The organism is Persicimonas caeni (assembly GCF_006517175.1).
GTDB classification, from domain to species: Bacteria; Myxococcota_A; Bradymonadia; order Bradymonadales; family Bradymonadaceae; genus Persicimonas; species Persicimonas caeni.
On sequence record NZ_CP041186.1, the window covers coordinates 3,223,227 to 4,145,972 of the forward strand.

A 922,746-nucleotide genomic window follows, 5' to 3' on the forward strand; every position below is an offset into this window, starting at 1 on the left:
TCACCGACGGCGAGCAAGAGGCGAGTGTCCCAGTTGTACTCGTCGCGGTGTTGGCGAAGCCAGTCGCGCTGGGTGCCGGCGGCCTCCGCGGCCATTGTGACGTAGCCGACGCGCTGGGCCTGGTGGATGTGGGGGACTTTGCGCTCTTCGACCACTGCCCCCGCGCGCCGCAGCGCGCCGATGGCGTTCAAAAACGCATGCTTGACCGGGGCCTCGGCGTCTTCGCCCATCTCGGGCGTCCAGGCGATGCGAAGCTCGGTGGGCTCGGGCGGGTCGAGCTCGCCGACGGGCTCCGGCTCGGGCTGCCCGTGAGTCTCCTCGTCGCGCGGGTGCGCCCCGGCGGTCAAGTCGTAGAACACCGCCAGATCGTCGATGCTCGCCGCCAGTGGACCGATATGATCGAGCGACCACGCTAAGAGCGCGCCGCCGGCCGTCGGGATGCGCCCGTAGGTCGGCTTGATGCCGTAAATGCCGCAAAACGCCGACGGGATGCGCACCGAGCCGCCGGCGTCGCTTCCCACCGCGATGGGACACACCCCGGCGGCCACCGCAGCAGCCGAGCCGCTCGACGAGCCGCCAGGCGCGCGGCTCAGGTCGTGCGGATTCCGAGCGGTGATATGCTTGGGGTTGATGCCCGTGCCGCCAAAACCGATCTCGTGCATGGCGGTCTTGCCGAAGATGATCGCGCCCGCCTCACGCAGCCGCTCGACGATCGCCGAGTCCTCGCGGGCGATCTTGTTGCCCCGAAAGCAGGTGCCTGCCGTGGTCGGAAATCCGGCGATGTCGAACTCGTCTTTGACCGCCACCGGCACCCCGTCGAGCACGCTCTTGGGCGAGCCCTGCTCGAAGCGCCGCGCCGACTGCGCAGCCTGCTTGCGCACGTCGTCTTCGTCGAGCAATACGAACGCATCGAGCGGCTGGGCCTGCTGACCCGACAGACGCACTGCCGCGATCGCCGCCTCCACCACGTCCTCGGGCGTGCGCTCGCCGTCTCGGTACGCCTTGGCGTAGTCCCTCGCCGTCATTCGTCCATCAGCCATCACAAAACTCCGGTATTGAAATCATAGCTTCTTGGCACTCAGTCGTCGTTCACAGGCGGCAGCGGCGTCCCATAAGGCGCAGGGTCGCCCATCGCCCTCAGGTCGAGCTCGAACAGCGCGTCGAGGCCCATCTGGCTCAACAGCTGATTTTTGACGCCATGGCCCACCACCGGGGCTTCGGCGGCGCGTACCAGCGCCTTGAGCGGGGCGCCCGAGACTTTGATTTCTTTTTCGTCAGCCATTACTTGCTCCGAATTTCTAGACCTAATGCCCGTGCGACGACGCGGGCGTCGCGGGGGACGTCGTGTTCTTGGTGGGCGTCGACCGATACGGGACGGTAGTCCATCACGGCGCGGAGCGCCGCCTGGACGTCGGTATCGCCGCCGTCGAGGAGTGCTTCGAGCTTGCGCGGCTCGGTGAGCCCGGCGATGCGCAGCTTTTTGGCCCCCGGCAGCGAGGCGACGGCGGGAAAGTGGGTCGCCGCGACCACACGATCGCCGCGGGCGGCGAGTTTCTCGATGACCTCGGCGGCGATCTGGGCGCCCTCGTCGGGGTGAGTGCCGCGGCCGAGTTCGTCGAGCAGCCACAGCCTCGGGCTGTCGCCTCGATGCCACCAGTCGACCAGCCGGCCGACCTCGCGGCCGAACGACGAGAGACCCTGGCTGACTTCTTCGGCCAGGGGCTCTTCGCTCCCCACGTAGATGATCGCCTCGACCGGCGAAAACTCACAACGCGCCGCCGGCGCCGGCATGGCGTGCTGGGCACACCACTGGCAGATGCCGATCAGCCGCAAGAGCACCGACTTGCCCCCCATATTCGGCCCGGTCACCACCACCGGCTCTCGCTCCACCTCGACGGCGACCGGCTGGACCTCCTCGCGCGCGAGCACCCTCGAGATTTGGGGCTCGTGGCCGTGCTCGATCAGAATACCGGGCTGTTTTTGCCGATCGGGCCAGCAGCCCTCCAGATCGCGGCGAAGCCGGACCTTGGCGAGCCGCAGGTCGAGCATCGCCAGCGTCTCGGCGAGGTTTGCCATCCAGTCGACCTGGTCGCGCAATCGGTCGCTGAGTTGAGCGCGCAGGTCGTATTCGACCTCTTCGACTTGTGTCTCGAGCCCTTCGATCTCGGCCGACAACGCGGCGAGCTCCTCGTCGGCGAGCTTCCAGCCGGCGTGTGTCTGCTCGAGGCGCGCGTCGGCGCCGAGTGTCTTTTTGGAGAGTGAATCGGGGGGCCGGTAGGTGTTGTGGATGTCGAACGTGCCGCCATGGTCGGCGACCACCGCCTCCTCGAGCCCGTCGCGAAGCTTTCGCTCGCGCTTTTTCTTTTGGCGAAGCTCGATGCGAAGCTCGTCGAGTTCGTCGCTGAGCTCCGAGGCCAAGTGAAATCGCGGCGTCGCGCGTTGCTGCGGATGGATCGCCTCCATCAAGCCACGCACCTGCTCGGGACAGCTCTCGGGCACGCCCCACCCGTCGAGCAGGTCGAGCGCTGCGTCGACCACCTCGCCGGCGTAGTACAAAAAGCGCTTGGCCGTAAAAAGGTCGGCCTCACCCAGGACTTCCCCCACCTGCAATCTTCGCAAGGGACGCTCGAGCACGGGAACTTCGGCGAGCGCCTGGCGCACGTGCTCTTCCGAGGAGGGCTCGGCCCGGCAAAACGCCTCGGCTTCGACCAGCCGCTCCATCTCGTCGCGCCACGCCTCGGCTTCGGCTGGCCCGAAAAAGCGCGGCTCGGCCGCCAACGCCTCTCCGGCAGGGCTGTCGGGACTCAGACGCTCAAGAAAGTCGCGAATACCGAGAACGCTATGTGTCGGCGAATCGATGAAGTTGTCCATAATTCAGTAGCTGACGCCAGTCTTCTCACGCATGCAAGTCAAATAACCGTCGCGGTCGTGCACCACATTGCCGCCGTTGTCCCCCATCCCCGGCTCGACCTTCTCGATATTGTCGAACAGGCAGTCGCGGTGGTTCTGGCCGATGAGTTTGCGGCACTGCTCCTCGTCTTGCAGGTCGAGGAAGCACTCGTGCTCGAAGTCCTCGGCCATCTTTTTGGCGATCTCGGGCCCCACCGGCTCGGAAGCCCACAGGGTCAGCAGGTACCAAAAGGCGGTGCCCGCCACGATCACGGCGATGACCGCGAAGAAGGAGAGCTTCGACTTAAGCGAATTGTTGGCGTGTTCGTTTTCGGCGTTTTGACGGCTCATGGCTTTCTCGTACATCGAACGGGGACATCATGACAAGAAAGAGGCTCACAATAAGCCTATTCCTCCGCCACATCCGTCTGCGGACGATACCACCCCATCAACACCGCCGCGAGCACCACAAACGGCATCGCCATGAACGGCTCGTAGGTCAGAAAGTGGACCACGAAGCCGAACACGCCGATGAGCTCGCACATGATCCAGGTCGTCAGCGACATCGTAAAATAGGCGCTGCGCGCCTCGGTGCTCCCCGGGTAGCACTCCTCTCCGAGCGGCTCGAAGAACATGCGCTTTCGCAGGTTTTGCAGGATGGGGACCAGCGCCAGGGAGGCGAAGCCCAGAATGATCAAGATCTTCGGAGGGTTGCCGCGCGCAATCTCGGGAGGCACGAACTCCTCGGGCGGCGGGATCACCAGAATGACCAACGCGTAGATGAAGAGACTGAAGAACAGCGACAGATAGACCAGCCACAAGATCATCTTGAGGCTGCTGAGATCTTGCTTGTCGTCCTGGTCTGTCATCTTCTTGGCTCTCGGATTGTCGAGCGTTGGACCTTCCGAGGGTGCGCTTTGTCGAGATCGCCTGGCGGCGCCTCGACTTTGCTTACCCTCGGTGACGGTTCGATCTTAAGCACGACCGCGCTCCCGGGAGGCTCGCGAGGGCGAACCCCGACCCCGTCAGTTGAAAACTAACGCCCCGGCGTGGCCGCGCCTTGCTCGAGGGTCTCGCCGTTGCGCACGAGCGCGGTGTTCTCGCCGCCCTCGGCGCCGTAGGCGACCGCGTCGACGACGTCGCCGTCGCGGTTGGTCAGCGTGATGCTGTCGCCGCCGTTGTTCAGGTACAGCCCGTCGGCCACGAGCACCGTGCCCTCGACGCCGGTGAAGCTGTCGGCGTCGCCGCCGCCGAAGACGACCAGGTAGCCGCCCGGCGCGATGGTGGTGTTCGCCGGGAAGGTGTAGCGCTCGCTGACGTTGTCGCTGAGCGTCCAACCGCTCAGGTCGAAGGTCGTGTCGGACAGGTTCTGCAGCTCGATGTACTCGTCGGCGCGTGCGTCGCGCTCGCCGTCGCCGTTGGCGTCGCCGTCGAGGCCGGGTGCCGGGTCGGCGAGGAGCTCAGAAATCTGCACGCTCGCCGCGTCGGCGTCGTCATCGATCTCGTCACAGGTGTAGGTCGTGGGCACGCACACGCTGGTCGACAACCAGCTTCCGGTGCGCGTCTCGCGACAGGTGAACCCGTCGGGGCAGCCGTCGTCGGCGGTGCACTCGTAGGTGCACACGTTCGTGCCCTCGAGGTTGGCGCACACGTTGCCGTTCGGGCCACAGTCGGCGCTCGACGAGCACTCCGTGCAGATGGCGGCGGTGTCGGCGTAGGGGTGGGCGTGCGGGTTGTCGTCGATGCCGTGCACGCCGTACATCGTCTGGAACCAGTAGCTGTTGCCGTCCAGATCTTCGAGCAACTCGCTGTAGCGCTGCGCTTTGAAATCTTCGCGATAATCGACGCCGAGCACCGCGCCCAGGAGGTCGGTCACCGCCTTTTCGGTGCCGGCGTTCGAGAAGCTGGTGGTCGTGATGATGTCCAGGTTCTGACGGTCGGCCTTGTTCGGGTTCTGCCAGAACGCCTCGCCCAGCGCGTAGGTGTCGCAGCCCTCGGCGACCACGAGCTGATACTTGTCGCTGGGCATCTCAAGGGAGGGAATCTCCGAATCGTCGAGGTCACCCTCGAGGGTCTCGCGCCAATTGGCCAGCGCGAATCCGTACCAAGGGCCGGAGTGGCCGCTGAACATGGTCACTTCGTCGGTCTTGAGGCTCTCGCGCATCGCCTCCTCGAGCACGCGTCCGCCGGCGTCGGTGTCCGGATCGGTGCTCGTGCCCGGCTCGCCCCACCACAACGTCACGTGGACGTCGACCGGACCGTCGGGCGTCTGCAAGGTGCTGGTCAGCGGCGCGCGGTCCGTGGCGTAATCCTCCCACGTGTCGGTGGGCGACTCGAAGCCGTTTCGAAGCAGCCACTCGTAGCTCGCGCGGGCGTGCTTCTGGTGATAGGCGTCGTGATAATCCCACCCGAAGAAGACCTCGACGTCGAGCGTGCCGTCTTCGAACAGGCGCTTGTAGTCGAGCCAGGCGTCGTCGCTTCGCTCCTGCTCTTCGATGCGAAGCTCTTGCATGTAGTACTTCGAGTCGTCGACGTTGTCGGGCGAGAAGCTCGACCACGGGCTTCGCCGATACCACTCGTTGTTCATCTCGAGCTGCTCCATCTCGGCGTTCGAGACGTTCCCGACCGCCAGCTCGAAGGTCCAACTGCCGTCGGCGTTGGGCTGGGCGTCGGCCGTCTGAGCGAGCTCGTCGATCAGGTCGAATTGGCCGCCGACCTCTTGGACGAAGTCGAAGCTGTAAGTCAGCCCCTCGACCTTCTCGATGCCGAGATCTTCGTAGGAGCCGTTCTTGGTCAGCGCCTTGAGCTCGCCATAGCCGGCGTTGCCGCTATCCTCGGACTTGTCGATTAGGTAGGCGTTCAAGAACCAACCGATGACGACCTGCTTGTACGGAATCAGCTCGCGCACCCGCTGCAACCGCGCCTCTTCGCTCACCTCGGCGTAGCTCTCGTCGAGCGTGATCGTGGTGGTTCCCTTGACGAAATACTCCTGGGCCGACTCGCTGCGAAAATCGTCGGCCTTCTCGCCGGGGCTCAACACCGCGGGGATCTCCTCGGCGCCCTGCGCATCGTCCTGGGCCTCGCCGCACGCAGAAAGCGTCATCGAGCCCATCATTGCCAGCGTGAGCCATTGTTTCATCGAGGTCGATACGGCCATAAGTCATTCTCCAATATTTGAAGGCCTTGCAGAGTCGCTGCGCCTGCTATCAGGGGCTTGGGCCATTCCAGAGAGCACGGATCGTCCAGCCCTACAAATACGCGACTCTCTAATGGTCTTAGCTCTTAATAGCCTAGAGTTTCGCCATCTTCGACAGCGATTCTATAGGAGCCAGGGCATCTTGCCCTGGTAGATTACAAAATTAATGGCCTCTTTTGAGGCTTGTTTTAGGGATTCAAGCGGCCATTGTGAAAAGCTTTTGCTGATTCGGCCGCTCGAAGCCCAGAGACTGCAGATAATTTTCGTCGAAGCCGTGCTCAGGCGGGTTCGTCCATAATTGTTCATGCTCCATCTGACGGCGAAACGCTTGGAGCATGTCGCCAAAGCTGATGGTGGTCTTATGCCGCCACCACGGCGCTAGAAATTTCGCCCATTTCAGGTCGCGAGCCGGTTGCCCATGTGCCAGATACCACCGCACGACAAAACCATAGGCAAGCATGACAAAAGGGCCGGTGCGTCTGGATGCTCTGGGGTCGGCGTCCACGGGAGCTTGCGGCCCAGGCCGCTTTCGGCGATGGGTTTTGGCTGGCTTGCCGCGGTGGATAAAGCCGCTTTGGATGTCCTCGAGGTGCAAGAGCTGTTTGGCATCTCGAAACGTCATCTCCAGCGTCCAGCGCCGACAGATCGTCGTGAAAAAATCCTGGACTTCGGCGTCTGCTTCAGTGCGAAAAAAGCAGCGGTCGTCGTAGGTGCCGGTCGGATCGCGGGTGACGAGGATCGTCAAGACCCGTTCCTTGCCCATGCTCTTCCAGCGGGCCTGATACGTCTTGACCATCAGCGTAACCGTCCGGCCGTAGACGACAAGCTCCATGTGTTGCCAGGGGACCGAGGCGTCCTGAGCGAGTTCTTTGGGCGTCTCGAGGCGCTTGCCCCAGATGGGTCGCCGCCCACGGCCGGTGTGCTCGGGGCGTTTGTGTTGGTAGAGGGCGGCGTCAAAGCGCATCGGAGCCGTCAAAATGATGTTCTGGTCGAGCACGGCGCCGACTCTTTTGCAGGCATACTCGTCATCGACGCACAGCTCGAGTGGGCGCGTCGGCCACCAGCTTCTCAAGACCTCGAGCATCTCGACGGCGAGCTCGGTACGCCTCTTCCACTTGCCTTCGGGACAGGTCTTTTTGCTGCGGTAGAGCCGAAAGAGCACCGGAATCGCCACGCCCCTTGCGTGGACGAATGGACACGGCACCCAAACGGCGAGCACCACGAAATTGAGCCCGAAGCTAAAGCGTACACGATGCCGACCTTGCTCGTAGCTGACCTGCAGCGGGTCGTAGTGGAAGCCTGCGCCGAGTACCATGGGTCCGCTTCTGCGACACAGAGTGTCGTCGATCAAGATGGTCACCGATTCGCCAAGCCACGGCTCGAAAAGCCCAAGCATCAAGTGCCCCAGCTCATCGGTGCTCCACTTGGCACGGCTGAAAAGCCTGTAGAAGCACGAGAAGTGCTTGGCCTTGCCGCGATCAGTGGGATAGAGCTGGGGCATATGAAAGATGGCTCTGAGGCAATTGGAGATCCAGCCACGCGCCGGATTCATCAGCCAGGCCAGCATAAGAAACTGAAAGTTAGCGAAACTGGGAGCCGAAAAAGCGCTGCGAAACTGAGCGATGAGCGGAAGAATCGTCGACGTCATGATGTTTGGGAGGTGCGGGTTTTGAGACAGCTCGGTGGTTTTTGGCGAATTCACCAACCTGTCGAGAAGCCCGTTTTATTTTCCCCTTCCCGATCAACGTCTTGCGCTGCATCTAACCGATGGCCTCTCGAACCTCCGTATCAATCGTTACCGTCTGAAAAGATGGCGAAACTCTAGAATAGCAGGCGCCTCGAATTCTGCAAGGCCTCACATTATCCCACACCCAACCACACCTACTCATCGGCCGCCAAATCGACGGTCAGATTCTTGGCGCGCACGTACACCATCACGCCTTCGGCAGGATCGCGCCCGGCAAAGAGCGCTTTGGGAAGGGTGACGCGGCCCTCGGCGTCGGGGCGCACCATGAAGGTAAAGAAGCCCTCCTCGTCGACCTCGGCCCAGGCGCCGCTGTCGGTGCTGCGCACCGCCGTCGCCTCGGGGTCGTCCTCGACCGCCGGTAGCGGCTGGGTGCCCACCGCCTGCATCTTCTCGGTCTTCGGCCCTGAAATCGCCTCGAATTTCAGGGTCTTGGCGCCCTCTTCGCCGTCGGCCTCGTCGGACCGTGCCTGCAGCAAGGGGCGCTGCCGCTCGGCGGTGCGCAGCGACTGGTCGAGCAACTCCTGAGGGATACTCCGCTCGGTGGTCATCGCGTCGATCGCCTCGTTGGTGGTCGTGTTGCGCAAATCATCACGCGTGGCATCGGCCCCTTCGACTTGGCTTCGCTCGATCACCAAGGTCGCCTCCTCTTCGGGCTCGTCGGCGTCGAGCGCGATCAGATCGGAGGCCGACAGCTCGATCGGTTCATCGGCCGGCGGCCTGTCGCGCAGAGTGGTCTCGGCATCCTCGACCTGACTCAACTGGTCTAGACGGTCGTCAGTCATGGCTGCTCCCCAATTGGGCATGTGTGGCTTGCGCCAGTTGTTTGCAATACTGGGAAAAGTGTGCCGGAGATAGCCGAATTGGACAAGGGCTGGCTTCGTCGATTTACCTTGCCTTGCTTGCTGCAGCGCCACTTCCTCACCTTGCCACACCGCCCCAATCCGATTTATAGATTCCCTACTACGATTTAACGCTGTCGCGAGGTCACCAAGCATGCCTCATCCCCCGCTGTTTCGGTATAACGAAGACCGCCCGCATATCGTCTCGGAAGTCTGCCGGCGAAGCTACGCCGACATTTTGTCGGAGACGCGCAAGAGCGATGACGACGGGCTCGAGTACATTCTCAACGACGCCGCCTTCCAGGAGGTCGAGCGCCTGCAGGTCGAGCAGGGCCCCGAAGAGGAGGTCCGCCCCATCTCGTGGTGGCGGGACATCTCGCGGCGCATCGGCGAGATGAGCGAGTCGGAGAAGCGTGACATTTTGCGAGATCTGACACGCACCTACGCCGACGACATCGCCGGCAAATTCGACCCGCGCGTCTACAAGTTGGCCACCGGCGCGCTGCCGCTGGGCCTGGGTATGCTGTTCAAGGCTCAAGATCTGCGCGAGCTGCCCATCGGCCTGATGCACCTTCGCAAGGCCTACAAGCATATCCGCGACCTGAGCGAGCGAATTGTCGTCGAGGGCCACACCGACACGCTGCGCCACCTGGCGCGCCGCGGCACTCTGGTGGTCGTGCCCACCCACAGCTCCAACATGGACTCGATCCTGATGGGCTGGACGCTGTACCAGTCGGGCTTGCCGCCGGTGACCTACGGAGCGGGCAAAAACCTCTTTACCAACCCGCTCACCAGCTTCTTCATGCACAACCTGGGCGCCTACAAGGTCGACCGGCGCATCAAGCACCAGCTGTACAAAGACCTGCTCAAGACCTACTCGCAGGTACTGTTGGAGCGCGGCTACCACAGCCTCTTCTTCCCCGGCGGCACCCGCTCGCGCTCCAACCAGGTCGAGCAGCATCTCAAGCTGGGCCTTCTGGGCACCTCGATCACCGCCTACACCAACAACCTGCTCAACCACGGCAAGGAAAAGCCGCTGTATATCTGCCCGGTCACCATCAACTACAACCTGGTGCTCGAGGGCGAGAGCCTCATTAAAGACCACCTGCGGCGCGAAGGCGGGCGGCGCTACTTTCTGGAGAACGACGAATTCAACCAGATCAGCAAGGTCGTTCGCTTCGCGCTCAACACCATGCAGATGTCGTCGACCACGGTCATCCGCTACGGCCGCCCGATGGACCCGTTTGGCAACCTCGTCGAAAAAGACGGCAACAGCTACGACCGGCGCGGCCGCCGCGTCGACCCGACCAGCTACGTCAAAGGGGCGCTCACCGGAGACGTGTGCCACGACGAGTCGCGCGACCGCCAGTACACCCGCCACACCGGCGAGCGCATCGGCGACGCCTTCTTGGCCAACACCGTGTTGATGCCGGTGCACATCGTCGCGTTCGTGCTCTTCGAGATCTTGCAGCGCAAATTCCCGCGCTGGGACGTCTATAAGCTGCTGCGCCTGGCCACCGGCGAGGTCATCCCCTGGCACCGGGTCAACCGGGTGCTCGAGACGACACTCGAAGAGCTGCACAGACGCGAGCAGGCCGAGGAGTTTTGCCTGTCACAGTTCGTCCACGACCACGACGCCTCCGAGATCCTCGAAGAGGGCATCAGCTACCTGCGCACCTACCACGTGCCCGAGCTCGTCGAACGGTTGATGAACGGCGTGCTCCTTAACAAGCTCGACCTGCTCTATTACTACGGCAACCGCGTGCGCTCTTATGATATTGACCTCGATGCAGTGTTTGCGCGCGCTCAATGATTTGGTGTGACTAAGGGAAACTAAGCCGTTCGCTTCGCTCACTGGTTACTAAGGGTCACTACGAGCAACTGAGCGGCCCAGTCACCCTTAGTCACCCTTAGTCACCCTTAGTCACCCTCAGTCACCCTTAGTCACCCTTAGGAAAAAAAATGGATGTTGGCCTGGTTGGACAAGGCGACCGCTTCGAAGCCCTCGCCCACCTGCTTCGCAACCACGACGTGTTCCACTGGGACGCCGACGGCGCCGACGGTGACGTCGAGCTTCCCGAGCACGTGCGCCGCGCGGAGTTGAGTGACTTGAGGGAGATCCCCATCATCTTCTTGTGCCTGCCGATTCACCGGGTCCGCGAGACCGGCCGCGAGCTCGGCAGCGTCCTGTCGGGCCGCCACGTCCTCATCCACACCACCCGCAACCTCGAGTTTGGCACGCTGCACACGCCCTCGGCGATCCTGAGCGAGGAGACCCCCACCCAGCGCTTCGGCTTTTTGACCGGCCCGTTCCACACCTCCGACGTCCTCGCCGGGCGCCCCAGCTCGGGCGTGTGTGCCTCGGAGTTCCCCGAGGTCCACGAGCTCACCCAGGACGCGCTCGACACCGCCGACTTCCGGGTCTACCGAAACCAAGATATCAAGGGCTCCGAGGTCGCCGCCGCCTACACGCGCATCATCGCGATGCTGTCTGGCATCGGTCGCCAGATGGAGTTTGGCCACAGCCTCGAGGCGACCCTCTTTACCCGCGGGCTGGCCGAGACGGCCCGCTTTGTCCTCTACCGCGGCGGCTACGAGAAGACCGCCTTCGGGCTGGCCGGCGCAGGCAACCTGCACCTGGACACCTCGCCCAGTTCGAGCCCCGAGGCCGACATCGGCGCCGAGTTCATGCGCCGCGAAGGCGTCGATCCCGAGCAGCTGCGCGCCGAATTCGGCGTGGCCGCCAACGGCCTGTTCAACCTGGTCAAGTCGCTCGAGTCAGTCGCCGAAGGCTCGGGAATCGACCTGCCAATTTTGCAGCATGCGATCGAACTGATCGAGGGAAACATGACGGCGCACAAGGTGGTGGAGGCGTTGTTGGGGTTGCCGGTGTTTCATGAGTAGGGAGTTCGGGTTTGTAGGCGCTGCTCTTTGGCGCCTTACATATCCGTAACTTCGTGCTTACCATCCTCCAAACACTTACTGCGGAGCCCCAAACCATGAACACCTCAGACACCCTCTTGTTCGCCACGCGTAACCAGCACAAAGCGCGCGAGTTCCAGAGCCTGCTGGGCGACTTCATCAACCCCTCATGGCGAGTCTTCGACATCGCCGACTGGCACGACCAGGTGCCCGAGGTCGTCGAGGACAAGGAGACCTTCTGGGGCAACGCGGTCAAAAAGGCGCTCGAGGTGTCCAAGCACACCGGCAGCGTGGCGCTGTCGGACGACTCCGGCCTCGAGGTCGACGCCCTCGACGGTGCCCCGGGCGTCTACAGCGCGCGCTATGCCGGCCCCAACGCCACCGACGAGCAGAACAACCGCGTCCTCATCAAAGAACTCGAGGGCGTGCCCGAGAAGAAACGCACCGCCCGCTACGTGTGTGTCGCCGCGCTGGCCATCCCCGACAACAAGATCGGACGCGCGCTCATCGCACGCACCAAGGTCCCCTTTGCCGAAATCGGTGAAGCCGAGCCAGATAAAGAGCAGTCGATGGCCCGCGTCGACAACCGTATCGTGGTCTGGTTTCGTGGAACCGTCGAAGGTTTGATCATCGACGAGCCGCGCGGCACCGAAGGATTCGGCTACGACCCACACTTCTACGTCCCACAGTGGGACAAGACGATGGCCGAGGTGCCGCTCGACAAGAAGAACTCGATCAGCCACCGCGCCGAGGCGTTGAAAAAGATGGCCACGTTTTTTCAGGGTCGCCCGTAGTAAAGCGCTCTTCTTGCAGATGAGGCGCCGCAACTTCTGCAAGGCATACGCGCCAGCAATCAAGAACCAAGAACCAAGAACCAAGAACTAACAAAAGATGTCCGAAGGCCCGCAGCCCCCACCAGACGACGCCTCCCAAGACGCCCAGTCCGACAGCAAACTCGGCACCTTCGGCGGCGTCTTCCGCCCTACCGTGCTCACGATCTTGGGCGTGATGATGTACTTGCGCGAGGGCTGGCTGGTCGGCCAGGCCGGCCTGACCGGCGCGGTGCTCGTCATCTTGACGACCTTTCTGATCACCGGCACCACCGCGCTGTCGCTGTCGACGATCACCACCAATATCCGACTGGGCGCCGGCGGCGCGTTCGCCATCATCGCCCAATCGCTGGGTCTGGAGGCCGGCGGCGCCATCGGCATCCCGCTATACCTGGCCCAAGCCCTCTCCGGGGCGCTTTATATCTACGGCTTTGCAGAAACCTGGGTGACGATTTTCCCAGACCACCCCATGTGGGCGGTGATCTTGAGCGTGTTCGCCGTCGCCTACCTGGCCGCGTTCATCTCGACCAAGCTCGCCTTCAAGCTGCAAGGCCTGGTCATGTTCGCGGTGCTGGCCTCACTGGCCTCGATCGCGCTCGGGCTGACGAGCGTGACGACCGAGCCGACCTTCCACAACCCGCAGTTCTGGGGTGAATTTCAGGACGGCGGCTTCTGGCAACTCTTCGCGGTCTTCTTCCCGGCAGGCACTGGCATCATGGTCGGCGCGAGCATGTCGGGCTCGCTCGAAAAGCCGCGCCGGAGCATCCCCCGCGGCACGCTCGCCGCGGTGGGCGTGTCGCTATTCGTCTATCTGTTCATGGCCGTGTGGTACAGCGTGCTGGCCGATCCGGCCTCGCTGCGCGGCGACACCCTCATCGTCATCGAGAAGGCCGCCTGGGGTGAGCTGGTTGTCGCCGGCATCCTCGCCTCCACGTTCACCGCCACCCTGAGCTCCTTTGTGGCCGCCCCCAACGTCCTGCAGGCGCTGGGCCAGTACGGCGTGCTCCCCAAAGGCGAGTTTTTCGCCCAGAAGAGCGATCGCGGCGAGCCGCGCATCGCCTCGCTGGTCACCGGCGGGCTCGTGTTGTTGGCCTTGTCGCTCGGAAGCCTCAACCGCGTCGCCGGGCTGATCACGATGTTCTTCTTGTTGACCTACTTCACCATCAACGTGGTCGTGCTCATCGAGCAGCGCCTCGGGATGGTGTCGTTCCGCCCGATCTTTCGCGTCCCGCTCTTCGTGCCGGTCATCGGCACGGTGGCCTGCGCCGTCGCCGTCTTCGTCATCAGCCCGACGTTCGCGCTCGCCGCCATCAGCATCGTGGTCGCCGTGTACGCCTACCTGGTCAAAAAGCAGCTCGAGCAGCCCTGGGAGACGGTGCGTAGCGCCATGTTCGTCGCGCTCGCCGACTGGGCCGCCAAGCGCATCATGGGCTCGCAGGAGTCGAATGAGCGCTCCTGGAAGCCCAACCTGCTCATCCCGGTCGAGTCACGCGCCCAGATCGACGGCCACTACCGATTCTTGCGCGCCCTCACCCAACCCAAAGGCTCGCTGCAGATCGTGGGCATTCGCTACAACGACGAAGACCACGACGACGAAGAAGAAGAGGCCGAACCGGAGGCGACAGCCGACGCACGCGCTCCCAGCACCGGCCGTTCTACCTTAGTGGGTGCGCCCAACACGGCCATGATGCGCAAGGTCGATGGGGCCGAAGGCCGCTTTCATTCCATGGATCGCATCGCCGCCGACTTCCAGAGTGAGGGCCTCTTTGCCAGCTCGGTGATCGTGGAGGCAGACACCCTTCTCAAGGGCGTCGAGATGAGCGCTTCGGTCATGCGCGGCAACTTCTTTCGGCCCAACGTGCTCTTTGGCATCGCCCATCACTACGATCAGGCCACCACCCAGGGGCTGGTCGACATCTCCGAGGAGTACGACATGGGCGTCGCCTTCTTGTACCGCCATCCGGAGGCCGGCTTGGGCCACGAGCGCACCATCAACGTATGGATCCGCGACCAGAGCCCCGACTGGCCGCTCGGCTTGCGCCTGTCCAACCTCGATCTGTCGCTGCTTCTGGCCTATCAGATCTGCCGCACCTGGAACGGCGAGATTCGGTTCATGACGATCTGCGACGATCCCGACAACGTCGAGGAGGCCGAAAATTACCTGGAGCAACTCGTCGAAGATGCCCGCCTGAACCGCTACGGCAAGACGTGGGTGCGCTCGGGCAACTTCATGGAGGAACTCCGGCGTGCCCCGCGCGCCGATCTGAACATCTTCGGCTTGGCGAGGGACGTGGACATGGAATTCTTGCGCAAACTCGTGCGCGAGACGCAGCACTCCTGCCTCTTCGTGCGTGATTCGGGGCACGAGAGCGCGTTGGCATAAGGAAGGCTATGACCCCAGAACAAAAGATCGAGCAACTCACAGGCCGCCGCCCCACGGCCATGGAGCCGTTGCGCGGCGGCTGCATCGGCACCGTACGCCGCGCCCGCATGCCCTCGGAGCGCGATCTGGTGGTCAAAATCGGCGACGCCTCCGCCAAGCTCTCCATCGAGGGCGAGATGCTTCGCTACCTCGAAGAGCACAGCGCGCTGCCGGTACCCCACGTGCTGCACAGCAGCGACGAGCTTCTGATCATGGAGTTCATCGAATCGAGCGGCCACGGCTCATCGCAGGCCCACGTCCACGCCGCCAACCTGCTCGCCGAGTTGCACACCCACACCGTCGACCGGTACGGCTTCGACCGCGACACGCTCATCGGCAGCCTCGACCAACCCAACCCTTGGTATGATGACTGGGTCGATTTCTTTGCCGAGCAACGCCTGATGTACCTGGCAGACCGGTGCGTCGAGAAGGGCCAAATGTCCTCCTCGCTGCGCGACAAGGTCGAACGGCTCTGCCACAGGCTCGACCGCTACATCGACGCGCCTAACCCTCCGGCGCTCATCCACGGAGACGTCTGGGGCGGCAACGTCTTGTTCGACGGCGACCAAGTCGCCGGCTTCGTCGACCCGGCCGTCTACTATGCCGATCCCGAGATCGAGCTGGCGTTCACGGCGCTGTTCAGCACCTTCGAGCAATCATTTTACGACCGTTACGACGAGCTCAACGGCATCCGAGATGGTTTTTGGGAGGTGCGAAAGGACATCTACAACGTCTACCCGCTGCTGGTGCACGTGTGGCACTTCGGCGGGAGCTACGTCTCGCAGGTAAGGCGCGGCGTGGGGCGGTTTGTTTGACCCCCGCTACGGGCAACGCTCGGCGTCCTCCGGACACCTCGCTCGCCCGCAGCTAAAAGTTCCGTATCACCCACAAGGGGTTCATGGCTGTCGCCCCAGCAAGAACCAACGCCATGAGCCGTCCGAGGCAAAACGCACAACCGTCCGAAGCGATTAGCACTGCAAGGTCGCCAACTTGGGAACCCCTTGTGGGTGAAAGAGAGCTCTTAGCTGCGGGCGAGCGTGGAGGCGGAGCCGACACGCGTTGCCCGTAGCGAGGCTCAAACTCCCAATAACCCCCGCACCATCCTTTGCATCGCCGGCGCAGCACTCCCCGCCGGGATCAATGCCCGTTCAAGCGCAGCCAGCGTGAAGTAGCCTTGAATGGTCGCCAGTATGGCGGCCACGCACGCCTCCTCGCTCAACTCGCCCGTGTTGAAATCACCGTCCTCGACGCCCTCGGCGATCACCTCGGCAAACTTGTCGCCAAACGCTCCGAGCGCCCCTTCGAACGCCTCTTTGACCTCCGGCAGGCGAATCGCCTCGGTCGCGATCGTCACCCACGAGGCCACCGCCTCGGGGCGCGCGTCGTCGCCCACCGCCAAAAACGCGTCGACCACCGCGTCGAGCTTGTCGAGCGGTGCTTGCGCGCCTTCGAGATGCTTCGCGATCAACGCCTCTTGCTGCTCGGCGAGGCGCTCGAGCAGGTGCAACAAGATCGCCTGCTTGGTGTCGAAGTGGTAGTGGATCAAACCGGGGGTGACGTCGGCCTCCTTGGCGATCTTCGAAATCGTCGCCTTGGCGTACCCGTGCTCGGCCATCGCCCGCAAAAGCGCCTGAGAGATCTCGGCGCGCCTCTCTTCGGTGCTCTTCCTCGCCATCATCGCTCCTAAGCTTGTTGCATGCGTCGTAGACTCACCACCGTGCGTGGGTGCAGCAGGTCTGCCACACGCTCGCCGTGCTCCAGCCGACTTCGCACCTCGGTCGAACTAACCTGCTGCAGGCTCTGGGCCGCCGGCAAGAACACCGTCTCCATGCCGTGGCCCATCTCGCGGTTAGCATGGGCGAGCAGCAACTCGTAGTCCAGATCTTGGGAGCCGCGCACGCCACGTACCAGCACGACCTGCACCTCCGGCTGGCGATACTGCTCGGCGAACGCCACCACCAGGTCATCTGTGGCTCGCACCGACACATTGGGACACGCCTCGACGACCTCCTCGAGCAGCTTCACACGCTCGTCCGGCCCGAGCCAGCCCTCCTTGGTCGGATTGATGGCCACCAGCACCACCACCTCGTCCCAGAGCTCGGCGGCCCGGCGGATCAACGAAAGATGTCCGAGCGTCGGGGGATCAAACGAGCCCGGAAAAACAGCGACGGTCTTCATCGTGCGCCTCCTGTGTCGAGTTCATGTGTCGAAAGCTTCTGCGCGCGTCGAAACAACCACAACGAGCCCACGCCGCCTGCCAGCGTCAGCGCGACGGCCAGCCCAAAGTGGCCGGCATATCCCAGGTGGTTGGCGCTGACACCGCTGAGCGCATGCGCCACCCCGGTCGAAATCACCACCGCGCTGGCGAGCACCGTGTAGTCGGTGCCGGTATGCTCGCGGCGAGTCCAGTCCATCATGCAGGCAAAGAGCACCACGGTGGCCACCCCACTGGCGAAATGCTCGACCGCGATCAGCACGCTCGCCTGCAGCACACCCGGCTCGACCAGTGCCATCGGCACAAAGAGCGCGACGCCCAACACCTGAACCACCACCGAGGCCACAAGCGCCTGCCCGCGGCGAAGCCGGTCGCCGATCAGCCCACCGGCGCCCGCGCCCAGCAAACCGAACGCAAACCCGACTCCGCCGAGCATCCAGCCGATATCCGCCATCGAGTAGGCCTGGTCGACGAGCATCGGGCGCAACATCCCACCCGCAAATCCCTCGCCGAATTTGAAGGCCACCGCCACGCCCAGCACGTGCCAACTCCAGGAGCGATCGAAGAACCCCGCCAACTTCGCCCAGTACTTCTGTGTCTGCGCATCGGCCCCACCGCCATCGACCTGCAAGTCCTCCCGCACGGCCAGCAACGGCAGCAAGGCGGCGAGCAGAATCGACGCGCAGACGAGCAACCCCACGGTCCAGCCGGCAAGCTCGATGAGCACCAACACCCCCGCCCCGCCGGCGATCATCCCCAGCCGATAGCCACCCACCTGCAGCCCATTGCCGGCCCCGCGCTCGTCGACCTCGAGCACGTCGACCGCAAGCCCATCGGTCGCGATATCCTGCGTGGCGTTGAGGAAATTGACGACGAAGACGGCCCCCAGCAGCCAGTAGAGCTCGGCGCTCACGTCCAGCAACGCCAGCACCACAAATACCGCCACGGTCACCAACTGAATCGGAACCAGCCACCCCTTTCGCCGAGGCAGCCCCTCCACAGGCGCCCGGTCGACCCACGGCGCCCACAAAAACTTCAGTCCCCAGGGCAGCGCCAGCAGCGACGAGAACCCGATCGCCTCGAGCGAAAAGCCACCCTCGCGCAAGATCACCGGAAGCGCCTGCATGAACAGCCCGAAGGGCACGCCCTGCGAGAAATACAGCACCGCCAACAGCCCAAACCGCTGCCGCCGGGTCAACTGAGACAGGCCAATCTGTGCCATCTGACGCCTCCAATGCCATTAGTTGGTCAACCAACCAATAAGGATTCTACAACCGACAGAGAGAATTGCAAGGAGCAAAAGCTTGCGCCAGTACCGAAGCAAAACCGCTTCCGTCGCAGATCGGACCGTCCATCAAACGGTCCATGCCCAAACCTGGCTCAGCCGCCAGATGGTGAATCGACGACGAACTTCCGATTCACCCGCCTTCGAGTCGAGCAAATTGGTGGCCACCATTTATTGCCGTCTTCATATACGGTTATCGGCAAAAGTCGCTGTTGCTCTTCATCGATCGAGCGGAATGTTCGAACACCGAGCGAGCTTTGCTATAAGGATCGACAGGAAGGGCGATTGGCGAGATTTTTGGAGGCGGCGATGAAGCTGTGGGATTTGCTCGCAGAGTCGAAAATTCGTGAATGGACGAAACGTCGCGAAGAGAAGAGGACAGCGGGAGAGCTCGAGCTCGACGAATCCGACGAGGCGCCGCTGCTCGAAGACGCCAAGTCGATCGAGAGCCAATTGTTCGACGAAGCGCGAGCCGCGCGCCATCAGGCCCGCCAGTGTGAAGACCCCGAAGAGCGCGATGCCCTCTTGGAGCGCTCCAAGAAAGCACAGCTTCGCATGATGGTCCTACTCGAAAGAGGTGGCTATCCGCTACTCGCGCGCTCCATGGAGAACCGGCTCAACACCGACGACGACGATTGAGGCGCCCAATCCCTAGCGCCAGCACTAGACCGAGCATCCATGCCGTTGTCCCTCCGCCTGCGCCCGGCACCGCCCGGCAATTGCACCCGCCACTCGCCGAGACATAGTTCCCGCCGCCCTCTCCGAGATCGCCACCCTGGTCGACGTCTGCGGTCCCACCACCGACGTCTCCTGCGCCTCCGGAGTCCGCCACACCGCCGACATCGCCAGGCGTCCCGCCAGTATCGCTCGTCCCGCCCGTGTCACTCGGCATGCCAACGTCATCGCTGCCACCGACATCACTGCCGCCGCCGACATCGTCTCCGCCGCCGTCATCGGGCAAGCAGTTGTCGAACGAGCCCATCTCCAACGCGCGCACCAACATCGTGCCGAACTCCACGCGAGTGACGATATCGGCCGGACAATACTCCATTGGGGACTGCGAGCAGCCATTCACGACGCACGCTTCGTGCAAGAACTCGACGTGGTTTCGGTACCACGCATCGGTCGCCACATCGGTGAACACAGGCGAGGTCGGCTCGGTGGGACTCACGCCCATTGCGCTGGTGATCATGACCGCCGCGGTGGCGCGGTTGAGCCACTCGTCGGGGCAGAACTGCTTGGGCTGCTGCGAGCAGCCGTTGACGTAGCCCGCGGCGTGCAACGCCTCGATCTCGCCAAATCCGACCGAGCCCACAGGCACGTCCTCGAACGTCGCCTGTGCCGGCGACAGCGGCGAGAGCCCCAGCGCCCGCGCCATGAAAATGGCCGCGTGGCGCCGGTCGAGATCGCAGGACGGGCAGAACATGCGCGGCGAAGCCTGGCAGCCGTTGGTGACCCCTTCGGCGTACAGCGTCTCGGCCACATCGTAGTACCAACTGTTGTCGGGCACGTCGCCGAAGGTGCCGGTGGCTCCATCTTTGGCCTCCGGGATACAGCAGTGGGCGTAGTCGGTCGCGCCGCCGGCCAGCAGCCCCAGGTGGTTGCTCACGCTGCGCTCGCTGCCGTCGCTCGGGTTGTTGACTACGCCACCTTCGCCGGCCACGTACATCGTCGTCGAGCCGCCACCGTCGAGGTTGAGCGCGCGCTCGGCGCCCAGGTCGACCATCAGTTGTCCCAACTCGGCGGTCGTCATGCCGCGGCTTACGCCCGACCAGCGCCCGTCGACCACCGCCAAGATGAGCTTACGGCCGGTCGAATCGAGCCCGACCGCGGTCCGCGGGTGGCGCTGGCACCAGTGCGACGAGCACGCGTTCTGGACCACCTGCCCGTTTTCGACGATCAGCGGCCGGCCCGCGATGATATTGTGCATCCAGCTTTCGGGGCTCGACACCACCGCCGAGGGAACCGACAGCGCCACCTCGTTCTCTTCGCCGAACGCGACAAACCCGAACGACGAGCCGTCGCCGCTATCTTGCCACAGCTCCCCCTCGCCCATCGTCAGCCCGATCGGCGCGTAATTCGAGGTGTTGTAGAACCCACCGTTGATGGCGACCTGCGCGCCGTACTGCTGAGCGAAGCTGCTCGTGCGCATGCCACGATCGGCTGGTTTGGTCGCGGTGGTGGTCACGCCGGTCGCACACAGGTCGACCTCGACGGCGTGGATGCGGTTGGGCTCGGAGGTGGTCCGCTCCAGGTAACGCACGCCCGGATAGGGCGACGACCACTGGTCGGCGGCAAGCGCCGAGGCGGAAAAACTGAACAGAAGAGCAAAGGCGAGCAGACAACAAGCGCGACGCGACACGGCACGACCTCCTAATTCTGGAGCATTTCGAGTCGTTCACATGCCACGTCGTGTCCCCCGTCGCAACCCTTCTTGAAGTACTTGATGGCAACTTTTTGGCTCTGCGCGACCCCGTCGCCGGTCGCATACAGCGCTCCCAGGTAGCTGCAGCCTTGCGGATCTCCTTCCTCACACGCCTTTTTGTACTGCTCGGCCGCCTTCTTGGCGTCGGCGTCGACCCCCAGGCCCTCTTGGTGCAAGTAGCCCAGGTGTGTGCAACCGCGTGCTTGGCCCATCTCACACGCCTTCGCGTACAGCTTTCGCGCCCGATCGAGATCTTTGCCGACGCCCTGGCCTTCGCGATACATCGACGCGAGCCCCACACACGCGCTCGCCTGCCCGGCGTTGCAGGTATCCTGGTAGAGCAAGAAGGCGCGCACCTGCGCCTCGGGACTCGCCTCGTCCTCCGAGAGTTGCCGCCCGACGTTGAAGCACGCGTTGGACACACCTTTGTTGCACGCTTTGCGATACAGCCTCACCGCCTCTTTGGGCTTTCGTGGCACGCCGTTTCCGGTGTGGTAGGCCCCGGCGAGGTTGTAGCAGCCGTTGCCGTCGCCCAACTGGCATGCCTTGCGGTACAGCTCGGCGGCCTTGCGCGGGTTGCGCCCCACCGCGCCGCCCTCCTCGTGGAGCACGCCGAGGGTGTTGCAGCCCTTGGCGTAGCCGGAGGCGCAAGCGACCTCGTAGAGCATCGCCGAGCGCACCGCGTCCTTCTTGGCGGCGTCGCCCTTCTCGTGGCGAAGCGCCAAGTTGAAGCACGCCTGAGCGTGGCCGCCCGAGCAGGCCTTCTCGTACAATTCGAGCGAGCGCTCGCGGTTCTTGGCGACCCCCTTTCCCTGCTCGTACAAATCACCCAGATGAGTGCATCCGACGGCGTACTCGTCGTCGCAGGCGCCTCTGTAGAGTTCGACGGCGCGCTCCAGGTCTTCTTTGACGCCCTCGCCCTTCTGGTTTAGCGCGCCAAACAACGTACACGCCTCCGGTTGGCCCGCTCCGTCGTTGTTGCATCCCTTTTCGTACACTTTGGCCGCGCGCGCCTGGTCGTGCACCACCATGAACCCCTTCTCGAAGCGCACACCCAGCATCACACAAGCCAGCGGAAAGCCCTCCTCGCAGCCCGTCTCGAGCACTCCGATCAGGTCGCCCTGGCCGCCCTGAGTGCGCACGTCGATGTCGTATCGCTCCGAAAGCGTCGCACAGGCATCGGCGCGACCGCCCTCGCAAGCGCGCAGGTAACTCGCCTTGGAAGCGGCCTCTTCGTCGCTTTTGTGCAGGATATCGCCCAGCCGGCGACACCCGTCGGGCTCGCCCAGGTTGCAGGCGCGGGCGTACATCTTCTGGGCCTGGTCGTCGCCGCGGCCCTGCACCAGCTTGCGCTCGTACATCAGCCCCAGCCCCACGCAACCCAGCGCCGCGCCGTGCGCACACGCCTCGTCGTAATACTCCCAGGCGCGGTACAGGCTCTTGTCGACCCCACGGCCGACCACGAACATCGAGCCGAGCATCGCGCACGCCACCGGGTGCTTCTCCACGCAGCCCATCGAGTAATACTCGGCGGCCTGCTTGGCGTCCTTGTGCATCCCGAAGCCATCCATCAACGCCTTGCCCAGCAAGGTACACGCCATCCCTTCGCCGTCATTACACGCGTCGACCAGGCTCGATAGGTCGAGCTCGGTGTCGATGCGCGTCTTCCAGGCGTCTTCGGGGATCTCGTCGGCGACTTGCTTCGTCGCCACCGGATCGTCGGAGACGGTCGCGTTTTTGGTGGCGCAGCCGGCTGCAAGGAGGGTGAGGAGGATCAGGAGGTGTGGGAAAGTACGTGCGTGCATATGTCCCTATCCGAATGCAGTGGCTTCAAAGACTAACATAAGTTGGGACAAGAATGAGGGCCAGATGTTCCGGAAGCTTTGGATTGCTGGGGCGGCCCCACCGGCGGCTCTCGCTGCGCTCCGCCGCCACCTCCCCCCGGCTATGCGCCGCGGAGAGGAGCCCATTCGCGCTCGAGAAGTAGTCCCCACGCGCACCCGAAACATAGCAAGGTGGCGAGGGGCTCCTCCCCGGCGCGTTCAGCGTCGGGGAGGTGTCGCGCGTTCGAGCGCGACGGAGGGGCCGCCACAACAACCCAAAAGCCACAACCCCAAGAAACTAGAACGCCTCGTCATCTTGACGAGGCGCCCTAGTCGAAAGGAGGAGTCATGCCATGAAGTTCCCGCATCGCGTTGACCCGATGGGGAGGTGCCTGTTTTCGCGACAGGCAATGGTTAAACGACACGACCCCAGTTTTAATTCCAACCCGATCCGGTTTTTTTCAAATTTTTTTCGTTACAGCTTGAGACGCAAGCAGCAGTGGTGATTGGTCCACAGAGCGGGCAGCTTGCCCGGCGCTTCGCCGTCGATGTCGAGCATGGCCACCCCTCCGTTGATCGAACGGGCCGCCACACGGCTGGCGCGGCGTCGGAAGATCTTTTTATTCTGCAAATGTCTGCCCTGGTAGATATCGAAGACCAGGCTGGCGATCTCACGGCGTTTGAGGTCGCCCATCAGCACGACCTGAAACTGGCCGTCGTCGAGCTCGGCGCCCGGCGCGATCCACATGCCGCCGCCGAAAAATTCGCCGTTGGCGACGACCACGTTGTTCATCTTGCCTTCGATCTCGACGGTGTCGTCGAGGCGAAGCTCCACGTCGATATTCTTGTAGCGCGCGAACGCCCGCGCCGTCGCCCACAGAAAGCTCGGCTTGGCGCCCAGGCCCTTCCAGCTCTTGTTGGCGATGCGGTCGACCGCCCCCGAGAAGCCGGCGCTGGCGATATTGACGAAGTAGCGCGTGGCGATCTCGCCCGAATCGTCGACAAAGCCGACCTCGCCGATGTCGATCTCACGCACGTGCTGGCCGCTGAGGTGCTCGATCGTCTCACTGTGGCCGCCCATCAGGCCGACCGTGCGCCGAAAATCTCCGCCGGTGCCCAGCGGAAGTACGCCGAGCACGGCTTCCGGGTTGATCGGCTCGGGAGCGCCGTCGCGCTTGCGCGTCATCCACCCGTCGTCGTCGATGGTGTAGAGGTCGTCGATGTCGGGCTTGTCGAAAAAGCCATTGACCACTTCGTTGAGCGTGCCGTCGCCGCCCACGGCGACGATCTGCTGCCACCCGGCCCGCAACGCCTCGCGTGCGAGGAGCGTGGCGTGGCCCGGCCCCTCGGTGAAGGCGTAGTCGATTTCGGGCAGCCGCGCGCGCAACAGGCGCTCCATGAGCCCCCACTCTTCTTCGACGGCGCCCGCTCCCGCCTTCGGATTGGCGATCACGAATGTTCTGAAGTTCAACGACATCGTCCACCCATTACAATTCGAAAGCTCGACACACCAAATCCAACACATCGATCGCCACTTCATCTGCGCCGCCGGCCCGGCGGAACGCCTTGGTGCAGGTGGCCGAACCGCACACGATCGTGCTCGCCTCGTGCTCGCTCTCACGCTCCATCTGCTCGAGGCGGTCGGCCGCACACCGCTCGCTCGCCTCGGGGGCGACCAGGTGGTAGTGCGACGGCCCACCGCAGCACGGTGCGTCCGCGCGGTTGGTCGAAAACTCGTCGAGCGGCTTGCCGCACAGCGCACTCAGCAGTGCGCGGGTCTCCTCGTACAGCTCCAGATGCCGCCCCACAAAGCACGAGTCGTGCAGCATCATCGCCTCGTCGCTCAGGTCGACGCGCGGCTCGAGCATGTCAACGCGCTCGGCCAGAAACTCGATCATGTGCACCACGTTCAGCGGGCTCTCCTGGCCGAAGCTCGTCCCCTCGCGGAACAAGGTGACCATCGCCGCGCAGTCGGTCACGATCATGTCGGCGTCCGACAGCATCGTCTCGAAATTGGTGCGGTACTCCTCGTAGGCCGCCCGGTTGCCCGTCGACAGCAGCGGAAACCCGCAGCAGGCAAAGCCCTCGTCGTTGCGGCGAGTGTACAGGCGCACCTTCGTGCCGTGGAACATCTCGAGCAAAAGCCCGGTGCGCACGATCGTCTCGGGCTCGTGATAGCGCACCTCGCAGTCGGGCATGTAGACCACCGAGGCGTCGTCGTCGAAGACCTCCTCGACCGTAAACCCATGGATATCGGGGATCTGGGGAAGCTCCCCGTGCGGCGAGTTGTGCTTCAAGAAGGTCTCGTCGAGCCCCTCGAGCTCGTCGGGCAAATACCCGAGCTCGCGCATCCATCCGCGCGCGGCCCACATCGCCTGGGGCACGTCGTTCTCGTGCAGACACCAATTCTGGCAGCGCAGGCACCCCATGCAGTGATAGAAGGTCTCGGCGACCTCCTCGGAGGGCTCGACCGCGCCGTCTTTGACCAGCTCGAACAGCCGCATCATGCCCCAGGGAGTCACCGTCTCGCGGTCCTCTGCCTCGGCGGCCGGACACGAAAAGCGGCACAGCTTCGGGCAATATGTGCAGTAGGCTGTCGCCCGATCGATTGGATCTCCAAAGCTCTTCTTCATGGTCCCACCGCCAACATGCGCCTGTCGTCGAACTCGCCTTTTAGCTTCTGCGCCCACTCCGGCCACGTCACGCTCGGCCCGCCGATAATCGGGCGCGCCTCGAGCGCCGTCTCGAACGCCTCCGGACTCCAGCCATCGTCGGGCACCTCGTCGAAGGTGACATAGGCTGTCGCCGCGTGGGTCGACCAGTCGACGATCTCGACCTCGCCGACCCCTTCGAGCGCGTCGATCGCCTCGCCGAGATGCGTCAAGCTGTAGGTCAGCGCCACCGTGCGGTCGGCCTCCTCGCGTGCGCGGCCGTCGGGCATCTCGGCGGCGAGCCGCCGACGAAGCTTTCGGACGGCCTCCCCATTGGCCGAGTCGAACGACTCGCCGTAGTGGGCGCGAAACCGATGCACCATCGCGTCCAGAAGCCGCGTCGGGGCGTGGACGACCGCCTGAAAACGTCCCTCGGAGCGCCGCCAGTGACACCACGCGCGGTGCACCCCGCGCTCGCCCAGCTCGCGCATCTTCTGTGCGGCGTCGGCCGCCGTGGCTGCCTCCCACTCGAACAGCCGCCCCGGAAACGGCTTCGACACGCTCAGCGTCACGTTCAAGATCACACCCAACGCCCCTTCGCCACCGATGAACAGATGGCGCAGGTCGGGCCCGCTCGCCTTTCGAGGCGCCTCCAGATACCGGTAATCGCCCAGGGTCGGCGACACGGCCGACAGCGCCACGCAGCCCTCGCGGATATCGCCCGACAGCCGGTGCGGCTGGGTCGGATGACGCTTGGCCAAGAGGCCTCCGACAGTCGCGCTGTCCGCATACGGCCGGTAGGTCTGCAGTGAGTAGCCCTCTTCGCGCATCTTCTCGCGAAGCTCGCCCCAGCGAATCCCCGCCTCGACGCGCACCAGGTTGCTCTGACGGTCGAGCTTCAAGATGTGGTTGCACCGCTCGGTGCGCACTGCCTCGAAGCCACGCTCGCCGATGACCTGCTCACGCAGATGCTGGCCGTCGCCGATCACCACCCGCGGCAGGTCCGCGTCGCCGCCGCGCCCGGCGATCAGGTGCTCGAGCTCGACGACGTCTTCGGGGAAATGCTCGGCCTGTGGCTCCGGCAGCTTTCTCTCTTCGTAGAAGCTCATAGGTACACCTTCCCGGGGTTCATGATCCCGTCGGGATCGAACGCAGCCTTCAGCGCGTCGAACGCTTGGCGGCCGCCGCGATGATCGTGGTGCGACCACGGCGCCTTCGACTCGCCCACGCCGTGGTGGTGCGCGACGCTCGCCCCGACGCTGGCCACGGCATCGAGCCCGGCCTTCCAGGTCGCGTCGTAGCGCTCGAGCGTCTCGTCCATGTCGGCGCCGAACCCCGAGAACGTAAAGTAGATGGAGCTGCCGTACGGGTAGACGTGGCTAAAGTGAGCCATCACCAGCACGTGCGGGGCCAGCGCCTCGCGCACGGTGTGGTACAGCTCGAGCACCTTCGACCAGCTCGTCGACACCTCCATCGTGTCGACGAACGCGCCGGCGTCGTACATCGGCGACTGCTTGTAGGAGACGTTGTAGCGGTTCTCCAGCCAGTGCAGCCCGGGGCCCGGCCCCAGGTCGAGCCCGTAGCGGCCGAGCAGGTCGAAGGCGTATTGCGCCTCGTCCTCGACCAGCGGGCTCGAGCCCTCGAAGCCCACCACGAGCAAGCACTCTTTGGGCAAGACGTTCGTCAGCGAGTTGAGCGCCAGCGGGTTTCCGAGCACGCGGCCGACCACCGCGTGGGTCGCCTTGCGCACCTGCTCGCGCACCTTCGAGGTCACCGCGTCGGGCACCTTGTCGAAGGCGAGTTTGCGCAGGTTGCGAAGCAGCCCCGGCGGCACGTCCGACGAGCCCTTCTCGGCGTCGCTCGACTTGTGCAGCAGGGTATCGAGCGCGTCGTAAAGGCGCACCACGGCCGGGCGAAGGCCCGCCTGCATCATGTCGCGAATGGCGTCGAGCGCGGTCTCGACGTCGGGAAACTTGAAGCCGCGATAGAACCGGTGGTTCGGCTTGCGGGCCATGTTGAAGGTCGCCTCGGTGAGCACCCCGAGGGTGCCCTCGCTGCCCACGAAGAGCTGGGTCAGGTCGGGGCCGGCCTGCGAGGCCATCTGCCGCGGCCTGTCGGCCAGCGGGTCGGCGGCGGTGTCGAGCACCTCGCCTGTGCCGGTAACCACTCGCAGCGACGCGACCATGTCCTCGATCTTGCCGTACAGGCTCGAAAACTGGCCGGCCCCACGCGCGGCGACCCAGCCGCCGATGCTCGAGCAATAAATCGATGAGGGAAAGTGGCCCAGCGTGAACCCGCGTCGCTGCAGCTCCTCTTCGAAGGGCATGCCGATCGCGCCGGCCTGCACGCGCACGGTCATGTCGTCGGCGCGCGTCTCCACGATGCGGTCCATGCGCTTGACGTCGACGACGACCTTCGTCTCGTCGGCGAGCACGCCGCCGCACACCCCACTGCCGGCGCCAAAGGGCACCAGGGGCGTGCCCGTCTTGCGCGCCCAACGCACCAAGCCTGTGACTTCGGATTCGTTGGCCGGCTGGACGATCGCCGCCGGACAGTGATGGTCGAGGTCGCGCCCGCGGGTGCGGATGATCCCGCGCGGCCAGCAGTCGACCTGGTAGGCGAGCCGGTCGGGCTTGCTGACCAACACCCGCTCGCGGCCGACGATGTCGGCCAGGTCGTCGACCATCGTTTTGGGAGGCTTCTTCACGGCGTCTTGTCGTGTCGTTGTTGTCATTTAGCCATTCATTTCAAAGTTGATTCGTATGTAAAAAGTCTCCCGTCGGCATCGCCGGCTGATTTTGCCGCTCTCTTCGCCGCCAATACTCGACGATGCCACTCGCATCGCCTGCGTTTGTCGGCTTCGACCCCGGCAAAATCATCTCGCCGAGCCTCGGTCCGACTTCTCACACACGAATCAAAATTCGAAACGCCTCATTCTTCATCGAACCGCCCGTATACGTTCGGCAACACCCACCGATCGAGCACTTCCTGCAAGAGCGCCTCGAGCCCACGCACAAAGCCTTCGAGCTTCTCTACACTAAGCTCGGGAGCGCCCTCCTCAAGTCCCCACTCGACGAGCCGTCCGATGAGCGCGTTCATCTTGGCCTCGACCACCCGGCCGAAGCGGGCCACCACGGCGCGGGCTTCTTCGTCCTGGGCGGTCTCGCGCACCAGGTTGTCGAGGTTGTCGACGCCGAAAAAGAGCGCGCTCGCCTCGGGAAACGCGTCGACCAGCTCGTCGAATTGCTCGCGAAACTCGGCGACGATCTCCTCGTCGAAGAACGCTTCCTCGCCGGGAGCCGCGACCAACTGGCGCGCCCGCCAGCCGAACTTCGCCGCGGTCGTGCCGAGGCTTTTGAGCGCGCCCAAAAGCGGCAGCCAAGTGGCCACGAAACCGACGATCTCGTCGCGGCTCGCCACCACCTGCTTGAGCACGGCGAGCATGCGCACGAAGCTCGTCTGCACGTCTTCCTCAGCCGGGTCGACGGGGGCCGGGCCGACGGGGGCCGATTCGGCGTCGCCGAGTTCCTCGATGGAGCGCTCGTCATCGGAAGATGCGGGTTGTTCTCGGTCCTCGGGCGGCATCTTCGACCTCGAAGGCTGACTGGTCAGTCACAGTAGGGGCATGATGCGACGGGGCGGGGGGACTTTGCAAGAAGAGAAGAAGGAGTGCAGGTCCAGCTTGGCGAGGCCCCCCATCCGCCTCGCGCTGAACTGCGCGCTCGGCACCTTCCCCGAGGGGAAGGGATGCTGTTGCGAAAAGCGAAGTGGGTTAATTGCGCAAAGGCACCCTTCCCCAGGGGGAAGGTGGCTCGCGCGTTTTACAGCGCGAGCCGGATGGGGGGGCGCCAAGAAGCTGAGCCTGCGCCGCGGCTCTACGGGCTGTTGGGCTCTCCCGGGGTCGCCATGATGAAGTCGCGATAGTCCGGGTGCACGTTCTGGCCCCCACGGTCGACGCTCGACGCCTTCCACGAGCCGGCCTTGGTGCCGTCGCCGGCACTGCCGTCGGCACCGATCTTACGCTCCATCGAATAGTTGACCACGCCGTCCCCGACGGTCTTTCGCCCGCCCCAGAACGGAGGTCCATGGTCGCCGGCTTCGTCGATCACCTCGCCGGTCGCGTCGCGCAGATCCAAGTAGAACCCGAGGTTCTTGAGGTTGAGCCGCGGAAAGCGCGGGTCGTTAGCCATGTTGAGCACAAAGTCGGGGTTCAAAAAGGCGTGGTTGCCGCGCTGCGGGTCGCCCTCGCTGTAGGGAACCACGTTGTGGTCGAGCACCAAGAAGTACTCGCCGGGCTCGATGACCGTGCCGGGAGTAAAACCGAGCTTGAAGTCGTCGCCGCCGGTGATGGTCCACATCGACATGTTGATGGGACGATCGGTGGGGTTGTAAAGCTCGATGAACTCGTCGTTGCTCACCTCGTCGCGCACGGTATCGGTATGGTCGGAGGGATCGGGCTCGCCGTTCCAGCCGTCCCAGTGCACCTCGCTGATGACCACCGAGCCGGGGCCCGCCTCTTTGGAGCAGGTGGGGCGCTCGCCGTTCTCGTCGGGCTCCATGTAGTAGCACCACCCACCGTCGAGGGTGCGGCTGAGGCTCCACATCTCGCGGAAGCCGTCCATAAAGCTCTCGACGACGCGCTCGCCGCGCAGCACGAGCAAGACCTCGTCGTTCGAGATCGTCGCCGCCGACGACCAGTTGAAGCTGCCGGTCACCACGCGCGCGTCGGGGGTGCCGTAGTCGAGGATCATCGTCTTGGTGTGCAGGCGCCCACCGCCGGCCTGGTAGTCGCCGGGGAGCCGGGAGTTCTCGTTGGCGTCGAGGCGCATCGGCACGCCACGAGCGGCGAGTCGATAGCCTTCGTGATACTGCCCGTTGCCGTGCACCTGGCTGCGGTCGAGCAGGCCAACGACCTTTTTGGGCCACTCGGTGACCGGCTTGTCGCGGAAGTTGGGGTCGATCTCGGCGTTCTCGCGCATGAACCGGTCGTGCTTCTTGATGAAGTCACTGCCAACTTCGTCCTTGGTGAACGCGAAAATCTGGAAGTGGATGGAGGTGTGCACCTTGTCGAGTTCCTCGCGGATCACGCCCATGGCGTCTTCCTGCGGGGAGAAGTAGACCTCCACGTCGGTGTCGCCGACCTGGTAGCGCTCACCGTTGTCGATGCGGTGCTTGGCCTTGGAGAACCGGCCCTCGAACATCTGGTCGAACTCGGCCTTGAAGTCGGCGGCCACCGGCTCCGAGTCGATGTAGACCCAGTTGTTGTTGTTTCGCCCGAAGCCCGTCGAGGTGATATTGCCCGTGCCCACCCACACAAACCGGTCATCGATGATGAAGAATTTGTTGTGCATGATGTGGAACTGGTTGCCGACCTGCATCGGAATCTGGCGATCGACCAACGCTTCGTAGCCGTGAGCGCGGTACTGCAGGTGGCGAGCATCGCCGGCCACGCGCACCTCGACGCCGCGGTCGTAGGCACGAATGACCGCGTCGATGATGTTCTGCTTGGAGAAGCCGTAGATGCACACGTCGAGCGTGTTCTTGGCCTCGTCGATCTGGTGGACGAGAAACTCGCTGGGCAGGCGGTTGCGGTCGTTATCGTTGCGGCTTCCCGGCGCGTTCAAAAACGGCTGGACGGCCGGCTGAATCTGCTCGCGCCCTTCCGGGCCTTCGATGCCGCAGCCCGCAAAGGTGGCGCTCAGCAGCATCAAAGCGATCATCGACCAGGTGGTTCGTGCAGTCATGGGTGCTCTTCCCGTTGGTTTACGACGTGCTCGTCGGGGTGTCTTCGCCTCGGTGTGCCTCATTGCGCCGCCTCCCACAGATTTCGCCACTGGTCGACGAACCGGTCGTTGAGCGTGAAGTCGTGGGTGTTGGCGCCTTTCTCGTCGATCAGCCACAGGTTGCCGTCGGCAAACAGGTCGGACGGGTAGATATAGATCTCGTCGTCGGGTTTTTTGTACTCGACCTCGAACGGCGAGCCGTGAAGCAGGGGGTGGCTAAGCCCCATGACGTGACGGCCCCACTTGCGGCCCTCGCGATCCTTCTCGGCGTCGATGATCAGCAGCGTCGACAGATGCTCGTAGGTCGCCGGCGCATAGCGCACGCCCAGATCTTCGAGGCGGTCTTGGATGTCACCGCTGGCCTGATGGTCGGGGTGCACCAGTACGCGCACGTCGAAGCCGTTGTTGGCCTTGTACTCCAGCGCGTCGACCAGGTGCGGGTTCGACAGCGTGTCGCTCATGACCCACACCGACGCGCGGGCTTTGTAGACCTCGTCGATGACCGTCTTCATCAGACGCTCTTGCGGGTTGAACCACACCTTGAGGATCCCCTCGTCGGTGAGGTAGCGCACGCGGTAGTCGGTGCTCGACTTGAGCGGGCCGTTGTAGATGCTCAGGGTCGTCGAGAAGACGCCGCCGTGCATCTGCTGGAATTCACGACTGAAGTCGTAGGCCAGCTGGCTGCTCTTGGCACGCCATCCGATCCAATTGCGGGTGGCCTGGTCGAGGGCGGGAAAGTTCCACACCACATCTTCGTCGATCACCGCAAAGTTGTGGCTCATCAGGTTGAAGGAGCCCGGTCGCTGCATCAGGCCTTCTTCGGGTGTAAAGCAATCCTCGGAGGCCGCGCCTCCCAAGCATGCCTCCAGCTGCGTCGAGCACTTGACCTCGTGAGGGTCGTACAGACAGATACTCAAGAGGCTGTTGAGGGTCGGCTCGGGCAGGTATTGCAGCGCCCCGTCGCCATAGACCGGAATGATGTCGTTGTCTTCTAGCTGGACCAAGCCAGCAGAATCCCGCGAATCCCAGTCGGAGACGACGCGAACGGCGACGCCGCGGGCGCGGGCGTCGATCAACGCCTGGGCGACCTCCTCGTCGAGCAGGGTCGACACGGCGATGTCGATCGACTCACGCGCGGCCTCGATGTCGGCGATCAGCTCGGCCCGTTGTTCGGCGCTCTGATCGACGTCGCGCACATGGAACTCGGCCTTGGCCGGGAAGACCGAGCCGTCGGCCTGCTCGTCGCAGCCCAACGTCGAGGCCGTACCCACCGCCATCGCGCCGACCAGAAGAAGTGTCGTTGTCAGTTTCGTCAGTCGCATCATTCGAAGTTCCCGCTCGTGCTGCTTCCCGAGTAATCGGCGCTGTTGGCTTCCCCGGGGCTGGCCAGGGTGTGCTTGCGATAGCCCTCTTTAATGGTGTCGAAGCCGACCGTGTCCGAGTAGGCGTGCCAGTTGCGGCTCGTCTCTCCACGGTTGCCGAAGATGAGCTCGACGCGCTCCATCGAGCGCACCGTCACGGTGTCCCAGCCGCCGGCGAAGACCTCTTCTTCTTCGGAGCCGGCCGACTCCATCAGGCGCAAATCGTGGTCGCGCAGCTCGATCTTGACCCGGTTGGTGCCCAACTCGAGGTTGTCGATGAAGACATCGGCCGCCTCGCCGAACGCCCCATCCTTTTTGCGGGCGACGACCAGGTAGTCGTTGGGCTGGATCGGATCTTCGAGCGTCGGGATGCGGTGCGTCGCGACCACATCCCCCTCGATGATCAAGTGCCAGCCGCTGACGTTGATCGGGCGCGGATGCTTGTTCTGCAGCTCGATGAACACATCGTCTGCGTCCCAAGTGCCGTCGTCGGTGATACTGCCGGCGAAGTTGATCTCGGTGATCATCAAGGCGCCGCGTTCACCGCTGGAGGGTTCTCCCTCCTGCCCCCACCGGTACAGCGGAGTGCGGGGCGATTCCCCCGGGTCGTCGGGGGTGCACGCGCTCGTGAGTCCGGTCAATGCCGCCAGCCCTATCAGGCCGATATATTTCGTGTGTCGCATGGTATTCGTTGCCACTGCTTAAAAGGCCAGGGTTGCTCCACCGGAGACCACCCAGAAGTCAGCCAGCTCGTCGGCGTCTCCGTTCGGAGCACCGAGTGCGGTTCCCGCCGCGCGTTCGATTTCGATTTCGTAGAATTCCCCGGGCAAGAAGATGCCCCCAATCCCATACAAGCTTAGCGCATCATTGGCGATATAGGTAAGGGCCGCGTTCAATTCGTAGCCGAGCGTCTTGCCCAGACGCTCTTGGGCCTCCAGGTCGGGCTGGCCGATGCCGAACGGGGTGTCGATCTCGGGAGCGCGCGCCACGTCGAAGTTGGTCTCGCTGGTGTCCTGGTAGAACCAGCCGTCCAGGTCGAGGCGAATCTTGTCGACGAAGGTGAAGCCCGCGCCGGCGCGAACCAGCATCGTGCCCGCCTTGCGATCGATGTCTTGCGGGTTGTCGAAGATGCCCTTGAACCCACTGACGTAAGAGGTCGGGTGCCAGCCGGCATAACGCTCCATGTTGATGCCGCCGATCTCGCTGCCCTTCATCGACACGAAGCCGTGGTTGAACAACAGGCCGTCCTGCTCGGTGTAGTTGTTGCCGTCGGCGCGGAAGAAGCGCAGCCGGCCCTCCACGTCGACCGCTCCCAGGTCGGTGAACAGGTTGGCCGCCGCCCCGTAGGCGTTGCCGTTGGTGTTCACGTCGTACAGGCCGAGGTTGGTGTTCTTGCGGTCGATGCCCTGCGAGCGAGCAAATTCGGCCATCAGGCCCAGCTCGAACGCATCGGCGACCAGGGTGTAGTTGGCGCGGGCGCCGAACATGAAGGTGTAATCTTCGTCGGCGAAGTTGGCCAGCTGACCCTGGGCGCTGATATCAGTGCCGGTGCTGGTGGTGTCGTCGAGCTGGCCGGCGCGCGCCGCGCCGATATAGGAGCCGTAGCCGAACGCGCGCAGGTCGAAGCCGTCGACGATGTCGAGCATCTCGTAGACGCCGCCGTAGCGATACACGTCGGTGTCGCCGTCGAAGTTGTTGGTCGTCTGGGCGTTGGCGCCGATGAAGTCGGCGAAGTCGACGTTTTCGGGGCGTCCGGCCTCGCCGAAGACGTCGAACATCAGGCGCAGGCGCCCGGCCATGCCCATGTCGACGTTGAGCGAGACGCCGTCGACAATATCCTTGAAGAAATAATCGTCGGACACGCCGCCGATCGCGTAGCCCTGCCGGCCCAGCGTGGTGCTCAGCTGGAAGGTGCCGGTGTCGACCGCCGTCCAGTCGACCGACAGGTCGTAGACATAGATGGGGGTTTGAAAATCGGTGGCCGAGCCGACCTGATCGTTGCCCCACATGCCGCTGAGGACACCACCGAAGTTGAAGGTCGTGTCGTCGAGCACATCGTAGGCCACACCGGCCGACACGCTCGTGTAGCCGAACATCTGCCGGTCGTCGAACTGCTCGATCTCCTGGGGACTGATCTCGTCGGGATCGAACGGACGCAGGTCGAGGTTATCGAACGAGTGGAACTCGTTGGTCAGACGAAAGTCCCAGGAGAGCTTCTCGTCTTCGAGCTCCTCGTCGACTTCCTCGTCGAGTTCGCGCGTCACGTTGATCGAGGAGGCGTCGTCGGGACCGTACTCCTGGGCGAGCGCCGCGTTCGGCGCGACGGCGGCGCCGGTGATGGCGGCCAGCAAAAACAGCTTGAACTTCATTTGTTTACGTCCGTTGATATACGTCCGGGAATTGCTAATTCAATCAAACTTTAGTCGGCAGGGGCCGTGCAGGTATCTGTGTCGACCGGCTCAATCCAATTGCTGGATCTGGCCGAGGCTCGATACCAAGAGTCGAAGATCGAAGGAGTTGATCACCGGGCCGGTCAAGACAAGGCGATCTCCCTTTTCGGGGGCGACGCCTCGGTTGCCCAACTCGCGGTCGAGCGAGACGAGCCAGACCGCGCCTTCATCGCCCTCGAGCACCAACTCGTTGAAGTTGTTGTTGGTCGGCTCGCCGATCACCGTGCCCTCGATGCGGCGCACGCGGCCGATATCGCTCGACTCGAAGTCGCGGGCGATCTTCTCGTAGTAGATGTCGTAGGTCTTGTCGGGCTCGACCAGTTCCACCTCGTCGTGAATGACCACCGAAGGCTGGTCGAACGAGGTCATCACCCCGCGCACGCGCAGACTGATGCGATCACCGAAACCAAACTCCTCGATGCGCGAGTCGTTGAGCACCAACATGCCACCCGACTGATCTTGGATGAAGAACGAGCCGTAGAAGCGTTGGTCTTGGCCACACACCGACACCTTCTGGAAGTAGCGTGGCTTGAGGGTCACGATGCCCTCGATGCGCGCCGGCAGTTCGTCGACCTTGGCCACCATATTGTCGTAGCGGCCCGGATCACAGTCGGCGTCGATCACGCGCTCATCGCCCTGCGGATACGGATCGCTGGGCGATACGCCGTACCAGACGAATTCGTCCCCGGGGATCAGCGCCTCAATATCGGCAATGGGCGTCGGGCCGGTGAAGTCGTAGTTCTGCTCGGTGAACGGGATCGGCTCTTGGACCTCGGCCTCTTGGGCCTGGCCGTAGAATTCGGTCGGATCTTCGGGGCCGAGTTGATCGGAACAACCGGCGAGAAGGGTGGCCGCGGTGGCGGCGGCGAGAATTCGCTCGAGTAGAAACTGCTTGCTGCGCATCATCTGGGCTCGATGGTCGAGGATACAAAAACACCGGCCCCAGCAAGTCTCTGGGGCCGGTGCGGTGACTCAGTCAATCTCACTCGCTGGGCGGATCGAAGAGCCAGTCGAAGTTGATCGTGTCGAGCTGCGGGGTCGACGTGCCGCCTCGCGGATCGAGCGGACCCGGGAAGGCGCCCAGCGGACCGAAGTAGGTCACGCAGTCGCCGACCTCGACGAAGTTCGACGAGGTACGAAGGGTGATCGTCTTGTCGGCGTTCTCGCCGTGGGTCAGCTCGTAGCACACGTTGCTGCCGCCACAGCTGTCGTTGACGATGCTGGTGACTTCACCACCGACCTGCACCAGGCGACCGTACAGGTCCATGGTGGCGTCTTGGCCGGTCAGCGGGGTGTACGGAACGTCGTTGTCGGAGCTGACGACGGTGAAGTCGGTCACGGCCGTGATCTCGGGCTTGCCCGCGAAGTTCTTGACCTCGGTGACCGTGAAGCTGACCTTGTCGCCCACTTTGACCGGCTCGGTCGGCTCTTCGCCCTCGGGGTGAGCGTAGAAGAACTCGAGCTCGGCGTTCTGGTCGACGATGAAGAAGCGGCCGCTGGCCTCGTCGCGATCGGCGGTGTTCGGGTTGTCGCTGGCCGTCGAGATGACCAACGCCTCGGTCACGGCAAGATCGACCGTGGCCACGCTCTCGTCGACGTCGGGGGTGGCGTCGTCGTCTTCGGCGACCGGCACCGCGTCGTAGACGGCCTGCAGGCCGGCGTCGTTCAGGGTCACCGTGGACGCCTCGACCGGGTTGCCGCCGTTATGCGGGTCCTGGCCCTCGGCGTACGCCTGGCCGACGAAGGTCAGGTTCGGGTCGCACTGGCCGGTGCTGGTGCCGGTATCTTCCTCGGTACCGGTGTCTTCTTCCGTGCCCGTATCTTCTTGGGTGCCAGTGTCTTCTTCGGTGCCGGTATCTTCTTCGGTACCGGCGTCGTTTCCGTTGTTGTTGGAGGTGTTATTGGCGTTGTTCGTGCTCGGATCTTCGTCGCCGCCACAACCCATCATCGGCGCGCTCGCCAGAGCCAGACACCCCACCAACAGGACCAACCACTGCTTCGTCTTCATTTTGTACGTCCTTCCATCGAGAAAAAATGCTCGGCCAATTTTGACACAGGCTTACTACCATCTAGCCCTTTGAGGTTCAACTATTAGACCGGGATATCTGTGATTTCGCGGGGATTGTTGCGGGGATGCTACATAGGTTTTGGGTTGTCGCTTGCGCAAAAAATCAGACCCACTACACTCGACGCCGACCTGAACCTCAATCAGGGCGGTACTTTGTAAGAAACGCAGGGGACAGGTATAAGGTGTGGCGCGCCGCCGATGGCGGGCGCTCTCAAATATATTTTGAACATTTTTGCACGAGGCGCGTCGAAGACGTGAGACGCTGCCAACCGAAGTCCAATACGTGAACTGGAGAACGCAACCATGAAATCGTGGAAGAATCCGACCCGTCTCGTCCTGTTGCTGCTCGCCGCGGCGCTCGCGCTGCCGCTGGGCTGCGCCAAGCCTCAGTACGTACGCGACACCGAAAAGGAGGACATGGACGAGTACACCATGAGCCTTCGCTTCGATCGCAAGGATCTCGATCGGCTCTACAAGGACAATATCGACAAGCTTCTGAGCTCGCGCATCACCAAGATGTGGGAGCGCTCGGCCGCCAGCGGCAACGCCCCGGTCGTGGCCATCTTCCCGATGCGCAACGAGACCAGCGAGCATATCGGCCCGCAGCTCGACGCGCTTCTGAGCAAGTTCGAGACCGACTTGGTCAACAAGTCGGCCGCCGACGTGGTCAGCCACGAGAACCAGCCCGAGCTGATCGCCGAGATCAAGCGCCAGCAGTCCGACGCCTACGATCCGGCGCGCCTGGCCGGCTACGGCCGCCAGCTCGGCGCCCAGTACTTCGTGACCGGCAAGGTCTACGACACCGCCGAGCGCGTCGAAGACGAGCGCCGCGTCCAGTACTTCATGTTCGTGCAGGTCATCGACGTGGAGACCGGCGCCATCAAGTTCCAGAATGAATCGGCGATCTCCAAGGGTCTGATGAAATAAGGTCCTAGGGTTTTGGGGTCTCGGGGTCTTGGAACTGCTCAACTGCGGTTTTGGGGTCTCGGGGCCCGTCGCCCATTTACCACCACGTGCATAGGCTCGTGTGTTTATGCCACTACGACTGTTACATCTCGCGCTGATAGCGCTCTTCGCGCTCGTGTGGACCAGTGGGTGTGCCACCTACTCGGACAACGTGCGCGATGCGCATTCGGCGGTGGCCCAAAGCCACCCCGAGCGCGCCGTCAAACTGCTCAACACGCAGCTGCAGCTCAAGAGCTCCAAGCGGCTGCCCATGGAGTTCGAGGACGACAACGTCCTCTTGCTCCTAGAGCGGGCGACCGTGCTGCAGGCCATGGGCGAGTACAAGCTCGCCGCGCGCGACATGATGGCAGTCGACGACCACCTCGAGTGGCTCGATCTGAGCTCGACCGGGGCCGACGACATCGCCAAGTACATGTACAGCGAGTCGTCCAAACAGTACCGCGCGCCGGCCTACGAGCGCCTGCTGCTGAACACCCTCAACATGATCAACTTCTTGGCCATGCGCGACTTCCAGGGCGCCAAGGTCGAGGCGCGCCGGTTTACGCTGCTCGAGCAGTTCTTCTTGGACAACGAAGAGCCGGCGCTGCTCAGCGGGATCTTGTCGGTGGGCAACTACCTGGGCGGAGCGGCCTTCGAGCACTCCGGCGACTACCAGCAGGCAGCTCGCTACTACAGCCGCGCCTACCATTACGGGTTTCGCGCCCCACAGTTTCGCGATCGCCTCGTCGACCTCATCTGGCTGACCGGCTACAAGCCGCGCGAGTTGCAGGCCGAGGAGGGCAAAGAGGCGCTGACCAAGATCATGGAAGCGGTCGACATCAACGAAGAGATCTCATTTGACGAGTACCGCGAACAATATTTGAAGGGTGACACCCTTATTATTGTACAGACCGGGCTCGTCCCCTGGAAACAGGCCACGCGTGTGCCCATCGCCCAGGCGATGTCGTACAGCCACGGCTCGCACTACCACAGCTTCGACAACGATCAGGAAACCCGCCTCAACATGATGGTCGCCAACGGCGTCATCGAGTCGGTCAACTTCCCCATGCTCACCACCATCGGGATTCCGGCCGACAAGCCGGTGGTCGTCAAAGTCGACGGCGCCGAGCGCCCGTCGACGGGTAACGTCGACGTCTCGTCGCAGGTCCAGACCGCCTATGCGCACATGGTCCCGTCGATGATGGTCGCCGCGATCACCCGCTTGATGACGCGCGTGGTCGCCGGCGAAGCTACCGAGGCGGTGGTCAACCAAACGGGCAACGGAGGCCTGGGATTTCTGGCCAAACTCGCCGTCGAAGGCGCTATGAACGCCGCCGACAAACCCGACACCCGCAGCTGGATGACCCTGCCCGGTCGGATCCGCATCATTCGTACGCAGCTCGGCCCCGACGTCCATCCGATCTCGATTACCGTCGGCAACGAATCCGACGCCCGACAGGTCATGATCCGCGAAGATTCTTTGAACGTAGTGAATTTTTCACGGCTTCGGTGAGTCCAAGCGATTGTGATGGATGGATTGAACCACTGGAGACAAGATCATGCGCTATAGCAAGACCCAAAACATGAAAGACAATCGCCTGGCTCGCACGCTGGTGGCTCTTCTAGCTGCCGGCTTTGTATTGATGGCCGCCTCGAGCGCGTTCGCCCTCGACGGCTACGCCAAACGCAAAGGACTCTTCGCCGGCATCGGCATCGGCGGCGGCGTCGGCGGCGTCGATCTCCAAGAAGGCGAAGGTCAGGCTGGCTTCGAAGACGGCCGACTGCCCGGCTTCCACGTCAACGGCATGATCGGCGGCGGCGTCAACGAGAACATCGTCCTGGGCACCCAGTTCAACTGGTGGGGCCGCACGGTCACCAAAGGCGACGACAGCTGGGAGCACCATCATACGAGCCTGCTGGCTGCCGGTGACTTCTTCTTGATCAACGGGCTGTATCTGGAGGTCGGCGGCGGCCTCGCCTACAGCGCCTTCGACGGCACCCGCGGCGACACCCCCGTCAACCACAACGAGATGGGCTTTGCGCTCAAAGGCGGCGCCGGCTTCGAATACTTTATCAACGGCACGCACGCCCTGGGCTTCAACGCCGGCTACACTCGCCACTTCTACGACATGGCGACCTTCGACACGTTCAACGCAGGGATCAGCGTTCGATGGTATTGATGAGCGAGCGAATCTCGCTCACAAACCTACTTTGATCGTTTATCGACCATATCGAGCCGCAGCCTGCAGTAGGCTGCGGCTTTTTCATGCGCTCGGAACGGATTGATTTCACTGTGCGCAGAAAAATTTTAGGCTCAGTGGATCAAACAGGACCTCAGAAAAAGTTTGCGAACCCCGCTCAGGACCGCTAGAATCAAGGCTAAGCGAAGTGATCAACAGTTGGAGTTCCGTAGGGAGTGTAATTTTTTTTCCAATCTCAATAAAAATTTGAATTTGGAACGTAACCAGCCCGTTGTTATACTCGAAAGGGCCCAAGGATTGGGCATTCGAACTTCCAGACCATTTATCTCGGGTCTGAAGACCCACTGACCGAGGGAAGTCCGATGCTGCCGGATTACATCATTTACGATGAGCTTAAGAAAGAACGGGAAAAGCGTGAGCGTCAGCGTGACGCCGAGCGTCCTCGCCTCGAGATTCCGCGCCACCGACCGTACCTACCGGAAGGCGAAACGGAGGAGTACTCCGAGGAAGAGTCCAACGAGCGCGGCGTAGCGATCATCCAGTTCTAATCTCTGCTACTGAGTGATTTGCCTGCGGAGTTCATTGCTTGCACTCCGCAACACCGAGCCGAACCTCTCTGCATCTGCTTGCTTGCAACGAACCCGGACGTTTACGCGTCCGGGTTTCGTATTTCTTGACCATCCTCCCCCTTCCGACCCCATCCTCCCCCTTCCATTGACATCCCCCCACAAATACGTACCATCCTCCATCTAACACCCGTTAGCTTAACTAACGTTAAGTGCGGCCCTCCACTCCTACTTAGGATTGGCACCGATGGAAGATGCACTCGCTCCAGATAGCCTGGAGATTTTGCCCAAGCTCAAAGAAGCTGAGGTACCCGAGGTACCTGCGCGCATTATGACCGTGGCGCTGCGCCTGTTTGCCCACAAGGGTTACGCGGCGACCAGCGTGCGTGAGATCGTCCAGGAGGCTGACGTCACCAACCCGATGCTCTACTACTATTTCAAGAGCAAATCGGGCCTCTTTGCCGAGCTGATTTCCCACCTCTTCGGCTCGATGTTCGAGGAGATCAAAGGGGTGCTCGCCGAGACCGACACCTTCGTAGACAAGCTTCGCGGCGTGGCTTGGGCGCACCTGGATGGCTGCCGCCAGAGCCCGATCGCGCTCAAGTTCGTCTACTCAGTGCTCTTCGGCCCGCAGACCAGCCGGCCCGAGTTCGACATCTTCACCCAGCATGTCTGCGTGATCGGCACGATCGTCAACGTCTTCGAGGACGCGATCGCCGCCGGCGAGTTCGAACCCAACGGCGATTTCTCGCCGCTCTTTTTGACCCACCAATTTTTCGGACTGCTCAACGGCCACCTGATGCGCACGCTCAAGCTCGTCGAGGTAATCTCGCCGGCGGCCAAACGCCGCGAGTATATGGATGAGCTTTTGTGCCGCGAAGAGGGCACGCGCCTGGTTGAATTTTTTCTGAACGGTGCCGGACGCATCGTCGACGAGGAGAAGTAGTGATGTATCGACGTTTTGCTTACAAGACGGCGCTCGCCATCGCCGGCTGTGCGGTGGTGCTGGGCACCTTGTCGGGCTGCGAGCCCCCCAAGTCCGACGCCGCGCCGGCCGACGGAGACGCCAAGAGCGCCGAGGCCGATCCGATCCCGGTCGAAACCCTGACCGTCCAGACGCGCGACTTCACCGAGTCGTTCGAGGTCCCGGCCACCGCCGAGCCCCTCGAGCAGGTGACCGTGTCGGCCGAAGCCGGCGGGCGCGTGTTGGTCGCCCCCTTTGAAGAGGGCGAGGAGATCCGAGCAGGCAGCCGCTTGCTGCGCGTGGACACCGAGCTCGACTCGGCGCGCATCGATCTGGCCGAGAGCCAGCTCGAGAGCGCCCAGCGCGAGTACGACCGCACCAAAAAGCTCGTCGACAAAGGCTTGGCGACCCCACAGCAGCTCGATCGCGCCGAGGACGCCCTCGAAAACGCGCGCCTGAGCCTCGAGCAGGCCAAGATCGGCGCCAGCAAAGGCGGCGTGCGCAGTCCGGTGAGCGGCGTGGTCCTCAAAAAGTACGTCAAAAAGGGCGAGTTCGCCTCCCCGGGCGCCCCGATCGCCACGATCATCCAGTACGACAAGCTCGAGATCGTCGGTCAGGTGCCCGAGTCGCGCATCTCGTTCGTCAAGCTCGGCGACAAGGTCTCGGTGAGGTTTCCCGCCCGCGACAAGACGATCGAAGGCGAAGTGACCCACCGGGCGCTGACCGCCTCTCCGCGCACCGGCACTTTCGCCGTCGAGGTCACGGTGGACAACCCCGACCTCGACATCCTTCCGGGGATGAGCGCGCGGATCGAGATCATCAAAAAGCAGTGGAAGGACGCCGTGGTCGTGCCGCGCGAAGCGGTCCTGCAGGGCTTCTCGCGCTCCGAGACGATGGTGCTGCCGGGCGGTGAAGAGACTGGCAAAGCCGAACTGCATGTCGTCGAGCTCGGCCCTAGCGCCGGGCCCGACGTGGTGATCACCCGAGGACTCGACGCCGGCGAGCGCCTGATCGTGCGCGGCCACCGCGGCCTGGTCGACGGCGCCGTGGCCCGCAAAGTGCGCCACTACGACAGCATCGACCAGATGCGCACCGCCGGGGCCGGGCTCGAGCTCGCTGCCGACAAGGACGACGAAGACAAAGACGACGACCAAGCCAGCTCCCAGCAGTCCGACGGCGACGAAGCCTCGGAGGGTAAAGGCCAATGAAAGCCACAAATTTTGCCATCCGCCACGCCACGGCGGTCTTTGTGTTGATCGCCGTGATCATCATCGGCGGTATCGGCGCGTATATCTCCATTCCCAAGGAGGCCGCGCCCGACGTCAAGATCCCGGTGGTCATCGTCAGCACCGCCTATTTCGGGGTGTCGCCCGCCGACATCGAGACGCTGGTGACCCAGCCGCTCGAAAAGGAGTTCAAGGGCCTGCGCGACCTCGACAAGATGACCAGCACCTCGGCCGAGAGTGTCTCGCTGGTCACCCTGGAGTTCGACCCCGAGGTCAACATCGAGGATGCGCTGCAAAAGGTGCGTGAGAAGGTCGACAAGGCCAAACCCGACCTGCCCGACGACGCCGAAGATCCCGAGATCATCGAGATCAACTCCAGCGACTGGCCCGTGCTCATCGCCAACGTCTCCGGCGACATGGACCTGGTGCGCCTCAAAGAGGTCGGCGAAGCCCTCCAAGAGGATATCGAGGAGGTCAGCGGCGTACTCCGCGTCGATCTGGCCGGCGGCGTCGAGCGCGAGATCCAGATCGACGTCGACCCCGACAAGCTCGAGCACCACAAGGTCTCGCTCAACCAGGTCATCGGCGCCATCCAGCGCGAAAACGTCAACCTGCCCGGCGGCAGCCTCGAGATGGGCGCGATGAAGTACACGGTGCGCGTGCCCGGCGAGTTCGAGGAGGTGCCGCCCATGGCCGACATCGTGGTCAAGTCGCCCAACTCCGAGCCGGTCTTTCTCAAAGACATCGCCACGGTCAACGACAGCTTCAAAGAGCCGGAGACCCGCAGCCGCCTGACCACCTGGGTCGACGGCGCCAACGGCGAGCGCCGCGCGATCACCCAGCCCAACATTTCGCTGTCGGTCGTCAAGCGCGCCGGCGAGAACATCATCGACATCGCCGAGAAGTCGAAGGAGATCATCGCGCGCTACGAGAAGCGCTACGCCTCCGACGGCCTCGAGATCGTCGTGCTCAACGACATGTCCAAGCAGATCCAGGCGCAGGTCCACGAGCTCGAGAACAACATCATCTCGGGCCTGCTCATCGTGCTGGCGGTCTTGTTCTTCTTTATGGGCGGCGCGCGAAACGCGCTGTTCGTGGCCATCAGCATCCCGATGTCGATGCTCTTGAGCTTTTTGGTGCTCTCGATGCTCGGCATCACCATGAATATGGTCGTGCTCTTCGCGCTCATCTTGGCGCTGGGCATGCTCGTCGACAACGCGCTGGTCGTCGTCGAGAATATCTACCGACACGCCAGCGAGGGCAAAAGCCGGCTGCAGGCAGCCATCGTGGGCACCGAGGAGGTCGGCTGGGCGATCATCGCCTCGACGGCGACCACCGTCGCCGCCTTCTTCCCGATGCTCTTCTGGCCCGGCATCATGGGTGAGTTCATGGGGTATATGCCCATGACCCTGATCATCGTGCTGGTCAGCAGCCTGTTCGTCGCCCTGATCATCAACCCGACGGTGTGCGCGGTCTTCCTGAAGGTCAAAGACGGCGTCGGCTTCTCTGAAGACGAAGTGCCCGATCTGTGGATCTACCGCGCCTATCGCTGGCAACTCGGCTGGGCTCTCGACCACCGGCTGGTGGTGGTCATCATCAGCATCTTGGTCTTCGGCGGCACCTTCGCCATCTTCGTGAACACCTCGCGCGGCGTCGAGTTCTTCCCCGAGACGACCCCCGAGAAGTTCACCATCAACGTGGAGAACCCCGACGGCACTCGCCTCGAGGAGACCGACAAGCTGCTCGAGCGCTTGGCCGCACCGCTGGCCCAAGGCGCCGATCTGGTCGAGGCCTACATCATCGACTCGGGCGTCGGCGGCGGCGACGGCATGGTCGCTGCCGGCGGCAACACGCCCCACAAGGGCAAGATCTCGGTCGACCTGCTCGACGTCGACGATCAGCCCCGCCCGCCCGAAGAGCTCATGGACGAGCTTCGCAAGGAGTACGCCGACGTCGCCGGCGCCAGCGTCATCCTCAAAAAGGAGGAGATGGGCCCGCCGACCGGCTCGCCGGTCAGCATCGAGATTCGCGGCGAAGACCTGCAGGTCCTGGCCGCCATCGCCCGCGAGGTGCGCCAGACGCTGCGAGCCATCCCCGGCATCGTCAACCTGCAGGACGACATCGAGCTGAGCCGCCCCGAGATCCAGATTCTGGTCGACCGGCGCCAGGCCGCGCTTCGCGGGGTCAACACCCAGTCGATCGCCCAGACGGTGCGCACCGCCATCAACGGCACCAAGGCGAGCGTCTTCCGCGAAGGCGAAGACGAATTCGACGTCACCGTGCGTCTGCAGGAATCGGATCGCGACGGCGTCGAAGACCTCGAAAAGCTCACCGTGGCCGACAAGGACAACAACCGCGTGCCGCTGGTCGACGTCGCCCAGATCACCGTGCGCGGCGGTAGCGGCTCGATCCGCCACAAAGACCGCCAGCGCGTGGTCTCGGTGACCGCCGACGCGGCCAAAGGCTACCTGCCTAACAACCTGCTAAAAGAAGCCCAGACGCGCCTCGAAGACCTCGACGTGCCCCCGGGCTACGAGCTCGCCTTTACCGGCGAGCAGGAAGAGCAGAAGAAGGCCGGCGACTTCTTGGCCAAGGCTTTGTTGGCCGCGGTCTTCTTGATCTCGCTCATCCTGGTGACCGAGTTCAACTCCATCGCCCAGCCGTTCATCATCCTGTGCAGCGTGCTGTTGAGCCTCATCGGCGTGTTGTGGAGTCTGATCATCACCGGCGAGCCCTTCGGCGTGATCATGACCGGCATCGGCATCATCAGCCTGGCCGGCGTCGTGGTGAACAACGCCATCGTCATGATCGACTACATCAACAAGCTCAAGGAGCGCGGCCTCAGCAAGCGCGAGGCGGTCATCACCGGCGGCCTGGTGCGCTTCCGCCCGGTCATGCTCACCGCCATCACCACCATCGGCGGCATGTTGCCGCTGGTCGTGGGCGTGAGCATCGACTTCGTGAACACCAAGATCGTGGTGGGAGGAAACTCCGTGGAAATGTGGGGCCCGATGGCCAACGTCGTCGCCGGCGGCTTGCTGGTGGCCACTGTGCTCACCCTGGTGGTCGTGCCGGTGCTCTACTCGCTGTTCGACGACATGAGCGAAGGCATTCGCAAGCTATTCAAGATGGGCAGCGCCTCGGCGCTCGTGTTGCTGATCGTGTCGATGGCGCCCTTCGCTCAGGCTCAAGAGGTGCCGAAGCAGCAACCCGATCAGACTCAGGCCGAAGAGACCAATGCCGAGCAGCAGGATGTCGAGCAGCAGGATGTCGAGCAGCAGGATGTCGAGCTTCGCCCCGAAGATGACATCGACGAGGCCGAACTCATCGAAGCCGATCGCGTCCTCGAGCTCGACCAGGCTCGCGACATCGCGCGCAAGCAAAACCTGAACGTGCGCCTCGCACGCCAGCAACTGGCCGTCGCCGAGTCGCAGATCCAGAGCGCGTTTAGCCGCATCCTGCCGCAGGTCAGCGCCAGCGGAAACTACATCATCAACCAGGACGAGATCGCCGGCGAGTTCCCCTCCTTCATCCCGGGTGAAGACCCGATCCGCATCGTCACCCAGCCCCAGACCACCTGGAACTGGGAGGTCGGCGCCACGCTGCCGCTCAACGCACGCGCCTGGCCGGGCATCCAGATCGCCTACGGCCAGAAGGACCGCGCCGAAGCCCAACTCGCCTCGGCCCGAGAGCAGATCGATTTCAGCGCCACCCAGCTGTACTACAATCTGCTTCTGGGCAAGCAACTCGTGCGCATCTCGCGCCAGCAGCTCGCCTCGCGGCGTACCCTGCTCGAGGCGACTCGGCTTCGCGTCGAGGCCGACGTGGCCACCAAATTCGACCTCAACCGCGCCCGCGTGCGCGTCGTCGAGGCCGAAAAAGACCTCGAGCAGGCACGCCTGTCGTTCATCAAGGCACGCCAGTCGCTGGCGAATCTGCTGCAGACCGAGGCGGACTTCGACGTCGAAGAGCCCGCCGATGTCGCTCTGCCCGAAGAGCTCGCCGAGCTCAAGCAGACCGCCGAGCGAGAGCGCTACACCGTCGAAGTCGAGCGCATTAACCAGAAGATCGCCCAACTCGCCCTCGAGGAGGTCTACTACCAGTACCTGCCGACGCTGTCGGCGACCTTCAAGTACTCGGACAGCGCCGACACCGACCTGAGCGAGCAGGACCCGCAGTGGCAGATGATCTTCGGGGCCCAGTGGACCATCTGGGACGGCGGCCAGCGCGAGGCGCTGCTCGACGAGCGCAACGCTCAGCTTCTGGCGTCCAAGCTCCAAAAAGAGCAGACACTCGACGACATCTCCACCGAGCTCGAGCGCGCCTGGGCCGACTACCTGTCGGCCAAGACCCAGGTCGCCTCCTCCAAGGAGCAAGTCGAGCTGGCCGAACAGGCCTTCGAGCAGGCCCAGATCGGCTACGAGAACGCCGTGACCACCCAGCTCGACTTGATCGACTCCCAAGACCAACTCACGCTGGCGCGCATCAACCTCGCCCGCGACCAATTGCAGGTCGAGCTGGCGGTGCGCACGCTGCGCTACCTTGCAGGCATCGACGACTGACCCAACTTGGAGAAGTGGCCACCAGGGAAGCCCGAGCTTCCCGGGTGGCAGGCCTTCCTGCCCCGGTTGAAGCTCGACAATCACCGTCTGTACTTTGACGACTGTGGTAGATTGTCCTACATTGTGTGTTAGAGGCTTTCACTGCCACATTGGACTGAACTGGATGTTGGTCGCTGACCGGGGAGAATCAGGATAGATATTTCCCGCAAGGAGGCATTTATGACGCAGCGCGTCATGCGCGTGCGTGACCCTCACAATTTGACGCGTTGGTGAGCCCGAGGTTGGGGAAGAGTCGTTTGTGACCCATCTTTCGCTCCTTTCATCGAGTGGGACCCCACGTGAAAGGCTTGTCAGACTATCAGCCGAAGGCTTTTGTTCATCGGTGCCCTGCCGAAGTATGTAGTAGTACTTTTCCTTCCGTACTTCGCCAGACTTTGTGCGACCTGGTGTCACACCAAAGCTTATTCCTACCCGATACGATGTCTTCCCCGACCTCGAGCTCATCAACGCGCTGACCCTCTTGCCTCCCTGTCCCTCCCTTTGAGCGCCGCCCGATTTCGTGTATCAGTTTCCCTATGACCACCACCGAGACGACTGAACTTGTGGACGTGACCAGCGACGAGCGCGCCCAGCTCGAGCGATCCCTGGGCAGGCTCGACCGGCTGGCTCGTCTGATGGACGACCAGTTCGAGCTGCCCGTAGTCCGCTGGCGCGTGGGCCTCGACCCCATCATCGGGCTCATCCCAGGCGGCGGCGACTGGGCCACCTGGGTGGTCGGCGTCTATATCTTCTGGTCCTCATTGCGCCTAGGGGTGCCGCGGCGCATCCTCACCCGCCAGGTGATCAACCTGACGATCGACTTGGTGACGGGCTACGTGCCGGCGCTGGGAGATCTGTTCGACGCCGCCTTCAAAGCCAACCGGCGAAACGTCGATCTTGTGCTCGAATTCTACGGGGTCAACAACGGCGGCGACGCGCCGCGGCTGCCGTCGGATTTGCCAGCGCGGGTCACCGAAGAAAAGCAAAAGAGCGGCGTGCTGCGCTACTTGGGTGGGTTCGTCGTGGTGCTGGTGCTCTTGGCCATCGCCGCGCTGCCGTTCGCGCTGCTGTGGTGGATCATCAAAGGATAGTACATTCCAAATCGGCGCGAGGGCGTCCTTGCCCTCGCTCCCAACCTTCCCTCAAAACCCGTAGCCGACCATCACGTTCGCCAGGTGGAACATGTCGGTCGTCGTGGCCGGCTGACCGCCGAGGTCTTCCAACACCGGCTGCGAAAAGGTCGTGGGGTAGTACTGGAAGTCGTAGCCGGCGGCGACCTCGAACGGCTTCAAGAAGGTCAACTGCAGCTTGGCGGCCGCGTTCCAACCCAGCCCGAAGTCCGCCGGCCCCATGACATCGCCCGACAATCTGGCGTCGACCACCGGCAGCGCCGCGGCGTCCAGGTGCAGCTCGGCGAGTTCGCCGAACTGGTAGACCAGGCCCGCGCCGGCCCGCATGTTGATGTAGTCGTTGCCGGTGTAGGCTTGGTTTTGATCGATCTGGATCGACATCAGCTCGACGCCCGCCTTGCCGAACACGATCAGGTCGGCGCCCACACCTTTTAGGTATTTGAAGTCGCCACCCACGTTCGAAAACGCGCTCGGCAGCTCGACGGGCTGGCCCTGGTCGTTGGTGAAGACGGTGGTAAACGGCGCGAACGAGCCAAAGACCGTGGCGCCGAAGGCCGCCGTGTCGCCATCCATGAGCGCGAAGATGATGTCGACCTCGGCGCCAAAGCCCACGAAGGGGCTGGCGTGATCGAGCTGGTAGTCGGCCTGGGTCTCGAGCTGCAGGCTTCGCCGCCCGAAGATCATGCCCACGTGCGGGGTCAGCCCCGTCTTCAGGTCGGCGTGCTTCTCGCGGTGCTCGCGGATGACCCGCTCCTTGATCTTCTGGGAGTCCGACGGCGGCTCCTCTTCACCGACCAGATCGACGCCAGCCTGCTGCTCCTGGCGTTGGGCCTGCTCCTCACGGTACTGGCGCACCTTGGGCACCAGCGCCTTGAACGCCTGCTTGAGCACCGTGACGCTCTCGCTCTGCGACGGGCGGCTGCCCGCGATCGACTGGCGAATATCGTCGAGCTCGTTGCCGTACGGGCCGATGACCACCAGCTGCATCGTGTTGCCGCCGCCGAAGACGTCGAGCACCAAGATCGCCTCGCCGCCGGTCTGCGAGAGCATGGCGGCGAACTCGGCGCGGTGGCGCAGGCGCTTGTCGCCGTCGCGCAACGTATCGAGTCCGATGCCGCGCTCGCTGCCGGCGGCCAGCAGATCGCCCGGATCGACCAACTGCAGGTCGCTGCTCGCCTCGAGCACCTCGGCCAGCGCGTCATACACCGCCGTGCCGTCCATCGGGTCACTGTTGACGAACACCATCTTGAGCGGGGCTTCTTGAGCCGCGGCGGCCCCCATCGAGCCAAACGAGACGAGGCCGATCGCTGCCAGGGCCACCAACAGGGTGAGCGCCGAGTGAAGATGGCGGGCAATGCTTTTACGTCGAAACTGCATGAGAGAACTCGAAAGCGGGTGATCGAATCACGCCTCAATTCTTGCCATGCGCCGCGTGTAGGGGCAAGTGTGGGTTGTTGGTATTGACCGAATCGAGGCAGGCACGTTAAACGAATAGCTGCCTTTTTCGCTTTGCGGTCGCCCCCTCTTGGCTTAGCAGTGACCATGCCTGATTTAACCCACGAATTCCCCCGTTACATCGTCATTGAAGGCCCCATCGGCGTCGGCAAGACGACCCTGGTCAACCTGCTCGCCGAGCGGTACCGGGCGAACACCGTGCTCGAGATTTTCGAGGAGAATCCCTTTCTGGCCAAGTTCTACGGCGACCGCGACGCGTACGCCTTCCAGACCGAGATGTTCTTTTTGCTCAGCCGCTACAAGCAGCAGGAGCAATTCAGCCAGCGCGATCTCTTCTCGACGCTGTCGGTCAGCGACTACCTGTTCGTCAAATGCCGGCTCTTCGCCAGCCTGACGCTGTCGGACCACGAGCTGTCGCTGTACGACCGCATGTACAATATCCTCACTGAGCAGGTCCCCACCCCCGACGTGGTCGTGCACTTGCACGCCCCGCTCGAGATCCTGCACGAGCGTATCAACAAGCGCGGGCGCTCCTACGAACAGGACATGGACCTGGAGTACCTCGACCGGCTGCGCGGGCTGTACCACAACTTCTTCGCCCACTACGAAGACACCCCGCTCGTCGAGGTCGACACCGCCGACGTGCACTTCGCCGAAGAGCCCGACGCGGTCGAAGAGCTCATGGACCGTATCCAGCGCGCTTATCAGGCCAGCAAAGCCCCGCCCAAGGCGATTGAGTTTTAAAGAGAGTCGGGGATCAACGCCATTCGATGGCGTCGCCGCTGCGTCGCAGCGCCGCGCGCGTCTTGCCCGTTTGGGGCTCGACGAGCACCACGCCCGAGTCGACGCATACAGCCAAGGTGTCGGCCTGCGGCGAGAACGCCAGCCCGCACAGCTCGCCTTCGGGGAGTGCCGCCTTCCAGTCGGTGGCGCCGTCAGCGAACCCGCGCAGGGCGAGCGACCCCGCGTCGGCGACGACGAACTTGTCCTGCAGCTTCGGCGAGGCGGCGACCATCTCGCCGCGCTCCTTCATGCTCCACGACAAAAAGCTGTTCTCGAACAAGCTGATCGCGCGCAGGCTGCCGTCGGTGGCGGTCGCGGCGACGTAGCGGCCGTCGAAGCCGAACGAGCGGGCGGCGGTGGGCAATTTGACGACCGTGGCGATCTCGCCGGGCTTGCTGGGCTTCCAGTGGAGGACTTTGCCCGAGGCGGTCGCCAGGATCATCGCGTTGGTCTCGGTCACCAGCGCCTCGGTGGACAGCGACGACAGGTTGGCGGTGAAATCGGGCGACTGGCGGGCCATGAACTTCTTGAGGTCGCGGGTGGCCACGCGGTCGAGGTCGGTCTCGCCCTGGCGCCATACGTGCAGCTTGCCGTGAGGCTCGACGACAAACAGGCCCTCGCCGTCTGACAAAAACCCGCCGGTGGCGAAGTCGGACACCGTACTCAATCGCAACACGGTCTGGCCGTCGCGCAGGCGCACGACCACCGGCGGGTTGCTGGCGGCCAGGGCGAGTTTGGCGCCCGGCGAGACGGCCACGACGCCTGCGGGCGTTCCGGTGACCTCGCCGACCGAGGCGTCCTGCGCCTTCGGGTCGATCTTGGCCCACTTGCCGTCGGCAAAGCCCAGACGAAGCGAGCCGTCGTCGCCCCAGCTCAAGCTTTCGACCGCCGGGGTGTCTGCAGCGGGCGCGAAGTCGGGCAGCGCGGCCGGTCCGGCCTGCTCGCTGGCCTGCGCGTCCGTTGCGCTCTTGTCGGCGACGGCCTCGCCGTCTGTCTGGGCAGTTTGAGAGGTGCTGCAACCAGCGACGAGGAGCGCCATTGCGGCGCCTGCGGCGATCCACGTTCGATTCATTCTCCAGCCCATTCGATGTAGCGAGTCTCGGTGAAGTAATTCATCAGCGCCATGTCGAGTTCTTGGCCGGCGCCCTGCCACAGATCCAGCCCACACGCCCACGCCGGACGCCCGTCGTCGGGGCAATCGCCGCGCTCGCGCGCCCAGGCCAGGGCGTAGTTGGGCGGCTGGTCCTTTTGACCGTTCCACACCGCCAGCGCCGGCGCCCACTCGGCCTCGCCGGCCTCATCCGCCTCGCCTGCCTCGGCGTCCTCGTCGCCTTGGCCCACTTGAAACGCAAGACCGCACGACTCGCGCCAGCGTCGCAGCAGGTTCTCGTCGGTGGCGCGCGCGCCCACGGTGGCCGTCTCGGCGACCTCGACGGCGGCCGCGCGGGCGACCCTGTCGTCCGGCGAATTCACGATGCGGCACAAAACGAAGGTCGCGCCGATGCGAAAGGAGGCCTCGTAGTTGGCGATTCCGTCGGCCATCTCGACGCGCCACTCTTTGGGCTGGCCCTTCTGGCTCAGCTCGCCCAGCGCGGGGACGATGATCTTCATGTCCTCGCGCAGCGCCTCGGGCTCGACCTCCTGGAAATGCTTTTCGACCGCGCCCAGCGCGTCTTCTCCCTGCGCCGGCGAGATTTGATACAAGATCTTTTGGCAGTCGGGGCTCGCCGCATACAGCGGGTGCAGCCCGCACAGGCGAAGCCAGGCGTAGAACTGCGCGTGCTCGGGGCGGTTGCGGCTTCGCCGAAACTCCTCGAGCACCGAGCTGACGATTGTGGGCGAGGTCTTGAAGGCGCGCGTCTCTTGCCAGAACTCGCCGAGCTCGCCGAACAGGTCGAGGTCGGCCGAGATCTCGCGCGCCAGATACGAGCGCACAAGACAGGTCCACGGAGCGTGCTCGGCGCGTCGGTCAACGGTCTTGAGCAGCTCGAGGTGCAGGGTGTGCGACAGACCGCCCGACTCGAGCACCGGCTTCAGGTCGCGGCAAGCTGCTTCGGCGGCCTCGCGCGGGCCGTGGCGAAATACGGCCACGGCGTCTTTGTCCGAAAACTCGAGCGTCTCGAAGTCGTTGCCCCCGAAGCGGGCCCGGTCGAGCAGTTCGACTTGGCGCGCCTTGACCGGATCTTCGGGCTTGGGCGGCTCGGGCTCGGGCATCCGGCCGCGAAACAGCAAGAAGAGCCCGATGCAGATAAGCATGCAGATACCCCAGGCGATCACGAGCGTGATGTCCATCTCCCAGGGTTCGTCTTGCTCGTCGGGACCGGGAATGTGCAGCTTGTCAGCCATGAATACCGCGGGTCAGTGGGCTACTAGAGTGACAGCTTGATGAGCAAGATGACCACCAGAAGCCCCAGCGTCGCCAGGGCGATGATCCCCCAGATGGGGCTCGTCGACGCCTTGGGCTCCGCCTTGGCCTGCAGCGACATATTTCGATCGAAGCGAACGTCGGGGTAGTCGAAGTCGGGAAAGGTGTAGCTGAGCGTGTCGGTGTCTTCGTCGTAGTGCAGCTCGATATGCCCCTCGGCGCCGAAGTCGTTGAGGATGCTCTGGATCTTGGCACTGGGCAGGTCGAGGCGGCTGGTGAAATACGATAGCTCGACCGTCGAACTCTTGGCGCCGGCGGCGACCTGCAACACCTGGTGCTGGTCGTAGACCTTGCGCTCCCACTCCTCGTCGGTCTTCAGCGCGTTGATCGTGCGCATCAGCCCCTGGATATCCTCGAGGTGCTCGCCGCGGTCGAGGTCGAGCTCGCGCAGGCTGTATACGTCGGGATCTTCGAAGTGAAAATACGGAAGGGTGTCGCTCTGGATGCGCTGGACGCCGCCGCCCTCGTTGTCTTCGAGGCTCTCGAGGATGCGCGCCACGCTCTGGACGTCGAGCGGCAGGTAGGTGGTCACCTCGAGCACATGCGTGACATTGTCCTCGTTGCGCCTGGCCAAAATGGCGGCCACCTCAGAGACCAGCCGCACACAATCCGGGCCAAGCTTGAATCGATTTGTGTCCACCATAGGTTCGCTCACTTCACAGACAGCCCGCGCGGTGCGCTCACGCCTGGGGCGCGCACGAACCGTGCGGTACCAGAGGCATGCTACTGTATACACCGAACTTATCAAGGTCGCGCCGCCCTCGGCCGGCCGACGAGCGCAAAATTAGTGTTTGTCCGCCGGAGCGCAACTTGCTAACTTTCCCACGTAAAATGCGGTTTTTAACCAACAAAGGCAGCAGCCACTATGTCGCAACCCCATCGGGCTCCGGCCTCAATCCCCGCCACGCCGCCCAATGAAGGCGAGCGCCTCGAGACGCTGTATCGGCTCGATATCCTCGACACGGCGCCCGAGCCGGCATTCGATCAACTCGCGGCGCTGGCGCGTCAGCTGACCCGAGCGCCCCACGCGATGGTGAGTTTCATCGACGAAAGGCGTCAGTGGTACAAGGCAAAATCGGGTTCCGACCTCGACGAAATCCCACGCGAAGACGCCTTTTGTTCCCATGCCATTTTGGTAAACGAGCCCACGATCGTCGCCGATACGCTCGATGACGAGCGTTTCTGTGAGCACCCGCTGGTCATCGGGCCGCCCCACGTTCGGTTTTACGCCGGCTTTCCGGTGCGTATCGACGGCAACGCCCTCGGCACCTTGTGCGTGCTCGGCCCCGAGCCCCACGAGCTGAGCGACCAGGAATGCGAGGGACTCGCCGCGCTGCGCGATCAGGTCGAGGCGCAACTGAACCTGCGCGAGGCGCTGCGCGAATCGGAGCGGCTTCGACGCGAGACCATCGAGCAGGCCCAACAGCTCGAATTGACCCACAAGCGCCTGGCGCAGGTCGACAAGACACAGGCGCTGGGGCGCATGGCCGGCGGGATCGCCCACGACTTCAACAACATCTTGACGATCATCCGCACCTGCGCCGACTTCTTGCTGCGCGAGTTGCAGCCCGACGCGCACCTGCGCGAAGACGCCGACGACATCGTCGCGGCCACCATCCGGGCGTCGGCGCTCACCCGTCAGTTGCTCGCCTTCGGCCGCGCGCAAGCCCTCGACCCGCGCGTGGTGGCGCTCGACGAAATCGTGGCGCCGATGCAAAAGCTGCTCAGGCGTGTCGTCCCGGAAGAGATCGACCTGCACACCCGGCTCGACGCCGCCGACGCCTACCTGCACGTCGACCCCAGCCAGCTCGAGCAGGTGGTCGTCAACCTCGTGCTCAACGCGCGTGACGCCGTGCAGCCGGGCGGGCAGATCGCCATCGAAACCACACGCGCCCGCCTCGCCGACGGCGAGCACGAGCGCATCCCCGCCGGGGAGTACGGGGTGGTGCGCGTACGCGACAACGGCATAGGCATCGACGCCGACGTGGTCGACCAGATCTTCGACCCGTTCTTCTCGGCCGGCGAACACAGCAGCGGCAACGGGCTGGGGCTGGCGATCGTGCAGGGCGTCGTCAGCCAGAGCGACGGATATATCGACGTCGACGCCGGGCTCGACGCCGGCGTCCAATTCGAGATCTGGCTGCCGACCACCCAACGCGACGACCCGGCCGAAGCGAAGCACAAGACCGACACAGCGCCGCGCAGCTCGTCGGCCACGGTGCTGCTGGTCGAGGACGACCGGCTCGTGCGCAAGAGCCTGCGCAGGATCTTGCGCTCACGGGACCACGAGGTGCTCGAGGCCGAGGACGCCGCCGAGGCGATGCAGCTGTGGAGCGTCCACCAGGACAGCATCGACGCTGTGGTCAGCGACGTGGTGCTGCCAGGCCGCCGCGGCCCGGACATCGTGGCCGATCTTCGCCGCGAGCGCGCCTCGTTGCCGGCCCTCTTCGTGACCGGCTACACCGGCAAGAGCGACATCGATGTCTGCGGGCCCGCCCCCACCGCCGTGCTACACAAGCCGGTCGCCTCCGACGAGCTCCTCGCGCAGCTCGAAGAGCTACTTGGTTAGAGATGTGCTCGCACGTGATGCGACCTCATCCGGTCACGATCACGGTGCACGGCTCCGGTCACGGTCACGTTCACAATCACGGCGACCGGCACCCGGCGACCGGTTACCGGCTCCGTAGCCGTGTCCGTGACCCCGCCCGCCTCGCGCGCGCGACTTGCGAGTATGAACAGAGTTGCAAATATGATCCCTCCCCCTGGGTCCCACGGACCCACCCCCATCGACCAACCAAGACGTACCCCGGCGCTGCCTCCGCCCGCCTCGCTCCGACGCCCGCGTGGGGCGGCTCGGCAGGAGGTATGGGCCAGGCCGAAGTGTCATCTCGTCAACGGGTGCGCATCCGTGAGGGCCGATCTCGAAGGCGGCGCTGGGTGAGACGACGCGTTCGGGGCCCTCAATACGGTTATCGCGAGATTTGCGGATTTGTTGCGGATTATTTTGTAGATCGGGCTTTGGTGGGTGCTGGGGGCGGGATCGCTCTGTTGGGCACTGTTACGGTCACGGTGTCCGGCTCCGGTCACGATCTCGGTGTCCGAGACCGTGACCGTGACCGTGACCGGCAACCAGCGACCGAACAAGCCCCCAAAAGGTCTCCTTTTGGGCCCTCGCCAAATCGTATACTCTGTGTGTGTCCGATCGATTCACCGCCCCCCTGGACGCCATTGAGGCGCCGTCTGTGCGAGGCACTCTCTTGAATCCTACGCGTATCCTCATCGCCGAAGACAGCTCGCTCTTTGCGACCGTCTTGCGCGAGATGATCGAGCCCGAGCCCGACATGGAGATCGTGGCGATGGCTCAGAACGGCAAGAAGGCCGTCGAGCTGTGCGCCGAGTTGCAGCCCGACTTGGTCTTGATGGACATCCATATGCCGGTGATGGACGGGCTGACGGCCACCGCGCGCATCATGGCGCGTTGCCCGACGCCTATTTTGGTGATCACGGCCGATCCGTACCGCGGCGGGGTCGACCTGTCGTTCAAGGCGCTGTCGGCGGGCGCGCTCGACCTGGTCGCCAAGCCCGACGAGGTGCCGATGCGCGAGGCCGAGCGCCTCGAGCTTCTGCGCAAGATGCGCATTCTGTCGGAGGTGCCCGTGGTGCGCCACGTGCGCGACAGCCTCGGCAGCGCTCGACGCAGCAAACCTGCGCCCAAAGAGTCGACGCCTGCCAAGAAGAGCCAAGAGACCAAAAAGACCAAGAACGCCAAGCTCGCCGGCGAGTCGACCCCGGTGGTCGGCATCGCCGCGTCGACCGGCGGCCCCAAGGCCCTCGCCCAGCTCTTGGGCGAGCTTCCCGCCGACTTCCCGGCGCCCATTTTGCTCGTCCAGCACATCACCCGCGGCTTCTCGACTCACCTGACGCGCTGGCTCGACGCCAACAGCGCCTTGCGCGTGGTCGAGGCCCAGCACGGCCAGCCCATCCGCGCGGGGCACGTGTACGTGGCGCCCACCGAGATGCAGATGGAGCTGACGGCGTCGCGCTTTTTGAAGGTCTACGACGGCCCGGCCGTCGCCGGCCACCGCCCCAGCGGCGACGTGCTGCTGCGAAGCCTCGCCCGCCACGTCGCCCCGCGTGCGGTGGGCGTGGTCTTGAGCGGCATGGGCCAGGACGGCGCGTTCGGCATGGCCGCGCTGTACCGCAGCGGCAGCATCACGCTCGTCCAGGACGAGGAGAGCTCGGTGGTCTACAGCATGCCGCGCTCGGCGCTCGAGCGTGGGGTCGTCAGCGAGGTCGTCGCCCTCGACCAGATGGCCGACAAGCTCGGCTCGGTCGTCAAGAAGCTGGCTGAGGAGGGCTCATGAGCTCGCGAAGCCGTGGTTATCCGACGCCCGTCGGCGAGGCGTGCGGGCTGCTGTCGTCGTGGACCGGCCTCGAGCTTCGGGGCACCGCGCCCCGTCGCGTGGCCGAGTTTCTGCGCACCCGCGCCGAGCAACTGGGCTACGCGTCGATGGACGAGTACGTCGACTACTTGAGCGCGCTCGCGCCCACCGCCGAGGAGTCGCAGCAGCTCATCAACCTGGTGACCAACGGGCTGACCTGCTTCTGGCGAGACAAGCCCCAGTTGCACGCCTTGGAGACCGTCTTCGGCAAGCTCAGCCGCGCGCGCGGGTCGAGCGAGACGAGTGCGCCCATGGAGCCCATCAAGGTATGGTGCGCCGGCTGCTCGACCGGCGAGGAGGCCTACACCGTGGCGATGATCGCCGAGGAGCACGGCGTGCCCGTGCAGGTACTCGGCTCCGACCTGAACACCGAGTCGCTGCGCCACGCCCGCCAGGGCACCTACGGCGAGTGGAGCTTGCGACGCACCGACGACGCCCACCGCCAGCGCTACTTCGAGCGCACCGGCGAGGGGCGCTATCAGATCTCGGAGACCCTTCGACGGTCGGTGCGCTTCGAGCACCACAATATCTTGTCGCCGCCGCCCACGCCCGGCGGCTCATCGAGCAAGGACGGCTCACCGGGCAGCCAGCAAGACACCAAGTGGGACGTGGTCATGTGCCGAAACGTCCTCATCTACTTTTCGGACGAGGCGATGACGAAGGTGCTCGGCCACTTCGCCGACAGCATGCACCAGGACGGCTATTTGCTGCTCGGCTCGAGCGAACAGCTGCACACCGGCGGCATCCCCGAGGCGCTCGTGCCCTTTCGCGCAGCGCGCCAGGGCGGTGGCTTCGTCTACCGTTTGCGCGCGACCCCGCCCGGGCGCACCGTGGCGTTCCCTCCCCGCAAGCCCGAGCCCGAGCCCGAGCCCGAGCCGAGCCTGCCGACCATCGAATTCAACTATCCGGGGTCGCTCGAAGAGGACACCACCGAGATCACCAGCGACGTCACCACCCAGGAGGCCGCCCACGAGCTGCTCGAGATGGCCGTCGCCCACCTCGACGCCGGGCGCAAGGAAGCCGCACTCGCCTGCTGCGAGGCCACCGCCTCCTACGATCCTTTCGTCCCCGAAAACTACTGCTTGATGGCGTATATGCTCGCCCAGGAGGGCGCCACCGCCCAGGCGCTCGAGACTTACCGCAAGGTGTTGTTTCTGGACCCGTTCAACTGGATCGCGGCCGTCGAGAGTGCGCGCTTGCAGATGCGCCGCGGCGACGCCCGGCAGGCCAAACGCCTGCTGCGCCAGGCCAGCGAGGGATTGAACTCGGGGCGACGGCTGTCGCGAGGCACGCGCGAGGTCGCCGAGGCGATGGAGCGCGCCCTGACCGACCGCGACGCGGCGCTAGAGTTCTGCGAGCAGTACCTGGAGCGACTTCGCGGCGAGAAATTCGTCGACTCCTGATCGCTCTCCCAACCCTTCTGATTTCATTGATCGAGCGGCAGCCCGCTGGGCACCGACTCTGGGACGACGTCGATCGTGTCGTCGGCTCCCTCGCCGGTGAGCGCGTCCATGAACGCGACCAGATCGTCGACTTCGGCGTCGGTCAACTGCGGCGGCTCGTGCATCTGCGGGGAGAGGGTAGCCAAGATCCGCTCCTGCAGCGCGGGATCGTCGTGCATCATCTCGCTCAAGTCGCCCTCGAGGTGGCTCGGGTCGTATCCCTTCAGGCTGGCGACCGGGTCGAGGTGGTGGCGAATCGCCTCCTCGATGGTCTCGTAGGCGCCGTTGTGCATATACGGCGGGGTGAGCGCGGCGTTGCGAAGCGAGGGCGTGCGGAAGGCAAAATTGTAGTCCGGGTCGTTGCTCACCCGGCCAAAGCCGATGTCGAGCGGCTCGTCGGGATCGCGGCCGGGGCCGAACTGAGGCACGGCCAAGTTGTAGGGCTTCTGATCGGTCAGCAGCGTGCCGCTGTGGCATTGAGCGCACTCGCCTTTGCCGAAAAAGACGGCGGCGCCGCGCTTTTGGGGCTCGCTGAGCGCGCCCTGTTCGCCGGCGACGTAGCGATCCCAGGGGCTCGGGCCGGCCGAGAACGCCTCGATCTCGAACGCCGCGATGGCGTTGGCGGCGTACTCGAAGCCCATCTCGTCGACGGGCTCGTCCGGATAGGCTTGGGCGAAGAGGCGGCGGTACTCGTCGTTTTCGAGCAGCCGCACCATCAGCTTCGACCACATCTGGTTGAACAGGCCGTCGACGATCCGCCCCAGCTCGTTGGGCTCGCCGTGAATGTCGGTGTCCCAGCGCTCGCCGCGCATCTCGTCGCGCTCGGTCACCGGGAACATCGCCTGGGCGGCGAGCAGGTTGTCGAGCCCGTCGGGCAGCCGTGAGCCGGCCGGGGTGAGCAGGTGGCCGTCGTCGGTGGTGCGAATGCGCATGTCCCAGAATTGGGTGCGCCAGGCGGAGACGCCGCGGTTGAACAGCTCGGTCGAATTGCGCGCCGTCCACGTGCGGCCCTGGCCGAGCCGACGCTTTTGGCCGTCGACCTCGGCGCCGGTGCCTGCGCTCAGCGGGATATCGTCGCTGGTCATCTCGCGGGGGTGGTGGCACGAGGCACACGAGGTGTCCAGATTTCCACTCAAGATGCGGTCGAAGAAGAGCATTCGGCCCAGCTCGACCTTGGCAGGATCTTGCGGCTCGGCCTCGGGCAGCGGCTCGATGTCCCACGCCTCGATGCCCACCGCGATCTGCTCTTCGACCGTCAGCTCGGGCTCGGGCTCCGGGCGAGGCGGCTCGTCGGGGCCACAGCCGCTCGAGGCTGCGGCGAGCAGCCCGATCAGCAGCGTGATAGGCAGCGTGTGCTGCAGCACCTCGGACCCAGTTTTGCGCATCTTTCGCATCGACATGATACCTGGATGATACCTGAAGGGGGCAGACCGCTCGTGTCTTTTTCCTGTTCAAGCTCAGCAAGATTCAATATACATGCCACCCGGTGCGGCCCCCAGCGCCTGCGGTATTTACGCCGCCGTGACGCCATCTCGTGCGACATTTTTGGCGCGGTCGCCTCACCACCCTCAGAAATCTGAATCCTCGCTCTTCGCACCAAAAGGCAAACGATGGCACGCAGCGACAATCTGGTCTGGATCGATCTGGAGATGTCCGGGCTCGATCCCGAGATGGACGTCATTCTAGAGATCGCCACGATCGTGACCGGTCCGGACCTGAGAATCATCGCCGAAGGCCCGAACCTGGTGATCCACCAGCCCGAGGAGATCATCGATGGGATGGACGAGTGGAACACCACCCACCACGGCGACTCGGGGCTCATCGATCGGGTGCGCGAGTCGGAGTTGACCCTGAGTGAAGTCGAGACGAGGACCCTCGAGTTCGTGCAGGCGTACACCGAAGAGGGCAAAGCGCCGCTGTGCGGCAACACCATCGGCCAGGACCGCCGGTTTCTGTACAAGTACATGCCCCGGCTGAGCTCCTGGCTGCACTACCGCAACGTCGACGTCTCCTCCATCAAGGAGCTTGTGAGCCGCTGGTATCCCGAGGAGATGCACGCGCCGACCAAGAAGTCGAACCACCGCGCCCTCGACGATATCCGCGGCTCCATCGAAGAGCTGAAGTGGTATCGCGACTACGTCTTCGTCAGCCAGTACTGAGCCGGCTTGTCGGCCGAACTGCCCTACAGACTGAACCCGTCGACGCTGCGCATGCGCATCGCCTCGAACTCGTCGGAGTTCGGGGCAGTCTCGCGCGGCGCGTACAGCACCATCTCTCCGGCATCGTCGACCACGATCTGCCCGCCCAGGGGAGGCTGCGGGTCGCCCGAGGCCGGCGGGGCCGAAAACCAGTAGGTCTCGCCGGTGTCGTAGGTGATCGTGATCGCCTCACCCGAGATAAATTCGACATACGCGCCGTTGTAGATGCCGTAGCCGAGCGTGCCGCCCAGCGCGCGCAGCGCGAACCGAAAGTCATTGCCATTTTCGTCGGTGTAGGTCTCGTCGGACTGCCAGTTGCCGGCGATCTCCTCGACGCTCACCGCGGGCGTACCCGGCTGCTCGAAGCGCAACACGAACGGCTCGCCATTTTCCTGCGGGACGACCAGTTCGAGCGCGTCGATATTGCCGTCGCCGTCGAGGTCGGCGTCGAGCAGCAGTTGCTCGGGCCGGTTGGGCTGGCCCTCGTTCTCCAACTGGGAGAGTCGGACGCGATCGTCGCCGAAGATCGACCAGCTGCCGGTGACCTCCTCGCGAAACCCGATGGCGACGTTCATCTCGGTGTCGAAGGTCAGCTTGTAGACCGTACCGGTCACCGCCGGGTCGGTCGTCAGCGGCACCATCGCGTACCAGGGCGCCGAGGCGAGTCCCTCGGCGCTAAACGGCGTCTGCGCGCCGGCGTCCTCGGCGGCATCGATGCCTGCGTCGTCAGACACCGCGTCTGCGCTGCCGTCGGCGTCGCTGCCGCCCAACACGTCTCCCCCGCCGACATCCCAATCGTTGTTGTCCGAGCCGCCGGGTGCGTCCTCCGTGCACGCCACGAGGCTAGAAGCCAGGAGCAAGCTGCCGATCAGTATACTGCGCCGCCGGTAAGACATCTCACACTCTCCATAGATTGGGACTGAGCAGGTGTGCGTATTCTGGACGAAACGCTGCTGCAAATCAACAAGACTGTGCAGGAAGCACGTCTCAGTCGGCAGGGGCGGTCGCCTCGGCCGGCGACTCGACGGCCGAGGTCTCAGCATCGGCCGAGCCCGACGGCTCGTAGAAGGTCCAAGCGATGGCTGCCAGGATGATGAGCACGGTCACCCACGTCACTACCTGGGCGGTGCGTGAGCCACTGCTGCTCGTCTCCTCGGCCAAGCGCACGTCGCTTCGAGAGACCACGGCGGTGGGCTCGTCGGCCGCGTCGCGTCGCTGCTCGGGGGTCGGGTGGCGTCTCTTTGGCTGACGCTTGTTTTGCTGGCGTTGGCGCTTGTCTCGCTGACGTTGGGCCTTCGCCTGTCGACGCAAAGACGCATCGTCGGGGCGAGACATCTCGGCGGTGGCGTCGGCCGGACGCTGGCGCTTCTGGGCGCCAGCGCGCTTGCGCTGACGCTCGCGGGCCTTGGAGACGCTCACCTTCTCGAAGGCCTCGTCGGGCGACTCGTCACCCAGGTAAAATTGAGGGTCGGAGAGATCGTTCAGCCCGATGGGGCCCTGTTGCTCGGGCTTGTTGCGCCCTTTGGGCTTTTCGTAATGCTGCGTCGCCGCGCGCTCACTGACGCGCGTCTTCGACTGAACGCGCGTGGGCGATTCGTCGGGCATCAAGTCTTGGCTGTCGAACACGTCGTCGAAGGCAAGATCCGAGACGCCCGGCAACTCTTCGACCCAACTGGTCTGCTCTCGCCAGCGGCCGAGCACGTGCGCCATCTCGTCGGCGGTTTGGAAGCGGTCGGCGGGGTTTTTGGCCAGCGCCGTATAGACGATTTCGGCGAATTCGGGGTCGACCGCCGAGGGGAGCGACGGCACCGGATCGTTTTGATGCGAAGCGATCACCGAGTAGGAGGTGTCGCCGTGGAACGGCAGGCTCCCCGAGGCGGCCTCGTAGAGCATTACCCCGACGCTGTAGATGTCTGCGCGCGGGTCGACGTCCGGGTTGATCGCCTGCTCGGGAGCCAAATACTCGGGCGTGCCGTAGATCTGGCCGGCCACGCTCAACAACGGATCGGAGCGCTCGCTGCGACGCTTGGCGATGCCGAAGTCCAAGATCTTGACGACCTCGGAGCCGTCGGGCCGGCGCGACAAAAAGACATTCTCGGGCTTGATGTCGCGGTGGATGAAGCCAGCTTTGTGGATGTCGCTCAATCCCTGGAGCACCTGCAGCGCCAGATCGGCCAGCTCGTCGAGCGCCAACGTGCGCACCCGACACAGCCGCTCGAAGAGCTCCTCGCCGGCCAGAAGCTCCATCGACAAGAAGGTCTTGCCGCCATCGGTCTCGCCAAACTCGTAGACCCGAATGACGTTTTCGGAGCGGATCGCCTTCGAGATGCTCGCTTCGCGCTTGAAGCGTTCGACAATGCGCCAGTCGTGCGCATGCTCGGGGCTGATGACTTTCAAGGCGACGGGACGACGGCGGCTGCCGTCGCGCATGCGACGCTCGGCGGCATAGATCTCCCCCATACCACCCGAGGCGATAAACCCGAGGATGCGGTAGGGGCCGAACTCCCTTCCTGGTAGTAAGACCCGGTTGAGCACCTCCTCGTCGGAGATGTGCGTCTTGTGGGCGAACTCCTCGACGCTCTCGGCTTCAACGTACTCGACGGTCGAGTTAGCGTCGGCCTCTGAGAGCTCCGGAGGTAGTTCAATTAGTGTGGAGCTCATCGATCGATACTCGTTGGGATACGTACTGCCTCTTGTTAGTCTCGTCCGTCTGGGCGACCCTGACTTCAGCAAACGAACACAGCACGTTCTCACGTCTTGTATTGTATACTGTGAGCGTCAATCTTTCCAAACAAAGCAGCCATTTTTTCTGAATGAGCGATCAACGTCACAGAAACGCCATAGTCCACCGCTGCCTGATGGCACTGGGCGTCTCCAGTATCCTCTTTGTGGGCGCCTGCGACAAGGTCTCTTGTCATAGCGGCACCAGCGAAGCAGGAGCGGAGCGCATTTCGGAGCCCGAGTCGACTGGTTGGGTGGAGACGAGCCACCTGGGCGAGTTCATCCCTAAGACGGCGCGCACCGTGGTGTTCGCGCGCAGTTTGGCCACGATGACCGAGGCGCTCGAGTTCGGCTCGGCGCGGCTCCCCAAGCTCGAACTCGAGCCTGCGCGCCAGGCCTGGAAAGAGGCGCTGGGCGTCGACCTGCTGGCCAGCACGTCGCTCGAAAAGCTGGGCGTGAGCACCACCGAGCCGGCCGCGCTCTTCTACGATCGCGGCTACTGGGTCGTCGCGGCGAGCCTCGACAAGCCCGAAGTGCTCGCCGCTGCTCTGCCCACTGCGCAAGACGACCAGCCCGAGGGGGCTAAATCCACCGGGGTCGAGGTGGTCGAGCAGGATTTCGGCTCGATGAACCTCCAGAAACTGACGCTCGAAGACGACCGATCGGCCTTTGTCGCTCACGACGACACGTCGATCCTCCTGGCGGTGCGCGTCCACGACAGCGCGCTGAGCTCGGCGGACACCCTGCCCGATGCCTGGCTTCCGGCGAGCGTCAAATCGCGCTTCGGCGAGGACGGCATGCACCGCAAGCTGCTGCGCGACATGAGCCCGTTTGGGGAGCTCGTCGCCGTGGTCCGACCAGCCGCATGGCTTGCCAATCGCAAGACCGACGGCCACGCCGGGGTGCTCTTGGAGCGTATTCTGTCACAGACGGGCCCCATCGGTGTGGCGGCGAGCTCGGTGTCGCTCGACGAGGCGTTGCGGGTGCGTGTATTCACTCCCGGCAATCCCCGCACGCCGGTGATGATTCGAGGTCTGGGCCAAGCCGAAGGGGATATCCCACCGGTCGGTGGGCTGGTCGAGCCGGGGGTGCTCGGAGCCTTTCGACTGTCAGTAGAGCCGAACCAGCTCTACGCGCTGATGCTCAGCGCCATGCCCGCCGCGCGGCGCACCGAGGTCGACGCTCACTGGGACCGTCTCGACCAGGAGCTTCGCATTAACGCGCGCCGCGACGTGCTCGAGAACCTGCGCGGCCACGCCGTGGTCGTCGCCTACGGCCTCGACCGCGAGGCCCTCGAGGCCTCCGACGCGCCTTGGTACCTCGACTTGGCCAAGCTGCAAGCCACCCGCGAAGCAGTGCTGCTTCCGATCAAAGAACGTGAGCCGCTCGAGCAGGTGCTCAACGGGCTCACCACGATCAGCAAGGGAAAGCTCACCCGCCAGAAGGTCGGCCACACCCTGCAATACGCCTGGCTAGACGAAGGCGAGCTCCAGTGGGCGGTGATCTTGAGCGACGAGCATCTGATCTTCGTCGACAGCTCGGTCGCCTTCGACCACGCCGTCTCCTACGAGCGAAGCGCGCGCCCGCTGGGCGAGAAGTTCGAAAAGATCGGCGTGTCGCGCATCTTCGACCGAGAGGACGCCGCCGGGCTGTACCTCGACACAGCCAGCCTGGCGAGCATCCTGGCCGAAGCGGGCCAGGAGAGCTCGACCGGTTGGGTGGAGCCGTTTCGCAGCGTGGTCGTGACCACGCGCGATGAAGGCTCGATGGGGGTGACGCAGATCGATTTGGAGATCGCGCCGGAGTAAGTAGCGCGCGGATGTCGAGGCGAACGCTTGCAGAAGTTGTGGCGCCGTCTACTTGGGGGCGCCTGCACTGCGGCGCCAAACTACGATTTGAGGGTCGTTTCAACGCAACACATAAGCCACATCGAAACGACCCTCAAATTGCCTCTCTGAGCGGGCGTGGTTTGCCCGCGCCTCAAATAGACTTACGGCACATCCAACACGGCCGTGCCGGTGCCCGTATTGCCGTAGGCGTCAGTCACCGTCACCTCGACGGTGTAGCTGCCAGGCGAAAGCGACGAGACATCGGCGCTAAAGCGCGTGACCGGAATGCCGTCACGCCCGTCGACCGTCTCGGGGTTCGTCGCCAACGTCAGGTCGGCGCCCGTCAACGAGGCGACCTCGGTCGCGCCGTCCATCACCCGCACGGTCACGTCGTCGGCGCTGACGTCCTCGCCGACCACCAGCGGCGCCGAGATGCCGGCGCCCGCACGCGGGTGGCGCATCCGGAAGTTTCCGGTGACGCGGCCCGGATCTTCAGACGTCCCTTCGTACCGAAGGCGCGAGGCAGCCGGGTAGCCGAGCCGGCCTTCGACGGCGGTCCCCGTGGAAGTCACCTCGACCTCGACGGTGTCGGTCGCGACCACCTCGAAGACGCCGCTGGTCGCCTCGTAGCTCTGACGAGCCTCGTTGTCGTCGAGGTAATGTCCTTCGACGCGGAAGCGATACTCCCCGGTGGGGAAATTCTGCAGCTCTTCCCAGCGCACCGCCCACTCCCAATCGTCGCCGTTCTTGCGCCGACGGGTGAGCATGACGGGCTCGCGGTTGCTGTAGGTGCGCTTGCTCACGGTTTCGACGGCCTCGAAGGTGTCGCCGTTTTTCTTCTCGAGCACCACCAGCGGGGCCTGAGGCATCTCGGCGCCGGGGTCGCCGCCGACCCACGCCACGTCGATCGACTCGAGTCGGCTGACCGTCGCGGGCGGCTCGTCGACGAAGGTGCCCATGTTGGCCGCGTTGCTCGTCTCGACCGGGAACGGGCTCTCGTCGATGCGCGAGAACTCGGTGGGCAGCGCGGCCGGAAGCGCCGGCTCGACGCCGCCGTCAGTCAGCTTGCTGACCGTCTCCATGGCGCGGGCGACCAGGAAGTCGCCGAATTTCCAGCCCCACACGCTCATGCCGGCCTCGTAGCCGCCCTGGCGCCAGCTAAACGCATAGTCGGGGTACTCGTCGATGGCTTTCGGGGTCGAAATACCCGGGAACGGGGGCAGCTCGCCGCGCAGGTTCGACGGGGTCAGGTAGAACTGGTGGTCTTGAGCGTAGCCCCAGATCCAGGCGTCGAGCGGGTCGATGCCGAATTGGTCACGCGCCTCTTTGAGCACCTGCCAGCCAAACTCCATGGTCGCTTCGCCGGGAAGCGTGACCACGGTCAGCCCGCCGATGTCGAGGGCGGTCATCTGGCTCTTGGCGAAGAGGGTGATCGAGCGGTGGTGGTTGATCAGGTGCAGCGGCAAGCAGCCGCTCACCGGCGGGGTGATCGAGGTGCTGTAGTCGTCGTCGCCGTCCTCTCCGACACATTGCAGGCCGCCGAAATCGTACACGTCGCCCGGCGAGCCCTTGCCGATGGTGCCCACTTTCCACTCACCTTCGGCGTAGCCGACGTTCTCGTAGGTGATCGGGAAGCGATGGGTGGCGCCGGCCAGCGAGATGTCGGTCTCGGTGGTCATGTCGCGAAGCGCGTCGATGGCGCGGTCGGCCAGCTCGTGGCCCACGGCCTCGAAACGCGCGTTCTCGCCGTGGCCCCAGCGGTCGCCCCGTGGCGACATGCTGCCGCCGTTTTGGTTGAAGTAGAGCACCGGCACGAACCGGTCGTACTCCTCGCCCAGGCGCGCTTCAAGGGCGCGCTCGGCGCCGGCGGGGGCGTCTCCGGTAAAGTAGTTGTCGCCGTGGACCGTGCCGTGGGTGCCGTAGCTGATCATGACCGCCCGCGGGTTACCCTCGGCGTCGTCGATGCGGAAGAGCAGCAGCCGGTTGTCGTCGAACGGGGGCGTGGCGCTCCAGCGGTCGCTCGAGATGTAGTCGTCGGTGTCGTAAGCCTCGACGATCTCCCAGCCGAAGCGCGCCGGCGACAGGTCGTCGAGCGCAGCCTTGGCCGCCTCGAAGGTCGAGTCGACAGTCCAGTCGAAGACCTGCTGGCTGAACTCGTCGGTGCCGAAGCTTCCCAGCGGCAGGGCGGTGTCGTCCGGCAGTTGCCAGTAGCGCGTCGGGCCCGAGTGGGTGTGCGTGCCCGAAATGATCAGGCTGTCGCGCCAGTCTTTGCCCGTCTCCTCCTGGAGCTTGCGGGCGACCGCCTCGTGCAGCGGCATCGTCGGGAAGATCACCGGCAGGCGAATGAACATGAGCTGGCGCTCGCCGTTGTCGAGCACGAACGCGCGAGCGTACAGCCCGTGCATCTGGCCGTCGGTCTCGCGCAGCGACTCGACGTAGCGGCCGTCGCCCGAGGCCGAGCGCGAGCCGTAGCCGCCCTGCGACAGACCGATGGGGAAGGTCATCAGCGTGTTCGCCACGCCCGCCTCGAGCGGCTCGCGGGAATCACCGCCGGGATGTTCACCGGTGATCTCGCCTGTGAAGTCGACGCAGCTTCCGTTGTCGGCGCAGACCTGCCCGTCGGCGCAGTGTTGGTCGACCAGGCAGGCGATCCGGCAGTGCTCTCCGCCGCACACCGCGCGTCGTCCGAGCCCCGGCTCGAGCGCCTCGAACGCCTCGACGCACGTGTCCCAGTCTCGCAGGCCGCCACACTCGGGCGCCTCGACGCACACGCCGCCGTGACACATCGTGCCCTCGGCGCAATCGGCCTGCAGCTCACACGAGGCCGGACCGGTGTCGTCGTCGACATCCGAGGTGCCGTCGGCGCTCACGTCGCCGGCGTCGGGCTCGAGGTTCTGGTTGTTATTCTGGGACGAATCGGGATCAGAGCAGCCGGCGACGAGCGCCAGGCAGACAAACAACAAGACAAGAATGCGCCGCACGATGACTCCTCGAGGGGGCGGGGTGTAGTCGAACGTGCGCGATATTATCTGACCCCAAGCTCCGCCGCAAACAGCGCGGCTACGTATGGGGCTATCAAAATGGGGCTCGGGGTGGAACCTCAACGACGCTCGCCGATGAAGTACGCGATCGCCCCTTGGCCCAACGTGTACGTGGCCGACGAGGCGATGCCTGCGGCGATCACCGAGCCGGCGACGGGGATAAAGCGCACCGCCGTGCGCGCCATGCTACGCAGGGCGAGCCCCACGCCCACGTTCAAGCCCATGCCGAGGGCGAACTCCCAGGTATTCTTGAGCTTCATCTCGCGCCCGCTGATATGGGCGACCACCGCGATCATCGACATCTGCAGGCCGGTGATGGGCAGGATGTCGGCGACCGGGATGGGGACCGTGGCGATGGCACCGGCGATGCCGGAGGCGGCGCGCACGACCGATTCGGCGACGTCACGCTTAGTCTCGCGCACCCAGGTCAGGTGGGCGAGGCGCACGCGCACCTGCAGCGGCGCGCGGTGGACCATGCGGTCGACGAGGATCTGCTCCTCGCGCCACAGCACCACGTCGAACGACTCGTTGGGGACCTCCGAGGCGACGAGCAGGCGGCGAAGCTCGCTTTCGGCTTCGCCTTCGTCGAAATCGCCCTCTTCAGGGGGGAGCAACGCGGCGATTGTGGCCGGCGTCTCGCCGAAGGTGCCCTGCGCGAGGTTGACGATCCGCTCGAGGTGCTCGACGAGCTCGGCGTCGCCCTGGCGCCACAGGAACAAGATCACGTCGGGCTCTTCACGCGAGATCGCCTGGATGGTGGGCGTGCCGTCGTCCTCGGCGCGCAAGTCGAGCAGGCGCATCACCCCGCGCGGCGAGTCGTAGTCGTACCAGCGTCGCTTGCCCAGCCGCTCCTTGATGGTCGGGTCGCCGTCGAGCGACTCGCCCATGATCGTCTTGACGATGCCCGGCAGCGATACGTCCGCCGGCCCCACCACCGCCACGCGCGGGTCTCGCTGCTCGCCGAGGAGCTGGCGCACCAGCCGGAAATCCTCTTTGAGCTCCTCGCGCTCCTCTTCGGAGAGCTTGGCGAGCACACGCTCCGACAGAACCTTGTCGATGAGGTGCGAGATGCTGAAACGGCTTTTTTCGATCATCGGGTACTCCTCGTTTTGCATCGCGATGACCCCAAGGCAAGCCTTGGGGCTGCACGGGCGCCCCAAACTACGGGGCGAGCTCCGCGGGCAGCAAGTAGCCGCTCCGCTTCAGTTAACCATCGACGACGCGGGCCGACCAGGGGATCAGGCTTTTGAGTTCGGACGCGCGGCTGCGCGACAGCGGCACGCCCAGATCTTCGTCGCGCGACAGAACCAGTCGGTACGTGCCCGCGCCCCACGGCGCGATGCTCTCGATGGCGTCGAGGCGCACGATATAGCTTCGGTGGCACCGGAAGAACTTGTCTGCCGACAGGTTGTCTTCCAGAAATTTCAGGCTGAAGTCGGTGATGAAGCGGTCTTCGCGGGTCGCCGCGACCACGATGCCGTCTTCGGCCTCGAAGAAGAGGATATCGTCGATGGGCACGACGCGATAGACCCCGCGATCTTCGACCGAGATGCGCTCGAGTGGGCGGTTCTGCGCGGCGGGCGCCGCGCCGGCCGACTCGGGCGGGTCGTTGAGCCGTCCACGGGCGCGCTCGAGCGCCTTTTGGAGTCGCTCGAGGCGCACCGGCTTGAGCAGGTAGTCGACCGCGTCGACCTCGAAGGCGTCGACGGCGTGGTCGTCGTAGGCGGTCACGAAGATGACCATCGGGCGCTCGTCGACGGGCTTCTCGTGCAACAGCTCTGCCAGGCGCATGCCGTCGACGCCGGGCATATTGATGTCCAAGAAGACCAAATCGACCTCGCCGGCGTCGCCCCCTTCGAGAAAGTCGCGCGCGCCCTCGGCCGACGCCGCCTGCCCGGCGACCTCGACATCCTCACACTGCTCTAAGAGCCACTGAAGCTCTTCGCGGGCGGGTTTTTCGTCGTCGACAATCAGCGCCTTCACGTGATCACCTTTTTGAGTTGTTCGCGAGCTTGTTGTCTGAGTCCGCCGCCGGTGGTGCGGGTGGCCAACTCGTACGGCACGGTCACCTCGGCGCAGGCGCCCTCGACGTCCCCGCGCTCATCCAGCGAGAGCGTCGCCTCGCCGTGGTAGAAGCGCTCGAGGCGCTCGCTGACATTAACCAAGCCGACGCCGGTGCGCTTGGTATCGAGCTTGATGCCGCCCGGCCCCGGACCGTCGTCGAGCACGCGCACCGAAAGTAGACCCTCGTGGCATGTAACTTCAACACGCACCGAAACCTTTCCCTCGCGCGCGCCGTGGCGGATGGCGTTTTCGACCAGCGGCTGCAAGATCAGCGGCGGCACGACCACCGCATCGAGGTCGACATCGTCGGCGTCGGCCAGCTCGAATTGGAGCCCCTCACCGAAGCGTGCGCGCTCGAGATCGACGTAGCGCTCGAGCTGCTCGAGCTCGTCGCGCAGCGTGGTCTGCTCGTCGTCGCGGGCCAGCGTGTAGCGCAGAAACTCGCTCAAATCGAGGGTCAGCTCGCGCGCTTTGACCGGGTTGGTGCGGATGAGATAGGCGAGCGTGTTGAGCAGGTTGAACAAAAAGTGCGGGCGCACCTGGTACTGCAGCGCCTCGAGCTTGGCCGAGCGCACCAGATCGCGCGAGGTCTTCGCCTCGCGGCGGGTCAACTCGAGCTCGCGCACCAGACTCAGCAAGCCCATGAAGACCGACACCCCGATGACGTTGGCGGCGATCTTGGCCGCGTGCAGCTCGAGGTTGCTGGCGATGGCGATCGCCTGATCGAAGTCGAGCGCGGCCATCACCGCGCCCAGTCCCACGTGGTGGACGAGCTGGATGACTACCGCGCCCACGATCACCGAGATGACGCCGGTGCCGATCTTTCGGCTCCACAGCCCGGCCAGGCCTCCGTCGATCACACTCGCCGCGAAGACATACGGTGAGGTGGGGTCGTTGAGCGTGACGGCGTAGACGAAGCCGGCCAGCGCGCCCACGAGCACGCCGACTTTGCGCCCGCCCAGATAACCGGCCACGATGATGCCCACCGCGCGCAGGTTGAAGCCCATCCCGCCGATGTCGAACCCGAGGAAGACGCCCCAGACGGCCAGAAACCCGAGCACCGCCATCAAGAAGAGCCGGCGACGCACCGAGGCGTGCGCGCCGGTCTCGCCCAGCCACACCTCGGCGGGGCGCAACAGCAGCAACACCAGCGAGGCGGCCACCAGCACCGAGACCTTCTCGAGCAGGTTCAGGATGAGTTCTAAGAATTCCACGGCGTCACATTAGCCGATTTTGCCAAAACAAGAAAAACGAAAAGCAGCGCTTCCGCGCTGCTTTTCGTGATTGGCTACCCGCATGTGCCGTTATTGAAACGGGGTTGTGAAACCCTGGTTTTACCAGGTGGTGGACAGTAAGTAATGAGCGTCAGCCTTCGCTCTTGGAACGCAAGAGGCATGACTTCTTCTCATCAGCGACCGTCCCCATATATATACGTACGGGGTTCCTTGCTTGCCCATCTCGCACGAACACCGCAGCGTAGCCAAGTCGAGTAAATTGTAAGTCGTTGCGGACGCCCAATGCAAGCGCATCCTCGCTGACTGTGCGGATATAACGAGCGGGCCGGCGAAGCATTCCGCGAGGGCGAAAAATTGTTAGGTTGCTCAACTCCCACCACCCGCCGCCTCTTCGGTGCGAGTGCATCCCTGCTCTCGCCGCCTGCTTTTTAAGGCGGCATGGCTAGCCTCTTCTTCAGTTGCCGCCGTAGCGCCACATGCCGTGGCCCTCCACGCTCACATACGCCTGATTGGCGTGAGTGGTAAATCCACGGATCTGTCCGTCGGGAAGGCCCTGGCTCATCTCGGACCACTGGTTACGAGACGGATCGTACTGATAGACCCTCGAGTCGGTCAGCGCGTACAGCGCGTCGCCGCTGGCGTGGATCTCTTCGAAATACTCGCCGTCGAGTTCTTGGCGCGACGGCGTCGGCGTCTCCATCCACCGCTGCTGGTCTTCATCCCACACGAATACCTGACCGACCCAATTTACACCCCCACCGTCTGCCAGACGCGCCCGTTGCACCAGCGTGTACAGGTCGAGCTCGGTGCGGGCAAACGCGACCGGATAGGGACCGCGGTCGTCTTCGAAGCTCGGAGCGGGCAAGCCCTCGGAGCGCGAGGTGCGTTCGCCATCGTCGTCGACCTTATCCACCCAGCCGGTCAAGCCCGACTGGTCGATGAGCCAGATTTCGCCGTGCATCGAGGTCGCACCGTGCATCGAGTGATCTCTACGTCCGTTGTACTCGAACAGCTCCTCGCCTCTGGCACCGTCGTCGCCGATTCGCAGGAATGCGTAAGGGGTCAGCACATAAATCGTGCCGTCATGCTCGAAGACAGATTCGACACTCGCCGCGAGAATGGCATCGGCCTCGACGGCGAGTTCGACCTGTGCGTCGGAGGTCATACGCCATATTTCCGTGCGTGCGCCAAACGCCTCACCGGGCTCCGAGCTGGCGCTTACCACCAAGAAGAGCTGCTCGCCGTCGACGTGGATCTCCTCGACGGTGCGCAATGGGTCGATCCCTTCGCGCCACCACTCCGAGTCTCCTCCGCTGCGACACGACAACACGCCAAAATGCGCGAGCGCACAAAGGCCGATACTTGCGCCGGCAAGCTCGGTCGGGGTGTCCAGTGACGGTCCCACCGGCTCCCAGCCTTCGCCGGAGTCGTCCATGCGCCACACGCCCGCGCTGCGTGTGATTGCGTAGAGGGTCTCTGCGTAGGTGTGTAGTTCGAGAAGTCGAGTCTGCGGCGGGCGGGCGATTCGCTGCCAGCCCGACTCGCCGTATGTGACGATATGGTCTTCGCCGGTAACGTACGCCGCGTTGGTGCCTCGCTCGATGGCGTAGATCCGGCCGTCATGTCGCGTCACCTCATCGAGCGCCCCCTCGAGCTCGGCAGCCTCCTGCTCTTCCCAGGAGATACCGTCGTCCGACACGTAGACCTTGCCGGGTCGCTTGCTTCCGCCCCAGTGACGCCCATCGTAGGACGCCGCGCCGCGCAGTTGGGCGATGATGTACGGTCGCTCGTGCTCCGTCCAGGTCTGGCCACCGTCAGTGGAGTAGATATCGTTGTATATCCCCTGATGCAGATGAATGACCTGACCCGACTTCTCGAATTCTCCCGCGGCCTCGCGCACGAGCTGCCAATCCCCGCCGTCGACCTTGCGCACCAGACTCCCCGGGTGACGCTCGCTGGCGTGGTGGGTCGTGGCCAATGCCGCGCCGTCGACCTCGATGATCTCCTCGAGGCGAAGGCTCATTCGCTGCCACGTTTCATCACCGGAGTCGCGCGTGTAGGTCGCTTGATGGGTTAGAAGGTATTGCGCATCTCCCCACTGGCCAATCTGCAGGAGTGACTCACCCTCGGTGCGGCGCTGCTCGAGTTCCCCAGCCACCTGCGCCTCACCGGACAACGTATCGACCATCAAGATCCGTGGCGGATCGTGCGTCTCGTGCAGATAGAGTTGCCCGTCGACATGTCCGAGCAAGTAGGAGCTCCAGCCCAAGCCGTGAGCGCTCATCGGCGGGCCCTGCATCTGGCGCCACTGTCCGCCGGGCTCGACACTCGGCACGGGTCGGTCCCGCTGGTCGACCGGCGAGGGTGACTCACCTTCGTTCGACGGGTCGGAGCAGCCGGTGGGCAACAACAAACTCAACGACAGCAAACACAAAGATACGTAGCGGCGAGTGGGCAGAGTTACCGACGGCATTTGGTTCCCCACAAAATCAGATGGAGCGAAAGAACGTGACCTTCAATAAGTCAGACGCGGCGCGGACGGGATCATTCAGACGAGATATCGAAAAGCTCACGAAAGCGAGGGCAAGATGCCCTCGCACCGAAACGACACCCGCCGCCTCTTCGGTGCGAGTGCATCCCTGCTCTCGCCTTCGAGGGCAAGATGCCCTCCCAACGAAGAGCGCACCGAGTCGCGCACGCCGACTACTTGCCGACGCAAAACTCCGAGAAGATCTTGTTCAGGATATCGTCCGTCGACACCTGGCCGACGATGTCGCCCAGAGCGTCCAGGCCCTCGCGCAGGTCGAGCGCGACGAATTCGTGCTCCATGCCCGCTTCAACGGCCTCTTTGGCGCGCCCGAGCGCTTCCAGTGCCCGGTTGACGCACTCTAAGTGCCGCGTGCGGCTGAGCAGGACGCCCTCGCCGGAGGTGAGCTCGGCGGCAATGCCGGTAAGAACGCCGACCAGCTCGTCCATGCCCTCGCGCTCGCCGTCGGCGGCCAAGGCCGTCGGCACGACGTGCTCGAAGCGCTCCAGCAGCGCCACGTCGTCGGCGGTGAGCGTCGACGGCAAGTCGATCTTGTTGCGCACGACCACCGTTTCGATATGGCGGGCGAGTGTCTCTTCGAGGTCGCGGCGTTGATCGTCGTCGAGGCCTTGCTCTTGGTCGACGAGCCAGATGACCAGGTCGGCCTTGCTCTGCAGCTCGCGGCTTCGCTCGATGCCGATCTGCTCGACCTCGTCGGTCGCGTCGCGCAAACCGGCGGTGTCGACCACGCGCAGGGCGACGCCCTCGAGGTGGATCTCTTCTTCCAAAAAGTCGCGGGTGGTGCCGGCGATCGAGGTCACGATCGCTCGCTCCGAGCCGTGCAGCGCGTTGAAAAGCGTCGACTTGCCGGCGTTGGGCGGGCCCAAGATGACCACGCGCACGCCTTCTCGCTGGCGGCGGCCCTGGTCGAAGCGGCGCTTCAGGTCGCGAAGCTCGGCGATCACTTTGTCGACGCGTTGGAGCACCTCGTCGTGCTCGATCTGGTAGACGTGCTCCTCATGGGCGAAGTCGATGGCCGACTCGACCAGCGTCACTGCTTCCATGGTGAGCGTGCGAAGTTCACGGATGGCCGCGCCCAAACTCCCCTGCAGGTGCTCCATGGCGAGCTTGTGCGCCGAGACGCTGGTCGCCTCGACCAGGTCGGCGACGGCTTCGGCTTGGGTGAGGTCGATGCGTCCGTTCAAAAACGCCCGCTCGGTGAACTCGCCCGGGCCGGCCGCGCGCGCGCCGCTCGCCAGGGCCGCGTCGAGCACGCGGCGCAAGATGATCGGGCCGCCGTGGCACTGGAACTCGACGACGTCGTCGCCGGTGTAGGTATGCGGGCTCTCCATGAGCACGCACAAGGCCTCGTCGACCAGGTCTCCGTGTTCGTCGTGGATGCGCGACAGGCGCAATTTGTGGGAGGGGTGATCGTCGGGCCAGGCAGGCACCAACGCTCGGAGCACATCGCGCGCCTCGGGCCCGCTGACGCGGACGATGCCCACGCCACCCCGGCCGGCCGGAGTGGCGATCGCAGCGATGGTCGTTGAGTCGATCATGCAGGCGAAATCGAAAGCTTGCGGAAGATCCCCTTGCCCTCGCTCTCGGTCTTGACGCTCGAATCTTCCTCCAGCGCCTTGTGGACCACGCTTCGCTCGTAGCTGTTGAGCCCGGCGATGGTCACCTTTTTACCCAGGCGGGTGGCCACGTCGCGAAGCTCTTCGGCGACCGAATCGAGGCGCTCGGCGCGCTGGTCGCGGAAGCCGCTGACGTCGACATAGACCTGACGCTTGTCACCCACGCGCGACAGCGCGGCGCTCAAAAGCGTCTGGATCGACTCGATCGACTTGGGCGCCGAGGTGCCCACGCCGAGCAAGATCTCGGCATCTTCGCCGCTGACGTCGAAGTACAGCTTGTCTTCTTTGGCCTCGCCGCTGACGTCGAGGTCGAAGTTCATGCGCTCGAAGACGTCGGCGAGCCACTGCTCGCCGAATTCAATCGCGTCGACTTCGGGCTGCTCATTCTCTTCGTTGGTCTGTTCGTCAGTCATTTTGGAATCCAGTTGTGTTTATCAAAAGAGTTGGTCTTGCAGAAAAGCAGCGCCATCTATTTGGGCAATTAAGGACATAGGGGCAGCGATTTGTCACGTGCCTCCGATACGCAACCCATAGGGGCAGCGATTTGTCACGTGCCTCCGATACGCAACCCATAGGGGCAGCGATTTGTCACGTGCCTCCGATACGCAACCCTTATGTCCTTAATTGCTTATGTAGATGGCGTGACGCCTCTGCAAGGCCACCACCATCGCACAATCAATCACGCCTTCGCCGCCTCGATTTCTTCACCGCTGTACTTCTTCTTGACGTAGAACTGCTGGCCGACGCCGATGAGCAGGCTGAGTGCGTAGTAGAGCACCAGACCCGAGGGCAGGAAGATCATGAAGCCGGCGAACATGAACGGCATGATCTTCATCATCATCATCGCCTGCTGGTTGGTCGTGTCGACCGTGCTCATCTTCTGCTGGGCGAACATGACGATGCCCATCAAGACCGGCAGCACGTAGTACGGGTCGGGCTCGGCCAAGTTGGTGTACCACAGCGCGAAGTCGGCGTGATACAGCTCGACCGAGTTGTAGATCATGACGTACAGGCCGTACAGAATCGGCATCTGCATGATCATCGGCAAGCAGCCGCCAGCCGGGCTGACGTTGTGCTCGCGGAAAATCTTCATCGTCTCTTCGGTCATGCGCTGGCGGTCGTCTTCGTACTTCTCTTTGACCTCGGTGAGCAGCGGCTGGACCTTCTTCATGCGCTCCATGCTCGAGTAGGCCTTCATGTTGATCGGCCACAGCGCGCCACGAATCAGGAAGGTCAGGATGATGATCGCCAGACCCCAGTTGCCCACGAAGTTGTAGATCTTCTCGAGGCCCCAGCGCATCGGGCGCGCGATGAAGGCGAACATGCCGTAGTCGACGCTCTCCTCGAGGCTCACTGTGCCGTCGAGGGAGTCGTCGATGCCGTTGAGCACGTCGACGTCCTTGGGCCCCATGAACAGTTTGTGCGACAGGGTTTCGGTCTGACCCGGCTCGATGGAGAAGCCGGAGTTGACGAGGCGCGTGCGGATATAGTCGCTGTCGACGACCTTGAGCTCGCAGCGCTCGACCGGCTTGTCGGGGATGGCGGCCATCATGAAGTAGCGGGTGTCCACCGCCCCCCACAGCGTCTCGCCTTCGTCGAAGCGCTGGGGCGAATCGAGCACCGAGTCGAACGACTCGCGCTCGATGTCCTCGGAGTTCATGCACACGCCCTCGACTTCGTTGGGCTGGAAGTCCAGGAAGCTCGATTCTTTGTTGGGGTCTTTCCACTCGAAGATGTCGAGCGCGACCGTGTCGACCAAGCGGCCCTTGTCGAGCAGGTTGGTGATCTGGACGTCCATGTCGACGACATAGGGCAGATCTCTGTCGAGCGAGAAGACCTTGTCGATCTGGAAGCGCCCCTGCGGGTCGACGTAGCGGTACACGATCTTGTCGTACGCCTCGCCCTCGCCTTTGACGCTCTCGTCTTCGACGAGCTCGTAGACCGGCTTGCTGGGGAAGTCGACGCTCTGCTCGAGAAAGTCGAGCTCGAACGGATAGTGCTTGGCCTCTTTGGGGAAGCCGACGAGATCGCCTTTGGCCTGGTACTGCTCGGGCTCGGTCAGCTGGACGCTGGTCACGCGCGCCTGATCGTTGGTCAGGTGCACCGTGAACATGTCGCTCTTGATGATGTCCTTGCGCACCGCGACGTTGCGCGGCTGGGGCGTCGGCTCTTGGGCCTCGGCCTGCGCATCATCGGCGCCACCTTCAGCCCGCGCGTCCTGCTGGGCCGCCTGTTGGTCGGCTCCTTCAGCGGCGTCGGCTTGCTTGTCGGCGCCCTGAGCCTCGTCGGCAGCCTCTTCGCCGTCGGCGGTCTGCTCGACGGTCTGCTCGCCGTTGGCCGCGTCCTCTTCGGGCATCGGCGGGGCGACAAAGGTCTGCCAGATCAACAGGACGGCCGCGCTGAGGACCATCGCCAAGATGAAACGCTTCTGTTCCATGATAAATCTTTGGTTGGGTTACTGCCGTGGGTGCGAGCCCGCCTCCTTTGAATCTAAGGACGCATCGTCGCGTTTAGAGCCCTACAGCTTCAGGGTACGGGATCGTGACCCCCGGGATGGAACGGGTGGCACCGCATGAGCCGCTTGAGGCCCAGCCAACTTCCGCGCACGAATCCGTGGCGTTTGATGGCGATCAAAGTGTACTGAGAGCACGTGGGCCGAAATCGGCAGGCAGGGGGCGTCAGTGGGGAGATGGCGCGCTGATAAAAGCGGATCATCGCCATGCCGCCGCGTGCCAGCCAGCCCGGCTGAGCGTCGTCCGCGCGCACCAGCGCTCCGTCAGCCTCGGTGGACGACTCGGTCTTGTCGGCGCTGATGTCGTCGGCGCTGATGTCGTCGGCACTGGTCCTGTCGCCAGTAGGCTCAACCAAGGCATCCTCTCGTTGGCGTTGCTGGTCGTCAGCGTTTTCGGGAATCGACCGCGCGTTTCATCAAGCCCACCAACTCGTCGCGCAGTTCGTCGAACTCGTCGCGTTGGCCGGAGGCCTTGACGATGACCACGAAATCGTAGCCGCTGGGGATCTCGGTCTTGTTGCGCCGAAAGATCTCGCGCACCCGCCGTTTCCACCAGTTACGCACCGTGGCCTTGCCCACCTTTTTGCTGGCGGTGACCCCCAGGCGCGACCAGGCGCGACGGTTGGGGCGCCCGTAGACGATAAAGTGCTTGTTCGCCCGCCGGGTACCTTTGCGCTGCGTCCTCAAAAACTCGGGGCGCTTGCGCAGCCTCTCGGCCTTGCGCAACCGCTCGTCGTCCTCGAAGCGCTCCGGCTCTGTTTGCTCCCGCTCGGATGGAGATGCCACCGGATTCGCTCCCGCTGATGCCCAAAAGCAGCAAAAGGGCCCCGACTCGGGGCCCTGTCGCCAGGTCAGGTACGACGCGTCCGCTTATGGAACTTGCGCGGCGACAGACGCTTGCGGCCTTTGCTGCGCCGACGCTTGAGGGTCTTGCGGCCCCCTTTGGACTTCATGCGGGCGCGGAAACCGTGAGTCTTGCGACGCTTCTTACGACTCGGCTGATACGTTCTCTTCGGCATGGCTATTCCTCTCTATGCACAATTCGCGATGCGAGCACATCCTTGCACCCGATCGACTTTGATAAGACGACTTGGAAACAACAACCCCACACTGGCTATTTCGAGACCGTCGAGATCGCGAGCAAACCGGGCGCGGGTCAAAAAGCGTGGCAAATAAACACAAAGGCGAGCGGTACGTCAAGTGTATTGGAGACAAGGCAGATATTCACCACGGAGAACACTGGGATACGGGGAAAAAATTATCGGCCTCTCTCCGTGAGCCCCGTGTCCCCGTGGTGAACCTCAGCGCAGCAGCTTCGCCTCGAGGCCGTCGATCAAGGAGGTCATCTCCTCGTCGCCGTCCTCGATAAGCCCGCCGATCTTCTTGCAGGCGGCCAGCACGGTGGTGTGGTCCTTGCCCCCGAACTGCTCGCCGAGTTGCGGGTAGGAGTGGTCGGTGTGCTTGCGCGCCAGGTACATGGCGTACTGGCGAGGCTTGCTGATCGCGCGGGTGCGCCGGCTCCCCTTGATGTCACGGGGGGTGATGCCGAAGTCACTGGCGACGACCTCGATGATGTACTCGGTCGACAGCTCGCGGCCCTGCTCGATATTCATGCGGTCGAGCATCTCGCGGGCCAAGTCGAGCGTGATCGGCTGGTTCATCAGGCTGGCCTGGGCCCCCAGGCGAATGAGCGTGCCCTCGAGCTCGCGCACGTTGCTGCGAATGGAGCTGGCCAGCAAGATCGCCACGTCCTTGTCCATCTCGATGCCGTCGGCCTCGGCCTTCTTCTCGAGGATGGCAATGCGCGTCTCCATCTCCGGCGGCTGGATGTCGGCGCAAAGGCCCCAGCTAAACCGGCTTCGCAGCCGCTCTTCGATGCCCGGCAGGTCCTTGGGCATCACGTCGGAGGTGATCACGATCTGCTTGCCGCTGTGATACAGGGCATTGAACGTGTGGAAGAACTCTTCCTGAGTCGAGTCCTTGCCGGCGATGAACTGGATATCGTCGATGAGGAGCACGTCGCAGTTGTTGCGAAACTGGGTGCGGAACGAGTTCATATCCTTTTGGCGAAGCGAGGTGATGAGCTGGTTCATGAAGTCCTCGCTCGACAAGTTCACCACCCGCGCCTGCGGGTTGCGCTTGATCGCCTCGATGCCCACCGCGTGAAGAAGGTGGGTTTTGCCCAGGCCCACTCCGCCGAAGATGAACAGCGGGTTGTACGAGCCGCCGGGGTTGTCGGCCACCGCGCTGCACGCGGCGTGCACGAACTGGTTGGAGGGGCCGACGACGAACTCGTCGAAGTCGTGGCGCGGGTTGATCCCGGCGGCCATCATCGTCTCGGCGAGTTCTTGCGGGCTCGGATTTGGCTCGCTGGGACGCACCGCCGCGTCGGAAGCCCGATCCAGCTTCATCTGCGACTGGCCGGCCGATGTCTGGCCCGCTCCCGACGGCTCGGCGACCACCGCCGCGTCGACCACCGCCTGGCCTTCGGCCTGCAGCCGGCCCATGCGCGCGGCCATCGCCTCTTCGGGCGCGTCGATCGACTGGACGACCTGCTCGCCGCCGCCGGCCTTTTGGCGCTCATAAGCCGAAGCGACGTCGAGCTTGACCTCGACCGGTTCACCCGAGGCGACCTCGAGCGAATCTTCGATCAGATCGAGGTAGTTGTCCTCGATCCAGGCCTTCAGGAACTCGTCGCCGACTTCCAAAAAGTAGGTCTGTCCGTCGCAGTGGTGGTACTTGATATTCTTAAACCACGACTGGAAATTATGGGAGCTCACCTTCTCTTGAAGGTCGCGCAACGCGGCTTGCCAGATATCCGTCATAGGTCAACGTCAGTGGGGTCTGGAACAACTTAAACAACCAAAAACCGGGCCCACCAGATCTAGCCCCTCGCGGTCCTTTCATCAACCTAACGACATCGATCTCAAGGCGAAAACGAGGCGATCTTCGGACGGCTTCGAGCGTTCAAAAAACGCTAAGTGCATGGGTGAGTTTGGCTTTTGGAGAACGCCCGAATATGTCGATCCGGTGACGAGAAATTTTCGATCCGCAGACACCCGAAAATTCTCTTGCGTTGGCTTCAAGTAACGGATCCGACCGCAGCGCAAAGCTCGCCGAGATCGCCTCCGATCTTCGGCCCCGTGATCCCCCCGATCAGATCATGCCATTTGGAGATCGGATCGAGAGAGTCTAAGCCGAGCCCATCTTGCCCATCATCAAAAACGCCGTCGGGTCGACGCCGATTTTGGCCAGCGCGCGCTTCCAGCAGTCGGCGGGTGCGGTCTGGCGGATGAGCGCCTCGTCGAAGTCGGCCACCAGCCAGGAGCCCTCTTCGAGTTCCCCCTCGAGCTGGCCGGCGCCCCAGCCGGCGTAGCCGAGCACGGGCATGATGTAGTCGTCGGTCTCGTGCAGGGCGAACCCCTCGATGAGCCGACCCGAGGGCGACAGCGTCCAGTCCGGGGCGAAGTCGATATCGGCCGGCTCGACGGAGTCGAACGGCGCCTTGCGCGCCTGTTCACCCTCGTGCTTGAAGATCACCCACAACTGCTCCATGCGCACCGGGCCGCCAAAATAGACGGTCTGCTCGAAGCGCTCGGGCAAGATCGCCTCCTCGATCTCCTCGTTGACGCTGGCGATCAACGTGCCAAAATCAACCTCCAGCGGTTTGTTGATGATGTAGCCCATCGCCCCCTCCTCGTCGTGGTGGACCAGCAAGATGACCGCCCGCTCGAACGGGCTGCCGTCGAGCTTGGGGGAGGCGACGAGAAATCCGGGAGCCATCGAGCTCGAGTTTTGGGTCGATTCGGCCATGAAAGGACTCGCAAAGAGGCAATGGATGGTGGACTTCCGCGACAGCATCTTTAGTGTAACTACCGAGCGATCGCGCGGCAACGCACCTACCATGGCTCGCGACGTTGCCTCGGAGGCAGGGCCTCAGGCCCCGAAAAATCTTACGACTGACTCAGGGAGAACAAGATGAAGCGAATGAGCTACGAAGAGATCGCCCAAAAACGCGAACAAGAAGACCTGCGCATCATCGACGTGCGCGAGCAGGACGAGTACGACGCCGTCCACGTCAAAGGCGTCGAGCTCTTCCCGCTGTCGAAGCTGCGCGAAGGCGAGCGCCCCGAGCCCGACGACCGCCCCGTGGCGATCATCTGCCGCTCGGGCGGCCGCAGCGCGATGGCGTGTCAGATTCTGGAAGGCGAGGGCTGGGAGGAGTGCATCAACGTCGAAGGCGGCACGAACGCAGCGATCGAGATGGGTGAGGAGGAAGTGGAGCGTGGGTGAAGCAACTCACTGCTTTGCGAGACTCACTCCACCCTCCTCAATCCGAATCGGCCCCTCATCCCGCTCTTTCGGGATGACCACGCCCGCCAGATCGTAGGCGGTGGCCTGCTGGATCTCGACCTCGACGATGTCGCCCGGGGTCGGCAGGTCGCCGCCGTAGTCGAACGACAGGTAGACCACCCCGTCGATGTCGGGGGCCTGGCCGTAGTGGCGGCCTTCGAGCACCGCCTCGTGCTGCTCGGAGACGCCGTCGACGATCACCTCGGTGTTGTAGCCGACCCACTCCTCGTTTTTTTCGAGCGAGATCTGCTGCTGCAGCTCCATGAGCGCGTCGCGCCGTGCGATCTTGACCTCTTCGGGCAACTGCCCGTCCATCTCGGCCGCGGGCGTGCCTTCTTCGGGGCTGTAGGTGAAGATGCCCACGCGGTCGAAGCGCACCTCTTCCATCCAATCGTACAGCTCCTGGAACTCCGCGTCGGTCTCGCCGGGATAGCCGACGATAAACGTAGTGCGCAGCACCAGGTCGTCGACCGCGCGCAGCCGGGCGATGAGCTCGGCCTGGCGGTCGCGCTGGATATTGCGCCGCATCGACTTGAGGATGCGCTGGTTGATGTGCTGCAGGGGCATGTCGACGTACGGCAGGATGCGGTTCTCCTCCTGCAAGATCTCCAGGACCTCGTCGGTGAAGTTCCACGGATACATGTAGAGCATCCGGATCCAGTCGACCTCGGTCGCCTCCTCGTCGAGGCGGCGAAGAAGGCGCACCAGGTAGTCGCGGTTCTTCTTGGGATCGAGGTCGATGCCGTAGCTCGTCATGTCCTGGGCGACCAGGATGATCTCTTTGACGCCACTCTGGCCCAGACGCTTGGCCTCCAGCACCACGTCGTCGATGGTGCGGCTCTCTTGGGTGCCGCGGATCTTCGGGATGATGCAGTAGCTGCAGCTCCTCGAACAGCCCTCGGCAATCTTCAGGTAGGCGGTGCCGCCGCGAATGGTGTTCGTGCGGGCGACCTCGTGGTCCATGATGAAGCTGCCCGGCTGCACGTAGGTCTTCTCGGCCAGTTCCCCTTTGAGCGCCTCGTTGATCGCGGTGAACGTCTTGGTGCCCAAGATGGCGTCGACCTCGGGGATCTCGACCTCCAGGTCACCGGAGTAGCGCTGCGATAGACACCCCGACACGACCACCTTGTCGAGCAGGCCGACGTTTTTGCGCTCGACCATCTCCAAGATCGTGTTGATCGACTCCTCTTTGGCGTCGTCGATAAACCCGCAGGTATTCACCACCACGATGTCGGCCTGATCGGCGTCGCCGACCATGTCGAACTCGCCGTCGTCTTGGATGAGCCCGACCATCACCTCGGAGTCGACCCGGTTTTTGGGGCAACCGAGGGAGATCATGTGGACTTTTTTGCGTTTTTCTTGGGTCATCTTTGTAAAGCCTTGCATAAATTCGGGGGCGCCTGCCGGGGGTGCGACCGGCAAAAGGCGCCGGTCTTACCCCCGGTGACGGTGGGTCTTTAAACGAGCGAGCGTTTGGGCGGCTCGGGTTATTTGATCATCTCCGACTTGCCCAAGCGAGCGCAAGAGCAAACCACCCTCGTCACCGGGGGTAAGCCCAGCCGATATGCGCCTCGCACACTCGGCGTAGCGCACCCTCGGAAGGGTCAACGCTCGACAAGTCTCTCGCCTTGATACCAAGGGTTCCCCACCAGCACAAACGCACGCTCTGGCTAACTCAACCGCCCCCAAAACACCCGCGTATCATACTCCACCACCACCGTCCCGTCCTCCTCGAAACGTTCGAACACCTCCCGCAACGCCTCGATCATCGCCTCATAGTCGGCGTGACCCGCCTGCGGGATATACGAGCACGACTCGAGCCGGCCGCGCAGGCCGTCGAAGTCGAGCACCTGTGCATTGTCGAAGACGGCGTACTGAAAGTCGTCGTGGCCGAAGAAAGGCGCGAGCTTCTCACGCACTTCCAGGCGAGTGTGGTCGACGGCGTCATAGTCCGTGCCAAAACGGACGATCAGCTGCTCGAATTCCTCCAGGAAGGGGGTCGAAGACTTGCGCCGCGAGTTCCAAATCAGCGCGACTTGGCCCTCGGGCTTCAAAATGCGCCCGAACTCACGTCGGGCGGCTTCGGGATCGAACCAATGGTAGGCTTGGGCGGCGCAGACCAGGTCGAAGCGACCGTCGGGGAGGGTGGTATGCTCGGCCGTGGCGTCGACGGTGTAGCAACTGCCCTTCATGCCGCAGATCTGGGTATCCATCGCGGTGCGCATGGGCTGATTGGGCTCGACGGCCCACACCTCGCAGCCGCGCTCGACCAGCATCTTCGTGAAGATGCCCGTCCCTGCCCCCACGTCGGCGACCCGCCGGCCGGGGCCGACGAGCCCCTCGTCTTCGAGCAGGTCGAGGAGCTCGTTGGGATAGCCCGGGCGGTATTTGACGTAGTCGGCCACGCGGTCCGAAAACCGCTCGGTGGGTTTGGCTTCGCTCATCTTATCAACCCTCTTATTGCAACCCTCGCATCGTCGTCGCCTCGCGCACCCGCTCGATGGCCCCGATGAAGGCGGCGGTACGCAGCGACACATCGTGCTTGTTTTTGAGCCCGCGGATATGCTTGTGCGCGGCGATCATCCGCTTTTCGAGCTCGGCGTTGACCCGCGTCTCGGGCCACGAGAAGTGCTGAATATTCTGGGCCCACTCGAAATAGCTGACCGTGACGCCACCTGCGTTGCAGTAGATGTCGGGCACCACGGTGACGCCGCGCTCGTTCAAGATCTGGTCGCCCTCGAAGGACGTCGGCGCGTTGGCCGCCTCGAGCACGTAATCGGCCTTGATGTCGGCGGCGTTCTCCTCGGTAATCACATCACCCAGGGCTGCGGGCACGAGCACGTCGCACTCGAGCTCGAGCAGATCTTCGTTGCTCACCGGCTCGCTATTCTTGCAGTCGACCACCGAGCTCGTCTCGTAGGCGTGCTCGAGCACGGCGAGCGGGTCGAGACCGTCGGGGTTGTAGATGCCCCCTTTGATGTCGCTGACCGCCAAGACCTTGGCGCCCGCCTCGTGCAGCAGCTTGGCCGCCCAACTGCCGACGTTGCCGAAGCCCTGGATGACAAAGCTCGTCCCCTCCAGGCCGCGCCCGTCGCGCTCGAGCACCTCGCGGATGGCGTACATCGCCCCGCGGCCGGTGGCCGCCTCGCGACCGTGCGATCCGTGCAGATCGACCGGCTTGCCGGTGACCACCGCCGGGTTGAAGCCGTGGTGGTTGGAGTACTCGTCGAAGATCCAGGCCATCACCGACGCGTCGGTGTTCATATCCGGCGCCGGGATGTCGGTGGTGGGTCCGATGAACTCGTGGACGCGCTGGGTGAACCGGCGAGTCAGGCGCTCGAGTTCGGCCAGCGAGAGTTGCGTCGGATCCACCTGAATGCCGCCTTTGGCGCCCCCGTAAGGCACGTCGATAAGCGCCGTCTTCCAAGTCATCAAACTCGCCAGCGAGCGCACGTGGTCGAGGTCAGCCTGCGGGTGGTAGCGCAAGCCCCCCTTGAACGGCCCGCGCGAGTCGTCGTGCTGGACGCGGTAGCCGATGAAGTTGCCCATGGAGCCGTCATCCATGCGAATGATCAGCTCGACTTTGACCTCACGGCTGGGCGTCTCGAGCAGGATGACCTCCTCTTCGCTCAGGTCGAGCACGTCGAAGGCCTGCTGCAAGAAACGGTTGGTCGTCTCGAATGCCTTTGTCATCGTTCACTCCAGTTGATTGCCATTATTAATTGGCCGCCCCCTTCTGGTGCCGGCGAGCCTCACAGATTGTGCTTACGTAGTGCTGTTCGTCCAATCTGGTGGGTGTTCGGGGCGTGTGTCAAGGCGGTCGGTCTGGTGGGAGTGGTCGGTTTCTATAGGTCTATTTGGGGGTACAAACTACGATTTGGGGGTCGACGAATTGGCTGCCACGCTGAATTGAGCGCCCCTCAAATTGTAGTTTGTCTGCCCAAATAGCCGAATTGGCTGCCACGCTGAATTGAGCGACCCTCAAATTGTAGTTTATCTGCTCAAATAGACGCTCAACTCGGCTTGGTCGGTGGTTGGGGCGCCCCTCAAATTGTAGTTTGTCTGCTCAAATAGACGCCGATACACTCGACACAATCGCAAACAACCCCCTTCAGAGGTCGTACCTTGCCCACAAACACGCGCGCAGCCATCATTCTCGCCATCGTGACCCTCGCCGTCGGCTGCTCCGACGACTCGTCCGGCGAACAGCCCTCGCCGGACGCCGCCGACGCCGCCGCCGACACGGCGTCTGACACCACGCTCGATGCGTCCGCAGACGCCTCCGACACGGTGTCTGACACCACTTCCGACACGGTATCAGACACCATGTCGGACGCCTCGACGGCCACCTGCGCGCTCCCCGCTCCCTTCGATCACGACCCGGCCTACCCGATCGAGGTGTGGGTCTCGCCCGTTGGCGACAACACCAACGCCGGCACTCGAGAGGCGCCCTTTGCCACCCTCGAGCACGCCGCGTCGACCGCCGTGCAGGGCACGCGCATTCACCTGATGGCGGGCACGTACTCGGGCGGCATCTACCTGGACAACCTGCAGGGCACGGCCGAAGCGCCCGTCGCCATCGTCGGCGAGGAGGGCGCGGTCATCGACGGCGGCAACACGGGGCTCCAAGTGAGCGACCCGAGCTATCTGACGATCGAGAACCTGACCATCCGCAACGTCGCCCAAAACGGGCTCAACATCGACGACGGCGGCAGCTTCGACACCCCGGCCCACCATGTCGTCGTGCGCAATGTCACCGTCGAGGGCGTCGGCGACGGCGGCAACCAGGACTGCATCAAGCTGTCCGGGGTCGACGACTTTTGGGTGCTCGACAACGACGTGTCGCAGTGCAGCGGCCAGGGCATCGACATGGTCGGCTGCCACGACGGCGTCATCCACGGCAACCACATCCACGACAAGCCCAGCTCGGGCATCCAGGCCAAGGGCGGCACGGCCGACATTCTCATCCACGGCAACCGCTTCGCCGACGTGACCGGCCGCGGCATCAACGCCGGCGGCAGCACCGGCCTCGCCTACTTCCGGCCGCAGGACGCCCCCTACGAGGGCGTGCGCATCCGCGTGGTCGCCAACGTCTTCGAGCGCGTCGGCGCCGCATCGGGCGCCCCGATGGCGTATGTGGGCTGCGACGCGTGCGTCTTCGCCCACAACACCGTCATCGAACCCAAGACCTGGGTCGCTCGCATCCTCCAGGAGTCGACCGACGAGCGCTTCGTGCCGTCGCGCGACGGGCTCTTCGTCAACAACATCGTCGTCTTCAACACGGCCGATTTGCGAAACGGCGTCTTCGTCAACGTCGGCGGCAACACCGCCCCGGAGACGTTCACCTTCGCCAATAACCTGTGGTTCGCCCTCGACGACCCCAACTTCAGCGGCCCGAGCTTGAGCGGAGGCATCCCGGCCCCCCAGGACAGCATCGTGCAGCAAGAGCCCGGCTTCGCCGACCGCGCGGGCGGAGACTACCGTATTGGGACAGACAGCCCGGCCGTCGGCGCAGCGCGCACGCTGTCGGGCGAGGCTTTTCCGGATTACGACGGTCGCTGCTTTGACGATCCGGCGGCAGTGGGGGCGTTCGCGGCACAATAGAGCTTTTGTGCCGCCGGGACATTTCCAGTCATACGTGAGGGTCGTTCTTTCGGGCGTGGGCGGTTGCCGGGAGCTATTTACGGCTACAAACTACAATTTGAGGGTCGTGGAATTGGCCGTCACGCAGAACCGAGCGACCCTTCAAATAGTGACGTATTAGTAAATCGACCGCTCGCCTCAACACGGGAGCCACCCATGAGTTACTCGTCGCACTACAGCTTGTCCCTCTTGCTGCTCGCAGCCATCGCACTGCTCGCCTGCGACGAAGTTCGCTCCGAGCCCACCCTTGGAGGCAGCGCTTCCAGCGCTGGTACCAAAGCCTCCGAACAGACTTCGCCGGCCAGCACCGACCTCGGAGGCAGCAATTCCCGCGCTGATAACAAACCGGCCCCCAAAGCGCCCCTACGCCCCGCCGAGGCCGACAAGGGCGTCTTCTCCGAGCTCGACCCGAAGGTACAGCTCGCCTTCCCAACCTGGCTGGCCAAGCGCGACGTCACCGTCGTCGATCCGCCCGGCGACGGCTCGCTGTTCGCCTACATCGACGGCACCCCCGTCGCCCTCGCCCACGCCCAGATGGGCGGAGCCAAGGCGATCGCCGGCTGGGCCAAAAACGACGTCGACCAAGACGGCATCCCCAACGCGCTCGACATCCTCATCGGCGCCAAGAAGACCGCGCTCAACGGAGCCAAATACCAGGGCGGCTACAAGGGCCTCGACTACCCCGGCGGCGACGTCCCGCGCACCGAAGGCGTCTGCACCGACATGGTCATCCGCGCGGTGCGTAATGCCGGCATCGACCTGCAAAAAGAGCTGCACGAGGACATCGAGGCGAGCCCAAAGTCCTACCCGATGGTCGAGAAGCCCGACCCGAATATCGACCAGCGCCGGGTCAAGACGATCTTGCCCTACTTCGAGCGTCATTGGCAGAAGCTGGGTACGGATCCCAAGGCCGACGCACTCGCCAAAGACGGCGCGATGTGGGCGCCTGGCGACGTCGTCTTCATGAACACCATGCGCGACGAGCGCCCGGATCACGTCGGCATCATCAGCGACACGCTCGGCAAGTCGGGCCTGCCGCTGGTCATCAACAATTGGTCCGACGGGTATCACACCCAGGCGATGGATTTGCTGAAGTTTGTGCCGGTGACCCACCGGTTTCGAGTGCCGTCGCAGAAACTAGAGGCGCTCGGTGGGCTCGACGAGGCGCTGAAAGACTACAAGATCTCGCTGCCCCAAAAGCACAAGCAGGTCATCCTGGTCCAAACGGGTTCGGCGTCGAGCTCACGCGGCACGCTGCGTCGATTTCGGCGTACGGAAGATGGCTGGCAGCAAGTCGGCGAGCTGGTAGACGTGCGCCTGGGCGCGGCGGGACTGGGCGAGGGACGCGGGTTGTACGACTTCGATGCCGGCGATCTCGAAGCCAAAAAGGAGGGCGACAAGCGCTCCCCGGCCGGCGTCTTCGGGCTGGGCACAGCCTTCGGCACGGTCGAAAAGCCTTACGAGGGCGACTGGCCCTGGCGCAGCGTCGACGCCCGCGACCGCTGGGTCGACGACCCGACTTCGCCCCACTACAACACCTGGCAGCGGGTGGGCGCGGACGGAAAGGAGGGAGACTGGAAGTCGGCCGAAAAACTCGCCATGTACCGACTGGGGCTGGTCGTCGAGCACAACACCAAGGACGTCAAAAAGGGCGCAGGCAGCGCCATCTTCCTGCACACTTTTGCCGTCGGCGAGGGCGCCACGCTCGGCTGCACGTCCACCAAGCAAGCCGCGCTGGTCGAGCTTCTGGGTTGGCTCGACCTGAAGGATGAGCCGATGTTGGTGCAGGTAGCTTTGTAGAGGGGACCTTGCAGAATAGTCACCTCAACCCCTCCGCCCTCCGGGCACCTCCCCTAACGGCAAAAAGCGCCGTTGGGGAGGAAATGGTTGCTCCAACGAACACATGTGGTGGTGGGGCCGACCATTCGCCCCCCAAAGCGACGCGTGGGGGGCAGGCGCGAACGCGCCGGGGGGTTGAGGTGGCGCATCTGCAAGGCCAACTCTACAAGACGAGGGCAAGATGCCCCCGCTCCGAGAAGACGAGGGCAAGATGCCCCCGCACCGAGAAGACGACGGCAAGATGCCCCCGCACCGAGAAGACGAGGGCAAGATGCCCCCGCACCGAAGCTACGCCACGTTCACACCCAACAGCCGACTCTCCAGCTCACGCACCTTGTCGCGCAGGTCCGCCGCATCCTCGAAGCGCAAGTCGGCCGCCGCCGCCTTCATCTCCTCGCGCAACTCCTCGATCTTCGCCTCCATGCGCTCGGTGGAGTTGAGCGCCTCGACGTTGTCGAAGTCGAATTTGGTCGCCTCGTCGGCGGTCTTGGTGCCGGCGGCGACCTCGTCGGGCGCGCCGGGCACGTGCTGCTCGATGTCGGCGATCTTCTTTTTGATCGTCTGCGGCGTGATGCCGTGCTCTTCGTTGTGAGCCATCTGGATCTCGCGGCGGCGGTTGGTCTCGTCGACCGCCGCCTCGATGCTGTCGGTGACCTTGTCGGCGTACAAGATGACCTGGCCCTTGGAGTTACGCGCGGCGCGCCCGATCGTCTGGATGAGGCTGCGCGTGCTGCGCAAGAAGCCCTCCTTGTCGGCGTCCAAGATGGCCACCAGGCTCACCTCGGGGATGTCGAGGCCCTCGCGCAACAGGTTGATGCCCACGAGCACGTCGAACTCGCCTCGGCGCAGGTCGCGGATGATATTCATGCGCTCGATGGTGTCGATGTCGCTGTGCAGGTAGCGCACTTTGACGCCCAATTCGCGCAAGTACTCGGTCAAGTCTTCCGACATGCGCTTGGTCAGCGTGGTGATGAGCACCCGCTCGTTGGCGTCGATGCGCTTGCGAACCTCGCCGTACACGTCGTCGACCTGCTCGAGGGCGGGGCGCATCTCGACCTGCGGGTCGATCAGACCGGTCGGGCGAATGATCTGCTCGGTGACCACGCCCTGGCATTTCTCCAGCTCGTAGTCGCCCGGGGTCGCCGACACGTAGATGATCTGGTTGATCTTGTCCTCCCACTCCTCGAACTTGAGCGGGCGGTTGTCCATGGCGCTGGGCAGCCGGAAGCCGTGCTCGATGAGCGTGGTTTTGCGGGCGCGGTCGCCGCGGTACATGCCGCCGATCTGGGGCACGGTCACGTGCGACTCGTCGACGACCATCAAAAAGTCTTGGGGGAAGTAGTCGATCAGGCACGGCGGCGCCTGGCCGGGGCGCCGGCCCGACATATGCCGCGAGTAGTTCTCGATGCCGTTGCAAAAGCCCATCGTAATCAGCATCTCGATGTCGAATTGGGTGCGCTGCTCGAGGCGCTGCGCCTCCAACAACTTGCCCTGGCTGATGAGCTTCTCGAGGTGCTCTTTGAGCTCGTCTTTGATCGAGTCGATCGCGCTCTTTTTGCGATCGGGCGGGATCACATAGTGGCTGTTCGGGTAGATGGCGATCTTGTCGAGCTTCTCCAAGCGTTTGCCGCGAAACGGGTCGATCCGGTAGATCGCCTCGATCTCGTCGCCGAAAAACTCGATGCGAATCGCCTCATCCTCCTCGTAGGCCGGGAAGACCTCGACGACGTCGCCGCGCACGCGGAACTTCCCGCGAAAGAAGTCGTAGTCGTTGCGGTCGTATTGGATGTCGATGAGCTTGGCGAGCACGTCCTTGCGGCGCGCCTCCTGGCCCTGTTCCAGGAACAGGAGCATGCCGTGGTACGCCTCCGACGAGCCCAGGCCGTAGATGCACGACACCGAGGCGACGATGATCACGTCGTTGCGGTCGAAGAGGCTGCGCGTGGCCGAGTGGCGCATCCGGTCGATGGCATCGTTGATCGACGAGTCCTTCTCGATGAAGGTGTCCGTCGACGGGATATACGCCTCGGGCTGGTAGTAGTCGTAATACGAGACGAAATACTCGACGGCGTTGTGCGGAAACAGCTCCTTGAACTCGTTGTAGAGCTGCGCCGCCAGCGTCTTGTTGGGCGCCATCACGAGCGTGGGCCGGTTGACCTGCTCGATCACGTTGGCGATCGCGAAGGTCTTGCCCGTGCCGGTCGCCCCCAGCAACGTCTGATGCTTCAAGCCCTCATTGAGGCCACCGGCCAACTCGGCGATGGCATTGGGCTGGTCGCCCTTGGGCTCGTACTCCGATACCAATTTGAAACGATCGCTCATAAATCTCGCCACGTATGTTTGGAGGCAGGCCTTCTAGGCCTGATCCATGTTTGGAGACAGGCCTTCTAGGCCTGGTCCCGCGCCCGAAGCGCTCCCTCCGAAACGACTGAACAGGCGTTTAGTCTCGCGCCCACCATAACGGAAATCCCGCGCCACGAAAACCGGCGAGCGAGACGAGTCATTCCACGTCAGGAGAGGCGCAGATCGCAGTCGAGACGCAGCGTCTGGGCGTCGAAGTTGAGCAGGCGCCCCCGCTCGTCCCAAAGCGTCAACCACTGCCCGTCGAAGCGAACGCCCGGAAAGACATACGGGTAAGATGCGCCGTCGAGCTGAACAGTGAGCTGCGGCTCCTCGCGCTCGGTGCTCAGCAGCATCAGCCGGACATCGTCGTCGCCGTGCAACAGCAACGCCACGCGTTCTCCGTGCACCTCCGCCCGCGCCGCATCGAAACCGGTCCCGAGCTCCCAGCTCACACGCTGGCGGTGCACATCGCCGAACTCGACGTGGAGCGGACAATGCGACTCCTCGGGCAGATGCTCTCCGCGAACCTCATGATAAGCCCTGCACACTTGGCCCCGCGCAAACACCGCCTGACGAACGGTCATCGTCTGACCGTCAGCGTCGACATACCGGTTGAGGCCGTGCTCGTCTTCCGGCACCCCGACCTCCGCGCGCTCGCGCAGCATGAGCGACGGCAACTCGTAATTCCACACCTCGCAATTCTGGAGGACGAAGCTCAGGTGCTCCTCGCTTCGCTGCATCGAGCTCACCCAGCCGCCGACCTCGGCCACCCGCCACAGGGCGCTAAAGTCGTCGGCCATCGCGTCGACGCCGATGAACGTATCGACGCGGGCGACAAACCAGATCGAGCCGTCGTAGGAGTCCGCCCAACGGGAGATATCTGCGTAGCACCAATGCGAAGCCCACAGCTCGACCAGGTCGACACGGGTGAGCCGAACTCGGCGCCCGTCTAGACGCTTGATTGCGATGGCGCGATCGCCGCTGTCTGAAATGACGAGCGCGTCCGACGGCTGGTCGAACCGGGCGATCGTTCGCCCGTCGAGCGACACCACCCGCATGCCTGCATCACCCAAAGCCACCAGAAGCCGCCCGTCGGGCAACCTCGCCGCGTCGTGGATATGCACCGCGCCGCAATCTTCGGCCGCGATCTGCACCGACACCGGCTCTCGGCGCGTGACCGGCCGGAAATCGACCCGGCGCACGTCCTCGTAGAGCATAAACTCGTCGATCGAGCCCGCCATCGCCTCGATCTCCTCGGGCCCGAAGCTCCCCGGCGCGCGCAGCTCTTCGGCGACCATCATCCGCGCAGCCTTTCGCCGCAGCACGTCGAGCACGGCGTTGTGGTCGTGGGTCGTGCGCAGCGCGTCGACCAGCGCGCGCCGCTCGTGGGCGCGGGCATTGGAGGTGTCGTCGAGAAGTGCGAAGACCTCCTTGCGGAAGGAGTCGAACTCGCCGGGCAACAGGGACGCCTTCCACACATACATGCGCGCGGCGAGCGCACCGCCAACGTCGATGCCACGATCGAGCCACTCGCAGGCGATATGCCGCGCCTCCTCGACCGGCCAGATCACCGAGACGGCCCCGCCAAAGTCACCCGCGCTGGCCAGGTGGTCGGCCCAAAAGAGCCGCAACTGCTTCGCCTTGTCGGGGTCGCTTTGCTCCAAGTGCGACACAGCACCTGCGAACGCGCCCGTTCGCCGGGCAACCAACAGCGCGCGCTCGACATCACCGGCCAAAAACCACAGCCTGACGACCATGCCGCCCGACAGCTCGCGCCCCTCGGCGATCTTTGCCGCCAGCTCGAAGCGCTCGTGGGTCTCCAAAAAGCTGACCGCCTCGTAGGGCATATCGAGCAGCTCGAGCAGCACGAACGCCGCCTTTTCGATCTCGCCGCGCCGCTCGAGCTCCTCGAACGCCTGGCTGTAGATCTCCTGCAGGTCTTCGAAGAACGTGACGGCGGTGAACAACGCCGAGCTAACCCGGTTCTTTTGCAGCCCGAGCTCGAGGTTCTCGCGCGGCGAGGGCGACCATAGCGTGGGCCCGAGGTCTTTGACGTCGAGGTCGGCGTCGAGCGGAATCGCATGCTTGAGCGCCTCGTCGAGGTCGCCTCGCCGGAACATCTCGACCATCTCTTGCATGTATTTGGCCTGCTTTCGCCCCACGAGCCGCGAGAGCTGCGTCATGTTGAGCAGACGCGCGGCGAGCTGGCGAAACCAGCGCTCGAGGCCGCCCGAGCGGTGTTTTTCTTTCGTTGGCGTTGGCCGCCGAACGCCGGCGGGCTCCAAGTAGCCTTCGCCGCCGGTGAACATGAGCATCCAAGGGAAGAACAAGAATTTGAGCGTAGTGCGCACGGCGAGCCCGGTGGCCCGCAAGACCGCCCCTGCGCCCTCGCCCAACTTCGCCAATGAAGTTTCACGTCCCGTCGACTCGCCCTTGGCGGCTCGACGCAACGCGCGCTGAACCTCCTCGGCGCGCGCGTCGACCGGGGGGACGAAATCGGCAAAAATCCCCCTCGCCGCACGCTCGACCGCCTCCGGCAACGCCTCCACCGGCGGCTCCTCGGGCACGAAGCCGCTGGGCTCGACGAGCTCGAAGCCGTCGAGCTCGATCCACTCGGCCGGCTCGACGCTCATCTCATCGCCGAACATAGCCGAGCGAGCGCGCCCCGCCTCGATCCACACGAGCGCGCCTTCAGCTACGTCGAGCGCCTCGATCTCCGAGTCGGTAAGAGGCGCGGTGAGCCAAAGCCCATCGCGGCAGATCAGCGGCTCGCCGATCGCAGCCTCGCCCCGAAGCCGCACACTCTCCTCGAGCAGCAACACGTAGCGCCCCTCGACCCGAAAGAGCCGCGCCCCAGTCTGCCACGCGTCGAGGATGCGCCGACGGCAGGTCGCCTCGCCGATCAATGCCGGATCGAGCACGAATCCGCGCGCTCGAATCACGCCACGATGGGCGACCGCTCTGGGACGAAGCTCGCTCACACGACCTCCTCGAGCGCCACCCGAAGCAACTCGGCGTCGTGATCGGTCGAGTAGACGACGACCTCACCGTCTTCGTTCGTCCAGGCAATATGCGGGCGCGCAGGACTCACGGCACAAGTCACGATCGGCATGCCCGAGCGGCGCAACTCATTGTTGAACGAGCGACCCACTCGCGACAGCCTGCGACGGCCGTGCTCGAGGATGAGCAGCGTCGGCTCGATCTCCTGCCTGTCGTTGCGCTCATCGATCCAACCCTCGCGACCGAACGCGCCGACGACCTCGGCGCCGGTGGGCGCGTGCAGCGTCAGCGCGCGCTCACCGTGAACCAGCACCCACGTCCGTTCGCGCTTCGAGACGGCGATCACCGGCACGTCCGGGCCACGAGGGCTGCCCATGCGCACCTGCGGCATGTGGCCGGGGGCGACGTTGACGGCATGGCTCCCCTCGCAGGTCGGCTCGACATCTCTGTCGAAATCGTAATCGAGCCGCCACCACTCCACGTTCACTTGCCACGCCATCTGCGACGGCCCCGGCGGACGCCCGCGCACCACGCCGAGGTACTCACCCGACAAGTTGTAGTCGAGGATCACCTCGCCGGCGTCGGCATACTCGGCGAATTGGCGCGCGATCTGGTCGCGGCGCAGCGACGCGTCGGCCCGCGCCACACGCAGCCTGCCGCCGGGGGTACAGAAGATCATCCGCGCGTCCTGCTCCGACGAGCGCGCGCTCCAGCACGGCAGCAGGCGGTCGTGCAGGGCGCCGCGGCCAGCCGCGAAGTCTCCCGGCGTGCAGCCGAGCTCGATGTCCGGCGAGTGAATCCCGCCCCGGATTCCGCGCACTATCAACTTGTGGCCGCTGCGCGTCACCCCCTGCAGACTCTTGTGCCAGCCGACGGCGACCAAGTCTTCTCTTGGCGGCGCCTCGAAAAACTTGGGCTTGCCGGGCCGAGCATTGGGCGAATTGGGCACATGCAGCGCCGCGATGCGCCCGTCCGCGAGGGGCACGAAGAGGCGGTCGCCGCGCGGCGAGAACAGCAAGCTCGCCCCGGCCTCGCCAGACGACGGCGTTCGGCGGGGTTCGAGCGGCTCGTCCGACAACGGATCGCGCACGATTTTTAGGCAAACGAGCGGCTCGGGGAGTTCGATCTGCGCGTGCGCCCGGTGTCCATCGGCGCGCTCGACCGTCACCTGCAGGCCCCGCTCCCCGGGCTCCAGGGAGTCGGCGATGCCGACCCACGCGCTCGCAAAGCCGCACGTCGACTCGCTCAGGCCCGACGACCCGACGATCCAGCGGTCTTCGAGCTCGTCGACCTCGCCCAGCTCGGCCTCCCAAGCCGACAGGTCGGCGTCGTCTGCAGAACGGCCCAGTCGACACGTCTTCCAGTGACCGAGCGTCTCGGCAGACAGCCCCGTGTGCAGTTTGCAGTCTCGATCTTGCAGCAGGCCCCAGGCGAAGACGACGCCGGCATCGCGCGCCCGCCGCGCCAGCAGCACGAGCGCGGCGAGTTGACCCACGCGCGGGGCGCCGAGCTGGCCCGGGCCGGTATCCAAGAGCACCACCGAGCGGCGTGCGGCCTTGGGGATACGCCGCGCGCGACGCAAAAACGACTGCTCGCCGGTTGCGGCGCGGCGCAGAAACTCGTCGGGATACTCCTCGGCCAGCGCCCATTCGCTGATCAACAGCCGCTCGTAGGCGCCTCGCCGACTCAAGCCGTCGAAGCCGTCGGGATCCCCCTGCCGATCTTCGAGTGCTTCGGCCAAAGGGCCGACCAACGCAGCCAACCGAGGCAACATCGAGCCGAGTCCGGCGGCGACGTCGTCAGGGAACAGCTCGAGTTCGTCGGCCCAGGGGCGAAGCGCTCGCGGTAACTGGGTCACAGCGCACCTCGCTCGGCCCACGTTTGGAGCTTCTCGACGTCGATCGGGGCCAACTTACGCAGCGAAATGATGCGCGAGGGGCGGGCGCAGATGGCGAACCGCCCCTCGCCGTGGTGAGCCACGACCGCGCGCTCCAGCAGGTCGAGGGGCACGTCGGGCTCGAGCGCGGTCGGGACCAACAGCCTCGGCGCCGCCGGCTCGCGGCCCAGGTAATGAAGTCCATCGACCCACGGCAGCCACTCGGTCTGGGCGACGACAATCAAAAGCCCGTCGCAGGCAGCCGCCTCGAGCGCGTCGAAGCGCGGCCGATCTTGTCGGCTCAGGCCCACGAGCCGCTCGGCGAGGGCGGCCGCCACGTCGGCAAAGCCCACCACTGCCCTCGGCTCGAGCGGCTCAAGCCTCGGTCTCCATGTCGGGCGAAACTGCGTCATTCGCTGGGTCGGTTGTGGGGGATTCGAGCCTGCGCACGAGGCCGGCACGGGCCTCACGCAGCGGCTCGGGAAGCTGGTCGGGGGCGATGCTCGCGTCGATCTCGCGCGCCAGCGCCTCGGCCTCGAGCCGCCATGACTCGTCGGAGGTCGCAGGTTCGCGCTCGAGCAGCTCGTGGCAGGCAGCCGTCAGTCTCGCAGCGCGTGCTGCCGGGCCGGCCGCGGCGTCCTCGGCGGCGGCGCGCAACGCCTCGTTTTGGCTGCGCTCGAGGATGTCGCGCAACAGCTCGCGCGCCCGGTCTTGCTGCTCGGCCGAGGGCACCGCAAACACCAACGGCCACAGATCGCGCGCGTCGGGCGTCTGGCGCCCATCGAGCACGGCCGCGGCCGCGATCAGGCGCTGGGCGCGCACCACACGCCGATCGCTCAGCTCGATATCCGCCGCGCGTAGCAGGCGTACGGCCTCGGCGAGCTGCGGGCGCACCTGGCTCAGATCTGCGCGGCGCGCGGCTCCAGCCAGTCGGTCAATGTCGGCCAGCGAGCTCACCGCGTCGGGTGAACCCCCTTCGAGCTTCCACCCCGCCGTCAGCAGCTCTTCGAGGCGACTCGACCCCACAGGCTCGACGAAAATCTGCACCAGAAACCGGTCGGCGAAGGCTGCCAGCGACTCGTCACTCGGCAGCGCGTTCGACGCGGCGATGCACACACGCAGGGGACACGCGATCCGGGTGTGACCGCGGCGAAACGTGCGCTCGTTGAGGAGCCCGAGCAGGGTGTTCAGGATGGCCGTCGAGCCCTGGAACACCTCGTCCAAAAACGCCAGGTCGGCCTCGGGGAGCATGCCGCTCGTCTCGGTCTCGACCACGCCGTCGCGAAGCCGGCGCAGGTCGACCGGGCCGAAGATCTCGCTCGGCTCGGTAAACCGCCCCAGCAAGTACTCGAAATACGACCCCCCCAGCGCCTGGGCCATACGCCGCGCCGCCTCACTCTTGGCGGTGCCGGGGGGACCGATGATCAGCACGTGCTCGCCGGCCACCGCAGCCAGCGCGATCATCTCGACGACGTGCTCACGTTCGACCAGGCCACGGCTGGCCACCTCGCGCGCTCGTTGGATCGACGCGGCCGCTTGGGAAATCTCTGCCATCATGCTCCTCATCTCGAATCGGACACGCCCATTGTGCGCAAAGCCGCCGGTGATTGCTACCCAGACTCGTCACGGAAAGAATTAAACGACCGAAAACGTTGATTCGGCAGTGAGACCTGCGTCCGACTGTGTTAAAGTTTCCAATACTTGAAGTAAGAGAAACGGGAGGACGGCCCTTTACTGCTGCACTCAGCGTGCCATGAGACCATTAGCCATCGGACCCGAGCGTCTCAAGCCGGCGCTCGCCAAAGCCCAGGAAGTCGTCACCAGCTACTTTGCTCGGCCCCAGTTCGACCCCGAACACGGCCGTATCGAGGTGGCCGGGGAGCGCTATGTGCTCATGCGCGCCGCCTCCCTGTCGGTCGAGTTTTTCGACGTGATGCGCAACCTGTACCGCGACGAGGGCGAGACGAAGGCCTTCGCCATCGCCCACGGCGTCCTGTTCGACGTGGCCCACGCCCAGGGACGCGCCGATGCGCGCGCCTTCTGCGATCGATTCGACCTGGACGACCCCATCGAGCGCTTCGTCGCCGGCCCCGTCCACTTCGCCCAGAGCGGCTGGGCGTCGGTCGAGCTCATCGAAGAGCATGTCGAGCCCGACGACCCGACCAACTACCTGATCTTCGATCATCACCACTCCTTCGAGGCCGACGCCTGGCTCGAGGCGCGCGGCGGGACCACCGTGCCGGTATGCACGATGAACTCGGGCTACTCGTCGGGTTGGGTCTCCGAGAGCGTGGGAACGAACTTGCTGACCACCGAAATCTTGTGTCGGGCGCGCGGCGACGAATGCTGCCGGTTCGTCATGGCCGCCCCCGACGTCATCGAAGAGCGCATCGAGCGCTATCTGGAAGACGAACCCAAGATCGCCGAGCGCTCGAGCACCTACCGGGTGCCCGGCTTCTTTGTGCGCAAGCGCATCGAGGAGGAGCTTCGCGAGCGCGAGGCGCAGTACCGCGGCGTCTTCGAGGCAGCCACCGACGCCCTGCTCATCGTAGCGCCCAGCGGCAAGATCATCGGGGTCAACGAGGCCGCCGAGCAGCTCTTTCGCAAGCGACGCGACGAAATCGACGGCACCGACGTCGCCGACTTGCTCCCCTTGAGATCCGATTACGAGACCATCACGAAGGTGGTGTCGGCCGGCGATTCTTTCCAGAGCGAACTCGAGATCGAGATCAACGGCGAGCAATGCCACGTCGAGGTGCGCGGCTCATCTTACAAGTTCAAGCACAACCACCACGTGCTCCTGAGCGTGCGCGACATCACGCACCAAAAACAGATGCAGGAGCAGCTCTACCGCGCCGATCGCCTCGCCAGCCTGGGCACCATGGCCGCCGGGGTGGCCCACGAGATCAACAACCCGCTCTCGTTTATCATCAGCAACCTGGAGGTCATCCTCTGGGACCTGGACAACGACGAAGAACCCGACCTCGAGGACGTGCGCGACGCGGTCCGGCGCGCCAAAAAGGGCGCCGAGCGTGTCGAGCGCACGGTTCGCGACCTGACCAACTTCTCGCACGGTGGCCTCGACGACAGCGTCGAGCCGGTCAACGTCAAACGCATGCTCGATCTCGCCGCCCAGATGGTCGAAAAGACGATCAAGCACAAGGGCGGCGAGCTCATCAAAGACTACGCCAACACCCCGCCGGTGCTGGCCAACGAGGCCCGGCTCAACCAGGTCTTCGTCAACCTGCTCCTCAACGCCGCCCAGGCGCTGCCCGAGCGCGCCGAGCCCGACACCAACCGCGTCGAGATCTCCACGCGCGTCGACGACCAAAAGCGCGTCGTCGTCAGCGTACACGACACCGGCTCGGGCATCCCCGACAAGATCCGCGACCGCATCTTCGACCCCTTCTTTACGACCAAGCCCGTCGACCAGGGCACCGGCATCGGCCTGGCGATCTGCCACGAGATCGTCCAGGCCATCGGCGGAGAGATCTCGCTGGAGAGTGAGGTCGGCGAGGGCACCACCTTCGAGGTCGCGCTGCCGACTCAGGCACAATTCGCGGCGTCAGTTCGCGATATGTGAGAGAGTGAGTGAAAAAGTGAAGGAGTAAAGAAGGAGCAAAGGAGTGAAAAAGTAAAAAAGTGAAGGAGTAAAGAAGGAGCAAAGGAGTGAAAAAGTAAAAAAGTGAAGGAGTAAAGAAGGAGCAAAGGAGTGAAAAAGTAAAAAAGTGAAGGAGTAAAGAAGGAGCAAAGGAGTGAAAAAGTAAAAAAGCAAAAGAGCTCGGGTCGACTGACCGGAGCTCTTTTACTTCTTCACTCTTTTACTCTTTTACTCTTTTACTCTTTCTCTTCTTTGCTCTTTTACTTCTTTGCTCTTTTGCTCTCCCGCTTTTTTGCTCTTTCTCTTCTTTGCTCTTTTGCTCTTTCTCTTCTTTGCTTTTTCGCTCTCCCGCTACCTGTTCGGCGTACTCGCCGCACCCCAGAACCCGATCCCCGAGAACGTGTGCACCAAGGTGCCTGCGCCGGTGTGCTGGTCGATCTCGATGAGCTCGCCGTCGTTGGTCAGCCCGTACAGGGTGCCCCAGGCGGCGGTCAGCGCGAAGACGCTGTCGTAGCCGATCTCGCCGACGGCGGTGCCCTGGCCGCTCTGGCGCGAGACCTGCACGAGCTTGTCGGACTGGCCTTCTTCTTTGGAGGTCAGAAAGAGCGTGTCGCGCTTGTTCACCACGCAGTCGCCGCTCGAGTAGAAGCTTCCGGTCGTCCCCAGGAGCGTCGCCCGCCCGGTGCGCAGGTCGGCCGAGTACACCTTGTCCTGGGAGGTGATGAAGGCGGTGCCCGTCGAGTCGATCGCCAGCCCGTTCGGGTCGCCCACGTCCATGCCGAAGTCGCCCTGGAAGACCCAGCCATCAGCCCACTGGTCGAAGCGGTAGACGCCGTCTCGGGTGATGCCGAACAGCGTGCCGTCCGGGTGGGTGTCCATGTCCTGCAGGTAGAGATCGTCGTTTTGGAACTGAACGGCGCCCAGCGAGGTGGCCGTCTTGGCGAACGGGTCGATCTCGTAGAGCTCGGGGCCGGCGTGCGCGTAGAAGGTGCACGTGATGTTGTCGTTGACCACGCCCGAGCAGTTGTTGTCGACCGTGTCGCAAAACTCGTTGTAGTACGGCGAGCGCGCCGGGTCGTTGTCGTCACAGTCGTAGCCGCCGCACGATTCGGCGAGGGCTCCGTCGCGGTCTTTGTCGCACTCGTCGAGGTCGACGTCGGCCTCCACATCCCCACTCACGTCTTCTTCGGTGACGTCCGGCTCGACGTCCGCGCCTGTGTCGTCGGTCTCGTCGGTGTCCGGCGTCTCCGTGATGTCGCCGGCGTCGGCCGCGTCGCTCGAGTCGGCGTCCGACTCGCTCAGGGTGCCGCGAGGCACGCACTCATCGTTGACGTGGTCGTAGAGTTCGTCGCTATCGCAGGAGATCTGGTCATTCGCATCGTCCGAGCAGCCTGCGAGGCTGCAGACGACGAGCGCCGCGATCAAAACAGTCCAATGTCGAGACATGCGCCGGTCCATCAAAGAGAATCACTGTGTCACGACGGGCACATACGTGCGTCCGTCGGTCCCCATTGATAGTGACCGAACGAGGCGAGTGCAAACGTGAATTCGAGGTTTCTTGCCGGAGGAGGTGACGCTGCGGAAACAATCGCCGCGAGATCACCCCACCACTAGCTGAGAATCAGGTAGAGGCCCACGCCGGCGAGTGACAGGAGCAGCGTAAAGGCGACCAGCGGCGCGCGTCGGGCCCACCCGCCGCGGCCGAGCGGCTCGACGGCGACGGCCCACTGGTGGGCGAGCCAACGGCGCCAATGCTGGGCGCGACCCACAGCAGTCGCCTGGCTGTCGTCGAACTGGCGGTCGTCAAACTCAGAGGGCGCTTGGGCGCGGTGGCGCGGAAACGACATGCGCGGAAACGTTTCGGCCTCGCCGACCTCGCGTAGCGGGTGAGTCACACGCATACCCGGCGCTCGGCTCCCCTCGTCCGACGCATCGCGCCCGCGCAGGCGCCGGCCGGGCGGCCCGGGCGACGGGTCGGCTTTGGGTTGTCGGTGGGGCATCGGGATCGGCGGCGGTGTCAGCGGGAACACCGACGACGCCTCCTCGCGCTGCGAAAAGCTGCCTGCAGAAGATTGCGAGAAGGCCTCGGGCTCTGCGTCATCGGCGTCCGAGTCGTCGCCGCCGTCGCCGCCGTCGCGGTCGGAGCGACGGCCGCGGCGCTGCTTTTTGAGCAAGCGCGCCAGCAGATCGGGCGACATCGGCTCGTCTTCGGGCTCGAGGTCGCTCGGGTCGAGTCGAAAGTACGACGCGGTCGTGTCGGAGGCCTGCTCGAGGGCGTCGTAGAACGCGTCGGCGTCGGGAAAGCGGTTGTCCGGATGCTTGCTGACCGCCTTCAAGAGCACCTTGCCCAGCGACGTCCACGCCAGCTTGGCCGGCAGACGCACGCTGGTATGGATCTGGCGGTAGAGCACCTGGGCCAACGAGTCGCCCCGGAAGACCTGCTCGCCGGTGAGCATCTCGATGAGGATCAACCCCACCGCGTACACGTCGGTGGGCTTGCCCGAGACCTGCTTGACCAGCGTCTCGGGGGCCAGGTAGGCGGCGGTGCCGCAGATCTCGGCCTCGCGGTCGTCGTCCTCCTCGTCGTCCTGCGGCAGCGAGTCGAGGCTCGAGGCGAGCCCGTAGTCCAAGATCTTGACCTGCTGGCCGCCGTGGCGCCGCGGCAACAAGAAGACGTTGCGCGGCTTGAGGTTGCGGTGCACGAAGTTTTGGTCGTGCGCCTCCCCCAGTCCGTCCAGCATCTGCATGCCGATGTCGATGACCCAGCCCACCGGATACGGCGCGCCGCGCTCGATGATCGTCTGCAGCGTGGCGCCGTACAGAAGCTCGCTGACCAGATACAGCGAGCCGGCGGCCTGGCCGAAATCGTACAGCCGGCAGTTGTTGGGATGGTGAAGGGCCTGGGCCTGGTGAACGCGCTGGATGAGCCGGCGCCGGATCGTCGGATGGTTCGAGATCTCGGGACGCAACAGCTTGACGGCGAATTCTCCGCCCATGGTGATGTGCTGGGCCCGCATCACGGTGCCCAGCGCTCCGTGACCGATGACTGATTCCAGGCGATACCGTCCTCCAATCAGATCACCGACCCCGGGCATGTTCTCGACATGCTCGCTCGGGTCGTGCGGCATCATGTAGTCAACCGTGTGTAGATGTCCGCCAGGTGGTAAGCCCCCGAATTGCGGACAAGATGTGGTGAAAAGCTCCCCTATAGCACCGCCCCACGCGGTGCCTTGCTTCTCCTTTCAAGTTAAACACGGTTTGGGGATGAGATAGGGTGGCCTTGCAGAGCTGGAACGCCCTCTATTTGGGCAGTTAAGGATTTGGGGGCTGCGAGTTGCTTCGTGATTCTGACTCGTAACCCTCGAATCTGAACCACTCGGCGATACGCAGCCCCTAAATCCTTATTTGCTCAAATAGAAGGCGTTGCGCGATCCTAGGCCTCACTTAGACCCTAGGCCTCTCTTACTTGAACCGCCAGCTCGTCCCTTCGGCCCGATCCATGATCTCGACGTCCATCGCCGCCAATTCGTCGCGGATGGCGTCGGCGCGGTCCCAATCCTTGTTGGCGCGCGCCTCTTTGCGCTCGGCGATCTTCTGGTCGATGTCGGCCGGGTCGATGTCGAGCGCGGCGGCCTTGAGGTCGCGGATCTCGAGCAGCGCGTCCATCGGCTCGCGGCCGAGCACGCCGAGCACGCCGCCGGCGTGGCGCATCAGCTTGCCGACGTTGTAGAGCGTCCAGGCCACGTCCGCGCCCGGCTTCTTGTTCGACTGGGTCAGCTCGTTGCCCACCTTGGCGACCTCGCCGAGCACGGCGATGGCCCGCGGGGTGTTGAAGTCGTCGGCCAGCGCCCCTTCGAAGCGGGCGTGGAAGCCGTCGAGCACCTCGTCGGTCCCCTCGACCCAGTTGGCCTCCGCCGGCGGGTTGTCCATCGAGAACTCCGCGCGCGCCAGGGCATCGTCGATGCGCTTGAGCGTGGTGTAGTAGTACTCGACGCGGTCGGTCGCCTCCTCGAGGTTCTCCAGCGAGTAGGTGATCGGCTTGCGGTAGTGGGTGGTGTGGAAGAAGTAGCGCACCGCCTCCGGGTGGAACCCCTGGAGCACGTCGCGCGTGGTCCAGAAGTTGCCCAGCGATTTGGACATCTTGCGCTCGATCTTCTCGCCGTCGTCGGTCGTCTCCGAGACGTTGACCATGCCCACGTGCATCCAGCTCTTGGCGAACTCTTGGCCGGTGGCCCCTTCGGACTGGGCGATCTCGTTTTCGTGGTGCGGGAACACCAGGTCGCGCCCGCCGCCGTGGATGTCGAAGGTCGCCCCCAGGTAGGTCGTGCTCATCGCCGAGCACTCGATATGCCAGCCCGGACGGCCCTGGCCCCAGGGCGACTCCCAGCTCGGCTCGCCCTCTTTGGACTTCTTCCACAGCGTGAAGTCGAAGGGATGCTCCTTTTTGTCGGCGGCCTGCGCCTCGACGCGCCCCGAGCGACCCGACTCCATGTCCTCGAGCTTGCGGTGCGACAGCTTGCCGTACCCGTCGAATTTCTCGACCCGGTAGTACACGTCGCCGTCGGACTCGTAGGCGTAGCCGTTGTCGACCAGCTTCTCGACCATGTCGATGATGGCGTCGATGTGGGTCGAAACCTTCGGCTCCTCGTCGGCGTGGGCCACGCCCAGCGCGCCCATGTCGCGGTCGAGCTCTTCGATGAAGTTCTGGGCCAGCTCCAGCGGGTCTTTGCCCACCTCGTTGGCCCGCTCGATGATCTTGTCGTCCACGTCGGTGTGGTTGCGCACGTAGGTCACGTCGTAGCCCACGTGGCGCAAAAAGCGCTGGACGACGTCGAACACCACGAACACCCGCGCGTGGCCGATGTGGGTCAGGTCGTAGACCGTCACACCACACACATACATCCCCACTTTGCCCGGCTCGATGGGCTCGAGCACTTTCTTGTCACCCGAGAGGGTGTCGAAAATTTTGATCTCGCGAAGCTCTGTGGCGGTGTCCGCTGCCATGTTGTGCGCCTATTCGTTGCGTTTGGGTTATCGTCGAAAACGTATCTAACACCACTGTCCCCACGGCGCAAATCGTGTCGAACCGCTGGAATTGTGCCAAGAGATACTATGTTTGTTAGATAGAGCCCGGTGACGGTGGAGCGCCAATCCCCCCACATCGTAGTCCAGCTGGCGTTCGCATGGACTCACATACGTCACTGGGCTTTTTTACGTTCTTGCAATGACGTCGCCCTCGCCACCCCCGAGGGTGCGCTAATCAAAGCGCCGAGGGGCGCTTTGATGAGGCTTACCCCCGGTCACCAGCGAGTCTTCGCGCAAGCGACCGCAAGGGCAATTCGCTCTTCCAGTCAGGCGACCTGAGTTGCGACGAGCGCAGTCGAGCAATCAATCTCGTCACCAACAATCAATCTCGTCACCGGGGGTAAGCACAGTCGTGCGCGCCTCGCGCGCTCGACGAAGCGCACCCACGGAAGGGTCGCAGCTCGACACACCCCCAACCTTGATTTATACCACCACCATCAGGCAACCCACGCCCACCCAAGCAGTAAGCCCCAACCATGCAAGACCAAGAACGAACGACGAACCTCGCCTTCTACAAGTTCACGCCCATCGCCGACCCGGCCGCGCTGCGCGACGAGCTCCAGGAGCTGTGTGAGTCACTGGGCATCAAGGGCACGATCCTGCTCGCCCACGAGGGCATCAACGCCATGCTCGCCGGCTCGCCCGAGGCGTGTGAGCGGCTCGAGGGGGCGATCACGGCCGTCGACGACATCGGCGAGCTGTGGTTCAAGCGGTCTGAATCGCGCGAGGTGCCGTTCGGCAAGCTGGTGGTCAAGGTCAAGCCCGAGATCGTGACCATGCGCGTCGACGGGGTCGATGCGTGCGCGGCCACCGGCAAGCAGCTGCCGCCGGAGACGTTTCGCGACTGGCTGCGCGGCGGCGAAGAGATGATCGTCATCGACACTCGCAACGACTACGAGTACGACCTCGGCACCTTCCGCGGTGCCATCAACCCGAACACCGCCGCCTTCCATGAGTTCCCCGAGTACGTCGAGCAACGAAGGGACGAGCTGCAGGACACGAAGGTCGTGATGTTCTGCACCGGCGGCATCCGCTGCGAGAAGGCCACGAGCTGGATGCTCGACGAGGGCCTGGGCGACGTCTACCAACTCGAGGGCGGCGTCCTGAACTACTTCGAGCGCATCGAAGACGCCGACAAGGACTGGCAGGGCGAGCTCTTCGTCTTCGACGGCCGCGTCGCCGTCGACACGCGCCTCGCGGAGACCGATACGGTCTTGTGCGACGAGTGCGGCGCGCCGGTCCGAGGCGGAGTCGAGCCGGTGTGCGGGTGCGCGGGGCGAGCGAAGGACGAATAACTTCGGCAAATCTCGCCGACTGACCGCCGGCGCTCGTCGACGCCCGACTTTGCTGGACCTCGAGGCTCATCTGAGACCCCCTCGATGGGTGTCGGACGGACCTCGAGGCTCGTCTGAGCCCCCCTCGATGGGTGTCGGACGGACCTCGAGGCTCGTCTGAGCCCCCCCTCGATGGGTGTCTGACGGAGCCCGAGGCTCACCGACCCCCCATCGAAGGGCACTCGAACGCGAGCGCAGCCCACCCAAATACCCCTCGGAGGGTCTTTTTCGGACGAGTTGGTTCACCAAACACCCCTCGACCGGCAATTTTTCGACATTTTGGCCCGAGAAAATGCCTCGGCACGGCAGTTTTTGGACGAGGAGGCTCGAAAAAATGCCGTCGAAGGGGTCTCAGCTGAGCCACGAGGCCCAAGAAAATGCCATCGATCGGCAGTCAGACGGCGCGCGCAAGCGTTTGACACCCGTTGACCCCGTCTCGGCTGAGCCACGAGGTCCAAGAGAATGCCATCGACCGGCAGTCAGACGGCGCGCGCAAGCGTTTGACATCCGTTGACCCCGTCTCGGCTGAGCCACGAGGTCCATCCGTCGACCATCGACTCCTATTTTTACGCGCGTCAACTCACGGTCGCGGGGCCGGTCACGGTCACGTTCACGGTCGCGGGGCCGGGTGCCGGAGCCGGATGCCGGAGCCGGATGCCGGAGCCGGATGCCGGATGCCGGAGCCGGATGCCGGACACCGTGACCGTGACCGTAGCCGTCGCCGTCGCCGTCTCACCGTGGCGAAAGCGCACAACCTGCTCGGGCCGCGCGGCGTCCTCGCCCGCCCTGGGGCGTCACCGCCCCAGCTTGCGTGTCTTCTGCAGGGCACCACGCCCTGCTCGTACACGTGCGGGGCCCGAGACGGACCCCGGCGGTCGGGGACGACCGCGCCCCGAGTGGTCTCAATATCCATTTTTAATCGCGTCATGACGGTACAATGGTGCGTCTACCGACGAAATTCGCCGGCATGGGCGCTGCGTGTTTGCTTGTGATTGTGATCGGCTAACGGGCAAAGCCCGCCCCGTTTTGAAGCCACCTCGGATAGGTCATGCGCTCAGCACATGCCCACCCCGACGCCACTGCCTACGACCATATCGACGCCGCTGCGGCACTCCTCATGGCACAGGCCCATCTTCACGCCACATCGCCTACATCGACGTTCGTACGAACCCGCACCGGGCAAATCCGACCGTTTCGCCACGAGGACGAAACTGCCGGCTCGGCCTCCGCCGAGCGCGTCGAAGAGGTACAGGCCGACATCTCCTCGAAGATACGCTCGCTACGAAAGCTCTGTTTTGCGGATCGGGAAACCGTTCCGCCGCAGACCAGGTTCTGTTCGACAACTCCGGACCGAGCCGAGGCGAGGGGATTCGGTGCAGATTCGGATGCCGTCTGACGCAGGCGATGCAGCGCATCGTCGAGGACAGACGGCGCCGAAGATGCACGAATCAACCGCCTTCGGCGACGGGAGTGAGTTGTCGAACAGAACCTTCTGAGCCCACCGGCTCAGCCACCTGGCGGTGGGTTAACGCTAACTACGACCCACCCGCCCATTTGAAGGAGAGATTCGTGCGCACGATACGTCCACCCCTCATTACGGTTTTCGGCAAATTTCGAAATTTGTTGCGTACTTTTTTGGCTGAAGCTGAAAAATCGGCCCGTGGAGGGTGCTGGAGGCCGATCAAAGTCGCTCGTCTCTGCTCCCCGTCGCCAAGTTAGAACGGCCCCTGACCATGTCCCCCACTCAATCCAAGTACGTCAGCTCGTAGATCATGCTCGACGGCCCGCTGACCTTGTAGAAGTACTGGGCCTGCGTGGTCGGGGTGAACTCGAGCTCGAGGCGGTCGCCGTTGACCGTGGCGGAGTCGATGAGGCCGTTGGCGTCCCAGACCGAGAACTCGACGTCGCTCACGCGCGCGCCCTGCTGGACGACGACCTCGGCGAGCACGACCTGGTCGGCGAAGCCGGTGCGCTCGTACCAGTCGGGCTGGCCGGCGCACATCTTCAGGTCGCTGTAGGTGCCCGGCGTAATCAGCGCCGGGCTCGACTGCGAGTGGTTCGACGTGCCGAAGGTGTCGTCGTCGCCGCAGGTCTTCGAGATCGTCAGGTCGTAGGTGTTGGGGGTGTCCGAGGACATCACCAGCAGGTGGTAGATCCCCGACTCTTGGGCGACGTGGCTCAGCTCCTCGTCGTCGTTGGTCGACCAGGCGTCGGCCACGCCGAAGCTGTCCATCGACACGTTGTCCGACTGCGACGGGGCGTACAGCGTCATGTCGAGGTCGCCGTCGGCGTGGATGAACTCGAGCAGGGCGTCGACCGTGTCGCCGGCGAGCACGTCGAAGGCGTAGATGTCGACGTCGTCTTCGGTGCAGATCGCGGCGCCCTCGAACAGGGCGATCTCGTCGAAGACCAGCGTGGCGTCGGCGGCGGTGTCGTTCGGCTCGTTGGCCTCGTCGCCGCAGGTGCCTCCGCCGCCCTGCTGGCGCCAGGCGGTGATCTGGTAGGGCGCGTCGGCGCCGGTGACCTCGACGAACCAGGTCTTCTGGCCCGACTCGGGTGCCTCCAAGGGGATGTAGGCGACGCCGTAGCACTCCGAGAACTCCACGAGATCGCGCTGCTTTTCGGCGTCGTCGTACAGCTTGACGTCGACGTCCTGGCCCAGCGAGTAGGTCACGTACAGGTCGACGATTTCGCCGGCCTCGACGGTAAATTGGTGGAAGTCGGCCGTGCCCGAGCACACCGTCTGCTCGGCCCACACGTCGTCCGGGATGGGCGTGGCGCTCCCAAAGCTCGCGCCGGCGGCGTCGTCCAGGCAAGCCGTCTCGTCGGGCGAGTAGGCGTTGAACGTAAAGTACGAGCCGCCCGGCGCGCAGATAAACGCGTCTTCGGCGTCCTCGGCGGCGTCTTCGTCCATCGCGCAAATCGAATAGTAGACCGTCTGCGACTCACCGGCGGGCAGGAGCAGGTTCGGGATGGCGCCGCGAAGCTCGGTGCCGTCGATCTTCATCTCGGTCGAGCCCCACTCGACTTCCTGGTTCATCACGTCGTCGGTCGACCAGAACAGGTAGGCCAGGTCGTATTTGGCGGCCGCCGTCGACGAGAACGTCGCCTCGACCTCGTAGTCCTCGATGGTGCGCTGGGCCCCCAGCGGGTCGTGCGCGATGGGCTGCTCGCCCTCGCAACTGCCCACCGGGTCGGGGTCGGTCGTGCCGCCGCCACCGCCTCCGTTTTGCAAGATGATCGACACCTTCAGGGTGACCGGCTCGGTCTGTCGGTCGTCGGCCACGAAGGTCACCGAGTGCACGCGCTTGTCGCGCTGCTGGACCGACGGCGACCAGGTGAAGGTGCCGATTTTGGGGCCGGTCTGCTCGAAGCTCGCCCCGGCCGGCGCCTTGTCGGCGGGCATCTGCAGGTCGACGTCACGCGAATCGTCGTCGCGCACCTCGACCTCGAACTCGAGCGGCTTGTTGCTGTTCGGGTCGTACAGCTTGCTCGAGGCGGTCAGGAATCGCGGCGTGCCGTTGCCCGCGTGGATCGTCAGGTTGACCACCCGCTCGGTGCTCGCCCCCTGCGAGTCGGTGGCCACGAAGATCAGCCGCAGCGGCTCGTCCTCGGTCACGTCGCTGGTGATGGGGTCCCAGCTAAAGAGCGCCGAGCTTGCAAAAGTCTGGAACTCGGCGCGCGACGGCCGGTTGATGACGTCGAACGAGACGTTTCCGCCCTCGGGATCTTTGGCGGTCACCTGAATCTGCACGACATCTTCGCCGACCACGTAGGTCTCCTCCGATCCCACGCTCAGCGTGAGGCTGGGGGCTTCGTTCGGCGGGGCATCTGCGCCACAGCTTGCCGAGAAGGTGGCGAGGAGGGCAACAAACAGGGCGAGCAGCAGGGAGAGACGTCGGGTACGCATTTTTCGTCGTTCCGTGGGGCAGATAAGCTTCAATGATTCCCACGGTACTATTTGGGAGGACAAACTACAATTTGCGGGTCGAGGTGTCGTGGCGTCGCTACTCGACCAGGACCACCAGCGCCGTGGCGTTGTCGCGACCCACGTGGGCCAGCGCGTGCTCGACCAGGGCGTCGGACAGCGCCTGCGGGTTGTTTCGGTGGAGCGCGACGAGCTGCTGGAGGCGCTCTCGGGGGACTTCGTCGTGGACGCCGTCGGAGGTGAGCACAAAGAGATCGCCCGGCTGGGCCCTGAAGCCGACGGTGTCGAGGTCGCCGTCGTCTGCGAGCGAGTGCGCGTCGGGGCCGAAGCCGTCGATGCGCGCCGCTTCGAGCTCGATGCCCGTGCTCAGAAACCGCGAGATCGTGCGCTGGCTCATCTCGGCCTGCGCATCGCTGTCGGCCTCTTCGCCCAGGTGCTTCATGATATTGGCCAGCGTGTGATCGTAGCTGAGCTGAATGAGTTCGCCGTCGCGCACCAACAGCGCGCGCGAGTCCCCCACGTGGCCGAGGCCGACGCGGTCGCCGGCGATCACAAGTCCGGTGAAGGTCGTGCCGCCGCGGTTTTTCGCCGCGTCGAACTCGCCTTCGAGCGCGAGGCGCTGGCTGGTGACCTTGGCGATGGCGCGCGCGAATGCGGACGGCTTCTGGGAAAGCGCCGTCGCCCCGTAGTGGCTCAGGGCGCGGCCGAAGGCGATGCACGACTCCTCGACCGCCAACTTGCTGGCGCGCTCGCCGTCCTGAATGCCGCCGATGCCGTCGGCGACGCAGAAGAAGCCGACGCTTCGCTTGGCCGAGCCGGTGATCGACTGCATGACCAGGTGGCCACACGAGTCCTGGTTGTTGCGCCGAAAGATGTAGTTTCCGACCGTCGAGTTCGAGCCCACCCGAAAGACGAGTGGGCGGTCGAGCTCGAGGCGGAGCTGCTCGAGCGCCACGGCCAGATCTTGCATGTCGAGCAGGGCGAGTTCACCGTAGGGCGACACGCACACGGCGACGACCTGGGTCAGCCCCGGCTGCAACAGACCCGTTTCGGCCATGGCGCTTCGCTCCTGCAGAAGCGCCGCCATCTGGTGGCCGCCGGGGTAATCCTCGTCCATGAAATTTTCGTAGGCGAGTTCGCCGATGAGCCGGGCATCGCGCCAGACGGCCTCCGGCTCGAGGCGGCCGGCGGGTCGAACCCGCGGCGCCGCCGTCAGGTACAGCCGAGCCGCCTCGGCGTCGAGGTATAGGTCATCGCGGCGTATGCCATGGAGCACCACGCCGGCCTGGTGAATTCGGTCGATCGTAGCGACCAGGCGAATCAACCCTGCGACGGCGCGATCGGTGTCGAGGCGCCGCCACGAGGCGTCGTCGAACGGACGCGCGGCGTCCGACGGTGTGTCCAGATACGCCCGAATGTCATCGACAGCTTGACTCATTCGCCGCCCCTCCCGCGTCCGGAGTCGCTCGGCTCGCTTGCCTCGTCGAGGATGGGCGTCGAGCCCTCCTGCCAATCGATGACCGCCGGCGGCTCCAACGCCTTGCGCTCGGGCGCCACGTCATCGCCCGGCTCGTGCAGGTAAAAAATGACCGAGCCGAGCGCGATCTCATCACCAAACGACACCGAAGTAGCGTCGATGACCTCGAGGCGATTGACGAAGGTCTTGCGGCGCGCGCCCAACGGCGAAACCTGCCACTGGTCGTCGGCCATGCCGATGCGGGCATGCTCGAAGGAGATGAACTTGCGCTCATCCTCGTAGAGGCCGGCCAGGTTCCAGTCGGGTTGGGAGCAGCCGTCCCAGCTACTCGGGCCGGCCAAGAGGGGCCCGTCGGGAAAGCTTCGCCCTAAGGTGGTACCTGCGCCATTGAGAAGGATGTGCGGACCGCAGGGGCCGCCGCGGCGACACAAGAAGAGCGACGGCCCCTGCGCCCGATTCAACAGACGGGTGCGCGCCCCCTCCCACTCGTCGAGCGAGAGGCCGGAGGTCTCGAAGCGATAGCGGATCTGGCCCACGGTGAGTTCGCTGCCGCTTTCGATCGGCCGGCGCTCGCCGGGGTGGTCGAGCAGGCGGCCGTCGATGGCGGTCGTGGCGCCCGGGGAAACCCCGCGCAGGCGCCAGACGGCATCGTCGCCCAGGCTCAGGTGCAAGTGCGGCGCGCCGAGGCGGTAATTCTCGTGGTCGGCCAGCCCGCGCAAAATGACGTCGACCGGCCCGTGTTGGGGATGGTAGCGCCCGACGAGGACATCGGGCCCGTGAATCGTCTCGATCTGGCTGCCGTCCAGGCGCACCAAACGCGCCAGCGGCGGGAGCAGGTGGTCTTCTCGAAGCTCAGCGTCGAACTCCTCTCGCCACCCCCGAAGCACATTCAGGTCGATATCGGCGAATCCACTCATCGTATTATCCAGCCTGCACAGGCTTATTTCGCGATGTCTCGGTGACGCACCGACGCTTGCCAGCCGCGCGTCTTCAAGCGCTCGGAAATGGTCTCGGAGACGGCCACCGAGCGGTGGTGCCCGCCAGTGCAGCCAATGCCGATCGTCAGGTAGCTCTTACCCTCCCGGCGGTACATCGGCAGCATGAAGTCGGCCATCTCTTGGAAGAGTGACAAAAAGCGGGAGGTCTCGGGGAAACTGAGCACGTAGTCGCGCACGTCGGATTCGTTGCCCCGGCCCTCGCGCAGCTCCTCGACAAAGTACGGATTGGGCAAAAAGCGTACGTCGAAGACCAGATCGCACTCGACGGGCACGCCGTGCTTGAAACCAAAGCTCAAGACCGTGACCTGCAGCGACGGCTCTTTGTCGCCGCTAAAGCGCTGCTGGATGAGTGATTTGAGGGTGTGCACCGTGTGGGAGGAGGTGTCGATGACCTCGTCGGCGCGGTGGCGAAGCTCTTCGAGGCGCTCGCGATCGCGACGGATCCCTTCGCGAATGGTCACCCCGTCTTCTGCCAGGGGGTGGCGCCGGCGCGTCTCGCTGTAGCGGCGCACCAGCACATCCTCGGCCGCCTCCAAGAAGACGATGCGCATGGGCACGCCCTCGTCGCGCATCTGCTCGACCATCTCGCCGGCTTCGCTCAAGAATTCGCGACCGCGTGTGTCGACCACGAACGCCAACGACTGCAGCGAGCCGCCGCCGGCGCCGAGTTCGACGACTTTAGGGAGCAGCGGAACGGGCAGGTTGTCGATGCAGAAGTAGCCGAGATCTTCGAGGGCGTGGATGGCGGTGGACTTGCCCGAGCCGCTCAGCCCCGTCAGCACGACCACGCGCGGGACGGCACTGTTCTCGGTAAGCTCGACGACCGAGGATTCGGTGTCGGCGGAAAGCCCAGAATTCTCCTTTTGGAGAACGGGCATCGGGCTGATTGTCTGCTGGTCGTCGCTCACGTCCGACCGCCCATGGAGTTATTTTGCAACTTGTACGACCGCGACGGTGATATTGTCGTTACCGCCGTTTTCGTTGGCCGCATCGATCAGCTTATCGCAGCACAGCTCCAGGTTGTCGCGATGCTCGAGCATGATCTTGCGAATGGCCTCGTCGTTGATCATGCCGTTGAGGCCATCGGAGCAGAGCATGTAGGTGTCACCGGCCTGCGGCTTCTCGGTGTTGATGTCGACCTGGACGGTCTCTTTCATGCCGAGCGCGCGCACGATGACGTTTTTGTGCGGGAAGTTCTCGATCTCTTCTTCGGTGAGATCTTTCATCTTGATGTAGTCGTTGAGCAGCGAGTGGTCTTCGGTAACCTGCTCGAGCTCGTCGCCGCGAAGCCGGTAGATACGGCTGTCGCCGACGTGACCGAAGTAGGCGGTGTCGCCGGCGAGCAGGAGCGCGACGATCGTCGTGCCCATGCCTCGCTGGGCGGCGTTCTGCGCGGCCGTCTCGAAGATGCGCAGGTTCGCCAACTTGATACCGGCGTTGAGCCGGTTCTCCTCGTAGGTCTGGCCCTTTTCCATCTTGTAGGGCCAGGTGATTTCTTCGTCGGCCGACGTCTCCTGGAAGAATTTAGCGAGGGTTTTGACCGCCATCTCGGAGGCGACCTCACCACTGGCGTGGCCCCCCATTCCATCGGCGACCATGTAGAGCTGTTCTTCGTCGAGCAAGTACAGATTGTCTTCGTTGTGGGAACGTTTCATTCCCACGTCTGTCTTGCCGGCGTATCGGATTTTGAGAGCCAATGTGACACCCGAATGCTAATCTCTTCCCAGCATCGGGAAGCTCAGACGGTATTGAAACTAAGCTAACACTCACTTAGCACAGCCAACCGATCGGTGCAAGATCGGCGGGTCGTCCGGGCCTCCCAAAGCCTGGCCAAAACGGCCTTACGAACCATTCTACTTCTGCTGGTGCGCCACCAAATTGCGGTGCAAATCCCAGCCGAAGATACTACCTTCGACTTCACAGTAGCCCACAAGTTGGTTGTTGTCATTAAAACTGACTGAAAGCGGCTGCTCGAGCAACCGATCTTTGCGCATGAACAGTTTTCCTGTCATGACATGGTACAGGGCCAACTTTTTATCCGCAAAGACAACTGCCAGCAGATAGCCGTCCTGCGAGAAGGACATCTGCTCGACGCGATCATCGGCCGAGAACCGGTGAACCAGCGAGGTGGGAGACGAAATGTTGAACACCCCGATGCTTCCATCGGCGCGGGCCACGGCAAACATGTTGCGCGAGGCGCTCAGCGCCACGGCACGCACGCCGGGGCCGGATTGAATGCGCAGCGGCTGGAGCTGATCGTCATGACGCTCGGCCAAGTACAACCCGCCGGCCTCGGTGCCAAAGAGCAGCCAGCGTCCGTCACTGTCGCAGTCGACCGAGGTGACCGCCGAGGTGGACGCGTTCTGGTGCAACCGTTGGCTCGTGGCGTCGGCGACGGACCACTCCAACAACGTGCCGTCGGCGTGGCCGGTGTAGATGGTGTCACGTCCCAAGCTCAACGCCGTCAACTCGGGTTGGGCCGGCATACTGAACTCGGTGCTGAACCCGGTGTCGGGTTGGCCCACATGCACCTGATAGTCGGCATCGACGACCAACAATTCCTGGCTTCGAGCGGCCGCGCAGCGAAGCCCGCCGTTGGGCAGTTGCGCAGCCAGCCGCGGCATTTCGTACAGGCCCGAGTCGCGCCGCAGCTTGGCGGCCTGGTCGAAGTCCGAGCCAGACGCGACCGCGTCGGCCTCGCTCGACTCGGTGGCCGACTTCGAGCTGCGCCCGATCGCCCGCACGGGGTTGGTGGGGGTGCGTCCGCGAAAGATCGCCGCCTTGGGGCCGGTCGAGTCCCACTCGTCGGAGCGGAAAAAGCCACTGTCGCGTCCGCCTAGAGGCTTGGCTTCTGGCTTGGACGCCTCCACGAGCGACGCCTCGCTCTGGACGGTGCGGTTGGCCTCGGCTCTGTCGTCCGTGCCACTCAGCTCGTCTTTGGCCGGAGGCAATTCGACCGAATCGGAGACCTCGTCGGCCCCGGCGTTGCCCGCCTCGGACAGAGCCGCGACCAGCTCGTCGAGGGTGTAGATGACCCCCGACAGGCTCTGCGGACGATCGTTGGGGCTTTTGGCCAGCATTTTGCGCACCAGCGCCTCAATCGCCTCGGGGAACTGGCGGTTGGTCGCCACCTCCGCAAGGCGCGGCGGCTGGGTGCTCACGTGCGCCTTGAGCACGTTGTAGACGTTGTTGTCGAAGAACGGCGGCCGGCCGGTGAGCATGAAGAAAAAGACGCCGCCCAACGCATAGATGTCGGCGCGGCGGTCGAGTTGGCCGCCGACCGCCTGCTCGGGGCTGGCGTACAGCGGCGTGCCCAAAAAGCCCTGGGTCACCCGCACGTCGCCCTCGCGCCACACGATGCCAAAGTCGAGGATGTGCACGAAATCGTCGCCGGCGGGCAGCCGCTCGATCATGACGTTTTCGGGCTTGAGATCCCGGTGGATCATGCCCGCTTCGTGCGCCTCGTGCACCCCGTTGGCGATCTGGCGCAAGACCTTGCAGGCGCGCACCATGTCCATGGGCCCACCCGTGGCGACCAACTCCTCGAGGGTCTGGCCGTCGATGAGGTCCATCAGCAGGGCCACGGCGCGCTCGCCGATGGGGACCACGTCGTAGAACGAGACGATGTGAGGGTTTCGCAGATGGCCCAGCGCGCTGATCTCGCGGTTGAGACGCGCTTCGATATGCTCGGCCTTCACCGACGTGTCGGCGTTGTCCAGCGGGATGATCTTGACGGCGAACTGCCGCGAGATCGTCAGCGACTCGGCCCGGTAAACGTTGCCCGAGGCGCCCTGGCCGATGCGGCGGGTCAGCAGGTAGCGGTCGGCGAGGGTGCGACCGAGCCAGGGATCGGTGGTGCGCCCGAGTTCGGGCCATCCTTGGGAGGGGCGCGCAACGCGGCATTCCAAACACATCTCGTCGTCCGCAAAGAGCACCGAGGTGCACCTGCTACAGTGATGTGTCGGCTTACGGTCGCGGAAAACACGCCGCCGCCTTTCGTATGCACTCCGTTCCCCCATAGGTCGTCCTGGCTCCGTGCGCGAAGGGATCCCCAGTCGATTCTCAACCGAACGGTCACTATCCTACAAGGGAGGACACCATCGTTCAAGCCCAATAGAGCCCCCGACGGCTCAGCGAACCCGTCGGGACAAACCTTGCGCGCTCAAATTGGGGCGAGGGATGAAGATCGCGGCTTTGGGACCGGTATGATCTCGCTCCTCCGACTCGAAGAAACTGTCGGGGTTGCCCAATGATTCCACCTCGTTTTGCGAGTCGAGCGCAGCGAAGGGATCGTCGAAGACCTCCTCGGAGTCCAGCCCTCCCAGGGGGCTGTGAGTGAGGGCGGACGCACGGGCAGCCCGATCCGGGGATGGCGTGGCGCCGCCGAGCGCAAAGCCCAATCCGGGGGCGGTCTGCTCCACTTCACGCACCTCCGGTTGATGGACGGCCGGCTGGTAGGGCGTGGAAGACGGCTCGGCCGTTTGCTCGGCATCAGCCAGCTGCGGCTCTTGGCGCAAAATCGCATCGAGCTCGTCGATGATCTCGGACAGGTGGCCCGGCCGGGCCTCACGGCTCTTGGCGAGCATGCGGCTGATGAGATTTTGGACTGCCAACGGCACATGGCCGGGCGCAACACGACGTACCGGAGGCGGCTCTTGGCGCACGTGCATGCGCAGCACCTCGATGACGTTGTTGCTCTCGAAGGGAGGCCGCCCGGTGAGCATCTGGAAGAAGAGCGCCCCCAGCGCGTAGATGTCGCTGCGACGATCGACCGGCTCGCCCAGCGCCTGCTCGGGGCTGGCGTACAGGGGCGTGCCTACAAAGCCCTGGGTGACCTCGAGGCCGTCGTCCATCCAGACGATGCCAAAGTCGAGCACGTGGATGAACTCGTCACCCGAGGACAGTTGCTCGACCATGATGTTGGCCGGCTTGAGATCGCGGTGGATGAGGCCGACCTCGTGGGCTTCGTAGACGCCGTTGGCGATCTGGCGGAGCAAGCGGCAGGCGCGTCGCCAGTCCAGCCCGCCGTCGCGCGCCAGCAGCTTGTCGAGTGTCAGCCCCTGCACGTATTTCATGACCACGCCCACGCACGACTCGGTCAGCTCGAGCACCTCGTAGAACGGCACGGTGTGTGGGTTGCCCAGCCGGCTGATCGCCTCGACCTCCCTGTCGAGCCGGGCGCGCACAAGCTGTGGATCTTTGCCGCTCTTGCACGCCCGCAGGTCGACGACCTTGACGGCGAAGCGCCGCGAGATGTTGAGCGACTCGGCCTCGTAGACCGTGGCCGTGGCGCCTTTGCCCAGACGGCGCGTGATCAAGTAGCGATCGGCCATGACCTGGCCCAACCACGGATCTCCGCTGTCGCACAGCCGCGGCCAGCCCTCCCGAGGCTGGTTGCGTCGGCACTCCACGCAACGTGGATCTGCCGCATACACCACGCTCATGCACCGGCCACAGTAGTGCTGCGGCAGTCCTGGCGGTACCGTCGAATCTACGCCCCCACATGCTTGCGACTCCAGCACGATTGGCTCTGCGCTGGTCATAGAAGTCCTCCGTGCTCGTTCTCCCGAGGCGACACCGCCGCCTCGCGATCCCCGTGAACGCTCCCGGTTTTCGGCTCGTACTCCCCGTTCGCTCGAAATGAACACCCCGTGTGATTGCAACCCCTGCAATCGTCCCCGAATGACTGGCACAAGGCCGCCCAACCTGACGGTCGGTGACCGGCACAGCTACTGCGTGGCGTGTTCCCCTGATGGAATATCGTCTATGAAACAAGGTAGGCACCAGCCGCACCTTTTGAAGTACGGCCGGCGCAAAAAGGCGAGATCGATTCAGCGTTACCGGCGAGTGAGGTTGCCGGCGGAGACGACGACCTCGAGGCGGAAGCCCTGCAGGCGTTCGAACCAGCGCGCCTCATTCCACTTGATGGTCACGCCCTCGTCTCGGGCCGAACACGGCTCGAACCCGTACACGTTCGGGTCGACCACACATCCGTTGGGCGCCATCTGCGAGTCGATGCTGTCAGCCAGGCAATACTCGTGGTCCTGCAGATCGGCGAAGCTTCGCTCCTTCGGGTACATGCGCACCTGGATGGCGTTGTCGCAGAAGTACTGGTCGACACGCCCGAATTGGGAGCACTGGCCGGCGCCGGCGTCGAACGGAAAGCTCGGGCAGGAGGTATCCGACGGTCCCTGGCAGCTCACCGGCATCTGGGTGATGCACTGCTCGACGGCGCCAACGATGGTGGTGGCGATCCCTTTCATATGACCGCTGAACTCATCGGGATTACACACTAGACCGGGCATGAACTCGCCCTGCGGCTTCGGGTAGATGCGATCGCCGTCAAAGGAACGCAGAAACGCCTCGTAGCGATCGCCCGAGTAGGCCGTCCCGAAGGTCTCGGGGTTCGAGCAAGACGGTTCCTTTTTGAGGCTTTCGGGAGGCTGTTCGCACAGTTGGAACGTCGACGGATCTGCTTCCGGATAATTGGCGGTCGCCCCATAGCGCTTCGAGTTGGCGTGCAACGAGGCGACGACGATGTTGCGAGGGTCGAAGTCGTCAGGCTCGACTCCTTTCGAGCCGGCCACGTTGGCCACCAACTCTGCGGCGAGCGCGTCGGGGGCGATCAGCGGCGACTCGTCGGCGAATTTCGGGTGGTTGGCAAGTGCACAGTTGAGGTCGGAGCATTCGTCGAGCGAGCCGTCATGGCTGCAGTCGTTCTCGTCGGTCAAAAAGATCGCCGCGAACTGCGCGTTCTCGCGCAGCAGGCCGTGATTGGGAGCCTCCGCGTCGACGGGGTTCTCGACCGTGCCGCCGGTCATCTCCGGAGAGACCGCGAGGTTGACTGCCGACAAGCCCTTTTCAATCGCCCAGCCACTCGTCCCCACGAAGCTCATGCACGCAAAGTCGTCCATCAGCTTCTGGCGATCGATCAGCCCGTCTTCGCCCTGGTACCTCGAGTCGGAAGCGCGCAGCACCTTGGGAATGTCGCGATAAGGCGACTCACCATTTGTCGCGGTGGGAAATAGCGACTTGATGGTCGTGGCGCAGTCTCTCGTATCGAGGGCGCAAGCAATCGTGTCGTCGTCGACCTCGAGCAGGCTCTGCCAGCGCGACGGGTCTTTGGTGCACGCGATCGCCGCCTCGATATTCTTGCGGATCGGCTCGTAGCCATCGGTCGGGATGGATGGGTCACCCTCGTCACCCGAACAGCCCTGATAGGAGCCGGGAATGGGCTGCGGCGTCGATTGGAGCCGACCAGGCAGTGCCACCACGTCTTGGTTGAACATGCGCATCTGCGTGGTGGTCACACCGATATGAAAGTCGATATTGCGCGCGGTGAACTCTTCGATAAAAGAGTCGAATTCGTCACGCAGCGCCTCTTGCTCCTGACACATCGACCCGGAATTATCGATCACCCACAGGATATCGACCTTCTCGGGCTCGGTGGCCGGCGGCTCCGGGAAAATGTCTACAATCCCGTCGGTATTGGCGAGTTCGACCGGGTGCTCGTTGCACGCGGTAACGAGCCCTGCACCAGCGACAACCAAGCATCCAGCAGCGAGCATCCAGCGAGTTCTGTGCGACCGAGCAGACATATGTCCCCCACGGGAAATAAAGTAAAGTTAGGCCCTCATTCTAACAGCCAGATTGCGCAACGCAATGAGGTCACCAAGAAAGTGATTCGCGTGTAAGGAGTCGGACCGAGGCACGGCGAGATGATTTTGCCGGGGTCGAAGCCGACAAACGCAGCCGATGCGGGTAGCATCGTCGAGTATTGGCGGCGAAGAGACCGGTAAAATCAGCCGGCGATGCCGACAGGAGACTTCTTACACGCGAATCAAAAAAAGTAGAGCCCCGGCCGACCTCAACAAGGTCGACCGGGGCTCGATGCGTCGCGACGTGCTACGGCTTAGTTGGTGGTCTCCGAGCCGTTATTCGACGCGCTGTCGTCGGTCTCGGGGAGCAGCGTGTAGACGAGCTCGACCTCGTAGCCCGACAGGGTGTTGAAGTAGCGGTCGTCGGTCCACGTCAGGTTGATGGCCAACTCGGGCGCGCCCGGGCAGGCGCTGATGGCGTACTTGTCACGCTTGATGACGCAGCCGCCCGGGGTCATGCTCGAGTCGATGCTCTCGGGGATGCAGTACTCGTGGTTCTGCAGGTCGGCGAAGGTCTTGTCGCCGTCATCCTTGCCCGGGTACAGCCGAAGCTGCAGGCCGCTGTTGCAGTACGAAGTGTTCGGCTTCTGGCCGAAGGGCAGGCACTCGGGGGTGCCGCCGCCGAAGGCAAACGCCGGACACTGGTCGCTCGAATCACACGCGTAGGGCACCTGGTAGATGCACTGCGAGACCGAGCCGGCGATGGTGCGACCCAGACTCTCCAGGGTGTTGGCGATCTCACCCGGGCGGCAAATCAGGCCGTCCATGTAGGTGTTCGGGTTGTCCGGGATCTTCGGGAAGACCTGCTCGGGATCGAATTGGCGAAGGAAGCGCTCGTAGCGGTCACCGCTGTACGCCGTACCGAAGGTAGTGTTGCACGAGGTCTGCTCGCCTCGGCCTTCCGGGTCCGGCCGCTCCTGCATCCCCTTGCATTCCTGCGGGGTCAAAGGCTGGCCGTCGGGGTAGTTGACGCCGTAGCGCTTCCAGCGCCCGTGAATCGACGCGGCGATCACCGAGTCGTTCTCGACGTCGTAGCCCTTGGAGGCGGTCAAGTTCTGCTTGAGGCTGTCGGCCAAGTCCGCCGCCGGAATCAGCGGCGAGTTCTCCAGGCCGGGAGCGTTGGCGAACGCGCAAATCTGGCCCGAGCACGTCGTGCCTTCGAACTCCTCTTCGTCGGCGAAATGCTCGTACTGGCCCGACTGGCTGCAGTCGGTCTCGTCGGTCACGAAGATGACGGCGAATTTGGCCGCGTCTCGCAAAAAGCCGTGGTTGGGGGCATCTTTGTCCGTCGGCTCATCAAGGGTACCGCCGGTCATCTCCGGCGAGACGGCTTTGACCGCGGCCGCCAGGCCCTTCTCGATGGAGTAGCCGCGCGTGCCCACAAGGCTCATACAGGCGAAGTCTTTGCGCAGGCCCTCGACGTCGAGGTTGCCGGCATCGTCTCGGTAGTCACCGAATCGGAGCACCTTGGGGATATCGCGATAGGGCGACTCCGTGGCGGGCATGCCCGCGTACGGCTGGGTGCCGTCGGGCGCGGTCGGGAACATCTCGTGGGGCTCGCCACAGGAGCGGTCCAAGTGGCAGGCGATATCGTCATCGCTGATGCTCTTGAGGCCCTGCCATTGCGACGGATCTTTGGTGCAATCATCGACCGCGACCGCCAACGCCTCGCGAATCGGCTTGTAGCCGTCCATCGCGTCGTTGGGATCTTCGGGGTCATCATCCGAGCCGTGACACGTCGGGATATAGGTCGGCACCGGCTGGGGCATCGACTGCAGGTGACCCGGTCGCGCCACCGTCTCCAGCGGATAGATATCCTTCATGTGCGTGGTCGTCACGCCGATGTGGAAATCGATGTTCTGGTCGCTGATTTGCGTGATGAACTGCTGGAAGTTATCGCGCAGCGCACCCTGCTCCTCACACATCGACCCGGAGTTGTCGATCACCCACAGGATGTCGACGGCGGCCGCCGAATCCGGCGAGCGCTCCTCGTGTACCGAGATGGCTCCGGTCGCCTGAGCGAACTCGACCGGGTGCGAGTTGCACGCGCCCAAAAGTCCCGAGGTCGCCACCACGGTCAACCCCAAGACCGCGCTCCACCGAAGAGTATTGAAATCCTGCTTCATTCAAAGCCCCCTGGAAAAAATCCAGCGTTCAGGTGTCATTTGCGTCAGATTGACAGCAGTTAAGGTATAAGAAACAGGCGGGTGTGTCTACTGGGGGGCGGGGGCTGGGGGTTGGGGGGTTGGGGGCATCCCCGCGAACGTGCACGTGCACGTGAACCTGAACGGCCTTTTCAACTGCAATGAGACCAACTTATTGACTGCCTGACGTCTTCGCCTTCGCCGCTCGCCTTGCTCCTTTTACTGCCGTTCACGTGCACGTGCGCGTTCAGGTTCACGGGGCTGGGGGCCGCCCCAAAAACGCAAAAAGCCACCCTCACCGAGACGTGAGGGTGGCTTTCTGCCGAGGCCGAGGGCCTCCAGTCTGTTGCTTCAGATCACGACTTGTGGGTCGTGTACGGAAGCAGGGCAATCTGGCGAGACCGAAGGATGGCCTGGCGCAGTTTGCGCTGGTTCTTGGCGCTGACGCCGGTGATGCGCGCCGGCAAAATTTTGCCGGTGGTCGTCAAGAAGAGCTTCAGGAGCTCCGGGTTCTTGTAGTCGATGCGCCACGAGGGGTTCTCGTCGAACGGATCGATCTTGCGACGACGACGCCAGTTGATGCGGCCGTACTTGCTGCGAGCCATTGGAAATCTCCTTACTTGATTTTTTCTTCGACGAACTCGACGTGCTTGCGCACTACGGGGTCGTACTTCTTCATTTTCAGCTTGTCCGGGTTCTTACGCTTGTTCTTGGTGGTCGTGTAGTAGTACCCGGTACCAGCCGACGAAACGAGTTTGATTTTTTCCCGCATATCTTCCTCCTGCACCACCTCAGGGGTGGGGCGAACTCTCCAAAATCGTTGCTGAACCCGCACCGCGTGCGGCACGAGCGCTGCGAGGCGCAAGACGTTAAGGCAAAACCGTCGGTCTTGCAAGACTATTTGTCTTCTGGGGTTTTCTCAGACTTTTTGAGCCGGAAAACCTTGCTTTTTGAGCTCGTACAACGTGGCGTGAAAGGTGTCCGAGTCGGTGTCGACCGGCTCGTCGGTGGCGATGATCGCGGTACCATTGTCCACGCTGACGTCGATATCGTCTTTGTCCAAGCCCAGGTTCTTGCTGATGATCGTGCGCACCGAGTTGGCGCAGCCGCCACAGCTCATGCCCGAGACGAGGATTTTGAGTTCTTTCATATTGGGTTCCTCAGGGAGTTTAATTTTTTAAATTCATTGCTTTGCGACGCCCCCCATCCGCCCTCCGCTTCGCTTCGGGCACCTTCCCCGCGGGGAAGGGCTGCCTTGGCGCGCCCGAGCCACATAGATTCTGGCGACAGCATCCCTTCCCTCGGGGGAAGGTGGCTCGCGCGCAGTTTCGCGCGAGGCGGATGGGGGGCACCGCATACCTACGCGCCCCAAACATGAATCCCCAATCCACCCACGTCAACGCCTGTCGGCCGGCAAGCCTTCCACCCGCCACTGATCGCCCTCGCGCCACGCCTCTTGGACGCGCTCACCGTCGCGAAACGCGCACACGTGCGCCTCGTCGGTGTGAATGAGCACCCAATCGACGAAGCCGCAGCAGATCGAGCCCGTGTTGACGTACAACCCGCCGTCGACGGGCACCAGCCGAAGCAAGTGCGAGTGACCCGAGATGACGATGTCGAGACCTTCGGTGTCGATGAGCTCGCGCGCGCCGCGCAGCGAGCGATCGGGTCCGGGTTTGGTGGTGCTCTTGGTGTGCAAGACGCGATCGACGACCAAGGGCACCCCGCCCATGGCGCCGGCGACCGCGTCGAGGCCGAGGCGATCGAACCAGCCGGCCACGTAGTTGGCCGTGGGGGCGAGCGCAGGAAGCTTTTTGAGCGGCATGTCCCACTGGTGGCCGTGGCGCGCCAAGATGCGAAGTCCGTCGGCGTGGAAAAAGCGCTCCTCGGGGACGCCGGTGCGGCACAATTGGCCGTCGTGGTTGCCGAAGATCCAGTCGTAGCCTTCCAGCCGATCCACGACCTGGGGAAACTCGTCGCGCACACCTTCGATGATCGATCGCCACCCGCCGGGCAGCTTGGGTCGGTCGAGATCAAAGAGATCGCCGCCGACCAAAACCCGGTCGGCGACGGCTTCGATCTCGTCGAATAAGTCGAGCAGCGCGGCGCGAGGCGCCGTGCATCGATTCGACGCCCCCGGCGCCAGATGCAGATCCGAAATGACGGCTAATTTCACGGAAACGACTGGTACAAGCGGTCCACTTCAATGACTTCGCCGCTGGGCCAGTCGATATTGGCCACGTGCCAAAACTCCTGGTTGTCCATCGGCTTTCGCTGCGCCTCATAAGCCAGTTGGCCGCCGATGTAAATACGCACGGTGACGTAGCTTCGCCCGTAGTTGTGGTCCGAGAAGTAGTAGGCTCCGACGTTGTAAGTCGTCTCGACCTCCGGGTTGTCGAGGTTGATATTCTCGGGCCCGGCGCCGTCGACATCGTCGATGTCCAAGCTCGGGTTATCGATGGCGACGCCCGTCTCGCCCCAATCGGGCTCCATGTTCTGCCAGAAGCAATCCCACGGCGGCGAGTTCCAATGCAAGTTGGCGTTGGGGTGCAACAGGTGGATGTCGACGTCGCTTCCGGACTGGTCGGTCTCGTTGGGATCCGCGGGCGTGTTCCACACGAGCTGGATGTGGATGTCCTCGTCGGAGATCGACTTGAGGGTCATGCGTGCCGGCTCGCACGATTTGACGCCGAGTTCGTTCCACACATCGAGCTCGACGACGTAGGTGCCGGCGAGCTGCATCCACAGCGAGCTTTGCTCGCCGCTGGTGTTCGCCAGGCCCTCGGTGCTGTCGGCGGGACGCTCGGCCAGACGCCATTCGACGCGCGAGATGCCCGAGCCTTCCGGGTCGCGGCTGAGCGAGGCGTCGAGATCGATGTCGTCGAGCGGGACCACCTGCAATTCACCCATCGGGTCGGCGATCGCCTCGCCCCGCTCGGGGTTATAGGCGCGGATGACCGGCTCGGGGCAGTCGTAGGGGCGGCCGCGGCCCTGCAGATCGACCACGCGGTTGGGTTCGAGGTCGTCGTCGGAGCGGATAAAGACCGCGCCTTCGTACTCACCGGGGGTCTCGGGGCTGAAGCCGATGGGGATGCGCACCTGAGCGCCCGGCTCGAGGGTGACTTGGCTGCGGAATTGGTTGTCGAGCAGGCTGAACTCGTCGGCGCCGTCGAGCGATGTGACCGAGAAGGTCGTTGGGCTACGCCGCGCGCAGCTCTTGGCGATGATGAACCGACGCGAGGTCTCGCCCAGCTCGGCCATGCCGAAGTCGACTTCGTCGGCCGGATCGAGCTCCAAACAAGGAAAGTCGGCGTTGGCATACAGCGGGATCTCGAAGATGCCCTCGTCGGGGTCGTTGCTCTCCACACTGAGCACACCCTCGGCGCGGTCGGTGTTGTGCGCTGTATAGGTGATCGTGGCGGTGACCGCTTCACCGGGCATCAACTCGACCGGCGGGCGGCCGTCGTGGCGCGGAAAGCTGAGTCGAAAACGCCCCTCGATCTGCCACTCGCCCAGCTTGAGCAAGTTACGGCCGACGTTGGTCACTTCGACGTCACGGCTGACTGTCTCCCCTTCGAGCACGTCGCCGATAAGAAGCCGCTCGGGCCCGTCAATGTCGGGCTCGCCGCGATACTCCCACTCGCCGTACTCGTGTGGCTTGAAGAAGTCGACGGTCTCGTCAGTCTCTTCGACACAGCCGGTACAACCGCTGATCGTCACCGATGCCACTAGTAGCACCGCCAACCGCGCCCACCGCCGTACCGTCTCCCGTTGAAGTCGCATCACGTTCCCCATGTGTTGTTCACCTTTGACTCGAGCTCGACCACTCTAGCGCATTTCCAAGCGTTTGGCGATTTCATCGCTGCGAGTCCGTGCGTGTCATTGTACTAACACCCAGGTGTCGCAGCAATGATCGTGCCATCTCCCCCCACCGCCCTACAGCACGCTGCGCAAGCCCCGGCTGGAGTGAACAGACTCCACAGCCTCGCCTCAGTGGGACATTGATGCCACAGAGGGTCAGATTTCTGAGATCTACCGGTTTTGTGCTTGCAAGGGGCGTGTTATAGTCGCCATGTACCATTGTTTTGCGATTTTTCCGCGAGCGCCCCGCCATGACTCGAAGACTGTTGATGCTGGCGTTAAGCGTCAGCCTTGTCGGGTGGGCGCTGGCAGGCTGCTCTGCCGTCCAGCGAATTCCTGATCGGCAAGAGTCGACCCGGGCTTATCTGCGTCTCGACGTCGAACCGTCGACGACCAGAGTCTTTATCGACTCGAAGTATATGGGCATCGTCAAAGGGTGGGTGCAACAGACCGTGCCGGTCGAAGCCGGTGCGCGTCGGGTCGAGCTTCGCGCCGAGGGATACATCACCCGTCGGTTCGACGTCGAGCTGGAGCCAGGCGAAGAGGTCACGTTGCAGGTGAATATGGAGCGCACGCTGGATGATGAACCTAATTGAGGACTGAAACACCCATGGACACCGCCAATTTCAGCCAGCAGCTGCGTGTGCTGCCCACTCTGGTCAAGATGTTGGCCGAGGACAGCACGCACAAGTTCAAGGTGTCAGCAGCCGGCCACCTGTCGGTCCTGCGTGGCGCGCGCTGGACGGCGTCGAAGACCCCCCTCGACGTCGACGCGGTACAGTCGCTGGCCCGGGAGATCGCCGCCAAACGCGAACAAGCCGTGCTCGGCCCATGGTATCTGCGCGTGCTGCGCGGCGCCGACGGGCTGACCATCTTCGGCGAGCGCCGCCTCGACGTGCCCGCCGAACCGCTCGAGGATACCGTCGAAGACCAGCTCTTGCAGCTGGCGCGCGCCGGCAGCACCGGCTCGATCGCCGGCACTATCGGCTCCAAGAAGGGGGCCGTGCTGCTGTGGCTGGCCTCCCAACTCGGCCGCCGCGAGCTGGTGTTCGTCTCGGACGTGCCACCACGCGATCTGTTGGAGCCGACCGCCACCCACGTCTTCCCCCCGGCCAACGACCGTGAGCGCCGCGATCTCGAGCGACTGCTCCGCGCCCACGATTGCATCTTTTGGGACGGGCTCAACCGCGGCGACGACCTGGTCAGCTTTGCGGGCACCCCGGGCGCCCACAACCGCTGGTTCACCATCGACGCCGACTCGCCCGACGCGCTCGCACGCCAGCTTCGCTCGGTGGTCACCCCGGCCGGCCAAATCCGCCTCGACAGTTGTCTGTTCATTGACGTCGACGCCGAGGGGCATTCAGCGATCACGAGCCTGGTACGGCGAGATCCGTCCGGTTGGGCCGAGATTCTGTCTGGAGGACCCTCGGTCCTCGAGGTCCTCGAGGGGCTCGACGATCTCTTCGTCGCCCCGGCCATCGAGCGCACGCCGGAGCCGAAACCAGCCTCCGAGCCGAAACCACTTTCCGAGCCGAAACCACATTCCGAGCCGCTGTCGGAGCCCGAGTCACAGCCTGAGGTGTCTTCGAGTCCCTCGAACAGCCCGGAGCGTCGCCGTCGTCCGTCCCCCATGGCAGGGATCGTGTCACCCAAGCGCGCCGGCGGCCAAGGGCGCGGCAGCAAATCGATTTTTCCCAACGCAGACAAGCCTCCCGAAGAGCCGACCGTCAACTCCGATATCCGGCCGCTGGACGGCGATTCGTTGGACGGCGATTCGTTGGGCGGCGATTCGTTGGGCGGCGATTCGCTGGGCGGCAAGGAGCAGTCCGAGCCGACGGTCAACTCCGGGGAGCATCCAGTACCCGACGGGATGAGCCTCGACGAGCTTTTGAAGAGCGACGAGATCGACGAGGAGGAGCTGCTGCGCCAGTCCGGCGAGATCGACCTGCAGGCATTTGTGAAGGCGCGAAACGCGCGAATGCTCCAGCAGCATGCGAAGGCCGATGAAAACAACACCGCCGAGCGCACACGCGTCGGCACCGTCGATCCCTCACTGGCAGCCGATCCCTCAGATCTCTTTGAGCCATCGAGCAGCGATGCGCCGCCGCCCGGCCTCGGCCTCGAATATTCTTCGGAGCACGCCGAAACCAACGTGGCTGACGGAGCTGCGGTCGACGCCATGCTCGAGAAAATGGGGATCGAGGGGAACGGCGACGGACCGCCTCAATTTCCCGACGTCGATCACTCCAAGCTGACCCCGCCGGTGCGCGACGAGACCACCGCGCTCACGCCGGTCGACATGGAGCGCATCCGTGAGAGCGCTCACGACGACGTCTCGTGGCTGTTGCAAGACGACTTCATGGGCGGCGAGCCGGCCGACGACGAGACGCTCAGCGACCACAAGCTCCCTCAGGAGGTCGCCGAGGAGGGCACCAGCCCCTCCAAACCGATCTGGGAGGCGGATCCGGCCTCGACCGACGAACTGACCCGCGAGGACCTCCAGCAAAGCCGGTCGGAGTGGTCGGAGGCGAAAGGCGACTAGTCCTCGATCGACAGCACGCGCACGCCCAAGCGCCCGTCGACGTTGACCAGTTCGCCGCGACCGACCAGCCGTCCATCGACGACGAGATCGACGCCGTCATCGACTCGGCGCTCCAACTCGAGCACGTAGCCCGATTGTACCTCGGCGAGCATCGCCACTGGCAGCGGCAGCGTGCCGACGCGCACCTCGACGTCGACCTCGGCCTTCTCGAGCACTTGGGTGGCATGTCCGTGACTGTTTTGACTCTCCTGCTTCTCTTCGTGGCTCACTGTATCTCCTTTTCCTTCGGTTATATTGGGTGAACGATCCCGAGGGGTCGCATCCGTAATCTCGACCTCCCACATGTCGGTCGATTGCCGGCGAAACTCGCACCACATGAAGCTCTGTTGAGAAGCCCCCAGCCACAGCTTCCCGCGCGCCTCTTTTCCAGCAACAGTTCCTTTTCCAGCAACAGTTCCTTTTCCAGCAAGAGCTTCGTCACGCAATCCGTGCTCACCGGGCAGAAGCACGTCGCCCTGCCCGAGGCTTCCAAGTTCATGCGCCGCCAGCCTCACGCTTCCCAAGCTCGCCGATAGCTCGACGGGCACCGTGCCCAGGCGCGTCATCATCAGTCGATGCCGCCGCCTCTCGTGTCGCGCGGCCGTCGCCACGAAGACCTCCATGCTGCGCACCATGTCGGCGGGCACGAACAGGCGAACCAAGCCCGCGGCGCGTCGTGAGGTGACGGTGTAGACCAGTTCGGCGATCTCGGACTGCCGGCGCAATCGCTGCGCCACCGTCTCCAGATCGGGTTGGGCCGTGGGAATCGACAACGGCGGCAGGCCGCGCGCGCATAGCCAGTTGACCAACTGCATGGCGACAAAGGTCACCAGCCCGAAGTCACGCGCGCTCGGCGGGGTGAGGGTGCGCGCTTCGGGCGGCTCGTCGTCGAGCAACTCCTCGATCCAACTGGCCACCAGGTTCATGTCCGCCGCCACGACGATTTCGTCGGGGTCCGGCGCCAGGCGAAGCGTGGTCACGAAGTGGTCTTCGAGGCGCGAGGTGAACTCGTTTCCCTCGTAGGTGCGCACGGTGTGAAAGAAGACATCGTGCTCCAAGCCGACCAACCGCTCCAGCTCGTCGGCCAATTCGTCGAGCAGACGCTCGCCGGGGTGTGGCGACGGGAGCAGACCGAGTAGGCGGTTTCCCAACTCGACCTCCGCCCGAGACAGCGCCTCGAGGGACTTGAGCGGGATACGCCGAACGGTGCGGCGGCGTTTGACGGCGCGCTTGGGGATATTCACCCCGTGCGCGGCATGTTGTGTCGAAGATCCGGGCTCTCGGTGATGAGGCATTTGGGCAACTCCGGCAATTAGACAATCTCGATGGAAGTAAAGTCGACGCCCTTATCGGCCGCCGACTGGCGGAAGTGCTCGCGCTCGCGGCGCAGGTCGCGGGCAAAGTCTTCATTTTCGGGGCGCATGCGCAGCTCGAAGCCGTCGCCGCGGCGTCGCAAACGCACGCGCACGTTGCCGCGACCGGGCACCTGCAGGTCGAGCAGCATGATCTGACGCCCGCTAGCGTCCCGGCCGACGTGGGCCCGCTCGACGAGTTGCTTGGCGAGCTCGGCCACTTCGGCGCGCAGCTTCGACTGCTCGATCGGGGCGTTCCCCTTTGCTTTGGCCGGACCCTTCGCTTCCGAAGTGCCAACTTGGGCCGGTTGGAGTTCGACGGATTGCTCGGCGCGGCTGGCGTCGTGACTCTTGGAGCTGGCGGCGCCGAGCTTCGGGCCCGAGTTTTGTCTCGGGCCGCCATCTTGTTTCGGTGCGCGGACATCTTGCCCTCGCCGGGCCTTCTGCGCGTGCTCGGTGTGTACTTGGCGGTGATGCTTTTTTCGGTGGCCGTGCTCGACACGCGCCTCGTCGTGATGCTGGGTGACCTGACGCTCGGCGCCGAGCCGGTCTTTTTGCTCGAGCTGACGTCCGAGTTGCAGCTCACCGCCTTTGAGGCGACGGCTGAAGCCATCAGCCTGCCCGAGCGTCTGCTTGCCCGGCTGCCCGGTCGCGGTGCGCTGCTCGGACGCCTGGCGGGCCGCTCGGTCACCGACGGTCTTCTTCTGGGAACCCTTCGGCGCCTTCTTGCCCTTTTCACCTCCCTTGCCCTTCAAGAGTTCTTTGAAGTCCTTCTTGTCTTCGGACTTCTTGGTGCCCTTCTTGTCGGCGGGCTCATCGAGGCGTTCGGCCTGGGTCGTGTTCTCGTTGTTTATCTTCACGGTTCGATCCGCAGCAGGTCACGGGTGAACTCCGGCTCTACTACTGTTTTCGGCAAAAAGGCCCAAATCGTTGCGTGTTCGGCGAAACTTTTTTCTCCACAGGCATGTGGAAAACCAAGAAAACGCAAAAACGCCGGCAACTTACGCAGTTGCCGGCGTTTTCGATTTTTTCGCGATTCTCTGTTTGGCGCTCATGACCCCGAGGCGAGCCTCGGGGCTGCACCGGCGAGTGCTCCGCGGGCAGCAGACAGCCGCTCCGCGAAGCCTCGATCACGCGATCACTTCTGCTTTTCTTTGATCAACTCGAGTGCTTTTTCGAGCGTCATGTCCTCGGGATTGACGCCTTTGGGAAGCGACGCGTTGGTCTTGCCGAGCTTGACGTAGGGACCGTAGCGTCCGTCGAGGACGTTGATCTCTTTGCCGCTCTCGGGATCCTTGCCCAGCTCCTTGAGCACCTTGCGGCGCCTGCGGTTGTTCTTGGGCTGACTCAAGATCTCCATCGCCTCCTCATAGGTGATGGTGAAGACCTTATCGACGTTGTCGAGGTTGCGGTAGTCGCGCTTGTGGCGCACGTAGGGCCCGTAGCGGCCGATGGCGGCCTCGATGGGCTTGCCGTCCTCGGGGTGCTCGCCGAGCACGCGCGGAAGCGACAGATACGTGAGCGCCTGGTCCAAGTCGACGTCGTGCAGCTCGACGTTGGGCGGTACCGAGGCCGTCTTGGGCTTCTTCTCGCCTTTGATGCGCTCGCCGAGCTGGACGTACGGCCCATAGCGGCCGTTGTTCAGGAAGACCGTCTTGCCGGTCTCGGGATCTTCTCCCAGCGCCTTGGGCCACTGCTCGCGCTCGGCGTACAGCTCCTCGAGGTGCTCCAGGGTCAGGTCGGCGGGCGGGATATCTTCAGGCACGTCGATCTTCTTGGTCTCACCGTCCGCCTCCCACTCGGCGTAGGGGCCGAAGCGGCCGACGCGAAGCGTGGCCGGGAAATCGGACAGGTGCACCACGCGCGCCTCTTCGTTGTCGATCTCCTCTTCGCCCGATTTGATCTGGTCGTCGAAGGCACCTTCGTCGCGGTAGAACTGGTGCAGGTACTCGACCTTGCTGCCCTCGCCGCGGGCGATCTCGTCGAGATCGTCCTCCATGCGGGCGGTGAACTGCAGGTCGACCAGGCCCGGGAAGTAATCCTCGAGCAGCTCGACGACGGCGAACGCGGTGTAGGTCGGGATGAGCGTCTTGCCCTGCTTTCGGGCGTAGCGATCATCGCGGGTGATCGTGCTCATGATCGACGCGTAGGTCGACGGGCGGCCGACGCCTGCTTCCTCGAGCACCTTGACCAGCGACGCCTCGGTGTAGCGTGCCGGCGGCTTGGTCTCGTGGCGAATCGGTTCGACGTCGGTGCAGTCGACCCCGTCGCCCTCTTTCATCGGCGGCAGGTGCTTTTCCTGGTCGGCCAATTCGGCTTCCGGGTCGTCGCTCGACTCGAGATAGGCGCTGATGAAGCCGGCGAAGTCGGTCTTCAGGCCGTTGGCGCGGAAGACGACCTCTTTGCCGTCGACGTCGACGACCAGCTCGACCGAGGTGCTCGTCTTCTTGGCGTCGGCCATCTGGCAGGCGAGCGTGCGCTTGTAGATCAGGTCGTACAGCTTGAGTTCGCGGCCGCTCAGCCCGCTCTTCTTGGGCGAAACGAACTCTTCGCCAGCCGGGCGGATCGCCTCGTGAGCTTCTTGGGCGCCCTTCGACTTCGACGAGTAGATGCGCGGCTCGTCACGCACGTAATCGTCGCCGTACTGCTCGCGGGCAGCCTTGCGTGCCGCGGTCACCGCCTGCTTCGACAGGTTGACGCTGTCAGTACGCATGTAGGTGATTTTTCCGCTTTCATACAGGCGCTGAGCAATGCTCATCGTCTGCGAGGCCGACATGCCGAGCTTGCGGCTGGCCTCCTGCTGGAGCGTCGAGGTGATGAACGGCGCCTTAGGAGACGTGGTGTACTGGCGCTTTTTGACCGACTGGACGCGCCAGTCGAGTCCCTCGAGCTTGTCGAGCAGCTCGTTGGCCATCTCCTCCTCGACGAGCAGGACATCCTTGCCCTCGGCGATCTTGCCGGTGTCCTTGTCGAAGTCTTTGCCGCTGGCGATGCGGGTGCCGTCGATGGAGACGAGATCCGCGTCGAATTTGCTGCCGTCTTTGTCGAGCGCGGCCTTCAGGTCCCAATACGTACCGGTGCGGAAGGCGCGGCGCTCACGCTCACGCTCGACCAACACGCGCACCGCGACCGACTGGACGCGGCCGGCGGAGAGCTTGGGCGCGATCTTCTTCCAAAGCAGCCCCGACAGCGGAAAGCCCACCAGTCGGTCGAGAATGCGGCGCGCTTCCTGCGACTGCACGAGGTGCACGTCGATGTCGCGCGTCTGCTCGAGCGCCTCTTGGATGGCCGACTTGGTGATCTCGTGGAACACCATGCGTCGGGTGGGAACCTTGGGATTGAGAAGCTCGACCAAGTGCCAGCTGATTGCTTCACCTTCGCGGTCTTCATCTGTCGCGAGGTACAGCTCCTCAGCCTTCTTGAGTTCGCTTTTGAGCTCCGAAATCGCTTTCTTAGAGCGCTTGTCCTTGACGACGTAGATCGGCTCGAACTCGTGCTCGATATCCACGCCCAAGCTAGCCCAATCCTCCTTTTGATACTTTTTAGGAAGCTGGCTCTTCTTGTCGGGAAGATCGCGAACGTGGCCCAGTGAAGCCAAGACTCGGAAGTCTCCGGGCAAGTATTTCTCAATCGTTTTCGCCTTAGCCGGCGACTCGACGATGACGAGTTTCGACATACGCAAACGCTCTTTATCTACAGGTACTTGTGAGATTTTCGATGGGGACGACGCAACACACTTGGGTGGTCGGTCGACCGATTGGTATGGAGGATGGAACCCGATTTGTCCAGCGCCGAACCCGATTCATTCGGCGCCGCGCCATTGGCACAACGCCAATTTTTCGCACAATGTCGATCTAGACGTCGCCGTCGGGGTCGTCGTCGTCACCGTCGCTCGACGGCTGGTTTCCGTTCATTCCCTCGAAGGGGTTCTCCCCCGACTGCATCATCTCGTAAAACTGACGCATCTGCTCTTCGATCTGATCGGAGGACAGCTCCGACAGGTCGATATCCTCGAGCTGCGACGGGTCGAGCCCGCCGACATTCTTGAGCAGGCTCGGCGGCACGTTCTTGAGAATATTGGGCGCGTTTTTCATCGCCATCTCCAAAAACGGCTTGAAGCGGCCCTTCATCTTGCCCGAATCGTCGAAGACCTGACCGAGCAGGCTCATCGGATCGAAGCTGCCAAACGGCGGGTGGGCGCCGGTTTGGCCGCCCTCGCCTGCGCTCTCTCCGGAGACGGCCTCGGAGTAGCGGTTGAGCATGTCACGCATCGAGGTCTGGAAGCCGGTGGCCTCCAGGGCGCTGTAGCAGGGGCCGAGCAAAAACATCGGAAGCTCGGCGGGAGCCTGATGGGCGCGCTCGAAATCTTCCTGAGCTTGCTTTGTGTCGCCGCGCATGTGCAGCGCCGCCCCACGCACCATGTAGGCGTCCGACAGGCTCGGATCGAGCTCGACGGCTCGCTCGGCGGCTTTGAGCGCCATATTGCCCTGACCGGCGGCGAGTTGGACATGAGCCAGCTGCACGAAAGCAAACGCTTCGTCGGGAAAATTATTCGACGCGCGAATCGCATCGGCGCGTGCCTGGGTGTTACGGCCGCCCAACAGATGGATGTGGCTGCGAAGCAGCAACGCCTCCAGGGCGGTGTCATCGCCCTCGATCGCCTTATCGATCACATTGGCGGCGTCGTCGGCGCGCCCCTGCACCATCATCAACCGGGCGAGTTGCAAGGCATAATCCGACTCCTCCGGGTCGATTTCGCGCGCCTGGATCAGGTCGCGCTCGGCCTGGTCGAACTTGCCCATCCGGATAAACGCGTCCCCACGCAGGGCGTACAGCTCGGCGTCGTTGCCCTCGATATTGATCGCGTGCGTCAGATCGGAGCGGGCGTGATCGAACTCGTCGACGTCGACCAGCGCCAGTGCGCGCCCCATCAAGCTCGAGACCCGATCCGGGTCGAGCTCGAGGGCGCGATCGAATTGATCGCGGGCCGCTTCCGGCCGATCGAGGCCGTAGTTGGCCCAGCCGGCGGCGTCGTAGGTCTCCGACTTCTGCCAGCCGGCCTCCACCGCCGCTTCGGCGTCTTCGAGGGCGCGGGCAGGCTCGTCGAGATCGAGGTGCACGTCGGCCCGCAGCGCCAACAAGGCCGCTCTCAACAACTGATAGTCCTCCGCCTCGGGCACGTTCGACAGGATCGAGTCGAGGCTCGATCGCGCCTTTTTGGGTGCACCGGCCGCGCGCAGCGGCTCGAGTTCGGCGGAGATGGCCTCCAGCTGCTGCTGTTGCTCTTCCGAAAGAGCAAGCGAGCTTGTAGCGGAGCCAGACATAGGTACCTCACCTGGGTCGGTAGAAAAATCGAATGCGTTGTCCTCGCCCTCATTGTAGTTACGACACGTGGCGCAACAAGCCAAGCGAACTGCACGCTCGGTTCACCACAGAGCGCACAGAGAGCACGGAGAATTCCAGAAGTTTTTCAAACCTCCGTGCTCTCCGTGCTCTCTGTGGTGCGAACCGAGTTGGCGGGCGACGATTATTCGCCGGCGGCCTTCTCGAACATCTGGCGCACGGCGCCTTCGCCGCGGAAGCCGATCTGGTGATCGGTGACGTCGACGCCGTCGAGGGCCACGAGCATCGGGATGCTCTGGACCTTGAACGAGCGGGCCAATTCGGGCTGCTCGTCGACGTTGACCTTACCGACTTTGACCTTGCCCTCGAACTCCTCGGCGAGCTTCTCCAGGATCGGGGTCAGCGACTTGCACGGGCCGCACCAAGGCGCCCACAGGTCGACGATGACGGGGACGTCGCTGTTGGCGACTTCGCTCTCGAAGTTCTCGGCGGTGATATTTACCGTTGTCATGTCTCAATCTCCTTTGGGTACGTCGGAGTACATTTCTTAAATGTTCGCCTATTGGATGTCTGAACCGTCTGAAGGTTTCAAATCGCCCAATTTTCGATGATCTCACGCATCCGACGCATGAACTTGTCGGCGGTCGCCCCGTCGATGATGCGGTGGTCGAACGACAGGCACCAGATCGAAGTCGGCCGCACCAAAATGGCGTCGGTCTTCTGGTCGACGACCACCCGTTTTTTGATGGCGCCGGTGCTCATGATCGCCGCCTGCGGCTGGTTGATGATGGGGATGCCGAATTCGGGGCCGAATACACCGTGGTTCGACAGGGTGAACGTGCCGCCTTTGACCTCGTCGGGCTTCAGGCGCTTGTTGCGCGCGCGGTCGGCGATGTCGTTGACCTTGCGGGCCACGCCCAGCAGGCTGAGCTCGTCGACGTTGTCGATCACCGGCACGATCAGGCTCTTGTCGAGCGCCACGGCCATGCCCACGTTGATGTCACCGCGCAGCACGATCGACTCGTCGTCCATCGAGGCGTTGACGGTGGGATACTCGCGCAGCGCCTCGGCGGCCGCTTTGATCAAAAAGGCGGTGTAGGTCAGCTTGACGCCGCGCTCGGCGAAGTCGGCCTTGAGCGCCTTGCGCGCGGCGACCACGTTCGAGAAGTCGACCTCGTGAACGGTGTGCGCGTGCGGGCTGATCTCCTTGGAGGCGACCATGTGCTCGGCGATCATCTTGCGCTGCGGGGTGAGCATCTCGAGCTTGTCGCGCTCGCCCACCTCGATGTCGGGGCGGTGAATCTCGCGGGTGGTGGTGCCACCGGTCGAGGCTTTCCGGGCTTGCTGTGCCGCCGGCGCCGCCGGCTTCTCGAGGTGCTTGCCCTGGTCGATCCACTCCAAGATATCGTCCTTGGTGACCCGACCAGACAGGCCCGAGCCGGGGATGGGCGACAGGTCGTCGATGCCGTGCTCGGCGGCGATGCGACGCACCACCGGGGTCGAGCGAGTGCGACGAAGCTCGGCTTTGCTGGGAAAACCACCGGCGTCGGCGGTCACCGAGGAGGCCGACCCACCTGCAGCCGCGACCTGGCGGGTGGTCTTTTCCTCTTCGAGCGACACGACGTTCGACTCTTCGTCGCCGACCGATTGGGCGGCCTGAGCCGGCTCGGCGGCCGGCACTTCACCCTCTTGGGCCTCGGTGTCCACCACCGCCACGATCGTGTTGATCTCGACGGTCTGACCCGGCTCGACGTGCTTTTCGACGAGCACACCGGCGACGGGGCTGGGCACTTCGGCGTCGACTTTGTCGGTGGTGATCTCGAAGAGCGGCTCGTCACGCTCGACAAAATCTCCGATCTCCTTGAGCCAAGTAGTGACCGTTCCCTCGGCTACCGATTCGCCCATCTGGGGCATGACGACTTCGGTTCGCATCGCGCAAGTCCTTGTTTTGGTTTTATGTGCGGCGTTCTTTTGACGTTTGTATCTGTATCACGACAAAGCTGTTTTGCAATCCCGCTCAAATATGAATCGTCTCCCCCATCACCGCGTGCGCGGCTTCGCCCACGGCTTCGGCCAGCGTCGGGTGCGGGTGGATGGTGTGCAACAGCTCGACGACCGTCGACTCGAGTTCCATGGCCACGGTGCCCTCGGTGATCAACTCGGTGGCCTTCGGGCCGATGATGTGCATGCCCAGAAGCTCGTCGTACTTCGTCTCGCTGACGATTTTTACGAAGCCCTCTGTCTGGCCGACGATGCTCGCCTTGCCGATGGCCGAGAACGGGAAGGTGCCCGTCTTGACGTCGTAGCCGCGCTCCTTGGCCTGCTCTTCGGTCAAGCCGACGGAGGCGACCTCCGGCGAGGTGTAGGTGCAGTTGGGCACCAGGTCGTAGTTGAGCGGGTGGGCAGGCTCGCCGGCGAGGTGGTCGACGGCCAAGATGCCCTCGTGGGAGGCGACGTGAGCCAGCCACGGGGTGTTGACGATGTCGCCGATGGCATAGACCCAGTCTTCGGCCGTCTGCATGTACTCGTCGACGGCGATATAACCGCGGTCGTCGACCTCGATCTTGGTCTTGTCGAGGCCGCAGTCGCCGGTGACCGGACGGCGGCCGGTGGCGACCAGCAGGTGCGAGGCTTGGATCTCTTTGGCCGAGTTCTTGCCGCCTTTGGTGGTCTCGACGACCACTTTGACGCCGTCGTCGGTGCGGGTGACGTCGGTGACCTTCGAGGAGGTCATCACGTTCATGCCCTGCTTCTTGAAGCTCTTCTCGATCTCTTTGGAGACCTCGACGTCCTCGATGGGGAGCAGGCGGTCGACCATCTCGACGAGCGTGACCTCGGAGCCGTAGCGAAGAAAGACGCTGGCGAACTCGCTGCCCACAGCGCCGGCGCCGATGACGACCAGGTGCTCGGGCTTGTCGGTCATCTGGAGCAGGTCGTCCGAGTCGATGATCCGCTCGTGGTCCATCTCGATGAACGGCAGGTGCTGGCAGGCGCTGCCGGTGGCCAGCACGCAGTGCTTGGTCTCCAGCGTGGTGGTCTTGCCGTCGAGGCCCTCGACCGACACCTTGTTCTTGCCGGCGATGCGCCCGTGGCCGAAGTGGACGTCGACGTTGTTCTTCTTCATCAGGTACTTCACGCCGCCGGCGTTCTTCTTGACAATCCGCGCGCGATACTTGTCCATCTTGTCCATATCGACCTTCGGGTCGCTCAGCGAGATGCCGAAGTCCTCGGCGTGGCTCGCCTTGGCGAGCAGATCGGCGGTCTGCAACATCGCCTTGGTCGGGATGCACCCGCGCAGCAGGCACGTGCCGCCCAAGCGCTCGGTCTTCTCGCGCTCGACAATCGCCGTCTTGAGGCCCAGCTGGCCGGCGCGAATCGCCGCCACGTATCCACCCGGACCGCTACCGATTACCACCACGTCGTACTTGCTCACGTTTGTCTCCGACTTCTCGAGGTTGATAAATTTTTGCCTGCGCAATCGTGTTGGAACGTACTAGGAGGGGTACTTTTGTCAAGCCAAGCCTTGCTTTCTGACGCCCCCCATCCGAGTTGCCCATTCGTGCTCTCTAGAAAACACGCAAACACTATGTGGATCTTTGGCTACGGCTCACTCATCTGGCGTCCCGACTTCGAGCACGTCGAGCACCGCGACGGCTACCTCGAAGGGTGGACGCGCAAGTTTTATCAGGGATCGACCGACCACCGCGGGGTGCCCGGTGCGCCCGGGCGGGTGGTCACGTTGCTGCGTGAGCCCCAGGCTCGGGTGTGGGGCCGCGCCTATCGCATCGCTCCGGCTCGTGCCAACGAGATCATGGCGCGGCTCGACCATCGCGAAAAGGGTGGCTACGAGCGCCACCAGGTAAACGTTTACTGCCGGTCGGGAGAGAGTGTGCGCGACGCCCTGGTTTATGTGGCGACACGCGAGAATCCGGAGTGGGCGGGACCGGCACCCGTCGATGAAATCGCCCGCCAGATCTACCGCTCCCACGGTCCTAGCGGGCCCAATCGTGAGTACTTGCTCGAGCTGGCCGCGAGCCTCCGCAAGATGGAGGCCCACGACCCGCATGTGTTCGCCATCGAGCACGCCTTACGCGAGCTCATCGGCGAGGAGTTCTAGCGGCGCTGCTGCCACTCGCTGCGCGAGCGCTGCAGCGAGGCGAATTGATCGGAGATCTGCGCGTTGAGGTCGGGCGACCACTCGGCGTTCATCGCGTCTTCGTACTGCTCCAAGAGCTCGTCTTCGACACGCTTGGTCTCGGCGATCAACGCGTCGAGATCGGTCTCGGAGACGTTGTCCTCGAGGCGCTCCAAATCATCGTACAACATGCCGAGCTCGACCTCCTCGATCTCCTCCTGGGAGCCTTCGAAGGTGGTCGCGTGCGCCTCGAGCTCGTCGGCAAAATCGGAGTGCTTCTTCTGATACTCGCGAAACAGGTCGCTATAATCTTCGAGCTCGACGTTTTTGACGGCGGCGCCGTACCGATCCGCGGCGCTCTTGTGATACTCGGCGAGGCGCCGCAGTTTTTGTGCGCGTTCGTTGTCTTTTGCCATGGCAATTCCTCCCAGTTCGTCCGGGTCAGTAAATACACCTTGGCATCGACGATAAGCGCGATATCGGCGGGTTCAATCCGCTCGCGAGTTACTCGGCGGCCGCAAGCTCCTCGAGCATCTTGGGGGTGGTCTTGCCCTCGGCGATGAGACGCAGCATCTCCTCGTCGATCTCGTCGCCCAAGATCAGACGCAGCATCTTGAAATCCCCTCGAAGCGACCACAACGGGTGCTTGAAGGTCGCCGGACGGTTCTTCTCGATGAGAAAGTGGCCGATCCACGCCGGCGCGTATCCGAGCACCGGTGCCAGGGCGAGCAGCTTGGGGTTCTTTTTGAACACCCCGGCCGCCGCACATACCAGCGCCGCCGATGTGCCCACGGCGTGCAACAAGCGGTTGGTGGGATCACTGTGCTCGGCCAAATAGTACGGCCAGAACTCGTCGAAGCTTTCGAATTTCTCGTCGGACATGGGCGCCTCTGGGATTGGAGGTTGTCGGTTTGTTGATGGTCAATGTACTGATTGCGGCGACATGTGTGAAGGCCTTGCTGGGTTGCGGCGCCCTCTATTGAAGTGGAATTAATATTGAGGGGCGGACGACTCGTGACGCGACTGCGTAGAGCACGCCTCAGCCAGTAGCCACGTGACTGCGCCCTCCCAACTTCTGAATGACGTAACACCATGAACAAAAAAACCTTCCGCGACGCCATCGCTCCCCTGATTGATCGCCCCTGGGTGGCGCCTACGGTCGACTTTTTGGCCGATGAATTGGGCGACTCGGGCAGCCACGACTTCGGCCACATCCTGCGCGTGCTGCGAAACGCCGCGCGTATCCGCGACGGTGAGGCCGAACGAGGCGCCACGGTCGACTGGGAGGCATTGAGCGCCGCGGCGATCCTGCACGACGTGGTCGACCTCCCCAAGGACCACCCCGAGCGCCACCTCGCGTCGACCAAGTCGGCCGACGCGGCCGTCGAGCACTACAAATCGCTCGAGGCCCTCGCAGGACGCCTCGACGCAGTTCACCACGCCATCCGGGCGCATAGCTTCTCGGCCGGCGTTCCCGCCGAGTCGCTCGAGGCCCAAATTCTGTGTGATGCCGACCGCCTCGAGGCGATCGGGGCCTTTGGAATCGCGCGCGTCTTTTACGTGAACGGAGAGCTGCAGCGAAAGATCTGCGACATGGCCGATCCGTTCGCCGACACACGCGAGCTCGACGACTTGGAGTACGCCGTCGACCACTTCTACAAAAAGTTGTTGAAACTAAAGGAGCGCTTCTACACGCCGACAGGTCGGCAACTCGCCGCCAAGCGCCACGAGTTTATGGAGACCTACCTGGATCAGTTGGCCGACGAGGTCACTTGAGAAGAGAGGTTGTCGGGCAGGCGTTGGCGCAAGCGGGCGAGGCTGGCAGCGATATCGATGGGGTCTTCATCTTCGAGCCACACCTCCAACAGCGGGGGTAGTTCGGTGGCACCTGCGACGGCCTGTTCGAGTTGCGCTTCGAGATAGCTCAGGTGGGCCACATTGAGCGCCCAAACGGTGTGCCTGCCGCAGCCAACGCGTAGATAGAGCGACAATTCGCCAAACCAATTGACCAGCGTGCGCAAGAAGTTCAAGTCCCCCGGCTTCCACGAGCGCTGGAAGGAACACGCCGAGCACTCGAGATAGCGCGGGTTCATTGCGCTCTCGCTCGCGTGAGGTGAGTCGGTGGCGTCCTCGCCCATCGGCAACAGAAAGGCACACGCCTGGCATTTGGGGCACTCGACAAGAAACTCGTCGCTGAAGTCTGGTGCTTCCTTGGCTGCGTTCTTGTAGCGCACGTCGCGATAGGTCATCGCGCCCCCGTGTAACGGTTGACATGTTTGTCGTTACTGTATCCCAAAAGCTACACACCGACAACACGGCAATTTGGCCGGGCAGCAAGGTCGTGATTTAGTTGTGCTTGCGTTAGAGTAGGCGCAAACACTCACCCCCAACGAGGAGGAGCAAGGTGGATTTTGGGATCGATGATCAGCAGCGAAAGAGGCTCGATACGATCGCCGAATTCGTGCGCGAGGAGCTCGAGCCGCTCGAGTCGGAGTTTGTCGGCAAGTCGTTTCGTGCGTTGGTGCCGACGCTCGAAGAGAAGCGAAAGAAGGTCAAAGATCTGGGGCTGTGGGCGCCACACCTGCCCGAGGAACACGGCGGCCTGGGGCTCTCCTTGGTCGACTTCGGCATGATCGCCGAGGAGTTGGGCCGCTCGCCGGTGGGCCACTACGTGTTCAACTGCCAGGCGCCCGACGCCGGCAATATGGAGATTTTGATCGAGCACGCCACCGACGAGCAGCGCGCGAAATACCTCGACCCGCTGGTGCGCGGCGAGATCCGCAGCTGCTTTTCGATGACCGAGCCGGAGTATGCCGGCGCCAACCCCACCCAGATGGGAACCACGGCGGTCAAAGACGGCGACGAGTACGTCATCAACGGGCGCAAGTGGTTCACCTCGTCGGCCGACGGCGCGAGCTTCGCGGTGGTCATGGCGGTGACCAACCCGGAGGCGGAGTCGCGCTATATGAAGGCGAGCCAGATCTTGGTGCCCACCGACACCCCCGGCTTCAACCTGGTGCGCAACATCTCGGTGATGGGCGAGCCGGGCGACGACTACGCCAGCCACGCCGAGATCGTCTACGACGACTGCCGCGTGCCCATCGACAACCGGCTGGGCCCGGAGGGCGCCGGCTTCATGATCGCCCAGCAACGTCTGGGACCGGGGCGCATCCACCACTGCATGCGCTGGATCGGCATCTGCGAGCGCGCCTTCGAGCTGATGGTCGAGCGCGCCGCCACCCGCGAGCTGTATCCGGGCACGATGCTGGGCGACAAGCAGATGGTCCAGGCCAAGATCGCCGACAGCCGCGCCGAGATCGACGCCGCCCGCATGCTGGTGCTGCGCACCGCCTGGGAGATCGAGAGGAGCGGCCAGAAGGCCGCGCGCATCCAGATTTCGGCCATCAAGTTCTACGTGGCCAACGTCCTGCAAAACGTGCTCGACCGCGCCATTCAGGTCCACGGCGGCCTGGGCGTGACCGACGACACGCCGCTGGCCTATTGGTTCCGCCACGAGCGGGCCGCGCGCATTTACGACGGGCCGGACGAGGTGCACAAGTCGCAGGTGGCGAAGAAAGAGTTGGCCAAGTATCGGGAGGACAAATGACCCACATCGACCAACCCAAAGACGTCCGCTCCGGCGAGGAGCTCGACACCGACGCGTTGCGCACCTGGCTCGACCAGGAAGTCCCCGAGCTGTCCGGCGATATCGCCGTCAAGCAGTTCCCGTCGGGCCACTCGAACCTGACGTATATGCTGCAGGTCGATGGCAAGGAAGTCGTGCTCCGACGTCCGCCCTTTGGCGCCGAGAAGATCGCCAAGGGCCACGACATGAGCCGCGAGTACACCATCTTGAGCCACCTCGATGGGGTGTTCGACAAGATCCCCGACCCCATCGCCTACTGCGACGACGCCGAGGTGATCGGCGCGCCGTTCTACCTGATGGAGCGTGTCGAGGGGGTGATCTTGCGCGGCGCCAAGCCCAAGGTCGACGGCCTCGACGAGCAGACGATGCGCGGGCTCTCCGAGGCGTTCGTCGACACGCTCGCCGAGGTGCACGCCATCGACCTCGAGGCCGCCGGGCTGGAAGACTTCGGTAAGCCCGAAGGCTACGTCGAGCGCCAGGTCACCGGCTGGATCGGCCGCTACAAGCGCGCCCAGACCGACGAGATCCCCGCCATGGACCGCGCCGGCGAGTGGCTCGAGGCGAATATGCCCGCCGAGGTGGGCGCCTCGATCATCCACAACGACTTCAAATACGACAACCTGGTCCTCGATCCCGACGATCTCACCAAGGTGCGCGCCATCCTCGACTGGGAGATGGCCACGGTGGGCGACCCGCTCATGGATCTGGGCACGAGCCTGGCCTACTGGGTCGAGCCCGACGACCCCGACGTCATCAAGGCGATGAGCTTCGGCCCCACGGTGATGCCGGGCAACTTCACCCGCCGCGAGCTCGTCGATCGCTACGCCGAAAAGAGCGGCCTGCCGGTCGACGACATCGTCTTCTACTTCGTCTACGGCCTCTATAAAGTCGCGGTCATCGGCCAGCAGATTTACTTCCGCTTCAAGGAGGGCGACACCGACGACCCGCGCTTTGCGATGTTGATCCACGCGGTCAAGGCGTTGGGCGACGTGGCGCAGAAGGCGATTGATGAGGGAAAGATCGAGGGGTTGGGGTAGGTGGAGGCGTAGCTTGTTGGGGCCCCCCATCCGACTGGCGCTGCACTTCGCGCCAGCCACCTTCCCCGAGGGAAAGGGATGACCCTGCGAACAGCTACTACTGTGGTTCGCGCAAGGACAACCCTTCCCCTGGGGGAAGGTGCCGAGCGCGTCGTTTAGCGCGAGGCGGATGGGGGGCGCCGCGAAGCAAAGAGCTACACACTCCACCCCCATGACATCCATGTCCCCACGCTGACATCCGTGTCAGCCTCGACAACACCCCGATCCCCTCCACAACCCAATCCCGCACATTTTTCCCGCCCGGCACCGCATTTGCACCGTCTCCCCGACGTATCCCGGACGTACAGCCGACACTCGATGACTGCTGACCAAGAACGGAGGAGACGCAAATGGGCCCCACACAATTCGCAAAACGCGCCTTAATCGCACTCAGTGCCTCACTCATGCTCGCCGCCTGCGGCGATATCGAGAGCACCGGCGGAGATTATGCCTATGCCCCCGATCACAACGGCTCGCCGAACTACAACAACTCGCAGAGCTACGCCGACGCGGGCACGAGCGAGCAGGCCGATCCCGACTATCAAGAGGGCGAGAATTACGAGGAGTGGGAGGAGAACGACTTCGTCGACACCGCCACCGAGAACACCTCGACGTTCTCCATCGACGTCGACAACGCCTCCTACACCCTGATGCGCCGCGACATCCGCAACGGGTATCTTCCGGCGGCCGAAGGGGTGCGTCCCGAGGAGTATATCAACTTCTTCAGCTACGATTATGTGCAGCCGGCGGGTGAAGATCCGTTCTCTATCAACATGGAGATCGCGCCCAGCAAATTCGGCGCGGAGGACCACAAGCTGCTGCGCATCGGCCTGCAGGGCGAGGAGATCCCGGTCGAGGACCTCAAGCCGACCAACCTGGTCTTCCTGATCGACGTCTCCGGCTCGATGCAGAGCTCGCACAAGCTGCCGATGGTCAAAGAGTCGCTCTACACGCTGCTCGACCACCTGCGCCCGTCCGACTCGGTGGGCATCGTGGTCTACGCCGGCGCCGATGGGGTCGTCCTCGAACCGACCGAGGTGCAAAACCGCGCCCAGATCCAGTCGGCCATCGAGAACCTGTCGGCCGGCGGGTCGACCAACGGCGAGGCGGGCATCGTGTCGGCCTATAAGATGGCTGAGCAGGCCAAGATCGAGGGCGGCAACAACCGCGTGATCATCCTGACCGACGGCGACTTCAACGTGGGCAAGACCGGCGACGACCTCGTCCAGCTCGTGCGCGACTACCGCGACAAGCACATCAGCCTGACCTGCGTGGGCTACGGCATGGGCAACTACAACGACGCGACCATGGAGTGGTTGGCCCGCGACGGCAACGGCAACTACTTCTACGTCGACAGCGAGCAGGAGGCCCAACGCATCTTCGGCGACAACCTGCCGTCGACCCTCGAGGTCATCGCCTCCGACGTCAAAATTCAGGTCGAGTTCGACCAGACCAGCGTCGCGCGCTACCGCCTGGTCGGCTACGAGAACCGCGTGATGGCCAACGAAGACTTCGACGACGACACCAAAGACGCCGGCGAGATTGGCCCGGGCCACACGGTCACCGCGCTGTACGAAATCGAGCTGAGCCCCGACGCGGCCGCCTCGACCAACAACTTGGCGACGGTGCGCATGCGCTACAAACCCCAGTACGGCGACGAAAGCAAGCTCTTGCAGCGCGGCATCAAGATGTCGCAGGTCAAAGACACCTTCGAAGGCGCCAGCGACAGCTTCCGCTTCGCCGCCGCCGTGGCCGAGTACGCCGAAATCCTGCGCGAGAGCAAGCACTCCGAAGGCGCACGCTACGACGATGTCCTCTCCATCGCCCAGGGCGCCAACCCCGGTGCCGACCCGCAGAAGACCGAATTCGTCGACCTGGTCGGCATGGCCAAGACGATCGCTTCGAACTGACGGTGGAGTTCACCACGGGGAGCACGGGGACACGGGGAACTACTTTTTACTCGCTCCCTGTGGTCCCCTTCACGCTACCTAAGGGCGGGATTCACCACGGGGAGCACGGGGGGCACAGGGAACTACTTTTTCTTCTTCCACGTGCTCTCCCGTAGTGATTCCAACGCCTTTTTTGCCTCTCCCCGTGTCCCCGCGCCCCCAGTGGTGATTCAAAAGTCCTCTTTCTCGACGACAGGCTGCCCATTGCGCTCTAAGACGAGCATCACGAAATTCGACCCGCGCGGCACCATCGCCATTTCGATGTCGCGTCGGTCGAATTTTTCACGTGTGGGATCGATGAATTTCTGGGCCGACTCGCACGCACGGATGCGGCGCACGACTTCGTCGTGGTCGATCTCGCCGTGGCCCAGGATGCGGTCGCGGATGAACTCGGCGCAGGCAAGGTCGTCGTCGCCGGTGGGGTTGGAGGCGACCAAGTTGATCCGACTCGCCTCGCCGCGCTCGACGAGCGCGTGGATATGGTCGGCGGTCTGCTGGGCGTTGGTGTAGCCGGTCACGAGCACGACACCGTCGTGCCCGTCTCGCCCATGCTGCATCGCGTGCAACGTCGCGCGTACCCCGTTGGTCGTGCTCAAGATCATGCCGTGGCCGTCGAGTTCGCACCCGGCACAGTCGAACGGCGAGTTGCCCAAGTCGAAGCCCTCGATCTTGATGGCGTCGCGCTCGCCGGCGAGCACGTAGTCGGGGTGCTCTTCTTTGAGCGCAAACGCCTCGTCAACCTCCCCGGCGAGCAGCACCTCGGTGGCGCCGTGCAAAAAGGCGACGTGGGTCGTCGTAAACGCCCGGATGACGTCGATGACCACGTTGACGTCGGCGTCGGGCAGCTCGGGCGTGTGGCCCTGGAAGATGGCGATGGTGGGTTGGGTCATGGGGAATCTCTCCTTTCGGTAGGCCTTGCTGAACAGACACGCCGGCTATTGAGGTGGAACTACTATTGAAGGGCGGACGACCAGCTGCGTTTGCGCGAGGCGGTCGTTATGCCGATAAGCCACGTGCTCTTGAGGTGGAACTAGCATTGAAGGGCGGACGACCAGCAGCGTTTGCGCGAGGCGGTCGTCGTGCAGATAAGCCACGTGGCTGTTGCCGAGATGCACCGCCCCGCAGATGCGCCGCGACTTGTCCGCCCTTTAATATTAGTTTCTTCAATAGCTGGCGCCACGCTCCTGCAAGGCAATCGTTGGCCAAGAACGTAAAGGCACCACATTCTCATGATTGCTTACAAGTTGCTTGACTGACTGCAGCGGTCGAGCTGCAAAGCACTTCTCTCCGCCCGAAATACAGAACCTCACCCCAACTTGTAGCTCACCGGCAAGACGAACGTCTTCTGCTGCCAGGTGAGTTCTTGGGGCGGCACGGGAAAGCGCTCGAGGTTGCGGATGGTATCGACGGTGCTCTCGTCGAGGACGGTGTGGCCGGATGATTTATAGACCTTCACCGCCAAGATGCGACCGGAGCGGTCGACGGTGATCTTGACCAGCACGCGCCCCTCCAGACCTGCTTTGCGCGCAAAGCGCGGGTAGGACTTGGCCTTGCTGATGTGGCGGTGCAGGATGAGGCCGTATCGCTGGTTGAGCTTTTTGTGGTCGACGCCGGTGCCTTTGCGGATGCCGCGCGGGCCCGACTGCTTGGAGGCGCTGCCCACGCCCTTCTCGGCGGTCTGGTCGGCGCGGGCAGTGCCCTTGCCGTCGCCCGAATCGACCGGCGCGGTCGACGCTCGGGCTTTGGCGGTCGCCTCGGCCTCAGAGTCGGTCTCGACGGGGCTGTCGGAGTCCTCGGTCTTGTCGGTGACCACCGATTTCAGCTCTGTTTCGGGCTCGGGCTTTTCTTCCGGCTCGGGTTCTTCTTCGGGCTCCGGCTCGGGCTCGGGTTCCGGTTCGGGCTCGGGTTCGGGCTCCGGCTCTTCTTCAGGCTCCGGTTCGGGCTCGGGCTCCGGCTCTTCTTCAGGCTCCGGCTCCACGGGATCCGGGACGCCTTCTGCCGGGTCCTCGCTTCCATCCTCCGACACCTCGTCGGGGAGCACGACCTTCATCTGCACAGACGCCAGCTCCCGAAATGCGGTCGATTGGGCCTCGACCTCTTCGGGTACCTCCACGGTATGCGCGTAGCCCAGCAGGGCGACGTGCAATAGCGCGGAGACCACAATGGCACCTTTGAGATTCATAGATAACGTTTCGCTCGTGTTCCCGACACTTCGAAAACCTAACCAGTTTCTTAATGAAAACGAGTTTCACTTGCAACAAGCGGATTGTTTCAAACATGGCATTTGTCGCTCGGGCGACCAGCCTTTAACTTCGAAGACAACAACGCTCCACCCTAAACTCGAGACCCCTAAATCCCCAAACCCGAGACCCCTAAACACCCAAACCCTAGACCCCCAAACCCCCACCATGAAAACCATCTGCATCTTCTGTGGCTCATCTCCCGGCAACGATCCCGTCTATGCGCAGGCCGCCCAATTGACCGGCGCGACGCTCGCACGCGAAGGGTTCCGAGTGGTCTACGGCGGCGGCAGTGTCGGGTTGATGGGCGAGGTGGCCGACGCCGCGCTCGCCGAAGGCGGCGAGGTCATCGGCGTGATCCCGACGGGGCTCAACGACAAGGAGCGCGCCCACAGCGGGTTGACCGAGCTGCATGTGGTCGGCTCGATGCACGAGCGAAAGGCGATGATGGCCGACCTGGCCGACGGCTTCATGGCGCTGCCCGGCGGAATGGGCACCCTCGAGGAGTTCGCCGAGATCTTTACCTGGGCGCAGCTCGGCATCCATAAAAAGCCGTGCGGCCTGCTCAACGTCGAGGGCTATTTCGACCCGCTGATCTCGTATTTCGACCACGCTGTGGCCGAGGGCTTTTTGTGGGAGGATCACCGCCGGATCATCCTGAGTGGCGACTCGCCGGACGATCTCATCGCCCAGTTGCGCGCCTACGACCCCCCGGCGGTCAAGCAGTGGATCGACGAGAGCGAGACCTGAACCCCCGAGCTCGCGCCAGGCGCCACACCACCACCAAAGAGGCCACGGCGGCGGCGATGAGCGCGCCGTGCAGGCTTCGTGGCGAAGACGGATCGCCCGTCGCACACAGCGTCAGATTGTAGGGCTCGGTCGGCTCACTCGCGGCCAACGGCGCCCAAGCGCTGCCGCAGTAGGCGTTGTCGACCGTACAGCCCTCACGCAGGGTGTAGACCCGGTTGAGTGGTCGATCCAAGAGCTCCTCGAGCCGCGTTCGAGAGGCCGACTCAGAAAGCACGAGCCCGAGCACGGCGACCAACTCGACGGTGGCCTCGCGTGCTTCGACCACGCGCATCTCGTCGAAGGCGCTCTCGTCGGTGTCGCACTTGTCGAGGCGCTTGGAATGTGCCGGGCCGTCTCGCGGCTCGAAGTAGCGCTCCTCGACGACGTCGACGAAGTTGCTCATCGCCACCACCCTCATCTCGTCGTCGCGCAGCGTGTGAGCGTAGGCATCTTGAACCACGTGGGCGGCGCGCCCCAGATGAAACGCCGCCGCGACCAGCCACACATCGACCTCGCCGTAATAGGCAAAGCTCCAGCGCGCCCGCTCGAGCAACTCCTCGTCGGTCTGCCAGCTCGACCGCGCCCGCTCGAGGCGTTCGACGACCACCTCTCGAGCGCGCTCGATCGCAGCCGCATCGCCTCCTTCGTAGTCATGGTCGCTCTGGCGCAGCGAGTGCTTGGGCTGGTTGCCATCCTGCAGGTGCAAGCTTCGCGTCTCGTTGAACTTGATGACACTCAACCCGTCGGTGTCCGGCTGGCGCACCCCGGCCACAAACGAGGCGAGGACGAACTTCTCGGCCCACGACTGCGCCGAGAACCCGTAGCGCTGCGCGGTTTCGTCGACAAAGGCGCGGGTCTCTTCGTCGTCCGGCACACCACTCGCCCGAACGCGCTCGGTGAGCAGGCTGACGAGCTTGGGCCCGGCGGAGCCGGCGGAACCAAAGGGCTCGGCTTCGGCGCCGAGCGCCCCCAGCATCAGCCGCTCGTGGCACGGCTCGCTCTTGGGCGACAGGATATAGAACGCGCTGGCCGGCGGCGGCGCCAACCATCCGAGGGCCAACGTGCACAACACCACGAGAAGTCGACTGCGAGACATCATCGCACACTCCACTCGAAGCCGAGACGCGTCATGAACGAGACGAGCACCAAGGGGATGCCGTCGGTCACCGGCACGGTCAGATCGAGCCCCACCGGCGTCAGCTCGAAGGCCGCCTGCTCGCCGATCGCCCAGCGGATCGAGACGGGCCGAATGTCGAGAAACCACCCCGACGTCCCCGCCTCGTCGAGGTCGGTATCTTCGAGCAGCACCGACACGCCGGCGATGGCGCTGGTGCGGGCGTGACCCAGCACGTACAGCCCCTCCACGCCCACCCCGGCGTTGAGCAACGTCAGCGTGTCTGTCTCCTGGGTGAAATCCCAGTTGTGGTCGAGTTCGACCAGCGAGAAAACCCCTAAGTTTTCGAAGCGATAGCCGCCCAGAAGGCCGACGTTGATGCGCGGGCTGAAGACCTCGCGCCGGGTGTCATAGAAGCTTCCGCCCAGCTCGACTTGCGCCCAGGGCGCGTGAGGGCGCAGCACCGGGACCAGACGCTGGATCTTTTCGCGCTTCTCTTTGACGACCTCTTCCTCTTCTTCGTCGCCTGCGCTCGCGCGCGTGACCACGAGAAGCTGGGCGAAGACAGCCGCAAAAATCGTGAGAGATATGAAGGTGGGACTACATCGCCGCATAGCCTGCCAGACTGATGGTACTCCGACACCCCAAACGTAGGTGCCCGGCGGCGGGCAACAATAGAGAGAGTCGTAGCTTCAGGTGCTGTGACAGGCTTCGAGGTCGGGACGTGTGGTCGAGCTTGGAGTGCTCAGGCTTGGTCGAGGATCTGGCGGATTTGGTCGAGGCGCGCGGGCTTGACGAGGTGATGGTCGAAGCCGGCCTCGACAGCCTTTTGACGGTCCGAGGCCTGTCCGTAGCCGGTCAGCGCGACGAGAGTGGTGTGATCTCCCAAACTGTGACTTCGCAGTTGGCGGGCGACTTCGTAGCCATCCATGCCCGGCAGGCCGATGTCCAAAAAGATAACCTCGGGCTCGAAGTCGAGCGCCTCTTCGAGGCCGGCCTCGCCGTGATGCGCCACCCTTACCTGACACCCCTGTAGATCGAGCAGCGCAGCTAAGGCGTCGGCGATGTCGACGTTGTCGTCAACCACCAATACCCGCAGCCCGTTGCTTCCATCTGCTCCTAACTCTGCCATTTGGTCGAACTCCTCAGTCAGCCGCGACGATCTGTGTGAGCTTGAGCACATCCATTCATTCGGCAACACCTCCGTCACGGTCCTCAATTGCGGAGAGATTGCCATCCATTCTTACTGCACTGGTAATATCGTCACCGTTGTCGGGTGACTCCAGCGCTCACGCGCAATCGGTGCGTACCATCATCCCTTCAAACAACAAGCGGTGCGGCGGTCCTAGCAGAAACTCGGCCGCTCGCCAACTCGGATTGTCCCAGATAGCAGAGTCGGTTATAGTCACCACAAATCCTCATACAGCTTTGGAGGGGATAACACCCAAAGCTTGTCTGGAGCGCATGCTTCTTGGATTTGTCGTGATGGCATTGAATGGATGTGTCGTAAAGATGTTGCCCACAAGGTGATCATGGAGACGGAAAAGTGGGCCCACCTACTCGAGCGCGCCGGTACCGACACATTTGTCGGACGCCAGCGTGAACGCCACAGCTTCGAGCGTTTTTTGCGCGACGAGGACTGCCACCTGCTGCACGTCACCGGGCCTGCCGGAATAGGCAAGACCGCGCTGTTGCACGAGTTCTGCCGATACGCGCGCGAACACGGGTGGAAGATTCTGTGGCTCGACGCCGCTGCCATCGAGACCGTAGCCTCGAAGCTCGAAGAGGGGCTGGCCCCCGCGCTCCAGGCGGCAGAGGACGAAGACTTACTGATCGCCGTCGACGAGTTCGACCACTGGCAAGCTCTGCACCGATGGATGCGCCAAGACTTGCTGCGGCGCCTCCCCTCCTCGGTGCACATGGTCACGGCCGCCCGCTCCCCGCTGGACGACGCTTGGTTGACGGCTCCCGGGTGGGAGAAGATCGTCGACTCGTTTACGCTCTCCGAGCTCAGCGATCGCGAGAGTCTCGAGCTGCTCGAGGTGCGGGGCGTTGGTGAACAACAGCGTGCTGCGGTCGCCCAATTTGCCCAAGGCCATCCCCTGGCGCTGACCGTGGCCGCCGACGTGGTCAGCCGTCACCCCGACCGAGAGTTCAGCTGCGAGGCGGCCGTCGATGATCTGCGACTCTTGCTTCGCCGTCTGTTGAGCGAGGCCCCTTCGCGGGCCCACCGCCAGGCGATGAAGCTGGCCAGCTTGGTCCGTCGGACCACCGAGCCACTGCTCGCCGACGTCCTCGATGTCGACGACGCCTCCGAGTTGTTGCGCTGGCTGGCCGAGCGGCCCTTTTTCTCCCACGACGAGCGCGGATTTTCCCCCCACGACTCCATCCGCCGGTTGCTCAACGACGAGATGCGACTGTTCGAAGAGCGTCAGCGCGAGCGGATGCTGCGCCGCGCCATGAGTTACTTTTTCGACCAAGCGGAGTCGTCCTCCGGTGAGGCTTACGAGCAGGCGATCATCGATCTGGGCTATTTGTTACGCGACGACATCTTCAACGAATGGGCTCCCGTCGAGGCGATGCGCTACTACACCGACACGCCCACGGAGGCCGAATTCGACCAGTGCGTGCAGACCGTGTGTCGCTTCGAGGGCGAAGAGGCGGCCAAACTCGCCCGGCACTGGCAACAAGAGCAATCCGAGGGGCTTGTCGCCGTGCGCGATGCCGAAGAAGCGTGCGTAGGCTTTTGTCACTTTCTCGATTTCGATCGCATGGGCCCAGATGCCTCCCGGATCGACCCGGCGATCGCCATTGTCGAGGACTATTTGGACGAAGCGCCCCTTCGCGAAGGCGAGACGGCCCGAATCTGCCGGTTCTGGATGGCGACCGACACCTATCAAGACTGGAGCGGTGCACAGACGCGTATGTTCGTGCATATCTTCCACCGCATCGCGGCCAGCGCCGGAGTCGCGGTCGGACTCACCGTTCATGCCCACCCCAAAAAGTGGGTCACCCGCCCCGAGAACCGCTTGGAGCCTCTGGGCCAGTTCGAGCTCGACGAGACCCCCTTTGTGGTGTTCGCCCAGGACTGGCGAAAAATCGACCGCACCGACTGGCTGCGTGACATGGTCTACGGACTGATGGGCGCGCCGCCCCGGCAAGAGAATACGCCCACGCCCACCTTGCTATCCCGCGAGAACTTCAAGACCGCGGTCAAGCAAGCGCTCAAGCACTTTCATCGTGGCGACCGACTCAAGTGCAACCCGATGCTCGAAACGCCGTTGGTCCTCGCCCACTGTGATGATGCTTCACGCCCCGAGAACCTCGTCGAGACACTGCGCGAGCTTCTCGAAGAGGCGTGCCACTCGCTGGGCGAGACCGGCGGCGACAAACGCCACGTCGAAGTCCTCGATCGCACCTACCTGCAGAGCAACCCCAAAAAGCAGAAGGCCATCGCCGAAGAACTCGGGATGGCCTACAGCACGCTTCGCTACCACCTGGGCCAGGCGGTCGACCGCGTCGTCGATCACCTATGGACAGCCGAACAGGAACTCATCGACGTCTAACCCTCCCTCACCCTTCCTCACCTTTCTCCACATACTCCCGCAAAAACTCCGGGATCGACGAGCGGTGAAACCCGTTGAACGCCTCGGACGCGTCGTGCTCGGGAATCGGAAAATTGCCCGGGTACAGCGGCGCGCCACCGTCGACGGCCAGGGTCTGGCCGGTGATGAACGCCGCCGCGGGCGACAACAAAAAGCAGACCGCCGCGCTGACCTCGGCCTCGGTGCCGAGGCGCTTCATGAGCACGTTTTCGCGCAACGAGGGAATCGTCGCTTTGACGTAGTCGGGGTAGGTATCCATGCCCGACGACGCGATCCAACCGGGCGCCACCGCGTTGACGCGCACCCCGGTCGCCGCCCACTCGACGGCCGCCGTCTTGGTGAAGTTCATCATGCCGGCGCGCGCCGCGCCCGAATGCCCCATACCGGGCATCCCCTTCCACATGTCGGCCACGATGTTGACGATGGCCCCGCCGCCCTCTTTCATCGACTGGTCGAACACCTCGCGCGCCATCAAAAACCCGCCAGTCAGGTTGGTCCCCACCACGGCGTCCCAACCCTTCTTAGAGATGCCCACCAGCGGCGCGGCGAATTGCCCGCCGGCGTTGTTCACCAGAATATCGATGCGCCCGCGCGCCTCGACCACACTGGCGATGACTTCCTTGACGCGCTCCTCCTCACGGATGTCACACGTCTCCCAGCTTGCCTCGCCGCCGTCCTCTTCGATCTCGGCGGCCACGTTTTCGAGCTTCTCCTGGGTGCGGCCCACCAACACCACGTGCGCCCCCAGATGGGCGAGCTCGTGCGAAATACAGCGGCCAATGCCGCTGCCCCCGCCGGTCACGATGGCGGTCTTGCCGGCAAAGATGTCGTCGCGAAGAATCGATCGGTAATCGGACATGTCAGCGTCTCATCTCGGTAGGTTAGTGTTCGCTGACATACTGTCGTTCCTCTGGTGAGTTTGTCAAAAAGGATCGAACCGCGAAGGGCGCGAAGCGCGCGTCTTTGGTGGTTCGATCCTTGGCTATGCCGGCGCAACCTCCTCTCCCCGGCGCATCTGGTCGTGGATTTCGGTCAGTTTCGCCCCCATCGTGCCGCAAGCGGCCAAGACTCGGCCATCTTTGAGGTAGCGGGCGATGAATTTGCCCTCGCCGATATCGCCCTCGATGTTGATCTCGTCCCAGTCGTGGGCGTAGCCGACGTATTTGACCGAGGTGTCGAACTGGCGCGTCCAGAAGAAGGGGACCTCGTCGTACTCTTTGTGTTCGCCTGCCATGTTGAGCGCGGCGATCTTGCCGTGCTGCTCGGCCAGGCGCCAGTGCTCGATGCGAATCGATTCGCCGGTCTTCGGGTGGGGGAAGCGGGCGATGTCGCCGGCGGCCCACAGGCCGTCGGCGGCCTTCATGGTCGCGTCGACGGTGACGCTGGCGTCGTCGTTGAGCGCGATGCCCGACAGGTAGCTCGTGCGCGGGCGCACGCCGACGCCCATCACCACCAAGTCGGCCTCGAGTTCGGTGCCGTCGTCGAGGACGACCACGCGCGAGCCATCGCGCTCCTCGATGCGCTCGACGCCGCGCTCCAGGTAGAACTCGACGCCGTTGTCGCGGTGCATGTTCAGAAAGTACTCGCCGACCCGCTCGCCCAAGACCCGCTCGAAGGGGATGCGGTCGATGGAGGCGACCGACACGTCGATGTCGCGACTCGTGAGCGAGGCGGCGACCTCCATGCCGATAAAGCTCGACCCGATCACGACCGCCTTTCGGGCGTCTTCGGCCGCCGCGATGATCGCGTCGGCGTCGGCCACGTTGCGAAGCAGCATCACCTGGTCGAGCTCGGTGCCGGGGATGTCCAGCGTTCGGGGTGTGCCGCCGGTCGCCAACAACAACGCGTCGTAAGTGCGCGTCTCGCCATCGTCGAAGATGATCTTCTTGTCGCCCACCTCCACGCGCTCGACGGCACGTCCGCACTCCAGATCGATGTCGAACGCCTTGTAGAACGACTTTTCGCGAAGCGGCAGCCAGTCGGGCTCGGCGTCGCCGGCCAAGTAAGCCTTCGATAGGTTCGGCCGGTCGTAGGGTGGGTCGTCCTCATAAGTGATCATCGCGAGCTTGCCGGTGTAGCCCGCGCGCCGAAGCGTCTCGGCGGCGAAACTTCCGGCCGCGCCGGCGCCCAAAATCAGAAACTCGCGCTCGTCTCCCTCGGCGGCGCCCCCGAAGTCGGGCTGGCGGTGCTCTTCGGCGCCGTCGGGCACCGTGACGACCACCTCATCGCCCTCGATATTCACCTCGAATTTGTTCAGACAGTCACGCCCGGGCGGCTCGATATGCTCGCCGTCGGTCACGTTGTAGACGGCATGGTGCCACGGGCAGATCACCGTGTTGCCACTGAGCACCCCATTGGCCAGGGGTGCGCCGTAGTGCACGCAATGCGCGCCCACGGCGTGATAATCACCGTCGATGCGGGTGAGCAGCACGTCCGTGTCACCGACTTCGACCTGCTTCATCTCGCCGTCTTGAAGATCGTCGACTTTCGCTACGGTTTTGGTGGGCATAGGGGTCTTGGGGCTTGGAGTCTTGGGGTCTGGAGGTTGGGAAGAAGCTAGAACCGAGAGGGTGGGTGTAAAGACGCGCACGATTTTCCGGCGATAGACGCAAATTTTTCCGAACAAATGTTTCGAAAAAAACGCTTGATCTCGCTCGCTCCTCACTTTACAACACTTGCCGAGATGAAATTGAAATCGGTTTTCAATTTCACACAAACTGTTCGATACCTGACTGACCATGCGAAGCGTCTGCACCATTTCGAATCTCTTGCTGCCTCTGTTTGCAGGGGCAGTTCTCACGCTGGCACCCGCGCGAGGCGTGGCATCTGAAAACGCCGAAGAAGAGCACGCGGTTGTCACCGAGGGCCCCTGGAAGCTCGAGCTCGAGGGCTACGGCGAGCTGCAATTCTCGTGGCTCGACTTCGGGCCGAACCAGAACCGCGAGGGAGGCTCGCGGGACGACTCGCGGCTGGTCTTCGAGCAGACCCGCTTCGTGCTCGAGCTCGAAGGCGAGATGCCCTACGAGATCGAATTCGGCGCTGAAATCGAGTTCGAGCACGGCGGTACCGGCGCAGCGCTCGAGCTCGAGTACGAGGAATTCGGCGAGTACGAGCAAGAGGTCGAGAAGGGCGGCGAGGTCGTCGTCGAGGAGCTCTACCTGGCCAAATCCTTCGCCGACGACGCCTTCTGGGTGCGCGCGGGGCGGTTTTATGTGGCCATGGGGCTGCTGTCCGAGCTGTACGAGCCGACCGAATACCTGGCCGCCGGCCGCCCCGAGTCCGAACAAACGGTGATTCCGGGTGTGTGGGATGAGCTGGGTCTGGAGGTCGGCAGCCAGTTGGGCCCCGTCGAACTCACCGCGCAGGTGGTCAACGGGCTCGATTCGACCGGGTTCAGCTCGCAGTTTTGGGTCGCCTCGGGCCACCAAAGACGCTTCGAGTTGGTGCGCGCGACCGACTTGGCGGGCATCGGACGCGTCGACGTGACGCCGCTCGACGGCGTGATGTTCGGCGTGTCGGTCTACTACGGCGGCACTTCGCGCAACCGGCCCAAGCCCGACTTCGCCGAGCAGTGCCCCGACGGCGACCTCCAGCGTGAGGTGGCCCCGTGCGGCTACGTCAGCGCCCCGCTGTTGCTGGTCGATGCCCACGCCGCCATCGAGCGCGGACCGGTGCGCGCCCGTGCCATGGCCCTTTGGGGGAAGCTCGAGAAGGCCGACGTCATCTCCGAGAAGAACCGTAACCTGTCGAATAACCTCGAAGTGCTTCGCACCCCGGTCGCCGAGCAGGCGTTCGCCAGCTGGGCCGAACTCGGCGTCGACGTCGCCGATTTCACCGCCTTGAACCCGCGTCACCGCATCGAGCCGTACGTGCGCTACGAGTACTACGACACGATGTTCGACACGCGAGAGGACCTCTTCGACAACCCCAGATTCGAAAAAACTCTGTACGCCGCAGGGATCGGTTACGCCCTCGACGAGGCTGTGACCGCCAAGCTCGACTGGACCCACCGCTCGTTCGGCTCCGACCGACTCAACAGCGAGAACCGGGTCCGTCTTGGACTGGGCTTCGTTTACTGAAGCCCGTTGAATGAAATCACGTGTACCAAACCTGATGGAGCATCAAATGCAGTTGTCTAACCGGGCTATTCGCAACCTCCTGACCGCCCTCGCGATTCTCCTCGCCGTCGGCGCCGCTGCCTGCGGTGACGATGGTGGAGAAACCGTCGAGTCGACGAGCTTCGACGACGAGCAGATCGTCGTCGACTACGCCGACCAGGTTGTCATCCCGACCTACGAACTCCTCGACACCCGCGCCGGCGAGCTGCAGACCGCCGTCGACGCGTTGGCCGGCGATCCCACTGACGCCAACCTCGAAGCCGCCCGCGACGCTTGGGTCTCGACCCGCGAGCCGTGGGAGCAGAGCGAAGCGTCGCTGTTCGGCCCCGTCGACTCCAACGGTTACGACCCCGCGCTCGACTCGTGGCCGGTCAACCGCAGCGACCTCGAGCAAGTGCTCGCTGGCGACGACACCATCGACCAGGCCTACGTCGAAGGACTCGACGCGAGCCTCAAGGGATTCCACACCATCGAATTCCTGCTGTTCGGCGACGGCGGCACCAAGACGGCAGCCGACCTTAGCGACCGCGAGCTCGACTACCTGACGGCGACCACCGCCGACCTGAAGCGCACCACCGGCCTGCTGGCCACCAGCTGGACCGACGGCGTCGACGGCCAGTCCGCTTACCGCGAAGTCTTCACGACCGCCGGCGCCGACGGCAACCAGGCGTATCCGTCGCTCTCCGCCGCCGGCCAGGAGATCACCACCGGCATGATCACCATCCTCGACGAGGTCGCCAACGGTAAGATTGCCGACCCGTTCGACAACCGCGACACCACGCTCGTCGAGAGCCAGTTCAGCTACAACTCGCTGACCGACTTCAAAAACAACATCATCGGTGTGCAGAACGCCTACCTGGGCAAAGCCGACGCCGCGGGCACCTCCGGCAAAGGTCTGACCGCGTTCGTCGCCGCTCAGGACGCCGACCTCGACGCGCGCGTCAAGGCGGAGATCCAGGCCGCCATCGACGCCCTCGATGCGGTGCCCGAGCCGTTCCGTGACGCCATCACCGACGACGCCGGCCGCGCCAAGATCGAAGAGGCCATCACCGCCATCTCCACGGTGCAGGCGACCGTCGAACAGGACGTCCAGCCGTTGGTGACCGGCCAGTAAACCGTATCGGAGCGGGGGCATCTCGCCTTCGACGCTATGCCCTCGCTCCTATGCCCTCGAAACAGGGATGCCCTCGAAACAGGGAGCATGACGAATGAAACGCTTGTCTAAAACCCTCGCGCTCGTCTCCTTCGCCGGCCTCGCGACCACCGTGTCCCTGGCCGGCTGCGGTGATCAAAACTCGGATGCCGGCAAAACCGACGACGCGGCCCGAATGTCCGGCGGGGGCACCACTGTCTTCGATCAGTCCTCGCACGCGTTCACCCTGCCGGCGCCCGGCCTGACCGCCGAGGAAGATGAGCTGCATCTCGAGGGCGACGCGGCCTTCGAGGCTCAATTCGTCACCGCTCCTGCCGAGGTCAATCCCGGCCTGGGCCCGGTGTTCAACAACAACAGCTGCAACTCCTGCCATATCCGAAACGGACGCGGCATGCCTCGGCTGAGCGCCGGCGCGCTGCGCTCGCAGTTGTTGATCCGGGTGAGCCTGGCCGACGGCGAGGTCGACCCGACCGCCGGCAACGCCCCGGTGCCGGGGCTCGGTTTCCAGATCCAAGACCACGCCGTCTACGGCGAGGAGCCCGACGCCTACACCAGCCTCGAATGGGAAGAAATCCCCGGCGAGTACGCCGACGGCACCCCCTACAGCCTGCGCAAGCCGGTGGTCAGCGTCGAGCTTCCCGACGGCAGCTCGCTGCCCGACAATGTGCTGACCTCGCTTCGCCAGCCGCCTCCCATCTTTGGTCTGGGCCTGCTCGAGGAAGTCCCCGAGGAGACCCTTCTGGCGCTGGCCGACCCCGACGACGCCGACGGTGACGGCATCTCGGGGCGCCCCAACTACGTTTGGAGCGTCCGCGAGCAACAAGCAGTGATCGGCCGATTTGGCCTCAAAGCCAACCAGCCCGACCTCGAGCAGCAGAGCGCAGCGGCTTACCACGACGATATGGGTGTGACGAACCCGGTCTTCCCCGGCGAAAATGGCACCACCGAAATCGACCAGAACACCCTCGACGCGTCGACGTTCTACTCGCAGTCACTAGGTGTGCCGGCCAGACGCCGGATCGACGACCCGCTGGTCCTGCAGGGCGAGAAACTCTTCGAGCAGGTCGGCTGCGCCGATTGCCACACGCCTACGCTCGAGACGGGCGACAGTGATATCGAAGTACTGGCGAACCAGACCTTCCACGCCTACACCGATCTGCTACTGCACGACATGGGCGAAGGGTTGGCCGACAAGCGCCCCGACTTCGAAGCCGACGGCTACGAGTGGCGCACGCCGCCGCTGTGGGGCGTGGGGTTGACCCAGACGGTGCTCCCCGGCTCGGGCTACCTGCACGACGGTCGTGCACGCACGCTCGAGGAGGCGATCTTGTGGCACGGCGGCGAGGCCGAGGCCGCTCGAAATCAGTTCCGTGACGAACTCGACGCCTCGGAGCGCGAGGCGCTGGTCGCCTTCCTCCAGTCCCTGTGACCAGCTCGTGATGATCAGCTGATCGTGAGCACGCACGATCCTTGGAACTCGCCCTTGCGAAGCGCATCGAGCGCTTCGTTCGCCTCGCTCAAGTCGAACGTGGTGACCTCGGTGCGAATCGGCACCTTCGGGGCGAGTTCCAAAAACTCCACGCCGTCCTTGCGCTCCAAGTTGGCCACCGAGCGCACCACCCGCTCTCCCCACAAGATGTCATACGGAAACGCCGGGATCTCGCTCATGTGGATGCCCGCTCCCACGACGATGCCACCCTTTCTGACCGCCCGAAGCGAGACGGGCACAAGCTCGCCGACGGGGGCGAACAAGATCGCCGCGTCGAGCTCTTCAGGCGGCGTTTCATCGGCTCCCCCGGCCCACACTGCGCCCAATCGGCGCGCGAAGGCTTGTCCTTCCTCGTCTCCCGGGCGCGTAAAGGCGTAGACCTCTTTGCCTTCATAGAGCGCAACCTGGGTGAGGATATGAGCGGCCGAGCCGACTCCAACCATAACCATCTTCCCCAATGTTCTTAAATTGAGTTTGCCTGTGAAGCTTTTCGCACAGCACGCACGAAAGGGGAGATTCTTATGCAAAATCAAACAGCTAAGACATGGACACACCGCCTCGCCGGGTTGCTCGCGGCTCTGGGATTGGCATTCGGCGCCGCGGCTTGCGACAGCCCGGAAGAGGAGTACGAAGAGACCCACATGGAGACCACCGAGGCTGACGAGCAAGTCGGCATGCCGGTGGGCGAAGAACCGACCGAAGAGGAGGAGTTCGGCCTGGGGGAAGACCAAGAAGAGCAGCAAATGGGCCAGATGGACCAACAGCAGATGGGCCAGATGGAAGGAGAGCAGCCTATCCCGCAGCTCGAGGCGAGCGACATCACCGACGAACAACTGGCGACCTACGCCGAGTTGAAGCTGCGCATCGAGCAGCAACGCGAGGAACAGCGTGGCCAGATCGGTGGCGGTCCGCCCGACGAGCTACCCGAACTGTCGCCCGAAGAGACCTCGATGATCCAGAACGCCGGCATGGAGACAGACCGCTTTCTGGCGATTCAGATGATGCTCGGCGAGGACCAACAGCTCCAGCAACGCTACCAGCAGGTCTTGCAAAAGATTCATGACCAGCCGGCCGATATGGAGCAGCAAGACATGCAGCAACAAGAAGAACAGGGGCAGCCGGCGACGCCTGACCAAGGTGAGAGTTACTGAGTGAGGTGACAGCGACTGAGACGTCGTGAGCTGAAAACCCACCAACAACAACGACGCGAGGGCATCCCTGGCGGTGCTACACGACTAGTTCAGCACCGTCTTGGGGGTGTCCTCGTCGTCGATCGCCCACTTTTGCTCGGCGCGCATCATTTTCTCGATGTCGGCCGCGGGCACAGGCTTGCTGAAGTAGTAACCCTGGCCGTAAGGGCAGCCGAGGTCCTTCAAGAATTTCCACTGCTCGATCGTCTCGATTCCCTCGGCCAACGAGTGCATGCGGAAGTTGCGAGCCAGTTGGATGACCGTGGTCACGATGTTGGCGTCGCGGTCGTTCTTGGGCACGCCGCGCACAAAGGAGCGGTCGATCTTGAGGGTGCGCACCGGCATATGCTTGAGACGCTCGAGCGACGAGTAGCCGGTGCCAAAATCGTCGATCGAAATCTTCAAACCCCGTGCGCGCATCTCCTCCATGATCTGGGAGATATGCGACGGATCCATCATCGTGGCGCTCTCGGTGATCTCGAATTCGACGAGATCCGGCGACAGGTCGTGACGCTCGATGGCGTCGGTGATCTTGTCGAGCGTGTCGTCTCGCCAGAGTTGCCGCGCCGACAGGTTGATCGCCGAGTACAACGACATCCCCTTGTCTTCCCACTCGCGAAGCTGACGACAGACCTCGTCGATGACCCAGTCGCCAATGGGCACGATCAGCCCGGTCTCCTCGGCCACCGGGATGAAGACGCCTGGCGAAACCAGCCCCTTCTCGGGGGACTTCCACCGGATCAACGCCTCGACGCCGATCAGACTGCCGTCGCGCAGGTCGATGATCGGCTGGTAATAGACCAAAAATTCTTTGCGCTCGAGCGCGCGGTGCAGCCGCGTATTGAGCGACAGCAGTTGCTGCTGGCGTTGGGCGAGCTCACCTGCGTAGAAGCAGTAGCCGCTTCTGCCCATCTCTTTGGACCGGTTCATCGCCCGGTGGGCGTGCTTGACCAGCGTGTCGGCGTCGTCGGCGTCATTCGGATAGAGGCTAATGCCGATGCTGACGGTCACATACGACTCTTGGCCCAGTAGCGTCACCGGCGCCTTCATCGCTTCGAGCAGCTCGTCGGCGCGTTTTCCTGCGGCTGCGCTCTGCTCCGACTCACTGGCCCCCGCCTCGGCGATGTCGGGCACATAGATCAAATACTCGTCGGCGTTGGGGCGAGCGAGCAGCGCGTCCTCTCCGAAGATCTTTCGCAGCCGCTCGGCGACCTCGACAATAAGCTCGTCGCCTGCCTCGTGACCCAAGATGTCGTTGACCAGATGAAAGCGGTCGACGTCGACGTACAACAGCGCCGCAGTGGTGCACTCTCCCTTCTCTTGGCATGCATCCAACCTTTCTTGGAGCTCCTCGAGGAAGTGCGTACGGTTGGGAAGTCCGGTCATCGTGTCGTAATAGGCGACATATTCCAGACGCTCTTCGGCACGCTTTCGCTCGGTGATATCGACCAATACACCGGCCACGCCCACAGGCTCGCCGTCCTCGTCGCGCTGGATGTGCCCGCGGTCTTCGAACCACAACTTTTGGCGCCCGTCGGCGTGCCACAGGCGGTACTCGATGACGTACTCGTCGCGATCTTCGAGTTGGGCGAAGACCTCCCTTTCGATCCGCTGGCGATCCGAAGGCTCCATCTGCTTCCACCACAGCTTCGGATCGGCGATGCACTGCTCGGAGGTAAAGCCGAGCAGCCCCTCGACCGCCGGGCTCACGTAGCGGATTTTGAAGTCCGGGTAGGAGACCAGATACATGATGTCTGGCACCGTCTCGACGAGCTGACGGAAGCGCTGCTCGGATTCTTTGACGTCGTCGAGCAACTGCTGGCGCTGCAGGGCCACGCCGATCTGGCGCGCGATCGCTTCGGCGAGCGGCACGTGGCGATCTTCGAAAGCGCCCGTGCGCTCGAAGATGCCCAGGCTAAGTACTCCGACGCAATCTCCTGCGACCATCACCGGGCATGAAAGCCCACTTCCGACTCCCGCCTTGGCAAGGCCCAGGTTCGGCGCGTCGACCTCGGCGTAGTCCGACACGATGATGGGAGATTCGGACTCGAAGACCCTGCCGGCCAAGCCGCGAGTGACCTCGAAAGGCTCGGTCAACCCTGGAATGTCATCGGGTGAAGCTCCCACGGCCCAGCGATAGGAGACCATGCCGTCTTCGTCGCGAAGGGCCACTCCGCCAATATCGGCGCCGGTCACCATCAAGGCGGCGCTGACCGCCTTTTGACCCAGCTTGTCGATATTCATCTCCTGAGACAGGCTCTCGATGACCTCTCCCAGACCTTCGACATGCTCGCGGGCCTCTTCGACCGCGCGCAAATCCTGGTAGTCGCCGACATACGCGATGACTTCCCCGCGCTCGTTTTGAATGGGGGCCACGCTCAAGCGCACCGGCATGGAGCTGCCGTCTTTGGTACGGCGAAGTACTTCGCCGCTCCACAGCCCGCTGCGCTTGGCCTCTTGGAGCACATAAACCGGTTGGAGTTCCTGAGGCTGTCCAGCCACCGCCAAAAACTCGGTGGTCTGACCACAAACCTCCTCCATCGCGTAGCCAAAGAGCTCGGTAAACGCCTGATTGACTTGAAGAATGCGATCATCGAGGTCGACGATGATCACCCCGTTGGCCACCGTCTCGACGATCCCTTCGAGCTGGCGCTCTTGATCTTCGAGACGTGACTGCCAACTTTCGAGCGAGGAGTGGTGCTTGCGCACCAAAAAGAAGAGCACCACTGCGGTGATCAGCACAAAGCCAGTCTCGGGCAACACGTCCCACACCAGCGACTGTGGCGAGTCGCTGACCAACTCGTCAATCGCCACCTGCGAACCCGCAATCCACACGATGCCGCTGACGGCGTAGCCGAAAACAAGTGTGACGCTAGAAACTCCCCCAGGTTTCGTTTGATTGTGACCGTTTTGTGGTGCGGTCATTCTCAATGCCGGAGCTCGAGACTTCTTCTTTCTATGCTCTTTTTCAACAGTATAGACGATCTCACGTGAGTGCACGCCCGTAAAGCATCCTGTTATTTAAGTTCAACATCTTGTTCTCTAGTAACAACAACCCCCGGCTCGCTGCTTCTCGGGAAACGTTGCACTCTCTCACGTGGTTAAGAATGTGCGTGATCTAATAGTACTGATTAGTGTGGTACTAGACGAGTAAAATTTCAACATAATTGAAGAATTTTAGTTAAACTGGAATGATTTGGCCGATCCGCCGACCCCTCGAGAACTCGAAATGACTGAACAAGCCAAGACAACCCGCGACGTCCTCGGAGACGAAGAACTCACGATCTTACAGCACGAGCGAGGCTATCGTTTCGGCCTCGACGCGCTTTTATTGGCCACGGACCTGCCCGAAATGGGTGCCGCGCCCACGATCGTGGAGCTGGGCGCCGCCCAGGGTATCGTCTCCCTGTGCGTAGCGCGTCAATGGGAGGAGGCCCGCGTGGTCGCCGTGGAGAGGCAAGATTCGCTCTTCGGACTTTTGGAGCAAAATATCGCTCTAAACAATTTGTCCGAGAGGGTCGATGCGGTACATGGCGATGTGCGTGATTTTCGCGACCTGTTCGACGCGCACTCGGCCGACCTGGTGGTGTGCAACCCGCCGTATTTTCGCCAGGGGGAGCGCCGCCCGAGCAGCCACGCCCAGCGCGCAGCGGCGCGTCACGAACTACATGGCGAGCTCGCCGACTTTGTCGACGCGGCCCGGTATGTGTTGGGCCAGCGCGGTCGTCTCAAGGTCATCTTGCCGCCGATTCGCCTGGCCGACCTGATGCACGCCGCCGAGGGCACCGATTTGACCTTCGAGTCGATGCGCTTTTTCCACTCGCGAGAGGACACCGACGCCTACTTGGTCGAATCGGTGCTTCGCCGCGGAGGCGCCCCCGATCTCAAGGTGCGCCCGCCACTTTACATCTACCAAAACGCCCACGACTATACCGAAGAGGTCCAACGGCGCATCGAACAGGCGCCGCGGCCTCAATCACGCACTCGCGACGATGCGACCCCATGAACACTCGCCTCCACACCTTGCTAGGCTGCCTGTGCTCGGTCTTCTTGGGACTGACGACGGCATGCTCGACCCCCGGCCCCCCCGTCGATCCGCTCGAAGAGGCGTTCTCGGAGAGCAAAGAGGCGGTCTTGGCTGGTGTCGAAGAGGGATTCGAAGAGTCGGAGAGCGTCGACGAGTATGTGGTCACCGCCCGCCTCAACCCGTGTCGATGTGAAGCGCCGGCCCACGAAATCTACATTCATGGCCGGTGGACGCGCGTCTTTTTGGAGGGTGATAAGAAAACGCTCACTGCGGTCGACAAACATCTCGGCGATGATTCGCTGACCTTGGCGACCGTCGAGCTTCGAGGCGCGCTATCGGGCGATGAGGCGACCTCGAATGGCGTCGAATTTCCCGCCTTCGAGATCCGCCAAATCGAGAAAGAATAGAAGGACGTCGAGCATTATTTGGGCCGCAGCGGCGCCCGATCGTCTTCGACGTCGACCCCGTAGCGGCGTGCCAAGCCCTCACCTTCGGCGTCGATCATGCGAGCGCGCACAAGCTCGTCCATCGGCGCTCTGTAGCGCTCGAGCTGTAAGACGAGTTCCGCCAAATCGTCGATGTGGTGACCGAGGTCGCGCTCGATGAACTCGATGACGGTGGGAGCATTGTGCATCGCCGCCGGCGCGCTGTTCATGAAGTTGTTCAGGAATCGCAACGCCCGTCGAAGGGTCCAGTCGCCGCGCTTTTTGACGGGCTTGCCGCGGTTGGGAAGCAGGGTGTCGACCTGGAGCTTTTGCAGCCGCTCCAAGCTGATCAGGTAGGCTTGGACTTCCTCCATGTGCGCGGGAAGGCCGCTTGCCGAAAAGTCGCCGCCGAAAAGGGTGTGTTTTTGGGCATCATATAGGGCGACGTGGCCCGCAGCCGGCCCGGGAGTGGCCATCACTTCGAGCCGAAACGAGCCCGCCGCTACCACATGGCCGCTGCGCACAGGAATGAACCGAAGGTTCGAGGGCATGGGCGGATAATACGCCGACAAATAAGCGTCGACGGACTCCAGATCCTCCTCGTTGTAGCTCTCCTCTTGGGCGACGACGCGCTCGGCGAGCGAGCGAATCTCGGCGCGCCGAGCCTCGAGATGTGCCTCGAAATCGGACGGCTCGCCCATGTCGGGGCTGAAGACAAAGTGGTCGACGTTGGGAAGATTGGCCGCCGCGCCCAACACCTCGACGTTCCAACTGGTGTAGACAATGCGCTCGAGGTCGGCGATCTCCACGTCGAGCTCGCGCAGCGCGCGGCACAGCTCATCGAACTGCGACGGATGGCCGGCATTGACCAGAGCCGGCGCCTCACCGTGCAGCAGGTAGACGTTGGTCGGCTCGCTCGCCAGCGACGGCAAGCCCTGCGGCTTACTCAGCTCGATCCGCGAAATGTGTTCCGTCACTCGCTCTGTGCGGGCCAACTCGATTCCTCGATCTCTATCCTTGATAAGTAAACCGCAGCTCGTAATCGCACAGATAGAAGACGTCGCCCTCTTCGATGCGCTTCGACTCGATGCGGTTGCCGCGGAACTCGATGCCGTTCGTCGAGTCGAGATCTTTGATGTAGTAGTTGCCGTTGCGATGGATGATCGCGCAGTGCTTGCGCGAGATATTACCGTCGCGAATGGTCAGATCCGTGTGCTGGCTGCCGCGACCGATGACGAATTTGTCCGAGTCGATCACGTAACGGTTGTTGTTGAAGATCATATACAGCGGGGCCTGTTGGGCCTGCTGCTGACCAAAACCGCTGCCGCGCGGGCTCTGGTGGGTCGGGCGCTGCTGTTGCCCGTAATTTTGCTGGCCGGGGCGCGGCGGGGGAGGCGGAGGACCGCCTGGACCACGCTGCTGGGGCTGCTGGGGCTGCTGGGGCGGCCCAGACGGCCCGCCGAAGCCCTGGTTTTGCTGGCCGTTGCCGCCGCGCACCGCCGGCACCCGCTGGAAGGTGCGATGGTCCATCCCGGAGCCACCTTGAGGTCCGCCCATATTCTGCTGGGGCGCACTCTGGTGTTGATTGCTCTGATATTGAGGCCCGCCGCGACCGTTGTTGGGCTGTCCTTGGCCCCAACCGCTCGAGCTGCGCTGCTGGCCACCGTTGGGCCCAGCACCTTCACCCGGCGAGTAGTCGCGACTGCGCGCATAGAGGCGCATCGACTCGTTGATCAGGTAGTCCATCGAGCAGCCCAGCTCTTGGGTCATCTGCTCGAAGAGCTCCCAAAGGTAGTCGCGGCAATAAAAGCTACGAAGCGTCTTTCGATTCTGGTCGGTCATCGAGAACTTTCCCCTCATGACTTGGGGAACACAGCGCTCTGCGGTCCCGTGCGCGGAGCGACTTCGGCGTCATCTTGGCTTCTGCCAACGATTGGGCACGTTAGCATATTGTATGGAAAAGTGTCCAGAATTGGGTTGTCGGTTCTCGTGGCATGTCGACGAGTTGTCCTCACATTCGAGTTCGTCGCTGACGACTCCGGTTGCAAATGTTCCCGGTTCTTGGTTTTTGGTTCTTGGCTTCGCCTGTCACCTGTTGCAGCTCCCAGACCACTAGGCCTCCGATCACGCCATGCCAAAGAAACGCCTCGACATCCTGATGACCGAACGCGAGATGGCCCGCTCGCGCAGCAAAGCCAAAGCGATGATCATGACCGGCAAGGTCTTCGTCGACGGCGAGCGCGTCGACAAGGCGGGCACACAGGTCGACGTCGGCGCCGACATCGAGTTTCGCGGCGACGTCAATCCCTACGTGTCACGCGGAGGGCTGAAGCTGCAGAGCGCGCTCGACGCCTTTGGCTACGACCCGGCCGGCAAGGTCGTCATCGACGTGGGCGCCTCGACCGGCGGCTTCACCGACTGCGTGCTCCAAAAAGGGGCCAAGAAGGTCTACGCGGTCGACGTCGGCTACGGCCAGCTGGCCTGGAAGCTACGCCAAGACGAGCGCGTCGAGGTCATCGAGCGGACCAATATCCGGCACATGGAAGAGGATCGCCTGCCCGAAAAGTGCGACCTGGCGGTCATCGACTGCTCGTTCATCTCACTGGAGCTCGTCCTCCCCAACACGCTCACGTTCCTGAAGGACGACGCCGACGTCATCGCGCTCATCAAGCCTCAGTTCGAGGTCGGCAAAGACAATGTCGGCAAAGGCGGGGTGGTGCGCGACGAAGAGGTGCGCCAGCAGGCCATCGACGCCATCATCGCGTACGCCGGCACGTTGGGCATGACGTGCGTCGAGTCCGTCGACTCCGAGGTCCACGGCCCGGCGGGCAACGTCGAGCATCTGGTGTGGTTGAGGCGGGGCAATTAAAATTGCCTCACAGAAGAGGTGGCCTTGCAGAAGTTGCTTCGCCAGCTATTAGGGGCGCTGAACTACGCGCAGAACTACAATTTGAGTGTTCCCACATGCACCACAAAAGCCGCATTCACACGACCCTCAAATTGTAGTTTGCGAGGGCGTTGTTTGCCCTCGCCTCTAATAGCACTCCAGAAACCCAGGCGCCTCACCCTTCTTCCTTGAACTTGTCGTAGTCGTAAATGTCGGCCAAGAAGTTCGCCCGGCCCTGATCATCGACGCGCACGGTCACATAGTCGATGTGCACCGGGATTTGCTTGTCCAAGAAGATGGGCTCGTAGGTGCCCTCGGAGAGAATGCGACGCACGTTGTACTCGTCGAGTTTGCCGTCTTGCTCGAGCAGGTACTCGGCAAAAGTCAGCGGCTCGTGCATGCGCATGCAGCCGTGGCTGAACGCGCGGATGTCGCGGCTGAACAGCGCTTTGTGCGGCGTGTCGTGCAGGTAGACGTCGTGCAGGTTCGGGAAGATCACTTTGACCTTGCCCAGTGCGTTATCGTCGCCCTGCTTCATGCGCACGTACTCCCACTTTTTGCCCGGGAACATCACCTCGTAGTTGTTCGCCTCGTACCAGCCCGGGATGGCGTCGGGATTCGTCGAGTTGACGTTGACCTGGCCGGTGGCCGGATCGATGTAGGGGAACTTGGCAGCCAAACTCGACGGCGCGGCTTCACCGGCGGTGTCGGCCGACCCGGCGTCGGGCGCGCCACCACCGACGAGTTGCCTGAGCGCGGCGACGTCGAAGACGAGCCGGCCGTCGCCATTCTTCGACCAGAAAGACTCTGCCGAGCGTGTCGGCTTGGCCGGTGCGGCTTCGACCGCACCACTCTGCTCACGAAGTTTGGCGATGGCGTCGGCACCGACCATCTCGGTGGCCTGCTCCTGCTGCGCCTCGGCGCTCGGTGTAGTTCCGACCGTGCCGGTCAGCGTCGCCTCTTCTGACTTCTCTTCGCCTGCCTGCTCGGACGGTTTCTTGGTCGGCACGCCGAGCAAGCGCTTGATCTTGGCCTTGTAGCCCGCCTCGACCGAGGCGCGCACCTCCGGCAAGATCTCCTCGTCGCGGATGCGCTCGGTCACGTTCCAGTACGGGTTGTAGATCACCCGGTCGATATACGCGCTCAGCGTCGGTGTGCGGTTCGGATGCTTTTTGAACGACTCGTCCTTGTTCTTCCGGGCCGCTTCGCGCTTCTCTTTGGGCGCCAGGTCGTTGTTTCCGACCACGATGCGGAAGCGAAGCTTGCGCTCCTGCTCCTTCCAGACCTCAGCGTGGAAGTCGGGGATATTGACGTAGACGTACATCGGGTCGTCGTGGCGGATATCCGACTCGCGCCAGCGCTGCATATTCAGCGCGATCTGCTCCATGCGCCGCTTGGCCGGGATATTCACGCTCGCCCAGAACATGTGGTGCGGCTTGCCGGTGACCTGCATCTGGTGGGTCTCCTGGTACGCCTCGACCGCCTTTTCGAGCTTGTCGTCGTACTTGTTGTCGATGGCCGCGTCGGCCGGATAAAAACCCTCGACCTGCAGGCGTTTCTTGAGCTTCGCGACCACCTCGTGCTCGCGCCCCGGGCGAAGGCCGCGGGTCACCGGCACCTTCTCCCAGCCGCCGGCCTCGGCGATCTCTTTGTAGCGCACGTACTCCTTCTGGAGCCCGGCGTACTGCGGCTGCGCCGGCTTGAGGCTGGCCAACGCGGTGTTCACGTCGCCGGTGAGCGCCTTCTCGAGATCCTGCTCGATGAGCTTGTGCAAGATCTCGGCTTCTTTCTTCTCGGCGATGTCGCGGGTCATCTTGGCCGCTGTACGCCAGGCGACGCGCGCGTGCCAGGTCGCCTCGGCTTTGTCGGGCCGCCGCCCCTCGATATTCGGGTTGGTCCACCGGTCGAAGTTTTTGGGGTGGACGAAGATCTCGTGGATGCGGAAATGCTTCATCTGGCGCGCATACCGCGCCAGGTTCTGCATCAACAAATGCTCGACCTTGGCCTCGAGCGCGGCGATCTCGGTGCTGACCGTCTCATAGTTGGCCAGCCGCTCTTTCATACGCTGCCCACTGTCGGAGTCGAGCACCGTCTGGGTCAGCTTGGCGTGATTGTCATCGGTGAGTTCGAAGGTCGACACCGGCTGTTGGGTCAGCCAGGCGATCGCCGCATCTTTCTCGGCGTCGCTCGTCTCGAAGGTCTCGAGCTTCTCGAAGCGCGCGTTCGCCTTCTCGAGCGACTCCAGACCGGAGCCAATCTCGGCCAGCGTATAGTCGTCAGCGTCGAGCGCGTGGTCTTCGACCGCCTCGAGGGTCTTCCACACCGCCTGGCCGCGATCGGTCAACCCGGTGCGCTCGACCAACGCGAACTGGTAGTCGATGCCCTGATAGACCCTGTTGACCAAAACGTCGTAGGGCGGCTCGTCTCGCTGGAGCTTCGACTCGGCCTGGGCTGCGGCTTTTTGCAGTCGCTCCTGGAAGTTCTTCTTGCCCGCCGGCGCCACCGCCATCTCGCGCAACGTCCCCTCGACGCTCTTCGACCATTGGTCGACGTACGGCGAGGCCTTTTCTTGGGAGATATTCGGCTCGCCACAGGCGACGAGCGTGCCGACCGCCAGGGTGGCGGCAAGCGCAGCGAAATTTCTTTTATCCAACGGTCGGATCATATGCTGAGTGGTGCGGCAGTGTTTGTCCCCGAATCGCGCTCTGATCGAGCAAGCGACAGTGTCGGACAAAGAAGCTACGCGATCAACAAAATCGGCGTCATAATGTGTCTCTACGTAGCTACAACTCTACCCACAACCCAAACATTTCAAGAAGCTTAGCGAACACGCTTCCAATTCGCCTTGGGAAGCGTCTTGGAGATGGGAGGCCGCGCGTTTCCGAGCACGTAGATCGCCCGACGGTTCTTCTCGTTTTTGGTCTCGTCGGGCGTGTTCACTGCCAAGACGGACTCGCCGAAGCCCTGGTAGTAGATCGGGATGTCGAGACCCTTCTTCTCGAACCACTTGGCGATCGCGCGCGCTCGGGCGGTGCTCAGCTTGTAGTTGTCCGACTTCGAACCGACTGTGTCGGTGTAGCCGGCGATATAAAGCTGCATTTGCAGGCCTTTGTCGCGGTGTTTTTTCATCGCCTCGCGAATATTCGCCAGCGTATCCTCGAGCTTAGGCTCCTCCGAGTTGTCCCAACTCGCCTTGCCGAAGTTGAAGATCACCTCTTTGTGCGGAATCTCGACCCAGAACGGCTCGAGCAACACACTTCGCCAGAAGCCATCGACGTCGTAGGCCTTGAGGCGAATGCCGCCGACATCTTCTTTGGCGGGCCACTTGACCATGAAGGTGCCTTTCTTGCCGCCCAAGCTTTGGGTGCCTTCGTAGAGTTTGTTGCCGTTGGAGTCGAAGATCTCGGTCTCGACGCGGTCCATGGGGCGGTTGGCGCGGACCGGAATCTCGCCTTTGCCGATGCGCGCCTTGTTGGGATCGACCGACAACTCGAGCTCGGCGACCAGCGTTGCCTCGATGTCGAGGCTGGTTTTGACGGTCTCCCCGGCGCTGCCCTTGGCTTCGATGGTCACCTCGTACTTGTGGGTGCCGGCAGGCTGTTTGATGGGAAACTCTTTGGTCGCGCCGGCGCTCAACGAGCCGATCTGCTTGGTGAACGACTTGCCGTCGGAGCGCTTGAAGGTCACCGTACCGCTCGAGATGTTCCCGGTGGCCTGCAGCACCAAGCTCGGGTAGCCTTGGCCTACCTGAACCTTCTTATTGACCTTGTACTGAAAGCCGGCCTGAGCGAAGGCAGACGCAGACAAAACCAGCACGGTGAAAAAGGCGACTGTTGCAGCCAAGAGTGGCTTCGAGCGATGCATAGTGGGCTCCAGAGGATCTTTGTCTTGTCCTGGCTCGGTACTTATACAACGAATTGAGCGCAAGATCATTCAAGTCGTCACAAACAGAGACAAACGCCATGTCCGCAAGTTCCGTCACTGACGCCGCTACGATCATCATCCTGCGTGAGGCCGCCAGGGGCTTCGAGGTCTTTATGGTGCGGCGTCACTCCAAGAGTCAGTTCATGGCGAATCGGTATGTCTACCCGGGTGGCAAGCTCGACGCGGCCGACAGCACCGAGGTGGCCGCGAGGCATGTCGAGGGACTGACACCGAAACAAGCGCGCGAGCGGCTGGCCGAAGAGGTCGACCCGTCGACGGCGCTGGGGCTTTTCTTGGCGGGCATCCGTGAGACCTTCGAGGAGGCAGGCATCTTATTGGCGCGGCGCGCCGGTGAAGACGACCTCATCGACCTGACCAGCGACGAGGAGGTCGCCGAGAGGTTTCGCGTGTACCGCAAGCAGCTCATGGAGGGGGACATCTCGTTGAGCGAGGTCGCCGAGCGCGAGAGTCTGGTGTTCCCGCTCGACCGGCTGGGCTATTTCGCCCACTGGATCACGCCCTACGTCGAGCCGCGGCGGTTCGACGCGCGCTTCTTTGTGGCGATCGCCCCCGACAGCCAGCGGCCGTTGCATGACAAGCGCGAGACGACGGCGTCGGCGTGGATCCGCCCCGCCGACGCCGTCGCACAGAACCAGGCCGGCGAGTTTATGCTCGCCCCGCCCACACTGCGCACGCTGCAGCAGCTGGCCGAATTCGAGTCGGCCGAGGCCGCCTTCGAGTGGGCGCTCGACCACGACCCGCCGACGATCCTGCCGCATATGGAGCAGCGCGACGAGCACATCTGGCTCTTCTTGCCGGGCGACGACGAGTTTCCGGCCGACGATGCAGAGTATGCGATGGCCGAGCCAGTAGACGACGGGGTGACGCGGATGGTCGCCGAGAATGTGGGCCTGTGGCGGGTAGTGCCCCAAAACCACCCCTAACACGGTGTCAGACACCGTGTTGTCCAAGTTTCATGCGCATTTGAGCACGATCTCATCTCTCAGCACGGCCTTCGTAAGATGATGTCGGAACACCGCGCTTTCCGGTCCACCTCTAACACGGTGTCAGACACCATGTTCTGTGCCCCTAACACGGTGTCAGACACCATGTTCGGCCAAAAAATGACGATACGTGGCACCGTTGCCACCTGACGCGTCCTCCAGAGTCACGCCTCCAATGCCCGCTGCTCGTCAGCCGCGAAGACGGCGGCACTGATCGACAAACTAAAGAGCAGCGTGAACCAGAGAATCGAAGCGATTCCCATCCACCCACCTCCGCTGTTTATCCCGACGACGGCAAAACTGGCTGTAAAATAGATAGTGTTGTCGACCGCAGAGAGCCTCCAGAGCTTGGCCTTAGAGACTGACGCCTCTCGCCCTAGCGCGCGCCGAACGTACTGCAGCAGCAGCCAGAAGCCGAAGAGGGTGACCGAGATGAAGCCGAGTGAGATGACCAGGTGGACGAGCTCGGTCGCGCCGCGGCCGGCGACCAAGCTGCTCACGACTCCCATCGTGACTGCCCCAGCTATCCAGAGCCCGTAAAGCGCCGGCAGAGTTCCCAAGACGCCCACGATGGCAAAGAAGATGGCGATTGGTCGATCATTGAACTTGAATTCCGTCATGGGTGACCTCCTCGAGCAGTAGCGCAGCCACTTGCCGCGCCGTCGCCCACTACGAAAGAGCAAGTCTTGCGCCAGCACTGATCGCCTCGTGCATAGACGCTGAGAGGGGGGAGAGTGGGGAAGTGTCAACCAAGTTGACGGTTAGGTGTCCAGCGGGTGGGCAAATTGCTGAGAACTGGGTGTAAGGGAACGGATGTGGAAACAGAAATCCCCCCCCGATCTCGCCCCACCCCCAACACGGTGTCAGACACCATGTTGTCCAGCTCTCATGCGCCTTTGAGCGCGATCTCGCGAACCCGATCAGCCTGCTGCCCCACAAGAAAAATCACCTAATCACGCAACGATTCGGGCAATTCTGCCGAAAACCGTATTGAGGGCTGTCGATGAACCTTCACCCACGGAGACTGGCAGATGGGACACCCGCTCAGGCAGCAAGAGAAAGACGCGATCTACGAGATTGTGAACCGCACCCAGCACCAATTCCACGGGCTCTCGCCCGACGCCGACGAGGTCGTCAACAAGATCATCCTGGGGCTTCTGGCCAAATATGCCTGGATCTACGGGGTCGAGATCTTTGCGTTTTGCTTCATGTCCAACCACTTCCACATCCTGGCGCGCTGTAAATCGCTGCAACTTCACCTGTTCATGCGCGACTTCCAGAGCCAGCTCGCCCGCAAAATGAACGCGCTTCGCGGCCGCACAGGCACCTTCTGGGAGCGCCGTTACACCGCCACCAAGGTGCTCGACGACGACGCGATGATCGATCGGCTTCGCTATACCTTGTGTAATCCCTGTGAGTCGGACCTGGTGAGCCATCCGAAGAAATGGCCGGGGCTGTGCTCCTGGCAGATCCACGACAACGGTGAGCCACTGGTGGGCGAGGTGGTCGACCGTGAGACGTACTGGCGCGAGAAGCGAAAGAAGAAGAACGAGGACAAGACCGAGGCAGAACTCATCGAGATGGCCACGGTGCGCTACCCGCTGGAGCTGGCCAAGCTGCCGAAGTGGGAGGACATGGACGACGAGGCCTACCACCAGAAGATGCGAGAAGAGTGCCACAAGCACGCCGGCGAGCTGGCCAAGAAGCGCTGTCGACCGTGCCTGGGAAGAAAGAAGGTGCTCGCTCAAAAGTGGTCGAGCCGCCCCAGAAACCCGAAGAAGGCGCCGCGCCCGCTGTGCCACGGCGGTGACCTCCAGCAGCGCGAGGAGTATCGCCAGCAGCGCTGGGACGTGACCGACGACTACCGAAAAGCAGTCGGAAAGTGGCGCAAAGGCAAGACCCCGGTCAACCGCATCGAATTCCCCGAAGGCACGATCCCGCCCGGCCATCAGTTTTGCTACGGTCGCAAAGGTGAGTTCAACATGACCGTGCCGCAACTGCGGTCCTGAGACGACGTCTCGTCGTCCATCCCAGAAGTCATAGCCATCGTACCCCGCCTGCTCTCGAAACACGTGTCGTGAAGCTGCCGAAGTATGCTCACAACCTCGCGCTCCACCACAGATTTCTGCTCAGGAGCCGGTCGACCGCCGTTCGACTCGAGCCCAGCGTCTATCGAGGCGAAGGTCGTCGTCAAACTGACGAATTTAGGGACGTCAACGACGGCCAAACCCCGCTGAGAGCCGCACCAGAACTACCTCACATGGTGTCTGACACCATCTCGCCCATCATTTTTCAGGGGGGTCAGCACGTCACGATGCGCAACCATCCGAGAACATTCGGCTGCCCGTCGTGCAACCAGCCGGCAGGCGGCGCCTGCAGCTCGCCTGGCCGACATATGCGGGTGACACCAAGCTGGGCCAACGCTTCGGCCCACTCGTCGCGTACCGTCGCCGGTGCGGCGAGTGCGGCGCCCTGCAGTTGCCCGCGCGGTACAACTACGGCCTGCGGCAGCTCCGCGAGCGACTCGACGCGATGTAAGGTGACCACGTTCGCGGCCACGCGCTCGCCGTTGAACGGCCCGTCCACACGCTGCGCCCAACCGATTGAATCGCCCCAAATCTCCGAGGTGAACTCGGCGACGCCCCTAGCTTGCACCCGTGCCGCCAACTCTCCGGCCCCAAACCCACCTGCGCCCAGGCGCTTCTCTTCGGCGGTAATCGCGTCGCCCAACAACTCTCCGAACACTTCTAGGCGCTCCTCGGAGCCGCAAAACATCACTCCGCGCGCTGAAAAACAGCCCGTCTGGTTCCACATGAGCGCGTCTGTGGCAACCGCTGCCGCGGTCTCACCCAACTCGACCTCTGAGCCGTCGACAACGACCGCAAAGCTGACCCGATGCCCGTAGCCAATAACCCGCGCGCCGCGTACCTGACGGCGCACCTCAGCGACGGTTTGGTCGCTGCCGCTCACAACAACAACCTCGGCAGCTCTCCACTCATCGTCGGACACCAACAGCCGCAGTGGCGCGACGTCATCGGGCCAGATACTGGCCACGTGCTCGGCGAAGTGCCGACCGCGGCTCGACGGGCGAATGCCCTGCGGCACGCCCAAACTCGCACCAAATAAGACAGGCGTCAGTCCTGCGCCCGGCAGCGCCGGCCATATATGCACGATGTTCGCGGGCCGCTCTAGCTTGAGTCGTCTTCCAGCCGCATCCTCGACAAAATCGTCGAGCGCAGCGACCCCGCCAAATCCTGCCAGCTCGGCTCGAATGGCCGCCTCGAGCGCATCGACGTCCCACGTCTGGCGATGTAGCTCGAACCCGGCGCGCACCATCGGTTCGGGCCACCCGTCGGCTACCACCGCTTCGACCGTCCGGTCGAATTCACCGAAGAGTCTGTCGATGAACTGTCGGAGATCATTCATTCGCAGAAACGATTTCTTCAATGGTGAGGCTGCAGCCTCGAAGCTGAGCCTGCGGGGCGCGGCCGTGCAACAGAAAGCCGCCGCCTTCGACGAGTACGCCTAGATCGCTCGTCTGCACGACGATGACGCTCTCCGTATTGGCGAGGTCGTACCAGCGAATCAGGCCCTCGGTACGTGGCTCTTCAATGGGCTCGAAGCTCAGCGGGTCGACGATCTCGACACGCGCCCATGGGGGGGTTTGGAGCACGCCAACACGGTGTCTGACACCATGATTTGCGCCTCCAACACGGTGTCTGACACCGTGTTGCAGATTTTTGAAAAGGTCGTCGGAGTAAGCTTGGCTCGACAATTCCGTCATGCTGTACTCGCTCACACAGCGCACTTGCGGAACGCCCAGGCGCGTCTCGAACATCTCGTAGAGCTCGTCGCGCGAAATCTCGCGCGTCTTCCCCTTGAATCCGCCCGTCTCCATGACGCGCGAACCATCCGCGAGCTGCCACGCCTTGTCGGTCGCGTCGAAAAACTCGGCGAACCCGAACGCCGTGCCCAACAACATCGTCACCACGCCGTCTCGTTCGGCCTCGTCGAGCGCCTCGACCAGCGCATCGAACGCCATCTCCAAGCTGCCGTCGTCCGTTTTGTGCACGAAATAGCCGCTCTGGGCGTCGCCGAACCGCTCCAGAAGCTCGTCGAGCATGAATGACAAACTGCTGTCGGGCAGATCCGAGCCCGACGGCGCCACTACGAGCATCCGAATCTCGTCGGCATCGGGCACACAAAACCGCTCGAACGGCCCGAACAGGGACGCCTTGTAGACCTCCAGCGTCCCAAAATGATGCTCGCCACGCTCACCCAGGGTTGTCCCGCTGGTGCGAAATGTGCGCACCGGCTCGTCGGCCGTCGTCAGCCTGACGTGCTTGAAGACGTCGGTCGGCACCGCCGGGATATCCCGGTAGCTTCGAATTGAACCCGGCTCGACACCACGCTTTTCGCAAAAGCTTCGGTACGGGATATTGCCTTCGAATTGAGTTCGGAAAATCTCCCGGGCGAGCTGCGTAAACGTCTCGTCGGACCACTCGAGCGGACCATCGATGGGGTTCCAAACATCAATGGCGTCGATGATTTGGTATTTTGCTTCGTTGTGGCTCATAAGATTGATTCAAGTGTCTCGGCCCGAGACGCCATGACTTGCGACGTCTAGGCTTTCTCCAAGAGGGCCACGTTCTCCACGTGATACGTGTGCGGGAACATGTCGACCGGCTGGATCGTCTCGATCGTGTAACCAAACTCGCACAGCTCGGCCAGGTCGCGGGCGAGCGCCTTCGGATTGCACGACACGTAGACGAGCCGCGGCGCGTCGATCTGCTTGAGTTGCTCGCGCGCCTCAGGCAACAAACCCGCGCGCGGCGGATCTACCACCACGATATCAACGGCTCCCGCGGCCTTCTTGAAATCGTCCTGGCTCAACACGTCACCGACGTCGCCGGCAAAGAAGGTCACGTTGTCGATGCCGTTTTGCCCGGCGTTTTGCCGCGCGTTGTCGACCGCGTCCGGCTGCAGCTCGATGCCCACCACATGCTTGGCGTACGGGGCCATGCACAGCCCGATGGTTCCGGTGCCACAGTACAGATCGAGCACTCGCGCCTTGCCGCGCTCAGCATCTCGCAGTCCCGTCTTCTCGAGGACCTGTGCATAGAGCACCTCGGCCTGCAGCGTGTTCGGCTGGAAGAAGGCGCGCGGGTGAATCTCGAATGACAGCACCTGGTCATCCGGCAAATGCATCTGCTCGACGAGCACGGGGCTTCCGTACAGGTGATGCTCGATGAAGCGCGTCGGCTCGCCGCGCACGGCGCGGTGCTGCGTCCAGTACAGCGAGCTGACCGACTCTCCCATCTGCTCGCACGCAAAGACGACGAAGCCGCAAAACATCTGGGCGATATCTGCAGCGGCCATCTCTTTTCCGTCGCATAACGCCGTCTCGTCGTGGGTCGTCGTCAGCTCGATCATACGCTCGCCGGTTCGCTTTCCCTCGCGAATGGTCAGCGTGCGCAAAAAGCCCTCGTCCTTGTTGCCCTGATACGGCGCGAGGCCGCGTTCGATGGCCCACTGTCGAACCTTGGGCAGAAACTCGGAGACGAATTCCGACTGCAGATAGCACTCGTCGAGGTTCAAGACCTCGTAGCGATAGCCCTTCGGATACAGCCCCAGCGCGAACTCGCGGTCGGCGGTGTCCCCGAAGCTAAACTCCATCTTGTTTCGGTAGTACCACGGCTCGTCTTGGCCGATGATGGGCATGACGTGGCCGGGGTCGACACCGCGCCCCTGCATCAACCCCTTGATGATGCGCTCTTTGTTGGCCAATTGGTGGCGGTACGACATCAACTGCAAGGTGCAACCGCCGCACCCCTCCCCGCGAACCTCACGTCGGCCGAAATGCTTGCAGCGCGGCTCGATGCGCATCGGCGACGGCTCCAGAATCTCGTCGATCCGCGCGGTGATCGTGCGCTTTTTACGCCGTTCGACCGACACACGCACCCGGTCGCCGGGCACGGCCTTGCGCACCTGCATGGTGTAGTCCTTCGACTCCTCTTGAGGGCCGACGACACACGGAAACGCAGCCGTGCCGAGCCCTTTGAGCGACAGACCGTCGATCTCGAGTTCGAAGGTCTCGCCGTGGCGCGGGCTATGGGGCAAATGGGGGCGTTGCTGAGTCATCATTTAATCCGTGATCGCCTCGATTTCTCCACTACTTACGCGATACGTCTGCACATCCTCGTCCAACAAGATGTAGTCGCGGTGAGTGGTCGTAATGAACACCTGTCCTTCCATGCGGCTTCGCAAGAAGTCAAAGAGAAAGCGGTTGCGCTCGCGGTCGAGCTCGCTGGAGACGTCGTCCAGCAGCAAAATCGGCGCGAAGTGATAGCGCTCCTCGAGGTGGGTGATCTCGGCAATCTTCATGGCGAGCACGAAGGCTCGGTGCTGGCCCTGGCTGGCGTAGGTCTTGACGTCGCGGCCGTTGAGGGTCGTCTTCAAATCGTCGCGGTGCGGGCCGATGAGCGTGTAGCCGCGCATGCGCTCGTCTCGCCGGGTGCGCTCGAGTCCCTCCTGCAACACCCGTTCGATGGCCAGGCGACTGTCGAGGTCGGCTTCGGTCAGGTCATCCCGGTCCGACCACTTCATGTGGTAGTGGATATCCGCTTCGAACGCTTCGTCGAAAATCGCTCGAAAGGTGCGCTGCATGATGGGTCGAAAGTGGCTCAAGAACTTGAGCCTACGCTCGATGATCCGAGCACCGTACTGGATGAGCTGCTCGTCGTAGACATTCAGCAGCGACTGGTCGGGCGAGTGGTCCTTGAGTAGCGCATTTCGCTGCCCGAGCACGTCCTCGTAGTGCTGCGTTTCGGTCGCAAACGCCGGCAGCGCGTTGAAGATCGCCCGGTCGATGAACCGGCGCCGCTCCGAGGGCGACCCCTTCAGAATAGCGATGTCTTCGGGGCCGAACATCACCACGTTGACCGTGCCGAAAAAGTCCGACAGCTGGCGCACCGGATTGTCGTTCAAAAAGATCTTTTTGCCCCGGCCGCTCACCTCCAGGCGCACGATACGCTCGGAGCCGCCGCGGTCGACCCTCGCCTCGAGCGTGGCGCCATCTTCGCCAAAACGGATGAGGTCGGCGTTGGTCTGCGGCCGAAAGCTCTTCACCGCGCTCAACAGATACACCGCTTCGAGGAGGTTCGTTTTCCCCTGGCCGTTTTCGCCGGCTAGGATGTTGAACCGCGGGTGAGGCTCGAGCTCGACATGCTCGAGGTTGCGGAAGTCTTGGAGTCTGAGGGCTTCTAACAGCATTTGGTGGGGATTTAGGGGGCTGGGGGTTTGGGGGTTTAGGCCGCGGATGCGCTGATGCGCCATCCAGAAGAGGTCTTCAGATACGCGTAAGCGGCCACGATCATTCCGATCGGACCGCTTCGCTATCTCTTTTATCCAAGACCCCTAAACCCCCAGACCCCAAACCCCTGCAGTTCAAAGGTCACAGACGCATCGGCATGACAACGAACAACACGTCGTCGTTATTCGGGTCGCGCACCAGCGTGGGCGACAGCGTGTCGATGATCTCGATGGAGACTTGCTCACTGTCGAGCACGTTGAGCACGTCGATCAGGTAGCGGTAGTTGTAGCCCGCTTTGACCGGCTGGCCGGCGTAGTCGGCCGGGATGGTCTTTCGGCCCTCACCGCTGTCGGGGTCGCTGGCGTACAGCTCGAGGCCACCCTCGCCCAGAGCCAAACGCACGTTGTGCGTCTTGGGGCTGGCGAAGAGGCTCACGAATTTGAGCGACTGGGTGAACATGTCCTTGCTGACGAACGCCTTCTGGTCGCTCTCTTTGGGCAGCACCTGGGTGAAGTCGGGGAAGGTGCCCTCGATGAGGCGCACCGACATCGACATCGGCCCCGATTTGAAGACCACGCTGTTCTCGACCAGGCCGAAGCTCAGCTCGGCGCCCTTGGGGTCGATGATACGCTTGAGCTCGGAGAGACCTTTGCGCGGAATGATGATGCCGTCGCGAAGCGCCTGCGGGGTGTTGTCGCCGGGGGTGAATTCCTCGGGGCTGGTCTCGATCTTCGACAGGCGGTGACCGTCGGTCGACACCATCAACAACGTGTCCTCGGTGGTGACGCGGAAGAAAGCGCCCGTCAGGTTGGCGCGAGCGTCGTCGGTCGACACGCTGAACAACGTCTTGTCGATCATGTCCAGCAGCACGTCGGTGCCAATGGGGTACAGGTCGACTTCGCTGGTGTCCAAGATCTGAGGGAAGTCGTCGGGGTGCGTGCCGACGATGCGGCAGGCGACGTTGCCCGACTGCAGGTTCGCCCAGTAATTCTCCTCGGTCTCGAGCTCGAGACTGTCATCCTCGAGGTTCTTGACGATGTCGAACAGGCTCTTGGCCTGAAGCGTCACACTGCCTTCCTCGAGCACTTCACACTCGCAGGACGTCGAGATGGAGGTATCCAGGTCGGTGGCGTGGAGCGTCAGTCGGTCGCCTTTGGCTTCGAGCAACGCGTTCGACAGGATGGCGAGCGTGCTGCGTTGGCTGACGACGCCCTGTAGCTTGTAAAGCTCCTCGGTCAGCGCCTGAGGGGAAATACGAATTTTCATGCGAACCACTCCACTTGTTCTGCAGTCTCTTGAACTTCTGCAGTCTGTTGACCCCGTTAATCCAACATAGCTTGGCTTCGAGTGCAAGCGAAGATGAAACGTGACAAATCCACGACGCGCTACGGCGTTGTTTTTATAACTCAGGTTCCCTTCGTTTCTTTATTACAGTCGTATTAGTAGGGGCTGTGGAAATGTGGAAAACCCCCGTAAGTGACTGAGATCCCTCGGTCGAAACGATCACAGATCGGTGTGTGCTACAATGTGGGACAAATGTGATCAAACCCCGCGCTCTTTTTCCCCAGTCGTGATCACAGAGTTTTCCCCCACAGGATCACAGGGTTTTGCACAGGGTTTTCCACAGGCTACGAAGGGTTAGAATGGGCAAGGAAGAGGTAAATACGGGGAGAAATGGGGTGAAATGGGCGATCGGGGGAGAGGTTTTGTTGGGTTTTGGAATCCCTTGCTTGTTGGTAGGGCCCCTCCGTCGGCTCAGCTACGCTTCGCCGACACCTCCCCTTGCGCTGGAAAACACGCGGGGAGGGGGAGTGCAGGAAAGGAAAGTGTTTCAACATGCGATCCTCCTCCCCTGGCCGCAGTACAGGCCTTGGGGAGGTGCCTCGCGTAGTCCGCGAGGCGGAGGGGACTCCCCGGAAAGCAAGGGCGCTCAGTCCTTGTCACGCCCCGACACAAACGCCCGCGCCAACTGAATGGCATACGACGTATCCATCGGAATACCGCCGGTCGTCTGCTTGACCAGGGCCAGAATCAGGTAGGTGCCGAAGAAGAGCCACGCGGCCGTCTTGGTGTCGACGAAGTTGGGGACGAAGCCGCGGTCCTTCCAGTGGTCGATGGCCGAGGCGATCGCTTTGAGCGCGCGCTCTTGATAGGGAAGGTAGGTCTCGCGGATATCCTCTTGGTCGAGCTCGGAGAGGACCAAAAAGATCATCTTGGCGAAATCCTCGTGCTTCTCGAGCAGGTGCACATAGTACTTGAAGCACTCGGTGATCGCCTTGACCGGATTGTCGCGGTGGCTGTCGAGGGCTTCTTCCAGGCCGTTGACCAGTCGGTCGGAGGTCAGCTGGACCGCCTCGGTGAACAGGGCGCGCTTGCTACCGAAATAGCGGTAGATGAGCGCCTCGGTGACCCCGGCTTCCTCGCTGATGCTCTTGGTGGTCGCTCCGTGATAGGTCGAGCGGGCGAAGACACGGATGGCGCTTCGCAAGATCTGCTTCTTACGTTCTTTGGCCGGCAGTCGTTTGGTCGACACGGTCTGGCTCCTGGCAGGTGCACGTCGGAAACTACGTGAGTATTCACTCACATAGGTCGCGATCGCCGTCAAGGGTCTTGTGGCGTTGCAATCACCCCACTCCGCGCGTACCCTGCACCCAAAATTGCGCTTCCCTTTATTGCAGTAGCAATCATGAGCACGAGTGACTCAGACGGAAAACTCAGCAAGCGTGAACAGCGCCGTGAGGACCGCCGCGACGAGATCAAACAGGCGGCTATCAAGGTGTTCTCCGAGCATGGCTATCACGCAGCCAAAGTCTCCCAGATTGTCAAAGAAGTCGGGGTGGCTCAGGGGACCTTCTACCTCTATTTCGAGGGGAAAGAGCAGATCTTCGGCGAGATTCTCGAGGACTTCTTGGAGCTGGTCGTCAGCACGATCGCCGCCTGGGAGCCCTCGGATCTGGACACGCGCGAGGCGCTGGGGAGCGACCTGAAGCGCGTCGGACTGTTGTTGACCGACGTGCTCATGGAAAACCGCGAGATGACGGGTATCTTTTTTCGCGAGTCCCAGGCGGTCAATCAGGAACTCCAGACGCTCATTCGCGAGTTCTACGAGACGTTGCTCGCGATGCTGACCAGCTTCAACCGGATCCTGCACGAGCGCGGGCTCATCGCAAAGATGAACTTCCGGGTGCTCAGCAGCATGACCATTGGGATGGTCGAGCGGGTCATCAAAGAATACGTGGTCCACGGCCAGCTCGAGGACGTACCGGCCGAAGAGGTCGTCGACAATCTTGTCGTCTACTATCTGTCGGGGACGACCCGAGATATCGAGTGAGCAATACCTTCCAAAACAGCAGGACCCACCATGCTACGTGTCGTGTTGTGCAACTGCAGTCCTAATGAATCGAAAGAGCTGGCGCGAACGCTCATCGAGGAGCGGCTGGCAGCCTGCGTCAATATCCTGCCGTCGATCACCAGCTGCTACGTCTGGCAGAACGAGCTGTGTGAAGAAGAGGAGCACACGCTGCTCATCAAGACGACTGACAAGCGATATCACGCCATGAAGGAGCGCCTCGAAGAGCTGCACTCCTATGACGTGCCCGAGATCATCGCGCTGAACACCGACGATGTACTCGACTCTTACGCTCGCTGGGCACATGAACAAACGAGCTGAGCATTCTGTGGTCGAAACAACTCCAGCGGCCGATATCGACTACCATTACACGGTGCGCGTCGGGGCGAGCGACTGGCCCCAGGCACGCGTGGGCGGCAAGGCCGACGGGCTGCACAGGCTCGTGCGCCACGGGTTTACGGTGCCGCGCGCCTTCTGCATTCTGACCGACGCCTTCGAGCGGGTGGTCGCCCGCTGCGTCAAACACGCGAGCAGCTTGGACGAGTTGCGCGCGCAGATCTTGGAGGCGCCGCTTCCTGACGGGCTATTCGACGAAATCTCGGCACGCATGGACGCCATCGGCGCCCCACTGTGGGCGGTGCGCTCCTCGGCGCTCGAAGAAGACACTTTGGCGCACAGCTTCGCCGGTCAACAGGCCACGGTGCTCGAGGTCGAGACGCCCGAAGAGGTCGTTCAGGCCGTACGCCATGTGTGGGCCAGCCTCTACGACGTCCAAGGCCTGTTGTACCGAAACCAGCTCAAGGTCGACCTGGAGCCCCGCCCCATGGCGGTCGTCGTCCAGCGCATGGTTTCGCCGAGTGCCGCCGGGGTGATGTTCACCCAAAATCCGGTGACTGCCGATCCGACTCGGCTGGTCATCAACGCCGCCAGCGGGCTGGGCACCACCGTGGTTGGCGGTGGGGCGGCAGACACTTACTACCTCGAGAAAAAGACCGGCTACGTCGAGCGTCATGAAGTCGGCTCACACGGGGCCGACTCGCATGGGGCCGAAGAAGGTGGCGTGCTCGACTCAGCTCAGCTCGACGAACTCGCCGCCTGCGCGCGCCGGCTCGACGAGCTCTTCGACCATCCGCAGGACGTCGAATGGGCGTACGCGCCCCAGTCGCGCGCCGAGGCCGAAAGTGGCATTCGTGGCAAGCTCTTCTTGCTGCAGGCGCGCCCCATCACCCAATTCGGCGAGGCCCAACAGCCGTCGGTGTGGACCAACGTCAACGTCGGAGAGGCGCTTCCGGGGGTGGCCACGCCGCTGACCTGGAGCATCATCCGCAACTTCAGCCGCCGCGGCTTCGAGCAGGCCTTCGGCTCGCTGGGATTGACGGTGCCCGAGGACTACGAGCTGGTGGGCTCGTTTCGCGGCCGGGTGTACCTGAACTTGTCGCAGTTCATGAGCGTGGCCAGCGCCATTCCGATTTTAAGCCCGGACACGCTCTTCGAGATGGCCGGCGGCGGCGGGGTCGACCTGGTGCGCGGCATCTACGAGAGCAAAAGCCCGGTGAAGTTTCTGGCCAAACTGCCGGTCACCGCGGTGCGGGTCGTCGCCTCGCAGCTGTCGATGCCCGTGCTCGCTCCGATGTGGGGCAAGTACTTCGAGGTGCGCCGAGACGCCTTTTTCCAGCGCGACTTGAGCAGGCTCAATCACCTGGAGTTTTCGCGTCAGCTCGACGGGGTCGACAGTCTCTTCGACCGCACCGGGCTAGTCATGTTGGCGTGCAGCTCGAACTTCTTGATGAGCTACGTCGTCATGCGCGAGCTCTTGAAGCTTTGGGGCGGACCCAAAGCGGCCAAGAGTGAAAAGGAGCTGGTGAGCGCGCTCGAGGTCGACAGCGCCGCCCCCGGCCTCGACCTGCTCAACCTGGGTCGGCTGGCGCGCCGCTCGCGCAGGCTTCGCCGGGTCATCAGCAATACGCCGCCGGCCGACGTGCTCACCGAACTCGAAAGCCTTCGTGGCCACGACGACGTCGACGTCTTCATGGATGAGCTCGACCGGTTCCGCCGCCGCCACGGCCACCGTGCCCCGCGCGAGGCCGAGCTGGCCACGCCGCGCTGGCGAGAGGACACCCACTTTTTGTTCGAGGTGGTCCGCAGCTATATCCGCGCGCCGCACCTGCCGACCGAGCGCGAGTTGCAGCGAGAGCGCGAGCGCACCCGCAAGCTCGCCGACCAACTCGTGGGCCGCACCTTTCCGGTCGGCCTCGAGTCGGTCTTTCGCGCGCTGCTCGAGTTTACCCGCTCCAACGTCAAGCTGCGCGAGTTCATGCGCGCCCGAGTGGTCGACAGCCTCGACATGTACCGGCGCTACTTTTTGGAGTGCGGCCGACGCCTGGTGCTCCAAGACGCGCTGCGCCAGCCCGAAGACGTCTTCTACCTGCGCTACGACGAGCTGCGCGACTGGCTCGCCGACGTCAGCACCGCCGACGACTTCGCCACCCGCGTGCTGGTGCGCCGCGCGCTGCACGACTCGCTGGCCGAGCTGGCCGACCCACCGAGCACGTTCGTGCTCGAGGGAAGCGAGATCGTTGACGAAGACGAGTACCGCAAGCGTCGCGCACCCGAATCGAGCCGGTCGGACAACAGTCTGCACCGCGTCGACGAGCTGCACGGTTTGCCCGGAAGCGCCGGCAAAGTGACCGGACGCGCCCGCGTCATCACCGACCCGAACGACGACGCCTCCATCGAGCCGGGCGAAATCTTGGTCGCCCCCTACACCGACGTGGGCTGGACGCCGCTCTTCTTGACCGCCTCGGGCGTCGTCATGGGCCTGGGCGGCCCCCTGAGCCACTCGTGCATCGTCGCCAGAGAGTACGGCATCCCCACCGTGGTCAACGCCCACGGCGCGGTCGACACCATCAATACCGGTGATCTGATCACCGTCGATGGAGATCGGGGCGTGGTCTACATTCGCGAGCGATCGTTCTGATGCGGGGGTTCATCCCAGGGCAAGCCCTGGGGCTGCACCGACGCTGGCTCCGCAGGGGCCAAGGCCCCGCTCCGCAACGGCTTAGAACGACTGCACCGTCTCGTCCCACAGATAATTCAAGCCCACCGTCAGCTCGGTGTTCGAGCCGAACTCGCCGACTTCGTCGGTGCGGTACAGGAATGCCTGGAAGGTGGTGGTGAAGAAGAGCTGGTCGATCACGGCGAAGTAGAGCCGGTTGGTGTTGCGTAGCTCCTGGATATTGCTGGCGCCGATGTCGTTGTAGAAGTACTCGAGCTCGCTCTCGAATTGAATCGGCTTGCCGAGCAGGTCGATGAGGTCGGTGCGGTTGAAGGTGTAGCCGGCGTTCAGACCGTAGGTCGTCTCGCCGTCGGGCTGGTTGATGTCGCGGCGGGCGTTGGCGCCGAGCTTGATCTCGAGCGGCTCGAAGAGCTGGAATTTGGCGCCGCCGATGCCGGTCAGCTCGACTTTGTGCCAGTCGCGCTCCTTGGGCTTGCTGAACTCACTTTCGAGCTGCATTTCGGCGAAGGGCATCGGCACGTACCACTCGCCGCCGGCGTTGGCGCGGAAGCCGGCGTACTGGTAGGTGCTGCGCAATCGGATCAGGTCTTTGGTCTCTTCGAAGTCGTCGGCCAGGGGGCCGTTGGGGTCGGGGGCCACGCGCGCCTGGGCGTACTGGACAAGCAGGCGATTCTCCCAGCCGTGGTTGCGGCTGTTCGCCTTGACCTCGCCGTTCCCCTCCAAGTTGATCTGGGTGGTCGAGTTCACGTTGAGCTGCGACTGGTCGTACGACGGCTCGCCGTCGGCGCCCACCGGATTGTCGACGCTGACCTTATTGAAAGAGGCGTTGATGGCGCCGGTGTAGGTCCACAAAAACTTGCGATACAGGTCCGGAAAGCTCGCTTCTGGGTCGAGCTGATCGACCGTCTCAGCGTCGTCGGGAAGGTCGGCGGTGCGCACCACTTCGGCGACCAGGGTGCCGATCGTGGGCGGCTCATCGGACCAGGCCGGATCGAACACACGCAGGTCCTCGATCTTATCCTGCGGCAGGATGTCGTCGCCGCCCGTCGCCAAAAAGGCGTGGGTGGCCACCCGATACGAGCGCCCGGTCTGGATGGGCCGGCCGTTGACCAGCACCTTGTCTCCCTTTTTCGTCAAACCCGCCGCGACCAGCGGCCCGTCGAGCCTCTTGCCGAGCTCGGCGAGCAGACTGCCGGGCACCTCCACGGTGACCAACTTGTTGTTGTAGGGCACGAAGGTGAAGATATCCGCCAGCGACAGCTCCTTTTCGATGGGGAAGACATCCGTCTGCACGAAGGTCTGTTCGTTGACCAGGGCGACTTCGGCGTCGGTTGAAAAGCGCATGACGTTGAGGATGAACGTCTTCAAGTCCTCGTCACTAAAGGGGTGGACGAGTGCGAGCCTCGGGTTGATGGGCTTGCTCCAGTCCTCGCAGTAGAGCCCGGCGAGGTCGCGAAGCATCTTCGCAGTTTGCGCGTCGGGCTCGAGGGGCGCGGTTTGCCGGGTGCGCGAGTCGATGCTCACCGCGCGCCAGGGCTCGTCCTCGGCCGCGCGCTCGAGGTTCAGATCGACGGTCACCGCCGAGGTGTGGGCGGTGTTGGCGCCTACGATGTAGGTGCCGGTCACCGGTGCGACCACGTGGCCGTTGGTGGCGGTGTCTTCGGGGTTTTTGGGACTGTGCATCAACCTATTGGTGAAGAGCACGTCGATGCCTCGCACCGTCGAGGCGAGTTCGATGGCGTCGTCTTTCGAGGCGTCACCGGTCATGTGGTACAGCACCACGACCATGTCGACGCCGGCTTGCTGCTCGAGCTTCTCGATGACCTTCGGCAGCACCTCCTTGGGATCGGCGAAGTCGAGGCCGGCGGCGCGTTCCTTGGCAATGGACTTGGTCACGTCGGGGTCGATGGCGGTGACGACGCCCAGCTTCAACCCGTCGCGTTCGACGACCTGCCAGGGCTTGCGATTCGGCCCGGTGCCCACCGCCTCGCAGATAGCCTCGGCGCCGCCCTCCTCGTTACACATGATATTGGCCGCCTGCAGGGGCAGCTTGGGGGGCGTGGCGCCCTCGATGAAGTTGAGCAGCTGCGCGCGCTCCATGCCGAGTTCGGCGTCGCCCAGCGCGTGGGCGGTGTACGGGATTTGGTCGAGCGTGGCCGCGAAGTCGACCGCGCCCTCGGCGCTTGTCAGCAAGTAGCGGGCGAGCGCGCCGGGAAAGGTCGAGTCGCCCAGGTTCAGCGCGATCGGTTTCTCGGCGGTCGTCTTCGCCTCGGTTACGAGTCGGTTGTAGAGCGCGGCCTGGCGCGCGTAATGCAACCCCTTGTCATCAACCGGCGCCTCGCGCCGGCAGTCGATATCGACCAGGCGACCGTCGAGGTTGCCGAGCAGGAAAAACGACAGGGTGCGGGTGGTGTCGGCCGGTTCGACCGACTCGGTCGACGGCGTGGCGACGGCCGGCGGTTGCTCGGCCGTCTCTTCGGACGCGGCGGGGTCGGGGGCGTCCGAGGGAGCAGCCTGGGCGAAGGCGGACGGCGCATATAAAAAGGCGAGCAAGCAAACCACGACGAGACGCATAAAACACCTGAACTGCATTCATTTCTCGGCACACGAATCCAAGTCGACTCAAAGATTCATGCTCGATCGGCAAAGTCAACTGCAGCCCGCCTGAGTCCTCCATCACCTTTTCAGCGGAACAGAAAAGATCGCCCCTTGCGGGTCGCCACGGCCCGATCTTGGCAAAAAGTACGCAACGATTTTCAATTTTTGCCGAAAACCGTAATGAGGGGTGGATGTATCGTGGCCACGAGTTTCCCCACAAATTTGAAACGGGCGGGTGGGTCGTTGTTAGTCTTGGCTCACACGCTGGTGGCTGAGCCGGTTGGGCTCAGAAGGTTCTGTTCGACAACTCACTCCCGTCGCCGAAGGCGGTTGATTCGTGCATCTTCGGCGCCGTCTGTCCTCGACGATGCTCCGCATCGCCTGCGTCAGACGGCATCCGAATCTGCACCGAATCCCCTCGCCTCGGCTCGGTCCGGAGTTGTCGAGCAGAACCTGATCTGCGGCGGAACGGTTTCCCGATCCGCAAAACAGAGCTTTCGTAGCGAGCGTATCTTCGATGGGATGTCGGCCTGTACATCTTCGACGCGCTCGGCGGAGGCCGAGCCGGCAGCTTCGTCTTTGTGCAGTGGCGGGGTTGTCGGATTTGCCCGGTGCGGGCTTGTTGATACGTCGATGTTTACGATGTGGCGTGAAGATGGGCCTGTGCCATGGGAGTGCCGCAGCGGCGTCGATGTAGCTAGTAAGGTCGTGGCGTCGGGGTGGGCATGCGCTCAGCGTATGACCTATCCGAGGTGGCTTCAAAACGGGGCGGGCCTAGCCCGTTGACCTGTCGACATCACAAGAAAAACCGAAACGCCCATGCCGGCGAATTCTGTCGGCAGACGCACCGGTGCGCTTTTTGGACGGCATTATGCGCCAAAAATGTTTTAACTATGGTGCCGCTCTCGCAAGTATCGTCGCTTGCAGAACAGAGACGCCGCCGCGCTCGGAAAGTTCGCTGCTGTGCGGCCGGGAACGCCGCCGCGCTCGGAAAGATTGCTGCTGTGCGGCCGGGAACGCCGCCGCGCTCGGAAAGATTGCTGCTGTGCGGCCGGGAACGCCGCCGCGCTCGGAAAGATTGCTGCTGTGCGGCCGGGAACGCCGCCGCGCTTGGAAAGATTGCTGCTGTGCGGCCGGGAACGCCGCCGCGCTCGGAAAGATTGCTACTGTGCGGCCGGGAACGTCGCCGCGCCGAGCAATCGACCAATATCTGTTTTATGGAGGGTGCTCTCGCCCAGAAATCGGCCTCTTCTGTCTGTAAAGAGGCGTCCCGGCTCGGCAATCGGCCGCTTCCTGTCTGCAAAGAGGCGTCCCGGCTCGGCAATCGGCCGCTTCCTGTCTGCAAAGAGGCGTCCCGGCTCGGCAATCGGCCTTTCCGGATTTCCAGAAGGCGTCCCGGCTCGGCAATCGGCCTTTCCGGATTTCCGGAAGGCGTCCCGGCTCGGCAATCGGCCTTTCCGGATTTCCGGAAGGCGTCCCGGCTCGGCAATCGGCCTTTCCGGATTTCCGGAAGGCGTCCCGGCTCGGCAATCGGCCTTTCCGGATTTCCGGAAGGCGTGCTGCCCACGCGCACCGCCTTTGTCGTGACAGACAATTTCAGTTCCGCTATCGTGGGGCAACGTTTCGACAATCAAGTTGGGAAAGGCGCGTCATTGGTGGCGCGCACTCGTTTACCGAAACAGATGTATGTATGGAGGGGCATCATGTCGGATTTGAGCAAGCAAATGAGCAATCGTATCGCCTGGGCACGCTACGTCCTCGCATCGGCGCGGGTTCACGGCGCGGCCATCGCGAGCCAGCTGATCCAAGAGTATGCCGAGTTCGCCGAAAACGGTGATGCGCATGACGCCGCGGCGATGGATACCACGCTCCACTTGTTGACGCGGCGACTCGAAAAGAAGACGGACCAGATGGAAGGCGCCGAGTTGGCCGTGTCGGCCGAGTTGGCCGACGATAATTCGGTGCGGGAGGCGCGCGACGGGTTTTTGGAGACCGGTCGCAGCCAGTACTACGAAGCGCGCGATTTGGTTCACCGTGCATTCGGCGAGCAGGCGGTCGATAGCTACGCACTGGCTGCGACGCCGCCCACGACCGCCGATGGGTTGGCCGCGGCGCTCAAGAACACGATCAACCTGATGGAGGCGCAGCCCCAAACGGGTCGAGACTCCTTCGGCAACAGCTATGAGACATCGGCAGTCGTCGCCGCGCTGCGCCCCACGGCCGATTCTCTGGGCGGTGTGCTCGAGGAGGTCGATACTGAGATCCGCGAGGTGGACGAAGCCCGCGCGCATCGTGACAAAATCGTCGCCGAATGGCTGCACATCTTTCGCGGCACTGCCGCTGCACTAAGCGCGCTGTACGACCTCGCCGGCCGCCACGACTTGGCCGAACGCATCCGCCCAACGCTCGCACGCGCCGAAGGGGAGACCGAGCCGCCCTCGGAGCCGGTCGGTGATGAGGAGCCGGTCGGAGCTTGAGCCCCACCCTCTCTCCTCTCTTCGTTTGATGGAAAGCCCCGGCCGGTGGCCGGGGCTTTCCAATTCTCGTTATTTGCAATTCTCGTTAAAAGAGACCTGCCCACGTGTCGATGCACGGGAGTGTTGATACTCATAAGCGACATATTTTTATTGTTTGATGCTCCCGGGCCAGGTCTTTTCCATCATGTCAGTACAAGCTCGTCCCCGCCGCAGCCTCGTGCGCGCGTTGATGTTCGCCATGCTCGGGTTCGGCCTCATCGTCGGCCTAGGTATGCCGTTCTTCTCGTACCTGGTGCTAGAGTCCGAAAAGGCGTTTTCTCCGAGCTTCATCGGGTTGTCGGTGCTGGCCGGCCTGCAGGTGGGGAGCGCGAACTTCATCTTGTTTCGGATGGTCATCTCGCGTCAGACCCGCCGGATGGCCAAAGAGATCGACGAGGTCATCGAGCGGCTCGGCGAGGTGGACGAGGCCCGTCGCGAGCTTCTCGAGGATAGCTCGCCGTTCGAAGTCACCACGAGCGACGATCTGGGGCGTATCGCCCGGGGATGCAACGCGCTCTACGCCGCCACCGTCGATCGGCTGCGCACCGAATGGGCTCGCCAGGACGCGTTGAGTGAGCTGGGCGACACCACCAACCTCGACGAGCTGAGCCGGCGGTTGTTGTCGACCCTCGAGCGGGTTAGCGAGGCGGGTCGGCACCCGTCGACTCGGTGAGGAGTTCTCGCGCTCGCTTCGCCACGGGGTGCCCCTGTCGACAATCCTGCTCGACGTCGATCACTTCAAGAGCTTTAACGATACCTACGGCCACGACATGGGTGACGAGGTGCTGCGCGTGGTCGCCGCCGAACTCAACCGAAACGTGCGCTCCAGCGAGGTTGCCTGTCGCTACGGCGGCGAGGAGTTCTTGATCGTCGCCCCCGGCACCGGCCTCGAGGACGCTTGCGTGGTCGCCGAGCGGCTGCGCCGGCGTATCGAAACGACCGAGGTGCGCATGGGCAACCAGGTGGTCAGCGTGACGGCCAGCTTTGGCGTCGCTTCGTGGCCGGTCACCCACACCGGCAGCCCCGAATCTTTGATTTCGGCCAGTGACGAGGCGCTGTATCACGCCAAAGAGGTCGGGCGAAACCGCGTCTGCTTCCACCACCCGTCGGGCGTCGACATCTACCACGGCAGTGAAGACCACTCGACGCTCGAAGAGATCTCGAGTCGGGCGTCGAGCTGACCTCTGAGAGGAGAAGATCTAGCAATTGGTTTACTCGTGCTAAGTTTGACGTGAAACCAAGAATTGGCTGTGATGTCTTCCCTCAGAGGTCCTATGAACTCCTTCGAATCCCTGCCGCCCCAAGCGCTCCGTTGGCAATGCGACGCCGACGCCTTCGACTTCGACACCAGCGATCAGCTCGACGCACTCGAGGATATCATTGGCCAAGAGCGTGCCGTCGAGGCCATCGAGTTCGGCATCGGCATCGAGGGGTCGGGCTACAACCTCTTTGCGCTGGGGCCGATGGGCACCGGCAAGCACGAGATCGTGCGCCACTTTCTCAAGCAGACCGCCCATCAAAAGCCGAGCCCGCCGGATCTGTGCTACGTGCAGAACTTCGAGAAGGAGCGCCAGCCGTGCAAGCTTCTGATGCCCGCCGGGCGCGGGATGGAGTTGTCCGAGGACATGGAGAACCTCATCGAGGACCTCAAGGGCGCGATCCCGGCGGCCTTCGAGAGCGAGGACTACCAGTCTCGCCACAACGCGATTAACCAGGAGTTTCGCCAGAAGCAGCAAGAGGCGCTCACCCAACTCGAAGAGGTCGCCGAGTCGCGCGATATCCAGTTGCTGCGCACGCCCGAGGGTATCGGGTTTGCGCCGGTAGTCGACGGCGAGGTCATTCCGCCCGACCAGAGCGACCAGCTCACCGAAGAGCAGCGCGAGCGCGCCGAAGAGGCGGTCGAAGAGCTCGAGGAGATGTTTCGCAAAGAGCTGCAGAGCGCGCCCAGATGGGAGCGCGAGCGCCGCGAGAAGCTCAAGGAGTTGCGCGAGGAGGTCGCCAAGACGGTCGTCGAAGCCCCCATCGGCGAGCTTTGCGACAAGTATGCCGAGCTCGACGAGGTCGTCGACTACCTGGGCGACGTCAAAGAGGACATCGTCGACCACGCCGAGTATTTCGTGCTCGCCAAGCGCGCCGAGCATGCGCGTATGGTCAGCTTGGCGCCCGACGGCGAGGCGGGCGCGCTTGGCGCCGCGCCGGAGCAGTCGCAGGGTGAAGACGAGTCCGCCCAGGCCAAGAAGATTTCGTTTCGCCGCTACATGGTCAATGTGCTCGTCGACAACTCGCAGGTCGACGGCGCGCCGGTGATCTACGAAGACGATCCCACCCTCGATCGGCTGCTCGGCCAGATCGAGCACCTCGCGCAGTACGGCGCGCTGGTCACCGACTTCAACTTGATCCAGCCCGGCGCGTTGCACCGCGCCAACGGCGGCTACCTCATCATCGACGCGCGCAAGCTTTTGATGAACCCGCTGAGCTACGAGCAGCTCAAGCGCGCGCTGTTCAGCGAGCAGATCCACATCGAGTCGGCCAAGCAGGTCATGGGCATGGCGCGCACCGTCACCCTCGATCCCGAGCCGATCGACCTGAGCGTCAAGGTCATCCTGCTGGGCGAGCGCGAGCTGTATTACAAGCTCGACCAGATGGACCACGAGTTCGGCGAGCTGTTCAAGGTTGCTGCCGACTTCAACGAGGCGATGCCGCGCGAGGGCAACCTGCAGAGTTATGCCAAGCTCGTCGCGGCCTTCTCACGCGAGAACGATTGCGCGCCGCTCGACCCGCCGGCCATGGCGCAGGTGCTCGAGCGCGCTGCCCGGCTCGCCGGGGATCGCGACAAGCTGTCGACCCACAGCGAGAGCATCCGTGACCTGGTGCGCGAGGCCAATTACTGGGCGGAGCAAAACGGCCACGAGGTGATCGGCTGCGACGACGTCCAGCAGGCGATCGACGCGCAGGAGCGTCGCGCCGGTCGAGTCAAAGAACGCCTCGAAGAGCAGATCGAGCGCGAGACCCTGCTCATCGACACCGAGGGCAGCGTCGTCGGGCAGGTCAACGGCTTGTCGGTGCTCTCCATCGGCCGGTTCGCCTTCGGGCGCCCCCATCGCATCACCGCCAGCGCGCGGTTGGGCAAAGGGGAGCTCGTCGACATCGAGCGCGAGTCCGAGTTGGGCGGTCCCATCCACTCCAAGGGCGTGCTCATCCTGGGTGGATTCTTGGGGAGTCGGTTTGGCAAAAAGATGCCGCTGTCTCTGACCGCCAGCCTCGTCTTCGAGCAGACCTACGGGGGCATCGACGGCGACAGCGCTTCACTCGCCGAGACGTGCGCGCTGCTGTCCGAGCTGTCCGACGCGCCCCTTCGCCAGGACCTGGCGCTCACCGGCTCGATCAATCAGCAGGGCCGTGTGCAGGCCATCGGTGGGGTCAACGAGAAGATCGAGGGCTTCTTCGACATCTGCAAACAGCGCGGGCTGACCGGCGATCAGGGGGCGATCATCCCTGCGTCGAACGTCAAGCACCTGATGCTGCGCGAGGAGGTCGTTAACGCGGTCTCCGAAGGCCAATTTCATATCTACGCGGTGCGCAGCGTCGACGAGGCGATGCAGCTCTTGACCGGCGTCGAGGCCGGCGAGCGCGACGACGAAGGCGACTACCCCCAAGAAACGATCAACGCACGCGTCGCTCGAACCCTCGAGGGATTCGCACGCCGCGTGCGCCGTTTTCATCGTCCGGATGAAGACTGATCGTGAGCGTCAGACGACCCGCACGGTGCTAGCCTGCGGGCCTTTGTCGCCCATCTCCTCGGCGAACATCACGTTCACGCCGATCTCGAGCTCTTCGAAGTCCTGGTTCACCACCGCGTTTTGGTGAAAATAGATCTCGCGGCCGTCGGGCGACTCCAAAAAGCCGTAGCCGTCCTCGGGGAACAGTTTGGCGATCACGCCACGAGGCGGCTCGGTGCGTCCTTCGACCTTGCGCGACTCGCGAAGCTTGCCGGCGTAGGTCTTCAGCCGACGCTCGGCGGTGTTGAACGCGTCGCGAATGGCCACGTAGACATCGTCGTGGTCGTTGAGCTCGGGCTTGGGATCGTGGGAGACCACGATCTCGTTGCCCGGCACGGTGATGTCGATGTGCACCTCATAATGATGGGTGTTGTACTGACTCTTGTGCGGTGCTTCGATGGAGACTCGGCAAGAGGTGATGTCCTTGAAGTAGCGCTCCAACCGATCGACACGCTCGCGAACGCGCTGCTCGATAGCCGGAGACGAGTCGATATTATGAAAGGCGAGCTCCAAAGGAATTTTCATGTGTTTCACCTACGTGGTTTGGGATTCTATCTGCGTTAGCACCAGCCACAACAATGACTAGTCACGCAGAAACGGACTGCAAAAACAGGGCCACCTCGTCGACGGCCCTGCCAAACGCGCGGGCGTCTCACTAACAAGCGTAAACACGCACCCACCCCCGTTTACCGCTCCTCGGGTATCGCAAATCCTGCGCGGAGATGTGGTGTGCGCAAAATTTGCGATGATCATGTTCCCACGTAGACGATGCGGTAGACGGTCCCGCTGGCGTCGTCGGAGACGAGCATCGAGCCGTCGTCCATCAGCTCGACGTCGACCGGGCGGCCCCAAGACGACTCGCCCTGCAGCCAGCCGGTGGCGAAAGGCTCGTAGCTCGTGGCGTTGCCCTCGTCGTCGAGGCGCACCATCATGACGCGGTAGCCGATCTTCGAGCTTCGGTTCCACGAGCCGTGCTCGGCGATGAAGATCTGGTTCTTGTACTCGGCGGGGAACATGTCGCCGGTATAAAAGCGCATGCCCAGCGCGGCCACGTGGGGGCCAAGCTTCTGGGCGGGGGCGACGAACTCGTCGCAGCTCGCCTCGTCGCCATACTCCGGGTCGGGGATGTCACCGCCGTGACAAAACGGGTAGCCGAAATGCTGCCCCTTCTCGGTCACGTGGTTGAGCTCGTCGGGCGGGCGGTTGTCGCCCATCATGTCGCGCCCGTTGTCGGTGAACCACAGGTCGTTCGTCTGCGGGTGCCAGTCGAAGCCGACCGTGTTGCGCACGCCCTTGGCGACGAGCTCCAGGTTCGACCCGTCGGGGTCCATGCGCTGGATATTGGCGTACTTCGAGTAGTCGGGCTTGCAGATATTGCAGGGAGCGCCCACCGGCACGTACAGCTTCCCGTCGGGCCCGAACTTGATGAACTTCCAGCCGTGCGAGCCATCGGTGGGAAACGCATCGGAGACGAGCTCGGGCTCGGGCGGGTCGTCCAGGTTCTGCTCGATGTCCTTGAAGCGCCAAACCTTCGAGATTTCAGCGACATAAAGATCCCCTTCGTGCAGCGCGACCCCGTTGGGGCTGCGCATCCCCTCGGCGATCACCTTCACCTCGTCGGCCCGGTAGTCGTTGTCCTTGTCGATCACCGCGTAGACTTTGTCGCCGCTCCGGTTTCCCACGAAGAGCGTCCCGTTGGGCGACAGCTCCAGCGAGCGCGCGTTGGGCACGTCGGGGGCGTACATCCGGATCTGGAAGCCTTCGGGGAGCTCGATCTGAGCGAGCTTGGGGAACTCGTCGAGGTCGGGGTTTTTGGGGGGCGGGGTGTTGTCGTTGTTTTCGTTGTTGTCGGCCTGGGCGTTGTTGGTTTGCGCTTCGCCATTGTCGGCGGGTTGTTGGTCGTTGGGCGTCTCGCAGGCGGTGAGGGTGAGTGCGGCGATGAGCGCGATTCTGCACTTTGTGTTCATTGGGGTGTCCTTGATTCTGGTTCAATTTCGAAACTCACTCCAACCCGTACTCCCGAATCTTGCGCAATAACGTGTTGCGCCCGATCCCGAGCACCCGCGCACAAGCCGACCGGTTGCCGTCGTACTCGCCGAGCAACCAAGCGATGTAGCGCGCCTCGAGCTCGGCGAGCGACGGCTCGTCGACGAATCGATCCGGCGGGGCGTCCGTTTGACTGCCGAGCGCCCGGATCTTGCGGGTTCGGCCCTGCTGGGGGAGCGGCAGCGTCGACGGTGAGATCTCGCCGTCCGAGAAGATGACCGCTGACTCCAGGCAATTCTCGAGTTCGCGCACGTTGCCGGGCCATCCGTAGCCGAGAAGCATGGCCATCGCCTCTTCTGTGATGCGGTCGACCCGGCGTCCGTGACGCTTGGCGGCAGCCTCGACGAAGTGGTCGACGAGCTGCATAAGGTCTTGGCGGCCGCGCTGTCGCAACGGGGGCATCTCGATCTGGACGACGCGAAGCCGGTAATAGAGGTCCTCACGAAAGTGCCCTTCTTCAACCGAGGCCTCGAGATCGCGGTTGGTCGCCGCCAGGATGCGGATGTCGGCGCGCAGCAAGTCGTTGCCACCCACGCGGCGAAAGGTCTTCTCTTGCAACAGGTTGAGCAGTTTGGCCTGTAGCACCGGCGACAGGTCGCCGATTTCGTCCAAGAAGAGCGTGCCGCCGTCGGCGAGCTCGACGCGGCCGCGTTTGGTGGCGTCGGCGCCGGTGTAGGCGCCCTTCTCGTGGCCGAAGAGCTCGTTTTCGATCAGCGTTTCGGGGAGCGTGGTGCAGTCGACCGCCACGAAGGGGCCGTCGCGCCGGGGCGAATTGTAGTGGAGCGCGCGGGCGATGAGGCTCTTTCCGGTGCCCGACTCGCCGCGCAGGAGCACTGTCGCGTCGGTGGGGGCCACGCGCTGCACGTCGCGCAGCACGCCGCGCATCGCCGGGCCCTGGCCGACGATGCGGTTGAAGCTCTCGCCGAGCACAAGCTGCGGCGCCTCGTCGGCGAGCTCCTCGCTCCCCTCGACGAGCGTCGACGCCCAGCCGAGCTCGTGGCGAAGGGTGGTCTGCTCGATGAGCGCGGCGGCCTGTTCGGCGACGTCGGCCAGTGTGGCGGCGTCGGCCTCGCTAAAACGGCCGCGCTTGCTGTTCAAAAGCTGCACCACGCCGATGAGCCGCCGGCGCGCGTCCCACAGCGGCGCGGCGAGCATGCTCTCGGTCTGGTAGCCGGTGCGCTGGTCGATCGCTTCCCAGAAACGCGCATCGTGGCGCGCCGAGGGCAGATTGACGACCTCTCCGGTCGAGGCGACGTGGCCGGCGACGCCCTCGCTAAGTGGCACGCGAAGCTCGTCGATCTCGGGCAGGTGCGCCGCCACGCTGACCAGCTCGCCGTGACCTTCGTCGAGCAGATAAATCGTGCCGCGATCGGCCTCGAGCAGCTTCACCACGAGGTCGACGATGCGCTCGACGAGCTGCGCGGCGCTGATCTCCTGGGTGATGAGTTCGCCCAGCGAAAGGAGCAGTAGATGTCGGTTATCGGCCATGGTCTCCTACCGTACACGAGCAGCTTTGGACGGTCGACCGCAGCCCACCTCGACTTCGAGGCCGTCGCGGGCGTTGTCGACCTGCACCTTTCCGCCGGCGAACTGGCGCGCGTGGGCGAGCATCTGAGCGAGCATCAGGTCGTCGTGGGTCGGGTCGTGGTGGGTCAAAAAGAGACGCGCGACCCCGGCGTCGGCGGCGACCGACACGGCGTCTTCAGGAGTCGAGTGGCCGAAGCCTCGCCTGCTGGGGTACTCGGCGTTGGTGTACTGCGCGTCCATCACGAGCACGTCGGCCTCGGCGGCGAACTCGACGAGGCGCTCGCGGCACCCCTGTCGAATCTCGACGTCGCCGGTGAAGACGAGCGAGCCATCTTCGTGGTCGAGGCGGTAGGCGGTGTTCGACGACGGGTGGTCGAGGTCGAGCCACGAGATGCGCCAGGTTGCGATACGTCGCGCTCCCCTCCTGGGGCAACTCCCGAAACGACAGCGCGCAGGGCAGCGCGTCCAGGCCGACCGGAAAGCTCGGCTGGGTCATTTGGGTGTCGAGCACCTCCTCGAAACCCGTGTCGTCGTGGCGCGCCGCCCACATCTCGAGGCGCGTGTCGGGCCGGTAGACGGGCGAGAAGAACGGGAAGCCTTGCATGTGGTCCCAATGAAAATGCGTCTGAAGCACGAGGGCGTCGACCGCCACCGCGCTCAACTCGCGTCCCAACGCAGCCATCCCCGACCCGCAGTCGATGATGATCCGCCCTTCGGTGGCCTCATCGACCACCTCCAAGCAGGTCGTCGCCCCACCGTGCTCCAAATAACGCTCGCCCGACACCGGAATGCTGCCGCGTGTGCCCCAGAATCGTACTCTCAGCATCATCTCCTCCTGCCGTTTCTTTTCGTGAGAACTTCTGTGCATACCATTGAGCAAGCTCGATGCCAGTCGGACAAGAAGGCGCTGTAGACGGTTCCCGGTGGGTATCGACCGCTCCAGCAGGCGCCCGCAGGTGTTCCATTATGGATCACTTGCACGACGTCTGTTCGATTTTGGAACACCGAAAACAAGCAACTCTACGAGCGGGCTTTGGCATCTATTGAACAAGCCAAATCCGTTTGCTACACACCGACTCGACGGCGGTACCACAACCTCAAATCATCGCGGCGGAGACATTGTTATGATGGACCGGAACTTGGCGCTGGAACTTGTGCGTGTAACGGAGGCGGCGGCGATCGCGTCGGCTCGGACGATGGGTCAGGGCGACGCCCACCACAGCGATCACCAGGCGGTGAGCGCGATGCGCGCGGCCTTCGACGCCATTCCCATCGACGGCACGGTCGTCATTGGTGAGGGCGAGCGCGACGAGGCGCCCATGCTCTACATCGGCGAAGAGGTGGGCCGTCAGGGCGAAAACGACCCCAAGATGGACATTGCGCTCGACCCGCTCGAGGGCACCGACCTGTGCGCCTGCGGCCGCCCCGGCGCCATCGCCGTCATCGCGATGGCTCCCCACGGCAACATGCTGCTCGCCCCGGACATCTACATGGACAAGATCGCGGTCGGCCCGGCAGGCCGCGGCGTCATCGACATCGACAAGACGCCGTCCGAAAACCTCAAGGCGCTGGCCGAAGCCAAAGGGGTGATGCTCGAGGAGCTCACCGCGATCATGCTCGATCGTTCACGCCACGAGGAGCTGATGAAAGAGGTGCGCGAGACGGGCACCCGCATCCGGCTCATCCCCGACGGCGACGTCCACGCGGCCATCGCCACCTGTCAGGAAGACACCGGCATCGACATCCTGTTTGGCATCGGCGGCGCCCCCGAGGGCGTGCTCGCAGCCGCTGCGCTGCAGTGCGTGGGCGGCGACATGCAGGCTCGCCTGATCTTCCGCAACGAGCAGGAGATGGAGCGCGCCCGCAAGGTCATGGGCGAAGACTCCGACATCCACCGCAAACTGACCATCGACGACCTCGCCCACGGCGAACTGATGTTCGCGGCCACCGGCGTGACCACCGGCGAGATGCTCAAGGGCGTGCGCTTCTATTCGGGCGGCGCCGAGACCCACTCGATCGTCATGCGCTCCAAGTCGGGCACCATCCGCACCATCGAAGCCCAGCACCACTTCGAGCGCAAGCCGCACTACACCCCCGAAGGCCTGCACGAGAAGATGGCCGAGAAGGAAAAGAACGTCACCCTCGGTGAGTCGGTGGCGGCCAAGCTCGAGTAGAACGGCATTTTTCACCACGGAGACACGGGGAGAGGCGTCAAAAATTAAATCTGTAGTTCTCCGTGCTCCCCGTGCTCCCAGTGGTAAATTTCTTGTTTGGAGTTGCTATGAGTCGTCTGGATGGAAAAATCGCCATTGTCACCGGTGGTAGCCGGGGCATCGGCAAGGCCGTCGCCGCGGCGTTTGCCCGCGAGGGTGCCAAGGTCGTCGTCTCGTCGCGCAAGCAAGAGACGCTCGACGAGGTGGCCGAGGAGATCAACGCCGAGTACCCCGACTCGGTCTTTGCCAGCGCGTGTCACGTGGGCGACGCCGACCAGATCGACGAGCTGATCGACTGGGTCGAGGCCGAGGTCGGCTTGCCGAACGTGTTGGTCAACAACGCGGCGACCAACCCGTACTTCGGCCCGATGGTCGAGGCCGAGGATTGGGCGTGGGAGAAAACCTTCGAGGTCAACGCCCGCGGTTACTTTCGCATGTGCCAGCGCGTCGCCCGCCGGCTCTTGGCGGCCAATCAGCCCGGCTCGCTCATCAACATGACCAGCGTCATGGGCATGCAGGCCGCGCCTTTTCAGGGCATCTACGGCATGACCAAGGCCGCCGTCATCTCGATGACCGAGACGCTGGCCGTCGAGCTCGGCGCCGGCAATATCCGGGTCAATGCCATCGCCCCGGGCTTGGTCGACACCAAATTCGCCTCGGTGCTCGTCGAGAACGAGGAACTTCGCAAGCCGTTCACCGAGCGCGCCGCGCTGGGTCGCTACGCCCAACCCGAAGAAATCGCCCCCATGGCCGTCTTCCTGGCCTCCGACGAGTCGAGCTACGTCACCGGCCAGACCTTCCCCGTCGACGGGGGCTATACGACCGGCTGAAGGGGCATATTTGCCGCGGGGGCCACGGGGAACACGGAGAAAAGCGCAGTATCTGTTTTCCCCGTGTTCACCGTGCCCTCCGTGGTGAACCCTCCCTCGAACCTCGTTGACAGGGATCCGCCAGAGGTTATTGTCAAACGTGTGCACCTTTGTGCCACGTTCCTGTCAGCCCGAGGCCCTGCTCATGTCAAATCGTGTCATCGACTTCAAACGCGACGAATGGCACACCCGCGAGAAGCTCTCTGAGCTGCTCGGGATCAGCGTGCGTACGCTCTATCGGCGCATTGATGACGGGGAGATCGAGGTCAAAGAGACCCCGGAGGGCAAGCGTTATCGCGTGGCGCCGCAGCGTCCGGAGGGGCGAGAAGAAGAAGTTGCCACGGCTGCCACGGCTGTGCCAGATGGCAAAATTGACACCGATGACAAACCTGTCACCGGTGTGGCAAATGAGCTCGTGGCGTTGATTCGCGAGCAGCTCGACCAGGTGAGTGAGCTTCGCCAGAACCGCGGTCGCCTGGAGGCCGAGCTCGACGCATCGCAGAATGACGTCACCCGGGCAGTCACCTACGTGACGGACCTCGAAGAGGAGCTCGACCGCCTCGACGAGGAGCGGGCGGAGCTGCGCGAAGCGCTGCAAGAGGAGCGTGGGCGCAGGCTCGAGCTCGAAGAGAAATACGACCAGCTTCGCTCGGAGCTCCAGATTGTGACCGGCGCGCGGGCCAAATATCATCTGGAGCGCGGGCGCCGGGAGCAAGCCGAGCAGAAATGCGAGGAGCTTCGCGGCGAGCTCACCCACCTGCACCGCGAGCTCGAGAAGCTCAGCCACAAGCTCGACGACGAGCAGCAGCGCCGCCTCAAGCTGGCGCTGGGAAGCTTGTCGCTCGAAATCCGCAAGGGTTCGGACGACAACGGCTCGGACGACGAGGGGTAATCGCCCCTCGGGTCGCCCGAGCAACCTCCATCACATCTCCGACAACGTCTTGAGGGGACTCGCGCCGTAGTGGCGCTGCAGGTGCTCGGCGAGCGCCTCGGCGTCGCTCTTGGTCAGGTGCTGCGGCTCGGTCAGGAAGACCGCGAGCCACAGGTCGGTGGCCGTGTGCGGCTTGTCGAGCATGGTGCTTCGGGCGCGGCTGAGGTGCGTGTCGAGGTCGACGGTGCGCTGCTGACGGGCGATGGCCACGAGGCCTTCGACCAGGCGCGCGTCGATCTTGTCCCACAACTGGTCGTCCACGTCGGACAATTCGAGGGGGTCTTTTTTGACGCCGTAGCGCGGGAACGCGCGGTGGGTTTCGTCTTGGACGACCTCGACGTGCTCCAGCGCGGTCGAAATACCGTTGTCGCCCTCGACGAAGAGCACCGCCTCACAGCGGCGCTCGTAGGTGGCCACCTTGTACTCGAAGGTGTCGATGACGTCCTTTTCGACCGTCTTTGGCGTGCGCTGGAGCCTCGCGGCGAGTTGCTTCTTCTTGGTGATACCGGCCTCGACCGCATCGATGGCGTCTTGAAGGCGCGTCTCGGCGGTATCGAGCTTCGTCTCGAGGTCACCGTCGGTCGCCTTCGCCGCGTCGTGGCGCTCCGACAACTCTTCGTGTCGCTCCTGGGCGTTGTCGAGCTTTTGCTGCTCGGCCTGCAGCTCGTCTTCGCGTTTGTCGACGGTGTCTTTCTGGGCGGCGATGGCCGCGTCGGAAGCCTGCTCGGCCTGCAGACGGGCGAGCTGCTCTTCGGCCTCGGTCAGGCGCTGCTGGGCCATCTGCACGTTCGACTCGAGCATTTGGACGAGCTGCTCGACGTTGTAGAGCTCCTGGGCGAGCGGCTGGACGACCTGGGTGCGATGGTATTCGAGATCTTCTTTGCGCTCGTCGTACTTCGCCTGGCGACGATCGACCCGCTCACGCGCCTCGCGTAGGTCGACGCGAATCTCGTCGAGCCGCTGCTCGAGAGTGGCGTAGGTGGGGTTGTCGACCACGACGGTGCCGGCGACATACTCCTGCTGGGCCACATCTTGCGACACGCGGGTGGTGTCACAGTCGCTGCGCCGAAGCTCGGCGTCGAGCTTCAAGTCGGCGCCGGCCTTCGAGTCGGCTCGACGGGTATTCGACAGCTTGGCGAGCTCGGCTCCAAAGCCGCGTTCGATCGCATCGATGCGCGTCTTCGACCCCTCGAAGTCCCAGTGGACTTGGAACAGCGCATCGTCGCGAAGCGCGTCGGCCAGCCGCCCGGCCTGCGTGCGCGCCACGGCGTGCTCGCGGATATGATCGGCGCCCAAAAAGAGCACGAGCGCGGCGCCCTTCTGGCCCTTCTTCTCGTGCACCCGCGCCCGCTCGACGAGCGCGTCGGCCCACGAGGCGCGCACTCGGTCTTTGCGTCGCTCGAGTGCGGCAGCCCGCTCGGGCTCGACGGCTGCCATCACGTCCAGCGTGTCGAGCGCCAACCCGTACTCTTCGGCCTCGAGCGCCTCGTCGAGTCGCGCGCGCAGGATGCGATCGATCTTGTCGCGAAGCGCGAGCGACTCGTCGACTCGCCGCGGGCTGGTTCGGTCGACGTAATCGAGATATTCGACCGCCTTCGGAAAATCTCCCGCGTCGAACGCCGCCCGCGCATCGGCCATCGCTGCGTTGATTGCGTGCGGGCGCACCCTCGCCACACAATCGGCGGCCTCTTTCGACTCCGGATCGACGCGCTGTGCCAGCTCGCACTGGTCGAGCGCGGCGCGATAGTTGCCCTGCTGCTCGAGCGTGCTCGCACGGTCGAGCGCCTGGCGATGCGCGCACCCGGAAAGTAGCCCCACGGCGATAATCAAGACGACGACAACTCGCTTCATGCTTCGACTCTAGGCTCGGTAATCAGGTGGCTTTGTACCATCATTCGTTCGGACGTGTCGGGGCCGGTTTAATTCAGCCAGCTGATTTGCACAATCAAAACAACCAGTTGTTTGTGGATGCATCTTGCTCCATTGGGTGGAGTAATGGGCATCGGTTTGGGGTCGGCGACCGCGCTCGAGCAGTGCTCTCGGGGCTGGCATGGCTTGTGCTATGAGTCGCAGTAGGCCCGCTGGAGGGTCGTCTACAAAGTCTCGATGAATGTTGAATCTCACTGCTGATTGAAAGGAAGCATCCATGTTCGACAAGACTGCTCGGAAGACTCGCCTCGCCCTGACCATCGCTCTCTGCGCCGGCGGTTTGCTACTGAGCGCCTGCGGGGATAGCGACGACGACGCCAACAACACCGACGGCGGCGACACGGCCGAAGAGACATTGAGCCTCGAGGTCAACCAGCTCGAAGATGGTTCGGTACCCGACGACGCGCGGCTGGTTCTCGCCTGGGTCCAGCTCGATGACGACGGGCCCGACCCCGAGCCCCAGGTGGTTTATGACGAAGCGTTCGACGCTTCGGCAACCACCCTCGAGATCTCCACTGACGAGATCACCGATCCCGAAGAGGCGCAGCTGCTATGCACGCGTGCTTGCGACGACGAAGCCCAGTGCGGCTGTGAGCCGGATTCGCCCATCCGCGCCGGTCTGGGCTACGTGGTCATCGCGCGTGACCTCGACGAGAGTGGCAGCATCGAGACGAGCGAACTCTTCGACGATGCCAATATCGTCGGTGTAGGCGATGTGATCGTCGTGTGGAGCGCCGATTCGGTGGCCGACGCCGACAACACCGAGGTCTTCCAGTCCGACATCTCTCAGGGCCTGCGCCCGCACGACGTCGTCGAGGACCCCGACTCGCCGTTTGATCGCCTGATGGAGGCCGACTTCGACACCACCTTCGAACTGGCCGTGTGCCCCTCCGACAGCGACACCTGCGAATTGCCCTTCCCGAATCTGACCTGAGTGAAGGGCGCCGGGTGTAGACGCCTCGCCGGGTGCTTGAGGGGCATCGAGCCGCATGCTAGAAGGCCGATTTCGCAGATGAATCGATTGATGCCCCCTGTTTTCGAGTTGGTGTAGTTCTCATGCATGTCGCAAAGCCTTCAGCACCCGTCGCAGCAGCTCTCGCGTTGACCGTCCTCATGAGCGGAAGCGGCTGCACCACACTTCTTCCGGCACCGGTCAAGGTCGACGAGACGGAAATTTCGCGCACCCCGCTCGACTCACCGCGGCTGATGACCGAAGAAATCAGCAGCTACGAGATCTCGGCGTCGACCGAGGCGAATGAAGAGACGCCGAATGAGCGTGAACTCTCCGGTCAAGGCGAAGGCGTGCGCCGCGTCTACCAGCGCTGCGTACAGCGGGTCGAACTGGAGGTCGACGAGACGTGGCGCCAAGAGTACAGCTCGTTCGGCTATGTGCTCGACGGTACCGGCGCGGTCACTTTTGGCTTCGTCGGAGCTTTCGGTGTGGCCAGAGGCATCACCGAGTCGGAGCGAAGGACGTCGGATCTGGTGACCGGCGGTGTCTTTCTGGCCGCGGCCGCAGCTTTCGGCTACTCGATCTACGCCGGGTTGCAGGATTCCGGCACCCTCGAAACCAAGCGTAAGACTCGAAGTACCTGGGTCGACGCGTCTGGTTGTGACAACCCTTCGCCGTCTGCGTCGGCGGCAGAGTAGACCCTGCTCTCTCGACGATTAGCAACCTACTCATAACGCAGCGCTTCTGATTGTTGGGGCGGCCCCTCCGCCGAGCGCGTCGCGGCCTGCGGCGGCTGGCGCTCGGCACCTCCCCTCGGCTAAGGCCGCGGGGAGGTGCCCCTTGGCGATCGGGCAGTGATTCCAACGCGAACCCCACACATCGCAAACTGGCGAAAGGCTCCTCCCCGGCGCGTCCTGCGCGGGGGAGGTGGCGGCGTGGCGAAGCCATAGCCGCCGGAGGGGCGCCTCCAATAACCCACACGCCACCCTCCAAACCCATTGACTACTGTACATGCGTGCAGTAATTTAACAGTGAACATACGTTTAGTGCAGGGACGCACGATCGATCGGATCAACCCGGAAGATCAAGCTTAATGTTGTTTGTTTTTACTGTTTCGCGCCCTCGACCATCATGCCTCGACCCGCCCTCGATCTCGGAAAATTTGGCAACGTGGTGCGCGCGGCGAGCCTGCTCGACGGGCAGGCTCAGCGTGCCGGTGAGCAGGTCGCCCAGTGGGTGCCCGAGGAGCTCGCCGGGCGCATCGTCGAGCTGTGCGGCGGTCGGGCGAGCTCGGCGCTGACGATGGCGATGGGTCTGGTCTACCGGGTGCAGCGCCAGGGCGAGCCGGCGGCGTGGGTGTCGGCGGGGGACGCGACGTTTTTTCCGCCCGACGCCGCGCTGGGCGGGATCGATCTGGAGGCGTTGCCGGTGGTCCGGGTGCGCGACGCCCATCAGGCGGCGCGCGCGGCCGACAAGCTCGCTCGGTCGGGGGCGTTCGGGTTGGTCGTGCTCGACCTCGGCGAGGGCGCGTCGGTGCCCACGCCGTTGATGCGCCGGCTGCAGAAGTGGGCCGAGGCGCACGATACGGCGCTTTTGTGCCTGACCCATCGACCGGCCGAGGCGCCGTCGCTCTCCTCGCTCGTGTCACTTCGCGGGGTCGCCGGGCGTGAGCGCACCGGCGAGGATCGGTTTTCGTGTCGTATCGAGGTCACGCGCGACAAGCGGCGCGGGGCGGGTTGGAGCTTCGAGGAGGTGTGCTGTGGACCGCCTGGCCTGCGTTAACGTCATCGATCTGCCCCTGCAGCTCCTATTGCGGCGAAACCCGGGCTGGCAAGAGCGCCCGGTGGTCGTCGTCGACCGCGATCAGCCCAACGGGCTCGTGCAGTGGACGAACAAATACGCGCGCTGCTCGCGCATCCTGCCGGGGATGCGCTACGCGCAGGCGCTGTCGCTCAAGCACGATCTGCACGCGGGCACCGTCACCGACGAGGAGATCGCCGAGAGCGTCGACGAGATCGCGCGCCTGCTGCTCGACTATACCCCGGTGGTCGAGGCCGCCCACGGCCAGCCGGGCATCTTCTGGCTCGGGGCGCGTGGCCTCGACCGCCTGTTTCGCTCCTTCGAGCGTTGGGCGAAGACGGTCGCCGAGGAGTTGCTCGACAAGGAGGGCTTCTACACGACCGTGGTCGTCGGCTTTAGCCGTTTTGGCACCTGGGCGATCGCGCGGGCCAAGCGCGGCGGCATGCTCGTGCTCGACGAGGCCGACGAGCAAGACCGGCTGGTGCGACGCGTGCCGCTCGAGGCGCTGCACGTCGATCCCAACTTCCGGGATCAACTGCGCAAGCTCGGCATCGGGCGCGTGGGCGAGCTCTTGGAGCTTCCGCCTGAGGGCGTGCGCCGGCGCTTCGGCAAGGAGGCGCTGTTGCTGTACCGGCGCGCCCGCGGCGATCTCGAGATGCCGCTGACGCCCTACAAGCCCGAGGACGACCCCGAAGAGCACCTGTCGCTGGGCGCCCCGGAGACGGTGTCGACGAAGCTCGTCTTCTGGATCAAGCGCTACCTGCACCCGCTGTTGAGCGAGCTCGAGCGACGCCAAGACAAGCTGACGCGCCTGGAGGTCGTCTTCATCTACGAGCGCGCGGGCCACGACAAGTTCGACGTGCGCCCCGCCGAGCCGACGACCGACGAGGGCCAGATCCTCGATCTGCTGCGCCTTCGCCTCGACGCGCTCGAGCTGCGCGGGGGGGTCGTCGAGATCGACCTGTGCGCCCACACCGCCCAAGCCCAGACCGAGCAGCTCGAGGTGTTCGTCGCCAAGAAAAAGCGCGACCTCGGCGCCGCCAACCGCGCCCTGGCCCGGCTGCGCGCCGAGCTCGGCGACGAAGCCGTGGTGCGCGCCCGCCTCGCCGACGGCCACCTGCCCGAGGCGAGCTACCGATGGGAGCCCATCGACCGCCTCGACGAGGCGCAGCCCGACGATATCGAGCTTCGCCCGCTGGTACGCCGCATCCGACGCCGCCCCGAGCCGCTCTCGCACAGCCGCCTCGGCCTCGACCTCGACCGGCAGCGCGACCGGCAGCGCGACCGGCAAGACGACTCCATCGAACTCGCCGGCCCCTTCGTCGTCTCCGGCGGCTGGTGGGCCGGCGGGGTCCACCGCGACTACCACTTCGCCCAGACGCCCGACGGCGAGATCGTGTGGGTCTACTGGGACGAAAAACGACAACGTTGGTATCGCCATGGTGGCTTCGAATAACGACCCCTCCCCGGGCGGGGAGGTGGCGGCGAAGCGAAGCGGAGCCGTCGGAGGGGGCGTCGCATACCGACTCGTTTTCGCGTTGAGACTGCTCGATTTCTGAGCCCCCCTCCGCCTCGCAGACAGCGCTCGGCACCTCCCCGCTCGGGGAGGGGTGGCAAAACGCACGCACGCAGAACCCCCATGTACGTTCCCGTTTGGTGCAAATCGAATTTCTCGTTCCTCGAAGGCGCAAGCCACCCCTTCGAGTATGTCGAGGCGTGTTACGAGCACGGGCTCGAGGCGATGGCGTTGACCGACCGCGACGGAGTCTACGGGGTGGTGCAGGCGCATATGGAGGCCCGCAAGCACGATATCCAGCTGCTCGTCGGTGCGGAGGTGACCGTGGCGGCGCACGCGTTGGCGCTCGATGAGCGCTCCACGGTGGTGCTCATTGCGCAGACGCGGGCGGGGTATGCGAACCTGTGTCGGCTGCTGACCAAGGGTCGGCTTCGCTGTGAGAAGGGCGACTCGGTGGTGACGTGGCAGGAGGTCTGCGAGCACGCAGACGATCTGTTGTGCCTGTGGGGTGGGGAGCGATCGCTTCTGGTCGGCGAGGAGTCGCCCGAGGACGTCGCCGACGGGCTTCGTGAGGCGTTCTCGGACCGGTTATATGCGATCTGCGCGCGGCACCGGCGTGCCGAGGAGGCCGAGACGGAGGCGCGGCTGCTCGAGCGGGCGGGCCGGTGGGAGATCCCGGTCGTCGCCGCCCAGGAGGTGCTCTACCACACCGTCGATCGCCGCCCGCTCCAGGATATTCTGACCTGCATTCGCCACGGCGTGACGCTGCACGAGGCCGGCCGGCGCCTCAAGCCCAACGCCGAGCACGCGCTCGAGGCGCCCCACGCGTTTCGAAAGCTGTTCAAGAACCGGCCCGAGTTCATCGCCCACACCCGCGAGATCGCCGATCGCTGCTCCTTTTCGATGGCCCAGCTTCGCTACCGGTATCCGTCCGAGAGGCTGCCGCTGGGGATGACGTCGGCCGAATGGCTTCGGCGGCTGACGTACCAGGGCGCGATGGGTCGCTACCGCGGCCATATCCCCCGGAAGGTGCGCGACCAGCTCGAGAAGGAGCTCGAGATCATCGAGGACCTCGAGTATTGCGGCTACTTTCTGACGATGAAGGATATCGTCGACTTTTGCCGCAAGAGCGACATCCTGTGCCAGGGGCGCGGCTCGGCGGCAAACTCGGCGGTGTGCTATTGCCTGGGGATCACCGCCGTCGACCCGGTGCGCATGAAGCTTTTGTTCGAGCGGTTCATCTCGCGGGAGCGAAACGAGCCGCCCGACATCGACCTCGACATCGAGCACGAGCGCCGCGAGGAGGTCATCCAGCACGTCTACGACAAGTACGGCCGCGATCACGCCGCCATGGTCGCCAACGTGATTCGCTATCGGGCGAAGTCGGCGGTGCGCGACGTCGGCAAGGCGCTGGGGCTGCCCGCCACGTCGCTCGACCGGCTGGCCAAGATCTTGTCGCGCGCCGACGCGCCCACCGACGAGGTGTTAAAGCAGGCCGGCCTCGACCCGAGCTCGCGGGCCCACGAGCTCTTGATGCACTACGCCCACGAGATTCTGGAGTTTCCCAGACACCTGTCGATCCACCCGGGCGGGTTTCTTTTGGGCCACGAGCCGGTCCACGATCTGGTGCCCATCGAGAACGGCTCGATGGACGAGCGCACCGTCGTGCAGTGGGACAAGTACGCGGTCGAAGATCTGGGGCTCTTCAAGGTCGACCTGCTCGGCCTGGGCGCGCTGACGCACCTGCACAAGACCTTCGACTTGATCGAGCGCCACCGCGGCGTGGAGCTGTCGATGGCGACCATCCCGCCCGACGACGAGGCCACCTACGACATGATCTGCGAGGCCGACACCGTCGGCGTCTTCCAGATCGAGAGCCGCGCGCAGATGAATATGCTGCCCCGGCTTCGGCCGCGCGAGTACTACGATCTGGTCGTCGAGATCAGCCTCGTGCGCCCCGGCCCGATCACCGGCGAGATGGTCCACCCCTACCTCAACCGGCGCGTGGGCAAGGAGCCGGTGACCTACCCGCACCCGTCGCTCGAACCGGTGCTCGAGCGCACCCTCGGCGTGCCGCTCTTCCAGGAGCAGGTCATGCAACTGGCCGTCGTCGCCGCCGACTACACCCCCGGCGAGGCCGACCAACTGCGCCGCGACATGGGCATGTGGCGCAAGAACGGGCGCATGGAGCGCCACCGCGAGCGCATGCGGGCTCGCATGCTCGAGAAGGGCATCTCCGAGGAGTTCGCCGAGCGGATCTTCTTGCAGATCCAGGGCTTTGCCTCCTACGGCTTCCCCGAGAGCCACGCGGCGAGCTTCGCGCTGATCAGCTACGCGACCTCGTATCTGCGGTGTCACTATCTCGACGAGTTCACCTGCGCGCTGCTCAACTCGCAGCCGATGGGGTTTTACCGGCCGGCGACGATCGTCGAGGACGCCAAGCGCCACGGGGTCGAGATTCGGCCGGTCGATGTGTTGTGGAGTGGGTGGAACTGCACGTTGGAAAAGAAACAAAAGAGCGAAACAGCAAAAGAGCAAAAGAGTAATTTTGCGGTGCGCGTGGGGTTTCGGTTTCTCAAGGGGCTGCGCGAGGACGAGTGGGAGAAGCTCGAGCGGGCGCGCAGCGAGCGGGCGTTTCGAAGCGTGGAGGACCTGGTGCGACGGACGGGCCTGCGTGAGCAGACGCTCGAAAAACTCGCCGAGGCCGGCGCGCTCGAGCCGCTGGAGCCCGACCGGCGCAAGGCGTTGTGGAAGGTCAAAGGCCTGGCGCGCACCCCGCAGCTCGCGCTCGACCTGCGCGAAAAGGAAGAGACGCCCGATTTCGACGAGCTCGCCGACTTCGAGTCGATCTCGTGGGACTACCGCACCACCCAGCACAGCACCCGCGGCCACCCGCTGGCCCACCTGCGCGAGCACCTCGACGGCATGGGCCTGCCCGACGCCCAGACCGTGCGCGCCATGCCGCACGGCCGGTTCGTGAACTACGCCGGGCTGGTCATCTGCCGCCAGCGCCCGTCGACCGCGTCGGGTACGATCTTCATGACCCTCGAAGACGAGACGGGCTTTTTGAACGTGATCATCTGGCCGAGCGTCTACGAAAATTTCCAGCTCATCGCCAAGACCCAGGACTTTCTGGGCATCAGCGGTCAACTGCAGTCCGAAGAGGGCGTCGTCCACCTGGTCGCCGAGACGCTGTGGCGCCCGCGCCTCGAGCGCACGCCGAAAGGCCCCAAGAGCCGCGACTTCCACTAAGAGCTGGTTTCAATACCTTATTTGGTCCCTGACTTCGTGAAATTGCCGATGCCTGCGTTGAAAATGCTCGACGATAGCCTCCGGCATCGCCTGCGCTTTTCGCTTTGGCCTCGACAATTTCATTTTGTCAGTGCCTCAAAACGGTTTTGAAACCCACTCTAAGTACAACGCAAGAACACACCCCAAATCGCAACGCAAGAACACACCCTAAATCGCAACGCAAGAACACACCCCAAATCGCAACCCCAAAATCCTTAATTGCTCAAATAGAGGGCGTCGCAAACCCGCAAGGCATCCCAAAAACAAAAACAAACACAAAAAAGCTGGCGTTTCATCTCTGCTTTGCCTTGCAGAAATGAAACGCCAGCTATGTGGGCAGCTAAGGATTTAGGGGCTGCGAGTTGTCGGTTTGGCTAGCCTGTCAATTCAGTAGATGGCGATGCGCTCGATCTCGAACCAGCCGTCGGCAAAGTTGCCCGCCTGGTCTTTGAAGCGCTCGACCGGGTCGAGGCGGATGGCGTTGATCTGGCCTTGCCACGGCTGCTGCGGCGAGGTCGGGGTGACGGTCAGGTCGAAGGTGAGGTCCTGGAACTGCAGCAAGAAGATCGGGCCTTGCGTGAAGCTTCGCCAGGCGTCGAAGGCGCCGTAGTTCGAGTCCCACATGAACGTGACCGTGTCGTCGTTGTAGTTGTTCGAGGTGCGCAGCCGCACCTCCACGGTGCTGAACCGGCTGGCGTCGATGGGCTGGGGGAACCAGTACTCGATGCGCGGGTCGTCGCCGGTGGCGGTCGACTCAAAGCGCATGATGCCGCCCGAGACGGTCGCCGTGGGGGTGGCCAGGTGGTCTTTGGCCTCCCAGCCCTCGGTGTCGGTGTCGTGCGAGAAGGTCCACTCGAACACGTCGTTGCCGACCACGCGCCACTTCTCGAGGGTGGCGGTGCCGTCGAGCGTCGCCTCGAGCTTGATCGCCGGGTATTGCGCCGGGTCGAGGTCCCACAGGTGCACCGTCTTGGAGGTCAGGCCGGCCGAGTTGCCCGGGATGGCCGTGTCGGGGATGGGCTGGCCGGCGGCGTCGAGCACGCGCAGCGACACGTCGCCCGAGCCGACCCACTGGACCTTCTCCCAGAACTGCTTGCCGCCGAACATGCCGAAGTCGATGGTGTCGGTGACCACCGTGGCGGTGCCATTCGCCCCGTAGGACAGCGTGCCCGAGGCATACGGGGTGTACGAGCCTCCCGAGCAGCCGCCGGCGTCGACGTAGCTGGAGAAGTTGACGCGGATGGTGGTCTGCCCGTCGTTGACGTACTGGTCGAGGTTCGGAATCGACAGTGTGCTCGAGCCCGAGCACGCGCTCGGGTTGACCGTGCCGATATGGGTCCCCTCGATACTCACGGTGGCGTACTCCGAGGAGCTGTTGAAGTCTCCGTCGAGGCTGATCCGAATCTGCCCGGTCGTCCCGGTGGGCACGGACGGCAGGTTCGAGTAGTTGAGAGTGACCGCCGAGGTGCTCGACCCCGTGTCCGACCCGCTGTAATTGATTTGCACGGGCGTGATCGAGTCGTTGCTCACCACCGCGTCGGCCAGGGTGTTCAGCTCGAACTGGTCGTTCGTCGACTGCTGCCAGACCGCGCCGTACTCGTACGTCGAGTCGACGTGGACCGTCCAGATGGGCGACCACTCGCTCCAGCGGTAGTTGTTGTCGTCTTTGGAGCGAACTCGCCAGTAGTAGACGGTCTGGTCGTCCAGGTCGCTGGGCGGGGTGAACTGGGTGTCGATGGTCTCGCCGGTGCCCTTGGGGTCGGGGAAGCTCGGGTCGGTGTCGTACTGCATCTCGTAGATGATGCTGTCGAAGTCCGGGTCGAAGCTTCGCCAGCGGAACATCGGGGTGCGGTCGGTGGTCAGCTTGCCGTTCCACGGCGCGAGCTGCTCGGGCGTCGTCGGCTCGGTGTTCCAGGCGGGCATGTCGATGTCGTCGACCCACACCTCGTTCCACGGCACGTGGTTCGGGTCGAGGTAGGTCGAGCGGCTGTACTCCCACTCGAACACCCGGTTGGGGCCGTTGGGGCCGGTCGCCGAGACCGGGAAGCTGACCTGCTGCCAGGCGTTCTGACCCGACAATTCGATCTGCTGGACGCCGTCGATATAAAAGCGAAAGAAGTGCTCGCCGGGCTCGGTGTTGGTCTTGACCCAGAACGAAATCGTGGTGTCCTGGCGCACGCTCAGGCTCAGGGTGACGCTGGTCGTCTCGCCCTCGCCGTGCACCGAGCTCGAGCGCATGCAGTAGCTGCCGGCGTGGCAGTTGGCCGGGTCGGTCTCGATCTCCCAGTGGTTCGGGTTCGAGGTCTGGTCGCTGTTGAAGTCGTAGGGGAACAGCGAGAAGTCGCCGGTCTCGAAGTCCTCGTCGACCTCGTACGACGGGGTGGCGTCGATGCAGGTGCCCGTGTCGATGAAGTCGCACACCTGGGTGGCGCAGTCGTCGTGGGTGCTGCAGGTCGCGCCGATGGCGCAGGCCCCGCAGGTCGAGCCGCCGCAGTCGACGTCGGTCTCGTCCTGGTTTTGCACGCCGTCGGTGCAGGTCTCGGCGTCGGCGGCCACGCATTGGTCGGTGTTGCCGCTGTCGCAGTTGCCCGTCGAGCAGTCGGAGGCTTGCGCGCAGGTTTGGCCCTCGGCGCAGGCCCCGCAGGTCGAGCCGCCGCAGTCGACGTCGGTCTCGTCCTGGTTTTGCACGCCGTCGTCGCACGAGGGCGCGTCGGCCAGGCATGTGCCGCTATTCGTGTCACAATAGCCGCTCAGGCAATCGCTCGAGGCGGTGCAGCCCTCGTCGACCTCGCAGGCCGCGCAGGTCGCCCCGCCGCAGTCGACGTCGGTCTCGTCCTGGTTTTGGGTGCCGTCGGTGCAGGTCTCGGTCGTCGCGTCGACGCACTGGTCGGTGTTGTTGGCGTCGCAGTTGGAGGTGTCGCAGTCCGACGCCTCTTCGCACTGCTGGCCCGTCGAGCACGGCTCGCAGACCGATCCGCCGCAGTCGACATCGGTCTCGTCCTGGTTTTGGGCGCCGTCGTCGCAGGTTTCACCCGCGCCGCCGACACACTCGGCGGTGTCGCCCTGCTCGTCGCAGATCTTGTCGGAGTTCGCGCAGTCGACGCCCGCCTCCCAGACCTTGCAGCCGTTCGCGTCGACCGTGCACGCCTCGATGACGCTCTCGTCGCAGCGCATCGCGCCGATGATCGAGCACTCGTGCTCGCACTGCAGGTTGTTGCCCCCGTCGCCGCCGCCGGCGTCGTTGTTGCCGGCGTCTGCGCCGTTGTTGGTGTTGTTCGAGGAGCTGTTGTTGCCCCCGCCGTCGTCCCCACATCCGGCCGCGGCAAACGCCGCCACCATCAAGGCAATCCATAACAAACGAAACGTGCTGCGCATCATCCTACACTCCTGCTGAGTCAGCGTTCTCGAAGACACACGCGCCCCCTGCTCGCCCGTGCCATCCTGTACCGTTCACGGCTTCAAGTTAACACAACCTTGATACGCGTTTCTGGTACAAAGTTCAAGATTTTCAGGGGGGTAGTCGTGGCGCCTGGCCAGGTTCGCTCAATGATTGAGCTGCGGTTCGTTTTCGCAGTTCGGCGAGGCAGCCGCCCCACCGGGCTTGTCCCGGTGGACGGAAAGCCTGAAAGCTAGATGCGCGCCCACCCACCTCCATGGCGCGCGCAGCGCGCCGAGTTGACGGCCGGCACCGGTCACGGCGTCCGGCTCACGATCCAACACAAATGGCGAAAGCGCACAACCTGCCCGGGGCGCGCGGCGTCCTCGCCCGCCCTGGGGCGTCCCCGCCCCAGCCGGGCCGCGCGGCGTCCTCGCCCGCCCTGGGGCGTCACCGCCCCAGCCGGGCCGCGCGGCGTCCTCGCCCGCCCTGGGGCGTCCCCGCCCCAGCTTGCGTGTCTTCCTGCAAGGCACACGCCTTGCCCAAACACGTGCGGGGCCCGAGACGGACCCCGCGACGACGAGGTGCCAGACACCGTGTTGTGGTCGGCGAACCCGTCCATCGAGGCCCACGAAGTGGGTTGACGGTGAGGTGTCAGGCACCGTGTTATGCGGCCGTGATCGTCGTCGTGATCGTGATCGTGATCGGCCGTTTGTCTCGCCGCGAACGACAACCGCCGATCACGACGACGATCACGATCACGATCACGGAGCCGTCGACGCGGTGTCAGGCACCGTGTTGTGCGGCCGTGATCGTCGTCGTGATCGTGATCGGCCGTTTGTCTCGCCGCGAACGACAACCGCCGATCACGACGACGATCACGATCACGGAGCCGTCGACGCGGTGTCAGGCGCCGTGTTGTCGCGTGTCTGAGGCAAGGCACGCGCCTTGCTCGAACACGTGCGGGGCCCGAGACGGACCCCGGCTCCCTCCAAAAAAGCGCCCGCATCGCTGGGGAAAGGGGGAGGTATGCCATTGCCGGGGCGTTGAGTCACCCCGGCGGTCTCGAACGGCCTCGTCACCCCTGGACGGGCGATCGCTGATCAAACCTGGGCGCCTGGCGGATCTTGCTTGGGTACAAACACAGCTCGGCGGGCTACAGACACAGCTCGGCGGGCTACAGACACAGCTCGGCGGGCTACAGACACAGCTCGGCGAGCTACAGACACAGCTCGGCGGGCTACAGACACAGCTCGGCGGGCTACAGACACAGCTCGGCGAGCTACAGACACAGCTCGGCGAGCTACAGACACAGCTTGGCGGGCTACAGACACAGCTCGGCGGGCGCCTTACGAGTGACGCCGGGCTACAGACGGGTGTCGGCGGGCTACAGACGGGTGTCGGCGGGCGCCTTACGGGTGTCGGCGGGCGCCTTACAAGCGACGCCGGCCTTCTATTGAAGGAACTAGCATTGAAGGGCGGACGAGTTGCGACTCCTGTGCGTCACATACGCTCGGGTCGCAGAAGAGGTGTAAACTCTCCTGCGACCCGAACGTCGCCGCACGCAATGGAGGAACGAATCGTCCGCCCTTCAATACTAGTTCTACTTCAATAGCAGACGCTTGTGACCTGCAAGGCGTGGAGCTCACTTCGATAGCGACCCGAACGTCGCCGCACGCAATGGAGGAACGAATCGTCCGCCCTTCAATACTAGTTCTACTTCAATAGCAGACGCTTGTGACCTGCAAGGCGTGGAGCTCACTTCGATAGCAGACGCTTGTGTCCTGCAAGGCGCGTATCAAAGCTTCGTGGTGTACGGAAAGCGATAATGGATCATCAAAAAGCCCTCGCCGACGTGCCACAGGGCGTCGTCGTCGTCGCCTTCGAGGATGGAGCCGCCGATATTTTGGGGCAGGTAGAAGTTCGAGTCCCAGCCCAGGCTCATGCCCCAGGTCTCCGAGAACATCGTGCCCAATTCGACGCCGACGCTGGCGCCCGGGCGCAGAAAGTGGGTCGACTCGAAGACGTCAGAGTCGATGTAGGCGTAGGTGAGCAGCGCGCCGGCGCCCACGCTTAGCCGCGTCGACGAGGTCTTGACGAGGGAGAGGCCCAGGCGAGCGAGCTCCCAGGTGGCGCCGTAGACGCCGGTATTCTTGGTCTTGGGGGAGAAGTAGATATTGCGCGGGATCAGCGCCACGGCCGCCGGGGCGTAGCGGATCTCGGTGTCGGGCTTGAACATGCCCCGGTACTTACGAGGCACGAGGTGGCGGTTTTTGCGGTAGAACTCGTAGTCGATGATCGCGGCGGCGTCGAAGCGAAGCCCGTAGTGCCAGGGCTGGTCTTCGTAGATCGGGCCCGACAGCAGCGCACCGCCGCTCAGCGGGTTGCCGAAGGCGTAGAACGCCGGGCCCACGCCCACGTCGACCGTGGCGGTGACCTCGCGCGAGCGCTTTCGGCGAGGCTTTCGGCTGCTCGTTTTGGTGGACCTCGAGGAGGGCTTTTTGACCGAGGTGTTCTTCGACTTTTTGGAGCGCGAGCGCGACCGGGAGCGCGAGCGGGATTTCGACTTCGAGTCGGACTCCGAGGAGCTGTCCGTCTCGTAGGAGCGCCGGGTGCGGGCTCCGGCGTGGCCCTCGTCGGTCGAGCCGGGCGCCGCGCCGCCCGAGCGGGCGAGCTCGGCGTCGGGCGCCGACTCGGCGCTGGCCACGCCCTGGTGGGCCAACAACATGCTCGTCGCCGCCGCGAGCGCCACCACAGTCATTCGACTCATCTTTGCGTACTTCATCTGCCTGCCCTCGAAGCCATACAATCGGTCAGTTCCACGTTCTCAGTTGTACGGTGAGACTGTCCCGACGCCAAAGAAATTCACTATCTCTTGGCACGATTTTGGCAAGCTGCCTCGCCTGTCATCTATTGCCCGCGTTTTGACATGTGTCTATTAATTTTAATGCACCGCGGGTTGTTTTGGTGTAAAGCGGTCGCGCCATTTCGACGTAATCACGCTGCGAGGGAGTTGAAACGTGGACACACAGGCCAAGATCGAACTCTTGAAACAAGACAGTTTCGCGTTTGATGTCGACTTAACCCTCAACGAGCTCGATTGGACGCGCGTGCTCGGCCCGAACGGGCTGGGGAGGCAGTTGCTCCAGAAGATGGCCACGCTTGGAGCAGAGTCGTTCCAGTTCGGCGAGATCGATCACGTCGAGAACGGCACCTGCGAGATCTTTTCGTTCGAGGTCGAAGGCAGCCGCTTCGAGCTGCGCCTCGACTACGAGCAGCCCATCACCGCCACCCTGCAGACGGCGGTGCGCCAGGTGCTCGACGGGGTCAACCGCGCGCTTCGCCGCCAGACGGTGCCGTACCGGTTCGTCTGCGTGCGCGACACGTGCACCGGCGCCGGGTGCACCTACCGGCTCATGCAGCTTCCCACCCAGTGGCTGCGCGAGATGGAAGACGCGCTCAATATCGTCGCCGGGTTGAGCCTCGAGGACTACGAGATGCAGCCGCCCTACGGCGGGCGTCCGCAGGCCGGCGGCGGCTTTATCGACGCGCGCTAGCTTGCATCTAGACCCGACAAGCATCTAGAGACCCGACAAGAGCTCGCCGAACGCCTCTTCGTCCAAGATCTCGACGCCGAGTTCCCGCGCCTGGTCGAGCTTGCTGCCCGGGTTGTCACCCACGACCACATAATCGGTCTCTCCGCTGACGCTGGAGGTGGCGCGCGCGCCGAGATCTTCGACGCGCCGCTTCGCCTCGCTGCGCGTGAAGTCGGCGAGGCTCCCCGTAAAGACGAACTTCTTGCCCTCGAGCGGGCGCTCTGCTTCGCCGCCTGCCGACGGTGGCTCTTCGAGCTCCAAGCCCATGTCGAAGAGGCGCTCGAGGGCGCGCTCGTTTTGCTCCTCGTCGAAGAAGTCGACCACGCTGCCGGCGATCTCCGAGCCCACACCCGACACCTCCAACAACGCCTCTTCGTCCGCATCACGAAGGGCGTCGAGCGAGCCGAACGCCTCGGCTAAGAGGCGAGCGGTATGCTGGCCGACCATGGGGATGCCGAGGGCGAACAAAAAGCGATGGAGGCGGACCTTTTTGGAGCCCTGGATATTGTCGTAGAGCTTTCGGGCAGACTTGTCGGCGAAGCGCTCGAGGCCGGCGATAGCGTCGACGTCGAGTTCGTACAGGTCGGGGATGGAGCGGACCATCTCGCGCGAGACGAGCTGCTCGACGGTCTCTTCGCCCAGGCCCTCGATGTCCATGGCGTTGCGCGCGGCGAAGTGCTGGATGCGCCCGCGTAGCTGCGCCGGGCAGCTCATGCCGTTGGGGCAGAAGTGATTGGGCCCCTCGCGCACGACCTCGGCGCCGCAGCTCGGGCAGTGCTCGGGCATCTCGAAGGGCTCGCCGCGCTCGTCCTCGCCGCCCTTCTCGTTGGCTGTATCAATTCGCTCGACGACCTCCGGGATCACGTCGCCGGCGCGCTGGATGCGCACGGTGTCGCCCACGCGCACGTCTTTGGCGTGGACCTCCTCGATATTGTGCAAGGTCGCCCGGCTGACGGTCACCCCGCCCACGTCGACCGGGTCGAGCAGCGCCACGGGGGTGAGCTTGCCGGTGCGGCCGACCTGCACGACGATCTGCTCGAGGGTGGTGATCTCCTTTTTGGGCGTGAACTTCCACGCCAGCGCCCACCTGGGGCTGCGCGAGCGCACGCCCAGGCGCTCACGGTGGGCGAACTCGTTGACCTTGATGACCATCCCGTCGATCTCGTAGTCGAGCTCGTCGCGCACCTCCTCGAGGCTGGCGTAGAACGCCTCGACCTCCTCGAGGGTCTCGCAGCGGCGGCTGTGCTCGTCGATCTTGAGGCCCCACCTGGGAAAGCGGTCGAGCACGCGGCACTCGGTCTCGGCGACCGGCGCGGAGGCGTCCATCACGTCGTAAAAGAAGATGTCGAGCGGACGCTGGGCGACCTGCGACGGGTCGAGCAGGCGCACGGTGCCGGCGGCGGCGTTTCGCGGGTTGGCGAACGGGTCGTCGCCGCGCTCGATGCGCCGCTTGTTGAGCTCCTGGAAGCCCGACTTGGGCATGAGCACCTCGCCGCGCACCGCCAAAAAGTCGGGATAATCGTCGCCCTGCAGCCGCAGGGGCACCGCGTGGATGGTGCGCACGTTGTCGGTGACGAGCTCGCCTTCTTCGCCGTTGCCGCGGGTAGAGGCGCGGGTAAGCTCGCCATTTTCATAGAGAATCTCGACGGAGAGGCCGTCGAATTTGGGCTCGCACACGTAGGTAAACTCGCCGCCGTCGAGGTTGTCGCGGATGAACTTGTCGAACCCGGCGACGTTGTCGGCCTCGAACTCGGCGTTGAGGCTGAGCATCGGGGCGACGTGCTCGACACGCTCGAGCGAGTCGAGCGGCTCGGCGCCGACGCGGCGGGTGGGCGAATTCGGCGACTGCAGCTCGGGGAAGGCCTCCTCGAGCGCTTCGAGCCGACGGAAGAGCTGGTCGTAGGCGCGATCGGCGATCACCGGGTCGTTTTGGACGTAGTAGCGGTAATCGTGGAAGTCGAGCGCCTCGCGAAGCCTCTCGACCTGCTCTCTGGCTTGGTCGTCGCTCAAGGTGTCGACGTCGTCGAAGTCGAGCTGCGGATCTCTGACAAAGGGATTGTCGGCATTCATCATTTGCTCCCGTCATAGCAGTTCGAGCGCAATGTCAGCACGAGACGTGCGGGTTAAAGCGGGCTTGTCTGGCCAAGCGCGAGCCAAGCGCAGGCCAAGCACGGGCCAAGCGCAGGCCACCGGGGAGGCATATTAGATCCAAGGGTGATTTGCTGCGTTGGTACGGAGAGGCGCGAGTCTTGTTGGCACGGGACTTGCTGCTTATCTGGGTAGACGAACCACCTGAGGAGAACGAGCTATGGCGAACAAACACCAGCAAAAGTCGTCCGACGCAGAACGCTACCGCCTCGCCGGCACCATCGCGCGGCTGGTCAACGAAGGGTCCTCGAACGACGTGCGCGTCTTTTACGGCGACCGCCTTGTATGCGCCTCATACGACCGTGGGCGCACTCTGGTGCTCAACTCGGCGTCTCGCGAGGGGTTGGGGCTCATCGAGACGATCCAGCGGGTCTGGAACGCCGCGGTGCGTGCGCGCAAGGCTCGGCAGGCGGGGACCGAGTAAGCCGGTACGCAAAAAGTTCACAGCAGTGACGCCCATCGCGAACGGGGCAATCGTTGCACCAGCCATGACATGAATGTCCGAAATTTGGCGACGCGACCGTCAGTTTCTTGAAGGCTGGAGGCCCTTGGCGGGCGAGCGCGGCCGAGAAGATGCTTCACGGCGCTTCGCCCTAGCCTTAAAGTGACGCTGCGTCACGCCCTCCGGCGCTGGCTTGTTTTCGCGATGTGAGCTTTATGTCGAATAGCCTGATCACCGTTGCCACGTTCAGCCAACCCATTGAAGGACATCTGGTCCGCGCGCGCCTCGAGACCGAGGGGATTCCCTGTTTTCTGGCCGACGCGCACACCATCAGCGCCAACTGGTTTTACTCGAACGCCATCGGGGGCGTGAAGTTGCAGGTGCGCGCCGCCGACGCCCAGCGCGCGCGAGTGCTCGTCGAGGAGGAGTTGGAGCGCCACCAGAGCGAACGCGACGATATCGACTGGACGGCCGTCGACCCCGACTGGACCTTCGACGGCAGCCAGGCCGACGACGACGCCCACAGTTGCCCCTCATGCGGGTCGACCGAGGTCTTCTACGAGAAATTCTCCCGGCCGCTCATCTTCCTGTCGATTTTGCTGCTGGGCATCCCGGTGCCCTTTTTGAGCCGACGCTGGTCGTGCCGCGGCTGCGGCAGGTCGTGGAAGATGAAGCTGTTTCGCTGAATCGACGCTCACCCGGCTCGCGGGTTGCCTTCTCGACGAGGCCGGATTTCTCTGTTATAACGACGCGCCGAAGAAGCGCACGAGACGGGCGGTTCGACTCGATAGGCCGCTCGAGAGTTCTATAAATACCACACGGAGTATCGCTGTTATGCGCCGTAAGATGATGTACAGCAAGATTCACCGCGCCACAGTGACTCACGCCGACCTCCACTACGAGGGAAGCGTCACGATCGACACCGATCTTCTCGAGGCAGCCGATATCCTGCCCTACGAGTGGATCTGCATCTGGAACGTCACCCAGGGCACTCGCCTCGAAACCTACGCCATCCCCGGCCCGTCGGGCTCGGGCGTCATTTGCGTCAACGGCGCTGCCGCCCACCTGAACGACCCGGGCGACATCGTCATCCTGTGCACCTACGTGCAGATGGACGGCGAAGAGGCGCGCAACCACGTCGGCAAATGCGTGCGCGTCGACGAGAACAACAAAATCGTGAGCACGGAGCCCGAGACTCCGGGCCCGAAGATGCCCGCCAAATACGACGCCACCGGCAGCTGAGCCGGCCGGCGCAACGCGGCTTCTCCAAAAGGCGGACGCTTGTCGTCCGCCTTTTTTGTGTCTTGGGGGAGTTACTGAGGCGCGTAGGCGACGACCTTCAGTTCGACCAGCAGATTGGGGTGGGGAAGTTGGTGCACGGCCACGGTGGTGCGCGTGGGGCCGGTCTCGGCGTCGAAGTAGCGGTTGTAGACCTCGTTGAACCCGCCGTAGTCGTCCATGTCGACGAGGAAGACGGTGATGTCGACCACGTCGCCCAGCCCGGAGCCGGCCTCGTTGAGGATGCGGTCGATATTGTCGAGCACGGCCTCGGCCTGCTCGCCGATATTCTTTTCGACTGTGCCGTCCTCGTGGATGGTCACGCCCTTGTGGGTGTTGTCGGCGCGACGGCACGACACGCCGGACACAAAGATCAGGTCACCGACGCGCCGCGCGTGCGGGTAGTGGGCCAGGGGCTGGGCGAGTTCTTCGACAGTATATGATTTGGTCATGGCTACAGCTTGGTGCAAACAGTCTTCAATTCGCTATAGAAGTCGAGCGAGTGCATGCCGCCCTCGCGGCCGACGCCGCTGAGCTTCACGCCGCCGAACGGGGTGCGAAGGTCGCGTAAAAACCAGGTGTTGAGCCAGACCATGCCGGTCTCGACCCGGGCGGCGACCTTATGGGCGCGCTCGAGGTTTTGCGTCCAGATCGCCGCGGCGAGTCCGTAGTCGCTGTCGTTGGCGAGCGCGATCGCCTCGTCGTCGGTGTCGAACGGGCGGATGTGGCAGACCGGCCCGAAGACTTCCTCGCGCATACACCGCGCGTCGTCGGCCAGGCCAGTCCAAATCGTGGGCTCGACGTAAAACCCGTTCGAGTAGGGCGCGTCGAGTTCGGGGATGCCGCCGCCGGTGACCACCGTGGCGCCCTCCTCGCGGGCGAGTTCGTAGTACGAGAGGACCTTCTGGCGGTGCTCCTCGGAGATGAGCGGGCCGAACCCGGTCGCCTCGTCGAACGGGTCGCCCATCTTCAGGTCCTCGGCCTTCTCTTTGAGCGCGGCCACGAAGTCGTCGAAGATGGGGCGCTCGACATAGACGCGCTCGGAGCACAGGCAGACCTGCCCGCAGTTGGCGAAGACCGAGCGCGTCGTGCCGGCCACGGCGGCGTCGAAGTCGCAGTCGGCGAAGATGAGCGCCGGGTTCTTGCCGCCGAGCTCGAACGAGAGCGACTTGAGCGATTCGGCCGAGGCTTTCTGGATGATCTGGCCGGTGCGGCTCTCGCCGGTGAACGTGATCGCCGAGATGCCCGGGTGGCGCGTAATCGCTTCGCCGGCGGAGTTGGGGCCGAGCCCGTTGACGACGTTGTAGACGCCGGGCGGCACGCCCACCTCGTCGAAGACCTCTCCAAGCAGCGTGGCCGTGCCGGGCGTCTCCTCCGACGGCTTGACCACCACCGTGTTGCCCATGGCGAGCGCCGGGCCGAGCTTCCAGGTGAGCAAGAGCAGCGGCAGGTTCCACGGCGAGATGACCCCGACCACGCCGACCGGCTCGCGGAGCACGTAGCTCAGGGCCTTGCCGCCGTCGGAGGTGTCCATCGTGTACGACTGCGACTCGAGGTTGCGCGCCAGGTTCGCGAAGAACTTCAGGTTGGCCGCCCCGCGCGGGATATCGACCTTGGAGGCGAAGCGCTTGGGCTTGCCGGTGTCGGCGATTTCGGCGGCCAGAAAGTCGTCGAAGCGCGCCTCGATCCCCTCGGCGACCTTCTCCAACAGGTCGAGTCGCTCGAGCCTAGGCATCGTGCCCCAGGGGCCTTCGAGGGCGCGCTGGGCGGCCGCGACGGCGCGATCGACCTCCTCTTCGCCGCCCTCGGCGACCTTGCCGACCAGCTCGCCGGTGACGGGGTTGATGTTGTCGAAGGTGCGTCCCGACGTGGAGGGGACGAATTCGCCGTTGATGAAGTGTTTGAACATGGAGGGTGGGTCTAGGGGTCTAGGGGTCTAGGGGTCTAGGGTCTTGGAAGGCCCGGTCACCCGTCGAGGAGGCTCATTTGGGGGTTGTCGTCGTTGGAGTCGTCGGGCTTTTGGGTCGGCTTGGAGGCTTCGGCCGGCTTCGGTTTGGGCTCCGCTTGCGTCTTCGCCTTGGTTTCGGCTCCCTGGCGTCGCCTGTGCTTGCTCCAGCCGCCCATCGGCCGCAGGTCGGCGATTCGGCTGATGCGAAAGACGCGCTCGTCGCGGCGAAGATGGCAGTAGGCGTGCAGGTACGTCTCGGCGTCGAGGCTGATAGGGGTGACTCGCCGATGGGTCAATTCGCCGCGGCCGCGGCTGTAGTAGTCCATCTCGAGGTCGTGGTTGCCGCCGATGGCCCAGCGAATGAGCTCGTCGTAGCTCGAGTTTTCGCCGATCTGATCGACGTCGCTCGACGATTGCTGCGACCACTCCGGGTCGATCGTGCTGCCGAGCCACAACAAGATCTCGTAGGCCTCGACCTCGATGTCCATGACCTCTTTGGGGCCGAAGGAGGCGAGGGTCTTTCGCAGCACGGTCTCGAGCGGCCGCTTGGGCGCGCGCGTTCCGCCGTGCTCGCGTAGGTTCTCGAGAATCAGGCACGCCAGGGCCACGACCCCGCGCTCTTCGGACGTGCGCAGCGCGACCTCCGCCGGCGAGGGCGGAAACTCCATCTCCTCCTCGCCCTCGTCGACCCGCGCCGAGGCTTTGTCGAGCTTCTCGGCGATGCGTCCCCTGATGGTCGGGATACTAAATGGCCCGTCTTTCGGCACGAAAATGCTCCTGGTAGTACGCAAATGAGGGTAAACTCGCCCGGATCATGGCAAAATCGGGTGGAAATGCCAATAGGGGAAGGGTGACTAATACTACCTGATTACCTTCTCGCGAATCCGCATGAACACTCGCCGTCCGACATCACGAAGCTTCGATCTCGGTCGGAGCTCTGCTGACTCAGTCGGCGGCGGTGATTCATGCGGGCCATACGGTCGTCTACAGTGGATACAATGGCCTAGTCGCTCCATGAGTGCCTCTTCAAGGTTTCGCCTGACGCGGCCAATCGACGGCGCGCGCTTCAGGGGGAAAAACCTGGCGGTGAAGCGCCAGGTAGTACATCGCGGCCATGCACAGGACAAATGATGGTGAAACCCGCGCCACATCCGGCCCTGGTAGTCCTTGAGGCCAAGCTCCTGTTTCAGGTCTTGGTAGTCACGCTCGATTCTCCAGCGCAGCATGGCCAGACGGACAAGTCGTCTGATCGAGGTACGCTGCGAGAGGTTCGAAAACCAGTAGTGGCGCGGCTCCTTTTCGCCCTCGGGCCACTCGATGAGAAGCCATTGCTCTTCTTCGAGTTCTTTCCCGAAATGGCGACCCTGAGCAGGTACGACGCGAAGAGCGGCAAAGCGCGAGCTAAGCTCGCCCTTGGTGCCCTCGCGCCAGGTGATGGTGCAAAAAGCTTTGTCAGGCAAGGCTTTGGCCACCTCAAAAAGGGACATTGCCTCCTGGTCGTGGTGACGAAGCTTATTGGGCCGCATGACCGTCACATTCTTTCGTGTGCCGCCCATGTACTCGAGGCCTCGCATCTGCAGGCTCTTTCGAAACTCCTGATTGGCCCCAAAGTCGGCATCAGCCACCACGACCTTCTGGGCGCAGCCGGCATCGAGGAGGCGGTCGATCTGGTCGACCGCCATTTGAGGCTTGGAGCGAAACTCGATGTCTTCAGGCACACCAACTTCGGCTCGCCGGTCTGGATCGAAAGCCCACTCCTCGGGCAAAAACAGGTCCATGATCAGCGGCAGGCTCAAGGTCGAGGTCGACAGATGCACGCTGACCAAGACCTGACAGTTGGCCAGTTTGCCAAGCTCGCCGCAGTACTGATGGGCCACGCCCACGCTTTTGTCGCCCTTCTTGGGAATCCCCGACGAGTCGATAATCCAGGCACTGGCATTGGGCATGATCTGGTAGGCCAGCGCCCAGAGCCGCTCAGTGACCGCCTCGGTAGGCCACTCATTGAGCGTCGAGCGGGTCAGCTTCTGGCGATAGGCATCCGCCTTGTGCGGCGCTGGTGCCAGATGAGCGCCCGAGACCTCGCTGTTTTTGCGGTCGATCGTCAGCAGGCGCGACTGGACATACAGACCCAGGTTATCTCGCGTGGTCTTGTATCCGATGCCATCGAAGGCGTAGTCGACGAAAGCATCGAAGTCGCGAAAGTCCGAAAGCGCAGGCGTGGTCGTATCCATCGGCGTCCTCCCAGAAAGAGCGGGGGTCCAACACGGAGTCGACCTGAATGTCGGCGCAATTCTCATTTCACGAAGCTAATCAGGTAGTATTAGTGACCCTTAGTACTACTTGGTCAACTTCGTGGCCCGCACCTGAGCGAGACCAGGGCCACGAGCGCGAGAAGGCATTCTGACAGCGATGCCGGTGCGCATCATGGAAGAATGACGCCGAAGCGATCGTGGTTCTGGGCCGCTCCAGGGCGGGTTCACCGAAAGTGACCAAGTAGTACTAAGTAACCCTAAGTAACCCTAAGTAACCCTAAGTAACCCTTAGTCACCTTAAGTAACCCTTAGTCACCCTTAGCCTCTTTCTTAAACTCCTCCAACGCCATCTCCGCCTCCATCTCGTCGAACTCGCGCTCCAAGACCGCCTCGTCGGGGTCGACCAGACCGCTCTCCTTCCAACGCTCGAGCAGGGCTTCGGCGCGGGCGACCTCTTCGCCCGAGGGCCGGCGGCTCTCTTTGACGAGCATGCGCTTTTCGGTGGCCATGAGATCGAGCTTGTCCTCGAGTTCGCGACGCTCGGCGATGAGCTGGCGGGCACGCCCGCGCGCCTCGTCGGCCAGGTCGGGCATGCCTTTGTCCTCGGCCAGGCGCACCCGCTTCTTCCACAGCTCGATCTCGTCCTCGAGGCCATCGGCGTGCTCACGCGCCTTCTTCTCCTTCTGGACGAGGTAGGTCATGTGCGCATGAATAACCGGATCGATGGGCATATCATCTTCTCGTGATCGTAGTCGTGATCGTGATCGTGATCGGCAGTTCCCTCAGTGCATCCGCGCTTCAGCACCTCAGAAACCTATCACAGCCGCAACACTCTTCACATACGAAGGGAATTCCACTAACAACTGCATCGTTCGAACACTGGTCAAATATTACCGCCAACTACCAAGCCGCTAAAGAGACGTACAACCATGAGTGTTTCCGCCGGTGTCGTTGGACTCCCCAACGTCGGAAAATCGACCATCTTCAACGCGCTGACCGAGGCTGGCGCTGATTCGGCCAACTACCCCTTCTGCACCATCGATCCCAACGTGGGCATCGTGCCGGTGCCCGATCCGCGCCTGGACATCATCAACGCGCATATCACCACCCAGGAGGTCATCCCGACCGTCGTCGAGATCGTCGACATCGCCGGGCTGGTCAAAGGGGCTTCGGAGGGTGAAGGCCTGGGCAACAAATTCTTGGCCAATATCCGCGAAGTCGACGCCATCTTGCACGTGGTGCGCTGCTTCGAGGACTCCGACGTGACCCACGTCGAGGGCGGCGTCGACCCCGCGCGCGACGTCGACATCATCAACACCGAGTTGATCTTGGCGGACATGCAGACCGTCGATAAGCGCCTCGAGAAGGCCAAGCGGGCGGCCAAGAGCCAGGACAAAGAGGAGATCGCCCGGGTCAAAGTGCTCGAGAAGGTCATCGAGACCCTCAACGAAGGCTTGCCCGCGCGCTCGCTGGAGCTGAACGACAACGAGCGGCGCCTCGTGCACGACTGTCACCTGCTCACCATGAAGCCGGTGCTCTACGTCGCCAACGTCGACGAGAACGATCTCGAGGGCCAGTCCGAGCACGTCCAGACGCTTCGCAACCTCGCCGAGGGCGAGAAGAGCGGCGTGGTCGTGTTGTGCGGCTCCATCGAATCGGAGCTCGCCGAGCTCGAAGATGCCGAAAAGCGAGAGATGCTCGAAGGCCTGGGCATCGACGAGCCCGCCCTCAACGTGCTGGTGCGCGCCGCCTACAAGCTTCTGGGGCTGCAGAGCTTCTTCACCGCCGGTGAAAAAGAGGTCCGCGCCTGGACCATCCCGGTAGGCGCCACCGCCCCGCAGGCCGCCGGCGTCATCCACACCGACTTCGAAAAGCGGTTCATCCGCGCCGAGGTCTACACCGTCGACGCGCTCGAAGAGCACGGCGACGAGGCGGGCATCCGCTCGGCCGGTAAGCTGCGCTTGGAGGGCAAGGATTACGTGGTGAAGGATGGCGACATCATGCATATCCGCCACAACGCGTAGCCCCTCCGCCTCGCAAACTACACTTGGCACCTCCCCGCTAGGGTGACTTAAGGTGACTAAGGGTTACTTAGGGTGACTAAGGGTGACTTAAGGTGACTAAGGGTGACTTAAGGTGACTAAGGGTGACTAATACTACTTGGTCACTTTCGGTGAACCCGCCCTGGAGCGGCCCAGAACCACGATCGCTTCGGCGTCATTCTTCCATGATGCGCACCGGCATCGCTGTCAGAATGCCTTCTCGCGCTCGTGGCCCTGGTCTCGCTCAGGTGCGGGCCACGAAATTGACCAAGTAGTACTAAGGGGGACTAAGGGTTACTTAGGGTGACTAAGGGTTACTTAGGGTGACTTAGTGACCTTTAGAGCCTAGCGAGCGGAGCGAGCGGCTTAGTGACCCTTAGTCCCCCTTAGTCCCCCTTCCCCTACGGGGAGGGGTTATTCGAACATGTAGTTCACGCCCATGCCGAACACGAAGTAGCGCGACGAGTACTCCCCGTTGCCCACCACGGTGGCGAGTTCGTTTTCGGCGTCGGTGGGGTTGATCTGGCGCATATTCGACGTGTCGATGTTGCGGTCGGAGAAGAAGTAGTAGGCGGTGCCGGCGTCGAGTTGCCAGCCGTCGAAGGCCCAGCTCATGCCCGCGGCGACGGTGTGCTTGTCGCTGTCGGGTGAGAAGACGCTGTAGTACTCGTCGGGAACGGCGCCGGTCTCGAAGTTGTAGCCGGCCCGAAGCGTCAGCGCCTCGTCGACCTTGAAGTCGCCGCCCAGGCGCACCGAGAACGTGTCCTTCCAGTTTTCGGGGATGGTCAGCGGCCCGACCGGAATCGAGCCGATGCCCGGCACGCCTTCGACTTCGATGTCGTTGGGGGTCGCCTTGATCTCTTTGAACGCCGACCACCCCTCCCACACCCCTGCCAGCTCGATGTCGATCGGATCGTCGACGTAGCGAAGCGCCACGCGCGCCACCGCCGGCAGCACCATGCTCGCCGCCAGGGTGTTGTTGGTCAGCCGGGCGTTGTCGAACTCCGGGTGACTCGGCATGCGCACGGTCAGCTCGGCGTCGCCGTCCTCGAAGAAGACGGGCGACTGCGCCGAGATTGCAGCCTCCATCGACGGACCCAACTTCACCCAGAACCCGATATTGCCCGCCGGGGCGAAGAAGTCGGAGAGTTCGATTTTGCTCAAGATGTCGAGGTCTTCGTCCTCGGGGCGGCCGTGCAGGCCGGTGTAGGCCGAGGTCGTGCTCACCAGCCGAAACGATGCGAAGGCGTTCTGTACGCCCAGTCCTACCCGCGCCCCGTCACCCAGCTTGTAGCTCACCGCAGCGTGCAAAAAGCCCATCGCCGAGCCGACGTTGTCGATGAGGGTGTAGCGCTGCGGGCCGTTCTCGGGGAACGTCGCACCCGCCATGTACGGCGTATAGAAGCCGAACGCCCAGCTCAGGTCGTCGTTGCCGGTGGGGCCGCCGATCAGAATCTGCGGGATCGGCTGGGGCGCCGCCGAGCTCTCGACTCGCCCGTACTCGATCGTGTCGCCGCCCTGAGTGACGCGCGGGGCCCGCTGGAAGTCGAAGGCCAAGTCGACCACGGCCAGGTCGACCGTCAGCTCCATCCCCTCGCTCAACGTGAGGTTGGCGGGGTTGTACCACAGGCTGTTCAGGTTGCCCTCGCCGCTGGCCACAAATGCGCCGGCGCGTCCCAGGGGGCGCACGCCGCGGCCGGGCAAGTAGAAGCCGCCGGCGAAGGCTTCGCTGGCGATAAGCAAGATCGCCAGAACGGCGACGAGGGATGTGGTGAGTCTTTGGTATTTCAACGTCTTCTCTTCGTCTTTCTTTGTCAGCCGCGTGTCGGTGAATCCGGGGTCTTTACGCCGATCACTCGATTCCCCTTACGATATCGTAGAGTTGCTCGATGCCGTGCACGTCGTCGCCAAGCCAGGCGGCGAGTTCGCGGAAGACCTGCTCGTAGTCCTCGGCCGAGTACGGCTGCTGGGAGGCGGGGTCGACGCGGAAGTAATCGGCGACGATGCCGAAGACCGTGCCGAAGGGCACGGAGCCGTCGGGGCGGTTCGAGAACCCGCGCTCGAACATGTCGAGGCCGTGGCCTTCGGTGTCGCGCTCGACCGAGTCGCGCAGGAGCTGGAGCACGTGGCTCGTCAGCGGCAGCTTGCCGTACGGCTCGACCTCCCAGTCGCGGTTGGGATCGAGCACGGTGGCCAAAAAGTGCGACAGCGGCACCCAGGTATCTTGGTGCAGCGTGTAGACCATGAGCACATAGGCGGCCATGGCGGCCTGGTTGCGGCCGGCCTGCGCGCCCAGAAGATAGGTCATCAGGTCGTCGGTCAGCGCCTTGTTCTCTTGGCTCGAGGCGAGCTCCTCGCTCAAGTCGACCAGCGCCGGCAAGGTGCGCGAGTTCCACATGTCGACCACGTTCTGCATCTGCTCGTCGGTGAGCCATTCGGTCAGCCGGCCTTGCTGGCGAGCCTCGGCGGCCTTCTCGGACAGGTGACGCGTCAACTTCGCCGTCAGCGCGATGCTGCCCGGGTCCTGGAAGCGCGGCTGCTCGCCGTCGGGCCACTCGGCGGCCAGCATCACGTCGTATAGCGCGCCCATCATATTCTCGAAGGCGGCCTCGGCGGCGGGGTTATTTTCGACGCGCTCGGACATCTGGTCGGCGGCCTCCATCAGAAGGTGCAGGCGGCTCAACTCGCGTACGGTGCGCCCGTCGGCGAGGGTGATCATGGCTTCGCCGTTGCGGCCGGTGAACCCGTCGTCGGTGCGCGTGGCGTTGTGGACGAGCAGGCGAAGCTGCTCGTTGAAGTCGATGCCGCTGTCGCTCTTGAAGCGGTCGGCGGCCACCGACAGGCGGTACAGCGCCTCGAACAACGTGCCGCGCTGCAGGATCTCGGCGAGCGCCGGCTCGTAGCTGCGCAGGTTCGCGCCCTTCATGGGTGAGGTGGCGCCGTTGGCGGTCGAGTACAGGTCGGTGCGGCTCGAGTAGTGGTTGTGCATCACCGTGAACATTTCGCCCAGCAGCGCCTCTTTGTCGTGCTTGCTGAACGCACAGGCGAGCGGCGCCATCGTGTCGTAGAGGCCGCTGGCCTCGGAGGCGTACAGGATGTCGGCGTGGTGCTGCGACATCGCGTAGCCGTCCTTGCACACCGGCGGGTCGACCTCGAGATCGACCCCGGCGATGGAGCCGGTAAGCTCGGGCAAGTTGAACAGGCGGGTGATCTGGTCGGGCGTGGCGCGTCGGTCGAGCTTGGCGCCCAGAAGCGGGCTGAGCGTCGAGACGAGGCCTGCCACCGAGCTGGCGCCGCCGATAAGGTCGATCAGGGGCTGCAGGCCGTCGATCTCGGCGACGTAGTCGGCCAGGTCGAGCTCGCCGCCGATGGAGCGCACCATCGCGCCGGCCGAGTCGGGCAGGTCGATCAGCGGCGGCAGGCTGCTCAGCCAACCGGGCTCGACGATCGCCAGGCCGTAGGGCGTCTGGTGGGCGTCTCGAAGCAGGTGCATCAACCGCTGGAGCATGCTGCGGTTGGACACCGCCTCGGGGGCGTCGAAGTCCATCGGCTCGGAGAAGACTTCACTGATGGGGCAGGCGCGGATGCACTGGTAGCGCTGCAGCGCGCGCTGGGGCGCGTAGCGCTCACGACAACTCTGCGGATTGCCGTCGTCGAAAGAGTCGAAGGTCGGGAAGCGCGCCTTGCAATCTTGGAAGCACGAGTCGTACGGCCCGTCTTTGGCCGGCACGGCCGGGTTCTGGTCTCTGTGCTGTACGAGCGTCACCAGCGGCTCGCCGGTATAGCGCGACACGGGCTGGCGAAGCGCCCAGAAGAAGTCTTGCCACAGCTCGGGGTCGGCCGCGATGCGCTCGAGCACCGGCAGAAGGTCGTGGGCGACCGTCTCGTTGTCTTCCATCCCGGCGTCGGGATGGCTGTCCATGATCTCGGCGGCCTCGTCGAGGGCGAACATCACCCCGGCGAGCTCCGAGCTGCTCTCGTCCATGAAGTCGGCCAGGCTTGCGAGCACCTCGTCGAGCCGGTCGATGTCGAGGGTGTGGAGCAGCGAGTACATCAGGTCGGTGACCGGATTGTCGGCCGAATAGCCGGCGAACGGCCCCTGGGCGTCGCTCTTGACTTCACGCGGGCCGAGCACCGCCGGGGCGGCGTCGACCATATCCCACAAGATGCCCCGCTGGGTGAGCTGACCCAATTGGCGAGTCATGAAGTGCAGCCCGGTCTTGCTCAGGTCGACGTATTCGAAGACATAGTCGCCGCCGGCCGCCGAGCCGCGTCCGTAGGTGTCGCGATTCAAGAGTGACTGCTCGTTGGTGCGCGTCTCGAAAGGAGGCACGTCGCGCGACTCGCCAGTGCTGAGCACGAAGTTGCCGTCGCTGTCGACGTCGGCCAGCCCGTCGCCGTCGCTGTCGACAAAGGGCACCGGCAGGCCGCTGGAGGTCTTCTTGACCATCGGGATGCCGCGCCGGTCGTATTGGACCGCCCACAGCGGCTCGCTTCCCTGCAGGTTGAAGCGCAGGTCCTCACTGACCAGCACCGTCTTCATCGAGAAGGCGATGGTGTCGCGGGCCTCGATATGCTGCTCTTCACGAAGGCTGATGGTCAGTGAGCCCATCAAGTCGGACAGGGCCGTCGACTCGGACAAGGCTGCATTGCCCTGCCGGTCGACGCCGTCGGAGCTCAACAAGATGTCGGTGGTGCGAGTGGCCACCTCCGACATGCGCGGATAGCCCAAAAGGTGACCCAAGAAGTTCTTGCCGTTGACCGGGCTCAAGAAGTCTTCGGGGTGCGGGCGGTTTTCGATCGCCAGCGCCTCCATCAACCCGGTGTCGGCGGCGGCCTGCAAAAAGACCACGCGCAGCTTGCGGGTCAGCCCCTGCATCAGCCCGTCGTCGATGAGCGCGAGCACGTCCTGCAAGAACCGGTCGACCTCGCCGAGCTTGTCGGGCGGGGCGATGGTGTCGACGGCGGTGACAAAATCGTGGCGGTTTCGCACCAGCATCTGGGTTTTCTGCTCGCGCTTCTCGGCGGCGCGCTTAGCATCTTTGTGCCAGACGCCGAAGAGTTCCTCACCCAGCGTGCCGCGCTGGTATTCGGCGCGCTCGAAGTCGTACTCCTGGGTGCAGCCCAACGAAGTGGCGGCCAGCCCAGCGACGGCGGCGACGACCAAGAGCCGAAAAACGTTCGCAAAGCGCTCGTTCTGTTCCATGATTCAAGCCAGAGTTCGACCGGATCACGTGTACGTCCGCGGGGGAAAAAGCGCGGGGTCACAGGCGCTTGGGACGGCACGTCTCCTTTCCAATTTTGTTTGCATGTATGTCGTGCAAAGAGTATCAGAAGGGACCGGCGGTTGAAAGTTGCACGCGCACCGACCGCATATTCCGTTTTGCACGGCTCAGTTGCTAACGGTGTCGCCTCTGTGCAAAGATGGCCGTCGCGCACGCTCTCGCGTGCCACACTCTGTCGTTATGAATCGCCCCATTTGGGTCGGAGCCCTTCGATATCCGCTTCGACCGATCGCCATTGAGGTATTTTGGACTTCGTCATGACCAATCCCTTCGGATTTCGAGTCGCGAGAGTTCTGCTACTCGTCGCTGCCGCGCTTTTGACGGCAGGGGCTGCCTGTGAGAAGCCGGCGGTGACCGAGATGAAGAAGCCGGTCCAGGCCGGCGGTGTGCAGTTTAACGTGACTGGCTACGACGTCCGCTATCTGGAGTTGAACGCCGACGGCAAGACGGTCGAGTACCCCGAGCCGGTGCTCGCCATCAACGTCGAGGTGACCAACCAAAAAGATCAGCCGCTGACGTACACCCCGTCGCATCGCACGCAGCAGGTCACCGAGGCGAACGCGCCGCTGCTCTACCAAGATCCGGGCAAGGAAGCCGACTTGCCGCCGGCCTCCAAGCAGACGATCAACGGCGTTTTCCTCGAAGAGGGCCAGCTCGACGAGCAGGTCACCCAGTCGAAGACGCTCGCCAAGGGCGAAAGCCTCACCGATGTCTTCTTGTTCGAGGTGCCCGAGGCCAAAGAGGCCGCGCTCATCTTGAGCCTGCCGCCGACCATGCACCACGGGGCGGTGCCGGTGCTCTTCCGCATTCCCTATCAGTACCAGAAGCCCAAAGGACCCACGGTCCACGAGATGGGCAAAACGGTCAGCGCCGGCCCGGTCGGATTCACCGTCGAGAAGGCCGAAGTCGCCTACATCAAGACCAAGCACACCATCGAGGGTGAGGGCTACAGCTCCAACCCGCGCCTCAAGATCAGCTATAAGGTGGAGAACACCGGCAAAGAGCCGATCACCTACTCGCCCGAGCACAACGTCGAAGGCGCCCGTGGTGCCGCGCTCTACAGCGGTGGAGAGACGTTCAACCGCGTCAAGATGCCCTCGAACGCCGAGGCCGAAGGGCAGATCACGGACAGCACCGAAATCAAACCGGGCAAATCGGTCACCGACTTCGTCCTCTTCGAGCGTCCGTCCAAAGAAGTGAAGAGCGTCACGTTCGTCTACCCGGCCGACCGCTTCGGTGGCGAGGGCCTCGTTCGTGTCGAGGTTCCCTACGAGTACAAGGACCCCGAGCTCCCCAAAGAGCTCAAAAAGAAGAAGGCCGAGAAGAAAGACGATTAGTCTTGAGTGACAAGAAGAAGAAAGAAAAATCACCGTTTGCCGGCGCACTGGCCGACAAACTCAAAGGCCTCGACATCGAGCCTGCCGAACGAGACGAGGCCGTCGAGGACAACGCCTCCCGTTCGTCCGAAAGCACCACCTCCTCCAAGCGCCAGCCGTCGGGGCGAGACTCCAACCCTCGCCCCGAACTCGACGCCCCCTCCGCATCCGAACTCGATAAAGGCGAGTTGAGCGACGAAGAGCTCTTCGCCAAAGCCGTCGAAGAGCTTGCGCCCGAGGATGTCTACCGCGGCAAATTTCACGGCCAGGGGCCCGAGTTTCCCGAAGAGAACCGCCCCGGCACACCCGAGGGACGAACGTCGGCGGCTCCTGGGGTCTCGCAGGAGAACGAAGGCGACTCCCCCGAAGATCGAGCAGCCGCCGACGAGGAGGCGCGACAAGATCTCGACATGCTTCGCGAGATGCGCCAGTTCGAGAAGGCCGTCGGCCCCGTCGATAAGCTCGTGCGCAACGACAAGTACCGGCGCAAGAGCTCTCCCGACCCAAAAAAGGACGCCGAGCGCGCGCTGTCGTACAGAAGCGAATCGCCCGACATGATCACCCCGGCGCTTCCCAAGTCCGGCGACGGGCTCAACAACGTCGGCCCGCTCGACGCCGCCCAAAAGGAGATGCTCGACCGCTACAAAAAGCGCAGCCGGCGCCACGACGTCCCCGAGATCAACTTTCGTGGCGACTCGGTCGAGGACGCGCTTCGCCAGCTCGAGCTCTTCGCCCACCAGCATTGGAAGGGCGGCGCGCGCTTCGTGCGCATCATTCACGGCCGCGGACTGCAGTCCGACGGCGACCCGGTGCTCAAGCCGGCAATTCTGCGCTGGCTCGAAGGCCCCGGCTTCCGCTACGTTCGCGGCTACGTCCCCGAGGTCAACTCGGCAGGCGACTACGGTAGCTTGATTGTCGAATTAGAACGCCGGGATCCTTAGGCGGAGCGGCTGCTTGCTGCCTGCGGAACTCGCCCCGCTTTCTGGGGCGCCCGTGCAGCCCCAAGGCTCGCCTTGGGGTTTTGAGCGTCAACCATCACATCCGATCTCTTCATGACAGATCAAACCATCAAAATCGGCATCGTCACCGTCAGCGACCGCGCCTACCGCGGCGAGTATGAAGACCGCGGCGGACCGGCCATTCGCCAGTGGCTTCAAAAGGGGTTGGTCTCGGAGTGGGAGGAGGAGTTTCGGCTCATCCCCGACGAGTACTCCCAGATTACGGCCACGCTCGAGGAGCTGGTCGACGAAGCGGGCTGCCACCTGGTGCTCACCACCGGTGGCACCGGGCCCGCCCCGCGTGACGTCACCCCCGACGCCACCGTCGAGGTCGCTGACAAGGTGCTCGACGGCTTCGGCGAGAAGATGCGCGCCATCAGCCTGCAATACGTGCCCACCGCGATTCTGTCGCGCCAGGTGGGCGTGGTCCGCGGCCGCTCGCTCATCGTCAACCTGCCCGGCAATCCCAAGGCGGTCGCCGAAATCCTGGACGAGCTCTTCGAGGTCATCCCCTACACCATCGAACTGCTCGAAGGCCCGCGCATGCAGTGCGATCCGGACGTGGTCGTGCCTTTCCGGCCGAAGCACGCGAAGTAGAAGGAGACAATTCACCACGGGGCGCACGGAGGCACGGGGAAAGGCAAGAATCAAAGCAGTTCCCCGTGTCCCCGTGTTCCCCGGGGTGAACCCTCCCTACCGACGACGCTTCAGCCCAAACTCCTTTTCGAGCACCTCGAGCTTACGGAAGTACTCGTCGCGCGAGAACTTCTGGTTGAGGATGTGGAACTCCTTTTTGCTCAGGCCCACGCACCCGAAGCAGAAGACGCAGTCTGAGCAATCTTCGCTCATGATCAGATACGACGAGTTCGAGCAGTTCCGTGAATTCACGCAATAGCTGCACTCGTGACACCCGACGCAGCCTTTGCAGTGGGTGCACTCGCTGCATTGTTCACACGCGTCGCAGTAGGTGCAGTTGAAGCAATCGACGCTGTCGGTGGTGAACATGCACCCGTAGCAGCGCTGCGATCCCTCGCATTTGTAAGAGCCTGGATTCTCTCGGTTTGCCTTGGTTTCTTTGACCAATTCGCGCAGGGCGCGCTCGAAGCCAGATTTGCTCAGCGGGATGTCTTCGGCCATTGATTGATCCTATCTATGCGAAAGTTGCGTCCGTGTTAACGCAATTTTTTGAGTATAACCTGTTGACGACACGTCGTTTCTACTGTAATTATCGTTTTTAGCTGAGGTGATTAGGGCAGTTTTCCCCCGAGCTGCTCTAGGTGTTTCTCCTCATGTAGGTCGTTCATTCTCCCCCCAAGCAATGGGCGGCCGACTTTGCATCTGCTTCCCCCCGAGTAGATGCACCTCGCGTGAGCGAGGCTTTGCAGTCACTGAGCCACCTCCCCCCGACGGTGACTGCGGGCCCCCGGCCGAAAGGTCGGGGGCTTTTTTTTGGCAGAATGATCATTTTGGCAACTTGTCTCGATGAGCGCACCCTCGGAAACGGCCGCAACTCCCCAGGTCCTCGGCACTATACAAGCATTCAGTGTTTATGGCACATTGGGCCAAAAGCATCCATAACCTTCCGAACCGACGATGCGCAACATCAATACACCTCAGGGCGAACTCCGCGACCTCATCAAACGCTGGCAGAAGGGCAAAGGCGTCGGCCGCCACTTCACGGCGCTGAAGCATATCCCGGCGCGGGAAGCTCAATATGCGGATTTTCCGGCCGGACTCAATGAAGCCTTGCAGCAGATGCTCCGCAGGCGCGGCATCGAGCGGCTCTGGAGCCACCAGGCCAAGGCCGTCGGTCACGCGCTCGCCGGTGAAGACGTGGTGGTGGTCACACCCACCGCGAGTGGCAAGAGCCTGTGTTATAACCTGCCGGTGCTCGATGCGATGTACCGCAACGCTAGCGCATTGTACCTGTTTCCGACGAAGGCGCTCAGCCAAGACCAGACCGCGGAACTCAACCAACTCATTGGGGCAGCGCCGGGTGCGGCGAGCGCGTGGGAAGCGCAGGTCTACGACGGGGACACCCCGCCCGATGTGCGACGGCGGATCCGCCGCAACGGGCGGCTGGTGGTCACCAACCCCGACATGCTGCACGCCGGCATCCTGCCGCACCACGAGAAGTGGGCGAACTTCTTTCGCAGCCTCGAGTACATCATCGTCGACGAGATTCACACCTACCGTGGCGTCTTCGGAAGCCACGTGGCCAACGTGATGCGCCGGCTCAACCGGGTATGCGCCCACTACGGCTCGAATCCGACGTTCGTGGCGACCAGCGCCACCATCTCGAACCCGCGCGAGCTCGCTACCACGCTGGCCGATCGTCCGTTCGAGCTGGTCGACGAGAACGGGGCGCCGTCGGCCGAGCGCTACGTCTGCTTTTTCAACCCACCCATCGTCGACCCGCAGCAGATGCGCCGCCAGAGCCCGTTGACCGCCGCCGAGCGCGTGGCCAAACAGACCATCAAGGGCGGCTGCGGCACGATCGTCTTTGCCCGAAGTCGCCAGTCTGTCGAGGTCGTCGTCCACCGCCTCAAGGACCGGCTCCGACGCGAGCGGGGCAACAAGAACCTCGAAGATCGTGTGGCGAGCTACCGCGGCGGCTACCTGCCGGACCTGCGCCGATCCATCGAGCGGGGCCTTCGCGAAGGGTATCTGTTGGGCGTCATCTCGACTAACGCTCTCGAGTTGGGCATCGATATCGGCAGCTTGGACGTGTGCATCTTGGCCGGCTATCCCGGCTCGGTCGCCTCGACCTGGCAGCAGATCGGCCGGGCAGGGCGCTCGGGCGGCGTCAGCCTGGCGGTCGTCGTCGCCGGCGATGCGCCCGTCGACCAGTTCATCATCAACCACCCCGAGTACTTTATCGGCCAGTCGCCCGAAGAGGCGCGCATCGACCCCAAAAACCTGCTCATCGCCGTCGAGCACCTCAAATGCGCCGCCTACGAGCTCGGCTTCAAGGTCGGCGAGGGTTTCGGTGAGCTGTCGCCGACCGAGACCGAGGAGGCGCTCGAATTCTTGGAGGCCGAGACCAATATGGTCCACCGGGTCGACGGGCGCTGGAAGTGGTCCTCGCAGACCTATCCCGCCAGCGAGATCAACCTGCGCAATATCGCCGAAGAGAATTTCGTGGTGATCGACGTCACCCACCAACAGCCCAACGTGGTCGCCGAGGTCGACTTCGAGGGCGCCCACACCGCCCTGTACCCCAACGCGGTCTATCAGATCTCGGGCGAGCCCTACCGAGTCGAGCGCCTCGACTACGACGAGCGACGCGCCTACGTGCGCCGCAGCAACGACGGCTACTACACCACCGCCATGCACTACGCCTCGGTGCACGTGCTCGACGTGTTCAAGGAGCGCGAGGCCGCCCCCGGGCGCATCGGCTTCGGCGAGGTGCGCGTGACCGACCGCTTCGTGGGCTACAAAAAGATCAAATTCGGCACCGGCGAGAATATCGGCTACGGCGAGATCAATCTGCCCGAGCTCGACCTGCACACGATGGCCTACTGGCTCGAGCTCCCGTGCGAGAATTTCCCCGACCTGTCCTCGGACCCGGAGCGGTGGGCTCGCGTGGTCAACGGCGCCGGCAAAGTGCTGCAGACGGCGGCGAGCCTGCGGCTGATGTGCGACCCGCGCGACCTCGACCTGTGTATCGGCTCGGTCGCCGACGATCGCTGGCTGAGCGAGGGCTTCGAGGGGCTGACCCTTCGCGACGCCGACGGCCAGACCCACTCTTTCGACGAAGACGCCGCCGCTGCCTCCTTCCACGATCACCACCACGAGATGAAGACGGGGCGTATTGGCCCGGTGTTATACGACCCGACCGTCTTTATCTACGACAAGTATCCGGGCGGCGTCGGCTTTGGCGAAGGCCTATTCGACAACCACCGCGACTTCGTCAAGATGGCCCGCGAGCTCATCGAGGACTGCAGCTGCGAGCGCGGCTGCCCCTCGTGCGTCGGCCCTCCCCACGAGAGCCGCGGCGAGATCAAGACCGCCGTGTCGCAGCTTTTGGGACGCCTGGCGTATGTGATGTGAGCACGCCTCGACCCAACATTTCCAATCCGTGCCAACCCGTGGCACAATACTCCTCACATTGTGTGAACCACCCAACCAGATGGAGTAACGATCAATGAAGTACCGGGCCGCCCTCATTGTCGCACTCAGCCTTGGCGTGACGAGCGTCGCCGATGCGCGTACCCCGCGCGTCCAGCAGATTCCCAATGGTGCGACGTTCTCGTGCACCACGTGTCACACCGCCTCGTTTCCGACCGGGCCGCAAAACGGCGAGCGCAACGTATTTGGCCAGCAGGTCGAGCAGAATCTGACCGGCGGCGGTGATATCTCCGCTCAAAAAGTCGACTGGCAGGCCATCTATGAGCTGGACGCCGACGGTGACGGGTTTACCAATGGTGAAGAACTCGGCGATCCCAACGGCGAATGGGCCGAGGGAGACGACGCCCCGGCCGACTACGAGCCGTCGAACCCGGCCGATGCGAACGATACGCCCGAGATCGGCGGTGAGGACGCCGGCGGCTCCGAAGACGCCGGCGGCCCAGGCGCCGATGCCGGTGGCTCCGACGACGCGGGCATGACGGCCGACACCGGCTCTGCGGACACGGGCGGTACCGACAATGGCGGCAGCACCGACGACGGCGGCTCTGACGAGGGCTGCTCGGCCACCGGCACGAGCGATCCTCTGTCGACTGGCGCCCTCGTCGCCCTCTTTGGTCTTGGACTTGCCGCCCTTCGGCGTCGATTTTCCTAGGAGAGGCGCGTAACGTGGGGTTTCGCGCCGGCATTGAGCACTACTGGCGCGCACTAAAAAGCCATGGCAAAACTCGTACGTCCCACATCCCGCTACAAAGCGAGCTACTTGAGCGCCCTTCGCGAATTCCATCGTGAGGGGCGCTATACCTACCACGACCTCGACGAACTCGACGGCGACTTCGAAGCTCACGTCGCCGACGAGCGAAAGCGTATTCACCCCGAGAATATCGCCGTCTATCGCGTCCCCGAAACGATCTACTGGCTGGTCGACGGCGACGAGTTCATCGGCCGGCTCGAGCTACGCCACGAGCTCAACGACCACCTGCTCGAAGTCGGCGGTCATATCGGCTATTCGATCCGCCCCGGCCGCCGCCGTGAGGGCTACGGCACCACCATCCTCGAGTTGGCTCTGCAAAAGGCCTGCGAATGCGGCATGCAGCGAGTGCTGCTGACCTGCGATCCCGACAACGTCGCCTCGCGCAAGATCATCGAGAAAAACGGCGGGGAGTTCGAAAACCGCGTCGACGTGGTGCGCGACGGCATGGAGTACCACAAGCTTCGTTTTTGGATCGACGTGGAGAGCCAACTCAGTGGGCGAGAAAGCTGTCGCGCCTGACGCCACACACCCGCGCCCGGCCATGAAGATCACCGCCGAGACAACTCGCCGTTTGTGGAGCAAGATGAACGCCCACTACGGCACCATAGTCGTGCCCAAGGCGCGCTCGCCGTTGATGAAGCTAGCGGGCGCAGGGTTGCACCTCGTGCGCATCATGGACCGCCACACGTTCATGAACCGGTACACAACGGTGGTCGGCCGGCGTATCTATCCGTGGTTTACGGTCGGCGACGGGAGCGACGACGATCTTTGGTACCAGATCGTCGTCGGCGTCCACGAGCATCAACACGTCGTCCAGGCTCGCCGCGACGGCCTGCTCGGCTTTAGCGTGCCCTACGTGCTCAGCCCGCGGCGGCGCGCGCTCATCGAGGCCGAGGCTTATCGCTGCAACCTCGAGATGAACTGGTGGCGAACGGGACAAGTGGGCGACCCGGCGCGCCTGGCCGCCAAGCTCGAGCAGTACGGGTGTCGCGACAGCGATGTTCGCGCGGCCAACGACTACCTTGAAAACGCAGCCGACGAGATTCGCGCCGGCAAGATCGTCAACGAGGCCTCCCTCTTCGCGATCGATTGGCTCGAGGCGCAGGGGTGAACTTCCCTCACCGCGCCCTTTGCACTAAGCTGCGATGCACCGACCGAACAGTCAGCCGACCACCGGAAGGTGCATCCGGCAAGGTGCATTCAGCCGGCGAGGAGACACCACATGCGTAACATCGAAGAAAGCCAGGGCGACCTGCTGAAGGTGGGCATGTGGCTGCTCGCCGCCCTCACCCTACTCTCGGCGCTCGTCTCGTTTGGCTACAACATTTTGCTCTCCAAACTCGACGGCCACTGGGGTGAATTCGGGCTGCTTCAATGGACCTACAACAGTACGTGGCGCCTGTCGCGATGGACCCATTTTGCGGTGCTCTCCGTCGGCGGAGGACTCGCCTGCTGGCTCCGCGCTCCCCAGTTTCGCCTCGCCAGGCGCCTGCTCTTTGGTGCGGTGGGCGCCGGCTTGCTCAGCCTCGCCCTGGGCCCCACACTAACACTTATCGACCGAAGCACGCTCGGCCACCAAGCCATCTTTTATACGTGGCAATTCAGTTGGTTGGCCTACTCCGGCTTGATCGTCGCCGGTGTCGCTGCCATCGGGTCGAACTTGGAGGACCGGCCCTCGACGCCCATCTGGGCACTAGCGGCCATCGCGCTCGCCTTCTTCGCGCTGCCGAGTCTCGCCAGTCTCTTCGGAGACAGCGCTCGAAGCGCCACACAAGCCCAAGGCAGTTGGCTCGAATTGCTCGACGCCCATGTAGTCGCTATTGGTGAACTCGTCACCGGTGTGATGATGACGGTGGTGGCGTTGCGGGCAAACGCCGCACGGGCCGAGGGGGACGGCGCGACGCCGCACCACACGTTGCGTAGCGCTATTTTTCTGCTCGTCACTGGTCTGATAGCCCGGGTAGCGACAGGTATTTGGACGATCGTCGAAGCCTACACCAAGGAGGCCAGTTTCGGCGGGCCGAGCCAGCGATTGCTACTCGAGGAGATCTCTACGCGCGGGCCGGCCAGCGTGCTCGCCGCGCTGTTGCCGTTGGTCGGCGTCTGGCTGTTGTGGAGAGGGACGCGGCACACCGAAGCCGAAGCCTCGAGCCGCCTGGGCTGGGCGTTCGGCCTGTGGCTGCTGGCGTTAGGCGTCGAGCTGGCATCGATCGGTTATGCAACTTGGGCCACCACGACCTTGGACTACTTCAACACCAGTGATGCTCTGCTGACGGTCATACTGACGAGCGCAGGGGCTTCGCTTCTCGGGGTCTTCGCCATGATGGCGCTCTTCTGGGGGGTGGCTGCTCTCGCCGCGCGTTTCGACGGGGAACACTGGCAGAATTTGGCCGCGCGCGCCGGCGGACTACCAAAATTGTTGGGTGTCTCGATGGTGGTGGGTATCGCCGCCAGCTCGATGCTCCGCGCGCTGACTACCGGCTTTGGCACGCCTTCGCTCGGCCTGCTGGCCCTCGTGGGCATCTTTGTCCTCGGCTTTGCGCTGTATGTCGCGTGGCAGGTCTTCGCAACACTCTTTGGAATCGCTAGCCAACTGTTGGCACCTGCGACTCGCTTAACTCGAGATGTGAGCATCTGATTATGTTCTCTGCGCCACAAGGAAGATCGGGTTTTACGCTGAAGACGGTCATCGCGTTCGCGCTGACCTTCGGCGGCATCGCCTACTTCATCATCAACTCCTCCGAGCAGCCCGGCTCGCCGGCGCTGCAGCAGGGACAGCGCGTGATGTATCAGGTGATGGGCAAGGAGACCTTACAGGCGGCGGGCTTCTACAAGGCCTACCCGTCGGGTCGGCCCTCGGACTTCGTCAACTTCCTGCAGACCTCGCAGGGCCGGCGCTTGTGGCCAAAGAGCGTCAGCGAGCACCGCGACGCCCAGATTCCCGGCGCCAACCGCGGGCCGTCGCGGGTGCTCAAGCCGGACGACCTGAGCTTCTCGGCCCACAAGCCCGCTCCGTCGGCAGGCAGGCAGATCGTCTACGTTCCCCTCGACGACACCGGCCAGATGGAGGTGCGAGGCTACGAGCGCGCCGACGCCAAGCCCGTCTTCGTCTACACCTGGGAGTTTCCGACCGATGCCGGGAAGGTGGCGTTGAGTCGATGAGTTGCTCGCAGCCGTCGGGCAATTAGCTTCGGGCCAACCTGTCGAGCGTTCTAGACGATCTCGCCACCAGCCCGGAGCCCATCATGACCTCTCCAACCCCGACACATGCCTCGTCAACCCGAGCCAGTCACGCTGTCGGCTTTCGATCACTGCACCGTGAAACGCATATCGATGCTCTGCCCGTCGACGGCGAGGTTCCGGAGTGGTTGTCGGGTAGGCTGGTGCGCAACGGACCGGCGCGCTTCGAGGTCGAGGACCGCTCGTACCGGCACTGGTTCGACGGGCTGGCGATGCTGCACGCGTTCGGCATCGAGGGCGGCAAGGTCTCCTACGCCAACCGCTTTCTGCACAGCGACGCGTTCGTGCGCGCCGGCCAAGAGGGGCGCATTGCCCTCTCCGAGTTCGCCACCGACCCGTGTCGGTCGATCTTTGGGCGCATCATGTCGATGTTCTCGCCCGACCTGACCGACAACGCCAGCGTCAACGTCACCCGGCTCGCCGATCGTTATGTGGCGATGACCGAGACGCCCATGCCCATCGAGTTCGACCCCGACACGCTGCGAACCCTGGGGCATATCGACTACGCAGGCGGCGTCGAGGCCGACGCGACCACCGCCCACCCGCACTACGAGCGTGACAGCGGCCGCGAACTCAACTACGCGCTGCGCTTTGGACGCACCAGCAAGTACAAGATCGTCGCCACCGATCCGAAGAGCCTCGAGCGCGAGCTCGTGGGCAGCCTCGAGGTCGACCGGCCCGCCTACATGCACAGCTTCGGGATGACCGAGAATTACGTCGTGTTGAGCGAGTGGCCCCTGGTGGTCAATCCCCTCGAGATGCTCGCCAGCAACAAGCCCTTCATCGAGAACTACCGCTGGAAGCCCGAGCGAGGCACGCGGTTTCGGGTATTTCGCAAGCACGACGGCGCCTTGGTCGGCGACTACCACGCCGAGCCGCGCTTTGGCTTCCACCACGTCAACGCCTTCGAGGACAACAAGCACCTGGTCGTCGACGTGATCACGTACCCCGACGCCACGATCATCGACGAGCTCTACCTGGACCGGGTGCGCCACTCCGCGCCGGCCAACCCAGCCGGGAAACTCGAGCGTTTTCGCCTCTACGACGGCAACCCCCGGGCCGAGTCCCGCTTGGTGAGCCAGGAGCCCATCGAGCTGCCGCGCATCAATCTGGGCCGCTCGGCGACGCGGGCTTACGGGTGTGTGTGGGGCATTGGGGTCTCGGAGCCGGGCCGCTTCATCGATCAGATCGTGCGCATCGACCTGCCTAGCGGCGAGGCGACACGATGGCGCGAGGAGGGTTGCTATCCGGGCGAGCCGGTCTTCGTCGAGCGGCCGCAGGCCGAGGCCGAGGACGACGGGGTGCTCCTGTCGGTGGTGCTCGACGCCCGGCGCGAGCGCTCCTTTCTGCTGGTGCTCGATGCCCACACCCTCCAGGAGAGGGCGCGTGCACAGGTCCCGCACCATATCCCCTTTGGATTTCACGGACAGTTTTACGGGGAGTCGCCGACCAACGGCTAACCGACCAGCATCGACGAGAGCACCGACAGGAGCCGCTGGGGCGTGGTCGGCTTTCGCAGCACGAGCGTCGAGGCGTCCTTCCACTCGTCGGCCCACATCGTCTCGGCGTGTCCGGTCAGCAGGATGGCCGGCAGCGCCGGCTCCTCCGCCCGGAGTTGCGTCAAGATCCCCACGCCGTCGGTCGCGGGTATTCGGATGTCCGAGATCAACGCCGCGATCTCGTCTTGGTGGGCCTGCCACAACTCGAGCGCCTGGGCGCCGTCTTTCGCCACATAAACCTCCACCCCCATGCGCTCCAAGCAGCGCTGCGTGCTTCGACGCACGAGGGGGTGCTCTTCGACCAGCAGCACCGTCACGTCGATGTCGACCGGCTGTTCGGGCAGCCGGCGTTCGACGGGAGTCATGCGGCACTGCTCTTCGGTCGCCTCGGGAAGCCACACGCGAAACTCGCTGCCTTCGCCAGGGGTGCTGTCTACTTCGATAAACCCGCCGCTCTGGGCGACGATGCCGTGCGCGGTCGCCAGGCCCAAGCCTGTGCCTTCACCTTCGGCTTTGGTCGTAAAGAACGGCTCGAAGACCTTGTCGAGGGTGGGGGCGTCCATGCCGATGCCGTCGTCGCGCACCGTGATAACGCCGTAGACGCCCGGGGGCCTCGCCGCCGGGTCATCCGCGAACACGCGAGCGCGGCGAGTCTCCACGCGGATGTTGCCGTCGTCTTCGAGCGCGTCTCGGGCGTTGATGAGCAAGTTGACCAGCACCTGCTCGATCTGTCCCGGATCGACGAAGACCTCCAGCGCCCCGGCGCCAAGCTCGACCTCGAGGTCGACCGAGGCGTCGACCAGTCGTCGAAACAACTTCTCGGGGCGCCCGACGAGCATGTCGAGGCAGGTCACGCGGGCGTCGAGGCGTTGCGAGCGGCTGAAAGCCAGCAGCTGGCGGGTCAGGCCGGCCGATTGCTTGGCGGCCTCGGCGATGTCGGTGACGTCTTGGCGACGTGGATCTGCTTGGTCCAGATCTTGGAGCAGAAACTCCGCGCAGGTGGTGATCACGCTGAGCATATTGTTGAAGTCGTGGGCCACACCGCTGGCGAGTCGGCCCAACGAGTCGAATTTCTGGGCCTGCCACAGCTGTCGGCGAGTCGACTCGAGTTCGTCGCGCGCGTGGCGCTGCTCGGTGTGGTCGCGAAAGATTGATTGGACGACAAGCGAATCGCCCAGCTCGATGCGGCGCGCCGAAGCCACCCCGTAGAGCTCTCGGTCATCGCTGGTGAGCACGACCACCTCGACGCTCGATGGAGCTCCCCGCAGCGCCTGCTCGAAGCAGCCGAGAGCGTCCTCGGTGCAATCGGGCCGCAGCACGTCGATGAAGCGCGCCCCGCGCAGCTGGTCGAGGGTGTAGCCCAGGGCATCCAGCGTGCGCTGGTTGGCGTCGAGGATGCACCCGTCCTCGTCGAAGAACAGGATCGGATCGTTGGACTCCTCGACGAGCACTTCGTTGTGGCGGCGCGCGATCGACAGCTGCCGAAGCGCGGCCTCGCCGCGTTCGCTCAGCTTCTGGCTGGTCTCGGTCAGATCGGAGACGTGTTCGCCAAGCTCCTTGCACACTCGCTCGGAGCGTCGCAGCTCGGCGCGCAGCCGCAGTTGGTCCTGCATCTGGCGCTGTAACGCCTGCATCGCCTCGAGTTGGCGCGGCGTGAGCGTTCGCGGACGCGTGTCGATGATGCAAAGGGTGCCCAGCGGCAGGTCGTCGTCGAGCACGAGCGGAAACCCGGCGTAGAACCGAATGTGGGGTTCGCCGACGACCAGCGGGTTGTGCCGGAATCGCTCGTCCTGATGCGCATCCTCGACGATGAACGGTTCGTACTGGTTGATGGCGTGACCGCAAAACGACACGTCACGGCTCGTCTCGGTCACGTCGAGCCCCACACATGCCTTGAACCACTGTCGGTCCTCATCGACCAGCGAGCACAAGGCGATGGGCACGTCGCAGATAAAGGACGCCAACTCCACGAGATCGTCGAAGTTGCGCTCGGCTTCGGTGTCCAAGATGTCGAGCGCTCGGAGCGCTTCGAGGCGCTCTGACTCGCTCGGAGGAATCGGCGGTAGGGCGTACGCGAGGTTGTGATCCGTCATATGCTTTCGCTTCGACTCGGGGTGCTGCGTCCCCTCGAATTGTCGTGATACTCAAGATTCTCGACGGGCACACTAAACTAACTCTGTAGGTTCGCTTCGATCAACGCCAAAGCACTTATTTTGCTGCCGGTTGCAGAGCTTCGGCACGAATTTAGATCCAACGCCATTCGTCTGCGTTGGAACAATCTGTAAGAATGACTGTCATACTGACTGCTCATGTGACGCCACCCGGAGAACCCGCGATGCTCGCGCGCACCCTCAAGCTCTTCTCGCTGCTCGTCTGCCTGATCCTGCCCGCCCAGGCGAGCGCCATCGGCCTGATCATCCCCAACAACTCCGACGTGCGCCCGTTCGACGTCGAGAGTCATCGCGTCGAGATCACCGTCACGAACAACGCGGCGGTCACGAAGGTCACTCAGGTGTTCAAGAACCACACCTCACGGGCCATCGAGGGTCAGTTCGTCTTCCCGCTGCCGCGCGGCGCGACGGTGAGCGACTTCTCGTTGTGGATCAACGGCAAGAAGACCAAAGGCGCCGTGCTCGACAAGAAGCAGGCGCGCCAGATCTACGAGTCGATCGTGCGGCGCACCAAAGATCCGGGGCTCGTCGAGTACATGGACGGGCGGCTCTTTCGGGCGAGCATCTTTCCGATCCCTGCAGGCGGCACGCAGAAGCTCGAGTTGAAATTCGGTCAGGTCTTGAAGCGCCGCGGCGGCTTGTACCGCTACAACTACCCGCTCGCCGCGGGCAGCGACTACGTGACCGCGAAGACCGAAAAGGACTTCACCCTCACCGCCAAAGTCCAGTCGCCCATCCCGATCACGACCGCCTACTCGCCGACTCACAAAGTGAGCCTGCAACGCGACGGCGCCAAGAAGCTCTTGGTGGGCACCGAGAAGTTCCACACCGAGCTCGACAAGGACTTCGAGCTGTACCTGGGCTACTCCAAGGAGACCATCGGGCTGAACGCGATGACCTGGGACACCGACGGCGACGGCGGCGAAGATCCGTACTTCATGATGGCGATCGCCCCGCGGGTCGACTCGGCGGCGCACGAAGAGATCGGCCAGACCTACACCTTCGTGATGGACACCTCCGGGTCGATGAACGGCGACAAGATCGAGCAGGCCCGAAAGACCTTGGCCTACTGCCTCGAGCACCTCGAGGCGCAGGACAACTTCAATGTCATCCGGTTCTCCACGGGCGTCGAGACGCTCTTCAACGAGCCGCAACAGGCGAGCGACGACGCCAAAAAGCGCGGCGTGGCCTTCGCCAAGGGCCTGGACGCCGCCGGGGGCACCGCGATCTCGGCCGCCCTCGAAAAGGCGCTCGCCCAAAAGCCCGCCAAAGGCCAACCCCACCAGATCATCTTCGTGACCGACGGTATCCCCACCGTCGGCGAGACCCAGGCGCCCAAGATTCTTGCCCAAGCGCGCACGAAGCTCGACTCGAACGAGCGCTTGTTCACCTTCGGCGTCGGCTTCGACGTCAACACCCGCCTGCTCGACGGGCTCGCCAACGACGGGCGCGGCCTAAGCGACTACGTCAAACCGGGCGAGAACATGGAAGACGCCGTCTCGGCGCTCTACGACCGCATCTCCTCGCCGGTGCTCTCGGATATCCAGATCGATTTCGGCGGCGCAAAAGCCTACGACATCTACCCCAACCCCACGCCCGACCTGTTCCAGGGCGACCAGGTCGTGCTCTTCGGCCGGCACAAAAAGGCGTTCAAAAAGAAGATCAAGGTGACGGGAAAGACCGGGGGACAGAAGAAGACGTATAAGTTTGGGGGTGGGAAGAGGAAGGAAAAGGGTGGAGAGGGGGAGGAAGATGTCGAGGAGTACGACACGGCGCCCTTGGAGTTCATCCCGAAGCTGTGGGCGACTCGAAAGGTGGGCTTCTTGCTCGACCAGATTCGCATCAACGGCGAGCAGAAGGAGCTCAAAGACGAGGTGGTGCGCCTGGCCAAGAAGTTCGGGCTGGTGACGCCATACACGAGCTACCTGGCCGTCGACGACAGCGAGTTGGAGGAGGCGCAGCCGCAGGTGCAGAATCGCTCCGGGGCGACCGGGAATACTCGATCGGATAACGTGAGCAAGTTCTACAATTTCGACGACACCAACGTCGAGGGAAGCCTCGTAAAGCCTGACGGCCATAGCATAAGGGGACGAGCAGCCTCTTCGCCGAAAAAGCGCCGAGCACGCAAAGAGTCGCTATCGCAAGACCTCGGCGGCTTCGGCGGCTTCGGCAAATCGACCGGCGAGAGCGCCGTGCAGGCCTCCGAGGCGACGCGCGACCTCAAAGAAGCCGACAAGGTCGCCGAAGACAACCAGTCGACGCGGCGCTGGATCTCGGGCAAGACATTCGCGCTCGAAGAAGGGGTGTGGGTCCAAGAAGGCCTGAAGAGCGACGCAAAGGCGACGAAGGTGAAGATGTACAGCAAGAAGTACTTCCAGCTCGTCCAAGATCACCCCGAGCTCGGCAAGATCGCCAAGCTTGGCGACAAGGTGCTGGTGAAGCTGGGCGGGACGGTCTATCGCATCGTGCCCGAATGAGTGTCGGCACGAAGACCCCGGCGGGTGTACGAGGCTGTCGCAAAGGGACGCCGTCGTTCGGAGGGAGCGTTTGCAGCGCTGGTGGCAGGATCGTGTAGGAGAACCGCAAAGGTCGCCAAGGGCGCTAAGGAAGCAAAGGGGGGCGTTTGCTTCGGTTGCCCCTCTCTTCCGACATGCGGCTACGCGGAGCGACCACCCGCCCCGAAGACCCCGGCGGGCTCGTCCCGCCGGTGAATCAGCCTGTGCAGCTAACGAGGCGACCACCCGCCCCGAAGACCCCGGCGGGCTCGTCCCGCCGGTGAATCAGCCTGTGCAGCTAACGAGGCGACCACCCGCCCCGAAGACCCCGGCGGGCTCGCCCCGCCGGTGAATCAGCCTGTGCAGCTAACGAGGCGACCACCCGCCCCGAAGACCCCGGTGGGCTCGTCCCGCCGGTGAATCAGCCTGTGCAGCTAACCGGCCGTCCAGGCCCATCACGACGGCATACCGGTGCGTCTACCGACAAAATTCGCCGGCATGGGCGCTGCGGATTTTCTTATGATGTCGACAGGTCAACGGGCAAGGCCCGCCCCGTTTTGAAGCCACCTCGGATAGGTCATACGCTGAGCGCATGCCCACCCCGACGCCACGACCTACGAATTACAACGACGCCGCTGCGGCACTCCCATGGCACAGGCTCATCTTCACGCCACGTCTGAACTTCGACGCATCAACAAGCCCGCACCGGGCAAATCCGACCGTTTCGCCACAAGGACGAAACTGCCGGCTCGGCCTCCGCCGAGCGCGTCGAAGAGGTACGGGCCGACATCACCTCGAAGATACGCTCGCTACGAAAGCTTTGTTTTGCGGATCGGGAAACCGTTCCGCCGCAGTCCGAGCCCACCGGCTCAGCCACCCGGGCAGTGAGCCAAAACGAACTTCGACTCACCCGCCCGTTTGAAATTTGTGGGGAAATTCGTGGCCACGATACATCCACCCCTCATTATGGTTTTCGGCAAAATCCGAAATTTGTTGCGTCTTTTTTCTGAAATCGGGTCGTGAAGGGGTGCTGGAGGCGAAATTTTCTAAAGGCGTGTTCGCAGAAGCATCAACTCCGAGCAAAGACGCGTTCCGGAAAAACGGAAAGACCATCTTCTCAGCTCGATCGCTTCTGGCGAAACCGGAAAGGCCATTCTGTGAGCGACGACGCGTCTGGCGAAACCGGAAAGGCCGCTGGCTCAGCCCGATGGCTTCTGGCGAAACCGGAAAGACCATTTTGTGAGCAAGGACGCGTTCCGGAAAACCGGAAAGGCCATTTTCCCAGCGCGACGACGTGTCCTGGTTGCGTAGAGGCGCGATTTGTCAGCGCGACGACGTTCCGGGTTGCGTAGAGGCGCGATTCGTCAGCGCGACGACGTTCCGGGTTGCGTAGAGGCGCGAGTTCTCAGCGGGATGACGTTCCGGGTTGCGTAGAGGCGTGGTTTCTCCGCCCGACGACGTTCCTGGCGGCTTAGAGGCGGGCTTTGCCTGCGATCGGGCGCTTCGGAACGGCCAGAAGCGCGATTCGCTAATCTTCTTCCAGCGCAATACCCAACGCCGTGCCCCCAATCACCGCGATCGGCATGCAGATGAAGTTCATCAGCGGCACCCACAACAACAAGCTGGTCCCCAGGCCGAACGAGCCGGTCAGCGGCAGGTTATCCCAGATGAGGCCGAACTTGTCGCGAAGCTTCACCCCGTGGCGCTGCAGGGTCGGGTCGGTGTACTCGAGGGCGACGAAAAAGGCGCTCACGCACGCGCTCAGCACCGTGGAGGTGACGTTTCCGATGCCGGGGATGAAGTTGAGCAGCAAGATGGGGAGCATCAGCGAGGCGTACATAAGCCCGATGAACGCGCTCGAGCCGATGGACCGAAGCAGGTCGCCCACGATCGACTCGTCGGGGCCGGAGACGTCGTCGACCCCGCGCAGGATGCGCTCGGTGTGCTCGGACAAGAAGTCGTGGAACGGGCTCGCCACGATGCCGCCGGCCACCAGCACGACGACATACGAGAGCACCACCGCCGCCAGAAGGCACAGCACGTAGACGAAATACCACAGCACGATGAGCAGGTAGCTCAATAGCCCGTCGACTACCGGCTTCTCCCACAGCCAGTCGACGATGTCGCCGGCGTTGGTCAGCAGCAAATAGGCGCTGATCGCGAACAGCACCGCGTTGATGAGCGCCGGCACGATCACGAACGGCACCAGCTTTTTGTTCTCTTTGAGAAAACGCGCCGCCCGAAAGGGCAGCGTAAGCCCGCGAGTGACCTGACGAATCGTCGATCCGCGCCGGGCCTGCTTCAAATCTTCGAGTAACTCGTGCATGCCTGTGCTCCCTTGTGCGAGCCGCGCGGATTATTAATGATGCCGCTCGTGTTCCGACCAACCGATAACTCAGGCTCCCGCACAACGCTGCGTAGTCCACTTTGAACTATAGATCCATGCATCTAAAACCAAACCGCGTAAAGCTTCTTCTGACGGCCATCGCCGCCGCGTCTCTGTTGAGCGCGTCGCCGGCGTGGGCTCAACAACAAGACGATCGTTCGGCCCAAGCCGAGGTCGAAGCGCTGCTCGGCGAGGTCGCCAACGAAGCTCGCCCCGCCGTGGCGATGGGCAAGGTGCGCGCCCTGGAGCGCTTTGCACCGTACGTGCCCAACGGCTTCTTCGCAAAAGCGCTCGAAGCCGCCGCCCAGAAGACGCCTTCGCCGCTGGTCCGGTTCCGGCTGCTGCGCGCCGCCGAGGGCGCACGACTCGACAGCCGTGACTTCACCCACGGCAAAGACGGCATGAACGGCCCGATGGGCAAACAGGGCTGCGTGACCGACTGGACGCTCGTGGGACCCTTCGACAACCCGTCGATGGAAGCGTTTCACGTGAAACTCGGCCCCGAAGAGGGCGCCTCCGGCCCGTATGCGGGCAAGATGACCGAGGTCGATTGGCGCGCCAACCCCGATTACGACCGGCTGTGCCAATTTGATCTCGACTACACCGTCGAGCCCAACACCGCCGCGGTGGTCTATCTGGCCAGCGAAATCGACGCCAAGCGCGCCGGCGAGGCGAGGCTCTTGTTGGGTGCCGACGGGGCGTTCAAGGTGTGGCTCAACGGCAAGCCCGTGGCCTATCGCGGCGAAGATCTGGGGCTGGGCATCGACGGCGAGGCCTGGAAGATCGACCTCGAGAAGGGCAAGAACCAGCTTCTGGTCAAGCTCGGCTCGACCGGCGACGGCAGCCTCGGGCTGACCGCCCGTGTGGTCGACCCGCAGCTTCGACCGATCGACGACCTCGCTTCTGCGGGGACGTGGAACGCGGGGAAGGTCGAAAAGGTCGAGAAGGACAAGCTGAAGCCGACCGGGCAGGGCATCGCGGCTCGAGCCGCTAAGCAAGCCGCCAAGGTGAGTAAGCGGGTCAGAGCGAGTGAGATGGCCGACGCCGTGTGGGCTGCGTGGCTGTGGAGCCAGGTCGAGCCCCTCGACGCGGCCACCCCGTGGCGAAGCACCGGCGACAAAATCGTCGCCGCGGCGAAAAAGAAAGCCGGCGCGGTTCCGGCACGCGAACTCGCCATGGCCGCCGAGCTCTTCGAAGAGCACTGGAAGAAGCTCGACCTGCTGCAGCGCGCCCATAAGCTCGCCCCGTCCGACCCATGGATCGCCGCGCGCTTGGCCGCCGAGTACGGCGCGAGCATCGCCACGGCGACGCAACTCAAGGAGCGCGAGGTCCTCGACGAGTTGCGCGCCCAGCACCCCGGCTTTTTGGCGGCCTACGCCTCGCTGGCCGACTGGTACGCCAACCGCGGCTTCGCCGAAAAGGCGCTGCGCGTGCTCGAGGCCTACAATGCCGACGACCGCATGAAGGTGTCGGCGTACGTGGGGCGTCTGGCCTATCTGACCTACCAAGTGGGCAAGCGCGAGCAGGCCGAGAAGCTGTACCGCAAGATGGAGAAGCTGTCGGCGTTTAACACCTCCTACGCCTGGAAGCGCGCCGGCGACCTCATCGCCAAAGGCGAGCACGACGAGGCGCTCGCGATTATCCGCGACCAGCGCGAATTCGCGCCCCATTCGCTGCGCTGGGGCATCCGTGAGGCCGAGACGCTGCGCGCCAAGGGTGACACAAAGGCCGCGCTCGCCGAGCTCGACGAGCTTCTGGCCGAGCGCCCGGGCAACACCGGCCTGTACCGCCGCAAAGCCGAGATGCTCGTCGCGCTCGACAGGACCGACGAGGCCGTGGCGGTCGTCGACCAGGCGATCGCCCAGAAGCCGCAGGACGCCCAGCTTCGCCAGTTCAAGCGCTTCCTCGAGCCGAACGCGAACCGCTTTTACGAGCCGTGGATGGTCGAGGATATCCAGAAGATCGCCAAAAAGGCGCCCGCCGGCTCGTTCAACTACGACACCATCGTCGACCAGAAGCTCGTGCGCGTGGCCCCCAACGGGTTGGCCACCGAGGTGATCCAGCGCGCTGATCGCGTCATCACCAGCGAGGGCATCGACTCGGCCAAGTTCCACCGGGTGAGCTACCAGACCGGCGACGAGCAGGTCGAGGTGCTCTCGGTCAAGGTGCATAAGGCCGACGGCACCGTCTCCGAGGACTACGACCAGTGGCACTCGGGCGGCTCGCGCAAAGGCTCGACGACCTACAACGACGGCGCCTACGTCAACCTGCGCGCCAACAACGTCGAGGTGGGCGATATCGTCGAGTTCCGCTATCGCGTCAGCCAGATCGCCAACGAAAACTTCCGCGGCGACTATTTCGGCGACGTCACCTACATCAACAGCACCAAGCCGATCGCGTTTGCGCGCTACGCGGTGCATTACCCAAGGAGCTGGGACCTGTATTTCCGCGCGCCCAAGGCCGAGCACAAGAAGCTCGAAGACGCGCTGCCGGGCGACGCCAAGCTCGAGAAGAACTATCGGGTGACCGCTTTCGAGATGAGCGATATCGAGGACGTCGAGACCGACCCCGGCCAGCCCGGCTACACCGATGTTTACGACTACGTGTTGGTCTCGAATAAGAAGACCTACGATGAGGTCGGCAACTGGTGGTGGAACCTCATCAAAGAGCAGCTCATCGTCGACGAGACGATTCGCAACAAGGTCGCCGAGCTGACCGAGGGCCTGAAGACCGAGGAACAGAAGGTCGAGGCGATCCACAACTACGTGGTCAAGAATACCCGCTACCTGCACGTCGGTCTGGGGATCCACGGCTGGAAGCCCTACCGGACGACGACCTGCTTCCGGAACCGCTACGGCGACTGCAAGGACAAAGCAGCGCTGCTCAAGGTGATGCTCGACGAGGCGGGCGTGCCCGCCAAGATGGTGCTGGTGCGCACCCGCAAGCTTGGCACCGTCGAGAAGTTCCCGGCCTCCATGCATATCTTCAACCACGCCATCACCTACGTGCCGAGCATGGATCTGTATCTGGACGGCACGGCCGAATATAACGGCACCACCGAGCTGACCCCGATGGACCAGGGCGCCCAGGCGCTCATCGTCGACGACGGCGGCGCGGCCAAGATGGTCACGCTGCCCATCGACGAGCCCACCGACAACCTGCTCCGCCGGGAGATGACCGTCGACCTGACTGGCGACTCGCCGCTGACCGAGGGGCGCCTGGTCGCCCGCGGCCAAAACGCGGTGTACTACCGCCGCTCGCTCGAAGATCCGGAGCGGCGCGACGAGGTCTTCGAGAAGCAATTGGCCGGGGTTTACCCGGGCGCCGAACTCATCAGCGCCACGTACAAGAACCTGGGCGACCTCGAGAAACCGGTCGAAATCTCCTTCAAGTTCAAGGGCGGGCGCCTCGAGCGCTCGAACCACGGCAGAGAGTTCATCTTCCCGTACGGAGCGCCCAAAGATCTGCTGTCGGCCTACGCCAAGCAGGCCTCGCGCACCCAGGATTTGACGATTCGCCTGCCGTTCGAAAACCACACCACGATGCGCTACCGCCTGCCGGCCACCGAGAGCTTCGAGCAGGTCCCCCGAGACACCAAAGTCGAGAGCAAGTTCGGCACGGTCACCATCGACTTCGACAAGAAGTCCGACCACCTGTCGGTCGACATTCGCTACAACATCGCTGTCCAGCGGATCAAAGCCGAGGATTACCCGAAGTTCCGACAGTTCGTGTCCGAGATGACCGCGGCGCTCAACGAGACGATTGGCATTGGTAAAGAGCAATGAAATACACATCACGCATTAGCTTCACCCTCGCTGCAGCCCTATTCGCCGCGAGTTGCACATCCGGCCCGCAGACGCGGACTGACCGCTACGACTTCCCGGCTGAGACCCGCGCGAGCCGCACGCTCGACACCTGGTTTGCCAATAACGGCGACGGGGTCGACTACAGCGCGCCCGTCGACAAAAAGGCGCCCATCGAGCAGGTCTTCGCGCTCGCGGAGGTCGCCCATTGGGATGGAGACGTCGAGCGCGCCGGCGAGTTGTACTTGCGCATGCTCCAGCGCGAGCCGGCCCACCCGCTCAATCGCTTTGCGGCGGCGCGCCTCTATGCGCTTCGCGACGAGCTAGTCGACTTCCACGACCGTCTCGAGCCGGTGCTGGCCGAGATTCAATTCGGCGACGTCGAGCCGATGGCGGCGGTCTATCTGTCGCTCATCGGCCAGCAGGTGAGCTGGAACGGCTGGAAGAAGTCCGATACTGAGGAGCCCTTTTCGGGCGACGCGCTCGGCTTTCCGTCGCGTTGGATGACCACGCCGGTGCTGTCGCACTGGAGACTGCTCGATTTCGACCGCAAATTCGGCGTCGAGGACGAGTCGGCCTTCCAGCACAAGTACCTATCGCCTTACGTCGCCGAGGACGTGCCCGCCAATTACGAGACGGTGCGCCCCTTTGTGGCTAACGGCATCAACCTGTCGCCGAGCTTTGACCGCTCCGGGGTCCACTATATGGAGACCTTCGCGACGGTGGAGCCGCCCGGTCCAGGTGACAAACAGGGCGAAGACAAGCGTAGCTACCTGCTCTACACGAGCTTTTCGGGCGCGGCCAAAGTTTGGATCGACGGCGAGCTGGTCATCGAGCGTGAAGAGGGCGAGTACGGAACGAGCAAGCGCCTTCGCCGCATCGAGCTCAGCCCCGGCGAGCACCGCATTCTGGTCAAGCTCGCCTACCAGCGCGGCTACCGCGATTGGTTCGACTTCGCGCTGCTCGAAGACGACGCTACGGCGCTGTCCGGTAGCGGCGTCACCTTCCGCGAGATGCCCCAAGAAGGCGCGTCGCAAGGCACGGTCACGCTCGCTTCGGACCAAAAGCTCCCCTCGGAGCTCGAGCCGCTGATGGTCGCCCCCGAGGACGTCGAGGACGCCAGCGATACCGAGCTCTTTTTGACGGCCAGCGCCAGCTACATGGACCTCGAGCCGACGTATTTTGACGCCGCCTTCAAGGAGCTGATGCGTCGACACAAGGACTTCGCGCCCGGCTACGTACTGCGCTCGAAGCAGACGCAGACCTTGTGGGAAGTGCCGTCGCGCATCCGCGATTCGCGCACGCTTTCCGATATCCGCCGCGCCCACCGCCTCGACCCCGACAGCATCGACAACTCGGTGCGTCTCATCGAGTGGCTGCGCTCCCAGGGCACCAATGAGCGCGAGCTTCGCGAGTTGCTCGAGGCGACGCGTGACGCCGCGGTCACCGAAGATGGTGAGCTTCGCAACGTCGAGCCGCTCATCGAGTGGGCCGATTGGCTCAGCGACCAGGGCTATGCGGAGTCGGCCGAGAAGGCGTGGAAGGCAGTGCTCGACGTCGCCCCCGCGAATTGCAAGGCCGCCGGTGAGCTGCAGCAGCTCTACTACCATCGCAGTTACTTTCCGCCGCTCGACGGCCTGATCGCCGAGCCCGAGAAGTGCCCGTCGCTCGCCGAGACGCTCGCATTCGAGCGAAACGACATGCCCGACGAGCGCTTGGCGGTCTATCGCAAGCGCGCCAAGCGCTATCCGTACAATAGCTCGGCGCAGATCAACTACGCCGACGAGCTCATCGCGCAGGGGCGTGCCGGCGAGGCCAAGAAGGTCTTGCTCGCCGGCAAAGAGCGCATGCCGTGGGCGCTCAACGTGTGGAACAAGCTCGCCAACCAGACCTTGGCCGAGGAAGGCAAGGACGCGGCGGTTGCCGTGATTCAGGAGGCGATCGACCACAACGGGAGCTCCGGCTGGCTGCAGTGGCGCATGTCGATCCTCGAGAACGATATCCCGCTCGAGAGCCTGATGCCCGACGGCCTGGAAGCTGCGCGCGTCGAGGTCGAGCGCGCCAAAGAGCAGGGCGAGGGGTATGCGAGTGACGAGGCGTACTACGTGGTCGACTTCGCGGCGCGCAAATACTTCGACGACGGCTCCTCGGTCACGCTCACCCATAACTTGGTGCGCGTGCTGACCAAGAACGCCATCGACCGCTTCGGCGAGTTCGACGCGCCCAACGATGCACGCCTGGTCCTCGCACGCACCGTCAAAGCCGACGGCTCGACGCGCGTGCCGCAGGAGACGACGGGCAAAGACACGCTCAGCATGCCGGGCCTAGCACCCGGCGACTTTGTCGAGACGGCCTATGTGCAGTACTCGCCGCCCGAGTCGCTGTCGAAGACGGCGCGCGACGGCATGCGCTTCTTCTTCAAGATGGCGAACATCTCGAGCTTGCACAGCGAGTACGTCATCTTGGGGACCGACGGCGAATTCTTGCGCGAGAACGGCGCGCCCGAGGCCGAGAAGATCAAGACGGAAGAAGGCGAGGGCGTGCGCTTTGTGCGCACCGACAGCCCGCGTCCGCGCTCCGAGCCTTCGACGGTGTCGTGGGACGAGTATCTTCCGTGGGTCCAGTTGTTCCGCAAAGGCACGACCGTGGGCGAATTCGAGGCATCGCGCCGCGCCTACGTCGATACGATCCGCGACAGCATGAAGATCAGCCGCGGGCTCGACGCCCAGATCGCCAAGTGGCGTAAAGGGCTCGAGCCGGGCAGCGATGAAGAGGTCAAAGAGCTCTTCTACCGCGTCTCGAAGTGGTTCCCCGACCCGTCTTTGACAGATTTTGGCAAAGATGCCAGCCACGCGCTGGCCGAGCGCGACGGCAGTCCGCTGCTGGTGCTCAAGGCCGCCTACGACAAAGCCGGCATCCCGGCGCACATCTACATGGCCAAGAGCAGATTCGCCCACCCGAAGGAGTTCCCCACCGGCGAGATGGGCAAGTACCGCTCGCCGCTGCTCGAAGTGCAGATGCCCGACGGCAAGAGCGCGTGGCTGTCGCCCTCGGGCCCGGACGCGATGTTCGGCGCCATCGGCCTGTCGGTGCTCGGTCAGCCGGCGGTGTGCATCACCTGTGAGGAGCCGACGAAGAAGACGGTCCCCGCCGACGGCCACCGCGATCCTACGCGCACCGTCGACGTGTCGGCCGAGTTGACCGAAAACGGCACACTCAGCGGCACCGCTACGATGACCTACGAGGGCATCCGGGCGTTCGTCATCCGCTCGAGCCTGCGCAGCCGCGCCGACGAGAGCGCGCGCCGCAAGTACGTCGACCTGATGCTGTCGAACCAGGTGCCGGGCGCCTCGCTCGCAAGCTTCGAGATCGAGGGCGAAAAGACGCCCGACAAGCCGCTGGTCATCAGCGCCAAATTCGAGCGCCCCTTCTTCGCCCGCGAGGTCAAGCCGGGCGTGATGAAGGTCGAAACGGCCCTGTTCCGCGAGCCGGTCGCCCAAGCTTACGCCGAACTATCGACGCGCACGACCCCGATGATGGTGCGCTACCAGCGCGACCACGACTACTCGTTTCACGTGAAACTTCCGGAGGGATGGCGCGCCAAACTGCGCAGCCAGACGGGCGAGTGGACCTTGGACAGCAAGTGGGGCAAGTTCAGCCGCTCGGCCGGCCTGACCGCCGGCCAATTGGGCATCACCTCGAGCATCGACATGCCCATCCAGCGCGTGCAACCCGACGAGTACAAGAAGTTCCAGCAATGGGCCGTCGGCGTCGAGCGCAGCTCGTTGCTCTTCCTGACGCTGGAGAAGCAAAACTAACCAGGGTGAACTGCAAAGGGCGCAAAGGGCGCGAAGGAAGCAAAGGAGAAAGAGCTTACGAGCTTTTGGCGTCCTTTGCGTTCTTCGCGCCCTTTTCGGTTTAGCGCTGCTGTTTATCCAACGGTGTACGTCTGGCCCTGCTGGGCGAAGTCGAGCTCATCGATGGGCTGGAAGCCCTCGGGGAGGTGGACGACGAGCATCTTTTGGCGAAGCTCTTCGGGCAGGCCCATGAGCTTGTCGAGCGGGGTGTGGCCCGGCCCGAAGCTCGTCTCGTGCATGATGAAGTCGGCGTCGCCCAGCCACTCGATGAGTTCGGGATCGTAGGCCGTATCACACGAATAACCCAGCGTGTGCTCGCCGTCGCTGATGCGCATCGCCATCGTGGGCAGGTGGTGCGTCGTGCACCGTGTGGTGATCTCGAACGGGCCGATCTTGTGCGGTTCGCCCCACTCGATGATGTCGAGGTCGTAGTAATCGTCGGGGGTGAGATCGTCGTAGGTCTCCCCGTTGTACGACCGTCCCAACGACACGGCCAGGCGTCCGTCCCACAGCCGCTCGCCGGCCTCTGGCGAGGTGTAGATCTTCATCTTTCCGCCGCTGACGTAGCGCCGGTAGGCCAGCGTCATCTCGAGGCCATTGACGTGGTCGCCGTGCAGGTGCGTGATCACGATTGCGTCGATCGTGTCGACGTCGACCTCCTCTCCCTTATGCTCGAACGCGTGGTCTTGCAGCGCGTTGCGGTAGCTATCGGGACAGTCGACCGCGAGCAGAAAGTCATCCTTCTGCAGCAAGAAATTCGTCCCGTAGTGCTCGCGAGAAAAGGCGTTTCCGACGCCATTCATCAAAATCTGAAAACTCATCGGTGGACCCGTTGGGCTGGTGTCGCAAGATGCCCTCTTTGTCTCACGAATCGCCGCGCCGGTCCAGAGATTCGAAAGGCTCCTCGGTCGCCTCGGCGGCAGTGCTTCGAGCGCTGGTGGTTTTGGAGGCAGCGCTTCGAGCGCTGGTGGTTGTGGAGGCAGCGCTTCGAGCGCTGGTGGCTTTGGAGGCAGCGCTTCGAGCGCTGGTGGTTTTGGAGGCAGCGCTTCGAGCGCTGGTGGTTTTGGAGGCAGCGCTTCGAGCGCTGGTGGTTTTGGAGGCAGCGCTTCGAGCGCTGGTGGTTTTGGAGGCAGCGCTTCGAGCGCTGGTGGTTTTGGAGGCAGCGCTTCGAGCGCTGGTGGTTTTGGAGGCAGCGCTTCGAGCGCTGGTGGTTTTGGAGGCAGCGCTTCGAGCGCTGGTGGTTTTGGAGGCAGCGCTTCGAGCGCTGGTTCCAGACCAAGATGGTCTGCCTCCAATGGCTCGACCAGACCAGGACGGTCTGCCTCCAATGGGTCCACGATCCAAACAGCCACCATAAAGAAATTTCGCCCCTAGACCCCCGCCACGCCCCGATCTCCGCCAAACGCACGCAACAAATCGCCCGTTTCTGCCGAAAACCAGAGTGCAGCATCCACTACACTCTGATCAGGAGAAACTCGTGAAAAACTACTTCGACTACTCAGGCCCGCAACGCTTCCGTCGCGGGGAGTCGCTTCCGCACCTCGAGGTCGATGGCGGGATCTACTTCGTGACCATTTGCCTCCAGGATTCCATCCCCAAAAAACAACTCGCCCGCTTCAAAGCAGAGCGTGAAGAAGAGCTGGAGCGTCTCAAAAAGCAGAAGAAACTCACCAGCAAGACTCGCCAACTGGTCGACGATGGATACTTCGAGAAGGTCGACGGAGTCCTCGACCAGGGCCACGGATCGATGCTACTGCAGCGCGACGATGTAGCGCAGATCGTCGCCGACGCCTTCGAGTACTTCCACCGCGACCGCTACGACCTCGACATGTGGTCGATTATGGGTTCGCACGCCCATCTGACGCTCCAAACGCGCCGCGGGCATTGGTTGTCCGACATCATGCACTCGTGGAAGTCCTTCACCGGCAACGAGATCAACAAGCTCGTCGGGCGGGAAGGCAAGCTCTGGCAGGCGGACTTCTACGACCGACTGCTTCGGTCGGAAGAAGAGCTGGCCGAGAAGCGCAAGTATGTTTGGAGGAACCCGGAGGCCGCGGGGTTTAAGGAGTGGAAATGGCGCAGACAATACCCCGACCGGTGGTCCAAAGACGAGGAGAAAGCCAGCTAGGAAAGGTCGCCATTGCAGGCAGCGCTTCGAGCGCTGGTGGTTTTGGAGGCAGCGCTTCGAGCGCTGGTGGTTTTGGAGGCAGCGCTTCGAGCGCTGGTGGTTTTGGAGGCAGCGCTTCGAGCGCTGGTTCCAGACCAAGATGGTCTGCCTCCAATGGCTCAACCAGACCAGGATGGTCTGCCTCCAATGGCTCGACCAGACCAAGATGGTCTGCCTCCAATGGCTCGACCAGACCAGGATGGTCTGCCTCCAATGGCTCGACCAGACCAGGATGGTCTGCCTCCAATGGCTCGACCACTGGATCCTACTGCTCGATACGCACCCCGCCCGATGCTTTCAGCGTGTTCTCGAGGCGCTCTTTCATGTTCAGGCACTCGCCCGAGTCGGTGTTGTTGGTCACCAGCACCTGCGTCCCGCTTGTCTTCAGGTCGCCGTCGCGCAGGCAGCTTGTCAGTGGGACGTTCTCGAGGAAGCGCGCGACGTCGAACGTGAACACCACCCGGCCGTCTTCGGGGACGTCGATGCCGCCGTCGGGCTCGACGTCGACCTCGCCGCTGAAGCCGACGCGGATGGCGAGTTCGCGCGCGTTGTTCTCCTCGTCGCGAAACGCGGCGTTCACGATCCAAGTGTTGCCCACGATCAGGTCGCCCGACGACACACCGCGGGTGGTCGACTTCGCTTCGTCGAACTCGACGTCGATCTCTTGGTAGCGAAGCGCCGGGATGGGCACCTCGCCGATGTTCGGCGTCAGTTCGCCTGTGGCGACGTCGAGCACGAACGGCCCCTCGATCTTGAGCTCGGCGTTGTTGGAGATGTCGTCGTCGCTCGCGTCGACCTCATCGTCGAATTGCGAGTCGCATTTGACCTCAGGGGCCAGTTGCGCCTCGATATCGTCGCACTCGACGTATTGGGGCAACTCGAACTCGATCTCTTCGACGAGCAGCCGACTCTCCGTCAACGTGTAGACGGTGCCGTTGTCGTCGGCAAAGACGAGGTCGTCGGACGAGTTGGACAGGGAACTGGTCGCGCCCAATGCGAAGGTGGCTTGGCCGGGGTCGAAATCGGAGTCGTCAATGTCGACGGTTTCGTCTTCGAGGCTGCACCCGACGCCGCCTGTGAGCAGAACGGCAAGCACAACGGCGAGCGTCGGCGAGCTGACGTTTAGGGAGCGCGCGAGCGATCTCAGATACGGCATAAGGCCTCCGAGGGTAACGTCGATAGGTCATGTCATCTGACACGATCAAATGTCGACGTTTTTGCCCCGGAGGCCAGCGTTGATGCTCGGATTCGTGGGATTTACATCGTTTCGGGCGGCGGCTCGATCTTCAGACGCAGCGAGTCCTCGAAGTTCGACTCGAACTGTGCCTCGGCGTCACCACAATCGTCGATCGCCTCGTCGTCGAGGGTGACCAGACCGTCTCGAGACTTCAGCGAGCCGGCCATCAGACAGTCGGTGACCGGAATGGAGTCGAGCCAGTTGGCCACGTCGAGCTGCAAGACCAAGGTGCCGCCATCGGCGACTGCCGCTTGGGGCAGGTCATCGGCGCTGGCTTTGGCCTCGGCCTTGAACGAGAAGTCGAGCATCAGCTCGCGCTTGCTGTTCATGAACTCGAAATCGGAGAAGGCGACCACGGTGTGATCGATGATGTCGGCGTCCCGTGGCACGGTGTTGTCTTCGATGCGGGCCGTGTCGACCTCCAGGTCCACCGTCGTGTAACCGATGGCCGGAATCCGAATCGTCGAGAGGTCCGGCGTGCTGGTGCCTTCGAGCACGTTGAAGACGAACGGGCCGTCGATCTTGATCTGGTCCTCGCCGCCCAGCGCGCCGTCGTCGTCGCACTGAACGCGCGCGTCGAACTCACCGCCGATGTCGCCGCAAGAGATATTCGCCGGAAGATCGAACTCCAACTCCTCGACCGCGATGGTCAGCGAGGTCATCGAGTAGAGGGTACCCGACGGGTCTTCGAACTCCAGTTGGTTGGCCATGGTGTTCGTCGAACTCATCGCCTCGAGGCGCACCTGGGCGGTGCCAAACTCCTGCGGCGAGTCTCCATCGCCATTGTCACCGCAACCGGCGGCGAGCCAACTCGCCACCAGGGCCACACCCAGGCACGCCCCTAACGCAGGGGCGGACAAGCGGTTCGACCAAGGAACACGACATCGGGCTAAATTCGACATAACGCCTCCGGTTACAGCAACAACACGACCTGTGATGGGCAGCCGCAGGGGGTTACCCTGCGGGCCGCGATAGGAAGCAAAGATTGGGTGGCTAGCGTGTGATTCCGACGAGCAGCGACTCTTCGAAGTTCGTCTCGAATTCGCCTTCGGCGTCGGAACATTCGCCACCGACGTCGTCATCGACCACAACGCGGCCGTTGGCCGACTTCAAGTCGCCGTCGGCCAGACACTGGGTGATGCGCACGTCGTTGAACCAGTTGGTGACGTCGAGGCGCAGCACCAAGGTGTCACCATCTCGGAGTGCGTCGAGCAGTCCCTCTTCGTCCTGCCCTTCGCCGTACTTCGCTTCGGTGTCGAAGCTGAAGCGAGCGTCGAGCTCCTGCTTGGTGTTGTTGCGCTCGAAGTCGGCGAGCATGCGCACCGTCTCGCCGCGGATGAACTGCGGAAACTCGTCTTGGTCGTCGTCGATGTTGTTGACCTCGAGATCGATCTCGTCGTAGCTGAGCGCGGGGATTGTTAGCCCCGAGATATCGGGCACCGTCTCGCCGGTCAGCAGGTTGACGGCGATCTTGCCCTCGACTTTGATCTCGTCGTCCTCGCCCTCGAGCTCGCCCTCGTCACACTCGACGCGGCCGCTGATTTGGTCTTCGACATCATCACAGTCGACGCCGTCGGGCAGGTCGAGCTCGATCTCGTCGATCGCCACCCACAATTCGGTGATCGTGTAGGTGGTGCCCTGCGGGTCCTGCAGCTCGATTCGGTCGGCCGTTCCCATGTCACTGGTCGCGGCGAGCGCCAAGTTGATCGAGCCAAAGTCCTGTTGCGCATCGTCGTCATCGTCACCACAACCGGCGGCGAACATGCCCACCACCAGCGCAGCGCCGAGCCACGCGTGCATCGGCCGTCCGTACTTGCCTGTCGTCATGCTACTTCTCAGTCGGTCCAGGAGAGACATAAGCTCCTCCACAATTTGAGAGAAAAACGCACTTGCACAGAAACACAGAGATGGCTCCACCGTCCCCCCGGATGCAGTGGAGCCACTCTGGTTGTTGTCACGGCGACGGCTTGAGCTCCGTGACGCTGCCATCGGCTTGAATCGCCAAGATGGCAAACCCCGGCCCATCGGTGCCGTTGGTCTGGTCGAGATCTCCGGGGGTCAGGAACCCGGAGGCGACCAGCGTCAACGCCTCACCTTCGAAGACGCTCAGATCGACATCGACCTGGGCGAGCACCGACGACTGATCGGCTGGGGTGACTTGCAACCCGACCGGAGCCGGGTCGACCATGAAAAACTCACTGAATTGTCCGTAGTTGAGGTCATCGACCAGCGTCTGCTTGCCGGCGGCGGTGACCACATCGATGGCCGGGGCGTCGGTCACCCCGTGAAATGCCTTGAGCTGGACCATGTCCCAGCTGTCGGAGACCTCGCGCACCACCCCGAATTTGACGTCGAAGGCGATGTCTTCGCCTCCCGGGTTGGGCTCGAACTGGCTCGGGTCACTCACCCCCGTGGCAATGCCGGCGTAGGTCGCCCCGGCGGCCAAGGTGGGCGTGGCCACAAAGATGGCGTCTTCATCCGACGCACTGTCAGACGGCGCGATCGCCACGTCGACCGCGATGCCCGACGGGTAGCTCAACGCCGCGGTGGCCTGCCGATAGGTCAGGTCGTCTCCCACCAACTCGCCTTCGATATACACGTCGACGGTGTCGAACGCCGCATCGGGGCTGTTGTGGACGACCTGCACGCGGCCGGCCTGCATCAGCTCGATGCCCTCGCCGCCCTCGGCGGGGTAGGCCACAAGCGCGAATTCGGGGCGATCGCTGTTGTCGGTGTTCAAAAAGCCCGAGGCGGCGATGACGAACGCCTGGCCGCCGCCCAGATTGGGCGTCTGGAACGAGTCGATCCGCCGGTCCTCGCGCGCCGGGTTGGTCACATCGAGGGTGTGGATCCCGTTGGGGATATCGACGTAGTTGGAGAATTCGGCGTAGTTCAGCCCGCTCAACAGCGTGGTAGTGCGGTCGACGACGATGTCGACCGGCGGGGTGTCGGGGCTGCTGTGAAAGATCGTGGCCTGGTCGACTCCGTCGTCACTCGACTCGACGCGTGCCTCCTCGAGTAGCGTCAGGCCCAGCGAGATGTCGCCGTTGGCCGGCGTGGTCGGCGTGTTCTGCGGATCGAGCACCCCGTTGACCGCGGCGACGAATTGGCCGCCATCGTCGAGACTGATCGGCCCGAGCTCGACGATGCGGTCGTCGAAGCTGTCGCTGGTGCCCGGCGCCAGCGCGATCGTCAGATCGGTGTCGGCAGGCACCTGCTCGAAAGCGGTGGCCGTGCGGTAGCGAAAATCGTCGATGAACAGGTTGCCGTTGACGTAGACGTCGACGACCTGCGCCGCCGGATCGGGCGACTCGTGGATCACCTGCAGCAGGGCGCTCGGGCCGGTGAAGGCGTCCTCCTCGGCGTCGTCGTCGGCGTCCACCGGCTCGGCATCGCCCACGTCGGCGCCTGCGTCATCACCAGCGTCGCCCACGCCTACATCGGCGACTGGTTGCTCGTCGTCATCATCGTCATCACAGCCCACTGCTCCCAGCGCCAGCGCTCCGGCCAGCACCAGCGGCCACAGTCGCAGTCGCCTCGTCATCTCCCGTCGTGTACGCATCGTTCCCCCCAGTTTTCCCTTCCATCAGCCACCTGGCAGCGTCTACAACAGCTATCATCAACACGCTGCCCCGATTCGATTGTCCATTCTCACAACCCGCAGGCCCCCGCCTCTGGTTGCGAACTGCTCTGGTGTTCCCCTCGGTATTTCGGGTACATCGGTAAACCTCGACGTATTCGCGGGTTTGACTAGGGATGTTTTCGATTTTTTTCAAAAACTCCCCGTCATCACTCGATTTACGCCCCCTTGCCGCCGCACGACCCGGCTGTTATGTTCCGCGCCCGTTCCATCGGGCGAAATCCGACTCGCCCGCCACTGTCGCAAGCTCAGGACTGCATCTATGTCTGTACGTGTCGTTTTTCTGGGGACCGGAAGCGGAAAGCCGATGCCGCACCGTGGGGTGTCGTCGGTGGCGCTATTCCGCGACGGAAAGATGTACATGTTCGACTGCGGCGAGGGTACCCAGGTCCAGTTGTCGAAGTCGTCACTGCGCCCCGGCGCGCTCGAGTCGGTCTTTTTGACCCACTTCCACGGCGACCACGTCAACGGACTGCCCGGCTTTGTGGGCTCACTGACGCTGAACCGACGCGAAGATGCCCTCGACATCTACGGCCCCAGCGGGCTGAACCACTGGTTCAAGGCGCTGCGCGACCTGCACATTTTGTGGCCGAGCTTTCCGGTCCACGCCCACGAGCACAAAGAGCCGGGCGTGATCTGCAAGCAGAGCGACTACCGCGTCGAAGTCCGCCGGCTCCGCCACCGCGTGGAGACCTGGGGCTACGCCTTCATCGAAGAAGACCGCCCCGGCCGCTTCGACCTCGACGCCGCCAAGGCACTAGGCGTGCCGCCCGGCCCGCTGTACGGCCGCCTGCAACAAGGCGAGACGGTTGAACTCGACGACGGCCGCACAGTTGCTCCCGACCAGGTGCTCGGCCCGTCACGCCCCGGCCTCAAGATCGCCTACATCACCGACACCTCGCCGTGCGACGGCGCCATCGAGTTGGCCAAAGACGCCGATTTGGTCATCCACGAGGCAACCTACCCCGCCGGCAACGAGAAGTTGGCCCACGAACGCGGCCACTCCACCGCCGCCGACGCCGCCCACTGCGCCCGCAAAGCCGGCGCCAAGAGGCTCGTGCTCACGCACCTGTCCCAGAAGTATATCCGCCCCAAAGAATTCTTGGCAGGCGCCCGGGATATCTTCCCGAACACCGATGTCGCCGAGGATTTGATGGAGTTGGAGATCAAGCGCCGCGATCAGTAGCAGCGGAGTGGGTTGTTGGGGCCCCCTCCGCCTCGCAAACTGTGCTCGGCACCTCCCCGACGCGGGGAGGGGTGGCGAGCCTGAACGCCTTCACGTCTTGCCACCCCTCCCCGGCGCGGGGAGGTGGCGGCGCAGCGAAGCGAAGCCGTCGGAGGGGGCACCAACAACCCTCCCCCTTCATCACTTCGCATCCAGCCAGTTGTCACCCACGCCCAGGTCGACCTCGAGCGGCACGTCCATCTCGCAGACGCCCTCCATGCCCTCGCGCACGATGTCGCGCGCCTCATCGACGAAGTCGTCCTCGACCTCGAAGACCAATTCATCGTGCACCTGAAGCAGCATGCGCATGGGAAGCTCGTCGGCCTCGATCTGCTTTTGCAGGTTGACCATGGCGTACTTGATGATGTCGGCGGCGGTGCCCTGAATCGGGGTGTTGACCGCGGCGCGCTCGGCGAAGGCCTGCTGGCGGCGGCTCGTTTGAGTGAGCTCGGGGAGCAGCCGGCGGCGGCCGAACATCGTCTCGGCGTAGCCCGTGTCGCGGGCGCGTTCGACGAGTTCGTCGAAGAAGTCGGTGACCTTGGCGTACTTCTCGAAGTAGTTGTCGATGTACTGCTTGGCGTCCGATTGCGAGATGTCGAGCTCGCGGGCGAGTCGGCGCGAGCCCATGCCGTAGAGGACGCCGAAGTTGATCGTCTTGCCGGCGCCTCGCTGCTCGGGGGTCACCTCGTCGAACTCGACGTCGAAGATCTGCGAGGCGGTCAGCCGGTGGATATCCGCGCCGGACCCGTACGCCTCGAGCAGGAGCGGGTCTTGGGACATATGCGCTAGGATGCGAAGCTCGATCTGCGAGTAATCGGCCACCAGAAGCTTCGAGCCAGCGTCGGGCACGAACGCCTTGCGGATTTGACGGCCGCGCGCGGTGCGCATCGGGATATTTTGCAGGTTCGGGTTCGACGAGGAGAGCCGGCCGGTGGCCGTGACCGCCTGGTTGAAGTCGGTGTGGATGCGTCCGGTGTCCTCGCGGATGAGCTCCGGCAGTGCGTCGACGTAGGTGCCTTTGAGCTTCGAGAACGAGCGGTACTCCAAGATCAGCTCGGGGAGCTCGTGCAGCTCGCTTAGCTCCTCGAGCACCGACGCCGCGGTCGACGGGCCGGTCTTGGTGCGCTTTTTGACCGGCAGGCCGAGCTTGTCGAAGAGCACTTCGCGAAGCTGCTTGGGGCTATTCGGGTTGGTCGGGCCGCCAGAGAGCTCGTCGATCTGGTCTTGCAGCTCTTGGAGCTCCTTTTCGAACTCCTCGCTCAGCTCACCGAGCATGTCGTGGTCGATGCGCACGCCCGTGGCTTCCATGATGCCGAGTACGCGGGTCAACGGAACCTCGAGCTTGTCGTGCAGCTCGTCCAATTCCGCGTCGATGAGCTCGGGCTCGAGCTCGTTGCAGATCATCAGCGTCAGATCTGCGTCCTCGGCGGCATACGGCGTTGCCTCCTCGAGGTCGACCTGGTCGAAGGTGACCTGATTTTTGCCCTTCCCGGCCACATCTTCGAAGGTGATCGTGTTGTAGTTGAACAGATCGCGCGCCAGCGTATCGAGGCTGTGCGAGTTTTTACCCGGATCGAGCAGGTAACTCATCAGCATCGTGTCGTATTTGATGGCGGTTAGATCAATGCCGTACTTGCGAAGCACCAGCCACTCGTACTTCAGGTGCTGGCCGACGACCTTCTTGTCGTCGCCTTCCAAGTAGGGGCGCACCTTCTCGAGCACCGTGTCGATGTCCAACTGCGTGGGCGCTCCGTCATAAGCGTGCGCACACGGGATATAGACGGCCTCGCCTTGGTTCCAAGCGAAGCTCATGCCGCAAATCTTGGCGTCGAGCGGGTCGAGGCTCGTCGTCTCCAGGTCGAACGCGAACCGGTCGACGTCGTCGAGGGCGGCCAAGACCTCGTCGAGCTCCTCTTCGGTGAAGATCGCCCGATAATTCTTGTCGCTCGACTCGTGGTCGTGGGTCTCGGGGCCGATGCTCGAGAAGTCGAACGCCATCTGGTCTTCTTCGAGCCAGTCGTGCTCGTCCATCCACTGGCGCACCTCGCGAAGCGGCGTCTCGAACTCGAGCTCGGAGAAGAGCGCGGTCAGATCGTCCATGTCCGGGGGCGTGAGCTTGAGGCGGTCGAGATCGAGCTCGACGTCGCAGTCGTCGCGCAGGGTGACCAAGTCGAGCGACAGGCGAGCCTGATCGGCGAACTCGGTCAGGTTTTGCTTGCGCTTTTTGCCACCGACTTTGTCAATGTTGGCAAGCAGGGTCTCCAGGTCGCCAAACTCGTCGATGAGCCGCCCGCCGGTTACCTCTCCGATGCCTGGCACCCCCGGAATATTGTCGGAGCTATCCCCGGCGAGTGCCAAGACGTAGCGCACTTTGTCAGGCGAGACGTTGAACCGCTCTTGGACGTCCTCGGGCGTGTACTTCTTGTCACGCATCGTATCCAGCATGCTCACGTGATCGGAGAGCAGCTGCATCAGGTCTTTGTCGGCGCTGATGATGCAGACCTCGAGTCCCTCTTCGCGCGCCTTCTTGGTCATCGTGGCGATGACGTCGTCGGCCTCCACCCCGGCCTGCTCTTTGAGCGGGATGCGCATCGCCTCGACCACCTTGTGAAAGTACGGAAGCTGCACCTTCAGGTCGTCGGGCATCTTCGAGCGGTTGGCCTTGTACTCCTCGTACATCTCCTTGCGGAAGTTGGTCTTCTCGGCGCTGTGCGCGTCGAAGGTGACCGCGATGTACTTGGGATCTTCGGCGCGCAACAGCTTGATGAGCATCTGCGTGAAGCCGTAGATGCCGTTGGTCGGCAGGCCCTTAGAGGTCGTCAAGGGGTTGCGGATGGCGTAGAAGGCCCGAAAAATATACGAGGAGCCGTCGACGATGTAGAGGGTGTTGGAGTTGGGCATTGAACTGCAGGGGTCTGGGGGTTTGGGTGCTCGGGGTCTCGGTTGGAGCTACAAGTAGCTCAGCAGCAGCAAAATCCCAAGGGTGAAGAAGACGAGGGTGGCCACGACGATGAAGATCTGCAATCCGGCCACCCAGTTGGCCTCGTTGATGCTCTTGTCGAGCTGGGCGTAAGCCTCGTCGCCCTCTTCGTCGAGAGACATCTCGAGCTCGACGTCGCGGAGCATCTGGTTTTGCTGCTGATAGCTTTTGACGCCCATGAGTACGAGGTAGCCGACCACCGCCAGGCCGATCAAAAGCGCGATGGCGGTGAGGATCATTAGGTCGCCTTTGACGTCGTCCTTCCACGCGGCGAGCTTCTCGCGAGCGGCTTTCTGGCTGTTGATCAGCAGCGGCGGCGCGTCGAAGTGGCGCGGCACTGCCTCGAGCATCGCCACGATCCAGAGCCGAAGCTTCGCGGTGTCGACCGTCGTCACGAAGACGTCCGAGCCGGCGACGGCGTCAAAATAGGGATCGTCGGTGCGTTCGGCCACATAATCGGCGAGCTTCTGGGCGGCTTGCTGGTAATCGTCGAGTCCCCGTCCCTCGGCTGCGACCAGATACTCGATGTCCCAGGCGCCGCCGGCGTCGTAGATGCTCTTGTAGACCTGCACTCGGTAGAGCAATCCCTCCTCGTCGAGCGCGGGCACCTTCGCCCGAACGCCGCTTCGGTCGGGGCGAATGCCAAAGGCAGCCGCGTCCACCCAGTCGTCGCCGTTGTACAGGTCGACCATCACGCCGCCCGACTGGAATAGGCTGTACACCACGCCGTCGGCCGGCTCGCCGGAGACGGCCAGCGGCTCGTTCATCTGGAGCGCCACCTGCGTCGGGACCGTCGTCACGTGCAGCTTGGCGGAGCTGGGTTCTTCGCCTTCACGCTCGGGCTTCGTCGCCAGCGTCCAAGTTTGGTCGGTCATGGCGACGATATCGAGCCGCGCGAGGCCCATCTCATCGGTGCGAAGCTCTTTGGGGAGGTCCCCTTGGCGCATGCCTTCGGCTTTCTCGAAGACGAGTGCGACCGACACGGGCTCTTTGGTCTCACGATCGACGGTGCGCAGGAAGACTTCACTTCGCAATCCGCGCGAGACTCGGCCGTCGGCCGGCAGCAACTCGATCTGGATGGGGCCTTCTGAACTCGCGACCGTTTTCGTGCCTCGGCGGCCGTCGTCTTTCGGAAGCCGCTCGGTGCGCCGGGGCCAGTAGTCGACCGGAGCCGTTCGCTCGGCGACGGCGATTTTGGAGCCGGTGCGAAAGTTTTCGACGTTCGAACCATCGGCACGCACGACCAGAGCCTGCTCACCGGCTGTCCAATCCTCCGGGACCGTTGCCTTCAGGTGGACGTGTCCGCTGGGCGCGGTCCGGGCCTTGGCGACGCCGGTGGAGGGGAGCGCGAGCAAGCTGTCGAGCTTTTCGTCGCTCTCGTAGGTTCCGTCGACCAGCGTCAACTCGATGCCCGCCCCGCGGATGAACTGGCCGCTCGGCGCGTCGAGCACCACCCCGCGCATGGCGTTGGGCCGCCCTTTTTCGAAGGTTTGATCCCCTTGGATATAGGCTGCGTATTCGACTTGGAGCAACGAGACCCAAACATACACGCCAATCAGCGCCGCCAGGCACACCACGTACAGGCCGATGGCCGTGTGGCGAAACGTCGGGCTGGTCAGCTTTTGGGCCCAGTTGTTCATTGCGCTCCGACCGCCGGTTGGTCGTCGATCTCCGCGGTGGGCAGGGCGGGCGCCGATTTCTTCAACTCGGCGTCGAGTTTCTCTTTGAGCGGCGTGGCGATCTCATCGACGAATCGCGTCTTCTCGGCGCCTTTGAGCGGCTCGGCCCGCGCGAAGTCGACCTTGCGTGGGTTGACGTACTTGCCGTGACGCTTCATGCCGAAGTGAAGGTGCGGACCGGTCGAGCGACCGGTGTTGCCCACTTGGCCGATGATCGTCTTCTTGGTGACGCGCTTGCCAGGGCGGATGCCCTTCGAAATCTTGTGCAGGTGCGCGTAGTAGGTGCGATAGCCGTTGGCGTGCTTGATGGCGATGAGCTTGCCGTTGGCGCCCTTCCAGCCGGCAAAAGTCACCGTGCCGTCGGCGACCGCGCGAATCGGCGTGCCGGTGGGGGCGCCGTAGTCGATGCCGTTGTGCATGCGCATGCGCTTCAACACCGGGTGGTAGCGCTTGCCGTAGGTACTCGTCACACGCACCGAGGCGAGCGGACTCTTGAGGAACTGGCGCTGCAGGTTTTCGCCGTTTTCGTCGTAATAGCCCGACTCACCGTCGTCGCTCTCGTAGTAGAAGCCGTAGTTGATCCCACCGCGACCGGCATACATGCCGGCGACGATGCGTCCGTAGCGCAAGAATTTGCCGTCGAGGTAAATCTTCTCGAAGGCCAGCGCGAAGCGATCCCCCGGGCGAGTTTCGGCGTTGAAGTCGACGGTATAGGCGAAGATGTCGGCGAAGCGATAGATGAGCGAGCCGTCCTCGCCCTGCTCGATCATCGCCTGCCACAGGCTGCTGTTGACGACGCCGGCGATAACCTCTTGGCGCGTTTGGACGGGGACCTCGACCTTTTCGGTCTCGTATTTACCCTCGCCGGTGCGCACCGTCTCCCAGATATCCTCCGGCGAGGTCTGGTAGCGAAAGCGGGTGATATTGCCCTCGTCGTCGACCTGGGCGAACCACTCGTCGCCGGGGCGACTGCGGCGAAAGTCGAATTTCTTGCCGGTCGCCGAGACCACCGCGTGGATCGCCTGCGCGGAGAGATTGCGATCTTGGAGCGCCAAGAAGACCGACTGGTTCTTCTGCAAAACCCCGCGCACGGCGACCGACTCACCTTCGGTCCACTCGGCGGTGAGCTCCTCGTCGCGCTTGCTCGTGCCCAGATCTTCGGAGGCCTCCTCGACCTCGAGCGGAGCGCGCGCCGCGTCGACGCTCTCGTCGATCACCGCCGTGGCCGCGCTCAGCGCCACCCCGCGCATGTCTTTCTTCTCGGGCTGGACGTCCTCTTGGGAGTACCACCACCATCCACCGGCTGCCGCAGCGATCAGCACCAGCAAGAACAGCATGCGCCGCGGCCCACGATTGCGCCGTCGACGCCTCCTGCGCCGCTGATTCCTGAGCAGATCATCCATCGGTGGATACTTCGACATTCTCGTTCCCTGCGATATAACTTCAGTGATCGAGTGGCTTTCTCTCGATCCCTCGAACCCTCGATCTCTCAATCACTCTCTGTACCATGTCCTCGAAGTTCAAAAAACGGCTGAAACAACTGCACGGCTCTCGTGAAAAGCGCCGTCGTCAGTCGACGCAAGACGAGCAGTCGCGTGTGTTCACCGCCGATGACGTCGAGGAGCAGGATTTGGGCATCGCCACATCGGCGGTCGATGCGTGGCGCGACCACGGCGCCGACAGTCGCCCGACAGCCCGCGGTGAGGCCCATTTTCTAGTGCGCCATCACCCGCAGTCCCACCAACACGGCACGAAGCGGCTTGCCGAGGGTGCAGCGGTCACGCTCGAGGGCTTCCGAAAGCAACTCAACGATGCGCGCTTGCATTCCGCCGATCCGAGCCGCCTGGTCTTTTTGGACCTCGAGACCAACGGGCTGTCGAAGACGAGCTTTCCGTTCTGTATCGGGATCGGCGTCTGGGAGGGCTCGCAGTTCGGGGTCTACCACTACTTCACCCCGACCGAGGCGGACGAGCCTGCCTCGCTGAGCGCGTGCGCCGAGATCTTACGCGATTGCGAGGGGTTGTGCACGTTCAATGGAAGCTCGTTCGATGTGCGCATGCTCCAGCGGCGCTTCAGTCATTACGGCATAGAGCATCCACTCGACGATCTTGCCCACCTCGACTTGCTGCATCTGGCTCGAAAACTGTTGCCCGATCGCAACGGCCACAAGCTCTCGCAACTCGAGGAGGACGTGCTCGGCTTCGGGCGCACCGATGACGTACCCGGCGCGAAGATCCCGGGCCGGTGGAAGCAGTACCTGAAGACCGGGTCGCCCCATCTGCTGCTCGATGTCTTCGACCACAACAGACTCGACATCCTCTCGATGGTGGTGCTGCTGCCCGCACTTGCCGAAGGACTCGGAAGCAGCTCCGACAGCGCCCGCTTCAAGAACCGCGCTTCCAAATCCGATCTCGGAAACAGACCTTCGAGCAGTGGTTCGGATCAACAAGCTCGACCGCCGAAGGCAAAGCCGAAAACCAAGCTCGCCTCTCAACTCTCGCGCACTTACGCACTGCGCAAGAAGGCGCAGTCGGGCGGGCGTCGCCAGCCGGAGACTCGCCCGACGGAGCAAGCACGACAAGAGGATGTTCCACGTGAAACAGTGAAACTTGCAGGATCGTTTTCACGCGCGAAGCTCCGGCGAGGCATGCCGATCGGCACGCGGCTTCGCGAATTGCGGGGGGAAGTCGAGCGGCTCGAAAGAGAAGGACGAGGCGATGAGGAGCGCGACGAAATCGTGCACCGTTTGCACGAAATGGTCGCGCTTTCGCCGCGCAACCCGTTCGCGCTCGAAAGACTTGTCGACTACTATCGAGGCACGGGCGACGCGGCCCTGGCCGATCATTTCGCCAAGCGGCTCGACGAGACGTCGCCCTTCTGAGCGATCAATTCAGATGATCGACTCAGACGTCTCGGCGAGCGAGGTACTCTGCAAAGCTGATCTTGGGTCCGCTTTTGGACGTATCGTCACCTTTGGGTGACTCGGCGGCGTCGACCTCGTCGTCGGCCTCGTCGGCGTCTTCCTCTTCGGACTGCGGCTCGTCGGGCTCTCGCGCCTTCTTCTCACGCGCTCGCCGGTCGTCGAAATCGGCCTTCTGCTCCATGAGCTTACTCTTTTTGACGACTTCGACCGATGCCTTGATCGCCTCACTGAGCAGCGTGGTCACGGCGGTGATCACCGCCTTTTCACCGACCTTTCGCCACAACGAATCGCTTGCCTTGCTCGCTAGATTCTCGATCATCGTCCTCGCCTCGCTACGTCGAGCTTACCTACGACTAATTGTTGCCCCGTATTGTGTCGATATCAAGAGACGGGGGCTCGAGATCACAAAACGGCTTCACGTCGTCTATTCTTCCACCCTGTTCAAGATGCACAACACGTTTACGTTTTATCTACGACCCACTCCACAACCCATTTCTGCCATCGGGGGCTCGAAATGAAGCGCTATTGTACTTGGATTGCTGTGTTTTTGATCGCACCACTGACCATGATGACCGGCTGCAGTCACACGCCGCAGGAGAAATACGAAGAGGCCGCGCAAAATCCCGAGGAGGCCCCGCGGTTGTACCGCGAGTCGTGTACCGAAGGCTACGCGCGCTCGTGCTACAAGATGGGCGTGATGCGCTACGAGGGGCACGGGATGGAACGCAGCATCGACAAGGCGCTCGGCTACTTCGACCAAGCGTGCGAGGGAGGCCACGCCGAGTCGTGTGGCATTCTGGGGGCCATCTACCTGCGCGGTGACCAAGTGCGCTCGGACGCTCCGCGCGCGCTCGACTACTTCAAGGAGAGCTGCGAGAACGGGTTTTCGCCCAGCTGCGTCACCGCCGGGCTGATGAACTACGAGGGTACGGGCATCCCGCAGAACTTCACCCGCGCGGTCGAGTGGTTCGAACGCGCTTGCGATGCCGATGACGGCACCGGCTGCGGGTTGGCGGGCGTGATGTACTCGGAGGCGCGTGGCGTCGATCGCGATTTGGCGCGTGCGCTGGGCTTCTACGAAAAGGGCTGCGACCTGGGTCGAGCGGAGGCGTGTCACGCCGCGGGCATCCTGTACGCCAATGGCGGCGGCGTCACCCGCAGCCACGACAAGGCGCGCCAGTGGTTCCAGCGCGGCTGCGACGAGGGCCTGCAGGAGAGCTGCGAGATGCTCAACACCGGCGGCGCCTACTGAGCCGGTCCCGGTGGTGCGACTGACTGAATCTTCATTCACCGCAGGCACTTAGCCGCTTCAAGAAAAATCGCCTGTGGTTGTTGCGCCGGGGGCGCGGTTGTCCTAACACTGACCGTCGTACGTGGCGGGTTGACAGGTCATTTTTGGCCCGCACGTTGGTCAGCCATCATGGTCAACCATGCTCCCGGAGCGCAGATGGACCTCGAAAACAAGCAGCAGAATATCGCCGCTGGCATGAAGCGCCTCGAAGCCCTCTCGGCGAGCTTCGATCGCCAGAGCCTCGACGCCATTGCCAACCTGCAGCACTCGGCGCGTGTGCGCGAGCAGCCATGGTTGCTCGCGGGAGTCTCCGACGGTATGGGGTTGCACACCACATTGGCGGCCATCGACGCCGGCGTGCTCCAGTACGGCGTGGGGGTGTACTACGAACCCGAGGCCCTGCTGAAGCTCGACGACGACGGCACGCCCGTCTCGCCCGTCCATTACGCGCGCTATCAGAACGCGCTCGCCCTCGAAGAGTACGCCAAACAGCGCGGCGTGGAGTTCGAGGTGCTCTTTGCCGACATCATGATGGCGCCCCGCCGCGGACTCAAAGGGGACGTCAAAGAGGCCGCTCCTGCGTTTCCGTCCAAAGTGAAAGCAGCGTTCGAGAGGGTGCGCGCCCAGGCCCCGCGAAAGGCAGCCGTCTTCATCGACTCGGTGGCCTTCGGCAAGTGGATCTCGCCTCGGGAGGGCAAAGAGCCCATCGAGGTCCCCACCATCGACTTCGAAGGGCGAGTCATCAGCACGCGCACCAAGAGCTACCACCCGCGCGGCTACCAAGAGACGCTCGACACGATGGGGCGAAACCACGCCAAGCTTCTGCAGGCGATGGTCAGCTTCGACTGGCTCGAGCCCGCGTCGCTGACCGCCTTTTTCACGTGGGCCGGCGGCTCGCAGAACGTCGACGCGCTCGAAGGAGTCTACGGACGTGGGGCGCTGGGCGACGCCAAGATCATCGCCGAGCGTGACGTCACCGCCTTCCGCCTCTCACACGGGCTGACCTACGGCGCCCACGCCATCGTGCGTCTGCCGGCTTTCTTGTCGGCCGCACTCATGGCCATCCCCGGCGCCGGGCTCTTCGGCATGCTGTCGCGCAAGGTCTTGAGCGAGCACGGCGTCTACTGGGATATGCCCGAACTGTCGACGATGATGCTCGACAAGCTGTTCGGGCCGGCCTGGGTACGCGAGAACCCGATCTCGCAGATCGAACTCGACACCGCCGAGATCTTGCACATGGACGAGATCTCCAACGCCGTCGAGGAGGCACACGCTCGCATCGCCGACTATCGCGCCACCCAATCTGAAGAAGAAAAGAAAAAGCCGATCCCGGTCGCCAAATCCCGCGAACTGCTCGAGGGGCTCGTACCGGCCGACTACACCGACATCCTGGAGCGCTTCCAGCCCGACCTCAGCGGTAGCGACTCCGCCAAGACAGCCACTCCTGCATAAAAGAGATTCACCACGGGGAACACTGGGACACGGGGAACAGCTTTATATGCTTCTCCCCCGTGCTCTCCGTGTCCCCGTGGTGAGATCTAGTTCCCGCCGAACATCACCAAAGCCACGCCCGCGACCATTACGCCCGCGCCCAAGAAGCGTCGGGCGATGTCTTTCTCGCCGAACAGGAAGTAGCCGGCGACCATCGCGCCGACCACGCCGAGCGCGCGCTTGAGCGTCTCGACGTAGGCGATCTCGATGTAGGCGTACGAGGTGAGTTGCAGCACCATGGCGGCGACCAAGAAGAAACCTGCGAGCACCAAGAACCAGGGCGTGAGCTTGAACTCCTGCCACACCTGCTTGGCTTTTCCGCGGGCAAAGAGCCACACGCTGAACGCCAGACCGACGCCCATGGCGAGCACCAGAGTGTGCCACATCGGGGATGTGAGGTCGCTGGCGCGCTTGTCGAGCACAGGCGTGATGCTCCAGATGATCGCCACGAGCAACACGTAAAAGCTGCCGCGTTCGGTCCACAGCGCCTTGAGCGGGGCGAGCACGCCGTGTTCCTTATTGCCCGGGTTCAGGAAGAACGCGCCGAGGCAAACCACCAGAATGCCGGCGACGCCCCAGGACGTAACGCCCTCGCCCAAGAACAGGAACGCAAAGAGCGCCGAGAAGACCGGCGTAAACGACAGGTACGGGGTCGTCAGGCTCAGCGGCGAGATCTGCATCGCGCGCAAAAAGAGGTAGTTTGCCGCCACGTTGAGCGTCACCGAGCCGAGCGCGAAGAGTAGGTAGGTGCCCGACAACTCGGGAAACCCGGCGAAGAGAATCTCGGTCAGGGGAGTCTGCGCCTCGGGGGCAGCGCCCACTTCAGCGGCCGTCATAAACGGCAGCACGAACGGAAACTGGGTGATCATCATGCCCAGCAGCGCGATCGAAGCGGTCATCTTGCCGACGACGTGTTTTCTGGTGATATCGAGCGAGGTCCAGCAGATTGCCGAGACGGTGCCCAGAATAAGGCCAATTGTCCAAGGGGTGGTCACAGGTGTTACTTCTTGCTGCTTGAGACTTGCTACTTCAGAATTGCTGCTTGTGAGATGCTTCTCGAGTCTTCCGCGGTGCGCGGTGTTCTCGGCGCCCGAGTTATGCCAAGATGGCCCCCTGAGACAAGCCTGATCTTTGTAAGCTGCGTGCGCGTAGCCTCAGGACCCTTCGAACGAGAGACAAGACCCGACTATGCCCTTGAAATGTATACGAAGCCGCCGCGTCGTCACCCCGGACGGCGTCCAAGAGGCGAGCATCCACATCCGCGACGGACGCATCGAGCACGTCGCGCCTTATGAAGAGGTGCCCGACGGCGCCGAACTCGATGAAGCGGGCGACGCGGTCGTCATGGCCGGTCTGGTCGACTCCCACGTCCACATCAACGAGCCGGGCCGCACTGATTGGGAGGGCTTCGAGACGGCGACGCGCGCGGCGGCAGCCGGCGGCGTGACCACGCTGGTCGATATGCCGTTGAACTCGGTGCCGGCGACAACGACGACGAAAGGCTTCCAGGCGAAGCTCGATGCTGCTCACGGCAAATGCCACGTCGACGTCGGCTTCTGGGGCGGGGTTGTCCCGGGCAATACGGACGCGCTGGCTGCGCTGTACGAGGCTGGCGTGCTCGGCTTCAAGTGCTTTTTGTCCCCCTCGGGCGTCGACGAGTTCCAGAACGTCTCGCCGGCCGATCTCGAAGAGGCGATGCCCGTGCTGAGCGAGCTCGACGCCGTGCTTCTGTGTCACGCCGAGCTTCCCAGCGTCCTCGAAGACGCCGCTCAGGTGTGGCAACACGGCAACCCGCGCCACTACGGGCTCTACCTCGCTTCACGGCCGCGATCGGCCGAAGACCAGGCCATTGCTCTGATGGCCGAGCTATCGCAGCGCTTCGACACGCGCGTGCACATCGTGCACGTGTCGTCGGCCACGGCCTTGCCCTTTATCGAGCGAGCCAAGGCCCGCGGCGCACGCCTGACGGCCGAGAGCTGCACACATTACCTCTATTTCGGCTCCGACGACGTCGCCGAGGGTGCCACCGAGTTTAAATGTGCGCCCCCGATTCGACCACGCGGGAACGCCGACGAGCTGTGGAAGGCCCTGCGCGACGGCTGCCTCGACCTGGTCGCCACCGACCACTCGCCGAGTCCGCCCGAGCTCAAATGCCTCGACACCGGCCGCTTCGACGAGGCATGGGGTGGCATTGCCTCGTTGCAGCTACTTTTGCCGGTACTCTGGACCGCAGCCCGCGCTAGGGGTCACAAACTCGAAGATGTAGCTCAATGGGCTAGCTCCGCCCCGGCGAGGCTCGCTGGCATCTCCGAGCGCAAAGGCAGTCTGCGCCCGGGCTCCGACGCCGATATCGTCATCTGGGACCCCGACGCCGAATTCACCGTCGACGCCCAGAGCCTGCAACACCGCCACAAGCTGACCCCGTACGACGGCCGACGCCTCCAGGGCGTCGTCCACAAGACGTACCTGCGCGGCGAAGTCGTCTACGACGACGGCAATTTCGCCCACCCGACCGGAAAACCGCTCCTAAACCCCCAAACCCCAACCCCCTAAACCCTAAAAAATGCCCTTCACAAAATACATCGACCTCGCCTCCGAACGCCTCGGCGGCGCCGTGCTCATCGCCAGCGACGAGTTCTTCGCCCCCAAAGAAAACCTGCTCAAGCCCGCCGAAGCCGTCTGGAAAGAGGGCGTTTACACCGATCGCGGCAAATGGATGGACGGCTGGGAGAGCCGCCGCAAGCGCACACCGGGCCACGACTGGTGCATCGTGCGGCTGGGCCTGCCCGGTTTGATTCGGGGCGTGGTCGTCGACACGGCGTTCTTTCGCGGCAATTATCCGGAGGCCTGCTCCATCGAGGCGTGCGCGGTCGAAGGACAGCCCGAGCCTGAAGAACTCGCCAGCGGCGACATCGAGTGGGTCGAAATCCTGCCCCAATCGGACCTCGAGGGCGACTCGAAGAACCACTTCGAGCTCGACACCGACCGGCGATTTACTCACCTGCGCTTCCACATCTATCCCGACGGAGGCGTCGCCCGCCTTCGCGTGCACGGAGAGCCGCTGCCGGACCTCGACCGCTGGGAGCGTGTCGGCGAAATCGATTTGGGCGCCATCGAAAATGGCGGCCGCGTTGTCACCGCCAGTGACATGTTCTTCGGCGATGCCAACAACCTGCTGATGCCGGGGCGCGGCAAGGATATGGGCGACGGTTGGGAAACCAAACGCCGTCGTGGGCCCGGCTACGACTGGGTCGTGCTCGAATTGGGCGCCGAGGGCACCGTCGAGCACGTCGAGGTGGACACCAACCACTTCAAAGGCAACTACCCCGATCGCTTCTCGCTCGAAGGATGCAACGCGGAGGTTGGCGAGGGAGCTTTTGATCCCGACGCTCACGATTGGCAGGTGCTGCGCGACGAGACGAAGCTCCAAGCACACACGCGCCACCACTTCGCGTTGGACGCCGATGAACCGATCACACACGTACGCTTCAATATCTATCCCGACGGCGGTGTGAGCCGGCTTCGCCTGCGCGGCCAGGTCAGCGAAGAGGGCTGGCGCGCCCGCAAGCTCGAGTGGCTGAACACGCTACCCGAGGGCGCCGCCAAAGAGGCGTTCATCACCTGCTGCGGCTCGACCCGCTGGGCCGACACCATGGTCGAGCAGCGTCCGTACGCCTCGATCGAAGCCCTCCAGCAAACCGCTGATGAAGTCTGGGCCGACCTGGGAGAAGAGGACTACCTCGAAGCCTTCTCGGCGCATCCGAAGATCGGAGAGCGCAAGGCCGAGGGCGACCAGACCGAAAAGTCGAAGCAGTGGTCCGAGCAGGAGCAGAAGGGCGCGGCCGACGCCTCCAACGAGATGCTCGACGCGTTGTTGGAGAAGAATGTCGCCTACCAAGAGCGCCACGGCTTCATCTTCATCGTCTGCGCCTCCGGCAAGAGCGCCGACGAGATGCTCGCCATGCTCGAGGAACGTCTCGAAAACGACCGCGCCACCGAGATCGAAAACGCCGCCGAAGAGCAGCGCAAGATCACCGCGCTTCGACTCGAAAAGTTGATCGGGAAGCCGTAACGGAAGTCACCCTTAGTCACCCTTAGTCACCCTTAGTCACCCTTAATACCTATGAGCACCATCAGCACCCACGTTCTCGACACCTCGCTGGGCACGCCTGCAGAAGGCGTCCCGCTGATCCTCGAAGCCAACACCGACGACGGCTGGCAGGTCATCGGCGGAGGCACCACGAATGACGACGGGCGCGTTCGCGACCTGTTGAACGAAGGCGAGTCGCTCGACGTCGGCATGTACCGCATGACCTTCGAAACCGGCGTCTACTTCGAGATGAACGACACGAAGGGTTTTTACCCGGTGGTCAAAGTCGTCTTCGAAATCCAACACCCCGACGAGCACTACCACGTGCCGCTCTTGCTCAGCCCCTACGGCTACTCCACTTACCGCGGTAGCTGAACGAGATACTCACCACAGAGGACACGGGGCCCACGGAGAGAAGAAGAAGTCGTTCTCCGTGGGCCCCGTGTCCTCTGTGGCGAAATCGTCGTTGTCTACTCGATCTTGGCTCCTTGAACGACCCAAGCGCCCAAGATCTTGCGCTCTTCGTCAGTCATCCCGGTCTTGTTCGCGATAGGCATCGTCTTCTGGTCGTAGGTCCGCACCTTGATGCGCGGGGCGTACTTTTTGATGTCCGCCGGGGTGTCGAACACGACGCCCTGCGGGACCTTGAACACATCGTCGGTCGGGTTCTGCGAGTGGCACTGCACGCAACGTGCGTTGATGATGCCCTGCACCTCTTGGAAGGCCACGGGCTCCATCTGCTCGAGCGCCTTTTGTTCGTCAGCTTTGCCGAAGCCCGGCGAGGTCACCAGTCCCAGCGCGACCATGCCGACCAAGGCTGCGGCCATCGTCCAGGCCCACTTGTTGGTCTTGTGGCGCACGTTGAAGTGGTGGCGCACAGCGATGCCAATGGCCGACAGGCCGGCCAAGATCGCCCAGCCGTACTCGTTGCCGTAGGTGCTTGGGAAGTGGTTGCTGACCATGATGAAGAGCACGGGCAGCGTGAAGTAGTTGTTGTGGCGCGAGCGCAGCGAGGCGTACTGGCCGTCGCTGGCCTCCGGCTCGCGTCCTTCCTCGGCGGCTTGAACCATCTTCTTTTGGTTCGGGATGATCACGAAGAAGACGTTGCCGGCCATCATCGTGCCGATCATCGCGCCGATATGGATGTACGCTGCACGCGCGCTGAGCACCTCCGACAGAATGAACGCCGAGGCGACCATTAGCCCATACATCACGGCCAAGAAGAGGGTCGGACGCTTGAGCAAGGGCGTGCGGCACAACACGTCGTAGACCACCCAGCCGCCTACGATCGAGCCGGCGCCGATGGCCACGGCGGTCGTGCTCGTGATGTCGGCCACGCCCGGATCGATCATCATCGAGCCGGCATTCAAGTAGTAGACCACGATGAGCAGCGACAGGCCGAAAATCCACGTGAAGTACGCTTCCCACTTGAACCAGTGCAGCGTCTCGGGGAGCTCATCGGGGGCGACTTCAAACTTCTTGAGGTGGTAGAATCCCCCGCCGTGCACAGCCCACAGATCGCCTTCGACGCCCTCCGGTAAGCTGTCCTTGCCGCGCTCGAGCAGGTTTTCGAGCCAAACGAAATAAAACGAGGTGCCGATCCAGGCCACGCCGGCGATGACGTGCAGCCAACGGATCGTCAGATCGAGCCACTCATTGAAGTGGGGAGTCATGCTGCGATTCCTTCGAAAGATTACATTGTTCTTATCGAAGGGAGCCTATCGCGCCGCGACAGGCGTACGCAAGGTCGAGTCGACATGTCGACTCAGTCAAAGAGGACGCGGCGGATGGTCGACTCGCGAAAGCCGCGGTACTTGAGGTGGCGAAATGCCTTTTTGCGCCCGTCGAAGTCGAGCTCGCCGGGCTCGCAGCGGTATTTCGAGCGGACGCGCTCGCGACATGCCTCCTGCCAGTCCCTCGCGCTGCCGAGATTGGCGATGGCCTCGTCGACGACCACGTCATCGAGCCCCGTATTGCCAAGTTTATAGCCGATCTGGCGCGGCCCCCAGCCCTTGCGTTTGAGAATCGCCGCCTGATCTTCGGCGAACTGCTCGTCGTCGAGATAGCCGAATTCGCGCATGCGCCTGCACACCTCGGCGATGAGCTCGTCCGGGTAGTCACGCTTGCGCAACTTGCGCTCCAACTCGCCCTGGGCGTGGGGCCGTCCTGCCAAAATCCGCAACGCGGACGCCTCGACGTCGCTCAGCTTGGGCTCGTCTTTGTCGTCTGATGGCTTGTCGAAGCTGGTCATTCAGTGTGGTTTGTGTGTAGAAGCACTAGGCTATATGCTCCGCCCGAAATTCACGGCGCGCGCCGTCGGTTGAGGTTCGGACGCACCTCCGTTGTACTACCTGAACAGGCATGCAGGCAACCACAGGCAGATTGAATAGACATGAGCGATACCACTCCCCAACATCCAGTCGACGTCGTTGGCAAGGGCGCGCTCAGCGTGGCCGCCATCTTGATGGCTTTGCCGGCCGCCATCCCGGCCCTCGTGCTCATCGAGCCGAGTTTGGTCCCCTTCGTGGGGGATGTGGACACCACCGACACCGGCATGATTGCCTTTTTGGTCGGCATGTCCTTCGTCTTGCTGCTGCTCAACTGGGGCTTTCTGTACCTGATTTATCGCTGGCTGAACAAAATGGCGCAGGAGCAGGAGATTTAAGGCGCAGAGGATTTGACGCGCATTGTGGCCTCCAAACTTGCACAACACCGCGCATCTCGCTAAAACCCACCGGTACTACGCAGTAATATCCGAAGAGCCGATTCATGAATAAACGACCGGAAACCGAAATCGCGGACCTGGACGAGCAGCGCGAAGTCGACGTCACCATCGTCATCCCCATCTACAACGAGGAGGGGATTCTGTCGGCGTCCATCGCCGACCTGACCGAAAAGCTCGACAACGACCCGCGCTGGAACAACAGCTACCAGATTATCCTGGCCGAAAATGGCTCGACGGATAACACGATCGCGGTCGCCAAAGAGCTCATGGAGCGCCACCCCGAGCTCGAGCTGATGCACAACCCGGAGCCGGACTACGGCCTGGCGCTGCGCCGAGGCATCCTGGCGGCCAAAGGCGAGTACGTCATCTGTGACGAGATCGACCTGTGCGACACCGATTTCTACGTGCGCGCGCTCGGCAAGATGCGCGACGAGGGCTTCGACCTGGTGGTGGGCAGCAAGGCGCTCAAAGAATCCTCCGATCGCCGCCCGCTGTACCGGCGTTTGGCCACGCGCGTGCTCAATTCGTTGCTGCACATCTTCTTGGGCTTCAAGGGCACCGACACCCACGGACTCAAGGCCTTCAAGCGCAAGCGCCTGCTCGACGTGATCGATCGCTGCGTGGTCAACAAAGACCTGTTCGCCAGCGAGTTTGTCATTCGAGCCGAGCGCATGAACTTCCGCATGACCGAGATCCCGCTGACGGTCGTCGAGAAGCGCCAGCCGTCGATCAACCTGTTTCGGCGCGTGCCCAACGTGCTCAAGAACCTCGCCCGGCTCGTCTGGGTTATCCGTATTCGTCACCGGCAATAATGAGCGAACCCGCAGCCAACGGCGCCTCCTCGCCGCCCCGCGCGTGCCTGACGGTCGATCTCGACTCCCTTCGCTTCTATCGAGACATCCATGGGCTGGATCGACGCCGAGATGGCGGCCCCGACGCCGCCTACACGGTCGGGGTGCGCCGGCTGCTCGACTTTTTCGCCGACCATCACGTGCCGGCGACCCTGTTCGTCGTCGGACGCGACGCCGAGCAGCCCGCCCACGCCGAGTTGTTGGCCGAAGCCGTCTCGAAGGGATTCGAGCTCGGAAACCACAGCTACTCGCATTTCTACGATTTGCCGCAGCGACCGCTCGAGATTCGCGAGCGCGAACTCGCGTTGGGTGAAGAGGCGATCGAGGCCGCCGGCGGGCGGCGTCCGGTCGGCTACCGCGCCCCCGGCTACAATATCACCGAAGATCTCCTGCAACTCGTCGCCTCGCGCGGCTACCTGTACGACTCGTCGGTCTTTCCCTGCCCACCCTACTACTTCGCCAAAGGCGCCATCATGGCCTGGCAGCGGCTTCGAAGTCGGCCCAGCCGAAGCGCGATGACGCCCGCGTCCAACTTGCTCGCCCCCATCGGGCCCTATCGCCCCTCACGCGACAAGCTTTGGAAGCCGGACGAGCGCTCGCGCATGCCGGTCGAAGTGCCGATGTGCCTGGTGCCGGGTCTGCGCTTTCCAATCATCGGTACCAGCTTGCATCTGCTCGGCGAGTCGGGCTTCAACGCCGTCTACCCGCTTCTTGCCGGAGCCTACGACGAGATTTTCCAGCTCGAGTTTCACGCGATCGACTTCATGGACGCCGACGACGTCGACTCCCCCGAACTCGTCGCCGCCCAACCCGACCTGCGCGTGCCGTGGGAAAAGAAGCGTGCCCTCTACACCCACGTCATCACGCGGCTTCGCGAAAAGTATATCTTCACGACGCTCGAAGACGCCGTGCGCGCTCTTGCTTGAGCCACGACCTGGCGTTGCTAGTTTTCCTGCGCTCCACGCTTGTTTCACGTGAAACGCCAACGAGACTGACGATGGATTGGAAGGATTTTCTGCCCGGCCGCAAGCCCCGCGAAGATATCAGCGAGCCGTTCGCCGCCGACGCGTTCGACGTCGAGCACCCCGCACTGCTCACCGACAACTCCGTGCTCTCTGCCGCGGCCGTCGCCGCACGGGTGCTCGAAATCCTCGCGTTTCGCGGAGGCACCCGCATCAAGCCTTCGGCGGCCGAAAAACTGCGGCGCCTCGTCTGGCGCGCGCTCCCCAAGTCGGCGGCCAACCTGTGCGACGACGAAGCTTCGCGCGTACTTCGCTGGCTGACCGAAGGCGAAGCGTACGAACTCGACACCGGTGCGCACACCGACACCCCTGAAGTCGACATCATGTTCGACGCCGACATCGAGAGTCGCATCTCGGTGGCCCAATTCGCCCTCGACGAGGGCTATGATCTCGAGCTGGAGTACCTGGATGCGCGCGAGAATATCTGGCCGCGCATCCGCTGCACGCCCATCGAGTTGCTCTCGGCCGACGCCGACTCGAATGCCGACGCTGACGCCGAGGAAGCCGAACCGGCGCTCCTCGTCGACAGCGACTTCGGTGAGTTCGACATCCCCATCCACCACATTCGCTGGCTCATGCCGGTGAGCAGCCACCGCCACCGGCGCGCCGAGGGCACAAAAAAACCGGCCGGCAAGCTCTTGAGCTTCCCGACCGGTGAGGATGACTAAGGGTTACTAAGGGTTACTAAGGGGGACTAAGGGTTACTAAGGGGGACTAAGGGGGACTAAGGAGGGGCAGTAACTCTTGATCACCCCTAGTCGCTAGTGAGCGCAGCTCTTCGTCGCCCTTACGAATCCGGCCCCTCCGCCTTTTTTTCCAGCTTCGCGGCGCTCTCGCCATGTGCCTCTTCAGCCGCTTGTTTGACGGCGATGTCGACCAGGTCGGTCGCCGTGGCCTGCGGGTCCCACGGCGTCTTGACCGTGTGACCGTGGGCGACGAGCATTTCGGCGCGGCGCTGGGTGATGGGATCGTCGAGGAAGTGGCGCAGCCGCTCGAGCTTCTGGGAGGTCTGGGCGACCCACTCGTTTTGCTCGTCGCTGGTGCCGATACGCCGCGACAGCGACAGGTTTTTTTCGTAGACCTGCACCGCGCGCTCCATCAGCGGGCGGATATGCTTTTGGAGCTCCTCGAAATACAGCGCCACGTGCTCACGGTCGAGGTCGTCGGGGATCTCGGCGTTGAAGATGTCCGTGTAGAAATCCTCGTACAGCTTGCCGATCATGTAGCCGGCGGCCATCGACCATTGCGGGTGATGGTGGCGCAGCGCCTCGATGTAGTAGAGCTGAGCGCGGGTGAACAACTCGCCTTTCTTCTCGAGATCTTGGCCCATGCGCTCGGTCGGCAGGACCAGTTCGATATCGCGCACCCGCTCGTGATACGAGCGCCCGAGGCCGAAATGCGCCTGCACCACCAGGTGTGAATCATCCGAGAGCCGCTCGGTCGCCGCGGCCTTCTCGTTGAGCTCGAGCATCGTGGTGTAGCCCTGCTCGGCTTCCTTCCAGTCCTCGAGTTCGAGCAACGAATTCGAGCGGCGCACATACGCTTCACACCGGTCGAAGTTACTCAGCTCCTTGCGAAGCAGCACCTCGGTCATCAATTCGACGACCATTTGGTGCTCGCCCATCTTCTCGTAGGCGTTCGCCAGGCGATAGTAGGCGTCCTTGGCGTCTTTCTCTTCGGGGTGTTCGTCGATGATCTGGCGGTAATACTTGGCCGCGGGCTGCCAACGCTCGAGCTTCTCGTAGCTCAACCCGGCGTTGTAGAGCGCCGGCAGATAGTATTTGCTGTCTTTGAAGTACTCGACGACCAGCACATAGTGCTTGGCGGCCTTTTCGTAGCGCCGATCCGAGTACGCCTCGTAGGCCATCTTGAAGACCTCGGTGACGTCGATCGTCTCGCCCTCGCCGTTTGCGCCCGCCCGAATCAACATCGGATCGAGTTCGAGTCGCTCCTCGGCCGTCGGCGTGCCATCGAGCGTCTTCGCGCCCGAGGTCGTCGAACACGCCGAGCCCACCAGCATCACCCCGGCGAGCGCCGATGCCCCCATCAGCCGCCACCACTTGTTCTTCGTGCTTCGCCCCGAGCCTCTCAATCCCCGCATTCGCGCTCCAACCTTCTGATTTTCCGATCCAATCGAGAATTCTTTCCCCGTAATCATAGCATCCCTGCAAGCGTTGTCATGTTCGAGTCGTGGCAGTAGCTACTATCGGCTACATATAGAACGACACCGACACCGACAATTTGTTCCGATCGGATTTCGAGCGGGGGAGTTTCAGGCGCCGAAGATCGCTTCGCGCACGCGGCTCAGGCCTTCGAGACTGTGGATGTCTTGAGCGAAGAAGGGCACTTGAACCATGGGGATGGATTGAGGGATCTCCTCGCGCAGGCGCAGGAGGCTGCCGGCGTCTTTGAGCGCCAGGGTGTAGAACTCGGCGGCGTTCTCGCGCAGGTTCTCGGCGAGTTCGCGACGCGTCTCTTCAGACAGCGCGCCGACAGGCTCTTCGAGGGCTTCGAGTTCGTTCATCAGGCTGACGAGCGGGCGTTTGAGCTCCGCTTCGGGCACCCAGTTGGGATGTACGCGGTTGACCACGAAACCACCCACCGCCACCTGCTGACGGGTGCCGAGTTGCTCGTAGAAGAACAGCGCCTCGTCGAGCTGCAGCGGATCGGGGGCGGTGACCACCACGAAGGTCGCCTTGTCGCCCATCAGCAGCTCGCGCACCTGGTTGGCGCGGTCGCGAAATCCCTCGAACATCGACGAGAAATTGCGCAAAAAGACGGCCAACTCGTCGAGAAAGGCGGTGCCGGTAAATTTGCTCAGCGCTTTGACGACGTAAGACGTCCCTGCCGAAAACAGGCCCAGGCCACTGCGGCCGGTCAGAAGGTTGGGCTTGTAGATCCACTGAAGCGCCTTGTTCTCGACGGCGTCGGCCAAGCGCACCGGCGCCTCCAGAAAGTCGAGCGCGTGGGTCGTCGGCGGGGTGTCGAGCACGATGAGGTCGTAATCCTCTTCGGTGTGCAACTCCAAGAGCCGCTCGGCCGCGGCATACTCTTGGGTGCCGGCCAAGCTCGTGGAGAAGTACTTGTAGATCTTGTTGTTGAGGATCTCTTGCCGGTTCTCCTCGCTGGCCGAGTAGCGATCGACCAGGTGATCGAACGACTGCTTCATGTCGAGCATCATCCCCCACAGCTCCCCTTTGGGCTCGAGTCCGTGCTCGCGAAACTGGTCGAGCGGGATGCGTTGCGGGGTATTCTCCAAGGAACTGACGCCCAGGCTATTGGCCAGGCGCTTGGCCGGATCGATCGTCAGTACGAGAACCTTTCGGCCCTCGACGGCTGCGTGGAGCGCGATGACGGCGCTGGTGGTCGTCTTGCCCACACCACCCGAACCGGCGCAAACCACCAGCTCACGTCCGGCGATCAGCTTCGAAAATGCTTCGCGATCAGCTTCCATCGATTGCAGGCTCATTGCGCTGAGAGGGCAGTCGGCTCTTGTTCGCCCGAAATCTGGGCGGCGAGCTGGTCGGCGATTTTCGAGATGACCGGGAACGTGACGCGGTCGGTGAAGTGATACGGCACGTAATACAGCGGCAGATCGACCTCGTTCTCGAGGCGCTCGAGGTACTCGTTCTGCAAGTCGACGCGCTGGCCGCGAAACGACGCCGCGTCCAAAAAGCCGCCGAGCAGCTCGCTGTCGGGGGCCACGGCGTCACGCGCCTCGTCGATCCAGTCGTATTGTTCTTGGCTGAAAAGCGGCGGGTAAACGCCGTTGGCGATGATCGAGGTCGTCGCCAGCCCCATGCGCTCTTGGAGCTCGTCGCGCATCATCAGCGTCTCGTTGACCGGCATTTCCTCGGGCAGCGTCACCAGGTTCAACGCCGTTTTCGCCGGATCTTGGAGCAGGTCTTGGATGCGCTTGGCCTCCTCGTACATATGCCCCGAGCTGATAAACCCGGTGATGACCGACGGGATCTGCAAAAAGAAGAGCCCGTGGCCGGTCGCCGGCGCGTCGACCACGACCTTGTCCCACACGTACGAGCCGTCGGTGGCGACCTCGGTGGCGTGAAAATAGGCCTTGCCGAGCATCAACAGGTCGTTGAGGCCGGGAATCGAGCGCAGAAAGGAGCTGATGATGCGGTTCTCGAACACGGCCTTGTAGATGAGCTTGACCTTCAAGATCATCAGGCCGTACTCCTCCAGCGCAGCGTCCGGGGTGACGTTGACCGCGAAGAGGTTGTCCTCGACCTCCACGATGTCACTTCCCACGGACGACGAGCCGAAAAAGGAGCTCACTTTGTCTTTGACGTTGAGCTCCATCAACAGCGTACGCTCACCGCGCCGCGCGCAGCTGAGCGCGTAGGCCGACGAGATGACCGTCTTTCCGACGCCACCCTTGCCGGAGAAAAGCACGAAGCGTTGGTCTTGAAGGCTCAAGGGATTCGCCTCACTCGAAGAAACAACTGGCGAGAGTACAAATGGGCCGCCCGGCGCGAAATTTAAACCTTGGCTGACGTGGAAGCAAGCGCATATCCCAGCGCCTCGACGCTGGCCGGACGAGCTTCAACCTCGACGTCGGTGCCGACCTCGTTGTGGTTGCGCTTGACGTAGCCCAGAGCGATCGGCTTTTGCAGGCGCGGGGACCATACCGAGCTGACCACCTGCCCGACGACCTTGCCCTCGCGCTCGATATCGGCACCCACGCGCGGCGCCGCGCCTTCTCCGAGCACCAGCGTGCGCAGCAATCGGGCCGGAGTGCCGCGGGTGTCGAGCCGCGCGATGATCTCTTGGCCCAAGTAGCAGCCTTTATTGAACGAGATGGCGTGGTCGAGTCCGGCTTCCAGCGGGATACGCTCCTCAGTCAGCTCTTTGCCAAACCTCGGCACACCCGCCTCGATGCGAAGGGTCTCGAGCGTATCGAAGCCCACCGGCGTGACCGCGTCGTTGGCGTCGATCAGGGTCCGCCACACCCGGTCGGCTGCTTCGCTGGCACAAGAGACGTCGAAGCCCGGCCCTCCTGTCAGCGGCACGCGCTGGATGACGACATCCTCGTCGCCCATCGCGCCCCAGGTGCCCGCGAACTCCTCCAGGGACGTCACCCGATGCTCGGTGTCACACACCCTGTCGAGCAGCTCGGCGGCCTGCTCGCCGTACAGGCTCACACGCGCGGTCTGCTCGCTGCGGTCGACCAGCGTGACGTCTTCGGTGATGATGTGCCGGCGAAGGTGCGACAAGAGTCCCGCCTCGAGCACACCCGGCTCGAGGTCGAGCACCAACATCTCGGGCATATGGAGGACGCGCGCTTCGGCGATGAGCCTGCCGACCTGGTTGACCGCCGTGGTGATCTGGCCGGAGCCTTCCTCAGCCAACTGGAACAAATCGCTGGTCACGAGCCCCTGCAGCCACGGCACAGCATCGCTGCCGGTGACCACCAGTGTTTCGCGCCAGGAGTGGTCTGCCAACCCCAGCCCCTCGCCGCGCACCGCGTGATACTCGGTATCCGGATCGCCAAAATCACCGACGACCTCGACCGCACGCCACTCACTCCACTTGGCGCCGTGCTCGTCGAGCTGCTCTTTGAATGCCTTCGTTCTGCTCATTGACCGCTACCTCGTTCTCACAGGTCGACCATCGACTTTTGCATAACCTAGACACGACCGCATTGCCACCCGCGCCTTCCGCGTGTTAATTCATCGCCGTCGTAATCGCCCCCCGCGCAGGGTAGTCCAAATGCCGAAGAACTCTCCCAAACCCGCTCGTTCGACCGGTGAGCTGAGCGACCTGACGGTCGATGAACTGTTGCTCTCCGACTACGAGGGACCGATCCCCACCCACGTCGCCGTGATCATGGACGGCAACGGTCGCTGGGCGCAGCAACGCGGCATGCGCCGCATCAAAGGCCACCGCCAGGGCGCCCACTCGGTGCGTCGCGTCGTCGAGGCGTGCCGCTACTTGGGCGTCGAGGCGCTCACGCTGTACGCCTTTAGCACGCAAAACTGGGGACGCCCCGAAGACGAAGTCACCGGGCTGATGACGCTGTTCGACCTCTACATCAAAAAGGAGCGCGAGCGCCTGATGCGAAACGGGGTGCGAATCCAAGTCATCGGCCAGCGCTCACAGCTCGGCCGGCGCCTGCGCAAGTCGATCACCGATCTCGAAGAGGCCACCGCCGACAATCGTGACCTGTTGTTGCAGGTGGCGGTGAGCTACGGCGGCCGTGAGGAGATCCTGCAGGCCGCGCGCAACCTCGCCAAGGCTGCCGTCGACGGCGCCCTCGCCCCCGACGATATCACCGAAGCCACCTTCGAAGAGCAGCTCTACACCAGCGGCGCCCCCGACCCCGATTTGGTCATCCGCACCAGCGGTGAGCTGCGCATCAGCAACTTCTTGCTCTGGCAGATTGCCTACAGCGAGCTGTACGTGACCGACGTGCTGTGGCCCGACTTCGACGAGGCGCAACTACTGCGCGCCTTCGACTCGTTTGGCGGCCGCGAGCGCCGCTTCGGCAAGACCAGGGAACAAATCAAACAATCCGACTAGTTTTGGAAACACCATGAGCGATTTTCTTTCGGCCCTTACGGGCGACATGACGGGCGAGAAGAAAGAAGAGACGCCGCATCCCGTGGCCCTGACGATCGCCGGCAGCGACAGCGGCGGCGGCGCGGGCATCCAAGCGGACCTGAAGGCCTTCGCGGCGTGCGGCGTCCACGGAGCCTCCGTGCTCACGCTTGTGACCGCCCAGAACACCCAGGGCGTCTCGGGCTTGGAAATGCTCCCCGAGCATCTGGTTCGTGCTCAATTCGAAGCCGTGATGGGAGACCTGCGGCCCGCGGCCGCCAAGACCGGCGCCCTCGGAAGCGAAGCGGTCATCGGCACCGTCGCCGAAGCGCTCTCCGAGCGTCCCATCGACAAACTCGTCGTCGATCCGGTCATTGTCTCGAAGCACGGGGATCCGCTCATGCCCGAGCGTGCCCAGCGCATGATCCGCGACCGGATGCTCGAAGGTGCGATGTTGGTCACGCCCAACCGTCACGAGGCCGAGGCGCTTTGCGGCCGCGAGGTCGGCAACGTCGCCTCGATGAAAGAGGCGGCCAAGCGCATCTACGACTTCGGGGTACAGCACGTGCTTATCAAGGGCGCACACTTCGACAAGATCGTGCGCGATATCTTCTTCGACGGCACCGGCTTTATCGAATTCGGCGCCGACCGCATCGACAGCAGCCGCGTACACGGCTCGGGATGCGTCTATTCGGCCGTCATCACGGCCCGTTTGGCGCTCGAGGACGAACTGCCCGAGGCGATTGGCTTTGCCCGCGACTTTATCAGCAAAGCCATCGAGAACGCGCCGCTAGTGGGTCGAGGCATCGCTCCCGTCAACCCGATGCACGAGTACTGGACGTAATTGATGTCACAATCGCCACAGCTCACCCTCGAGCAGATCGCCCGGCTCACCGGCGGCGAACTTCTGTGCGGCGATGCAGACCTCGTCATCAGTGAAATCGGCACCGACTCACGAGCTCCCTTTGCGCAAAATAGCCTCTTTGTCGCTCTCGACGGCGAGCACTTCGACGGCCATCGCTTTATCACCGAGGCGAGTGAGAAGGGCGCCGCTGCCGCGTTAGTGAGCCACGGTGACCCATTGGCTTACCCAGATGTGGCGCTCATCCGAGTCGACGATACGCTCGAGGCCCTCCAGCGACTCGCGGCCAGTTGGCGCGGACTCTTCGACGTCCCGGTGGTCGGCATTACCGGCTCGAACGGCAAGACGATCGTCAAAGACATGCTCGCCAGCATCTTGGCGCAAGAGCAAACCGTCTTTCGCAGCCCCGGCAGCTACAACTCGCAGATCGGTGTGCCGCTCTCACTGCTCGGCATCCGCCCCGAGCACGATATTGCCGTGATCGAAGCGGGCATCAGCCGTATCGGTGAAATGGAGCGTCTCGAGCCGATGATTCGCCCGACGCTGGGCATCATCACCAATATCGGGCTCGCCCACGCCGCCGGCCTCAACGACCTCGCCACCACCGCGCGCGAGAAGCTCGAACTTTTTGCCAATCTGGACGACCGCCCGCTGATCTATCCCGCCGAGAGCAAGCCCCTGGGGCGTTACAAGCTGCCCGGCACCCCTGTGTCATTTGCCATCGCACCTGGCAAAGATGCTCCTGGCGACGAAAAAACCGACGCTGATTATCTGGTCGAGCGAGTCGCGCAGACCTCCCAGGGGTTTGCATTCTCGGTGCAATTTCCCGACGGCGCACATCACCCGTTCGCCCTCAACGTGCCCGGTCGCCACAACCTAGCGAACGCGGCGGCGGCGATCGCAGCTGCCGATACTCTTGGTGTGTCTGTCGAGGCCATTCGCGAGGGCTTGGCTGCCTTCGAACTGAGTCCGTTGCGCCTCGAGATGCACACCACCCAGGAGGGTGTCACCTTCATCAACGACGCCTACAGCTCCGATCCGGTGAGCGCGCGGGCCGCGCTGAGTGTGCTCGAGCACTATGCCGGCCAACAGCGCGCAATCGCCATCTTGGGCGATATGCTCGATCTCGGCGCGCGCTCGACCGCCGCTCACCGTCAACTCGGCCAGGTGGTCGCACACACGGGCATCGACCGGTTGATCTGCTACGGCGAGCGCGCGCAGACCATCGGCAAAGCGGCGCAAACTGCCGGCATGACGGCCGATCACATCGACTGCGTCGACTCCATCGACACGCTGCACGACCTGCTCGAGCGCGAATTGCGCTCGGGCGACGTGGTGCTGTTCAAGGCGAGCCGCACCATGGGACTGGAGCGCGCCGCCGAACGCCTCCTCGAGAGCGTGGCGCCGGCCCGGCTCTACATCGACCTCAACGCCATCCGCGACAACTATCACGCCATTCGCCGCCATGTCGGCGACGGCACGGGGCTGATCGCCGTGGTCAAGAGTTTTGGCTACGGCAACGACTCGACGCGCGTCTCGCAGACGCTCGCCCGCGAGGGGGTCGACGCGCTCGCCGTCGCATACGCCGACGAGGGCATCCCACTTCGAAAACGCGGCCTGACGCTGCCAATACTGGTCACCAACGCCCTCGCGTCCGAGGCGGACAAGCTCGTCAAATACGACCTCACCCCGCTGGTCTACTCGCGAGGAGTCGTCGACGCGCTTCGCACCCAAGCGCGCCGCTTCTCTAAACGCGTGCACGTTCACCTCGAGGTCGACACCGGCATGAACCGCGTGGGGCTCAAGCCCGACGAGACCTTGAGCTTCGCCCGCGAGTTGGCCGCGATCGACGAGATCGTCATCGAAGGGCTGATGACCCACTTCGCCGCCGCCGACGACCCCGACGAGGACGCCTTCACCCGCCAACAGATCGACACCTTCAAAACGGTGCTCGACCAACTGCACGCCGAAGGCATCCATCCGAATGTGGTCCACGCCGCCAACACCGCCGGCGCCTGGCGCTTTCCCGACGCCCATTTCGACCGCGTGCGCGTGGGACTCGGTCTCTACGGCCTCTCGCCGACTCCTGCCGTTTCACGTGAAACAGACGGTACACACGCGGCGCTAGCCTTCACCACCCGCATCATCCACCTCAAAGACGTCGCCGCCGGCGAAACGGTCGGCTACAACCGCACCTGGACCGCCGAGCAGCCCCGCACGATCGCCACGATCGCCGCCGGCTACAACGACGGCTTCCCCCGCTTCATGTCCAACGGCGGCGAAGTCCTCATCGGCGGCCGGCGCTGCCCGGTCGTCGGCAACGTCTGCATGGACGTGTCGATGGTCGACGTGACCGACGTCCCCAACGCCAAGGTAGGCGACGAAGTAGTTATCTTCGGGCACCAAGGCAGCGAGGCGATCACCGTCGACGAAATCGCTGGGCGCGGGGGGACGATCAGCTACGAGCTCCTGTGCAATATCTCGCCGCGCGTCCGACGCATCTTCGTTCGGCAGTGAGTGCGCGGAGGGCGCGGAAGCGCGGAAGCGCGGAAGCGCGGAGGCCATTGAACCACTCGAAACACGGAAGAGCTATGGAGTACCATGGAAGCACTGAAGAACACTGAGCAATGCCACGCCGCGCCCGGGCAGCGCGCGGCAACCTGAACTCCGTGTTCACCTCCATCTTCCTCCACGCTTCCACGGTCCTCCATAGCTCTACCGTGCTTCCACGGCCTCAAGGCCTCTACGCCTCAATGCCCTCCCTGTCCTCGGTGCCCTCCACGGCCTCCACGCCCTCCCCGGCCTCCAAGAGCTCGAAGTTGGTATATCGCCTGATCCCCACCGTCGCCGACCCGAAGTTGAGCACCAGCCCACGCGTTGCGTCAGCCGCCTTCACGTACCGCCCTAACTGATTGTAGTGCTCATCGGTGATCTGCTTGACGACCTTGAGTTCCACCACGACGGTGTCGGCGATCCATAGATCGGCCCGGCCGGTCGTGACCGTGCGCCCGGCGTACTCGATCTCGATCGAGTGCTCCATCTCACAGGCGATCCCCTCATCGCGAAGCGCCTCGCACAACAACTCCTGGTACAACGACTCGCGCAGTCCGGGGGCGGTGTTCTTGTGGATATCGATCGCTTTGCCGATGATCGTCTCGGTCAGAACGTCATTCGCTACTTCCTCATGATATGCCATTTGTATGCTCCAAAATTGGTGGTTGAGTTTGTCTTGGAGGTAACGCACATCCCCTCCATTACTGTTTTCGGCAAAACCAACCAATTCGTTGCGTACTTTTTTGGCAGGGGTGCTCAAATCGCGGCCTAGACGGCGTCAGAGGCCGCCCCACCAGCCCGCAGCTCTGTTGACGTAAAGGCCGTGGAGGCCGTGGAGGCCGTGGAGGCCGTGGAGGCCGTGGAGGCCGTGGAGGCCGTGGAGGCCGTGGAGGCCACGGAAACCCCGAGGCCATTGAGCCACTCGAAACACGGAAGAGCTATGGAGTACCATGGAAGCACTGAAGAACATTGAGCACCGCCACGCCCCGCCCAGGCAGCGCGCGGCAACCTGAACTCCGCGTTCACCTCCGTCTTCCTCCACGCTTCCACGGTCCTCCATAGCTCTACCGTGCTTCCACGGCCTCAAGGCCTCCACGCCTCAAGGCCTCCAAGCCTCAAAGCCTCCACGGCCTCCACGGCCTCAAAGCCTCCACGGCTTTTCGCCAGTTGCTACGTGAGGGGCATCAGAGCTAAAGATCACCTTGAGGCACAAACCTTCCCCAAGAGGAGCCACCCATGAGCCAGCAAGCTGTTGAATATATCGAGGAAAACAAAGAGCGTTTCCTCGACGAACTCAAAGAATATTTGCGCATTCCGAGCATCTCGACCGACCCCACCCAGAAGGACGAAGTGGCGCGCTGCGCACGCTGGGTGGCCGACCACCTCGAAGAGATCGGCATCGACACCGTCGAGATCGAGGAGACCGCCGGCCATCCGATTGTCTATGCGGAGCACTGCAAGGCGCCGGGCAAGCCGACGATTCTTATCTACGGGCACTACGACGTGCAGCCGCCCGATCCGCTCGACCTGTGGGATACGCCGCCCTTCGAGCCCGACGTGCGCGATGGCAAAATCTTTGCGCGCGGTGCCACCGATGACAAAGGGCAACTCTTTGCCCATGTCAAAGGCCTCGAGGCGCACCTTCAGACGAGCGGCGAATTGCCCGTCAACGTCAAGCTGCTCATCGAGGGGGAAGAGGAGGTCGGCAGCCCGAACCTCACTCCCTGGGTCCTCGAGAACAAGGAGCGCTTGGCGTGCGACGCCGTCGTCATCTCCGACTCGTCGATGTTCGCTCCGGGCGTGCCCACGATCACCTACGGGCTGCGCGGCCTGACCTACTTCGAGGTCACCGTGACCGGACCGAGCCACGACCTGCACTCGGGACTCTTTGGCGGCACCGTTCCCAACCCGATCAACGAGCTCGCCAAGATCATCGCGCAGCTGCACGACGCCGACGGCCGCATCGCCGTGCCCGGCTTTTACGACGACGTCATCGCCCTCGAAGACGACGAGCGCGAGCAATTCGCTTCGCTGCCGTTCGACGAGGAGGGCTACCTCGCCGAGACCGGTGCGCCGGGGCTCCAGGGCGAGGAGGGCTACACCACCCTCGAGCGCAAGTGGGCGCGGCCAACCCTCGACTGCAACGGCATCTGGGGCGGCTTTATCGGCGAGGGCGCCAAGACGGTGCTTCCGTCGACGGCGTCGGCCAAAATTTCGTGTCGCCTGGTGCCGGGCCAAGATCCCGCCAAGGTGCTCGAGTTGTGCCAGAACTACATCGAGGAGATCGCCCCCGACACGGTCAAGGTCGAGTTCAAGCCCCACCACGGTGGGGATCCGGTGCTCATCGACCGCGACAACGAGACCGTACGCGCCGCCTGCCGCGCGCTGCAGAAGTCGTGGGACGCCGAGACCGTCTTCACCCGCGGTGGCGGCTCGATTCCGGTCGTAGCGACGTTCTCCAATGAACTCGAGTCGCCGACGATCTTGATGGGTCTCGGCCTCGACGACGATCGGCTTCACAGCCCCAACGAAAAGTTCAACCTCGAATGCTTCTACAAGGGCATCGAGACGAGCGCATACCTGTGGAACGAATTGTAAAGAGCACGCGTTTTCTAGGTGCGACCTGGTTGCCCGTCACCGCCGCCCTGCTCGGCTTGCTCATCGTGGGCTCGAGCGGGGTGGGTTGTGACCGGGCCTCGTCCACATCGGCGTCGGCCCGTGCCGACGCCGAGCACCGACAACAGCGCGAGCGTCTTTTGCGCGATCGTGCCTCGACCATCGCCGTCATCCACGCGCGACGCGTCAGGCTCATCGCCGAGGACATGGCCAAGCTACATCCTCGCTCTACACGCAGCGAGGCGTCACGCGAGGCCAAAAAGCTCCTCGAGGAAATCGTTCCGAACGAATCTGAGAACCGAGGTCTACGATGAAATTGTTCGTCGCCATGGGAAGTCTGTTGGGGCTGCTCGGCGTCGCCGCCGGCGCGTTCGGCGCCCACGCGCTCGAAGCACGCCTCGACGCCGATATGCTCGCCGTCTGGGAAACCGCCGCCAAATACCAGATGTACCACGCGCTGGCGCTCTTTGGCGCCGCCTGGCTCGTCGGCCAGACTCAAACCACCTGGGCGACCGTCGCCGGCTGGGCCTTTTTGGGCGGCGTCGTCGTCTTCTCCGGCACGCTGTACGTCCTCGCCCTGTCGGGCATCAAATGGTTGGGTGCCATCACGCCCATCGGCGGCACCGCGATGATCGTGGGCTGGTTTTGCTGCTTTATGGCGGCGCTCAAGCTGAACTGAATGAGTCTCAACTGCCGTCTGAGGCCCTCTTTTGACGGCTTCGCTACGCTACGCCGCCACCTCCCCGCTCGGGGAGGGGTGGCAATATAGGACGTACTAGAAATGCATATCGGTCATACCCCACTGAATCTCGAAACCATCGAACGCGTCGTCTTCGACCACGTGACGGTCGAGATCGCTCCCTCCGCCCATCCCAAGATCGAACAAGCCGCCCAATTCGTGCGTGAAATGGCCCAGAGCGGCGAAGCCGTCTATGGGGTGACCACCGGCTTTGGCGCCAACCGCGACCGTGTGATCCGCCCGGAGGACGCCGAAACGCTGCAGGAACGCCTTTTGGTGAGCCATGCGTGCGGCGTCGGTCAGCCCCTTCCCACGGAGGTGGTGCGTGCGATGATGCTGCTACGCATCAACGCGCTGTCGCAGGGCAACTCCGGCATTCGCCTGTCTACGCTGCAACTGCTCGCCGACATGCTCAACGCCGGTGTCCATCCGGTCATCCCGGAGCTTGGCAGCGTCGGCGCCAGTGGCGATCTCTGCCCCCTGGCCCATATGTGCCTGCCGCTCATCGGCCTGGGCGAAGCGGAGTTTGAAGGCGAAAAACTCAGCGGCGAGGAGGCGATGATGCGCGCCGGTTTGCAGCCGGTCCGCCTGACCTACAAGGAGGGCCTGGCGCTCCTCAATGGCACCCAGGCGATGACCGCCGCCGGCGTGGTCGCCGCCATCCGCTTTCGCCAATTGCTCGACTGCGCCGATACGGTCGGCGCGATGAGCCTCGAAGCAGTCGCCGGCCGCCTCGCCGCGCTCGACCCGCGCATCCACGAGATTCGCGGCCGCAAGGGACAAATCGACAGCGCACGTGCACTGCGCGCCTTATTGGCAGACAGCGAACTGGCTGGCGCCGCTCCCGGCACCGTCGAGGGCAAGGTCGAGTACGTCCAAGACTCCTACTGCCTGCGATGCATGCCGCAGGTTCACGGCGCGAGCCGCGATGTGCTCGACCACGTCATCGACGTATTGACCACCGAGGCCAACGCCGTGACCGACAACCCATTGGTCTTCCCGCCCGAAGATGGCCGCGAAGGCGCGATTTTGTCGGGCGGCAACTTCCACGGCCAACCGGTGGCTCTCGCGCTCGACTACCTGAAGACTGCCATCGCCGAGATCGGAAGCGTCTCGGAGCGACGCTGCGCGAAGCTCACCGACAAGTACTTCTCGGAGGGCCTGCCGCCCTTCTTGGTGTCGAATCCGGGCCTGAACTCCGGGATGATGATCCCGCAATACGTCGCCGCCGCGCTCGTCTCGGAGAACAAATCGCAGGCATTCCCCGCTAGCGTCGACTCCATTCCCACCAGCGCCAACATGGAAGATCACGTCTCGATGGGCATGCACGCCGCGCTGCACACACTGCGCGCGCTGACCAACGTCGAGACGATCGTCGGCATCGAATACCTCATCGCCGCCCAGGCGCTCGACCTGCGAAACGGCCATCGCCTCGGCGAAGGCACCCGCCGCGCCCAAACACTGTTGCGCGAACACGTCGAGTTCATGAAGCACGACCGCGTGCTCTACCCCGACATCGAAAAAGCCGCCACGCTGGTGCGTGACGGCTCACTCGCTGAGACGGTGTCGGATTTCTTTGAATGAACGCCCTGCAGAAGTTGAAGCGCCCTCGCCCTTCAATAGAGAGCTCTCAGCTACCCGAAAGCTCCGCCAACAGCTTGGGAAGTTCAGCCTGGACGACGGGCATGCCGCCGTCTTTGGAGATGGCGCCGGCCGCACCGATGCGCTCGGCGGTCTCCTCGAGTTCTGCAGCCTCGATGCCCGAGACGATGATGACGGGCACCGACTCGAGTTGGGTGATCGCGTGCAGGGCGGCGACCGGGTCGCGCTCGCCGAGACCGGGCAAGTTCAAGTCGCTGACCACCACCGCGGGCGCCTCGTCGAGGACCACCTCGTCGACCTGGCTGAAGCTGTTGCACGTGATCGTCCGATAGCCCGCCTGTTGGCAGACCATGTCGAGCATCTGCAAAATCAGTTCGCTGTCGTCGATGATCAGAACCAGTGGTTTCATGGCTGTCGTCTCAGCTCTTAGTCGAAGCGACTTCTTCGATGATCTGACGCAGCGTCGCGCCGGGCACTTCGCCCTTGATGAGGAAGCGATTGGCACCGGCGTCGAGCGCCTCTTCTTGAACTTCGGGATCTTGTAGACTCGTCAACAAGATCACCGGCAACTCGGAGAACCTCTCGTGGCTCCGGACCGCTGCGAGTAGCTCCATACCACTCATCTCCGGCATCTGCACGTCGCTTAGCAACAGATCGTACGATTCTTCCTCGAGCCGGGCCAAAGCCTTGGCGCCGTTGCGCGCGATCTCGATCTCGAAGGGGCCTTCTGAAAGAACAAAAGCGATGGACGCCGCGATGGTCTCGACGTCCTCGGCGATGAGGATCCGGTGCTGGCGAGCCTCGGGAGGAAAGTCGCCGGCGGGCACGTCGGGGGCGATCTCCAACAACTCCTTGACGCGATTGAGGAGCTCGCCGCCTCCGATCGACCCCTTGATAATGTAGTCGGTGGCGCCGGCCTCGATGCCCGCGTCGCGCTCGTCGGGACGGTCGAGGCTGGTGAGCAAGATCACCGGGATGTCGCTCATGTATTCGTCACTGCGAATCATGCGCGTGAGCGCCATGCCGTTCATTCGGGGCATGTCGACGTCACTGACGACCAACGAGTAGGGACGCTCGCGAAGCATGTCGAGCGCCTCTTCGCCGTTTTCGGCCATGTCGATGGGGACGTCGAGCTCCGACAACACGAAGCCCACGCTGGCGGCGATCGCCTCGATGTCGTCGACGATGAGAATGCGCTTTTCGACCGGCCCGTCATACTCCTCGAATCGCCGACGCGCCGGCTTTCGGGGCGCGGCTTCCAACGGCTGCGTCGTGCGCATCTGCGCCATATCTTCTGGTTGGTCAGACAGATTGGCGGCTTCGGCGGAGGACTCGGCAGACGATGGCGAGTTTGCCGATGCCGCTTCACGGCACGTCTCGAGCATGCGTACCACGCCTCCGGCTTGTTCTTCGTCGATCTCGAGCCCAGGGTGATTGACGGCCCCTTCGAGCAATTGGAAGCCACGCATCAACGAGCGTACCGGCCATGTCCGCTCGTCGGGCTCGTAACGCTTCATGTCGAGCACGACCTTTTCCATGGCGCTGACAAGCTGGGCGATGGTGGTAAAGCCCACCATCGACGCGGCCCCTTTCATGGCGTGCAGGTGGCTGGCGGTCTGGTCGAGCGCGTCTTTGCTGGCGCGCTCGCTAAAGATCCCCATCATCGAGATCGACAAGCCCGACAAGCGCTTGCGCGCCTCTTTGCGGAACATCGCGTGGAATTGTGCGGCGGGATCGTCGGGCGCCTCGCTCCCGTGGGCGGCCACCTCGTCGGGCGCCTCGCGCGCCTCCAATACGTCGGCGAGGGCGCGCAACCCCTGCAGCACGACCCCCAGGCGCGCCTGATCGGTCTCGGCCTCATCTTCGAGCTCCCCGAGCACCTGGCCGAGGCCGTCAGCGATCGTGCGAAAGCCTTTGGACAACTGCCCGTCGGTCAACGCCAACTCAGCAAATCTCAGGCGAACGTCGACCAGCTCATCCACAAGCTCTTCGACAACGGCTTCGGCATCCGAATTCATGGACATCCACGGCACTTCAGTACGGAACGACAACTTTTCACGTGAAACAATTTCGTTCGCCCATGATACGACGCCGCTGCTTCGGAAGGCAAATGTGCTAGCTCCTCTGCCAACACCGCCACAGCGCGCGCCCTCGTCGCACCGCCGGCGTACTCGAGTCGCCGCTGCGCACCAGCGGCGCGAGCACCGCGGCGGCATCTTGGGCATACCCCTGCCCTCTCAATAACTCGGCGAGGGCAACCCGCGCCGGCCACAGGTTCGCGTCGCAGCTAAGCGCCTGGTTGAGCGACTCGACCGCGCCACGAAAATCGCCCTGGTCGCGCCGCACGAGCCCGAGGGCGTACCACTGGTAAGCCCCACGCGGCCGAAGCTGCAGCAGCCCGTGAAAGATCGCCGCCGCCTGCGCCAGCCGACCGCGCGAATAGAACAAAAACCCGAGGCGCGACAAACTCCACGCCTCCACATCATCGAGCGCCATGATCACTCCCTTCGCAACTTGTAGACGTAACTGAGAACTTCAGCGACCGGCTCGTAGAATTCGGCCGGGATCTCGTGGTCGACGTCGAGATCGACCAGCGCACGGGCCAGCTCGACGTTTCGAATGGTCGGAATGCCGTGGCGCCGCGCGATCTTTTTGATCTGGCGCGCCAACTCGCCACGCCCCGCGGAGACCACCTGCGGCGCGCCCATCGACTCCTCTTCGTAGCGTAGCGCGACGGCTACATGGGTCGGGTTGACGACCACCGCGTCCGCCTTCTTGACGTTTTTGATGCCCGTGTCTTTGAGCAACTCGCGGTGAAACTGCTTGCGCTTGCTCTTGATCTGCGGGTCACCCTGACTCTCCTTGTGCTCGCGCTTGACCTCGTCTTTGGACATCATCAGGCTCTTCTCGTGCTTGTGGCGCTGCCACAAAAGGTCGATCACGCCGAAGACCACGAGCGCGCCGCCCAAATATGCACACAGGTCGAAGGCCACCGTGCCCAGCACCTCCATCGACTGCCACAGCCCCATACGTGGGAGTTGCACGAGCACGCCGAGTTTGTCGCCGATGACGAAGTAGCCGAGCACCCCCGATACGCTCAATTTGCCGACATTCTTGGCCAAATCGACGAGCTTCTTTGGCTCGACGAGGCGCTTGAGTCCCGCCGCCGGGTTGAGCCGCTCGCCCTTCGGGATCAACGGGTCCATCGTAAAGAGCGCGCCAATCTGCACGTAATTGAAGAACCCCGCGGCCACGAACCCCACCGCCAGCACGGGCGCGATCATCCACGACAGCTCCACCAGCGCCGCCATCATGAACGGCCCGATGTCGGCCGACGTCGGATCCCGGCTGGAAATGAGTCCAATGCTCTCGACCACCAGCCCCGCCGAACGCCGCACGATCTCGGTCATCCAAAACGCCAGCGCCGCCCCGGCAAAGAGCATCACCATCGCACCGGTAAACTCTGCCGACTTGGCGACATTGCCCTCTTCGCGGGCCTTGCGCCGGCGTTTGGCAGTTGGTTTTTCGCTCTTCTCACTCATGAGCCCAGCTCAGCTCTTTGAACGGCGAGTAATCACCACGGGGGCCACGGAGTAAGAACAAAATCTCTTCCCCGTGCTCCCCGTGTCTCCGTGGTGAACCCTCTCTCACATTAGCTCCATCAGGCCCATCACGTGTGTGACGCCCAACGCGGCCTCTTCCAGGAAGCGATCGACCACGACCTGCAACCCCACGAGCAACACGCCCACCCCCAACACCGCTTTGAGCGGCATGCCCAGGAAGAAGACGTTGATCTGCGGGGCGGCCTTATTGATGAGGGCGAGCATCAGGTTGGCGAGCAGGATGGCGGCGACGACCGGGAACGCGAGCAACACGCCCAGGGCGATGGCGTCGGCGGTGAGCCGCACGATGCTGAAGGTGATCGCCTCGAGCTTGACCCCCAATTCGGGGAAACTCTGCGGTGGTACGATGACATAGCTCTTGACCAACGCGGTCAAAAAGAGCCGGTGGCCGCCGGTGACCAGAAACATCACGACGCCCAGCTGGTACAGAAACTCCGCCGACACGCTCGTCTGCGTCTTGAGCTGCGGGACGAAGGCCGTCGCCATGGTCTGGCCGCGGGCGCCGTCGATGACCTGGCCAGCCACACGCAACGCCTCGAAGGCGAGCGCGGCGACGAAGCCGAGCATCAGGCCGACGACGAGCTCCTTGACGACCAGCGCGCCAAGCTCGAGCGAGCCAGCCGGCAGCGCGCCGGCCGCTCCCGTCTCCCACACCGCGGGGTACACCATCACCGTCAGCGCCATCGCGATGCCCATCTTGACCGGCTGAGGCACAGTTTGTCCGCCCAGATAGGGCACCAGATAGACCACCGGCACCAGCCGAGCGGTCACCAGCGCCGCCAGCACGATCATCTGGTTGATGCCCTGCTGGACACCCTCGTCTGTGAGAAACTCCCACATGCGCGATTCCTAGAAGAGCCCTGGAAAACCCTCGAAGAGCATGCGCGTAAAGCGCAATAGCTGAGCGCCGATCCACGGCCCGGCGATGACCAAGCTCGCGAACACGGCGATGAGCTTGGGCACGAAGGTCAGCGTCTGCTCTTGGATCTGCGTCGTCGCCTGAAAAATGCTGATCAGCAGGCCCGTCACCAGGCTCGCCAGCACCGGTGGCGCCGAGGCGACCAAGATGAGCAAGAGGCCCTCACGAGCGATCTGCAAGATGTAGTCTTCCATCGTTTAAGGGTGACTTAGGGTGACTAAGCTCGCCGATTCGAACGCTTCGAATCTATCAGCCGCTGTAGAAAGTAGCTGACGCCATCGAGTTCATAATGGAGTTCGTCAGCCTCTCCGGCGTCTAAGAATCCCAAGTCCTGGCAAATGAAGATCTGTGTCGAGAGCTCGGACAGCGACGCACGGGAAATGTACAGAAAGCGGAGAAAGTCTCGATCTGAACCTCGAGCGGCTCCCTCGGCAATATTCGAAAGAACTGACACCGCCGACCGCCTCATCTGCGACTGCAAACCAAACTTCTCATTTTGAGGAAACGACGGCGTCACCCGATATACCCGCGCCACAAGCTCACGACCCTTTTTCCAAGCCAACAGTTCCTCATGCGGCCACTTCCCACGCCTCTTTTTCTTTCCGCGCCAACCCATCCGATCCTCCTCAAAGTAACCCTTAGTAACCCTTAGTAACCCCTAGTAACCCTTAGTAACCCTTAGTAACCCTTAGTAACCCTTAGTAACCCTTAGTAACCCTTACTCGTTCACACGTAGCCAAGCACCAGCCCCTTCACGACCAAAAACCACCCGTCGACGAGCACGAAGAGCAGCAACTTGAACGGTAGGCTGATCGTGGTCGGACTGAGCATGTGCATACCCAGGCTGAGCAAGATATTGGCGATGACCATGTCGATGACGATGAACGGCACGAAGAGGATAAACCCGATGGTGAACGCCTCCTTGAGCTCGCTGACCACAAACGCCGGCACCGCGACGATCAGGTCGCTTTGCTCGAGGCCCTCGCGCTGGTCGGGTGGGCGCAACTCGCGGGCGAGCTCGTAGAGGAGCTGCTTTTCCATCGGGTGTGCGTGCTTGTTCAAAAAGCTCTTGAGCGGGGCGGCGGTGCGCTTGGCGAGGTCGCGGTACTCGTCGAAGCCGGGGCGCTCCTCGGTCTCCTCCATCTGGGCGACCATCGGCTCGACCTCCGTGTAGATCTGCATGCCCACGGGCGCCATGATGTAGATGCTCAACACGATGGCCAAGCCGGTGATCACCTGGTTGGGCGGCACCTGCTGCGCGCCGATCGCGGTGCGCAGCAAAGACAAGACGACCGCGACCTTCACGAAGCTCGTTACCATGATGAGCAAGAACGGCAGCAGCGCGAGCAAGCCCAACGCTACCACCAGCCCAATTGGGCTCTGCGAGCCACCGCCCGGCATTTGCGCAAACGCCGGCACCGCCGGCAGAAACAACGCACTGAACGTGATGAGCGAAGAAAATCGCCGACTACGACTGCGGCTATAAGCTGATTGACCGGCACACATGCCCTACCCTCTCCGAAGAAGCGAACGCAGTGACGCAGTTCCAAGACCCCAAGACCCCTCTATTACTGTTTTCGGCAGAGAGGGCCGATTCGTTGCGTACTTTTTTGGATTTTTTTCGGGAGGGAGAAGCCGTCGCATCAATCGCGTCGGCGTTTTCGTCTATTCTTCAGACACTTGCGAGACAAGAAACTCACACGCGTCTTCTTCAGAAAGTTCGCTCAGAAGCGAAATCCCTGTTTCGGTATTGCCGATCACCAAGAACCTACTAGCCACCCGAACGACCATAATCGAACGGTTCGGACCGACGGAAAGACGGTCCAGAATCTCCATGCGCTCGGTTCCGGCTTGGACTCCGGCGAGTCGCCCCAGTCCCCAGCGCAAGATCGCATAGGCGAGCAGGCAGACGAGGCCTACTGAGATGACCATCTTGAGGAGCATGCCGCCGTAATCGGAGTGGACGGCGGGCGTTTGCGCGGCCACATCGGCCGCAGGCGCGGGTGGTTGAGAGACGGGAAAGGCGAGGAGGAGCGCACCGCCCAGAAGAATGAGGCCGGCGAGGATAAAGGCCGTTTTGCGGTGCTTGGAGATGTTCATGGGACTTTCCCTCCGCGAGTCCTTGCTTTGCGGCGCCCCCCATCCGCCTCGCGCTGTACTTCGCGCTCGGCACCTTCCCCTGGGGGAAGGGCTGTCCTTGCGCAAAGCTACCACTGTGATTCTCGCTAAGGCATCCCTTCCCCTCGGGGAAGGTGCCCGAAGCACAGCGAAGGGCGGATGGGGGGCCTCGCAAAGCTAAGCCTGCATGAATTGCTCAAACATCCACGTTCGGATTCAAGCTATACAGCCCCACGATCGACGCCTCGTCGAGGATATGCGGCTCGATGGCGTCGAGCACGTCTGCGGCCGTGAAGGTGCCTTCGACCGGACACTTGGCCACGTCGAGCGCGTAGAGCGTGAAGTGGTAGTGGTGGACGATCGAGTCGTTCCACGGAGGACACGGTCCGTCGTAGCCGAAGAACTCACCCTCCATGTCGGGATTGCCGTCGAACCAGTTGGTGTAGTCGTTGATCCCCTGGCGGGTGCCGTGGGGAGCGTCCGGTCCTTTTTTACCGTGTGCGGTCACTTCCTCGGAGAATTCGCCCTCGTCGATCCCCTCGAGTTCGGGATCGATGTCGACGAGCACCCAGTGGTAGAAGTCGATGCGGTCGAGGTCGGAGGGAACCTCGCGGCCCTCCTGGTTGACGTCGTCCGGCTTGCTGGGCACGTCCGGGTCGTGGCAAATCAACACGAGTGACTGGGTGTCCTCAGGCAGATCACTCCACGCCAGATGCGGGTTGAGGTTGTCGCTGAACGTGGCGTGGCTCGCCGGGTCGGGCACGCAAAACGCATACTGTCCAGGGATCTCGTCGCCGTCGTCGAAACTTTCGCTATACAGTTCCATCGTCCGTTAACCTCCAATTTGTGGTAAGTTCGCGAACGACTATAGGCAGCAGGTGGGGGGAAGGCAACTGACAACGACCGTTGCCATGTCTAAGATGAATAGTGAGGCCGCCCAGACCGTTGTTTCAGAGAGCTGTTTCTACCAAGGCCGATACATCCTATGAGCAACTTCAAAGACAGGTTCGTTCGCGCGGTACGCGCTAACCTGAACGACGTTCTCGACCGGGTCAAAGACTTCGAGCAGCGTGGCGGGTTCGAAAAGCTGTTCGACTCGATCGCCGACGGTGATTGGGAGCAGATCGGCGGCGAACAAAGCAGCAAACGCTCGAGCAGCGCAGGCACGGGCTCCGGGGAGAAGACGATCCGCGAGTACTACGCCAACCTGGAAGTGCCCTACGGCTCCGATCTCGAGACGGTCAAAGAATCCTACCGCCGTCTGATGCGCCGCTATCATCCCGACCGCTACGCCAACGACTCGGACATGGAAGAGCTCGCCACCGAGCTCAGCCAGGAGATCACGCAGGCCTACCACGCGGTCAAAAACTGGCTCGAATCGGGACGTTATTGAACGTCATATTCACCCCGGGGAGCACAGGGACACGGCGAAAAACCAAAAGGCCTTTCTCTGTGTCCCCCGTGTCTCCGTGGTGAACCCTACTCCTCAACACCCGCGCGGCGGCAGATCTCGTCGATCAATTCTTTGCTGCCGCCGTCCAAGCGCGTAAACGCCACGCCCATGCCCGTATTTTCGGGCGACGAATCGACCCGCACGACCTCACCCTCGCCTTTGACCTCCTCGATGTCGTCGAGGATGACCGAGAACTGCAAGGTGACCTTGGTGCCCACCGGCAGCGGGTTCTTCGAGCGGATGAACACCCCGCCCTGCGAGATATTCGAGACATACTCGGCGATGTAGTCCTCGATGCACTCGAACTCTTGGTTGATGATCACCCGCGTGTGCTGGCGGTGCTCGGCGGCAGCCCAAGAGCCGCTGCTGGTCGTCGCTGGGTCGTTTGTCGTCACGTCTGCTCCGTATTGACCGCTCAACCCCAAGATGAGTCTTGGGGCTGTAGCGGCGCTGGCTTCGCTGGGGGCGAGCCCCCGCTCCGCCCACTATACTACGATGCCCCGGCGATCTCGAACGATTCCATGTGCCGGTCGCTTTGAGACTTGTAGTGAAACTTCTTGCCCGCGTCCTTGGCGAGCTTGTCGAGCGCCTTTCGCTCGACGCCGCGCAGCACCTGGATGACCTGTGGGGACGCTTGGATGTAGATGTCTTCTTCTTTGATGAGCGGAATCTCGCGCTTGAGCTCGCGGATGAGCTCGTAGGCGACCGTCTCTTTGGACTTCACGAAGCCACGCGAATCGCAGTACTCGCACGGCTCGCAGAGGAACTGGTGCAGCGACTCGCGCACGCGTTTGCGGGTCATCTCGACGAGACCGAAGTCCGAGATCGCCAGCGCGTTCGTGGTCACCCGATCTTTTTTGAGCGCCTCTTCGAGCGCGCGGTAGACCTTCTCGCGGTGGCCAGCCTCCTCCATATCAATGAAGTCGATGATGATGATGCCGCCGATATTGCGAAGTCGAAGCTGGTAGACGATCTCGTCGACCGCCTCGAGGTTCGTCTTGAAGATCGTCTCTTCGAGACTGCTCGACCCGACGAACTTGCCGGTGTTGATGTCGATGGAGGTCAGCGCCTCGGTCTTGTCGAAGACCAACTCGCCGCCCGACTCGAGCTCGACGTGACGCGACAGCGCCCCGTTGATCTCGGGCTCGATGCCGAACGCGTCGAAGATCGGCTCGTCGTAGTCGTACAGGTCGATGAAATCGACGTACTCGGGCATGAACTTCTCGACGTAGTTGCGCACGCGCTCGTACGCCTCCTTGTCGTCGACCACCAGCCGCTCGAGGTTGGGCGTGAACAGGTCACGCGCCACGCGCAGCAGAAGGTCGGGCTCTTCGTACAGCAGGTACGGAGCCTTCACCCGGCTGCACTTCTCGAGGATTTCTTCCCACTGCTTGGTGAGCACGTCGATCTCGCGACGAATCATCTCCTCGGAAGCGTTCTCGCTGACGGTGCGCACGATAAAGCCGGTGCCCGGCTGGCGCTGCTCCTCGACGATCTTGCGCAAGCGCTTGCGCTTTTTGTCGCTCGAGATGCGCCGCGAGATGCCGATATGCGACACGGTGGGCATGAAGACCAAAAAGCGGCCCGGGATCGAGATATGGCTGGTCAGCCGCGCGCCCTTGGTGCCGATAGGCTCCTTGGAGACCTGGACCATGATCTCTTCGCCCTCGTTGAGGACGTCTTGGATATTGACGCGCTTTTTGTTCTGGCTGCGCGACGGCGGCGGCCAGAGCTCGGCGTCCTCGTCGACAAAGGCGGCCAGATCTTCTTCGAAATCGTAAAAATCGCTGACGTGCAAAAAGCCGGCTTTCTGCTGGGCGACGTCGATGAACGAGGCCTGCATGCCCGGCAGGACGCGCACGACCTTGCCTTTGTAGATATTGCCGACGACATCGCGATCGCGCTTTCGCTCGATGTAGAACTCGCTGATGATGCCGTCTTCGACCAGGGCTACACGTGTCTCTGCACTCGTGGAGTTAACTACCAGAAGGTCGGACATAAAAACCTATTTTTTGGTACTCGGAAAATGTGTTGAACCACCCGGCTGAGGCCGAAAGCTTGGGAGGCAGACCTTCAAGGTCTGGTCCAGCGCTGGACGCGCTGCCTCCAAAACAAGGAGCCACAGCGAAGGTAGCAAGATAGCTGTCTTGGCCGCGAAATCTCGCGATTAGAGCTGCCCTCGACCCGCCGGCTTTTTTGGTGGCCGCGAGTGCTGGGCGCTCTGTAATAAAGCGTGCGCGAGCGAATTCATTTCGCGTTGGCCGCCCCCCTCCGATTCTGGCACGGAAGGAGCGCGACCGGTCGCATTTTTATAGCATACGATGTGGCGATCAACTAGGAATGAGTAACAACGATGCGACAGCGCCGCCACTCGAAGATCATGACATCGATGTCATGATCGGAGCGGTGTTTCACAGAAATTGAAACATCTCTTGGGACCCGATCGCCCCGCCACGCCTCTCACGCGCCGATCCTCACTCTTGGCACGGCACGTGCAAGGTTCTGTCGGGCACGGGAGGCCAACACGTTCCCCCAACGATCCAGAGCACTCCCGACACGGACAATTGATCCGCACGAAAGCGCCGGCCTGCGGGCCGGCGTTTTCTGTTTTTGGAATGTCTTTGTTGTGCGCCGGGTTCTCCCTATTGACAACGCCGAAATTGTCGCTACCCTCGTACCTGCTAGGCGACGTCTCGGTGTTCAATTCCTCCAGTTCGGGGAATTGTGCGTGAGTCTCAGCAGTACTTTCCGGTACGCCGAGTCGCATATACCAGCCAGTTTGTTTCCTCTGATAATATCGGTGTGCGCGACCCACGTTGGCTTCGGCTCTGCGTAGGGCCTCGGTCAGCGCCGCACGGCACCCCAAATTTTTTAATCTTGTCAAACCCACCTCGCCCGATCGTCGCTCGCTGCCGAACGTTCCCGTTCGTGTGTGCGTCTGTGACCTCGCGCGAAGGACGCAATACCTACCTACCTTGTTGAAAGGTCCCTTCGAGGAGTCTTCATGAACCTGAAAGAACTCAAAGAAAAGAAAATTGGTGAGCTCACCAAGATGGCCAAAGAGGCCAAAATCGACGGCGCGTCGAACATGCGCAAGCAGGAGCTGATCTTCGCTCTGCTGCAGGCGCAAACCGAAAAGGACGGCCAGATCTACGGGGAAGGCGTCCTGGAAATCCTGCCCGACGGTTTCGGTTTCCTGCGCGCTCCCGATTACAACTACCTGCCCGGGCCGGATGACATTTATGTCTCGCCCAGCCAGATCCGTCGCTTCAACCTGCGCACCGGCGACACCGTCAGCGGCCAAATTCGCCCGCCGAAGGACAACGAGCGCTACTTCGCGCTGCTCAAAGTCGAGGCCGTCAACTACGACGACCCCGAAGATTCGCGCGACAAGATCCTGTTCGACAACCTCACTCCGCTGTACCCGCAAGAGCGCATCGAGCTGGAGTGCGAGCCGGACAACTACAGCCTGCGCATCCTCGATCTGCTCACGCCGATCGGTAAGGGCCAGCGCGCGCTGATCGTGGCGCCGCCGCGTACCGGTAAGACCGTCCTGCTGCAGGACATCGCCCACGCCGTCGCGGCCAACCACCCCGACTCGGCCCTCATCGTGCTGCTCATCGACGAGCGTCCCGAGGAGGTCACCGACATGCAGCGCTCCGTCGACGGCGAAGTCGTCAGCTCGACCTTCGACGAGCCGGCCGAGCGTCACGTCCAGGTCGCCGAGATGGTCATCGAGAAGGCCAAGCGCCTCGTCGAGCACAAAAAGGATGTCGTCATCCTGCTCGACTCGATCACCCGTCTGGCCCGCGCCTACAACACCGTCGTTCCCCCGTCGGGCAAGATCCTGTCCGGTGGTGTCGACTCCAACGCGCTGCACAAGCCCAAGCGCTTCTTCGGCGCCGCGCGTAATATCGAAGAGGGCGGCAGCCTCACGATCATCGCCACCGCGCTGATCGACACCGGCAGCCGCATGGACGAAGTCATCTTCGAGGAGTTCAAAGGAACCGGTAACAGCGAGCTGCACCTCGACCGCAAGCTCATGGAAAAGCGCATCTTCCCGTGCCTCAACATCAACAAGTCGGGCACGCGTAAGGAAGAGCTCCTGATGAACGATCAGCAGCTCAACCGCGTCTGGATCTTGCGCCAGCTCCTGCACCCGCTCAACGTGGTCGACTCCATGGAGTTCCTGCTCGACAAAATGGGCAAGACCGACTCCAACGAGGAGTTCCTTAACAGCATGAGCGGCTAGGGTCTGCATTGGCGTTGCCATTGCAGGAGCGCAGCGATGCCCCCGGTCGCCTTCGCTCCCGGCACCCCGCGCGGAGCGGCGGGGTGCGTATGGTCGGCCTTTCACAAGTGGTCAGTTTTCGGACCTTCGAGTTCGAACCACTTTCGAGAGAGCAACCATGACCACCCCCGCCGCCTCGCGCGGGGGTGGCGGCGCGTAGGCGCCGGGGGGCATCTGTACTACCGGCTACCACCTACAACCAAAGCCCCTCCATGTTCGCCAAACTAGACGAAGTCCAAGGCCGCTACCGCGAGCTCAACAGCATGCTCGCCGATCCTTCTGTCGCCAGCGATCCGCAGCAGTATCAGAAGCTCGCCAAAGAGCATGCGCATCTGCAGGAGATCGTCGACGCCTACAAGCGTTTTCGCGCGGTCGAAGAGGAGCTCGAGGACAACAAGTCCCTGCTCTCCGAGGACGACCCCGAGCTCAAGGAGATGGCGCGCGCCGAGATCGCCCGCCTCGACGCCGAGCGCGAGGAGCTCGAAGAGCGGATCACGCGGCTTTTGATCCCCAAGGACCCCCTCGACGAGAAGAATATTCTCATCGAGGTCCGCGCAGGCACCGGCGGCGACGAGGCGGCGCTCTTCGCCGCAGATCTCTTCCGCATGTACGACCGCTACGCGGCCAACCAGGGCTGGAAGGTGGACATCGTCGAGGCGAGCGAGACCGACACCGGCGGCTTCCGCCAGATCGTCGCGCTCATCGAGGGCGACGACGTCTACAGCAAGCTCAAGTACGAAGGCGGCACCCACCGCGTCCAGCGCGTGCCGGAGACCGAGACCCAGGGCCGCATCCACACGTCCGCGTGCACGGTGGCGATCTTGCCCGAGGCCGAAGACGTCGAGCTCGACCTCGACATGAACGACCTCAAGATCGACACCTATCGCTCGTCGGGCCCCGGCGGCCAGTCGGTCAACACGACCGACTCGGCGATCCGCATCACCCACGAGCCCACCGGCCTGGTGGTCACCTGCCAGGACGAAAAGAGCCAGCACAAAAACAAGGCCAAGGCCCTCAAGGTCCTCAAGACTCGCCTGCTCGAGCAAAAGCGCGAGGCCCAGCACCAAGAACGCGCCGCCGAGCGCCGCGAGCAGGTCGGCAGCGGCGACCGCTCCGAGCGCATCCGCACGTATAACTTCCCTCAGTCGCGTATCACTGATCACCGCATCGGCTACACGACGCGGCGTTTGGAAGATGTACTGAATGGAGACGTCGACGAGGTGCTCGTACCGGTGCACGAGCATTTTCAGGCCGAGAAGTTAAAGGCGCTGAACGACGAATAGTGGTTGAGTGGTTCGGTGGCTAAGTGGTTTCTTGATTGGTGATGCACGGCCGTTCGAGGGTTTCCTGCGTAGAGACCTCCAGGCCAAACCGCTCCGAGCCGGAATGCCCTGCAGCCAAGAAACCACTCAACCACCGAACCACTCAACCACCGCTCAATTGAGCAGAAGCTGCTTCTTGGCGCGATCCCCACTATCCGACACCACCTCACGCGCCCACCGAACGACCAAGTCGCCCGTGCGCTCCGAGCCGCCGGCGGCTTTGTTATTTCGTACATACATCGGCTTTTCGATCGTCACCTTGATCGGGAACGTGGGCATGTCCTCTTGGTTGCCGACGAGTAGCCCGGCCGTCTGACCGGCCGACTTGTTGTGCCGAATCGCCACGTCCCGTGTGGTAAAGACGAACGGGAGCTTGAAGTCAGTGCGATTCATCAGCCCCTCCATCTCGGCGTTCGACTCCGACAGACAGAACAACCCGCCGCCCTCGCCGCCCTGGGCGACATTCTCCTCGACATAGCAACCGTCGCTGAGCACCAGGCTCGCGTTGATCGCACCTGCAGCGCCGCCTCTCCCGGCCGTCTCATTGGCCCGAAACCGCGTCTCCTTGGCCATGAACTGCCCACCCTTGAGGCTCGCCACCGCGCCGCCCACCCCGTCGTTGGCGAGGCTTTGGTTCTCGACGAACTTCGCCCCCATCACCTGCGCGACGGCCAGTCCAATAATCGCAAGCGCGCCGCCGTCGGAGCCGGCCTCGTTGGCGAAAAACTTCGAGCCCTTCGCCTTGAGCGTCGCTCGACAGCCCGTCCAGCCGGCCACAAAGACCGCCCCGCCCACGCGCGCCTGGTTTTTCTTGAAGGAGTTGCCCGAGTCACGGCTGTCGAACACGGCTTGGGCGCCGAGCAACGCCAACGCACCGCCCGAAATCTTGCCCCTGTTTTCCAAGAACTTGCAGTCGGTGAACTTGATCTTCGAGCGCACCGCCGCCAGCGCACCACCCTGGCCGGGCCCGTGGCGCCAGTCCTCGAGTTTGACGACGTCCGGGCGCACCGTCAGCCGGTCCTCGGCGGTCGCCTCGTTGCCCCGAAACCCGACCGCGTCGAGTTGCAGGGGCCCGGAGGCGTCGACCACGAAGATCGCCCCGCCGAGTGTCGACGTGTTGTCCTCGAAGCGCGTCTTCTCGATACGCAGCGTGCCACCTCGCACAAACACCGCCCCTCCACGCACCGCCTTGTTATGGCGAAATCGGCAGCCGACCACCTGCGCGGCGGTCTGTTTGGTGCCGCCGCCACAGTCGACAAAGTGCATCCCACCTTGCGTGAAGTCCTCGATCGCGCAGTGGACCACGGCCAGCCCGGTACAGTGCTCGGCGACCAAGCCCTGTTGGCGTACGCCCTCGCGGCCGACCACATGGCAGCCAAAGATCCCCTGGCGTTGGCCGTGCTCGAACTTGATCGCGAACTCGGCGTCGGCCGGAGGCAACAGCGTGACGCGGTCGGGGTGGCCCACCTCCTGCTGGGCGACCAGCCAGTCCAGATGCTGGCGAATGCTCCCCTCGGCCGGCAGGCGGTGGTTGACCAGCGAGACGTGCGTGGGCACGAAGAGCCGCTCCTGGTACACCCCCGGCGATACTCGCACCTGCACCGGCCCGCGCGTCGTGGTGAACAGCTTGCTGGCACGGTCGAGCGCGGCCTGGATGGTCTCGAAGGGCCGCTCGGGATTGCCCACCCGCGAATCCAGGTCGTCCATGGCATCACTCGCCGCCAGATTCGACGGGTCGACGTACAGGACGGGAGCGTCCTCGAGGCCCGGCGGGCAATAAAACCCGTCGATATCGGCCCCCGCCCCGCGGCCGCGCGGCCGCGCCTTCTCGGCCTCCTGGCGCACGTCCTCCTCCTCCTCCTCGAGGTAGTTGATGAGCGCGTCCAGGTCTTCTTCAGGCCCCTCCTCGCCGGGCAGGTCGATTTCGAGTTCTTGGCTGATCGTGATCGCTTCCGGGACGCCTCCACGACCACCCCCCGCACGACTCGAGGTCTCCATGCTGCGCCGGTCGCCGGTGTGCTGGCCTACCGGCGCGTCGCCGCGCGGCACGATTGGGCGGCTCTCGTTGCGCTTGGCAATCGCGCGGCTGATCAGCATCAGCAGCAGCGCCGCCACGCTCACGCCCCACCCCGCCTTTCGCTCCCCGAGCGGATGCCGCTGCCGACACACCGGCTCGGCGGCGCCGAGTCGGTCGAAAAACCCGGTCGACGCCGTCGGCATCTTGCGATTGCGCGCCTCCTGAGCCAGCGTCAACGCACTGCCGTCGTTCTGGACGGGCGCAGGCAGATCTCCGCTCTGCGCGCTCGAAATCGAGCACTCCGCCCACGGATACAACGCGTAACTCCCCGCCAAAAACGCGACTACGATCGCGAAGTGGCCCACCGACCGCCAATTGATTGAATTCATTGAGATCCCCTCATATCGCACAGCAACGCTGTACCCTATGAGTATCGTGTTCTATGGTGTTTGGGAAGATCTTTAGGGATCCTATCAAAAACCGATCATGGTCGTGACTCCGACCACATAGGCCCCCGTTGCCTCGCACGGGGGAAGGCCCCCCGGGGGCATCGTTCCTAACCAGCAATGCCATCAACCGAAGTTCAGCCATGCGCCAAATCGCCACTATCAACGTCTCCGCTCTCACCCAAAACGGCGACGCCCAAAGCTTCGACTACACCGACGCCTTCGGCCGCCCCGCCAAAGGCCTCCTGCTGCGCTGGGCCGGCGAACTCCGCGCCTTCCGCAACCTGTGCCCCCACTGGTCGATGCCCCTCGACGCCGACACCGGCGAGTTCTTCGACGCCAACAAAAGCGCCCTGTTGTGCAAGATGCACGGCGCCCGGTTCGACCCTGCCAACGGCGAATGCATCATGGGCCCCTGCGAGGGCGATCGCCTCGAGGCACTGCAGGTCGAGGTGAGCGACGACGGCAACACGGCGACGATCCGGCGCGGCCGGACGTTGTCGTTTTAGGTACGAGAAGCAATACGTAGCTTGCAGACGCCCCCCATCCGCCTCGTGCTAAACCGCGCACTCGGCACCTTCCCCACGGGGGAAGGGATGCCACTGCGAAAAGCCACGTACTTCAAATGAGCTAAGGCAACCCTTCCCCGGGGGGAAGGTGGCTCGCGCGCCGTACAGCGCGAGTCGGATGGGGGTCCCCAAAAAGCTACGTCCTTCAAGAAGATCGCAACAGAAAACCACCAACCTCCCACAAATTTCCACCCCACCCAAAACCCTCGCCATATCAACCCTTTAACCGAAACCCCCAGACCCCCAAACCCCTAAACCCCCAAGAAAACACGCAACAAAACCCGCCTCCTCGCCGAAAACCGTAATGAGGGATGTACTACATCATCCCACATCGACACAGCGAGGACGCCAATGACCACAAACGTCGCATACACCGCAGCCAAAGCCGATTTCCCGTTGATCACATCAAATCGGCCTGCTAGGTTATACATAACTTGTCAAAAATTGTTGCAGCTTTTGCGTAACAGCCGACGCGCCCCGTCGGCCCGAGCGCACCGTAACCGCTGGGGCGGTAGTACGGCAGTAGCAGTGCCCCGCAATGTTCTCTGTAAACATGAGGAGGGGGCATGACTACGCGCGACGACACACCCCGAGGGCCCCAAGGGCCCGAAAACCAGCCACCCGCCAACGAGGCATCGGCCGACGACCTCCCCCCGGAGCGCATCACCCAGATGACGCCCGAAGAGCTGGTCGAATCGTACGCCGGGCTGGTCAAGAACACCGGCCAGGAGCTCATCCAACAGCTCGACTGCCCGGTCGATCTCGAAGACCTCATCGCCTGGGGCTACCAGGGCCTGCTCGAAGCCCACCAGCGCTTCGACCCGGCGATGGAGGTCTCCTTCGCCAGCTTCGCCTTCTACCGCATCCGCGGCGCGATGTACGACGGCTTGCGCGCCACCGGCTGGGGCATGCGCGGCACCGCCATCCAACTGCAGGACGCCATCCAGCTCAACGACTACATGGAGTCGAACCTGCTCGCCCAGGCCAAACTCCCCCAAACCAAGTCGCTCGCCTCGTGCATCAAATACCTCGACGGCATGGTCGGCGACTGCGTCACAATCTGCCTGCTCCAAAACACCAAGCTCGAGCAGCTCTCACGCAGCGAAGCCGCCACCCAGGGCAACTACGTCGAACGCCGCGAGCTCATCGCCGCCCTGCAGGCCGCCATCGAGCGACTCTCCGACAACGAGCGCGACGTGCTCGTCGCCTACTACATCGAAGACTACTCGATGACCGAGATCGCCGAGAAGCTCGGCATCTCGAAGTCCTGGGTCAGCCGCATCAACGCCCGCGCCGTCCAAAAGGTCCGCCGCATCATGTTCGAGGATGGGGACCCGTGGGAGCTGTATATGATTCGGGAGTAGCTGGGAAAACGGTGGCATTGCAGGTCAGCAACGATGCCCCGGGGAGGCCTTCGCCACCCCGGGCAGCGTCACAAATCGGCAATGCCGTCATCCTGCTGCCCCAAGCTATCCATACAACTCATCCGTTGACAGCGGAGGAGGGTGTTAGTCGTGGGTAAGAGAGGCGCGGGATGCGCTCAAACGCTGCTGAGCGGCTAAGATGGCGAAGGGAAGAAAACTGACCCCGTAACCGGATTGAAGAAGACCCCAGCCACCCGCCCAAATCGTACTTACGACAACGACCGATACGATCGGAATGGCAAGGACGACAGCCGCCCCCCAAAGAAAGTGCTCGGCCCTCGCCACTCGCCGCGCCAATAGCAACGCAACGCAAGCCATGATCGTCAACACAATCCCCGAGAAAAAGGGGACCACCGAATTATAGAGACCCAGCTTCGAGGAAGTATGTAAGGGCGAGAAGCTCGCGGGGTCGTACAAAAAGAAGGGAAGTGTGACGGCCAGAAAGCTTGCGCCCGCCACCGCGGCCAAGCTCCAAGCACTTTTCCATCCAACTCGACGAGCAACGAGCCCCAAGAGCAGCGGCGTAACGAACAGAAAATGCGCCCGCGAAGAGAGTAGAATCCCCAAAAGACTCGCAGTCGCCGCACCTTTCCAGCCGGGTTGGTCCTTGGAGAGGGAATCGATAACCCACAGGCATCCAAGAGCCACATAAATGGAGTTCGCGAGAAGATCGGTGCCGGTCATCGCCTGCTGCATGACTGCAGGCGAGCTCAGTAGAAGGCAGGTAAAGAACAACGCATCCCATGAGTCGCGACGCTTGCGCCACATCCAGGCGAAGAAAGCGCCAAGCCACAGCAGATTCTGAAGCGAGCTGGTCCAAACCACCGCAAACGGTACGGCGAGCAGGACCGCGCCAGGCATCGGCGAAATCGGATTCTCCAGATAGGTCTGCGGATAGTACGGATAGCGGCCGGCCAAGAGTTCACCGACCGCCAGATTGAGTGCGTCATCTGCATCACTGCCAGCCCCGAAGATTCCAGCATTGGCCATCGGATACAACACCACAAAAGCCAACGCCACGAACCCGAAGAGGCCGACGCTGGCCCAGCGAATATGCCGCGCGCTGACCCTCTTTCGCAGCGCCGGGTAGAAATGGCACACAGCATAAATTGCGGCCGCATTGAGCGGTAGGTACGCAGCGAGCCCCGCACCTCCAAAGTACTTGTAAATGACCCCCAGCCCGGTAAAGCTCAGGCTGAGAAATAGCGCGGCAAGTAATCCATTTGGCATGGGTTAGCCTTCTTACCCTCGCTGACGAGACCTGAAGCCCCACTGCCGAACGGCGATCAATACGAGAAGCGCGAAAGCCGAGGCCGGTACCGAGCGTGGGGAACTGTTCGACGAACTACAGGCACATCCGGGCTCCTCGGGGACCTTGATGTCCATGAAGTCGATGAGTTCGATGCCGGTCTCGGCTTCGGCTCGCAAACCGCTAAAGTCGACAGCTTCGACAACTACGCGGTAAAGGCCCGAAGGCAAGCTGCTTCCGTCAGCGGCACGACCATCCCAGTTCAACTCGATCTGAAACTCGCTCGTGTTAAGCTGAGCGCTTTCACCGTAAACCAAGTTTCCCGCCATATCCCGAATATGGACAGAATAAGCAGCGAGCGGTGAAGGATCTTGTAAAGTGGCGCGAATCGTAGAGGTTCCACTTCCCACGACGAATGCTCCGGGTTCGGCGGTCGGTCCGATAATAACAGGAGCCTCCCCCGGGTCGACCACCTGCGCACCGTCGCTCTCGTAGGGAAGAGAAACGCTCGCATCGGTGCCCTCCCCTAAGTATGCCTGCACTCGCACGTGATAGGTATGCCCGATCAACAGCCGGATATCCTCGAACCGTACATTCGTCTGATTGCCCACGTCGACCGCTTCGGAGACCGGCGAGCCACTGTCGGACTCGACGAGTGTGGCGACATAGCCATCGACCTGGCGCTGGGGCAGGTTCCAAGAGGCACAAAACTGATCGGTGAAGGTGATCGCGTCTACATCGGCGTCTGTTTCACAGTCGGTATCGCGTACAGTCAGCGCGGTATTCACGTCAGATTCATCGAGGATGATTGCCTGACCATCGAGTGTTGGCACAACCACCTCGCTGAAGCCATCGGCATCGACGTCCAGCGCAGATAAGTCTCCGAGTTCGACTCCAAGATTCCAAGACCGAACAAAAATATTTTGAGGATAAGATGGATGCGTCGCATCGGCACCAAGTCGCAACAAGTACAGATATCCGCTCTTGCTGCTCGTCATGTAGAGAGCGTCACTCGTCGGGGTTTTATGGAACCCCACCCCGGCATTGAGGCTTTCATGAGTCGGATCTGAGTCAGCAAGCCTGACTTCCCCATTGGCGAGCACCAACTGGTGCACCAACTTGCCATTGTCCGCATCGAGGACAACCAAGTTGTGGTTGTGAGGCAAAGCGGCCGCGCGTCCTTCGACGATGTACCGGCGATCAGCTCCCCGCACCAAGGATGCACCTGTGCCAGTGTAGCGACTTCGATTCCGCTCATATATGCTCGAGTTGCTCCAAAGCGGCGCCAGCGTCTCGTCAAATGCATACCAGCGCGCAACGATTCGGGCATCGAGGACCAGTTGTGCACTTCGGCCCTCGCCAGCTGGCCAAGCACTCAAACAACAACTAAAGGGAACGTCGGTCGCAGGTGAATGGAGGGTGCCGTCTGCACCATCAATTGGAACAAGTTCGCCGCGGATCCCAGAGACGATGACAGGCCCCGACTCAGTACGAATCGCCAACGACGGATTGGCGCCGCCGCCAACTGCGCTCGGCAGCTCGAAGGCGCCCGGCCACAAGAGGTCCCCGCTGGCTCCATCAATGGCGACAACGGAGAGGGTGTCGTAGGAGGGCTCATCGATTTGTAAGATGATGTCCGGTACCGAGTCTCCAGATAAATCGGCTACCACCGAGTTCGCCTGCCAGATCGCTTCATAAGTGGGGCTGCGCTCGACGAGTCCCTCTCGAGCCCACAGGACCTGCTCGGTACGCCCATCGATGACGGCAAGATCATCTACATCGGCTCGATAGTCTCGATCCACAACAAGCCAATCGAGGTATCCATCTGAATTGGCGTCGAGAAGTCCCAGTGCTGATGAGGGACGAGTTCGACGTAAAGCCGGCCGTCCGAGATGGGCGCTCGAGAGATCGAAAAACGAGTGCGACCGCGCCAGGCTCAACGCCTGCCCAGAAAGATCCGGCCCGCCTAGAAGTTCGTCGGCTTCCTGAGAAGGAGACACGATAGGCTTTTCTCCGGCAATTTCCCGCAAGGAGCCATCGAGGCGACGCACCGTGCCCGTGTCTGTTTCCACATGAACGAAGAGATTCCTTTCTCCAACGCGCGAGCCCTCGAGTACATCCTGCGCTGAATAGACATACTCCGAAGCCAGAACACCATTCGAGTCAAACGCAAGCAAGCGGTGCTCGGACAGAGTTTGGCCAGCAGCATCACGTTTATCGATGAGATAAAAGTAAGGAGACGAGTTCGCATGGGTTCGTGCTGTACTGAGTGTGGATCCGTTGGCACGCCATTCCATCACGGTAGGCATCAACTCGTCTCCATCTAACTCGTGGAGAATCTCGAGCTTGGACCCCACCACTTGTAGCGCACGCAGTTGGCCAATTTCCTCATCCAAGATCAGCACCCAAGGGCGCTGCCGTTCGTGATGAACCACGCCCACTGGCCGTCCATCAACTCGGTCCAGTACTGCGGCAGAGGCCGGGGTCCGAACAAACGTGGTCCATTTATTCTCTCCTTGGTCATAGAAGGCGTGAATAAACTCCATCGTGCCATTCCCGTCGAGATCGACCAGCGGCTCATTGGGCCACGCATGCCGATCGCGCGAGACATCGTCGACATTCAGGTCCCACAAGATCGCAAGCTCGTCGGGTTCGCCTTCACTGCCGAGGAGCATAGCGCGGCGCGAGTTCTTATCGGGAGGATAGTTGTTGTTGGTAAGAAGCAGAACCTCGTGACGTCCATCGTCATCAATATCTTCGACGAAGAGGCGCGCCACCCCGTAGGGCAACGGGGGCGTAAACTCACCTGTAGCGCCGAGCCAGCGCCCGTCGACCGAGGAATAGACATGAACGTGTGAGGTGCTCGGAGCGAGAATCTCCTTGCGGCCGTCGCCGTCCAAATCGGCCAAGGCCATGCGCCGACCGCAGTGATAGTTGCGGGTATTCTCCTCGAGCCGAAAGAGTTCGACCGGATTATCCGCCTGGGCAAAGGTGTACGCGATACCTCGACCGATGCCTCGGGTGGGGGAGCCACAATCAGCTTCGGCAAAGAAGGCATCCGGCAAGCCGTCTCGATCGAAATCCTCGATCAACACTGAGCCAACCAGACCAAGCTCCGAGAGCGACGATTCCCAGAGAACCTTGCCATCACGACCACGCACCACGGCCACGCCCGCGGGCTGGCCTCGACCGATCAACTCAGGGCGCTGATCTCCATCAAGGTCCACCGGAGCGAGCACACTTCGGAGTCCTCGAGGTGTCGTGACCCATTCACGTCGGCCTTCATGCTCGAAGGCTGTGATGCGCCCTCCACCGAGCAACATGATCTCGGTGCGCGGATCCCCGTCGATCTCAGCTAATGCGACACCTTCGGGAAGTCCGGGCGTCGGTAGGAACCAAGTTGGAGCAAGTGATGGACTCTCCAGTGGCAACTCCGTGCTGCGTTGACGCCAGAAGTTGCCCCCCTGAGACACCCAGCTTTGAGCAGCTGCATCGTGGACGCCGGACAATATGCCGGTTGCGACAAAAAACACCCAGACCAGCTGTCGAAAGAGTCGAACTCCCACCTTCGAGCGCTTACGATGTGCTGGTATGCAACACCACATTTGCATCCACCTCCGGCGAGCGACTCTCGCCGAATCAACGAGCCGGTTCTCTACTGCACCATCTCCCTCCGCACGACGGCGATGATGCGATTTTGGTCGGCCCGAGTGAGAGTCGAGCCGGACGGAAGGCAGAGCCCCTTATCAAACAACTCCTCAGAGACACTGCCGCCGATCATCTCACAATCGGCAAATACCGGCTGCATGTGCATCGGCTTCCACACTGGCCGCGCCTCGATATTCTCGGCTTCGAGCGCCAGACGCACGTCTTCGCGGCTCGCGCCGAACGCATCAGGCTCGATCGTCAGCACGGTCAACCATCGAGAGTGAGTGCCCCAGTCGGCCTCCGGCTGGAACTCGATGCCCGGAAGATCACCCAAGTGCTCGCGGTAGTAATCGAAGGTTGCGCGTCTCGCCTCTACACGCTTCCGTAGAACACGCAGCTGGCCGCGACCAATTCCAGCGAGCACGTTGCTCATCCGATAGTTGTAGCCAATCTCACTGTGCTGATAATGCGGGGCAGGGTCACGCGCCTGGGTCGAGAGCTTGCGCGCATGGTCGATGAGGGCTTTGTCGTCGGAGACCAACATGCCTCCGCCGGAGGTGGTGATGATCTTGTTGCCGTTGAACGAAAAAATGCCTGACTGGCCGAAGGTTCCTGGCGCGCGCCCTTTGTAGGAAGCCCCCAGGGCTTCGGCGGCGTCCTCGATCAACGCCACGTCATACTCGCGACAGACCTGGACAATAGGATCGATGTCGGCGCTCTGGCCGTAGAGGTGAACCAGCACCAACGCCTTTGGGAGTTTTCCGCGCGCGGCGCGTTTCTCAAACGCCTCCCGCACGAGCAACGGGTCCAAGTTCCAGCTCTCCCGCTCACTGTCGACCAGCACCGGCTTGGCATTCTGATAGACGATCGCGTTGACGCTGGCCGCGAAGGTCAACGAGGAGACGAAGACCTCGTCGCCGGCCTCGACGCCGGCTTCGATAAGCGCCAGGTGCAACGCGCCGGTGCCCGAGGAGAGCGCCAAAGCGTGCGCGCTGCCGACCTGCTCGCAGAACTCCTGTTCGAAGGCGTCGACGTTCGGCCCCAGCGGTGCTATCCAGTTGGTGTCGAATGCCTCCTGGACAAACTCTCGCTCGAGTTCGCCCAAGTGAGGAGGAGACAGATAGATACGCTCGCGCTGCTCTGACATAATGACCTCGATTCGGTGCCGGCCTGCGCGGCCGGCTTCTAGCTCAAGTGGAACACCATCGGCCCACGATGTTCAAGTGTTTTCGAAAAATCGCCTATCGCACCACCAAGCGCTGCCTGGACATCGTCGGAAGCGGCGCCGGATTAGCTGTGACCGCTCCGTTGTGGCTGCCGGCGGCAGCGGCCGTTCGGCTTACCATGGGTAGCCCGATTTTCTTTCGCCAGACGCGACCCGGCCTCGGCGGACATCCCTTCGAGATGCTCAAGTTTCGCACGATGCGTGAACCCAAACCCGGTGAGGACCGGTTGAAGTCGGACGCCGACCGGCTAACCCCGGTGGGGGCCTTTCTTCGCGAGACGAGCATCGATGAGTTGCCCACGCTCTTCAACGTGCTCGAGGGCGATATGAGCCTGGTGGGCCCGCGCCCGCTGCTGATGCGCTACCTCGACCGCTACACGCCCGAACAGGCGCGCCGCCACGAGGTCAAACCTGGAGTGACTGGCTGGGCGCAGGTCAACGGGCGCAACGCCTTGTCGTGGGAGGAGAAGTTCGCCCACGACGTGTGGTATGTCGACCACCAGAGCCTGCTTCTGGATGTCAAAATCTTGGCGATGACGGTCGCCAAGGTCCTCGCCCGCGAAGGGATCGCCGCCGAGGGGGAGGCGACCATGACCGAGTTTATGGGCACAGACGCTTGAGCCTCACTCGGCTTGCTTGATCACCTTGCCCGGGTTGCCCACCACCGTCGCCTTGGCGGGGACATCGCGGATGATGACCGCGCCGGCGCCGATCACGACGTCATCCCCTACGCAAACTTGATGGATTACGGTGCTCCCGGCGCCCACCCAGGTGCGTTGCCCAATTGTCGAGCCCCCACAAACGGCGGTGTTCGGCGAAAGGTGCGCTCCGTCACCGATACGACAGTCATGCTCGATGACCGCCGCGGAGTTGACAATGACGCCGGAGCCGATCACGGCCGCGGCATTGATGACCGCGCCGGCAAAAACGACCGTACCCGAGCCGAGCTTCGCCGTAGAGCTCACGATGGCTCCCGGATGAACTACCGGCGGGGTCAACTCGTTGGGTAACCGTGCCAGCAGTTCGCTCCGGACGCGGTTGTTGCCAACGCCGAACGCTACCGCATCACCCAGCTCATCTAACGAATCCGCACTTACTCTATCGAAGAAGTCTCCCTGTGAGCAGATCACTGCGGCCCCCCCCGGTTCGACGACTTGCCCGAGCTTAGCTGGATCGATGTCGACGAAGCCGGCGACACGATCGCCGCTCGCCCGAATGGCATCAGCCACCACCTTTCCGTGGCCGCCAGCACCCACCACGATAAAACGTCTCGAGTGACTCATCGTCTGCTCCCGTCGCCTACGACCTCCTTCATCACTTCCAGATAGCGCGCGGCGAGCTTCGGCCGAGCGAAGTTTTCCTCGACGAAGCGGCGGCCACGCTCACCCATCTGCCGAAGCTCATCGGGGTGCTCGACCATCCACTCGACAGTGTCGGCAAGCTCCTCCGGACGTTCCGGCTCCACAAAAATCCCGGACTCGGCCTGCTCCTCGATGACCTCGCGGGCGACGCCGTCGATCGCCAGTAACGTGGGACGTGCGCAGGCCATATAGTCGAAAATCTTGTTGGGATAGACCGTCTTGAAAGTGTCAACCCGCTTCAGCACAGCTGCGCCGACGTCGGCAGCGCGAAGAAGGCCGGGCATTTCAGTCTTGGAGACCGCGTCGAGCCACTGCATATTGGTCAGCCCCCGGCTTTCGGTTTCGGCGATCAAGTCAGCTTTCTGCGGCCCGTTCCCCACTGAGGCCAAGATGATGTCGTCGCGCCCACGCTCGCGCAGGATTTCGGCGGCGTCGATGAGCTGCCACAGGTGATTGGCGATGCCATGCGCCCCGGCATAAAGGACCACGAATTTATCTTGCCAACCGTAGCGCTCGCGAACGTCGGGGTCAGCAGGTCCGGGGGTGAACAGATCGACATCCGCGCCGTTGGGGATAAAGGAGATCTTATCGAGCCCAGCCAAGCCGCGCTCGACGATGTTCTGGCGAAACGCGGGCGTGAGCACATTGATTTTGTCGGCGGCACGGTAACCGGTCTCCTCGAGCCAGTAGGCGAATTGAGTAACCGGGGAGGTCTCCGAAAGCACCCCGGTCGACACCGCCGACTCCGGCCAGAGATCGCGCACTTCGAAGATCAGGGGCCAGCCGCGAAGCGACTTAGCGAGCAGCCCGGGCACCAAGACCAGCAGCGACGGTGAAGTCGCTAAGACCACATCGGCATCGTCGATGTGTGTCATCAACGCCAGCGAGGCGCCCAATCCGAAGCCGCCGAAGGCCCACATCCGACCGAGGATCGACTGGTGAAAGGTCGAGGGCGTGTACGCGCGAAGCACCCGCACACCATCTTGCCACTCCTCGACGACCATTTTGCCCTTGTACTCGGCCGGCTTCTCGCCAGTGGCGTAATGCACTTGACCGGCGATGACGGTCACCTCGTGACCCTGCTCCACCCAAAACCGGGTCATCTCGTTGAAGCGAGACCCGCCGCCCTCCTCGGGCCGCAGGAAATACTGATGGATGACAACGATTTTCATAGGTTCGAGTCGGCTCTAAGTCGCTATTGTGCGAATTGAAAATGAGTAGTCAGCCGCAACGGCTTGGCACAGGATAGTTCGCAGCTCACGCCCAGCGCGGGCGTCCGCTCGCCGTAGTAGCGTGAATGCCAGCCATCAATATGCTCGCCTTCGGCAGCCCGTTCTACGTGGAACTTTGCCTGCGGGGTCATCGCAAGACCCGTGCGAGCATCTTCCGCCGAGATACTCACGCGCACCGAAAACGACCCGAGGTCGAGTGAAAGCACCCAGCGACCGCTCTCGTCGTGCTCGGAATGCCAACTCCCGTCGGCGAGCAGCCAGTGCAGCCGAAATTGGTGCGTTTGGTCGTCGTGTTTGTCCAACCAGTCGACCACTTTCCAGCCGTCCTCTAGGGAGCTGATCAGACGACGGTGAGTCACTCCGAGCCCGCTATAGCCATAGTGGAGGCCTTCGACGCTGCTATCTTGGATACCGTTGCATTCGGCTTCGGTCCAGTACAGCCACTTGAACCGCCGGTGCAGGAGCATCTGATCACGTCCGTCGACGGTCACGGTGTTGTGCGACCCCGATCCCATAAACCAGCGGTGGAAGGCGAGTTCATCGTTGTAGCAATACGAGCCGCCGTCGATGGCGACGTTGACGCCGTCGTGCCACAGGTCGACGTGCAGCTGGTCGGCCTGGCCGAAGCGATCGATGACCGTGCCACAGCGCATGACCGCAAAGTTATCGGAGCTCTCTCGAAGCACATGGAGCCCAGACACCGGAAAGCTCTTCGAGCCGAGCTTGCCCATGGCGACAGGCGCCTCGCAAGCCTCGTTGCCGAAAAACCAAAACAACTCCTCGTCCCACGGGCCCGCCTCGAAGCCGCGCTTGCCGTCGACAAGAAAGCGAAGCGTAGTCAGTAGCGGCCGAAAGTCTGCGTAATCGCAGCTCGTCCACGGGTTGAGCAGGGCGCCGTCGTTGGCCCCCCAGTTGGGAAGACGCCCGTCGGGCTCGTTGACGAAGTGCGTCAGATAGTCGGCCGAGCGGGCGAGGATGCCCGCGATGCGCTCGCGCTCGGGTCCCTGTTCGAAAGCTCCCAGACGCCAGGCCCACACATAGTAGTGCAGCGCGAGCCGGTGGTAGGTATGCGACGACTGACAGTACCCGCCGTCGCTCCAGAACTGCGACAGGCAGTCGTCCAGGAGCAGCCTCTTGCCCTTGTCGCGCCAACCTTCGGCTTCGTCTAAAAACGGAAAGAGACTTCCGACCAAAAATAGGCCCAGCGCTTCGCCGATGAGGTGGTTGTTGTGCACCGCCAGACGCGCGTAGTCGATATTCGCGTCGATATGCTCGGCATGCAGGTAGGCGAGCCGCGCAAACCGACGAAAGTCTTCCTCTTTGAAGGCCGGGTCCCGCGTCATCACGGCTACCGCAAAGCACCAGGCCATCAATCGGATGGCGAGCTCCTGGCCGCTGCTCCAGTTGACGCCCAGCCGGTACGGGTTGGCCTGCTCCCATCGGGCGAGTTGAGTGGTAAACGCGCGCACCCACCGAGAGTCACCAGTGAGCACATACGCCCGAACCCACGCATACAGGTGCGGGAAGCGGTTGACCTCCCAGGTGAATTTGACGTCTCCGCACTCAGCTCCGTGGCCGAGGGCGCTGGCCCAGTATTCGAGTGGCCAGCGCGCACCGGTGCGCGGGTTGAGGTGCCAATCGATCGGGTCGCCGTAGTCGGCCTGCCAGCGCGAAAAGCACTCGATACGCCCATGCAGCGCGTCCTCGGCTTCCATGAGCAGGCGCCCACGATCGTCGGTGCCCAGCCATTGCTCCATCTTCGCGCGAGCTCGCCCCGAGCGCACCTCGGAGTCCAGCGAGACGAACCAATGCGTTGGGTCGAGATTGGCCCACCACTGCTCGATGGACGGAAGGGGGGCGGGGGCAGGGTTGGCCTTCGCCGACTCCAGCCGGCGTCTCAGGCCCGAACGGTTGGACAGCTCGTACCAGACGCGAAAGGCCAGCTTCTTCGGGCCGAGCAGCTTGGCTTCCTCTAGGATGTTTCGCCAATTCTTCACTTCTTAAGATTGAACGACCGCAGTGAAGCTCGCCCGGGTAACCTCGACGAGCTCATCGAATCCGATGGGCGAGGGCCCGCCAGCGGCGACCGCGTCGACAAACGTGTCGATGCAATTCGCATGGCCCTTGTCCTGTGCCAGCGACCCGGTCGAGCCGAAGCCCGGCCAGCCAAAGCCACGCAGCTTTCGAAAGTTGTCGAGCTGCAGGATCCCGCCACCGCAAAAGACCTCCAGGCGCTCCTTGGGGAACGACTTGTCGCCGTTGGCCAGGTAGTGGACCGTACCGAACGAGCCGTCGGCAAACGACAAGGTGATCGCCATTTTGTCCTCGGTCACCTCCACCGCCGGCGCGTCTCCCATGCGGGTGGCGCTCAAGCCGGTGATCGGGCTGCCCGCGAGGAAGCGCAGCAGATCGATGAAGTGGCAGCCCTCGCCGATGATGCGACCACCGCCGACCTGCGGGTCTTGCGTCCAGTGGTCGGCGGGGATGGCGCCGGCGTTGACCGTCATGATGAAGCTCTTCGGCTCGGAGGTCGCGTCCAACAGACGCTTCATCTCTTGGACGTGCGGGGCAAAGCGTCGGTTGAAGCCGACCATCAAGACCGGCGGATCTCTTTGCTCGGAGGCGTGTATATACGCCTGCTCGACCTGTTCGAGTTGCTCGGCGGTGATCGCCAAGGGTTTTTCGACGAAGACGTGCTTTCCGGCCGCCAGCGCCTGCTCGACCAGGCGCGCGTGGTTGTCGTGGCGCGTCAGGATGACCAGTGCGTTGATTTCAGGATCGGCGAACAGCCGCTCGGTGTCGGTGGTGGTCTGCTCGAAGCCAAACTTTTTGCCGGCGTAGTAGCCGCTCATGCCCCCGCGCGAGGCGACGGTTTTGAGACGCGCGCCGGTCTTTTGCAGCGCCGGCAGCATCACGCGGGTGGCATAGTTGCCCGCCCCGACGACCCCGACGACGGCCGAGGACCGATCGCGCCGAAGCAGCCTATCCCGGGCGTCGGCGACCACCTGTGCCGCCCGGCGCACCGGCGCGGAGACCAAACCTTCGGGGTTGAAGGCGACCGTGTCGGTCTCCCGCGGGTCTTCTTCGGGCTCCGGGTACTCCAGCAAAATCCCGATGGCCTCGCCATTTTCGGTCAGCTCCGTATAAGCGGCGGCGGCGTCGGCGATATCGAAGTGATGGGTCGTCAGCGGCGAGACGTCGAGCTTCTTGGCCGCGAGCATGTCGAGCACCGCCTCGAAATTTCGCTGCTCGGTCCAGCGCACAAAGCCCACCGGATAGTCGAGCCCGCGCTCCTCGTAATTGGTCTCGTAACGGCCCGGCCCATACGAGCAGGAAACCTGGAAAGTGAGCTCCTTTTCATAAAAGTCGGCGCGATTGAGCTCGAGGCCGGTCACACCCACCAGGACAATGCGCCCGCGCTTTCTGCACATCTGGGCGGCCTGGTGCATCGGCTCGCTGCTCTTGGTGGAGGCGGTCACCAACACGCCGTCGACCCCGCGCCCGCGCGAAAACGCCATGCCTGCGGCCACCGGATCTTCGCCGGCGCTCAGGTTGACGGTGTCGGCGCCGAAGCTCTCGGCCATCTTCAGGCGCGTCTCGTCGAAGTCGATGCCCAACACCTCACAGCCGTGGGCACGCAGCAGTTGCACGGCCATCAGCCCGAGCAAACCCAACCCCGTGACCACAAAGCGCTCACCGAGGGTGGGCTGGACCAGCCTGATGCCCTGCAGCGAGATCGAGGCGGCCACCGTAAAGGCGGCCTCGTCGAAGTCGACCCCGTCGGGGATCTTGGCGCACAAATTCTTGGGTACGTTGACCACCTCGGCGTGCGCCCCGTTGGAGACGACGCGGTCGCCCGGCTCGAAGCCCTCGACACCGTCACCGACCTCGAGGACCACTCCGGCGTTGCAGTAGCCGAGCGCCAAGGGCTGGTCGAGCTTGGACTGGACTGCATCCAGCGTGGTCCACAACCCGTCGGTGCGCACCTTGTCGAGCACCTGCTTGACCTTCTCGGGCTGCTTGCGCGCCTTCTCGAGGTAATTGGCCTGCCCGAACTCCACCAGCATGCGCTCGGTGCCCGCCGACACCAGCGTGCGGCGGGTCTGGATGAGCAAGTGGCCCGGTTTGACCGAAGGGCAAGGAATCTCGACGATCTGGGTGTCGCCGGTTTTGAGGCTTTGGAGAACCTGTTTCATAACTGTACGTCCACGGGAGCTGGGCGGTCGCGGTCGACGAAGGTGCGACACCACAGCTCGATACACATCAGCGAAAAGATCGGGTAACTCGCATCGATCTGGCGTTGGGCGTCGAGATCGACGAGGTGTCGCACGGCCTCCGGGTCGAAGATGCCGCGCCGTTTGAGAGACTGCTCCCCGAGAAGCTCGTCGAGTAAGGGACGCAGATCGCTTCGAAGCCACCCTCGAAGCGGAGCGCCAAAGCCGCTCTTTGGCCGGTAGACGACCTCTTCGGGCAAATAGGGCTCCATCGCTTTCTTGAAGATCCATTTCCCAGTGCGACCGCGTTGTTTGTACCGCACCGGTAGGCTGGTCGCAACGCCGATGAGGTCGGGATCCAGCAGCGGGACGCGTACCTCCACACCGGTCGCCATGCTCATCTTATCGGTGTAGTTGAGGTTATGGTCAGCCAAAAAATGCTTGGCCTCCAGGTAGAGCATGCGGTTGAGCGGATCCGTCTCTCTCGGGATGCGCGCGAGGCTGCGAGCTAGCGGCGCCTTCGGTCGGCTCCCGCCGAGCACAGTCCGAAAGTGGTCGCTGTAGAGCCCGTCGCTTACCTCAGGGTTGAGCCAGTAGAAATAACTGATGAGCCGCGCATCATCGTCCAAGCCGGCATACTCGAAGGCTTTGCGCGCCCGGCGCGCCAACGGGTTGGCCGCGGGTACCGTCCGAGCGGCGGCGCTCATCGTCGAGCGCACCCCTGCAGGAAGCCAGCGCCACATCCGCTCGAGCGTCAGGGCGTAATGGCGCCGGTAGCCGGTGAAGATGTCGTCACCGCCGGCGCCCGACAGCAACACCTTGATGCCCTTCTGGCGCGCCAACTCACTGATGAACAGCGCATTGATAGGCGCCGGATCTGCTTGGGGCTCGTCGAGCAGGTAGATCATCTCCGGCAGCCGCTCGATCATGTCCGGGCCGACGTCGATGCGGTGCAGGTCGACTCCGAGGTGCTCGGCGACGCGCTCGGCGTAAGGGAGGTCTTGCGCGAACCCCTCGAAATCACCTGTCTGCTCGCCGGTAAACCCGATCGTAAAACACTGGATATTGCGGTCGGGCTGGAGCTTTCGATACATCGCCACGATCGACGAAGAATCGAGTCCCCCCGACAGGAAGGCGCCGACGTTGACGTCGGCGACCAACTGGCGGCGAACAGCCTGCTCCAGACCGTTGCGCACCCGGTCGACCGCCTCGTCGACGTCGATCTCGTCTGGGGGGGCTTGATAGGGAAGGTCGTAGAAAACCCAACGCCGGGCCACCGCCCCATCGCGCACCAGCATCGCCTCGCCAGGCTCGAGCTTTCGCACCGCGCGGAGCATCGTATGCGGCGCGGGGCACCAGAGGTAGGTCAGATGGTACTGGATTGCCTGGGGGTCGAGCTCGCGGCTAACCACGGGACTCTGTAAGATCGCCTTGAGCTCGCTCGAAAAGAGGAATCCGTGGTCGGTCTGGGCGTAGTACAACGGCTTGATACCGAGCCCGTCGCGAGCCACAAGCAACTCGCCTCGTTGCGGATCCCACAGCGCGAAGGCAAAAATGCCGTTGAGCGCAGAGAGCATCTCGGCACCGTCTCGTCGGTACAAATTGAGCAGCACCTCGGTATCCGAATCGCTCCGGAACCGAAAACCTTGTTCGGCGAGTTCTTCTTTGAGTTCTCGATAGTTGTAGAGCTCGCCGTTATAAACGATGCACACGCTCTTCGAGCTGTCCCACATCGGCTGGTGGCCGGCGTCGGAGAGATCGATGATCGACAGACGCCGATGGGCGAGGCCCAAGCCGAGCTTCGCGTCGAAGAACTCGCCGGCGTCGTCGGGGCCGCGGTGCGCCACGGCGTTGTTCATCCGCTCGAGCAATCCGCGGTCGAACGTCCCCCAAAATCCTCCAATGCCACACATGTCGACTCGCTAGGTATCGCTGGAAAAAGAGTAAATGCGTCGCCTCACAACGCGGCCGCGAACAGGTCTCGGTACTCCGAGGCGGTGTCGTCGGCGAAAATGGTGTCGAAGGCAAGCTGTCTGGCGCCACGCTGGAGTCGCTCGAACTGGTCGGGTCCCATCTCGACGAGGCGCTCGAGCACGTCGACGAACGTCTCACGGTCATCGAGCGTGATGTCCCAACCGGCTTGCTTCTGCTCGAGCTCGCGCCAGGGGGTCGCCTGGCCGATGAGCACCGGGCAGGCCGCCATGAGCGATTCGAGGATGGCGTGGCCGAAGCTCTCGCTCTTCGAGGGCAAGAACATGACATCGTACTGGCGCAGGGTTTCTTGGACCTGCGGGTGGGGGAGCGCCCCGTGGAAGGTTGCCGTGACGTGCTCGGGCAAGCGATCGGCCACACGCTCGCAACGCTTATGGTACTCGACGTCGGAGAGCGGCCCATAAATGTCGAAACTGACTGCACCCTTCGAAATCTCGCCGAGTACGTCGAGGGCGAAGTCGATATTCTTGATGGGCGAGACTCGGCCCAAGTAGCCGACGCGCAGCTCGCCTTTGCGCTTTGGCCGTCTATCTTCCGGCACTTGCGGCGACTCGAGATGGGGCAGGGGAACCCCGGCAACCCCGACATGAACTTGCGGACCGAAAACCCGCTGAATCTGGGCCAACTCCTCCTCGTCGGAGGCATGCCACGTTACATCCGAATACAGCCCGAGGACCTTGGCCGCGGTCAGAAACGCATTCTTTTTGGCCGCCTTGAGCTGGAGCGCGGACTCGGAGAACTCCCCGCGGGGGGCGACCACCGCCGGCACCTTTGGCGCCAACCCGAAACGACGAAGGAGAAGCGGCAAGATGGTATAGTTCGCCGAGAAAAAGCTGTTGTAGTACGCAAGATCGTAGTCGGTCTCATTGAGCAGTCGATGCATCGCCAAGGCGATATTGTCAGCGGCTGACAGATAGAAAACCTCGGCCTTTCCCACCTGATTCCAAGCGTTAAGCTCGACGGAGTCGTATGGGGCGGTGTCCCCCTCGTCGCGGTCGGCGGTGACGATCTTGAAGCGGAAGTCGTCACCCAGATGGCCCACGAGGTTGGCGAGCGACTGGACCGGGCCGCCGGACTTGTAGCCGGGCAGATAGTAGTCCCGGAAGATTAGAATCGTGTCGGTCATCATTGGCTGGTGGGTTCGAGAACGTTGGCGATCCAGGAGCCCAGGCAATTGAGCAGCCAGACGCGCGACCACGACACCGAGGCTTTGCCTGCCAGAAAATCCTCCCACAGCGTCGCAATAGCGTGCTCGCGAAAGCTGGGAATCGCCGCCACCCGCTGCAGATTTGTCCGGCAGGTGTCGCGCAATGGACCTTTGAGCCAGCGCTCGAAGGGCATGCGAAAGCCCTGCTTGGGACGGTGGACGATCTCGTCGGGCAGAAGCCCGTCGAGGGCGTCTACCATAAGCTGCTTGGGGGCCATTTTCGGACGCTTGACGGCGTCGGGAATACGCACCACGTATTCGGCCAACTCGTGGTCCAGAAGTGGCACGCGCACCTCTAGGCTGTGGGCCATGCTCATCTGGTCGGTGTCGCGCAGCAAGATGTCGTGCATATAACTGGTCGCCTCGGCGTAGCTCACCTGGGATAGGGTCGGCATATTCGGCCGGGCGAAGAAGGCCTGGCGGAGCCGCCGGGTCACCCCCAAAGTCTCGTCCCCAGGCTCGTGCAGCAATTCGCCGAGCTGCGCGCGAGACAGCACTCGGCGCACCACAGGATAGGCTTCGGCAATCGATCCGTCCGAGCGAAGCAATTCGGCGATCTTCTGAGCAGCGATCGGCCGGGTAGGGCCATCACAAACCGTGGCGACGGCGTGCCGAAGCGGGGCCGGCACAGCGGCGAGTCCCGACTGGAAACGCCCCAGGCGCTCGAGTCGCGCGAAGTTGGAGTAGCCGGCGAATAGCTCGTCGCCGCCCAAGCCCGACAGGGCGACCTTCAACCCGCGGCGGCGCGCTGCCTGCGAGACGATGTAGGTGTTGATGCCGTCCGCGGAGGGATGGTCCTGGGCGCCGAGCGCGGCGTGGGCGTGCTCGTAGAGTTCGTCGTCGGTCAACTTCACTTCGACATGGTCGGTGCCGAATGCGTCAGCGGCGATTCGCGCAAAGTGGCCGTCATCGAAGCCGGCGTCATCGAAGGCAACCGCGATGGTCTGGATGGGACGCTCGACCAGTCGGCTCATCATCCCCACGACCGCCGACGAGTCGATACCTCCGCTCAGGAACGCCCCCAGCGGCACGTCGCTGACCATCTGGCGTTCGACGGCTCGATACAGTCGCCGCTGGACCTCGCGGCGCATGGTGGCGGGGTCACCAGCCAGCGGCTCGGCGGCGTGCTCGGCCAGGTCCCAGAACTTGCGGATGCAGACACCGCCGGCGTCCACGCGCATGGTCGCCCCCGGCTCGAGCATCCGCACGCCCTCGACCAGAGTGGCCGGTGGAGCGACGGATTGCAGTGACAGAAACTCCGGGAGCCGAGCTTCGTCGAGCTGCGCAGCGACGCGGCCGCTTCTCAAGATGGCGCGCACCTCCGAGGCGAAAACGAGTTGATCGCCCAGGCGCGCGTAGTACAGCGGCTTGACCCCGAATCGGTCGCGCGCGAGGAGAAGCGCCTGCTCGCGCCCATCGTAAATCGCGAAGGCGAAGTCACCCACGAGGCGTTCGATGAGTGCTTCTCCCCATTCGAGAAAGCCATACAACAGTACCTCGGTGTCCGAGTCGCTGCGAAAGGTGTGACCTGCCCCGCCAAGCTGGTCGCGCAGCTCGTGGAAGTTGTAGATCTCGCCGTTGAACACGACCTGGACCCGGCCATCGGCTGCGGCCATCGGCTGGTGACCCAGCGGCGACGGGTCGAGGATGGACAAGCGCCGGTGACCGAGGACGACCTGCTCATCGGAGAAAACGCCGCGGTCATCGGGGCCGCGATGGGCCAGCGCGCCGATCATTCGGCGCACCGCCTCCTCGCCGCCCTCCCCAGGGCGCCAAATGCCTGCTATTCCGCACATGGGATACGGTCCACTATAGAGATGAAGTCTTGGCGAAATCGATCGAAGGAGAACCTCGTGTGCAGCGCCTCGAGCGCCCGCCGACTGAGCTCCTCATACAGCGACGGCTCGCCCAAGCGTTCCAAGGCGTCGGCGAGGGCGCCCGGATCGGCGTAGGGCACTTGCAGTCCCTCACGCCCATTAATGATCACGTGCTGCGCGCCCCCTTCGGGGCACGCGATGCTCGGCAGAGCGTAGTACATTGCCTCGAGGTAGACGAGGCCGAAGCCCTCGCCGGCGCTGGGAAGCGAGAACACGTCCGCCTGGCGAAACTCTTTCCGGAGCTCCTCGTCGGAGACACGGCCGAGAAAGTCGACTCGGTCGGTCACTCCGAGGTTCTGGCTGAGCCGCTCGAGCCGCTCGCGATCATCGCCATCGCCGACGACGCGGTAGGAGGCGTCGACGCCGCGCTCGGTCAGTTGCGCGATAGCCTCGATGGTGTGGTCGATCCCCTTGTATTGCTCGCCGCTATCGAGGCGGGCGACACTGACCACGCGCATTGGCTCGTTGACGGCCCGGGTGCGTGGGGCGTTGTAGGAACCTTGAAATCGCTCCTGTTCGATAGCCAGGGGTAAGACTGCGATACGTGTCGGAACCAGCTCGTTCATCTGCGCAAACTTGTCACGCGTAAACGGGGTCGTTGCCACGATGCCATCGGCCAGCCGCAGGGCGAGCTCATTGCGTCCGTGGAGCTCACACCAAGCCTCGATGCCGTGCAGGATTACTACGTAACCGCGGATGCGCCCCAGGGCTTTGAGCGCCAAGGCAATGGGCGACAAGCCGAGGTGGCCGACGACCATGATCTGATCGGACCTGGCGTGGCGTATGCACTGCGATACAAGGTGAAGCTTGTTGCCCTCGGCGCAGTGGGCAGAGCTGCCGGCGCGCTGCAACCACTTCTGCAGATCGGTGTCGGAGTCGCTGTCCCACAGCGAAAAGACTTCTCCCAAGCGCGCCTCCGCCTCAAGGGCGTGCAGTATGAGCCGCATGTAGGTCTGGATGCCGCCCGGCGAGCCGAAAGCTTGCGAGGCCAGCAATGAAATACGTCGGTGTGACACTGGTACTCCAAGCAAGGAACTAGCGCGAGGTCATGCTGGTGAGGTGAGCGCGCGTAGCAGATGAGCCAGGCCTAACTTCACGGCGGGTGTGCGAAGGGGCGCGGCGAAACAACAAGAGCTGTGCGACGAACAACAGCGGCACATACCGGATCATCTCGACGAAGACGGCGTAGAAGGCATTGTCGATGCGCACCATGTTGTCCAACAGGCCCAAGAAGACGATCACTCCGCCGGCGCCGGCGAAGAGAAAGCCCTCGAGCAATACGCGTTGCGTTAGCCCCAAAACGAGAAAGCCCAATAGCACGGCCAGCGCGCCACCGGCGATGTACAGGTAGCCCACCGGGCTCATTCCCACGGCGTTGCGGAAGGGATTGCCGAGCACCACGCGGTTGTACCACTCCCCGATATCTTGGGTGGGCTTCGAGCGCCAGATGAGCCGGGGGATTACGGCGTAGGCGGGTGACAACAACAGGTCGCGCTGAAACACTTGGCTCTTGTGTTTGATCACCCCGTCTTCCTTGGCACGCATGGCCATGGCCGCGAAGGCGGTGGTGTTCTTGCGGGCGAGCACCTCGATGGCTGTATCAGAGACGTCTGCCGAGTAGCCTGTGTCGACCTTGCCGCTGGCGATGCCCGTAATAGTGTCGGTCAGGTACGAGGCGCTCTGGTTATCGAAGGAACTGTCCGAGACGCGCAACTGACGGAACGGCTCGACGATCTGGTAAGCAAGGAATACAAGTGCGAAGGCCGCCAAGATCTGCATCTTGGGTACCCGGCCTTTCACAATGTAGTAACACACCCCCACCACGATGATCGGCATGACCACGGCGCCCTTGAAGCCGGAGAGCAGGCCGAAGAAGATCTCAGCGCCGAGCACACCCAGCAACAACCCCAAGGTGAACGGGCGTGGGTAGTCGGAGGCAAAGTAGTACAAGGCAATGCCGACCAGCGACAACATGCCTAGATCGGCGAACAAATTGATGTAAAAGAGGTACGGCCCCAAGGCGTACAACTGGGAGATATCAGCGGAGTAGCCGAAAGCGCCCAGCTGCACCAAGAGCAGACGTGACCCGACGCTGGCGACGATCCCCGCGATGACAAACCACCAGCGCAGGCGGACTTCGGTGTGGAGCACACGGATAAGGAAGCTCGATCGCCGCAGCCGAACCCCGAGACGCTTGCCCAAATTCAAATGAAACCCGGTCCACATGCCGAAGGCCGCTACCATGCCCATTAGAGTGGCCAGGCTCAGCCACTGAAACCCAAAGAGCTGGTACTGCCACATTCGGGCCTTGGCGACCTCGGGTACGAAGAGCACAAAGTTGGTAAAACCCAGAGTGAGCGCGAAGGTGGCAAAAGAGGCCATCACTGCTGGGTTGACCAGCCATCGGCTGGGGTGTTCGCGGCGGGCGAACCAGATCTCGATGCCCAGATAGACCAACAGCAGCAGCGTCAGACTGATGAAGCCGACTCGATCGGGCACGAGTTCGGCGACCATGCCGCGATAGAGCGCGACGCCGACGACCATGTGAGATAGAGCGATGGAGAAGCGTCCGGTGAACACGACTCAAGCCCCCTGGGCGGCGTGGACTCGTTGACAGGCGATCTCGGGCCGTTCGAATCCGTCACGCTGCCCTTCGAGGGTGGCGAATAACAACCGCAGACGAGCCTCGTAGGTATGCTCGGCGTGTGCTCGGCGCCGTCCAGCCTGGGCGATACGCCGTCGCTCGTCGGGTCGCTCCAGATAATAGTCGATCTTGGCACGCAAGTCGTCGACGCTGCGAAAGGAGACGACTTCCTCGCCGTCGGTGAAAAGTTGGTGGAGCCCGGGCTTCGAGTCGAGCATCAAAAAACCGCCGATGCCAGCAACCTCGAAGGCGCGGCAGTTGATACCCCAAACCTCGGCCGGGTGCATATTGTCGAGCACGATCTTGGCGCCCAAAAATGCCTCGGCCTTATCAGCCTCCACCACGTACTCTCCCTGGTGCATCGCGCGCACCTCCGGCGCGTCGATCCAAGAGGGCAGGGGGTTGCCCCACAGTTTGACGTTGTAGTCGGTCAAGTGGCGAAAGAAGGCTACGCGGTAGGCGTACATATTGCCCGCAGTGGTGATGTCACAGTGGTACTTGTTACGCAGTGGCCCCTCCGACTCGCTGGCGTCTGCTCGATGAACCAGCGGATTGAAGCACTCGGGCAAGTAGAACACCGGACTATCGATGACGCCGTCGAGCTTTTCGACAATATACGGGTCCTTGAAGAAAATGGCGTCATAAGGGGCGACCATAAAGTGCGAACGCCCAAAATTGACGAGTGCGTCGGGGTACCACATGACCACGCGCGCATCGGCGAGCTTCTTGAGGGAGGCCACCTCGGCCGGGCGCAAAAAATCGTAGCAGCTGATGATCAAATCGGGCCGGGCGCGGCGAGCCAGTTCGGTGAGCTCGCGCAGGCTCCACTTGCGATACACGTCGATGTGCTCGGCGGCGGCGTGCATGCGGGTGGTCACGCTTTCTAGCTTGCGGCGCAGGAAGCCGCCAGTGGGCTTGCGCTCGACGCCGGGTTCGAAGCGCAGCACCTCGTGGCCCATCTGCTCGAGTGTCTGGCCGATGTGGCGTGCGAACCCCTCGACGTAGAATTTTCCGACAACCAGAATCTTCATGATGACTGTGCGTTGGGCAAACGTCGCGGGCTGCTCGAGTTCATTTCGCTGCGTCGATGGCGCGTTCCGAGCGCCGCAGAAAGTAAAAGGCGGCCGCCAACCCCGATGAATATGCCAATAAGGAAGTGATCGCAGCGCCTTTGATCTCCAACATCGGCAATAGGACGTATAATCCAGCCGCGGTAACCGCTAACGCCATAAACTCGCAGTACAGCGGGATCTGCGGGCGCCCTTGCCCTCGGGCGCCGTTATACAGGATCTGCTTCATGCCGAACACTGCCGAGGCCAAGCACATGATCTGTGCGGCCGGCACCGCCGGAGCGTACTCTTGGCCAAACATCAGCGGAAGCAAAAGCGGCATCGCCAAGGCGATGAGCACCGATGAGAGGATGAGAAATGGAGAAGCCGTTTTCAAGCTTCGTCGGATCTTTTCGTGGCCCTCGGCGTCGCTGTTCGAGCGAGCGACATCGGAGATGATCACGCGCTGGAAGCCCATGCTCATCAGCTTGACAAACTGGGAGCTGCTGACGGCGACCTTGTAGAGGCCCAAGAGCCGCGGCGCCAGCAGCGCGGAAATGATCGCCTGATCGAGCTGGTAGTTCGCCTGGCCGGCCATGCTCGCCAAGAAGTTTCGGCTGCCGTACCACAACAGCTCCTTGAGCAAGCCGACGTCGAATTCGAACCGTTCAATTGAACGCGCCACGACGCTGACCGCGCCTGTGGTCACCAGAATGTCGGCGATCAGATACGCATAGACGACGTAGTGGACGTGGACCAGATCGACCACCCACAACGCCACGATGGAGCCCACGTAAAAGACCTGGCGGAAGACCCGCAGTATATTCCAGGGCTGAAAGCGCCCCTGACCCTGCAGTATAGCCAGAGCGTTGCCACCGAGGATGGCGAACGGCAACCAGGCGAAGAGCACTTGGGTCGCCAGCAGGGTGCTCGGGCTGTAGTCGTCGATGATGCTGGGGATAACCAGCACCCCAATCAGTCCGGCGATGCCTCCCATGACCAGCGAAAGGGCGGTGATACCTGCGGCCAGCGCGCCGATTTGATCGCTGCGTCTTCCCGAGAAGTACACCACCGCGTGACGCATCCCGAAGTTGGCGAAGGTCTGGAAGAGGCCCGGCCACAGAAGCGCGGCGGTCAGCTCCCCCTTTCCCGCCGGCGCAAGTAGGCGAGCGGTGAGAATGCCGCTGACAAGGCCGAGGCCGGCCAGGCCGATGTCGGCCCCGGAAGTCAAGGCGACATTCTTCCAACGCTCCCACAAGCGCCTGAGGTTCGATGTCTGTGGTTGACCCATCTAAGAAAACACAGCTCCGTGCAGAGATACCGAGCGCCGACGTGCCTACTCGAGCACAAGCTTCTCGATACGACGCACAATTGGGCCGGGCAAGATCCCTCGAAAGCGCGCTGCTCGTAGCGCATAGGAGCTCGCCTTGGCCTTCAGACTACCGATTGTCTGCGCCAAGCTCGGCTCGATGAAGTCGTAACCGAAATCGGCCATTAGCTGCGGCTCGCGGCGCAGCACCCGGTTGATCCGGGCGATGTCGCGGCTGGTCAACCGCCGAATCTGAATAGGGTTGAGGTTTCGGATAATCGGCTCGTGTCCCATGAACGAGTGGTCGGAAGGCTCGTCGAGATCGAGGCACTCCAGCTCCGGCAAGAACTCCAGGATGCGATCGCGGATCGCCGCCGGATCCTCGGCGAACTCCTCGTAGGTGAAGAAGAGGATGTGGTCGAGTTCGGCCTTGTTGCGCGTCTGTGCTTGGGCGCACTGCAACCAGAACTCAGCGGCGCTGGCCACGTCCATGTCATTGTCCGGCCGGCGGGCCACCCCCTCGCAGAAGGCGTAGGGATTGCGAATCATGCCGATGAAGTATGCCGGCTCGAAGTGCTCCTGAATTGCGGCCGCACGAAGCAGGTTGGGCGGGCTCTTCTCGAGCAGAAACTCTTTGCTCGAATCCCATTCCTTCTCCCACTCCAGTCGAACGCGCTCCCACGGGATCTCGTAGTCGGGGTCCCAGTGACGCCCGCGCATGACTTCGCGAACCGAGTCCATGTGCTGACCCTCTGCGGGTAGTGAAGAGGCGTGGGGCGAAGAGCCGACCAGTTGCCAGAGGATGGTCGAGCCTGAAAACGGCGTTGATAAGATGAAGAGGAAAGACATCGACAACTCGCTTCAATTCAATGGTGTGATGTGTGCCCTCAGGCCCGGGTAGATGCACTGTGGGGAATCACCCAGCGCAGATAGTCGGACCATGACGGCAGATCTTTGAGAAAGAGGTCGCCCGCCGACGGGTGGCGAACCCGCCATAAGGCGTTGAGCAGTTGGTTGACCCCGCGAAAGGGCAGGGTGAGCGCCTGAGCACGCAAGCGGGTGCGCGCTGAGGTCGGCCGGTAGTCGTACCCCAATTGCGCCAGCAGCGGCTCGAGGCGCGCCTGCGTCTCGGCGCGCAGCTCGATGGTGCGCGCTGATGGCTGCGGGCGGATCTTTTGCCAGCCCTTGTAGTGGACCCAGCCAATGGCTTGCGCGACTTCGGGGTCGACGTCGCCGAGCATCGCCTCATCGAAGTCGACCTGAAGGAAGCTGCATACCCGCGCGAGCTGAGTCGGCGGGTCATCCAGAAGCTCTTCATAGCGCACCTCGATCAAGTTCGCTGGGGGCACCTGTTGCTTCTGCTGCTCGTAGACACGCTGGTAATGGCGCACGACTTCGGCGTTAACCAACTCGTCGTCGCTAGCGTGAGGAAAACTCGGGTTGCTCAACGACACGACCGAGTGTCGGGGATCTCGGTATACATAGATAATCCTCGCCTGCGGGAAGGCCTCGACGATGCTGGCCATGCGCGCGACATTCTGGGGGGTCTTATCGCCCCAACGCGAGGCGCCTGGCTTGGCCTTGCGCATCTGCAGCCGCATAAACGCGTCGAGAAGGTCGGGCCAGCACGGCTCGACTTGGCCGAGCACATCGAGAACTTCGTCGCGCGGCAGCGAAATGCAGGACTGCTGCTCCAACCAAGGGGCCAAGCCTTGCAGCGCGACATCGGCAAAACTCTCGCGTGGATCGGCGCCGCTGTCGACGTGTTCACTCCAGGTAGTTTGCAGCGAATAGAAGGTCGACTGTTCGAAGAAGACGGCGAAGTCGGGATGCTTGTCGAGCAAACATCCCATCAACGTATTGCCGCTGCGGGGGCAGCCGACGACGAATACCGGCCGGCGGTTTGTAGGCGCTGAATTACTCATTGAGTACCATGATCGAGACTGCTGAATGATGAGGAGCGCCCGCTCAGCGGGAGCGCCGGGGCTCTCGCCACCCCAGGGGCATCTGTCCCAGCTTGCGATAGAGGTTGCGAACCAGGCCAATCGAGGCCCACTCGTACTCACTGGCGCCCTCAGCGCTGGTCTCGAGCATGCGCTTTTGGCGGCGGACCACCGCATAGGTCAACCACTTGAAGATGTCGGCGCTGAGCCGCCCGCGGAACCTCCACCAAGCCAGCGCACCACGCAGGGTGCTTAAGTCGTAGTAATCCAGATGGTTGGCAGCGTGGATCTCGTAGAGCATGCGCTGACGAAACCACGAAAACTCGCTGTAAGATTCCGGATAATCCTCCGGCCGCTCCTGGCGCACCGAGATGAGCGGCTCGGGAACATAGCCCACGGCCCAGCGCGCGGCCAAGCGCATCCAAAGGTCGACATCGGCGAGCAGGTTGAACTGCGTGTGCATCCCACCGACCGCATCCCAGCACGACCGCCGGATCAGTGCGGTACCGCGCACCGGGCAGCCCCAGCCGCTGAACAGGCGCCCCTCGAGGAACTGCCGACCGTCGACGCGCTCAGCGTACGGATGGACGTGGACCTCATCGGTATCCTCGAAGCCGTAGGCGTTGAACACAAAAGCGACGTCGGGGTGGCGCTCGGCGACATCAACCCACCGTTCGAGCAGATCGGTACGATAGATATCATCGTGATGGAGCAACGCGATATACGGCCGGTCGGACTGCTCGACCGCATAGTTGGCGTTGCCGGGCATGCCACGGTTTTCGGGCGGTTGCACCGCGCGGACGCGCTCGTCACCGGCGGCTATCTGCTGGACCAACTCCCAGGTGCCGTCGGTCGAGCAGTCGTCGCTGACGATGATCTCGAAGCCGTCGACCGACTGGTCCATGATCGAGGCGAGAGTCTCCTCGATCATGTGAACGTGGTTGTAAGTCAGCAGACAAACGGAGATCTTTTCTTCGGAGTTGATGCTCATATCCAATACGACGGATCTAGAGGAGCCGGAGGTCACGGACAGGAACATCACCTCGGCTCAAACGCCGCTCGCTCATGCCCACATACATCGCCGGCCGCGTAGAGCACGAATCGTAGCGATAGTCATAGTCAAAGTTCCCGAGAAAGCCGTTAAAGAGTCGAAACAGCCGGTAGGGCTTGTCCTCCAGAAGTTCCACGGCCTCGTGGAGATAGCGCCGGCTGGCGATCCACCCGCTACCAAACTCGAACATGAATACGTCGACACGTTCCTGTTCGAGAATCTCGGTTGCACCTTCTAAAACGTGGAGGTCGAAGCCCTCAGCGTCAATCTTGAGGAAGTTGATATGCTCGATGCCCTGTCGCTCGCAGTAGCGATCGAGAGTCGTTACCTCGACCGCGTACGGCTCAGCGCAATCCTTCACCGATTGCTCGACACGTTGCGCGAGGCTGTTGCACTCGTTGGCGTAGTCGAAGAAGGTCGCCTGCCCCTCGCTATTCGACAGCGCCAGAGACTCAAAGGTGATACGCTTATTCCCCTCAAGTTCCGCGTCGAAGAACTTGCGGGCTGCTTGGGACGGATCAAAGGCGATAACGCGGGCGCTCGGCTGTCGCTGCAGCACAGCCTGAGTGAACTCCCCCCGAAAAAAGCCCACATCCATGACCACTCCGCGAGGCTCGACGAAGTTGACGATCCACTTTTCACCATTACTCTCGCGCATCAGCGAGAAGTTGCGGATCACCGTGTCGAAGCGAACCTCCAGTGCCGAAGCGATGGACGCCAGCCGTTCGCCAAGCGGCGACCAGAAAAGACGCTGCGCCAAGAGATGTCGTTGCTTCTGAGACAACATTTTCTCTCCATGCCGTGTGTTAATATGTCGGAGCCCCGGGTGGCTCGCGGTCCTAGTGGCTCGCCCCGTAGCCGAACGCATCCAGGCGCTCGCGTACACCATCAGCAAACGCAACGGCGTCCGCATCGTCGGTGAACGCAAACGCACGTCCGGCGCGCACATTGCTGGCAACCCCGCGGATGTCCTGGGCCGATGCGTCGAGCGAACAAAACTCGCATAGCCGCTCGAGTTGCTGGGCGGGCTCGGCCAAAAAGTCCTCGTACTGGATCTCGATGGCCCGATCATCGAGCCCGGCCAGATTTTGCTGGGCGCGGTGCATATAAGCCTCCCACAGCGAGAAGCCCCCTTCGAGCGACGCACACCGCAGTGATCCGCCGAAGCCGGACTGCTTCTGCCTCAGCCAGTAGATCGGTGCGAATTTTCCGCGCATGCGCTCATAAGTTGCTCGACCGGCCGCAAACTTCTTGTCGCGACGTGTCTGGAGGCTGCGCGCGACGTCAACTCCATGGCGGTGGATATGCACCATTCGCGCCTCGGGGAATACCTCGAGCCAGAGCGGAAGGGTAAAGGTATTGCGAGGATCTTTCCAACCCCATGGAAAGTCCCACGAGGAGGGGGTCGGCTCGCGCAGGTATCGCTGCCAGCCGATGTAGCTCCCCAGACGCGGCGTGCGCAACAGGTAGCGCAGATAATCGACCGCAAGTTCACGCTCTTGATCGAACTCCAACAAATAATCAAACGGCTCGGGGATATCCCAGCGGGCGCCGGCCTGTCTCAACAACCAACCGTTGAGCTCCAGAAAGAACATCGCCTCGTTGTTGGCGTCTTTCTGCTCTCCCACAAACAGTCCCAGCTGCTCGAGCATCCGGCAGATCATACTGGTGCCCGACCGGTGCATGCCGAGGATGATGATAGGTGGGCGAGTTGTCCGAGAGTTGGTCATTGAAGAGAGCTCCTCGTTCTATTCAGTAGACACGGCCGAGCGCCGATAGGCCCGACAGTCGCTAGCATCCTGGGCGACCATCTGAAGCGCGCTGCTCCACTCGGGAAGCCGCACCGCAAACACATCGCGCAGCCTGCGACAGTCCAACACCGAAAACGGCGGTCGTTGTGCAGAAGTGGGATACTCCGACGAGGGGATCGGCTCGACATCGGGGCGGTCGTCGGGCTGATCGATGAACGCCTCGAAGATCGCCCGAGCGAATCCGCACCAACTGGTCTGCCCGGCGCACGTCAGGTGATAGGTACCCGCGCGCGCGCTCGGCTCATCGTCGGTCAACCAGCGTGCCAATACCACCGCGGTTGTCTCAGCGATAGTACGGCACCAGGTAGGCGCGCCGATCTGATCGTCGACTACGCGCAGCTCCGGATGGGTCTTCGCCAGACGCAACATCGTACGGAGAAAGTTCTGGCGGCGAAGCCCGTAGACCCAGCTCGTGCGCAGAATCAGGTGCGCGGCGTGCCGCTCACGAATGGCCTCCTCACCAGCGAGCTTGGTGCGGCCGTACGTATTGACCGGCTTGGTTGCGTCGTCTTCGGTATACGGGCGATTGGCGGTGCCGTCGAATACATAGTCGGTTGAATAATGAACCAACGGGGCGCCGAGAGCGGCAGCTTCCTCAGCCAAGATGCCCGGAGCGACCGCATTGACCATCCGAGCGAGTTCGGTCTCCTCCTCGGCCTTGTCGACAGCAGTGTACGCCGCCGCATTGACCAACAGCGAAGGCTGGGTGTTGCGGATGAGCGCACGGACCGCATCAGAGTCAGTGAGATCGGCGTGCTCGCGGTCGGCAGCGACCACCTCTCCAAGCGGCCCGAGCACGCGCTGCAGCTCTCGGCCTACTTGGCCGCGGGCGCCGAACAGCAGGATGTGACGCGGGTGGGTCATTGCCTCTTCTCACTCTTGTCGGCGCTGAAGACACACACCGGCCCGCGACGAGCGTCGAGAGCGAAGCCGAGATCGGTGATGGTAGCAACGAGGTCGTCAATGCCTACAGCTGTGCCGGCTAGCTGTGTCTCGTGCAGCTCGATGACGATTTGCCGACACCGATCACGCAAAATCTCCGCGTCCTGATCGAGGAGCTGAGCTTCGGCCCCCTCGATGTCGGAAACGAGCACGAACTCATCTATTTGCTTCTCTTCGACCAGACCGCCTAGCGTGGTGGCACCGACCTCGACAACATCCTGCGACGTATCCTCGGCGAGCCGACCCGACACATTGGCCGGGCTGCGGGCGAACCTGACTAGGCCATCAGCATCAGGGTGGTAACTCACGGCACGGTTGAGCACTTCGAAGCTCGCCTTCGGGTGGTTGCTGCGTAAGTTATTGTCGGCGATCGTCGCCAGCTCCGGGTCGGCCTCCACCACGAACAGTCGTCGATGAGGGGCGAGCCGGCGTCGAATATGGCAGGAGACCACGCCAATGCTTCCCCCGACTTCAACCACGTCGAGATCGGCTCGAAGCTGCGAGCGAATGAACCGAATTTCGCTGCCCTCGTACAGCCGCCAGAAGACCGACGCCTTTGTCGGCCCGTCGATGCGCGGACTGGATGTGTCGATGTGGCAGTCCCAACTCGGGATCCGATCGTTGAAGATCGCTCCAACCAAGTTACCTACCAAATCGCTGCACATCCGCCGCGCCACGGCGGTCTTGAGGTCTAGCGGGATAAAGTCACGAAGACTCATGGCTTGTACAGATGGGGGGAAACTCATTAAAGCACACCCACGGCACGCAACGCGGCGCGCAGGCTTCCGCCATGCGCGAGCTCTTGGTGGAATTGGGCGAAGCGGCGCGATGCCCCACCAAACTCGGCGCACATCTCGGGGTTGGCGGCGAGGACCGCGAGCTTCTGACTCAGCGCTTCGGGCTCGCCGCACTCGTAGACGAAGCCGTTGTGACCGGGCCGCACATCATCGGTAGGCCCATAGCTGCCACAACGGTCACTGATGACAGCCGCGCACCCCATAAAGATCGCCTCGCTGATGGCCAGTGAGTGTGGCTCGTGGGAAGCCGTGTGCACGTATACATCGGTCGCCGCGTAGAACTTGGGCAGCTCGGTGGGCTGGACAAATCCGGTGAAGATGACGCCCTCTGCCTGCGACCTGTCCACCATCTCGCGCAGCTCGTCTTCGGTCGGCCCCGAGCCAATGATCAGCGTGGTTGTCTTCGGATGGTTGCGCCGCAGGATCTGTTGTGCGTGGATGAGATCTTGTTGGCGCTTCCAGTCGACCAGCTTGCCGACGACGCTGACCACCATGTGGTCGTTGGGGATGCCGTACTCGGCGCGCAATTCGGAGCGCATCTCGGCACGCGACTCGAAAGCCTTTTGAAAGTAGTCCCGGTCGATGGGAAAGAAGGTGCGGAAGAACTGCTGTGGGGGAACCCCATAGGCCCGGTAATAGTCCTCATTGGCATCGCCGACGGTCAGAAAGCCGTCGACCTGCTCGAAGAGCTTGGGCAAGGCCAGCTTCTTGAGCGCCTCCTTATACATCGGGCGCTCGGTGCGGTCCTCACTATCGGAAATCATCAAAACCCGCTGGCAATGCTTGCTGCCCCAACGAAGCGCGCGGCGCTGTAACTTCTGGATGTAGCCATAAACGATCACCACGTCCGGACCGTACGCGGCGAGCCTCGTCTCCAACTCGGGAGCGTCCAAGCTCGGCGACGGAGAGATGGCCTCGCCGTCGTTCAAGAAGACGTGCGGGAAGTTGAGCTCGAGGCCCTCCCACTTGATCTCTTGGCCGAAATTTTCGTCTTGGTAGGCCTCCATCCCTGCCGTCGAAGCAAAGAACACCTGCAAATCCCACTCCTCACTCTCACTCCAACTCGCATACTGCGGGCAGAAGTGTTGGATCGGGTGAGAGACAACGACGGCGATGCGGGGTTTGGTCATGGGTCTACTTCGGAGTCGGTCGCATAACTGCAGCAAGTCGATGATACTTGCAACTACCCGGTGGTCTCGAATTCAGAACAGCGCATCCTCGGGCACATCGGCCAGCAACGGCGCCTGCGCATCCTTGGCCGACAGGACTGGTTCGTCAACTGGCCAGTCGATATCCAACTCGGGATCGTCCCAGCGCACCGATCGCTCGGCGTCGGGGTTGTAAAGGTCGGTGCACTTGTAGTGGAAGTAGGCGTATTCGCCGGTGACCACAAATCCGTGGGCGAAGCCGGGAGGTACGTAAAACTGGCGGCGATTATCCCCGGAGAGGAGCACGCCGTACCACTGCTTGAAGGTCGGCGAGTCTTGTCGAAGGTCGACGGCGACGTCGAAGACCTCCCCATCGATCACACTGACCAGCTTTCCCTGGGCACTCGGGTTTTGGAAATGCAGCCCTCGCAGCACCCCGCGCTCAGAGAACGACAGGTTGTCCTGAACAAATTCCTCGTTGAGGCCAGCTTCGGCATAACGCTCGCGATTGTAGCTCTCCATGAACCAGCCACGATCGTCGCCAAAACGACGTAGCTCGATGATCAACAACCCCTGCAGGGGGGTCTTTTGGACGATCATAGCGTCAATACTGCTGAGGGTAGACTATCTGTCTAATGGACGCCGAGTCGGCTCCCCCGCCCGGCGCTAAATGCAACCCTATCGGAACTTTGTGCGGATGTCATGAAAGGATATGAGGAACAGAAGGCGTTGTTTCTCGTGGAGATTTGTGGTCCACTTTCAGAGGCCGGTCGCGTCACGCGCGGCACGCATGAGGATCTAACCCCCTTACATCGTTTCGCTTTTCGTACATGAATCCCACCATCATTGTCACTGGCGGCGCCGGATTTATCGGCTCCGCGCTTGTTCGCCATCTCATCCACCACACCGACTATGACGTGGTCAACGTCGACAAGCTGACCTATGCGGGCACCCTCGCCTCGGTGGCCTCGGTGGCCGACGACGAGCGCTACTGCTTCGAGAAGGTCGACGTATGTGACCGCGACGAGGTGGTCCGGTTGTTCGACGAATACCAGCCGCAGGCGGTCATCCACCTGGCCGCCGAGTCGCACGTCGACCGCTCGATCGACGGACCGGCGGCGTTCATCCAGACCAACATCGTGGGCACGGCGAACCTGCTCGACGCCGCACGGACCTACTGGGACGGACTGGCCGACGAGGACGCCGAGCGGTTTCGCTTCCTGAACGTGTCCACCGACGAGGTCTACGGCGAGCTCGGCGAGGAGGGGTTCTTCACCGAGGAGACTCCCTACGACCCCAGCTCACCGTACTCGGCGAGCAAGGCGTCGGCCGACCACCTGGTACGGGCGTGGCATCGCACCTACGGACTTCCGGTGCTGGTGACCAACTGCTCGAACAATTACGGGCCCCACCAGTACCCCGAAAAGCTCATCCCGGTGGTCATCCTCAAGGCGCGCTCCGGCGAGGACATCCCGGTGTATGGCACCGGCGAGAACGTGCGCGACTGGTTGTTCGTCGACGACCATGTGCGCGCGCTGATGCGCGTGCTCGAACACGGCGAGGTCGGCCAGACCTACAACATCGGCGGGCATAACGAGAAGACCAACCTGGAGGTCGTCCACGCGATCTGCGGGCTGCTCGACGAGATGCTCGACGAGGCCGCCGTCGACGAGCACGCCTCGTTGATCACGTTCGTGGCCGACCGGCCGGGCCACGATCTGCGCTATGCCATCGACGCCTCCAAGATAGAGTCGACCCTCGGGTGGACTCCCGAAGAGACCTTCGAGTCGGGGATTCGCAAGACCGTGCGTTGGTACCTCGACAACCTCGATTGGTGTAAGACGGCGCTGGGAGACTCCTACAAACTCGAGCGACTTGGACTGGGAGGTTGACGTTGAAGGGCATTATTCTGGCAGGTGGAGCAGGCACGCGCCTGTATCCGATCACCCGCGGGCTGAGCAAGCAACTGCTGCCGGTCTACGACAAACCGATGATCTACTACCCGCTGTCGGTGCTGATGCTGGCGGGCATCCGCGAGATCCTGGTGATCTCGACGCCGCATCACCTGCCGCTGTTCGAGGAGATGCTGGGCGATGGCAGCCAGTGGGGCGTGGAGCTGCAGTACGCCGCTCAGCCCAAGCCCGAGGGCTTGGCTCAAGCGTTCATCATTGGCGAAGAGTTCGTCGGCGACGACTCGGTGAGTCTGATCTTGGGCGACAACATCTTCTACGGACGTGGATTGCGCGAGGTCGTTCGCCGGGCAGCCGCCCAAAAGCAGGGCGCAACCGTCTTCGGGTACTACGTCAAGGATCCGGAGCGCTACGGCGTGGTCGAGTTCGACGAGGCCAACCGGGTGGTGAGCTTGGAAGAGAAGCCGGAGAACCCGCGCTCACACTGGGCGGTGACCGGCCTTTACTTCTACGACAACCAGGTCGTCGACATCGCCAAAAGCCTCGAGCCCTCTGCTCGCGGCGAGCTCGAGATTACCGACGTCAATAAGACCTATCTGGAGCGAAAGAGCCTCGACGTCGAGCTGCTCGGCCGGGGGATGGCCTGGTTGGACACCGGCACCCACCAGTCGCTGCTGCAGGCGTCGAACTTCATCGCTACCATCCAGCAGCGCCAGGGGCTGATGATCGCCTGCCCCGAAGAGATCGCCTGGCGCGAAGGCTGGATCTCCGACGAGCAGGTGCTCGAGCTGGCCTCGCCGCTGCGTAAGTCCGAGTACGGCCAATACCTGCACCAACTCGTCCACGAAGGCCGTTGAGCGCCCCGATTGCGTCGCGCTGGTTACTTAGCGAGCCGCACAGCGCTGACTGAGCTCGCGCACCTGGCGTCTCAGCCGCACGTGTCGGTTCGCCGTGTGCATCTGGGCCAGCAACTGCTCGATGGCCAAGCAGTCGGCCTGGCGTAAATATAGTTTGGCCAGCGGAACCGGCTCGTCGTGAATGCGGTCGAGCCGACGCAAAATAGCCTCCGATGCGTTGGTATCGCCGTCTCGCTCGAGCAGCCAGGCTTCGGCGCGCCAACAGATCGCCTGCAGGTCGCGCTCCTCGACCGGAGCGTTGCAGGTCGAACCGAAGGCCGTACGGGTAAGCGATACGTCACGCTCCCCGGCCGCACGGGGATCATCGGCCAAATACGCCAACCACTGGCGCTGAAGAGCGTGACTGCTGTCGAAGGACTCGCTCCCTCGCCGCAGCACAGCTCTCGCAGAAGCGGGCTGGCCCGCCGCAAAGTGCGCCCGTGCCAAGAGTACACGCGCGTGCTCGATTTGCTCTCCGCTCTGCGATCGCTGCTCGTAGAGGACCTGCTCCGCCCACGTCTGTGCGACGTCGAAGAGCCCGACCTCCATATACTGCTCGACGAGCAACTCACGCGCCGCGAAAGACTGCGGGCGTGCCTCGACGAGTTCGAGGGCAAAGTCGAGCGCGGCATAAGCTCGACCGCTGCGCCGCAGCTCGCCGACGAAGCTAGACCAGCGAGCTGGCGGCGCATCGCGCAGCGCGGCGGCCTGCGCCCGAGCGTCGGAGAAATCATTGACGAGAAAGCGGCGCCAGTCGATGACAAACGACGGCCAACTTTGCCCCAGCAACTCCCGGTAAGCCTCCAGCGAGCGCTCACGCTCGCCTGCCGCTGCCCACATCCTCGCCCTCAGAAGCCCTAAACGCGGTACAGGTTGCAATTGGTACGCATGCTCTGCGGCACGAGCGGCTCGATTTGACTGGTCTTGGCGGTCGAGTGCGACCGCTGCCTTGGCGAAGAGCATCGGGTCTCCCGGTGTCAGCCTCACGGCTCGAGCCACCTCTCCGTCAGCTTCGATCGTGGTGTCCGACGAGAACGGCTCCACCGCGAAAGTTCCGGCGGCAAAACTCCCCAGCGCCAACGCCAGCGCCAGACCAGCCACCACCACTCCGGTCCTACGCGACACTTCTATGACCCCTCGGCGAGCCATCCACTTCAACCGCGCCTGGCCAGATTGAGGGGCGCCGGTGCGCTGTGACTGACGCCCGTACTCGAGCAAGAGGATGGCTGGCAGCGAAATGCCCAGGGTGAAGAAAAGAAAGTGAAACAAAGACAGCATCAGGAAATAGGCTGCCACAGCGAACAGAAAGATATGGGATAACCGCGCCTGGCGCCGATAGAGGCGCAGCGGCATCCATAGATACGCCGACAGCAAACCGATCCCGAGTATGGCCGGCAACCATCCGAGGGTCATAAACCACTCTACAGGCTCATTCTCGATAGTCGGAATGCTGGCGGCGCGTACCGCCGTCCAGTCGACGAAGGAAGGTATGGCAAACGCGCTCGAACCGGCGCCCGAACCCGTCAACCAAAAGCCTTTGCTTGCCTCCAGCGCGGCTCGCGACAACTCGAGGCGCACCTGTCCGGTTTGATCCAGCCACGCGGGCAAGATATTCTGCAGAGGCCAGTCACGGGCCTGAACCGAGCCGAGTTGAAAGAAGACGAAGCCAGTGAGCGGTAAACCGACCAGGAGTACCGGAGCGAGCCACCAGATGTTGTCGCGAATTATCGAGAGTCGGTGACGGACTGGCCCGAGATAGTTGCTGCCGGCGGCGGCGACGATGATGAGAACCAATGCGAAGATGAGCGGCGCCCCTTGAGAGTCCTGCTCGAACATCACCAGCATAAACAACAAGCCACAGACGCTGGCGACGAGCATCCGAACGGGACTCTCTTGGCGGCTGCGAAACGCCAGTGCAAAGGCGACCAAACTAACGAGTCCGTAAAACGTGGCCGCGTGATTGGGGTTGACGAAACTACTCCAAGTATCCAAAGAGTGTTCAGTTTCCCATAGGCCCAGATACTTGGGTGTCGCCAAGAAGCTTTGAACGCCTCCAATGAGCAGTTCGAGCAGGCCGAGCGCGACGAACCCCCATAAAAGGAGTGTCCACTCGCTCGACTCGCGACGAAGGTTGGCTCCGAGCTGAGCAATGGCGAATAAGGCAACCCAACGCGCCATCCAGGTGGCAGTATGTTCGGGGGCCATCGACAGCGGCGTGGCGACGGTCGGGGGAGGCGCGCTAAACAGCACTGACCACCCATGGTGTAGTAGTTCGGTACGCTCGGGACTCAACCAGCGGTGCCAGGACAGCGGGATCGGTACCAACTGCATCAATGACACGATCGCAAAGAGTCCGAACGCAAGCGCGGGAATGGAAATCCACACTCGGTTCGTTCTACCGACGCTTTTCTGCACAGTGTGGAGGAAAGCCAGAAGTGCCAATAGCGAGCCCAGCACAGAAGCAGTGATGGCGTGCACGCCGCCAAGCGCCAATGTCGCGCCGGCAACTATCCCAACGGTGCCGAGTTTTAGAAGACGTGCCGACATGAAAAAGGAACGGCAATAACGGGAAAAGTTACCCATCCGTTTTGTTGACAGTGGATCACTATCAACCTACGGTTTTCGACTGATTTCTTGCGCGGCTCTTCCGCCCTATAGAGGCGGGCACCGCAAGTCCAACACGGTAGTATGACAACCGATTTCCAAGACATTCGAGCCCCCCTTCCGTCCGATCCAGACTCGGAATCGTTGGGAGAGTTGGTAGCCCACTACTGGTCACTCGTTAAACGATACTACTGGATTCTGGTGCTTGCGGCTATCGTGGGTATCGTCGGCGCGTATCTGTGGACGAAGCAGCAGCCCAAGATTTATCGGGCCCAGTCCAAGATCATTTTCCACGAATCCAAACCCAACCTCTTTGGCCGTCAAATCGAGCGGGTCGAGATGCTCGACCCGGGCGGGCGCTGGCAATTCGATCAGTTTTGGAACACGCAAAAAGAAGTGTTCAGGTCGAACTGGTTCGCAGAACGCGTGGTCGAAAATGTCGGACTGCTCGATCACCCGGACTTTCTCAATCCACTGCCCGGGGGGAAACAGCGATCCCGTGAGGAGCGTCTCAAGGCCGCTCGCGAAAAAGTCATGGGGATGTTCAAGGTGTCGCTGCAGCGCGACAGCCGAGTGGCGATTGTCAGTGTGACGGCGACCGACCCGGAACTCGCCGCCAAGCTGTCCAACGGACTAGCTGACACCTATGTCGAGTATACCCATGAGGTCCAATCGGGAGGACTCAATCAGTTGGTCAACTGGTTTGATTCCTACGTGTCGACCAAGAAGAAGGAACTCGACGCCGCCCAAAACAAGCTCCAGCAATTTAAGCGCAAGCACAATATCTTGTCGCTGTCGTACGAAGACCGCCAAAATTTGACCGCCAACAATATGTCGACGGTCAACGAACAGTTGATGAAGGTACGCACCGAACTCTCTTCTGAAGAGGCTTTGCTCTCTCAAATCCGTGACATGGAGAAGGCGGAAGAGGACATGCGCGCCATCACGGCCCTCGTCGAAAACGAGGCGTTGGCGAGTCTCTTCGATAGAGAGGCGAAGCTCGAGCAAGATCTTGCGCGTCTACAGACCAAGTATTTGGACAATCATCCCGAGGTTCAAGCGGTGACAAACCAGCTCGACACCGTTCGGGAAGCGATCCAAGAAGACATCGATCGCATTCGCACCGCCGTCGAGAACCGCGTTCAAGTACTGCGCCGTCATGAGGGCAACCTCGAGTCCGAGCTCGCGCGCCTCAAAAAAGATGTGTTCGCTCTCAACGAGCTAGGCGTGGAGTACAGCCAGCTCAAGAACGACGCCGACAGTGTTCAGAAGCTCTACGAGACGGTTTTGGGACGCTCTTCAGAACTCAACATCAACTCGATGTATGACAGCGATCTCATCCAGGTCCTCGAGCACGCCGACGTCCCAGAAGCCCCCGTGGGGCCGAATACACCGATGAATATGGCGCTCGGTCTGGTCGCCGGTCTGGCGCTGGGAATCGGTATGATGGTGCTGCGAGATACTCTCGACACCACTGTGAAGAGCGAAGAGGATGTCAGTCGCGTCACTGACAAGCCGGTGCTAGCGATGCTTCCCGAGTTGGATCGATCCGTGCTCAAGACGCTCGAGCCGATCGGCGAGTCTCCGGCAGACACCATTACGCACACGGCACCCAAAAGTTCGTTTGCCGAGGGCATCAAGACCCTGCGCACCAACCTGATGTTTATGGCCCCGGACAATCCACCAAAGCTCTTGTTGGTGACCAGTCCGGGACCCGGTGAAGGTAAGACGCTTTCATCTGTCAACATGGCCATTGCCATGGCTCAATCGGGCCAGCGGACTTTGATCATCGACGCCGACCTTCGGCGTCCGCGCGTGCACAAAGCTTTGGGCGTCCCGAGCAAGGAACAAGGGGTGTCGACCGTGATCCTCGACCGCATCTCGGTGGACGAAGCCATTCAAAAAACTCAGGTGCCCAACCTCGAAGTGATGACCTGTGGAGAGGTTCCACCGAACCCTTCCGAATTGCTGCACTCGACGCGCTTTCATGAACTGGTCGACGAATTGCGCGGCCGCTATGACCGAGTCATCTTCGACTCTCCGCCTCTGGCCGCCGTCTCCGATGCGCTGGTGCTGAGCCAGGTGGTCGATGGAGTGCTCTTGATTTTGAAGTTCGGTCAAACCCAACGCGAGTTGTTGCGTCGCTCCGTCGAGCAACTCAACGGCATCGGCGCCCCTTTCATGGGGGTCGTATTCAACGAGATCGGTGCAGGAGCTGCGGGTTATCGATACTCGTACTACTACCGCTACTCCTACGAACAAGACCAACCCGAAGGTCCCAGCAAAATCGCCAGTTGACCGGCGTAGTCAGACCAGACTCTCTGCTCTTCGCCCACTGCTGTACGGAAGTACCTCATGTCAGACGCCGTATCGATTCTCCGGAAGAAGTTCACCAATCAAGACGCCACCGTCGCCGTCATCGGCCAGGGCTACGTGGGCCTGCCCCTGGCACTGGAGTTTGTGGAAGCAGGTTTCCGCTGCTACGGCGTCGATGTCGCCGAGGCGAAGGTCGAGCAACTCGCCGCCGGGCAAAGCTACATCACCGACATTGCCAGTGAGCGCGTGGCTCGCGCCATCGAAAGTGGCCGTTATATCCCCACCACCGACTTCGCGGTGGTCGGCGAAGCCGATGCCATCAGCATCTGTGTGCCCACGCCGCTGAACAAAACGCGTGAGCCGGATCTCTCTTTCATCCGTTCGGCAGCGGCGAGCATCACCCCACATCTGCGCCGGCCCTCGCTGGTCGTGCTCGAATCGACGACCTACCCCGGCACCACCGAAGAGGTGCTCGTTCCGGTCTTCGAGCGCGCCGGGCACAAGATCGACGAAGATCTCTTCGTGGCGTTCAGCCCCGAGAGGGTCGATCCGGGCAACGAAACCTACGGGCTGACCAACACTCCCAAGGTCGTCGGCGGTGTTACGCCCGACTCCACCGCGCTCGTCGAAGCCCTTTATGGCCAGTTCATCAATCAAGTGCACCCAGTCAGCAATGCCACCGAAGCCGAGATGGTCAAGCTGCTGGAAAATACCTTTCGAGCGGTCAATATCGCCCTGGTCAACGAGATGGCGGTGATGTGCGACCGCATGGGCATCGACATCTGGCAGGTGATCGAAGCGGCGAGTACCAAGCCATTTGGCTTCATGCCGTTTTACCCGGGACCGGGCATCGGCGGTCACTGCATTCCCCTCGACCCTACTTACTTGAGTTGGAAGGCGAAGACCTTCGGCTACTACAATCGCTTCATCGAACTCGCCTCGGATTTGAACACCAACATGCCGAGGTTTGTGGTCCAGAAGTTGGTGCGCCTGCTCAACGAGCAGCAACGCTCGGTCAACGGCGCGCGCATCCTTCTGGTGGGCGTGGCTTACAAGCCCGACGTCAACGATCTACGAGAGTCGCCCGCGCTCGATATCTGGAAGTCGCTGGAGGAGTGGGGCGCAAACCTGTCGTACCACGACCCGCACATCGAGTGCGTCGACACCTTCGATGGCGCACGCTCAGTAGACTTGGATGCTGCGATGCTCGCCGAGCAGGATGCAGTGGTCGTGGTCACCAACCATTCTGCGGTCGACTACAAGCTCTTGGTCGAGCATGCCCCACTCGTGTTCGATACACGTAATGCGCTCGACCACGACTCCCCGAATATCTACAAGCTATAACTTCTGCGCTGCCGCTGGTTGGCGCGAGGAGACCCGAGCCCGTGGGGCTCGGGTCTCAGGCCGAGTCAGAGCGACTCAGCGTGCGATGGAGCTGCCTGCGGGCTGACGCCCCGGCCCACGTATGTGAACCCCGCCGAGCGCCACTTCTTGGCGTCGAGCAGATTGCAAAAGTCGAAGACGTGATGCCCTCGCATCAATCCGATGAGGGCGCTGGGATCGATGAACTTGAATTCGTCGTGAGCAGCGGTGATGACGATCGCGTCCGCGTCCTGCACGGCCTTTTGAAGGCCGACGAGTTCGTGCTCGAAGTGACGCACATGCGGATCGTATACCGCTACGTCGACGGGCTCGCCCTCCAAGAGCTCGACGAAATCGCGTCCTGGCGACTCGCGAGCGTCATCGACATTGCCCTTGTAGGCCACCCCGAAGATCGCCAACTTCGCAGACGATGAGTTCCCGAGCTCGAGCGTATCTTTGATCTGGTGGACCAAGTAGCGAGGCACGGCTTGATTGAGCAGGCGCGCCTCGCGGATAAGCCGGGCCTGTTCGGGCGCGGACTCGATGACAAACCAGGGATCCAGCGGCAAGCAATGCCCACCCACTCCAGGACCGGGTTGGTGAAGATTGACTCGCGGGTGGCAATTCGCCAGTTCGATGACGCGGGTGACATCGACGTCGAGGTGATCACAGATCCCAGCTAGCTCATTCGCCAGTGCGATGTTGACGTCCCGGAAAGTGTTTTCCATGAGCTTGACCAACTCGGCGGTTGTTGCATTGGTCTGATGAATTTGACCTTCGACCACCGACGCATAAAGCCGCGCAGCTCGCTGCGCACATGCCATGGTAATCCCGCCGATGACCCGATCGTTTTGGGTCAGCTCACGTAGAATATGCCCGGGAAGTACTCGCTCGGGGCAATGCGCCACGAAGACATCTTCTCCCGGCGTGAAGCCAGCTTCGACCAGCGGCTTGGCCACCCTCTCCACCGTCGTCTTCGGCGGACTTGTCGACTCCAAAATCACCAGGTCGCCTTCTTCGAGCACCGGGAGAATGGCCTCGACAGCACTGTCGACATAGCTCAGATCACTGGAGCGATCATCGTGCCGCTTCTCATTGACTCGGCAGGGAGTAGGCACTGCGATGATGAACGTCTTTGCCGGCTGCGGCGCTCGCGCTGCGCGCAGCTGCCCCGACTTGACGGCCGCGCTGACGAGCGTGCGCAAGCCAGGCTCCTCAATGTGGATCTTACCCTCATTGACGATCTCCACCACGTGCGCGCTCACATCGACGCCGAGTACGTCGAACCCCTGTGCTGCAAACATTGAAGCGGTGGGGAGGCCTATATAGCCGAGGCCGACAACACAAATGTCAGCCTTGGAAGACGACGGATTCTCCATAACTACTGCTCTTCTCTTAAGAATGACTGGCCGCGTGTATTCAACCCGGCCTTACAAGATTTCGTCTTGTCGAAGCTGCCAGATAAATTCACAGATGCGTCTCGATGCCTGTCCGTCCCCAAAGGGGTTTTCGACTCGCGCCATCTCGTCGTAGGCAGCGCGGTCTTCAATCAACCTACTGACTTCCCGAAAAATTCGATCGGCACTCGCTCCTACGAGACGGGCCGTGCCAGCTTCGATCGCCTCCGGCCGTTCCGTGGTGTCACGCATCACCAATACAGGCTTGCCTAGACTGGGTGCTTCCTCCTGAATGCCCCCGGAATCGGTTAGTATGAGCGTCGCTTGGTCCATCAAGAAGACGAACGGCGCGTAATCCATGGGAGGGACGAGATAGACGTTGTCACAATCGGCGAGCGCCGCATGCACCGGCTGCTGCACATTGGGATTGAGATGAACCGGATAGACAAACCGCACATGCGGATAGCTTCGAGACAAGCGTTGAATCCCGGCAACGATTTCGTCAAAGCCCTTCCCGAAGTTCTCGCGTCGGTGGCCGGTGATGAGCACCATCGGCTCGTCAAACGAGTCCTTGTTCCGACGCCCCACGAGGAAGTCGGTCAAACGCTCCGGCACCTCAGACGACTCTGCGTTCTGCGATAACAGCCCGGGGAGCTCCGCGTCGTCCAGCGCGCGGAGGCGCTCGCGAACCCACAGAAGGGCGTCGATGACAGTGTTGCCCGTCACCACCAATCGGTCGTCGGAGACACCCTCGCGATGGAGGTTGTCACGGGCGCGTTCGGTGGGCGCAAAATAGGCGGCCGACAGCGTGTCGGTGAGTTGGCGGTTCAGCTCTTCTGGCCACGGGCGGTAGGGATCGCCGGTACGAAGTCCCGCTTCGATGTGCCCGACGGGAATCTGCGCATAGAAAGACGCCAAGCTGGCTGCAAACGTCGTCGTTGTATCTCCGTGCACCAACACCAGGTCCGGTTCGATGTCGGCGAGCACGTCCCGCAGTCCCGTGAGGATCCGACAGGTCAAGCCCGTCAGATCTTGATTCTCTCGCATCAAGTCGAGGTCGACATCCGGTTGAATTTCGAACAGCTCCAAGACCTGATCGAGCATCTCACGATGCTGTGCGGTAACGCACACCACCTGCTCGAAACGCTTCGGTTCGTCATCCAACGCTCGTACCAGCGGTGCCATCTTGATCGCTTCGGGACGTGTCCCAAAAACAGTAAGAACTCGGATCGGCGATTGTTTTGAGGCAGAGATAGTAGTCATAGTTGCTACTTCGATACACCAACAGCTTTGAACTTCCCACTCTCGATGGAGACGACCTTCTCGTCTGCTTGAGGGTGGCTGTAGCTGGGGACCAATCGCTTGAGCAGCTTGCGCACCTCGACGTCGTCGTCACGCTCGGCGGCTTCCAGGAGTGCCAAGTAGGTCGGACGCTGCTCCTCGAAGCGAGCACCTGCGTGATTTCCAATGAAGATCTTCTTGTGCCGCGTTTTACCTAGTTTCTCGGCGTCGAACGAAAGCTCTTCAAACAACTTTTCGCCGGGTCGTTTTCCGGTAAAGACGATGTCGATATCGTCGAAATCGAGGCCAGACAGTCGAATCATGTCCCGCGCGAGATCCAGAATCCTCACTGGCTCACCCATGTCCAACACGAACAATTCGCCGCCCTTGCCGATGGCTCCCGCCTGAAGCACGAGCTGTGCTGCCTCCGGAATGGTCATAAAGAAGCGCGTCATCTCCGGATGAGTCACCGTGACAGGGCCTCCCTGGCGGATCTGTTCGCGGAAGATTGGTACCACGCTGCCGTTCGAGCCAAGCACGTTGCCAAAACGCACCGCACAAAACTTTGTTTCACAGTTGGAGGCCAGTGCGTGCACGTAAAGTTCGGTGATTCGCTTGGTCGTACCCATGACCGACGTAGGGTTAACGGCTTTATCGGTCGACACAAGTACGAATGCCGAAGTACTCGCTTGTGCTGCCAGATCGGCGATATTCTGTGTGCCTAGCACGTTATTACGCACGGCTTCGGAAGGGTTGGCCTCCATCAACGGAACGTGCTTATAGGCAGCAGCATGAAACACAACATCTGGCTTGTGCCTCGAGAAGATCGCCTGCATTCGCTTTTGATCGCGAATATCGGCCATGCACGGAACCAACTTATCTGCATGCTCTTCGCGCAACTCGCGCTCTGTGAAGAAGAGCGGCGTCTCGGCCTGATCAACCATCACGAGCTTTTGTGGGCCAAAGCGAAGCACCTGCCGACACAACTCCGAGCCGATCGAACCGGCCGCGCCTGTTACAAGCACAGTGCGTCCTTGCAAGAACACCCCAATGGATTGGGTATCGAGCTCGACAGGATCTCGCCCCAGGAGATCGGAGATGGAGACCTCGCGCAACTGTGTCAGTGAAATCTCACCGCTGAGCATCGACTCGAGCGCGGGCAAAATCTTGACCTCGGCATCCGTATTGCGCGAGCGTTCATAGATTTTTCGCAGTTCGTCGCGTCCGGCCGATGGCATTGCGATGATGATCTGCTCGATCTCGTGCGCGTTCACAATTTCTTCAATGAGGTTCATCGAGCCAAGCACTGGTACGCCGTGAATGCGCAGCTTGTGCTTGTACGGATCGTCATCGAGAAAGGCAACTGGGCGAAACGGGAGGTTCTTATTCTTGTTGATCTCCCGGACTAACGTCTCTCCGGTATCACCCGCACCAAGGATGAGCAGACGCTTGGCGTCTCCGTTCGCCGCCATATTTGAACGCAGTGCTTCTCGCAACAACCGCAGACTGCCGCGAGCAGCGCCAAGCCCCAAAAACGAGAGACCGAAGTCGATGAGATAGACCGACCGAGGAAAGACTTCCGGGGTCATCACAAAGACATTCACCAAGACTAAGGCTCCAGCGGCGAGTGCCAACGCTCGTGCTAGAGCCACAACATCATGCATGCTCACATAACGCCACCACCCTCGAAACAGCTTCAGCACCGCAAAAATCGTGAGCTTGACGCCGATAACGACGGGCAACAAGTGCCACATCGACTGTTGGTATTTGATGGGGATGTCGAAGTCGAACCGGATCGCGAACGCGCCCACGAAAGCCGCCGCGAATACCAGCAGATGAAACGCCGCGATCAACAGGACTCGAATGCTTCGGGGGAGGCCTGGAAGCTCGAGAAACCAATCGGCAGTTTTACGCATAAAGGTCGCTACAACTTACGGAGCGGGAAACGGCGCGAGCGCGCCTGCGACTTGATCATCTTAAAAAAGAATGTCGCGTTCTTCCAACAGAGCAGTAAAACATATGAATTGAGCGGCGTTGCTCCACACGTACCATAGATCTGTGCGATGCCTTCTCGCTCTTCACGGTATCCAATTCTCCACAAACCATCGATACGTCCGCTCCACGCCCTCTCGAAGCCCCACCTTCGCTTCCCAGCCCAGTCCGTTGAGCTTGCTCACATCGAGCAGCTTCCGCGGCGTACCGTCCGGCTTCGACGCATCGTTGACGATCTCCCCCTCGAATCCGACCACATCCGCCACCAACTCGGCGAGCTCGCGAATCGAGATGTCCTCGCCCACGCCGATATTGGTCAGTTCGACCTCGTCGGTCTCCTCGAGCAGATAAACGCACGCGTCGGCGAGGTCGTCGACGTACAGAAACTCGCGCCTGGGCGAGCCCGTACCCCACATCACCACCTCGTCGTCACCCTGCACCTTCGCCCGATGGAACTTGTGGATGAACGCCGGCAGCACGTGGCTCGTCTCCAGGTCGAAGTTGTCGCCCGGGCCGTACAGGTTGGTGGGCATCACGCTCAGATACCGAGTGCCGTACTGCGCGTTGAACGCCTCGCACATCTTGATGCCGGCGATCTTGGCGATGGCGTACGGCTCGTTGGTCGGCTCGAGCGGGCCGGTGAGCAGGTGGTCTTCGCGCATCGGCTGGGGGCACTCGCGCGGGTAGATGCAGCTCGACCCCAAGAACAACAGCCGCTCGACGCCTGCTCGGCGCGCCGCGTCGATAAGGTTCGTCTGGATGAGCAGATTGTCCCTGATGAATTCGCCGCGGTAGGTGTTGTTGGCGAGGATGCCCCCGACCTTGGCGGCCGCGTCGATGACGAAGCCGGGCTTATCTTGTTTCGCAAAACTCTGGGCGAAGAAGGCCTCGACGTCGGCTTGACGGGTGAGGTCGAGTTCAGAGGAGCGTCGGGTGACGATATCTTCGTAGCCGGCGTCCTGCAGGCGGCGGACGATGGCGGAGCCGACGAGGCCGGTGTGGCCGGCGACGTAGACTTTGGCGGACGCGGTCATGCGCGCGTGTTTGGTCATTGTTTTTCCTTTTCGCTATCCCTTGCTTTCTGGCGGGGCCCCTCCGTCGGCTTGGCTACGCCGCGCCGACACCTCCCCTGGCGCAGGAAAGCGCGCTGGGGAGGGGGATTGCGGGGAAGCAGCGTGGTTCTGGATCAATCGACGCCCTGCTCGATCACGTCGTAGCCCGCCTCGCGAAGCGTCACCAGCCGCGAGACCATCCCTAGGTCGTGGTCGACCATGATCTCCACGAGCTTTTTGACGTCGGTCTCCGCCTCCCAGCCGAGCTTCTCTTTGGCCTTGGACGGGTCGCCGATGAGCAGATCGACCTCGGTGGGGCGGAAGTAGGCGGGATCGACCTCGACGAGCAGGTCGCCGGTCTCGGCGTGGTAGCCCTTCTCGTCGACGCCCTCGCCTTCCCAGCGGATGGGCATGCCGGCGTGCTCGAATGCCCAGGCGGTGAACTCGCGCACCGAATACGTCTCGCCGGTGGCAATGACGTAATCGTCGGGACCGTCGGCCTGGAGCATCAGCCACATCGCTTCTACATATTCAGGGGCATAGCCCCAATCGCGGCGAGCGTCGAGATTTCCCAAATAGAGACGCTCCTGCACACCGTGCTTGATGCGGGCGACGGCTCGGGTGATCTTACGAGTGACGAATGTCTTGCCGCGCCGCGGGCTCTCGTGGTTGAAAAGGATCCCGTTAGAGGCGTGTAGGCCATAGGCTTCGCGGTAGTTGACCGTAATCCAGTAGGCGTACAGCTTGGCAGCAGCGTAGGGTGATCGCGGGTAGAACGGCGTTTGTTCGTTCTGTGGCGTCTCCGCCACCTTGCCGTACATCTCACTGGTCGAGGCCTGATAGAACTTCGTGGTGACCCCGGTCTCCTTGATCGCGTCGAGTAGCCGAAGGGTGCCGAGAGCGTCCACCTGTGCGGTGTACTCGGGCACTTCGAATGAGACTTTGACGTGGCTTTGAGCAGCGAGGTTGTAGATCTCGTCCGGCTCGATTTTCTCAATGAGACGCGACATGTTCGACGAGTCGGTCAGATCGCCGTAATGCAGGAAAAGCTGCTGTGCTTCGGTATGTGGATCTTCGTAAACATGCTCGATGCGCTGCGTGTTGAACGAACTCGATCGACGAATGATCCCATGCACCTCGTAACCTTTCTCCAGGAGAAGCTCGGCAAGATACGACCCGTCTTGGCCGGTGATGCCGGTGAGGAGGGCGGTCTTCTTCGTCACAATCTGATCCGTTTTGCTGGGCAAAGGAGAGGTTCACCACGGGGAGCACGGTGCCCACAGAGGAAAAACAAAATGCATCTCTCCGTGTTCCCCGTGTGCCCGTGGTGAAAATGTTGTTTACGCCGTCTGCGGCTTTACCACCGCCTCGCGCATCATGGTCAGATACCCACCCTGCTCGAGGAAGTCGACGATCTTGGCCGCGCTTTTCGCAGCGCTCTCGTCGGTCACCGTATCGATGACGATCTCGGGATTTTCCGGCGCCTCGTACGGCGCGCTGATGCCCGTGAAGTTGTCGATCTCGCCGGCGCGTGCCTTCTCGTACAGGCCCTTGGGGTCGCGCTCCTCGCACGCCTCGACCGAGGCGTCGACGTGGACTTCGATGAATTGGCCGTCTTCCATCGACTCGCGCACCCGGTCGCGCACGCGCTGGTAGGGCGAGATGAACGCCGAGACGACGATGGTGCCGGCGTCGACGAAGAGCTTCGAGACCTCGCCGACGCGGCGGATATGCTCGTCGCGGTCGGCGGCCGAGAAGCCGAGGTCGGCGCCCAGGCCGTGGCGCACGTTGTCGCCGTCGAGGATGTAGGTGTGGATGCCGCGGCGGTGCAGCTGCGACTCGAGCTCGACGGCGATGGATGATTTGCCCGCGCCCGAAAGCCCGGTGAGCCACACGCACGCGCCGCGGTGGCCGTTGAGGCGCTCGCGATCTTTGCGGGCGACCTTGCCCTCGTGCCAGAAGATATTCTCCTGGTGGAGCTCCGGCTCGAGCACGATGCCGCCGCCGGCGACGTCGTACTCGTCGACGATGACAAACCGGCCCACCTCCGGGGTCTGGTCGTGGCGCTCGACGGCGATGGGGCGCTTGGTCTCCAAGATCACCTCGGCGACGTCGTAGCGCTCGATGTTGTCGCGGTCCTCGCTGACGACCTCGAGGGTCGACCCGTCGATGATGCGCACGACCTCGCGGATGGTGCACTCGACCTCTTGGGTGGCGAGCTTGAGCTTGTAGGGCCGGTTGGCCAGCAAGTCTTGCTTGCCCATCCAGAAGACATTGGCCCGAAAGCGCGAGGTCTCCTCGGGCGCTTCGGCCGCGTGGCTTGCCACATGACCGCGCTCCACAAAGATCTGCTCGTCGAGGGTCACGCCGATGGACTCGCCCGCATGGGCGGTGTCGCTGGCGGGCGCGCTCCACCGCTCGATGGTCTGCACGCGGGCGGTCTTGCCGTGGGGGGTGAACACGAGCTCGTCGCCCACGTTGAGCGTGCCGGCTTCGACGCGGCCCGCCAGGATGCGCCGCTCGTCGAAGCGGTAGACGTCCTGGATGGGGAAGCGAAGCGGGCGGTTTTCCAGGGTCTTCGGCGTCTCGAAGGCGTCCAAGACTTGGACGACGTTCGGTCCGTCATACCAAGCCATGTTCTCGGCAGGCTTCGAGGCGACGTTGTCGCCTTCGCGCGCCGAGATGGGGATGAACGAGCTCGGCTCGATGCCGATCTCGTTCAAGAACTCGGTGTACTCCGAGATGATATTCTCGAAGCGCTCCTGGTCGTAGTCGACCAGGTCCATCTTGTTCACGACCACGGTCACCTGCTCGATGCCCAGCATGCTGAGCATGTGGCAGTGGCGCCGGCTCTGCTCCTGGATGCCCTCGTCAGCGGCGATCAGGAGCAGGGCGGCGTCGGCCTGAGCGGCGCCGGTGACCATGTTCTTCAAGAACTCTTTGTGCCCCGGCGCGTCGATGATCGTGTACGGACGCTTGTCCGACTCGAACCAGATTTGCGCCGTGTCGATGGTGATATTCTGGTTGCGCTCGGCCTGCAGCGCGTCCATCAAAAACGCCCACTCGAAGGGGACGCCGCGGCGCTCGCAGGTCGCCTTGATGGCCTCGTATTTGCCCTCTTCGAGGGAGTCGGTCTCGTACAGAAACCGGCCCACGAGGGTCGACTTGCCGTGGTCGACGTGGCCGACGATGACGATTTTTAGCGGTGTGGTCTCGGATTTCATGTATGTTTTGCGTGTGTTCGTTTGGGTTGCTGGGGCCCCCCATCCGCCCTTCGCTTCGCTACGGGCACCTTCCCCCAGGGGAAGGGATGCCTTAGCGCGCCTGAACAGAGTTGCTTTCCGCAGGGGCAGCCCTTCCCCGTGGGGAAGGTGCCGAGCGCGTAGTACAGCGCGAGGCGGATGGGGGGCGTCAGAAAGCTACGCCTTACAACGTCGCCCTTACATATACCCACTGGCGCGCAACAGCTCGAAGGCGTCCTCGGACTCCTGGTCCTGGGCGCGCGTCGAGCGCTCGCTGACCTTCGTCGCCTTGAGTTCGGCGATGATGTCGGGGACGGTGTTGGCGGTCGAGGCGATGCCGTCGGTGCACGGCGCGCAACCCAAGCTACGGTAGCGCATGGTGCCGTCGTCGCTGCTGTCGGCGAAGTACAGGCTCAGCGTGGGAATGCGCTCGCGGTCGATGTATTCCCAGATATTGACCTCGGTCCAGTGCAGAAGCGGGTGGATCCGCAGATGCGTGCCCGGCTCGAAGTCGGTCTTGAACTGGTCCCACAACTCGGGCGGCTGGTCCTTGAAGTCCCAGGCGAAGTCCTTGTCGCGCGGCGAGAAGTAGCGCTCCTTGGCGCGCGTGCCCTCTTCGTCGCGGCGGATGCCCAGGAAGATCGCGTGCATGTCATTGGCCGCGATCAGGTCCTGCAGGGCGTCTTTTTTGAGCATCGAGCAGCACTCGACGCGCGTGGCGTTGCCCACCGGGAAGGTGTTGCCGGCCTCGATCTCGGCCTTGTTCTGCCCCACCCGCAGATCCAGGTTCCACTGGTCGGCGAGCTCGTCCCGAAACTGAATCATCTCGGGGATCTTGTAGCTCGTATCGACGTGCATGACCGGGAAGGGCACGTGGCCGAAGAACGCCTTGCGCGCCAGCCACAGCAGCACGCTCGAGTCCTTGCCCATGCTCCACAGCATGCCCAGGTTGTCGAATTTGTTGAACGCCTCGCGAATGATGAAGATGCTCTGCGCCTCCAACTCGTCGAGATGGCTGTAATCAGGCATCTCGTCGGGCGACGAAAAGCGATCGACCTCGTCGAGGTGCGACAGCGGATTGCGATCCGACACGGTGTCGGTGACGGTCATGGGTACTTCCCTTGAATTGTCTGAAGCTTATGTGCGTCGTGCGTGATCACGCAATTTGAAACGCCCCCGTGCTAACTTCGCGGTATATTGACGTTTTGGGGTGGATAAGTCAATTGAGTCTCGTCTACACGCCTGTAGCTGCTGATAAGGATCATATCTTTGATGAGTCAAGCCGCTCCAACGCTACATCACCGACGTAGCTACCGAGCGATTGGCCGCCGCGCTGGCGACGGGGCGCTTCGAGCCCACGAGCGACTACGCCTATACCGCCGACGCCGACGCAGTGTGCATTGGCGTGGCCACACCGCTCAACAAGACTCGTCAGCCCGATCTTTCATTTATCCACGCCGCCCTCGACATGCTCGCCGTCCACCTGCGCGAGCCATGCCTGTTGGTGCTCGAGTCGACGACGTTTCTCGGCACCACCGAAGAGGTCGTCGCCCCCCAAGCTCGCCCATGCGGGCGCTGATATTTTTGTGGCCTTCAGCCCCGAGCGCGTCGATCCCGGCAACCCCGACTACCACATCGGCAACACCCCCAAGGTCGTCGGCGGCGTCGACGAAGCCTCGACGGAACTGGTGAACGCCCTCTACGAGCAGATCATCGACGAGGTCCACCCGGTCAAAAGCACCACCGAAGCCGAAATGGTCAAGCTCCTCGAGAACACCTTCCGCGCGGTCAACATCGCGCTGGTCAACGAGATGGCGATCATGTGCGACCGTATGGACATCGACATCTGGGAGGTCATCGAAGCGGCGAGCACCAAGCCGTTCGGATTCATGCCGTTTTACCCGGGGCCAGGGATCGGTGGACACTGTATCCCCCTCGACCCCTCATACCTGAGCTGGAAGGCCAAGTCGGTGGGCTTTCACAACCGGTTCATCGAGCTCGCCACTGACCTGAATACCAACATGCCCATGTTTGTGGTCGACAAACTGGTCCGGCTGTTGAACGAGCAGGGCAAGGCGGTCAAAGGGGCGAAGATCTTGCTGCTAGGCATGGCGTATAAGGCCAATGTGCATGACACCCGGGAGTCGCCGGCGATCGATATCTAGCGCCTGTTGGATACATGGGGGGCGGATTTGGCGTATCTCGATCCGTTTGTGCCGGTAGTAGAAGAGTTGGGAGGGGTGAGGAGTGTGGAGTTGACGGAGGCGGTGGTGGCGGAGAGTGATGCGGTGGTGGTAGTGGTGGCTCATGGGAGGGTGGATTATGAGGTGGTGGCGTATCAAGGGAACCTCGTGTTGGATACGCGAAATATTCTCTGCCGCTTCCCGCTCCAGATCAGTCGACTGTAGAGGCTAGCACCCATGTCATTGCGACTTCTTGCCAATTCACCAATCCTCATTACGGGCTCTCATCGAAGCGGAACGACGTGGGTAGGCAAAGTACTATCTCAGCCAAGACGTTTGCACTACGTCCACGAGCCTTTCAACGTCAACGCGGCTGGCTTCGCCGAACTCGAGCACTGGTACACCTACGTCTGCGCAGACAACGAACACCGCTGGGCCGCCGCTTTCGAGACGCATATGGGGATGGCGTTCAACCCATGGCTGCGGACGCGATTGGCCTCCCGCGTCTCGCTGACCCGCCAGGGACAATCGGCGCGCGCCTTCGTCTACAACCGTCTGCCCGGTTGCCACGTGATCCTCAAAGATCCGCTCGCATTTTTCTCGTCGGAGTGGCTCTCGCAGCGCTACGGCTTTCAGGTCGTGGTATTGGTACGTCACCCCGCCGCCTTTGCAGGAAGCCTCAAACAGCGCAGCTGGGATTTTCCGTTCGCACACCTACGGGATCAACCGCTGCTGATGCGGGACTTTCTATCGGAGTATCGCACACAGATTGAGGACTTCGCTGACCGACGACACGACATAATCGACCAAGCGGCACTGCTCTGGAACCTCATCTATGGGACGGCGGCGAAGCTTCTCGAGCGCCACCCTAATTGGAATGTTGTGCGCCACGAAGATCTATCGCGCGAGCCCGTCGCCGAATTTCGCACGCTGGCTTCACGCTTGGGGGTGCCATTTACTCGCGCCTCGCAGCATTTCCTTGAGCGCACGAGCGCGGCGAGCAATACGGTCGAGACGGCGAAGCCGCACCAGCTGGCCCGAGACAGCCGCTCGAATGTATGGTCATGGACCCAACGGCTCAGCCCCGAGGAGATTGCGCGAGTGCGCGGGCAAACCGAAGCAACTGCCAGACACTGGTACGGTCCAATTGATTGGCAGCCCCCGATGTGAGTTCAGACTACCGCAATCGAGTTGGTTGTGGATGGCGCGACTTTTGCCCTATCGCCGGATTATGCGTGCCGATGAGTCGCTATTTACAAACGATAAGATGTTGCTCTTAGCCACCACGCCGGCTGAGAATCTCCTCGTAGAGTTCGGTATACTCGGAGGCGACTGTCCGGATGCCATAGCGGAACTGCGCTGTCTCGAGACTCGCTTCTGACAGGCGCGCCAGCCGTTCGTCCTCTTCGAGGCACCATAGAATTCCTTCGGCGAGCCTCTCAGAGTGACCGGTGGGCGCCAAGAAGCCATTCTCCCTATGAGCGATAATGTCAGCCGGGCCTCCGGTATTAAATGCGACCACAGGCGTCTGGCAGGCCATTGCCTCGATGACTGTTTTTCCAAACGCCTCTTCGAGGGACGGCACCACCATCACGTCTGCCGCGCTGTAGGCGAGCCGAAGCCTCTCATCGTTGTCGATATAACCGAGGTGGACGCTTGGCAGCGGCAACTCCAACGGGGTCCCCTGACCGAAGACGACTACACTAATGTCCTCGGCCTTCGAGGTCTGCGCGATCCTCTCGAGGGCCTCTAGGAGTTGCCGACCACCCTTGCGAGACTCCCGAGCGTTCATTGCCCCGAACAAAACAAGCTTACCATCGACAGGCAACCCGAGCTTGCGGCGCGCTGCTGCCGCTGGCTCGGGGTAGAAAGTGTCGAGGGAAACGCCGTTGGGGATGACTCGCACTGGGTAATCACGCAGCAGGCTGCTAGCGCGTATGCAGTCGGCCATCCACTCGCTCGGCGCCACTAGATGCACATCCAAATCGCGCCAGCAATGTTTTTTCCATCGCCACACCAGGTGGCTGAGATCATAGGAGAAGTCGCCGCGCAACTGCGGGCAAGCGCCACACTGGTAGTGATAGCCGCTGCACTGCTCGGAGTAGTGACATCCGCCGGTGAAGGGCCACATATCCCGAATCGTCCAGACCAAGGGGGCCTCGATGCGTGGCACCGAAGCAATCGGTACAAACTCCCGACCAACCCAGTGGAGATGGACGAGATCCGCACCGAACTCGTTGATCGTCTCACTGATCGTATTCGGCACGAGTTGTAGCGACCAGAATCCCCCTCTATCCTTATGTTTGAGACGCCGAAGGAGTCGATAGAGGCGTCGACTGACCCGCTGATGAACCTGCCAGCCGAGCGTGTCAGGAACGGCCTCGGCGGCCAGAGCCGACTCCTCTTTGGGGCGGCTCAGAAAACTCGAATCCACCCCCGCGGCACGCAGAGCCTGGTGCAGCCAGTAGGCTCCCCTGGCTGCACCGCCCGAAAGGTGGGAGTTGACGTGAACAACTCTCGTCATAAAGGTGTTTTCTACTGTGTAGCCGGGCTCAAGGATCTGACTTGAACATCACGAAGAAAATCTCAGGCATCTCTCAAACTCTCCAGCGCGTGCTAAAGCGGCCGGTCTCCGAGCTGCTGATGGTTCAGAACGACGTTCTCGCAATGCAACGTCTCCAGCCGTTATACTCCGAGTTCATCCCCTGGACGAGCTCGGCGCTGCGCCCAGCGGCAGTCGAACTGCTGTTAAATGATATCACGATCAACGACCGCCGCGTTATTGTCGAGTTCGGTTCCGGTGTCTCGACGTTCTTCATCGCCGCTCTGCTGCAATCTCGCCGCGGTCACCTGTTCAGTGTAGAACACGATCCTAAGTGGGCCTCGATTGTCCGCAAGGAGCTCGAACGGCGAGGACTGCTCGATCACGTCACCCTGATCAAAGCACCTCTCGAAACCTCTCCTTTCGGAACCCAGCAAGGCGATTGGCACAATGAGCCAGTGGTCTATACTTGGTACGACACTGCCGTACTCGAGCAGAAGCTGCCACCGAAGGGTATTGATCTGGTCGTGGTCGATGGTCCCCCCGCATTTAAGGATCAATATCGGTTTGCCCGTTTTCCGGCCCTGCCTTACATCGCCGACAGGCTAGCCTCCTGCTGCACGATCGTCCTCGACGATATCGATCGGGAAGGCGAGCAGACTGTGGTTGCGAAGTGGGAGGAACAGACCTCTTTTCGATTCCAGGTGCTCACTTCTCGTGGGAATATTGCAGTAAGCCACACCGGACGGGCTTTTAATATCTAACCCAGCCGCGCCAGTGCATCGCCGTGACAATCTAGGAACCGACGAAGCTGCCCATCGCTGAACATCTCCTGCCACTGGTCAGTCTGACCTTTGCGCACCGCCTTGAGCGACTGGCCGTCGGCGCTCGTTTGAAGATTGCGTTGACGCATGATCCTTTCTTGGCGCTGCATTCGCTCGAAGCGCGCATCGGTCACGGCACGCTCGACGCGGTCGACATTGATATCAAGCCCCGCGAACTCGAGGATGCGGCGAAGTTGTTGTGCCGTATCTTCTTTCAAATCTCGATAGCGGATGAGCAGAAGGCGACCCGATGGTTCTAAGTTGTCCAACCACGAGTTTAGATGGGTACTCCAGGAGCCGTAGGGACCAACCTGACCACGGTTAAACAACGTTAGATAATCGTCGAAAGACATCTCTTGAGAAATGGTCCCACGCTGCCGGCAATAAAAGTAGTAGGAGACGGCAACATCTCGCCCATCGCGTACGATGTAGATCACCCTTCGATACTCGGGCACATAAGGCTCATGGCTCTTCAAAAACCTCGGCGACGGCAATTCGGCACAGCGCTCCGGGCTGACATATAGATCCGGCACGCAGCGGTACACGGCGTCAAAGTCACAAGCCTCGCCCGTCAGGTAATTGGCCAACAGAAAACGGGTCCATGTGTTTCCCGATCGAGGATAAGAGGTCAGGTAGATATCGTTCGGCCTCGGATCGGGAGGCAGATACGTTTTCCTGTTCCCCACGATTGCCCGCGCCCGGTTGAACCACTCGACTAACACGTTCTGCTCCTGGGAGAGGAAACGACTTCACTCTATACCAGCGACGGCCGCCAGCTGCTCACGGGAGTCGACGAGTGGCTCGTCGACTTGCCATTCGAGTTCGGGGGCCACCACTCCGGGCCACTTTTCTGGATACCTGGAGCCATGGGCGGTTTGGCCTTCAGCGGTAAAGCCGACCCACTCTTGACCTTGCAGTAGCACTTTTTGGCCCGGAATACCGGCATGTAATGTGATGTAATACCGGCCTCGATTAAGCAGCTTGCCTGGAATCTGACAGGCGCCACGATAAACTCCGGGCGACAAGGTCTCGGTACGCTGGAGATGATCGGTCGAGGCCAACACCAGCTCTCCCGTAGCTCGGCGCATTTTCATCACAAAACGCATGCCGCGCACTTCTTCGAGGACCCGGTAGACGAACTCGATGGTGATGGGGTCCTGAACCGACATGGTCGACGTGCGCCTACCCGTGCTATCTCGAAGTGCGATCTGACATAATCGCAACTGCTCTCCTCCCGGAGCCGTCCCGAGGTCGCTCCAACAGCGACTGCCATCCGAATTCATCTGTTGGTCAACAGTTGCAAAGTAATGGCTGATCACTTCATCGGTCGGCCCTGCGCAAACCAACTCCCCCTCGTCTAACAACACGGTCCGATCGCATAGGTCACTCACTGCTCCCATGTCGTGACTGACAAAGAGAATGGTACGCCCCTGACTGGCGACCTCCTCCATCTTGCCCAAACACTTTTTTTGGAACGCGATGTCACCAACGGCCAGCACCTCGTCGATAAGCAAGATCTCGGGCTCGAGGTGTGCGGCGACTGAGAAGGCTAGCCGTACGCGCATCCCGGAAGAGTATCGCTTGACGGGGGTGTCGATAAATTTGCCGACTCCCGAAAACGCGACGATCTCGTCGAACTTCTCGCTGATCTCAGCCTTACTCATACCGAGTATCGTGCCGTTAAGGAAGATATTGTCGCGGCCAGTCAACTCGGAATGAAACCCGGTGCCAACCTCGAGCAAGCTGGCGACGCGCCCGTTGAGCACAGCTCGTCCGCTGCTCGGTTCAGTGATGCGAGACAGTACCTTGAGCAATGTGCTCTTACCGGCTCCGTTGCGGCCGATGACGCCGAGCACCTCTCCACGCGCCACCTCGAAGGAAACTTCCCGAAGTGCCCAGATCAGGTCGTCCGCCTGCGGCCCGTCGAATCGCGACAGCCGTCGAATGCGACGAAAGTTCTTCAACGGCGCTTTCAGCCAAGAATTCAACGCCCCGATGAGGGTATCTTGCTGCTCATCCCGCGTACCGATGCGATAACGTTTGCTTAGCTGGTCTACGCTGATGGCTACATCGTTCATCGCTGGAAATCCGCACAAAGTGAGTCGGTTCGTCTATGCAACATCTGCAAAGACACGCTCCACGCGCCGAAAATAGAACGCCCCTGAAATAACGATGACGGTGGTACTTATCGCCCCCATCCCAATCAACTCCCACGGCATGGCGCCCGTCCCCAATAAGCTTGCTCGCATGCCCTCAATGACCCCGGCCATGGGATAGAGCCCATACAAAAGCCGGTACTGATCGGGCACCAGCGAAGCAGGCCAAACTACCGGTGCGGCATACATCAACAGTTGAACCAAAAACTGCGCCACATACTTGACGTCACGGTACTGAATCGCCAACGCCGAAAGCCATAAGCCAGCTCCTGTCGCTGTGGCCACCATCATGACGACGAGAATCGGCAGAAACAGTATCTTCCAAGTGGGGGCGTATCCGTACCCCAGCATCAGAGCGATTAGCAGCAAGAAGGCGATGGCAAAGTCCATCAACTTCGCCAATACAGGCGCCAAGGGAACAACCAGCCGCGGAAAGTAGACTTTCGTAATCATTCGACGGTCTTTGACCAAGCTTTCCGTCGAGGCGGTCATCGCTGTGGCGAAGTAGGTCCATGGCACCAGCGCCGCATATGAAAAAATTGGATAGGGGATGCCGTCGCTGGGCACTTTGGCCATTTTGCCGAAGACGACCGAAAAGACAATCATACTGAACAACGGACGAATGATCGCCCAGCCAATTCCCAAAACAGTCTGCTTATAGATGACACGAACGTCACGCAGCACTAAAAAGGTGAGCAGATCCTTGTAGCGAACTAGCTCTCGCCAGTCGATGAGTCGCCACCCGCTGCGAGCCTCGATGACGGTCTGAACCGGCATCTGCTCGTGGTGCCCACGGGGCTCATCGCTCAATTGCTTGGTGGAGGGACGATCCAACGGTGCCTTCAGACGTTGAGACGGGACAGAAACCGCTGCGCATCTGCTTGGAGAAGTTCCCCAGATAGATTCGCGCGCCCTCGATTCTAACACCTATCTTCGCTTGCTGAAACCGAGAGTCTGGCATGTCACAATCTTGCCACTGCGTTTGATGCCCTTTACTTTCGTGCTGTCGCAACTCGTCCCCCCTGACCGTCGTATACCGGACAAGATGCCTTTACCGGACAAGATGCCTTTACCGGACAAGATGCCTTTACCGGACAAGATGCCTTCGAAAAGCCCGCTTGGTGTCTCCAACCACCCTGAACTCGTCCTGATCGAGCCCAATATCGCCCGGCTCAACGGCCACGAGGTCGAGTATTTGGTCGCGCTGCACAAGGCCGCGCGTCATCGCGGCGTCGAATTGAGCGCTTGGGTTAACTCCGATATCGATCACCAGGCTCGCACAGTACTCGAAGAGGCCGGTGTTCGCCTGCAGGCAGTGCTTCCGGCGTTCGCCCGCCCCAACCTGGGCCTGCGCTTGCTGCGCTGGCTCGATGAAGGCTTGCGCCTATTTCGTTCCCTGCAGACGGCGAGCGGCACTGGAGCCGGAGGCGACCCTCAACGAGTCTTTTGCATGCTCGGTGGACGCCCCGAGTATTTGCTCGCGGCCAGTGTGCACTATCTCCTGGCGCACCGTTCGAATCCGATGGTGATGCTCTTCTTCACCTGGAACGACGAGCCGATTCGCACCAGCAGGCTGCCGATGCGACCGCTCTTCGAGGCCACCATCGCCGCAAGCCGTCGGGCCCGAGCCGGGCGCGCGCTGCATCTGGCGGGCCAAACTGCGGTGGTCGCTGACCAGCTCGAAGGCGTCCTCGACGGCCCGGTGCACTCGCTTCCGATGGTCATCGATTGGGAGTCGTTCCCACAGCAATCATCCTCGTCGAGTCGGCCCACCGTCGGCTATACCGGCGCGCTGTCGCCTCGACGTGGCGCCTCCCAGCTCAGCGGGGCGCTCGAACGGCTCGATGCGGACGTGCACTGGGTTTTCAACGTTACGCTGCGGCCAGGAGAATCGGGCTCTCTGGGGCAGCATGTGTTGGAACGACTTCGTGCACATCCCGGCACCGACGTGCGCGTCGGCCCCTTTTCGAGGGCTCAGTACAAGGCAAATCTCGCAGGGATGGATATCTTGGCGCTGCCCTACGAACCGGCGATCTTCGCCCATAAGACATCGGGGATCTTCGCCGAAGCGGTCGGGCTGCAGAAGGTCATGGTTGTGCCGGCTGAAACTTGGATGGCTCGCATTGTCCAAGAGCACCAGATCGGGGTGGTCTATGATGACTACAGCCCGAGTGGGCTGGCGCGTGGGCTGCGCCGAGCCATCGACAATCATGCACAGTACCAGACGCGCCTCGCGGACTTCAGCCCCACCTGGCGCCGCCAGAACTGTGCTGCGGCGTTCATCGACCAACTGCTCGCCCTAACACGAAGTCGAACCTGAAATGCGCGGAATGAAAGCGGCTTTCGCCGATGGCGGCGTGCCTGATAAGCTCTCCGCATGAAACTGTCACGGGGCAACGTTAGGTGCACACGCGACCAGTTCTGACCAAGATGCAGCGCTCGTCGAAGAAGACCGACTACTCGATAGCAAGCGAAGTGCCTTCGAAGGGCTGCGAAAACAAAGCAAATTTGGCAGGACTCTCCTTCGGCAATTGATGCCTCCCGTACTCTGATAATTTGCCAAATCAGTGGGACAAGACTAGTTGGACGTCTACTTCAGCCATCACATCTTCGATCGACAGACCTACGGCGGAATTTCGCGCTACTGCACAGAACTTCACCGTGGGCTTCGGCGCGCGGGAATGCAGTCCAGAATTGCGGCCGGGCTGCACATAAACGCATATTTGGACGAAGTCGACGAAGTGTGGGGAGCGAGAGTTTCAAAAAGGGCCGGGACCAATACGGCACGTCTCCAATTCAACCGCTGCACGGATTCACTCTTACGTGCATTGTTGCCAGAAACGGCGATCTACCACGTTACGTTTCACGACCGAGTTGTGTTGCCAAAGCGGGCGCGTTTGGCGTTTACCGTTCATGATCTGATTCGCGAGCGTGTCGCCGGGCCTGAGGCATTTGCGCAGCCACTTAGCACGCGGAAACGTTCCCTGGCCGAACTCGCAGACGTGGTGTTCACCGTTTCGCACTGCACCAAGCGCGATCTTGTCGAGCTTTTCGACATCCCCGCCGACAAAATCTTCGTCACCCATCTGGGCACGTCGTTTTCCCGCTTCACTGACGTGCGGCCCGACGACGCGCTCGCGCCCTATGTCCTCTATGTCGGCGCGCGCCAAGGCGCGGCTGACTACAAGAACTTTGCGCAAATGGTGCGAGCGCTTTCGAGCAGTCGTGTTGGTCAAGAAGCAAACCTGGTGTGTTTTGGTGGAGGGGAATTCACGTCCGAGCAGGTCGACCTACTCGATAGATGCGGGCTGCGCGAACGAACTCACCTGATGAAAGGCGATGACCGGTGCTTGGCTCGTCTCTTTGCGGGAGCAAGATGCTTGGTGTATCCTTCGCTTTACGAGGGCTTCGGGCTTCCCCCGCTAGAAGCGATGACGATGGGCTGTCCCGTCGTGTGCTCGGAGCGTAGCTCCATCCCTGAGGTTGTCGGATCAGCCGCCGTTTTCTTCGATCCTGAAGACGTGGAGTCGATGAGCAGTGCGATCGAGCAAGTTTACTTCGACAATCAGTTGCGCACTACACTGAGCCGGCGTGGACGCGAGCGTAGCCGCCAGTTTCAGTGGAGTACGACAGTGAAGAAGACGCTTGACGGATACCACTACGCGTTGCAGCGAAAGACAGCCCGTTGATAATGACCCAGTCGATGTCCAGATCTGAATATTGCCTCATCTGTGACACTCCGGTCGATAACTACCAAACCACAACCCTCTTGGGGCGACACACGGCGAGCTTTTTCCGCTGTCCGAACTGTGGTTTCATACAGACGGAAGAGCCGCACTGGTTATCTGAGGCCTACCAAGACGCCATTACCTCCACTGATGTGGGGATGGTTTCTCGCTCGCAGCACTGCGCAAGGTGGACATCGGCGCTCATCCATCTCTTCTTTGATGCCTCTGGCGAGTTTCTCGACCACGGTGCCGGATACGGGCTTTTCGTTCGAATGATGCGCGATCGCGGGTTCGACTTCTATTACCGTGATCAATACTCTTCGAACCTGTTTGGGGGGCAGGTCGAAGTCGCGCTCACGGACACGCGCGTCTACGACCTGATAACCTGCTTCGAGGTGTTCGAGCACATGCGCAACCCGCGCGAGCAAATCCACAGCCTCTGGGCACAGAGCAATGCAATCTTTTTCAGCACCTTACTGGTGCCGTCGACTCCACCTAGGCTCGACGAATGGTGGTATTTTGGTCGAGAACACGGGCAGCATATTTCTTTTTTTACACACGCTGCGCTGAGCGAACTGGCCGATCAGTTGGGATGTCACTTGACCAGCGACGGCGCCGGATTGCATCTCTTTTCCGAGCGAAAAATTCCCGACCTGGCGCTCGACCTGATCAAGCGCCCCATTGTCTCTCGAGTGCTCAAACGGCTCTTCGATCGACCCAGCCTTCAACCCCACGACTATGAACTTGCCCTCGCGCAAGCCCTCGAACACCGAACCAAATGACTCGTTCACGGGGCTAAATTTTGTCTCCGACTTCCCAAGCGTCGCGACCTGCCATTGTTCTTTTCATTTTCGATCGCCCTGAGACCACCCAGCGAGTGCTGCGTGCGATCAAGAAAGTCACACCGTCTCGTCTCTATGTCATCGGTGATGGCCCTCGCACTTCGCTTCCTGGGGAGCATGCCCGCGTCGAGCGCACCAGACAGTTGGTCGGTGACATCGATTGGAACTGCGAGGTGAAAACCAACTTCGCCGAAGAGAACCTCGGTTGGCGCCGCCGGGCTTCCACCGGCATCGATTGGGCATTCGAGCACGAAGAAGAGTTGATCATTCTCGAGGATGACTGCGTCCCCGACCCGACCTTCTTTCGCTTCTGCGCCGAACTTCTCGACCGCTACCGCCACGATTCGCGGGTCATGGCCATCTCTGGCGACAATTTCCAATTCGGCCGCCACTCGACCCGTTTTAGCTACTACTTCTCCCACTTCAGTCACTGCTGGGGCTGGGCGACCTGGCGACGCGCTTGGAAGTTGTACGATCGCGATATGTCGCTTTGGCCCGAGGTACGCGATGACAATTGGCTCGACCAATACTTCGAAACCGCGGCCGCCTGCCACTACTGGAGCGAGATCTTCGAGCGAGTCTACCGCGGCGACATTGATTCATGGGCCTATATCTGGCAATTCACCATGTTTGTCCAACGCGGCCTCTGTATTTTGCCCGCGCATAATCTGGTCACAAATATTGGGTTTGGTTCGAGCGCGACTCACACAAAAGCCGCCGACAGCGTGCTTGCCAACCTCGAGACGAAGCCAATGCATTTCCCGTTGTGTCACCCCGACTTTGTGATTCGTCACTCACAAGCCGATCAGTTTAGCCAACGGCACCACTTCGATCCTATTGTCGGTGTCCGGAGTTTGCTTCGGCGCGCGGCTCGATACACCAAATATAAAACTCGGCACATCATCGATGATCTAGTCCGTGAGAACTGATGTGGCTTTCTTGGTCGACATCGCCCACAGAATCCTTCGGTCACCTGCGCCCAAGGTAGTCTCTTTCGACGTCTTCGACACCCTGCTTAGGCGGCAGGCGAGCACATCGACGGTCGATCGGCTCACCGTCCGGCAACTACATGCCTCGTTGGAGCGAGTCGCCGAGGTCCCACTCGACCTCGAAGCACTGCTCGACCACCGACGGGCGTTCGCACGCCGACACGAAGCCATCGCACGTAAGACCGGGGTCGAATGGAGCGTCGAGGACTGGCTCGACGAGCTCGCCGTCGAGTGGGCCCTTGATCGCGAGACGGTCCAAGCCTTGGGTTTGGAAGCCCAATCGTATTGGGAAAAGTGTCTCACCGCCGCGATGCCCGGCGCGAGCACAGCGATCGAGTTGCTCGAGGAGCACGACATTTCCGTCGTCGCGATCAGTGACACCTACCTTCCCAAATGCCTTCTCGACGAACTGCTCCATCACCATGACTTGCCGATTGACCGGGTATTCAGCTCCGCGTCTATCGGCCTCTCCAAACGTCACGGGCAACTCTTTGAGTACGTCGTTCGTGACATCGGCATCAGCCCACACCAACTGGTACATGTCGGGGATAATCTTAAAAGCGATGTGATTCGCGCGGCCGGTAGCGCCTGCCGTTATATCTGGGTTCCTCGAACCACACTGGCACCTGGCCCTCCGCCGTACGTGCCTCCTCTGGCCACTGTGGATCGGGGACTATCCGCACACGAAGTTGCAGAATTAGTCGTCATCCCCGAAGCCGAAAAAGAGACTGACGCCCTCTACCGGTTCGGAAAGAGATATATCGCGCCGGTGCTCTGCTTGTTTAGCTATTGGCAATGGCGTCACTATCGGCGCCACGGGATATCACACAGCTTCTATCTCGCCCGGGAGGGACGTCTTCTGTTGGACGTCTACGAAAAACTAGCGGATGTGCTCCCTGATTCACCGCAGCGTCACTATGCCCATTTATCGCGCCGAGCAGTCAGCGGCGCACTTCTCTTGGACTTATGCCGTCATGACGCCGGGTTTCCCGGGAAAATCGGACGAAATTCTGCCCGGCAACTTCTCGAGCAGTACCCGTTAGACGACTCGTTGTGCGCCAAGATCCTCGCCAAGGCCGGCATCGCCCCCCACACTCCTCTTTCACAAGCAACCCGTGCGGAAATCTCCGCTGCTTGCTCGAGCCTTCGAGCTGACATGGACGGCATCTGCGCAGAGCACCGTCAACTGCTTGCCGGCTATCTGCGCGACTTCGTCGGCGACTCACCGCTCGAAACCATCGCACTCGTCGACTCTGGTTGGGCTGGCACCACACAACGTGCGATCAACCAGAGCCTCGACGGTACCACTATTGTCGGCCTCTACCTCGGCGTCTCCGCCCAAGGCCCCGCCTCGACTCCCCAAAACCTCAAGTTTGGCTTGTTGCGAGATGATCATCGCACGCGACCCTCCACAGTACCGCTCTTCAAGTCAGCGGGCGTGATTCGAGCCTGGGAACTTATCTTGTCGAACCCTGCAGAGCCGACAACTATCGGCCTGCGGCAGGCCGATTCGGGGCGCATCGAACCCCTTCTTGGAGAGAGGGTCCCGCTTTCGCCTTCCTTGCGCTCCTCGAGGGCAAGCCTGACCTGCGGTGTGCTCGATGGAGTCGAAGCACTGAAGCCATCGGTAGAGATTCTCGTAGAACTCAGCGATTGTCTCGACGAGAAGTCCGTTGTCATCGCCGCGCGTCTGCTCGCCCGACGCGCCCTGTGCTTTCCTCCGCGAGAGGCCGCCGAGAAGTTGCTCGACTTTCGCTTCCACGAGGGCGCGGTGACGTCAACGTGGTCGTCTCTCGACCTCGGCGGACTCCCTCAGGGGGTCGCCTGGCTCCCAGGCATCCTCGCCAAGTACCGCCTCAGCGCTCTACAAGGACCTCTCGATACAGCTGCGTTTATCGCCGACCGGCTGTTCCGCTGACTTCATCTGCTGCGGTAGTGTGTTCGGATTTCATCGGGACGAATCCACCACGAAACTTCTTGTCCAACCAACTCTTCGCCGCGAGACCTGTCTCCCGCGGCCGAGTGCTCAATAGCTGGACGAGGTCGCCCAATGCCTCGGCTCGTCTGCCAAAGGTGCGAAGTCGCTTGAAGCACCAGCCTAAACGAAGCTCCATCGCGCGGAGAGCAAACGCGCGGCGCAAAGCCGTGTCGAGTGATTCGTCCATGCTCCAAGTCTCGAACAAGCGCCAACCGGTCTGCATGACTCGCTCTGGTGCATCCTCGCCGCTGGTACGAGAGGACGCATGACGCCGAAACACGTAGGCGGGCTCGTCCAGCACAACTGCGTCGATTTTGTTGCGCAGCAGACGCATCTCGAAGTCGATGTCGGCCGCTGTCGGATAGGTGGATTGGTCGAAATCTCCGACCGAACGCAGCAGATCTGTGCGAAAGACCGCCGAGTTGATGTTGAAGAAATAACCCTGCGCGCAGGCCCACAGGTCAACGGCACGGTAGGGCTCATAGCGCCACGTCTCCTCGACGACACCCGCGGCGTCGATGAACAACGTGGAGCCGAGGACGAGGTCGATATTGTCGTGTGCTTCCAGAAGCTCGACTGCGCGTCTGGTAAAGTTCGGGCAGAGCAGGTCATCGGCATTGAGCCACTGGACATATCGCCCATGAGCATGCCGAAGTGTCCAGTTGAGCGCACTGTAGAGACCATCGTCTGGCTGAGACACACCTCGCACGTATTCGGCGCCCGAAAGGAGTCCCACTGAGCCGTCTGTGCTGGCACCATCGGCGACCACATGTTCGAAGGCGAACTCCTCACCGAGTGCCTCGGTCGATTCGATGGCCTCCGCCAAGTACGGCATGGCGTTGTATGTCGGGGTGACGATCGACAAGACCGGCTCTCGAGGAACCCGTTGGCCATGAAAGCAACGCTCGGGCCGGTCGTCTTTGTCCCGGCATGCTTTGACATGTTCCCCCGTGATGATGGTCTGCTCTTCCATGGCAGTTACTCGTGCCAGTCTCGTCCGATGTGGCTGATCTCGTCACCAGAGAATAGGTCCCGCCATCCTAGCGCGAACCCGAGCGCGCCGTACAGCAAGCCGAACGCCGAGAGCCCGCCCCCAGGCGGCTTCTGGACGGATGGCAAGCTGGAGAATAAAAGGCGGCTGGCTTATGCTCACAACCGGCGACAGACGTTCCCCGAGTAACTGAGAAATAAGATGCCCAAGCCTATTTTCATCCTCGGAATCACACCCCGGAGCGGCACCGCATTTTTGGGCCGGCTGCTGTCACAACATCCGTCATGCACAAGCAACCACGGTATTCCCGAACCCTATTTCGTATACGGTGCCGACCATCTGGTTTCCTTTGTCGAACTCCTCAGTGAATTGTGGGGGCGCCACGCGTCTGACGAAAAGCGAGCTGATTTGCTCCGCTCACTCGGCGATGGGTTGGTCCAATTTCTCCAGCGACGTTGCGGTGCCCCCGACAAGCGAGTGATCGTCAAAACACCGACGGTTCACAATGTGGAGCTGTTCTTCGAACTCTTCCCCGACGCCCAGCTGGTCATATTGGTACGCGATGGGCGTGCGGTCACCGAGTCGTCGGTAAAGTCATTCCAGATACGCTACGAAAAGGCCATTCGTCGTTGGCGTCGTGCCGCAGATACTATTTTGGAGTTTGTCGAAGAGAGCGATGTCAATGACAACCAGTGGATCGTGGTGAGGTATGAAGATCTCGTGGGCGACCTCGAGCGCGAGTGTCACCGGATCTTCGATTTTCTCGATCTCGATCCGCAGGTGTATGATTTCGAAGCCGCGCAGCGCTCGCCCGTAATGGGCTCATCTGAGGCACGGGGTGGCGCCGATCAAGTCCACTGGAAGCCGGTCGAGAAATCTGCCGACTTCGATCCCCTCCAACGCTTCGCCCACTGGAGTCCACACCGTCACAGGCGATTCAACTGGATCGCAGGCAAACAACTCGAGGCATTTGGGTACGAGCGCAAACAACCCGAGACTGAAGAGGTTTGGAGGCTGGCCAATCGATTCCTCGACCTGCTCTGGGCGCCGCAAAATGTCGCGGCCAAGCTCTATCACCGCCGCCGTCGACTACTCCAACAGGCGCGGGAAGTCTGCAGCAAGGGTAAGCCCTGTTTCCAGCGGCTTCGCGAGCTACTCTGGGAAGTCAGCCACGTCGACGCCCTCCATTGAACCTGACCCGGCTCGGTCAGTTAGAGCGTTGGAGTATCCAACGTGCTCGATTCCACCACTCAGCGCTGCGGTCGATGAGCGGAGAACTGGCTCGCATCCAATTCTTCAATCCCAAGTACAGATGTCCACGACAGGCGCGTGTCAGCATCTGGCGCTTGTTCATGCCCGGAAAGAACGGGCGTAATTCCTCGAAGTACTCGTCGATTAGCATCGCCAAATTGGCCGTGATACTGCCCAACTGCGCCAACACCGACGAGTAATCACGGGTGCCGGCGCCAGCGCCCTTCTTCTTAGCCAAGTGGAACACCGTGGCCGCGGGTGTCACGTACAGCGGATACCCGCTCTTTCTGAGCCTGAGTTGCAGTTCGGCATCCTCGCGCATGAAAGATGGGCCACCGTAGTGGGTGCTAAATAAGTGCTCCTTCACCAAATCGGTGGGAGCCAAAAACAAACAGTGTGCAAACGGAACCTCGACCGGCTCACGCACACTGGCCGTGGTCACCGAAATAATCCGGCGGTTGTAGAGTGCCTCGTGCGTTCCCTCTACACGACGGCGCGCTTGCTCGAACGTCTCATTGGATTGCTGTTGGATCAGTCGGCCACAGATCACTTCCACGCCGAGGCGCTCTCGTTCGGCCAACAGCCCTCCGATATGCCCATCGTCGAGCACCGCGTCATCTTCACCGAAGAAGACAAAAGGTGCGGTCGCCTCGTTGATTCCGGCATTTCGTGCCGCAGCAGCTCCCAAAGAACGAGGCAAACGCAAGATTCGGACCCGCTCATCGTCGCGCCACCGCCCCTTGAGCGCCGACTCGACAGAACGAGAGGATCCATCGTCGACTATAAGGATCTCGCGGACCTTCGGCTGGCCCACATAAGATGCCAATACCTGGTTTAACAGTTTCGGCCGATTTCGGGACGGAATGACAACACTTACCTCAGACATATCCTGATCCGCATGACCACCATTGCCTTGATAAACAACGACCTAGCTATCTCTCACCCTTCGTACATCATGGCATGATGTCGCAAATTCCACCGAGCGCACAATCAAGAGAGGTCAGGACATCGTACGCGCCACCAAGTCTACCGCAATCTGCTCCCCCCCCACCGGCAAACTCACCACCTCCCCACAAACCATCTCTGTCACCCCCAACCCCTCCGGCACACACCGCACACCCTCATACGCAGCCTGCGCCTGCAACCCCTTGCGATAATACACCCCAAACCCCACCCCCGCATCCTTCAACCGCCCACACACCGCCTCGCGGTCGTCCACCCGCACCGTATACTGGTTATACGTGTGCCAACACCCCTCCGCCTCCACCGGCGTCACAACCCCCTCGACCCCCGCCAACGCCTCATCGTACGCGCGCGCATTCTGCCGCCGCACCCCAATCCACTCGTTCAGATGCTCTAATTTCACGTCCAGCACCGCCGCCTGAATCGCATCCAACCGGAAGTTCCCGCCGGCCATCACCTGGTCGTACTTCTCGGCACACCCATGCGAGCAGACCACTCGAATCCGCTCCGCCAAGGCATCATCGTCACACGTGATCATTCCGCCATCACCCACGCCACCGAGGTTCTTCGTCGGAAAAAAGCTAAAACAGCCCACGTCGCCCATCGATCCTGCCTGCTGCCCCCGGTACTTCGCGCCCATCGCCTGGGCGCAGTCTTCGACCACGAACAAGTCATGAGCACGCGCCACGTCCATGATTGCGTCCATGTCGCAGCACTGCCCGAACAGGTGTACCGGCAAGATCGCGCGCGTTCGATCAGTCACCGCCTCGGTGACCAACCCGGCATCGAGGTTGAACGTCGCCGGGTCGATATCCACGAACACGGGTTCGGCGCCCACCCGCAAAATGCACTCGGCCGAGGCGCAGAACGTGAAAGGCGTGGTGATGACTTCGTCGCCTGGGCCGACGCCCAGGGCCATGAGGCTCGCCAAGAGCGCATCCGTTCCGGATGAGACGCCGATGGCGTGCTTGACCCCGACATACTCCGCGACCTTCTCCTCGAAGCGCCTTACAAAAGGCCCGCGGATGAACTGGCCCGAGTCGAGGACTTCGGCGATGGCGCGGTCGATCTCGGCACGAATGGGTTGGTGTTGGGCGTGGAGGTCGATGAAGGGGATCGTCATGGCTTTGTAATGTTTGGGTTGTTGTGGTCCCCCATCCGAGTCGCGCTGTACGGCGCGCGACTCACCTTCCCCCAGGGGAAGGGATTTCCTTGCATAAACCAAACACGTAGCTTCTCGCAGGGGAATCCCTTCCCCACGGGGAAGGTGCCGAGCGTGCGGTTTAGCGCGAGGCGGATGGGGGGCGCCATCAAGCTACGCCTCACAAGATCGCTACGCATCACATATCCGAAACCCCGCCACCACCTGCGCGAACTCCTCGGGCCGCATGCACGCGCGCACCCAGCGGCGCATCAGGTCGGGGGGGACGAATCGCTTCCAGGGGCCGGGTTGCAGCCGCTTGGCGAGCTTTTTGTAGCCCTTCTCGAGGTAGTCGTCGACCGTCGATTCGATGGCGGCGGGCGTGCCCAGGTTCTTGGGCAAGCGGCGAGGGCGGCGGGTGACGGTGGCGTGGAAGGCGCCGACGCGTTTGAACCGGAATCCGTGGCTGCGCAGCACCGCGGCCAGGAGTTGGCCCCACAGGGTGCCGAAGAAGTGCTCGAGGCGCCATTCGTCGTGCCTCGAGATGTGGCCGCCGGTGCGGCTCAGCCAGAGGGTGTCGTCGCCTAGGTCGGCGAAGGCGGCGAGGTCGCGCGCGAGCGCAAACGAGTAGTTGGGGCCCATGCGGCTCAGGAAGCTCGGGGCTTCATCCATCGCCCCCGCCTCCACAAACACGCGTCGGTCGCGCACGCGGGTGACCTTGCGGCCCTTGCCGCCCAGCAAGATCCCTTCGCCGTCAGCGTCGGCGCGCGACACGTCGTCGCCGCTCCAGTGGGCGGTGCCGATGGTGCGTCCGGTGGTCTCGTCGACCACCTCGACCTCGGCGTCATCGCCGATGTGGGCGTGGATGCGGCCGTGGCGCCAGTCCTTGCGCGCCGGTTGGTCGGCTACGAACCGTCCCTGCGAATCGGCGTGCAGGTAGCCCTCGGCGCGCATCACCTCGAGCACGTCCTCGCAATCAGCGCGCGACCACATCTTCTGGGCGCTCGGCGGCAGCCTCTTGTGGAGCGCCTTGGCCGACACCCAGCCCCTGGGGTTCTGGAAGATCAGCGAGACGGCCTGCTGCGGGAGCATCGTCGGGCGAAAGACCTGCGGCTCGACAAAGAGCTTGCCCGCCCGGGCGCACGCGATCTGGTGCTCGAAGCGCATCCGGTCGAACGCGGTCGAGTGCAAGCAAACCACCCGGATCGCGCCCCCTCGGCGGTTGCTGCGGCCCACCCGCTGGGTGAACGAGGCGACGTTGGGCGGCGGGTTGACCAGCACGACCCGGTCGACGTCGCCGATGTCGATGCCCAGCTCGAGCGTCATCGTGGCCACGCACACCCCGCTGCCCGCCCGCAAAAAGCCCTTCTCGGCGCGCAGCCGCTCGGCTTTGGCCAGGCTTCCGTGGTGGGCGAAGACCTTCGTGGCGCCCAGGCTTGCGGCGAGTGTGGCCGACAGCCACTCGACTTCGGCGCGGGTGTTGGCGAAGACGAGCGTCTTCGAGCCCGGCTCGTCATGCATCAGCCGCTCGAGGGCGCGCGCCGCCTCGAATGGATCGATGATCTTCTCGAAGAGCGCTTGCAACTCGCGGTCGCGGCCACCCTCGACGCGGACCACCCGAGCGCCCTTACCTCCAGCACCGCACCATTCATCCGCAAGCCGCTCGGCGTCGGCGGCCGTGGCCGAGGCGCAGCACACCTGCAGCTCGGGCCGAAAGCTCCTCAGGCGCCAAACCAACGCCAAGAGATGATCGCCGCGCGGGCTGCCGTCGAGCAGGTGAATCTCGTCTAAAAAGATCCCCGCGATCCCCTTGAGCGCGGCCGGCTGGCGGCTCAACAGCGAGTCGAGCGACTCGGGCGTCGTCACCAGCAGTTGGGGCGGCGCGTCGGCCGAAAACGACGGGCTGTCGCCCGTCTTCAGGTCCACCGTCCACCCGCACGCCTCCACCGGCCGGCGCACCCGGCGCAAAAAATCGTTGCACAGAGCGCGTGTCGGGCACACCACCACCAGTCGAAGCGCCTCCTTCGAGGCCGTGCCCGAACCAAAACAACGCTCCATCATCGGCGCCACGAGAGCCTCGGTCTTGCCCGACGCCGTCGGCGCGCACAACACCGCCGACTCGCCGCGTGCCACCGGCGCTGCGGCCTTGGCCTGCGCCTCGGTCAGCCGGCCAAACCGCCCGAAAAAGGCGTGCCAGGTGTGCCGCAACAGCGCGCGCACGCGCCTCTCGTCCGACCCCGCCCCATCCGATGCCGACTCGCCGCTCATGCGTACATGCTCCTCAAATCACCCACCACCTGCTTCATCGACTCGGGCCGAAAGACGGTCAGGTCCAGAAACTCGACGATGAATTTCATCGCCTGGCGCGGGTTCTCGACATAGCCCGAGCCCAAAAGCCCCGAGACCACCTGTCCCAGCGCCCCCACGACCCGCTCGTCGATCTCGTCCTCGGGGCGCGCTCGCCCGTAGTGGTCGAAGACGCGCTCTACGAGCGCACGATAATCGCCCATCTCGAACGCCCCCAATTCGGCGGTCGCCTGGGCGGGCACCGCCTCGCCCAGCGCCTCGAGGCCCTGCTCATTGGGCGTCATCGCAAAGACGGTGTAGAGCCCGGCGCCCCCCTCCAACTCCGCCGGTCGATACTGCGGCGGCAAGTCCTGCAAGATCCCCATGCCGCCCAGGTCGAGCTCTTCGCGCCCGAACGGCAGCAGCCCATCTTCGCCGCCCACCGACGCCCACGCCAGCGCCTTGAACAAGACCCGGGCATAGTCGCGGTTTTCGCTCGACAGGAGCGAATAAAACTCGGCCTCGTCGACCAGCACCACGAGCCCCTCGTAGCCCGCCAGCCGCGCCAGCGCCGACAATCCGCTGAGCAGGTAGCCGTAGATGCGCGCCCACGGCCGATAATCCTTCATGCTGTAGATGCGCCCCTTGCGCCCGACCATGCGCCGCAAGACGTCGTCGATTTCGCCGTTCGAGATCGTCGGGTGCCCCTCGAGCCAGTCGAAGAGCAGGCTCAGCCCGTAGTCGCGCTCGTGCTCGTCCAGCTCGGCCTGCACGAGCGCCTCGTAGTAGCGAAGCGCCGGGGTCAGGTACAGGTGCGCCCCCTCATCGAGGGTCTCACGGGCGCGGGTGGAGCCATCGAGCAAAAACGCCTCGCGCACCGCCTCGCTCCCCAACGCCCGCTCGAAAAGGGGCACCAAGCTTCGCTCCGTGCCGGCGCGATCGGGGTACTCCAGCGAGCGCACAAGTTCGCGGTAGACCCGCTTGGGGTGGCTCGGGGCGGTCTCCTCGGGGTCGAGCACCACGTGGGCCACCATAAAGCCGCGTCGAAGGGCGTGCTGGCCGATCAGCTCCAGAAGATGCGTCTTGCCCGTGCCGTAGCCGCCCAGGAACGCCCTGAGCGCGCCACCTCGCGTACCTACCGCGTCCAAATCGGCCTCGATGAGCTCGATTTCGGCGTCGCGGCCCACCGTGTAGGCGTCGAGGGCGGTGTGCGGCACCACGCCCAGCCGCATCGCCTCGAGGGTGAGCATGGCAGGGGTGACCTCTGTTATGGGTGTCGTAGCCATCAGAAATCCTGGAAGTCGTCCTCGGTGTCGGCGCCGACTGCCAGGGCCTCGTGGCCCTCGAGCACCAGGTCAATCGCTGCGTCGACGTCGAGCTTGTGCTCGCCGTCGACCATCTGCAGGTGCAGAAAATCGACGAAGGTTTTGACGAAGAGCCGGCGGTGATTGACCTCGAACTGGGTGTTCACGCAGGCGCTTGCCAGCATGGCGGCGTTTTCGCGCTGCAGCTCGTCGTCGAAGTCGACCCCGCGCGCCTCCTCGAAGATGGGCACGAGCTTTTGGCCCACCGCGCTCAAAAGCTTTTTGGGCGCCAAGTCGAGCTGCTCCAGGTCGATGAGCACCGCCTGGGGGCTGCGCACGCTCAACGGCACCGGGGTTTTGAGCCGCTGGTACAGCGCCGGGTAGTCGGGCACCACCGTGCGCATGAACTCGGGGGGCACCGCGTACATGAACAGCGTGTTGGGAAGCTGGTGGCGGCCGCACAGGTCGATGACCTGGCGCAGGTTGTCGCCGATGGTCTGGCTTCGCTTGGCGCTGACCGACAGGTTGCGGTCGACCTCGTCGAACAACAACGCGGTGCCCGCAAAGCCCAGGCCCTTGATCATCTGGGTGAGGCTGCGCAGCATCAAAAAGCCGTTGGCCCGGCTCATCTCCTCGTAGACGCCCCAGTCGCGCACCTCCCCGCGGGGCACCGGCTCGCCGCGAAGCCACGCCTCCAGGCGCCCGACGCGCTCGTAGTCCTCCTCGAGCCAGCCCAGAGCGAACTCGACGACTGCCTTTCGGTACGAGACGCTCTCGCACGGGGTGCGGGCGACGTCGCGGCGCAGCCAGCGAGCCACCGACCGGCGCGCGTCCTGCGCGGGTTGGGCGACGCCCTGGGCGCGGTAGTCGACCTCGGCCTCCTCGACACGCCGGTCGACCAGATCACGCAGCAGGTCGCTGATGCCGTAGCGCGGCCCGCCCATCTCGTCGTCCGCCGGCATGGCGATGCGGCGGGCGACCGTCGAGTAGACCTTGAGCGTGTCGTCGTAGGGGCACTCGGTGGGCGACAGTTCGACCACCGCCACCGCGAAACCGTGGCGCCACGCCATGTCGCGCACGCAGTATAAAAAGTGGGTCTTGCCACCACCGAAGTAGCCCTGCACCAGCTTGAAGCTCGCCCCTCCCTTGAGTTGGCGGTCGAAATACTCCTGCTCGAGCACGTTCAGGTAGCTCTCGTTGCCCACGTTGATCAGCTCGACGCCCCGCTCGGGCGGCTGGCCGCTCTCGCCGAGGCGCTGGAGGATATGGGAGGCGGTGATTGGGTTGATGGAGGTCATTGGGTTGTCCGGTTGTCTATGTTCAGAATGCAGCTCTTTAGGTTGTTGTGGCTGCCCCTCCGGTCTCGGGCGAAGCCCTCGACCACCTCCCCAGCGCAAAGGCGCTGGGGAGGAGCCCCTCGTCAAATTGCTACGCTTCGGGCTCGCGTCGAGAAGCTACCACTGCTCGATCGCGAAGGAGCTCCTCCCCGCGGCCTTTGCCGGGGGGAGGTGCCGAGCGCGAGCTGCCGCAGGCAGCGGCGCGCTTGGCGGAGGGGCCGCCTCAACAACCCATCCCTCTCATTACGGTTATCGGCAATTTCCCAAAATCGTTGCGTCGATCGCCCCAACAACCCCGCCACGCCGCGATTTCTCTAATGCGATCGCGTCAGTCACCCAAAACGAAGCGACCCATAATACTGCCCGTTTTTGGCCCCCACCGGGATATACAGCACGTTTTGCTTGTTCTTGGTCGAGCCCCCGGTCGCCGCGCCCAGGTCGAGGCGCACGCCGCCGCGCTCCAACACGCCGTCGCGGCGCAATTTGGCGAGTTGCCAGGCGAGCAGGTGGCGCGGGTAGGGCTCGAGCGCGCCGGGACCTTTGTTGCGCCAGTCTTTTCGTTCGAGTCCGAGCACCGACAGCGGCACGAGCACGTCGACGAGATCGACACGATCGCCCTTTTCGGTGCCGTCGGCGGCCAAGACCATGCGGTAGGCGGCGCGCAGCCTGTCGAAGAAGTCTTCGGAGGGGATGGTGCGCCGCTCGAGCTCTTCGACGGTCGTCTGGTGCGCGCCCAACAGTTCCTTGGCGTCGAGCGGCAACTCGCAGATCGGCTCGTGGCCATACAGAAGTCGGGCGCCGCCGGCGTCGAAGTCGATCTCGAAGGTCAACGGGTCGGCAAAGAGCACCAACGGGGCTTCGGAGAGCTTTTCGAGGGCGATATCCTGTGCCTCGGCGAGCATCTCGAGCTTCTGCATGAACGCCATGCGCGCCTTGATGCGAAGCTTTTTCATCTCCGCGCCGAGCGCTTCGATGAGCTCGGCGCGCTGGGCGTCGAGCTCGGGCACGCCCAACTCGTAGCCGCCGAGACCGCGCTCGATTTCGAGCCACTCGGCGTACGACTTCGACGACGGCTCCTTGCCTTTGACCGCCGCCAGCAAATCTTTGGCGCGTGACACACGCCGGGCGTGGCTGCGAATATCCTTGAGGAGATTTTCGGCGCGTTGGAGAAGACCAACGTCAGCGGTAGTATCATTTGCCATCAGAAGGGCTCCTATTCGTTGACAATTGGGGGACTCTCGACTTGTTGAGGTTTCGTCGTTGGGATACCACGATCGCCGTGCGCCAAACAATCGAACGCCCACACTCATTCGAGCGTGCTCGCTCATCGAAGTTTTTGGGAGGAATCCATGGCTTCCATATTTCGGCTCGACGGTCCCTGCCCATGCGGCAGCGGGAGCACGCACAGTGATTGTTGCGCCTCGTCAAAGCGACGCTTCTGGCGCCGCATGAGTGAGAAATTCAGTCCCTCGAAGGCGCGATCACCCAAATCTTCTCGTGGTCGAACAGACGCCCAGCGCCGCGATCTTCCGGTGGCCCTCGGCAAGCCGGATATGCTGCGCCTGCTCGAGTTCGTCGAGGGCTTCTCGGAGCGTTTTTCCCACGTGTTCAACACCGCCTCGGCCTGGCAGCGCGAGGCGTTCGGCGGCTATACGACCGCTCAGATCCTCGACCATCTCGAGATCTCTCCCGACCGGCGGCTGACCACCGAGCGAGGCGTGCTCTTGCGCTCCTACGGCGTATTTCGCGCCCGTCGCCCTTACGGCGAAGGCGCCACCGACGAGATTGCCCGGCGAGTCGGCCAGAAACACGGCGAGGCGAGCGCCGAGCTCCTCGAAGCCATGCAGCACGCTCGCCTGGGCGCCTGGCAGATCACCGAGGCGAGCGACGGCTTCGAAGCGACCCGGATCGACGGCACCGACGCACCATTTCGTCGCGAGCTCGACGTTTTCACCGACTACCAGTGGGCGGCGATCACGGCTCCCGGGGTCTATGTCGGCTGGCTCATCGAGCAGGACGAGACCTGCATGCTCTTCTTCGCCGCCGAGCTCGACGCCGCCGCCGTCGACTTTTTGAACCGGGTCGCCCAGCGCGCGCCGTGGGGTTGGCCCGACGGGGACGCAGACAACGCGTTTCGACGCGTGCATTACGAAGAAGATATCTTGTCGCTGCTGGTTCGCGCCGACTGCATCAACACCGGCCGCGACGACATGCGCGTGATCTTGAGCCGCGAAATCCGGCAGGTGTGGTACCTGCGGCAGGCCAACCTCTTTGACGACGTCGAAAAGACGCTTCACAAGTACGGGCTTCGCTCGGGGGTCTACGTCGAAGACACCGGCGTCTTCGGCGAGTATGGCGCCGTCCACCCCGACCACTACCAGTGCCATATCTGCAACGACTTTCACCGCAAAAACGCCCACCTGGCGCCGGGATGGTCGGTCGACGTCGCGCTGCTCGTCGAGGACCACGTCGAGGCCATCGTCAGCCAACTCGAGGCGATGCGCCTGTATGCGCTGCCCAAGAGCACCACCTGGCACTATTCGATTCCGGTCGGCCCCCACTCTCTCGAGTACGTCTTTCCCATCGCCGAGATGCTCGCGATGATCGCGCTCGATCCGTCGGGGCGCATCGAGCATCCGAGGCTCGGGCATGCCGAGGAGTATCCGCTATCGTCGCTCGATATCGACCTCGACGCCTTTCGCAACGCCGGCTTCGACCTGAACTGGAGCATCGGGCAGGCGAAGTCGTGGGCCGAGCGGCACGCCGCCGAGGAGTTGCAAGGGGCGCTCGAGGAGGCCGTCGAGCGGTATCATGCGGCCTTTCGGTGGGCGTGCTTGGTCGACCGCCACCGCCAAATGGACCCCAACCAGACCATCGGGATCGGTTACGAAGAGCTCTTCTGGGGCATCCGCAAACTCTTCCCCACCGCGGTCCTCGAGACGCCCCTGGCGGCGCTGCGAGATCGCCACAACGGCACGTGGAGGCGCATCGAGAAGGCCACGCGCGAAGACAAAGCGTTCGACACGCCCGTGTTGCGACTCGGGCACCTGCCCCCATGTATGCACACCTTGGGTTCTTTGAGCGGCATCGGCTCCAAGACCCTCATGGCCCTCGTCGACGGGCTGGTCGAGTATGTCGCCAACTGGCCCGACAGCGCTGGTTACGCGTCGAACGCCACTAGCCCGGAGATGCAAGAGGCCGCCTCGGCCGAATTGTCGTCCGGGCTCGACGCGCTCGACGACCTCTTTTGATACGCCGTCCCGCACCGATCGCACTGCCAGGTCGGCCCGTCGCCGGCGAGTCGCTCACCGCACTGACACGCCCAGCCGAGCTGGCGCGCCGGGTTACCGACCACCAGCGCGTGGGCGGGCACGTCTTTGGTCACCACGCTACCGGCGCCCACGAACGCATATTCGCCGAGTCTCGTACCGCACACGATCGTGGCGTTCGCGCCGATGGTGGCGCCGCGGCCCACGCGCGTGGGCTCGTATTCGTCTTTGCGCGACACGTGGGCCCGCGGGTGGCGCACGTTCGTGAAGACGGCGCTGGGGCCCACGAAGACGTCGTCGTCGAGGCAGACGCCGTCGTAGACCGACACATTGTTCTGGACCTTGCAGCCGTCGCCGATCACTGCCGTGCCGCCCACGTAGACATTCTGGCCCAAGACGCAGCGCTCACCGATGCGCGCGCCGGACATCACGTGGCAGAAATGCCAGATCTTGGTGTCGTCGCCGATCTCGGCGCCCTCATCGATAATAGCGGTGGGGTGGTGGTAAAAACTCATAGAGGCAACTCCACCCGCACGCCTTCTTGCGCCGATCGGTACCCGGCACAGATCACCTCCAACGACTCCAGCCCCGCGACCCCGTCGGTGTCGGGTTCGGCCTTACCGGCGAGCACGTCGAGCACGTTGGCGTAATACGACAGGTGACCGTCGCCATAAAACTCACGGGTCTCTTGGTTGAGCATGGCGATCTCGTCGGGCGTCTCGTAATCATCGTCGAAGCGCCACACCTCGATTTCGTCGCACGCCTTGCCGCCCAGGACCGCGGTGCCACGGCTCCCGGCAATGGTCATCGAGGCGCGCAGGTTCTCCGGGTAGGTGAGCATGGTCACGCTCATCGAGCCCAGCGCGCCGCTCTGCCAGCGCAGGCTCAACGTGCCCGAGTCCTCGACCTCGATGTCGCGGCCGAGGGTGGCCATATATCCGTGCACACTTTCGACGGGGCCGAACAACCAGCACAACAGGTCGACGTAGTGACTCGTCTGGTTCAAAAACGCCCCGCCGTCCAAATCGCGGGTGCCGCGCCAGGCGTCTCGGTCGTAATAAGCCTGGGGGCGAGTCCAAAAGACGTCCACGTCGACCAGATGCACCTGTCCGAAGCGCTCTTCTTGGAGCGCGCGGTGCAACAGTCGCAGCGTGGGATTGTAGCGCAGCTGCTTGACCACGAAGAGCTCGACGCCGGCCTCCTTGCAGGCAGCGACCATGCGCGCGCCGTCTTCGAAGTGGGTGGCGATCGGTTTTTCGCACATCACGTGGCAGCCGGCGCGAGCGGCCATTTCGGCCTGCTCGGGGTGCAGCCCACTCGGCGAGGAGAGCACCACGACGTCGGGGGTCATCTCGGCCAGAAGCGCCTCGAGCGACTCGTAGCCGGCGGCGCCGGTCTGCCCGGTCGCCTCGGCGAGCTGGTCGGGATCCGGATCACACACGGCGACGAGTTCGGCGCCCCCGGCGTGGTGGTCCAGCGCGCGCAGGTGGTGGCGTGCGACGCGGCCGCAGCCGACGAGGGCGAAGGTGGCTTTTTTGTGAACTTGGTTCATTTTGCTACACGTTGCTTCTTGTCGCCCCCCATCCGCCTCGCGCTGTACTTCGCGCTCGGCACCTTCCCCCAGGGGAAGGGATGCTGTTGCGAAAAGCTACGCGTGTGCCTTTAGCTAAGGAAGCCCTTCCCCTGGGGGAAGGTGCCCGTAGCGAAGCGAAGGGCGGATGGGGGGCCGCAGAAACCCGAACGCTTCACCGACTCCACCCCCGCCACACCCTGGCCAACACGTCCTCCGACACGCCAGCGCGGTGCGCGGCGCGTATGCCATACATGAAAACCATCGTGCGCAACACCCCGTTCTTCTCCCATCGGCGGCCCGAAATCCGAAGCTCGGGCGCCAAAATTTCGATCGATCCGTGGCCGCGCAGGGATCGTGCGCATAGGTTTCCTTCCATCAGCGGAACATCGGGCACGCCGCCGATGGCCTCGAAGGCGTCGCGGCGGCAAAAAATGCATTGGTCGCCGGTGGCGGTGCGAAAGAGGCGGGTGCGCAGGTTGATGCCCCAGGCCATCCAGCCCAGATGCAGGTGGCGGTGACCGACTTGCAAATCGGGGATGATGTCGATCTGGAACCAACCGCCCACGGCGCCACGCTCGACCGCGGCGACCATCGCCTCGACCGCGCGCGGGGTCAAAAGCGAGTCGGCGTGAAGCATCACGAGTACGTCGCCCACGGCGACCCGAGCCCCGGCGTTGAGCTGGGCGGGGCGGCCCGGAGCGCACTCGACGACCCGATCGGCGAAGCGGCGCGCCTCGACGACGGTGGCGTCTTGGCTGCCGCCGTCGCACACGATTACCTCGCCGTCGACGTCCGCCGCACGTAAGCTGGCGCGGGCGCAGCGCACCGAATGAGCGATCCAGGCGGCCTCGTCGAGGGTGGGGATCAGAACGCTGAGGGAATGTGACTGACTTGAATCGTGCTTCAAAGTCTTCTAAAGTCCGCTAATTGGAACCTTCGCCAAGCGCAGGGATCTCGGGTAGTAGCCCTACCAACGCAGGGTCTATGAGGCAATCGGGCCATTCACAACTGACGGGTTTTCTCGCCCAAGCCGCCATCGTGTGCGGGCTCGTGCTGCTATTGTGGCCGACGAGCGCCCACGCCGATGTGGGTCGGTGCGTGGAGCATACCGTCTCCGATCTTGCCGAGCAGGGCGTGGCGTCGCTTCTGACGATGACGCCGGCCGACGCCCCGTCGACCCCCGCCCTGAGCTTGTACGACACCGAAGAAGTCGCCAACGAAACGCCCTGCGGTGACGATCCCGACACCGACCCCTCGTCGAATTTTTGTTTCGAGGATGCGCAAGGCCAGATCTCGACGCTTCCGAGCCTGCTGGCCAAGTGGCGAGGAGAGCAAGCGGCCAACGCGGTCATCGACTCGATGTTCGCCGCCGTGGAGCCAGCCGACGATGAGGCTGACGCTGCCCCTGTGGTCGTCGCCGAGTCGGTGGAGGTCGAGCCCGAACCGGCCGACTCCGAGGGCCAGAGCTGCCGCAGCAATCCCGACGAATGTCGCTCGCTTCCGCCGGCACCGCCGACGTTGACCGTCGACGTGTCCACGGCCAGTGCGCGTCAACTCCTCTACGAGCTTCAACTTCCACCCAGCCTCTCCGAAGACAACCCCCGCGCGTGGGCCCAGCTTCGCATCGGGCCCCTCCACGGCCATCGCGATCCCCCCGAAGAGCCTCCGCGCGCCTGATCGCAGCACCACATTGCAGGGGAGTTGGCTCGTCTTGAAATGCCAGGCGGCGTTTCTGCGTTGCTCGTTTGCCGAGAACCGGCTTGCGCATTACTTGCGCTCGGGACGCGTTCGGGCTAACTCCACCGTGTCTGATACACGACAGAAGTAAAACCATTAGGCAACTCCGTATGGTGGAGTTGCGGATCCTTTTAGTGAGGAATTGAACACATGGCACAAGAGAGTAATGGAAATATGACGGCACGACTTTTGTCGTACGTCTTTGTGGCCCTCATCGCCTTTGCGGGCGGCTTCATGGTGGGCAACTGGAACACCGACGGCTCGGCCGGCTCCGACGAGAACGCCGGCGCGGCTGCCAAGATGGACGACGGCGGCCAGGTCGATGGCGACAGCGCCATTCCCATCGGCGACAGCGCCGTGCTCGGAAAAGACTCGGCGATCATCACCGTGGTCGAATTCTCCGACTTCCAATGCCCGTTCTGCCAGCGCGGCGCGAACACCATGAAGGAGCTCGTCGAGAAGTACCCCAACGACGTGCGCGTGGTCTTCAAGCACTACCCGCTGCCGTTCCACAAAGAGGCGCCGGCCGCCTCGAAGGCCGCCATCGCTGCCGGCAAGCAGGGCAAGTTCTGGGAGATGCACGACTGGTTGTTCGAAAACCAAAAGCAGCTCAAGCAGCACTCTGGCGACATGAAAGAGTGGACCGCTGGCCACGCCAAGGAGCTGGGCCTCGACGTCGCCAAGTTCAAGAAGGACTTCGACGCCCCCGAGACCCAAAAGCAGATCGACGAAGACATGAAGCTCGGCCAGGAAGTCGCCGTGCGCGGCACGCCGCACTTCTTCGTCAACGGTGAGCGCGTCAAAGGCGCCAAGCCGATTTCGGCTTTCGAAGAGATCGTCAAGCGTCAGATCAAAGAGGCCAAAGGCATGCTCGGCCAGGCCGGCGTGACCCGCGCGAACCTCTACGAGAAGATGGTCGCCAAGAACTTCGACGGCGGCAAAGAGAAGCCGCAGCAGAAGCCCAACAAGCCGGCCCAGAAGGTCGAGTTCGTCCCCGTCGAAGAGGGCGACCCGATGTTCGGCAACGCCAAGGACCCGCTCGTGACCATCGTCGAGTTCTCGGACTTCCAATGCCCCTTCTGCGGCAAGGTCCTGCCGACCCTCGACAAGATCAAAGAAGAGTACGGCGACCAGGTACGCGTGGTCTTCAAGCAGCTTCCGCTGGGCATGCACGCCCAGGCCAAGCCGGCCGCACAGGCCGCTCTCGCCGCTCACAAGCAGGGCAAGTTCTGGGAGATGCACGACAAGCTGTTCGAAAAGCAGCGTGAGATGCGCGCCAACGCCAACAACTTCGAAGAATGGGCTGCCGGCCTGGCCAAAGAGCTCGGCCTGAACGTGGCCAAATTCAAGAAGGACTACAACGACCCGGCGATCGCCGCCAAGGTCGAGCGTGACCTGAAGCTGTCGCAGAAAGTCGGCGCCCGTGGCACCCCGAACTTCTGGATCAACGGCGTCAACCTGCGCGGCGCTCAGCCCTTCCCGAGCTTCAAGGCCGAGATCGACAAGCAGATCAAGCTGGCCAAAGAGCTCAAGAAGAAAGGCCTGTCGGGCGAAAAGCTCTACAAAGCCGCCGTGGCTGAGAACAAGAAGAACGCGCCCAAGGCCGCTCCGCAGCCCAAGCGCGACCAGCCGGCCCCGAAGGTCGACGTCAAGGACCTGGCCACCGGTGATGCCTACACCAAAGGCCCGGACAACGCTCCGGTCAAAATCGTCGAGTTCACCGACTTCCAATGCCCCTACTGCAACCGTGGTGGCAAGAACATGAAGGAAGCTGCCAAGGAGTTCGGCGACAAGGTCCAGATCATCGTCAAGAACTACCCGCTTCCGTTCCATAAAGAGGCTCCGGCCGCCGCCAAAGCAGCCATGGCTGCCGGTGAGCAGGGCAAGTACTGGGAGATGTACGACCTGCTCTTCCAGAACCAGCGTCGCCTCAAGGAAGACGGCATCTTCAAGGAGCTGGCCAAGCAGCTGGGCCTGAACATGGCCAAGTTCAACAAGGACATGCAGAATCCTGAGTATGACAAGATCATCAAGCAGGATATGGCCCAGGGCCAGAAGGTCGGCGTGCGCGGCACCCCCGCCTTCTTCATCAACGGACGTCGCGTCGTCGGTGCTCAGCCGCCGTCGAAGTTCAAGTCCGAGATCGAAGCCGCTCTCAAAGAAGCCAAGTAAGCTGAGGCTTCTTAGCTGATTAACAACAAACCCCGCCGGTCCTCGTGGCCGGCGGGGTTTTTTGTTGCCGCTTGCGACTCTTCACTGCCTGCCGCTAAGGTCGCCGCACCAGACAGATACTTTTTGCGGAGAACCTATGAAGTTTCGATTGTTTCGAGTCGTCGTGATGCTTTCGAGCCTGTGGATGGCGAGTTGTTCTAGCAGCCCACCGCAAGAGACCGACCAAGCACCGGTGGAGCAAACCGCCGACAAGGCGGGCACCGAAGAGCAAGAGAATCCCAACGAGGCCGAAAGCGACATCCTTCCCGTCGGCGACAGCCCGGTGCTGGGCAAGGCCGACGCCCCGGTGACCATCGTCGCCTTCTCCGACCTGCAGTGCCCATTCTGCGCACGTGGCGCCACCACGATGCACCGCCTCGTCGACAAATACCCCAACGACGTGCGCGTGGTCTTCAAGCACTACCCGCTGCCGTTCCACCAGCAGGCCGACGAGGCCGCCAAGGCGACCATCGCCGCCGGCAACCAGGGCAAGTTCTGGGAGATGCACGACTGGCTGTTCGAAAACCAGCGACAGTTCAAGGTCCACCAAAACGGCTTCAAGGAGTGGACCTCCCAGCGCGCCAAAGAGATGGGCTTGAACGTCGAGCAATTCGAGGCCGACTTCGACGCCCCCGCCACCCAGAAGCAGATCGACGACGATATGAAGCTCGGCCAAGACGTCGCCGTGCGCGGCACGCCGCACTTCTTCGTCAACGGCGAGCGCGTCCGGGGCGCCAAGCCGCTGGCGGAGTTCGAGGCGGTGGTGAAACGCAAGCTGAAGCAAGCCAACGAGTTGCTCTCGGAGGACGGCGTGAGCCGCGAGGCGCTCTACAAAAAGGCCGTGGCCGAAAACTACACCAAGCCCGAGCCGCCCAAGCGCAGAAAGTCGCACAAGCCAAAGACCAGAGTCGAGTATGTGCCGGTCAGCGACCAGGACCCGATGTTCGGCAACACCAAAGACCCGCTAGTGACCATCGTCGAGTTCAGCGACTTCCAATGTCCCTTCTGCGCGAAGGTGACTCCGACGCTCGACCAGATCAGCAAAGAGTACGGCGACCAGGTACGCGTGGTCTTCAAGCAGCTTCCGCTGGCCATGCACGCCCAGGCCAAGCCGGCCGCGCGCGCCGCGCTCGCCGCCCACGAGCAGGGCGCGTTCTGGGAGATGCACGACAAGCTGTTCGAGAAGCAGCGCGAAATGCGCGCCAACGCCGACAACTTCGACGCGTGGGCGATTGATGTCGCCCAAGAGATCGGTCTGGACGTGGCCAAGTTCGAGAAGGACTACAACTCCGACGCCATCGCCCAGAAGGTCGAAGACGACCTGGAACTGGCGCAGAAAGTCGGCGCCCGCGGCACGCCCAACTTCTGGATCAACGGCGTCAACCTGCGTGGCGCTCAGCCTTTTCCGGAGTTCAAAGCCGAGATCGACAAGCAGATCAAACTCGCCGAGCAGCTTCGCGACGACAAAGGCCTCGAGGGGGAGGCGCTCTATAAGGCCGCCGTCGCCAAAAACGAAGCGGACAACCCGCAAAAAGATGACAAGCCGGCCGTGCGTAAAAAGCCCGAGCCCAAGATCGACACCAGCAAGCTCGTGGTCGGTCAGGCTCCCATCTTGGGCCCGAAGGACGCTCCGGTGACCATCTTCGTCTTCTCCGACTTCCAGTGCCCCTACTGCAAGCGGGGCATTCAGAACGCCGAAGCTGCCCTCAAGAAGCACCCGGACGAGGTGCGTCTGGTCTACAAGCACTACCCGTTGCCGTTCCACAAGGAGGCCAAGCCGGCTGCCAAGGCGGCCATGGCTGCCGGTGAGCAAGGCAAGTTCTGGGAGATGCACGACAAGCTGTTCGAAAAGCAGCGCGAGATGAGGAAGCACAGCGCCGACTTCGACGCGTGGGTCGCGGGACTCGCCAAGGAGATGGGCCTCGACGTCGCTCAGTTCAAAGAGGACATGAAGAAGCCCGAGTACGACAAGATTATCGAAGCCGACATGAAGATGGGTCGAGAAGTGGGCGTGCGAGGCACCCCGGTATTCTTCGTCAACGGCGTGCGCGTGGTCGGCGCCCAGCCCACCTCGAAGTTCGACAGCACCATCAAAGAGGAACTCGACGAGGCGAAGTGACCACCGCCGGACTTTTGTGGCCAGAAGCGAAGTTGTCCTCTTGATGCACACTGCGGCGAGCACTATGTTCGCCGCATCTGTTTTACCTCCGAGGAACAACGCTCATGCTAAATAAGTCGCTTGTCGCGCTTCTGGCCGCTCTCTCCCTTTTCGCCGCCGCCTGCTCTGGCGGCGAAGCCACCCGCAAAGACAACGGCGAGCCCAGCGATTCGCTGACCGCTCAGTCCGACAAGACCGCCCAGGAGGCTCGCGCCAAGAGGGTCGACGTCGCCGACAGCAAGATCATTCCCGTGGGCGACTCGCCGCAGCAGGGGCCGGCCGACGCGGCCGTGACCATCGTGGCGTTCTCGGACTTCCAGTGCCCCTTCTGCTCGCGGGGCGCGGCCATCGTCGACGAGCTCCTCGCCGACGACGACTACAAGGGCAAGGTTCGGGTGGTCTTCAAGCACTACCCGCTGCCGTTCCACCGCCAGGCCAAAGACGCCTCGCGTGCGGCCATGGCCGCCGGTGAGCAGGGCAAGTTCTGGGAGATGCACGACCTGCTCTTCGACAACCAGCGCGAGTTTCGCGGCAAAGACACCGCCCAGATGAAGGAGCTGACCGCCGGTTATGCCGAGCAGCTCGGCCTCGACGTCGAGCAGTTCAGAGCCGACTTCGACAAGCCCGCCTACGCCGCCGAGATCGAAGAGGATCTCGAGCTCGTCGAAAAGCTCGACGTGCGCGGCACCCCCAACTTCTACATCAACGGCGTCAACATCGTCGGCGCCCAGCCGCTCGACCGCTTCCAAGAGATCGTCGACGAACAGCTCGAGATGGCCGCCCGAAAGAAGAAGGAGGGCGTCTCCGCCGACCAGATGTACCAGACGCTGGTCGCCGCTAACTACGCAGAGGCCCAGGCCCGCGGTGAGGTCGACGCCAAGCCGCCCGAACCCGAGCAGATCGTCGAGATGGTCCCCGTCGACAAAGACGACGCCGTCAAAGGCTCGGCCGACAAGGCGTTGGTCACCGTCGTCGAATTCAGCGACTTCCAGTGCCCTTTCTGCAGCAGAGCTGCGTCGACCGTCGACCGGATCGAGGAGAAGTACGGTGACAAGGTGCGCGTGGTCTTCAAGCACCTGCCGCTGCCGTTCCACCAGGAGGCCGACGAGGCCGCCAAGCTAGCCATGGCCGCCCAAAAAGAGGGCAAGTTCTGGGAAATGCACGACCTGCTCTTCGAACATCAGAGCGCGCTTCGTGAAGAGGGGACCTTCGTCGACCTGGGCAAAAAGGTCGGCCTGAGCGAGCGCCAGGTCGAGCGCGCCCTCGCCAGCGACACCTACCAGAAGCGCCTCGAAGAGGACATCAAGCAGGCCCAGAAGGTGGGCGCGCGCGGCACGCCGACCTTCTTCATCAACGGCGTGCAGCTCGTGGGCGCCCAGCCGTTTTCGGCCTTCGAGGCCGTGATCGACGAGCAAATTGAGGTCGCCGAGAAGCTTCAAAAAGACAAGAAAGTCTCCGGCGAGAAGCTCTACGAGGCGGCCGTGGCCTACAACAAGGCCAACGCCCCCAGCCCCGAAGCCGGCGCCGGCGCCGGCGACGAGGAGCCGGCGCCGCGCGTCGACACCAGCAAGCTGAGCGTCGACAAGGATCAGGTCAGAGGCCCGGCCGACGCCAAGGTCACCGTCTTCGTCTTCTCCGATTTCCAGTGCCCCTACTGCCGCATGGGCGCCCAGCGCTTCGACGAGGCGCTCGAGAACGTCAAAGACGAGGTCAAGGTGGTCTACAAGCACTACCCGCTGCCGTTCCACAAAGAGGCCGAGCCCGCCGCCAAGGCGGCCATGGCCGCCGGCGAGCAGGGCAAGTTCTGGGCGATGCACGACCTGCTCTTCCAGAATCAGCAGCGCCTGACCGAAGAGGGCATCTACGCCGAGCTGGCTAAAAAACTCGGCCTCGACGTCGAGAAGTTCGAAAAGGACATGGGTAAAAAGGCCTACGACGAGCAGATCGCCGCAGACATGAAGCAAGGTGACGCCATCGGCGTGCGCGGCACCCCGTCGTTCTTCATCGACGGCACCCGCGTCGTCGGCGCCCAGCAGCCCGAGACGTTCGAGAAGGCCATCAAAGAGGCGCTCTCGGAAAAGCAGTAACCCCCCAACTCAAACCCAAAACCCTCTAAAAACCCCTAACAAACCATGGCAGAAATCAAAGGCTTTCGCGCAATTCGCTACAACCTCGATGAACTCGACGAGCCGGCCGACGTACTCGCGCCGCCGTACGACGTCATCGACGCCGACGAGCAAGCCGAGCTCTACGAGAAGCATCCGGCGAACGTGATTCGGCTCGTGCTCAACCGTCAGCATGACAGCGACACGGCCGAGAATAGTCGGTACACCCGCGCCCGTCGCCACCTGATGGACTGGCTGGCGCGCGGCCTCCTGCGCCAGGACAACCAGCCGGGCCTGTACGCGCATCACCAGACCTTCACCGACGCACACGGCAACGAGCATACCCGCAAGGGCTTTTTGGGCGCGGTGCGCCTGGCGACGTACGACGAAGAGGTCGTGCTCCCTCACGAGCGCACCCTTCGGGGCCCCAAGGTCGATCGTCTCGAGCTGATGAAAGCTTGTGACGCGAACATGAGCCCGATCTTCTTCTTGTACGACGACCCCGAGCGCAAGGTCGACGCGCTTCTGGAGGCGAATCTCGAGGAGAGCCAAGAACTCGACGTGACCACCGATCACGACGGCATCCGCCACCGCACCTGGCCCGTCTTCGACGCCGACGCGCAGGCCGAAATCGCCCGCGTGCTCGAAGACTCCCAGCTCCTGATCGCCGACGGTCACCACCGCTACGAGACCGCGCTGGCCTACCGCGACTTCCGCCGTGAGGTCGCCGAAGAATCGGTCGAAAACGCCCCGTACGAGTACGTCATGGCGTTCATGGTCAATATCCACGACCCCGGCCTGCAGGTCTTCGGAACCCATCGAGTGGTCCACGGCGTCGAAGACTTCGACATGGGCGAGCTTCTGAGCGCACTCGAAGACTCCGAGGTCTTCAAAGTGCGTCGCCTCTCCAAAGAGCACGTCGACGAGCCGCTTCACCTGAACGACCAGCTCACCGAGGCCGGCGAGTCCGCGCCGAGCTTCATGCTGCTGTCCCAGGAGGCCGAAGGGCCGATCTTGGTGCAGTACACCGGCGACGAGTCCGCCGATATCTTCGATGAGGAGACCCCCGACCAGGTGCGCCGCCTCGACGTGGCCATCCTGCACGAGGGGATCATCGACCGGATGCTGGGCATCAACAAAGAAGCCCAGGAAGCCAAGACCAACCTGCGCTACATCAAAAAGCTCGACGGGGCTGTCGCCGCGCGCAAAGACGACGACGTCCAACTCGTCGTCTTGATGAACCCCACCCCCGTCGAGCAGGTCGTCGAGGTCTGCCAGTCGGGCGGCAAGATGCCCCAGAAGTCGACCTTCTTCTATCCGAAGATCCTGAGCGGCCTGACGATCAACCCGCTCTAACCTTCTCCGACCCTTGACCCTGCTTCGGCAGGGTCTACCTTCTCAACTAAGCAAGAAACTACAACACATCGAAAAACAAGCACTTTTTGACGCAGCGGAGCTGCTCCATGTCGGGGCGAGGAGTACCGCGCGACCGTTTTTGCTGGAGATGTGTGTGTTGGCGCTGGGGGTACTCTTTGGCTGGATCATTGTGTGCTCGATGGAGCCCGGCCGGCGTCCTATTGATGCAGTAAACCCTTTCGCAGTTTTGGGGGAGGTGGCTCTTCCCCGACCGTGCCAGTGTGCGTGATGCCCGCCTCTGAAATCTGGGGGGATTCAGGGGGGAGGATCGCAGGGGGGACATGCTGGAGGCGGTCGGGGATTCCACCCGAATACTCCCCAGGCCGTTGATGGGTCTTTTTCTTGAAGACATCCTCGATGTGCCCACGTTGAGTTCAACCGTATTAATGGAAAACTCACTATCTGCCGTCGATTCTCGCGCCGAAGCTATGCGCTCGTATGGGTGCGACCAGATGGGCAGATACGAAGGCTGGGGGTCTGTAGGCAGCTTTCGGGCAGCTATCGGGGCATCAGCATGACATCATGGGAGCGAACCGATCGTGGAGGGGTGCATCTGGCGGCGCTCGCGGCGCTGCTTTGTGCGCTGCAAGTCGTGGCGTGTGGCGAGCAGAACAACGAGCCGGCGCCAGGCAACCAGATCGGTACCAACGAACCGAATCCAACCGACGCAGGCACGACCGACAGCGGCGCTGACGCTCCTCTGGCAGACGCCACCGACCATGACACTGAGCCACAGGCTGGATGTGACGGTGCCCACGAAGATCTGGGCACCTTGTCGGTAGGCTCGCCGACGGTGGTTTCCCGCACGCTCAAAAGCACGCAGGGAGCGCCGACGAGTTGTGCACCCAATGGAGACAACCGGGGTGAGTACGTCTTTACCTTCCGCGCCGAGGAGTTGGCGATCGCTGAAGTCTTGGTCTCGGCGAGCACCACTGCTCCGATTTCGTTTGGCCTCTACGAAAACTCTTGCGAGGCCGACGCCGAACTCTTCTGCTCGCAACAGTCGCCGTGGCGCGCCATCGTCGAGCCACAGCACACCTACTATCTGAAAGTGCAGGCAGGCCAAGACACGCCCGATAAGGCGTTCAACATCTCCATCGGCTTGGAGCCGGCCGCGTGCATTCCCGGTGAGACGACCTGCAGTGATGGCGCCAGTGAGGCGTGCGTGCAGGGGACCAGCGTAGAGACATATAGCTGCGCCGGTGACTGCAGTTCCGGCGACGCCTGCAACGGCGACACCTGCGAGACGGCGCTGGTCGTCGAGCCGACGCCCAGTGGCCAAACGGTCGTCGTGCAGGGCGACCGTCGAGCCTACACGCACCGATGGAACGCCGCCGACTTCACTGGCTGTGAGGCCTCCGAGACACTCGAAAATGGAGACACCACGGCTATGGAGGTCTTCGCGCGGGTGCCCAGCCTGCTCGCCGGGCAGACTCTGACGGTCGCCGACGCCAGCGGGGCAGGCTCTTACTTGTACTACGTACTCGACGACTGTGCGGCGACATCGTGTCGCGAGGCCATGTTTATCGACGACGGTGGGGAGAACCGTCTGGTCTGGGACGTGCCGGCGGATGGCGACTATATCGTCGTCATCGAAGCTTTGAGCTCGACCTCTCGACCGTTTCAGTTCGAGTTTATGCTGCAATGATTCGCAGTGCCGCTTGTCGGCCGAGTCGGAGGGAGACGCTCGGCCCACACGCATCTGTTTGGGGACGCTCGCTTACTTGCAAATCGGGGACTTTCAATGACGAAACAATGCCAACTGGCTGTGCATGGGCTCTGTATCTCTCTTCTGTTGCTGCTCGCTCCTGGCACGTTGTCGGCCGAATGGCGCGCGCCCAACGTGCACTCGATCTTCTCGGGGAGCACCTTTGCCAACGGCCAATCGCAGAATATGGGCCCGGCGATTCGTCACACCGTCGAAGAGTATTGTGACACCCTGCGCTTCGGGCTGACGATGCACGCGGCGGTCGACGGCCGACGCACGCAATGCGGCTGGGGAGATCGAGCGGCCAACCAGGTCGTCGCCCCTGCCGCCGGCTCCTGCCGGCAAGTCGGCCGAGAACTCCAAGGTATGCAGAATCAATCCGGCCGCGAGTATTGCGACCAATCGGGCGACGGCTGGCAATATGAGCCGCTCGACCAGGTCCTGCGCGTCGAGCGCGAGATGACTTTTCCAGAAGCCTATGACTCCAACCTCTCGGTCGACACCAACGTCTTGTCTCGCTGGTGGGAGCGGGCCAACCTCAACCTGATCATGCTCGAGCGCATGCCCCAGACGGACAACGGCGACCACGGCGACCGCCTCATCACCTCGCTGCGCGAAGCGTGCCGAAGCTACGACGGCCACGGCGGCCAGTTTCCGTCGATGCCCACCTTCGTGCTCGGCATGAAGCACAACCCGGACGACGTCTCACTATACGGCGGGTTGTTGGCGGCTGCCGGCGGCACCGGCCAATGCTGCTACGATGAAGACGGCTGCGATATCGAGACCGATCCGGCCATCGACATCTGCACGCATATCGAAGACGGCCGTGACGAAGACAAGATCCGCTACGATATCGCCGCCCAACGCTACGACTGCGGTGGCTCGGCCAAGCTCACCGAGACCGGCGCTCCGGACTCTACGACGCTGCCCAACCTCGAGTGCGCCTTGGCCGGCAAAAAGTGTAGCGGAGCGTTCGCGCCCGATCCGCCCACCAACTTCTTCGGCATCTTTGCCTGCATCCAAGTGCGCCCCAAGGACGTGCCGCCCGAAGACTTCGCCGTGCGGTATTGCCACGACGACGAGCTGAACTGCCATATTTTGACCGAAGGCAGCGGCCTCGAGTACGTCGACGAGAACAAGACGCTGTACTACCTCGAGGGGGTCAACCAAAACGGCACCAGCTACTGCTCGGCCCTCGGCGAGGGCGACGCCACCTTCGAGCATTGGGATTGTCCCAACGAAGGAAATCCATGCGATACGGGCCTGCCGGGCCGGTGCGGCCAAGGCAAGATCTCGTGCGACAGCGGCACCGAAGAATGTGTGCAGACGCTCGCGCCGATGCCCGAGATCTGCAACGGCCTCGACGACGACTGCAACGGCCAGGTCGACAACTTGTCGACGAGTTGGGACAACCAGCTCTTCTCGGTCTACGACCCCACCAAACTCGGTGACTACGACGACGACGGCGTCGACCGCGAGGCGATCCACTGCATGGAGCGCGACGTGTGCACCTGCCAGGGCGGCACGCTCGACTACGGCGGGCCGGGCTACGAAGCCCACATCATGAGCTGGGTGCCCGGCACGTGCGTGTGCGGCGAGGGTATGGCCGGCGAGTCGGCCGGCTACACGCCCGCGCCCTCGTCCGATCAGCAGACGCAGCCGCGCGCCGGCTGCTCGTCGGCGACCAACGGTTCGGCAACGATCGCCTGGATGGTCTTCGGGTTGCTGGGGCTGATGGGATTGCGCCGCAGAGGAGAGTAGGCCTTGCAGGGCGCGTAACGCCTGCTATTAGGGGCGAGGGCTGAACAGCGCCCTCGCGGAACAGCAACTTGGGGGTCGTTTCAATGCGGCTCATGTGGTGATTGACACGACCCTCAAATTGTAGTTTGCGCCGCCGTTCAGGCGCCCCAAATAGCCGGAGCCACAACTCCAGCAAGGCGACCACCTCGCTATTCGATCACCTCAATCACCTCAATCACCACATACGCCCCATCGAAACGACCCACTAATAGCCGTTCAGCGCCGCCGTTCAGGCGCCCCTAATAGCCGGAGCCACAACTCCAGCAAGGCGACCACCTCGAGAGAGAGCCTCCCACGAAATTTTCGCCTCAGCCTTTGCGCTCTACAGGGGTAATGAAGTACAACGGGCTGGCAGTTCGCAGCCCGTTTCTCAAGCCCCCCGGCAAGCGATGTCCTACGTAGTCCTCGCCAGAAAGTGGCGCCCAAAATACTTCGAAGAAGTCGTCGGCCAGGAGCATGTGGCGCGCACGCTCAAGAACTCTCTCGAGCAAGACCGCGTGGCGCATGCTTACCTGTTCTGCGGCACGCGCGGCGTCGGCAAGACGACCACGGCGCGTATCCTCGCGAAGGCGCTCAACTGCGAGAAGGGGCCCACGCCGACGCCGTGCTACGAATGCTCGTCGTGCAAAGAGATCCACGAGGGCCAGTCGGTCGACGTCTTCGAGATCGACGGTGCGTCGAACCGTGGCATCAACGAGATCCGCGAGCTTCGCGAGGGTGTGCGCTATGCGCCCAGCCGCGACCGCTACAAGATCTACATCATCGACGAAGTCCACATGCTCACCAACGAGGCCTTCAACGCCCTGTTGAAGACCCTCGAGGAGCCGCCCGAGCACGCGCACTTCATCTTCGCGACCACCGAGCCGCAGAAGATCCCGGTGACCATCCTGAGCCGGTGCCAGCGCTTCGACTTCAAACGCATCAGCCAGCACGACATCGTCGATCACCTCACCCACCTGTGTGAGGCCGAGGAGATCGACTCGGAGAAGGCCGCCCTGCAGCTCATCGCCCGCCAGGCCAACGGCGGCATGCGCGACGCGCTGAGCCTGATGGACCAGGTCATCAGCTTCGCCGGCGACTCGTTCGACGAGGCGCAGGTCGCCCAGATCTTGGGCGTGGCCAACCGCAAGCACCTCTTCGAGCTGAGCGAGGCGATCATCTCGCGCAACGCCGAGGCCGCGCTCGAGGTCCTCGACGAGGTCAACCGCTACGGCTACGACCTGCAGCAATTCGCCAGCGAATTGGTCACCCACTTTCGCGACCTGGTGGTCACCGCCGTGGTCGAGAACCCCGACCGGGTCACCAACCTGACCGAAAGCGAGCTGGGCATCGCCCGAGAGCAGGTCGACGGCACGCCCACCGACCTGTTGCACCGTTACTTCTCGGTCATGGCCGACGGCGCCCAGGAGATGACGCGCTCGCCGTACCCGAAGCTGCTGTTCGAGATGACGCTGGTGCGTATGTCGAGCCTCGAGCCGCTCGTCGGCCTCGACCTGCTCGTCGACCGGCTGCAGTCGCTCGAGGGGACGCTCGAGGACGACGTCGACATGGACGCGGTGGCGGCGGCCGACGCGCAGCAGGCCCACCAAGCCAAAAAAAAAATTCCGCGGCGGAATGAAGTAGAGAAGACGCCGGCGGAAACCGCCAATGATGGTGGTGAGTCGATAAAGCCGGAGCCGGTCACGAAGCCGGAGCCGGTCACGGCCACGGAGCCGGATCCGGAGCCCGGCACCCGGCACCCGGAGCCCGGCACCCGGCACCCGGAGACCGGAGACCGGCACCCGGAGCCCGGAGACCGGCACCCGGAACCCGGCACCCGGCACCCGGAGACCGGAGCTCGGCACCCGGAGCCCGGCACCCGGCACCCGGAGCCCGGCACCCGGCACCCGGAGCCCGGCACCCGGAAACCGGAAACGGTCACGAAGCCGGAGCCGGTCACGAAGCCGGAGCCGGTCACGGAGCCGGAGCCGGTCGCGGAGCCGGAGCCGGTCGCGGAGCCGAAGCCTTCCACGGACACCAACGAGCGCGACGCGCTCCTCGCCGAGCCGCCCCGTGAGCGTTGGCGCGCGCTGGTCGAGCATATTCGCAAGGATACGCAGCCGGTGGCCGCCACCTGCGAGCACGCCCGACTCCATCAATTCGACGACGGCAAGGTCGTCATCGAGATCAAGCCCAACTACATCGAGCTGTTCCGTGAGGGCGATCGTCCCGAGCGCGTCGCCGACGCCATCAAAGACGCCCTGGCCGACCTGTTCAGCGGTGAGTGGTCCCTCGAGATCAAGCTGCCCGAGCTCGACGAGCCCGTCTCTCCCGAAGAGCTGACGCTGTATGAGGAGCGCGAGGCCGACCGCGTCGCGCGCAAGCAGCAGCTCGAAGAAGATCTCAAGCATCACCCGACCGTCGAAGCCGCGCGCGAGCTCTTCAATCCCGAGAAAGAGCGCGTGGCGGTGGAGTTGCACGACGAGTAGGACGCGCTGCAACTCTGCAGCGCCTCCATCTTGCAACGCCTCCACCCGAGACATTCGGCGCTTCCCCATTGACACTCGCGCTGTGGCAACTATTTAGTTACTCGCCGCACACAGCATTGTGTTACCTATCGAGCACCCATCGAACTAAACAAAGAAGGAACTCCCATGGCCATTCGCATCGGAATTAACGGTTTTGGTCGCATTGGACGCTGCGTCGGACGCATCCTCATGGACGATCCGGACGTCGAACTGGTGGCGGTCAACGATCTGACCAGCCCCGAACAGCTCGCCTACCTGTTCAAGTACGACACGGTCCACCGCAAGTATGACGGCAACGTCGAAGTGACCGAGGACGGCCTGAATATCGGCGGCACCGACGTCAAAGTGATGTCGGAGCGCGACCCGGCGAACCTGGGCTGGGGCGACCTGGGCGTCGACTACGTGTTCGAATGCACCGGCTTTTTCCGAAAGCGCGAAGACGCCCAGAAGCACCTCGACGCCGGCGCCGACTTCGTGCTGGTCTCGGCACCGGGCAAAGGCCTCGACCTGTCGGTGGTCTACGGGGTCAACCACAAGGACATCGACGTCGACAACATGCAGATCATCGACGTGGCCAGCTGCACGACCAACTGCCTGGCCCCGGTCGCCAAGGTGCTCAACGACACCTTCGGCATCGAGAACGGCCTGATGACGACCGTGCACGCCTACACCAACAACCAGGCGCTGCTCGACTCGCCGCACAAGAAGGACTTCCGCCGCGGCCGCGCCGCCGCCCAGAACATGGTGCCGACGTCGACCGGCGCTGCGGTGGCCGTCAGCCGCGTCATCCCCGAGCTCGAGGGCAAGCTCAACGGCATGGCCGTGCGCGTGCCCACCCCGGACGTCTCGCTCATCGACCTGGTCTGCCAGTTCGAAAAGAGCGTCAGCGTCGACACGGTCAACGACGCACTGACCGAAGCGGCCAACGGCGACCTCAAGGGCGTGCTCGGCGTCACCTCCGATCCGGTGGTCAGCACCGACCTGATGGGCGACCCGCACTCCTCGGTCGTCGACCTCGAGTCGACGATGTCCTCGGGCGACAAGATGGCCAAAGTCGTCAGCTGGTACGACAACGAGTGGGGCTTCTCCAACCGCATGGTCGACGTGGTCAAGTACGTCGCTTCGCAGAAGTGATGAGAGTCGAAGCGTAGGCCTTGCCAGGGCGAAGCGCCTGCTATTAGGGGCGAGGGCTGAAAAACGCCCTCGCAGATAACAATTTGAGGGTCGTTTCAATCACCACATATGCTGCATTGGGACGACCCTCAAATCGTAGTTCTGCGCCGCAGTTCAGGCGCCTTTAATAGATGGCGTCGCATGCTCTGCTAAGGCCTACACCCTCGCCACGAACCAAGAACCAAGAACCAAGAACAAAAAATGGACACCACCGGCATCAAGTTCATCGACCAGCTCGAGCTCGAAGACAAGCGCGTCTTCATTCGCGTCGACTTCAACGTCCCGCTCGACGACGACGGCAACGTCACCGACGACACGCGTATCCGCGCCGCGCTGCCCACCATCGAGCACGCGATGAAGGCGGGTGCCAAGGTCATCCTGGCCAGCCACCTGGGCCGGCCCAAGGGCAAGCCCGACGAGAAGTTGAGCCTCGAGCCGGTGGGCGACGAGCTGGCCGGGTGGCTCGACGTCGAGGTGGTCATGCCCGAGGAGCAGACCGGCGAGTTCGTCCAGCGGCTCATCGAGAACATGCGCAAAGGGCAGGTCATGCTGCTCGAGAACCTGCGCTTCAACCCCGGCGAGAAGGGCGGCGACGCCGAGTTCGCCAAGGGACTCGCCGAGCTGGCCGACGTCTACGTCAACGACGCCTTCGGCACCTCGCACCGCAAGCACGCCTCGATGTACCACATGGTCAAGCACTTCGACCGCAACTCGAAGGGGGCGGGCTTTCTGATCAAGACCGAGCTCGACAAGATCAACGAGCTCATCGACCGCAAGCGCAAGAACTACACCGCCATCATGGGCGGCGCGAAGGTCTCCGATAAGCTGGGCGTGCTCGACACGATGGTCGAGAAGGTCAACAACGTGCTCATCGGCGGGGCGATGGCCTACACTTTCCTGAAGGCCAAGGGCATCGACGTGGGCTCCTCGCGGGTCGAAAACGACTATATCCGCCAGGCCGAGGCGATCATGCGCAAGGCCGACGCGCGCGGGGTCAACTTCCACCTGCCCGTCGACCACGTCGTCGCCGACAGCATCGACGCGGCCGAAGAGGACGTCGAGACGACCGAGCGCCAGTCGATCCCCAAGGGCAAGGCCGCCTTTGACATCGGCCCCAAGACCATCGACAACTACGAGACGACCATCGACAACTCGGCGACGATCTTCTGGAACGGCCCCATGGGCGTCTTCGAGCGCGACGTCTTCGCCAAAGGCACCATGGCCGTGGCCCACGCCATCGCCGAAAGCGGCGCGTTTAGCGTCATCGGCGGCGGAGACTCGGCCGCCGCGGTCAACAAGGCCGGCGTCGAGACCAAGATCACCCACATCTCCACCGGCGGCGGCGCCAGCCTGCAGATGGTCGAAGGCCAGCCGCTTCCGGGGATCGAAGCACTTCGCGCGAACTACCCGTTTGAATAACCCATAACCCACAACAACCGACAAAACCCATGCGTAAACCGATCGTCGCTGGCAATTGGAAGATGAACAAGCATATCGGCGAGGCTCAAGAGCTCGCCGCAGGCGTCGCCGAGGGCACCAACGGCTTCGACGACGTCGAGGTCGTCGTCGGCCCCACCGCCATCTGTCTGGCGCCGGTGGCGGCGGTCATCGAGGGGTCGAACCTCGGCCTCGCCGCTCAGAATATGCACTGGGCCGACAGTGGCGCGTACACCGGTGAGGTGTCGCCCACGATGATCAAGGACGCCGGCTGTGACTGGGTCATCCTCGGCCACAGCGAGCGCCGCGAGTATTTCCACGAGTCCGACAAGGACATCAACCACAAGACCCACGTCGCCATCGAGCACGATCTCAAGCCGATCGTGTGCATCGGCGAGACCCTCGAGGAGCGCGAGGACGAGCGCACCCTGCAGAAGGTCGAGTTCCAGGTGCGCGCCGCGCTGGCCGGGGTCAACAAGAGCGACATCAAGAATATCGTCATCGCCTACGAGCCCATCTGGGCCATCGGCACCGGCAAGACGGCCAGCCCCGAGCAGGCTCAGGAGGTCCACGCCGACATCCGCTCGATGATCGCCGACATCTACGGCCAAGAGGCCGCCGACGCGATCCGTATCCTGTACGGAGGCAGCGTCAAGCCGCACAATATCGCCGAGATCATCGCCCAGCCCGACGTCGACGGCGCGCTCGTCGGCGGCGCCAGCCTCGAGGTCGACTCGTTCGTCTCCATCGCCGAGACGGTCAACTCGAAGCAGTAAGAAGAGCGCAACAAGAAGCAGGAAAAGAGCGCATCAACAGCAAAGGGCGCCGCCCACGCGGCGCCCTTTGCTGTTGTACAGGGGGCTTGCTGGAATCACAGCAGCATTGTGTGCATTATTAATAATGCGGGAGTCATCAGGGTCTTCCGCCCCTTGGGGGAGTCGTACCACACCTGCCCACAACGCCATGCTATCCCACACTTATCGTAGTTTTGATGATGGCGACACCGTCACCGCGCTCGGCTATGACATCGTCATTCGCCGCCGAAACGTGGGTCTGCTCGACTTCCCCAGCGGGGAATTAGTCGCCTGCGACCCCCTCAAATACTTGGAGACAGAACCGTTCGACGTGATGCTCGCGCCGGGCAGCTACCCGGTCATCCTCATCATCGCCGAGTTGCGCGACGAGAACCGGGTGGCCTACGCCACCTTGGAGGTCAGCGACAAAGAGGCGGTGCGTTGGCAGCGCGCGCGCCTGCAAGAAGACGAGCAGAGCAACCTGTTGCACTTCGACGCCGGCTACCCGGTCGACTCCTCGGTGGGCTGCTTCATCGACGCCCACACCGCCGGCGTGCTGATGAACTACACCCACACGGTGCTGCCCGACGAGGACGAGTTCAAGCGCGCCCTGCACTACAAGTTCAACCGCCACCGCAAGCAGGGCTACTCGTGGGCGAACGTCAACCTGGGCCGCGACCTGAAGATCCCCGGCGCCGAGAGCCTGAACCTGATCGCCTTCGAGACCGGCTTCGGCCCGGGACTCTACGAGACCTGGATCGGCTTCGACGACGACGACCGGGTCTGCCGCGTGGTCACCGACTTCCAGGTCCTCGACCTGAAGTTCAACACCTTCCGGTTCCGCTAGACGCGGGTCGCATAGGAGGCAGTGCTTCTAGCGCTGGTCGCAAACTCTTCCTCTCCGCCCGCAGCGAAGCAAAGGGAAGGAGAGGACCGAGGAGAGGCCCCCCTCTCCACCCGAAGCGAAGCGAGGGAAGGAGAGGGAGCGAGGGAGAGGCCAGCGACACGGAGGAGGATTCAGGAGGAGGCACTCACCCCTCTCCAAGCCCCCACCAACGCCTCCGCCGCCCGCTCCACCTCGTCCATCGTCGTCTGCCGCCCCAACGACAACCGCACCGACCCCACCGCCTCGTCTTCCGCCACGCCCATCGCCTCGAGCACCCGCGAGATCGTCACCTCGCCCTCGTGACACGCCGACCCGGTCGACGCCGCGACCTCGTCGGCCGCCGCGAGCACGTCCTGGCCCATCACGCCGGGGAACCGCACGTTGAGCGTGTTCGGCAAGCAGTTGTCGAGGTCGCCGTTGACCGTAATCCCCGACACCGCCCCCGAAAGCCGCGCCCACAGCGCGTCGCGCAGCCGACGCATCTCGTCGGCCGCCTCGTCGAGGCTCTTGTGGGCCAGCTCGCACGCCTTGCCCAGCCCCACGATCGAGGCGACGTTCTCGGTGCCCGGCCGCAGCCCACCTTCGTGGTCGGCCCCGAAGGTCACCGCCTCGAGCGGCGTCATCTCGCGCACGAACAGCGCGCCGACGCCCTTGGGGGCGTACAGCTTGTGGCCGGCGATCGTCATCAGGTCGAGGCCGAGGTCTTCGACCCGCACCCAGATCTTTCCGAGCGACTGCGCCGCGTCCGTGTGGAACACCGCCCCGTGCGCGTGGGCGAACTCGGCGAGCTCGTCGACCGGCTGGATGGTGCCCACCTCGTTGTTCGCGTGCATCACGGTCACCAGCGCGCACTCGTCGTCGATCACCTCGGCGGCGTGGCCCAGGTCGACGCAGCCGGTGGCGTCGACCTCCAGGCGGGTGACCCGCCAGCCCTGGCCTTCGAGCCAGGCGCACGGCTTTTCGACCGCCGGATGCTCCACCGACGAGGTCACGATATGCCGCCGCCCCTCGGCGGCCGCGCGCGCCGCGCCGCGGATCGCCAGGTTATTCGCCTCGGTGCCGCCCCCGGTGAACACGACCTCCTCGGGCCAGCAGCCGATAAACTCGGCGACCTGCTCGCGCGCCTGGTCGACCGCCCGACGCGCGCGCTTTCCATACACGTGGCTGCTCGACGGGTTGCCGAAATGCTCGCGCAGGTACGGGAGCATCGCGTCGACGACCTCCGGCAAGAGCGGGGTGGTGGCGTTGTAGTCGAGGTAGATGGGGTTCATCGGGGGATCCTTTTTGACAGTGATCGAGCTGCGACCTTCTCCGAGGGTGCGCCTCGCCGAGTGCGCGAAGCGCACATCGGCTGGGCTTACCCCCGGTGACGAGGGGTCTCAGCTCTAGCATACGAAGAAGCAAGATTCCCCCTAGTCACCGGGGGTAAGCGTAATCGAGGCGCCCTCAGGCGCGCTCGATGAGCGCACCCTCGGGAAGGGACGCAGCTCGTCAAGTCATCACCCCTCGATCCTCAAACCGGCAGCTCATCGAGCCACCCCAGCTCCCACACACCCCACAGCCCAATCAAAATCGCCTCCGCCGCATCGTGCCGAAGCGACGTCGGCCGGTCCGCCCCCGACCACTCGATGACCTCGCGGGCGAGCTCGTCGGCCGCCTCCTTCGCGTCGGCCCCGCTGCGGCGCTGACGCTTCAGCAAAATATCCGGGCGCCACGCCTCCGCCCCGATGACCTCGAAGCTCAAGCCCTGCTTTTTGGCCGCCTTCTCCCAGGCCTGCGCCAAGTTGCGGTCGCCCTCGGCGACGATGTGGGTGAGCCCGTCGACGCCGCGCAAAATCCCCCACACGGCGTTCTTCATCGTGCGCGCGCTGCCGAAATTGGTCGACCGGTAGCTCTCGAGGCGTCCGTTGCGCCCGTAGACGGCCAGCCCGCAACGCACGCCCAGGTCGACGGCGAGGAGTTTGGATGGATCGTTCATGAGCTACTCACTTGCGAGCCGCCTTCTTTGGAGGCAGACCTTCCAGGTCTGGTGGCAGAAGCGTGCAGCCTTGCGCCCAGGGCAAGATGCCCTGCCTCCAAAGGCCGCTGTGGTTTGGAGGCAGACCTTCCAGGTCTGGTGGCAGAAGCGTGCAGCCTTGCTCCCAGGGCAAGATGCCCTGCCTCCTATGGTCTTTAAAACTCGACGCGAAGCATCGCTCCGTTACCCGTCAGCCCCACCGACCACTTCAGCTTGCTCGCCTGGCCGTCGGAGACGTCCTCGGGCAGGCCCAGCTCCTTGCGAAGCTTGCGGTTGTGCTTGTCGGCCACCTGGCTCACGGGCAGGTGCTCGGCCTTCCCCACGATGGTCTCGTCGTCGACCTTCGCGTTGTCGGCGAGCACGTCGTCGTTCATCACCAGCTCGAACCGGCCGCTTTGGCGCAGCGCCTTCTCGAGGGTGTCGGCGGCCATCTCGGCCTCGGCGTGGCCGCCGGCGGCCACCACGATGACGCTGGCGTTGTCGCCGGTCGCAAAGTAGCTCGCCGCCGCGTCGCCCGGGAAGGTCGCGACCCACTCGCCGAGCGGGTCGGGTTGTTCCTGGTTTGCCGATTCCGGGTCGGCCGTCTCTTCCTCAGGACTCGGCGCCTCCTGGGCGAAGCTCGACGAGGGAATCAGTAGAGAAGCGACCAAAAGGGCGACGGACGTGCGGCGACAAAACATACAAACAGCCTCGAATCAGAATCACAGATAAAATCAATCGGCCACGATCTAGAACTCGACGCGCAGCCGCAGTCCGCCGCCGTCGGCATTGCCGGTGGCGTCGATCGACCAACTGTAGTTGCTCGCCTGCTCGTCAGCCAGCGCGTCGGCCAGGCCCAGGCGCCGCTTGAGTCGCTGGTTGTGCTTGTCGGCCAGGCGCTTCGCCTCGCTGAGCTCGACGGGGTGCGGGTTGATCAACAGCGAGCCGAGGTAGACCAGCGAGCCCGCCCCGAACAGAATCCAACCGTTGCGCTGGCGCGTATCATAGATCTCCTGGTCTTTCTCGATCGCCGCCTCCACACGGTCCTGGCAGGCATTGTACTGCGCCTCCTGCTCGTACCAGTCGTACTTGGCGTCGCAATCCACGTAGTCGATATCGAGCCACGGGTCTTTGGCCGTCATGCCGTAGGCCGCACCTCCGATGGCCACGGCGACCCCGACCCCGAAGAGGCCATATTTCAAAGCGCGCTTTTTGTTGTAGTCGTCGGCCAAGTCCGACCGCCCGATCTCCTCGTAGAACTCGTCGACCGCGAGCGGCTTTTTGTACTTGCCGCGATACACGTTGCTCCACTGCCCCACCACGCTGCCGTACTGATTGACGGCGGTGACGTCCTCGAACCAGATATAGTTCTCGAGGTACTCCTGCTTGGCCCGCGCGAGCTCGCGGTCGCTGAGGCTCGGATCGTCAGCCTCGGCCTGCTCGACCTGCTCCTCGGTCGTCTCGGCGACGGCCTCGGCGGCCTTCTTGCTCACTCCCGAGCCCGGGCTGGAGGCCACCTCGGCGCTCGCCTCGACGGGCACACCGCGGGTGGCCGACATCGCCGCGACCGCCTCGCTCGACACCTTGTCGTAGATCGTGACCACCGCCGTGGGCGGCTGGCCCGCGCCGGCGTCGAACACGCGCACGATCGCCATGTAGCGCACCGGCAGATGCTTGGCCTTCGCAAAGATCTGCTCGTCGTCGAGCTTCGAATTGTCGGCGAGCATGTCGTCGTTCATCACCAGCTTGAACTTGCCGGTGTTGCGAAGCGCCTCCTCGAGCACGTCGGTCGCCATGTCGACCTCGGCGTGCTCGCCGGCGGCCACCACGACCGTGCGAACCTTGCTCGACGTGGGAAAGTAGCTCGCCGCCGCGTCGCCCGGGAAGGACTTGGTCCACTCGCTCCGAGCGTCGGGCTGTTCGGCGTCTTGGGGCTCGGTCTCGGTCGAGCCGGGGTCTTGGGCGAGGACCGCGGTCGGTGTGCTCGCAAGCGAGAGGGTGAGCAACGAGGCGATTAATCGTCGATTTGGCATGGGTCCGCCCAGGCTAAACAGGGGAAATAGAGCGCGGCGAGTTTAGGCGGGCGTCGATCCCGCGTCAACGTGGCTTCGGGCGTTGCGAAACGTGCGTCGGTCGCTCCGATGGCCGTTTCTCATTTGCGAAACGCGCGTCGGTCGCTCCGAGGCGACCTCTCGCAAGTGCATAAGGCGCGTCGGTCGCTCCGACGGGCTTTTTTCATTTGTAAAACGCGCGTCGGTCACTCCGATGCGGCCTCTCGCAAGTGCATAAGGCGCGTCGGTCGCTCCGTTCGCCGGTTCGCATTTGCCAAGATGCCCGTCGGTCGCTCCGACGCGACTTCTTCTGCCGCAAAAACGCGCGTCGGTCGCCCCGAACGCCGTTTTACACCTTCGAGACGTGTCAGAACCCGACCCGCACGCTCATCCCACGCGGGCTCACGCCCACCGACCACTCCCACGCGCTCGCGTGCTCGTTGGCCGCGGCCTCGGGCAGGCCGAGCTCGTCGCGGATCTCTTGGTTATGCTCGCCGGCGAGTTGCTTGGCCTCGTCGAGCTCGATGGGGTGCGGGTTGTAGAGCATCCCGACGAACACCGACGACACGAACAGGCCGCCGCCGACCACGCCGGCGGTCACCAGGCGCGTCTCGTCGCCCGGCTCGCCGGTGAGCAACAGCGCGGCCGCCGAGCCGGCGCCCAGCGTGGCCAGGCCTGCCACCGTCGTCCACTTGATCGTGCTGTGCGTGTCGTACGCCTCGGCCAGATCGGGCCGGCCGATCTCGCGGTAGAACGCCTCGCCCTCGAGCGACTCCTTCTGGTCGCCGCGGTAGACGCGCTTCCACTGGCTGAGCGGCGCCTCGTTGCCCGCCTCGTCGAACCAAACATAGCGCGCCAGGTACGCCCGGCGCGCCGGGTCGGCCGCGCGCTCGGCCGTCTCGACGGCCCCCGCCGCCGCGTCGGCGCCGGCTCGTTCGGCGTCTTGTTTGCCCTGCTCGGTTTGTTGGCTGGCGTTGTCGGTCTTCTCGGTCTCCTCAGTCTGCGCAGGCGCGCTGTCCGCCGGCGGCCGGTCGCTCGGCTTGGGCTCCGCCCCGCGGGTCACCGACAGCGCCGTGGCCGCCTCGCCGGTCGCCTTGTCGTAGACGGTCACCACCGCCGTGGGCGGCTTGCCCGCCGCCCCGGCATACACGCGCACCACGGCGACCTGCCCGACGGGCAGGTGCTTGGCCTTCGCGACAATCTTGGCGTCGTCGACCGCCGAGTTGTCGGCGAGCGCGTCGTCGTTCATGACGAAGTGAAACGCGTCGCTGTCGCGCAGCGCGCCCTCGAGCGTATCGGCCGTCAACTCAACCTCGCTGTGTTCGCCCGCGGCGACCACGATGACCGCGGCGTCGTCGCCCCGACGAAAGTAGGTCAACGTCGCGTCCGCGCCGAACGAGGCGCGCCAGGCGCCCGCGGCCGTGCTCGACTGCGCGTCGGGCCCCTCGGCCGCGCCCATCGGGCCGCGCGGTTCGTCGGAGGGTGCATCGTCCTGGGCGAAGGCGGCGCCAGGGGCCAGGGTGAGGGTGGCGATAATGAGTAGAAGCGTCAGGGGGCGGTACGGCATGGGAGGCTCTCGAGTCGCTGCGGGTTGGCAATGCGCGGCGAGTCTAGCAGGTGGGGGAGGGGCGTCAAATCGGAGTCAGGGAGGGGACGAAGGAGGCGGATAAAGACCGATCACGATCACGACGACGATCACGCCACGATTGACCGTGAGCGTACATTTCGGTCGTGATCGTGATCGTCGTCGTGATCGGCAGTTCCATATCGGCAGTTCTATCCGCCTCTCAGCAAATCCGCGTCATCAAGCTCCGTCGCACATAGCGCCGTCGGTCGAGCCGTCGGACTGGCACGTATTACCCGCCTCCGGGTTACTGGCCGACGTCCCGCACCAACTACTCATGCACTCGTCCGAGCTCTCGCACGGCTCGCCTGCGGCCTTCAAGGCCGTGCACGTGCCCGAGAAACTGCCCGACGAGCCGTCCTCGGCGACCTTGCAGTAGGTGCTCTCGTTGCATTGGCCGTAGTTGCAGCCCTCGCCCTCGCCCTTGCGCGCCTTGCACACGTTGGGCGACTCGCCGGTTTCGGGGTCGTAGGTCTCGCAGTAGGCGCCGTCGACGCACCCGCCCGAGTCGCACGACTCGCCCACGGCGCTGGGCGCCTTGCACGTGCCCACGGTCTGACCGGTGTCCGAGTCGTACTGCTGGTCGCAGAACAGCCCGTCTTTGCACGACTGCGAGCTGCCGCCGCACGCGTCGCCCACGTCGCCGATCTTCTCGCAGGTGCCCACGAATTCACCGGTGTCCTCGTCGTACTCCTGGTTGCAATAGGTTCCCTCGACGCACTCGTCCGACCACTCGCACGCCTCGCCGATCGCAAAGCCCGTCGAGCAGGTGCCCGGCTGGGTGACCTCACCGTTCTCGCTCCACTCCTGGCCCATGCACTCGCCGACGACGCATTCTTCGTCCGAGTAGCACTCCCCGCCGTCCTCGACCTGGCCCTCGAGCGTCTTCTCGCAGACCTCCGGCTCCGCTGCGCCATCCGGGAAGACGCCGTAGGAGCAGTCGAGCGACTCCATGGTCGCCAGGCAGTCGCCGGCGTTGTCGGCGCTATACGTCGCGCGCCCCGACTCGACGCTGTCGTTCATCTGCCCGAGCAGGTTGCCGAACAACGCCTGCGCCTTGGTCTGGCACTCCGCCTCGTTGGCCGCCCCACCGAACTCCGAGAGCACCTCCTGCTTCTCGGCCTCGTCGCAGCAACCGAAGATCCGCCCACACACGATCTCGGCGTATTTTTGCGGCAACTGGTCGAGAGCCACGGGCGGACCGTCGACGACGGGAATGTTACTGCCGCCATCGTATTTGCAGACCCTCGACACGCCCGCGTCGCTCCCCTCGGCGGGTTCTTCGTCGCTGAGCTCGCAGGTGTAGTTAGAGGGACAATCGTCGTTCGTCTCACAGGAGATCGGGCTACTGCTGCCGCCCGAGGGGTCGCCGCAGCCGACGAAGAGACAGGTGCTCAGGCCGACCAGGACGACCCCGAGGGTGCGGGCGCCCAGTGGGCGGAATAGTTCGTGTAATTTTTTCATGGTGACTTCCTCAATTCATAGGTGAATAGCGACGGGGCTATCGTAGAGGAAGTTGGGGGTGGAGCCAAGAATTGGAGGATGGGGAGACGCGGATAAAAGCCGATCACGATCACGACGACGATCACGGTCGAAGCCGACGTAAGCGGTCAATCAACCGTGATCGTGATCGTCGTCGTGATCGTGATCGGCCGTTCCCTCCGCAGTTCCCGATCAGAGAAATTCTGCCAATTTCCCGCTCAGCGCATCTTCTAGGCCGCCTCCGCTAAAAAAGGACGCAACAAATCGAGCTCCTGCGCCGAAAACCGTAATGAGGCGACTCCTTGATGGTGGTCGCTCTCATGATCGTTCTGTTTCAACTATCAACCTCGAGGAGACTCGAGAAGGAGATAACATGCTCGCTTATGAGAAACTCGATGTTTACCAGTGTTCCCTCGATTTTGTCGCCCTGAGCGCCCAAGTGATCGAGGCGCTACCGCGCGGCCATAGCGATGTCGCCAACCAATTTCATCGAGCAGCCTATTCAGTTCCACTTAATATCGCAGAAGGTAGCGGAAAGATGACCGCCAAAGACTCGCGTCGCTACCGCGCGATTGCGCGTGGTTCAGCTGCCGAATGCAACGCGATTCTCGATGTCCTCGATCGCCTTAATGTCATCGAGTCACAGCAGTACCGGAAGGGCAAAGAGTTGACGAAGCGGATGGTGCAGATGTTGACAAAGATGTGCTGATAGTCCGCAGACGCGGATAAAAGCCGATCACGATCACGATCACGACGACGATCACGGTCGAAGCGAACGTAGGCCGTCAATCAACCGTGATCGTGATCGTCGTCGTGATCGTGATCGGCCGTTCCCTCCGCATTTCCCGATCAGAGAAATTCTGCCAATTTCCCGCTCAGCGCATCTTCTAGGCCGTCTCCGCTAAAAAGGGACGCAACAAATCGAGCCCCAATGTCATCGAGTCACAGCAGTACCGGAAGGGCAAAGAGTTGACGAAGCGGATGGTGCAGATGTTGACAAAGATGTGCTGATAGCCCGCAGACGCGGATAAAAGCCGATCACGATCACGATGACGATCACGGTCGAAGCGAACGTAGGCCGTCAATCAACCGTGATCGTGATCGTCGTCGTGATCGTGATCGGCCGTTCCCTCCGCATTTCCGCCAATTAACACCTCACCGAAGCTTCTCCTGCATCACCTTAATTAAGCCACCGGCCAGCACCATCACCACCTGCCGCGCCGACAGGGAATGCACCGCCTCGAAGGTCTCGCCTTTGGTCACATTCTCCACCTCCACCGTGCACCCCTCCTGAATCTGCTCACGCACATCCGATATCCGCAGCGTGTCGCCTTGGTCGATCGCCTCGTAATCCTCGTCAGACTGGAACTCGAGCGGCAAGACGCCGAAGTTGGCCAGGTTTTGCCAGTGGATGCGCGCATAGCCCTTGGCGATGGCGAAGCGCAGGCCCAGAAAGCGCGGGGCGAGGGCGGCGTGCTCGCGGCTCGAGCCCTGGCCGTAGTTGCAGCCGCCGACGACGCTGTGGCCGTCGACGTCGTCGTCTTCGTCGCGGTAGTGCAGGGCGCGGTCGTAGTACTCGGGGTCGACCACGTCGAAGGTGTACGTGGAGATCTCGGGGATATTGCTGCGAAGCGGCAGGACCTGGGCGCCGGCGCGCAAGATCTCGTCGGTGGAGATGTCGTCGCCCATCTTCAGGGCGACCGGGGCGCATAAGTTGTCGGGCAGGGGGTCGAAGTCGGGGATTTGGGTGACGTTGGGGCCCTTTTGGAGCTCGTAGGACTTCGCCTCGTCCTCCGGGAGCGGGGGGACGAGCATGTCCTCGTCGATGATGATGTCGTCGGGCTCGTCGAGGCGCGGGTAGTCCATGTCGAGGTCGCGTGGGTCGGTGATTTCGCCGCGCAAGGCGCTCGCCGCGGCCGTCTCGGGGCTGACCAGGTAGACCTCGTCTTCCTCGGTGCCCGAGCGGTTGGGGAAATTGCGCGGGACGGTGCGCAGGCTGATGCGGCCTTTGGCCGGCGCCTGGCCCATGCCGATGCAGCCGTTGCAGCCGGCCTGGTGGAGCCGGGCGCCCGACTGGATGAGGCTCAACAGGTGGCCGTCGCGGGTGAGGTTCTCCAAGATCTGGCGCGAGGTGGGGTTGATGTCGAAGGAGACGCGGTCGTGGACCTCTTTGCCGCGTACGATCTCGGCGACCACCGCGAAGTCGCGCCAGCCGGGGTTGGCCGAGGAGCCGACGTAGGATTGGTAGATGGGTCGGCCGGCGACCTCGCGCACGGGCACGACGTTGCCGGGGCTCGAGGGGAGGGCGCATAGCGGCTCGAGCTCGCCCAAGTCGATCTGCTCGTGGACGTCGTACTCGGCGTCGGCGTCGGCGACGAGCTCGGTCCAGTCGTCCTCGCGGCCCTGGCGGCGAAGAAAGCGCCGGACCTCCTCGTCGGACGGAAAGACCGTCGACGTCGCCCCGAGCTCGGTGCCCATGTTGGCGATGACGTGGCGGTCCATGGCCGACAGGCTGGCCAGCCCGGGCCCGTAATACTCGATGATGCGGTTTTTGCCGCCGTCGACCCCGTGGCGGCGGAGCATCTCGAGGATGACGTCCTTCGCGCTGACCCAGTCGGGCAGCTCGCCTGTGAGCTCGACGCCCCAAACTTGGGGCATCTTGATGTTGAGCGGCTCGCCGGCCATCGCCAGGGCGACCTCCAGGCCCCCCGAGCCGATCGCGAGCATGCCGATGGCCCCGGCGGCGGGCGTGTGGCTGTCCGAGCCCGCCAACGTCTTGCCCGGCACGCCGAAACGCTCCTGATGCACCGGGTGGCTCACCCCGTTGCCCGGCTTGCTGTACCAGATCCCCCACTTCTTGCAGGCGCTTCGCAAAAAGAGGTGGTCGTCGGGGTTCTTGTTGTCCTCCTGGATGAGGTTGTGGTCGACGTACTGCGCCGAGAGTTCGGTCTGCACCCGCTCCAACCCCATCGCCTCCAACTCGAGCATCACCAGCGTGCCGGTGGCGTCCTGGGTGAGCGTCTGGTCGATCCTCAGCCCGATCTCTTCGCCGGGCTCCATCTCCCCGGTCCCCCCATCCCGCCGAACAAGGTGCGACTCGATCAGCTTCTGCGCGACATTCTGGCCCATCTCGACCCTCCGGTGGTTGAATTTATCCCACCGAAAGCTCCCAACGAACCGGTAGAGGTCAAAGAAAAAAGCCCGCGAGTGCGGGCTTTGGAGAGGGGGGATTCACCACGGGGACACGGGGGACACGGGGATAAAAAGTCTTTCCCCGTGCTCTCTGTGCCCACCGTGGTGATTGATCCCTTAGCTACCGTACTTGACGCTGCAGCCGTACGGCTTGGTCTCCGACTTGGGCACGTCTTTGCCCTCTTTGAGCGCCTGGACCGCTTGGGTCACGTAGTTGGTGCGCTCTTCGACCTTCTTCTTGCCGCGCGGGTCGTCGTCGATGGCGCCGCGGTAGCGAAGCACGCCCTCTTTGTCGACCACGTACATGTGCGGGGTGGTCTTGGCGTCATACATCTTGCCGACTTTGCCGTCGGCGTCGAGGAGCACGGGCATGTCGAAGCCCCACTCTTCTTTCGACTTCTTGGCGCTCTCCGCGGTCACCGTGTTGGTGGTGTCGACGGCCAGCCACACGACCTCTTCGGCACCGCCGACGGCTTCGTGGGTCTTGGTCATCGTCTTCTCTTCCTCTTTGTGGCGCACCACGTACGGGCAGCCCGGGTTGGTCCACTCGAGCACGACGATCTTGCCCTTGTAGTCGCTCAGCTTGTGCGTCTTGCCGCTGGCGTCTTTGAGCTCGAAGTCGGGGGCCGGCTCGCCCACGGTCGCCGTGGCGGTCTCTTCGCCCTCGGCTTTGTCGGCTTCTTCGCCCTCTTTGGCGGCCGCGCCTTCGTCGGCCTCTTCGGCCTTCTCGGCGGCTTCTTCGCCTTCTTTGGCCTCACCTTCGGCCTCGACGGCCTCGGCCTGGTCGCCCGTGGCGGCTTCTTCTTTCTTCTCGCAGGCGACGCCCAGGGCGAGCACGCCGGTCAGGATCAACGACAGAATCGTCTTGGTCTTCATTCTAGACTCCTAGCACGGTTGAGTAGTGATTCGCGCAGATCTTGGCAGAAGGGGGGAGGGGTTGGCAAGGGGGCCTCCTCCTCGATCCTCCTCCACTTCGCTTCGCTCGCGGAGGAGGGGACCCCTCCTTGGTCCTCCCCACTTTGGGACTGCAAAGTGGGGAGGAAAATGTCGGTCTGTTGCGCCAATTAGCCGAAACTATTTGCTCAGCGCCTCGACCAACAACTCCACCGTCAACACCTCCGGCAACACCTGCGGGTCGTTAGGATGCTCCGGGTGGTACACCAGATACATCGGCACGCCGCCCTTGCCGTGCTCGGCGAGTTTTTGGCGGATGCGCTCGTCGGGGTTGGTCCAGTCGGCCTTGATGGTGACCACCTCGTTGTCGGCGATGGCCCCTTTGACCTCGGGGGTGTCGATGATGGTGCGCTCGTTGACCTTGCAGGTGATGCACCAATCGGCGGTGAAGTCGACGAAGACGACGTTGCCGTCGGCGAGCTCTTCTTGGACCGCCTCTTCGGTCCACTCGCGCCACTGGATGCCGTCGGCCGGCGCGGACTGCGCGCTCGCCGCCTTCTGGCGGTCGAAGTCGAGCACGTACCAGCCGGTTGCGGCGACGACGAGCGCCGCCAGGAGGGTGAAGCCCCATTTGCGCACGCCCTCGAAGCGGTACTGAATCTTGCCGAAGAACCACGCCCACAGCGCGAGCACGCTCAAGAAGATGATGAGCTGGACGATACCGTCGGCGCCGGCCATCTGGCCCAGAATCCAGAAGAGCCACACGACCGTGCCGATGAGCGCGAAGCCCAAGACCTCTTTGAGGACGCTCATCCAGGCGCCGGGTTTGGGCAGGAGCTTGGCGGCGCCGGGGGTCAACGTGAGCACCACGAAGGGGGCGGCCAGCCCCAGGCCGAGCATCACGAAGATGGCGATGATCGTCCACGCGCTCGACGCCAAGGCGAAGCCGACCGCCGTGCCCAGAAAGGGCGCCGAGCAGGGCGTCGCCAAGATCACGGCGAGCACGCCCTCGGCGGCGCTTCGGCGCAGGCCGCTGGCCTGGTGGGTCTTCTCGGCCAGCTCGTTGGGGGCCACGCTCACCTCGAAGACGCCAAAGAGGTTGAGCGCGAAGAGCACCAAGATCGCGCACAGCGCGGCGATGAAGAGGGGCTCCTGGAACTGGAAGCCCCAGCCGACCTGCGTGCCGGCGGCGCGAAGGCCGACGACCACCAGCGCCAGCGCCAACAGTGAGCCGACCACCCCGCCGGTGTAGGCCATCCCGTGCGACAGAATGCTCTTCTTCGACTCGTGGACGAGCTGGGTGAACGAGCTGACTTTGATGGCCAAGACCGGGAAGACGCACGGCATCAGGTTCAAGATCATGCCGCCGAAAAAGGCGAGCAGCAGGGCCTTCCACCAGGCGATCGGCTCGGCGGGGCCGGGCTTGGAGGGCCCAGGCTTGGAGGGCTTGGCTTCTGCTTTGTCCGCGCTCTCAGCGCCCGTCACGGCTCCGAGCAACGGGCTGTCGATCTCTTCGACCTCGGCGCCTTTCGGCCCCCGCGGGAGCGGCTCGTCGACCAGAAGCTCGACCTTCTCGCCGTCGCGCTCCAGGTGAATCACCCCCGACAGGCGCTCGCCGTCCTTCGGCTCGTTGGACCCGGCTTTGCCCGCGAGCTCCAAAATCTGGCCGTGCTCGGCACTCGGATGGGCGCGAACGCCCACCACCTCGAGCTTCGCCTGGGCGGTGGTGTCGGGGATGAACGCGTATTTGCGGATATCGTAGGCGACCGTGTACGGCTCGCAGTCCTCCGCGCGCTCGGGGCAGTAGTCGAGGGCGATGGCCGCGCGAAACTCGTCGCCGGGGCGAATCGGCTCTTGGGACAGGGCGGTGGCGACCGCGATGCCGAGCTCGTCGGCGGTCTCGGTCAGGTTCTTCTGGGCCCGCTCGAACAGCGCGCGCACCTCGTCGGGCGCGGGCGTCGTCTCGTCGGCCACGGGGATGGAGCGCTCGAGCTTGGAGTTGCCGGGGATGCACTCGACCTTGCAGGCCAGGTAGTCGACCTCGGCGCTGACGGTGAACTCGCCGCTCGCGTCTTGGGAGACGTTCGCGTCGGCAAAGAAGAGCACCTGCTCGCTGTAGCCGAAGGTGTAGACCTCGCCGGCCTTGTCGACGAAGACGTGCGGGGCGGGCCACTGCAACTCGCCCACGGTCGCGCTGTCGCTCGCCAAGTCGGTGTCGGTCGACAGCCCCGCGTCGCCGCTATTACGCCAGTAGATATGCCAGTCGGGATCGAGGGTGTAGAGCACCCCGACGCGCACGGTATCGCCCGCTTTGACCTGGCTGGCGTCGATCAGAAGGCGCGTCTCCACGCGCGGATCGTTGCCGTCGACCGCCCCTTCGCCGTAGGCGGAGTCGGGGACCTCGGGGACGGCGAAGGCGGTGCTGGTCACGAGGGTGAGCAGCAGGGCGGCGAGGATGGCGGGTATGTGGCGTGTGTGGGTCATGATCTGAAGTTTTGAAATCCCTTGCTTTTTGGCGGGGCCCCTCCGTCGGCTCAGCTACGCTTCGCCGACACCTCCCCTGGGCCTGTAACGCGGCCCGGGGAGGGGGATTGCGCGTCTGAACCACTTTCCTTGCCTGCAATCCCCTTCCCCGGCGCGCTTTTCAGCGCCAGGGGAAGTGCCTCGCGCTGTCTGCGAGGCGAAGGGGCCCCGACAGTAAGCAAGGGAGCGCAGGTCCTTACTCACCCAAACAACCCAGCATACATCTGATCTTCCGGCAACGCCGCCTGCTGCGCCTCCGAGAGCTCACGGATTCCTTTGTCGGCGACCTCCAGCAGCGCCAAGAGCTCTTTGTGCGAGAAGGTCGACTCCTCGCCGGTGCCCTGGATCTCGACGAACTCGCCCGAGCCGGTCATGACCACGTTCATGTCGACGTCGGCGGTGCTGTCCTCTTCGTAGGGCAGGTCGAGCAGGACCTGGTCGCCGAGCACGCCGGCCGAGATGGCGGCGACGTTCTCGCGAAGAGGCATCTCCTCGATGGCGCCGCGCTCGACGAGGCGGCCGCAGGCGAGGGCGAGGGCGACGAAGGCGCCGGTGATGGAGGCGGTGCGGGTGCCGCCGTCGGCCTGCAGGACGTCGCAGTCGAGCCAGATGGTGTGGCCGGGGAGTTTTTCGAGGTCGCATACGGCGCGCAGGCTGCGGCCGATGAGGCGCTGGATCTCTTTGGTGCGTCCGCCCACGCGGCGACGCTCGCGGCGAAAACGCGGCGCGGTCGAGCCGGGCAGCAGGGCGTACTCGGCGGTGACCCAGCCGCGCTCGGGCTCGGCGTCGCGCATCCAACGCGGCACGCTCTCCTCGACGCTGGCGGTGCACATCACCTTGGTTTTGCCCATGCTGATGAGCACCGATGCCTCGGGCATCTCGGTGAAGTCGGTCTGGATGGTCACGGGGCGAAGTTCGTCGAGGTCACGGCCGTCGAAGCGATCTGTCATGGGAGCTCCAGTTAAGAATGATTGATCAAAAAAGCTATTTGGGCCGACAAACTACAATTTGAGGGTCGAATTGGCCACCGCATCCGATGACACGACCCTCAAATTGTCGTCTGTCCGCCCAAATAGCGACTTGGCCACCGCATCCGATGACACGACCCTCAAATTGTAGTTTGTCCGCCCAAATAGGCGACAATTCTTGCAAGCAAGGCCAAGGCTTACTTCTTGGAGCGCTCGACCAGCTTGGCGTCGAAGTCCTCGACCGATTTGATCAGCGCTTTGACGACCTTTTCGCGGTGGTTCTTCTCGACGACCTTCTGGCCCTCTTTGGGGTGGGTCAAAAAGCCCGCCTCGACGACCACGGCGGGCATCAACGCCCCGCGCAGCACGCCGAAATTGGCCTGCTTGACGCCGCGGTTGGTCGACTCGAGCTTCTTGGCGAGGTTGTTCTGGATCGTCTCGGCCAGCAGCCCGCTCTCCTTGTGCTGACGCTCGCGATCGAGGTCACGCTTGAGCTCGACGAGCGCGTCGTTGTAGACGCCGTCCTTCTTGGTCCCGATCGGCGTCTCGATGCCCGACACCACGTTCTTGGCGGTGGCGATGGGCTCGCCCTTTTTCTCCTCTTCGCCCGGCGTGGCTTCGCTGGCCAGCAGGAAGTAGGTCTCGTAGCCGACCGCGCGGTCGTGGACCGCCGCGTTGTAGTGCAACGACATGAACATGTCGGCGCCCATCAGGTTGGCGAAGTGGACCCGCTCGGTCAGGCTCATGTCCTTGTCCCAGTAGCGGGTCAGGATGACTTTGACGTCGGGGTATTTGCGGTGGATCTGGTCGCGCAGCCGGTAGGCCAGCGCCATGGTCAGGTATTTTTCTTTGATCTCGGCCACGCCCAGCGCGCCCGAGTTTTCGCCGCCATGACCGGGGTCGATGACGATGGTGCGCACCTTTTGGAGCGACTTTTTGGGCGCCTTTTTCCCGTCGAGCTCGAAGGAGAAAGCGCGCGCGCGGTCGTCGAGGGTCAAAACGGTGGGGAGATCGATCCCAGTCAGCGTGCCCGGAGGAAACGCGGCCGCCGTGCCGGCCGTAGCGAGCACCGCTGCGAAGATGAGGATCGCGACAATGGTGTGACTTCGAATGAACGACATAGCGAGTTACATCGACTTCGTGGTCATGAAGTAGGGCGCCGTCCTTGGCTGCCCAATCCACCGTGACCGTACCACGTTGTCCTACACGCGCAAATTTTTTGCGCGGCTTAGAAACGGAAGTTCAGGCCCAGGTTCAAATCGAAGTTGATGCCCGTCTCGGGCACCAACACGATCAAGTAGCCGTCGGCGGCCAGCTCGACGTTCTCGTGGACCGGCCACATCGCGCCGGCGCCGACGCCGAAGTGAGCCCAACCGGGGCGCACCGTGTCGCGCACGTAGCAGAAGTCGCCCACGACCGGGTCTTCGACGCGGTCTTTGCCTTCACATTGCGGCGCGGGCGTCTGGCCGTCCTCGAGGTAGTACGACTCTTTGAGCCGCAGCCAGTGGCGCACGCGGCCGATGCCGGCGCCGGTGCTCGAGTACATGCGGAAGCGGCTGATGTCTTTGAAGAACCAGCGGTACTTGAAGCCCAACAGGCAGTCGCCGGGCATGCCCAACCCGAAGCACTCGTCTTTGGTGTCGAGGAACGAGTTGCCGCCCTTGGACTCGGCCGGGATGCGGCTGAAGTCCTGCGGCGGGGAGAACTGCCAGCGGAAGTACATGCCCAGGTGGGCGTTGTCGGTGATCATGTAGCCGGCGTCGAGCATGCCGTGGCCGAACGCCGGGGCCAGACCGCCCGATACGGCGCGCTCGGGGTGCGCCGTGGGGTTGCCGCCCGGCAAGAAGCCGAGCCCGGAGCCACCGGTGACCATGACGTAGACTTTGTGACCGGAGGCGTCTGCCGGAACTTCCGGCTCCTCGGTGCCGCCGCCTCCACCCTGGCCTTTGCCCTTGCCCTGGCCGTCGACGACCTTCTGGTCATCGCTCGAGCCGAGCACGGTGGTGTTCATCGGCGAGGTCTGCGTGCCCGCCTGGCCGATGACGTTGCCGGCGCGGTCGACCGCCTCGATATAATATTCGATCTGGCTGGTGCGCACCTGCTCGGCGGGGATCTCCACCGCAAAGCGTGTGGTTCCGGTGGGCTTCATCTCGAGCTTCTCGAACTCGTTCTCACCGAAGCGCCGATGCAGCACGAACACCCGGTAAACGGGCATGTCGGCGGGCACAAACGCCTCGAGCTCGAGCGGCTCGCCGGCCTTGGCGGTCGCCGGCGGGGTGTGCTCGAACTTGCCGCTGCCGGCCTGCGCGTTGCCCTGGCCCTGCTCGCTGCCCGAATCGTCCTTGGGCTCGGGCACCTGCTGGCGGGCCTGCGCCATCGCCTTCTCGAGGCTCGGGTTCTTGTAGTGCGGCGGGATGCTCACGTCGTAGTCGTGGCCCAGCGCCGAGACAAAGCGCTCCTTGGCCTTGGCTTCGTCACGCCCCTCGGCGAACTCGACGATGGCCAGCATGACGTACAACTCGGCGACCACCGGGCTGCTGATGCCTTCGCTCTGGGCCAGCCCGATGGCGTTTTGGAGCTTGTTCTTGGCGTCGCCGATCATCAGGACGTCGTAGTCCTCGGTGGCCTGCTTGAGCATGCCCTCGAGCTTCGACTCGGTGTCTTGGGCGACGGCAACCGACGGCACGGACATGACGGCGGTGCCGGAGGCAGCCATCATGAGCGCAACGAATGTAAGGCGTGTCAGACGCTTCATAGGAGTGGCATCCAGTGGGTGCGAACGAACGGCGAGGCCGCTGGAGGGTGTCCAGCGGCCTCAGTCCCGGAGTCGCTCGTGATCATCTCTCGGTGATGTGAATCTCCACGCGTCGGTTGGCCGCGCGTCCAGCCTTGGTCGCGTTGTCCTCGATGGGTCGGTCTTCGCCGAAGCCCTTCGAGAGCATGCGCGATGAGTCGATGCCTCGGCCGACCAGGTACTGCACGACGCTCGCGGCGCGCTCGTCGGACAGCTTCTGGTTGTACCTGTCGCTGCCGCGGCTGTCGGTGTGCCCTTCGATGCGCACCTTGATGGTCGGGTTGGCGGCGAGCACCTCGGCGACCTCGTTCAGGAGCGGGTAGCTCTGCGGGAGAATGTCGGATTTGGCCGTCTTGAAGTGAACTTTCTCGTTGAGCTTGATCTGGTCGCCTTCGACCTTGACCAGCTTGCGCTCCTCGGGGCAGCCGTCGTCATCGACGTCGCCGTCGTAATCTTCAGCCTCCAAGGGACACTTGTCGAGCATGTCGGCGATGCCGTCGGCGTCGTTATCCGTCTCCGGGCAGCCGTCTTCGTCCTGATAACCGTCGAAGTCTTCGGGCTTGCCGGCGCACTGGTCGTTGAGGTCGGCGATGCCGTCGAAGTCGTTGTCGAACTCGGGGCAGCCATCTTCGTCGCGGAAGCCGTCGACGTCCTCTTTGACGAACGGACACTGATCGGTCACGTCGGCGATGCCGTCGCCGTCGTTGTCATCATCGGGGCAGCCATCCTCGTCCTCGAACCCGTCGATGTCCTCGGGGTCCATCGGGCACTGGTCCTCGTTGTCGAGCAGCCCGTCGCCGTCCTGATCTTTGGGCTGAGGCTTGGCCTCGGCGACCTCGACGGTGGGGGTCTTCTCGACCTGCATGGCGACCGCCTGGTCACGACACTCGTCGAAGTCCGACATCTTGTCGGCCTTCTTGGCGTGCTCCTCGGCGCGGTAGATATGATTGCGCGCACGCACGAAGTCGCCCTGGTTGAGCTCGTAGAGGCCGAACTCGACGCTCGACTCGGCGATGGCGATCTCGTGGGGCGCGCATCGGTAGGCGCGCTCGTGGATCGTCTCGTTGAGGGCCTGAATCTCTTTGGCCTGACCGCGAAGCTTGGCGCCCGTGCTGCAGCCGACCGTGCCCAAGGAGAGCAGGGCGACCATCATGCCGAGGGCCAGCGAAATATATTTTGTCCGGTTCATCAACGCGAACCTCTTACGTCGTTACCGTCAGTAAATCATCGAAAGCGGCCGTGCCGCCTGCACTGCTTAGAACCCGCGAGGACCTGCCTCGGTGTCGGATTCTGCCTGCTTTTTCTGAGCCCCTTCGACCTCTTGGGTCTTGGCTTTGTCGACCGGGCTACCGGTCCAGGGGTCCTCTTTGGCCTTCAAGATCGCCGCACGCGCGGCCTGCTTGGCCTTGCGCGCGTAATCGTAAGCCGCCTCGAAGTCGGAGTAGCCCCACTCCTCTTTGGCTTTGTGCAGGTAATATTTGGCGCTGAAGTATTCGTAGGGCGCCTTTTCGTGCGCCTCGACCACTCGCGCGCGTTCGAAGTCGACTTCGGCTTCGCTGATGCGCTGGGTCGACTGGACGGGTCCACACCCGACGAGCAAAACAGTCACCAATACGAGCGTGGCAGCCACCAGGCCACCACGCGCCGTCGTGCCGAGGGTACGTACGGTGTCTCTCAAAACTTGCATAGAACTTGTCGGCGAGAAAGTACTTTTGCGGCCTCCCCACAAGGAGAGCCAAACCGGCCTTCGCGTGCATCGCGCGGGTGTGAAAGCTGTTCGAACTCTACTACCAGAGTCTCAAAAACAGTGTCAAGTTTTGACCCACAAACACGCGTCTCTCAATGACAATAACACAAGCTGCGGCGAGATGGCAGAAAACAGAGCGGGTCGGTCGAAATTGAGGTTTGACGAGCTGCGAGGCCTTTACCCTCGCCAGCGATCGAGTTTGGCGTGCGGGAAAAACCGGTCCATCACCTCGAAGAACGCCTCGGCGCCGTCGCCGTCGGTGTCTTCGGTGAGCAACCCTCGCCAGCCGTAGGTGCCGCGCGAGGTGAGCAGGCAGTCGAAATATTCGCGGAAGGTCAGCTCGAGCAGCTCGGAGGTGTGGCTGTCGAGATCGTGCACGAAGAGGTCGTAGGTGGGGTAATCCTCCTCGACGCACATCACCACCATCTTCGACGACTCGGGGCCCAGGTCACGGTCGACGCCGCGAAGCGACCACAAAAAGTCTTGCTCTTCGTCGCTGTGCTCCGGAAGGCTGTGCCACAGCGAATCGAGCCAATTGTCGAAGACGGTGGCGAAGTCGAAGATATGCGCGCCACCGCCCGGCAGGAGCTGGCCGTCGTGCTCGTAGCTCCAGGAGAACTCGAGCCCGTCGGTGATCTGGTAGAACGACTTGATCCGGCTGGGCACCAAAATGCCCAGGCCGTGCTCGATGGTCTCGATGGTGAAGTTGGGCACGGGATCGTGCATCGTCGCCTCGACCTCGACGATGCCGTCGGTCTGGCGCAACTCACCGATCATCGCGTGAAAATCGAAGAGCAGATCCCAGTTGAACAACTCGCGTTGCTCTTCTTGCTGCTCTTCGGAAGAGCCCGGAGAATCGTCTCCGGGCCCCGGTATGACCATCTTGTCGGTCAAAACGCGCTCAGCTCTTGTTGGTGATCTTGGCGGCGGTGATGAGCATCTCCCAGCGGACCTGGTCGCCCTCGATCTTTTTGGCCTCTTTGCCGGTGCCGGCGACCTCGTCGTCGGCGTAGTGCTGGGCCTCTTTCTGCGGGACGACCCGCTTGATGAGCTTGCCTTCGACGATCGCTTCGCCTCCGGCGGAGTTGCGCGGCACGAAGAACCCGTAGTCCTTCATCTTCACGCGCACCGGCTGGTCGACGCCCTCGGCGGTCAGGGTGAACCAGCAGCCCTTCTTCTTGCACACCTTCTCGATGTTGGCGCTCACCTTGTACGGCCCTTCGCCCTCGGCAGCTTTTTCCATGGCTGCAGCCAAGGTCATCGGCTCGCCCTCGATGGTGAACTCGGCGCCGTAGGTGCCAGTCTCGCCGGCCGGCAGATCAGCTGCGAGCCCGTCCTGGGTCTTCTTGGCGCCCTCTTCGGCGGCAGAATCATCGGCCTCGGCCTTTTCGGCCGTCTCTTGCTGGGCCTTTTCCTGTTCCTGAGACTTCTCCGCTTGGGCCGCCTCTTGCGCACTCGCCTGCGAGGCGTCGTCCTTTTGAGGCTCCGAAGTCTCACAACCTGCCCCTGCTGCCAATGCGGCCACTGCCGCTGCTACCAACCACTTCTTCATAAAACTCTCGCTCGTCGTATTCTCAGAAGGTGAGCTCATTCGTCTGTCCGGTTACGTTAGCGGGAGACGGTTCTGTGTCAACAGCGGCTCCACTGCGCTATCTCGCCCGATCTCAAGGTAAAAGCGCGCATTTTCTTTGACCGTATGCAATTCTTACTGATAAACTCGGGCCAAACACCGCGACAAATTTCGAGCGCGCGTGGGCGCGATTTGTCGAGGGGAGATAGCTGCGCCACACAGCGGGTTTTACCATTGGGTACCGAGACGCAATTGACTGAAAGTCTGCTCGACAACATCGAGATCGACCCCGAGCGGGTACAACGCGCACGTCAGCGCGCGCAAGATCTCGACAGCGACGTCGTTTCTCAGTTGTTGGTTGCCGGCGACCTTGCCGAAAAGGAGCTGCTCGAGGCTCTGTCGGAGCAGACCGGGCTGCCCGCCGCCGATCCAACCGACTACACGCAGGTCGACCGCGACGCCTTCGAGACCCTCGACGCCGACCTGATTCGACAGCATTGCATCATCCCTTTTCGCAAGCACCGCCGAAGTTTGGCCGTCTTTGTGGTCGAGCCGCTCGACCAAGAACTCCTCGAGAACATCGCCGACGAGCACAGCGTGACGCTGTCGCAGTTCGTCTGGCCGCGGCTGCGCTTCACCGAGGCGCTGCACACGCTGCTGGGCGATGCGGCCGACGGCTGGCTGGCCAATTTTATGAGCGAGACGAACCGCCGGGTCAGCTTTGGTGGCGGGGTCAGCTCCACCGGCGAGCACACCGAAATCGACCTCGATTCGCTGGGCGTAGGATGGAGCCGCGAAGATACCCTCGAGTTCCTGCGCAACTGCTACGATCGTGACGCGCTGTTGCACGCGCTGCTCGGCTTCTCGAGTAAGTGGCTCGACAACCGCATGGTGCTCGTACTCGGCCACGAACGTGCCCAGCCGTACCTCGTGGCCGGGTGGCCCGAGCTGTCCGACGATTTTCGCGACATCCAGACCCTTCGGCGCGTCAACATCGACGTGCCTCCCGACGCCGTCCTGTTCGATGCAAATCATGTGGGTCACTCGATGGCCGAGATGCCCGAAGATGTCGGCCTCGGCCAGCTCTTCGTCGAGCTGACGCTCTTCCCGCCCGACAATTTGCTGGTGCAAACAGTGCGCATCGGCTCGCGGCCGTCGATGGCGGTCATCGGGGAGCCTCGCAGCGACTCGATTCCCTCGGCTGGCCCCCTCGAAGAGGTCGCTCGCGCCGTGGGCGACCAGCTCGAAGAACTGGTGCGACTGGCCAAAGCTCGCCAGCTTCCGCCGACCTCCGAGCGCATTCCGGCGTTGCCCGAGTCCTCCGAGCAAGCTGAAGCTCAGTCGGAAGACGACCCGTCGCCCGGGGCGATGCCGAGTTTGGCCGAGGCCGCTTCATCTGCCTCCGAACCCCACGAAGAGGTCCCGGACAGCCCTTCGGCGACCTCCTTTGGGATTCCGTTCGCCGACGCTGCGCCGAGCCTCGAAGAAGAGCCGGAAGAAGACAAGCCCGGCGCCACCGCATTCGGCATCCCGTTTGCCGACCAAGCCGACGGCGACAAGAGCAAGAGCTCGCAGCGATCGGCCGTCGAAGTCAGTTCACCGGGGGTCGGCGAGGAGAGCAGCGTCAGCATTATCCAACCTGTCGATCTCGATGAGGACGAAGCCGACGGCGATGGAGACGAAGCAGAAGTACCCGAGGCGTTCGAAGAGGCCGACGAGGATGTGCGCTCGACGATGAGCGGCGGATTTTCAGTCGCCGAGTTCGAGCAGAACCTCAACCCGGCGAGCAGCAGCGCGGCCTCCGCAGAAGCATCCGAGGCCGACGGAGATTTCCCTCCCTCCGAGGCCGAAGATGCCGACGACTCGGACGAGGACGACAAGGCGAACGCGCCGATGTTCCAGATCCTGAGGCCGGTTTCGCTCAAAGGAGGGCGCAAGTCCTCTAAAAAAAAGAGTAAATCGAGCCGTGCCGAAGAATCCGAACCCTTCGAACAGCCCGAAGTAGACGCGGAGGACGAGCCCGGTGCTGTGTTCGAGCCGGTGAAAGAGGCCGAAGCAGAGGCCCAACCGGCCGTCAGTCAATCGACCGAGCAAGACGATTTGTTTGTCGAACGTGATATCGACGTCGAGCGCTTTCCCTCCATCGAAATCGAAGCGCCCATCCACGATGACAGCACAGGCTTCAGTGGCTCCGACACCTCCATCGTCGAAGAACTCGAGGAGGCCGCCGACAAACTCGACAACGCCCAGCCTCACGAAGCCTTCGTCGCCGCCGAGCAAATCGCCGGCTTCGGCAAAGCTGCCATGGCGCTGCTCGAAGAGCGCTTTCCCGGCCGTCTGCTCGTCGATCGCTATCAGTTTACCATTGAGACGCTTCCTCCGGTCAGCGAGCACGGTCCGGTGCTGGCAGCTCTGGCACAGGCCGGTGAGCACGCCGTTCCCGTGGCCGCCTCATACTTGGGGCATACCAGCGTCGAGCTTCGGTTTTACGCCACGTACCTGTTCACCAAGCTGCCCATCGAGGACGTGCTCGACGACTTTATTCCGCGGCTCTTCGACCGCGACCAACAGACACGCTCCATCGCCAAGATCGTGCTGCTGAGCCAGCGCCGCCAACCTTGGTTCACCAAACGCGTCCTGCCCGAGCTTTACGACGTTGTAGCCAGCGCCGCCGAGGACTTGAAGGTCGAGGTCTCCGCTCAACTGCTTGGCGCGCTTCGCGAGCGCGGCGCCGTGCCCTTGCTCATCGACTGCCTCGAGCGTTTCGAAGGCCGCGTCCGAGAAGATATCAACAAGGCGCTTCGCGAGATCACCTACAAGAACTTCGTCCCCTCGGCTTCCGAATGGAAAAACTGGTGGGTCGATGCCCAACATCAATCCCGCCACGACTGGCTGGTCGCCGCGCTCAACTCCACTTCCGAGGAGATGCGTTACCTGGTCTTCGACGAGGTCCAGGAGTTCGACGAGCTCGAGTTGAATTACCACCCCGACCAACCCGCCAAGCTTCGCGGGCGCGCCCAACAAGAGCTTCGTCAGTGGCTCGAAGATAGTTGAATTTTCGATGCCATTATGACGGCATAATGGTGCGTCTACCGACAGAATTTGCCGGCATGGGCGTTGCGGATTTTCTTGTGATGTCGACAGGTCAACGGGCTAGGCCCGCCCCGTTTTTAAGCCACCTCGGATAGGTCATACGCTGGGCGCATGCCTACCCCGACGCCACGACCTACAACGACGCCGCTGCGGCACTCCCATGGCACAGGCCCATCTTCGCGCCACGTCTAACTTCGGCGCATCAACAAACCCGCACCGGGCAAATCCGATAACTGCGCTCCGCCACAAGGGCGAAGCTACCGGCTCCACCTCCGCCGAGCGCGCCGATGATGTACGGTCGCACATCCCATCGAAAATACGCTCGCTACGAAGGCTTTGTTTTGCGGATCGGGAAACCGTTCCGCCGCAAATGCCCTGAGCCCACCGGCTCAGCCACCAGGGAGTGAGCCAAGGCCAACTTCGACTCACCCGCCCGTTTCAAATTTGTGGGGAAATTCGTGCGCACGATACTTCCACCCCTCATTACGGTTTTCGGCAAAAACGCGATTTTGTTGCGTACTTTTTCTCGGGATCGGCCCGTGACGGGATGCACGGGGCGTATTTTTCTTGTTTCCGCTATTCGCCTATCGAGAGGAGCCCAACTTCTGAGCCACCCCCGAAAACCGGCGCACCGGGTTGTTCGCGGCGGCCTCGATGCGCGCCTGCTCGCCGACGAGCACGACCGAGCGTTTGCTACGGGTCATGCCGGTATACAAGATCTCGCGGGTCAGGAGCGGGATGTCTTCCGTCGGCAGGACGACCGCCACGGTGTCGAACTCCGAGCCCTGCGCCTTGTGAACCGTCAGCGCGAAGGCGTGCTCGATGTGGCGGCGAATGGGTTGGATATTGAACGGGACGAACTCGCCGTCGCGCTCGAAGATGGCCATCTGTTGAACGCGCCTAAAGTCGCCATCGGTGCGCACGACGTCGAGGACGAGGCCCTGGTCGCCGTTGAACAGTCCGCGTCCGTAGTCGTTCTGGAGCATGATGATCGGCTCGCCGACTTCCAGATCTCCAGCGTTCGTGCGGCCCAGGAGGCGCAAATGGCGGGCGTGGAAGGCGGCGTTGAGGCGCTCGGAGCCGGTGGCGAAGACGCGGGTGATCGCCAGCACGCGGAACTCGGCGAAGTGCTCGAAGAGTGCGCGAAGCTCGGCGGTGGCGTCGGCCGAGAATTCGGTGCCGTCGTACTCGAAGGTCTGCAGGATGCGCTCGCGGAAATTCGTGAGCGATCCGATGAGCTTGGCGTACCACCAGTCGACGAAGCCGTTCATCAAGACCGGGTCGGGGGCGGGGGCGTCCTCGGCGGGTTCGATCAGCTCGACGCCCTCGCGCAGCATCTCGTCGAAGCCTGTGCGGCGGTCGACGAGCGGGCTGTCTTCGGTCGAGTCACCAGTTGAGCCACCAGAAAAGAGCGGCGCGACCTCGCCGCGGTTCAGCGCCTGGGCGGCGCGCAGGATATTGGCGCCGGCAGGGTCGTTGGGGTCCATGCGGTAGCTCGTCTCCAGGCGCACTGCGAAGCCCGCGGTGGGCTCGTCGCTCGTGGTCTCGTCGAGCGACGGGCTCGACGTGGACTCCACGAGCTCGCGCCAGGGCGTGCGTGTGTCGACCTGCCAGGGGACGAGATCGCGAAAGACCGCGCCCGAGTCGACCGACGGGAGCTGCTCGGCGTCGCCTAGCAAGATGAGCCGCGCGCCGGGATCGACCGCGCTGATGAGCCGCTCCATCAAGAAGAGATCGATCATCGACGCCTCGTCGACGATGATCACGCGCTGCCGAAGGCGGTTATTCTCGTGGTAATAGAACCCGTTACGCGCCTGGGAGTAGCCGAGGAGCCGGTGGAGCGTGCGCGGCTCGTCGAGCTCGGCGAAGAGCGCCTGCTCGGGGGCGTCGCGCCCGTCGAGGGCCATGAGTTGGGCGTTGATCGACTCGCCCAGGCGGTTGGCTGCCTTGCCCGTGGGCGCGGCGAGCGCGATCTCGTCGGGGGCGATGCCCAGGCGGACGAGCATGCGCATGAGTGAGACGACGATGGAGGTCTTGCCGGTGCCCGGGCCGCCCGAGATGATCGTCAGCGGGCGGTACACCGCGGTGAGCAGCGCGTATTGCTGCTCGGCGTTGAGCTGCATCGGCACGCCGTCGCCCACCAGCGGCATGGCGGCGAGGGTGTCGCCCAGGGCCTGTCGGACCGCGTCGAGTTCGAGGTCGGCGTTGCCAAGCGCCATGCGCTCGCGCACCGCGGCGACCAGGCGCGTCTCGTAGTGCAGCATGCGCTGGTGGTACAGGTGTCCGTCGTCGACGATGAGCGGGCAATAGTCGTCGGGCCCGCCGATGACCGTCGAGGCGATGCCCTGCTCGAGCAGGTTCTGAAGCGTCTCCAACATGGTGTCAGACACCGTGTCGTCGGCTTTTCGTGCAGGCCGATTTCGTGCGGGCAAGAGTTCTCGGATCAATTCGCGAAGGTGGCTCTCCTCGCCGGCGTCCAGCGGCAGCCGGGTCGACCCGTTTCGCTGCTCGACAATGGAGGCGAGCACGAGCAGCAACAGCGCGCGCCGCTCGTCGCGCGACAGCGCGTTCTCGAGGCTGACGAGCTCGCGGGCGTAATGGACGATTGCCGCCGACAGGTCGTGGTCGGCGGCGCGATCGGCCAGGCACGCCTCGAAGTCGGACAACAGGGCGTGGCGGCGCTTGGCGAGGCCCTTGGGCTTCTTGGTGGCCTGCTCGGCCGGTATGGAGAAGAGGTCTTGTTGCATATGTACCAGCGCTGGAAGCGCTGCCTCCTAGTAGCGAACCCGCTCTCTCAAATGCTCTTCGTACCGGCGGACATCGTCCCAGCTCGGCCGCCCGTAGTACACACCGTGGCCGTTCTCGGCGTCCATGCCGCGCATGAACAGGTATAGATACCCGCCGAAGCGCTCTTCGTATGCCTCTTCGTCGTGGATCTCCAAGAATTTGACGACCGCGAGCGCGTAGATGGTCGCCTGGATGCCGTAGCGCTCGGCGACGTGGCGGTCGAGCGTGTGGGGGCTGTACTCGGCGAGGATGTCGCTCTTCCAGTCGGCGAAGTAGATCTTGCCGCCCGTTTCGAACAACAAGTCGATGAAGCCCTTGATGTAGCCGCGCTCGATCGCGAATTCGGTGCGCTCGTCTTCGGCGATTTCGTCGATGCGCGCGTGGGAGCGCTCGGGGATCGGGTAGAGAAATTCGAGCTCGCGCAGCGTGCGGTCGCATTGGGCGATGCAGGGGAGCTCGACGGCCTCGGTGCTCAACGGCGTGGTGACCGAGCTCCAGACGAGCTTTTTGCAATAGGCGAGGTACTCCTCGCCGACGCCGTATTGGCGCATGCAGGCGCGGAAGTCGTCTTCGATCTGAGCGTCGTCGAGCCAACTCTCCAGGTCTTGGTGACCGCGCACGCGCTCGAAGTCGAGGTTCTCGACGAGTTCGTGCAGGAACACACCGGCGCGCTTGCCGCCCGGCAGGGCGTCGTCGGGGAGCAGCGCGGCGACGGGCTGGCCGCCGTCGGCCTTGAACTCGTCGGCGTCGATCTCCAGATGGCGCTCGCGCTCGCCTTTGATGCGGCTATACGAGCTGACCGTGTGCCGGCGCGAGCGCAGCGGGCGGAACATCGCGTCGTCGAAGGGGCGCGGCAGGTCGTCGGGCATCTGCCATTGGCGAAGCGCCTGCATCTGGGCGGCGACGTCTCGCACGCGCAGCGTCTGGGCGTACTCGACCTGCTCGAGCTCGAACCAGCCGTCGACCGGGTCCTGCAGGTTGCGCGTGATGGTGTCGAGCCTGGGCAAGAGCGCGGCGTAGGTGCCGTCGATATTGTAGTCTCGCTTGTCGAGCCCGTCTTCTTGGTCAGGCTCGTTCTCGAAGCCCACATACGGCAGGTAGATGCGCGACTTGGCGCGGGTGAGCGCCACGTACATCAGCCGCTGCTCCTCCTCGCGCTGCTCGCGCTCCCACTTGTCGCGCGAGCTCTGCGGCGGCGAGCCGATGTGGAGCACGGGGCGGCCGTCGTCCTCGTGAAAGGCGTGCAGGCTGCCCGACGGGGCGCGCCCGAAGCCGCCGTAGATGAAGACGACTTCGGCCTCGAGGCCCTTCGACTTGTGCATCGTCATGATCTGCACGGCGTCGCGGTCGGTCTCCAGGCGCTGGACGTTTCCGTCCTCGCCCTCGGGCGTCTGGCGCTCTTCGATGAACGCCTTGAGCCGCAAGACGAGCTCGCTCAAATCAAAGCCGCTGCGGTTGGCCTCCTCGAGCAGAATCTCGAAGATATGCAGGTAGTTGGTGAGCTCGCGCTCGCTCGTCTTCGTAAAGATCTCACGGCGCAACAGCCCGCTTCGGCGCAGCACCGAGTTGAATAGGCTCTCGAAGTAGCGCTTGTCGGCGGCCTGCTTCCAGTCGAACAGGTCGCGCACCAACGGGTCGGTGTCCGACATCTCGTCGGTGTCGGCGAGCGCCTCGATGTCGAGGCCGAAGAACGGGGTGAGCCAAGCCTTGAGGCGCTTCGAGCGGTCGTGCGGGTGGGCGATGCCCTGCAGCAGGTCGTAGACGTGCAGCGCCTCGGGCGTCTGGAAGAGCCCGTCTTGTTTGAAGAAGGCGTACGGGACGCCCTCGCGGCGCAGGTACTCGGCGATATAGCGCCCCTCGGAGCGCGATCGGGTCAGCACGAAGATATCGCGCGCCGAGATGCGCTCTTTGTCCGAGTTGACGTCCTCGCGCACGAAGAGCCCCCCGTCGCTCGAACTCGAGTCGTCGAGCAGCGCGCGGATCTCGGAGGCGAAATAGGCGGCGAAGCCCTCGCGAACGCGCGTGGCGTTCAGGTCCGGGTCCATCAACTGGACGAGCGTGATGGGCGTGGCCGGCTCGCCGTCGGCCCGGAATGCCATGCGGTCGGGCAGCGCGCACTCGACGGGCGTGTCGTAGGTGATCTCGCCGGTGAAGTAGGGCGGCTGGGCGTCCTGCTCGAAGATGTGGTTGTAGGCCGACACGACGCCCTGCGAGGAGCGCCAGTTGTCGCCCAGGCGTACGAGCGTGCCGCCGGCGTCGAGCACGGTCTTCTTGGCGTCGAGGTAGGTGTAGACGTCGGCGCCGCGGAAGCTGTAGATCGCCTGCTTGGGGTCGCCGATGAGGTAGAAGATATTCTCGAGTTCGCTCTCGTGGAAGATGCGCCGAAAGATCTTCCACTGCAGGTCGTCGGTGTCCTGGAACTCGTCGATGAGCGCGTACTTGTAGCGGCCGCGCAGCACCTCGACGAGGCTCTGGCCCCGCGGGCTCTCGAGGCTCTCCCACACGAAGCTGAGCATGTCGTCGTAGGAGAAATGCCCCTCTTCTTCTTTGTACTGGCGCAACATGCGCTCGAGCGTGGGCAAGAACTTCTCGACGATGGCGGCTTCGAGGGGCACGACCGCCTCGAAGGCGCGGCGCACCATCTGGCCGACGGGGCCGGCAAAGGCGTACTCGCCGAGTTTTTCGTCGAGGTACTCGTAGGTCTTCTTCTCCCCGGCGAGCGCCAGGAATTGGACGACGTCGCCGGAGGTGCGGAAGGCGTCGAGCGCCTCCATGATGCCGGTCACGCGCTTTACGGTCGCGCGGATCGTGGCGTGGTGGACGCCTTCTTCTTTGAGCTCGGCTTTGAGCGCGTCGGCGATCGCTTTGGCGTCGCGTTCGCCGAACGCATCGAGAGCGCGGGCGAGCGCCATCTCGTCGAATTTGGGCCGGATTTCGGCGCGCGTGCGCACGCAGCGAGACAACATGCGCTCGAGCTTGTCGACCGCGGGGTTCTTCGCCTCGAGCCAGGCGGCCAGGTACGGGCGAAACTCGTCTTTGTGGGCGAACTCGCGCCGCAGCGCCTCCTTGAAGACCCTCTCGAAGAGCACATCGAAGTCGGTGTGGTCTTGGTCGAAGAGCCGATGGTTCTGGAAGGCGTTTTCGGTGAGCACGCGGTGGCAGAAGCCGTGAATGGTGTGGATCGGCGCCATGTCGAACGACGACAGCGCCTTTTGCAGCCGTCGGCGCCTCTTGGTGTCGATCTCCCAAGCTTCAGTCTCGTAATCCTTCGCCAAGAGCTTCGGATCTGCGTCGACGATGCCCTGCAAGAGCTTTCGGATGCGCGCGGTCAGCTCGTAGGTCGCCCTCTCGGTGAACGTGACGATCAAGATCTGCGAGATGCGCAAGTCCTCGTTGGCGAGCAAGAGGTCGATGACCATGTGCTCGATGGTGTACGTCTTGCCGGTGCCGGCCGACGCCTCGATCACGGCGTGATTGTCGTGGGGGATCTGCGCGAGGGTGGCAGGCTTCTTGATTCGGTACGTCTCGATCACGTCGTACCTCCCAGGCGGGTCGGTTCTTGGTTCTTGGTTCTTGGGTCTTGATGTCTGGGTTTATGCGAAGCGCTGCATGACTTCGACTTCAACAGCCTGCGCAGATCACCGCAGGCAGATCGAGCTGCGCCTTTCGGAAAGCAAGAACAAGAACCAAGAACTAAAAACCAAGAGCCGCCGCAATAAGCCATATCACTCCCCCCCGCCCAAACGTTTAAAGAACGGCGCATACCGTCGTTGAAGCAATCGGTCGGCGTCCTGCGGGGCCTCGAAGCGCGCCGGCTGGCGCACCGGGCCGTACTCGGAGCTGCACGTGCTCCAGCGGTTGTTGAGCTGCATCTCGACGAGCTCGTCGAAGGGTGTTTCGTTCTCGGGGTCGAAGTACTCGAAGACCGCCTCGATGGGCATCAAATAAGCGTGGACGCCGCTCAAGAAGTCGGCAGTGAGCGTCTCGAGGTACGCCAGCGCGTCGGCCTGGCTGATGGGGGCGAGGCGCTTTTTGTATTTCGACAGCTTGCGGGCCCGCGCGAGCGACTTTCCGGGGGCGACGACCAGGTCGAAGGGGCGATCTTCATCGATTTTGCCGCTGGCGGCGAGGCCTACCTGCGTGAAGAAGCCGCGCAGGAAGTCCTTGTCTTTGACGCGGCTGCGCGAGACGAGGGTGACGGCGGTGCCGTGTGTGTTATCGAGGGCTTCGGTCTCGCCGTAGAGCTCGACGCGGACGGGTTGGTCGTCGAGGACCAACTCGAAGCTGATGGAATCCCAGATCTCGTCTAACGGCGCGTGGCGCTCGGCGCGCCCGATGCGCTTGACCTCGAGCGGAGCCTCGCCGGGCACGCCCAGCTTGGCGAGGTTGGCGCGCCACGTCTCCAGAAGCTCCAACTGCTTTTTGCGCTCACCTTCGTGAAACGGCCCGGTGGGGAGCTCGCCTTTGAGTTCGAGGTAGCGCGCCTTCTGCTCGTAAATGGGCAAGAACGCCGGGTTATCGTCGGGGGCGTGCTCGGTGATCGTTTCCCAGAAGACGTCGCGCGCGAAGAGAAGCGAGCTCACATACGACGACTCGAAGACCTCGTCCTCGACGTCGAGCAGGTCCTGATCGTCGTCGGAGCGAAGCCCCAGAATCCAGCGCGCCGAGGCCTGCAGCGGGCTCTCGAGGAATTGGCGAAGCTGCGAGAACGACAGCGAGACCTCGAGGAGATCTTCGTCGGGCGCCTGCGCCTTGGGTTGTGCGTAGGTGCCGAGCACCGCGCCGACCTGGTTTCGCAGCGGCTCGGCGACGGCCTTTTCGAGGATCGGAAGCTCCGGAAAGGGCACGTTGTACCGGCGGCAATGCTCGCGGAGGCTCTCGCGCAGGGCGAAGGCGGCGGCCTCGCGCCGGGCTTCGGGATGGTAGACCGTGCCGAACTCGCTCTCCTCGTCGGAGTCGTCCCGGTCAAAATAGGCCGCGTCGAAGCGCCGAAGCGGGTGCTCACGCACGCACGCGGCGGTCTTTTCCCGGCCGAGGTAGCTCTGCTCGAGCATATGCAGCAGGTCGCGCACGACCGACGACGGCTCGAGGGCTTCGCCGGTGCGGCTGTCGCGCGAGACGTAGCTTGCGTAGAAGCGCTCGCGGGTCGACAGCAGGGTCTGCAAAAAGGCGTACTTGTCGCGGTCGCGGCGGCCGGCGTCGCCCTCTTGCCATTTGACCTGGCGAAGGTCGAGCGGGTCGCCGCCGTCGGAGGACGGGAAATACGACTCGCCCATGCCGGCGACGAAGACGGCGCGGAAGGGCATCGGCCGCGCGGGCAAGAATGACGAGACGACCACACCGTCGGCGAGGTATTGGCCGCGGCGGCCTTCGAGCTCGCCGAGCGCACGGCCCAAAAATTCGCGGGCGACGCGGTAGGGCATCTTGCGGCCGGTGACGTCGAGGTCGGCCAGGTCGCCGAGCAGGCGACGGCAGCGCATGAACTCGAACTCCTCGTCGTCGTGGGCCGGCGCGAGGTAATTTTCGACCATCTCGCCGATGCGCTCGAACCATTCGGCGAGCGTGTGCTCTTCGCGGCGGCAGCGGCGGGCGTCGGCGATGAGCGAGCGGGCACACATCACCAATCGGGCGGCGCTCGTCGACTCGCCGTGGGCGTACTCGTGGGGCAGGTAGTGGAACTGCTCGTGGCGGAACGCGCGGTCGTCACCGCTCGGCTCGCCGGTCATAAACCCGCCCAGTACCAGGCGCTTGAGGCCCTGATCCCAGTTGAACAGGTCGCGCTCGATATAGGTGTCGGCGTGGTCTGTGTGGTCGGCGCCGTGGAAGATGTTGAGCTCGTCGCACCAACGAAGCCACGTCTGCGGCTCGACGTCGTCGAATTTGGCGATGACGTTCGGGTGCGTGAGCAACTTGAGCAGCTCGCGGCGCTTGAAGTTGCCGAATGGCAGGTCGAGCAGCAGTTCGAGCGCCTCGACGAGCCGACTGTCGGCGTTCGCCTGCAGGTCGACGATGTTGAACGGGATGTCGTAGACGTCGCGGAAGACCGCCTCGAGGTGGGTCTGGTACTCGACGCGCTGGTCGCGGTTGACGATGACGGCTATCTCGTTGAATTGCAGTGGCTTGTCGTCCCACATGTGGCGCTCGCCGCGCATCAGCGCCCAGATCTCGTTGGCGATGATCTCGGCCTCGCGCTGGATGCCGGGGCAGGCGAGCACGGTGATGCTGTCGTCGTCGAGCGCGTCGATGGGCTCTTCGCGCTCGGGAGCGAGGTCGAGCACGTCCTGCTGGACCTGCGTCAGCACGCTGTCGATAGCGGGCTCCTCGAAGAGCGTGCGCGGGTCATGGCCGCACAACCGGTTGAGCATGCGCACTTGGTCACGCCCGGCGCGGCCCCACAGTCTGAGCGGCAGTGGGAACTTCTCGGGCTCCCAAAAGTCCTCGTCGCGCAGGTCCGGAGCGGCCCCGGCGAGCACGAGCTGCCCGCCGTCGACCGCCTTGCTCGACAGCAGCTCGGCCTCCTCGTCGATGTCGGTGACCACGTCCTCCCAAAACTCACGGCACGGGTTGAGCGACCACAAGTGGACCTCGGTGCGCTCGCCGAGCACGCCCAGAAGGCCCTCGAAGACGCGCCCGAGCTTGTTCATCGCGAAGAGGTGGACGCTCTTGGGGATCTGCAGCGCGTCGGCGGGGACGCGCTCGAAGATCTCGGGCAGCCTTATATATGCGGCGCCCTTTTCGTCGGCGAGTTTGGCGACGCGGCCGTCGGGGGCGAACAGATCGAGCCAGAGGGCGCGCTGCCAGCGCTCGATGCGCCGCCAGTGCGGGTCGCGAAATTGGGGGCTCTCGGGCCACTCGGCGACCATCTCGGGACGCGCGTAGTCGTACTCGCGGAAGAGCTCGGCCAAGTGCGCGCTCAACTGGAAGCGGCGAAGCTCGAGCGAGTCGCGGTCGTCGCCGGCGGCGGAGAGGTAGCCCTGGACCGGCGCCAAGTCCTTTCGTGCCAACAGCTTTTTGTCGCCGAGCGCGTCGATGAGCAGAAGCTGGAGGGTCTGGTCGTCGAGAATCCGGTACTCGCCGCTGGTGGGCAACAGCGACTCGAAAAACTCGATCAGCTGGCGGTACTCCATATGCGCCGCGATGCCCTTGCGGCGGGCGACCTCGAACTTGAGGTACGCCTCGACGTTCCAGTTCGGCACCACCACCGGCGTGCGGTCGAACGGACTCAGCTTGAGCCGCTTGCGCTCGAGCGTGGTCGCCTCGACGAGCGCGTCGACCAGCCTCTCGAGATGGTTGGAGTAGAAGACCTGGAGCATGCTTTTGTGTGTGCGAGAGAGGAGCCCGTGAGGGCATTCGGCGAAACTCTGGCATACTCGCAGGGTTGGGGCAACGGGGGAAATCGGGGGAATAGATCGTGATGCGCGCGATCACGAACTTTGCCTCCCCCCACCTGCATCCTATGTTTGAGACGCGTTACGTTTTGCTAAACGAGGAGCACCACCATGAGCACCGACCGCGACAAACCCGAGTCCTACTGGCGCGAAAAGCTCACCCCCGAGCAGTACCGCGTGCTGCGTGAGGGGGGCACCGAACGCGCGTTCGCCGGCGATCTGTACGAGCACGACGAGGAGGGTGTCTACAAGTGCGCCGCGTGCGGCCAAGAGTTGTTCGACTCGGAGACGAAGTACAAGTCGGGTAGCGGCTGGCCGAGCTTCTATGAGCCGGCCGACGAGGACGCCGTCGACGAGAAGCAGGACCTGAGCCACGGTATGCGCCGCACCGAGGTGGTGTGCAGTAACTGCGGCTCGCATCTGGGCCACGTGTTCCCGGACGGGCCGGAGCCCACGGGGCTTCGCTACTGCATCAACTCGGTCGCTTTGGAGTTCGAGGCCGACTAAAAACAACCTCATCCGCTTGAGAAACGCTGATTTTCAATCTATAACGCGCCGCGTTACACTGTTTATATACTTTGCGCGTTGAATAAATCGCGGCTCCAGAAGTCTCAACGACTGTGACTTCTGGACAATGGAGCGGATGATGAGGAAGTGGACGACTCTGGTAATATTCGTATTGGTTGCGCTCGTCGCAGCCTGTGGCACGGACGATCCCGGCCAGTCACGCAGTAACGGACAGGGCGTCGACGTCGGCACCGACACCACAGGTGGCGACGACGCGGGTACGGATACCTCCGACACAGCCCAAGATACCGGTGACGACGGCGGGACGAACCCCGACGAGTGCGGCTCGGACGCCGACTGCACCGACCCGCAAATCTGCGTGGCGGATCGCTCGGGCAATACGGTCGAGTTCACCTGCCAAGACCCCTCCGGAAGCGGCCAAGTCGGCGATAGCTGCTCGGCCGACAGCGACTGCGCGTCGAACCTGTGCGTCGACGGCACCTGCTCCGCGCCGTGCGAGACGACGTCGGACTGCTCCGACGACGGCAGCATCATCTGCGATTCCACCGACGTCCAGACCGACGGCGGCGCGACCGAGACGGTCAATATCTGCGTGCCCAAGCCGGCTTCGCAGTGCTCCTCGGACGCCGACTGCACCTCCCCCGAGCGCTGCATCGCGATCAAGGGCGCCACGGAAGTCACCTTCGAATGCGGCACGCCCAACTCGGGCGGCGGCGATGTCGGCGACACCTGCTCGACCGACGCCGACTGCGCCCAGAACCTGTGTCAGGACGGCACTTGCTCGGCACCCTGCGCCGCCAACGGCGACTGCGCCGCGGGCGACGACTTCTCGTGCGAGATCTCGCCGGTCGACCTGGGCAACGGCAGCACCGACAACGCCTCGGTGTGCACCCCGCCGCGCACCTGCTCGAGCAAGCGCGACTGCCCGACCGGCCAAGTCTGCTACGTCGACCGCGCCACCGGCGAGGCGCAGTGCGCCAACGGCAACAGCGGTGGCGGCGGTCTGGGCGAGATTTGCACCGACGACGGCGGCTGCGAATCGAACCTGTGCAACGAAGGTCGCTTCCGCGACGTGTGCACCGTGCCGTGCGAAAATGACAGCGACTGCCCGACCCCCGGCTACGAGTGTGGCACCACCTCGCTGGACGACGGCAGCGGCGGCACCAACGACGTGAGCGTCTGCGTCGCCAAGGACCCGACCGCGTGCACCTCGAACGACGACTGCGCCAGTGGCTTGACCTGCGCGATTGTGCCCGACGCCTCGGGCAACGCCCTCGAGTCGGTCTGCATCCCCAACGCCGGCGGTAACGCCACGGGCGTGCCGTGCACGAGCGACTCGGAGTGCGGCAGCCTCGTGTGCCTCAACGACCACTGCAGCGCCCCGTGCGACACCAGCAACCAGTGCGGAAACGGCCAGCTTTGCCAGTCGGCCAACGTCGCCAAGAGCGGCTTGGTTGGCACCTTCGAGGTCTGCGAGACGCTGCCCGATGACCGCTGCGACCAAGACGGCATCTGCTCGGATGGCGTGCGCATGTGCAACGATATCCGCGCCGGCACCAGCGACCCGCAGGCTCGCGAAGCCTACTGCGGCATGCCCGACGCCAACGCCTCGGGCGCCCTGGGCGACACCTGCGAGCAGACGAGCGACTGCCGCTCGCGCATCTGCCTCAACGGCAACAGCGACGAGTGCTCGGTGATCTGCGCGGCCGACAGCCAGTGCGCGCAGGGCCAGGCATGCACGACCTTCAACGTCGGCACCAGCCAGCTCGGCTTCTGCAACACCGCCTGCGCCGACAACAGCGACTGCGGCGGCCTCGACTTCACCGACAGTAACGGCAATACGGTCGAGCACGTGTGCACGACCAACGAGAACACGCGTGAAGACGCCGTCGACCAGATCTGCGTGCGCCGCAACATCGTCGACCCGAACGACAGCAACGTCGGTCTGCTTGGCGATACGTGCTCGAGTGGCTCGGACTGCCAGAGTGGCCTGTGCCTGACCAACACCATCTACGACGGCACCCCCTGCAGCTCGGCCAGCGACTGCCAGTCCGGCCAGGTCTGCCAGGTCGAGCCGCAGAGTGGCCAGCGTCAGTGCGGCGACCAGGCCAGCTACTGCACGCGCGTCTGCGACGACGGCGGCGACTGCTCCGGCGGCGTCTCCGGCAACGCGCTGACCGCCTGCGACTCCAATATCCGGGTGACGCTCAGCACCGGCACGGTGGACACCATTTCGGCCTGCTCGCCGAACTAAACACGGCGCTGCAAACGTAAGAAAGCCCCGGCGAGTTCGATTCGCCGGGGCTTTTTTGTGTTCGGTGTGTATTGGGTGGTTCGTGGCTCATTACCCCGCGGCAAGCCCCGGCTCCGCAACGAAAAAGGCGCCCCGGGGGGCGCCTTTCGCGAGGGCTAGAAGCCCCCGCACCGAAACGTGGTCGCGCGAGCTTAGAGCAGCGCGTCCTTGAGCACCTCGGCCTTGTCGGTCTTCTCCCAGTTGAAGGAGGAGCGACCGAAGTGGCCGTAGGCGGCGGTGTCGCGGTAGATCGGGCGCAGCAGGTCGAGGGTGCGGATGATGCCGGCCGGCTTGAGTTCGAAGAACTCGGGGACGGCGGCTTCGATCTTCTCCTCGGGGACCGCGGCGGTGCCGAAGGTGTTGACCATGACGCTGACCGGCTCGGCGACGCCGATAGCGTAGGCGAGCTGGACTTCGCAGCGGCGGGCGAGGCCGGCGGCGACGATGTTCTTGGCGATGTAGCGGGTCATGTAGGCGGCCGAGCGGTCGACCTTGCTCGGGTCCTTACCGCTGAAGGCACCGCCGCCGTGGCGGCCCATGCCGCCGTAGGTGTCGACGATGATCTTGCGGCCGGTCAAGCCGGCGTCAGCCAAGGGGCCGCCGGCGACGAAGCGGCCGGTCGGGTTGATGTGGAACTTGGTGCCCTCGTGCAGCAGCTCCTCGGGGAGGACCTTCTTGATGGTCGTCTCCATGACCGCCTCGCGCACCTCGTCGATGCTCACGCGGTCGAGGTGCTGGGTCGACACGACGACCGCGTCGATGGCGACCGGCTCGTTGTCCTCGTAGCGCACCGTGACCTGGCTCTTGCTGTCGGGGCCGAAGAAGTCGACGACTTCCTGCTTTCGCACCTGCGCCAGATGGGCGACGAGCTTGTGCGAGTACATGATCGGCATCGGCATCAGCTCTTCGGTCTCGTCGCAGGCGTAACCGAACATCAGGCCCTGGTCGCCGGCGCCCTGTTCTTCGACCACACCCATGTCGGTGACGACGCCCTGAGCGATGTCGGGGCTCTGCTCGTCGATGGCCGACTGGACCGAGCAGGAGCGGTAGTCGAATCCGAACTCGGGATTGGTGTAACCGATGCGCTTGATCGTGTTGCGCACGATCTCGGGCAGGTCGACGTAAGCCTTGGTGGTGATCTCGCCGAAGATCATGGCGAGGCCCGTGTTGACGATGGTCTCACAGGCGACGCGCGCGCTGGTGTCCTGCGCCAGAATGGCGTCGAGGACGCCGTCGGAGATCTGGTCGGCGACCTTATCGGGGTGGCCTTCGGAGACGGATTCGGAGGTGAAGACGAAGTTCTTGGACATGATGTATGGCTCCTGAATACTACATGACGGCCGAATGACGACCGCGAATGCTCTTTAACAGTGGAAATTGGTACCGTAGTGGGGGCGTGTTGGCAATTGTTACGCCAATTCACCCAACAACGTATGGCTCGTGCAGTCGGTCACCTTCACGTCGACCAGATCGCCGGCCTCGATGTCGCGGCCGTCGGCCTTCGGGAAGACCACCGTCTTGAAGTCGCCGGTGCGCCCACAAAGCTCGTTGGGGTCGCGGCGGCTCTCGCCTTCGACGAGCACCGTGTAGGTGCCGCCGACCTTCGACTTGAAGACCTCGGCGCTGATCGATTCCTGCAGCGCGATGATCTTTTTGAGGCGCTCGCCTTTGACTTCCTCGTCGATGTCGTCGGGGAGGTTGCGCGACGCGTAGGTGTTGCTGCGCTCGGAGTATTTGAACAGGTACGCGAAGTCGAAGCGCGTCGACTCCATCAGCTCCATCGTCTGCTCGAAGTCCTCTTCGGTTTCCCCCGGAAAGCCGACGATGATGTCGGTCGACAGGGCGATGTCGGGCACCGCCGCGCGAATGTCGTCGACGAGCTGGTCGTACTCTTCGCGCGTGTACTGGCGGCGCATCTCGTCGAGCATCCGGTTCGAGCCCGACTGCGCCGGCAGGTGCAGATAGTTGCAAATCTTGTCGTGCCGCGCAATCGTTTCGATCAATTTCGGAGTGAAATCAGTGGGATACGGCGACGTGAACCGGATGCGCTCGATGCCCTCGATGGGCACGATCTGCTCGAGCAGGTCAGCGAAGTCGACGTCCTCGTAGCGGTACGAGTTGACCGTCTGGCCCAGAAGGGTGACCTCTTTGTAGCCGCGCTCGGCCAAGTTTTCGACCTGGCGCAAGATCTCGTGAGGCGGCACGCCGCGCTCGCGCCCGCGCACGAACGGCACGATGCAGAAGGTGCAGAACTTGTCGCAGCCACGCTGCACGGTGACCCATCCGCCCACGCCCGGCTTTCGCTTGGGCGTCAGTCCCTCGTAGACCTCGGCCTTGTCGAGCTTGACGTCGATGACCGGATCGCGCGCCTCGCCGGTGGCCTTGTCGAGCAGGGCGGGCAGCCGACGGTAGGCGTCGGGGCCGATCACCAGGTCGACGTAAGGGGCCTGATCGGTGATCTTGTCGCGCAGGTGCTCGGCCATGCAGCCGGTCACACCGAGGACGAGCTCGGGCTTGTCGTTCTTGAACCGAAGCAGGTGTGAGAGCCGACCGAACACGCGATCCTCGGCGCGCTCGCGCACCGCGCAGGTGTTGATCAGGATCACGTCCGCCTCTTCGAGCGACTCGGCGGAGGAGTAGCCGGTGTCGGCCAACACGCCACCCATCAGCTCGCTGTCGGCGAGGTTCATCTGACACCCGTAGGTCTCAATGAAGACCTTCTTGCCCAGCGTGCCGTCGGCCTCGGGCATGGTGTTTTTTTCGCCGTCGTGGGCGTACGGGTTCTTTGTACCTTGAGTGGTCGGCTCGGAAGTCATTGTTGCGTCGGGGTTTCGGGGTTTAGGGGTCTCGGGGTCTCGGGACTGCATTACAGCAAAGGCCCTGAGCCCAAACGAAACGGGCGGGCGGTTTCTTTCCGCCAGCCCTTTCGAAACGTCGACGTAAGTTAGGTAAGTGCTGCAGTGGTGTCAATCAGACAGGGTCTGAGTGTCAATCCGTGGCAGCGCCGGCGGGGAAGAGAATGGTCGAATAGAGGGTGTAGAAGTTGCGTTCGGCGTCGCGCTGGCGTCGGAAACAGGCGCAGAATTTTTGAAAACGCTCGCGGACCTCGTCGAGGGCAGCTTCGTCTCCGGAAATGGTCACCTGATCGAGCGCCTGCTTGAAGCTCTCGAAGCACTCCAAGAGCTCGGCGTTGTGCTCGTTGATCTCGGCGACCTCCTCGAGGGTCTCGCCGAGTACGCGAGTGGCTTGTTGCAAGAGCACGCGTTGCTCGTCTTCGACGTAACCGTGGAGCATCTTGCCCATCTGTTCGGTCCACGGTTTGAGCTGAGCGAATAACTCGTCGTCGGTCTTATCCGTTTGTGCCGATTCGAGACGCCCGCGCATCAGCGAGATATTGGCGTCGAGTTTGGCGTGCTGCGACGTAAGATTCGACGGTAGTGCCATGTCCCACCTCCTTGGTGAATTGGTCCGGCGAAGAGCGCGCTCGTATGGCGGCGCGTAGATGATTTCTACGCGGTGCCACTTAGAGATCGCACCACTCCAGAACCTCTTGTCTGGTCGATCGCCCCCATACAACGTTACTACGTAGGTGTGAAAGTCTAGTAAAAACGGAGCGTTTTTTCAACGACAAAAGGCCTGCCGGAGATCGGCAGGCCTTTTGAAATGTGTTCGTCGATGGATGCTTATTGCTTCTTCTTTTTGAGCTCCATCAAGATCTGCTTGACCACTGCTTTGAGGGTTTCGAAGACGCCCGGGCCGTCCGGGGCGACCGCGCAGGCCTCGAAGTCGGGGTACTTGCCCTCGGGGTTGAGATCCTCGCGCAGCTCTTCGAGCGGCATGGCCGTGGGAAGGTCGCGCTTGTTGTACTGGATGACGAACGGGATCTTGTCGATGTCGTAGCCGTACTCCTGGAGGTTCTCTTTGAGGTCCTCCATGGAGATGATATTCGCCTCTTTACGGGCGCGCTGGCTGTCGGCGACGAAGATGACGCCGTCGGCGCCCTTCATGATGAGCTTACGGCTGGCGCTGTAGAAGAGCTGGCCGGGCACCGAGTAAAGGTGCAGGCGAGTCTTGAACCCGCGAATCGCCGGAAGGCTCAGCGGCAGGAAGTCGAAAAAGAGGGTACGCTCCTGCTTGGTCTCCAGGTTGATCAGCTTGCCACGGGCATCCGGATTGGTTCCCGAATAGATGAATTTGATGTTCGTCGTTTTACCGCAGAGACCCGGACCGTAATACACGATCTTGAGGATGATCTCTCGCTGAGCGTAGTTGATGAACGACATAAGAACCTTTCTCGTGGCCGAGCTTGGCTGTGGGAGACAGCTCGTCGAATTTCCTCAGGATTTTCCAGCGTTCAGGCGAGTCTGAAGACCCGCTTCGTGTCGGTGACCGCGACGCTTGCGTTATATCATGCCCGCGCGCCGTGTCACATTCTTTTCTTGATCGCTCGCTAGAACGTATCGTTAAACAGGCTGTCGATGTCGTCGTCGGTGATATCTCCGAAGATATCGACGTCGTCGTTGCCTGCGGCCGCCTTCTTCTCGAGTGAGTCGAGCACGTCTTCCATCTGGGTGTACGCGCGCTTGACGCGCAGCCGCACCAGGCCCAGGCTCGAGCGCTCATCGAAGATCACCACCAAGATCAGCTGACTGCGAATCAGCGACACATGTAGGTGGTTCCTCGTGCCCTCGTGGAAGTGGACGGGAAACTCTTCTTCGCCGAGCATGTCGGCCAACCCACCAGTAGCCGCAGTCGCGCCAGCGACCAGCGAGGCCAACCCGGTGGTGTCGATGCCGGACGTTTCTCCGGTAGCTGCAATAAGCTGACCGTCGGGGTCGACGATGAAGATGGCTTTCGCGAGGGCGTCACGCACCAGCTGCTCACAAATACCTTTGAGCTGGTTCGCTTCCTCCTCGTAAATCACCATCTGACCACTGACCATAGAGGAACTCCTCAGGGATCTTCAGACTTCAAGTGTCACACAATCGACAGGCACCGCAGAGCCAGCTTCGCTGCCGCAGAGCCACCTCTTGGCAGCACGTTCATGTTCTGCGAAAACCGATTCTGCAACGACCGTAACACACAATGCAAACAGTGCGCAATTCTGGCATTACAGATCGCGACGTTCCATGAGCGCACGCGACAGCGTCGACTTGTCGGTATACTCCAGCTCACTGCCGATGGGCACCCCGGAGGCGATCCGGCTGACCCGAATCCCCAGGGGTTTGATGAGCTTGGAAAGGTACAAAGAGGTCGCTTCGCCGTCGACGGAGGGGCTAGTGGCGATGATGATCTCATCGACCGCCGCGTCACCGTTGGCCGCGGGCGATTCCAACCGCTTCAACAACTCGCGGATATGCACGTCATCGGGGCCGATCCCCTCCAGGGGGCTGATCAACCCGTGCAGCACGTGGTAGCTGCCGGTAAACTCGCCGGTATTCTCGATCGCGCGCAGATCGGGGGTGTTCTCGACCACGCAGATCACCGAGTGATCGCGGCGCTGGGACTGACACACCGAGCAGAGTCGCTCGTCGGTCAGGTTGCAGCAGCGCTCACACAGGCCCACCTTCTCTTTGACCTCGACCAGCGCCTGAGCCAACTCGTTGGCGATCTCGTCGGGCTGGTTGAGGATGAAGAAGGCGAGCCTGCTGGCGGTGCGCTCACCGACGCCGGGAAGCTTGGTGAACGCGCTGACGAGTCTCGTAATGGGATCGGTAGACTTCATCGAGTCCTTCTTAGAACAGACCCGGAATGCTCATGCCGCCGGTGATCTTCTCGATCTCCTCGTTCATCATGTCGCCGGCGAGCTTCATGGCCTGATTGACCGCGCCCACGACCATTTCCTGGAGCATCTCGACGTCTTCGGGATCGACGACTTCCGGGTCGATTTTGACTTCCAAAAGTTCCTGATCGCCAGTGACCACCGCGGTGACCATGCCACCACCGGTGGAGGCCTCGATCTTCTTTTCGGCCATTTCTTCTTGGACTTTGGCGATCTTGCCCTGCATCTGCTGGGCCTGGCGAACGATGTTGTTGAAGCCGCCTTTCATGTCGGTGTTCCTTGTGAAGTTGGTTGAGATTTGTGGGTTCGTTTGATCGTGGTGGCTTTATAATAGCGCTGTGTCGCGGGTGTAAAGCGTAGCTTTTCGGTGCCCCCCATCCGCCCTTCGCTTCGCTCCGGGCACCTTCCCCCGGGGGAAGGGATGCCCTCGCCAGAAAGCTACCACTGTGGTTCTCGCAACAGCATCCCTTCCCCTCGGGGAAGGTGGCTCGCGCGCGGTTTAGCGCGAGGCGGATGGGGGGCGTCGCATAGCTGCGGGTCACTCTCTTTCCCACCCTTTCGCCACATCCAACAACATCATCGCAAACCGCTCGACCCCAAACCCCAGACACCGCTCGTCGACGTCGAAGTTGGGGGTGTGCAGCGCGTTGACGATGCCTTCGCGCTCGTTGCGGATGCCCAAAAAGAAGTAGCAGCCGGGGATGCGCCGCGAGAAGGCGGCGAAGTCCTCGGCGCCCAGTTGCGGCTCGTGGGGCACGATTTCATCCGTGCCAAAGCGCTCCTCGAGGGCTCGGACCGCGCGCGCCTCCAGGCGGCTATCGTTGATGACGGGGCGCGCGCCGGCGGTGAATTTCACCTCACAGGAAGCGCCGAAACCCTCGCAAATATTCCGCGCCAGCCGCCCGATTTCCTCCTTGGCCTGCGCCGACACCTCCGTCGACAGGGAGCGCAAAATCCCAGTCAGCTTGGCGTCCTCGGCCAAGATATTGTACGAGTTTCCGGCTTCGATTTTGCCGATGGTGACCACACACGCTTGGCGCGCATCGACGCGTCGGCTGACCACCGACTGCAGCGCCGTGACCAGATGGCTGGCTACGAGCACGGCGTCGACGCCCTCGTGCGGATAGGCGCCGTGGGCTTTCTTGCCGCGCACCTCGATCTCGACGAGGTCCGAGCCCGCCCACACCCCGCCGCCGGTGTAGCCGATCTTGCCGACCTCGAGGGTGGGCATGCAGTGGGCGGCGAAGACGGCGTCGACTTTCGGGGCTTCGAGCACGCCGGCCTGGGCCATCTTCTCGGCGCCGACCGGCTCGTCGACAGGGCTTGCCTCCTCGGCGGGCTGGAAGATGAATTTGACCCGCCCGTGCAGCTCGTCTCGCCGCGCGTGCATCTGCTCGGCCAATCCCAGCGTCACCGTGGTGTGCACGTCGTGGCCGCAGGCGTGCATCACCCCGTCGTTTTGGCTGCGGTAGGAGACCTCGTTGATCTCCTGGATGGGCAGCGCGTCGATGTCGCCACGCCAGCCCAACGTCGGCCCGTCGTGAGCCCCCTCGACGACGGCGACCACTCCCGTGTCGGCGATGCGTTTGACGTCGGTGATGCCAATCTTTGCGAGCTGCTCCTCGATGTAGCGCGCCGTCTGCTCCTCCTCGTTGGAGAGCTCCGGGTGGGCGTGCAGGTGGCGGCGGCGCTCGATGAGCTGGCCGAGGGTCTTGTCATCGAGGGTGGTTTCTGGGAATTCTGAAGATATGCCGGTCATGGTGCGTCTCCGGGGGTGGACAACTCGTGCGCTGCGGGCGACGATAGATGAGCTACCTGTTATACACAATCCGTACTGTCTGCTCGAAGGCGTTGGGCGTGCGGCTCGAGGCTTGGTGATGAGGTTTGAGATGTTTGGAACGTGGAAAACGAGTCTTGGTGCGGCAACCGTGCTCGTTGCCTTGTCGCTGCTGGCCGGTTGCACCACCTCGATGACCTACACGACGCACCCGCAGACGCTCGAGCCCGGCGAATGGCAGGGGTCGGTGGCGATGCAGGGAAGCGCCAACACCAACGTGATCACCGAGTACCAAGAGTCGGTCAACCTGGCCAAAGAGCGCATCAAAAACGCCAACGAGCAGGGAAGCACCCTGAGCGAACGAGAGTACCGCCAGGCGCTCGACTCGGCGCTCGCCTTCATGCTGTTCAAGCCGGCGTTCGCCACCGAGTTCGCCGCGCGCGTGGGCGTGGTCGAGGGGATCGACGTAGGCGTTCGCTACAACGGCGCCTCCTTCAAGGGCGACGTCAAAGGCCGGCTGTGGCAGTCGGCCGACGAGCGGCGCGTGCTGTCGGTCATGGCCGGCGTGGGTCGCCAGACCATCGATCTGCCCTTCAAGCTCAAGTACCTGACGCTGACTGAGTTCAAGCGCACCGACGCCGACCTGGCGCTGATGTTCGGCATGGAGCCGTTTTCGTTTCTTCGGTTCTACGCCGGCCCACGCATGATCGTTTCGTGGGTCAGCGCCGAGCCGGTCATCGACCCGGAGTTGCTCGATGTGGCCCCTTCGGAGTACGCCGACTACGCGCCGGTCAAGTACTTCCAGGATGAGACGATCGTGTATGGCGGGGCGACCACCGGCATCATGCTCGGCTACGAGTGGATCTGGGTGAATTTGGAACTAACGGGCATGTACATGGCGTTCACTCCTACGGTACTCGAGGAGACCCGCAACTTGAGCGGGTTTCAGCTCGCGCCGGTGGCGGGGGTGATGCTCGAATTCTAACCACGACGAACACCGCATGGACGCACAACCTACCAGCCCAGCACACGACGTGCAGGCAGCTCTCAAAGAGCATTTCGGCTTCGACGACTTTCGCCCCGGCCAACGCGACATCGTCGAAGCCGTCTTGGCCGGGCACGACGTGTTGGCCGTGATGCCCACCGGCTCGGGCAAGAGCCTGTGCTACCAGCTTCCCGCCTGCATGCTCGACGGCACGGCGCTGGTCATCTCCCCGCTGATCGCCTTGATGAAAGACCAGGTCGACGCGCTCGCCGAATTCGGCGTGGCGGCCACGCTGATCAACTCGTCGATCGCCTACGCCGAGCAGCAAGAACGGCTGCGCAAGATGGCCCGGGGGGAGTACGACCTCGTCTACGTCGCCCCCGAGCGCTTCCGAAACGACGCCTTTCGACGGGCGCTCTCGGAGGCCAAGATCGGTCTGATCGCCGTCGACGAGGCCCATTGCATCAGCCAGTGGGGCCACGACTTTCGCCCCGACTATCTCGACATCGGCGACATCCGCGCCGAGGTGGGCCATCCGGTGATGATGGCCCTCACCGCCACGGCGACCACGCTGGTGCAGCGCGACATCCTCGACCAGCTGGGCATGGACGACGCCGAGGTGATCGTGTCGGGTTTCGAGCGGCCGAATCTGTTCTACGAAGTAGTCGAAACGATCGGGCAACAAGAGAAGATCGGGCGCATCGAAAAGCTCTTGAACCATCGGCGAGGCGAGTCGGTGGTCGTCTACTGTGCGACGCGTCGGCAGGTCGAAGAGGTCTCGCGCAGCCTGGAGTCGCGCGGCTGGCTCGCCGCGGGCTACCACGCAGGCTTGTCGGACCGGCAGCGCGCGAGCATCCAGGATGCGTTCATGGCCGGCGACCTGCCCGTGCTGGTCGCCACCAACGCCTTTGGCATGGGCGTCGACAAGTCCGACGTGCGCGCCATCGTCCACTACAATATCCCCGGCAGCCTCGAGGCATACTACCAGGAGGCCGGCCGCGCAGGGCGCGACGGCGAGCCCGCCGAGTGCGTGGTGCTCTACAACAGCCGCGATGCGGGCATCCACGAGTTCTTCACGGAGAATTCGTTTCCCCAAAAAGAGATCGTCGAGCGGGTCTGGCTGCTCCTGTTCAAGCGCGGCATGGGCCGCCACGACCTGGGCGCCGAGCAGATCTGCGACCACCTCAACCGCGCCGGGCACTCCAAGCGCATCCACCCCTGGGCGGTCGAGACCGCGCTCAGGCTGCTCGACGGGGGCGGTCACCTCCGAACAGGCACTGACGCCGGCTACGACTGGGTCGAGGTGCTCGACCGCGCCCGGCTTCGCGACCTGCGCGTCGACTGGGACAAACTCGCCAGCCAACGCAAGCTCGGCAAGCGCCAGCTAGAAGACGTCGAGATGTACGCGACCGGGCGCGGCTGTCGACAGACCTATTTGCTCAACTATTTTAACAGCCGGCCGAGCTACAAGGGTGGCTGCGGCCACTGTGACAGCTGCTGCGGGCGGCCCGACTACGCCCGCAGCCCCGACGGCATGATCTCTCCCATCGACGCCGAGGATTCCGCCGAGACGATCGTGCGTAAGATCTTGAGTGGCGTGGCCCGCGCCCGCCAGCACGCCACGCCGGTTCGGGTGGCGGCGATGCTGCGCGGCTCGCGGTCCGTCGAACTCAGGCGCCTGGGGCTGTCGAAGATGTCGACCTACGGCATCCTCGAGTACATGAACCAACAAGACCTGGTCGACCTGCTCGACGATTGCGTCGAAGAGGGCCTCGTCGAGAGCGCGCGCCGAAAGCGCATCGCGCTGACCGACGCCGGCGTCGAGGTCATGAAGGGCGCGGCGAGCGTGCCGGTAGGAATCGAGAGACACTTGGAGAGAAGGCTTCTGGAGGAAGCGTGACACCGACCAACGATGCGGTCATCGACGCCCTCGCCGCCGGGTTTCAGGCGGCTTTTTTTCGCGGCAAGAAGGTCACCGTCGCGGTCCCTGATCTGACGCGCCCGCTCGACTACGATGCGGTGCTCTCCCCGTTGCTGGCGTTGTTGGACGACGCCGGCGCCCAGGTGACGTTAGTTGTCGCGCTGGGGCTGCATCGCCCGCTATCGCGCACGGAACTCCTTCCGTTGGCCGAAGTTGCCGCGCGTTACGACGCGCGCCTGGTCCAACATGACGCCCTTGCCGACGACCTCGTCGAGCTCGAGGCCGACGTCGGCGCCGACCACGACGGCTGGCCGGCCCTTCCGGCACGCTACTCCCCTGCGATCACCAACGCCGACCGCATCATCTGTGTGGGCGTGGTCGAGCCGCACCAATACGCCGGGTTCTCCGGCGGAGCGAAGACCGTCTCCATCGGCTGCGCCTCGCACGCCACGGTGAGCGCGATGCACGGCCTCGAATTCTTGCGCGACGAGCGCACCGCGCTGGGCAACGTCGAAGACAACCCGTTCCAGCAAGCGTTGTGGGAGCTGTCCCACCCTCTCGGGCCCAAATGGGGCCTGATGATCGTGCCCGACGGCGCCGACGCGTGCCACGCTGCGCAGTTCGGGCCGCTCTTCGCGGCGTTCCAAAGCTGCGTCGAGGTCGCCCAAGACGTCTTCTTCGAGGACGTCGACGAGCCCTTCGATTGGCTGCACCTACCGGTCGAGGGCCCCAAGGCGGTCAACTTCTACCAAGCCTCGCGCGCGGTGACCTACGCTGCGCTCGTCGACCGGCCGGCGGTTCGCGAGGGCGGCCTGCTGATCTTGGAGGCGGCGTGCCCCGAGGGCATCGGCCAGGGCGCCGGCGAGCAGGCATGCGCCGAGGCGATGATGCGCGGCCAAGAGGCGCTCATGGCAGAACTTCGCGGCGAGCGTGAGGTGCAGACGCGCGGCGGCCAACAGCGAGCGTACGTGCTGGCGCGGGCGCTCGAATGGTGTGACGTGGCTGTGGTCGGCGCGCCCGAGATGCCGGAGTTAGAGGCGATGGGGATCGCCCAGTACGACTCCGTCGACGACGTGGCGGCGGAAGGGCGTGGGCGTGTCGTAGAAGACGTGTTTCATGCGGTGCCGCGGTTGAAGTAAGAGGGGTTTTGAGGCTCCCTCCCCGCGTGGGGGAGGTGCCGAGCGCAGTCTGCGAGGCGGAGGGGGCGGCAACCACCACAAAACTACAACTCCAAATCCTTCCTCACATCCTTGAGCCGGCAGAAGCTGCACGTACCTTGTCGCAGCATCCACCAAGACACCTACGCACTTGCCGAGGGGCGAGCAATGACTCGTGCGACTTCTGTCCTCACCGTGTTCTTGCTGTTTGTGTCCGTGACAGCCTGTAGCGACGACACGACACATTCGCAGTGGGATATCGGCGACCGTTTTGCGCCGGACGCTTCCGCGCCCGAAGATGCCTCGGAGCCGCACGAAGCACAGTGGCAGTATCTCGGAAGCCCACCAGGAAGTGCAGGTCGCTTCGTTGGGCGCATCGGTCCTATGGCCTATTTCGAACACGACGATTCGCTCTACCGCTTCTCTTCGGAGACCGAATGGGAAGAGTACGAGACTCCACCCAAAAATTGGGACGACGGGCATCCGCGGATTCTCGAGGTGGAGCAAGGTCATGTGTTCTTCGTCGCCGGAAAGCCGGTGTACCTGAGCCGCGACGGCGGTGACTCGTGGCAGCCACGCGGCCCGCACCCTGAACTCGCCGAGTCGATCAGGTTCACGAAGGGTTGGTCCATCAGGAGCGACAGCAAGGCATTGTTTCTGCGCTCCGAGACCGAGCTCTGGCGGAGCGCCGATGCCGGGGCCAGCTGGGATGTCATCAGCGAGTCGCCAATCGGATACATCAACCGCTTCGAGTCCGCGCACAGCTACCCAAGCATGATGGTTCCCGGGCTGATCACATTGTCCGAAGGCGACCACCTTCGCCTCTCGACCGATAGTGGCCAGACCTGGCAAACGGTCGACCTCGACCGGTGGTGCACCAGCTACACGCGTCACTACTTCATGCCGTCGGACGGTCGATACTTGTTCATCCCGAATGGAGCAGGCGATGTCGGCGAGTTCGACCCGGTGATCGGGTGTCGCTCGGTGGGCGAAGCGACCATCGCCGATCGGGCTACCTTTCCCGAAGGTTACCACGGAGAGGTGCGAGGCGCGGTGTCGCTAGACGGTCGAGTCGTAGCCCGGACAAGAAATCAGGACCTTGTGCGTTTCGACCTCGAGACAATGCGCTGGAACCGCATCGACAGGCCGTTCGATGCCTACCAAGAACTCCACTACATCGGCGGTGGTTCCGGGGCCCAGATGGATCGGTACCTGTTCGAGCTCGATGGCTCGAGCTTTGCGGTGCGTACCCTGCGAGGCCTGTGGCAGACCGATGATTTCGGCGAAACGTGGAGACCCGCGGGGCCGCCGTCGGCGGGTATCTCCCAAATCTTCGAGTACGGCGATCGGCTCGTCGCTCGAAGGGGGGCACAGCTGTACGGATACGTCACCAAGCGCATCGAAGATGGCACATGGGCGCCACTTCCGGTCCTCGCGGACGTGTTTCAATATGTAGAGGAGCGTCAAAAGGGTCTATTCATTCGTAACGGACGTCTCTTTGCGACCAAGGCCGGTTCCGGCTCGCTGTATGAGGTGGGGGGTGAGGGGCGCGAGAGCCGGTTGATCTGGGGAGAGGAGCCCGCAGATCATCACTCGCTTGGATACTTCGCTCCAAACTCCCCGGCGATAGATCTGCAGTTCCGAGCCGGACAGGTATTCATACGCGCTGCGGGCGACGTTCGACATGCCGTCTTGCCAGGGAGTGAAGAAGTGGCCGATTTCCAGCAAAGTACGTCCGGTGGCGGCGGCGTCTGGGTTGCACCGTCGACTGACGACGACTTCGAACGTTTCGGCGAAGGGCTACCGCAGGCGACTGATGAGCAGACCTCGTCCATCTTGTCGATGACGTTTGTCGACAGCGAAATCTGGGTGGTGACCGCTCTCTTTGGCGTTTGGCGCGCCGACATCGCCGAAGGTCGCTGGACTCGAGCACACGAGGGGCTTCCGACCGCGACAAATGGGTCCGATGCCGTACCAGTCCACACGTTGCTCGCTACCAACGACGAGCTCTATGCGACTTCGGATGAGGCAATCTACATTCGACGTGACGATGGATGGGAACGGCTCACGGGGCCGGGGTATGCTGAGGAAGTCCAAGCCGGCGAGGTCGGCGACCGCGAGCCACTCCACGGTTTCATCAAGATCCTGACGTATCGCAGCGAGCTGCTCGCGGTATCGACGAATGGGATCTATCGAGTCGATCGTGATTCCGGTGCGCATCAGCCGCTATGGCGACCCGACGAGAAGATCCTCACCGCACAGGTACTCTCATCGGGCCTTTATGTCGGACTGGAAAATGGGCTGTGGCGAATGGCCGAATCGTCTAGGTAGTGCGCTCGAAGTCTTCGTTGGAGCGCACTGTTGAATGTTGCGACGTGGACCGAAATACCCGTGCTCCTGTCGTTTAATAATCCCAATCCGTCGCAATCTCGACGGCCGAAAGATCGAGCGCCTCGGCAATCTTCAGAAGGGTTGCACGGCGAGGCATCGATGCGTTGTTGAAGAATCTCGACAACGAGGGCAGTGGCATTCCCGTACGCTCCGCAAGCTGCGTGAGCGTCATTCCCTGCGTATCAACCTCCCGCCGCAGGTTATCCTTAAACTTCATGATGTTGTCCGCAATCCAGTCGAGGTCATCGAAGCGAACGTAGCGCTCTTTGCGCGGTCCCACCGGCTCGCTGCATTCGTCGATCATATCTTGGATGTCGGCCACGATCTCGTCGCGCTCGGTCGCGTCCAGCACTTCCGACCACATCATCATCAGGTCGTAAACGCCTTCGTAGCCGCGCGCTACGGCCACGGCATCGGCGATAAACTCATCGGGTAGCCCTTCGTTGCGCATCTTTGTGGCGACTTCAAAAAGGTCTACCTGATGCTCACTCGATGTTTGATGTTGAACTGTCACGTCAACCTCCCTCGCTCGACATATCTGCCACGGCGGATATTCGTTAGATGCACCGAAAACCGGGCGATCATTCGTCGGTCAATTTGCGGGCTGTCTTTTACATACGCCTCGCAAAGGTATGCATCGTCCTGCAACAAACCGACTGTCAGCCTTAGCTGCACGTTGCCGTTGCCGACGTTATGCCACTTCATTTTGAAGCCGTCAGTAACCGGACCTCGCCGTCCACTTGCGATTGACCAGAACTTTCCATTCTGAAATTTCGGGTCGTTCGGGTAATGCTGTAGCCGCATCACGTCAGGGCGCAACTTGATCCAATATTCGTTTCCGTCAAAGACATTGGTATGCCTGAGGTTCAGATACGAGTCCAAGGCCCATTGTGTGATGATGATCTCCATCGAGTCCCCGCCTGTTCATGATGTTAACAAACTTAACACAGTTAACATTCTTTACAACGCCTTTTCCCTTCGACGGCAAGTCGAAGGCGGCAGATGCTCGAACTCAAGGCGGGGAGGGAAAGGGTTTTTGAGGCCCCCTCCGGCGGCTTCGCTGTCGCTACGCCGCCACCTCCCCGACTCGGGGAGGGGTGGCAAACCGGCAGTGAGTTCAGACTCGCCACCCCTCCCCGCGTGGGGGAGGTGCCGAGCGGAGTCTGCGAGGCGGAGGGAGCCACAACAACCACAAAACTACAGCTTCAAATCCTTCCGGACATCCTCCGAATACCCCCGCTCCATCTTCTCGGCCGCCTTTTCGATCTCCTCATCCACAAAATCGGGCGTATAGACCTGCACGACCGCAAAGAAGTCGCCTTCTTTCCCTTGGCGCCGCACGCCCTGCCCCGCCAGGCGAAGCTTAGTGCCGGTGTGCACCCCCGAGGGCACGTTCACCTCGTACTCGCCGCGGGGCGTGGGCACGGTGACCGCCGCGCCCTTGACCGCCTCGGCGAACGTGATCGGCAAGTCCATATACAGATCGAGGCCGTTTCGGCGGAGCAGCTCGTGGGGGCGAACGTGCAGGTTGATCGTCAGGTCGCCGGGGACGCCGGTCTGCGAGGGGGGCTCGCCGCCCTGGCCGCGAAGCTCGAGGACGTCACCGTCTTGGGCGCCCTCGGGGATATCGATGTCGAGGGCGTGGTGGGGCAGGCGCACGGTGGCCGGACCGCCTCGGACCGCGGTCAGAAAGTCGACGGTCAGGTCGGCCGACAGGTGCTGGCCTTGTTCGGCGCCTTGCGGGTCGACGGAGGCATCGAACCCGCCAAAATCGCGCATGTGACTGGTGTCGAAGGGGCTTCGGCCGTTGAAGATGTCGGCGAAGATCTCGTCGGCGGCGGCGCGTTGGCGCGCGTACTGGCGTGAGCGCTCCTCGCGAGGGCGACGGCCGCGTTGCTCATCGTACTGGGCGGGGTCGAAGTCGCTGCGCAGCCCCTCGAAGCCGTAGCGATCGTACAGCTTGCGGGTCTTCGGGTCGCTCAGGATGCGGTAGGCGGCGAGGATTTGCTTGAAGCGCTCTTCGGCGCCGTCGTCGCCGGGGTTGACGTCGGGGTGGTGTTCGCGCGCGAGCCGACGGTAAGCAGACTTGAGCGTCTGCTTGTCGGCGTCGCGCGCGACATCGAGCAGTTCGTAGAGGTCAGTTTGCAGCGTGGGCCTCTGGCTTGTCGAACGTCTGCGGTTCGAATGTCAGGAATTAATCGAACGTCGGTTTGACCCAGCCCTTGCCGAGGTTCTCGCGGTTGCGGCCCTGACGGCCGGCCGACCAGCCCGGATCGGGACGAAGGTCATCCATGTCAGGAAGGTCATCACGCTGGGCCTTCTGGTGAAGCGGGACGCCGTAGGCCGTGCCGCCGAGCGGCAGCCCCACGCCCTCGGGCACGTAGCCCAGCTCGCCCAAAAGCGTCGGCTCTTTGACCTTCTCGGTGGCGCGTCCAAGCTCGTGGATCCACTGCATCATCGCCGTTTCCTGCTTGGCGATCTCGTCGAAGATCTTGTGGTCCGGATCGCCGGCAGCGCCGGGAGCCATGAGCACCTGGGTGTTGCGGTAGACCTTGTTCAAAAGGACCCACCCGCGGATGAGCAGATCTTCGATGCTGCGCTCCGAGCCCAGACTCTCGTGAATCTTCGGGTGGGTGCGGATCATCCCAATGATGCGCAAGGCTTGGGCGATGAGCGTGACCGTGTGGTTGTGTGCGTGGATGTCGTCGCCCAGCGTCTTTTTGACCAGGCCGGCGTCGTCGAGCGCCTTGTTGAGGCGGAACGACACGGTCGACTTCCACATCTCCACCTCGGCGGTGGCGTTGTGCGTATTATGTTCGTAGATGCGATCTTCGCCGGCCTCTTCGGCCTTGCGGTCGATCAGCTTTTCGCCGGCCGCCGCCAGCTCCTTACCGCGGCTGAGCTTGTCTTTGCCGAACCCGGCCGACTTGAGCGCGCTGGCGAGGCTGGAGTTGTGCTCACAAGCCTCGACGGCGAGGAAGATGTGTCCGAGCAGATGAAAGTACGGAGCGGGCATGCTTGACCTCGATGTTGAATTCTACGACTGACCCGGCGCGGGACAATAGCCCAGCGACCGTCTCTCGGCAAGGCATCGGCGCCGCATCGGCAAGGCATCGAGCTCGGAGGGTTGTCGAACGCCGACTTTCTGCTATTGATTCGTTTGTGAATGCCTCCACTGAGGACTCGGCTTGAAGGACCACGAGATTGAAAATTTTGCCCACGAGCTAGCCAATCAGCTTCCGGCCCAACCTCCGGAGGCCGACCGGGTGCGCCGGCGCTTTGTCGTCGATCGTATCTGGGCCGAGGGGCAACGCTACCGGGCGCTTCGGGTTCACGTCGACGACGCCGAATTCTTGGCCTCGCACACTCGCCCCGGCCAATACCTGACCTTCCAATGTGGGTCGGAAGACCCGCGTTTTCTAGTCATCGCCAATGCGCCAGGGGCCGATGAGGAGCACTGGGAGTTCCTCATCGACCTCGACAGCGACCTCGGCGAGACGATCGAGCAACTGCGCGAGGGCCACCACGTGTGCCTGAGTCCCGCCGAGGGAGCCGGTTATCCGGCCGACGACCTCGCCGGCGCCTCGGTGCTGATCTTTACCACGGGCGCCGGCGTCGCCAGTGTGCGTCCCGTATTGCAATATTGGCGGCTCGATCCCGACCGGGCCCCGGCCAACGTGGCGGTCTACTACGGCGAGAGCGAGCGCGACGACTTCGCCTACGTGCAGGAGTTCGCCGACTGGCGCGCCCACGGCGCCCGCGTCTTCCAGGCGATCGAAAACCTGCCCGAGCCCGAAGAGGGCTACCGCTACGTCCAGCATGCCTTCGACGCCCACGACCCGGAGCTCGAGGACGCGCTGGTCTTCGTCAGCGGCGCGCCGGTCATGATGGAGCTGGTCATCGGCAAGCTTTTGCGCCTCGGGGTTGCCCCCGAGCATATCCACCTCAACGTTTAGTAAAGTAGGTAAGCGATGCTCTTTGTAAGCCCCAGAATTCGCCGGCTGATCGACATGGCGATCGATGAGGACGAGGTCGGCTTCGACGTCGCCTCGGCGGTCTTTTTCGAAGGGGAGTCGGTCACCGCCCGGCTCGTGGCCAAAGAGAGGCTTCGGCTCGCCGGCTTGCCCATGGTCACGGCGGTCTTCGAGCGCGTCGACCCGAGCGTGACGTGGTCCTTCGACTTCGAAGACGGCCAGGCCGTCGACGTCGGCGGAGTTATCGGTCGCGCCGAGGGCCCGGCGATTTCGATTCTGCGCGCCGAGCGCGTCGCCCTGAACTTCTTGCAGCGCATGTCGGGCATCGCCACGAAGACCGCGCGCTACGTCGAGGCGCTGGGCGACTCCAAGACGCGCATCCTCGACACGCGCAAGACGCTGCCGGGGTATCGCGAGCTCGACAAGTACTCGGTGCGCTGCGGCGGCGGGGCGAACCACCGGTTCAACCTGTCGGGCGGGGTCATGATCAAGGACAACCACATCGCCGCGGCCGGCGGCAGCATCGCCGAGGCGGTGCGCCGGGCACGCGAGCGCGCCCCGCTGACGGTCAAGATCGAGGTCGAGGTGACCAATTTCGACGAACTCGACCGCGCCCTCGACGCCGGCGCCGATGTGATCATGCTCGACAATATGGCCACCGACGAAATGGTCGAGGCGATCGCGCGGGTGCGCGAGCACTCCGGCGAGCGCGTGGCCGTCGAGGCCAGCGGCAATATCACGCTCGAGCGCCTGCCCGAGCTGGCCGGCATCGGACTCGACTACATTTCGTCGGGCGCGCTGACGCATTCGATCGAGGCGGCCGACATTTCCCTCAAGTTCTGAACGGAGCGACCCATGGCCGAGCGACCGCCAATCATCTTCCACGACACGGTGGATTCGACCAACGACGTGGCGCTACGCGCGGCCGGCGAGGGCGCCGAGCACGGGGCGTGCTGGGCGGCCGACCGGCAGACCGCAGGGCGTGGGCGGCGCGAGGTCGGCGGCAAGCGTCGCAGCTGGTTTTCGCCCGAAAACGCCAACCTCTACATGACCGTGCTGCTTCGGCCCGACCTGGAGCCGTCGCGCGCCTCGGGGCTGACGCTGGCGACCGCGGCCGGCGTCTGCTCGCTGTTGCGCGGGCTGACGGGCCTGGACATCTGGGTCAAGTGGCCCAACGACCTGTATATCGGCCCAAAGAAGCTCGCCGGGATCTTGAGCGAGGCGCTCACCGGCTCGGGGGGCTTCGAGGCGGTTGTCGTTGGCCTGGGGATCAACGTGAACACCACCGCCGAGCAGGTTCCCGACGAACTCGCCGACATCATGACGAGCCTTCGCATCGAGGCGGGGCAGGTCTTCGATAGGCTTCGGCTGTTGCAGGGGATTCGCGACGTCGTCGTCAAGTACACCGATCAGTACGCCGACGAGGGATGGAGCTCATTTATCGACGAACTCAAGGGCTACGATCGCACCGTGGGGCGTCAGGTGCAGGTGTCGAAGAACGGCGGCTGGCGAGACGGCGTCTCGCAGGGCATCTCGGACGACGGGGGCTTGCTCGTCGAGATCGACGGTGTTGTGGAGAAGGTGCAAGCGGGTGAGGTGAAGTTTCGATAGGAGGCAGACCTTCTAGGTCTGGACCAGCGCTGGAAGCGCTGCCTCCTATGACTCGTCGTTGCCCAACAAGCTCACTTCTTTCTCCGGCGGGACCACCATCACATGCGTCGGCGCGGTGCGCGCGATCGTCCAGGCGATGCGGCCCAGCTGGCGGTGCGAGGCGGACTGGGTGTTGTGCCCGCCGACCACCACCATGTCGGCGTCGACCTTGTCGGCGTGGTCGACGATGACCCGCGGCGGGTCGCCCACCATCACTTTTCGTTGCTGCAACAACTCGCGCGCCGAGTCCTGCTCGGGATAGGCGACCTCGACGTGGTCGACCATGCGGTCGAAGAGCGCTTCGATCTTGCTGCGGGAGCGCTCCAAGATCTTGGTGGCGTTGAAGTCGAGGGTGCGCGCCAAAATCTTGTTGGTATCTTGGGTGAGCGGGTCGGGCAGCACGTAGACGAGTTCGATGGTGGCGCCGACCTGCAGAGCAAACCCGAGCGCTTTGGCGACCACGTCGGTGCTGCGCGAGGTCAGGTCGACGGCGACCACGATGTGGTCGATGCTCGGTTTGGGGTCGTAGTCGCGCACGAGGACGACCGGGCGGGTGACCGCGCGCAGGAGCTTCTCGGCGGTCGAGCCCAATACGTTGGGTTGCACGCCGCCTTCGCCAAAGGCGCCCATGACCACCATGTCGGGGCCGACGCTGCGCACGCGCTCGCTCAGGGTCTCTTTGACCGGGCCGATCTGCATGGTGAGATCGGCGATGCTCTTGTCTTTGTCGGGATTGACCTCGAGGTGGGCGAGCATGTGGGCGCGCGCCTCTTCGATGAGCTCGTGCTCGAACTCCACGTCGTCCTCGCCCAGCGCGGCGTACGGGAAGAGCACGCGGCGCACGTACGGGCGCCACTCTCCGAGCGCGTGGGCCAGGTGAATGCGCGGTGAGTTCTTGCCGATGGCGCGCGCAAAGGCGAGCGCCGCGCGGCTGGAGGTCGAGAAATCGACCGGAACGAGCACTTGCTCAACTTGGTACATTGAGAGCTGTCTACAGTGGTTGCTTGTTGCAACCCCCTCCGCCTCGCGCACGACGCTCGGCACCTCCCCGACGTGGGGAGGGGTTAGGGGAGTTGGTCGAATTCGTCGGGCGAGCCGTCGCCGTTTTGGTCCCAACCGACGCGTTCGCGTTGGCCTTCCTCGTCGTAATACTCGAACAGGTCGGGGGTGCCGTCGCCGTCTTGGTCGCGCTCGACACGCAGCAGGCGGCCCTCTTTGTTGTAGAATTTGACGATCGAGAATTCGTCGTCGAAGTTGACCGACATCGCCTTACGGGTGACCACGCCGTCTTTGTAGTAGGCGACGACGTCGACTTTGCCGTCGAGGTCGAGGTCCATCTCCTCTTCGATGATGTTGCCCGACCCGTCGAGGTATTGCCACAGGTCGACGCTGCCGTCGAAGTTCATGTCGCGCTCGATGCGCACCACGCCTTCAGAGCTCTTGTAACTCCACTGGTCGGGCTGATCGTCTTTGTTGAGGTCGATCTTTTCGGCGCTCAATCCCTTCGAAGAGAGGTTGCCGTGGCGCTTGCGCCGGGCGTCAGCCTCTCCGGGCTGGCCCTTGTTGGCGTCTCGGGCTGCTTGGGCGTCGCGCTCGGCCTCGTCACTCTGATCGCCGCACCCGACGCTGCCGGTGAGCATCAAAAGGGTGGCGCTCATGGCGACCAGGGTCGCACGTGCAGGCGATCGACTCGCCAAACTCGTCCAGTTCAACTTCACAATCTGTCCAGGTGAGCTGTCTAGGTGATTGGGTCCAGATGATTGTAGGGAAGTGCGTGTGGTCCGGGACGAAAACTACTGTCGAGCCCCGACCGTCCCTATGGTTCGTAATTACCAGAGTTGGACTCGTTGGGCAACCGAGTCGGGCCCGAGTGATCGGGGCGTAAGCGCCCGTTCGAGTTGACGAACCCCCCGGTGCGCGCTAGCACTTCGGGCCAGTCTCAGTCGTTGTGGCGCCCGTGCCGAGTCTGCCCCCGGGGCGCTCGATTGCAGGCCGACCAAGGCATTTGGAACGTATATGATTATCGAAATTCTCCTCTTTGTGGTGGGACTCGTCCTGCTGTACTTCGGCGCCGAGTTTCTGGTCGCCGGAGCCAGCGCGGTGGCGCTGCGTTTGGGGATCACCCCGCTTGTGGTCGGCCTGACGGTCGTCGCCTTCGGCACCAGCGCTCCCGAGTTGCTGGTCTGCTTGATGGCGGCCTTCAAGGGCACCGACGACATCTCCGTGGGCAATATCATCGGCAGCAATATCGCCAATATCGCGCTGATCTTGGGGTGTGCGTCACTGGTGCGCCCCCTCGAGGTCCACGTGCAGGCGGTGCGCCGAGAGTTTCCGGTCATGGTCGTCGCCTCGATCATGATGGTGCTCGTCGCCTTCGACGGCACGATCACCCGGCTGGAGGGCGGTATTTTGGCGATCAGCATGGTGTTCTACCTGGTCTTCGCCTTCTTCGCGGCGCAAAAAGGCGGTGACGTCGACGTCGAGGGGCTCGACGAGCTCGAGGAGGCCGACACCGAAGCGCCCGCGCTCGCCGACATGGCCAAGATCGCCGGGGGCATCCTGGGGCTGGCCGGCGGTGCGTACCTGATGGTCGAGTCGGCGACCGTGATTGCCAAGGCGATCGGCATCCCGGAGCTGGTCATCGGCATCACCGTGGTCGCCTTCGGCACGAGCCTTCCCGAGCTCGCCACCAGCTTGGTGGCCGCCTACCGCAACGAGTCCGATATCTCGGTCGGAAACGTCATCGGCTCGAATATCTTCAATATCTTTTTGGTGCTCGGCCTCTCGTCAATCGTGGTGCCGATCGCCGTCGGCCAGGCCGCCATCGACTTCGACCTGTGGATCATGTTGGGCGTGGCCCTGGGAATTTGGCCGATCTTGCGCACCGGCCATCGCGTCTCGCGCTTGGAAGGCGCCTTCATGCTGGCGTTTTATGTCGGCTATGTCGTCTACTTGTTCATGCGCACCTAAAGAATTCATGCGCACCTGAGAAGGAATCATGTCGTCACAAAGCCGTACATTGCGAATCGCCCTCGCCCAGCTCAACTACACGGTGGGAGATTTGGAGGGCAATGTCGCCCTCATCGCCGAGCATATCGAGCGAGCGCGCACCGAAGGGGCCGATCTGGTGGTCTTCTCGGAGTGCGCGTTGCTGGGGTATCCGCCGCGCGACATGGTCGAGCGCGATGAGCTCATCGCCCGCCAACTCGCCAAGCTCGACGAGGTCGCCGCGTTGAGTGACGACGAGCTGGGCGTGCTCTTGGGCTTTATCGACAAGAACCCCGGCGAGCAGGGAAAGACGCTTCGCAACGCGGCCGCGCTGTGTCACGGCGGCGAGGTCGTCGGCAAGGTTTTCAAGCGCCTGCTGCCGACTTACGACGTGTTCGACGAGGACCGCTACTTCGAGCCGGGCGACGATGCGCGCACGTTCGCGTTCAAGGGCGTCGAGTTGGGCATCAGCGTGTGCGAAGACGCCTGGAACGAGCGCGATTTCTGGGAGCGCCCGCTCTACTGGGTCGACCCGGTCAAAGAGCTCGCCGAGGCGGGCGCCGAGTTGCTGATCAACATCGCCGCCAGCCCCTTCCACGTGCACAAGGGCGAGTTTCGCCGTCGGCTGCTGGCGAGCCACGCCAGCTCGCATGGGCGCACGATGGTCTTCGTCAACCAGATCGGCGGCCACGACGAGCTCATCTTCGACGGCCGCTCCCTGGTCGTCACGCCCGACGGGGAGGTGTCCTGCCGGCTCGCCGAGTTCGCCGAGGACTTCACCGTCCGCGAGATTCCGGTCGATGCGGCCGACGCCGTCGAGCCGCCGAGCTTGGCCGACATCTCCGAGGATACCGCCACTCAGGCCCGAAAGGCGGTGGTGATGGGGATTCGCGATTACTTTCACAAGAGCGGCTTCGAGGGCGCGGTCATCGGCGTCTCCGGTGGTATCGACTCGGCGCTGACCGCCGCGCTGGCTGCCGAGGCGCTGGGGCCCGAAAACGTGCTCGGCGTGGCGATGCCCACGCGCTACACGCGCGACATGAGCAACGAGGACGCCAAGATTTTGGCCGACAACCTGGGGATCGACTTTCAGACCATCCCCATCGAAGAGACGTTCGGCGCGTTTTTGGCGCAGATGGCCCCCGCCTTCGAAGGCTATGACGAAGGGATCGCCGAGGAGAATATTCAGGCGCGTATCCGCGGCACGACCTTGATGGCACTGAGCAACAAGTACGGAAAGCTCGTGCTGGTGCCCAGCAACAAGAGCGAGCTCGCCGTGGGCTACTCGACGCTGTACGGGGACATGGTCGGCGCGCTGAGTCCGCTAGGAGACTGCCTCAAGACGCTGGTCTATGACATGGCTCGGTCGCTGAACGTGGAGGCGGGCAAAGAGGTCATCCCGGGGCGCACCATCGAGCGCGCTCCGTCGGCGGAGCTTCGCCCCGACCAGACCGACCAGGACGCGCTGCCGCCCTACGAGGTGCTCGACGCCATCTTGGAGGCTTACATGAACGACGGGTTGTCGGCTGCCGAGATCGTCGAGCGCGGCTTCGACGCCGAGCTCGTCGACGACACGCTCAAAAAGCTGTTTCGCGCCGAGTACAAGCGCTGGCAGGCCGCGCCGGTGCTCAAGGTGACGTCCAAGGCGTTCGGCGTCGGTTGGCGCTACCCGCTGGCGGCGAGCTACGCCGATTTGCGCGAGAAATGAGGAAGTTGTTGCCAACTGCCACCGTGTCTCTATCTTGGTGGCGCCAATCATTTTGACGATGACGTAACGAGGTAGCCAAACCATGGCCGACGAAAACAACAAGAAGACCTGGGGCAACATCGAGCCCGACGAGATCGCGGACTACGAGCTGGTCGACGTGTATACCAGCTACAACTTCGCCGAGGCCGAGCTGATCCGCGATATTCTGCTCGACAACCAGATCGACTGCTTTCTGCAAAAGCTGCACCCCTCGCAGTTCCCCATGGACGTGGGCAAGCACGGCCAGATCCGCGTGACGGTCGACGAGAACAAGGTCGAAGCCGCTCGCAGCCTGCTCCAAGAGGCGATCGACGAAGGGGCGCTCAGCGGCGAGGGCACCTTCGACGTCGAAGGTTGATCGCAGGAATGAGAGGAAATTGGTCGCGGTTGCAGTATTGAAAGTGGCCGGCCGATCCTCTATAAGCCACATCCTGCAAACGCGAGCCTTCGCGTTTGCAGTCACGGGGCGTGGCGCAGCCTGGTAGCGCGCCTGCTTTGGGAGCAGGAAGTCCTCAGTTCGAATCTGGGCGCCCCGACTTCTTGGCGGTGAGATGGGAGAGGCTCCCGTCACCGCGCCGTCCGATTTGCGCATCTTCGGTTTCGAAAAGCCTCGACGATGCCGCTGGCATCGCCTGCGTTTTTCGATATCCGAATCTGCATCAAATCGTCTCGGCGCGGCTCGGTCCCCCTCTCCCATCTCACCGCCGACTTTGGTTTGGAAGCTTTCGAGTTTCCCCAGAGCGCCCGTAGCTCAGCTGGATAGAGCATCGGCCTTCTAAGCCGACGGTCACAGGTTCGAATCCTGTCGGGCGTGCTTTTCGATTGTTGAAAGCGGAATAGCTCAGCTGGATAGAGCATCGGCCTTTGAGGTTTGGCTGGTGCTTTCCGGGCCGAGCATGACGAAGGCCACATCAGCGATGGCGAAGCGATGTCGAGGAGGCGATGTTGACGACATCGTCGACGAGGCAGCGCAAAGGCAGCGCTGATGTGGACGAGTCAGGCGAAGGGAGCGGAAGCTCCAGCCAAACCTGAGCCGACGGTCACAGGTTCGAATCCTGTCGGGCGTGCTTCTTTTTGATTCCTGCATCTGGTTTTCTCCCATCGTCCGAGCCGCGAATTTGTGTGGTTTCGGCGCCGGGCCTACTCGCTGCTGAGTTCATTGCCAGTCGGCTCGTTCCGCCACGAGTCGGAAGATCAGTTTGGATTTCGCCGAAAATGCAATTTGAGGGGACGTGTTGTGGATGCAATTGTGCTCGTCGTGGCGCTTGGATTCTCGGTCGTTTGGATTCTTGGTTCCCTGTGGATGCTCAAGAGGAGCATGCGTTCGGTTGCGCCACACGAGGCGCTGGTGATCATGAGGTCTGCAGAGCCCCATGTGGCCTTTAGCCGCGCTCTGGTGTTGCCGTACGTTCAAGAGGCGTACGTCCTCTCGACGAAGACGGTCGAGGTGCCGGTGCAGTGCGTCGGCCAAGAGGCTTGCCGCACGGCCGACAACCTGAAGGCTGATGTGGAGGTGAGTTTCTGGGTCAAGGTGAATCGCACCAGAGAAGACGTGTTGCGGGTGGTCGAGACGCACGGGTGCGAGAAAGCTTCTGACCCGGAGTTCGTGCGCAGCTTGTTCAGGCGCAAATTTGTCGAGACCTTGCGTACGGTCGTACGTTCCCTCGACTACGACGCACTGGAGCGCGAATTTCCGAAGATCGGTGAGCAGGTCGTACGCTTGTTGGGCCCTGACCTGGGCGGGTTCGTCATCGAGGAATTTGTCGTCGAATCGTGCAAGGCGACCGCTCTGGAGCACTACGACGAGCATGACCCGCTCGATCGTCAGGGACTGGCGCGGTTAGATGGTTCACATCGCGGCCAGGCGCCTGTCGAACCGGCCGCCGATGCCGCCGACTGGTAGTCGCTTTTCGCGGCCAAGGTCATCCGCGGGCCTCGAGATGAAGCGGATAAGCCGTCGGGCGGCTTAACGCGACTCGATTGAAAACGCGTTGCCTTCCGGATCGCGAGCGTCGACCACGTCGACGCCCGGGGCGGGGCTTCGCACCTCGCCGACGCGGACGCCGTGGTCGAGGAGCTCTTGGCGAGCCTCGGCGATATCGTCGACGTCGAAGACGAATTTGGGGGCATCTTTGCCTTGGCTTTGGCTGCCGCCGCCATGCAGCGCGAGGGAGCACGCGCCGGTATCGAAGGTCACCCAGTGCTGGTCGGCATAAGAGTCGCACTCGGCAGGGTAGGTAACCGCGAGACCGAGGACATCGCGGTAGAACGCGACCTGCGACTCCATGTCTTCGACGTATAAGATAATTTCGCTCAGGGGTCCCAATTTCATAAGCTTTCTCCCTGGGGATTCCTTGGGCGTTGTCGTGCCCGAACGAGATGGTTACTCGGCGTAGTTGCCATGCAAGCCTCACTCTGTCGCCGAGGACTTCTTACGCGGCGGCGTGTACCAGTCGAGCGGACGCGTGACGGCCCGCTTGAGCAGCGTGCGGACCAAGCTGCGCCACTCTTTGAACGAGACGGTGCGCGACTCCAGGGTCATCCACAGGGTCAACCCGAAGCTGACCAAGAAGTTGACGAATCCGATCAGGCACACCCCGACGACGGCGAAGGCGAAGCTCTCGAGGGTGACCAATTCGGGGGCCGAGACGAGTGCGGTTCCAAGGTGGGCCGACGAAAAGGCGATGTGGCGGATGTCGAAGGGGACCCCGAAGATGACGCCGATCGTCCCGGCGGTGCCCAAGAACACGCCCAGCACGACGTTTCCGATGAGCATTCCCAGGTGATCGCACACGTAATTAGCCACCCGCGTCGAGAGTGTGTCGAAGCGGGATAAAAACGGGTGTTTGCGAATCCTGCGGCGCACGTTGGCGTAGACGAGCCGGTTGTTGACTGTCCCCGTGATGACACCGGCGGCGAACAGGTAGACACCCGCGATCCCCGCGTAGAGCAGAGCGGGCGTGCGCAGGAAGTCGACGGACTTCAGCAAGTAGGCGGCTTTTTCGGCGTCGGCGACCTGAACGCCGAGTGATGCGTCCAGCACCCACGCCAACGCGATGGCGACCGGGAAGGCGCACAGCAGGTTGCCCGCAAAGGAGACGAACTGACTGCGCCAGACCGCCATGATCACGTCGGCGACTCCCTCGATAGGGGCGTCGTCATCGGCTTTGTCGTCGAGCTCGCGGGCGATCGCCGAGGCGGTCACCGCCGGCTGCTTGGTCGCCAAGATCGAGCCGGTCAGGTAGATCAACACGAAGCAGGCGGCGTAGTTGAGGCTGTAGACGGCCGCCTCGGCTCCCAGCGACAGGGGCAATTTGCCCAGCAGGTTCTTGAAGAGCGCGAAGAGGCCGACGATGACGCCGCCGGCCATCGCTTTGCGCAAAAACCGCCAGTACCCGGCGGCGGTCTTCGTGATGTATTTCTGCCCCTTCTTCGCCGTCTGCTCGGTGACTTGATACAGGACGAGGTCGGCGCTGTGGCGCACGAATTCGCGGATGCTCGTCTGTTTGTGTTGGGCTCGAACCAATTGCGTGAGCAGACGCGCAAGGTGGCGGCACAGCTCGTCGCGAGAGGTCGGAGAGACGATGCCGATGAGCAGTTCGAGCCGGTCGAGCTGTTGGAGCAATCGTCGGGAGACGCGCGTCAGATGCAGGCTCGTGCCGTAGCGTCGCTTGTGCTCGCGTAGGTAGACCACCATTTTGCGGCATTCTCGCACCGTGGCGACCAATGCTTCGCGCAGCTCCGGTTCGTCCTGGCAGTTTTTGCAATCGACAAAATGATGGGCATGAACGCTCAACTCGAGGAACGGCGAGTCGTAGTCTTCGACTTCGTGGAGCTTGGAGGTGAAATCCTCGTCGATCCCCAGGGCGCCTGCCCGCTGCGCCAGGCCGGTGATCGCCGCGCGAATCTCGCGGCGTGGGTGGGAGACCACGCCCTCGACGACGAATTGGATGAGCCGCGCCCACAGGTCGACCTCGATGCCGCCCACCCACTTCCAGTCGTCCTTTTGGTCGAAGAGCCGCGCGAGGATCCAGCGCAGATCGTTGGCGTCCAAATCCGGGGGCAGGATCTTGGCGCTGAAGCGCCGCTCGAACTCCTGTATGAACCCGGCGTCGGCCAAAATCCCGCTCTCGGCCAGCGCGTGAACAATACGTACCTGCCCCAGGCAGCCACAGACTGCAGCGATGAAGTCGAGTTGGGCTGTGTCGTTCCCCTCGAGTTCCTCGATGAGCCCGCGCAGGTTGTCGGCGGCCTCGTCGACGTGGTCGGGTGAGCTCGGTCGGACGCGGTCGACATAGAGTCGCAGCGCCTCGAGTTCAGGTTGTACGTCCATTACTTCAATCCGGGGGGCTGAGCTGGCAGCGAGGGTCAGGCCTCTGGGCAAGTTGCCTGTGCGCAGCCTACCAAAGCAGTTCGAGTGGTCAACTGGCAGCCTGTCGAATGCCGAGGTACCGCGCCGACAAGAGTTGAGCGGCCAGATTGGCGACAATTGACAACGCTGAATTGTCACTCATTTTTCGTTGACGCTGTGGTTGTGTTTCCTTAAGTGTACACTGAATGCGTGGCTGGTGGGGAAACATATCGCGTGCTTTCTCATCAGTTTGCGAAAAATTTGCGTCAGTTGTTTGCGGAGGGAGTCCGCCGGTCGGCGGGCAGAAGATGCCGCTTTCGCGTAGTGATAGGAAGCACAGATGAGTAGTAAGCCGGCCGCAGCCCCAGCCTACAAGCCGATCACCCGCGCCAACGTGAGCAACACGCCACAGTGGCAGCGGCTCAGCCCCGAGCAGCGCGAGGCGATCGAGGTCGTCTCGGCGGTGCTACCGTTTCGCACCAACAACTACGTGATGCAGGAGCTGATCGACTGGGACCGTGTCCCCGACGATCCGATCTTTCGGCTCAACTTCGCTCACCGCGAGCTGCTCGAGCCGCGGCATTTTGCGCGGGTCGCCGAGTTGCTTCACCGTCAGGCGCCTCGAGCGGAGCGTGACGCGGTGCTCTCCGAGATTCGGCGCCAGCTCAATCCCCACCCCGGCGGCCAGCTCACCCACAACGTCCCCCAAATCGACGGGCGCAAACTTCCCGGGCTGCAGCACAAATACCGCGAGACGGTGCTCGTATTTCCATCGCCCGGCCAAACCTGCCACGCCTACTGCACCTTCTGTTTTCGGTGGGCGCAGTTTGTCGGCGAAGACGAGTACAAATTCGCCACGCGAGAGGCGGCCGATCTGGTCGCGTATCTGAAACGCCACCCCGAGGTGACCGACGTGCTCATCACCGGCGGCGACCCGATGGTCATGAAGACCAAGGTGCTCGCCCGCTACCTCGAGCCGCTGCTCGATGATCCCGAGCTCGACCATGTGCGTCATATTCGCATCGGCACCAAGTCGTTGTCCTATTGGCCGTATCGCTACCTCGACGGGCCTGACGCCGACGCGGCGCTTCGCCTGTTCGAGCGGGTGGTCGAAAGCGGCAAGCATCTGGCGTTGATGGCCCATTACAACCACCCGGTGGAGTTGTCGACCGAACCGGCGCAGCGTGCGCTGGCGCGGGTGCGATCCACCGGCGCGGTCGTGCGGGTGCAATCGCCCATCATGCGCCACATCAACGATTCATCCCAGGCTTGGGCGGAGCTGTGGCGAGCGTCGGTGCGCCACGGCGCCATCCCCTACTACATGTTCGTGGCCCGAGACACCGGGGCGCAGCGCTACTTCGAGGTTCCGCTGGTCGAAGCGTGGCGCATCTTTCGCGATGCCTACAGCCAGGTTTCGGGGTTGGCCCGAACCGTGCGCGGGCCGGTGATGTCGAGCTTTCCGGGGAAGGTGCTGGTCAACGGCGTGACCCGCATCGGTGGGCGCGATCTCTTCGCACTGCAGTTGTTGCAGGGGCGCGATCCCGAATGGGTGGGCCGGCCGTTTTTTGCCGAGCGCGACGACGAGGCTACCTGGCTCACTGATCTCGTGCCGGCGTCCGGCGTGCATTTTTTCTTCGAGCAGGAGCCGGTCGCGAGCGAGCGGCGCTCGGCGTGAGTCGTTGGCTTGTCCTTTATCTGTTTATCAACGTCCCAGGTAGAAGTGAGAGTGGCTGATGGATGTCTCCTCCCGTCTGATCGAGTTGGTCAACCGCGTCAAGCCTGTCGAGCACCCGATGCATCTGGAGGGGCCGGCCGATGGTGCAGCCTTGAGCGAGGTCGAGCTCGAGGAGTTGTGGCAGCTGGTCGACCGACACGTCGACAAAGAGCGCGCCGCAGCGTTGGAGGCAATTCGCCAGTGTGAGTTTGTCTATCGCTATCGCGACGACAAGGGCCGAGTACGGGCGATGAGTTGCTACTGGCACCTCAACGTCGAGGTTGGCGGGACCGAGTATACGGTGCTGCACGGAAAGTGGGTGATCTACGACAAGATCGCGCGCGGACGGAGCCTGCCGGAGGTCTGCAGCCTCGATGCCTTTACGCGCTTGCGATTGCGGTATCCGACCAACGAGATCTTTCTGATCAGCCGCATCGCCACCTTCAACTCGTATCTGTTACTCGCGCGCAACATTCGCGCGACCTACCCCAACCGCCGCTTCGAGACCCCCGCCGAGGTCCGTCAGGTCCAAGACGCGGCCATGCGCGAGCTCTACGGGGATGCTTACGATGCCGAACGCGGCATTTTTCGGGGCGACGGCGAGATGAAGTATTGCGAAGGTGCCGCTTGGGAGCCGGAGGTGCTCTCCGACCCGGACATCGCCGCCTACCTCGACTTCAACCCTGGCCAAGCGCGCGGCGATACGCTGGTGGTCACCTGCCGGTGCGACGCGGCGGCGTTTGCCGAAGTGACCTGGAAGATGTTGCGTCGCTATGCCCGCAGGCTGCGCAGAAGACGGCGCGTATTGGCGAGTTGACGAAGTGTGTCATCGAAGGTGAAGATCGGCCACGCTCACTGGCCCCTTGCCCCGGAGCCCCTATGACCACACCGCGCGGAATCATTGGCGTCATCCACCTGCCGGCGATGCCGGGCGATCCTCGCCATGACGGCGCCGGCGGCTTCGACGATGTGCTCGCGTTCGCCCTCCAAGACGCCGAGGCGCTCGTCGAGGGTGGCGTCGACGGACTGATCGTCGAGAATTTCGGCTCGGCGCCCTTTCCCAAGGGAAGTGAGGGAGACCGCCTTCCGCCGCACCAGGTGGCGTTTTTGACGCGCGTGGTGACGGAGTGCCGCGCGCGCTTCGACGTCGCCGTGGGCGTGAATTGCCTCCGAAACGACGCGCCCGCGGCCATCGGGGTTGCGGCTGCGTCGGGGGCAGACTTTATCCGCGTCAACGTCCACACCGGCGCGTATGTGACCGACCAAGGGGTGATCGAGGGCGAAGCGTACCGCACGCTGCGTTACCGCAAGGCGCTGGACGCCGTCGACGTGGCGATTCTGGCCGATGTACTGGTCAAGCATGCCGCTCCGTTAGCCGACATCGACCCGGAAGATGCCACCAAAGATTGCGTGCAGCGCGGTTTGGCAGACGCCGTCATCGTCACCGGCCAGGCGACCGGTGCGCCGGTGACCCCCGAGTTTTTGGAGCGCGTTCGCGACGCCGCCGGCGGCGTGCCGGTCTTGGTCGGTTCGGGGCTGAGTCCCGACAACGCCGCCGAGCTCATGGCGCTTTGCGACGGCGCCATCGTCGGCACGTACTTCAAGGAAGGCGGTGAGGTGCACAACCCGGTCGACGTCGACCGGGTGCGCAGACTCGTCGAGCTTGTTCGTCAGTAAAAATTCACTCCCACCACGGCTCTTTCGGCTCACTCACCCCCGGCTCGATCGCGCCGCCGGGCATGGGCGCAGCCCAGCGGTGGCCGCGCTCGTCGGCGAGGGTGGCGAAAGTGCGGATGGGGTCCTTCCAGCCGTGCAGGCCCAGGTCGAAGGTGCCCCAGTGGATGGGCACGACGAGCTTGGCGTCCATCATCTCGAAGGCGTCGAGGGCACCTTCGGGGCCCAGGTGAATCTGGCCCCAGTTGGTGTTGAAGGCGCCGATTTCATACATGGCGATGTCGAAGGGGCCGTACTTGTCGGCGATGTCGGCGAAGCCGTCGAACAGCCCGGTGTCGCCGCTGAAGAAGACGCGGTGCTCGGGGCCGACGAAGGTCCACGAGGCCCACAGCGTGCTGAAGCGGTTGAGGAGTCCGCGGCCCGAGAAGTGGCGCGACGGGGTGGCGGCGATCGTGACCGGACCGATCTGGGTCTCGTCCCACCAGTCGAACTCGCGGATGCGGTCGGCGGGGATATCCCACACCTCGAGGTGCTCGCCGACGCCCAGCGGTACCAGGAAGGGGGCGTTCGACGAGGCTGCGAGCTCGCGGGCGGCGCGCATGTCGAGGTGGTCGTAGTGGTCGTGCGAGATGATGATCGCGTCGAGCTCGGGAAGCTCGGAGGGGTCGACCGGCAGCGGGTGGAAGCGCAGCGGGCCGACGAGCGTCGACGGCGAGGCGCGGTCGGCGAAGACCGAGTCGATGAGGATGCGCGCGCCGTCGATTTCGACCAACGTGGTCGAGTGGCCCAGCCACGTCACCCGAAGGCCATCGGCCGGCGGCTCGGAGAAGACCGGGCGCACGGTGGACGGCGGAGTGTCGGGCACCGCATCGCCGGGCTTGTCGAACCAGTCGAGGGTCACCTCCCAGGTCTTGCCGGGCATCATCACGGTCGTGGGCACCGAGTTGACGAAGATTCCGTCCTCATCGCTCCACTGCTTCGACTGGCGAATGCGCTCGAGGCGCTCGCCGTCGGGATCGCCGCCCAGCGACGCGCCCCAGCCGGTCGACCAATAAAAGACGGTGGCAGCCGTCGCCGCAAGCAGTCCCATGGCGCCGAATCCGGCCTTTATCCATTTCTTGTCGATCACTACATTCCTCGATCCTAGTTACGCCTACCTTAGTCTTAGATGACCCGGCTCACAATCAGGAGCAAAAGCAAGCGCGTCTTTCCTTGCGCTGGACGTTCGGCTCACCCATCTTTGGGGCCTATGACGCTCGATGCCACCCAAGAAATATTGCGCCCGCTCGGTCCCACGGCGCTCGCCCCGTTTGCCGAGACCGCCGACGACGCGCTTCGTCAGATCTTTGGCTACGACGCCTTTCGACCCGGCCAGCGCGAGGTCGTCGAACACCTGCTCGAGGGGCGCGACGCGCTGGTGGTCATGCCCACCGGCTCGGGCAAGAGCCTGTGCTACCAACTCGCCGGCGCCGTGACTCAGGGGGTAACACTGGTCGTCTCGCCGCTTATTGCATTGATGAAAGACCAGGTGGATGCGCTCGCGTCGACGGGGCTGCCGGCGTGTGCGATCAACTCGTCGATCTCGCGGGCGCAGCAGCAGGAGCGCATCGCCGAGATGTACGCCGGCGACTACAAGCTCGTCTACGTCGCCCCCGAGCGTTTTCGCAGTCCCAGCTTTTGCGAGGCGCTCGAGGAGATCGAGATCGGGCTCTTGGCGATCGACGAGGCTCATTGCATCAGCCAGTGGGGACACGATTTTCGCCCCGACTACCGGCGTCTGGCCGAGGTGCGTCGTCGCTTCGGCAGCCCGCAGACGGTGGCGTTGACCGCCACGGCGACCGAGTTCGTCCAGCGCGATATCCTCGAGCAACTCGACATCGACGGCGCCGATATGCTCGTGTCGGGCTTCGAGCGGCCCAACCTTCGCTTCGAAGTCTTCAAGGGCAAGAAGAAGCGCGACAAGATGCGCCATTTACGCACGCTCATCGGCGAGCATACCGGCGAGTCGGTGATCGTGTACGTCGCTTCGCGCAAGCAGGTGAACGCGGTGGGCAAGATGCTCGAGGACGAGGGCGTCTCGGTGGGTCGCTACCACGGTGGGATGTCGGCCAAAAAGCGCACCGAGGCTCAAGAGCGTTGGATGGACGGCGGGGTCGAAGTCATGGTGGCGACCAACGCTTTTGGGATGGGGGTCGACAAGCCGGACGTGCGCGCGGTCATCCACTACAACGCCCCGGGGAGCATCGAGGCGTACTACCAAGAGGCCGGCCGCGCCGGGCGTGACGGAAAGCCTGCGCGCTGCGTGCTGATGTATCGGCGCTCGGACATGCGCATCCACGAGTGGTTTGCCGACAACGCCTATCCGCTGCGCATGCAATTGATTCGGGTGTGGCTGCACCTTCGCTCGTTGGGCCCGGGTGAGCACAAGACGACCCCGGCGAAGCTCGCCAAGGGCGCGCGCGGCCGGGGGCAGAAGCTGCCGCCGATGGTCGTGGGGGCCTGCCTCGACTTGCTGAGCCGCGCCGGGCATATCCGTCGCAAGCGCGGCAGCGTCGAAGTCATCAAAGACGCCGAGCCGCTCGAGCTCGACGTCGACTTCGACCGCCTCGAAGATCGTCGGCACCTGGCCAAAGAGCAGATTCGCAATGTCAGCGACTACGCCGGAGCGCGCGACTGCTATCAGGCCTCCCTCCTCGCCCATTTCGGCAGCGCACCGAGCTTCGGCGAGGAGTGCGGTCATTGTGGTCTTTGCGACCCTCGTTGATGGTGCTTGTTGATGGTGCTTGAAACCGCTCTCCGCTTGCACAGTTTAGCTGCGACGACCACGGATAGTTGACTTCCGCTGTTGAGGAGAACGATGAACCACCGTATCGCCATTATTTACGGCACCACCGAAGGCCACACCCGAAAGATCTGCGAGCACATCGCCCAGACGCTTCGTGACCACGATGATCAGGTCGAGATCGTACTCGGCTCCGAGTTCGACGATGCCTTCGAGCTGAGTGATTTCGACGGCGTCATCGTGGGCGGCTCGCTGCACGCAGGCACCCACCAGCGCTACATCCGCGCCTTTGTCGACGAGCACCTCGAGGAGTTGCAGTCGATGCCCTCGGCGTTCTTCTCGGTGAGCTTGTCGGCGGCGAGTGAGGACACGCGGGACGACGCCCAGGGCGCGCTCGACACCTTCCTCGAGGAGACCGGCTGGACGCCCGAGCAGGCCGAAATCGTAGCCGGCGCGCTCAAGTACACCGAGTACAATTGGTTCAAGCGGTTTGCGATGAAGAAGATCAGCGCCAGCTCCGGCGGAGACACTGACACGAGTCAGGACTACGAGTACACCGATTGGGAGCAGCTCAGCCGCTTCGCCGAAGCGTTTCACGAGCGGTTGGGTTAGAAGCGCGGGCTGACGGGGCGGCGCGAAGTCATCCTATTCGCGCGGGGCGAGAGCAGCGTCAGTTTAGCGCGGGGAAAAAACTTTGGCGCACGAGTCGGGCGCGGAGAGCCTCGATTGTGTACGCCGTGCCGTATTCTTCCACCTCCGTATCGAGAGTGCGAACCCGACGCGGGCAAGGTTCAATCTGCACACGCGTCGTGGCCGATGTATTCGGGGGCGCGGCTCAGTGTGTGAGGCTCTTCATCTTGGTGCATTTCCTTACAACATCATCTTCACAATAGGCTTTAGGTTCTTTTCTTGCCTCGGTCTAGTGAGTGATTTGGTTTGAAATGTATCGCGACATACCTCCACGCCGACAGAGGGCAGTGTGTCGGCTGACGGCAGCTCTTTCGCCGATGCGTGTTTCGCTCGTTCGAAGGCGCGGCGCCGTTAGTTCGGGGACTCGCTGCGTAAATTCACACAGAGCTTGTTGCCAGCAGTATCGCAGGTGCGGGGAGCAGACTGCAGTCGGGGCGACTGATGGGGCAGACAGAACAGCACAAGCTGGAACGGCTCCAAGTGCCGGAGATTGGGGAGATTCTCGATGGCCGCTATCGCGTGCAGGGCGTCATTGCGACCGGCGGGATGGGCGTCATTTTGCGAGCCGAGCAACTGCCGATGGAGCGGTCGGTGGCGCTCAAGTTGCTGCATCCGCATATCGCCGTGGCCGATCCCAATCTGGTGGAGCGTTTTGCGCGCGAGGTGCGATTGGCCAAGCAGCTCAACCATCCCAACACGATTCGCCTGTACGATTTCGGCAAATCCGAGCAGGGCCTGGTGTATGTGGCCATGGAGATGCTCGACGGGATGGACCTCAAGCGGCGCATCGCCCGCGAAGGGGTCATGAGTGTGGGCGCTGCTCTCGAGATCACGCGCCAGATGCTCGACGGGCTGGCCGAGGCCCACGCGCGAGGGTTCATCCACCGAGATCTCAAGCCGAGCAACGTCTTTATCGTCAAGAACCGACGCGGCGAAGACCTGGTGAAGCTGCTCGACTTCGGCATCGCCAAGTCGTTGTCGGACTCGGCGGATCTGACCGGTTCGGGCTCGATCTGCGGCACGCCTTCGTATGTGGCGCCCGAGTACCTGATGCAAGAGCGGCCAGGCAAGCCGGCCGACATCTACGCAGTCGGGTTGATCTTGCTCGAGATGCTCACAGGCCGACAGGTCTTCAAGGGCGAGGCGCCGGTGCAGACGATGATGATGCACCTCAAGCTCGATCCGGACATCCCGGACGAGATCGCCCAGACGCCACTCGCCGAGGTGATCGAGCGGGCGACCGCCAAAGATCCGAACGCGCGTTATCAAGACGCCGAGGAGATGTACGCCGCCGTTTGTGCGGTGATGCGACAGGTCCCGGCAGATCTGAAGGTGCATCGGCCCTCGCTCGCAGCGCTGCCGGATGCAACCGAGGCGGTCGACGAGGAGCTCGACTCGGCCGAGCGAGAGCGGGCGTCGGTCGATACGATCGTGCCCGAGATACCGTCGGGGCTCGACTCGAGCGACGAGCTTCCACAGGCGCAGAGCACACCGTCGTGGGTCGAGCGGGCCGTCTCCTCCGACATCTTTCGACGTGAGCTCGAGCGCCAGCGCTTCGAAGAAGCCCGTCGGGCAGAGGCGTCGAGCCAACGAGCGTCGGCTGATTCCAGCGCCGGCCCTCGGGCGATGGCGCATGGTGGCGGGACGCCCGTGGCCGGCAAGATTGTGGCCGGCAAGATAGGCTCCTACGTGCGTTGGGCGGCGGCCACGATCGCGCTGGCGGCGCTTGTGGGAGTCGGCGTCTTTTGGGCACTCGATCCGGGCGATGCGCCCGAGTTTGTCACGCCGGTGAGTTCGCCATCTGCTGACGACCCGGGCGCCCGTGCATCGACGTCGAGCGAAGCACCTCTCGAGGACGTGGCCGGCAGCGTTTCGGACGAAAAGGAGCAGGCCGAGGCGCGCGGGATTAGCTTCGATTTGGATACCGATCCTGTGGGCGCGACGGTCTACGTAGGGGAACGTGAGGTGGGCCACACACCCACGACCCACAAGGTCATCGAGGAGAAACTGCCCCAGACGGTGCGCTTCGAACTCGAAGGATACGCGCCGAAGCAGGTCGAGTTGACCCGGACTTCGTCGCCGATCGTGGTCGAGATTCTGGAGGAGCAAGAGAGCCAGGCGGTCGAGCCGGCGCGTCGTGCGAGTGCAGAACCTCCCGAGACGTCGCCGACAAAGGCTGAAGGTCAGACCGACACCGCACCAGATTCGCCTGAAGGCAAGGAGGCCACTGCGGAGCGGCTGTCCGACGAGCGCATCGAGCAGGTGATGGATCAGTACCTGCGCGATTGAGTAGAGGCGCCAAGATGACCCATCACGACCCATGGATTGGATGATGGATACTGTAAGTCAAAATGAGCGTATCGGCGCCAGGCGCACACGTATGCGGCGCGTCTGTCCCGTCGTGTGCGCGCTGTTCGTGTTGTGGGGCAGCTTGTCGTGGGCGACGCCGGCCAGTGCCGCTGGAGGAGACGAAGCCGACAAAGTCGAGACGTTTCGCCAGCACGTCGCCCGAGGCGCCAAGCTTCGCAAGCAGCAACAGCACCGTCAGGCGCTCGATCACTTCGAGAAGGCGCGCGCCATCGCCGATCACCCCAAGTTGATGTTCGTCACCGGTGAACTCCACGAGGCGATCGGCGACTGCGCGGCGGCGCGCGCCGACTACGAGAAGGCGCGCTCTGACAAGCGCGCGTCCGAAGCGCTGCGGGCCAAGCTCGAGGAGGCGTTGGCCAATAACAAAGAGTGCGAGAGCCGCGGCCAGCTCGCCCTCGACTGCTCTCCGGCAGACGCCCAGGTGCGCCTCGGGGAGCGCGAGTTGCTCTGCGGGGATCTCGTCGAGTTGGAGGCGGGCTCGCACATGCTGATCGCCTCGGCGCCGGGGCATCGAGAGTTGCAGGTGGAGGTGCAGGTCGAACCCGGCAGCCAAGAGCGCCACGAGGTGCACCTGACCGAGATCCCGCCCCGAGAGGTGAAGCCTGTGGCCGCGGTGCCCGATTGGCTGACCTACAGCGCATACGGCGGGATGGGGCTCGGCGCCACGCTCCTCGTCGCCGGGCTTGCATCGGATGCCTCGGCGGCTAGCCGTCAGGAAGAGCTGCACCAGGCACACTCCCGTGGCGAGTTCGAGCGCACTAATCAATTGGTCTCAGAGGCCGAGTCGGCCCGCACGCGCACCGCACTGCTCTACACGAGTGGAGCGATCGTGGCTGCCGCAGGTGGATTGCTCTGGGTCTACGACGAAGAGGTGGCTGGATGGGTCGCCGGAGACGGTGAGGCGGCTGTGCAGCCGCAGGTATCGGTGGGCAGCGACGGAGCGTCGGTGGGGGCGACGATTCGGTGGTAGAGGCATCAATGGCCAAAATACGACACGAATCATGACGATAGTGATGGATACAATGGTGACGACATGGAGGTCTGGGTGGGGCCGCGCGTTGGCGCTGGCTGCGTGTTGGGCTCTCGTGGGGGCGATGCTCGGCGGGTGCGGAGGCTCGGAGGGACGGGTCTGCGAGACCGACTCGGACTGTGCTTCGGGGGAGCGGTGTGCGACGAGCGGCGGCGTCCTCTTCGGCGAGCGTATCTGTGTCATCGCCGGGCCGATGGAGCCCGCCGACGCCACTTCCGACACGACCGCTGACGCCGACACCGGTGAGGATGGAGATGCCGACGCGGCGCCAGACACCACTGAGCCAGACACCACTGAGCCAGATACCACCGAGCCGGACGCTGCTTTGCCAGACGGAGACGGCGATGGAGTGGCTGATGCAGACGACAACTGCCCGAACGATGCCAACACCACCCAGGCCGACCTCGACGGTGACGACCTCGGCGACGCTTGCGACGACGATATCGACGGCGACGGCGTCGCCAACGGCGGCGACAACTGCCCACAAGCCGCCAACTCGGATCAGGCTGATGCCGACGGCGACGGTCAAGGTGACGCGTGTGACAGCTTCACCGATAGTGATGCCGATGGGATTCGTGACAGCGCCGACAACTGCCCCGATCGGTCGAACCCCGATCAGTCGGACCTCGACAGCGACGGGATTGGCGACACGTGTGACGACGACGCCGACGGCGACGGGATCGACGACGCGACCGACAACTGCCCGCGGGATGCCAACGCGAGCCAAGTCGATTCCGACGGTGACGGCCAGGGCGACGCGTGTGACGGCGATCTCGACGGAGACGGTGTCGCCAACGCACAGGACAATTGTGCGAGCCAGAGCAATCCCGATCAGGCCGACCTCGACAACGACGGGGTGGGAGATGTGTGCGACGCGAACCGCGATGGCGACAACAAGAATAACAACCAGGACAACTGTCCCGACGTCTTCAATCCACCGCAGCGCGATGCCGACAACGACGGTGTGGGCGACGAGTGCGACAACTGCCCAAATACCGCCAATCCGGGTCAAGAGGATTCTGATGCCAACGGGGTAGGTGACGCGTGCCAGAACTGACGCAGGAAAATTCGACGCCCCAGGTTCCCCCGAAGCTGCCGCATATCGGGCAGGTGATCGACGGGCGCTATCGAGTCGAGTCGGTGATCGCGACCGGGGGCATGGGAGTGGTGTTGCGCGCCGAGCACGTGGCGATGGAGCGGGAGGTGGCGCTCAAGCTTCTGCACCCGCATATCGCTGCTACCGACGCGACGATCGTCGAGCGTTTCCATCGTGAAGTACAACTGGCCAAGACCCTCGACCACCGCAACACCATCCGGTTGTATGATTCGGGAAAGACCGAAGAAGGCCTGCTCTTTGTCGCCATGGAGTATCTCGATGGTGAGACGCTCGACGAGCTGCTCGCTCGGCGGGGGGCGTTGCGAGTGTGGCGCGCCGTCGATCTCACCCTGCAGATGCTCGACGGGCTGGCCGAAGCCCACGCGCGAGACTTCGTCCATCGAGACATCAAGCCGAGCAATGTGTTCGTCGCCCGAAACCGCCGCGGCGAAGACGTCGTCAAGCTGCTCGATTTTGGCATTGCCAAGCCGCTGGTCGACGCAGGCGCCGACTTGACCGGCACCGGCACGATCTGCGGCACGCCTAACTACGTGGCGCCCGAGTACTTGCGCTCCGAGCCGATCGGCAAAGCTTGTGACGTATATGCGGTGGGGCTGATCTTGTTGGAGATGCTGTGCGGCCAACGTGTCTTCGAGGGCGATTCGCCCATGGAGACGATGACGATGCGTCTGCAAACGCGCCCCCAGATCCCGTTTCTGATCGAGGAGAGTCCGCTCGCCGGGGTGATTCGAAAGGCCGTGGCCATCCAACCCGAGGATCGCTACGCCGACGCCGACGAGATGTACCGAGCGCTGCGACCCGTCGCCGAACGTCTGCCTGCCGAGTTGCTGGCGCGCCGCGTGGACCGTCCCGAGCCAGTGGGAGCGCCCAGGCCTGCGCCTCAACGCACCGAGGGGTCGTCGCGATCCGCCACGCGTGTGTCGCTGTACCGAGAAGAGCCTTTCGAGCCGGTCGTGTCGCCGCGAGTGGCCGCGGGCGCCGCTGCCGCGCTCGCCGTCCTCGCCGGAGTCGGCGTGGCGCTGCTGCTGAGCGACGACGGTGCGTCGTCGTCGGCTGCGCCCGCGACATCTGCACCCGCCGTACAAATCGCCCCTGTGCATCCCGAGGAGTCCGGCTCCTCCTCGGTCTCATCAACGGAGGTCCCATCAGCGGCAGACTCATCGACCTCGGACTCACCTCCCGTGTCCCTCGAATTCGTCGTCGACAGCGAACCGGCCGGCGCGCGTGTCGAGCGTGGCAATGAGTTTTTGGGTTCGACGCCGCTGAGTGTCGAGGTGCCCCGCGACGAGCTGCCTGCCACGTTGAACCTCGCCAAAGATGGCTTCACGACGGCGTCCGTCGAATTGAGCGCAGACGCATCTGAACTCGTATTCGAGCGTTTGAATCCGCAGTCCCCTCCCGAAGTGGCGCAACCAACGATGGAAGCGACCGAGTCGGTCGAAGCGCCCAAACAACGTCAGAGCAAGCGCTCCGCGCCTCGCTCCCGCAGACCTGCCCCCAAGCCTGTCACAGAGCCCAAGCCTGCAGAAACGAGAGACATTTCAGAGCAGAAAGTCGAGAAGGTCCTCGACGAACTCTTGGTCGAGTAACACCGTCTTCCCAAACTTTGACACTGTTTCGCCGCCCGTGGTACCGTGTCCATAACCGGATCCAAACATTGATTGGACGATTCCCCTCACTTGGCAGTAGCATTAGGGGTGGTTTAGAACAGACCTCTCGGAATTGAGGTGGCAGCCGTGTCTGGGCTCGATAGCCCGGCGCGGAACATGTCAGGGTGGCGGATGGCGACGAGCGAACAGGCAAAACTCGACCGGCTCAAGATGCCGGATATCGGGGACCTGCTCGATGGGCGGTACCGTATTCAAGCGGTACTGGCCACTGGGGGCATGGGGGTGGTGTTGCGCGCCGAGCAGCTCCCGATGGAGCGGCCGGTGGCGATCAAACTGCTGCATCCACATATCGCCGCGGGGAACGAGAAGCTCTTGGGCCGCTTCGAGCAAGAGGTGCGCCTGGCCAAGCTCCTCAACCACCCCAACACCATTCGCCTGTACGACTTCGGCGAGTCGAGCGAAGGCCTGGTGTATGTGGCCATGGAGTTCCTCGACGGGCGGGACCTGAAGCGATTGATCGCTGAAGAAGGCTGTCTGCCCGTGGGACGAGCCGTCGAAATCACACGACAGATGCTCGACGGGCTGGCCGAAGCTCACGCTCACGACTTCATCCACCGCGACCTCAAGCCGAGCAACGTCTTCGTCACCGAGAACCGCCGCGGTGAAGACGTCGTCAAGCTGCTCGATTTCGGCATCGCCAAGAGTCTCGATGGAAGCGACGTCGACCTGACCGGGTCGGGGTCGATCTGCGGCACGCCTGGCTATGTCGCCCCGGAATACCTGCAAAGTGAGTCGCTCGAGAAGGCGTCGGACATCTATGCGGTCGGGTTGATTTTGCTCGAGATGCTCATCGGCCAACGCGTCTTCAAAGGAGACGGGGCGGTGCAGACGATGATGATGCACCTGCAGATCGACCCCGACATTCCGCCCGAGATCGAGCGCACCCCGTTGGCGCCGATCATTCGCAAAGCGACGTGCAAGCGACCCGAGGAACGCTACGCCGACGCCGATCAGATGTTGCAGGCGCTCGAAGCAATCATCGAGGAGCTACCCCAGGACCTGCGCGTCGATGGCTACGAGTCCCCGCAGTCGCAAGGCGTCTCCGAGAAGGCGGTCACGCCGCCACCCAAGGTCGAGAAAAAGTTGGCAGGGGGGTCCGAGTCCACCTCGCTCGAAGAAGACTCGAGTGCATCCATCCCCGAGCCCGAGCCCACGCCGATCTCGGTGGCCAATCATCAATCGGGGCCGCATTCGCTCGAGCCGCCGCAGCCGAAAGCCGATTCGTCAGCTCTGTCACCACCACCTCTCAAGTTGCCCAAGCCGTCGGTGTCGAAGCGGCCGGCGCCCAAGCCGCCGGTGTCGAAGCCGCCAGTGCCCAAGCCAGCCCAGTCTGAGCCGAGCCAGTCTGAGCCGAGCCAGTCCGAGCCGAGCCAGTCTGAGCCTGCGAAGCAAGGCGAGCCGGTGCGCGCTGCTGTCCCCGAGGGCGAGACGGGAGAGTTGGGCGTCGATGACGCCGATTTCTTCGCGGCCGATTCCAACAAGAAGGTCTGGATGATAGGCGGCGGCGCCAGCGCGTGTCTTGTGATCGCGCTGTTTGGGTTTTTGATGACGGATCCGGGCGAGGCGCCCGAGATCGACGCTGGGGACGACGAGGCGGCTGCTGCCGAGCGTAGCGGCGAGCCCGAATCGGCAGCCGACGGGGCCGAAGCCGGGGCAACGAGAGCCTTGGCGGCCACAGAAGATGCAGGCGGCGACGCGGCTGGGGCCGACGAGGTCAAAAAGCTTCGCTTCGATCTCGACACAGATCCGAGCGGAGCGACGGCGCGAGTCGGGGAGCAGGTCCTTGGAACGACGCCGCTGGTCTATCAGGTCGCGGTCGAGGAGCTTCCACAGACGGTGCATTTCGAGCAAGAGGGGTATGCCGTCAAGACGACCGAGCTGACCGAGGAGAGTTCGCCGATCGTGGTGGAGGTGCTCGACAAGCTCGACAAGAAGGTCGAGCGCGATGACGGGGCGCGAGGGTCCGAGCGTGCAGGCAGCCGGCGCGGAGGGGCGCGAAATGGCAAGGGCCGCAAGGCCGGCGGGGAGAGAAAGGAGAAGCTCTCCGATGATAAAGTCGAGAAGGTGCTCGACGAATTTTTGGTGGAGTGAGATTTGGTCGCAACATTGCGCACAGAGAGAATGAATCGGGGGAGTGTAGCGTGCGCGGTCGCTCTGTTGATCGCGCTCGGCCCATTGGGAGCCGGTGCCGAGGAGTCGGCCTCGCTCGAGCAGTTTCGGGCTCACGTCAAGCAGGCCGTCGAGCATCGAAAGGCGGGTGATTTACGCCAGGCCATCGCCGAGTTCGAGAAGGCGCGTGCCATCGCCGATCACCCCAAATTTGCGCTGGCCGTCGGCCGCATCTACGAGCAAATCGGCGATTGTGGGGCTGCAAAGGCGGAGTTCGAGCGCGGCCGTGACGATGGGCGAGCCAGTGGAAAGCTGCGCAAGAAGTTCGACGAGGCGTTGGGCGCCAACGCCGCCTGCGTCGACCGCGGCGAATTGGCCGTCGAGTGCGCCCCCGAAGAGGCCGAGGTGGCGGTCGGAGAGCAGAGCGAGACGTGCCCAGCCACGTTTACGCTGCCCGCCGGCGAGCACCAGGTGCGTGTGTCGGCGCCTGGGCGAGTGGCCCAGACCGTGACGGTGAGCGTGGAGCCGGCCGGCCAGCATCGCCGAAAGGTCGAACTCGGCACTCCCTGGCAAAAACCTGCAGTGACTTATACCAAATACGGCGCGATTGGGCTTGGCGGCGCGCTCATCCTCGGCGGCATCATCTCGGATGCCTCGGCCAGCTCACGCCAAGACGAACTCGCCGCGGCGTCGGCCGACGGCGATGTCCGCCGCGCCGAGGCACTGGCCGCCGAAGCTGATTCGGCGCAGGGGCGCACGGTCGCGCTGTACACGGTGGGCGCCCTGTTCGCCGCCGGAGGTGCTGCGTTGTGGGTCTACGACGCCGAGGTCGAGGCGTGGCTCGGCGGCGGTGACGCCGTCGGCGCGAAGGGCGACTCTCAGGGCGCTCAGGTGGGCGTTTCGACCAATGGTACGGGCGTTTGGGGGACGGTGCGATGGTAGACAATCCCATGAAACGAATGCGACGTGCGTGTGTGCTGGTGGTGCTGGCGGTGGGCCTGCTCGGCTCGACGGGCTGCGGCGGAGAGGGGCAGACGTGCTCGTCGGACGCCGACTGCGCCCAGGGCTACAGTTGTGTGTCGAGCGGCGGCGTCTTCTTCGGAGACAGCGTGTGTGTCGTCACCGACGAGGCGGCGCTCACAGACGCCGGCAGTGGCGGCGATACCTCGAGCGCGGACGTCGGCGGCGACACCGCTGCGGTCGACTCGGACGACGATGGCGTGGGTGACGCGCAGGACAATTGCCCCCAAGTGGCCAATACCGATCAGGCCGATCTCGACAGCGACGGTGTGGGCGACGCGTGTGACGACGACCGCGACGGGGACACCATCCCCGACAGCTCGGACAACTGCGCGGAGGCTGCCAACGCCGATCAGGCCGACACCAATGGCGACGGCATCGGCGACGCCTGCGATCCCGACATCGACGGCGATGGGGTGGCCAACGGCAGCGACAACTGCGAGACGGTCGAGAATATCGACCAGCGCGACGTCGATCGCGACGGCATCGGTGATGCCTGCGATGACAACAGCGACGGCGACAACCATCCCGACGCGACCGACAACTGCCCCTACGACTTCAACCAGCCCCAGAAGGACTTCGACGGCGACGGGGTGGGCGATGTGTGCGACAACTGCCCCGCCACGGCCAACGCCGATCAGGCCGACGCCGATGGCGACGGGGTGGGCGACGTCTGCGAGTAAGGCGGGTGACAAACCAAGCGGGCGCCGAAAAAGCGGGCGCAGAGTGTCGGGAATGCGCCTGGCGCCCGGTTCGTTGACTGGACATGGCGAGGAGGGAACTCCCGGGCGATGATTCGTTCGAGAGTTGGTTTCGAGCACATCAATTTTGTCGTTTTAAAAGCCTTGACACTGCCGGGGACCCCGAGTATGTTCCCCGCCCTGCCGCGATCGTCCGGTGGGCGTTTCTTCGGAAGCGCTGGGACACACGGCATGGGTTTATGGTGGATGTAGCTCAGTTGGTTAGAGCGCAGGTTTGTGGTACCTGAGGTCGCGGGTTCAATTCCCGTCATCCACCCTGTTTGACCACGAGTGTGAGTTTCGAAGCGCACCCGTGAGGATTGGCGGTCAACAACGCCATTTGCGCCCGTAGCTCAGCTGGATAGAGCGCCGGACTTCGAATCCGTAGGTCGTAGGTTCGACTCCTACCGGGCGTGCTGTTTTGCAACGCGACGCCTGAGGCGATCGCCCACAACTGCAAGATGTATGTGCCGAGTTGATAGCTATCGACTCGGCTTTCTTTTAGCTATCGACTCGACTTTTTTCTTTAGAGTCGCGTCTGCGAGGGTGGCGGAATTGGTAGACGCGCTGGATTTAGGTTCCAGTGGAGTAATTTCCGTGGGGGTTCGAGTCCCCCCTCTCGCATCCCCACATCGAATCCGACAAGTCACACGTCAAGCAAGAACAAAAGAGGAGATTCCATGCCTTACGAGGTGGAAGAAACCGGAGATCTGACGCGCACCGCTCAGGTCACCGTGCCGGTCGAAGAGTATAATAATCGGGTCAACAAAGCCCTCAAAGAGTTGTCCAAAGACGTCAAGATCCGTGGCTTCCGCAAGGGCAAGGTGCCCCTGTCGGTCATGAAGAAGCGCTACGGCGCCAGCGTCCAGCAGGACGTCATCGAGAACCTGGTCAACGACAAGCTCAACCTGATCATCTCCGAGAGCGAGCAACCGGTCATCCACGTCGGCCAGCCCAGCGTGGAGTCGGGCCCCGAAGAGGAAGGCGGACTGCAGTTCAAGGTCGACCTCGAGCTTCGCCCCGAGATCGATCCCATCGGCTACCTGGGCCTGCAGCTCACCCGTGAGAAGGCCGAGGTGTCCTCCGAGGATATCGACCAGCGCCTCGAGGCGATGCGTCACCAGTACGCCACCCTCGAGCCCATCGAGTTCCGCGACAAGATCGAAGAAGGCGACGTGGTCACCTTCGATTACCACGCGCTCGGCGCCGACGAGAACGAGGCGCTCGCCGAGATCAAAGGCGAAGGCGCTCAGCTCGAAATCGGCCAGGGCCAGTCGATCCCGGGCCTCGAAGAGGGTCTGATCGGCGCCGGCTTCGACGAGACCGTCGTCGTCGACGTCACCCCGGACGAAGGCTTCCCGGTCGAAGAGCTGCAGAACGAGACCATCCAACTGCAGATCGACATCAAGTCGGTCAAAAAGGAGGTCCTCCCCGAGCTCGACGACGACTTCGCCAAGGATACCGGCCAGGCCGAGACCCTGCTCGAGCTTCGCGGCCAGATTCGCGAAGAGCTCGAAGAGGAACTCGAGCACCAGGCGATGCACGCCGCCGAAGATCAGCTCGTCGACAAGCTTCTCGAGCAAAACGAGTTCGATCTGCCGCCGCAATTCGTCGAGGCTCAGGTCGACCGCGAGCGTCGCCAGCGCATGCAGATGCTCCAGCAGTTCATGCAGCAGGGCATGGATCCGGCCGAGCTTGGCATCGACATCGAGGAGTTCACCGGCGGTGAAGAGCTCGAAAGCGACGTCAAAGACCGCATCCGCACCGACTTCTTGCTGCTTGCGATCGCCGAGAAAGAAGATCTCGAGCTCGAGCAGGAAGACCTGATGAACTACATCCAGCACCAGGCTCGCCACAGCCGCATGTCGCCGCAGCAGTTCATGCAGCAACTCATGCAGAGCCAAGAGCAGCTTCGCCAGGCCAACATGATGGCGCTGCTCGAAAAGACCAAGCACTTCTTGCTCGAAAAGGCCGATTTCGAAGAAGTCGAGCCGTCCGAGGAAGAAGAGGTCGAGGAAGCCGAAGAAGCCGAAGAAGCCGAAGAAGCCGAGGAGGCTGTCGAGGCTGCTGAAGCTGAAGAGACCGAAGAGGCTGCCGAGGAAGAAGCCGAAGAGGCCGACGAAGAAGAGGCCGACGAGGACGAAGAAGAAGCCGAAGAGGCCGCTGAAGAAGAGGCCGACGAGGACGAAGAAGAGTAAGTTTCGCTCCTGTTCGGATTGCTTTGAAGGCAGTCCTCCGTTAGGCTGGGAGTGTATGCGATAGGGAACAGAGTTCCCGCAGTAGACACTTTTCTAGCGGACGCGATGGCTGCCAACTTCAAGCCATATCTATCTTCAGGAACGATTGCTGCCGGCGCGGTCGGCGTACTTGCGCTGTATGGCAGTGATCAATGGCTCGAGCCGATGATGCCCCTCATGTTGGGGGCCGCCGCCGCTCTGCCGATCAGTATCGTGGGCGCGTTGCTCCTCCATCCGGAGGCTCGCAACGCGCCTTCGCGTTTCTTGGTGATCGGGCTGACCGCGCTGGTCGGCGCCCTCGTGGGCGTCGGCGTGCCTGCGCTGTGGCTCGCCCCCCAGGTGCGCGCGGGCGTCGCCAAAGCCGCGCCGTCGGCCGTCGATCTGTACGGCGCGCTCGAAGATCCCGACCAAAATGTGCAGCTCGAAGCGTGCCGCCAACTCTTCGCCGGCCACGGCGAGCTCGACGGTATCTCGGACGCCCTGACCGGGCGGCCGCGCCTGGCGACGCGCTGCCTGACCGACGTCGGCGAGGCCAACCGCGCTGCTATCGTCGCCGCCAACCTCGAAAGCGACTGGTACAAGCGCCTGATGACCCAGGCGCCGGTCGATGACGAAAACCAGTGCCTGCATGCCCAGGCGCTGGTTTCGCTTCCGGTCGACGCCGGGGCCAAGCAAACCGACCTGCTCAACTGCGCGTTTCGCTCCCCTTCCAAAGCCAAGCGGACTTGCTGTGCCGACAGCCTCACCCAGATGAACGCCTCGTGTGAATCGCTGGCCGGGTCGATCGACGCCGGCAAGCTGGTGCGCTCGGGCGCGGCTGCCGACTTGATGGCGCTGAGCTTCGGTGAAGCGACCGCCAAACGCGAGTTCTCCGAGATCGCGAGCAAGGTCGACCTGACGTGCGAGAAGATGCAGATGGTCGGCGTGCAACTCGCCTGCGTGGCGCTGGGCGGCGAATCGAACCGCACTCGCGCCCGCGAGGTGCTCGACTGGTTGGTCGACGAGAACGACCGCTGCCTCGACGGGCAGCGCGGAGAGTCGTCGGTCACCCCCAGCCAAGTGTGCGACGCGCTCATCGAGCGTATCCAACGCCAGGGAAAGGTCGACGGCGACATGGTCTGCAAGAGCCACCAAAAGGTGCTCCAAGAGCAGGCCGCGCTCATGGAGGAGATCAAAGGGCTGAGCGCCGAGGAGAGCGCCGCGCTCGCCGGACAGATCTCGGCGGGCAACTCTCAGGCCTCCGACCAGATGCTCTCCCTCGATCAGTTCGCCGCCGCCGCCCAGAGCAACCGCGGCGAGGCGCTCAAATCGTACAACAAGGAGCAGGTGCGCCAGATGATGGAGCGTGCTCGCCAGCAGGCACCGTCGCCCGAAGAGCTCGGCACCAAGCCGTTCCAGAACCTGCAAGCCATTCAAGACACCGCCAACAAGATGATGGGTGAGGACAAGGCGCAGGCGCAGTTCATAGAGAGCCGAATCACGCCCAACACCGAGGTACTCGGCGAGAAGACCAAGAAGGGCATGGAGCAGATTCAAGGCGCACAAAAGCTTCTAAAAGGCGAGCAGGCGAAGGCCAAGCACGAGCACAAGCGCGATAAATAGGCCGGTGATGAGGACAGTTGCCCCCACCGATGTGACAACTTGTCGCACCCCGATCGCCTCAGAAGGCCTTCAGTGGCACGCAAGACCGCTTGGCGCGGCTTATGCTTTAAGTAAACGATGGACAGTTGACTTCTCTAGAATGAAACCGAGGAAAGTGGCCCGATGAAAGAGGCGCACAACAATCTAGTGGTCCTCGCCGCCAAGGCAGGGGGGCACGTGACCGCGACGCTGGTGATTGCAGCGCTGCTGGGCGTTGTGGCTGCCGATCTGAGCGCGCTCGAGCTTCTGTTCCAGGCTACCTGGGCCGGCGGCTACGATCCGAATTGGGGCGCGCTGGCGCTGCACCTGGGCCTGTCGGCCGCGGTGTGGGGCTCGGGCGTCGTCCTGTGGCGCGTGTTGCAAAAGCGCGGCAAAAAGGCGGTCAAGGTCTACAAGGCGCGCGGAGCGGTGATGCTCGAGACGCTCGTGGCGCTGGTTCCCTTTTTGCTGCTCACCAGCGGCATCGCTCAGTACGCCATGATCAACGTGGCCGGCATTATCAGCGATCTGGCGGTCTATCAGGCCGCGCGCACGGCGTGGCTGTGGCAGCCGGAGGCCGAGATCGGCCGCAACGGCGTCAACATGGACGATGTGGAGTTCCGAGCGCGCACAGCCGCGGCGCTGACCTTGGCGCCGACGGCGGCGTCGAACTTCACGGTCGGTCGCAACAACCCGGGCGGCAGTGGGCCTCCCTTTCGGCGCATCCGCACGGCGGTGGCCGCCAGCTTCAACCAGTTTCCGGTCTCCGGCGAAAACTTCTGGATCCAGACCAACTACAACTGGGCGTTCTTCGGCAACCAGAACATGAACGCCAGCGCCGAAAACCTGACGTTTACGCGGGCCCTGGACTCGGATTCATTTTACCTGCGCGCCGGTCGCAAGGTGACCTCGGCGTGGATGTGCCTCGAAGACTTCGAAATTATCGACGAGAACGACGAGGTGGGCGCGCGCTTCACCTACCAGTACGCGCTGCTGTTCCCGTGGTTCGCCTACATCTTTGGCGACACGGCGACCATCGCGACCCGTTTTGCGCACCACATGCCCATTCGGCGTGAGATGACGTTCCCCGAGCAGCCGGATATGTAAGATGACGACCGACTCGTACGGCGAGCCCGGTCAACGAGAGAGAGCCATGAGACGAGAGACACTCCTGCAAAAAATGCGCGACTTGATGATGCGTACGCACCGCGACGAGAGCGGTGCGATCCTCATGTTGTGCTTTGCGGCGTGTCTGTTCTTGTTCATGGTTAGCTTGATCATCTTCGACGCCGGCGCGCTGTCGCGCGACAAGGTCGACGTGCAGATGGCCGCCGACACCGCCGGCTACAGCCAGGCGGCCGTCAAAGCGCGGGCCATGAACATGGTCGCGTTTGCCAACGTGGGCAAGCGCACCATCAGCGGCATCCGCAACATGTACTACACCCAGTACCCGAGCTACATGAGCTGGCTCGACGGCCAGTGCAGTCGGTGCTGCTGTGGGTGGTTCTGTGGCTGTTGGAATGCGTGCTTCAACTGTATCGGCAACTGGATCTCACTGGTGCCCATCTTCGAGGGTATCGACTACATCTTCTTTATCATCGGGCGTATCGCCGGGGATACGTTGACCGATCATCTGGAGGCGCTCGACACCTACCAAAAAGAGATGGTCGAGTATGCGCCGTACTGGGCGTTGGGCGAGGCGGTCATCCGCGGGGTGCGAAACGGCGCCAACGTGGTCACCACCTTCCCGATGCCGGATAACACCACCTACGGCAAATTACCGCTCAAAAAGGACACCGGTTTCCCGGCGGCCGTCGAGACGTGCCTGGCGCCGACCTACGTGTGGAACCCGTCGAGCCCGGGCAGCCTTTTGGAGTGGCAGCGCAACTTCCAGGAACTCAAGAACAATAGCGTCAGCTCGCCGAATATCGCCTCGAAGGGGCCGCGAGAAGTGGTCAGTATTGCCAACTCGTGGACGGGCTGCTTTTTGGGAGCGCTCCTGCCCAAAGAGGCCGAACTGTCACCGCCGTACTACCTGACGGCGACGGGCGACTCGGGTGAGGCGTACATGAAGAAGTCCAACATCATCTGGAGCTATCGCTTCAACGAGGACTATGCCGGCCAGCTTCGCGACAACTACGACGCCGTGATCGACAAGGACTACTCGACCAACATTATCGGCCTGCCCGAAGGCGGCGTGTGGAGCATGGCGCGCAGCGAGATCTACTACAAGCCGGACAACGACCCGAACCTGTTCGAGGGCCCCCACGCCATGTGGATGTTCCACCCGAGTTGGATCGGCAAGCTGCGCCCGGTAACGCTCAAAAATGAGGACATGCCCGTCGACCCGAGCGACATGTGGTCGGAGGCGCGTGGGCTGGCGATGAAGCAGGCGCCGCTATTCGGCGTGGACATGGGCACCATGTTCAACGACCTGCTCTACATGGAGAAGGTCAGCCGGGGCATGGACGGCAAAATTGACGGCAAGGAGGTGCTCGATGGCATCGCCAAATGAGCACGAGCACAACCAGGCGGAGCTTGAGCGCGAGCGATGGAGCTGGTTTGGCCTGCGGGCGCTGTCGGCGTTCGACCGCGACGAGCGCGGCACGGCCATGACCGAGTTCATCATCACCTTGCCGGTATTCATCATCATCTGGGTGGGCATGCTCAACCTGTATCAGGTCGAGCGCCAGAGCGTGCGCGTCAAAATCGAGGCGGGCAAGCAGATGTGGGTGAACGCCATGGATGTCGCCGACGGCGGTCTGATGGCTCCGTTCGACTCGGGCGTGCCCCTGATGGCCGCCGCCAATGCCATGGGCGACATCAACTCGTATCCCAGTGAAAACGGCGACTGGATGGCCCAGATCAAAAACCTGCGCATGATGGGCGACGGCAGCGTCGGCGAGAGCAAAGGCGCAATGCTGCCGCTCGACCTGACCGGCGAGGACCCCTCGGGCAACGTGCCCGGCGAGAACCTGAGCGCCTACCCGCAGGACATGCTCGACGATTCGCGCTGGAATATGCTGACCTCGGCCTCCGGGGCGCTGTCGGTGTACGCGCTCGACATCCCGCTGTCGTTCATCGGGCCGAACCAGACGCCCGCCGCCGGCATGCGCTACGGCATGTCGGTGGGCTACCAAGAGAACACCTTCGAGGTCGCCGGTCGAAGCCGCACCTACAAGGCAGCCTACGACGTGCTCAACACCCCGGTCGACAAGCCCGGCTTCATCGAAGACTTGATCGTCGTGCCGGGCTTCTCGCGCCTGATGGCCGAAGACGATCCGTGCTTGAGCAACGTGTTGTCGCTCAACACCGACATGGGCTACATGAGCAACTGCCGCTGATTGGAGAAGAGCATGCACTGGCCGACGCTTGGCAAAAACTTGCTGCGAATCCTGCTCACCGTGGGGCTGGTCTGCGGAATCGCCGCGGCGTTTCTGGTGCTCAACCCCTCGTCGCAAGACGGCGGGGTCGGGGTCGAGTCCTCGCAGGCCGACGTGCTGTGGATGACCCCCTTCGAGCGCACCAACACTCAGAAATTCGCCGGCGCGCTCCAAGATCTGGGCCACGAGCCGCCCCGGGCGTATAACCTGAACGGCAACGACGTCTACTTCTCGACGCGCACCTCGCACAAAAGCCCCGAGCTTTTGCTCGAAGAGTACCAGCGCGCCTTTGTCGAGCACGGGCTCAACAGCCGCATGTGGATGCAGAGCACCGACCAGTTCAGCCGGCTGCGAGGCTCCGAGGCGCACAAAAAGCGCTACGCCGAGCGCTCTGAGGCGGCGATCAACGGCGAAATTCTGCCCGCGGTGGTCAACAACGACTACATGTCGATGACGGGCATGGTCTTCGACAAAGGCGACGCCGAGGGCGAGACCTCCGAGCGCGCCATCGAGATGATCGATCAGATCGAGCAGACCACCGAGAAGCTGTCGAAGCTGTACGCTCAGTGCGGCGGCGACCCCGAGTTGGTCGACAAGGCGGCCGCCTCGCTCCAGCAGCCGCCCACCGGCAAGAAGCTGGGCAAGGCGATGAGCAAGCGCTCCTCGTGCGACGGCGGCGGCCCGAAGGTCTGCTCCGAGTGGCGCGTCCGGCTCAAGGCTGCGCAGACCGAGCTCAAGGCCTACACCGTCGCCATCAGCGAGCAGCCCGAGCTGCGCACCTGCGCCGCGCTGCGCAGCATGGACAAGGACACCGCCGAGAAGATCGCCACCGATTTCATCGAGCGGGTCGAGGGTTATCGCTCCATCGAGGCCTTCCGCGACCGCCAAAGCGGCCAGACCGTGGTCACCGCCAGCTGGAGCGACGAGGAGTTCGACATGAAGGCGGTGCTGCCCGATCGTTACGAGCACGAAGGTCAGACCGACGGTCCGGTGCCCGCGTGCGAGAGTTGCCGCCAGGCGTTCAACTTCGCCGGCAGCGGCGGCGAGTCGCCCTACTCGAGCAACGAGTTCTGGTCGCAAGAGTCGGTCGATCGCGTCGCGGTCGACTATATCCAGACCTTGGCCGCCGAGGGCTGGGAGCTTCGCGACGGCGAGCCGATCATGCAGCAACTCTATGGCCGCATGGACGCGCCGGCCGGCGTGGGCAAGTACCTGCGCTTTGCACGCGGCAACAAGCACATCACGCTGCACGTTCGCCCCGATCGTGAGCACGGCCGCACCGCGGTGACCGCCTTTACCTCGAACTGACCCCCACGCGGGTGGCTTTCGACCACTCGCGCGTTCCCTCCCCTTGTCAAAACCGATCGCGTTGGCTAGCACTGCACTGGTAGCGCTGCAACAGACGCCACCGTGGAGGCAGCGCTTCCAGCGCCCTTTTGGACCTGGAAGGCCGGCCTCCGATGGAAGAGCGCGACCCGCCCGGTTGTTGTTCCCGTGAAAGTCGCGATTAATTTCCGGGGCACATTAATCATTTATCTTATACACGGCGACGAATTAGGTATGGCATTCATTCCACGCGTTATTGAACAGACTCATCGTGGCGAGCGCGGCTGGGACATCTTTAGCCGATTGCTCAAAGACCGAATCATCTTTTTGGGGACGCCGGTCAACGATCACGTGGCCAACACGATCATCGCGCAGTTGCTGTATCTGGAGAGCGAGGACCCCGACAAAGAGATCTCGCTGTATATCAACTCGCCGGGCGGAAGCGTGACCGCCGGGCTGGCGATCTATGACACCATCCAGTACGTCCAGCCCGAGGTGGCCACGATCTGCTTGGGTCAAGCCGCCTCGATGGGCGCGGTGCTTCTGGCCGCCGGCGCCGAGGGCAAGCGCATGGCGCTTCCCAACGCGCGGGTGCTCATCCACCAGCCTTTGATGGGCGGGTTGAGCGGGCAGGCCACCGACATCGACATTCAGGCGCAAGAAATTATGAAGCTGCGCGAGACGTTGTCCGATGTGCTAGTGCGCCACACTGGTCAAACCAAAGAACGCATCGAAGAAGACACTGAGCGTGACTACTACATGAGTGCAATCGAGGCGAAAGAATATGGCCTGGTCGACCAGGTCATCGAAGGCCGCCCGGCCGCGCTCCAGCAGTGATCGAAGATCGGTAAACTGGCGAGCGCCCGGGGAGATTTTTGCCGAATCTCCAGATATGCTATTTTTGAGATCAGGTGGGCCGCCCGACGAGGCGCGCACCGATGATCGTGATTCGGGCATCGAATATACGCTCGCAAGCCCAGGATACAGCCGCGCGAGGACCACTCGCGCGGCTCCGGGCATTGAGATACGTCGCGAAGGACACACGAGATGACGAAGAAGGGAAACGACGGCGGCCACTCCAACCTGTGCTGCTCGTTCTGTGGCAAGAGCCAGCGCGAGGTCCAAAAGCTTATCGCGGGGCCGACTGTCTACATCTGCGATGAGTGCATCGGCCTTTGCGGTCACATCATCGACGAAGAGATGGACCGCGAAGATCGCGCCACGGGCCTGGCCAACGTGCCCAAGCCCATGGAGATCAAGGCCACGCTCGACGATTACGTGATCGGCCAGGAGCGCGCCAAAAAGATCTTGTCGGTGGCCGTGCACAACCACTACAAGCGCATCGAGAGCCACGTCGACGCCGACGAGGTCGAGCTGCAGAAGTCCAATATCCTGCTGATCGGCCCGACCGGCTGCGGCAAGACGCTTTTGGCGCAGACTCTGGCGCGCATCCTCGATGTGCCGTTCACGATCGCCGATGCGACCAGCCTGACCGAGGCGGGTTATGTGGGCGAGGACGTCGAGAATATCATCGTCAACCTGCTCCAAGCAGCTGACAACGACGTCGAGCGGGCCAGCCGCGGCATCATCTACATCGACGAGATCGATAAGATCGCGCGCAAAGGCGAGAACCCCTCGATCACCAAGGATGTCTCCGGTGAGGGCGTCCAACAGGCGTTGCTCAAGATCATCGAGGGCACCGTCGCCTCCATTCCTCCCAAAGGGGGGCGAAAGCACCCGCAGCAGGATTTCCTGCAGATCGACACCACCAATATCCTGTTCATCTGCGGCGGCGCGTTCAGCGGCCTCGAAGAGGTGATCACCCAGCGCGTCGGCCAGCGCAAGATGGGCTTTGGCTCGGACGTGCGCGACAACAACAAAGAGATGAGCGCCACCGAGTTGCTCGCTCAGTTGCAGCCTGAAGATCTGATGAAGTTCGGGCTGATCCCCGAATTCGTCGGCCGCCTGCCGGTGATCGCCACCCTCGACGAGCTCGATGAAGACGCGCTCGTCCAGATTCTGACCGAGCCGAAAAACGCGCTGGTCAAACAATACCGCAAGCTGTTTCGCATCGACGGGGTCGAGCTCGACTTCGACGAGGCCGCCCTCCGCGCGGTGTCGCGCAAGGCGCTGGGTCACAAGACCGGTGCCCGTGGACTGCGCACCATCCTCGAGCGCGTCATGCTCGAGTTGATGTACGAGGTGCCCGGCCGCAATGACCTCAAGAATGTGACCATCACCGAAGAGATGGTCGAAGAGGCCGACGACGCGGCCATCCAGTTCGAGGAGACGAAGGCCGAGAGCGCGTGAATAGCGAGAAGCAAACGAGCAAAAACAGCTAAATAGCGAAAATTTTTGCGAGTTTGCTGCGCGCAGGCTAAAACAGTGTCCTCATTGGGACGTCTCCCAATCTACGTAGTCATCAATCACTTACGCACGGGTGTGCCCACCGAGCTACTCGTGTCGACGGATCGAGGAAAGAATGCCGTTTTCCCATGATTCGGAGGGTGCGGGCGACCGCCCCACCCGGCGCCTGCCTCTTCTTCCCCTTCGCGACATCATCGTCTTTCCGAGCATGGTCGTTCCCCTGTTTGTGGGGCGCGAGAAGAGCATCAATGCGCTCGAAGAGGCGATGAACGCCAACAAAGAGATCGCGCTCGCCGCCCAGATCAAGTCGAAGACCAACAATCCCACCCAGGACGACATCTATCAGGTCGGCACCTTGGGTCGGATTGTGCAGCTGTTGCGGCTGCCCGACGGTACCGTGAAGGTGCTCGTGGAGGGCAAGCAGCGCCTGCGTATCGACCAATACGCCAAAAACGACAAGTACTTCGAGGTCGAAGTCGAGCTTGTCGAGCCGGGCGCCGAGAGCGACAAGGATATCGACGCGCTCGTCGAGATGGTGCGCTCGACCTTCGAGAAGTACGTCAAGCTGAACAAGCGCGTGCCCCCGGAGATGCTCAGCCAGGTGGCCAAGATCACCGATCCGGCCAAACTCGCCGACACGATCGTGGCGCAGTTGTCGCTCAAGCTCGCCGACAAGCAGCAGATTTTGGAGGCTTTCGACCCGGGTGATCGTCTCGAGAAGCTCTACGAGCTGATGCAGTCCGAGATCGAGATCCAGCAGGTCGAGCGCGACATTCGCTCGCGCGTCAAAAAGCAGATGGAGCGCACCCAGCGCGAGTTCTACGGCAAGAAGGACAACGACTCGAAGAAGTCGGGCAACAAGAAAAACCAGTTCAAGAACGACATCGACGAGCTCGAGGCGCGCATCGCCGAAAAGAAGCTTCCCGAAGACGCGCGCGAGCGTCTCGAGCAGGAGCTTCGCAAGCTCAAGATGATGAGCCCGATGAGCGCCGAGGCGACCGTCGCCCGCAACTATATCGACTGGGTGTTGTCGCTGCCCTGGTTCGAGATGACCGAGGATCGTCTCGACGTGGCCGAGGCCGAAAAGACCCTCGACGCCGACCACTTCGGTCTGGAGAAGCCCAAAGAGCGGATTCTCGAGCACTTGGCGGTGCAGTCGCTCGTCGAAGAGCCCCGCGGCCCGATCTTGTGCTTCGTGGGCCCTCCCGGCGTCGGTAAGACGTCGTTGGGCCGCTCGATTGCGCGGGCGACCAACCGCAATTTCGTGCGCTTGAGCCTGGGCGGCGTGCGCGACGAGGCCGAGATTCGCGGCCACCGACGCACCTACATCGGCTCGATGCCGGGCAAGCTCATCCAGTCGCTCAAGAAGGCCGAGAGCTCCAATCCGGTCTTCCTGCTCGACGAGATCGACAAGATGTCGACCGATTTCCGTGGCGACCCCAGCGCGGCCATGCTCGAGGTGCTCGACCCCGAGCAAAACGGCACGTTCAACGACCACTACCTCGACCTCGATTACGACCTGTCGAAGGTGATGTTCATCTGCACGGCCAACGATCTGCACAAGATCCCGGCGCCGCTGCGCGATCGCATGGAGATCATCCAGATTCCGGGCTACACCGATCGCGAGAAGCTCAAGATCGCGCGGCGCTACCTGATCCCGAAGCAACTCGAGAACAACGGCATCGCCGACATCGACGTGACGATCACCGATGATGCGATCGATCGCGTCATCCACCACTACACGCGTGAGGCCGGCGTGCGAAACCTCGAGCGCGAGCTCGGCTCGGTGTGTCGAAAGATCGCTCGGCGGGTGGTCGACGGTGAAGCCGACACGAGCTTTGTGGTCGAGGCCGACGACGTCAGCGAATTTCTGGGGCCGAGGCGCCACCAGAACCAGCGCTTGGAGCGCGAAGATCACGTCGGGCTGACCAACGGCATGGCGTGGACGCAATTTGGCGGAGTGATGCTGCACGCCGAGGTCACGATGATGGCCGGCACCGGAAAGATCGAGATCACCGGTAAGCTGGGCGACGTGATGCAAGAGTCGGCCAAGGCGGCGATCAGCTACGTGCGTACCCGGGCGGCGAACTTGGGACTGAGCCCCGACTTCCACAAGAAGGTCGACCTGCACGTGCACTTCCCTGAAGGCGCGCTTCCCAAAGACGGGCCGTCGGCCGGGATCACCATGGCCACCAGCCTGGTGAGCGCGCTCACCCAGATCCCGGTGCGCCACGACGTGGCGATGACCGGCGAGATCACCCTGCGTGGACGAGTCTTGCCCATCGGCGGCCTCAAAGAAAAGCTCTTGGCCGCGCATCGCACCGGTATTCGCACCGTGCTGATCCCGAAGCAGAACACCAAGGATCTCGAAGAGGTGCCCGAAGTCGTGCGCGACGCGCTCGAGATCGTGCCGGTCAAGCATTTTGACGAGGTGTTGCGCTACGCGCTGAGCCTGGAGCAGCCCGAGGCATTCTTGCGCCAGCTCCGACAGCCGATCCTGCCGCCCAATATCCTTTTGGATGACAGCGACAGGCGCATGTCAGTGGGCCGATCGGACGAGGAGATGGAGCCCGCTACGGCTGCGTCGGCGGTCCAAATGGACGACCCGCCCATCCACTAGAAGGGCGTTGAAAAAAAGTCGCGGGCAAAAGTGAAAAAAAGGCTTGACGAAGGAATGAGCCTCCCTTATTTTCCGTTTCCGCTTTGAACGGGAGTCACACGATTCCCATCGGGCGCATAGCTCAGCGGGAGAGCGGCTGCCTTACAAGCAGTAGGTCCCTGGTTCAATCCCAGGTGCGCCCATGCCGCAACTCTCGAGGAGCGGCGAAGAGGTTGAAAAGGGGTGGTAGTTCAGCTGGTTAGAATGCTGGCCTGTCACGCCAGAGGTCGCGGGTTCGAGTCCCGTCCACCCCGCTTTTTCACCTCCACAAATCGTACCCTCACGGGTATGCAAAGCCGGGGTGGTAGTTCAGCTGGTTAGAATGCTGGCCTGTCACGCCAGAGGTCGCGGGTTCGAGTCCCGTCCACCCCGCTCATCGACCCGAAGTCGCCCGCGACTTCGGGTCGAATCGTTTCTTGGTCCCACCGGCGCGCAACCCCCGCTCAAGTTTGACACTTTACTAGCGTATCGAGTACCTTCGAGCCTGTTGATTTGACTTGTCGAACGTAAGTTGTGTCCAAGGGTTTGGGATGCTCGGAGTAAAACGGAGCGGCGTCTGCCTTGCTTTCTTCCTGGTTTGTCTGGGGCTGATCTCTGCAGGTTGCGGTGACAACGGCAACGGAGATGGCGGCGAGACGGTATTTTTGTACGTCACTAACGGTTATCCCGGGGCGAGCAGCCTGACTCTGTACGGGCCGACCGGAAAGCTGGTGTCCGGCCTTCCCTTCGGTAAGCGCACCGAGGAGCCCATCGAGGTGGACCGCAACGTCAACTCGACGGCGTTCACGCTCGTGCTCGACGGCGCGCCCACCGAGATGCTTCTGAGCAAGCCGCTCTTCTCGATGTATCCCCAGGAGACCGGCACGCTGATCGTGAGCCGTCGCTCCAACGAAGCGGCCGCCGACGCCACGCTGTACCGGCACATCCGCACCCCGGATCCCGACTGCGTGACCATCTTCGGCAACTCGCTGTCGTTGAATAACTCGCTGATGCCCGACCAGTTGCTGTCGTACTCGTATCAGACCGAGTGGAACGTCAGCCCGCAGCCCATGTACGACGAGTCGCTCGAGCAGTACGCGACCACCCGCTGCGGCTTCACGCCCGTGCCCGACAACTACAAGCGTCCCCAGGTGCACACGCAGATCGCCAACGATCCGTGGTTCTTCCCGGTGACCGGCCAGAACAACACCTACACGCTGGTGTGGGGCGTGCGCAGAACAGACCCGCGCACCGGCGAGCAGCGCTCCGAAGGCTTGAGCGTCAGCGGCCAGATCTACGCCGAGCCGACCACTGAAGATTTCATGGAGTGTCTGTCGAGCGCGGTGACCATCGAGCAGGAAGACACCGGTGGCGGTGGCGGCGGCGGTGGACAAACGGCCGAGCAAGAGTGCCCCACGCCGACTGGCCCGGCCGGTCCTGACGGCAACCCCACCTACGCCGAGAGCCAGGTGGTGTGGAACGTCGAGACCCTCCAGACCTGCTTCGAGCCGTTCACCTACTCGGGCTACCCCGTCGAGCCGGGCCAGCCGGACACCTTCCAGGCCTTCTCGATGAGCCCGGTGCAAAACGGCCAAGATCTGACTTGTGGCTCGAAGGTGCGCGTGCGCACCCCGGTCCAAGATCTGATCTTCCAGAACGTCGACGACAGCATCCCCGGCTACATCGAAGGCGAGGGTGGCTTCATCGAGATCGACGCGACTTACCCGGCCAGTGAGCAGCACTTCTTCGTGGTGTTCGGCCGACCGGTCAACGCTTTCGTCCAACAGTGGAACGGTGAGGAGACCTCGGTCGACCTGGGCGAATACCCCTATCCGGGCGACCTCGTGCCGGATTACGCTGCCTCATCCAACTAAAGAACCGACGGCGCGCAGGCCGTCGTCGGCCTGCGCGCTTGCTTCTGCTTCATGACCCACAAACGCTGTCGCAGCACCCTCCTCCTGATTCTCTTGTTGGCCCTTCCGGCCTGCAGCGACGCTCAAGATCCGTCGCCGTCGAACGCCTCTCCGCTCCAACCCCTCATCTACACCGAGCGCCCGGACCTGTCGCCGGAGGCCGCCGCTGTGCGCGAGCGCCGACTGATGCGTCATCTTCTCGATGGCTCGAACGCTTCGGGCAACTGGGGAAGCCTCGAGAAGCGAAGCCAGACGCGCCGCCAGCCGATGTCGACCGCCGAGGCGCTAGGTCAGGCGATGTTCACCGCGCTCGTCGAACGCGACGAGGACCTGTGGGACTCGGTCTTTGTCGCCCCTGCCGATTACGCCGGCATGGTCCACCTCGAACTCGACCGCTCGCGCAAGTTCGTCGACGACATTCAGGGCAAGAGCGGGGAGGTGTGGCGAAGCTTCGAGGTCGGTCGTGCATCCGAGGCCCCCGAAGGCGGCTTCGCCGGCCTGCTCGAGTTCCATAGTCTCGAACTCGGCGAGGGGCGCACCCTCGACGGACCCATCGCCGAGGAGGGCGAGCCGATCGCCCAGCATTGGGGCAACGTGCTGCGTCTTCGCCTCAAGGGCTCCGACGTGATCTTCGAGCTGCGCGTCCCCAAGATTTTGCGCATCGCTCACCCTCGCCACCACCCCAACCAGCCCGGACTCGGCGTCGCCTCGGCGGTTCAGATGAGCTCGCAGCTCGAGGTCTATTTGCGCGCCGGCCTGCACTTGAAGCCGCAGTTGCTCGAGACGCGCGAATATCCCTACCCGCTGGCGGTGGGGAACTTCTGGCGCTACCGACGAAGCCTGCAGGATGCGGCCAAGGCCGCCGAGGCGGGCCCCGATTCGATTAAACAAGCTCCGACCCAACAAGATCCCACCAAACAAGCTCCGAGCGAACAAGCTCCGAGTGAACAAGCTCCGAGTGAACAAGCTTCGCCCGAAGACGCCAACCCGGCGCTGTCGGCGAGCGGGCTTCGCGCCACCGAGACGCTGCTCGAGGTCACCTCGGTCGACCGCTACGGAAGCTGGCGGTTGGTCACGCTTCGTCGCTCGTACAACGACGAGAAGCTGACCACCATCGACCAGCACTGGCTGGTGCTCCCGCGGCGCATCTACCGGTGTTCGTCGGTCTGCCGGGTGCACGCCGATGATCTCGGCTGGCTGCTGTCTTACCTCGACCGACAAACCCCGCTCTTTCGCTTCCCCATGCGCCTCGACGAGGGCTGGGGCGAAGGCGGCCAAAGCGGCGAGGACGACGAGGTGTTCCAGGTCGCCGGCGACTGGCACGACATCCTGGTGCCGGCAGGAAGCTACGCCAACACGGTCGCCATCGAGGGCACTGGCCCGCTCGAGGCCATCGACCGCTACTACCGCGGCCGCGGCCAGACCCGCTACTTCTCCCACGGCCGTGGCGTCGTCCAGCGTGTGATCCACGCCAGCACCGACGGCGACCAACCCGCGGTCGTCGAAAAGCTCATCGAGTCGCGCATCATGCCCCGCTAGCCACAAGTGAAAAATTGAACAATTGACACTTGAGAGGGGGCTTGGGTAACCTTTTGCTAACGACTTACTCACACACATCCGGTGCACCGCAAGTCCGAGCTTGGCGGGAGCTAGGAAGGGTTCTGGGATGTTCGACGATGACCCATTCGAGTCAGTGGATCAGCAAGAGTTAGAGGAATTGTCGGAGGCGGTGCGCGACGAGGAGGCTGAGGGCCTTCAGGCGTCCATGCTCCCGACGTTGAGCTCTGTTATTGACGCGCTGGCCCAGAAGGTCGAAGAGCGCGCGCTGGTCGGCCTGGTGATGTTCGACGCGAGCAACTTGGGGGCCTGGGAGCGCCAGCACGGAGCGTCGGCCTACGACGCCGTGTTGGGGCGGTTGGCCCACAACGTCGAGCGTCTGCGCGGCCAGTCGGTGCGCGCCGAAGACGTCGTCTGCCTCGACGCGGTCGGCGGCGAGGCGGTGCTCGTCTTTTTGACGCGCCCGCGCGACGAGGACACCCCGGGCGCGGTCGACTTCGAGGAAATCGTCGGCCAGATCACCCGCGATGTCTTCGAGCCGAGCCACGACGCGCAACTGGTCGTCCACCAGGCGTTCGAAAAGATCGCCTCGGGCAGCGCGCTGATCATTCGCAACAGCTCGGTCGACCCGCGCCGCGAGATCTACCGGTCGATTCGGCGGGCACGCTCGGACGCTCAGGCGAACTACCTGGAGATGCAGCGCCGCCGTCACCGCGTGGTCGGCCAGATGATCGCGCACCGCAAGATCCACACGCTCTACCAGCCGATCGTGCGGCTCGATTCCAACGACATCATGGGCTTCGAGGCGCTCAGCCGCGCGGCCGAGGCGGACTCCGAGCAGCTCGGCGTGCACCTGTTCGTGGCCGCGGCGCGCGCCGACCTCGAAGGCGAGCTCGACCAGACCTGCCGCGCCCTTTCGGTGCGGCGTCGGCCGGGCCTGAAGACCACCCGCAAGCTGTTCATCAACTGCCTGCCGCCGACCTTCTACCACCCGATGGAAGATCTCGAGTTGCTCATCGACGCGTGGCTCGACGACGGCCTGAGCCCCGAGCAACTCGTCTTCGAGATCACCGAGAATATCACCCACGACCAGGCCCAGCGTATCCTTCCGAGCGTGCGTCGGCTGCGCGCGCGCGGCTTCAAGTTCGCGCTCGACGACATGGGCACCGGCACCACCAACCTTCGGCTTCTGACCGACCTGGAGCCGGACTACATCAAGATGGATATCACGCTGACGCGCGGCATCGCCCACAGCGCCCAAAAGCAGGCGCTGGCTCGGTACCTGCTCGAACTTGGCGAACGCTGCGGCGCCGAACTCATCGCCGAGGGCATCGAGGGGCCCGACGACTGCGACACCTTGCGCTCGCTGGGCTTTATGCTCGGCCAGGGCTTTTATCTTGGGCGCCCGCAGCCCCGCGAGAGCTACGCCGAGGCGATGGCGGAGTAGTCCCCTCCGCCTTGCTCACAGCGGCTTCGGCACCTACCCGCCCGGGCAGGGGTTTCATTTGCAGATCTGCGCACGTTCGTATAATTCCACAACGTACGTGCACCCAACTCTTTACAATTCGAGGATGACGATGGCCGATCGCAGCAAAGTCATACGTGATGTCACGATCTTTACGCCCGACGGGCGCGTCGAGGGCGACTGCCTCATCGAGAATGGCCGGATCGCCGAGATTGGCGAGGTGACCGGCACCGCCGACACCGAGATCGACGGCAAGGGCCGCTGGTTGTGGCCGGGGGCGATCGACGGCCACGTGCATTTTCGCGAGCCGGGCCCGACCTACAAAGAAGACTGGCACACCGGCTCGTCGGCGGCGGTGGCCGGCGGGGTGACCACCGTCTTCGAGATGCCCAACACCAAGCCCACCACTACCACCGTCGAGCGGCTGCGTGAGAAGCGCGCGCTCGCCTCGGAGAAGACGCTGTGCAACTTCGGGCTCTTCTTCGGCGCCGGTCCCAACAACCACGACGAGATTCGCAAAGCCCAGGGCGTGCCCGGCCTCAAGATCTTTATGGGCTGCTCGACCGGTGACCTGCTCGTCTACCGTGAAGAGGACCTCGACGAGGTCTTCGCCGCCTGGCTCGGCAAGGTGTGCGTGCACGCCGAGAGCGAGCTTCGGTTGCGCGAGCGCGCCGAGAAGTTCGAGGGCCGCGATGATCCCAAGGTCCACTCCGAGATCCGCGACCCCCGCGCCGCCGCCGAGGCGGTCGAGTTGGCCACGAAGCTCGCCCTCGACCACGGCCGAGACCTACACGTGCTGCACCTGTCGACCCTCGACGAGCTCGAGGTGCTCGACGCGGCGCGCGAGAAGGCCCAGGAGCACGGCCTGAACACCCGCATCACCTGCGAGGTGTGCCCGCACCACCTGTTCATGAACACCGACGCCTACGACGAATGGGGCACCCGCGTGCGCATGAACCCGCCGCTTCGCAGCGAGGAGCACCGCAAGGCGATGTGGGAGGGGCTCGACGAGGGCGCCATCCAGATGATCGCCACCGACCACGCCCCCCACACCATCGAAGAGAAGGATCGCCCCTACCGCGAAGCCCCCAGCGGGGTGCCGGGCGTCGAGACGATGCTCCCGCTGATGCTCGACGCCGCCCACCGCGGCGAGTGCTCCTACGAGGACGTGCTCGAATGGGTATGCCACGCGCCCGCCGAGATCTACGGCGTCGTCGGCCGCAGCAAAATCGAGCAGGGCAATCACGCCGACCTGGTGCTCATCGACCCGAAGATGACGCGCGAGGTGCGCGACGAAGACCAGTTCACCAAGTGCCAGTGGACGCCATGGGCGGGCCGCGAGCTCACCGGCTGGCCGGTGCTCACGCTGGTCAACGGCGAAGTGGCGTATCGGCGCGACGACGACGGGCGGGGTGAGGTCGTCGGTCGGGTGGGAATGGGTGTGGAAGTGGAGTTCGAGTAAGAGAGACGAACCGCGAAGGGCGCCAAGCGCCCTTCGCGGTTCATTCCCCGGTTTTATTCGAAGTAGAACACCCCGCGCAAATCCTCGGTCGCCGAGATCGGCGAGTCCCCTTTCCACGACTTCACGCGGAACTGGTAGTACATCCCCGGCTCGGTGGGCCCACCGTAGTCGATGCTCACCGTGTCATTGCCGGTCACGCGGTCAACTTGCTGGCCGTCGTTATCCCACACCAAATCGCCGTAGGCGTTGTAGACCTCGACGGTGTAGAAGTCCTCGCTGCTGTCGTCGGCCCACTCGAGCGTCGGCGCGGCGCTGACCATCTCGGGGCGCTCGGGGCCGGGGCTGATGACGGCGAGCGCCTCGGTAACCTTGAACGAGTCTGCCAGGCTGACGTCGGTGTCGCCGGCGGCCGGGTCGATGGTGACCGTCACAAAGTCGGTGCCGGCGATATTCTGGTCGGGGTCGCGCACCAGATCGTCGTTTTCGAACGCGGCCAGCACCACGTACTCACCGGCGGGGACGCCTTCGATGGTCCAGGCGCCTTCGACGTCGGGCGCACCCGAGCGCGGCGCGCGCAGCCCGGGCGGCACCTCGCCGCGCACGAACGTGTCGTCGAAGGTGTCGGCGACCACCAGCACCACGCTGGTCTGCGCGCCGCCCGGGGCGTTGACGATATTGACGTCGCCCGACAGCGTGGCCGTCGCTTCATCGGATACGCTCAGATCGACGTCCTCGACCGGATCGCTCGCCACCGTCGCCCCCTCGGGCACGAGCTGAAGGCCGGCGGCGTAGCCGCGCACCTCGTAGTCGCCGGCGGGCACGTTGAAGATCTTGTAGTTGCCCTCGCGGTCGGTCACCGCGCTGTAGGCTCGGTCGGCGCCCGCGGCGACCACGAGCACGCCGGCGTTGTTGTCCTCGGCGAGCACGGAGCCTGCGATGCTCGGGTTGCCCTGGGCATTGGCGGGCAGCGGGATGAGCACGACCTCGGTGGGCGTGCCCGAGATGGTCCAGCCGTCCTCGTCTCGCCCCTCCATACGCTGGGCAGTCGAGGTGTTGATGGGCAGCGCGGTGCGAAGCCCGCTGGGGAAGGTCTGGTAGTCTTGGGCGTCGGCGCGAAGCGTAAACGAGGTGTCGACCGGCGCGCCCTCGGAGTTTCGAACCACCGGCACGGCCAGCGAGTAGTTGCCCTCGGCGTCGCTGACGGCCACATCGGTCACGGCGAACTTCTGCTCGTCGAGGCCGATGATATGCGCGCCTTCGATGGGCGCGTCGTCGGTCGAATCGCGCACGATGCCTTCGATAAACACCGGCGCGTAGCAGGCGTGCGAGCCGTCCTCGACCTCGGCGCAGGTCAGCTCGGAGAGGCAGTGGGAGGTGTCGGCCGCCGGGTCGCAGGTACCGCCCGACGAGCTCAGACAGCGATCGGTGCCTTCCCCGTCGTCGACGCACGAGCCGCTCTCGCACGGTTTGTCGAGCGAGGCGTCACACGCCTCGCCGAGCGCGGCCGGAGGCGGATCGTCGTCACCGCACGCGGTGAGCGCCAGAAGCGGAAGAAGAAGCAGGACAATATTCAGTCGCATACGTTGGGGCCACATAAAGGACCTCACAATTAAGAGCTGAGTTGTGTGGCAAAGATGCTTCGTCGAGTGTAGCGACGATGGTGGGTGTATACAAATTCAGATTGCAATTGGGGGCCAAGTGAGGGAGGTCCTGTGTCTACGGGGGCTCAGGGGGCTTTGTGTCGTTTTTTGTGTATTCGGGTTGAGGTCTGACATGTGGTGCGTTGCTTTATGGTGCCCCCTATCCGCCTACGCTCACCCAGCCCCGTGCATAGCTTCCCCCACGTCCACGACCCCCCAACCCAATCAAAGCCATGACCAACGACCACACCCACACCAATCGCCTCGCCGACGAGACGAGCCCGTACTTGTTGCAGCACGCCCACAACCCGGTCGACTGGTATCCGTGGGGTGACGAAGCGCTCGAAAAGGCGCGGCGCGAGGACAAGCCGATCTTTTTGTCGATCGGCTATTCGGCGTGTCACTGGTGCCACGTCATGGAGCGCGAGAGCTTCGAGAGCGAGCGCATCGCGCGCGTGCTCAACGAGCATTTCGTGTCCATCAAGGTCGACCGCGAGGAGCGGCCCGACCTCGACAATATCTACATGAACGCGGTGCAGGTGATGACCGGCCAGGGCGGCTGGCCGATGAGCGTGTGGCTGTCGCCCGACCTGACGCCCTTTTATGCGGGGACCTATTTCCCGCCCGAGAGCCGCTACGGGCGCCCGGGCTTCATGGACGTGCTCGGCCAGTTGATCGACGCGTGGGAGAACGACCGTGACAAGATCGAGGACGTCGGCCAGCGGATCACCGAGCGGCTCGCCTCGATGGAGAAGCCGGGCAAGACGAGCGAGCGGCTCGATCGCCAGCCGGTGGAGGCGGCGTTCGGGGAGATGCAGCGCACCTTCGACGGCAAGCACGGCGGCTTCGGAGAGGCGCCAAAATTCCCGCCGAGCCAGCAGCTTCGGCTCCTGTTGCACGTGTGGGGCGACTTGAACGCCGACGAGGACCAGCGCGAAGAGGCGTTGGCGATGGTCGAGGTGACGCTCGCCCGCATGGCCTCGGGCGGCATGTACGACCAGTTGGGCGGCGGCTTCCACCGCTATTCGGTCGACGCCAAGTGGCTCATCCCGCACTTCGAGAAGATGCTCTACGACAACGCGCTGTTGGCCGACGCTTACGTCGAGGCGTGGCAGGCGACCGGGCGCCAATTCTACCGGCGCATCGCCTGCGAGACGCTCGACTACGTACTGCGCGAAATGATCGACACCTCGCGCGAGGACAAGCAGCCCTTCTACTCGACCCAAGACGCCGACACCGAGGGCGAGGAGGGCAAATTCTTCGTGTGGACACCCGCCGAACTCGAGGCGGTGCTCGGCGTCAACGACGCCCAGCGCGCCGCCGAGTACTGGGGCGTCGCCCCGGGAGGCAATTTCGAGCACGGTCAATCGGCGCTCAACCGGTTGCACCACCTCGACAAGCGCGGCCACGAGGCCGCCTTCGACCGGGTGCCGGGCGATATCCAGGCAATTCGCGACAAGCTCTTCGAGGCGCGCGAGCAGCGCACGCGCCCGGGCACTGACACCAAGATCTTGGCCGCCTGGAACGGCATGATGATCGGCGCGATGGCCAAGGCCGGCTTTGCCTTCGACGAGCCCAAATACGTGCGCGCCGCCGAGCGCGCCGCTGACTTCGTGCTCGACGAAATGGTCGAGGGCGACTTGAAGAGCGACTTCGGGCTCATGCGCACCTACAAGGACGGGCGCGCGCGCTTCCCGGGCTACCTGGACGACTTTTCTTGGATGGCCGCCGCGCTGATGGACCTGTTCGAAGCGACTGGCGACCTGCACCGACTCGAGCAGGCCGAGTCGTTCGTCCAGCGCAGCGTCGAGCTCTTCTTGGACCCGGCCGGCGGCTTTTTCTACACCGCCGAGCACCACAAAAATCTGATCGTGCGCCAAAAAGAGACCTACGACGGCGCCACGCCCTCCGGAAACTCCATCGCGGTCATGAACCTGCTACGCCTGGCCGAACTACGCGGCCGCACCGACCTGCGCGACCTGGCCGACGAGGCCCTTCGCAGCCTGTACGCCAAGATGGGTCGCATCCCCACCGGCATGAGCGAGATGCTCCAGGCCCTCGACTTCCACACCGAGGGCCCCACTGAGGTGGTGCTGATCGAGCCCGACGGCGAGTCGGAGGAGATGCGCGACGTGCTCCGCAAAAGCTACGTCCCCAACATGGTGCGCGTGATGGCCGGCCTCGACGGGCGTGGGCTGGACGATTGGGCGAAGGCGGTGCCGCTGGTCGAGGCGCGCGAGGCGAAGGATGGCAAGCCGACGGCGTATGTGTGCTTCGAACGGGCATGTCAGCAGCCGACGACGGACGTGGGGGAGTTGGAGGGGCAGTTGGGTGGGTGACACCCCGTGACCGCGACCGTGCCCGCGACCGCGCCCCGCCTTTTTCCAGCAGTGAGGTCGTTTTTCCCTTCTACGATGAGTTGACCCAAGCGGCCCGTTCGGAGCTACATCGATGTGGCGGACTCCTTGCTGCTTTGACTGCGGGTCGCGGGCGCGGGCGCGGTCGACGTGGCCGCCTCGGGGGCATCGTCGCTACTCACCATAAGCATCAGTCAAATACCGAAGCTTTACGTAATACCCGTCCAGCGTGGTCACCGCCTCCTGCGGGTTTTCCCATACAAAACGCACGCCCTCGGCCGAGTTGCACGTGGCCAGGCGGTACTTGTCGCGGCTGACGACGCAGCCGCCGTCGAGGCCGTCGGCGTCGATGCTGTCGGGGATGCAGTAGCCGGTGTCGGTGAGAGTTGCGCCCGGGATGCCGGCGAAGAGTTGCAGCTCGACGGCGCTGTCGCAGAAGGGGCGGTCATTGGGGCCCGGGGCGCAGCTCGGGGCTGCGTCGCCGAAGCGGTGATCGGGGCAGGCGGTTGCGTCGCCCTCGCAGGCGTGCAGCTCGCGGGTGATGCAGACGGCGGCGGCCGAGGCGCTGGCGCTGCCGATCGCTTCGAGGGTGTCGGGGATCGCATCCGGCTGGCAGATCAAGCCAGGCATATGCTCGCCGTCGACCTGCGGGTAGCTGCGCGAGAAGTTGCGCGCGAATCGCTCGTAGCGGTCGCCGGAGAAGGCGGTGCCGAATTCGGAGTCGCACGCAGGTTGTACGGAGCGGTCTAGACCGGGTCGGTCCTCCATCTCGGAGCACTCGTCCACGTCGATTGGCGTGGCTTCGGGGTAGGCGTCGGTGGCGCCGTAGCGCTTCCATCGGCCGTGGATGGAGGCGACGGTGACCTCGGTCTCGTCGATCTCGCGGCCCTTGGTCGCGCTCAAGTTATTGGCGAATTGCGCGGCGAGCTCGGTCGGGTCGATGAGCGGACTGTCGGTGTCGTCGGGTCGGTTGGCGAATTCGCAAATGCTGCCGGCACAGATCGAGTCTTCGGGGAGGGTGCCGTCGTGGGTGCAGTCGTTCTCGTCGGTGACGAAGACGAGGGCGAACTCGGCGTCTTGGCGCACGAGTCCGTGGTTGGGCGCGGAGTCGTCGGTCGGCGATTCGGCCGCGCCGCCGGTCATCTCCGGCGAGACGGCTTTGACGGCGGCGCCGAGGCCTTTCTCAATGGGAAACCCGCGCGTGCCGACGAGGCTCATGCAGGCGAAATCGCGGCTCATGCGCTCGACGTCGACCTTGTTGGCCGCGTCGTAGTACGAGGAGCGTACGACCTTTGGGGTCTCGCGGTACGGCGACTCGCCGTCCTCGTCGGCCTTGGGAAACAGATCTTCGGGGCCGCCGCACTCGCGGTTGAGGTGACAGGCGATCTCTTCGTCTGTGATATCCAGAAGGTCTTGCCACGCCGACGGATCTTTGGCGCAGCCCACGGCGGTCTCGATGCGATCGCGGATATACGCGTAGCCATCGTTGGGATCATCGGGATCTCCGACATCACCGTGGCACGTGGGTATGTAGTTCGGAATCGGCTGCGGCGTCGACTGGAGCTCGCCGGGTTTGGCGACCGTCTCCACCGGGAAGTTTTCTCTCATGTGGGTGGTGGTGATACCCAGGTTGAAGTCGACCCCCTCGGCGACGAGCTGGTTGGCAAAGCGCGAGAAGTTCTGGCGCAGCGCAGCCTGCTCCTCGCACATCGAGGTGCTATTATCGATGACCCACAGGATGTCCATCTTGGGCTGGATCGTCTCGCTGACGAGCTGGCCGACACCGGTCTCCGGGTCGTAGAAATCGCCGCCAAAGCGATCGTCGTCGTCGCCGTCGGGCGAGCCGTCGGAGAGCTCGCCGCCGTCGGGCAGGGCGTTGTTCTCGATGAGGTCGCCGCCGCTGGTATCTTCGCAGGCGCCGCAGTTCATGGTCAGGCCGGCGCACAGGGCGACGGCGGCGAGTCGGGTGGGTTGCTTCCATACAAACATCTATCTACCCCCAGGTGGTGTTGGGAAATTCTTGTTTACTGTAGCGAACAGGGTGGGGTGGGGCAACGTTGTTCAAAATGCAAAAAAGCCGGGGCCCGAAGCCCCGGCTTTCCAGCGCTAGAAGCGCTGCCTCCAATTTAAGGTTCCAGCGCTAGAAGCACTGCCTCCTAGGACCGTCGGCGCCACAGCAGGCCGCCGAGCGCGGCCAAGACCAGCATCATGCCCGAGCCGGGCACGCCGCCCGGGGTGGTCGAGCAGCCGCCGTCGTCCTTTTTGTTGGAGCCGTCGGTCGAGCCGGTGCCCGCGTCGGCGCCGCCTGCATCGCCGCCGGCGTCTTCACCGCCGGCGTTGGGGTCGACGCAGGTGCCGTTGTCGCAGACCTCGTTCGACCCGCACAGCACGCCGTCGCACGGGTCGGCGGCGCAGCGGCCGGCGATGCACTGCTTGTCGTCGAAGCGACACTCGGCTTCGATCTTGCAGGCGACCTGGCAGGTGCCGTTGAAGCACTCCTCGCGGGTCTCCGGGCAGATGATGCCCTCGCAGGGGTCGGCGGCGCAGCGGCCGCCGTAGCATTTCTGGCCCTCGGCGCACTCGGCGTCGGCGGTGCACTCGGCGAAGCAGCCGCCCTGCACGCAGATCTGCTCTTCGCCGCAGACCTTGGGCTCCTCGTCGACGCGGTCGTTGCAATCGTCGTCTTTGAAGTTGCACAGCTCGGGGCTGCCCGGGTTGTGGTCGGGGTCTTCGTCGTCGCAGTCGCCCAGGCCGTTGGGGCAAATCGGGGGCAGGCCGCCGGCGGCCCAAGCCTCGATGTCGTCGTCGCAGTAGCCGTCACCGTCGTCGTCGCAGCCGTCGTCGAAGGTGCCGTCGCAGTTGTTGTCGAGCCCGTCACAGATCTCTTCGCCGCCCGGGTAGGCGGTGTCGTGCAGGTCGTGGCAGTCGTCGCCCGAGGGGCACGAGATCGGGTTGGGGGCGGTGAAGTTGTCCCAGTCGGCGTCGAAGCAGCCGGCGCCGAAGTACAGGTAGATGTCGGTCAGCTCCGGGGCGCTCAACAGCATGTCGGTGAAGCCGTCGTTGTTGATGTCGCCGACCATGTGGGCGGTCTGGCCGATGGTCGAGTTGCCCTCGAAGATCGCCTGCCAGGCGATGTCGGGACTCAGGCCGTTCTCGCCGCCCAGGTACAGCTCGCCGCCGTAGGAGACCAGGCCGAAGTGGGCGTTGGCGATGAGCACGTCGTCGTAGCCGTCGCCGTTGACGTCGCCGCCGCCGGAGACGTCCTTGCCCAAGAAGGCCTCTTGGCGGTTGCCCTCGATCTTCCAGGAGTGGGTGGCCTCCAGGGTGGTGCCGTCGCTCAGGTAAGCGAACACGGCGCCCTCGTATTGCAGGGGCTCTTCGTCCTCGCCGACCGGGCCGGTGTAGCCGGCCGCGCCGGCGATGATGTCGCCGTAGCCGTCGCCGTTGATGTCGCCGGCGCCGGCGATCATGTAGCCCAAAAAGGCCTCGCGGCTGTCGGACTCGACCTGCCAGTCGGGCGTCTCGGAGGGGCCGTTTTCGCTGCCTAGGTACAGAAACACCGCGCCCTCGGCGGGCTCGCCTGCGGTGTAGGCGGGCGAGCCGACGATGACGTCGGCGTAGCCGTCGCCGTTGACGTCGCCGGCGCCGTCGACCGAGAAGCCGAACTGGCCGCTGTTGTCGGGGGCCTCGATGGTGAAGGTGGGCGCCTGGCTCAGGCCGTTGACGCCGCCGGTGTAGATGAACGCGGTGCCGCCGGCGCCGGGGCCGGGGGCGCCGACGATGACGTCGACGTAGCCGTCGCCGTTGACGTCGCCGGCCGAGGCGACCGACAGGCCGAGCTGGCCCTCGACGGTCTGGCCGATGTACTCGCGGTCGGGCTCGGTGGAGAGGCCGGCCGAGCTGCCGCGGTAGATGTAGAAGGCGCCTTGCTTTTCGTCGGGGTTGACGCTGTAGAACGGCGCGCCGATGACCACGTCGTCGAAGCCGTCGCCGTCGATGTCGCCGGCCGAGCCCAGCGCGTAGCCGAACTGGGCGTCCTCTTGCGGCGAGCCCTCGATCCAGTTGGCTGCGTCGGCGGGGCCGTCGGCGCTGCCGTGGAACAGATACGCCGCCCCGTCGCCGTTGGGCGCGCCCACGAGCATGTCGTCGAAGTCGTCGCCGTTGATGTCGCCGGCGGTGTGCATCGTCCAGCCGAACAGGGTGTCGGTGCTGGCGTGGTCGAGCTCCCAGTCGTGCTTCCAGACCAACCTGTCGGCCGGCGGCTGGTCGTTGTTCATCGGCGTCATCGCGCGATGAGCCGACAGCCTGTCGGCGACCCCGTCCGGAAGAGCGGTGCCGCGCAGCTTGTCCTGCTCGAGCCGGGCCTGTCGAATCTTGTCCTGCAGGTCGCGCACGAGCACCGACGCGTCGGCGGCCGTCTCCAGCTTGGGTTGCGTCTTCTCCGAGGCGTCACCCGGTTCGGCGTAGGCCGTCGAACTTGCAAGGAATACGGCGGCGGCGAGGCTTAGTTTGAACTTCATGGTGGCCATTTTCTTCTTCGGCGTCATAGAGAGTCAATGTCTGCTTTTTTCTCGCAGCGAAAAGCGTGCGAACCATACCACGAAACTTGTCGCGGTGCGACGCCGGGATGCGATTTGCGTTGGCTGTAACTTGCACGCGACAAGGTGCATCGTTTAACACAGGCCCCCGATCGTTCTCCGGCCAGCGGGCCGCGCTCTACTCATTGTACGTTTGGATAGTTCGACATTAAATGAAGAAGTACTCGCTCCAAAGATGTACGACGTCGACTGTGTGCGCGCTGGCCGCGGCGCTGCTCGCCTCCGGCACCGCGTGGGCTCAAGAGCAGGCCGCACCGCAAGAGCTGGGCCTCGACACGGTGCTCGTCGAGGTCGCCGAAGAGAACGAGGTTTGGGAGATCACCGAGGCTCGTGTGGAGCAGGCACGCGCGGCGCGGCGCGAAGCGTGGGCGGCCCTGTTGCCGTCGATCGCACTGAGCGCCAGCGGCACACGTTACGGCGAAGAGATCGACTTTGGCGGCCGGCAGGTGCGCCCGCAATACGATTGGGCAGCGTCGGGGCGCGCGTCGATCGCGATCTTCGACGGCACGCGCTACCCGCTGCTCGAGCGCTCGGGTGAGTTGCTCGAGGCCACGCAGGCGCTGTCGAAGTGGCAGCGAAGTACGCTTTTATTCGAGGCGCGCCAGTCGTTCTACCTGTTGGCGGCGGCCCAAAATAGCGTCGACATCGCCCAGCGCACCCTCGAGCTTCGCCAGGCGCAGCTCGAGCGGGCCCAGGCGCTGTTGGACGCCAAGATCGCCGTCAAGCTCGACGTCGAGCGGGCCCGTACGCAGATGCTCGAGGCCAAGCAGGCCTTGTTGGAGGCGCGCGCGCTGCGCGGAAACGCCGACGACGCGCTCGGCGCGCTGCTCGCCCGCGAGCCCGGCGCGTCCGTTCGCGCCCGGGTCGACGACGCGGCGCTGCCGACGCCGCCCGAGGCGGCTCCGCTCGAGCGGATCGACGAACGCCCCGATTTCAAGGCGGTCAAAAACCAGATCCGGGCGGTCGAGCTCAGTGAGGAGGCCATCTGGTGGAGCTTTCTCCCCTTGGTCGAGCTTCGGGCAGACGCGCGCACCGGCCCCGAGAGCGCGTTCTCGAACCCCGACGGGTTCACCTGGTCGATGACGCTGTCGGCCACCTGGCTATTGTACGACGGCGGGGCGCGCTATGCGCAACTGGACGCGCTCGAGGCGCAGGTCAAAGAAGAGACACTGCAGTACCAGAGCGACCTTCGCCAGGCCCGGGTGGGCGTGCGACAGGCGCTTCGCGATTGGAAGACGGCCGACGCTGCCGTGGCGGTCGCCCGCCAGCAGGTCGAGGCGGCGAGCCAGGCTTACGAGACCGCTCAGCAACGGTTCGAGCAGGGGCTCGACACAAATATTGACGTGATTCAGGCATCCGAGACGCTCTTTCGGGCCGAGACGACGCTCAACCGGCGCATCTTCGATGCGCGGGTGGCGGCGGCGGAGTATCGGTATTTGGTGGGGTTGTTGGGGGTGGAATAAGAGACGGAAAGGGGCCTCTCCCTCGGTCCCTCTCCACTGCGCTACGCTTGCGGAGAGGGAGTCCTCTCCTCGGTCATCTCCTTCCCTTCGCTTGCGCTACGGGAGGATAGGAAGATGTCGACGACTCCCTCTCTCCAGTGCTTTCCTTCCCTTCGCTTGCGCTACGGGAGGAGAGGAAGATGTCGACGACTGACGTGAAACGACTTATGAAAAAATATACAAGCACATTCGCACTCATTCTTATCTGCGGCCTCCTGGGCGCCTGTGACGCCGGCGAGGAGGCCAAGGCTTCGTCGGCGGGCAAGAAGGGCGGCTTCAAGGTCAACTCGGCGGTGCTCGTCGAGACGACGACCGCCCAGAAGGGCCCGTTTGCGGTGCAGGGCGATTACGCCGGCGAGTTTGCCGCCGAGCGGTCGGCCGAGGTCGCATTCGAGGTGAGCGGGCGCATCGTCGAGCTCGACTACGATATCGGCGACAAGCTCGAGAAGGGCGACGTGTTGGCCAAGGTCGACCGGACCGCCTACCTGCAAAAGGTGCGCGAGGCGCGCGCGGCCGTCGAGATGGCGCGGGCGAGCGTGGGGGAGGCCGAGGTGGCTGCCGAGAACCTCGAGAAGGACCTGGAGCGAAAGCGCCCGCTGCTCGACAAGCAGCTCATCGCCGAGCGCGAGATCGAGAACTTGGAGGCGCAGCTTCGCGGGGCCAAGCAGAAGATCGCCGTGGCCAAGGCGACGCTCGACCAGAACAACGCCAGGCTGCAGACAGCGCGCGAGAACCTGCGCAACACCGAGGTGCGCGCGCCGTTCGACGCCAAGGTCGCCGCGCGGCATGTCGACCTGGGCACCTATGTGGGGCCGAGCCAGCCGGTGTTTCGGCTGGTGAGCGACGATGCGATCTACCTGCGGGTCAACGTGCCCGAGCAGGATAGCGGCAACATCGCTCTCGGAAAGCCGGTGACCTTGCGCATCAGCGCGCTCGGCGGTGAGGCGATCGCGGGCAAGGTCGCGCGCATCGCGCCGGCCATCGACCCGAAGACGCGCATGCTGCGTGTCGACGTGGAGCTCGCGCCGGCCTCCGGTGAAGACCAACAAGAGCAGGCCAAAGCTGCCGAGCGGGTGCGCCCCGGCATGTACGCCCAGGTGCAATTGGAGCTCGGCAGCCGCGACGAGGCGGTGACCGTGCCCAAGCAGGCGCTGCTCGAAGAGCGCGGCGGCAAGCCGTACGTGTGGACGGCCGATGGGGGCGAGGCGCAGAAGAAGACGCTTCTCATCGGCCTGCGCGGCCGCGAGCAGGTCGAGGTGGTCGAGGGGCTCGAGGGCGGCGAGGCGATCGTGCTGCGCGGCTTCGAGAAGCTGCAGCCGGGCACTGAAGTTCAGTCGTTGAAGGATCAGAAGGCGGGAGGCAAGCAATGAACCTGCCCAAGGCAGCAGTTCACCGGCCCGTATTGACGACGATGTTCTTCCTCGGGCTGATCTTTTTGGGCGCGGTGTCGTTTACGCGCCTGCAGGTCGACCTCCTGCCCGAGATCGACTTTCCGAGCATCTCGGTGGTCACCACCTACGAGGGCGCAGGCCCCGAGGAGATGGAGACGATCGTCACTCGCCCCATCGAGCAGGCGGTCAGCACGATCGAGGGCATCGATCGCATCGAGAGCCTGTCGGCCGAGGGCCGAAGCCGCGTGGCGCTTCGCTTCGTGTGGGGTACCAACCTCGACACCGCGCTCAACGACGTGCGCGCGGCGGTCGAGCGCGTCAAATCACAGCTTCCCGAAGAAGCCGAAAACCCGGTCGTCTACAAGTTCGACTTGGGAAGCTTTCCGGTGCTCTATATGGGCCTGTCGGGCGAGCTCGACGAGCCGGCGCTTCGCCAGCTCGCCGAGCAGGAGCTCGGCCCGCGCATCGAGCGCATCGAGGGCGTCGCCCGCGTCGACGTGCGCGGTGGTCTGAAGCGCCAGATCCATATCTTGCTCGACGCCGAGCGCCTCAAAGCGCTCGACCTCGCCCCGCAGACGGTGGTGAGCGCGCTTCGCGAGCAGAACCGCAACGTCCCCGCCGGCGTGGTCGAGCAATTCGACGACAACGTGCTGTTGCGCTCGGTGGGCGAGGCCGAAAAGGTCGAGGATTTCGAGAGCGTCGTCGTCGACCTTCGTACCGGCGAAGACGGCTCGCAGAACCCGATCTTCCTCAAGGATGTCGCGCGCATCGTCGACACCTACGAGGAGCCGACCAATGTGGTGCGCGTCAACGGCGAGCCGGGCATCCGGCTGAGCGTCAACAAGCAGTCGGGCTCGAACACCGTGACGGTGGCCAAGCGGGTCATCGCCGAGCTCGACGGCATCAACCGCGACTACGAGGGGCGCGCCAAGCTCACGGTGCTCGAGGACACCTCCGAATATATCGAGGACTCGATCTCGAACGTGCAGGAGAGCGTGCTCATCGGCGCGTTGTTGGCGATCTTCGTGCTCTTGTTCTTCCTGCGAGATGTGCGCTCGACGCTGATCATCGCCACGGCGATCCCGATCTCGGTCATCGGCATCTTCACGCTGATGTACTACTTCGACATTACCCTCAACCTGATCAGCTTCGGCGGCGTGGCGCTCGGCATCGGCCTTCTGGTCGATAACGCGATCGTCATTCTGGAGAATATCTTCCGAAAGCTCGAGGAGGGCGACGACCCCGAGACGGCCGCCGTGGACGGTTCGCGCGAGGTCGCCACGGCGATCGTGGCGTCGACGACCACCACGCTGGTCGTGTTCATCCCGGTAGTCTTTTTGACCGGTCTGGCGTCGATCTTCTTCGGTCAGATGGCGTTCGTGGTCAGCTTCGCGCTGATCTGCGCGCTGGCCGTGGCGCTGACGCTCGTGCCGATGCTGTCGGCCAAATTCCTGAGCACCAAGTCGAGCAAGATGACGAGTGACGAGGGCTTGGTCGGCTCGTTTCTGGCTGCCCTCGAGCGCACTTACGGCAACCTCGCCGACTGGTGCCTGTCGCACCCCAAGATCACGCTCACCGGCGCGGCCGCCCTGTTGGGCGCCTCGCTGCTTCTCGTGCCGCATATCGGCACCGAGCTGATGCCCGAAGAGGACCAGAGCGAGGTCAATATCAGCCTCGACATGCCCGTGGGCACGCGGATTGAAGTGACCGAGCGGGCCATCCGCAAGATCGAGGCGGTGGTGCCCGAGGCGATCCCCGAGATGGAGTCGATGCGCACCATCATCGGCACGCCCGGCTTCTGGTCGAGCAGCGGTGAGGAGAGCGCGAGCATCGAGATCAAGGTCGTCGATCCCGAGCAGCGCGATCGCAGCAGCGAGGAGATCGCCAATGATATTCGCTCGATGGTGACCGGGCTGACGCCCGGGGCGGACGTGCGCGTGCGCGCCGGCGGCGGCCTGTGGATCTTGCGCATCATGCGCGGCGGGGGCGATCGCCTGCAGCTGCAGGTGCGCGGCTTCGACATGGACACCGGCGACAAGCTGGCGCTCGAGGTCAAAGAGATGATGGAGTCGACCGAGGGGATCGCCTCGGCGCGCATCAGCCGCCAGCCCGGCGGCAAAGAGCTGCAGATCGTGCCCGACCGCAAAAAGCTCGGCCGCCTGGGCGTCACGCCCGCGGTCGTCGCCCGCCAGATTCAGACGTACGTGCAGGGAAGCCGCGCGACGGTCTTCCGCGCGTTGGGCGACGAGTTCGACGTGCTCGTGCGGCTGTCCGAGAAGGACCGCGAGTCGATCGAAGCGGTGCTCGACGCGCCGGTGGTTCTGCCGGGCGTCGGCAGCCTGCCCATGCGCGAGGTGGTCGAGGTCCGCGAGACCGAAAGCCCGCTGACGATCGACCGCGAGAACCAGCGCCGCGTCATCGACCTGCGCGCCAACCTGACCGGCGACCGCGACCTGGGCTCGCTGACGACCGAGCTTCGCGACAAGATCCGTCAGATGGAGATGCCCGAGGGCTTCAGCGTGCTCGTCAAAGGCGAGTCCGAAGAGCAAAAGAAGACCTTCTCGAGCCTGCTCGTCGGTATCCTGCTGGCGATCGTGCTCGTCTACATGGTCATGGCCTCGCAGTTCGAGAGCTTCTTGCAGCCGCTCTACATCATGTTCTCCATCCCGTTCGCCGCCATCGGCGTCCTGGCGATGCTCGCGGCGACCGGCACCACCTTCAACATGCAGTCGTTCTTGGGCTGCATCGTGCTCATCGGTATCGTCGTCAACAACGCGATCGTGCTCATCGACTACATCAACCTGATGCGCGAAGAGCGCTCGATGAGCGTGCTCGAGGCGGTGCGTGTGAGCGTGCGCCGCCGCCTGCGCCCGATTCTGATGACCACCGCCACCACCATGCTCGCCCTGATGCCCGTGGCGATCGGCCTGGGCGAGGGCGGCGAGACCCAGGCGCCGCTGGCGCGGGCGGTGATCGGCGGGTTGTTCGTGTCGGCGGCGATTTCGTTGGTGGTGATCCCGGTGATTTACAATTGGGTGGAGGGTTGGCGGGAGAAGAGGGCGCGCAGTCAGGCGTAGGCTCGTAAAGCAAGGCGTAGCTTGTTGTCGACCCCCATCCGCCTCGCGCTGCACTTCGCGCTCGGCACCTTCCCCCGGGGGAAGGGATGCTGTTGCGAGAAGCTACATGGTTCAGGCGCGCTAAGGCATCCCTTCCCCTCGGGGAAGGTGTCCCGCGCGTCTTGTTGCGCGGGACGGATGGGGGGCCTCATGGGCCCAGACGCCACTCGCTACTTCGCCAACGTCGTCGGCCCACTCACCGCCAACATCGGCGCCAACTTCGCAAAGGTCGCCTTACCGATACCCCGCACCCTCAGCAGATGCTTCGGCTCCTCGAAGCGACGCTTCTGGCGAAACTCGACGATGCGTGCGGCCAGCGACGGGCCGACGCCTGGCAGCGCCATCAGTTGGTCGATCGAGGCGGTGTTCAGGTTGACCACGCCGGTGGGTCCGGCGTTGTTCTTCTTTTCAGCTTTCGGGGGAGCGTCGGTCTCCGAGGCGGCGGGCGCCGACTCGTCGGGCTCGGCTGCGAGATCGGTGGGCGCGTGGTCCGCCGTCTCTTCGGCGGGGCCGGCGAAGGCCATCTCGCCCGCCTGAGCGACCGCGGTCGGTTCGTCGGTCTCGTCGGCCAGGCCCTGGGTCTCGGCCGGCGGTTTGTCGGTGCTCGTCTGCTCGACGCAGTTGCAGTCGGCCGGCTCGTACTCCGCGGTGACCGGCTCGGGTTGGCTGCAGCCAACGCTTCCAAAAGCGAACACAAAGAGCGAAATCAACAGGGTTTCGATACGCATTTTCGATTCTCCATCTATCTGAAGTCAGTTTCAGTTTGCCGTTTACCATCGAGGGGCTTTCGTCCCCCTCATTACGGTTTTCGGCAAAAATGGAAAATCGTTGCGTACTTTTTTGGAAATCGGGGTGTGGTGGGGTGCTGGAGGGGGTTGTGGCTAAAGAGATCAACTCACCAGAGGCGCCCCATGAACGTGCTCGTGCACCTGAACGTGAACGGCAGTTTCAACGGCAATGAATGCAAAACGGCAGGCAGCTCCGATCGAGCGATGCCTGCCGTTTCGAGGGATGTTCAGATGGCGGCGATATGTGCAGGGGGAACGGCCGTTTACGTGCACGTGCACGTGGCAAGTTCACGTTTAGAAGCCGACGCCCACGCCCACATACGGCTGCCAGTACAGCGTCTCGCTGACCTGGTCGGTGCTCGTCTGGGTGACGACGTCGAGCGAGACGCCCGGCTCGACTTCGAGCTGCCACGACTCACCGATGCTCCAGCCGAAGGCGAGCGCGAGTTCGCCGCGGGCGCCCAGCGGGTCGCCCTGGGCTTGTGCGTCGTCGGCCAACATGACGAATTGGTAGCCGGTGCGCAGGCGCGGCTCGAGGTAGCTCGCGCCCGTGGCGAAGCGGTGGGCGAGTTCGACGCCGAGGGCGGCGCGGTGGCCGACGACGTCGCTGCCGGGCGTAAAGCCGTAGCTTGCGAACGGGCCGACCGCCCAGCCGTTGTCGTGGCGGAACAGGCCGTCGAAGCGCACGTGGTGTTGGGGGCCGTCGGCGTCGAGCAGGGCCGGGCTGATGGCGTAGCCGGTGCTCGGGGCGAAGGCCCACGGGGTGTCGGGCTCGAGCCGGATGCGCTGGCGGGCGCCGGCGTCGTATTTGTCGCGCGCGGCGACGAAGCCGCGGTAGAAGCCGTCGCCGTAAGCGACCGAGAAGAGGCCGGTGCGAAACGCCTCGTCGACGGCGCCGCGCGATTGGCCGCTCTGGGTGGCGAAGGCCAGCTCGGTAGTACTCACCGTGGCGTCGTCGAGGGGCACCGACGCCTGCTTGCCGCCCGTGCTCAGGTAGTAGCCGCGCTTGCCGACCGGCTCGTGCAAGAGGACGACGCGGGTGGCCAACGTGGCGTCGACGTTGAAGTCGGCGTAGCGCAGGCCGCGGGCGTCTTCGAGGTGGAAGCGTCCGCCCGTTTGGGTGGGCACTTCGAGCACGGTGGCGTTTTGGTAGTCGTCCAGCGCGACCAGCGGGCGAGCGCGGTGCTGCTCGGGCGGGTCGGCGTAGACGTTGATGCGAGCGCGCGGGTTGGCCACGCCGGCGTTGGCGGCGACCAGGTAGGCCTCGATCTCGGCGTAGGTGATGTCGCCGTTTTGGTCGACGTCGGCGGCGCCCAACAAGGCGCTTCGAAGCTGGTGGCTGAAGACGCCGGCGCGAAAGCGGCTCCACTCGTGAACCTCGGCGGTGCCGGAGGTCGACACGATCACGCCCACGGTGCTGTCGCGCTCGGTCTTCTTGGCCTTGTGGCTGCGCTTGGACAGGTAGGCGTCGAGTTCGCCGTCGAGCGACTCGCCGGAGCGGTCGTCTTTCCAGTCGTCGTTTCCGCCGCGCGACTCGACCATGAAGTACGAGTGGCAGGCGTCGACAATCAGGTGCGTGTAGTCGGCGTCGATGCCCTCGATCACGTCGCGGAACAGCTCGGTTCGCTCGAGCTTGCCGTCGCTCAGGCTCAGATAGCCTTCGCCGGTGTCGTCCACGTTTCCGTGGCCGGTAAAGACGAGGTAGACCTCGCTTTCGATGCCCTTCTTTTTGTTCGCGCGAATGGTGCGCGACAGGTTGCCGACGGCCTTTTTGAGCTGCGCGCGCGACGGCGGCGCGGTATGCGGGACGACCTTCGGAAAGATCTTTTGGCTGTCGGCGTCGAGCGTGGTCAGAAGCGTCGCCTCGTCGGTGAGGCTGTCGAACAGCTCGTAGTAGCGAGCGCCGTCGTCGTCGGCGAATTTCAGGGGCTTTACGCCCTCGTCGACGCTCGAGTTGTTGGCCACGATGAGCGCGTAGACGCGTGTCTTCTCGGCCTCGGAGGAGCCGTTCTCTCCAGCCAGCGCCGGTGCGGCGGCGAAGCTCGCCACCACCAGGGCACAGAGGAGCGCGACGAATCGAGCTTTGGCGCGTGACTCTTTCGGGGTGTGTCCTCGGCCTTTCATCGCTTGCCTCCGTCGCTCGCTTCGCCGTCAATTACTTCAAAGGTGCTGCTGGTCATCGTGCCGCGTACGCCGAGCTCGTCGAGCTTGTTGTGCGCAGAGTCCTCGAAGAGCGCCTCGGCGCCGATGGTGTCGACTACGCGCTCGAGGCTCGGAAAGTCGAGCGGCTCGGCGGCGAAGAGTCCGATCACGCGCACCTTGCCCGGCTCGTGGTTGACCCCGAGGCGAATCGACTCGCCGAAGGGCGTGAGCTCGTCGGTGGCGCCCACCTCGACGGCGCCCATGTCAGCCGGCGTCGGGCCGTACCAGTAGATTCTACCTTTCTGGGAGACGCCAAAAAAGGCTGCGTGGCTAAGCTCGGGTGATGCGTTGTCGTAGGCGAGCTTGAGCTCGGCGTTCTTCGGGCACGAGAGCAGTCCGAACGGAGCGTCTTTGGTGCCGGTAAACTGCATGCCGTCGGCGGTGCGCTCGGCGCAGAAGATCTCGATGGCGGGCGTGTCGAAGGGGCCCGTCCTGTCGGTCGTGGCGGCCGAGCGCGGCTGGAACTCGTCGTTGTTCGTGACGACGGCGTTGTTGTTCTGGCTCTGGTTCTGGTTGAAGGCGTACCAGCTCGCCCCGGCGACGAGGAGTACGGCGGCGGCGAGGCTGAGTTGACGGAGCACCTGCATGCGACGCGAGCGCTCGGCGCCCAGGTCGACGACGTCGGCCGAGCTGGCCGAGTCGGTTTGCTCGCTGGCCGATCGCTCCTCGTCGAGCATCTGGTCGAGCGCGCCCATGAACGACGCCTCGGCAAAGCCGGTCTCGAAGCCGCCGCGGGGCGCCTCTTCGGGCTGGTCCGCCTCATTCGACAGCAGGCGATCGGCCAATAGTCGATCGGCCAGCGCCATGCCGTCGTAATGGCGCCGGCAGACCTCGCAGTCGGCCAGATGCCGGTGGACCTGCCAGGCGGGCACCTTCTGAAACGCCTTGTCGTGGTTCTCCTCGACAAAGAGCGTCTCGAGGGCCTGGCTGACGGCCTCGTGGGATAGGTCGATTTGTGGGTCGTCGTTCATCCAACCACTCCAAGCGCGATAAGCGTGGTCACTGCGCGCATGACGTCTGCCACTTCCAAATTGCCGATGACGCCCTCGCTCTTGAGGTGTCGCAGAAGCCGGGCGCGCAACTCGCGGATGCGCTTGCGCACGTCGTTTCGGCTCATGCCGAGTTCATCGGCCATCCCCTGCTGGGTCTGCGACCCGAGCAGGTGCTCCTCGAGGATGCGCGAGTCGACGTCGTCGAGCGCGGCGAGAAACTCGCCCAGCACCACGCCCAGCTGGCTCTGCCAGGCCGACTCTTCCGGGTCTCCCTGCTGGGCTTCATTGCCCGACAGGCGCCCGAGCACCTCGCGTTCGTCTTCGTCCGCATAGGCCATGTCGCCCAGGTGCACGAAGAGCTGCGACTCGAGTTTTCTGCGCCGGTACCGGTCGATGACCAAGTTGCGGACGATCGTCAACAGGTACGGGCGAAACTCGCGCGCCGGGTCGTAGGCCTGGCGCGCCTTGTCGCGAAACGTGTGGATGAAGCTCTCTTGGATTACTTCCTGGAGCCGAAAGGGCTGGGTGATGCCGCGAAACCGCACCGTCTCGCCCTGGCTCGTGAAGGTAAACCCGCCGCGAAGCATGCGTTCGACGTCGCTCACATAGTGGCGATACACGTCACCTAGCAGGTCACGATCGCCGCGGCGAAACGCCTCGATATTTTCTTCGCTTTCGAGCAACTCCATCCTCTGGTGGGGTACTACGAGTGGGGTGGGGAGAATGGTAAAATTTTTTGGGAGGTGGGGTAGGCCTCTCCCTCGATCCCTCTCCTTCCCTTCGCTTCGCTACGGGTGGAGAGGGGGGCCTCTCCTCGGTCCTCTCCTTCCCTTCGCTTCGCTACGGGCGGAGAGGAAGATGTCGTTCAGTCGATCTCGGTACAAGTTGCGATGTTGCTTCATCGATCTCTGTACGAGGTGCGCTGTAGCAACATCTTCCTCCCCTGCGCGAAGCGAAGCGTAGCGTAGGGGAGGACCGAGGAGGGGACTCCTCCTCCGCAAGCAAAGCGAAGTGGAGGAGGACCGAGGAGGAGGACAACAATGCTCAAACAACCTTACTCGCCCAACTCATCCAACTCCTTCATCACCCGCTCCTCCTTCTCCTTACGTTTGCGCGCAAAGAAGAACGCCACGCCAATCGAGATGAAGTAGAGCACGCACAGGGGCACGGCGAGCAGGACCTGGGTCATCGGGTCGGCGGGGGTGAGCAAGGCGCCGGCGACGAACGAGCCGATGACGGCGGCGCGCCAGTGGCGCAAGAGCGTGTTATGGTCGATGACGCCCATCGCCGACAGGAACATCGACAGGATGGGCAGCTCGAAGACCACGCCGAAGACCAGCAACAGCTTGGTGACCAGCGACAGGTACTCGCTCATCATCAGCTGGGGTGTCGAGCTGACCTCGAGGCCGAACATCATCAGGAATTTGAAGCCGTAGGGCAGCACGAAGTAGTAGCAGAAGGCCGCGCCGCCGAAGAAAAAGAGCGTCGCCAAGACCACGAAGGGGATGGCGATCTTCTTTTCGTGGGAGTACAGCCCCGGCGAGATGAACTTCCAGAGCTGGTAGAGGGTGAACGGGGAGGTGGCAAAAATGCCGCCGACCAACGCCGTTTTGAGCATGGCGAAGACCGGCTCGGCCAGGTCTTTGTGGTGGATATTGGACAGTTCGATCTGGCCTTCGGGAGCGGCCATCAAGAGCGGCTGCTTCAAGAAGGTGAAGATCTGGTCGCGGAAAAACCAGCAGGCGATCACGCCCACGAAGACGGCGATGATCGAGTAGATGAGCCGCGTGCGCAGTTCGGCCAAGTGCTCGATGATGCTCATGCGAGCTTCGTCGAGGGCTTCTTGGCGCGGCGTCTGTTCGGGTGTGGGATCGGTGGTCATGTCCAAATCATGCGGACCGAGCGGCGGTCAACGTCTCGAAGGTGCAAGCGGTCGATTCGCCGGCGGCCGCCAGTTCCACGGCGTTGGTGTGGGTGGCGCGTCGCGGCGGGTCGATCAGCACGGGGCGCATCGGCGGCAGCGCGCGTGCGGTCTGCTCGCGCGAGACGGTGCCGGCGACCCCGGGGCTGTTCTCCCCCACCTCTCGGCGCTCCTCGTGGAGTTGCTTGCGGCGATCTTGGTCGCGGTAGTTTCCGGTCTCCTCGATCATGAACATGTCGCGAAACATATTCGAGGCGCGTCTGGCCTCGCGCACACCCTTGCCGAGCATGCGGGCCATGTCCGGAATCTTCTCCGGGCCGACCACCACGAGGGCGACCAGCAAGATGAGCAAAATTTCAGCGAGACCAAGACCGGAAAACATGCGTGTTCACTGCGCGTGAGGCGAATCTGGGCGGCTCACAAGCCGCCTTCGGTGTAACAGAACGATGCCGTGGACGCCACAGCATCTTGCTGGCAAAAGGCTGATGCTCGCAACAGGCCGATTACTGCAGCCTACTGCTTCCACTTGATGCTGCAGCCCATCGACGGATGTTGCTCCTCGTCCGGCGTCTCGCCGGCGAGCAGGGTGTCGACCGCGGCTTTGAGTTCGCGGCGGCTGACCTGCTCGGGCTCTTTCCAATTATCGTCGAGACGGCCGCGGTAGCGAAGCTTACGGTCCTCGTCGAAGACGAAGAAATCGGGGGTGCACACCGCTCCGTAACTTCGGGCCACGTCTTGCGTCTCGTCGTAAAGATACGGGAACGGGAAGTTATATTCCTCGGCGACTTCTTTCATGCGCTCGAAGCCGTCGTCGGGGTAGCGCTCGGCGTCGTTGGAGCTGATCGCCGCAAACGCCACCGATTGGTCGCTCATCTGCTCGGCCAAGTCGACGAGGCGTCCGCGCACCGCCTTGACGTAGGGGCAGTGGTTGCAGATGAACATCATCACCAGCACGTCGGCGTCGGCAAACGACTCGAGCGAGTAGCTCTGGCCGTCGGTGGCCGAAAGCTCGAAGTCCGGGGCGTCCATGCCGAGCTGTGCGTCGTGACTCTCTATGAGTGCCATGGTGTATTTCCCTGCGGGGTTGAAACTTTGATCGGATGCCTTAGTTTGATGCGCGCTGCGATGCTTTCAATCGGAGGCAGCGCTTCAAGCGCTGGTCCAGACCTAGAAGGTCTGCCTCCAAAATGGCAAATCCCAATTCATCAAATGTGAGGAATGTATGACTTCGAACAGCTTTCGTCTAGCCGTCATGCTCGTTTTGGCCGGAGCCATGGTCGCCACCGGTTGTGAGAAAAAAGAGGACACCGAGCCCAAAGAAGAAGCGGTGGCCGAGCCTGCCGAAGAGACTCCTGAAAAAGAAGCTCCCGAGCCGGGTGCCAAGGCCGACATGAAGCCGCACAGCTCGGCCGTGCCGGGCACCGAGAACCAGTTGAAGTGGGACCAGGACGTCCCCGAGGTCAGCCTCGAGATCACCAGCCCCAAAGAGGGCGAGGTGCTCGAGTCGGGTGACAAAGTCGAGACGACTTACTCGGTGACGAACTACCGCACCGGCAAAGAGATCGGCCAGCACATCCACGTCATCGTCGACAACGAGCCGTATATCGCTCACTACGAGGCCGACGAGCCGCTGGTCCTCGAAGACCTCGAGCCGGGCACCCACACGCTGCGCGTCTTCCCGGCGCGCCACTATCACCTGTCGCTCAAAAAAGGCGAGGTGTTCAAAACGCGCACCTTCCACGTCGAGAAAGAGTCGGAAGACTTCGAGTTCGACGCCTCGAAGCCCTACGTGACCTACAGCCGACCCAAAGGCACCTACGACGTCGAATCTGCCAAAGAGCTGCTTCTGGACTTCTACGTGTCGAATATCGAGCTGGGTGACGACGCCAAGGTCGTCTACGGCGTCGACGGCAAAGAGACCACGCTCACCGAGTGGAAACCGGTGCTTCTGCCGGCGCTCGAGCCCGGCGAGCACGAGATCACGCTCAAGCTGGTCGACGGCGAGGGCAACGTGATCGAGAACGGCGGGTACAACAACACGACGCGGATGATCACCGTGACCGAATAACGTCACGCATCCCAAAGACGCACGTCGTCGAGGCAATGCACGCAAAAAAGCCCCCGCCCGGAAAAACGGGCGGGGGCTTTTTTTGATCGTGGTACCCCTTAGGACCCCACGGATCGACCCGTCGCTATCAGCGCGGGTGCTCCTTTACGGCATCAGCATGGGTATTTGGTGACGGTCCAGCCTTTGACCTCACTCGCTTCGAGGTCGGTATGGTCGATGCGCCAGACGGGCGTGAGCATGAGTTGCTTGTCTTGCTCGCGCTCCTGGATGTCGATGAATAGCTTGGCCTTCGCCTTGTTGTCGAAGACTGGCCGCGACTCGGCGCGCTCGGGGTTGAGCGACTTGAGCCGTGGCAGAACCGACTGGAGTCCCGGGTGCGGGCTGCGAAGTTTGTCCGATTCACTCTGTTGCTGGCGCTTCATAGATACGTCCCCTCCCTGCAATAGCAGTGCAAGTCTGTCTGGAAGTGACATGCAGAACTGACGGTCATCCACGAAGTTGAGCACGCGCAGGGGCGAGTCCAGCGCAGGGGCCGGTTCGGCGCGGTCACAACACCAACTTGCCCAGGCGCTCGTACAGATCGATGCCGGCCTCCAGGCTGTCGAGCTCGATGTGCTCGTGGTCGGAGTGGGCGACCTCGATGTCGCCGGGGCCGACCAGCCAGATGGGGCCCAGCGGGCCGAGATACGTCGCGTCGGTGTTGAACGGCACGGTGCACGTGTCGACGTCGGCGGGCGGATCGAAGAAGACCGGGTCGTTGTAGACCACGTTCGTGACCTGGCCGTACGGTTCGACGAGCTCTTCGACCTTGGCTAAGAGCGCCTCGGTGTCGCTGACCGTGCGAAAGAGCGCCTGGGCCTCGGCCGACGGGGCGAAGACGTTGGCGGCCACGCCCCCTTCGACCGTGCCGATATTGAGCGTGGTCGGTCCGAGAGTGTCGTCTTCGGGCCAGTCGTGCGAGCGCAGCGCCTCGATGGCGTCCAAGAGCTTGTGCACCGCCGAGGTGCCGCGAGCGGGGTAGGCAGAGTGGCCGGCGACGCCGTCGGTCTCGAGGCGCATCTTGAGCATGCCCTTTTGAGCGGCGACGACGCGATTGCGTGTCGGCTCGCACAGGATGATGCGCTCGGGTGAAAGCTCCAGGTCGGCGGCGACCTTCGCGCCGACATGGTCGACCTCCTCGCCGACGACGAACAAGTAGCCGAAATCCTCGTAGCCCTCATCGAGCAGGCGCTGGCCGGCGTAGGCCATGGCGACGATGCCACCTTTCGTGTCGCACGCGCCGCGCCCGTAGATCGTGTCGCCCTCGCGGCGCGGGCCGAAGAACGGTGGCACCGTGTCGACGTGGGTCGAGTAGATGAGCTTGGGGTTGTCGGTGCGGGTGACGAGCAGGTTCCAGCGGTCCTCGGCGACCGGCTGGCGGGTGCAGTCGAAGCCCAGATCCCCAAAATATGCTTCGAGCGCGGCCAAAAAGGCGGCTTCGCGCCCGGAGGTCGAGTCGACGCGCAGCCACGTCTCCAGAAGCGCTGCAGGATTGCTAGTTTTCTTAGTTTTCATGTTTTTAAAGTGTCTTAAAATAATCTATATTTAATGGGCGTGCGACTGACTCCGTAAACGAGCGCCGTTCCGTGAGCAAGACACAAACCTACTCGTTTAACCTGCCAACCCGGGGAGCCGAGATCGACGGGCGCTACCGCGTCGTCGAGCAGATCGGGGAAGGGAGCTACGGCTGGGTGTTCGCCGTCGAGCACCAGTTCTTGGGGCAGACCTTCGCCATGAAGATCTTGCACCCGCGCGTCGCCTCCGACCCGTCCTGGGTGGTGCGTTTTCGTGAAGAGGCCAAGTCCACCAGCCTCATCGGCCACGAAAACATCGTCTTTGTGACCGATTTCGGCAAGTGCCGTAATTACGGCTATTTCTTCGTCATGGAGCACCTCGAGGGGGCGTCCCTCGACGCGGTGATCGCCGAGGAGGCGCCGCTGGGCATGCAGCGAAGCCTTCGCATCACGTTGCAGGCAGCCTCGGCGCTCTCGTCGGCCCATGATTTGGGCATCGTCCACCGTGATTTGAAACCGGGCAATATCATGCTCGTCGAGCGCTCCGACGGCAGCGAAGCCTCGAAGCTGCTCGATTTCGGCATCTCGAGCATCGTGATGGTGGCGGCCAAGTCTTCCCAGTTGTACGGCACGCCAGCGTACATGGCGCCCGAGCAGGCAGTCCAACCCGATGTCGATCACCGCGCCGACCAATTTTCGCTCGCCGCGATTCTGTACGAGATGCTCACCGGCCAAAAGCCGTGGTTGACCACGTCGTGGGACGACGCCACGCCCGAGGCGCGGACGACCCCTCCTCGGCCGCCGAGCGAGCTTCGCGAGGAGGTCGGCGAGGCGCTCGACGAGGTGATCTTGCGCGCGCTGTCGGTGCGCTTCGAGGACCGCTGGTCGAGCATCGACGAGTTCAGCCGCGGGCTCGTCTCGGCGTGCAGCGTGCAGTGGATCCCCAAGTCCGATCCGCTCGATTTTTGGGCCGAGGCCACCGAGGTCGACGAGGTCGCCCCGCAGGTGACGGTGCGTACCCCGAGCGCCGGCGAGTCGCTGGTGATCGTGCTCGATGACGTCGGCGACGTCGACTTCGAGACGCGCCCGCAGGTCACGGTGCGGTTTCGCACCGCCGACAGGCTCGCCCGCGAATATCGCCGAAACCTGCTCGCCGGCGGGCTCTTTTTGCCCAGCGACGAGCAGCCCGAGCTGCATTCGGAGGTCGACCTGTGCTTGGTCTTCGAGCCGAGCGCCCGCTCGCTGGAGGTGCGCGCGCAGGTCGTCGCCCACAGCTCGCCTGCCGGCGAGCGAGGCGGCTTCGGCGTGGCGATCTCGGCCGACGACCGCGACCGGCTCACCCACTTTTTGCGAAGTCTGCGCCTGGGGCTCGAACTCTCGCAGGCCGACGTGGTGCGCCCGATGCGCGAGCCGACGCCTGACGAGGACCTGAGCGCCGCGGAGGCGTTTTTGTTCTCGCGCATCGACGAGGCGATGCCCGTGGCCAAGATCCGCACCTTCGCCTCGGGGCTGCCCTTCGACGTCGAGCAGGCGATCCAGTCGCTCGTCGAGCGAGGCTGTCTCGAGATCGAGCCGGCCGATTTGAGCTCGTTGTCGGAGGTGAGCCAGATTCACGAGGCCGAGGTGTGGGCCACCGAGCTTCCCACCGAGGCGCGCACCCCTGAGCGTGTTCGCACGGCAGGCGCCGCCGCGCTCGTAGACGACGACACGAGGCTGCCGTGGCTCGACGAGCAGGGCGAGAATGGGGGCAAGAGAGGCAGCTTGGCCGAACCCTCCGAGATCTCGTACAGCCGTCAAGAAGTCGGCCGCGTGCTCGCCATGGTGCGCTATTTCAAGGCGCGCCAGAACTATTTTGGGGCGATCCAGGTGCTCAGAAAGGCCCTCGAAGTCAGCCCGTCGGTCCCCGAGTTCTACCACCAACTCGCCCTGCTCCACGCCCAATTCCGCGGCGACTACCCGCGCGCCTTCCAGGCGCTGCACGGCGCGATCCAGCTCGACCCGCAGAACGACGAGTACAAGCGCACGCGGGCCTATCTGGAGAAGTTGGCCGGGCTGGATGAGTGATTCGAGGCGTTGGCTGCTATTTAAGCACCGCCTCGATATCTTGGCAGATGAGCTGCACTCTCCTGATCGCCCACTTGTACTGCTGTCCAGATTGCCACGTCCAGCCCGCCTCGACAATGAAGCCAACGGCGACCTTGTTGTCCTGCTCGTCGCACTGGGACGTGTCGGTGTAGGCGCCATTGGGGCCGAACTGCGGCGACGGGCCAGGGATGTTATAGTGGTCCGCTTCGATCGCGTAGGTGTTTTGGTCAATCTCGTAGGACCGGCAGGTGAATTGGACGCTGTCGACGACCTCATCGCCGTGGTTGACGTCGACCCTGTAGATTCCCTGATTGGTCCCGGGGCAGGCATATTCCGCCCTGTTGTTGCTCGTGGCCGCCGAGGTCCACCCGGCATAGTCCAGCGTCCGCATGCCGAGGCTGTAGGTGCCCTGGTTGCTGAGGACGTCGACATCTTCACAGCCCGCATTGAGCGAGACGACCGGCCAGGTGCTCGGGAAGTAGTCGACCTTGACATGGGTCATGATCTTATCGTCGCTACAGACGCTATAGCTCGTGCTCATGTTATGGATTTCGACACCCGCGAACCTCCTGATGTCGAGGGGTCCCACCCGCTGCACCGGCCCCGTGGGGCAGCCCTCGTCGACCACCCCGTCACAGTTGTTGTCGACGCCGTCGCCGCACTCCTCGGTGGCGTTGGGGTTGATCATGTAGTTGTTCACGTTGCAGTCCCCGGCCTGGCTCACCGGACTGTTCAGGGGGATGGTGGTGTCTCCGGCGCAATAGGCTTGACTGGTGGCGGTGTTCGGATCTCCGAAGCCATCGCCGTCGACGTCCTCGTACCAGACGAGCGAGCCTTGGGCGCCCGGTTCGTCGACATCGGTGTCACAGTCGTTGTCGACGCCGTCGCAGGTCTCCGGGTTGGTGGGGTAGCGTCGAGGATCACCGTCATCGCAATCGCCCCAGTTGATGGCAACGCCGCTGGGCACGTCACCGGGGCAGTAGCGTGTCGGGTTGCCCGAGACGCCGTAGTTGTCGCCGTCGCTGTCCGGGTAGTACCGCGTGGCGTCGGTGGCATCCTCGTCGACCTCGCCGTCGCAGTCGTTGTCGAGGTCGTCACAGACCTCCGCGACCGTGCCGGGTTGAATGACGGGCTCACACTCCAAGGTGCCGGACGTACACACCTCCACGCCTGGCTTACAGATCCCGGGCTCGCCGCTGTCCGGGCATTCACCACCGGCGTCGGTGGCGTGGGTCGCCTCGTCGGTGCTGGGGTCACAGTCGTTGTCTTTGCCATCACAGACTTCTGGATGGGGGTTGGGGCCGCCATAGATCTCGATGTCGTCATCGTTGCAGTCGCCGCCGTTTGGCACGTAGGTCACGTCGGTGGGAAGCCCGCTGCCATCGCAGTCGAATAAAACGTGGGTATCGGAGCCCACGCCGTCACCGTCGCCGTCGCGGTGGAAGGTTCGGATGTCGTTGTTGGTGTCGATCTCGACTTCGCAGCCGTTGGTAGAGTCGCCGTCACAGTCGGCGAAGCCGTCGGCGCAGGCGATCGTGCACGTGGCGCCGGCCGATGGGTCGGATACGCACTGCTTCTCTGCGGTCTTGACACCGTTACCGTCGAGAATGTCGCCGGTGCACGTCGAGAAGCAGCTGCCACAGTGGTCGGCCGGGAAGATATCGGCGCTGGTGACCTCCGCGTCGTCGCTCAGCCCGTTGCAGTTGAAGTCCTGCGGGCCGCAGGTGGCCGGGAAGGGATGATCCATGGCGTCGGGGTCGTAGTAGGCGCGGTCGTCGCGGTCGTCGCAGTCGTGAGCGGTGACCAGATCGTCGGCCGTGCCGCAGTGGCCGGTGCCGAACCCATCACCGTCGTGGTCGCGACAGTTGGTGCAGGTATACGTTTCGGGCCGGCAGTAGGTCTGGGAGGCGTCGTCGGTGGCGTCACAAACAAAGCCCAGCGGGCAGCTCGCGTCGTCAGTACAGGGCGTCAAGCACAGTCCGCTCTGGCCGGCCTGGGCGGGAATGAGGTCGGTCAGGCTCCAGCAGAGTCCGTCGTCGCCGCAGGCGTCGGGGCCGTCACACGGCTCGCAGAACGAGTCGTCGATTTGCTCGTCGAGCTCGAAGGGCGGCCGACAGATGGCTGCGAAAGGCTGGCCGGCGGCCATTTCGGCCGGCTCGATCGGTTCATCAAGGGGCAACGAGGGCGCATTGGTCGGATACGGCGCTTCGCCCGTGGTGATCAACTGGCAGGTATGCGCCGCCGGATCTGCGGTGGTTCCGTTCATCGACAGCTCGGCGCACACGCCCGGGTTGTTGGTGCATTCGAGCGAGCAGACGCCCTCGTCGGCGCCCAGGCCCGAGAAGATCTCGTTTATCGCGATCGTCTCGGTGCCGTCGGCGTCGGGTCGGTTCAGCGTGACTTGCTTGACGCAGGTGCCCAAGCCGACGGGGCAATCCAAGTTGCTGGTGCAGCGGCGATAGTCGGTCAGGGTCCGCCCGGTGAATGGGGCATCGCCTTCGGCGTCACTGGCGACGTCGCCAACCCCGGTATCCGGCGAGTCGCCGTCGGCTTCATCGGTGTCGCGGGGGCCGGAATCACGCGGGCCAACGTCACTGGGGGTCACGTCGGCGGCGAGTTCGGCGTCGCCGGTCGAGCTAGCCGGGGGGGAATCACCACCACATCCCAGGTTTGATGTGACCAGGCCCGACACGACAAGCGCGGCAGTGGTGATTGCAAGATAGTGACGTCTCATTGGGTTCTCTCAGCAGCAAAAACGTTGGAGATATTCAGACGAACAGCGGTCGTGCCCACCCGGCGCATCGCCACGATACGCCGGGCGTCGCGTTCACTCACATTGTCCTTCGGGGAAGACGTCCTGATAGGCGTAGGTCAGCCGCAGCTCGATATCCTCGAGCTTGTCCCAGTCGAGCCGGGAGTTCTCCCCGGCCTTTTTGTTGATCAGGATGGTGTACTGGCTGGCCAGCGGGAGCCCACCGAAGGTCTGGCTTCCTTCGGCGTTGGTGTCGACGAACTCGTTGACGCCGGCCACCGGCGACATCGAGCGCCCCACCGTGCGAAGGTGGGAGATCTTGCCGTAGTTGGTCGCGCCGGTGCCGAATTGGGCGACGTAGTCGTCGATGCCCGGCTGGCACGAGCGCAACTTGCTGGTGCCGTCGTACAGCACGCTGACGGTGGGTCGAGCGTCGCCGACCTCGCCGACGAGCTTGACGCCCAGCGAGGCGACCTTGGCGTTGCAGGTCAGCTCCAGGTTGGCGAAGTCGTTCAGGTCGATGAAGAAGGTCGCCGCCAGGATGTCGGGATCGCGCGACATCAGGCTGCCGATGGTATCGTCGGTGCTGTAGCGCACGCGCTTGTCGATGGGGACATAGCCGTCGCCCAACACCGCGCGGAATCGCTGAGCGGGGCTCGAGATCTGCTCGGTGACCGGGTCGACGGTGGCGCTGTGCAGGCTCAACAGGTCGTCTCGCACCGACAAGTCCGACGAGACTTCGTTGATCGGCCCGCCGCAGCTGCGCTGCAATCGGGCCAGCTCCTCGGCGATCTTCTCGAGCTGGTAGGTGTTGCGCGCCAGCAAGATCGCCACGCGCTGATCCATGAACGGGCGCACCGCGTAGTACTCCAGCGCCACGAGCCACTCCATGAGCTTGTCCTTGGCCCGGTTCAGGCGGGCCTCGGCCTGATCGAGGCGGTTGGCGCGCCCGAAGATGACCTCCGGCGAGCCGACCAGGGCGTTGACGTCCTGACGCTGGCGCTCGAGGTCTCGGAGCTTGGCGTCGAGCAGCTTGGCGCGCTGGACGAATCGCAGGTACCTCGACACGGCTTGGTCGAATTGGAGGCGGGCCTGCTGGACGCGAAGGTCGAGCCCGGCGATGTGGGTCAGGTCTTGGCGAAAGTCGAGCCGGCGCTGGCGAAACTCGTCGAGGTCGCGCTCGTGGGTCAACTCGGCGTTCAGGTACGCCTGCGACAGCTCGATGATCTCCTTGAGGCGGGCGACTTCGTTGGCCGACTTCTGCTTGATGAGCCTGGCCTCAGCCTTGAGGTTGGCGAGCTCGGCCTCGGTGACCATGGTGCTCAGGTCGTTCTCGTCTTGCAGGTTGGCCATTCTGGCGTCTTGGACCATCTGGAGTGACTCATTCGCCATGTCGAGCGAATTGGCGGTCGTCTTCAGCCCGAGCGCGGCGGTATTCATGCCCACAGAAACACCCTTGGCGGCAAGTAAGGTGGCCATTTGAACCGGGGCGCCCACATCGTCGGGGGAGTCGGGCACGCCCGCGGCTATGGCATCGGCGATGCTGTCGATCGACTCGGCGGTGTGCTCCAGGCCGGCGGCTGCCGAGCGTGCAGTATGTGCCGTCAACATCAACCCCATGCTGCGCGTGACACCGCCCATGCGAATCTCGTTCCACTTGTCGAAGGTCTCGCCGGTCGACTCGATCGCCTCTTGGTGGGTCGCAGCGCGCTGCTCCATATTGTCGAGGATGTCGCTGACCGCCTGGCTGCGCACGTCTTGACGGTCCTGGATATTCTGCGCCAACGCCTCGGCACCTCCGAGGCGCTTGTCGTTCCACTCCTGGATCTTGGCCGCGAAGGTCTGCAGCTCGGCGTACTCCATGCTGGTGCGTTGGACGAGCGCGCGGAGCTCCTCGTCGGCGATGCCGATATTGTTGGCCGCTTCCATCACGTCGAGCAGCGATTGACCGGCCTCCGAGATGCTCTGCTGGCCGGCGGCGAAGTTGGTGTACTCGCCGGTGCCCTTCTCGAGGGCGAAGCCGCATTGGCCGACCTCGACCTGCACGCGACACGCCTCGTCGGTGCGCATGTCGCTGACGGTGCATCCGGAGGGCAGGCCGCACAGCTCGACGAGGCTGGCGCGCAGGTCGCCGATCTCGTTAGCCATGCGGTTACGCAGTTGGGTTTCGTCGAGCGCCTCGGCCTGAGCACGCTCGATGACGCCCGTGACCGACTCGTGGGCGCGCTCGAGCTCGGCGCGGGCCTCGGTCTCGCGCTCGCTCAACAAGGTGTCGTTGCCCGACAGCGGGTCGATCGAGGTGTTGACGACCACCTCGGCGTCGCGCGCATAGATGAGCTCGTCGAAGGGGAGGCTGAGCTTGTGCAGCTCGCGCAGCAAGATCGACATCCCGCCGGCGAGTCGGCCGGAGAGGTAGCCTGCGTCGGCGGCCAGGTTCAGGTTCTTTAGGATGCCGGCGGCCAGGTACAGGTCGAAGATGCGCGCGCTGACCAGGTCGCGCTTGGCGGCGCGGTCGGCGTCGGTCTTCAACAACTCGTGCCAGCGGGTGGTCGCCATGGTCAGCGAGTCGAGCGTGCCGCGCCAGCTCTGGGTCATCTGCACCAGCAGTTGCTCGCGGGCGTCGGCGCTGCTGGCCCCGGTGGTTTGACGGCTGAGCACGGCCAGGCCGCTGGCGTCGAGTTGGCCGCTCAACACGCCCATATGTGCGTCGAGCACCTTGGTCTTCCAGTCTTCGAGCAGTTGTCGGTTCAGATCTTCGACCGCCGAGGCGACCACGGCGGGATAGTCGGTGGTCTCGAGCCACTCGAGGCGAAGCTTCGAGTCGGTGCCGAAGGCGCCCAGCTCACGGCCCAGGTAGGCCTCCAGGGTCAACTCCTCGAATCTGCTGACCAGCGTGGCGTTGGAGGCGGCGTCGTTGGGCTGGTTGCGGTAGGCGTGGGCGGTCAACTGGCGGGCGCACAGCACCTCGTCGCTGGGGCGGCAGGTTCCGTTGGTGCCCGCGGCGCACTCCTCCATGAACTCGGCGAAGCTCTGGCCGGCGTCGTTGGTCGCGTCGCCGTCGAGGTAGTTCTGAATTTGTTGGCTGGTCGTCTCACCCGAGATGGCGTGCTCGGCCACCGCGACCGCGCACGATGCCTGCACGGCCGGGGCGGCGGACTCGAAAGCGGCGACGCCGTCGAGTTCGGAGTCACACTCGGTGGCGACGGCGAAGATGGCGTCGGTGCACGCCTCCAGCGGCGGGGCGTCGAGCGGCTGCGGGTCAGCTTCGGGGTGATCGCCCACGCTGATATCGGCGTTCGACGGCCCTTCGCTGTAGCGTTGCAGGTAGAGATCTCCGCTGAACTGGACGTCCTCGAGGGTGCGCACGCCGTTGGCGCTCAACGTCTCGTACAGGCCGGTCCACGTGTCGGAGAATTCGCCGATCACGGTTTGATCGGCGCCGGGCTCCAGCTGGAAGCGAAGCGCGCGGCGCACCTGGCCCGAGTCGGCCCTGATGATGCCGACGTCTCCCGAGCCCGCGTCGGCCACCTCGAAGGCGAACGAGAAGCGCGCGACCCACTGCTCGACGAAGTCGTCGTAGACGAGCTCGCGGGCGACGTACTCGATCTGGCCGTTGGCCGACGCCAGCGGGCTGAACAAGTGTTGGGGGCCGACCGGCAAGACCAACCAGGCCTTGTCGGCATCGGCGAGCGTGGCGCCGTCGGGCTGCGTGACGATTTGCAGTTCGAGGGGAAGCCCCGTGGGGCCGAAGGTGTCGACGTAGGCCTCGCCCACGTAGTTGCCGCCTATCGGATATTCGGGCACCAGCGCCAACTGGTAGTTGCCCACCGGCGTGAACAGCTTCAGACGCACTTGCTGGCTGTCGTCGTGCTCCGGGTCGGCCTTGCCGGTGGGGATGACGATGTCGACGACGTCCTGGCCGCCGCTGGTGCGCAACAGCTCCTCGGCGCCCTCGGCCTCGAAGCCGCGCTCGATGCGGTATTGCAGCCCCTCGGCGGGAGCGGGCTGGTTGAGCTCGAGCGTGAAGGTGACCTCCTGCTGGCCGGCGGCGACGTGGAAGACCGTCTGCGGCGTATTGGTGGCCGACAGGTCGGCGGGCAGCGTCGCGGCGACGTCGGTGCCGTCGGCCGTGCAGCGACCCCTGGGCGAGCACTCGGCGTCGCCCGAGCAGGCTCGTTCGTCGCTGCATTCGAAGACGCACTGGCTCTGGAAGCAGAACCGGCCGGAGGCGCAGTCGGCGTCGACCGCGCAGCCCGCGGTCGAGTTGACTTCCAGCGGGACCGTCGACTCCGGGGCGGGCTCGCCCGGCAGCTCGATGCTGGCCGGCTCGGGCTCGTCGCCACAAGCGCCGAGTACGGCCGCGGCGAGTATGAGGCTCAGCGCGCCGAGCCGAAGACGGGTGACGTTTGCTGTCGCACCACCCCAACACACAGTTCTTGCACAGACTTTCATTACATCACTCGAATTAAGTTCGATTGGCTGGTCCGTTCGGGCCTAACCCATTCGTCCAGATTTCATTCGAGCGTATCGAGTCTCACCCCCGGGCTGACAATCCCTCTAATGGGAGGGGGTGGTGTGAAATGTGTGAAAGGTGCGAGGTTGGCTGCGAGAGGTGGGAGTATTCTTGCTTACACTCAGAGCCATTGGGACATCAGCTCGGCGCGGCTGCGCACGTTGAACTTGCGATAGATCGAGATGACGACCTCGTGCAGCCAACTGGTGCTCAGGCCGAGTTCGTGGGCGATCTCTTTTTCGGAGAGAGGGCCTAGCAAAAACTCGAGCACGTCGCGTTCGCGAGGGGTGAGCGAGGTCTGGTCGGGCAATAAGCCTCTGCGCTGGCAGAAACTCCGCAGTAACGGGGTCAGGTGGGCGAACGCCAGGTCGAGAAACTGGCGGTCGCGCTCGGTGAACGGCCTTTCGCTGCGGGGTCGGTCGAGCCCGAAGGTGACTTCGACGCTCTCGTCGATCGGCACCATCGTCAGCAGACGTGAACGCATGCCCGTGGCGTACCACAGGTCAGGCACGGCCGAGTTCCGCCATCGGTGGCAGCTAGCGTCTTCGACTTGCCTAAACGTGCGGCGCGTGCCGAGGCCCTCGGCGGTCATGCGCACGATGGGATCGTCGTACACATCGGGCGTGCTCTCCGACCAGTCTCTTCCGATGCGCGTGCGCTGGGTCGCGTCGGTCCCGTACGCTTCGAGCAGCGTGGTCTCTATGCTGGGGGAGAGTGTCTCGGGTTGTTCGTCGGCGAGTTGTGGACTGAAGCTGTGGACTATCAGCAGAGAATAGTCGGTGTGGAGGAGTCGGCCCAACTGTTGATGCAGGTGTTCGAGCGCAACATCGACTCGAGTATGACCAATTTCGCTCAACTCGCCGCGTAATTTCAGCAAGCCGAGCAGCGTCGAGCGATCGAGTTGATCCGTCATGTGGTAGATTACTCACACAGCCAAAATCGAATATCAGTCGAGGTATACTACCAGCAACATCGCCGGTGGTGGCAAGTCGAAAACCACCATCGCAACGTGTCGTCACGCCCCCAAACGACCCTCGAGTTGCTGTGGGTTGACAGTAAATCGGCAGAGCGTCTAATCTCCCGTCCTCGTAAGGGACGCAAAAGAAAAGCGCTTTTTCTAAGCACGTCTAAGGGGATAGCCCCCATTTGCACATAGAATCAGGAGTTTTTGATGGCCGACGAGAATGAAAAGGGCTCGCCGTCTGCCGACGAGATCGTCGATAGCATGGCGGCCGACATGGGCGTGGAGGACGAGAAGGTGCCCGAGGATTCCGGCGATAGCGCCATGGACGGGCTCGGCGGCATCTTCGACGTGCCGTCGTCCTCGAAGCGCAAGAAAAAGAAGAAGAAAAAGTCGGCCAGCGACGACAAGCCCTCCAAAAAGGAGCGGCTCAAAAAGAAACTCGCCGAAGAGAAGGCCAAAGCGGCCGAGGGCGACGAGGCTGACGACGCCGACGATGCTGTCGAGGCCAAGTCCGAGAAGAAGGCTTCCAAGAAGAAAAAGTCGTCGGCCACCGACGAGCTCGGCGGGGTCTTCAACCCCGGCGGTTCGGGAGGCGGCAGCGACATCGACGACATCGACGTCGGCGGCGACTACCTGGGTGAAGAAGACCTGGGCGGCTACAAGAAAGGGTCGAGCACCACGACCATCATCTTGAGCCTGGTCATCGTCGTGCTCGTGGGCGCGCTCGGCTTCGTCGTGGTCAGTTTCACCGACATCGGCGGCGACGTCGCCGCTCTGTTCCGCGGTGAGCTCAAAGAGCGGCGCATGGCCGAGGCTCAGAAGAAGAAAGAAGAGTGGGAAGCCGCCCAGCGCGCCAAGCTCGAGAAGTACGGCACGCTCAACGTCACCGGCACGCCCATCTACGCCCAGATCAAGCTCGACGGGCAGACCCAGTACGGTCAGACCTCCTCGGGTGAGTGGCGAGACCTGCACCTGACGACCTCCGGGGCGATGTTCCAGAACCTCAAGGTCAAAAAGAAGCACACCATCGAGGTGAATGCTCCGGGCTTCAAGTCCGACAAGGTCGAGCTGACCGAAGGTATGTGGACGGGCGGATCGAGCCCCTACAGCTACCAGAAGATGGTCTCGGTCAACCTGATCCCCGAGAGCGGCCAGCACCAGCTCGAGTTCGAGCAGCGTCTGGACACCTCGGACGTCGAAAACGAGTACTACGGCGAGATCACCATCAACTCGATGCCCGCCGGCGCCAAGGTCATGTTCAACAACAAGCCGCTGCTCGACAAAGAGGGCAACGAGCTGGTGACCCCGGTGACCTTCGACAAGTTCTGGGTCAAGGACGAGGAGAGCGGCAAGCTCGAAGAGAGCCAGGTCAACGTGGACACCCCGCCCGACCGCGGCCACAAGATCCAGTTGGCCCTGCCCGAAGAGAAGGGCGAGTACCCCAAGTACGTCACCGCGCTGCAGCGTCGCATGTGGACCTGCGAGTGGAAGGACGGCCAGCCCCCGGCCACCCCGCCGTCGGGCAAGACCTTCCGCGACCTGTGCAACTACAAGTACACCCTCGAGATGGACTTCAACGCGCTCAAGAGCTACATCGAGCGTCGTGAGGCCGAGAAGAAGCGCATCGAAGAGGAGAACGCCAAGCTTCGCGCCGAAGCGGCCGAAAAGGCCAAAGAGGCAGAAGGTGGTGGAGAATAATTAGAGAGATGCATGGATTGGGTTGTTGCAGCGCCCTCTACATGAGCATCTAAGGACATAAGGGCTGCGAGTCGCGACGAATAGGCGACTCGCGGCCCTTATTCTTTTGCGAGTCGCGCCAAACGGACGGCTCGCAACCCCTATGTCCTTAATTGCTTATTTAGCAGGCGCCACGCCCCTTCAAGGTATACAATGTCATTATTTTACAGAGTCATCGATCCCCAGACCGGCCACCCCACGCACGCCGTCGTGCGCGACGGCCGGTTTTGTCGTGTCGAGACGCCCTTCGAGGCGCTCGTCGATGTCGTTCATGGCGACCGAGAACTCGCCGTCGGCGACGAGTTGGGCCCCGAGGGTGAGCTCGAGGTGCTGGCTCCCGTGGCGCCCTCGAAGGTCGTGTGCATCGGGCTGAATTACCAGAAGCACGCCGAGGAGATGAACAAGACCATCCCCGACGAGCCGCTGATGTTCATGAAGCCGCCCACCGCGGTCATCGGCCCCGGCGACGCAATCGAATTGCCCGCCCAATCCGAGCTCGTCCACCACGAAGGCGAGCTGGCGGTGGTGATCGGAAAACGGTCAAAAAGGCTGGAACCCGAGGAATCTTCGGGGGTTATTCTCGGTTATACATGCGCCAATGACGTGACCGCTCGCGATATCCAGAGGCGCGAGAAGCGGTACACGCGAGGCAAGGGTTTCGACACCTTCTGCCCGCTGGGGCCCGCCGTGGCGACCGCCGACAATTTCCTGCCCGCCGAGCACACGCTGGTGTTGCAGGTCGACGGCCAAGAGCGGCAACGCAGCCAGTTGAACGACTTCATCTTCGGCATCGAGTATGTCGTGGCGTTCGTCAGCCAGGTGATGACTCTGGAGGCAGGCGACGTCATCCTGACCGGCACGCCCCACGGTGTGGGGCCGCTGGAGCCCGGCAATGTCGTCAGTGTTGAGATTGACGGCATTGGGCGGCTGGAGAATCCGGTCGAGTAGATTTGGCTGGAGAGTACGCCTTGCAGGGGCGTGACGCCCGCTACATAGGCAATTAAGGACATAGGGGCTGCGTTTTGCGACGCGTTCCAGGCTCGCTGATCTCGAATCTGAACCCGTGGGCGATTCGCAGCCCTCATGTCCTTAATTGCTTATGTAGAAGGCGCTGCAAAAACCGAGGCCTCCATTGCCCTTCACCGCACGAACATGGTACGTTTCCGCGACTTTTGATTTTGTCGTGATCCAATCTTCATCGGCCACGGTCGCCCCGTAGGGGCGGCTTTGGCGATCAGACGGTTTCTGATCAGGGAAATTTGATGACTCAGGAACAACCTCCCATTGTCTCGAGTGACGGCAGCAAACTCGAGCTCGACGACGAGCTCAAGCAGGCTGTCGCCGAAAGTAACGAATATACCGCCGACAACATCCAGGTCCTGGAGGGCTTGGAGGCCGTGCGCAAGCGCCCAGGCATGTATATCGGTGATACCGACGACGGCTCCGGCCTGCACCACATGGTCTTCGAGGTCGTCGACAACTCCATCGATGAGGCGCTGGCCGGCCACTGCGATACGGTGACCATCACCATTCGCGCCGACGATGTGATCACGATCGAGGACAACGGTCGCGGCATCCCGGTCGACGTGCACAAAAAGACGGGCAAGTCGGCCGCCGAGGTCATCATGACCGTGCTGCACGCCGGCGGTAAGTTCGACCAGAACTCCTACAAGGTCTCCGGTGGTCTGCACGGCGTCGGTGTCTCGGTCGTCAACGCCTTGAGCGAGTGGCTCAAGCTCGAGATCAAGCGCGACGGCAAGCTGTGGGCCCAGGAGTACAACCGCGGCGTGCCCAAGGAGCCGGTCCAGGAGATCGGCAAGGCCAAGACCACCGGCACCAAGATCACCTTCAAGCCGGACTCCACGATCTTCGAGGGCACCACGTTCAGCTACGACACGCTGTCGCAGCGTCTGCGCGAGCAGGCCTACCTGAACGCCGGCGTCAACATCACGATCATCGACGAGCGAGACGGCAAGCGCCACGACTTCAGCTTCGAAGGCGGCATCAACTCGTTCGTGAGCGACCTCAACAAGAACAAGCAGCCGCTCCACCCCGAGCCGATCCACATCCGGTCGGTCATCGAGGAGGAGGGCGTGCAGGTCGAGGTCAGCCTGCAGTGGAACGACTCGTACAACACCACGGTGTTCTGCTACACGAACAATATCCGCAACAAAGACGGCGGCAGCCACCTGTCGGGTCTGCGCGCCTCGCTCACGCGCACGGTCAACGCCTACGCGATCTCGAACGACCTGGTCAAAGAGACGCTCAACGGCGACGACATCCGCGAGGGCCTGACCTCGGTGCTGTCGGTCAAGATGCCCGACCCCAAATTCTCCAGCCAGACCAAGGAGAAGCTGGTCTCCAACGAGATCAAGGGCATGGTCGAGTCGGTGGTCAACGAGTACCTGGGCTACTTCCTCAACGAGAACCCGAACGCGGCCAAGACCATCGTCAACAAGGCGCTGGCGGCCAGCCGCGCCCGCGAGGCGGCCCGCAAGGCGCGCGAGATCGCGCGTAAGTCGGCGATGAACTCGGTGGGCAGCCTTCCCGGCAAGCTCGCCGACTGCCAGTCGCGCGACCCCGAGGAGAGCGAAATCTACATTGTTGAGGGTGATTCTGCAGGCGGCTCGGCCAAACAAGGCCGAGAGCGACGCTTCCAGGCCATCTTGCCGCTGCGCGGTAAGATCCTCAACGTCGAGAAGGCGCGCTTCGACAAGATGCTGTCCAACAACGAGATCGCGGCCATGATCTCGGCGTTCGGCTGCGGCATCGGCGACGAGCACTTCGACATGGACAAGCTGCGCTACCACAAGATCGTGCTCATGACTGACGCCGACGTCGACGGCGCGCACATCCGTACGCTGCTGTTGACGTTCTTCTACCGTCAGATGCCCGAGCTCATCGAGCGTGGCCACCTGTATATCGCCCAGCCGCCGCTGTACGGCGTCAAGCGAGGCCGCTCGATCACCTACATGAAAGACGAGAAGGCGCTCAACGACTTCCTCATCGAGCGCGTCAAGTCGAGCGTCAGCCTGCGCGGAAGCGCCGGCAAAGAGCTCGAGGGCGACGAGCTCGCCGAGTTCGTCGAGGAGCTGATCAACTACCGCAAGTTCGCCGACCGCATGAGCCGTCGCAACGACCGGCGCGTGATCAACGAGTTGGTGCGCACGCCGGTGACCGTCGAAGATCTCCAGGACGCCGAAGGCCTGCGCGAGACGATGGACGCGGTGCGCGAGAAGCTCTCCGAAGAGCACAAGAACGCGCGCTGGCACGCGCCGACCATCTCCGAGAGCCGCGAGTTCGACGACGTGTATCAGGCCACCTGGCACACCCGTGTATCGGGCGCGCTCGTGACCACCCGCGTCGACCGCGAGATGCTCACCAGCTTCGAGTACGAAGAGCTGGTGCGCATCTGGCAGAAGTTCCGCGAGCTGGGTGACAACGTCACCGTCGACGGACGCACCGAGCAGACCTACGAGAATATCGACGTGCTGCTCGACGCGGTGCTCGACGCCGGGCGCAAAGGCCAGTCGGTCCAGCGCTACAAGGGTCTGGGTGAGATGAACCCCGAGCAGCTGTGGGACACCACCATGGACCCGGACAGCCGCACCTTCCTGCAGGTGCGCATCGAGGACGCCATCGAGGCCGACGAGATGTTCACCGTGCTCATGGGTGACCAGGTCGAGCCGCGCCGCGAGTTCATCGAGTCCAACGCACTCGACGTCCGTAACTTGGATGTCTAACGGAGCCCATGGCTAACGTTCAACTTCTCGACACCAAAGGCGTCGACGAAGCCCTCCAAGGGGGCGACGTCGACGTCTTTCGTTATCAGCTCAATCGCCTCGGCTATACCCTCATCCTGGCCATCGGCGGGCTGATGCTCGCCGGCGCCGGCTTTATCTGGTGGCAGTACGGATTCAGCGAGAATCTGTGGACCGCCATCTTTGCCGGGCTCGTCGCAGGCGGGCTCGGCCTTTCTGTACATGCCGCTTATTGGTATGCGTTCGCCGGCACCCACTTTGTGGGCGTCACCGACGACAAACTCTTGGTCGGCCGCGAAGAAAAGGCCTGGTCGATCGACTGGTCGGTGCTCGACGTCGACGCGCTCGGCCTGCAGCGCATGAACGCTACGGCTGCCAAGGGCATGCTCGAAGTGCGCGTGGGCGGCGAAGAGATCAAAATTTATCTGTATAACCCTTACGTTTTCCTCGAAGACATCCAGGCGCTGATGTCCAGCCTGCTCGAGCGGTTGCAGTCGCAACAGCAAGCTGGAAACGAGGCGTTCGATGAGCAAGATGTTGTTGTAAGTGATTCGTAGTTTGACCGCTTCGAGAACGGTGTCACCATGCAGTCCCCCATCGATTTCCTTTCGCAAGTCGACGATATCCTCAAGGAGAAGACCTCCGACCTGATCTCGTTGCGGCGAGAGCTGCACGCCCATCCCGAGCTGAGCCACAAAGAGTACGAGACGACCTCGATGCTGGCGGCGACGCTCAAGGATATCGGGTTCGACGTGTACGTGCGCGAGGAGGGCACCGGCTTTTACGCCGACCTGATCCCCGAGGACTTCGACCCGGCCGTCGACCCGACGGTGGCCATCCGCACCGACATCGACGCCCTGCCGATCAAAGAGCTCAACGAGGTGCCCTACGCCTCGCAAAACGACGGGGTGATGCACGCCTGCGGCCACGACGTGCACATGACCGTGGCCACTGGCGCGGGCATGGCGATCAGTGAGATCCGCGAGCAGCTGACCGGACGGCTTCGCCTGCTGTACCAGCACGCCGAGGAGGTCTCTCCCGGCGGCGCGGTCGACATGGTCTCGTTCGGCGCCATCGAGGGCGTCGACGCCGTCCTGGCGCTGCACTGCGACCCCGAGCTCGAGGTCGGCCGCATCGGCGTGCGCGAGGGCAACCTGACGGCGGCCTTCGACAGCTTCTGCATCAAGATCATCGGCAAGAGCGGCCACGGCGCGCGGCCCCATCACTGCACCGACCCGGTGCGCGTGGCCACCCAGGTGGCCAACGCCCTGTACCAGATGACCAGCCAGTACTTCGACTCGCGCGACCCGGTCGTCTTGTCGCTGGGCTCCATCCACGCTGGCGACAGCCCCAACGTCATCCCCGAGGTGGCCACCATGCAGGGCACGCTGCGCACGCTCTCCAAGGAGTCGCGCGAGCGGCTCGAGCCGGTGCTCCAGAAGGTCGTCGGCGGCATCTGCATGGCCCACGGGGCGAACTTCGAGCTCGAGATCGAACACGGCGCCCCCTCGGTGGTCAACGACCCCAAGGTCATCGGCATCATCGAGCAGATCGGCCGCGACTTTCTGGGTGACGACGGCATCTACGAGATCCCGCTGCCGAGCATGGGCGGCGAGGACTTCTCCTACTACCTGCAGCACGCCCCCGGGGCGATGTTCCGCCTGGGCACCGCCGGGCCAGGCCCGCGCGCTCGCCACTTCTTGCACTCCTCGAAGTTCGACATCGACGAGCGCGCCATCGGCATCGGCTCGCGCATCCTGGCGCGATCGGCGCTCGAGGTGATGGCTCAGCTGTCCAACGGTGAGTTGGCGCTCGAGCGTCCGCGGCGCATGCCGATTCATGAGGGCATCGCCGAATAGGCCGCCTCTCCTTGCCCACTCGGCTATTCGTTGCTATATCTCCAGTCGTAAGTAAGTACATACTAACTTTGGCCTGGAGATCCTCATGAGCGACAAAGTCATCGTCACTTGCGCCCTCAACGGTGTGCTGACCAACCCGAAGACCCACCCGGTGCCGTACACGCCCGAGGAGATGGCCCAGAGCGCCAAAGAGGCCTACGACGCTGGCGCGGCCGTGGTGCATATCCACTTTCGCGAGCAGGCCATGGGTCGGATGCCCTCGTGGGATCCGGACCTGGCCGCCGAGTGCGTCGACGCCATCAAGGAGGCGGCGCCGGACATCATCGTCAACTCGACGACCGGCGTGATGGGCGATGATATCAGCGGGCCGCAGGGCGTGCTCGAGCGGGTCAAGCCGGAGATGGCGGCGATGAACTCGGGGTCGCTCAACTACCTCAAGGCGCGCAGCAACGGCGAGTGGGCCTGGCCGCCCATGCTCTTCGACAACCCGGTCAGCAAGGTCGAGCGCTTCCTCGAGGTGATGCGCGACAACGACATCATCCCCGAGTGCGAGTGCTTCGACACCGGGATCGTGCGCTCCATTTCGATGTTCGAGAAGGTCGGCATCCTCGACAAGCCCTACACCGTCTCGCTCGTGCAAGGCGTGGCCAGCGGCATGCCCGCGCGCACCGACCTGCTGCCCATCCTGGTCGACCTGCTCCCCGAGGGGGCGCACTGGCAGTCGATCGTCATCGGCCGCGACGAGGTCTGGGACATCCACCGCAAGACCGCCGAGCTGGGCGGTCACCTGCGCACCGGCGTCGAGGACACCTTCTATCTGCCCGACGGCGAGAAGGTCGCCGAGCACGGCAACGGCCGACTCATCGAGGCGATCGTCGCCATGGCCCGCGAGGTGGGCCGCGAGCCTGCGACCCCCGACGAAGCTCGCCAGATGATCAAGGCTTGAATGACGATGGCGCTACGCACCCGCAAGTCGGTCGCCACCTCGACCCGCAAATTGTCTTTCGCGCGGGCGTAGTCTGAGGCTGTCGCAAAAGCCTTTGGAGGCAGGGCATCTTGCCCTGGGAGCAAGGCCGCACGCTCCTGCAACCAGCGCTGGAAGCGCTGCCTCCAAACGACGGCGATCTTTTGCGACGGCCTCGTAGTCTGCCCGTGCCCCTAATAGCGGGCGCCTCAACCCCGCAGGGCCCACGCCGCAAAAAAAGCCCCGCCGGCAACACACCGGCGGGGCTTTTGTACGTCTAGCTACGACTACTCAACAGATCATCACTGGTCGTACCAGCCGTCGATGCCGTCCGACTCGTAGTAGTCCCAGCAGGTGTAGTAGCCGTCGTAGTAGCAGCACTCCACCTCGATGTACGCCGTCGAGTAGTTGTTGGAGTGGTCGACGTCGTTGTCGGCGCTGACCTTGGCGGTGTTCTCCACCGTGCCGCAGTCATCGTAGGTCGCCTTGCGGTAGACCGTCACCGAGCCGCTACCACCCGCACCCAGGCCTGCTCGGGTGCACACGAGCACTTCTTTGCCGTAGTACTCTTTGATCTCGCAGCCACTCGGCGCGTCGTAGCCCAGGTGCCAGCCGGTGCCGGGCAGTTCGTCCTTGAGCACCACGTTGGTGGCGTTGGCGGTGCCCTGGTTGGTCACCGTGATCTTGAAGGCGAGCTTCTCACCCGGCTTGACGTCGGCGTCGAGGGCGGTCTTCTCGACCTTCAGGTCGGCGCACTGCACCTCGACCTTGGCGTAGGCCGTGTTGTTGCTGGTGTTGTAGTCGTTGTCGGCCTTGACCTTGGCGACGTTCTTGACCCAACCGCAGTCGTACTTGGTCGCCTTGCGCAAGACCTTGACCTTGGCGTAAGCGCCGGGGGCCAGGCCGCTCAGGTCGCACTTGAGGATGGTGTCGCCGTAGTACTCGTGCAGCGAGCACGACTCCGGCGCGCCGTAGCCCAGGTACCAGCCGGTGCCGGGCAGCTTGTCGTACAGCTTGCCGTTTTCAGCCGCCACGTGACCCACGTTGGTCACCTTGAGCTTGAAGCCGATCTTGTCGCCCGGCTCGATCGGGGTGTACAGCGCTTCCTTCTCGACCTTCAGGTCGGCCACGCACTTCACAGGGATCTTGGCCCAGTCGCTGTTGTTGTCGGCGTTGTAGTCGTTGTAGGCGCTGACCTCGGCGACGTTCTTGATATAGCCGTAGGCGCAATCGGCCGCGGTCACCTTCCGCTTGACCACAATCTTCTTGTAGGCGTACGGGGCGAGTTCGCCGAAGTTACACTTGAGCACCTCTTTGCCGTAGTAGTCGTGGATGCCGCAGTACGAGGCGTCATCGCCGCCCACGTACCAGCCGGTGCCCGGCAGCTTGTCGATCAGCTTGACGTACTTGGCGGTGGTCGAGCCCACGTTCTTGACCTTGATTTTGAACGCGGCGTAGTCGCCCGGGTAGACCTTGTCTTGCAGCGCGGTCTTCTCGACGGCGACGTCGCTCATGCACTTGACCGGGATCTTGTCGTAGGCGCTGTTGTTGTCGGCGTTGTAGTCGTTGTAGGCGCTGACCTTGGCGGTGTTCTTGATGTAGCCGTCCTCGCAGTCCGCCTCGGTCGCCTTGCGCTTGACCACGATATGCTTGTAGGCGCCCGGGGCGAGCTCGCCGAAGTTACACTTGAGCACCTCTTTGCCGTAGTAGTCGTAGATGCTGCAGTACGAGGCGGCGTCGCCGCTCACGTACCAGCCGGTGCCCTCGAGCTTGTCGATCAGCTGGACGTACTTGGCCGTCATCGAGCCGACGTTTTTGACCTTGATGTCGAAGGCGGCGTAGCCACCCGGGTAGACCTTGTCCTGGCGGGCGGTCTTCTCGACGGCGACGTCGGCCATGCACTCGACCTTGATCTTGGCCTTACTCTTGTTGTTCTTCTTCAGATACTTCTTGTCGGGCTCGTTATCCGCCGACACGTACGCGATGTTGGGCAGGTAGCCGCAGTCGTCTTGGGTCGCCTTGCGGGCCACCTTGACCACGATCTTGTCGCCCGGCTCGAGGTAGTCGAACTTGCACTCGAGCAGGTCGTCCGACTTGTAGTCGTGCGCCTCGTCGGTCAACCAGCAGTACTGGTGCGGGTCGTGTACGGCGTAGCCGTTCTTCTTGACGGCCTTGATCTTCCAGTTGACCTCGCCGTCCTCGTGGTCCTGAAGCTTGTCCTTGAGGACGACGTTTTTGGCCGTGGCCGTGCCCTTGTTTTTGACCTTGAGCTTGAAGGCGGCGTAGTCGCCCGGCTGGATGGTGTCTTCGACGGCCTCCTTTTTGACCGCCACGTCCGGCTGAGGACGCACGCACAGCGAGATGTGGCTGATGCCGTAGTTCTTGCCCACTTCTTCGTCGTAGGCGTTGTAGCCCACGCCCACGTTGGTGCCGCCGTCTTTGAAAGTGTAGCAGTTGGCGCCCGGGCCACCCTTGACGCACATCGCCGCGATGGGCGCGCTCGACTTGATGTCGAACTCTTCTCCGTAGCGCTTGATGTGGAAGGCGAGCTGGTCACAGCCTTCGCCCTCGAGGTGATTGCCGGTGTAGGTGAAGTACGGGTACTGGTAGACCGGGTCGATCTTGCACTCGATGAAGTCGCCTTCGAGGTGCGTCAGGCCACCGCAGGTCGGGTTCCAGGCGTTTCTGCCGTCGTAGTACTTCTCGTTGTTCTCCTCGTGGTCCTTGCCCAACCGCACTTTGTAGTAGTCGGCCGAATAGCCCCCCTCGTAGTCGTAGTAGTGCTTTTTGTGCTTCTCCTTGTCGTACTCGTAGCCGTCCTCGTCTCCGTACTCGTCCTCTTCTTCCTCTTCTTCGTCTTCCTCGCGTTCGTACTCGTCTTCGTACTCGCCGCCGAGCGTCGGCTCGGTAGAGTCGGTCATCTGCTCGCCGCAACCCGCGGCGCCCACGCCGGCGAGCAGCGCGGCAATCAATATGGCGCGAAATTGGTTCCACTTTCCTCGTGAAGATCGTGAGACAAGTGCACGCATACAGTCCCCCTAGATGACTGTGAGATGCGGAGGCCTACTGCATACTTCACCTCCATGTGAACTGAGGACAACGTTGCCCTCCAGCGTCGTGCCGAACTCGGTCGGCTCGCTTCTGCTTACATGGTGACTTCGGTTGTTCGGGCAGGGTGGCCCCCGGCCAGGCTTGGCTGGGCGCGCAACGGATGGCAGACGTGTGAATACGCGTTCAAGTCTTCCCCCCTACCAGCGATCTGGTTGCTGCAGTGGATGCTTCTGGGGCCACCAAGTCCCCACGAGGCGGCCCGGAAGCATCGTCGAGGCGGCCGACTACGTGACAAACGGCTGCCGCCACACCGGCGCTCGGGAACCCTCGCACCAAGTAGTGGCTTGTGCTCTCGTGTCCTACATCTGAATACGTCGCGTTATGTTTTTGAAGGTAGCTCGGCGGCAAAATCCGTCAACCCTTTTGTGCCGGTGGAGCTGTCGGAGGGGCCGGCGCCGCCGCGAAATAGATCGACCCAAACTCGTGTTTCCCCCCGTCTGCAGCTGCTCCCGGGCCGTTTACACCCGTCTTGACAGGCCGCGCGCCGATCGGCGATGCTCGGCGTACACCATTTGAAATGTGTTCCCCCGCAGCAATGCGGAGGTGGGGAGCAGGCTCGCGCCCGACGGGGCGCCAGCTTCACTGGAACTGTGGAGGACGTGTATGGAAGCAAGCCTTGCCAGCTATTTCGATCTGTACCAATTCACCACCGGCCGCCGCTTGTTCGCGTTGCGCGCCATCGAGGCGATCGCCGCCCAACTGGGCTACGACGACATCGCCGACAGCGCGCGTGCGGCCATCGACTTCAACGAGGGCGTGCGCGAGCTCGAAGGCGAGTGGCAGACGACCAAGTCGACCACCGAGGGCGTGCGCGTGGAGGCCGACCGCCTCGACGAGGTCATCGACCGCACCGTCGGCGGGTTTCACTCGCGGCTCAAGTCCGACATCCAGAGCTTTCCGGCCGACCACCCGCTGGGCAAGACCGCGCGCGAGCTCAAGCGCAAGATCTTCCCGGAGGGCGCCCGGCCCATCATCACCGAGGCCTTCGAGGACGAGCTGTCGAGCCTGCAGGCGATGAACGCCAAGCTCGACGCCATGCGCGCCACCCACGTCGAGCCGCTGGGCGCCGGCGCCATCGCCGACCGCCTCGTCGGGCTGACCGACGAGTTCGCCCAGGCCCTCGAGGCCCCGCAGAGCCGCCCCGTCGCCTTCAGCGAGGTGCGCGCCGCGCGCCTGCAGGGCCAGGAGCGCATGCTGCGCGTGGCCGCCAAGATCTTGGGCAAGTTCAACGGCGAGAACCCCGGCGACGCCGAGGCTCGCCAGAAGCTCATGACCCCCATCGTCGACCAAAACGAGCGCATCGCCGACTACTACCGCCGCCAGCGCCCGGTCCCCGACATCGATCCCGACAGCGGCGAGGACGTCCCCACCGACGACTGAGACCTGGGGGCCCCAGCCCCGTCAGTTACGGTCCCCGACCAAAACACCCCCCCTCCCCCCCTCCCCCCGTTTTGGTCGGGGACCGCATTTTTTTTGATTCGACCCCAAAAAATTCTAGTCACTCATCAAAACCCGGCCGGTCCGGGGGGGGCAGAGGTTTGGTCAGAGGTCGGAACTTGGCGGGGGCGTGCCCCAAAAAACGCGGTCTGGGATCGCGTTTTACGCGGGTCGATGCAGATTTGGTCTGCTCCGAGGGCAAAAAAAGCCCCGCCGGGGTCCCGGCGGGGCTGGTGGGTGATCAGGCTGGCTGCGAGTTCACCGCGTTATTCGCAGAAGCCGGGCGCGATCTGTTCGTTGGCCGCCTCGAACAGATCTTTGAGCTCCTCCATGCTGGTGATCTCCACGCCATCGGCGGTGAAGGGGAAGTCGCCTGCGAGCGCCTTGCTCGTCCACGAGATGACCTGGTCGTCATAATAGTCGTAGCTGACCTGGTCGTCTTTGCACGCGTTGAGCAGCGCGGCGACCGCGTGGCGCAGCAGGTTCATGGCGTCGCCCAACTCACCCGGGCCGCCGCCGTAGGCGAGGGCGTCCGCCAGGGTGTCGTCGGCGAGGGACTCGACTTGCTTCGAGGTGCCCGTGAAGTCGAAGACCTCGCCGAGCTCGTCGTCGGGGGCGTAGTGGTATTCGCCGTTCTCCTTGCACCACTCGTCCTCGTGGTTTTTCCAGAAGCCCGGCGTGCAGCCTTCGCCGCCCTGTAGTTCGCACTCGATATCGACCGTCCAATCATCCGAGCCCGTCTCCGGGTTGGTCGTCTCAGTCGAGGTGAAGCTGGCGACGTTGACGAAGCTCGTGCCGCACTCGCTCTCGGTGATGGGGCCGATCGTCAGGCTGTAGTTGAACGTCTGCGAGGCCGACGTGCCGCTCGAGGGCACGCAGACCTGGCCGAGCGAGCCGTACTTGTCGTCGCTGACGTCGACGCACTCGTCGACGCGGGTGATCGTGGCTTGGCTAAAGTCGACGTTGGCGCTGCCGGTGAAGTCGGTCGTGGTCGACTTGGCGGTCTTGTCGTACGACGAGGTGCTCGGGTTGTAGTCGTAGGTGTAGTTCTGCAGCGTCGCCGTGGCCGTGTTGGTGCGGGCGGTCGCGTCGGGCACGTTGGCCGAGTAGGTGCATTGCAGCGTGCCGCCGTTTTTGGGCACCGTCAGGTCGCTCGGGCAGTTGACCGAGGCGTTGATCCCGGTCGAGATGACGTCGGTGACCCCCGTCAGATCGGCGTCGAAGTCGGGGTTGGGGTTGGTGATGGTGATCGTGCCGTCGATCGAAAAGCACGAGTCGGTCGAGCCTTCTTTGCTGACCGTGACCTTGTAGCGGTGTCGCCTTTGAAGAGAGCCCAGTCGGTCTCATCGGCCCTTTTGGTTATGTCCCTGTCGTAGGTACGGGTGAACTTGGCGGTGGCCGTCTTTTCGACGTCGAGCTCGAGATCGAAGCAAAACGAAATGTGGCTGATATCTGAGTAGAGCCCGCTCGAGCCCACCGGCGCGTGCAGCCCGTCGTCAGTCGCCTGCTCGCCGACGTCATTGTGGGCGTCGGTGTACCTGTAGAAGTTGCCGTTGTCGCCGCCGTTGACCGGGTTGGAAACCCAGTCGAAGACCTGGCCCTGGTCGGTGTCGTACACATCGATGGTCAGGCTGGCGAGTTGCTCGCAGAACCCGGACGGGTCCTCATCGAATTGCGTGCCCGAGTAGGTGTAGGTCCCGGATTCGAAATTTCCCTCGATCTTGCACTCGTACCAGGTCTCCCCTTCGGGGGCGAGGTCGGCGCACGTCGGGTTGCCCTCCTCACAGTACGGACTTCCGGCGTCGATCCTACTTTGCGAGACGCCCGGAAGGTGCTACCGGAGATAGCGGCGAGGCATCCCAAATGCACCTGACCACGTCGTGTGCGACGTGGTGCTCGCGTGTATTCGGTTCTCCTACATCGACATGACCGCTGTAACTGAGAACGTAGCTGCCATGAAAAATCCGTCAATAAGAACGAGGCTCGTTGTTTTGGGGCTTGGCGCGGTGCTTTGGACCGCGTGCGAAGCGGACAAAACGCAGCCAGCGACGACAGCCGACGCTGCTTCAACTTGTCCCGGCGCTACCGCCGAGGAGGCCGCGCAGCAGTACCACCCGCGTATTCTGCGCGGTCGGGTGCTCGCGCCGGGCGGCCAACTGGCGATGCGCTCGCCGTTCGGCGATTGGCTGGTGGGTTCGGCCCACGCCGCGCCGCTCGAGGGCGAGCAGACGGTGCCCGAGGCGACCGTGGCGTTGTATCGGGTGGGGCCGGACGGCCAGAAGAGGGGAGAGGTGCTTCGTCGAGCGACGACGGACATCCAGGGCGAGTGGTGCATGAAGCTGCCCGACGGGGTCGACTTCGGCCCCGACGTGATGCTCGCCGCCAGCGCCGACGACACCCGACTGCGCCGAAGCCTGGTGTCGCCGGTGGCCACCGACATCTACAGCACCACCGAAGCGCTCACCCGCCTGCTGCAGGAGCGCGAGGTCGACTTTACCAAGATGCCCAAAGAGACCTACCTGAATATCGAGTCGATCGCCGACACCACCGTCGACCTGCTCCAGCCGGTGCAACTTGCCCCCGACGACAACGTGGCGAGCACGGTCGACAAGATCGGCGAGGCGCTGGCCAAAGACGAGCGCCTCGACAAGAAGATCGCCTCGTTGCCCAAGAGGGGCGAGTAGCTCCGAACACAAAAAGCCCGAGCGCGTCGCCGCGCTCGGGCTTTTCGTGTGTCTCGAAGAACGCTCGGTCCTCCTAGTAAGCCGGATTTTGTCCCCTCCTCCGGGCTTGCGCCCAGAAGCGGCGATGGTCATTCATCTAGGCCACAGATTGCTCTGCAGCTCGAGCGGCTACCTGGAGTCGGCAGGGCGGGCCGCCCTGGAGGGTCCGAAGACCCTCGACTCCCGTTCGCCTTGCATCGGGTGGGGTTTGCAAAGACAGGCGATGTCACCACCGCCCCGGTGAGCTCTTACCTCACCTTTTCACCCTTACCGGGCAGGCCCGAAGGCTCGCCCGGCGGTCTGTTTTCTGTTGCACTGGCCCTAGGGTTACCCCCGGTCGGCGTTACCGACCACCCAGCCCTGCGATGTCCGGACTTTCCTCCGACGCACGTCCACCGCGTGAGCGGCCCACGTACGCCGGCGACCATCTTGGAGGGCCGAGACGACTCTCGACTACCTTAAAGATGCAGCGGACGCCCCGAAGATTCAGCCGGCTTCGACCGGCTCGCTGCCCTCGACCTTGTCTTCGTCGTCGAGTGCGTGCTCCCAGAAGTACAGGATGCGCTGGCAGCTCGGGCAGATCTCGAGGGTCTCGCCTCGCTGGATCTCGATGAACTGCTGTGGCGGAATCGCCATGAAGCATCCCTCGCAGTGGCCGTCTTTGGCCGGCACGATGGCCAGGCCGGGGCGGCGGCTGCGAATGAAGTCGTACTTGTGAAGCACGCGCTTGGAGACCTCCTCACGCGCTTCGTCCTGGCGGTCGTGGCGCGCCTCGATCTCTTCGTCGAGCTCGGCGAGCTGCTGTTCGGCGTCGGCGACTTCGGAGGCGATGCCTTCGCGAAGCTGCACGATCTTTTCTTCTTTCTCTTCGATCGACTGCTCGGTCGACTCGATGGACTCGTCGAGGTGCAAAGCCTCCTCTTGAGTCTGCTCGAGGTTCTTTTTGAGCACATCGATCTCGGTCTCGACGGCGCCGAACTCTTTCTGAGTGCTGACCGCCTTGAGCTTCTCCTGGCGGTCGGCCAGTTGCGAGCGAGTCTGCTCGATGTCGTCTTTTTTCTGGCGACGCAGGCTCTTGACCTCCTCGAGCTCCTTTTTCTGGTTCTCGAGGTCGTCGATGAGCTTGTCCAGGAAGCCTCGATTCTCCTCGAGTTTTTCCTGAATATCATCCTTTTGATCCTCGAGCTCGTCGAGCTGGAGATCAATCCGCTGCAGTTCTCGAAGTAGCGCTAGCTGCTCCTTCAATGGATCACCTCTCGGGTTCTCGGTGCCAAATGCAAAAGCGCCCGACTGGGTCAGTCGAGGCGCTTTGCATCCGTGATCTTACTTGTTGCTTCTCTACCGTGTGCGTGTTTGACGCAGCCGCTGTATTCGTCGCATTCAGCTCTCGCTGCGAGCAGCCCCAACTGGGGGATATCGACAGATTGCATGTCGTGCTCCTCGTCACTGTGGAAGTGCCCGCAAGCGAAGCCGATTGCGCCGGTCGACGACCCCCGGTGGGATCGTATGGGCCCACCAGGATTCGAACCTGGGACCGACCGGTTATGAACCGGTGGCTCTAACCGCTGAGCTATAGGCCCGTAAATCAATGAGAACGGAACCCAACTTTCAAACGCCCGCACGCGGCGACCAGTGTAATTAACGAAAGGTCGACGCTTTCGCAAGTGTCGATCCATGACCGGTGCCCCAGATGCGCGTTCGCAGAACGTAGGGGCGGGGTGGAGCATTCCAAGGAGACAAAAAAACGGGCGTGCCCGAAAGCACGCCCGTTCGATGCTACCTCAGCCGAAGCCGATCACGTGTCGATGAAGCTCTCGAGCTGCTTCGCGCGCGACGGGTGGCGAAGCTTCTTGAGGGCCTTGGCCTCGATCTGACGGATACGCTCGCGGGTGACGTTGAAGTCCTGGCCCACCTCTTCGAGGGTGTGGTCGGACTTGCCGCCGATGCCAAAGCGCATGCGCAGCACCTTTTCCTCGCGCGGGGTCAGCGTCGACAAGACCTTGCGGGTCTGGTCGGCCAGGTTGGAGTCCTCGACGGCCTCCGAGGGGTTGATCGCTTCCTCGTCGGCGATGAAATCGCCCAGAGAGGAGTCCTGCTCCTCGCCGATGGGCGTCTCCAAGGAGATCGGCTCCTTGGCGATCTTGAGGACTTTGCGCACCTTCTCGACGGGCATGTCCATCTTCTCGGCGATCTCTTCGGGGCGGGGCGGACGGCCCAGCTCCTGGATGAGATAGCGCTCGGTGCGGCTGAGCTTGTTGATCGTCTCGATCATGTGCACCGGGATACGGATGGTGCGCGCCTGGTCGGCGATCGCGCGGGTGATCGCCTGGCGGATCCACCAGGTGGCGTAGGTCGAGAACTTGTAGCCACGCTGGTACTCGAACTTGTCGACCGCCTTCATCAGGCCGATGTTGCCCTCCTGGATGAGATCCAGGAACTGCAGGCCGCGGTTGGTGTACTTTTTGGCGATGGAGACGACCAGGCGGAGGTTGGCCTCGACCAGCTCGCTCTTGGCACGCTCGGCGATCTTCTCACCGGCCAGCACGGCCTGGTGGGTGATGCGCAGCGTGTCGATGGACTGGCCCGCCTCGATCTCGACCGAGCGGCAGCGGCGCTGGATGGAGCGCATCTCCTTCCAGATGGCCTTCATGCGCACCTGCGACAGCCCGAGGCTCTGGCGAAGCGCGTCACCCTCTTCGTCGTAGTCTTTGCGGTACAGCCGGGCGCACTCTTTGACCTCGTCGAACTTGACCCGGTAGAGGCGCTCGATCTTCTCGAGATCGTCCTCGGCCCTGTCGACGCGGTGGATCAGGCTCTTGAACTTGGCCACGATCTTGTCGGTGTGCTTTTTGGTCAGGCGCACACCCTTCATGATCTGGAACATCTCGCGGCGGTTCGACTTGATCTGCTCGCGCAGACGTCGGCGCTCGCTGTCCTCGAGGCCGGCGCGGGTGATGAGCTTCTCGCCCATGCGCCGGTTGTCCTGGTAGCGCTCTTTGACCTTGTCGATCTGGTCGCAGAACCACTTGCGGCGCTCGTCGACGGTCAGTTCGATGACGTTGCCGTCTTCGTCCTTGGGCAGATCCTCGGGGTTGGGCGCCTGCAACACGTCGGTCAGCTTGACCTTCTCTTTGCGCACGCGCTCGCCGAGCAGGATCATCTCGCGCACACCCACCGAGGTGCTCAGCACGACCGTCAGGATCGTGCGCTCGCCCTCTTCGATGCGCTTGGCAATGGCGACCTCACCGTCGCGGGTCAGAAGCGGCACCTGACCCATCTTGCGCAGGTACATGCGCACCGGGTCGTTGCCCTTGACGAAGTCGCTGCCCTTCTTTTTCTTTTCCCCGCCTTTGGTCTCGGCGCGAAGCTTTTTGCCTGCGTTGGGATCTTCTTTGGGCGGCTCGTACTGGCTGGGCTTTTCGACGACCTGGATATCCAGCTCCTCGAAGAGCATCAGCATGTCGTCGATTTGCTCGCTCGACAACACCCCGGGTGGCAGCGCATCGTTGACCTCTTTGTAGGTCAAGTAGCCCTTCTCCTTACCCATGGCGATGAGCTTCCGAACCTCCAAGCTGGTTGTTCGGACTTCTGCTCGGGCTTTCTGCATCAAGGTGTACTCCTTCTGGCTTACGTGCGAGCCACTGACTGACGGCGTTAACTTCTGGTGCTGTCGACTCGGCTTCATCTACCGCGCGGCTTCATCTACCGGTGATGGATGGCCAGCCGTCAAACTTTTGGCTTTTCGGGCTTATTCCTCAGCCCCCGCAGACTCGGCCCATCGGCCGACTCGGCGCGGTGGCCGCAAAGCGGGGGCCCACACATTTATAGTGATCGATCCCAGTCGAGCGATGCCTTGAACTGGGCGATCTGCTCCTTTTGACGAGTCAATTCCTCGAACTTGTTACGTTCGTTGTAAAAATCAATCTGGTCGAGCTGACGGGTCAGCTCGTCGAGACTGCGCGTGGCCCAATTCTTCTTGAGCGTACGAACGCAGTCTTGGTAAAACTGTAATGCCTTGTCCGGGTCTTCCGGGTCGTAACCTTCATCGGTCAGGGCCTTGGCGACGGTGCGCCGAAAGGCCCCATGATCGATCTTTTCGAGCAGCACCGGCGCGTTGATTTCGCCGTGACGCTCGTAGTGCTGACGCGTGAGCTCGAGAAAATCGGCCAGCTCCTGTGTGCTGAGCAGATTCTCGAGCTCGTCTCCCAAAAATTTGTCGAGCCACTCCGGATGGTCGAGCAGGACCATGAGCACGCCGTATTCGGCGCTGTCCAACTCCAAGGGCCGATGAGCCTCGATGACGGCTTGGCGGGCCCGACTCCTCAACTGATCGGGCCGCCGAATATAATCCTTCAAAAGTTTGGGCGCGATATTTAACCGCCGAGAAACCTCCTGGGCGTAGTGCTCCCAGGCCAGTTGGTTGCCTACGTGGCGTAACACGTCGCCGGCTTCTTCGAGCGCGCTCAACTTGCGGTCGACGTTGTCACCTTCGGCCGGAGCCAGGACTCGATCGAGCGCCCACGCGACAAGTGGTTGGGCCTGCTCGATCTTTTGCGAAAGCGCCTCGGCTCCGTGGCGGCGGACAAACGTATCAGGATCTTCGAGTTCGTCAAATCGTATTACCAGAGCCTCGAGTTTGGCCTCCGAAAACGCCTGTAAACAGCGCACCGTGGCCTCCTCACCGGCACTATCCCCGTCGAAAGCGATGACCACCTGGTCGCAATAACGCTGCAGCAGTCGCGCTTGTTCCGAGGTCAGTGCGGTTCCCATGGGGGCGACCGCGGTGTCGAAGCCCTTGGCGTGCAGGCAGATTACGTCGAAATTGCCCTCGACGAGCAGCGCATAGCCCGCTTTTTGGATGCCCTGCTTGGCCGCGTGCAGCCCGTAGAGCTGCTCGCCTTTGGTGTAAAATTTCGTCTCCGGCGAGTTGATATATTTGGGCGCGTCGTCGTTGGCGGCGATGGTTCGCCCGCCGAACGCCAGGGTGTGGTCCCAGATATCGACCACCGGAAAGACCACCCGATGCCGGAAACGATCGTAGTGGCCCGAGCCTTTGTTGCGCGACAGCGCCAGACCCGCCCGCTCGGCGATCTTGCCGCTGATGCCCTTGCTCTGGAGGTGGTCGAGCAGGTTCTGCCAACCCTGGGGCGCATATCCGAGCCCGAAATTCTTGGCCGTCTCCTCGTCGATCTCGCGCTCGGTCAGATAATGGCGCGCCGCCGCGCCCGCCTCACCCCACAGCTGGGATTCGAAGTAGGCGCGCGCCGTCTCCATGATCTGCCAGTACAGCTTCTTGCCTTCGCGCCGCTTGCGCGCGCGCTTGGCGGCCTGAGGATCTTCTTCCGGAATCTCCACGCCGTTGCGCTCGGCGAGCTGGCGCACCGCCTCCGGAAAGCTCCAACCCTCGATCTCCATCATGAAGCTGATGACGTTGCCACCGACTCCACAGCCGAAGCACTTGAAGATCCCTTTGCTCGGGGTCACGTAAAAGCTGGGCGTATTCTCGTCGTGAAACGGACACAACCCTTTGAAGCTCGACCCCGACTTCTTGAGGCTCACGTAGTTGCGGACGGTGTGCAATATGTCTGCTCGGGCGAGGACTTCCTCGATCACCGATTCAGGAATCAAACCCATCTCTACTCAACTGCCGCGAGTGCCCTCGACGTTTGGCGGTTCTTTTTGCCAGAAAAATCAAGGGCTTGCTCTGGGAGGTCTGCCGGGATTTCAGGGCCCCCCAGTCTAGCGGCGGTTTTTCGTCTGTCAAATTGTCCCCTAGACGCTCTGCGCCAATGTGCTTAGCCTTACAGCGGTTACAGATACCTACAATGCCGTAACAAGGGACACGCACAATGAAGATCGTCATCGGAACGGACCTCTCCGAAAATTCACTGGACGCCGCTCGCCAAGGGTTTGCCATGGCCGAGCGCATGCACCGCGAGGATGACCCGGCCGAGGTCTACGTCGCCTACGTCGAGGGCCAGGGCACCTGGTACCCGCAGGTGGGCACGACCACCATCCTCGACGACCCCGACAACCGCCGACGCATGGAGGCGCAGGTCCACGAGTTTCTCGAGGAGCATCTCGGTGAAGAACTCGAAGGCAAGCTCGACTACGAGCTGATCCTCGAGGAGGGCCGCGCGTCCAAAAAGCTGCCCGAGATCGTCGATCGCCTCGCCGCCGACTGGCTGGTGGTGGGTCAGTCGGGCCAGGGCGCGCTGGCGCGGCTGGTCGCCGGCTCGACCGTCGAGAAGCTGTCGCATCGCCCGCCGTGCAACCTGGCGATCGCTCACTCGAACGGGGTCGACTGGGCGAGCCGACCCACGATCTTGGTGGGCATCGACTTCTCCGAGGCCAGCGAGAAGGCGCTCAACCTGGCGATCGATCTGGCCGAACAGGCGAGCGCTCGCCTGCACATCCTGCACGTGGTCTACCCTCCCGGCCCGATCGCCCTGCCCGACGGGCTCGTCGGCTACGCCGGCGGCGAGTACCAGGAGGTCTCGGCGGTGCGCGAGCGCGCCCGCGGCGAAATGGAGGTGCTGGTCGACAAGCGCCAGACTCGCCTCGACGACATCGACTGGACCTCCGAGGTCGTCACGGGGTATCCCACCCGCGAGATCGTCGGCTACGCCGAAGACAACGACATCGACGCCATCGTGGTCGGCACCGTCGGCCGAAGCGCCATGGACGATTTCCTGCTGGGAAGTGTCGCCAGCGGAGTGGTAAAACATATGCCTTGCACGGTGCTTCTGACGCCGCCAGCGCATTGACATCAAATGGCATCGAGAGCGGTCGCCTCGATCAACTAAACAAGCCGAGCCCGAAGGGCAAAGCGCCAGGTTGTGATAGCCCCCGGCGAAGCGAAGCGGAGCCGGGGGTTGGAATTAGGTAGTACGATTTGACCAAGAAGTGGAAAGACCAATGGGGAAGCGCCCTCGAACTCGACGAGGGCCTTTTTCGTCTGAGGCTGCGAAGCCCCGGCAAAAGCCTCATCGTCAATACCTACGTCTACTCCGGCGGCGGCGCACTCGCCGTCATCGACGCCGGCTGGCCCGAGACCGTCGACCAGTTGGAGACGGCCCTGGCGGACATGGGGCTCGCGAAGAGCCTTCGTGACGTCGACTACTGGCTCTACACCCACGCCCATATCGACCACATGGGCGCAGCCGCGCTCATCAGCCAGAAAACGCACGCCCCGCAGATTGCCTGGCAGGGACTCGAGCCGTATCGCGAGCGCTGGCACGCCTTCCAAGACGATATGCACAACTGGACGCCCTGGATCGCCGAGGCCTTCGCCGAGCCGCATCGCTCGCGGCTCTTGGCCGAGCGTAAAAACCAGGGCGGTTTGGTCGACAAGTACGGCCGCGGCGTGCTCGAAAACGCCGCGTTCGTCGAGTTCGGCGAGCGCCTCGAGATCGGCGACCTCACCCTCGAGTTTCACGACGCCCGCGGCCACGACCCGCACCACGGCGCCTTCTTCGCGCCCGAGCGCGGCTGGCTTTTCTGCGGAGACGTCGTCATCGCCGTGCCCACGCCCATCTGCCGGGCGATGAACGACGAACTCGACACCTACCGCGACAGCCTCGACCGCCTGCAGGCTCTCGACGCCCAGTTTTTGCTTCCCGGCCACGGGCTGCACCGACGCGACAATATCGACGCCTCGTTCGAGCGCTCGCGCTCGTTCGTCACCGACTACGAAGGGCGTACGCTGGCGTTGTTGCGTGAGTTGGGGCGACCGATGGGCCTGTACGAGTTGGCACTGGCGTTCACACCCGACGGCAAGCCCTATCAGCCGGCGAGCCGCTGGTGGGTGCATATAGCTCAGGTCGACTCACACCTGCACGCGCTCATCGAGCGCGGCGATGTGATGTGCTTCAGCGGGGAGCACGGGCCGTTGTACGAGGCGAGTTGATCGACTCCCAAAGCCACACCACTCCCACCACGCCAAACTCCACGGCCACCAGCCAATGGGGCACCATCCAGCTCCCCCCGGCGCGCGCGTTCATCCACCCCACATAGGCTGCGAGCACCACGAACGCGAAGACGAGCGCCGTCTTCGACCGGCGAAGTGCCGCCAGCGGCACCAGCCACGCCACGTACCAGGGGTGGACGACGGGAGCCATGAAGAAGAGCGCGAGTAGCACCAAGAGCGTGCCGGCGATGGGGTCGCGGCGCATCACGAGCGCCCAGAGCATAGCGAGCGCGACGATGAAGACCGCCACGAGCTTGGCGACCGTCTGGGCGATCTGGTCGGCGGCGAAGCTCGTCGACGGGACCTCCATGCCCCGCCAGGTGCGCGTCCACCCCATCTCGCTGAAGAGTTCGTCGTATTGGGGGAAGGTGAAGATGACTTTGCCGTCGAAGCGGTTGATGCGTGTTTCGCCGACGATCGTGTTGCCGGGCGGCGCCCAGCGCTCCAGTGATTCCTCGCTCAGCTCGGCCAGAGCCCGAAAAGGGCCGTCGTTGCCCTGCCAACTACTCGCATAGGTGCCGAAGCCCGAGAAGAGCTTCGAGCCCGCGTCGAGGTACGGCATGTACGAGACGGCGATGACCACGGCGGCGAGCGCGACGAAGATCACGCGGCGCCTGGCGGCTTCGGCGAGCGTCGACTCGAAGCGCGCACGCGGCGCCAGGAGCACCAGCGGCAGGGCGAGCACGCCTAGGAATTTGGCAGCGATGCTCAGCCCGAACAGTGCGCCAGCACCGGCGGCGGCTCGGTACGTTGGCGCCCGCACCATCAGGACCAGCGCGGCGACAAGCGGCATCCAGGCGAGTACGTCGACGTGGCCGCTCCATGCAACCTCGACGACCACGAGCGGGCACAGTGCGTAGATGATGAACGCGCGCTTGAGCGCGCTCTCGTCGAGCTTGGGGCGAGTGCGGCTGAGCACAAACCAGACGAAGCCGACCCCGGCGGCCTCGACCCCGACGAGCAAGAGGCGCAACAGCGTCGTCCCGCCGCCCAAAGCGGCGTTCAGCCAGAAGAGCATCTGGGCGACCGGCGGGTAGATGGTGGGGACTTCCGGGTGGTTGATCTTCGGCCAGAGCTGAGCGTCGCGAAGATGCGCGAGGGCCTCGGAGGCCGGCGCGTGCAGGTAGGGGTTGATGCCGGCGTGGGCGACGCGTCCGTCCCAGACGTACCGGAAGATGTCATCGGAGAGCATCGGCTCGATGAAGACCAGCGCCAGGCGGGCCAACACGGCGGCGCCGATCAAGCGCGACCACGCGAGCGGCTTGTCGTCGCTGCGCAGAACCAGCCAGGCCCAGGGCACAAAGAGAGCGGCGTACAGGCTTAAAATGGCACTGTCAGGAAGCATTATCGAGCCCTGACTGCGCCACGAAGGCCCTGGAACGCGCTCAGCGTGGCCACGTAGAAGAAGCCGAACTGGAAGAGAATCAAGAAGGGCACGCTAAAGAAGCTGTGATTTTCGCTGACGACCACAAAAAAGATCCCGTAGGTGAACCAGGCGCCCAGGGCGAACTCTACCAGCGGCAAGATGGTCGATTTGCGGATATAGAGCTTCGAGGACCACGACTCGCCGACACTCTGGATGGCGTATTTGGGGGTGCGCACGAAGGGTGTCTGATGACCGACCATCGCCTCGACGACGGCCTTGGCGTTGTTGACCGACACGCCGATCCCCAGGCCGAGCACCGCCGGAATGAGCCGTAAGATCTCCCAAGCGTTGCGTCCGATCTCGCGCTGGGAGACCCAATAGAAATAGCAGACCGAGAAGGTCGCCCCCAAAAAGATGGGCAGGTCCAAAAAGAGCGCCTCGTACCAGCCCTGGTGGATGCGAATGATGGTCGCCAGCGGCATGAGCACCGCCAAAATCACCATGAGCAGGTAGGCGAAATTCGAGGTCAGGTGGTGGAAGGCCTCGTATTTGATCTCGCGGGGCAGGTTGCTTTTGAGGATCCGCGGGAGCAACTTCAGAGCTGTCTGGATCGAGCCTTTGGCCCAGCGGTGTTGCTGGGAGCGAAACGCGTTCATCTCCACCGGAATCTCGCTGGGGGCGGTGACGTCGCGCAAGAAGACGAACTGCCAGCCCTCGAGTTGGGCGCGGTACGACAGGTCGAGGTCCTCGGTGAGCGTGTCGTGCTCCCAGCCGCCGGCGTCGATGATCGTCTCCTTTCGCCAGATGCCGGCCGTGCCGTTGAAATTAAAGAAGCGTCCGGCGCGGTTACGCGCGGTGTGCTCGAGCACGAAGTGCCCATCGAGCAAGATCGCCTGGGCGCGCGTGAGCAGGCTGAACTCGCGGTTGATATGTTCCCAGCGAGCCTGCACCATGCCGATCTCTTCGTCGGTGAAGTGGTCGATGGTGTCGCGCAGAAAGCTTGGCTGCGGCACGAAGTCGGCGTCGAACACGGCGATGAACTCGCCGCGCGCCTTGGCCATGCCCGCTTCGAGTGCGCCAGCTTTGTAGCCGGTGCGGTCTTTTCGGTGGTGCAGGCTGATGTCGAAGCCGCGCTCGCGCATCTCGTCGACCAGCTTGGCCGCCTTGTCGGTGGTGTCGTCGGTCGAGTCGTCGAGGACCTGAATCTCGAGGCGATCTTTGGGATAGTCGAGCTGGCAGACCGCGCGGATGAGCCGCTCGACCACATACCGCTCGTTGTAAAGGGGGAGTTGGACGGTGACGACCGGAAGCTGCTCGGGCGCGAAGCGATCCTTGGGCTGCGGGTCGTCTCCCTGCGCAAACTTTTTGTACAGGGCCACGATGGCGTAGCGGTGCGAGCCGTAAAACGATAGCACCAGCAAGATCGCAAAGTAGACCGTCAGGACAACGATCTGCAATGTGGTCAAATCTTCGAACTCGAGCATAACGCTACAACGTCTGAGGCTTTGGGGACGGTCGTCTTGCAGCGAAGACGTATCTGCAAGGCCTACACTTTGCTACACCGAGAACCAAGAACCAAGAACCGTTTGCTAGGCTAAGAGAATCAACTTAGGCTGAGCGGACGCAACACTGGCACAACGCCACCACCCAGAAATCCATGTCACAAAGCGAAACATCCACCACCGAGAAATCGCGCGCGAGTCTATGGCGTATGGCGCGCGGTGTCTTCGTGACCCTTCGGCCGCATCAGTGGGTCAAGAACTTCTTTGTGCTCGCGCCGCTCTTCTTCTCGAAGAGCTTCATGAGCCCCGAGAAGGCCGCGCTGGCCGTCTCGGCGGCGTTTTTGTTCTGCCTGGCTGCCGGTACCGTCTATCTGTTCAACGATGTCTTCGACATCGAGAAAGACAAAAAGCATCCGGTCAAATGTCGACGCCCGATCCCATCTGGCGAGCTTCCCTTGCCGGTGGCCAAGGCGACTGCTTGGCTTCTGGGGGCGGGCACGATCGCCGGCTCGTTCGCACTGGGCCCGTGGACGGGCGCGGTCATTACCGGCTATTTGCTCATGAACCTGGCCTACTCGACGGTGCTCAAGAACGTCGCTTTTCTCGACGTGACGATCATCGCCACGGGCTTTGTGTTGCGCGTGCTCGCCGGGGCGTTCGCCATCAATGTGTTCATCTCCGAGTGGCTGATCGCGTGCACCTTCTTCTTGGCGCTGTATCTCGGCCTGGGCAAGCGCGATCACGAGCTTCGCCTCTACCTGAACGGCGAGGTCAAAAAGTCGCGCAAGGTCCTCGAGAGCTACCGCGCCGAGCACCTCGACTTTGCCGTGCTCTTCGTGGCCGGGCTGACGATCGCCGTCTACACGGTCTACACGCTGACTGCTGCGCTGCCCGAGATCGCCACGGCGCTTCCCTACCAGCCGCTTCGCAGCCAACCGACACCGTTCACGTCGCCGTGGCTGCCGGTGACGGTGCTCTTCGCCGTCTTTGGCATCACCCGCTTCTATCAGCTCATCAACAAGGACTCGCCGGAGAGTCCCACCGACTTGCTCCTGCGAGACGCCCCGTTTCTGATCAACATCTTTTTGTGGGCCGCGGTGATGCTGGTCCTGGCGTTCGCCTAGAAAAGACGGTTGGAACGGTGGGGGAGATTCAAAAGCATTGATCACGCTGCCGATCCGCAAACGCGCCCTTGGAACCACGCTGCCGATCCGCAAACCTAAATCTTTAGATGTTTCAATAGGCGGGGTCGCACTCCCGTGGACGACGTGGGCGTTCTGAACGGATGGTCGAATCGTAAACGTCGAGTATCGACCCGAGTCCAGGGCTCGAAACCTCGACCACCGGCGTGGGAGCCGGCCTATTTTTATATCTAAGATTGACGTTTGGAGGATCGACCGCCTCGCCGACTCGCTATTCAGACGGCGGCGGCTCTGCGCCTTTGTCGGGCGAGCTGCTCGAGTCGGGCGACTCCGCGCCGGGCCGTGACGGCAGGTCGATGCCCAGGTCGTCGGCGGTGTCGTCTTCGGTCACAAGTCCGAGGCGTTTGGCGCGGTTGTACCACTGGTGGCGCGCCAAGACCTGCATGTCCTGGATGAGGTCGACCTCGTCGACGATCTCCAGGCCGAGGAGGGTCTCGACCAGGTCTTCCATCGTCACGATGCCCGCCATGCCGCCGTACTCGTCGACGACCAGCGCCAGGTGCTCTTGGGTCTCGATGAGCCGCTCGAACAACTCGCGAAGCGACAGCAGCTCGGGGACGACCAGGACCTCGCGGCGTAGGTCACCCAGCTTCGAGTCGCCGCGGTCGTTGGCCAGTTCGAGCAACAGATCGTGCTTGAGCACGTATCCGGTGATGTCGTCGCGGTTTTCGCCGTAAATGGGGATACGCGAAAAACGCGGGTTGGGCCGCTTGTCGAAAAACTCTTCGACGCTGCGATCCTCGGGGGAGGCGAGCACGACGGTGCGCGGGGTCATGATGTCTTTGACGCGCAGCGACTTGAAGCGAAGCAGGTTGCGCAGGATACGCGACTCTTCCTCTTCGAAGACGCCTTCGCGGGTGCCGATGTCGGCCAGCGCGCTGAACTCCTCACGGCTGACGGTATGCGCCTGCTTTTTGGGCGAGATGATCCGCGTGAGCGCCTTGGAGAGGAGCACGAACGGGTACATCAGCCAGATCATCGGGATCAGAATGCGCGTGGCCCACGGCGCCAGTCCACGCCAGTACGATGCGCCCAGCGTCTTGGGAATGATCTCCGAGAAGATCAGGATCGCCAAGGTGAGCACCGCCGAAAACACAGCGATGAGTGCATCGCCAAAGACGACCTGCGCCTGCGCACCGGCGCCGGCAGCGCCCACGGTGTGCGCAATGGTGTTCAGGCTCAGAATCGAGGCGAGCGGGCGGTCGATGTCGCGCTTGAGCTTCTCGAGGCGCTCGCCAACCTTGTCACCTTGCTGCTGGAGCGCAGCGACGTATGAGGGGCTGACACTTAGCAGGACCGCTTCCAGTACAGAGCACAGGAAGGAGACCCCGAGCGCCAAAAGCACGTATAGAATGAGTAGCGTCATGAACTCGTAATCGTCGGACCCAACGGGGACGGAAAACCCAGTGTGGAGCACACCACACGCCCCGTCAATGTTTCGCGGAATTTAACACCATGTCACGCTCGAACAAACTCCCATCCGCATCCGCGCCATCCGCATCCGCGCTATCCGCGCTATCCGCGCTACCAGCGCTATCCGCGCCCCAAACCCCCAAACCCCCAAACCTTTTGGCTTTGCATCTCATCCTGCATACAATAGCCTCGTATGTGCTACGCAAGCTGTGAAATGATGTAGACGTGGCACCTTTTGGTGGAGCGGGGGCGTTTGCCCGAATGGAAATCACGCGCGAAGACATCGATGGGGGACGCACCGTGCGGTTGAAGCCGCGCGGCGCCTTGGACGTCGACCATGCCGAGAAGCTGCACGCCGAGTTCGAGCACCTCTGCGCGCAATCTGGCGTCGAGCAGGTCGTCGTCGACTTCTCGGAGGTGCGCGAGCTCGACTCGGCCGGTATCGCGGTCATCTCGCTGGGGTCGTATCGCCTCGGCGAGGTCGGACGCCAGTTACACACCGAAAACCTGAGCGACGAGCAGCGCGACGCGCTCGACCTGATGCCCCAGTTTACCGGCGAGCTGGCCGAAAAATATGTCCCCACCTTCTTCGAGTCGGTCGGAGAGCTGGGGTTGAACGGCTGGCACGAGCTCAAGCACTACTACGACACGTTTACCGACGCCGTCTTCGCCTTCGTCGATATGTTCAAGGGGCGCTTCCCGCCCAAAAATTCGGTCACCGAGCAGTCGGTGGCCATCGGCGTCGACGCCTTTCCAATCATCGGGCTGCTCAGCCTTCTTCTCGGCCTGATCATGGCCTTCCAGTCGGCCTACCAGCTGCGCCAGTTCGGGGCGAATATCTACGTGGCCAACCTGGTGGTCATCTCGATGGTGCGCGAGTTCGGCCCGATGATGACCGGCATCATGCTCGCCGGGCGCAGCGGCTCGGCGATCGCCGCCGAGTTGGCGACCATGAAGGTCCAGGAGGAGATCGACGCACTCCAGACCATGGGGATCAACCCCAGCCGCTACCTGATTCTCCCGCGCATGATCGCGATTACGATCGTTACGCCGTCGCTGGCGCTGATGAGTGATATCATCGGCGTGTCCGGTGGCTTTTTGATCGGTACGCTCTACCTGGACCTGTCGGCCGACTCGTATATCAACCAGACGCTGATCTCGGTGACGCTGGGCGATGTGATGCACGGGCTGCTCAAGAGCGTGGTCTTTGCTTGGATCATCGGCACGATTGCTTGTTACGCTGGAATGAACGTGCGCGGCGGCGCCAGCGGCGTAGGCCGAGCGACCACCCGGGCGGTGGTGGCCTCGATCTTTATGATCATTGTGGCCGACAGCATCTTTACGACCGTCTCCACATTGATGGGCGGATGAGAAGGCGTCTATGAGCGAGCAGAAGACATCCGAGCCTGTCATCGAGTGCCGCGATTTGGTCTGCGGCTACGGCGACGTCGCGGTGCTCGAGGACGTTAATGTCGAGATTTTCCGCGGCGAGATCGCCGCGCTTTTGGGCGGATCGGGCTCGGGCAAATCGACCTTGCTCAAAACGATCGTGGGCTTGTTGCCGCCACTTTCGGGCGAGATTCGCCTGTTGGGCGAAGATATCTACGCGATGACCCCCAAAGAACGCAGCCGAGTGCTCAGGCGCACCGGCATGCTCTATCAGTACGGGGCGCTGTTCGGCTCGCGCACCATCTACGACAACATCTCGTTGCCGCTTCGCCAGCACACCAATCTGCCCGAGCCGGTCATCCGCGAGATGGTTCGCCAGAAGCTGGCGCTGGTGGGGCTCGAGGGGCTGGAGTTTCGACTGCCGGCCGACGTCTCCGGCGGCCAGAGAAAACGTGTCGCCCTGGCACGCGCCACGATCATGGACCCTGAAATCGTCTTCGCCGACGAGCCCTCCGCCGGTCTCGACCCGGTGGTGGCGGCGGGCCTGGACGCCCTGCTGCGCCAGATGCAGCGCCTCTTCGGGGTCACGATGGTGGTGGTGACCCACGAGTTGGAGAGTATCAAGATCTTGGCCGACCGCGTGGTCATGCTCGCCGATGGGCGGGTGCGCGCCGTCGGCACCGTCGAAGAGCTGTCCAACAGCGACGACGAGATCGTCTATAACTTTTTCCACCGCGTCCCGCCCGATTATGTGGACGCGGGTGATGGCGGCAGCAGCGTCTTGGACGCGATGGCCGATAGTCAATCCTGATACGGTAGATGCGCAATGGCGACACGCACGCAAAAGGTCAAACTCGGCGTCTTCTTGACGGCGGCTACCGTGCTCTTTGCCGGCACGGTCATCGTGCTGACGGGCATGGGGCTGTGGGAGGAGCGCTGGACCTACTTCATCGAGTTCAGTGAGAGCGTCAGCGGCCTCGAGCAGGGCGCGCCGGTCAAGCTGCGCGGTGTGCGGGTGGGCACGGTCGACGCGATTCGAGTCGACCCCGACAACGTCGAGGTCGTCGAGGTGCGCATTCAGGTCGACAAGGGGACGCCCATCAAGACCGACACACAGGCGTACATTAACATGCAGGGGATCACCGGCTTGAAGTTCATCGAACTCGCCGGGGGCACCGCCGAGGCGAAGCTGTTGCCGCCGGGAAGCGAGATCCAGGCAGGCCAGAGCATGCTCGAGCAGTTGACCGGTCGCGCCACCGACATCGGTCTGAAGGTCGAAAAGCTGCTCAACAATATTTTGTACATGACCCGCGACAAGAACCAGGAGCGGGTCGACCAGATCATTGCCAGCGCCGAGGCGTCGACCCAGAACCTCGAGCAACTCAGCTCCGAACTCAGCCAGACCCTGCAGGTCACCCGCTCGCTGGTCGCCGATAACCGCGAGGAGCTCGACCAGCTCATCTCGAACGCCGGGGAGACCTCCGCGCGCGCCAACGAGACGCTCACCGAGATCAACGAGCTGACACGGTTGGCCCAGCAGGCGGTGCGCGGCGCCAAGATTCCCGAGACGGTCGCCGAGTTCCGCCAGACCAACACCATGGTCCAAGAGCGCCTCCAAGGCCTCGAGGTGGGCAACACCATGCAGAAGGTGACCGCTGCCCTCGACACGCTGACGGTGCTTTTGCAGAACTTGAGTCAGACGGTCAACCAGAACCAGGACCAACTCCGGGCCACGTTCTACAACCTCCGTTTGGCCGCCGAGAGTTTCAAAAATCTGGCGCGCTCACTCCAATCTCAGCCGTCGCGATTGCTCTTCGACGACAAACCCGAACCACGTGAACTTCCATGATTGATTCGAATTTGTATGTGCGATGGTCGGTAATGCTGGTGTTGGCGTTGGCGCTGGGGGCTGCGAGCGCCTGTGGCGGGTCGACGCCCGAGGTCAAGCACTACCGGCTCGACCTCCGGCCACAGCAGACGGCCTCGGAAGTGGGCGACAAGCCGGTGCTCGGCATCGAGCAGTTCACCACCGACGCTGCCTACGACGAGCCCAAGATTGTCTACCGAAAGACGCCCTACGAGCTGAACTACTACTACTACCACCGTTGGGCGACGAACCCGGGGATGTTGGTCACGGATGCGCTGCGGCGCGGCTATGCGGCGACCGGGCGCTTCGAGTCGGTCTCGACCGGGCAGGTGGTCGGCAGCGACGTGGTGTTGTCGGGCCATATCTCGGCCATCGAAGAGGTCGATGTCACCGAGGAGAAGTGGCTGGGCCGTGTGGTCCTCGAGATGCGGCTTCGCGACGGTCAGACCGGGGACTTGCTGTGGACGAAGGTATTTGAAGAGCAAGAGAGGCTCGCCGAGCGCACCCCTGCCGGGCTCGCCCGAGCGGTCAGCGAGGCGTTGACGCGCGTCGTCGACCAGAGCGCCGACGACATCGCGCAGGCCGCGCGCCAGTCGGGCGCGACGATGAGCTCGAGGCTGGGGTTCTAAGACTTGGCCGCGCCAGCCTCAATCTCCCGGAAGCTCGAGCTTGTCGGTGGTCTCGAATTTGAGGACTTCGACCTGATGGAGCAGGTAGACGGTGCGAAGCACCAGGTCTTTGCGGTCCTGTGAGCTCTCGTCGAGGATCGAGTTCAGGTTGCTGCCCGCGTCGAGCTGGGTCAGGATGCGAAGCTCGCGTGAACTCAACCGAAGTCGGTCGACGTCGACTGGCGCCCGCGTGGACTCGAAGATCGAGGTGTGTCGGCGCCCCTGATAAAACCCGTTGATCAGATCGAGGGGGATATACTCGCGGCAGGCCTGCACAATCGTCGAGTAAGTGTCCAGCCCCAGCGGATAGCCCATCGTGTCGGGCTCTTGATTCTCGTAGTACCCGTAGTGACCCCGCGACCAGGTGAAGACGTCGAGCAGCTTCTCGCGCATTTGCTCGGCCAGAAGCTCGAAGATGTCGTGAGCCTCGACCGCGCCGATGGCGACCAGCGCGTCGCCCAGGCGTCCGCCCCACTCGCTCAGCCGCGCCAGCGCTTCATCGAGCTGTGCCTGGGTGATGCGGTCGCGGCGGATCAAAAAGGAACCCAAGAGTTCCTCTTTCTTATTCGAGTCGACCAAGATCGGCTCCCCGTCGCGCATGAAGATCGACTTTTCGACCGACCCGTCTTGGACGTGCAGTCGCCCGGTGGCCCCGGAGCGATGCAGACGTGCCAGGATGCGCGCAAACGGCACCCGCGACAATTCGCCCTCGTAGCTGGCGTATTGGCTGCGCAACTCCTCGATGGCCTGTTGCGCCGATTCGTCGTCGTGCATGGTCGCGTCGTCGGCCTCGTCGGGTACCGAAGGCGGCTCTTTGTCGACATCCGAGTCGTTGACCACGCTCGAGGTCATCTCGAAGGCGGCTCGGCTTCCCGTCTCGCGGGCGGTCGACTCGGAGAGTCCCCGGCTGAGCTGTTCGAGTGAGGAGACCGCGTCCTCGAGTTCCCTGGCGAGGTCGTGGTCTTCGGGCAGGGTCGTGGTCTCTCGGCCGACCTCCTCGGGCGCCGGTCCACGCAGGGTGTCGGGGCGATCCTCGTCGGCTTCGGAATCATCGGCGTCCGAGTCGTCTGTGTCGGCGTCCGAATCTTGCGGCTCGGCGGCCGGCGGCGCGTCCGCCTCCGAGGGGGCGTCGTCGGGCGCACCCTTTGGGTCGATCACCTCGTCGAGCTCGTCGACCTGTTCGAGCGGCCGCCATGCACCGCCGTCGATGGAGACGCGGTCGCCCACGACTTCTTCCTGCTCGGAAACCAGGCCCACCAGCGTCTCGAGCCCCATCGGCCCGTAGATCAGCCCGCTCGAATCGCGGTAGCGGTAGCGCTGGTCGTCGGTGGCGTCGAGCGTGGTATGCGATTCGTCGGCGGCATCGCTCTCGGCGGCATCGCTCTCGGCGGCCGACGACTCGTAGGCCTCGCTCATCGGCACCTGGTCGGCCATCTGCAGCGCCTTTTCGGCGGCGGGCGCGGGCGTCTTTTCGAGCGCCGGCTTCTCTTTGGGCGGTCGTTTCGCCTCGGCCATGAGCTGCTGCAGGCGCGGCTCGGCGCGCCGCTTCGTCTTCTCTTTTTCGATCTCGTCGGCGAACAGCCGGCGCATGAAGTTCGACAGGTCGGTGCCGGTGACCTTGATGCTGTGGTGGTAGCAGAAATCGACCAGCGCCTGGTAGAACTCGCCGGAGGTCTGGAAGCGCTCCTCGCGATGCTTGGTCAGCGCGCGCTGGACAATCGTGCGCAGATCTTGAGGCAGCGGCTCGGCCTTCTCGAGGCCTTTGGCGATGTCGGCGTCGCGTACCTGCAGCATCACCTCGAGGTCCGAGCTGCCCACAAAGAGCCGGCTCATGCTCAACGCCTCGAAGAAGACTACGCCGGCGGCGAAGACGTCGCTGCGCGCGTCGATCTCCTCGCCCATGACCTGCTCGGGGCTCATGTAGCCGACCTTGCCTTTGAGCGTGCCGCTCTCGGTCAAGGTGCGCTCGATGGCGGCCTTGGCTACCCCGAAGTCGCCCACTTTGACGTCGCCCGCGTAGCTGATCATGATATTCGACGGGCTGACGTCGCGGTGGATGATGTTCAAGTCCTCGCCGAACGGGTCTTTGGCGCGGTGGGCGAAGTTGAGCCCCTTGAGCATCTCCATGGTGATGAAGAGCACCAGGTTGAGCGGGATCTTGAGGTTGCGCTCGGCGCAACGCGCCAGCACCTCGAGCAAATCCTTGCCGAGCACGTACTCCATGGCGATGTAGTACTGCCCGTCGATCTCACCGAGATCGAAGACCTGCACGATGTTGGCGTGGTAGAGGCTGACCGCGATCTTGGCCTCGTTGATGAACATCTCGACGAATTCGCTGTCGTCGACGAGGCTGGGCAAGATCAACTTGATCGCGAATTCTTTCTCGAAACCAGCCGCCCCAAAGGTCTTGGCGCGATAGATCTCGGCCATTCCCCCGGTGCCGATTTTACCCAGCAGGGCGTACCGCCCGAACTTCGTGCCTTCGCCGAAATGATCGACCACCAGTGTTGCCTATATGAGTCTATGGAGGTGCAATTTGCTTCCGCGGCGATGTTAGCACAACGGTTCGCCTACGGTCTACCGATCGCGCGTCGTCCCATCGGCTTGTGTGCCGACGGCTGCCGCGGCGCCGCCCACCATGCACCAGTTCCTCGCCACGCACCAGTTGCAAGATGGGCGCAACCGTGGAACTCTCCGCACAGTAGTTTGCAACGACGCGGCACGCACAGGAAGGTCATGACCAAGCATCGTAGCCCAGATGAGCGCGCGACCCAGATTCTGGACGCAGCGCGCGCTTGCTTTATGCGCAAAGGCTATTTTGCCACCAAGATGGACGAGATCGCCCGGGAGTCGGGCCTGTCGAAAGGGGGCATCTATTTTCACTTCGACTCCAAGCGCGACATTTTTCGCAGCCTGGTCGAGCGCGAGTACAACCGCGACATGGAGTTCATCGACGGGGTCTTGGACGCCGAGAACGATATTGCCACCATTTTGATCGGGCTGGGGGAGCATTTCGTGCAGCAATTCGCCGCGACCGACAAGCCGCGGTTTACCGCCATCATTGCCGAGATGGCCATCCGCGACGAAGAGATCGACGAGATGGTCCAAGAGCTGCAAGAAAGCTATATCGGTCGATTGGCCAGCGTGTTGGAGCGTGCGATGGACGAGGGGCAGGTAAGACGGCTCCACGCCACCTCGGCGGCGACGCTGCTCAAGGCGATCATCGATGGGATTCAGGCGGGAATGGCCGTCGGCGGGAGTACCCCGGATCTCGAGAAGCTACTCGAGACGAGCATGGAGGTGCTCACCCGCGGACTGCTGACCGACGAGGCGCTCGGCTGAGCGCGCTCGCCGTCGGAGTGGGAGGGCGCTGCTCTACTACTTGTTCTCGGCAGGCTGCTCGGCGCCCTCGTTGGCTTCTTCGGCCGGCGGGGCGGGCTTCGCTCCATCGGGAGCGCCTTCGGTCTGCGCTGCTTCGCCGCCGTGGGCCGGGCCGTGGCTGCCGGCCTGTGCGATGAAGCTTCCGATGGCGACCACGATCACGATCGCCACCAGCCCGCCAAAGATTCCCTGAATGACTTCCTTACCCATTTTTCGTGCCTTTCTCGTTGCCTAAACTCTAGCCAGCCGTGATTTGCCGCCGCACGCTATTATATTCGCGCCACGGTTGCAACGGTTGTCGTGTCCCTGCCCACCCGAGACCCCATAACCCCGAACAAATCTATGTCCGAACAAGCCCAAGCCGAAGAAAAACGCCTCACTCACGCCGAATCGGCGCGCACCATGCTCGCCGCAGCCCGTCGAGGCGTGCTCTCGACGCTCGAGTCCGAAGAAGGGCACCCCTATGGATCGTTGGCCGAATTCGTGGCCACCGATGAAGGGGATGCGATCTTCTTGCTGAGCGATCTGGCCGAGCATACCCACAACTTCAAGGCCGACGCACGCGCCTCGCTCTTCATCGCTCCGGGCATGGCCGACGGCCGCCCTCTGGCGCTCGAGCGGGTCACCCTCGTGGGCGAGATCGAGCCGGTCGAGGACCGCGACGCCTACCGCGACGCTTATCTGGAGGCCCACCCGCACGCCGCCGGCTACATCGACTTTTCCGACTTCGCCTTCTGGCGCCTGCGCGTCGAGAAGGCGCGGTATATCGGCGGTTTCGGCCGCATGAGCTGGGTCGGCGAAGAGGCCTACCGCGCCGCCTCGCCCGACGCGATCGCGCTGGGCTCCGCCGGCGCCGTCGAGCACATGAACGACGACCACACCGACGCGATCCTCGACTACGTGCGCGCCTTCTCCGACATCGAAGCGCCCACGAGCGCCCGCATGGTCGCCCTCGACCGCTACGGCTTCGACATTCAGGCGGCCACCGAAGACGGCCGCGAGCGCGTGGTGCGCGTGCACTTCGACGCGCCTCTCCGCGGGCCCGGACAGGTCAGAAAGGCGATGGTCGAAATGGTGCAAAAGGCGCGGGCTCAGCTCAGCTGACCGGAAGCCGGCGCCCGCGACCGAAACCGGGCGTCGATCTTCAAGTCTCTGCGCGCGCTAATTTGATGCTCCTAACCCCGTGTGGTAGGGTGTACGCCGTCTGAGATCCTAAATTTTCACGGCGTACTGAGGCCCTACAATGTCTCGACGTAGATTTTTACCTTTCGCATTTCTGCTCGCGCTTTTCGCGCTCTTGCTGCTCAACAGTTGCGGGCGATCGGTGCTCGGAGATCGCTGTCAAACCGACGCCGACTGTGACGCCGGAGCCCAGTGCATCGGCAACTACTGTTCGCAGCCGGTCGCGTGTATCGACTCGACCGATTGCGCCGACGGCGAGATTTGCCGCGCCGGGGTGTGCACCGTGCCGGTCGATTCGTGCACGGTCGATAGCGATTGCGACGAGGGCGAAGTCTGCGTCGACGGCGCCTGCCAGATCGACGAGGTCTGCCAGACCGACGCCGACTGTGACGAGGGCGAGGTCTGCAACGCCGACACCGGCCAGTGCGTCGGCAGCGAGTGTGAGGACGACTTCGACTGCAGCTTCGGTGAAGTCTGTGTCGACGGCGTGTGCGAAGACGACTGCGCCTGCGCGACCGACGAGGATTGCCCGTTCGGCTACGTCTGCGACGGCTGTGAATGCCGCCAGCGCGGCGAGTGCACGAGCGACCAGGATTGCGCGGACGGCGAATACTGCAACGCCGACAATATCTGCGTGGAGATCCCGCCGGAGTGCGAGATCGACGACGACTGCACCGACGGCATGATCTGCGAAGACGGAAGCTGCCGGCTCGGCTGTCGTCAAGACCGCGACTGCCCGCCCACGACCGTCTGTGAAGACGGCGTGTGCGTGGCCGAGTGCTTCGAGAACTCCGATTGTCCCAACGATGAAATCTGCCGCGACAACGTCTGCGTGGTCGCCGAGTGCCAGGCCGACGCCGACTGTGGCCTTGGTGGCACCTGTAACGACGGCACGTGCGAATACGATCGCTGCCAGAGCGACACCGACTGCGACGCCGGCGAGCAGTGCGCCGACGGGATCTGCATCCCCCGAGAGCCGCCCGCGTGCGTCGACGACCGCGACTGCGCGATGGACGAGTTCTGCAACGAGGCCGGCGAGTGCGAGTTGATCGCTCCCGATTGCGTGCTCGACAGCGATTGCGACCCCGGCGAAGTCTGCATCGATGGGCGCTGCCTGACCGACGTGGAGTGCCGCATCGACGAGGATTGTGGTCCCAATCAGGTCTGTGTGAGCAACGCCTGCGAGCCGGCGGGCTCCTGCCAGGCCGACAGCGACTGCGGCCCGGCCGAGCGCTGCATCGGTGGGAGCTGCTTCTTCGTCGGTGATTGTCGCGGCGACGACGACTGTCGCCCCGACGAGATCTGCAACGAGAGCTTCCGCTGCGAGCGCGTCGATTCGTGCGACAACATCTCTTGCCCGCCCGATACGGTCTGTCAGGACGGCCAGTGCATCCCGACCAGTCAGTGTCAGATTGACGCCGATTGCCCGGCCGACTTCCTGTGCGATCCGGCCACTGGCCAGTGCGTGCCACGTCCGCCGCAGTGCCAGATCGACGCGGATTGCCCCGGTGACGAATCGTGCGTCAACAACCAGTGCGTCTTCACCGGCGACTGCCGCAGCGACTCCGACTGTCGCACCGGCGAGGTCTGCCAGAACAACTTCTGCACCAACCCGGGCGGCTGCAGCCGTGACTCCGATTGCCCCTCCGGCGAAGAGTGTGAGCCGATCTCGCGCACCTGTCAGCCCGAGGTCGATTGCACCAGCGACGCCGACTGTCAGCAGGGCTTCCAGTGCATCGGCGACCGATGCGTCGATGTGCGCCAATGCACCAGCGACGCCGACTGCCCGACCGGCGCGGTCTGCAACGATTTCTTCTGCCAGCCTGCGCCCGAGTGCCGCGTCGACAGTGATTGCCCGCAGGGCCAGCGCTGCGACCTGAATAACTGCGTGGCCCAAAGCTGCACCGACGCCAACGACTGCCCGCCCGCCTGGCAGTGCATCGCCCAGCGCTGCGCGCCGCCGCTGTTGTGCCAGAGCGACTCGGACTGCCCGCTGCCCAGCATGCAGTGCATCAACAACACCTGCCAGGATCCCACCGGCTGCCAGAGCGACGCCGAGTGCCCCGGGCCGACCAGCTGCGTGGCTGGTCAGTGCCTGCCGGTGCCGCCGGCCAACTGCCAGACCGACGCCGACTGCCCCAGCGGGCGCATCTGTGAGTTCGGCTTCTGCATCCGTCCCCCCGGCGAGTGCCAGTTCGACAGCGACTGCGGCCCCAACGAGCGCTGCCTGAATTACCAGTGCCAGTTCGTGCCCGAGTGCAGCGCCGACAGCGATTGCGCTCAGGGCGAAAGCTGCGTCAACGGCACGTGTCAGTCCACCGCCCAGTGCACCACCGACAGCGACTGCGCGCTCGGCGAGACCTGCGACAGCGGCCAATGTGTGCCGCAGCCCGGGTGCACCACCGACAACGAGTGCGCCGACGGCGAAATCTGCCAGAACGGCCGCTGCGGGCCGGGCTGCCGCATCGACGCCGACTGTGAGTCGGGCTTCGAATGCTCTCCCAGTAGCAATACCTGCGAGCCGATCACCTCGCAGTGTGTCGACGACGCCGACTGCCCCACCGGTGAGGTCTGCGACCGCGGTGTGTGCATCCCCTCGAACAATCAGTGCACGAGCGACGCCGACTGCCCCACCGGCACCGAATGCCTGGCCGGGCAGTGCAAGACGCCGCCGGCTTGCCGAAACGACAGCGACTGCTCGAGCGGCGAACGCTGCGACTTGTTCAGCGGCGAGTGCATCGCCGACACCACCTGCTCGACCGACAGCGACTGCCCCACCGGTCAGTTGTGCATCGGCGACCAGTGCAGCCAGGTCTCCGGCTGCCAGACCGACAATGACTGCCCGTCGGGCACCGAGTGCCGCAACAACGTCTGCCTGATCGCCGGCGACTGCCAGAGCGACAGCGACTGCGGCGCCAACGAGCGCTGCGAGTTCCAGTACTGCCAGCCGACGACCTGTCAGAGTGACAGCGACTGCGCCAACACCTTCCAGTGCCTGGCCAACCGCTGCGTGCTCGGACCCTACTGTGGTCAAGACAGCGACTGCCCGAACCCGTCGCAGTGCATCAACAACACCTGTCAGAACCCGGGCGGCTGCACCGCCGACAGCGACTGCCCCTCCGGTCAGTACTGCTGGGCCGGTGCCTGCTACGCCATCCCCGCGCCCGAGTGCTCGGTCGATGCCGACTGCGGCCCCAATCAGGAGTGCAATTACGGCTTCTGCCAGGACACCTCGGTGCAGTCATGCCGCATCAACTCCGACTGCCCCACCGGCGAGTTGTGCGTCAACGGCACCTGCCAGTCGGGCACCCAGTGCCTCGACGACGGCGACTGCAACTTCAACGAAGTCTGCCGCGGCGGCCAATGCGTGGTCCCTTAAGGTTGCTTGTCGGCTATAAACTGCGCTAATAGCAAAGCGCCCGTCGGAATGGACCGACGGGCGCTTTGTTTTTGCTTCTTGCTGTGCTTCGCAGCCTTCGAGAACCAAGAACCAAGAGCCAAGAACCGAAAAGCAGTTGCTTGCAGTAAGGCGTACCGCGATGAAGGACGACCAGCTACGTTTAACCGAAATCTTCTACAGCATCCAAGGCGAGTCCACGCGCGCCGGGCTACCGTGCGTCTTTGTGCGGCTGTCGCGTTGCAATCTGCGCTGCTCGTGGTGCGACACCCCCTACTCGTTCAAAGGGGGCGACAAGAAGAGCCTTGACGACATCGTCGCCCAGGTCGAGAGCTACGGCTGTAACTTGGTCGAGATCACCGGCGGAGAGCCGCTACTGCAGCCCGACGTCCATCCGCTGATGACACGGTTGTGCGACGAGGGCTACGAGGTGCTCATCGAGACGTCCGGGTCGCTCGACATCGCGCCGATCGACGATCGGGTGCGCGTGATCATGGACCTGAAGGCGCCGGGCAGTGGCGAGGTGGAGAAGAACCTGTGGGAGAATATCGCCGAGCTCAAGCCGACGGATGAGGTCAAAATCGTGGTGCTCGATCGGCAGGACTTCGACTGGGCGGTCGAGGCCTGCCGCGAGCACGAGCTGTTCGAGCGTGTCGATGAGGTCCACTTCTCGCCGGTGCACGGCGAACTCGACTCGAACACGCTGGCGAATTGGATCTTGGAGGAGAGGCTTCCGGTCAGGCTGAACTTGCAGATCCACAAGTTCATGGGGGTAGAGTGACGACTATTTGAGCTGACAAAGTACGATTTGGGGGCTGCCGCACTGGATATCCGTGCAAAATCACGACCCTCAAATTGTAGTTTGTCTGCCGCAATAGACTCAGTTGTACTCGTTGAGGACGTCGACGCGCTCGCGCAGTTCCTTGCCCACCTTGAAATGCACTGACTTCTTGGCGTCGACGAAGACCTCTTCGCCGGTGCGCGGATTGCGACCCACGCGGGCGTCGTACTCGCGGATCGAGAAGCTTCCAAAGCCGCGCAGCTCGATACGGTCTTCCTGGAGCAGCGCGTCCTTCATCGCATCAAAAATTGCATTGACCACGTCATAGGCGCGGTTTTTGGGGATATCGATGCGCTCGGCAACAACTTCGATAAGTTCGGATTTGGTCATCGTACAACTCGCGTCAAACTTACTTTAACCAATCGGTTAAATCTCAGTAAAATCACCCACCTAACGCCTTTGGCCGCTTTCGTGGGGAGCGGCAGTTAATGACAACCGGATGGAGTTGTCAACCGGCGACTGTGGGTCCCCTTCGTGGTCAATTCGTCTACTTCTTTTTACCGACGTGAACGCGGAAGAGCTGCTGACCCATAAAGATGTAGTCGCCGTTCTCCAGCTGCGTCTTCTCCCAGAGCTTGGTCCAAGTGCCGTTCGAGGAGTTGAGATCGACCAAGTAGCACTGGCCGTCCTCGCCCGTATAGATCTGAGCGTGTCGACTCGACATGAACTTGTCGTGCGGAAAGATGATGTCGCCTTTCTCACGTCCGAGCACCGCGCCCGATTCGGGCAGGCAGTACACGTTCTGGACGACGTTTCCGATGCCAATCTGCAAGATCTTGTAGTTGCCACCCGGGGCCGGGCTGCCCATGTAGCGGGTGCCGTCGGACGATTTGGTCTTGGGGGTGATCGACTGCTCGAAGCGCTCGAAGCGCAGCACCTGGCGACCCATCAAGAAGGAGTCGCCGGGCGTCAGGCGCACCTCGTCACGAAGCTTCAGGAAGGTGCCGTTGAGGCTGTAGAGATCTTCGATGTACAGATCGCCGTTCTCGATGTGTAGTCGAGCGTGCTTCGGGCTCAGAAAGGCGTCGGTGGGAAACCGGGTGTCGCCGTCTCGGCCGAGCGTGGTCTCCAAAAACTCGAGCGGAATGGAGATCCCGTCGGAGCCGTCCTCGTTGATCGACACGAGGTGGACGTCCCAGGGGTTCTCCTGCTTGGCTGCCGCGGAGGGGGGCGGCGGCTGGCGTTGGGGCTCGGGGCTTTTGGCGCCACTGGGGGCCTTGGCAGCGCTCTTGAGGCTGCCGCCGCACTGCACGCAAAAGCGCATGCCAGGCGGGTTGCTGGCGTGGCAAGACGAGCACACGATGCCCTGCGCATCGCTCTGCGGGCTCTTGGCGGTCGTCGCCGGCTGGACGACGGGGGGATCGACCATACGATCGGTCTGGTCGATCGGCTGCTCGGTATCGACGGTCTCGTCGACCTCTTCGAGCACGTAGCCCTCGTCGGGCTCATCTTGGCTGTCGAGGGCGTCGAGCAAAAAGTTTTGCAGCTCGTCGTCCGAGATGTTGGGATCGGGCTCGTCCTGGCTGTCGAGGCTAGGGGCCTCGTCGACCTCGGACAGAGCGGCGCCAGGCCCCCGAAAGCGCTTGGCCATCTGGGAGATCGCGTCTTCGTCGTCGGTCACGTTCGAGCCGAGATCGAGTCTGTCGGAGACCGGGTTGCGGAATCTCCCCTTCATCTTGATACCGTCATCGGAGTCGTCGGGGCCCTTCCCCTCGCTCGGTCCCGACAAAGCCTGTGAGGCCAATTTTCCCTCGTCCACTGATTTGCCTCCAATCGGTCGGCGAAATTCGAGTTGTGGCGCGTGTTCTGGACGTTGGACAATCTACAGCACGCTATGGGTCGATGCAAGATGCTCGACCGGAAAACAACTGCCGAAAACCGACGGATTTTTGAACGCTGGCAAGTGTTTAGCGCCCGCGCGCCGACCCTATTCGGTGCATAGACTTGACAATCGTCGGATCACCTGCCAAGTTCCGCTCCCTCAGGGAAGGGCTTCGCGGGCCCGTACGTTGAATCCATCGCATACATGCCGTCTTTTAAGGCCGGCATTTGCCGAAGATACAGCCGCAAGCTACCAACGCCTTCGAGCCAGAAAGGAACGATTATGTCGCGCAAATGTAAATTGACGAACAAGAAGCCGCTGGTTGGCAACAAAGTCTCGCACGCCAACAACCGCACGAAAATGCGGCAGCAGCCGAACCTCAAAAAGAAGCGTATCTACATCCCCGAAGAGGATCGCTGGGTGCGTGTCAAGCTGTCGGCGCGCGCGCTGCGCACCGTCTCCAAGAAAGGCCTGCTCGCCTTCTTGAAGGACAAAGGCCTGCGTCTGAAGGACGTGTTGGCTTAATCTGCCGAGACAGTAAGAATCACCGAGCGCCGTATCGCTATGTCGATGCGGCGCTTTGTGTGTTTGAGCGATCGGTCTGTTTCCCGACCACGCTCACCCTCCGCTTTTTCCAGCGCCCATCTGTGTGCTACCTTCTTGGAAGTAACGCAGCTTTCTTTTCCCTCTGGCGCTGACCATGAACGAGGACCTCGTACACAGCGACCTCGCCCCCTCGACGGTGCGAGCCCGTGCCAACAGCACGGACAGCCGTGAGGCGCTCTTGGCCTGGCTGAGTCGGCCCAAGACTAGCCTCGAGGACACGATCCGCGAGCTCTCCTCCGAGCAGCTCACCCGCCTTCTCGAAGAGATTGGGGAAGTGCTTCGCCAGCAAGAGGCGAAATTTACCTGCATGCAGGAGATCGGCAGCGCGCTGGGCCAGACGATCCAGCTCGACGAGCTGTTGCACCTGATCATGGAGAAGATCACCCGGTTGATGGAAGCCCAGCGCTCGACCCTGTTTTTGGTCGACGATGAGACCGGTGAGCTGTGGAGCAAGGTCGCCCAGGGGGGCGTCGACACCGAGATCCGCCTGCAGGCGGGTCAGGGCTTGGCCGGTTGGGTCGCGATGACCGGCAAGAGCATCAACGTGCGCGACGCCTACAACGATCCGCGTTTCAACCCCGACGTCGACGCTCAGACCGGCTACAAGACGCGCAACATGCTGTGCCAGCCGGTGCGCAACCAAGAGGGCCACATCATCGGGGTCGTCCAGGTGCTCAACCGAAACTCGGGCGATTTCACCATTCAGGATGAAAATCTGCTCAGCGCGATCGCCAGCCAGACGGCGGTCGCCATCGAGAACAGCAAGCTGTACCTGTCGGTGGTCGACAAGAATATCGAACTTCGGCGCACCCAAAAGGAGCTCGAAAAGAAGGTCAACGAGCTCGATCTGCTCTACGAAGTCGAGCGCGAGTTGAGCCGCGCGCTCGATCTCGACGATCTCATCGAGACGATCACCCAAAAGGCGCTCGACCTGATCTCGGCGCGCGCCTCGGCGCTGACCCTCCGCGAGGACGACCACAACCGCATGTATGTGCTCGTCGATCGCTCCCCGAAGATCAGCGATCGCCAGTGGGAGTTCTCCACCAGCGTCATCTCGTGTGGCCGCGGCATCGCCGGTAAGGTCATCGAGTCGGGCGATCCCTTCGTGTGCGACATGGGCAACTGCGGAGTGGTCTCCGAGGCGGCCAGCTACGAGATCGGCTTCGAGGTGCACAACGTCATCTCGGTGCCGCTATTCGATGACGACGAGTGCATCGGCGCCCTCGAGGTGATGAACCGCTTCCACGACGCGCCCGAGGACGGCGACGAGCCCCGAAGCGGGTTCACTGAGGACGACAAAAAGATCCTGACGCTGATCGCCGGCCAGATCGCCGCGGCGGTCGCCACACGCCGGCACCGCCAGGAGCAAGAGAAGGCCGAGCGTCTGGCCACCATCGGCCAGATGCTCACCGGTGTGGTCCATGATCTCAAAAACCCGATCGCGGTCATCTCCGGCAACGTGCAGTTGATGGCCAAGGCCGACGATCGTGAAAAGCGCGACGAGTACGCCGCCAGCATCAAAAAGCAGTTCAAGCACCTCAACCAGATGACGCGCGAGTTGCTCGTCTTTGCCCGCGGTGACACCGAGATCACCGTCGATGAGGTCATCTTGAGCGAGTTTTTCGCCGAGGTCGGCGAATTGCTGCGCCACGAACTCTCCGACACCGACGTCGAATTTCGCACCCGCCTCGATTACGAGGGCAAAGCGTGCTTCGACAGCGGCAAGATGAAGCGCACGATCGTCAACCTGGCTCGAAACGCCGCCGAGGCGATGACCGACGGCGGCGTCTTCGAGATGTCGGTCGATCGGAATGAGGAGACCGGCGAGTTGGTTTTCGCCTGCCGTGACACCGGTCCGGGTATCCCCGAGGAGATCCGCACCACGCTGTTCGACTCGTTCGTCACCAAAGGTAAAAAACACGGCACCGGCCTGGGCTTGGCGATCGTCAAAAAGATCGTCGAAGAGCACGGCGGTGAGATCACCTTCGAGACTGAAATAGGCAAAGGAACGACGTTCTATATCTCTTTGCCCCAATCCGACTGATAGCCTATGCCCAAGCTTCGCTACTTCGTCACCCCGCTGGCCCTGTCGATCGCCCTGACGGGCGGCTGCAAATACACCGGCGGCGACGATCCTTCCGCCGATCAGCAGCCAAGCGCGCCCGCCAAGGACGACCCCGCCGAGCAAGATCCCGCCGAGCAAGATCCCGCCGAGCAAGACCCGGCTCGGGAGCCCGGTTCCGAGGCAAAAGCCGACGAATCGGCGGAGGCCCAGGCGGACGACGCGACGGCAAAAGAAGATCCCAACGGCCTCGGCGAGGGTACCGACGTCCAACGACGGCTCATGGCCAAGGCGAAGCAGGCCTTTTTGACCGAGGATCTCGACCGCGCCGAAGAATTGTTCGGGGCGTTGGTCAAAACCGAGCCCGTCTCCGGCCCGCAAGTCTCCGGGGCGATCGCGCTCGCTCAGATCTACAACGAAACCGACCGTCCCGAGAAAGCGCTGGAGTTGTACGACCAGCTCGCCGAGCGCGTCGACGATATCCCCGAGGTCCAGCTGGTCATCGCCCGTGCGTTCGCCCAGCAGGGCGAGTCGACCCGGGCCATCGAGGCCTACAAAAAACTCCTCGCCACCCAACCCGATTATGTGTTCGCGCTGCTCGAGCTCGGCCAGATCTATTCGGACGCGGGGCGCGAGGAAGAAGCGACCAAGACGCTCTACAAATACGAAAAGAAGATCTACGCGCTCGCGCAGCAGCTCGAGAGCGCCGAGACAGAGCCCGCCGAGCGGATCCGTATTCTCGATGTCTTTTCGCTGGTGAGTGACGATCGCGCCACCGAAGCGGTGGTCAAATCGCTGGGGGCCAAGGAGCCTCAGGTGCGCCAGAAGGCGGCCACCGTGCTCGGCGAGACGGGCGCCGGGGAGGCCAAAAAGGTGCTCGAGCAGGTCTCCATCAACGACCCGCATATGGGCGTGCGCATGGCCGCCAAAGATGCGCTCAAGAGACTCGAAAAGCTCGGCACCGAGAGCGGAGAGCAGATCGGGCCGAGCTTCGTCGAGGATGAGAACCAGATTCCCACCGAGTAAAGGGCAGCGCGTTCGTCGCTGCCTGCGACATTCTCACTGCAGCAAGAACACACCTTCGTCGCCCCTGATATCGAGGGCGCGGAAGTAGATGAAGTTGCTCGCCGGATCGGGGACGATCAGCCAGCGTCCTGCGGGCAGGTTATTCTCTGCGAGCACCTGTGTCGGCAGCACCGTGGTCGTACGGTAGCTGTCGGGTGAGAAGTTACGCTCGACGCTGAATCGGTACGAGAACTCCTCGTCGGCGCTTCGCGCCGGGTCCACCGGGGCCTGCGCTCCCTCGGGCGCGAATCCTTCGAAGAGTTGGAAGCTGAAGTAGGGGCCTTCGAACAACTCGCCGGTCTGCACGCGCGCATTGAAGCGGGCGTCGTCAGCGCCGAATTTGGGCTGGCAGGTGCCCAGCACGCTGGTGCGGTCGGACAAGAAGCCGGAGCGGTCGCCGACGACGATCCACTCGTCGTTCGCGCGGATTTCGTAGCGCACGCCCTCGGCAAAGCAACCTCGCGACGGCAATTCATCGACGAAATTCTCGCCTTCGTCCTCCTCGGCGATCACCGACAGCACGAGCGCGTCGGGGCGCACCTCGGAGATCTCCCAGGTGCGGAAATCGCGCGCATCTTGGTCGTCGACAAAGATGTCACACTGGCTGGGAATCTCGCCGTTGGGGTCGACCGGCGTCGACAGAATCGTCAGGCGGTCGCCCTCTTGGACGCCCGTCTCACACAAGTCGAGGCCGACGACGGTCAGCTCGCCCGGCTCCTCGGCGACGATGCCGTCGTCTCGGTTGGTGCCGGGGATGACCCCCTCCCAAGTCACGGTGACCGACTCTTGGACGATCGCCTGGTCGGCGACGCTGACGAAATTCTCGACGGCGACGCTGCCCTCGTCGGTGGGCTCGAGGCCCAATGTGCTCTGTTGCAGAAGCGAGGCGCGGTCGAACTCCCGATCTTCAATGGCCGCGGCGAGCGCATCGTCGCCGACGGAGGCCGCGAACGGGTCGATGGGCTGCGGGCGAAGTGGCGAGGTGCAGCTTACGTCGACAGGGCCGTCGAGGGAGGCGCGGAGCGCGTCGACGAAGACCTGCGGGTTCTCGCATGTGCCCAGGCCGCGCACGCGGCTCTGGCGGTCACTGGAGTCCTGAAGCTGGAAGTTCGGGTTGACGACCTGGCGGAACCCATCGCCCTCGACGAGTCGTTCGCCCGCGCAGTCGACCTCTTCGAGCGTGCCCTCTCCGCCGAGACATTCCTCGACGTCGTACTCGATCGGGAACGCAGGGAGGTCGAGGCAGTTGGCCTCAGCGGCTGGATCGGTGACCTCGCACTCCACACTGGCAGCGTTGAGGTTGTAGACGAATCCACCGTCGGTGGCCACGAACGCGCCGAAGACGTAGCGCACGATGTAGTGCGAGTCGTCCTGCGGGTCTTGCCAGGTGACGTCGCGCTCGACGAGTGCGTCGACGGCGGTGGGCGCCGGGGGCACCGAGATGCCGAGCTGGCTGGAGAACGGCGTGCGGTCGCGACCGCCGGCGTCAAAGGCGTCGATGAGCTCGAGGCGGGTGGCGTCGACCACGATGACCTGATTGTTGGCCTGGTCGACGGCGTACAAAAAGTTGCCTGCCGGGTCGATGCTCACGGAGGTGTAGCCGAGTGGTTCGGCGGCGCGCTCGGTGCGCCCGACGTCACCATAGCAGGCGTCGTCGGCCGGATAGTCAGTCTGTCCGTCGTCGTCGTTGTCGCGCCCGTCCATGCAGGCGAGCGTGGCATCTGCGACGATGGGCGCGTCTTCGGCGCCGCCGCTGTAGAGGCAGTCGGGATCTTGGCGGTCGATGAGGCCGTCGGGTTGACCTTCTTCATTGTCGACGCCGTCGGAGCACTCCCCCTGCGGGGTTCGGCCGATGCCGTCGGGGCTCTCCGAGCCGCGCGGGCCGTAGCATTGCGGGTCGTTCTGGTCGACGAGTCCGTCGCCCTCGTTGTCGATGCCGTCGGAGCAGCCAAACGTCAGCCCGACACGCGCGACTTCACAGGGCGCGGCGTCGCCTTCGAGGCAGCCGTCGTCGAAGGTGTCGAGGCCCGTGTCGGTGACCGCGAAGACCGAGGCGAAGTTGGCGTCGGTGTAGACGGCGTAGACGAGATCGCCAGTGGGGCCGACGACCAGGTCGCTGACCGTGCCCGGCAGCGCGATGGTCTGGCCGGCGTCCTGCGTCGGCACGTCGTCGCAGCCGGTGTCGGCGGGCGCCTGATCTCGATCGATATTGCCTTCTTCGTCGATGGCGTTCTGGGGAAATGCGCACTCGACTTCGTCGTGCGTCCACAGCCTGGACGGGTTGGTCAGCGCCACGACGAGTGTTCCGGGGGCGTCGGCGCTCGGCTTCGGGGTCACCACCACCTTTTTGGGGGCCTCGTCAAAGACGATATCGTCTTGGAGCGCCTTGAGCACCGTCAGGTTGATCACCGACACGGAGGCGTCGGCCTGGTTGACCGCGTAGGCGGTCGTGCCCGTGCCGGCAGCCACGTCGACCGGTGAATTGCCCACCGGAATGTGGGTCACGCCGGGCACGGCCGGGTCGAGGTCGACCAGCCGAGGGGTCCGTTGCGTGTCTTCCCGGGTGTTGCGGGTCATGTCGATGACGCCGACGCTGTTGCCGGTCTGGTTGGCGACCAGGCCGATGGCGCTGACTTCCTCGACGCCCTCCTCAGTGGTGCCGCATTCGCTCAGCACGGGCCGCACCGCGCCGCCAAACGGCGCGCTGCTCGTCATGCAGACTTGGCCTCGGGCGATGGTCATCGCACGGGGCGACTGCAGACTCGCCGGCTGTTCGAAGTCGTCTTCGCTGCAGCCGGCGGACAGGCCGGCTCCCAAGATCAGGGCACCAACAAGGGCGGTTGCGTTTGTAAGTCGCATCATAGTCAAAGCCGTCATTGAATCTTGCTGATCACCGTGTGGTAGCGTGACAGCTCGGGTGCCTCGGGATTGCGGTTGAGCGGATTGATGTCGATGACCGCCACCGAACCGCAGCTTCCGGTCGACGCGCAGTCAACGGAGCTGTCTTGGGCGTCGTCGAACAGGGTGACGAACAGCCGGCAGCGTTCGTCGGCCTCCGAGCAGCCGCTGGTCGGCGGCTCGATGGCCATCTCGTAGGGGCTGGCGTCGAGCAAGATCTCGTCGGTGATCGTCAGGCTGTCGACGTCGACCACCTGGATCGACTCGTCGTCGAAGCTCGAGATATAGGCCAACTGACGGCCCTGCGGAGTGGTGTGCAGCACGATGTCGCTGGGCCCGTCTGGCAGCGGCAGCGCCGAAGCAACCTCGTGGGAGGTGCCGGTGCCTTCATCGGGGTCGGCGGCCACGAGCTTGACCACGTGCATCGCGTCGGGGCGGCGGGTGACCACATAGAGTCGGTCGCCGGCGTCGTTGAACGCCATGCCGCGCGCGTCGATGGGAATGATATTGTTGTTGATCGTGCCGTGGTTCAGCTCGAAGAAGCCGCGCTGGATGATCGCCTCGACCTCGCCTTCCTCGTTGATGAACGGCTGGAAGATGCCCACGCCGTTGGTGCTGCGCGCGCCCACATACAGGTTCTGGGTGCCGGGGCGCCGGGCGATGGTGGTGGCGCGGAAAAACGGGGCCGTCTGAATCGTGCCGCCGGCCAATTGTCCGCCGGGCAGGCTGATCGACGAGACGCGTGCGGCCTGGTTGTCCCGGCTCTGCAGGTGCGTGGTGTTGATGACGTCGACCGGCTCACCGCCGCGCTCGACGGTGAATACCGACAGGGCGAACGGGTCGGGCGGAAGCTCCGCGCCGCCCGACTGGTCGGGCACGCGGTCGATGACGCATTCGGCGGGGTCGGAGGTCTGCGCGCCGTCGGCTCCGGTGCAGAAAAGCGCGCTGCCGTCGTCGGCCACCTCGTAGGCGACCACCACGTCGTCGGCCCGGGCGGTCACATACGCTTTGGAGGCGTCTTCGTTGAGCTCGATGAACGCGCCGAAGGAGGGCAGAAAGGGGGTCTGCTCCGCTGCGATCTCGAGCGTGTCGGCGTCGATGACGCTCACGGTGCCGCCCGCGCTGGGTCGGTAGCGCGCGTCGAAGTTGCTATTGACCACGTACAGGTAGCGCCCGTTGGGGTGAAAGGTCACCCCGATGGGGTAGTTGAGCTGGTCGCGGCGGGGCAGCGAGCCCTCGAACTCGTTGTTGCAGCTTGTCGGCACAACCAGTGCCGCCAGCAAAAACAACACTATTGTAAGCAGCCGGATTCGGGGTTTCATGGGCGGTTCTGGCATCGGTGTATGCGGGCCGGAGACGGGCGCCCGGCGTATCGTAGAGGGTGGATTACCACCGTGATCGGTCTGAATGCAAGTTGGTCGCCGAAAAGCAACGCCCCCGGCGGTTGTCCGCATTGACGCACACGCAGCAAATCGCTACTCCATAAACCAGCAAAAGCTGGTCGTTTCTATGCATTTCGAGCGGCGTCGCCGTCGCCAAGGAGTTGCAACCATGCGTTACTCGGTCCTTGTTCCGTCTCTCCTGCTCGCCCTGGGCGTCTCTGCGTCGGCCTCGGCCGAATCCAAGGTCTACAACTGGCCCGACAGCGACATGCCCGTGCTGGTCGAGAACGACTCGGGGCTCATTTTCATCACCAACGAGAAGCGCCCCCACCGTGTGTACACTTGGAAGGCGCGCAACGATGGCGACGCAGACAACCTCTATCTGGTCGACCTCGACGGCGACCAGTCCTACGAGGTCGTGGGCGCCGGCAAGCCGACGTTTGTGCTCAAGACCAACAGCGACCCGATGTGGCAGCTCGAGAAGGGCTGCGATCAGACGATCGTGGCCGATTTCGTGGCCGACGACAAACTCGACCTGTTGTGTCAGAACAGCAAGGCGATGAAGGTCTACACCTACGACGGCCAGTTCGTCTGGGAACTGTCCCTGGGCCGACGCATCGACCACTGCCGCGCCGGTGACTACAACGGCGACCTCAAAGCCGACCTCGAGTGCAAATACCGCGGCATGAACAAGTGGGCGCGCATCGACGCCGCCGGTGAAGTCCTTGCCAAGGAACTCGCCGAGCCCGAGATTGCCGAAGACGCCGTCGACCTGAGCGAAGCCAGCCCGGTCGAGCTGTCCGACGCGGTCAAGAAAGCCGCCAAGGGCGCCGAAATCGACGGCGAGGTCCAGGCCGGCCTGCAGAAAGACCTCGACGGTGACGGCAAAACCGAGACCGTGGCGGTGACCGACAAGTCGATCTTCATCATCAGCGCCGATGGCAAGACCAAAGAGAAGTTTGCCGCGTCGGCCAAAAAGTACAGCCGCAAACCCTTCGCCAAGCTCAACAGCGTCTACGCCAACAACTTCGCTGACAACCAGAAGGCCCAAGAGGTCGTCAACGGCCTGCAGGACAAGCTGTCCAAGTGCTACGCCAGCCGCGTGCGCCGCAACCGCTTCACCGGCACCGGCCAGCTCATCTTGACGGTCAACGTCAATGAAAAGGGCAAGGTCAGCGCGGTCAACAAGCTGCACTCGGCGATCAACGACAAGAAGGTCGAGAATTGCGCCAAGAAGGTCTTGAAGCGCGGTGACTTTCCGAAGGCCGAAGGGGGCACCGGCACGATCAACGTGAACATGAAGTACACGTTTCGGGACGAGTAAGAATCAGCGAACGCTGCAAATACAACGGAGAATAACATGAACGATCGACTCCCCATCCGCGCCCCGCGCGGCACCGAATTGCGCTGCAAGGGCTGGATTCAAGAGGCCGCGCTTCGCATGCTGATGAACAACCTCGACCCGGAGGTCGCCGAGGCGCCCGAGCGCCTGGTGGTCTACGGCGGCACCGGCAAGGCGGCGCGCAACTGGGAGTGCTACGACCGCATCGTGCGCGAGCTCGAGCGCCTCGAAGACGACGAGACGCTGTTGGTGCAGTCGGGCAAGGCCGTCGGGGTCTTCAAGACCCACAAAGATGCCCCCCGCGTGCTCATCGCCAACTCGAACCTCGTGGGCAAGTGGGCCAATTGGGACCACTTCAACGAGCTCGAGAAGCAGGGCTTGATGATGTACGGCCAGATGACCGCCGGCAGCTGGATCTACATCGGCACCCAGGGCATCTTGCAGGGCACCTACGAGACGTTCGCCGCCGCCGGCAAAAAGCACTTCGACAGTGACCTGTCGGGCAAATTCGTGCTCACCGCCGGTCTGGGCGGCATGGGCGGGGCGCAGCCGTTGGCGGCGACCTTCAACGGCGCGGCTTTCCTGGGTGTGGAGGTCGACAAGCACCGCATCGAGCGGCGCATCGAAACCGGCTACTGCGACAAGTGGACCGACGACCTCGACGAGGCGCTCGCCTGGATCATGGACGCGAAGGAGAAAGGCGAAGCGCTGAGCGTCGCGCTCCTGGGTAACGCCGCCGAGGTCCACCCCGAGCTGCTCGAGCGCGGCGTGATTCCCGACATCGTCACCGACCAGACCGCCGCGCACGACCCGCTCAACGGCTACGTGCCCGCCGGCTACACCGTCGAAGAGGCCGACGCCTACCGCGAGAGCGATCCGTCGGGCTATCTCGAAGAGGCCGTCGAGAGCATCACGCGCCATGTCGAGGCGATGGTCGGCTTCAAAGATGAGGGCGCGATCGTCTTCGACTACGGCAACAATATCCGCCAGGTCGCCCTCGACAACGGCTTCGAGCGCGCCTTCGAGTTCCCCGGCTTCGTGCCCGCCTACATCCGCCCGCTCTTCTGTGAGGGCCAGGGGCCGTTCCGCTGGGCGGCGCTGTCGGGCGACCCGCAAGATATCTACAAGACCGACGAGGCCATCCGCGAGCTCTTCCCCGAAAAAGAGCACCTGATGCGCTGGATTGACATGGCCCAAGAGAAGGTCCACTTCCAGGGCTTGCCGTCGCGCATCTGCTGGCTCGGCTACGGCGAGCGGGTCAAAGCCGGCCTGAAGTTCAACGAGATGGTCAAGAATGGCGAGCTGAGCGCACCGGTGGTCATCGGCCGCGACCACCTCGACTGCGGAAGCGTCGCCAGCCCCAACCGTGAGACCGAGTCCATGAAGGACGGCACCGACGCGGTCGCCGACTGGCCGATCCTCAACGCCATGCTCAACGCCATCGGCGGGGCGAGCTGGGTCAGCTTCCACCACGGCGGCGGCGTGGGCATGGGCTACAGCCTGCACGCCGGCCAGGTCATCGTGGCCGACGGCACCGATGCGGCGGCCGCGCGCCTCGAGCGCGTGCTGACGACCGATCCCGGCATGGGCGTCATCCGCCACGCGGATGCGGGGTATGAGAAGGCGATCGATTGCGCGAAGGAGCATGGGGTGCGGGTTCCGCATCTTGATGATTGAGGCGCCTCGGTTTTCGAAGGCCTGCTATTCGAGGCGAGGGCGAATGACGCCCTCGATAAACTACAATTTGAGGGTCGTTTCGATGCGGCTTATGTGATCGTTGGCACGACCCCCAAATTGTAGTTTGCGCCGAATTTCAGGCGCCTAAAATAGCAGGCGCCACTCATCTGCAAGGCGAACGAACGGAACGACACACACCAATGAACAACACATTCACCATCCACGCCCGCCAACTCCTCACCATGCCCGAGGAGTCCGACGCACTGCGCGACTACGACCCGCAGGCCGATCTCCACGCGCGTGACCGCGAGATCGTCGGCGCCATCGACGACGCCGGCGTCTTCGTCAATGACGGCCAGATCGAATGGTTCGGCCCGTACGAAGAGCGCACCGAAGAGGCCAAGCAGGCCCCGCAGATTCGGGCCGAGCTGGTCACCCCGGGCTGGGTCGACTGTCACACCCACGCCGTGTTCGCCGGCGAGCGCGCCGACGAATTCGTGTTGCGCAACGCCGGGCGGCCCTACGTCGAGATTTTGGAGGAGGGTGGCGGCATCCTCAATTCGGTCGACGCGCTTCGGCGTGCATCGACCAAGGAGCTCGCCGACGCGCTGCTCGAGCGCGTCTTCGACTCGGTGCGAGCGGGCGTGACCACCCTGGAGGTCAAGACCGGCTACGGGTTGACGACCTCCGACGAGCTCAAGTCGCTCAAGGCGATTCAGATGGTCGCCGACCAGGAGGTGCCTTGCGAGCTGGTCCCCTGCTTTTTGGGGGCGCACGCCATCCCGCGTGAGTACCGCGACCGCCGAGACGAGTATGTCGACCTGGTCTGTGAGGAGATGATCCCGAAGGTCGCCGAGCAGAACTTGGCGCAGTATTGCGACGTCTTCTGCGACCGCGGCGCGTTCACCGTCGACGAGGCGCGCCGCATCCTGACGACCGGCCAAGACCACGGGCTCATCGCCCGCATCCACGCCGACGAACTCACCGACGCCGGCGCTGCGCGCTTGGCCGCCGAAGTAGGCGCCGCCAGCGCCGACCACCTCGAGTACACCTCTGACGACGCCATCGCCGCGATGGCCGACGCGGGCGTGGTGGGCGTGTTGATGCCCGCGGTCAACTTGTTCTTGGGCACCACCGACCACCTCGCCCCGGCCAGGAAGCTCTTGCAGGCCGGCTGTGAGGTCGCCGTGGCGACCGACTTCAACCCGGGAAGCGCCATGACGCAGGACTTAGGCCTGATGCTCACGCTCGCCTGCACGCTCTACAAGATGACCCCGGGAGAGGCGCTGCGCGCGGTGACCATCGGCGCGGCCAAGGCGCTTCGGCGCGACGATATCGGCCGCATTCGCACGGGCGTGACGGCCAACCTGACGATGCTCAGCGTCCCCTCGATGACCTACGTTCCGTATCACTTCGGCACCAGTCATGTGAGCGGCGTGGTGCAAAACGGCGAATTTGCCTACTGGACCGAACAGGACACGGTATGAGTGAGGCGCTCGAGAGGCTCGAGGATTTCTTGGAGGAGCTGCTGGACGAGGGCGCCGAGCGGCTGGTGGTCCGCTGGGTCGACGAGACCCGCCCGGTACCCGAAGACGAGAGTGGCTTTACCGTCAAACGCGTCATCCGCGCCACTCTGACGGCGCGCATGGGCGACGAGGTCGTCCAACGCGACTTCGACGACATCGCCTACAAAAAACTGCGTCAGACGGTGGCGATGTACCCCTTCCAGACGCTGTACCGCAGCGATAATCTGACGCGTTAGTTCCTCCCCGAGTCGGGGAGGGGTGGCGAGGCGGAAGTGGAGGGTTTCTGAACCCCCTCCGCATCCCCGCGTCGGGGAGAGGACTACTGTGTCGAAAGGAAGTACAAGAACACGCCCAGGATCAACCCTCCGATCACCACACCCAGCAAGATCTCTTTGACCACGCTCGAGCTCTTGGCCTCGGCGGCCGGGGAAGGCCGCTCGCTGGCGAGGTCGATTTCGTCGGTGGCGCGGATGTTGGCGGGTTGAGGGCCAGATCCGCCGAGCATGGCCGCGTGGTCGTCGCGGTTGAACTCCTGGGTGGGCTGCTCGTCGATCGGAGGGGCGAACGAGCCGGTATTGCGGGGTTCGACGCGGGGCGAGCTGTCTTCGATGGGAGCGACGTCGTAGCCGGAGCGACGGTTGGTCGTGGCCATGTCGTCGCCCGCAGGATCGAGGTCGTAGCTGGGACGCTCTTTGGTGGTGCCCAAGCCGCCGACCGGCCCCGACTCTTCGTAGGCGGGAAAGTCGGCGAACGGGTCGATGGAGCGCCTTCCACCCCCTCTGGACTGGGCGTTCCCGTTGGGCTGGCCGCCGTCGTTGGCCAGGGCCTGGTCGATCTCGCGCATCGAGGGCATCCCCAGCGAGTGCGGGGTCGTCGAAGCGTCTTCGTCGGCCTGGCCGAACTCGTTGGGCACCCGGGGGTTGCCCGGCTTCGAGGAGCGGCGCCCCTCGCCCAGGTCGAGCGTTTCCAGGTCGAGCACCATGTCGGTGGCGGTCTGGTAGCGCTTGGTGACGTCCTTTTCGACTGCGCGTTCGATGATGTCGGCAAAGATCGACTCGTTGACCTCGGCCGGAAGCTTCAGGGGTTTGTCGGAGGCTTGGAACAGGATCGTGTCGTAGACCGACTCGATCTGGACGAGCTTCTCGCCGGTGAGCATCTCGGCGATGATCAGCCCCATGGCGTACAGATCGGCCTGAGGGCCGACGTTTTTCTTGTGTACGAGCTCGGGCGACATATAAGCGGGGGTGCCCACCAGGGTCTTGGCGGCGGTCAGCTCCTCGCTCTGGTCGTCTTCGAGGGCTTTGGCGAAGCCAAAATCGAGCACTTTGACGTGTCCCTTGCCCCCGTCGTTGACCAAAAAGATGTTGGCCGGCTTCAAGTCGCGGTGGACGATTCCCAACTCGTGGGCAGCTTCAAGAGCAGACAACGTTTCAAGGGAGATACGCCGCACCAGTCGAGGATTGAGCGCACCGTGATGGCGCAACAGCGTCTTGAGATCGGTGCCCTCCAGAAACTCCATGGCCATGTACGGCAGGCCCGAGAGGGTCTCGCCGTAGTAGAAGACGCGCAAGACATGGGGATGGCGCAGGCTGTAGATCAGCCGTGCCTCACGCTCGAAGCGCTGGCGAAGCTCGTCCTCGTCGTGAGGGCCGGGCTTGAGCACTTTGAGCGCGAGGGTGCGGTCCTCGAGGAGATCATGGGCTCGATAGACCGCGCCAAAATTTCCATGGTCGAGCTCGGACTCGATGCGAAACACATCATCGACGACCTCGCCGACCTCGGGCATCCGAGACATCTCGGCGACTCCTGGCGCTGGACTTCCTTAAGACGCGTCGGCGGCCATTGTGCAACAGAATGCAGTGGGTGTCATGTGGAGAAAGTCGCGAGGAATACATTAAACCGTTATGTCCGTTCATCACTCGGACACGACAGCGGGTTCTTCGGGGTGAGGGCTTGCCGCGGAGCGCATCCTGCGCAAGGATAGAGCCTACGGGACACGTTCTCTCTCCTTATTTACTTGCTGTCTGTAATTTGTTGATCTCACACAGTACGAACAGGCATGGAAAAACTGATGGGCAACCTCAAGCGCCACGGGCGTTTCATTGTCGCCTTCCTCTCGCTGGCCATCGCGTTTGTTCTGAGCGTTCAGTTCAGCGACCGCGGGGTGCAGTTCGATTTGAAGAACTCCGAGGTGTCGGCCTCCGAGGGTAAAGACGGCGAGTACGACTTGTCGGCGCTCAAGATCCTCAACCGGGTCTTGCTGCGCATCAAGGACAACTATGTCGAGCCCGAGCGCGTCGACCCCAACAAGATGCTCATCGCCGCGCTCGACGAGGTGCAAAACTCGATCACCGAGTTGGTGGTCACCTTCGTGGGGGGCAAAGAGAACCCGTCGGCCATCAAGGTCCACGTCAACGGGTCGACCAAAAGCTTCAAGGTCAAGGAACTCGAGAGCCTCTGGGAGATGAGCTTCCGGCTGCAGAAGATGTTCCGCTTTGTCGAAGAGCATCTGCAGGAGGACCCCGATCTCGACTTTCGCGAGATCGAGTACGCCGCCATCAACGGTATGCTCACCACCCTCGACCCGCACAGCACGCTCCTGCCGCCTCGCCACTACGAGGAGATGCAGACTCAGACCGGCGGTAAATTCGGCGGCCTGGGCATCGTCATCTCCATCCGTGACGGCGAGCTCACCGTCATGAGCCCGATCCCGGACACCCCGGCGGCCAAGCAAGGCATCAAGGCCAAAGACAAGATCGTGCGCATCGGCGAAGAGTCGACCATCAACATGAACCTCAACGAAGCCGTCAGCATGATGCGCGGCGAGCCGGGCACGGCGGTCGATATCTGGATCAAGCGCAAGGCGTGGAGCGAGCCCAGAAAGTTCACCGTGACCCGCGCGATCATCAACATCGAGTCGGTCGACAGTCAGGCCTTGGGCGACAAGGTCGGCTACATCCGCATCAAGAACTTCCAGGCCAACACCCACAGCGACCTGGTCAAGCACCTCAAGAAGCTCAAAAAGAAGATGGGCGGCATGCAGGGGCTCGTCCTCGACCTGCGCGACAACCCCGGCGGTCTTCTGGACCAGGCCATCAAAGTCAGCGACGCCTTCCTCGACCAGGGAGCCATCGTCAGCACCGTGGGCGTGGGGAACAAGATGCGCGACAAAAAGGTCGCCACCAAGTCGGGCACCGAGCCCAAGTATCCCATCGTGGTGCTGGTCAACGCCGGCAGCGCCTCGGCCTCCGAGATCGTCAGCGGCGCGCTGCAGAACCACGACCGCGCCCTGGTCGTCGGTGACACCACCTTCGGCAAAGGCTCGGTCCAGGTGCTCTACGAGTTCAACGACAACTCGGCGCTCAAGCTGACCGTGGCCCAGTACCTGACCCCGGGCGACATCTCCATTCAGGGCAAGGGCATCGCCCCGGACCTGCGCCTCGTGCCGGTGGCGCTGGCCGACGGCGAGGCCGACATGTTCCTGTCGAACAATATTTTGCGTGAGAGCGACCTCGAGAGCCACCTGTCCAACGCCGCGGCGCACGCCGCCGGTGACGGCGTCGGCTTTGTGCGCTTCCTCGAAGACGTGCCCGCCGACGGTGAAGAGGAGGAGTTCGAAGATCCCAACGCCTTCAAAGAGGACTTCGAGATCAAGTTCGGCCAGCAACTCGTCGCCGCCGTGGGCAAGACGTGGAAGCGCCAGGCGCTGCTCGAGAAGCTGCAGCCCGAGCTCGGCAAGATCTCCGAGCGTGAGATGAAGGAGATTCAGAAAAAGCTCTCCACGCTCGACGTCGATTGGTCTGAAGGTGAAAACCCGGAAACGGCCAACGTCGACCTCGAAGTGACCACCTCGGTCGACAAGGATACCGTCAAGGCCGGCGAGAAGGTCAAAATCACCGCCAAGGCCACCAACAAGGGCAAAAAGACCCTGCATCGCCTCAAGGCCATCTCCTCGAGCGACAACCCCGTGCTCGATGACAAGGAGTTTTTGTTCGGTAAGCTCGCGCCCGGTGCGTCCAAAGAGTGGACCGTCGAAGTCGAGCTTCCCAAAGACGCCATGAGCCGCCACGACCTGCTCGAGTTCCAGGTCAGCGGCCCCGAAGACAAGTTCGGTGACACGGTCAAAAAGCCGCTTCGCATCGTCGGCCTCGACCGGCCTCAGTTCGCCTTTGCCTACGAAGTGGTCGACGCCAGCGGCGACGGCGTGCTTCAAAAGGACGAGAAGGTGACCTTCCGCACCATCGTCAAGAACGTCGGCCAGGCCGACAGCAACGAGACGATGGTCTACCTCAAAAACCTCGCCGGTGAGGCCGTCTACCTCGACAAGGGCCGCGTCAAGATCGACAAGATCGAAAAGGGCACCGAAGAGGTCGCCGAGTTCGAATTCCACCTCAAGGAGATCCCCGAGAACGATTACATCGAGCTCGAGATCGACGTCTTCGACAACGTCTTCCGCGACTTCGTCCACAAAAAGATCAAGGTGCCGTTTGCCGCCAGCAAGGACAAGGTCGCAGACGCCAAGGGCGTGGCCAAGGTCAAAAGCGGCCCGGCTAAGCTCTTCCTGGGGGCCACGACCAAGGCCGATGTCGCCGCCATGGCCGACAAGGACGCCACCCTGCCTGTGGTCGGAAAGCTCGACGATTGGGTCAAGGTCGACCTGGGCCGACGCAAGGCTTGGATCCAGAAGTCGCTGGTCGACTACGATTCGGGCGCCACGGCCGAACTCAGCGGCGTGACCCGGCGCAACAACTTCCAGTCGCCGCAGGTCGAACTCAACCCGTCGACGATGATGACCTCCAAGGACTCGGTCTCGCTCGAGGCGGTCGTCGAAGATGATTCGTCCATCAAGGACTACTACATCTTCGTGGTCAACCGACAGGACGCCACCAGCATCAACACGCGCAAGCTCGAGTACACCAAGGTCGACGGCCAGAAGGCCGAGATCGCCTCGAAGATTCCGCTGTTCAAGGGGATGAACCGCGTCTCGATCATCGCGCGTGACGAAGACGGCATGCAGACGAGCCAAGACACGTACATCTACCGCAACTGACTCTATTTGAGGCGAGGGCGAACAACGCCCTCGCAGAACAACGATTTGAGGGTCGTTTCAATCACCACAGTCGGTGCATTGAAACGACCCTCAAATTTTTTGCGCCGCTTTTCAGGCGCCTCGAATAGTAGGCGCCACGCCTCTGCAAGGCCTACTCACACGCTGTCGCGCAACAGACGATCCACGTGCCCTTTGGCGCGCACGTTGTCCTGGATCTCGGCGATCTTGCCCTCTTCGTCGATGAAGAACGTCGAGCGCACGATCCCCGTGTAGGTCTTGCCGTAATTCTTCTTCTCGCGCCACACGCCGTACGCCTCGGCGACCTGGTGGTCCGGGTCGGCCAAGAGCGTGAAGTTCAGGTCGTGCTTGTCGCGAAACTTCTCGTGGCGTTCGACCGGATCGGGCGACACGCCCAGCACCTTGAAGCCTTTGTCTTCGAAGGTGTCCATATTGTCACGGAAGTCGCACGCCTGGGTGGTGCAGCCGGGAGTCATGTCCTTCGGGTAGAAGTACAAAACGACCTTCTGGCCGCGGAGATCGCTCAGCGAAACCTCGCCCGCGTCGTCGGAATCGAGCGTGAAATCGGGAGCCTCGTCGCCTACCTTCAAAACTGGGTTGGTGCCCATCATTTACCTCGTTTGTGTTGATGCTATCAAATTTCGTTCCCACTCATATGAAATGCGCCCCAAATGAGCAAGATGCTCCTCCACCGTGGGGGAGGTGTCTCGCACGCGGTACCGTGCGAGACGCAGGGAGCACCATCAACCCACCACTCGCCATTTGACTTTCAACGCCCCCTCGTGGAAGGTCACAGCGCTTTGGCGCGTTGGATAGTTGAGGCGCATCATACCTTTGCTACCAAGGCCATTTGGAGAACGGAGACGGCGCGATGGAACCAGTTCGCATCCGACAAGACGTCGACCCCAATTCACGAGAGTATCGGCGCAACCTGATCATCGTGATTGGGATCTTGCTCTTTTTGACGGTCACCGGAGGCACCATCCTCGGCTATAAAATCCGCACGGCCGAGAACGCCAAGGCTGCGTCCGAGGCCGCGGCCGAATCGGGCGAGCGGACCGCCGAGCAGAAGGAAAAAGATCGCGCGATGGAGATCTTACGCGAGAAGAAGTAGTCATCTAAGAAGTACCGGCCACCATGAAAGTCCACTTTGTCACACACGGCTGCAAGGCCAATCAGTACGACACCGAAAAGTTTCGCCAGGAGCTCGAGGCCCGCGGGGCGGTCGCCGTCGACGACCCCCTCGAGGCGGACGCGTGCGTGGTGAACACCTGCACGGTGACCAACAACGCCGATGCCGGCGCGCGCAAGGCGATTCGCCGCCTCAAACGTGACAACCCGGACGTCCAGATCATCGTGGCCGGCTGCTCGGCGGCGCTTCGCTTCGACGACTATATGGACATGGACGAGGTCACCGGGGTGGTCAAAGGCCACGACGCGGTGGCCGTGGCCGGCATGGTCGCCCCCGAGGCGCCGCTGGTCGATCGCGACGAAGAGCCCATCGGTGGGGTGCTACTGGAGAAGAACGAGCGTGGCACGCGCGGCTGGATGAAGATCCAGGACGGCTGCAACCGTCGCTGCTCGTTTTGCGCCACCAAGCTCGCCCGCGGCAAGAGCCGCTCTCGCCTCGAAGACGACATCGTCGCCGAGGCCGAGCAGCTCGCCGAGTTCCACCGCGAGCTCGTCTTTACGGGCATCCACATCGGCCACTACGGCCACGATCTGGAGGGCGGCAAAAAGGAGCACACGCTCTCCAAGCTCATCCGCCGGCTGCTCGATGAAGTCCCCGACGTGCGTTTTCGGCTCGGCAGCATCGAGGCGACCGAGATCGACGACCTGATGATCGACCTGCTCGAGACCTCCGGCGGGCGCCTGGTGCCCCATCTGCACGTGCCCATGCAGGCCGGCTCGAACGCCGTGTTGCGCAACATGCGCCGCTGGCACACCCGCGAGCAGTACCGCGATCGTCTCGTCGAGATCGTCGAGCGGCTGCCCTATCTGGGCCTCGGCGCCGACGTCATCGTCGGCTTCCCCGGTGAGACGGACGAGGACTTTGCCCAGACACGCGACCTGGTCGAGACGCTCCCGTTTACCTACCTGCACGTGTTCCCTTACTCCGAGCGAGACGGCACGGTGGCCGCCGACATGGACGACAAGATCCACGGCGACATCAAGTCGGCGCGCAGCCAGGAGCTTCGCGAGCTCGCCCAGGCCAAGGGCGAAGCCTACCATCGCTCTCGGGTCGGCCAGGCCGCCGAGATCGTCGTCGAGGAGAACAACTACGGCGTGACCGAAGATTACCTGCGGGTGCGCCTGACCGGGAATCCCGACGAGCGCACCGGCGATCTGGTCTATGCGCCGCTGCAGATGGATGATGGTGAATTGATCGCTCGGGTCTGAACCGAAGAGAGAACCATGCTCGAACAGCTCTGGCTGTTTCACTGTGGGTGGATACGTGTGCCCCGCCCGATCATCGTGGCGGGCGCTCCGATGACGTTTCCGCGCCTGCCAATGCTCGCCGCACTCGGCTATCACTCCGAGCACGGCCCTTTTTTGATTGACGCGCCGTTTGGCCACGAGGGCCCCTCGAACGTCGGCTCGATGATGGGCGCGCTGCTTCGCGGCGCCGGTCTGAAGTTCGAAGACGAGTGGTCGGTGGTCCCGCGCCTCGAGCAACTCGGTTTTCGCCCCTCCGAGATCAACCACATCTTGATGACTCACCTCCACTACGATCACACCGGTGGGATGAAGGAGTTGGGCCACGCGCATTTCCACATCGCCCGCAGCGAGTGGGAGTTCCCGCTGAGCCTCACGCCCTTCACCGCGCTTCGCGAGGGCTACCAACTCGACGATTTTCGGGCGATGCGAAACCGCGTCGAGCTATTCGACGACCCCGCCCCTCTCGAAGAAGACCCCGATGGGGTCGATTTGTTCGGCGACGGCTCGGTGCGCGCGGTGGGCCTGCCCGGCCACTCCATCGGCCACGTCGGCTACCGGTTGACCTTTGACGACGGCCGGCGCGTCTTTTTGGTCGGAGACGCCGCCTTTTGCGTCGAGCACATCATCGAGCGCCGCCGGCTGGGTCGCATGCCGCGCTCGTTCGCCTACAACCTCGCGCAGGCCGAGGAGACGCTTCGCTCACTGCGCCTCTACCACGACGAGCATCCCGACGAGGTCATCGTCCCCTCCCACGACTTCGAATGGGGCGAGCGTTGCCTCGACGGGCCGACGCCGCTGCATCGGTTGGAGGGTTGAACCCCCCCAATCCACCGTGCTAGCGTCTCCCGTTGCGTAAACGCCAACTGCCAACGAGAGAACGAGCGTGACTGACTCGACGACCCTGCTGCGCAACGCCACCATCGTGACCATGAACGACGCCTTCGACGTCATCGAAGGCGACGTGTTGATTCGTGACGGCAACATCGAGGCGGTGGGCCAGGTCGACGTGCAGCAGGCCGACGGAGCCGAAGTCGTCGACGTCGGCGGCCAAGCGCTCATCCCCGGCTTTGTGCAGACCCACATCCACCTGTGCCAGACGTTGATGCGCAACCTGGCCGACGACATGGTGCTCATCGACTGGCTGCGAAAGCGCATCTGGCCCTACGAGGCCGCCCTCGAGCCCGACGAGCTGTACGCCAGCGCCGAGCTGGGACTGGCCGAATTGGTGCTGGGCGGCACCACCACGCTGCTCGACATGGGCACTGTGCGTCACACCGACGCTGTGGGCGAGGCGGTCAAAGCCTCGGGCATCCGCGCGTTCATCGGCAAGTGCATGATGGACCACGGTGACCAAGTCCCCGGGCCGCTGCTCGAGGACTCGAAGGAGAGCCTGCGTGAGAGCCTCGCTCTGGCCGAGCGTTGGGACGGGGCGGCCGAGGGGCGTATCCGCTATGCCTTTGCGCCACGCTTCGCCGTGTCGTGCACGCGCGGGCTTCTTGAGTCGGTGGTCGAGGCGGCCAACGACCTCGACCTGCATATCCACACCCACAGCTCCGAAACCGAATTCGAAAACGAGTTCACCCACAAGCATTACGGGGTGAGCAACATCGAGTTCCTCGAGCAAATCGGCATGACGCGGCCCAAGAGTGTCTTCGCCCACGGCGTTCACGTCAGTGACCACGAATGCCAGGTGCTCGCTCACACCGGCTCGGCGGTCAGTCACTGCCCGTCGAGTAACCTCAAGCTCGCCAGCGGCATTGCGAATATGCCGCGCTACGACAAGTACGGCGTGCAGGTGTCGCTGGGCGCCGACGGGGCGCCGTGCAACAACAACCTGGACGCCTTCGTCGAGATGCGCCTGGCTGCGCTCATCCAAAAGCCGATCCACGGCCCGCGCGCCATGCCCGCCCGTCGCGTGCTCGAGTTGGCGACCATCGACGGTGCCCGCGCGCTGCACATCGACGACAAGGTGGGAAGCATCGAGGTGGGCAAGAGCGCCGACCTGGTGGTCGTCGATCTCGACGCCGATCCGGGGTGTGGCCCGGGAGGGGACGTCTACTCGCGCCTCGTCTACTCGGCTCACCGCAGCAACGTGCGCCATGTATTCGCCTCCGGGCGTCAGGTGGTGCGCAACGGCGAACTCGCCGGCGTCGATCTCGACCGGGTGCTCGACACCGCTGCAGGCGCGCAACGCGCCGTCGTCGAGCGGATGGAAGAGATCTGAGTTTCCCGCCACCCCTGCTGTATGCCCTTCAGGCCCCGATTGATCCCCCTGAACACGATACCGCTCTGGGCGGTGGACTGGGCGGCTCTGTCTTTGACCGAGCGGTCAATGTGCCCGTGGAGGCCTCCACGGGCCGATTTCTAGCGGCAGAAGCCACAGTGAAACTGTTTTCTTCGTATTACGAGTAAAGCGTTCTCCACGCAAACTAAAAAAACTGCCCCCAGAAATAATTTGACACCCCTCGTTGACCGTTTTGGGGGCCATTCTTAGGCTCGAAGACGTGGTGGAGGTAATGCCCAGTATCCACCATGCCTCCCAGGCGCAGTAGCTCAAGGAGGAGATTATGGGGTGGATATCGGTGGGTGCCGATATCGACGGGATCGGTGTGTGGTGCACCGTCTCCAAGGCGAACAACTCAAGGTTCTGTCAGTGTTCAGCTCAAGGAAGGAGAAAGAAGTTATGACAACTCAGGGCTCTGTCAAGTGGTTCAATAACGCAAAAGGGTACGGATTCATCCGAGTGGATGGTGTCGACGAAGATATCTTCGTGCACTACAGCTCCATTCTGGAGGACGGCTTCAAGACCTTGAAGGCCGATGAAGACGTCGAATTCGAACTCCAGCGCGGGCCCAAAGGACTGCACGCCACGGACGTCGAGCGACTTGGACTTCCCAACTAACTTTTCCACGCTCTCATTGTCGAGTCGGCCGGCGCGTCATCCTCGAGATGGCGGCACGGCCGACTCGGCAAGATCGGTCTCATCATAATCTTAACAACCAGGCACTTCTTTTTTCTGAAAGCGCCTACCGCTCGACGAAAGACAACAACATGAACGAAGCTCTCGTTGCTTCCTCGCCGAACCCGACCTCATCAAACCCGATGAGGGCGGCGGCGGGGCACACGTATCTCTGCGTAACCGACCTGTACGAGCAGCAGTTGCGTCAGGGGAACTTGGTCGCAGCGCAATGTGTCTCGTGCAGCCAACACCACTTTCCTCCCACCGATCTGTGCCCGCATTGCCAGTCGGCCCACATGCGTCCGCTGGCGTTGTCCGGACGCGGCCGGCTCTGCTCGGCCGAGATTGCCGCGAGTCCCGAAGAGCTTTCCTTGGGGCGCATTCTGCTCGAAGAAGGCATCCACGTACGTGCGCTGCTTGTCGGCGCCTTTCGCGACCCTCAGGTCTTGCGTGCCAGCTTGGCCCAAAAGCCCGTCGAGGTGACTCCGGCCGTCCTGTCGACCTGCGGTGTGACGATCCTGGCTTTCAAGCCTGCCTGAGTACCCTGGAGCGACGGCCTGCGTCGCTCCGATTTCAGGCGCTCGGCTCCCCCTGCATCTCGAGTTCGGCAGCGTATACCTCCCGGTAATGCGCCCGCTCGATAAACCACCAAAAAGCTAGGATGCTCACCTGCATGAAGGCGGCTGCCAGTAGTGCATGCAGCGAGGCGAGTGCAATCGCCACGCCGTAGGCGTGCGCGTAGCCGATCGTGTACATGGGGTTGGAGAACCAGCGGTAGGGGCCTTCGGCGCTGTGTTCGATCTCGTCGGGCGGGGCGAAGAAATCGACCCAGTAGTAGCCGTCGCCGATGGTGCGCCGCGCCCAATGCTTGATGCCGTAGCCCACTGCGACCAGCAGCCCGCCGATCGTCCAGTAGAACCAATCTCCGACACCCAGCGCCATGGTGTCGCGCGTGACGACGGCGAGGACCACCAGGCTGATTCCGTAGTTGTTCATGATGACCGCGGCCGGCTCCCTGAATCGGCGGAACCCCTCTTCGGGCCCCCACCGGCTCGTAAACCAACTGGCGCTGTCTTCAAGCCACAGCGACACGCCCACAAAGCCGACGTAGGCCAGGGTGCTTGCGATCAGAAAGCCCGTCGCGGCCCATGTATGGCCGGACCAAACGAGCGCAATCCACAGGGCGGCGAGTACGGCGTACGAGAGGATCGATTTAGCTGAAAGCATCTATCCTTTGCCATGATGGCTCTCGGAGTCGCGAAAACACGAGTAGCACGGAATGTTTCGGTGCTACGACGTTAACAGCGCTCCGGCGTCGAGGCAAAGGCTGCTGGCGGAAGGTACTCAGCCGCGTTTGTAGAGACGCAGCTTCCCGTCGTCGGTGCCGACGGCAAGATAGTCGTCTTTGCGCTGTAGCGCCCAGGTCGGGGTGTCGAGTTCGAGGGTCTGGAAGGGCTTGTCGGCGCGAGGCACGTACAGGTGGACCTGTCCGTCTTTTCCGCCCGAGGCGATCGCTCCGTCCTTGGCGACGGCTGCGGTGGTGGCTTCGCCCCGGTGCGTGACCAGCTCGCGCGTGCCGTGCTCGTCGGTGATCGACACACGCCCGTCGGCCGTCGTCCACACGTACCCCGCTTTGCTCTGGTCCAAGCACAAGATCTTGCCGAATCCGTCGAGCTGGTCGATTTGCAAACCGGCAGGGTTCCACACCCTCAACGAGCCGTCATGGCCCACCGTCAGCAAGCCCTTGGAGCCAAAGTCGACGCCGGACACAGGTCCGCCATGCCCGCTGAGCACTGCGCCGAGTTCGCCATCTTGGAGGTGCCACGCCCGCGCGGTGCCGTCGAAGCTGCCGCTAAGGATGACCTTGCCGTTTCTGGAGATGGCCAAGCTCGAAATCCAAGATTCGTGGCCGGAGAGTTGGGCATGGCGCACAATCTCAGCCTTGGCGAGCGTCTTCTGGGGAATCAGCCAGGCGTGGATCAGGCTATCGTCGCCCCCCGCGAGCACCATGGTGCCGTCGGGGGTAAAGACCACGTCGTTGAGCCCGTCGCTGCCCACGTGGAACTGGTGCTTTTGAGTGCCGTCGAAGCCCCAGATCGCCACGGTGTCGTTGCCCCCGCAGCTGGCCAGAAGCTTGGTCTGCGGGTAGATGTCGCAGCCGTAGACCCAACGGTGGGGCGTGTCGTACTCGCGCACAAGCTTGTAGGCCGTGTCGGCCGCCAAGGGCCGCTTGATGATGCCCATGCCGGGCGCTGACGCCGCCGATCGACGGTCCCACAGGTCACGGAAGTCGGTCTCGATAACCTCCGGGCCCTCGGACTGTGCCGATGTGGCCTCACCGGCCTTGGAGACTTCGGGGACTTCGAGGTCCGACGCCTCCGAGTCGCCGGGGCTGAGCCTGCCCGCGCTTCCCGTGCCCAGTCTGCCTTTGCGCAAGATGCCGAGGCTCTTACCGCTGATCTGCTTGGTGGAATCCTCGGGCGCTTCTTGTGTAGGCGTGCGAAACTCGTCCGCCAGGCTGACCTCACGCGCCGCGGTCGACTCGCCGAAGTTGAGCGAATCGGGGGTGATATTCTGCTCGACTTTGGTGTACTCGTCCGGCGCTCGCAGCGGGCGCGCACCGGTAAGCGTACCGCTGCGGTTTTCGTTGGAGTGGCGCACCGGCCCGTTGCTCTGGTCCAGCTCGTCTTCCACCTCCGAAGGCATCCCGAACTGCGTGGTGTTGCCGTAGATATCGGGGACGAGATCCTCGTCGTCGGCAAGCGGATCACTTGACTCATTGGCGAGGGCGGAATCATCGAGCGTCTGCGGCTCGGATTCGTCGACTGTCTGCGGCTCGGACTCGTCGACTGTCTGCGGCTCGTCGACTGTCTGCGGCTCGGATTCGCCGACTGTCTGCGGCTCGTCGACTGTCTGCGGTTCGTCCGCCGTCTGCGGTTCCCCAGGAGGCATCGCCACGTCATCTTCGGTGGGCGTTGTCCGCTCTTGGTCGGAGCGCAGCGACGGGGGCAGCTCGGACGAAGCTTGGGAGTGGGCCTCCGAAGGGTCGAGAAGGCCGCCAAAGTCCGAAAAGACTTCGCTCTCAATGCCAAGATCGAGGTCGAGGTGCGAGTCGACCGATTCCATCCCGGCCGGCCTCTTCGTCTTCTTTGTCGCAGCGTGCTCCGCCGTGCGCTGCTTGAGCTTGCCAAGGCTCGCCTTGAGTCTGTGCTTGAGGCTGTCGGAGTCGGGATCCTGCTCGGGCTCGGGTGCTTGCTCGGGCTCGGGTGCTTCTTCCTGCGCACGATCGCTCGCGAGCGCCTCCTCGACAACGCTTTGGTCGAGCATTTGAGTCGCTGCATCTGCGTGGAACGCATTGGCGGGGTCGATCTCGTCTTCGTCATCGGCAAAGTCGCCTACGGAAGAAACGACATCGAGCCCGAGATCATCGGGAGCGCTCTCCAAAAAATCGCTCAGAGAACCATCTTCCTCGCCATTCTGGTCGGCTTCCTCGTCTGCGAGCGCCTCGTCGAGTTGGTCGAGGGGTGATTCTCCCTCCTCGTCTTGCGCAGCGTCGTCGGCGAGCGCGTCGTCGAGCTGGTCGAACGCCGACTCGTCTTCGTCGACTTCTTGGCCTCCGTCGGCGAGCGCGTCGTCGAGATCGAGCCCCGGCTCGTCATCGAGTTCCGGGTCGAACGGCTCCTCGTCGCCGTCATCTTCAAGGCCGCCCTCATCTTCTCCAGCGTAGGACGCGAATCGATCGACGGCGTCTGACTCCTCATCCGAGAGCGCGGCGTCGAGCTGGTCCTCGGCGCTGTCGAGAACTCGGTCGTCGTGCGATGGCACAGCCTCGTCGAGCGCCTGTTCGGGCACGTCGAGCTCGTCGTCGTCGACGGCTTCATCGAGGATGGCCATGGGCGTCTTCGCCCCGGGCTCGCTCTTGTGGCGAAGCTCACGAACCGCGCGCTCGGCGTCCATGGGGCGCTCGGTGCGAACACCCAGGTTACTCTGGACGTCGTCGTCGGCCGACGGGTCGGCGCCAAACGCGTCGGCGCCGAGTTCGAAGCCGCCCGAGACGCTCTCTCCGAGCAGGCCGATGCAGCGAAAGTCGTCGGTGGTCCAGATACGCGCCGTTTTGTCGCTGGAGATCGTCACAAAGCGCGCGTCGTCGAGCGGAGTCAAACCCAGAATCCAGTCGGTGTGGGCGGACGAAAACTGCTCGAGCTGAGCCTCCTGCCAGTTCCACACGCCGACGTGCTGGTCGTAGCTGGCCGAGACCAGGTGGGGCGTCTGAGGGGGAAAGTAGAGCTGCGAGACGTAGTCGCGGTGGTACTCGTAGGAGTAGCGCGGGGTGAGCGAGTCGGCGGCGTACAGGCCAATGGTGTTGTCCCAACTCGCCGCGGCGATGAATTCGTCGTCGGGTGTCCAGGCGACGTCGACAACCCAACCGTGGTGCTCGAAGGCGGCGGCGACGAGCGGTTTGGCGGCCGACTCGCGCACGTCCCAGAGGTAGACTCCGTTGTCCATGCAGCCGCTGACAAGGTGCGTGCCCGACTGCGAGAACGCCAGGCAAAGCGGCCAAGCTTCGCATCCCTCGAGGGTGAGCGTCTCGGCGTGCGAGTTGGTGTCCCACAGCTTGATGAGGCGGTCGCGCCCGGCGCTTGCGAGCTGGCGGCCATCGGTGGAGAAGGCGAGGGCGGTGATGTCGTTTTTGTGGGCGTCTTCGGCGACATGCACTGTCGGCTCGGCCTGACCGTCGGGCACGACGAGCACGACTTCGCCCTGCTTGCAACCAAGGGCGAAGAAGTAGCTGTCGCCGTCGAAGCTGCCGCTGGCGGCAAAGATACACGGCTCGACGTCGAGCTTGAGTTCCCAGACAAGTTCGGCGGTCGCGTCCTGGTCGGCGGTGGCGTCACCGTCGAACTCGGGAAGCCTCCAGGCTGCCAGGGCGCCGGTTGCGTGGGCGGTGACGACGACCCTGGGGGCGATGAAAGTCAGCCCGCGCAAGGCGCTGCGAGCGGTCGCCAATTCGAAGTCAGGTTTGCGGCGAGGCGCCGACTCGGACGCCGCTGTCGACACGGACCAGATGGAGACGGTCTGTGAGCCGACCGCTACTGCCAAGAGGCCAGATTTCGGGTCGTGGCCATGATGGACGCGGTTCAACATACAAGCAGATCCCTGCGGATACGTCGGGCAAGTTTCTCCGGTCGACTGTACGACATGCGCCCCGATTCGCAAAGTCGCCCGGACCGGTTGCCCCCGAAAAAGGACGCCGGCAGACGCCACAACCGCATCCAACCCTGCCACGATTTCAGCCACCATGCTGAAAACAGAAAATTCACCCCGATCTCGCCGCTCCCCCCACACGGTGTCAGACACCGTGTGGGTTAGCTTTCATGCGCATCACGGCGCGATCGGGGAGCCGATCTTCTGCCGCATCTCCGAAAAAAATTTCGCTCGATCACGCAACGAATCTCCCCTTTTTGCCGAAAACCGTAATGAGGGCTGTAGACGAACCTTCAATTATTCACGGAGCACGGCACCCATGGGACACCCGCTGCGAAATCAGGAAAAGGACGCCATCTACGAACTCGGCAACCGCACGCTGCACCAGATCTATGCGCTTTTGCCCGAAGAGCAGGTCAACGCCATCATCCTGGGACTGCTGTCCAAGTACGCCTGGATGTATGGGGTCGAAATCTTCGCCTTTTGCTTCATGTCCAATCACTTCCACATCCTGGCGCGCTGTCGCTCGCTGCAGATGCATCTGTTCATGCGCGACTTCCAGAGCCAGCTCGCTCGAAAGATCAACAAGTTACGCAACCGCACGGGCACCTTCTGGGAGCGTCGCTACACCGCAACCAAGGTCCTCACAGACGAGGCGATGCTCCAACGCCTGCGCTACATCGTGTGCAACCCGTCTGAGTCGAACCTCGTACACCACCCGAAGCAGTGGCCGGGGCTGTGCTCGTGGGACATCCACAAAAGCGGAAAGCCGATGGTGGGAGAGGTCGTCAACCGCAAGACGTACTGGGCGGAGAAGCGCAAGAAGAAGAACGAAGGCAAGACCGAAGCCGAGCTCATCGAGATGGCCACCGAGCGGTATGCGCTCGAGATGGCCAAACTTCCGCAGTGGCAGGAGCTCGACGATGACGCCTACCACCAAAAGATCGTCGACGAGTGCCACGAGCACGCAGGTGAGCTGGCCAAAAGGCGCAAGACTCCGTGTTTAGGGCCCCAGAAAGCGCTCAGTGTGAAGTGGAACGACCGCCCCAAAAAACCCAAGAAGGCACCGCGTCCCCTGTGCCATGGTGGCGACTGCAAGCAGCGCCAAACCTACCGCGAGGACTACTTCGCCCTCGTGACTCGCTACCGAAAGGCCATCGACCGATGGCGCAACGGAAAGTCACCGGTGACTTTCCCCGACGGCACCATCCCACCGGGCCGCCAGTTCTGCGTGGGCGGCAGTCACGACATTCGCCGTGAGCCGCCGCCGACGCTCAACTGAGCCCTATCCCTTCCGCTGTGCCAGCCATCGTACCCCGCTCGCTCGTGCCTCTTGAGTCGTGAGTACGCCGAACTGTATCTACAGTGTGCCTGTCGATGCTTCTACGTCCGCGGTTGGCAGAGCGAGACGTCTCAAAGCGACGCCGTGCGTGGTGCGAGGTCGAACACCGGGTCGACTTGCACCATCACGAGGAGTCTGTTTTCTGCGCCAAACGCCCTCAGAACCGCTTGTTAGCCTGACCGACATGGTGTCTGAGACCGTTCGGGGACAGATACCGTTCGGGGGCCAGTTGCCCCCCAAATGGGCGCAGTCACCTGTCCCCTCCGTTCGACGCTTCGCTAGACGAACTGACTATTCAAAAGTACGCGGGGCGCGTGTTCTCCTCCGCCTGGCGGATGAACTCAGTTTTAGGGTGAGCAGGCGAGGAGAAGTGATGCAGAAGGGCAGTTTGATTGCGGTGGTCGTGGCGCTTGTCGTGGGGCTCGCTGCGTGCGACGGCGACAGTGATAACGATTCGGCCAGCAACGGTCAGGGGCAGGCCGATGCTTCGGTCGCTGACGCGGGATCAGATGCTGCTGGCGACGCGGACACGGTGTCTGACACCGGTGACGATGCCGCGGACACGGTGTCTGACACCGGTTCGGGACAGGATTCCGGGGGCACGGATACAGACGATCCCAACGCCGACAATGACGGCGACGGCGCCGTCGCCTCGGTCGACTGCGACGATGACGATCCGCTACGCGCCCCTGGCTTCGCCGAGGGCTGCGACGCGATCGACCGCGACTGTGACGGCACTGCCGTCGAGCCCGATACGGTCAGCTTCTTTCCGGCCGCTGGCGGCGACCCCATCGCGTTGACCGACCAACTCGCCAGCGCGTCGCTAGCCAACCCCGCCGAGCTCACTCTGACCGAAGACGGTGAGCTTCGATTTTGCGAGGGTGACTTCGCGGTGGGTGTGGCGGCGGGGTCACACACGGTCACTGTGACCGGTGACGATCAGAGCACGACCACCCTCGAGGCGACTGGCGGGACCTGCCCCATTGACAGCGACGGCGACCTGTCGGTGCGTGACATGACGCTGGTGGGCCGCGACAGCAATTGTTTGGCCGTGATCCGCGGCCACGGCCCCACGCTCGACGTCCAGGACGTGACCATCCGCGACCACGCCGTCACCGGCTACGGGGCGGCGGCCATCAGCATCGGCAACGAGACCTCGGCCAGCGTCGAGCGCACCACCATCGAGGACGTCACTCAGGCGCTCTTTGCCAAGGTGGCCGGCGGGAGCACCTGTGTTTTCGACATCGATGACCTCACCATCTCCGGCCAGGCCGACAAGTCCGAGTTTTGGTGCGGTCAGGGCACGACTGTGCGCAACGTCACGCTGACCGACAGCATCGAGGGCTTCGAGATCTGGTCGAACGTGACCGTCGACGGCGTTACCATCACCAACAACGGTTCGTCGGCGAGTCCGGCCGCCGAGTTGCTCACGCTACGCCGCGCCGGCTCGGTCACGATCACCAACGTGGTCGCCACCGACAACGTCTCGGACCGCACGGCGTTCAATCTTCTGGCGAACAGCACCGGTGACCTTACGCTGAGCAATGCCGAGTTTCGCAACAACACCGGGGCGGGGATTTTGGGGCTGGGCGCCGAGACGGTCACGGTCCGCGACGTCGTCGTCGCCAACAACGCCAGTGGAGTCAACCAGGTAATCAACGTCTTTAGTGACGAGCTAGCGTCGCTCTCCTTTCACAATCTGACCGTCGAGAACAACACCAGCGAGCGCGCCGCGCTCTACAAAGGCTATCAACACTCCGTCACGCCGACCTTTACCGGGGCCAATGTCTTCCGAAACAACGCCTCCTCGGGCGCGGCGGGGGCGCTCTTCTGGCATCTCGAAGACGGCGCCACGATCGACTTGTCGTCGGTGACTTTCGAGGGCAACAGTGCTGACGACATCGGCGGTGCGGTGCGACTCAGTACCTCCCGGTTTGGCAACGCCGTCACCCTCGTAGGCGGCACGTACCGCAACAACACCTCCGGAGCCGACGGTGGGGCGGTGAACGCCGCCGGCATGAACCTGACCGTTCAGGGCGGCTCCTACCAGGGCAACACCGCCGCCGGCCAGGGCGGCGCGATTTACTCGGAGAACCTCGTGGCCGTCGACGGCGGCACCTTCGAGGACAACACGGCCGCCCACGGCGGCGCCATCCAGGGGAAGTTTCAGATTCCGAACGCCACGATCACGGTCAGCAACGCCACTTTCCGTCGCAACACCGCCACCACGGCCGGTGGTGTGGTCGATCTGTTTCCGTCGATCGCCACCACCAGCATGGGCAACGTCCAGTTCAACGCCTGCACCTTCGGCACCGGCAACGACGCCAACACCCCCGGCGACGTCCACCTGAGCGGTTCCGCTTCCCCCGCCCACCAGACTCCGCCCAACGGCACCGGCCTTTGTGAGTTGGGCAATTCATGCAGCGCGCAGTAGGGCGCCGAGTCGCGGGGGCGCGCCACCTCGCCCCCGCCTCGATTGCGACCGGCGGGTGTGTGGCGTATGGTGCTCGGGAATGGATATTTGATCCCGAGCTGTTCACGAATCTGTGACGACTGTACGTGCGACAAATCGAGGCCCGCGCCGGTGGGTTGCAGCTCTGGCCGTGATCGCGGCCTTGGCCGCCGTCGGCGCCTTCTTGGCGCTGCGAACGAACTCCGGCGCAGAGCCTTCGCTCAAAGACGCCGGCTCACCAGTATACGTGCGCCCTGTGGGCGCAGTGCGTCTGGTCGCCAGCATGGATCCGGCCGAGCCGGATGGCGACGGTCCGTCGCTTCCGGGGCGCGACCCGGCGACCGTGCCCGACAGTCGCATCCAGGTCGACATCGCCGTCAAACTCCAGGAGATGGGCCTGCCGGTCGAGCCGCTCGACATCACCGTCGAGGATCGACTCGTGACCCTCGAAGGCCGCGTCGAGGATGCCCTGCTGCGCGACGCCATCGAGGTGACCGTGCGCTCGGTCGAGGGCGTGCGCGAGGTCGACAACCGCCTCCAGGTCATCCAAACTCAGTAGGTCGTCCAAACCCAGTAGTCCGCGGAGTAGTCCGAGTCGATGTCTCCTCCAGTACGTGCAGTCGTTCTTTCAGGTGGTGGTGCGCGCGGCGCCTACGAGGCGGGCGTGCTGCGCTATATCCTCGAGGAGTTACCCGACGATCTGGGGCACGCTCCGCGCTTCGACGTCATCTGCGGCACGAGCGTCGGCGCCATCAATTCGTCTTGGCTGGCAGCCACGCTCGACGACCCGGCGTTCTGCTTCCAGCGGCTTTGGTACTTGTGGCGCACGCTCAACTTCGACCGCGTCATCCAGCCGTCGCTCCCCAAAATCTTCAGCCTGGTGCGTAACCTGCTGGGCATGGAGTCGTTCGACGATAAGGTCGGCGCCATCGCTGCCAACGAACGTCCCGGCGGCATCCTCGAGACGAGCTTTTTCGACCGGCTCATCCGCAAAGAGCTTCCGCTGGACAATATCGAGCGCAACCTCAAGCGCGGTGTCATCGACGCGGTCACCGTCTCGGCGACCAATATCGCCACCGGCCAGACGACCATTTTTGCCCAGACCGCCGACAACCGGCTGCCGCCGTGGACCCGCGATCCCCGCCGTATCGCCATCGGCGGTCCGATCACCGCCGACAAAGTCTTGGCGAGCGCGGCGATCCCGTTCATGTTCCCGCCGGTCAAGCTCGGCCACCACTGGTTTTGCGACGGCGGGCTTCGCCAAAACACTCCCTTGTCGCCGGCGCTTCGCTTCGACGCCAACCGCGTGCTGGTCATCTCGCTGCGAAGCCGCGGCGACTGGCCCAAGCCCGGCCCCTTCGACGCGCCGCCCGACGCCCCGGACGCACGTTTTCCCGACGTGGGCATGCTCATCGGCAAGCTCCTCGACGCGCTGCTCCTCGACCCGCTCGACTACGACATGAGCGTGCTCGAGCGCATCAACGGCATCCTGCGCTACGGCGAAGAACTCTTTGGCGACGACTCGTTCACCGACGCGCTCAACGAGGTCGTCGAGGTCTACCGCGGCCAAAAGTACCACATCGTCGAGCCGCTTCTCTTGCGGCCCAGCGAGGACCTCGGCCGTCTCGCCTCCGATTTTGCCGTCCAGCAATCCGACGCCTTCTGGGGATCGCGCATGATGGCGTCGGTGGCCCGCGCGGCTGCCGAGCGTGACTATCGCGAGAGCGATCTGCTCAGCTACCTGTTGTTCGACGGGGGCTATACGGGCCAATTGCTCGATATGGGGTATCGCGATGCGGAGGCGATTCACGACGAGCTGGTGGAGTTCTTCCGGGATTGAGGTCCCGAAAAACAACGGTTTTCGAAAGATCTCGAATGATGTACTTTACTCGGGTCATCGATAGCGATTGAAACGAGGCGTGTGTGCATTCGACGGGTTCCTACAGGCCCCGGGGGCGACTGATCGTGGGCGTGCTCGTCGCGTTCGCGCTGGCTGGCCCGCACTTCGTACAGGCACAGCAAGCCCAGTCCAATCCGAGCGCTCCGGCCTCGGCCGAGGGCGACTCGACGGAGAGCGAACGAGCCGAGTCGATTCGCCGCCAACTCGTCTTTGCCTTGAGCGCCTATCATGGCGCGCCGACGCGCGACGCACTCGACGCCATCGGGGCGCCCGATCTCGTGGCGAGTCACCTGCGCGATCTGGCTCGAACCAACAAGCTGCGGCCGTCGATGCGCCTGCGTGCAGTCGACATGCTCGGCCACTATCGCGACGCAAAGACCGTCGCGTTTTTGGGGCGAGTCGTCGACGAGCCCGCCTCCGTTGCGGTGCGCGAGCCCCGGCAACTCGAGTTGTTGCACCACCACGCCATCGCGAGCTTCGCGCGCATTCGCGGCGAGCAGGCGGTGGCAAAGCTGGCGCCTTTGGTGGTCGCTGGTGACTTGCAGCTTCGTTTGACCGCTGTGACGGCGCTGGGGCGTTTCGGTGGCCCGGCCGGTCGCAAACGGTTGTACGACCTGCGAACGAGCATCGACGATCCGGTGGTCCTGCGCACCCTGAACAAATATGTCGTTCGTCCGTCCAAAGAATGAATTCGAGACCCGCCGGGCCGTCCGTGTCGTCGCTGAGTTCGACTGCGGTACGTAGGTTGCTTCAGCGGGTCTACTCGGGTAGGCTTTATAGGCACACACGAGCGGCCAGGAGCTCGAGTTCCAAGCGTGAGGTTGTGAGAAAGTAGGGTTCCATGTCTGATCAAAACGAACAGGGTTTTCCGGCGGGTGGCGCGGATCTATCTGAGCCGTCGGAGACAACAATGATCGTCAACAGCGAGATGCTCCAGCAGGCTCGCCAGGGCCTCAACGAGCGCGATCAGGCGTATTTGATCGTCATCTCGGGGCCGCACGTCGGTCGGATGTACAAAGTTGACCAGAACAACATCACCATGGGCCGCTCGCCCAAGGTCGACCTGCAGCTCAACGACGTGGGGGTGTCGCGCCAGCACGCGCGCATCGTCCACCACGGTGACGACGTCTTCGTCGAAGACCTGCAGAGCGCCAACGGCACCTATATCAACGGACGCCGGGTCACCTCGGAGTACCAACTCCAAGACGGCGACAAGATCACGCTGGGCACCACGACCATCCTCAAGTTCACCTATCACGACAAGCTCGACGAGGACTTCCAGCGCCAGATGTTCGACGCCGCGTTGCGAGATGGGCTGACCGGCGCGTACAACAAAAAGTACATGATGAACCATCTGCGCTCGGAGCTGTCCTACGCGCTGCGCCACGGCACGCATCTGAGCATGCTGATGTTCGACGTCGATCACTTCAAGAACACCAACGACACCTACGGTCACCTGGCCGGTGATCGCATCTTGGCCAAGCTCTCGGAGCTGGCCATGCAGTCGATTCGCAACGAGGACACCTTCGCGCGCTACGGCGGCGAGGAGTTCGCGATCATCTGCCGTGGCATCGCCATCGACCAGTGTGCCCGACTGGGCAATCGCATCCGCAAGCTCGTCGAGCAGACCGACTTCATCTACGAAGGCCAGAATATCCCGGTGACCATCAGCGTGGGCGTCTCCGGCGTTCCGGGCGTGCAGGCACGTGCACCCGAGGACCTGATCGGCGCGGCCGACGAGGCGTTGTACGCCGCCAAGAACGCCGGCCGAAACCGCGTGATGGTGAAGAGATCGTAACCCCTCCCCGCGTCGGGGAGGTGGCGGCGAAGCCGTCGGAGGGGGGCTCAAAAACCAGCCCCGAATACCCACCTCAAATTTTTTGCAATTTCCCATAGAGCGGGTAGCGTAACTGTTGTTATGCACCCGCTCGTTGCACGTATACATCCTAGCTACCGTACGGCGTTCGTCGCCTGGTTTGTCACCCGCGCCTTGTTGTGGCTGACGATGGCCACCTCCGGACGATCGCCGCTCTTTTCGCCCGACAGCTTCGACGGCGGCGCGCCCGCCTGGAGCCTGCTCGTCCACGGCATCGGCGCGCTCGGCGCCCACGGCCCGCTAGTATTGGCCGCACTCGCCGAACTCGTCCTGCTCGCCGGCATCATCGGCGTGTACCGATTCGTGCGCCGCGATCAACTCCCGCAGACCGCCGACCGGGCCACTTGGCTGTGGGCGGCGTGCCCGGCGATGGTGTGGACGCTGCCGGCCGCCGACTGGAGCTTTGCCATCGGCCTCGTGGCGATTTCGTTGGCCGCGCTGTCGGCCAGCCATCACCTGCTCGCCGCGGTCGCACTGATGACCGCCATGGCCTTCAAGCCCGAGGCGGTCTTTGTGTGGCCCGGCGTCGCGATCCTCGGCTGGAAGAATTACCAAGCCGGCAAGCAACACGCCGCGAGCCCGTGGCTGACCACGCTCGGGCCGCCGGCAGCGTTTTCGGGCATCATGCTGTTGGCGATGTCGATGGCCGGGCGCATGGGCGTGTCGTTGCGTACACTGCAGACCGGCAGCGAATGGCGCCAAGGCTTTGCGTGGCAGGGCCTCTCGGCGCACGTGCCCGACTTGTTCTTGGCCGCTGCTGCCGTCAGCGCGCTGTGGATGGCCCTTGCGTACTTCAAGCAAACACCGAAGAGCTGGCCTTTGATGGTCGTGCCATGTGTGGCGTGGCCCTTCTTGCAAGAGCCGCCGACCGCCGCGATCGCAGCGTTTTTGTTCGCCGTGCCCCTCTTCGCCTACCTGGCGAAGGCGTCAGATGATCCGAACCTGGAGAGGCCGCTTCTGGCGGCGTTTGTGGGCGGGTTGTTGGTGTTGGCGCTTTGATTCAAAGATACTTCTCGATCGCGGTGACGAGCTCGTGGCAATCGACGAGGTTGGTCACGTAGTCGAGCTTGTCGGTCGGCAGGATGACCAGCGGCGACAGGTCGTAGGCCTCGATCCAATTCTCGTACAACCCGTGCAGCCGCTCGATGTACTCGACCGGGATATTCTGCTCCATCTCGCGGCCGCGCATGGCGATGCGCTTTTGGACCGTGCTCACCGGGCAACGCAGGTAGATCATGACGTCGGGCGGGCGAATCTCGTCCTGGATCGACTCGTACAGGTTCCGGTACGTGCGGTAGTCGCGCTCGCTCATCGCGCCGGTCTGGTAGAGGTTCTCGGCGAAGATCTCGGCGTCCTCCCAGATCGTGCGATCTTGGATGACGTTTTGCGGCGAGGCGTCGAGCTCCTTGTGCAGCTTGAACTTGGCGGTCAAAAAGTAGACCTGACTGTGGAAGCTCCATCGCTCCATCTCGTCGTAGAAGTCCTCCAGATAGGGGTTGGCCTCGTTGGGCTCGAAGAAGGGCTGGATGTCGAAGCGCTGGCTCAAAAAATCGACGATCGAGCTCTTGCCGGCGCCGATATTGCCGGACACGGCGATGTAGCGTCGGTTGTCCGGCAGGACCGGTTTTGCTAGCTGGACGGTCGACTGGTCGCTCGCCTTGGGGGCAGTGCTGCGGTCGACTTCAACGATGTGGAAAAAATCACTCATCAATTACTGCCTGTCGCCGTGCGAATGTATCGTCGAGGGGGCGCGTTATGTTACTGACTTGGACGTGGATCAACAACGACTTTTTATAACCGCCACGGACGCCGAGAGATCAAAGAGAGAAGAAGAAAAAAGAGCGAAAGCGTGACGCCTTGGGCGACCTTCGCGGTTCATACGCAGTTTTTTGAGAACGAGGAACGAGAATGAGCAGTCGAGATATCATCATCGAGTCGCTGACCGTCGGCCCGATTCAGACGAACGTGTACGTGGTCGGTTGTGCCGAGACGGGTGAGGGCGTGATCGTCGACGCAGGCGGCGATCCCGAGGGGCTCCTGGGGTTGGCGGACGAGCACGATTTGAAGATCACCAAGATCTTGCAGACCCACGCCCACATCGATCACGTGGCGGCGATCCCCGAGATCAAAGAGGCGACCGGCGCGCCGATCTATCTGCACCCGGACGATATGATGCTGTGGCAGGCGGCGCCCCAGCAGGGCCAGATGTTCGGCATTCCGGTCGAGCAGCTGCCCTCGCCCGACAAGGAGTTGTTCGACGGCCAGACGATCGCCATCGGCAAACTCAGCGCCGAAGTGATCTTTTTGCCCGGCCACAGCCCGGGGAGCGTCGGGTTCCATATTGCCGAGCATTCGGTGATCTTGAGCGGTGACGTGCTCTTTGCGGGCAGCATGGGTCGCGTCGACTTGCCCGGCAGTGATCGCAACCAGATGCGCGCCTCCCTCGAGCGCATCAGCGGACTCCCCGACGACACCCGCGTGCTCTCCGGCCACGGCCCCGCCACGAGCATCGGCCGAGAGAAGCAACTCAACCCCTTCCTGAAGCAAGACTGGTAATTCGCCAGGGACGACTCAACGGAACCAGATCGCCCAGACGATGGCGCCCGACAGTCCCGCGATGAGCAGCAGGCCGCCGAGCAGCAAATAGAGCTGCAGGCGGCTCAGCGAGGCGTTGCCGCGGGCCATCTGCTCGATCTGCTGCTTGGCGTCATCGGGCGCGCGGTGGGTCAGTGAATCTTGCCCGGCGGCACGGGCGCGCATCGGTTCGGGGTCGACCTGCTCGTCTTTGACCACCCGGGGGCGCGTCACGTCCTGCGTGTTGACGTCCTCGGTGGCGATGGGTTGGCTGCGATCGGCGTCCCGGCTGTGAAACGGGTGGGTCGTCTCTTGAGACAGCGACTGCATCTCCGAGGAGGTATCGGCGGTCAGCGCGTTCTGTGACTCGCGTGTATCGGCGTCGGCCATCGGCAGCGGCTGGGTGCGCTCCTGCGAGTCGACACCCACCAGGCTCTTCTTGCCGGCGCCGGCACTCTTATCGGCGCCAGGACTCCTATCGGCGCGATCCATCGGCGCGGTGGTGCGCAACTCCTGGCTGTTGTCGGCGTCTTTCTGAACATGAGCTTTGAGCCGCGAGGCATCGAGCTGCACGGTCGCGTCGAGCGTGTCGACCTGCGGCGGAGCTTGCTCCTGGGTCTCCTTCGTCTCGTTGATCAGCTCTTGGAACTGCGTGATGTCGAGCTCGCCGGTGCGGTCGATGGCGATCTCGTCGGCCATCATGGCATACTCGAGCAAGCGGGCCGGCAGCGGAGCCGTGTCGGTGTCGGTGTCGTCGTAGTCCGGCTCGTCGGCCTTGAGCGTGAGCAGCGCGGAGGTCAGTGCTTTGACCGACTGGTAGCGATCGGCCGGCTTTTTGGCCAGCGCCTTGAGGATGATCTCCTCGAGCCGCGGGGAGATCTCGGGGCGAAGCTCGCTGGGCGGAGTGGGCCGCGCTTCGACCTGCGCCATCATCAGGGCAAACTCGGTCGACGCGTTGAAGGGGACGTCGCCCGTACAGAGCTTGTAGATGGTCACGCCCAGGCTGTAGATGTCGGCGCGCCCGTCGATGTCGCGTGAGCCGACGATTTGTTCGGGGCTCATGTAGTGCAGCGTTCCCACCGTGGTGCCCGCCGCGGTTAGATCTTTGCCGCCGCGCTCGACCTTGGCCACACCGAAATCCATGACCTTGGGGACCATGCCCGAGGCGGAGGGCTGCAGCAGGATATTCGACGGCTTGATATCGCGGTGGATGACCCCTTTGTGGTGCGCAAAGCCGACCGCCGAGAGCACCGGGAGCATCAGGCTGAGCAGTTCTTGGGGCTCGAGGGGGCCGTGATCTTGGAGGTACTCGTCGAGCGTCGGCCCGTCGATATACTCCATGATGATGGCCAACTGCGGCTGCTCGACGATGTCGTAGACGTTGATGATGTTGGGGTGGTCGAGGTAGCGCTGGATGCGCCCTTCGTCCAAAAAGCGGGTGCACACCACCGGGTTTTGGCTGTAGTAGGGGTAGAGCACCTTGATGGCGACCTTCTCACCGGTGGCGCGATCGTGGGTCAGATGGATGGCGGCCATGCCGCCCTCGGCGACCTGGTGCTCCACGACGTACCGATCGAGCAGGATCTCTCCTGGCTCGAGAGTGGTCGGTGCCGTTTGTTCATTGCTCGCCATCGAGACCTGCAGCTTACCCAGAGACTTCCAGCTTCGGTATAGTCTAGTTCAATACTACAATTGCGCAAAGAATTGCGGTTTTTGAGCGGAGTTAGGGTTGAGTAGCGCCGAATCCGAGCCAACGAAAAAGTGGATCGCCGCGGCGGTGATCGCCATGATCGGTGGGGGCGTGCTGGTGGCGATGTGGTCGCTCGCCGACGACCCGGCGGCGCCATCGTCGACGACGTCCGAAGAGGCGGCGTTTCGGGCCTTCGAAGCCTCGGAGCCGGCCGCCAAGCAGGGCGCGGAGGGCGAGCCTGAGCGAGACGCGGGCGGCGACGAGCCGACGGCCGACGCGCGTCGGTTTCAGGGAACGATTGTGCGCCCGCCCCCTCTCGAGCCATCGGCGTCGAGCGACTCGCAGACTGACGCCGGGAGCAGCGCCGACGTGCGTCTGTGGCAAGATCCGGTCAACCAGCGAGTGCTCGGCCAGAAAAAGTGGATGGCCCACCTGCCCGATGCCGCCTCCCAAGAAATCGACGAAGAACTCGAAAAGGAGCGCCCCCAGCGCTACCCCATCGACTTGACGGTGCGCCGCTCCGGGGTCGACGTCGCCAAGGAGATCGTCGAGGGGTGCTACGAGCGCCTGCTCGAGCGCAACCCGCAGGCCGACGGGCGACTGGCGGTGGGATTCAACATGGTGGCCGACGGCTCGACCGCGCGCTTCAAAGACGTCGACGTGTTGGTCAAGGTGCGCCTCTATGACCCAGCCTTCGATGACTGCATCATCGATGAGTTGTCGCGCGCGTCTTTTCCCACCAGTGAGGAGGGGGTGATGTGGGTCGAATATCCGTTTGTTTTTGAAGAAGGATGGTGATCGGGGCGTCCAATGAGGGCAGGAGGTGTCTGCTCAGCGCTGGACCCCCGCACACCCAAGCGTTATGCTGGGCGCGCAAGACAACAACGCAACAGACGCCGTTTTTTTTCGATAGATGACGAGGTGGAATCATGTGGATTGTCGCGGTCGTGTTTCTGGGCCTGATGGTATTGGCCGGAATCTTCTTTGTAAGCGTCTATAACAAGCTCGTAACCAAGCGAAACCGCTACGAAAACGCGTTCTCGCAGATCGATGTGCAGCTCAAGCGGCGCCACGATCTCATCCCGAACTTGGTCGAGACGGCCAAAGGGTACATGAAGCACGAAAGCGAGACGCTCGAGGCGGTCATCGCCGCGCGCAACAAAGCGGCGTCGGCGGAGAAGCGTGCCTCGCAGAACCCGAGCGACTCGAGCGCCATGCAGGCGCTGATGGGCGCCGAATCGATGCTGTCGGGGGCGTTGGGCAACCTGATGGTCACCGTCGAGGATTACCCGGAGTTGAAGGCCGACGAGCAGATGAGCAAGTTGATGGAGGAGCTCTCCTCGACGGAAAACCGCATCGCGTTCGCCCGCCAGGCGTTCAACGACTCGGTGACTTCGTACAACATCGACCGCGAGAAGTTCCCGGCGGTCATGGTCGCCAACATGTTCGGCTTCCAGAAGGCCACTCTGTTCGAGATCGAGGTCGAAGAAGAGCGTCAGGCTCCCCAGGTCGCTTTCGGTTGAGCCTCGCACTCGAGACAGAATTTAGTCGATGAAGAACTTTTTCGAGCATCAGGACGTCGCCCGGAAGAACACGTTTCGTCTGGTCGTCCTGTTCGGCCTGGCGGTGCTCATCACGATCGTGGCGGTCTATTTTGTCGCCGTGATCGCCATCGAGGGCCAGGCGCTGTGGCTCCCCTCCGCCCACGATGGGGTGACCACGGCGAGCTGGTTCAACTTCGACGCGCTGCTCTTGGCGTCGATCGGCACGCTGGCGTTGGTGGGCGGGGGCACCTTCTGGAAGATCCACCAGCTGGCTCGCGGCGGCGGAAGCCTTGTCTGTGAGCAACTCGGCGGTCGGTTCGTCGACTTTCGCACCGACGACCTCGCCGAGCAGCAACTCATCAACGTCGTCGAAGAGATGTCGATCGCCAGCGGCGTGTCGGTGCCCCTTCTGTACGTGCTCGACAACGAGTCGGGCATCAACGCCTTTGCGGCCGGCTTCACCCCCAACAACGCAGCCATCGCCGTGAGCCGCGGCTGCCTCGAGATGCTCAACCGCGACGAACTCCAGGGGGTCATCGCCCACGAGTTCAGCCATATCCTCAATGGGGATATGCGCATGAATATCCGCATGATCGGCGTGCTGCACGGCATCCTGATGCTCGCGGTGACCGGCCGGGTGCTCATGCGTATGGCGTTTCACGGCTCGGGCCGACGCTCGCGCTCGAGCCGCGACTCGGGCGGGGGCGTGATCTGGTTGGGAATCATCGGCCTGGCGCTCTTCATCATCGGCTACGTGGGACGTTTTTTCGGCGCGATCATCAAGAGCGCCATCAGTCGCCAGCGTGAGTACTTGGCCGACGCCTCGGCGGTGCAGTTTACGCGCAATCCCAAGGGGCTCTCCGGGGCGCTGCTCAAGATTGGCGGCTACTCGGTCGGCTCGCGCATTCACTCGCCGGAGGCAGACGAGGTCAGCCACCTCTTTTTCGGCGACGCGCTCGAGCCGAGCTGGCTCAGCTCCGTCTTTGCCACGCACCCGCCCCTCAAAGACCGGATTCGCCGCGTCGACCCGGGCTTTAGCGGCGCATTTCCGAAGGTCAAAAAGCCCAAAGAGCTCGAGCAAAAGAAGGTCGAGGCCGAGAAGCCTCGCTGGGAGATTCCCGTCGCGGGCGGCGCCTCACAGCCGGCGGCGCAGATGGCCGCCGCAGGAGCCATGGGGCTAGCCGCCGACGGCGGGTCGCCACAGGCCAGCGAGCCTCAGGCTCGCCGAGCGCGCCCGCGAGCGCAGGGCCAGCGCATGAACCTCGAGGCCGACGCCGTGCTCGACTCGATGGGCCAGACCTCCGAAGAGCACGTCGACTACGCGCGCGGCGCATTGGAGGCCATTCCCGCGCCGATTCGTGAGGCGGCGCGCGACACCTACTCGGCCGCCGCGGTCGTCTTTGCGTTGCTCATGGACGTCGACCCGAGCACGCGCCACACCCAGTTGGAAGTGATCAACCGAGAGCTCACCCGTGGGCTCGCCGAGGAGACGCGCCGTTACGCCAACCAGCTCGAAGGGCTCGATCCGGTCCATCGCTTGCCGCTGGTCGAGATCTTGGTGCCCGCGCTGCGCCAGATGTCCGAAGGCCAGCACGCGATGTTCATCAAGATCTTGGACCGACTCATCTACGCCGACAACCGCGTGTCGCTCTTCGAGTTTTCGCTCGAAAAGCTCCTCAAGCATCGTCTGGAGGCGAGTCACGGAGGCGGCGGAAGGCGCGTGGCGCAATACTACTCGCTCACGCCGCTTCGTAACGACGTCGTCTTGTTGCTGTCGTGCCTGTCGTGGGCCGGCCACAGCGACACCGGCGGCGCCGAGATGGCGTTTCGCGAAGGGACGAACTGCCTGAAAAACGCCAGCGTCAAGAACAAGGCTGACCTGCTCGCCAAATCGCGCTGCTCGTTCGAGGAGCTCGACGGCGCCCTCGACCGCATCTCCCAGGCCACCAACGGCGTCAAGCAGCAGATCGTCAACGCCACGGCCCACTGTGTGCTCGCCGACGAAGAGGTCACCGCCGAGGAGGCCGAGCTGTTGCGCGCGGTCTGTGAGGTGATCGATGTGCCCCTGCCGCCGTTTTTGCCCGCCTAGATCGGCAATCAGTTTGCCGCTCTAGAATCTCCCCAACAACATCAACGCCGGCTCGTCGTCGATGACCGACGGCGAGAACGTAAAGACCGGCGTGCTCGAGTCGGGCTCCCCTTTGGGCAGGCGTGCGGTCTCGGCGGCGTCGTCCTCGTCGTCTCCCCAGCCGTAGTGCAGCGCAGTCGGCAGCACCCAGCCGGCGGTCAAACCGAGGACTGTGCCGAACAAGAGGTCGGAGGGGTAGTGGTGCTCGGTCATCACACGGGTGAACCCGTTGACCACCGCGTTGCCGATCATGACCCCGCAGGCCAGATCATCGGCAAAGCCACCGCCGTACAGCGGCATATGCTCGTGGTGCAAACAGGTCAGCCCGGCGGCCGTGATGGCGGTCGCGGGGTGGCCGGCGATAAAGCTTCGGGCGTACTCGCTGCTCTCCGGGTCGCAGATACTGCCGCGCCGCTCCGGGTCGTCGCAGTTGGCGGACGTGGGGCGCACGCGACCCACGTAGAGCTGTGTGCCCCACAAGACGGCCGCGACGGTGCCGAAGGCCTGCAGGTCGATCCAGGCCAACTGCCAGGCGACCTCCCAGTTGTCGTGCAGGTAGCCCGGGACGATGACCGAGTCGAAGGCGCGGTAGGCCATCGAGCCGAAAAAGCCGATGTCGCTGACCTCGATCAGGTTGCTTCGCCACGGGTCGTCACGCACGGCGATGGCGTCCAAAATCTCCTGGTCGATCGAAATGGTGCCTTCCCAGTTCGGCTCGGGGTCGTCGAGCGCGAAGCGCGCGGTAAACCCGAAGGCGTTCAGGCCGACCGCGGTGGGATATTGCCACCAGCGCACCTTCTCCCAGTTGTCGTTCCAACGCACCTCCGTCGAGGTCGAGGCGTTCGAGTCTGGGGTGGCCCCTGTCTCACCGTCAGCCGGCTCGTCCAACGGACGGGCCTGTGCCGACGGGTCGGCACTGCTGTCGCCCTCTTGGGCAAACGTGACGACGGGCGTGACGACGGTGAGCACAGCCAGGGCGATGGCGAGCAGGCTTGGGCGCACAGCGGTCTCCTGCGGTGGCATCAGTCATGATGCGACGACAAACGGATGGCGTGTGGCTGAATTTAAACCGTACGCAGCAGAGACAAGAGCTGGCGGGGCTTCGGGTGGGTCTAAGTGATTGGACGCGCTCGGGAAAATAAATATTTGACCGATCGGGGGACGTGCCCAGAATCAAATTTGAAGTCGCGATGAGGTCGTCGGTTACGAGATGACGACCTCGTCGATTCTCACCGTGGCCTGTTTAGACCGCAGTGAGCAACAAGGCCCACCTCCTCAAACGAGGTAAGGCCTGCAAAAAGGTCCATGGGAGCGTAAAAACCTCCATCGGACCGAGACAGGTATGTTGTTCGTGACTGAATTAGCATCCAGATGATGTCTGCCGCGGCGTAAAAAACCACGGCAGTTGTCGGCCGTCGTAGGTGGAAAGCCTGCGGTAGCTAAACGGACGCTGGACAGATCTCGTCGCGGCTTTCAGTCAGCTGAGGACGCTTTCAGAAATGAGAGCTGCCCTTAGCCAAAGAGGCTCCGATTGCGTACCCCACAAGGGATGCAACGGAGCCTCTTTTTTGTGTAAGGGGGGGACTAAGAGTTACTAAGGGTGACTAAGAGTTACTAAGGGTGACTAAGAGTTACTAAGGGTGACTAAGCTAGCGTGTTGGACATGGCTGCTTTAGTTCCCCTTAGTTCCCCTTAGTTCCCCTTAGTTCCCCTTAAACTCACTCCGCCGCCAACTGCTCGGCGACGTCGTCCGACAATTCGAGGTTGTGGTAGACGTTCTCGATGTCGTCGTGGTCCTCGAGCTCCTCGATGAGCGCCAGGTTGGTCTCCACGGTGCTCAGGTCGGGGGCGATGTGGTTGTCGGCGAGCTTGGTGATCTCGTCGGTCATGAACTCGTCGTAGCCGGCCTCTTCGAGGGCGGTGCGCATCGCCATGTAGTCGGCGACCTCGGTCTGGATGGTGACCACGCCGTCTTCCTGCTCGAAGTCGACCGCGCCGTTTTCGAGCGCGACCTCCATGAGGTTCTCCAAGTCCTCGACCTTCTCCTCCGAGATGCTCAGAAGCCCGCGATCCTTGAACATCCAGTTGACGCAGCCACTCTCGCCCAGGTTGCCGTTGCGCTCGCTGAACATGTGGCGAATCTCGGCGACGGTGCGGTTTCGGTTGTCGGTCGCGCCCGTCAAAAAGATCGCCACCCCGCCCGGGCCGTAGCCCTCGTAGGTGAACTCGTCATAGCTGACGCCCTCGAGCTCGCCGGTGCCCTTCTTGATGGCCCGCTCGATATTGTCCTTGGGCATGTTGGCGTCTTTCGCCTTGTCAATGAACAGGCGAAGCTCGTTGTTGATATCCGGATCTCCGCCGCCACGGCGCGCCGCCGAGGTGATCTTTTTGACCAACTTGCTAAAGATTTTGCCGCGTTTGGCGTCTTCTCGGGCCTTCTTGTGCTTGATATTAGCCCATTTACTATGTCCTGCCATGGTATCACCCGACTCGTTCAGGAAGCGTTTTCTGCGACCTTTTTCTTTTAGAATGTTTGAGGTGTGTTCTCAACCGGCATATTGACAATCGAGAGGCTTTCCGAATTCCCATGCTTGCCTCACGTGATCCCCCCACGCGAACCCCCAGATCCGCCGCAAACGGCGCGGCTACGCAGAGGGCAACTAGAGCTGGCATCCTTCGGCTCGGGGATGAAGAACGTTCGAAGACTTGATATCGTCTGGGAGGTTGACCGCACAGAGTCCCCTTTCATTAATCTCGTACATCTATGGCGTTAATGAGTCGCGTTTTTGGACCATTCAACTCTCTTCGAATTGCTCGAAGTTGCGCTGCAGGAGCACTCGTCGGCTTTCTGATCGGCGGGCTCGCCTGCGGTGAGGACGACGCCGACAGCGACTCGTGGAACGTTGGAGAACCAGGAGCAGAGGAGCGCTTCGACTCTCTGCAGACTGGCATCTACCGCGCAACGCTACAAATCGACGTCGACGAGTGTAGCCCATCGATCGCCGAGTTGGACGCCGCCTACGAGGATTGGCCGGCGCGGCTCATTCCGGTCAACGTTTCTCCGTCGGAAGCCGACGGGCAATCGACTCCGAGCAAGGACCTGCAGCTTCTGATTCCCTCGCCGCGTCATGGGGAAATGATCGAGTTGGTTCAGGGCCGGATTTCACCTTCCGACCTCACAGATGCGGATCCACTGTTTTTCGAACCGGTTACCTTCGGTGGATGTGAGAATGATGTTCAAAACGGGGTAGCCGTTTCGATCGAGCAGCCGGGAACCCTCGATATAAACTACTATGTGGACTATCAGTTCGCTCCAGGGTGTAGTTTTGGCCGATGGTCGCCGCAATTGCGTTGCGTCGAGGACTTCACATTTGAACTCGAGCCAATAGAGTTGTGCGATGCGGGGTGCGTCGCTGTCGGCGAATTCGAACCAACGTCCTGGGAGGGCTTCAGTCCGACATATCCCAGTGCGGTTGAGGCAACGTTCGGCTGTGAATGCGAGTGAGGTTACGTGGAAACAACCGCTACAGTCGCAACTGCAGAGTTAAGGTTGAGAGGGCATTTGAAGGCGAGGCTCCCCGTGTGGAAAGAGAAATGCCCGGGCTGCGAGTACAGCCCGGGGCACCTCCGTGGGAGGGTATAGATGCCGTCGCCTAGCGGATGTCTTCTGTATAGTGCGGCGAGCCGCCTTCGCTGAATTCAATCGTACGTTCGTCGCTCATCGATGCGGCGAAACTGCATGGAAAGGTGCATGTTCCCGTCTGTCCCGTCGTCAAGTACTGACCCTCAAGCAGGTCGTAAGTAAAGCTGTTGAAGGCAATACTCGTCCCACTGCTCTGTCCGTTCGGGTCCATATCACCGACCGACAGCACCGTCGCGTCCGGGCTCAGCAAGAATTTGACCACCTGCGGATAGCCGTACGTTTGGCTTTGCGGTTCATATATGCTGACTGAAAGCGCACCACTCTCGACGGGCGTCGTAGATCCGCTACTTGAAGGCGGGAAGTAAATAATGTTGATCGAGAAGCCCGTCGAAACGGAAGAATTTTCTGACAGCACGAGGACTGCACGACAATTCGACGCGACGACCGCCCCGCCAACATTGACTTGAGTCTCGCCACCTTCGCAAATGCCATTGTTACATTGGTTACTTCCGTCGCAGTCAGAGTCTGTCGAGCAAGAGCCGGCTTGGCTCGGATCGCGCGCTTGGAGCACCGATACGTCGTAGGTGACGGATTTACTCTCATCACCGGTCGTGATGTCAATGCTCGAAGTTCCCGAAAATGTCACGGACTGGACAAGGTTTGAACCGCCTGATGTGCAGCTATCAGGTAGTTGTCGTGCACTCGGATAGGACAGGGTCTTAAACTCACCGACACCGTACGAACTGAATGCGCCGTTCTTGCGGTCCTTGAGCGTAATCGTCTCTTCATCATCACTTTCCATCGAGCCGATATGGACTTCGACAGTATCGGTATGTGTCAAGATAGTTGTCGCGTCTGAATTATCTACGTCTCTTGTAAATTGAGCGGCGCAAGCCGCACCTCTTCGGGGCGCGTCCATCCTCGCGGCCTTCGACTCCAGCGTGCGGGATTCTTTTGGCGCGCCTGTTCATAGAGCTTTTGGCGTCTTTGTAGCAGCTCGACGTCTTCGCCCGCGTGGCGCTGCTCGGGGGTCACCCAGCCGATCCCGCTGTGATAGTGCTCGGTGTTGTACCAGCGGACAAACGCCTCGACCCACTCAGACCATTCATGCACGCCGTCGAGCGGCTTTTTGGGGTAGCCAGGCCGGTATTTGAGCGTGCGAAAGCTCGATTCGCAGTGAGGGTTGTCGTTGGAGACGCCCGGGCGGCTAAACGAAGCGGCCACCTCCAGGCGCTCCAGCGTCGCCAGAAGCGTCGAGCCCTTCATCGCAGCCCCGTTGTCGGCGTGGATGCAAAGTCCGCTCGCCTCGACCTGTTCGGCGAGGATCGTCTTTTCAATGAGGCGGCTCGACAGCTCCATCGATTCTTGGTCTTCGACGCTAAAGCCGACGATCTTGCGGCTGAACAAGTCCATGATCCAGTAAAGGTAGACAAACCGGCCGCGTACCTGGGTGGGCAAGTATGTGATATCCCACACCCAGACCTGGCCGGGGCTGGCGGCCACTAATTCGGGCTTCGGCCTGGGCTTCGGCGGCCGGCTTGGCTGGCGGTGGGTCATCATCTTCTCTTCGCGCAACACGCGGTAAAATGTCGACTCGCTGGCGACATACTCGCCCCGGTCGGCCAGGCTGCATACGATCTGCCGGGGGCTCACATCACAGAATTCACGACCTGTGGCGATGGCGACCACCTGTGCTCGCTCCTCGTCGGTGAGCGCGTGCGCACACCGACTGTGGGGTCCCTGGCGAGCGTCCTCGGCCTGCGGGTCTTTTCGCCACCGCTGTATGGTGCGCTCGCTGATGCCCAGGGTCCGACAGGCCTGGGCCTGACGCGCGCCGTGGGAGACCGCCTCTGCGATCATGTCGAGGATGACTTGTCGCTCTTGCCGATCATGGGAGCGTCCTCGTCCCCCCACAACCGGCGCGCCTTTTTTGAGAGCACCAACAAGGCGGCCGTCTCGGCCAGCGCGGCCTCCTTTCGGCGAAGCTCGCTTTCGAGTTCGCGCTTGTCCCGTTGGGCCTGGCGCAGCTTCTGGGTGGCCTCCTTCTTGGCCCTGGTGCGTCCATCAAGCCCCTCGTACATCTGCGCTCTCCAGCGTCGAAGGTCGCTTGTATGCACTCCTTCCTCGCGCAGGAAAGCGCCAAACTCCTTGCCCTCGAGCGCCTCGGCGGCCATCACAAGACGCAGCTTTTCGGCCGAAGAGCGTCTCTCGGGTGCCGACTCTGGCTTTGCCTCAGCACGCAAGGCACCATCGAGCGCCGCCTTTCTCCACCGCCAAAGCGTCGTCTTGCCCACGCCGCTCAGCTCGGCCAGGCTCTCCGGGCTGATCTTTTCGTCGAGCATCCGTCGAACAAGACGCTCTTTTAGCTCTTTAGGATATGGACTCATCTCGGATCTCCTTGTTGCCCCTTCGTTCCATGAAACTAACAATCGAAGAGGCGACAACTATCCTGACACCTGGGGGTATAAATTCCGCCTGCGCCAACCACGCCGTTTGGAATCTCGACGCCGACGAGTTCGTCGGCTGAAGAGTTTGCGTTATCGAAGTTGGTGCTTGTCTCGCAATTGGGCTGCGAGCCGAGCGTGCAGAACTCGACCGAGGTGGTGAGGTTGGGCGGGTAGAACAGGTGATCGCCGTCAATATCGACGGTGTTCGGAGAATCCGACACTGTCTGAGCGAATAGCTCAGACGGCGAGATATTGACGACCCTGGGTTTTTCCTGTTCGATTTGGACGTTGATTTCCGCGGTGGGCACCCACGAGCCGCCAAAGTTCTTCGCTTCAGCATGCACCGTAATCTGGCCCGGGCTCAACCCATCAATTTGGGTATCGAGGGTGAGTCGACCCGGCACCGGAACGGTTTCCGTAGCTGTTTTCTGCGACGGGTTGTTCACGAGACCGACGGGGTCGGATATCACTCGGACCTCTTGGACGCCGTCGCGGTCGAAGGCATCAACCGAAATTGTGATATCTTCACCGGCCGAGACGGTGACCGAGTCTTCGCTAGATGCTTCGTCGGTTTCGGCTCCTTCGACATTCAGCGATACCTCGAGCGGGCGTGAATCACCGCTATTGTTGGCTTCGCCGGTGAGCACGAAGAACGGGACCTTGAGCTTCGCCTCAGAACAAGGCGACTCTACCACGGCGACGTATTGATAATTGGCCGGCGGTGGAATGGGTCCCCCGGTCGATTCGCTCATGAACCAGTCCCACCGCCCGGAATAGACGCCGGAATACTGGCGGTCTAGGTGGATCGTCGCGTACGGGAAATTTAGATCGTCCTCACGAAAGATATCGACCTTAACGCGACCGTCTTCGGTGACTGGTTCAGCTGGACAGCACTCACGCAATTCGAATGTCGGACCCCGGCTAGTCTCGCGGACAAAGCCCTCGATGGGCCGTTGGTCGTCTTGATCGGTGTGGCTTGTCTGGCCGCTGACTGTGAAGTTAGGGTCGTCGCCCACCGGAACGGGGAGGGACTCTTGTCCTTTCAGACCACTCGGCAATTCTTGGCGGGCGTAGACATTATTGACATTGTTATTGTTGAGCGGAGCGGTCAGTCCGACAGCCGTCGGGCTATCGGCCGCGGCCGCCGCGCCAATATAATTCGAGGGGTCTACCTTGTCTCCGTACAACACAATGCGCCCCATGGGGTTCTGAGTTGCAACCTCGACATAAGGTGCGTTGGGGCACACTGGTGTGAGGATCTCAACCTTCGAGATTCTCTCCTTCAATTCATCACTCGAGCCGATATACAAATCGTTGCTCGGGTTCGAGACCGAGCAGAGTTCCTGCGTTGCTTTCAGATCCCAATGCTGCTGGATCGTCTCGGATGAGTTCCACCAGTTTGACGGGTCGATAGCGATCCCGGAGAAGAGATGTAGTAGTGGGCTAGGATCGACGCGTTCCGTCTCCACGACCGCACCGGTCAATAGCCCACGAACGGTGATTTGCTCGCCGCCTTCCCAGGCTTCGACCTTTGTGGGGGCAGGAGGAGGAGATTGAGCACCGATCGATTTGGGAGCGGAATCGACGGGCGTTCCCCCGCATATCGATTGCGTCGCGATGACCTGTTCACCCTGCTGAGCAGAGCCCTGAGGGATATAAGATCGTATGATCTCCCATCCGCTCGAGACCGGCTCTCTGCGTACTACGCTCATGTTTCCGGGCGTACCTCGGCTGAGCTCGATATCACCGCCCGGCAGGCCGCCGTCCACGACGACGAGTCGGCTGCAATCCCAAACGTCGCGAGCAATCCTAGGTTCGGGAATCGGACCTGTGTGTTTGGACACGCGCTGTTCCGATGACTCTCGTCCAATCTGCCCGTTTACCTTCTGGACGGCTCGAATGGACTCGCCAGCTTGAAGCTGGCGCCCACTATCGAGTTGCACAGTTGCGGTCCCGTTTATACAAGGCGCGCTGCCAATCTCCTTGTCGCTCTCATCAACGATCACCACGAGCGCCTTGTCCAAGCAACTGCGAACCTGAACTTCGGTGGCACATTCATGCAGCGGCTGAGGAACGAGTGGCGGTGGGATGGTGGATTCGTCAAACTCAATGTCATCGAACTTCCAACTCTCACCGAGTGAGCCCTCGCCGCCTTCTCCTTCCGGCAGAGCACCTCCGCGCGGCCCACCGCTACCTGTCGAGGCCAAGGCTCGCGTTTCGATTTGATCATGAGGGGCAGATGATTCTTGATCGGTGCAAGAGCTTGTCACCGATGCGGCCAGTACAAGCGCTCCGACGAGCATAGTTTGGTGCGTGAACCTACTACTTTGTTCCATTTCATACACTCCAAAAACGTTCAATATTCAGTCATCTGGCAATCCGCTGAAGATGCCAATTCACATGCAGCTCAATTCATTGACGACTTCCTCGGTGGCGAGGTCCCAGGACGCTTCGAATGGAATCGAATGCTCGGCTCCACAAGCGTCTGTGAGTTGGAGTTCGGTGAGTTCGATCTCGCTCGAGAATTCTCCCTCCGGCTCGACAAGAAATCGCAACTCATTCTCCGTGGCCTCAGCCTCGACCTCGAGATCCGTGATATTTTCCACGCAATTGCTGCCGCCAGTTCCCCCGCCACCTCCGCCCTGACAAACTCGCTCGATTTCCCGGGCCAGAAGTGTCGCGGAACTTATTTCGGTCTGCCCGGGTTGGATTGTGATGGTGATATTGCCGCCGACGGAATCGATCGTGCTCTCGGCAAGATCAAACGAACTGCACTCCAGCGCGGCAGCTGGACAGGATTGACACGTCGAATCCGACGAATTCAGCCATTCATCGGACCCGCAACTTTCCGTGACGTCGCTTGCATCGTTGCTCCCAGCATCGGCGTCGTTATTGACGTTCGAGTTCGGAGCGCCATTTGACGAGTCGCCACAGCCGAGGCCAGCGGTGAGACACAGAAGAATCGCGCAGATGGCGGTTTTCGGACGAAGTGATGGGGATGAATCTGGCTTCCTACAGCATGAGAACATCGAAATGCCTCCAGATAGAGATCGTGTGGTGGTGTTCGCGAACAACCAGCCAAGATGGATGTGGACAGCGCCCGCGAGTTTTTGACGGCGGTGTGTCTACTTTTGCCACCCCTGTGTTGTGAAATTGTGAGATGTGGATGCTCTTTTCGGCGACTTGTGTCGACGAAAGCCGGTGATGGCTTTGTTCGGAGGCTACAGGGGGAAGGGGGGGGGGCTGTCAACGAGCGTCGACAAACTGCGGGCGGGCCTACGTCATTTAGTCCTAAATCAGGAGGTCGGCGAACCCACACCCGGCACGTTCATGTCCGAGTGGGCCTGAATCCATCGCAAGATGTCGTCGCGATGTACCATGCCGCGAAACTCGCCGTCGTGGAGCACGGGGAGCTGGTCGCGGCTGTGGCGAAGCATCGTGCGCAGCACGTCGCTCACGTCGTCTTGTAGTTGGGCGGTGTCGGTCTCATCGGCCGGGGTCATCACTTGGGTGATTGTGGTGTCGCTCCAGTCGTCTTGGTCGACCTTGTGGATGTCGGAGAACTCGACCATGCCGCGGTAGTCGGCGCCGTCGACCACCGGCAGGCGCTCGATGTCGCCCTCGAGCAGGTAGTCGTCGATGAGTGTGTTGATCGACAAGCTCGAGGGCACGGTCTGCCCCCCTTCGCGCACCAGGCGGCTGACTTGGACGCCTTCGAGGGCCTCATCGAGCAGCAGTTGGGTGTAGGAGGCCATCGCCGAGCGGCCAAGAAACCAGCCGATTACTGCCAGCCACAAGCCGCCGATGAATCCGCTGCCCAAAAACGGTACCTCGATGCCGAAGATCATCGCCACGCCCACGCCCACCAGCGTCCACGAGATGAGGCGAGCGACCGCGGCCGACCAGCGCGTCGCCTTCTTGAGGTCGCCGGTCGCTTTCCACAGGATGGCGCGAAAGACGCGGCCTCCGTCGAGCGGAAGCGCCGGGATCATGTTGAAGACGGCCAGCAAAATGTTGATCGGACCCACCCAGGCCAGCACCGAGGCGGTGGGGCCGAGCTCGGTGAACGCCTGCATCTGGGCGTCTACCCCGCCGGCGTCCACGGGCATGAGCAGGTTGAACCACCACAAGAACAAAATGCCCAACACGAGACTCATCAGCGGGCCGACCCCGGCGATGACGATCTCGCGCCACGGGGTGTCCGGCTCTTCCTGAATGTCGGAGACGCCGCCGAACAAAAAGAGCGTGATGCTTCGCACCGGCAACCCGTAGGCCTTGGCGGTCAGCGAGTGGGCCAGTTCGTGGGCCAGAAGGGACAAGAAGAAGACGACCGCGGCGGCCAAGGACACCGTCCACAACAGCAGCGGACTCCAGCCAGGGTGCCATTCGGGGTAGACGCCCACGGCCAGGTTGACCACGATCAGCGCGAAGATGACCAGCACGCTCCAGTTGAGCTTGATGCTGATGCCAAACAAACGACCGAGACTCAACGATTCGCGCAACATAGGCAGATCACGACTTGAGGGAAGCGAAGCATTTTCGAGCACCTCAGTGCTGCACGCCGAAAATGTGCACTCGATCGGCCAATGCAATCGCTGCCGTCGCGCCTCGTTCCCCCCTGGTCGGCCTCTCGTCGACACCTCCCCCTTGACTCTGCTGGCCCAGTTGGCCATGAAATGCCCGAGCTGATTCGTTCGTTGGGGAGTCCGAACGTCAGCCTTTCGTGTTTCAAACCGACGCTGTGGAGTATTTCGTGTCGAAGCCAGCAAAAAGCCGCAGAACCAATATCTTGCGCCTGTCCGGCGAGTTGGGGATCAAGTCGCCGCAGGTCCGCAAGCGCTTCCAGAATCGACTGGTGCACAATATCCACGATGCGCTCCGACGCGCCGAGGTCGACTACGAGTTGCACCGGCAATGGGCGCGTATCGACGTGGAGTCTGACGACGAGCGCGCCGGCGAGATTCTTGCGCGCATTTACGGCATCAAGGGCGTGGTCCCGGCGACGCGCTACTCCTGGGAGACCCTCGACGATATCCTCGACCTGGGCGAGCAGCTCTACGCCGAGCGCGTCGAGGGCAAGAAATTCGCCGTGCGCGCTCGCCGCGTGGGCAACCGCGACGGGATCGACTTCCAGTCGGGCGACGTCAACCGGCAGTTGGGCGCGAGGCTCTTCGACGCCAGCGCCGGCGTCGACCTCGACCACCCCGAGGTGGTCGTGGGCGTCGAGATCCGCGAAGACGAGGTCTTCTTTCTGGACGAAGAGCTTCCCGGGCCCGCCGGCCTGCCCATGGGCACCGAGGGCAAGGCGCTGTGCTTGATGAGCGGCGGGTTCGACTCGGCGGTGGCTGGCTGGATGATGCAAAAGCGCGGCATCGATCTCGACTTCTTGTTCTTCAACCTCGGCGGGCCCGCCCACGAGCGCGGGGTGCGCGACGTCACCAAACGGCTGTGTGAGTTGTGGTCGAACGGCTACGCCGCCAAGCTGCACGTGGTCGACCTGCGCTCGCTGGTCGCCGAGATGAAGCAGAACGTGCGCGGAAGCTACTGGCAGCTCTTGCTCAAGCGCCTGATGATGCGCGCTGCCCACCTCCTCTGCGTCGAGCAGGGCTACCCGGCGATGATCACCGGCGAGTCCGCCGGGCAGGTTTCTTCGCAGACGCTGATGAACCTGGCGGCGATCCAGCAGCCCATCCCGACGCCGATCCTTCGCCCGCTGGTCGGCCTGAACAAAAACGACATCACCGAGCTCGCCCGCCATATCGGCACTTTCGATATCTCGGCGAGCGTGCCCGAGTTCTGCGCGCTCGACGGCGGCCGGCCGGTCACCACCTGCACTCCCGACAAGCTCGACGTGGAGGAAGCCCGCGTCAGCCAGACGCTCCTCGAGACCCTGGTCGAAAAGCGTCGGACCCACGATGTGCTCGAGATGGCCTCGGGCGACGAGATCGTCGACGTCGAGATCAACCGCGTGCCCGAGGGGGCCGTGGTGCTCGACCTGCGCACACACGTGGCTGACAACGCCTGGTCGTACCCCGACTCCGTCCACCTGCCCTTCGAGAAGGCGATCGAAAACGTCGCCTACCTGCCCAAAGAGGGCACCTACCTGCTCTGCTGCGAGGTGGGGCTCAAGAGTGCGTTTCTAGCCGAGCAAATGCGCCGCGCCGGCTTCGAGGCGTATAGCTTCCGCGGCGGCACCCACGCGCTGAAGCGTCACCAGAAAAAGCAGCAGACGGTGTGAACTGACGAGCTCAGAGCTGCTGGCTCGACCTTTTTTGCATCTCTTTTCCTAGGTCCGAGCAGTTGTTTGCTGTAATTTGAGTATAGCCAACTGCACCGTCTGCGGCCACCCATGCATCCCATTGCCGGTTCGCCCCCGAGGCTTCTGGCTTCATCAGCCCGAGGCTTCTGGCTTCATCAGGGGGGAATCGTGTAGGGTCATTGGCTCCAATGTCGGACAATATGCTCGTGAGGATTGGGCGCGATGAACGACGATCTCGAAGTGAACAGGCTGCTTGCTTCTCAGCTCGACAAGTTCGACCTCTCGGTCGACGAACCTCCCACTGCCGAACAGTGGCGCCTATTTTTGGACGAGCTCGACGGCGTCTACGAGCGTGCCAGTGAAAACACGCTCATCCTCGACGAGAACTTCGACAACCTCATCTCCCACGCGGTCGACGCGTTCGTCTTGCACGACACGAAGGGGCATATCATCGAGGCCAACCAGGCGGCCTGCGAGATGCTCGGCTATACCCGAGAGGAGTTCTTGTCGTTGCACGTCTCCGACTTCGAGATGGCCCTCGATCCGGGGGCCTTCTGGGACGACATGACCGTCGACGAAGTCTTTACCGTCGAGGGGACCCATCGACGCAAAGACGGCAGCATCTACCCGGTAGAGACGCGAGTGGGCGCTTTTGTGGTCGACGGCCAGAAGGTCATCTTGGCGTTGTGCCGCGATATCAGCAAACGCAAGGCGGCCGAAGAGCAGCTCAAGGCGCTCAACGCGCGTCTGGAGTCGGCGCGCGACGAGGCGATTCAGGCCAGCCAGGCCAAGAGCACCTTCTTGGCGAATATGAGTCACGAGCTTCGCACCCCGCTCAACGCCGTCATCGGCTACTCCGAGTTTCTTATCGAAGAGATGGAGGACGTCGGCGACGAGGATTATATCCCCGACCTCGACCGAATCTTGACCGCCGGGCGCCACTTGCTGGCGTTGATCAACGATATCCTCGACCTGTCCAAGATCGAGGCGGGCAAGACCGAGCTCGACATCACCGAGTTCGACCTGGAGCAGATGGTCGGCGACATCGAGTCGACCGCCCAGCCCTTGGCCGACAAGAACGACAACGAGTTGGTCGTTCAGGTCGTCGGCGAGCCTCCGCCCATGCGCTCGGACGTCACCAAGATCCGCCAGATTCTGTTCAACCTGCTGAGCAACGCCTGCAAGTTCACCTCCGAGGGCCAGGTGCGCCTGCGGGTGACCTGCGACGGCGACTATTTCGGCTTCGAGGTCAGCGACACCGGCGTGGGCATGAGCGACGAAGAGCTCGACCGGGTCTTCGAGGCTTTCCAGCAGGCCGACGCGTCGACCACCCGCAAATTCGGCGGCACCGGCCTGGGGCTGGCGATCACCAAGCACTATAGCCACATGCTCGGCGGCTCCATCGACGTCTCCTCGGAGCAGGGGCAGGGCACGACCTTTCGTGTGGTGCTGCCGGTCGACTTCGAAGAGCGCGAGGTCGAGGTCGACGAATCCGCGCACACGGATGCGTTGCCCTCACCCCGAGCCGACAGCAGCGGGATTGTGTTGGTCATCGAGGACGACGAGAGCGCGCGCGACCTGCTCAGCCGTACCCTGCGCGGGGAGGGCTACAAAGTGGTCACCGCCACCAACGGCGCCGAAGGGCTGCATCTGGCCCGTGAGCTCGACCCGTTGGCGATCACTCTCGACGTGCTCATGCCCGAGACCGACGGCTGGGGCGTGCTCGGCGAGCTGGAGGCCGACGAGAAGCTGCGTCGGATCCCGGTGATCCTGATAAGCATGCTCGACGAGCGCCAACGCGGCTTCGCGCTCGGCGCCGACCACTACCTGGTCAAGCCCATCGACCGCTCGCGATTGGTCGACCTGATCGGTGAGTACCGCCGCCGTGGCAGAGCCACGGGCCACTGCCTGGTAGTCGAGGACGACGAGGCCACCCGTGAATTGGTGCGCCGGATCGTCGAACAGCAGGGCTGGCAGGTCAGCGAGGCGACCAACGGCCAGGAAGGCTTGGACGCCGCCGCGCAATCACTGCCCGACCTGGTGTTGCTCGACTTGATGATGCCCGAGGTCGACGGGTTCGAGTTTTTGAGCCGGTTCCGCGCGGACGCGCGTTTTGCAGCGGTGCCCGTGGTGGTCGTGACCGCCAAGGAGCTGACCTCCGAGGAGGCCGACGAACTTGAAGCGGCCGCCTCCCAGGTCATTCAGAAGGTCAGCCGCGGCCCCGGCGAGTTGCTCGCCGAGGTGCGACGGGTGTTGCGCAAGCTCGGTTGAGGTGGCGCGACTATGTGATGCTCTGGCAACACGAAAAAGCCCCGGCGATGTGAACGCGCCGGGGCTTTTTCGTTGTGTCGCGATGGCGAGCCTTACTGCATCGTCACCGTCTCGTCGGTGCCGTTGGTGGTGGTCACCTGCAGGCTGTCACCACTGTCGGCAGGCACGAAGGTCTCGAAGCTACCATCGGAGTTGGCCGTCACCGACGACGACTCACTCGAAGCGGTGTTCGTCACGGTCACCTCGCCAAAGGGCTCGACCGCGCCGGCCTCGCCGCGTACGTTCGGACCCGACACGTTGATGTTCGACAGGTTGATGACCTTGGAGTACTCGTCGATGCTCATGCCGGCCACGTACTCGGCCGACATGAAGGAGTCGAAGCGCTGCAGCAGGTCGCGAAGCGTCTCGGCTTGCGGGGCGGTTTCGTACTCTTGGAATCCCCAGTGGACCAAGATGACCGTGCTATTGGCCGGCACGGTGATTCCCGTCCAGGTATAGTCGATGTCGTCGCCGCTCTTCGTCGGCTCGGCTCCCGGGAAAAAGAAACCAACCGCCGGATCGCTCTGGTCTTGATAGTTGACCAGCCACGAGTCGGTGGCGTCCACGATCTGGTCGCCGTTCGACGAGTACGTGACCTCGTCGTTGCTCTCGTCACTGCCGAGGTTGCCGCCGACGGTCACGTTGACCGTGACATCGGTGGCCGTCGAGTTGGTCAGAATTTCGGCGTAGCGAATGAACGAGCCGGTCTCGGGTACGAATACTTTGCGGGTGACCTCCACTCCAGCGAGGGGCTCGGGGCCGATGACGAACTCGCGGTCGTCCTCGAGGGCGGCGTTGAACGAGGGGCTTTCTTCGTCGATGAAGAAGGAATTGCCATCAATAGACAGCTCGAAGAAGCTGTCATAGGCATCATCGGTGCCGTCATCGACGACGCCGGCGCCTGCGATGTCCCACTCTTCGTCTCCTCCATCAGTAAACGTGATCGCGGGGATCGAGAGCGGTGTGCTGACATCATTGGGGTCGGTGGTGATGGGCGCGCCGGGATCGGCGGCGATCACTGGACCCTCGGAGCGGTCGGCGATGGCCGGGCCCACTTCGGCCAACACGAGCGAGAAGACGGCGTCGGTGTCGGTCAAGTCGATGGTGGCGGCACCGAGCGCGGTTTCGGCTTCGGCGACGCTGTCGGCGATCTCGGTGGCGGTGTAGTCGTCGACCGAGCGGCCCATCGGCGTCTCGATGATGTGCGAGATGACCTCGTACACGGCGTTGGTCGCCGCGGTGATGTCCTGGGTCTGCCCGCTCACGAAGGCTCGGTAGATGCCGTGGTCGGTCGGGGCGCTGGCGACCAGCCAGGGAGAGGCCTCCTCGATATCGACCAGGGTGATCTCGTAGGCGCCGTTGTCGTCGGTCAGGTCGGCGCCGGCGGTCGAAAACGGCATGCCGTCCGAGTCGACCACGTTGAGGGCGACCGGGGTGCTCGAGACGGCGCCGGTGCCGTCGTCGACGGTGCCCGAGATGGCGAACCCTTCAAAACCGGGACCTTCCGGGCCCTCCGGGCCTTGTTCACCCTGCGGACCTTCCGGGCCCTGTTCACCTTGCGGGCCTTGCTCACCCTGCGGACCTTGCTCCCCCTGCGGGCCCTGTTCACCCTGCGGGCCTTCGTCACCGGTGCATGCGCTGGCCGCGAGGCTCAGCGCCAGAACGACTAGCAGGCCTTTTGTCTTCAAGTTCTTAAACATCTCTCGTACCTCTACTGCGAAAACCGAAATTTATAAGCGTAGAAGCTACGATAGACACTTGTCGGTTAAGAGCAACCAAAAAATTTTATATTTCTTTAAGGTGATTTAGCCCTCACCGAGCAGCTTCGACTTTTGAGGCTCGGGATAGGTCAGCCCGAACTGCTCGATAGCGTTCTTCTCGATCACCTCGAGCATCTCGTCGATGTCGTCGGTCAGCGTGATCAACTCGAGATCTTCGGGCGAGATGGTGCCCACCTCGATCATCATCTCCTCGATGAACTCGAGCATCGGCTGCCAGTAGTCTTTGCCCATGATCACCACCGGAAAGTCGTGGATCTTGCCGGTCTGGATGAGGGTGAGCGTCTCGAAAATCTCGTCCATCGTGCCGAAGCCGCCGGGCAGGATCACAAAGGCGTACGAGTATTTGACCAGCATGACCTTGCGCACGAAGAAGTAGCGAAAGTCGATCCAGTCGTCGACGTAAGGGTTGGCCTCTTGCTCGAAGGGCAGCTGGATATTGCAGCCGATCGATTTGCCGCCGACTTCGTGGGCGCCGCGGTTGGCGGCCTCCATGATGCCCGGCCCGCCGCCGGTCATCACCGTAAAACCCTTCTGGGCGAGCGCAGCGCCGGCAGCGCGGCCAAGTTCGTAGTATTTGTGATCCTCTTTGAAGCGCGCCGAGCCGAAGACGGTCACGCACGGGCCGACGAAGTGTAGCTTTCGAAAACCCTGTATAAACTCCCAAGAGATGCGCAGCAGCCGCATAAATTCGAAGCGGCGGGTCTTGGGCCCCTCGAGAAAGCGAATCTCCTGCTCGGATTTGCGGACATGGTGTTTCTGAAGGTCTTTCGAGTCGTTCACGACACTTCCTGGTTGGCTGAGGAGGGCCACTATCTGTTGTTTTTGTCGGCAGATAAGCTATAACGCAGCAGGTCAAATGCGTCCAATTTGGGCAGGAGGATTGTCATGTTCGAACGAGGGAAAGAGCGAATGCGCACGGTGTCGCTGTGGCTGGCTGCCGCGGCGATAACCTTGACGTCGACGTCGGCCTTCGCACAGGCCGGGTCCGATTCGGCGGCCGAAAAGGTCGCTCCCGACGGCCCGCTGCCCGAGTGGGAAGAGTTCGTCGAAGGGGTCTTGGCCATCGATCTGTTCAACATCCCGGTGTGGCGGCTGGGGCTGTCGCTGTTGATGCTCCTGCTCGGCTTTTCGCTGCGCGGCTTTCTGCTCGACAAGCTGCTCACGCCGTTCAAGCTGCTGTTTGGGCGTACCGAAACCGAGATCGACGATCGCCTCCTCGAGGGAGTGCGAGGGCCGTTGGGCTGGGTGGTCAACCTGGTCGCCGTTTACTTCGCGCTTCTATTCTTGGAGCCGCCGGCCTCGCTGATGACGGTGGCGACGCTGGTGTTGCAGACGATCGGCACGGTGCTGGTGGCCTGGGTGGTCTACCGGGTGCTCGACGTGGGCATGCACGCCATGCTCAAGTACACCGAGCAGACCGAGTCGGAGATGGACGACCAGCTCGTGCCCTTGGTCATGCGCGTGGCCCGGGTCGTGCTGTTCATCATCGTGGGCATCGCGATCATCCAGCAGTGGGGCTACGACGTGACCAGCCTCATCGCCGGCCTGGGCATCGGCGGCTTGGCGTTTGCGCTGGCGGCCAAGCCGACATTGTCGAACTGGTTTGGCTCGCTGATGATCTTCACCGACCGGCCCTTCAAGATGGGCGACTGGGTGCGTACCGATGTCGGCGAGGGGATTGTCGAGGAGGTCGGACTTCGGTCGACCAAAATCCGCACGTTCAGCGACACGCTGATCACGGTGCCCAACGCCGATATCGCCACCCGCGCCGTCGAGAACTGCTCGGCCATGAAGAAACGTCGGCTTCGCACCCACATCGGGCTAGTCTATGGGACCAGCAGCGAGCAGATGGACGAGATCATCGCCAAGATCAAACAGCGCATCCTCGATGACGAGCGCATCGAAGACGAGTCGATGAAGGTCTTCTTCGAGGGATTTGGCGCAAGCTCACTCGACGTGCTCGTGCAGTGTTGGATGCTGACTACCGCCTATGACGAGTTCATGGAGATCAAGCAGGCGCTTTTGTTGGATGTGATGGCAATCGTCGAGGACGCCGGCAGCGGCTTTGCCTTCCCCAGCCAATCGGTCTATCTGGAGAATGCGGTGCGCTTCGAGGGGGCCGCAGTGGTGCCTGGCGCCCCCCACGAGCCGAACTAGAACTCGTCTAAGGAGGGGCGTTGGACCCCGTCGGCGATCACGTAGGCTGCGGCCACATAGACCCCCTGCACGACGAGCAACAGCGCACTGAACGCGGTGAAAACTATGCCGCTCGAGCCGTGAAAGAGCTTCTCGAGCACGGGGGCGATTCCGTCGAGCATGAAGAGCGTCGAGAGGATGGAATAGGGCACGATGCCGGTCGAGGCGGCCAGAAGTGCGGGCTTGCAACTGCAGTTGTGCCTGAGCACCCACAACGCGATAAACGTCAACAGCGACGCCGGGATCCAAAAGATCGAGCCGAACGCAGTGTTGTAATGCACAAACGTCCATTCGCCGATATCCGCGCTGCACAACAGCCCGCACGCCCACGCAGGAAGGCTCGCCAACATGATTGCGGTGAACGTCGCAAGAAACGTCTTCTCCTTCATCCCAGCCTCCGCCTCGTTGTAGTTGTGGACCAACAGATCTGATCGTAATCACTGTGGCGCAGCAGAGAATCGGGCCCCACGGACCAACCAAGAACCCAACACGTCGAGTCCCCACCCCATGTTCTTCGTCTGGAGTCAAAAACGCATCAACGTCAAGCTGGCCTTCTGGGGCCCGGTCGACAGTGGCAAGACCACCGTCGTGCACGCCCTCGCCGCCCAGGTCGCCCAGCGCGTCGACGATGTCGACGTCCCCGAGCGCGACACGCGCCAGGCCGTGGGCATGCGTCGAAATGCGCTGCCCGTCGAGGTCGACGAGCCCGACACCCGCTTTACGACCTATTTTTGCCACCCGCCCGGCGAGATCGGCGAGTTTTCGGGGTATCCCGTCCACTACCAATGCAAGACGCCCGAGCAGCCGCTGGAGGGCAACCTCGCCCTGGAAAAGGTGTTGGACGGCATCAGCGCAGTGATCTTCGTGGCCGACGCGGCCCGCGAGCGCCAAGGTGCCAACGAAGAGGCGCTGCGCGACCTGGTGGCAAGGCTGTCGCAGCGCTACCAGGTCGACGCCGGCTCGACCTCGGCGCTCGTCGAGCAACTCTTCGGCGCCGACGGCCCGCTTCGGCTGGTTTTACTGGCCAACAAGGTCGACCTAGACAGCGCGGTGTCTGGCGAGGACGTACGCCGAGGGCTGATGCTGCCGAGCTGGGTCGAGGTCGTCGAATCGGTGGCCACAGGCGAGCGGGGCGTCTTCGAGGCCTTCACCGCGGCCGCGCAGGCCATGCGCCCACTGCTGGAGCAGGCGCAGCAACGCGGGCGCATCCCCTCGTAATTTCGCCCCCCTCCCACCGGGAACTACATTCCCCGACGAGCCGCGCAGCATGCGGCCGAGCGACTCGTTGGTCCGTCGAAGTTCATGGACTCGTAGTCCCCTTTTCGATGTCAGGGAATGGGGCCGTAGAACACAAAGTTCGCCCCGGCATGTAACGACTCGGGATCGTTGGGGTGACGAAAGCTGAGGAGCACGTCGTCGTTGCCGTCGTCGTCGAGATCGCCCGCGGTGGAGAGCTGGATGAGAGGTGCCGCGTCGTAGCTTGCGCTGAAGCGCGCCTCGGCGGAGTCGAGGCCGATAATGCCCTGCAGGTTGGCGGCGCCATGGATCAGGTAGGCCTTCGAATGGGTTCCGAGCAAGATGTCAGCCGCGCCATCGCCGTTGACATCGCCCGCGGCCGCAAGCTTGCCGCCAATGCCCGGGGCGGAGACTTCGCCCACAAATTTCACCGGGGCGTCGACCAGGCGGTACTCGGCATCCGGTTGAGACTGGCCTTTGACCAAGTAAACCACTTCCGCCGGGGTTACTTCATTGCTCCCATCGCCGATGAGCAGGTCGTCGAAGCCGTCGCCATCGACGTCACCGGCAGCAGCTGCGTAGCGTCCGGCGAATGCTCCTCCTCCGAGTGGCACCGTGGGGTCGACCACGAACGTGATGTCGGTCGAGTTCAGATCGAGCTCGCCAGCCAAATCGGTTCGGCCGAGTACCACATTGGCGACATGAGTGGTCGAATTTTGCCCTCCGGTGGCGAATAAGAGGTCGCTTATACCGTCTCCGTTGAAGTCACCTGCGGGCCGTGCTCCTTCCAGCTTAGGCCCTTCGGTGTTGGTCGGCACGAACGACACATCGGCGTCTGCCAGCGATACCTCGCCGGTTAGTGCACTCGAGCCAAAGAAGATGTACGCCTTGCCCTGCGTTTGAGTTTCGCCGCCGATAGCCATGGCGTAGATGAGCACATCGTCGACCCCGTCGCCGTTGACGTCACCGGGCATGGACACCGAAAAGCCTGCAGCATCATCGATCGCTTCGCCCACAAACCGAACGTCGGCGTCGGCGAGTGAATGAGTTCCGCTCAAGTTCGAGCCGCCGTAGAGCAAATAGGCTCGCCCAGGCGTGTCTGTGCTGCGTCCCGTGGCACCCACGAGAACATCGTCGAACCCGTCATCGTTGATGTCACTACCACCGGCGACCGAGAATCCGGCGTGGTCGTAGGCTCGAGGCCCAGTGAAGATTGCGTCGGCGTCCGATAGCTCGGGCAGTGTGCCGCCTTGCTCTCCAAAGATGAGATAGGCCGCTCCAGCATTGTCGAAATTGTCGGAGTAGCCAAAGGCTCCGAGGACGAGATCGTCAACGCCGTCGCCGTTGACATCTCCGGCTGGCGCAGCCGAACTCAACAAGTCTCCCTCACTCTCACCGATGAACACATGGTCCGAGTCGGCCTCCAGATCGAGGTCCGGAGCGCACGGCCGCCCGCCGTCGCCACATGCTGGTACGGTGAACTGCTCGTCGTCGTCGCACGCCGAGCCTTTTCCGTCCCTGTCGCCGTCGGCCTGGTCTGCGTTGGCGGTATTTGGGCAATTGTCGTCATCGTTAAAAACGGTGTCCCCATCGATATCGTCGTCGCAGGCATCGCCGACGCCGTCCCCGTCTGTGTCTTCTTGTTGAGGGTTGCAGATATCGGGGCAGTTGTCCGACCCATCGTCAGGCTCATCGCAACTTGGCTGGATATCGTAAGTGTCGGTGGCGTGGCCCAGGTCAGTGGCGTCCTGTTGCTTCTCGGTATCGTCGACCGCGTCAACGGCGGCAACCGTCTCTTCATGCGCGTTATCGTTGCTGCAATTGAGCGAGAATAGGCTGAGCCCAATGACGAGGCACACAAGCAGATGCCGCGAGCACAAACAAGTGATGGTTGGCTTCATCAAAATCCCCCATGTAGAGCTGGTGATGTGGCTTAAAGAACACGTTACAAGGTCATCCAACCAGAATGTGCAACGTCATTCAAATTTCCACCCATTTGGCATCGTCTGGCTCCACCATTTTCGTGGGACAGGTCCTTAGGGGGACAGGAGGGGGACAGGAAACCACATTCCCCGACGAGGCCCGTCAAATGCGGTCGAGCGCGCCTTCGGCCAGTGCGTTCAAGCTCATGCGCACCGGCACAAGCCCGGTGGATGCGTCCCCGTAGGAAATGTCACCGAAGACTTGCCCCGGCGCCACCTTCCCATCGCCTGTTTGTAGGCGTCGACCGTGGTCATTCGCTCTTCGAGGTAAGCCTTCTTCTTCTCGGCGTCCGCGCACAGGCATTTGACTCGTGGATAGCATTTGGGAGCGGGAGGGCTATGCCGAACCTTCATGCGTTTGAGCTTGGCTGGGCCCACAACTCGCCTTCGCCGGCGCGCACGCTCCTTCTGCAGCTCGGTGGCCTGTTCCTCGACCTGAGCCACGATGAGTTGGCGGAGCTCCTCGTCGCTTTTGTCTTCCCACATTGGCGGCGTTGCGAGCACGAGCTCGTCGCTTCGCATCGCCTCTTCACGTGGCGTCGATGGGTCTTTTCTGCGCAGTCGGCGAAGCTCTTTGTAGTCGATGAGCCGTCCGACCTGCGCCTCGCCGGTCTGGTGGGACTTCCAGGACGACACCCCGGGCCAGTCGGCGGGATGGCGCACTAGATCGGACAGGCAGGGGTTGTTGACGATGTACTTGAGCTTCTCCAGAAACATGTCGTCGCCGATGACCTTGGGTGCATCGAACGGGCGGGGGAACACGGTACCGGTGCGGTTACGGTGGCGGTTGAGTCGGGCGGCAAGCTCGCGCTGAAAGTCACGCATGAACTCGGACAGGTTCATCTTGGGGGCGCGCACGAGCAGGTGAAAATGGTTGCTCATGAAGACGTAGGCGAAGATCTCGACCTCGTGCTTCTGCGCAGCCCACGCCAGGCAGGCCAAACAGATGCGCTGCATCTCGCCGTCGTCGTCCGGGCGAATCAAGAACTTCGCCTCGATGCAGCGATTGGTGACGAAATAGAACGCATCGTCTTCGTAGATTCGGATATTATCGACGGCAGGCATCGCGACGTTCCTCCGGGTAGAGTCAAACCAGTCAGCTCTCACTCTGGTTTTCGGCAGAACCGGCCAAATCGTTGCGTGCCAAACCCGAAAAAATTTTCCGCCGATCGATGCAGCAATGCCCCGAAACCCGCATGAGCCGGGCCTCGTCGGGGAATGTAGTTCCCGATCGGGAGGCAGAAATTCGGGGTTAAATTCTGTTTGGATCGCGTGCCGTCATCGAGTCTCGATTTGCGAAACCCCGGTGAGCAGAAAGGTCGCGATGAGCCGCATGAATAGCGGCTCGTCGGGGAACGTGGTTCCCACGCAGCGGTTCCCACGCAGGGGGGGATGGGGGGCGGGGGTCAGGCGCGCAACGCAACCTGGGTGATCACCGCTTCGTCGTGCACGTTGAAGTCGATGAGGTTGACGCGCATCGCCTCGGCGAAGCCGCCGGGGCAGCTGACCGGGTGGCCGTCGTAGTGGTACTCGACGGGCATCACGTCGTGCTTGTGGCCGTGCAGGATAAGCGCCTCTTTGTCGACGAGTTCGAGGGCGTCGACCATGTCTTCGACGCCGTCGGCCGGCGCCATCAGGTTGCCGATGGCCGACGCGGGGCGCTCGGTGTACCAGTCGTCGGTGATGTGGTGGTGCATCAGGGTGATCACCCGCATGCCTTCGATGTCGCGCCGATTCTTGTCGAACCAGTCAGGCACTTCCTCGTAAACCTTTCCGACCGTATTCGGCAGCCACTTTTCGGTGAAGAGAGGGTCGTCCTTCGGGTCGCGGTTGGTATCCAGCTCGACAAGTGCCACCCCTTGCTCGAGCGTTTTGATGCGCGGCTGACGCGGTGTGACCACGTCGAAGAACGCCTCCATCGGCTCTTTGGGGTGCTTTTCGTACAGGTTGAACCGATCGTGGTTACCCGGGATGACCGTGAGCTTGTCGTCGCCCCACCAACCGGTAACCTCGAGCGCGCCTCGCATCTCCAAAAACTCGGTGGGCAGGCTGCAATGCGACAAGTCGCCGGTCAGCAGCAGGTGGTCGACCCCGAGTTGGTGCAGCCCCAGCAGCGCCTTTTTGATGAGGTTGGTGTAGAGGCGACGCTGCTTTCGATAGCGGTGGCCAATCTCGTTGGTCACCCGGCCGATCCCATGCGCGAAATCCCACACCGACTCCTGCAAGCCGACCAGATCCCGCAGCCGTCCGATCAGCTCGACCTCGCTCGGCACGTGCGGATCGGTGAGCTGCGCCAGGCGCAGCTTGACCCCTTCGGGCCGCATCAGGCTGCGCGGTCGCGTTCGGTCCGTACAGTCAATCCAACGAAAAATTGGGTGGGGCATCTATTCGTTCGGTGTATTTCGAGAGAGCAACGCCTCGATGAGGAAAACGCCTTTCACAAAGGCGCCCATCCATCAAACATCTTCGGGTAGCTCCGCTATTTCACCCTCGAGCTGCCCCGGCGCTCCTCCCAGGTCGAATTTACGAATCCAGTCCGGGTATTTGCGCTCCAGGAATCGGTCGGTCAGCACGGCCTGGGCCGCCTCGCACACGTCATAGATGAGCGCGACGTTGAGCGAGGCGCCGAGCACCGCGCCCACGAACGGCAGCGTCTTCGACGGCACCGACTCGGCGGCTCGCCGCTGCAGGTTCTTGGTCACCGCGCGCTTGGCCAGGTTGGTCACCTGCTTGGTCGTCTCCTGGCCGAGCTGCTCCTGCATGAACTTGCCCAGCGTGCGCCCGGCCATATGGGTGACGCTTCCGTGGGCGACCGCGCCGACCATCAACGACTTGCGCACCGCGTACTCGCGAAGGTTTTGCCGAAGCAGCATCGGCTCGATGGCCGCCGCGCGCGAGCCACCTAGCGCCACCGCCATGATCTCCATGGGCAGCTCGGGATTCTCGCGCGGGTCGAAGCCGTAGTACCAGCAAAACCGGCTGCAAATATCGGCCGTCAGGCCCAAGAGCACCGGCGCGTCGGCCAATGACAGCGCCGCCCAGCTGAACGGGGCGAGCCCACCGGACAAACCGCCGGCGACCGCGCTCAACAATAGCCGCATCGTCTTTCGGTTCTGCAAGACGTTGTCGACCTGGCCCATATTCAACCGGGCGATATCCTCGATCGACTCGACCGGTGCGCCTGCCTCCTTGTACTCGGCGACGACGCGTTCGGTCATGTCGACGGTGCGCACCCGCTTTTCGAACATCTCGAGCGCACGCTCGACCGCCTTGGAGATAAAGTCGAGGTTGGTGATCGACGCGCCGATCCACTCCATCGGGGTAAACAGCTTGCGCACAATGCGCGTCAGGCTGTTGGGGTCGAGGCGCTTCTCGACGAAGAACTTCACCCGCGCGGCCGCGTCCTTGTCGGCGTGCTCGAGGGTGACCCCGTCGAACTTGCACGTCAGGTGCTCGAAAGCGCGCTCGTAGTCACTGACCACCAGGTACATATCGAGTTCCTGGGGGCCGGGCGTACGCTCGGGATCCTCCCAGTCGATACGGTCCGCCACCCGGCGCACCAAGCGCACCGCGTGCGGCTCGATATTGTAGTTGCTCACGTACAGGCGGATGAGCGTCTCGTCGGCGTCCTCGAGCTTGGGCTTGTCGGCGAGTTGGTCGAGCGCGTAGCCGAGTTTCGTCGGCAGCGTGCCCACCCGGCGCGGGTGCTCGCGCATCACCATCAACTCGAGCAGTCGCTGGGCGCGCATCGGGTTGTGCTCGACGGTCTGCTCGACCTCCTCGAGAAGCGCGCGCCGCGCCTCGTCGCGCTCGTCTTCGTCGCGGCTGCTGTAGGCCGACAGGAGCCCCTCATACAGTTCTTTGAGCCGGGAGTGATCGGCGTCGTAAGGTCGACGGTCGTGCCACGAGCGAAGCTCTTGTTCGCGAGCCGGGTCATCGATGCTCACCCGAATCGCCGCGCGCATCGGCTTTTCGAGCCACGGGTAGTTCAGATATCCGCCGATGGCCGCGTCGGCGAGCAGGTCGAGCCACGGGGCCATCTCGCGAGGGCGCTGGTCGGCGGCTCGGTCGCACGCCTTGACCAGGTTCGTCATCGGCGAGCCGGCCCAACTCGGGGCGAACTCGCGCACCAGATAAAACCCGCACAACAGCGCCGCCGGGTCCCAGAATTTGGCCTCGAGTTGCACTCGGGCCAGGTCGATGAGCTGGCGGTCGTCTTCGCGTACGCCGTCCTCTTGCTGTAGTTTGGCGAACGTGGTGACTAGCTCGTACATCCAGTCAGGCTCGTCGGGCAGCGCGTAGCGCCCGAGAAGCTCGCTGGCCTCCTTTTGCTGGTCGACGTCGCCGTGGCGCCACATGGCGATGGTCGCCAAGGCGGCCATCGGGTGGAATGCCGGCCGGCCCGGTCGCGTCGAGTGCGCCAAACGCTCCAGCGCGATGCGCGCCTTGCCCCCAAGCTCGGCGTAGGTCTGCTTGGACAACACACCCCACAGCGGCTTGTGCCGCAGACTGTCCGCGCGCCGAAACAGCCGCTTGTAGCCCAACTCCTGGGCCAGCAGCATCGACAAGATCTCACGGCCGTGCTGCGGCTTGTCCTCGAACTCGTCCGCTACGAGCTCGAGCACCTCGTCGGGGGGCATCTCCAAAATCGCCTGCCAGCGCTTCTTGAAATCCTCCGAAAGATCGTCGGGCGCGGCCGCCGCGCTGGCTTCGTCGAGTTCGGAGACGTCCGAGTCCTCGACGAGTCCCGCTTCGGTAAGTTCCTGCTCGTCTGGTTTGATAAAACCGTCGGTCATATGTGCGTGTTGCCCCGTTGAACTATTGAGGTGCCACCACCGGCTCCTCTCCCTGCTTCCAAATATAACGTTGACCGGCCTCCAAATCGAACGTTTCTTCGCTCAAGTTTTCATCCGGCCACCGCACCGTCACCGTGGCTTGTTCGGCTGCACCGAGCCCAAAGTGGCGTGCGAGCTCGTGCTGGACGCCATAATGGCCGTGGCCGCCGCCGACCTCGGAGACCTGGGTGCCGGCGTCGGTTTGGACGGTCACGCGTGCGCCGATCGCCTTTCGGTTGGTGCCGTCGGCGCCTTCGAGCTCGACCTGCAGCCAATTATTGGCCTGGCCGATGGTGTTCTCGAAGAGCCGCGCGTGCCCCTCTTCGGGCGCATAACAATGATCGCCCGACCCGCAGCGAAACCGCGAGTGCCCGACCACAATGTCGAGGTCACCGTCTCGGTCGTAGTCGGCCACGCCGACCCCGTGGCTGCTGGTGTGGTCGATGCCGTCGGCCAGCGGGACTCTCTCGAAGGTGCCGTCCTCTTTTTGATGCCACAGATGGCCGCGCGTTCCCGGATAGTCGGTCGAGCCGATGTAGACGTCCTTTCGGCCGTCGTTGTCGAAGTCGAAGACCGCGGCGGTGATGTCGCCGTCGTTCCAGGCGGTCAGCTCGTGCTCACGCGTCAGCCCGGTGGCTTCGTTGCCGGGGCGCTCGAAGCGCACTGACGGGTCTTGTTTGTTGTAGAGCAGTTCGCTCGGGTCGCTCGACGAGCCCACGTCCCAGTGGACGATCTCGGTGGTCAACAGGTCCATCCAGCCGTCGTTGTTGACGTCGGCGCACACCGTCGTGCCGCTGTTGCCGCCCAGGCGAAACGCCTCGCGATCGTTGTTGTGGTTCCAGCGAAGCTGGGTGTTTGCGTTGCATTGGATAAGCTCGGGCGCCGGCACTCCGTCGCAGTCGGGAGCGTCGGGGTTGAGCTGGCAGTAGCAGCGCGCCGACTCGTTGTCGGTCCAGTCGGTGCGGTCGTCGAACGCGTAGGCCGAGGCGACCGACTCGTTCGCAAAGCTCACCTCGCCGTCGTCCGCGCGCTGGCCGAGCCACAGGTGGTTGGGCGCGCGACCGTACGAGGCCGCCATCAGCTCGGGAGTGCCGTCGCCGTTGAGGTCGCAGGCGGTCGCGCCCCACGACAGTGAGTGGCCCTCGGCTTGATTGAGCGTGGTGATGCTCGTCCACTCCTCGGTGCTCAACCCCGCGTCGGCGGTCGCCTCGGTAAAGCCGCCGGTGCCGTCACCCAGAAGCAGCCGGTCTTGCAGCGGTGATTGAGCGGCATATTGTGAAATCCACAGGTCGAGTGCGCCGTCGCGGTCGACGTCGACGAAGCTCGCCCCGCCGGGGGAGTCGATCGCACCAGCGTTGCGCACCGGATCGTCCGCCGCGGCGAACACGAACGTGCCGTCACCCTCGTTGAGCATGATCTCGGCGGTGTCCTCGTTCTGCGCGTTCTGCTTGTTGAACGCGGTGTAGGCGTCGAGATCGCCGTCGTTGTCGACGTCGCCCCAGATGATCAGGTCGATCTTGCGTCCGGTATTTGCGTCTGCGCCCGAGCGCGTCGCGACCAGCCCCGACGCCTTCGTCACGTCCTCGAAGCCGCCTTCGCCGGTATTTCGCAGAAGCCACGAAGCGCGCTCACCGCCCGACGAAAAGTCATCCTTGCCGCCGCCGGCCCGCCGCACCGACAGATCGGCCCATCCGTCGCCGTCGACATCGGTCACCGAGATGCGCTGGCCGTTCGCAGCGAGTCCGTCGAGGCCCCAGTCACTCGAGGCGTCGCGAAACGCCTGCTCCCCGGGACTCCACGGCAAGCCTTTGGGACGTTCGCACTCACCGGTGCTCGGATTGCAAACGTCGCCGTTCAAGCAGACGACGTTGTCTCGGACGCACAGATCTTGCTCTTGTTCTTCTTTGGCGTCGCCACAACTCGCCACGAGGGCGAGGAGCAACAGGCAGGAGGCGCTACGGGCGAACAACTTCATGGCACACCTTGGGCAGTACTCGAAATCGATTGTATGCCGCGAGTGTACATAAATCGGCGGGGTGGCAAAAGTGTGTTGAATGGCGATTCAGTCGCGGCGTCGATGTGGCGCAGGCCACGAACGCATTAGTCCAAGTTACCCTGAAACAACCTGCGAGGGCCCTGAGCGTCGCACTCTTTGCAGCGCAGCGGGAATTGGCGCAGCACCGCGAGCCAAAAGCCGATAAACGCGCCGGCGTAGAAAATGATCCCGTGGGTGTCTTTGAGGAACGCCGTCGCCGCAGTGTCGGGCAAAAAGATCGGGCCGATGCCCAACAGGATGACCGCGGACCAGTACCAGTGAAAGAGGCTGCCAAAGCCGATCTCTTGGCTGTGGCACTTGGGGCAGGCGAGGGTGGACGAGGCGAGTTGGCTCGACTCGGCTTCGTCGCTCTCGAAGTCGTCCCAGTCGTCGTCGATGATCGAGCCGGGCTCGCCGGCCGGTGCATCGCGCAACACCTCGACGGCCTCGTCGGCGTCGTCTTCGCGGATCACCAATTTGATGCCGCCGACGGCGGCGCCCAGGAGGGGATCGGCGACCATCATATTCTCGTCGTCCAGCCGACACGAGATGCCGTGCTCTTCGAGGCGCGTCCGGGCGATATTGGCTTCGACCGGGCTTTGAAACGTCGCGATTACAACGGTCGTGTCGGTCATCGGCTCTCCTGGTAGATCCCCTGTAGGTATGCACGTCTGCGCTCAGCATGACAGCTGCCCGCCAGCCTGTCCAACATGGTGTCTGATATCGTGTTGCGGGCTATATGAGCACGCGCTGTCCACGTGTCACACAAACGCGATTCGATCGTCACACAATTGAATTCTGGCCCCAAGGTCTGCTAAGTTGCCGCCATCTGCAGTGAAACTGGGCGATTTTGCACCACTGGCACGGACGAGATGAGGCCGATGATGATTGATTTGCGCAAACTGATGGCGAGCGTTTTTGTGGTGCTCTTGGTTGCGTCTTTGGGCGCTGCATGCAGCGATGACACCGACAGTGGCGGCCAAGGTGGTGGTGACGAGTGCGAAAGCGGCGAATCGTTCAACGTGCTCAGCGGTCGGTGCGAGCCGATTGCCCGCGACAACAACTCGGGCAGCGACGGAGGCACCACCCCGGGCGTCGACGGCGGGACTGATCCCGGCAGCGACGCCGGCGGCACCGAGCAGTGCCCGGAGGGGCAGTCTTATAACCCAGTTTCCGGCGTCTGCGAGCCAAACGGCTCGGAAACCGACGCCGGGACGAACCCCGGCGAAGACGGCGGCTCGGGCTACGACGGCGGCCCCATCGGCGGCACCTGCGGGCCGGGCACCGTCATCGGCAAGGCGTGCGCGCCCTCCGGCGAGTTGCTCGCCGGCGCCACGGTGACCATCGAGGGCTTCGATTGTGACGGCAACCCCTACACCGACACCGTGCAGACCGACGCCAACGGCAACTTCCAGTTCGACGACGTGCCCGCCGGCCAGCACACGCTGACGATCAGCACCGGCTCGTTCAGCCGTAACCAGACGATCATCGTGCAGAACGGCCAGACTCTCGATTTGAGCAGTGCGGCGGCCAAGGTCTGCCTCGACGGCGGCAGCGTCAAAATCGCGGTCATCGAGGGCGCCTACGACCACGTCGCCGGCATCCTCGACGACCTGCAGCTCGACTACGACATCAAGGGGAACGACAAGATGTCGTCGTTCTTCGAGCCCAACGGGCGCTACAGCGACTCGCTGGCCTTTCTGAAGGACTCGGCGGCCATGTCGCAGTACGACATCATCTTCATCAACTGCGGCGAGTTGTGGAACGTCATGGGTCAGAACAACTCGGGCGACGTCTCCACGGTGATCGCGAACCTGTCGTCGTACCTGAGCGCGGGCAACAGTCTGTACGTCTCCGACTGGTCACATCCCTTCCTCGAGAAGGTCTTCGCCGACGCGGTCGACTTCCACGGCGACGATCAAACCATCAACGACGCGCGTATCGGTTACGCGCCGCAGACGATCTCCGCACAAGTGACCTCGCAAGGGCTCCAGACCGCGCTGGGCAACACGCAGGCGACCATCGAGTTTCCCCATGACCCGACCGCCAACCCGCCCATCATCAACAACAACTGGGTCGTGGCCGAAGGCGCCGGCGCCTCGAGCACGATTCACCTGCAGGGCGACGCGCAACTGTGCTCACAGCCGTTCTCCAGTCTGAGCCGCTGCGACTCGGCCGCCGGCACTCAGCCGAGCTCGCCGCTCCTGATCTCTTATCAGGGCGCCGGCGGCGGTACCGCGATTTACACGGCGTTCCACAACGAGCGTCAGTCGGCGCTCAACCAGGACATGGAGAAGATCCTCAAGTTCCTGATCTTCCAGTTGTGAGAGATCGAGGGATCGAGAAATCGAAGGAAAGGCCGCGGATGGCGCGGATGACACGGATAAACTGCGCGACGCATCGAATGCTTGCGAGACATTTGCAGTTGTAGTTAGTAGTTTACTCGATCCCTCAATCCTCTTTCTCCAAAGGAGCTTCACAATGGCAGAATTGAGAGTACGCGGTACCGACACCGTCCTGACCGAGCCGGGGGCCATCAAAGACTTCGTTGGCGCCTACGGCCTCGACTACGAGGTGTGGAATATCGACAAGTTGCACTCCGAGGAGGCCAAGGCGGTCGAGGCCGACACCGAGCAGGAGCGCATCCTCGAGGTCTTCTCCGACGAAATCGAGGCCCTCAAGGAGCGTGGCGGCTACGAGACGGCCGACGTCATCGCGCTGTCGCCCGATACGCCCAACCTCGACGATATCTTGGCCAAGTTCGACAAGGAGCACGAGCACACCGAAGACGAGGTGCGCTTTGTGGTCGACGGACGCGGCGTCTTCGTCATCCACGCCCCCGACGACAAAGTCTTCGACGTCGAAGTCCACCCTGGCGATCTCTTGGTCGTCCCCGAGGGCACCTGGCACTGGTTCGAGTTGTGCGAGGACAAGCAGATCAAATGCATTCGCGTCTTCACGTCGAAGGACGGCTGGGTGGCGCATTATCGCGAAGAAGCCGCTGAGTAGAGTAGGCGCCAGGTGCCTGAAGCCCTTCGCTTCGCCGCACTCAAATCGTAGTTCGCGCCGCAGTGAAGGCGCCCCTAATAGCGGGCGTCACGCCTCTGCATGGCCAACTCAATTGGATTGATGATGACCCCACAACACCTCACCGCCTGCGTCCTCGCCGCAACTCTACTGTCCCCTGCAGCGGTATCGGCGGCGGTCAACCTGGACGCCACCGAGGTGCGAAGCTTCGAGATCCCTGAGGGCTTCAACCTCGGCCAGGCTCAGATTCAAGCGCAGGATGGCAAGACCGTCATCTCGGCGACCACCGGTCAGGACGCCGACACCGCGTGCACCGTGTTGGTGGCAGACGACGCCGGCGCAACGTCTTATGCGTATCAGTACGCCGGTGGCCCGACCGCGTGCGCCGGGGTGCTGCCGCATCCCGACGGCGGGTTTTTCGTGCGCGGCGGCGAGGCCGACGCCCAGCAGGGCGACGTCTACGGTTTCACCGCGCGCATCGACGCCGAGGGCAACGAGGTGTGGGCGCTGGCCGACCAAGAGCTGGTCGACGCGGCTGACGAAGCCGACGGCGGCACCGGCTCCTTTTTGGGCGAATACGTCAGCCCGCACGCCCAGATGGCCTACAGCGCCGAATTCGACAAGCTTCTGGCGTTTACCAACGGCCAGCTCAACATCGGCGGCGCCCAGCCGCTGACCCAGGCGCACGTGGTCGACGCCGACGACGGTCGGCTGCGCGTCAGCGGCCAGACCTTCGGGCTAAGCGGCAGCGCAGGGGTCATCGCCGAGGCGGTCAGCCGCACCTCCGACGGCTATTTTCTGCTCTACATCTACGACGCCGGCTCGCAGGGCGCGCACTTCTTCAGCTACAACGGCCGCAACAGCATCGACGCGTTCAAACCGCTGGGCGAGGACTGGTCGACGCGCTATGTGCGTCAGATGGTCTACGGCCAGCAGGGCAACGCCTTTTTGCTGTGGACGCCGACCAACGATCCGGCCGCGCCTACGAACGTGACCGTGGTCGACGACGAGGCAGGCGAGGTCTGGTCGGCGAGCTTCGAGGCGACGGTCGACGCCTCGTCGGAGTCCATCGAGCTCGGCTTGCCGCTGGGCATGTGGGTGGGTGCGAATCACGCGCTGATCTTGTACAATGCGGCCAACGAGCTCGTGTTGCGCGTGGCGGACGCCGCCACCGGTGATGAACTCGGTGTGGCGCCGCTCGGCGGGCTGACCGAGCACAGCCCGGCGGCGATCGTCGAAGGCGCCGACGGAAGCTTGAAACTCTTGGCGATCAACTCGAGTGGCACGACCGTGCACGAGTATCGCCTCGACATCAGCCAGGGAGCTGGCGGCGGTGAAGACGCAGGCGGTGACGCCGGTCTTGGCGATGCCGGCAGCGGCTCTGGCGGCGGAGGCGGCGACGAAGGCTGCGCCACCTCCTCGCCGACCGCCCCGGCGCCTGTGTCGGGTGCCGTGTTGGCGATTTTGCTCACAGTGTTTACCATCGCAAACCGTAGAAGGTCTTCCTGCTAACTTGGAGAAGTCTCGATGCCTGAGTTCGAACGCGAGCCGCTCGACCTGAGCGCGATTCCGCAGAAGCTGCAAAAGCACGTCCAGCCGGACGCGCCGTCCAAGCTCAAGATGATGGCCGCGCGCGGCATGTTGCCCGCGCCGCCCGAGCAGATGGTCAAGGTGCTGTACCAGCTCCACTTCGACTCGGATCAGAAGGTCGCCGGGGCCGCCAAGGACTCGCTGGCCGACATGCCGCCCAACGTGCTGGGGCCGGCCATCCAGAACGCCGACCACGCCGGCCTGCTCGACTGGGTCGGCACCGTGCGCGCGGACAGCTCCGAGATCGGCACCATTGTGGTGCGCAACCAGGCCACCGACGACCAGACGGTGGCCAGGCTCGCCGAGAAGGCCGACAGCCAGCTCGCCGACGTCATCGCCACCAACCAGGTGCGTATCCTTCGCACCCCCAAGATCATCGAAGGGCTGTACAAGAACACCGCCGTCAGCTCGGCGACCATCGACAGCCTCATCGAATTGGCCCAGCGCAATAACGTCGAGCTCAAGGGGCTTCCCGGGCTGTCCGACGCGCTCAAGACCGGCCAAGACCTCTTTGGGGACAAGGGCGCCGACGACGAGAGCTTCTCGGCGCTGCTCCAGCAGGAATCGGAGCGCGTCGAAAAGGAAGAAGAAAAGCGGCGCATGCTCGAGGAGGCCGGCGAGAAGCTGACGCGCTCGCAGCGCGAGAAGCTTCGCCAGGAACTCGACCTCGGCCCCGAAGAAGAAGAGGAAGAGGGCGACGAGTTCGACGAACTCGACGACGGTTCGGGTGCACGCGGCAACCTGTACGCCCAGCTCAGCGACATGTCCATCGCTCAGAAGATCCGCCTGGCCACCGTCGGCAGCCGCGAGGCGATCAAGATCTTGGTGCGCGACCAGAACAAGCTCGTGCACATGGCCGCGATCAAGAGCCCGCGCATCAAGCCGGCCGACATCGCCAAATTTGCCGGCAACAAGTCGCTTCCCGACAACGTCATCGAGTATATCGCCAACAACCGCGATTGGACGCGCAAATACGACGTGGTCAAAAACCTGGTCAACAACCCGAAGACGCCGCTCAAGGATACGATGAAATTCTTGAAGCACCTTCGTCAGAATGACCTGCGCGACGTCATGCGCAGTCGCAACGTGCCGCACCAGGTCTCACGCGCGGCCAAGTCGCTGATGCGTAAGCGAGCCGGCACCTGAGCCCGTTCGCACTTCTCGAAGCCCTTTTGATCCTGTGACCGAGAATTCCATGCAGGAAAATCTGCCACCCTGTGGACTCTACCGCACCACCGAGCCGCTCCCGGGAAAAGAGCAGTGGGTGCGCGCCGGGATGCTTGTCTACTTTCACAACCACTCCCAGCAGGGCCCCCCGCTGCTTTTGCTGCCGGCTGAGAACAAGCTCAACCGCTGGGTCTTCCACGACAAAGGCTACCTGATCCGCGAGCCCGGCTACGTCGAGACCCTCGAGGGGCTCAAAGACGAGAGCCTGTACGTGCTCGCCGAGCCGATCTACTTGTCGCGCGAAGAGTTCATCCCCGAGGACACCCTCGTGCAGCTGGGCTACAACCGCTCGGCCGATCCGATCTTGTTCCTCGGCCAATTCGAGGACAACGCCATCTTCTTCCCCGACAGCGGGCTCAAGTGCACCAGCGAGGTGTTCGACTTGTTGGAGGACGTGCGGTTCCGCGTGCCCGGCCAGGACGGCGATAGGCATCACTGACGGCGGCGAAAAAGCGAACAAGCAAAAGAGCAAAGAAGTAAAAGAGTAAAAGAGCAAAGAAGTAAAAGAGTAAAAGAGCAAAGAAGTAAAAGAGTAAAAGAGCAAAGAAGTAAAAGAGTAAGAAAGTAAAAAAGCAAAAGAGCAACAGCGTCACTCGCCGTTGCTCTTTTGCTTGTTCGCTTTTTAGCTCTTTTGCTGCCTTAAAGCTCTTTTGCTTGTTCGCTCTTTAGCTCTTTTGCTGCCTTACAGCTTGCCGAGCACGATGTCCTTCATCTTCGAGCCCTCATACCGACCTTTGATCTTGGGCATCACGTAGCCCATGACCTTGCCCATGTCGGCCTTCGACGAGGCGCCGGTCGACTCGATGGCTTCGTCGACCAGAGCTTCGGCTTCGTCGTCGGTCATCTGCTCGGGCAGGTACTCCTCGATGACCTTGATCTCGGCCTCTTCCTTCTCGGCGAGCTCGTCGCGGCCGCCGTCGGCGTACATCTCGGCCGCCTCGCGACGCTTCTTGGCCTCCGTCGACAGCACGCTGATGACCTCGTCTTCGTCGAGGTCGTCGCCCTTGTCGATACGCGCGTTCTTCAGGCTCGACAGCAGCGAGCGGATCGTCTGGAGCTTGTCCTTCTCACGCGCTTTCATGGCCGCCTTCATGTCGGCCTTCATCTGTTGAATCGTTTCCGTTTCAGCCATTGGGCTCACCTTGGGTGAGAGCGAAAAGCTCGAGAGAAAAAAGTAAAAGAGTAAAAGAGCAAAGAAGCAACACCGTTGCTTTGACTTCTTCGCTCTTTCACTTGCTTGTAGTTCTTTAACTTCTTCGCTCTTTAACTCGTTCGCTCTTTGACTTGTTAGCTTTTTCGCTGTTTAGCTTTTCGCTGCCTTATTCGGCGGTTTCGACCAGCGTGTTCGCCACGCCGTGAATGATGTCCTTTTTGGCCTCGTACATCTCGGCTTCGCTGAAGATAAACAGCGTGGCGGTCTGGTCGCCTTCGCGTTTGATGGTGTAGCCGAGGAACTGGATCTCTTGGTCCATGTCCTCTTTTTCGAGCACGCCGGTGCCGGTGCCCTTGAACACGGGCATGCCGTTGATGGTGCTCGGGCCGGTCTTCTCGACCTTGATGTCCTTGAACTGCAGGTCGGCGCGCATGTCGTTGAGCATCGACTTGGCGAGCTCCTGGGACTTCGAGCCGGCCAGAAGCACGGTCGTCGAGCCTTCCGGATCGGTAGCCGACACGCCCTCGTCGTCTTTGACGACTTTCCAGTCTTCGGGCACGCGGAACTTCAGCCCGTAGGTGTCGCTTTCGACCCATTGGCCGGCCTGCTCTTCCTCGGCGGCCTCTTCTTCTTGGGCGCCTTCGTCGGCCTTCTCGGCCTCTTCGCCCTCGTTGGCCTCGTCGGCTTTGGCGGCCGTTTCGGTCTCGGCTTTCTCTTCGCCGCCGTCGGTCTTCGACTCACACCCGACTCCGGCCAGGAGCACGAGCGACAGAACCAACAAGCTCGTCAGTACCTTCTTCATTTTTATCCCTGAGAAATTGGGTGATTTATGCTATTTCCTACCACGTGGATTGATAACGTCTAGTAGTACTAGAGCCTCGTTCCCTTTGGTGCAAGCGGTAACGTCGTGAGTGACGACAGTCAGGTCACCTGCCCAGAATGCCAGACGACCCAGTCGGCCAAGGCACCGTTTTGCGAGAATTGCGGCTATCGTATCCGTCGCAGCGACACGGTCAAGGAAGGTCATCAGGTCGTGACCGACGAAATGCTGCAACGGCTGCGCCGAAGTCGCACCGACCAAGACCCGAGCCAAACAGGCCGGCAAGTGGGCCAGACCGCCAACGACGGCGGCGCGCCTTTTACCGGCGCGGGCCGCCCTGCAGCAGGCCGCTCGTCCAAGATGCCCTCGCCCGAGGAGCCCCAGACCCAGATCGAGGGGCTGCAGGCCGTCGGTTCGGCCGATATCAGTGCCGAGACGCCGGCGGCCGCACACTCGGCCGAGCTTTCGGCCGCCACCTCACAGAGCGCGCTCATGGAGCGGCCCGCTCCCGACGCTGGCGGCGGCAAGATGGCCATCTACGTGACCATCTGGCTGAGCCTGACCGCCGTCGCCGTGCTGGCCACCTACTTTCTGGCCACGCGCCTGCCCGATGATGCGTCGGCCGACGCCGTCGATGTGCCCGAAAAAGTCGACATCCCCGAAGGCCCGTTTTTGCGCGGCCTCGAGGAAGACGTGCGCTCGTTCATCTTGCAGATGTGCCAGAAGGTCGAAGACGATCCCAAGGAGACCTGCAAGCAGGACAAGCTCCTTGCCGGCGAATTTCCCGAGAAGACCGTCGAGCTCGCCGCCTACGAAATCGACGCGACCGAGACGACCGTCGGCGAGTACCAAGACTGCGTCGACGCCGACGGCTGCGAGCCCATCGACTATAAGGCGTGCGAGGTGTGGACCCACCAGGGCCTGCAGATCTCGCTTCGGGTGCCCAAGGCGCTCCAAGAGCCGAATATGCCGGTGACCTGCGTGAGCCAAGCCCAGGCCAAAGCTTACTGCAAATGGGCCGGTGGCAAGCTGCCCAGCTCCGACCAGTGGGAGAAGGCCGCCCGCGGCGACAAAGGCAAGCTCTTCCCCTGGGGCACCTCGTGGTCGAGCGACATCGCCAACTGGGGTGAGATGGACATCGCCAAAAACCCCATCGTCGGCAAGCTCGACGGCTTCGAGTGGACCGCGCCGCCGGCGAGTTTCCCCAACGGCAAGAGCCCCTACGGCGTCTACGACATGGCCGGAAACGTCGCCGAGTGGGTCGACAATGGCGAAAAGCTCGAGCTCGAGGCGCGCGGCGGCTCCTGGACGAGCCACCCGTTCGATCTGCGCGTGACCTCGCGCATGGAGCTCGAGCCCGACGACACCCGCACCGACGTCGGCTTTCGCTGCGTTTACTAAACCACATCACGCCGCCAACTCACCGCCACTCTGCACCTGAAGGGCGACCCAGCGACACGCCCCGACGAGTCGGTCGATCTGCGTGGCGTCGACGTCTTTCCACACGCCTCCGGCGAGCCCGACGGCCACCACGGCGCCGTTTTCCTCCGGCTGTAGCCCCTCACTCTCCAGCAACTCGACGTCTTCGCCGAATAACTCGTCGGCTCGGGCTCGCCAGGCGCGCACGAACCGGCTGGCGCTCCCTGATTCCTGCCACTCGAGCTGCTCTTGCATCGACTCGAACAGCGTCAGCGCCGGCCATCGGCCGTTTCGTGCGATGCTGCAGACGCCGCCGTCGGGCAGCGAGAGCACCAGCGGCGCCACGCCGGTCAGGCTGTCGGCGACTGCGGACTCGAGAAGCTCGAAGGCCGCGTCGAGGCGCAGCCACTGGTCGGCGTCGAGCTCTGACTCGACCAGCGACACGTTTGGCTCGGGCATCGGACGCCACCCGGCCAGGCGGTCGCGATGGCGGCGAATGGCGTGGGCCAAGATCAACGCGCTGCCGCGGTAACGCATGTAATCTGCGCGTGTATCGAACGGTCCGGGTTGCTCACATTCGATCTGGTTCACCAATTGTGCCAGACCCTCCTGCTCGGGCATCAGCGGCACCGGCGCAGCCACAAAACCACCCGCGTCGAAGCGGCGACAGGCCACCACCGTATGACGCATGAGCGGCAGGTCGCGCTCGAGCGCGCTCAACTCGACGCTCACGTTGTCGTGCAGGCGGCGAAGCCCGAGCGCGCCGCTGTCGGTGAGCCCGACCACCTCGAATAGCTCCCAATACGAAGCGGCGAGTTGCGAGAGCTGGCCGCGCACCTCCTCAGGCAGCAGGTGGGCGGCGTCGACGGCGCATTCGGCCATCGTTCGCCCCGTGCTGCCGGGCACGTGGAACGCGGCGAACTCGTACAGGTGCTCGACGAGGCCGAAGCCGACCGGGTCGGCGTCGCCGCGCTGGAACGCGTCGAGCAACTCGAGCACGGTCGGGTCGCGCGAGTGGCCGACGACGCGCCTGCCGGCGGCTTTGAGTTCGGCCATCAGGTGACCGAAGTGGCGTTGCCAGTCCGCGTAGATAGCCGGGGTTTGGGGGCGAAGAAGTTCCATTGTCTTTGTATGCTTCATGGTTCGTCATCGGTGTCGTTGTTGGTTATCGAGGCCGTTGGCCGCCCTCTATTACGGTTATCGGCAGAAACACCCATTTCGTTGCGTACTTTTTTGGAGCAACGGGCAATGAACGCCCTCAGACGCCCGTTGACGTGGGTCGGGCGCTGTTCCACATTGGCGCCGCCAAACGACGATCTTTTCGAGGCGAACAGAAAAACCATGCAGCCAAAGCGAATCGCCGAGCTCAAGAAGACGGCCGACGAAGCCCTCCAATCGGGGGAGTTGACCGAAGACGCCCAGAAGACTTTGATCGAGGTGCTCACGCCCGACGCCTACGAGCAGACGTGGCCCGACGTGGAGGTCGTGCTCCACGTGGCCGAGCACCCGGTGGTGGCCAAGCGCATGCAAGACGAGCGGCTTCCCGAGTTGTTGGAGACGGCGCTCGTCGAGGCGTTTTCGGCCGTATTACCCCTTCTGGGCACCCGCGCGTTCGGCCCGCTGGCTAATTTCGCCGCCCACACGCGAAAGCGCCTCGACGCCGAGCGCCGAAAATACGAGCTCGTCGCCGAGCGCCTCGACGGACTCGACGAAGACGCAGCGGTGCGTCTGTTGAGGAACTATATCTCCACCGACCCAGCCCCGTACTTCGTGGCCAAGCTGCGCCAGCGGTATTCGGCGCGGGTCGGCGAGGCCGAGCGCCAGAGCGAAGAGGGCGTCGATTTGGCGGTGCTGGTCGAGGACGAAGGGCTCGTCGAAGCCCTGCGCGAGCCGAAGACGGCCGACGTCGACGTGGTCCGACAGGCGCTGGCCGAGCTGAGCGGGCACCCGGACGTCTCCACGGTCACCCTGCAACGCGCCTTTCGCGACGGTGACGCCGATCACAAGCTCGTCGCCGCGGCGATCGCCACCTTCGACGCGCGCGCCGACTTCGCCCCGTCGATCCTCGCCCAGGTCATCTCGGGCCACCGCGACGCCGCCCACATGGCCGTCTTGGCCGGGCGCCTCGCGCCCCTGATGGCTCGGCAGGTCTTCTCGCAATTCTTGGCCGAGGCCGCCTGGCAAAACCCCGAGGAGCCCGAAGCCAAGATCACCGCCGAGCGCACCCACGCCATCTTGAGCGCGCGCTGCGTGCTGCCCAAAATCGGCAGCCCCCTGGACGCTGTCGACCCGCAGAACCTGCCCGATGCCCTCGAGGAAGGCCTCGACACGGTCCCTGACACCGTCGAGGCGGCGTGGGAGCTTTGGGGGCGAGTGAAGTAGTTGTTTTGCGCCTCGCGTCCGTGATAGACCACGGGCGTACGAACAAATCGTTGTGTTGCGCTTGGTGATTGGTGGAGCGATGGATGTAATGCGCTGTTGTTGCTCGGTTTTGTTGTCTGCTTTGATCGCGTTGGGCCCTGCTTCCGTTTTCGCTCAGCAGGCTGACGAAGGCGCGCCGCCTCCGCCGCCACCTGTGCCCGAAGCGCCTGCGGACGTCGAAGAGCCGCCGGCGCCCGAAGCGCCCGCGGACGTCGAAGAGCCGCCGGCGCCCGAGAAGCCGGCCGACGAGGTCGTCGAAAAGGAGCTCGACGCCGACGCCGACCCCGCCGGCTGGAACCTGCTGCGTCGCGCGCTCGACCAACTCGCACGCGGCAAGCGCTACGGGGCGCTCGAGCTTCTCGAGCGACTCGCCGAAGACTACCCCGACCACCCGGCCACCGAAGTCTCCGCCGAGGCGCTCGCCGTGCTGCGCGAGAAGACGCGTCCCAAAGGCGAAGATCTCATCGGACAAGAAGAGCCCAGCGGCCTGGCGCGCGCCGAGCTCGCCTTTTTCCAGACCGCCCACGGCATCACGCTAGGCGCCGAGTTGTGCGCGATGGTCGAGTGTGACAGCGAGCAGGCCGTCGTCGCGGCCCTCGGCATCGGCGGCGCGCTGGGCCTGACCCTGTCGCTCGTGCCCACTCAGGACGGGATCACGCAGGGCCACGCGCTGCTGCTCAACTCGGGCACCGCCTGGGGCTTTGGCAACGGCGTCCTCGCCGGTATTGCGCTCGACATCGAGGGATCGGAATACGCCGGTCTGTTGGCCGGCTCGCAGCTGGCCGGCCTGGGCGCCGGCGCCTTGATCTGGGACCTCGCCGAGCCCACCGCCGGTGAGGTGTCGATGGCCAACTCGGGCGGTCTGTGGGCGGGCTTTTTGACCTTCCTCATCCACGCCGCCAACGAGTTCGACGCCGAGGAGTCCACGGTCGCCTGGTCGGTGCTCTTCGCCGCCGATCTGGGCATCGCCGGTGGCGCCGCGCTCTCCCAGAACTACCCGATGAGCCGCGGGCGTACCTTCGTCATCGACTCGGGCGGTATCTTGGGCTTTTTGATCGGCATCGGCACCTACATCTTCATCGAACCCGACGTTCAGAGCGCCACGGCGTTTTCGGTCATGGGCATCCTGGGCACGGTCACCGGCCTGGGCACCGCGACCTACCTGACGCGTAACTGGGACGTCGAAGAGACCGGCGACTTCAGCGCCAACTGGGGCGTCTCACCCACCGACGGCGGCGCGCTGCTGTCGGTTGGCGGCTCATTCTGACGCTGGAGGCCTTCAGGGGGCTTCATTTCATCTGTTCGGGTATGGCGAGCTATTCGAGCGCGGCCAGGTGGATGACCGCGTCGCCCTGGTGGACCAGGGGGTTGTTGACGTGGCTGATGATCAGCCCGTCGAAGCTCGCTTTGACCTTCCCGCTGACCGCGTCGAACGCATCGCCGATGGTGCCGATGCACTCGCCTTTCTTGACGAAATCCCCGCTCGACTTCTGCAGGCGCAAGATCCCGGCGCGCTTGGCGCGCAGCCAGGTGCGTCGCTTCGACTCGCGCGGCTCGTAGTCGAGCTCGGTGTCGGGGTGCTCGCACATGCCCAGCGCCTCCATCAGTCGCAGCGTGCCGGCCAGCCCCACCTCGACCACGTCGGCGTTGAACCGGCGAGGCTCGCCTCCTTCGAAGACCAAGATCGGCTTGTCGCGCTTTCGCACGGCGCGGCGAAGTGAGCCGCGCGGCCCCTGCGAGTCGATCATGACCGGCGCGGCGAACGCCTCGGCGCAGCGGCGCGTCTCTTCGTCGCCCAGGTCGGCGCGGATATGCGGCAGGTTGGTGCGCTCGTTGCTTCCGGTGTGCAGGTCGAGCCCGTGGGTGCACTGGTCGACGATCTCGGTCATGAACAGGTGGGCCAGGCGCGCGGCCAAGGAGCCGCGGGCGCTGCCCGGGAAGCTGCGGTTCAGGTCGCGCCGGTCGGGCAGGTAGCGCGACTCGTAGACAAAGCCGAAGACGTTGACGATGGGCACGGCGAAGACGGTGCCGCGAAGCTTCTGCGGGTCGAGCTCGGCCAGAAGCTCGCGCACGATCTCCACGCCGTTGATCTCGTCGCCGTGGATGGCCGCGTTGACCCACAGCCGGGGGCCGGGCTCGACGCCGTTGACCACCTCGATGGGAATGGAGACCTGGTTTTGGGTGGGCAGCTGGGCCACCGGCAGGTCGGCGCGCTTGCGCATGCCGGCGGGGATGACGACGTCGCCGACGCGAATGATCCTGGGAGTGTTGTCTCGTGTCGTCATGTCCAAAGCCCTGTTCAGTAACCTGCGCCCACCCGGCGCGTCATTGTTTTGCTTCGACGGCTCTCTCGATAAACGCCACGACGTGATCGGCCACGTCGATCTTACTCGACTTTTCGATCCCTTCCAGTCCCGGCGAGGAATTGACCTCGAGGACCAGCGGCCCGCGCTCCGAGCGCAGCAGGTCGACGCCGGCCACGCCCAAGCCCATGACCTTGGCGGCGTGCACCGCCGTTTGGCGCTCTTCGTCGGTCAGCTCGATCTCGGTGGCGCTGCCGCCGCGGTGCAGGTTCGAGCGAAACTCGCCCTCGGGCGCCTGGCGCTGCATGGCGGCGACGACCTCGTCGCCGACGACCAAGGCGCGGATGTCGGCGCCGCCCGCCTCGTGGATGAACTCCTGGACGAGGAAGTTGGCGTCCATGCCCATGAACGCCTCGATGACCGACTGGGCGGCCTTGTGCGTCTCGGCGAGCACGACCCCGATGCCCTGGGTGCCCTCGAGCATCTTGATGACCAGCGGCGCCCCGCCCACGGCCTTGATGATGCCGTTGACGTCCTTCATTGAGTGGGCGAACGCGGTCACCGGCATGCCCACCCCTTCGTGGGCCAGAAGCTGCAGCGCGCGCAATTTGTCACGCGAGCACGAGATCCCCTCGGAGCTGTTGGCCGCAAAGACCCCCATCATCTCGAATTGGCGCACCACCGCCGTGCCGTAAAAGGTGTGCGAGGCGCCCACCCGCGGAATCAGGGCGTCGAACTCGTTGGTCAGGTCGCGCTCGCCATAGCGGATCACCGGCTTTTTGGAGGTGATATCCATGTAGCAGCGCAGGTAGTCGATGACCTTGACCTCGTGGCCGCGCTGGGTGCACGCCTGGCGAAGCCTGCGGGTGGAGTAGAGCGTCGATTTTCGCGACAGGATAGCAATCTTCATGCGTTCAATACGGCTAGGGGCTCCTCCCCGCGTCGGGGAGGTGGCGGCGAAGCCGCCGGAGGGGCTACAAATTGGCTACTTCTTCACATCGGGCCTGCCGGCCAGATATGAGCGCCCGGGGTCGACCAGAAAGCGGCCGCGGGTGGCTTCGCGACCCAGGAGCATGCGAAAGCCCATGGCGTCGCGGTTGGTCAGCGTGAGATCGATGGCATAGCGCTCGCCCAGCAGCTCGATCTCGGGGCGGATGACGATGCGTTTTTGCTCGTGGCCCACCGAGCTGCGCACGGTGCGCTCGTCGTGGATGGGCGCCTCGCAGCGGACCGTCTCCTTGGTGTTGCGCTGGACCGGGTGGACCTTGAAGCGCACCCACGGCTGGCCGTCTCGCTCGAAACGCCGGATCTCGAAGGCGTGCAGCGCCGAGCTGCGCGCGCCGGTGTCGACCTTCGCCTTGACGAAGTCGATGCCAAACTCGGGGATCGCGATCCACTCGCGCCACCCGACGACCTTGTCGGGAGCAGTCTTTTGTGTGCGTTTGGCCATGAGTCGGTGCGTGCGGCCGCAGGTCTGTGGGGGAGTTTCAATGCGCCGGGGCCTTCTTACACCACGACCCATTCGAGCATCAACGACGAAGAGAAGCGCCCCCCTGTAGAGGCGATCCGAAAAACGAGGCCGAACTTGCGCAGACCCGCATGAACCGGGCCTCGTCGGGGAACCCCATTCCCTTACGGCGGGCGAAAATGATGGGCGAAAAATCACGCCTCGACGTCGGCAAACCAGGCGTCGGTGTCGACGCCGTGCTCGTCGCGCAGTCGCTGCATGTCGTCGGCGAGTTCGCGGGCGACGAAGGCGCGCTCGTCGGGGCTCAGCACCTGGCGCTCGACGCCTTCGCCCAGAAAGCGGCGCACACCTGTGGGCAGCGCCTGGCCCAGCGGGCCGGTCTTGCTCAGCACGCGCCACAGGCCGCGGTCGACGGTCTTCTCGCGGCTCGAGTTGTGCTGCGAGTCGGTGTTCAGCTCGAAGTCGGCTTCCAGCCCGATATGGGCGAGCACCCGGTCGACGACCGCGCGCGGCCGCTGCTTCAGCTCGGACAGGCTCACCACCAAGATGTCGTCGGCGGGGAAGTGCTCCAAGAAGGCGTCGAGCTGGTAGGCGTAGCGCGACACCGCCAGTACGTGCGGGTGATCTTTGATGTGCTTGCGCTCGCCGAGCCACCCCTTGAACACCCCGTGGGTCAGGTGCGACTCGATGCGCGCGATCGGGTCGCGCACCAGGTAGACCAGCTTGAACGACGCGTCGACCTGGGCCATGCGCTCGGCGGCGTTCGGGTACATCGGCTGCTTGGTGTAGTGCGTCGACGCCTCCAGGCCCACCCGGTGCCGCGCCGGGTCGAAGTCGAAATGCTCTTCGTACCAGGTGTTGCCGCGCGCCCAATTATCGTCGTTGGCGAAGTAGTTGAGCTCCTTGTGCGACGAGCCGACCACCTGCGGGTGCTGGCATAGATAGCGAAACAGGCTGGTCGTGCCGCACTTCATCGCGCCGATGATCACGGCAAATCGGTCGATATTGGACGCGCGCTTCACAGCGGTACTCCTCGTCTCGTGTCGTTACGTGGTCTCGTGTCGTTTGCATGCAGCCTTGGCAGCGAACGCAGTGGGTGTCGGGTCTGACGTTGTACCGCGCCAAGCCACTGTGTGTGAAGGCAACGCATCCGAGTGGCGGCACCTCACCTGTGAAGACACCACTGAAGACACAGCCAGAGTAAGGGGAGTGCAAAAAGTCGTTAAACGCCTCGGCTTTTCGTGTCGATGCCCTCGCTGCGGATCTCCGCGCTCCATCAGTCAGGGGGTGCAGTGTGTCCGGTAGCTAATCGTTAATGGCGTCTTCGGGCGCCCAGCATGGAGCGAGGGATGATAGGATCGAAGAGGCGGACCCTACAGCGGGTCTGCGTGGTAGTAGCGTTAGTGCAGGCGGCCGCGTTTTGGACTGGATGTTCGGACGATGACGACAAGACAGAGGAGCCGCTCACTCTCTCCGAGCTCGTCGAAGTCGGCGAGCCGAGCGGAAAGACCAGCGAGGCTGGCGCGCAAGCGACCTTCTCGGTGGCGCTCAAGGAGAAGCCGTCGGCCGACGTCGTGCTCCAGGTGGCCTCGAGTGACCCCGGCGAGGGTGAGGTCGACCGGGCGACGCTGACCTTCACCCCCGACAACTGGGACGCCCCGCAGACGGTCACCGTGACCGGCCAAGACGACGATCTCGCCGACGGCGAGCAGGCCTACCAGGTGGTCTTCGAGGCGATGGAGAGCGACGACGAGCGCTTCGCCGGCCTCCAGCCGCCCAGCGTCGCGCTGGCCAACGTCGACGACGAGACGGCCGGCTTTACGGTCAGCGAGGCCTCCGGCGACACCACCGAGGCTGGCGGGCAGGCCAGCTTCACGCTAGTCCTCAACTCCCAGCCGACCGCTGACGTGGTCGTCAGCCTCGAGTCGAGCGACGCCGAAGAGGGCACGCCCGATCGCAGCAGCCTGACCTTCACCCCCGACAACTGGAACGCCCCGCAGACGGTCACCGTGACCGGCCAAGACGACGATCTGGCCGACGGGCCGCAGGCTTACCAGGTGGTCTTCGGCGAGACGTCCAGCGACGACGCCGATTACGCGGCGATCGCCCCCGAGGCGGTCGACTTCACCAACGTCGACGACGAGACGGCGGGCATCACCGTCAGTGAAGCCTCCGGCGACACCACCGAGGCGGGCGGGCAGGCCAGCTTCACTGTGGTCCTCAACTCCCAGCCCGAGGCCGACGTCACCCTGAGCCTCGCCTCGAGCGACCCCGGCGAAGGCACGGCCGACAAGACCGCGCTGACGTTCACCGCCGACAACTGGAACGCCCCGCAGACGGTGACCGTGACCGGCCAGGACGACGATCTGGCCGACGGCAACCAGGCCTACGAAATCCTGTTCGAGGAGACGACCAGCGCCGACGCCGACTACGCGGCGATCTCGCCCGAGGCGGTCGCCTTCGCCAACGTCGACGACGAGACGCCCGGCATCACCGTCCAGGTGCTCGACGCCACGACCACCGAAGGCGGCGGCCAGGCCGTCTTTTCGGTTGTGCTCAACTCCAAGCCCGCCGCCGCGGTCAGCCTCGGCTTCGCGGTCGACGCTCCCGAAGAGGCGAGCCTGGGCACGAGCGAGTTGACCTTCACCCCCGACAACTGGAACGCCCCGCAGACGGTGCTCGTGACCGGTCTCGACGATGAAATCGCCGACGGCGACCAGCCCTTCGGCGTGGTCTTCGAGGCGAGCGCGAGCGACGACGCCGACTACGCCGGGCTGACCCCGCAGAACCTGGCGCTGACCAACGTCGACGACGACTCGGCCGGCTTCACCGTCAGCCCGATGAGCGGCCCGACGACCGAGGCGGGCGGCCAGGCGACCTTCGCGGTGGTGCTCAACTCCGAGCCGACCGACGACGTCACGCTCAGCTTCGACTCGAGCGACCTGGGCGAGGGCGTGCTCGATCGCACCGAGCTGACCTTCACCGTCCAGAACTGGAACGCCCCGCAGGCGGTCATCGTGACCGGCCAGGACGACGATCTGGCCGACGGCGACCAGCCGTACGCGATCGCCTTCTCGGCGACCACGAGTAACGACGCGCGCTACGCCGCGCTGACCCCGCAGAACGTGGCCGTGAGCAACACCGACGACGACTCGGCGGGCATCACCGTCAGCGATATCAGCGGTGACACCAGCGAGGCGGGCGCGCAGGCGAGCTTTACGGTCGTGCTCAACTCCGAGCCGTTCGAAGACGTCACCATCAACCTCGACTCGGGCGCCCTGGGCGAAGGTCTGGTCGACAAGACCGCGCTGACCTTCACCGCGCAGAACTGGAACGCCCCGCAGACGGTCACCGTCACCGGACAAGACGACGACCGCGCCGACGGCGACCAGCCCTACAGCATCGTGTTTGCGGCGACGACGAGCAACGACGCCGCCTACGCAGCGATCACTCCGCAGAACGTGGCGGTGACCAACACCGACGACGATTCGGCAGGCATCACCGTCAGCGCCGTGAGCGGCGCCACCACCGAAGCCGGCGGCCAGGCGAGCTTCACGGTCGTGCTCAACTCCGAGCCGTTCGAAGACGTCACCGTCAACCTCGACTCGGCCGGCGCCGACGAGGGCACGGTCGACAAGACCACGTTGACGTTCACCGCCCAGAACTGGAACGCCCCGCAGACGGTCACGATCACCGGCCAGAATGACGACTACGCCGACGGCGACCAGCCCTACGACATCGTGTTCTCGGCGACGACGAGCAACGACGCCGCATATGCTGCGATCACCCCGCAGAACGTGGCGGTGACCAACACCGACGACGACTCGGCGGGCATCACGGTCAGCGCGATCAGCGGCCCGACGGGTGAAGCCGGCGGCCAGGCCACGTTCACCGTGGTCCTCAACTCGCGCCCCTACGGCGACGTCGCGCTGAGCTTCGAGTCGAGCGACGCCGGCGAGGGTAGCCTCGACAAGGCGAGCCTGACGTTCACCGACGCCAACTGGAACGCCCCGCAGACGGTGACGCTGACCGGCCAAGACGACGATCTGGCCGACGGCGACCAGCCCTACAGCGTGGTCTTCGACCCCACGAGCAGCCAGGACCCGGCCTACGACGCGTTGTCGCTGCAAAACGTCGCCGTGAGCAACGTCGACGACGACTCGGCGGGCATCACCGTCAGCGCCGTGAGCGGCCCGACGAGCGAAGCCGGCGGCCAGGCGACCTTCACGATCGTGCTCAACTCCGAGCCCTACGAGGACGTGACCCTCAACTTCGGCTCCAACGAACGCGGCGAAGGCGTGCTCGACAAGACGTCGCTGACGTTCACTGCCCAGAACTGGAACGCCCCGCAGACGGTCACGTTGACCGGTCAGGACGACGAATATGCCGACGGCGACCAGCCCTACGCGGTGGCCTTCCTTCCGGCGCTCAGCCAGGACGCAGCCTACAACGGGCTGACCCCGCAGAACGTGGCGGTGACCAACACCGACAACGACTCGGCGGGCATCACCGTGAGCGCGGTGAGCGGCGCCACCAGTGAGGCGGGCGGCCAAGCCAGCTTCACCGTGGTCCTCAACTCGCGCCCCTACGGCGACGTCACCGTCAACTTCGACTCGAGCGACGCCGGCGAGGGTAGCCTCGACACGACCTCGCTGACGTTCACCGACCAGAACTGGAACGCGCCGCAGACGGCGACGCTGACCGGCCAAAACGACGACCTGGCCGACGGCGACCAGCCGTACGCGGTGACCTTCGCGGCGACGACGAGTCAGGACGCCGCCTACGCAGCGATCACCCCGCAGAACGTGGCGGTGACCAACACCGACGACGACTCGGCGGGCATCACCGTGGGCGCGATCAGCGGCGCGACGAGCGAAGCCGGCGGCCAGGCCACGTTCACCGTGGTGCTCAACTCCGAGCCCTTCGAAGACGTCATCGTCAACCTCGACTCGGCCAGCGCCGACGAGGGCACGGTCGACAAGACCGCGCTGACGTTCACCGCGCAAAACTGGAACGCCCCGCAGACGGTCACGGTGACCGGCCAGGACGACTTCTTGGCCGACGGCGACCAGCCCTACGCCATCGCCTTCTCGGCGACGACGAGCCAGGACGCGGCCTACGCGGCGATCACTCCGCAGAACGTGGCGGTGACGAACACCGACGACGACTCGGCAGGGATTACCGTCAGCGCCGTGAGCGGCTCCACCAGTGAAGCCGGCGGCCAGGCCACGTTCACCGTGGTGCTCAACTCCCAGCCCTTCGAAGACGTGACCGTCAACTACGCCTCGACCGACACGAGCGAGGGCACGGTCGGCAATGGCAGCCTGACCTTCACCGACCAGAACTGGAACGCCCCGCAGACGGTCACGGTGACCGGCCAGGACGACTTCTTGGCCGACGGCGACCAGCCGTACGCCATCGCCTTCTCGGCGACGACGAGCCAGGACGCGGCCTACGCGGCGATCACCCCGCAGAACGTGGCGGTGCAAAACACCGACGACGACTCGGCGGGCATCACCGTGAGCGCCATCAGCGGCTCGACGAGCGAGGCGGGCGGCCAGGCGAGCTTTACCGTCGCGCTCAACTCGCGCCCCTACGCCGACGTCACGGTCAGCTTCGCTTCGAGCGATGCAGGCGAGGGTAGCCTCGACAAGACGACGCTGACGTTCACCGACCAGAACTGGAACGCCCCGCAGACGGTCACGCTGACCGGTCAGGACGACTTGTTGGCCGACGGCGACCAGCCCTACAGCGTCGTCTTCTCGGCGACGACGAGTGGGGACCCGGCCTACGCGGCGATCACTCCGCAAAACGTGGCGGTGACCAACACCGACGACGACTCGGCGGGCATCACCGTCACTCTCGTCGACGGCACCACGGGCGAAGACAACGCCCAGGGCAGCTTCGCAGTGGTGCTCAACTCGCAGCCGTACGCCGACGTCACGGTCAACTTCGCCTCGAACGATGCCGGCGAGGGCATCGCGGCGACGAGCAGCCTGACGTTCACCGACCAGAACTGGAACGCCCCGCAGCAGGTCACCGTGGTCGGCCAGAACGACGCGTTCGCCGACGGCGACCAGCCGTACGCCATCGCCTTCTCGGCGACGACGAGTGGGGACGCGGCCTACGCGGCGATCACCCCGCAGAACGTGGCGTTCACCAACGTCGACGACGACTCGGCGGGCATCACCGTGGGCGCGATCAGCGGCCCGACGAGCGAGGCGGGCGGCCAAGCCACCTTCTCGGTGGTGCTCAACTCGCGTCCGTTCGCCGATGTGGTGGTGAACCTCGACTCCAACAACCCGGCCGAGGGCACCGTCGACCAGACGAGCCTGACGTTCACCGACGCCGATTGGGACACCCCGCAGACGGTCACCGTGGCCGGCCAGGACGACTTCTTGGCCGACGGCGACCAGCCGTACGCCATCGCCTTTACGGCGACGACGAGTGGGGACGCGGCCTACGCGGCGATCACCCCGCAGAACGTGGCGGTGACCAACACCGACGACGACTCGGCGGGCATCACCGTGGGCGCGATCAGCGGCCCGACGAGTGAAGCCGGCGGCCAGGCGACCTTCACGGTCGTGCTCAACAGCGAGCCGTACGACACGGTCACGCTCACCTTGGGCTCGAACGACTCCACCGAGGGTCTCGTCGACCAGACGAGCCTGACGTTCACCTCGGCTGACTGGAACACCCCGCAGACGGTCACCATCACCGGCCAGGACGACTTCGTGGCCGACGGCGACCAGCCCTACGCGGTCACGTTCGGCGCCAGCTCGAGCAACGACGCCGCCTATGCCGGGATCACCCCGCAGAACGTGGCGGTGACCAACACCGACAACGACTCGGCGAGTATCCAGGTCAGCGCGATCAGCAACGACACCAGCGAGAGCGGCGGCCAGGCGACGTTTACCGTCGTGCTGACCTCGCGTCCCCTCGCCGACGTGACCGTTGGCTTCGACAGCAACGATCTGACCGAGGGCACCGTGTCGGTGACGCAGCTGACGTTCACCTCGGCCGACTGGGATACCCCGCAGGTGGTCACGGTCACCGGTGTGGACGACCCCGACAGCGACGGCCCGCAGGCCTACGGCATCGCGTTCGTGCCCACGGTCAGCGGCGACGCTGCCTACAACGGGCTGACGCCCGCAACGGTGGCGGTGACCAACGCCGACGACGAGTGGGTCGATATCACCGGTAGCACCGTCGGTTGGGGTCATCATGGCTCCTGCACCTCGTTCAACGGGTGCGGCGACGCGGCGACGTGTGCGCTGTGGGCTTGCCAGGCCGAGGGCTTCAGCAGCCTGTACTCCTACGGTCGGGTGTCGACCTGTGAGTCGGGCGGCTTTACCACCTGTCACCTATTCAGCAGTCAGACCTCGGTCGACTACAACTGGGGGCCGTGGAGCGGTGGCGGGTGCGATATCCCCGTCGTCAGCGAGATTCGCTGTCTGCAATAACGCTGCCTGTACTAACCCGGTCGAGCTCAGTTGATTGAGCTCACTCCGACTCAAAAGGCCGCCCGGACACCACCGGGCGGCCTTTTGCCGTCTGTCACATGCTCTCGGGCATCGTCGGGCCGAGTGGAGCCGACCCAAAAACGCGCGCGAGCATGGGGCCGGCCGGTTCGACCTGGCGTTGGAGCGCGTTCGAGCACTCGACCGGGGAGGGTACCTTCGCGCTGGAGTGCGTTCGGGCATGTATCGGGCAGGTTGAACTGAGAAATTGGCGCGTTCGAGCACTCGACCCGTCAGGGTAACCTCGCCGAGAGGTGCTCCGACGCGTTTTTGCGTCAGGTCGAAGTCGTTTCGAAGGGCTCGAACGCGTTCGACGGCCAAGGTGACCTCCCAAAAGAGTGCGTTCGAGCATTTCTCGGGGAGGGTACCCTCCCTCAGGAGGCCGTCTGAACGGGGTGCCCTCCTCGTTGTCACAGAGATGTCACGGCAAACGCCGCTGCGAAACGGGCCATCGATGATACGTTCGGGCCGTAGAGCTTGCTTCTTTCTTGCAGGAGGTAGATGGATGGATGTCGAACGTGTTGTTGCTGTCGTCGTGGCCGGGCTCGGGATCTCGCTGGCCCTCGGAGGTTGTGCGTCGCCGAGTCAGACGGCGCCCGAAGATGAGAAACCGATGAATGAGAAGCCCGCAGCCGATCGAGCCGCCGAACACACTGAAGCGCGCCTGCTCGACCCGAACGTCGACGGCTGGACCGACGCCAACCGCGCCGCGATCAACGCCATGCTCGCCGAGCAGGCCGCCAAGCTTGCCAATCGGAGCGCCGGCGAGCGCGTCGTCGCGGTGTTCGACTGGGACAACACCGTCATCAAAAACGACGTGGGCGACGCCACCATGGAGTGGATGATCGACCACAACCTCATCGCCCAACCGCCGGCCAAAGATTGGTCGAAGACGAACCCCGCCTTGACCGAGGCGGCCACCGCGGCCCTGTCGGCGGCCTGCGACGCCGCCGGCGAGCCCGGCGAGTGGCTGCAGACGGCGGGCGAAGACGGGCCGAACGCGTGTGGCCGAGAGATCTGGTCGATCTATTCGACGAGCCAGACCACCGGCGGCGATGCGGCCTGGACCGACGAGATGACCGAGACGATCAACCAACCCTACGCCTGGGTCGCGCAACTGCAGGCGGGGCACACGCCCGACGAGGTGCGCGCGTTTGCCACCGAAGCCTTCGAGGAGCGCCTCGAGGCGCCCGTCGACAGCGGTCGCTATATCCGCATCTACGAGCCGATGCGCGATCTCATCGGCGCGCTGCAGGCCAACGGCGTCGAGGTGTGGGTCGTCACCGCCTCGCCGCAATACGTCGTCGACCCGATCGCCGAGCGTGCCGGCGTGCCCGGCGAGCGCGTCATCGGCATCCGAAACGTGCTGGCCGACGGCAAGCTCACCTACGGCTTCCAGGGCTGCGGCCCCGCCGCCGACAACAACACCACGATGATGACCTACGACGTAGGCAAGCGCTGCTGGATCAACAAAGAGATCTTCGAGCTCCCGGCCGACGCGCAGATGAGCATTCCCGAAGACGCCTCCAGGCGGCCGGTCTTCGTCGCCGGCGACTCCGACACCGACATCGGCATGCTCGTCGACGCCACCGACCTGCGGCTGGTCATCGATCGCCACAAAGGCGGCGTGATGTGCCTGGCCACGGCCAACGGAGACGGCACCTGGCTCATCCAGCCGATGTTCATCGAGCCGAAGGCGCAGCGCTCGGCGGCCTACCAATGCAGCGAGGCGGACTGACGGGGGCCGCTCCGGCGACCGATGCACTTGCTCCCAGCGCTTTCTACTCCCTCGGCGGTAAAATAGTTGGGTGAGCTTGAAATCTGGGACTACTTAGTGTCTGATGCGCGCACAAATCGAAAAAATTGATTTTTTGGCGTAGCCTTTCAGGCATTTTTTTCAAAGAGATAGGTGAGTGTATCGTGAAGAAGAGATATTTACGGCGGATTTGTATTGCCTTGGCTTTGGCACAAGCCGCCGCGTTTGGCGCAGCTTGTAGCGACGATGGCACCGGCGGGACCGGGGTCAATAACGGCACCTTGGAGCCGGGAACCGAGCTTGTGACCTTGGGTGAGGTGAGCGGGACGACCAGTGAGATGGGCGGCCAGGCCAGCTTCGATGTGGTGCTGGCCGTACAGCCCACGGCCGATGTCGTCATAAGCCTCGCCTCGAATGATCCCGAGGAGGGCCAGGCCGACGTCTCCTCGCTCACCTTCACTCCGGAAAACTGGGACGCGCCGCAGACGGTTACGGTGACCGGCCAAGACGACGATGTGGCCGACGGCGACCAGACCTACGCGATCGTGGTCGAGTCGCTCGAGACCGACGACAGCCGCTTCGACATCTTCGAGAAGGTCGAGATCGAGCTGACCAACGTAGACGACGAGACGGCAGGCTTCACGGTCACCGACCCCGACGGCGACACCACCGAGGCCGGTGGACAGGCGAGCTTCACGGTCGTCTTGAACTCGCAGCCGACTGCCGACGTGACGCTGGAGCTCGCGTCGAGCAATCCTGAAGAAGGCACGATCGATAAGTCGACGCTGACCTTCACCGCGGATAACTGGAACGCCCCGCAGACGGTCACCGCCACCGGCCAAGACGATGACGTCGCCGACGGAAACCAGCTCTACGAGGTGGTCTTCGGCGAGACGACCAGCGACGATGAAGAGTACGCAGCCATCGCGCCGGACGCCGTCGAGCTGACCAACGTCGACGACGAGACGGCCGGCTTCACCGTCAGCGACCCCACAGGTGACACCACCGAGGCAGGCGAGCAGGCGAGCTTTACGGTCGTCTTGAACTCGCAGCCGACCGCCGACGTGACGCTGACCCTCGGGTCGAGCGACCCCGACGAGGGCACAGTCGACGTCTCTTCGCTGACGTTTACGCCGGACAACTGGAACGCCCCGCAGACGGTCACCGCGACCGGCCAGGACGATGACGTCGCCGACGGAAACCAGCTCTATGAGGTGGTCTTTAGCGAGACGATCAGTGATGACGCCGACTACGCGGCGATCGTGCCCGACAGCGTCGAGCTGACCAACGTCGACGACGAGACGCCCGGGATTTCGGTGAATCAGGTCAGCAGCTCCACCAGTGAAGCCGGCGGCCAGGCCACGTTCACCGTGGTGCTCAACTCCAAGCCGTTCGACGACGTCACGGTCAACTTCGACACCAGTGACGCCGGCGAGGGCACGGTCGACCAGACCAGCCTGACGTTCACCGACCAGAACTGGAACGCCCCGCAGACGGTCACGTTGACCGGTCAAGACGACGACTATGCCGACGGCGACCAGCCGTACAACGTGGTCTTCTCGGCCACGACGAGCAACGACGCGGCTTACGCAGCGATCACCCCGCAGAACGTGGCGGTGACCAACACCGACGACGACTCGGCGGGCATCACCGTCAGCCCGATCAGCGGCAACACCACCGAAGCCGGCGGCCAGGCCACGTTCACCGTGGTGCTCAACTCCGAGCCCTTCGACGACGTCACCGTCAACTTCGGCTCGTACAACACCCGTGAAGGCACGGTCGGCCAGTCCAGCCTGACGTTCACCGACCAGAACTGGAACGCGCCGCAGACAGTCACCGTCACCGGCCAGGACGACGACGTGGCCGACGGCGACCAGCCATATGTGATTGCATTCGCGGCGACGACGAGCACCGACGCGGCCTACGCGGCGATCACCCCGCAGAGCGTGGCGGTGACCAACACCGACGACGACTCGGCGGGCATCACCGTCAGCCCGATCAGCGGCAATACCAGCGAGTCCGGCGGCCAGGCCACATTCACCGTGGTGCTCAACTCCGAGCCGTTCGACGACGTCACCGTCAGCTTCGATTCGAGCGACACAGGCGAGGGTACGGTCGGCCAGTCCAGCCTGACCTTCACGGACCAGAACTGGAACGCGCCGCAGACGGTCACGTTGACCGGCCAGAACGACGACTACGCCGACGGCGACCAGCCGTACAATGTGGTCTTCTCGGCCACGACGAGCAACGACGCGGCCTATGCGGCGATCACCCCGCAGAACGTGGCGGTGACCAACACCGACGACGACTCGGCGGGTATTTCGGTCACCGTGGTGGACGCTAGCTCCGACGAGGCCGGCGCGCTGGCTGAATTTATGGTCGTGCTCAACTCGCGCCCGTTCGACGACGTCACCGTCAACTTCGACTCGAGCGATACCAGCGAGGGCATCGTCTCGCGGACGAGCTTGACGTTCACCGACCAGAACTGGAACGCCCCCCAGACGGTCACCGTGGCCGGACAAGATGATAACTTGGATGACGGCGACCAGCCCTACAACGTGGTCTTCTCGGCCACGACGAGCAACGACGCGGCCTATGCGGCGATCACCCCGCAAAATGTGGCGTTGACGAACACCGATGATGACTCCGCTGGCGTAACGGTCAGCATCAGCGCCGCGACGAGCACCGAAGACGGCGGCGCGGCGACCTTCTCGGTCGTGCTCAACTCCGAGCCGTTCGACGATGTGACCTTCAACTTCGCCACCAGCGATGCTACCGAGGGTGTGCCGACCGCCAACAGCCTGACGTTCACCTCGGCAAACTGGAACGCGCCGCAAAATATCGTCGTCCAGGGCCAGGACGACGACTTGGCCGACGGCGACCAGCCGTACGCCATCACGTTCGGGGCGACGACGAGCAACGACGCGGCTTACGCGGCGATCTCGCCCCAAAATGTGTCGCTGACGAATACCGACAACGATACCGCTGGTATCGAGGTGAGTGCGATATCGGGTGACACGACCGAGGCGGGGGGCCAGGCCACGTTCACCGTGGTGCTTCGCTCGCAGCCCTTCGATGACGTGACCGTCAACTTCGGCTCCACCGACCCGGGCGAGGGTCAGGTGGGCACGTCGAGCTTGACCTTCACCGACGCCAACTGGAGCACCCCTCAGGTCGTGACCGTGACGGGTCAAGACGACTTCGTCGCTGACGGCGCTCAACCGTATGCGATCACATTCAGCGCGACGACGAGCAGTGACGCGGCTTACGCGGCGATCACTCCGGCGAATGTGTCGGTGACCAACACCGACGACGACACCGCCGGCATCTCCGTTACCCCGCTGACGGGCAACACTTCCGAGGCTGGCGGGCAAGCTACTTTCGACGTCGTACTCAACTCCGAGCCCACCGGCGACGTCACGCTGACCTACGCGGTCAGCGACAGCAGCGAAGGAAGTGTCTCGCCTGCGTCGTTGACGTTCACCCCCGCCAATTGGAATACCCCCCAGACCATTCAGGTCACCGGTGTGGACGACAACCTGTCAGACGGCAACCAGTCTTACACGCTCGACTTCAACGCCTCGTCGAGCACGGATGGTAACTACGACGGCCTCGTGCCGGCCCAACGGTCCCTCAGCAATGTCGATAATGAGGTAGCGGTGGGGACCACCGGCACGACTGGACGCATCTCGGGAGCTGAGTGGATTGTCTGTCGCGCCGATAGCAGCACAGCCTGGGTCGCGGCGAATAGTGGAGGCGTGTACAACCCGACCGTCGCCTGCCAATCGTTGGGATATTCAGGCGCCGACGCATGGGGGGGAACTTGCGGCACCGTGTGCGGTTATTGCGGCCAACAGGGCAACGAGTATTACGACGGCGGTGGCGGTGACGCCACTTACCTGACCTTCACCGTCCATTGGAGGTGCACACAATAAGCGCTGCGCGCGTTCATAGGACGCTGTGACAGAGCGGCCGCCCGGTTTTTGCCGGGCGGCTTTTTTTGTGCGCCGCTCCGGAGATTATCGAAAGTCTGTCAGCTTGCCCCAAAACCCACGGACCCGGCCAAAGGCCCGCCTTGCCACACTACCCAACCTGCACTAACCTGCGCGGCGTCCGCTTCCACGAAAACCGTGACCACGACGCTAATTATGTCAGATACTTACCAAACGCCGCGCGTGCCGCCGATCGACCAGGTCGGAATCGAGGAGCGCGCGGGTCGCTTCAAGACGCGCAGCATCAAGAAGGCGGCCAAGAAGGCCGGCCTGAACTTGGCCATCACGATGGTCGATTTGACCACGCTGGCCGGCATGGACACCCCCGGCAAAGTGCGCATGTTGTGCCGCAAAGCGCGGCTGCCCAGCCAGACGCTGGACACCCCGAAGGTCGCCGCCGTCTGTGTCTACCCGAGCATGGTGCCGATCGCCGTCGAGGAGCTCGAGGGCACCGGCATCAATATCGCGTCGGTCGCCACCTACTTTCCCAGCGGCCAGTCCTCGCTCGAGGGGCGCCTCGCCGACACCAGAGAGGCCGTCGAGGCGGGCGCCAACGAGATCGACATGGTCATCAACCGCGGCGCGTTTTTGGCCGGCGAGTACGTGCGGGTCTTTGATGAGATCTGCGCGGTGCGAGAGGCCTGCGGCGACGCCCACCTCAAGGTGATCTTGGAGACCGGCGAGCTCGAGACCTACGACAACGTGCGTCTGGCCAGCCAGATCGCCATCGACGCCGGGGCGCATTTCATCAAGACGTCGACCGGCAAGGTCAAGCCGGCGGCGACGATGCCCGTGACGCTCGTCATGCTGCAGACCATCCGCGACCACTTCTTGAAGACCGGCGAGATGGTCGGCATGAAGCCGGCCGGCGGCATCCGCGACGCCAAGCTCGCCCTTCGTTACCTGGCGATGGTCAAAGAGACGCTGGGCGACGCCTGGCTGTCGAACGAATGGTTCCGCTTTGGCGCCTCGTCGCTCCTGAATGACCTGCTCATGCAGCTCGAGAAGCTCGAGAGCGGTCGCTATCACTCCAGCCGTTACCTGAGCATCAGCTAAAGGCAGCAAAGAAGCGAAAAAGTAAGAGAGCAAAAGAGTAAAGGCTCAATAAAATTGGCCGCATCTGCTTCCTCTTCTCTTTTACTTTTTTACTTTTTTACTTTTTTACTTTTTGCTTGTTTGCTTGTTTGCTTTTTGCTCCCAATCATCCGGAGGATGATGTGAACAAACCATCCGACATGAAAGACCTGCTCTTCGGCGACATGTGGGGCTACGATCCGGCGCCGCAGGGCACCGACTTCGTCGAGCTCGACGAGCGTTACGGCCACTTCATCGACGGCGAATTCGTCATCCCCGAGGAGAGCGAGTTCTTCCCGTCGATCAACCCGGCGACCGAAGAGCCCATCGCGCAGGTGGCCGCGGCGACCGAAGAGACGGTCGACAAAGCCGTCCAAGCCGCGCGCAAGGCCTACGAGAAGTACTGGAAGAAGACCAAACCGGCCGAGCGCGCCAAGTACATCTACCGCATCGCGCGGATGATGCAGGAGAAGGCGCGCGAGCTGGCCGTCGTCGAGACGATGGACGGCGGCAAGCCCATTCGCGAGTCGCGCGACGTCGACGTGCCCCTGGCCGCGGCGCATTTCTTCCACTACGCCGGCTGGGCCGACAAGCTCGAGTACGCCTTCCCGGGCGCGCAGGTCTCGCCCATCGGCGTGGCCGGCCAGATCATCCCGTGGAACTTCCCGCTGCTCATGGCTGCCTGGAAGATCGCCCCGGCGCTGGCCACCGGCAACACGATCGTCATCAAGCCCGCCGAGACGACGCCGCTGACGGCGATGCTCCTGGCCGAGATCATCCAGGAGGCCGACCTGCCGCCGGGCGTGGTCAACTTCGTCAACGGCGCAGGCGCCACCGGCGCGGCGATCGTCAACCACGACGACGTCGACAAGATCGCCTTCACCGGCTCGACCGCCGTCGGCAAGCTCATCCAGCGCCAGCTGGCGGGCACCGACAAGCGTTTGACGCTCGAGCTGGGCGGCAAGGGCGCCAACATCATCTTCGACGACGCCCCCATCGACCAAGCCGTCGAGGGCATCGTCAACGGCATCTTCTTCAACCAGGGCCACGTCTGCTGCGCCGGCTCGCGGCTACTCGTCCAAGAGAACATCCACGACGAGGTCATCGACAAGCTCAAGCGACGCATGTCGACGCTTCGGGTGGGCGACCCGCTCGACAAGAACACCGACATCGGCGCGATCAACTCGCTCGAGCAGCTCAACCGCATCCAGGAGCTCATCGGCGCGGGCATGGAAGAGGGCGCCCAGATGCACCAGCCCGACTGCGACGTGCCCGAGACCGGCTACTTCTTGCAGCCGACGATCTTCACCGACGTCACCCCGTCGCACCGCATCGCCCAAGAAGAAATCTTCGGGCCGGTCCTGTCGGTGCTGACCTTCCGCACCCCCGACGAGGCGATCGAGAAGGCCAACAACACCTTCTACGGACTCGCCAACGGCATCTGGACCGACAAGGGCAGCAAGCTGTTCCGCGTGGCCGGCGCGCTCAAATCGGGCGTGGTGTGGGGCAACACCTACAACAAGTTCGACCCGGCGAGCCCGTTCGGCGGCTACAAAGAGAGCGGGTTTGGGCGTGAAGGTGGGCGGCATGGGCTCATGCCGTATTTGAAGCTTTCGTAGGCGTTGCTTCAGAAAGCGAGGCGTAGCAATGCGGCGCCCCCCATCCGTCTGGCGCGGTTGCGGAAAGCGAGGCGTAGCAATGCGGCGCCCCCCATCCGCCTCGCGCTAAACTACGCGCTCGGCAACACCCGCAAGCGGGTACCCGCCCAGGGGAAGGGGTGCTGTTGCGGAAAGCTACGTGGTTCGGGCGCGCAAGGACATCCCTTCCCCTCGGGGAAGGTGCCCGTAGCGAAGCGAAGGGCGGATGGGGGGCGACAGAAATCATGGAGACTCAATCGGAGCTTCGAGCATGACCAAGAAGAGATTGTCGGTCCTCAAAACCTACAAACTGTACATCAACGGCAAATACCCCCGCACCGAAAGTGGGCGTTACCTGACCGTCAAAGATCACAAAGGAGGCTTCGTGGCCAATATCTGCCATGCCTCGAGAAAGGACTTTCGTGAGTCGGTCGTCGCCGCCCGCGGGGCGCTCGGCGGCTGGTCGGGCCGCACCGCCTTCAACCGCGGCCAGATCTTGTACCGCATGGCCGAGATGATGGAGACGCGCCGGCGCGACTTCGAAGCCGCGCTGGTCGACATCGCCGGCTACTCGGCCGAAGACGCCGAGGCCGAGGTCGACGCCGCCGTCGACCGCCTGGTGTGGTACGCCGGCTGGTCGGACAAGTTCACCCAGGTCTTCGGGTCGACCAACCCGGTCAGCTCGCCGCACTTCAACTTCACCACCCCCGAGCCGACAGGCGTCATCACGGTCTTCTCGCCCAAGAACGCTCCGCTGCTGGGCCTGGTCTCGGCGGTCGCGCCGGTGATCGTGGCGGGCAACACGGCGGTGCTCATCGTCGAGAACGACGCGCCCACCGTGGCCATCGACTTCGCCGAGGTGCTCAACAACAGTGATCTTCCGGGCGGGGTGATCAATATCCTGACCGGCAAGCGCGACGAACTTCTGGGCCACGTCGCCGGCCACAAGGACGTCGACGGCGTACTTTGCTTCGGGCCGACGGCCGAGCAGAAGAAAGAGATCGCCCTCGAGGCGGCCGACACGGTCAAGCGGGTCAAGTTCTACGACGACCCCGACGCCAAAGGCTGGCGCGCCGACGACCAGCAGAGCCCGTATCGCATCATGCCCTTCGTCGAGTTCAAGACGGCGTGGCATCCGATCGGGGCGTAGGTGTCTCAGAAAGCAAGGCGTAGCTTTTTGGCGCCCCCCATCCGCCTTGCGCGAACCGACCACGTAGCTTTTCGCAGGGTAATCCCTTACCCCTCGGGGAAGGTGCCCGTAGCGAAGCGAAGGGCGGATGGGGGGCACCGCATTGCTACGCCTTACGTCTTGCAACATTGCCTTCCCTCCCCACGATCCTACGATTTTTCGTAGGCCACATACCCACAACTTGCATGGAATTTATCCGCCGCCCGTAGCGCTCAAGAACCTAGAGGCTTGCAATACGTCCCCACGCCCACGTCTGGAAAATGCACAACTTCCCCACCCATTTTTGGCGCAAATTCCAAGACTACAAAGACCTGACCGCGCTGGCCACGGTCGACGAGCGCGGCAAGGTAGTCGAGGAGACGTATTGGGAGTGGACGCGTCGTGTACAACGGCTGGCCATTGCGCTGATGGACGCCGGCTTCGAGCCGGGTACGCGTATGGGCATGGTCGCTCCGAGCGGGCGCGAGTGGATCGACCTGGCGTTTGCGACCTGGCTGGTGGGCGGCTGCCTGGTGCCGATTCGTCCCGACCGCCAGCGCAGCACCACCTTGCGGGCGCTGGCGCGCACTGGCGCCGAGTGGATCGTGGTGCGTGATGCCGACGAGTGGGAGTACCTGCGCGGCAAGAATGGCAAGCTGCCGCCACATCTGCATTGGATCGCGCTCGAAGACAGCGCCGATTGGCCCGAGGCGTCCAGGTTTCACTCCCTCGAGGGGCTCGACGGGCACGGTCGCTCGCTGGCGGTGCGCGGGCGAGTCGACGACCTGGCCGAGGTGATCTACGGCGTCGATCGCGACCAGCCGACGCTGGTCTTGTTCGACGCCAAGCTGGGCGACGACCCGCACGGGGCCTTCTTCACCGGCGAGAGCGTCGGGGAGATGCTCGAGTTGCTGGGCGACGATCTCCAACTTAGGGACCACGATCGCCTGGCGACGACCCTCGAGTACGGCGTCTTCTCGTCGTGGCTGCTCACCGCCGCCACGCTGTTGCAGGGCTGCCAGGTCGCCACCGCCTCATCGAAGGGCGTGCTGCGCGCCAACCTGAACAAGCTTCTGCCCACCCGTCTCGTCTGCGGCCCGGCCTTCTTGGACGATCGCGCCAACCGTCTGCGTGACGAGATCGAAGAGTCCACCGAAGTGCTGCAGGCCGACGGTGGCGCCGCCGGTGGGCTGACCGGACTCCTGGGGCGTGTGAGCAAGGAGGCCGCCCGCCGGCTCTTCTTCGACCCGCTCAGCCGCCAATTCGGCGGCAAGCTCGACACCGTCTACCTGATCGGCGGAAGCCTCTCCGACGAAGTCACCGACGTCATCGATCGCACCGATCTCACCTTGTTGGGCGTCTGGGGCACGCCCGAGTGCGGGATCAGCCACATCGAGCGGCCCGGCGCGCGACGCCGGGGTTCGGTGGGACGCCCCGTGCAGGGCTACGCCTGCAAGATCGACGGCGCCAAGCGCGGCGAGCCCGGCGAGATCTTGATCCGCTCCGAGGTGCTCTTCGAGGGCTATTGGGATGGCGACGGGCCACGCACCGTCGACGCCAAGGGATGGCTGCATACCGGCACGCGCGGTCGCATCGAGAGCGGGTACTTGTACCTCCTTCCCGACTGATACCTGCCATTTCCTGCCCAGTTCCCTTGCCATTGCTCAATTCGGGGTTTACAACTAGCCTCGACTTCCGCAGAATAGCGGCGGTTTAGACCGGGCGGATTCGCCCCTGTACGTAGAAGAGTTTTTGAGGTTGAGAACAATGGCTGACAAGCACGAAGAGCACGAAGGACCGATCCACCAGGCTGGCTGGGTTTTCTATCTCACCGTCGCCGTTTGTTACGCGGTGCTGGCCCTGGTCATGTTCGCCAAATGGTCGGCCGATAGTGCCGAGATCGCCGACATCGTCAACGTCTTCGCCATCCAAGCGGGCGTGCTCGCGGCGTTCATCGCAGTGTTCGGCGGCACCCTCTACCTCGCTAACAAGCTCGTCGGCGCCACCAGCGGCGATTGACGGCAGCGAAAGAGCGAAAGAGTAAAGAAGCGAAAGAGTAAAGAAGCGAAAGAGTAAAGAAGCGAAAGAGTAAAGAAGTAAAAAAGTGAAAGAGCAACAACGGGCATTAGGCTCGCTGTTGCTCTTTTGCTTTTTCGCTCTTTTGCTTTTTCGCTCTTTCGCTTCTTCGCTCTTTCGCTTCTTCGCTCTCTTGCTTCTTCGCTCTTTTGCTTCTTCGCTCTTTTGCTTCTTCGCTCTTTTGCTTTTTCGCTCTTCTACCCGCTGCTCACGGCTTCGGGATTTTGAGCGTGCCGCTGATCATCGCGCAACCGCTCAAAAAGTACATCGTCGACAGCGGGTGCCAGCCCATGCCCAGGATCTCGACCGAGCCGAACCAGAAGTTGGCGCCGACCGCGCCCTGCGAGAACGCGATGACGAGGACGATCACCAGCACGATGCTCGTCGGGATCGGGGTGCCCTCGTAGTACTTGACCTTGCCGGAGGTCTCCTCGGTGAGTTCGGCTGCGGTGGCGTTGTAGCGGGCCAGACGGCTGATGCCGCAGGCGACGAAGAAGATGAGCACCGCCATGTCGAGTCCGCCGCGCATGCCCAGCGCCCACGCCAGGACCGCCGGGGCGACGCCGAACGACACGATATCGGATAGGCTGTCGAGGTCGGGGCCGAGCATCGACTGCGCGCGGCGCCAGCGGGCCACGTAGCCGTCGAAGAAGTCCAAGATCAGCGCCACGGGCAGCAGGGCGAACGACACCCACAGATAGCCCACCTCGTGCTCGGAGGCGTAGCTGAGCGCCAAGAAGATCGACGCGGTGCCACAGCTGGCGTTGCCCAGCGTGATCAGGTCGGCCAGCGAGAACTCGCGCAGCATCGAGAAGCGTCTTTTCTTCGCCTTTTCGCTTTCGGTGAGGGTGTTCGTCGGTGATTGCGCTGATTCTGGAGTGGTCTCGGACATAAGCCGTCCCGGTCAAATTAACTACGACTGACCTCGGCGGGGGCAGCCTGTTCGAACTCCATCTCGAAGACCTCGCCGCCGAGCTCGCGCGACAGGCGCCGATCGAATTCCTCCATCTCAGCGTCGTCGAGGCTCTTCTCTTCCTCGTCGGACGAGAAGACCGTCTTGCCGAAGACGACCTCGTTGGCCGCCGACTCGCGCGCGTCTTCGCCGGCCTCGAGCTCCTCGGCCACGCGCGGAAAGCGAAAGACGGTGATCCCATCGTCGGTCACTTCAATATCACCATCATAACCCACGAGGAAGCCATCTTGAAACTTCTCGGGCACTGACGAGTCGGGCACCTGGCGAGCTTCGCCGTCGCGGGCCGACTGGAAGACGATCGACAGCGCGTCGCGACGCTCGTTCTCGACGGCAGCCTGCTGCTTGCGCTTGTTGTGGGAGAACTTCCGAAGCAGCGGGATCGCAAAGAAGAGCGTGCTGAAGACGAAAGGCACCCAGCCGAGCGCAATCTGTGCTCCCAGCGGCAAGCCGATGACTGCAAAGAGGATAAACGCCGACATGGCCAAGTTAAAGCCGTTGAGCACCGAGATCCAGGTGTTCGACGAGCCCTTGTTGCTCGTGAAATCGGGCACGGAGACCTTGCGCTGCCAGATGGGCGGCAGGTCTTCGTAGCTGTCTCCCTCTTCGGCGGTGACCACCAATTCGTCGAAGCGGTAGACGAGCACGCCGTCGTCGCTGACGTCGACGTCGCCGTTGAACCTCACGATGCTCGCGGTGAGCGCGTTTTCGGCTTCCTGGAGGGTCTGGCCGGTGCGCGAGGCCCACTCGGCGGCGGTGATGCGCCCGTTTCGGCTGCGCACGAACTGCGCGAATGCGCGCTCCGGGCCCAGCGGGTCGGTCTTGGCTTCTTCGGGGCCGAACAAGTAGTGGAAAATCTTCTGGTAAAACGGCTTCGACGGCTTTTTGCGCTCACGCTCGCCCATGCCCCCGAAGAGGCCGCGTCGGCGTCCGTAGCCGCGCCCGTAGCCGCGGTCGTAGCGAGGTCCGCTGAAGATATTCCACCAGAACATGAACTCGAGAAAGCGCGCCACGAGCAGAAACGGCAGGATGCCGATCTGGCCGCCGCCGTCGCGGTCGTCCGACTGCATGCTCGCCGCAAAGCCGGCGATGCCGACGGCGACCAGAAGCAGCACGAAGAGCACGGTGTAGCCGACGAGCATGACCATCGTCCACACCTTGAAGAAGGCGACGAACGCCTTCCACAGCCCCTGCTTGAAGCTGCGCCAGGCCTTGCCAGGCTGGGCGCCGCGGCGCTGGAACTTCGGGTCGAACCGGTAGCGAAGGTTGCCCTCGTCGTCGACGTCGAGGTGGCTCTTGTACAGCGTGAGCATGTGCCGAAGCGCCATCTCGGTCTGGTCGTAACCCAGCCCAGTGTCCGCGGCCACGTCGCCGGCGGTGGCAACCCCGTCGCGCTTTTTGAGGCTGCCGAGGATGCGCTCCTCGACCTTGTGGTTGAGTTGGATGTCGTTGGACGTTTCGGTCATATGGACTGCTCGACGTTAACTGTTGGGTGTTCGCGTCGAAGATAAACAAATGTCATTAGATTGAAATTCAGTCTTCGAAGCTCCCACCACGCCCAGCCCCTTCTGCAAACCGCGTTGCCCCCTCGCGCGCCCCGGCGTCGAGCGACTCCAGCCCCCGCCGGAACTCGTTGGCCATCGCCTCGTCGAGCGTCATGCCGAATTGCTCGTAGGCCGACAGCCGGTCGTTATTCATGCACACCTGCGGGAAGTCGGCGATACGCCGGGCGAGCGCCTCGGCGGCTTCGCGAGAGGTGCCGGAGGGGACGACGCGGTTGACGAGTCCCATCTGCAGCGCCTCGTCGGCCTCGACCGGCCGGCCGGTCACGATCAGATCGAGCGCGCGGCTCAGGCCGATGAGCCTGGGCAGCCGCACGGTGCCTCCGTCGATGAGCGGGACGCCCCAGCGCCGGCAAAAGACGCCCAGAATGGCGTCCTCGTCGGCCACGCGCAGGTCGCACCACAGGGCGAGCTCGAGCCCGCCGGCGACCGCGTGACCCGCGATGGAGGCGATGACCGGTTTGTTAAGGAGCATGCGCGACGGCCCCATGGGCCCGTCGCCGTCCGGGGCGAGTCGGTTGGGGTTGCCCTCGGAGAACGCCTTGAGGTCGGCGCCCGAGCAAAACGTGCCGTGCTCGCCGTGCAACACGGCCACGCGCGCCTCGTCGTCGGCCTCGAACGCGCGAAACGCGTCCGCCAGCGCCTCGGCGGTCTGCCGGTCCACGGCATTGCGGCGCTCCTTGCGGTCGAGCACCACGGTCCAAATTTGCCCATTCTTCTCTACATCAACCATTCGATCCTCATTTGGGCAAGGGGCTCCTCCCTGCGGCGTCTAGCCGGGGGAGGTGCCGAGCGCAAGCTGCTGCAGGTAGCGACGCGCGAGGCGGAGGGGCCGCCTCAACAAGCAAGGGGCTTCACTTCTCGACCCGTTTCGCCATATCCACCGCCAGCTCGATCGCGTAGCGCATCGACCCTGCGTCGGCCACGCCCCATCCGGCGATGTCGTAGGCGGTGCCGTGGTCGACCGAGGTGCGCACCACGGGCAGGCCCAGCGTGATATTGGCCGACTCGCCGAAGTGCATGAGCTTCAGTGGGATGAGGCCCTGGTCGTGGTAGATGCACACCACTGCGTCGAAGGGCTGGCGCCCGCCGCGGTAGCGCGCGAAGAGGGTGTCGGCCGAGTAGGGCCCGGAGAGCTCGACGCTGTCGGAGAGCTCGTCGGCCAGCTTGTTGACCACCGGCCGGATGATCTCGCCTTCCTCCACGCCCATCACGCCCATCTCACCGGCGTGCGGGTTGAGCCCGCACACCGCGATATTGGGTTGCTTGACCCCGAAGAGCCGTTCGAGATCGGCGGCGGTGGTGCGAATGACTGCCTCCAAGCGGGGCGGCCTGAGCTGCTCGCTCACCCGCGAGATGGGCACGTGCGTGGTCACCAGCGCCACGCGCAGGCGCGGGCCGGCCAGCATCATGACGTGCTCGGGGGCGTCGAAGGCCTCGGCCAGAATCTCGGTGTGGCCCACCGGAGGCATGTCGATGGTGCGGAAGAGCTCTTTGGTCCACGGGGCGGTGACGATCGCGCCGATCTCACCCTCCTGGGCGGCGGTGACCACGCTGTGGAACGCAGCCAGTTGCAGCTGCGCCGAGCGCGCGTCGCGTTCGCCGAAGGGGATATGGGCGGCGTCGAGGTTGGGCAGGACGTCGATCACGCCGATGGCGCCCGGCTCGACGGTGTCGTCGGGGCCGTGCAGTGTGTCGAATTTGCTGATGAGCGGGGTGTAGCCGGTGACCGCCTTGACCAGCAGGCGGTCGGTGCGCTCGAGCACCTGACGGCTGCCGAAGACGACCGGCTCGATCCCGTCGGCCAGCGGCTCTTGGAGCGCCTTGAGGATGACCTCGGGGCCGATGCCTGCCGGATCACCGATTGTGATGCCGATCTTCATGGGGCCTCGTCAGTGGGCTCGCGCTAGTATCGGACCTGGACAAGCGAGCGCGCCCGCAGGTTCTGGAGGTAGGCTTGCAGCTGGCGCTCGACGGCCTTTTGTTGCAGCTCGGCGCGAAGCTGGGCTTTGCGCTCCTCGGCGGCGCCGTCTTCGCGGTACTCGACGTCTTCGACCTTGATGACGTGGAAGCCAAACTGGGTGCGCACGACGTCGGACAGCTCGCCCTTGTCGAGCGCGAAGGCCGCCTTCTCGAAGTCGGGGTCGAGGTCGCCCTGCGAGAAGGTGCCCAGGTACCCTCCCTGTTCGGCCGACGGGCCCTGGCTGTACTTTTTGGCGGCTTCGCCGAAGTCGGTGCCGTTTTGGACGGCCTTCTGGGCCTCGATGGCCTGCTTGCGCGCCTTCTCGAGGGCCTGGGCGGAGTCGTTCTCGGGGCGCACCAGGATGTGGCGCACCTCGATATACTTGGACTGGGCGCCCGAGTTGCCGAAGCGCTTTTTGTAGAGCGCGTCGACCTCTTCGTCGGAGACCGACACCTGGCTGCCGACCTTGACCTTGACCAGGCGCAGCTTGAGCAGGTTCTGGCGGATCATCTCGCGGTAGGCGTCGTAGGACATGCCGTACTGGCTGATCATCTGGCGGAACTGCTCTTCGCTCATCTGCTGTTGCTGGCGCGTGTAGGCCAGCCACTGGTCGACCTGCTCGTCGGAGACGCTCAAGTCGAGCTTGTCGGCCTCCTGCAACAAGAGCTTACGCTCGACGAGATCGTCGAGGACCTTGTCGTAGATCTGCTCTCGCTGCTGGGGATTTTCGAGCGCGCTCGGATCGATGCCGTTCTGGAGCATGAACGGCGTGGCGGCCTGCTTGAGCTCGTAGAACGTGACGATGTCGTTGTTGATGCGCGCCACGATGCGGTCGATGATCTCGGCGTCGGCCGTCGCCGGCGTGGCCACGGTCGCGAGGCCACCGGCGCTCAGGCAGGCGGCGATCAACAGGATGCGGGTCAACGTTTTCATGGTGTCGGTTTCGTCTCGTCAGGAACCGTATCGCTTCGCAGATTCTTCGGCGTCTCAAACGCCTCTTCGGTGCGTAGCGGGATATCTTCTGCGCGTCGAGTGCCCAGCTTCTCCGGCGCTTCGACGCCCTCGGCCACCTTCGGGTGGCGCTCGATCGTTGCTTTTTGTCGAAGCTCGGCGACGTAGTCGTCGACGAGCTGTTGCTTTCGTTTCTCGTACAGCTTGTTTCGAATCTCCCCCGACGCCTCCGCCAGCGGCGTGACGTGCTCGTCGCGTTCATCGAAGAAGGTAGCCAGCGCCCAGCCACCGTCGACCGCAAAGACCGGCGTCACCTGCCCCTGCTGGGCGAGTGCCCAGGCTTGCTCGGCGACGGCCGGGCGCTGCGTCTCGGTGTCCGGAGCCCCGACGAACCCGATATCGCCGCCCTCGCGGGCGACCGCGCGGTCGGTCGAGTAGCGCGCCGCCGCCTTGCGAAATTCGATGATCGGCTCTTCGGCGGTGGCCATCTGCTCGAGGATGCGACCGCGCGCCTTCTCGGCGTTGTCGCGCGTGTCGAACTCGATGAGCGCCACGCGGCGCGCCTTCGGCGTGTGGAAATCGTCGCGGTGCGCCTCGTAATACTGCTCGACGGCCGCCTCGTCGATGTCCTCCATCGACAACCGCTCGTGGATGACCTCGCTCAGCAGGCGCTCGGCGAGTGTGTCCTTCATGGCCGAGAGGACCGCGGCGCGCGTGCCCAGGCCCTCTTCCTCGGCCACGTCGGCCATCACCTCGAATTGGGCGATGCTGTCGAGGTACTCCTTCTTCTTCTCGATCGTCGCAAACCGCGCCCGCGCAAACTCGGGGAGCGCCTGCAAGCGCCGGTTGAACTCGCCGAGCGTGATCTCCTCGCCGTCAACGACGACGACCGGCTCCTTTTCGATCTCGGCAGTCGCCTTCGGCTGCTCGCTGCGGTCGATCTCGCCGCGAAGTTGCGCCTCCGAGGGCTTCTCGGGCGCGCAACCCGCCGAGGCGATGAGGGCCAGCGTGGTGACTGCCAGGTATGTGCGAAACCGCGATTTCATAAGCTGAGGCGTCTACTTCGACGGGCGGGGTCTGCCCCGTCCCGTTCCACCAACAGTGCTCGGGGGGCAATTGATTCCAAGCTATGGTCTAGCACCGATCGGCCGATCTGTGAAATGAAGGCAGGCTATTTGCGGCGAGGGCAAACGACGCCCCCGACAAACGACGAGTCGAGGGTCGACTCATCAACCACACGAGTTGCGAGGGATCGACCCTCAAATTGTCGTTTGCGCCGTCGTGCAGGCGCCTCTAATAGCGAGCGCCAAAACCCCGCAAGGCCACGGTTTATACGCCTCGTCGGGGAACCCGCCTCGTCGGGGAACCTGGTTCCCTGACGCCCGGGTTCCCTGACGCCCGGGGCGAGCGATATTACTTCGAGCCAGACCATCTTGGTCTGGGCAAGCGAGTGAAGCGAGCGCGCGCCGCGCCTTCTGCGGCGCCTCGGTAGCCCCGGGCGACGCGAAGCGAGTCCGGGGGAGGGCGCGCGAATCATCGAGGCGTGGGTGTCGGACGAGTTGCGACGTCTTGGGTTGTCCTATAGTTGCGTTTGGGGTGGTTGTGGCTCACCCGGGACTCCCTTCGCTACGCTACGGTCGCCCCGGGCTACCGAGGCCTCAGCAAACGACGCTTCGGCGCGGCTCCCGAGGGTCGCCTTAGGCTCGCAAACCCGAGGGGCGCCTTAGGCTCGCAAACCCGCACCAAATGGGCTTCGTCGGGGAACCTGGTTCCCTTACGCTGCGGGGCGCCTCAGGCGCACGAATGGGGTGTTGGCGACAACGGGAATCTACAGCCAACACGTGACATCGATTTCAGTGACCACGGATTTCCAGAAGGTCATCCCGTTCCTCATCAGCATAAGCTGACACCGAATAATCCCGAACTGGCACCGAAAGGCGGGATGAAGCGTGGAGAGCCCGAGCCTTTTGAGATGGACGAGTGACTGCAATTATCCGAGCGAGAAAGAGATGCAGACTTCACACCTACTAGCTAGTGCGCCGGCCGGATGAGTCCGCACAGGGCTTCCCGCTGTCGAGGATGGCAGATGCGTTGATTGAACTTGACTATCTGTCAACGAGTGACCAAGTGGAGCTCAGGCGGGTCTGGGGGGTTGGCGATACCGTATGTGAGTGGGAAGAAGCAACGGAAAGGTGCCCTTTATCCCTGCCGTTTTGGGAAGTCTTGGAAGTTATTCGTGACGAAAGCCAATGGTTTTATGACTTAGACGTCAGTCTTGCGTCTCGTCACTTCCGGTTCGGTGTTTTTGATTCTTCTTTTGTATATATCGAAGGCCCAGATCGCATGGTTCAGTCGCTGACCAGGTTCTTTCCCGGAGAGGAAAGCTTCAGTGGCGCGCTGCCGTTTTGAACAGTAATAGGTTTTATGCGTCCCAACCGGTACCGAGTGGATTGGAGACACCCTTGAAGTTGTTCGTCCGTAAGTGTTTTTGCTGCCTTTTTCTCGCCGTCTTCACAACCGCTTGCGGCGATGGCACTCCCAACCAAACCTCCGACGCCGGCGCATCCGTCGACGTCGACGCCGTCGACGTCGAGCATGACGCAAACGACGTCGGCGACGCCGGCCACGCAGACGCCGACACAGAACCCGGCCCCGTCTTCGGCGAAACCGTGAGCGCGGGCACCTACCACTCCTGCGCCATTCTAAACGACGGAGAGCTTCGCTGCTTCGGGTTGGGTGACGTGTGGGGCACCCACGAAGGTCTGTGGGACCTCGACCAGTCGGTCGAGCCCGACGGGGAGTTTGTGCAGGTGAGCAGCGGGACGCTGCATTCGTGCGGCATCAAAGCCGATGGCGCGGTCGAGTGTTGGGGGCATGGGCGCCTGCCGGGTCGCGCGGAGGCGCCGTCGGACTACGACTTCGACCAGGCGGTGCCGCCCGAGGGGACCTTCCTCGCCGTCGACGCCGGGCCCTACGCGACGTGCGGGGTTCGCGACGACCGCACCGTCAAGTGTTGGGGCTGGATGAGCGGGCCGGAGGACCTCGTCGACGGCGAGGCGCGGCAGGTAAGCGTGGGCTACGGCCACATGTGCGCAGTCATGAACAGCGGCGAAGTCGAGTGCGTCGGGTACGGCTCCGATGCCGAGGCTTCCGATGGGCAATACCACTTCGGCCAGGCGGCGCCGCCGGCCGGGGAGTTTGTGCAGGTCAGCGCCGGCCACTTTCACAGCTGCGGCGTAAGGCGTGACGGGACGGTGAGTTGTTGGGGGCTTGGGAGCGACGCGGAGGTTCGCGAACACGATTTCGATCACGATCAGGCGGTCGCGCCCGAAGGACGCTTTCGGTGGGTCGCGGCCGGGCGGGCGCACTCGTGCGGCGTGCGCGAGGATGGCGACGTCGAGTGTTGGGGCTTTGGCGCCGAGCCCGGCCCCGCGGACCTGCGCGACAGGGGGCACGCCGACGCTCGGCAGGGGCCGTTCGTGGAGGTCTCCACTTGGAACTGGCATACATGTGGGCGGCGCGAGAGCGGCGAGGTCGAGTGTTGGGGCAACAACGGCCTCGGGCAGGCAGATCCCGATAGCGAGTACGGCGCCGACGGCTGCGAGCGGGTCGACCACGGCGACTACGGCATCTATGGGTGCAGTCCCCTGTGCCAGACCGGCTGTGGCGAAGGCCAGGCGTGCATCCTGACGTGGACGCACGACGTTGGCTACCTGACGAGGTGTACGTCACCCGGGATCAACGCTCCGGGCGAGATGTGCAGTCCCTCGGCTGGTCTCTGCGAAGCCGGGTCGGGGTGTATCACCGACGGGGGGCTCGAGGGGACGTGCCGTGCGTTTTGTCGCAATGACGGTGATGCCGAGCCGCAGTGTCCGTCTGGTTATCGTTGCACGGGCTCGGTGTCGATTGGGACGTGTCGGCCGAGGTGACGGGGAACGTGCTGTTTTGTCACACCACTAGAAGCGCTGCCTCCAAACGACATCCCTGTTCGCAGCGACATCACACCCCGGCGCGATACGTCAGCAGCTTCTCGACGAACGCGCGGGTCGTCTCCAGCGGGCGGGCCGACTCGTCGGGCTTGAGCGAGTAGATGAGCTTCATCTCGTCGGTGATGCGCAGGCGGCCGCGGGTCTCGTGGATGAAGTCGACGACCTTCTCGGGCGCCAGCGTGGTCGACTCGTCGAGCTCGACGCTGATGGCGCTGGGGCCGGTGTCGAGGCGGCGGGCGCGAAGCTGGCGGCAGGCGGCCTTGACCGCGATGATGTCGCGCAGGTTGCGCACCGGCTCGGGCGGCTGGCCGAAGCGGTCGGCGAGCTCTTCGTAGATGTCGAACAGCTCGTCGCGGTCGCGGGCGAGTGAGAAGCGCTTGTAGAACATGAGCCTGAGCGAGGTCGCGTCGATATAGTCCGACGGGATATACGACTCGACGGGCACGTTGACCTCCGGCTCGATATCCTCCTGGACGTCGTCGCCGCGAAGGTCGTTGATCGTCTCCTCCAACAACTCCGTGTACAGATCCAAACCGACGGCCTGGACGTGGCCAGACTGGTCGTCGCCGAGCAGGCTGCCTGCGCCGCGAATCTCGAGGTCGTAGGTGGCGACCTGGAAGCCGCTGCCGAGTTCGGTGTGCGTCTGGATGACCTCCAGGCGCGCCTGGGCGTCCTTGGGCAGCGTGCGCGTGGGTGGAATCAGCAGGTAGGCGTAGGCGCGCTCGGTGCCGCGGCCGACGCGGCCGCGAAGCTGGTAGAGCTGGCTCAGGCCGAACAGGTCGGCGCGGTTGACGATGATCGTGTTCGCGTTGGGGATATCGAGCCCACTTTCGATGATCGCCGAGCAGACGAGCACGTTCACGTCGCCCTCGATATACGAGAGCATGACGTCCTCGAGCTTCTTCTCGGACATCTGGCCGTGGCCCACCGCAATCCTCGCCTCGGGGACGAGCTCGCCGATGTGGGCGGCCATCTCGTCGATGGTCTTGACGCGGTTGTGCACGAAGAAGACCTGCCCGCCGCGCGAGATCTCGCGCATGACCGCCTCGCGGATGACGCTGTCGCTGAATTTGGCGACGTGGGTCCTGACCGCCAGGCGGTTGTGCGGGGGCGTGGCGATGATCGACAGGTCGCGGATGCCCAGAAGGCTCATCTGCAGTGTGCGCGGGATCGGCGTGGCTGTGAGCGTGAGCACGTCGATGTTGTTGCGCATCTTCTTGATCTTGTCTTTGTGCTTGACCCCGAAGCGCTGCTCCTCGTCGACCACGAGCAGGCCCAGGTTCCGGAACTTGATGTCTTGCGACAAGATCCGGTGGGTGCCGATGAGGATGTCGACCTTGCCCTCTTCGGTGGCCGCGATGATTTCCTTGGCCTCCTTGGAGGTGCGAAAGCGGCTCAGCGCCTCGACGCGCACGCCGAACTCCTCGCAGCGCTCGCGGAAGTTCAGGCGGTGCTGCTCGCACAAAATCGTGGTGGGTACGAGCACGGCGACCTGCTTGCCGTCCATCGCTGCCTTCATCGCCCCGCGGATGGCGACCTCGGTCTTGCCGAAGCCGACGTCGCCGCAGACCAGCCGGTCCATGGGCCGCTTGGAGACCATGTCGGAGAGGGTCTCCTCGATGGCGCGGGCCTGGTCGGGGGTCTCCTCGAAGGGGAAGGCGGCTTCGAACTCGCGGTAGAAGTCGTCGGGCGGGCTGAAGCTGTGGCCCTTGGCCATCTCGCGCTGGGCGTACAACTTGAGCAGGTCGCCGGCGATCGCCTTGATCTGATCTTTGACGCGCTCTTTGGTCTTGTCCCAGCTCGTGCCGCCGAGCTTGTCGAGGCGGATACTATCGACCGCCTTGCCGATATATTTCTGGACGCGCGCCAGCCGGTGGACCGGGATGTAGAGCTTGTCGCCGTCGTCGTACTCGATGTTGAGGAAGTCGTTGCCAATCCCCTCGACCTCGAGGTGGATGAGGCCGTGGTACTTACCGATACCGAAGTCGACGTGGACGACGTGGTCGCCGGGGGTCAGGTCGCGGAAGTGCGAGATCTCGGCGTGTTCGGTGACCGACTTCTTCGAGTGGGTGGCCACGCGTTGGCCGAAGACCTCTTCGCCCGACACCAGGCACAGGCCGAGGTGCTCGGAGCGAAACCCGCCCGACAGGTCGGCCTTGTAGACCTCGATGAGGCCGGCCGGCGGCGGCACCGGCTCGGTGACGTCGATGGGCGGCTCCAGGTCGAGGGCGTCTTCGCCGTAGGTCTTGAGCAGCGAGACGAGCCGGTCGACCTGGCCGGCGGTGCGGCAGGCAAAGCAGATACGCCCGTAGCGACCCTTCCACTGGCCGATATGCTCGACGAGCTTTTTGACGGTCTGCTCGACGCCGCGCTTTTCTTTGCGCAGGCGCACCACGTCGGTGTTCGGGCGGGCGCGAAACTCGAAGGAGTCGTCGTCTTTGGGCAGCCGGAAGGCGAGTTCGCTTTCGACCGGCTGCATCGCCACGCGGCGGATCTCGAGGCGCGTCGAGCGCTTGCGCACCCAGCTGACCATCGAGTTGGCCTGGCGAAAGTAGTCGTGCAGGTCGAAGACGAGTTCGCCCTTTTCGAGGGCGAGTTTGCGCTCTTCGCGCCGGTTTTCGACCAGGCGCTGGGCCTCGTCGAGGAGCGTGTCGGGGTCGACGACGACTACGATGGCGTCGTCGGGCACGTAGTCGAACAGGTCGGCGCACTCGTCGTGCAAGGCGGGCAACAGCGCGTCGATGCCGATGAAGTGCAGGCCGGCCTGCAGGTCGGCGACGACCTCGCGGATCTCACGGCTGGGGAACTGCAGGTCGTTGCCCAGGTCGCGAAGCTTGCGTCGGGCCTGTTCGACCGACGTCTCGTCCAAGATCTCCTGGCGCACCGGAAAGATCTGGCAGTCGAGGCGCTCGTCGACGGTGCGTTGGGTCTCGGCGTTGAACGTGCGGATCTCGGAGATCTCGTCGCCCCAGCGCTCGATGCGCAAGGGGTGGGCCTCCGAAGGGACGTACACGTCGACGATGTCGCCGCGAATGGCGTAGGTGCCCGGATCTTCGACCACCGGCACTTCGGTGTAGCCGCAGTCGGTCAGGTAGACGCGAAGCTCCTCGTTGGCGATCTCGTCGCCCAGCTCGAGGGTGCGCGACATGCGCCCGAGCGAACTTACCGGGATCGTCTTTCGCATCGCCGCCCCAATCGGGGCGACGGTGTAGCGCGGCGGGCGCTCGCCGGTGAGTTTGTGCAGCGTGCTGAGCCGGCGCATCATCAACTTGCGCTCCGGCGAGGCGTTGTGGAACGGGCCGACGTCGAACTCGGGGTAGTGGGCCACCTCGTCGGTAAACGGCGCGTCCTCCTCGATGATCCCGGAGGCGAACAGCTCGAGGTCGGTCGCCACCCGGCGCGCGTCGGCCGGCGCCGGGGTGAGCACCACCAGGGGGCGCTCGAGGCGACGGCTCAGGTCGGCCAACATGCACGCCTTGAGCGAGCCGGTCGCCCCGATGACCTGCAGGTGCGAGTGTCCCGCCTCGATGCGACCGACGAGCTCGGCGATCGGGTAGCGGCTCTCGAAATGCGCCTCGGCGCTCGCGGGAAGCGTTTGTTGTTCGTCGTTCATGAGGAGGGATCGAGTGATCGAGGGACCGAATGATCGAGGTAACTACAACTGCGTCACGGCAACTGCCCAACTACGACGCTGTCAGGGGAGATCTGGACGATTTGGGCAGAAGTGTCAATTGGCAGCCTCATACGAAGGCGTGGGCGCGGCCCAAAATTTCCCGGCGGCGCGAAGCTTGCAGGCTTTCTGGGGCAGAGTAGAAGAGGAGTAGGCAGGCCCAGTGGTGTTGTGGGGACGTCGTTGTTGATCCTGCAAACCGTGTAGGGTATCTTGGCCATGGACACGATCCAACTTAGACAAGGCGAATCGCCCGGAGCTTCGGCGCCGGGAGAAGCCGGCTCGACTATGAAAGAGACCAACAAGCTACAGCGAGTTCGCCAGACAGTGGTCGATGCACTCGACAGCTTCCACCGGGACGACTCCGGTGTGGCGATGACCGAGTACATCATCGTCTTTACGCTGATCAGTTTCGGGGCGACCATCGCCCTGATCGGCACCGCCGCCTATATCAAGGCCTACCGTGACTTCATGGTCTGGTGGCTGGGACACCCGGCGGTGTAGGGATTGGGGTCGCTAGTCCTCAAAGGTGTGACAGCATGTCACACCGCGAGGTGGCGACTCGAATTTCCCCGGCGAAAAACCGGTCCTCGTGGCCGCCGCGCCGGGGAGATGAGCCGAATCCAAACTTTTTTCTAGAGTTGGATCGGAAGTTGCTTCATAACTGAGTGTACTGAGAACAGTCGCCTGCGGAGGCGGCAGATTAGGCAGAACGTCAACGGACACAGAGAGACAGCGCGCTCGCTGGGTCGATATTCACCCCCCTGGAGGAGGTAAGACAATGGAAGCTCTCAAGAACCTGCTGGTCGCATTTCACAACGACGAAGACGGCGCTACCGCTACCGAGTACATCATCCTTCTGATTCTCATCGCTTGCTTCGTCATCGCCATCGTCAAGGTGTTCGGTGAGACGGCCAGCTCGAAGTTCAACGAGGCCGAGAACGCTGTCGACACTCAGGTCACGTTCTGAGTTAGGCTCGTAATCTACGAGCGCCTTCGCAAGGCGACAGAACACGGGCTCGCGTGCCTGTCATGAGCACGGCGAGTCGCGTGAAAGAGTGAGGCCGGGCAGCGCAACTGCGCGCTGCCCGGCCTCGTTTTCTTGTCGCTCCTCCCTTTGATGCGACCGCTCCCCGTTGTATAACCACGAGCCATGAAGACGATCGTCCAATCCGAGCTGTGGGTTCAACTCATCATCTTCGCCCCCTTGGGCGCCTTTCTCGTCACCGCGGCGATCATGGACGCGGTCTCGGCACACAACGACGAGGAGGGCAAAGGGCGCATCCCCAACAAGTTGAGCTACTCGTCGGTGCTGGTGGGGCTGGTCTGCCACACCGCTGCCTTCGGCCTCGACGGCCTGTTGGCCGGACTCCTGGCGGTGGTGGTCACCTTCGTCATCGGCATCTTTCTGGCCGCCCCGGGCTGGCTGGGAGGCGGTGACGTCAAGCTGTTGATGGGCGTGGGCGCATTTATGGGGCTGTCCGGCCTGGGCGAGATTCTCTTCTACGCCGTCTTCGCCGGCTCGGCTCTCGGGCTGGTCAAGGCGCTGTTCACCGGCTACCTCAAAGACATGATCGTGCGTATGTTCCGCTTCCTGCGCGGGCTCTATCGCATGCTCGTCTACAAGACCTCGATGGTGCGCGAAGACCTGGAGACCGACCCGCGCTCGCGCATGCCCTTTGCGGTGCCGATTTTGGCGGGGGCGATTCTGGCGTATACCGAGGCAGTTTATGGCTGGCCGGGGTTGTTGAGTTGGTTTTTGAGGCCGTTTGGGGGGTGAGGGCCTCACCCTCGGTCCCTCTCCACTCCACTTCGTTTCGTGGAAAGGGAGGCCTCTCCTTGGTCCTCTCCTTCCCTTGCTTCGCTGCGGGCGGAGAGGAGAACGCTGCCGAAGAGTCGGGAGTTCTGAGTATGCAAACCACACAAATTGCAGTTGTTGGAGCCGGCATTGCCGGCTTGGGCGTGGGCCTCGAGCTCGTCGAGCGCGGCTTCGAGGTCACCATCTTCGAGCGCGATGAGGTCGGTCGCGGGGCGAGCTGGGCGGCGGCGGGCATGCTCGCGCCGACCGCGGAGGTCACCTTCGAGGAGGAGGCGCTTTTGAGGCTCGGCCAGAAGAGCCTGGCGATGTACCCCGACTTCATCGCGCGCCTCGAAGAAGCCAGCGGCATGGACGTCGACTACCGCGACGAGGGGACCTTGATGGTTGCCCTCGATCGCGATGACGCCGAGGAGCTCCAGCGCGTCCATGATTACCACCGCGAGCTCGGCCTCGAGGTCGATAAATTGAGCGCCGACGAGGCGCGCGAGCTCGAGCCGGGGCTGGTGCCCAACCTGCACTCGGCGCTGTATATCCGCACCGACCACCAGGTCGACCCGCGCCGGATGACCCGCGCGATGGCCAAGGCCTTCGAGCGCGCCGGCGGCACGCTGCACGAGCACACGGCGATTGCGCGCGTCGAGTGTGGCGAGCGCGTCGAAGCCGTGGTGACCGACGCGGGCGAGCGCATCGCCTGCGAGACGCTGCTCGTGGCCGCGGGCGCTTGGACGCGCGGGCTCGAAGGCATCCCCAGAGAGCTCTTGCCGCGCGTGCGCCCGGTGCGTGGGCAGATGCTCTCTATCGACCTGGGCGAGCCGCCACTGTGTGAGCGTGTCATTCGCGCGCCCGACGCCTACCTGGTGCCCAAATCCGACGGCCGGCTCATCGTGGGCGCGACCAGCGAGGAGATGGGCTTCGATCCCCAGTTGACGGCCGGCGGCGTCTTCGAATTGCTGCGCGGGGCGTGGGAGACGCTTCCGGGCATCTACGACCAACACCTGCTCGACATGTGGACGGGTTTTCGCCCGGTGACCCTCGACAACTTGCCGGTGCTCGGCCCCTCCGAGCTCGACGGGTTGTGGTTTGCCACCGGCCACGGCCGAAATGGCATCTTGCTTACCGCAGTCACCGCCGAGTGCCTGGCCGAGGCGATCGCCACCGGCCATACTCCCGACGCGTTGCAGGGCTTTACACCCGCGCGGCTTGCGAGGTAGCCGCCGTGCGAGGTAGTGTGCCGCCGCTGTACCCAGATTCTTTCGACCGCCTTTGCGAGCAAGAGACAGGAGTAGAACCGATGGCGAAGCGAGTGGTAGCGATGTTCGCTGTCGCAGCAACGGTGCTTTGGGCCGGCCAGGTCCAGGCGCAAGAGCAGGCCGAAGCCCCCACCGGCGGGCCCACCTTCACCGAGGGCGTGCGCCCGAGCGGTATGGGCCTGGCGTATACGGGCGTGGCCACCGGGGCCTCGGCGATCTTCCACAACCCGGGCGGCATCGCCAGCCGCATGATGTATCAGGTCGAGGGAACCTACGAGTACAACCCGGCCGGGTCGGTGCTCAACGCCTCCATCGTCGACAGCAAGACCAACCCGGACATCGCCGCCGGCGTGAGCTACAGCTACTTCTTTGGCCGCGGCGACTACAGCAACTCGTCGGGGCACTCGGCTCGGCTGGCCGTGGCGTTGCCGGTGCTGCCCGAGCGCATCTCGGTGGGCCTGGCCGGACGCTACCTGAACGTGCACGTCGAAGATGTGCAGGTCGTCCACACGGTGACCGTCGACGCGGGGATCTTGTTTCGGGCCACCGATCGCATCCAGATCGGTGTGGCCGGCCAGAACCTGGTCGACGTGTGTGACCGCGACGATCTCTGCGGCTCGGTCGCCCCGACCACCATCGCCGGCGGCCTGAGCTTCGGCGACGAGTCGAGCTTCATGCTCGCCGCCGACGGCGGCATCGACCTGACCTCCGATCCGGAGGAGGTCCAGCCCTTCTTCGAGGTGGGCGCCGAGTACTTCGCAGGCGGCACCGTGCCCATTCGACTGGGCTTCCAGCGCCAGCAGTTCAGCGACCAGAACTTTTTGACCGGCGGCCTGGGCGTGCGTCTGCAGACCGCCGGCCTCGACGGCGGGTTTCGCATGGACCTGAACGACACGGACAACTTTTATGCCAACGGGTCGGTGTCGATTTACTTCTGAAAAATTCCCCTCCTGCTGTAAGTCCGAACCCTCCACAATCGATCGTTGAGTTTTGCCCTCAGATCTCTAGAGTCGACTTCGCTACACGTCGCCGAGCACCACGGTGCTTCCCGCTCAGATGTGGTTCTGAGGGCGATGGTGGTTGACGGGCGGAAAAAGGTGAGCATTTTGCATTGATATGCCTGCATATCTTTGAAACCTGCCCACCGCCAATGCATCACATGGAATGCCAGAACTGCGTATGACGTTTCCGGCTATGTTGTATGTGATGGATTGTGACCGAGAGCAGTCCCACTCGTTGTACCAAATGTGAAAAGCAAATTAGCACGCGCATCCCCACAGGCGCTCCGCAGTGGAGCCGTGGCGATGGGTGGCGCTTTTCCTCCTTATCTCGAACGAGGGGCGTACCAGACATGACAACCGAACGAATTCCAACGAGCGAAGAAGCCAACGTCGAAGTGATCCTTGGTCAAGAGGATCAAGGCGTCGATATACGAAAGGAGCGCTTGGACGACGTCTCCAAGATCTTTGGTGACTTGAGCCTGCCCCTGATGAAGGGGAGCAAGGTACCGGAGATGACCGCCAAGACCGATCCGCTGACGGTGTATCTGGCCCGACTCAACTACGTCGAGCCGCTGCCGGCGGAAAAGCAACAGGAGTTGGCCGAACGCTTCGTCGAGCATGGCGATCTCAACGCCGCCAAAATGCTCATTTTGACCAACCTTCGGCTGGTGGTGAAGCTGGCTAGGGAGTACCAGCGCCGCTGGACGAACCTGCTCGACCTGATCCAGGAGGGCAACGTTGGCCTGTCCGAGGCGGTCAAGCGCTACGACCCGTATCGAGGGGTCAAGTTTACGAGCTACGCGCAGTATTGGATCCGCGCGATGATCCTCAACTACCTGATGAACCACCTGCATCCGGTCAAAATCGGCAGCTCGCGCGCCGGACGCAAGTTGTTCTACAACCTCAAGAAGACGCGTCGACAACTCATCAAAAAGGGCCACGAGCCCACCCCGCAGCTGATCGCCGACTACCTCGACGTCGACCCCAAAGAGGTCGTGAGGGTGGCCGCGCAACTCGACGCACCGCCGGTCTTCTTGGACGCACAGGCCCCGGGCCACGAGAAGACCACCGTCGGCGAGTTGATGGAGTCGGACACCATCGACCCGGAATCGGCCTGCGCCGAGTACGATCTGTCGAGTCAGATCCGCGACGCCATCGAGTCTTTTGGTGCGAATATCGAAGACGATCGCGAGCGCGCCATCTGGCACGAGCGCATGATCGCCGAAGAGCCCAAGAGCCTGGTGTCGCTGGGCGACGAGTGGGGCGTCTCCAAGGAGCGCATCCGCCAGGTCGAGGTGCAGATCCGCGAGAACTTCAAGCAGTACCTGCTCGGCCGCCTGGGCGACGACGTCCAGATCGACTGGCTGGAGTCACTCGGCTAGGAACTCAAAAGCGTAGGCCTTGCAGAGCTGCAACGCCTGCTACTAGGGGCGAGGGCTAGAAGACGCCCTCGCGGAACAGCCATTAGAGAGTCGTGCAAATAACCACATAAGTGACAACCGTACGGCTCCCTAGCGGTCCGCGCCGCAGTGCAGGCGCCCCTAATAGCAGGCGCCTCGCCTCTGCAAGGCGTCACTTTTCACAAAGTCCTCCCTCTCTCAAAACTCCCAAATCACCTGCACCGACGACCCATCCGCCCCGATCGCCGGCGTCACCGCAAAGGCCGTGTCGTCGTCCTCGACGGGCGCCTGCGAGTAGGCGTCGTCGTTGAGGTACCACAAGGTGGCGGCGGTCAGCCCGCCAATGGCTAGCGCGCCGCCCACCCAGGTCATCGCACCGTAGAATTGCTTGTTCTCGTGGGTGGCGTTGTAATCGGCCGGTCGCGGCTGCCCTTCGGCCTTCAGCGCGTTGTAGTACTCGAGCTGGTCACTCGCCTCGGAGTATTCGTCGTAGCTCAACCAGGCGCCCACGCCCGACAAGACGCTCGCACCGGCCAGGAGGAGCGGCCCGGTGGGAAAGAAGTAGTAGGCGTCGTCGTCCTCGAGCTTCGCCTCTTTGGCCAGCGAGTAACTCAGCGACAGGGTCTCGCCTTCGGCCACCTCGACGGTCTCCTCGACCGTTTTGTAGCCTTCCTTTTTGACGATCACTTTGTAGGTGCCCGGCGAAATGGGAACCTCCAGGGGCGTGGTGCCCGACGCACCGTTGACCGTCTCGTTGATGTAGACGGTGGCGACGGCCGGGTTCGACTTGATGCGCAGCACGCTCTGCTTGTCGGCCAGGCGCTTCTCGAGGACCTTGATCGTCTGCTCGATGCGCCCGCGCTTTTTGGTGTCGGGGCGCTCCTGCAAAAAGCTTCGGTAGAAGCTGATCGCGTCTTTGTCGTTGCCGAGCTTCTCGTGCGACAGCGCAATCCGGTAGAGCAGGTTCGGGTGGGCGTACAGTTCGTAGGCGTCCTGAAAGTAGCGCAGCGAGCGTTCGAACTCGCCGCGTTCGTAGGCGGCTTGGCCGGCCTCCATCAAGCTCGTCAGCTCGCGCTTTTCCGACGCCGACAGCTTTGGGGGCGACTGCGCGTAGAGGGGCCCCGGGCAGACCAACCCCGCAGCAACCGAGAAAACCAACATCGAGCAAAGGGTTTTGGGTACCATTGGGCTACTCGGCATTCATCAAGTTCTGGAACTGCTGATCGAGGTTCGGCTCGGTCTCGGGTTTCGGCGCGGGCTTTGGTTTGGGTTTTGGTTCCAGCTCCGGCTCCGGTTTGGGTTCCGGCTCCGGCTTCGTAGCCGTGACCGTCTCCGTCTCCGGCTTCGTCTCCGGCTTCGTGGCCGTGACCGTCTCCGTCTCCGGCTTCGTGGCCGTGACCGGCTCCGGCTCCGTCTCCGGCTTCGTGTCCGTGCCCGGTTCCGGCTCCGTGCCCGTGCCCGTGACCGTGACCGGTTCCGTCTCCGTAGCCGTGACCGTCTCTGTCTCCGTGCCCGTGACCGTCTCCGTGCCCGTGACCGTCTCCGTGCCCGTGACCGTCCCCGTCTCCTCACTCGACCGATTCAGACTCAAGTAGACTAGCACGCCCGCCGCGATCACCAGCACGACCATTATTGCCGCCGCAATCCTCGTCAGCGTTTTCGTCGACAACGCTGACTTTCTGGCCGGGTCGGTCTCCGCCGCAGACGCCGCCTGCGCAAACTCCGCCGACGCCTCGACTTCGTCGGTGCGCCCGTCTGCGACCTGCGTGCGCACGCTGGGTCCGTCGGACGCGGGCGCCGCCTTCCCCGCGCCCACGGCCACCCGCTCGGCGTTCGGCTCGGTCGTGGCGCGCGTCATCGGTGTGGTCGGCGCGGCCTCCTCGAAGACGGTGTCGTGGGGCATCTCGTTGACCAATTCGTCACTGTCGAGCGCTTCGGTCGGGGCGAACTCGTCGCTGTCGGCGTTGGGAAAGAGCGCCGATTCTTTGACCAGCCCGAGCGTGTTGCCCGGGGTGCCGCCGGTGTTCATCGCCGGCAAGATCCAGGCATCGAAGTCCTCGGGCGTCTCGAGCTTGTGGTCGACACGCACCGGCTCGAGGCGCAACTGGGCACGCAGCGCGTCTATACGCTCGCGCACTTCGCGCGCCGAGGCAGGGCGCGCGCTGACCTTTTTGGCCATCATCTCGATGACGAGCGCCTCGAGCTCGTCGGGCAGCGCCCCGCGCGGCACTCGCTCTAGCAGTGAGGGGGGCTCCTCTTGGATGTGCTTGAGCATCACCTGCAGGCTGCTGTCGCCGCGAAACGGCGGCTTGCCCGAGAGCATCTCGTAGAGGACGACCCCCAGCGAGTACAGATCGGTGCGCGCGTCCACCGGCTGCTCGCGCGACTGCTCGGGCGCCATGTAGGCGGGCGTGCCGCAGATCATCCCCGTCTGCGTCAGTCGAGTGTCGCCGCTGAGCGCCCGCGCGATGCCAAAATCGAGCACTTTGGCCTGCAGAGTGCCGTCACTTCGTGCGCCCAGCAGCAGGTTTTCGGGCTTGAGGTCGCGGTGAATGATGCCGGCGGCGTGCGGTTCGGTCAGCGCCCCCAACACTTGGTAGGCGATCTCGAGGGCGAAGTTGGCGCGCAGCCGGCCGAGCCGAAGCAGATCGCCCAGGCTGACTCCCTCGACGAGCTCCATGACCAAGTAGAGCAGGTCGCGCTGAGCGTCTTGGCCGAATTCGATGAGCCGCACGATATTGGGGTGGGTCAACCCGCTGATCAGTTTCGCCTCGCGGAAGAACCGCTCGATGGCGACTTCGCGCTCGACAAATTCGGCCTTGAGCACCTTGATGGCCACCTGGCGGCCCACCGAGAGCTGCTCGCCTCGGTATACTGCGCCCATGCCGCCCTGTCCGATGAGCTCGTCGATACGAAAGCGCTCGTCGAGGACGACCCCCAGCAGCGGGTCTTCGCCAGGGTCGAGCCGATACAAACGCGTGCCGTCATCAGGGCATACCCCCACCGAATTATCGTAGGTCGTGCGACACTCGGGGCAGTACATTTGCATCAAAGGAACTGGCTAGGTGGATGAGGTGTGGCTGGGTCATGCTATTACGCCCCTGCCGGCTGGGTCAATCTGGACGTCAGGTACCTTCCATTGACCTTGTGTGTTGAAACGATTAACAAAGTTGGCTGTTCACAGCACGGGGCAGTGAAATGTTGCCCCCCAGCGGCCCGTTTCTGGAAACGTGGTCGCGCGCAAAAGCTTCAAGGAGATCTCCGATATGACTAGTTCCGTTGTCGATATGCCGAAAGGCTTCATGAATACAGGGTTGCCGCTCTTCTCTGACCTCGAGTACAAGGTCGCCGAGATGAGCCCCGAGATGGTGCGCTTTGGCCGCAAAGAGATCGAGTTGGCCGAAGAAGAGATGCCCGGGCTGATGGCGCTTCGCGAGCGCTACGCCGATTCGCAGCCGCTTGCCGGCGCGCGCATCATGGGCTCGCTGCACATGACCATCCAGACGGCCGTGCTCATCGAGACGCTCGTCGCGCTGGGCGCCGAGGTGCGCTGGGTGTCGTGCAACATCTTCTCGACCCAGGACCACGCTGCCGCCGCAGTCGTCGCCGGTCCCGACGGCACCGCCGACGACCCCAAGGGTCCGGCTGTGTACGCCTGGAAAGGCGAGTCCATCGAAGAGTACTGGTGGTGCACCTTCCAGGCGCTTCGTTGGCCGGACGGCGAAGGCCCGAACCTGATCCTCGACGACGGTGGCGACGCCACCATGATGGTCCACCTGGGCGAAGAGTACGAGCGCGCCGGAAGCGTGCCGTCGGCCGAAGACGCCGACACCAAGGACGTTCAGGTCGTGCGTACGCTTCTGGCCGAGGTCCAGGGCGTCGAGGCGTCGATGTGGAGCGACATGGCTCCGGGCATCAAGGGCGTCAGCGAAGAGACGACCACCGGTGTGCACCGTCTGTACCAGATGAAGAAAGACGGCACGCTGCTGTTCCCGGCGATCAACGTCAACGACTCGGTCACCAAGTCGAAGTTCGACAACATCTACGGCTGCCGCCACTCGCTGGTCGACGCGATCATGCGCGCCACCGACGTGATGCTCGCCGGCAAGCGCGCGCTGGTCTGCGGCTACGGTGACGTGGGCAAGGGCAGCGTCGAGTCGCTCATCGGCCAGAAGTGCAAGGTCGCCACCAGCGAGATCGACCCGATCTGTGCGCTGCAGGCCACCATGCACGGCCTCGACGTGCTCACCGTCGAAGACGCCATCGAGCGCGACTTCGACATCTACGTGACGGCGACCGGCAACAAGGACGTCATCACCGCCGAGCACATGAAGCAGATGAAGCACAACGCCATCGTCTGCAACATCGGCCACTTCGACAACGAGATCGAGATGGCCGGCCTCGAGAAGATGCGCGAGACGGGCGAAGTCGAAAAGATCGAGATCAAGCCGCAGGTCCACGAGTGGCGCTTCGAAGATGGCCACTCGGTGATCATCTTGGCCGAAGGCCGCCTGGTCAACCTGGGCTGCGCCACCGGTCACCCCAGCTTCGTCATGTCGGCTTCGTTCACCAACCAGGTGCTCGCGCAGATGGAGCTGTTCGAGAACGCCGAAGACTACGGCACCGACGTCATCACGCTGCCCAAAGAGCTCGACGAGGAGGTCGCTCGACTCCACCTCGACAAGCTCGGCGCCAACCTGACCGAGATGACTGAAGAGCAGGCCTCCTATATCGGTGTGGCCAAAGAAGGTCCGTACAAGCCGGACTACTACCGCTACTAAGTCGCAACGCGTCGGATAGAAGTTCGAGACCCCGGGGGCCGGTCAGGCCTCCGGGGTTTTTTTGTGGCGTAGTTGTTGTCGTGCCGAAGGCGAAGATGGGAAACAAAGCGCAGGGCATCACCGAAATGTTCTTCGCGTCTCGTTGTTACCCAGAGTAGACGTATGTGCTAGGCTTGGCACGGTGCCAAGCAGTCGCCGCCTGTGGAGTAAACGCATGAAATTGGACAAGAAAAGCCTCCCTGCTGTCGCAAGCCTCGAAGATGGGGAGTCAGTACAGCTGCTGCAGGCTGTACAGGCGGCGGCGCGATTGGGCTACTGGATTTGGACGCCCGAGAGTGGAGAGGTGGTCTTGTCCTCCCACCTGTGCGAGATGCTCGGGCTCGAGCCGCGCGAGGTGGTGCTGAACGACCTCGAAAAGTGGCTCACCTTTGTGCATCCCGACGATGACGAGCGCGTGGCTCGCAGTCTCGAGAGCATCGTGGCAGACGTGGCCGCACCGTTCGAGATCACCCATCGCTTGGCGAGTTCTGACGAGACGGAGTCACGCCACATCCGTCTGCGCGGATGGCAGACCTTTTCGGGCGCCGACGGCCAAGAGCGGTGGGTCGCATCGGTGCAAGACGTCTCCGAAGAGATGCGCGAGAGCGAATTGCTGCGCAACGAGCATTACTGGCTGGAGACGTTGATCAACGCCGTGCCCGGCCTGGTCTGTATCAAGGATGCCCAGGGGCGTTGGATCTTGGCCAACGACTATGACCTCGAACTCTTCGACCTCGAGGGCGTCGACTACAAGGGCAAGACCGACGCGGAGTTGGCTGAATACTCCGACTTCCATCGCGATGCCCTCCGCGGGTGCATTCGCACCGACGAGATCGCCTGGCAAAAAGGGTCGTTGAGTCGCGGGGTCGAGCGTATCCCTCGCAGCGATGGGACCACGCCGGTCTTCGAGACGGTCAAAGTGCCTGTCTTCGATGCCGAAGGACGCCGCAAAGGATTGGTCGTCGTCGGATACGACATCACCGAGCGTGAACAAACCGAGCGGCTCAAAGACGAGTTCCTCTCGATGGTCAGCCACGAGCTGCGCACACCGCTGACACCGATTCGCGGCGTGTTGGGCCTCTTACAGGCACACCCGCGTTGCACCGAGGAGCCCCAGCTCGCCGACATGATCGTGCTGGCCCAGCGCAGCTGCCAGCGCTTGCAGCGGTTGATCGAGCGTCTGCTGACTTTTCAGACGCTCTCGTCCGACGGGGAGCGCCTCGAGTGTCAGTCGTACAACCTCGATGATGTGGTGCGAAGCACCATCGCAAAGAGCACTCATCTGCAGCGAAAATATGATTTCGTGCTGGAGCACCAGTGCAGTGAGCAGCCGGTGTGGGTTTGCGCCGATCGCCATTATCTCGAGATGGCTCTGGGCATCATTCTGGGCAATGCCGCAAAGTTCTCTCCACCCGGGGAGACGATCGAAATGACGGTCGGATGCGATGACGATACCGCGTATGTGAGCGTGACCGATCGCGGCCCGGGCATTCCCGAGGAGGACCTCGAGCGGATCTTCGAGTCGTTCGTCCAGGTCGAAGGCGGCCCCTCACGTCCTTACGAAGGTACCGGCCTCGGATTGACGATCGCGAAGATGGTCGTCGAAGTACTCGATGGAGAGATCTGCGTCGACAGCGAGGTCAACCGAGGCTCGACATTCACCATCAAATTGCCTCTCATCGAAGCCCCTCCTCTGACCTTCGAGAAATAAGCGTAGCGGGCTGGCCTATTTTCTTGGCTTAGTGCGTGAAAACCGTCATACAATAGTAAATTTGATTAGAAGTTTGTTGACTATGAGGTACGTACGTGGTTGACTGCCCCCGATCCAAACAAGCTGTAGGAAAAATGGGTGGTGGTCCATGTCAAAAACTCCGGTCGACCTCGACGAGGTCATGTCGGGGGGGCGTAATTCGACCCGCAAAAAACTGTCTCTGAGCCAACAAATCAACTCCCAGAATCAACGCCTCGGGCGTATTCTGGAAGATTCATACAACGAGATCTACATGGTGGATCCCCGCACGATGCGATTCGTGTGGGTCAACCGCGGTGCACGCGTCAACCTCGGCTATACGGTCGAAGAATTGTCGCACATGACGCCGGCCGATATCAGCGAAGACACCCTCGAGGGGATCTACGAGCGCGCCAAGCCCTTGGTGTACGGTGAGAAGCGCATGTTGAGCTTCGAGGGGGTTCATCTGCGCAAAGACGGCTCGCGTTATCCGGTCGAGATTCGCCTTCTACGCGCGGCCTCCGACGCCGACGCGACCGTGGTGGCCATTGTCCAAGACATCAGCGAGCGCAAGCGCAACGAGCGGATCAAAGACGAGTTCATCTCGATCGTCAGCCACGAGTTGCGCACGCCGCTGACGCCCATCATCGGCGTCCTAGACCTGCTCGAGAGCGATCCGGTGGTCACCGAGGACGAGCATGTCGAGCAATTGGTCGGCGTCGCGCGGCGAAACGCGCTGCGGCTGCGTCGCCTGATCGACCAGCTTCTCGACTACCGTGACTTGTCGCAGGGAGACGCCTCGTTCGACCTGCGCAACCTCGAGCTCGGGGACGTCATCCTCGCCTCGATTCATGCCTGCCGCTACCTGCACCAGCGCTACGACTTCGAGTTGAACTTGCAGCTCGCCTCCGAAGAGCTCTGGGTGCTCGCCGATCGCGGCTACATGGTCCAACTCATGAGCATTCTGCTGAGCAACGCGGCCAAGTTCTCGCCGGTCGGCGCCGAGGTCACTGTGGCGACCGAGACGCACGATTCACACGCGCTCATTTCCATCTCCGATTGTGGGCCGGGGATTCCCGAGGAGATGCGCGCGCACATCTTCGACCAGTTCGTGCAGGCCGACTCGACGGCCACGCGCCGATACGGCGGCACCGGCATCGGCTTGTCGCTGGCGCAGCTCATCGTCGAGCAATTCGACGGGCGAATTTTCTTCGAGTGTGGCGAAGAGGCGGGCACGACCTTCTATGTCGAGCTGCCGCTGTGCGAGAGCGCTGCCGATCTCATCGACTAATTAGCCAAGCAATTCGCGCGCGGCGTCGCGTGTTTTGGCGGTCACGCGAGTGCCGCCGAGCATGCGGGCGAGTTCCTCGACGCGCTCTTCTTCGTCGAGCGGACGAATGCGCGACCGGGTGCGACCGTCTTCGAGCAGCTTTTCGACCAGGTAATGGTGGTCGCTGCGCGAGGCGATCTGCGGAAGGTGGGTGATGCACAGGACCTGGTGGCCGTCGGCGGTACCCTTGATCTTGGCGCCGACCACGTCGGCGGTCTGCCCGCCGATGCCGGTGTCGACCTCGTCGAACACGTAGGTCTCGACCGAGTCGCGCGCCACCAACACCGTCTTGAAGGCGAGCATGATGCGGCTCAACTCGCCGCCACTGGCGATCTTGGCCAGCGGACGCGGCTCTTCGCCGGCGTTGGGGGCGAGCAAAAACTCGACGGTGTCGAAGCCGGTGGGGCCGAGGCGAAGCTCGGCGTCGTCGAGCTTCTTTTTGGCCGGCAACTCAGCCGGCTCGAAGCTCGTCACAAATCGGGTATGCTTCATGTTCAGGTCGCCCAGCTCGGCCTCGAGGCGCTCTTCGAGCACCCGCGCCGCCGCGCGGCGCTGCTTGCTGAGCTTGTAGGCCAACTCGAGGGCCTTCGAGCGCGCTTCGGCGAGTTTGGCTTCGAGCTCGCCGCCGCGCTCCTCGGCGTTCTCCAGCTCGGAGAGCTCGGCGCGCATATCCTCGGCCTTGGCCAAGATCATGGCCACGTCGGCCGCCCCATGCTTTCGCTTGAGCCGCTTGATCGCCTCGAGTCGCGCGACGATCTCGTCGAGACGCGCCGGATCGTTGTCGATGTCGCGGTTGTGCCCGGCCAACTCGCGGGCGACCTCTTCGACGCCGATGCGCGCCTCCTCGAGTCGCTCGGCGAGCTCGGCCAGCTGCGGCGCCCACTGCGAGGCGCGCGTCAGCTCGTCGATCGCCTCCGAAAGCTGCTCGGCGGCCGCCGTATTGCCCTCGTAGCACAGTACCGCGGCGGCTCGAGTCGCCTTGATGATCTTCTCGGCGTGCTTGAGCGTCTCCAGCTCGGCCTTGAGATTCTCGTCTTCGTCCTCTTCGAGCCCCGCCCCATCGATCTCCTGGAGTTGGAAGCGCAGAAAGTCGATGCGGTTGAGCCGCTCTTGGACATTCTCGTGGATGCTCGCCAGCTTGCGGCGAATGCGCGCCACCTCGGCGAAGCTTGCCTTCATCTTGTCGCGCAGCGCGCCCACCTCGGCGAACCCGTCGAGCATCTCGACGTGCTGAGTCACGTCGAACAGGCTGTAGTGCTCGTGCTGGCCGCTGATATCGACCAGGCCGTGGGTCACCTCGCCCAGCGCGGTGACAGTGGAGAGCCCGCCGTTGATGAAGACCTTGTTGCGCCCCGATCGGCTCACGATCCGGCGCACCACCAGATCGTTGCCCGTGTTGATCCCCTCGGCCTCGAGCCGCGCGTTGATCTGTTCGAGCTTGTCTTTGCGCGGCGCGAAGATCGCCTCGACGACCGCCTCGTCTTCGTCCGAGCGGATCACGTCGGTCGACGCTCGCCCGCCCAAAAGCAGGTTGAGCGCGTCGATGATGATCGACTTACCCGCACCGGTCTCTCCGGTCAGCACCGTGTAGCCCGCGTGCAGCGGGATTTCGAGGTGCTCGATGATAGCGAAATTGCGAATGACGAGGTGGCTCAGCATAACCTGTTAGTTCCCCAGTTCTGGACGCTGAAAGGACGGTCAGTATTTGTCATATTTTGGGCGGTGGGACAACTGGAGATTGAAATTTGGGGTGACGTTTTGTTGGCCTTGCAGGTCAGTCGCCTCAACCCCTCCCCCCTCCGGGGACCTCCCCTAACGGCAAAAAGCGCCGTTGGGGAGGCAGTGATTGCCCCAACAACCACATGTGGTTTTTCGGCCGACCATTCGCCCCCCAGAGCCGAACGCGTGGGGGGCAGGAGCTCGTAGTTCAAGCTCCGGGGGGTGAGGTTCCGGATCAGCAAGGCCATCTGCCACACCCACTCGCGAAATGCCCCACGTCCACAACTTGTTACACAAGCACCAAAGCACCCGCGAACCGGACAAGCACTATGACTGATCCCTACAACGGTTCCAACGCCACCAACGTCGTCGAAGCACACCAGTGGCTCGCCGACACCATCGAGACGCTCATCGACGAGGGCAAATTCGTCGAGGCGATGCGCGCGCTGAGCCGACTTCGCTCGGTCGCCGACGACACGCCCACGCGGCTCTTTTGCTACGAGAACCTGGGCGTGCTCGCCTACCGCGCCGGCGACGTCGACGAGGCGCGCCAGGCCTTCGAGCGCGCCGCCTCCCTCAAGTCGAACGAACTCTCCGCCGGCGATCCCGGACTGCTCTACGCGCTGGGCCACTGCGCGGCGGCGCACGGCGAATGGTGGCGAGCGCTCCTGCACTACCTGACCGCCTTTCATAACGCCCGCGATCGCGTCGACGAAGCCGAGTTCATGCGCACCGGGGCGATCGCCATGCAGCAACTCGGCTTTCCGGACACCGCCTTGTCGATGTTCTTGGGCGCGCTCGATCGCTCTCCAGACAACCCCTGGATCTTGGAGTCCATTTCCCATTTTTACGAGGGCGAAGGGCGCTGGTTCGAGGCCCTCGACGTCCAAGAGGCGCTCATCGACGTCTTGGCCGACGGGCTGCCCTCGGCGTCGAGCCGGTTGGCCGACCATGCGCAGGTCGATCGCCTGATCCGCCGGTTCATCTCGCTGTGGACGATCGACCGCCAGGCCGTCGAGAAACGAGTGCACGCGATCACCGATCGTCTGCGCGCCGAGATCGGGCTGGTGCGCGACGACGACCCCGGCGCTCCGATGGCCGACGCCGGGCTGATGTCGCTCAACCTTCCGGCGGGCCTTCATCTGCTGGTCGAGCAACTCGCCGCCCACGAGCGCAACTTCTTGCTGCTCGAAACCGCCCAATCGCTGTGGGCACAGGCGCGCCACGACCGCTTCGACGTCCACCTGACCCCCTACACGCTCGCCGGCGCCATCCAGGCCGTCTGCGAGCGCCTGCACTGGCGCCAGGCGGCGAGCTTCGACGAGCTCGCCGAGATCTACGGCGCCGACGCCGACACCATCCAGGCCGCCACGCGCCTCATCGCCGGGCGCTATGGCGTGCGCTTCGTCCCCGAGCACGAGCGCTACGGGGGCTTGGACGCCGCCGAGAGCCGCCGGCTCGTCCAGATCCAACGCGCGATTCTGTACGGCGTCGACGTGCGCGAGCTCGAAGGCGCAGTCGCGATGCTCGGGGATTGAGCTTCTTTGTGTGTAGGCCGTGCAGGGTTGTCGCGCCATCTTGCCGCGATCTGCTCATGCGCTCGGCTGGCGTAGGACCAGCTAGAACTGAGACGCCCTCCTCCTGTAGCCCGTAGGGCGAAACCCCTCTTCAATAGCCCCCTGCGTAGGGCGCCTTTCGCCCGAAGCTGGGGGATGGCGCTACGTTTCCCGCAAGGCCATCTCTGCCTCGAGCGAACGCCCTTGACCCGCATGACCCACCGCGCCACCATACGCGGCGTGGTTGAATCGAGTGATTTTTACAAGGGGTAGATGTGAATTATCGCAGAGTTGCATCGTCGTTATTTTTCATATTCTTGGCGCTCTCGCTGGGCGCGTGTGCCGGCTCGAAGGGAACGGACGACGACGCTCAGGCGCAGGGAAAACGCCTGCCCGCCTATTTTGAAGAGATTCCGGCCGACACCTTCTACTTCGTCGGCGGCAGCGAGCCGATTCCGGCCGCGCTGATCGCCAACGGCCTCGAGAAGCTCGAGACGTTCCGCAAATGGGGCGAGGAGCTCGACGCCGACATGCCGGTCGCCGGCCAGAGCCTCGAGGAGGCCAACCGTGCGGCCGCCGAGGCGAACAAGCCGCCCGAGCCGCCCGAGTTCCTGCTCGAAAAGATGGGCGGAGAGGTGAGCGCCGAGGGGCTCGAGAAGCTCGGCATCTCGTCGAGCCCGCGCGTAGCCAGCTACATGGTCGGCGTGGTGCCGGTGCTGCGCTTTACGCTGAGCGACGAGAAGAAATTCATGGCGCTCGTCGACGATCTCGAAAAGACCTACGACGAGCCGGGCACCGAGCTCGAGCACCAGCAAGTCTCCTACCGTCGCTACGGCGCCGGCGGCGACTACTTGCTGCTGCGCACGACCTCCGACGAGGCGGTCATGGCCGTGGTCGACGACGATGTCTTCGAGATCTTCTTGCCCTATTTCGTGGGCGCCAAGAAGCCCGCGAAGAGTCTGGCCGACGACAACGCATTCTTGCGCACCGTCGAGAATAACGGCTTCAAGCGCTTCGGCGCCGGCTACTTCGACTTCGAGAAGATGATCGCCTACGGCACGGGGACCGAGCAGCCCCAGGGAATCACCAAGGCGATCCTCGACAAGAGCAACTTCTACATGACCAAGTCGGAGCAGTGCAAAACCGAGTTCATGCGGATCGCGCGCATGATGCCCAAGCTGGTGGCCGGCTTCCGCGCCTACGACAAGACGACCACCGATTTCGCCTTCGGCGCCGAGCTCGAAGACGGATTCGCCCGCGAGCTCGCCAAGACCGTGTCGGGCACCCCCGGCCACAACACCGCCTTCGCCCAGAAGTCGCTCATCGAGGTCGGCCTGGGGCTCGACATGGGCAAATTGCTCGACTTCGTGGTCGCCGAGGCCCAGAAGGTCCAGATGCAGCCGTTCCAGTGCGAGCAATTCCAGGACGCCAACCGCACCGCCAACAACATCATCGGCGCCGCCGGGCAGGTCCCGCCCGCGATGCGCAAGCTCGCCGGCTTCAACGTGCTGCTTCGCAACGTGGTGCTCGAGTGGAAGGCCGATAACACCAAAAACGGCACGACCGTCTGGATCCCGCGCGTGCTCGGCGCGCTTCGCACCGACCAGCCGCAGGCGTTCATGTTCCTCGTCGGCCAGTTCTTCCCGCAGGCCAAGCAGCTGCAGGCGCAGCCCGACGGCAATCCGGTGCCCATCCCGCAGGCCGCCGGCGTCTACGAAGGCATCATCGACCCGCTGCTCGTGATGACCCAACGCGGCCTCGCCGTGACGGTGGGCCCGAAGATGGTCGACAACGGCAAAGAAGTGCTCGCCGCGGAACCCTCGGCGACGTCCCCGGCGCTGGTCCTGCGCCTGAACCTAGGCGATTCCGCCCAAGAACTCGTCACCAACATCAAGTCGCTGGTCGATAAGGCCGAGGCCGACAAGGACGCGCGCGGGCTGACCGCCGACGATATCACCAAGGCCCGTGAGGCGATTGCGACGATCGAGGCGTACCTTCCCAAGGGCGCGTGGTCGGCGACGTTCACCACCGAATTCAGCGACTTCGGCGTGCTCTTCGCCTACCGCGACCAGGGCGAGCTCGACATCGACTGGGATCGCGACCCGAGCCCCGAGGTCGAGGAGAATTTCGAGGCGCTGGGCAAGGTTTTGGGTGAGGATCCGCCGGCCACCGCCACGATCGAAGAGGAGGCCGTCGAGCCGGCCCCCAAAGATTCAACCATCCAAATCCGCCGCAAGGGCGACGGTATGGGCACAAGAGGTGAGTTTTAACGTGAGCTTGGTACTTCTGGACATCGACGGCACGCTTCTGGGCGCCGACGGCGGCGTTGACGCCGCCATCTGGTCGGCCGCCGAACGGCTGCGCGACGCCGGGCTTCGCCTGGCCGTGTGCACGGGGCGCACCCACTCGGGCGTCGCCCTCGACATCGCCCGCCGGTTGGATGCGGGCGCGCCGCATATCTTCCACAACGGCGCGCTCGTCACCACCGCCGACGCCGAGCCGAAGCTGTTGCACTCTGCGCCCCTGGGGGCCGACGTGCTACGCCGGCTCGTCGGCCACGCCCGCCGCCTCGAGGCGACGATCGAGTTCTATACGGCCGGCGAGGTCTACGTCGACCGCATCACCACCGAGTGCGCCCGGCACGCCGAGGTGCTCGACATCGCGCCTGTGGAGCGCGACTTGGAGGGGGTCTTGATCGACGAGGAGGTCATCCGCGCCCACTGGATCATCGACCCCGCACTCCTCGACCAGGCGCTCGCCGTCGACCTGCCGGCCTGCAACGCGTCCAGCGCCACGTCGCCGGCGCTCCCCAAAGACGCCTTCATCAGCGTGACGAGCGCCCACGTCTCCAAGGGCACCGGCGCGGTCTTCGCCGCCGAGCACCTGGGCGTCGACCTGGCCGACGTCGTCGGCGTGGGCGACTCGATGAGCGATATCCCGATGCTCGACGCCGTCGGCCACCCGTTTGCCATGGCCGACGGCGACCCGCAGGTATGCGAGCGATTTCGCACCTGCGGCCCCGTCGACCAGAACGGCGTCATCGAGGCGCTCGAGTTCGCGCTTCGTCGGTGCGGGGACTTGCAGCCGTCGTGAGACGTCTTCGGTGCGTGGGCTTCTAGCCCTCGCAAAGAGTCTTCGGTGCGTGGGCTTCCAGCCCTCGCAAAGAGTCTTCGGTGTGTGGGCTTCTAGCCCTCGCAAAAAAAGCGAGGCCAAGATGGCCCCGCACCGAAGAAGAAAAGCGAGGCCAAGATGGCCCCACACCGAAGAAAAAGGCCGACCCGTATTGCCGGGTCGGCCTTTTTCTTCTCGATCTCTCGCGCCCTACAAAATCACTCTTGCGGTCGCGGCCCGATCTCTTCGATGACGTCCGACTCGTTGACCGCGTCTTCTTCGTGCTCGGCCTGATCGTCGTCCTTGGGAAGCGTCTCGCCGACGATCTTGCGGTAGACGTAGCGCGAGCCGATGGAGGCGCCCATGCCCACGGCCATGGCGGCCGGGCCCATCGAGCCGGTGATCATGTAGACGGCGATGGTGCCGGCGGTGCCCGACGAGGAGGTCACGAACCCGCAGCCCGACTCGGCGGCGACGTGCTTGGCAGCCTGGGCGCCGTCGATCTTGCCCTCGCGCATGTATTTGGCGGCGTTGAGCCCGCCCACCGCGCCGTCGACGATGGCCCCGGCGACGCCGGCGCGACCGCAGATATAGGCGACCTCTTTGGCCGGCCCGGCGATGGCCGCCGAGCGGACCACGCCCATGAATTGCTTGCCTTGTTTGGATTGAGCCGCGGCTTCGTAGGCCTGGCGCAGGCCCTGCTGGCTGCTCACCGCGCTGCGGCGCAGGCTGTCGGCCGACGCGCCGGCGGCGTGTCCGGCGAGTTTGCCGGCCTGGCGGCTCAATTGGGCGATGGCGTCACTCAGAAAGCTGCTCATATTTTGCTCGTCCGTTGGCGATGAGTGGTATTCGCGACCACTTCTAAGATAATCAACCGGGGTGGCCGTGACAAACGGTCTCTTTAATCTACAATCGGCCCTCGAGGCCCAAATGCAGTCAGGCAGTTCCGAAACCCCGAAACCCCGAAACTCCCAGACCCCGCAGTACCCATGTTCCTCTTACGCGAAGTCATCCCGACCGATCTCGAACAACTCCGAGATCTGGCTCGTAGACTAAACACGCTGAACCTGCCCAATGATTCCGCCCGGCTGCAGAAGCTGGTCGACGTCAGCCGCGGCAGCTTCGGCGGGGTCTACCGCGAGGCGAAGTTTCGCGACTATCTGTTCGTGCTCGAAGATCTGGCCGAAGACCGGCTCATCGGCTCGTGCCTGATCATCGCCCAGCACGGCACCTACGAGCGCCCGGCGGTCTACTTCAACGTGCGCGAGGAGCAGAAATACTCGACGACCCTGGACAAGCATTTCGTCCACCAGGTGCTCCAGCTCACCTTTAACTACGATGGGCCCACCGAGATCGGCGGGCTGATCTTGCACCCCGACTACCGCGGCCACCAGCTCAAGCTGGGTAAATTGCTCAGCTTCGTGCGCTTTTTGTTCATCGGGCTGCACCGCGACCTGTTCCGCGACCGCATCGTCGCCGAGCTGCTGCCGCCGCTCAACCCCGACGGCACCAGCGACTTGTGGGATTGCCTGGGCCAGAACTTCACGCACCTCGACTACCGCACCGCCGACCTTCTGAGCCGCGACAACGTCGAGTTTATCCGCAGCCTCTTTCCGTCGACGCCCATCTACACCTCGCTTTTGCCCGAGCACGTGCGCGACCTGATCGGCGTGGTCGGCAAGCGCACCCGCCCGGCCAAGCGCATGCTCGAGGGGATCGGGTTTCGGTGGGACCACTCCATCGATCCCTTCGACGGCGGGCCGACCTACGCGGTGGAGGCGAATCGCTGCGAGCCGGTCACCCGCACCAAGCGCGTCGCTTTTGCCGGCGAGTTCGGCGAGGATGAGCGCGCCGACGGCCGGGCGCTGGTGTCGGTGGAAGACGAGTCGCGCGAGGCGCGCTTTATGGCGTCTTTGTGCGAGTACCGCGAGGTCGACGGCGGCGTCGAGCTGCGCGGCGAAGCGCTCGAAAAGCTCGCCCCGGAGGGCGAGGTGGGTATGATGCGGCTATCATGGTGATTGAAACGACCCTCTAATTGTCGTTCCGCGAGGGCGTAGTTCGCCCTCGCCCCTAATAGCGGGCGTCTCTTGCCAGCAAGGCGCTCATTGAAACGAAGCGAAAGAGGCGGCCTTGCACAGGTCGTTTCTTGCCAGCAAGGCCTCCCCCATGGAATATCCCCACCCCCGAGCGACCTTGATTGAACCGGGTGAAAAAAGTTACGTGGTGGGTCCCTGTGCACGCGATCCACTCTCTTAGGAGCTTCAGAGATGGCAGGAACCGAGATCAACGAGACGGGATTCAACGTGGCCGTGGTCGGCGCTACCGGCGCCGTGGGCCGCGAGATGCTCGATATTCTGGAAGAGCGCGACTTTCCGGTGCGCACGCTGCGCGCCATGGCCTCGAAACGCTCGGCGGGCAAGACCGTCGAGTTTCGCGGCAAAGAAGTCGTCATCGAGGATCTCGAGGAGGCGTCTTTCGAGGGCGTCGACTTCGGGTTGTTTTCGGCCGGCGGCAGCGTGAGCAAAAAGCACGCCCCGCGCGCCGTCGACGCCGGTGTGGTCGTCATCGACAACACCAGCGCCTTTCGTATGGACCCGGACGTCCCGCTGGTCGTCCCCGAGGTCAACCCCGAGGCGATCGTCGACGGGCCGGGCATCATCGCCAACCCGAACTGCTCGACCATCCAGATGGTCGTGGCTTTGAAGCCCCTGCACGACGCCGCGGGCCTCGAGCGCATCATCGTGAGCACGTACCAATCGGCCTCCGGCGCCGGCCAAAAGGGCATCGACGAGCTGATGGCCTCGGTCAAAGCGCGCGTCGAGGGCACCGACGAGCCCGAGGCGCAGAAATTCGCCCACCCGCTCGCCTTCGAGGCCCTGCCGCATATCGACGTGTTCTTCGACTCGGGCTTTACCCGCGAAGAGCTCAAGATGGTCAACGAGACGCGTAAAATCATGACGCTGCCCGAGCTCGAGGTGGCGGCCACGTGTGTGCGCGTGCCCTCGGTGCGCAGCCACTCCGAGTCGGTCACCGTCGACCTCGACGGCGAGCTGAGCGTCGAGAAGGCCCGCGAGCTGTGGGAAGCCGCGCCGGGCGTCAAGGTCTACGACGACCCCGCCAACAACGTCTACCCCTTGGCCCGCCTGGCCGAGAAGACCGACGACACCTGGGTCGGCCGCATCCGCCAGGACCTCGACCGCCCCCAAACGCTGCACTTCTGGGTCGTGAGCGACAACCTGCGCAAAGGCGCCGCGCTCAACGCCGTACAAATCGCCGAAGAACTCGTCCGACGCCGCTCGGAGACTTGATCTAGTTAAGGATGACGATGCACCGCTTTCCTTTGATGAAATGTTTGTTTGCGTTGCCCGCTGCTCTCCTTCCGCTCGCCGCCTTGCCCGCCACCGGCACGGCGGTCGAACTGGAGGACTCCACGATCGTGACGAACGTCGAGATCGGGCCGACAGGGCAGGACAACTTCTTCGACGTCCAGGACAACGGGCAGCTGGTCATCGTCGGGCAGGACGAGTGCATCAGCCTCTTCGAGCGCAAGATAGAAATCGCGTTCAAGTTTCAATTGTCGTCGCAGCCCGAAAGCGTCGTCGACTTCACGCGTGTTTTCGCGGTGCCCACCGACCAGACCCCCGACGACTTCGAGTGTGACGAGGACAGCTCCGACGACTGCACCACCGCAGCAGTTGACAACACCGACTTTACTGATCTCGATCCCAATACCGAATTCAACTTCGGCGCCAAGATCGAGTTCAGCGATCTGGTCTCCACGGCGGTCGAGGGCCAGGAGATCACCGAGCAGGCCACCAACAACGAAATCGAGCTGCTGCTCAACAAGGAAGACTGCACCGAGCTCGAGGTCGACCAACAGTATTTCTACCGCATCGTCTTCAACCCGACGACCACGGGGGATGTACAGACGCGCGTCGATCTTTTCGACGCGGTCGTCGAGCTCGACACCAAGCCGCCGACGCCGCCGACCGACATCAGCAGTGTGGTGGTCACCGAGGCCGAGGCGTCGCTGAACTGGAGGCTCGAGGGGGATCAGGACGTGCCGCTCGACGTCGACCGGCAGATCGACGAGCGTGCGGTCAACCCGTTCGTGCTGTTTTATTCGGAGCGCGATCTGTCGGAGTTGACCGTCCGCCAGGCGCTCGACGCCGACGATGTGTTCACCAGCCCGCTCATTCGCGACAACCTGAACAACGATGGGCCCGATTTTTCGGGCAACGCCGACCTCGACGAGCTCGACTTGAGCGGCGAAGACTCGCGTATCTTCATCGCCATCGCTTCGCGCGACGACGCGGGCAATTACAGCGAGCTTGTCATCCCCGGCGCCGAGTTCGACCCCGAAGGCGACGGCTTCGCGCCGGTGCCTGTGATCGACTTTTGGGAGAATTACAAAGAAGCCGGCGGCGCCGAAGCCGGCGGCTGCAGCACCACCGGCGGCCCGCTGAGCGGCTCGGCGGCCGTGCTCGGCCTGCTCGGACTCGGCCTGTTCGGCTGGCGTCGACGGAGGCGTCTTCGGCAAGCTGCGCCCGTAATCGCCGCCATCGGCGCGTTCGGGTTGGTAGCAACCGCGTCGCCCGACGCCCACGCTCAGTCGCCCACCTGGGGGCTCGCCGAGCTGCGCATCGGCGGCTACTACCCGTCGATCGACGACGAAGCGGGCCTGCAGGGCGAGCCGTTTCGTGAAATCTTCGGCGGCGGCAGCCGCGTGCTCGTCGAGTACGAGCAGGGGGTTCATATCTACGACGGCTTCGGCGCGTTCGGCGCCAGCGGCTCGTTCGGCTACACCCACTTCGGTGGCAAAGCGCTCGTCGACGAGAATAGCGGACTGACGCAAGACGACATCAACGCCGAGACCGGCATGATGGTCATCCCCCTGCGCGCCGGCCTTTACTACCAGCTCGATCAGCTCCAGGAGTACTGGGATATCCCGCTCGCGCCGATCCTCAAAGGCGGCGTCGACTACTTCTTGTGGCAAATCGAGGACTCCGCCGGCGACACCGCCGACGTCGACGGCCAAGATGGCGACGGCGGCACCTGGGGCTGGCACGTCGCCGCCGGCCTGCAATTGGGCCTCGACTGGATCGACCCGAGCTCCTCGGGCGCGATGGATTACAACTGGGGTATCAATCACACCTACGCCTTCGCCGAGTACCAGATCATGGAGGTCGACGACTTCGGCGCGAGCGACAGTTTTATCCTGTCCGACGACCGTTGGGTCTTCGGGCTTGCTTTCGAATATTAAACGACAGATTCACCACGGGGAGCACAGGGGGCACGGAGGTTTCTTTTTTGCCTCTGTGTCCCCCGTGTTCTCTGTGGTGAAATAAGCAGTTCATGAAAACGCATTACCGCATTCTCGTCGCCTACGACGGCACCGCCTACCACGGCTGGCAGATCCAGTCGGTCGATCGCTCCGTCGAGGGGGATCTGACCAAGGCCGCCGCGCGCATCCTCAACTGCTCGCCCGATGACTTGAAAGTGCAGGGCGCGAGCCGCACCGATTCGGGGGTGCACGCGCTGGGGCAGGTGGCCCATATCGCCTACGACCTCGACGCGCCGCGCTCGACCTGGGACTTCGTGCGTGGGCTGAACGCGCTGACCGACGACGATATCTGCGTCGTCTACTGCGAGCCCGCCCCCGAGGGCTTCCACGCTCGGCACTCGGCGCGCGGCAAGATCTATCGCTATAAGGTCTGGAATCACCGCTTCGCGCATCCCCTCTATGGGGACCAGCAGTGGAGGGTCAACGGCCCGCTCGACCTCGACGCAATGCGCGACGCGGCCGAGCGCCTGGTCGGCGAGCACGACTTCGAGGCGTTTCGCGCCGCCGACTGCGACGCCGAGACCACCGTGCGCGAGCTTCGCCGCGTCGAGGTCTTTCAAGACGGCCCCCAGCTGACCATCGAGGTCGAGGGGACGGCGTTCTTGAAGTACATGGTGCGCATCATCTCGGGCACGCTGGTCGACATCGGCGCCGGGCGCCACGAGCCGGCGGTCATCGACGAGATGTTCCGCACCGGCGACCGCGGCCTGGGCGGCATCACCGCGCCGGCGCAGGGGCTCACCCTCGTCGAAGTCTTCTACCCCGACTACCCGTGGCCCGGCGGGACTCCTCGCCTGGGTGGGCCGTGGCAGCCTTCTTGAGGCGGCTATTGGGGCGGACAAACTACAATTTGAGGGTTGCGAATTGAGACGACGTTCCGATTCGCAACGCCTGCAAGGCGACCGCTTTCGATTAGTTTTTCTGCAGAGTCCCGTACTTGACCCGCAGCGGCTCGAGGTCGAGGCGAGCGTCGTGCTCGTCCTCGTACTGGCTGACGAAGCCGGGCACGAGCTGGTTCTTGGCGCGTGCTTCGAATTGCTTTCGGAAGGCTTCTTTCTCCCGTTCGAAGTCCTCCTTGTCCTTCTCTTGCCGGTCGAGCACGCGGAACGTCCAGACCTTCTTGCGCGACAAGACCGGGGTGTCGACGACCGGGTCGTCGAGGTCCATGGTGAACGCCTTCTGGGCGACCTCTTCGGCCAGGCCCACCGTGGGGATGAAGCCGCGGTCGTTTTGGGGGAAGAGCGGCGTGCGGCGGACCTGATAGCCCTTGGACTTCATACGCTTTTCGAAGTCGGCGAGCGCCGACTCGGGGACCTTGCCGGTCTTGTCGGAGGGGAGTTTCTCCATCGCCTCGATGACCTCCTTGGCCTGGGCGCGACGCTTGGGCGGGATGGAATTGCCCCCGAGTAGCTCGGCGGCGATCTCGCGCTGGAGCGCGGCGGTGAGCTCGGCTTCTTTGGAGTCGCGGTGTCCCTCGACCTTCCAGGCGTAGGCGCCGCGCGGGCCTTTGGTCTGAAAACCGGTGCTGCCCGTATCTGCGTCGAACGCCTTGGCGTTTTCGCCGCGCACCAAAAGCGCACCCGTCTCACTCTGGAGCCCCAGGTCGGCGGCGATTTTGTCGGGGGCGTCGCCTTTCTGGAGGCGATCGGCGGCCTTTTCGAGCTTGGTGGCGTCGACGTTGCCCGACGGCGTGGGCGACAGCATCGTCAGGCGGACCATCGACGGTTGTCGGTAGCGCTTTTTGTTCTCCTCGAAGTGCTTCCGGATGCGCTCGGGCTCCTCTTCGACGAGCGCGGAGATCTCCTCCATCGACGGGGTATTGCGCATGCCCACCAGGAGCAGCGCGATCTGGTTGTTTTGCTGCTTGTACGCCTGCCACAGGGCCTCGTCGGGGATCTCTTCGGCGAGCGCGTTGTGCAACTTCTCGCGGAGGACGATGTCGCGAGCGATCGCGTCGAGGTCGTCGAGGCTCAACCCGCGCTCGGCGAGGGCTTTGGCGTCCGCATCGCCCTTCTCAAAGATCGGCGCGTACGCCGAGAGACGTCGGCTTTCGGACAGGGCAGCGACCTTTTCATCCTTGCTGGCCTCGAGCCCGCGGTGTTCGGCCTCCGCTTCGATGATCTTGTTGCTCAGCAGGTTTCGCACCACGTTGATCTGCAGGTGCGGAGTGGCCAGACGCTCCTTGGGGATCTCGGTTTGGCCCTCGGGGGCGATGAGCATGCTGCGGCGCATCGAGGACTCGAAGTCCTCCAGGGTCACCTCGATGTCGCCGGCTTCGGCGAGCACCGTCTCGGGCCCGGGTTGCTCGCCGTCGGCGTAGACGATCTTAGGCTCGTTAGGGCTCTTTTGGGCGATGGCATCGCCCTTTTGGGCGCCGGACGCTTCCTTGGCGCCGGACGCTTCTTTGGCGGCGTTCGGAGCCGGGTCGCTCGGCTTCTTGTCGCAGCCGGTCGCCAGCGCGACCAACAGCGTGCAGAGGACGAGGGTCCATGGCGTTTGCGTCGATCCTACTTTGCTTGTCATCGTCGAGGGGCTCTGCTAGAAGTGCGCGGCCGCCCATCGGGGCGGCGTTTGTAAATATAACTGCTTTCCAGGCACCTGCGGGGTTGCTTCAGCGGAGCCGAATACAGGCCACGTGCCGATTCTCCTGAATCATTTGCGTATTCGATCCTCCCAAAGCGACACCACAGTAACGACAGGAGAAGATCATGGCAAAGAAGAGTCCGCTGCAGCGTGTTCGCGAAGAGCATGGTTCCAAAGAAGAGCTGGCCGAAAAGGTCTTGGGCCTCCTCGAGAAGCCCGAAGACGAATGGGAGGCCGAGGACTTCGACCATCGCATCCGCACCCTGAGCAACCGCAAGCTCCTTCGCTTGTGGGAGTCGCACCAGAAGGTCCAAGAACAGTACGGTTCGAAGAGCGATCTGGTAGAAAAAATCGTCAAGGCCCGCTTCCCCGGCGGTAACGACGATTATGAGACCAAGATTTCTGGCTTCACGCTTCCGAAGCTTCTCGATCTGGCTCGCCGCTTCAAGGTCTGAGGCTTTGTGGTCGTCGGGGCGGATTCATCGCCCCGACACCCACCCCTCATGGAATGAACCATAATTCATTTCGGTTCTATCCTACGCAGTCGACAGGTGTTACTCCGCGTCGACATATGCCCCCAGGCACCCTCAGGGCCCGAAATTTTCCACGTCGGCGTTGCTTGTAAGTTCGGGGAAAACACCATAGACTACTGAGGATTGAGAAGTGAGGACGGGTGCGTGGCGACATGCGGCACGCGCCCGTTCGCGCGTCAATTGGTATGCGTCGATTACGCGGGGACGCAGGTCGCTGCACTAGACGAAAAAATTCTCAAGGAGATCCATGGCGACGGAGTTCGAGGTTGGAGACAAGGCCGTTTATCCTGCACAAGGCGTAGCGGAAGTTGTCGGGATCGACACCAAGGAGATCATGGGCACCTCACAGACGTTCTACGTGCTGAGAGTGCTCGATTCTGACAAGAAAATTATGATTCCGGTCGACAACGTCGAAAATGTCGGCCTGCGCCAAATCATCAATGATGAGGAAGTCGAGGAAGTCTACGACATTCTTCGCGAGCGCGATGTCGATCTTAACACCCAGACGTGGAACCGACGCTACCGGGCCTACGTCGAAAAGATTCAAACCGGTAGCGCCTTTGAAATCGCCGAGGTCCTGCGCGACCTGAACCTGCTCAAGTTCGAAAAGACCTTGAGCTTCGGCGAGCGCAAGATGCTCGACACTGCCCGGCGCCTGTTTGTGCAGGAGCTGGCGATCGCAAAGAGCACCACCGAGCAAGATATTCTCAACGAGCTCGAGCACATCTTCTCGGCGTAACGTCGAGGAGAGCTGACGAGCAAAAAAGTAAAAGAGCAAAAGAGCAAAAGAGTAAAAGAGCAAAAAAGAAGCCCGGCTCCGACGAGCCGGGCTTTTTTTGTGTGCTTCTGAGCTCAGTTAGCGCCTTCCATCAGGGGGCGTCGTCGATACACGCGCCCAGGTCCTCTCGCTGCTGGTCGTACTGGTAGCAGTCCTGGTCGTCGCCGCAGTCGTCGTCGCCCTCGCTCAGGCGGCAGAAGCGGGTGCACTCGGGGTCCTGGAATTGTCCGCTGGGCACGCAGGTGACCGCGTCCTGGTTGCAGGCGCTGAAGACCTGGCGCTGGTTGCACTGGTCGCCCTCGGTCGCGTTGCCGGCGTCGGGGCGGCACATGCCCAGACGATCGGTGAGCGGCACGCAGTGGCCGTTGGCGCAGTCGGTGTCGCTGTTGAAGGCGTTGCTGAAGGCGCGACAGGCAGGCACGCAGCGTGCGCCGCGCTGAAGGTCGAGGCAGATGGCACCCTCTTCGCAGTCGAAGAAGGCGTCGGAGTCGCACGAGTCGCCGAGCCGGTTGTTCGGGTTGGTCGGCACGCAGATACCCTCGCGGTCGCTGCCGTCATAGGGCAGGCAACCCCAGCCGGGCAGGCCGCATCCCTGGCTGATCGTGCATCCGCTCAGGCACACGCCTTGCTCGCCGTCGCCGAAGGCGCACACACTGCCGGGGTTGGGGCATGTCGAGTCGGGGTCGTCGGCGTTTCGCTGACAGATGCCCAGGCAACGCATGTCGCCGCTGTTGTCGATGCTCGTGCAGTAAAAGCCGTTGTTCCAACCCTCTTGGCTGCAGGGCTGGTCTTGGAATTGGCAGGTGTTGGGATCGACGGGGGCGCACTGGCAGTTCGAGCAGAACTCGCCGTCGCCGCAGCCGCCGGGGCAGCACTCGGTGCAGTTTTCGTTGACCTGCCCGTCGCAGTTATCGTCGTAGGGTGTGTCGCAGCTCTCCATGATGCCGGGGTTGATGCTGCGGTCGGCGTCGTCGCAGTCCTCGTCGGCGCAGTAGCCGTCGCCGTCACGGTCCTCGCAGCCGCCGGGATCGACGCAGCGGCCGTTTTGGCACACGAGATCGCCCTCGCACTCGCGCTGGAAATAGCGCGTGCCGTCTTCGGAGCAGATCTCGAGGACTTGGCGTCCGCCACAGCGCCGCGAGCCGGGCTCGCAGACCATCTGGCCGGCGTCTTGGCCGACGTCGAGAAAGGGGACGTCGTCACCGGGAGGCACGTCGGTAGCGTCATCGGGCGTATCGACGTCCGCGTCGACACCGGCATCCGATCCGGTGACTCCGGCTTGTGGCTTGCAGACGCGCTCGACGCAGAGCAGTCCTTCGACACATTGGTCGTCGGAGAAGCACTCCTGGCCGGCCAGTTGCGTGCGCTCGCCGGGCTCGAAGCTGCATCCAGCCAGGCTCGAGGCGGCGACAAAGAGGGCGAAAACGCTGGTGAGGAGTCTCAAACGGCTAATCATAGCGCCGATCCACACAAAAAGAGTGCCAGGTAGGTTGCAAACGACAGCCAAGGTTTTAGCTAAAATATCGCCGTCGCGCAAAGAAAGCTGTAGTGGACACACCTACATTTGGCGCATACCGTTGAGCACGTGATGCGCCTTTTGATTTTCTCCAACATCTTTATCGCGCTGGCGGCGGTCGCGCTGACCCACGCCACGTACTATCTGCTGGGGGCCGGCGCCGCTTCTTGGCTGCCGCCGTCGTGGGGGCTCTTGGCGCTCGTCTTCTTCGCCACACTCTTCGTCTACAACCTCGACCGACTCGTATCGATCTCGCGCGAAGACGCCGTCGCAGTCACCGAGCGCCACACCTGGATCGACGCGCACCGAAGCTGGCTGTGGGCCCTCGCGGCAGTGGGCGGTGTCGGCTCGGCGGCGAGTTTTTGGTTCGTTCCGCTCGACCTTTTGTGGGGGCTGGTGCCGTTGGGTGTGGTCACGCTGGCCTATTCGCTGCCGGTGTGGGCGCGGGATGGCCAAAAGAGGCGCCTCAAGGACGTACCAGGGCTGAAGATCTTTTTGATCGCGCTGGTGTGGAGCTCGGTGACGGTGGTTTTGCCGGCGCTCGACGCCGGGGTCGAGGTTTTCGAGACCAATGCGGTTTTGGCATTCGTCGAGCGGATGATCTTCATCTTCGCCATCACCCTGCCGTTCGATGTGCGCGACATGAACCGCGACGCCCAGGCGGGCATTTACACGCTGCCGATGACCTTGGGCGTCCACAAGACACGCTGGCTGGCCGTCGGGTTGATGCTGATCTTCGTGGGGCTGGTCGTCGCCCACTACGGGCTCACCGTGAGCAGCGCGACAATCCCGATGGCGTTGTCCGGGCTGCTCACCGCTGCGGCGTTGTGGCCGTCCCACAAGGTGCACGGCGAGTTGTATTACGTGGGGCTGCTGGACGGGACGATGTTGTTGCAGGGCGTGTTGGTGGTGGGCTATCTGGTCGGGCTTCAATAAAGTTCGGGGCGCCGGAGGCACCCCGGCGGTCGAGACGAGGCCGCCGGGGTGCCGCCGTTTGGAGGCAGCGCTTCCAGCGCTGGTTGCAGGAGCGTGCGGTCTTGCTCACAGGGCAAGATGCCCTGCCTCCAAAAGCTTTTGCGACAGCCTCGAGACGACCGCGCCCCTTCCTTGCCGCGCGCACAACCCGGTCGGGGCGCGCGGCGTCCTCGCCCGCCCTGGGGCGTCACCGCCCCAGCTTGCGTGTCCCACGGCAAGGCGCACGCCCTGCGCGGACACGTGCGGGGCCCGAGACGGACCCCGGCGGCCGGGGACGACCGCGCCCCGGCCTAAATGAGCGCAAGAGCTATCTTCAGCTCACCCACGCCAAGCGACGTCTCATTATCAAACCGCACCCGAACCTCACGCCCATCGCTCAGCAGCCGGCGAAGCTCGGTCGTCAGCACTCGCAACCTGTCCCACATCGCCAGATCGAAGAGCGCCTTGCGCTCGCCGGCCGTTCGCGCATGCCCCGGCGGCTCGTCCAACGCCTCACCCTCCCAGTCGCGCGCCTCGACCACCTCACCGGCCTCGAGCACGATCATGCGCCCGTTGCAGCCGTCGATCGATGGTCGCCAGGCGATCGTGGCGTCGGTCAGCCTGCAGAGCCAACGGGCGCGTCGGCAGGCGCGGTGGGCGCGCCGAAGCGCCGTCTCGAGGGCGTCGGCGACGAGCTCGTCGGTCCAGACGAGCTCCTCTTCCTCGAGTTGCTCGTTCTCGGCCTCGTCGTCGGCCCCGCTCTCCTCGTCGGCCAATTCCTTGGCCGCCAAGTACTCCTCCCACAACACAAGCGCCAATGCGTCCAGGTCGCAGTCGCCGTGGCGGACGTAGAACGCGTCCACCCCCGCGTCGAGCCACTCGGCGGCGTCGGCCAAATACTCGGGCGCCTCCTCGGTGAGCCACTCGGCTACTGGCCCTGTGTCCTCGAGCGCGCTGGCCAGCCTCAGCGAGCGTGTCGAGCGCAACGGCCCCGTTGCGTGCTCGTCGTCGAATATGTCCGAAAAGCTCGTCCAGTCGGCATTCGCAAAGCGCAGCTCGCGGTGCTTTTGGCGAAGCCCCCAGTTGTACGGCGGGCTGTGGCGTTTGATCTCGTCGGTCTCGAGCAGCGCCGCTTCGAGCGGCGTGGGCACGGTGGTGACGTCCAGATCCCACACCTGCGTGACGAGTTCGAGCTTGCGCTCGCTCAGGCCGCGGCGCGTCTGGAAGTAGGTGTTGACGCGCTGCTTGAGCGAGGTCGCCTTGCCCACATAGAGCACGTCGCTCGTCTTCGAGAGCATGCGGTAGACGCCGGGCGTCTGGGGCAGCGACAGCCGCAGGTCACGGTCGATGGCGTAGTGGGTCTTCTTACTCGACGAGACCGGCGTCTGTTCGAGCCACTGGCGAAGCTCGTCGAGCGTCTCGACGCCGTGACCCAGGCGCAGGTCGCGCACGAGTTGGCGCCAGATCCAAGCGGTCGCCAGCGCGTGGTGCCCGGCGCGTTTTTGTTCGGGGAGCGTGTGGCCCAAATACCCTGCCAGCGCGCGGATGCCGCGGCGGGGCAGGTCGCTGAAGAGCCTGCGGGCGATGGCGTGGGTGCACACGATGTCGAGCGGGAAGGCGTCGTCGGCGCCGAATCGCCCGTGGGCGTCGTCCAAAAAGGCGCGCTCGAAGCGCGCGTAGTGGATGACCGAATGCGGCGTCTCGGCTGCCTCGCGGCGAAGTTTCTCCCAGACGCTTTCTGGAGGGACGGCCTCGGCCATCGCCTCGTCGTCGATGCCGGTCATGCGCTGGATACGCCGCGGGATGGTGTCGCCATCGGGCAGTTCCAGCACAAAAGAGGCCACCTCCGGCGAGCTCTCGTCATCGGCGCACGTGCGGCACCAGGCGAGCTCGAGGAGGTGGCCATGTTTTGGAGAAGCGCCCGTCGACTGGCAATCGATGGCCAGCACGGGCAGCTCGGTGAGTCGTTGCATCAGATGCTGAAGTCTACGCCCAAAAAGAGCATCACACGGCCTTCGTTCACGCTGGCGGTCTCTTCGACGCCGTTGATCGAGAAGTCGACGTCAGAGACGTTCACGTACTGGCCCATCGCGCCCAAGTTGAGATCGATGAGCGGCAGGCCGATCAAGTCGTACTCGACGCCGCCGCCGACGTTATAGCCGAAGTAGTCGAAGCCGGGGCTGGTCGTGGGACCGGCCTCGGCGAAAAAGGCGATGTCAGTGGTGGGGATGCCCACACGCGCCATCAGGTTGATGTCGAGCTCCTCGAAGCGGTCGTCGCCGTCCGCGAAGGAGATCGCCTGGTTGAAGTAGTTGAGCTTGAGCCCGATCGCAAAGATGTCGAAGCCAAGGTTGCCATGCGCGCTCACCCCGAAGCTCGCCAAGTCGTGGTCAGAGTCGAGCTCGGCGTTGGCCTCCTCGGTCTCGATATTCTGGAAGGCAAGCGGCATCCAGAGGCCGTCGGCGCCGAGTCGAAGCGCGGCGTCGGCGTCTTTGGGCGCGGCGGTGAGCACGAATCCAGCCGCGAGGAGCGCGACCATCCAAACAGAGTATTTTTTCATGGTAACTACCTCAAATTGTTAGCAGACAATTCGTCTACATTCTTTGTACCGATCTAGAGATCGAAAAGAAAGAAAAAGCCCCGGTCCTGTGAGTTAGACCGGGGCTGATTCGTCGTTATTCAGATACGGCTGTTCAGGAGAGGTGGCCTTGCAGGGGCGTGGCGCCGGCTATTTAAGGAGTTAGGATTGAGGGGCGGACGATGCGTAGCGTTTGCGCGTGGCGGTGCGATTCGCCAATAGCCACGTGGCTTATCTGCTTTTTGATCGCCTCGCGCAAACGTGGCTGCTCGTCCGCCCATCAATGCTAGTTCCACCTCAATAGCGGGCGCCCTCACCTGCAAGACCGTCATTCTAGCGCGCGCCCTTTCTGGCTTTCGCCTCCGCAATCGCCTGGTCGCACATCTCCTTTTGCTTCTTCGGGTCCTGCCAGGCCTCCTGGATCTCCTCGGAGAGCTCGCGAAGCGGGTCGAAGTAAAGGAAGAACTCGCCGGGCTTGACCGAGGGGGCGGTGTAGACGCTCACGCCGGTCTCGCGGTTGTAGTACTCGTAGGAGTGCACGTCGCGCTTGCCGCCGCCGCCGGGGGCGTCGACCACGTGGCAGGCGGTGTTGAAGCCGGCGGTCACCCCGCGCACGTTCTTCTCGATCTCGATATTCTTCTGCACCGTGGTGCGAAGGTCCTCGACGCCCTGGACCATGTCGTGCTGGTAGACGTAGTAGGGCTGGACGTTGATCTCGCTGAGCTTCTTGGTCAGCTCGGTCATCGTCTCGGCCGAGTCGTTGACGCCGGCCTGCAGCACGCACTGGTTGCGCACGGTCATGCCGCGCTCGAACAAGACGTCCATGGCGCGCTTCGAGATCGAGGTGATCTCGTTGGGCGTGTTGAAGTGGGTGTGGATGCACACCTCCTTGTGCAGCTGGCGGCCGAGCATCAGCACCTCGGTGATGGCGTCGAGCCACTTGTCGTCGCTCAAGACCTTCATCGGCATGACCGCCAGGCCCTTGGTTGCAAAGCGGATGCGCCGGATATTATCCATGCGCAAGAGGCGCTCGCCGATCGCTTTGACGTGCTTGTAGGGCAGGTTGTAGGTGTCGCCGCCGCTGATGACGATATCCTCGAGCTCGGGGCGCGACTCGATATAGTCGAACGCCTTCTCCCAGCGCTTCGGGTCGACGCGCAGCTTGACCTTCTCGACGGTGTCGGTGTCGACGCCGATGGCGTAGCTGCGCGTGCAGAAGCGGCAGTACACCGGGCAGGTGTCCATGACCAGGAAAAGCGCCTTGTCTTGGTAGCGGTGCGTCAGGCCCTCGACGGGAGCGTCGGCCTGCTCGTGCAGGCTGTCGAGGGTGAGCATCGGGTGGTCGGGCTTGAGCTGGCTTGCCAGCGGGATGAACTGGCGGCGGATCGGGTCGTCCCAGGGGTTGTCCCAATCGATGAGGCTCAAGAGGTACGGAGTGACACGCACCGCCATGGGCACCTTGCTAAAGCCCTCTTGGACGTCTTTGATGAAGTCGTCAGGGGCGACGCCCTCGATGAGGCCCACGAGCTTCTCTTCGCCGTAGGCCGAGTTGCGCATCTGCCAGATGTAGTCGAGGAATTGCTCCTCGTCGACGTCGGCGAACGCGGGCATCTCGCGCCACCACTCACCGTCCTTGAGGTTGCGGTGGGCGAGCACGGACGGATCGACCGGCGGCTTCTGGCGACGCTCTTTGGGCGGCGCGGCTTTAGCTTTTTTCGGAAGTTTTTCGGGGGTGATATTTTCGGCAGTGGACATCAGACTCCTCCTACGCACAACAACGGCGTGTTATCGGTTGTGTGGAACGGCTGTAACGGCTGATGAGTAAGGGCGATACAGCCGCACCACAAAACGAACGTTTTCTCGGCGCCTGTGCTTACAGGGCACCGAGTAGGTAAACGTATCGAACGTGGCGCGGCGGGCCGTAACCGCAACCGATTCCACACTCCCGTAAGAGGAGAGTCCGGCACCTCTAATTTTCGTGTTTTTGAGTGGTGTGTCAAGGAGGAGAAAGGAACAAGAAGTACCTGCACAGTCGCTCCGCGATTGACTCGTCGGCACTATTTAGGCACCATCAGCTCAAGTTTTTGACAACTTCTTTTCAAAAGGGGACGCGGTGTATCACTGGTTAACTATTGCACAAGCTTCATCGTCGGATTTCGGCTTCATCGGAATGCTCTTCGGGTTGGTAGGCATGCTCTTCGGGCTGCTGGTCGCCGCGGTGATGATCGCGTCGATGTGGAAGCTCTTCACCAAGGCGGGCAAGCCCGGCTGGGCGGCGATCATTCCGATCTACAACGTGGTGGTCATGCTCGAGATCATCGGGCGGCCGATCTGGTGGATCGTGCTGTTCTTCATCCCGGTGGTGAACTTCGCGGTCAGCGTCGTCATCTCCATCGAGTTCGCCAAGGCCTACGGCAAAGACATTTTGTGGGGGCTGGGGATCGTCTTCTTGGGCATCATCTTCATGCCGTTGTTGGCGTTCAGTGATGCGCGCTATCAGGGGCCGGATCCGTTGTTCTAGCGCTTGTTCTAGAGCAAGGCGTAGCTTTTTGGGACCCCCCATCCGCCTCGCGCGGCTGAACCACATTGCTTTTCGCAGGGGCATCCCTTCCCCTCGGGGAAGGTGCCCGTAGCGAAGCGGAGGGCGGATGGGGGGCGCCGCAAAGCAAGGCCTTGCTTAGTGGAGCTTCAAAGCTTAGTGGATCTTCAAAGATCCACCCTCAACCCAATCCCCAGATCCCAGAACACACCATTCGTGTTCAGATCCCCCAGAGACGCCTCCTGCGTCTCGAAGCCTCCATTTCCCCCACCCTCGAGTTCATCCCACGTCGCGTTCGTCTGCGCCTGGTAGCCGAACTCGCCCAGAATGCTCAGTTGTACGCCGCCGAACATCTTCTCGGGCGTCGACACCTCGAAGCCCACTGAGCCTAACCCGACGATGTCGTGGGCGTAGTCGTCCTTGATGGATGTGGCCGTGTCGACCTCGAGGGCCTGCAGCGCGTAGCCGGCGCCCACGCGGGCCGAGGGCCGAAAGACGCCCCACAACTCGGGGCCCCAGTCGGCGGCGGCCATGAACAGGTTTCTCGTCCAGCTCAGCTCGAGATCGCCGTTGAAGCGCGACTGGTCGGCGCCGCCTCCCACGTACAGCAGGTAGGCGCGCAGCCCGGGCACGGTGAAGCTGCCGATATCGTAGCCGGCGCCGAGCATGCCGCCGGTGTAGTGGTCGTCGTCGCTAAAGGCGTCGAAGCTCGAGTCGGTCGGGTAGAACGACGGGACGCGCAGCTCGAACAGGAGCTCGGGTTCCTCGCTAAAGGCGACCGGCTCGGGGTCGAGCTGGGCGCCGGCCTGGACGTCCGCGTTCTGGGCGAAGGCGCTCGTCGACAGGCATGCCGCGGCGACCAGGCAGCCAATCGCGCACAATCGTTTGGTCAGTTGGGTCGAGTTCATGGCAGCTCCTGTCCGAAGAGGTTCTCGAGGAAAATGTCGTTGAAAACTTTGGCGTTTTCCGGAATGGGGTTGGTCGCGTTGAGCAGCGTGAAACTGCCGGTGCGGTCGGCGTGCTGGACGACCAGAAGCTCGTCCTCGCCGTCGAGGTAGATGCGCTCGCCCTCTTTGGGCAATTCGAACGCAGTCGGGTGGCCGGTCTCCAGGTCGAACAGCCCGAAGTACGGCTCGCCGCGGAACACGCCGTAGGCGTAGACCTGGCCGAAGTAGATGTCGCCCAGCGAGGCGCCCTGAATCGGCACCGCGCGGTTGGTGCGCAGGTTGAGCACGGTAAAGCCCGCGCCCAGGCCGGCGTGGTGGACGATAGCGCGCTCGCCGTTGGTCTCCTCGTCGAGCTGCACGCGACTCGGCGCGGCCTTGAGGCGAATCGCCTCGACGCTGCGACCCAGGGTGGGCGTGTCGTCGGAGATGGCGATGCTCTCGGGGCGGATCACCGACACCAGCGGGGAGCGCGACGACCAGGCGAGCACGCGCGTCTCGGGCTCACCGTCGACGCTGGTCTGGTAGACGAGCAGGTCTTCGGCCGGCGCGGTCATCGGCAGGTCGAAGGTCGAACTCTCGCCCGACTGCACGTCGATCATGGTGAATTCGGGGCGATTCTGGTCGATCGCGATGATGCGCGAGCCCTGTTCATCGAGCTCCAACAACTTCATGCGCGCCGGGTTGTTGCCCGCGGCGAGTTGGTTGACGCTGATGTCGAATTTGCGGTTCGCGTCCTGCCGAATGCTCGGCTGGATCGCCACGTGGGTGATGTCCTGGCCGGTGTCGGTCAACAGGTACAGGCTGACCGTGTTCGGCATCGACTCCTCGGGCGTCACGTCGAAGATCGCCTGGGTGGGCGTGCGCACCTGGTCGGCCTGGCTGATCGTCAGCGGCACCTCACGCAGGCGGTTGGCCTCGTCTTCGGCCAGAAGGTCGATGATCGTGACCTCGCTCTCGGCGAGCGACGCCGCCAGGCGCTGCTCGGAGCCGTCGAGGGTGAACTTGGGCGCGAAGATGATGTCGCGTGGCCGGTTCGACAACGTCTGGAAGCTCGCCTCCTCGTCGTCGGCGATGCCGTCGCGCAGGTCGACGATGCCGAGCTCGTTGAGGTTTCGAGCCACGAAGTTTCCGCCGCCGCCGGTAAAGCTGAGCAGCAAGAATTCGCCCTCCGGGTCGACCGACAGCCGGTCGTAGGCGCTGTCGAGGCCGACGGTCTGGGCCGACAACGACTCGCCTGACAGGTCGTAGACGCTCAACGACGCGCCTTGCTCGTCGAGTTCCTCGTTGACCACGAAGAGCTGCGACTCGTCGGCCGACAGCGCGCGAGCGCCGGGGTCGGCGCCGGTCGACGCGCGGTCGATCTCGAGGTCGATCTCCTCGCCGCTTCGCTTGGGCTGGAGTCTGACGACCTGCTGGAGGTTCTCGTTGACGAAGAGCAAATCGCCGTTCGCGCGCAGCGGTTGGCCTACGCGCAGCGAGTTGTCCCACTCCTCGGAGTGGTCGTCGTCGCCGCAGGCGCCCAAAAGAGCCGCTGAGAGCAGCAGAACTGTGAGTTTTCGTATATTGGGGTTCATTTTGGACCTCATTCAATCAATCCCAGCGTTCAACTGGTATCCAGTAATCGTCTGTCTCGCTTCGGTCGCCGCGTCGACGAACGTCATGCGTCCCTGCGGGTGGCGCTGGCTGATGTAGATCTTGCCGGCGCTTCGAATCGGCCCGAGCCCCTCGGGCAGGCTCGGCACGCGGAAGCTATCGGTGCGAAAGCTGCGCAGGTTGATGGTCAAGACGTCGCGGTGCGACGGCTCGGCGGCCGAGAGGGCCTCGGGGGCTTCGAAGATCAAGAAGACCTTCGAGTCGGCGTCCTCCGGCGCCCACAGGGTCGCCTGGCCCGGCTCGTGCTTGGTGAGCACCAGGCGGCTCGCCGCCGAGGCGACGTCGACGACCGACACGCCCCAGCTACGCGCGATATATTCGGGGTCGGCCGGGGTCGTGCCCGGAAGGATCGACCCGTCGACCTTGGAGTGCAGCACCAAGAAGGTATCTCCGTTGCGGTCGGAGATGGCCCCGCGCACGCCCTTTTCGAAGACGAGCGTGCGCTGCTCGTCGGTCTCCAGGTCGAACAGGACGGCGCGTTTTTCGGCGTCGAGCGTGGTGAAGAGCAGGGCGGTGTCGCCGTCGAGGGCGACCGAGGCGGCGCCCAGGCCGGCGACCTCGACGTCGAAGACCTCGAAGCCGTCGATGCCCATCGGGAAGGTGAACGGATCGGCCGATTGGCCCGTGTCCGCGTAGCTGCCCGTGTCGGTGCTGCCGACGTCCATGCTGCCGGTGTCCATGCTGCCGGTGTCCGTGCTGCCGACGTCCATGCTTCCCGTGTCGGCGCCTGTATCCACGCCGATGTCAGCGCCCGCGTCCATGCCCGCATCGGCGCCTGCATCCATGCCCGCGTCAGTCCCATTGGCCTGAATCTGCTGCGAGACGTCCATCGCCTCGGCGGCGGCCGTGAAGCCCTCGGGGATCGTCGCGCGCACGGCCTTGCCCTCGGCGCGCAGCATGATGAGCACCTCGAGGTCGTCGCCGTCGATCAGATCGATGTCGGTCGGGATCTCGGGCAGCGGCAAGAAGTGGTGCTTGCCGGTGTCGACCTCGAGCAAGACCGCTCCCTCGAAGCTCGCGCTGCGGGTGATCGCCCACTGGGCGTCGTCGGAGACGAGCACCTCGAGATCTTCGGGTTGGCTAAACTGGTATTCGGGCGGCACCACCGGCGTGGGCGGCGCGATCGCGTCGCCCGACAGGCTCGTCAGGTCGATGAGGCTCACGCCGTCGTCGCTCAAGACGAGCGCGCGCTCGCCGGCGTCGTCGAAGAAGACATCACGCACGTGGAAGCCGACCGAGAGCTGATACGACTCGCTTTCTTGGACCACCGACACCGACGACAAGTCGCCGGCCGGGTCGCTCGCCTTGGCCTTCTGCGGGTCGTACCACACCACGCCGGAGGTGCCGGTCGGGTCCATCTCGATGGAGTTCGCCCGCGACATCACCGGCACCGTGACGACTTCTTCGCCGTCGGTCGCCAGGATGCTCACCGACTGGCTGCCCTCGTTGAGCACCATCACCCGCGCGTCGTCGGCGGGCTCGGCGCGCTCGGCGTCCGGCCCGACGATCTGGGTGGGCCGAAAGCCGACCAGGCGCGTCGAGATTGACAGGTTGCGGCTGTCGATGACAGCCACCGAGTTGAGCGTCTCGTTGGCCACGTAGACCTGGTCGCCGACGACGGCCGGCGCCGAGAACTCGAACTCCTCTTCTTGCTCGGGCACGTACGCGTCGCGGCTGCCTCCGCCGCCGTTGTTGAAGCCGGCGTCGGAGGTGTTCTGGTTATTCGTCGGCCCCGCGCCGTCGGATTCGAGGCTCTGGTCGGCGCAGGCGGTTAAGGCGAGCGCGGCCAGCAGGACTGTGAGTTTTCGTATATTTTGGGTCATTCTTTGTGTCTCCTTGGTTTTCGTCGCCCGCTATTTGAGGCGAGGACAAGCTACGCCCTCGCAGAAAAGCGATTTGAGTGTTGCCTTCAAGAGCCACATGCGCTGCATCGTAGCGACACTCAAATTGTAGTTTGGCGCGTAGTTCAGCGCCCTCAAATAGCGGACGTCAAAAAGCAACGCCTTCCAAACTCGAACTCAATCAATCCCTGCGTTCAACTCATACCCACTCACCGTCCGCTGCGAGCTCGTCGCCACGTCGATGAACGTGATGCGCCCTTCCTCGGACTCCTGGCTCACGAACACCTTGCCGGCGACCACGCCCAACTGGGTGGGCTGGCGGGCGAGGCTGAAGAAGTCGGTGCGATAGCTCTCCAGGTCGATGCGCGTGATGCCGCGAAAGTCGGGGTCGGGCGACTGCTGCATCACAAAGACGAGCGCGTTGCCCTCTCCATCCTGGGTCATCACCAGGTCGGCCGGCTCGCCCTGGAGCACGACCGGGCGGCGGTAGCCGGTCTCGATGTCGAAGAGCGTGATGCCGTGGTTGTATTGGAAAAACGTCAGCGGGTCGGCGTCCGAGGGCGCCTGGCCCTCTTGTTTGCGGTGGACGACGACCGCGGTGTCGCTGTCGTTGGAGACGGCGACGCTTCGGATCTGATTTCGCAGCGGGTAGGCGCGCAACGCACGCTCGCCCAGGTCGAGCACGCCCAGCATCGGCGTGGTCACCAGCGAGGTGTAGAGCAGGACCTGCTCGCCGTCGGGCGTCAGTTGAGCCAGCCCCGGTTGGGTGTCGCTCACGGCCAGAATTTCGGGCTCGGGCACGGCGTCCTCGGCGGCCTCGAGCGTCGCCTCGACGTCCAGAATCGCCAGCTCGTCGCTGTCGCGCAGCGTCGCCAGGACGCCCGGCGAGCCGTCCTCTTCGAGGAACAGGTCGATGTCGGTCGGGATCGCCGACAGCTCGACGAGCCGCAAGGTCGCCTCGGCGGCGTCGGTGGGCGGCCGGTAGAGGGCCGCGCCTGCGAACTCGGAGCTACGCGCGACCAAAAAGTCGCCGTCGGCGCTCACCTCGATCTCGAGGTCCTTGGGCGGAAATACCGTCTGCGACAAATCGAGCGGCAGCGGCGGCACGAAGCGGTCCGCGTCGACGTCGTTCAAGTAGATCCGGTTGATCCCCTCGCGCCCCACGATGAACGCCTGCTCGCCGTCCTCGGTGAACTCGATCTCGTCGATGAGTCGGGTGACCGACAGCTCGTAGGCGGCGTCGTCTTTGGGCTCGTCGCCCAGGCGCACCAGCGTGGCGGCCTGCAAAGAGGCGACGCTCGTGTCGGCGCGCAGTGGCTTGTCCGGGTCGATGTAGGCGAGCAGGTGGCGCCCGTCGGGGCTCAACGCCAGGGAGTTGACCTCCTCGGGCACGGTCAACAGGTTGACCTGCTGCTCGGGGCGGTCGACCTCCATGTCCGCGCGAATGATCGCCACGGTCGACGAGCCCTCGCATAGCACGTAGGCGACGTCGCCGACCCCGTCGACCGACGCCGCGCGCACCACCGTGGGCTCCTGGCCGACCGGAATCGGTTCGATCGAGAAGTCACGCCCGTCGATCTTGGCGACGGTGTTGCTCTCCTCGGAGCTGTTGGGAACGAAGACGTACGCCGAGGTCGTGGCGACCTCTCGCACCAAGAACTCCTCCTCTTCGGGCACGAACACATCGCCGCTGCCCGCATCGCTCGGCGCGGCCGCGCCGGCGTCGGCGTAGTTGTCGCTACCGCCGTTGTTGTACCCGCCGTTGGGGTCGTCGGTCGCCAGGCCGCCGCCGCCGTCGTCGGCGCCGCAGGCGGTCAGCGCGAGGGCGAAGAGGAGGGGGGGGAGTGATTTGATTTTCATATTTTGACCAGTTGCCTTGGAGTCGTGCTGCTGCTTCACAAAGAAAGCAAGCGCTATGCCAGCGCATCGCAACACCCTGCAGATGCATCCTAAGGATGATTCGGGCCCACCCGCTCTGTTTGCTACACTGCAAAGCGTGACATCTTTGTCATGAGCGCCTGTGCCTACGTCAGATTTACGCGTCTCCGACCACGAGTAACGTCTATGAGCCTCGACCTCCAATTTTTCGACGCCGTCGGTGCCCTCGATGCCTCCCAGTGGGACGCGCTGGTCGCCGACGCGAGCCCGTTTTTGGAGCACGGATTCTTGGTGACGCTCGAAGAGACCGGATGTGTGGGCGAGGGCACCGGCTGGTACCCGCAGATCTTGGGGGCGTTTCGCGACGGCGAGCTCGTCGGGGCGCTGCCTCTCTACCTGAAGACCGACTCGCGCGGCGAGTTCGTCTTCGACTGGAGTTGGGCCGACGCCGCCCACCGCGCGGGCATGCAGTACTACCCGAAGGCGGTCGTGGCCGTGCCGTTCACCCCCATCGAGGGCCGGCGCATCCTCGTCGACGAGTCGCAGGAGGACGCCGGCGCGATTCGCCGCGCGCTGGTCGAGGCGGCGATCGACTTTGCCCAGCGGGCACAACTGTCCTCGCTGCACTTCAACTTCGTGCTCCCCGAGGAGGTCGAGCTCTTCGAGGACCTCGGCCTGCCCATCCGCGAGGGCCTGCAATATCACTGGTACAACGGCCCTGACTTGGGTGTCGGGGACGACTATGGCGACTTCGACGATTATCTGGCGCGTTTTCGCTCCAAAAAGCGCTCCAATATCCGCCGCGAGCGCCGCAAACTCGCCGAGGCCGGCGTGACCACCAAGGTACTCGTCGGCGACGAGGTCACGCCCGCCCACCTCGACCGGATGTTCGACTACTACAGGGACACCATCGAGAAGTTCTACTGGGGCAAGCAATACCTCAACCGCGCCTTCTTCGAGCAGTTGGGCCAGGCGCTGGGCGACCGGGTGCACATGGTCGTCGCCGAGCACGACGGCCGCGAGTTCGCCGGCGCGTTCAACCTGTGGAAGGGCGACGGGCTCTACGGGCGCTACTGGGGCTGCCTCGACGAGATCAAATACGCCCACTTCGAGGTCTGCCTGTACCGCGCCGTGGAGTGGTGCATCGACCACGGCGTCCAGAAATTCGAGCCGGGCGCGCAGGGCGAGCACAAATACGACCGCGGGTTCATGCCCACGCCGACCTACAGCGCCCACTGGGTGCGCCACCCGGGGCTGGCCCGCGCGATCGCCGACTTCATCGCGCAAGAGAAGTGGGAGGTGGAGCGCCAGATCGAGGCGATGCGGGAGGATTCGCCGTATAAAGATGGGTGAGGAAAACAAGCCGAGCCCGGAGGGCAAAGCCAATCCTTTTGATAGCCCCCAGTTGATAGCCCCCAGCGAAGCGTAGCGGAGCTGGGGGAGCTGGGGGAGCTGGCGGAGGTAGGAGGTAGGAGGAAGGGCGCGTTGACCGGTTCGAGGTGGCGACGTAGATTGAAGAGGCGTTATTTCACCTGTCCAGCACACGCATTCGCTATGTCGACCATCCCGCCAGTCGAGCCTCAGAAGCACCGTTTCACGGTCGAGGAGTACCGTCGGCTCGGGCAAAGCGGCATTTTCGGGGAGGACGACCGTGTCGAGCTCATCGACGGGGAGATCTACGAGATGGCACCGGTTGGCGCTCGGCATATGGGTCACGTCAACCTGTTGACTCGCCTGTTCTACGCGCAGGTGGCCGACGCGGCGACTATCAGCGTTCAAAACCCGGTACGCTTGGGAGACGACTCGGAACCCGACCTCGACATCGGCGTGGCCGAGATCTTCGCTTGAACGTGCGCGTTGCTGCAGGGCGTTTCCATCTGCTGTATCGAGTTCGTTGCTTCCGATAGCGAACGCTCGTGAATTGACCGTCGTCGAACGAGCCGATATCGGTGCGAAGGCATCTTGCCCTCGTATGCGAGAGCAGGGATGCACTCGCACCGAAAGTGGCGAGGGCAGCAAGTAATCGCAACGACGATGGAGCAGTCGTGGAGCTCGGTGACATCGCATTCGCCCCCTACGTGCGCCGCTGGCGCACCGCCTTGGCCGACCTTCCCGCCGAAGGCTACGGCGTCTTGGTCGACGCCATCACCTGCCGCCAGGCCGAGCGTCTGGGCGTGGTGGTCGACGACTGGACGTCGAGCGACGCCGCCGCTCTCGAGCGCGCCCGTGCGCTGCTCGACGAGGTCGACTGCGACGGGCGCGAGGCGCTGTGGGACGAGCCACACACCCTCGGCTGGTTTCACCAGCATTTCGGTGAGGTCGAGCGCGACGCGAGCAATCGGGCGCACACTCGCGACGAGGAGAAGCACGCCTCGGGCACCGTCACCACCCAGCTCTACACCCCGCGATGGGTGGCCGATTTCCTGGCGAAAACCTGCCTCGACACGGTGTCAGACACCGCGTCGACGCCCCGAGAACATCGGTGCGGGGGCATCTTGCCCTCGGACTCGGTGTCAGGCACCGCGTCGACGCCCCGAGAACATCGGTGCGGGGGCATCTTGCCCTCGGACTCGGTGTCAGGCACCGCGTCGACGCCCCGAGAACATCGGTGCGGGGGCATCTTGCCCTCGGACTCGGTGTCAGGCACCGCGTCGACGCCCCGAGAGCTTCGGTGCGGGGGCATCTTGCCCTCGTTGACTGTCTGCGACCCCGCCGTGGGCGGCGGACAGATGCTCCTCGCCGCCCTCGACGACCTGATCTCGCGCGGCGTCGAGCCCGCCGACGCCGCCGCGCGGCTGTACGGCGTCGACCTCGACACTCGCGCCGTCGACGTCGCCCGCCGCGCGCTGGCGCTGGCCGTCGCCCGCCACCTGGGCCGGCGCGACGAGGCCGCCGAGGCGGCCATCCAGGCCAACGTCCGCGTCGCCGACGGGCTCTTCGACGAGCTCGGCGAGTTCGACGTCGTGATCACCAACCCGCCGTATATGGGCTCGCGCTCGATGCCCGCCGCGCTCAAAGAGCGCATCCGCGCGACCTACCGGCCGTTTCACGCCGACCTGTACACTGCGTTCATCCGCCGCTGCCACGAGCTGTCGACCCACACCGTCGGCGTGCTCGCCCAGCAGACGGTGTGGTTCTTGAGTCGCTTTCGAAAAGCCCGCAGTTGGCTACTCGACCACGGCGAGCTGGTCGCGTTCATGCACCTGGGCGCGCACGCCTTCGCCAACCTGAACGGCGAGAAGGCCAACGTGGTCGCGTTCGTGCAGAGCCGGGCGGGCGCGGGTGAACCGACCGAGTTCATCGATCTTCGCGCCTATTCGGACGCCGCGGCCAAGCGCGACGCCTTCGTCGAGCGCCGCGACGAGCACACCCGCCGCGAGCCGGCGACCGCCTTCGACGCGCTCCCCGGCCGCGTGCTCGCCCACTGGCTGCCCCAACGCCTGCGCGCCCACTTCGACGGCGGCCGCACACTCGCCGACCTCGCCGATATCCCCGGAAGCCAGAACAAGACGGGCAAGAATCGCCGCTACGTCAAAAACTGGCGCGAGGTCGACCCCGGCGAGCTGCGAAGCGCCCCCGAGATCGTCGGCGAGGCCGGCGCGGACGACGGCCGGTGGGTCTTTTACAGCAAGGGCGGGCGTTACGCGCCCTGGTGGGGCAACTGGCACAACGTGGTCGACTGGTCCGACGAGGCGCGCGCCTTCTACGCCGACAACCGCACCTCGAACCTGCTCGCCCAAAAGTGGTGGTTCCGCGAGGGCATCTGCTACACCGACTTCGGCGGGCGCACCTTCAACGCCCGCCTGATGCCCCGAGGATGCGTGTTCGACATGGCCGGCCCGGCGATCTTTCCGCACGATCCCGACGACCTGTACGTCCTGCTCGCCGTGCTCAACTCGACGCCGGTGCGCGCGCTCCTGAACGCCATGAACCCGAGCCTGCACTACCAGGTGCGCGACCTGCGCAACCTGCCGGTGCCCGAGTGGTCCGCCGACCTGGCCGCCGAGCTCGCCGGCCGCGCCCGCCGGCTTGTCGACGGGATGAAAGAGGTGGCGTGCTTCGTCGACGACAGCCCACGCAGCCTGTGTCGCGACACGGCGGACGCCGAGCAGGTGCGCGCGTTCGGCGCGGAGTGCGCGACCCTCGAGCGGGAGGTCGATGAGATGGTGTGCGAGTTGTATGGGTGTTCGGAGTTGGTGGAGTCGGGCGAGCGGCCGGTGCACGATTATTTGGGGCGTTTCGAAAAGTAGTCGTCTTCAAATGGCAACTATGTAGATGCCCTTAATGCTCGTTGAGGTCATTTATGGGCGATATATCTTCCTGTTTGATGTCGATCTATGTCTTCATATGTCGACATGCCCCCCCTGTGTCTGCTAGCCTCCCGGGTGTCCAAACCAGCGAAGGATGACAGTAAATAACTCACCGCCACACGTTCGCTGGCGCTCCATATTCGAGAAAGAAGGTGTATGGCCAGGTCTTCTTCGCCGGGGCTGGGTTCAACTTGTTTGCGGTGAGCAGTTGTGGAGGAACCGACGAAAACTCAGACGACAAGGAGTGGGGTGAAGAGGCCGCTGCCAACCAGTGTTCGATCGCTGTTGATACGAACACGGGCGTTACCTGCGAGCCGGAACCCCTGGGCGTCGACTGCGGCCCGGCTCGTTGTGAGACGCTGGGTCACGAATACGCGACCACTGAGCTGATGACTGCTGATACGTTGAAGCGAATCGACAACGGGATTCGTTGCGTTGGAGACTGGATCGACGGAGAGCTTCGGTGCCACCCCGAGGAGAGCAGGATCATTCGTGAGCGCGTGGTCGCCGACAGGTTGAGGCTCGAGACCTCCTTTTTCAACAACGGCAGCTTCGACAATGAACCAGAGCCGGTAGATAAGGATAAGACCGACAACGCGACAGAGGGCGTGCACAGCGACAACCTCGTCAATGGCGTGTGTTCGCAGGGGAGAGTCGAGCGAGGCGAAACCACCTTGCTGCTAAATACGAAAGACGGAGCGTATGACTCATCTGCTCCACGATGCAAAGAGGGTTTTAACTAATTCTCTCCAGATCCATCTTTCAAGTTACTTGCCACCACGGGCATTCCGGCGCCCGAGTCAGAGTGCGGGGCGACCCGTGGTGGTGCACCTATTCACATTCATAGCAATCACACCTGCTGATTTTCTGATAGCGCGTGCAGTACCGTGATGTGCGTAGCAAGAGCGATATGGTCGGAGCGAAACGATGTTGAAGGCGTTTGAACAACGAGCACTCTTGGTAGTGATTGTCGTGGCACTCTTGGGCTGTGCCTCCTGCGAGTCCCCAATTTCGGGGACGGATGCTGCAACAGACGCTACAGCCATCGAGGACTCGGGTGATGGCGATGCGGATGCCGCCCGAGATACCGCCGAAGACACCGTTGAAGATGTCGTGTCACCACCCGATGTGCGCGAGGATGCTCAGGACGTTGTCGATGGCGATGTCGAGGACGCCGACGAAGCTGCAGAGCCGGTCGAATTCGACGCCTCGCTGTGGCAGCAGGAGAATCCCTGCAGCGGTGAAGTGACGTTTCCCGCGGACGACGAGGAGTTCTCACTTCCAACAGACGCAGTAACCCAGCAACGGCCGAAAATTACCCGCCAGGAGTTCATCGACGAGCTTGGTTTCACTCCAGGAATGGCGTTGTCGATACGGCCGGGGGAGGCTGTCTATCCGAATGGCGTACGCGCCTACAATCTCTACGGAGAACCCGGAACCGATGTTCCCATCCATGTCTATTCGTTCAACGACGCCGACGATTTCTCGCCATACCGCCTGAGCGTCACGGTGATGGTCGACTATGCCCCCGTCGAGGCGACCTACGAGCGATGGAACCCCAATCGCAGCCAGAAGCTCATGGAGACCACCGCGACCGGCGTCAACTTTGGCCTAGAGTCGGATTTTGAGATCCTCGATGTGACCATTCCCGCCGAGGTCTTTACCGAGCGGCGCATGTACGAGATCAGCGTAAGCTACAATATCACGTCCGCCGACGGTGTGAGGGGGGGCGAATCTCGGCGCTACGCCTTGTTCAACGGAGGTTACTCCCGGCCCTGGCGCCCGTGCGCCGAGCCGAGGCTCGGGGTGCCGCGAAGCGACTGGGAGGAGTTGCTCTACATCCGCGGCACCTCCAGCGATCTCGGTCCCCTTTTCTTCGAGGGGATCACCAGTGAGTTGGACACTCAAGAGATCATCGAAGTCGAGCCTGGCGAGACCCGACGCATGTTCTTTTCGGTGCTACGAACCGCAGACCCGCCCGAGGGAAAGCCTACGGTGCTCGTGCCCATGCTCGACGCCGAGCCGCTTGGGCCGGTCTGGTGGGTGACTCAGGGGGGCGATGAGTACCGCACGATCGTCGATGCCAGAAAGAGCTTCGAGGTAACCTTTCCCGAGGAGCCCGGCGTCTATGTGGTGCAGGTGGCGACCTGGGAGGACCCTTACGTGTTCTGGAAGACGCGCGATGGAGTGGAGGTCGACGGCGTCTCGTTTGGAAGCAGCCGTGGCCTGCACGAAAGCTCCAACCCTCTTCATTTTCGCGTCATCGAGCCATCGAGTCCCTGATGCACGCGCACCGCGGGGCTGCACCGGCGCCCCAAACAACCGGGCGAGCTCCGCAGGCAGCAAGCAGCCGCTCCGCCTTGGAAGGGGATGCTCTGAGTGCTATACCTAACCCGAGAGCATTTTCTTCTTAGTGATAGTCCTTATGTGGAGGATTCGATGAGTCGTCAGGCGTTTGCGAAGGTGCTGACGCTCGGGTTGCTGTTGCTGATGGCCGGCTGCGGCGTTCCCGAGGAGAAGCACAATGCGCTAAAGAAAGACTACGAGAATCTCAAGATCGAGCTCGCCAACACCCAGCAGCAGGCGGCGAAGACCGAAGAGGATCTCAAAGCCCAGATCGCCGATCTCGAGGGGCGCATCGCCGCGCTCGAGAAGGACAAAAAAGACCTGCAGGCCAAGCTCGAAGAGGCTCAGGGGACCCTGGAGCTGTACGAGTCGAAGCACGGCTCGCTCGAAGAGCGGCTCAACGCGACCAAAACCCAGTTGGCCGAGCTTCGCAAGCAGCAGGCCAAGGCCGAGGCGCGCTTGAAGCGCTTCCGCGAGATCGCCGGCAAATTCGCCAGCATGGTCGAGTCGGGCAAGTTGTCGGTCAAGATTCGCGACGGCAAGATGGTCATCGAGCTGGCCAACAACATCTTGTTCGACACCGGCAGCACGCGCATCAAAGACGACGGTAAGGCCGCGCTCAACGAGCTGGCCGGCGTGCTCCAGCAGATCAAAAAGCGCGACTTTCTGGTCGCCGGCCACACCGACGACGTCGGCCAGGCCGAGGCGAACTGGGAGTTGTCGACCAAGCGCGCCGTCGAGGTGGTCCAGCTGCTCGAGGAGTCGGGTGTCGACCCGACCAAGCTGGCCGCGGCCGGCTACGGCGAGTACGACCCGGTGGCCAGCAACGAGACCGACGAGGGCAAGGCGCTCAACCGGCGCATCGAGATCATCATGATGCCCAACCTCGAAGAGCTTCCGAACATCCCCAAAGATGTGATCGAAGGCTCGTCGTAAGGCGCCCCAATGCCTACCCACTTTCGGTCCGGTGCGTTCCTCCTCATCGCCGCGCTCTCCATGGCGCTGGGCGCGTGTTGGGGGACGACCGGGCCGGCTCTTCCCGATATGAGCGTCGAGCGCGACCAGGTCGATCGCCGCAGCGAGAGGCTGCGGTTGATCCGCCAGGTCATGCGCGAGGACTTGGCCGAAGTGCAGACGCTTCGCCAGGCCTTCGTCGACGCACCGCCGGGGCTGTACGCCCGGCCTTTCCCGCTCGATCTCTTCAAGCACGTGGCCGTCGACTGCCTCAACGAGCCGTGGGATCCCAACCAACTCGCCGTCGACGAGAACGGGCCAGATAAACCCGGACAAGATCAACCTGGACAAGACGAGCCCGCCGGACAGCCGGGGCTGCAGCTCACCTGCAGTCCGGAATTTGTCGACCGTCTGCTGGTTGACCTCGAAGAGAAGGTGCCCGAGCGGCGCTCCGAGGCGATCGCCAAGCTCGAGACGCTCGACGGGCTGCGCCAGCTTCGTGGCAAGCTGCGCCAGCGCCTGCGGCGCATCCCGCCGATCTTGCGAGCCAGCCGCAGCATGCTCGCCGCCCGGCGGGCCGACTTGCGCCAGACACGCGCCACGTATGCGCGCCGGCGCACCGAATACAGCGCCGAGCGTTGGAAAGAGTTGACGCAGCGCTTAGACCTATACGAGCAGAACCTTCGGGCTTTGGACGAGCAGATCGAGCGCTTGACCGAGGCTTGGCCCTCTTGGGAGCCGGCCCTCGACCAGAGTGTATCGATGCTCTATATGGAGCTCACGCAACTGTCCCCTTGACGAGTCAGCCGTGCAGTACGGCGCTCGATGAAGATTTGTCGTGGAACGCCTGGGCCAGATCGTAACAGCTTTTCGGTGGCTACCCGACTATAACGGCAAGCGCTTTCGCGGTGACTTGGCCGCCGGATTGACCGTCGGGGTCATGCTCATCCCCCAGAGCATGGCGTACGCAATGCTGGCAGGCATGCCGGCGATTTACGGGCTGTACGCCTCGCTCATTCCCCTGCTGATTTATCCGTTGTTGGGCACCTCGCGCCACTTGGCGGTGGGCACGGTCGCCATCGACATGCTCATCGTGGCCGCCGGCGTCGGCGCGCTGGCCCAGCCGCACACCGACCGCTACATCGAGCTGGCCATCCTGCTCGCCCTGCTGACCGGCGCGCTGCAGATCGGCATGGGTTTTTTGCGTCTCGGTTTTTTGGTCAACTTCTTGTCGCGGCCGGTCATCGCCGGATTTATGTCGGCCGCGCCGCTGATCATTGCGGCCAGTCAGTTAGGCAACCTTCTGGGCCTCGATCTGCCCAACACGCAGTATATCCACATTCTGTTCTGGGAGGCGTTCCAGCAGCTCGACCAGATCCACATGCTCACGCTCATCATGGGCGGGGTGAGCATCGCGGTGCTGCTCGGCCTGCAGTTTTGGAAGCCATCGATCCCGGGGGCGCTCCTGGTGGTGATCGTCGGGATCGTGCTCGATTGGAGCCTGGGCCTCGAGAAGATGGGCATCGAGCTGGTGGGCGATATCCCGCAAGGCTTGCCGAGCTTCGGGTTTCCGGAGTTGACCCTCGAGGGCTTCAACGGCCTATGGGCCACCGCTCTGACGCTCGCGCTCGTGCAGTTCATGGGGGTGATGTCGCTGGGCAAGGTCTTCGCCGCGAAGCACGACTACTCGGTCGACGCCAACCGCGAGCTCATTGCGATTGGCGCGTCGAACTTCTTGGGAAGCTTCTTTCGAAGCATCCCGGTGTCGGGCAGCTTTTCGCGAAGCGCGGTCAACGAGCAGTCGGGCGCGCGCACCCCGGTGTCCAACATCATCGCGGCGAGCGTGATCGGGCTGACTCTGCTGCTGTTGACCGACGTCTTCTACTATCTGCCGGTGCCCGTGCTCGCCGCGATCATCATGGTCTCGGCCATCGGCCTGATCGACGTGCCCGAGCTGCGCTACCTGCTCAAGACGAAGCGTCGCGACGGGCTCATCGCCCTGCTCACCTTCGGCTGCACGCTGGCCATCGGCATCCAAGAGGGCATCTTGATCGGTATCGCCGCGTCGGTCATCGCCATCTTGTATCGCATCAGCCGGCCGAATATCGCCGAGCTGGGTCATATGCCGGGCACCAAGGATTTTCGCAGCTTGGAGCGCAACCCCGAGGCCGAGACGATCAAGGGCATCTACATCTTGCGCGTCGACGCGTCGCTGTCGTTCGCCAACGCCGACCTGATCAAAGACAAGCTGCTCGAGTCGCACTCGCATGGAGGCGACGAGTACCGCGCGCTGCTCATCGACGCCACCGGGGTCAACGACCTCGACACGACCTCGGCGGCGATGCTCGCCAAGGTGATCAACACGCTTGGAGAGCGCGACGTCGAGCTGTATATCGCTGGGGCGAAGGGACCGGTGCGCGACACGATCAAGCGCGCCGGGTTGCACGTCGAGCTGGGGCGCGAACACTTTACTCCCACGCTCGACCTGGCCGTGCAGCACGTGCTGTCGAGGTGGGGCAAGGAGCACCGCTACGATGTGCACGAGGCGAACGGCGAGTTGGAAGGCCACGACGAAACCAAGCACGACGAACACAAGCGCGACGAAACCAAACAGGAGCAATGATGGAGTCTGACGTGCTCGAGCCCTCGGAGCTCGCCCCCACCGAGTTCCACGGGATGATCACCGTGGCGCCGCAGATGCGCGAGTTCTTCGACCTGGTGCGCAAGGTCGCGCGCACCGACGCCTCGGTGCTGGTGCGCGGCGAGACGGGCACCGGTAAGGAGCTGGTCGCCCAGGCGCTGCACGACCTGAGTCCGCGCTCCGCAGGGCCGTTCAAGGCGCTCAACTGCGCCACGCTCACCGGCGAGTTGCTCGCCAGCGAGCTCTTCGGCCACGTCAAAGGCGCGTTCACCGGCGCGGTCTCCTCACGCCAGGGTCTCTTCGAGCTGGCCGACGGCGGCACGATCTTCTTGGACGAAATCGCCGAGCTGCCCCTCGACCTGCAGGCCCGGCTGCTGCGCGTGGTCCAGGAGCAAAAATTCGTGCCTCTGGGCGGCACCCAGACCAAGACCGTCGACGTGCGCATCATCTCGGCGACCCACCGATCGCTGCGCGACGCGGTCGACAAGGGCGAGTTTCGCGAAGACTTGATGTACCGCATCCGCGTCGTCCCGCTCTTCTTGCCCCCGCTGCGCGACCGGCGCGGCGACGTCGAGGCGCTGACCTGGCATTTCGTCGATCTGTTCAACACCCGCGGGTTTCGCAAGGTCGACGGGATCGCCGCCCAGGCGATGCAGGCGCTCACCCGCTACGAGTGGCCGGGCAACGTGCGCGAGCTGCGAAACGTCATCGAGTATGCCTTTGCGGTGGGCGAGGGCTCGGTGATCACCTGCGACGAGCTCACCCCCGAGCTGCGCGGCGAGCCGCCCCCCGTGCGTCGCGAGGAGCCGATGACCGAAGAAGACCTCGAACGCGAGCGACTCCTCGACGCGCTGCGCGAGACCGGCGGCAACCGCACCGACGCCGCCGAGCTGCTGGGCATCAGCCGCACGACCCTGTGGCGCAAGCTCAAAGAGCACGGCATCGCTGACTGAACCACCAGATTCACCACGGGGACACGGGGGACACGGAGAGTGTTTTTCGAGAAAGAAGTTCCACTGTGTCCCCCGTGTTCTCCGTGGTGAGAATCTGCAGTTGAAGATCGAGCCCGATGTGTGCAAGTTAGCGCTCGCGAATCATCACCACTCCAGCACCACGAATCCGACTGTGATCTTTCAGGAAACCACACGCACACGCCGCCTTCTGGGACGAATCGAGCCGGGGGAAGACCTCGTCGAGACGTTGACCGACCTTTGCCGCGAGCACGACGTGCACGCCGGCCAGATTCAGGCGATCGGCGCGCTCTCGCAGGCCGAGATCGCCCGCTTCGACGCCGAGAAGGGCGACTACACCACGGTTTTTGCAGGCGAAGGCAACTTCGACCTGATCTCGCTCAGCGGCAACGTCTCGCGCCTGGGTGACCAGGTCGTCTTGCGCCTCGAGAGCTTGATGAGCGTGATGGGGCCGGCCGGCCCGCAGGTCTTGTCGGGCCAGCTTCGCGCCGGCAAGGCCGCCTCGGTCGAGTTCGTCCTCGAGATCTTCGAAGATCTGGCCATGGAGCGACGCCTCGACCCCGACAGCGGTCGCCTCGACGTGCGCTCCATCCGACGCACCCAGGAGGCCAAGCCGGCGCCCAAGACGCCCGAGGCTCCTGCTGAGCCCGCCGCGCCGACTCCGGCCAAACCGGCCCGAGAGGAGAAGCCGGTCGCCAAGCCCGCCGAGAAGCCCGCGCGAGAGGAGAAGCCTGCCGAGAAGCCGGCGGCCAAAGAGCCCGAGCCTCAGAAGCCGATCGCCGGCAAAGGCATGTCCTGGAAGGACGCCGCCGGCGAGAGCTCGGAGGTCGCGTCGGGCAAGACGCCCTCGAGGCGCTCCAAGCCCGCCGAGACGACCAGCGCCGAGGACATCTACGGCGACATCGACTTCGAAGAGCCGCTCTTGGAGCCCGGCGACATCCTCGAGCACCCCAAGCTCGGCTCGTGCCGCGTCATCAAGGTCGAAGAGGGCGATTTCGCCCACGTGCGGCTCCCCCGCGGCCGAATCCGCAAGCTGTCGCTCGAGATCGTCGACGTCGAGTTCGATCGCGAGGAGAACGGCCGACGCGTCTTCAAAGCCAAGATTGGTAGGTGATCGTGTTCGTGAAATAGTGGGGCCTCGGTTTTTGAAGGCCTGCTACATAAGCAGTTAAGGACATAAGGGCTGCGATTCGAGGCTGAGGGACGATTCGCAGCCCCTATGTCTTTAAATGCCTATGTAGATGGCGCCCCATCCACTGCAAGGCGTACAAGCATGCCGGAGTCGTTTAGCCCACAAGAGGTGCGTCGAAAACTCGAACGCCTCGACAACCAGCCACGCAGTAGCTGGCACAGCGAGCGCGATTTTGCGCATCGCGACCTGTCGGCCTCGGCGGTGCTGATCCCGCTGAGCGAGTACGACGGCGATCTGCACGTGCTGTTCACCCAGCGCTCGCACGAGCTGCGCAACCACTCCGGCGAGATCAGCTTTCCGGGCGGGCGCCGCGAGGTGGAGGACGACTCGCTGGCCGAGACGGCGCTGCGCGAATCGTACGAAGAGATCGCGCTGCTCCCCTCCGACGTGCGCCTGTACGGCGCGCTGACGCGCATCCCGACGATCACCGGCTTCCAGGTGACCGCCTACGTCGGCGAATTCGACCACCCCTACGACCTGATCATCAACCCCGACGAGATCCACCTGATCTTCCAGGCCCCGCTGCGCGAGCTCGCCGACCCGGCGATCCACCGCGTCGAAGAGCGTGAGTTCGGCGGGCAGGTCTACCCGGTTCACTTTTTCGACTGGAACGGGCATGTTATCTGGGGAGCGACCGGTTTCTTGCTCCACACGTTTTTGAACTACATTGGAGCGAAGAAGTGAAAGAGCGAAGAAGTGAAAGAGCAAAGGGCTGCTGACTGGTAATTTCGCTTTTTCGCTTCTTTGTTTCTTTGCTCTTACGAATTCGGTCGACAGGTTGATGCTGCTGTAACACCACGGACGTACACAACTGGCTACATGAATATTCTCATCGGAATCAGCGGGGGGATCGCCGCTTATAAGGCGTGCGAGATCGTGCGCGCCTTCAAAAAGCGCGGCGACGACGTGCGCGCGGTGATGACCAGCGGCGCGCAGGAGTTCGTGCGTCCGCTGACCTTGCAGATTCTGACCGAGAATACCGTCGGCACCGAGACCTTCGACGCGACCTTCGAGTCCGAGATCGGCCACATCGACCTGGCCCGCTGGGCCGACGTGGTGCTCATCGCGCCGGCGACGGCGAACTTGGTGGCGCGCATGGCCGCGGGCATGGCCAACGACCTGCTCACCACGATCATCTTGGCGACGACCGCCCCGGTGGTGGTCGCCCCGTCGATGAACACCCAGATGTGGTTCAACCCGCTCGTGCAGCGAAACCTGCGCACGCTGGCCGACGAGGCCGGCTACCTGGTCGTCGACCCCGACTCGGGCGAGCTCGCCTGCAAGGAAGTCGGCCCGGGCAGGCTTCCCGACCCGCCGGTGCTCCTCGACATGGTCGACGCGGCCGTCGCGCCCAAGATTCTGGCCGACAAGAAGGTCGTGGTCACCGCCGGGCCCACCCGCGAGCATATCGATCCGGCGCGGTTCATCTCGAACCCGTCGACCGGGCGCATGGGCTACGCCTTGGCGAGGGCGGCGAGCGCCTTCGGCGCCGACGTCGTGCTTGTGAGCGGCCCGACCACGCTGGATGCGCCCGCCGGTGTACGCCTCGTCGAGGTGACGGGCGCCCGGCAGATGCACGAGGCGGTGATGGCCGAGGCCGACAGCGCCGACTTCATCGTCAAAGCAGCGGCGGTGGGCGATTTTCGGCCCAAGCAGGCGTCCGACCAGAAGGTCGAGAAGGGCGCGATGGCCGGCAAGCTCGAGCTCGAGCGAAACCCGGACATCCTGGCCGAGCTCGGCCAGAAGTACGGCGCGCGCACCGACGGCCCGCTGGTGGTGGGTTTTGCCGCCGAGAGCTTCGACGTGGTCGAGCGCGGCAAGGCCAAGCGCGAGCGCAAAGGGGCGCATATGATGGTCGCCAACAAGATCGGCGGGGCACGCTCGGCGTTTGGCGCCGACGAGTCGCAGGTCGCCGTCATCAGCGACCGAGGTGTGACCGAGTACGGGCCGGCGTCGAAGGACGCCTTGTCCCGCGAGATCTGGCGCGAGGCGGTCGCCTTGGCCAACAGTCGAACAGGCGAGGAGGACGGGCGATGAGCAAGCGAGCCGAGTTGTATCGAGTCGTCCGCGACATGAAGAATTACCTGCGCTGGCAGCAAGCGAGCGGCGCCGCCGGCAGCGTGCCCGCACCGGCCGCCGAGCGCGAGGCGTTCGAGGCGCGCCAAAAAGCGCGCGAGAAGGCCAAGCTCGACCGGCTGACCAAGCAGTTGCAGGGCGGCGGCGAGAGCAGCTCCCGTGCGTCTAGCCCCAGTTCGAGTTCCAGGTCGAGTTCCAGCCCGAGCCCCAGCCACAAGCCCCAGGCTGCGCCGTCGCAAGACAAGCCGGCGAGCGAGGAGCAGCCGGCCAAGAAGCCCAGCTTCAACCCCTTCGGCTCCAAAGAGCAGAAGAAGACTCCCGAGGCTCCCAAATCCCAGGGCGGCTCGACTCCCTGGAAGAGCGGCATTGGCAGCCGCCCGAGGAAGCGCTTCGGCGGACGAAAGCAAACGGCTCAGAAAGCAAAGGCGCCAACGAGCGAAAGAGCGAAAGAGCAAAAGGCTCAAAAAGCAAAAGAGCCAACGAGCGAAAGAGCGAAGGAGCAAAAGAGCCAAAAGCCAAAAGAGCAAAGGCGGCCAAAAGCGCAACAGCAGCCCAGCAACGAGCCGCCCCCGATGGAGTACGGCTCGTTCTACGCCGACGAGGCCGACATGATGCCGCCGGCCGACTACGATCCGAGCGGCATGACGATGAGCGCGGCGAGGCCGTCGGAGCAGCCCCAGAAATCGGCCGCATCGAAAAAGCCGAAAAAGAAAGAGATGACCAACGCCGAGAAGCTCGAGTTTCTCGAGAAGTACTTGGGCGATTGTCAGCGCTGCGGGCTCTGCGAGCACCGCACCAATATCGCGTTCGGCGTGGGCGACGCGCAGGCCAAGCTCGTCTTCGTGGGCGAGGCGCCCGGTTACAACGAGGACCAGCAGGGCGAGCCGTTCGTGGGCAAGGCGGGCCAACTGCTCGACAAGATGATCGAGGCGATGGGCCTGAAGCGCGAGGACGTCTACATCTGCAACGTCATCAAGTGCCGCCCGCCCGACAACCGCAACCCGCACCCCGAAGAGATCAAGGAGTGCTCGCCGTTTCTGCGCAAGCAACTCCAGGCGATCGAGCCTACGGTCATCGTCACCTTGGGCAAATTCGCCTCGCAATTCGTCACCGGCGAGCAGGAGTCGATGGGCCGGCTGCGCGGCAAATGGCACGAGTGGAACGGCGTGCCGGTGATGCCGACGTATCACCCGGCGTATTTGCTGCGCAGCCCGCAGCAAAAGAAGAACGCGTGGAGTGATCTGCAGATGGTGATGGAACGATTGGGGTTGGGGGGGAGTTGAGAGGAGATTGAGATGCCTCTCCCTCGGTCCCTCTCCACTTCGCTTGCGCTACGTGGAAAGGTAGTCCTCTCCTTAATCCTCTCCCTCCCTTCGCTTCGCTACGGGTGGAGAGGAGCACCTAGCTTAATTGGAGCGTTATGGATTTTCGTAGTGGCGGACATGTGTATGGCCTGCATCGCGTCATCGAGCCGGAGGGCTCTTTGCCGCAGGCGGCGCAGCGTCTCGACAACGAGACGGGCGCCTACGACAACGAGATCGTCATCGACGTGCACACGTTGAACGTCGACTCGGCGAGCTTCCACCAGATCGTGGGTGAGGTCGGGCGCGACGAGGTGGCGGTGGCGCAGCGGATTCGCTCCATCGTCGCCGAGCGCGGCAAGATGCAGAACCCGGTGACCGGCAGCGGCGGGATGCTGTTGGGCGAGGTGCGCGCGCTGGGCCCGAATTACGAGGGCCCGGTCGAGGTGAACGTGGGCGACAAGATCGCCACGCTGGTCAGCCTGACGCTGACCCCGCTCGACCTCGACAGCGTCGACAAGGTCTACCTCGACGCCGACCAGGTCGACGTGACCGGCACGGCCTACCTATGGCCGAGCTCGCCGCTGGTGCGCATGCCCGACGATATGCCCGAGCGCCTGGCGCTGTCGGCGCTCGACGTGTGCGGCGCGCCGGCGCAGACGAAGCGCCTGGTCGAGGGCGCCGAGCGCGTGCTCGTGCTCGGCATGGGCAAGTCGGGGATGATCTGCGCGGCGGCCGCGCGCGACGCCATGGGCGACGCGGGGCTGGTGTGCGGCTTCGACCTTCGCGACGACAACCTCGTGGCCATGAAAGAGGCCGGCATCGTCGACGACTACCGCTGCGGCAACGCCAAGAACCCGGTCGAGGTGCTCGAGTTGGCCCAGGAGATGGCCTCGGGAGAGCTTTTCGACGTGGTCATCAACACCTGCAACGTCTCCGACACCGAGATGGCCGCCATCCTACCGTGCAAAGACCGCGGTAAGGTCTACTTCTTCAACATGGCGACGAGCTTCGCCAAGGCCGCGCTCGGCTGCGAGGGCGTGGGGAAGGACGTCGATTTGTTGATCGGCAACGGGTATGCGCATGGTCATGCGCAGATGACGCTCGATCTCGTTCGCAAGTTCGACGTGGTGAGGGAGAGGATTGAGGCGTTGTTGGAGGCGTAGCTTTTTGGTGCCCCCCATCCGCCCTTCGCTTCGCTACGGGCACCTTCCCCCAGGGGAAGGGATGCCCCTGCGAAAAGCAATGTGGTTCAGCCGCGCTAAGGCAGCCCTTCCCCCGGGGGAAGGTGCCTCGCGCGCCTTACAGCGCGAGGCGGATGGGGGGCCTCAAAAAGCTACGCCTCACGTGAAGGAGCGACACGACGTCCCCCAACCCAAACCCCCAAAACACCCATCTCCCACATCTCCTCCGCCGTCACCTCGAACGGATCGCGGTCCAACGCGATCACATCCGCCGCAAACCCCTCGTCCAACCGCCCCAACACGCGCTCCCAATGCGCCGCGTACGCCGCGCCGGCGGTATAGGCCTCCAGAATCTGCTCGCGGGTGAGCGCCTTCTCGGCGAAGAACGCCTCGCCGCTCGTCGTCTTGCGGGTGAGCGCGGTGGCGATGCCGTACCAGGGGTTAGGGTCTTCAATCGGATAGTCGCTGCCGCCGGCCAGCGTGGCGTGGACGGCGAGTTCGGGCCAAGGGTAGAGGCGGTCGAGTTGGGTCTCCGACAGGACTTCGTGCGCCCAGGCGCCGTCGCTGCGCAGGTGAATCGGCTGGATGGAGGCGACGGCCGACAGGTCGCCCATCCGCTCGCAGTCGCGCTTGGTGAGCATCTGGGCATGCTCGAGGCGAGGGCGCACGCGGTGGCGGATGCGCTCGGGGACGGCGGCGAACGCCTCGATGACGTCGCGGCCGGCGGCGTCGCCGATGGCGTGGACGGCGACCTGCCAGCCGTCTTCCATCAGCGCGGCGACCTCGCGGGTGAGCTCGGTGCGTTCGGTCATCACCAAGCCGTGGCCGCCGCTTTTGTACGGCTCGAGCAGGTGGGCGCCCTCGGAGCCGAGCGCGCCGTCGGCGAAGAATTTGATCGCCGCGATCGACAGCCAGCCGTCTGAATCGTGGGTGGGGCCGACGTCGATTACCTCGCTCAGCCGGGCGTCGGTGCCGTCGACGATGGTGTAGACCCGCAGCGGCAGCTCGCCTGCCCCGGCCATGTTGCGAAGCATGTCGAGGCGGTCGACGCCGGTGAACGCCATGTGGGTCGAGGTGATGCCGTGGCGCAAAAACTCGCGCGCGCTCTCCAAAAAGACCTGTCGGTCCTCCTCTTCGCTCGGCTCGGGGATGGCGTCGAGCACCGGGCGCATGGCGTGATCGACCAGGACGCCGGTCAGCCGGCCGTCTTCGTCGCGCACCGCGCGTCCGCCCTCGCTGGGCGCGTAGTCCTCGCCCACCCCGGCGCGCCGAAGCGCCTCGGAGTTGACCGCGATGGCGTGGCGGTCGACGCGGTGGAAGCTGCACGGCACGTCGCCGAAGATCGCGTCGAGCTCGCGCCGGTCGAGGCGATCGCCGTCGGGCCAGGCGTGCTCGTCCCAGCCGTAGCCCAGGACCCAATCGGTCGGCGCGTCGGCCGGGTCGTAGGCGCGCAACCGCTCGTAGGCCTCGCGGGCCGACGTCGTGCCGGACAGATCGACCGTGCCCGCCCGCAGCCCCACGCCCCACAGATGGCAGTGGGCGTCGGCGAGCGCCGGAAAGAGGCACTCCCCCTCGGGTTCGACGACGCGCTCGTCGGCCTCGCAAAGCTCCTCGGCCTGCTCGCCCACCGCGGCGATGCGTCCGTCGCGCACGAGCAGGGCGTTGGTCTTGCGTCCGGCGGCGTCGAGGTAGATTTTTTTGTGCTTGAAGAGCATGAGTGGTTGAGTGGTTCAGAGGTTGAGTGGTTTCTTGGCTGGTGCGCTCTCGCCCATTGTCAACGAATCGCCTGATGGCCGTGGATCAAAGATGGTCGAGATCGGCGAGCTGTACAACCACTCGACCACTTAACCACTCAACCCCGCCCGTGCTAGAGTCTCCAAACCATGATCATCGACATTCACGTACATTTGGTCGCGCTGCGAGAAGATAACGGCTGCTACGTCAGCGACAAGATGTCGCGTGGCATCGTCTATCAACTGTTGAGCCGCGTGTTGGGCCTCAAGGGCGTCAGCCGCGGAGAGCTCGACGAGGCGTATCGCGACAGGTTGCTCGGCTGGGCGCACGACAGCGATCTCGACGGGGTCGGCGTGCTCGCCCTCGACGGCGTCTACGATGACGACGGCGAGTTCGATCGCGAGCGCACCCAGGTCTATGTGTGCAACGACTACTGTCTGAAGGTGTGCGAGGCGTCGGCCAAGTTGCTGCCGATCTGCTCGGTCAACCCGAAGCGCAAAGACGCCATCGAGGAGCTCGAGCGGGTCGTAGCGCACGGGGCGGTGGCCATCAAGATGCTGCCCAACAGCCAGGGCTTCGACCCGGGCGACCCCGACTACCAGCCCTTCTGGCAGCGCATGGTCGAGCTGGGCGTGCCGCTGCTGATTCACTCGTCGTTCGAGCATACCATCCCGCCCATCGACCAGTCGTTTGGCCGCCCCGAGCGGCTGCATGCGGCGTTGAGCGAAGGCGTGACGGTGATCTCGGCGCACTGCGCCAGCGCCGGCGTCGCGCATATCCACGAGGATATTGGCACCTGGCAGTCGATGCTCCGCGAGTTTCCAAACCTCTTCGGCGACATCTCGGCGATGGCCTCGATGGCCCGGTTTCCGTACCTGAAGACCGTGCTGGCCGACGAGGTCGCCCGCGAGCGGGTGGCGCTGGGCAGCGACTTTCCGATCCCGGTGTCGCCCTGGCTCTTTCTGCCCCAGCTCGGCTTTCAAAAGGTGCGCGAGCTGAACAAGATCGACAACCCGCTGCAGAAGAATCTGGAGACGTTCAAGGCGATGGGCGTCGACAACGGCATTTTGCGTCGCGGTGAGCGACTGCTTAAGCTTTGACGCGACGAGCTGTGACGAAGCAAGCTGTGATGGAAACGTACGACCGGAGTGTTGGAATGTTTGAAGGCATGTGGAGCCGAGCGCGCGCAGCAATCGTGACGACCTGTTTGATCGCGCTGGGCGCGGCCGGGTGTAGCTCCTCGGCCGGCGAGGCCTGCGCGACGGACGACGACTGCCAGCCCGGCTACGAATGCGTGAGCACCGGCGGAGTGGTGTTCGGCGAGAGCATCTGCCTGCTCGCCGAGCAGCCCACTGCGGACGCTCAGTCCGAGCAGCCCGACACCGGCGCCTCCGACACCGCCGACCTCGACGCCGAGGCTCCCTCGGACGTGGCCACCGACGCGAGCGAAGAGCCCGACACGCTCCAAGACCTCGAAGACGCGTCCGACGCCTCCGACACCACCGACCTCGAAGACGCTGCCGATGCAGACGCTGCCGATACCGACACGACCGATGTGGTCGAAGATACGTCCGACGTCGGATGTACGCCGACCAACGGCGGCCAAGAGGCGTGCGACGGAGAGGACAACGACTGCGACGGCCAAGTCGACGAGGGCGTCAAGACGACCTACTACCGCGACATGGACAGCGACGACTACGGCGTCACCGGGGACACGGTGGAGAGTTGCTCGCCGTCGCGCGACTACTCGGCGCTGCAGGGCGGCGACTGCAATGATCGGAATGAGGATATCAATCCGGGAGCCATCGAGACGTGTGACGGCCGCGACAACAACTGTGACGGCCAGATCGACGAAGGCGTGCTGACGACCTACTACCTCGACACCGACGACGACGGCTACGGCGTCACCGGTGACTCCCAGGAGAGTTGCTCACCGAGCGGCGACTACACGGCTACCCAAGACGGCGACTGCGAGGACGGCAACGCCGACGCATACCCCGGCGCCACCGAGCAGTGCAGCCCGTTCATCGATTACGACTGCGACGGGGACACGATGTGCGCTGATTCGGCGTGCGCTGGCGAGCCTTGCCTGACCTCCAACGGCTCGGGCTATTGCAGCTCGGGGTCGTGCGTCGTCTCTTCCGGATGCTTCGACGACACCGATTGTGGGTTCCGCGAGGATTGCCAGTTCTGCTCGGACGGCCCGAACGTGTGCTGCCCGGAAGGCCAACTGTGCCTGTGCCGTCAAAGGTAGGAGCTCAAACCGACTCGAGCATCACGCTGGCGATATCTTCCCAGAGCCACTCGAAGCTCTCGCGGTCGAATTTCGCCCCGGAGCCGAACCAATCGGCGCCGTCGCGCACGTCGAAGGGGCCGCGCAGATAGTGGCCGATCACGTCCAGGTGATCGGCGCGCACCACGCCTCGAAACTCTCCCCAGATCTGACTCAGGGTGGGCACGACTCCGTCGCTGGTCGATTCGGTGACCACGAACGGCAGCGGGCGCTTTTTGATGAGGTCCTCGGACTGGATGGGCGGGTGGTACGGGTAGCCGGCGTGAGCGCGCGAGGCGAGCGTCCACAGCAGCCCGTACAAGATCTTGTTGAGCGGGGTGAGCGCGTGGCGAAGCCGGATCTTCTTGATCACCTGCGTGGGCGGCGGCGCGGCGGTGGCGTACGAGACGTAGCGCACCTCCGGGTTGTCGATCGTGGTCGTGTTGAACAGGTCCATCCCCTCGGGGGTGAGCTGGATCATCGAGCCCTGGTCTTCGATGATGGAGCGCAAGAACTGGCGCACCTCGGCCTCGACCGACGGGTTGAAGTCCTTCAGAAGTTGGTTGGTGACCTGCCGGATGAGCGTCTCGTCGAGGCCCAACAGGTCGTTGACCTTGGTCACCAGCCCCAACAGCCCACCTAGCAGCGACACCGGCCGGCGCCACAGCCCCACGATGATCAAGAGCGTGACCAGGTACAGCAGGTTCTTGCCGTATAGCGTGCTGAAAAAGTTGGCCACCGGCGTGCCGTAATGCGGCCCCGAGATGCTCACGATCGTCTCGAGGTTGCAGTACAGCGCCTCGCGGTACTCGTCGAGGTCGAGGTGGGCGTCGGGGCTGGCGGCCAGCCGCGCGTCGAGCGCGCCGGTCGAGTGGCCCACGAAGTGAAGATGCACGCCCTCTTCGAACCCGCCGTTGTCGGCCACGGTCATGATCAGCTTTCGAGCGCGGTGGCGAAGCGACGCGGTCGGAAACGTCTTCACGCCGATGATCTCGACCTCCTCGCCGCGCCGCACAAACACGTCGGTGAGCGTCTCACGCACCTGGCGGAAGTAGGAGATGCCGCCGAGGGCGGCGAAGCCGAAAAAGCCCGGGATGAGGTAAATCTGGTGGCGGTTGGACATCTTGCTGCCTGGGTGGGAGTTCCTTCCAGTTCAATGGTTTACTGCACTGCCTCGTTCGGAGCAAGGATTGGAATCCCCCTCCCCAGCGCGTTTTTCAGCGCGAGGGACCCCAACACGCGATTGCTTCCCCACCCAAACCGCGTCTATATTTAGCTCGTCCAGCCTCGCTTTTATCCGAGACGAGCCATGAGCCAAACACGTAGCCTTTTGACTATCGCGGGGACCGACCCTTCCGGCGGCGCCGGCATCCAGGTCGATCTGCAGGTCTTCCGGGACTGGGGCTTCCACGGGCTCTCCGTGATCACCGCGGTGGTGTGCCAGAACACCGCCGGGGTGAGCCGCTTCGAGGGTTTGTCGGCTCGCCTTGTCGAAGAGCAGCTCACCACGCTCTTCGACGACGTCGAGCCCGCCGGCATCAAGATCGGGATGGTCTCGCGCGCCGAGGTCGTCGACGTGGTGGCCAGCGTGGTCGAGCAGGCGCGCGAGGAGTTCGACTGTCCGGTCGTCTTCGACCCGGTGATGGCCAGCAGCGCCAGCCAGACGCTTAAAATGCCCGGCACCGTGTTGGCGATGCGCGAGCGGCTCTTGCCGCAGGTCGACCTGCTCACCCCCAACGTCGACGAGGCGCAGGTGCTGCTCCAACGCCCCATCGCCGACCGCCAGTCCTTCGAGGCGGCCGCCTCCGAATTGGTCGACCTGGGCTGTCGGGCCGTGTTGTTGAAGGCGGGGCACCTTCCCCGTGAAGAGGACGGCATGCGCGACGTGCTGGCCGATGCGCAGGGTGTGCGCAGCCTGTCGGCGCTCGAGCGCGTCGATGAAGAGGTGCGCGGCACCGGCTGCCAGCTGTCGAGCGCGCTCGTGGCGGCGCTCGCCCAGGGGATGGCGCTCGACGAGGCGTGTGAAGAGGCGCGGGGCTATCTCAACCGGCTGCTTCACGAAAACCGGCGGCATATCGGACGTGGGCGAGCGGTGATTGTTCGCGGGGAAGATGCCCCGCAACAGCCCGACGCCTCTCAACTGTGACAATCTGTGACTTCACTGTCACCCGAGCACCTCCGATCGTGGTAATCAGACCACAAGCGGAGGGCTCCAATGTCTACACAACTGTCGAAATCGATCGTTCGCACGTTCATCGTCTCGTTGACGCTCGCGCTGGCTGCCTGCAGCGGGGAGCCGGACGACAAGCAGGCGCTCGAGCCGGACGCCGGTGACGTGAGCGTCGACGCGGCGGATAGCGCAGACGTGGTGCCCGACGTCGACGAGCCCGACGTCGAAGACGATACGGGCGTCGACGCCGACACGAGCGATACCGCGCCCGACGTCGAAGCAGACGCCGGCGATGTGTCCGGTGGCGACACCGACTCCGACACCGGCGTCGACACCTGCATCCATTTCCCCTCCGCCGCTCCCCTCGCCGAAGGCCAAACAAGCGGCGACACCCGCAACTCGGTGCGCTCGTCTTTGGGCTCGTCGTGCACCGGCGGGGCCAACCAGGCGACCGAAGACGTCTACGTCTTCACCCTCTCCGAAGAGCGCCTGGCGCGGCTGACCGTCGACCCGGCGTGGTCGTCGAGCCTCGACCCGGTGGTGAGCCTCTACAAAGGATGCAGCGCCATCGCCGAGGAGCTGGTTTGCTACGACGAGCAGCCAAAGCGCGACGCCGAGCAGATCGACCGGATGCTCGAGCCCGGCACCTACTACGTGGTCGTGCAGGGCGCCGGCTACGACAACGAAGGCGCCTACACCATCGAGTTCGCCACCGAGCCCGTGGTCTGCTCGCCCGGCGAGTCGAGCTGCAGCGACGCGACGACCTCGCAGGTGTGCAACCCCTGGGGCACTCAGACCCACGAGTTCGCCTGCGAAGTGGGCTGCGACGCGACGACCGGTCATTGCCAGGTCGAGCCCGGCGAGATGTGCTACGCCGCCATCGACGCGACCGGCGGCTATACCGGCACCATCGACTGGAGCCTGCACGCCAACGACTACGACCCGGGCTCCGGCGGGTGCGTGCCCAACAACCACACCACCAGCGCCACCGACGGTCCCGACGTGGCCTACCGCGTCGAGCTGCCGGCGGACTACGCGCTTCGCGTCAACCTCGAGATGGTCGACGACTACGGCTCGCTCTACCTGGCGCGCGACTGCCAGGACCTCGAGCAGACCTGCTTTGCGGCGGTCAACCGGGCCAGCCTGCGTGATTCGAGCGGCAACTTCCGCGAGCATATCGGCTACCATAACACCACCGGCGTCGCGCAGACCCTCTACGTGATCGCCGATACCGGCGCGGCCGACGTGGGCGGACTCGCCAATATCGCCATCGAGATGGGCACCCCCTCGTGTGTGCCCGAGACGATGCAGTGCTCGGACGACGACCTGATGGTTTGCGACGCCGCCGGGCTCGACTTCGAAGTCAGCCGAAGCTGCCCGTTCGGCTGCGACACCGCCTCGACTAGCTGCAACCCCCCGACCAACCTGACCTGCAAGGGCGCGCTCGACCTGATTGCCGCCGGCGGCAGCTACACCGGCCTGATCACCGACTACACTCCCGATTACGACCCGGGCTTCGACGGATGCACCTACAGGGAGGCTGCGGGCAAGGACGCGGTCTTCTCGCTCGACGCCCAGGCCGGCCAGATCGTCACGCTGACGATGGACGCCGACTTCGACGCCTCGCTGTGGGTCACCACCGATTGCACCCTCGGCACCGACGCCTGCGTAGCCGGACGTGACGGGGAGAGCGAGTCGTTCGAGTCGCTCCAATTCGTCGCGCCCGAAACGGCCACCTACTACGTCATCGCCGACTCCGATCGCCTCGCCTCGGGCCTCTTTACGGTCACGGCTACCATCGACAACTTCCCGTCCTGCACGCCGGGCGCCTCGCTGGGGTGCTCGTCGGCGCACCACCTGTCGTATTGCGGCCAAGAGGGCGCTCCCGTCGACTACCTGTGCGAGACGACCTGCACCAACGGCGCCTGCGACGCGCCGAGCGGCGATATCTGCCCCGACGCCCGCCCGCTGGCCTCGGGCGATTCGGTCAGCGGCACCCTCGAGGCGTCCAACGCCATCAACCCCGGCTCCGGGGTGGTCGGCGCGTGCGACTTCGGCGCCAATAGCGGGATCGGCCCCGACACCTTCTTCAGCGTCGACCTGGCCGCCGACGACCTGCTCGAACTGTCGCTGACGAGCACCTCGGTGGGCGTGATGATGTACCTGCTGCAGGACTGCAACGACGCCTCGAGCTGTCAGGTGCTCCGGCAGGGCGCGGGCGGCTTCGACCCCACCACGTTGAGCTACCGAGCCAGCCAGGACGAGACGATCTACGTCGTCCTCGACTACCGCTTCGCCAACTCGCCGCTGCAGACGGTCAGCTACAACCTGTCGGCGACGATCTCGAGCCCGCAGTGCTCCCCCGGCGAGTCGCGCTGCTCGAACCCGTATCTGGAGGTGTGCAACGACCAGCGCGTCTTCGAGAGCTTTTTGTGCATGGGCGGCTGCTCGAACGACGCCTGCCTGGTGCCCTCCGGTGACGTCTGCCAGGACGCCGTCACCCTGCAGTCGGGCGACGTCGTCGAGGGGACCCTCGACGGGGCCAACACGCTGCAGCCGCCTGTAGGAGACGTCGGGTCGTGCTTCTTCAACTCGGCGGCGGACGGCAAAGAGCGCATCTACGCCATCGACCTGGCCTTCGGCGAGCGCCTCGACGCCAAGCTGCTCGCCAACGACTCGTCGCTGGTCATGTATCTGCTGTCGGACTGCGCGCAGTCGAATAGCTGCCTGTCGGCCACCCCGCGAGGCGGCGCGTTGCACCTCGACTATACGGCCTCGCAGGACGAGACGGTCTACCTGGTCGTCGACGGCACCCGCGACGCCGCCTACAACTACGAGTTGAGCGTGTCGACGCATTTCCCCGGCTGCGGCACCGGCGCCGTGGCGTGCTTGCCCGACGGCAAGTCGCTGGGCCGGTGCACCAACGACCGGGTCTACGACCCGATCGTGTGCGCCACCACGTGCACCAACGCCGCGTGCGACCAACCCTCGGGCGACGTCTGCTTCGACGCCGTGCCGCTGCAGTCGGGCGACTCGGTCAGCGGTGACTTCGGAGGCACCGACATCATCGACCCGGGCTCGGGGAGCCACGGGGCGTGCGATTTTGGCGACGACGGCGTGTCCGGCCGCGACACGATCTACTCGGTCGAGGTCGAAGCCGGCGAGATCTTCGAGGCGCGCCTGTCGACCTCGGATCCCGAGGCGGTGATGTATCTGCTCGACGACTGCGGCCAGCCGTCGACCTGCATGGAGCGCACGACCTCGGGCACCCTGCGCTACGAAGCCACCCAGAACGACACCCTCTACCTCGTCGTCGACAGCCAAAACGGCAACCTGCGCCCCTCCACGGGCTTCACCCTCGACGTGATCGTGCAGACGCCGTCGTGCACCCCGGGCGCCAAGTCGTGCGTCGACAGCCAGACGCTGCAGTATTGCGACCGCTACGGGCTGTCGCGCGAGTACACTTGCGTCGACGAGACCGGCCAGAGCATCACCGCGTGCAACCACTCGGCGTGCGACACGCCGCAGGGTGATTTCTGCGCCGACGCCGTCCCCCTGGCCGACGGAGACAACGTCTTTGGCTACTTCGACGGGACGAACTCGGTGCAGCCCGACGCGGGCTTCGTCGGCGGCTGCTGGTTCGGCGGGCAGGGCCCGGTGGGAAGCGACTTCGTCTACTCGGTCGACCTGCAGGCCGGCGAGGTGCTCGAGGCGACCGTGTACTCCTCGTCCGATCACGCCGTCGCCTATTTGCTGACCGACTGCTTGGACACGACCAGCTGTCACGACTCCATCGAGCCGGGCGAATTGTGGTACGAGGCGACGACCGACGAGACCGTCTACATCGTCGTCGACCGCATGCTGGGCGCCAACGCGCCGACCGAGTCCTTCCAGGTGCTCGTCGAGATCGCCACGCCCACCTGCACGCCGGGCGCCACCCAGTGCCGCGCCGACGGGGTGACCCTGGAGACGTGCAACGAGTACGGCGTCTGGGAAGCCTACGGCTGCCAGGACCCCACGAACAACCAGACCCAACAGTGTGTCAACGGAGCGTGCTCGCCGCAAATGGGTGATGTGTGCGACGACGCGATCGTGCTGCAGGATGGAGACAGCGTCACCGGCAACTGGGACGGCAACAACAGTATCGACCTGCCCGACGCCACCGTGGGAGCGTGCAGCTTCGACCCCGCCGGCACCGAAGGCGTGGGCAACGACACGATCTACGCGGTCGACATGCAGGCCGGCGAAGTGCTGCAGGCGACCTACCGGTCGGACAACTACACCGGCTTTATGTACCTGCTCGAGGATTGCGCCGACGACCAGTCGTGCCTTGCGCGTACCGAGGGCGTCTCGGAGGACGACACGCTCGTCTACCAGGCCCCGGACGCGCGCCGAGTCTACCTGGTCGTCGACGACGACATCAATCTGGCGAGCTCCGGGACCTTCACCCTGTCGATCGACCTCGAGATGCCCGGCTGCACCCCGGGAGACTCCCGGTGCGGCCCCAACGCGGCGACCGTCGAGGTGTGCAACACGGGCGGCGTGTACGAGTCGTTCCCGTGCACCGGCGGCTGCAACGCCGGGGCGTGCGTCCAGCAGACCGGCGAGTACTGCGCCGACGCGCTGACTCTGGTCGACGGCGACAGCGTCACCGGCGACTGGAGGGGCACCGACAGCATCCGCCTGGGCGGAGTATCGGGCGCGTGCGACTTCGGTGGGCAGCAGACCTCGGGCGCCGAGACGGTCTACCGGGTCGACCTGCAGGCCGGCGAGGTGCTCAGCGCCTACCTGACGGCGAGCCTGTCTCGCACCTCCTCGGTGATGTACGTGCTCGAAGATTGCCCGACGGTGGGCGGGAGTTGCCTGGCCAACAGCCCTACCGGCGACCCGCTCGAGCTGCACTACGAGGCGACGAGCACAGGCCCGGTCTACTTGGTGGTCGACGCGGTCGACCCCGAGGATTCGTCGGCCAGCTACACCCTCGACATCGACATCCAGACGCCCGGGTGCGTGGCCGGAGAGACGCGCTGCGGCTCGGGCGGCGGCACGCTGGAGACGTGCAACGAGTACGGGGTCTTCGAGCCGTTCTCCTGCAACGGGTCGTGCTCGGCAGGCCGCTGCGACAACCCCACCGGCGACTTCTGCTTCGATGCGGTCACGCTGGTCGACGGCGACGAGTTCACCGGCACGTTCGGCGACTACGCCGACGACCTCAACCCGGGCACCGACACCTGCGTGCTCGACGCGAGGGACGAACAGGTCGGCCGCGACTCGGTCTACGCCGTGCACCTGCAGGCCGGCCAGACCCTGGATGCCACGCTGTACGCCACCGACACGAACGCCGGGATGTACGTCCTCGACAGCTGCACGGGCGACACCGCCACGAGCTGCACGCTCGCCGAACCGCGGTCGAAGGCCTTGTCGTACTATGCGCCCGTGACCCAGACCTACTATCTAGTCGTCGACTCGACGAACACCCACGGCCTGGGTGACTTCACCGTCACGGTCGACATCCACGCCAACCACACGTGCCAGCCGGGCGGAAGCAGCTGCGACGCCCAGACCGGCACGCTGAGCGTGTGCGACGACGAGGGGGCGGCCATACGGGCGACGGCCACGTGCACCTGGGGCTGCGACGGGCCGCGCTGCGCCGCGCCGCCCACGGCCAACGACACCTGCGCCCAGGCCGAGCTCATCACCGAGAGCACCCGCATTCGCGACTCGTTCGATCGCTTCTCCAACCAGCACACGCCCCCCGACGGGGTCTGCACCGTGTTCAGTCCGCTGGCCGCCGACGCGGTCTACGCCGTCGAGCTGCAGGCCGGCGAGTCGCTGGTCGCCGAAGTGAGCGGCACGCCGGGGGCGATGGCCTACGTGCTCGACACCTGCGGGGACGACTCGCAATGCCTTGCAGCCGCTCGCCCAGTGGACGGCGACAATTACGGCACGGGGTACGTCGCCTCGAGCAACCGCACGGTCTACCTCGTCGTCGACGCCATCCCCGAGGACAAGGCGGGCGACTTCGTGCTCGACGTCGACATCGCCCCGCAGCAATGCCAGCCCGGCGCCGCGATCTGCGACGGCTCGACGACCAAGAAGGTGTGCAACGACTATGGCCGCTGGGAGGTCACCGAGTGTCCCTTCGGCTGCTACGCTGGCGCCTGTCACCCGGGCCCCAACGACAGCTGCGCGACCGCCCAGCAGACAGGCGGCGGCTCGTTTAGCGCCTCGTTCGATGCCTATACCAACCAACACGACCCGGCCCTGGCGCCCCCGAGCTGCACCGGCGACGCCGCCGCAGGCCCCGAGGCGGTCTACTTCGTCGACGCCCAGAAGAACGAGGTCATCCGCGCCAGCGTGCGCAGCCACGAGAACGTGGCGGTCTGGATCTCGACGAACTGCGCGACCCCGCACGCCTTCTGCACCGCCGGCGCCGACGAGACCCGCGCGCAGCCTGAAATGGTCGAGTTCGTGGTCCCCGAGGACGGCCGCTACTACATCTTTGCCGACTCCTACGACCCGTCCGCCACCGGCGAGTTCCGCGTCGACATCGGCGTCGACCCGCCCGCCTGCGGGGCCGGCGCCTCGACGTGCATCGACAACGCCACGCTGAGCTACTGCACAAACGACGGCACCGGTTGGGTCGACTACGCCTGCGACGGCGGCTGCTTCAACGGCGCCTGCACCCAGCCTTCGGGCGACGTATGCGCCGACGCTGTCCCGCTGACCGGCACGACCACGGTCACCGGCGACTTCACCTCGCTCTCCAACGCCCTCGACCCGGGCTACGGCGGCTGCACCGGCTACGACGCCCTCGGCCCCGACGCCGCCTACGCCGTCACCCTCGCCGCCGGCCAGACGCTGACGGCCACGCTTCGCAACACCGCGCTCTCCGAGGACCTGTCGCTGTACGTCCTGAGCGACTGCACGGACGCGAAGGGCGCGTGTGTGGCCGGCTCGGACGTGTACGGGGCGGCCGACGAGACGGTCACCTATACGGCGACGGCCGACGAGACAGTGTACGTGGTGGCGGATAGCTACGATGTGGCGGTGGGCGTGTTCGAGTTGGAGGTGGTGGTGCAGTAGACCGCCCAGAATAATCTGCAACCCCGATTCGTTTTTTCCCGGAGGCCACGGTCGGGACAATTGGGAAGCAGATGAAAGACGAAGTCACGAACACGGACGAGCAGCCGGGCTCGGTCGAAGAGCGCCTCGAGCAGCGTAGCTACGAGCTCGGCGAGCGCGTCAAAGAGCTCAGTTGTCTGTATGACATCTCGCAGATGCTGCTCGAGACGCGGTCTGACGAACTCGAGTCGGTGCTCGAGCGTGTCGTCGGGCGGATTCCGGCCGGCTGGCAGCATCCAGAGTTGGCGGCCGCGCGCATTCGGGTCGGCGAGGTGGTCTGCCAGACCGACGGCTTTGCGCACACGCCTTGGGTCCAGCGCCAGCCGTTCACGGTCTGCGAGGGCGTCGAAGGCGTGATCGACGGCGTGGTCGAGGTCGCCTACCTCGACGAGCCGCCCGAGCGGGGCGGCCAGGTCTTCATCGATGAAGAGGCGAAGCTCATCGAGGCGATCGCCGATCGTCTCTCCGAAGCGGTGCGCCGCGCGCAGGCCGAGGAGCGTGTGCGCTTCCAAGCGACCCTGCTCGAGGCGGTGGGCGAGGCGGTCATCGCCACGGACCTCGACGGGCGGGTGCTGTATTGGAACGGACGCGCCGAGGCGCTGTTTGGCTGGAGCGAGCAGGAGGCGCTCGGCCGAAATATTCTCGAGATGAACACCCCTGAGGACGCCCGTGAGCGGGCCGAAGAGATTTTGGCCAACGTCGCCCGCGGCGAGCGTTGGTCGGGAGAGTTCGAGGTACGTCGAAAGGACGGCACGAGCTTTCCCGCCCAGGTGACCTCCAGCCCCATCCTCGACGAGGCCGGCCGGCTGGTCGGCGTGGTGGGCATCTCGCGCGACCTGACCGAGCGCAAGGCCATCGAGGCCCAGCTTCGCCAGGCGCAGAAGTTGGAGGCGGTGGGGCGGCTGGCCGGCGGCATCGCCCACGATTTCAACAACATGCTCACCGCCATCAAGGGCAACACGCAGCTCCTGCGGGAGGATGTCGGTGGCGACGAGGAGCTGATCGAGCACGTCGGCGAGATCGAGCAGGCTGCCCGTCGGGCGGCGTCGCTGACCCGACAGTTGCTCGCCTTCAGTCGACAGCAGGTCTTGCAGCCAGAGAAGCTGTGTCTGGCAGAAGTCGTCGGCGCGATGAAGCCGATGCTCGAGCGGCTCATCGGCGAGCACATCGAGCTCGACGTCCGCCCGCAGGCCGGTCTCGGCTTCGTCGAGGCGGACGAGGGCCAGCTCTCCCAGGTGGTCTTGAATCTGGTGGTCAACGCGCGCGACGCGATGGCCGGCGGCGGGCGGGTCGTCGTCGAGTTAGACAACGTCGAGCTCGACCGCCCCTGCGAGGGCGTCCCGGTCGAGGTGCCCGAGGGGCGCTACGTGGTGCTCTCGGTCGCCGACGAGGGCCACGGGATCGACGACGAGGTCCTCAATCACATCTTCGATCCCTTCTTCACCACCAAGAAAGATGGCAGCGGGCTGGGTTTGTCGACGGTCTACGGCATCATCAAGCAGAGCGGCGGGCATGTGCAGGTAGAGACCGAGCTGGGCGAAGGGACCGCCCTGCACGTGTATTTGCCCCGCGCCGAAGTCCCCCCGGAGGCGACGAACCCCAAGCCGACCAAGCCCCCCAAACGCCCGCCGGCGGCGCACGCCCACACGATCCTGGTCTGTGAGGACGAGCCGGTCGTGCGCCGGTTGGCGTCACGCGCATTGTCGCGCCAGGGTTATCGCGTGCTGGTGACCAAATCGGGCACCGAGGCGCTCGACGTGCTCGAGCGGGCCGACATTTCGATCGACGTGGTCGTCTCCGACGTGGTCATGCCCGAGCTGGGCGGCCTGGAGCTGGCCGCGATCATCGACGAGCGTTGGCCGCAGATCCGCGTCCTGCTGATCAGCGGCTACCCCAGCCGCGACGTGCTCGACGCCGACGCGCTCGAGATCGCCACGCCCTTTTTGCCTAAGCCGTTCGGGTTCGACGAGTTGTGCCAGAAGGTGGCTGAGTTGCTCGATGTTGATGGGTGAGGGTTTGTGTTTTCCTCCTCCTCGGTCCTCCTCCACTTCGCTTTGCTTGCGGAGGAGGAGTCCCCTCCTCGGTCCTCCCCTACGCTACGCTACGCTTCGCTTCGCGCAGGGGAGGAAGATGTTGCTACTACGCACCTAGTACAGAGTTCGATTGAACGACGTCTTCCTCTCCGCCCGTAACGAAGTGGAGGGAAGGAGAGGACCGAGGAGAGGCCCCCCTCTCCACCCGTAGCGAAGCGAAGGGAAGGAGAGGGATCGAGGGAGAGGCCCAAACACCCTCTCCACCCGTAGCGTAGCGAAGCGAAGGGAAGGAGAGGGATCGAGGGAGAGGCCCCCAAACCTCACTCCCCATCATCCGGATCCGGACAACTCGGGATATCGCAGAAGCCGACGTGCGGCTCGGGGACGGTGGTGTCGGGGATGATGCAGATCTGGCCGGAGTCGCAGTCGGCGTCGGTCGCGCATAGCGGGCGGCAGACGTCGTTGCAGCCGCAGTAGCCTTCGGCGAAGCCGTCGACCACGTTGCACAGCTTCTGGAAGGGGGTGTCGGGGCACGATTCGCCGGGGCGTACGTCGGGGGCGAGGCGCAGGGGGTCGTTGCTGCAGATGTCGCGGGTGTAGCCGCCGCCTGCGAACATGCAGGTGTAGCCGTCGGCGCAGCCCTGGCGGGCGTCGAAGTCGCACTCGCTCATGCAGCGGTGCTCGCCGGCCAGCGCGTCGCCCTCGCAGATCTCGTCTTGTTGGCAGCCGAGGACCGGCAGCGGCTCGGGCTGCTCGTCGGGGCAGCTCAGGCTGCCGTCGGAGCACGGTTGCCTGTTGCAGTCGGGGTCGAAGGCGCCGCACTCGCAGTTGCAGTACTCGCCGTCGCGGTACGACTGCACCGGGCAGGTCCAGCCCGACGGCGGGAAGGTTCCCTTGAAGCTGAAGTCGGCCACCTCGATGCACACTCCGCCGGGCACCGGCGTCGAGTAGCGACCCTCGCCGACCTCGACCTCGACCAGGCGCAGGTCCGTCACCGACACGTCGAGCGTGCGCTGGAACGGGTCGGCGTTGCTCACCAGCGTGCCGCGGTCGGCGAAGAAGGCGCGCTCGCGCACGTCGCCGCGGATGTAGAGGCAGTGCGCGCAGTTGCCGAAGTTGCTGTCGCGGCCCGGACCGAGCTCGAAGGTGCCCGTGTACGTCGCATTCCCGTAGCGCTCGAAGAGGATCGACAACTGGCGCGTCTCGCCCTCGATCTGCGGGCTCGCCTGCACCGAATACTCCACCGAGACCCCGTCCTCGTAGACCTCGCCGACCGTCTGAGCGAGCTCGACTTGCAGGCAGTCGTCTTTGCCGACGTCGCTCGTGTCGGCGTCGTCGGCGTCGTCGGAGGTGTCTTCGGCTGTATCGGTCGCGTCGGTCGCGCCCGTGTCGGACGGCTCGGCAGTGTCGGCGGTGTCGGAGACGTCGGCGGCGCCGGTATCGGCGGTGTTGTTGCTCTGGGTATTGTCGTCGCTGCAGGCGCTGGTCAGAAGGGCGAGGGCCGATAAAATTACTGCGAGGCGCGTCATTTTTACATCCTGAGTGGGGCCAATCACGGTGCAATGCTTCCTGAAGTCTGTGGAGCGTAGTGTTTTTGGGCGTGGGAAGCAATTTTAAGGCGATTGGTTGGGCGGTTTGGGTTGTTGTGGGGGCCCACGCAAACCCAAATGTGACACTCTGTGACTTCATCCCCCACCCACCCTTCGCGACCCTATAAGGCGTACCAGTAGACCCCCCTCGCCTCGCGGAGGCCCCTATGTCCTCGACGCTACTGTCCCCGACGCTACGCGCTCGCTCCATCGCCTGGATCTTCGTCTCGCTGACCCTCTTCCTCGCCGCCTGCAGCGACGAGCCGACTCCGGCGGAGCCGGACGTCTCCGAGACGCCCGACGCCGGTGCAGACGTCGAGCCAGATACGACGCCGGACACCGCGCCGGACACCGCGCCCGACTTGTGCGCGGGGCTCGAGTGTCCGGAGGGGACGTTGTGCAATCCGCAGACGGGTCTGTGCGAGGTGCAGAATACCTGCACCACTTCGGCCGATTGCGCTCAAGGGGAGAGCTGCCTCGACGCGCGGTGTGTGCCCTCCGAGGACGTGTGCGAGGTGCTCGGGTGCACGGGCAACCAGCATTGCCTGTACGACGAGGCGAGCGCGAGCGGGCGGTGTGAGGAGGACGACGTCAACGGATGTACGAACGCGCTCGATTGTGTCGGGGAGCGGGTGTGTGTGGCCGGGGCGTGTGCGGAGCCGCAGGCGTGTCGGGACGATATGCACGAGGCGAATGATCTCGTCTCGCAGGCCACCGAGTTCCAGGCGGCACAGTCGGGCGGGGTGGTGCAGGGGACGGTGTGCGCGGGCGACAGCGACCACTTCAAGTACAACCTGGCCTGGCAGACGACCTCGGCGGGCATGCTGACCGCGCGGCTGCAGTTCGCGCCCGAGGACGTGGGCGTGGGCGATGTGACCCTCGAGCTCGTCGAGCCGAGCGGGGCGGTGCGCCAGACGGCGACGAGCGACGCGAGCGGGCTGGTCGAGGTCGAGCAGCGGGTGCTCATCACCAACCAGGGCGAGTGGATCGTGCGGGTCAAAGATGCGGGCAACACCGAGACGGCCGGGGTGCGCTATGCGCTGTCGGTCGACCTCGTGCCCGAAGACGTCGACACGGCGTGTGAACAGGCCACCGAGCTGAGCGCGCCGCAGAGCATCCACGGGACGACCGACCTCAGCCAGAGCTTCGAGATGGGCTCGTCGTGCACGGCGAGTGACAACCGCTCGGGGGAGGTCGTCTACAGCTTCGAGTTGAGCGAGCAGAGCTGGGTGACGGCGACGGTCACCCCCGACGACGACGAGACGATGTCGCTGGCGGTGCGCACCGCGTGCGGGTTTGCGAGCACCGAGATCGCCTGCGAGAACCAGCAAGACGGGGTCGTCGAGTACGGCCAGGTGCTCGAGCCGGGGACATATTATGTGATCGTGCAGGGCCGCGAGGTGAGCAGCGGGGGCGGGTTTACGCTCGACCTCGACGCCGAGCCGGTGGTGTGCTCGTTTCGCGACAACGGCTGCGCCGACGCCGACACCGCCCGGGTGTGCGACGCCTCGCGCACCGGCTTCGACCAGGTGACCTGCCCGTCGGGCTGCGACTCCAATACTGGCTATTGTCAGGCCGACGCCGAGTCGTGCATGACCGCCATCGACGCCAGCCAGGGGGGCACGTTCACCGGCGAGATTCACAATCTGCTGCGCCACCACCGGTTGTCGGACACCAACCCCTGCTTGGGCCATCGGGTCGACGGCTCCGACGCGGTCTATCGGGTGGACGCCAACGGCGGGGACATGATTCGCGCCACCGTCGACGCGCCGTTCGACGCCGCGCTGTGGATCGCCGCGTCGTGCCCCGACGCCTCCGACAGTTGCGTGGCGGGCACGGACATGGACAACCCCGAAAAGCTCGACTTCGAGGTGCCCACCGACGGCACCTATTACGTGGTCGTCAGCGCGGTGGCGCGAGGCGCGGTGGGCACCTACACCCTCGACATCGAGGCCGGCGCCCCGCAGTGCATCCCCGGCGAGAAGCGCTGCCTCGACGCCGACACGATCGAGTATTGCGGCTGTGCGGCGAGCTGGGAGTACTACGACTGCGCCGCGAGCTGCGCGTCGGGCGAGTGTGCGACCTCGACGGGCGATATCTGCCCGGAGGCCATCCCGGCGGCCGACGGCGACACGCACACCTTCGACCCGACGTCGGCCCAGGACGATATCCGCGCCGTGGAGCATTGCCTCGGCGACGGCGCTCCCGCCCCGGACGGCTTCTATGCGGTCGAGCTCGACGCCAAGGAGGTCTTGGAGGTGACCGTCTCGGCGCAAAACGGGCGCGACGACACCGCCATCTACCTGCTCGAAGACTGCATGAACCCCGAGCAGACCTGCCTCAAAGGCGCCGACCGCGAGGGTGACGGGGGCGACGAGACGCTCCGATACCGCGCGCCTGTCGCCACGACGGTCTACGTGGTCGTCGACGGCGATAGCGCGGCGAAGGCGACCGGGCTGTGGGGCGTGTCGTTTACGATCCACTCGCCGCTGTGCACTCCTTACGACGCGCGCTGCGCCGGGCCCGACACCCTCGAGTATTGCGATGCTTACGGCATCGAGTGGGTGGAGCAGAGTTGCTACGGGTTTGGCTGCTCGGCCAACGCGTGCATCCCGCCGTCGAACGACACGTGTGCGACCGCCGCCGATGCGGGCACCACCGGGGCGAGCTTCCAGCACAATATCGAGCCGTACAGGATGGACTATCAGCTCCCAGTGGGCGAGTTCAGCTGCACGGGCTTCACCTCGTTCGGCCCCGACGCGGTCTACAAGGTCCACGCGCAGGCCGGCCAGGTGATCACCGCCGAGGTCAACTCGGTCTTCGACGCCCAATTGTGGATCACGACCGACTGTTCGACGCCGGCCTGGGAGCATTGCGTGGTCGGCGACGACGAATATGCCGGCTGGGCGGGGCTGCCGCCGAGCACCGAGAAGGTCCAGCACAAGGTGGAGACGACCGGGACCTACTACATCATCGTGACCGCCGAGCAGATTACCCAGACCGACCAGTTCCCCAATGGCGACTTCACCGTCGACATCAGCGTCGACACGCCCATCTGCACCCCCGGCGCCACGACCTGCCTCGACGCGCAGACGATGGAGTATTGCGGCAACTTCGGCCTGCAGGAGATCCGCTACGTGTGTGACGGCGGCTGCCAGAACGGCGTGTGCGCCGACCCGCGCGGTCAGGTTTGCGCCGACGCGATCCCGGCCGACGACGGCGACTTCTTCGTCATCGACATGACCCAGCACGGCGACATCTCCGACCTGCACAAAAACCAGTGCGGGGGCACGACCAACAGCGTCAACGGCATGGCGAGCGACGGCCCCGAGGCCTACTTCGAGGTCGACCTGCAGGCCGGCGAGGTGCTCACCGTCCAGGCCACGCCCCACCACGACTACGACGACCCGATGATCTACGTGGTCACCGACTGCACCGACACGCCGCATACCTGCGAAGGGGGCGTCAACAACGCGCTGAAGGGGGAACGCGAGGTGTACCACTACCAGTCGTCGACAGATCAGACGGTCTACGTGGTCGTCGACAGCGCGCTGCGCACCCACGGGCGCGACGACTACGAGGTCTCGTTCGACATCGCCCCGCAGGTGTGCCAGCCCGGCCAGGCGCTGTGCCAGGACAAGATGTCGCGCACCTGCAACGAGGCGGGCACTGCCTGGATCGACGAGTGGTGCACCTTCGGGTGCACGGCCGGGGCGTGCGACCCGGCGAGCAACGATCGCTGCGTCGACGCGTTCCGCATCCCGGGCTCGGGCCTGTACGACGTCGACATGTGGGACGTGACCAACACCGAGTCGCGCACCTGCCTGCCCAAGCCGGGCGACGCCGAAGAGGCGTTCTTCAAGTTCGAGCTCGCCGCCAACGAGGTGCTCGACGTCGAGGTGATCCCGTGGGCGGAGGCCGACGAGGTGCTCTTGAGCCTGGTCTCCGATTGCAACGACCCGTCGAACACCTGCCTGGCCGCCGCCGACAACCTCGACAGCGGCATGGCCGAGCGGATCATCTACCAGGCCGGCAACGCCCCCGAGACGGTCTATCTCATCGTCGAGAGCGTCATCCAATGGAGCGCGCCGGGGACCGGCGAGACGCGCGGCATCCGGCTGCTCGACGTCAAGATGGGCCCGCGGGTGTGCAACCCGCTCGAGACGGTGTGCGCGAGTCAAACGGTGATGAGCTACTGTAACGAGAGCGGCACGACCTGGGAGACCTGGGCGTGCGACGGCATCTGCGCGAGCGGCGAGTGCGTCGACGCCACCGGCGAGACGTGCATCGACGCCATCGACGCCTCGGGCGGCGGCGTGTTCACCGGACGCATCGAGACGTTCGGCATCGACCACCCGCTGGGCGACTGGCGCACCAACTGCACCGGCTCGAGCGACGTCGGCCCCGACGTGGTCTACGAGGTCGAGGCCTACGCCGGCGACGTCATCCGCGCCGAGCTCGACGCCGATTTCTGGGGCTCGATCCGCATCGTCGACGACTGCACCGACGCGGTGAACAACTGCGTCATTGGCGAGTCCAACGGCAACCCGCGCGAGGTGACCTACCGCGTGCCGAGCAACGGGACGTACTACGTGATCGTGTCGTCGTTCATGGAGGCGTCGCGCGGCGAATTCGAGGTGCGCATCGACGCCGGCCCGCAGATCTGCACCGCCGGCGACGCCCACTGCACCGGCTCGACCCTCGAGACGTGCAGCCCGAGCGGCACGAGCTGGCTGCAAAAGGACTGCCTGCACGGCTGCACCACCGACGCGTGCGACTCGGCCCCCAACGACACTTGCGCGGGGGTCATCGACGCCACCGGCGGCGGAAGCTACACCGTCGACCCGGCGCTTCTGACCGACACCGTCGACCTGGGCTCGACGGGCTGCCTGGGCGAGGCGACCCCGGCGCCCGACGCCTTCTACCGCGTCGACCTGGCCGCCGGCGACATCCTCGAGGCGACGCTGACCCCGCAATACTGGGGCGACGACCCGGCGATCTACCTCGTGAGCGACTGCGCGACCGCGCAGACGACGTGCTTGGACGGCGTCGACGAGGGCCAGCCGGGCGACGCCGAAGAGCTCGTCTACCAGGCCGCCCAGGCCGAGACGGTCTACCTGGTCGTCGACGGCGACTCAGTCGACGAGGCCAACAAGCTGTGGGACCTCGACATCGCCGTCGGCCCGCTCATCTGCAACCCCGAAGAGACGCGCTGCGCCGACGCGACCACGCTGGAGTATTGCGGCGTGCACGGCACGCGCTGGCACAGCTACACCTGCGACGGCTCCTGCTCGGCCGGCGCGTGCGCCACGCCCACCGGCGACGTGTGCATCGACGCCATCCCGGTGGGCGGCGGCGGAACGTTCGCCGCGGACATGACGAGCTACACCAACACGCTCACCCCGCAAGCAGGCGCGTGCTACTCGAGCATGAGCCTTGGCAACGAGGTCGTCTACGCCATCACGCTCGCCGCTGGCCAGACCGCCGACATCCGCGTGATCCCCGACCGCGACGACACCGCCGAGTTCTACCTGCTGTCGAGCTGCCTGCGCGACGACTACGCGAACACCTGCCTGGCCGAGGCGACGCCGCCCGACCCGTTCACCAAGACGCTGGAGTATAGCTACACGGCGGTGAGTGACGAGACGGTGTATTTGGTGGTGGATGCTGCGTCGCAGGGGGCGCAGTCGGGGGTTTGGCAGGTGGATGTGGGGATTTGGTGAGGCGTCGCGCCGCGTAGAGCAACGAATGTGGTGATTGCGGATCGACCCCCCGGTGGGGTCGAGCTTCTATCGCGGAGCGGGGGCTTGCCCCCAGCGGAGCCCTCGCCGGTGCAGCCCCAAGGCTTGCCTTGGGGTCAATCGTGTGATTCCTGAACACCGATCAAACTCGATTCCCACAATTGGGCAAGCCGTCGCGTCGCATAGAGCAACGGATGTGGCGATTGCGAATCAACCCCCCGCGGCAAGCCGCAGGGCTGCACGGGCGCTGGCTCCGCAGGGGCCAAGGCCCCGCTCCGCAGGGGGCGCATCGGAGAACGCAAAAAGCCCGGCCTCATGTGCGGCCGGGCTTTTTGCTACTTGTTAAAGTTCCCTACAACCTCACTTCCCCCCACTCGGCGGCGTATCCACCGCGGCGTGGAAGCTGTAGACACCCGTCTGACCCGCACGCGGCGACGGCCAGGCGACGCCCACGTAGTAGGTGCCCGTAGGCAGGCTGGCCGACGGGACGACCAGCGGGCCTTGTTGCATCGGGCCGCTGGTGACCACGTTGCCCATCGAGTCCTCGATCGCCCAGTAAATGGTGCCCGGGGACTCGGTGTAGAGCATCGGGTAGATGATCAGCGCCTTGTCGGTCGCGATGGCGCTGTTGACCGTAAACTCGAGGTAGTCGACGTCGGTGGCGTCGGGGGTCTCGCCAAAGAAGCTGTCGCCCGAGGTCAGGTCGGCGAAGATGGTCGTAGTGGCCGTGGCGGTGGTGTCGTTGGACTCGGCGAGCATCGTGCCGGCGACGATGCTGACTTCGCCGGCGTAGCCGTGCTCATCCGGTGTCGGGTTGGTGACCTCGATGTAGTAGGTGCCGGTGGTCAGCCCGTCGGTCACGATCACACAGCCCTCGGAGGTCTCCGGGGTGGCGATGAGTTCGGCGCCGGTGCTGTCGAGCAGCTTGCAGCCGTAAGGCTTGGTGCCGATCCAGCTGCCGCCGGAGGTGTGCGCGATTTCGGCGACGAAGACCTCGTCGGAGGCCATGTCTTGGGCCAAATCGACCTGCCAGACGTCGACGTCGGTGCCGGCCAGCGTACCCACCAGGTCGCGGCCGATCGGCATCGGGGTAGCGTTGGCGGGGGTGTCGTTGGGTTCGGCGCCCTCGCGGATCGGCGGCAGATTCGCCGTCAAATCGAAGTTGTAGTCGGCGATGTCGCCGCCCGTCGGAGCGACGGCGAACTTGTAGGTGCCCGGCATCAACACCATCTGACGGGTCTGGCTGAGCGTGCCCATACTCTCGCCGCTGTCGTCCCAAAACTCGAGGGTGATGCGCGCGAACATCTCGTCGGAGGTCACCGACGAGGCGAGCTCGAGGCGGGTCTCGGCGGGGAACTCGACGAAGCCCCAGTCCTTTTGCTTGCGCCGCATCGCGCCGCCGGTGTGGCTTACGGAGCTACCGATGCCCACCTGGCCCAGATCGATCGGGCTCTTGGAGGCGACGGTGATCGACTGGTCTTCCATGTCGTTGCCGTACGCAGAGACGACCTCGAGCACGTAGAACGCGTCGGGGTTGGTCGTGTACTGGTACAGAGCGCGATGGGAGACGAAGTCGCTGGAGTACGTCCCGACGTTTAACTCCGGTACCGCCACGCTGCCGTCGACCCGGTACAGGGTCAGGTGGCCGTTTTGAGAGTTGGCGTTGTCGTGGGTCAGCTCCAGAAACTGGTCGGCCGAGGCGCGGAAGGTGACGTAGAGGGTGTCGTCGCCGGCGACGGTCGTGGTGGGCGTGGACGCCTCGCTGTCAGCGGGGATCGAGCCGAGGGCGAACGCATTCAGGCTGGTCGCCGCGCCGGTGGCGAAGCTGTCCTGCGAGCCGCGCTTGCGCACGTAGTCGACGAGCACGTAGACCGAGCTGGCGTCGGGCACCTTGATGAAGGCTTCGCCGCTCGCCGAAATCGGGAAGTTGTAGAAGGCGTTGGGCGCGTCGCCCCAGACGACGACTTCGGCGTCGATGTCGTCGGAGAGCTCGGCGAACTGCACCTTGACCAGCCCGTCCTGGGGGAGGTCGGTGATCTCGAAGAAGTTGTCGGTCAGCGTGCTGAACTCGCCGCTGACACCGTTGGTCAGCATGTCGCCCTGCGGCACACTGGTGGGGGCGTCGATCTTCTCGAACGTGCCCACATAACCCCAGTCGTCGCCGCCGAGAGGGCCGACGGCGCCGTCGGATTGCATCACGATACTCGGCAGGATCGTCAGGGTGTAGTCGCCCGACTTCGGGATCATGATCTGGCGGGCCGCCGAGGTGTCGAACGGGCTGTAGCGAACCCAGGTGCCGTCGGCGCTGGCGAGCTTGAAGCCCGGGGCAGGCATGCCCGTCGACTGCAGGGCGATCTCCATCCAGGTGCCCGCGTCGGCGCTGAAGTTGTAGACGTCGGCGTCTTGGTCGAGGGTGCCGTCGGCGTCGTGATCGGCCGGAGCGGCGATCGTGCCGGTGAAGACGTACTGCTCGCCGGCGGCTTTGAGGGTGATGTCGGCCGGATCGGAGACGGGCTGCGCCTCGGCGTGGTCGGCGTTGGCGGCCAACTCTTCGGCGTGGGTGGCGCACAGACCGTTGAGGATGATGTCGCCCTCCTGACACTGCGCATCGGGCATGCACACCGCGTCGTCGACGCTGAAGTGGGTCCCCTCGGCGCACACCTCGTCGGTGGGCATGCAGCTGTCGCTGTCGGAGTCGTAGGCGGTGCCGACTGTGCAGGCCGCGTCGGTGATGATGCACTCGCCGCTGTTGGCGTCGCGCTCGGTGTTCGGGCCGCAGGTCGTCGGCGTCTCGACCACGCAGATGCCGTCCTGGGCGACGGTACCTTCACCGCAGGTGATCTCGGTGTTGACGATACACTTGCCCTGCTCGGCGTCGAAGGTCGTGCCCTCGGCGCAAGCGCCCGACTCGGGCACGCAGGTGCCGTCTTCGGCGAGCACGGTGCCGTCGGCGCAGCCGTCGTCGGTCAGCGCGCATTCTCCGTCCATGGCCTGGGTGCCGGGGCCACAGGTCAACTCTTCGCCGCCGCCGCAGGCGGTCAACGTCGCGGCTGCTGCCAAGCAGCTCAAGAGGCCGATGAGGCGTCTTTTGAAGTGCATGGTTCTCTCCTAATCACAGGGGGTTATGTCTTCGATTGGCGTCATCTTTAGTTGTAAAGAGCCTTTTGTTCACACTTAAGTCACAGAGTGTCACAGTTGGGTTGGGAGGGGGAAAACAAGCCGAGCCCGGAGGGCAAAGCCAACCCCTTTGGTAGCCCCCCGCGAAGTGAAGCGGAGCTGGGGGGAGAAGGGTGGGGATGAGGATGATAGCCCCCCGCGAAGCGGAGGGAGGAAGGCGTTCACGACGGCGCGACAATATGTCACAATCGTCAGTGACGTTTGGCGGATCTGATCTCCCCGAGTTGCTGCTCATGGCGAACCTGACCCCGAAAGCCTTTGTCGCGCTGCACCTGGCAGGCGCCAGCCAGTTGTGGGCCGATGTGCCCGAGGCGATGCCGGCGGCGGTCGAGAGGCTCGACAGATTGGTGGCTCGTACGCTCGACGAGGACTCGGGAGAGCTCGTGGCGACGCATCGCGCTGACACGATTGCGGTCTTCGATTCACCCGACGAGGCGATCGCCTGGGCGTGCCGGCTGCAACGCGAGCTCCTCCAATGCGACTGGTCTCCCAGGCTCCTCGAGCATCCACTCGCCGCCGAGAGCCGCGACGATGACGATCGGCTCGTCTTTCGCGGGCTGCGTCTCGGGTTGGGCGTCGAGTTGGGCACGCCGGTCAGGCGTCTGCACTGGCGAGACGGTCAGGTGCAGCTGGTCGGCGAGGTGGTCGATCGCGCCTGTGACTACGCCCAGCGAGCCGCCGCCGGCGGCATCGTGGCGGGCGCCGAGGCGGTCCACGCCCTCGAAGAGGGCGCCGCGCTCGACCTCGAGATCGACGAGCTGGCCGCCGATGTAGGCCCGCCGCTCTACGCGATCACGGCGCGCGAGCTCTCCTGGCGGCGCCAGCAAAGCGCGCTGCAGGCGACGTCGCGTCGGACGAACCTACCCTCCTACCGCACCCGGTTTTTCGGACGCGCCGCCGAGTTGGCCGTCATCGCCCGACTCGCCGATGAAGGGGCCTCGTGGGTCAGCTTGATCGGCACGGCCGGCATCGGAAAGACGCGCTTGGCCGTCGAGTTTGCCAGGCGATCGCTCCAAGACCGCACCGACGGGGGGCGCGAAGCGTGGTTTTGCGACCTGAGTGAGGCGGCCGGTGTTGCCGACGCGCTCTACGTGATCGCGCGAGTGATGGAGGTGCAACTGCCGCTCTCCGACGAAATCGAAGTGCTCGCCGACCGCCTCGAGAGCAGCGTGGCTGGGCGCGGCGACGTGTTACTGCTGATCGACAACGCCGAAGATCTCATCGACGAGCTCGCGCCGGTGTTGGAGGGCTGGCTCGAGGAGAGCGAGGGCTTGTTGCTCGTCGTCACCAGCCGGCGGCGCGCCGGGCATCGCCTCGAGACCGCCGTCGAGCTCGACTCGCTCGGCCGCGACGCGGCGCGCATCCTCCTCGAAGATCGCCTCGCCACCCCGCGCGGCGTGCAGGTGCGCTTCGGCGCTCAGGATCGCCCGGCGCTCCAGGAGATCGTCGAGCGCTGCGGTGAGCTTCCGCTGGCGATCGAGCTGGTGGCGGCGAGCGGCCGGCGGTTGACCCCGCGCCAGCTTCTGCGCGCTTGGCAGGAGGACGAGGCCGACACGCCCATGTCGCGCCTGCAGCAGGCGATCGCGCGCACCTTCGAGATGATCCAGCCTTTCGAGCAACACGCCTTGTTGCAGTGCTCCATCTTCGCCGGTGGCTTCACCGTCGAGTCGGCTGCCGACGTCGTCGATCTGTCGAGCTTCGACGACGCCCCGGCGGTCAGCGACGTGCTCGAGACGCTGCACAACCATTCGCTGTTGCGCTCGCGCGCCGGGCGTGACTCGGCCGAGGAGACCCGGCTGTCGATGTACGAGCCCGTGCGTGGCTTTGCGACCGCCCTACTCGACGCGGAGGCTGCCGAAGAGGCGCGTGGGCGGCACGCCGCACATTTCGTACGCTGGTCGAAGAAGGCCGTCGCCGGGCTCGAGGGGGCTGCAGAGACCGACTGGATTGGCCGGCTCACCGAAGAGTTGCCCAACCTGATCGCGGCCTACGAGCATAGCCTCGAGTGCGACCCGGACTCGGCGGTGCGCCTGGTCATCGTGCTCGGCGAGCTCGACAAGCGCGTCGGGCCGCTCGGCGGTCAAAAAGAGCGCGCCGATCAGGCGGTCGTCTTGGCCGAAGAGGTCGCCGACGACGCGCTTCTGGCCGAGGCGCTCGTCGTGCGCGGTCAGACCTGCATGTGGATTCACAAATACGACGGCGCGGCCGACGATTTCGCGCGCGCGCAGGAACTCGTCCGTGAGTCGGGTGACGCCTCGGTGCTGACGCGCGCGCTCTTGGGGCGCACCTTCGCGGTGGGTCACCGCGGCCATTATCGCGAGGGCCTCGAGTACGCCAAACAGGCATACGACGTCGCCCGCGGCAGCGGCACGCTCGACGAGATCGCCGCGCTGGCCTGGTGCGGGGTCATGCTCGGCAGCCTCGAGCGGGACGACGAGGGCGTGCGCCGGTTCAGCGAGGCGCTGGTGCTCGCCCGCCAGTTGGGCAACCCCAGCATGCTGGCGCGGGTGCTCTCCTCGTTGGGCACCGCCATCGGCGGCGACCAGCCCGCCGAGGGGCGGCGCTACTTGAACGAGGCGCTCGAGATCTTCCGCACTCAGGGCAACCGCCGCCGAGCGACCGTGGCGCTCTTCGAACTCGCCCGCGTGGCCGGATGGGAGGGCGATCACCGCCGTGAGGAGCGCTATTACGACGAGGCGCTGGTCGAGGGCGCCTCGATCGGTGTGTCCCAATACGAGGCGTTACTGTTGCACGGGCGGGCGCGCTCCCGGTTCATGCGTGGCCAATACACCCGCGCCGAAGACGACCTCATCAGCGCCCTTGCCAAGGTGCAGAACCAGGCGTACCTCGATTTGAGCGTCTGGATCTGGTCGTACCTGGGGGCCTGCTACGCCGCGCTCGACCGATTGGCCGAAGCCGAGAAATTCTTCGCCCGCGCCGAAGAGGCCATCGAGGACACCGATGCGGCCAAGTTGGCCGTGGTCCTCGAGGTGCTGCGCGGCTTCCAGGTCGCCGCCAACGCCCGAAAGCTGTATGGCGCCGACGACTTCGAGGCGGCCGAAGCCGAACTGGAGCGTGCCTACGCATGCTGCGAGTACCCGGGCCAAGAGGGCGTGCCCCACGTCAACGAGGCGCACGCTATCGCCCGTGCGCTGCGCGAGGCGCTCGACATGCAGGTCGAGCAGGGATTGGTCCCCCCGCACGTCGCCCCGACCCGGCGCGTGCTCCAGCTCGGCCCCGACGCGCGTTGGTTCGCCATCGACCGCGGCGAGCACGTCGACATCAGCCGCCGCGGCGCGCTGCGCAAGATCTTGGCGGCCCTGGTCGATCGGCGCTTCGATGCGCCCGGCGAGCCGATGTCGGTCGACGACGTCATGGCGGCGGGCTGGCCCGACGAGGTGCTCACCCCGAGCTCGGGCGCGCGCCGCGTCTACTCGACGATCAACCGCATGCGTGATCTCGGCCTCGACGAGGTGCTGCAGACGGTCGACGACGGCTACATGATCGACCCGGCGGTCACCCCCGTACGCTCCAAACATCACGACTGAGAACGCCCATGGATCCCATCATCCTCGTGCTCCTCGGCATCGGCGGGGTCGTCTTCTATGTCCTCTTCAAGAAGAGCGAGGACAATCGGCGTGAGACCCTCGCCAAGCGACTCGGCCTGTCGGTCGATTCGAGCATGCTCGGCAAGGGCGTCTTGTCGGGGCGCTACGAGGGAATCCCTGTGCGTATCGAGGAGTTCCGCCGCGGCAACGGGCAGCGCTCGCGCACGCTCACGCAGATCACCGCCGACATCACCGTGCCCTTGCCCGAGGGGCTAAAGATCGTCCACGAATCCGACCTCGCCCAGATCGGCAAGATCTTCGGCCTCCAAGACATCGTCATCCGCCACGCTCGCCTCGACCGGACCGCGGTGATCAAGGCGAAAGACCCCGACGCAGCGCGCGCTTTTTTGACCCAGGCCGGCAACGCCGACGCCTTGGCCGACTTCATGGAGCGCTATGAGAGCGCCAAGCTGTCGAAGGGCTCGATCGAAATCGAACGTTTCGGCCCGATGGAAGCCAACGCTCCCCTCGTGCTCGACGCGATGGCCGACCTGGTCAAAGTGCTCGCCGGCGAGCGCGAGTACCGCGGGGAAGTCGAGCCGTGGGAAGACGCCGGGCTCGATGCCGACTTTGCCGACGCCGGCGACCTCGTCAAAGCCGAACTCGCCCGCCGCAAAAAAGAAGGCCGAACGGCGAGCACGCCGTTCGACCGCGAGATGCCCCAGCCCGAGAAGTTCGGCCAGCCCCAACCCGGCCCTAAAAACGGATCGGGGTCGTCGGGGGATGGGAGTTGGTAGCTACAGTTTGACCTTTTTGAGGTATTTCTCGACCTCTTTGTACGACCGATCCACCCCCCCGTATTTCACCAGATTGCGCGCCGTGCGCAGCCAGTCGAGCGTGGTCGGTTCGTGGTCATGGGCGGCCTCGACGAGGTCGGTCTGCCGTAACGGGCGCTCGCGGCCGGTGTCGAAGATCTCCGAGAGCACAATATCCTTGGCCGCCTCGATGATGCCGTCGATATCGGCGCCCGAGGCGTACTCGCTGGCGCGGGCGAGGGCGGCGTAGTCGAGCCCGTCGGTCGGCACCTCCTCGAGCTTCGAGCGAAACATCGCGGCGCGCGCGTCCTTGTCGGGCGGCGGCACGAAGATCTGGCGGTCGAAGCGTCCGGGTCGCTTCATCGCCTCGTCGACGTCCCACGGCATATTGGTGGCCGCGAGGACCAGCACTTGGTCGTTGTCGTGGGTGGCGCCGTCGAGTTGGTTGAGGAACTCGTTGACGATGGTGCGCGTGCCGTCACTATTGGCCTTCGAGCGGGCGTAGGCCAGGGCGTCGAGCTCGTCGAAGAAGAGCACCGCCGGGCGATTGGCTCGCGCCCGTTCGAACATGAGCGACAGGTTTCGTTCGCTCTCGCCGCGCCACATATTCAGGATATCGCTGATGCCGACGCCGATGAACGTCGCCTCGCATTCGGTGGCCACGGCGCGGGCGAGCATCGTCTTTCCGCAGCCGGGAGGACCGTAGAGCAAGACCCCGCCGCCGCTCTTTTTCTTGAAGCGCGCGAAGAGGCCGGGGCGGGCGAACGGCTCGACGATCTTGAGCCGCAGCGTCTTTTTGATCTTCTCCATGCCCACGATGTCGACGAAGCGCGTCGGGCGGGTTCCTGCGAGCGAGACGACTTGGCCTTCGGGTGCCTCGTCCTCGGCGTCGACCACGCGCAGCTGCGGGCCGCCGGCGGGCACGCGCTCGGTCTTGTCGTCGAAGCGTCGGGCGAGCGCCTCGTCGGGCTGGAAGTCGTGGCAATCGCTCGCCGCTTCGTAGGCCTCGCGCGCATCGTCGAGCTCGCCCTTGGCGACCAGGCAATGCGCGACGCCCAAGTGTCCGTGGGCGCTGTCGCCCTGCTGGCGCACGAGCAGACGGTATTGCGCGAGCGCGTCGTCGACTTGCTCGGCTGCGAGCAGTGCGTCGGCGTAGGCGCGGCGGGTGGCGGTATCGAACGGGTCGCGCACGAGCGTGGCGGCCAAATCATCGAGCGTGGTGGACATCTCTTAGAATCCTGTCTTTTTGAGCACGCGAGTCAAAATCGGCGGGTAGATCCACGACATGAGCACCCACCCGACGTACACGAACGTGATCGTCACGAAGGTCGACGCCGACGTGTATTTCTCGGCGACCGCCAGCATGATCAGGCCGGCGACCCATACGGCGGCGACGCCGGCGTAGTCCCAGCGCACGAACGGATACCACGGCAGCATCGACCAGTGGGTGAGCGAGCGAAGCTCGACGAGCGCGTCGACCATCTCCTCGTCGCCAGGGTCGTTTCGAAGCAATTGACGGCCGACCTCGAGGGCCTCGCGGTAGCGCTTTTGCTCGAGGAGGACCACGAACATCGACGAGGCGACGTGCTCGGCCTCCGGGTTGTTCTTGACCAGCTCCGACAGGTTCTGCGCGGCGTCGTCGATGCGCCCGCGCGCCACGTTGATGAGCAGGTCGATCAACTCGACATATTCGCTGTGCGGGTCGCGGTAGCGCGCCTCGGCCATCAGCGCTTCGGCCTTGTCGAGGTGAAAGGTGAGCATCATGACGTGGGCGTACATCGCGTACAGCTCCCCGTCTTCGGGGTACTCGCGGATCAACTCGATGACGAGCTTCTCGGCCGCCGGGTAGTCCTCGGTCGCGTTGTGGATGCGAAACAAGATGAGGCGCGCCTCGAGATGCTCCGGCTCTCGCCCGAGCGCGCGGTAAATCTGGTTGTAGGCCTCACCGTAGTGGTCACGGCTGTAGGCAATGCGCGCGCCGAGCACGTAGTTCTGAATCGCCTCGGGCTCGAGGCGCACGGCGCGCTGGAGCCAGCTTTCAGCCTCGTCGAAGCGGCGCAGATCGATCAGTTGGTCGACGCGTGCGTGGAGTTCATCGAGCTCGGTCGCTGCCATGGCAGGGGTCGCTTCATTCATCCGAGAACCACCTTGGCTCCCGCCACAATCACCCACTGCACGACCATCGCCGCCACGATGCACCCGATCGCGGCCTTCCACGGGTTGAGCGGCTCGGCGCCGACCATCGTGTTGGTGCGGTGCATGGGACGGTGCATGAAGTAGAAGCCGCCCCACACGACCAACCCGAAGCCGCGGATCAAGTAACGCCCCGTGCGACTCTCGCTGCCGAGCATGTCGGCTGGAATCATGTTGGCGACGTCGACTGCGTAGACCACCCCGCCGATCCAGGCCACCGACGCGAGCGCGGCGAGTACGTACCAGCGAAGATCGTCTTTGGTTCGACGCAACTCCTGAGAGTTGAGCCACGAGAATGCGATGGCGGCGACCGGCCCGCCGAAGAACGACGTATAGAAGAGCGCCGTCGGCGAATAGAGCCGAACGGGCCGGTGTCCCGCCGACAGAGTCGGGGTCAGAAGGTCTTCACGGACGTGTGCCATGGCATCCCTGGCTGTGCGCGGTGGTGGTGCGAGAGCTGTTGCGCCGACAATCTAGCGTGTGGGTGGGGGCGTTGCAACGAAGGAGGCTCAAACTGCCGTTCACGTTCAGGTGCACGTGCACGTTCACGGAAAACCGCCCCAACCCCACGACACTGGACGCAGGCCGCGTCCTACGGTAGACGATTCCATTCGTATGGAAGGCACGGCCACCCCGAATTGTTACCGGTGCCGTTGCCCGTTCGTGTTCAACCGTAAACTCGCCAGCGAGGATCACCGTGGGTAAGGATTACAAAGCCACCCTCAATCTTCCGTCGACCGACTTCCCGATGCGCGCCAACCTCTCCGACCGCGAGCAGGACCAGATTATGCGGTGGGAGCGTGACGACATTTACGGGAAGATGATTGCGCGGCGAAAAGACGAGGGCGCCCAGCGGTATATCCTGCACGACGGCCCTCCCTACGCCAACGGCAACATCCACCACGGCCACATCCTCAACAAGACGTTGAAGGACTTCGTCATCAAGTACCGCAACCTGGCGGGCTACCTGGCGGAGTACGTGCCCGGCTGGGACTGCCACGGGCTTCCGATCGAGCACAAGGTCGACCAGAACCTGGGCGAGAAGAAGCGCGACATGTCCAAGGTCGAGGTGCGACAGGCTTGCCGCGAGTACGCCGACAAGTGGGTCAATATCCAGGCCGAAGAGTTCCAGCGCATGATGATCTTCGGCGCCTGGGAGCGGCCCTACACCACGATGTCGTACGACTACGAGGCGACGATCGTGCGTGAGCTGGGCAAATTCTTCGACAAGGGCATCGTCTACCGCGGCCTCAAGCCGGTCCACTGGGACTGGGCGGCCAAGACCGCGCTGGCCGAGGCCGAGGTCGAGTACGACGAGTTCCGCACCGAGCACGTCTACGTGAAGTTCCCCTTCAGCCAGCTCCCCGACGAGCTGGCCGAGAAGGCGGGCGACAAAGACGTGTACGTGCTCATCTGGACGACCACGCCGTGGACGCTTCCGGCGAACCTGGCCATCGCGCTCAACCCCGACCTGAACTACCAGCTCGTCGGCCACGGCGACGAAGTCTACGTGATGGCCGAGGGCCGTCGCGCCACCGTGCTCGAAGAGTGCGACATCGCCGAGGACGACGTCGAGACGCTCGCCAATTTCGAGGGCCGCGAGCTCGTCGGTGAGCTCGGCGAGGGCAAGGGCTTGGCCGCAGATCACGCCTGGCTCGAGCGCGAGTCGGTGCTGCTTCCGGCCGACTACGTCACCCTCGACCAGGGTACCGGCTGCGTTCACACCGCTCCCGGCCACGGTCAGGAAGACTTCCAGTTGGGCCAGCACTTCGGACTCGACGTCATCTGCCCGGTCGACCAGGAGGCGAAGTTTTATATCGACCTTCCGGTGCAAGCCGACGACGGCGAAAAGAACATGAAGGGCGTGCACGTGCTCACGGCGAACAAGTATATCGCCCAGCACCTGGCCAATATGGGCCGCCTGCTCAACAAGGCTGGCGACCGCATCACCATCCCGCGTTACCCGTACGGCTGGCGCACCAAAAAGCCGGTCATCTTCCGGGCGACCACCCAGTGGTTTATCGCCATGGAGCCCGAGACCGCCGGCAACCCCGACGGCCTTCGCCTGCGCGAAGAGGCGCTCGACGAGATCCAGAAGGTCAACTGGGTGCCCGGCTGGGGCCAAGACCGCATCGAGGGCATGGTCGAAGGCCGGCCCGACTGGTGCATCAGCCGCCAGCGCTCCTGGGGCGCGCCCATCACGGTCATGTACTGCAACGACTGTGACGAGGCGCTGGCCACCGGCGAGCTGTGCAACCACGTCGCCGATCTCATCGAGGAAGAAGGCGCCGACGTGTGGTTCGACCGCAGCCCGGCCGACTTGTTGCCGGAAGGGATGAGCTGCGCCGAGTGTGGCGGAACGGAGTTCACCAAGGAGCAAGATATCCTCGACGTCTGGTTCGACTCGGGCGTCTCTTGGTCGGCCGTGCTCGAAAACGAGCTCGGCTGGGGCGACCTCGCCGACCTGTACCTCGAGGGCAGCGACCAACACCGCGGCTGGTTCCAGTCGAGCCTGCTGGCGTGTGTGGGCACCCGCGGCCACTCGCCGTACAAGACGTGCCTGACCCACGGGTTCGTGACCGACGAGGACGGCCACAAGTACTCGAAGTCGTCCAAGAACTTCGAGCCGCCCGAAAAGATGCTCCAGGAGTACGGCGCCGAGATCTTGCGCCTGTGGGTCGCTGCGGTCGACTACAAGGGCGACATCACGCTCAGCGACGAGATCTTGAAGCGCATCGCCGACGGCTACCGCAAGATCCGCAATACGTTCCGCTTCATGCTGGGCAACCTGGGCAGCTTCGACGCCTCGCAGGCGGTCGACTACGACCGGTTGCACGACATCGACAAATGGGTGCTGCACCGCACCGCCGAGGTCGTCGAGCGTATCCAAGAGGCGTACGAGAACTACCAGTTCCACACGATCTACCACACGCTCCTGCAGTTCATGACGGTCGACCTGTCCAATATCTACATGGACGTGACCAAAGACCGCATGTACTGCGAGCTGCCCGACGGCGAGGCGCGCCTGGCCGGCCAGACGGCCTATTGGAGCGTGCTGCACGCCCTGGTTCGCGCCACCGCGCCGATCCTGTCGTTCACCTCCGAGGAGGTCTGGCAGCATCTGGACCACGGCGAGGACGATCCCGAGTCGGTCTTCTTGGCCGACTTCCCGGACGTGCCCGCCGAGTGGAAGAACGACGAGTTGGCTGCCAAGTGGGAGACGCTCTTGGAGGTGCGCCAGGACGTCCAGCGCGCCCTCGAAGAGAAGCGCGTGCCCCGCAAGCAGAAGAAGCCCGGCCAGATCGGCAGCAGCCAAGAGGCGCACGTCACCGTCACGGCCGAGGGCGACACGCTCGAGCTTCTTCGGGATTACGCCGAGATGCTCGACGCGTTGTTCATCGTGAGCTACGCAGACGTCGTCGAAGGGGAAGTGCCCGAAGACCAGAGCGTCGGCGTCGAAGTGGTGCCCGCCGAGGGCGAGAAATGCCCGCGCTGCTGGAACTACTGGATCGAGCCCGGAAGTGACAAAGACGTGTGCGACCGCTGTGAATCGGTGGTCGAGCAGTTGGACTGATATACATGAAGCCGAACGTCAAGAAGTACATCCTCTTTTTCGTCGTCATGTTGGTCGGCGTGGGTCTCGACCAGTGGTCGAAAGACTATGCCGCCGACCGCCTTGCGACGGTTCGCCCGGGCTACGTCCACCATCCGGTGGTGCTCGAGGTCGACGAGAGCGACAAAGGCGAGACGGTCGAGGAGTTCCTCGCCGGCGAGTTCACCAGCAACGACGCCGACGAGATCGCCACGGTCGCCAACTACCACACCCGCACCGCCGACGGCGTGCCCCTCAAGGGCGACATGCAGGTCGAGCCGGGCCAGGAAATCGAGGTGACCAACCGCAAGGTCGTGGTCATCCAGGATTACTGGGATTTCCAGTACACCGAGAACCCGGGCGCGGCCTTCGGCCTGCTCGCCGACGGCAACAAAGAGTGGCGCGTGCCGTTCTTCGTCGTCGTCAGCCTCATCGCGGTGGTCATGATCCTATATATCCTGCACGGGGTGTATTGGGAGCAGCAGATTTTGGTGTGGGGCCTGAGCTTCATCGCCTCGGGCGCGGTCGGCAACTTCATCGACCGAATACGCTTCGGCTACGTTATCGACTTCATCGTCTGGAAATACACCAACGAGTACCGCTGGCCGACGTTCAATATCGCCGACGCGCTCATCTGCATCGGCGTGGCATTGATGGCCATCGAGCTCATCCGCGACGCGTTTCGGCCGCGGGGTAAGGACGAAGAGCCTGCGAAAGTCGAGGCGTGACGATTCTTCGAAGCGCTATTTAGCTGGAGTTTCGCCGAATTTGTCGGCGTTTTCTTCGGTGCGAGGGCATCTTGCCCTCGTAAATTGGGCCGAAGGTAGGCCGTTTCAGGCCGCCTTGCGAGCCCCATCGGCCCCTGGCGGCGCGTGTCGGGCCAGTTGAGTTGTCTGTTTTTCGTAAACCCGGTCGTCAGACCGGGTTTGCCATAATTGTTCTTGCTCCATCTGGCGGTGAAATGCCTGGAGCATGTCGACGAAACTGATTGTCACTTTGTGCGGATACCACGGGGCCAGATAGCGCGCCCACCATATGTCTTTGAGCGGCTGACCATGGTCGAGATACCACAGCACCACAAAGCTGTAGCACAGCATTCCGAATGGAACCGTGCGCTCCGAGGCGATCGGCCGCCGCTCGATAGGAGCCTTGGGCCCGTGGATCGTCGAATCTGCAGGTTCGTCTCCTTGAGCGAATCCGTTTTGGACCTCCTCGATGCCCATGTACTGCTTGCAGTCACGGTAGCAGCTCTCCAGCGACCACCGCAGGCTCTGCGGAATCAGGACTTTGGGGCCCGAGCAGCCCGGCCGGCTTCGAAAGTAGTAGTTATCTTCGAGTCGTCCGCTCGGATCGCGAGTGATGACGACGGTCAGCACGCGATCCTTCCCGGCGCTCTTCCACTGAGCCTCAAATGTTTTGATCCAAAGCTGCAGTTGTTGACCATAGATGTAAAGGATTTGCTCTTTCCACGGCAGCTGGGGATCCTCAGCGAGCTCGGCCAACGATGGGAGCCGCTTGCCCCAGATGCGTCGGCGTCCCGGCCCCGGCGTTTGCTCGACCTTGGCATCAAAGAGAGCTGCATTGGCTTTGAATCGGCCGACCATCTCCATGTTATCGTCCAGGGCCGAAAAAACGGTCCTGTTGACGTAGTCGTTGTCGCCCACGACGACAAAATGGGCCTCGAGCCACCAGCTTCTCAAGACTGCGAGCATCTCGGCAAAAAGCTGGGGGCGGCTGCAATAGGCCTCAGGCGGACACAGCTTACGGGTGCGGTGCAGACGAAACAGCAACGGAACGGCGATGCCGCCGCTGTGCATGAAACCGACCGGGACCCAAACTGCCAGCGTCACAAATTGAAGACCCCAGCAGAATGCCGACTTGCGCACCCTCTTGCCGGTGAGGGTCGAGCGCATCGGGTCTCGATGGATTCCGGCGCCCATCACAAAGGGCCCAGTGCGCCGGCAAACAGTATCATCCACAAGCACATACACCGTTTGTCCGAGTCGGGCCTTCAAAGCCAACGCCAGCAGATGGCCGAGCTCATCCAGGCTCCATTTGGCCCGCGAAAAGAACCGATAGAATATCGAGAAATGTTTGGGCTCACCGTCCGGTTTCATCCTCAGCCCCGGCATAAAACGGCCGGCGCGCAACAGGTTACTGATGCATCGCCTAGATTCACATCGGATCCAGGCCAACATCAGGTAACTAAAGTTGTCGTAAGTCGGGGTGCTGAAGGCCGGTCGAAACATCTCGATGAGGGCTTTGATAGAGGCCATTGTCGAGCCAGGGCTTGGACGGTTGGACTGCTTGGTGTACGCAACCCTAGCAACCACCTCCAAGCCCTTCTTATTTTCATTTCGACCACTTATGCCACGTACCTACTAATCGCTGAGCATACTAGACGCGCCAACTCAAGGAGTGCCGCCTGAAAAGATGGCGAAACTCCAGATTTAGGCAGACAAACTACAAATTTGAGGGTCGTGTCAGCGACCTCGGTCGTCGGTTGGAACGATCCTTCGACACACGTTGGATAGAACGACCCCAAAATTGTAGTTTGTCCGCTCAAATAGCACGCTTCAACTCTCGAAGGCCTCCGATGTTCCCCACCTTATTCGACAGCTCCTGGATCGGCCTCGACGGCGCGCTGCACTTCACCATCCCGTCGTATTTCGCCGCCATCATGATCGGCTTTCTGGGCGCGGCCTACCTCGCTCAGAAAGACGCCGAGAAGATGGGCATCGAGCGGCACAAGTTCGTCGACTTCGCCATCTGGATGCTCATCGTCGGCGTGCTCGGCGCACGCTTCATGCACGTCATCGCCGACGGCCTCTTCTGGGACTACGTCCACCTGATCACCGACCCCTTCAAGCTCGACGGCCGCGAGTTGGCCAGCGGCGCGGCCTGCTTTGCCAACGAGCAATGCCTGGCCGACCAGCAAGCGGGCATGGATATCGGCGCGGTGTGCAACGTGGCCGACGGGCTGTGCTACCCGCAGCGCGACCCGTTTCGCTGGCTCAAATTCTGGGCCGGCGGCCTGACCATCTACGGCTCGCTCATCGGCACGGTCGCGGTGGCCTGGTACTTCATCAAGAAGAACGGCTGGGACACCTGGAAGATCTTGGACCTTGGCGGCTACGGCATCCCATTCGGGCTGTTCATGGGCCGCTTGGGCTGCCTGGCCGCCGGCTGCTGCTTCGGCGACGTCTGCCACATCGACTGGCTGGGCGTGCGCTTCCCGCAGGGCTCGCTGGCCTACCAGCACCACTTCGACAACCACTACGACGCGCTCAACACGCAGTGGCACGAGGGCATCAAGGCGAGCCTGCTGGTGTACCCCACCCAGCTCATGTCGAGCCTGTACGCGCTGTGCATCTTCTTGGTCACGTACTTCTGGGTGCGCCCCAACAAGAAATTCGACGGGCAGGTCTTCTTGACCTTCGCCGTGCTCTATCCGATCGCGCGCTTCATGGTCGAGTTCCTGCGCGCCGACCAGCGCGGCACGATTCTGGGGCTGTCGACGAGTCAGGCGGTGAGCATCCCCGTCGTCCTGCTCGCCGCGTTCTTCCTTTGGAAAAAGTGGCGAGAGGCGAAGGCGGCGGAATCTTCGGGGAGCGAGGACTTGTAGAGCTGCGACCCTACCCGAAAACCTCACCTCATGTTAGATCTAAATCATCCCCAACGCGTTAGTACCGGTCGTAACCCACGACCGACTCTGTCTACGGAGGATGTAAATGGATCTGACCCACCGGGCTCATGCCGCCGTCGTAGCGTTCATCGCCGCGACTTTCGTCACCTTCGCCGCTCCCGCTGACGCTGACGCCTTCTGCGGGTTTTACGTCTCGGGCGCCGAAGCCGACCTATACAACGACGCCACCATGGTCAGCCTGATGCGCCAGGGAAAGCGCACCGTGCTCGCCATGCAGAACAGCTACGAGGGGCCGCCCGAGGACTTCGCGATGGTGGTGCCCGTGCCGGTGGTGTTGGAGAAAAAGCAGGTCAAGACGCTGTCGGATGACGTGTTCAATCGCCTCGACCGGCTCACCGCGCCGAGGCTCGTCGAGTACTGGGAGCGGGACCCGTGCTACAAGCCGCCGAAGCGTCACTACTATGAATCCCAGGACATTGCAGGCGAGATGTCTTCGCGCTCGCGGCGAAGCTCGGCGAAGAAGTCCAAGCCCAAGGTCCAGGTCCACGCCAAGTTCAAGGTCGGCGAGTACGATATCGTCATCTTGAGCTCGACCGAGTCGACCGCACTCGAGGATTGGCTCAACCAGAACAAGTACAATATCCCCAAGGGCGCCGCCCCGTACTTCAAGCCGTATATCCAAAACGGCCAGTACTTCTTCGTGGCCAAGGTCGACGTCGAGAAGGTCAAGTTCCAGGACGGCAAGGCGGTGTTGTCTCCGCTGCGCTTCCACTACGACAGCGACGACTTCATGCTGCCGGTGCGCCTGGGGCTCATCAACTCGAAGGGCGCGCAAGACCTGATCGCGTTCGTGCTCGGCAAAAACCAGCGCTACGAGGTCGCCAACTACCCCAACGTGACCATCCCGACGAACATCATCGTCAACGAGGAGGTCAAAAAGAACTTCGGCGGCTTCTACAACGAGCTGTTCAACAACGTGATGAAGGAGAACCCCAAAGCGGTCGTCACCGAGTATAGCTGGGCGACCTCGACCTGTGACCCGTGCCCGGGCCCGCCGCTGCGGCCCAACGACATCCTGAGCCTGGGCGCCGACGTCATCGACGGCCAAGCCTCCAAGCCGTCGTCGTCGAACGACCCTCCCGGCCAGCGTCGCCGACGCCGCTTCGTGCAGCCACCGCCCCGCATGAATACCCGCGGCTGGGTCGTCACCCGCCTGCACGCCCGCTACAACAAGCACACCTTGGGCAAAGACCTCGTCTTCAAAAAGGCCCCGCCGATCATCGGCGGCCGAGGTATGCCGCAGGGCGCCGAGGGGATGATGCACGAGAAGGGCTCCCGGCAGGCCAACGTCAACAACTTCCAGGGCCGCTACATCAAGCTCAACCACTGGGAAGGCGCCGTCGACTGCGAAAACCCTCGCCGCGGCGTGTGGGGTGGACCCAACGGCCAGGGCCAGGCGCGCTCGCAGGCCGCCGGCGACATCGCCTTCGACAAGCCCGAGTCGGACTACGCGCTCGCCAAATACGTCGAGGAGGAGAACGTCCCCGGCCTCAAATTCCCCACGAAGGACTACTCCGAGCCGGTCGGTAATCTCTTTCCGGTCGTCGATACGAAGTCCGGCGGCATGGGCGATGGCAAGATAAATGACGGTAACGGCAACGACGGGAACAAGGCTAAGGACGGCTCGGGCGGCGAAGTGCGCCACCCGCGTGGCTCGGGCACCGGCGGGTGTGCTGGGCCGAGTGGAGAGTCGAAGGCCGGGCTGTCGTTTGTCGTGCTTCTGCTCGCGTTCGGTGGGCTCGGAAAAATCTTGTGGCGGCGGGAGTGATCGCCATCCGCGGAGCCGGGGCAAGCCCCGAGCGGAGCCCTTGCCGGTGCAGCCCCACGGCTTGCCGTGGGGTTTTGACGCCGAAAATCACATATGACCGCCAACAAGACGTTGCGCATCGGCAAATACGGCCGCAAATGCAATATTCGGCATGGCCAATTCGCCGCGACGAATATTGCCGAATTGTGAAAATCAAAGTTGGTACGGAGTTCAGGTGGCGCACGGTGTACCCCACGGCAAGCCGTGGGGCTGCACGGGCGCCCCAAACAACGGGGCGAGCTCCGCTGGGGGCAAGCCCCCGCTCCGCGAACTACAAATCATTGGAGGGTTGAAATGAGTTGGACTTGTCGGATCTCTACAGCTTTTTTGACGATCATCGTCGTTTCACTCCTCCTGCCCACCACCGCCTCGGCCTTCTGCGGCTTCTACGTCTCCGGCGCCAACGCCGACCTGTACAACAACGCCACCATGGTCAGCCTGATGCGCGAGGGAAAGCGCACGGTGCTCTCCATGCAGAACAATTACGAGGGCCCGCCCAAAGACTTCGCGATGGTGGTGCCCGTGCCGGTGGTGCTCGAGAAAAAGCAGGTCAAGACGCTGCCCGACGACGTCTTCGCCCGCCTCGACCAACTCACCGCGCCGAGGCTCGTGGAGTATTGGGAGCGCGACCCGTGTGAAGTTCGGAAGAAGAAAGGCAGCCTGTTGCTCGATCTTGGCAGTAGCGGTCGCGGCAGCGCGGGCATGCAGTTCAGCGTGCCGGCCAAGGCGAAGGTCAAGGTCCACGCGCAGTTCAAGGTCGGCGAGTACGATATCGCCATCTTGAGCTCGACCGAGTCGACCGCGCTCGAGAAGTGGCTCAAACAGAATAAGTACAATATCCCCAAGGGCGCCGCCCCGTACTTCAAGCCGTATATCCAAAACGGCCAGTACTTCTTTGTGGCCAAGGTCGACGTCAAAAAGGTCAAGTTCGAGGACGGCGAGGCCGTGTTGTCGCCGATTCGCTTCCACTACGACAGCGACGACTTCGTGTTGCCGGTCCGGCTGGGCCTCATCAACTCGAAGGGCGTCCAAGACCTCATCGCCTTCGTGCTCGCCAAGGGCCAGCGCTACGAGGTGGCGAATTACCCGAACGTGACCATCCCGACGAACGTGGTGGTCAACGAGAAGGCCAAAAAGAACTTCGGCGGGTTCTACAACGAGCTGTTCGACAACGTCTTGAAGGAGAATCCCAAGGCGGTGGTCACCGAGTACAGCTGGAGGACGTCGACTTGCGACCCGTGCCCGGGCCCGCCGCTTCGCAACAAGGACCTGATGACCTTGGGCGCCGACGTGCTGACCGCGGCGATGCTCGACAAGGCGGCCGAGCAACGTGAGGAGGCGCGTAAAAAATCGGGGAGTGTCGCGCCCGCGCCGCGACGCCGCGTCGTCCACCAAAACTGGGTCGTCACTCGCCTGCACGCCCGCTACAACAAGCACACGCTGGGCAAAGACCTCGTCTTCAAGAAGGCCAAGCCCATCGTCGGCGGCCGCGGCATGCCCCAGGGCGCCGAGGGCACATTCAGCGAGAAGGGCTCGAAGCAGGCCAACGTCAACAACTTCCAGGGCCGCTATATCAAGCTCAATCACTGGGCGGGCGACGTCGACTGCGAAAACCCGCGCCGAGGCATCTGGGGCGGGCCGGGCGGCCGCGGCAAGGCCAAGGCCGACGCCGCCAAAGACCTCGCCTTCGACGCCCCCAAGTCGAAGCTGGCGCTGTCCAAATACGTCGAGGAGAAGAAGGTCGCCGGTTTGAAGAAGGACGTCGCCAAGTACAACAAGCCGGTGGGCGACGTCTTGCCCTCGACGGGCGCCGAGTCGCCAGAGAAAGACGATCCCGAGAAAACCAAACCAGCGAAACCCAAAAGGGACAAAAACGACGACGAGTCGTCGATGCTCCCGGCGTCCGGCGAGGACTCGGCGCGCGCCCAGACGGCCGCGTCGGGCGGCTGCGCCGGCCCGGGCGGGGCGTCCGAGGCGGGGATGCCGCTCATCGTTCTGTTGCTCGCGCTCGGTGGGTTGGGGCGGGTTTTGTGGGGGCGGGAGCTTTGAGCGCCCTTGCCTCTCGAGCGGTCCCCTTAGCCTCGCAGACAGCGCTCGGCACTTCCCCATGCGCTGGAAAACGCGCTGGGGAAGGGGATTGCAGGCAAGGAAAGTGGTTCATAGGTGCAATCCCCCTCCCCAGGCCGCTTTTCAGGACCAGGGGAGGTGGCGGCGTGGCGTAGCCATAGCCGCCGGAGGGGCCCCCTCAGCCAGCAAGGGACTCCAGCACGACCCACCGTTGGCAAATCCACCCAATTTCGGGTATCAACACCCCACCAATTGACGTGTTGCTGTCCCCGGTGGAGTTGCCATGAATTGCTCTCGCTTGCTGTCCCTCGTCTGCCTGATTGCTGCCAGCCTCGCCTTTACGAGCACCGCATCGGCCCAATCGAAAACTCGCGTCGACCTGTCGGTGGGCATCAAAGGAGGCGCGGCGATGTCCGCGGTCACCGAGGTGCCCAACCTGACCCCCGAGCAGTGGACGCGCTACGGCGCGCGCGACGACGTCTCCGGGTTCTTCGGCGCCTTCGGCGTCGGCGCCGCCGCCGGGCTCGCGCTCGAGGCGCGTGCTTGGGAGGTGCTGGGGCTGGAGACCGGCTTTTACTACTCGCAGGACCACGCCACCGGCTGGCTCGACAAAGAGCACGCCACCTCGAACACCAACCTCGGGCGCATCTACTCCGAGCAGGAGACCAGCGCGCTGCACATCCCGCTCTTGCTCAAGGTCAACGCCAAGACCGAGATGATTAAGCCCTTCTTCGGGCTCGGCCTGGAGTTCGTCCTGCAGCAAGACAGCGACCTGAGCTACCGCACCGACGACCGCGCCGTGGAGCCCTTCGAGCGCGAGTACGAGCGGCGCAACCGCATCGAGGAGTCGAGCTACACGCTGCTGCAAATCACCACCGGCATCGAGATCGACCTGGGCGAGGTGCGCATCCCCATCGAAGTGCGCGCCGGCTACAACCTGGGCTGGGACGAGACCTTCAACGCCCGCGTCGACCCGCGCCAGCAGGACGACGGGAGCTACTTGCTGTTCTATAACGGCGAGTATCTGGGGAACTTCGGGTTCTTTACGGGTGTGATGTATGACTGGGATTTGATGATTTAGGGCATTGAAGGCGTAGCTTTTTGGCGCCCCCCATCCGCCTCGCGCTACACCGCGCGCTCGGCACCTTCCCCCAGGGGAAGGGATGTCCCTGCGGAAAGCTACGTGGTTCAGAGGTGCTAAGGCAGCCCTTCCCCACGGGGAAGGTGGCTCGCGCGCCTTACAGCGCGAGACGGATGGGGGGTGCCGCGAAGCTACGCCCTGCTTTCCGCAGAGGCCCACCACCCCAGTTGACGAACGCCCCCACAAACGCCACATTACCCCACACTCGGAAGTATCAACCTCAACAACCCAAGAGGACACACCCATGAGCACCCTCAAGAAATTCGACGAAACCCCGTCCGATTACGTCTCCGGCGATGGCGAGCTGCACGCCATCCTGCACACCAACCACGGCGACATCGACGTCAAGCTGTTCGAAGACCGCGCCCCGAAGACCGTGGCGAACTTCGTCGGTCTGGCGACCGGTCAGCGTGAGTACAAAGATCCGGGCACCGGCGAGTGGACGACCGGGTCGTACTACGACGGCATCATCTTCCACCGCATCATCGACGGCTTCATGATCCAGGGCGGCGACCCGACCGGCACCGGTCGCGGCGGCCCTGGCTACAAGTTCGAGGACGAGTTCCACCCGGAGCTTCGCCACGACTCGGCCGGCAAGCTGTCGATGGCCAACGCCGGGCCGAACACCAACGGCAGCCAGTTCTTCATCACCCTGGGCGCCACCCCGCACCTCGACGACCGCCACGCCGTGTTCGGCGAGGTCGTCGGCGGCATGGACGTGGTCCAAAAGATCGGCTCGGTGCAGACCGGCCGCGCCGATCGCCCGGTTAACGAGGTGGTGATCGAGAGCGTCGACGTCAAGCGCGTCTGATCGCGCACGGGTCTGATAGTGTAACGGTGCCGCCGCCGCCCACGACTGGCGACAGGAGGCGGCGAGTGGAGGAGACGATGAGCAACGCCCTTTCCAAGCTTCTGGCCGCAGGCCTTCTAGTCGCCTTCGGCGTCTTCGTGCCGGCCTCCTCGCAGGCCGAGGGGTTGGCGCTGGGCGCCAAGGTCGGCGGCAACTGGAGCTTGTTGAGCAAGCCGTCCGATCCGGCCGGTGAGCCCTCGCTTTTGAGCGGCTCGGCCTTCGACGGCATGGGCTTTCTCGTCGGCGGCACCGTTCACTATCCCCTCGTCGAGACCCAGGGCGCCGTGCTCGAGTTCGAGGGCGGCCTGCTCTTCAGTCGCCACTCGGCGATGGGCTTCGAGCAAGATCCCGAGACGGGCAACCGGCGCGACGTCACCCTGCAGGCCAATATGCTGCGCGTGCCGCTGCTCGTTCACCTTCGCCGCGGCACCGCCGACACCCCGGCCAGCGGCTTTCGCCTCGGCGTCGGCCTCGAGCCGATGCTCGGCCTGCAGAGCGGGGCCATCGTCGATCCCGGCCCCGAAAAGCTGCACACCACGCCCACCTCCCATCTGGGCGCCACCGTCGCGCTCGGCTTCGACTACCAGGCGAACCCGCAACTGAGCATCCCCCTCGAGTTCCGCGCCACGTGGGACCCCTTCGTCGCCGACAACACCGTCGAGCGCTTCGACGACTTCAACACGTCGAACGACCCGGGCAACTACCAAGTCGCCTACAACTGGCAGTTGTTCTTCATGACCGGCGTGCGATGGCAGTTGTGAGGGAGCACAAGAAGAGTAAAGGAGCGAAAGAGTAAAGGAGCGAAAGAGTAAAAGAGTGAAAGAGCGAAAGAGTTGAGGCAGCGAAAGAGTAAAAGAGCGAAAGAGTAAATAAGCAAAGAAGCAAAACTCCCCCATTGCCTTTGTGGGACGCGTTGGCATGTTCAGCACGTAGCCCGACTTCACCCGTTTACTTCTTCACTCTTTTACTTTTTCACCCGTTTACTTCTTCACCCGTTCACTTCTTCACTCGTTTACTTCTTCACTCTTTTACTTTTTCACTCGTTTACTTCTTCACTCCCTTTCACTTCTTCACCCTCTTGCCATGTCCTTCTACGCTGGCTTCGACATCGGCGGCACGAACGCTCGCCTCAGTCTCTTCGATGATTCGTGGCAGGTTTTGGCCGAGGCGCGCGAGAGTGTGCGCGAGGCGCTGACGCCCGAGGAGGTCGGGCAGGCGATGCATCGCATGCTCGAGGACGCCGGCGCCGAGGCCGGAGTCGACCCGGCGAGCCTCGCCAGCGTGGGCGTGGGCATCGCCGGCCAGCTCGACGCGACCGGCTCGGTCATCATCAACGCGCCCAACCTGGGCTGGCGGGATATTCGCTTCGCCGACATGCTCCGCGAGGAGCTCGAGGAGGACTTCGGCCAGCTCGATATCCGCATCGTCAACGACCTGAGCGCGCTGTTGTGGGGCGAGCATTGCAAAGGGGCGATCACCGACGCCGACAACGTCTTGGCCGTGTACGTGGGCACCGGCGTGGGCGGGGCGATCTTGTCGAACGGCGAACTCATCAACGGCGCAGGCGGCAAGGCCGGCGAGATCGGTCACGCCAAGGTCGTGCCCGGCGGCCGGCTTTGCGGGTGCGGGCAGCGCGGCTGCGTCGAGGCGTACGCGGGCGGTGTCCACCTCGAGAGGATGGCCGCCGAGATCGCCGAGCCCGAGGGGCTCGACGCGGTGCTCCGACCCGGCGAGGCCATCACTGCCGACCTGTTCGAGGCTGACAAACTCGCCGCAGAGGGCCACGAGGCGTTCGACGAGCTGTGGGAGAGGGCCACCGACTACCTGGCCCTGACGATGGCCAACGCCTGCACCCTGCTCAACCCGGCCGTACTGCTGTTGGGCGGCGGCATCCTCGACAACCTCGACGATTTCCGCGGGCGCGTGCTCACCAAAGTGCCCCCGCTGGTGCTCGAATCCGCCCGCGACGACCTCGAGATCCGCTTCCCCGAGTTGGGCGACGAGGCCGGAGTGTTCGGTGCCGCGAAGCTCGCACGAGGCACATGAGTCGTATGTCATCTAGCGAACCCAGCCAAACCTCCGGCGTCGTCCTCACGCGCGGCGCAGGCGGCGAGCTCGAACTCTTCTGGGCGCGCAGGCCGCACGATGCCGGCTTTATGGGCGGCTTCTTTTCGTATTTCGTCGGTCGCGTCGAGCGCGAAGATCACTCGACGCCCCTCGACGTCGACGAGGGCGAGCTCGCCGTCGCGCGGGAGTTCTACGCGGCGGCGACCCGCGAGCTCTTCGAGGAATCGGGGCTCAACTTCGAGGCGAGTCGGCTCGCGCACCTGGGCGGCTGGCGTACGCCGAGTTGGCTCGACGAGGATTTCTACACCGAGTTTTTCTGGCTGCACCTGAGCGACGAAGAGTGCGAGCGCCTCGGGGTCGACGAGCTCCATAAGAAAGTCGACCGCGACGAGATCGCCTTCTCGGAGTGGATTCGCCCCGAAGACGCGCTCGAGCGCTGGAGCACGGGGCGCGCGCCGATGACGCCGCCGCTCGTGGCCGTGCTCGACATCTTCGCGCACACGCCCCTCGACGAGGTCGCAGGCGAGCTCGACCGGCGCCGCGACGCCCACAGGCGCGACGCGCCCATGGAGATCGTCGGCGGCCTGAGCGTCCTGCCCCTCGAAACGGCGACCATCCCGCCGGCCACGCATACCAACTGCTATTTTGTGGGCGACGAGCGCTTCGTGGTCATCGACCCGGGCTCGGCCGACGACGCCGAGCTCGAGCTCCTCTTCGGCGCGATCGATGGTTTCCTGGAGCAGGGGCGCGGGCTGGCCGCTGTGGTGCTCACGCACCACCATCGCGATCACGTCTCCGGGGTGTCGGCCCTCGTCGAGCGCTACGACGCCGAGGTCTGGGCGCATCACGAGCTGGTCGCTCGCCTCAAGGACTTGCCGGTCGACCGCGAGCTCGAAGACGGCGAGGCGATCGAGCTCGGCCCGGACACGTTGACCTGCCTGCACACGCCAGGTCACGCCCCTGACCACCTGTGCCTGTTCCACGAGCGCACGAAGAGCGTCATCGCCGGAGATCTGGTCGCCTCGAAGGGGACGATCGTCATCAACCCGCCCGAGGGCCACGTCGGCCAGTACATGGAGAGCCTGCGGCGTATCCGCGAGCTCGGCCCGCGCACCATCTTTCCGGCCCACGGCTGGGCGATCACCGACCCGCGCGGGCGGCTCGACTTCTATATCTCCCACCGTATGAAGCGCGAGCGCGGCATTCTCGAGGCGCTCAGGCGCGCCTCGACGTCGGTCACGCCCATCGACCTCGTCCCCGAGGTGTACGACGACGTCCCCGCCCACGTGTGGCCGTTGGCCGCGCGCAGCCTGCTCGCCCACCTGGTGCATCTGGTCGAAGAGGATTTCGCCGAGACCGATGGGCAGAAGTTTTGGGCCACCGAGAATTTGGGCGGGTAGGGTGTTTGTAAATCGAAGAGCATGTCTTGCAGGGATCGTTGCGCCAGCTACATAGGCATCTAAGGACATAGGGGCTGCGAGTTGGAGGCTCGGCACGATACGCAACCCTTATGTCCTTAATTGCTTATGTAGAAGGCGTTGCGCCCCTGCAAGGCCACCGATAAAAGCCAGATCCAACTTGTACCCGCGCATCCAGCGCACAAATTTGTTAAAGTAGTTGCGTCAACGCCTAACCGCGCAGAGGACTATGGCAATGAAGGTACGTCGACAGCTTGTGGCATGGATTGGTGCTGGCTTGATGCTCGCCGCGGGCACGCCCGCGTTTGCTCAGGACAGTAAACAACAGCAAAAGGCGCCCGCCGCCGAGTCGGAGGCGCAGGGCGACGCCGACAAAGCTGCCCTCGACCTGTTGGAGACGGCTCAGAAGCAGTATCAGGCAGGCAAGTGGGAGCAGGCGCGCGAGAGCTACAAGAAGGCCTACGATACGGCCCCCGACGACAGCCGCCTCAAGGCGCAAGCGGCGCTGGAGTGGAGCAGCCTTTTGTGGGAGCAGGGCGATTACGCCGCGGCCGACAAGCGCGTGGACGACGCGTTGAGGCGTGCGCGCAAGTTGAAGATGAACGAGGCCGTCGGCCGCCTGTTGCTCACTCAGGGCCATATCCAAGCAAGCCAGGGTAAGCTTAGAAAGGCCGAAAACACCCTCAAAATCTGCATCAACCTGACCTCCGAGCAAAACGACGAGGTCTTCGGGGCGTTGTGCAAGCTCAACCACCGTCTGGTGCGCCAGCTTCGCGGGCGTCCGGCAGGGCCCGACTCCGACTATAAAAAGGCGATCGCGCAGCTCGAGGCCGCCGGCACGCCGCTATCGGTGGGCTCGGCGCTGGCCAAGACCGCCGGGCTCTACGCCCAGGGCGGCAATCCTGCCAAGGCGCTCGAGTTGTTGAAGCGCGCCCAGCAGAGCTTCTCCAAGGCCGACAGCGTGCCCGCGCAGCTCAGAAACCGGCTGCGCATCGCCAAGTTGTTGCAGGAGCAGGGCCAGCACGCCCAGGCGGACAAGTACCTCGAGGGGCTGGTCGGCAAGTTCAGCGCCATGAATAACCGGCCCGCGCTGGTCGACGCGCTGGTGCTCACCGCCCAGTCCGAGATGCACAAGGGCAACGCGGCGGCCGCCCAGAAGCACTACGAGCGCGCATTGTCGGTGGCCAAGAAGACCAAGAGTCCGAATCTCATCGCCCGCAGCCAACTCGCCTTGTGCGAGTTCGGCGTGAGCGCTGGCAAGGGGAGCCAATTCGAGGACAAGTGCACGGCGGCGGCCAAGACCTTCGACAAGCTCGGCATCCCCGACCTCGCCGCGCGCTCGAACGCCCAGCTCGCCGGGCTGTACCACGCGCAGGGCCAGCTCAACAAAGCCAGCGCGATGTACTCCAAGGTGATCCAGCGCCTCGAGAAGACCGGCGTGCCCGGCACCCACGACACCCCGGCGGTGGCCACCTATCGCGCCAACCTGTGCCAGGTCGAGATGAGCCTGCGCTCCAACGGCGCGCACTACCTGTGCAAAAAGGCGCTCGAGGAGCTCGAGAAGCAGAAGTCGGCCAACCCGGCGATGCTCGCCGCGACCCACTACGGCGTGGGCGTCACCGCCGGACGCGACGGCTGGGCGCCCGGGGGGCTCGACCACCTGAACAAGGCCGTCGAGCTGTCGCTCGAGCAGACGCCCCCCGACCGCGCGCTCGCCTCCGATGCGATGCTGCGCCGCGGCATCATTTTGGGTCAGATGAAGAACAAAGAGGACGAGGCCGCTCACGCCTTCAAAAAGGGCATCGCCATCACCGAGCAGGACAAGTCCGACAGCCTGCGCGCCACCCGCGTGCAACTGCGCACCCAACTCGCCCAACTCCAGCTCGAAGAGAGGGAGTGGAAGACCGCCAAAGGCTCGCTCGAAGCGCTCATCGAAGACGCCAAGGGCGACCCCCAGTCGCAAGCGTGGGCCTACAGCGGCTTGGCCCGGGCCGAGTTGAAGCTCGGTGACAAGAAGGCAGCCAAGAAGGCGCTCCAAAAGGGCTTGCCGTTGGCCAAGAAGGCCGGCGACAAGGAGTTGGTGAGCAACTTCAAAGAGAATTTGGAGAAGTTCGAGGAGTAAGGGTTGAGTGGTTGAGTGGTTCAGTTGTTTAGTGGTTTCTTGGCTGCGGGATGTCGCCGGTTCGCGGCGTCTTTGCCCATCGGCTTCTACGCTAGAGCTTCTCGATTGCGCTTGCGAGCTCGATCACTCGACCACTGAACCACTGAACCACTGAACCACTGAACCACTCAAACCCAGTGCCCGAATTACCCGAAGTAGAAATCACCCGCCGAAACCTCGTTCATTGGTGGGAGGGCCGCGCCGCCACTGAAGTCGTCGTGGTCGACGACAAACCGCTGCGCGACACCGACCCCGACGCGCTCGTCGAGGCTCTGAAGCAGCGTGCCGAGCGCATCGACCGGCACGGCAAATACACCGTGGTCCGTCTGGAGGATGGCTCGACGCTCATCGTTCATTTTCGGATGACTGGAAAGATCGTGCGCTGCGAGGAGCCCGAGCCCAAGTACGCGAGGCTGTCGTGGAAGGTAGACGACACCGGCTGGCTCGTCTTCAAGGACCAGCGCCGACTGGGCACCGTCCGGCTGCTCGCTCCGGACGAATTCGAGGAGTACGAGCCCATCCAAAAGATGGGGCCGGATGCCTTGGAGATCTCCGGCGAGCAGCTGCGCGAGCTGCTACCCGAGCGGCGCATGCTCAAGACGGCGTTGATGGACCAAGAGGTCATCGCCGGGCTGGGCAATATTGCGGCGATCGAGATCATGTGGCGCATGCAACTCGGTCCGCGGGCCAAGTGCGGAGACCTGACTGACGAGCAATACGACGAACTTGCCGAGACCATCGTCGAGTTTCTCGAACACGTCATCGCCGTCGAACAAGCCGATGAGGTGGTCTACCTCGAGGAGAGCCGCGCCGACAATCCATTCGACGTGTACGGCCGCGAAGGCGAAGCGTGTCCGCGCTGCGGAACTGAGCTCGCGCGTACCAAGGTCGGTGGTCGGTCGAGCTATTACTGCCCGTCGTGCCAACCAACCACTTAACCACTCAACCACTCAACCACTCAACCACTCAACCACACGGGTCGAGAAGCTGCCCCAGATCAGTCGACCTCAGTCAGCCAATTCGACATCGGTTCGAAGACCGTCTCCTGGGCCTTCTCGGAGATGAACAGGTCGGCATGGGCGTACCAATTTTCGTCGTCGCCGACCACGAGCACATCCGAGCAGCTTCCGGTGGCGACCCTGCATACGCTGTTGGCCGCGCCGGCGGGCACGATGCCGTCGGAGTTGGCCAGCAGGCACAGGATCGACAGGTCTTCGACGTGGGCCAGAGCGTCGGTGACGTTGACCCCGTCGACGACGAGATCGCGGTTGTTGATCCACTTGGCGATCTGCACGTTCAGGTACGGGTTGGGGTTGTCGACCGTCTTGACCATCTCGTCGGCTTCGCTCAGGTCGATCTGGTCGGCGTTCATGTAGATCGACAGCAGCCAGGGGACCTTCTTGAGCATCGGCAAGAAGGTCTTGGCGAGCAGGCGCGTGCCGCGAATCGGCACCAGAGCGGCGACCTTGGGCGACTGGAAGGCGAATTTGACCAGCGGGTGGACCTCGTCCCAGCGCAGCGGCCCGCCGATGGCGATGAGCGAGGCAAACCGGTGGTTCTTCTGGTGGTGGGCCAGGTACCCGTAGAGTACCGAGGCGCCCAGACTACAGCCGACGGCGTGGACGTTTTCGACGTCGGGCTCGGTCTGCGTCTCTTCGAGCACCAGGTCGAGCACGACCGGAAAGTCGACCAACCCCAGCTCACGAAAACCGTACTTGAGCGTGCCGCCCACCTTTTGGGAGTCGCCTTGGCCGCGCAGGTTCGCCGCCCACACCTCGAAGCCCTTCGAGCACAGGTACTCGATCATCGAGGGGCCGGTGGGGTGGAAGTTCAAGATGAAGGTGTTCATCCCGTAACCCGGGATCATCACCACCGGCTTGCGAGACGGATCGAAGTATTCAGGATCGTGGTAGCGCGTGACGTCGAGGCGCCATCCGTCGAAATTGTTGGGGCGAAACGTATGGTCGATGAGCATGGAGGCCTCGTCGTTACGAGGGGGAGCGCCGTGAGTGCGGTGGTAGGCAGCGTTGAAAACTCGTAGTATTCAGGATTTTCTGTGAAAAAAGAATTGAAATACTTGTCTATTGTCGCTTTTAAGCGTACCGTAGAGTCGACATTTGCCTCGAAGAGCGTGTTTTTTTGAGGCCTGATTCATCTTGCAGGTCGAGTTGTAGAGACCGTGAAAGATTTTAAGCAGAACCCATCTGGCGTCGTTCGACATACCTTCCATAAATCGTGGGACGAGCCGCGGCAAGCGACCACGAGCCGTCGATGTACCGATCCCTCCCGACGCGTCGCACTACTAAAAGCCCTTTGCCTTTCCACCGTCCTTGCATGGAGTCCGTCGATCTGGGCCCAAGACGCCGCTCCAGAGGCGTCCAGCACCGATCAGGCAGCTGACGAGCAGGCGGAGGCGGCCGAGGAAGGCTCGGCGTCGTTCGACGAGGACAAGTTCTTCGACCTGGTCAGCCAGGGTCAGACCAAATTCAAGGCTCAGGACTACGAAGCGGCCGCCGAGCTCTTCAAGCAGGCGTACGCGATGAAGCCCGACGCCACGCTGCTGTTCAATATCGGCATCGCTTTCGAGAAGCACGGTAATCTCGAAGAAGCGCTGGCTTACTATGATCGGTTTGTCGACGCGCCAAACGTGGAATTAAAGGCGCGAAGCCACGCCAATAAGCGCTCGAAACTCATCCGCGAGATCCTCGACGACCGTGCACAAGCCAAGAAAGCCGAAGAAGCTGAGAAAGCTGAGGCCGAAGCTCGCGCAGGTCGAGAGGCGGCCGCGTCGCGGGAGCAGGCCGAGTCCCAACCCGAGCAGCAACAGGCCGGCGTGGGCCAGCAGACGCAGGCTCTGCCCGAGCCGCAGTACGACTACACGATGACCTGGATCACGCTCGGATCGGGGACTGTGGCGGCGATTGGCGGTGGGGTCTTCATGGCCATGGCTCATTCGTCCGGCGACGACGTGCTCGACGGGGCGACGCCCGAGGCGCGTCGAGCCTCGCAAAGCGACGCCAATACCTACGCCATCATCTCGGACAGCCTCTTCATCACCGGCGGGCTTTTGGCTGCCACCGGCGTGTACTTCTGGCTAACGGCCGAACCGATCGAGCAAGACACTCGAGCCACCATCGCTCCCCAACTCGGCCCCGACCGAGCCGGAGTGCAGATGCAACTGAAGTTCTAAACACCAAGTCGCGCCAGCGCGTGGCGGCAGGTTGATAATGGACCGACTTTCAATCCTCGACCGCACCGACTCGGGGCGGCCTACATACTTAAAACACCCATTTAATCACGATAGGTGACGCAGCGCCGCCAGGCCGCCGTAACACCTCGACCTCACTGTCGAAGTGACTCTTCGGCTGACCAACAGCGGTAGTCAGACCATGGCCAACAAGACACACCCAGAAGCTGACAGCGAGCAGGTTTCCACCCCGTCGGGTCCCGAGGGGGAGCAGGAGTTGGCGTCGGTCGAAGTCGAGCCGATCGAGTCGACGTCGTCTCAATCGCAGCACGCCGATATCGAGCAACTGATCGGCAGGAAGATCGCGGATCGCTATCTCGTCAAACGCTGCATCGGCGTCGGTGGCATGGGCGTGGTCTACTTGGCCGAGCACGAGCAGCTCAGCCGCAAAGTGGTCGTCAAGACCATTCGGCGCTCCGACCTCAACGACGAATCCGACGCCAAGCGCTTCGAGCGCGAGGCGCTGGGTCTCAGCCAGCTCGACCACCCCAATATCGTGACCATCTACGACTTCGGCCACGAGGGGACGCTCTCCTACATCGTCATGGAGTTCGTCGACGGCGGCACGTTGCGTCAGGTGATGAAGAATACCGGGCCGATGGTGCTGGCCGACTTCGGTCTGGTCGCCATTCAGATCCTCGACGCAGTCGGAGAAGCCCACCGCCGCGGTCTGATCCACCGCGATCTCAAGCCGTCGAACATCATGCTCTGTGAGAAGCAGGGCAAGCCGAACTTCGTCAAGGTCCTCGACTTCGGGTTGGCCAAACTGCTCCGCGACGGCGCGGAGTTGACCCAGAAAGACACCGTCATCGGCTCGGTCTCCTACATGGCGCCCGAGCAGATCTTGGGCATGGACGTCGACACCCGCGCCGATGTCTACGCCCTGGGCGTGCTCTTCTACCAGATGCTGTCGGGCGAAAAGCCGTTCAAAGGCGGTGAGATGGGCGTGCTGTACCAGCACGTGCACTCCGACCCGCCGCACCTGTCGGAGGTGCTGCCGGCCGACCACGATATCCCCAAGAACGTCATCGATCTGGTCCACGTGTGCCTGAGCAAGGATCCCGACGACCGTCCCCGCAACGCCAACATGGTCCAGGAGATGTTGCGCGGCGCCGTCGACGCCTCAGACATCTTTGCCAGTCCTTGGTCGGGCGCTCGCCACCTGAGCCCGGGAAGCGGCGAGTTTTATATCCCCACCGAAGGCTCGTCTAGCCGCAGCAGGCAGGTGCCTCAGGCCGGCGAGTACAGCGGAGTCATCTCGAAGCCCCTGCTCCAAGAGAATGTCGAGCAGGCCACCGCCGACCCGTCGTCGAACAAGCTCAAGATCGCGTTGGCAGCCGTCGGCCTCGTCGCTCTGCTCGGCGTTGGCTTCGCTGCCATGAATATGGGCGCCGAGAACGACGGGGCCGACGAACAGGCCCAGGCCCAGCAGCAGGAGGACTCCGCTCGAAGCGCGCGCGAGGCGCTCGACCGCGTGGACGCCCTCATCAAAAAGGGCAGCTACGCCCAGGCCAAGATGATCCTCGACTCCACCAAAGACTCGCGCAAAGGCAACCCGGAGTTGCTCGAACAAGAGGCGCGTCTGCGCGTGGCGATCGACTTGCAACGTCTGATGCAGAAGGCCGCCGAGCAAAGCGAGCATGCTCAGTTCGACGAGGCGATGGCGACCTATCGCAAGGTGCTCGAGCAGGACGGCAACCACGCCGACGCCAAGAAGGCCCTGGCAGAATTGGAGAGCTATCCCGTGGTGACCGTGACCTCGACGCCGGCCGCGTCGCTGTGGGTCGACGGGGAGCGGGTCGGTCAAACGCCCATCGATCACCGGCTCGCCCCCGGGGAGCACACCCTCGAGTTGAGCGTTGCCGACTACCAGAAGTGGACCGAGACCTACGAGCTGGCCGTCGGCGATCACGAGCGGATTCAGGCCAAGCTGCAGAAAGCCGGGGGCTCCGCAGGAGCTCGCCGAGACCGCCCAAAGGCCCGGCCCCGCCAAGTCGAGCGCTCGCAGGGACGCAAGCCGAAAGCCTCGGCCGGGGCGAAGCCTGCTACCAAGACCTCTGCTTCGACGAAGGAAACCAAAGAGCCAAAGCGCAAGATCGACTTGCTCATGCCGGCCGATGAAGATCTCGAGGACGATTCGGTGCCCATGATGGGCATCGAGTGAATGAAGTCACGCGATTGGGATCGATGTGACTGAGACGACGATTGAATGACGACGCACTCAAATGTGGACATGGCTCGATGTATCAGCCCATGAGAAGGCCGCGAGGGATGGTAGCCGCGCTGGTCGCTGCAATGCTTGCCGGCGCGATCGGATGTAGCGACTCCGCCAACGACACGGACCCCTCGCCGGACGCCGGGGCAGACGCCTCGGGCGACGTGACGGTGCGTGACGTGCGCGACCCGCAACTGCCACCGACGTTCCCTAACGTGGCCGACGTCATCCGCAGAAACTGCGCCTCCGGGGCCTGCCACGGTGGGCGCGGGGCGGGCAACTTCTACATCCCGCACAACGTCGATGCCACCAATGCAGAAGTGCGCTACGCCCTGCAAGACGTGACCAGCAGGAAATGGGAGATGCCTTTGATCGAGCCGGGAGTTCCCGCCGAGAGCGAGGTCTTCTTGCGTATCACCTCCCAGACCGAGGGAGAGCGCATGCCTCAAGAGCCGCGAGACCGGCTGCTGAGCTGGGAAATCGAGATGATCGAGAACTGGATCGCAAACGGCGCGCTGTACGAGGAGTAGGCGCCTTCGAACCACGAGATGGAACGGTTTTTAAAGAATGGTTCGCTCCGGCGGATCAGGCCGGCTGCCAGCGGCGCCGGCGAGGAGGGGAGGGGCTCGACGCCGCTCCCCAAAGAGGACGCAGGACATCTTCCTGCGAATGTGTCGCACACATGATGTTTCACATGAGCTGCAACGAGAAAGGAGAGAGAGGATGAGTGACTCGAAGAAATTGAACCGACGTGAAGCCATCAAGCGCATGGGCATTGTCAGTGCGCTCACGCTCAGCGTGCCCGCCACCCTCTGGGGCTGCGGCGACAGTGCGACCGACGACTCGAGCAACGGTGGAGTGGACGAATACGACAAGCAGCGCGTCAAGGCGCTCGAAGAGGCGAGTCGCAAGAAGTTCTACTCCGCCGCCGATCCCGACGTGTGGGAGGGCAAGGCCGGCTCGCACGTGCCCGCAGTGACCTTCGTCGGCGGCGGCATCGTCGAGGTGTTCACCAACCACGAGATGACCGTCGAGCACCATATCAACGCGCACTACATCAAAGACGCCGACACCGGCGAGGTGCTCGGCCTGACCGAGTATAGCGGCCTCGATGCCGAGGCGCGCACCGAGTTCACCCTCCCGGCGGGCGTGCAACGGATCATCGTCCACTCGTGCTGCAACCAGCACGAAAACTGGGTGGCCGATGAAAAAGACGTCTCGTAATGACCACGCAGGCGGAGCGCGTCTGCTTGCAGGCGCGCTCCTCGCCGGCATCACCGACTAGCCTCGCAGATTTCTTTTATACGGGTTCACAGGATGTTCAGGAACGACCCCTCCGCTGCCGTAGCGGCACGCACTGCACTCGTCATCGCCGGCTGCATGCTGTTGGCGGGCTGCACGAGTCTCGAAAACTTTACCGAGTGCGAAACGGACTCCGCGTGCAAGAGCAAATATGGATCGCTCTCCGTATGTGCCGACGACGGCATCTGTGAGCAGATGACTCGGGACATGCTCCAGGCCCCCTGTGACCGGACCTACGGCAACTTCGGCGCAGAAGACGTGGTGCCCGTGGGCGTGCTTCTGCCGAGCAGCGGCGCGCTGGGCGGTGTCGGCACGCCGGTGCGTCAGGCGATCTACCTGGCCACCGACGACATCAACGCCATGGGCGGGCTCAACGGCCGAGAGATGGCCCTGGTCGTGTGTGATTCCGCCGGCGACCGCGATGTGGCGCGGCAAGCGGCGACTTACTTGATCGAAGACCTCGGGGTCGAGGCCATCCTCGGGCCGCTTACCGCCACCAGCGCCTTCGCGTTGGCCGACTTGGCCAAGCAGCACGAGGTGCCGATGATCTCGCCGTCGATCACCGACCCGAACCTGTCGGACATCGACGATGGCGGCTATATCTGGCGCACCGTCGCCACCGACGACAAGCAAGGCGAGGCCTTGGCCAAGCTCGTCCAGCACATCATGGACACCGTGCTCGACAAGCCGCACGAGGACGTCCGAGTCGCCATGGTCGTCAACGACGACATCTACGGCGAGACCCTCAACCGCGCGTTTACCCAGCACATGATCGCGAGCGGTTACCTCGACTTCAACCCCAACCCCGGCGGCCCCGATCAGGTCGTGTCGATCTCGTACGAAAACGCGGTCAACATCGACCGGACCGTGCCCACCGACCTGGAGATGTTCAAAGAGCTGGAGAGCCTGTCGCCGGCGCCGGATATCGTGGTGTGGCTCGGACGCCCCGACCTTTGGGTGACCATGCTCTCCTACGACCAGCTGATGCGCTCACCGACCATCGGCCACACCGCCTATCACGTCATGCCCGACCTGGCGAAAGACATCGCGCGCGCCGAGATGGGCAGCGAAGAGGTCGCAGGGCGCATTTGGGGCACAGCCCTCAAGACCAACGCCGACGCGAGCTACCCGCCGTTCCAGAGCTTTCGAACGATTTACCAAGACGCTTGGGTTTATGATCCGGTGCAGGTTCAATACGCCTCGAACGGCTGGGACGCTACATACGCGCTGGCCATCGCCGCCAAGAACACCGACCTGAGCGGCGAGCAGATCAACAAGGGCCTCGAGCGTCTGACCGCCGATGGCACCGAAGTCGAGGCGGTCAAATCGGATCTCCAAAAGGCGTATAACGCCGTGAGCAACGGCCAATCGGTGGCGCTCCAGGGGGCTTCGGGCCCCATCGCCTTCGACCCGCAGACCGGCGACATCGAGAGCGACCGCGACATCATCTTGTGGTGCTACGCGCACCATACGCTGACCGAGGTCGGCAGCATCTTCGACGGTGAGACGTTCACCGCGCGCAGCTGCATCGAGGCAGCGGCCGAATAGGCCGGCGCCGCGTGCAGCGGTGCAAATTACGCAGTGGCCGGCGGCGGTGCGCAAAATATGCGCGCTGCCGCCGGCCACTTTTGCTCTGTGCGTCACACTGCACCCTGATCGCGCGGTTGGCACGCACCTTGCTCTCCTTACGTGATATCTTGTTTACGAAGAGTAACGTGAGGCGGCCGGGGAGGCCGCAACGAGGAGCAGCATGTTCGGTCGAGTGCAGAAATCGGGGAGAATTAGGCGGGTGCTGTCGAAGACCTGCGTGGAGTGCAACACGGCGGTGGGGTACTCGGAGTCGGTATGCGGCCACTGTGGCACAGGACGCCCCGAAGCGGGCTGGGATGAGCTGGACGCGTTGGTCGACCCGTGGCTCGGACGGTTGATCCACGACCGTTATTTACTGCGCCGGCGTATCGGCCACGGCGCGTCGGGTCGGGTTTATTTGGCGTCGATGCATCCGACCGATCACGCCGTGGCCATCAAGTTGATCAATCTGCGAAGCGAGCCCGCCGGCCAAGATGCAGGCGACGCCAAGCGCCGCTTCGAGCGTGAGATCGCCGCGCTGGCCCACCTGAACAGCCCGCACGTGCTCCAGTTGATCGACGTGGTCGAACTGGCCGAGGACTACGTAGGCTTGGTCACCGACTTCGTCGACGGCCACACGCTCGGCCAGGTTCTGGACCGAAGCGGGCGCCTCGAGATGGCGCGGGCGGTCGAGCTCGGCTCCCAGATCGCCGACGCGCTCGGCCAGGTGCACGCCGCGGGCGTGGCCCATCGGGATTTGAAGCCCGACAACATCATCGTCGAGCAGCTGCATCGCGACGACGAGATGATTCACCTGATCGACTTTGGTATCGCGCATATCTGCGGAGAGGTCTCCAAGACCCACGGGTTTGTCGGCACGCCGCTATACGCCAGCCCCGAGCAGAGCCGTGGCGACGAGATCGATGTTCGCACCGACGTCTATTCACTGGGCGCGGTCCTCTTCCACCTGCTGACCGGTCGGCCCCCGTTTACGGGCACAAACCCCTACCAACTGCTGCACAAGCACGTGACGCAAACGGCCCCCGCTCTGGCCGAGGTGGCCGGCGACCGCGACTTCCCCGAAGACCTCGAGAGGCTGGTCGCCGACATGCTGCGCAAAGCGCCCAGCCAGCGCCCGGCGTCGATGCACGAGGTCGCCGAGCGGCTGCGCGGCATCGCCCCGCACCTCGGCGCGCGCGCCTCCGGGGACGGCCGTGGCCACGCTCCGTCGGCAGCCATCCTCGCCGGCAGCCGCGTCATTCCCTACGAGCGCTCCCCTCGGGTGGTCGCACCGATGCAGAACCACCCCGCCGATCCCCAGCGAACGCGCGACGACTCGTCTGCCCAAGATACGTGCATAAATTGGCGTGTGCGTCACAGCTGAGCCGCCGCTGCACAGGGCCGCCGGATGCCTGCTCGGCTGCGCCATCAGTTGCGCAAATCCGCCAGATTTCCTACAAACGACCCACCAAGCTGTATACCTAGGCCAAACCGCACGACCGCAAGCCGCCCGCCGGCTGTCGTGTGCGCGTGCCTGAATCCGGACAGCCCTAATCGCTGACAAACCTAATCAAGGAGCCAGAAGGTGAACGAAGACAAAATCGAGAGCATCCTTCAGGAAGAGCGCAAATTCGAGCCGCCTGCCGACTTTGCCGCCCAGGCCAACGTCGACGCGGACAAGCTCCAAGAGCTTCGCGACAAGTACGAACAAGATCCGGACGCCTTCTGGGGTGATCTGGCGCGTGAGGAGCTCGTGTGGGACGAGGAGTTCGACACCGTGCTCGAGTGGGAGCCGCCGTTTGCCAAGTGGTTCACCGGCGGCAAGCTCAACGTCAGCGCGCAGTGTCTCGACCGACACCTGGACACCTGGCGGCGCAACAAGGCCGCGATCATCTGGGAAGGCGAGCCGGGCGACCAGGTCACGCTGACCTACCAGCAGCTGCACGCCGAGGTGTGCCGTTTTGCCAACGCCCTCGAAGGTCTCGGAGTCGAAGCGGGCGACCGCGTGGCGCTCTACATGCCGATGGTCCCCGAGTTGGCGATCGCGGTGCTCGCCTGCGCGCGCATCGGCGCCCCGCACAGCGTCATCTTTGGCGGCTTCAGCGCCCAGGCCATCCGTGAGCGCGTCGAGGATGCCGACTGCAAAGTGATCATCACCGCCGACGGCGGCTGGCGTCGCGGCGAGGTCATCCGCCTCAAAGACGCCGTCGACGAGGCGCTCGAGAAGGGCTGCGACAGCGTCGAGGACGTCGTGGTGGTGCGGCGCACCGAGAACAAGGTCGACTGGAACAACGAGCGCGACCACTGGTGGGACGATCTGGTCGGCGGCCAGTCGACCCATCACGAGCCGAAGTCCTTCGACTCCGAGCACCCGCTGTTCATCCTCTACACCAGCGGCACGACCGGAAAACCCAAGGGCGTGGTGCACACCTCGGCGGGCTACGCGCTGTGGACCAAGCTCACCTCGCGGTGGGTCTTCGACCTCAAGGACGACGACGTCTACTGGTGCACCGCCGATATCGGCTGGATCACCGGCCACAGCTACATCGTGTACGGCCCGCTTCAGGAGGGCGCCACCAGCCTGATGTACGAGGGCGCGCCCAACTACCCCAAGCCCGACCGCTTCTGGGACATCGTCGAGCGCCACGGGGTGAACACGTTCTACACCGCGCCGACCGCCATTCGCGCGTTCATGAAGTGGGGCGAGGAGCACGTCGACAAGCACGACCTGTCGACCTTGCGCCTTTTGGGCACCGTCGGCGAGCCGATCAACCCGGAGGCGTGGATGTGGTACCGCGACAAGATCGGCAACAACGAGTGTCCCATCGTCGACACCTGGTGGCAGACCGAGACCGGCGGCCACATGATCTCGCCGATGCCGGGGGCGACCACCACCGTGCCCGGAAGCGCCACGCACCCGCTGCCGGGCATCGAAGCCGACGTCGTCGACAAAGACGGCAACTCGGTGGGCGCCAACGAAGGTGGCTTCCTGGTGATCAAGCGCCCGTGGCCGTCGATGCTGCGCACCGTCTATGGAAACCCGGAGCGCTACAAGCAGGGCTATTTCGGCCGCTTTGGCGACATCTACTTTGCCGGTGACGGCGCTCGCAAGGACGAGGACGGCAACATCTGGATCATGGGCCGCATCGACGACGTCATCAACGTCAGCGGCCACCGTCTGGGCACCATGGAGATCGAGAGCGCGCTGGTGAGCCACCCGGCGGTCGCCGAAGCCGCCGTGGTCGCGCGTCCCGACGAGATCAAAGGCCAGGCTGTGGTCGCCTTTGTGACCACCGAAGACGACGAGCCGCCCCGAAGCCTGGGCGACGACCTCAAGCAGCACGTGGTCGACGAGATCGGCGTCATCGCACGCCCGGCCGAGATCCGGTTCACTCCGGCGCTGCCCAAGACCCGAAGCGGCAAGATCATGCGCCGACTTCTGGCCGACATCGCCGCCGGGCGCGAGACCGGTGACACCACCACTCTCGAGGACGCCAGCGTGCTCGAGAAGCTCAAAGGTGAGGCGAAGGGCCAAGCCGACGGAGAGCCCGAACCGGCGTGAGCATCGACGGGGCCCTTCGGGGCCCCACCATTGATTCCACACACGTCCGGATCTACACTTTTAGTGAGCCGTCTCCGTCCATCGGAATGCCGCGCCCCGTTTGGCGCGTTTCATTTCTCGACGGACCTCTATTGCCGCGCGTGTGAGAGATGACTTACGAGGAATTCGAGTGGAACATCCTGAAGTTGGCCTATGAAGACGGGTTGGAGCGCTTCCAGCCTTCTTACCTCGCCTACGCGCTCGGGCTTCCCCACGAGACCGTTTCGACTTACCTGGAGCAGGCCACTCACGCCGGCCTGATCGAGATGGATGTCACCGAAGACGGCCGCTTGGAGTATTTCGTGCCGGGCGTCGAGGGCAAAGCTGCGTTGCCCCAGCCGGTATGGAAAGACCAACTCGACGCCGAAGCTGCCGCCGACGCCAACGCAGCCTCGCCGACCCAACAACCCGACGAGACGGTCTCTCTGGGACATGACGGCGCCGTCGCCGACTCCAAGCCACAGCAGGCCCTTTCGTCGGCAAATAAGCAGTCGGCAACGGACCCATCTGCAAACAAGCACGGCGACACCGAGCAGAACCTGCCGACCAATGGCTTGGTGCGCGCCGACAGTGGCGGACTCACAAAAAAGTCGACCGAAACCACCGACGGAAGCCTCGACGGGGTCGCCCGTGACCGCGCGCTCGTGCGGCGTCGGCCGCCCAAAGCCAATCGCGTCGGGCGAAGCCAGCTTCCACCCGCGCTCCGTGCTCACATTCAAGCACGCTACGGCGCCGAAGATGGGTCGGTGACCGACGGGCCTCCCGGGGCTTCGGTGGCCGTGCTCGACCGCGAAGCCACCGTCAACGACGCCGACAATCTCGTCGTCGAGGGCCAACTGGTCAAAGCCGACGAGCCGTCCCACTCGACGCACCGAAACCACAACCCCAACAACCTGCCGGCACGGGTCGACACCGATCTCGACACCTTCACCGACCCGTCGCAGACGATCTTCATGCGTCAACTGAAGGTCTACGGGGTCAAGTCCGAAAAGGCTTTGCGCGAGCACGTCGAGCGCCTCTTCGGCTCGTTTGGCTACAAGGCCGTGCACGTCGGCGGCCAACGCATGCGCTTCGAGCGGGGCAGCGTCACCTTCATCCTGGCGCTCGTCCCGCTGTTCGTGCTCGTCTTGCCCCTGTTCGTCTACTTGTTCCTGTACTGCATGGGCCGCTCGACGATCCAGCAAGAGCCCATCGAGCTCGACGTCCAATTCCGCAAGCTCGGCGACGAGCAGGGCACCTACGAAATCGACCTCACCTTCATCGGCATGCACGGCGTCGTCCTGGGCGCCGCCGACCAGCGCGTGCTCAATCAAGAAGTCGACACCCTGCGCGACGAGTTGCAGTGGGCGCTTTCGACCGGTTGAGCCGTCCCCTCACCGCGTATTCGGAGCAAATCTTCTCACCATCGCCGCGCTGGCCCGCATTCTACGCGGACCAGCGCGGTTTTGGTTTCCCCGCATCGTCCGACTTCGGCTTCGCAGATCGTCCTCGTCGATGATTTGATTGTTTCCTGCCTGCGATTTCGTTATCCTCAACTCAGCATACTTTGCTACACAATCTGTATTCGAGTCGTAATGGCAGTTTAGTCCCACGTGCAGGGCGCTAAACGTGCCATTTTTCGCTTTTTGGGGACACTTTGGATCTTTTCGCGGGGAAGCAGATGCATAAACAGAAGATTACTCGTTGGCTAATTATGTGTGCAGCGGTGGTGGCGTTCGCCTTGGCCGGGTGCACGGAAGAGAACACGGGTCAAAGCGGGCAGTCGGAAACCGACTCCAACAACAGCGCCGACGCCACGAGCGACGCCGGTGACGAAGGCGGAAGCGACGCCACCGACACGAGCGATCCGACCGACGGCGGCTCGGCCGACGACGGCGGCGAAACACAAGATGACGCCGGCAGCGGCTCGGACAGCGGTGGCGGTTCGACCGACTCCGACGGCGATGGGATCATCGACGCCGAAGACAATTGCCCCGACGCCTCCAACGCCGGCCAGGACGACAGCGACGGCGACGGCGTGGGCAACGTGTGCGACAACTGTCGCCAGATCGCCAACGCCGACCAGGCCGACGCCGATGGAAACGGCACCGGCGATGTCTGCGAAGGGTTGAGCTCGCCGGCTCCCTCCTCGCGCCAAGACCTGTGGGACAGCTGCGATACCATCGCCAGCGACCCGAGCTCGTGCGACACCGAGTGCAACGACGGCATCGACAACGATGGCGACGGCCTGATCGACTTGGCCGACGACGGCTGCATCAGCCCCTGCGACACCTCCGAAGACCCGAATATCTCGGGCAACAAGCCCACCTGCATCTCGGGCGACAACGCCTGCATCGACAGCAACGACCGCTGCGCGAGCGAGTGCCGCTGGGACGGCGACGGCGGCAGCGGCAACGACCACCTGTGCGACCCGGCTCCCGGTTGTGATTGCTGGGGTTGCTGCAATGGCGTGTCGATGCTCGACGGCACTTCCTGCGAAGTCGACTACTCCTGCTATGACAACGGCTGCTCGGACTGCAGCGGTTCGGCGGCGTCGACGTGCAGTCAGGACGTCTGCTCGAGCTGCCCCGAGGAGTGCGACAGCATCGACAACGACTGCGACGGCGAAATCGACGAGGGTTGCGCCGCTGACTGCACCCCGATGATCGAGGTGTGCGACGGCATCGACAACGACTGCGACGGCGAAGCCGACGAGGGTTGCGGCACGTGCACGGTGGAGGTGTGTGACGGCGACGACAACGACTGCGACGGCCTGGTCGACGAGGGTTGCTCGGTGTGCACGCCGAGCACCGAGGTGTGCGACGGCGTCGACAACGATTGCGACGGCACCGTCGACGAAGACTGTTCGCAGTGCACGCCGAGCACCGAGGTGTGCGACGGCGTCGACAACGACTGTGATGGCGATATCGACGAAGGCTGCACGAGCTGCACGCCGTCGTCGGAGGTGTGCGATGGCGTCGACAACAACTGCGACGGCCAAATCGACGAGGGCTTCGACAATGACGGTGACGGCATGACCACCTGCGGTGGCGATTGTGACGATTCCAACGCTGACATCTACGAGGGCGCCTTCGAGTTGTGTGACGCACTCGACAACGACTGTGACGGTGGCATCGACGAGACCTGCGGTTGATGCAGGTCGGTCGAACGATGGCGCGGCAACGAGCTTTGCCGCGCCATCGATCAATTGTACTGAAACGGATCTGAGTTCGATGGGCCTGAGGCTCGTCGAGTCAATGGATTGCTAGAGGACATTTATGCGTCGAACCAAGCTTGCAGTGTGGTTGATCGTGTGCGTTTTCGTTGCCATGGGCCTGGTGTCAGGCTGCAGCGACGATTCGGGCGGAGGTCAGACGACGAACAACGAACTTGGCGACGCGGGCGTCGATGCCGTCGATGAGGATGTCGACGCGTTTGCGGATGCCCAGGACACCGCCGACGACGGCGAGGACGACACCACCGATCCGGTCGACAGCGACAACGACGGGATTGTCGACGCGGAGGATAACTGTCCGCAGCAGCCCAACAGAGCCCAAAGCGATCAGGATGCCGACGAGATTGGCGACGCGTGCGACAACTGCGCGGCGACCGCCAACGTCAGCCAGGAGGACTCCAACGGCGACGGCATCGGCGATGCCTGTGAGAACGACACCGACGACAGCGACGGCGACACCATCCCCAACGCCGGTGACAATTGTCCCAGCATCCCCAACCAAGACCAGACCGACACCGACGGCGACTCGGTGGGTGACGCCTGCGACAACTGCCAGGCGACGGCCAACTTCGACCAGCAGGATTCCGACGGCGACGGCGTGGGCGATGCTTGCGCCGATGGCTCCGACGGCGACGACGATAACGACGGCATCATCAACATCGCCGACAACTGCCCGCAGGACGCCAACGACACCCAGCTCGACACTGACGGCGACGGACGCGGCGACGCGTGCGACAACTGCGTCGATGTCGCCAACTTCGACCAGGCCGACACCGACCAAAACGGCACCGGCGACGCCTGTGAGGACACCGACACTGACGGCGACGGCGTCATCGACCGTGACGACAACTGCCCGGCGACGAGCAACCCGAACCAGGAGGACGCCGACGGCGACGGCGTGGGTGACGATTGTGACAACTGTCCGCAGACCGCCAACTTCAACCAGGCCGACACCGACCAAAACGGCACCGGCGACGCCTGTGACGCGAGCGACGCCGACGGCGACGGCATCACCGACGGCAACGACAACTGCCCCAACGACGCCAACGCCAACCAGGTCGACACCGACCAAGACAGCGTCGGCGACGCCTGCGACAACTGCCAGACCGTGCCCAACATCAACCAAGAAGACGCCGACGGCGACGGCACCGGCGATGCCTGCGAGGGCACCGACACCGACGGTGACGGCATCACCGACCTGTACGACAACTGCCCCCTGGCCCCCAACCCGAACCAGGACGACACCGACGGCGATGGCGTCGGCGACTTGTGCGACAACTGCCCGACCGTGTCGAACTCGAGCCAGGCCGACGCCGACCAGGACGGCGAGGGCGATGTGTGCGAGGGCTTCAACGACCCGGCGCCGTCGTCGCGCACCGACCTGTGGAACGACTGCCAGAGCTTTTCGAGTGACCCGAGCTGGTGCAACAGCCCCTGCAACGACGGCATCGACAACGACGGCGACGGGCTGATCGACCAGCAAGACGACGGCTGCGTCAGTCCCTGTGACTCCTCCGAAGACCCGACCATCTCGGGCAACCACCCCACCTGCATCGCCGGCGACAACGCCTGCAGCGACAGCAACGATCGCTGCGCGACCGAGTGTCGCTGGGACGGCGACGGCGGCAGCGGCAACGACCTGCAATGCGACCCGGCGCCGGGCTGCGACTGCTGGGGCTGCTGCAACGGCGTGTCGATGCTCGATGGCACCGCCTGCCAGACCGACTACTCCTGCTACGACAACGGCTGCTCGGACTGCGGTGGCTCCAACGCCTCGACGTGCACGCAGTCGATTTGTTCGAGCTGCCCCGAAGAGTGCGACAATATCGACAACGACTGCGACGGCCAGATCGACGAAGGCTGCGCCCCCAACTGCTCGCCGACCCTCGAGATCTGTGACGGCGTCGACAATGACTGCGACACCGAGGTCGACGAAGGCTGCAACGGCTGCACCCTCGAGGTGTGCGACGGCGCGGACAACGACTGCGACGGCGACATCGACGAGGGCTGCTCGACCTGCTCGCCGGCGCCCGAGCAATGCGACGGCGCGGACAACGACTGCGACGGCGATATCGACGAGGGCTGCCCGACCTGTCAGCCCTCCGAGGAGCTGTGTAACGGCATCGACGACGACTGCGACGGCGACATCGACGAAGAATGCACCGACTGCACCCCGCAGACCGAGACGTGTGACGGGGTCGACAACGACTGCGACGGTACGGTCGACGAGGGCTGCCAGAGTTGCACGCCCGAGACCGAGACGTGCGACGGGGTCGACAACGACTGCGACGGGGATGTCGACGAGGGTTGCGCGACCTGCCAGCCGACCACCGAGTACTGCGACGGGGTCGACAACGACTGTGACGGCGACATCGACGAGTGCTGCATCCAGTGCACGGCCACCGGTGAGTCGTGCGACGGCGCCGACAACGACTGCGACGGGCTGATCGACGAGGGCTGTTATGTGTGCGAGTCGACCGAGACTTGCGACGACGGCATCGACAACGATTGCGACGGGCTCATCGACGAGGACTGCGGCTGCACGCCCACCGCCGAGATCTGCGACTCGATCGACAACGACTGCGACGGTCTGGTCGACGAGGAGTGCGGTAGCTGCGTCAATCAAGAGGTCTGCAACGGCGTCGACGACGACAACGACGGCCAGGTCGACGAGGGCTTCGACCGCGACGGCGACGGCGTCACCGTGTGCAACGGCGACTGCGACGACACCAACCCCGACGTCTACGAAGGTGCCTTCGAGGCCTGCGAGGGCATCGACAACGACTGCGACGGTCTCATCGACGAGACGTGTGGTTGAGCAGACGGGCGCGCGATTTGCTTTTCGCGCGCCTATCTGCAACCCTACTGGACCCACCGGAAACGGTGCTTAGGTTAGTTTGCCACGGAAATCCGCCCGACGACCGGCGTCAGGCGGGTTTCGCGGTACGCAACAACGCGCCGTTTCCCGTTTGAATTTTGATTTGATACCGGCCGGTGGGCCCGCCGGTTTGGTGTTGCATCCCTCCAGGAGGACAAGAATATGACCGACTACTCCTTTGACCGCGAAGACATGGCGGAGCCGATCGAGCGTATGTTCGACCGTGAAGTTGGCCGCGAACACGGCATGTTCGACGTCATCAAGGATGAAGAGACCGAAGGCGGCAAGGGAAATATCGACCTCGTCTACATCGGCGGAGATCGCCAGTCCCTGCACTCCATTCGCCTCGAAACCAGCTTCGACAACTGCCTGTTCGACGTCAATCGCGGCATCCACAGCCTCAGCTCCGTGGAGGCCAACTACGTGTGGATCGCGCTGCCACTCGACGAGTTTCGCGACGGCGACGAGCAGTACAACGGCATCATGCTCGAGACGTGCAAAGAGCGCGGCATCGGCGTGATCACCGTCCAGCCCAAAGGCCGCGGTGTCTCCGCCAAGATCATCCTCGACGCCGAGCACAAAGAAGGCGACCACCTCGACAAATACGGCGAGTTGGAAAAGCGCTGGAAAGAAGAGACCAAAGACGTGTTGGTGGGTGACGACTACAAGGTGGTCAAGTACTACAACCGCTGACGCGGTTTGATAGGAGTTTAGGGGTTTAGGGGGCTCGGGGTTTCGGAACAGCGTGGAAGCCAGGGGCTCGGAACAGTGTGGAAGCTGGGATCTCGGGGACCCGGAACGGCTGGAAGTGGCGGCCAATCGCGGTCGCCCCTGGCGTATCGGCATTCCCGTGCTAAACTGACCACGGATCCGCGCATCAGCGCCATCAGCGCCCGAGACCCCGAAACCCCTAGACCCCTCCCATACCCCCTTGCCCAACACACACGCACAATTCCTCAGAGAATTACGGTCGCTCCTAAGAGCCCCATACGCCCTCATCCACCTCGAGACTTTCGAGGAGGAGCGGGCTCTTTCGATCGTGCGTCGCCTCGCCGAGGCCGACGGTCGGCCCCTGTTGACCTGGAGCCCGGTCACCGACTTCGACGGCAAGCCCTCCGAGGCCGACTTTTCGGGCGCGCTCGACCGCATCGAGCGCACCGCGGAGCCGGCCGTTTTCGTGCTCAAGGACGTCCACGACTTGGTGACCGGCTCGACGGTGCGCCGTCGGCTGCGCGAGATGGAGGGCACCTGCGCGGCCGCCCACAAGACGATCGTGTTGCTCGGGCCCAAGCGCCTCGAGCTCGACGAGCTCCAAAAAGACCTCGCCCACCTGACCGTGCCGCTTCCCGGCCGGGAGGTCATTGGTCGCGAGTGCCACATCGTCTTCCCCGACGACGAATTTCCCTACCTCGACAAAGACGCGCTGGTCAGCGGCGCCATGGGCTTGACCTCGCGCCAGGCGTTCCGTGCGTTCCACCGCGTGCGCCAACAATACGAGGAGGCCCTCGAGCGCAACCAGCCCTTCGATCTCGAGCAGTCGATCCTGCGCGAGAAGCAGCGCCTCATCGGCGCCAGCGAGATCTTGGAGTTCTTTCCGCTCGACCAGGGCTTGGCCGACGTCGGCGGCCTGGACGCGCTCAAGCGCTGGCTCGCCGAGCGTAAGCGCGCCTTCAGCGAAGACGCCAAGGCCTTCGGTCTTCCGTCGCCCAAGGGGCTTTTGCTCATCGGCGTGCAGGGCTGCGGCAAGAGCCTGACTGCAAAGGCTGTGGCCCGCCACTGGGGCCTGCCGCTGTTGCGCCTCGACCTGGGCGTCATCTTCGACGGCAAGCGCTCGCCTGAAGACGCGCTGCGCCAGGCCATTCGCACCTCGGAGGCGATCGCGCCGTGCGTGTTGTGGATGGACGAGATCGAAAAGGGCTTCGGCTCCGACAGCGAGGGGCGCGCGCAGCGGGTGCTGGGCTCGCTTCTGACCTGGCAACAGGAGAAGACCGCGCCGGTCTTTTTGGTCGCCACGGCCAACGACGTCACCTCGCTGCCGCCCGAGATGCTGCGAAAGGGCCGCTTCGACGAGATCTTCTTCGTCGACCTGCCCGACATCCACGAGCGCAAAGAGATCTTGCAGATCCATCTGACCCGTCGCGGCCGCGCCTTCGGCGACGAGGTGCTCGACGACCTCGCCGCGCGCACCGAGCACTACTCGGGCGCCGAGCTCGAGCAGGTCGTCGTCAGCGCCATGTACACCGCGTTCGCCGACGACCGTGACATCGGCGTCGAGGACCTCGAGTACGCCGTCAAAGAGACGATCCCGCTGTACCGAACCTACGAAGACGAGATCAAAGCGCTGCGCGAGTGGGCCCACGGCCGCGCCCGCGCCGCCTCCCACGAGCGCAAAGTCCTCGACTTCTTTGAATGAAGTAGCCTCGGCCAGCGTTCAAGCCAGTACCTCCTCCCCGGCCGAAGGCAAGGGGAGGACCGAGGAGGGGCCTCCTCACCCGCGCGAAGCGAAGGGGGAGGACCGAGGAGGGGCCTGTTGTCCCGAACCAAACTGGCTGATATGTAGAAACTCATGAGGCACCTACGCACATCGTTATTCGTCGCTCTCTCCGCGCTGGTTCTGGTTGCCGGCGGCCTTTCGGCCCCCCAGACGGCCAACGGCCAATCGTCGACACAGAAGCGCGAGCAGTGGAAGCCGGCGGTTCTCGAGGTCGTCACCAACTTCGAAAAGGCCGACGTCAAGGTCAACGGGTTGCCGTACCCCGAGTACGGCGACAACGGCGAGCCAAAGGGGATGGTGCTGCCTGCCGGTGGCCCGCATATCGTCGAGGTGACCTACGACGGCAAGACCAAGACCTACCGCATCAACCTGCGCCCCCACGAGACGCGCTTGCTGATGGTCGAGTTGACCGGTTTTCAGGGGGGCGCCCCCCGCTCCCGCGTCAGCCCGCCCAAGGCCACCCGCCGTCCCGAGCCTCGCAGTGAGGAGAACGAGGACGACGAGAAGGACGGCCAGGGCCGCGTCACCGTCTACTCGAAGCCCAAGGGCGACATCCTCATCGACGGCAACGGCACCGGCGAGCGCACCCCCGGCACCGTCGAGGTTGAGCCCGGACGCCACGAAGTCCAAGTCCGCTTCGAGGGCGGCGAGGAATCCGAGAAAAAGATCATCCGCGTCCGCAAAGGCTCGCGCATCAAGCTATTTTTTCGGGAGAAAAAATAGCTGAGCGAAAGAGCGAAAGAGTAAAAGAGCGAAAAAGCAAAAGCGTACGACACCGGGTGTTACTCTTTTGCTTTTTCGCTTTTTCGCTTTTTCGCTTTTTCGCTTTTTCGCTCTTCACTCGAGCTCCAACTCCTCCCCACCCACAAACACACCCTTCACCGCCCCGGGAGTCATCGACAACGTGATGTCGGCCAACAGGCTGTCCCGCGTGGTGCCCCGAAGCGTGATGTGATTCAGGTCGATCGTCACGAAGTCGGCCAAGCAGCCCGGCTCGAGGCAGCCGGCCGACAGCCCGAGTGAGCGCGCCCCGTTGAGCGTGCCCATCGGCCACAGCGCGTTCGCCGTGGGCAGGCGGTCGCCGGCTTGCTTGCCGAGCATATGCTCGCGGATTTCGGTGGCGAGCACGTTTCGGCGCTCGTAGCGAAGCCGCTCGTGATACTCCACAAGGCGCATCTCTTCCCACAGATCGATATTGGTGTGGCTGTCACTGCCCAAGCTGATGGGCACGTCGCGCTTGGCGAGTTCCAGGGCTGGCAGGAAGCCGTCGCCCAAGTTGCGCTCGGTCGTCGGGCAGGCGCACACCGTGGGGCGGTGCATCTCGAGCAGGCCGAGCTCCTCGTCGGTCAGGTGCGTGCCGTGTACGAGCGTCATGCGCTCGCTCAAGATGCCCATGTCGGCGAAGGCTGCCACCGGCGGCTTGCCATACTCCTCGCGGCTCTCTTCGATCTCGCGGCGCTGCTCGCAGGCGTGCGTGTGGAACGCGAGGTCGTGCTCGTCGGCATAATCGGACGCGGCGACGAGCCACTCGCGCGGCACCGCGCGGATGCTATGCGGCGCCAGGCCCACGGTGACGTGTTCGTCGTCGGCCCACGCGCCGCGCAAGTCGTCGGCGCGCGTCAGGTAGGTGTCGACGTCGGGCTCGACGAAGCGTCGCTGACCCTCTTCGGCGGGCCGGCCGTGCCCGGCGCGGTGGTAGCCCACCCGCAGCAAGGTGATACGAATACCGACGTCGCGCGCCGCCCGAATCACCCGGTGGGCAAGCTCGTTGGGGTCGGCGTAGGGCGTGCCGTCGGGCTGGTGGTGCAGGTAGTGAAATTCGCCCACGCTCGTAATCCCGCTCATCGCCATCTCGAGGAAGGCGAGCCGACTGACCTCTTCGACCTTGTCGGCGTCGTAGCCGAGCGCCGCGCGGTACATTTCGTCTCGCCAGGTCCAGAAATCCTCCTCCTCGCGACCGGCGATCAGGTACTCGGTCTTGCCGCGAATGCCGCGCTGGAAGGCGTGGCTGTGCGCGTTGACCAACCCCGGCACCACGGCCACCTCGCCCAGATCGACGGCATCTTCGGGCGCGTGTTGTTCGGGCAGGTCGTTTTCCGTACCGTAGATTCTGCCGACGCGTCCGTTCTCGACTTCCAGGTAGCCGTCTTCGACCCAATCGAAGCCGTCGAGGATATAGCGTGCGCGAAAATAGGTCTTGTCGTTCATCGAGGTTTGCATGTCCCGAAAGTGGTGCTGGCTGGCGATTTGTCTGGTGATTTTGACTACCTCAACAGGCTGCGATTCGTCCAATGGCGACGATCCTGGCGAGCCGGATGCCGGCGATCTGACCGACGCTGCAGACTCGGCCGACGTCGTCGAGGATACGGACGCGGCCGACGCAGGCCAGCAGTGGCCCGAGCAGGATCAGCGCGGCGAAGACGCCCTCGGCCTCGAGTGGCAGATGCCCGAGGCCGGCGACGACAGCTTCTCGGCGCTGGTAGCCAATGTCGGCAATATCGACTTTCGGCGCTGCAACGACGTCGCCTTCAACCTGTGCTGGACCGAGATGGAGCAGACCATCGCCGGGCGCATCGCCGAGCTCGCTCCCGACGTCGTCTTGCTTCAAGAGGTGCTCGATCCCCAGCAGTGTGCGGCGGTGCAAAACCCGCCGGCCGACCACGCGTGTCATCCCGACCACACCGCCAACGAGCCCTCCCAGGCGCGCCGGCTGCTGGGAGCGGACTACACGATCGTGTGCGACGACCGTAACGGCTACGAGTGCGTCGGCGTGCGCACCGACGTTGGCAGCATCGACGGCTGTGAGCCGGGCGTGCTGTGCGAGCGCAGCGCGCGCACCGCGCCGCCGGTCGAGGGCTGCGACGAGGGCTTCACCCTCTCGGCGGTCACTGTGCATACCGACGCGGCCAGCTTCGACATCGTCAACGGCCACCCGCCCAGCGACGCCGGCGGCGCGACCGAAGGCCGCGAGTGCCGAAAGGGCTACTTCGAGCATGTGTTCGGCCCGGACGCCTCGCTCGTAACCTCCGACAAGGTGCTCGTGGGCGGCGACCTCAACTTCGATCCGTTTCGCCAGAGCGAAGATTACCCCGACGTGGCTCTTTGGAGTGCGCATGTCGGCCTCGACGGGCCCGCGCAGGCTGGAGACAGCCCGTCTTTTGCTTATCATTCAGGTATCGTCGAGCACGATCCGCCCTACTGGACATCGCCCATCTCGAAGACGACGCTCGACCACGTGGTATCCCGCGGGCTGATCGGCCGGTGCAAAACGATGGGCGCCCATCCGGGCCTCGCCCCGCTCGACATGGCCGTCGGCGAGCAACTCGAGCGCCTCGACCACCTGGCGCTCTGGTGCCAGTTGAGCTTTGAGCCATAAGGGAACCGTATGAGACGTCCGATGCACATCTCGAAGACGCTCGCCGCGGCGCTCGTCTCGCTGGCGTTTGCCGCCGGTTGTGACGACTGCGACAGGCAGCCCAACGTGCCCGATCCCAATGTGGGTACCAACCCGGTGAACAAAACCAACCCGGTGCACAAGTCGGCCGGCATCGGGAAGTTGGCCAAAGGCGGCGAGACGGAGGAGCACGTCGAACTCGACGAGGCGCCCGCCGACGACGGCGCCAAAATGCAGCGCACCCCGCCGCTGGCCGAAGCGTTCGACGCCCCCGAAGACGCGGTCACCAGCGAGGGCCGGTTCGCCGCCCTCATGGAAGAGGGGATGGCCGACTACCTGCCCGAGAAGGGGCTCGTCTTCGCCATGGGCGGCGTCAAAGTGCCCACGGTGCGCATCGTCGTCGACGACCACGGCGAGGTGCGCTGGGCGCGCGGCGAGGGCACCTACTGGGACGAACTCTCCGAGACGGGCACCGCTACCCTCGACGAAGCGCAGCGAAAGAAGCTCGCCGACATCGTCCAGAACCTGTGGGGCGACGAAGAGCTCGACTACCCGCCCTCGACACCCAACCGCGGCGAACTGTTGGTGATTCGCGACGGCGCCGTGGCGCGTGTGGCCGAAGGTTCGTACTCGCCCAAAGAGGTGCGCCCCTTGCGCGAGATGCTCGTGCAGTTACTTAGATAGGCAACTAAGGACATAGGGCTTGCGAGTTGCGACGGCGTTCAGGGGCCCAGATTCCGAATTGCGACGGCGTCCAGATTTGCCGATTGCAACTCTGAACCACGTCTCGATACGCAACCCTTATGTCCTTAATTGCTTATGTAGAGAGCGCCTCTGCTCCGCAAGGCAAACTCTAACTCAATCCCACCCCCAACGATTGCGTCAGCCTAGTCCTCACTGTATGCTAGACATGTTTGAATCGATATTTTGTCTGCCCCGTGAGGATGTCTGATGCGCCGTACGCTCGAGCTTTCCGTTCGTTATCTCGCCATTGCCACAGTCGCGTCGTTGGGATTCGTCGCCTGCTCCGATGACGACACCGGCGGCACCGACCCCCAGGACACGGGCACGGTGGCAGACGCTGCTGATGCAGCCGTCGATTCCGAATCGGACACCACAGACGACGAAGATACCGGTCAGGATACGGGCGCCGAGGACACGGGCTCCGACGCGACGGATGCCACGGACGCGACCGATGCCACGGACGCCACCGACACGACCGATGCCACGGACGCTACCGACGACGCCGACTCGGGTTCGACGCAGGTCGACGCCGGCCACTCCGGCTGCTCGTTCCCGGCCGATCTCGACGCCGGCTGCGACCCGGAGGCCTACGGCGACTACGGCCCCGCCTCCTTCCTCAACGAGTTCGTCGTCAAAAAGAGCGGCGAGTGCTGCACCGACTTCGACGGTGACGGCGCCACCGACAGCGCGTTGGGCGACTTGGCCGGCCAGATCGAAGGCATCTTGGGGATTCCGTTCAATGACATCATCGACATCCAGATCCAAAACGGCGTGCTCGTCTACCTGTTCGAGTACGGTTTCTGGAGTGACTCGGTCAATGACCCGACGGTCGACTTCGCGATGCTCTTCGGCCAAGACACCGACAGCGATTTCGCCCCCAACCTGGCGGGCAACGGCGATTTCAACATCGATCCGGCGAGCCTCGACGCCAACAACGACCCGAAGTCGACCTTCGCCTCGGCGAGCGTGACCAACGGTCGGCTCGTGGCCACCGGCGGCACCACGCCGCTGGTGTTGCCGGTGGGCACCGACCTGATCGAGACGGTCGTCGACGAGGTGCGCGTCGAAGCCGACGTCCTTCAGGGCGCCGACCTTCAGGCCGGTGGGCGAGTGGCACTGAGCAACGGCGAGATTTCGGGGTTGGTCACCCTGCAGGAGTTGTACGGCAGCCTCAACTCGGTCGCCCAGGCCTGCTCGTGCATCACCACCGACCCCATCTTCGTGGAGAGCTCTCCGGATAACTGGGAGTGCGTGTCGACCCACGCCGACCAGGCCGCCTGCGAGGGCGACGCCACCGCCAGCCAGATGTGTCAGGTGCTGGCCACGCCCTCGGGCACCGAGAGTTGCTTCTCGATCGAATTCTTCATCAACAACTCGGCCGACATCAGCACCGACGCCGATGCGGCCAAAGAGGCGTTGAGCCTCGGGGCGACCTTCGAGGCGGTCGGCGCGCACATCGACGGCGTCGCCGCACCCTGACCTCTGGCAATGCCTCCTCGATTGTGGCATTATCCTCCATAGTTAGGCGGTACACAGGCCTCTCCACCTTCGGAGGGGCCTGCTTCCTTTTCGGCCCTCCCGAAAGTGATTACGTTGTACCTGTTGCTCCACCAGTATAGCACTGACATCGACGCCGGCTTGGGGGCGTCCTTGTTTCTTTTCTAGATCCAATACGAGGCATCGTATGTGTGGAATCGTTGGATATGTCGGGGACCGTGACTGCAGTGAAATCTTGCTGTCCGGGCTCCAGCGACTCGAATATCGGGGCTACGACTCGGCGGGCATCGCCATCGGCACGGCCGACGGCTCGGTCAAGATGCGCCGCGCCGAGGGTAAGCTCTCGTCACTGTTTCGCGCCTTCCACGAGGACCCCTTCGACGGGTGCATCGGGCTGGGCCACACCCGCTGGGCGACCCACGGGCGCCCCAGCGAGCGCAACGCTCACCCGCACAAGGCGGGCCGGGTGATCGTGGCGCACAACGGCATCATCGAGAACTACGCCGAGCTCAAAAAGAAGCTCGCCAAAGAGGGCCGTGAGTTCAAAAGCGAGACCGACACCGAGGTCATCGCCCACCTGATCGACCACGCGCTGCAGAAGGGCACCGAGAGCCTGCACCAGGCCGTCGGAAGCGCGCTGAAGGTCGTCGACGGCTCCTACGCGCTCGTGGTCATGGAGGCCGACAAGCCCGAGGAGTTGGTCGTGGCCCGAAACGCCTCGCCGATGGTCATCGGCACCGAGGGCGACCAGGTCTTTGCGGCCAGCGATGTGCCCGCCGTGCTGCCTTATACCCGCGAGTTCATCTACCTGGAGGACGGCGACACCGCCGTGCTCAAAAAGGGCAGCGTCGAGGTCTTCGATGCCAGCGGTGAGCCGGCCGAGCGCGAGTCCAAGCGCATCAACTGGGACCCGGTGTCGGCCGAAAAGCAGGGCTATAAGCACTTCATGCTCAAGGAGATCCACGAGCAGCCCGCCCGCATCACCGACGCCTTGCGTGGACGCGTCAGCGTCGACCGCGGTGACGTCGACTTCGGCGAGATGGGCTTCGACGAAGAGTGGATCAAGGGGCTCGACAAGATCGTGTTCGTCGCCTGCGGCACCAGCTACTATGCCGCCCAGGTCGCCAAATACACCATCGAGGAGCTCGCCCGCGTGCCCGTCGAGGTCGATCTGGCCAGCGAGTTCCGCTACCGCAACCCGCTCATCACCGAGAACACCCTGTGCATCCCCGTCAGCCAGTCCGGCGAAACCGCCGATACCCTGGCGGCGATGCGACAGGCCAGTGAGTTGGGCGCCAAGTGCCTGGCGATCTGCAACGTGATCGAATCGACCATCGCTCGCGAGGCCGAGGGCGTCGTCTACACGCAGGCAGGCCCCGAAATCGGTGTCGCCAGCACCAAGGCCTTCACTACGCAGCTCGCCGTGGTCAGCATGCTGGCAGTCTGGCTGGGCCGTCGCCGCGGCACTCTCGACGCCGAGGAGGCCCGCGAGATCTTGCAGGCGCTTCGCGACGTGCCCGGCACGATGGACAAGATGTTGCACGAAAAGGCGATCTACAAGCACATCGCCTACAACTACTCGGACGTCAATTCGTGCCTGTATCTGGGCCGCGGCAACCTCTATCCCATCGCCTGCGAGGGCGCGCTCAAGCTCAAGGAAATCAGCTACATCCACGCCGAGGGCTACGCCGCCGGCGAGATGAAGCACGGGCCCATCGCGCTCATCGACGAGAACCTGCCCGTGGTCATCCTGGTCCCCAAAAACCGGGTCTACGAAAAGGTGTTCAGCAACCTCGAAGAGGTCAAAGCCCGCCAGGGCCAGCTCATCGCGCTGGCCACCGAAGGCGACAACGGCGTGCGTGACTTCGCCGACGTCGTCCTCGAGATTCCCGACGTGCCCGAGTATATCCAGCCGCTCTTGTCGGTCGTGGTCATGCAGCTTCTGGCGTATCACGTGGCCGACTTCAAGGGCACCGACGTCGACCAGCCGCGCAACTTGGCGAAGAGTGTGACCGTCGAGTAAGAGAGCGACAGAGTAAAAAAGTGAAAAAGCAAAAAGCCCGTGGGGATCAACCTCACGGGCTTTTTTGCTTCTTGCTCTTTTGCTCTTTCGCTCTTGTGCTTTTTCGCTCCAGATCAGTTGATCTGGTCTTTCAACGTCGGCGCCGGCTTGAAGCCCACTGTGTTCGAAGCCGGAATCTGGATCGGCTCGCCGGTACGCGGGTTGCGTCCCTCGCGGGCTTTGCGGTGCTTGACGTTGAAGGTGCCGAAGTTCGGGTAGGAGAAGCGCTGCTCGTCTTCGATAGAGCCCGCCACCGTCTCGAAGACGATGTCGACGAGAGAGCGGGTGTCTTTCTTGGTCAGGTCGATGCCTTCGTCGGATGCGCGCTGGTTGATTGCGTCGATCAGTTCTGCTTTCGTCATGGTCGTTCCTCGTTGAGAAGATAGTCCAGAATACAGAGACGCCACGCAACGACACCGACACGCGCTTACCCCAAGGGCGCGATACGTCGGAAAATCAACGGTCTCCGGGCGTCGAAAGAGGCCGCGATGCTACATGTGTGAGAACTGCTTGAAGTCTAGAAAGCCGTAGATCCGGTGTCAAGCATCAAAGAAATGATAAAAACGGCCGCGGACCGGCATGACTACTAGCCGATCCGGGATCTACCCTTCAGAGATAAGCAAACCCGCCCTTTTTTCAATGGTTTGGCGCCGAAATGACGCGGGCCCAGTGTTCATGCGGCAGAGCGAATCAGCCGAACTTCTGGAGCACTCGCTTCAAGACGACTTCGACTTCGGGCGGGCGTAAGAATACGGTGAGGAGGGCGCCGGCGCCGAAGAAGGCGACGGCCATCGCGCCCAACAGCCCGATATTTTCGAGCGTGTTCGCGATGTCGAGGTAAGGGGTGAGCAGGCGTCGAACGCCCCACGCCGCTCCGCCGCACGCCACCGCGTACAGCAGACCGCGCGACAGGCCGGCGGCCACCGACTTGAGCGGCAGCGCGCCGGTGCGCAAGCGATACACAATCACGGTCGTCAGCGCGTTGAGCGAGATGCCGATGGAGGTCGCCAGGGCCAGCCCCTCGACGTTATGCTCGCGGTACAGCCACCAGTAGATGGGCAGCGAGACGGCGACCACGGCCGTGCCGATGAACATCGGCGTGAGCGTATTTTTGCGCGCGTAAAAGCCACGCACCACCAGCGCCTGCGACGCCCAGGCAAAGAGACCGAAGGCGAAGAAGACGAGCAGGTTGGCCGTCTGAGTGGCGTCGGCCGGGGTAAACTCGCCGCGCTGGAACACCAGCCAGATGAGCGGCTCGGCCGTCACGATGAGCCCTGCAGCAGCCACCAGCGACAAAAAGCCCACCCGTTGCAGGCTCGTGGCGAGCATCTGGCCCATCTCGGCCTCTTTGCCCTCGTGGTACAGCCTCGTCAGGTAGGGCAGGGCTGCCTGGCCGGCCGCCTGGCCGATGATGGCAAAGAGCACGAGCATCATCTTGCGTGCGTTGTTCAGCCACGTGATCGCCCCGTCGGCCGACATCGAGCCGAAGTAGCGCAGCAGCCACTCGTCGACGGTAACCAAGCTCACCCCAATCATCAGCGGCAGGGACAACAGCACGAAGGCCTTGAAGTCTTCGTCGTTCGGGGCAAACCGAAAGCGGAACTTCACGCGGCTTCTAGCTGCCCACAGCGGCAGGAGAAGCGGCCCGAGCATCGCACCCACCACCACACCCACTGAGAAGCCTTTGATGCCGATGAACGGCTCGAGGAGTACGCCTCCCAAAATAATGCAAATATTGTAGATGAGCGGGGCGAGCGCGGAGGGCCAGAAGACCTCGCGCACAAAGAGCGTCGCCTGGATGAGCCCGCCGATATAAAAGCAGATCTGGGCGGGGATCACGATGCGGGTCATTTCGATGGCCAACGCGAGCTGGCGCGGGTCGTCGGCAAAGCCCGGGTTGAGCTTGGGCACCACGTACGGCGCCAGCAACTCGAGGGCGACGACGAAGACGAGCAAGAACGCTCCCATCGTGGTCGCCACGGTCGAGAAGAGCTCCCACGCACCCTCCTCGTCGTCTTTGGCGATGTACGACGAGAAGAGCGGGATGAACGTGATCGACAGCGTGCCGCCCGCCAGAAAATAGCTCATCAGGTCGGGCAGGGTGAACGCGGCGTAGTACGCATCGGTCGCGTAGCTCGCCCCGTGAGTGTAGGCGATGACCGCCTCGCGCAAAAAGCCCAAGATGCGGCTCAAGAAGATGCTCGCCGACAAGATCAGCGCCGCGATACCCATGCGGCTTCCCATCGAGCGTTCGGGCTTTTTGTTCTTTTCGTTCTTGGTATCGGTGTCGGTCATCGCTGGTTGGCGGCGGGAGGTAGCTACGCGGACAGGGTGTGACTAAAACGGCACGATGTCGAGTTTTAATTCGGCGCAGTTGTTGATAAGCGTAGCCGAAGGCGGAGCGCCGCCCGGCGTTTTTCAGCCGGGCCTCTGTAGCCGGGTGTGACCGAAGGGAACGCCCGGAGGCGAGGTGTGCGCCGAGACAAACGGACAAAAGAACAACCATGAAACTGCAACTCAACGGCGAACCCAAAACGCTCGACTCCGACACGCTGACCGTCGCAGAGCTCCTCGCGCACCTCGACATCACCCAGCGGCGAGGCGTGGCGATCGCGGTCAACAACTCGGTCGTGCCCAAGAGCGAGTGGGATGACCACCAGCTCGATGACGACGACGCCGTCGAGATCATCCGAGCAACACAAGGCGGATAAGTGACTGACTCGACCGAAAAGACGGACACTCTCAAAGTTGGCCCCTACGAGCTGAAAAGCCGGCTGATCGTGGGCACGGCTCGCTTCCCCAACTACCAGGTGATGCTCGACGCAGTGCGCGCGAGCGGCGCCGAGATGGTGACTGTGGCGATCCGGCGCATCGATCTGCAGGCGTCGCAGGAAGCCGGCGTGCTCGATCTGCTCGGCGGCGACTACCAGATTTTGCCCAACACCGCCGGCTGCTTCACCGCCCGCGACGCCGTGCTCACCGCCCAGCTCGCCCGCGAAGCGCTCGAGACCGACCTCATCAAGCTCGAGGTGATCGGCGACGACGAGACGCTCTTGCCCGATGGCGAAGAGCTGCTCAAGGCCGCCCGCGAGCTCGTCGACGACGGCTTTGTGGTCATGGCCTACAGCAACGATGACCCGATCCTGTGCAAAAAGCTGCAGGACGCCGGCTGCGCCGCGGTCATGCCGCTCGGCTCGCCCATCGGAAGCGGCATGGGCATTCGCAACCCGTACAACTTCCAGATCATCCGCGAAGAGCTCGAAGTGCCGATGTTCGTCGACGCCGGCATCGGCACCGCCTCGGACGCCGCGCTCGCCATGGAACTCGGCTGCGACGGCGTGCTCTTGAACAGCGCGATCTCCGGGGCCAAGAAGCCGGTCGTCATGGCCGACGCCTTTCGAAAGGCCGTCGAAGCCGGCCGCGCCGCCTACACCGCCGGGCGCATCCCACGCCGCTTCTACGCCCGCGCCTCGTCACCGACCGAAGGCATCGTGCAGTACCACGAAGACTGATGCTCTCCAGGCTCTACCTCATTACAAACAGCCGTCAGGCGAGCGCCCCGTTGCCCACGGTCCTGCGCGCCTGCTTCGACGCAGGCGCAACATTCGTCCAACTGCGCGAAAAGCACCTCTCGCATCGCGAAATCTCCGTGCTCGCCGAGCATCTGGTGCCCCTCGCACACGACCACGGTGCCCAGATTCTCGTCAACACCTACGCCGACATCGCCCACAAGACAGGCGCCGACGGCGTTCACTTGCCCACCGACCGCGTTCAACCAGACCTAGAAGGTCTGCCTCCAAAGGAGCGTCGAGCCATCATTGGAGGCAGCGCTTCCAGCGCTGGTAGGCTGCCTCCGAAGGAGCGTCGAGCCATCATTGGAGGCAGCGCTTCCAGCGCTGGTCACATAATCGGCGTCTCGACCCACTCGCTTGCCGAGGCCAAAGCCGCCGAGCAAAGCGGCGCCGACTTCGTCACCTTGAGCCCCATCTTCGAGACGGCCTCCAAGCCCGGCTACGGGCCGGCGCTGGGGCTGGACGAGCTCGCCCGTGTCTGCAAGGCGATCGATATCCCGGTTTATGCATTGGCGGGCATCACGCCCGAGCGCGTCGAGGCGTGCCTCGACGCCGGGGCGTACGGTGTGGCGGTGATGGGAGGTGTGATGCGGGCCGAGGATGTCGGTGGGGCGGTGGGGGCGTATCTAGAAGCGCTTCGTTTTTAGCTTCCTGTCACCCCACTCCCAAAATCTCCTTCGCCACCTCTGGCGTGGCAATCTCGCGCCCTTGCTCTTCGGCATACTCGACCACCTTCTCGACGAGCTCCCAGCTCCCCTTCGCCAGCACGCCCTTCTCGACGAAGATATTGTCCTCGAGGCCCACACGCACGTGGCCGCCCATGTCGATGGCCTTGTAGGCCAGCGGCAGCTCGTGGCGCCCGATGCCCGCGACCGACCAGGTGCTCCCCTCGGGGATCATGTCGACCAAGAACTCGAGGTTCTCGGGGCGTCCGCCCATGCCACCGGGCACGCCGAGCACGAAGTCGAAGTGCAGCGGCTCTTCGAGCAGACCCTCTTTGACTAGGCGCATCGCCGTGTCGACCATGCCCGTGTCGAAGATCTCGATCTCGGGGGTGATGTCGAACTCCTGCAGGCGTTCGGCGATCTGGCGAATCATCGGCAGAGAGTTCATGAAGACGTCCTCGCCGAAGTTGACCGTGCCGGTGGTCAGCGTGGCCATGTCGGGGCGCAAGTCGAGCGCCTCGATGCGCTCTTCGACCGACATCCACACCGCGCCGCCGGTCGAAAACTGCACCAGGATATCGCTGCGCTCGCGGATCTTGTTCAGAATCTGCTCGAACACGTCGCGCGCCTGGGTCGGCGTGCCGTCGTCCTCGCGGCCGTGCACGTGCACCATACTCGCGCCGGCCTCACGGCAGCGCACCGCCTCTTGGGCGATCTCTTCGGGCGTGTAGGGCACGTTCGGGTTGTGCTCGCGCATCGTCTCGGCGCCGTCGACGGCGGCGGTGATGATCAAAGGGGTCATCATTTCTGAAACTCCTTGGGCACCACGCAGGTTCCGGTGGCCCGCACGACGACGATGGGCTCGTCGAGCACCTCGGCCTCCGACGGCTGGTCTGGGTTGTTGGTCAGCTGGATGACCTTGCGCGCCTCGAACTTCATGCGCCGGCTGGTGTTGCCCGCGTCGGTGATCTCGCCGACCACCTCCAGGTAATCACCCGCTTTGACCGGCGCCAGAAACTCGACGTCGTCGTAGGCCCGAAAGAGCCCTTCGTCGCCGTCGTGGCGGATCAACAGCTCGGTCGCGACGTCGCCAAATAGCTTGAGCACCCACGCGCCGTCGACGAGATCGCCGGCGTAGTGTGCCTGCTCCATTCCAACACGCAGTCGAATCATTACTTCGTCGCTCATCTTTCACTCCGGGTCTTGGTTCTCGGTTGTTGGCTTGGATTTGTAGTAGCGCACCGGCGATTCGGCAAGGGCCTACATTTGGCGCAAGCCTCCCAAGCACGCAATCACCTTCAACCTCCCAAGACCCCAAAACCCCAAACTCCCAAACCCAAGAACAACAAAAGGGCGCCTCCAATGGCGCCCTTTCGTCTACGTGTCAGCGACTATGACGGCCGCTTGATTCCCCCACTCACCCTTACGGGCTTCCCGGGAATCCTTGGTACATGCGGCTGATATTCGTCACGTTAGCGCTAGGCCATGTGATGATCGCTGCGTCCCAGAAGCTGCCGGTACGCGGCATGTACTTGTTCTCGATTTCCAGCTCGAGCTGGCCACGCACGTAGACTCGAAGCGTGGCGTAGCTCGCGCCCAGCGTGTTGTCGCTGTAGTAGTAGACACCGGTCTTGTAGGTCAGGTTTTCCAGCCCACTGTGGTTGATGTTCTCGGGGCCGGCACCGTCGGTGTCGTCGATGTCGAGGCTCGGGTCGTCCGCGCCGCTTCCCTGCGTGCCCCAGTCGGCCTGCGGGTTGCGCCAGAAGATATCCCAGGGCGGATCGTCCCAGCGGCCGTTCGGGTGCAGGTAGTGCAGGTCGAGGTCGGTGCCGAACGTGTCGGTCTGGTCCGGGTCACTCGGGGTATCCCACACAAGCTGGACGTGCACGTCGTCCTCGGGCACGGCGATGATGGTGATGATGGCCGGGTCGCCGCAGCTGGCAGCGCCTTGGTCGTCGTAGACCTTCAGCTCGATTTCGTACTCGCCAGCCAGGTCGAGGAACAGACGCGGCTGCTCGATGTTGTTGGCCGGGAGCAGACGCTGCGTCGAGCCCTGCGGACGCGACAGGATGGTCCACTCGTAGCGCTCCACCGTGCCGTTCTGGTCGGTCGACTGCGAGCCGTCGAACTGAATGGTGTTCAGCGGAATCGTCTCGATGGTGGTCTGCTGACGGTTCGTGCCCTGAATCCAGGCGCGCGCTTTGGCCGTCGGGCAGGCGTTGTCCGAGCCCTCGCCGACGATCGGCAGCTTCAGGATGCCGGTGGCCGGGTCGTTGCTGTTGATGGTGATCTCACCGTTGTAGTTCGTCTCGGTGGCCGGCTCGAAGGTGACCACGAAGTTGGCCCGCTCCTGCGGCTCGATGGTCGCGATGTCACCGGGGAGGTTGCCCGGCAGGCTGCCATCTTGGATGGCGTAGGCGCCGCCACCGTCGTCGGTGATGTCGATGCTGCTGATCTCGAGCTGCGAGCTGCGGCTGCAGTTCTCGATGGTCACTGTCTTCTGCGAGGTCTGACCCAGCGAAGCTTGGCCGAAGTTGACCTCGTCACCCGGGCTGACCTGGATGCAGGCCGCGCCACTGTTGCCGTTGAGCGTGACGATGTGCTGCTCGTTGTCCGGATCGTTGCTCTCGAAGACCAACTCGCCGGTCTCGGGCAGGTTGTCGTCCGGCTTGAACCACACGCGCACGTCGAACGTATCGTCGGGAGCCAGCGTCTGCGGCCACTGGTCGGTGTCGCTGCCAGTATCGCCGACTTCGGCGTCGGGCGCCGGGAAGGTCACGCGGAAGTTGTTGCTTCCGTTGACGTAGATATCGTCGATCTTGAGGGGAGCAGCACCGAGGTTTTGCACGGTGGTACGCTTCCACGCACCTTCCCAGTTCGGATCGTCCGTATTCGGCGGAACGCGCTCGAAGTTGACGGTGCGCTCGGTGGCAATTTCAGGGGCCAGACCCGAGGTCGTGATGGGGACTCGGAACTCCGGAGCGTCCGGATCGTTGCTCTCGATGACCAGGTCACCACTGTCGGTGATCTGGTTTTCGGGAGCGTACTTGAGGTTCAGACTGTGCGAGTCACCCGGCGCGATCTCGAACGACTCGTTGTCCCAGCCGGTATCGCCCCGCCAGAACTCACGCTCGCCGTCGTACTGGTCGCCGTCACTCGAGTTATTCTCGTCGATCGAGATCTTCTTGATGCGCAACGTGCCTGTGCCGTCGTTACGGATCAAAATGCTCTCGAGCGCTTCCCCATTCAGAGGAACCTCGCGGAAGTTGATCGGCGAACCGACCACGTTGATATTTCCGGCTGCGCCAGTATCGATATCTCCGTTGCCTTCGTCGTCACTACAACCGGTCACGCCGGCGGTCATAACGGCGAGCGCCAACGCAAGGGTCAGTCCCTTTCGCTCCCATCGAGCCATTTTATTTCTCCCTGTTCTCATTTTGCCCCTTCGAAGTCCCAGCGTGCCGGTCATTGTTACTGACAGGCGACACTTGTCTAACCCATCTCAAGAGATTGCGAACTATAGATAGCGCGGCCTTCTGAGTCAACTTGCGCCGATTTGAGCACATTTTCGCACATTTATGTGGTTGATCCTGTGCACGTCTTCGGCCTGCTCTGCGACCGTCGAGATTGATTTACGGATGCCGGTAAACTTTTGGTAAATTTTTTTCGAGTTATTCTGCCCACGCGGCGATTTGGCGCCGCAAACCCGTGATCGTCGTCGTGATCGTGATCGTGATCGAACAGAAAAGAGCCCATCGCATCTTAGCCGCTGCAGCCTTGCTGTGCATGCTGGCGAGCTGTGCGATACCGCAGAAGACGGCCGACGACGATCACGATCACGACGACGATCACGCGGCCGCCTCGCCAGACTTGGAGCTTCGCGACGCGATCGACCACCGTGGCACGGCCGCCGATTGTGCACGCTACACCGATGCCACCGGCTCGGAGGCTTGGCTCGGCGCCTGGTGCGGCCTGCGCACCCACGATTGGCCGCTGGCTCGCCGGTCGGCGATGGTCGCCCGCACCCACTTCGAGGCCGCCGGCGAGCGCCGCCGCCACGTCGAGATGTCGCTCGTCGAGGCGATCGCGGCGCGAGAGGCGGGCGAGGGCGACGCACGGAAGGCCGCCGAGCGCGCGCATCGATGGTGGCGCGAGGCGAAGATGCCCCTGCACGGCGACCTCAGTGATCGCCACGCCGGTGACCTGCCGTATCTGTTTGCCGCTGCGCTCGAGCGCGGCTTGCTGCGCGACGAAACGCTATCGCGGCGCATGCTCCTCGACATCGCCTGGGGCGAGTACCGAAGTTTTCGACGGCGCGAGGCTCTGCCTTATGTCTTGCGCGCGAGGGCGCAGGTCGCCCTCGACGCCGGTTCGATCGGCGAGGCGATCGACCACCTCGAGGAGGCCACCCGTCTCGATCGCCGCGCCGAGCGCGCAGGGGGGCTTCGCCAGGACCTCGCGCTCTTCGCGCAACTCGCCGACTTGCTCGGTCTGGGAATCAACGCCGGTGGCGTGGTCGACGACGCCACGGACGCCGCCGGTCCGAGCCTGTCCGAACTCGACGAAAAACACATCACGCGCCTGCTCCAGACCCCCGCCGGCCGCCGCGCTCTCGCCGACACGATCGCCACCCTGCGAAGCGCGCCAAACCTGGCCATCCAGCCGCCGCCGGTGCTCGTGCGCACGCTTCGCGCCCACACCGATTTTGCCGGCTGGGGCGGCGATAGCTGGCGGCTGGGCTACCAGGGCGGCCAACTTCTGGTCGAGCGAGGCCACACCGAAGACGCCCGGCGCTACCTCGACGCGGCGGTGCGCACGATCGAAAGGACCCGCACGAGCCTACCCACTCCCACGCTTCGCCAGCACTTCTTCGCCGACAAGCGAAAGGTGTACATGGCCCTCGTCGACACCCACGTCGGCCTCGACACTGCCAATCGCGTCCAGGCCGACTACCGCGCCGGCCTGCGGCTCGCCAACGGCTTGAAGGCACGTGGGCTGCTCGATCTGCTAGACGGGCGCATCGACGCCACCCTCGCCGCCGAGCGCGAAATGGACGTCGCGCTCGATGCCGACTCGCTCGAGGCCGGCTCACTCAACGGCGCGGCCGACGCGGCGCTCTCCCGCCTCACACGCTGGCAGAAGGCCGCCGAGAAGACGAGCCCCAGCGCTACGCCCTTTGGCAGTCTGCCCTCCGCGGTGACGTCCAAGCTCGACCGGAAGACCGCGGTCCTCGAGTATCTGATCATGCCGCGGCGAAGCTATGTGTGGGTGCTGACCGACGACGGTATCGACATGCGTCGCATCGCCGGGCGCGAAGAGATCGAGCCGCTCGTCGACGCCTTCTTGGGCACCTTCGCCCACAGCGACGATCCCGAGGCCCAAAAGCGCCACCGCAAACTCGCCGAGCGCCTGTACGTGGAGCTTGTCGGCCCGGTTGAAGACGTCATCAAGGATGTCGATCGATTGGTCATCGCGCCCGACGAAAAGCTCTACGAGTTGCCCTTCGAGGCGCTCGCCAAGCCTACGTCGAAGGCGAAGCCGCGCTATGTGGTGCTCGATCGAACCGTCTCGTACACCCCTTCGGCCGCAGTGCTCGCCCGGTTGATCGAGCGCGAGGCCCCGCCGGCGTCCCAGCGCGCCCTCGTGCTCGGCGCGCCCGACCTCGACCGGCCCGCGATCGACCTGCTCGCGCTCGCCAAAGACCTGCCGGCGTCCGGGATGTTCACGCTCAGCCACATGTTCCCGGCGCTCCCGGGCGCACGAGCCGAGCTCGACTCCGTCAAGAAGCGCCTCGGGGCGCAATCACTCGACGTCGACACGCTCACCGGCAACAAGGCTGCCGAGAGCTGGCTGCGCCAGACCGACCTCGCTCGCTACGGCCTCATTCACTTGGCCACCCACGGGGTGAGCGATGCCCGCCCTCTGCATATCAACCAGGCAGCCACCCTCGAGTTCCGCCAGCCGGCGCTCTTGCTCAGCCGCACCGACGACGCTCCCGACGACGGCGTGCTCACCCTCGCCGAACTCCTCGCGCGCAAAACCTCCGCCCACCTGGTCGTGTTGTCGGGCTGCACGACCGGCCGCGGCTGGCGCACGCTCGGCGAAGGCGCCTACGGGCTGGCCGGCGCCATCCTCTATACGGGCAGCCACAACGTCATCGCGAGCACGTGGAGCGTGACCGACGACGGCACCACTCGCCTGATGTCCGGGATGTACAAAGCAATCGCCGCCGGGGAGGACCCCGCGGCAGCGCTCAGGAAGAGTCAAATCGAGATGGTCCAACGAGGAACGCCGCCCTCGAATTGGGCGGCGTTCCGGTTGGTCGGAGGCGTTTAGGGCGCCTTCGCCTGGCTCAGCCAGCCACGCACTCGCCTGCATCGCTGCACTGCTGACCGCTCGGGCAATCGCAGCTCGTCTCGCAGCTCGTCGGGGTGTCGCCGCCGTCGTCGACGCAGGTGTTGGTGCCGGTGTCGCAGATGGTGCCCTCGGCGCAGTCCTGGTTGCAGGTGCACGCGGCGCGGCACTCGCCCTCCTGGCAGACTTCGTCACGCGAGCACTCGGCGTTGGTGCGGCAGTCGACGTTCGGGTCGCGGTCGCAGTAGCCGTGCTGGGTGCATACGTAGCCCGGCTCGCACGAGTCGGTCCCGGCGTCGGACGAGCAGGCCGGACGGCAGGTCGCGTCGACGCAGATCTCGTCGCCGGCGCAGTCGGAGGTGCCGCGGCACTCGGTCGGACGGCACACGCCCTGGCGGCAGTGCTCCAGGCGACCACACTCGTCGTCACTCGAGCACGCCGAGTAGCAGGTGCCGTTGACGCACAGCCCGTCTTCGGAGCACTCGTTGTTGAACACGCAGCTCTCGGTGCCCCCGTCACACACGCCGTCGACGCAGACCTCGCCGGTGGCGCAGTCGCTTCGCGTCTCGCACTCGGGGCCGGTCTCCGGCACACACTCCTGACGGTCGCAGACCTCGCCGGCGGCGCAGTCGCTGTCGGCGGAACACTCGGCGGTGTCGGGCGCCTCACACTTGTTGTTGACGCAGCTCTCGCCCTGGGCGCAGTCGCTGGCCGTCACACACTCGAGGTTCGGCGCGTCGGCACAGGTGCGAATATTCTCGGAGTTCGGCTGCGGCAGGCACTGGCGTGCGCCGTTGATGTTGACGCACTCGAAGCCGTCCGCACAGCTCGCCCCGCTGCCGCAAGGCGCCGCGCAGACCCGCTCGGCCGCTCCGCCGGCGTCGTTTCGAAGCTGGACGCACAGCGCATTCTCGTCGGCGCAATCCGAGTTCGTCTCGCACGCCTGACACAACCCGGCGGTGCCGCGCTCCTCGGTGTCGCGACTCGCACACGCGTTGTTCACGCAGATCTGGCCGTCGGCGCAGTCGACGTCGCTGTAGCAAAACCCGCCGTCGTCGGGCTGGCTATCGGTCTCACACGTCGACGGGCAACTCTCCTGGAACCAGCACTCGCGCTCGCAGTTTCCGTACGGGTCGCAATACGTCTCGCAGACCTCGTACTGATAACAGCAATCGCCGCTGCCACCGTTTCCGTCGGTGATCAAACAGCCCGATCCCAGACCCAGCGCCATCAGGGCTGCGGTCATCAATGTCCAGGCAAGGCGCTTCATGACATTCCTCCAGAGGGATTCTCAGATCTATCTATGTGCATTGTGGCGCATTTCGCGCGCAATTTCATCTTTGTCATGGGGTGAGACGAGCAGAGGCAGAAGATATTCAAAAAGATTAGAAACTTCATCATGGGCCCTCGAACGTGCACGTGCACCTGAACGCAAACGGCAGTTCACCCTGCAGTGAGCTCGACGACGGCCACGAACCCCCGAGCAAGCTCACTCGCTCACTTCGAAAGTCGTTGCTAGGCCGGCCTCCAAGCAGAAACAAAGACCGTTCACGTTCAGGTGCACGTCTCACCATCCAACACAAATGGCGGAGGCGAACAACCGGGTCGGGGCGCGCGGCGTCCTCGCCCGCCCTGGGGCGCCCCCGCCCCAGCCGGGCCGCGCGGCGTCCTCGCCCGCCCTGGGGCGTCACCGCCCCAGCCGGGCCGCGCGGCGTCCTCGCCCGCCCTGGGGCGTCACCGCCCCAGCTTGCGTGTCTTTTGCAAGGCACACGCCTTGCCCAAACACGTGCGGGGCCCGAGACGGACCCCGCGACGACGAGGTGCCAGACACCGTATTGTGGTCGGCGAACCCGTCCATCGAGACCCACGAAGTGGGTTAACGGTGAGGTGTCAGGCACCGTGTTGTGCGGCCGTGATCGTGATCGTCGTCGTGATCGGCCGTTTGTCTCGCCGCGAACGACCACCGCCGATCACGACGACGATCACGATCACGATCACGGAGCCGTCGACGCGGTGTCAGGCTCCGTGTTGTCGCGTGTCTGAGGCAAGGCACACGCCTTGCCCGAACACGTGCGGGGCCCGAGACGGACCCCGGCGGCCGGGGACGACCGCGCCCCGACCGTCAACGCAGCGCATCAACAAAGATATGCGGGATGGCGTCGACGAGGTGTCAGGCACCGTGTTGCGGCACGCGGAGCGGCTGCTTGCTGCCCGCGGAGCCCTCGCCGGTGCAGCCCCAAGGCTCGCCTTGGGATCGGGCGTGCGATTCCTGAACGCCGACCAACCCCTGCTTAGCAAAACAAGTGGGCAAGCCCCGGCTCCGCATCGGCAAATGAGATGTGTGGGATGATCAGAGGTGCACGTGCACGCTTTGGCCTTCTTGCTATGCGATCGCAAACAGAAATGGACACGTTGGGCGTATTTTTCTTTGGGTTTGGAAGTTGCTGAAATGATTGTTGTATTCACGTTTTTCGTTCGGCCTCTCCAATGAAGAATCAATTCTACACGCAACAAATTAGGCGGTTCTGCCGAAAACCTAGTACGAGGGGGCAATCCCCCTCATGACAATCGCACCCAATGAATGCAGAGGCCATAAATGCTCAGTCACGAAAAATTCGATGTTTATGATGTTGCACTCGATTTCGTCGCCATTACGTCGGTCATTCTCGAACGGCTGCCGCGCGGAACCGGCAATCTGAAGAGTCAGCTCAACCGCGCATCCACGTCGATCCTGCTCAATATTGCGGAGGGCGCCGGGAAGGTTCGACCGAAGGACAAGGCGAGCTTTTACACGATTGCTCGCGGTTCCACGTTCGAGTGCGGCGCAATCTACGATGTTCTGAATGCTCGCCACCTCATTAAGCCGACCGAGCATGAGCGCGGCAAATCCCAACTCGTGCGCATCGCGTCGATGCTCACAAAGTTGATTAACTTGGAGTAGGCCCTCACCTCCGTCGTGAACGTGCACGTGCACCTGAACGTAAACGGCAGTTCACCCTGCAGTGAGCTCGACGACGGCCACGAACCCCGAGCAAGCTCACTCGCTCACTTCGAACGTCGTGAACGTGCGCGTGCACCTTACACGCCTTTGTCAATCGCCACCCGCAATCCACAAATTGAACCCGCCCCCACCATATGATATCCCCTCCTACACGGAATCGCCCGAACGATCATGCTGTTAAGGCATGTCGCACGGGCGATTCGAGTTTGATCCAACCCACAAAGTACGGGATTCCGTGAACGACTCATCCAAAACGACCGAGATCCAGCCCGCCGAGGCGGTCGAGCGCCAGGGGTGGTACTCCTGGTGGTCTTCGAAGACCGGCACGATGGTGGCTGTGGGGCTTCTCGTGGTGGTCGCCGGCACGCTGTTGTTCGGCCAGTTGTCGAGCTTGGGTATCTGGGAGCCGTGGGAGGCCGACGAGATCTTGGCGGCGCGCGAGTACGCCGAGCGCGGCGACGAGAAAGCCGCCGAGGCCCCCAAAGACGGCGAGGACGGCAAAAGCAAGTTGGAGCACGCCCGGGTCCAGCCCGAGCAGCTGCGCGATGGCGCCGACGCGCCCGAACCCAACTGGGCCACGCCGACCATCGACGGCCGCCGCGTGACGCGTCCGTTGCTCAAGACCTGGCTCATCTCGTGGTCGATCGGCAAATCCGACGACTCCTCCCGCTTCGAGGTCGGCAAGCTCGAGCGCTCGGCGCGCCTGCCCATCGCGGTGAGCGTCTTTTTGCTCGTGCTTCTCGTCTTCTTCTGGATCAAGAGCCACTTCGACACCTGGTCGGCGCTGCTCGCTTCGGTCGTGCTGGTCAGCGCACCGGCCGTCTTTTTCGGCGCGCACACGCTGAGCACGGGCATGCTCTTCGTGGTCGTCAGCTCTCTGGCGGTCATGGCCTATTTCCAGCTCGCCCACGCCTGCGATCCCAAGGAGCGCTGGCTGTGGGGCGCGCTTCTGGGCGTGGCTCTGTCGCTCAGCTTTTTGGAGCTTCGCTTCTGGGGGTTGGTCACGCCGCTGGCGGTCATCGTCGGCTACGCGGTCACCCAACTCCCCTTCGAGCAGGTCGCTCGCGCTCGCGCGAACCCCTCGGGCGTCGCCGTGATGGTCGAACGCCTCGACGTCGGCCTTGCCGTCGCCTCGCTTCTAGGCGCCGGCGGCGTGCTCCTTTGGGGCCTGCAACGAAGCGCCGACGCCACCAACGACGTCTACTTTCTGCCGCATGTTCTGCAGTGGATCGCCATCTTGGTGCCGTCGTTCATCCTGCTCGCCGGCTTGTTCCTGGCCAGAAGGACTCGCGCGGTCCGCTCGCTCATCGGCGGGCCGGGCGCGCTCGCCGTGGTGATGACGGCCATCGTCGTGGCGCTCGTCACGATGGCCTACGGCGACGCCAACCCGCTTCGACGCATCGACGGCGAGATCGCCGGTAAGATCCCGCTTCTGACCTTCTTGCTCGAAAATCACCTCACCGGCTCGAGCCTGGCAAAAGACCACCTGCACTTTGCCATGTGGGTGCGCCAGCTCGGCTTCTCGTTGCTCCCCTGGGTCGCCCTCGTGCCGCTGGGCGTGGGTTACTGCGCGCGCGCCGCTCGCCTCGAAGACGACGACGGAAAACCGCTGACCGACCTGATGTCGGCGCAGTCCTCCTTCAAGCGCTTGCTGTTGGTGTGGGGCTTTATGACCGCGGTCGTGGTCGCCGCCTCGTCGGGCTTCGACCACTACTACTACGCGGGCTATTTGCCCCTGTTGGTGGGCGTGGGCCTGATGCTGGGCGACGTCGCGTTCTGGAAGCGCGCACGCCTGCACTCGCTGGTCGTCTACGCCATGGGCTTTGTGGCCGTGGCCACGATCATGATGCTCGGCAAAGACCTCGAGCGCTTCCCCGATCGTTTCATGGAAGCCTACCTGGTCTTTCAGGAAGACCTCGAGCTTCCCGACGACTTTAGCTTTGGCAAGACGCTCAAGGCCATCAAATATGGCTGGGCGATCATGCTGGCGACCTTCTTCTTCGGGCTCGCCTCCTGGGCGGGGCTCACCCTTCGAACCCTGCGCGAGCTTCCCGGGCGCTTCCGCGCCTGGCGGGCGCGCCGCAAAGCCAAGGGCGACGAGACCGCCGAAGACGGCGGCGAGTTCATCGAAACGCCCCAGCATATCGAAAAGACCCAGGACGAGGTCTCTCCGCTGCGCAAGCGCGCCTGGCAAAAGGAAGCCTACCGCGCCGAAGAGGGCCTCATCCCCGCACTGGCTCGCCTGGTCGAACTCCCCAGCACCTGGGGGGCCATCGTGGCGATCGCCGGGGTGGCCACCGCCGGGATCTTCTTGTTCTCCTTTGCTCCCAAGCTGTCGGCGCACCTGTCGCAGCAGGGCATCTTCCAGACCTATACCGAGGTCGCCGCCGACGACGAGCCGCTGTACCGCCACAACGTGTCGGTGGGCGACAGCTCGGTCTACCTGGGCGAAGTGCCCCAGATCTCGCGCACCGAGGCGTTCGTCGACCGGTTCGACGACGAGGAGCGCTTCTTCGTCGTCATCCCCCGCGACCGCCTCGCCGCCATCAACTACGATATCCGCAAGCGCTTCGGGCGCGACCTGCCCGTGCTCGACGACAGCTCCAGCCGGCTCTTGCTGGCCAGCAACAAGCTCGAAGACGGCGAAGAGCAGAAAAACTTCATCTCGAAGGCCATCGTCGACAACCCCAAAGAATTCGAGCCCGAGATTCCGCTGCGCTTTGCCAAAAACGGCCGGATCATGCCGGCGACCTACGATGACCGACTCGAACTCATCGGTTGGAACATCGACCGGAAGCCCGAAGACGGCACCTTCCCGACCTACAAGTGGGGCGAGAAGGCCAAGCTGACTTTCTACTTCCGGGTCAAAAAGCGCATCAGCGGACAGCAAAAGATCTTTATGCACGTCGACTACCCGGGAAGCCGCATCCACGGCGATCACGAGCCCGCCAACGGCGATTTCCCGACCAACTACTGGCTACCCGGCGACATCGTCAAAGACGAGTACGAACTCAACATCGACTCGTACTCCTCGCCGGGCATCTACACCATCTGGATGGGCTTCTACCGCGGCAGCCGCCGCATGCAGGTCGAGCCCAAGCAGGCCCACGACGGCGATAACCGCGTGCTGGTCGGTAAGATCGAGGTCGAAGGCATGCTGTAAGCTTGACCAATTCGCCCTTTTATAAGAAAACCAATACGGTACTGCTCGGCACCGTACGGAGGACGCATGTTCAGACAGAAGTTGACGAGGGTCGTCAAAAACGTCGATGGATCCCTCGGCTGCATGTTGATCGGGTTCGACGGCATTCCTATCGACAGCGTCTTTAGCGGCGAGGAACTCGTCCAGATGAACGCAGTCGCCGTCGAATTGAGCAACCTGCTGGACAAATTTCGTCGTCTGCAGATTTACGAGGTCGGGGAAGTTAACGAGGTGAGCATTACGCTGGGGGAGGTGACCGCGCTCGCACGTGTGGTCGCCAGTGAGTACCTGCTGATCTTGGCGCTCGACACCGACGCCGACGTCAATCGCGGCCAGACCATGCTGCGACTGATCGCGCCGTACGTCGAACGCGAGATGGTCTGACTCGCCCCCGCCGACGTGATTGCCCCCCGTGGCCCCCAATTTATTAGAAATTCAGAAGTCCGCGCGTTCGTTTGACTCACGGTCAAGCGAACGGCTCTATTTTTGGAGATTCACTCGATGACGATCGATACCACCCAATTCCGTAAAAACCTCAAGATCGAGATCGACGGCGAGCCCTTCATCATTCTGGAGGCCAAGCACGTCAAGCCGGGTAAAGGCGTCGCGTTCGTCAAAACGCGCTACAAGAGCCTGGAGACCGGACGCGTCTTCAACGAGAACTTCCGCTCGGGCGACACGGTCGACACGCCGAATATCGAGTCGCGCGAGATGCAGTATCTCTACCAGGACGAGACCGGCCACTACGTATTCATGGACGAGGACACCTACGAGCAAATCCGGGTGTCGGCCGAGGCCATGGAGCCGGTGCTCGACTATCTGAAGGACAATATGACTATCGACATTCTGTTCCACAACGGCAAAGCTATCAGTGTCGAGCCGCCGACGTTCGTGGAGCTGAAAGTCACCAAGACCGATCCCGGCGTCAAAGGCAACACCGCGCAGGGTGGCACCAAACCGGCCACGGTCGAAACCGGCGCCACGGTCATCGTCCCGCTCTACTTGGAGCAGGGTGAGATCATCAAAGTGGACACCCGCAACGGCGAGTTCGTCGAGCGGGTCAATAAATAAAAGAGCGAACGGGCGAAGACGCACGCTTGACGCCGTATTCGCCCGTTCCTAACATCGGGTCTCCAAAGCTACACAGCTTCACGGGCCAGTTTACTTGCTAGAAAGTTGCGACGTTGCGTCGGGCGTCGTATCGTAGACTGGACACTCGAGACCAACGAGCAAACTGGGCTAGGTCCTCTCTGTGGGAATCAACCGCAACAAAGTTCTGAACGCCGCGCGCAAGCAGGTGCGCAAGGGCAACTGGGAAAAAGCGATCAGCAAGTATCAGCAGCTGGTCGACGACGACCCGTCCGACGCACGCAGCCAGCTCAAGATCGCGGACCTGTACAGCAAGCTCGATCGCACCGAAGAGGCGCTCGACGCCTACGGGGCCGTCGCCAAGCACTACGCCGCCGACGACATCTACGAAAAGGCGGTCGCCGTCTACAAGCAGGCGCTTCGCCTCGCCCCCGACGAGCCCACACTGCACCGCGACCTGGGCGACGCTTACCATCGCTTGGGCCGCCTCAAAGACGCGGTGCGCTCGTACCACAAAGCCCAAAAGATCTATAAGCAGGTCGGCGACGCCGCCTCCCAGCGTGAGTTGCTCGAGCGCATGATCCGCCTCGACCCCGACGACGTGGGCATGCGGATCCAACTCGCCGAGCGCTACGCCAAGGACAACCTGCACGATCAGGCCCTCGAGCTGTTCGAACACGCCGCCGAGAAGCTCGACGACGAAGGGCGCATCGACGAGTACGTCCAGGTCGCCGAGCGCATCATCTTTTTACGCGACGACGCGCTGCACCTTCGCCGCCGCGTCATCGACATCTACCTGCAGCGCAACGACAACAAGCACGCGCTCAAGCACCTGCAGGTCTGCTTCAAGCAGCACCCGCAAAACGTGGGCATCCTCGAGCTGCTCGTCGAGACGTTTCGCCGGCTCGACCGCCACGACAAGGCTGTGTTGGTGATGCACGAGCTCGCCAACCTGTACAGCAAGCAGTCGCGCCAGGAGGACGTCGCGCAGGTCTACTCGGACATCCTCGAGCTCGCCCCGAACGACAAGCGCGCCAAAAAGGAGCTGCAGAAGCTTCGCCAACTCGACGACTCGGGCGTGATGACCGGCCGGCGCGACACCGGCCCGCTGCACCCGCAGCGAAACCACACCCCCACCGAGCCGCCCAGCGTCGACGCCCTCGACGGCATCGAGTTTTTGGACGAGGAGTCCGAGGGCGAAAGCGAGGTCGTCGAGATCCAGGCGCCGGCCGCTCGATCCCACTCGGCCTCCCAGCATGCTTCGCGACAAGACGCGCCCCGACAAGACACGTCCCAGCCGCAGACTCCGCCGCCTGCGGCCCAGGACGACGTGCCCCAGACCCTCGACGAGGACCAGCTCGTCGACGTCAGCGCCGAAATCGAGGTCATCGAGGCGGTCGAGCCGACCATCGAGCATAGTGGCCCGAAGACGACCGAAGAGGAGATCGCCAAGGAGCTCAAAGAGACCGACGTCTTCATCAAGTACGGCCTGCACGACAAGGCCTACGAGACGATCGTCGGCGTGATCGCCAAGCACCCCGACAGCCTGCAGGCCCGCGAGCAGATGAAGAAGCTGCAGCAGGCCCGCAACAACCCCGAAGGCGCGGTCGACGAGCTCCTGGAGATGGCCCGCATCACCCGCACCACCCCGGGGCGCGCCCAGAAGTTCATCTCCGAGGCGCTCGAGCTCACCGGTGACATCGCCCGCGTGCACGAGGCCGCCGAAAAGTACGGCCTGACCGCCGGCGACCTCGACGCCGAGGTCCTCGACGAGATTGCGCTCGTCGAGCTCGACAACCTCGAGATCGCCGAGCCCTCCGACGCCGGCGGCGAACCTGCCGACGATCTGCTCGAGCTCGACATGGGCGACCTCGAATTCGTCGACGCCGAGCCCGAAGAGGTCAACCCCGCCGAGCTCGAAGCCGGCTTCCACGAGATTGAAGAGTCGGTCGTCGAGATGAGCGAAATCGAGCTCGACGTCGACGACCTCGAAGGCCTCGAACTCGTCGAAGACACCGACGCCGAGATGATCGAGGTCACCGACGACGACCTCGACTTCGACGAGTCCGCCTTCGACGACGCCGACGTCGTCGACATGGACGTCGACCTCGACGGCCTGGGCGAGCTGAGCGACGACCAGATGGTCGCCCTTGACGACGCCGACGACAGCGCCGACGGCGGCGGCTTCGGCTTTGACATCAGCGAAGAAGAGGCCGACTCGATGTTCGACGACCTGTTTGGCGACTTCGACGGCCCCAGCGAAGCGGTCAACCTGGGCGGCGACGACCCCCTGGGCGAACTCGCCGAGGTCGACTTCTTCCTGCAGCAGGGCCTGGTCAGCGAGGCCGAAGAGACCCTCGACCGCGTCCAAGACGAAAACCCCCAACACCGCGGCATCGAAAAGCGCGCTCGCCAGATCCAGCAGGCCCGCCAGGGCATCGAGCCCGAAGCCAACCCCTTCGGCGCCCGCAGCCTCTCCCAAAAATTCGTCCCCGGCGCCGAGCACGAGTCCACCGGCTCGCTCAACCTGGGCGAAGCCGCCTTCAACAACACCAGCATCGAGCTCGGCACCGCCTACCGCGACATGGGCCTGTACGACGAAGCCATCGACGAGCTCACCCAGGCCCTCGACGACCCCCAGGCCGCCGACGCCGCCCACTTCCACATCGCCCTGTGCGAAATCGAAAAGGGCGACCACGCCGCCGCCACCGAGCGCCTCCAAAACCTGGCCCAGGCCGCCAACGCCAACGGCATCCGCCGCGCCGCCCAACAAAAGCTCCAAGAGCTGGGCGCCTAAGGCTGCCGGACGCTCCATCCGTTTCAGTCCACCTTCGTAAACATTTCAGTCCTCCGTCGTAAAATGGGAAGGAATTGGCGCGTCATGTAAATGCGCCGAATGAGCCCTCTTTGTATTCTCTCCCCGTCTACTCAGTTTGATGACGAGGGAGTGAATCATGTTGTTGGAGCGCACACATTTTCTTGCCGCCATACCTGTCGCCCTGATGCTCGCCGGCTCCGCTGCTGGCTGCTCGGATGGGGCCATGTCCGAGGAGTCTCAGGCAGTCGACGAACGGAGAGGTGACGAGCGAGACTATCCCTCGACCTTCGAGTTCCAGTCGTTCGATGGCCCCTGGACATGGAGCGAGCAGCAAAAGCTCGTCGCGGCGAATCGCTCCGACACCGACGAATTCGGCGAGGTGATGGCGCTGAGCGCAGACGTGGTGCTGGTGGGCGCTCCCCGCGATAACACGAGGGCAAACGGAAGCGGCGCGGCAGTGATCTTTGCCCGCGATGAGGGTGGGGAGGACAACTGGGGACGCGTCACCGAGCTCTTCGCCTCCGACGCCACTTGGGACGCCGAGTTCGGCTCCGCGGTGTCGGTGAGCAGCGAGGTCGCCTTGGTCGGCGCTCCCTTCGCCCGTTACGACGGCGCGCGCAAGGGAAGCGCGTATCTCTTCGGGCGCAACGTCGAAGGGCCGGACGCCTGGGGAAGGATCACCCGGCTGAACGCCGCCGACGCCGCCGATGGCGACCGCTTCGGCGCCGCTGTGGCAGTCAGCGACGAGTTGGCGGTGGTCGGCGCGCACGCCAAGAACGTCAGCGGGAGCTGGTCTGGGGCGGCGTACGTCTTCGCTCGAGATGAAGGTGGCGGCGACAACTGGGGACAGGTCGCCAAGCTGACCGCTCCCGACGGCGCCGCCGACGACACCTTCGGCCGCGCCGTTGCCGTGAGCGGCGACGTGGTCGCCGTCGGCGCCCACGGCCATGACGAGCGGGGGAGCGACGCGGGTGCCGCGTATGTATTCTCCAGAGACCACGGCGGCCCGAACAACTGGGGACTGGTCACCAAGCTCGTTCCCTCCGAGCTCGAGGCCGACGACGACTTCGCAACCGCGGTCGCGCTGAGCGGCGATCTGCTCGTGGTGGGCGCCCGTGGAGACGACGACCGGGCCAGTGGGGCGGGGGCGGCGTACGTCTTCGCCCGAAACGAAGGCGGTACCGACAACTGGGGGCAGGTCGTCAAGCTGACCGCGTCCGACGGCGAGGCGTTCGATTGGCTCGGCCAAACGGTGGCCGTGAGCAATACGGTCGCCTGGATAGGCGCCATGCGTGATGACGAGGCGCTGGCGTATGCCTTCGCCCAGAACCAAGGCGGCCCAGGCAACTGGGGCGAGGTTGAGGTCGTCAGCGCTGTCGATCAGCAGCCCGGCCTCGGGGCCGAAGGCGCCGTGGCGGTCAGCGGAGAGTTCGGGGCGATCAGCAACAGCGGCTCGGACGGCCAGTTGGGCGCGGCCTACGTATTCGGCGTGCCCAACGCCCCGCCGGAGGCCGCCGACGACGCGCTCAGCGTTGACGAAGATACACCGACCGCCATCGACGTGCTCGCCAACGACGTCGACTCCAACGGTGACCCGCTCGTCATAGAACAGATCACCGAGCCCTCCCACGGCACGGTGGTCGACGACGAGGGGGAAATTACCTACACCCCCGAGCCGGAATATAACGGCGACGACTCCTTCGATTACACCATTTCAGATGGTCGCGGAGAGACCTCCACGGCGACGGTGTCGGTCACCGTCGTCGCGGTCAACGACCCGCCCGTTGCTGCCGACGACACCGCCACGCTCGACCAGGGCACCGCCTTGTCGATCCGTGTGCTCGCCAACGACACCGACATCGACAGCGACTCGCTGGTCGTCGACAGCGTCGCCTCGCCGACGCACGGCACGGCGAGCCACGACGGAGACTCCGTGCTCTACACACCGGAGGCCGATTATGCCGGCGACGACTCCTTCGACTACACCGTGGCCGACGCCGACGGCGCGACCGCCACCGCGACGGTGCACGTGACCGTCATGGCCGTCGAGGATGGTCCGCACGACGGGGACGCCGACGCCGGCGCAGATACCGGCGCCGACGCCGATGCCGGCGGCGCCAACCAATCGAGCGGGCAGTCCAACGCCGGCAAAGGCGGCTGCTCGACGGTGCACGCCCCCGCCAACCTCGCCGCCGTGCTCCTGGTGTTGCTAGGCGTATGGGGACTGCGCCGCCGGCGAAGCCTCGTCGCCGTGTTGCTTGTGGCCGTGGGACTGGCTGCTTCCGGTTGCTCGGACGCCTCGGCGCCCGACGATTCGCCCGAACCCACCACCGTCCAGGCGCAACGCCTCGACGGACGTTGGGCGGACCCCACCGAACTCGCCGCTGGGGGTGTCGTGGCGATGAGCGGTGGCGTGGCGATTGTGGGAGATCGGGGGGCGGCGCCCAACGGCGTGAATTCGGGCGCGGCCTATGTCTTCGCCAGGGACGAGGGCGGGGAGGGGAACTGGGGGCAGGTGAAAACGCTCCTGCCCAACGACCCCGAGGACTACGACGAATTCGGGCACTCGGTCGCGATGGGCGGCGACGTCGCGTTGATCACGGCGCGCCACGATGACGACGGCACCGGCGCCGCCTATCTGTTCGCCAAAGACGAGGGCGGGCCGAATAACTGGGGGCTCGTCGACAAATTGAGCGCGCCGGACGCGAGCTACTGGAGGTTTGCACGACATGTGGCGGTCAATGCAGACACAGCCATCCTCACCGCTATGAAAATGGATAACTCGAAAGTCGCACTCATCTTCGCGAAGGATCCGAGCGGCGCGAACGCTTGGAGGTATGTCAAAGACCTCGACCTGGGCGGTGTTGCTCAATTCTACATGCTGACGATGAGTGAGGACAACGCCGTCGCCATTATCGACCCGCCGGGGATCGCGGACGACCATGTCCACCTCTTCGGCCGGGCTCAGGGCGGTCCGGACAACTGGGGCCGTATCAAGCAATTAGACGTGCAATACGGCGATTCGGCAGCGGTGAGCGGAGACGTGGTGGCTGTAGGTAGCTCCAGCAGCCCGACACCCAACGGCAACGGCTCGGGAACCGGCCAGGTCTACCTCTTCGCCAAAGACCACGGCGGGCCGGATCAGTGGCGCCAGTTCAAGACGCTCTTCGCCAAGGACGCTGTTCGGTTGGATGCGTTCGGGGCCTCGGTCGCTCTCCGCGGCGACATGCTCGTGGTCGGCGCTCCGGGAGACGATGTGCACACCGACCAAATCTACGAGAACTCTGGGTCGGCCTACGTCTTTGTCCGCGACCATGGAGGGGCGGACAACTGGGGGCAGGTCGCCAAGCTCGGCGCGGCCGAGCGTGCGACCGGAGCCGGGTTCGGTTCAGATATAACGCTCGACGACCACTCTATCGTTGTGGGAGGCACCCCGGCGCACGCTTTCGATATCCCGAACTCCTCGCCCGAGGCCGCCGCCGACGCCGCGAGCACCGCCGAAGATACGCCGGTGACGATCGACGTGCTGGCAAACGACACCGACGTCGACCTCGACGCGCTCAGCGTTCACGCGGTCACCCAACCGGCCCACGGCTCTGCGGTCAGCAACGGCGCGGACCTCACCTACACCCCGGGCGCCGACTTCAACGGCGAGGATACCTTCGAGTACACCGTCTCCGACGGAAGCGGCGGACACGCGACGGCCACGGTGACGGTGACCGTCTCGCCGGTCAACGACGCCCCGGTGGCCGCCGACGACACGGCGCAGACCGACGTGGACACCCCGGTGACGATCGAGGTGCTGGTCAACGACGCCACCGTCGACGGCGACACGCTCACCATCGAGAGCACCACCCGACCGACCCACGGCCAGATAGGCCACGACGGCTACGCCATCACCTATAATCCCGCAGGAGACCACATAGGCGAGGACTCCTTCGCGTACACGATCACCGACGGCCAGGGGCAGACCGCCACCGCCACGGTGCGCGTGATCGTCCTGCCGGTCGAAGAACTCACCGGCACCCCCGGCGCTGACGCCGGCACGGACTCGGGCCAGCCGGACAACTCGTCGAGCGAGGGCAAAGCGGCCAACGGAGGCTGCTCGTCGGTCGACGCCCCGGCGAACGCCGCCGTCGCGTTGGTCGTCTTGCTGGGCCTGCTCGGGTTTCGCCTGCGCCGCCGAGCCCTGACGATGGCGCTCGGTGTGATCGCGCTGGTCACCATCGGCTGCGGGGGCGGCGGCGAATCTCCTTCGCAAGCAGTCGTGCAATGCGAGCCCGATCCTGCGCGGATCGCCGAGCGCGACCGCTGCCAGACCGACGAGACCTGCCCCTGCGGCACCTTCTGCGACCTGGGGCGCTGCGAGGCCGAGTGCACCAGCGACGCCGATTGCGCCGACGGCGAGGTTTGCAGCACCTACGGGCAATGCCGCTCGCCCGACCAGGTCGACCAGTGGCGCCTGCCGGCCACCCAGGGCGGCGGCTCGCTCAGCTTCGTCGCCTCCTCTCGCACCTTGCCCGACGGCCAGGCGCTGCGCGTGGAGCTGCGCGCCGGCGAGGAGCCGGTCTCTCGAGCCCGGGTAGAAGGCGTCGACGGAGCGCTCGTTTTGTGCCCCGACGCCCAGGTGTGGACAGCCGAATGCATGCTCACCGAGATCGACGCGCAGGCGATCGTCGAGCTGTACGTCAAGCGGCGCACGGCTGGCGACGGCGACCAGGAGGTCGACCCCGACGCGATCGCCACCCTCGAAGCCCATACGTCCGAGGGGACCGACCGCTTGAGCCTGTTTCGGCCCCAGCAACGCCTGGCTCCCATGCCCGACGTCGCTCCCGCGCCCGACGCGCCCATTGCAGGGCGCTACGAGGGGCAGATGCGTCTGTCCGGCGTCGGCAGTGACCGCGACCTCGACGCGCTCTCCGCGCCTTCGGAGCGGCTCGATCAGCCTGTCACGGCGACGGTGTGGTCGGTCGACGACCGCTTCGTCATCTCCATCGCCGACGAGCTGAACGCGCTGACCAGCCGCCCGGCTTTCGTGGGAGAGGCGACCTTGGGCGAAGCCGACGCCGACACCGGCGTGCGCGCAGGCCAGGTCGCATTCCCCATGCATCCCTTCATCGAGACCACCGTCGCCGGGCGCACCACCGCCTGGTTGACCTCGACGGTAGACGCCCGGGTGCACGTGACCAGCCGCCCGCGCACCGTGGAGCTCGAGTTGACCCAGTCCTTCCTCGGAAGCGGAGCTGATGTGGCCCCCACGGTGCGCTGGCGGGTCGACCTGGAGCGGGTCGCCGACGCCGACCAGGCGGCGCCCTCCGTGCCCGCCGACGCCACCTTCGGCGACGATCCCGCCGCGCAGCTCGCCGCGGCGAGCCCCTGGGAGGCCGCGTTCGGCCAGACCGTCAACGCGACGATCGACCCCGACGCGGCGCTTCGCTGGTACAACGGCGGCCCGGCGTCGCTGGCGATGTGTGGCAGCCAAGAAGGCAGCAACGCCGTCGCCGAGGCCCTCTTTGCCAAGTGGTTGAGCCTCGATGGGCGCAATTTGACCGAGCCGATCCGCGAAGATACGCCGTTTTACGCCTTGATCGACAACGTCTACTGGGGCACCAGCGCGCCGAGCTTCGACGACGCATCCTTCGAGCCAGAACTGTCGGACGCCCGGCTCCCCTGCGAGCTGACCGACCTGAATCTGCAGGTGTCCACCCAAAACGATGGCGGCGGGGCCGCCAGTTTCTCGCACATCGACTTCTGCGAGGAGGTCGCCGCCAAGACGGGCTGCGTGCTCGAAGACGCCTCCAGTGAGACGCTCGAGGTCACCGCCGACGGGACCTTCTTGAGATCTGGGGAAGAGAAGACGATCACGGCGGACTATTCGATGAAGGTCGTCCGCACGTGCCGTCTGCCGGCGGTCGGCTCGTCGTGCTCCGAGGGGATCTTCTGCATGGACCCGGCACCCGATGCCGGCGACGCAGACTACGTGGCCGGCGAGTTCGACCTCGACCCGCAGGCCCTGGCGGAATCGGGCGACTTTAGCTGTGCCTCGGGCAGGCGTACGGCGACTATCGCCCTAGACGCCGTCGATCCCGGCGAGCGCACCGTGGGCGAGGCGATCAACGGATGCCTCGACGAGGTGCTCACCTTGGCCGATGCGCCGCCGACGATGTCGCCCGAGCCGTACGGCGCCGGCTTCGACGCGCTGTACGACGACCCGGCGTGCGTCGGCGTCGGCCGGTTGCTGACCGCCGTGGCCGCGCAGTCGCGCTCGCTGCGCGCAGACGTGCCCATGCCCGAGTCCGACAGGCACGCCGCCGGCGTCGCCTACACCCACCGCCTGCTGAGCCGCTGGCTGCAGGTGCACTCGTTCATCGCCACCGAGTCCGACCAACTGGCGGACATGAAGAATGTCTTCAGCACTGACGAGGACGACGGGGGCGAGGATGTCGAGAGTCAACGATTCGTCGACGGCGCCCAGGCGCGCCAGGCGATGGTGCAGGGCTGGGATTTGATCTTGTCGCCGCACATCACCCACGCGGTGTTGAACACGCCCCGGGCGGTGCTGGAGAGCCCCGACTACCGCGCGCACAAGTCGGGCTACGAGACCGCAGAGCACGAAGAGCAGAAGCAGCCCCTATCGGCGGTGATGCTCGAGACGCTGGCCCGCCAGTCGATCTATCTGAACAAAGAAGTGCGAACCTCGCTGAGCGTGACCGACGAGGAGCGCGTGGCGCTGCTTCGCGGGTTCACCCCCCGCAGCATCATGGTGCAGGCGCTGGCCGCCGACATGCACGCCCGCGCCGGCGCCGGCCAGCCCCAGCCGCAGGTCGAGAGCGACTACGACCGGGCCTGGCGCCGGCTGCTCGCCACCAGCACGACCACCGCGCAGACCCTCGCCGGCTTCGCCTCGGGCTTGGACCCGTTGGGGATCGCCGACCGCAACCTGCCGCTGTACTTCCACACCTCCACCATCACCGGGGCGATCGGCCGGTTCACCGCGGTCAGCGACTTCATCGCCGGCTCCGGGCCGGGGGACGACGCTGCTTGGGCGCCGGCGATGGTCGACGACGCCAAGGCGTCCTTGGAGGCGGCGCGCCAGGCCTTCTTGGACCAGGCCGACCGCGACCTGCAGGCCGAGCGCTACGAGCGCGACGTGCAGGTGTGGGCCTCCCAGATCCGGCGCGAGTACAACGCCAAGCTGCGTGACTACTGTGGGCCGCTGGACGATTCGCCGGTCGACGACCCCGACTTCGACGCGTCGACCTGCTCGATCGACCAACAGAACCCCGACTGCCAGTTCGACGTCAAGGGCTGGTACGAACGGTGGACCGACGAAGACGTCATGGCCCGATTCTGCATGCATCACAAGATCGACCAGTCGTCGCTGGACGACTCCCTGGGCTTCGCCAGCCAGAAGCTGCGCGACTTCGCCCGCAGGTGCCCGCGCACTGACTCGGCGAACGCGCAGGCAGTCTCTATCGGCGCGTGCGCCGGGGACCCGCAGACTCCCTGTTTGAAATGCACGGCCAACCCGGCGCTCGACGAGGTTCCCCTGGATGGGACCAGCCTGCAGTTGCGCGGCCGCAACGGCGGCAACGGCGAGACCGGCTACTTCGGCGCCTGGAACACCTACTGGAGCGAGTGCGAAGCGCGCTTCTCCGGCGCGCGGCGAAACATCCTGCTGCCAAAGAGCCCCATCGAGCGGCCCGAGTGCGTCAGCGGCGCGCTGGGCGAGGCCTTCCTGGGGGTGGCGTCGGCGAACTTCGACGTCCAGCAGGCCAACCAGCAGATGGCCGATCATATCGAGGCCTACGACATCGCCATGCAATCGTGCTGGACGCTCGCCGAGAGCAATCAGCGGCTCAAAAACGTGCGTGACGCCCACCGCACCACGATGCGCAACCTGAACATCCTGCGGTCGACCGCCGACAGCACCGCCTCGGCGCTCGGGGCGACCAAAGACTGTCTGGGCGCGGCGGCGAGCGCCGACAAGGACGATCCCCTCAGCGCGGTGGTCAACGGCGGGATCGTCTCCGGTCTCTGTGTCACCGCCGGCTTCGAGTCGGCGGCCGAGATCATTAGCATCAACCTGCAGTCCGAGATGGAGCGCAACCAGATGCGACACGACGACACCGTCGCCAACCTGGAGGCCGAGGCCGAAGAGAAGATCTGCTTCAACGAGGCTCGCCTCAAGCTGGTCGGCGCAAAGACCGCCGCCATCGACCTGGAGCGCGCCGCCTTCGACCTGGAGGGCGCCCAGGGCTCGTACGCCACGATGGTCGCCGAGGCCCAGTCGGCGCACGCCCGCGGACACGCGTTCTTGGAGGAGTCGGACCTGTTCGACACCCCGGCGCCGGTAGGCACCCCCTGGTTCGACGAGTTGGTCTCCACCTACACCCGCGACTTCAAGCTCGCCCGCCGCGCGACCTACCTGGCGGTGCGCGCAGTGGAGTACGAATTCCAGCAGTCCATCGGCCTGCGCCAGCAGGTGCTCCAGGCCCAGGTCCCCACCGACCTGGAGGCCGTGCTGCAGGAGCTGTGGCAAGACTCGGGCACCCGCTCCATCCAGGGCAGTCGGCCCACCGAGCTGAGCACCGTGCTCAGCCTGCGCGACGACATCCTGCAGCTGGGCGACAAGAGCCAGTGGCCGGCCGAGATGCGCCCGATGACCCCGCAGCAGCGCTTCCAGGTGCTGCTGACCTCCGAGCGCTACGCCGCCTACGACGAGCGCGGCCAGTACACCGGCCAGCGCATCCCCTTCTCGCTCGCCCCGCTGGCCGCCCTGGGCATGGACGCCAAGGGCGTGCCCATCTACTCGCAGAACGACTGCGCCGAGCGGCTCTGGTCGGTCAACGCCTCGATGGTCGGCGACGACTTGTTCCGCGGCTCGGACACCTCGTTCGTGCGCATCGACCTGCTCAAGCGCAACACCTTCTACAGCCAGTGGTGCGGCGACGCCCCCGAAGGCCAGCCCTTCCAGCTGGCCACGGTGCGGCCGACCCAAAACCTGTTCCGCGAGCCCGGCGTCGGCGAGGAGTACGGCACCGACCAGGGCGTCGAGCAGAGCGCCGAGCGCTTCTCACGCGCCCGCATCCAGGCCTTCTTCGGCGTCGACCGCGCCGCCCTCGAGGATACCCAATACGCCAACGGCGAGACCAGCGAACTGGCCGCTCGCGGCCTATACGGCGACTACGCGCTCTTCATCCCCGCCAGCCTCATCGCCCGCGACGACGAAGACGGTCTGGTGCTCGAAAACGTCGACGACATCCTGCTGCGCCTCGACTACCTCTCGGTCGCCAAACCCTGAGGCCGGCGCCGGCGCAGAATGCTCTTGACCCCACCAAGGAAGAGAGTAGAGTTTGGGAGTGTCGAACCGACGCGGGCGTAGCTCAGTGGTAGAGTCCTAGCTTCCCAAGCTAGTTGTCGCGAGTTCAAATCTCGTCGCCCGCTTTGCCAAGAAAAGGCAGTGAACACAACAGGATGCGGGTCGTCGACATGGCGGCCCGCTTTCTGCTTCTTGAGGGCCCATGGCCCACCTGTGGCCCACCTGGTGTGGCTGATCGCTGTTTGGCGGGTCGGTTCCGAGGGGGACTTTGGGGGACTTCTGGGGAAGTTTGTCGGGTGGTTTTACTTATTCGCTTTCTCGCTGCCTGATGTCGTCCGTATTTGATTCTTGGCGGGAGTAGGATCAGTAAGGGGCGCTCTCGATGCGCACAGTCTGCTCTTCAACTGAGAAGTTATCTCTTACCTTATCTCCCGGTTTCAGATTGTTGAAGACGGAGATGTTCCGATCCAATTTGATGTCATCTGCGTCGAATTCAGCGAACACGAATGGAAAGTGCTTTATCGCCACTTTCGCCTTGGCGACGAAAATGCACTGCGAGTCGTCCGGCTTGAATTCAATTTTCACAAGGTCAAGAATCTTGGCGTGCTTGGGAGCGAGCTTCATATTCACGCACGCTTTCTTCAGGCGTTGTGACTCGTCGGAGCTACTCAACGAATCAGAGTCTGAACTCTTATGGTTTTGCTTACGGCACTGGGCGAGCTCTGTTTTCAGCCGTTCAACCTCCGCCTGGAGCTCTTTGATCTTGGAAGGTTCTTCGGCTCTCGCCGGAGTGACGCTGGCCGCAACCACTAAAGTAGCCACAGTCACAAACAGCACTGAACACAGATACAGACGGACGTTTCTCATTGCTCGCTTCCCCTTCAACCAATGCAAGTTTGCACCTCAAAGTCGAACATACGTCAAGAGCACACGTCAAGCAGAGCCATGCACCTTTGAATAACCCGCCTACCTTCCTACACCTACATCAGGAAAAGCAAAGCTGTGAGGCACGGCACCTATGCCCGGTTGGTTCGGCGGATTCTGTGGATGACATCTTGCCCGACGACCTGCCACACCGACAGGTCGAGCGGTGGTGGCGCTCCTTGGTGACCGTTGAACGCTTCGCTTCCCGCGAGCTGCTCCTGCACCCAACCCTCGAGTTCGAGGGCACCCACACACGATGGGCGTTCGAGTGCAGCTCAGGAGAAGGCGGTACCTTGGATTGTGATGTTCCGTTTCCGTCCGGCCAACCAGATAGCACTTACGAGGTGGCGGTCGAATTCGCTTTGCGGTCGCCGGTAGCCACTCGGTTTCCTCATTCAAGACGCCCGGGCCCACTTCATAGCAAGGCTGTACCTTTCCGACCTCGTAATCGACCATGGCAGGTGCCGCTCGATTCTCCTCCGAGCGCCGCTTATCCTGACGCTGCTGGATCCTGCCGAGGTTGTATGACTCGCTACTCGGACTGAGGAGCTGGAAGAATCATCGACGTTACTTCAGACGGAGCCGAGAATGACTGACCACAAACGCTGGGAAAATACCCGTGATGCATGGGTTTGGGCTGAAAACGATGACCTGCCGGGGCGTGACGACAAGCGTGCCGACTTCCTGAGTTTTAAGCCTGAGGAGTGGATGGGCGATGCTTTCGACCAGATTGAAGCTGCTGTGATCTCCATATCGTCACGGGTGGACCGGCATGGGGACACGTTGTCCTGCTGGACGGATCGTGGCGAGAACCTCTCGGTGCGGATCTGGCAAGCACCTTTCCCGTCACCTCCAGGTATCGAAGCGCGCATCGCGTGGTCGGTCGATGAAGATGGCCGCTGCGAGTCTGGCGAAACCGATGTCCAGCCTGACGACCCGTTTTCTCGGATTCGTGAGCATGTGATGGAGGAGATCGCCAGCGGCCTCGCCCGACTACGTGACAGGTGACGCCACTGTCTCGCCCGCGTCGCTGCTCGCGCTGACCACCCTTTCACCCTGCACGTAGACTTCGATGCGCTTCGGAGCGGCCTTCAATTTGTGGTCGGCCCGGATCTGGCGGGCCTTTTCGACCAACTTCGGGAGTCGCGGCTCCAGCCATTCGGAAGGATTGTTTGAGAATAGGTGGATCTTCCAGACCCGCAGCGCCTCGCCTCGCTGGCCAACTTCGACTCGGTCCACCGCATCGCTCTCGTAGAAGAAATTGATGACCCGAGCGAAGTAGCAGGACCACCACTTCGGATCCATCGCGTGGTCACGAATGTTTGGCGGGTATGCGTCCAGGCGCAATTCCGAAGTTGGAGCTTCGTTCCACGGGGTGGCGTGGACGCGAAAGTTGATGAAGTCGGTTCCCTTTACTTGGTTGCAGCGTTTGCACAGCGTCTGCGAGTTCTGGCGCGACGTGCTGCCGCCGTCGGAGTACGGGCGGATGTGGTCGATTTCCAATGAAGGGCGGTAGTCCCAGTCACAGCACAGGCATCGGCCCCGAGCCCGATTGATGATTTCGTCTTTCTCTTCCTCGGTTAGTTCAGGCGGCGGCGGTGCGACGACGGTCTTGTTGATCTCCGTTGGTGGTGTGTCGCTTCGCAGGCGTCGGTACGAAGCGTCGAAGGCGCTGCAGAAGTGCTCGAACGACGGGTAGAATCGTTTCCAGTAGCGATCGGCCTGGCCGTATTCTCGCCGAAGCAGGTCTTCCTCTTCGATTCGGTCGAGACGTTCCTGATAGACGTGCTGCGCGAGGACGTCGAGGTCGTGTTGGTCCCGGGCCTCGAAGGGAAAGAACTCGGGCCGGCGCCCGTCGCCCTGTGCCATGTGACGAGCCAGCGCCCTCAGGTTCGGTCGGATATTCGACATCAACTCCTCGGGCGCATCTCCAAACCGCTCAGCCCACTGGTCGACATGCGAGGCGATGCGCTCCTCGACCCGGTCGACGTCTTCGGAGAGCAGCTCGTCGACAAATACCTGCGGAAGATCCCGTGTCCATTCTTCGAGCAGGCCGTCGAATATTTCCTTTTGGTCCTCGTAGACGAGCAGCATTCGTCGGACCTGCTCGATGTTGTCGTGGTCGGCCCGCACCTCGTACTCGACACGGTACCAGCCTACGGGCAGCAACTCCGTGTACGGCACAGGGTTGATATTGATGCCGGTGTCCATCTGACGAGCGAGCCGTCGCACCAGCGCCACCGAAATCTGCTCGATAGGCGTACGTTCGGCGGGATCCCCGCCGGTTTCCAATCCACCGAAGATGTCTTCGACGTCGGCCCAGTGGATGAGTTGGCGCCAGTCGTCGATGAACGAGACGATGTGAGCTTCGTCGGTACCGCCAAATCTCGGGCCACGCAGCGCCCGTCCGACCATTTGGGTGAGCAGGATCGAACTCGTGGTCTTCCTGGTCAGGAACACAGTCTTCGCGTCCGGGACGTCCGTGCCCTCTGTCAGGATCCCGATGTTGACGACAACATCGAGCTCGCCGTTCTTGAACGCCTCGATGACCTGGTCGTTGCTGTGGCGAGTCTTGTTCCGCTCCTCGGCCGTTCGCCCTCGCGGGTCGGTATGGGAAAAGACCGAGCCGGCCCGCACGCCGCGATCCTCGAGCATCTCCTCGAGCATGATGCACTGCGGCCAACGGTCGGCGAAGATGATGGTCTGCCCGTACAGTGCCCGGTTCTGAGCGTAGTGGTCCGCGATGTGGGCGTTGCGCTCCCGGTTTTCCGCGAGCTGGGTGATGATCGACTCGGGCAGGTCTCGATTGGTGCGTGACCATCGCTCGTAGTCGGTGGCGTCGAAGGTGGGCGTGAAGTCGAGCGGGATGTCGTGGATCTTAGGCTGCGCGAGGACCCGGGCCGCCATCAGATCGTCGGCGGTGACCCGATAGATGATGCCCTGCGGAAACAACTCTCCTAGCCACCCACGCTTGCCCTCGTCGGTGTACGTGGGAGTTGCAGACATACCGAGAAGCTGCATGCGCGGGATCCGGTCACGCAGGGCGAGCAGCAGCCGGCGGTACGTGTTGGCCGGGGTGTGGTGGGCTTCATCGAAGACCACGAAGAGATCGTCGCCTGCGGCATCGATGAACTCTTCCAAGGCGTCCACGCCTCGTTTGTACGCACCTGTGATCGTCTGAATCGTCGCGATGACGACATCATCTCCCGGTTCGACGTGCCCGATGCGAAAGTGTCCAGGTGCCCCAGAAACCGTCCGCACGCTCACCTGCCGCTCCTCTCCGATCGCTTGCACGCCTTCCCCGAAGGCTTCGAACGCCTGCTCGAGAAGGTGGTGGGTATGAGCCAACCACAGCACTTTGCGACCCTCTCGAAGAGCGGTTCTTGCCAGGAACCGCGTGGCGATGAACGTCTTTCCTCCGCCCGTGGGGATGGAGAGCAGGGCGCCGGCTGCGTCGTCACGTTTGCCGTCGTACCACCGTTGTAGCGCGTCGAGCGCCTCTCGCTGGTGCTCGACCGGATGCTTGGTCGGGGAAACGCTCTTGGTGAGGTCGTATCGGGCGTACGCGTCGGTCATCATCCCATCCCAGAAGTCGGTGCGGTTTCAGCAAGCGCGAAAGCACGCGTCGTAGGTAGAAGCGGCTTCCGCTTCCCGTCGTTTCGACGAGTCATGGTGGCGGTGCGTCCATCATAGGCATTTCGGCTCGATTGCCCAATCGAGCAGTGGGATTTTCTTCCCGGAGGTGACGAGCGTGCCACCGTCCTCCAGCGCCGGCGGCGGTTTACACCGGTCTGTCGTGCTTGCGGCTAGTAGGATTTCGCTGCATCCTACCCCCAACTTCTCCATGCAGGGGTATCTATGTCCGAAGAATCATTTCTCCAGCGCCTCATCGGAGCCGGCAAGGTGATGCTTGACGAATTCACCCGGTCCAGCGAGCTGCACCGCGAGTCGAGCAGAGAGCACGCGATCCGGCCGCCGGAACTTGCCATCACACCTGAGGCCGCGGCGCGCAGAAAAGCTGGTGACACCTCGATACGCTATTGGCTCTGGGTCGCAGGTTCGGAGTCCTATCTGGACTTTGCCGGCAACGAGCGCCCAGAACTCGATCCGGACAGGAGTGCTCGCTCGGCCGGCTGGTGGACTTGCGATTCGAGCGTTCTCGAAGGTGACTTGATCATGCTGTACCGGAAGTCACCCAAGAGCGATATTGCCTACATTCTCCAGGCGACATCAGACGCTTGGAACGTCGGGTACGATCCTTATGGCTCGACGGGCGAGGCGGCCGGCTGTGAGTGGCAACCGGTGGCAAAGCTGGATTCACCCATCCCGAACCGCACCCTTCGTTCTGCTCCCGAACTCGCCGACTGGCACGCTCAGAAGGTAAACTTCATCCAACGTTCATTTCCGATTCCCGCCGAGACCTGGGACGCGCTGTTGGAGTTGGCGGATCGCGGCGACCGGGAGAGCGGTGAGCAGAAGAGTTTGCCCACCACACCAGTCGAATCTGAGCGCGACCTGGAGGAGCGCCTTAAAGCCGAGCTGCACCGGCTCGAGCCGTTCGGATATGAACTCGAGCTATGGCGCGATGAGAAAACAGGGAAGACGGGACAGCAACTGGTTCTCGCGACGGGTGGACGACTCGACCTCCTTTGCATCGACAAACGAACAGGTAGCCTCGTCGTCCTCGAACTCAAGAATGTCGGAGTTCGGCGCGAGGTCGTTGGGCAGGTGACCAGCTACATGGGCTCGGTCAAGGAGGAGTACGCTGCTGGGCGAGACGTTGTCGGCCTAATCGTTGGACGTGGAACCGACGCCCATGCTGAGTCGAGCATCAACTTTCTAAGATCCGTAAACTTTATCGACGTTGCCGAGCTGGGTTTCGAATAGCTACGCGAAAAACACCCCGCTAAATTTGCAACCGCAGATGTGCCGAGCCTTACGGCAGCCGCGACAAACGACCGTCGAACACCTTCTTGAACCGCAGCATCCGGTCGGTCGCCCACTTCAAGTACTCCTCGAGTTCCTCGTCGGAGTCCTCGATACTCCCGTCGCGATACGTGGCGATCCGGCATCCCCGACTGTTGTCGAGCCGCTCCCAGCGCAGCGGTTCACCGAACTCGTGTTCGATGGCCTCTCGTTCGGCCTGGAACGCCTCGAATATCTCCAGGTTCTCGTCGCCCTCGCCGGTGTCGATGTAAATCTCGGCTCGGATCTCGCCGCCGCGGGCAAAGCTAACTCCGTAGTTGAAGCCGCTGTGGCCGGATGAGAACGAGTACCAGTTCTGAGGCAGTCCTTTGCGTGCGCCCGTGAACCGATGCTCCTCGCGTAGGTGGTCGAGGAGGCGCTGGAAAAACTCTTGGTATGCCTTGGCCCGTTCGGAGAGCTCGCTCGACTTCGCAGCCTCCTGGGAGCGGCGCGTCCAGTCGTTTGGGAACGCGATGGGGCGAAAGTTAGCCGCCGGCGCTGAGTCGTCGATCTGCAGTACCTCGAGCACGACACCGAAGAAGTCGATGTCTCGACAGTGCTCGTTGAGCCAGTCGAGCGCCTGCCTGTGTTCCTCCCGAAACTCTCGGCAAATCCAGATTACGCCACCTGCAGTGGTGCCGGCTGCATAGGTCAGCAGCTGACCGAGGTGGGAGTGATCTGTGACTTCGAGCTGGTTCTCGATGACGACGAGTTGGTTTCGACCTAGATCCCGCGCGAGCAGGTCGACCGAGAAGTCGCCGACGCTCGACTCGCGGCGAACCAGCTCGAGCTCGAGGCCGATGGCGTCACCGAGCATCTCGATCTGGTCGGCGAGCCACGGTGTGAATTCGGTGGCTTCGTGAGCCCATACATGCCGGGGATCCAGCCGCTTGAGATTACCTAACTTGCCCATGATTCCTTCCCTACGACTAAATCAAACCCATCTACTTTCGTTGGCGCGGATCGGGGTCGTACGCGGTTTGGCGGTGCGCTTCCGTCTCGACTTTCACACACTCATTTCATACACTCATCGTGGCGTGGTTAGGGTAGGAGTTTCCCCCTGAGCCACCATGCTCGTGACGATACTCGGGAGAGACGAGCGTGTCGACCGGGTGTAAACAGCACTCCCTTCACATGTTGCGGAGGGTCTCGCCACGCGCTTACCGCGAAGAAAGTACGAGATTCCCCTTGCGCTATGGCGTTTCCGCCAATAGCCTTCCTGCATACGCAGTCGACAAAGCGGTGCGGAATCCGCTCCGCGTTAGGCACTCGCGAAGGCTTCTCAATAGCCGTTCAAGACAGCCTTTGTGCCAATTCGACGACGATAACCAACTGAAACAAAGGGGTAATACTATGGCCGATCCAGAGGAGTTTGACTTCACCGAACTTCCCGACGAGGAGCGCCTGGCATTTTTCGGTGCGCTGTTCTGTATGTCGGCGATCGATGGCGAAGTCGATCGCGAGGAGCTCTTCGTCATCTACGAGCTTATTGACTCGGAGGGCCTCAGTGACGAGTCCAAGGAGAAGCTTCGCAATTTCGTTATCGAACCTCCCGACTTTAAGGAGTGCCTCGACGTACTGAACGAGGGGAACGAGACTCTCCGCTACGCATTGATGATCAACCTCGTTGAGGTTGCAAAGGCGGATGCACTTGTAGACCCGACCGAAGAGGAAGCACTACAGCAGGCGCAATTGAAGTTGGGCATTACGGATGCGCAGTTCGAGGAAATCGTGTCGTATGTCGAAACGATGCAAGAGCTGCGAGAACGAGGTGTTGACGATGATCGGGCGACCGATGCTGTGAAAGCAGCGGTGTCGGGAATGACTGCAGTAGGTGTGCCCGTGGCTGCTGTGTACTTCTCCGGCTCGATTATCGGGCTCAGTGCCGCGGGCATCACATCTGGGCTTGCAGCATTGGGATTGGGGCTTGGGATGGTTCCAGGAATTGGGGTGGCGGCGCTGATGGGCGCGGCAGCGTTCGGCGCGCTAGCAGTAGCTCTGGACCTGGGCTCCTCTCGCAAGAAGGAGACATTGAGGAAGCAGAAGGAGCGCCGCGCTCAGCGGCTGATCGCCAACCTGCAAGACGCCATCACGCACATGATGAATCGCGTTGAAGATCTGCGGCAGGCCGCCGAAGAATCCGCTGCGAATCGCGAAGCCATCGAGAAGCTCACTCACCGCATCCGACAGCTAAAGAAGATCATTGCCAAGCGAAAAAAAGCCAGTTGAGCCCATCGCGCTGTCTGACAGCTTCTTGGAGGAATTGGCGGTCGTGCTAAGCGCACAAGCTCGCCTCGTCGAGACTGTGTCGGTTCGTCTCGACGAGGCTGAGGCTGCGTTGAGTCAGACGGGGGAAAACCGTCGTGACATTCTCGAGCTCGAGCGCGACCTAGCCGAAATCGAGGCGTCTGCTGACCTCCTGTGTGATGGGGATGTAGACGATTTCGAGGCGATCGAGATTGAGTCGCTTTATGCCGAGATCGATGCGCGCTTTGAGAGCACGTCGTGCCGCTGGCAGTACCGAAGCTGGCGTACGTTCGTGAACGAGGCGGCCGCACAGAATGTCTCAGCGGAGGGGACGATTGCTCCGCCGCTCGAGGCGCTGCTCAGCGATGAAGACCTCGAGCAGCTTCGGAACTCCGACTACGACGCTCAATTCCGCTGGGATCCGTGGGATTACGGTGTTGTTGGTGTCGCAGGAGTTCTCGCCGCGCTCACAGACTTCCTGCTCGTCAAGATCCCGCAGGACATCGCGGTTGGCGAGTTCGCCGGCCAAACCGGCAGTCCAATTACGGCTTGGCTGAAGCAGTACAATACTTCTGACAAAGAACAGCAGGATTGGTTCGCACAATTCGCACGTTGGTGCGAAAAGACCTGCAAGACCCCATACGATGGCTTTCGCTCTGCTGACGGGAAACCGTTTCCAGGCATGTCCCCACACACCCATCGCTTCCAGACCCTTGGCCACGCTCCAATTCTGGGTCTCATCTTTGGCATCATAGATCTCTGTCGAGGGACTATTACCGGCTTCAAATACGACATTGGCTCCGGGACGCACACGCCGTTTATCGGCAGACCAGCGGCCAACGGAGAGCGTGTTGGAGTATTCACCGCTTTTCTGAAGCAGGTCGGCCATATGCTGTCCGATGTGTGCACGCCTTCGGGCTTGCCTGCTCCACTCATGCAGCTTTTCCAGTTTTTGAACGTCGGCGAGATCGAAATCAATGGGGAGAAGAGAACGCTGGCCAAGCTGGCTCGTTGGATGGACTACAACGGCTTTGATCTGCGTCATTTCTTGACCAGCAGCATCAGTGTCGCCGTCGTCGAACTGGTCGTGCGCGGCTATGCCATGATCCGATATTTCCTCAAGCACGGCGAGGTGGAGTTTCCCGGCGCTGGCGATCCGAAGTTACGTTCGATGCTGCTAACCGCCCACGGGATCGCTTGTTTGGGCAACGCTGGAAAGATCGTCCTCTACCAGGGCAATCCCCTGGCCATCAATCTCGCGGAATGGATGGCGCTGTCCAAGTACGCCGTCAGTCACACGAAGTACGTGCTGTTCGAGCGGCATCGACTGCGCATGGAGCACCTCGAGCGCCTAACGGCTGCAGAATGGGATCGGCTCGAAGAGAACATGCGCAGTATCAGTGCGGTCGTGTGCGACCAGAGCGCAGAGCTCATCGAGTTGGGTACGGAGCAGCAGTAGCCAGGCCGGAAATCAGCTCGTCATCGGAGGTTGATACTGGCCATTATGAACAGAAAAAGCCCCCCTGGGAGAGTTGCATGTACTTCTCTAACGCATCGAGAGCCACACTTCAGGTACATTCCGAACTCCGTCAGAGCTTCGGTTCGTTGAATAACGAGGTGATCAACGCGCTTCTCGGCGAAGAGGTTGCCGCCGAGTACGGGGACTTGGTGCCGCTTATCAACCTTGGTAGTGCGTTGATGTCCGGCGACTCGCTCATGTTCGCGCTTGCAAAGATGAAGGGATGGCGTGTCGTTGGTCGTGGTGTCGATGCGGTGGTCTCTACGTTTGTGACATCCGCTTGGTTTGCTATCAAATATCCGTTGCTCGGCGGCGTGCTGAAGGCGATACCATTCGTTTCGGGCTTCTTCGGCCCTCCAGGCTGGTTGGTTACAGGTGTGAGCTTTGCGGCGATGAAGGGTGTTCGAACGGTTGTGTCGGGGGTGACGGCCAAACGGGATCGTCAAAGGGAGATTGCTTTTCTCAAGGCGGCAATTCCCTCGCTGTACGCACTCGCGGATCGTGATGGCGAAGTGAGTATCGAAGAGCTTCGGTTCATGCGCGACCTGCTCCGTCGCGTCCCGAGCAAAGGCAGCTTTGACCCACGTGCACGTCTGGAAACCGTCCGAGAGAGCAATGCGGAGGAACTCGCTCTTCAAGCGATTCGAGAGCAGAGCCTGACGGCCGCGCATAAGGAGACGCTACTTAAATTTGGTGTGCTCATTTGTCATTCCGACGGCGACTTTGATTCGACGGAGAAGGATTTCTTTGCTCGCCTTGCCAAGGCACTTGGGTACAGCGAAGAGAAGTACCTCGAGTTCGTCAGCGAGGTCGAGCGCCAGCACGAGCGCGAAAAAGTTCTTGCTGAAGGCGCAATCCGCGCGCTTTGGACCATCGCTGAGGCCGATGGGATGCAGGAGGACGAACTCGAACTCCTGGATATGACCCTGATGAGCCAAGTGCCGCCCGAAGCAGAGCGTCGGCGCATCGTAAACGACATTCGGGAATCGTCAGGAAGTCCTGCGTGGTCGAAGTCGCGCATTACGCAGGGGCAACCGCTGACAAAATCGCAGTCGCTGCTGAAGAAGCTACCGTTCACCAAGTCAGAACCCGACTATTCGCAGGATCTACAGATCATCGTCGATGAAGCAGCGATGTTTGTGGTGACGCTCGAGCGGCTTCGCAAACAGGAGGAACTGCGCAAGCACCGCGCTCGGCTGTTCGCGCTCGCAGAGTCGTACGGCATTGAACGGAAGGATGTCCAAAAGCAGCTCGAGAAGTTTCACAAAGCCGAGGACAAGGCGGAGAAGAAGCGCGAGAAGGTGGAGAAGGACACGAGTAGTTCTCGGTGTCCTAACTGTAGTGATGTCGGAAAGTTCGCTCTCTCTCAGCAGCGGTATCTTGGTCGAAACGAGTACGCGTGCGGCAGTTGTGGCGCGAAGATGCTCCTGTGCCGGATGCCCAAGTGTGTCGGTATGGTCGAGGCAGGCGACTTTTACGACGCTGAACTTTGTGAAGAGCACAGTCTCATTTGATGCATCCAGTGTATCTCAGGCATCTACGCCCAGCTTGTCCATCCAGTTGGACAGCGTTTGGCGCGTCCCGAGCCCAAGAAGTTCTGTCGCGCGTTTCTTCACGCCATCAGTCTCCGCGAGTGCGCGCTGGATGTAGTGACGTTTGACTTCGTTCAAGATGTCTTCGAGGTCGAATTCATCGTCGAGAGGTCGATGGAGCAATTCCTGCTGACCCGGCTCGAAGGTCAGCAAGGATGATTCGACCATCTCGCCGCTGAGGCGCGGGCCGGACGTCATGATGTAGGCGCGCAAGAGGGTGTTTCGAAGCTCGCGAATATTGCCCGGCCAGTGGTGCCGGTGAAATGCTTTTCGGGCTGGCGTCGATAGCTCCTTGGGATCGGAGCCACCGAACTCGTCGTTGATGTCGGCCAGGATCGCATTGACCAGTGGGTCGAGATCACCCGAACGTTCACGAAGGGGAGGAATGTCGAGGATACCAACGGCAATGCGATGAAAGAGATCTTCTCGAAATCGCCCTTCATTGACTTCTCGAAATAGCGAGCGGTTCGTCGCCGCGACCACACGTACGTTGATGTCGATCTCGTCACTCGAACCCACTCGCATGACCTTGCGCTCTTGGAGAACCCGAAGCACCTTGACCTGGATCTCCAGCGGCATCTCGCCGATTTCGTCGAGGAAAATCGTACCCCCGTCGGCTTCTTCGAAGTGGCCAGTGCGGTCGACTTTAGAGCCGGTATAGGCTCCTGCGACGGCACCGAAAAACTCAGCTTCCACAAGATTGGGAGGGATTGCACCACAGTTTACAGCTACGAATGGGCCGTCTTTTCGAGGGCTCGCATGATGGATTGCTTTAGCGAGTAGTTCTTTGCCAGTTCCGCTTTCGCCCTGGATCAACACCGGTACGTGTCTCGGTGCAATCAGGCGAGCGCGCCTGAGCAACTCCTGCATCTTGCCGCATTGGTGGATAATCGATTCGAACGCCGGATCCTCAGGGGTGGGCGCCTGAGCTGCTTCGACCAGACGTTCGTCGGCGTGGCGGGTTAGGTCGGCGATGTATTCCGCAGATAGGTGGAAGGGGACTGGGAGTACCTGCGCACCGTGGTCCTTAGAAGATTGAATAACTGTAGCGGGAAAGCGAGTCTTCGCAAGAATGATCCAGACGGCGGCCATGACGGGTGTACCCGGGCTGACATGGAAGGTCAGATCTGGTTTGGCGTCATCGGTGCTCTCGCTGAGCACGTCTTCCAACGCGTCGGTGGCGGCACGGTAGATGCCTTCGAAATCCATGGGTGAGTCGAGGTCGATCTCAGTGCGCAGGTCGATTTCAGCACTGGTGCGCGGCGCTACCCATTCTCGATAGCGTTGACCTTGAGCATCGTCGGAGTCACACAAGAGCACAGCACGGTCGAAATCAAACGTTTCAAAGGCTTGGGCGATCGGCCCGATCCCATTCGCCTTTCCCTGCGATGCCCGAATATCCGTAAAACCGATCCAGCAGACGAGTATTTTCATCGGTATCCATCCCCATGGTGGTAAAAGTTTTTACGTCGAACGCAAAGAACCTTACCCGATGGGCGGCGGGAGCGCCAGCTGAAGCCGCCTGGAGGGGATTTCGAGGGTTGGCATGGCCTTCGCAACATGGCTTTGGCGAGTCGATGATGAACCTGAAGCCACGGAACGAAGATGCACCACTTGAAGAGAAGCCTGCGGATTTCTCGTGCGTATCGCCCGTCGTTGAATGGGAAGTACGAATTGACCAAGCACCTGCACAAGAGGATGCACCGGCGGGGCCTGAGCCTCGATGCGGTGAGAGCCGTGCTGACCTACGGGCGCTGCGTTTACGCCAGAGGTGCCCGGGTGTTCGCCATCGGGCGGCGAGAAGCCGAAGAGTTTGCGCACGAGGCCGACCTGGAGCCGTTTCGCGGCGTGCAGGTGGTGTGTGACTCCAGCGACAACGTGGTCATGACGGTCTACCGAAACCGTGACTTCAGCGGGCTCCGCGCGAGCTGACATCGACCGTTTCAATCATAGGCACTTGTACCCATACTGAAGAAACTCAATCCGAGAAAGCCATGCAAGAAAAGAGCAAGTTCAACGAATTCACCGTTTCGTCCGCTCGCCAGCTCCCCGTTATTCTCCTCGCCGACGTCAGCGGAAGCATGTCCGTCGAGGGTAAGATCGACGCGCTCAACCGCTCGGTGTCCGAGATGATCGAGACCTTCGGCGACGAAGACGACCTTCGGGCCGAGATTCACGTGGCGGTCATCACTTTCGGCGGTGAGGCGAAGTTGCACACGCCGCTGACCAGCGCCGGCGAGACTTCCTGGGAGTCGATGCACGCCGGCGGTGGTACCCCAATGGGCCAGGCTATGGAGATGGCCGCCGAGCTGATCGAAAACCGGGAGGCGATCGACAGCCACGCGTACCGGCCGACGGTGGTCTTGGTCTCCGACGGCCAGCCGACAGATGACTGGCGTCAGGGCCTGAAGCGGCTCTCCCACGAGGGGCGCGCGAGCAAAGCCGACCGAATGGCGCTCGCCATTGGCGCCGACGCGGACGAGCAAATGCTGCGCAAGTTCCTCAACAATCCCGAGAAGCCGATTTATCGGGCCGACGATGCCAGTCGCATCAAGAACTTCTTCGACTTGGTGACGATGACCGTGACGATGCGGTCGCGCAGCGTCAACCCGAACGAGATCCCGGAGATGGACAACCCCTTCGGCCTTGAGGAGCTCTAAGCAATGAGCACGAGCGATACAGACAATATCTATCCGGAGAGCGTGGTCGACGAGAAGGGTAATACCTACGAGTTGGCCGACAAACCGCTCGGCAAGGGCGGGCAGGGGATTGTCTTTCGATCCTCGAGTACGCCCGACGTCGTCGTGAAGTTCTGTGCCCCGCCCGGTGAGGGCGGGGAGGCCAAGACGCTCGACGAGGGGCGCCGCCGACTGCGGCGGCGCCTGGAGGAAGTTCGCACGCTTCCGCTTACCGGCCTGCCCGTGGCGAGCCCATTGGCCATGCTGCACGGCCACGTCGGCTACACCATGCGTCTCCTCGAGCAGATGGGGCCCATCGGAGGGCTCATTGCCACTGGTAGCGAGGAGAGCTTGCCACAGTTCTATCTGGACAGTGGAGGTCTTCGACGCCGGCTGGAGATCCTGTCGCAACTCGCGTGGATCCTGGCGCGTCTCCACGCTGTGCCGCTCGTCTATGGGGACATCTCCCACAACAACGTGTTTGTGCCAGAGGCGGTCGACGCTAGCGGAGTGTGGCTGATTGACTGTGACAATCTCGACTGGCTGCCCCGCGCTTCGACGAGTGTCTACACACCATACTTTGGCGCGCCCGAGGTTGTGCAGCACGGCGCTCACGCAGACACGCTCACCGACGTCTATTCGTTTGCGATCCTCGCGTACTGGGTGCTCGTTCTAAATCATCCCTTTCTCGGCAGTGCCGTGGAGGTCAATGGATGGGATGTGACGACCACCGAGGACCTTGAGGAGAAGGCGCTCCGGGGGGAGTTGCCCTTTGTGGACGATCCGAGCGATGCCAGCAATCGAAGTGACGAGGGCGTGCCTCGCGCTTGGGTGTTGACTCGGCAGCTTCGGGAGTTGTTCGAGCGGACCTTCGTGGATGGGCGCGAAGATCGGACAGCTCGGCCGAGCATGGTCGACTTTGTCGACGCTTTTCGGCGTGCAGCAGATATGACCATCTGGTGTGACGAGTGCGGGATGACCCATTTCGTCAACGCCGATAGCTGCCCGTGGTGTCCCTCCGAAGGAAGCCAAACCGGAGTTTTGTCCATCGAGATACGGCATTGGGAGCCTCGCCTCGATGAAGAGGACTGGTCACTGCTGCGAGCATCCAAGCCGCTTTGGCGAAAGGTTGTTCAAGCCGGCAGAACGGATGTGATTACCACACATATGGTGTCGGCTGCGCCGCTAGAAGCAGCGAACGAGCCGGAACTCGAGGTGTCTGTCAGTCGTGGAGGTGTGTCTCTCTCCAATGTCAGCGATCGCGAGTTCCGCTTGGTCAGCGGTCCAGACGGTTCCGAAACACCGCTCCGGGGGGAGAAGACCCTCCCGTTGCCCAAAGGTAGGCGTGAGTGGTTTCTGCACTGCGGTCCTGCCGACGAGTCCCATCGGATTGCGTTCTTTCGATACTTCGAGCGGGGGAAGTAGGCATGAAGATCACTCAACTCGATCATGGGCGAGTCACGCCCATACACATTTGCCGAGTCGATAATGAGCCGTTCCCTGCGGATTTGAAGCCCGGAGTCGAGGTCGAGCTCATCGCGGGCTCTCGCGACAAAACCGCGGTACTCAAACTGGGAGACGTGTTGCTCGCCGTGGAAGGTGAGCGCGGCAATGATGGGCGTGAACTCGAACGACTTTTCGTGCGCAATCGCCCGTCGGTCACCTGGATGCTCAACCGCATCGACGACCACCGCATCATCCTGCAGGTCCACGAGTTCCCCTATGCGCTCGAGCGCCTGGAGATGGATATTGCCGTCGACGAGGAGTCAGTCGACGCGTGTCGAAATATCCACTCTGGTTTGAGCAGTGTTGAGGAGTGTGTCAGCTGGTTGACCGACCAGTGCTTGCTCGGGCTTCAAGACGACGCTGATGACAAGGCCAGCAAAGTCGTAAGCGCCTTTTTGTCTGCCGGGGCTGAGGTCGACAGCGACGATCTCGACGCGTTTACGCTCCACGGCCGATCTGTGCGGGTATTCGTGAAGCGCGAGGAGCATCCTGACGGAGATGGACAGCGTTTGCGGGTTACGGGGGCTACCAGAACAGCCGCTTCATCAGGAACGGCAGGAGTGGCGCTCGCCCAGGGCCGCCTCGCCTTTAAAGATCACAGCGTCGCAGCGCGACAGGGGGCGAAACTGCGAGCACAACTCGAAGAGTTGACTAGCGCACGAGACAGCTTCCTGGCCTTGTGGCGCAAGTACGGCGAGATGGAGGGGGCGCTCAAGCTGGAAGATGCGCGAAAGTTTGGCGTGTTCCGCTACCATCAGTGGGGATTCGGGCAGTCAGAGTCCAAGATTCGCTTCGACTTGGAAGACTTCGAACGGCTTCCGGATGCGATCGAGCACGTGCAAGGGAACGTGTACATCGAAGCTGCGAAATCAGCGCCGTCGATTTTGACGAACGAGGAGCTTGAATGGGGAGGTTTCGAGCACACGCACACAACACGACCTTTTCAAGGCGAAGTGGACATCTACAGTTCGAGGCTCCGCGCCGGTCATCTTGTCTTGGAACTCCAGGACGACGATGACCTTCCTCCTGAGAAAGGCTTCCTATACGTCTCGCTGACCGGTGACTGGAAAGTATACGAGCGACGCCAAGAGGCTCAGAAGACCATTCGACAAATGTCGGGGCCGATTTCGTATCTCGGCTTGTTGCTCGAAGGAAGTGCCGTCAACACACCAGGGAAGAATACGGTCGAGTCGCTCTCACCCGCAGTACAAAAGCGTGTTTTCGGGGAGCATCCACCGACTCCCAACCAGCGCGAAGCGATACGGGCTGCACTCAATACACCAGACATCGCAGTAATCCATGGACCACCGGGCACGGGAAAGACGACCGTTATCCGTGCCATTGTGCAGATGCTGGATGAGATCCATGGCGACGAGCCGGGCGAGCCGGTGAAGATCCTGCTGTCCGGTTTCCAGCACGACGCCGTCGAGAACGTTGTCGAGCGTATCGAGGTTCATGGTGTGCCTGCGGTCAAATTCGGCGGCCGCAATCGTCGCGATGGTTTCGCCGAGCACATGGGTCGTGTCGAGCGGACCTGCGGTGAGACTATTGCGGCCTTACGGGAGAGGCTTCCAGAGTCAACCCCGAGCGAGACGCGGCGCCACGTCGATGACATCACCGTCAACTACCTGACTGCGCCGCGGCCGCCGGCTGCTACTGCACAAATGCTCCAGCGGGTCATCGACAGTGCCGGCGATCACTTGACCATCGAATTGCTCGATGAGATTCGAGAGCAGATTGCCGAGCTTCGTCGTCTGGCGCGTCCCTTCACGCAGGATCCCGAGCGCCAATCCCTGGTGCGAGCCGTGCGCGCTCTTAGAACGACTAACACGTCGTTTGAGGATGATGGCGCACGTAACGCCGAGAGCCTTCTTTTGCGCTTCGAGCGCCACGACGGTCCCTTCACACTCGGCGACGGAGAGCAAGCCTTGCTCGACGTGGCTGCAACATGGCGCAAAGGGGACGACCTCGAGTTTCTCGAGTACCTCGAAGAGATGCGGCATCAACTTCTACTCCGTGTCGTGCCGTCCGAGGGGAGCGAACTTCGCTCTACGGTGAGGGAGGCAGTGCGGGGGCTATTGGCCAAGGTGCGAGACGAGCTCGAGGAGCGAACGCTCGAGGATATGTCCGGGATCGACGCCGTGGCTGCTGAGTTTTGCGACACGCTCGAGCGAGAGCCATACGCATACCGTCGAACCATCGAGGAGCTGACCTCCGTGAGAGGCGCGACCTGCCAGCAATCTGCCAGTCATTACCTGGCCAGACAGAAGAAGGGAGAGCCCATTAAGTATGACACGGTGATCATCGACGAGGCGGCACGTTCCACGCCGCTGGATCTACTCATTCCGATGACACAGGCCGAACGTCGTATCATTTTGGTCGGCGACCACAGGCAGCTTCCCCACATCGTCGACCGGCACATTCAGGATGAGCTCAAAGAGATGTACGACGACGAAGAGGCCGGGCCGTCGGTGGCCGAGCGGGTCGAGCAATTCATCGAGGAGAGTCTCTTCGAGCGGCTTCGTCGCACGCTCATGGAGGCGGCGAATAGCAGATATTGCGTCACTCTCGATGAACAATATCGCATGCACCCCGAGTTGGGTGACTTCGTGAGTCGCGAGTTCTACGAGAAGACGGAGGATCTCGAAGTTCGCTCTGGCCTCGAAAACGATGACTTCGAGCACGAACTGCCAGGCTACGAAGATGCGGTTGCCGCTTGGCTGGATGTTCCCGTGGGGCCGTTTGGCCGAGAAGTAGACGGTCAAAGTAAGTCACGCCCCGCCGAAGCAAAAATCATCGCCGAGGAGTTGAAGCGATTGATTGATGCTCCTCAGGAAAAGAATCTCTCATTCGGCGTCATCACATACTATGGGGCACAGCGCGACGAAATCTGGCAGGCGCTGTGCGAGCATGGACTGGCGGAGCAAGTCGAGCCGAACGAGTACCGTGTTGCTGAAGACTACCTGCGCCTGCCTGATGGGCGTGAGCGACTGCGTGTGGGGACCGTCGATGCCTTCCAGGGAAAGGAATTCGACGTCGTTTTTCTCTCCATGGTACGTAGTAACACCAAGCGCGCGAAGACTCCGCACGACTATCAGAGCAAGTACGGCTTTCTGATGTCACCCAACCGCATGTGCGTGAGCATGAGCCGACAGCGCAAGCTCCTGATTGTGGTTGGCGACCGCAGTTTTCTTCGCGAGCCTGGAGCGGACGAAGCAATCGCTCCGCTCATAGCGTTCCACGACGACCTTTGCAGGGGGGAATATGGCTGCATCAAGTGATTTCCACGGGGCAGATTCTCCGGTGCTCGATTTCGACCTGACGTCGTTTCCATTCAGGTGGAATCCAAAGACCAAGCAGTGGCTTCTTTGGCCATTCTGGGCTTATCGGGTCGTAGTTCCCCTTCCACAGCCCGAGCCGTTTAATCTCTTCGAGCGGTTTCTGCTGAAAGCTGCTCATGCAGGGGCACGTGGCACAACGCGGCTCTCAGAGGTGCTGCAGTTGGATGGCGAAATGGTCGACTTCTTGATGGAGCGGATGCGACGCCAAGGCCATGTGGATGAGTACGGCGTGCCATCGGATTCTGCGATAGAGCAGTTGCGAGAGTTCGAGAACCAAGAGCCGGAACTAAAGACTGGCCGGGTCTTTGTCGATGCGATTACCGGGCGCCTTTGGCCGCGCTTCGAAGCCGATGCGATGCAGTTAGTCGACTCGCAGATTACGCCGAACGGGAGTGCGACAGTCCGAATGGGTGGGCCGGCAAGATCAAGACTCACCGACGCCTTTGTTGTCTGGCCTGACCATCACGGCTCGCCGCCACCGCAAGCACCGGACTCCTATGCCATCGGAAATGCGGTTCGCGGCCATTTTCGCCGAATTGACGTATGGGAACGACGCACGGGTTTCTATCACAAGGGGAGCATTGGCGTACCAGTCTCTCAGATCGATGGGGGGCGTTTAGTAGATCCCGAACCGGAGGCCGTCTTTGCGGCAACGTGTGTGTTCGTACCGTCCGATGTCATTCGCTCGAGCAGCTGGCAAGTCTGCGACCCATTCGGACTAGGCCCGAGTCCCAGGTTGCGGCGCACAATGGCACAAATGATGGAGCAAGGTGCCAATAACCTTAGGGACAAGGTCAAGAAGGCGACAGGCGACGGCTATGGCGTGGATACAGTTGAGTTTGCCGAGATCTTGGAGATTCAACTGCGCCGAGCTGCGAGAGAGGTCGAAGACGAGGTCGGTCCACTGGATCGGTTGCCGGATGGTGTGCTCTCCGGACTGCTGCAAACGCAGGAAGCACTGAACAAAATGACTGAAGGAGTGACCGAGGGAGGGGAAGGACTGACGGCCGCTGACAAAGAAGCGAGAAGCGTGCTTCGATGCGCATATCGTGCAGTCGAAGACGCTTTGCGCTTCGTGGTGGGCGACCACGCAGGCACTTCAGTGGTCGGTGGATTTGGTGAGAACGCAGCGGGTAACGCGTCGGTACTTCATGGTGTGATCCGTCGACTTGGCGGACACATCGATCAAGACGAAGCGACATCCCTTCTGAAAGTCACACAAGGTCAAGCCTTTGGCGTGGTTGGTTACGACAATAGAGAGCTGCGCGCGCTGCTCGCTGTCTCAATTATGACCGCGGCCGACATGCCGCAGCACCCCATGCGGCGGGCGTTCAAAGAGAACCCCGGCCTGGTTGACTTCCTCTACGAGCTGCACAGCGAACGAGGCACGGCCGCACACGCGTCATCGAAGGAGGTTCCGATCCAGCGAATCGCCGAGCTCGTCGAGCAGGTACGTCGGTTTGTTCGAGCGTTGTTCCCGACTCCGGCAGAGGTAGGTGATTCAGTGCTGGCAGAAGCCGGCGGAGGATGGGATGCCGAGATGATGTGTCGGATCCGGGCGTCCGCAAGACAAGCAGTTGAATCGCGTGTGCCACAGGTGCGAGAAGCGAGTCCAAAACTAAAGGGCAATTTGGTCGACATGGAGCAATGCGCAATCGAGATCGATTGGTTGGTCGATGACGGTGCGTCATCAATCGGCCCCGGGCTCGATCGACGGCTTCGTGACCTTGTGATCTCAGGGGCATCGGCCGTTGAGGCCGCCGTACAAGAACTGGTTGCGACCACGCCACCGATCGAGGAAGCGGGTGACTACCTGGACAACTCCAGGGCGCTGCTCGAATTGGCCGCCAAGATGGGATTCATGCTCAATCGAGAAGGGGCGCTGCCTAGAGACCTGCTCAAAGTGCGGGCGGAACGGCTGGAGCATGCTCTCCAGCGAGGGAAGGGTTCGTTGAACGCCCTCGTTTGGGCTGGCCTTATCCGAGGCGCGGAGGGACGAGAGACGATGGTGCGCCGTCTATCGAAGTTACAGCCCGACTGGCTGCTGAAAATCGGAGAGCTTTCGAGGCGTCGAGGCCATGGAGCCGAACGTCGAATCGAACCAGAAGAACAACGAGAAGTTGCCGAGATGGTCTACAAGATCGTCGATGCCGCGCTGACGACGGTCTCAGAATCTGAATGACAACAGGAAAGAGGCGGGATGAGTCAACAAGACGACGAAGCAATCGTGGATGAGACGATAAGTAAAGCACTGACGGAGAGCTCCGTAGAAGCTCCCGATGAGTTGCTGGAGGAAAGACAGCGACTCGCCGATTCATGGAAGAGGGTAAACGACAAAGAGGACCAGCTCGACGACAGGGAGTCGGCATTGGAGCAGACGCAGGCGGTGCTGGAGGAAGAGGAGGCGGAGTTGGACGCGAAGCGCGAGAAGCTCGAGGCCCTCGCGGACGAGCTCGGCGGCCGGGAAGAAACGATCGAGGAGCAAGAATGCGCTCTCGAGGCCCGAGAAGATGCCATCGCCGACCAAGAGCGCGAAGCCACGAGTCGCGAAGCCGACCTCAAGCAGCGTAAGCAAGAGGCGGACAAACGCGAAGCCGATCTCAAGGAGCGCGAGCGTAACGCCGACAAACGCGAAGCTGACCTAAAGGAACGTGAGCTGGAGGCCGACGCGGGTTTCCAAAAGCTCCGTACTCAGCGGCTCACCGAGCTAAAGAACGAGTGGGATGAAGAGCGGAAGAGGCGCGAGCAGGCTCTCGATGAGGAAATCGATGCGGAGCGTACGCGTCGCTTTGAGGCGCTCGACCGAGAGATCGAGGACCGCCGCGAGCGGCTTGATGAAGAAATCGAGGCACAGCGCGAGCGAGCCGACGAACTCATCAACGAGCGCGAGGCCGAGTTGGATCGCCGCACGTCAAAGCTCGATGAGCGTGAGAACGCGTTGGACGAGCGGGAAAAGGAGGTACAGGAGAAGCAGCAAACGCTCGATCGTGAGGCGCATCGACTTACGAGCCTGGAAGGTGTGCTGGAGGAAGAGCGCGCCCAAATCGAAGACAAGATAGAACTGCGGGCGCGCGAAAAAGTCGAGGAACTTCAGCGACAACTCAAAGCTAAGGCTGAGCGCGTTGAGGCGATCGACGATGATCGCAGGAGGCTCCGCGAGCGCGTTGAGGCACATGAAGAGTGGCGGGAGCGTTTCGGAGAGCGAGAGCCAAAGGAGGTCCTGGCTGAAAATGGGTCGCTGGAAGGCGAGATCGAGCGATTGCGCTCAGAGTTATCCGAGCGGCCATCGCAGAAGGACGCAAAGCTCCTTGCGGAACTGCGCAAGGAGAAGGATGAGTGGCGCATTGCCCGACAGCAGATGACGCGGGAGATCGCCGAGCTCAAGGCTGAACGGGCCAACTCGCTGCAGACGGCCGCAGAGGTAGAGCAACAGAAGAGGCTAAGCGAGACATATAAGCGCGATGTCCAGGCGATGGAGGCGGCGAGCAAGAAGCTCGAAGAAGACGTCAAGCGGTTGCGCGGCATGTATGACACGACGGCGGAGCGCGATGCGTGCATCGGCTCGATCGAAATGCCGATCAAGAAACTCGCCGAACGCGACGTCGCGGATCGGCCGTCGGGTGCGTCGGAGCTCGAGTGGCTGGAGCAGATCGACACCAAGTGTCGCGAGTCGGGGCTGGAGTTCAATCCGCGGTTGCTGCACGCGTTTCACACGTCGATGAAGACGGCCGAGTGGTCGCCGCTCGCGGTGCTTACCGGTGTCAGCGGGACAGGCAAAAGCCAACTTCCGAAGCTTTACGCTCGCTTCGGCGGGCTCCAGTTTCTACCGCTGGCCGTGAAGCCAAACTGGGACAGCCCTGAGTCGCTTTTTGGCTACTTCAACTCGATCGACAACAGGTTCGATGCGACCGATCTGTTGCGGGCGCTCGTCCAAAGCCAGAAGGACCCGACAGATCCCGGTTACGAGGGCGGCTTCTCCGATCGAATGATGATCGTCCTGCTCGACGAGATGAACCTTGCCCACGTCGAGCTGTACTTCAGCGACCTGCTGAGCAAGCTCGAGGACCGCAGGGGCAACCAAGAGCCGGTTAAGAAATCGATCGGATTGGGACCGGATGTCGAGTCTTACGACGTTGAGCTTGGGCGCAACGTCTTGTGGGCTGGCACGATGAACGAGGACGCCACGACCAAGACCCTATCGGACAAAGTTCTTGACCGTAGCAACGTCTTGAGTTTCCCGCGCCCAACCGAGCTCAAGAGGCGCTTGGAAGCCAAGCTCGCGGAACCGGTGCCGCTGATTGCGAAGTCTACCTGGGACGGATGGGTTCAGTCCCGAAGCACCTTTACCGACGAAGAGATTAGCGTGTTCAAACAGGCAGTCGAACACATCAACGAATGCCTGCAATATGTCGGCCGAGCGATTGGACACCGCCCCTTCCAGGCAATCGAGCATTACATGGCCAATCACCCCAAGGTGATCGACGCCGGCGTCGATGAGAAGGAGCGAGAAAAGGCAATGAAGCTGGCGTTCGAAGACCAGGTCGTCCAGCGAATCATGCCGCGGTTGCGCGGAATCGAGACGCGCGGGCAATCGAAGACCAAATGTCTCGAGCCCATTCGGGAGGTTCTGACCGACCCCGAGCTCAGCCTGCACCTGGAGAATGATTTCGACATCGCGTGCTCGTCCGGGTACGGCACGTTCGTCTGGAACAGCGCCAAATATCTGGAAGAGGGATGATGGGTCGACGAGCCAGCAACGAAATGACAGACGCGGTGCATGGTGCGGACCTCGACGAAGTTCGGCTCGAGGAGTTAGCGGCTCATGAAACGCCATCGAGGAAAGGGGCGCATTGGATCACGCTTCAAGCTACGGAACATCTGCTGGCTTCTACAAGTCCGCGGGATCCGCTGACAGGACGACCTCGACCGGTGATGTTGCGGGAGGTTCTAAGGTCCATACGGCAAGTTCTCGCTGGAGGAGCACGTCCACTTCCTTACGATGTCGGCCAACGCGCCCTGGATCTGTGCCTCGAAGCCATCGGCAACATCCTGCGCGAACCTCGCACCAAGATCGTCCGGCAGCACGAGATGCGTCCGCTGCACGCCGTGCGTGAGATGGACGAGGCGAGCATGCGATGGCTGGCGCGCCAGCCTGGTCGGACAGCGAAGGAGAAGCTCGCGGGGCAGCGAAAAGCCAAGGCCGTCGTGCGTAGGTTTTCGGTCGACACGCTCGAAAACCGGGTGGTTTGCCGGGTGGTGCAAGAGCTTCGGCGATATGTCGAACAACGGCTCGACGCTGCCGCCGCATATTCTGATGGAGTGCATCCGAGCATTGATGAGCTTGAGGACGCACTTAGATTGCTCAGAAATAAGTTTCAGCGTAGTGAATTAGCGTTCCTTTCGCTGGGCTATCGGCCGCAGCCCACGAACGTCCTGCTCGACGACCGCGACTATTCGCGAGTGTGGCGCGCCTATCAGATGTTGTTGCGGCGTGACGATGTCCTCGAAAAGTCGTGGGTGCGCGTCGGGGAGCGCACCGCCGGGGCGCTCTTCTGGAGCTTTGTTGCGCTATTAGCGGAGCAGCAAGGGGTGCAGTTGTGGGAGGGGCCGATCATCCTGCGGGATCCTGGTAACGAAGCGATTGCTTTGAGGCAGCCGTCGAACTTGGCTAGCTGGAGTGACCAGCCCAGCGTGACATTTGTGTTAGAGAGCAGCCTCAACCGAGACAAGAGGGGGCATACCCAGAAGAGTAGCGCGGATGAAGGGCGCACTCGGCTTCGTATCATTGAGCTTAGTTTACGAGGGCACACGATCAATGTCGAAATCGGTGCGCTCGCTTCGCTATCGAACGAAAGCGCCACGTCGCTCTTCCAGTTCGAATATCATGTAGGAGTGCTTGAATTCGGTCGACTCGAATCTCAGCGGGGACAGCCATTGCGCTTGTTTCGTACCGTAAAGTCCCGGGTGTCACCGCTACTTGATGGTTTTGCAGATATTGGGGGGATAGGCGAGGCATCGCATTTCCTCGTGCGGGAGCTGCTACGGCTTTTTGGCTCGCAACCCGAGCCATCCCTTGATTCGGATTCGACTTCGATTTCGAACCTTCCTGGTGCCGCGGTGTCGCCGCTCGGGCTGGACCTCGGCACTAGCCGTCCGCGAGTCTTTGGGAACTCGAAGCAGCGTACGTCAGTGCATGCAGTGGGTGTGCGGCGAAACCTTCCCGATTCGGAGGTTCTGTGGAGTGTCGAACAGCCTGACTCGCCCGCTTTACCGCCCGGGACGTCGGGTCAGTACATCCCGTTTGCAGAAGTGTTTGACGCAGAATCAGCATCGGTCGAGTTGGCACACGCCTACCGAGCGGGCAGGGCGGTGGCCCAGCAGTTGGCCAGCGAACTCGGCTCAGATCAAACACGAACAATTGGCGTAGCCATCCCCGACACGGTTGATGCCATCAGCCGGTCGCGGATCCGCAATGCGATAAGCAAGGGGTTGGGTAAGTGCTTTCCGGTTTGGCGGAGCGTCGCTGCTGCAACTGGCTGGCAGGCCAAGGGCGAACTCGACGTCGAAGAGAGCGACCTCGTCCTCGTGGTTGACGCGGAAGCGCCGAGTCTCACCATGACGCCACTGGTAGCTCGGCATGTACAGGAGTTGGAGGAAGCAGTTCCAGACTCTGCTGGGATCCTGTGGGAGCGCCGACCGTCTCTCGCTACGACAGACATCGATGATGTTCTCACGTACAGGCAAATCCAGCTCGACTACGCCGAGCAACTTCTGAAGGAGCACGGACTCCACAAGCGGGCTGCGCTCGCGCAGCAATTGGTTGCATCGGGTCGAATTGAGCGTCTTCTCGAAGAGGGCAGAATTGTCATGCCAGTCGATGGCACCAGCGACCAGTGGCTCGTTCTGAGGCACAGCGCAAAGCTGTGGGAAAGACTGGTAACCACGTGGAAACAGTTGTTCGAAGAGCGACTCGCCGACGTATTCGCTGGACGAACTGTCCAGGAGCTGCTCGGGGAACTCGAAAAAGGCGTGCCTCGTAAAATCCTGATGGTTGGGCGTCCCTTTCGAATCGCCGACGCAGACGTCGCGGACGTCGCCTCCCTCGATGCTGGCCTTGCCGGACGATCGCCAAATCGCCAGTGGGGCACTGTGAAGTTCGCTTCGCTTCAAAAGGGCTTCGGCTTTGCCAGTCGAGAAACAGGCGAGGACGTCTTCATGCATCCCAATAACTGTGCTTCCTCCGGGTTTTTTGAAGGATTGAAAAAGGGGGCGATTGTCTCTTTTGTCCCTGGAACGGCTGGCGCGAAGCCAAATCCGCCCGCGCATGTCATCTTGCCGGGTTCAAACCATCTGATTGCAGATGCTGGCGTGGTTGCCACAGGCGCAAACCTCTTGGCGGCCCGGCATGAAGCCGACCTGCCCACCTGGCAGGATTGGCTCCAGAACATGGCAGTCGAAGTTATTCGAGATGGTCATTACGAAATCCTGCCGCTGATCGCCGAGACCGAGCGCGGTGTTGCGGCTGGTGAGACAGTCGACATCGACGTGCCCGCAAACCTAATTCCACCCGCTGCGAGCTCGTCCTGCATCCTTCCAATGGTCGGTGACGAACGAACTCGCCGTTCGCTTGGCATTGAAGGCCATGTGCGGCTCGACAAGATAACGGGGAACGATGACTCGACGCTGCGTGGTCGGTTTTCCTACAAACACGGCATTGAACGCAATTGGGAGTTAGTGTTGCGCGCGGAGGTCGAGGACGCCGCGGCGCGTGTTTCTGCTTCGTGGCATACCGAAGGTAAGACGTGGGACCAAATCGCGGATCGAAATTTTCTCGTGCCGCCGTATGACGACCGAGGATGCGCGCCGGCGAAGTCCGTCGACGAGGCAGCGCGCATCTTCGACCGGATCGAGAAAGCGGCCCTCGCCGAAGATCTTGAAGCTGGACGAACCGAAGTCTGGAATCTCAAGGATGCTCTCGGAGATGGGAAGGGAGAGCGAAGAGAACTCGTAGAGCGATTGCTCGAACTGCTACACCGCTGGAACTCGGGCGACGAGTTCAACCCAGCATTGTCCAACGCAGCTGTCGGTGTGCTCGGTTCTGCTATTTGGCGTGATCCGGAACTTGTGGGCACACTTGCAGATTCTGCGAAGGAGTTGTTCGGCCGTGCCAGTCGGAGTTTACGCAACGTCCTCGCACGGTTGCCCGAGCTCATCGACGAGGTCTCCGAGGGAAAAGTGGCGCGAAAGGTCTTGCGCAAATACGAAAGTCCTTACGAGAATGCCTGTCGATTATTGCTGGGGCTCTTTCGCTTGCGGTCGGGTGACACGGTGGATTTCTTGACTCCGGGCCGGCCTCAGCTTGTACGGCTTGCTCGCACTGTCCGCCGTATTGACAGTCTCCTCGTCGGAGCTGGTCTGCGTCCTGCTGTGGCTCTCCCGTTGTCTGTCGAAGTCCCGCGTCACCTGCGTCGTATGTCTCAGCTCGGGTATGCGACCATGTGCTATCTCGCAGGGTACGAAGAGCCGCTTCTGCGAGTCGCAGAGTGAGTGACTGAGCGGCGCTCTCGAGGGTGTGTGCGAAGCGGCGCGCCGTGAATCCTTCAGTGTCGTTCACGGATTGATTGAGGACCAATAAGATCAAGCTGGTGCTACTCGGAAGCTAGAAACCACTCTAGGACTTTTCCAAGGGAGTCTAGTTCAGACTCCGCACCTATGATCTCGGCTGCAACCTCCATCGTGTGTTTCCGTTCTTCGGCGGGATGCTCTTGAAACTTTCTGTAACGCCGATCGTCGTTCTTGAATGGATGGGCGTCGAGATTTCGTAAGTGTCGGACAAATTTGAGCGCGCTGCGATCATTTCGGTCGCGTGTCTTGTCCTCCAACTGTTTTAGATTATCGCAACCATACGGTGATGCCTCCATCACATGGTTTAGAAAGTCCGCTGCTGCCGATGCGCGGTCGAAATCGCTGAGGAGTAGGCCGATTTCGGCGGCTTCAATCGTTGCTCGAAACTTCTTACAGATGTCTCCAAACCAGCTCTTGGCTAGATTGGTTCCCATGAGTTTCCGAAATTCCCGCCAGGAATCCTCTCTCTTGCGGGATAGCTCCAATGTTGTTCCAATCTCTGCAAACGCATCAACCAATGCTCCGTTGTGGCTAGATGGCCGCTCCGTTGGGTCCTCTTTCGCGCACTGCACGAGAAGCTCGAGCAATTCCGTTGGCGCAGTATCGGTATTGAGTACATGGCTTAGAGTCTGACCAAGACTGAATACGTCAGCTGCGTTACTCCACCGCCCGCTACCAGAGCGAACTTCCGGCGCCGCGAACTCATCGGGGATGGTTGTGTCACCGACTCTGTTGGAGAGGCGAGCAAGTCCGAAGTCGATCAATACGGGCGTCTTTCCTCGATGTCGGAGCACCACGTTGCGTGGGCGAATGTCTCGATGCAGTACGTTGCAGCCATGGAGAAACTGCAAGCCCTTTGCAAGACGTTCACCGAGATCGACCACAGCTTGAGCGGGTAACCTCCCTTCATAGGAACCTAAGTCTGCACCTTCAATCCAAGGGTAAACTTCGATAATGCGCGATGCGTCCCGTGATGATAGACCCACCTGCTCGAGCTCGAAAACGTAAGGCGTCCCCTCATGAGCTGATGCGGCTGCGAGCACCTCTTTGAGGGTAGTCAAATTACCGAGCACCTCGGCGCGCGTTTGGTCGTTTCCAACACGAACCTCGCGATAGACTTTCTTCGTGCCTGACGTCTCTGACAGTAAGATTCTCGCTTGGGAGCCCGACGCAACCTCCTCAGCGTCTGCTGGAACAGTGACGTGTGGTACCGCTCCTCGAAAAAGGCAGTCTCGCATCTCAGATTCCAGCTCGATCCCAGATTCGACACGTCCGATGAGCCAAGCTTCGAGCAATTTGGAGCGAAATGAAGTGCCCTTGAGTAGTTCACTGTCACTCAAGCGACTGAGGTTCTCTGTCACGAGACGGACATCGTAGCGGAGGCCATTCCCTTCATAACCTCCGAGGATATCAATCCAGTCGTTTAGTTTCCGTACCACGAGATGGAGCAGATCTTTGCCTCGCGCACCAGTTTCGTATTTTGTATGCGCAAGCGCCGCAGCGACGGGGTATTCACGCCTTGGTCGCCACTCGTTCACACTTTCTGCTTCGTTGAGGGCATCTCTCACTCGGCCCCCGAGTTCTGATGCGCCGCCATTGCGCAGGTCTCGGAGAAGGCCGTCATAAACTTGATTGACGTCACGTCTATTGAACCACCATCGTCCTTCTTGGTTGATCAATGAGACAAGAGCGTTCAAGAGCTGTTGCAATACGTAGAAGTTTTCGGAGACTTGACTAAGAAGCAGTCTTGCCCCGCGAGTCGTTTCAAGAAGCTTGCCGCTGCGTTGTTCGATAAGCTTGTAGAGGTCTTGTTCTTCCGCAGGAGTTGACCTGAATGTTGTTGTGGCTCCCAGCAAGTTCGGGATTCTCTTTCGAAGCTCGGGAAGACCAATGAAGCAGAAGACAAGTGGCACTTTACCTGGACGACGAAGTGCCCATTCATTTTCGAGGCGGTCCTTTATCAGATCGCCGAGTCGCCCCCCATCTGACGGTGGAAAGAAGAGCTGTGCTTCGTCGATGACCAATGCTATTGCTTCGTA

662 protein-coding genes, 10 tRNA genes, 1 other RNA gene and 5 pseudogenes (2 of these 678 running past the window's edge) are annotated in these 922,746 nt (G+C 63.4%); 346 read left to right on the forward strand and 332 right to left on the reverse strand.

The window, feature by feature from the left end; genetic code table 11:
* The 8 genes from FIV42_RS11935 to FIV42_RS11970 form a co-directional block, all read right to left on the reverse strand.
* Window positions 1-1,040 carry the 5' portion of an amidase gene (locus FIV42_RS11935; RefSeq protein WP_141197907.1) on the reverse strand. The gene continues 382 nt to the left of window position 1, outside the view, so the window shows 1,040 of its 1,422 coding nt (coding positions 1-1,040); its start codon is at window positions 1,038-1,040; its stop codon lies off the left edge, out of view.
* 38 nt (window positions 1,041-1,078) lie between these two features.
* The gene (locus tag FIV42_RS11940; protein ID WP_141197908.1) at window positions 1,079-1,282 is read right to left on the reverse strand and encodes a hypothetical protein; all 204 of its coding nucleotides are present in this window, start codon (window positions 1,280-1,282) and stop codon (window positions 1,079-1,081) included.
* Window positions 1,282-2,871, reverse strand: coding sequence for a lysine 5,6-aminomutase reactivase ATPase KamC (kamC, locus tag FIV42_RS11945; RefSeq protein ID WP_141197909.1), 1,590 nt, complete (start codon window positions 2,869-2,871; stop codon window positions 1,282-1,284). The genes FIV42_RS11940 and kamC overlap by 1 nt, the downstream gene beginning before the upstream one ends.
* Window positions 2,872-2,874: 3 nt before the next feature.
* Window positions 2,875-3,240, reverse strand: a complete 366-nt coding sequence (locus FIV42_RS11950) for a hypothetical protein (protein WP_141197910.1) — start codon at window positions 3,238-3,240, stop codon at window positions 2,875-2,877.
* Window positions 3,241-3,296: 56 nt separating this feature from the next.
* Window positions 3,297-3,758 (reverse strand): hypothetical protein, encoded by a 462-nt coding sequence (locus FIV42_RS11955; protein ID WP_141197911.1) that lies wholly within the window; start codon window positions 3,756-3,758, stop codon window positions 3,297-3,299.
* Window positions 3,759-3,925: 167 nt separating this feature from the next.
* Entirely contained in the window at window positions 3,926-6,046 is a 2,121-nt protein-coding gene (locus tag FIV42_RS11960) for a lamin tail domain-containing protein (RefSeq protein WP_141197912.1), read from the reverse strand.
* Window positions 6,047-6,281: 235 nt separating this feature from the next.
* Window positions 6,282-7,733 (reverse strand): IS701 family transposase, encoded by a 1,452-nt coding sequence (locus FIV42_RS11965; RefSeq protein WP_449304753.1) that lies wholly within the window; start codon window positions 7,731-7,733, stop codon window positions 6,282-6,284.
* Between the two features lie 233 nt (window positions 7,734-7,966).
* Window positions 7,967-8,614, reverse strand: a complete 648-nt coding sequence (locus FIV42_RS11970) for a hypothetical protein (protein ID WP_141197913.1) — start codon at window positions 8,612-8,614, stop codon at window positions 7,967-7,969.
* Window positions 8,615-8,825: 211 nt separating this feature from the next.
* On the opposite strand from FIV42_RS11970, the gene FIV42_RS11975 reads away from it, so the two are divergent.
* The 5 genes from FIV42_RS11975 (at window position 8,826) to FIV42_RS11995 (ending at window position 15,660) form a co-directional block, all read left to right on the forward strand.
* Window positions 8,826-10,484, forward strand: coding sequence for a 1-acyl-sn-glycerol-3-phosphate acyltransferase (locus FIV42_RS11975; RefSeq protein ID WP_141197914.1), 1,659 nt, complete (start codon window positions 8,826-8,828; stop codon window positions 10,482-10,484).
* Window positions 10,485-10,633: 149 nt separating this feature from the next.
* Window positions 10,634-11,575, forward strand: a complete 942-nt coding sequence (locus tag FIV42_RS11980; protein WP_141197915.1) for a hypothetical protein — start codon at window positions 10,634-10,636, stop codon at window positions 11,573-11,575.
* Window positions 11,576-11,670: 95 nt separating this feature from the next.
* On the forward strand, window positions 11,671-12,387 hold the full coding sequence (locus FIV42_RS11985) for a non-canonical purine NTP pyrophosphatase (RefSeq protein ID WP_141197916.1): 717 nt from the start codon (window positions 11,671-11,673) through the stop codon (window positions 12,385-12,387).
* 97 nt (window positions 12,388-12,484) lie between these two features.
* Window positions 12,485-14,806 carry an amino acid permease gene (locus FIV42_RS11990; RefSeq protein WP_141197917.1) on the forward strand — a complete coding sequence of 774 codons (2,322 nt, stop codon included), beginning with the start codon at window positions 12,485-12,487 and terminating at the stop codon, window positions 14,804-14,806.
* 8 nt (window positions 14,807-14,814) lie between these two features.
* Window positions 14,815-15,660: a fructosamine kinase family protein gene (locus tag FIV42_RS11995; RefSeq protein ID WP_141197918.1), complete on the forward strand. Its 846-nt coding sequence runs from the start codon at window positions 14,815-14,817 to the stop codon at window positions 15,658-15,660.
* A gap of 260 nt (window positions 15,661-15,920) precedes the next feature.
* On the opposite strand, the gene FIV42_RS12000 is transcribed toward FIV42_RS11995, so the two are convergent.
* From FIV42_RS12000 to FIV42_RS12010, 3 genes are read right to left on the reverse strand one after another with little or no spacing between them, the layout of a single operon-like run.
* A complete protein-coding gene (locus FIV42_RS12000) occupies window positions 15,921-16,520 on the reverse strand; it encodes a TetR/AcrR family transcriptional regulator (RefSeq protein ID WP_168210588.1) in 600 nt (199 codons plus the stop codon).
* An 8-nt stretch (window positions 16,521-16,528) separates the two neighbouring features.
* On the reverse strand, window positions 16,529-17,023 hold the full coding sequence (gene coaD, locus FIV42_RS12005; protein ID WP_141197920.1) for a pantetheine-phosphate adenylyltransferase: 495 nt from the start codon (window positions 17,021-17,023) through the stop codon (window positions 16,529-16,531).
* The gene (locus FIV42_RS12010; RefSeq protein ID WP_141197921.1) at window positions 17,020-18,282 is read right to left on the reverse strand and encodes an MFS transporter; all 1,263 of its coding nucleotides are present in this window, start codon (window positions 18,280-18,282) and stop codon (window positions 17,020-17,022) included. The genes coaD and FIV42_RS12010 overlap by 4 nt, the downstream gene beginning before the upstream one ends.
* A 348-nt stretch (window positions 18,283-18,630) precedes the next feature.
* Here FIV42_RS12010 and FIV42_RS12015 point away from each other — a divergent pair, with 348 nt between their 5' ends.
* Window positions 18,631-18,984 carry a hypothetical protein gene (locus tag FIV42_RS12015; RefSeq protein ID WP_141197922.1) on the forward strand — a complete coding sequence of 118 codons (354 nt, stop codon included), beginning with the start codon at window positions 18,631-18,633 and terminating at the stop codon, window positions 18,982-18,984.
* Here FIV42_RS12015 and FIV42_RS12020 read toward each other — a convergent pair.
* The 13 genes from FIV42_RS12020 to FIV42_RS12080 form a co-directional block, all read right to left on the reverse strand.
* The gene (locus tag FIV42_RS12020) at window positions 18,962-20,707 is read right to left on the reverse strand and encodes a phosphodiester glycosidase family protein (RefSeq protein ID WP_141197923.1); all 1,746 of its coding nucleotides are present in this window, start codon (window positions 20,705-20,707) and stop codon (window positions 18,962-18,964) included. The genes FIV42_RS12015 and FIV42_RS12020 overlap by 23 nt on opposite strands.
* 11 nt (window positions 20,708-20,718) lie before the next feature.
* Entirely contained in the window at window positions 20,719-22,575 is a 1,857-nt protein-coding gene (locus FIV42_RS12025) for a tetratricopeptide repeat protein (protein WP_141197924.1), read from the reverse strand.
* 493 nt (window positions 22,576-23,068) lie between these two features.
* On the reverse strand, window positions 23,069-24,064 hold the full coding sequence (locus FIV42_RS12030; protein WP_168210589.1) for a diacylglycerol/lipid kinase family protein: 996 nt from the start codon (window positions 24,062-24,064) through the stop codon (window positions 23,069-23,071).
* 16 nt (window positions 24,065-24,080) lie between these two features.
* Window positions 24,081-25,226 (reverse strand): (Fe-S)-binding protein, encoded by a 1,146-nt coding sequence (locus FIV42_RS12035; RefSeq protein ID WP_141197926.1) that lies wholly within the window; start codon window positions 25,224-25,226, stop codon window positions 24,081-24,083.
* Complete coding sequence (locus FIV42_RS12040) at window positions 25,223-26,353, reverse strand: FAD-binding oxidoreductase (RefSeq protein ID WP_141197927.1); 1,131 nt, start codon at window positions 26,351-26,353, stop codon at window positions 25,223-25,225. Before FIV42_RS12040 ends, FIV42_RS12035 begins: the two co-directional genes overlap by 4 nt.
* Window positions 26,350-27,978 (reverse strand): FAD-binding oxidoreductase, encoded by a 1,629-nt coding sequence (locus FIV42_RS12045; protein ID WP_141197928.1) that lies wholly within the window; start codon window positions 27,976-27,978, stop codon window positions 26,350-26,352. The genes FIV42_RS12040 and FIV42_RS12045 overlap by 4 nt, the downstream gene beginning before the upstream one ends.
* 197 nt (window positions 27,979-28,175) lie before the next feature.
* Complete coding sequence (locus FIV42_RS12050) at window positions 28,176-28,829, reverse strand: hypothetical protein (protein ID WP_141197929.1); 654 nt, start codon at window positions 28,827-28,829, stop codon at window positions 28,176-28,178.
* A 290-nt stretch (window positions 28,830-29,119) separates the two neighbouring features.
* On the reverse strand, window positions 29,120-30,988 hold the full coding sequence (locus FIV42_RS12055) for a phospholipase D-like domain-containing protein (RefSeq protein ID WP_168210590.1): 1,869 nt from the start codon (window positions 30,986-30,988) through the stop codon (window positions 29,120-29,122).
* 59 nt (window positions 30,989-31,047) lie between these two features.
* Entirely contained in the window at window positions 31,048-32,352 is a 1,305-nt protein-coding gene (locus FIV42_RS12060; protein WP_141197931.1) for a phospholipase D-like domain-containing protein, read from the reverse strand.
* Window positions 32,349-33,071 (reverse strand): lamin tail domain-containing protein, encoded by a 723-nt coding sequence (locus tag FIV42_RS12065; RefSeq protein WP_141197932.1) that lies wholly within the window; start codon window positions 33,069-33,071, stop codon window positions 32,349-32,351. The genes FIV42_RS12060 and FIV42_RS12065 overlap by 4 nt, the downstream gene beginning before the upstream one ends.
* Before the next feature lie 18 nt (window positions 33,072-33,089).
* On the reverse strand, window positions 33,090-34,757 hold the full coding sequence (locus tag FIV42_RS12070; protein ID WP_141197933.1) for a hypothetical protein: 1,668 nt from the start codon (window positions 34,755-34,757) through the stop codon (window positions 33,090-33,092).
* Between the two features lie 90 nt (window positions 34,758-34,847).
* On the reverse strand, window positions 34,848-35,744 hold the full coding sequence (locus FIV42_RS12075) for a hypothetical protein (protein WP_141197934.1): 897 nt from the start codon (window positions 35,742-35,744) through the stop codon (window positions 34,848-34,850).
* A gap of 76 nt (window positions 35,745-35,820) precedes the next feature.
* On the reverse strand, window positions 35,821-36,846 hold the full coding sequence (locus FIV42_RS12080) for a hypothetical protein (protein WP_141197935.1): 1,026 nt from the start codon (window positions 36,844-36,846) through the stop codon (window positions 35,821-35,823).
* Window positions 36,847-37,209: 363 nt separating this feature from the next.
* Here FIV42_RS12080 and FIV42_RS12085 point away from each other — a divergent pair, with 363 nt between their 5' ends.
* The 8 genes from FIV42_RS12085 to FIV42_RS12120 all read left to right on the forward strand — a co-directional run bounded on the left by FIV42_RS12085 (window position 37,210) and on the right by FIV42_RS12120 (window position 48,500).
* Window positions 37,210-37,833, forward strand: coding sequence for a penicillin-binding protein activator LpoB (locus tag FIV42_RS12085; RefSeq protein ID WP_141197936.1), 624 nt, complete (start codon window positions 37,210-37,212; stop codon window positions 37,831-37,833).
* 106 nt (window positions 37,834-37,939) lie between these two features.
* Window positions 37,940-39,364 carry a hypothetical protein gene (locus FIV42_RS12090; protein WP_141197937.1) on the forward strand — a complete coding sequence of 475 codons (1,425 nt, stop codon included), beginning with the start codon at window positions 37,940-37,942 and terminating at the stop codon, window positions 39,362-39,364.
* A gap of 46 nt (window positions 39,365-39,410) precedes the next feature.
* Window positions 39,411-40,031: an outer membrane beta-barrel protein gene (locus FIV42_RS12095; RefSeq protein ID WP_141197938.1), complete on the forward strand. Its 621-nt coding sequence runs from the start codon at window positions 39,411-39,413 to the stop codon at window positions 40,029-40,031.
* 383 nt (window positions 40,032-40,414) lie between these two features.
* Window positions 40,415-40,600 carry a hypothetical protein gene (locus FIV42_RS12100; protein ID WP_141197939.1) on the forward strand — a complete coding sequence of 62 codons (186 nt, stop codon included), beginning with the start codon at window positions 40,415-40,417 and terminating at the stop codon, window positions 40,598-40,600.
* 265 nt (window positions 40,601-40,865) lie between these two features.
* Complete coding sequence (locus FIV42_RS12105) at window positions 40,866-41,564, forward strand: TetR/AcrR family transcriptional regulator (protein WP_141197940.1); 699 nt, start codon at window positions 40,866-40,868, stop codon at window positions 41,562-41,564.
* Between the two features lie 2 nt (window positions 41,565-41,566).
* Complete coding sequence (locus FIV42_RS12110) at window positions 41,567-42,790, forward strand: efflux RND transporter periplasmic adaptor subunit (protein WP_141197941.1); 1,224 nt, start codon at window positions 41,567-41,569, stop codon at window positions 42,788-42,790.
* Window positions 42,787-47,370 carry an efflux RND transporter permease subunit gene (locus tag FIV42_RS12115; RefSeq protein ID WP_141197942.1) on the forward strand — a complete coding sequence of 1,528 codons (4,584 nt, stop codon included), beginning with the start codon at window positions 42,787-42,789 and terminating at the stop codon, window positions 47,368-47,370. Before FIV42_RS12110 ends, FIV42_RS12115 begins: the two co-directional genes overlap by 4 nt.
* Window positions 47,371-47,945: 575 nt before the next feature.
* The gene (locus FIV42_RS12120; RefSeq protein WP_141197943.1) at window positions 47,946-48,500 is read left to right on the forward strand and encodes a DUF4112 domain-containing protein; all 555 of its coding nucleotides are present in this window, start codon (window positions 47,946-47,948) and stop codon (window positions 48,498-48,500) included.
* A 51-nt stretch (window positions 48,501-48,551) separates the two neighbouring features.
* Here the strand turns inward: FIV42_RS12120 and FIV42_RS12125 are convergent, their stop codons facing one another.
* Window positions 48,552-49,916 carry a hypothetical protein gene (locus FIV42_RS12125; RefSeq protein WP_141197944.1) on the reverse strand — a complete coding sequence of 455 codons (1,365 nt, stop codon included), beginning with the start codon at window positions 49,914-49,916 and terminating at the stop codon, window positions 48,552-48,554.
* 165 nt (window positions 49,917-50,081) lie between these two features.
* Here FIV42_RS12125 and FIV42_RS12130 point away from each other — a divergent pair, with 165 nt between their 5' ends.
* Complete coding sequence (locus FIV42_RS12130; protein ID WP_141197945.1) at window positions 50,082-50,738, forward strand: deoxynucleoside kinase; 657 nt, start codon at window positions 50,082-50,084, stop codon at window positions 50,736-50,738.
* A 13-nt stretch (window positions 50,739-50,751) separates the two neighbouring features.
* Here FIV42_RS12130 and FIV42_RS12135 read toward each other — a convergent pair whose 3' ends face one another.
* From FIV42_RS12135 to FIV42_RS12145, 3 genes are read right to left on the reverse strand one after another with little or no spacing between them, the layout of a single operon-like run.
* On the reverse strand, window positions 50,752-51,849 hold the full coding sequence (locus FIV42_RS12135) for a WD40 repeat domain-containing protein (RefSeq protein ID WP_141197946.1): 1,098 nt from the start codon (window positions 51,847-51,849) through the stop codon (window positions 50,752-50,754).
* Window positions 51,846-53,123: a hypothetical protein gene (locus FIV42_RS12140; protein WP_141197947.1), complete on the reverse strand. Its 1,278-nt coding sequence runs from the start codon at window positions 53,121-53,123 to the stop codon at window positions 51,846-51,848. The genes FIV42_RS12135 and FIV42_RS12140 overlap by 4 nt, the downstream gene beginning before the upstream one ends.
* Before the next feature lie 23 nt (window positions 53,124-53,146).
* Window positions 53,147-53,845, reverse strand: coding sequence for a hypothetical protein (locus tag FIV42_RS12145; protein WP_141197948.1), 699 nt, complete (start codon window positions 53,843-53,845; stop codon window positions 53,147-53,149).
* A 222-nt stretch (window positions 53,846-54,067) separates the two neighbouring features.
* Between FIV42_RS12145 and FIV42_RS12150 the strand changes: the two genes are divergently transcribed.
* From FIV42_RS12150 to FIV42_RS12160, 3 genes are all read left to right on the forward strand, one after another.
* A complete protein-coding gene (locus FIV42_RS12150; RefSeq protein ID WP_141197949.1) occupies window positions 54,068-55,771 on the forward strand; it encodes a hybrid sensor histidine kinase/response regulator in 1,704 nt (567 codons plus the stop codon).
* 688 nt (window positions 55,772-56,459) lie between these two features.
* Window positions 56,460-57,566 (forward strand): chemotaxis-specific protein-glutamate methyltransferase CheB, encoded by a 1,107-nt coding sequence (gene cheB / locus FIV42_RS12155; protein WP_168210591.1) that lies wholly within the window; start codon window positions 56,460-56,462, stop codon window positions 57,564-57,566.
* Window positions 57,563-59,047: a CheR family methyltransferase gene (locus tag FIV42_RS12160; protein ID WP_141197951.1), complete on the forward strand. Its 1,485-nt coding sequence runs from the start codon at window positions 57,563-57,565 to the stop codon at window positions 59,045-59,047. The genes cheB and FIV42_RS12160 overlap by 4 nt, the downstream gene beginning before the upstream one ends.
* Before the next feature lie 23 nt (window positions 59,048-59,070).
* Here FIV42_RS12160 and FIV42_RS12165 read toward each other — a convergent pair whose 3' ends face one another.
* Window positions 59,071-60,471, reverse strand: coding sequence for a cytochrome-c peroxidase (locus tag FIV42_RS12165; RefSeq protein ID WP_168210592.1), 1,401 nt, complete (start codon window positions 60,469-60,471; stop codon window positions 59,071-59,073).
* A 225-nt stretch (window positions 60,472-60,696) separates the two neighbouring features.
* Here FIV42_RS12165 and orn point away from each other — a divergent pair, with 225 nt between their 5' ends.
* Window positions 60,697-61,245 carry an oligoribonuclease gene (gene orn, locus FIV42_RS12170; RefSeq protein WP_141197953.1) on the forward strand — a complete coding sequence of 183 codons (549 nt, stop codon included), beginning with the start codon at window positions 60,697-60,699 and terminating at the stop codon, window positions 61,243-61,245.
* A 23-nt stretch (window positions 61,246-61,268) separates the two neighbouring features.
* On the opposite strand, the gene FIV42_RS12175 is transcribed toward orn, so the two are convergent.
* Both FIV42_RS12175 and FIV42_RS12180 read right to left on the reverse strand, forming a co-directional pair.
* Window positions 61,269-62,180, reverse strand: a complete 912-nt coding sequence (locus FIV42_RS12175) for a hypothetical protein (RefSeq protein WP_141197954.1) — start codon at window positions 62,178-62,180, stop codon at window positions 61,269-61,271.
* A 91-nt stretch (window positions 62,181-62,271) separates the two neighbouring features.
* The gene (locus FIV42_RS12180) at window positions 62,272-63,945 is read right to left on the reverse strand and encodes a serine/threonine-protein kinase (RefSeq protein ID WP_141197955.1); all 1,674 of its coding nucleotides are present in this window, start codon (window positions 63,943-63,945) and stop codon (window positions 62,272-62,274) included.
* Between the two features lie 152 nt (window positions 63,946-64,097).
* Between FIV42_RS12180 and FIV42_RS12185 the strand changes: the two genes are divergently transcribed.
* Complete coding sequence (locus FIV42_RS12185; protein WP_141197956.1) at window positions 64,098-65,813, forward strand: hypothetical protein; 1,716 nt, start codon at window positions 64,098-64,100, stop codon at window positions 65,811-65,813.
* A gap of 182 nt (window positions 65,814-65,995) precedes the next feature.
* Here FIV42_RS12185 and FIV42_RS12190 read toward each other — a convergent pair whose 3' ends face one another.
* From FIV42_RS12190 to FIV42_RS12250, 13 genes are all read right to left on the reverse strand, one after another.
* Window positions 65,996-68,815, reverse strand: a complete 2,820-nt coding sequence (locus tag FIV42_RS12190) for a neutral/alkaline non-lysosomal ceramidase N-terminal domain-containing protein (protein WP_141197957.1) — start codon at window positions 68,813-68,815, stop codon at window positions 65,996-65,998.
* Window positions 68,816-68,934: 119 nt separating this feature from the next.
* Window positions 68,935-69,969, reverse strand: a complete 1,035-nt coding sequence (locus FIV42_RS12195; RefSeq protein ID WP_141197958.1) for a hypothetical protein — start codon at window positions 69,967-69,969, stop codon at window positions 68,935-68,937.
* A gap of 112 nt (window positions 69,970-70,081) precedes the next feature.
* Window positions 70,082-70,858, reverse strand: a complete 777-nt coding sequence (locus FIV42_RS12200; RefSeq protein WP_141197959.1) for a LytR/AlgR family response regulator transcription factor — start codon at window positions 70,856-70,858, stop codon at window positions 70,082-70,084.
* On the reverse strand, window positions 70,855-72,153 hold the full coding sequence (locus FIV42_RS12205; RefSeq protein WP_141197960.1) for a histidine kinase: 1,299 nt from the start codon (window positions 72,151-72,153) through the stop codon (window positions 70,855-70,857). Before FIV42_RS12205 ends, FIV42_RS12200 begins: the two co-directional genes overlap by 4 nt.
* Window positions 72,154-72,628: 475 nt before the next feature.
* On the reverse strand, window positions 72,629-74,647 hold the full coding sequence (locus FIV42_RS12210) for a WD40/YVTN/BNR-like repeat-containing protein (RefSeq protein WP_141197961.1): 2,019 nt from the start codon (window positions 74,645-74,647) through the stop codon (window positions 72,629-72,631).
* Window positions 74,648-74,877: 230 nt separating this feature from the next.
* On the reverse strand, window positions 74,878-76,260 hold the full coding sequence (mnmE, locus tag FIV42_RS12215; RefSeq protein WP_141197962.1) for a tRNA uridine-5-carboxymethylaminomethyl(34) synthesis GTPase MnmE: 1,383 nt from the start codon (window positions 76,258-76,260) through the stop codon (window positions 74,878-74,880).
* Complete coding sequence (locus FIV42_RS12220; RefSeq protein WP_141197963.1) at window positions 76,257-76,751, reverse strand: Jag family protein; 495 nt, start codon at window positions 76,749-76,751, stop codon at window positions 76,257-76,259. The genes mnmE and FIV42_RS12220 overlap by 4 nt, the downstream gene beginning before the upstream one ends.
* A gap of 266 nt (window positions 76,752-77,017) precedes the next feature.
* Complete coding sequence (gene yidC / locus FIV42_RS12225; RefSeq protein WP_141197964.1) at window positions 77,018-78,775, reverse strand: membrane protein insertase YidC; 1,758 nt, start codon at window positions 78,773-78,775, stop codon at window positions 77,018-77,020.
* Between the two features lie 89 nt (window positions 78,776-78,864).
* Window positions 78,865-79,059 (reverse strand): membrane protein insertion efficiency factor YidD, encoded by a 195-nt coding sequence (gene yidD, locus FIV42_RS31300; RefSeq protein ID WP_141201316.1) that lies wholly within the window; start codon window positions 79,057-79,059, stop codon window positions 78,865-78,867.
* A gap of 175 nt (window positions 79,060-79,234) precedes the next feature.
* Window positions 79,235-79,636: a ribonuclease P protein component gene (gene rnpA / locus FIV42_RS12235; protein WP_168210593.1), complete on the reverse strand. Its 402-nt coding sequence runs from the start codon at window positions 79,634-79,636 to the stop codon at window positions 79,235-79,237.
* Window positions 79,637-79,701: 65 nt separating this feature from the next.
* On the reverse strand, window positions 79,702-79,869 hold the full coding sequence (gene rpmH / locus FIV42_RS12240) for a 50S ribosomal protein L34 (RefSeq protein WP_141197966.1): 168 nt from the start codon (window positions 79,867-79,869) through the stop codon (window positions 79,702-79,704).
* A 282-nt stretch (window positions 79,870-80,151) separates the two neighbouring features.
* Complete coding sequence (gene dnaA / locus FIV42_RS12245) at window positions 80,152-81,675, reverse strand: chromosomal replication initiator protein DnaA (RefSeq protein ID WP_141197967.1); 1,524 nt, start codon at window positions 81,673-81,675, stop codon at window positions 80,152-80,154.
* Between the two features lie 367 nt (window positions 81,676-82,042).
* On the reverse strand, window positions 82,043-82,663 hold the full coding sequence (locus tag FIV42_RS12250) for a YqgE/AlgH family protein (RefSeq protein WP_168210594.1): 621 nt from the start codon (window positions 82,661-82,663) through the stop codon (window positions 82,043-82,045).
* Window positions 82,664-82,828: 165 nt separating this feature from the next.
* On the opposite strand from FIV42_RS12250, the gene FIV42_RS12255 reads away from it, so the two are divergent.
* A complete protein-coding gene (locus FIV42_RS12255) occupies window positions 82,829-83,143 on the forward strand; it encodes a rhodanese-like domain-containing protein (protein ID WP_222615439.1) in 315 nt (104 codons plus the stop codon).
* A gap of 6 nt (window positions 83,144-83,149) precedes the next feature.
* Here the strand turns inward: FIV42_RS12255 and rimO are convergent, their stop codons facing one another.
* From rimO to FIV42_RS12270, 3 genes are all read right to left on the reverse strand, one after another.
* Window positions 83,150-84,571, reverse strand: coding sequence for a 30S ribosomal protein S12 methylthiotransferase RimO (rimO, locus tag FIV42_RS12260; protein ID WP_168210595.1), 1,422 nt, complete (start codon window positions 84,569-84,571; stop codon window positions 83,150-83,152).
* Between the two features lie 302 nt (window positions 84,572-84,873).
* Entirely contained in the window at window positions 84,874-85,647 is a 774-nt protein-coding gene (locus FIV42_RS12265; RefSeq protein ID WP_141197970.1) for a class I SAM-dependent methyltransferase, read from the reverse strand.
* A gap of 13 nt (window positions 85,648-85,660) precedes the next feature.
* Entirely contained in the window at window positions 85,661-86,896 is a 1,236-nt protein-coding gene (locus FIV42_RS12270) for a Glu/Leu/Phe/Val family dehydrogenase (protein ID WP_141197971.1), read from the reverse strand.
* A gap of 432 nt (window positions 86,897-87,328) precedes the next feature.
* Here FIV42_RS12270 and FIV42_RS12275 point away from each other — a divergent pair, with 432 nt between their 5' ends.
* Both FIV42_RS12275 and FIV42_RS12280 read left to right on the forward strand, forming a co-directional pair.
* Complete coding sequence (locus tag FIV42_RS12275) at window positions 87,329-88,807, forward strand: right-handed parallel beta-helix repeat-containing protein (protein ID WP_141197972.1); 1,479 nt, start codon at window positions 87,329-87,331, stop codon at window positions 88,805-88,807.
* A 195-nt stretch (window positions 88,808-89,002) separates the two neighbouring features.
* On the forward strand, window positions 89,003-90,646 hold the full coding sequence (locus FIV42_RS12280; protein ID WP_141197973.1) for a DUF1287 domain-containing protein: 1,644 nt from the start codon (window positions 89,003-89,005) through the stop codon (window positions 90,644-90,646).
* Between the two features lie 327 nt (window positions 90,647-90,973).
* Here FIV42_RS12280 and uvrB read toward each other — a convergent pair whose 3' ends face one another.
* From uvrB to FIV42_RS12305, 5 genes are all read right to left on the reverse strand, one after another.
* Entirely contained in the window at window positions 90,974-93,007 is a 2,034-nt protein-coding gene (gene uvrB, locus FIV42_RS12285) for an excinuclease ABC subunit UvrB (RefSeq protein WP_141197974.1), read from the reverse strand.
* A gap of 188 nt (window positions 93,008-93,195) precedes the next feature.
* Window positions 93,196-96,009, reverse strand: coding sequence for a bpX6 domain-containing protein (locus FIV42_RS12290; protein ID WP_141197975.1), 2,814 nt, complete (start codon window positions 96,007-96,009; stop codon window positions 93,196-93,198).
* Window positions 96,006-97,886, reverse strand: coding sequence for a hypothetical protein (locus tag FIV42_RS12295; RefSeq protein ID WP_141197976.1), 1,881 nt, complete (start codon window positions 97,884-97,886; stop codon window positions 96,006-96,008). The genes FIV42_RS12290 and FIV42_RS12295 overlap by 4 nt, the downstream gene beginning before the upstream one ends.
* Window positions 97,883-98,257 (reverse strand): bpX5 domain-containing protein, encoded by a 375-nt coding sequence (locus tag FIV42_RS12300; RefSeq protein ID WP_141197977.1) that lies wholly within the window; start codon window positions 98,255-98,257, stop codon window positions 97,883-97,885. The genes FIV42_RS12295 and FIV42_RS12300 overlap by 4 nt, the downstream gene beginning before the upstream one ends.
* A gap of 22 nt (window positions 98,258-98,279) precedes the next feature.
* Window positions 98,280-99,458 carry an AAA family ATPase gene (locus FIV42_RS12305; protein ID WP_222615441.1) on the reverse strand — a complete coding sequence of 393 codons (1,179 nt, stop codon included), beginning with the start codon at window positions 99,456-99,458 and terminating at the stop codon, window positions 98,280-98,282.
* Window positions 99,459-99,657: 199 nt separating this feature from the next.
* On the opposite strand from FIV42_RS12305, the gene FIV42_RS12310 reads away from it, so the two are divergent.
* Window positions 99,658-101,487, forward strand: coding sequence for an ATP-binding protein (locus FIV42_RS12310; protein WP_141197979.1), 1,830 nt, complete (start codon window positions 99,658-99,660; stop codon window positions 101,485-101,487).
* A 369-nt stretch (window positions 101,488-101,856) separates the two neighbouring features.
* Here the strand turns inward: FIV42_RS12310 and FIV42_RS12315 are convergent, their stop codons facing one another.
* From FIV42_RS12315 to cysS, 3 genes are all read right to left on the reverse strand, one after another.
* A complete protein-coding gene (locus tag FIV42_RS12315) occupies window positions 101,857-102,951 on the reverse strand; it encodes a putative metal-binding motif-containing protein (protein ID WP_141197980.1) in 1,095 nt (364 codons plus the stop codon).
* Window positions 102,952-103,115: 164 nt separating this feature from the next.
* A complete protein-coding gene (locus tag FIV42_RS12320) occupies window positions 103,116-104,636 on the reverse strand; it encodes a serine/threonine-protein kinase (RefSeq protein WP_141197981.1) in 1,521 nt (506 codons plus the stop codon).
* 331 nt (window positions 104,637-104,967) lie between these two features.
* Complete coding sequence (gene cysS / locus FIV42_RS12325) at window positions 104,968-106,509, reverse strand: cysteine--tRNA ligase (RefSeq protein ID WP_141197982.1); 1,542 nt, start codon at window positions 106,507-106,509, stop codon at window positions 104,968-104,970.
* A 557-nt stretch (window positions 106,510-107,066) separates the two neighbouring features.
* Between cysS and trhO the strand changes: the two genes are divergently transcribed.
* Complete coding sequence (trhO, locus tag FIV42_RS12330) at window positions 107,067-107,885, forward strand: oxygen-dependent tRNA uridine(34) hydroxylase TrhO (protein WP_141197983.1); 819 nt, start codon at window positions 107,067-107,069, stop codon at window positions 107,883-107,885.
* Between the two features lie 1,783 nt (window positions 107,886-109,668).
* On the opposite strand, the gene FIV42_RS12335 is transcribed toward trhO, so the two are convergent.
* From FIV42_RS12335 to FIV42_RS12400, 14 genes are all read right to left on the reverse strand, one after another.
* Window positions 109,669-111,834 carry a PPC domain-containing protein gene (locus FIV42_RS12335; protein WP_141197984.1) on the reverse strand — a complete coding sequence of 722 codons (2,166 nt, stop codon included), beginning with the start codon at window positions 111,832-111,834 and terminating at the stop codon, window positions 109,669-109,671.
* Window positions 111,835-111,931: 97 nt separating this feature from the next.
* A complete protein-coding gene (locus tag FIV42_RS12340; protein WP_141197985.1) occupies window positions 111,932-113,290 on the reverse strand; it encodes a PP2C family protein-serine/threonine phosphatase in 1,359 nt (452 codons plus the stop codon).
* Window positions 113,287-114,246 (reverse strand): FHA domain-containing protein, encoded by a 960-nt coding sequence (locus FIV42_RS12345; RefSeq protein ID WP_141197986.1) that lies wholly within the window; start codon window positions 114,244-114,246, stop codon window positions 113,287-113,289. The genes FIV42_RS12340 and FIV42_RS12345 overlap by 4 nt, the downstream gene beginning before the upstream one ends.
* A gap of 23 nt (window positions 114,247-114,269) precedes the next feature.
* Window positions 114,270-115,235, reverse strand: coding sequence for an RNase adapter RapZ (gene rapZ / locus FIV42_RS12350; RefSeq protein WP_222615442.1), 966 nt, complete (start codon window positions 115,233-115,235; stop codon window positions 114,270-114,272).
* Between the two features lie 18 nt (window positions 115,236-115,253).
* Window positions 115,254-116,024 carry a Stp1/IreP family PP2C-type Ser/Thr phosphatase gene (locus FIV42_RS12355; RefSeq protein WP_390619536.1) on the reverse strand — a complete coding sequence of 257 codons (771 nt, stop codon included), beginning with the start codon at window positions 116,022-116,024 and terminating at the stop codon, window positions 115,254-115,256.
* 156 nt (window positions 116,025-116,180) lie between these two features.
* On the reverse strand, window positions 116,181-118,235 hold the full coding sequence (locus tag FIV42_RS12360; protein WP_168210596.1) for a WD40 repeat domain-containing serine/threonine protein kinase: 2,055 nt from the start codon (window positions 118,233-118,235) through the stop codon (window positions 116,181-116,183).
* 222 nt (window positions 118,236-118,457) lie between these two features.
* Window positions 118,458-119,870 (reverse strand): serine/threonine protein kinase, encoded by a 1,413-nt coding sequence (locus tag FIV42_RS12365; RefSeq protein ID WP_141197989.1) that lies wholly within the window; start codon window positions 119,868-119,870, stop codon window positions 118,458-118,460.
* A 294-nt stretch (window positions 119,871-120,164) separates the two neighbouring features.
* Window positions 120,165-121,895 (reverse strand): hypothetical protein, encoded by a 1,731-nt coding sequence (locus FIV42_RS12370; RefSeq protein ID WP_141197990.1) that lies wholly within the window; start codon window positions 121,893-121,895, stop codon window positions 120,165-120,167.
* Window positions 121,896-122,239: 344 nt separating this feature from the next.
* On the reverse strand, window positions 122,240-124,111 hold the full coding sequence (locus tag FIV42_RS12375; protein WP_141197991.1) for a hypothetical protein: 1,872 nt from the start codon (window positions 124,109-124,111) through the stop codon (window positions 122,240-122,242).
* Between the two features lie 374 nt (window positions 124,112-124,485).
* A complete protein-coding gene (gene rpsR, locus FIV42_RS12380) occupies window positions 124,486-124,734 on the reverse strand; it encodes a 30S ribosomal protein S18 (protein WP_141197992.1) in 249 nt (82 codons plus the stop codon).
* Between the two features lie 11 nt (window positions 124,735-124,745).
* The gene (gene rpmG, locus FIV42_RS12385) at window positions 124,746-124,901 is read right to left on the reverse strand and encodes a 50S ribosomal protein L33 (protein ID WP_141197993.1); all 156 of its coding nucleotides are present in this window, start codon (window positions 124,899-124,901) and stop codon (window positions 124,746-124,748) included.
* A gap of 147 nt (window positions 124,902-125,048) precedes the next feature.
* Window positions 125,049-125,279 carry a heavy-metal-associated domain-containing protein gene (locus FIV42_RS12390; RefSeq protein WP_141197994.1) on the reverse strand — a complete coding sequence of 77 codons (231 nt, stop codon included), beginning with the start codon at window positions 125,277-125,279 and terminating at the stop codon, window positions 125,049-125,051.
* Between the two features lie 246 nt (window positions 125,280-125,525).
* Complete coding sequence (locus FIV42_RS12395) at window positions 125,526-126,305, reverse strand: metallophosphoesterase family protein (protein WP_141197995.1); 780 nt, start codon at window positions 126,303-126,305, stop codon at window positions 125,526-125,528.
* Window positions 126,302-127,912 (reverse strand): choice-of-anchor D domain-containing protein, encoded by a 1,611-nt coding sequence (locus FIV42_RS12400; RefSeq protein WP_168210597.1) that lies wholly within the window; start codon window positions 127,910-127,912, stop codon window positions 126,302-126,304. The genes FIV42_RS12395 and FIV42_RS12400 overlap by 4 nt, the downstream gene beginning before the upstream one ends.
* Before the next feature lie 329 nt (window positions 127,913-128,241).
* Between FIV42_RS12400 and FIV42_RS12405 the strand changes: the two genes are divergently transcribed.
* Both FIV42_RS12405 and FIV42_RS12410 read left to right on the forward strand, forming a co-directional pair.
* Window positions 128,242-128,586 (forward strand): PEGA domain-containing protein, encoded by a 345-nt coding sequence (locus tag FIV42_RS12405; RefSeq protein WP_141197997.1) that lies wholly within the window; start codon window positions 128,242-128,244, stop codon window positions 128,584-128,586.
* 14 nt (window positions 128,587-128,600) lie between these two features.
* Window positions 128,601-130,532 carry a hypothetical protein gene (locus FIV42_RS12410; RefSeq protein WP_141197998.1) on the forward strand — a complete coding sequence of 644 codons (1,932 nt, stop codon included), beginning with the start codon at window positions 128,601-128,603 and terminating at the stop codon, window positions 130,530-130,532.
* Here the strand turns inward: FIV42_RS12410 and sctQ are convergent.
* The 7 genes from sctQ to lpdA all read right to left on the reverse strand — a co-directional run bounded on the left by sctQ (window position 130,529) and on the right by lpdA (window position 140,699).
* Window positions 130,529-131,866, reverse strand: a complete 1,338-nt coding sequence (gene sctQ, locus FIV42_RS12415) for a type III secretion system cytoplasmic ring protein SctQ (RefSeq protein ID WP_141197999.1) — start codon at window positions 131,864-131,866, stop codon at window positions 130,529-130,531. The two genes, FIV42_RS12410 and sctQ, sit on opposite strands and share 4 nt — an antisense overlap.
* A 17-nt stretch (window positions 131,867-131,883) precedes the next feature.
* The gene (locus FIV42_RS12420) at window positions 131,884-132,783 is read right to left on the reverse strand and encodes a flagellar hook-length control protein FliK (RefSeq protein WP_141198000.1); all 900 of its coding nucleotides are present in this window, start codon (window positions 132,781-132,783) and stop codon (window positions 131,884-131,886) included.
* A gap of 278 nt (window positions 132,784-133,061) precedes the next feature.
* Window positions 133,062-135,599, reverse strand: a complete 2,538-nt coding sequence (topA, locus tag FIV42_RS12425; RefSeq protein WP_141198001.1) for a type I DNA topoisomerase — start codon at window positions 135,597-135,599, stop codon at window positions 133,062-133,064.
* 178 nt (window positions 135,600-135,777) lie between these two features.
* Window positions 135,778-137,247, reverse strand: coding sequence for a tetratricopeptide repeat protein (locus FIV42_RS12430; protein ID WP_141198002.1), 1,470 nt, complete (start codon window positions 137,245-137,247; stop codon window positions 135,778-135,780).
* 203 nt (window positions 137,248-137,450) lie between these two features.
* On the reverse strand, window positions 137,451-137,777 hold the full coding sequence (gene trxA, locus FIV42_RS12435) for a thioredoxin (RefSeq protein WP_141198003.1): 327 nt from the start codon (window positions 137,775-137,777) through the stop codon (window positions 137,451-137,453).
* A gap of 77 nt (window positions 137,778-137,854) precedes the next feature.
* The gene (locus tag FIV42_RS12440) at window positions 137,855-139,198 is read right to left on the reverse strand and encodes a dihydrolipoamide acetyltransferase family protein (protein WP_141198004.1); all 1,344 of its coding nucleotides are present in this window, start codon (window positions 139,196-139,198) and stop codon (window positions 137,855-137,857) included.
* Window positions 139,199-139,283: 85 nt separating this feature from the next.
* Complete coding sequence (gene lpdA / locus FIV42_RS12445; RefSeq protein WP_141198005.1) at window positions 139,284-140,699, reverse strand: dihydrolipoyl dehydrogenase; 1,416 nt, start codon at window positions 140,697-140,699, stop codon at window positions 139,284-139,286.
* Between the two features lie 126 nt (window positions 140,700-140,825).
* Here lpdA and FIV42_RS12450 point away from each other — a divergent pair, with 126 nt between their 5' ends.
* Window positions 140,826-141,383, forward strand: coding sequence for a gamma-glutamylcyclotransferase (locus tag FIV42_RS12450; protein ID WP_222615443.1), 558 nt, complete (start codon window positions 140,826-140,828; stop codon window positions 141,381-141,383).
* Here FIV42_RS12450 and FIV42_RS12455 read toward each other — a convergent pair.
* Window positions 141,380-141,817 (reverse strand): DUF2383 domain-containing protein, encoded by a 438-nt coding sequence (locus FIV42_RS12455; protein WP_141198006.1) that lies wholly within the window; start codon window positions 141,815-141,817, stop codon window positions 141,380-141,382. The genes FIV42_RS12450 and FIV42_RS12455 overlap by 4 nt on opposite strands.
* Before the next feature lie 88 nt (window positions 141,818-141,905).
* Entirely contained in the window at window positions 141,906-142,283 is a 378-nt protein-coding gene (locus FIV42_RS12460) for a DUF962 domain-containing protein (protein WP_141198007.1), read from the reverse strand.
* Window positions 142,284-142,493: 210 nt separating this feature from the next.
* On the opposite strand from FIV42_RS12460, the gene FIV42_RS12465 reads away from it, so the two are divergent.
* Window positions 142,494-143,177 carry an HD domain-containing protein gene (locus FIV42_RS12465; protein WP_141198008.1) on the forward strand — a complete coding sequence of 228 codons (684 nt, stop codon included), beginning with the start codon at window positions 142,494-142,496 and terminating at the stop codon, window positions 143,175-143,177.
* On the opposite strand, the gene FIV42_RS12470 is transcribed toward FIV42_RS12465, so the two are convergent.
* Complete coding sequence (locus tag FIV42_RS12470; protein WP_141198009.1) at window positions 143,153-143,650, reverse strand: hypothetical protein; 498 nt, start codon at window positions 143,648-143,650, stop codon at window positions 143,153-143,155. The genes FIV42_RS12465 and FIV42_RS12470 overlap by 25 nt on opposite strands.
* Before the next feature lie 155 nt (window positions 143,651-143,805).
* Between FIV42_RS12470 and FIV42_RS12475 the strand changes: the two genes are divergently transcribed.
* The 3 genes from FIV42_RS12475 (at window position 143,806) to FIV42_RS12485 (ending at window position 148,033) form a co-directional block, all read left to right on the forward strand.
* Window positions 143,806-145,008 carry an acyl-CoA dehydrogenase family protein gene (locus FIV42_RS12475; RefSeq protein WP_141198010.1) on the forward strand — a complete coding sequence of 401 codons (1,203 nt, stop codon included), beginning with the start codon at window positions 143,806-143,808 and terminating at the stop codon, window positions 145,006-145,008.
* Entirely contained in the window at window positions 145,005-146,084 is a 1,080-nt protein-coding gene (locus FIV42_RS12480; RefSeq protein WP_141198011.1) for a phosphotransferase family protein, read from the forward strand. The genes FIV42_RS12475 and FIV42_RS12480 overlap by 4 nt, the downstream gene beginning before the upstream one ends.
* Window positions 146,085-146,473: 389 nt before the next feature.
* The gene (locus tag FIV42_RS12485; protein ID WP_141198012.1) at window positions 146,474-148,033 is read left to right on the forward strand and encodes a vWA domain-containing protein; all 1,560 of its coding nucleotides are present in this window, start codon (window positions 146,474-146,476) and stop codon (window positions 148,031-148,033) included.
* 209 nt (window positions 148,034-148,242) lie between these two features.
* On the opposite strand, the gene FIV42_RS12490 is transcribed toward FIV42_RS12485, so the two are convergent.
* The gene (locus FIV42_RS12490) at window positions 148,243-148,962 is read right to left on the reverse strand and encodes a 2-phosphosulfolactate phosphatase (protein ID WP_141198013.1); all 720 of its coding nucleotides are present in this window, start codon (window positions 148,960-148,962) and stop codon (window positions 148,243-148,245) included.
* Between the two features lie 416 nt (window positions 148,963-149,378).
* Complete coding sequence (locus tag FIV42_RS12495; RefSeq protein ID WP_141198014.1) at window positions 149,379-150,254, reverse strand: energy transducer TonB; 876 nt, start codon at window positions 150,252-150,254, stop codon at window positions 149,379-149,381.
* Window positions 150,255-150,480: 226 nt separating this feature from the next.
* Between FIV42_RS12495 and FIV42_RS12500 the strand changes: the two genes are divergently transcribed.
* A complete protein-coding gene (locus FIV42_RS12500; RefSeq protein ID WP_141198015.1) occupies window positions 150,481-151,062 on the forward strand; it encodes an LOG family protein in 582 nt (193 codons plus the stop codon).
* Here the strand turns inward: FIV42_RS12500 and FIV42_RS12505 are convergent.
* The 3 genes from FIV42_RS12505 to FIV42_RS12515 all read right to left on the reverse strand — a co-directional run bounded on the left by FIV42_RS12505 (window position 151,031) and on the right by FIV42_RS12515 (window position 153,347).
* On the reverse strand, window positions 151,031-152,200 hold the full coding sequence (locus tag FIV42_RS12505) for a hypothetical protein (RefSeq protein ID WP_146983773.1): 1,170 nt from the start codon (window positions 152,198-152,200) through the stop codon (window positions 151,031-151,033). The genes FIV42_RS12500 and FIV42_RS12505 overlap by 32 nt on opposite strands.
* The gene (locus FIV42_RS12510; RefSeq protein WP_141198017.1) at window positions 152,197-152,763 is read right to left on the reverse strand and encodes a hypothetical protein; all 567 of its coding nucleotides are present in this window, start codon (window positions 152,761-152,763) and stop codon (window positions 152,197-152,199) included. Before FIV42_RS12510 ends, FIV42_RS12505 begins: the two co-directional genes overlap by 4 nt.
* A 197-nt stretch (window positions 152,764-152,960) precedes the next feature.
* Window positions 152,961-153,347, reverse strand: a complete 387-nt coding sequence (locus tag FIV42_RS12515) for a response regulator (RefSeq protein WP_222615444.1) — start codon at window positions 153,345-153,347, stop codon at window positions 152,961-152,963.
* A gap of 400 nt (window positions 153,348-153,747) precedes the next feature.
* Between FIV42_RS12515 and FIV42_RS12520 the strand changes: the two genes are divergently transcribed.
* Entirely contained in the window at window positions 153,748-155,781 is a 2,034-nt protein-coding gene (locus FIV42_RS12520) for an ATP-binding protein (RefSeq protein WP_141198019.1), read from the forward strand.
* Window positions 155,782-155,788: 7 nt separating this feature from the next.
* On the opposite strand, the gene FIV42_RS12525 is transcribed toward FIV42_RS12520, so the two are convergent.
* Both FIV42_RS12525 and FIV42_RS12530 read right to left on the reverse strand, forming a co-directional pair.
* Window positions 155,789-156,679 carry an SDR family oxidoreductase gene (locus FIV42_RS12525; RefSeq protein ID WP_141198020.1) on the reverse strand — a complete coding sequence of 297 codons (891 nt, stop codon included), beginning with the start codon at window positions 156,677-156,679 and terminating at the stop codon, window positions 155,789-155,791.
* A 123-nt stretch (window positions 156,680-156,802) separates the two neighbouring features.
* Window positions 156,803-158,329, reverse strand: coding sequence for an apoptosis inducing factor family protein (locus FIV42_RS12530; protein WP_168210598.1), 1,527 nt, complete (start codon window positions 158,327-158,329; stop codon window positions 156,803-156,805).
* Between the two features lie 310 nt (window positions 158,330-158,639).
* Here FIV42_RS12530 and FIV42_RS12535 point away from each other — a divergent pair, with 310 nt between their 5' ends.
* The 3 genes from FIV42_RS12535 to FIV42_RS12545 all read left to right on the forward strand — a co-directional run bounded on the left by FIV42_RS12535 (window position 158,640) and on the right by FIV42_RS12545 (window position 162,520).
* Window positions 158,640-159,899: a hypothetical protein gene (locus tag FIV42_RS12535; protein WP_141198022.1), complete on the forward strand. Its 1,260-nt coding sequence runs from the start codon at window positions 158,640-158,642 to the stop codon at window positions 159,897-159,899.
* Between the two features lie 46 nt (window positions 159,900-159,945).
* Window positions 159,946-161,052: an imelysin family protein gene (locus FIV42_RS12540; RefSeq protein ID WP_141198023.1), complete on the forward strand. Its 1,107-nt coding sequence runs from the start codon at window positions 159,946-159,948 to the stop codon at window positions 161,050-161,052.
* A gap of 94 nt (window positions 161,053-161,146) precedes the next feature.
* Window positions 161,147-162,520 carry a di-heme oxidoreductase family protein gene (locus FIV42_RS12545; protein WP_141198024.1) on the forward strand — a complete coding sequence of 458 codons (1,374 nt, stop codon included), beginning with the start codon at window positions 161,147-161,149 and terminating at the stop codon, window positions 162,518-162,520.
* A gap of 14 nt (window positions 162,521-162,534) precedes the next feature.
* Here the strand turns inward: FIV42_RS12545 and FIV42_RS12550 are convergent.
* Window positions 162,535-163,017, reverse strand: a pseudogene (locus FIV42_RS12550) (alcohol dehydrogenase); the annotation flags it as partial.
* A gap of 84 nt (window positions 163,018-163,101) precedes the next feature.
* On the opposite strand from FIV42_RS12550, the gene FIV42_RS12555 reads away from it, so the two are divergent.
* Window positions 163,102-163,731 carry a hypothetical protein gene (locus tag FIV42_RS12555; protein ID WP_141198025.1) on the forward strand — a complete coding sequence of 210 codons (630 nt, stop codon included), beginning with the start codon at window positions 163,102-163,104 and terminating at the stop codon, window positions 163,729-163,731.
* An 84-nt stretch (window positions 163,732-163,815) separates the two neighbouring features.
* Here the strand turns inward: FIV42_RS12555 and FIV42_RS12560 are convergent, their stop codons facing one another.
* Window positions 163,816-166,584, reverse strand: coding sequence for a sensor domain-containing protein (locus FIV42_RS12560; RefSeq protein WP_168210599.1), 2,769 nt, complete (start codon window positions 166,582-166,584; stop codon window positions 163,816-163,818).
* 415 nt (window positions 166,585-166,999) lie between these two features.
* Here FIV42_RS12560 and FIV42_RS12565 point away from each other — a divergent pair, with 415 nt between their 5' ends.
* Entirely contained in the window at window positions 167,000-167,776 is a 777-nt protein-coding gene (locus tag FIV42_RS12565; RefSeq protein ID WP_141198027.1) for a tRNA1(Val) (adenine(37)-N6)-methyltransferase, read from the forward strand.
* The gene (locus FIV42_RS12570) at window positions 167,773-168,204 is read left to right on the forward strand and encodes a hypothetical protein (RefSeq protein WP_141198028.1); all 432 of its coding nucleotides are present in this window, start codon (window positions 167,773-167,775) and stop codon (window positions 168,202-168,204) included. The genes FIV42_RS12565 and FIV42_RS12570 overlap by 4 nt, the downstream gene beginning before the upstream one ends.
* Before the next feature lie 14 nt (window positions 168,205-168,218).
* On the opposite strand, the gene FIV42_RS12575 is transcribed toward FIV42_RS12570, so the two are convergent.
* Both FIV42_RS12575 and FIV42_RS12580 read right to left on the reverse strand, forming a co-directional pair.
* Window positions 168,219-169,199 (reverse strand): MBL fold metallo-hydrolase, encoded by a 981-nt coding sequence (locus FIV42_RS12575; RefSeq protein ID WP_141198029.1) that lies wholly within the window; start codon window positions 169,197-169,199, stop codon window positions 168,219-168,221.
* A gap of 34 nt (window positions 169,200-169,233) precedes the next feature.
* The gene (locus tag FIV42_RS12580; RefSeq protein ID WP_141198030.1) at window positions 169,234-170,064 is read right to left on the reverse strand and encodes an FHA domain-containing protein; all 831 of its coding nucleotides are present in this window, start codon (window positions 170,062-170,064) and stop codon (window positions 169,234-169,236) included.
* Between the two features lie 289 nt (window positions 170,065-170,353).
* On the opposite strand from FIV42_RS12580, the gene FIV42_RS12585 reads away from it, so the two are divergent.
* The gene (locus tag FIV42_RS12585; protein ID WP_141198031.1) at window positions 170,354-171,091 is read left to right on the forward strand and encodes a TlyA family RNA methyltransferase; all 738 of its coding nucleotides are present in this window, start codon (window positions 170,354-170,356) and stop codon (window positions 171,089-171,091) included.
* Window positions 171,092-171,284: 193 nt separating this feature from the next.
* Here FIV42_RS12585 and FIV42_RS12590 read toward each other — a convergent pair whose 3' ends face one another.
* Complete coding sequence (locus FIV42_RS12590; RefSeq protein ID WP_168210600.1) at window positions 171,285-173,762, reverse strand: L,D-transpeptidase family protein; 2,478 nt, start codon at window positions 173,760-173,762, stop codon at window positions 171,285-171,287.
* Window positions 173,763-173,929: 167 nt separating this feature from the next.
* Window positions 173,930-174,952, reverse strand: coding sequence for an OmpA family protein (locus FIV42_RS12595; RefSeq protein WP_168210601.1), 1,023 nt, complete (start codon window positions 174,950-174,952; stop codon window positions 173,930-173,932).
* 119 nt (window positions 174,953-175,071) lie between these two features.
* Between FIV42_RS12595 and FIV42_RS12600 the strand changes: the two genes are divergently transcribed.
* Entirely contained in the window at window positions 175,072-175,977 is a 906-nt protein-coding gene (locus FIV42_RS12600; RefSeq protein ID WP_141198034.1) for an NUDIX hydrolase, read from the forward strand.
* Window positions 175,978-176,201: 224 nt separating this feature from the next.
* Here the strand turns inward: FIV42_RS12600 and FIV42_RS12605 are convergent, their stop codons facing one another.
* Window positions 176,202-176,657, reverse strand: a complete 456-nt coding sequence (locus FIV42_RS12605; protein WP_141198035.1) for a hypothetical protein — start codon at window positions 176,655-176,657, stop codon at window positions 176,202-176,204.
* Between the two features lie 411 nt (window positions 176,658-177,068).
* Between FIV42_RS12605 and FIV42_RS12610 the strand changes: the two genes are divergently transcribed.
* Entirely contained in the window at window positions 177,069-178,046 is a 978-nt protein-coding gene (locus tag FIV42_RS12610) for a transposase (protein ID WP_141198036.1), read from the forward strand.
* Between the two features lie 292 nt (window positions 178,047-178,338).
* Here the strand turns inward: FIV42_RS12610 and FIV42_RS12615 are convergent, their stop codons facing one another.
* From FIV42_RS12615 to FIV42_RS12640, 6 genes are all read right to left on the reverse strand, one after another.
* Window positions 178,339-179,463 carry an acyl-CoA reductase gene (locus tag FIV42_RS12615; protein ID WP_141198037.1) on the reverse strand — a complete coding sequence of 375 codons (1,125 nt, stop codon included), beginning with the start codon at window positions 179,461-179,463 and terminating at the stop codon, window positions 178,339-178,341.
* Window positions 179,456-180,613: a LuxE/PaaK family acyltransferase gene (locus tag FIV42_RS12620; protein ID WP_141198038.1), complete on the reverse strand. Its 1,158-nt coding sequence runs from the start codon at window positions 180,611-180,613 to the stop codon at window positions 179,456-179,458. The genes FIV42_RS12615 and FIV42_RS12620 overlap by 8 nt, the downstream gene beginning before the upstream one ends.
* A gap of 47 nt (window positions 180,614-180,660) precedes the next feature.
* Window positions 180,661-182,178 carry a 23S rRNA (uracil(1939)-C(5))-methyltransferase RlmD gene (gene rlmD, locus FIV42_RS12625; protein ID WP_168210602.1) on the reverse strand — a complete coding sequence of 506 codons (1,518 nt, stop codon included), beginning with the start codon at window positions 182,176-182,178 and terminating at the stop codon, window positions 180,661-180,663.
* A gap of 3 nt (window positions 182,179-182,181) precedes the next feature.
* Complete coding sequence (gene recF / locus FIV42_RS12630; protein WP_168210603.1) at window positions 182,182-183,309, reverse strand: DNA replication/repair protein RecF; 1,128 nt, start codon at window positions 183,307-183,309, stop codon at window positions 182,182-182,184.
* Window positions 183,310-183,490: 181 nt separating this feature from the next.
* Window positions 183,491-184,615 carry a DNA polymerase III subunit beta gene (dnaN, locus tag FIV42_RS12635; protein WP_141198041.1) on the reverse strand — a complete coding sequence of 375 codons (1,125 nt, stop codon included), beginning with the start codon at window positions 184,613-184,615 and terminating at the stop codon, window positions 183,491-183,493.
* 664 nt (window positions 184,616-185,279) lie between these two features.
* On the reverse strand, window positions 185,280-185,882 hold the full coding sequence (locus tag FIV42_RS12640) for a TetR/AcrR family transcriptional regulator (RefSeq protein WP_168210604.1): 603 nt from the start codon (window positions 185,880-185,882) through the stop codon (window positions 185,280-185,282).
* 153 nt (window positions 185,883-186,035) lie between these two features.
* Here FIV42_RS12640 and FIV42_RS12645 point away from each other — a divergent pair, with 153 nt between their 5' ends.
* Genes FIV42_RS12645 through FIV42_RS12655 form a run of 3 tightly spaced genes read left to right on the forward strand, consistent with a single transcriptional unit; the run spans window position 186,036 to window position 189,675 of the window.
* Window positions 186,036-186,680, forward strand: coding sequence for a TetR/AcrR family transcriptional regulator (locus tag FIV42_RS12645; protein WP_141198043.1), 645 nt, complete (start codon window positions 186,036-186,038; stop codon window positions 186,678-186,680).
* A gap of 30 nt (window positions 186,681-186,710) precedes the next feature.
* Window positions 186,711-187,019 carry a divalent-cation tolerance protein CutA gene (cutA, locus tag FIV42_RS12650; protein WP_141198044.1) on the forward strand — a complete coding sequence of 103 codons (309 nt, stop codon included), beginning with the start codon at window positions 186,711-186,713 and terminating at the stop codon, window positions 187,017-187,019.
* A gap of 7 nt (window positions 187,020-187,026) precedes the next feature.
* Window positions 187,027-189,675 carry a PEP/pyruvate-binding domain-containing protein gene (locus FIV42_RS12655; protein ID WP_168210605.1) on the forward strand — a complete coding sequence of 883 codons (2,649 nt, stop codon included), beginning with the start codon at window positions 187,027-187,029 and terminating at the stop codon, window positions 189,673-189,675.
* An 81-nt stretch (window positions 189,676-189,756) separates the two neighbouring features.
* Here the strand turns inward: FIV42_RS12655 and FIV42_RS12660 are convergent, their stop codons facing one another.
* Window positions 189,757-192,306: a 5'-nucleotidase C-terminal domain-containing protein gene (locus tag FIV42_RS12660; RefSeq protein WP_141198046.1), complete on the reverse strand. Its 2,550-nt coding sequence runs from the start codon at window positions 192,304-192,306 to the stop codon at window positions 189,757-189,759.
* A gap of 788 nt (window positions 192,307-193,094) precedes the next feature.
* Between FIV42_RS12660 and FIV42_RS12665 the strand changes: the two genes are divergently transcribed.
* From FIV42_RS12665 to FIV42_RS12680, 4 genes are all read left to right on the forward strand, one after another.
* Complete coding sequence (locus FIV42_RS12665) at window positions 193,095-194,789, forward strand: hypothetical protein (RefSeq protein ID WP_141198047.1); 1,695 nt, start codon at window positions 193,095-193,097, stop codon at window positions 194,787-194,789.
* A 184-nt stretch (window positions 194,790-194,973) separates the two neighbouring features.
* Complete coding sequence (locus FIV42_RS12670) at window positions 194,974-195,501, forward strand: hypothetical protein (RefSeq protein WP_141198048.1); 528 nt, start codon at window positions 194,974-194,976, stop codon at window positions 195,499-195,501.
* 28 nt (window positions 195,502-195,529) lie between these two features.
* On the forward strand, window positions 195,530-196,009 hold the full coding sequence (locus FIV42_RS12675; RefSeq protein WP_141198049.1) for a GGDEF domain-containing protein: 480 nt from the start codon (window positions 195,530-195,532) through the stop codon (window positions 196,007-196,009).
* A 93-nt stretch (window positions 196,010-196,102) separates the two neighbouring features.
* Window positions 196,103-198,568: a Lon protease family protein gene (locus FIV42_RS12680; RefSeq protein ID WP_141198050.1), complete on the forward strand. Its 2,466-nt coding sequence runs from the start codon at window positions 196,103-196,105 to the stop codon at window positions 198,566-198,568.
* Window positions 198,569-198,577: 9 nt separating this feature from the next.
* On the opposite strand, the gene hpf is transcribed toward FIV42_RS12680, so the two are convergent.
* The 4 genes from hpf to FIV42_RS30710 form a co-directional block, all read right to left on the reverse strand.
* Window positions 198,578-199,132 carry a ribosome hibernation-promoting factor, HPF/YfiA family gene (hpf, locus tag FIV42_RS12685; RefSeq protein WP_141198051.1) on the reverse strand — a complete coding sequence of 185 codons (555 nt, stop codon included), beginning with the start codon at window positions 199,130-199,132 and terminating at the stop codon, window positions 198,578-198,580.
* 224 nt (window positions 199,133-199,356) lie between these two features.
* Window positions 199,357-200,574: a PQQ-dependent sugar dehydrogenase gene (locus tag FIV42_RS12690; protein WP_141198052.1), complete on the reverse strand. Its 1,218-nt coding sequence runs from the start codon at window positions 200,572-200,574 to the stop codon at window positions 199,357-199,359.
* 34 nt (window positions 200,575-200,608) lie between these two features.
* The gene (locus FIV42_RS12695) at window positions 200,609-202,141 is read right to left on the reverse strand and encodes a sigma-54-dependent Fis family transcriptional regulator (protein WP_141198053.1); all 1,533 of its coding nucleotides are present in this window, start codon (window positions 202,139-202,141) and stop codon (window positions 200,609-200,611) included.
* A 6-nt stretch (window positions 202,142-202,147) separates the two neighbouring features.
* Window positions 202,148-202,588 (reverse strand): MBL fold metallo-hydrolase, encoded by a 441-nt coding sequence (locus tag FIV42_RS30710; protein WP_141198054.1) that lies wholly within the window; start codon window positions 202,586-202,588, stop codon window positions 202,148-202,150.
* A 719-nt stretch (window positions 202,589-203,307) separates the two neighbouring features.
* Between FIV42_RS30710 and glpX the strand changes: the two genes are divergently transcribed.
* From glpX to FIV42_RS12720, 3 genes are all read left to right on the forward strand, one after another.
* The gene (glpX, locus tag FIV42_RS12710) at window positions 203,308-204,354 is read left to right on the forward strand and encodes a class II fructose-bisphosphatase (protein WP_141201320.1); all 1,047 of its coding nucleotides are present in this window, start codon (window positions 203,308-203,310) and stop codon (window positions 204,352-204,354) included.
* A 107-nt stretch (window positions 204,355-204,461) separates the two neighbouring features.
* Window positions 204,462-205,223 carry a glucose 1-dehydrogenase gene (locus FIV42_RS12715; protein WP_141198056.1) on the forward strand — a complete coding sequence of 254 codons (762 nt, stop codon included), beginning with the start codon at window positions 204,462-204,464 and terminating at the stop codon, window positions 205,221-205,223.
* Between the two features lie 184 nt (window positions 205,224-205,407).
* Window positions 205,408-206,154, forward strand: a complete 747-nt coding sequence (locus FIV42_RS12720) for a hypothetical protein (protein WP_141198057.1) — start codon at window positions 205,408-205,410, stop codon at window positions 206,152-206,154.
* Between the two features lie 30 nt (window positions 206,155-206,184).
* Here the strand turns inward: FIV42_RS12720 and FIV42_RS12725 are convergent, their stop codons facing one another.
* The gene (locus FIV42_RS12725) at window positions 206,185-208,044 is read right to left on the reverse strand and encodes a hypothetical protein (RefSeq protein WP_141198058.1); all 1,860 of its coding nucleotides are present in this window, start codon (window positions 208,042-208,044) and stop codon (window positions 206,185-206,187) included.
* Between the two features lie 295 nt (window positions 208,045-208,339).
* On the opposite strand from FIV42_RS12725, the gene FIV42_RS12730 reads away from it, so the two are divergent.
* From FIV42_RS12730 to FIV42_RS12750, 5 genes are all read left to right on the forward strand, one after another.
* On the forward strand, window positions 208,340-209,056 hold the full coding sequence (locus FIV42_RS12730; RefSeq protein ID WP_141198059.1) for a hypothetical protein: 717 nt from the start codon (window positions 208,340-208,342) through the stop codon (window positions 209,054-209,056).
* Window positions 209,057-209,223: 167 nt separating this feature from the next.
* Window positions 209,224-209,772: a hypothetical protein gene (locus tag FIV42_RS12735; protein WP_141198060.1), complete on the forward strand. Its 549-nt coding sequence runs from the start codon at window positions 209,224-209,226 to the stop codon at window positions 209,770-209,772.
* A 433-nt stretch (window positions 209,773-210,205) separates the two neighbouring features.
* On the forward strand, window positions 210,206-210,856 hold the full coding sequence (locus FIV42_RS12740) for a P-loop NTPase family protein (RefSeq protein ID WP_141198061.1): 651 nt from the start codon (window positions 210,206-210,208) through the stop codon (window positions 210,854-210,856).
* Window positions 210,834-212,330: a Y-family DNA polymerase gene (locus tag FIV42_RS12745; protein ID WP_168210608.1), complete on the forward strand. Its 1,497-nt coding sequence runs from the start codon at window positions 210,834-210,836 to the stop codon at window positions 212,328-212,330. The genes FIV42_RS12740 and FIV42_RS12745 overlap by 23 nt, the downstream gene beginning before the upstream one ends.
* A 183-nt stretch (window positions 212,331-212,513) precedes the next feature.
* Window positions 212,514-215,642: an error-prone DNA polymerase gene (locus FIV42_RS12750; RefSeq protein WP_141198063.1), complete on the forward strand. Its 3,129-nt coding sequence runs from the start codon at window positions 212,514-212,516 to the stop codon at window positions 215,640-215,642.
* Between the two features lie 426 nt (window positions 215,643-216,068).
* Here FIV42_RS12750 and FIV42_RS12755 read toward each other — a convergent pair whose 3' ends face one another.
* The gene (locus FIV42_RS12755) at window positions 216,069-219,059 is read right to left on the reverse strand and encodes a variable surface family protein (protein WP_141198064.1); all 2,991 of its coding nucleotides are present in this window, start codon (window positions 219,057-219,059) and stop codon (window positions 216,069-216,071) included.
* Window positions 219,060-220,855: 1,796 nt separating this feature from the next.
* Window positions 220,856-221,827, reverse strand: a complete 972-nt coding sequence (locus FIV42_RS12760; protein ID WP_141198065.1) for a hypothetical protein — start codon at window positions 221,825-221,827, stop codon at window positions 220,856-220,858.
* 250 nt (window positions 221,828-222,077) lie between these two features.
* On the opposite strand from FIV42_RS12760, the gene FIV42_RS12765 reads away from it, so the two are divergent.
* On the forward strand, window positions 222,078-222,614 hold the full coding sequence (locus FIV42_RS12765; protein WP_141198066.1) for a hypothetical protein: 537 nt from the start codon (window positions 222,078-222,080) through the stop codon (window positions 222,612-222,614).
* 24 nt (window positions 222,615-222,638) lie between these two features.
* On the opposite strand, the gene ligA is transcribed toward FIV42_RS12765, so the two are convergent.
* Window positions 222,639-224,723 carry an NAD-dependent DNA ligase LigA gene (gene ligA / locus FIV42_RS12770; protein ID WP_222615446.1) on the reverse strand — a complete coding sequence of 695 codons (2,085 nt, stop codon included), beginning with the start codon at window positions 224,721-224,723 and terminating at the stop codon, window positions 222,639-222,641.
* Between the two features lie 238 nt (window positions 224,724-224,961).
* Between ligA and FIV42_RS12775 the strand changes: the two genes are divergently transcribed.
* From FIV42_RS12775 to panD, 3 genes are all read left to right on the forward strand, one after another.
* On the forward strand, window positions 224,962-225,225 hold the full coding sequence (locus FIV42_RS12775; protein ID WP_141198068.1) for a hypothetical protein: 264 nt from the start codon (window positions 224,962-224,964) through the stop codon (window positions 225,223-225,225).
* Window positions 225,226-225,458: 233 nt separating this feature from the next.
* Window positions 225,459-225,929, forward strand: a complete 471-nt coding sequence (locus tag FIV42_RS12780; RefSeq protein ID WP_141198069.1) for a putative signal transducing protein — start codon at window positions 225,459-225,461, stop codon at window positions 225,927-225,929.
* 148 nt (window positions 225,930-226,077) lie between these two features.
* Window positions 226,078-226,485 carry an aspartate 1-decarboxylase gene (panD, locus tag FIV42_RS12785; protein WP_141198070.1) on the forward strand — a complete coding sequence of 136 codons (408 nt, stop codon included), beginning with the start codon at window positions 226,078-226,080 and terminating at the stop codon, window positions 226,483-226,485.
* 71 nt (window positions 226,486-226,556) lie between these two features.
* Here the strand turns inward: panD and FIV42_RS12790 are convergent, their stop codons facing one another.
* The 5 genes and pseudogenes from FIV42_RS12790 to FIV42_RS12810 form a co-directional block, all read right to left on the reverse strand.
* On the reverse strand, window positions 226,557-226,973 hold the full coding sequence (locus FIV42_RS12790; protein WP_141198071.1) for a RidA family protein: 417 nt from the start codon (window positions 226,971-226,973) through the stop codon (window positions 226,557-226,559).
* 2 nt (window positions 226,974-226,975) lie between these two features.
* On the reverse strand, window positions 226,976-228,430 hold the full coding sequence (locus tag FIV42_RS12795) for a 2-hydroxymuconic semialdehyde dehydrogenase (RefSeq protein ID WP_141198072.1): 1,455 nt from the start codon (window positions 228,428-228,430) through the stop codon (window positions 226,976-226,978).
* Window positions 228,431-228,486: 56 nt separating this feature from the next.
* On the reverse strand, window positions 228,487-229,236 hold the full coding sequence (locus tag FIV42_RS12800) for a WYL domain-containing transcriptional regulator (RefSeq protein ID WP_141198073.1): 750 nt from the start codon (window positions 229,234-229,236) through the stop codon (window positions 228,487-228,489).
* A 259-nt stretch (window positions 229,237-229,495) separates the two neighbouring features.
* Window positions 229,496-230,700: pseudogene (locus tag FIV42_RS12805) on the reverse strand (IS701 family transposase).
* A 329-nt stretch (window positions 230,701-231,029) separates the two neighbouring features.
* Window positions 231,030-231,452 carry a hypothetical protein gene (locus tag FIV42_RS12810; protein WP_141198075.1) on the reverse strand — a complete coding sequence of 141 codons (423 nt, stop codon included), beginning with the start codon at window positions 231,450-231,452 and terminating at the stop codon, window positions 231,030-231,032.
* Window positions 231,453-231,650: 198 nt separating this feature from the next.
* Here FIV42_RS12810 and ychF point away from each other — a divergent pair, with 198 nt between their 5' ends.
* Window positions 231,651-232,745 carry a redox-regulated ATPase YchF gene (gene ychF, locus FIV42_RS12815; protein WP_141198076.1) on the forward strand — a complete coding sequence of 365 codons (1,095 nt, stop codon included), beginning with the start codon at window positions 231,651-231,653 and terminating at the stop codon, window positions 232,743-232,745.
* A 432-nt stretch (window positions 232,746-233,177) separates the two neighbouring features.
* On the opposite strand, the gene FIV42_RS12820 is transcribed toward ychF, so the two are convergent.
* Both FIV42_RS12820 and FIV42_RS12825 read right to left on the reverse strand, forming a co-directional pair.
* Window positions 233,178-234,554: an OmpP1/FadL family transporter gene (locus tag FIV42_RS12820; protein ID WP_168210610.1), complete on the reverse strand. Its 1,377-nt coding sequence runs from the start codon at window positions 234,552-234,554 to the stop codon at window positions 233,178-233,180.
* Window positions 234,555-234,615: 61 nt separating this feature from the next.
* Window positions 234,616-237,969, reverse strand: coding sequence for a hypothetical protein (locus FIV42_RS12825; protein ID WP_141198078.1), 3,354 nt, complete (start codon window positions 237,967-237,969; stop codon window positions 234,616-234,618).
* A 336-nt stretch (window positions 237,970-238,305) separates the two neighbouring features.
* On the opposite strand from FIV42_RS12825, the gene FIV42_RS12830 reads away from it, so the two are divergent.
* From FIV42_RS12830 to mog, 3 genes are all read left to right on the forward strand, one after another.
* Complete coding sequence (locus FIV42_RS12830) at window positions 238,306-239,385, forward strand: DUF4352 domain-containing protein (protein WP_141198079.1); 1,080 nt, start codon at window positions 238,306-238,308, stop codon at window positions 239,383-239,385.
* A 2-nt stretch (window positions 239,386-239,387) separates the two neighbouring features.
* A complete protein-coding gene (locus FIV42_RS12835; RefSeq protein WP_141198080.1) occupies window positions 239,388-240,365 on the forward strand; it encodes a Smr/MutS family protein in 978 nt (325 codons plus the stop codon).
* A 111-nt stretch (window positions 240,366-240,476) separates the two neighbouring features.
* The gene (gene mog, locus FIV42_RS12840) at window positions 240,477-241,019 is read left to right on the forward strand and encodes a molybdopterin adenylyltransferase (RefSeq protein WP_141198081.1); all 543 of its coding nucleotides are present in this window, start codon (window positions 240,477-240,479) and stop codon (window positions 241,017-241,019) included.
* Window positions 241,020-241,115: 96 nt separating this feature from the next.
* On the opposite strand, the gene FIV42_RS12845 is transcribed toward mog, so the two are convergent.
* Complete coding sequence (locus FIV42_RS12845) at window positions 241,116-241,559, reverse strand: caib/baif family protein (RefSeq protein ID WP_141198082.1); 444 nt, start codon at window positions 241,557-241,559, stop codon at window positions 241,116-241,118.
* A gap of 456 nt (window positions 241,560-242,015) precedes the next feature.
* Here FIV42_RS12845 and FIV42_RS12850 point away from each other — a divergent pair, with 456 nt between their 5' ends.
* The 7 genes from FIV42_RS12850 (at window position 242,016) to FIV42_RS12880 (ending at window position 250,004) form a co-directional block, all read left to right on the forward strand.
* Complete coding sequence (locus FIV42_RS12850) at window positions 242,016-244,475, forward strand: DEAD/DEAH box helicase (protein WP_141198083.1); 2,460 nt, start codon at window positions 242,016-242,018, stop codon at window positions 244,473-244,475.
* A gap of 94 nt (window positions 244,476-244,569) precedes the next feature.
* The gene (locus FIV42_RS12855; RefSeq protein ID WP_141198084.1) at window positions 244,570-245,205 is read left to right on the forward strand and encodes an MYXO-CTERM sorting domain-containing protein; all 636 of its coding nucleotides are present in this window, start codon (window positions 244,570-244,572) and stop codon (window positions 245,203-245,205) included.
* A 63-nt stretch (window positions 245,206-245,268) separates the two neighbouring features.
* Window positions 245,269-245,823 carry a GNAT family N-acetyltransferase gene (locus FIV42_RS12860; RefSeq protein ID WP_141198085.1) on the forward strand — a complete coding sequence of 185 codons (555 nt, stop codon included), beginning with the start codon at window positions 245,269-245,271 and terminating at the stop codon, window positions 245,821-245,823.
* Window positions 245,798-246,415: a hypothetical protein gene (locus FIV42_RS12865; RefSeq protein ID WP_141198086.1), complete on the forward strand. Its 618-nt coding sequence runs from the start codon at window positions 245,798-245,800 to the stop codon at window positions 246,413-246,415. The genes FIV42_RS12860 and FIV42_RS12865 overlap by 26 nt, the downstream gene beginning before the upstream one ends.
* Before the next feature lie 111 nt (window positions 246,416-246,526).
* Window positions 246,527-247,942, forward strand: coding sequence for a hypothetical protein (locus FIV42_RS12870; protein ID WP_141198087.1), 1,416 nt, complete (start codon window positions 246,527-246,529; stop codon window positions 247,940-247,942).
* A 2-nt stretch (window positions 247,943-247,944) separates the two neighbouring features.
* The gene (locus FIV42_RS12875; protein WP_141198088.1) at window positions 247,945-248,466 is read left to right on the forward strand and encodes a hypothetical protein; all 522 of its coding nucleotides are present in this window, start codon (window positions 247,945-247,947) and stop codon (window positions 248,464-248,466) included.
* Between the two features lie 83 nt (window positions 248,467-248,549).
* Window positions 248,550-250,004, forward strand: a complete 1,455-nt coding sequence (locus FIV42_RS12880; RefSeq protein WP_141198089.1) for a carotenoid oxygenase family protein — start codon at window positions 248,550-248,552, stop codon at window positions 250,002-250,004.
* On the opposite strand, the gene FIV42_RS12885 is transcribed toward FIV42_RS12880, so the two are convergent.
* Complete coding sequence (locus FIV42_RS12885; protein ID WP_141198090.1) at window positions 250,001-252,136, reverse strand: hybrid sensor histidine kinase/response regulator; 2,136 nt, start codon at window positions 252,134-252,136, stop codon at window positions 250,001-250,003. The two genes, FIV42_RS12880 and FIV42_RS12885, sit on opposite strands and share 4 nt — an antisense overlap.
* A 242-nt stretch (window positions 252,137-252,378) precedes the next feature.
* Between FIV42_RS12885 and FIV42_RS12890 the strand changes: the two genes are divergently transcribed.
* On the forward strand, window positions 252,379-254,691 hold the full coding sequence (locus FIV42_RS12890) for a VIT domain-containing protein (RefSeq protein ID WP_168210611.1): 2,313 nt from the start codon (window positions 252,379-252,381) through the stop codon (window positions 254,689-254,691).
* Window positions 254,692-256,237: 1,546 nt separating this feature from the next.
* On the opposite strand, the gene FIV42_RS12895 is transcribed toward FIV42_RS12890, so the two are convergent.
* Window positions 256,238-257,035, reverse strand: a complete 798-nt coding sequence (locus FIV42_RS12895) for an EI24 domain-containing protein (RefSeq protein WP_141198092.1) — start codon at window positions 257,033-257,035, stop codon at window positions 256,238-256,240.
* A gap of 116 nt (window positions 257,036-257,151) precedes the next feature.
* Here FIV42_RS12895 and FIV42_RS12900 point away from each other — a divergent pair, with 116 nt between their 5' ends.
* Window positions 257,152-260,880 carry a DUF3857 domain-containing protein gene (locus FIV42_RS12900; RefSeq protein WP_141198093.1) on the forward strand — a complete coding sequence of 1,243 codons (3,729 nt, stop codon included), beginning with the start codon at window positions 257,152-257,154 and terminating at the stop codon, window positions 260,878-260,880.
* Window positions 260,877-264,716 carry a DUF3858 domain-containing protein gene (locus FIV42_RS12905; RefSeq protein ID WP_141198094.1) on the forward strand — a complete coding sequence of 1,280 codons (3,840 nt, stop codon included), beginning with the start codon at window positions 260,877-260,879 and terminating at the stop codon, window positions 264,714-264,716. The genes FIV42_RS12900 and FIV42_RS12905 overlap by 4 nt, the downstream gene beginning before the upstream one ends.
* Before the next feature lie 113 nt (window positions 264,717-264,829).
* On the opposite strand, the gene FIV42_RS30505 is transcribed toward FIV42_RS12905, so the two are convergent.
* Entirely contained in the window at window positions 264,830-265,576 is a 747-nt protein-coding gene (locus FIV42_RS30505) for an MBL fold metallo-hydrolase (RefSeq protein WP_174769497.1), read from the reverse strand.
* Between the two features lie 29 nt (window positions 265,577-265,605).
* Between FIV42_RS30505 and FIV42_RS30510 the strand changes: the two genes are divergently transcribed.
* Both FIV42_RS30510 and FIV42_RS12915 read left to right on the forward strand, forming a co-directional pair.
* Window positions 265,606-266,112, forward strand: a complete 507-nt coding sequence (locus FIV42_RS30510; RefSeq protein WP_174769498.1) for a hypothetical protein — start codon at window positions 265,606-265,608, stop codon at window positions 266,110-266,112.
* A gap of 120 nt (window positions 266,113-266,232) precedes the next feature.
* Window positions 266,233-266,883 (forward strand): transposase, encoded by a 651-nt coding sequence (locus FIV42_RS12915; protein ID WP_141198096.1) that lies wholly within the window; start codon window positions 266,233-266,235, stop codon window positions 266,881-266,883.
* Between the two features lie 304 nt (window positions 266,884-267,187).
* On the opposite strand, the gene FIV42_RS12925 is transcribed toward FIV42_RS12915, so the two are convergent.
* From FIV42_RS12925 to FIV42_RS12940, 4 genes are all read right to left on the reverse strand, one after another.
* The gene (locus FIV42_RS12925; protein ID WP_141198097.1) at window positions 267,188-268,078 is read right to left on the reverse strand and encodes a hypothetical protein; all 891 of its coding nucleotides are present in this window, start codon (window positions 268,076-268,078) and stop codon (window positions 267,188-267,190) included.
* Between the two features lie 101 nt (window positions 268,079-268,179).
* Window positions 268,180-268,977: a hypothetical protein gene (locus FIV42_RS12930; protein ID WP_141198098.1), complete on the reverse strand. Its 798-nt coding sequence runs from the start codon at window positions 268,975-268,977 to the stop codon at window positions 268,180-268,182.
* 175 nt (window positions 268,978-269,152) lie between these two features.
* On the reverse strand, window positions 269,153-269,986 hold the full coding sequence (locus FIV42_RS12935; protein WP_141198099.1) for a hypothetical protein: 834 nt from the start codon (window positions 269,984-269,986) through the stop codon (window positions 269,153-269,155).
* Between the two features lie 127 nt (window positions 269,987-270,113).
* Entirely contained in the window at window positions 270,114-271,703 is a 1,590-nt protein-coding gene (locus FIV42_RS12940) for a DUF4397 domain-containing protein (RefSeq protein ID WP_141198100.1), read from the reverse strand.
* A gap of 358 nt (window positions 271,704-272,061) precedes the next feature.
* Between FIV42_RS12940 and FIV42_RS12945 the strand changes: the two genes are divergently transcribed.
* Window positions 272,062-272,985, forward strand: a complete 924-nt coding sequence (locus FIV42_RS12945; RefSeq protein ID WP_141198101.1) for a ribonuclease Z — start codon at window positions 272,062-272,064, stop codon at window positions 272,983-272,985.
* Between the two features lie 180 nt (window positions 272,986-273,165).
* Here the strand turns inward: FIV42_RS12945 and polA are convergent, their stop codons facing one another.
* The 3 genes from polA to FIV42_RS12960 are packed head-to-tail and all read right to left on the reverse strand — an operon-like array spanning window position 273,166 to window position 279,104.
* On the reverse strand, window positions 273,166-275,925 hold the full coding sequence (gene polA / locus FIV42_RS12950; protein WP_141198102.1) for a DNA polymerase I: 2,760 nt from the start codon (window positions 275,923-275,925) through the stop codon (window positions 273,166-273,168).
* A gap of 48 nt (window positions 275,926-275,973) precedes the next feature.
* Complete coding sequence (locus tag FIV42_RS12955) at window positions 275,974-277,644, reverse strand: hypothetical protein (protein ID WP_141198103.1); 1,671 nt, start codon at window positions 277,642-277,644, stop codon at window positions 275,974-275,976.
* Window positions 277,641-279,104, reverse strand: a complete 1,464-nt coding sequence (locus FIV42_RS12960) for a M23 family metallopeptidase (RefSeq protein ID WP_141198104.1) — start codon at window positions 279,102-279,104, stop codon at window positions 277,641-277,643. The genes FIV42_RS12955 and FIV42_RS12960 overlap by 4 nt, the downstream gene beginning before the upstream one ends.
* Window positions 279,105-279,190: 86 nt before the next feature.
* On the opposite strand from FIV42_RS12960, the gene FIV42_RS12965 reads away from it, so the two are divergent.
* Window positions 279,191-280,564: a ribonuclease H-like domain-containing protein gene (locus FIV42_RS12965; protein ID WP_141198105.1), complete on the forward strand. Its 1,374-nt coding sequence runs from the start codon at window positions 279,191-279,193 to the stop codon at window positions 280,562-280,564.
* A 22-nt stretch (window positions 280,565-280,586) separates the two neighbouring features.
* Here FIV42_RS12965 and FIV42_RS12970 read toward each other — a convergent pair whose 3' ends face one another.
* Window positions 280,587-280,925, reverse strand: a complete 339-nt coding sequence (locus FIV42_RS12970) for a hypothetical protein (protein WP_141198106.1) — start codon at window positions 280,923-280,925, stop codon at window positions 280,587-280,589.
* 228 nt (window positions 280,926-281,153) lie between these two features.
* On the opposite strand from FIV42_RS12970, the gene FIV42_RS12975 reads away from it, so the two are divergent.
* Window positions 281,154-281,858, forward strand: a complete 705-nt coding sequence (locus tag FIV42_RS12975) for a tetratricopeptide repeat protein (RefSeq protein ID WP_168210612.1) — start codon at window positions 281,154-281,156, stop codon at window positions 281,856-281,858.
* 195 nt (window positions 281,859-282,053) lie between these two features.
* Window positions 282,054-283,349 carry a hypothetical protein gene (locus tag FIV42_RS12980; protein ID WP_168210613.1) on the forward strand — a complete coding sequence of 432 codons (1,296 nt, stop codon included), beginning with the start codon at window positions 282,054-282,056 and terminating at the stop codon, window positions 283,347-283,349.
* A gap of 86 nt (window positions 283,350-283,435) precedes the next feature.
* Here FIV42_RS12980 and FIV42_RS12985 read toward each other — a convergent pair whose 3' ends face one another.
* A complete protein-coding gene (locus FIV42_RS12985; RefSeq protein WP_141198109.1) occupies window positions 283,436-284,383 on the reverse strand; it encodes a DMT family transporter in 948 nt (315 codons plus the stop codon).
* 199 nt (window positions 284,384-284,582) lie between these two features.
* Here FIV42_RS12985 and allB point away from each other — a divergent pair, with 199 nt between their 5' ends.
* Genes allB through uraH form a run of 3 tightly spaced genes read left to right on the forward strand, consistent with a single transcriptional unit; the run spans window position 284,583 to window position 287,853 of the window.
* A complete protein-coding gene (gene allB, locus FIV42_RS12990; protein WP_222615447.1) occupies window positions 284,583-285,941 on the forward strand; it encodes an allantoinase AllB in 1,359 nt (452 codons plus the stop codon).
* 10 nt (window positions 285,942-285,951) lie between these two features.
* On the forward strand, window positions 285,952-287,460 hold the full coding sequence (alc, locus tag FIV42_RS12995) for an allantoicase (RefSeq protein ID WP_141198111.1): 1,509 nt from the start codon (window positions 285,952-285,954) through the stop codon (window positions 287,458-287,460).
* A gap of 51 nt (window positions 287,461-287,511) precedes the next feature.
* Complete coding sequence (gene uraH / locus FIV42_RS13000) at window positions 287,512-287,853, forward strand: hydroxyisourate hydrolase (RefSeq protein WP_141198112.1); 342 nt, start codon at window positions 287,512-287,514, stop codon at window positions 287,851-287,853.
* 95 nt (window positions 287,854-287,948) lie between these two features.
* On the opposite strand, the gene FIV42_RS13005 is transcribed toward uraH, so the two are convergent.
* Window positions 287,949-289,151 carry a urate hydroxylase PuuD gene (locus FIV42_RS13005; protein ID WP_141198113.1) on the reverse strand — a complete coding sequence of 401 codons (1,203 nt, stop codon included), beginning with the start codon at window positions 289,149-289,151 and terminating at the stop codon, window positions 287,949-287,951.
* Window positions 289,152-289,243: 92 nt separating this feature from the next.
* Complete coding sequence (locus FIV42_RS13010) at window positions 289,244-289,729, reverse strand: regulatory protein RecX (protein WP_141198114.1); 486 nt, start codon at window positions 289,727-289,729, stop codon at window positions 289,244-289,246.
* A gap of 141 nt (window positions 289,730-289,870) precedes the next feature.
* On the opposite strand from FIV42_RS13010, the gene FIV42_RS13015 reads away from it, so the two are divergent.
* From FIV42_RS13015 to FIV42_RS13030, 4 genes are all read left to right on the forward strand, one after another.
* Window positions 289,871-290,143: a hypothetical protein gene (locus FIV42_RS13015; RefSeq protein WP_141198115.1), complete on the forward strand. Its 273-nt coding sequence runs from the start codon at window positions 289,871-289,873 to the stop codon at window positions 290,141-290,143.
* Between the two features lie 104 nt (window positions 290,144-290,247).
* Window positions 290,248-291,015, forward strand: a complete 768-nt coding sequence (locus FIV42_RS13020; protein WP_141198116.1) for a glycosyltransferase family 2 protein — start codon at window positions 290,248-290,250, stop codon at window positions 291,013-291,015.
* On the forward strand, window positions 291,015-291,980 hold the full coding sequence (locus FIV42_RS13025) for a polysaccharide deacetylase family protein (protein ID WP_141198117.1): 966 nt from the start codon (window positions 291,015-291,017) through the stop codon (window positions 291,978-291,980). Before FIV42_RS13020 ends, FIV42_RS13025 begins: the two co-directional genes overlap by 1 nt.
* 71 nt (window positions 291,981-292,051) lie before the next feature.
* On the forward strand, window positions 292,052-292,744 hold the full coding sequence (locus tag FIV42_RS13030; protein WP_141198118.1) for a hypothetical protein: 693 nt from the start codon (window positions 292,052-292,054) through the stop codon (window positions 292,742-292,744).
* A gap of 119 nt (window positions 292,745-292,863) precedes the next feature.
* Here the strand turns inward: FIV42_RS13030 and FIV42_RS13035 are convergent, their stop codons facing one another.
* The 4 genes from FIV42_RS13035 to ygfZ form a co-directional block, all read right to left on the reverse strand.
* Window positions 292,864-294,177: a tetratricopeptide repeat protein gene (locus tag FIV42_RS13035; protein WP_168210614.1), complete on the reverse strand. Its 1,314-nt coding sequence runs from the start codon at window positions 294,175-294,177 to the stop codon at window positions 292,864-292,866.
* A 171-nt stretch (window positions 294,178-294,348) separates the two neighbouring features.
* Complete coding sequence (locus FIV42_RS13040) at window positions 294,349-295,530, reverse strand: ArsA family ATPase (protein WP_168210615.1); 1,182 nt, start codon at window positions 295,528-295,530, stop codon at window positions 294,349-294,351.
* An 11-nt stretch (window positions 295,531-295,541) separates the two neighbouring features.
* Entirely contained in the window at window positions 295,542-296,510 is a 969-nt protein-coding gene (locus FIV42_RS13045) for an ArsA family ATPase (protein ID WP_168210616.1), read from the reverse strand.
* A gap of 62 nt (window positions 296,511-296,572) precedes the next feature.
* The gene (gene ygfZ / locus FIV42_RS13050; RefSeq protein ID WP_141198122.1) at window positions 296,573-297,673 is read right to left on the reverse strand and encodes a CAF17-like 4Fe-4S cluster assembly/insertion protein YgfZ; all 1,101 of its coding nucleotides are present in this window, start codon (window positions 297,671-297,673) and stop codon (window positions 296,573-296,575) included.
* A 130-nt stretch (window positions 297,674-297,803) separates the two neighbouring features.
* Here ygfZ and FIV42_RS13055 point away from each other — a divergent pair, with 130 nt between their 5' ends.
* Genes FIV42_RS13055 through alr form a run of 3 tightly spaced genes read left to right on the forward strand, consistent with a single transcriptional unit; the run spans window position 297,804 to window position 302,010 of the window.
* Window positions 297,804-298,613, forward strand: coding sequence for an isoprenyl transferase (locus FIV42_RS13055; protein WP_141198123.1), 810 nt, complete (start codon window positions 297,804-297,806; stop codon window positions 298,611-298,613).
* Window positions 298,614-298,626: 13 nt separating this feature from the next.
* Complete coding sequence (thiD, locus tag FIV42_RS13060; protein WP_222615448.1) at window positions 298,627-299,475, forward strand: bifunctional hydroxymethylpyrimidine kinase/phosphomethylpyrimidine kinase; 849 nt, start codon at window positions 298,627-298,629, stop codon at window positions 299,473-299,475.
* A 3-nt stretch (window positions 299,476-299,478) separates the two neighbouring features.
* A complete protein-coding gene (gene alr / locus FIV42_RS13065; RefSeq protein ID WP_141198124.1) occupies window positions 299,479-302,010 on the forward strand; it encodes an alanine racemase in 2,532 nt (843 codons plus the stop codon).
* A gap of 226 nt (window positions 302,011-302,236) precedes the next feature.
* Here the strand turns inward: alr and FIV42_RS13070 are convergent, their stop codons facing one another.
* A complete protein-coding gene (locus FIV42_RS13070) occupies window positions 302,237-302,689 on the reverse strand; it encodes a GxxExxY protein (protein ID WP_141198125.1) in 453 nt (150 codons plus the stop codon).
* A gap of 593 nt (window positions 302,690-303,282) precedes the next feature.
* Between FIV42_RS13070 and FIV42_RS13080 the strand changes: the two genes are divergently transcribed.
* The 4 genes from FIV42_RS13080 (at window position 303,283) to hutH (ending at window position 306,985) form a co-directional block, all read left to right on the forward strand.
* Window positions 303,283-304,644 (forward strand): dipeptidase, encoded by a 1,362-nt coding sequence (locus tag FIV42_RS13080; RefSeq protein ID WP_141198127.1) that lies wholly within the window; start codon window positions 303,283-303,285, stop codon window positions 304,642-304,644.
* Window positions 304,629-304,976 (forward strand): hypothetical protein, encoded by a 348-nt coding sequence (locus tag FIV42_RS13085; RefSeq protein WP_141198128.1) that lies wholly within the window; start codon window positions 304,629-304,631, stop codon window positions 304,974-304,976. Before FIV42_RS13080 ends, FIV42_RS13085 begins: the two co-directional genes overlap by 16 nt.
* The gene (locus FIV42_RS13090) at window positions 304,973-305,341 is read left to right on the forward strand and encodes a DUF423 domain-containing protein (protein WP_141198129.1); all 369 of its coding nucleotides are present in this window, start codon (window positions 304,973-304,975) and stop codon (window positions 305,339-305,341) included. The genes FIV42_RS13085 and FIV42_RS13090 overlap by 4 nt, the downstream gene beginning before the upstream one ends.
* Window positions 305,342-305,443: 102 nt before the next feature.
* A complete protein-coding gene (gene hutH, locus FIV42_RS13095; RefSeq protein ID WP_141198130.1) occupies window positions 305,444-306,985 on the forward strand; it encodes a histidine ammonia-lyase in 1,542 nt (513 codons plus the stop codon).
* Between the two features lie 46 nt (window positions 306,986-307,031).
* Here hutH and FIV42_RS13100 read toward each other — a convergent pair whose 3' ends face one another.
* From FIV42_RS13100 to FIV42_RS13145, 10 genes and pseudogenes are all read right to left on the reverse strand, one after another.
* The gene (locus tag FIV42_RS13100; RefSeq protein ID WP_141198131.1) at window positions 307,032-307,412 is read right to left on the reverse strand and encodes a response regulator; all 381 of its coding nucleotides are present in this window, start codon (window positions 307,410-307,412) and stop codon (window positions 307,032-307,034) included.
* A gap of 10 nt (window positions 307,413-307,422) precedes the next feature.
* Window positions 307,423-309,027 (reverse strand): response regulator, encoded by a 1,605-nt coding sequence (locus FIV42_RS13105; protein ID WP_141198132.1) that lies wholly within the window; start codon window positions 309,025-309,027, stop codon window positions 307,423-307,425.
* Between the two features lie 91 nt (window positions 309,028-309,118).
* Window positions 309,119-309,499 (reverse strand): tetratricopeptide repeat protein, encoded by a 381-nt coding sequence (locus tag FIV42_RS13110; protein WP_141198133.1) that lies wholly within the window; start codon window positions 309,497-309,499, stop codon window positions 309,119-309,121.
* A gap of 2 nt (window positions 309,500-309,501) precedes the next feature.
* Entirely contained in the window at window positions 309,502-310,545 is a 1,044-nt protein-coding gene (locus FIV42_RS13115) for an EscU/YscU/HrcU family type III secretion system export apparatus switch protein (protein ID WP_141198134.1), read from the reverse strand.
* A gap of 105 nt (window positions 310,546-310,650) precedes the next feature.
* A complete protein-coding gene (locus FIV42_RS13120) occupies window positions 310,651-311,466 on the reverse strand; it encodes a flagellar biosynthetic protein FliR (protein WP_141198135.1) in 816 nt (271 codons plus the stop codon).
* Window positions 311,467-311,475: 9 nt separating this feature from the next.
* Window positions 311,476-311,739, reverse strand: coding sequence for a flagellar biosynthesis protein FliQ (fliQ, locus tag FIV42_RS13125; RefSeq protein WP_141198136.1), 264 nt, complete (start codon window positions 311,737-311,739; stop codon window positions 311,476-311,478).
* A gap of 23 nt (window positions 311,740-311,762) precedes the next feature.
* Window positions 311,763-312,161, reverse strand: a complete 399-nt coding sequence (locus FIV42_RS13130; RefSeq protein ID WP_141198137.1) for a four helix bundle protein — start codon at window positions 312,159-312,161, stop codon at window positions 311,763-311,765.
* 110 nt (window positions 312,162-312,271) lie between these two features.
* Window positions 312,272-312,901, reverse strand: a pseudogene (sctR, locus tag FIV42_RS13135) (type III secretion system export apparatus subunit SctR); the annotation flags it as partial.
* Between the two features lie 309 nt (window positions 312,902-313,210).
* Window positions 313,211-313,645 carry a flagellar biosynthetic protein FliO gene (gene fliO, locus FIV42_RS13140; protein WP_141198139.1) on the reverse strand — a complete coding sequence of 145 codons (435 nt, stop codon included), beginning with the start codon at window positions 313,643-313,645 and terminating at the stop codon, window positions 313,211-313,213.
* A gap of 214 nt (window positions 313,646-313,859) precedes the next feature.
* Window positions 313,860-314,489, reverse strand: coding sequence for a YbhB/YbcL family Raf kinase inhibitor-like protein (locus FIV42_RS13145; RefSeq protein ID WP_141198140.1), 630 nt, complete (start codon window positions 314,487-314,489; stop codon window positions 313,860-313,862).
* A gap of 159 nt (window positions 314,490-314,648) precedes the next feature.
* Between FIV42_RS13145 and FIV42_RS13150 the strand changes: the two genes are divergently transcribed.
* Window positions 314,649-315,056 carry a J domain-containing protein gene (locus FIV42_RS13150; RefSeq protein WP_141198141.1) on the forward strand — a complete coding sequence of 136 codons (408 nt, stop codon included), beginning with the start codon at window positions 314,649-314,651 and terminating at the stop codon, window positions 315,054-315,056.
* A gap of 86 nt (window positions 315,057-315,142) precedes the next feature.
* Here FIV42_RS13150 and FIV42_RS13155 read toward each other — a convergent pair whose 3' ends face one another.
* Window positions 315,143-315,511, reverse strand: a complete 369-nt coding sequence (locus FIV42_RS13155) for a PilZ domain-containing protein (RefSeq protein WP_141198142.1) — start codon at window positions 315,509-315,511, stop codon at window positions 315,143-315,145.
* Window positions 315,512-315,606: 95 nt separating this feature from the next.
* Complete coding sequence (locus FIV42_RS13160) at window positions 315,607-317,115, reverse strand: Rne/Rng family ribonuclease (protein ID WP_141198143.1); 1,509 nt, start codon at window positions 317,113-317,115, stop codon at window positions 315,607-315,609.
* 1,005 nt (window positions 317,116-318,120) lie between these two features.
* On the opposite strand from FIV42_RS13160, the gene rho reads away from it, so the two are divergent.
* Window positions 318,121-319,368: a transcription termination factor Rho gene (gene rho, locus FIV42_RS13165; RefSeq protein WP_141198144.1), complete on the forward strand. Its 1,248-nt coding sequence runs from the start codon at window positions 318,121-318,123 to the stop codon at window positions 319,366-319,368.
* 251 nt (window positions 319,369-319,619) lie between these two features.
* Entirely contained in the window at window positions 319,620-320,690 is a 1,071-nt protein-coding gene (gene prfA, locus FIV42_RS13170; RefSeq protein ID WP_141198145.1) for a peptide chain release factor 1, read from the forward strand.
* A gap of 153 nt (window positions 320,691-320,843) precedes the next feature.
* Here the strand turns inward: prfA and FIV42_RS13175 are convergent, their stop codons facing one another.
* On the reverse strand, window positions 320,844-323,135 hold the full coding sequence (locus tag FIV42_RS13175; RefSeq protein WP_141198146.1) for a right-handed parallel beta-helix repeat-containing protein: 2,292 nt from the start codon (window positions 323,133-323,135) through the stop codon (window positions 320,844-320,846).
* 200 nt (window positions 323,136-323,335) lie between these two features.
* Between FIV42_RS13175 and FIV42_RS13180 the strand changes: the two genes are divergently transcribed.
* Together FIV42_RS13180 and FIV42_RS13185 are read left to right on the forward strand one after the other, a co-directional pair.
* The gene (locus FIV42_RS13180) at window positions 323,336-323,701 is read left to right on the forward strand and encodes a Rieske (2Fe-2S) protein (protein ID WP_141198147.1); all 366 of its coding nucleotides are present in this window, start codon (window positions 323,336-323,338) and stop codon (window positions 323,699-323,701) included.
* A gap of 626 nt (window positions 323,702-324,327) precedes the next feature.
* Complete coding sequence (locus tag FIV42_RS13185; RefSeq protein ID WP_141198148.1) at window positions 324,328-325,125, forward strand: sigma-70 family RNA polymerase sigma factor; 798 nt, start codon at window positions 324,328-324,330, stop codon at window positions 325,123-325,125.
* 144 nt (window positions 325,126-325,269) lie between these two features.
* On the opposite strand, the gene FIV42_RS13190 is transcribed toward FIV42_RS13185, so the two are convergent.
* The 3 genes from FIV42_RS13190 to FIV42_RS13200 all read right to left on the reverse strand — a co-directional run bounded on the left by FIV42_RS13190 (window position 325,270) and on the right by FIV42_RS13200 (window position 331,229).
* Window positions 325,270-326,415 (reverse strand): hypothetical protein, encoded by a 1,146-nt coding sequence (locus FIV42_RS13190; protein ID WP_141198149.1) that lies wholly within the window; start codon window positions 326,413-326,415, stop codon window positions 325,270-325,272.
* A 12-nt stretch (window positions 326,416-326,427) separates the two neighbouring features.
* Window positions 326,428-329,967 carry a FlgD immunoglobulin-like domain containing protein gene (locus FIV42_RS13195; RefSeq protein WP_168210618.1) on the reverse strand — a complete coding sequence of 1,180 codons (3,540 nt, stop codon included), beginning with the start codon at window positions 329,965-329,967 and terminating at the stop codon, window positions 326,428-326,430.
* Between the two features lie 122 nt (window positions 329,968-330,089).
* The gene (locus FIV42_RS13200) at window positions 330,090-331,229 is read right to left on the reverse strand and encodes a DegT/DnrJ/EryC1/StrS family aminotransferase (protein ID WP_141198151.1); all 1,140 of its coding nucleotides are present in this window, start codon (window positions 331,227-331,229) and stop codon (window positions 330,090-330,092) included.
* A gap of 68 nt (window positions 331,230-331,297) precedes the next feature.
* On the opposite strand from FIV42_RS13200, the gene FIV42_RS13205 reads away from it, so the two are divergent.
* Window positions 331,298-331,927, forward strand: a complete 630-nt coding sequence (locus FIV42_RS13205; protein ID WP_141198152.1) for a sugar transferase — start codon at window positions 331,298-331,300, stop codon at window positions 331,925-331,927.
* Between the two features lie 3 nt (window positions 331,928-331,930).
* Here FIV42_RS13205 and FIV42_RS13210 read toward each other — a convergent pair whose 3' ends face one another.
* The 20 genes from FIV42_RS13210 to rfbC form a co-directional block, all read right to left on the reverse strand.
* Window positions 331,931-332,590 carry an acetyltransferase gene (locus FIV42_RS13210; protein ID WP_141198153.1) on the reverse strand — a complete coding sequence of 220 codons (660 nt, stop codon included), beginning with the start codon at window positions 332,588-332,590 and terminating at the stop codon, window positions 331,931-331,933.
* On the reverse strand, window positions 332,587-333,840 hold the full coding sequence (locus tag FIV42_RS13215) for a glycosyltransferase family 4 protein (RefSeq protein ID WP_141198154.1): 1,254 nt from the start codon (window positions 333,838-333,840) through the stop codon (window positions 332,587-332,589). Before FIV42_RS13215 ends, FIV42_RS13210 begins: the two co-directional genes overlap by 4 nt.
* Window positions 333,841-333,863: 23 nt before the next feature.
* Window positions 333,864-335,897: an alginate lyase family protein gene (locus tag FIV42_RS13220; protein WP_141198155.1), complete on the reverse strand. Its 2,034-nt coding sequence runs from the start codon at window positions 335,895-335,897 to the stop codon at window positions 333,864-333,866.
* A 3-nt stretch (window positions 335,898-335,900) separates the two neighbouring features.
* Complete coding sequence (locus FIV42_RS13225) at window positions 335,901-338,096, reverse strand: bi-domain-containing oxidoreductase (protein ID WP_141198156.1); 2,196 nt, start codon at window positions 338,094-338,096, stop codon at window positions 335,901-335,903.
* On the reverse strand, window positions 338,093-340,027 hold the full coding sequence (asnB, locus tag FIV42_RS13230; RefSeq protein WP_141198157.1) for an asparagine synthase (glutamine-hydrolyzing): 1,935 nt from the start codon (window positions 340,025-340,027) through the stop codon (window positions 338,093-338,095). Before asnB (FIV42_RS13230) ends, FIV42_RS13225 begins: the two co-directional genes overlap by 4 nt.
* A 44-nt stretch (window positions 340,028-340,071) precedes the next feature.
* Window positions 340,072-341,232 (reverse strand): glycosyltransferase family 4 protein, encoded by a 1,161-nt coding sequence (locus FIV42_RS13235; RefSeq protein WP_168210619.1) that lies wholly within the window; start codon window positions 341,230-341,232, stop codon window positions 340,072-340,074.
* Window positions 341,232-343,049: an asparagine synthase (glutamine-hydrolyzing) gene (gene asnB, locus FIV42_RS13240; RefSeq protein ID WP_246099098.1), complete on the reverse strand. Its 1,818-nt coding sequence runs from the start codon at window positions 343,047-343,049 to the stop codon at window positions 341,232-341,234. The genes FIV42_RS13235 and asnB (FIV42_RS13240) overlap by 1 nt, the downstream gene beginning before the upstream one ends.
* A gap of 47 nt (window positions 343,050-343,096) precedes the next feature.
* Window positions 343,097-344,206 carry a glycosyltransferase family 4 protein gene (locus FIV42_RS13245; RefSeq protein WP_141198160.1) on the reverse strand — a complete coding sequence of 370 codons (1,110 nt, stop codon included), beginning with the start codon at window positions 344,204-344,206 and terminating at the stop codon, window positions 343,097-343,099.
* Window positions 344,207-344,225: 19 nt separating this feature from the next.
* Window positions 344,226-345,770 carry a hypothetical protein gene (locus tag FIV42_RS13250; protein ID WP_141198161.1) on the reverse strand — a complete coding sequence of 515 codons (1,545 nt, stop codon included), beginning with the start codon at window positions 345,768-345,770 and terminating at the stop codon, window positions 344,226-344,228.
* A gap of 3 nt (window positions 345,771-345,773) precedes the next feature.
* On the reverse strand, window positions 345,774-346,865 hold the full coding sequence (locus FIV42_RS13255) for a CgeB family protein (protein WP_141198162.1): 1,092 nt from the start codon (window positions 346,863-346,865) through the stop codon (window positions 345,774-345,776).
* Window positions 346,866-346,905: 40 nt separating this feature from the next.
* A complete protein-coding gene (locus tag FIV42_RS13260) occupies window positions 346,906-348,174 on the reverse strand; it encodes an oligosaccharide flippase family protein (protein WP_141198163.1) in 1,269 nt (422 codons plus the stop codon).
* A 45-nt stretch (window positions 348,175-348,219) separates the two neighbouring features.
* A complete protein-coding gene (locus FIV42_RS13265; RefSeq protein ID WP_141198164.1) occupies window positions 348,220-349,041 on the reverse strand; it encodes a sulfotransferase family protein in 822 nt (273 codons plus the stop codon).
* Between the two features lie 38 nt (window positions 349,042-349,079).
* Window positions 349,080-350,117 (reverse strand): sulfotransferase family protein, encoded by a 1,038-nt coding sequence (locus FIV42_RS13270; RefSeq protein WP_168210620.1) that lies wholly within the window; start codon window positions 350,115-350,117, stop codon window positions 349,080-349,082.
* 43 nt (window positions 350,118-350,160) lie between these two features.
* Window positions 350,161-351,126: a glycosyltransferase family 2 protein gene (locus FIV42_RS13275; RefSeq protein WP_168210621.1), complete on the reverse strand. Its 966-nt coding sequence runs from the start codon at window positions 351,124-351,126 to the stop codon at window positions 350,161-350,163.
* A gap of 16 nt (window positions 351,127-351,142) precedes the next feature.
* On the reverse strand, window positions 351,143-351,973 hold the full coding sequence (locus FIV42_RS13280) for an FkbM family methyltransferase (RefSeq protein ID WP_168210622.1): 831 nt from the start codon (window positions 351,971-351,973) through the stop codon (window positions 351,143-351,145).
* Between the two features lie 52 nt (window positions 351,974-352,025).
* Window positions 352,026-352,916 (reverse strand): sulfotransferase family protein, encoded by an 891-nt coding sequence (locus tag FIV42_RS13285; protein ID WP_141198168.1) that lies wholly within the window; start codon window positions 352,914-352,916, stop codon window positions 352,026-352,028.
* Window positions 352,917-352,934: 18 nt separating this feature from the next.
* Window positions 352,935-353,861, reverse strand: coding sequence for a dTDP-4-dehydrorhamnose reductase (rfbD, locus tag FIV42_RS13290; RefSeq protein WP_141198169.1), 927 nt, complete (start codon window positions 353,859-353,861; stop codon window positions 352,935-352,937).
* Window positions 353,858-354,685, reverse strand: coding sequence for an FkbM family methyltransferase (locus FIV42_RS13295; protein ID WP_141198170.1), 828 nt, complete (start codon window positions 354,683-354,685; stop codon window positions 353,858-353,860). The genes rfbD and FIV42_RS13295 overlap by 4 nt, the downstream gene beginning before the upstream one ends.
* Window positions 354,685-355,866 carry a glycosyltransferase family 4 protein gene (locus FIV42_RS13300; RefSeq protein ID WP_141198171.1) on the reverse strand — a complete coding sequence of 394 codons (1,182 nt, stop codon included), beginning with the start codon at window positions 355,864-355,866 and terminating at the stop codon, window positions 354,685-354,687. The genes FIV42_RS13295 and FIV42_RS13300 overlap by 1 nt, the downstream gene beginning before the upstream one ends.
* Before the next feature lie 72 nt (window positions 355,867-355,938).
* On the reverse strand, window positions 355,939-356,484 hold the full coding sequence (gene rfbC, locus FIV42_RS13305) for a dTDP-4-dehydrorhamnose 3,5-epimerase (RefSeq protein WP_141198172.1): 546 nt from the start codon (window positions 356,482-356,484) through the stop codon (window positions 355,939-355,941).
* 230 nt (window positions 356,485-356,714) lie between these two features.
* Between rfbC and rfbB the strand changes: the two genes are divergently transcribed.
* Both rfbB and rfbA read left to right on the forward strand, forming a co-directional pair.
* Window positions 356,715-357,776 (forward strand): dTDP-glucose 4,6-dehydratase, encoded by a 1,062-nt coding sequence (gene rfbB, locus FIV42_RS13310; protein WP_141198173.1) that lies wholly within the window; start codon window positions 356,715-356,717, stop codon window positions 357,774-357,776.
* A gap of 2 nt (window positions 357,777-357,778) precedes the next feature.
* Entirely contained in the window at window positions 357,779-358,651 is an 873-nt protein-coding gene (rfbA, locus tag FIV42_RS13315; protein WP_141198174.1) for a glucose-1-phosphate thymidylyltransferase RfbA, read from the forward strand.
* A gap of 27 nt (window positions 358,652-358,678) precedes the next feature.
* On the opposite strand, the gene FIV42_RS13320 is transcribed toward rfbA, so the two are convergent.
* Window positions 358,679-361,273 (reverse strand): hypothetical protein, encoded by a 2,595-nt coding sequence (locus tag FIV42_RS13320; protein ID WP_141198175.1) that lies wholly within the window; start codon window positions 361,271-361,273, stop codon window positions 358,679-358,681.
* A gap of 165 nt (window positions 361,274-361,438) precedes the next feature.
* Between FIV42_RS13320 and FIV42_RS13325 the strand changes: the two genes are divergently transcribed.
* Complete coding sequence (locus FIV42_RS13325; RefSeq protein ID WP_168210623.1) at window positions 361,439-363,592, forward strand: GumC family protein; 2,154 nt, start codon at window positions 361,439-361,441, stop codon at window positions 363,590-363,592.
* 57 nt (window positions 363,593-363,649) lie between these two features.
* Window positions 363,650-364,954: a nucleotide sugar dehydrogenase gene (locus FIV42_RS13330; protein ID WP_141198177.1), complete on the forward strand. Its 1,305-nt coding sequence runs from the start codon at window positions 363,650-363,652 to the stop codon at window positions 364,952-364,954.
* A gap of 65 nt (window positions 364,955-365,019) precedes the next feature.
* Here the strand turns inward: FIV42_RS13330 and FIV42_RS13335 are convergent, their stop codons facing one another.
* The 7 genes from FIV42_RS13335 to cysD form a co-directional block, all read right to left on the reverse strand.
* Window positions 365,020-366,351: a nucleotide sugar dehydrogenase gene (locus tag FIV42_RS13335; RefSeq protein WP_141198178.1), complete on the reverse strand. Its 1,332-nt coding sequence runs from the start codon at window positions 366,349-366,351 to the stop codon at window positions 365,020-365,022.
* Between the two features lie 51 nt (window positions 366,352-366,402).
* Window positions 366,403-367,599, reverse strand: a complete 1,197-nt coding sequence (wecB, locus tag FIV42_RS13340) for a non-hydrolyzing UDP-N-acetylglucosamine 2-epimerase (RefSeq protein ID WP_141201322.1) — start codon at window positions 367,597-367,599, stop codon at window positions 366,403-366,405.
* A gap of 38 nt (window positions 367,600-367,637) precedes the next feature.
* A complete protein-coding gene (locus FIV42_RS13345) occupies window positions 367,638-369,566 on the reverse strand; it encodes a polysaccharide biosynthesis protein (protein ID WP_141198179.1) in 1,929 nt (642 codons plus the stop codon).
* A 162-nt stretch (window positions 369,567-369,728) separates the two neighbouring features.
* Complete coding sequence (locus tag FIV42_RS13350; protein WP_141201323.1) at window positions 369,729-370,676, reverse strand: GDP-L-fucose synthase family protein; 948 nt, start codon at window positions 370,674-370,676, stop codon at window positions 369,729-369,731.
* A gap of 152 nt (window positions 370,677-370,828) precedes the next feature.
* The gene (gene gmd / locus FIV42_RS13355) at window positions 370,829-371,917 is read right to left on the reverse strand and encodes a GDP-mannose 4,6-dehydratase (RefSeq protein WP_222615451.1); all 1,089 of its coding nucleotides are present in this window, start codon (window positions 371,915-371,917) and stop codon (window positions 370,829-370,831) included.
* A 117-nt stretch (window positions 371,918-372,034) separates the two neighbouring features.
* Window positions 372,035-373,918, reverse strand: coding sequence for an adenylyl-sulfate kinase (gene cysC / locus FIV42_RS13360; RefSeq protein ID WP_141198180.1), 1,884 nt, complete (start codon window positions 373,916-373,918; stop codon window positions 372,035-372,037).
* Between the two features lie 216 nt (window positions 373,919-374,134).
* Window positions 374,135-374,965 carry a sulfate adenylyltransferase subunit CysD gene (gene cysD / locus FIV42_RS13365; RefSeq protein WP_141201325.1) on the reverse strand — a complete coding sequence of 277 codons (831 nt, stop codon included), beginning with the start codon at window positions 374,963-374,965 and terminating at the stop codon, window positions 374,135-374,137.
* Window positions 374,966-375,257: 292 nt separating this feature from the next.
* On the opposite strand from cysD, the gene FIV42_RS30140 reads away from it, so the two are divergent.
* From FIV42_RS30140 to FIV42_RS13375, 4 genes are read left to right on the forward strand one after another with little or no spacing between them, the layout of a single operon-like run.
* The gene (locus FIV42_RS30140; protein ID WP_168210624.1) at window positions 375,258-375,515 is read left to right on the forward strand and encodes a hypothetical protein; all 258 of its coding nucleotides are present in this window, start codon (window positions 375,258-375,260) and stop codon (window positions 375,513-375,515) included.
* 7 nt (window positions 375,516-375,522) lie between these two features.
* Window positions 375,523-376,101 (forward strand): nucleotide sugar dehydrogenase, encoded by a 579-nt coding sequence (locus FIV42_RS13370; RefSeq protein ID WP_168210625.1) that lies wholly within the window; start codon window positions 375,523-375,525, stop codon window positions 376,099-376,101.
* 6 nt (window positions 376,102-376,107) lie between these two features.
* Entirely contained in the window at window positions 376,108-376,344 is a 237-nt protein-coding gene (locus tag FIV42_RS31425; RefSeq protein ID WP_390619586.1) for a hypothetical protein, read from the forward strand.
* 12 nt (window positions 376,345-376,356) lie between these two features.
* On the forward strand, window positions 376,357-377,289 hold the full coding sequence (locus FIV42_RS13375; RefSeq protein ID WP_141198182.1) for a sulfotransferase: 933 nt from the start codon (window positions 376,357-376,359) through the stop codon (window positions 377,287-377,289).
* Between the two features lie 106 nt (window positions 377,290-377,395).
* Here the strand turns inward: FIV42_RS13375 and FIV42_RS13380 are convergent, their stop codons facing one another.
* The gene (locus tag FIV42_RS13380; protein ID WP_141198183.1) at window positions 377,396-378,643 is read right to left on the reverse strand and encodes a glycosyltransferase family 4 protein; all 1,248 of its coding nucleotides are present in this window, start codon (window positions 378,641-378,643) and stop codon (window positions 377,396-377,398) included.
* 41 nt (window positions 378,644-378,684) lie between these two features.
* Here FIV42_RS13380 and FIV42_RS13385 point away from each other — a divergent pair, with 41 nt between their 5' ends.
* Window positions 378,685-379,425 (forward strand): O-methyltransferase, encoded by a 741-nt coding sequence (locus tag FIV42_RS13385; RefSeq protein WP_141198184.1) that lies wholly within the window; start codon window positions 378,685-378,687, stop codon window positions 379,423-379,425.
* Here the strand turns inward: FIV42_RS13385 and FIV42_RS13390 are convergent.
* The 3 genes from FIV42_RS13390 to FIV42_RS13400 are packed head-to-tail and all read right to left on the reverse strand — an operon-like array spanning window position 379,422 to window position 382,475.
* Window positions 379,422-380,207 carry a sulfotransferase domain-containing protein gene (locus FIV42_RS13390; RefSeq protein WP_141198185.1) on the reverse strand — a complete coding sequence of 262 codons (786 nt, stop codon included), beginning with the start codon at window positions 380,205-380,207 and terminating at the stop codon, window positions 379,422-379,424. The two genes, FIV42_RS13385 and FIV42_RS13390, sit on opposite strands and share 4 nt — an antisense overlap.
* A 27-nt stretch (window positions 380,208-380,234) precedes the next feature.
* On the reverse strand, window positions 380,235-381,563 hold the full coding sequence (locus FIV42_RS13395) for an ABC transporter ATP-binding protein (protein WP_141198186.1): 1,329 nt from the start codon (window positions 381,561-381,563) through the stop codon (window positions 380,235-380,237).
* A gap of 33 nt (window positions 381,564-381,596) precedes the next feature.
* Window positions 381,597-382,475 carry an ABC transporter permease gene (locus tag FIV42_RS13400; RefSeq protein WP_222615453.1) on the reverse strand — a complete coding sequence of 293 codons (879 nt, stop codon included), beginning with the start codon at window positions 382,473-382,475 and terminating at the stop codon, window positions 381,597-381,599.
* 265 nt (window positions 382,476-382,740) lie between these two features.
* On the opposite strand from FIV42_RS13400, the gene FIV42_RS13405 reads away from it, so the two are divergent.
* The 5 genes from FIV42_RS13405 (at window position 382,741) to FIV42_RS13425 (ending at window position 389,118) form a co-directional block, all read left to right on the forward strand.
* Complete coding sequence (locus FIV42_RS13405; protein WP_141198187.1) at window positions 382,741-383,961, forward strand: glycosyltransferase family 4 protein; 1,221 nt, start codon at window positions 382,741-382,743, stop codon at window positions 383,959-383,961.
* A 262-nt stretch (window positions 383,962-384,223) separates the two neighbouring features.
* Complete coding sequence (locus FIV42_RS13410; protein WP_141198188.1) at window positions 384,224-385,330, forward strand: glycosyltransferase family 4 protein; 1,107 nt, start codon at window positions 384,224-384,226, stop codon at window positions 385,328-385,330.
* Between the two features lie 14 nt (window positions 385,331-385,344).
* Window positions 385,345-386,151, forward strand: coding sequence for a class I SAM-dependent methyltransferase (locus FIV42_RS13415; RefSeq protein ID WP_168210626.1), 807 nt, complete (start codon window positions 385,345-385,347; stop codon window positions 386,149-386,151).
* A gap of 95 nt (window positions 386,152-386,246) precedes the next feature.
* Window positions 386,247-387,140: a glycosyltransferase family 2 protein gene (locus FIV42_RS13420; protein WP_174769500.1), complete on the forward strand. Its 894-nt coding sequence runs from the start codon at window positions 386,247-386,249 to the stop codon at window positions 387,138-387,140.
* Between the two features lie 10 nt (window positions 387,141-387,150).
* Window positions 387,151-389,118 carry an HAD family hydrolase gene (locus FIV42_RS13425; RefSeq protein WP_141198190.1) on the forward strand — a complete coding sequence of 656 codons (1,968 nt, stop codon included), beginning with the start codon at window positions 387,151-387,153 and terminating at the stop codon, window positions 389,116-389,118.
* Here FIV42_RS13425 and FIV42_RS13430 read toward each other — a convergent pair.
* Window positions 389,093-390,151: a glycosyltransferase gene (locus FIV42_RS13430; protein ID WP_141198191.1), complete on the reverse strand. Its 1,059-nt coding sequence runs from the start codon at window positions 390,149-390,151 to the stop codon at window positions 389,093-389,095. The genes FIV42_RS13425 and FIV42_RS13430 overlap by 26 nt on opposite strands.
* Before the next feature lie 219 nt (window positions 390,152-390,370).
* On the opposite strand from FIV42_RS13430, the gene FIV42_RS13435 reads away from it, so the two are divergent.
* Entirely contained in the window at window positions 390,371-391,360 is a 990-nt protein-coding gene (locus FIV42_RS13435; protein ID WP_141198192.1) for a sulfotransferase family protein, read from the forward strand.
* A 16-nt stretch (window positions 391,361-391,376) separates the two neighbouring features.
* Here the strand turns inward: FIV42_RS13435 and FIV42_RS13440 are convergent, their stop codons facing one another.
* From FIV42_RS13440 to FIV42_RS13465, 6 genes are all read right to left on the reverse strand, one after another.
* The gene (locus FIV42_RS13440; protein WP_141198193.1) at window positions 391,377-392,306 is read right to left on the reverse strand and encodes a glycosyltransferase family 2 protein; all 930 of its coding nucleotides are present in this window, start codon (window positions 392,304-392,306) and stop codon (window positions 391,377-391,379) included.
* Between the two features lie 114 nt (window positions 392,307-392,420).
* A complete protein-coding gene (locus FIV42_RS13445) occupies window positions 392,421-393,506 on the reverse strand; it encodes a DegT/DnrJ/EryC1/StrS family aminotransferase (RefSeq protein WP_141198194.1) in 1,086 nt (361 codons plus the stop codon).
* Between the two features lie 210 nt (window positions 393,507-393,716).
* Window positions 393,717-395,792 carry a DEAD/DEAH box helicase gene (locus FIV42_RS13450; RefSeq protein WP_141198195.1) on the reverse strand — a complete coding sequence of 692 codons (2,076 nt, stop codon included), beginning with the start codon at window positions 395,790-395,792 and terminating at the stop codon, window positions 393,717-393,719.
* Window positions 395,789-397,096 (reverse strand): BREX system ATP-binding domain-containing protein, encoded by a 1,308-nt coding sequence (locus FIV42_RS13455; RefSeq protein WP_141198196.1) that lies wholly within the window; start codon window positions 397,094-397,096, stop codon window positions 395,789-395,791. The genes FIV42_RS13450 and FIV42_RS13455 overlap by 4 nt, the downstream gene beginning before the upstream one ends.
* Window positions 397,096-398,412, reverse strand: coding sequence for a BREX system ATP-binding domain-containing protein (locus FIV42_RS13460; RefSeq protein WP_141198197.1), 1,317 nt, complete (start codon window positions 398,410-398,412; stop codon window positions 397,096-397,098). The genes FIV42_RS13455 and FIV42_RS13460 overlap by 1 nt, the downstream gene beginning before the upstream one ends.
* Window positions 398,413-398,783: 371 nt before the next feature.
* Complete coding sequence (locus FIV42_RS13465) at window positions 398,784-399,653, reverse strand: hypothetical protein (RefSeq protein ID WP_141198198.1); 870 nt, start codon at window positions 399,651-399,653, stop codon at window positions 398,784-398,786.
* Window positions 399,654-399,983: 330 nt separating this feature from the next.
* Here FIV42_RS13465 and FIV42_RS13470 point away from each other — a divergent pair, with 330 nt between their 5' ends.
* Window positions 399,984-401,702 carry a hypothetical protein gene (locus FIV42_RS13470; protein ID WP_141198199.1) on the forward strand — a complete coding sequence of 573 codons (1,719 nt, stop codon included), beginning with the start codon at window positions 399,984-399,986 and terminating at the stop codon, window positions 401,700-401,702.
* Here the strand turns inward: FIV42_RS13470 and FIV42_RS13475 are convergent.
* From FIV42_RS13475 to FIV42_RS13485, 3 genes are all read right to left on the reverse strand, one after another.
* Complete coding sequence (locus tag FIV42_RS13475) at window positions 401,612-402,235, reverse strand: acyltransferase (RefSeq protein WP_141198200.1); 624 nt, start codon at window positions 402,233-402,235, stop codon at window positions 401,612-401,614. The two genes, FIV42_RS13470 and FIV42_RS13475, sit on opposite strands and share 91 nt — an antisense overlap.
* A complete protein-coding gene (locus FIV42_RS13480; RefSeq protein ID WP_141198201.1) occupies window positions 402,232-403,272 on the reverse strand; it encodes a Gfo/Idh/MocA family protein in 1,041 nt (346 codons plus the stop codon). The genes FIV42_RS13475 and FIV42_RS13480 overlap by 4 nt, the downstream gene beginning before the upstream one ends.
* Window positions 403,273-403,465: 193 nt before the next feature.
* Entirely contained in the window at window positions 403,466-404,200 is a 735-nt protein-coding gene (locus tag FIV42_RS13485; protein WP_141198202.1) for a TIGR04283 family arsenosugar biosynthesis glycosyltransferase, read from the reverse strand.
* 77 nt (window positions 404,201-404,277) lie between these two features.
* On the opposite strand from FIV42_RS13485, the gene FIV42_RS13490 reads away from it, so the two are divergent.
* From FIV42_RS13490 to FIV42_RS13545, 12 genes are all read left to right on the forward strand, one after another.
* Complete coding sequence (locus FIV42_RS13490) at window positions 404,278-404,970, forward strand: hypothetical protein (RefSeq protein WP_141198203.1); 693 nt, start codon at window positions 404,278-404,280, stop codon at window positions 404,968-404,970.
* 234 nt (window positions 404,971-405,204) lie between these two features.
* The gene (locus tag FIV42_RS13495) at window positions 405,205-407,202 is read left to right on the forward strand and encodes a DsbA family protein (protein ID WP_141198204.1); all 1,998 of its coding nucleotides are present in this window, start codon (window positions 405,205-405,207) and stop codon (window positions 407,200-407,202) included.
* A gap of 136 nt (window positions 407,203-407,338) precedes the next feature.
* Window positions 407,339-409,360, forward strand: a complete 2,022-nt coding sequence (locus FIV42_RS13500; protein WP_141198205.1) for a DsbA family protein — start codon at window positions 407,339-407,341, stop codon at window positions 409,358-409,360.
* Window positions 409,361-409,464: 104 nt separating this feature from the next.
* Window positions 409,465-411,486 (forward strand): DsbA family protein, encoded by a 2,022-nt coding sequence (locus FIV42_RS13505; protein ID WP_141198206.1) that lies wholly within the window; start codon window positions 409,465-409,467, stop codon window positions 411,484-411,486.
* Window positions 411,487-411,531: 45 nt separating this feature from the next.
* Window positions 411,532-412,860 (forward strand): DUF1015 domain-containing protein, encoded by a 1,329-nt coding sequence (locus FIV42_RS13510; RefSeq protein ID WP_141198207.1) that lies wholly within the window; start codon window positions 411,532-411,534, stop codon window positions 412,858-412,860.
* Between the two features lie 574 nt (window positions 412,861-413,434).
* A complete protein-coding gene (locus tag FIV42_RS13515; RefSeq protein ID WP_141198208.1) occupies window positions 413,435-414,568 on the forward strand; it encodes a hypothetical protein in 1,134 nt (377 codons plus the stop codon).
* Between the two features lie 96 nt (window positions 414,569-414,664).
* Complete coding sequence (locus tag FIV42_RS13520; RefSeq protein WP_141198209.1) at window positions 414,665-416,389, forward strand: MYXO-CTERM sorting domain-containing protein; 1,725 nt, start codon at window positions 414,665-414,667, stop codon at window positions 416,387-416,389.
* Between the two features lie 428 nt (window positions 416,390-416,817).
* Window positions 416,818-418,896 carry a DNA polymerase III subunit gamma/tau gene (gene dnaX, locus FIV42_RS31150; RefSeq protein WP_141198210.1) on the forward strand — a complete coding sequence of 693 codons (2,079 nt, stop codon included), beginning with the start codon at window positions 416,818-416,820 and terminating at the stop codon, window positions 418,894-418,896.
* 165 nt (window positions 418,897-419,061) lie between these two features.
* A complete protein-coding gene (gene gap / locus FIV42_RS13530) occupies window positions 419,062-420,069 on the forward strand; it encodes a type I glyceraldehyde-3-phosphate dehydrogenase (RefSeq protein ID WP_141198211.1) in 1,008 nt (335 codons plus the stop codon).
* A gap of 240 nt (window positions 420,070-420,309) precedes the next feature.
* Window positions 420,310-421,527: a phosphoglycerate kinase gene (locus FIV42_RS13535; protein ID WP_141198212.1), complete on the forward strand. Its 1,218-nt coding sequence runs from the start codon at window positions 420,310-420,312 to the stop codon at window positions 421,525-421,527.
* A gap of 29 nt (window positions 421,528-421,556) precedes the next feature.
* Window positions 421,557-422,321 carry a triose-phosphate isomerase gene (tpiA, locus tag FIV42_RS13540; RefSeq protein WP_141198213.1) on the forward strand — a complete coding sequence of 255 codons (765 nt, stop codon included), beginning with the start codon at window positions 421,557-421,559 and terminating at the stop codon, window positions 422,319-422,321.
* Window positions 422,322-422,508: 187 nt separating this feature from the next.
* Window positions 422,509-423,186, forward strand: coding sequence for a DUF4241 domain-containing protein (locus FIV42_RS13545; protein ID WP_168210627.1), 678 nt, complete (start codon window positions 422,509-422,511; stop codon window positions 423,184-423,186).
* A gap of 170 nt (window positions 423,187-423,356) precedes the next feature.
* On the opposite strand, the gene FIV42_RS13550 is transcribed toward FIV42_RS13545, so the two are convergent.
* The 6 genes from FIV42_RS13550 to FIV42_RS13575 form a co-directional block, all read right to left on the reverse strand.
* Window positions 423,357-424,496: a cysteine desulfurase family protein gene (locus FIV42_RS13550; RefSeq protein ID WP_141198215.1), complete on the reverse strand. Its 1,140-nt coding sequence runs from the start codon at window positions 424,494-424,496 to the stop codon at window positions 423,357-423,359.
* Window positions 424,497-424,738: 242 nt separating this feature from the next.
* A complete protein-coding gene (locus tag FIV42_RS13555; RefSeq protein ID WP_141198216.1) occupies window positions 424,739-425,203 on the reverse strand; it encodes a hypothetical protein in 465 nt (154 codons plus the stop codon).
* Window positions 425,204-425,397: 194 nt separating this feature from the next.
* Window positions 425,398-425,922, reverse strand: a complete 525-nt coding sequence (locus FIV42_RS13560) for a hypothetical protein (protein WP_141198217.1) — start codon at window positions 425,920-425,922, stop codon at window positions 425,398-425,400.
* Between the two features lie 48 nt (window positions 425,923-425,970).
* Window positions 425,971-427,254 (reverse strand): hypothetical protein, encoded by a 1,284-nt coding sequence (locus FIV42_RS13565; protein ID WP_141198218.1) that lies wholly within the window; start codon window positions 427,252-427,254, stop codon window positions 425,971-425,973.
* Window positions 427,255-427,639: 385 nt separating this feature from the next.
* Window positions 427,640-428,839, reverse strand: a complete 1,200-nt coding sequence (locus tag FIV42_RS13570) for a hypothetical protein (protein ID WP_141198219.1) — start codon at window positions 428,837-428,839, stop codon at window positions 427,640-427,642.
* A gap of 237 nt (window positions 428,840-429,076) precedes the next feature.
* Window positions 429,077-430,360 (reverse strand): hypothetical protein, encoded by a 1,284-nt coding sequence (locus FIV42_RS13575; RefSeq protein ID WP_141198220.1) that lies wholly within the window; start codon window positions 430,358-430,360, stop codon window positions 429,077-429,079.
* 391 nt (window positions 430,361-430,751) lie between these two features.
* Between FIV42_RS13575 and FIV42_RS13580 the strand changes: the two genes are divergently transcribed.
* Complete coding sequence (locus FIV42_RS13580; RefSeq protein WP_168210628.1) at window positions 430,752-431,087, forward strand: four helix bundle protein; 336 nt, start codon at window positions 430,752-430,754, stop codon at window positions 431,085-431,087.
* A gap of 446 nt (window positions 431,088-431,533) precedes the next feature.
* Here the strand turns inward: FIV42_RS13580 and FIV42_RS13585 are convergent, their stop codons facing one another.
* From FIV42_RS13585 to FIV42_RS13630, 10 genes are all read right to left on the reverse strand, one after another.
* On the reverse strand, window positions 431,534-433,507 hold the full coding sequence (locus tag FIV42_RS13585; RefSeq protein ID WP_141198222.1) for an aconitate hydratase: 1,974 nt from the start codon (window positions 433,505-433,507) through the stop codon (window positions 431,534-431,536).
* 180 nt (window positions 433,508-433,687) lie between these two features.
* Window positions 433,688-434,446 (reverse strand): thioredoxin family protein, encoded by a 759-nt coding sequence (locus tag FIV42_RS13590; protein WP_141198223.1) that lies wholly within the window; start codon window positions 434,444-434,446, stop codon window positions 433,688-433,690.
* 198 nt (window positions 434,447-434,644) lie between these two features.
* Window positions 434,645-436,948: a protein-disulfide reductase DsbD family protein gene (locus FIV42_RS13595; protein ID WP_141198224.1), complete on the reverse strand. Its 2,304-nt coding sequence runs from the start codon at window positions 436,946-436,948 to the stop codon at window positions 434,645-434,647.
* Between the two features lie 239 nt (window positions 436,949-437,187).
* Window positions 437,188-437,937, reverse strand: coding sequence for a ribonuclease PH (gene rph, locus FIV42_RS13600; RefSeq protein WP_141198225.1), 750 nt, complete (start codon window positions 437,935-437,937; stop codon window positions 437,188-437,190).
* Between the two features lie 215 nt (window positions 437,938-438,152).
* Entirely contained in the window at window positions 438,153-439,076 is a 924-nt protein-coding gene (locus FIV42_RS13605) for an N-acetylmuramoyl-L-alanine amidase family protein (protein WP_141198226.1), read from the reverse strand.
* 107 nt (window positions 439,077-439,183) lie between these two features.
* A complete protein-coding gene (locus FIV42_RS13610; protein ID WP_141198227.1) occupies window positions 439,184-440,710 on the reverse strand; it encodes a hypothetical protein in 1,527 nt (508 codons plus the stop codon).
* A gap of 82 nt (window positions 440,711-440,792) precedes the next feature.
* Window positions 440,793-441,938, reverse strand: a complete 1,146-nt coding sequence (locus FIV42_RS13615) for an OmpA family protein (RefSeq protein ID WP_222615454.1) — start codon at window positions 441,936-441,938, stop codon at window positions 440,793-440,795.
* A 66-nt stretch (window positions 441,939-442,004) separates the two neighbouring features.
* The gene (locus FIV42_RS13620; RefSeq protein WP_141198228.1) at window positions 442,005-442,436 is read right to left on the reverse strand and encodes a DUF4398 domain-containing protein; all 432 of its coding nucleotides are present in this window, start codon (window positions 442,434-442,436) and stop codon (window positions 442,005-442,007) included.
* Between the two features lie 237 nt (window positions 442,437-442,673).
* The gene (locus tag FIV42_RS13625) at window positions 442,674-443,390 is read right to left on the reverse strand and encodes a hypothetical protein (RefSeq protein WP_141198229.1); all 717 of its coding nucleotides are present in this window, start codon (window positions 443,388-443,390) and stop codon (window positions 442,674-442,676) included.
* A gap of 7 nt (window positions 443,391-443,397) precedes the next feature.
* Window positions 443,398-444,048 carry a DUF4920 domain-containing protein gene (locus tag FIV42_RS13630; protein WP_168210629.1) on the reverse strand — a complete coding sequence of 217 codons (651 nt, stop codon included), beginning with the start codon at window positions 444,046-444,048 and terminating at the stop codon, window positions 443,398-443,400.
* A 270-nt stretch (window positions 444,049-444,318) separates the two neighbouring features.
* Between FIV42_RS13630 and FIV42_RS13635 the strand changes: the two genes are divergently transcribed.
* The gene (locus FIV42_RS13635; protein ID WP_168210630.1) at window positions 444,319-447,120 is read left to right on the forward strand and encodes a GspE/PulE/PilB domain-containing protein; all 2,802 of its coding nucleotides are present in this window, start codon (window positions 444,319-444,321) and stop codon (window positions 447,118-447,120) included.
* A gap of 623 nt (window positions 447,121-447,743) precedes the next feature.
* On the opposite strand, the gene recD is transcribed toward FIV42_RS13635, so the two are convergent.
* The 3 genes from recD to FIV42_RS13650 form a co-directional block, all read right to left on the reverse strand.
* Window positions 447,744-449,906 (reverse strand): exodeoxyribonuclease V subunit alpha, encoded by a 2,163-nt coding sequence (gene recD / locus FIV42_RS13640; RefSeq protein ID WP_141198232.1) that lies wholly within the window; start codon window positions 449,904-449,906, stop codon window positions 447,744-447,746.
* Between the two features lie 27 nt (window positions 449,907-449,933).
* Window positions 449,934-453,479, reverse strand: a complete 3,546-nt coding sequence (locus tag FIV42_RS13645; RefSeq protein WP_141198233.1) for a UvrD-helicase domain-containing protein — start codon at window positions 453,477-453,479, stop codon at window positions 449,934-449,936.
* 192 nt (window positions 453,480-453,671) lie between these two features.
* Complete coding sequence (locus FIV42_RS13650; protein WP_141198234.1) at window positions 453,672-457,259, reverse strand: exodeoxyribonuclease V subunit gamma; 3,588 nt, start codon at window positions 457,257-457,259, stop codon at window positions 453,672-453,674.
* Window positions 457,260-457,445: 186 nt separating this feature from the next.
* On the opposite strand from FIV42_RS13650, the gene msrB reads away from it, so the two are divergent.
* The gene (gene msrB, locus FIV42_RS13655) at window positions 457,446-457,841 is read left to right on the forward strand and encodes a peptide-methionine (R)-S-oxide reductase MsrB (RefSeq protein WP_141198235.1); all 396 of its coding nucleotides are present in this window, start codon (window positions 457,446-457,448) and stop codon (window positions 457,839-457,841) included.
* 139 nt (window positions 457,842-457,980) lie between these two features.
* On the forward strand, window positions 457,981-460,116 hold the full coding sequence (locus FIV42_RS13660; protein WP_141198236.1) for a hypothetical protein: 2,136 nt from the start codon (window positions 457,981-457,983) through the stop codon (window positions 460,114-460,116).
* A gap of 191 nt (window positions 460,117-460,307) precedes the next feature.
* On the opposite strand, the gene metK is transcribed toward FIV42_RS13660, so the two are convergent.
* The 8 genes from metK to FIV42_RS13700 all read right to left on the reverse strand — a co-directional run bounded on the left by metK (window position 460,308) and on the right by FIV42_RS13700 (window position 467,696).
* Entirely contained in the window at window positions 460,308-461,468 is a 1,161-nt protein-coding gene (gene metK, locus FIV42_RS13665) for a methionine adenosyltransferase (protein WP_174769536.1), read from the reverse strand.
* Between the two features lie 96 nt (window positions 461,469-461,564).
* A complete protein-coding gene (miaB, locus tag FIV42_RS13670; protein WP_222615455.1) occupies window positions 461,565-462,971 on the reverse strand; it encodes a tRNA (N6-isopentenyl adenosine(37)-C2)-methylthiotransferase MiaB in 1,407 nt (468 codons plus the stop codon).
* A 172-nt stretch (window positions 462,972-463,143) separates the two neighbouring features.
* Entirely contained in the window at window positions 463,144-463,599 is a 456-nt protein-coding gene (locus tag FIV42_RS13675; protein ID WP_141198238.1) for a hypothetical protein, read from the reverse strand.
* A gap of 239 nt (window positions 463,600-463,838) precedes the next feature.
* A complete protein-coding gene (locus tag FIV42_RS13680) occupies window positions 463,839-464,438 on the reverse strand; it encodes a GTP-binding protein (protein WP_141198239.1) in 600 nt (199 codons plus the stop codon).
* Window positions 464,439-464,605: 167 nt separating this feature from the next.
* A complete protein-coding gene (locus FIV42_RS13685) occupies window positions 464,606-465,097 on the reverse strand; it encodes a roadblock/LC7 domain-containing protein (RefSeq protein WP_141198240.1) in 492 nt (163 codons plus the stop codon).
* A gap of 168 nt (window positions 465,098-465,265) precedes the next feature.
* On the reverse strand, window positions 465,266-465,880 hold the full coding sequence (gene recR, locus FIV42_RS13690; protein WP_141198241.1) for a recombination mediator RecR: 615 nt from the start codon (window positions 465,878-465,880) through the stop codon (window positions 465,266-465,268).
* Between the two features lie 10 nt (window positions 465,881-465,890).
* Complete coding sequence (locus tag FIV42_RS13695) at window positions 465,891-466,205, reverse strand: YbaB/EbfC family nucleoid-associated protein (protein ID WP_141198242.1); 315 nt, start codon at window positions 466,203-466,205, stop codon at window positions 465,891-465,893.
* Between the two features lie 270 nt (window positions 466,206-466,475).
* A complete protein-coding gene (locus FIV42_RS13700) occupies window positions 466,476-467,696 on the reverse strand; it encodes a M20 metallopeptidase family protein (protein WP_141198243.1) in 1,221 nt (406 codons plus the stop codon).
* A gap of 169 nt (window positions 467,697-467,865) precedes the next feature.
* On the opposite strand from FIV42_RS13700, the gene FIV42_RS13705 reads away from it, so the two are divergent.
* The 4 genes from FIV42_RS13705 (at window position 467,866) to FIV42_RS13720 (ending at window position 474,108) form a co-directional block, all read left to right on the forward strand.
* Window positions 467,866-468,699, forward strand: coding sequence for a hypothetical protein (locus FIV42_RS13705; protein ID WP_141198244.1), 834 nt, complete (start codon window positions 467,866-467,868; stop codon window positions 468,697-468,699).
* A 16-nt stretch (window positions 468,700-468,715) separates the two neighbouring features.
* Window positions 468,716-470,599, forward strand: a complete 1,884-nt coding sequence (locus tag FIV42_RS13710; protein WP_141198245.1) for a RecQ family ATP-dependent DNA helicase — start codon at window positions 468,716-468,718, stop codon at window positions 470,597-470,599.
* On the forward strand, window positions 470,596-471,759 hold the full coding sequence (locus FIV42_RS13715; protein WP_168210631.1) for a lactate racemase domain-containing protein: 1,164 nt from the start codon (window positions 470,596-470,598) through the stop codon (window positions 471,757-471,759). Before FIV42_RS13710 ends, FIV42_RS13715 begins: the two co-directional genes overlap by 4 nt.
* Window positions 471,760-471,945: 186 nt before the next feature.
* Window positions 471,946-474,108 (forward strand): sialidase family protein, encoded by a 2,163-nt coding sequence (locus tag FIV42_RS13720; protein WP_141198247.1) that lies wholly within the window; start codon window positions 471,946-471,948, stop codon window positions 474,106-474,108.
* Between the two features lie 73 nt (window positions 474,109-474,181).
* Here the strand turns inward: FIV42_RS13720 and FIV42_RS13725 are convergent, their stop codons facing one another.
* From FIV42_RS13725 to FIV42_RS13745, 5 genes and pseudogenes are all read right to left on the reverse strand, one after another.
* Window positions 474,182-474,682, reverse strand: coding sequence for a helix-turn-helix domain-containing protein (locus FIV42_RS13725; RefSeq protein ID WP_141198248.1), 501 nt, complete (start codon window positions 474,680-474,682; stop codon window positions 474,182-474,184).
* Complete coding sequence (locus tag FIV42_RS13730; RefSeq protein ID WP_141198249.1) at window positions 474,679-475,077, reverse strand: hypothetical protein; 399 nt, start codon at window positions 475,075-475,077, stop codon at window positions 474,679-474,681. The genes FIV42_RS13725 and FIV42_RS13730 overlap by 4 nt, the downstream gene beginning before the upstream one ends.
* 288 nt (window positions 475,078-475,365) lie before the next feature.
* On the reverse strand, window positions 475,366-475,947 hold the full coding sequence (locus FIV42_RS13735; RefSeq protein ID WP_141198250.1) for a J domain-containing protein: 582 nt from the start codon (window positions 475,945-475,947) through the stop codon (window positions 475,366-475,368).
* Between the two features lie 231 nt (window positions 475,948-476,178).
* Window positions 476,179-476,316, reverse strand: a pseudogene (locus FIV42_RS31430) (DnaJ domain-containing protein); the annotation flags it as partial.
* 46 nt (window positions 476,317-476,362) lie between these two features.
* Window positions 476,363-477,184: a hypothetical protein gene (locus FIV42_RS13745; protein WP_141198251.1), complete on the reverse strand. Its 822-nt coding sequence runs from the start codon at window positions 477,182-477,184 to the stop codon at window positions 476,363-476,365.
* 172 nt (window positions 477,185-477,356) lie between these two features.
* On the opposite strand from FIV42_RS13745, the gene FIV42_RS13750 reads away from it, so the two are divergent.
* Genes FIV42_RS13750 through FIV42_RS13760 form a run of 3 tightly spaced genes read left to right on the forward strand, consistent with a single transcriptional unit; the run spans window position 477,357 to window position 479,753 of the window.
* Complete coding sequence (locus FIV42_RS13750) at window positions 477,357-478,124, forward strand: ferredoxin reductase domain-containing protein (RefSeq protein ID WP_141198252.1); 768 nt, start codon at window positions 477,357-477,359, stop codon at window positions 478,122-478,124.
* A gap of 15 nt (window positions 478,125-478,139) precedes the next feature.
* The gene (gene nadC, locus FIV42_RS13755) at window positions 478,140-478,985 is read left to right on the forward strand and encodes a carboxylating nicotinate-nucleotide diphosphorylase (protein WP_141198253.1); all 846 of its coding nucleotides are present in this window, start codon (window positions 478,140-478,142) and stop codon (window positions 478,983-478,985) included.
* 12 nt (window positions 478,986-478,997) lie between these two features.
* Window positions 478,998-479,753, forward strand: coding sequence for a biotin--[acetyl-CoA-carboxylase] ligase (locus FIV42_RS13760; protein ID WP_141198254.1), 756 nt, complete (start codon window positions 478,998-479,000; stop codon window positions 479,751-479,753).
* Window positions 479,754-479,798: 45 nt separating this feature from the next.
* Here the strand turns inward: FIV42_RS13760 and FIV42_RS13765 are convergent, their stop codons facing one another.
* Both FIV42_RS13765 and FIV42_RS13770 read right to left on the reverse strand, forming a co-directional pair.
* Window positions 479,799-480,773: a universal stress protein gene (locus FIV42_RS13765; RefSeq protein ID WP_141198255.1), complete on the reverse strand. Its 975-nt coding sequence runs from the start codon at window positions 480,771-480,773 to the stop codon at window positions 479,799-479,801.
* Window positions 480,774-480,856: 83 nt separating this feature from the next.
* On the reverse strand, window positions 480,857-481,450 hold the full coding sequence (locus FIV42_RS13770) for a hypothetical protein (RefSeq protein ID WP_141198256.1): 594 nt from the start codon (window positions 481,448-481,450) through the stop codon (window positions 480,857-480,859).
* A gap of 358 nt (window positions 481,451-481,808) precedes the next feature.
* Here FIV42_RS13770 and FIV42_RS13775 point away from each other — a divergent pair, with 358 nt between their 5' ends.
* From FIV42_RS13775 to FIV42_RS13800, 6 genes are all read left to right on the forward strand, one after another.
* The gene (locus FIV42_RS13775) at window positions 481,809-482,762 is read left to right on the forward strand and encodes a calcium/sodium antiporter (protein ID WP_141198257.1); all 954 of its coding nucleotides are present in this window, start codon (window positions 481,809-481,811) and stop codon (window positions 482,760-482,762) included.
* 28 nt (window positions 482,763-482,790) lie between these two features.
* Window positions 482,791-484,488, forward strand: a complete 1,698-nt coding sequence (locus FIV42_RS13780) for an NAD+ synthase (protein ID WP_141198258.1) — start codon at window positions 482,791-482,793, stop codon at window positions 484,486-484,488.
* A gap of 82 nt (window positions 484,489-484,570) precedes the next feature.
* A complete protein-coding gene (locus FIV42_RS13785) occupies window positions 484,571-484,885 on the forward strand; it encodes a putative signal transducing protein (RefSeq protein ID WP_141198259.1) in 315 nt (104 codons plus the stop codon).
* A gap of 104 nt (window positions 484,886-484,989) precedes the next feature.
* Window positions 484,990-485,063: transfer RNA gene (locus tag FIV42_RS13790), tRNA-Pro, on the forward strand.
* Between the two features lie 204 nt (window positions 485,064-485,267).
* A tRNA-Arg gene (locus tag FIV42_RS13795) sits at window positions 485,268-485,341 on the forward strand.
* A 435-nt stretch (window positions 485,342-485,776) separates the two neighbouring features.
* On the forward strand, window positions 485,777-486,430 hold the full coding sequence (locus FIV42_RS13800) for an SPFH domain-containing protein (protein ID WP_141198260.1): 654 nt from the start codon (window positions 485,777-485,779) through the stop codon (window positions 486,428-486,430).
* A 63-nt stretch (window positions 486,431-486,493) separates the two neighbouring features.
* On the opposite strand, the gene FIV42_RS13805 is transcribed toward FIV42_RS13800, so the two are convergent.
* A complete protein-coding gene (locus FIV42_RS13805) occupies window positions 486,494-486,859 on the reverse strand; it encodes a VOC family protein (RefSeq protein ID WP_141198261.1) in 366 nt (121 codons plus the stop codon).
* A gap of 78 nt (window positions 486,860-486,937) precedes the next feature.
* Window positions 486,938-488,860, reverse strand: a complete 1,923-nt coding sequence (locus tag FIV42_RS13810) for a hypothetical protein (RefSeq protein ID WP_141198262.1) — start codon at window positions 488,858-488,860, stop codon at window positions 486,938-486,940.
* A 358-nt stretch (window positions 488,861-489,218) separates the two neighbouring features.
* Here FIV42_RS13810 and FIV42_RS13815 point away from each other — a divergent pair, with 358 nt between their 5' ends.
* From FIV42_RS13815 to FIV42_RS13825, 3 genes are all read left to right on the forward strand, one after another.
* Window positions 489,219-490,553, forward strand: a complete 1,335-nt coding sequence (locus FIV42_RS13815) for a KamA family radical SAM protein (RefSeq protein WP_141198263.1) — start codon at window positions 489,219-489,221, stop codon at window positions 490,551-490,553.
* Between the two features lie 58 nt (window positions 490,554-490,611).
* Window positions 490,612-491,409 (forward strand): hypothetical protein, encoded by a 798-nt coding sequence (locus FIV42_RS13820; RefSeq protein ID WP_141198264.1) that lies wholly within the window; start codon window positions 490,612-490,614, stop codon window positions 491,407-491,409.
* A 62-nt stretch (window positions 491,410-491,471) separates the two neighbouring features.
* The gene (locus tag FIV42_RS13825) at window positions 491,472-492,269 is read left to right on the forward strand and encodes a BtpA/SgcQ family protein (protein ID WP_141198265.1); all 798 of its coding nucleotides are present in this window, start codon (window positions 491,472-491,474) and stop codon (window positions 492,267-492,269) included.
* A 4-nt stretch (window positions 492,270-492,273) separates the two neighbouring features.
* Here FIV42_RS13825 and FIV42_RS13830 read toward each other — a convergent pair whose 3' ends face one another.
* A complete protein-coding gene (locus FIV42_RS13830; protein ID WP_141198266.1) occupies window positions 492,274-493,395 on the reverse strand; it encodes an MBL fold metallo-hydrolase in 1,122 nt (373 codons plus the stop codon).
* 120 nt (window positions 493,396-493,515) lie between these two features.
* Between FIV42_RS13830 and FIV42_RS13835 the strand changes: the two genes are divergently transcribed.
* From FIV42_RS13835 to FIV42_RS13965, 28 genes are all read left to right on the forward strand, one after another.
* On the forward strand, window positions 493,516-495,030 hold the full coding sequence (locus FIV42_RS13835) for a RecQ family ATP-dependent DNA helicase (protein WP_168210632.1): 1,515 nt from the start codon (window positions 493,516-493,518) through the stop codon (window positions 495,028-495,030).
* 93 nt (window positions 495,031-495,123) lie between these two features.
* Window positions 495,124-495,660, forward strand: a complete 537-nt coding sequence (gene hemG, locus FIV42_RS13840) for a menaquinone-dependent protoporphyrinogen IX dehydrogenase (protein ID WP_141198268.1) — start codon at window positions 495,124-495,126, stop codon at window positions 495,658-495,660.
* A 519-nt stretch (window positions 495,661-496,179) separates the two neighbouring features.
* Window positions 496,180-498,027 carry a serine/threonine-protein kinase gene (locus FIV42_RS13845; RefSeq protein WP_141198269.1) on the forward strand — a complete coding sequence of 616 codons (1,848 nt, stop codon included), beginning with the start codon at window positions 496,180-496,182 and terminating at the stop codon, window positions 498,025-498,027.
* 43 nt (window positions 498,028-498,070) lie between these two features.
* Window positions 498,071-499,078: a tetratricopeptide repeat protein gene (locus FIV42_RS30715; protein ID WP_222615456.1), complete on the forward strand. Its 1,008-nt coding sequence runs from the start codon at window positions 498,071-498,073 to the stop codon at window positions 499,076-499,078.
* 55 nt (window positions 499,079-499,133) lie between these two features.
* The gene (locus FIV42_RS31305; protein WP_223178632.1) at window positions 499,134-500,195 is read left to right on the forward strand and encodes a thrombospondin type 3 repeat-containing protein; all 1,062 of its coding nucleotides are present in this window, start codon (window positions 499,134-499,136) and stop codon (window positions 500,193-500,195) included.
* A complete protein-coding gene (locus FIV42_RS13855) occupies window positions 500,183-501,844 on the forward strand; it encodes a serine/threonine-protein kinase (protein WP_141198271.1) in 1,662 nt (553 codons plus the stop codon). The genes FIV42_RS31305 and FIV42_RS13855 overlap by 13 nt, the downstream gene beginning before the upstream one ends.
* Window positions 501,845-502,036: 192 nt before the next feature.
* Window positions 502,037-504,016, forward strand: a complete 1,980-nt coding sequence (locus tag FIV42_RS13860; RefSeq protein WP_168210633.1) for a serine/threonine-protein kinase — start codon at window positions 502,037-502,039, stop codon at window positions 504,014-504,016.
* Between the two features lie 30 nt (window positions 504,017-504,046).
* Entirely contained in the window at window positions 504,047-504,976 is a 930-nt protein-coding gene (locus FIV42_RS13865; protein ID WP_141198273.1) for a PEGA domain-containing protein, read from the forward strand.
* Window positions 504,977-504,984: 8 nt separating this feature from the next.
* Window positions 504,985-505,737: a thrombospondin type 3 repeat-containing protein gene (locus tag FIV42_RS31435; protein WP_222615458.1), complete on the forward strand. Its 753-nt coding sequence runs from the start codon at window positions 504,985-504,987 to the stop codon at window positions 505,735-505,737.
* 260 nt (window positions 505,738-505,997) lie between these two features.
* Window positions 505,998-506,071, forward strand: a tRNA-His gene (locus tag FIV42_RS13875).
* 65 nt (window positions 506,072-506,136) lie between these two features.
* A tRNA-Arg gene (locus FIV42_RS13880) sits at window positions 506,137-506,210 on the forward strand.
* Window positions 506,211-506,334: 124 nt separating this feature from the next.
* Window positions 506,335-506,418, forward strand: a tRNA-Leu gene (locus FIV42_RS13885).
* Window positions 506,419-506,474: 56 nt separating this feature from the next.
* Complete coding sequence (gene tig, locus FIV42_RS13890; RefSeq protein WP_141198275.1) at window positions 506,475-507,992, forward strand: trigger factor; 1,518 nt, start codon at window positions 506,475-506,477, stop codon at window positions 507,990-507,992.
* Between the two features lie 105 nt (window positions 507,993-508,097).
* A complete protein-coding gene (locus tag FIV42_RS13895; protein WP_141198276.1) occupies window positions 508,098-509,633 on the forward strand; it encodes a sulfite exporter TauE/SafE family protein in 1,536 nt (511 codons plus the stop codon).
* A gap of 162 nt (window positions 509,634-509,795) precedes the next feature.
* Complete coding sequence (locus FIV42_RS13900) at window positions 509,796-510,758, forward strand: hypothetical protein (RefSeq protein ID WP_141198277.1); 963 nt, start codon at window positions 509,796-509,798, stop codon at window positions 510,756-510,758.
* 46 nt (window positions 510,759-510,804) lie between these two features.
* Window positions 510,805-512,166 (forward strand): TadE/TadG family type IV pilus assembly protein, encoded by a 1,362-nt coding sequence (locus FIV42_RS13905; protein WP_168210634.1) that lies wholly within the window; start codon window positions 510,805-510,807, stop codon window positions 512,164-512,166.
* Window positions 512,150-512,995, forward strand: a complete 846-nt coding sequence (locus FIV42_RS13910; RefSeq protein ID WP_141198279.1) for a TadE/TadG family type IV pilus assembly protein — start codon at window positions 512,150-512,152, stop codon at window positions 512,993-512,995. Before FIV42_RS13905 ends, FIV42_RS13910 begins: the two co-directional genes overlap by 17 nt.
* A gap of 12 nt (window positions 512,996-513,007) precedes the next feature.
* Window positions 513,008-514,342: a hypothetical protein gene (locus FIV42_RS13915; RefSeq protein ID WP_141198280.1), complete on the forward strand. Its 1,335-nt coding sequence runs from the start codon at window positions 513,008-513,010 to the stop codon at window positions 514,340-514,342.
* A gap of 252 nt (window positions 514,343-514,594) precedes the next feature.
* A complete protein-coding gene (gene clpP / locus FIV42_RS13920; protein ID WP_141198281.1) occupies window positions 514,595-515,197 on the forward strand; it encodes an ATP-dependent Clp endopeptidase proteolytic subunit ClpP in 603 nt (200 codons plus the stop codon).
* Window positions 515,198-515,407: 210 nt separating this feature from the next.
* Window positions 515,408-516,670, forward strand: a complete 1,263-nt coding sequence (clpX, locus tag FIV42_RS13925) for an ATP-dependent Clp protease ATP-binding subunit ClpX (protein ID WP_141198282.1) — start codon at window positions 515,408-515,410, stop codon at window positions 516,668-516,670.
* Between the two features lie 172 nt (window positions 516,671-516,842).
* Window positions 516,843-519,347: an endopeptidase La gene (gene lon / locus FIV42_RS13930; protein WP_141198283.1), complete on the forward strand. Its 2,505-nt coding sequence runs from the start codon at window positions 516,843-516,845 to the stop codon at window positions 519,345-519,347.
* A 110-nt stretch (window positions 519,348-519,457) separates the two neighbouring features.
* Window positions 519,458-519,529, forward strand: a tRNA-Val gene (locus FIV42_RS13935).
* A 37-nt stretch (window positions 519,530-519,566) separates the two neighbouring features.
* Window positions 519,567-519,640: transfer RNA gene (locus tag FIV42_RS13940), tRNA-Asp, on the forward strand.
* A 44-nt stretch (window positions 519,641-519,684) separates the two neighbouring features.
* A tRNA-Asp gene (locus FIV42_RS13945) sits at window positions 519,685-519,758 on the forward strand.
* Window positions 519,759-519,916: 158 nt separating this feature from the next.
* Window positions 519,917-521,239, forward strand: coding sequence for a hypothetical protein (locus FIV42_RS13950; RefSeq protein ID WP_141198284.1), 1,323 nt, complete (start codon window positions 519,917-519,919; stop codon window positions 521,237-521,239).
* A 51-nt stretch (window positions 521,240-521,290) separates the two neighbouring features.
* Window positions 521,291-522,817, forward strand: coding sequence for a hypothetical protein (locus FIV42_RS13955; protein ID WP_141198285.1), 1,527 nt, complete (start codon window positions 521,291-521,293; stop codon window positions 522,815-522,817).
* A 127-nt stretch (window positions 522,818-522,944) separates the two neighbouring features.
* On the forward strand, window positions 522,945-524,282 hold the full coding sequence (locus FIV42_RS13960) for an EAL domain-containing protein (protein WP_141198286.1): 1,338 nt from the start codon (window positions 522,945-522,947) through the stop codon (window positions 524,280-524,282).
* A 130-nt stretch (window positions 524,283-524,412) separates the two neighbouring features.
* Entirely contained in the window at window positions 524,413-525,762 is a 1,350-nt protein-coding gene (locus FIV42_RS13965; protein WP_168210635.1) for a dihydroorotase, read from the forward strand.
* 53 nt (window positions 525,763-525,815) lie between these two features.
* Here the strand turns inward: FIV42_RS13965 and FIV42_RS13970 are convergent, their stop codons facing one another.
* Entirely contained in the window at window positions 525,816-527,342 is a 1,527-nt protein-coding gene (locus FIV42_RS13970; RefSeq protein ID WP_141198288.1) for a carboxypeptidase-like regulatory domain-containing protein, read from the reverse strand.
* A 293-nt stretch (window positions 527,343-527,635) separates the two neighbouring features.
* Between FIV42_RS13970 and FIV42_RS13975 the strand changes: the two genes are divergently transcribed.
* Window positions 527,636-529,741: a thioredoxin domain-containing protein gene (locus FIV42_RS13975; RefSeq protein WP_141198289.1), complete on the forward strand. Its 2,106-nt coding sequence runs from the start codon at window positions 527,636-527,638 to the stop codon at window positions 529,739-529,741.
* A gap of 192 nt (window positions 529,742-529,933) precedes the next feature.
* On the opposite strand, the gene FIV42_RS13980 is transcribed toward FIV42_RS13975, so the two are convergent.
* Complete coding sequence (locus tag FIV42_RS13980; RefSeq protein WP_141198290.1) at window positions 529,934-531,748, reverse strand: hypothetical protein; 1,815 nt, start codon at window positions 531,746-531,748, stop codon at window positions 529,934-529,936.
* 167 nt (window positions 531,749-531,915) lie between these two features.
* Window positions 531,916-534,279: an FG-GAP-like repeat-containing protein gene (locus FIV42_RS13985; protein WP_168210636.1), complete on the reverse strand. Its 2,364-nt coding sequence runs from the start codon at window positions 534,277-534,279 to the stop codon at window positions 531,916-531,918.
* Window positions 534,280-534,509: 230 nt separating this feature from the next.
* Here FIV42_RS13985 and FIV42_RS13990 point away from each other — a divergent pair, with 230 nt between their 5' ends.
* The 3 genes from FIV42_RS13990 to FIV42_RS14000 all read left to right on the forward strand — a co-directional run bounded on the left by FIV42_RS13990 (window position 534,510) and on the right by FIV42_RS14000 (window position 540,327).
* Window positions 534,510-535,820 (forward strand): TolC family protein, encoded by a 1,311-nt coding sequence (locus FIV42_RS13990; RefSeq protein ID WP_141198292.1) that lies wholly within the window; start codon window positions 534,510-534,512, stop codon window positions 535,818-535,820.
* Window positions 535,821-536,026: 206 nt separating this feature from the next.
* Window positions 536,027-537,229, forward strand: coding sequence for an efflux RND transporter periplasmic adaptor subunit (locus FIV42_RS13995; protein ID WP_168210637.1), 1,203 nt, complete (start codon window positions 536,027-536,029; stop codon window positions 537,227-537,229).
* The gene (locus FIV42_RS14000) at window positions 537,226-540,327 is read left to right on the forward strand and encodes an efflux RND transporter permease subunit (RefSeq protein WP_141198294.1); all 3,102 of its coding nucleotides are present in this window, start codon (window positions 537,226-537,228) and stop codon (window positions 540,325-540,327) included. The genes FIV42_RS13995 and FIV42_RS14000 overlap by 4 nt, the downstream gene beginning before the upstream one ends.
* Before the next feature lie 209 nt (window positions 540,328-540,536).
* Here FIV42_RS14000 and FIV42_RS30515 read toward each other — a convergent pair whose 3' ends face one another.
* The 7 genes from FIV42_RS30515 to FIV42_RS14035 form a co-directional block, all read right to left on the reverse strand.
* The gene (locus tag FIV42_RS30515) at window positions 540,537-541,094 is read right to left on the reverse strand and encodes a ComEA family DNA-binding protein (protein ID WP_174769507.1); all 558 of its coding nucleotides are present in this window, start codon (window positions 541,092-541,094) and stop codon (window positions 540,537-540,539) included.
* A gap of 354 nt (window positions 541,095-541,448) precedes the next feature.
* Window positions 541,449-543,278 (reverse strand): hypothetical protein, encoded by a 1,830-nt coding sequence (locus tag FIV42_RS14010; protein ID WP_141198295.1) that lies wholly within the window; start codon window positions 543,276-543,278, stop codon window positions 541,449-541,451.
* Window positions 543,275-544,327, reverse strand: a complete 1,053-nt coding sequence (locus tag FIV42_RS14015) for a hypothetical protein (RefSeq protein WP_141198296.1) — start codon at window positions 544,325-544,327, stop codon at window positions 543,275-543,277. Before FIV42_RS14015 ends, FIV42_RS14010 begins: the two co-directional genes overlap by 4 nt.
* Complete coding sequence (locus tag FIV42_RS14020) at window positions 544,324-545,031, reverse strand: RNA polymerase sigma factor (protein WP_168210638.1); 708 nt, start codon at window positions 545,029-545,031, stop codon at window positions 544,324-544,326. Before FIV42_RS14020 ends, FIV42_RS14015 begins: the two co-directional genes overlap by 4 nt.
* 371 nt (window positions 545,032-545,402) lie before the next feature.
* Complete coding sequence (gene tatC, locus FIV42_RS14025; protein WP_141198298.1) at window positions 545,403-546,230, reverse strand: twin-arginine translocase subunit TatC; 828 nt, start codon at window positions 546,228-546,230, stop codon at window positions 545,403-545,405.
* A 7-nt stretch (window positions 546,231-546,237) separates the two neighbouring features.
* Entirely contained in the window at window positions 546,238-546,651 is a 414-nt protein-coding gene (locus tag FIV42_RS14030; RefSeq protein ID WP_141198299.1) for a Sec-independent protein translocase subunit TatA/TatB, read from the reverse strand.
* Between the two features lie 131 nt (window positions 546,652-546,782).
* The gene (locus FIV42_RS14035; RefSeq protein ID WP_141198300.1) at window positions 546,783-547,334 is read right to left on the reverse strand and encodes a thioredoxin family protein; all 552 of its coding nucleotides are present in this window, start codon (window positions 547,332-547,334) and stop codon (window positions 546,783-546,785) included.
* Between the two features lie 157 nt (window positions 547,335-547,491).
* Between FIV42_RS14035 and FIV42_RS14040 the strand changes: the two genes are divergently transcribed.
* Window positions 547,492-548,337: a hypothetical protein gene (locus FIV42_RS14040; protein ID WP_141198301.1), complete on the forward strand. Its 846-nt coding sequence runs from the start codon at window positions 547,492-547,494 to the stop codon at window positions 548,335-548,337.
* Window positions 548,338-548,489: 152 nt separating this feature from the next.
* Here the strand turns inward: FIV42_RS14040 and FIV42_RS14045 are convergent, their stop codons facing one another.
* Both FIV42_RS14045 and FIV42_RS14050 read right to left on the reverse strand, forming a co-directional pair.
* Complete coding sequence (locus tag FIV42_RS14045; protein WP_141198302.1) at window positions 548,490-548,759, reverse strand: hypothetical protein; 270 nt, start codon at window positions 548,757-548,759, stop codon at window positions 548,490-548,492.
* 124 nt (window positions 548,760-548,883) lie between these two features.
* Window positions 548,884-549,891: a M20/M25/M40 family metallo-hydrolase gene (locus FIV42_RS14050; RefSeq protein WP_141198303.1), complete on the reverse strand. Its 1,008-nt coding sequence runs from the start codon at window positions 549,889-549,891 to the stop codon at window positions 548,884-548,886.
* Between the two features lie 71 nt (window positions 549,892-549,962).
* On the opposite strand from FIV42_RS14050, the gene FIV42_RS14055 reads away from it, so the two are divergent.
* Window positions 549,963-551,954, forward strand: a complete 1,992-nt coding sequence (locus tag FIV42_RS14055) for a protein kinase domain-containing protein (protein WP_141198304.1) — start codon at window positions 549,963-549,965, stop codon at window positions 551,952-551,954.
* A gap of 16 nt (window positions 551,955-551,970) precedes the next feature.
* Here the strand turns inward: FIV42_RS14055 and FIV42_RS14060 are convergent, their stop codons facing one another.
* The 3 genes from FIV42_RS14060 to FIV42_RS14070 all read right to left on the reverse strand — a co-directional run bounded on the left by FIV42_RS14060 (window position 551,971) and on the right by FIV42_RS14070 (window position 560,153).
* Window positions 551,971-554,709 carry a putative metal-binding motif-containing protein gene (locus FIV42_RS14060; RefSeq protein ID WP_141198305.1) on the reverse strand — a complete coding sequence of 913 codons (2,739 nt, stop codon included), beginning with the start codon at window positions 554,707-554,709 and terminating at the stop codon, window positions 551,971-551,973.
* A 93-nt stretch (window positions 554,710-554,802) separates the two neighbouring features.
* Window positions 554,803-559,179: a dickkopf-related protein gene (locus FIV42_RS14065; protein ID WP_141198306.1), complete on the reverse strand. Its 4,377-nt coding sequence runs from the start codon at window positions 559,177-559,179 to the stop codon at window positions 554,803-554,805.
* A 182-nt stretch (window positions 559,180-559,361) separates the two neighbouring features.
* Entirely contained in the window at window positions 559,362-560,153 is a 792-nt protein-coding gene (locus FIV42_RS14070) for a helix-turn-helix transcriptional regulator (protein ID WP_141198307.1), read from the reverse strand.
* Between the two features lie 258 nt (window positions 560,154-560,411).
* On the opposite strand from FIV42_RS14070, the gene FIV42_RS14075 reads away from it, so the two are divergent.
* The 6 genes from FIV42_RS14075 (at window position 560,412) to FIV42_RS14100 (ending at window position 568,507) form a co-directional block, all read left to right on the forward strand.
* Window positions 560,412-561,902 (forward strand): hypothetical protein, encoded by a 1,491-nt coding sequence (locus tag FIV42_RS14075; RefSeq protein ID WP_141198308.1) that lies wholly within the window; start codon window positions 560,412-560,414, stop codon window positions 561,900-561,902.
* Window positions 561,903-562,094: 192 nt separating this feature from the next.
* Window positions 562,095-562,889, forward strand: coding sequence for a fumarylacetoacetate hydrolase family protein (locus FIV42_RS14080; RefSeq protein ID WP_141198309.1), 795 nt, complete (start codon window positions 562,095-562,097; stop codon window positions 562,887-562,889).
* 314 nt (window positions 562,890-563,203) lie between these two features.
* Window positions 563,204-565,684 carry a DNA topoisomerase (ATP-hydrolyzing) subunit B gene (gyrB, locus tag FIV42_RS14085; RefSeq protein ID WP_141198310.1) on the forward strand — a complete coding sequence of 827 codons (2,481 nt, stop codon included), beginning with the start codon at window positions 563,204-563,206 and terminating at the stop codon, window positions 565,682-565,684.
* 8 nt (window positions 565,685-565,692) lie between these two features.
* A complete protein-coding gene (locus FIV42_RS14090) occupies window positions 565,693-566,259 on the forward strand; it encodes a hypothetical protein (RefSeq protein WP_141198311.1) in 567 nt (188 codons plus the stop codon).
* 27 nt (window positions 566,260-566,286) lie between these two features.
* Entirely contained in the window at window positions 566,287-567,561 is a 1,275-nt protein-coding gene (locus tag FIV42_RS14095; RefSeq protein WP_141198312.1) for a M20 metallopeptidase family protein, read from the forward strand.
* Between the two features lie 85 nt (window positions 567,562-567,646).
* Window positions 567,647-568,507 carry a BKACE family enzyme gene (locus FIV42_RS14100; protein WP_141198313.1) on the forward strand — a complete coding sequence of 287 codons (861 nt, stop codon included), beginning with the start codon at window positions 567,647-567,649 and terminating at the stop codon, window positions 568,505-568,507.
* Window positions 568,508-568,827: 320 nt separating this feature from the next.
* Here FIV42_RS14100 and FIV42_RS14105 read toward each other — a convergent pair whose 3' ends face one another.
* Window positions 568,828-571,554, reverse strand: a complete 2,727-nt coding sequence (locus FIV42_RS14105) for a DUF11 domain-containing protein (RefSeq protein WP_141198314.1) — start codon at window positions 571,552-571,554, stop codon at window positions 568,828-568,830.
* 685 nt (window positions 571,555-572,239) lie between these two features.
* Between FIV42_RS14105 and FIV42_RS14110 the strand changes: the two genes are divergently transcribed.
* Window positions 572,240-573,016: a hypothetical protein gene (locus tag FIV42_RS14110; protein ID WP_141198315.1), complete on the forward strand. Its 777-nt coding sequence runs from the start codon at window positions 572,240-572,242 to the stop codon at window positions 573,014-573,016.
* Window positions 573,017-573,339: 323 nt separating this feature from the next.
* Here FIV42_RS14110 and FIV42_RS14115 read toward each other — a convergent pair whose 3' ends face one another.
* Together FIV42_RS14115 and FIV42_RS14120 are read right to left on the reverse strand one after the other, a co-directional pair.
* Window positions 573,340-574,215 carry a hypothetical protein gene (locus tag FIV42_RS14115; protein ID WP_141198316.1) on the reverse strand — a complete coding sequence of 292 codons (876 nt, stop codon included), beginning with the start codon at window positions 574,213-574,215 and terminating at the stop codon, window positions 573,340-573,342.
* Between the two features lie 65 nt (window positions 574,216-574,280).
* Window positions 574,281-574,691, reverse strand: a complete 411-nt coding sequence (locus tag FIV42_RS14120; protein ID WP_141198317.1) for a hypothetical protein — start codon at window positions 574,689-574,691, stop codon at window positions 574,281-574,283.
* A 388-nt stretch (window positions 574,692-575,079) separates the two neighbouring features.
* Between FIV42_RS14120 and FIV42_RS14125 the strand changes: the two genes are divergently transcribed.
* Window positions 575,080-575,757 carry a hypothetical protein gene (locus FIV42_RS14125; protein ID WP_141198318.1) on the forward strand — a complete coding sequence of 226 codons (678 nt, stop codon included), beginning with the start codon at window positions 575,080-575,082 and terminating at the stop codon, window positions 575,755-575,757.
* A 60-nt stretch (window positions 575,758-575,817) separates the two neighbouring features.
* On the opposite strand, the gene rnpB is transcribed toward FIV42_RS14125, so the two are convergent.
* From rnpB to dnaG, 5 genes and pseudogenes are all read right to left on the reverse strand, one after another.
* Window positions 575,818-576,237: RNase P RNA component class A (gene rnpB / locus FIV42_RS14130), an RNA gene on the reverse strand.
* 45 nt (window positions 576,238-576,282) lie between these two features.
* Window positions 576,283-577,041, reverse strand: coding sequence for a zinc ribbon domain-containing protein (locus tag FIV42_RS14135; protein ID WP_141198319.1), 759 nt, complete (start codon window positions 577,039-577,041; stop codon window positions 576,283-576,285).
* A gap of 262 nt (window positions 577,042-577,303) precedes the next feature.
* Window positions 577,304-577,376, reverse strand: a tRNA-Ile gene (locus FIV42_RS14140).
* 215 nt (window positions 577,377-577,591) lie between these two features.
* Window positions 577,592-579,364: pseudogene (gene rpoD, locus FIV42_RS14145) on the reverse strand (RNA polymerase sigma factor RpoD); the annotation flags it as partial.
* A gap of 254 nt (window positions 579,365-579,618) precedes the next feature.
* Entirely contained in the window at window positions 579,619-581,430 is a 1,812-nt protein-coding gene (dnaG, locus tag FIV42_RS14155; protein ID WP_141198320.1) for a DNA primase, read from the reverse strand.
* 215 nt (window positions 581,431-581,645) lie between these two features.
* Here dnaG and FIV42_RS14160 point away from each other — a divergent pair, with 215 nt between their 5' ends.
* On the forward strand, window positions 581,646-582,563 hold the full coding sequence (locus FIV42_RS14160) for a universal stress protein (protein WP_141198321.1): 918 nt from the start codon (window positions 581,646-581,648) through the stop codon (window positions 582,561-582,563).
* Between the two features lie 128 nt (window positions 582,564-582,691).
* Complete coding sequence (locus tag FIV42_RS14165) at window positions 582,692-583,705, forward strand: MBL fold metallo-hydrolase (RefSeq protein WP_141198322.1); 1,014 nt, start codon at window positions 582,692-582,694, stop codon at window positions 583,703-583,705.
* Here FIV42_RS14165 and FIV42_RS14170 read toward each other — a convergent pair.
* Complete coding sequence (locus FIV42_RS14170; RefSeq protein WP_141198323.1) at window positions 583,668-585,110, reverse strand: glycosyltransferase 87 family protein; 1,443 nt, start codon at window positions 585,108-585,110, stop codon at window positions 583,668-583,670. The two genes, FIV42_RS14165 and FIV42_RS14170, sit on opposite strands and share 38 nt — an antisense overlap.
* On the reverse strand, window positions 585,110-586,615 hold the full coding sequence (locus FIV42_RS14175; protein ID WP_222615459.1) for a cellulose synthase family protein: 1,506 nt from the start codon (window positions 586,613-586,615) through the stop codon (window positions 585,110-585,112). The genes FIV42_RS14170 and FIV42_RS14175 overlap by 1 nt, the downstream gene beginning before the upstream one ends.
* A gap of 227 nt (window positions 586,616-586,842) precedes the next feature.
* Between FIV42_RS14175 and FIV42_RS14180 the strand changes: the two genes are divergently transcribed.
* Window positions 586,843-587,757, forward strand: coding sequence for a UbiA prenyltransferase family protein (locus FIV42_RS14180; RefSeq protein WP_168210639.1), 915 nt, complete (start codon window positions 586,843-586,845; stop codon window positions 587,755-587,757).
* Between the two features lie 289 nt (window positions 587,758-588,046).
* Here the strand turns inward: FIV42_RS14180 and FIV42_RS14185 are convergent, their stop codons facing one another.
* On the reverse strand, window positions 588,047-589,201 hold the full coding sequence (locus tag FIV42_RS14185; RefSeq protein ID WP_141198325.1) for a hemolysin family protein: 1,155 nt from the start codon (window positions 589,199-589,201) through the stop codon (window positions 588,047-588,049).
* 308 nt (window positions 589,202-589,509) lie between these two features.
* On the opposite strand from FIV42_RS14185, the gene FIV42_RS14190 reads away from it, so the two are divergent.
* Genes FIV42_RS14190 through FIV42_RS14205 form a run of 4 tightly spaced genes read left to right on the forward strand, consistent with a single transcriptional unit; the run spans window position 589,510 to window position 593,133 of the window.
* On the forward strand, window positions 589,510-590,619 hold the full coding sequence (locus FIV42_RS14190; protein WP_141198326.1) for an MlaE family lipid ABC transporter permease subunit: 1,110 nt from the start codon (window positions 589,510-589,512) through the stop codon (window positions 590,617-590,619).
* Window positions 590,620-590,629: 10 nt separating this feature from the next.
* A complete protein-coding gene (locus FIV42_RS14195) occupies window positions 590,630-591,448 on the forward strand; it encodes an ABC transporter ATP-binding protein (RefSeq protein ID WP_141198327.1) in 819 nt (272 codons plus the stop codon).
* Between the two features lie 15 nt (window positions 591,449-591,463).
* Window positions 591,464-592,486 carry an MlaD family protein gene (locus FIV42_RS14200; protein WP_141198328.1) on the forward strand — a complete coding sequence of 341 codons (1,023 nt, stop codon included), beginning with the start codon at window positions 591,464-591,466 and terminating at the stop codon, window positions 592,484-592,486.
* Window positions 592,483-593,133, forward strand: a complete 651-nt coding sequence (locus FIV42_RS14205; protein WP_141198329.1) for an ABC-type transport auxiliary lipoprotein family protein — start codon at window positions 592,483-592,485, stop codon at window positions 593,131-593,133. Before FIV42_RS14200 ends, FIV42_RS14205 begins: the two co-directional genes overlap by 4 nt.
* 18 nt (window positions 593,134-593,151) lie before the next feature.
* Here FIV42_RS14205 and FIV42_RS14210 read toward each other — a convergent pair whose 3' ends face one another.
* Entirely contained in the window at window positions 593,152-595,674 is a 2,523-nt protein-coding gene (locus tag FIV42_RS14210; RefSeq protein ID WP_141198330.1) for a protein kinase domain-containing protein, read from the reverse strand.
* Between the two features lie 234 nt (window positions 595,675-595,908).
* Between FIV42_RS14210 and FIV42_RS14215 the strand changes: the two genes are divergently transcribed.
* Complete coding sequence (locus tag FIV42_RS14215; RefSeq protein ID WP_168210640.1) at window positions 595,909-596,514, forward strand: TetR/AcrR family transcriptional regulator; 606 nt, start codon at window positions 595,909-595,911, stop codon at window positions 596,512-596,514.
* A 36-nt stretch (window positions 596,515-596,550) separates the two neighbouring features.
* Here the strand turns inward: FIV42_RS14215 and FIV42_RS14220 are convergent, their stop codons facing one another.
* Window positions 596,551-596,763, reverse strand: coding sequence for a hypothetical protein (locus tag FIV42_RS14220; RefSeq protein ID WP_141198332.1), 213 nt, complete (start codon window positions 596,761-596,763; stop codon window positions 596,551-596,553).
* A gap of 132 nt (window positions 596,764-596,895) precedes the next feature.
* Between FIV42_RS14220 and FIV42_RS14225 the strand changes: the two genes are divergently transcribed.
* From FIV42_RS14225 to FIV42_RS14235, 3 genes are all read left to right on the forward strand, one after another.
* Window positions 596,896-597,657, forward strand: a complete 762-nt coding sequence (locus tag FIV42_RS14225; protein ID WP_141198333.1) for a HugZ family pyridoxamine 5'-phosphate oxidase — start codon at window positions 596,896-596,898, stop codon at window positions 597,655-597,657.
* Between the two features lie 139 nt (window positions 597,658-597,796).
* On the forward strand, window positions 597,797-601,114 hold the full coding sequence (locus tag FIV42_RS14230; RefSeq protein ID WP_141198334.1) for a DUF7107 domain-containing protein: 3,318 nt from the start codon (window positions 597,797-597,799) through the stop codon (window positions 601,112-601,114).
* Window positions 601,115-601,274: 160 nt separating this feature from the next.
* Window positions 601,275-601,913, forward strand: coding sequence for a radical SAM protein (locus FIV42_RS14235; protein WP_141198335.1), 639 nt, complete (start codon window positions 601,275-601,277; stop codon window positions 601,911-601,913).
* Between the two features lie 99 nt (window positions 601,914-602,012).
* Here FIV42_RS14235 and FIV42_RS14240 read toward each other — a convergent pair whose 3' ends face one another.
* On the reverse strand, window positions 602,013-602,303 hold the full coding sequence (locus FIV42_RS14240) for an HU family DNA-binding protein (RefSeq protein WP_141198336.1): 291 nt from the start codon (window positions 602,301-602,303) through the stop codon (window positions 602,013-602,015).
* A gap of 157 nt (window positions 602,304-602,460) precedes the next feature.
* Window positions 602,461-603,732 (reverse strand): FHA domain-containing protein, encoded by a 1,272-nt coding sequence (locus FIV42_RS14245; protein WP_141198337.1) that lies wholly within the window; start codon window positions 603,730-603,732, stop codon window positions 602,461-602,463.
* A gap of 345 nt (window positions 603,733-604,077) precedes the next feature.
* On the opposite strand from FIV42_RS14245, the gene rpmB reads away from it, so the two are divergent.
* From rpmB to FIV42_RS14260, 3 genes are all read left to right on the forward strand, one after another.
* Window positions 604,078-604,320, forward strand: a complete 243-nt coding sequence (rpmB, locus tag FIV42_RS14250; RefSeq protein WP_141198338.1) for a 50S ribosomal protein L28 — start codon at window positions 604,078-604,080, stop codon at window positions 604,318-604,320.
* A 175-nt stretch (window positions 604,321-604,495) separates the two neighbouring features.
* Entirely contained in the window at window positions 604,496-606,445 is a 1,950-nt protein-coding gene (locus FIV42_RS14255; RefSeq protein WP_141198339.1) for a GAF domain-containing protein, read from the forward strand.
* Window positions 606,446-606,451: 6 nt separating this feature from the next.
* Window positions 606,452-607,489 carry a tetratricopeptide repeat protein gene (locus FIV42_RS14260; RefSeq protein WP_141198340.1) on the forward strand — a complete coding sequence of 346 codons (1,038 nt, stop codon included), beginning with the start codon at window positions 606,452-606,454 and terminating at the stop codon, window positions 607,487-607,489.
* Window positions 607,490-607,522: 33 nt separating this feature from the next.
* Here the strand turns inward: FIV42_RS14260 and FIV42_RS14265 are convergent, their stop codons facing one another.
* Both FIV42_RS14265 and FIV42_RS14270 read right to left on the reverse strand, forming a co-directional pair.
* Window positions 607,523-610,390: a hypothetical protein gene (locus FIV42_RS14265; protein ID WP_141198341.1), complete on the reverse strand. Its 2,868-nt coding sequence runs from the start codon at window positions 610,388-610,390 to the stop codon at window positions 607,523-607,525.
* An 11-nt stretch (window positions 610,391-610,401) separates the two neighbouring features.
* Window positions 610,402-611,748, reverse strand: a complete 1,347-nt coding sequence (locus FIV42_RS14270; protein ID WP_141198342.1) for a hypothetical protein — start codon at window positions 611,746-611,748, stop codon at window positions 610,402-610,404.
* Window positions 611,749-611,977: 229 nt separating this feature from the next.
* On the opposite strand from FIV42_RS14270, the gene FIV42_RS14275 reads away from it, so the two are divergent.
* The 4 genes from FIV42_RS14275 (at window position 611,978) to FIV42_RS14290 (ending at window position 616,589) form a co-directional block, all read left to right on the forward strand.
* Window positions 611,978-613,132, forward strand: coding sequence for an AgmX/PglI C-terminal domain-containing protein (locus tag FIV42_RS14275; protein WP_168210641.1), 1,155 nt, complete (start codon window positions 611,978-611,980; stop codon window positions 613,130-613,132).
* 36 nt (window positions 613,133-613,168) lie between these two features.
* The gene (gene hutU, locus FIV42_RS14280) at window positions 613,169-614,827 is read left to right on the forward strand and encodes a urocanate hydratase (protein ID WP_141198344.1); all 1,659 of its coding nucleotides are present in this window, start codon (window positions 613,169-613,171) and stop codon (window positions 614,825-614,827) included.
* Between the two features lie 200 nt (window positions 614,828-615,027).
* Complete coding sequence (gene hutI / locus FIV42_RS14285) at window positions 615,028-616,314, forward strand: imidazolonepropionase (RefSeq protein WP_141198345.1); 1,287 nt, start codon at window positions 615,028-615,030, stop codon at window positions 616,312-616,314.
* Complete coding sequence (locus tag FIV42_RS14290) at window positions 616,311-616,589, forward strand: hypothetical protein (protein WP_141198346.1); 279 nt, start codon at window positions 616,311-616,313, stop codon at window positions 616,587-616,589. Before hutI ends, FIV42_RS14290 begins: the two co-directional genes overlap by 4 nt.
* A gap of 83 nt (window positions 616,590-616,672) precedes the next feature.
* On the opposite strand, the gene FIV42_RS14295 is transcribed toward FIV42_RS14290, so the two are convergent.
* Complete coding sequence (locus FIV42_RS14295; RefSeq protein ID WP_141198347.1) at window positions 616,673-618,148, reverse strand: serine/threonine protein kinase; 1,476 nt, start codon at window positions 618,146-618,148, stop codon at window positions 616,673-616,675.
* 264 nt (window positions 618,149-618,412) lie between these two features.
* Here FIV42_RS14295 and FIV42_RS14300 point away from each other — a divergent pair, with 264 nt between their 5' ends.
* Window positions 618,413-621,403, forward strand: a complete 2,991-nt coding sequence (locus tag FIV42_RS14300) for an MXAN_5808 family serine peptidase (RefSeq protein WP_141198348.1) — start codon at window positions 618,413-618,415, stop codon at window positions 621,401-621,403.
* Between the two features lie 155 nt (window positions 621,404-621,558).
* On the opposite strand, the gene bcp is transcribed toward FIV42_RS14300, so the two are convergent.
* On the reverse strand, window positions 621,559-622,029 hold the full coding sequence (gene bcp / locus FIV42_RS14305; protein ID WP_141198349.1) for a thioredoxin-dependent thiol peroxidase: 471 nt from the start codon (window positions 622,027-622,029) through the stop codon (window positions 621,559-621,561).
* A gap of 263 nt (window positions 622,030-622,292) precedes the next feature.
* Here bcp and FIV42_RS14310 point away from each other — a divergent pair, with 263 nt between their 5' ends.
* The 6 genes from FIV42_RS14310 (at window position 622,293) to FIV42_RS14335 (ending at window position 627,358) form a co-directional block, all read left to right on the forward strand.
* A complete protein-coding gene (locus FIV42_RS14310; RefSeq protein WP_141198350.1) occupies window positions 622,293-622,535 on the forward strand; it encodes a hypothetical protein in 243 nt (80 codons plus the stop codon).
* 23 nt (window positions 622,536-622,558) lie between these two features.
* A complete protein-coding gene (mtaB, locus tag FIV42_RS14315; RefSeq protein ID WP_141198351.1) occupies window positions 622,559-623,821 on the forward strand; it encodes a tRNA (N(6)-L-threonylcarbamoyladenosine(37)-C(2))-methylthiotransferase MtaB in 1,263 nt (420 codons plus the stop codon).
* Between the two features lie 15 nt (window positions 623,822-623,836).
* A complete protein-coding gene (locus FIV42_RS14320) occupies window positions 623,837-624,676 on the forward strand; it encodes an MBL fold metallo-hydrolase (RefSeq protein ID WP_141198352.1) in 840 nt (279 codons plus the stop codon).
* A 67-nt stretch (window positions 624,677-624,743) separates the two neighbouring features.
* Window positions 624,744-626,084, forward strand: a complete 1,341-nt coding sequence (locus FIV42_RS14325; RefSeq protein ID WP_222615460.1) for a 5'-deoxyadenosine deaminase — start codon at window positions 624,744-624,746, stop codon at window positions 626,082-626,084.
* A 459-nt stretch (window positions 626,085-626,543) separates the two neighbouring features.
* Window positions 626,544-626,762, forward strand: a complete 219-nt coding sequence (locus tag FIV42_RS14330; RefSeq protein ID WP_141198353.1) for a cold shock domain-containing protein — start codon at window positions 626,544-626,546, stop codon at window positions 626,760-626,762.
* 149 nt (window positions 626,763-626,911) lie between these two features.
* Window positions 626,912-627,358: a Zn-ribbon domain-containing OB-fold protein gene (locus FIV42_RS14335; protein ID WP_168210642.1), complete on the forward strand. Its 447-nt coding sequence runs from the start codon at window positions 626,912-626,914 to the stop codon at window positions 627,356-627,358.
* A 34-nt stretch (window positions 627,359-627,392) separates the two neighbouring features.
* Here the strand turns inward: FIV42_RS14335 and FIV42_RS14340 are convergent, their stop codons facing one another.
* Window positions 627,393-628,046 (reverse strand): methyltransferase, encoded by a 654-nt coding sequence (locus tag FIV42_RS14340; protein WP_141198355.1) that lies wholly within the window; start codon window positions 628,044-628,046, stop codon window positions 627,393-627,395.
* A 117-nt stretch (window positions 628,047-628,163) separates the two neighbouring features.
* A complete protein-coding gene (locus tag FIV42_RS14345; RefSeq protein ID WP_168210643.1) occupies window positions 628,164-631,964 on the reverse strand; it encodes a WD40 repeat domain-containing protein in 3,801 nt (1,266 codons plus the stop codon).
* Between the two features lie 379 nt (window positions 631,965-632,343).
* Between FIV42_RS14345 and FIV42_RS14350 the strand changes: the two genes are divergently transcribed.
* The 7 genes from FIV42_RS14350 to FIV42_RS14380 all read left to right on the forward strand — a co-directional run bounded on the left by FIV42_RS14350 (window position 632,344) and on the right by FIV42_RS14380 (window position 640,593).
* Complete coding sequence (locus FIV42_RS14350; RefSeq protein ID WP_168210644.1) at window positions 632,344-633,306, forward strand: transposase; 963 nt, start codon at window positions 632,344-632,346, stop codon at window positions 633,304-633,306.
* Window positions 633,307-633,739: 433 nt separating this feature from the next.
* The gene (locus FIV42_RS14355; RefSeq protein WP_168210645.1) at window positions 633,740-635,800 is read left to right on the forward strand and encodes a putative metal-binding motif-containing protein; all 2,061 of its coding nucleotides are present in this window, start codon (window positions 633,740-633,742) and stop codon (window positions 635,798-635,800) included.
* A gap of 169 nt (window positions 635,801-635,969) precedes the next feature.
* Entirely contained in the window at window positions 635,970-636,377 is a 408-nt protein-coding gene (locus FIV42_RS14360; RefSeq protein ID WP_141198359.1) for a BON domain-containing protein, read from the forward strand.
* A 39-nt stretch (window positions 636,378-636,416) separates the two neighbouring features.
* Window positions 636,417-637,658, forward strand: coding sequence for a patatin-like phospholipase family protein (locus FIV42_RS14365; protein ID WP_141198360.1), 1,242 nt, complete (start codon window positions 636,417-636,419; stop codon window positions 637,656-637,658).
* Between the two features lie 83 nt (window positions 637,659-637,741).
* A complete protein-coding gene (locus FIV42_RS14370; protein WP_141198361.1) occupies window positions 637,742-638,407 on the forward strand; it encodes a HEAT repeat domain-containing protein in 666 nt (221 codons plus the stop codon).
* 221 nt (window positions 638,408-638,628) lie between these two features.
* On the forward strand, window positions 638,629-639,516 hold the full coding sequence (locus FIV42_RS14375) for a GGDEF domain-containing protein (RefSeq protein WP_168210646.1): 888 nt from the start codon (window positions 638,629-638,631) through the stop codon (window positions 639,514-639,516).
* Window positions 639,517-639,636: 120 nt separating this feature from the next.
* Window positions 639,637-640,593, forward strand: coding sequence for a hypothetical protein (locus FIV42_RS14380; RefSeq protein WP_141198363.1), 957 nt, complete (start codon window positions 639,637-639,639; stop codon window positions 640,591-640,593).
* Window position 640,594: 1 nt separating this feature from the next.
* Here FIV42_RS14380 and FIV42_RS14385 read toward each other — a convergent pair whose 3' ends face one another.
* Window positions 640,595-641,302, reverse strand: a complete 708-nt coding sequence (locus FIV42_RS14385) for a deoxynucleoside kinase (RefSeq protein WP_141198364.1) — start codon at window positions 641,300-641,302, stop codon at window positions 640,595-640,597.
* 200 nt (window positions 641,303-641,502) lie between these two features.
* Here FIV42_RS14385 and FIV42_RS14390 point away from each other — a divergent pair, with 200 nt between their 5' ends.
* A complete protein-coding gene (locus FIV42_RS14390; protein WP_141198365.1) occupies window positions 641,503-642,150 on the forward strand; it encodes an MBL fold metallo-hydrolase in 648 nt (215 codons plus the stop codon).
* 15 nt (window positions 642,151-642,165) lie between these two features.
* Here the strand turns inward: FIV42_RS14390 and FIV42_RS14395 are convergent, their stop codons facing one another.
* Window positions 642,166-643,800, reverse strand: coding sequence for a serine/threonine protein kinase (locus tag FIV42_RS14395; protein WP_141198366.1), 1,635 nt, complete (start codon window positions 643,798-643,800; stop codon window positions 642,166-642,168).
* A gap of 97 nt (window positions 643,801-643,897) precedes the next feature.
* On the opposite strand from FIV42_RS14395, the gene FIV42_RS14400 reads away from it, so the two are divergent.
* The 3 genes from FIV42_RS14400 to FIV42_RS14410 all read left to right on the forward strand — a co-directional run bounded on the left by FIV42_RS14400 (window position 643,898) and on the right by FIV42_RS14410 (window position 647,491).
* Window positions 643,898-644,656 carry an AgmX/PglI C-terminal domain-containing protein gene (locus FIV42_RS14400; RefSeq protein WP_141198367.1) on the forward strand — a complete coding sequence of 253 codons (759 nt, stop codon included), beginning with the start codon at window positions 643,898-643,900 and terminating at the stop codon, window positions 644,654-644,656.
* A 131-nt stretch (window positions 644,657-644,787) separates the two neighbouring features.
* Window positions 644,788-645,381 (forward strand): LemA family protein, encoded by a 594-nt coding sequence (locus FIV42_RS14405; RefSeq protein ID WP_141198368.1) that lies wholly within the window; start codon window positions 644,788-644,790, stop codon window positions 645,379-645,381.
* A 28-nt stretch (window positions 645,382-645,409) separates the two neighbouring features.
* Window positions 645,410-647,491, forward strand: coding sequence for a M48 family metallopeptidase (locus tag FIV42_RS14410; protein WP_141198369.1), 2,082 nt, complete (start codon window positions 645,410-645,412; stop codon window positions 647,489-647,491).
* A 21-nt stretch (window positions 647,492-647,512) separates the two neighbouring features.
* Here FIV42_RS14410 and FIV42_RS14415 read toward each other — a convergent pair whose 3' ends face one another.
* Both FIV42_RS14415 and FIV42_RS14420 read right to left on the reverse strand, forming a co-directional pair.
* Window positions 647,513-648,532 (reverse strand): phosphatase PAP2 family protein, encoded by a 1,020-nt coding sequence (locus FIV42_RS14415; RefSeq protein ID WP_168210647.1) that lies wholly within the window; start codon window positions 648,530-648,532, stop codon window positions 647,513-647,515.
* A 716-nt stretch (window positions 648,533-649,248) separates the two neighbouring features.
* Complete coding sequence (locus tag FIV42_RS14420) at window positions 649,249-650,007, reverse strand: YebC/PmpR family DNA-binding transcriptional regulator (RefSeq protein WP_141198371.1); 759 nt, start codon at window positions 650,005-650,007, stop codon at window positions 649,249-649,251.
* A gap of 296 nt (window positions 650,008-650,303) precedes the next feature.
* Between FIV42_RS14420 and FIV42_RS14425 the strand changes: the two genes are divergently transcribed.
* Entirely contained in the window at window positions 650,304-651,035 is a 732-nt protein-coding gene (locus tag FIV42_RS14425; RefSeq protein ID WP_168210648.1) for a hypothetical protein, read from the forward strand.
* Between the two features lie 148 nt (window positions 651,036-651,183).
* Here the strand turns inward: FIV42_RS14425 and FIV42_RS14430 are convergent, their stop codons facing one another.
* The 4 genes from FIV42_RS14430 to FIV42_RS14445 are packed head-to-tail and all read right to left on the reverse strand — an operon-like array spanning window position 651,184 to window position 655,956.
* A complete protein-coding gene (locus tag FIV42_RS14430) occupies window positions 651,184-652,014 on the reverse strand; it encodes a hypothetical protein (RefSeq protein WP_141198373.1) in 831 nt (276 codons plus the stop codon).
* Window positions 652,015-652,037: 23 nt separating this feature from the next.
* A complete protein-coding gene (locus FIV42_RS14435) occupies window positions 652,038-653,033 on the reverse strand; it encodes an IS3 family transposase (protein WP_141196617.1) in 996 nt (331 codons plus the stop codon).
* Complete coding sequence (locus tag FIV42_RS14440; RefSeq protein ID WP_141196618.1) at window positions 653,030-653,560, reverse strand: transposase; 531 nt, start codon at window positions 653,558-653,560, stop codon at window positions 653,030-653,032. The genes FIV42_RS14435 and FIV42_RS14440 overlap by 4 nt, the downstream gene beginning before the upstream one ends.
* Window positions 653,561-653,595: 35 nt before the next feature.
* Window positions 653,596-655,956 (reverse strand): hypothetical protein, encoded by a 2,361-nt coding sequence (locus FIV42_RS14445; RefSeq protein ID WP_141198374.1) that lies wholly within the window; start codon window positions 655,954-655,956, stop codon window positions 653,596-653,598.
* Here FIV42_RS14445 and FIV42_RS14450 point away from each other — a divergent pair.
* Entirely contained in the window at window positions 655,930-656,541 is a 612-nt protein-coding gene (locus FIV42_RS14450; protein ID WP_141198375.1) for a hypothetical protein, read from the forward strand. The two genes, FIV42_RS14445 and FIV42_RS14450, sit on opposite strands and share 27 nt — an antisense overlap.
* Before the next feature lie 375 nt (window positions 656,542-656,916).
* Here the strand turns inward: FIV42_RS14450 and FIV42_RS14455 are convergent, their stop codons facing one another.
* The gene (locus FIV42_RS14455) at window positions 656,917-658,125 is read right to left on the reverse strand and encodes a site-2 protease family protein (RefSeq protein ID WP_168210649.1); all 1,209 of its coding nucleotides are present in this window, start codon (window positions 658,123-658,125) and stop codon (window positions 656,917-656,919) included.
* Between the two features lie 248 nt (window positions 658,126-658,373).
* Here FIV42_RS14455 and thiI point away from each other — a divergent pair, with 248 nt between their 5' ends.
* Together thiI and FIV42_RS14465 are read left to right on the forward strand one after the other, a co-directional pair.
* Window positions 658,374-659,858: a tRNA uracil 4-sulfurtransferase ThiI gene (gene thiI / locus FIV42_RS14460; protein WP_168210650.1), complete on the forward strand. Its 1,485-nt coding sequence runs from the start codon at window positions 658,374-658,376 to the stop codon at window positions 659,856-659,858.
* Window positions 659,859-660,101: 243 nt separating this feature from the next.
* A complete protein-coding gene (locus FIV42_RS14465; RefSeq protein WP_141198378.1) occupies window positions 660,102-662,150 on the forward strand; it encodes a response regulator in 2,049 nt (682 codons plus the stop codon).
* Window positions 662,151-662,242: 92 nt separating this feature from the next.
* On the opposite strand, the gene FIV42_RS30145 is transcribed toward FIV42_RS14465, so the two are convergent.
* Together FIV42_RS30145 and FIV42_RS14475 are read right to left on the reverse strand one after the other, a co-directional pair.
* On the reverse strand, window positions 662,243-663,889 hold the full coding sequence (locus FIV42_RS30145) for an ICP22 family protein (RefSeq protein ID WP_168210651.1): 1,647 nt from the start codon (window positions 663,887-663,889) through the stop codon (window positions 662,243-662,245).
* Between the two features lie 105 nt (window positions 663,890-663,994).
* On the reverse strand, window positions 663,995-664,654 hold the full coding sequence (locus FIV42_RS14475; RefSeq protein ID WP_141201332.1) for an LOG family protein: 660 nt from the start codon (window positions 664,652-664,654) through the stop codon (window positions 663,995-663,997).
* Window positions 664,655-664,855: 201 nt separating this feature from the next.
* On the opposite strand from FIV42_RS14475, the gene FIV42_RS14480 reads away from it, so the two are divergent.
* Window positions 664,856-666,127, forward strand: a complete 1,272-nt coding sequence (locus FIV42_RS14480) for a mechanosensitive ion channel family protein (RefSeq protein ID WP_141198379.1) — start codon at window positions 664,856-664,858, stop codon at window positions 666,125-666,127.
* On the opposite strand, the gene FIV42_RS14485 is transcribed toward FIV42_RS14480, so the two are convergent.
* The gene (locus FIV42_RS14485; RefSeq protein WP_141198380.1) at window positions 666,124-666,555 is read right to left on the reverse strand and encodes a hypothetical protein; all 432 of its coding nucleotides are present in this window, start codon (window positions 666,553-666,555) and stop codon (window positions 666,124-666,126) included. The two genes, FIV42_RS14480 and FIV42_RS14485, sit on opposite strands and share 4 nt — an antisense overlap.
* A 118-nt stretch (window positions 666,556-666,673) precedes the next feature.
* On the opposite strand from FIV42_RS14485, the gene FIV42_RS14490 reads away from it, so the two are divergent.
* Entirely contained in the window at window positions 666,674-667,384 is a 711-nt protein-coding gene (locus tag FIV42_RS14490; protein ID WP_141198381.1) for a P-loop NTPase family protein, read from the forward strand.
* A 110-nt stretch (window positions 667,385-667,494) separates the two neighbouring features.
* Here the strand turns inward: FIV42_RS14490 and FIV42_RS14495 are convergent, their stop codons facing one another.
* The 6 genes from FIV42_RS14495 to FIV42_RS14520 all read right to left on the reverse strand — a co-directional run bounded on the left by FIV42_RS14495 (window position 667,495) and on the right by FIV42_RS14520 (window position 676,889).
* Window positions 667,495-669,303, reverse strand: coding sequence for an integrin alpha (locus FIV42_RS14495; RefSeq protein WP_141198382.1), 1,809 nt, complete (start codon window positions 669,301-669,303; stop codon window positions 667,495-667,497).
* A gap of 225 nt (window positions 669,304-669,528) precedes the next feature.
* On the reverse strand, window positions 669,529-670,449 hold the full coding sequence (locus tag FIV42_RS14500; protein WP_141198383.1) for a transposase: 921 nt from the start codon (window positions 670,447-670,449) through the stop codon (window positions 669,529-669,531).
* Window positions 670,450-670,790: 341 nt separating this feature from the next.
* Window positions 670,791-671,708, reverse strand: coding sequence for a metallophosphoesterase family protein (locus FIV42_RS14505; RefSeq protein ID WP_168210652.1), 918 nt, complete (start codon window positions 671,706-671,708; stop codon window positions 670,791-670,793).
* A 132-nt stretch (window positions 671,709-671,840) separates the two neighbouring features.
* Window positions 671,841-674,180 (reverse strand): EcsC family protein, encoded by a 2,340-nt coding sequence (locus tag FIV42_RS14510; RefSeq protein ID WP_141198385.1) that lies wholly within the window; start codon window positions 674,178-674,180, stop codon window positions 671,841-671,843.
* Window positions 674,181-674,202: 22 nt separating this feature from the next.
* A complete protein-coding gene (locus FIV42_RS14515; protein WP_141198386.1) occupies window positions 674,203-676,194 on the reverse strand; it encodes a CRTAC1 family protein in 1,992 nt (663 codons plus the stop codon).
* Window positions 676,195-676,319: 125 nt separating this feature from the next.
* Window positions 676,320-676,889, reverse strand: a complete 570-nt coding sequence (locus tag FIV42_RS14520) for a putative signal transducing protein (protein WP_141198387.1) — start codon at window positions 676,887-676,889, stop codon at window positions 676,320-676,322.
* A gap of 246 nt (window positions 676,890-677,135) precedes the next feature.
* Between FIV42_RS14520 and FIV42_RS14525 the strand changes: the two genes are divergently transcribed.
* The 5 genes from FIV42_RS14525 (at window position 677,136) to FIV42_RS14545 (ending at window position 682,537) form a co-directional block, all read left to right on the forward strand.
* The gene (locus tag FIV42_RS14525) at window positions 677,136-678,581 is read left to right on the forward strand and encodes a carboxypeptidase regulatory-like domain-containing protein (RefSeq protein WP_168210653.1); all 1,446 of its coding nucleotides are present in this window, start codon (window positions 677,136-677,138) and stop codon (window positions 678,579-678,581) included.
* 154 nt (window positions 678,582-678,735) lie between these two features.
* Window positions 678,736-679,263 (forward strand): 1,2-dihydroxy-3-keto-5-methylthiopentene dioxygenase, encoded by a 528-nt coding sequence (locus FIV42_RS14530; RefSeq protein WP_141198389.1) that lies wholly within the window; start codon window positions 678,736-678,738, stop codon window positions 679,261-679,263.
* A 123-nt stretch (window positions 679,264-679,386) separates the two neighbouring features.
* On the forward strand, window positions 679,387-680,793 hold the full coding sequence (locus tag FIV42_RS14535; protein WP_141198390.1) for a hypothetical protein: 1,407 nt from the start codon (window positions 679,387-679,389) through the stop codon (window positions 680,791-680,793).
* 15 nt (window positions 680,794-680,808) lie between these two features.
* Window positions 680,809-682,017 (forward strand): hypothetical protein, encoded by a 1,209-nt coding sequence (locus FIV42_RS14540; protein ID WP_141198391.1) that lies wholly within the window; start codon window positions 680,809-680,811, stop codon window positions 682,015-682,017.
* Window positions 682,018-682,066: 49 nt separating this feature from the next.
* Window positions 682,067-682,537, forward strand: coding sequence for a hypothetical protein (locus tag FIV42_RS14545; RefSeq protein ID WP_141198392.1), 471 nt, complete (start codon window positions 682,067-682,069; stop codon window positions 682,535-682,537).
* 243 nt (window positions 682,538-682,780) lie between these two features.
* Here FIV42_RS14545 and FIV42_RS14550 read toward each other — a convergent pair whose 3' ends face one another.
* Together FIV42_RS14550 and FIV42_RS14555 are read right to left on the reverse strand one after the other, a co-directional pair.
* Window positions 682,781-683,230, reverse strand: a complete 450-nt coding sequence (locus FIV42_RS14550) for a GatB/YqeY domain-containing protein (RefSeq protein WP_222615462.1) — start codon at window positions 683,228-683,230, stop codon at window positions 682,781-682,783.
* Window positions 683,231-683,417: 187 nt separating this feature from the next.
* The gene (locus FIV42_RS14555) at window positions 683,418-684,053 is read right to left on the reverse strand and encodes a hypothetical protein (protein ID WP_141198393.1); all 636 of its coding nucleotides are present in this window, start codon (window positions 684,051-684,053) and stop codon (window positions 683,418-683,420) included.
* A gap of 105 nt (window positions 684,054-684,158) precedes the next feature.
* Here FIV42_RS14555 and FIV42_RS14560 point away from each other — a divergent pair, with 105 nt between their 5' ends.
* Entirely contained in the window at window positions 684,159-685,472 is a 1,314-nt protein-coding gene (locus FIV42_RS14560) for a formylglycine-generating enzyme family protein (RefSeq protein WP_141198394.1), read from the forward strand.
* Between the two features lie 6 nt (window positions 685,473-685,478).
* Here FIV42_RS14560 and FIV42_RS14565 read toward each other — a convergent pair whose 3' ends face one another.
* Window positions 685,479-686,630, reverse strand: coding sequence for a hypothetical protein (locus FIV42_RS14565; RefSeq protein WP_141198395.1), 1,152 nt, complete (start codon window positions 686,628-686,630; stop codon window positions 685,479-685,481).
* A gap of 201 nt (window positions 686,631-686,831) precedes the next feature.
* Between FIV42_RS14565 and FIV42_RS14570 the strand changes: the two genes are divergently transcribed.
* Together FIV42_RS14570 and FIV42_RS14580 are read left to right on the forward strand one after the other, a co-directional pair.
* Complete coding sequence (locus FIV42_RS14570) at window positions 686,832-687,872, forward strand: hypothetical protein (RefSeq protein WP_141198396.1); 1,041 nt, start codon at window positions 686,832-686,834, stop codon at window positions 687,870-687,872.
* A gap of 193 nt (window positions 687,873-688,065) precedes the next feature.
* Window positions 688,066-689,178: a hypothetical protein gene (locus tag FIV42_RS14580; RefSeq protein WP_168210283.1), complete on the forward strand. Its 1,113-nt coding sequence runs from the start codon at window positions 688,066-688,068 to the stop codon at window positions 689,176-689,178.
* A 49-nt stretch (window positions 689,179-689,227) separates the two neighbouring features.
* On the opposite strand, the gene FIV42_RS14585 is transcribed toward FIV42_RS14580, so the two are convergent.
* From FIV42_RS14585 to FIV42_RS14600, 4 genes are all read right to left on the reverse strand, one after another.
* On the reverse strand, window positions 689,228-690,196 hold the full coding sequence (locus tag FIV42_RS14585) for a succinylglutamate desuccinylase/aspartoacylase family protein (RefSeq protein ID WP_141198399.1): 969 nt from the start codon (window positions 690,194-690,196) through the stop codon (window positions 689,228-689,230).
* A gap of 40 nt (window positions 690,197-690,236) precedes the next feature.
* Window positions 690,237-691,124, reverse strand: a complete 888-nt coding sequence (rimK, locus tag FIV42_RS14590) for a 30S ribosomal protein S6--L-glutamate ligase (protein ID WP_141198400.1) — start codon at window positions 691,122-691,124, stop codon at window positions 690,237-690,239.
* 75 nt (window positions 691,125-691,199) lie between these two features.
* Window positions 691,200-691,664, reverse strand: coding sequence for an ATP-dependent zinc protease family protein (locus FIV42_RS14595; RefSeq protein WP_141198401.1), 465 nt, complete (start codon window positions 691,662-691,664; stop codon window positions 691,200-691,202).
* Window positions 691,665-691,876: 212 nt separating this feature from the next.
* Window positions 691,877-692,704 (reverse strand): sulfotransferase family protein, encoded by an 828-nt coding sequence (locus FIV42_RS14600; RefSeq protein WP_141198402.1) that lies wholly within the window; start codon window positions 692,702-692,704, stop codon window positions 691,877-691,879.
* A gap of 366 nt (window positions 692,705-693,070) precedes the next feature.
* On the opposite strand from FIV42_RS14600, the gene FIV42_RS14605 reads away from it, so the two are divergent.
* The 8 genes from FIV42_RS14605 to FIV42_RS14640 all read left to right on the forward strand — a co-directional run bounded on the left by FIV42_RS14605 (window position 693,071) and on the right by FIV42_RS14640 (window position 710,848).
* The gene (locus FIV42_RS14605) at window positions 693,071-699,145 is read left to right on the forward strand and encodes a beta strand repeat-containing protein (protein WP_168210654.1); all 6,075 of its coding nucleotides are present in this window, start codon (window positions 693,071-693,073) and stop codon (window positions 699,143-699,145) included.
* 562 nt (window positions 699,146-699,707) lie between these two features.
* Entirely contained in the window at window positions 699,708-700,940 is a 1,233-nt protein-coding gene (locus tag FIV42_RS14610) for an HAD family hydrolase (protein ID WP_168210655.1), read from the forward strand.
* Window positions 700,941-701,158: 218 nt separating this feature from the next.
* Entirely contained in the window at window positions 701,159-704,893 is a 3,735-nt protein-coding gene (locus FIV42_RS14615; RefSeq protein WP_141198405.1) for a beta strand repeat-containing protein, read from the forward strand.
* 213 nt (window positions 704,894-705,106) lie between these two features.
* Window positions 705,107-706,006 (forward strand): deoxyribose-phosphate aldolase, encoded by a 900-nt coding sequence (deoC, locus tag FIV42_RS14620; RefSeq protein WP_141198406.1) that lies wholly within the window; start codon window positions 705,107-705,109, stop codon window positions 706,004-706,006.
* Between the two features lie 179 nt (window positions 706,007-706,185).
* Window positions 706,186-707,643, forward strand: coding sequence for an aldehyde dehydrogenase family protein (locus FIV42_RS14625; RefSeq protein ID WP_390619661.1), 1,458 nt, complete (start codon window positions 706,186-706,188; stop codon window positions 707,641-707,643).
* A 289-nt stretch (window positions 707,644-707,932) separates the two neighbouring features.
* A complete protein-coding gene (locus tag FIV42_RS14630; RefSeq protein ID WP_141198407.1) occupies window positions 707,933-708,811 on the forward strand; it encodes an aldehyde dehydrogenase family protein in 879 nt (292 codons plus the stop codon).
* 299 nt (window positions 708,812-709,110) lie between these two features.
* Window positions 709,111-710,457, forward strand: coding sequence for an AMP-binding protein (locus tag FIV42_RS14635; protein WP_141198408.1), 1,347 nt, complete (start codon window positions 709,111-709,113; stop codon window positions 710,455-710,457).
* A gap of 139 nt (window positions 710,458-710,596) precedes the next feature.
* On the forward strand, window positions 710,597-710,848 hold the full coding sequence (locus FIV42_RS14640; RefSeq protein ID WP_141198409.1) for a hypothetical protein: 252 nt from the start codon (window positions 710,597-710,599) through the stop codon (window positions 710,846-710,848).
* A 265-nt stretch (window positions 710,849-711,113) separates the two neighbouring features.
* On the opposite strand, the gene FIV42_RS14645 is transcribed toward FIV42_RS14640, so the two are convergent.
* The 6 genes from FIV42_RS14645 to FIV42_RS14670 form a co-directional block, all read right to left on the reverse strand.
* Entirely contained in the window at window positions 711,114-711,713 is a 600-nt protein-coding gene (locus FIV42_RS14645; RefSeq protein WP_141201335.1) for a CDP-alcohol phosphatidyltransferase family protein, read from the reverse strand.
* Between the two features lie 101 nt (window positions 711,714-711,814).
* Window positions 711,815-713,341 carry a hypothetical protein gene (locus FIV42_RS14650; protein ID WP_141198410.1) on the reverse strand — a complete coding sequence of 509 codons (1,527 nt, stop codon included), beginning with the start codon at window positions 713,339-713,341 and terminating at the stop codon, window positions 711,815-711,817.
* A gap of 67 nt (window positions 713,342-713,408) precedes the next feature.
* The gene (locus FIV42_RS14655) at window positions 713,409-714,170 is read right to left on the reverse strand and encodes a crotonase/enoyl-CoA hydratase family protein (RefSeq protein ID WP_141198411.1); all 762 of its coding nucleotides are present in this window, start codon (window positions 714,168-714,170) and stop codon (window positions 713,409-713,411) included.
* Window positions 714,171-714,291: 121 nt separating this feature from the next.
* Complete coding sequence (pdxA, locus tag FIV42_RS14660) at window positions 714,292-715,320, reverse strand: 4-hydroxythreonine-4-phosphate dehydrogenase PdxA (RefSeq protein WP_141198412.1); 1,029 nt, start codon at window positions 715,318-715,320, stop codon at window positions 714,292-714,294.
* A gap of 23 nt (window positions 715,321-715,343) precedes the next feature.
* Window positions 715,344-716,333, reverse strand: a complete 990-nt coding sequence (locus FIV42_RS14665; protein WP_141198413.1) for a peptidylprolyl isomerase — start codon at window positions 716,331-716,333, stop codon at window positions 715,344-715,346.
* On the reverse strand, window positions 716,330-717,397 hold the full coding sequence (locus FIV42_RS14670; RefSeq protein ID WP_141198414.1) for a peptidylprolyl isomerase: 1,068 nt from the start codon (window positions 717,395-717,397) through the stop codon (window positions 716,330-716,332). The genes FIV42_RS14665 and FIV42_RS14670 overlap by 4 nt, the downstream gene beginning before the upstream one ends.
* 1,033 nt (window positions 717,398-718,430) lie before the next feature.
* Here FIV42_RS14670 and FIV42_RS14675 point away from each other — a divergent pair.
* Entirely contained in the window at window positions 718,431-718,760 is a 330-nt protein-coding gene (locus FIV42_RS14675; protein ID WP_141198415.1) for a hypothetical protein, read from the forward strand.
* Between the two features lie 53 nt (window positions 718,761-718,813).
* Window positions 718,814-720,280, forward strand: coding sequence for an RCC1 domain-containing protein (locus FIV42_RS14680; protein WP_141198416.1), 1,467 nt, complete (start codon window positions 718,814-718,816; stop codon window positions 720,278-720,280).
* A gap of 70 nt (window positions 720,281-720,350) precedes the next feature.
* Here the strand turns inward: FIV42_RS14680 and mfd are convergent, their stop codons facing one another.
* A complete protein-coding gene (gene mfd / locus FIV42_RS14685) occupies window positions 720,351-723,953 on the reverse strand; it encodes a transcription-repair coupling factor (RefSeq protein WP_141198417.1) in 3,603 nt (1,200 codons plus the stop codon).
* 345 nt (window positions 723,954-724,298) lie between these two features.
* Here mfd and FIV42_RS14690 point away from each other — a divergent pair, with 345 nt between their 5' ends.
* From FIV42_RS14690 to FIV42_RS14715, 6 genes are all read left to right on the forward strand, one after another.
* A complete protein-coding gene (locus FIV42_RS14690) occupies window positions 724,299-724,514 on the forward strand; it encodes a hypothetical protein (protein WP_141198418.1) in 216 nt (71 codons plus the stop codon).
* A gap of 277 nt (window positions 724,515-724,791) precedes the next feature.
* Window positions 724,792-724,980, forward strand: coding sequence for a Flp family type IVb pilin (locus FIV42_RS14695; protein WP_141198419.1), 189 nt, complete (start codon window positions 724,792-724,794; stop codon window positions 724,978-724,980).
* A gap of 183 nt (window positions 724,981-725,163) precedes the next feature.
* Window positions 725,164-725,790: an A24 family peptidase gene (locus tag FIV42_RS14700; RefSeq protein ID WP_141198420.1), complete on the forward strand. Its 627-nt coding sequence runs from the start codon at window positions 725,164-725,166 to the stop codon at window positions 725,788-725,790.
* A gap of 131 nt (window positions 725,791-725,921) precedes the next feature.
* A complete protein-coding gene (gene thiO, locus FIV42_RS14705; RefSeq protein WP_141198421.1) occupies window positions 725,922-727,040 on the forward strand; it encodes a glycine oxidase ThiO in 1,119 nt (372 codons plus the stop codon).
* Between the two features lie 80 nt (window positions 727,041-727,120).
* Complete coding sequence (locus tag FIV42_RS14710; protein ID WP_141198422.1) at window positions 727,121-728,017, forward strand: PorV/PorQ family protein; 897 nt, start codon at window positions 727,121-727,123, stop codon at window positions 728,015-728,017.
* A gap of 413 nt (window positions 728,018-728,430) precedes the next feature.
* A complete protein-coding gene (locus tag FIV42_RS14715) occupies window positions 728,431-729,462 on the forward strand; it encodes a sigma-70 family RNA polymerase sigma factor (RefSeq protein ID WP_141198423.1) in 1,032 nt (343 codons plus the stop codon).
* A gap of 216 nt (window positions 729,463-729,678) precedes the next feature.
* On the opposite strand, the gene FIV42_RS14720 is transcribed toward FIV42_RS14715, so the two are convergent.
* On the reverse strand, window positions 729,679-730,665 hold the full coding sequence (locus FIV42_RS14720; RefSeq protein WP_168210656.1) for a PEGA domain-containing protein: 987 nt from the start codon (window positions 730,663-730,665) through the stop codon (window positions 729,679-729,681).
* A gap of 4 nt (window positions 730,666-730,669) precedes the next feature.
* Entirely contained in the window at window positions 730,670-732,529 is a 1,860-nt protein-coding gene (locus tag FIV42_RS14725; protein ID WP_141198425.1) for a serine/threonine-protein kinase, read from the reverse strand.
* A gap of 217 nt (window positions 732,530-732,746) precedes the next feature.
* Between FIV42_RS14725 and ahcY the strand changes: the two genes are divergently transcribed.
* The 3 genes from ahcY to FIV42_RS14740 all read left to right on the forward strand — a co-directional run bounded on the left by ahcY (window position 732,747) and on the right by FIV42_RS14740 (window position 737,320).
* A complete protein-coding gene (ahcY, locus tag FIV42_RS14730; RefSeq protein WP_222615465.1) occupies window positions 732,747-734,261 on the forward strand; it encodes an adenosylhomocysteinase in 1,515 nt (504 codons plus the stop codon).
* Between the two features lie 214 nt (window positions 734,262-734,475).
* Window positions 734,476-736,011: a PAS domain-containing sensor histidine kinase gene (locus FIV42_RS14735; RefSeq protein ID WP_141198426.1), complete on the forward strand. Its 1,536-nt coding sequence runs from the start codon at window positions 734,476-734,478 to the stop codon at window positions 736,009-736,011.
* 148 nt (window positions 736,012-736,159) lie between these two features.
* On the forward strand, window positions 736,160-737,320 hold the full coding sequence (locus tag FIV42_RS14740) for a PAS domain-containing sensor histidine kinase (RefSeq protein WP_141198427.1): 1,161 nt from the start codon (window positions 736,160-736,162) through the stop codon (window positions 737,318-737,320).
* Here the strand turns inward: FIV42_RS14740 and recN are convergent, their stop codons facing one another.
* On the reverse strand, window positions 737,321-739,018 hold the full coding sequence (recN, locus tag FIV42_RS14745; RefSeq protein ID WP_141198428.1) for a DNA repair protein RecN: 1,698 nt from the start codon (window positions 739,016-739,018) through the stop codon (window positions 737,321-737,323). It lies immediately after the preceding gene.
* Between the two features lie 389 nt (window positions 739,019-739,407).
* Between recN and FIV42_RS14750 the strand changes: the two genes are divergently transcribed.
* The 3 genes from FIV42_RS14750 to FIV42_RS14755 all read left to right on the forward strand — a co-directional run bounded on the left by FIV42_RS14750 (window position 739,408) and on the right by FIV42_RS14755 (window position 743,727).
* A complete protein-coding gene (locus tag FIV42_RS14750; protein ID WP_168210657.1) occupies window positions 739,408-740,616 on the forward strand; it encodes a tetratricopeptide repeat protein in 1,209 nt (402 codons plus the stop codon).
* Between the two features lie 293 nt (window positions 740,617-740,909).
* On the forward strand, window positions 740,910-742,904 hold the full coding sequence (locus FIV42_RS30150) for a hypothetical protein (RefSeq protein ID WP_168210658.1): 1,995 nt from the start codon (window positions 740,910-740,912) through the stop codon (window positions 742,902-742,904).
* Window position 742,905: 1 nt separating this feature from the next.
* Entirely contained in the window at window positions 742,906-743,727 is an 822-nt protein-coding gene (locus FIV42_RS14755; RefSeq protein WP_168210659.1) for an HAD-IIB family hydrolase, read from the forward strand.
* Between the two features lie 236 nt (window positions 743,728-743,963).
* Here the strand turns inward: FIV42_RS14755 and FIV42_RS14760 are convergent, their stop codons facing one another.
* Window positions 743,964-744,563, reverse strand: coding sequence for a hypothetical protein (locus FIV42_RS14760; protein ID WP_141198431.1), 600 nt, complete (start codon window positions 744,561-744,563; stop codon window positions 743,964-743,966).
* A gap of 171 nt (window positions 744,564-744,734) precedes the next feature.
* Between FIV42_RS14760 and FIV42_RS14765 the strand changes: the two genes are divergently transcribed.
* From FIV42_RS14765 to truA, 4 genes are all read left to right on the forward strand, one after another.
* Window positions 744,735-745,763 (forward strand): arginine N-succinyltransferase, encoded by a 1,029-nt coding sequence (locus FIV42_RS14765; protein ID WP_141198432.1) that lies wholly within the window; start codon window positions 744,735-744,737, stop codon window positions 745,761-745,763.
* Window positions 745,764-746,012: 249 nt separating this feature from the next.
* On the forward strand, window positions 746,013-747,053 hold the full coding sequence (locus FIV42_RS14770) for an aspartate-semialdehyde dehydrogenase (RefSeq protein ID WP_141198433.1): 1,041 nt from the start codon (window positions 746,013-746,015) through the stop codon (window positions 747,051-747,053).
* A gap of 35 nt (window positions 747,054-747,088) precedes the next feature.
* Window positions 747,089-749,008, forward strand: a complete 1,920-nt coding sequence (locus FIV42_RS14775) for an MXAN_2562 family outer membrane beta-barrel protein (protein ID WP_141198434.1) — start codon at window positions 747,089-747,091, stop codon at window positions 749,006-749,008.
* 92 nt (window positions 749,009-749,100) lie between these two features.
* Window positions 749,101-749,910 carry a tRNA pseudouridine(38-40) synthase TruA gene (gene truA, locus FIV42_RS14780; RefSeq protein WP_141198435.1) on the forward strand — a complete coding sequence of 270 codons (810 nt, stop codon included), beginning with the start codon at window positions 749,101-749,103 and terminating at the stop codon, window positions 749,908-749,910.
* A gap of 91 nt (window positions 749,911-750,001) precedes the next feature.
* On the opposite strand, the gene FIV42_RS14785 is transcribed toward truA, so the two are convergent.
* Window positions 750,002-751,612, reverse strand: coding sequence for a hypothetical protein (locus FIV42_RS14785; protein WP_141198436.1), 1,611 nt, complete (start codon window positions 751,610-751,612; stop codon window positions 750,002-750,004).
* Window positions 751,613-751,797: 185 nt separating this feature from the next.
* On the opposite strand from FIV42_RS14785, the gene FIV42_RS14790 reads away from it, so the two are divergent.
* The gene (locus FIV42_RS14790; protein ID WP_141198437.1) at window positions 751,798-752,127 is read left to right on the forward strand and encodes a hypothetical protein; all 330 of its coding nucleotides are present in this window, start codon (window positions 751,798-751,800) and stop codon (window positions 752,125-752,127) included.
* Between the two features lie 325 nt (window positions 752,128-752,452).
* A complete protein-coding gene (locus FIV42_RS14795; protein WP_141198438.1) occupies window positions 752,453-752,944 on the forward strand; it encodes a CarD family transcriptional regulator in 492 nt (163 codons plus the stop codon).
* A gap of 130 nt (window positions 752,945-753,074) precedes the next feature.
* Here the strand turns inward: FIV42_RS14795 and FIV42_RS14800 are convergent, their stop codons facing one another.
* On the reverse strand, window positions 753,075-754,439 hold the full coding sequence (locus tag FIV42_RS14800; RefSeq protein ID WP_141198439.1) for a hypothetical protein: 1,365 nt from the start codon (window positions 754,437-754,439) through the stop codon (window positions 753,075-753,077).
* Between the two features lie 132 nt (window positions 754,440-754,571).
* On the opposite strand from FIV42_RS14800, the gene FIV42_RS14805 reads away from it, so the two are divergent.
* On the forward strand, window positions 754,572-755,435 hold the full coding sequence (locus FIV42_RS14805; RefSeq protein WP_141198440.1) for a UbiA family prenyltransferase: 864 nt from the start codon (window positions 754,572-754,574) through the stop codon (window positions 755,433-755,435).
* A 329-nt stretch (window positions 755,436-755,764) separates the two neighbouring features.
* Here FIV42_RS14805 and FIV42_RS14810 read toward each other — a convergent pair whose 3' ends face one another.
* From FIV42_RS14810 to FIV42_RS14820, 3 genes are all read right to left on the reverse strand, one after another.
* Complete coding sequence (locus FIV42_RS14810) at window positions 755,765-757,426, reverse strand: exonuclease domain-containing protein (RefSeq protein WP_141198441.1); 1,662 nt, start codon at window positions 757,424-757,426, stop codon at window positions 755,765-755,767.
* On the reverse strand, window positions 757,426-758,013 hold the full coding sequence (locus tag FIV42_RS14815; protein WP_141198442.1) for a hypothetical protein: 588 nt from the start codon (window positions 758,011-758,013) through the stop codon (window positions 757,426-757,428). Before FIV42_RS14815 ends, FIV42_RS14810 begins: the two co-directional genes overlap by 1 nt.
* A gap of 351 nt (window positions 758,014-758,364) precedes the next feature.
* The gene (locus FIV42_RS14820) at window positions 758,365-759,786 is read right to left on the reverse strand and encodes a KamA family radical SAM protein (RefSeq protein WP_141198443.1); all 1,422 of its coding nucleotides are present in this window, start codon (window positions 759,784-759,786) and stop codon (window positions 758,365-758,367) included.
* A 358-nt stretch (window positions 759,787-760,144) separates the two neighbouring features.
* Between FIV42_RS14820 and FIV42_RS14825 the strand changes: the two genes are divergently transcribed.
* Complete coding sequence (locus FIV42_RS14825) at window positions 760,145-760,552, forward strand: DUF5684 domain-containing protein (protein ID WP_222615466.1); 408 nt, start codon at window positions 760,145-760,147, stop codon at window positions 760,550-760,552.
* Window positions 760,553-760,737: 185 nt separating this feature from the next.
* Here the strand turns inward: FIV42_RS14825 and FIV42_RS14830 are convergent, their stop codons facing one another.
* From FIV42_RS14830 to FIV42_RS14845, 4 genes are all read right to left on the reverse strand, one after another.
* The gene (locus FIV42_RS14830; protein ID WP_141198444.1) at window positions 760,738-761,478 is read right to left on the reverse strand and encodes a hypothetical protein; all 741 of its coding nucleotides are present in this window, start codon (window positions 761,476-761,478) and stop codon (window positions 760,738-760,740) included.
* Complete coding sequence (locus FIV42_RS14835) at window positions 761,475-763,091, reverse strand: hypothetical protein (protein ID WP_141198445.1); 1,617 nt, start codon at window positions 763,089-763,091, stop codon at window positions 761,475-761,477. Before FIV42_RS14835 ends, FIV42_RS14830 begins: the two co-directional genes overlap by 4 nt.
* A gap of 12 nt (window positions 763,092-763,103) precedes the next feature.
* Window positions 763,104-764,993 (reverse strand): YncE family protein, encoded by a 1,890-nt coding sequence (locus tag FIV42_RS14840; protein WP_141198446.1) that lies wholly within the window; start codon window positions 764,991-764,993, stop codon window positions 763,104-763,106.
* A 195-nt stretch (window positions 764,994-765,188) separates the two neighbouring features.
* The gene (locus FIV42_RS14845) at window positions 765,189-766,871 is read right to left on the reverse strand and encodes a YncE family protein (RefSeq protein ID WP_141198447.1); all 1,683 of its coding nucleotides are present in this window, start codon (window positions 766,869-766,871) and stop codon (window positions 765,189-765,191) included.
* Window positions 766,872-767,075: 204 nt separating this feature from the next.
* On the opposite strand from FIV42_RS14845, the gene FIV42_RS14850 reads away from it, so the two are divergent.
* From FIV42_RS14850 to kdd, 14 genes are all read left to right on the forward strand, one after another.
* Window positions 767,076-768,242 (forward strand): GNAT family N-acetyltransferase, encoded by a 1,167-nt coding sequence (locus FIV42_RS14850; RefSeq protein ID WP_168210660.1) that lies wholly within the window; start codon window positions 767,076-767,078, stop codon window positions 768,240-768,242.
* Between the two features lie 201 nt (window positions 768,243-768,443).
* A complete protein-coding gene (locus tag FIV42_RS14855) occupies window positions 768,444-768,737 on the forward strand; it encodes a Uma2 family endonuclease (protein WP_141198449.1) in 294 nt (97 codons plus the stop codon).
* A 197-nt stretch (window positions 768,738-768,934) separates the two neighbouring features.
* The gene (locus FIV42_RS14860) at window positions 768,935-771,139 is read left to right on the forward strand and encodes an Eco57I restriction-modification methylase domain-containing protein (protein WP_141198450.1); all 2,205 of its coding nucleotides are present in this window, start codon (window positions 768,935-768,937) and stop codon (window positions 771,137-771,139) included.
* A 212-nt stretch (window positions 771,140-771,351) separates the two neighbouring features.
* The gene (locus tag FIV42_RS14865; protein WP_141198451.1) at window positions 771,352-771,942 is read left to right on the forward strand and encodes a hypothetical protein; all 591 of its coding nucleotides are present in this window, start codon (window positions 771,352-771,354) and stop codon (window positions 771,940-771,942) included.
* A 370-nt stretch (window positions 771,943-772,312) separates the two neighbouring features.
* On the forward strand, window positions 772,313-773,482 hold the full coding sequence (locus FIV42_RS14870; protein WP_141198452.1) for a hypothetical protein: 1,170 nt from the start codon (window positions 772,313-772,315) through the stop codon (window positions 773,480-773,482).
* A 156-nt stretch (window positions 773,483-773,638) separates the two neighbouring features.
* Entirely contained in the window at window positions 773,639-774,481 is an 843-nt protein-coding gene (locus FIV42_RS14875; RefSeq protein ID WP_141198453.1) for an OmpA/MotB family protein, read from the forward strand.
* Window positions 774,482-774,490: 9 nt separating this feature from the next.
* Window positions 774,491-775,297 (forward strand): hypothetical protein, encoded by an 807-nt coding sequence (locus FIV42_RS14880; RefSeq protein ID WP_141198454.1) that lies wholly within the window; start codon window positions 774,491-774,493, stop codon window positions 775,295-775,297.
* Between the two features lie 40 nt (window positions 775,298-775,337).
* Window positions 775,338-777,122 carry a SulP family inorganic anion transporter gene (locus FIV42_RS14885; protein WP_141198455.1) on the forward strand — a complete coding sequence of 595 codons (1,785 nt, stop codon included), beginning with the start codon at window positions 775,338-775,340 and terminating at the stop codon, window positions 777,120-777,122.
* Entirely contained in the window at window positions 777,122-778,093 is a 972-nt protein-coding gene (locus FIV42_RS14890) for a sigma-54 interaction domain-containing protein (RefSeq protein WP_222615467.1), read from the forward strand. The genes FIV42_RS14885 and FIV42_RS14890 overlap by 1 nt, the downstream gene beginning before the upstream one ends.
* 172 nt (window positions 778,094-778,265) lie before the next feature.
* On the forward strand, window positions 778,266-779,225 hold the full coding sequence (locus FIV42_RS14895) for a PPC domain-containing DNA-binding protein (RefSeq protein ID WP_141198457.1): 960 nt from the start codon (window positions 778,266-778,268) through the stop codon (window positions 779,223-779,225).
* Between the two features lie 159 nt (window positions 779,226-779,384).
* Window positions 779,385-779,987 (forward strand): NUDIX hydrolase, encoded by a 603-nt coding sequence (locus tag FIV42_RS14900; protein ID WP_168210661.1) that lies wholly within the window; start codon window positions 779,385-779,387, stop codon window positions 779,985-779,987.
* A gap of 135 nt (window positions 779,988-780,122) precedes the next feature.
* On the forward strand, window positions 780,123-781,340 hold the full coding sequence (gene coaBC / locus FIV42_RS14905; protein ID WP_141198459.1) for a bifunctional phosphopantothenoylcysteine decarboxylase/phosphopantothenate--cysteine ligase CoaBC: 1,218 nt from the start codon (window positions 780,123-780,125) through the stop codon (window positions 781,338-781,340).
* Window positions 781,337-782,662, forward strand: coding sequence for a uracil-DNA glycosylase (locus FIV42_RS30720; protein ID WP_222615468.1), 1,326 nt, complete (start codon window positions 781,337-781,339; stop codon window positions 782,660-782,662). Before coaBC ends, FIV42_RS30720 begins: the two co-directional genes overlap by 4 nt.
* A gap of 137 nt (window positions 782,663-782,799) precedes the next feature.
* On the forward strand, window positions 782,800-783,846 hold the full coding sequence (gene kdd / locus FIV42_RS14915; protein WP_141198460.1) for an L-erythro-3,5-diaminohexanoate dehydrogenase: 1,047 nt from the start codon (window positions 782,800-782,802) through the stop codon (window positions 783,844-783,846).
* Between the two features lie 170 nt (window positions 783,847-784,016).
* Here the strand turns inward: kdd and FIV42_RS14920 are convergent, their stop codons facing one another.
* Window positions 784,017-785,579, reverse strand: a complete 1,563-nt coding sequence (locus FIV42_RS14920; RefSeq protein WP_141198461.1) for an amidohydrolase — start codon at window positions 785,577-785,579, stop codon at window positions 784,017-784,019.
* Between the two features lie 168 nt (window positions 785,580-785,747).
* On the opposite strand from FIV42_RS14920, the gene FIV42_RS14925 reads away from it, so the two are divergent.
* Window positions 785,748-786,698, forward strand: a complete 951-nt coding sequence (locus tag FIV42_RS14925) for an amidohydrolase family protein (RefSeq protein WP_141198462.1) — start codon at window positions 785,748-785,750, stop codon at window positions 786,696-786,698.
* A 56-nt stretch (window positions 786,699-786,754) separates the two neighbouring features.
* Window positions 786,755-787,852, forward strand: coding sequence for a putative metal-binding motif-containing protein (locus FIV42_RS14930; RefSeq protein ID WP_168210662.1), 1,098 nt, complete (start codon window positions 786,755-786,757; stop codon window positions 787,850-787,852).
* A 4-nt stretch (window positions 787,853-787,856) separates the two neighbouring features.
* Here FIV42_RS14930 and FIV42_RS14935 read toward each other — a convergent pair whose 3' ends face one another.
* Complete coding sequence (locus FIV42_RS14935) at window positions 787,857-788,993, reverse strand: esterase/lipase family protein (RefSeq protein WP_141198464.1); 1,137 nt, start codon at window positions 788,991-788,993, stop codon at window positions 787,857-787,859.
* A gap of 186 nt (window positions 788,994-789,179) precedes the next feature.
* Between FIV42_RS14935 and thiD (FIV42_RS14940) the strand changes: the two genes are divergently transcribed.
* The 3 genes from thiD (FIV42_RS14940) to FIV42_RS14950 all read left to right on the forward strand — a co-directional run bounded on the left by thiD (FIV42_RS14940) (window position 789,180) and on the right by FIV42_RS14950 (window position 799,177).
* The gene (thiD, locus tag FIV42_RS14940) at window positions 789,180-790,016 is read left to right on the forward strand and encodes a bifunctional hydroxymethylpyrimidine kinase/phosphomethylpyrimidine kinase (RefSeq protein WP_141198465.1); all 837 of its coding nucleotides are present in this window, start codon (window positions 789,180-789,182) and stop codon (window positions 790,014-790,016) included.
* Window positions 790,017-790,085: 69 nt separating this feature from the next.
* Window positions 790,086-797,126 carry a hypothetical protein gene (locus FIV42_RS14945; protein ID WP_141198466.1) on the forward strand — a complete coding sequence of 2,347 codons (7,041 nt, stop codon included), beginning with the start codon at window positions 790,086-790,088 and terminating at the stop codon, window positions 797,124-797,126.
* A gap of 71 nt (window positions 797,127-797,197) precedes the next feature.
* Window positions 797,198-799,177, forward strand: coding sequence for a hybrid sensor histidine kinase/response regulator (locus tag FIV42_RS14950; protein ID WP_141198467.1), 1,980 nt, complete (start codon window positions 797,198-797,200; stop codon window positions 799,175-799,177).
* Window positions 799,178-799,518: 341 nt separating this feature from the next.
* Here FIV42_RS14950 and FIV42_RS14955 read toward each other — a convergent pair whose 3' ends face one another.
* Entirely contained in the window at window positions 799,519-800,727 is a 1,209-nt protein-coding gene (locus tag FIV42_RS14955) for a hypothetical protein (RefSeq protein WP_141198468.1), read from the reverse strand.
* Between the two features lie 227 nt (window positions 800,728-800,954).
* Between FIV42_RS14955 and FIV42_RS14960 the strand changes: the two genes are divergently transcribed.
* Window positions 800,955-806,510: a hypothetical protein gene (locus tag FIV42_RS14960; protein ID WP_141198469.1), complete on the forward strand. Its 5,556-nt coding sequence runs from the start codon at window positions 800,955-800,957 to the stop codon at window positions 806,508-806,510.
* Between the two features lie 378 nt (window positions 806,511-806,888).
* On the opposite strand, the gene FIV42_RS14965 is transcribed toward FIV42_RS14960, so the two are convergent.
* Window positions 806,889-809,627, reverse strand: a complete 2,739-nt coding sequence (locus FIV42_RS14965) for a hypothetical protein (RefSeq protein ID WP_141198470.1) — start codon at window positions 809,625-809,627, stop codon at window positions 806,889-806,891.
* A 311-nt stretch (window positions 809,628-809,938) separates the two neighbouring features.
* Here FIV42_RS14965 and FIV42_RS14970 point away from each other — a divergent pair, with 311 nt between their 5' ends.
* Both FIV42_RS14970 and FIV42_RS14975 read left to right on the forward strand, forming a co-directional pair.
* A complete protein-coding gene (locus FIV42_RS14970) occupies window positions 809,939-813,253 on the forward strand; it encodes an AAA family ATPase (protein WP_141198471.1) in 3,315 nt (1,104 codons plus the stop codon).
* Between the two features lie 8 nt (window positions 813,254-813,261).
* Entirely contained in the window at window positions 813,262-814,050 is a 789-nt protein-coding gene (locus tag FIV42_RS14975) for a hypothetical protein (protein WP_141198472.1), read from the forward strand.
* Here FIV42_RS14975 and FIV42_RS14980 read toward each other — a convergent pair whose 3' ends face one another.
* The 3 genes from FIV42_RS14980 to FIV42_RS14990 are packed head-to-tail and all read right to left on the reverse strand — an operon-like array spanning window position 814,051 to window position 816,683.
* Window positions 814,051-815,295 (reverse strand): AAA family ATPase, encoded by a 1,245-nt coding sequence (locus FIV42_RS14980; RefSeq protein WP_141198473.1) that lies wholly within the window; start codon window positions 815,293-815,295, stop codon window positions 814,051-814,053. It lies immediately after the preceding gene.
* Window positions 815,296-815,298: 3 nt separating this feature from the next.
* Window positions 815,299-816,204 (reverse strand): tetratricopeptide repeat protein, encoded by a 906-nt coding sequence (locus FIV42_RS14985; protein ID WP_141198474.1) that lies wholly within the window; start codon window positions 816,202-816,204, stop codon window positions 815,299-815,301.
* On the reverse strand, window positions 816,201-816,683 hold the full coding sequence (locus tag FIV42_RS14990) for a hypothetical protein (protein WP_141198475.1): 483 nt from the start codon (window positions 816,681-816,683) through the stop codon (window positions 816,201-816,203). Before FIV42_RS14990 ends, FIV42_RS14985 begins: the two co-directional genes overlap by 4 nt.
* Window positions 816,684-816,958: 275 nt before the next feature.
* Between FIV42_RS14990 and ileS the strand changes: the two genes are divergently transcribed.
* Together ileS and lspA are read left to right on the forward strand one after the other, a co-directional pair.
* Window positions 816,959-819,835: an isoleucine--tRNA ligase gene (ileS, locus tag FIV42_RS14995; RefSeq protein ID WP_141198476.1), complete on the forward strand. Its 2,877-nt coding sequence runs from the start codon at window positions 816,959-816,961 to the stop codon at window positions 819,833-819,835.
* A 5-nt stretch (window positions 819,836-819,840) separates the two neighbouring features.
* Complete coding sequence (gene lspA, locus FIV42_RS15000; protein ID WP_141198477.1) at window positions 819,841-820,581, forward strand: signal peptidase II; 741 nt, start codon at window positions 819,841-819,843, stop codon at window positions 820,579-820,581.
* Window positions 820,582-820,686: 105 nt separating this feature from the next.
* Here lspA and FIV42_RS15005 read toward each other — a convergent pair whose 3' ends face one another.
* Entirely contained in the window at window positions 820,687-822,129 is a 1,443-nt protein-coding gene (locus FIV42_RS15005) for an IS701 family transposase (protein ID WP_146983763.1), read from the reverse strand.
* A gap of 320 nt (window positions 822,130-822,449) precedes the next feature.
* Here FIV42_RS15005 and FIV42_RS15010 point away from each other — a divergent pair, with 320 nt between their 5' ends.
* The 10 genes from FIV42_RS15010 (at window position 822,450) to FIV42_RS15055 (ending at window position 836,008) form a co-directional block, all read left to right on the forward strand.
* Window positions 822,450-823,478 carry a prolipoprotein diacylglyceryl transferase gene (locus FIV42_RS15010; RefSeq protein ID WP_141198478.1) on the forward strand — a complete coding sequence of 343 codons (1,029 nt, stop codon included), beginning with the start codon at window positions 822,450-822,452 and terminating at the stop codon, window positions 823,476-823,478.
* Window positions 823,479-823,584: 106 nt separating this feature from the next.
* Window positions 823,585-825,327, forward strand: a complete 1,743-nt coding sequence (locus tag FIV42_RS15015; protein WP_141198479.1) for a DUF2330 domain-containing protein — start codon at window positions 823,585-823,587, stop codon at window positions 825,325-825,327.
* A 333-nt stretch (window positions 825,328-825,660) separates the two neighbouring features.
* Window positions 825,661-827,415 carry a DUF2330 domain-containing protein gene (locus FIV42_RS15020; RefSeq protein ID WP_141198480.1) on the forward strand — a complete coding sequence of 585 codons (1,755 nt, stop codon included), beginning with the start codon at window positions 825,661-825,663 and terminating at the stop codon, window positions 827,413-827,415.
* A 301-nt stretch (window positions 827,416-827,716) separates the two neighbouring features.
* Window positions 827,717-828,514 carry an outer membrane beta-barrel protein gene (locus FIV42_RS15025; RefSeq protein ID WP_141198481.1) on the forward strand — a complete coding sequence of 266 codons (798 nt, stop codon included), beginning with the start codon at window positions 827,717-827,719 and terminating at the stop codon, window positions 828,512-828,514.
* A 304-nt stretch (window positions 828,515-828,818) separates the two neighbouring features.
* On the forward strand, window positions 828,819-829,385 hold the full coding sequence (locus FIV42_RS15030; protein ID WP_141198482.1) for a peptidylprolyl isomerase: 567 nt from the start codon (window positions 828,819-828,821) through the stop codon (window positions 829,383-829,385).
* A 77-nt stretch (window positions 829,386-829,462) separates the two neighbouring features.
* On the forward strand, window positions 829,463-830,185 hold the full coding sequence (locus FIV42_RS15035) for an outer membrane beta-barrel protein (protein ID WP_141198483.1): 723 nt from the start codon (window positions 829,463-829,465) through the stop codon (window positions 830,183-830,185).
* A gap of 322 nt (window positions 830,186-830,507) precedes the next feature.
* A complete protein-coding gene (locus FIV42_RS15040; RefSeq protein ID WP_141198484.1) occupies window positions 830,508-831,470 on the forward strand; it encodes an ROK family protein in 963 nt (320 codons plus the stop codon).
* A 5-nt stretch (window positions 831,471-831,475) separates the two neighbouring features.
* Window positions 831,476-832,891 (forward strand): MBL fold metallo-hydrolase, encoded by a 1,416-nt coding sequence (locus FIV42_RS15045; protein WP_168210663.1) that lies wholly within the window; start codon window positions 831,476-831,478, stop codon window positions 832,889-832,891.
* 253 nt (window positions 832,892-833,144) lie between these two features.
* The gene (locus tag FIV42_RS15050) at window positions 833,145-835,031 is read left to right on the forward strand and encodes a tetratricopeptide repeat protein (RefSeq protein ID WP_141198486.1); all 1,887 of its coding nucleotides are present in this window, start codon (window positions 833,145-833,147) and stop codon (window positions 835,029-835,031) included.
* 176 nt (window positions 835,032-835,207) lie between these two features.
* Window positions 835,208-836,008 (forward strand): Fpg/Nei family DNA glycosylase, encoded by an 801-nt coding sequence (locus tag FIV42_RS15055; protein ID WP_141198487.1) that lies wholly within the window; start codon window positions 835,208-835,210, stop codon window positions 836,006-836,008.
* A gap of 59 nt (window positions 836,009-836,067) precedes the next feature.
* Here the strand turns inward: FIV42_RS15055 and FIV42_RS15060 are convergent, their stop codons facing one another.
* Window positions 836,068-837,045, reverse strand: coding sequence for an alpha/beta hydrolase (locus tag FIV42_RS15060; protein ID WP_141198488.1), 978 nt, complete (start codon window positions 837,043-837,045; stop codon window positions 836,068-836,070).
* Between the two features lie 204 nt (window positions 837,046-837,249).
* Here FIV42_RS15060 and FIV42_RS15065 point away from each other — a divergent pair, with 204 nt between their 5' ends.
* The 13 genes from FIV42_RS15065 to FIV42_RS15125 all read left to right on the forward strand — a co-directional run bounded on the left by FIV42_RS15065 (window position 837,250) and on the right by FIV42_RS15125 (window position 856,313).
* Entirely contained in the window at window positions 837,250-838,260 is a 1,011-nt protein-coding gene (locus FIV42_RS15065) for a tetratricopeptide repeat protein (protein WP_168210664.1), read from the forward strand.
* A gap of 199 nt (window positions 838,261-838,459) precedes the next feature.
* Window positions 838,460-840,481 (forward strand): serine/threonine protein kinase, encoded by a 2,022-nt coding sequence (locus FIV42_RS15070; RefSeq protein WP_141198490.1) that lies wholly within the window; start codon window positions 838,460-838,462, stop codon window positions 840,479-840,481.
* Between the two features lie 107 nt (window positions 840,482-840,588).
* Window positions 840,589-841,062 (forward strand): c-type cytochrome domain-containing protein, encoded by a 474-nt coding sequence (locus FIV42_RS15075; protein ID WP_141198491.1) that lies wholly within the window; start codon window positions 840,589-840,591, stop codon window positions 841,060-841,062.
* 193 nt (window positions 841,063-841,255) lie between these two features.
* Window positions 841,256-841,756, forward strand: coding sequence for a hypothetical protein (locus FIV42_RS15080; RefSeq protein WP_141198492.1), 501 nt, complete (start codon window positions 841,256-841,258; stop codon window positions 841,754-841,756).
* A 93-nt stretch (window positions 841,757-841,849) separates the two neighbouring features.
* Window positions 841,850-843,382: an ABC transporter substrate-binding protein gene (locus FIV42_RS15085; RefSeq protein WP_141198493.1), complete on the forward strand. Its 1,533-nt coding sequence runs from the start codon at window positions 841,850-841,852 to the stop codon at window positions 843,380-843,382.
* A gap of 241 nt (window positions 843,383-843,623) precedes the next feature.
* Window positions 843,624-844,787: a serine/threonine protein kinase gene (locus tag FIV42_RS15090; RefSeq protein ID WP_168210665.1), complete on the forward strand. Its 1,164-nt coding sequence runs from the start codon at window positions 843,624-843,626 to the stop codon at window positions 844,785-844,787.
* 201 nt (window positions 844,788-844,988) lie between these two features.
* Window positions 844,989-846,965 (forward strand): acetate--CoA ligase, encoded by a 1,977-nt coding sequence (gene acs, locus FIV42_RS15095; protein ID WP_141198495.1) that lies wholly within the window; start codon window positions 844,989-844,991, stop codon window positions 846,963-846,965.
* 149 nt (window positions 846,966-847,114) lie between these two features.
* Complete coding sequence (locus FIV42_RS15100) at window positions 847,115-848,368, forward strand: hypothetical protein (RefSeq protein WP_141198496.1); 1,254 nt, start codon at window positions 847,115-847,117, stop codon at window positions 848,366-848,368.
* A 296-nt stretch (window positions 848,369-848,664) separates the two neighbouring features.
* The gene (locus FIV42_RS15105) at window positions 848,665-850,137 is read left to right on the forward strand and encodes a MopE-related protein (protein ID WP_141198497.1); all 1,473 of its coding nucleotides are present in this window, start codon (window positions 848,665-848,667) and stop codon (window positions 850,135-850,137) included.
* Between the two features lie 124 nt (window positions 850,138-850,261).
* Window positions 850,262-853,036, forward strand: coding sequence for a thrombospondin type 3 repeat-containing protein (locus FIV42_RS15110; protein ID WP_141198498.1), 2,775 nt, complete (start codon window positions 850,262-850,264; stop codon window positions 853,034-853,036).
* Between the two features lie 222 nt (window positions 853,037-853,258).
* Window positions 853,259-853,789, forward strand: coding sequence for an aldo-keto reductase family protein (locus FIV42_RS15115; protein ID WP_141198499.1), 531 nt, complete (start codon window positions 853,259-853,261; stop codon window positions 853,787-853,789).
* A 346-nt stretch (window positions 853,790-854,135) separates the two neighbouring features.
* On the forward strand, window positions 854,136-855,509 hold the full coding sequence (locus FIV42_RS15120; RefSeq protein WP_222615241.1) for an AAA family ATPase: 1,374 nt from the start codon (window positions 854,136-854,138) through the stop codon (window positions 855,507-855,509).
* A gap of 153 nt (window positions 855,510-855,662) precedes the next feature.
* Complete coding sequence (locus tag FIV42_RS15125) at window positions 855,663-856,313, forward strand: PEGA domain-containing protein (protein WP_141198501.1); 651 nt, start codon at window positions 855,663-855,665, stop codon at window positions 856,311-856,313.
* A gap of 114 nt (window positions 856,314-856,427) precedes the next feature.
* On the opposite strand, the gene FIV42_RS15130 is transcribed toward FIV42_RS15125, so the two are convergent.
* A complete protein-coding gene (locus FIV42_RS15130; protein WP_168210666.1) occupies window positions 856,428-857,798 on the reverse strand; it encodes a formimidoylglutamate deiminase in 1,371 nt (456 codons plus the stop codon).
* Window positions 857,799-857,808: 10 nt separating this feature from the next.
* Between FIV42_RS15130 and FIV42_RS15135 the strand changes: the two genes are divergently transcribed.
* The 4 genes from FIV42_RS15135 to glmS all read left to right on the forward strand — a co-directional run bounded on the left by FIV42_RS15135 (window position 857,809) and on the right by glmS (window position 863,248).
* Window positions 857,809-858,966 (forward strand): hypothetical protein, encoded by a 1,158-nt coding sequence (locus FIV42_RS15135; RefSeq protein WP_141198503.1) that lies wholly within the window; start codon window positions 857,809-857,811, stop codon window positions 858,964-858,966.
* A gap of 9 nt (window positions 858,967-858,975) precedes the next feature.
* A complete protein-coding gene (locus FIV42_RS15140; protein WP_168210667.1) occupies window positions 858,976-859,668 on the forward strand; it encodes a hypothetical protein in 693 nt (230 codons plus the stop codon).
* A 267-nt stretch (window positions 859,669-859,935) separates the two neighbouring features.
* Window positions 859,936-861,207: a hypothetical protein gene (locus tag FIV42_RS15145; RefSeq protein ID WP_141198505.1), complete on the forward strand. Its 1,272-nt coding sequence runs from the start codon at window positions 859,936-859,938 to the stop codon at window positions 861,205-861,207.
* A gap of 205 nt (window positions 861,208-861,412) precedes the next feature.
* Entirely contained in the window at window positions 861,413-863,248 is a 1,836-nt protein-coding gene (gene glmS / locus FIV42_RS15150) for a glutamine--fructose-6-phosphate transaminase (isomerizing) (protein ID WP_141198506.1), read from the forward strand.
* 113 nt (window positions 863,249-863,361) lie between these two features.
* On the opposite strand, the gene FIV42_RS15155 is transcribed toward glmS, so the two are convergent.
* Both FIV42_RS15155 and murJ read right to left on the reverse strand, forming a co-directional pair.
* Complete coding sequence (locus FIV42_RS15155) at window positions 863,362-863,649, reverse strand: HU family DNA-binding protein (protein WP_141198507.1); 288 nt, start codon at window positions 863,647-863,649, stop codon at window positions 863,362-863,364.
* A gap of 328 nt (window positions 863,650-863,977) precedes the next feature.
* Window positions 863,978-865,582, reverse strand: coding sequence for a murein biosynthesis integral membrane protein MurJ (gene murJ / locus FIV42_RS15160; protein WP_141198508.1), 1,605 nt, complete (start codon window positions 865,580-865,582; stop codon window positions 863,978-863,980).
* A 209-nt stretch (window positions 865,583-865,791) separates the two neighbouring features.
* Between murJ and thiS the strand changes: the two genes are divergently transcribed.
* Genes thiS through FIV42_RS15175 form a run of 3 tightly spaced genes read left to right on the forward strand, consistent with a single transcriptional unit; the run spans window position 865,792 to window position 867,506 of the window.
* Window positions 865,792-865,998, forward strand: a complete 207-nt coding sequence (gene thiS / locus FIV42_RS15165; RefSeq protein WP_141198509.1) for a sulfur carrier protein ThiS — start codon at window positions 865,792-865,794, stop codon at window positions 865,996-865,998.
* On the forward strand, window positions 865,999-866,799 hold the full coding sequence (gene thiG / locus FIV42_RS15170) for a thiazole synthase (protein WP_141198510.1): 801 nt from the start codon (window positions 865,999-866,001) through the stop codon (window positions 866,797-866,799).
* On the forward strand, window positions 866,799-867,506 hold the full coding sequence (locus FIV42_RS15175; RefSeq protein WP_141198511.1) for a thiamine phosphate synthase: 708 nt from the start codon (window positions 866,799-866,801) through the stop codon (window positions 867,504-867,506). The genes thiG and FIV42_RS15175 overlap by 1 nt, the downstream gene beginning before the upstream one ends.
* Window positions 867,507-867,513: 7 nt before the next feature.
* On the opposite strand, the gene kce is transcribed toward FIV42_RS15175, so the two are convergent.
* The 3 genes from kce to FIV42_RS15190 form a co-directional block, all read right to left on the reverse strand.
* The gene (gene kce, locus FIV42_RS15180; RefSeq protein WP_141198512.1) at window positions 867,514-868,329 is read right to left on the reverse strand and encodes a 3-keto-5-aminohexanoate cleavage enzyme; all 816 of its coding nucleotides are present in this window, start codon (window positions 868,327-868,329) and stop codon (window positions 867,514-867,516) included.
* Window positions 868,326-868,712: a 3-aminobutyryl-CoA ammonia lyase gene (gene kal, locus FIV42_RS15185; protein WP_141198513.1), complete on the reverse strand. Its 387-nt coding sequence runs from the start codon at window positions 868,710-868,712 to the stop codon at window positions 868,326-868,328. Before kal ends, kce begins: the two co-directional genes overlap by 4 nt.
* Window positions 868,713-868,947: 235 nt before the next feature.
* Entirely contained in the window at window positions 868,948-870,939 is a 1,992-nt protein-coding gene (locus tag FIV42_RS15190; protein WP_168210668.1) for a choice-of-anchor D domain-containing protein, read from the reverse strand.
* Window positions 870,940-871,256: 317 nt separating this feature from the next.
* Here FIV42_RS15190 and FIV42_RS15195 point away from each other — a divergent pair, with 317 nt between their 5' ends.
* Window positions 871,257-873,860, forward strand: a complete 2,604-nt coding sequence (locus FIV42_RS15195) for a CHAT domain-containing protein (RefSeq protein ID WP_141198515.1) — start codon at window positions 871,257-871,259, stop codon at window positions 873,858-873,860.
* Between the two features lie 16 nt (window positions 873,861-873,876).
* Here the strand turns inward: FIV42_RS15195 and FIV42_RS15200 are convergent, their stop codons facing one another.
* Complete coding sequence (locus tag FIV42_RS15200) at window positions 873,877-875,148, reverse strand: hypothetical protein (protein WP_141198516.1); 1,272 nt, start codon at window positions 875,146-875,148, stop codon at window positions 873,877-873,879.
* A 1,326-nt stretch (window positions 875,149-876,474) separates the two neighbouring features.
* Between FIV42_RS15200 and FIV42_RS15205 the strand changes: the two genes are divergently transcribed.
* From FIV42_RS15205 to FIV42_RS15235, 7 genes are all read left to right on the forward strand, one after another.
* Window positions 876,475-876,819, forward strand: a complete 345-nt coding sequence (locus tag FIV42_RS15205; RefSeq protein ID WP_141198517.1) for a four helix bundle protein — start codon at window positions 876,475-876,477, stop codon at window positions 876,817-876,819.
* Window positions 876,820-877,114: 295 nt separating this feature from the next.
* The gene (locus FIV42_RS15210) at window positions 877,115-880,042 is read left to right on the forward strand and encodes an ArnT family glycosyltransferase (protein ID WP_141198518.1); all 2,928 of its coding nucleotides are present in this window, start codon (window positions 877,115-877,117) and stop codon (window positions 880,040-880,042) included.
* 66 nt (window positions 880,043-880,108) lie between these two features.
* Window positions 880,109-880,465 (forward strand): roadblock/LC7 domain-containing protein, encoded by a 357-nt coding sequence (locus tag FIV42_RS15215; RefSeq protein ID WP_141198519.1) that lies wholly within the window; start codon window positions 880,109-880,111, stop codon window positions 880,463-880,465.
* A 117-nt stretch (window positions 880,466-880,582) separates the two neighbouring features.
* The gene (efp, locus tag FIV42_RS15220) at window positions 880,583-881,152 is read left to right on the forward strand and encodes an elongation factor P (RefSeq protein ID WP_141198520.1); all 570 of its coding nucleotides are present in this window, start codon (window positions 880,583-880,585) and stop codon (window positions 881,150-881,152) included.
* A 181-nt stretch (window positions 881,153-881,333) separates the two neighbouring features.
* A complete protein-coding gene (locus FIV42_RS15225) occupies window positions 881,334-883,967 on the forward strand; it encodes a tetratricopeptide repeat protein (protein WP_141198521.1) in 2,634 nt (877 codons plus the stop codon).
* A 157-nt stretch (window positions 883,968-884,124) separates the two neighbouring features.
* Complete coding sequence (locus tag FIV42_RS15230) at window positions 884,125-893,292, forward strand: Ig-like domain-containing protein (RefSeq protein ID WP_141198522.1); 9,168 nt, start codon at window positions 884,125-884,127, stop codon at window positions 893,290-893,292.
* Window positions 893,293-893,363: 71 nt separating this feature from the next.
* Window positions 893,364-893,435 (forward strand) — tRNA-Gly (locus FIV42_RS15235).
* A 238-nt stretch (window positions 893,436-893,673) separates the two neighbouring features.
* Here the strand turns inward: FIV42_RS15235 and FIV42_RS15240 are convergent.
* On the reverse strand, window positions 893,674-894,177 hold the full coding sequence (locus tag FIV42_RS15240) for a hypothetical protein (RefSeq protein WP_141198523.1): 504 nt from the start codon (window positions 894,175-894,177) through the stop codon (window positions 893,674-893,676).
* Window positions 894,178-894,822: 645 nt separating this feature from the next.
* On the opposite strand from FIV42_RS15240, the gene FIV42_RS15245 reads away from it, so the two are divergent.
* Window positions 894,823-895,242 carry a hypothetical protein gene (locus FIV42_RS15245; protein ID WP_141198524.1) on the forward strand — a complete coding sequence of 140 codons (420 nt, stop codon included), beginning with the start codon at window positions 894,823-894,825 and terminating at the stop codon, window positions 895,240-895,242.
* Here the strand turns inward: FIV42_RS15245 and FIV42_RS15250 are convergent.
* On the reverse strand, window positions 895,228-897,810 hold the full coding sequence (locus FIV42_RS15250) for a DEAD/DEAH box helicase family protein (protein ID WP_168210669.1): 2,583 nt from the start codon (window positions 897,808-897,810) through the stop codon (window positions 895,228-895,230). The two genes, FIV42_RS15245 and FIV42_RS15250, sit on opposite strands and share 15 nt — an antisense overlap.
* A gap of 282 nt (window positions 897,811-898,092) precedes the next feature.
* Between FIV42_RS15250 and FIV42_RS15255 the strand changes: the two genes are divergently transcribed.
* Window positions 898,093-899,121: a PDDEXK family nuclease gene (locus tag FIV42_RS15255; RefSeq protein ID WP_141198526.1), complete on the forward strand. Its 1,029-nt coding sequence runs from the start codon at window positions 898,093-898,095 to the stop codon at window positions 899,119-899,121.
* A 49-nt stretch (window positions 899,122-899,170) separates the two neighbouring features.
* On the opposite strand, the gene FIV42_RS15260 is transcribed toward FIV42_RS15255, so the two are convergent.
* The gene (locus FIV42_RS15260) at window positions 899,171-900,112 is read right to left on the reverse strand and encodes a DUF4268 domain-containing protein (RefSeq protein ID WP_141198527.1); all 942 of its coding nucleotides are present in this window, start codon (window positions 900,110-900,112) and stop codon (window positions 899,171-899,173) included.
* Window positions 900,113-900,552: 440 nt separating this feature from the next.
* On the opposite strand from FIV42_RS15260, the gene FIV42_RS15265 reads away from it, so the two are divergent.
* The 3 genes from FIV42_RS15265 to FIV42_RS15270 all read left to right on the forward strand — a co-directional run bounded on the left by FIV42_RS15265 (window position 900,553) and on the right by FIV42_RS15270 (window position 904,479).
* Window positions 900,553-901,428, forward strand: a complete 876-nt coding sequence (locus FIV42_RS15265; protein ID WP_168210670.1) for a TerB family tellurite resistance protein — start codon at window positions 900,553-900,555, stop codon at window positions 901,426-901,428.
* Window positions 901,403-902,905 carry a hypothetical protein gene (locus tag FIV42_RS30155; RefSeq protein ID WP_168210671.1) on the forward strand — a complete coding sequence of 501 codons (1,503 nt, stop codon included), beginning with the start codon at window positions 901,403-901,405 and terminating at the stop codon, window positions 902,903-902,905. The genes FIV42_RS15265 and FIV42_RS30155 overlap by 26 nt, the downstream gene beginning before the upstream one ends.
* A gap of 77 nt (window positions 902,906-902,982) precedes the next feature.
* A complete protein-coding gene (locus FIV42_RS15270; protein WP_168210672.1) occupies window positions 902,983-904,479 on the forward strand; it encodes a tellurite resistance TerB family protein in 1,497 nt (498 codons plus the stop codon).
* 15 nt (window positions 904,480-904,494) lie between these two features.
* Here the strand turns inward: FIV42_RS15270 and FIV42_RS15275 are convergent, their stop codons facing one another.
* Complete coding sequence (locus FIV42_RS15275; protein WP_141198530.1) at window positions 904,495-905,991, reverse strand: sigma-54 interaction domain-containing protein; 1,497 nt, start codon at window positions 905,989-905,991, stop codon at window positions 904,495-904,497.
* Between the two features lie 240 nt (window positions 905,992-906,231).
* Here FIV42_RS15275 and FIV42_RS15280 point away from each other — a divergent pair, with 240 nt between their 5' ends.
* The 7 genes from FIV42_RS15280 (at window position 906,232) to FIV42_RS15310 (ending at window position 920,629) form a co-directional block, all read left to right on the forward strand.
* Window positions 906,232-906,489, forward strand: coding sequence for a DUF4258 domain-containing protein (locus tag FIV42_RS15280; RefSeq protein WP_168210673.1), 258 nt, complete (start codon window positions 906,232-906,234; stop codon window positions 906,487-906,489).
* Window positions 906,490-906,551: 62 nt separating this feature from the next.
* Window positions 906,552-907,217: a vWA domain-containing protein gene (locus FIV42_RS15285; protein ID WP_141198532.1), complete on the forward strand. Its 666-nt coding sequence runs from the start codon at window positions 906,552-906,554 to the stop codon at window positions 907,215-907,217.
* A gap of 42 nt (window positions 907,218-907,259) precedes the next feature.
* Window positions 907,260-908,660, forward strand: a complete 1,401-nt coding sequence (locus FIV42_RS15290; RefSeq protein WP_168210674.1) for a hypothetical protein — start codon at window positions 907,260-907,262, stop codon at window positions 908,658-908,660.
* Window positions 908,661-908,662: 2 nt separating this feature from the next.
* A complete protein-coding gene (locus FIV42_RS15295) occupies window positions 908,663-912,022 on the forward strand; it encodes a DEAD/DEAH box helicase (RefSeq protein WP_141198534.1) in 3,360 nt (1,119 codons plus the stop codon).
* A complete protein-coding gene (locus FIV42_RS15300) occupies window positions 912,006-914,264 on the forward strand; it encodes a hypothetical protein (protein WP_141198535.1) in 2,259 nt (752 codons plus the stop codon). Before FIV42_RS15295 ends, FIV42_RS15300 begins: the two co-directional genes overlap by 17 nt.
* A gap of 18 nt (window positions 914,265-914,282) precedes the next feature.
* Window positions 914,283-916,820 carry a hypothetical protein gene (locus FIV42_RS15305; RefSeq protein WP_141198536.1) on the forward strand — a complete coding sequence of 846 codons (2,538 nt, stop codon included), beginning with the start codon at window positions 914,283-914,285 and terminating at the stop codon, window positions 916,818-916,820.
* Complete coding sequence (locus FIV42_RS15310) at window positions 916,820-920,629, forward strand: DUF2357 domain-containing protein (protein WP_168210675.1); 3,810 nt, start codon at window positions 916,820-916,822, stop codon at window positions 920,627-920,629. Before FIV42_RS15305 ends, FIV42_RS15310 begins: the two co-directional genes overlap by 1 nt.
* A 101-nt stretch (window positions 920,630-920,730) precedes the next feature.
* Here the strand turns inward: FIV42_RS15310 and FIV42_RS15315 are convergent, their stop codons facing one another.
* Window positions 920,731-922,746: the end of a protein kinase domain-containing protein gene (locus tag FIV42_RS15315; protein WP_168210676.1), read on the reverse strand. The gene runs 3,180 nt beyond the window's last position; only the last 2,016 of its 5,196 coding nucleotides appear in the window; the start codon falls outside the window, past its right edge; the stop codon is at window positions 920,731-920,733.

What these genes read in the sequence shown, in the direction of transcription:
- FIV42_RS13330 (WP_141198177.1), top strand. Translation starts at nt 363,650, where the DNA reads ATGTCAGACGCCGTATCGATTCTCCGGAAGAAGTTCACCAATCAAGAC.
- FIV42_RS13780 (WP_141198258.1), top strand. Translation starts at nt 482,791, where the DNA reads ATGTCGTCACAAAGCCGTACATTGCGAATCGCCCTCGCCCAGCTCAAC.
- FIV42_RS11940 (WP_141197908.1), bottom strand. Translation starts at nt 1,282, where the DNA reads ATGGCTGACGAAAAAGAAATCAAAGTCTCGGGCGCCCCGCTCAAGGCG.
- FIV42_RS12725 (WP_141198058.1), bottom strand. Translation starts at nt 208,044, where the DNA reads ATGAAGCGAGTTGTCGTCGTCTTGATTATCGCCGTGGGGCTACTTTCC.
- msrB (WP_141198235.1), top strand. Translation starts at nt 457,446, where the DNA reads ATGAGCACCGACCGCGACAAACCCGAGTCCTACTGGCGCGAAAAGCTC.
- FIV42_RS12720 (WP_141198057.1), top strand. Translation starts at nt 205,408, where the DNA reads ATGTCAAATCGTGTCATCGACTTCAAACGCGACGAATGGCACACCCGC.
- FIV42_RS14230 (WP_141198334.1), top strand. Translation starts at nt 597,797, where the DNA reads ATGTCTCGACGTAGATTTTTACCTTTCGCATTTCTGCTCGCGCTTTTC.
- FIV42_RS14520 (WP_141198387.1), bottom strand. Translation starts at nt 676,889, where the DNA reads ATGACCGACACGACCGTTGTAATCGCGACGTTTCAAAGCCCGGTCGAA.
- FIV42_RS13975 (WP_141198289.1), top strand. Translation starts at nt 527,636, where the DNA reads ATGACCAACGACCACACCCACACCAATCGCCTCGCCGACGAGACGAGC.
- FIV42_RS12500 (WP_141198015.1), top strand. Translation starts at nt 150,481, where the DNA reads ATGAAAACCATCTGCATCTTCTGTGGCTCATCTCCCGGCAACGATCCC.
- FIV42_RS12750 (WP_141198063.1), top strand. Translation starts at nt 212,514, where the DNA reads ATGTACGTTCCCGTTTGGTGCAAATCGAATTTCTCGTTCCTCGAAGGC.
- FIV42_RS12175 (WP_141197954.1), bottom strand. Translation starts at nt 62,180, where the DNA reads ATGTCTTACCGGCGGCGCAGTATACTGATCGGCAGCTTGCTCCTGGCT.
- FIV42_RS13805 (WP_141198261.1), bottom strand. Translation starts at nt 486,859, where the DNA reads ATGAAATTGGGACCCCTGAGCGAAATTATCTTATACGTCGAAGACATG.
- FIV42_RS13560 (WP_141198217.1), bottom strand. Translation starts at nt 425,922, where the DNA reads ATGTTTTGTCGCCGCACGTCCGTCGCCCTTTTGGTCGCTTCTCTACTG.
- FIV42_RS14375 (WP_168210646.1), top strand. Translation starts at nt 638,629, where the DNA reads ATGATCGTCAACAGCGAGATGCTCCAGCAGGCTCGCCAGGGCCTCAAC.
- FIV42_RS14225 (WP_141198333.1), top strand. Translation starts at nt 596,896, where the DNA reads ATGTCCGAACAAGCCCAAGCCGAAGAAAAACGCCTCACTCACGCCGAA.
- FIV42_RS12045 (WP_141197928.1), bottom strand. Translation starts at nt 27,978, where the DNA reads ATGACAACAACGACACGACAAGACGCCGTGAAGAAGCCTCCCAAAACG.
- FIV42_RS13275 (WP_168210621.1), bottom strand. Translation starts at nt 351,126, where the DNA reads ATGAGCATCAACTCCGAAGAAAAGATCTCCGTTTGTCTGCTGACTTAC.
- hutI (WP_141198345.1), top strand. Translation starts at nt 615,028, where the DNA reads ATGAACAACACATTCACCATCCACGCCCGCCAACTCCTCACCATGCCC.
- FIV42_RS13910 (WP_141198279.1), top strand. Translation starts at nt 512,150, where the DNA reads ATGGCATCGCCAAATGAGCACGAGCACAACCAGGCGGAGCTTGAGCGC.
- FIV42_RS13520 (WP_141198209.1), top strand. Translation starts at nt 414,665, where the DNA reads ATGACGAAACAATGCCAACTGGCTGTGCATGGGCTCTGTATCTCTCTT.
- FIV42_RS14110 (WP_141198315.1), top strand. Translation starts at nt 572,240, where the DNA reads ATGGAAGCAAGCCTTGCCAGCTATTTCGATCTGTACCAATTCACCACC.
- alc (WP_141198111.1), top strand. Translation starts at nt 285,952, where the DNA reads ATGCCCTTCACAAAATACATCGACCTCGCCTCCGAACGCCTCGGCGGC.
- FIV42_RS12880 (WP_141198089.1), top strand. Translation starts at nt 248,550, where the DNA reads ATGACCTCTCCAACCCCGACACATGCCTCGTCAACCCGAGCCAGTCAC.
- FIV42_RS14335 (WP_168210642.1), top strand. Translation starts at nt 626,912, where the DNA reads ATGAACGAAGCTCTCGTTGCTTCCTCGCCGAACCCGACCTCATCAAAC.
- FIV42_RS14840 (WP_141198446.1), bottom strand. Translation starts at nt 764,993, where the DNA reads ATGACCCAAAATATACGAAAACTCACAGTCCTGCTGGCCGCGCTCGCC.
- FIV42_RS12185 (WP_141197956.1), top strand. Translation starts at nt 64,098, where the DNA reads ATGAGCGATCAACGTCACAGAAACGCCATAGTCCACCGCTGCCTGATG.
- FIV42_RS14650 (WP_141198410.1), bottom strand. Translation starts at nt 713,341, where the DNA reads ATGACCGAAACGTCCAACGACATCCAACTCAACCACAAGGTCGAGGAG.
- FIV42_RS13395 (WP_141198186.1), bottom strand. Translation starts at nt 381,563, where the DNA reads ATGAACGATGTAGCCATCAGCGTAGACCAGCTAAGCAAACGTTATCGC.
- FIV42_RS14785 (WP_141198436.1), bottom strand. Translation starts at nt 751,612, where the DNA reads ATGACAAGCAAAGTAGGATCGACGCAAACGCCATGGACCCTCGTCCTC.
- FIV42_RS14930 (WP_168210662.1), top strand. Translation starts at nt 786,755, where the DNA reads ATGTTTGAAGGCATGTGGAGCCGAGCGCGCGCAGCAATCGTGACGACC.
- cysD (WP_141201325.1), bottom strand. Translation starts at nt 374,965, where the DNA reads ATGCCTGATTACAGCCATCTCGACGAGTTGGAGGCGCAGAGCATCTTC.
- FIV42_RS14820 (WP_141198443.1), bottom strand. Translation starts at nt 759,786, where the DNA reads ATGTCCACTGCCGAAAATATCACCCCCGAAAAACTTCCGAAAAAAGCT.
- kamC (WP_141197909.1), bottom strand. Translation starts at nt 2,871, where the DNA reads ATGGACAACTTCATCGATTCGCCGACACATAGCGTTCTCGGTATTCGC.
- FIV42_RS13810 (WP_141198262.1), bottom strand. Translation starts at nt 488,860, where the DNA reads ATGGACGTACAACCTGAACTCGAGGCGCTGCGACTCTATGTCGACCGC.
- tatC (WP_141198298.1), bottom strand. Translation starts at nt 546,230, where the DNA reads ATGACCACCGATCCCACACCCGAACAGACGCCGCGCCAAGAAGCCCTC.
- FIV42_RS14550 (WP_222615462.1), bottom strand. Translation starts at nt 683,230, where the DNA reads ATGGCTGAAACGGAAACGATTCAACAGATGAAGGCCGACATGAAGGCG.
- FIV42_RS12310 (WP_141197979.1), top strand. Translation starts at nt 99,658, where the DNA reads ATGAGACCATTAGCCATCGGACCCGAGCGTCTCAAGCCGGCGCTCGCC.
- FIV42_RS14510 (WP_141198385.1), bottom strand. Translation starts at nt 674,180, where the DNA reads ATGACCGACGGTTTTATCAAACCAGACGAGCAGGAACTTACCGAAGCG.
- FIV42_RS12335 (WP_141197984.1), bottom strand. Translation starts at nt 111,834, where the DNA reads ATGCGTACCCGACGTCTCTCCCTGCTGCTCGCCCTGTTTGTTGCCCTC.
- FIV42_RS13455 (WP_141198196.1), bottom strand. Translation starts at nt 397,096, where the DNA reads ATGGCTACGACACCCATAACAGAGGTCACCCCTGCCATGCTCACCCTC.
- FIV42_RS14495 (WP_141198382.1), bottom strand. Translation starts at nt 669,303, where the DNA reads ATGAAGCCAACCATCACTTGTTTGTGCTCGCGGCATCTGCTTGTGTGC.
- FIV42_RS12040 (WP_141197927.1), bottom strand. Translation starts at nt 26,353, where the DNA reads ATGAGCTTCTACGAAGAGAGAAAGCTGCCGGAGCCACAGGCCGAGCAT.
- FIV42_RS14095 (WP_141198312.1), top strand. Translation starts at nt 566,287, where the DNA reads ATGCAGTCCCCCATCGATTTCCTTTCGCAAGTCGACGATATCCTCAAG.
- FIV42_RS13100 (WP_141198131.1), bottom strand. Translation starts at nt 307,412, where the DNA reads ATGAAACCACTGGTTCTGATCATCGACGACAGCGAACTGATTTTGCAG.
- FIV42_RS12890 (WP_168210611.1), top strand. Translation starts at nt 252,379, where the DNA reads ATGCTCGCGCGCACCCTCAAGCTCTTCTCGCTGCTCGTCTGCCTGATC.
- FIV42_RS12095 (WP_141197938.1), top strand. Translation starts at nt 39,411, where the DNA reads ATGCGCTATAGCAAGACCCAAAACATGAAAGACAATCGCCTGGCTCGC.
- FIV42_RS14675 (WP_141198415.1), top strand. Translation starts at nt 718,431, where the DNA reads ATGGCAGATGCGTTGATTGAACTTGACTATCTGTCAACGAGTGACCAA.
- FIV42_RS13820 (WP_141198264.1), top strand. Translation starts at nt 490,612, where the DNA reads ATGGATGTCTCCTCCCGTCTGATCGAGTTGGTCAACCGCGTCAAGCCT.
- FIV42_RS12795 (WP_141198072.1), bottom strand. Translation starts at nt 228,430, where the DNA reads ATGTTCAAACACTTCATCAACGGCGAATTCGTCCCCTCCACGTCGGGA.
- FIV42_RS15005 (WP_146983763.1), bottom strand. Translation starts at nt 822,129, where the DNA reads ATGGCCTCTATCAAAGCCCTCATCGAGATGTTTCGACCGGCCTTCAGC.
- FIV42_RS13405 (WP_141198187.1), top strand. Translation starts at nt 382,741, where the DNA reads ATGCCTTCGAAAAGCCCGCTTGGTGTCTCCAACCACCCTGAACTCGTC.
- FIV42_RS13505 (WP_141198206.1), top strand. Translation starts at nt 409,465, where the DNA reads ATGCTAAATAAGTCGCTTGTCGCGCTTCTGGCCGCTCTCTCCCTTTTC.
- FIV42_RS12050 (WP_141197929.1), bottom strand. Translation starts at nt 28,829, where the DNA reads ATGCCGCCCGAGGACCGAGAACAACCCGCATCTTCCGATGACGAGCGC.
- clpP (WP_141198281.1), top strand. Translation starts at nt 514,595, where the DNA reads ATGGCATTCATTCCACGCGTTATTGAACAGACTCATCGTGGCGAGCGC.
- tig (WP_141198275.1), top strand. Translation starts at nt 506,475, where the DNA reads ATGCCTTACGAGGTGGAAGAAACCGGAGATCTGACGCGCACCGCTCAG.
- FIV42_RS12250 (WP_168210594.1), bottom strand. Translation starts at nt 82,663, where the DNA reads ATGGCCGAATCGACCCAAAACTCGAGCTCGATGGCTCCCGGATTTCTC.
- FIV42_RS14220 (WP_141198332.1), bottom strand. Translation starts at nt 596,763, where the DNA reads ATGGGTAAGGAAGTCATTCAGGGAATCTTTGGCGGGCTGGTGGCGATC.
- FIV42_RS12940 (WP_141198100.1), bottom strand. Translation starts at nt 271,703, where the DNA reads ATGACGAGGCGACTGCGACTGTGGCCGCTGGTGCTGGCCGGAGCGCTG.
- rpsR (WP_141197992.1), bottom strand. Translation starts at nt 124,734, where the DNA reads ATGGCTCGCAGCAAGTACGGCCGCATCAACTGGCGTCGTCGTCGCAAG.
- FIV42_RS12115 (WP_141197942.1), top strand. Translation starts at nt 42,787, where the DNA reads ATGAAAGCCACAAATTTTGCCATCCGCCACGCCACGGCGGTCTTTGTG.
- FIV42_RS13510 (WP_141198207.1), top strand. Translation starts at nt 411,532, where the DNA reads ATGGCAGAAATCAAAGGCTTTCGCGCAATTCGCTACAACCTCGATGAA.
- FIV42_RS14530 (WP_141198389.1), top strand. Translation starts at nt 678,736, where the DNA reads ATGGCAGAATTGAGAGTACGCGGTACCGACACCGTCCTGACCGAGCCG.
- rfbC (WP_141198172.1), bottom strand. Translation starts at nt 356,484, where the DNA reads ATGATCGTCCAAAAGACCCCCCTGCAGGGGTTGTTGATCATCGAGCTA.
- FIV42_RS12035 (WP_141197926.1), bottom strand. Translation starts at nt 25,226, where the DNA reads ATGAAGAAGAGCTTTGGAGATCCAATCGATCGGGCGACAGCCTACTGC.
- alr (WP_141198124.1), top strand. Translation starts at nt 299,479, where the DNA reads ATGTCACAATCGCCACAGCTCACCCTCGAGCAGATCGCCCGGCTCACC.
- FIV42_RS12410 (WP_141197998.1), top strand. Translation starts at nt 128,601, where the DNA reads ATGGACACCGCCAATTTCAGCCAGCAGCTGCGTGTGCTGCCCACTCTG.
- FIV42_RS14850 (WP_168210660.1), top strand. Translation starts at nt 767,076, where the DNA reads ATGAGCCTCGACCTCCAATTTTTCGACGCCGTCGGTGCCCTCGATGCC.
- FIV42_RS14345 (WP_168210643.1), bottom strand. Translation starts at nt 631,964, where the DNA reads ATGTTGAACCGCGTCCATCATGGCCACGACCCGAAATCTGGCCTCTTG.
- FIV42_RS12065 (WP_141197932.1), bottom strand. Translation starts at nt 33,071, where the DNA reads ATGCGACACACGAAATATATCGGCCTGATAGGGCTGGCGGCATTGACC.
- FIV42_RS12280 (WP_141197973.1), top strand. Translation starts at nt 89,003, where the DNA reads ATGAGTTACTCGTCGCACTACAGCTTGTCCCTCTTGCTGCTCGCAGCC.
- FIV42_RS12715 (WP_141198056.1), top strand. Translation starts at nt 204,462, where the DNA reads ATGAGTCGTCTGGATGGAAAAATCGCCATTGTCACCGGTGGTAGCCGG.
- FIV42_RS15260 (WP_141198527.1), bottom strand. Translation starts at nt 900,112, where the DNA reads ATGGGCAAGTTAGGTAATCTCAAGCGGCTGGATCCCCGGCATGTATGG.
- FIV42_RS14890 (WP_222615467.1), top strand. Translation starts at nt 777,122, where the DNA reads ATGGAGTCTGACGTGCTCGAGCCCTCGGAGCTCGCCCCCACCGAGTTC.
- FIV42_RS13435 (WP_141198192.1), top strand. Translation starts at nt 390,371, where the DNA reads ATGCCCAAGCCTATTTTCATCCTCGGAATCACACCCCGGAGCGGCACC.
- FIV42_RS14500 (WP_141198383.1), bottom strand. Translation starts at nt 670,449, where the DNA reads ATGCCTGCCGTCGATAATATCCGAATCTACGAAGACGATGCGTTCTAT.
- FIV42_RS13710 (WP_141198245.1), top strand. Translation starts at nt 468,716, where the DNA reads ATGGACGCACAACCTACCAGCCCAGCACACGACGTGCAGGCAGCTCTC.
- coaD (WP_141197920.1), bottom strand. Translation starts at nt 17,023, where the DNA reads ATGAAGACCGTCGCTGTTTTTCCGGGCTCGTTTGATCCCCCGACGCTC.
- FIV42_RS14065 (WP_141198306.1), bottom strand. Translation starts at nt 559,179, where the DNA reads ATGAAAGTCTGTGCAAGAACTGTGTGTTGGGGTGGTGCGACAGCAAAC.
- FIV42_RS12440 (WP_141198004.1), bottom strand. Translation starts at nt 139,198, where the DNA reads ATGCGAACCGAAGTCGTCATGCCCCAGATGGGCGAATCGGTAGCCGAG.
- dnaG (WP_141198320.1), bottom strand. Translation starts at nt 581,430, where the DNA reads ATGGGTTTGATTCCTGAATCGGTGATCGAGGAAGTCCTCGCCCGAGCA.
- FIV42_RS12885 (WP_141198090.1), bottom strand. Translation starts at nt 252,136, where the DNA reads ATGACGGATCACAACCTCGCGTACGCCCTACCGCCGATTCCTCCGAGC.
- FIV42_RS12530 (WP_168210598.1), bottom strand. Translation starts at nt 158,329, where the DNA reads ATGCCCACCAAAACCGTAGCGAAAGTCGACGATCTTCAAGACGGCGAG.
- FIV42_RS13070 (WP_141198125.1), bottom strand. Translation starts at nt 302,689, where the DNA reads ATGGCATATCATGAGGAAGTAGCGAATGACGTTCTGACCGAGACGATC.
- FIV42_RS15275 (WP_141198530.1), bottom strand. Translation starts at nt 905,991, where the DNA reads ATGAAAATACTCGTCTGCTGGATCGGTTTTACGGATATTCGGGCATCG.
- FIV42_RS13610 (WP_141198227.1), bottom strand. Translation starts at nt 440,710, where the DNA reads ATGAAGCGTCTGACACGCCTTACATTCGTTGCGCTCATGATGGCTGCC.
- FIV42_RS13190 (WP_141198149.1), bottom strand. Translation starts at nt 326,415, where the DNA reads ATGCCAAATGGATTACTTGCCGCGCTATTTCTCAGCCTGAGCTTTACC.
- FIV42_RS14200 (WP_141198328.1), top strand. Translation starts at nt 591,464, where the DNA reads ATGGCGACACGCACGCAAAAGGTCAAACTCGGCGTCTTCTTGACGGCG.
- FIV42_RS14945 (WP_141198466.1), top strand. Translation starts at nt 790,086, where the DNA reads ATGTCTACACAACTGTCGAAATCGATCGTTCGCACGTTCATCGTCTCG.
- asnB (WP_246099098.1), bottom strand. Translation starts at nt 343,049, where the DNA reads ATGATCGGCGCGCTGGCCCATCGCGGCCCCGATGACCGCGGCGTTTTC.
- FIV42_RS12540 (WP_141198023.1), top strand. Translation starts at nt 159,946, where the DNA reads ATGCAGTTGTCTAACCGGGCTATTCGCAACCTCCTGACCGCCCTCGCG.
- FIV42_RS13285 (WP_141198168.1), bottom strand. Translation starts at nt 352,916, where the DNA reads ATGACCAACTCTCGGACAACTCGCCCACCTATCATCATCCTCGGCATG.
- FIV42_RS13320 (WP_141198175.1), bottom strand. Translation starts at nt 361,273, where the DNA reads ATGGGTAACTTTTCCCGTTATTGCCGTTCCTTTTTCATGTCGGCACGT.
- FIV42_RS13150 (WP_141198141.1), top strand. Translation starts at nt 314,649, where the DNA reads ATGAGCAACTTCAAAGACAGGTTCGTTCGCGCGGTACGCGCTAACCTG.
- FIV42_RS12405 (WP_141197997.1), top strand. Translation starts at nt 128,242, where the DNA reads ATGACTCGAAGACTGTTGATGCTGGCGTTAAGCGTCAGCCTTGTCGGG.
- FIV42_RS14515 (WP_141198386.1), bottom strand. Translation starts at nt 676,194, where the DNA reads ATGAAGTTGTTCGCCCGTAGCGCCTCCTGCCTGTTGCTCCTCGCCCTC.
- FIV42_RS14715 (WP_141198423.1), top strand. Translation starts at nt 728,431, where the DNA reads ATGACAACCGAACGAATTCCAACGAGCGAAGAAGCCAACGTCGAAGTG.
- FIV42_RS12895 (WP_141198092.1), bottom strand. Translation starts at nt 257,035, where the DNA reads ATGCACGAGTTACTCGAAGATTTGAAGCAGGCCCGGCGCGGATCGACG.
- FIV42_RS11995 (WP_141197918.1), top strand. Translation starts at nt 14,815, where the DNA reads ATGACCCCAGAACAAAAGATCGAGCAACTCACAGGCCGCCGCCCCACG.
- FIV42_RS14770 (WP_141198433.1), top strand. Translation starts at nt 746,013, where the DNA reads ATGGCAGGAACCGAGATCAACGAGACGGGATTCAACGTGGCCGTGGTC.
- FIV42_RS12265 (WP_141197970.1), bottom strand. Translation starts at nt 85,647, where the DNA reads ATGAGCGAAGCCAAACCCACCGAGCGGTTTTCGGACCGCGTGGCCGAC.
- thiO (WP_141198421.1), top strand. Translation starts at nt 725,922, where the DNA reads ATGCAAACCACACAAATTGCAGTTGTTGGAGCCGGCATTGCCGGCTTG.
- fliQ (WP_141198136.1), bottom strand. Translation starts at nt 311,739, where the DNA reads ATGGAAGACTACATCTTGCAGATCGCTCGTGAGGGCCTCTTGCTCATC.
- FIV42_RS14425 (WP_168210648.1), top strand. Translation starts at nt 650,304, where the DNA reads ATGAGTCGCGTTTTTGGACCATTCAACTCTCTTCGAATTGCTCGAAGT.
- FIV42_RS14645 (WP_141201335.1), bottom strand. Translation starts at nt 711,713, where the DNA reads ATGCTGCGCGAGTTCTCGCTGGCCGACCTGATCACGCTGGGCAACGCC.
- truA (WP_141198435.1), top strand. Translation starts at nt 749,101, where the DNA reads ATGAAAACGCATTACCGCATTCTCGTCGCCTACGACGGCACCGCCTAC.
- lspA (WP_141198477.1), top strand. Translation starts at nt 819,841, where the DNA reads ATGAAGCCGAACGTCAAGAAGTACATCCTCTTTTTCGTCGTCATGTTG.
- FIV42_RS12555 (WP_141198025.1), top strand. Translation starts at nt 163,102, where the DNA reads ATGCAAAATCAAACAGCTAAGACATGGACACACCGCCTCGCCGGGTTG.
- FIV42_RS14395 (WP_141198366.1), bottom strand. Translation starts at nt 643,800, where the DNA reads ATGGCGAGCAATGAACAAACGGCACCGACCACTCTCGAGCCAGGAGAG.
- FIV42_RS12955 (WP_141198103.1), bottom strand. Translation starts at nt 277,644, where the DNA reads ATGAACAACTGGGCCCAAAAGCTGACCAGCCCGACGTTTCGCCACACG.
- FIV42_RS14800 (WP_141198439.1), bottom strand. Translation starts at nt 754,439, where the DNA reads ATGATTAGCCGTTTGAGACTCCTCACCAGCGTTTTCGCCCTCTTTGTC.
- FIV42_RS14875 (WP_141198453.1), top strand. Translation starts at nt 773,639, where the DNA reads ATGAGTCGTCAGGCGTTTGCGAAGGTGCTGACGCTCGGGTTGCTGTTG.
- FIV42_RS11990 (WP_141197917.1), top strand. Translation starts at nt 12,485, where the DNA reads ATGTCCGAAGGCCCGCAGCCCCCACCAGACGACGCCTCCCAAGACGCC.
- FIV42_RS14240 (WP_141198336.1), bottom strand. Translation starts at nt 602,303, where the DNA reads ATGACCAAATCCGAACTTATCGAAGTTGTTGCCGAGCGCATCGATATC.
- FIV42_RS13465 (WP_141198198.1), bottom strand. Translation starts at nt 399,653, where the DNA reads ATGGCAAATGATACTACCGCTGACGTTGGTCTTCTCCAACGCGCCGAA.
- FIV42_RS12365 (WP_141197989.1), bottom strand. Translation starts at nt 119,870, where the DNA reads ATGACCAGCGCAGAGCCAATCGTGCTGGAGTCGCAAGCATGTGGGGGC.
- FIV42_RS13565 (WP_141198218.1), bottom strand. Translation starts at nt 427,254, where the DNA reads ATGCCAAATCGACGATTAATCGCCTCGTTGCTCACCCTCTCGCTTGCG.
- FIV42_RS13115 (WP_141198134.1), bottom strand. Translation starts at nt 310,545, where the DNA reads ATGAGTGAGAAGAGCGAAAAACCAACTGCCAAACGCCGGCGCAAGGCC.
- FIV42_RS13845 (WP_141198269.1), top strand. Translation starts at nt 496,180, where the DNA reads ATGGGGCAGACAGAACAGCACAAGCTGGAACGGCTCCAAGTGCCGGAG.
- FIV42_RS13175 (WP_141198146.1), bottom strand. Translation starts at nt 323,135, where the DNA reads ATGAATTCAATCAATTGGCGGTCGGTGGGCCACTTCGCGATCGTAGTC.
- FIV42_RS12525 (WP_141198020.1), bottom strand. Translation starts at nt 156,679, where the DNA reads ATGTCCGATTACCGATCGATTCTTCGCGACGACATCTTTGCCGGCAAG.
- FIV42_RS14185 (WP_141198325.1), bottom strand. Translation starts at nt 589,201, where the DNA reads ATGACGCTACTCATTCTATACGTGCTTTTGGCGCTCGGGGTCTCCTTC.
- orn (WP_141197953.1), top strand. Translation starts at nt 60,697, where the DNA reads ATGGCACGCAGCGACAATCTGGTCTGGATCGATCTGGAGATGTCCGGG.
- FIV42_RS13865 (WP_141198273.1), top strand. Translation starts at nt 504,047, where the DNA reads ATGAATCGGGGGAGTGTAGCGTGCGCGGTCGCTCTGTTGATCGCGCTC.
- FIV42_RS12545 (WP_141198024.1), top strand. Translation starts at nt 161,147, where the DNA reads ATGAAACGCTTGTCTAAAACCCTCGCGCTCGTCTCCTTCGCCGGCCTC.
- FIV42_RS13210 (WP_141198153.1), bottom strand. Translation starts at nt 332,590, where the DNA reads ATGAGTCACTCGAGACGTTTTATCGTGGTGGGTGCTGGCGGCCACGGA.
- FIV42_RS12760 (WP_141198065.1), bottom strand. Translation starts at nt 221,827, where the DNA reads ATGAGTCGAATGACTGTGGTGGCGCTCGCGGCGGCGACGAGCATGTTG.
- pdxA (WP_141198412.1), bottom strand. Translation starts at nt 715,320, where the DNA reads ATGAAGATCGGCATCACAATCGGTGATCCGGCAGGCATCGGCCCCGAG.
- FIV42_RS12670 (WP_141198048.1), top strand. Translation starts at nt 194,974, where the DNA reads ATGTCAGTACAAGCTCGTCCCCGCCGCAGCCTCGTGCGCGCGTTGATG.
- FIV42_RS11975 (WP_141197914.1), top strand. Translation starts at nt 8,826, where the DNA reads ATGCCTCATCCCCCGCTGTTTCGGTATAACGAAGACCGCCCGCATATC.
- FIV42_RS14475 (WP_141201332.1), bottom strand. Translation starts at nt 664,654, where the DNA reads ATGCGGCTGCTGCGCATCTCTTGGGAGTTTATACAGGGTTTTCGAAAG.
- FIV42_RS14260 (WP_141198340.1), top strand. Translation starts at nt 606,452, where the DNA reads ATGCCCAAGCTTCGCTACTTCGTCACCCCGCTGGCCCTGTCGATCGCC.
- FIV42_RS15070 (WP_141198490.1), top strand. Translation starts at nt 838,460, where the DNA reads ATGGCCAACAAGACACACCCAGAAGCTGACAGCGAGCAGGTTTCCACC.
- FIV42_RS13580 (WP_168210628.1), top strand. Translation starts at nt 430,752, where the DNA reads ATGCTCGCTTATGAGAAACTCGATGTTTACCAGTGTTCCCTCGATTTT.
- FIV42_RS13020 (WP_141198116.1), top strand. Translation starts at nt 290,248, where the DNA reads ATGAATAAACGACCGGAAACCGAAATCGCGGACCTGGACGAGCAGCGC.
- FIV42_RS13815 (WP_141198263.1), top strand. Translation starts at nt 489,219, where the DNA reads ATGAGTAGTAAGCCGGCCGCAGCCCCAGCCTACAAGCCGATCACCCGC.
- trxA (WP_141198003.1), bottom strand. Translation starts at nt 137,777, where the DNA reads ATGACAACGGTAAATATCACCGCCGAGAACTTCGAGAGCGAAGTCGCC.
- FIV42_RS13040 (WP_168210615.1), bottom strand. Translation starts at nt 295,530, where the DNA reads ATGGAAGCTGATCGCGAAGCATTTTCGAAGCTGATCGCCGGACGTGAG.
- FIV42_RS14380 (WP_141198363.1), top strand. Translation starts at nt 639,637, where the DNA reads ATGCACCCGCTCGTTGCACGTATACATCCTAGCTACCGTACGGCGTTC.
- FIV42_RS13895 (WP_141198276.1), top strand. Translation starts at nt 508,098, where the DNA reads ATGGCTGCCAACTTCAAGCCATATCTATCTTCAGGAACGATTGCTGCC.
- FIV42_RS13760 (WP_141198254.1), top strand. Translation starts at nt 478,998, where the DNA reads ATGGCCGAGCGACCGCCAATCATCTTCCACGACACGGTGGATTCGACC.
- FIV42_RS15020 (WP_141198480.1), top strand. Translation starts at nt 825,661, where the DNA reads ATGAGTTGGACTTGTCGGATCTCTACAGCTTTTTTGACGATCATCGTC.
- FIV42_RS15245 (WP_141198524.1), top strand. Translation starts at nt 894,823, where the DNA reads ATGACTGACCACAAACGCTGGGAAAATACCCGTGATGCATGGGTTTGG.
- FIV42_RS12490 (WP_141198013.1), bottom strand. Translation starts at nt 148,962, where the DNA reads ATGACCCAACCCACCATCGCCATCTTCCAGGGCCACACGCCCGAGCTG.
- FIV42_RS12150 (WP_141197949.1), top strand. Translation starts at nt 54,068, where the DNA reads ATGTCGCAACCCCATCGGGCTCCGGCCTCAATCCCCGCCACGCCGCCC.
- FIV42_RS13130 (WP_141198137.1), bottom strand. Translation starts at nt 312,161, where the DNA reads ATGGGTTGGCGCGGAAAGAAAAAGAGGCGTGGGAAGTGGCCGCATGAG.
- FIV42_RS13185 (WP_141198148.1), top strand. Translation starts at nt 324,328, where the DNA reads ATGACTACGCGCGACGACACACCCCGAGGGCCCCAAGGGCCCGAAAAC.
- FIV42_RS12900 (WP_141198093.1), top strand. Translation starts at nt 257,152, where the DNA reads ATGCATCTAAAACCAAACCGCGTAAAGCTTCTTCTGACGGCCATCGCC.
- panD (WP_141198070.1), top strand. Translation starts at nt 226,078, where the DNA reads ATGCGCCGTAAGATGATGTACAGCAAGATTCACCGCGCCACAGTGACT.
- FIV42_RS14310 (WP_141198350.1), top strand. Translation starts at nt 622,293, where the DNA reads ATGGAACCAGTTCGCATCCGACAAGACGTCGACCCCAATTCACGAGAG.
- FIV42_RS14525 (WP_168210653.1), top strand. Translation starts at nt 677,136, where the DNA reads ATGATGATTGATTTGCGCAAACTGATGGCGAGCGTTTTTGTGGTGCTC.
- FIV42_RS13735 (WP_141198250.1), bottom strand. Translation starts at nt 475,947, where the DNA reads ATGCGCGATTTTGGCGGGTTCGATGCCTCCGTCGACCCGCAAGGCGCC.
- FIV42_RS11980 (WP_141197915.1), top strand. Translation starts at nt 10,634, where the DNA reads ATGGATGTTGGCCTGGTTGGACAAGGCGACCGCTTCGAAGCCCTCGCC.
- FIV42_RS15270 (WP_168210672.1), top strand. Translation starts at nt 902,983, where the DNA reads ATGTACTTCTCTAACGCATCGAGAGCCACACTTCAGGTACATTCCGAA.
- FIV42_RS12145 (WP_141197948.1), bottom strand. Translation starts at nt 53,845, where the DNA reads ATGGTGGACACAAATCGATTCAAGCTTGGCCCGGATTGTGTGCGGCTG.
- FIV42_RS13555 (WP_141198216.1), bottom strand. Translation starts at nt 425,203, where the DNA reads ATGAACGATCCATCCAAACTCCTCGCCGTCGACCTGGGCGTGCGTTGC.
- FIV42_RS15035 (WP_141198483.1), top strand. Translation starts at nt 829,463, where the DNA reads ATGAGCAACGCCCTTTCCAAGCTTCTGGCCGCAGGCCTTCTAGTCGCC.
- FIV42_RS14540 (WP_141198391.1), top strand. Translation starts at nt 680,809, where the DNA reads ATGCCTGAGTTCGAACGCGAGCCGCTCGACCTGAGCGCGATTCCGCAG.
- dnaX (WP_141198210.1), top strand. Translation starts at nt 416,818, where the DNA reads ATGTCCTACGTAGTCCTCGCCAGAAAGTGGCGCCCAAAATACTTCGAA.
- FIV42_RS12080 (WP_141197935.1), bottom strand. Translation starts at nt 36,846, where the DNA reads ATGAAGACGAAGCAGTGGTTGGTCCTGTTGGTGGGGTGTCTGGCTCTG.
- FIV42_RS14960 (WP_141198469.1), top strand. Translation starts at nt 800,955, where the DNA reads ATGTCCTCGACGCTACTGTCCCCGACGCTACGCGCTCGCTCCATCGCC.
- FIV42_RS14255 (WP_141198339.1), top strand. Translation starts at nt 604,496, where the DNA reads ATGAACGAGGACCTCGTACACAGCGACCTCGCCCCCTCGACGGTGCGA.
- FIV42_RS14990 (WP_141198475.1), bottom strand. Translation starts at nt 816,683, where the DNA reads ATGGCACACGTCCGTGAAGACCTTCTGACCCCGACTCTGTCGGCGGGA.
- FIV42_RS14480 (WP_141198379.1), top strand. Translation starts at nt 664,856, where the DNA reads ATGTTCGAACGAGGGAAAGAGCGAATGCGCACGGTGTCGCTGTGGCTG.
- FIV42_RS14195 (WP_141198327.1), top strand. Translation starts at nt 590,630, where the DNA reads ATGAGCGAGCAGAAGACATCCGAGCCTGTCATCGAGTGCCGCGATTTG.
- rpmG (WP_141197993.1), bottom strand. Translation starts at nt 124,901, where the DNA reads ATGCGGGAAAAAATCAAACTCGTTTCGTCGGCTGGTACCGGGTACTAC.
- FIV42_RS12905 (WP_141198094.1), top strand. Translation starts at nt 260,877, where the DNA reads ATGAAATACACATCACGCATTAGCTTCACCCTCGCTGCAGCCCTATTC.
- FIV42_RS12400 (WP_168210597.1), bottom strand. Translation starts at nt 127,912, where the DNA reads ATGCGACTTCAACGGGAGACGGTACGGCGGTGGGCGCGGTTGGCGGTG.
- FIV42_RS14725 (WP_141198425.1), bottom strand. Translation starts at nt 732,529, where the DNA reads ATGCAAATGTACTGCCCCGAGTGTCGCACGACCTACGATAATTCGGTG.
- FIV42_RS11950 (WP_141197910.1), bottom strand. Translation starts at nt 3,240, where the DNA reads ATGAGCCGTCAAAACGCCGAAAACGAACACGCCAACAATTCGCTTAAG.
- FIV42_RS12695 (WP_141198053.1), bottom strand. Translation starts at nt 202,141, where the DNA reads ATGGCCGATAACCGACATCTACTGCTCCTTTCGCTGGGCGAACTCATC.
- FIV42_RS12980 (WP_168210613.1), top strand. Translation starts at nt 282,054, where the DNA reads ATGGACCTCGAAAACAAGCAGCAGAATATCGCCGCTGGCATGAAGCGC.
- FIV42_RS12105 (WP_141197940.1), top strand. Translation starts at nt 40,866, where the DNA reads ATGGAAGATGCACTCGCTCCAGATAGCCTGGAGATTTTGCCCAAGCTC.
- FIV42_RS14295 (WP_141198347.1), bottom strand. Translation starts at nt 618,148, where the DNA reads ATGTCTCGGATGCCCGAGGTCGGCGAGGTCGTCGATGATGTGTTTCGC.
- FIV42_RS12305 (WP_222615441.1), bottom strand. Translation starts at nt 99,458, where the DNA reads ATGGCAGAGATTTCCCAAGCGGCCGCGTCGATCCAACGAGCGCGCGAG.
- FIV42_RS14330 (WP_141198353.1), top strand. Translation starts at nt 626,544, where the DNA reads ATGACAACTCAGGGCTCTGTCAAGTGGTTCAATAACGCAAAAGGGTAC.
- FIV42_RS14900 (WP_168210661.1), top strand. Translation starts at nt 779,385, where the DNA reads ATGCCGGAGTCGTTTAGCCCACAAGAGGTGCGTCGAAAACTCGAACGC.
- FIV42_RS11960 (WP_141197912.1), bottom strand. Translation starts at nt 6,046, where the DNA reads ATGGCCGTATCGACCTCGATGAAACAATGGCTCACGCTGGCAATGATG.
- FIV42_RS14265 (WP_141198341.1), bottom strand. Translation starts at nt 610,390, where the DNA reads ATGATGCGACTTACAAACGCAACCGCCCTTGTTGGTGCCCTGATCTTG.
- uraH (WP_141198112.1), top strand. Translation starts at nt 287,512, where the DNA reads ATGAGCACCATCAGCACCCACGTTCTCGACACCTCGCTGGGCACGCCT.
- FIV42_RS13475 (WP_141198200.1), bottom strand. Translation starts at nt 402,235, where the DNA reads ATGAGTTTTTACCACCACCCCACCGCTATTATCGATGAGGGCGCCGAG.
- yidC (WP_141197964.1), bottom strand. Translation starts at nt 78,775, where the DNA reads ATGGAACAGAAGCGTTTCATCTTGGCGATGGTCCTCAGCGCGGCCGTC.
- FIV42_RS12480 (WP_141198011.1), top strand. Translation starts at nt 145,005, where the DNA reads ATGACCCACATCGACCAACCCAAAGACGTCCGCTCCGGCGAGGAGCTC.
- FIV42_RS13255 (WP_141198162.1), bottom strand. Translation starts at nt 346,865, where the DNA reads ATGAAGATTCTGGTTGTCGGAAAATTCTACGTCGAGGGGTTCGCACGC.
- FIV42_RS12375 (WP_141197991.1), bottom strand. Translation starts at nt 124,111, where the DNA reads ATGAAGCAGGATTTCAATACTCTTCGGTGGAGCGCGGTCTTGGGGTTG.
- FIV42_RS13535 (WP_141198212.1), top strand. Translation starts at nt 420,310, where the DNA reads ATGGACACCACCGGCATCAAGTTCATCGACCAGCTCGAGCTCGAAGAC.
- FIV42_RS15250 (WP_168210669.1), bottom strand. Translation starts at nt 897,810, where the DNA reads ATGACCGACGCGTACGCCCGATACGACCTCACCAAGAGCGTTTCCCCG.
- bcp (WP_141198349.1), bottom strand. Translation starts at nt 622,029, where the DNA reads ATGGGCACCAACCCAGTTTTGAAGGTAGGCGACGAGGCTCCCGATTTC.
- FIV42_RS13550 (WP_141198215.1), bottom strand. Translation starts at nt 424,496, where the DNA reads ATGAACCCCATCTACCTCGACTACAACGCCACCACCCCGCTCTTGCCG.
- FIV42_RS14465 (WP_141198378.1), top strand. Translation starts at nt 660,102, where the DNA reads ATGAACGACGATCTCGAAGTGAACAGGCTGCTTGCTTCTCAGCTCGAC.
- FIV42_RS13280 (WP_168210622.1), bottom strand. Translation starts at nt 351,973, where the DNA reads ATGTTGTCTCAGAAGCAACGACATCTCTTGGCGCAGCGTCTTTTCTGG.
- FIV42_RS13720 (WP_141198247.1), top strand. Translation starts at nt 471,946, where the DNA reads ATGACTCGTGCGACTTCTGTCCTCACCGTGTTCTTGCTGTTTGTGTCC.
- FIV42_RS12870 (WP_141198087.1), top strand. Translation starts at nt 246,527, where the DNA reads ATGCGTAACATCGAAGAAAGCCAGGGCGACCTGCTGAAGGTGGGCATG.
- FIV42_RS15205 (WP_141198517.1), top strand. Translation starts at nt 876,475, where the DNA reads ATGCTCAGTCACGAAAAATTCGATGTTTATGATGTTGCACTCGATTTC.
- FIV42_RS14935 (WP_141198464.1), bottom strand. Translation starts at nt 788,993, where the DNA reads ATGTCCAACCGCCACCAGATTTACCTCATCCCGGGCTTTTTCGGCTTC.
- FIV42_RS14040 (WP_141198301.1), top strand. Translation starts at nt 547,492, where the DNA reads ATGACTTCGAACAGCTTTCGTCTAGCCGTCATGCTCGTTTTGGCCGGA.
- FIV42_RS14700 (WP_141198420.1), top strand. Translation starts at nt 725,164, where the DNA reads ATGAAGACGATCGTCCAATCCGAGCTGTGGGTTCAACTCATCATCTTC.
- FIV42_RS12875 (WP_141198088.1), top strand. Translation starts at nt 247,945, where the DNA reads ATGTTCTCTGCGCCACAAGGAAGATCGGGTTTTACGCTGAAGACGGTC.
- ahcY (WP_222615465.1), top strand. Translation starts at nt 732,747, where the DNA reads ATGACTAGTTCCGTTGTCGATATGCCGAAAGGCTTCATGAATACAGGG.
- FIV42_RS14070 (WP_141198307.1), bottom strand. Translation starts at nt 560,153, where the DNA reads ATGACGGATCAACTCGATCGCTCGACGCTGCTCGGCTTGCTGAAATTA.
- FIV42_RS15200 (WP_141198516.1), bottom strand. Translation starts at nt 875,148, where the DNA reads ATGAAGCGCCTTGCCTGGACATTGATGACCGCAGCCCTGATGGCGCTG.
- FIV42_RS13905 (WP_168210634.1), top strand. Translation starts at nt 510,805, where the DNA reads ATGAGACGAGAGACACTCCTGCAAAAAATGCGCGACTTGATGATGCGT.
- rfbB (WP_141198173.1), top strand. Translation starts at nt 356,715, where the DNA reads ATGAATCCCACCATCATTGTCACTGGCGGCGCCGGATTTATCGGCTCC.
- FIV42_RS12830 (WP_141198079.1), top strand. Translation starts at nt 238,306, where the DNA reads ATGACCAATCCCTTCGGATTTCGAGTCGCGAGAGTTCTGCTACTCGTC.
- FIV42_RS14750 (WP_168210657.1), top strand. Translation starts at nt 739,408, where the DNA reads ATGACTGATCCCTACAACGGTTCCAACGCCACCAACGTCGTCGAAGCA.
- ygfZ (WP_141198122.1), bottom strand. Translation starts at nt 297,673, where the DNA reads ATGAGCAGAACGAAGGCATTCAAAGAGCAGCTCGACGAGCACGGCGCC.
- FIV42_RS14160 (WP_141198321.1), top strand. Translation starts at nt 581,646, where the DNA reads ATGAAGATCGTCATCGGAACGGACCTCTCCGAAAATTCACTGGACGCC.
- FIV42_RS14625 (WP_390619661.1), top strand. Translation starts at nt 706,186, where the DNA reads ATGAAAGACCTGCTCTTCGGCGACATGTGGGGCTACGATCCGGCGCCG.
- FIV42_RS12585 (WP_141198031.1), top strand. Translation starts at nt 170,354, where the DNA reads ATGCCAAAGAAACGCCTCGACATCCTGATGACCGAACGCGAGATGGCC.
- gap (WP_141198211.1), top strand. Translation starts at nt 419,062, where the DNA reads ATGGCCATTCGCATCGGAATTAACGGTTTTGGTCGCATTGGACGCTGC.
- FIV42_RS13350 (WP_141201323.1), bottom strand. Translation starts at nt 370,676, where the DNA reads ATGACCGCGTCCGCCAAAGTCTACGTCGCCGGCCACACCGGCCTCGTC.
- FIV42_RS13960 (WP_141198286.1), top strand. Translation starts at nt 522,945, where the DNA reads ATGTTCGACGATGACCCATTCGAGTCAGTGGATCAGCAAGAGTTAGAG.
- yidD (WP_141201316.1), bottom strand. Translation starts at nt 79,059, where the DNA reads ATGGCGATGATCCGCTTTTATCAGCGCGCCATCTCCCCACTGACGCCC.
- FIV42_RS15295 (WP_141198534.1), top strand. Translation starts at nt 908,663, where the DNA reads ATGAAGATCACTCAACTCGATCATGGGCGAGTCACGCCCATACACATT.
- FIV42_RS13515 (WP_141198208.1), top strand. Translation starts at nt 413,435, where the DNA reads ATGACATCATGGGAGCGAACCGATCGTGGAGGGGTGCATCTGGCGGCG.
- FIV42_RS12680 (WP_141198050.1), top strand. Translation starts at nt 196,103, where the DNA reads ATGAACTCCTTCGAATCCCTGCCGCCCCAAGCGCTCCGTTGGCAATGC.
- rpmH (WP_141197966.1), bottom strand. Translation starts at nt 79,869, where the DNA reads ATGCCGAAGAGAACGTATCAGCCGAGTCGTAAGAAGCGTCGCAAGACT.
- FIV42_RS12090 (WP_141197937.1), top strand. Translation starts at nt 37,940, where the DNA reads ATGCCACTACGACTGTTACATCTCGCGCTGATAGCGCTCTTCGCGCTC.
- FIV42_RS15085 (WP_141198493.1), top strand. Translation starts at nt 841,850, where the DNA reads ATGTTCAGGAACGACCCCTCCGCTGCCGTAGCGGCACGCACTGCACTC.
- topA (WP_141198001.1), bottom strand. Translation starts at nt 135,599, where the DNA reads ATGTCGAAACTCGTCATCGTCGAGTCGCCGGCTAAGGCGAAAACGATT.
- rlmD (WP_168210602.1), bottom strand. Translation starts at nt 182,178, where the DNA reads ATGACTCAGCAACGCCCCCATTTGCCCCATAGCCCGCGCCACGGCGAG.
- FIV42_RS12780 (WP_141198069.1), top strand. Translation starts at nt 225,459, where the DNA reads ATGTCGAATAGCCTGATCACCGTTGCCACGTTCAGCCAACCCATTGAA.
- FIV42_RS13030 (WP_141198118.1), top strand. Translation starts at nt 292,052, where the DNA reads ATGGATTGGAAGGATTTTCTGCCCGGCCGCAAGCCCCGCGAAGATATC.
- FIV42_RS14175 (WP_222615459.1), bottom strand. Translation starts at nt 586,615, where the DNA reads ATGCTCGAGTTCGAAGATTTGACCACATTGCAGATCGTTGTCCTGACG.
- FIV42_RS12125 (WP_141197944.1), bottom strand. Translation starts at nt 49,916, where the DNA reads ATGCAGTTTCGACGTAAAAGCATTGCCCGCCATCTTCACTCGGCGCTC.
- FIV42_RS13005 (WP_141198113.1), bottom strand. Translation starts at nt 289,151, where the DNA reads ATGACTCCCCACTTCAATGAGTGGCTCGATCTGACGATCCGTTGGCTG.
- FIV42_RS14710 (WP_141198422.1), top strand. Translation starts at nt 727,121, where the DNA reads ATGGCGAAGCGAGTGGTAGCGATGTTCGCTGTCGCAGCAACGGTGCTT.
- FIV42_RS13970 (WP_141198288.1), bottom strand. Translation starts at nt 527,342, where the DNA reads ATGCGACTGAATATTGTCCTGCTTCTTCTTCCGCTTCTGGCGCTCACC.
- FIV42_RS14980 (WP_141198473.1), bottom strand. Translation starts at nt 815,295, where the DNA reads ATGTCCACCACGCTCGATGATTTGGCCGCCACGCTCGTGCGCGACCCG.
- FIV42_RS12130 (WP_141197945.1), top strand. Translation starts at nt 50,082, where the DNA reads ATGCCTGATTTAACCCACGAATTCCCCCGTTACATCGTCATTGAAGGC.
- FIV42_RS12140 (WP_141197947.1), bottom strand. Translation starts at nt 53,123, where the DNA reads ATGGCTGACAAGCTGCACATTCCCGGTCCCGACGAGCAAGACGAACCC.
- rimK (WP_141198400.1), bottom strand. Translation starts at nt 691,124, where the DNA reads ATGAAGATTGCTATCCTGTCGCGAAAATCGACGCTCTACTCCACCCGC.
- FIV42_RS14855 (WP_141198449.1), top strand. Translation starts at nt 768,444, where the DNA reads ATGTCGACCATCCCGCCAGTCGAGCCTCAGAAGCACCGTTTCACGGTC.
- FIV42_RS12430 (WP_141198002.1), bottom strand. Translation starts at nt 137,247, where the DNA reads ATGTCTGGCTCCGCTACAAGCTCGCTTGCTCTTTCGGAAGAGCAACAG.
- polA (WP_141198102.1), bottom strand. Translation starts at nt 275,925, where the DNA reads ATGCCCAACTCCAACACCCTCTACATCGTCGACGGCTCCTCGTATATT.
- FIV42_RS12850 (WP_141198083.1), top strand. Translation starts at nt 242,016, where the DNA reads ATGCGCAACATCAATACACCTCAGGGCGAACTCCGCGACCTCATCAAA.
- FIV42_RS14365 (WP_141198360.1), top strand. Translation starts at nt 636,417, where the DNA reads ATGTCTCCTCCAGTACGTGCAGTCGTTCTTTCAGGTGGTGGTGCGCGC.
- FIV42_RS30720 (WP_222615468.1), top strand. Translation starts at nt 781,337, where the DNA reads ATGAGCAAGCGAGCCGAGTTGTATCGAGTCGTCCGCGACATGAAGAAT.
- FIV42_RS13745 (WP_141198251.1), bottom strand. Translation starts at nt 477,184, where the DNA reads ATGCCCGCTCCGTACTTTCATCTGCTCGGACACATCTTCCTCGCCGTC.
- FIV42_RS13110 (WP_141198133.1), bottom strand. Translation starts at nt 309,499, where the DNA reads ATGGCGCTCGATGATGTGGAGGCGTGGAGTTTGTCGCGCCTCGGGTTT.
- hutH (WP_141198130.1), top strand. Translation starts at nt 305,444, where the DNA reads ATGCATATCGGTCATACCCCACTGAATCTCGAAACCATCGAACGCGTC.
- FIV42_RS14505 (WP_168210652.1), bottom strand. Translation starts at nt 671,708, where the DNA reads ATGCGGCCCGAAGGGGTCAAGCTGCGCCTGGCGCAGCTCACCGATCCG.
- FIV42_RS14340 (WP_141198355.1), bottom strand. Translation starts at nt 628,046, where the DNA reads ATGCTTTCAGCTAAATCGATCCTCTCGTACGCCGTACTCGCCGCCCTG.
- FIV42_RS12600 (WP_141198034.1), top strand. Translation starts at nt 175,072, where the DNA reads ATGTCCGCAAGTTCCGTCACTGACGCCGCTACGATCATCATCCTGCGT.
- FIV42_RS12075 (WP_141197934.1), bottom strand. Translation starts at nt 35,744, where the DNA reads ATGATGCGCAGCAAGCAGTTTCTACTCGAGCGAATTCTCGCCGCCGCC.
- FIV42_RS14090 (WP_141198311.1), top strand. Translation starts at nt 565,693, where the DNA reads ATGGCTAACGTTCAACTTCTCGACACCAAAGGCGTCGACGAAGCCCTC.
- FIV42_RS14950 (WP_141198467.1), top strand. Translation starts at nt 797,198, where the DNA reads ATGAAAGACGAAGTCACGAACACGGACGAGCAGCCGGGCTCGGTCGAA.
- FIV42_RS14000 (WP_141198294.1), top strand. Translation starts at nt 537,226, where the DNA reads ATGAACCTGCCCAAGGCAGCAGTTCACCGGCCCGTATTGACGACGATG.
- FIV42_RS12605 (WP_141198035.1), bottom strand. Translation starts at nt 176,657, where the DNA reads ATGACGGAATTCAAGTTCAATGATCGACCAATCGCCATCTTCTTTGCC.
- FIV42_RS12220 (WP_141197963.1), bottom strand. Translation starts at nt 76,751, where the DNA reads ATGACTGACGAACAGACCAACGAAGAGAATGAGCAGCCCGAAGTCGAC.
- FIV42_RS12620 (WP_141198038.1), bottom strand. Translation starts at nt 180,613, where the DNA reads ATGAGCCACAACGAAGCAAAATACCAAATCATCGACGCCATTGATGTT.
- FIV42_RS13295 (WP_141198170.1), bottom strand. Translation starts at nt 354,685, where the DNA reads ATGAGTTTCCCCCCATCTGTACAAGCCATGAGTCTTCGTGACTTTATC.
- FIV42_RS12645 (WP_141198043.1), top strand. Translation starts at nt 186,036, where the DNA reads ATGAGCACGAGTGACTCAGACGGAAAACTCAGCAAGCGTGAACAGCGC.
- FIV42_RS12485 (WP_141198012.1), top strand. Translation starts at nt 146,474, where the DNA reads ATGGGCCCCACACAATTCGCAAAACGCGCCTTAATCGCACTCAGTGCC.
- FIV42_RS12570 (WP_141198028.1), top strand. Translation starts at nt 167,773, where the DNA reads ATGAACACTCGCCTCCACACCTTGCTAGGCTGCCTGTGCTCGGTCTTC.
- FIV42_RS14300 (WP_141198348.1), top strand. Translation starts at nt 618,413, where the DNA reads ATGGAAAAACTGATGGGCAACCTCAAGCGCCACGGGCGTTTCATTGTC.
- clpX (WP_141198282.1), top strand. Translation starts at nt 515,408, where the DNA reads ATGACGAAGAAGGGAAACGACGGCGGCCACTCCAACCTGTGCTGCTCG.
- FIV42_RS31435 (WP_222615458.1), top strand. Translation starts at nt 504,985, where the DNA reads ATGAAACGAATGCGACGTGCGTGTGTGCTGGTGGTGCTGGCGGTGGGC.
- FIV42_RS12370 (WP_141197990.1), bottom strand. Translation starts at nt 121,895, where the DNA reads ATGCTCGCTGCTGGATGCTTGGTTGTCGCTGGTGCAGGGCTCGTTACC.
- FIV42_RS14490 (WP_141198381.1), top strand. Translation starts at nt 666,674, where the DNA reads ATGTTCTTCGTCTGGAGTCAAAAACGCATCAACGTCAAGCTGGCCTTC.
- FIV42_RS12180 (WP_141197955.1), bottom strand. Translation starts at nt 63,945, where the DNA reads ATGAGCTCCACACTAATTGAACTACCTCCGGAGCTCTCAGAGGCCGAC.
- rph (WP_141198225.1), bottom strand. Translation starts at nt 437,937, where the DNA reads ATGACAGATCGCTTCGACGGCCGTGACCTCGACGAACTTCGCCCCGTG.
- FIV42_RS12855 (WP_141198084.1), top strand. Translation starts at nt 244,570, where the DNA reads ATGAAGTACCGGGCCGCCCTCATTGTCGCACTCAGCCTTGGCGTGACG.
- FIV42_RS12965 (WP_141198105.1), top strand. Translation starts at nt 279,191, where the DNA reads ATGTCCTCGAAGTTCAAAAAACGGCTGAAACAACTGCACGGCTCTCGT.
- hutU (WP_141198344.1), top strand. Translation starts at nt 613,169, where the DNA reads ATGAACGATCGACTCCCCATCCGCGCCCCGCGCGGCACCGAATTGCGC.
- FIV42_RS13765 (WP_141198255.1), bottom strand. Translation starts at nt 480,773, where the DNA reads ATGTACCAAGTTGAGCAAGTGCTCGTTCCGGTCGATTTCTCGACCTCC.
- FIV42_RS14975 (WP_141198472.1), top strand. Translation starts at nt 813,262, where the DNA reads ATGGATCCCATCATCCTCGTGCTCCTCGGCATCGGCGGGGTCGTCTTC.
- tpiA (WP_141198213.1), top strand. Translation starts at nt 421,557, where the DNA reads ATGCGTAAACCGATCGTCGCTGGCAATTGGAAGATGAACAAGCATATC.
- sctQ (WP_141197999.1), bottom strand. Translation starts at nt 131,866, where the DNA reads ATGCCTCATCACCGAGAGCCCGGATCTTCGACACAACATGCCGCGCAC.
- FIV42_RS12085 (WP_141197936.1), top strand. Translation starts at nt 37,210, where the DNA reads ATGAAATCGTGGAAGAATCCGACCCGTCTCGTCCTGTTGCTGCTCGCC.
- FIV42_RS14985 (WP_141198474.1), bottom strand. Translation starts at nt 816,204, where the DNA reads ATGAATGAAGCGACCCCTGCCATGGCAGCGACCGAGCTCGATGAACTC.
- FIV42_RS13980 (WP_141198290.1), bottom strand. Translation starts at nt 531,748, where the DNA reads ATGTTTGTATGGAAGCAACCCACCCGACTCGCCGCCGTCGCCCTGTGC.
- deoC (WP_141198406.1), top strand. Translation starts at nt 705,107, where the DNA reads ATGTCAGATACTTACCAAACGCCGCGCGTGCCGCCGATCGACCAGGTC.
- uvrB (WP_141197974.1), bottom strand. Translation starts at nt 93,007, where the DNA reads ATGAGCGATCGTTTCAAATTGGTATCGGAGTACGAGCCCAAGGGCGAC.
- asnB (WP_141198157.1), bottom strand. Translation starts at nt 340,027, where the DNA reads ATGTGTGGCATTGGAGGATTTTGGGGGACGTTCGACCGCGGATTGCTC.
- FIV42_RS12210 (WP_141197961.1), bottom strand. Translation starts at nt 74,647, where the DNA reads ATGCCGTCGGTAACTCTGCCCACTCGCCGCTACGTATCTTTGTGTTTG.
- FIV42_RS14640 (WP_141198409.1), top strand. Translation starts at nt 710,597, where the DNA reads ATGGCTGACAAGCACGAAGAGCACGAAGGACCGATCCACCAGGCTGGC.
- mnmE (WP_141197962.1), bottom strand. Translation starts at nt 76,260, where the DNA reads ATGATCGACTCAACGACCATCGCTGCGATCGCCACTCCGGCCGGCCGG.
- FIV42_RS14355 (WP_168210645.1), top strand. Translation starts at nt 633,740, where the DNA reads ATGCAGAAGGGCAGTTTGATTGCGGTGGTCGTGGCGCTTGTCGTGGGG.
- FIV42_RS13615 (WP_222615454.1), bottom strand. Translation starts at nt 441,938, where the DNA reads ATGAACCGGACAAAATATATTTCGCTGGCCCTCGGCATGATGGTCGCC.
- FIV42_RS13450 (WP_141198195.1), bottom strand. Translation starts at nt 395,792, where the DNA reads ATGAGCGGCGAGTCGGCATCGGATGGGGCGGGGTCGGACGAGAGGCGC.
- FIV42_RS13205 (WP_141198152.1), top strand. Translation starts at nt 331,298, where the DNA reads ATGTTCAAGTGTTTTCGAAAAATCGCCTATCGCACCACCAAGCGCTGC.
- FIV42_RS11970 (WP_141197913.1), bottom strand. Translation starts at nt 8,614, where the DNA reads ATGACTGACGACCGTCTAGACCAGTTGAGTCAGGTCGAGGATGCCGAG.
- FIV42_RS12845 (WP_141198082.1), bottom strand. Translation starts at nt 241,559, where the DNA reads ATGGCCGAAGACATCCCGCTGAGCAAATCTGGCTTCGAGCGCGCCCTG.
- kal (WP_141198513.1), bottom strand. Translation starts at nt 868,712, where the DNA reads ATGAGCGACGAAGTAATGATTCGACTGCGTGTTGGAATGGAGCAGGCA.
- FIV42_RS13055 (WP_141198123.1), top strand. Translation starts at nt 297,804, where the DNA reads ATGCCGAAGAACTCTCCCAAACCCGCTCGTTCGACCGGTGAGCTGAGC.
- rfbD (WP_141198169.1), bottom strand. Translation starts at nt 353,861, where the DNA reads ATGACCCACCCGCGTCACATCCTGCTGTTCGGCGCCCGCGGCCAAGTA.
- recN (WP_141198428.1), bottom strand. Translation starts at nt 739,018, where the DNA reads ATGCTGAGCCACCTCGTCATTCGCAATTTCGCTATCATCGAGCACCTC.
- FIV42_RS13730 (WP_141198249.1), bottom strand. Translation starts at nt 475,077, where the DNA reads ATGGAGATCATCATCACACAATGGGCCTTGGACTCGTATCTGAACCTC.
- fliO (WP_141198139.1), bottom strand. Translation starts at nt 313,645, where the DNA reads ATGAACATCTCCAAGCACCGCAAAACGGCCTTTATCCTCGCCGGCCTC.
- FIV42_RS14955 (WP_141198468.1), bottom strand. Translation starts at nt 800,727, where the DNA reads ATGACGCGCCTCGCAGTAATTTTATCGGCCCTCGCCCTTCTGACCAGC.
- FIV42_RS12520 (WP_141198019.1), top strand. Translation starts at nt 153,748, where the DNA reads ATGGAGACGGAAAAGTGGGCCCACCTACTCGAGCGCGCCGGTACCGAC.
- FIV42_RS15190 (WP_168210668.1), bottom strand. Translation starts at nt 870,939, where the DNA reads ATGGCTCGATGGGAGCGAAAGGGACTGACCCTTGCGTTGGCGCTCGCC.
- FIV42_RS13660 (WP_141198236.1), top strand. Translation starts at nt 457,981, where the DNA reads ATGAGGAAGTGGACGACTCTGGTAATATTCGTATTGGTTGCGCTCGTC.
- FIV42_RS14445 (WP_141198374.1), bottom strand. Translation starts at nt 655,956, where the DNA reads ATGGAACAAAGTAGTAGGTTCACGCACCAAACTATGCTCGTCGGAGCG.
- FIV42_RS14015 (WP_141198296.1), bottom strand. Translation starts at nt 544,327, where the DNA reads ATGAACGACGACCCACAAATCGACCTATCCCACGAGGCCGTCAGCCAG.
- FIV42_RS14215 (WP_168210640.1), top strand. Translation starts at nt 595,909, where the DNA reads ATGACCAAGCATCGTAGCCCAGATGAGCGCGCGACCCAGATTCTGGAC.
- FIV42_RS13680 (WP_141198239.1), bottom strand. Translation starts at nt 464,438, where the DNA reads ATGTCGTTCATCAACTACGCTCAGCGAGAGATCATCCTCAAGATCGTG.
- FIV42_RS13685 (WP_141198240.1), bottom strand. Translation starts at nt 465,097, where the DNA reads ATGGTCAGTGGTCAGATGGTGATTTACGAGGAGGAAGCGAACCAGCTC.
- FIV42_RS13500 (WP_141198205.1), top strand. Translation starts at nt 407,339, where the DNA reads ATGAAGTTTCGATTGTTTCGAGTCGTCGTGATGCTTTCGAGCCTGTGG.
- mog (WP_141198081.1), top strand. Translation starts at nt 240,477, where the DNA reads ATGACAGATCAAACCATCAAAATCGGCATCGTCACCGTCAGCGACCGC.
- dnaN (WP_141198041.1), bottom strand. Translation starts at nt 184,615, where the DNA reads ATGAAAATTCGTATTTCCCCTCAGGCGCTGACCGAGGAGCTTTACAAG.
- FIV42_RS15265 (WP_168210670.1), top strand. Translation starts at nt 900,553, where the DNA reads ATGGCCGATCCAGAGGAGTTTGACTTCACCGAACTTCCCGACGAGGAG.
- FIV42_RS13950 (WP_141198284.1), top strand. Translation starts at nt 519,917, where the DNA reads ATGCTCGGAGTAAAACGGAGCGGCGTCTGCCTTGCTTTCTTCCTGGTT.
- FIV42_RS13160 (WP_141198143.1), bottom strand. Translation starts at nt 317,115, where the DNA reads ATGTCCGACCTTCTGGTAGTTAACTCCACGAGTGCAGAGACACGTGTA.
- FIV42_RS12755 (WP_141198064.1), bottom strand. Translation starts at nt 219,059, where the DNA reads ATGATGCGCAGCACGTTTCGTTTGTTATGGATTGCCTTGATGGTGGCG.
- FIV42_RS13825 (WP_141198265.1), top strand. Translation starts at nt 491,472, where the DNA reads ATGACCACACCGCGCGGAATCATTGGCGTCATCCACCTGCCGGCGATG.
- FIV42_RS14030 (WP_141198299.1), bottom strand. Translation starts at nt 546,651, where the DNA reads ATGTTTTCCGGTCTTGGTCTCGCTGAAATTTTGCTCATCTTGCTGGTC.
- FIV42_RS14635 (WP_141198408.1), top strand. Translation starts at nt 709,111, where the DNA reads ATGCACAACTTCCCCACCCATTTTTGGCGCAAATTCCAAGACTACAAA.
- FIV42_RS12970 (WP_141198106.1), bottom strand. Translation starts at nt 280,925, where the DNA reads ATGATCGAGAATCTAGCGAGCAAGGCAAGCGATTCGTTGTGGCGAAAG.
- FIV42_RS14105 (WP_141198314.1), bottom strand. Translation starts at nt 571,554, where the DNA reads ATGCGTGCACTTGTCTCACGATCTTCACGAGGAAAGTGGAACCAATTT.
- FIV42_RS15115 (WP_141198499.1), top strand. Translation starts at nt 853,259, where the DNA reads ATGACCGACTACTCCTTTGACCGCGAAGACATGGCGGAGCCGATCGAG.
- FIV42_RS14010 (WP_141198295.1), bottom strand. Translation starts at nt 543,278, where the DNA reads ATGAAAGGCCGAGGACACACCCCGAAAGAGTCACGCGCCAAAGCTCGA.
- FIV42_RS12730 (WP_141198059.1), top strand. Translation starts at nt 208,340, where the DNA reads ATGTTCGACAAGACTGCTCGGAAGACTCGCCTCGCCCTGACCATCGCT.
- FIV42_RS13965 (WP_168210635.1), top strand. Translation starts at nt 524,413, where the DNA reads ATGGCCGATCGCAGCAAAGTCATACGTGATGTCACGATCTTTACGCCC.
- ychF (WP_141198076.1), top strand. Translation starts at nt 231,651, where the DNA reads ATGAGTGTTTCCGCCGGTGTCGTTGGACTCCCCAACGTCGGAAAATCG.
- FIV42_RS13545 (WP_168210627.1), top strand. Translation starts at nt 422,509, where the DNA reads ATGCTATCCCACACTTATCGTAGTTTTGATGATGGCGACACCGTCACC.
- FIV42_RS14765 (WP_141198432.1), top strand. Translation starts at nt 744,735, where the DNA reads ATGTTCCTCTTACGCGAAGTCATCCCGACCGATCTCGAACAACTCCGA.
- FIV42_RS14595 (WP_141198401.1), bottom strand. Translation starts at nt 691,664, where the DNA reads ATGGCCAAACGCACACAAAAGACTGCTCCCGACAAGGTCGTCGGGTGG.
- FIV42_RS13675 (WP_141198238.1), bottom strand. Translation starts at nt 463,599, where the DNA reads ATGGCACTACCGTCGAATCTTACGTCGCAGCACGCCAAACTCGACGCC.
- FIV42_RS14455 (WP_168210649.1), bottom strand. Translation starts at nt 658,125, where the DNA reads ATGTTGCGCGAATCGTTGAGTCTCGGTCGTTTGTTTGGCATCAGCATC.
- FIV42_RS14835 (WP_141198445.1), bottom strand. Translation starts at nt 763,091, where the DNA reads ATGAACCCCAATATACGAAAACTCACAGTTCTGCTGCTCTCAGCGGCT.
- FIV42_RS13025 (WP_141198117.1), top strand. Translation starts at nt 291,015, where the DNA reads ATGAGCGAACCCGCAGCCAACGGCGCCTCCTCGCCGCCCCGCGCGTGC.
- FIV42_RS13335 (WP_141198178.1), bottom strand. Translation starts at nt 366,351, where the DNA reads ATGGAGAATCCGTCGTCTTCCAAGGCTGACATTTGTGTTGTCGGCCTC.
- FIV42_RS14565 (WP_141198395.1), bottom strand. Translation starts at nt 686,630, where the DNA reads ATGAAGCATACAAAGACAATGGAACTTCTTCGCCCCCAAACCCCGGCT.
- FIV42_RS13695 (WP_141198242.1), bottom strand. Translation starts at nt 466,205, where the DNA reads ATGAAAGGCGGCTTCAACAACATCGTTCGCCAGGCCCAGCAGATGCAG.
- thiS (WP_141198509.1), top strand. Translation starts at nt 865,792, where the DNA reads ATGAAACTGCAACTCAACGGCGAACCCAAAACGCTCGACTCCGACACG.
- FIV42_RS15130 (WP_168210666.1), bottom strand. Translation starts at nt 857,798, where the DNA reads ATGAACGACAAGACCTATTTTCGCGCACGCTATATCCTCGACGGCTTC.
- FIV42_RS30715 (WP_222615456.1), top strand. Translation starts at nt 498,071, where the DNA reads ATGGATACTGTAAGTCAAAATGAGCGTATCGGCGCCAGGCGCACACGT.
- FIV42_RS12390 (WP_141197994.1), bottom strand. Translation starts at nt 125,279, where the DNA reads ATGAAAGAACTCAAAATCCTCGTCTCGGGCATGAGCTGTGGCGGCTGC.
- FIV42_RS14670 (WP_141198414.1), bottom strand. Translation starts at nt 717,397, where the DNA reads ATGAAATCGCGGTTTCGCACATACCTGGCAGTCACCACGCTGGCCCTC.
- FIV42_RS14275 (WP_168210641.1), top strand. Translation starts at nt 611,978, where the DNA reads ATGCGTTACTCGGTCCTTGTTCCGTCTCTCCTGCTCGCCCTGGGCGTC.
- FIV42_RS14045 (WP_141198302.1), bottom strand. Translation starts at nt 548,759, where the DNA reads ATGAAGCGCCAGCAACAGAGTGAATCGGACAAACTTCGCAGCCCGCAC.
- FIV42_RS13955 (WP_141198285.1), top strand. Translation starts at nt 521,291, where the DNA reads ATGACCCACAAACGCTGTCGCAGCACCCTCCTCCTGATTCTCTTGTTG.
- recF (WP_168210603.1), bottom strand. Translation starts at nt 183,309, where the DNA reads ATGCTGTTAGAAGCCCTCAGACTCCAAGACTTCCGCAACCTCGAGCAT.
- FIV42_RS15010 (WP_141198478.1), top strand. Translation starts at nt 822,450, where the DNA reads ATGTTCCCCACCTTATTCGACAGCTCCTGGATCGGCCTCGACGGCGCG.
- FIV42_RS14555 (WP_141198393.1), bottom strand. Translation starts at nt 684,053, where the DNA reads ATGAAGAAGGTACTGACGAGCTTGTTGGTTCTGTCGCTCGTGCTCCTG.
- FIV42_RS14035 (WP_141198300.1), bottom strand. Translation starts at nt 547,334, where the DNA reads ATGGCACTCATAGAGAGTCACGACGCACAGCTCGGCATGGACGCCCCG.
- FIV42_RS14050 (WP_141198303.1), bottom strand. Translation starts at nt 549,891, where the DNA reads ATGAAAACTAAGAAAACTAGCAATCCTGCAGCGCTTCTGGAGACGTGG.
- nadC (WP_141198253.1), top strand. Translation starts at nt 478,140, where the DNA reads ATGCTCTTTGTAAGCCCCAGAATTCGCCGGCTGATCGACATGGCGATC.
- FIV42_RS14720 (WP_168210656.1), bottom strand. Translation starts at nt 730,665, where the DNA reads ATGGTACCCAAAACCCTTTGCTCGATGTTGGTTTTCTCGGTTGCTGCG.
- FIV42_RS15105 (WP_141198497.1), top strand. Translation starts at nt 848,665, where the DNA reads ATGCATAAACAGAAGATTACTCGTTGGCTAATTATGTGTGCAGCGGTG.
- FIV42_RS15110 (WP_141198498.1), top strand. Translation starts at nt 850,262, where the DNA reads ATGCGTCGAACCAAGCTTGCAGTGTGGTTGATCGTGTGCGTTTTCGTT.
- FIV42_RS13300 (WP_141198171.1), bottom strand. Translation starts at nt 355,866, where the DNA reads ATGACCAAACCCCGCATCGCCGTCGTTGTCTCTCACCCGATCCAACAC.
- FIV42_RS13585 (WP_141198222.1), bottom strand. Translation starts at nt 433,507, where the DNA reads ATGGGCCAGAATGTCGCGCAGAAGCTGATCGAGTCGCACCTTGTTCGG.
- cysS (WP_141197982.1), bottom strand. Translation starts at nt 106,509, where the DNA reads ATGGCAGCGGACACCGCCACAGAGCTTCGCGAGATCAAAATTTTCGAC.
- FIV42_RS12010 (WP_141197921.1), bottom strand. Translation starts at nt 18,282, where the DNA reads ATGGCACAGATTGGCCTGTCTCAGTTGACCCGGCGGCAGCGGTTTGGG.
- kce (WP_141198512.1), bottom strand. Translation starts at nt 868,329, where the DNA reads ATGATGACCCCTTTGATCATCACCGCCGCCGTCGACGGCGCCGAGACG.
- FIV42_RS15075 (WP_141198491.1), top strand. Translation starts at nt 840,589, where the DNA reads ATGGTAGCCGCGCTGGTCGCTGCAATGCTTGCCGGCGCGATCGGATGT.
- FIV42_RS14205 (WP_141198329.1), top strand. Translation starts at nt 592,483, where the DNA reads ATGATTGATTCGAATTTGTATGTGCGATGGTCGGTAATGCTGGTGTTG.
- efp (WP_141198520.1), top strand. Translation starts at nt 880,583, where the DNA reads ATGACGATCGATACCACCCAATTCCGTAAAAACCTCAAGATCGAGATC.
- FIV42_RS14760 (WP_141198431.1), bottom strand. Translation starts at nt 744,563, where the DNA reads ATGAGCAGCTTTCTGAGTGACGCCATCGCCCAATTGAGCCGCCAGGCC.
- FIV42_RS12690 (WP_141198052.1), bottom strand. Translation starts at nt 200,574, where the DNA reads ATGAACACAAAGTGCAGAATCGCGCTCATCGCCGCACTCACCCTCACC.
- FIV42_RS14735 (WP_141198426.1), top strand. Translation starts at nt 734,476, where the DNA reads ATGAAATTGGACAAGAAAAGCCTCCCTGCTGTCGCAAGCCTCGAAGAT.
- FIV42_RS15060 (WP_141198488.1), bottom strand. Translation starts at nt 837,045, where the DNA reads ATGCTCATCGACCATACGTTTCGCCCCAACAATTTCGACGGATGGCGC.
- FIV42_RS13620 (WP_141198228.1), bottom strand. Translation starts at nt 442,436, where the DNA reads ATGCAAGTTTTGAGAGACACCGTACGTACCCTCGGCACGACGGCGCGT.
- FIV42_RS13200 (WP_141198151.1), bottom strand. Translation starts at nt 331,229, where the DNA reads ATGTCAGAGCAGCGCGAGCGTATCTATCTGTCTCCTCCTCACTTGGGC.
- FIV42_RS12000 (WP_168210588.1), bottom strand. Translation starts at nt 16,520, where the DNA reads ATGGCGAGGAAGAGCACCGAAGAGAGGCGCGCCGAGATCTCTCAGGCG.
- FIV42_RS15040 (WP_141198484.1), top strand. Translation starts at nt 830,508, where the DNA reads ATGTCCTTCTACGCTGGCTTCGACATCGGCGGCACGAACGCTCGCCTC.
- FIV42_RS11985 (WP_141197916.1), top strand. Translation starts at nt 11,671, where the DNA reads ATGAACACCTCAGACACCCTCTTGTTCGCCACGCGTAACCAGCACAAA.
- FIV42_RS15310 (WP_168210675.1), top strand. Translation starts at nt 916,820, where the DNA reads ATGGGTCGACGAGCCAGCAACGAAATGACAGACGCGGTGCATGGTGCG.
- FIV42_RS14170 (WP_141198323.1), bottom strand. Translation starts at nt 585,110, where the DNA reads ATGCTTCCTGACAGTGCCATTTTAAGCCTGTACGCCGCTCTCTTTGTG.
- FIV42_RS14795 (WP_141198438.1), top strand. Translation starts at nt 752,453, where the DNA reads ATGGCGACGGAGTTCGAGGTTGGAGACAAGGCCGTTTATCCTGCACAA.
- FIV42_RS12315 (WP_141197980.1), bottom strand. Translation starts at nt 102,951, where the DNA reads ATGTCTCGACATTGGACTGTTTTGATCGCGGCGCTCGTCGTCTGCAGC.
- FIV42_RS11965 (WP_449304753.1), bottom strand. Translation starts at nt 7,733, where the DNA reads ATGACGTCGACGATTCTTCCGCTCATCGCTCAGTTTCGCAGCGCTTTT.
- FIV42_RS13270 (WP_168210620.1), bottom strand. Translation starts at nt 350,117, where the DNA reads ATGAGTAATTCAGCGCCTACAAACCGCCGGCCGGTATTCGTCGTCGGC.
- prfA (WP_141198145.1), top strand. Translation starts at nt 319,620, where the DNA reads ATGTTCGCCAAACTAGACGAAGTCCAAGGCCGCTACCGCGAGCTCAAC.
- FIV42_RS12455 (WP_141198006.1), bottom strand. Translation starts at nt 141,817, where the DNA reads ATGGCAAAAGACAACGAACGCGCACAAAAACTGCGGCGCCTCGCCGAG.
- FIV42_RS13430 (WP_141198191.1), bottom strand. Translation starts at nt 390,151, where the DNA reads ATGGAAGAGCAGACCATCATCACGGGGGAACATGTCAAAGCATGCCGG.
- FIV42_RS14545 (WP_141198392.1), top strand. Translation starts at nt 682,067, where the DNA reads ATGCAGGAAAATCTGCCACCCTGTGGACTCTACCGCACCACCGAGCCG.
- FIV42_RS12160 (WP_141197951.1), top strand. Translation starts at nt 57,563, where the DNA reads ATGAGCTCGCGAAGCCGTGGTTATCCGACGCCCGTCGGCGAGGCGTGC.
- FIV42_RS13440 (WP_141198193.1), bottom strand. Translation starts at nt 392,306, where the DNA reads ATGTCTGAGGTAAGTGTTGTCATTCCGTCCCGAAATCGGCCGAAACTG.
- rpmB (WP_141198338.1), top strand. Translation starts at nt 604,078, where the DNA reads ATGTCGCGCAAATGTAAATTGACGAACAAGAAGCCGCTGGTTGGCAAC.
- FIV42_RS14235 (WP_141198335.1), top strand. Translation starts at nt 601,275, where the DNA reads ATGAAGGACGACCAGCTACGTTTAACCGAAATCTTCTACAGCATCCAA.
- kdd (WP_141198460.1), top strand. Translation starts at nt 782,800, where the DNA reads ATGGATTTTCGTAGTGGCGGACATGTGTATGGCCTGCATCGCGTCATC.
- FIV42_RS13235 (WP_168210619.1), bottom strand. Translation starts at nt 341,232, where the DNA reads ATGACCGACACGATTCTAATCTTCCGGGACTACTATCTGCCCGGCTAC.
- FIV42_RS13900 (WP_141198277.1), top strand. Translation starts at nt 509,796, where the DNA reads ATGAAAGAGGCGCACAACAATCTAGTGGTCCTCGCCGCCAAGGCAGGG.
- FIV42_RS12945 (WP_141198101.1), top strand. Translation starts at nt 272,062, where the DNA reads ATGTCTGTACGTGTCGTTTTTCTGGGGACCGGAAGCGGAAAGCCGATG.
- FIV42_RS14845 (WP_141198447.1), bottom strand. Translation starts at nt 766,871, where the DNA reads ATGAAAATCAAATCACTCCCCCCCCTCCTCTTCGCCCTCGCGCTGACC.
- FIV42_RS14655 (WP_141198411.1), bottom strand. Translation starts at nt 714,170, where the DNA reads ATGGTTGATGTAGAGAAGAATGGGCAAATTTGGACCGTGGTGCTCGAC.
- FIV42_RS12580 (WP_141198030.1), bottom strand. Translation starts at nt 170,064, where the DNA reads ATGACCGACCAGAATCGAAAGACGCTTCGTAGCTTTTATTGCCGCGAC.
- FIV42_RS12470 (WP_141198009.1), bottom strand. Translation starts at nt 143,650, where the DNA reads ATGACCTATCGCGACGTGCGCTACAAGAACGCAGCCAAGGAAGCACCA.
- rimO (WP_168210595.1), bottom strand. Translation starts at nt 84,571, where the DNA reads ATGACCCAAGAAAAACGCAAAAAAGTCCACATGATCTCCCTCGGTTGC.
- thiD (WP_222615448.1), top strand. Translation starts at nt 298,627, where the DNA reads ATGAGCGATTTTCTTTCGGCCCTTACGGGCGACATGACGGGCGAGAAG.
- FIV42_RS14190 (WP_141198326.1), top strand. Translation starts at nt 589,510, where the DNA reads ATGGAAATCACGCGCGAAGACATCGATGGGGGACGCACCGTGCGGTTG.
- FIV42_RS14350 (WP_168210644.1), top strand. Translation starts at nt 632,344, where the DNA reads ATGGGACACCCGCTGCGAAATCAGGAAAAGGACGCCATCTACGAACTC.
- mfd (WP_141198417.1), bottom strand. Translation starts at nt 723,953, where the DNA reads ATGAACGACGAACAACAAACGCTTCCCGCGAGCGCCGAGGCGCATTTC.
- FIV42_RS12165 (WP_168210592.1), bottom strand. Translation starts at nt 60,471, where the DNA reads ATGCGCAAAACTGGGTCCGAGGTGCTGCAGCACACGCTGCCTATCACG.
- FIV42_RS14075 (WP_141198308.1), top strand. Translation starts at nt 560,412, where the DNA reads ATGGCCGACGAGAATGAAAAGGGCTCGCCGTCTGCCGACGAGATCGTC.
- FIV42_RS15145 (WP_141198505.1), top strand. Translation starts at nt 859,936, where the DNA reads ATGCGCCGTACGCTCGAGCTTTCCGTTCGTTATCTCGCCATTGCCACA.
- FIV42_RS12025 (WP_141197924.1), bottom strand. Translation starts at nt 22,575, where the DNA reads ATGCACGCACGTACTTTCCCACACCTCCTGATCCTCCTCACCCTCCTT.
- FIV42_RS13120 (WP_141198135.1), bottom strand. Translation starts at nt 311,466, where the DNA reads ATGTGGGAGTTTCTCACAGACGAGGGTGTCCAGCAGGGCATCAACCAG.
- FIV42_RS13605 (WP_141198226.1), bottom strand. Translation starts at nt 439,076, where the DNA reads ATGTCGTTCATTCGAAGTCACACCATTGTCGCGATCCTCATCTTCGCA.
- FIV42_RS13595 (WP_141198224.1), bottom strand. Translation starts at nt 436,948, where the DNA reads ATGACCCACACACGCCACATACCCGCCATCCTCGCCGCCCTGCTGCTC.
- cysC (WP_141198180.1), bottom strand. Translation starts at nt 373,918, where the DNA reads ATGAAATCCGAGACCACACCGCTAAAAATCGTCATCGTCGGCCACGTC.
- FIV42_RS15255 (WP_141198526.1), top strand. Translation starts at nt 898,093, where the DNA reads ATGTCCGAAGAATCATTTCTCCAGCGCCTCATCGGAGCCGGCAAGGTG.
- FIV42_RS15030 (WP_141198482.1), top strand. Translation starts at nt 828,819, where the DNA reads ATGAGCACCCTCAAGAAATTCGACGAAACCCCGTCCGATTACGTCTCC.
- FIV42_RS13090 (WP_141198129.1), top strand. Translation starts at nt 304,973, where the DNA reads ATGAAATTGTTCGTCGCCATGGGAAGTCTGTTGGGGCTGCTCGGCGTC.
- FIV42_RS12460 (WP_141198007.1), bottom strand. Translation starts at nt 142,283, where the DNA reads ATGTCCGACGAGAAATTCGAAAGCTTCGACGAGTTCTGGCCGTACTAT.
- FIV42_RS12495 (WP_141198014.1), bottom strand. Translation starts at nt 150,254, where the DNA reads ATGAATCTCAAAGGTGCCATTGTGGTCTCCGCGCTATTGCACGTCGCC.
- recD (WP_141198232.1), bottom strand. Translation starts at nt 449,906, where the DNA reads ATGCAACAAGACCTCTTCTCCATACCGGCCGAGCAGGCCACCAAGAAG.
- FIV42_RS15135 (WP_141198503.1), top strand. Translation starts at nt 857,809, where the DNA reads ATGTCCCGAAAGTGGTGCTGGCTGGCGATTTGTCTGGTGATTTTGACT.
- FIV42_RS13860 (WP_168210633.1), top strand. Translation starts at nt 502,037, where the DNA reads ATGGCGACGAGCGAACAGGCAAAACTCGACCGGCTCAAGATGCCGGAT.
- FIV42_RS12465 (WP_141198008.1), top strand. Translation starts at nt 142,494, where the DNA reads ATGAACAAAAAAACCTTCCGCGACGCCATCGCTCCCCTGATTGATCGC.
- FIV42_RS14435 (WP_141196617.1), bottom strand. Translation starts at nt 653,033, where the DNA reads ATGATCGCAGAGGCGGTCTCCCACGGCGCGCGTCAGGCCCAGGCCTGT.
- FIV42_RS15240 (WP_141198523.1), bottom strand. Translation starts at nt 894,177, where the DNA reads ATGAGAAACGTCCGTCTGTATCTGTGTTCAGTGCTGTTTGTGACTGTG.
- dnaA (WP_141197967.1), bottom strand. Translation starts at nt 81,675, where the DNA reads ATGACGGATATCTGGCAAGCCGCGTTGCGCGACCTTCAAGAGAAGGTG.
- FIV42_RS14970 (WP_141198471.1), top strand. Translation starts at nt 809,939, where the DNA reads ATGGCGAACCTGACCCCGAAAGCCTTTGTCGCGCTGCACCTGGCAGGC.
- FIV42_RS15175 (WP_141198511.1), top strand. Translation starts at nt 866,799, where the DNA reads ATGCTCTCCAGGCTCTACCTCATTACAAACAGCCGTCAGGCGAGCGCC.
- coaBC (WP_141198459.1), top strand. Translation starts at nt 780,123, where the DNA reads ATGAATATTCTCATCGGAATCAGCGGGGGGATCGCCGCTTATAAGGCG.
- FIV42_RS14695 (WP_141198419.1), top strand. Translation starts at nt 724,792, where the DNA reads ATGGAAGCTCTCAAGAACCTGCTGGTCGCATTTCACAACGACGAAGAC.
- ligA (WP_222615446.1), bottom strand. Translation starts at nt 224,723, where the DNA reads ATGAATGCCGACAATCCCTTTGTCAGAGATCCGCAGCTCGACTTCGAC.
- FIV42_RS12615 (WP_141198037.1), bottom strand. Translation starts at nt 179,463, where the DNA reads ATGAATGATCTCCGACAGTTCATCGACAGACTCTTCGGTGAATTCGAC.
- FIV42_RS14390 (WP_141198365.1), top strand. Translation starts at nt 641,503, where the DNA reads ATGAGCAGTCGAGATATCATCATCGAGTCGCTGACCGTCGGCCCGATT.
- FIV42_RS12660 (WP_141198046.1), bottom strand. Translation starts at nt 192,306, where the DNA reads ATGCAGTTCAGGTGTTTTATGCGTCTCGTCGTGGTTTGCTTGCTCGCC.
- FIV42_RS14180 (WP_168210639.1), top strand. Translation starts at nt 586,843, where the DNA reads ATGGCGCGCGGTGTCTTCGTGACCCTTCGGCCGCATCAGTGGGTCAAG.
- FIV42_RS12270 (WP_141197971.1), bottom strand. Translation starts at nt 86,896, where the DNA reads ATGACAAAGGCATTCGAGACGACCAACCGTTTCTTGCAGCAGGCCTTC.
- FIV42_RS15015 (WP_141198479.1), top strand. Translation starts at nt 823,585, where the DNA reads ATGGATCTGACCCACCGGGCTCATGCCGCCGTCGTAGCGTTCATCGCC.
- lon (WP_141198283.1), top strand. Translation starts at nt 516,843, where the DNA reads ATGCCGTTTTCCCATGATTCGGAGGGTGCGGGCGACCGCCCCACCCGG.
- FIV42_RS12340 (WP_141197985.1), bottom strand. Translation starts at nt 113,290, where the DNA reads ATGAGTCAAGCTGTCGATGACATTCGGGCGTATCTGGACACACCGTCG.
- FIV42_RS13480 (WP_141198201.1), bottom strand. Translation starts at nt 403,272, where the DNA reads ATGAACCAAGTTCACAAAAAAGCCACCTTCGCCCTCGTCGGCTGCGGC.
- FIV42_RS14060 (WP_141198305.1), bottom strand. Translation starts at nt 554,709, where the DNA reads ATGAGACGTCACTATCTTGCAATCACCACTGCCGCGCTTGTCGTGTCG.
- FIV42_RS14965 (WP_141198470.1), bottom strand. Translation starts at nt 809,627, where the DNA reads ATGCACTTCAAAAGACGCCTCATCGGCCTCTTGAGCTGCTTGGCAGCA.
- FIV42_RS12255 (WP_222615439.1), top strand. Translation starts at nt 82,829, where the DNA reads ATGAAGCGAATGAGCTACGAAGAGATCGCCCAAAAACGCGAACAAGAA.
- FIV42_RS13080 (WP_141198127.1), top strand. Translation starts at nt 303,283, where the DNA reads ATGAGCCAGCAAGCTGTTGAATATATCGAGGAAAACAAAGAGCGTTTC.
- FIV42_RS14080 (WP_141198309.1), top strand. Translation starts at nt 562,095, where the DNA reads ATGTCATTATTTTACAGAGTCATCGATCCCCAGACCGGCCACCCCACG.
- FIV42_RS14740 (WP_141198427.1), top strand. Translation starts at nt 736,160, where the DNA reads ATGTCAAAAACTCCGGTCGACCTCGACGAGGTCATGTCGGGGGGGCGT.
- FIV42_RS12860 (WP_141198085.1), top strand. Translation starts at nt 245,269, where the DNA reads ATGGCAAAACTCGTACGTCCCACATCCCGCTACAAAGCGAGCTACTTG.
- FIV42_RS13985 (WP_168210636.1), bottom strand. Translation starts at nt 534,279, where the DNA reads ATGAAGTTCAAACTAAGCCTCGCCGCCGCCGTATTCCTTGCAAGTTCG.
- FIV42_RS14665 (WP_141198413.1), bottom strand. Translation starts at nt 716,333, where the DNA reads ATGAAAACGTTGACCCGCATCCTGTTGATCGCCGCCTGCCTGAGCGCC.
- FIV42_RS12790 (WP_141198071.1), bottom strand. Translation starts at nt 226,973, where the DNA reads ATGACCAAATCATATACTGTCGAAGAACTCGCCCAGCCCCTGGCCCAC.
- FIV42_RS14100 (WP_141198313.1), top strand. Translation starts at nt 567,647, where the DNA reads ATGAGCGACAAAGTCATCGTCACTTGCGCCCTCAACGGTGTGCTGACC.
- FIV42_RS15025 (WP_141198481.1), top strand. Translation starts at nt 827,717, where the DNA reads ATGAATTGCTCTCGCTTGCTGTCCCTCGTCTGCCTGATTGCTGCCAGC.
- FIV42_RS14920 (WP_141198461.1), bottom strand. Translation starts at nt 785,579, where the DNA reads ATGCTCTTCAAGCACAAAAAAATCTACCTCGACGCCGCCGGACGCAAG.
- FIV42_RS13650 (WP_141198234.1), bottom strand. Translation starts at nt 457,259, where the DNA reads ATGCTCCAGGTCTTCTACTCCAACCATCTCGAGAGGCTGGTCGACGCG.
- FIV42_RS12055 (WP_168210590.1), bottom strand. Translation starts at nt 30,988, where the DNA reads ATGACTGCACGAACCACCTGGTCGATGATCGCTTTGATGCTGCTGAGC.
- FIV42_RS13145 (WP_141198140.1), bottom strand. Translation starts at nt 314,489, where the DNA reads ATGGAACTGTATAGCGAAAGTTTCGACGACGGCGACGAGATCCCTGGA.
- mtaB (WP_141198351.1), top strand. Translation starts at nt 622,559, where the DNA reads ATGAAAGTCCACTTTGTCACACACGGCTGCAAGGCCAATCAGTACGAC.
- FIV42_RS13265 (WP_141198164.1), bottom strand. Translation starts at nt 349,041, where the DNA reads ATGTCTTTCCTCTTCATCTTATCAACGCCGTTTTCAGGCTCGACCATC.
- FIV42_RS12320 (WP_141197981.1), bottom strand. Translation starts at nt 104,636, where the DNA reads ATGATGCCGCACGACCCGAGCGAGCATGTCGAGAACATGCCCGGGGTC.
- FIV42_RS14830 (WP_141198444.1), bottom strand. Translation starts at nt 761,478, where the DNA reads ATGAACTCGACCCAACTGACCAAACGATTGTGCGCGATTGGCTGCCTG.
- FIV42_RS14880 (WP_141198454.1), top strand. Translation starts at nt 774,491, where the DNA reads ATGCCTACCCACTTTCGGTCCGGTGCGTTCCTCCTCATCGCCGCGCTC.
- FIV42_RS13630 (WP_168210629.1), bottom strand. Translation starts at nt 444,048, where the DNA reads ATGAAGAAGTGGTTGGTAGCAGCGGCAGTGGCCGCATTGGCAGCAGGG.
- FIV42_RS12960 (WP_141198104.1), bottom strand. Translation starts at nt 279,104, where the DNA reads ATGTCGAAGTATCCACCGATGGATGATCTGCTCAGGAATCAGCGGCGC.
- FIV42_RS15100 (WP_141198496.1), top strand. Translation starts at nt 847,115, where the DNA reads ATGACTTACGAGGAATTCGAGTGGAACATCCTGAAGTTGGCCTATGAA.
- FIV42_RS13415 (WP_168210626.1), top strand. Translation starts at nt 385,345, where the DNA reads ATGTCCAGATCTGAATATTGCCTCATCTGTGACACTCCGGTCGATAAC.
- FIV42_RS11955 (WP_141197911.1), bottom strand. Translation starts at nt 3,758, where the DNA reads ATGACAGACCAGGACGACAAGCAAGATCTCAGCAGCCTCAAGATGATC.
- FIV42_RS30505 (WP_174769497.1), bottom strand. Translation starts at nt 265,576, where the DNA reads ATGAGTTTTCAGATTTTGATGAATGGCGTCGGAAACGCCTTTTCTCGC.
- FIV42_RS14535 (WP_141198390.1), top strand. Translation starts at nt 679,387, where the DNA reads ATGACCCCACAACACCTCACCGCCTGCGTCCTCGCCGCAACTCTACTG.
- FIV42_RS14290 (WP_141198346.1), top strand. Translation starts at nt 616,311, where the DNA reads ATGAGTGAGGCGCTCGAGAGGCTCGAGGATTTCTTGGAGGAGCTGCTG.
- FIV42_RS12925 (WP_141198097.1), bottom strand. Translation starts at nt 268,078, where the DNA reads ATGCCGTATCTGAGATCGCTCGCGCGCTCCCTAAACGTCAGCTCGCCG.
- FIV42_RS13570 (WP_141198219.1), bottom strand. Translation starts at nt 428,839, where the DNA reads ATGCCGTACCGCCCCCTGACGCTTCTACTCATTATCGCCACCCTCACC.
- FIV42_RS14405 (WP_141198368.1), top strand. Translation starts at nt 644,788, where the DNA reads ATGTGGATTGTCGCGGTCGTGTTTCTGGGCCTGATGGTATTGGCCGGA.
- FIV42_RS13215 (WP_141198154.1), bottom strand. Translation starts at nt 333,840, where the DNA reads ATGAAAATCGTTGTCATCCATCAGTATTTCCTGCGGCCCGAGGAGGGC.
- FIV42_RS14570 (WP_141198396.1), top strand. Translation starts at nt 686,832, where the DNA reads ATGCAGCCAAAGCGAATCGCCGAGCTCAAGAAGACGGCCGACGAAGCC.
- FIV42_RS12740 (WP_141198061.1), top strand. Translation starts at nt 210,206, where the DNA reads ATGCCTCGACCCGCCCTCGATCTCGGAAAATTTGGCAACGTGGTGCGC.
- FIV42_RS15080 (WP_141198492.1), top strand. Translation starts at nt 841,256, where the DNA reads ATGAGTGACTCGAAGAAATTGAACCGACGTGAAGCCATCAAGCGCATG.
- FIV42_RS14690 (WP_141198418.1), top strand. Translation starts at nt 724,299, where the DNA reads ATGAAAGAGACCAACAAGCTACAGCGAGTTCGCCAGACAGTGGTCGAT.
- FIV42_RS30510 (WP_174769498.1), top strand. Translation starts at nt 265,606, where the DNA reads ATGCCCTCTTTGTCTCACGAATCGCCGCGCCGGTCCAGAGATTCGAAA.
- FIV42_RS13225 (WP_141198156.1), bottom strand. Translation starts at nt 338,096, where the DNA reads ATGAAACAGGTTCTCCAAAGCCTCAAAACCGGCGACACCCAGATCGTC.
- FIV42_RS15285 (WP_141198532.1), top strand. Translation starts at nt 906,552, where the DNA reads ATGCAAGAAAAGAGCAAGTTCAACGAATTCACCGTTTCGTCCGCTCGC.
- hpf (WP_141198051.1), bottom strand. Translation starts at nt 199,132, where the DNA reads ATGAAAATTCCTTTGGAGCTCGCCTTTCATAATATCGACTCGTCTCCG.
- FIV42_RS14630 (WP_141198407.1), top strand. Translation starts at nt 707,933, where the DNA reads ATGACCAAGAAGAGATTGTCGGTCCTCAAAACCTACAAACTGTACATC.
- FIV42_RS14925 (WP_141198462.1), top strand. Translation starts at nt 785,748, where the DNA reads ATGATCATCGACATTCACGTACATTTGGTCGCGCTGCGAGAAGATAAC.
- FIV42_RS14805 (WP_141198440.1), top strand. Translation starts at nt 754,572, where the DNA reads ATGCGCCTTTTGATTTTCTCCAACATCTTTATCGCGCTGGCGGCGGTC.
- FIV42_RS15125 (WP_141198501.1), top strand. Translation starts at nt 855,663, where the DNA reads ATGAGGCACCTACGCACATCGTTATTCGTCGCTCTCTCCGCGCTGGTT.
- FIV42_RS13010 (WP_141198114.1), bottom strand. Translation starts at nt 289,729, where the DNA reads ATGACCAGCTTCGACAAGCCATCAGACGACAAAGACGAGCCCAAGCTG.
- FIV42_RS13775 (WP_141198257.1), top strand. Translation starts at nt 481,809, where the DNA reads ATGATTATCGAAATTCTCCTCTTTGTGGTGGGACTCGTCCTGCTGTAC.
- FIV42_RS13700 (WP_141198243.1), bottom strand. Translation starts at nt 467,696, where the DNA reads ATGACCGGCATATCTTCAGAATTCCCAGAAACCACCCTCGATGACAAG.
- recR (WP_141198241.1), bottom strand. Translation starts at nt 465,880, where the DNA reads ATGAAGTCTACCGATCCCATTACGAGACTCGTCAGCGCGTTCACCAAG.
- FIV42_RS13995 (WP_168210637.1), top strand. Translation starts at nt 536,027, where the DNA reads ATGAAAAAATATACAAGCACATTCGCACTCATTCTTATCTGCGGCCTC.
- FIV42_RS12100 (WP_141197939.1), top strand. Translation starts at nt 40,415, where the DNA reads ATGCTGCCGGATTACATCATTTACGATGAGCTTAAGAAAGAACGGGAA.
- FIV42_RS13345 (WP_141198179.1), bottom strand. Translation starts at nt 369,566, where the DNA reads ATGCGTAAAACTGCCGATTGGTTTCTCGAGCTTCCAGGCCTCCCCCGA.
- FIV42_RS12120 (WP_141197943.1), top strand. Translation starts at nt 47,946, where the DNA reads ATGACCACCACCGAGACGACTGAACTTGTGGACGTGACCAGCGACGAG.
- FIV42_RS14420 (WP_141198371.1), bottom strand. Translation starts at nt 650,007, where the DNA reads ATGGCAGGACATAGTAAATGGGCTAATATCAAGCACAAGAAGGCCCGA.
- FIV42_RS12775 (WP_141198068.1), top strand. Translation starts at nt 224,962, where the DNA reads ATGGCGAACAAACACCAGCAAAAGTCGTCCGACGCAGAACGCTACCGC.
- FIV42_RS14585 (WP_141198399.1), bottom strand. Translation starts at nt 690,196, where the DNA reads ATGACGACACGAGACAACACTCCCAGGATCATTCGCGTCGGCGACGTC.
- FIV42_RS12515 (WP_222615444.1), bottom strand. Translation starts at nt 153,347, where the DNA reads ATGGCAGAGTTAGGAGCAGATGGAAGCAACGGGCTGCGGGTATTGGTG.
- FIV42_RS12135 (WP_141197946.1), bottom strand. Translation starts at nt 51,849, where the DNA reads ATGAATCGAACGTGGATCGCCGCAGGCGCCGCAATGGCGCTCCTCGTC.
- FIV42_RS12195 (WP_141197958.1), bottom strand. Translation starts at nt 69,969, where the DNA reads ATGATCGAAAAAAGCCGTTTCAGCATCTCGCACCTCATCGACAAGGTT.
- FIV42_RS13445 (WP_141198194.1), bottom strand. Translation starts at nt 393,506, where the DNA reads ATGACGATCCCCTTCATCGACCTCCACGCCCAACACCAACCCATTCGT.
- FIV42_RS13915 (WP_141198280.1), top strand. Translation starts at nt 513,008, where the DNA reads ATGCACTGGCCGACGCTTGGCAAAAACTTGCTGCGAATCCTGCTCACC.
- FIV42_RS14385 (WP_141198364.1), bottom strand. Translation starts at nt 641,302, where the DNA reads ATGAGTGATTTTTTCCACATCGTTGAAGTCGACCGCAGCACTGCCCCC.
- FIV42_RS13380 (WP_141198183.1), bottom strand. Translation starts at nt 378,643, where the DNA reads ATGACGAGAGTTGTTCACGTCAACTCCCACCTTTCGGGCGGTGCAGCC.
- FIV42_RS12345 (WP_141197986.1), bottom strand. Translation starts at nt 114,246, where the DNA reads ATGAGTGGATTCGCCGATATCGACCTGAATGTGCTTCGGGGGTGGCGA.
- trhO (WP_141197983.1), top strand. Translation starts at nt 107,067, where the DNA reads ATGCAAGACCAAGAACGAACGACGAACCTCGCCTTCTACAAGTTCACG.
- FIV42_RS15300 (WP_141198535.1), top strand. Translation starts at nt 912,006, where the DNA reads ATGGCTGCATCAAGTGATTTCCACGGGGCAGATTCTCCGGTGCTCGAT.
- thiD (WP_141198465.1), top strand. Translation starts at nt 789,180, where the DNA reads ATGAGCCAAACACGTAGCCTTTTGACTATCGCGGGGACCGACCCTTCC.
- glmS (WP_141198506.1), top strand. Translation starts at nt 861,413, where the DNA reads ATGTGTGGAATCGTTGGATATGTCGGGGACCGTGACTGCAGTGAAATC.
- FIV42_RS13835 (WP_168210632.1), top strand. Translation starts at nt 493,516, where the DNA reads ATGACGCTCGATGCCACCCAAGAAATATTGCGCCCGCTCGGTCCCACG.
- FIV42_RS13575 (WP_141198220.1), bottom strand. Translation starts at nt 430,360, where the DNA reads ATGAAAAAATTACACGAACTATTCCGCCCACTGGGCGCCCGCACCCTC.
- FIV42_RS14410 (WP_141198369.1), top strand. Translation starts at nt 645,410, where the DNA reads ATGAAGAACTTTTTCGAGCATCAGGACGTCGCCCGGAAGAACACGTTT.
- cutA (WP_141198044.1), top strand. Translation starts at nt 186,711, where the DNA reads ATGCTACGTGTCGTGTTGTGCAACTGCAGTCCTAATGAATCGAAAGAG.
- FIV42_RS12935 (WP_141198099.1), bottom strand. Translation starts at nt 269,986, where the DNA reads ATGACGACAGGCAAGTACGGACGGCCGATGCACGCGTGGCTCGGCGCT.
- FIV42_RS13490 (WP_141198203.1), top strand. Translation starts at nt 404,278, where the DNA reads ATGAGGCAATCGGGCCATTCACAACTGACGGGTTTTCTCGCCCAAGCC.
- hemG (WP_141198268.1), top strand. Translation starts at nt 495,124, where the DNA reads ATGAACCACCGTATCGCCATTATTTACGGCACCACCGAAGGCCACACC.
- FIV42_RS13785 (WP_141198259.1), top strand. Translation starts at nt 484,571, where the DNA reads ATGGCCGACGAAAACAACAAGAAGACCTGGGGCAACATCGAGCCCGAC.
- FIV42_RS12825 (WP_141198078.1), bottom strand. Translation starts at nt 237,969, where the DNA reads ATGGAACAGAACGAGCGCTTTGCGAACGTTTTTCGGCTCTTGGTCGTC.
- FIV42_RS12110 (WP_141197941.1), top strand. Translation starts at nt 41,567, where the DNA reads ATGTATCGACGTTTTGCTTACAAGACGGCGCTCGCCATCGCCGGCTGT.
- FIV42_RS14485 (WP_141198380.1), bottom strand. Translation starts at nt 666,555, where the DNA reads ATGAAGGAGAAGACGTTTCTTGCGACGTTCACCGCAATCATGTTGGCG.
- FIV42_RS12070 (WP_141197933.1), bottom strand. Translation starts at nt 34,757, where the DNA reads ATGAAGTTCAAGCTGTTTTTGCTGGCCGCCATCACCGGCGCCGCCGTC.
- FIV42_RS13015 (WP_141198115.1), top strand. Translation starts at nt 289,871, where the DNA reads ATGAGCGATACCACTCCCCAACATCCAGTCGACGTCGTTGGCAAGGGC.
- miaB (WP_222615455.1), bottom strand. Translation starts at nt 462,971, where the DNA reads ATGACTTCCGAGCCGACCACTCAAGGTACAAAGAACCCGTACGCCCAC.
- FIV42_RS14440 (WP_141196618.1), bottom strand. Translation starts at nt 653,560, where the DNA reads ATGAGTCCATATCCTAAAGAGCTAAAAGAGCGTCTTGTTCGACGGATG.
- FIV42_RS12810 (WP_141198075.1), bottom strand. Translation starts at nt 231,452, where the DNA reads ATGCCCATCGATCCGGTTATTCATGCGCACATGACCTACCTCGTCCAG.
- FIV42_RS14790 (WP_141198437.1), top strand. Translation starts at nt 751,798, where the DNA reads ATGGCAAAGAAGAGTCCGCTGCAGCGTGTTCGCGAAGAGCATGGTTCC.
- FIV42_RS15215 (WP_141198519.1), top strand. Translation starts at nt 880,109, where the DNA reads ATGTTCAGACAGAAGTTGACGAGGGTCGTCAAAAACGTCGATGGATCC.
- FIV42_RS13990 (WP_141198292.1), top strand. Translation starts at nt 534,510, where the DNA reads ATGAAGAAGTACTCGCTCCAAAGATGTACGACGTCGACTGTGTGCGCG.
- FIV42_RS14775 (WP_141198434.1), top strand. Translation starts at nt 747,089, where the DNA reads ATGAAATGTTTGTTTGCGTTGCCCGCTGCTCTCCTTCCGCTCGCCGCC.
- glpX (WP_141201320.1), top strand. Translation starts at nt 203,308, where the DNA reads ATGGACCGGAACTTGGCGCTGGAACTTGTGCGTGTAACGGAGGCGGCG.
- FIV42_RS13590 (WP_141198223.1), bottom strand. Translation starts at nt 434,446, where the DNA reads ATGAAGACCAAGACGATTCTGTCGTTGATCCTGACCGGCGTGCTCGCC.
- FIV42_RS30145 (WP_168210651.1), bottom strand. Translation starts at nt 663,889, where the DNA reads ATGTTTAAGAACTTGAAGACAAAAGGCCTGCTAGTCGTTCTGGCGCTG.
- FIV42_RS13770 (WP_141198256.1), bottom strand. Translation starts at nt 481,450, where the DNA reads ATGAGCGCCACCCTTTTGATGCTCACCGGCAGCGTCGGGTGCGGCGAT.
- FIV42_RS12565 (WP_141198027.1), top strand. Translation starts at nt 167,000, where the DNA reads ATGACTGAACAAGCCAAGACAACCCGCGACGTCCTCGGAGACGAAGAA.
- FIV42_RS13495 (WP_141198204.1), top strand. Translation starts at nt 405,205, where the DNA reads ATGACGGCACGACTTTTGTCGTACGTCTTTGTGGCCCTCATCGCCTTT.
- FIV42_RS14270 (WP_141198342.1), bottom strand. Translation starts at nt 611,748, where the DNA reads ATGAAACCCCGAATCCGGCTGCTTACAATAGTGTTGTTTTTGCTGGCG.
- FIV42_RS14610 (WP_168210655.1), top strand. Translation starts at nt 699,708, where the DNA reads ATGGATGTCGAACGTGTTGTTGCTGTCGTCGTGGCCGGGCTCGGGATC.
- murJ (WP_141198508.1), bottom strand. Translation starts at nt 865,582, where the DNA reads ATGACCGACACCGATACCAAGAACGAAAAGAACAAAAAGCCCGAACGC.
- FIV42_RS15155 (WP_141198507.1), bottom strand. Translation starts at nt 863,649, where the DNA reads ATGACGAAAGCAGAACTGATCGACGCAATCAACCAGCGCGCATCCGAC.
- FIV42_RS14320 (WP_141198352.1), top strand. Translation starts at nt 623,837, where the DNA reads ATGCTCGAACAGCTCTGGCTGTTTCACTGTGGGTGGATACGTGTGCCC.
- rho (WP_141198144.1), top strand. Translation starts at nt 318,121, where the DNA reads ATGAACCTGAAAGAACTCAAAGAAAAGAAAATTGGTGAGCTCACCAAG.
- gyrB (WP_141198310.1), top strand. Translation starts at nt 563,204, where the DNA reads ATGACTCAGGAACAACCTCCCATTGTCTCGAGTGACGGCAGCAAACTC.
- FIV42_RS15230 (WP_141198522.1), top strand. Translation starts at nt 884,125, where the DNA reads ATGTTGTTGGAGCGCACACATTTTCTTGCCGCCATACCTGTCGCCCTG.
- FIV42_RS15045 (WP_168210663.1), top strand. Translation starts at nt 831,476, where the DNA reads ATGTCATCTAGCGAACCCAGCCAAACCTCCGGCGTCGTCCTCACGCGC.
- FIV42_RS13105 (WP_141198132.1), bottom strand. Translation starts at nt 309,027, where the DNA reads ATGTCCATGAATTCGGATGCCGAAGCCGTTGTCGAAGAGCTTGTGGAT.
- FIV42_RS14810 (WP_141198441.1), bottom strand. Translation starts at nt 757,426, where the DNA reads ATGCAACGACTCACCGAGCTGCCCGTGCTGGCCATCGATTGCCAGTCG.
- FIV42_RS12060 (WP_141197931.1), bottom strand. Translation starts at nt 32,352, where the DNA reads ATGATGCGACTGACGAAACTGACAACGACACTTCTTCTGGTCGGCGCG.
- FIV42_RS15050 (WP_141198486.1), top strand. Translation starts at nt 833,145, where the DNA reads ATGAAGGTACGTCGACAGCTTGTGGCATGGATTGGTGCTGGCTTGATG.
- FIV42_RS30515 (WP_174769507.1), bottom strand. Translation starts at nt 541,094, where the DNA reads ATGCGTATCGAAACCCTGTTGATTTCGCTCTTTGTGTTCGCTTTTGGA.
- FIV42_RS14815 (WP_141198442.1), bottom strand. Translation starts at nt 758,013, where the DNA reads ATGAAAAAATACTCTGTTTGGATGGTCGCGCTCCTCGCGGCTGGATTC.
- FIV42_RS12505 (WP_146983773.1), bottom strand. Translation starts at nt 152,200, where the DNA reads ATGATGTCTCGCAGTCGACTTCTCGTGGTGTTGTGCACGTTGGCCCTC.
- FIV42_RS12610 (WP_141198036.1), top strand. Translation starts at nt 177,069, where the DNA reads ATGGGACACCCGCTCAGGCAGCAAGAGAAAGACGCGATCTACGAGATT.
- FIV42_RS15305 (WP_141198536.1), top strand. Translation starts at nt 914,283, where the DNA reads ATGAGTCAACAAGACGACGAAGCAATCGTGGATGAGACGATAAGTAAA.
- FIV42_RS15140 (WP_168210667.1), top strand. Translation starts at nt 858,976, where the DNA reads ATGAGACGTCCGATGCACATCTCGAAGACGCTCGCCGCGGCGCTCGTC.
- FIV42_RS13035 (WP_168210614.1), bottom strand. Translation starts at nt 294,177, where the DNA reads ATGCGGGGATTGAGAGGCTCGGGGCGAAGCACGAAGAACAAGTGGTGG.
- FIV42_RS13460 (WP_141198197.1), bottom strand. Translation starts at nt 398,412, where the DNA reads ATGACCTCCATCAACCCAATCACCGCCTCCCATATCCTCCAGCGCCTC.
- FIV42_RS13260 (WP_141198163.1), bottom strand. Translation starts at nt 348,174, where the DNA reads ATGGGTCAACCACAGACATCGAACCTCAGGCGCTTGTGGGAGCGTTGG.
- FIV42_RS13180 (WP_141198147.1), top strand. Translation starts at nt 323,336, where the DNA reads ATGCGCCAAATCGCCACTATCAACGTCTCCGCTCTCACCCAAAACGGC.
- FIV42_RS13375 (WP_141198182.1), top strand. Translation starts at nt 376,357, where the DNA reads ATGTCATTGCGACTTCTTGCCAATTCACCAATCCTCATTACGGGCTCT.